At 47.2% G+C, this 922,746-nt stretch carries 711 protein-coding genes, 3 tRNA genes, 6 pseudogenes, 4 riboswitches and 1 other annotated feature (1 of these 725 cut by a window edge); of the genes and pseudogenes, 593 read left to right on the forward strand and 127 right to left on the reverse strand.

Going from position 1 to position 922,746, the window contains the following annotated elements; genetic code table 11:
- Positions 1-83: 83 nt before the first annotated feature.
- The 20 genes from FJQ58_RS22580 to FJQ58_RS32620 all read left to right on the forward strand — a co-directional run bounded on the left by FJQ58_RS22580 (position 84) and on the right by FJQ58_RS32620 (position 26,812).
- The gene (locus tag FJQ58_RS22580) at positions 84-1,073 is read left to right on the forward strand and encodes a peptidoglycan-binding domain-containing protein (RefSeq protein WP_238404279.1); all 990 of its coding nucleotides are present in this window, start codon (positions 84-86) and stop codon (positions 1,071-1,073) included.
- A 318-nt stretch (positions 1,074-1,391) separates the two neighbouring features.
- The gene (locus tag FJQ58_RS22585; RefSeq protein ID WP_139997081.1) at positions 1,392-2,963 is read left to right on the forward strand and encodes a glycoside hydrolase family 43 protein; all 1,572 of its coding nucleotides are present in this window, start codon (positions 1,392-1,394) and stop codon (positions 2,961-2,963) included.
- A gap of 85 nt (positions 2,964-3,048) precedes the next feature.
- Complete coding sequence (locus tag FJQ58_RS22590) at positions 3,049-4,203, forward strand: AGE family epimerase/isomerase (protein WP_139997082.1); 1,155 nt, start codon at positions 3,049-3,051, stop codon at positions 4,201-4,203.
- A 363-nt stretch (positions 4,204-4,566) separates the two neighbouring features.
- On the forward strand, positions 4,567-5,913 hold the full coding sequence (locus FJQ58_RS22595; RefSeq protein ID WP_139997083.1) for an ABC transporter substrate-binding protein: 1,347 nt from the start codon (positions 4,567-4,569) through the stop codon (positions 5,911-5,913).
- Positions 5,914-6,004: 91 nt separating this feature from the next.
- Complete coding sequence (locus FJQ58_RS22600; RefSeq protein ID WP_139997084.1) at positions 6,005-6,898, forward strand: carbohydrate ABC transporter permease; 894 nt, start codon at positions 6,005-6,007, stop codon at positions 6,896-6,898.
- Between the two features lies 1 nt (position 6,899).
- The gene (locus tag FJQ58_RS22605; RefSeq protein ID WP_139997085.1) at positions 6,900-7,730 is read left to right on the forward strand and encodes a carbohydrate ABC transporter permease; all 831 of its coding nucleotides are present in this window, start codon (positions 6,900-6,902) and stop codon (positions 7,728-7,730) included.
- Positions 7,731-7,890: 160 nt separating this feature from the next.
- Entirely contained in the window at positions 7,891-9,672 is a 1,782-nt protein-coding gene (locus FJQ58_RS22610; RefSeq protein WP_139997086.1) for a sensor histidine kinase, read from the forward strand.
- Complete coding sequence (locus FJQ58_RS22615) at positions 9,647-11,239, forward strand: response regulator (protein ID WP_139997087.1); 1,593 nt, start codon at positions 9,647-9,649, stop codon at positions 11,237-11,239. The genes FJQ58_RS22610 and FJQ58_RS22615 overlap by 26 nt, the downstream gene beginning before the upstream one ends.
- A gap of 187 nt (positions 11,240-11,426) precedes the next feature.
- Positions 11,427-13,601: a hypothetical protein gene (locus tag FJQ58_RS22620; protein WP_139997088.1), complete on the forward strand. Its 2,175-nt coding sequence runs from the start codon at positions 11,427-11,429 to the stop codon at positions 13,599-13,601.
- Positions 13,602-13,713: 112 nt separating this feature from the next.
- Entirely contained in the window at positions 13,714-15,012 is a 1,299-nt protein-coding gene (locus FJQ58_RS22625; RefSeq protein ID WP_139997089.1) for an ABC transporter substrate-binding protein, read from the forward strand.
- Between the two features lie 54 nt (positions 15,013-15,066).
- Positions 15,067-15,936, forward strand: coding sequence for a carbohydrate ABC transporter permease (locus FJQ58_RS22630; protein ID WP_139997090.1), 870 nt, complete (start codon positions 15,067-15,069; stop codon positions 15,934-15,936).
- The gene (locus tag FJQ58_RS22635; protein WP_139997091.1) at positions 15,933-16,736 is read left to right on the forward strand and encodes a carbohydrate ABC transporter permease; all 804 of its coding nucleotides are present in this window, start codon (positions 15,933-15,935) and stop codon (positions 16,734-16,736) included. The genes FJQ58_RS22630 and FJQ58_RS22635 overlap by 4 nt, the downstream gene beginning before the upstream one ends.
- Before the next feature lie 35 nt (positions 16,737-16,771).
- Complete coding sequence (locus tag FJQ58_RS22640) at positions 16,772-18,358, forward strand: response regulator (RefSeq protein WP_139997092.1); 1,587 nt, start codon at positions 16,772-16,774, stop codon at positions 18,356-18,358.
- Positions 18,358-20,064: a sensor histidine kinase gene (locus FJQ58_RS22645; protein ID WP_139997093.1), complete on the forward strand. Its 1,707-nt coding sequence runs from the start codon at positions 18,358-18,360 to the stop codon at positions 20,062-20,064. The genes FJQ58_RS22640 and FJQ58_RS22645 overlap by 1 nt, the downstream gene beginning before the upstream one ends.
- Before the next feature lie 96 nt (positions 20,065-20,160).
- Positions 20,161-21,315, forward strand: coding sequence for a GntR family transcriptional regulator (locus tag FJQ58_RS22650; RefSeq protein WP_139997094.1), 1,155 nt, complete (start codon positions 20,161-20,163; stop codon positions 21,313-21,315).
- 232 nt (positions 21,316-21,547) lie between these two features.
- Positions 21,548-22,855, forward strand: coding sequence for an ABC transporter substrate-binding protein (locus FJQ58_RS22655; protein ID WP_139999979.1), 1,308 nt, complete (start codon positions 21,548-21,550; stop codon positions 22,853-22,855).
- A gap of 69 nt (positions 22,856-22,924) precedes the next feature.
- Complete coding sequence (locus FJQ58_RS22660) at positions 22,925-23,812, forward strand: carbohydrate ABC transporter permease (protein WP_139997095.1); 888 nt, start codon at positions 22,925-22,927, stop codon at positions 23,810-23,812.
- A gap of 14 nt (positions 23,813-23,826) precedes the next feature.
- Positions 23,827-24,714, forward strand: coding sequence for a carbohydrate ABC transporter permease (locus tag FJQ58_RS22665; RefSeq protein ID WP_139997096.1), 888 nt, complete (start codon positions 23,827-23,829; stop codon positions 24,712-24,714).
- Between the two features lie 29 nt (positions 24,715-24,743).
- Positions 24,744-25,790, forward strand: a complete 1,047-nt coding sequence (locus FJQ58_RS32615) for a glycoside hydrolase family 76 protein (RefSeq protein WP_202915315.1) — start codon at positions 24,744-24,746, stop codon at positions 25,788-25,790.
- Positions 25,787-26,812 carry a glycoside hydrolase family 76 protein gene (locus FJQ58_RS32620; protein WP_202915316.1) on the forward strand — a complete coding sequence of 342 codons (1,026 nt, stop codon included), beginning with the start codon at positions 25,787-25,789 and terminating at the stop codon, positions 26,810-26,812. The genes FJQ58_RS32615 and FJQ58_RS32620 overlap by 4 nt, the downstream gene beginning before the upstream one ends.
- A gap of 518 nt (positions 26,813-27,330) precedes the next feature.
- On the opposite strand, the gene FJQ58_RS22675 is transcribed toward FJQ58_RS32620, so the two are convergent.
- Positions 27,331-27,696: a winged helix-turn-helix transcriptional regulator gene (locus FJQ58_RS22675; RefSeq protein WP_139997097.1), complete on the reverse strand. Its 366-nt coding sequence runs from the start codon at positions 27,694-27,696 to the stop codon at positions 27,331-27,333.
- A 128-nt stretch (positions 27,697-27,824) separates the two neighbouring features.
- Here FJQ58_RS22675 and FJQ58_RS22680 point away from each other — a divergent pair, with 128 nt between their 5' ends.
- From FJQ58_RS22680 to FJQ58_RS22690, 3 genes are all read left to right on the forward strand, one after another.
- On the forward strand, positions 27,825-28,883 hold the full coding sequence (locus FJQ58_RS22680; protein ID WP_139997098.1) for an LLM class flavin-dependent oxidoreductase: 1,059 nt from the start codon (positions 27,825-27,827) through the stop codon (positions 28,881-28,883).
- Positions 28,884-28,896: 13 nt separating this feature from the next.
- On the forward strand, positions 28,897-29,463 hold the full coding sequence (locus FJQ58_RS22685; protein WP_139997099.1) for an NADPH-dependent FMN reductase: 567 nt from the start codon (positions 28,897-28,899) through the stop codon (positions 29,461-29,463).
- 195 nt (positions 29,464-29,658) lie between these two features.
- On the forward strand, positions 29,659-31,284 hold the full coding sequence (locus FJQ58_RS22690) for an S-layer homology domain-containing protein (RefSeq protein ID WP_162341695.1): 1,626 nt from the start codon (positions 29,659-29,661) through the stop codon (positions 31,282-31,284).
- 423 nt (positions 31,285-31,707) lie between these two features.
- On the opposite strand, the gene FJQ58_RS22695 is transcribed toward FJQ58_RS22690, so the two are convergent.
- On the reverse strand, positions 31,708-32,538 hold the full coding sequence (locus tag FJQ58_RS22695) for an AraC family transcriptional regulator (RefSeq protein ID WP_139997101.1): 831 nt from the start codon (positions 32,536-32,538) through the stop codon (positions 31,708-31,710).
- Between the two features lie 98 nt (positions 32,539-32,636).
- Here FJQ58_RS22695 and FJQ58_RS22700 point away from each other — a divergent pair, with 98 nt between their 5' ends.
- Positions 32,637-34,943, forward strand: a complete 2,307-nt coding sequence (locus FJQ58_RS22700; protein WP_139997102.1) for a glycoside hydrolase family 95 protein — start codon at positions 32,637-32,639, stop codon at positions 34,941-34,943.
- A 98-nt stretch (positions 34,944-35,041) separates the two neighbouring features.
- On the opposite strand, the gene FJQ58_RS22705 is transcribed toward FJQ58_RS22700, so the two are convergent.
- Complete coding sequence (locus FJQ58_RS22705) at positions 35,042-35,656, reverse strand: class I SAM-dependent methyltransferase (RefSeq protein ID WP_139997103.1); 615 nt, start codon at positions 35,654-35,656, stop codon at positions 35,042-35,044.
- A 172-nt stretch (positions 35,657-35,828) separates the two neighbouring features.
- Between FJQ58_RS22705 and FJQ58_RS32415 the strand changes: the two genes are divergently transcribed.
- The 5 genes from FJQ58_RS32415 to FJQ58_RS22725 all read left to right on the forward strand — a co-directional run bounded on the left by FJQ58_RS32415 (position 35,829) and on the right by FJQ58_RS22725 (position 41,104).
- Positions 35,829-35,966: a hypothetical protein gene (locus tag FJQ58_RS32415; RefSeq protein ID WP_162341697.1), complete on the forward strand. Its 138-nt coding sequence runs from the start codon at positions 35,829-35,831 to the stop codon at positions 35,964-35,966.
- Between the two features lie 78 nt (positions 35,967-36,044).
- Entirely contained in the window at positions 36,045-36,518 is a 474-nt protein-coding gene (locus tag FJQ58_RS22710; RefSeq protein WP_139997104.1) for a DinB family protein, read from the forward strand.
- A 108-nt stretch (positions 36,519-36,626) separates the two neighbouring features.
- Positions 36,627-37,907: a DUF445 domain-containing protein gene (locus FJQ58_RS22715; RefSeq protein WP_139997105.1), complete on the forward strand. Its 1,281-nt coding sequence runs from the start codon at positions 36,627-36,629 to the stop codon at positions 37,905-37,907.
- Positions 37,908-39,242: a DUF445 domain-containing protein gene (locus tag FJQ58_RS22720; RefSeq protein WP_139997106.1), complete on the forward strand. Its 1,335-nt coding sequence runs from the start codon at positions 37,908-37,910 to the stop codon at positions 39,240-39,242.
- A gap of 230 nt (positions 39,243-39,472) precedes the next feature.
- Positions 39,473-41,104 carry a response regulator gene (locus FJQ58_RS22725; protein ID WP_139997107.1) on the forward strand — a complete coding sequence of 544 codons (1,632 nt, stop codon included), beginning with the start codon at positions 39,473-39,475 and terminating at the stop codon, positions 41,102-41,104.
- A 137-nt stretch (positions 41,105-41,241) separates the two neighbouring features.
- On the opposite strand, the gene FJQ58_RS22730 is transcribed toward FJQ58_RS22725, so the two are convergent.
- A complete protein-coding gene (locus tag FJQ58_RS22730) occupies positions 41,242-43,968 on the reverse strand; it encodes an alpha-mannosidase (RefSeq protein WP_139997108.1) in 2,727 nt (908 codons plus the stop codon).
- Positions 43,969-44,224: 256 nt separating this feature from the next.
- Between FJQ58_RS22730 and FJQ58_RS22735 the strand changes: the two genes are divergently transcribed.
- The 20 genes from FJQ58_RS22735 (at position 44,225) to FJQ58_RS22830 (ending at position 68,804) form a co-directional block, all read left to right on the forward strand.
- On the forward strand, positions 44,225-46,030 hold the full coding sequence (locus FJQ58_RS22735) for a sensor histidine kinase (RefSeq protein WP_139997109.1): 1,806 nt from the start codon (positions 44,225-44,227) through the stop codon (positions 46,028-46,030).
- A gap of 27 nt (positions 46,031-46,057) precedes the next feature.
- Positions 46,058-47,404: an ABC transporter substrate-binding protein gene (locus FJQ58_RS22740; protein WP_139997110.1), complete on the forward strand. Its 1,347-nt coding sequence runs from the start codon at positions 46,058-46,060 to the stop codon at positions 47,402-47,404.
- Positions 47,405-47,564: 160 nt separating this feature from the next.
- A complete protein-coding gene (locus FJQ58_RS22745; protein WP_139997111.1) occupies positions 47,565-48,491 on the forward strand; it encodes an ABC transporter permease in 927 nt (308 codons plus the stop codon).
- A gap of 35 nt (positions 48,492-48,526) precedes the next feature.
- On the forward strand, positions 48,527-49,411 hold the full coding sequence (locus FJQ58_RS22750) for a carbohydrate ABC transporter permease (RefSeq protein WP_139997112.1): 885 nt from the start codon (positions 48,527-48,529) through the stop codon (positions 49,409-49,411).
- 56 nt (positions 49,412-49,467) lie between these two features.
- Positions 49,468-51,018, forward strand: coding sequence for an extracellular solute-binding protein (locus FJQ58_RS22755; RefSeq protein ID WP_139997113.1), 1,551 nt, complete (start codon positions 49,468-49,470; stop codon positions 51,016-51,018).
- A 370-nt stretch (positions 51,019-51,388) separates the two neighbouring features.
- On the forward strand, positions 51,389-53,542 hold the full coding sequence (locus FJQ58_RS22760; RefSeq protein ID WP_139997114.1) for a carbohydrate-binding protein: 2,154 nt from the start codon (positions 51,389-51,391) through the stop codon (positions 53,540-53,542).
- A gap of 91 nt (positions 53,543-53,633) precedes the next feature.
- Complete coding sequence (locus FJQ58_RS22765; protein ID WP_139997115.1) at positions 53,634-54,299, forward strand: HAD family hydrolase; 666 nt, start codon at positions 53,634-53,636, stop codon at positions 54,297-54,299.
- A 1,392-nt stretch (positions 54,300-55,691) separates the two neighbouring features.
- Entirely contained in the window at positions 55,692-57,047 is a 1,356-nt protein-coding gene (locus FJQ58_RS22770) for an AMP-binding protein (protein WP_162341699.1), read from the forward strand.
- On the forward strand, positions 57,047-57,316 hold the full coding sequence (locus tag FJQ58_RS22775) for a phosphopantetheine-binding protein (RefSeq protein ID WP_162341701.1): 270 nt from the start codon (positions 57,047-57,049) through the stop codon (positions 57,314-57,316). Before FJQ58_RS22770 ends, FJQ58_RS22775 begins: the two co-directional genes overlap by 1 nt.
- A complete protein-coding gene (locus FJQ58_RS22780; protein WP_139997118.1) occupies positions 57,313-58,371 on the forward strand; it encodes a Gfo/Idh/MocA family protein in 1,059 nt (352 codons plus the stop codon). The genes FJQ58_RS22775 and FJQ58_RS22780 overlap by 4 nt, the downstream gene beginning before the upstream one ends.
- 13 nt (positions 58,372-58,384) lie before the next feature.
- Positions 58,385-59,512, forward strand: coding sequence for a DegT/DnrJ/EryC1/StrS family aminotransferase (locus FJQ58_RS22785; protein ID WP_139997119.1), 1,128 nt, complete (start codon positions 58,385-58,387; stop codon positions 59,510-59,512).
- Between the two features lie 57 nt (positions 59,513-59,569).
- Positions 59,570-59,854 carry an acyl carrier protein gene (locus FJQ58_RS22790; protein WP_238404420.1) on the forward strand — a complete coding sequence of 95 codons (285 nt, stop codon included), beginning with the start codon at positions 59,570-59,572 and terminating at the stop codon, positions 59,852-59,854.
- A complete protein-coding gene (locus FJQ58_RS22795) occupies positions 59,824-60,810 on the forward strand; it encodes a DUF6005 family protein (protein WP_139997121.1) in 987 nt (328 codons plus the stop codon). Before FJQ58_RS22790 ends, FJQ58_RS22795 begins: the two co-directional genes overlap by 31 nt.
- Complete coding sequence (locus FJQ58_RS22800) at positions 60,794-62,164, forward strand: glycosyltransferase family 4 protein (protein ID WP_139997122.1); 1,371 nt, start codon at positions 60,794-60,796, stop codon at positions 62,162-62,164. The genes FJQ58_RS22795 and FJQ58_RS22800 overlap by 17 nt, the downstream gene beginning before the upstream one ends.
- Complete coding sequence (locus tag FJQ58_RS22805) at positions 62,151-63,968, forward strand: ABC transporter ATP-binding protein (RefSeq protein WP_162341703.1); 1,818 nt, start codon at positions 62,151-62,153, stop codon at positions 63,966-63,968. The genes FJQ58_RS22800 and FJQ58_RS22805 overlap by 14 nt, the downstream gene beginning before the upstream one ends.
- Complete coding sequence (locus FJQ58_RS22810) at positions 63,965-65,572, forward strand: class I adenylate-forming enzyme family protein (protein ID WP_139997124.1); 1,608 nt, start codon at positions 63,965-63,967, stop codon at positions 65,570-65,572. Before FJQ58_RS22805 ends, FJQ58_RS22810 begins: the two co-directional genes overlap by 4 nt.
- Positions 65,526-65,789, forward strand: coding sequence for an acyl carrier protein (locus FJQ58_RS22815; protein WP_139997125.1), 264 nt, complete (start codon positions 65,526-65,528; stop codon positions 65,787-65,789). The genes FJQ58_RS22810 and FJQ58_RS22815 overlap by 47 nt, the downstream gene beginning before the upstream one ends.
- 173 nt (positions 65,790-65,962) lie before the next feature.
- Positions 65,963-66,925 carry a phenylacetate--CoA ligase family protein gene (locus tag FJQ58_RS22820; RefSeq protein ID WP_162341705.1) on the forward strand — a complete coding sequence of 321 codons (963 nt, stop codon included), beginning with the start codon at positions 65,963-65,965 and terminating at the stop codon, positions 66,923-66,925.
- Positions 66,926-66,972: 47 nt separating this feature from the next.
- Positions 66,973-67,923, forward strand: a complete 951-nt coding sequence (locus FJQ58_RS22825; protein WP_139997127.1) for a hypothetical protein — start codon at positions 66,973-66,975, stop codon at positions 67,921-67,923.
- A complete protein-coding gene (locus FJQ58_RS22830; protein WP_274382349.1) occupies positions 67,923-68,804 on the forward strand; it encodes a sugar phosphate isomerase/epimerase family protein in 882 nt (293 codons plus the stop codon). The genes FJQ58_RS22825 and FJQ58_RS22830 overlap by 1 nt, the downstream gene beginning before the upstream one ends.
- An 18-nt stretch (positions 68,805-68,822) precedes the next feature.
- Here the strand turns inward: FJQ58_RS22830 and FJQ58_RS22835 are convergent, their stop codons facing one another.
- Positions 68,823-69,674, reverse strand: a complete 852-nt coding sequence (locus FJQ58_RS22835) for a helix-turn-helix transcriptional regulator (protein ID WP_139997129.1) — start codon at positions 69,672-69,674, stop codon at positions 68,823-68,825.
- Between the two features lie 118 nt (positions 69,675-69,792).
- Here FJQ58_RS22835 and FJQ58_RS22840 point away from each other — a divergent pair, with 118 nt between their 5' ends.
- From FJQ58_RS22840 to FJQ58_RS22895, 12 genes are all read left to right on the forward strand, one after another.
- Positions 69,793-70,065: an acyl carrier protein gene (locus FJQ58_RS22840; RefSeq protein WP_139997130.1), complete on the forward strand. Its 273-nt coding sequence runs from the start codon at positions 69,793-69,795 to the stop codon at positions 70,063-70,065.
- Positions 70,066-70,110: 45 nt separating this feature from the next.
- Positions 70,111-71,241, forward strand: a complete 1,131-nt coding sequence (locus FJQ58_RS22845) for a hypothetical protein (protein WP_139997131.1) — start codon at positions 70,111-70,113, stop codon at positions 71,239-71,241.
- Positions 71,156-72,322: a class-II aminoacyl-tRNA synthetase family protein gene (locus tag FJQ58_RS22850; protein WP_139997132.1), complete on the forward strand. Its 1,167-nt coding sequence runs from the start codon at positions 71,156-71,158 to the stop codon at positions 72,320-72,322. The genes FJQ58_RS22845 and FJQ58_RS22850 overlap by 86 nt, the downstream gene beginning before the upstream one ends.
- Positions 72,323-73,075: 753 nt before the next feature.
- Positions 73,076-74,185: a GntR family transcriptional regulator gene (locus FJQ58_RS22855; RefSeq protein ID WP_139997133.1), complete on the forward strand. Its 1,110-nt coding sequence runs from the start codon at positions 73,076-73,078 to the stop codon at positions 74,183-74,185.
- 293 nt (positions 74,186-74,478) lie between these two features.
- Entirely contained in the window at positions 74,479-75,807 is a 1,329-nt protein-coding gene (locus FJQ58_RS22860; RefSeq protein WP_139997134.1) for an ABC transporter substrate-binding protein, read from the forward strand.
- A gap of 69 nt (positions 75,808-75,876) precedes the next feature.
- Positions 75,877-76,761, forward strand: a complete 885-nt coding sequence (locus FJQ58_RS22865) for a carbohydrate ABC transporter permease (protein ID WP_139997135.1) — start codon at positions 75,877-75,879, stop codon at positions 76,759-76,761.
- A 5-nt stretch (positions 76,762-76,766) separates the two neighbouring features.
- Positions 76,767-77,591 carry a carbohydrate ABC transporter permease gene (locus FJQ58_RS22870; RefSeq protein WP_139997136.1) on the forward strand — a complete coding sequence of 275 codons (825 nt, stop codon included), beginning with the start codon at positions 76,767-76,769 and terminating at the stop codon, positions 77,589-77,591.
- A gap of 32 nt (positions 77,592-77,623) precedes the next feature.
- On the forward strand, positions 77,624-80,653 hold the full coding sequence (locus FJQ58_RS22875; RefSeq protein ID WP_238404280.1) for an alpha-mannosidase: 3,030 nt from the start codon (positions 77,624-77,626) through the stop codon (positions 80,651-80,653).
- A 154-nt stretch (positions 80,654-80,807) separates the two neighbouring features.
- Entirely contained in the window at positions 80,808-83,552 is a 2,745-nt protein-coding gene (locus tag FJQ58_RS22880) for a discoidin domain-containing protein (RefSeq protein ID WP_139997138.1), read from the forward strand.
- Positions 83,553-83,671: 119 nt separating this feature from the next.
- Entirely contained in the window at positions 83,672-85,006 is a 1,335-nt protein-coding gene (locus FJQ58_RS22885; RefSeq protein ID WP_139997139.1) for a spore germination protein, read from the forward strand.
- Complete coding sequence (locus FJQ58_RS22890; protein ID WP_139997140.1) at positions 84,999-86,078, forward strand: GerAB/ArcD/ProY family transporter; 1,080 nt, start codon at positions 84,999-85,001, stop codon at positions 86,076-86,078. Before FJQ58_RS22885 ends, FJQ58_RS22890 begins: the two co-directional genes overlap by 8 nt.
- Complete coding sequence (locus tag FJQ58_RS22895) at positions 86,065-87,123, forward strand: Ger(x)C family spore germination protein (protein ID WP_139997141.1); 1,059 nt, start codon at positions 86,065-86,067, stop codon at positions 87,121-87,123. The genes FJQ58_RS22890 and FJQ58_RS22895 overlap by 14 nt, the downstream gene beginning before the upstream one ends.
- Positions 87,124-87,176: 53 nt before the next feature.
- Here FJQ58_RS22895 and FJQ58_RS22900 read toward each other — a convergent pair whose 3' ends face one another.
- Complete coding sequence (locus FJQ58_RS22900; RefSeq protein WP_139997142.1) at positions 87,177-87,653, reverse strand: GyrI-like domain-containing protein; 477 nt, start codon at positions 87,651-87,653, stop codon at positions 87,177-87,179.
- A 249-nt stretch (positions 87,654-87,902) separates the two neighbouring features.
- Between FJQ58_RS22900 and FJQ58_RS22905 the strand changes: the two genes are divergently transcribed.
- The 27 genes from FJQ58_RS22905 (at position 87,903) to FJQ58_RS23035 (ending at position 131,671) form a co-directional block, all read left to right on the forward strand.
- Positions 87,903-89,126, forward strand: coding sequence for an enolase C-terminal domain-like protein (locus FJQ58_RS22905; protein ID WP_139997143.1), 1,224 nt, complete (start codon positions 87,903-87,905; stop codon positions 89,124-89,126).
- 26 nt (positions 89,127-89,152) lie between these two features.
- On the forward strand, positions 89,153-90,004 hold the full coding sequence (locus FJQ58_RS22910; protein WP_139997144.1) for an NAD-dependent epimerase/dehydratase family protein: 852 nt from the start codon (positions 89,153-89,155) through the stop codon (positions 90,002-90,004).
- 745 nt (positions 90,005-90,749) lie between these two features.
- Positions 90,750-91,886: an ABC transporter ATP-binding protein gene (locus FJQ58_RS22915; protein WP_139997145.1), complete on the forward strand. Its 1,137-nt coding sequence runs from the start codon at positions 90,750-90,752 to the stop codon at positions 91,884-91,886.
- Positions 91,883-94,831 (forward strand): extracellular solute-binding protein, encoded by a 2,949-nt coding sequence (locus FJQ58_RS22920; RefSeq protein WP_139997146.1) that lies wholly within the window; start codon positions 91,883-91,885, stop codon positions 94,829-94,831. Before FJQ58_RS22915 ends, FJQ58_RS22920 begins: the two co-directional genes overlap by 4 nt.
- Complete coding sequence (locus tag FJQ58_RS22925) at positions 94,828-95,799, forward strand: carbohydrate ABC transporter permease (protein ID WP_238404281.1); 972 nt, start codon at positions 94,828-94,830, stop codon at positions 95,797-95,799. Before FJQ58_RS22920 ends, FJQ58_RS22925 begins: the two co-directional genes overlap by 4 nt.
- Before the next feature lie 4 nt (positions 95,800-95,803).
- On the forward strand, positions 95,804-96,661 hold the full coding sequence (locus tag FJQ58_RS22930) for a carbohydrate ABC transporter permease (RefSeq protein WP_139997147.1): 858 nt from the start codon (positions 95,804-95,806) through the stop codon (positions 96,659-96,661).
- Positions 96,662-96,688: 27 nt separating this feature from the next.
- On the forward strand, positions 96,689-98,704 hold the full coding sequence (locus FJQ58_RS22935) for a YIP1 family protein (RefSeq protein WP_139997148.1): 2,016 nt from the start codon (positions 96,689-96,691) through the stop codon (positions 98,702-98,704).
- Complete coding sequence (locus tag FJQ58_RS22940; protein WP_139997149.1) at positions 98,697-100,925, forward strand: DUF5696 domain-containing protein; 2,229 nt, start codon at positions 98,697-98,699, stop codon at positions 100,923-100,925. The genes FJQ58_RS22935 and FJQ58_RS22940 overlap by 8 nt, the downstream gene beginning before the upstream one ends.
- A complete protein-coding gene (locus FJQ58_RS22945; RefSeq protein WP_139997150.1) occupies positions 100,925-101,815 on the forward strand; it encodes a carbohydrate ABC transporter permease in 891 nt (296 codons plus the stop codon). The genes FJQ58_RS22940 and FJQ58_RS22945 overlap by 1 nt, the downstream gene beginning before the upstream one ends.
- Complete coding sequence (locus tag FJQ58_RS22950; protein ID WP_162341707.1) at positions 101,815-102,798, forward strand: carbohydrate ABC transporter permease; 984 nt, start codon at positions 101,815-101,817, stop codon at positions 102,796-102,798. The genes FJQ58_RS22945 and FJQ58_RS22950 overlap by 1 nt, the downstream gene beginning before the upstream one ends.
- Positions 102,799-103,156: 358 nt before the next feature.
- On the forward strand, positions 103,157-104,521 hold the full coding sequence (locus tag FJQ58_RS22955; RefSeq protein WP_162341709.1) for an ABC transporter substrate-binding protein: 1,365 nt from the start codon (positions 103,157-103,159) through the stop codon (positions 104,519-104,521).
- 639 nt (positions 104,522-105,160) lie between these two features.
- Positions 105,161-107,143, forward strand: coding sequence for a methyl-accepting chemotaxis protein (locus tag FJQ58_RS22960; protein WP_162341711.1), 1,983 nt, complete (start codon positions 105,161-105,163; stop codon positions 107,141-107,143).
- 212 nt (positions 107,144-107,355) lie between these two features.
- Positions 107,356-107,558, forward strand: a riboswitch (cobalamin riboswitch).
- Positions 107,559-107,730: 172 nt separating this feature from the next.
- Positions 107,731-113,427 carry a DUF4430 domain-containing protein gene (locus tag FJQ58_RS22965; protein ID WP_162341713.1) on the forward strand — a complete coding sequence of 1,899 codons (5,697 nt, stop codon included), beginning with the start codon at positions 107,731-107,733 and terminating at the stop codon, positions 113,425-113,427.
- A gap of 217 nt (positions 113,428-113,644) precedes the next feature.
- Positions 113,645-115,786: a right-handed parallel beta-helix repeat-containing protein gene (locus FJQ58_RS22970; RefSeq protein WP_139997155.1), complete on the forward strand. Its 2,142-nt coding sequence runs from the start codon at positions 113,645-113,647 to the stop codon at positions 115,784-115,786.
- A 259-nt stretch (positions 115,787-116,045) separates the two neighbouring features.
- Positions 116,046-120,626 (forward strand): rhamnogalacturonan lyase family protein, encoded by a 4,581-nt coding sequence (locus FJQ58_RS22975; RefSeq protein WP_139997156.1) that lies wholly within the window; start codon positions 116,046-116,048, stop codon positions 120,624-120,626.
- A gap of 180 nt (positions 120,627-120,806) precedes the next feature.
- On the forward strand, positions 120,807-121,379 hold the full coding sequence (locus tag FJQ58_RS22980) for a YdcF family protein (RefSeq protein WP_139997157.1): 573 nt from the start codon (positions 120,807-120,809) through the stop codon (positions 121,377-121,379).
- 143 nt (positions 121,380-121,522) lie between these two features.
- Complete coding sequence (locus FJQ58_RS22985; protein WP_139997158.1) at positions 121,523-122,203, forward strand: DUF4183 domain-containing protein; 681 nt, start codon at positions 121,523-121,525, stop codon at positions 122,201-122,203.
- Between the two features lie 199 nt (positions 122,204-122,402).
- Positions 122,403-123,332: an alpha/beta hydrolase gene (locus tag FJQ58_RS22990; RefSeq protein WP_139997159.1), complete on the forward strand. Its 930-nt coding sequence runs from the start codon at positions 122,403-122,405 to the stop codon at positions 123,330-123,332.
- Between the two features lie 85 nt (positions 123,333-123,417).
- The gene (locus FJQ58_RS22995; RefSeq protein ID WP_139997160.1) at positions 123,418-123,702 is read left to right on the forward strand and encodes a DUF4183 domain-containing protein; all 285 of its coding nucleotides are present in this window, start codon (positions 123,418-123,420) and stop codon (positions 123,700-123,702) included.
- A 193-nt stretch (positions 123,703-123,895) separates the two neighbouring features.
- Positions 123,896-125,686 carry a glycerophosphodiester phosphodiesterase gene (locus tag FJQ58_RS23000; protein ID WP_139997161.1) on the forward strand — a complete coding sequence of 597 codons (1,791 nt, stop codon included), beginning with the start codon at positions 123,896-123,898 and terminating at the stop codon, positions 125,684-125,686.
- A 25-nt stretch (positions 125,687-125,711) separates the two neighbouring features.
- A complete protein-coding gene (locus FJQ58_RS23005; protein ID WP_162341715.1) occupies positions 125,712-126,440 on the forward strand; it encodes a hypothetical protein in 729 nt (242 codons plus the stop codon).
- A gap of 30 nt (positions 126,441-126,470) precedes the next feature.
- A complete protein-coding gene (locus tag FJQ58_RS23010) occupies positions 126,471-127,259 on the forward strand; it encodes an SGNH/GDSL hydrolase family protein (protein ID WP_139997163.1) in 789 nt (262 codons plus the stop codon).
- The gene (locus FJQ58_RS23015; RefSeq protein ID WP_139997164.1) at positions 127,256-128,167 is read left to right on the forward strand and encodes an ABC transporter ATP-binding protein; all 912 of its coding nucleotides are present in this window, start codon (positions 127,256-127,258) and stop codon (positions 128,165-128,167) included. Before FJQ58_RS23010 ends, FJQ58_RS23015 begins: the two co-directional genes overlap by 4 nt.
- Positions 128,160-129,131 carry an ABC transporter permease gene (locus FJQ58_RS23020; RefSeq protein ID WP_139997165.1) on the forward strand — a complete coding sequence of 324 codons (972 nt, stop codon included), beginning with the start codon at positions 128,160-128,162 and terminating at the stop codon, positions 129,129-129,131. The genes FJQ58_RS23015 and FJQ58_RS23020 overlap by 8 nt, the downstream gene beginning before the upstream one ends.
- Positions 129,132-129,208: 77 nt before the next feature.
- Positions 129,209-129,556 carry a hypothetical protein gene (locus FJQ58_RS23025; protein ID WP_420799859.1) on the forward strand — a complete coding sequence of 116 codons (348 nt, stop codon included), beginning with the start codon at positions 129,209-129,211 and terminating at the stop codon, positions 129,554-129,556.
- A 197-nt stretch (positions 129,557-129,753) separates the two neighbouring features.
- On the forward strand, positions 129,754-130,245 hold the full coding sequence (locus FJQ58_RS23030) for a PH domain-containing protein (protein ID WP_139997167.1): 492 nt from the start codon (positions 129,754-129,756) through the stop codon (positions 130,243-130,245).
- Positions 130,229-131,671: a PH domain-containing protein gene (locus FJQ58_RS23035; RefSeq protein ID WP_139997168.1), complete on the forward strand. Its 1,443-nt coding sequence runs from the start codon at positions 130,229-130,231 to the stop codon at positions 131,669-131,671. The genes FJQ58_RS23030 and FJQ58_RS23035 overlap by 17 nt, the downstream gene beginning before the upstream one ends.
- 117 nt (positions 131,672-131,788) lie before the next feature.
- On the opposite strand, the gene FJQ58_RS23040 is transcribed toward FJQ58_RS23035, so the two are convergent.
- A complete protein-coding gene (locus FJQ58_RS23040; protein WP_139997169.1) occupies positions 131,789-133,768 on the reverse strand; it encodes an AraC family transcriptional regulator in 1,980 nt (659 codons plus the stop codon).
- 313 nt (positions 133,769-134,081) lie between these two features.
- On the opposite strand from FJQ58_RS23040, the gene sigK (FJQ58_RS23045) reads away from it, so the two are divergent.
- From sigK (FJQ58_RS23045) to FJQ58_RS33250, 14 genes and pseudogenes are all read left to right on the forward strand, one after another.
- Positions 134,082-134,783 (forward strand): RNA polymerase sporulation sigma factor SigK, encoded by a 702-nt coding sequence (gene sigK / locus FJQ58_RS23045; RefSeq protein ID WP_139997170.1) that lies wholly within the window; start codon positions 134,082-134,084, stop codon positions 134,781-134,783.
- Between the two features lie 253 nt (positions 134,784-135,036).
- Positions 135,037-135,210 (forward strand): hypothetical protein, encoded by a 174-nt coding sequence (locus FJQ58_RS32420; RefSeq protein ID WP_162341717.1) that lies wholly within the window; start codon positions 135,037-135,039, stop codon positions 135,208-135,210.
- A 257-nt stretch (positions 135,211-135,467) separates the two neighbouring features.
- The gene (locus FJQ58_RS23050; RefSeq protein ID WP_139997171.1) at positions 135,468-135,785 is read left to right on the forward strand and encodes a hypothetical protein; all 318 of its coding nucleotides are present in this window, start codon (positions 135,468-135,470) and stop codon (positions 135,783-135,785) included.
- 281 nt (positions 135,786-136,066) lie between these two features.
- Positions 136,067-139,486 (forward strand): DUF4132 domain-containing protein, encoded by a 3,420-nt coding sequence (locus FJQ58_RS23055; RefSeq protein ID WP_139997172.1) that lies wholly within the window; start codon positions 136,067-136,069, stop codon positions 139,484-139,486.
- 496 nt (positions 139,487-139,982) lie between these two features.
- A complete protein-coding gene (locus FJQ58_RS23065; protein ID WP_139997173.1) occupies positions 139,983-140,780 on the forward strand; it encodes an Imm43 family immunity protein in 798 nt (265 codons plus the stop codon).
- 199 nt (positions 140,781-140,979) lie between these two features.
- On the forward strand, positions 140,980-141,489 hold the full coding sequence (sigK, locus tag FJQ58_RS23070; protein ID WP_338016191.1) for an RNA polymerase sporulation sigma factor SigK: 510 nt from the start codon (positions 140,980-140,982) through the stop codon (positions 141,487-141,489).
- A 460-nt stretch (positions 141,490-141,949) separates the two neighbouring features.
- A pseudogene (locus FJQ58_RS23075) lies at positions 141,950-142,177 on the forward strand (RNA polymerase subunit sigma-70); the annotation flags it as partial.
- Between the two features lie 294 nt (positions 142,178-142,471).
- The gene (locus tag FJQ58_RS23080) at positions 142,472-144,340 is read left to right on the forward strand and encodes a non-ribosomal peptide synthetase (protein WP_139997175.1); all 1,869 of its coding nucleotides are present in this window, start codon (positions 142,472-142,474) and stop codon (positions 144,338-144,340) included.
- A gap of 31 nt (positions 144,341-144,371) precedes the next feature.
- The gene (locus tag FJQ58_RS23085; protein WP_139997176.1) at positions 144,372-145,784 is read left to right on the forward strand and encodes a glycosyltransferase; all 1,413 of its coding nucleotides are present in this window, start codon (positions 144,372-144,374) and stop codon (positions 145,782-145,784) included.
- A 184-nt stretch (positions 145,785-145,968) separates the two neighbouring features.
- A complete protein-coding gene (locus tag FJQ58_RS23090) occupies positions 145,969-151,341 on the forward strand; it encodes a non-ribosomal peptide synthetase/MFS transporter (RefSeq protein WP_238404422.1) in 5,373 nt (1,790 codons plus the stop codon).
- Between the two features lie 23 nt (positions 151,342-151,364).
- Positions 151,365-151,571, forward strand: coding sequence for an MbtH family protein (locus FJQ58_RS23095; protein ID WP_139997178.1), 207 nt, complete (start codon positions 151,365-151,367; stop codon positions 151,569-151,571).
- Positions 151,568-152,347: a 4'-phosphopantetheinyl transferase family protein gene (locus FJQ58_RS23100; RefSeq protein WP_139997179.1), complete on the forward strand. Its 780-nt coding sequence runs from the start codon at positions 151,568-151,570 to the stop codon at positions 152,345-152,347. The genes FJQ58_RS23095 and FJQ58_RS23100 overlap by 4 nt, the downstream gene beginning before the upstream one ends.
- A 415-nt stretch (positions 152,348-152,762) precedes the next feature.
- Positions 152,763-153,230, forward strand: a pseudogene (locus tag FJQ58_RS32625) (sigma-70 family RNA polymerase sigma factor); the annotation flags it as partial.
- A gap of 675 nt (positions 153,231-153,905) precedes the next feature.
- A complete protein-coding gene (locus FJQ58_RS33250) occupies positions 153,906-154,028 on the forward strand; it encodes a hypothetical protein (protein WP_274382339.1) in 123 nt (40 codons plus the stop codon).
- Between the two features lie 638 nt (positions 154,029-154,666).
- Here the strand turns inward: FJQ58_RS33250 and FJQ58_RS23115 are convergent.
- Entirely contained in the window at positions 154,667-158,254 is a 3,588-nt protein-coding gene (locus FJQ58_RS23115; protein ID WP_139997180.1) for an S-layer homology domain-containing protein, read from the reverse strand.
- Positions 158,255-158,509: 255 nt separating this feature from the next.
- Positions 158,510-158,707 (reverse strand): VOC family protein, encoded by a 198-nt coding sequence (locus FJQ58_RS23120; RefSeq protein ID WP_139997181.1) that lies wholly within the window; start codon positions 158,705-158,707, stop codon positions 158,510-158,512.
- A 235-nt stretch (positions 158,708-158,942) separates the two neighbouring features.
- Here FJQ58_RS23120 and FJQ58_RS23125 point away from each other — a divergent pair.
- The 21 genes and pseudogenes from FJQ58_RS23125 to FJQ58_RS23225 all read left to right on the forward strand — a co-directional run.
- A pseudogene (locus FJQ58_RS23125) lies at positions 158,943-159,317 on the forward strand (sigma factor-like helix-turn-helix DNA-binding protein); the annotation flags it as partial.
- Between the two features lie 569 nt (positions 159,318-159,886).
- On the forward strand, positions 159,887-160,288 hold the full coding sequence (locus tag FJQ58_RS23130; RefSeq protein ID WP_139997183.1) for a hypothetical protein: 402 nt from the start codon (positions 159,887-159,889) through the stop codon (positions 160,286-160,288).
- 408 nt (positions 160,289-160,696) lie between these two features.
- A complete protein-coding gene (locus FJQ58_RS23135) occupies positions 160,697-161,584 on the forward strand; it encodes a hypothetical protein (RefSeq protein WP_139997184.1) in 888 nt (295 codons plus the stop codon).
- Positions 161,585-161,841: 257 nt separating this feature from the next.
- Positions 161,842-162,405: a sigma-70 family RNA polymerase sigma factor gene (locus tag FJQ58_RS23140; RefSeq protein WP_202915317.1), complete on the forward strand. Its 564-nt coding sequence runs from the start codon at positions 161,842-161,844 to the stop codon at positions 162,403-162,405.
- Positions 162,386-163,078 carry a DUF4367 domain-containing protein gene (locus tag FJQ58_RS23145; RefSeq protein ID WP_139997185.1) on the forward strand — a complete coding sequence of 231 codons (693 nt, stop codon included), beginning with the start codon at positions 162,386-162,388 and terminating at the stop codon, positions 163,076-163,078. Before FJQ58_RS23140 ends, FJQ58_RS23145 begins: the two co-directional genes overlap by 20 nt.
- Before the next feature lie 445 nt (positions 163,079-163,523).
- The gene (locus FJQ58_RS23150; protein WP_139997186.1) at positions 163,524-165,320 is read left to right on the forward strand and encodes a cache domain-containing sensor histidine kinase; all 1,797 of its coding nucleotides are present in this window, start codon (positions 163,524-163,526) and stop codon (positions 165,318-165,320) included.
- Between the two features lie 75 nt (positions 165,321-165,395).
- A complete protein-coding gene (locus tag FJQ58_RS23155; protein ID WP_139997187.1) occupies positions 165,396-167,003 on the forward strand; it encodes a response regulator in 1,608 nt (535 codons plus the stop codon).
- A 202-nt stretch (positions 167,004-167,205) separates the two neighbouring features.
- Positions 167,206-168,573: an ABC transporter substrate-binding protein gene (locus tag FJQ58_RS23160; RefSeq protein WP_139997188.1), complete on the forward strand. Its 1,368-nt coding sequence runs from the start codon at positions 167,206-167,208 to the stop codon at positions 168,571-168,573.
- A 77-nt stretch (positions 168,574-168,650) separates the two neighbouring features.
- Positions 168,651-169,535, forward strand: coding sequence for a carbohydrate ABC transporter permease (locus tag FJQ58_RS23165; RefSeq protein WP_139997189.1), 885 nt, complete (start codon positions 168,651-168,653; stop codon positions 169,533-169,535).
- Positions 169,536-169,626: 91 nt separating this feature from the next.
- Complete coding sequence (locus FJQ58_RS23170; RefSeq protein ID WP_238404282.1) at positions 169,627-170,364, forward strand: carbohydrate ABC transporter permease; 738 nt, start codon at positions 169,627-169,629, stop codon at positions 170,362-170,364.
- A 332-nt stretch (positions 170,365-170,696) separates the two neighbouring features.
- The gene (locus FJQ58_RS33040; RefSeq protein WP_162341721.1) at positions 170,697-175,733 is read left to right on the forward strand and encodes a sugar-binding protein; all 5,037 of its coding nucleotides are present in this window, start codon (positions 170,697-170,699) and stop codon (positions 175,731-175,733) included.
- A gap of 182 nt (positions 175,734-175,915) precedes the next feature.
- Positions 175,916-176,944, forward strand: coding sequence for an S-layer homology domain-containing protein (locus tag FJQ58_RS23180; protein WP_162341723.1), 1,029 nt, complete (start codon positions 175,916-175,918; stop codon positions 176,942-176,944).
- A gap of 636 nt (positions 176,945-177,580) precedes the next feature.
- Positions 177,581-178,618 carry a Cfr family 23S rRNA (adenine(2503)-C(8))-methyltransferase gene (locus FJQ58_RS23185; RefSeq protein WP_139997191.1) on the forward strand — a complete coding sequence of 346 codons (1,038 nt, stop codon included), beginning with the start codon at positions 177,581-177,583 and terminating at the stop codon, positions 178,616-178,618.
- A gap of 162 nt (positions 178,619-178,780) precedes the next feature.
- Positions 178,781-180,259, forward strand: coding sequence for an Lsa family ABC-F type ribosomal protection protein (locus tag FJQ58_RS23190; protein ID WP_139997192.1), 1,479 nt, complete (start codon positions 178,781-178,783; stop codon positions 180,257-180,259).
- 323 nt (positions 180,260-180,582) lie between these two features.
- Positions 180,583-181,506, forward strand: coding sequence for a sulfate adenylyltransferase subunit CysD (gene cysD / locus FJQ58_RS23195; RefSeq protein WP_238404283.1), 924 nt, complete (start codon positions 180,583-180,585; stop codon positions 181,504-181,506).
- A 1-nt stretch (position 181,507) separates the two neighbouring features.
- Entirely contained in the window at positions 181,508-183,157 is a 1,650-nt protein-coding gene (locus FJQ58_RS23200; protein ID WP_139997193.1) for a GTP-binding protein, read from the forward strand.
- Between the two features lie 366 nt (positions 183,158-183,523).
- Positions 183,524-185,263, forward strand: a complete 1,740-nt coding sequence (locus tag FJQ58_RS23205; RefSeq protein WP_139997194.1) for an extracellular solute-binding protein — start codon at positions 183,524-183,526, stop codon at positions 185,261-185,263.
- Positions 185,264-185,364: 101 nt separating this feature from the next.
- Positions 185,365-186,264 (forward strand): ABC transporter permease, encoded by a 900-nt coding sequence (locus tag FJQ58_RS23210; RefSeq protein ID WP_139997195.1) that lies wholly within the window; start codon positions 185,365-185,367, stop codon positions 186,262-186,264.
- A gap of 13 nt (positions 186,265-186,277) precedes the next feature.
- Positions 186,278-187,180 carry a carbohydrate ABC transporter permease gene (locus FJQ58_RS23215; RefSeq protein ID WP_139997196.1) on the forward strand — a complete coding sequence of 301 codons (903 nt, stop codon included), beginning with the start codon at positions 186,278-186,280 and terminating at the stop codon, positions 187,178-187,180.
- Positions 187,181-187,251: 71 nt separating this feature from the next.
- Entirely contained in the window at positions 187,252-189,018 is a 1,767-nt protein-coding gene (locus FJQ58_RS23220; RefSeq protein WP_238404284.1) for a sensor histidine kinase, read from the forward strand.
- On the forward strand, positions 188,990-190,633 hold the full coding sequence (locus FJQ58_RS23225) for a helix-turn-helix domain-containing protein (RefSeq protein ID WP_139997198.1): 1,644 nt from the start codon (positions 188,990-188,992) through the stop codon (positions 190,631-190,633). Before FJQ58_RS23220 ends, FJQ58_RS23225 begins: the two co-directional genes overlap by 29 nt.
- A gap of 934 nt (positions 190,634-191,567) precedes the next feature.
- Here FJQ58_RS23225 and FJQ58_RS23230 read toward each other — a convergent pair.
- Both FJQ58_RS23230 and FJQ58_RS32425 read right to left on the reverse strand, forming a co-directional pair.
- On the reverse strand, positions 191,568-192,620 hold the full coding sequence (locus FJQ58_RS23230) for an S-layer homology domain-containing protein (RefSeq protein WP_139997199.1): 1,053 nt from the start codon (positions 192,618-192,620) through the stop codon (positions 191,568-191,570).
- A 103-nt stretch (positions 192,621-192,723) separates the two neighbouring features.
- A complete protein-coding gene (locus tag FJQ58_RS32425) occupies positions 192,724-194,736 on the reverse strand; it encodes a cohesin domain-containing protein (protein WP_162341725.1) in 2,013 nt (670 codons plus the stop codon).
- 839 nt (positions 194,737-195,575) lie between these two features.
- On the opposite strand from FJQ58_RS32425, the gene FJQ58_RS23240 reads away from it, so the two are divergent.
- The 8 genes from FJQ58_RS23240 (at position 195,576) to FJQ58_RS23275 (ending at position 211,407) form a co-directional block, all read left to right on the forward strand.
- Entirely contained in the window at positions 195,576-196,106 is a 531-nt protein-coding gene (locus tag FJQ58_RS23240) for a GNAT family N-acetyltransferase (RefSeq protein ID WP_139997200.1), read from the forward strand.
- Positions 196,107-196,809: 703 nt separating this feature from the next.
- Positions 196,810-197,448, forward strand: a complete 639-nt coding sequence (locus FJQ58_RS23245) for a glycoside hydrolase family 11 protein (RefSeq protein ID WP_139997201.1) — start codon at positions 196,810-196,812, stop codon at positions 197,446-197,448.
- Positions 197,449-197,643: 195 nt separating this feature from the next.
- Entirely contained in the window at positions 197,644-198,492 is an 849-nt protein-coding gene (locus FJQ58_RS23250; RefSeq protein ID WP_139997202.1) for a formylglycine-generating enzyme family protein, read from the forward strand.
- A 353-nt stretch (positions 198,493-198,845) separates the two neighbouring features.
- A complete protein-coding gene (locus tag FJQ58_RS23255) occupies positions 198,846-199,745 on the forward strand; it encodes an ABC transporter permease (RefSeq protein ID WP_139997203.1) in 900 nt (299 codons plus the stop codon).
- A 12-nt stretch (positions 199,746-199,757) separates the two neighbouring features.
- Complete coding sequence (locus FJQ58_RS23260) at positions 199,758-200,666, forward strand: carbohydrate ABC transporter permease (RefSeq protein ID WP_238404285.1); 909 nt, start codon at positions 199,758-199,760, stop codon at positions 200,664-200,666.
- 91 nt (positions 200,667-200,757) lie between these two features.
- On the forward strand, positions 200,758-202,308 hold the full coding sequence (locus FJQ58_RS23265) for an extracellular solute-binding protein (RefSeq protein WP_238404423.1): 1,551 nt from the start codon (positions 200,758-200,760) through the stop codon (positions 202,306-202,308).
- Positions 202,309-202,437: 129 nt separating this feature from the next.
- The gene (locus FJQ58_RS23270; protein ID WP_139997205.1) at positions 202,438-210,249 is read left to right on the forward strand and encodes an Ig-like domain-containing protein; all 7,812 of its coding nucleotides are present in this window, start codon (positions 202,438-202,440) and stop codon (positions 210,247-210,249) included.
- Positions 210,250-210,354: 105 nt separating this feature from the next.
- Positions 210,355-211,407, forward strand: a complete 1,053-nt coding sequence (locus FJQ58_RS23275) for a zinc-dependent alcohol dehydrogenase (RefSeq protein ID WP_139997206.1) — start codon at positions 210,355-210,357, stop codon at positions 211,405-211,407.
- Positions 211,408-211,472: 65 nt separating this feature from the next.
- Here FJQ58_RS23275 and FJQ58_RS23280 read toward each other — a convergent pair whose 3' ends face one another.
- Both FJQ58_RS23280 and FJQ58_RS23285 read right to left on the reverse strand, forming a co-directional pair.
- Positions 211,473-213,059, reverse strand: a complete 1,587-nt coding sequence (locus FJQ58_RS23280; RefSeq protein WP_139997207.1) for a glycoside hydrolase family 3 protein — start codon at positions 213,057-213,059, stop codon at positions 211,473-211,475.
- Between the two features lie 61 nt (positions 213,060-213,120).
- Positions 213,121-215,493 (reverse strand): helix-turn-helix domain-containing protein, encoded by a 2,373-nt coding sequence (locus FJQ58_RS23285; protein ID WP_139997208.1) that lies wholly within the window; start codon positions 215,491-215,493, stop codon positions 213,121-213,123.
- A 290-nt stretch (positions 215,494-215,783) separates the two neighbouring features.
- Here FJQ58_RS23285 and FJQ58_RS23290 point away from each other — a divergent pair, with 290 nt between their 5' ends.
- The 4 genes from FJQ58_RS23290 to FJQ58_RS23305 all read left to right on the forward strand — a co-directional run bounded on the left by FJQ58_RS23290 (position 215,784) and on the right by FJQ58_RS23305 (position 222,024).
- Entirely contained in the window at positions 215,784-216,881 is a 1,098-nt protein-coding gene (locus FJQ58_RS23290; RefSeq protein WP_139997209.1) for an SGNH/GDSL hydrolase family protein, read from the forward strand.
- 65 nt (positions 216,882-216,946) lie between these two features.
- Positions 216,947-218,389, forward strand: coding sequence for an L-fucose/L-arabinose isomerase family protein (locus tag FJQ58_RS23295; RefSeq protein WP_139997210.1), 1,443 nt, complete (start codon positions 216,947-216,949; stop codon positions 218,387-218,389).
- Positions 218,386-220,866 carry a hypothetical protein gene (locus FJQ58_RS23300; protein ID WP_139997211.1) on the forward strand — a complete coding sequence of 827 codons (2,481 nt, stop codon included), beginning with the start codon at positions 218,386-218,388 and terminating at the stop codon, positions 220,864-220,866. Before FJQ58_RS23295 ends, FJQ58_RS23300 begins: the two co-directional genes overlap by 4 nt.
- A gap of 51 nt (positions 220,867-220,917) precedes the next feature.
- Entirely contained in the window at positions 220,918-222,024 is a 1,107-nt protein-coding gene (locus FJQ58_RS23305; protein ID WP_139997212.1) for an SGNH/GDSL hydrolase family protein, read from the forward strand.
- 78 nt (positions 222,025-222,102) lie between these two features.
- Here FJQ58_RS23305 and FJQ58_RS23310 read toward each other — a convergent pair whose 3' ends face one another.
- Positions 222,103-222,573, reverse strand: coding sequence for a helix-turn-helix transcriptional regulator (locus FJQ58_RS23310; protein WP_139997213.1), 471 nt, complete (start codon positions 222,571-222,573; stop codon positions 222,103-222,105).
- A 186-nt stretch (positions 222,574-222,759) separates the two neighbouring features.
- Here FJQ58_RS23310 and FJQ58_RS23315 point away from each other — a divergent pair, with 186 nt between their 5' ends.
- Entirely contained in the window at positions 222,760-223,500 is a 741-nt protein-coding gene (locus tag FJQ58_RS23315) for an S-layer homology domain-containing protein (RefSeq protein ID WP_139997214.1), read from the forward strand.
- Between the two features lie 413 nt (positions 223,501-223,913).
- Positions 223,914-226,271 carry a hypothetical protein gene (locus FJQ58_RS23320; RefSeq protein WP_238404288.1) on the forward strand — a complete coding sequence of 786 codons (2,358 nt, stop codon included), beginning with the start codon at positions 223,914-223,916 and terminating at the stop codon, positions 226,269-226,271.
- Between the two features lie 118 nt (positions 226,272-226,389).
- Here FJQ58_RS23320 and FJQ58_RS23325 read toward each other — a convergent pair whose 3' ends face one another.
- The gene (locus FJQ58_RS23325; RefSeq protein WP_139997216.1) at positions 226,390-227,280 is read right to left on the reverse strand and encodes an AraC family transcriptional regulator; all 891 of its coding nucleotides are present in this window, start codon (positions 227,278-227,280) and stop codon (positions 226,390-226,392) included.
- Between the two features lie 621 nt (positions 227,281-227,901).
- Between FJQ58_RS23325 and FJQ58_RS23330 the strand changes: the two genes are divergently transcribed.
- The 4 genes from FJQ58_RS23330 (at position 227,902) to FJQ58_RS23345 (ending at position 238,490) form a co-directional block, all read left to right on the forward strand.
- Positions 227,902-229,296, forward strand: a complete 1,395-nt coding sequence (locus tag FJQ58_RS23330) for an ABC transporter substrate-binding protein (protein ID WP_139997217.1) — start codon at positions 227,902-227,904, stop codon at positions 229,294-229,296.
- Positions 229,297-229,368: 72 nt separating this feature from the next.
- Positions 229,369-230,292 carry a carbohydrate ABC transporter permease gene (locus FJQ58_RS23335; protein ID WP_139997218.1) on the forward strand — a complete coding sequence of 308 codons (924 nt, stop codon included), beginning with the start codon at positions 229,369-229,371 and terminating at the stop codon, positions 230,290-230,292.
- Entirely contained in the window at positions 230,289-231,158 is an 870-nt protein-coding gene (locus FJQ58_RS23340; protein ID WP_139997219.1) for a carbohydrate ABC transporter permease, read from the forward strand. Before FJQ58_RS23335 ends, FJQ58_RS23340 begins: the two co-directional genes overlap by 4 nt.
- A gap of 36 nt (positions 231,159-231,194) precedes the next feature.
- Positions 231,195-238,490 (forward strand): DUF5695 domain-containing protein, encoded by a 7,296-nt coding sequence (locus FJQ58_RS23345; protein ID WP_139997220.1) that lies wholly within the window; start codon positions 231,195-231,197, stop codon positions 238,488-238,490.
- 122 nt (positions 238,491-238,612) lie between these two features.
- Here the strand turns inward: FJQ58_RS23345 and FJQ58_RS23350 are convergent, their stop codons facing one another.
- Complete coding sequence (locus FJQ58_RS23350; RefSeq protein ID WP_139997221.1) at positions 238,613-239,458, reverse strand: alpha/beta fold hydrolase; 846 nt, start codon at positions 239,456-239,458, stop codon at positions 238,613-238,615.
- 59 nt (positions 239,459-239,517) lie between these two features.
- Here FJQ58_RS23350 and FJQ58_RS23355 point away from each other — a divergent pair, with 59 nt between their 5' ends.
- The 6 genes from FJQ58_RS23355 (at position 239,518) to FJQ58_RS23380 (ending at position 247,263) form a co-directional block, all read left to right on the forward strand.
- Positions 239,518-240,180, forward strand: a complete 663-nt coding sequence (locus FJQ58_RS23355; protein WP_238404424.1) for a TetR/AcrR family transcriptional regulator — start codon at positions 239,518-239,520, stop codon at positions 240,178-240,180.
- Positions 240,181-240,339: 159 nt separating this feature from the next.
- Positions 240,340-241,098 carry an IclR family transcriptional regulator gene (locus tag FJQ58_RS23360; protein ID WP_139997223.1) on the forward strand — a complete coding sequence of 253 codons (759 nt, stop codon included), beginning with the start codon at positions 240,340-240,342 and terminating at the stop codon, positions 241,096-241,098.
- A 100-nt stretch (positions 241,099-241,198) separates the two neighbouring features.
- Entirely contained in the window at positions 241,199-242,104 is a 906-nt protein-coding gene (locus tag FJQ58_RS23365; protein ID WP_139997224.1) for a fumarylacetoacetate hydrolase family protein, read from the forward strand.
- Positions 242,105-242,116: 12 nt separating this feature from the next.
- Entirely contained in the window at positions 242,117-243,598 is a 1,482-nt protein-coding gene (gene gucD, locus FJQ58_RS23370) for an alpha-ketoglutaric semialdehyde dehydrogenase GucD (protein ID WP_139997225.1), read from the forward strand.
- 19 nt (positions 243,599-243,617) lie between these two features.
- Entirely contained in the window at positions 243,618-245,612 is a 1,995-nt protein-coding gene (locus tag FJQ58_RS23375; RefSeq protein ID WP_139997226.1) for a YjhG/YagF family D-xylonate dehydratase, read from the forward strand.
- A 115-nt stretch (positions 245,613-245,727) separates the two neighbouring features.
- Positions 245,728-247,263, forward strand: a complete 1,536-nt coding sequence (locus tag FJQ58_RS23380) for a glycoside hydrolase family 43 protein (RefSeq protein ID WP_139997227.1) — start codon at positions 245,728-245,730, stop codon at positions 247,261-247,263.
- Between the two features lie 228 nt (positions 247,264-247,491).
- On the opposite strand, the gene FJQ58_RS23385 is transcribed toward FJQ58_RS23380, so the two are convergent.
- The 6 genes from FJQ58_RS23385 to FJQ58_RS23410 all read right to left on the reverse strand — a co-directional run bounded on the left by FJQ58_RS23385 (position 247,492) and on the right by FJQ58_RS23410 (position 256,829).
- Positions 247,492-248,412 (reverse strand): carbohydrate ABC transporter permease, encoded by a 921-nt coding sequence (locus FJQ58_RS23385; RefSeq protein WP_139997228.1) that lies wholly within the window; start codon positions 248,410-248,412, stop codon positions 247,492-247,494.
- A gap of 19 nt (positions 248,413-248,431) precedes the next feature.
- Positions 248,432-249,370 carry an ABC transporter permease gene (locus FJQ58_RS23390; RefSeq protein ID WP_238404425.1) on the reverse strand — a complete coding sequence of 313 codons (939 nt, stop codon included), beginning with the start codon at positions 249,368-249,370 and terminating at the stop codon, positions 248,432-248,434.
- 131 nt (positions 249,371-249,501) lie between these two features.
- Positions 249,502-251,199, reverse strand: a complete 1,698-nt coding sequence (locus FJQ58_RS23395; RefSeq protein WP_139997229.1) for an ABC transporter substrate-binding protein — start codon at positions 251,197-251,199, stop codon at positions 249,502-249,504.
- A 127-nt stretch (positions 251,200-251,326) separates the two neighbouring features.
- Positions 251,327-253,069, reverse strand: a complete 1,743-nt coding sequence (locus FJQ58_RS23400) for a sensor histidine kinase (protein ID WP_139997230.1) — start codon at positions 253,067-253,069, stop codon at positions 251,327-251,329.
- Positions 253,070-253,081: 12 nt separating this feature from the next.
- Complete coding sequence (locus tag FJQ58_RS23405) at positions 253,082-254,647, reverse strand: response regulator transcription factor (RefSeq protein ID WP_139997231.1); 1,566 nt, start codon at positions 254,645-254,647, stop codon at positions 253,082-253,084.
- Positions 254,648-255,122: 475 nt separating this feature from the next.
- Positions 255,123-256,829 (reverse strand): RICIN domain-containing protein, encoded by a 1,707-nt coding sequence (locus FJQ58_RS23410; protein WP_238404289.1) that lies wholly within the window; start codon positions 256,827-256,829, stop codon positions 255,123-255,125.
- 284 nt (positions 256,830-257,113) lie between these two features.
- On the opposite strand from FJQ58_RS23410, the gene FJQ58_RS23415 reads away from it, so the two are divergent.
- The 7 genes from FJQ58_RS23415 (at position 257,114) to FJQ58_RS23445 (ending at position 266,018) form a co-directional block, all read left to right on the forward strand.
- On the forward strand, positions 257,114-257,908 hold the full coding sequence (locus FJQ58_RS23415) for an alpha/beta hydrolase (protein WP_139997232.1): 795 nt from the start codon (positions 257,114-257,116) through the stop codon (positions 257,906-257,908).
- A 393-nt stretch (positions 257,909-258,301) separates the two neighbouring features.
- Positions 258,302-259,210 carry an ABC transporter permease gene (locus tag FJQ58_RS23420; RefSeq protein ID WP_238404291.1) on the forward strand — a complete coding sequence of 303 codons (909 nt, stop codon included), beginning with the start codon at positions 258,302-258,304 and terminating at the stop codon, positions 259,208-259,210.
- 14 nt (positions 259,211-259,224) lie between these two features.
- Positions 259,225-260,139, forward strand: a complete 915-nt coding sequence (locus FJQ58_RS23425) for a carbohydrate ABC transporter permease (protein WP_139997234.1) — start codon at positions 259,225-259,227, stop codon at positions 260,137-260,139.
- 62 nt (positions 260,140-260,201) lie between these two features.
- Positions 260,202-261,800, forward strand: a complete 1,599-nt coding sequence (locus FJQ58_RS23430) for an ABC transporter substrate-binding protein (protein WP_139997235.1) — start codon at positions 260,202-260,204, stop codon at positions 261,798-261,800.
- 80 nt (positions 261,801-261,880) lie between these two features.
- Positions 261,881-263,617, forward strand: coding sequence for a histidine kinase (locus FJQ58_RS23435; RefSeq protein ID WP_139997236.1), 1,737 nt, complete (start codon positions 261,881-261,883; stop codon positions 263,615-263,617).
- A gap of 2 nt (positions 263,618-263,619) precedes the next feature.
- Positions 263,620-265,248, forward strand: coding sequence for a response regulator (locus tag FJQ58_RS23440; protein ID WP_139997237.1), 1,629 nt, complete (start codon positions 263,620-263,622; stop codon positions 265,246-265,248).
- 215 nt (positions 265,249-265,463) lie between these two features.
- Positions 265,464-266,018 (forward strand): helix-turn-helix transcriptional regulator, encoded by a 555-nt coding sequence (locus tag FJQ58_RS23445; RefSeq protein WP_139997238.1) that lies wholly within the window; start codon positions 265,464-265,466, stop codon positions 266,016-266,018.
- Positions 266,019-266,150: 132 nt separating this feature from the next.
- On the opposite strand, the gene FJQ58_RS23450 is transcribed toward FJQ58_RS23445, so the two are convergent.
- The 3 genes from FJQ58_RS23450 to FJQ58_RS23460 are packed head-to-tail and all read right to left on the reverse strand — an operon-like array spanning position 266,151 to position 268,776.
- Positions 266,151-266,945 (reverse strand): ABC transporter permease, encoded by a 795-nt coding sequence (locus FJQ58_RS23450; RefSeq protein ID WP_139997239.1) that lies wholly within the window; start codon positions 266,943-266,945, stop codon positions 266,151-266,153.
- Between the two features lie 18 nt (positions 266,946-266,963).
- Positions 266,964-267,752 (reverse strand): ABC transporter permease, encoded by a 789-nt coding sequence (locus tag FJQ58_RS23455; protein ID WP_139997240.1) that lies wholly within the window; start codon positions 267,750-267,752, stop codon positions 266,964-266,966.
- A 13-nt stretch (positions 267,753-267,765) separates the two neighbouring features.
- Positions 267,766-268,776, reverse strand: a complete 1,011-nt coding sequence (locus FJQ58_RS23460; RefSeq protein ID WP_139997241.1) for an ABC transporter ATP-binding protein — start codon at positions 268,774-268,776, stop codon at positions 267,766-267,768.
- 279 nt (positions 268,777-269,055) lie between these two features.
- Here FJQ58_RS23460 and FJQ58_RS23465 point away from each other — a divergent pair, with 279 nt between their 5' ends.
- From FJQ58_RS23465 to FJQ58_RS23485, 5 genes are all read left to right on the forward strand, one after another.
- Complete coding sequence (locus FJQ58_RS23465; RefSeq protein ID WP_139997242.1) at positions 269,056-270,831, forward strand: ABC transporter ATP-binding protein; 1,776 nt, start codon at positions 269,056-269,058, stop codon at positions 270,829-270,831.
- Positions 270,821-272,638 (forward strand): ABC transporter ATP-binding protein, encoded by a 1,818-nt coding sequence (locus tag FJQ58_RS23470; protein ID WP_139997243.1) that lies wholly within the window; start codon positions 270,821-270,823, stop codon positions 272,636-272,638. Before FJQ58_RS23465 ends, FJQ58_RS23470 begins: the two co-directional genes overlap by 11 nt.
- Positions 272,639-273,009: 371 nt before the next feature.
- Complete coding sequence (locus tag FJQ58_RS23475) at positions 273,010-274,632, forward strand: extracellular solute-binding protein (RefSeq protein WP_140000000.1); 1,623 nt, start codon at positions 273,010-273,012, stop codon at positions 274,630-274,632.
- Between the two features lie 91 nt (positions 274,633-274,723).
- On the forward strand, positions 274,724-276,493 hold the full coding sequence (locus FJQ58_RS23480) for a sensor histidine kinase (protein WP_420799860.1): 1,770 nt from the start codon (positions 274,724-274,726) through the stop codon (positions 276,491-276,493).
- Positions 276,468-278,096 carry a response regulator gene (locus FJQ58_RS23485; protein ID WP_139997244.1) on the forward strand — a complete coding sequence of 543 codons (1,629 nt, stop codon included), beginning with the start codon at positions 276,468-276,470 and terminating at the stop codon, positions 278,094-278,096. The genes FJQ58_RS23480 and FJQ58_RS23485 overlap by 26 nt, the downstream gene beginning before the upstream one ends.
- A gap of 191 nt (positions 278,097-278,287) precedes the next feature.
- On the opposite strand, the gene FJQ58_RS23490 is transcribed toward FJQ58_RS23485, so the two are convergent.
- Positions 278,288-279,430, reverse strand: a complete 1,143-nt coding sequence (locus FJQ58_RS23490) for a family 8 glycosyl hydrolase (RefSeq protein ID WP_139997245.1) — start codon at positions 279,428-279,430, stop codon at positions 278,288-278,290.
- Positions 279,431-279,734: 304 nt separating this feature from the next.
- Here FJQ58_RS23490 and FJQ58_RS23495 point away from each other — a divergent pair, with 304 nt between their 5' ends.
- The 5 genes from FJQ58_RS23495 to FJQ58_RS23515 all read left to right on the forward strand — a co-directional run bounded on the left by FJQ58_RS23495 (position 279,735) and on the right by FJQ58_RS23515 (position 287,608).
- Positions 279,735-281,726 carry a glycoside hydrolase family 43 protein gene (locus FJQ58_RS23495; RefSeq protein WP_238404294.1) on the forward strand — a complete coding sequence of 664 codons (1,992 nt, stop codon included), beginning with the start codon at positions 279,735-279,737 and terminating at the stop codon, positions 281,724-281,726.
- 303 nt (positions 281,727-282,029) lie between these two features.
- Entirely contained in the window at positions 282,030-282,755 is a 726-nt protein-coding gene (locus tag FJQ58_RS23500; protein WP_202915318.1) for an ABC transporter ATP-binding protein, read from the forward strand.
- Positions 282,703-283,788, forward strand: coding sequence for an efflux RND transporter periplasmic adaptor subunit (locus tag FJQ58_RS23505; RefSeq protein ID WP_238404295.1), 1,086 nt, complete (start codon positions 282,703-282,705; stop codon positions 283,786-283,788). Before FJQ58_RS23500 ends, FJQ58_RS23505 begins: the two co-directional genes overlap by 53 nt.
- Positions 283,789-283,843: 55 nt before the next feature.
- Positions 283,844-286,711, forward strand: a complete 2,868-nt coding sequence (locus tag FJQ58_RS23510; protein ID WP_139997247.1) for an ABC transporter permease — start codon at positions 283,844-283,846, stop codon at positions 286,709-286,711.
- Between the two features lie 3 nt (positions 286,712-286,714).
- The gene (locus FJQ58_RS23515; protein WP_139997248.1) at positions 286,715-287,608 is read left to right on the forward strand and encodes an ABC transporter ATP-binding protein; all 894 of its coding nucleotides are present in this window, start codon (positions 286,715-286,717) and stop codon (positions 287,606-287,608) included.
- Between the two features lie 221 nt (positions 287,609-287,829).
- Here the strand turns inward: FJQ58_RS23515 and FJQ58_RS23520 are convergent, their stop codons facing one another.
- Complete coding sequence (locus FJQ58_RS23520) at positions 287,830-288,594, reverse strand: response regulator transcription factor (RefSeq protein WP_139997249.1); 765 nt, start codon at positions 288,592-288,594, stop codon at positions 287,830-287,832.
- A 380-nt stretch (positions 288,595-288,974) separates the two neighbouring features.
- On the opposite strand from FJQ58_RS23520, the gene FJQ58_RS23525 reads away from it, so the two are divergent.
- The 12 genes and pseudogenes from FJQ58_RS23525 to FJQ58_RS23580 all read left to right on the forward strand — a co-directional run.
- Positions 288,975-290,357: an ABC transporter substrate-binding protein gene (locus FJQ58_RS23525; RefSeq protein ID WP_139997250.1), complete on the forward strand. Its 1,383-nt coding sequence runs from the start codon at positions 288,975-288,977 to the stop codon at positions 290,355-290,357.
- 94 nt (positions 290,358-290,451) lie between these two features.
- Positions 290,452-293,346, forward strand: coding sequence for an extracellular solute-binding protein (locus FJQ58_RS23530; protein ID WP_139997251.1), 2,895 nt, complete (start codon positions 290,452-290,454; stop codon positions 293,344-293,346).
- A gap of 20 nt (positions 293,347-293,366) precedes the next feature.
- The gene (locus tag FJQ58_RS23535) at positions 293,367-294,323 is read left to right on the forward strand and encodes a carbohydrate ABC transporter permease (RefSeq protein ID WP_139997252.1); all 957 of its coding nucleotides are present in this window, start codon (positions 293,367-293,369) and stop codon (positions 294,321-294,323) included.
- Positions 294,324-294,337: 14 nt separating this feature from the next.
- Positions 294,338-295,201, forward strand: a complete 864-nt coding sequence (locus FJQ58_RS23540; RefSeq protein ID WP_140000008.1) for a carbohydrate ABC transporter permease — start codon at positions 294,338-294,340, stop codon at positions 295,199-295,201.
- Between the two features lie 16 nt (positions 295,202-295,217).
- Positions 295,218-296,675, forward strand: a complete 1,458-nt coding sequence (locus tag FJQ58_RS23545; RefSeq protein WP_139997253.1) for a hypothetical protein — start codon at positions 295,218-295,220, stop codon at positions 296,673-296,675.
- Complete coding sequence (locus tag FJQ58_RS23550) at positions 296,668-297,294, forward strand: Yip1 family protein (RefSeq protein ID WP_139997254.1); 627 nt, start codon at positions 296,668-296,670, stop codon at positions 297,292-297,294. Before FJQ58_RS23545 ends, FJQ58_RS23550 begins: the two co-directional genes overlap by 8 nt.
- Before the next feature lie 17 nt (positions 297,295-297,311).
- The gene (locus tag FJQ58_RS23555) at positions 297,312-299,864 is read left to right on the forward strand and encodes a DUF5696 domain-containing protein (RefSeq protein ID WP_139997255.1); all 2,553 of its coding nucleotides are present in this window, start codon (positions 297,312-297,314) and stop codon (positions 299,862-299,864) included.
- Positions 299,861-300,769, forward strand: a complete 909-nt coding sequence (locus tag FJQ58_RS23560) for a carbohydrate ABC transporter permease (RefSeq protein ID WP_139997256.1) — start codon at positions 299,861-299,863, stop codon at positions 300,767-300,769. Before FJQ58_RS23555 ends, FJQ58_RS23560 begins: the two co-directional genes overlap by 4 nt.
- A gap of 16 nt (positions 300,770-300,785) precedes the next feature.
- On the forward strand, positions 300,786-301,736 hold the full coding sequence (locus FJQ58_RS23565; protein WP_139997257.1) for a carbohydrate ABC transporter permease: 951 nt from the start codon (positions 300,786-300,788) through the stop codon (positions 301,734-301,736).
- A 141-nt stretch (positions 301,737-301,877) separates the two neighbouring features.
- Positions 301,878-303,167 (forward strand): endo-1,4-beta-xylanase, encoded by a 1,290-nt coding sequence (locus FJQ58_RS23570; protein WP_139997258.1) that lies wholly within the window; start codon positions 301,878-301,880, stop codon positions 303,165-303,167.
- Positions 303,168-303,295: 128 nt separating this feature from the next.
- A complete protein-coding gene (locus FJQ58_RS23575) occupies positions 303,296-304,825 on the forward strand; it encodes a glycoside hydrolase family 43 protein (protein ID WP_139997259.1) in 1,530 nt (509 codons plus the stop codon).
- A 14-nt stretch (positions 304,826-304,839) separates the two neighbouring features.
- A pseudogene (locus FJQ58_RS23580) lies at positions 304,840-305,203 on the forward strand (family 43 glycosylhydrolase); the annotation flags it as partial.
- A 123-nt stretch (positions 305,204-305,326) separates the two neighbouring features.
- Here the strand turns inward: FJQ58_RS23580 and FJQ58_RS23585 are convergent.
- Positions 305,327-306,550, reverse strand: a complete 1,224-nt coding sequence (locus FJQ58_RS23585) for a GDSL-type esterase/lipase family protein (RefSeq protein WP_139997260.1) — start codon at positions 306,548-306,550, stop codon at positions 305,327-305,329.
- 224 nt (positions 306,551-306,774) lie between these two features.
- On the opposite strand from FJQ58_RS23585, the gene FJQ58_RS23590 reads away from it, so the two are divergent.
- The 16 genes from FJQ58_RS23590 (at position 306,775) to FJQ58_RS23665 (ending at position 333,573) form a co-directional block, all read left to right on the forward strand.
- Positions 306,775-307,545, forward strand: coding sequence for a class I SAM-dependent methyltransferase (locus FJQ58_RS23590; RefSeq protein ID WP_139997261.1), 771 nt, complete (start codon positions 306,775-306,777; stop codon positions 307,543-307,545).
- Positions 307,546-307,662: 117 nt separating this feature from the next.
- Entirely contained in the window at positions 307,663-308,916 is a 1,254-nt protein-coding gene (locus FJQ58_RS23595) for an MFS transporter (protein WP_140000009.1), read from the forward strand.
- Between the two features lie 274 nt (positions 308,917-309,190).
- Positions 309,191-309,907 carry an ABC transporter ATP-binding protein gene (locus tag FJQ58_RS23600; RefSeq protein ID WP_139997262.1) on the forward strand — a complete coding sequence of 239 codons (717 nt, stop codon included), beginning with the start codon at positions 309,191-309,193 and terminating at the stop codon, positions 309,905-309,907.
- A complete protein-coding gene (locus FJQ58_RS23605) occupies positions 309,891-311,498 on the forward strand; it encodes a hypothetical protein (protein ID WP_139997263.1) in 1,608 nt (535 codons plus the stop codon). The genes FJQ58_RS23600 and FJQ58_RS23605 overlap by 17 nt, the downstream gene beginning before the upstream one ends.
- Before the next feature lie 308 nt (positions 311,499-311,806).
- Positions 311,807-316,978, forward strand: a complete 5,172-nt coding sequence (locus FJQ58_RS23610) for an S-layer homology domain-containing protein (RefSeq protein WP_238404427.1) — start codon at positions 311,807-311,809, stop codon at positions 316,976-316,978.
- 14 nt (positions 316,979-316,992) lie between these two features.
- Entirely contained in the window at positions 316,993-317,598 is a 606-nt protein-coding gene (locus FJQ58_RS23615) for an SGNH/GDSL hydrolase family protein (RefSeq protein WP_238404297.1), read from the forward strand.
- 135 nt (positions 317,599-317,733) lie between these two features.
- A complete protein-coding gene (locus tag FJQ58_RS23620; RefSeq protein WP_139997265.1) occupies positions 317,734-319,515 on the forward strand; it encodes a sensor histidine kinase in 1,782 nt (593 codons plus the stop codon).
- Between the two features lie 7 nt (positions 319,516-319,522).
- Positions 319,523-321,040: a response regulator transcription factor gene (locus tag FJQ58_RS23625; protein WP_139997266.1), complete on the forward strand. Its 1,518-nt coding sequence runs from the start codon at positions 319,523-319,525 to the stop codon at positions 321,038-321,040.
- Between the two features lie 69 nt (positions 321,041-321,109).
- Positions 321,110-323,251, forward strand: coding sequence for a glycoside hydrolase family 36 protein (locus tag FJQ58_RS23630; RefSeq protein WP_238404298.1), 2,142 nt, complete (start codon positions 321,110-321,112; stop codon positions 323,249-323,251).
- Positions 323,252-323,254: 3 nt separating this feature from the next.
- Entirely contained in the window at positions 323,255-326,044 is a 2,790-nt protein-coding gene (locus tag FJQ58_RS23635) for a 3-keto-alpha-glucoside-1,2-lyase-like domain-containing protein (protein WP_139997267.1), read from the forward strand.
- A 179-nt stretch (positions 326,045-326,223) separates the two neighbouring features.
- Positions 326,224-328,068: a right-handed parallel beta-helix repeat-containing protein gene (locus FJQ58_RS23640; protein ID WP_139997268.1), complete on the forward strand. Its 1,845-nt coding sequence runs from the start codon at positions 326,224-326,226 to the stop codon at positions 328,066-328,068.
- 1 nt (position 328,069) lies between these two features.
- Complete coding sequence (locus tag FJQ58_RS23645) at positions 328,070-329,002, forward strand: ABC transporter permease (RefSeq protein ID WP_139997269.1); 933 nt, start codon at positions 328,070-328,072, stop codon at positions 329,000-329,002.
- 12 nt (positions 329,003-329,014) lie between these two features.
- The gene (locus FJQ58_RS23650) at positions 329,015-329,893 is read left to right on the forward strand and encodes a carbohydrate ABC transporter permease (protein WP_238404299.1); all 879 of its coding nucleotides are present in this window, start codon (positions 329,015-329,017) and stop codon (positions 329,891-329,893) included.
- Positions 329,894-329,947: 54 nt separating this feature from the next.
- A complete protein-coding gene (locus FJQ58_RS23655; protein WP_139997270.1) occupies positions 329,948-331,543 on the forward strand; it encodes an extracellular solute-binding protein in 1,596 nt (531 codons plus the stop codon).
- 119 nt (positions 331,544-331,662) lie between these two features.
- Entirely contained in the window at positions 331,663-332,616 is a 954-nt protein-coding gene (locus FJQ58_RS23660; RefSeq protein ID WP_139997271.1) for a glycoside hydrolase family 43 protein, read from the forward strand.
- Between the two features lie 201 nt (positions 332,617-332,817).
- A complete protein-coding gene (locus tag FJQ58_RS23665) occupies positions 332,818-333,573 on the forward strand; it encodes a DeoR/GlpR family DNA-binding transcription regulator (RefSeq protein ID WP_139997272.1) in 756 nt (251 codons plus the stop codon).
- A gap of 293 nt (positions 333,574-333,866) precedes the next feature.
- Here the strand turns inward: FJQ58_RS23665 and FJQ58_RS23670 are convergent, their stop codons facing one another.
- Positions 333,867-335,354, reverse strand: a complete 1,488-nt coding sequence (locus FJQ58_RS23670; RefSeq protein WP_238404428.1) for an FGGY-family carbohydrate kinase — start codon at positions 335,352-335,354, stop codon at positions 333,867-333,869.
- Between the two features lie 160 nt (positions 335,355-335,514).
- Here FJQ58_RS23670 and FJQ58_RS23675 point away from each other — a divergent pair, with 160 nt between their 5' ends.
- From FJQ58_RS23675 to pdxR (FJQ58_RS23710), 8 genes are all read left to right on the forward strand, one after another.
- Positions 335,515-336,390, forward strand: a complete 876-nt coding sequence (locus FJQ58_RS23675) for a class II fructose-bisphosphate aldolase (RefSeq protein WP_162341735.1) — start codon at positions 335,515-335,517, stop codon at positions 336,388-336,390.
- 24 nt (positions 336,391-336,414) lie between these two features.
- Positions 336,415-337,464, forward strand: a complete 1,050-nt coding sequence (locus FJQ58_RS23680; RefSeq protein WP_139997275.1) for a DUF4432 family protein — start codon at positions 336,415-336,417, stop codon at positions 337,462-337,464.
- Positions 337,465-337,475: 11 nt separating this feature from the next.
- Positions 337,476-338,972: an L-arabinose isomerase gene (gene araA / locus FJQ58_RS23685; protein WP_139997276.1), complete on the forward strand. Its 1,497-nt coding sequence runs from the start codon at positions 337,476-337,478 to the stop codon at positions 338,970-338,972.
- A 222-nt stretch (positions 338,973-339,194) separates the two neighbouring features.
- Entirely contained in the window at positions 339,195-339,869 is a 675-nt protein-coding gene (locus FJQ58_RS23690; protein ID WP_139997277.1) for a response regulator transcription factor, read from the forward strand.
- On the forward strand, positions 339,866-341,233 hold the full coding sequence (locus FJQ58_RS23695) for a sensor histidine kinase (RefSeq protein ID WP_139997278.1): 1,368 nt from the start codon (positions 339,866-339,868) through the stop codon (positions 341,231-341,233). Before FJQ58_RS23690 ends, FJQ58_RS23695 begins: the two co-directional genes overlap by 4 nt.
- Before the next feature lie 178 nt (positions 341,234-341,411).
- Entirely contained in the window at positions 341,412-342,452 is a 1,041-nt protein-coding gene (locus FJQ58_RS23700; RefSeq protein ID WP_420799861.1) for an alpha/beta fold hydrolase, read from the forward strand.
- A 3-nt stretch (positions 342,453-342,455) separates the two neighbouring features.
- The gene (locus FJQ58_RS23705) at positions 342,456-343,079 is read left to right on the forward strand and encodes a hypothetical protein (protein ID WP_139997279.1); all 624 of its coding nucleotides are present in this window, start codon (positions 342,456-342,458) and stop codon (positions 343,077-343,079) included.
- 328 nt (positions 343,080-343,407) lie between these two features.
- Positions 343,408-344,838 (forward strand): MocR-like pyridoxine biosynthesis transcription factor PdxR, encoded by a 1,431-nt coding sequence (pdxR, locus tag FJQ58_RS23710; RefSeq protein ID WP_139997280.1) that lies wholly within the window; start codon positions 343,408-343,410, stop codon positions 344,836-344,838.
- Positions 344,839-344,888: 50 nt separating this feature from the next.
- Here the strand turns inward: pdxR (FJQ58_RS23710) and FJQ58_RS23715 are convergent, their stop codons facing one another.
- Entirely contained in the window at positions 344,889-345,419 is a 531-nt protein-coding gene (locus tag FJQ58_RS23715; RefSeq protein WP_139997281.1) for a pyridoxamine 5'-phosphate oxidase family protein, read from the reverse strand.
- A gap of 692 nt (positions 345,420-346,111) precedes the next feature.
- Here FJQ58_RS23715 and FJQ58_RS23720 point away from each other — a divergent pair.
- Positions 346,112-354,355 carry an immunoglobulin-like domain-containing protein gene (locus FJQ58_RS23720; RefSeq protein ID WP_139997282.1) on the forward strand — a complete coding sequence of 2,748 codons (8,244 nt, stop codon included), beginning with the start codon at positions 346,112-346,114 and terminating at the stop codon, positions 354,353-354,355.
- A gap of 242 nt (positions 354,356-354,597) precedes the next feature.
- Positions 354,598-355,467: a YitT family protein gene (locus tag FJQ58_RS23725; RefSeq protein ID WP_139997283.1), complete on the forward strand. Its 870-nt coding sequence runs from the start codon at positions 354,598-354,600 to the stop codon at positions 355,465-355,467.
- Positions 355,468-355,596: 129 nt separating this feature from the next.
- Here the strand turns inward: FJQ58_RS23725 and FJQ58_RS23730 are convergent, their stop codons facing one another.
- Positions 355,597-357,171 (reverse strand): alpha-L-rhamnosidase-related protein, encoded by a 1,575-nt coding sequence (locus FJQ58_RS23730; RefSeq protein ID WP_238404302.1) that lies wholly within the window; start codon positions 357,169-357,171, stop codon positions 355,597-355,599.
- Positions 357,172-357,389: 218 nt separating this feature from the next.
- On the opposite strand from FJQ58_RS23730, the gene FJQ58_RS23735 reads away from it, so the two are divergent.
- The 5 genes from FJQ58_RS23735 (at position 357,390) to FJQ58_RS23755 (ending at position 364,516) form a co-directional block, all read left to right on the forward strand.
- Positions 357,390-358,349, forward strand: coding sequence for an ABC transporter permease (locus FJQ58_RS23735; RefSeq protein WP_140000021.1), 960 nt, complete (start codon positions 357,390-357,392; stop codon positions 358,347-358,349).
- A gap of 16 nt (positions 358,350-358,365) precedes the next feature.
- Positions 358,366-359,250, forward strand: coding sequence for a carbohydrate ABC transporter permease (locus FJQ58_RS23740; RefSeq protein WP_139997284.1), 885 nt, complete (start codon positions 358,366-358,368; stop codon positions 359,248-359,250).
- A 67-nt stretch (positions 359,251-359,317) separates the two neighbouring features.
- Positions 359,318-360,979 (forward strand): extracellular solute-binding protein, encoded by a 1,662-nt coding sequence (locus tag FJQ58_RS23745; RefSeq protein ID WP_139997285.1) that lies wholly within the window; start codon positions 359,318-359,320, stop codon positions 360,977-360,979.
- A gap of 79 nt (positions 360,980-361,058) precedes the next feature.
- On the forward strand, positions 361,059-362,927 hold the full coding sequence (locus tag FJQ58_RS23750) for a cache domain-containing sensor histidine kinase (RefSeq protein WP_238404304.1): 1,869 nt from the start codon (positions 361,059-361,061) through the stop codon (positions 362,925-362,927).
- A gap of 23 nt (positions 362,928-362,950) precedes the next feature.
- A complete protein-coding gene (locus tag FJQ58_RS23755) occupies positions 362,951-364,516 on the forward strand; it encodes a response regulator (RefSeq protein ID WP_162341737.1) in 1,566 nt (521 codons plus the stop codon).
- 76 nt (positions 364,517-364,592) lie between these two features.
- On the opposite strand, the gene FJQ58_RS23760 is transcribed toward FJQ58_RS23755, so the two are convergent.
- Positions 364,593-369,029 (reverse strand): S-layer homology domain-containing protein, encoded by a 4,437-nt coding sequence (locus FJQ58_RS23760; protein ID WP_139997287.1) that lies wholly within the window; start codon positions 369,027-369,029, stop codon positions 364,593-364,595.
- 342 nt (positions 369,030-369,371) lie between these two features.
- On the opposite strand from FJQ58_RS23760, the gene cyoE reads away from it, so the two are divergent.
- The 19 genes and pseudogenes from cyoE (at position 369,372) to FJQ58_RS23855 (ending at position 393,219) form a co-directional block, all read left to right on the forward strand.
- Entirely contained in the window at positions 369,372-370,292 is a 921-nt protein-coding gene (gene cyoE / locus FJQ58_RS23765; protein WP_139997288.1) for a heme o synthase, read from the forward strand.
- A gap of 298 nt (positions 370,293-370,590) precedes the next feature.
- The gene (locus FJQ58_RS23770; protein ID WP_139997289.1) at positions 370,591-372,060 is read left to right on the forward strand and encodes a sialate O-acetylesterase; all 1,470 of its coding nucleotides are present in this window, start codon (positions 370,591-370,593) and stop codon (positions 372,058-372,060) included.
- 112 nt (positions 372,061-372,172) lie between these two features.
- Positions 372,173-372,895, forward strand: coding sequence for a metallophosphoesterase (locus FJQ58_RS23775; protein WP_139997290.1), 723 nt, complete (start codon positions 372,173-372,175; stop codon positions 372,893-372,895).
- A 147-nt stretch (positions 372,896-373,042) separates the two neighbouring features.
- Complete coding sequence (locus FJQ58_RS23780; RefSeq protein ID WP_139997291.1) at positions 373,043-373,561, forward strand: GNAT family N-acetyltransferase; 519 nt, start codon at positions 373,043-373,045, stop codon at positions 373,559-373,561.
- Between the two features lie 184 nt (positions 373,562-373,745).
- A complete protein-coding gene (locus FJQ58_RS23785) occupies positions 373,746-374,285 on the forward strand; it encodes a DinB family protein (protein ID WP_139997292.1) in 540 nt (179 codons plus the stop codon).
- 82 nt (positions 374,286-374,367) lie between these two features.
- Complete coding sequence (locus tag FJQ58_RS23790) at positions 374,368-374,871, forward strand: DinB family protein (RefSeq protein ID WP_139997293.1); 504 nt, start codon at positions 374,368-374,370, stop codon at positions 374,869-374,871.
- Between the two features lie 292 nt (positions 374,872-375,163).
- Positions 375,164-375,857, forward strand: a pseudogene (locus tag FJQ58_RS23795) (FadR/GntR family transcriptional regulator).
- Positions 375,854-377,062: a CynX/NimT family MFS transporter gene (locus FJQ58_RS23800; RefSeq protein WP_139997294.1), complete on the forward strand. Its 1,209-nt coding sequence runs from the start codon at positions 375,854-375,856 to the stop codon at positions 377,060-377,062. Before FJQ58_RS23795 ends, FJQ58_RS23800 begins: the two are co-directional and overlap by 4 nt.
- A gap of 259 nt (positions 377,063-377,321) precedes the next feature.
- A complete protein-coding gene (locus FJQ58_RS23805) occupies positions 377,322-379,280 on the forward strand; it encodes a glycoside hydrolase family 127 protein (protein WP_139997295.1) in 1,959 nt (652 codons plus the stop codon).
- A 34-nt stretch (positions 379,281-379,314) separates the two neighbouring features.
- Positions 379,315-381,120: a cache domain-containing sensor histidine kinase gene (locus FJQ58_RS23810; protein WP_139997296.1), complete on the forward strand. Its 1,806-nt coding sequence runs from the start codon at positions 379,315-379,317 to the stop codon at positions 381,118-381,120.
- 18 nt (positions 381,121-381,138) lie between these two features.
- Complete coding sequence (locus FJQ58_RS23815; protein ID WP_139997297.1) at positions 381,139-382,713, forward strand: response regulator; 1,575 nt, start codon at positions 381,139-381,141, stop codon at positions 382,711-382,713.
- 147 nt (positions 382,714-382,860) lie between these two features.
- Positions 382,861-384,267 carry an ABC transporter substrate-binding protein gene (locus tag FJQ58_RS23820; RefSeq protein ID WP_238404308.1) on the forward strand — a complete coding sequence of 469 codons (1,407 nt, stop codon included), beginning with the start codon at positions 382,861-382,863 and terminating at the stop codon, positions 384,265-384,267.
- 92 nt (positions 384,268-384,359) lie between these two features.
- Positions 384,360-385,262, forward strand: coding sequence for a carbohydrate ABC transporter permease (locus tag FJQ58_RS23825; RefSeq protein ID WP_139997298.1), 903 nt, complete (start codon positions 384,360-384,362; stop codon positions 385,260-385,262).
- 41 nt (positions 385,263-385,303) lie between these two features.
- Positions 385,304-386,107: a carbohydrate ABC transporter permease gene (locus FJQ58_RS23830; protein WP_238404429.1), complete on the forward strand. Its 804-nt coding sequence runs from the start codon at positions 385,304-385,306 to the stop codon at positions 386,105-386,107.
- 13 nt (positions 386,108-386,120) lie between these two features.
- On the forward strand, positions 386,121-387,191 hold the full coding sequence (locus FJQ58_RS23835; protein ID WP_139997300.1) for a M24 family metallopeptidase: 1,071 nt from the start codon (positions 386,121-386,123) through the stop codon (positions 387,189-387,191).
- Between the two features lie 40 nt (positions 387,192-387,231).
- The gene (locus FJQ58_RS23840) at positions 387,232-388,104 is read left to right on the forward strand and encodes a dihydrodipicolinate synthase family protein (RefSeq protein ID WP_139997301.1); all 873 of its coding nucleotides are present in this window, start codon (positions 387,232-387,234) and stop codon (positions 388,102-388,104) included.
- A gap of 26 nt (positions 388,105-388,130) precedes the next feature.
- Positions 388,131-389,567 (forward strand): aldehyde dehydrogenase family protein, encoded by a 1,437-nt coding sequence (locus FJQ58_RS23845; protein ID WP_139997302.1) that lies wholly within the window; start codon positions 388,131-388,133, stop codon positions 389,565-389,567.
- Positions 389,568-389,591: 24 nt separating this feature from the next.
- Complete coding sequence (rpoN, locus tag FJQ58_RS23850; RefSeq protein ID WP_139997303.1) at positions 389,592-390,908, forward strand: RNA polymerase factor sigma-54; 1,317 nt, start codon at positions 389,592-389,594, stop codon at positions 390,906-390,908.
- A gap of 97 nt (positions 390,909-391,005) precedes the next feature.
- Positions 391,006-393,219 (forward strand): LamG-like jellyroll fold domain-containing protein, encoded by a 2,214-nt coding sequence (locus FJQ58_RS23855; RefSeq protein ID WP_420799862.1) that lies wholly within the window; start codon positions 391,006-391,008, stop codon positions 393,217-393,219.
- A 66-nt stretch (positions 393,220-393,285) separates the two neighbouring features.
- Here FJQ58_RS23855 and FJQ58_RS23860 read toward each other — a convergent pair whose 3' ends face one another.
- Genes FJQ58_RS23860 through FJQ58_RS23870 form a run of 3 tightly spaced genes read right to left on the reverse strand, consistent with a single transcriptional unit; the run spans position 393,286 to position 395,110 of the window.
- Entirely contained in the window at positions 393,286-394,497 is a 1,212-nt protein-coding gene (locus FJQ58_RS23860; RefSeq protein ID WP_139997304.1) for an NAD(P)/FAD-dependent oxidoreductase, read from the reverse strand.
- Positions 394,494-394,847 (reverse strand): (2Fe-2S)-binding protein, encoded by a 354-nt coding sequence (locus FJQ58_RS23865; RefSeq protein WP_238404310.1) that lies wholly within the window; start codon positions 394,845-394,847, stop codon positions 394,494-394,496. Before FJQ58_RS23865 ends, FJQ58_RS23860 begins: the two co-directional genes overlap by 4 nt.
- Positions 394,844-395,110 (reverse strand): (2Fe-2S)-binding protein, encoded by a 267-nt coding sequence (locus tag FJQ58_RS23870; RefSeq protein ID WP_139997306.1) that lies wholly within the window; start codon positions 395,108-395,110, stop codon positions 394,844-394,846. The genes FJQ58_RS23865 and FJQ58_RS23870 overlap by 4 nt, the downstream gene beginning before the upstream one ends.
- 183 nt (positions 395,111-395,293) lie before the next feature.
- Between FJQ58_RS23870 and FJQ58_RS23875 the strand changes: the two genes are divergently transcribed.
- The gene (locus FJQ58_RS23875) at positions 395,294-396,388 is read left to right on the forward strand and encodes a M24 family metallopeptidase (RefSeq protein ID WP_238404431.1); all 1,095 of its coding nucleotides are present in this window, start codon (positions 395,294-395,296) and stop codon (positions 396,386-396,388) included.
- Here the strand turns inward: FJQ58_RS23875 and FJQ58_RS23880 are convergent.
- Entirely contained in the window at positions 396,385-397,395 is a 1,011-nt protein-coding gene (locus FJQ58_RS23880; protein ID WP_139997308.1) for a sigma-54 interaction domain-containing protein, read from the reverse strand. The two genes, FJQ58_RS23875 and FJQ58_RS23880, sit on opposite strands and share 4 nt — an antisense overlap.
- Positions 397,396-397,480: 85 nt before the next feature.
- Between FJQ58_RS23880 and FJQ58_RS23885 the strand changes: the two genes are divergently transcribed.
- From FJQ58_RS23885 to FJQ58_RS23895, 3 genes are read left to right on the forward strand one after another with little or no spacing between them, the layout of a single operon-like run.
- The gene (locus FJQ58_RS23885; RefSeq protein ID WP_139997309.1) at positions 397,481-398,701 is read left to right on the forward strand and encodes an NAD(P)/FAD-dependent oxidoreductase; all 1,221 of its coding nucleotides are present in this window, start codon (positions 397,481-397,483) and stop codon (positions 398,699-398,701) included.
- Positions 398,670-399,689 carry a proline racemase family protein gene (locus tag FJQ58_RS23890; protein ID WP_140000028.1) on the forward strand — a complete coding sequence of 340 codons (1,020 nt, stop codon included), beginning with the start codon at positions 398,670-398,672 and terminating at the stop codon, positions 399,687-399,689. The genes FJQ58_RS23885 and FJQ58_RS23890 overlap by 32 nt, the downstream gene beginning before the upstream one ends.
- Before the next feature lie 17 nt (positions 399,690-399,706).
- The gene (locus tag FJQ58_RS23895) at positions 399,707-400,570 is read left to right on the forward strand and encodes a proline racemase family protein (RefSeq protein WP_139997310.1); all 864 of its coding nucleotides are present in this window, start codon (positions 399,707-399,709) and stop codon (positions 400,568-400,570) included.
- A 4-nt stretch (positions 400,571-400,574) separates the two neighbouring features.
- On the opposite strand, the gene FJQ58_RS23900 is transcribed toward FJQ58_RS23895, so the two are convergent.
- Positions 400,575-401,465, reverse strand: coding sequence for a helix-turn-helix transcriptional regulator (locus FJQ58_RS23900; protein WP_139997311.1), 891 nt, complete (start codon positions 401,463-401,465; stop codon positions 400,575-400,577).
- Positions 401,466-401,697: 232 nt separating this feature from the next.
- Positions 401,698-402,555: a helix-turn-helix transcriptional regulator gene (locus FJQ58_RS23905; RefSeq protein WP_139997312.1), complete on the reverse strand. Its 858-nt coding sequence runs from the start codon at positions 402,553-402,555 to the stop codon at positions 401,698-401,700.
- Between the two features lie 210 nt (positions 402,556-402,765).
- Between FJQ58_RS23905 and FJQ58_RS23910 the strand changes: the two genes are divergently transcribed.
- Both FJQ58_RS23910 and FJQ58_RS23915 read left to right on the forward strand, forming a co-directional pair.
- Positions 402,766-404,787 (forward strand): beta-galactosidase, encoded by a 2,022-nt coding sequence (locus tag FJQ58_RS23910; RefSeq protein ID WP_140000029.1) that lies wholly within the window; start codon positions 402,766-402,768, stop codon positions 404,785-404,787.
- 271 nt (positions 404,788-405,058) lie between these two features.
- Complete coding sequence (locus FJQ58_RS23915; RefSeq protein ID WP_139997313.1) at positions 405,059-405,862, forward strand: acyltransferase domain-containing protein; 804 nt, start codon at positions 405,059-405,061, stop codon at positions 405,860-405,862.
- A gap of 52 nt (positions 405,863-405,914) precedes the next feature.
- Here the strand turns inward: FJQ58_RS23915 and FJQ58_RS23920 are convergent, their stop codons facing one another.
- Positions 405,915-406,754 carry a helix-turn-helix transcriptional regulator gene (locus FJQ58_RS23920; protein WP_139997314.1) on the reverse strand — a complete coding sequence of 280 codons (840 nt, stop codon included), beginning with the start codon at positions 406,752-406,754 and terminating at the stop codon, positions 405,915-405,917.
- 201 nt (positions 406,755-406,955) lie between these two features.
- Between FJQ58_RS23920 and FJQ58_RS23925 the strand changes: the two genes are divergently transcribed.
- Positions 406,956-407,999, forward strand: a complete 1,044-nt coding sequence (locus FJQ58_RS23925) for a glycoside hydrolase family 88/105 protein (protein WP_139997315.1) — start codon at positions 406,956-406,958, stop codon at positions 407,997-407,999.
- 138 nt (positions 408,000-408,137) lie between these two features.
- Here FJQ58_RS23925 and FJQ58_RS23930 read toward each other — a convergent pair whose 3' ends face one another.
- A complete protein-coding gene (locus FJQ58_RS23930; protein ID WP_139997316.1) occupies positions 408,138-409,385 on the reverse strand; it encodes a helix-turn-helix domain-containing protein in 1,248 nt (415 codons plus the stop codon).
- 115 nt (positions 409,386-409,500) lie between these two features.
- Between FJQ58_RS23930 and FJQ58_RS23935 the strand changes: the two genes are divergently transcribed.
- From FJQ58_RS23935 to FJQ58_RS23985, 11 genes are all read left to right on the forward strand, one after another.
- Positions 409,501-410,901, forward strand: a complete 1,401-nt coding sequence (locus FJQ58_RS23935; RefSeq protein ID WP_162341739.1) for an MFS transporter — start codon at positions 409,501-409,503, stop codon at positions 410,899-410,901.
- Positions 410,901-412,949 (forward strand): hypothetical protein, encoded by a 2,049-nt coding sequence (locus FJQ58_RS23940; protein WP_139997318.1) that lies wholly within the window; start codon positions 410,901-410,903, stop codon positions 412,947-412,949. The genes FJQ58_RS23935 and FJQ58_RS23940 overlap by 1 nt, the downstream gene beginning before the upstream one ends.
- A 167-nt stretch (positions 412,950-413,116) precedes the next feature.
- Positions 413,117-414,013: a nicotianamine synthase family protein gene (locus tag FJQ58_RS23945; RefSeq protein WP_162341741.1), complete on the forward strand. Its 897-nt coding sequence runs from the start codon at positions 413,117-413,119 to the stop codon at positions 414,011-414,013.
- Positions 414,014-414,422: 409 nt separating this feature from the next.
- On the forward strand, positions 414,423-415,286 hold the full coding sequence (locus FJQ58_RS23950) for an AraC family transcriptional regulator (RefSeq protein WP_338016162.1): 864 nt from the start codon (positions 414,423-414,425) through the stop codon (positions 415,284-415,286).
- 76 nt (positions 415,287-415,362) lie between these two features.
- Positions 415,363-417,159, forward strand: a complete 1,797-nt coding sequence (locus tag FJQ58_RS23955; RefSeq protein ID WP_139997320.1) for a sensor histidine kinase — start codon at positions 415,363-415,365, stop codon at positions 417,157-417,159.
- Positions 417,160-417,162: 3 nt separating this feature from the next.
- The gene (locus FJQ58_RS23960) at positions 417,163-418,815 is read left to right on the forward strand and encodes a response regulator (RefSeq protein WP_139997321.1); all 1,653 of its coding nucleotides are present in this window, start codon (positions 417,163-417,165) and stop codon (positions 418,813-418,815) included.
- Positions 418,816-418,925: 110 nt separating this feature from the next.
- On the forward strand, positions 418,926-420,494 hold the full coding sequence (locus tag FJQ58_RS23965) for an extracellular solute-binding protein (RefSeq protein ID WP_140000032.1): 1,569 nt from the start codon (positions 418,926-418,928) through the stop codon (positions 420,492-420,494).
- 33 nt (positions 420,495-420,527) lie between these two features.
- Positions 420,528-421,484, forward strand: coding sequence for an ABC transporter permease (locus tag FJQ58_RS23970; protein WP_139997322.1), 957 nt, complete (start codon positions 420,528-420,530; stop codon positions 421,482-421,484).
- 16 nt (positions 421,485-421,500) lie between these two features.
- Positions 421,501-422,397: a carbohydrate ABC transporter permease gene (locus FJQ58_RS23975; protein ID WP_139997323.1), complete on the forward strand. Its 897-nt coding sequence runs from the start codon at positions 421,501-421,503 to the stop codon at positions 422,395-422,397.
- A gap of 37 nt (positions 422,398-422,434) precedes the next feature.
- On the forward strand, positions 422,435-424,456 hold the full coding sequence (locus FJQ58_RS23980) for an alpha-L-arabinofuranosidase C-terminal domain-containing protein (RefSeq protein ID WP_139997324.1): 2,022 nt from the start codon (positions 422,435-422,437) through the stop codon (positions 424,454-424,456).
- A gap of 10 nt (positions 424,457-424,466) precedes the next feature.
- Positions 424,467-426,233: a glycoside hydrolase family 2 protein gene (locus FJQ58_RS23985; protein ID WP_139997325.1), complete on the forward strand. Its 1,767-nt coding sequence runs from the start codon at positions 424,467-424,469 to the stop codon at positions 426,231-426,233.
- Between the two features lie 151 nt (positions 426,234-426,384).
- On the opposite strand, the gene FJQ58_RS23990 is transcribed toward FJQ58_RS23985, so the two are convergent.
- Positions 426,385-427,230, reverse strand: a complete 846-nt coding sequence (locus FJQ58_RS23990) for a helix-turn-helix transcriptional regulator (RefSeq protein ID WP_139997326.1) — start codon at positions 427,228-427,230, stop codon at positions 426,385-426,387.
- 174 nt (positions 427,231-427,404) lie between these two features.
- Positions 427,405-428,940, reverse strand: coding sequence for a sulfatase family protein (locus tag FJQ58_RS23995; RefSeq protein ID WP_139997327.1), 1,536 nt, complete (start codon positions 428,938-428,940; stop codon positions 427,405-427,407).
- A gap of 198 nt (positions 428,941-429,138) precedes the next feature.
- Between FJQ58_RS23995 and FJQ58_RS24000 the strand changes: the two genes are divergently transcribed.
- From FJQ58_RS24000 to FJQ58_RS24010, 3 genes are read left to right on the forward strand one after another with little or no spacing between them, the layout of a single operon-like run.
- A complete protein-coding gene (locus FJQ58_RS24000) occupies positions 429,139-429,759 on the forward strand; it encodes a chromate transporter (RefSeq protein WP_139997328.1) in 621 nt (206 codons plus the stop codon).
- Positions 429,760-429,784: 25 nt separating this feature from the next.
- Positions 429,785-430,315, forward strand: coding sequence for a chromate transporter (locus FJQ58_RS24005; RefSeq protein ID WP_162341743.1), 531 nt, complete (start codon positions 429,785-429,787; stop codon positions 430,313-430,315).
- A gap of 37 nt (positions 430,316-430,352) precedes the next feature.
- Complete coding sequence (locus FJQ58_RS24010; RefSeq protein WP_139997330.1) at positions 430,353-431,327, forward strand: formylglycine-generating enzyme family protein; 975 nt, start codon at positions 430,353-430,355, stop codon at positions 431,325-431,327.
- A gap of 145 nt (positions 431,328-431,472) precedes the next feature.
- On the opposite strand, the gene FJQ58_RS24015 is transcribed toward FJQ58_RS24010, so the two are convergent.
- Positions 431,473-432,909, reverse strand: a complete 1,437-nt coding sequence (locus FJQ58_RS24015; protein WP_140000036.1) for a DHA2 family efflux MFS transporter permease subunit — start codon at positions 432,907-432,909, stop codon at positions 431,473-431,475.
- 281 nt (positions 432,910-433,190) lie between these two features.
- On the opposite strand from FJQ58_RS24015, the gene FJQ58_RS24020 reads away from it, so the two are divergent.
- From FJQ58_RS24020 to FJQ58_RS24035, 4 genes are all read left to right on the forward strand, one after another.
- A complete protein-coding gene (locus tag FJQ58_RS24020) occupies positions 433,191-433,805 on the forward strand; it encodes a TetR/AcrR family transcriptional regulator (RefSeq protein WP_139997331.1) in 615 nt (204 codons plus the stop codon).
- A gap of 12 nt (positions 433,806-433,817) precedes the next feature.
- Positions 433,818-434,624, forward strand: a complete 807-nt coding sequence (locus FJQ58_RS24025; RefSeq protein WP_139997332.1) for an AraC family transcriptional regulator — start codon at positions 433,818-433,820, stop codon at positions 434,622-434,624.
- Positions 434,625-434,702: 78 nt separating this feature from the next.
- Positions 434,703-435,674, forward strand: a complete 972-nt coding sequence (locus FJQ58_RS24030; protein ID WP_139997333.1) for a proline dehydrogenase family protein — start codon at positions 434,703-434,705, stop codon at positions 435,672-435,674.
- Positions 435,675-436,499: 825 nt separating this feature from the next.
- Complete coding sequence (locus tag FJQ58_RS24035) at positions 436,500-437,270, forward strand: SDR family NAD(P)-dependent oxidoreductase (protein ID WP_139997334.1); 771 nt, start codon at positions 436,500-436,502, stop codon at positions 437,268-437,270.
- A 99-nt stretch (positions 437,271-437,369) separates the two neighbouring features.
- Here the strand turns inward: FJQ58_RS24035 and FJQ58_RS24040 are convergent, their stop codons facing one another.
- Both FJQ58_RS24040 and FJQ58_RS24045 read right to left on the reverse strand, forming a co-directional pair.
- Entirely contained in the window at positions 437,370-437,978 is a 609-nt protein-coding gene (locus tag FJQ58_RS24040) for a TetR/AcrR family transcriptional regulator (protein ID WP_139997335.1), read from the reverse strand.
- A gap of 137 nt (positions 437,979-438,115) precedes the next feature.
- Positions 438,116-438,418: a response regulator transcription factor gene (locus FJQ58_RS24045; protein ID WP_139997336.1), complete on the reverse strand. Its 303-nt coding sequence runs from the start codon at positions 438,416-438,418 to the stop codon at positions 438,116-438,118.
- Positions 438,419-438,839: 421 nt separating this feature from the next.
- Between FJQ58_RS24045 and FJQ58_RS24050 the strand changes: the two genes are divergently transcribed.
- From FJQ58_RS24050 to FJQ58_RS24075, 6 genes are all read left to right on the forward strand, one after another.
- The gene (locus FJQ58_RS24050; RefSeq protein ID WP_139997337.1) at positions 438,840-440,012 is read left to right on the forward strand and encodes a sensor histidine kinase; all 1,173 of its coding nucleotides are present in this window, start codon (positions 438,840-438,842) and stop codon (positions 440,010-440,012) included.
- Positions 440,005-440,691 carry a response regulator transcription factor gene (locus FJQ58_RS24055; RefSeq protein WP_162341745.1) on the forward strand — a complete coding sequence of 229 codons (687 nt, stop codon included), beginning with the start codon at positions 440,005-440,007 and terminating at the stop codon, positions 440,689-440,691. Before FJQ58_RS24050 ends, FJQ58_RS24055 begins: the two co-directional genes overlap by 8 nt.
- A 144-nt stretch (positions 440,692-440,835) precedes the next feature.
- Positions 440,836-441,867, forward strand: a complete 1,032-nt coding sequence (locus tag FJQ58_RS24060) for an ATP-binding cassette domain-containing protein (protein ID WP_139997339.1) — start codon at positions 440,836-440,838, stop codon at positions 441,865-441,867.
- Positions 441,864-442,679 carry an ABC transporter permease gene (locus tag FJQ58_RS24065; protein WP_139997340.1) on the forward strand — a complete coding sequence of 272 codons (816 nt, stop codon included), beginning with the start codon at positions 441,864-441,866 and terminating at the stop codon, positions 442,677-442,679. Before FJQ58_RS24060 ends, FJQ58_RS24065 begins: the two co-directional genes overlap by 4 nt.
- A gap of 263 nt (positions 442,680-442,942) precedes the next feature.
- Complete coding sequence (locus FJQ58_RS24070) at positions 442,943-444,730, forward strand: cache domain-containing sensor histidine kinase (protein ID WP_139997341.1); 1,788 nt, start codon at positions 442,943-442,945, stop codon at positions 444,728-444,730.
- A 56-nt stretch (positions 444,731-444,786) separates the two neighbouring features.
- Positions 444,787-446,337: an ABC transporter substrate-binding protein gene (locus FJQ58_RS24075; protein ID WP_238404315.1), complete on the forward strand. Its 1,551-nt coding sequence runs from the start codon at positions 444,787-444,789 to the stop codon at positions 446,335-446,337.
- 290 nt (positions 446,338-446,627) lie between these two features.
- Here the strand turns inward: FJQ58_RS24075 and FJQ58_RS32645 are convergent, their stop codons facing one another.
- Complete coding sequence (locus FJQ58_RS32645; RefSeq protein WP_202915320.1) at positions 446,628-446,897, reverse strand: hypothetical protein; 270 nt, start codon at positions 446,895-446,897, stop codon at positions 446,628-446,630.
- A 146-nt stretch (positions 446,898-447,043) separates the two neighbouring features.
- Between FJQ58_RS32645 and FJQ58_RS24085 the strand changes: the two genes are divergently transcribed.
- From FJQ58_RS24085 to FJQ58_RS24100, 4 genes are all read left to right on the forward strand, one after another.
- The gene (locus FJQ58_RS24085) at positions 447,044-448,012 is read left to right on the forward strand and encodes an ABC transporter permease (RefSeq protein WP_420799863.1); all 969 of its coding nucleotides are present in this window, start codon (positions 447,044-447,046) and stop codon (positions 448,010-448,012) included.
- 33 nt (positions 448,013-448,045) lie between these two features.
- Positions 448,046-448,942, forward strand: a complete 897-nt coding sequence (locus tag FJQ58_RS24090) for a carbohydrate ABC transporter permease (RefSeq protein ID WP_139997342.1) — start codon at positions 448,046-448,048, stop codon at positions 448,940-448,942.
- Positions 448,943-449,009: 67 nt separating this feature from the next.
- Positions 449,010-450,623 (forward strand): DUF3502 domain-containing protein, encoded by a 1,614-nt coding sequence (locus FJQ58_RS24095; protein WP_139997343.1) that lies wholly within the window; start codon positions 449,010-449,012, stop codon positions 450,621-450,623.
- A gap of 187 nt (positions 450,624-450,810) precedes the next feature.
- Complete coding sequence (locus FJQ58_RS24100) at positions 450,811-452,415, forward strand: helix-turn-helix domain-containing protein (RefSeq protein ID WP_139997344.1); 1,605 nt, start codon at positions 450,811-450,813, stop codon at positions 452,413-452,415.
- A gap of 84 nt (positions 452,416-452,499) precedes the next feature.
- Here FJQ58_RS24100 and FJQ58_RS24105 read toward each other — a convergent pair whose 3' ends face one another.
- From FJQ58_RS24105 to FJQ58_RS24120, 4 genes are all read right to left on the reverse strand, one after another.
- Positions 452,500-452,796 carry a putative quinol monooxygenase gene (locus FJQ58_RS24105; RefSeq protein ID WP_139997345.1) on the reverse strand — a complete coding sequence of 99 codons (297 nt, stop codon included), beginning with the start codon at positions 452,794-452,796 and terminating at the stop codon, positions 452,500-452,502.
- A 27-nt stretch (positions 452,797-452,823) separates the two neighbouring features.
- A complete protein-coding gene (locus FJQ58_RS24110; protein WP_139997346.1) occupies positions 452,824-453,462 on the reverse strand; it encodes a nitroreductase family protein in 639 nt (212 codons plus the stop codon).
- Between the two features lie 55 nt (positions 453,463-453,517).
- Positions 453,518-453,937, reverse strand: a complete 420-nt coding sequence (locus tag FJQ58_RS24115; RefSeq protein WP_139997347.1) for a MarR family transcriptional regulator — start codon at positions 453,935-453,937, stop codon at positions 453,518-453,520.
- A gap of 134 nt (positions 453,938-454,071) precedes the next feature.
- A complete protein-coding gene (locus FJQ58_RS24120; RefSeq protein ID WP_139997348.1) occupies positions 454,072-454,902 on the reverse strand; it encodes an AraC family transcriptional regulator in 831 nt (276 codons plus the stop codon).
- A 115-nt stretch (positions 454,903-455,017) separates the two neighbouring features.
- Here FJQ58_RS24120 and FJQ58_RS24125 point away from each other — a divergent pair, with 115 nt between their 5' ends.
- From FJQ58_RS24125 to FJQ58_RS24150, 6 genes are all read left to right on the forward strand, one after another.
- A complete protein-coding gene (locus FJQ58_RS24125; protein WP_139997349.1) occupies positions 455,018-457,270 on the forward strand; it encodes an FAD-dependent oxidoreductase in 2,253 nt (750 codons plus the stop codon).
- Between the two features lie 79 nt (positions 457,271-457,349).
- A complete protein-coding gene (locus tag FJQ58_RS24130; protein WP_139997350.1) occupies positions 457,350-458,891 on the forward strand; it encodes a response regulator transcription factor in 1,542 nt (513 codons plus the stop codon).
- A 33-nt stretch (positions 458,892-458,924) separates the two neighbouring features.
- Complete coding sequence (locus FJQ58_RS24135) at positions 458,925-460,703, forward strand: sensor histidine kinase (protein ID WP_139997351.1); 1,779 nt, start codon at positions 458,925-458,927, stop codon at positions 460,701-460,703.
- A gap of 249 nt (positions 460,704-460,952) precedes the next feature.
- On the forward strand, positions 460,953-461,867 hold the full coding sequence (locus FJQ58_RS24140; RefSeq protein WP_140000039.1) for an ABC transporter permease: 915 nt from the start codon (positions 460,953-460,955) through the stop codon (positions 461,865-461,867).
- A complete protein-coding gene (locus FJQ58_RS24145) occupies positions 461,861-462,721 on the forward strand; it encodes a carbohydrate ABC transporter permease (RefSeq protein WP_139997352.1) in 861 nt (286 codons plus the stop codon). Before FJQ58_RS24140 ends, FJQ58_RS24145 begins: the two co-directional genes overlap by 7 nt.
- 73 nt (positions 462,722-462,794) lie before the next feature.
- Positions 462,795-464,330: an extracellular solute-binding protein gene (locus FJQ58_RS24150; protein ID WP_139997353.1), complete on the forward strand. Its 1,536-nt coding sequence runs from the start codon at positions 462,795-462,797 to the stop codon at positions 464,328-464,330.
- A gap of 80 nt (positions 464,331-464,410) precedes the next feature.
- On the opposite strand, the gene FJQ58_RS24155 is transcribed toward FJQ58_RS24150, so the two are convergent.
- Complete coding sequence (locus FJQ58_RS24155) at positions 464,411-465,217, reverse strand: helix-turn-helix domain-containing protein (RefSeq protein ID WP_139997354.1); 807 nt, start codon at positions 465,215-465,217, stop codon at positions 464,411-464,413.
- A 113-nt stretch (positions 465,218-465,330) separates the two neighbouring features.
- On the opposite strand from FJQ58_RS24155, the gene FJQ58_RS24160 reads away from it, so the two are divergent.
- Both FJQ58_RS24160 and FJQ58_RS24165 read left to right on the forward strand, forming a co-directional pair.
- Entirely contained in the window at positions 465,331-466,140 is an 810-nt protein-coding gene (locus FJQ58_RS24160) for a phytanoyl-CoA dioxygenase family protein (protein WP_139997355.1), read from the forward strand.
- Positions 466,141-466,335: 195 nt separating this feature from the next.
- Complete coding sequence (locus FJQ58_RS24165; protein ID WP_139997356.1) at positions 466,336-467,280, forward strand: D-2-hydroxyacid dehydrogenase; 945 nt, start codon at positions 466,336-466,338, stop codon at positions 467,278-467,280.
- A gap of 128 nt (positions 467,281-467,408) precedes the next feature.
- Here FJQ58_RS24165 and FJQ58_RS24170 read toward each other — a convergent pair whose 3' ends face one another.
- Positions 467,409-467,783 carry a hypothetical protein gene (locus FJQ58_RS24170; protein WP_139997357.1) on the reverse strand — a complete coding sequence of 125 codons (375 nt, stop codon included), beginning with the start codon at positions 467,781-467,783 and terminating at the stop codon, positions 467,409-467,411.
- A 230-nt stretch (positions 467,784-468,013) separates the two neighbouring features.
- Between FJQ58_RS24170 and FJQ58_RS24175 the strand changes: the two genes are divergently transcribed.
- The 7 genes from FJQ58_RS24175 (at position 468,014) to FJQ58_RS24205 (ending at position 478,174) form a co-directional block, all read left to right on the forward strand.
- Positions 468,014-469,618, forward strand: coding sequence for a response regulator transcription factor (locus tag FJQ58_RS24175; protein ID WP_139997358.1), 1,605 nt, complete (start codon positions 468,014-468,016; stop codon positions 469,616-469,618).
- A 19-nt stretch (positions 469,619-469,637) separates the two neighbouring features.
- The gene (locus FJQ58_RS24180) at positions 469,638-471,494 is read left to right on the forward strand and encodes a sensor histidine kinase (protein ID WP_139997359.1); all 1,857 of its coding nucleotides are present in this window, start codon (positions 469,638-469,640) and stop codon (positions 471,492-471,494) included.
- A 23-nt stretch (positions 471,495-471,517) separates the two neighbouring features.
- Positions 471,518-472,903, forward strand: a complete 1,386-nt coding sequence (locus tag FJQ58_RS24185; RefSeq protein WP_238404317.1) for an ABC transporter substrate-binding protein — start codon at positions 471,518-471,520, stop codon at positions 472,901-472,903.
- 275 nt (positions 472,904-473,178) lie between these two features.
- Positions 473,179-474,798, forward strand: coding sequence for an ABC transporter substrate-binding protein (locus FJQ58_RS24190; RefSeq protein ID WP_139997360.1), 1,620 nt, complete (start codon positions 473,179-473,181; stop codon positions 474,796-474,798).
- Positions 474,799-474,880: 82 nt separating this feature from the next.
- Positions 474,881-475,792 carry an ABC transporter permease gene (locus tag FJQ58_RS24195; RefSeq protein ID WP_139997361.1) on the forward strand — a complete coding sequence of 304 codons (912 nt, stop codon included), beginning with the start codon at positions 474,881-474,883 and terminating at the stop codon, positions 475,790-475,792.
- Between the two features lie 82 nt (positions 475,793-475,874).
- On the forward strand, positions 475,875-476,711 hold the full coding sequence (locus FJQ58_RS24200) for a carbohydrate ABC transporter permease (protein ID WP_238404433.1): 837 nt from the start codon (positions 475,875-475,877) through the stop codon (positions 476,709-476,711).
- A 215-nt stretch (positions 476,712-476,926) separates the two neighbouring features.
- Positions 476,927-478,174 carry an MFS transporter gene (locus FJQ58_RS24205; RefSeq protein WP_139997363.1) on the forward strand — a complete coding sequence of 416 codons (1,248 nt, stop codon included), beginning with the start codon at positions 476,927-476,929 and terminating at the stop codon, positions 478,172-478,174.
- Between the two features lie 67 nt (positions 478,175-478,241).
- Here the strand turns inward: FJQ58_RS24205 and FJQ58_RS24210 are convergent, their stop codons facing one another.
- Entirely contained in the window at positions 478,242-479,285 is a 1,044-nt protein-coding gene (locus FJQ58_RS24210; protein ID WP_139997364.1) for an ROK family protein, read from the reverse strand.
- 238 nt (positions 479,286-479,523) lie between these two features.
- On the opposite strand from FJQ58_RS24210, the gene FJQ58_RS24215 reads away from it, so the two are divergent.
- The 25 genes from FJQ58_RS24215 to FJQ58_RS24345 all read left to right on the forward strand — a co-directional run bounded on the left by FJQ58_RS24215 (position 479,524) and on the right by FJQ58_RS24345 (position 509,966).
- On the forward strand, positions 479,524-480,264 hold the full coding sequence (locus tag FJQ58_RS24215; RefSeq protein WP_139997365.1) for an immunity 51 family protein: 741 nt from the start codon (positions 479,524-479,526) through the stop codon (positions 480,262-480,264).
- 126 nt (positions 480,265-480,390) lie between these two features.
- Positions 480,391-481,548 carry a GGDEF domain-containing protein gene (locus FJQ58_RS24220; protein ID WP_139997366.1) on the forward strand — a complete coding sequence of 386 codons (1,158 nt, stop codon included), beginning with the start codon at positions 480,391-480,393 and terminating at the stop codon, positions 481,546-481,548.
- A gap of 221 nt (positions 481,549-481,769) precedes the next feature.
- Positions 481,770-482,774: a LacI family DNA-binding transcriptional regulator gene (locus tag FJQ58_RS24225; protein WP_139997367.1), complete on the forward strand. Its 1,005-nt coding sequence runs from the start codon at positions 481,770-481,772 to the stop codon at positions 482,772-482,774.
- Between the two features lie 1,991 nt (positions 482,775-484,765).
- A complete protein-coding gene (iolD, locus tag FJQ58_RS24240) occupies positions 484,766-486,631 on the forward strand; it encodes a 3D-(3,5/4)-trihydroxycyclohexane-1,2-dione acylhydrolase (decyclizing) (RefSeq protein WP_139997369.1) in 1,866 nt (621 codons plus the stop codon).
- Between the two features lie 22 nt (positions 486,632-486,653).
- Positions 486,654-487,553, forward strand: coding sequence for a myo-inosose-2 dehydratase (gene iolE / locus FJQ58_RS24245; RefSeq protein WP_139997370.1), 900 nt, complete (start codon positions 486,654-486,656; stop codon positions 487,551-487,553).
- Positions 487,554-487,566: 13 nt separating this feature from the next.
- The gene (gene iolC, locus FJQ58_RS24250) at positions 487,567-488,577 is read left to right on the forward strand and encodes a 5-dehydro-2-deoxygluconokinase (protein WP_139997371.1); all 1,011 of its coding nucleotides are present in this window, start codon (positions 487,567-487,569) and stop codon (positions 488,575-488,577) included.
- Positions 488,578-488,597: 20 nt separating this feature from the next.
- Complete coding sequence (locus FJQ58_RS24255) at positions 488,598-490,043, forward strand: CoA-acylating methylmalonate-semialdehyde dehydrogenase (protein ID WP_139997372.1); 1,446 nt, start codon at positions 488,598-488,600, stop codon at positions 490,041-490,043.
- A gap of 11 nt (positions 490,044-490,054) precedes the next feature.
- Positions 490,055-490,915, forward strand: a complete 861-nt coding sequence (gene fba, locus FJQ58_RS24260) for a class II fructose-1,6-bisphosphate aldolase (protein WP_140000041.1) — start codon at positions 490,055-490,057, stop codon at positions 490,913-490,915.
- A 4-nt stretch (positions 490,916-490,919) separates the two neighbouring features.
- Complete coding sequence (iolG, locus tag FJQ58_RS24265; protein ID WP_139997373.1) at positions 490,920-491,975, forward strand: inositol 2-dehydrogenase; 1,056 nt, start codon at positions 490,920-490,922, stop codon at positions 491,973-491,975.
- Complete coding sequence (iolB, locus tag FJQ58_RS24270; RefSeq protein ID WP_139997374.1) at positions 491,968-492,786, forward strand: 5-deoxy-glucuronate isomerase; 819 nt, start codon at positions 491,968-491,970, stop codon at positions 492,784-492,786. The genes iolG and iolB overlap by 8 nt, the downstream gene beginning before the upstream one ends.
- Before the next feature lie 300 nt (positions 492,787-493,086).
- Positions 493,087-493,836: a phytanoyl-CoA dioxygenase family protein gene (locus FJQ58_RS24275; protein ID WP_139997375.1), complete on the forward strand. Its 750-nt coding sequence runs from the start codon at positions 493,087-493,089 to the stop codon at positions 493,834-493,836.
- A 204-nt stretch (positions 493,837-494,040) separates the two neighbouring features.
- Entirely contained in the window at positions 494,041-496,275 is a 2,235-nt protein-coding gene (locus FJQ58_RS24280) for a helix-turn-helix domain-containing protein (RefSeq protein ID WP_162341747.1), read from the forward strand.
- Positions 496,276-496,439: 164 nt separating this feature from the next.
- Entirely contained in the window at positions 496,440-497,402 is a 963-nt protein-coding gene (locus tag FJQ58_RS24285; protein ID WP_140000042.1) for an ABC transporter permease, read from the forward strand.
- A 1-nt stretch (position 497,403) separates the two neighbouring features.
- Complete coding sequence (locus tag FJQ58_RS24290) at positions 497,404-498,303, forward strand: carbohydrate ABC transporter permease (protein WP_139997377.1); 900 nt, start codon at positions 497,404-497,406, stop codon at positions 498,301-498,303.
- A gap of 69 nt (positions 498,304-498,372) precedes the next feature.
- The gene (locus tag FJQ58_RS24295) at positions 498,373-500,034 is read left to right on the forward strand and encodes an ABC transporter substrate-binding protein (RefSeq protein WP_139997378.1); all 1,662 of its coding nucleotides are present in this window, start codon (positions 498,373-498,375) and stop codon (positions 500,032-500,034) included.
- 79 nt (positions 500,035-500,113) lie between these two features.
- Entirely contained in the window at positions 500,114-501,733 is a 1,620-nt protein-coding gene (locus FJQ58_RS24300; RefSeq protein ID WP_139997379.1) for a glycoside hydrolase family 43 protein, read from the forward strand.
- A 6-nt stretch (positions 501,734-501,739) separates the two neighbouring features.
- Positions 501,740-502,516, forward strand: a complete 777-nt coding sequence (locus tag FJQ58_RS24305) for a ThuA domain-containing protein (protein ID WP_139997380.1) — start codon at positions 501,740-501,742, stop codon at positions 502,514-502,516.
- Positions 502,513-503,508 (forward strand): zinc-dependent alcohol dehydrogenase, encoded by a 996-nt coding sequence (locus tag FJQ58_RS24310; RefSeq protein ID WP_139997381.1) that lies wholly within the window; start codon positions 502,513-502,515, stop codon positions 503,506-503,508. Before FJQ58_RS24305 ends, FJQ58_RS24310 begins: the two co-directional genes overlap by 4 nt.
- A gap of 7 nt (positions 503,509-503,515) precedes the next feature.
- Entirely contained in the window at positions 503,516-504,361 is an 846-nt protein-coding gene (locus FJQ58_RS24315) for a sugar phosphate isomerase/epimerase family protein (protein ID WP_139997382.1), read from the forward strand.
- Positions 504,362-504,380: 19 nt separating this feature from the next.
- Positions 504,381-505,217 carry an alpha/beta fold hydrolase gene (locus FJQ58_RS24320; RefSeq protein ID WP_139997383.1) on the forward strand — a complete coding sequence of 279 codons (837 nt, stop codon included), beginning with the start codon at positions 504,381-504,383 and terminating at the stop codon, positions 505,215-505,217.
- Positions 505,207-506,103 carry a sugar phosphate isomerase/epimerase family protein gene (locus tag FJQ58_RS24325; protein WP_139997384.1) on the forward strand — a complete coding sequence of 299 codons (897 nt, stop codon included), beginning with the start codon at positions 505,207-505,209 and terminating at the stop codon, positions 506,101-506,103. The genes FJQ58_RS24320 and FJQ58_RS24325 overlap by 11 nt, the downstream gene beginning before the upstream one ends.
- A 3-nt stretch (positions 506,104-506,106) precedes the next feature.
- Positions 506,107-506,925, forward strand: a complete 819-nt coding sequence (locus FJQ58_RS24330) for a sugar phosphate isomerase/epimerase family protein (RefSeq protein ID WP_139997385.1) — start codon at positions 506,107-506,109, stop codon at positions 506,923-506,925.
- Between the two features lie 72 nt (positions 506,926-506,997).
- Complete coding sequence (locus FJQ58_RS24335) at positions 506,998-508,098, forward strand: Gfo/Idh/MocA family protein (RefSeq protein WP_139997386.1); 1,101 nt, start codon at positions 506,998-507,000, stop codon at positions 508,096-508,098.
- Positions 508,098-508,928 (forward strand): sugar phosphate isomerase/epimerase family protein, encoded by an 831-nt coding sequence (locus FJQ58_RS24340; RefSeq protein WP_139997387.1) that lies wholly within the window; start codon positions 508,098-508,100, stop codon positions 508,926-508,928. The genes FJQ58_RS24335 and FJQ58_RS24340 overlap by 1 nt, the downstream gene beginning before the upstream one ends.
- Before the next feature lie 141 nt (positions 508,929-509,069).
- Positions 509,070-509,966, forward strand: a complete 897-nt coding sequence (locus FJQ58_RS24345; RefSeq protein WP_139997388.1) for a sugar phosphate isomerase/epimerase family protein — start codon at positions 509,070-509,072, stop codon at positions 509,964-509,966.
- A gap of 113 nt (positions 509,967-510,079) precedes the next feature.
- Here FJQ58_RS24345 and FJQ58_RS24350 read toward each other — a convergent pair whose 3' ends face one another.
- From FJQ58_RS24350 to FJQ58_RS24365, 4 genes are all read right to left on the reverse strand, one after another.
- Complete coding sequence (locus FJQ58_RS24350) at positions 510,080-511,333, reverse strand: NAD(P)/FAD-dependent oxidoreductase (RefSeq protein ID WP_202915322.1); 1,254 nt, start codon at positions 511,331-511,333, stop codon at positions 510,080-510,082.
- Positions 511,334-511,345: 12 nt separating this feature from the next.
- A complete protein-coding gene (locus FJQ58_RS24355; RefSeq protein WP_139997389.1) occupies positions 511,346-511,666 on the reverse strand; it encodes a MocE family 2Fe-2S type ferredoxin in 321 nt (106 codons plus the stop codon).
- Positions 511,667-511,682: 16 nt separating this feature from the next.
- Positions 511,683-512,786 carry a fatty acid desaturase family protein gene (locus FJQ58_RS24360; RefSeq protein ID WP_238404320.1) on the reverse strand — a complete coding sequence of 368 codons (1,104 nt, stop codon included), beginning with the start codon at positions 512,784-512,786 and terminating at the stop codon, positions 511,683-511,685.
- A gap of 379 nt (positions 512,787-513,165) precedes the next feature.
- Complete coding sequence (locus FJQ58_RS24365; protein ID WP_139997391.1) at positions 513,166-513,981, reverse strand: AraC family transcriptional regulator; 816 nt, start codon at positions 513,979-513,981, stop codon at positions 513,166-513,168.
- Between the two features lie 135 nt (positions 513,982-514,116).
- Here FJQ58_RS24365 and FJQ58_RS24370 point away from each other — a divergent pair, with 135 nt between their 5' ends.
- On the forward strand, positions 514,117-514,920 hold the full coding sequence (locus FJQ58_RS24370) for a helix-turn-helix domain-containing protein (RefSeq protein WP_139997392.1): 804 nt from the start codon (positions 514,117-514,119) through the stop codon (positions 514,918-514,920).
- Between the two features lie 31 nt (positions 514,921-514,951).
- Here the strand turns inward: FJQ58_RS24370 and FJQ58_RS24375 are convergent, their stop codons facing one another.
- On the reverse strand, positions 514,952-515,836 hold the full coding sequence (locus FJQ58_RS24375; protein WP_139997393.1) for an arylamine N-acetyltransferase family protein: 885 nt from the start codon (positions 515,834-515,836) through the stop codon (positions 514,952-514,954).
- Positions 515,837-516,124: 288 nt separating this feature from the next.
- Between FJQ58_RS24375 and FJQ58_RS24380 the strand changes: the two genes are divergently transcribed.
- From FJQ58_RS24380 to FJQ58_RS24400, 5 genes are all read left to right on the forward strand, one after another.
- Positions 516,125-516,352, forward strand: coding sequence for a spore coat associated protein CotJA (locus FJQ58_RS24380; protein ID WP_139997394.1), 228 nt, complete (start codon positions 516,125-516,127; stop codon positions 516,350-516,352).
- Between the two features lie 2 nt (positions 516,353-516,354).
- Positions 516,355-516,618, forward strand: a complete 264-nt coding sequence (locus FJQ58_RS24385) for a spore coat protein CotJB (protein WP_139997395.1) — start codon at positions 516,355-516,357, stop codon at positions 516,616-516,618.
- A 48-nt stretch (positions 516,619-516,666) separates the two neighbouring features.
- Positions 516,667-517,236, forward strand: coding sequence for a manganese catalase family protein (locus FJQ58_RS24390; protein ID WP_139997396.1), 570 nt, complete (start codon positions 516,667-516,669; stop codon positions 517,234-517,236).
- Positions 517,237-517,890: 654 nt separating this feature from the next.
- Complete coding sequence (locus FJQ58_RS24395; RefSeq protein WP_139997397.1) at positions 517,891-519,084, forward strand: winged helix-turn-helix domain-containing protein; 1,194 nt, start codon at positions 517,891-517,893, stop codon at positions 519,082-519,084.
- Positions 519,085-519,329: 245 nt separating this feature from the next.
- The gene (locus FJQ58_RS24400) at positions 519,330-519,794 is read left to right on the forward strand and encodes a DinB family protein (protein ID WP_139997398.1); all 465 of its coding nucleotides are present in this window, start codon (positions 519,330-519,332) and stop codon (positions 519,792-519,794) included.
- Positions 519,795-520,035: 241 nt separating this feature from the next.
- Here FJQ58_RS24400 and FJQ58_RS24405 read toward each other — a convergent pair whose 3' ends face one another.
- Entirely contained in the window at positions 520,036-521,433 is a 1,398-nt protein-coding gene (locus FJQ58_RS24405; RefSeq protein ID WP_238404321.1) for an MFS transporter, read from the reverse strand.
- Between the two features lie 153 nt (positions 521,434-521,586).
- On the opposite strand from FJQ58_RS24405, the gene FJQ58_RS24410 reads away from it, so the two are divergent.
- From FJQ58_RS24410 to FJQ58_RS24520, 23 genes are all read left to right on the forward strand, one after another.
- The gene (locus tag FJQ58_RS24410; protein ID WP_238404323.1) at positions 521,587-522,255 is read left to right on the forward strand and encodes a TetR/AcrR family transcriptional regulator; all 669 of its coding nucleotides are present in this window, start codon (positions 521,587-521,589) and stop codon (positions 522,253-522,255) included.
- Between the two features lie 412 nt (positions 522,256-522,667).
- Entirely contained in the window at positions 522,668-523,234 is a 567-nt protein-coding gene (locus tag FJQ58_RS24415) for a helix-turn-helix domain-containing protein (RefSeq protein WP_139997399.1), read from the forward strand.
- A gap of 219 nt (positions 523,235-523,453) precedes the next feature.
- Entirely contained in the window at positions 523,454-524,689 is a 1,236-nt protein-coding gene (locus tag FJQ58_RS24420; protein WP_139997400.1) for a CynX/NimT family MFS transporter, read from the forward strand.
- Positions 524,690-526,037: 1,348 nt separating this feature from the next.
- A complete protein-coding gene (locus FJQ58_RS24425; RefSeq protein ID WP_162341749.1) occupies positions 526,038-526,532 on the forward strand; it encodes a VanZ family protein in 495 nt (164 codons plus the stop codon).
- A gap of 49 nt (positions 526,533-526,581) precedes the next feature.
- Positions 526,582-527,289, forward strand: a complete 708-nt coding sequence (locus FJQ58_RS24430; protein WP_139997402.1) for a response regulator transcription factor — start codon at positions 526,582-526,584, stop codon at positions 527,287-527,289.
- The gene (locus tag FJQ58_RS24435) at positions 527,282-528,403 is read left to right on the forward strand and encodes a sensor histidine kinase (protein ID WP_139997403.1); all 1,122 of its coding nucleotides are present in this window, start codon (positions 527,282-527,284) and stop codon (positions 528,401-528,403) included. The genes FJQ58_RS24430 and FJQ58_RS24435 overlap by 8 nt, the downstream gene beginning before the upstream one ends.
- A gap of 78 nt (positions 528,404-528,481) precedes the next feature.
- Positions 528,482-529,384 carry a carbohydrate ABC transporter permease gene (locus FJQ58_RS24440; protein WP_139997404.1) on the forward strand — a complete coding sequence of 301 codons (903 nt, stop codon included), beginning with the start codon at positions 528,482-528,484 and terminating at the stop codon, positions 529,382-529,384.
- Between the two features lie 56 nt (positions 529,385-529,440).
- Positions 529,441-530,271, forward strand: a complete 831-nt coding sequence (locus tag FJQ58_RS24445; RefSeq protein ID WP_140000046.1) for a carbohydrate ABC transporter permease — start codon at positions 529,441-529,443, stop codon at positions 530,269-530,271.
- An 11-nt stretch (positions 530,272-530,282) separates the two neighbouring features.
- The gene (locus FJQ58_RS24450) at positions 530,283-531,449 is read left to right on the forward strand and encodes an efflux RND transporter periplasmic adaptor subunit (protein ID WP_238404325.1); all 1,167 of its coding nucleotides are present in this window, start codon (positions 530,283-530,285) and stop codon (positions 531,447-531,449) included.
- A 25-nt stretch (positions 531,450-531,474) separates the two neighbouring features.
- Positions 531,475-532,794: an ABC transporter substrate-binding protein gene (locus FJQ58_RS24455; RefSeq protein WP_238404327.1), complete on the forward strand. Its 1,320-nt coding sequence runs from the start codon at positions 531,475-531,477 to the stop codon at positions 532,792-532,794.
- Positions 532,795-533,294: 500 nt separating this feature from the next.
- Positions 533,295-534,050, forward strand: a complete 756-nt coding sequence (locus FJQ58_RS24460) for a response regulator transcription factor (protein ID WP_338016163.1) — start codon at positions 533,295-533,297, stop codon at positions 534,048-534,050.
- 71 nt (positions 534,051-534,121) lie between these two features.
- Complete coding sequence (locus tag FJQ58_RS24465) at positions 534,122-535,009, forward strand: HAMP domain-containing protein (RefSeq protein ID WP_162341751.1); 888 nt, start codon at positions 534,122-534,124, stop codon at positions 535,007-535,009.
- A complete protein-coding gene (locus FJQ58_RS24470; RefSeq protein WP_139997407.1) occupies positions 534,985-535,503 on the forward strand; it encodes a sensor histidine kinase in 519 nt (172 codons plus the stop codon). Before FJQ58_RS24465 ends, FJQ58_RS24470 begins: the two co-directional genes overlap by 25 nt.
- A complete protein-coding gene (locus FJQ58_RS24475; RefSeq protein WP_139997408.1) occupies positions 535,500-536,306 on the forward strand; it encodes a hypothetical protein in 807 nt (268 codons plus the stop codon). Before FJQ58_RS24470 ends, FJQ58_RS24475 begins: the two co-directional genes overlap by 4 nt.
- Before the next feature lie 138 nt (positions 536,307-536,444).
- Complete coding sequence (locus tag FJQ58_RS24480) at positions 536,445-537,230, forward strand: hypothetical protein (RefSeq protein ID WP_139997409.1); 786 nt, start codon at positions 536,445-536,447, stop codon at positions 537,228-537,230.
- Between the two features lie 360 nt (positions 537,231-537,590).
- Complete coding sequence (locus tag FJQ58_RS24485; RefSeq protein WP_139997410.1) at positions 537,591-538,019, forward strand: hypothetical protein; 429 nt, start codon at positions 537,591-537,593, stop codon at positions 538,017-538,019.
- Positions 538,020-538,379: 360 nt separating this feature from the next.
- Positions 538,380-540,119: a sensor histidine kinase gene (locus tag FJQ58_RS24490; RefSeq protein WP_139997411.1), complete on the forward strand. Its 1,740-nt coding sequence runs from the start codon at positions 538,380-538,382 to the stop codon at positions 540,117-540,119.
- Entirely contained in the window at positions 540,116-541,471 is a 1,356-nt protein-coding gene (locus FJQ58_RS24495; protein ID WP_139997412.1) for a response regulator transcription factor, read from the forward strand. The genes FJQ58_RS24490 and FJQ58_RS24495 overlap by 4 nt, the downstream gene beginning before the upstream one ends.
- A 201-nt stretch (positions 541,472-541,672) precedes the next feature.
- Entirely contained in the window at positions 541,673-543,361 is a 1,689-nt protein-coding gene (locus tag FJQ58_RS24500) for a type 2 periplasmic-binding domain-containing protein (protein ID WP_139997413.1), read from the forward strand.
- A 65-nt stretch (positions 543,362-543,426) separates the two neighbouring features.
- Entirely contained in the window at positions 543,427-544,317 is an 891-nt protein-coding gene (locus FJQ58_RS24505; protein ID WP_139997414.1) for an ABC transporter permease, read from the forward strand.
- Between the two features lie 18 nt (positions 544,318-544,335).
- Positions 544,336-545,220 carry a carbohydrate ABC transporter permease gene (locus FJQ58_RS24510; protein ID WP_139997415.1) on the forward strand — a complete coding sequence of 295 codons (885 nt, stop codon included), beginning with the start codon at positions 544,336-544,338 and terminating at the stop codon, positions 545,218-545,220.
- Between the two features lie 24 nt (positions 545,221-545,244).
- Positions 545,245-547,686: a glycoside hydrolase family 31 protein gene (locus tag FJQ58_RS24515; protein WP_139997416.1), complete on the forward strand. Its 2,442-nt coding sequence runs from the start codon at positions 545,245-545,247 to the stop codon at positions 547,684-547,686.
- Between the two features lie 34 nt (positions 547,687-547,720).
- On the forward strand, positions 547,721-548,728 hold the full coding sequence (locus FJQ58_RS24520; protein WP_139997417.1) for a LacI family DNA-binding transcriptional regulator: 1,008 nt from the start codon (positions 547,721-547,723) through the stop codon (positions 548,726-548,728).
- Positions 548,729-548,902: 174 nt separating this feature from the next.
- On the opposite strand, the gene FJQ58_RS24525 is transcribed toward FJQ58_RS24520, so the two are convergent.
- Positions 548,903-550,639, reverse strand: coding sequence for a carbohydrate-binding module family 20 domain-containing protein (locus tag FJQ58_RS24525; protein ID WP_139997418.1), 1,737 nt, complete (start codon positions 550,637-550,639; stop codon positions 548,903-548,905).
- A gap of 234 nt (positions 550,640-550,873) precedes the next feature.
- Positions 550,874-551,776, reverse strand: a complete 903-nt coding sequence (locus FJQ58_RS24530; RefSeq protein WP_139997419.1) for a LysR family transcriptional regulator — start codon at positions 551,774-551,776, stop codon at positions 550,874-550,876.
- Positions 551,777-551,982: 206 nt separating this feature from the next.
- Here FJQ58_RS24530 and FJQ58_RS24535 point away from each other — a divergent pair, with 206 nt between their 5' ends.
- From FJQ58_RS24535 to FJQ58_RS24570, 8 genes are all read left to right on the forward strand, one after another.
- On the forward strand, positions 551,983-555,930 hold the full coding sequence (locus FJQ58_RS24535) for an S-layer homology domain-containing protein (protein WP_162341753.1): 3,948 nt from the start codon (positions 551,983-551,985) through the stop codon (positions 555,928-555,930).
- A 572-nt stretch (positions 555,931-556,502) separates the two neighbouring features.
- On the forward strand, positions 556,503-561,668 hold the full coding sequence (locus FJQ58_RS24540; RefSeq protein WP_139997421.1) for an InlB B-repeat-containing protein: 5,166 nt from the start codon (positions 556,503-556,505) through the stop codon (positions 561,666-561,668).
- 150 nt (positions 561,669-561,818) lie between these two features.
- Positions 561,819-562,337: a DedA family protein gene (locus tag FJQ58_RS24545; RefSeq protein ID WP_238404330.1), complete on the forward strand. Its 519-nt coding sequence runs from the start codon at positions 561,819-561,821 to the stop codon at positions 562,335-562,337.
- 57 nt (positions 562,338-562,394) lie between these two features.
- Positions 562,395-562,982: a class I SAM-dependent methyltransferase gene (locus FJQ58_RS24550; RefSeq protein WP_139997423.1), complete on the forward strand. Its 588-nt coding sequence runs from the start codon at positions 562,395-562,397 to the stop codon at positions 562,980-562,982.
- Between the two features lie 2 nt (positions 562,983-562,984).
- A complete protein-coding gene (locus tag FJQ58_RS24555) occupies positions 562,985-563,665 on the forward strand; it encodes a response regulator transcription factor (protein ID WP_139997424.1) in 681 nt (226 codons plus the stop codon).
- The gene (locus tag FJQ58_RS24560) at positions 563,658-564,776 is read left to right on the forward strand and encodes a sensor histidine kinase (protein ID WP_238404332.1); all 1,119 of its coding nucleotides are present in this window, start codon (positions 563,658-563,660) and stop codon (positions 564,774-564,776) included. Before FJQ58_RS24555 ends, FJQ58_RS24560 begins: the two co-directional genes overlap by 8 nt.
- 663 nt (positions 564,777-565,439) lie before the next feature.
- On the forward strand, positions 565,440-566,483 hold the full coding sequence (locus FJQ58_RS24565; RefSeq protein ID WP_139997425.1) for an aminoglycoside phosphotransferase family protein: 1,044 nt from the start codon (positions 565,440-565,442) through the stop codon (positions 566,481-566,483).
- Positions 566,484-566,826: 343 nt separating this feature from the next.
- Positions 566,827-567,297, forward strand: coding sequence for a GNAT family N-acetyltransferase (locus FJQ58_RS24570; protein ID WP_139997426.1), 471 nt, complete (start codon positions 566,827-566,829; stop codon positions 567,295-567,297).
- Positions 567,298-567,319: 22 nt separating this feature from the next.
- Here FJQ58_RS24570 and FJQ58_RS24575 read toward each other — a convergent pair whose 3' ends face one another.
- Positions 567,320-567,808: a YfbM family protein gene (locus tag FJQ58_RS24575; RefSeq protein ID WP_139997427.1), complete on the reverse strand. Its 489-nt coding sequence runs from the start codon at positions 567,806-567,808 to the stop codon at positions 567,320-567,322.
- 534 nt (positions 567,809-568,342) lie between these two features.
- Between FJQ58_RS24575 and FJQ58_RS24580 the strand changes: the two genes are divergently transcribed.
- From FJQ58_RS24580 to FJQ58_RS24650, 15 genes are all read left to right on the forward strand, one after another.
- Complete coding sequence (locus FJQ58_RS24580; RefSeq protein WP_139997428.1) at positions 568,343-569,056, forward strand: TetR/AcrR family transcriptional regulator; 714 nt, start codon at positions 568,343-568,345, stop codon at positions 569,054-569,056.
- A 27-nt stretch (positions 569,057-569,083) separates the two neighbouring features.
- Positions 569,084-569,830 (forward strand): type I methionyl aminopeptidase, encoded by a 747-nt coding sequence (gene map / locus FJQ58_RS24585; protein ID WP_139997429.1) that lies wholly within the window; start codon positions 569,084-569,086, stop codon positions 569,828-569,830.
- A 253-nt stretch (positions 569,831-570,083) separates the two neighbouring features.
- Positions 570,084-570,266 carry an SRPBCC family protein gene (locus FJQ58_RS33045; RefSeq protein ID WP_238404335.1) on the forward strand — a complete coding sequence of 61 codons (183 nt, stop codon included), beginning with the start codon at positions 570,084-570,086 and terminating at the stop codon, positions 570,264-570,266.
- A 543-nt stretch (positions 570,267-570,809) separates the two neighbouring features.
- Positions 570,810-571,451 (forward strand): hypothetical protein, encoded by a 642-nt coding sequence (locus FJQ58_RS24595; RefSeq protein ID WP_139997430.1) that lies wholly within the window; start codon positions 570,810-570,812, stop codon positions 571,449-571,451.
- Between the two features lie 1,041 nt (positions 571,452-572,492).
- Positions 572,493-572,759 carry a hypothetical protein gene (locus FJQ58_RS24600; RefSeq protein ID WP_139997431.1) on the forward strand — a complete coding sequence of 89 codons (267 nt, stop codon included), beginning with the start codon at positions 572,493-572,495 and terminating at the stop codon, positions 572,757-572,759.
- Positions 572,760-572,925: 166 nt separating this feature from the next.
- A complete protein-coding gene (locus tag FJQ58_RS24605; RefSeq protein WP_139997432.1) occupies positions 572,926-573,483 on the forward strand; it encodes a hypothetical protein in 558 nt (185 codons plus the stop codon).
- 32 nt (positions 573,484-573,515) lie between these two features.
- A complete protein-coding gene (locus FJQ58_RS24610) occupies positions 573,516-574,070 on the forward strand; it encodes a hypothetical protein (protein WP_139997433.1) in 555 nt (184 codons plus the stop codon).
- Positions 574,071-574,321: 251 nt separating this feature from the next.
- Positions 574,322-574,675: a VOC family protein gene (locus FJQ58_RS24615; protein ID WP_139997434.1), complete on the forward strand. Its 354-nt coding sequence runs from the start codon at positions 574,322-574,324 to the stop codon at positions 574,673-574,675.
- A 170-nt stretch (positions 574,676-574,845) separates the two neighbouring features.
- Positions 574,846-575,916: an NAD(P)H-dependent flavin oxidoreductase gene (locus FJQ58_RS24620; RefSeq protein WP_139997435.1), complete on the forward strand. Its 1,071-nt coding sequence runs from the start codon at positions 574,846-574,848 to the stop codon at positions 575,914-575,916.
- A gap of 296 nt (positions 575,917-576,212) precedes the next feature.
- Positions 576,213-576,683 (forward strand): MarR family winged helix-turn-helix transcriptional regulator, encoded by a 471-nt coding sequence (locus FJQ58_RS24625; RefSeq protein ID WP_139997436.1) that lies wholly within the window; start codon positions 576,213-576,215, stop codon positions 576,681-576,683.
- A 47-nt stretch (positions 576,684-576,730) separates the two neighbouring features.
- Positions 576,731-577,606, forward strand: a complete 876-nt coding sequence (locus FJQ58_RS24630; protein WP_139997437.1) for a haloalkane dehalogenase — start codon at positions 576,731-576,733, stop codon at positions 577,604-577,606.
- Positions 577,607-577,754: 148 nt separating this feature from the next.
- A complete protein-coding gene (locus FJQ58_RS24635; protein ID WP_139997438.1) occupies positions 577,755-578,144 on the forward strand; it encodes a MerR family transcriptional regulator in 390 nt (129 codons plus the stop codon).
- On the forward strand, positions 578,144-578,905 hold the full coding sequence (locus FJQ58_RS24640) for an SDR family oxidoreductase (RefSeq protein ID WP_140000054.1): 762 nt from the start codon (positions 578,144-578,146) through the stop codon (positions 578,903-578,905). The genes FJQ58_RS24635 and FJQ58_RS24640 overlap by 1 nt, the downstream gene beginning before the upstream one ends.
- A 90-nt stretch (positions 578,906-578,995) precedes the next feature.
- A complete protein-coding gene (locus FJQ58_RS24645) occupies positions 578,996-579,436 on the forward strand; it encodes a cell wall hydrolase (RefSeq protein WP_139997439.1) in 441 nt (146 codons plus the stop codon).
- 257 nt (positions 579,437-579,693) lie between these two features.
- Positions 579,694-584,562, forward strand: a complete 4,869-nt coding sequence (locus FJQ58_RS24650; RefSeq protein WP_139997440.1) for an S-layer homology domain-containing protein — start codon at positions 579,694-579,696, stop codon at positions 584,560-584,562.
- Positions 584,563-584,706: 144 nt separating this feature from the next.
- Here the strand turns inward: FJQ58_RS24650 and FJQ58_RS24655 are convergent, their stop codons facing one another.
- Positions 584,707-586,059, reverse strand: coding sequence for an MATE family efflux transporter (locus FJQ58_RS24655; protein ID WP_139997441.1), 1,353 nt, complete (start codon positions 586,057-586,059; stop codon positions 584,707-584,709).
- A gap of 138 nt (positions 586,060-586,197) precedes the next feature.
- Here FJQ58_RS24655 and FJQ58_RS24660 point away from each other — a divergent pair, with 138 nt between their 5' ends.
- Complete coding sequence (locus tag FJQ58_RS24660; RefSeq protein ID WP_139997442.1) at positions 586,198-586,878, forward strand: TetR/AcrR family transcriptional regulator; 681 nt, start codon at positions 586,198-586,200, stop codon at positions 586,876-586,878.
- Between the two features lie 133 nt (positions 586,879-587,011).
- Complete coding sequence (locus tag FJQ58_RS24665; RefSeq protein WP_139997443.1) at positions 587,012-587,383, forward strand: hypothetical protein; 372 nt, start codon at positions 587,012-587,014, stop codon at positions 587,381-587,383.
- Positions 587,384-587,559: 176 nt separating this feature from the next.
- Here the strand turns inward: FJQ58_RS24665 and FJQ58_RS24670 are convergent, their stop codons facing one another.
- On the reverse strand, positions 587,560-588,552 hold the full coding sequence (locus FJQ58_RS24670) for an SLAC1 anion channel family protein (RefSeq protein WP_139997444.1): 993 nt from the start codon (positions 588,550-588,552) through the stop codon (positions 587,560-587,562).
- Between the two features lie 311 nt (positions 588,553-588,863).
- Here FJQ58_RS24670 and FJQ58_RS24675 point away from each other — a divergent pair, with 311 nt between their 5' ends.
- Both FJQ58_RS24675 and FJQ58_RS24680 read left to right on the forward strand, forming a co-directional pair.
- Positions 588,864-589,316, forward strand: coding sequence for a MarR family winged helix-turn-helix transcriptional regulator (locus FJQ58_RS24675; RefSeq protein WP_139997445.1), 453 nt, complete (start codon positions 588,864-588,866; stop codon positions 589,314-589,316).
- A 52-nt stretch (positions 589,317-589,368) separates the two neighbouring features.
- Positions 589,369-589,788 (forward strand): GNAT family N-acetyltransferase, encoded by a 420-nt coding sequence (locus tag FJQ58_RS24680; protein WP_139997446.1) that lies wholly within the window; start codon positions 589,369-589,371, stop codon positions 589,786-589,788.
- A gap of 1 nt (position 589,789) precedes the next feature.
- Here FJQ58_RS24680 and FJQ58_RS24685 read toward each other — a convergent pair whose 3' ends face one another.
- Positions 589,790-591,145 carry an outer membrane protein assembly factor BamB family protein gene (locus tag FJQ58_RS24685; RefSeq protein ID WP_162341755.1) on the reverse strand — a complete coding sequence of 452 codons (1,356 nt, stop codon included), beginning with the start codon at positions 591,143-591,145 and terminating at the stop codon, positions 589,790-589,792.
- A gap of 362 nt (positions 591,146-591,507) precedes the next feature.
- Here FJQ58_RS24685 and FJQ58_RS24690 point away from each other — a divergent pair, with 362 nt between their 5' ends.
- The 4 genes from FJQ58_RS24690 (at position 591,508) to FJQ58_RS24705 (ending at position 594,442) form a co-directional block, all read left to right on the forward strand.
- Entirely contained in the window at positions 591,508-592,035 is a 528-nt protein-coding gene (locus tag FJQ58_RS24690; protein ID WP_139997448.1) for an RNA polymerase sigma factor, read from the forward strand.
- Positions 592,007-593,047 carry a DUF4179 domain-containing protein gene (locus tag FJQ58_RS24695; protein ID WP_139997449.1) on the forward strand — a complete coding sequence of 347 codons (1,041 nt, stop codon included), beginning with the start codon at positions 592,007-592,009 and terminating at the stop codon, positions 593,045-593,047. The genes FJQ58_RS24690 and FJQ58_RS24695 overlap by 29 nt, the downstream gene beginning before the upstream one ends.
- Positions 593,048-593,414: 367 nt before the next feature.
- A complete protein-coding gene (locus FJQ58_RS24700) occupies positions 593,415-593,879 on the forward strand; it encodes a WapI family immunity protein (protein WP_139997450.1) in 465 nt (154 codons plus the stop codon).
- Between the two features lie 104 nt (positions 593,880-593,983).
- Positions 593,984-594,442, forward strand: coding sequence for a hypothetical protein (locus tag FJQ58_RS24705; protein ID WP_139997451.1), 459 nt, complete (start codon positions 593,984-593,986; stop codon positions 594,440-594,442).
- Positions 594,443-594,727: 285 nt separating this feature from the next.
- Here the strand turns inward: FJQ58_RS24705 and FJQ58_RS24710 are convergent, their stop codons facing one another.
- A complete protein-coding gene (locus FJQ58_RS24710) occupies positions 594,728-595,459 on the reverse strand; it encodes an EcsC family protein (protein WP_139997452.1) in 732 nt (243 codons plus the stop codon).
- A 426-nt stretch (positions 595,460-595,885) separates the two neighbouring features.
- On the opposite strand from FJQ58_RS24710, the gene FJQ58_RS24715 reads away from it, so the two are divergent.
- The 20 genes from FJQ58_RS24715 to FJQ58_RS24810 all read left to right on the forward strand — a co-directional run bounded on the left by FJQ58_RS24715 (position 595,886) and on the right by FJQ58_RS24810 (position 618,931).
- Positions 595,886-596,548, forward strand: a complete 663-nt coding sequence (locus FJQ58_RS24715; RefSeq protein ID WP_139997453.1) for an MBL fold metallo-hydrolase — start codon at positions 595,886-595,888, stop codon at positions 596,546-596,548.
- A 74-nt stretch (positions 596,549-596,622) separates the two neighbouring features.
- A complete protein-coding gene (locus tag FJQ58_RS24720) occupies positions 596,623-597,123 on the forward strand; it encodes a hypothetical protein (protein WP_139997454.1) in 501 nt (166 codons plus the stop codon).
- 212 nt (positions 597,124-597,335) lie between these two features.
- The gene (locus FJQ58_RS24725; RefSeq protein WP_139997455.1) at positions 597,336-598,220 is read left to right on the forward strand and encodes a carbohydrate ABC transporter permease; all 885 of its coding nucleotides are present in this window, start codon (positions 597,336-597,338) and stop codon (positions 598,218-598,220) included.
- A gap of 2 nt (positions 598,221-598,222) precedes the next feature.
- On the forward strand, positions 598,223-599,068 hold the full coding sequence (locus tag FJQ58_RS24730; protein WP_420799864.1) for a carbohydrate ABC transporter permease: 846 nt from the start codon (positions 598,223-598,225) through the stop codon (positions 599,066-599,068).
- 180 nt (positions 599,069-599,248) lie between these two features.
- Positions 599,249-601,012 carry a sensor histidine kinase gene (locus FJQ58_RS24735; RefSeq protein ID WP_162341757.1) on the forward strand — a complete coding sequence of 588 codons (1,764 nt, stop codon included), beginning with the start codon at positions 599,249-599,251 and terminating at the stop codon, positions 601,010-601,012.
- 29 nt (positions 601,013-601,041) lie between these two features.
- A complete protein-coding gene (locus tag FJQ58_RS24740; RefSeq protein ID WP_162341759.1) occupies positions 601,042-602,745 on the forward strand; it encodes a response regulator transcription factor in 1,704 nt (567 codons plus the stop codon).
- 55 nt (positions 602,746-602,800) lie between these two features.
- The gene (locus tag FJQ58_RS24745) at positions 602,801-604,093 is read left to right on the forward strand and encodes an ABC transporter substrate-binding protein (protein WP_139997459.1); all 1,293 of its coding nucleotides are present in this window, start codon (positions 602,801-602,803) and stop codon (positions 604,091-604,093) included.
- A 10-nt stretch (positions 604,094-604,103) separates the two neighbouring features.
- Positions 604,104-605,387 carry a glycoside hydrolase family 125 protein gene (locus FJQ58_RS24750; protein WP_238404435.1) on the forward strand — a complete coding sequence of 428 codons (1,284 nt, stop codon included), beginning with the start codon at positions 604,104-604,106 and terminating at the stop codon, positions 605,385-605,387.
- Between the two features lie 15 nt (positions 605,388-605,402).
- Entirely contained in the window at positions 605,403-607,007 is a 1,605-nt protein-coding gene (locus tag FJQ58_RS24755; protein WP_139997460.1) for an alpha-amylase family protein, read from the forward strand.
- A gap of 33 nt (positions 607,008-607,040) precedes the next feature.
- Entirely contained in the window at positions 607,041-607,895 is an 855-nt protein-coding gene (locus tag FJQ58_RS24760; protein WP_162341761.1) for an AraC family transcriptional regulator, read from the forward strand.
- A 76-nt stretch (positions 607,896-607,971) separates the two neighbouring features.
- The gene (locus FJQ58_RS24765) at positions 607,972-610,161 is read left to right on the forward strand and encodes a glycoside hydrolase family 88/105 protein (protein ID WP_139997462.1); all 2,190 of its coding nucleotides are present in this window, start codon (positions 607,972-607,974) and stop codon (positions 610,159-610,161) included.
- 264 nt (positions 610,162-610,425) lie between these two features.
- Positions 610,426-611,007 (forward strand): TetR/AcrR family transcriptional regulator, encoded by a 582-nt coding sequence (locus FJQ58_RS24770; protein ID WP_139997463.1) that lies wholly within the window; start codon positions 610,426-610,428, stop codon positions 611,005-611,007.
- Between the two features lie 116 nt (positions 611,008-611,123).
- The gene (locus FJQ58_RS24775) at positions 611,124-611,753 is read left to right on the forward strand and encodes a DsbA family oxidoreductase (RefSeq protein WP_139997464.1); all 630 of its coding nucleotides are present in this window, start codon (positions 611,124-611,126) and stop codon (positions 611,751-611,753) included.
- A gap of 126 nt (positions 611,754-611,879) precedes the next feature.
- Complete coding sequence (locus tag FJQ58_RS24780) at positions 611,880-613,001, forward strand: NADH-dependent flavin oxidoreductase (protein ID WP_139997465.1); 1,122 nt, start codon at positions 611,880-611,882, stop codon at positions 612,999-613,001.
- Positions 613,002-613,057: 56 nt separating this feature from the next.
- Entirely contained in the window at positions 613,058-614,548 is a 1,491-nt protein-coding gene (locus FJQ58_RS24785) for a DHA2 family efflux MFS transporter permease subunit (RefSeq protein ID WP_139997466.1), read from the forward strand.
- Between the two features lie 54 nt (positions 614,549-614,602).
- Positions 614,603-615,322 carry a DsbA family oxidoreductase gene (locus FJQ58_RS24790; RefSeq protein ID WP_139997467.1) on the forward strand — a complete coding sequence of 240 codons (720 nt, stop codon included), beginning with the start codon at positions 614,603-614,605 and terminating at the stop codon, positions 615,320-615,322.
- A 211-nt stretch (positions 615,323-615,533) separates the two neighbouring features.
- On the forward strand, positions 615,534-616,109 hold the full coding sequence (locus FJQ58_RS24795) for a LysE family translocator (RefSeq protein WP_139997468.1): 576 nt from the start codon (positions 615,534-615,536) through the stop codon (positions 616,107-616,109).
- Positions 616,110-616,133: 24 nt separating this feature from the next.
- Positions 616,134-616,910 carry an AraC family transcriptional regulator gene (locus FJQ58_RS24800; RefSeq protein ID WP_139997469.1) on the forward strand — a complete coding sequence of 259 codons (777 nt, stop codon included), beginning with the start codon at positions 616,134-616,136 and terminating at the stop codon, positions 616,908-616,910.
- Between the two features lie 172 nt (positions 616,911-617,082).
- Positions 617,083-617,685 carry an RNA polymerase sigma factor gene (locus FJQ58_RS24805; RefSeq protein ID WP_139997470.1) on the forward strand — a complete coding sequence of 201 codons (603 nt, stop codon included), beginning with the start codon at positions 617,083-617,085 and terminating at the stop codon, positions 617,683-617,685.
- On the forward strand, positions 617,612-618,931 hold the full coding sequence (locus FJQ58_RS24810; RefSeq protein WP_139997471.1) for a DUF4179 domain-containing protein: 1,320 nt from the start codon (positions 617,612-617,614) through the stop codon (positions 618,929-618,931). Before FJQ58_RS24805 ends, FJQ58_RS24810 begins: the two co-directional genes overlap by 74 nt.
- Positions 618,932-619,011: 80 nt before the next feature.
- On the opposite strand, the gene FJQ58_RS24815 is transcribed toward FJQ58_RS24810, so the two are convergent.
- Both FJQ58_RS24815 and FJQ58_RS24820 read right to left on the reverse strand, forming a co-directional pair.
- A complete protein-coding gene (locus FJQ58_RS24815; RefSeq protein WP_139997472.1) occupies positions 619,012-619,416 on the reverse strand; it encodes a CBS domain-containing protein in 405 nt (134 codons plus the stop codon).
- 171 nt (positions 619,417-619,587) lie between these two features.
- Complete coding sequence (locus FJQ58_RS24820; RefSeq protein WP_139997473.1) at positions 619,588-620,133, reverse strand: DUF1697 domain-containing protein; 546 nt, start codon at positions 620,131-620,133, stop codon at positions 619,588-619,590.
- A 612-nt stretch (positions 620,134-620,745) separates the two neighbouring features.
- Between FJQ58_RS24820 and FJQ58_RS24825 the strand changes: the two genes are divergently transcribed.
- The 20 genes from FJQ58_RS24825 to FJQ58_RS24920 all read left to right on the forward strand — a co-directional run bounded on the left by FJQ58_RS24825 (position 620,746) and on the right by FJQ58_RS24920 (position 641,583).
- Positions 620,746-621,759: a LacI family DNA-binding transcriptional regulator gene (locus FJQ58_RS24825; RefSeq protein WP_139997474.1), complete on the forward strand. Its 1,014-nt coding sequence runs from the start codon at positions 620,746-620,748 to the stop codon at positions 621,757-621,759.
- A gap of 18 nt (positions 621,760-621,777) precedes the next feature.
- Positions 621,778-622,695 carry a ribokinase gene (gene rbsK, locus FJQ58_RS24830; RefSeq protein WP_139997475.1) on the forward strand — a complete coding sequence of 306 codons (918 nt, stop codon included), beginning with the start codon at positions 621,778-621,780 and terminating at the stop codon, positions 622,693-622,695.
- 150 nt (positions 622,696-622,845) lie between these two features.
- Positions 622,846-624,357 (forward strand): sugar ABC transporter ATP-binding protein, encoded by a 1,512-nt coding sequence (locus FJQ58_RS24835; protein ID WP_139997476.1) that lies wholly within the window; start codon positions 622,846-622,848, stop codon positions 624,355-624,357.
- Complete coding sequence (locus FJQ58_RS24840) at positions 624,354-625,316, forward strand: ABC transporter permease (RefSeq protein WP_139997477.1); 963 nt, start codon at positions 624,354-624,356, stop codon at positions 625,314-625,316. The genes FJQ58_RS24835 and FJQ58_RS24840 overlap by 4 nt, the downstream gene beginning before the upstream one ends.
- Entirely contained in the window at positions 625,313-626,257 is a 945-nt protein-coding gene (locus tag FJQ58_RS24845; protein ID WP_139997478.1) for an ABC transporter permease, read from the forward strand. The genes FJQ58_RS24840 and FJQ58_RS24845 overlap by 4 nt, the downstream gene beginning before the upstream one ends.
- Before the next feature lie 5 nt (positions 626,258-626,262).
- Positions 626,263-627,291, forward strand: coding sequence for an autoinducer 2 ABC transporter substrate-binding protein (locus tag FJQ58_RS24850; protein WP_139997479.1), 1,029 nt, complete (start codon positions 626,263-626,265; stop codon positions 627,289-627,291).
- A gap of 27 nt (positions 627,292-627,318) precedes the next feature.
- Entirely contained in the window at positions 627,319-627,828 is a 510-nt protein-coding gene (locus FJQ58_RS24855) for an ureidoglycolate lyase (RefSeq protein ID WP_139997480.1), read from the forward strand.
- A 39-nt stretch (positions 627,829-627,867) separates the two neighbouring features.
- Complete coding sequence (locus tag FJQ58_RS24860; RefSeq protein WP_139997481.1) at positions 627,868-629,178, forward strand: ArgE/DapE family deacylase; 1,311 nt, start codon at positions 627,868-627,870, stop codon at positions 629,176-629,178.
- A 58-nt stretch (positions 629,179-629,236) separates the two neighbouring features.
- On the forward strand, positions 629,237-629,968 hold the full coding sequence (locus FJQ58_RS24865; protein ID WP_139997482.1) for a glutamine amidotransferase: 732 nt from the start codon (positions 629,237-629,239) through the stop codon (positions 629,966-629,968).
- Between the two features lie 177 nt (positions 629,969-630,145).
- Positions 630,146-631,681, forward strand: coding sequence for a spore germination protein (locus FJQ58_RS24870; RefSeq protein ID WP_139997483.1), 1,536 nt, complete (start codon positions 630,146-630,148; stop codon positions 631,679-631,681).
- Between the two features lie 30 nt (positions 631,682-631,711).
- The gene (locus tag FJQ58_RS24875; RefSeq protein ID WP_139997484.1) at positions 631,712-632,911 is read left to right on the forward strand and encodes a Ger(x)C family spore germination protein; all 1,200 of its coding nucleotides are present in this window, start codon (positions 631,712-631,714) and stop codon (positions 632,909-632,911) included.
- A gap of 36 nt (positions 632,912-632,947) precedes the next feature.
- Positions 632,948-634,048, forward strand: a complete 1,101-nt coding sequence (locus FJQ58_RS24880) for a GerAB/ArcD/ProY family transporter (RefSeq protein ID WP_162341763.1) — start codon at positions 632,948-632,950, stop codon at positions 634,046-634,048.
- Between the two features lie 281 nt (positions 634,049-634,329).
- Positions 634,330-635,874, forward strand: a complete 1,545-nt coding sequence (locus FJQ58_RS24885) for a right-handed parallel beta-helix repeat-containing protein (protein WP_139997486.1) — start codon at positions 634,330-634,332, stop codon at positions 635,872-635,874.
- 113 nt (positions 635,875-635,987) lie between these two features.
- Positions 635,988-636,449, forward strand: a complete 462-nt coding sequence (locus tag FJQ58_RS24890) for a DIP1984 family protein (protein ID WP_139997487.1) — start codon at positions 635,988-635,990, stop codon at positions 636,447-636,449.
- A gap of 296 nt (positions 636,450-636,745) precedes the next feature.
- Positions 636,746-637,315 carry a hypothetical protein gene (locus FJQ58_RS24895; protein ID WP_139997488.1) on the forward strand — a complete coding sequence of 190 codons (570 nt, stop codon included), beginning with the start codon at positions 636,746-636,748 and terminating at the stop codon, positions 637,313-637,315.
- A 32-nt stretch (positions 637,316-637,347) separates the two neighbouring features.
- Positions 637,348-638,616, forward strand: a complete 1,269-nt coding sequence (locus FJQ58_RS24900; RefSeq protein ID WP_139997489.1) for a serine hydrolase domain-containing protein — start codon at positions 637,348-637,350, stop codon at positions 638,614-638,616.
- 114 nt (positions 638,617-638,730) lie between these two features.
- Entirely contained in the window at positions 638,731-639,435 is a 705-nt protein-coding gene (locus FJQ58_RS24905; RefSeq protein WP_139997490.1) for a hypothetical protein, read from the forward strand.
- A gap of 11 nt (positions 639,436-639,446) precedes the next feature.
- Positions 639,447-640,145, forward strand: a complete 699-nt coding sequence (locus tag FJQ58_RS32650; protein ID WP_202915323.1) for a CD3324 family protein — start codon at positions 639,447-639,449, stop codon at positions 640,143-640,145.
- Positions 640,146-640,314: 169 nt separating this feature from the next.
- Positions 640,315-641,091 (forward strand): DUF817 domain-containing protein, encoded by a 777-nt coding sequence (locus tag FJQ58_RS24915; RefSeq protein WP_139997491.1) that lies wholly within the window; start codon positions 640,315-640,317, stop codon positions 641,089-641,091.
- A 69-nt stretch (positions 641,092-641,160) separates the two neighbouring features.
- The gene (locus tag FJQ58_RS24920; RefSeq protein WP_139997492.1) at positions 641,161-641,583 is read left to right on the forward strand and encodes a YhfM domain-containing protein; all 423 of its coding nucleotides are present in this window, start codon (positions 641,161-641,163) and stop codon (positions 641,581-641,583) included.
- A 202-nt stretch (positions 641,584-641,785) separates the two neighbouring features.
- On the opposite strand, the gene FJQ58_RS24930 is transcribed toward FJQ58_RS24920, so the two are convergent.
- A complete protein-coding gene (locus FJQ58_RS24930) occupies positions 641,786-642,592 on the reverse strand; it encodes an AraC family transcriptional regulator (RefSeq protein WP_139997493.1) in 807 nt (268 codons plus the stop codon).
- Between the two features lie 144 nt (positions 642,593-642,736).
- On the opposite strand from FJQ58_RS24930, the gene FJQ58_RS24935 reads away from it, so the two are divergent.
- From FJQ58_RS24935 to FJQ58_RS24945, 3 genes are all read left to right on the forward strand, one after another.
- Positions 642,737-643,666: a glycoside hydrolase family 43 protein gene (locus tag FJQ58_RS24935; RefSeq protein WP_139997494.1), complete on the forward strand. Its 930-nt coding sequence runs from the start codon at positions 642,737-642,739 to the stop codon at positions 643,664-643,666.
- Positions 643,667-643,749: 83 nt separating this feature from the next.
- The gene (locus FJQ58_RS24940) at positions 643,750-646,149 is read left to right on the forward strand and encodes an alpha-L-arabinofuranosidase C-terminal domain-containing protein (protein WP_139997495.1); all 2,400 of its coding nucleotides are present in this window, start codon (positions 643,750-643,752) and stop codon (positions 646,147-646,149) included.
- Positions 646,150-646,285: 136 nt separating this feature from the next.
- Entirely contained in the window at positions 646,286-647,407 is a 1,122-nt protein-coding gene (locus FJQ58_RS24945) for an NAD(P)/FAD-dependent oxidoreductase (RefSeq protein WP_139997496.1), read from the forward strand.
- 9 nt (positions 647,408-647,416) lie between these two features.
- Here FJQ58_RS24945 and FJQ58_RS24950 read toward each other — a convergent pair whose 3' ends face one another.
- Positions 647,417-648,286, reverse strand: coding sequence for a copper amine oxidase N-terminal domain-containing protein (locus FJQ58_RS24950; RefSeq protein WP_139997497.1), 870 nt, complete (start codon positions 648,284-648,286; stop codon positions 647,417-647,419).
- Between the two features lie 170 nt (positions 648,287-648,456).
- Here FJQ58_RS24950 and argC point away from each other — a divergent pair, with 170 nt between their 5' ends.
- The 6 genes from argC to FJQ58_RS24980 all read left to right on the forward strand — a co-directional run bounded on the left by argC (position 648,457) and on the right by FJQ58_RS24980 (position 653,908).
- On the forward strand, positions 648,457-649,428 hold the full coding sequence (gene argC, locus FJQ58_RS24955; RefSeq protein WP_139997498.1) for an N-acetyl-gamma-glutamyl-phosphate reductase: 972 nt from the start codon (positions 648,457-648,459) through the stop codon (positions 649,426-649,428).
- Between the two features lie 168 nt (positions 649,429-649,596).
- Positions 649,597-650,592, forward strand: a complete 996-nt coding sequence (locus FJQ58_RS24960; RefSeq protein WP_202915324.1) for an alpha/beta hydrolase — start codon at positions 649,597-649,599, stop codon at positions 650,590-650,592.
- Between the two features lie 197 nt (positions 650,593-650,789).
- Positions 650,790-651,224, forward strand: a complete 435-nt coding sequence (locus FJQ58_RS24965; protein ID WP_139997499.1) for an SRPBCC family protein — start codon at positions 650,790-650,792, stop codon at positions 651,222-651,224.
- A 208-nt stretch (positions 651,225-651,432) separates the two neighbouring features.
- Positions 651,433-652,038, forward strand: coding sequence for a pentapeptide repeat-containing protein (locus FJQ58_RS24970; RefSeq protein ID WP_139997500.1), 606 nt, complete (start codon positions 651,433-651,435; stop codon positions 652,036-652,038).
- Between the two features lie 161 nt (positions 652,039-652,199).
- On the forward strand, positions 652,200-653,450 hold the full coding sequence (locus FJQ58_RS24975) for a TolB-like translocation protein (RefSeq protein ID WP_139997501.1): 1,251 nt from the start codon (positions 652,200-652,202) through the stop codon (positions 653,448-653,450).
- Between the two features lie 149 nt (positions 653,451-653,599).
- A complete protein-coding gene (locus FJQ58_RS24980) occupies positions 653,600-653,908 on the forward strand; it encodes a hypothetical protein (protein WP_139997502.1) in 309 nt (102 codons plus the stop codon).
- 76 nt (positions 653,909-653,984) lie between these two features.
- On the opposite strand, the gene FJQ58_RS24985 is transcribed toward FJQ58_RS24980, so the two are convergent.
- Entirely contained in the window at positions 653,985-654,935 is a 951-nt protein-coding gene (locus FJQ58_RS24985) for a copper amine oxidase N-terminal domain-containing protein (RefSeq protein WP_139997503.1), read from the reverse strand.
- 375 nt (positions 654,936-655,310) lie between these two features.
- On the opposite strand from FJQ58_RS24985, the gene FJQ58_RS24990 reads away from it, so the two are divergent.
- Both FJQ58_RS24990 and asd read left to right on the forward strand, forming a co-directional pair.
- Positions 655,311-656,513: an MFS transporter gene (locus FJQ58_RS24990; protein ID WP_139997504.1), complete on the forward strand. Its 1,203-nt coding sequence runs from the start codon at positions 655,311-655,313 to the stop codon at positions 656,511-656,513.
- A gap of 176 nt (positions 656,514-656,689) precedes the next feature.
- Positions 656,690-656,952: a binding site (T-box leader), on the forward strand.
- Between the two features lie 141 nt (positions 656,953-657,093).
- A complete protein-coding gene (asd, locus tag FJQ58_RS24995) occupies positions 657,094-658,179 on the forward strand; it encodes an aspartate-semialdehyde dehydrogenase (RefSeq protein ID WP_139997505.1) in 1,086 nt (361 codons plus the stop codon).
- Positions 658,180-658,325: 146 nt separating this feature from the next.
- On the opposite strand, the gene FJQ58_RS25000 is transcribed toward asd, so the two are convergent.
- Positions 658,326-659,216, reverse strand: coding sequence for a class I SAM-dependent methyltransferase (locus FJQ58_RS25000; RefSeq protein WP_139997506.1), 891 nt, complete (start codon positions 659,214-659,216; stop codon positions 658,326-658,328).
- A 181-nt stretch (positions 659,217-659,397) separates the two neighbouring features.
- Positions 659,398-659,507: riboswitch (guanidine-I (ykkC/yxkD leader) on the forward strand.
- Between the two features lie 100 nt (positions 659,508-659,607).
- Here FJQ58_RS25000 and FJQ58_RS25005 point away from each other — a divergent pair.
- The 7 genes from FJQ58_RS25005 (at position 659,608) to FJQ58_RS25035 (ending at position 664,637) form a co-directional block, all read left to right on the forward strand.
- Entirely contained in the window at positions 659,608-659,943 is a 336-nt protein-coding gene (locus FJQ58_RS25005) for a DMT family transporter (RefSeq protein ID WP_139997507.1), read from the forward strand.
- 3 nt (positions 659,944-659,946) lie between these two features.
- Positions 659,947-660,261: a DMT family transporter gene (locus FJQ58_RS25010; RefSeq protein ID WP_139997508.1), complete on the forward strand. Its 315-nt coding sequence runs from the start codon at positions 659,947-659,949 to the stop codon at positions 660,259-660,261.
- Positions 660,262-660,419: 158 nt separating this feature from the next.
- Entirely contained in the window at positions 660,420-661,280 is an 861-nt protein-coding gene (locus FJQ58_RS25015; protein WP_140000061.1) for a P-loop NTPase family protein, read from the forward strand.
- Positions 661,281-661,532: 252 nt separating this feature from the next.
- The gene (locus tag FJQ58_RS25020) at positions 661,533-662,099 is read left to right on the forward strand and encodes a TetR/AcrR family transcriptional regulator (RefSeq protein ID WP_139997509.1); all 567 of its coding nucleotides are present in this window, start codon (positions 661,533-661,535) and stop codon (positions 662,097-662,099) included.
- Positions 662,100-662,163: 64 nt separating this feature from the next.
- Positions 662,164-662,895, forward strand: a complete 732-nt coding sequence (locus FJQ58_RS25025) for an SDR family oxidoreductase (RefSeq protein ID WP_139997510.1) — start codon at positions 662,164-662,166, stop codon at positions 662,893-662,895.
- Positions 662,896-663,714: 819 nt separating this feature from the next.
- Positions 663,715-664,266, forward strand: a complete 552-nt coding sequence (locus FJQ58_RS25030; RefSeq protein WP_140000062.1) for a TetR/AcrR family transcriptional regulator — start codon at positions 663,715-663,717, stop codon at positions 664,264-664,266.
- Positions 664,266-664,637: a DMT family transporter gene (locus tag FJQ58_RS25035; protein ID WP_139997511.1), complete on the forward strand. Its 372-nt coding sequence runs from the start codon at positions 664,266-664,268 to the stop codon at positions 664,635-664,637. Before FJQ58_RS25030 ends, FJQ58_RS25035 begins: the two co-directional genes overlap by 1 nt.
- Positions 664,638-664,796: 159 nt before the next feature.
- Here the strand turns inward: FJQ58_RS25035 and FJQ58_RS25040 are convergent, their stop codons facing one another.
- Positions 664,797-667,826: a family 43 glycosylhydrolase gene (locus FJQ58_RS25040; RefSeq protein ID WP_139997512.1), complete on the reverse strand. Its 3,030-nt coding sequence runs from the start codon at positions 667,824-667,826 to the stop codon at positions 664,797-664,799.
- 295 nt (positions 667,827-668,121) lie between these two features.
- Here FJQ58_RS25040 and FJQ58_RS25045 point away from each other — a divergent pair, with 295 nt between their 5' ends.
- Both FJQ58_RS25045 and FJQ58_RS25050 read left to right on the forward strand, forming a co-directional pair.
- Positions 668,122-668,535: a VOC family protein gene (locus FJQ58_RS25045; protein WP_139997513.1), complete on the forward strand. Its 414-nt coding sequence runs from the start codon at positions 668,122-668,124 to the stop codon at positions 668,533-668,535.
- A 42-nt stretch (positions 668,536-668,577) separates the two neighbouring features.
- Positions 668,578-668,904: a DUF5713 family protein gene (locus FJQ58_RS25050; RefSeq protein ID WP_139997514.1), complete on the forward strand. Its 327-nt coding sequence runs from the start codon at positions 668,578-668,580 to the stop codon at positions 668,902-668,904.
- A 127-nt stretch (positions 668,905-669,031) separates the two neighbouring features.
- Here FJQ58_RS25050 and msrA read toward each other — a convergent pair whose 3' ends face one another.
- Positions 669,032-669,550, reverse strand: a complete 519-nt coding sequence (gene msrA, locus FJQ58_RS25055) for a peptide-methionine (S)-S-oxide reductase MsrA (RefSeq protein WP_338016164.1) — start codon at positions 669,548-669,550, stop codon at positions 669,032-669,034.
- 241 nt (positions 669,551-669,791) lie between these two features.
- Here msrA and FJQ58_RS25060 point away from each other — a divergent pair, with 241 nt between their 5' ends.
- The 4 genes from FJQ58_RS25060 to FJQ58_RS25075 all read left to right on the forward strand — a co-directional run bounded on the left by FJQ58_RS25060 (position 669,792) and on the right by FJQ58_RS25075 (position 673,284).
- Positions 669,792-670,433 (forward strand): spore coat protein, encoded by a 642-nt coding sequence (locus FJQ58_RS25060; protein WP_139997515.1) that lies wholly within the window; start codon positions 669,792-669,794, stop codon positions 670,431-670,433.
- Positions 670,434-670,590: 157 nt separating this feature from the next.
- Positions 670,591-671,319 carry a hypothetical protein gene (locus FJQ58_RS25065; RefSeq protein ID WP_139997516.1) on the forward strand — a complete coding sequence of 243 codons (729 nt, stop codon included), beginning with the start codon at positions 670,591-670,593 and terminating at the stop codon, positions 671,317-671,319.
- Positions 671,320-671,420: 101 nt separating this feature from the next.
- On the forward strand, positions 671,421-672,866 hold the full coding sequence (locus FJQ58_RS25070) for an alpha/beta hydrolase family protein (protein WP_139997517.1): 1,446 nt from the start codon (positions 671,421-671,423) through the stop codon (positions 672,864-672,866).
- Positions 672,867-672,900: 34 nt separating this feature from the next.
- Positions 672,901-673,284 carry a MerR family transcriptional regulator gene (locus tag FJQ58_RS25075; RefSeq protein ID WP_139997518.1) on the forward strand — a complete coding sequence of 128 codons (384 nt, stop codon included), beginning with the start codon at positions 672,901-672,903 and terminating at the stop codon, positions 673,282-673,284.
- A 16-nt stretch (positions 673,285-673,300) separates the two neighbouring features.
- Here the strand turns inward: FJQ58_RS25075 and FJQ58_RS25080 are convergent, their stop codons facing one another.
- Positions 673,301-673,900 (reverse strand): TetR/AcrR family transcriptional regulator, encoded by a 600-nt coding sequence (locus FJQ58_RS25080; protein WP_139997519.1) that lies wholly within the window; start codon positions 673,898-673,900, stop codon positions 673,301-673,303.
- 213 nt (positions 673,901-674,113) lie between these two features.
- On the opposite strand from FJQ58_RS25080, the gene FJQ58_RS25085 reads away from it, so the two are divergent.
- The 4 genes from FJQ58_RS25085 (at position 674,114) to FJQ58_RS25100 (ending at position 677,224) form a co-directional block, all read left to right on the forward strand.
- Positions 674,114-674,872 (forward strand): SDR family oxidoreductase, encoded by a 759-nt coding sequence (locus FJQ58_RS25085; RefSeq protein WP_139997520.1) that lies wholly within the window; start codon positions 674,114-674,116, stop codon positions 674,870-674,872.
- A 118-nt stretch (positions 674,873-674,990) separates the two neighbouring features.
- The gene (locus tag FJQ58_RS25090; protein WP_139997521.1) at positions 674,991-675,398 is read left to right on the forward strand and encodes a hypothetical protein; all 408 of its coding nucleotides are present in this window, start codon (positions 674,991-674,993) and stop codon (positions 675,396-675,398) included.
- Between the two features lie 147 nt (positions 675,399-675,545).
- A complete protein-coding gene (locus FJQ58_RS25095; RefSeq protein WP_139997522.1) occupies positions 675,546-676,112 on the forward strand; it encodes a sigma-70 family RNA polymerase sigma factor in 567 nt (188 codons plus the stop codon).
- Positions 676,109-677,224: a DUF4179 domain-containing protein gene (locus FJQ58_RS25100; RefSeq protein ID WP_139997523.1), complete on the forward strand. Its 1,116-nt coding sequence runs from the start codon at positions 676,109-676,111 to the stop codon at positions 677,222-677,224. The genes FJQ58_RS25095 and FJQ58_RS25100 overlap by 4 nt, the downstream gene beginning before the upstream one ends.
- A 129-nt stretch (positions 677,225-677,353) precedes the next feature.
- Here FJQ58_RS25100 and FJQ58_RS25105 read toward each other — a convergent pair whose 3' ends face one another.
- Positions 677,354-678,421: an LLM class flavin-dependent oxidoreductase gene (locus FJQ58_RS25105; RefSeq protein WP_238404337.1), complete on the reverse strand. Its 1,068-nt coding sequence runs from the start codon at positions 678,419-678,421 to the stop codon at positions 677,354-677,356.
- Positions 678,422-678,631: 210 nt separating this feature from the next.
- Here FJQ58_RS25105 and FJQ58_RS25110 point away from each other — a divergent pair, with 210 nt between their 5' ends.
- The 6 genes from FJQ58_RS25110 (at position 678,632) to FJQ58_RS25135 (ending at position 688,270) form a co-directional block, all read left to right on the forward strand.
- Entirely contained in the window at positions 678,632-679,819 is a 1,188-nt protein-coding gene (locus FJQ58_RS25110; protein WP_139997524.1) for an NAD(P)/FAD-dependent oxidoreductase, read from the forward strand.
- 33 nt (positions 679,820-679,852) lie between these two features.
- On the forward strand, positions 679,853-680,716 hold the full coding sequence (gene sigJ / locus FJQ58_RS25115; protein WP_139997525.1) for an RNA polymerase sigma factor SigJ: 864 nt from the start codon (positions 679,853-679,855) through the stop codon (positions 680,714-680,716).
- Positions 680,717-680,864: 148 nt separating this feature from the next.
- Entirely contained in the window at positions 680,865-681,767 is a 903-nt protein-coding gene (locus FJQ58_RS25120) for a LysR family transcriptional regulator (RefSeq protein WP_139997526.1), read from the forward strand.
- Between the two features lie 108 nt (positions 681,768-681,875).
- Entirely contained in the window at positions 681,876-684,164 is a 2,289-nt protein-coding gene (metE, locus tag FJQ58_RS25125) for a 5-methyltetrahydropteroyltriglutamate--homocysteine S-methyltransferase (protein ID WP_139997527.1), read from the forward strand.
- Between the two features lie 251 nt (positions 684,165-684,415).
- Positions 684,416-687,451 carry a hybrid sensor histidine kinase/response regulator gene (locus tag FJQ58_RS25130; protein WP_238404339.1) on the forward strand — a complete coding sequence of 1,012 codons (3,036 nt, stop codon included), beginning with the start codon at positions 684,416-684,418 and terminating at the stop codon, positions 687,449-687,451.
- 336 nt (positions 687,452-687,787) lie between these two features.
- On the forward strand, positions 687,788-688,270 hold the full coding sequence (locus tag FJQ58_RS25135) for an NUDIX hydrolase (RefSeq protein ID WP_139997529.1): 483 nt from the start codon (positions 687,788-687,790) through the stop codon (positions 688,268-688,270).
- Positions 688,271-688,334: 64 nt separating this feature from the next.
- Here the strand turns inward: FJQ58_RS25135 and FJQ58_RS25140 are convergent, their stop codons facing one another.
- The gene (locus FJQ58_RS25140; RefSeq protein ID WP_139997530.1) at positions 688,335-689,435 is read right to left on the reverse strand and encodes a GIY-YIG nuclease family protein; all 1,101 of its coding nucleotides are present in this window, start codon (positions 689,433-689,435) and stop codon (positions 688,335-688,337) included.
- A 219-nt stretch (positions 689,436-689,654) separates the two neighbouring features.
- Positions 689,655-690,065 (reverse strand): VOC family protein, encoded by a 411-nt coding sequence (locus FJQ58_RS25145; protein WP_139997531.1) that lies wholly within the window; start codon positions 690,063-690,065, stop codon positions 689,655-689,657.
- Positions 690,066-690,223: 158 nt separating this feature from the next.
- On the opposite strand from FJQ58_RS25145, the gene FJQ58_RS25150 reads away from it, so the two are divergent.
- From FJQ58_RS25150 to FJQ58_RS25160, 3 genes are all read left to right on the forward strand, one after another.
- Positions 690,224-690,904 carry a GntR family transcriptional regulator gene (locus FJQ58_RS25150; RefSeq protein ID WP_139997532.1) on the forward strand — a complete coding sequence of 227 codons (681 nt, stop codon included), beginning with the start codon at positions 690,224-690,226 and terminating at the stop codon, positions 690,902-690,904.
- A 5-nt stretch (positions 690,905-690,909) separates the two neighbouring features.
- Positions 690,910-692,601, forward strand: coding sequence for a dihydroxy-acid dehydratase (gene ilvD / locus FJQ58_RS25155; RefSeq protein ID WP_139997533.1), 1,692 nt, complete (start codon positions 690,910-690,912; stop codon positions 692,599-692,601).
- A 236-nt stretch (positions 692,602-692,837) separates the two neighbouring features.
- Positions 692,838-692,996: riboswitch (cyclic di-AMP (ydaO/yuaA leader) on the forward strand.
- A gap of 134 nt (positions 692,997-693,130) precedes the next feature.
- Positions 693,131-694,948, forward strand: a complete 1,818-nt coding sequence (locus FJQ58_RS25160) for an APC family permease (protein ID WP_139997534.1) — start codon at positions 693,131-693,133, stop codon at positions 694,946-694,948.
- A 67-nt stretch (positions 694,949-695,015) separates the two neighbouring features.
- On the opposite strand, the gene FJQ58_RS25165 is transcribed toward FJQ58_RS25160, so the two are convergent.
- A complete protein-coding gene (locus FJQ58_RS25165) occupies positions 695,016-695,474 on the reverse strand; it encodes a MarR family winged helix-turn-helix transcriptional regulator (RefSeq protein WP_139997535.1) in 459 nt (152 codons plus the stop codon).
- Between the two features lie 151 nt (positions 695,475-695,625).
- On the opposite strand from FJQ58_RS25165, the gene FJQ58_RS25170 reads away from it, so the two are divergent.
- The 18 genes from FJQ58_RS25170 (at position 695,626) to FJQ58_RS25255 (ending at position 712,712) form a co-directional block, all read left to right on the forward strand.
- Positions 695,626-696,510, forward strand: coding sequence for an SDR family NAD(P)-dependent oxidoreductase (locus tag FJQ58_RS25170; RefSeq protein ID WP_139997536.1), 885 nt, complete (start codon positions 695,626-695,628; stop codon positions 696,508-696,510).
- A 161-nt stretch (positions 696,511-696,671) separates the two neighbouring features.
- Positions 696,672-697,667: a glycosyltransferase family 4 protein gene (locus tag FJQ58_RS25175; RefSeq protein WP_139997537.1), complete on the forward strand. Its 996-nt coding sequence runs from the start codon at positions 696,672-696,674 to the stop codon at positions 697,665-697,667.
- Between the two features lie 22 nt (positions 697,668-697,689).
- Positions 697,690-698,835 carry a glycosyltransferase family 4 protein gene (locus tag FJQ58_RS25180; protein ID WP_139997538.1) on the forward strand — a complete coding sequence of 382 codons (1,146 nt, stop codon included), beginning with the start codon at positions 697,690-697,692 and terminating at the stop codon, positions 698,833-698,835.
- 6 nt (positions 698,836-698,841) lie between these two features.
- On the forward strand, positions 698,842-700,140 hold the full coding sequence (locus tag FJQ58_RS25185; protein ID WP_139997539.1) for a protoporphyrinogen/coproporphyrinogen oxidase: 1,299 nt from the start codon (positions 698,842-698,844) through the stop codon (positions 700,138-700,140).
- 29 nt (positions 700,141-700,169) lie between these two features.
- Entirely contained in the window at positions 700,170-700,739 is a 570-nt protein-coding gene (locus tag FJQ58_RS25190; protein WP_139997540.1) for a GNAT family N-acetyltransferase, read from the forward strand.
- A 71-nt stretch (positions 700,740-700,810) separates the two neighbouring features.
- Complete coding sequence (locus FJQ58_RS25195) at positions 700,811-701,686, forward strand: DMT family transporter (protein ID WP_139997541.1); 876 nt, start codon at positions 700,811-700,813, stop codon at positions 701,684-701,686.
- A gap of 130 nt (positions 701,687-701,816) precedes the next feature.
- Entirely contained in the window at positions 701,817-702,542 is a 726-nt protein-coding gene (locus FJQ58_RS25200; RefSeq protein WP_139997542.1) for an MORN repeat-containing protein, read from the forward strand.
- Between the two features lie 266 nt (positions 702,543-702,808).
- Entirely contained in the window at positions 702,809-703,363 is a 555-nt protein-coding gene (locus tag FJQ58_RS25205) for a TetR/AcrR family transcriptional regulator (protein ID WP_274382340.1), read from the forward strand.
- 120 nt (positions 703,364-703,483) lie between these two features.
- Entirely contained in the window at positions 703,484-703,900 is a 417-nt protein-coding gene (locus tag FJQ58_RS25210; RefSeq protein ID WP_139997544.1) for a hypothetical protein, read from the forward strand.
- A gap of 56 nt (positions 703,901-703,956) precedes the next feature.
- Entirely contained in the window at positions 703,957-704,574 is a 618-nt protein-coding gene (locus tag FJQ58_RS25215; protein WP_139997545.1) for a cyclase family protein, read from the forward strand.
- Between the two features lie 31 nt (positions 704,575-704,605).
- Positions 704,606-705,295: a metal-dependent hydrolase gene (locus FJQ58_RS25220; RefSeq protein WP_140000068.1), complete on the forward strand. Its 690-nt coding sequence runs from the start codon at positions 704,606-704,608 to the stop codon at positions 705,293-705,295.
- Between the two features lie 133 nt (positions 705,296-705,428).
- On the forward strand, positions 705,429-706,553 hold the full coding sequence (locus FJQ58_RS25225) for a nucleotidyltransferase domain-containing protein (RefSeq protein ID WP_238404341.1): 1,125 nt from the start codon (positions 705,429-705,431) through the stop codon (positions 706,551-706,553).
- 76 nt (positions 706,554-706,629) lie between these two features.
- On the forward strand, positions 706,630-706,977 hold the full coding sequence (locus FJQ58_RS25230; RefSeq protein ID WP_139997546.1) for a hypothetical protein: 348 nt from the start codon (positions 706,630-706,632) through the stop codon (positions 706,975-706,977).
- Entirely contained in the window at positions 706,937-707,710 is a 774-nt protein-coding gene (locus tag FJQ58_RS25235) for a hypothetical protein (RefSeq protein WP_139997547.1), read from the forward strand. Before FJQ58_RS25230 ends, FJQ58_RS25235 begins: the two co-directional genes overlap by 41 nt.
- Positions 707,711-707,787: 77 nt before the next feature.
- Complete coding sequence (locus FJQ58_RS25240; RefSeq protein ID WP_139997548.1) at positions 707,788-709,077, forward strand: amidohydrolase; 1,290 nt, start codon at positions 707,788-707,790, stop codon at positions 709,075-709,077.
- Between the two features lie 134 nt (positions 709,078-709,211).
- Positions 709,212-710,405 carry an MFS transporter gene (locus tag FJQ58_RS25245; RefSeq protein WP_274382341.1) on the forward strand — a complete coding sequence of 398 codons (1,194 nt, stop codon included), beginning with the start codon at positions 709,212-709,214 and terminating at the stop codon, positions 710,403-710,405.
- A gap of 144 nt (positions 710,406-710,549) precedes the next feature.
- Positions 710,550-710,840: a hypothetical protein gene (locus tag FJQ58_RS25250; RefSeq protein ID WP_139997549.1), complete on the forward strand. Its 291-nt coding sequence runs from the start codon at positions 710,550-710,552 to the stop codon at positions 710,838-710,840.
- Between the two features lie 372 nt (positions 710,841-711,212).
- Positions 711,213-712,712 (forward strand): malate:quinone oxidoreductase, encoded by a 1,500-nt coding sequence (locus tag FJQ58_RS25255; RefSeq protein ID WP_139997550.1) that lies wholly within the window; start codon positions 711,213-711,215, stop codon positions 712,710-712,712.
- Positions 712,713-713,320: 608 nt separating this feature from the next.
- Here the strand turns inward: FJQ58_RS25255 and FJQ58_RS25260 are convergent.
- The 8 genes from FJQ58_RS25260 to FJQ58_RS25295 all read right to left on the reverse strand — a co-directional run bounded on the left by FJQ58_RS25260 (position 713,321) and on the right by FJQ58_RS25295 (position 720,161).
- Positions 713,321-713,539, reverse strand: a complete 219-nt coding sequence (locus FJQ58_RS25260) for a hypothetical protein (RefSeq protein WP_139997551.1) — start codon at positions 713,537-713,539, stop codon at positions 713,321-713,323.
- Between the two features lie 53 nt (positions 713,540-713,592).
- Positions 713,593-713,985 carry a RidA family protein gene (locus FJQ58_RS25265; protein WP_139997552.1) on the reverse strand — a complete coding sequence of 131 codons (393 nt, stop codon included), beginning with the start codon at positions 713,983-713,985 and terminating at the stop codon, positions 713,593-713,595.
- A gap of 21 nt (positions 713,986-714,006) precedes the next feature.
- Positions 714,007-715,380 (reverse strand): amidase, encoded by a 1,374-nt coding sequence (locus tag FJQ58_RS25270; protein WP_139997553.1) that lies wholly within the window; start codon positions 715,378-715,380, stop codon positions 714,007-714,009.
- Entirely contained in the window at positions 715,377-715,562 is a 186-nt protein-coding gene (locus tag FJQ58_RS25275; protein WP_139997554.1) for a hypothetical protein, read from the reverse strand. Before FJQ58_RS25275 ends, FJQ58_RS25270 begins: the two co-directional genes overlap by 4 nt.
- Positions 715,563-715,581: 19 nt before the next feature.
- Positions 715,582-716,583, reverse strand: a complete 1,002-nt coding sequence (locus FJQ58_RS25280) for an ABC transporter substrate-binding protein (protein ID WP_139997555.1) — start codon at positions 716,581-716,583, stop codon at positions 715,582-715,584.
- Positions 716,584-716,625: 42 nt separating this feature from the next.
- Positions 716,626-717,507: an ABC transporter permease gene (locus FJQ58_RS25285; RefSeq protein WP_238404342.1), complete on the reverse strand. Its 882-nt coding sequence runs from the start codon at positions 717,505-717,507 to the stop codon at positions 716,626-716,628.
- Positions 717,507-718,319 (reverse strand): ABC transporter ATP-binding protein, encoded by an 813-nt coding sequence (locus tag FJQ58_RS25290; protein WP_139997556.1) that lies wholly within the window; start codon positions 718,317-718,319, stop codon positions 717,507-717,509. Before FJQ58_RS25290 ends, FJQ58_RS25285 begins: the two co-directional genes overlap by 1 nt.
- A 174-nt stretch (positions 718,320-718,493) precedes the next feature.
- Positions 718,494-720,161, reverse strand: coding sequence for a PucR family transcriptional regulator (locus FJQ58_RS25295; RefSeq protein WP_139997557.1), 1,668 nt, complete (start codon positions 720,159-720,161; stop codon positions 718,494-718,496).
- A 359-nt stretch (positions 720,162-720,520) separates the two neighbouring features.
- Between FJQ58_RS25295 and FJQ58_RS25300 the strand changes: the two genes are divergently transcribed.
- The 5 genes from FJQ58_RS25300 (at position 720,521) to FJQ58_RS25320 (ending at position 725,924) form a co-directional block, all read left to right on the forward strand.
- Entirely contained in the window at positions 720,521-721,099 is a 579-nt protein-coding gene (locus FJQ58_RS25300) for an O-methyltransferase (RefSeq protein ID WP_139997558.1), read from the forward strand.
- Between the two features lie 153 nt (positions 721,100-721,252).
- Entirely contained in the window at positions 721,253-723,019 is a 1,767-nt protein-coding gene (locus FJQ58_RS25305; protein ID WP_139997559.1) for an ABC transporter ATP-binding protein, read from the forward strand.
- Complete coding sequence (locus tag FJQ58_RS25310; RefSeq protein ID WP_139997560.1) at positions 723,016-724,755, forward strand: ABC transporter ATP-binding protein; 1,740 nt, start codon at positions 723,016-723,018, stop codon at positions 724,753-724,755. The genes FJQ58_RS25305 and FJQ58_RS25310 overlap by 4 nt, the downstream gene beginning before the upstream one ends.
- Positions 724,756-724,783: 28 nt before the next feature.
- Positions 724,784-725,407 (forward strand): hypothetical protein, encoded by a 624-nt coding sequence (locus FJQ58_RS25315; protein ID WP_139997561.1) that lies wholly within the window; start codon positions 724,784-724,786, stop codon positions 725,405-725,407.
- A gap of 256 nt (positions 725,408-725,663) precedes the next feature.
- Positions 725,664-725,924: a hypothetical protein gene (locus FJQ58_RS25320; protein WP_139997563.1), complete on the forward strand. Its 261-nt coding sequence runs from the start codon at positions 725,664-725,666 to the stop codon at positions 725,922-725,924.
- 189 nt (positions 725,925-726,113) lie between these two features.
- On the opposite strand, the gene FJQ58_RS25325 is transcribed toward FJQ58_RS25320, so the two are convergent.
- Complete coding sequence (locus tag FJQ58_RS25325) at positions 726,114-727,223, reverse strand: AbrB family transcriptional regulator (protein ID WP_139997564.1); 1,110 nt, start codon at positions 727,221-727,223, stop codon at positions 726,114-726,116.
- Between the two features lie 745 nt (positions 727,224-727,968).
- Between FJQ58_RS25325 and FJQ58_RS25330 the strand changes: the two genes are divergently transcribed.
- From FJQ58_RS25330 to FJQ58_RS25355, 6 genes are all read left to right on the forward strand, one after another.
- Positions 727,969-729,747: a sensor histidine kinase gene (locus tag FJQ58_RS25330; protein WP_162341767.1), complete on the forward strand. Its 1,779-nt coding sequence runs from the start codon at positions 727,969-727,971 to the stop codon at positions 729,745-729,747.
- Positions 729,740-730,831, forward strand: a complete 1,092-nt coding sequence (locus tag FJQ58_RS25335; RefSeq protein WP_139997567.1) for a response regulator transcription factor — start codon at positions 729,740-729,742, stop codon at positions 730,829-730,831. The genes FJQ58_RS25330 and FJQ58_RS25335 overlap by 8 nt, the downstream gene beginning before the upstream one ends.
- Before the next feature lie 106 nt (positions 730,832-730,937).
- Positions 730,938-732,209, forward strand: a complete 1,272-nt coding sequence (locus FJQ58_RS25340) for an ABC transporter substrate-binding protein (RefSeq protein WP_139997569.1) — start codon at positions 730,938-730,940, stop codon at positions 732,207-732,209.
- A 31-nt stretch (positions 732,210-732,240) separates the two neighbouring features.
- Entirely contained in the window at positions 732,241-733,128 is an 888-nt protein-coding gene (locus FJQ58_RS25345; protein WP_139997571.1) for a carbohydrate ABC transporter permease, read from the forward strand.
- Positions 733,128-733,982, forward strand: a complete 855-nt coding sequence (locus tag FJQ58_RS25350) for a carbohydrate ABC transporter permease (protein WP_238404343.1) — start codon at positions 733,128-733,130, stop codon at positions 733,980-733,982. Before FJQ58_RS25345 ends, FJQ58_RS25350 begins: the two co-directional genes overlap by 1 nt.
- 26 nt (positions 733,983-734,008) lie before the next feature.
- Positions 734,009-735,625, forward strand: coding sequence for a glycoside hydrolase family 5 protein (locus tag FJQ58_RS25355; RefSeq protein WP_139997573.1), 1,617 nt, complete (start codon positions 734,009-734,011; stop codon positions 735,623-735,625).
- A 90-nt stretch (positions 735,626-735,715) separates the two neighbouring features.
- On the opposite strand, the gene arfA is transcribed toward FJQ58_RS25355, so the two are convergent.
- Positions 735,716-737,224 (reverse strand): arabinosylfuranosidase ArfA, encoded by a 1,509-nt coding sequence (gene arfA / locus FJQ58_RS25360; RefSeq protein ID WP_139997575.1) that lies wholly within the window; start codon positions 737,222-737,224, stop codon positions 735,716-735,718.
- A gap of 161 nt (positions 737,225-737,385) precedes the next feature.
- On the opposite strand from arfA, the gene FJQ58_RS25365 reads away from it, so the two are divergent.
- The 9 genes from FJQ58_RS25365 (at position 737,386) to FJQ58_RS25405 (ending at position 749,756) form a co-directional block, all read left to right on the forward strand.
- Positions 737,386-738,291: an ArsR/SmtB family transcription factor gene (locus tag FJQ58_RS25365; RefSeq protein ID WP_139997576.1), complete on the forward strand. Its 906-nt coding sequence runs from the start codon at positions 737,386-737,388 to the stop codon at positions 738,289-738,291.
- Between the two features lie 53 nt (positions 738,292-738,344).
- Complete coding sequence (locus FJQ58_RS25370) at positions 738,345-739,919, forward strand: response regulator transcription factor (protein WP_338016166.1); 1,575 nt, start codon at positions 738,345-738,347, stop codon at positions 739,917-739,919.
- A gap of 3 nt (positions 739,920-739,922) precedes the next feature.
- Positions 739,923-741,698, forward strand: a complete 1,776-nt coding sequence (locus FJQ58_RS25375) for a sensor histidine kinase (protein ID WP_139997580.1) — start codon at positions 739,923-739,925, stop codon at positions 741,696-741,698.
- Between the two features lie 185 nt (positions 741,699-741,883).
- Positions 741,884-743,179: an ABC transporter substrate-binding protein gene (locus tag FJQ58_RS25380; protein ID WP_139997582.1), complete on the forward strand. Its 1,296-nt coding sequence runs from the start codon at positions 741,884-741,886 to the stop codon at positions 743,177-743,179.
- A gap of 188 nt (positions 743,180-743,367) precedes the next feature.
- Positions 743,368-744,207, forward strand: coding sequence for a carbohydrate ABC transporter permease (locus tag FJQ58_RS25385; RefSeq protein ID WP_140000077.1), 840 nt, complete (start codon positions 743,368-743,370; stop codon positions 744,205-744,207).
- Positions 744,200-745,024 carry a carbohydrate ABC transporter permease gene (locus FJQ58_RS25390; RefSeq protein WP_139997584.1) on the forward strand — a complete coding sequence of 275 codons (825 nt, stop codon included), beginning with the start codon at positions 744,200-744,202 and terminating at the stop codon, positions 745,022-745,024. Before FJQ58_RS25385 ends, FJQ58_RS25390 begins: the two co-directional genes overlap by 8 nt.
- A 77-nt stretch (positions 745,025-745,101) precedes the next feature.
- On the forward strand, positions 745,102-748,134 hold the full coding sequence (gene lacZ, locus FJQ58_RS25395; protein ID WP_139997586.1) for a beta-galactosidase, LacZ type: 3,033 nt from the start codon (positions 745,102-745,104) through the stop codon (positions 748,132-748,134).
- A 691-nt stretch (positions 748,135-748,825) separates the two neighbouring features.
- Positions 748,826-749,134, forward strand: coding sequence for a hypothetical protein (locus FJQ58_RS25400; RefSeq protein ID WP_238404437.1), 309 nt, complete (start codon positions 748,826-748,828; stop codon positions 749,132-749,134).
- A 109-nt stretch (positions 749,135-749,243) separates the two neighbouring features.
- Positions 749,244-749,756 carry a hypothetical protein gene (locus FJQ58_RS25405; RefSeq protein ID WP_139997590.1) on the forward strand — a complete coding sequence of 171 codons (513 nt, stop codon included), beginning with the start codon at positions 749,244-749,246 and terminating at the stop codon, positions 749,754-749,756.
- A gap of 101 nt (positions 749,757-749,857) precedes the next feature.
- Here the strand turns inward: FJQ58_RS25405 and FJQ58_RS32430 are convergent, their stop codons facing one another.
- Both FJQ58_RS32430 and pdxR (FJQ58_RS25410) read right to left on the reverse strand, forming a co-directional pair.
- Entirely contained in the window at positions 749,858-749,995 is a 138-nt protein-coding gene (locus FJQ58_RS32430) for a hypothetical protein (protein ID WP_161601274.1), read from the reverse strand.
- A 28-nt stretch (positions 749,996-750,023) separates the two neighbouring features.
- Positions 750,024-751,454, reverse strand: coding sequence for a MocR-like pyridoxine biosynthesis transcription factor PdxR (gene pdxR / locus FJQ58_RS25410; protein WP_139997592.1), 1,431 nt, complete (start codon positions 751,452-751,454; stop codon positions 750,024-750,026).
- 238 nt (positions 751,455-751,692) lie between these two features.
- Between pdxR (FJQ58_RS25410) and FJQ58_RS25415 the strand changes: the two genes are divergently transcribed.
- Positions 751,693-752,523, forward strand: coding sequence for a uroporphyrinogen-III synthase (locus FJQ58_RS25415; RefSeq protein WP_139997594.1), 831 nt, complete (start codon positions 751,693-751,695; stop codon positions 752,521-752,523).
- Positions 752,524-752,543: 20 nt separating this feature from the next.
- Here the strand turns inward: FJQ58_RS25415 and FJQ58_RS25420 are convergent, their stop codons facing one another.
- Complete coding sequence (locus FJQ58_RS25420; RefSeq protein ID WP_139997596.1) at positions 752,544-752,858, reverse strand: hypothetical protein; 315 nt, start codon at positions 752,856-752,858, stop codon at positions 752,544-752,546.
- Positions 752,859-752,982: 124 nt separating this feature from the next.
- Here FJQ58_RS25420 and FJQ58_RS25425 point away from each other — a divergent pair, with 124 nt between their 5' ends.
- From FJQ58_RS25425 to FJQ58_RS25455, 7 genes are all read left to right on the forward strand, one after another.
- Positions 752,983-753,300 carry a Dabb family protein gene (locus tag FJQ58_RS25425; RefSeq protein WP_139997598.1) on the forward strand — a complete coding sequence of 106 codons (318 nt, stop codon included), beginning with the start codon at positions 752,983-752,985 and terminating at the stop codon, positions 753,298-753,300.
- 106 nt (positions 753,301-753,406) lie between these two features.
- Positions 753,407-753,856: a nickel-responsive transcriptional regulator NikR gene (nikR, locus tag FJQ58_RS25430; protein WP_139997599.1), complete on the forward strand. Its 450-nt coding sequence runs from the start codon at positions 753,407-753,409 to the stop codon at positions 753,854-753,856.
- 424 nt (positions 753,857-754,280) lie between these two features.
- Positions 754,281-755,849, forward strand: a complete 1,569-nt coding sequence (locus tag FJQ58_RS25435) for an ABC transporter substrate-binding protein (RefSeq protein ID WP_238404344.1) — start codon at positions 754,281-754,283, stop codon at positions 755,847-755,849.
- A gap of 21 nt (positions 755,850-755,870) precedes the next feature.
- Complete coding sequence (locus tag FJQ58_RS25440) at positions 755,871-756,866, forward strand: ABC transporter permease (protein WP_139997603.1); 996 nt, start codon at positions 755,871-755,873, stop codon at positions 756,864-756,866.
- Positions 756,863-757,723, forward strand: a complete 861-nt coding sequence (locus FJQ58_RS25445; RefSeq protein WP_139997605.1) for an ABC transporter permease — start codon at positions 756,863-756,865, stop codon at positions 757,721-757,723. Before FJQ58_RS25440 ends, FJQ58_RS25445 begins: the two co-directional genes overlap by 4 nt.
- A gap of 30 nt (positions 757,724-757,753) precedes the next feature.
- Complete coding sequence (locus FJQ58_RS25450; protein WP_139997607.1) at positions 757,754-758,677, forward strand: oligopeptide/dipeptide ABC transporter ATP-binding protein; 924 nt, start codon at positions 757,754-757,756, stop codon at positions 758,675-758,677.
- Positions 758,667-759,263 carry an ABC transporter ATP-binding protein gene (locus tag FJQ58_RS25455; RefSeq protein ID WP_139997609.1) on the forward strand — a complete coding sequence of 199 codons (597 nt, stop codon included), beginning with the start codon at positions 758,667-758,669 and terminating at the stop codon, positions 759,261-759,263. Before FJQ58_RS25450 ends, FJQ58_RS25455 begins: the two co-directional genes overlap by 11 nt.
- A gap of 174 nt (positions 759,264-759,437) precedes the next feature.
- On the opposite strand, the gene FJQ58_RS25460 is transcribed toward FJQ58_RS25455, so the two are convergent.
- Positions 759,438-760,280, reverse strand: a complete 843-nt coding sequence (locus FJQ58_RS25460) for a helix-turn-helix transcriptional regulator (RefSeq protein WP_140000080.1) — start codon at positions 760,278-760,280, stop codon at positions 759,438-759,440.
- 131 nt (positions 760,281-760,411) lie between these two features.
- On the opposite strand from FJQ58_RS25460, the gene fabF reads away from it, so the two are divergent.
- The 14 genes from fabF (at position 760,412) to FJQ58_RS25530 (ending at position 779,138) form a co-directional block, all read left to right on the forward strand.
- A complete protein-coding gene (fabF, locus tag FJQ58_RS25465; protein WP_139997611.1) occupies positions 760,412-761,650 on the forward strand; it encodes a beta-ketoacyl-ACP synthase II in 1,239 nt (412 codons plus the stop codon).
- Positions 761,651-761,750: 100 nt separating this feature from the next.
- Entirely contained in the window at positions 761,751-763,370 is a 1,620-nt protein-coding gene (locus tag FJQ58_RS25470) for a helix-turn-helix domain-containing protein (RefSeq protein WP_139997613.1), read from the forward strand.
- Between the two features lie 244 nt (positions 763,371-763,614).
- Complete coding sequence (locus FJQ58_RS25475) at positions 763,615-764,619, forward strand: FecCD family ABC transporter permease (RefSeq protein WP_139997615.1); 1,005 nt, start codon at positions 763,615-763,617, stop codon at positions 764,617-764,619.
- A gap of 1 nt (position 764,620) precedes the next feature.
- The gene (locus FJQ58_RS25480; RefSeq protein ID WP_139997617.1) at positions 764,621-765,658 is read left to right on the forward strand and encodes a FecCD family ABC transporter permease; all 1,038 of its coding nucleotides are present in this window, start codon (positions 764,621-764,623) and stop codon (positions 765,656-765,658) included.
- Positions 765,659-765,662: 4 nt separating this feature from the next.
- Entirely contained in the window at positions 765,663-766,622 is a 960-nt protein-coding gene (locus tag FJQ58_RS25485) for an ABC transporter substrate-binding protein (protein ID WP_140000082.1), read from the forward strand.
- A 200-nt stretch (positions 766,623-766,822) separates the two neighbouring features.
- The gene (locus tag FJQ58_RS25490) at positions 766,823-767,902 is read left to right on the forward strand and encodes an AI-2E family transporter (RefSeq protein ID WP_139997619.1); all 1,080 of its coding nucleotides are present in this window, start codon (positions 766,823-766,825) and stop codon (positions 767,900-767,902) included.
- A gap of 95 nt (positions 767,903-767,997) precedes the next feature.
- Positions 767,998-768,828 (forward strand): uroporphyrinogen-III synthase, encoded by an 831-nt coding sequence (locus FJQ58_RS25495; RefSeq protein WP_139997621.1) that lies wholly within the window; start codon positions 767,998-768,000, stop codon positions 768,826-768,828.
- Positions 768,829-769,025: 197 nt separating this feature from the next.
- Positions 769,026-770,201, forward strand: coding sequence for an ROK family transcriptional regulator (locus FJQ58_RS25500; RefSeq protein WP_139997623.1), 1,176 nt, complete (start codon positions 769,026-769,028; stop codon positions 770,199-770,201).
- A gap of 59 nt (positions 770,202-770,260) precedes the next feature.
- Positions 770,261-771,454: an MFS transporter gene (locus FJQ58_RS25505; RefSeq protein ID WP_139997625.1), complete on the forward strand. Its 1,194-nt coding sequence runs from the start codon at positions 770,261-770,263 to the stop codon at positions 771,452-771,454.
- A 75-nt stretch (positions 771,455-771,529) separates the two neighbouring features.
- Positions 771,530-773,752: an AraC family transcriptional regulator gene (locus FJQ58_RS25510; protein WP_139997627.1), complete on the forward strand. Its 2,223-nt coding sequence runs from the start codon at positions 771,530-771,532 to the stop codon at positions 773,750-773,752.
- Between the two features lie 279 nt (positions 773,753-774,031).
- Positions 774,032-775,639, forward strand: coding sequence for an extracellular solute-binding protein (locus FJQ58_RS25515; RefSeq protein ID WP_139997629.1), 1,608 nt, complete (start codon positions 774,032-774,034; stop codon positions 775,637-775,639).
- 85 nt (positions 775,640-775,724) lie between these two features.
- Positions 775,725-776,627 carry an ABC transporter permease gene (locus tag FJQ58_RS25520; RefSeq protein WP_139997631.1) on the forward strand — a complete coding sequence of 301 codons (903 nt, stop codon included), beginning with the start codon at positions 775,725-775,727 and terminating at the stop codon, positions 776,625-776,627.
- A gap of 39 nt (positions 776,628-776,666) precedes the next feature.
- Positions 776,667-777,539 carry a carbohydrate ABC transporter permease gene (locus tag FJQ58_RS25525; protein ID WP_139997633.1) on the forward strand — a complete coding sequence of 291 codons (873 nt, stop codon included), beginning with the start codon at positions 776,667-776,669 and terminating at the stop codon, positions 777,537-777,539.
- Positions 777,540-777,563: 24 nt separating this feature from the next.
- Positions 777,564-779,138 carry a tetratricopeptide repeat protein gene (locus FJQ58_RS25530; protein ID WP_139997635.1) on the forward strand — a complete coding sequence of 525 codons (1,575 nt, stop codon included), beginning with the start codon at positions 777,564-777,566 and terminating at the stop codon, positions 779,136-779,138.
- Between the two features lie 155 nt (positions 779,139-779,293).
- Here FJQ58_RS25530 and FJQ58_RS25535 read toward each other — a convergent pair whose 3' ends face one another.
- Positions 779,294-779,977, reverse strand: coding sequence for a GntR family transcriptional regulator (locus FJQ58_RS25535; RefSeq protein WP_139997637.1), 684 nt, complete (start codon positions 779,975-779,977; stop codon positions 779,294-779,296).
- 196 nt (positions 779,978-780,173) lie between these two features.
- Here FJQ58_RS25535 and FJQ58_RS25540 point away from each other — a divergent pair, with 196 nt between their 5' ends.
- Complete coding sequence (locus tag FJQ58_RS25540; protein ID WP_139997639.1) at positions 780,174-781,403, forward strand: MFS transporter; 1,230 nt, start codon at positions 780,174-780,176, stop codon at positions 781,401-781,403.
- Positions 781,404-781,696: 293 nt separating this feature from the next.
- Here FJQ58_RS25540 and FJQ58_RS25545 read toward each other — a convergent pair whose 3' ends face one another.
- A complete protein-coding gene (locus FJQ58_RS25545) occupies positions 781,697-782,578 on the reverse strand; it encodes an AraC family transcriptional regulator (RefSeq protein ID WP_139997641.1) in 882 nt (293 codons plus the stop codon).
- Positions 782,579-782,738: 160 nt separating this feature from the next.
- Here FJQ58_RS25545 and FJQ58_RS25550 point away from each other — a divergent pair, with 160 nt between their 5' ends.
- The 26 genes from FJQ58_RS25550 to FJQ58_RS25675 all read left to right on the forward strand — a co-directional run bounded on the left by FJQ58_RS25550 (position 782,739) and on the right by FJQ58_RS25675 (position 813,669).
- Positions 782,739-783,818, forward strand: coding sequence for a Gfo/Idh/MocA family protein (locus FJQ58_RS25550; RefSeq protein ID WP_139997642.1), 1,080 nt, complete (start codon positions 782,739-782,741; stop codon positions 783,816-783,818).
- A 36-nt stretch (positions 783,819-783,854) separates the two neighbouring features.
- Positions 783,855-784,691 (forward strand): sugar phosphate isomerase/epimerase family protein, encoded by an 837-nt coding sequence (locus FJQ58_RS25555; RefSeq protein ID WP_139997644.1) that lies wholly within the window; start codon positions 783,855-783,857, stop codon positions 784,689-784,691.
- A gap of 369 nt (positions 784,692-785,060) precedes the next feature.
- A complete protein-coding gene (locus FJQ58_RS25560; protein WP_139997646.1) occupies positions 785,061-787,445 on the forward strand; it encodes a glycoside hydrolase family 95 protein in 2,385 nt (794 codons plus the stop codon).
- A gap of 6 nt (positions 787,446-787,451) precedes the next feature.
- Complete coding sequence (locus tag FJQ58_RS25565) at positions 787,452-790,280, forward strand: glycoside hydrolase family 3 C-terminal domain-containing protein (protein ID WP_139997648.1); 2,829 nt, start codon at positions 787,452-787,454, stop codon at positions 790,278-790,280.
- 214 nt (positions 790,281-790,494) lie between these two features.
- Positions 790,495-790,842, forward strand: a complete 348-nt coding sequence (locus FJQ58_RS25570; protein ID WP_202915325.1) for a hypothetical protein — start codon at positions 790,495-790,497, stop codon at positions 790,840-790,842.
- 175 nt (positions 790,843-791,017) lie between these two features.
- On the forward strand, positions 791,018-792,820 hold the full coding sequence (locus FJQ58_RS25575; protein ID WP_139997650.1) for a cache domain-containing sensor histidine kinase: 1,803 nt from the start codon (positions 791,018-791,020) through the stop codon (positions 792,818-792,820).
- Positions 792,813-794,369: a response regulator transcription factor gene (locus tag FJQ58_RS25580; RefSeq protein ID WP_139997652.1), complete on the forward strand. Its 1,557-nt coding sequence runs from the start codon at positions 792,813-792,815 to the stop codon at positions 794,367-794,369. Before FJQ58_RS25575 ends, FJQ58_RS25580 begins: the two co-directional genes overlap by 8 nt.
- A gap of 283 nt (positions 794,370-794,652) precedes the next feature.
- On the forward strand, positions 794,653-795,612 hold the full coding sequence (locus FJQ58_RS25585; protein ID WP_139997654.1) for an ABC transporter permease: 960 nt from the start codon (positions 794,653-794,655) through the stop codon (positions 795,610-795,612).
- 12 nt (positions 795,613-795,624) lie between these two features.
- Entirely contained in the window at positions 795,625-796,518 is an 894-nt protein-coding gene (locus tag FJQ58_RS25590) for a carbohydrate ABC transporter permease (RefSeq protein ID WP_139997656.1), read from the forward strand.
- Positions 796,519-796,589: 71 nt separating this feature from the next.
- Positions 796,590-798,299 carry an ABC transporter substrate-binding protein gene (locus FJQ58_RS25595; protein ID WP_139997658.1) on the forward strand — a complete coding sequence of 570 codons (1,710 nt, stop codon included), beginning with the start codon at positions 796,590-796,592 and terminating at the stop codon, positions 798,297-798,299.
- Positions 798,300-798,390: 91 nt separating this feature from the next.
- Positions 798,391-800,415 (forward strand): beta-galactosidase, encoded by a 2,025-nt coding sequence (locus FJQ58_RS25600; RefSeq protein WP_139997660.1) that lies wholly within the window; start codon positions 798,391-798,393, stop codon positions 800,413-800,415.
- Positions 800,416-800,743: 328 nt separating this feature from the next.
- The gene (spoVAC, locus tag FJQ58_RS25605) at positions 800,744-801,253 is read left to right on the forward strand and encodes a stage V sporulation protein AC (RefSeq protein WP_202915326.1); all 510 of its coding nucleotides are present in this window, start codon (positions 800,744-800,746) and stop codon (positions 801,251-801,253) included.
- A 1-nt stretch (position 801,254) separates the two neighbouring features.
- Positions 801,255-802,268: a stage V sporulation protein AD gene (spoVAD, locus tag FJQ58_RS25610; RefSeq protein WP_139997662.1), complete on the forward strand. Its 1,014-nt coding sequence runs from the start codon at positions 801,255-801,257 to the stop codon at positions 802,266-802,268.
- 6 nt (positions 802,269-802,274) lie between these two features.
- Entirely contained in the window at positions 802,275-802,625 is a 351-nt protein-coding gene (gene spoVAE / locus FJQ58_RS25615; RefSeq protein WP_139997664.1) for a stage V sporulation protein AE, read from the forward strand.
- A gap of 139 nt (positions 802,626-802,764) precedes the next feature.
- Positions 802,765-803,721, forward strand: coding sequence for an AAA family ATPase (locus tag FJQ58_RS25620; protein WP_139997666.1), 957 nt, complete (start codon positions 802,765-802,767; stop codon positions 803,719-803,721).
- A 4-nt stretch (positions 803,722-803,725) separates the two neighbouring features.
- A complete protein-coding gene (locus FJQ58_RS25625) occupies positions 803,726-804,973 on the forward strand; it encodes a DUF58 domain-containing protein (protein ID WP_139997668.1) in 1,248 nt (415 codons plus the stop codon).
- The gene (locus FJQ58_RS25630) at positions 804,970-807,225 is read left to right on the forward strand and encodes a DUF4129 domain-containing transglutaminase family protein (protein ID WP_139997670.1); all 2,256 of its coding nucleotides are present in this window, start codon (positions 804,970-804,972) and stop codon (positions 807,223-807,225) included. The genes FJQ58_RS25625 and FJQ58_RS25630 overlap by 4 nt, the downstream gene beginning before the upstream one ends.
- 198 nt (positions 807,226-807,423) lie before the next feature.
- Entirely contained in the window at positions 807,424-807,948 is a 525-nt protein-coding gene (locus FJQ58_RS25635; protein ID WP_139997672.1) for a YqeG family HAD IIIA-type phosphatase, read from the forward strand.
- The gene (gene yqeH, locus FJQ58_RS25640; RefSeq protein WP_140000088.1) at positions 807,948-809,072 is read left to right on the forward strand and encodes a ribosome biogenesis GTPase YqeH; all 1,125 of its coding nucleotides are present in this window, start codon (positions 807,948-807,950) and stop codon (positions 809,070-809,072) included. The genes FJQ58_RS25635 and yqeH overlap by 1 nt, the downstream gene beginning before the upstream one ends.
- A 29-nt stretch (positions 809,073-809,101) precedes the next feature.
- Positions 809,102-809,971: a shikimate dehydrogenase gene (gene aroE / locus FJQ58_RS25645; RefSeq protein ID WP_238404345.1), complete on the forward strand. Its 870-nt coding sequence runs from the start codon at positions 809,102-809,104 to the stop codon at positions 809,969-809,971.
- Between the two features lie 61 nt (positions 809,972-810,032).
- The gene (gene yhbY, locus FJQ58_RS25650) at positions 810,033-810,335 is read left to right on the forward strand and encodes a ribosome assembly RNA-binding protein YhbY (RefSeq protein WP_139997674.1); all 303 of its coding nucleotides are present in this window, start codon (positions 810,033-810,035) and stop codon (positions 810,333-810,335) included.
- Between the two features lie 116 nt (positions 810,336-810,451).
- Positions 810,452-811,042, forward strand: coding sequence for a nicotinate-nucleotide adenylyltransferase (gene nadD, locus FJQ58_RS25655; protein WP_139997676.1), 591 nt, complete (start codon positions 810,452-810,454; stop codon positions 811,040-811,042).
- Complete coding sequence (gene yqeK / locus FJQ58_RS25660; protein ID WP_139997677.1) at positions 811,032-811,586, forward strand: bis(5'-nucleosyl)-tetraphosphatase (symmetrical) YqeK; 555 nt, start codon at positions 811,032-811,034, stop codon at positions 811,584-811,586. Before nadD ends, yqeK begins: the two co-directional genes overlap by 11 nt.
- Before the next feature lie 21 nt (positions 811,587-811,607).
- Complete coding sequence (rsfS, locus tag FJQ58_RS25665; RefSeq protein ID WP_139997679.1) at positions 811,608-811,955, forward strand: ribosome silencing factor; 348 nt, start codon at positions 811,608-811,610, stop codon at positions 811,953-811,955.
- Positions 811,952-812,902 carry a CvfB family protein gene (locus FJQ58_RS25670; protein ID WP_139997681.1) on the forward strand — a complete coding sequence of 317 codons (951 nt, stop codon included), beginning with the start codon at positions 811,952-811,954 and terminating at the stop codon, positions 812,900-812,902. Before rsfS ends, FJQ58_RS25670 begins: the two co-directional genes overlap by 4 nt.
- Positions 812,899-813,669, forward strand: coding sequence for a class I SAM-dependent DNA methyltransferase (locus tag FJQ58_RS25675; RefSeq protein WP_139997683.1), 771 nt, complete (start codon positions 812,899-812,901; stop codon positions 813,667-813,669). Before FJQ58_RS25670 ends, FJQ58_RS25675 begins: the two co-directional genes overlap by 4 nt.
- Positions 813,670-814,954: 1,285 nt before the next feature.
- On the opposite strand, the gene FJQ58_RS25680 is transcribed toward FJQ58_RS25675, so the two are convergent.
- Entirely contained in the window at positions 814,955-815,176 is a 222-nt protein-coding gene (locus tag FJQ58_RS25680) for a hypothetical protein (protein ID WP_139997685.1), read from the reverse strand.
- A 277-nt stretch (positions 815,177-815,453) separates the two neighbouring features.
- Here FJQ58_RS25680 and nrdI point away from each other — a divergent pair, with 277 nt between their 5' ends.
- Genes nrdI through nrdF form a run of 3 tightly spaced genes read left to right on the forward strand, consistent with a single transcriptional unit; the run spans position 815,454 to position 818,887 of the window.
- Positions 815,454-815,813, forward strand: coding sequence for a class Ib ribonucleoside-diphosphate reductase assembly flavoprotein NrdI (gene nrdI / locus FJQ58_RS25685; protein ID WP_139997687.1), 360 nt, complete (start codon positions 815,454-815,456; stop codon positions 815,811-815,813).
- The gene (gene nrdE / locus FJQ58_RS25690; RefSeq protein WP_139997689.1) at positions 815,800-817,884 is read left to right on the forward strand and encodes a class 1b ribonucleoside-diphosphate reductase subunit alpha; all 2,085 of its coding nucleotides are present in this window, start codon (positions 815,800-815,802) and stop codon (positions 817,882-817,884) included. The genes nrdI and nrdE overlap by 14 nt, the downstream gene beginning before the upstream one ends.
- A gap of 46 nt (positions 817,885-817,930) precedes the next feature.
- Positions 817,931-818,887: a class 1b ribonucleoside-diphosphate reductase subunit beta gene (gene nrdF / locus FJQ58_RS25695; protein ID WP_139997691.1), complete on the forward strand. Its 957-nt coding sequence runs from the start codon at positions 817,931-817,933 to the stop codon at positions 818,885-818,887.
- A gap of 154 nt (positions 818,888-819,041) precedes the next feature.
- Here nrdF and FJQ58_RS32435 read toward each other — a convergent pair whose 3' ends face one another.
- Positions 819,042-819,194, reverse strand: a complete 153-nt coding sequence (locus FJQ58_RS32435; protein WP_162341769.1) for a hypothetical protein — start codon at positions 819,192-819,194, stop codon at positions 819,042-819,044.
- A gap of 135 nt (positions 819,195-819,329) precedes the next feature.
- On the opposite strand from FJQ58_RS32435, the gene FJQ58_RS25700 reads away from it, so the two are divergent.
- The 9 genes from FJQ58_RS25700 to FJQ58_RS25740 all read left to right on the forward strand — a co-directional run bounded on the left by FJQ58_RS25700 (position 819,330) and on the right by FJQ58_RS25740 (position 826,248).
- Positions 819,330-820,307: an ABC transporter ATP-binding protein gene (locus tag FJQ58_RS25700; RefSeq protein ID WP_238404346.1), complete on the forward strand. Its 978-nt coding sequence runs from the start codon at positions 819,330-819,332 to the stop codon at positions 820,305-820,307.
- Positions 820,307-821,110 (forward strand): ABC transporter permease, encoded by an 804-nt coding sequence (locus FJQ58_RS25705; RefSeq protein WP_139997693.1) that lies wholly within the window; start codon positions 820,307-820,309, stop codon positions 821,108-821,110. Before FJQ58_RS25700 ends, FJQ58_RS25705 begins: the two co-directional genes overlap by 1 nt.
- A 5-nt stretch (positions 821,111-821,115) precedes the next feature.
- Entirely contained in the window at positions 821,116-821,898 is a 783-nt protein-coding gene (locus tag FJQ58_RS25710; RefSeq protein ID WP_139997695.1) for an ABC transporter permease, read from the forward strand.
- Positions 821,899-822,001: 103 nt separating this feature from the next.
- A complete protein-coding gene (gene hprK / locus FJQ58_RS25715) occupies positions 822,002-822,907 on the forward strand; it encodes an HPr(Ser) kinase/phosphatase (RefSeq protein WP_139997697.1) in 906 nt (301 codons plus the stop codon).
- A gap of 118 nt (positions 822,908-823,025) precedes the next feature.
- Entirely contained in the window at positions 823,026-823,478 is a 453-nt protein-coding gene (locus FJQ58_RS25720; protein ID WP_139997699.1) for a GyrI-like domain-containing protein, read from the forward strand.
- 220 nt (positions 823,479-823,698) lie between these two features.
- Positions 823,699-824,178 (forward strand): hypothetical protein, encoded by a 480-nt coding sequence (locus FJQ58_RS25725; protein ID WP_139997701.1) that lies wholly within the window; start codon positions 823,699-823,701, stop codon positions 824,176-824,178.
- Positions 824,175-824,966 carry a PhzF family phenazine biosynthesis protein gene (locus FJQ58_RS25730; RefSeq protein ID WP_139997703.1) on the forward strand — a complete coding sequence of 264 codons (792 nt, stop codon included), beginning with the start codon at positions 824,175-824,177 and terminating at the stop codon, positions 824,964-824,966. The genes FJQ58_RS25725 and FJQ58_RS25730 overlap by 4 nt, the downstream gene beginning before the upstream one ends.
- 4 nt (positions 824,967-824,970) lie before the next feature.
- Complete coding sequence (locus FJQ58_RS25735; protein WP_139997705.1) at positions 824,971-825,225, forward strand: DUF2164 domain-containing protein; 255 nt, start codon at positions 824,971-824,973, stop codon at positions 825,223-825,225.
- Positions 825,226-825,444: 219 nt separating this feature from the next.
- The gene (locus tag FJQ58_RS25740; RefSeq protein ID WP_139997707.1) at positions 825,445-826,248 is read left to right on the forward strand and encodes a helix-turn-helix domain-containing protein; all 804 of its coding nucleotides are present in this window, start codon (positions 825,445-825,447) and stop codon (positions 826,246-826,248) included.
- 77 nt (positions 826,249-826,325) lie between these two features.
- On the opposite strand, the gene FJQ58_RS25745 is transcribed toward FJQ58_RS25740, so the two are convergent.
- Positions 826,326-827,498, reverse strand: coding sequence for a GGDEF domain-containing protein (locus FJQ58_RS25745; RefSeq protein ID WP_139997709.1), 1,173 nt, complete (start codon positions 827,496-827,498; stop codon positions 826,326-826,328).
- Between the two features lie 123 nt (positions 827,499-827,621).
- Between FJQ58_RS25745 and FJQ58_RS25750 the strand changes: the two genes are divergently transcribed.
- From FJQ58_RS25750 to FJQ58_RS25760, 3 genes are read left to right on the forward strand one after another with little or no spacing between them, the layout of a single operon-like run.
- Positions 827,622-828,749, forward strand: a complete 1,128-nt coding sequence (locus FJQ58_RS25750; protein WP_139997711.1) for a glycosyltransferase family 4 protein — start codon at positions 827,622-827,624, stop codon at positions 828,747-828,749.
- A 32-nt stretch (positions 828,750-828,781) separates the two neighbouring features.
- The gene (locus FJQ58_RS25755; RefSeq protein WP_139997713.1) at positions 828,782-830,071 is read left to right on the forward strand and encodes a metallophosphoesterase family protein; all 1,290 of its coding nucleotides are present in this window, start codon (positions 828,782-828,784) and stop codon (positions 830,069-830,071) included.
- A gap of 58 nt (positions 830,072-830,129) precedes the next feature.
- On the forward strand, positions 830,130-833,432 hold the full coding sequence (locus FJQ58_RS25760; protein ID WP_162341771.1) for an AAA family ATPase: 3,303 nt from the start codon (positions 830,130-830,132) through the stop codon (positions 833,430-833,432).
- A 25-nt stretch (positions 833,433-833,457) separates the two neighbouring features.
- On the opposite strand, the gene FJQ58_RS25765 is transcribed toward FJQ58_RS25760, so the two are convergent.
- Entirely contained in the window at positions 833,458-834,498 is a 1,041-nt protein-coding gene (locus FJQ58_RS25765) for a YkvI family membrane protein (RefSeq protein WP_139997717.1), read from the reverse strand.
- 118 nt (positions 834,499-834,616) lie between these two features.
- On the opposite strand from FJQ58_RS25765, the gene FJQ58_RS25770 reads away from it, so the two are divergent.
- A complete protein-coding gene (locus FJQ58_RS25770) occupies positions 834,617-835,906 on the forward strand; it encodes an ArsB/NhaD family transporter (protein WP_139997719.1) in 1,290 nt (429 codons plus the stop codon).
- Here the strand turns inward: FJQ58_RS25770 and FJQ58_RS25775 are convergent, their stop codons facing one another.
- Positions 835,907-836,623 (reverse strand): hypothetical protein, encoded by a 717-nt coding sequence (locus FJQ58_RS25775; RefSeq protein ID WP_139997721.1) that lies wholly within the window; start codon positions 836,621-836,623, stop codon positions 835,907-835,909.
- Between the two features lie 269 nt (positions 836,624-836,892).
- Here FJQ58_RS25775 and FJQ58_RS25780 point away from each other — a divergent pair, with 269 nt between their 5' ends.
- From FJQ58_RS25780 to FJQ58_RS25795, 4 genes are all read left to right on the forward strand, one after another.
- The gene (locus FJQ58_RS25780) at positions 836,893-837,462 is read left to right on the forward strand and encodes a xanthine phosphoribosyltransferase (protein ID WP_139997723.1); all 570 of its coding nucleotides are present in this window, start codon (positions 836,893-836,895) and stop codon (positions 837,460-837,462) included.
- An 82-nt stretch (positions 837,463-837,544) separates the two neighbouring features.
- Positions 837,545-837,865 (forward strand): hypothetical protein, encoded by a 321-nt coding sequence (locus tag FJQ58_RS25785; protein WP_139997724.1) that lies wholly within the window; start codon positions 837,545-837,547, stop codon positions 837,863-837,865.
- A gap of 113 nt (positions 837,866-837,978) precedes the next feature.
- Positions 837,979-838,215 (forward strand): hypothetical protein, encoded by a 237-nt coding sequence (locus tag FJQ58_RS25790; protein ID WP_139997726.1) that lies wholly within the window; start codon positions 837,979-837,981, stop codon positions 838,213-838,215.
- Positions 838,216-838,395: 180 nt separating this feature from the next.
- Positions 838,396-838,734, forward strand: coding sequence for a DUF3243 domain-containing protein (locus FJQ58_RS25795; RefSeq protein ID WP_139997728.1), 339 nt, complete (start codon positions 838,396-838,398; stop codon positions 838,732-838,734).
- Between the two features lie 68 nt (positions 838,735-838,802).
- On the opposite strand, the gene FJQ58_RS25800 is transcribed toward FJQ58_RS25795, so the two are convergent.
- The gene (locus FJQ58_RS25800) at positions 838,803-839,300 is read right to left on the reverse strand and encodes a cupin domain-containing protein (RefSeq protein WP_139997730.1); all 498 of its coding nucleotides are present in this window, start codon (positions 839,298-839,300) and stop codon (positions 838,803-838,805) included.
- 257 nt (positions 839,301-839,557) lie between these two features.
- Here FJQ58_RS25800 and FJQ58_RS25805 point away from each other — a divergent pair, with 257 nt between their 5' ends.
- The 3 genes from FJQ58_RS25805 (at position 839,558) to FJQ58_RS25815 (ending at position 842,264) form a co-directional block, all read left to right on the forward strand.
- A complete protein-coding gene (locus FJQ58_RS25805) occupies positions 839,558-840,883 on the forward strand; it encodes a family 43 glycosylhydrolase (RefSeq protein WP_202915327.1) in 1,326 nt (441 codons plus the stop codon).
- A gap of 689 nt (positions 840,884-841,572) precedes the next feature.
- Positions 841,573-841,929: a HesB/IscA family protein gene (locus FJQ58_RS25810; RefSeq protein WP_139997734.1), complete on the forward strand. Its 357-nt coding sequence runs from the start codon at positions 841,573-841,575 to the stop codon at positions 841,927-841,929.
- Positions 841,930-842,018: 89 nt separating this feature from the next.
- Positions 842,019-842,264: an indolepyruvate ferredoxin oxidoreductase subunit alpha gene (locus FJQ58_RS25815; protein WP_139997736.1), complete on the forward strand. Its 246-nt coding sequence runs from the start codon at positions 842,019-842,021 to the stop codon at positions 842,262-842,264.
- A gap of 174 nt (positions 842,265-842,438) precedes the next feature.
- Here FJQ58_RS25815 and FJQ58_RS25820 read toward each other — a convergent pair.
- Positions 842,439-842,522: transfer RNA gene (locus tag FJQ58_RS25820), tRNA-Leu, on the reverse strand.
- Positions 842,523-842,604: 82 nt separating this feature from the next.
- Between FJQ58_RS25820 and FJQ58_RS25825 the strand changes: the two genes are divergently transcribed.
- Positions 842,605-843,207, forward strand: a complete 603-nt coding sequence (locus FJQ58_RS25825; RefSeq protein WP_139997738.1) for a xanthine phosphoribosyltransferase — start codon at positions 842,605-842,607, stop codon at positions 843,205-843,207.
- 84 nt (positions 843,208-843,291) lie between these two features.
- Positions 843,292-843,717, forward strand: coding sequence for an Rrf2 family transcriptional regulator (locus FJQ58_RS25830; RefSeq protein WP_139997740.1), 426 nt, complete (start codon positions 843,292-843,294; stop codon positions 843,715-843,717).
- Between the two features lie 46 nt (positions 843,718-843,763).
- Here FJQ58_RS25830 and FJQ58_RS25835 read toward each other — a convergent pair whose 3' ends face one another.
- The 3 genes from FJQ58_RS25835 to FJQ58_RS25845 all read right to left on the reverse strand — a co-directional run bounded on the left by FJQ58_RS25835 (position 843,764) and on the right by FJQ58_RS25845 (position 847,294).
- On the reverse strand, positions 843,764-844,597 hold the full coding sequence (locus FJQ58_RS25835) for a sugar ABC transporter permease (protein WP_139997742.1): 834 nt from the start codon (positions 844,595-844,597) through the stop codon (positions 843,764-843,766).
- Positions 844,594-845,901, reverse strand: a complete 1,308-nt coding sequence (locus FJQ58_RS25840) for a carbohydrate ABC transporter permease (protein WP_139997744.1) — start codon at positions 845,899-845,901, stop codon at positions 844,594-844,596. Before FJQ58_RS25840 ends, FJQ58_RS25835 begins: the two co-directional genes overlap by 4 nt.
- 100 nt (positions 845,902-846,001) lie before the next feature.
- Complete coding sequence (locus tag FJQ58_RS25845) at positions 846,002-847,294, reverse strand: sugar ABC transporter substrate-binding protein (protein ID WP_139997746.1); 1,293 nt, start codon at positions 847,292-847,294, stop codon at positions 846,002-846,004.
- Positions 847,295-847,721: 427 nt separating this feature from the next.
- Between FJQ58_RS25845 and FJQ58_RS25850 the strand changes: the two genes are divergently transcribed.
- A complete protein-coding gene (locus tag FJQ58_RS25850; RefSeq protein ID WP_238404347.1) occupies positions 847,722-848,636 on the forward strand; it encodes a divergent polysaccharide deacetylase family protein in 915 nt (304 codons plus the stop codon).
- On the opposite strand, the gene FJQ58_RS25855 is transcribed toward FJQ58_RS25850, so the two are convergent.
- On the reverse strand, positions 848,601-849,305 hold the full coding sequence (locus FJQ58_RS25855; RefSeq protein ID WP_139997748.1) for an N-acetylmuramoyl-L-alanine amidase family protein: 705 nt from the start codon (positions 849,303-849,305) through the stop codon (positions 848,601-848,603). The two genes, FJQ58_RS25850 and FJQ58_RS25855, sit on opposite strands and share 36 nt — an antisense overlap.
- A 61-nt stretch (positions 849,306-849,366) precedes the next feature.
- On the opposite strand from FJQ58_RS25855, the gene FJQ58_RS25860 reads away from it, so the two are divergent.
- Positions 849,367-849,633 carry a YqzE family protein gene (locus tag FJQ58_RS25860; RefSeq protein WP_139997750.1) on the forward strand — a complete coding sequence of 89 codons (267 nt, stop codon included), beginning with the start codon at positions 849,367-849,369 and terminating at the stop codon, positions 849,631-849,633.
- On the opposite strand, the gene FJQ58_RS25865 is transcribed toward FJQ58_RS25860, so the two are convergent.
- The 3 genes from FJQ58_RS25865 to FJQ58_RS25875 all read right to left on the reverse strand — a co-directional run bounded on the left by FJQ58_RS25865 (position 849,624) and on the right by FJQ58_RS25875 (position 853,418).
- Positions 849,624-850,514 (reverse strand): hypothetical protein, encoded by an 891-nt coding sequence (locus FJQ58_RS25865; RefSeq protein WP_139997752.1) that lies wholly within the window; start codon positions 850,512-850,514, stop codon positions 849,624-849,626. The two genes, FJQ58_RS25860 and FJQ58_RS25865, sit on opposite strands and share 10 nt — an antisense overlap.
- 124 nt (positions 850,515-850,638) lie before the next feature.
- Positions 850,639-851,598: a YqhG family protein gene (locus FJQ58_RS25870; protein ID WP_139997754.1), complete on the reverse strand. Its 960-nt coding sequence runs from the start codon at positions 851,596-851,598 to the stop codon at positions 850,639-850,641.
- A complete protein-coding gene (locus tag FJQ58_RS25875; protein WP_139997756.1) occupies positions 851,595-853,418 on the reverse strand; it encodes a DEAD/DEAH box helicase in 1,824 nt (607 codons plus the stop codon). The genes FJQ58_RS25870 and FJQ58_RS25875 overlap by 4 nt, the downstream gene beginning before the upstream one ends.
- 277 nt (positions 853,419-853,695) lie before the next feature.
- Between FJQ58_RS25875 and FJQ58_RS25880 the strand changes: the two genes are divergently transcribed.
- Positions 853,696-856,353, forward strand: a complete 2,658-nt coding sequence (locus FJQ58_RS25880) for an adenosylcobalamin-dependent ribonucleoside-diphosphate reductase (RefSeq protein ID WP_139997758.1) — start codon at positions 853,696-853,698, stop codon at positions 856,351-856,353.
- Between the two features lie 1,010 nt (positions 856,354-857,363).
- Here the strand turns inward: FJQ58_RS25880 and FJQ58_RS25885 are convergent.
- On the reverse strand, positions 857,364-857,915 hold the full coding sequence (locus tag FJQ58_RS25885) for a TetR/AcrR family transcriptional regulator (protein ID WP_139997759.1): 552 nt from the start codon (positions 857,913-857,915) through the stop codon (positions 857,364-857,366).
- 205 nt (positions 857,916-858,120) lie between these two features.
- Here FJQ58_RS25885 and FJQ58_RS25890 point away from each other — a divergent pair, with 205 nt between their 5' ends.
- The 3 genes from FJQ58_RS25890 to FJQ58_RS25900 all read left to right on the forward strand — a co-directional run bounded on the left by FJQ58_RS25890 (position 858,121) and on the right by FJQ58_RS25900 (position 861,855).
- Entirely contained in the window at positions 858,121-859,056 is a 936-nt protein-coding gene (locus tag FJQ58_RS25890; RefSeq protein ID WP_139997762.1) for a ketopantoate reductase family protein, read from the forward strand.
- A gap of 535 nt (positions 859,057-859,591) precedes the next feature.
- Entirely contained in the window at positions 859,592-861,301 is a 1,710-nt protein-coding gene (locus FJQ58_RS25895; protein WP_139997764.1) for an alpha/beta hydrolase family protein, read from the forward strand.
- 230 nt (positions 861,302-861,531) lie between these two features.
- Complete coding sequence (locus FJQ58_RS25900; protein ID WP_162341773.1) at positions 861,532-861,855, forward strand: hypothetical protein; 324 nt, start codon at positions 861,532-861,534, stop codon at positions 861,853-861,855.
- Between the two features lie 42 nt (positions 861,856-861,897).
- Here FJQ58_RS25900 and FJQ58_RS25905 read toward each other — a convergent pair whose 3' ends face one another.
- Positions 861,898-862,761: an SDR family oxidoreductase gene (locus tag FJQ58_RS25905; protein ID WP_139997766.1), complete on the reverse strand. Its 864-nt coding sequence runs from the start codon at positions 862,759-862,761 to the stop codon at positions 861,898-861,900.
- A 154-nt stretch (positions 862,762-862,915) separates the two neighbouring features.
- Here FJQ58_RS25905 and FJQ58_RS25910 point away from each other — a divergent pair, with 154 nt between their 5' ends.
- The gene (locus FJQ58_RS25910; protein WP_139997768.1) at positions 862,916-864,226 is read left to right on the forward strand and encodes an amino acid permease; all 1,311 of its coding nucleotides are present in this window, start codon (positions 862,916-862,918) and stop codon (positions 864,224-864,226) included.
- Between the two features lie 11 nt (positions 864,227-864,237).
- On the opposite strand, the gene FJQ58_RS25915 is transcribed toward FJQ58_RS25910, so the two are convergent.
- The 7 genes from FJQ58_RS25915 to FJQ58_RS25945 all read right to left on the reverse strand — a co-directional run bounded on the left by FJQ58_RS25915 (position 864,238) and on the right by FJQ58_RS25945 (position 869,611).
- Complete coding sequence (locus FJQ58_RS25915; protein ID WP_139997770.1) at positions 864,238-865,011, reverse strand: YqcI/YcgG family protein; 774 nt, start codon at positions 865,009-865,011, stop codon at positions 864,238-864,240.
- Positions 865,012-865,086: 75 nt separating this feature from the next.
- Positions 865,087-865,713 carry a LysE family translocator gene (locus FJQ58_RS25920; protein ID WP_139997772.1) on the reverse strand — a complete coding sequence of 209 codons (627 nt, stop codon included), beginning with the start codon at positions 865,711-865,713 and terminating at the stop codon, positions 865,087-865,089.
- A gap of 72 nt (positions 865,714-865,785) precedes the next feature.
- Entirely contained in the window at positions 865,786-866,376 is a 591-nt protein-coding gene (locus FJQ58_RS25925) for a DUF1989 domain-containing protein (protein ID WP_139997774.1), read from the reverse strand.
- Positions 866,377-866,443: 67 nt separating this feature from the next.
- Complete coding sequence (locus FJQ58_RS25930; protein WP_139997777.1) at positions 866,444-867,442, reverse strand: alpha/beta hydrolase; 999 nt, start codon at positions 867,440-867,442, stop codon at positions 866,444-866,446.
- 46 nt (positions 867,443-867,488) lie between these two features.
- Positions 867,489-867,920, reverse strand: coding sequence for an arsenate reductase (thioredoxin) (arsC, locus tag FJQ58_RS25935; protein WP_139997779.1), 432 nt, complete (start codon positions 867,918-867,920; stop codon positions 867,489-867,491).
- Positions 867,921-867,946: 26 nt separating this feature from the next.
- Positions 867,947-869,239: an arsenic transporter gene (locus FJQ58_RS25940; RefSeq protein WP_139997781.1), complete on the reverse strand. Its 1,293-nt coding sequence runs from the start codon at positions 869,237-869,239 to the stop codon at positions 867,947-867,949.
- A 54-nt stretch (positions 869,240-869,293) separates the two neighbouring features.
- Positions 869,294-869,611, reverse strand: a complete 318-nt coding sequence (locus tag FJQ58_RS25945; protein WP_238404349.1) for an ArsR/SmtB family transcription factor — start codon at positions 869,609-869,611, stop codon at positions 869,294-869,296.
- Positions 869,612-869,766: 155 nt separating this feature from the next.
- Here FJQ58_RS25945 and FJQ58_RS25950 point away from each other — a divergent pair, with 155 nt between their 5' ends.
- Both FJQ58_RS25950 and FJQ58_RS25955 read left to right on the forward strand, forming a co-directional pair.
- Positions 869,767-870,213, forward strand: a complete 447-nt coding sequence (locus FJQ58_RS25950; RefSeq protein ID WP_139997783.1) for a MarR family winged helix-turn-helix transcriptional regulator — start codon at positions 869,767-869,769, stop codon at positions 870,211-870,213.
- A 148-nt stretch (positions 870,214-870,361) separates the two neighbouring features.
- On the forward strand, positions 870,362-871,669 hold the full coding sequence (locus FJQ58_RS25955) for an NAD(P)-binding domain-containing protein (protein WP_139997785.1): 1,308 nt from the start codon (positions 870,362-870,364) through the stop codon (positions 871,667-871,669).
- On the opposite strand, the gene FJQ58_RS25960 is transcribed toward FJQ58_RS25955, so the two are convergent.
- Complete coding sequence (locus tag FJQ58_RS25960) at positions 871,631-873,073, reverse strand: stalk domain-containing protein (RefSeq protein ID WP_139997787.1); 1,443 nt, start codon at positions 873,071-873,073, stop codon at positions 871,631-871,633. The genes FJQ58_RS25955 and FJQ58_RS25960 overlap by 39 nt on opposite strands.
- Positions 873,074-873,300: 227 nt before the next feature.
- Here FJQ58_RS25960 and FJQ58_RS25965 point away from each other — a divergent pair, with 227 nt between their 5' ends.
- Positions 873,301-874,752, forward strand: a complete 1,452-nt coding sequence (locus FJQ58_RS25965) for an amidase family protein (RefSeq protein WP_139997789.1) — start codon at positions 873,301-873,303, stop codon at positions 874,750-874,752.
- A gap of 44 nt (positions 874,753-874,796) precedes the next feature.
- On the opposite strand, the gene FJQ58_RS25970 is transcribed toward FJQ58_RS25965, so the two are convergent.
- A complete protein-coding gene (locus FJQ58_RS25970) occupies positions 874,797-875,006 on the reverse strand; it encodes a YrzA family protein (protein WP_139997791.1) in 210 nt (69 codons plus the stop codon).
- A gap of 147 nt (positions 875,007-875,153) precedes the next feature.
- Here FJQ58_RS25970 and FJQ58_RS25975 point away from each other — a divergent pair, with 147 nt between their 5' ends.
- Together FJQ58_RS25975 and FJQ58_RS25980 are read left to right on the forward strand one after the other, a co-directional pair.
- Positions 875,154-876,896, forward strand: coding sequence for a hypothetical protein (locus tag FJQ58_RS25975; RefSeq protein WP_139997793.1), 1,743 nt, complete (start codon positions 875,154-875,156; stop codon positions 876,894-876,896).
- 375 nt (positions 876,897-877,271) lie between these two features.
- On the forward strand, positions 877,272-878,651 hold the full coding sequence (locus FJQ58_RS25980) for a M48 family metallopeptidase (protein WP_139997795.1): 1,380 nt from the start codon (positions 877,272-877,274) through the stop codon (positions 878,649-878,651).
- Between the two features lie 64 nt (positions 878,652-878,715).
- On the opposite strand, the gene FJQ58_RS25985 is transcribed toward FJQ58_RS25980, so the two are convergent.
- Together FJQ58_RS25985 and FJQ58_RS25990 are read right to left on the reverse strand one after the other, a co-directional pair.
- Positions 878,716-878,792 (reverse strand) — tRNA-Pro (locus FJQ58_RS25985).
- 11 nt (positions 878,793-878,803) lie between these two features.
- Positions 878,804-878,879, reverse strand: a tRNA-Thr gene (locus FJQ58_RS25990).
- Between the two features lie 93 nt (positions 878,880-878,972).
- Between FJQ58_RS25990 and FJQ58_RS25995 the strand changes: the two genes are divergently transcribed.
- Positions 878,973-880,094 carry a glycerate kinase gene (locus FJQ58_RS25995; protein ID WP_139997797.1) on the forward strand — a complete coding sequence of 374 codons (1,122 nt, stop codon included), beginning with the start codon at positions 878,973-878,975 and terminating at the stop codon, positions 880,092-880,094.
- A 126-nt stretch (positions 880,095-880,220) separates the two neighbouring features.
- Positions 880,221-880,934 carry an MOSC domain-containing protein gene (locus FJQ58_RS26000; protein ID WP_139997799.1) on the forward strand — a complete coding sequence of 238 codons (714 nt, stop codon included), beginning with the start codon at positions 880,221-880,223 and terminating at the stop codon, positions 880,932-880,934.
- 90 nt (positions 880,935-881,024) lie between these two features.
- Here the strand turns inward: FJQ58_RS26000 and FJQ58_RS26005 are convergent, their stop codons facing one another.
- Positions 881,025-882,344: a hemolysin family protein gene (locus FJQ58_RS26005; protein ID WP_139997801.1), complete on the reverse strand. Its 1,320-nt coding sequence runs from the start codon at positions 882,342-882,344 to the stop codon at positions 881,025-881,027.
- Between the two features lie 254 nt (positions 882,345-882,598).
- On the opposite strand from FJQ58_RS26005, the gene FJQ58_RS26010 reads away from it, so the two are divergent.
- From FJQ58_RS26010 to FJQ58_RS26110, 21 genes and pseudogenes are all read left to right on the forward strand, one after another.
- A complete protein-coding gene (locus FJQ58_RS26010; RefSeq protein WP_139997803.1) occupies positions 882,599-883,369 on the forward strand; it encodes a DUF1836 domain-containing protein in 771 nt (256 codons plus the stop codon).
- Positions 883,370-883,443: 74 nt separating this feature from the next.
- A riboswitch (cyclic di-GMP riboswitch) is annotated at positions 883,444-883,528 on the forward strand.
- A gap of 83 nt (positions 883,529-883,611) precedes the next feature.
- Positions 883,612-885,369 (forward strand): methyl-accepting chemotaxis protein, encoded by a 1,758-nt coding sequence (locus tag FJQ58_RS26015; protein ID WP_139997805.1) that lies wholly within the window; start codon positions 883,612-883,614, stop codon positions 885,367-885,369.
- A 190-nt stretch (positions 885,370-885,559) separates the two neighbouring features.
- A pseudogene (locus tag FJQ58_RS26020) lies at positions 885,560-886,903 on the forward strand (GH1 family beta-glucosidase).
- 257 nt (positions 886,904-887,160) lie between these two features.
- Entirely contained in the window at positions 887,161-888,024 is an 864-nt protein-coding gene (locus tag FJQ58_RS26025) for a prenyltransferase (RefSeq protein ID WP_238404350.1), read from the forward strand.
- A gap of 29 nt (positions 888,025-888,053) precedes the next feature.
- A complete protein-coding gene (locus FJQ58_RS26030; protein WP_139997809.1) occupies positions 888,054-888,782 on the forward strand; it encodes a DUF6081 family protein in 729 nt (242 codons plus the stop codon).
- Between the two features lie 25 nt (positions 888,783-888,807).
- On the forward strand, positions 888,808-890,211 hold the full coding sequence (locus tag FJQ58_RS26035) for a sensor histidine kinase (protein ID WP_139997811.1): 1,404 nt from the start codon (positions 888,808-888,810) through the stop codon (positions 890,209-890,211).
- Positions 890,204-890,902: a response regulator gene (locus tag FJQ58_RS26040; protein WP_139997813.1), complete on the forward strand. Its 699-nt coding sequence runs from the start codon at positions 890,204-890,206 to the stop codon at positions 890,900-890,902. The genes FJQ58_RS26035 and FJQ58_RS26040 overlap by 8 nt, the downstream gene beginning before the upstream one ends.
- Before the next feature lie 84 nt (positions 890,903-890,986).
- On the forward strand, positions 890,987-891,670 hold the full coding sequence (locus FJQ58_RS26045) for a YwaF family protein (protein WP_139997815.1): 684 nt from the start codon (positions 890,987-890,989) through the stop codon (positions 891,668-891,670).
- Between the two features lie 176 nt (positions 891,671-891,846).
- Positions 891,847-892,449: a nitroreductase family protein gene (locus tag FJQ58_RS26050; RefSeq protein ID WP_139997817.1), complete on the forward strand. Its 603-nt coding sequence runs from the start codon at positions 891,847-891,849 to the stop codon at positions 892,447-892,449.
- Positions 892,450-892,738: 289 nt separating this feature from the next.
- A complete protein-coding gene (locus FJQ58_RS26055) occupies positions 892,739-896,920 on the forward strand; it encodes an RCC1 domain-containing protein (RefSeq protein WP_162341775.1) in 4,182 nt (1,393 codons plus the stop codon).
- A gap of 679 nt (positions 896,921-897,599) precedes the next feature.
- Positions 897,600-898,340 (forward strand): HAD family hydrolase, encoded by a 741-nt coding sequence (locus FJQ58_RS26060; RefSeq protein ID WP_162341777.1) that lies wholly within the window; start codon positions 897,600-897,602, stop codon positions 898,338-898,340.
- Positions 898,341-898,421: 81 nt separating this feature from the next.
- The gene (locus tag FJQ58_RS26065; RefSeq protein WP_139997823.1) at positions 898,422-899,096 is read left to right on the forward strand and encodes a lytic transglycosylase domain-containing protein; all 675 of its coding nucleotides are present in this window, start codon (positions 898,422-898,424) and stop codon (positions 899,094-899,096) included.
- A 96-nt stretch (positions 899,097-899,192) separates the two neighbouring features.
- The gene (locus FJQ58_RS26070; RefSeq protein WP_139997826.1) at positions 899,193-900,341 is read left to right on the forward strand and encodes a cysteine desulfurase family protein; all 1,149 of its coding nucleotides are present in this window, start codon (positions 899,193-899,195) and stop codon (positions 900,339-900,341) included.
- A gap of 2 nt (positions 900,342-900,343) precedes the next feature.
- Positions 900,344-901,564, forward strand: coding sequence for a tRNA uracil 4-sulfurtransferase ThiI (gene thiI, locus FJQ58_RS26075; protein WP_139997828.1), 1,221 nt, complete (start codon positions 900,344-900,346; stop codon positions 901,562-901,564).
- Positions 901,565-901,722: 158 nt separating this feature from the next.
- Positions 901,723-903,525 (forward strand): sensor histidine kinase, encoded by a 1,803-nt coding sequence (locus FJQ58_RS26080; protein ID WP_139997830.1) that lies wholly within the window; start codon positions 901,723-901,725, stop codon positions 903,523-903,525.
- Positions 903,518-905,119, forward strand: coding sequence for a response regulator (locus FJQ58_RS26085; protein WP_139997832.1), 1,602 nt, complete (start codon positions 903,518-903,520; stop codon positions 905,117-905,119). Before FJQ58_RS26080 ends, FJQ58_RS26085 begins: the two co-directional genes overlap by 8 nt.
- Positions 905,120-905,182: 63 nt before the next feature.
- On the forward strand, positions 905,183-906,097 hold the full coding sequence (locus FJQ58_RS26090) for a carbohydrate ABC transporter permease (RefSeq protein WP_139997833.1): 915 nt from the start codon (positions 905,183-905,185) through the stop codon (positions 906,095-906,097).
- A gap of 6 nt (positions 906,098-906,103) precedes the next feature.
- Entirely contained in the window at positions 906,104-906,940 is an 837-nt protein-coding gene (locus FJQ58_RS26095) for a carbohydrate ABC transporter permease (protein WP_139997835.1), read from the forward strand.
- Positions 906,941-907,062: 122 nt separating this feature from the next.
- Entirely contained in the window at positions 907,063-908,382 is a 1,320-nt protein-coding gene (locus FJQ58_RS26100) for an ABC transporter substrate-binding protein (RefSeq protein ID WP_139997837.1), read from the forward strand.
- A gap of 237 nt (positions 908,383-908,619) precedes the next feature.
- Complete coding sequence (locus FJQ58_RS26105) at positions 908,620-910,269, forward strand: MGH1-like glycoside hydrolase domain-containing protein (RefSeq protein ID WP_139997839.1); 1,650 nt, start codon at positions 908,620-908,622, stop codon at positions 910,267-910,269.
- Positions 910,270-910,286: 17 nt separating this feature from the next.
- Positions 910,287-911,183: a glycoside hydrolase family 43 protein gene (locus tag FJQ58_RS26110; protein WP_202915365.1), complete on the forward strand. Its 897-nt coding sequence runs from the start codon at positions 910,287-910,289 to the stop codon at positions 911,181-911,183.
- Positions 911,184-911,214: 31 nt separating this feature from the next.
- Here FJQ58_RS26110 and FJQ58_RS26115 read toward each other — a convergent pair whose 3' ends face one another.
- Positions 911,215-911,910, reverse strand: coding sequence for a TerC family protein (locus tag FJQ58_RS26115; RefSeq protein ID WP_139997841.1), 696 nt, complete (start codon positions 911,908-911,910; stop codon positions 911,215-911,217).
- A gap of 241 nt (positions 911,911-912,151) precedes the next feature.
- Here FJQ58_RS26115 and FJQ58_RS26120 point away from each other — a divergent pair, with 241 nt between their 5' ends.
- The 7 genes from FJQ58_RS26120 (at position 912,152) to FJQ58_RS26150 (ending at position 917,499) form a co-directional block, all read left to right on the forward strand.
- Entirely contained in the window at positions 912,152-912,817 is a 666-nt protein-coding gene (locus FJQ58_RS26120; protein ID WP_338016167.1) for a TerC family protein, read from the forward strand.
- Between the two features lie 168 nt (positions 912,818-912,985).
- On the forward strand, positions 912,986-913,468 hold the full coding sequence (locus FJQ58_RS26125; RefSeq protein WP_139997845.1) for a hypothetical protein: 483 nt from the start codon (positions 912,986-912,988) through the stop codon (positions 913,466-913,468).
- A 39-nt stretch (positions 913,469-913,507) separates the two neighbouring features.
- Positions 913,508-915,349 carry a translational GTPase TypA gene (gene typA / locus FJQ58_RS26130; RefSeq protein WP_139997847.1) on the forward strand — a complete coding sequence of 614 codons (1,842 nt, stop codon included), beginning with the start codon at positions 913,508-913,510 and terminating at the stop codon, positions 915,347-915,349.
- 178 nt (positions 915,350-915,527) lie between these two features.
- Positions 915,528-915,839, forward strand: coding sequence for a YlaH-like family protein (locus tag FJQ58_RS26135; protein ID WP_139997849.1), 312 nt, complete (start codon positions 915,528-915,530; stop codon positions 915,837-915,839).
- Positions 915,836-916,108, forward strand: coding sequence for a hypothetical protein (locus tag FJQ58_RS26140; protein ID WP_139997851.1), 273 nt, complete (start codon positions 915,836-915,838; stop codon positions 916,106-916,108). Before FJQ58_RS26135 ends, FJQ58_RS26140 begins: the two co-directional genes overlap by 4 nt.
- Positions 916,109-916,125: 17 nt before the next feature.
- Positions 916,126-917,178 (forward strand): LCP family protein, encoded by a 1,053-nt coding sequence (locus FJQ58_RS26145; RefSeq protein WP_139997853.1) that lies wholly within the window; start codon positions 916,126-916,128, stop codon positions 917,176-917,178.
- Between the two features lie 81 nt (positions 917,179-917,259).
- Positions 917,260-917,499, forward strand: coding sequence for a hypothetical protein (locus FJQ58_RS26150; protein ID WP_139997855.1), 240 nt, complete (start codon positions 917,260-917,262; stop codon positions 917,497-917,499).
- A gap of 39 nt (positions 917,500-917,538) precedes the next feature.
- On the opposite strand, the gene FJQ58_RS26155 is transcribed toward FJQ58_RS26150, so the two are convergent.
- Positions 917,539-918,078, reverse strand: coding sequence for a YhcN/YlaJ family sporulation lipoprotein (locus FJQ58_RS26155; protein WP_139997857.1), 540 nt, complete (start codon positions 918,076-918,078; stop codon positions 917,539-917,541).
- A gap of 118 nt (positions 918,079-918,196) precedes the next feature.
- On the opposite strand from FJQ58_RS26155, the gene FJQ58_RS26160 reads away from it, so the two are divergent.
- Entirely contained in the window at positions 918,197-919,528 is a 1,332-nt protein-coding gene (locus tag FJQ58_RS26160; protein WP_139997859.1) for a PhoH family protein, read from the forward strand.
- A gap of 75 nt (positions 919,529-919,603) precedes the next feature.
- On the opposite strand, the gene FJQ58_RS26165 is transcribed toward FJQ58_RS26160, so the two are convergent.
- On the reverse strand, positions 919,604-921,148 hold the full coding sequence (locus FJQ58_RS26165) for a response regulator (protein ID WP_139997861.1): 1,545 nt from the start codon (positions 921,146-921,148) through the stop codon (positions 919,604-919,606).
- 14 nt (positions 921,149-921,162) lie between these two features.
- Positions 921,163-922,746, reverse strand: partial view of a sensor histidine kinase gene (locus FJQ58_RS26170; protein ID WP_162341779.1) — the 3' portion only. It continues 159 nt past the right edge of the window; the window shows 1,584 of its 1,743 coding nt (coding positions 160-1,743); its start codon lies off the right edge, out of view; it ends in the stop codon at positions 921,163-921,165.

A 922,746-nucleotide genomic window follows, 5' to 3' on the forward strand; every position in this document is an offset into this window, starting at 1 on the left:
TAAAAGTTGGGGATAGTAAAGGGGGAGCTTAAAACCTAAACCAAAAGGATGGTGTATTTTGCATGCAACAGGAGAAAGAAGTTTTGGATCCAAATGGAAAAAGAAGTAAGATAGGAAGACTTGCTGCAAGGTACATAGGCGTAGCGTTACTCGCTATTGCGCTCATGTTCAGCTTGCCTAACACAGGGCATGCGATTGGAAAAAACGCTAAGGGGCCCGATGTTTATGTTATTCAAGGAATGCTGAAATCGTTAGGCAGCTATTCCGGGCCAATTGACGGCTATTACGGTGCATCAACCGTTCGCGGAGTAAAATATTATCAGAAAAAGCATGGTCTGAAAGCAACGGGTGCCGTGGATGCTAAAACGCTACAATCCATTTCATATTCGTATTCTGAGCTGAAGGCATCTGCGAAATCACGCAGTCAAGCCAAAGCGAAGGGCAATGCGAAGGGCTTGGGCAAAGGTGCTGGTAATGGCGCTGGTGGCGGTGCAGGCGGCGGAGCTGGTGGCGGTGCAGGTGGCGGTGCAGGCGGCGGAGCTGGTGGCGGTGCAGGCGGCGGAGCTGGTGGCGGTGCAGGCGGCGGAGCTGGTGGCGGTGCAGGCGGCGGAGCAGGTGGCGGAGCAGGTGGCGGTGCAGGTGGCGGAGCAGGCGGCGGTGCAGGTGGCGGAGCAGGCGGCGGTGCAGGCGGCGGAGCAGGCGGCGGAGCAGGTGGCGGTGCAGGCGGCGGAGCAGGCGGCGGAGCAGGCGGCGGTGCAGGCGGCGGTGCAGGCGGCGCAGGCGAGAACCAAGGCAAAGGCGGAGGCTTTGGCGGTGGTCAAGGCGGAAACCAAAGCAAAGGCGGAGGAATCGGCGGTGGCCAAGGCGGAAACCAAAGCAAAGGCGGAGGAATCGGCGGTGGCCAAGGCGGGAACCAAAGCAAAGGCGGAGGAATTGGCGGAGGCCAAGGCGGCAATGGCAACATTGGCGGCGGACAATCCGGCAATCAGGCTCCAAACGGTGGACCGTCTGGCAATCAAAGCAAAGGCGGAAATTCTTCCGAGAATCAAGCTCCGAACAGCAGCCAGCAATAGGCTTCTTCAAGGATGATAAAACAGCCGATCAGGGTCAAGAGCCTGATCGGCTGTTTTTTTTATTTGTATATAGATACAACGATAATTACTCAAATGAAATGGGAGATGTCAGTTGAACAAAAAATAGTGCCCTACCATAAGCCATTCTCCTTTTCCCATTTTCGACGAAAATGACTAAATAAGTGCACTTCATTCTAAAAAAACCTACATACGCTGTTTTTTTTCGTATGCTACGATAATCCATAGTTGAAGAAATCGCTATATTTCAAATAGGAAAATCTGGCATCCACCAAGACAGAGAAAGGCTGATCTAAGCGTATGATAAACAATCCGATTTTAACGGGCTTTAATCCGGATGCATCATTTCTGAGGGTAGGCGAGGATTATTATATAGCGACCTCCACCTTTGAATGGTTTCCTGGCGTTCAACTTTATCATTCCAAGGATCTGGCGAATTGGGAGTTGATTCCTCATGCGCTTCAACGTACCTCTCAGCTGGATCTCAGAGGGAATCCAAGCTCAGGCGGCATTTGGGCGCCCGCGCTTTCTTACGATAACGGCATTTACTATTTGCTTTATACCGACGTTAAAGCACGCAAAGGCGTTTTCAAAGATTTGCATAATTATCTCGTTACATCGGAGGGCATGAACGGCCCGTGGTCCGAGCCCCTCTATCTGAATGGGAGCGGCTTCGACCCTTATTTGTACCATGACGAGGACGGTACCAAATGGCTTCTCAACATGCAATGGGATTTCAGGGATAACCACAGCAGGTTTGGGGGGATCTTGCTTCAACAATATGATCCCACGGAGCAGCGGCTTATCGGTTCGGTCAAAAAGATTTACGAAGGCACGGACATCGGCGTTACGGAAGGACCACAGCTATTCAAGCGAGGCGGCTATTACTATTTGCTTGTTGCCGAAGGTGGTACGGGCATCAATCATGCAGCTACGTTAGCACGCTCTAGGCATATTGACGGTCCCTACGAAACGGATCCTTCTTATCCGATGATGACGACGCGCGGCGCTCCCGAGTACCCGCTGCAAAATGCAGGGCATGGGATGATCGTTGAAACGCAAAAAGGCGAGTGGTACATGTCCCATATTTGCAGCCGCCCGTTTTCTGGGACGAAGCTGAATCCGCTCGGCCGCGAAACGTCGCTCCAGCGGCTCCGCTGGACAGAGGATGGTTGGCTGCGCCTCAGCCATGAAGGGAGACTGCCGGCTTTGGCTGCTCCTGCTCCGGATCTTGCTCCGCATCCGTATCCGGAACTGCCAGCCAAGGATGATTTTGAAGCTCCAGTGCTCGGTCTGCACTACCAGACGCTTCGCGTTCCTGCGGAAGATACGTGGCTTAGCTTAAGCGAACGTCCCGGCTATTTGCGGCTTCGCGGACGGGAGTCGCTTCATTCTTGGCATCACCAAAGCATGGTGGCACGCCGGCTGCAGCATTTCGACTGCACAGTTGAAACGCGCATGGATTATGAACCGGCGCATTTTATGCAGATGGCAGGCCTTGTCTTCTATTATGATGAGCAGGATTACTTTTATTTGCGAGTGACGCGTGACGGAGACAACGGACGCAAGCTTGGCGTAGTCTCCTCGAACAGCGGCAAATACTGCGAAGACAAAAACAGTGAGCTTTGCGTCAATGACTGGGCTACATTCTATTTGCGGGCCAGGGTTAGCGGACGGTCGCTTCAGTTTTCTGCTTCACCGGATGGCGAAGAGTGGGAGAATGTCGGCAGCGAGCTTGACATGGGTATGCTCTCAGATGAATACGGCGGCAAGCTTGGCTTCACGGGAGCCATGATCGGCTTATGTGCTCAGGACCTCAACGGTTCAAAAAAACATGCGGATTTTGATTATTTCACCTATCAGATTGGATAGTCATTTTAACTTATTTATGTTTACGATTGGTAGCAAACAAGGATACGCAAAGCAAAATAAATGAATAAGAAAGTGGGATCAAACCATGCTGCAGGCAAACGATCAACTCTGGTTAAGCAATGTCATAGATAAAATAACGACGAAGATGGACTGGGTAAGCGAGAAGTCGAGAAATAAAATACCGTATACAACGATTAACGGAGTGCATGACGACCGTAATGTGGATAACCCTTCAAACAATATTACGGATGGCATTAACTGGTGGACGAATGGTTTTTGGGGCGGCATGATGTGGCTGATGCACCATGAAACCGGCAATGAAAAGTATAAGGAGATTGCGAATATTTCAGAGGACATGCTGGATAAATGCTTTGAACAATATGACGGTCTGCACCACGATGTGGGATTTATGTGGCTCCCGACCAGCGTAGCCAATTATAAAGTAACGGGCCACGCGGAATCCAAAAAAAGAGCGATGCACGCTGCCAACCTGCTGGCAGGCCGCTTTAATCTGGCGGGCGGTTTTATCCGCGCGTGGAATGATCTCGGGGAGCAGGATACCCGGGGCTGGGCGATCATCGATTGTATGTTTAATATTCCGCTTCTTTATTGGGCGACAGAGGAGTCGGGGGATCCCCGATTTAAACAAATTGCGATGAAGCATGCGGATACCGCTATGACGGCCTTTGTAAGGCCGGATGGTTCCGTTAACCATATCGTTGAATTCGATCCTTTTATTGGCGGGGTGGTCAAAACGTTTGGCGGTCAAGGCTATGAAGAAGGCTCTTCGTGGACAAGGGGACAAACGTGGGCGTTGTATGGCTTTATGATGAGCTACATTCATACGGGCAAAGAGGAGTACTTAAATACGGCGAAGCGAATTGCCCATTATTTTATAGCTAATATCCCTGAAAGCGGCATTATTCCGATTGATTTTAGACAGCCGAAGGAGCCCGCCTACGAAGATTCGACAGCTGCGGCGATTGCGGCATGCGGATTGATTGAGATCGCCAAGGTGGTAGGCCAGCATGAGAAAGACGTTTATATTCAAGCGGCGTTGAAGCTGTTAAAGACATTGGATGAATCCCGCAGCGACTGGAGCCAACATTCCGACTGCATTTTAATTAACGGTTCGTCAGCGTACCATAATAAGGATCATCATACCGCGATTATTTATGGCGATTATTATTTCATGGAAGCTATTTTCAAGCTTAAAGGCAATGATTTATACCTTTGGTAGGCCATCCAAACAGCGGCAACCCGGAACAAGCGTTATATGTTCCGGGTTGCCGCTGTTTTTAATTAATAGATGACCAGAAATCAAGTTGCAAAAACGGTCATAATCAGCTGCACAGTCATAGGTAAAAGCGGCTGGGGCATCCTATTTTAAAGGGAAAAGATACCGTCAGCCAGACCGAGATCAAGCAAGCGGTTCATCGTTAACTTCTTAAATAAGCCGCATATCCGCCTTAAAAAACTTCATTTCACGTGTCGACTTTTGATGATAATCTTAGAACATGGAACGGGGTTGAACAAGGGTGGTGCGCACATCTTGCAGGTAGCTCCTCTAAAAAACGCAGATACTAAAGGGAGGTCCAAGTAAATGGCTAAAAAACCATTACTGAAATTCGCTTCAATTATTATGGCTTTATCCCTAGTTCTTACGGCATGCGGCGGAAACAACTCTAACAACGGCAATGCGGGAGCAAGCAACAGCCCGGACAACAAGGGTACGGCTACGGATGCCCCGAAGGAAGTCAACTTTACCATTGCTTATGCAACAGGAGATCCGTCAACGAAAAAAGCAATTGAAGCGACGATCGATGCTTTCACTGCAAAAAATCCGAATATCAAAATTACGAATTATAGTGAAACAACATCCGCCGCATACTTAGATTGGCTGAAAACAAAAGACGCTGTCGGCCAATTCCCAGATTTGGTCGAAATGCGCGACACGAAAGTGTTCGCAGACGCCGGCAAAATCGTGGAGCTGCCTGAGGATCTTCGCAGCTTGTTCAAAACATTGCCGGAATATAACGGGAAAATATATAACGCTCCAATATCCGGCGGCACACCTCAAGGGATCATCTACAGCAAGAAAGCGTATGCTGACGCTGGAATTACCGAGTTGCCCAAAACCTATGACGAGTTCCTTGCTATTCAGGAAAAATTGGCTGCTACCGGCATTTCACCGATTGTAGTCGGAGGCAAAGATATTTTCCATATGGGCTTCTGGACCAATTTCTTTATCATGAACGAGGTGTACTCGAAGGATCCGGATTGGAACTCGAAGCGTACAGCGAAAACAGCAAGCTTCACGGATGCAGGCATGGTACAAGCGATAACCGATTACAAAGATTTATTTAGCAAATATGTGGATAAAGGCTGGCTCTCCACGGCAGACAATCAAACGGCTTCCATTCTAGTATCAGGCAAAGCAGCCCAGCTGTTCTCCGGCCCTTGGATGTTCGGTCAAATTGCGGAAGCAGACCCGAACTTTGAATTTGGTTTCTATGCGATACCGAATCGCGAAGGGAAAACGGTTGTTCTAGGCCTTCCAGGCTTGGCAGGATGGTCTTTGTCAGCGGAAGCGGCAAAAGACGCAGACAAAGTAGAAGCGATGAAAGCGTTCATTAAATTCTTCTTTGATCCAGAGCAATATGCTCCATACCTAGCGACTGTTAATGGACTTCCATCCACAGCGATTGAAGTATCCTATGAAACAGGCGAGCAAATGAAAGAGGTGCTCCGCTTGATCAATGACGAGACGGTCATCAAATCGCTCGCTATCAATAACTGGTACGGGGAAAATGCCATTCCGCCGCAATTCCGTAACTGGTTCTATAAGCTTCTTCAAGAGCTGGTTCTGAAAAACGGCGATGTAACGGACTATATGAAGCAGGCAGACACCGAGTATGACAGCAATGTCAAAGCCAATTTGCAGCAATAAGCGGCTTAGGCCGGATGACAATCAAAGAGCGACCTCTGCCAACGCGGAGGTTCTCTTTTTATCAAACCTTAGCAGGAAGTAGGAGAGAGCCATGATTGCCAAGTCAAAGAAAAAGAAATGGACGAATTATGCAATTTGGTTTATATTGCCAGCCTTTATCGTATACACGGCTTTTGTCATCGTCCCTACTCTCAGCAGCGTGTATCTGAGCTTTACGGCTTGGAACGGAGTAAGCGAAAAGATTCCTTATATCGGGCTTGATAATTTTGTTGAAATTTTCAAAAGTCCCCGTGTGCACAATGCTTTAAAAAATACGTTGATTCTAGCGGTTTCATTAGTACTCTTAGAAAATATTGTCGCTTTGGGACTGGCCATATTGGTAGATCAGGTTCGCTGGTTCCGTAATTTGTTCCGCAGCATCTTCTATTTTCCGGTATTAATGTCGGGTATTATTATGGGTTTTATATGGATGATTATTCTGAATTATAACTTTGGCGTTTTGAATCAATTGTTGGAAATGACAGGTCTCGGTTTCCTGAAGACAGACTGGTTAGGCAATCCGGATTATGCGTTAATCTCGATTATTCTATCCACCGTCTGGAAGGCAGCCGGTTACTATATGGTGATTTACCTGGCAGGGCTTCAAGGCATTCCGCAGGAATTAAATGAAGCGGCCAGCATTGACGGTGCCAATCGCCTGCAGCAGTTCCGCCATATTACGTTCCCTTTGCTGGCTGGCGCTACGACCGTTTGCGTCATGTTATCGATGATTGGGTCGCTTAAAGTATTCGACCAAATCGCGGTTATGACAGACGGCGGTCCGGGATTTGCTACAGAAACGTTGACCTATATTATTTACAAGGTCGGCTTTGGCGAATTGAGACAAGGCTTTGGTACGGCGCTTGCTCTTGTTCTGTTCATCCTCACCCTGGTCATCTCCTTGGTTCAAATTAAAGTGCTCCGCAAAAGAGAGGTGCAGATGTAAGATGAAAAAAGAAATCAAGCCGATGGATGTTATTACATTTGTTATTACGCTGCTTATAGCGGTCGTGTTCGCCTTCCCGATTTATTTCAACATCATGTCCGCATTCAAAAGCAATGCAGAAATTATGAAGGATGCGATCTCATTTCCGAAGGAGCTTTATTTAGAGAGCTTTAAATACTTGCTGACGGAAACGAAATATCCCGAAGCGATGCTGAACAGCACCATTCTTACGGTAAGCTCAATCGCTGTGATGGTGCTCGTCATTCCAATGGCCGCTTATGCCATCGAGCGAACAAACTCGAAATGGACAAACGCCGCGTTTACTTATTTTCTCTTTGGCATGATGATTCCGTTTCAGGTTTACATGATTCCATTGTTTAAGCAGCTCAAGCTGATCGGGCTTTTCGGCACGCTTACGGGACCGGTTCTGCTTTATATTTCCGGATCGATCGGATTTGGGGTCTTGCTCTATACAAGCTTTCTGAAAGGGATCCCCCGGGAGATTGAGGAGTCGGCAGAGATCGATGGCTGCTCCAGAACCGGGATCTTCTGGAAAATCGTATTTCCGCTGCTCGGTCCGGTTACCGCGAGCATGGTCGTGCTGCAGGGACTCGGCATTTGGAATGACTTTCTGATGCCCATGATGGTACTGCCAGCAGGCCAAGCCAAAACGATGATCGTAGAGCTGTTCTACTACGTTGGGGAGTTTTCATCACGCTGGGATATGATTTTCGCCGGAACGACGATGTCGTTGATTCCAGTACTGATTGCCTTTCTATCCCTGCAGAAGTATTTCGTCAAAGGCGTTTCGTCTGGCGCGATTAAGGGATAAGACCGTAATGATACTAAACGCAATAACCGATCAGCCGGAAGCTCCTCTTGAGGAATTTCCGGCTGTATCTATTGCGTCTCAATCGTCATGCTTGAGTTGTCTCCGCCTTAGGTTATGATAAGATAAGTAAGGGAAGCGTTTGCTTAGGGGGAGCTTGCAGATGAAAATATGGCGGCTTAGATGGAACAGCGTATTCGTAAAATTTTCGGTAGCCTTTATTTTAGTGGGGCTCATTCCATTATTCGCGCTCAGCTACTTTTCCGTTCAAACCTTTACGGGGCATGTCGAGCGGTATACGAACGATAATTTGCGCCAGATGGTTCTCTACATCAGCTACAATCTGAATTCAGCCTTTAATAATTACAATGAGATTTCGATGCTGATGTACACCGGACGTTATGATGGGATGCAGGACAGCTTCGCAGACAATCAGACCCGCAACGTCAATGAATTGGAGCAAATCAACACCGTACCGATCGATGCTTTTCTTAAAATGATCATGTACAGCGACCGTTATATAGCAAGCGCTTATTTCGTCCGGGCGAAGGACGGCAAACTGTTCTATCAAACGAAAGAAAATAAAGTCATTATTTCCGAGAAGCTGCCCGTAGAGGACTGGATGAGCACGATGAAGGATGCTCCTACGGACTTGATGATTTATCCGACACATGAGGATTTTTATATATTTAATTCGCAGGACAAGGTCATTACGATTGGGCGGAACTTAATTGATACTTCAGGCACGTTGTTAAAGGAGCCCAAAATCGTAGGCACCTTGTTCTTTGATGTGGACGCCAAAGTCGCCGACCAGTTTTTGCGGGAATTGAATTTAGGGGAGCAGGATGAGCTTTACGTGCTTGACGGCAACGAACGAGCCTATTTCAGCAACAAAGAACTAGCCTCTATTCAAACCCCTATCTCTTCCGAAGCAGATAAGGGCAAGCTTATTTTGAGCGAGGATATTCCATTCTTAAAGGGACAACTGCTGGTTAAATTCGAGAACGAAGAAATTTATAAGCAGCTTGGGACGACCAGCACGGCTGTATATATAGCGATCGGCATTTGCTCGCTTGTACTAATCATCATGGGCACCTGGTTTTCAAGAAGGCTTGCGGCGCCGATTCGAGGGCTGATCAAGCAGATGACCAAGGTGGAATCCGGCAATTTGGAAATTCAGATCGAAGTGAAAAGCAATGATGAAATGGGGAGGCTCGCGCATGGCTTCAACCGGATGGTCGATCGGCTGCAGGCATTTATTAATGAGGCCTACGTCGCTGAGATCAAGCAAAAGCAAACCGAGCTTAATGCGCTGAAGAGCCAAATTAGGCCCCATTATTTGTACAATACGCTGGAGGTCATTCGGATGAATGCCGTTCACAGTGACGCGGATGAGGTAGCAGATATGATTCTCTCGTTATCGAATCAGTTGAAGTATGTTATTGATTATGGCGAGGACTGGGTCACGATCCAGCATGAGCTAGATCATCTGAAAGATTATTTCTATATCATTCAGGTGAGGTTTGAGAACCGGTTCGAGCTCCGCTGCGATATTTCTGACCATATCAACAGGGATTGGCCAATCCTAAAGCTTTCCCTGCAGCCGATTGTCGAGAACGCCATTCAACATGGACTTCGCCCAAAAGGTAAAGGCACCGTTCAAATCTCTATCGAGCGTATCGAGGATAAGCTGGCCGTTACGGTCTATGATGACGGGATTGGCATGGACAAGGAAGAGCTTGATCGCTTGAATGCCTTGCTGGAGGATGAGGCGGCTCCTTCCAAAAATGTCGGCATCAAAAACGTTCATGAACGAATCAAGTCGGTTTGCGGGGAAGGCTACGGCATTTCAATCAGCAGCCGTAGGCATGTGGGCACTTCGGTGCTGATGCTATTTCCGGTGAAGGAGGGGGTGCCGTATGATACGGCTCATTCTGGCAGATGATGAACCCATTATTATAAAAGGACTGCGAAAGCTAATCGATTGGGAATCGTTCGGCATGGAAATTGTCGGACAGGCGTATGACGGGAATGAACTGATGGCGCTGATCGAGGAGCGGAGTCCTGACTTAGTCATTAGCGACATTAGCATGCCTCACCGAACGGGAATCGACATCATTAAAGAAATTAAACAACGGGGATTGCCGGTTAACGTTATTTTTATAAGCGCTTATCAGGAGTTTTCTTATGCTAGGGACGCAGTGGCATTCGGGGCTATCGATTATTTAGTGAAGCCTGTCGTCAAGCAGCAGCTGGAGAGTGTGCTGGACAAAGCCATTTCCCTTATTGCCGAGCATAATGAGGAGCAGAAGCGCAAAGGGAAGCTGCAGCTTCTGGAGCGAAAGAGCCGGCATGAGGAGATGCAGGAAGCGCTAATCAGGCTAACGGAAGGGAGCTTGTCTCCGGGGGCAAAATCGTTTCAAGAAACGGAGGCGCAGCTTCTTGGCCCTCTCTATACAGCATTGATCGTGGAGGTTGAGCGGCAGAAGGAAGATTCGGACCGCTGGACGGACAAAGAAAACAAGCTGATCGAGTTTGCCATAGGGAACGTGCTACAGGAAACGATAACGGAAACGGCAATTGGGTATGCGTTCATGAAGGGAACGCAGCATGTGATTATTGCCAGCCACAAGGAGAAGGACGAGACGATTATGCTGGCCGAGGATACGCAAAGCAAAATCGAAACGTTTCTGAAGTTAAAGGTTTCGGTTGCACTGAGCCGGCCGGTAAGTGAGCTGGTGAAGCTTGCAGAAGCTTTTCGCGAGGCGGAGCACGCGATGGAAATGAAATATTTTCTCGGATTAAACCGCGTGTTGCGTTACGTGCCGCCCGTGCAGCCGCATTCCTTCGACAAGGAGCTTTATGATTTGCAGTGGGACGTTATACGCAGGATGACGGGCAAGCCATGGCCGGAGGTAGAAGCCGGACTTGGCATCTGGCTTGCTACGATTAAGAAAGAAACGTACGGCAACCGGCCGCTTGCGGTATCCACCTGCTTCTCATCGGTGTCTTTTATTATCCAAGAGCTCGCCAAATCAGGCGTGCGCCTATCAGAACGTGCCTTGGATAAGGGGGAGCTGCAGCAGCGGTTGGCATCCTTCGAGACCTTCGACCGGATGGGGACGGAAATTACAGGCGTATTCGAGAAAACATACTTGGAAATGGACGGTGACTCCGGCAACAAGGAGAAAATCGTATTGGCTAAAATCAAGCAATTCATTGATGAGCATTATAGCGAGGAAATTACGCTTGAATCGATGGCGAGCATGGCGTTCATGAATCCCTATTACTTCAGCAGCTTCTTTAAGAAGCATACCAAACAAAATTTCAAACAATACGTGACGGAGGTCCGGATGAAGCATGCCACAGATATGCTGAGTCTGACGGACTTGATGGTCTACGAGATTGCAGAGAAGGTGGGCTATAATAATGCCCGCCATTTCAGCGATATGTTCAAAAAGACATACGGCAAGCTGCCTAACGATTATCGGCAGGATAAGAAAAAAATATAGTCAAAATGTTTGTTATTATTATCTTAATTTTCCTATAAGTGCTGTTCCTGAAGGCTATATCCTGGGATCAGTGCTTTTTTTTGTATAAAAATGTATAGAATTTTGTATGAAAAAGGGAAGTTTATTGCATCGACCCCAATGATACACTTCGTTACATTTGAATTATTCTATGAAGTGGGGTGAGTGCATGATTAAAATTTTTTTTCGAGAAGACCAAGGACTTTTCCCACAATTGCAATGGGAAACTGCGGGTGGGCAGCAAGAGATTACCGTTAAACAGCCGATAATGGCTCGTTATTTAGATCAGACGACAGTCTCGATGAACTATCAGCATGTTCGTCAGCTGTCTGCCGAGGAATGGCAGGCTGAAGCTGAATGGACTCACGCAGGCTATGCCTATACGATTAGCGACCGCTGGGCAGCAGAGGCTAACGGGGTTACCCTGCATCGAAGTCTCAAAGCAGTTGAAACAGCGGCAGGAGCCAAGCCAAATGGATTGCAGCTTCAGCTTCGAGCAGGATTGACGGATTCGGGGGAATGGAGATTTTGCGCGCCTGCAACCCACTATTCGGAGCCCGGACCGCTGGCTTCGTTCACCGAGGCCAAATCCTATATGGATGACCGTCTAACGTATCCGGTTATTATAGGCTACCGCCCAGAAAGACTGGAATCTGTATCGTTTGGCCGGGTTAAGCTGCCGGAGGTGACGAATAAGCCGCGGCGGACGGCTGCTAAGGAGAATCGGTATTTGCAGGAAACGGAAGTCGGCTCACTTGGTTATGCGGTGGAAGGAGGAAAGGAGCTGTTTCTGGAAGCTTTCTGGCCCTATCATGAAGGCGACCGCAGCGTAGCGCTAAATGCGAGCCGAACGCCTGTATCCGCGTTTTATCCGCTTGAAGGGGAGTCGCTGGAGATGGAATTGGCTTATGACCTGCGGATAAGCAGTGCGGAAAATTTCGCAGACGCGGTGTATTCCACTTTCAAAACGTATGCCGAGCTGCAACAGACGAAGCCAGCAAGACTTCCCTTTACGCTTGTAAAATCAATGGAGTATCGCAATGTTTCCTTGCGCAACAGCTACCGGGAGCTTTCGAATGGAGTGGCGGGATTCTTTTTCCACTTTGATCCTAGACATGGATACTTATCCGAGCCTTCGGGCTTCGGTACATCGTTTAATAATATTCCTCATGAATCTTACACTCGCATTTTGGAATATGGGTTCACAGGGCGGCAAATCAATACGGCCTATTTGCTTGCCAAATCCGATGGTGGCGAATGGTTGGAGAAAGGAAGAAGGGTTACCCAGTTTTTCGTTGATCGGCTGGCCACCCCCTCGGGGTTCCTCTATTCCTTATTCGATATCGAGAAGGACAAGCCGTTTGCTTCCTTCGGCGAAGCGGGCGCTCCCAAGCTTCATTATATTTCCCATGGCGATATTCCGGGAAACTATTTGCGTACGATGGTTGAGCCAGCGTTCGACCTGCTGTTAAACTATCAGCTTTACTCATCGCAAAATAGCGAACAACCCTCATGGTGGGAAACAACCGAACGTTTTGCACGCTTCCTGCTGGATCATCAGAACGATGATGGCTCGTGGTACCGTGCATACGAACCGGATGCCAAACCGCTTAAAAATGCGGAAGGATTTGGCCATAACGAGTTTTCATCAAAATCGGCGAGCTCGATTCCCATTTTATATCTTATTGCCATGGGAAATGCTTCAGGCGAGCACGGGCGGCCATACCACGATGCCGCAAGAAGAGCAGGAGATTATGTTCTAACGACCTACGTGCCGCAGGATTGTTACTTGGGGGGCACGCTCGACAATCCGAACGTGATTGATAAAGAAGCTGCGCAATATACAATGGCAGCTTTATACGGCTTGTATAAACTGACGGGTGAGAAAAGATATTTGCAAGGCGCGGTCAGAGCAGGTAAAATATTTATCTCTTGGAATTATATTTGGAATGCTCCTCATTTTTCGGGCACAGAGCTTGCTAGAGTCCAATTTCAAACGGTTGGCATGGGCGGCATCAATTCCATATGGGGGGGCGGGGTTGTTGATATCTACTCGCTGTTCCACTTAGAAGAGCTGGACGGCTTAGGAGCAGAGGCAGGAGAACTGTTTTTCCGCTCCATGGCACAATGGATTGCGATTGGTACGCAGCAGCTGCTGTCTCATCCGGGAGACTTAATGGGCTTTACCGACTTAGGCATGCAGCCGGAAGGCTTTGGCATTTGCAACCAAGGCATTGACGAGGGGATGATTGCCAAAGGCGACATTTGGGGGACTTTAGGCTGGATTTATTCTGCTGGAATTTATGGATTAGGCAAATATTTGGACAATCGAAACGAGATCTGATTTGAATAGATTTTCGAACGAGATCAGACAGATTCTTGCATGTTTCCAAATCTAGCAATTTGTTACGCTAAAGAAGATAATGGAAATAGAGAAGAAGGGGAGGGATTTTTGCATGATGAAAAAATGGATAGGTGGAGCAGTGTCGTTATTGCTTTTACTGTGCCTTGTCATTTCAGGCTGTTCCAGCAAGAATAGCGAAGCGGCAGGGGGCGAGGCGGCATCCGATGAGAAACAAGTGGATCTGACGCTGCTCAGCAGCTGGAGCACGGATACGGAGCGCGGTAAAGCGCTGCAAACGGTAGTCGAGAATTTCAACAAGGAAAATGAGAACAAAATTAAAGTTACCGTGGATATTAACCCGGATTGGCCTGCGCTGCAGCAGAAAGTCAAAACGATGATTGCTGCGGGCCAGACGCCAGACATCTTTAACTATAATTTCAACCCTAATGATCTCTCACGCCAAAAGTCAGGCAAATTGCTGAATCTGACGGAGTATATGGATGACGCATGGAAGTCGCGTTTTACGGAGCAGGATTTGCAAGCCATGACTGTGGACGGGGAATTGACATCGATTCCGTTTGAGAAAGCGGGCATTCTGTTTTACTATAACAAGGATTTGTTCGCGAAAGCCGGAATCGAAGCATTCCCGACGACATGGGATGAATTTTTTGATGTTTGCGAGAAGCTGAAGGATGCGGGCATTACGCCAATCTCGCTCATGACTGCCGATGATGCATGGCATGCGACTAATGCATTCACGTACCTAGCAGCAAGCTTGGGAGGGACAAGCGTATTTGACGCTGGCAAGTCTCTCGACACGCCTGAAGTCGTGAAAGCGGCTGAATATATGAAGAAACTCTTTGGATACACGACAGCTGATGCGCTTGGCGGCAACTATTCGGTGAGCAGCAACAACTTCCTTACGGGCAGCACGGCTATGATTATTGATGGCCCATGGCTGATTGGATCTATTAGTGAAGAGCTCTCGCCTTCCATTGCAGTTGCGGCTAGCCCAACGTTTGGCGATGGCAAGGTACAGCCAGGGTTTACCGTGACGGACACGTACACGCCTTGGTCATCGGGCAAGAAGAACTCCAAGGAAAAAGAAGAGGCAGCGGTTGCCTTTCTGAAATACATGACATCGGAAGAAAGCTCCAAAATCTTTACACTGGAAGGCAGCATCCTGCTCTCCACTAAGCTTACTTTAACGGAAGAAGAAACTACGCAGGCGGGACCTATTTTAGGCCAATACATCAAGACAAACAGCGAAGCGCCTGAAAGCATTGTCAACCTTGTCCGCAACCTTAAGCCAGCAGCAGCATCCAAGCTGCCATCGCTTATTGAAGGCATGATGTTTGACCGCTATACGCCAGAACAATTTGTGAAACAGCTGCAAGAGGTTAATCAATAAGCTGATAGAGGGGAGGGAAACCTCTCCTCTGTTTTTGAAAGGGGCATGTGAACGATGACATCTAGGCAAATCTACCTCTATCTGGCTCCGGCCTTGCTGTTTACGGTTGTCTTTTTTATCTTTCCTCTTGCGTATGTATTATTCGTGAGCTTGCAGGAGTGGGATGGACTTAGCGGCATGAATTTTGTCGGCCTTGATAATTTTCGATACCTCTTCGAAGACGCTGCCTTCAAAACAGCAATGGTGAATACGATGTATTGGATTTTGGCGGGAACTTTGCTGCATACTCCGCTAGGCCTGCTGCTTGCACTCCTCTTATTTAGTAAGCCGAAAGGCTGGAAATGGCTGCGGACATTGTTTTTTTTGCCGAATGTCATCTCCACCACAGCGCTTGCCTTTCTATGGTATTTTGTCCTGCATGTCAGTCTGGGATTAGTCAACAACTCGCTCAAGGGTGTCGGCCTGGAAGCTTGGGCACGCCCCTGGCTTAGCGACCCCAGCACTTCAGTCTTCGCAAGCATGATTCCCTTTGTGTTATATATCGGTTTTACTATGGTTATTTTCTTAACGCAGATGTCGACGATTTCACCGGAGCTTTACGAGGCTGCTGAAATCGATGGAGCTACGAGAGCGCAGATGAATTGGCATATCACGGTGCCGCTGGTGAAAAGCGCAATTGGCATCAATATTATTTTCAATACGGCATTTTGCTTGCGGATGTTTGAGTATCCGCTCTTAATGACGGGCGGCGGTCCAGCCGATTCCTCTATGAATATGTCTTTATACATCTATCGTGAGATGATCTCGGCTAATCGCTATGGCATTTCCATGGCTGCCGGCCTAATGACGATTCTGATGGGGACGATTGCGATGGGCATTGTTTTTGGCAGCTTGCGCTTGTCGGAGTGGAGGCGGCCACGGTGAGAGGATTACGCTGGATATTTATTCTGTTGTTTATGATGATTACATTAGTCCCTTTTGTCTGGCTTATTCTGGCATCCTTCAAAACGAATCAGGAATTATTTTCGGCACCGTTTGCATTGCCGGATAAATGGATGATTGAAAATTATAAAACGGTCCTGACGAGCCATCCGATCCCGCGTTATTTTTTGAATTCCATCTTTATTGCAATGATATCGACCTTGATTGGTGTTGTACTAGCCACTTTAGTTTCGTATGCCTTTATGTATTCTTTCAAATTTAAGGCAGGCTGGCTGCTAATCATTACCTTTGGAATATTTATTCCCACCAATGCGTTCATTGTTCCTTATTATTTTATTGTGAACTGGCTGGGATTTTACGATACGCTGCTTGGCGTAGCTCTTGTTTATGCCGGAGTTTCTTTGCCGCTAAGCATATTAATTGTCAAAACCTATATGGACTCTATTCAGAAAGAAATATTGGAAGCTTCTTTTATAGACGGAGCAAGCGTGCATCGCACCTTTATTAGCGTCATTCTGCCAATATCTTATCCGGGAATGACAACAGCAAGCATTTTTCTAATGATTACGGCTTGGAACGAGCTGCTATTTGCATCTCTGCTTACGCAAAGCGAGGGAACGCGTACTCTCCAGGTGGCTATTCGCTTCTTCTTATCGACATTTTCTGCTAATTATCCGGTTGCTTTTGCGGCGATGGTAATTGCAGTCATTCCAACTATTGTCATCTATTCGCTGCTAAGCGAGAAAATAATAGGTGGACTAACGGCAGGTGCCGTGAAATAATCGATTTGGAAGATAGCTTGAGGAGGATTTGCAGCATGAGGGTATTGATAGTCGACGATGAGGTTGTTATCCGAGACGGACTTCGTACATTAATAGACTGGAGTGAAGCTGGTTTTAATGAAGTGCTGGATGCCAGAAATGCATCGGACGCCATTAAAATTATTGAATATAAGAAGCCCGAAGTGGTACTGACGGACATTTTTATGCCAGGCATGTCGGGACTCGATTTTGCCAAAACGATTCGGGATCAATATCCGGACATTCGGTTTGTCATTCTGAGCGGGTATGAGAAATTCGAATATGCGAAGCGAGCGGTAGAAATAGGTGTCGCAAAATATTTGGTTAAGCCTATATTCCCGGAAGAATTAAAGGAAACGATTGAAGAGCTAAGGGATGAAATTCTGCTGGAGCATCAAGCGAAAAATTGGAATGAGATGGCCCAAATCCGCTTGGAGGAATATAAGCCTATTATTGCGGAAAAGTTTTGGAGCGACTTGCTCTCCGGCACATTGTCGTCCACCGGTATGATTGAGGGGCGAGCGGAGACTGCGGATATATCTCTTGCCTATTCTTCGTATACTTGCCTCGCAATCGAGATTTGCAATGTGGAGAGCCTGATGGAAAATGAAGGGGAGCGTGAGCTGTGGCTGAACCGCTTCTCTATTCGTAAGGTTATTGAGGAATTGAATACGGACAGCGTCGTTTATATTTACGATCATTCCGAAGCGGTGTTGCTTTGCGTGATGGCGGGTGCTGCCAGCACGGAAGTTTGGAAGAAAACAGCGGATATGATCAAGCGCACGCTTAAAATCGATATCAATATTGGCGTAGGCAGCTGCTGCCAAGACATTTCCGAGGTTTGGTCTTCTTCGCTGGAAGCTCTTGACAGCGTGAAGTATTTGGCTGTTTTGGAGCAGACAGGCTTTATTCGCTTTGAGGATATACCAGCATGGAAGAAGGATCATGTGGAATATCCTTATGATGAAGAGAAGCAATTGCTTGAAATTTTGCGCTACCGCGACCAAATTAATGAACAGGCAATGGACAATTTCATAGATATGGTCATGCAGCAAAATCCATCGCCGCAAATGCTGCGATTGACTTGCGTGCAGCTGCTTGGAGCGGTCTATCGGCTGGTTGACGAATATGGCATTGATTCGGTTCCGACCTTCAATCAAAGCGTATCTCGCCTAAACGCCCTGTCTTCTTATACGCGGATTCAAAAGGAATTTATCGCGCTGTTTACGGATATTATCGCTTGGAGAAGCACGCATCACGCCAGCTTTGTGAGCCAGTTGGTTGACGGAGCTGTGCAAATTATTACGAACCGCTATCATGATGCGAATCTAAGCGTAGCTTCTATCGCGCAAACGGTTTGCATTTCGCCTAACTATCTATCGCGTATTTTTCATCAACAGATGGGCAAAACCTGCGTAGAGTTCATGACTGAATGCCGTTTGGAAGAAGCGAAGAAGCTTCTTCAGTTAACTAACCATAAGAATTATGAAATTGCAGAGAAGGTTGGTTATGCCAACGCTCATTATTTTAGCTCTATGTTCAAGAAGAATGTCGGCTTGTCCCCGAGCGGATACCGCGAACGCCATCAGGAGACCGAAAGCTGATGCGGACGATCCGCTCGCAGATGATGCTGTTTTTTTCTTTGTTGATTCTCATTCCAATCATCATAAGCTGCACAAACCTGTATTACTCCCTGCAAAGCTATTTGAAGGAAAGTTATATGAGGCAGCAGGATCAATCGATTAACAACTTAGCCTCCGAACTCAACGATTGGCGATTTCAGCTGGAGGAGCTGTCTTTGCTGTTATTTGGCGATAAGCGAATTCAACAATTTCTATCTCATCCGAATACGGAACGCTCGGGAGAGCAGCTTGAGCGGGCGATCGAATTTAGGCAGGCTATGCAGACTTATGGTGGGACGCGAAAGGTTGAATACTCCATTTATATAGCCCGTATGAACGGTACGATTTATGGGGATGGACTCGTTTCAAAAATAGATAACTATATCAATTCCCGAATGGCTGAAGCAGCGAAATACAAAGGAACGGCAGTATGGGAATACGTGGACGAACTGGATACAGTCGTGTTGTACCGGCAAATTAACAATAATGAAGTGGATTTGAAAAATCCGATCGGTTATCTGTTTCTGTTCATTGACACTAGCGATCTGGAAAAAACGATAGCCAGATACAAAGTAGATAATTATCAGCAGTATGCGGTGTACAATAACGATAGAACATTTGAAATTCGAACGGATACGCAAAAGAATCGCATAATGGTTCATGATTGGAAGGACCTAGGCAACGAGCTTCTGCATAAGGCGTTTGAAAACAACGAAGATTACGTCACGTTTGTAGAGCCGCGTTCCGATTGGACAATCGTATCCTGGATATCAAAAAAAGATATTTTGCGGCCTGCACGCGATTTGTTTTTTGGCATTCTATTTATCGCTTTTGTGCTCATTTTGTTTTGCGTGTTTATGGTTCTATTTCTGTCCCATCGCATTACTAAGCCATTACATAAGGTCCAGCAGCAAATGAAGCTGATAGGGGAAGGGATTTTTTTGTTCAAAATGCCAGTGGTTCGAAATGATGAGGTAGGCGAACTCGCGACGGCCATGAATCGAATGTCCGATGAGATTTTAAGTCTTATTCAGAAGAACCGCGAGGAGGAGGCTAAACGCAGACTTCTTCAATTGCAGACGCTGGAATATCAGATTAACCCGCACTTCCTCTACAATACGCTTGATTCCGTTAACATGCTGGCACGCAAGCACAAGGATCCCATTATCGCCGACATCGTCACGTATCTCTCCCGCTTGTTCCGAATTGGCTTGAACCAGGGACGCGAATTAATTACGGTGAAGGAAGAGGTTCGCCATGTCACCTATTATTTGAAAATACAGGAAATCCGATTTGCCGGCCAACTATTCTGGGATGTGGATTTGGATGATCAGCTCGCTGAGGTCAAAATGATTAAATTTATTTTGCAGCCGCTTGTCGAGAATAGTATCAATCATGGAATACGCAGACGCGAGACGCCGGGGCATATACATATCCGTGTATCAAAGAATGAAGAGTGCTTTTTGCTCGAAGTGGAGGATGACGGCATTGGGATGTCTCCCGAGCAGCTGGATCGCATTCAGCAATCGCTTGAGGAGGATAATAGCAACGAGGAGCAGGATCATGGCTTTGGCCTGCGTAATGTTCATCAACGGCTGCAGCTGCATTACGGGCTTCCTTACGGGCTTCAATTCAAAAGCGTAGAAGGAAAAGGAACGACGGTAAGCGTAAAGTTGCCGATAAAATAGGCTTATGCGAAAATCGAATTGCCAAATCCCATAGAATGATATAACATGATATATTAATAGGGATTAATGAAATGGACGCAGAGAAGAGGGCCGCATATGAATGAAACGTCATCCAAACCCATGTATGAGAAAATATTTGAAGCGGTGAAAAATCAGATATTGACAAAGGTTTATGCTGTAGGCGAACGAATCCCTTCAGAGAAGGAATTGGCAGAAGACTATAAAGTCAGCCGAATCACGAGCAAGAAGGCCCTTGAGCTGCTGACGAATGAGCGGTTAATTGTAAGGAAGCCGGGGAGAGGATCTTTTGTAGCTGATCCCGATACCGATTTTGTGACTGTAAATGTGCCTGCTCAAGCTGTGCCGTCGGCGCTTGCTTCCGATATGACAACCATCGGGCTCGTTATTACCGATTTTGGCAACAGCTACGGCACGGGACTGATCTACGGCATGGAGGAGGCATCGAGAGAGCATGATTGCTTTCTCGTATTGCGCCGGTCATTTGGCGTACCGGCGAATGAAGAGCTGTCTATCCAGAAGCTGCTGCATTTAGGTGTGGATGGACTGATTGTTTTCCCGGCACAGGGTGAGTATTTTAATGAGGAAATTTTGAAGCTGGTGATCGGACGTTTTCCGCTTGTATTGATTGACAGGCATTTGAAAGGAGTCTCTGCCGCGTCCATTAGCACGGATAATGCAGCAGCAGCCCGGAAAGCGACTGCGTATTTGTTCGAGCTTGGCCATCGCCACATTTCCTTTCTTTCGCCGCCGCCTACCGATACGACTGCGGTTGAAGATCGAATTGAAGGCTTTATACAGGCGCATGCCGAACATGGCATTGCGGTAGACCGGGAGTTGTGGGTCAATGATCTCCTCTCGACCTTGCCTAATTCATTCAGCGGAAACAAGATCGAGCAGGATATCGAGAAGCTTATGGTTCATCTGCAAAGCCATCCTGAAATAACGGCGATGTTCGCAATTGAATATAACATCGCGCTGCTTGCCAAAGCGGCAGTCGAGCGATTGGGCTTGCGAATTCCCCAGGACATTTCCATTATCTGCTTCGACAGTCCGCCAACCGGCCTTGGCGGTGGATACGCTTTTACGCATATTAGGCAAAATGAAGAGGAGATGGGACGCCTCGCCGTCGGCCATGTCTTAAGCATTATGCAAGGGAAAACAGTGCCCAATAAAATGATGCTTGAAGCGGAACTAATTATCGGCGATTCAACGGACCATGCAAATAAGTGATACCCCTGATTTCGGGGTATTTTTTTTGTAGTTACAGTCACTATATTAGTATATCAGCTTGAAAAATGTCGAAATATAATTATATTGACATAAACACAGCATACTAATATACTAATCTCATGAAAGCGTTTGCTGTTTTCGTTTTGAAGCTGGAAGATGCCCGTTGGTTACTGGAGGGTCACCTCTATAACATAGCCAAGATAAATGATAAAAGGGAGGCACAGCAATGAAAATGAAAAAATGGTTGATGACGTTGACAGCAATGATGCTCGTAACTAGCCTTATCGCCGGGTGCGCTGGCAACAACGCGGGAGAGAAAAATAAGGGGAATTCGATGACGGAAGAAGGCACTTCCAAATCCGGTAAGCCGGTTGAGCTTACTTTTTGGGGAGATTGGGGGGGCGAGGGCCAAGCCCAGTTTGAAACCATGGTGGATGCTTTTAATAAATCGCAAACGAAAATCCGGGTCAAGTATGTATTGCAGCAGGATATGATTACGAAATTTCTAACCGCTGCGACCTCAGGCGGTTCGCCTGACGTACTCTTCTGGGATCGCTGGAGAACTTCGCTGTATGCTCCAAAAAATGTTCTCCATCCGATCGACGAATATATGGAGCGGGACGGCATCATGCGTGATGATTATTACGAGGAATCATTGAAGGAGCTTTCCCTCGGCGACAAGCTCTACGGCCTCCCTTTGACCGTGGATGCAAGAGCGCTTTTCTATAATAAAAAGCTACTTGCCGAAGCGGGCATAGAGCCTCCGAAGACCTGGGATGAGCTTGCGGACGCTGCAGCCAAGCTGACGAAATGGAACGGCAGCAAGCTTGAAGTAGCAGGCTTTTCACTAGGCGACGTTGGATTATTCAACATGTACTTGCAGCAGGCCGGGGGGCAAATGATCACAGAGGACGGTAAAACCAATTTCAACAATGAGCAAGGAAAACAGGTTTTGAACTATTGGGACCGTTTGCTTAACCAGGATAAGGTGTACAAGGTCGGGTTTGAGCAAGGCCTTGGGGAAGGACAGGACGCCTTCGTAACGGGGAAGCTTGCTATGCAGTTTACAGGACCTTGGATGCTCAGCACTTATAAAAAATACGGAAAAGATTTGGAATTCGGAATTGTGCCGCCGCCGGCAGGCCCGAATGGGGACAAAGGAAGCGTCATGGGCGGATTCGGCCTAGTTATACCAGAGGGCGCTAAGCATAAAGAGGAGTCATGGGAGTTTATCAAATGGTGGCTGGCGAATAAAGACAATGCATTGCTGTGGGCGAAAACTAGCTTGAACATTCCGGGCTACAAACCGGCGCTGGAGGACCCTTTCTTCAAGGATGATCCGCTCTGGCAGCCATTTATGGAAACGCTTGATTTTGCCAAGGTACGCCCTAAGCATCCGGGTTACTCTGTTATGGAAGGCGACGCGTTGACGCCAAACCTGCAGTTGTTCCAGCAAAACAAGCAAAGCATTGACGATACGCTGAAGAAAGCCCAGGAGCAGGGCGACAAGCTGCTGAAGGATAACAGCGAAGTGAAATAGATAACCGTAAACGTTTGAAAAAAAGAAAGGGAGCTGACCCTCCCTTTCTCCCATGAAGGGGGAGTTTCTATGGCTTCCGTTAGAAAGCTGGAGCGTCATCAAGCGAGAACCGCGTACTTATTTATTACTCCGACAATGCTGCTCTTTCTCGTATTTACCGTCATTCCGGTCTTTATGGCCCTCTATTTGAGCTTTACCAATTATGATGTGCTGAGCCGCAAGGATTGGGTTGGATTCGATAATTACCGCCGCTTGTTGGACGATAACCTGTTATGGCTGACATTCCGGAACGTATTTCTTTACGCGATTGTGTTTGTTCCCTTTAATATCATCATCTCGCTATCGCTTGGGATGCTGATGAACCGCGCTTGGCGGGGGGTAAAGCTGTTTCGCACCTTGAATTATTTGCCGACATTAACCTCTTCCGTAGCGGCTGCCACCGTATGGATTTGGCTGCTGCATCCGGAGTTTGGGCTTGTAAACGGCCTTCTTTCTTACGTTGGCATCACTGGACCCGCTTGGGTTGCCCAGACGGAGACGGCGATGATCTCGATCATCTTGGTGACGCTTTGGCAGTCCGTCGGCTCCAATATGATTATTTATTTGGCGGGTCTGCAAGGGGTTCCTGAATATTTGTATGAATCGGCGAGGCTTGACGGGGCAACGAAGCTCGATTGCTTTCGGTTTATCACTTGGCCGCAGCTCAGGCCCACGACGTTCCTCGTCAGCACGCTATCCATTATCGGGGCATTGCAGCTGTTTGATCAGGCATTCGTACTGACGCAGGGCGGACCGGCCAATGTGACCAAAACGCCGGTATACCTGATTTACCAGCAGGGCTTCAATCAATTGCAAATGGGCTATGCATCGGCGCAGGCGTTCGTTCTGGCCATCGCGATCCTCATTTTCTCGGTCATTAATATGAGAATGACTAAGGCTGAAGAGTCTGTGATATAGGGGGTAGAAACCAAATGGAAACGCTCGGAAACACCCCTTTGAAGAAGGGAATCAAGAAGACGGTCTATTATGTCGGATGTGCGCTCATTGCCATCGTCATGTTTTTGCCCTTTTACTGGAGCGTATTAACCTCGTTCAAACCAGACGAACAAATTTTTGCGATGCCGATCAAATGGCTGCCCACAGAGCTCACGTTTGAGCATTACAAAAAAGCTTTCACAACGGTGCCGTTCGGCTTGTATTTCTGGAATTCCTTTGTGCTTGCGGCGGCAGGCGTATTGTTCAATCTCTTCTTGGGCTCTCTTGCGGGCTATGCTTTTGCAAAGCTGAAGTTTAAGCTAAGCCAGCCATTGTTCCGCGTTTTGCTTGCAGCCATGATGATTCCGGGTATCGTCACGATGATCCCGAGCGTCTACGTTCTTCAGCATCTTCCGCTCTTTGGTGGAAACGATCTGCTCGGCGATGGCGGACATGGGCTAATGAACTCTTTTTGGGGCATTATTTTGCCCGGGGCCTCTGGAACGTTTGCTGTTTTTTTCATGCGGCAATTTTTCCTGACCCTGCCTACCGACATGCTGGAGATGGCACGTATCGAGGGCTGCGGAGAGTTTAACATTTTTCTGAAAATATATCTTCCGCTAACGAAGCCAGCTCTTGCGACATTGGGCATCTTTACTTTTCAAGCAGGCTGGAACAGCTTTTTGTGGCCGATGATCGTGCTGAACGATCCGGCGAAAGCAACGGTACAAATGGGTTTGCAGGCCTTTTCATACAACTTTCAGACTGATTTTGGCCCGATGATGGCAGGGGCTTTGGTGGCTATATTACCGATTCTCATTTTGTTTTTGCTGCTTCAGCGTTATTTTGTTCAAGGCATTGCTTTCAGTGGAATTAAAGGCTAAACCATATGCAACCTAAGGGGAGAAGGAAGATGAATCAGACGGCAATTGGAGCATGGGAGAAGCGGGCAGACGAGGCCCAGGCCGCGCTCGAACACTATTTTTGGAATGACTCGATCCGGATGTACAATATTGAAACGCCTTGTCCGGATGGCAGCTGCAATACGATTTTTCATTATTGGTGGATGGCGCATGCGGTTGATGTTCTGGTCGATGGATTGCTGCGTTCAGGAGACCCGCGTTATGTTGAAAGGCTTCGAGTCTTCTACGAGGGCATAATGGAGAGAAACGGCGGCGCTTTGCCAAATGAATTGTACGATGACATGGAATGGATGGCGCTTGCTTGGCTGCGTGCTTATGAGGCAACCGGAGACGAGACTTATAAAGAAGCGGTATTGGTATTATGGGAAGATATCCAAACAGGCTGGAATGGGCATATGGGCGGCGGGATTGCTTGGCAAAAAAGCCAGCTTGATTATAAGAATACGCCAGCGAATGCACCTGCTGCCATATTGGCTGCACGTCTATTCCGGGTTTTCAAAGAGCAGAGTTATCTGGATTGGGCTTTGAAAATTTATGAATGGCAAAAGGAGCATCTCGTAGATCCGGCTACCGGCTTTGTCTGGGACGGGCTGAACCGAAACGGCGACGGAGCCATCGATAAGGAGTGGAAGTTCACCTACTGCCAAGGGGTTTATATCGGCGCAGCGGTGGAGCTGTTTCAGGTGAGCGGAAAAACGGTTTATTTGGAGGATGCGGTCCGAACCTTTGACGCAGCTGTCCAGGAGCTTTCCGATTCGGTTACGGGAATGCTTCCGGATGAAGAAACGGGTGACGGCGGGCTATTCAAAGGAATCCTCATTCGTTATGCAGCCGAGCTCGATAAGGCGATTGGCGGAGCAAGCCGCGCTGCGCAGCTGCTTCAGACGAATGCCGAGCAGCTCTGGCTCAAAGGAAAAGCGGAAGACAAAACACTATTCAGTCCGAATTGGGCAGAGAAACCAGCGGGGGTTGTGACGTTGAGCGTGCAGTTGAGCGGAATTATGCTGCTTGAAAAAATGGCGGAGCAAGCCAAATGACAAGGCATACCCGAGTGGATGTTGTACAAGAGGCCTTGCTGCGCAATTATTGGAACGAAAACACCCGAATTATGAACCAATGGTATCCGCGTGAAGCGTGTAACCCAGAGGAAAATTATTATTACTGGTGGCAAGCGCATGTAATTGACGTTTGGGTGGACGCTCTGGAACGAACCGGTGACGGGCGTTACCGTGAGAACTTGAAAGCCATTTATGAAGGAATACGGGAGAGCAACGGAGGAGAGTTTCTTCATCCCTATTACGATGACATGGAATGGCTCGCTTTGGCGCTGCTCAGAGCCTATGATGCGACAGGCGAGGAAATGTATAAAGCCAGTGTCTTGGAGCTATGGGCCGATATCCAGACTGCTTGGAGCGGAGAGCTTGGCGGCGGCATGGGCTGGAACAAGGGCCAACGGGATTATAAGAACACGCCGGCCAATGCGCCGGCTGTCATATTGGCCGCCCGACTGTATCAGCGGTTTGGAATGCCTGCAGACCTGGAATGGGCACTGAAAATCTACAAATGGAACAAGGAAACGCTGGTAGATCCCGAATCCGGCTTCGTATGGGACGGAATCAACAGAATGGGCAATATGCAAATCGACTACGACTGGGCATTCACGTACTGCCAGGGTGTATTTATAGGGGCAGGAATTGAGCTGTATCGGTGTACTCATGAGGCTGTATTTCTTGCGGATGCAAAGCGCACAGCCTTAGCCTGCATGGAACGTTTATGCGATCCGGTGAGCCTGCTTCTGCCTGATGAGGGGATTGACGATACGGGGCTCTTTAAGGGAATCCTCATTCGTTATTTGGTTGAGCTGCTGCGGATAGCCCCTGAGATGACCGAGGTAAAGGCGGTTATTACGGCAAACGTAGCGATACTGCTCGAACAAGGCCTCGATCCCGAGAGCGGCTTATGCGCCCCTTCATGGGATAAGCTTCCGACGTTGCCGGTGCAGCTAAGTGTTCAGCTTAGCGGTTTAATGCTGCTGGAGGCAGCTGAAGCGCTTGCGTGATCAGCGGCTTAATGCGGGCTGGAGGCAGGATAAGCGGCTTAATCTTCGCGGCTGGCAAATTTGAGTTTTTATTAGCAGTCCTGAGATTTTACTAGCCGTCTTGCCATTTGACTAGCGATCCTTGTATTTTACTAGCATTCTTTGGCTTTTTATTGGAAGCACCTTGCTTGCAACGAGTTTAATGATAGTTTCCTTCATAGACAAAGGTACGACCTCCCAAGACTCACCCTATCTGATTTAGCGGTAATTTGTCCTGTTATTTTAATGGATTTCGACGTTTTGGCGTACTTAACAGGAATTTCTCCCTATAATTCAATTAAATAGAGCGAGAATGTAAGCTGAAGGTTGAATTAACGGGAGCAATTCCCGTTATTTGATCAAATCAGCGAATAACGAGCGTTTAACGGTAGAAATTCCTGCTAATCGGTATAATCATCAAGAGGAAATGCTGAAAAGGATAGAACAGCAGCTGGTTTTTTAAGTGGAGCGGCATGGATTGTTCGATTTAAGCATGCTCCTTATTCGTTATTTTGCTTGAACTTTTGACGCTTATGCAAAAGGTGCTTTTCTCCCCATTGATGCATCGTATCTAGTATTGGTTGCAAGCTTGACCCGTATTCAGTGATCGAATATTCAACTCTTGGAGGAACCACAGGGTATACGACGCGTTGTATAATATCCTCTTCTTCCAGCTCTCGAAGCTGGTTAGTCAGCATCTTTTGAGTAATGCCTGGGATCGAACGTTTCAGCTCACTGAACCGTTGGGTCCCATTTTTGATTAAGTATAATAAAATAATGGGCTTCCATTTCCCAACTAAAATGCTTAATGCATCTTCCACACGACAAAGTAATGGCTCTATATCAAGCTTGATTTCCTGCTCCATCGTTATTTCCTCCTTGGTATCCTTTTGCATACTATACCACTTCTAAGTGCATACTTCACTTTATTGCTATCATGGTTGATAATAACCTTATCAGGGAAGCGAATTGATCTGGAGGGTGGTTGATCCATATGGAAAAATATCGAATCGATCTTAGCAAAGGTCTTGAATTTGGACTTTATACCTTAGGCGACCATATCTCAAACCCCAATACGGGGAAACGTATTTCTGCTAAACAACGATTAAATGAAATTATAGAATTAGCTAAGTTAGCCGAGCAAGCTGGCATTGATTTCTTTAGTGTTGGTGAAAGCCATCAAAATTATTTTACTACTCAAGCCCATACTGTCGTATTGTCAGCGATTGCCCAAGCCACTCATAAAATTAAAATCGGAAGTTCATCGACCATTATTAGCACTTCAGATCCTGTACGTGTGTACGAGGATTTCGCGACCATCGATTTGATCTCTGATGGTCGCGCGGAGATTATCGCCGGCCGAGCGTCTCGTGTTGGGCTGTATAAGCTATTAGGTTACAATCTGCGTGATTATGAAGCCTTATTTGAAGAAAAATTTGAATTGCTGCTTAAAATCAATGAAGAAGAAATCGTGAATTGGAGCGGGAATTTCCGTGAACCATTAAATAATGCTGAGATTTTACCGCGACCTAAAAACGGAAAGATTCCCATATGGCGTGCGGTTGGCGGTACGCCTGCAAGTGCGATGAAAGCTGGCTATGCGGCTGTTCCCATGATGTTGGGTGCATTAGGAGGTCCTGTGAGTGTTTTTAAAAATACAATTGACGCGTATAGAGAGGTTGTCAAGAGTAAGGGAATTGACCCTGCTACTCTTCCCGTAGGCACAACGGGATTTTTCTTTGCAGCAGAAACCACTCAAGAAGCATTGAGAGAGATGTATCCTTATATTAATGAAGGAATGAAGCTGACTAACGGTCAAGGATTTCCAAAGCAGGCTTTTGCTCAAGGGGCAGATAAACGCAACGTTATCAATGTCGGCAGCCCTCAGGAAATCATTGAAAAAATATTGTATCAGCATGAGCAATTCGTCCATCAGCGATATCTTGCGCAAATGGATTTCGGCGGTGTTCCATTTGAGAAGCTAGCTAAAAATATTGAGCTGATCGGAACTGAAATTTTACCTGCGATCAAGAAATATACGGCCCATAAATAAGGAGGAAATGATTATGAAAATCGTCGGGATATCTGGCTCCATCGTCGGGTCTAAAACAAGAAGCGTGATGAACTACTTATCCAAGGAAATCGCGGACAAGTATCCAGAAGCGGAATTCATTCTTATTGACTTGGCAGAGTACAATTTACAGTTCAGCGACGGGCGAAATTACCTAGAGTATGAAGGTGATACAGGATATGTGACAAAAACCATTATGGAGGCGGATGCCATTGTCATTGGGACACCTATTTTTCAGGCTTCTATTCCAGCAACGCTAAAAAATATTTTTGATCTGCTGCCCATCAGCGCATTTCGTGACAAAGTGGCAAGTATGCTAGTAACGGCCGGATCATCGAAGCATTTTTTAGTAGCAGAGCAGCAGTTAAAGCCGATTTTGTCTTATATGAAAGCGCAAATGGTTCAAAGCTATGTTTTTATTGAGGAAAAAGATTTTCATCATAAGGAAATTGTGAATGATGATGTTCTTTTCAGAATCGAGCGTCTGGTGGAAGACACCATCTTGCTGACAGCTACTTATACAAAGCTCAGAGAACAAAAAGAGGCACAATATCTTTTTTAAAGCTTACTAACAAGTTCTGTACCTGAATAGAAGTACGGTCTCTCAAGAAATTGGGGAGGCCGTACTTTTTTATGTTCATAAAGGCAATGAACTACCACAAGCTGGGCTTATTGGACTTTTACTGGAAAATAAGATATGATTCTATCGATTCGTCTGATAGTTTACTAGTTTAGGTTCGAAAGGATGAGGGATAACGTGAGATTAAAGGCAAAAACGGCAATGCTTATTGGAATCCTGATGATGTTTGTGATCGGAACGTCTATGCAGGCGTTTGCGTATGACGCACAATTAAAACCCTATCGAGATGTACCCGCGAAGGATTGGGCAGCAGAATCGATTTACCGGTTAGTCGCTTTGGGCGTCGTATCCGGATATGAAGATGGCACTTATCGCCCTAATACAGAGCTTACAAGAGAAGCATTCGTGAAGCTGTTGGTGGAGTCTGTGAAGCCGGTCATCCGTGAAGAGAAGAAGAGCGCACCGGCAGATGTTGCGAAGGAGCGCTGGTCCTATGGCTTCATTAAGCAAGCCTACGATGCCGGATGGCTGGACTTGCTCCTGAAGGATGGCAAGTTTGCTCCTGGCGCAAGCATTAAGCGCGAGGAAGTCGCGGCATTGACAGCTTACGCGCTGCTGCAGGATAAGACAGCGGAGGAGAAGCAGCAGTGGCTGGATGCGGGCTGGCTGGATGCACGCAAGGCGGCAGCCTTTGGCGATACGGATCAAATCGACAAAGCGCTTGCTCCGTATGTGTTGAGGACTTATTCGGATGCCATTATGCAAGGGGACAACAAAGGATTATTCCTACCGAAAAAACCGTTGACGCGCCGCGAAGCTGCGGCCATTGTGGATCGGATGATCGGCTTCCGCAGCAGCGCTCATTCGTTAGAAATTTCAGCCTTTTATGCAGCTGGCGGACCATATAAGAAAAACGGGCGTTTTGCTTCCGCCGATGAGGTGATCTTCGATTGGGCTAAGCTCGATTATCAGGGCGAAGGCAAAGCAGCGGTCGCTTTAGCGCTGCCTAGCGACTGGAAGCAGACGCTTTCCGCCGCAGAGGCTAGCGGATCGACCAAGACGTTAATGATATTTGCGAATACGACGCTTCAGAAGCTGGGGCCGTTTCTGCTGGACGCTGAAGCCCGCCAAGCATTCGCCGACTCGCTTGGCGAAGTGATTGCCGATCCGTCGTACGGCTTCGAACGCGTCGCTATTGATTTTGAAGGGCTTGTGCCTGCAACGTACAAAGAGCCTTTGATAGAGCTGCTTCTTGCTGTGAAAGCTAAGCTGGGCAGCAAGGTGGCAATGACTGTCGCTGTACCGCCTTCCTATTACTACGCTGGTTACGACTACAAGCGGATTGGCGAGCTGGCTGATCGCGTAGTATTGATGGCTTATGAATTTACGCATGAAGAAAGCGGGCTGCCGTCTGCGCCATTGACGCTTGTAGGGGATTCTGTACGCGATGCGCTTGCTTACATTCCAGCCGACAAGCTGCTGCTAGGGTTATCGAAGCAGGCGAACCAATGGACGACGAAAGAAGATGGAACCAAGGAGTTTTTCCGTTCCCCGGCGATTGCCGCGGTTGAAGATAGAATCGATCAACCGGGAACGACTTCGGTAATGTCGCTGCCTTATTTTTTGAATCAAGTGACATTTAAGGATACACGAGGCTCCCATTTGCTCTGGTACGAGAACACGGCTAGCATGCAAGCCAAAATGCGTTTGGCCAAGGAGCTTGGTTTGCGCGGCGTTGCCATCTGGCAGCTGAATCAGTTGACTGATCAGGATTGGTCGATGATTTCATCTTATAATCAGTAAGTTTGTCACAATATGGGGTGAATCGATAGGCAACGGCGATCAGTTCGTGCTTCCGGCACCATTTCTCGGTTTCAATTCGCATTTTTCAGATCAAGGAATAGTTAGCTGGATTTCATCTTGTTAAATTAGCGTTATTTAATAAAAATATGAAATAGATGGAATTATTCCCGGCTAGTTTGCTAAGGTCGAGTAATATAACTCTATAAATCTGGTAAGCCTTATCAAGCGCATTCACTCAACGGCCATTAGAGCGGTTCTATTCGCAAGAAATGATGTTGTGAATATCTCTTCTGACTCGATTTAAAACTATAAGAGCCTCGCAACCGCTGCGAGGCTCTTAGTTTTATACCCGTATATCTTAGTTTCGTCCATCGTCAAGAAATGAGTGCGCTTTTATAATGAAATTGAAGATGGGCGGATGCGCTAACTGGAATAAGCAGCGCGGTATTCGGTAGGGGAAAGACTGGTTTCTTTGCGGAAAAATTTCGTGAAATGATTCGTTTCTTTAAAGCCGGTTTGATCGGCGATCTCCTTGATGCTGAAAGAGGTTGTCGTTAATAGCTGCTTAGCGCGTTCAGTTCGTTTGCGGCTGACATATTTTAGCGGCGGAATACCGAAATGTTTTTTGAAATAGGCGCTAAAATAGTTCGGGTGCAAATGGAGGGCTTCTGCCATTTGCTCGATGCTAATGCTTGTATGGAGTCGGCTGTCCACATACTGCTGGATGACGTTCAAGCGGTTGATTTCCTCAGTACGGTGTTGAAGCACTTGAATAGGCACCGCTTCAAGAAAACGGCTGACGATCTCTAGCAGCGCCGCCTTCTCGCGAAGCCGCGCTACGATGGTATTTTGCTCATGCCAAGCAATCATTTCCCGGAACAAATCAATCAGCCTGTCAGGATCTTCAGCGTCTAGGCACAGAGGAACGCCAATCCACTGGAACAGGTCGAAGGGGCCGGCCATAATGTTGAAGTGGCACCAATATTTTAAATAAGGACGATTGTTTAAAGTAGAGAAGGAAACCCTCGTACGTGCGGGAGCGAGAAATAATTGTCCGGGCTTCGGATAATAATCCTTGTCGCCGATTTGAATCCAGCCTTCCCCTTCACAAATGTAATACAGCTTATTGTATTCGGGAAAGGTATTGCTCTCGCTCCAATCGTGGGAGACTTGCGTTTTATGCGTAATCAGCAGTTGAAGCTGCAGCGATTGCAGCAAATCAGATAATGCGTGTTGTTCGCTTTTTTGAATCACCTGCGGGCACCGCCGTCCAAGTTTTTAGTAGCAATACTACTATGATAATGGATTGACCAAGCAAATAAAAGATCATTCATCGAAAAGGAGATTCGTCTATGAATCCGCAAACGGAAAACCGCTTATGGTACAAGCAGCCTGCACAAGTATGGGAAGAAGCTCTTCCAGTAGGCAACGGCAAGCTCGGAGGCATGGTATTCGGGAATCCTGTGCACGAGAGAATTGCGTTGAACGAGGATAGCGTATGGTACGGCGGTCCGCGTGACCGAAATAATCCGGATGCTTTGCCGCATTTGGACCAAATTCGAAGCCTGCTTAAAGAAGGGCGCTTGCAAGAAGCGCATTCCTTGTCCGCTATGGCCCTCTCGGGCGTTCCGGAAACCCAGCGTCATTATATGCCGCTTGGCGATTTACAGCTTTCTTTCCGTTACAAAGACAATAGTGAAGTGTATTCGTACGCGAGGGAACTGAATTTGAAAAATGGAATCGCGGCAGTGTCCTACAGAAAAGGGAGCACGGTCTATCAACGGGAAACCTTTGCAAGTTTCCCCGATGAGGCGCTTATTACTAGATTCACGGCAGATCGACCGGGAAGCATCAGCTTCACTGCCCGACTGGCACGTGGAGGGAACCGATATTATGATGAGCTGGTCAAAGCGGATGAGAATACGATCGTCATGCGTGGGATGTGCGGAGGGGCAGGCGGCTCTGACTTCCGAACGGCCTTGCGTGCGGTGGCTGACGGAGGAACGGTTACGATTATCGGCGAGCATCTTGTTGTAGAAGGCGCAGACAGCGTAACGCTCTTGCTGACAGCCGCGACGACGTTCCGTCAAGCGGATCCTGAGCTGTATGCCGTGAATAAGGGAGCAAACGCGGCATTAACGGAATACGAAACATTGAGGTCACGCCATATCAAAGATTTTAGCGCGCTTTCGGAGCGGGTGCATTTTCAATTATCATCAGCGGGTTCTAAGGATAACGAATGGCCGACGGATGAACGGCTGAAGCTTGTTCAAGAAGGCAAGGAAGACATTGGTTTGCTGGCATTGTATTATGAGTTTGGCCGATATTTGCTTATTTCGAGCAGTCGGCCGGGGTCGTTGCCAGCTAACCTGCAGGGCATCTGGAATGAGAAGATGCTGCCGCCTTGGGACAGTAAATATACGATTAATATCAATGCGCAAATGAACTACTGGCCAGCAGAATCCGGCAATTTGGCGGAATGCCATGAGCCGTTGTTTGAACTGATTGAGCGCATGCGTGAACCGGGCAGGGTGACGGCCAAGGCGATGTACGATTGCGGAGGATTTGTCGCCCATCACAATACCGATATTTGGGGGGATACAGCGCCGCAGGATATTTATTTGCCGGCCTCCTATTGGACAATGGGCGCTGCTTGGCTTTGCTTGCACCTGTGGGAGCATTACGAGTATGGGCTAGACCATGTATTCCTAGCGCGGATCTATCCGACCCTGAAGGAGTCGGCCCAATTTTTTGTTGATTTCCTCAAGGAAACGGATGAGGGCTATCTGGTAGGCAACCCCTCTGTGTCACCGGAAAATACGTATATTTTGCCAAATGGCGAATCCGGCACGCTCTGTATCGGGGCGTCCATGGACAGCCAAATTTTATATGAATTGTTTACGGCCTGCGCCGAAGCCTCAAAGATTCTGAACATTGATCCTGAAGAACAGCAGCAATGGGAGCGGTTGAGAGCACGGTTGCCAGAGCCTGCCATAGGCAAGCACGGTCAAATTCAAGAGTGGATGGAGGATTACGAGGAGGCAGAGCCTGGGCATCGCCATATCTCCCATCTGTTCGCGCTGCATCCCGGCAAGCGCTTCACGGTAAGAGGAACGCCGGAGTGGGCGGCTGCATCAAGAGTTACGCTTGAGCGCAGGCTCGCGAATGGCGGCGGTCATACGGGCTGGAGCCGAGCTTGGATTATAAACTTCTGGGCAAGGCTAGAGGATGGCGAGAAGGCGTACGAGAATGTGCAAGCGCTGCTTGGCCACTCTACGCTTCCGAATTTATTCGATAACCATCCGCCTTTCCAAATCGACGGGAACTTTGGCGGAGCGGCCGGGATTACGGAAATGCTGCTTCAAAGCCATGCCGGAAGCATTCATATGCTGCCCGCTTTGCCTGCGGCATGGACAGCTGGCGAAATGACAGGTTTGCGAGCAAGAGGCGGCTTTGAGGTGGATATCCGCTGGGCTGCCGGGAAGCTGGCTGAGGCGCGTATTCGTTCGAATGCAGCGAATAAATGCGTCGTACAAGCCGAGGGTTCGTTTGTTGTGACGAATAATGGTGTGGAGATAAAGGATCTGATTCAACAAAATGGGCTTCTTAGCTGGACGGCAATGGCTGGCAGTGAATATGTGATTACCGCAAAATCATAACGGCATTGCTGTCTGAGCGAACAGGGATGCTATCCAGTAAATTGGATAGCATCCCTGTTTTTTTCGAGCTTGTTGCTACAGTAGGAAGCATGCTTCGTTCATAGGTTTTTTTTCAAAATAATAAAGCTAGCGGATGACAGTTCTTTATGTTTTTGCTCAAGAATGCTCAACACCTGGTAATCAGCATAGGCCTCTAGATGCTGCATAATATCCCGATCTTGGATCGTTGGAACGACATTTGGCTCGTTGGCGCCCGTAATTCGTGTGTACAAAATGACGAAGCTCGCTTGGCACGAGAAAATGTCGTCTAATGTTTTGCGGAAATCGTTATTGTCAGTAATATGGTAGAGGACATCCAAACACACGACGAGCTCGCTCGATAAAAAACCATGGTTTACGAAATGTCGAGGATTATAGGGAAGAAAGCTTTTGGTGAGATCTCCGGCAAATCTTTGAGCACAGATGTCGATGGAGGAATTGGCAACGTCCAGGCCTAAGTATTGCCCATATTTCATGAGAGAAATTTGGTTTCCATCACCGCATCCGAATTCAATGACTTTCTGTATGCCATGTTCTTCTATAAAGTCATTTATAATTTCTGCTTTAAAGTCAGCCAGCACACCGTACGAACCGCTGCCTGACGTACCGCCTTGGGCATAATTGTTTTCCCAATAGGACTTATAATCAAATGGATTGTTATTTTTTTCGGTCATTTTGATCGTCCGCCTCCTCTAGAAGCTCATTTTTCTTATCAACCACCAGTATATGCCTATCGGCTACATTCAGAACCAGAAAAATGCAGGAAGGATTATTTCGTACATGTAAAGAAATGGTGTATGAATCAATTGTGTGTAAGGGGGCTAGGAATGAGGCGTAAAAAACCAAATGAACTTCTTTTTTCCATTCAATGAGGTCGTCATTAACTATGACTTTTCCAAGCACTTGAAGGACAGAGAATTAGTCGTTGAAATGGTTGATTCCGGGCAAATCAAACCGAAAATTTTGGGTATCGAGCCACAATAGATAATTGGATACGACCGCCTAAGGAATAGCCTATAACAGTAACTGACTGTCCCCATAAGTAAGTAGGAGGCGAAAAGAATGAACTACGTATTTAATAAAGAATGGTTAATTCTTAAATTTGAAGAAATCCGTAAACGGATTCTTAAAGCCGTTAACCAGTTGAATGAAGTACAGTTGAACTGGAGACCGGATGAAGTGAGCCACAGCATTGCTGTATTGATTTTTCATATAAATGGAAATATTCAAGAAAGAATCATAAAAGGTATTTTGCGGCAGAACTCAGATCATAACCGTGCGGATGAGCTGGTTAGCGCTTTTATTCCGAAGACTTTAATAGAACAAACGGTACAAGACGGATTTCAGTTTGTCATCGATACGATTCGTAGTCTTTCTGATGAGAAGCTTATGCAGACGCAACAGGTGAGAAGCAGGGAGAGAACGAACCTCGATATGCTGCATCAGTGCGCTGCCCATTATTCCGAGCATATGGGACAAATTTTTTATATCGCCAAGCAAATTTTAAAAGAAAACTACAGATCCACCTCGATATAACGAGGAGAAAAGAACGGCTGCGCATCAGAAACAATGCTCCATTGTTTCATACCCTGTAGTTATGGGATAATTACTTAGGTAAAGATCACCAGGAATGGAGCCCTAGCTATGAATAAATTCAGCATTAAGAAAAAGGCGGATCTCGCGCTGCTTTTTTCGGCTATCGGAATACTTGTCGCTTTTCCCTTTCACGATTCGTTTGCAGGAGGACTGCTGTTCTCGTTGTTCAGCGCGGCCACGATTGGCGGTTTGGCCGATTCCTTTGCCGTGAGCGCTTTATTCGGCAATCCTTTGAAGATCAAATGGCCGTTTTGGATGGGGACGAACATCATTTCCCGCAACCGCGAGCGCTTGATCGGCGAGCTAGTGAAGATGGTGCAAAACGAGTTGCTGACCATTCCGAATATTCGGGAGCGGCTTGACGAATACAATATCGCGGACGTTCTCGTCACCTATTTGAAGCAGCATGGCGGCGAAGCGGGGATTAATGATATTTTGCAGCAGGTAGCCGATGATGTCATTACGACGATTGATTTGCAGGAGCTGGCCAAAACCGTACAAACCTTCCTGCTGGAGCATGCCGACTCGATTCCGGTTGCGGATATTGCAGCGGATGTTGGCGATTGGACGATTAAGAATGGCTATGATGACCGAATCATCGAGTTTATTATTCCGGAGCTGATCAAAATCGTAAAGTCGGCTCCCTTTGGCTCTGTGATCAGTCAGATCGTCAACTCCGCCATCAAATCCTACGAAGGAGACCAATTTAGGCGCAAGCTGATTGACGCGACCGCCGGGCTGGAAGCTGCCAATATTAGCGGCAGGCTGCAGGAGTGGCTCGTCTCCTTTTTGGAGAAATTCCATTCCGAAGAGCATCCGCAGCGCCAGCAAATGAAGGCCTATATCATCCAGTTTGTTGCCAGGCTGCGTACGGATGAGCTGCTGCGCTCCAAAATTGAAGCGGGTAAGACCAAGCTTTTGGCTTCCGTGAAAGCGGATATTAAGCTGGATGTGTATATTCAGAAAGGACTCGAATCTTTGCGTCAGGCTGCAGCCGCCAATGCGGAAGGAGAGCTCGCAAGGTATCCATGGATTAAGAAGAAAATAAGCGAAGGCATCCATTATATAGAGGGAAACAGCGAGCTGCTCTCACGCCTAGATCAATACGTGAAGACCACTGTGCTGAAGTGGATGGAGCAGAAGCATTCCTATATTGGCAAAATGGTAAGCGACAAGCTCAGCAGCTTCTCTGAGCAGGAGCTTATCACGCTTGTGAAAGAGAAAGCCGGGCGTGATCTGCAATATATTCGAATTAACGGGATCGGCATCGGCGCGCTTATCGGCGTAGTGCTGCATTTGTTGACCTACTGGATTGGAGGGCAAGCATAAATGGCAATGAGAAAAAAAGCAAACCGCAGCTTGATTTTGTTGGCCGTCTTGTTCGTTATTGCCGCTTGCTGCTTATATGTTTTTCCAGATGAGTGGTGGACGCGCATGCTGCTGTATACGACAGAGGCTGGCCTAGTGGGCGCTTTAGCCGATTTGTTTGCCGTTACCGTCTTGTTCCGGCATCCATTTGGCTGGAAATGGATTCCCCATACCGCGATTATTCCCAAAAACCGCGACAAGCTGATTGAGGGCGTGGCCAATATGGTGGAGCAGCAGCTGTTAAGCAAGGATTTGCTGCAGGAGAAGGTCAAACAAATCTCGCTCGTTGAGATCGCGATTGCCTGGATCGACCGCCGGCCAAGCGGCATGCTTGCCGAGCAGGGCTGGACTCTGGTTTCAGGATTGCTTGCCAAGCTGGACATGAAAGGGCTAGCCGTTGTGCTGGATGATAAAGCACGCCAAAGCCTAGGGAAAATGAACTTATCCCCCTACGCGGGCAAAGGACTGAAGTGGGTGATGGAGCAAGGGAAATTCCAAAGCTGGGTCAGTCAGATCGTCGAGCTTGCGGCTGAGCGGGCATCGGACGAGGATATGAAGATTGTAATTCGCGAGCTGCTTGGCAAGGAAAAGGAAAAGTTTGTTAACCAGGGAAGCATCTTTTCCAAATGGCTCAAAAAAATGGCGGTCGAAATTGCCGAGTCAACCAATGCCCTAAATCTGGACGATGCAACGAATGTGCTGTTTAACGATTTGCAGCTCTTCATTCAAGATTTGCGCAATCCGCAGCACGAGCTTCGCGTTTTGCTTGAACAAATGGTGTACCAGCTGGCCGATAGCTTGCAAAGCCGCGAGGATGTCTCAGCCGCCGTGAATGAGTGGAGGGACGAGGTGATCGATAAGGTTTCTCTCCTGCCTTCCATTGAAGCCTTGCTCGGGAATTTCAGGCAGCTGCTGATTCAGGAGCCAGAACTAACGCTTGCTGTGCCGGATAAGCATTCCGTTCATCAGGCCGATATTAAAGAGCTGATCAATCAATTTATCGCTTCCTACTGGGAGTGGTTTAAGGCGAGTGAGGAGACGAAGGGCTGGCTGGAGCAATACGCCCAGAAGTTCGTTCATAAGATGATCGATACCGAGCATGCCATCATCGGCATTATCGTCCGCAAGACCCTGGACAGCTTTACCGAGCAGAAGCTGGTGCATTTTATCGAAAGCAAAGTAGAGACCGATTTGCAGCGCATTCGTTTGAATGGCGCGTATATCGGAGCCGCGCTAGGCGCAGCCTTCTACCTGCTTCTGTACGGCATCTATGAGCCTTTGCTTAAAATGCTGTAGCCTAAACTAAGTTTCTCTTATTGGTCGCTGCGCGAGTAGAACATTCTTTCAATTTAAGTAGAAGCCTTCATCATTAGCGTAACTAATGATGAAGGTTTTGTTTATTTATAAATAGCCCATAAAGTTTTCATTTACCCCCGTGCAATCCAAAATAGACTCAGGTAGTATGAAGATAAGCAAACGATAAAATCTAGGCATTCTATGATCATGCATGAGGGGAAGATGAGAGGATGCTGCGTGCTCTGATTGTGGACGATGAATTCGAAATCCGTGAAGGTTTGCGTAACCGCTTTCCTTGGGAAAGTTACGGAATTAATGAGGTGCTTGTGGCTGATGATGGGGATACGGCGCTCATGCTGGCGCTAGATATGCGGCCTGATCTGATCGTCACGGATATTAAAATGAACCGGATGTCGGGACTCGAATTTTTGCGTGGTTTAGCGGCTGTGCAGGATTACAAGCCGGAGGCCATCGTTGTCAGCGGTTATGATGATTTTGAACTGGTCAAGCAAGCGATGCAAATTGGTGTGCTGGATTATATATTGAAGCCGATTAACCTGGATGAGCTTGATCAAATTGTCCGTAAGATGACGGATAATATTCACAAGAAGCGAATGGATCAACAGAATGAACAACAGCTGCTCAATCAGGTGAAGTTCGCCATTCCAAAAATGCGAGAGGAACTGCTTCGGGAGATCGTAGAGCAGGAGTACGATCCGTCCCGGATAGCAAGAAGGCGCCATCGCTTGCAGACGCTGGATTTGGAGTGGATGGACTGTCAGCCGATGACGCTGGTTGTCGTGGAAGCCGATGATTTGAAAGCGATCGAGAACAAACATACGAAGGAAAAGGATTTAGTGCTGTTCGGCATTGGCAATGTCGTTAGCCAGACGCTGGAGGAGGAGTATCCGCATCCCTTTGCGCTGTGCATGGATAGCTGCAGCCGCTGGATCGTTATTTTTAGCTGTACCCGGCCGGAGCATGCGGAGTTGAGCCGCAGCATGGCACAGCTGTGCATCCAGCGCATCAATGATTTTGTGAAGGTGAAGGCAAGCGCGGGCATGCGCACGATACCGTGCACCTTCGAGCATCTGCATGAAATGTTCTCGGAAGCTACGACCGTTCTGGAGCAAAAGGCGGTTTATGGCGGCAACCGTTTATTTACGGAGCAAGGGCTATTCTATGAAGGGGACGGGGCGGAGTTGTCGCTTAGCGAGCCCGAGGAGGTGCTGGATCTCGTTAAATATGGAACGGACGAAGAGATTACCGCTGCGATGGACAGGTTTGTGGAAATGGTACAGGGCTGGCGCATGAGCCAGCTGCGGGACATTCAGCAAAAAATATTCGAATGGCTGTTCGAAGTATTTCGAAGGGCCGCGGCTGCGGGCATTCCGAACAAGCACTGGGGCAACAACCCAATTGCGGTATGGGAACAGTTGGAGCAATACGATACGCTGCAATCGCTGCGCGTGCAGACGGAAATATTTCTTCATGCGATCGCTGCCGATTTCCGCAAATTATCTGCATCGCCAAGTCAAATCGTATCGGAAGCTGAGAAAATATTGCATCGTGATTATGCGGAGAGCTTGACGCTTCAGAGTGTAGCGATGGCGGTGCATGTTACGCCCGTATGGCTGAGCAAGCTATTTAAGAAAGAGAAGCGCAAAACCTTTTTGGAATATTTGACGGAAATTCGCATCGAGAAAGCCAAGGAAATGCTAGGGGACATTAAATACAAGGTATATCAGATTTCATTTCAGGTGGGCTACAAGGACCCTGTCCATTTCTCGAAGCTATTTAAGAAGCAAGTAGGCTGCACGCCGAAGGAATACCGCAGGCAAAGAGGCATCGCGGAGGAATAAGAGCTAACAAGGCATAACCGACAAACGAACATCCCTCCGCATAGGAAGAGGCAGTCTCCAAGGTGATTATTGAACCCCCTTTGGCAGCTGCCTCTTTTTCGCTAAATATGGAAAGTGAATTTCAATTGTGGTTCACGTCAGCCAGATAATCCGACGGTTACTATTTTGAAGCCTTCTACCTGCAGCGTATGTTTAATTGGTTCGGAGCCTTCATCCTCCATGATATTGCTTACATATGTTTGGGAGGCGGTGTCTGGGTGAATGGCTAGGCTGGTTCCCGTAGCAGCGAGATTGTACCAGCGGGCCATCCGGTCGCCCCGTTCCTCATTGATCTTTAAGCTGGAGAACGCAAGCTGGTCGCCGCTCCATTTCAGGAATTCCTTTGTAAGAGGAAGCTCGCCATCGTGCAAGCCCGTTCCAACGGCTGTATGCGGAATCGGAAAACGATAGGCTTCACGGTAGGCTTCGAAGCGACCGGCAGCGCCGTCATAAGGAATCAGCATCCATTCGGCCTCGTTGGCGCCGAGGCACTGGGCTTCAGGCGTATGGAACACGCCCCAATCTCCAAGCTCACCGACAGAGCGAAGCAACGTGACGGCAATGGTGTTTCTGCCATCCTGAAGCACCTCATATTCGTTTAATCCTTTGCCTGCGACGGTTAAGCCTCTTTGCCCGTCGTGGAGGTCGATGAAGGACTGCATATGCTGGCAATTGCTCGGATTTTCCCATTCCTTGGTCGGTACATTTTGACGTTCGGCCACTTCAAAGATGGAGTCTGCAAAATGGGAGTCTGCTGCAGTATCCGTTGGCAGCAAGACGCGCACGCGATGATCCTTGGACTGGTTTTCTATGCGGGCATGTACATGAACGCCCTTGCTTTCGCGCTCTAGACTGAGGCGAGTAACGATGACCAAAGGTACAAGCGTGTCGGATCTGCCTGCTTTCCGCTGCCGGAATTCCAGCATCGTCCTAACTTCCTCGGCGAGCAGCTCATCGGCGCTTTCGGGAATCATAAGGCGATGAACGATTTCAATGGCAGCGCGGTATGGTGTATCCTCAATGATGCGAATGTCCGCGCGTGATCCTGAAGTGGTTAATGCGGCGTCCTCGACAGGCTGTTTGAAAATATATTCATTGCCGATATCGCCGACGTTTTCGTAATGTCCGAGATTGGCGAAGAGCTGGGTGCTTCTTTTATCATATAGCGCATAGCTTCCATCCTCGGCCACCGTTAGCTTGAGATATCGGTTTTCTAGCGTATGAGGAGCGGTCAGCAAGGAAGCTGCGCTTGCTGACGGCGCATGCTCTTCCACCTTGCTTGGAATCCATGCGAAGCTGCCATAGCCCATGGCAGGCAGGGCTCCGGTTTCGAAGGTCAACTGAATAACGCGCGCCATGTAAGGCTGACGGAACCTGTCATTAGGGAGCTCATAGCCGAAGCGAACGCCAAGATCTTTGGCGGTGCAGTCAAGCCTCACTCCTTCTGCATTGACCAAATAACCATGCGCATGCGTCCGATCCTGAACCAGTCCGGCGATGGCTACCGGATCTTCGCTTTGATCGAAGAAGCGATGCGACCATTCGACTTCAACGGTAATGACCGAAGAGCCCTCATAGCCGCTCGTATTGAAGACGATGAAGGGAGCAGCCGTCTCGCTAAGGGAAGAGAAGCTGCTGGTATTGACTTTGGCGCTTATGAATTTGGCGCTTTCCGAAGTTAGCGCCTTGCCGACCTCCATGCTCTTGGCAAAGCGTGTTTTCATTTCCTGGTACACCTCGTCGACGCTGCAGCCGCAAATGCTGTCATGAGGGTGATTTTGCATAAGCGTTTTCCAGGCATACTGCATAAGGCCATGCGGGTAAGGCTTGCCCAGTTGATGAGCGAGCGTCGAGATCGGCTCGGCCACCTTCTCCAGCAGCGTTTGGTTCTGCTGGTTCAGCTGCTTGATATAGACGCGGGCAGAAGCGGTATTGACGAGCGAGTACCATCCGTCGGTTTGCTGGCCGCGCAGCTCTCCCTTTGTATGGCTAAGCCTCGAAGACTGCTCTGCCTGCAGGGCGGATACGTAATCATCAAAGTTGGAATGAACGAACTCATAATCGGGATATAGCTCCCGCGCAACGCGAAGCGCTTCGGATAGATTCGTCTGAATGGGCTGGTGATCGCAGCCGTTCATAAGCAGAAGCTGCGAGGTGGAGGCGTATTGTTCTACTCGTGCCAGCCGGTGGTCCCAGTATGCTTTAGCTTTCGCGGGATCAACTGGAATTTCCATCCCGTTGTTGTACCAGTTGGCGAACAGAATGCCGAGAACGCTCGAGCCGTCCGGCGCTTCCCAAATGAGCTCGGAGTAGGGCGATTCCAGGCCGGAGGAATCCTCCACCCGGTTGTTGAATCCGGTTGCCTTCACGCCTCTTCCAAATACGGCGGTATCGATGCCCGCTTGCCTGAGCAGCTGCGCGGCCTGGCCCATATTGCCGAAGGAGTCCGGGAAATAGCCAAGCTTTGAGATGGGCCCGAATTTTTTGGCATCCCGATGCCCGATTTGCAAATTTCGGACATTAGCCTCGCTGCTAGTCAGAAATTCGTCCTGCAAAATATACCAAGGTCCCAAAGAGAGCTTGCCTTCATCGCATAGCTGCTGAATTTGGTCGCGCTTCTCCGGGTAAACCTGCAAATAATCGTCCAAAATAATCGTTTGTCCATCGAGATAAAAGCTGCGGAAATCCGGATCGGCTTCGAACGTAGCAAGCAGCGTGTCCATCGTTTCGATCAGCTTAACATGGTGGGCTTCGTAAGGCATATACCATTCTCTATCCCAATGGGTGTGGGAAATGACATGTACCACCCGTTTCGATGCAGTCATCGTGGTTCCTCTTTTCCTTGATAAGGTTTAGGTATTACGAGACTAGTTTATGGAATCTGCATCCTTCTCGCAATGAGAGAAAGATAAACTTTAAGGGGAATTATTGTCCCATTGCAGCGGAGAAAGCCAAACCCGTAGGAATGCTATAGCTATGACTTGGAAATAGCTATTGCAAGATGGAGGGATACAGCGTTAAAATCGAGGACAAGATTACTTTGCGGAGAGACTGTCCTAGTGGAGGGAAGGTGCATTTACGATGAATAAAGTATCCCTGCGGCTCGCCTCATCCTTCCGCAACCGGATGATTCTCATTTTTTTTATGATTATTATCGTTCCGTTTCTGTTGTTCGCCTATTACGCTCATATCAAATCGATTGAGGGCATTTCGAATACGAATACGAAGATGTCCATGAGCTATCTGCTCCAAGCGAGAAAAAACTTTGAGATTTACTTGAACAAGCTGAATGAATCGGTGAATGAGGTCATCGGAAACAAGAGCCTTCAGGATTTGCTCGCGAAGGAGCCTTTGGACCGGGCAGAAGAGGAAGCGTTTACAGTGAATTTGCTGACGGTGCTTTACCATGCTACGCCGGTTATTGATGCTTTCCGGGTGAAGGTGTATCCCATCAAACCGACGAACTACCCTTCCTATATGAGAACGATTGACGAATCGGTCCGCATTGGTGACCAATATTGGTTTCAGCGCTCCAAATCGACAGTCAGTCCCAATTGGTACCTGACGATGCCGCAGCATGGGAAATACGGGAAGCCGCTGATCTCCTACGTTAAGCGTTTCTCGGGGATTTACGATCAGAAGCTGCGGGGAATTATCGCTACGGATTTGTCGGAGGATTATTTGCGCCGGTATTTCTCGCCGTCCGACCAGCTTAAGGATCAGAAGATGCTGCTGGTAGGCGATAAAGGCATCGTACATTACGATTCGTCTATGAATGAGTGGACGGGCGATCCCTTTCCGTCGGCGTCATTCATCTCCTATATGAAGACCGGCGAGGACGGCGCCAAATCGATTACCGTTAATGGAGAAACCTATTTAGCGACCTACGTGAAGATGGCGGCGTACCCTTGGACCATCGTAAGCCTAACTCCGCTTCACGAGCTGACGGGCACGATCGACGAGATTAACCGGGTAATGTTTATTTTTCTAATTATTTATCTCGTTTGCTCCATCAGCGTGGTGCTGTATATTACCGTTTATTACACGCAGCCGATTGCCCATTTGGTGCGGCTGATGAGAAGATTGGAGGCTGATAATCTGCATTATTTGCTGCCTACGTCCTCGCGCAAGGATGAGGTGGGCTGGCTTTATCGAGGGGTAAGCAGTCTGGTGCAGCGTATTGAAGGGCTGGTGAAGGAGGCCGCGCGCTCGGAACGGAACAAAAAAGCGCTGGAGTTCCAGGTGCTAAGCCATCAGATTAATCCGCATTTTCTGTATAATACGCTAGAATCGATTCGCTGGAAGGCGGAAAACCATGGCCGCAGCGACATCAGCGAGATGGTATCGGCATTAGGGAATTTGCTCAGATTAAGCCTGAATCAAGGCAAGGAAATTACGACGCTGCGCAGGGAAATCGAGCAGGTTAAGGCTTATGTGTCTATTGAGCAGGCAAGAATGGGCCAGGTCGTCCGCATTTTATATTCCTGTGAGGAAGCAGCGCTGGATGCGCCATTTCTGCGACTTCTGCTGCAGCCGCTGGTGGAGAACGCCATTCAGCACAGCGTGCGGGACAATTTTAACAAGGGGAAAATCATGATCACGGCAAGAAAAGAAGAGGATGATCTCGTTATTGAGCTTGTGGATAATGGGAAAGGCATCCCGATTGCGGTTCTGGAGCAGCTGGAAAAGCGGGAAGAGCCGAGCGAGAAGGTTTCCCATGCGCGAAGAGGAGTCGGGCTTCGGAATGTGAATGACCGGCTCAAGCTTTATTTTGGGGAAGCCTATAAGCTCAAGATTGAAACCGGACCAGAAAGCGGCACAAAAATTACGCTGAGACATCCCATCCTGAAGGAAGGGCAGGATCTGGATTCGATTGGCAATGGGTGAAGTTCGAGTATTGAAGGAGGAATTACCTTGATAAACAAACGTACCAATACATTTGTTATAAGTATACTCCTGATGCTGATGCTCGTTCCCACCGCGTGTACGTATCAGGGAATGGGGAAGAAGGAACCGGAGCCCGTTCAGAATGATCCCGCTTTAGGTAAAGCCCCCGTTACCTTAAGGCTGCTGACCTGGGCAGATGTCAGGTATCAAGAGTTGTATGATAAATTCCATGAACGGTATCCTTGGATAACGATTGAACCGATTCTCGTTGAGGGCGGGGATGATGGGATTATGGATAAAATCGTTGCATTGGAGGCTGCCAGAACGCCGGCGGATTTGACGTGGGTCGTTGGAGATTTGCTGCGGTACGAGCAAGCCGGGCTGCTTGAAAATTTGAAGCCCTATATGGATAAGGACAAGTCCTTTCAGGAGAAGGTGCTGCCTGACGGCTTCTTCGATACGATGGCCTTTAATGGCCGCCGGCTGGCCGTCCCGTTCGTTGACGTGCCGATGTGGATTGTCGTGAATAAGGATTTGCTAGCGAAGCATGGCCTGGACATGCCGACGAATAACTGGACGTTCGATGATTTTCGCACGATAGCCAAGCAGGTAACCGATCCTTCAGCAGGCGAGTATGGCCTGACGACTAGCAGCGACTTTATTATGAGATTGCTCCCTATGAAATCCGCCGCAGATGGACACTCGGCTAATCTGGCGTACCTGAACGAGAGACTGACGCAGAGCGTGCTTGCTTCACCCAATGTGATGGAAGATGTGCGCTGGCTGTCGGAATTCGTCTCGAAGGACGGGTCCATGCTGTCTTGGGCCGATTCAGCGAAGCAGGGAGATGTCGTAAAGCAATTCATTAACGGCAAAACCGCCTTCGAGGTCGGCGGAGACTGGCTGTTGCCGAGCCTGCAGAGAGAAGCGAAGTTCGAGTGGGATGTTCTTCCGTTTCCGCGAGGCAAGGCAGGCCAATATTCCTTCCATATCTATGGACCGCTTGCCTTGTTGAGCGGCTCGCAGCATAAGGAAGAGGCTTACAAGTGGATTAGTTTTCAATTTGAAATGGAAGCGCAGAAATGGAAAATTGAGAATGGCGCCAATGCGTCCGTGATTGACCCGGAACTGACAGCCTATATCGATCAAGTGCCGTTATGGCAGGGAAAGAATATAGAGGCCGTCAAAATGACGAAGGACAACGGGCTTGTTTTGCCAGGGGCGACGATACCGGGCTTCTCCGAATACGATTGGATCAACGTCATTAACGACATTGTCTTTCAAGGGGATGACCTGAATCGCATCATTGCGAGTACGGAGGCATGGAACAAAAAAACGCTGGAATTGCGGGAGAAATGGAAGCGCAAGCGATAAACGAAGGAGGCCGTCCGCGCAAGGACGGCTTTTTTTTGCGGAAAAGGATGAATGAAGAGAGGAGGATAAAACAAAACAACAAAGGATAAGAATGGCTCATAGTAAGCCTGTATGGGCTCCATTAGAATAAAAGTATCACATTTGGGAAAGGGAAATCGATATGAAATCTAATGGAGTCATTCGGGAATTACTTAGAAATCGCACCCTGCTGCTTATGTTCCTGCCTGTGGCGACGCTCCTCTTTCTCTTTAATTATTTGCCGCTCGCCGGCCTTGTCATTGCCTTTAAGGATTTTGACTTCGCCAAAGGCATCTTTGGAAGCGATTGGATGGATCCACTGCTGAACAACTTTGACTATTTGTTCTCTTCCTCCACCGCATTCCGGGCCATGAGGAACACGATCCTGCTGAATGCACTGTTTATCACGGTAGGGCTATTGTTTGAAGTAGGTTTTGCCTTGCTGCTCAACGAGATCAGGAACAAATATTTTAAGCGAGTCACGCAGTCGCTGACCTTTCTGCCATTCTTCATCTCCTGGATCGTTGTAGGCGTGTTCGCTTACAATCTCATGAATTTCGAAAGCGGAGCAATCAATCGGGTATTAGAAACGATTGGCATGCAGCCGATCGACTTTTATAGCGAAGCGGGTTTGTGGCCGCTCATTCTCACGATTGCCGTGCGGTGGAAGGTGACGGGATATGGCACGATCATTTATCTGGCTGCCCTGACGTCCATCGATAATTCGTATTATGAGGCAGCATCCATTGACGGGGCCACCCGATGGCAGCAGATCCGCTATATCAGCATTCCGATGCTGCGGCCAACCATTATTATTTTGACCTTGCTTGCTGTCGGACGAATCATGAATGCGGATTTCGGCATGTTTTACGCCATGGTTGGCGATGCCTCTCTCTTGTTCCCAACGACTGACGTTATTGATACCTTCGTTTATCGCAGCTTGCGCAAGTCGGGAGATATCGGCATGGCATCTGCGGCGGGCTTCCTGCAATCGATCATTGCCTTCGTGCTTATTATCGGAAGCAACTATGCAGCTCGCAAAATAGACAAGGACTCCGCGATTTTCTAACTAACGTCATATCACATCAAGGGAGGACCATCCATATGGTAGCCAAAAAGTTTTCAATCTCACAGTTTATTATTATTGTAGCAATCTCCCTGTTCAGCTTGTCCTGCCTGTTCCCGTTTATTATGGTTATATCAGGCTCGCTCAGCACGGAGAAGGACATTATGGATTATGGCTACACGCTTTGGCCAAAGAGCATTACGTTTGATTCCTACCGCATTTTGTTTCTCGGATCCAACCGCATATTTGACGCTTACGGCGTCAGCCTGTTCGTGACGGTGGTCGGTACCGTACTGTCCCTGTTCGTCACGAGCATGGGCGCTTATGTCATGGCGAGGCGATCGTTCAAGTACCGGAACATCTTATCGATCTACGTTATTGTCACGATGCTGTTTAATGGCGGCTTGGTGCCATGGTACATCATTTGCGTTCGTTATTTGGATCTGAAGGATACGCTGTGGGCGCTTATTCTGCCTATGCTTGCGAATGCTTTCAATATGTTTCTCATTCGCAACTTTATGCTCTCCATACCCGAGGATATGAATGAATCGGCCAAAATGGACGGCGCAGGCGATTTCAAAATCTTCTATCGCTTGATTATGCCGCTGTCCTTGCCAGTGCTTGCTACCGTAGGGCTGTTCGTGGCCCTGAGCTACTGGAATGACTGGTTCCTTGGGCTTATGTTCGTCGATAAGCAGGAGCTTCAACCGCTGCAGCTGCTGCTGCGAACGCTGATCTCGAATGTCGAATTTTTGAAGAGTTCCAGCAACGCGTCAGCCATGCAGCGCATCTCGGCGCAAATTCCATCGGAATCGATCAAGATGGCGCTTACCGTTGTAACGATTGGGCCAATTATATTCTTGTATCCGTTCGTTCAGCGGTTTTTCGTAAAAGGATTGATGGTTGGCGCCGTAAAAGGATGACTACCTCGGCTTAAGCCGTGTAGCATATAAATCACATACTAAGGGGAGAGGTTCAGATGCAAAAAAGAAAAGCAAGATTGCCGCTGCTCATTGCCGTCATTATGTTATTCGGCGTTATATTAGCAGCATGCAGCTCGAACAACGGAAAAACGACAAACAATGGTTCTGCCACAAACGCACCTTCCAGTGAAACCGGAGAGAAGCCGGAAGAAGAGGTGACGCTCAAGTTTTATTTTGGTGGAGACAAGAAGGCGGCTACGGACGAGGTATGGTCCAAGGTTAGCGAATATGTCAAAGCGAAGGGCCTAAACGTCAAGTTTGATATTAACTTCATTCCGTTTGGCGATTTTAAAGAAAAGATGCTTGTTATGGCTGCTTCCGGCGATAGCTGGGATATGAACTTCGATGGCGACTGGCTGTCGTACAAGCAGATGGCTGCGAAGGGCTCCTATATGGCGTTAAATGATTTGCTGCCAGAGTTTGCGCCTAATCTTCATAAGAAATATGAAGAGCAAGGCACGCTTGCAGCTGCAACAGTGAATGGCAATATCGTGGGTCTTCCATGGACGATGAAGATGAATGAACGTAAGTTTACCGGCTGGCGCTCTGATTTGGTGGAAAAAGCGGGCCTTGATATTCCTGCTGGCTCGATCAAAACGATTGAGGACGTTGACCGCTTGCTTCGCGAGTTGAAAAAAGCATATCCAAACGAAAGAATTTCCCGGACGCCGCCCGTTTCCCTCATTATGATTCGTGATGAGTGGGTGGATCTGAACTTCCACGGCCTGGGCTTCTATTTGGCTGACGATAAAATTACGGTGCAAGCGGTTGAGCAGCAGCCATTCTACTTGGAAGCTGCCAAGCTGGCAAAGGTTTGGTATGACGACAACCTGATCAACAGAGATGCCATGATTGATAAATCCGATGAAGCGGCAGAATGGAGAAACGGCAAAAAGCTGTTTACGGTTACTTCACATGAATGGGTAAGCGCAAATCCTGGCTTCTCCGATCCTGCTTTCAAAATGGAATCCGCGGAGCTTTATCCGGACAAACGTTTCGTTAACCGTACGGCTCTTGCCAACGTGGTTGCCATCAACCGCAATTCGAAAAACCCGGAACGCGTGCTTCGTTTGCTGGATATGATCGAAACGGACAAAACGCTTTATGACCTTGTCCAATACGGTATCGAAGGCAAAACGTATGTGTTGAACGGCGAAACAGCGGAATATCCGGAAGGCATGGAAACGACGACGAGCAACTACATGGAGTGGGGCGGCCAATGGGCATTCTGGAAACCGCAATTCATGCGTCCGACAATGACTTACGGACCGGATTTCTGGGTAAAAGAAGCCGAATTCGCAAGCAAGCCTAACAACGTCAACTCGCCGATTGATGGTTTGTTTATCGCAGAAGACAATATGAAGAACGAAATCGCGAAACGCGACACGGCGAATGACGAATTGAACCGTCCGATTGAGTTCGGCGTAGTGAAGGATGTTGAGAAGGCTGTGGCTGATTATATCGAGACGCAGAAGAAGAACGGCCTCGATGTCATCATCGCGGAAACGCAAAGACAAATCGATGAATTTTTAGCTACCAAAAAATAAGCATGACTCGAGCGGGAAGCCAACCTGATGGAAAGAAGGAAGGCTTCTCCTTTTAAAACGTAATGTAAGCGAATACATTTCGTTTGGATGGTTATATGGCTAATCGATGGCCTGTTAATCAAAGCAGTCCTACACGAGCGTAAGCGGCAGTGCTCCTGTATCGTATGTACAACCAGCAGCCTTGAAACGCGAGCCTGGTCCTCCGGGACCAGGCTCTTTTTTTGCCCATATGATGAGGAATGGAGGAGGTGGTAGGATCGAGCGAAAAGAGCGGGCAGCAGCTGCGCAGAGGGCTTTGGAGGAGGATGTTACATAAAGAAGCTTTGGCCTGAAGAAGTCTTTCTAACCACTTCATTTGAGGAGGGCATTTATGTTGGCTAATGGAAAAAGACATTTATATCTGATTGTTTTTCTCGCAATCGCATTAATCTCCACACAGCTATCGTTTTATCCATCCAAGGTGTCGGCAGCTACCAATTTAGCATTAAACAAAAGCGTGACAGAGAGCAGCCATACGCAGAACTACGCGGCTTCAAATGCAACAGACGGCAGTACCAGTACCTATTGGGAAGGCGCGGCGGGCAGCTATCCGAACTGGCTCCGAGTCGACCTCGGCAGCAGCCAAACCGTGAATCAGCTTGTGCTGAAGCTTCCGTCTTCATGGGGCGCACGCACGCAGACATTATCCGTGCAAACCAGCAGCGACGATGCAAGCTATAGCACAGTCGCGGCGTCTGCCGCCTATGTTTTCAGCGCCGGCACAAATACGGCAATGATCAATTTTACCAACACGAATGCCCGCTATATTAAAGTAAATATTACAGCGAACACAGGCGCAACAGGCGGACAGATTGCCGAGCTGGAGGTGTATGGCCCGGCGGTCGCTCCGACACCGACACCTTCCGCATCGCCTTTGCCATCCGCGACGGCTGGGCCTGCTTCTTTCTCAGCCTTTGCTCAAACGCCAGCTTCGAGCTATAGCAGTCAATTTGGCATCCAACTGGAGGGGTCAAGCGAGGGCGGTCAAAATGTTGCCTACATCGACAATGGCGATTACATTGCGTTTAACAATGTCGATTTCGGCAGCGGGGCTTCCGCCGTATCGTTCCGGGTCGCCAGCCAAAACAGCGGCGGCAATATCGAAATTAGGCTAGGAAGCGCAACAGGCACGCTAGCTGGTACGTGCGCCGTTACGAGCACAGGCGGCTGGCAGTCATGGACTACCAAAAACTGTACGATCACTCCGGTAAGCGGAGTTCAGCAGCTGTTCCTGAAATTTACGGGAGGCGCGGGAAATTTGTTTAACATAAACTGGTTTAAGTTCTCGCCTGCAACGACGGGCGGAGATGTCGTCGGCAAAATTTTTGCCGGCTACCAAGGCTGGTTTACCGCAGGAGGGGACGGCTCGCCGCTTAACAATTGGACGCATTGGTCGAAGAATAACAACAACCTGACAGCTAATTCCAATGTGAACTTTGAAATGTATCCCGATTTAAGGGAATATACAAAGCTTTATCAAACGAACCTCGGCAATTTAGGAAACGGCCAGCCAGCGAAGCTGTTCTCCTCGTATGACCAGGAAACGGTTAATAAGCATTTTGAATGGATGCAGACCTATAATATCAACGGAGCAGCGCTGCAAAGGTTCGGAGCGGATGCGAACTATGCGCCGAATAACTGGAACCAGAACCGCGACAGCGTAGCTGTCAAAGTAAAGAATGCAGCAGAGTCGTACGGCCGTAAATTTTATGTGATGTACGACATTACGGACCTGAATGCGAGCCAATGGGTCAATGCCGTGAAGACGGACTTCACCAACAATGTAGTCGGAACGATGAATTTGACCTCCTCGTCCGCTTACGCGAAGCAAAATGGCAAGCCTGTCATTTGCATTTGGGGCATTGGTTTCACCGATCGTCCGGGAACGGCAGCCGAATCGGCAGAGCTGATCACTTGGTTTAAAAATCAAGGCTACTACGTCATCGGCGGCGTGCCTACGCACTGGCGCAACGGCAATGAGGATTCCAAGCCTGGCTTCCTTGATGTTTACAAGTCGCTGGATATGCTCTCGCCATGGTTTGTCGGCCGGTTCAGCCAGTTGTCAGGAGCAGACCACTATAAGACGAATCAATGGGAGCCGGACTTTGCTTTCACCCAAGCGAACGGAATCGTGTATCAGCCAGTCATCTGGCCGGGCTTCGCCTGGAAAAACATGAAAAACGGACCGGTCAACGAGATTCCGCGTCTGCATGGCGATTTTATGTGGCGGCAAGCTTATAATCTGAAGAGCATAGGCGTAAATACAGGCTATATTGCGATGTTTGATGAGTACGACGAGGCGACAGCTATTGCCAAAGCAGCAGAGAACAGCTCTATGATTCCAAACAATCAATATTTCCTCACCCTTGATGCCGACGGCGTCGCGGTGTCCTCTGATTTCTATTTGCGGCTGACCGGCGATATTAACCGACTGTTCAACAACGAGATTCCATTGACGGTTAATCACCCGACTAGCCATCAGTAATGCTGGTTTATCAAACAGAAAAAGGCGTTCCCCTAGCGGGATCGCCTTTTTGGCCTATATAATAGAAGTGTGGAGTAGGAGAGGAGAGAGAATGATGAGAGAAATTAAGCATATCATTTTTGATTTTGACGGGACGCTGGCGGACACCTGGCCGGTCATGTTCATGGCTTGCGCCGGCGTATTCGAAAGGCATGATAACCGCAAGATAACGATTGAAGATATTTACAAGGTCGCTGGACCGACAGAGCTCCAAATCATTGAGATGCATCTGAGCAATCGGGATAAAGTGGATGTGGCCGTAAGTGAATTTTTGGCCGATTATGAGCAGCACCATGAGGAGCTTGTCGAAGGCAATGTCGAGATTGCGGAGCTGCTTCAAGATTTACGCCAAGCGGGGCTTGGCATTGCGCTGTTTACAGGGAAATCTCGGCGCACGCTGGATATATCGCTGGCAAAGCTGGGATGGGAAATCACCTTTGACCAGATCGTTACTGGCGATGATGTGGCCAAGCGTAAGCCCTCTGCCGAAGGAATCGAACAGATTTTGAGCGGGCTGGGTTGGTCGCGCGAGCATACAGTATTCGTGGGCGACAGCAACGACGACATGCTCGCCGGACAAGAAGCGGGAATGCGGACCTTTGCGGCGCAGTGGATGTCCATCGTGCAGGACAAGCATTACCGTATCGAGCCGGAGCAGATTTTTGAACGCGTCGATGCGTTTAAAACGTTTGTTTTGGAGCAGGTCGCCGTCCGCTAAGGGTATAAATATTCGGTGAGCCGAATGGCGAGTTTAATTGTAAAGGGCAGTCCATGAGCAGATTAGCTGCTAGCGGACCTGCCTTTTGTTTTGTTTGAGAAGGTCTGAGCTGCTGTATTTATTTGTATGTTTTATCTGCATTTAAACTTTAATCTATATAAGTTGAACTAAAGACTTTCGTGTTGGTCGCTGCATGAGTAGATTTTTTTTTTAGGGCGCGGATGTTACCAGATTCTTTGATTGACTAAGATATGTAAAGGTAAAAATCCGGCTACAAAGGTGAACACTTCGTTTCTCCAAAACGATCTTCTTACTTCGCTTAAACTTCAATTTTTAGATCAACTTATATAGGTAAGCGAGCTTAAGCTACTATCGAAATGAGTTGCATACATCCGTTTGATGGGAGCTGATTTAGAATGGTTATGATTTAAAGGGAATTCCTCCCTCTAAAATAGCTTTCTTCGCTGAGTACATAAAATAAAGGGAATTGCTCCCGATAAATCATCTGATTTACGTCAATTTCGGCTTCATAACTAGAATTAAAGGGAAAAATTCCAACTAAATGTCTCGAAATCCCGAAAACTCTTAAAATAGCGGGAGTAATTCCAACTAAATACTTCGAAGTCCCAGAAATTTTTGAGAGAGCGATTTTTTGTAAATTGAAATTCTATTTATATAACTGGAAATGGTTGAAATCCGATGCGATCAACAACGTGTTTTATCATACTGTTTCAATCTACCTCTACATCTCCAACCCAACCCAACCCAACCCAACCCAACCCAACCCAACCCAACCCAACCCAACCCAACCCAACGCTCAATCACTGGCGTTGCATAAACCATAATGGACATTCTGCCTGATGGTTCTGCCAATCATTAAGCACAATTTAAATCTGATTGAAGATGGTTCGATTACATAGCGGCTTGTCTTGTGAGTGTTCGATTTGAATCATTCGCAGAATGTGCTTCATCTTCTTTTGGTGTGAGCCCACACGCACGATAATGTTTTCAATGACGCTGCTGTCTGCTTCGATTTCAAGAAATTCAACGTTGTCCAAGAAAGCTTTATTCTTCAGATTACTCCGAAAGATGCTGCGATATTGCCTTGGCATCATTAGTTGAAAGGGCACGCTGAATGTGGCGAAGTGAGGACTTGACTTTGGAGAAGCGATTTTTTGTACGAATATGAGTCTAGAATGCGCTGAAATTCAGGCCTGGCAGAGCAAAGCAGCAGTGAGTATCCGGTCGAATAATAGGGAGTTTCGTCGATGGGTGTCGGATGTGTTCTGGGCGCCGCGCCAATCCTGAAAAATGGCGCACATTCTGAAGAATTATATATTGAATAAGAAGGTGGACAACCCTAGAATCGTAAGAAAAAGGAGTTGTTGCGCTATGGACCCCATGCTGAAAGTAGACGGCAATACCTGGAGCAAAGCACAGTTTGAATCGCGGATGCGGATGATTGGAGAACTGGAGCTTTGCCGCTCGCCCGAAGGGCACCGTTACGCGATCCGGCTGCGCGATCCGGTAGACATCTTGGCTGCGGTAATCTATTTTCGCGAGCATCATGCCTCGGCTTTACTGCTGCATGGAGATACGCCGAACGATGAAGCTGCGGTGATGGCGGCGAACGCAGGCTGTCGGGCGTTGCTTCTAGACGCGCCATTGCAAGCGCTTTCTCTACAGTTTCCTGAACATGGGGAAAGGATACCTGTTCAAGGGGGGAGCCGCTCAACGTTCATTAGAACACCGGCAGCTAGTGAGCCGCAATTTGAGCCCTCGCTGCTGCAGTTCAGTTCAGGTACGACAGGCGATCCAAAGCTGATCAGCCGGACTTGGTCCGATATCGCATGGGAGACGGTAAGCTACAATAGCTCGCTTGCCGCTGCGGGCGGGGAACCCCCGCTTGTGCTTGTGCCGGTGTCCCATTCATACGGCCTAATTACTGGCGTGCTGGCCGCTTGGGCGAGAGATGATATCCCACACGTTGTTCACACCCGGAATCCAAAGGCCGCATTGCGACATATCCGTGATAACCCGGACAGCATCGTCTACGCGGTTCCTTTCTTATACGGACTCATGGATTCGCTTAGCAAAGGCGAGGTTCGTTACCGGAAGGCGATCAGCTCTGGCGCTCCGTTGACCGAAAGCATGCTGGAGAAGCTAAGGGCAACGGCGGGCGAGGTATGGCAGCAGTATGGCTGCTCCGAGATCGGCTGCATCTCCCTTAAGGCAGGACCGGAGCGTCCCGACGAGGCGGGGCGGCCGCTGGCTCATCTGCATGTCACGGCGGAGAGCCTACTGGAGGAGCATGGCGAAGGCGCAGTCTCATTCGAAGGTAACGCGAGTGAACTCGTGGCAAGAAACGGCACGCAGGTAGTGAGGACGGGCGATATAGGCGTCGTAACGGCAGGAGGCGAACTTCGGGTGCTGGGCAGGCTGGACGATCTGATCAACGTGTCGGGGCAGAAGGTTATGCCGAGCGAGGTAGAGAGGGCGATTGCCGGAATCGTTGGCGTGAAGGAGGTGGTCGTGTACGGAGCTGCGCACTCCGTGTGGGGAGAAACAGTCAAAGCAATGATCGTGGCCGACGGAAAGATCGGAGCGGAGGCGGTCCGGGCGGAGTGTTCGAAGCTGCTGCCCGGCTACAAGGTGCCGAGCGCCGTGCGGCTCGTGGATGAAATCCCGCGCAAGACGACGGGGAAAATAAGCAGAAGATGGCTTCGTAAATGGGAGGAGGAACAATAATGGAACGGATTCGCATTGTTGACGGGCTGCGCAAGATTATCGCGGAAGAGCTGGATGTCGCGGCGCCCGCTGAGCTAAATGAAATAGATAGGCTGAATGAGGACTTGAATCTGGATTCTATTATGATTTTGCAGCTTGCCGTGTACATCGAAGAGTATTTTGAAGTGGCCTTTCCCGAAGAGGATGTTGATCCAAGCGTGTTTGCGACGGTCGGCAGCTTGACGGATTTTGTTGTCGCCCTACAGATATCGGGAGCCGCTCTCCGATGAAGCAGGTGAATCTGGGGATTGCGGGCTTTGGTCGCATCGTCGAGCTGACCCATCTGCCGCTGCTGAGGAAAATGCCAGAATATCACCTTAGCGGCGTATTCGATCTGACGCCGCAAAGGCGGGAGCTGGCGGAGCGCAGAGGCTTGGCTGCTTGGGAGAAGCTCGACGAGCTTCTGGACGGCGGGGCGGATGCGGTACTGATTGCGACGCCTCCGCGCAGCCACTACGCGATCGCGTCAGAGGTGCTGCGCCGCGGCAAGCATGTGCTTATCGAGAAACCCGTGACCGTCAACGCGGAAGAAGCGATGCTGCTGCGGGAGCTGTCCCATAAGCATGGCGGGATCGTCACGGTGTTTCATAACAAACGTTTCGATCCCGCCATGGCGATCCTGAAGGAGGTGCTTCAGAGTGGCAAGCTCGGCAGGATTCAATTCGTTGAACGACGACATCATCAATTCGGCTCAGGCGCCTCGTTTGGCGTGCAGTCCTTCCGGCCTTCCTGGCGGGAGGAGAGCGCCTATGGCGGAGGGGCGCTGCTGGATTGGGGCGTTCACCTGATCGATCAGCTGCTTCATCTCAAGCTGGGCAGCCGAACAAGCATAACCGCGATGATCCATCGCCTACGCTTCGGAAAGGGAGATGCAGAGGATTGCGTAACGGCCCATATGGAGCTGGATAACGGCATTCTGCTTATGCTGAACATCCACTTCGGCTCCCATGCGGCTGATCCGCAGTGGATCGTTGGAGGGGAGTTCGGAACCCTTCGAATTACAGGGCAGGGCGAAGCTGTCCTGCAACTGGAGAACGGGCCGCCGAACCCGGTTCCCTCCGCGTATTCCGGCAAGAAGAGCTATCGGGGAGATATGGACGCGGTGCGCCATATTTATGGCTCGTTTGCTGCTAAGCTGTCCGGAGAGGGCGAGCTGGCGGTTACGTTGGAGGAGGCCATCGAGGGCATGATCGTCATGGACGAAATAAGAGCTTCTGCTGCACAGGGAGATTCAGGGCATTGCTTGGCTGCCGGAGTTGAGTCCCTGTCGCAGGGAGCAGTCTAACAAGGGGGAAGGCATGGGAATATTGTTTGCGGGACCGCAGTTGGAGTTCGAACAAATTAGAGAAGCGTGGTTTGCGGCAGTGGGACAGTTGGCCGCGAAGGGCGTCTTCGTCGGCGGGCAGCCGGTTACGGAATTCGAAGGGGCATTCGCCCGATATTCCGGAACGGCATACGCGGCTGGCGTCGGCAATGGAACGGATGCGCTGTTCCTGACGCTCAAGGCGCTTGGCATAGGGCCGGGGGATGAGGTAGTCACGGCTGCCAACACGTTCGTCGCGACAGTCGAGGCGATTCATCATACGGGAGCGACGCCGGTGCTTGTGGATTGCGACTTGGGAAGCTATCTCATCGATCCGGAGAGTCTGCTCGAGAAGCTAACCCCGCGCACGAAAGCCGTCATTCCCGTACATTTATACGGCCAGATGGTGGATATGTCGCCATGGATCTCGCTTTTGCGAGAGCGGGGGATCGCTGTCGTGGAGGACAGCGCCCAGGCTGCGGGAGCGAGACTGGGCGGCATGCCTGCCGGCAGCACGGGCGATGCGGGCTGCTTCAGCTTTTATCCGGACAAAAACTTGGGGGCGCTCGGCGACGGAGGAGCGATCGTCACCTCGGATGAGTCGCTGCTGTCGACCGTTCGCAAGCTGCGCAATCACGGCGGCGAGACGCGGTATACGCATGAAATACCGGGCTACAACAGCCGGCTGGATGCTTTGCAGGCGCTTGCGCTGAGCCTAAAGCTAGAACGGCTGGATGAGTGGTCAAAGCATCGAAGGCGGATAGCGGGGCTTTACGAACGCTATTTGGGTGAGCTTGGCGGAATCGTATTGCCTGCGCACCGTGGCGATGACAGCCATGTGTTCCATCTGTACGTGGTGAGATTGCCTGCGGAGGCAAGGGAGAACGCTCGGCGTCATTTGCAGAAGAAAGGCATTTTGACCGCGGTGCAATATCCGCTGCCAGTACACCTTCTGCCGGCGTTCCGCCATCTGGGCTACAAGCCGGGGGACTTTCCAATCGCGGAATTTTGTTCGGAGCGCATTCTGTCCCTGCCCATGCACATCGGCATGAATGAGGAAGCGGTGATTGAGGTGGCGGAAGGGCTAAAAGGGGCACTTGCTTTGCCTGCTTATCGGAGTTAACGGCCCGTTGTCAGGTGAAGGAGGAGCCGAATAGGAGCATAGGGAGTGTGAATAGTGATGGCAGGCATGGAACAGGAAGACGTGCGTGAGAGCATTATGAATGGCCTGAGGGAAGAGATTGCGGAGTTAATCGATGATTCCGTTCTTGCGGGAGGAATCGGTGAGAATGACCAGCTGGAGCAGGCTGGCGTGGATTCATTTGTCATGATTAATCTGATTCTTCGCGTGGAGCAGCGGTTCGGATTAACGCTATCGGGCGGGGAGCTGCGAACCGAGGTCGTCGGGACCTTGGGGGGACTGGCGGACAGCATATGCGCCAAACGAAAGACGGCTACGGCATGAGCGGACCGCCGATTCATTGCTTATTGGATTGTTTGGCGTATCTTGTGCGGAACCGAACGGATATGGACCCGCGGCCCATTTATCTAGGTGTCTGGAATGCTCCGTTTATTGCGGATGAAGACGGGTTCTCTTACTATTCGGAAGAAATCGATCCCGATCTCGACCTGCGGCGCTTCGAGCAGTTGTACGGGCCGTGCCTGACTCGTTGGCTGGAGCCAGAATGGGAGAAGGAACGGCAGATCGCGCAGCTGGAGGAGGAGATGGCGGGAGCGGGCGAAACGGTATCCGTTATTGTGCTCGTTGATCTATATTACATGCCGCATTCTGCGATCTGCTACGGACTGAAGCACATGCCGCATATGCTCATTGTGGAGCTTGGTCGGGACGGCGCTTTGCGGGCGGTAGATCCGTTCTTCGATTGGGAGGGGGAGATTACCCGCTCGGTGCTGTACGAAGCTTTTACCTGCGGGGGACTGAGCTCCGGCATTACGCTTCGCCTCGACAAAGCCTCGGAGCCGGGGCCGATCCTAGCGAGAGAGGCATTCCGTATGCATTTCGACATGGAGACGAGTCCGTTGATCATGGGTGTGGATAACTATTTACGCCACATCGAGAACGGTACCCCCAACTATACGGCGGCGAAGCTGTACGCCAGCATCGGGCAGGTAGGGGTGATTGCAAAGCGCTGGAAGGGACTCGGAGAAGTGGCTCGTTATTTTGCGGACACAGGCGGCGGGGATGGAGCGCCGGTTGTGGAGATGCTGGATCAGCTGCTTGTCAAATGGGAAAATATTGTGCTAGTCATCGTGAGGCTGGGAGTGCTTGGCAACCATGCCAAGCTGACCGACGCGCGGGCGAAGCTCGCCAAGCTGGCTGAGCTGGAACGCGACATTCGTGCTGCATTGTGGAAGCTATTCGAACGATGGGAGGCGGCGGGGCATGAGCGGGTCGGATAAGAAGCTCCGTATCGGTTATTCCGCCGGTTCGGCGAGAATGGTGAACGAGCGGGCAATTGATTCCAACTGGGTTCGCTATATGGGGCAGCATGCCGAGCTGGTGCCGATTCCTCCGCTCGCCTTATACCGCCTCTTCGGAGGCTCGGTTGAACGATTCGTGCGGGAGTGGCCGGAGTCGCTGCAGCGTATGTCGGACGGGCTTTTGGAGCTTTGCAATCACTATGACGTGAAGACCTTGTACCTAAACATTCCCGCGCTTGCCCCTTACCTGTTCATGGGGAGGGCAGCGGGCGGCCTCGATCTCGGATTTTTGTTAATCGCACATTCGGTGGCATCTGAGCATTGGCTGCGGCCATGGCTGGCCATTGCCCCGTTTCTGAGCGAACGGGATGTTCTGCTATGCTCTACGCCGAGCAGCAAAGCTGCTTTGTGCCAAATCTCTCCTCGTTACGAGCTGGCCAAGGTTATACCGCTGGCTATAGAACCAAGGGCCTGGAGTGAGGTAGAGGAGGCACTCGGACGAAGGAACGGGCGAAGGCTGCTGTCCATCGGACGGCTGGAGGACGTAAAAAACATCGAGCTGCTGCTGCGGATGTTCGCGGCCGTGCTGGACGTCTTGCCGGATGCCACTCTGACTGTTGCAGGGGAATACACCGGTAGGGATAGGGCACAAATCGAGGGCTATGAAACGGTCATTACTGAATTGGTTGTGAGCCTTGAATTAGAGCGTCGTGTCAGCTTCGCAAAAGCCGTTGAAGGGGAAGCGAAGGAGTCTTTATTCTCGCAAGCCGATCTGCTCGTCAACGTCTCGACGGATCCCGGGGAGACGTTTGGTTATAACCTGCTGGAAGCGAAAGCGTGGGGAGTGCCCGCCGTGTGCGCGGGCTGGAATGGATTCCGAGACGTGATAACCGACGGGGAGGACGGTTTGCTCGTTCCTTGCGAATGGGATGGGCCTCACCCTGTCGTGGACGAGTGCCAGGCGTCGAAAGCGGTCCTGTCGCTGCTTATGAACGACGGCATGCGAATCCGAATGTCTCGGCAGGCTGCGGCATCGGCAAGAAGGTACGATAACCGGGATATATTCCCGGCAGTCGTGCGGGAAGCCGAGCAGGCCGCGGAAGCTGCAGTCAGCGAACCGGAACCGATAAACGTCGTCACGACGATGGGACAAAGCATGCCGCAGCAGGCGAAACTGTACCGATTGGAGCATTTGCAGCAGCTGCCATTCCATGGGCAGACACTGCTACGAATCGTAACATCTCCGTCGAAAACGCCGTTGTCGGAATGGATGCCGCTCGTCAAACCGATTGCAAGCCATTATGCGGGGAGGACCGCTTATGCAGAGCATTAGATTGTTTATGCGTCTAACGCCTTATGTCCGGATTCGTTGGCCGCTCACGGCGGCCGCATATGCTTGCGCCTTGTTGAGCTTAACCTGTCAACTTGCGCAGCCTTATCTGTTCTTGATGCTGATCGATCGGGTATTGACGGGGGGCGAACGGGAACTGCTCGCTCCGCTGCTGCTCGCTTCGGGGGGACTTGCGATTAGCTCCATGCTGCTTGGGACCGTGCAAGCCGCCATGTTCCGGTACTTGGGCATCCGGCATACGCTGGACCTGCGCGAAGTCATCCTGGCGCATCTACGCCGATTGCCGATGGCTGAGATCGAACGGCATGGCGCGGGCAAATATTCCGCGTTGATGGGCATGGACACCGCGACGATGGGCAATTTTTTGAACCATGTGGTCAAGGAGCTGCTCTCCCAGTGGTACACGCTGCTGTTTGCGCTCGCAGTCATATTCTATCTGGATTGGCAGCTTGCGCTCGCGGCACTCGCGGTTATCCCGATTCTGCTGGCTATTCCCCGGATGTTCCGTTCGCTTATTATGCGCCATACAGGGGCTGTCAGGGCACATAACGAGGAGATCGGCACGTATTTGTACGAAAGCATAGAGGGCTCTCGGGAGATTCGCATTCACGGGCTGGAACGATGGGAGCGGGAACGAAACGAAGCCCGCTACCGCAATCTGGTGGGAGCTAGCGTAAAGGATACGCTTTACCGGGTGCTGTCGGCTCATTCAGGCTCGCTCGCGGTAAGCGGCATCGTCGTATTGGTCTACGGCTTTGGCTCCGGCAGGGTAATGGACGGGACGATGACGATTGGCATGCTCGTCGCTTTGGTTCAATATTTAAACAATGCGCTTGCCCCCGTGCAGGCCATGAACCACTTTGTGGGGGAGCTCCAGGGCGGGGAAGTGGCCATGAAGCGAATCGAGGAATTTCTCTGCTCGCCAGAGGAGCCGATGCCCCGCGAAGGCGCTGCGGAAGAAGTGACGGGACAGCCTTGGCTGCCGACTGTCGAGGCTGAGGGTCTGACGGTTCTAGGCGGAGAACAGACGATATTGGACGGTGTCGACTTCGCTCTGAAGGAGGGGCAAACAGCTGCGTTCGTCGGACGAAGCGGCTCGGGCAAAAGCACATTGTTCCGCGCGATCCTCGGCTTCATGCCGGTAGAGACCGGCGTAATCCGGCTCGGAGGCGTGCCGCATACTGCATGGACAAGGGAATTTCTCAATCGTCGTATCGGAGCGGTGTTCCAAGAGAGCTTTCTGTTCGCGGGCAGCATTCGCGATAATATCGCGATCGGACGGCTGGATGCAACGGATGAGGAGATTTACGAGGCTGCCTGCAAGGCGGACTTAGGGTCCTGGATTGACAGCCAACCTGATGGGCTGGCTACGGCAGTAGGCCATCGAGGCGACGGGTTGTCGGGTGGACAGCGGCAGCGGGTTGCCATTGCCAGAGTATTCCTGCAACGGCCGGAGGTGCTAATCTTGGACGAGCCAACCTCCGCGCTTGATCGAGGGACGGAGGGACAGGTGCTGGAGGCTTTGGCTGAGCTGATGAAAGGGAAAACGACGCTAATCTCCACGCACAAGCTCCAAACCGTGGAAGGAGCGGACATGATCTATGTAATGGAAGCGGGGGAAATGACGGATAAGGGCAGCCATGCCGAGCTGTTAAAGCGCGGAAGCGCGCCTTACCTTGCGATGCTTAGCCGCCAAAGCCGTATCTCGGAATCGGAGGAGCTCGAAGGTGAGGCAGTGCCTTCGGATCTGCCGCTTGAGTTGTCTAAGAGGGAGATGCCGGCATGAGCGCGATACCGATTTCGTTTGCGAAGTGGCTGCTGGATACCGCCAGGCCGGATCGCGGCATGTTCTACGATCTCAATGGTGAACGCTGCTATATCAGCTTCGACGAGCTTTACCGGGAAGCGCTGCTTATGGCGCAGCGCCTTGGTAGCCTGAAGCTTCGTCCGCGGTTTATCGCGCCGATCTGGATGACGTCCTCCCCGGCTTGCTTCCGTGCGATCATGGCTGTTGCGCTGGCGGACGGTATACCGGTCCCGCTGCATGCCGCTTCCTCCATTGCGGAAATACCAGCGATACTGGGCGGGCTGGAGGCCGAGCTTTTCCTCTATAGCCCGTCGCTGCTCTCGGCTTCGCGACTGGCTGAAAGTTGGGAAGCGCTAGCGGGACACGTAGCACTGCTCATGGACGGCGAGACAGCTGAGGTATGTAATACGGAGATGCAAGACCTGGCGAGCGGGCTGCCAGAAAGAACGCGCCGTTATGTACCGCCGCATGATACAGCGTTTATCTTCATGAGCTCCGGCTCCACGGGTACGCCAAAGGGCATTATGCTGAGCCTTCGCAATGTTTGGTCCAACGTTCGATCCATTAGGCAAAGTCTGGAGCTAGGCGGAAGCGACAGTGTGCTCATTACGAAGTCGCCGGGCTATTGCTCGACGGTAACGGGCGAATGGCTGCTCGCGCTGGATGCGGGAATGAATATCGCTCTTGCGCCAGGCTTGACCCACCCGTTGCAGCTTATTTCGGCGATTCGAGAGCATCGGCCTACGTTTCTATGTACCGTGCCGGCTGTCATGCTGCCGCTTGCTAAATCCGTCAAGTGGCAGGCAGGCGATTTTCAAAGCTTGCGGAAGCTGATCGTTGTCGGTGCGGCAATGCCGCCCGATATGCTTCTGCTGATGCAGAGCAGGCTGCCAGCCACGGACATCATGCCATGCTACGGGCTGACAGAGGCATCGCCGCGCGTGACGTATTTGCCTTCGCGCTGGCTTACGGTCAAGCCTGGTTCGGCGGGGAAGGCCGTTCCCGGCGTTGAGCTCGCTATTTACCATAACGGACAGCATTGTCCGCCGGGCGAGACGGGGGAAGTCGTCGTCAGGGGCGATAACGTGATGCTGGGTTACTATAACGACGAGAAACGTACGGCGGAGGCGTTGACGCCGATTGGATTGCGGACGAAGGACGAGGGATGGCTTGATGAGGATGGCTGCCTGTATTTAACCGGCCGATCGGACTATGCGTTCAACGTAGCTGGGCACCTGCTTCATCCGGAAACGCTGGAGAATGTTCTGCTGTCGCATGCCGCTGTGGCCGAGGCTGCGGTGGCGGGCATGAAGGATGCAGCAACGGGAAGCCGACCCGTCGCATTTGTTGTCCTAGAAGAGGGGGGCTCTGCTTATAACGATGCCAAAGCCGTGACAGAGCTGCTCGAGTATTGCCGGGAACGGCTTCCTGCGGCGGGAAGACCCCGGGACATTATGATCGTTCCGGCGCTGCCCCGAACGAAGACGGGCAAGCTGGACCGAAGAGCCATTCAAGCAAAAGTAGAGGAGGGGTACGATGATCACGGAAGAAGAGAGATCTCCGTTGCAATTGACGGTCATTGACATTATGGCGGGGCTGTTGAGACGGCGGCCGGAGGATATTCGGTTGGAGCATTCGCTGCTAAACGATTTGTATTTGGATTCGCTGCATGTGCTGGAGCTGCTTACACTGCTGGAGCAGCGGTTCGGCTTCGAAACCGACGCCGAGGACCTGCAGCCGCATGTGTTCAGCACGGTGGAATCCGTAGTCGCGTTCGTTCGCGAGAAGGCGGCTTCATGACGGGAATTACGATGCCGGAACGACTGGAGCGAGCCGCGGCGACGGCGGCCGAGCAATATCCGTTTTATCGGCCGTTTCAAGGTGCCGGGACATCCTTCCGCGATCTGCCCGTCATGGACAAGGCGACGATCAACGCTAACCGGGAGCTGCTTGAGCTTCCCACCCAGGAATCGTTGATCGTCTCCCATACTTCGGGCAGCACGGGCACGCCGTTCCGTTGCATAAAGACTCGGGAGGAGCAGCGGGCGTTATGGCTCGCTATCCAGCGGAGCCGGCGGAGAGCCGGCGTGCCGACAAACGGCCGCATGCTGCTTCTGGGCAACGCCTTGCTCGCGGACCGCAGGATGGTTACGCTCTACGGCAACCGGATGATGCAGGAAAAACCGCATCTGATTCAGGGGCGCTGCTCCGGCCTATACGAGCTTGCCATGTATGTGGAAAGGAACGGATTGCCAATAGCTGACTCGCTCGTCGCCTTGCAGAACTGGGGTGAATATGCGCAGCCGGGACAACGCAAAGAAATTGAGCGCGTCTTCGGCGTGCCCATGCTGGACTATTACGGCATGGAGGAAATGTGGCTTATCGCCTTCGCGGGCATGGACGGGGTGCTTCGCATCGACGAATCGCTCGTATACGTGGAAGTGCTGGACCCCATCACGCTGCAGCCCGTCCCCGAAGACGAGACGGGGGAGCTGGTGGTGACTTCCTTCGTCATGAATAGCTTGCCCTTCCTGCGCTACAGGACGGGGGACATGGGGAGAATCAGGCGTGACGAAGCCCCCGGTGGGCCGAGCCTTACGCTGATGCCATTCCGGCAATCCTCCATCAAGCTTCCTGGCAGAGAGGTTCAGTCTGCCGTATTGCGTTATCTTGATGGGTTCTACAAGTGGCTGGCAACGGATCTTGGCGTCAGGCAATTCCAGCTCGTTCAGGAGTCGTATTACGAATTCCGCCTCCGTGTCGCCGGTAACCAAAGCAGCGGCGCGGAGCTGGAAGAAGCGGCGGACAAGCTGGCGAATTTGCTGAAAAAGGTGCTTTTGACAGACGAATTGCAGATCGCCGTGGAGCATGTAGAAGAGATTCAGCCCCATCCCGTCAGCGGGAAGTGCCATCCCTTTGTCAGCCATGTGTCTTGATTTGGTAATCTCGTTCAATCTAACTATGGGGGAGGAAGCAGAGGGACATGGTTACAGACGTTTATCGTCACGAAAGCCCGGCTGGGCTAGCCGCGCTGGAATGCACGGCATCATGCATCGTAGCGGCGCTTTCGCTTTCCGGCGAAGATCCACGCTATTTTCTGCTCGGCTACTGGCATATCGGATATTATGACGGCATGCTGATGTCCGTTCGGAACATGAAGTGGATTGATTTGCAGTTCGAATACGGAATCCGCTTCTACCTGACATCGGGGAGCGCCGAGGCGATCAGCTCGCTGCTCGATGAAGGCGGAATGGCAATCGTATTATGCAAAGCCTCCAAGCTGCGTTTTTTCCCGAGGTCCATGCTGGGCTTCGAGTCGGCCGGCTTCTACCATAGCGTTCTGCTCCATAGACGGGTTGGCGGAGAAGGGGAGGGCCGTTATGAGGTCGTGGACCCGGTAGCCGGCTACGCGGGAGAGATGACAGCGACGGAGCTCTTGGTAGCCAGCGTGAGGAGGAATGAGCTGGTGTATTGCAAGCTGGCTTGGGACGCTGCTTACAGACGGCCCTCTCGGGAGGTATCGCTGCGCAAGGAGTCGGCGGCGATTCTAAACGGTTATCGGAGGGAGGCGGGCAGAGCTTTCCAACTCTTCTGCGCCGATGTTACAGCCAGTGCCGATTGGGAAGAAGAACGGCGCAGAACGTGGGCGGAGCAGAACATGATCGCGCTCTCCGCTTTGATCCGGATGCGAGGTCTCGTATGGCAAAGCTATCGGGAGCTTGGATCATATTCGGAATGGGAAGCGGAAGAAGGCGCCCGAAGAGCGGAAGATGTGAAGCGGGGCTGGATGAACGTTAACCTGCTGCTGGCGAAGCTTGGGAAACGCCGGCCGGCCGGGGACCTACGGGAAGGACTGCTGCGCAAGCTGGAAGGAGCCCAGCTTGCAGAGCTGGAGCTTCTCGAATATTTGGCGGCGGGAGGCGGGGCTGAGTGATGAATATTCATTTATGCTCGATTTCGTTCCGGCATGAGCTGGTCTCATTCCCGGAGCTGCTGGACTTCGCGGCACTTAACGGCTTCGCGGGCATCGAGCTATGGGGCGCGCATGCCGCGGCCATGGCCCGCCGCATGCCGATGCAGGCGGCCCGTGCCGTACTCGGCATGCGGCGACGGGGGCTCAAGGTTGCCATGATCAGCGGCTATGTGCCATTGCTTGCCGAGCCGGAGGAGCTTTATGATGCCAGTGCTTGGCGTCAATGGAGAGATTTAATCGCGCTGGCACGAATGTTTGAAAGCGACAAGATCCGGATTTTTGCCGGGAATAAGTCTAGCAGCCAATCAGGGGAAGAGGACTGGCGGCTAGCGGTCGGCAGGCTGCGCGAAATGGCTAAACTGGCATGGAAACACGGCATTCGCACTGTCATCGAGACGCATCCCGGTACACTGGCAGACAATCTGGCGTCTACGCTGCGATTGATTAGGGAGGTTGATCATCCCATGCTGGGCGTGAACCTGGATTTTCTACATCTGTGGGAAGCGGGCGATGACATCGCGAGCGCGTATCAGCGACTGTCGCCTTGGACGATGCACTACCACTGCAAGAACGTACGGAGTCGTCGCGAGCTTGGCGTCTTCTCTCCGGACAACGTGTATGCCCCTGGAGGGGCGCGGGAAGGCATGGTTCCGCTGGCGGAAGGCGCGGTCGACTACGAAGCCATATTTTCGATGCTTCGAGACAAGGAGCCCTTAGCCTCCTTCTCGTTGGAATGGTTCGGAAGCGATCCCTACCGCTATTTGTCCGAAGAGATAGCTTGGATCAAGGCGCAACACGGCAGTCACGCATTCAATCCTGCGCCAAGCCGCTTAGGAGGATAACAGAGAGCACCATTTGGCTCATACATCCATCGTCCTCGTCCGATATCGTCTCCGGTATTCCATGGGCGTCATGCCAAGCCTGTTTTTGATCATGCCGGTGAAATTGCCGGGGTTGCGGATGCCGACGTGCTCGCAGATTTGTTTGACCGGAGTGTCCGTATTTTCCAAGTAATGGAGTGCTTTGCTAACCCGCAGCTCGTTCAGATGCCGGATAGGAGATACGCCGAAAATATGACTAAATTCCTGGCAGAAGTAATTAGGATGATATCCGATCGCGCCGGCGATCTCCTGAAGCGAGAGATCGGGATTGCCCAGATGCTTGCGCATATACCGGACGGCATAGACGATGGGCAGACTGCTTTTTTTGCGCTTATGGGCTTTGGACGGCTGGGCTGGGGACTCTCGCATTTCCTCCGCCTGAGGCAAAGCGGATTGGCTATCCGGCAGAAGAAAGCTCTCCATCAGCAAGGAGAACAGCAGGCTGCTGATATGAACGCGTGCGGCGCTATCCTCCGCAGCCATAGGCAGTTGATAAGCTTGGAGCTGCAATAATAGTTGCTTGCTGAGTGAATTGATGTGACCCTTCAGCGATGGTGGGAAGCTGTCTAATTCAAGCAGAGCAGGGAATTGGAAGCTGGCCGCCTGGAGAGCAGGCGATTCGTCAGAGGTGAGCCTGACGGTCTGCAGAGGCGCAACTAGAAGCGGCTGGCCAGGCGCAAGGATCTGCATGGAATGGCCGACATCGCATGCGAAGCTTTGCTGCGGCGACCACAGCAGTTGAAAACTGGAGCTTGTCCACTCATCCCGGGAGATATTTTGGAAGCGGTCGAAGCTTAGCGGAATCAACCGGGAAATCTGCCATTCTAACATGAATTATCCCCCTTAACCAGCATCATGAGGCCGGCGCTTAGCTGCGGATTCCGGATATAGCTATTATAGCTAAAAAGGGCGAGGCGGAGGAAACAAATAATAGACGGGAGTGTGTCCCATGTCCATTCATGCCGCGAGTAGCGATACGGTTCAATATTTAAAGAAAAAGATAGCGGAAATGACCGATAATCCGCTTCTGGAATTCGATGCGGATATCTATGCCCAGATTCGCGATATGGGCGTGGACTCGCTTCGAATGATTCAGCTGCTTGTCCACATTGAACAGCACTTTGATATCGCATTTGACGATGACGAGCTGATTATCGATTATTTCGCAACCATCGATCAGTTTGCCGCAAGCATTGCCAGAAAGATGGCCTCAGCTGTCTAGGCAAGAGGGGTTCGTTAGGACAATCCACAGAAGGAGGATGACGTCATGACAACGAAACGGCTGCCCATGCACGACCATGATTACAAGACGTATCCCAACATCGCCCATTTATTTTGCATAATTGGCAACCGGGAGGAGACGCTCCCGTGGGTGTACAACAACTTTATTCAACTCGTTTATTTCGGGTCGCTCCGCAAGATCGACTATACCAACAAACAGGACAGCTTCTTCGACCCGCTTTTGTTCGACTGTCCATGGCTGCAATTTCAATTCATGCACCGGGACACCGTAGCTTATAAATGGCAAGGAAGCATTGTCCAATTTGCGATCGAGGCCATCGATATGGGACAGTATGTATACTTTTTGGCCGACCAGTCGCATATTCGGGAATCCGATGCTTACGGCAGGCATGCGCACAATCATGACATGTTCATTTACGGCTACGATAAGGCAGCGGGCACGCTGCACATTGCGGACAATTTGCGAAGAGGGAGATACGTCGAGACGACCTGCTCCTTCGCAGAGATGGAGGCTGCTTACGCGGCAGCCGACCCGGACAGCGATTGGTTTGACCGGCGAGTGATGTCGGTGTCCTTTAAACCAAAAACATATTTTCAGTATGAAAGAAATACGGCCTTCGATTCGTTGTCCGCCGTGGATGCGATGGACCGTTATGTCAGGGGATGGAAGCCGCCCTCTTACCTATGTTTGGAAAATACGTACGGGATCAAGGTGTATGACCGTATTCAGGAATATTTGCAAGGGCTTGAGCAGGGGCGGGACGTGGTAGATATCCGCTTGCTGCATATTTTGTGGGAGCACAAAAAGCTCATGCACAGAAGGCTCCGCTTCATGCTTGAGCACGATTTCCTGCGGGACGCTTCGCTCGAATCGGCCTATGCCGAGGTGGAGAGAGGACATGGGATCGCGGTAGGCCTGCTGCTCAAGTATTCGGTTTGCGGAGACAAGAGGAGCATCGACAAGGTATCCTCCCTATTGTCCGATGGGGCAAGGCTGGAGAAGGAACTGTTGAACAAGGCCATAGCAGGGACGCGTCATCGTCCCATGTATGATAAGGGAGGTGCTTTTAATGGAGAAGATTCGGTTGTCCTGCATGGGCATACTGACCGCAAACCAAGCAGAATCGCTGATGTCCAAACTGGCATACAGCGTTGAGGGCATCCGGAGCTGCGAGTGGAATTCCGAAATGATGGAGGTTGTCATTGAGCCTGTAAGCTTGGAGTCCTGCAAGGAGATTGCAGCGACGGCAGAAGCGATGATCGCCGAGGAACGTGGAATCCGCACGCTTGGAAGCAGGACGATTAAGCAAACTCCCGCCAGATCCGATATGTCGGAAGGGTGCTTCGATGACGGGCGCGAGAAGGCACTGCAGCAAGCTTACGCGACGGACGGAAGCGTCAAGCGGGATTATGCGGTAAAGCTGATCGGGCTGCTCGATCGGTTGTTCGAAGAGATGGCCGTCCATAGGGGGGCGGCACTTCGCCGATACCCCTCCATGATTGGACTCGACACGCTGGAGAAATGTGGGTATATCCGCTCTTTCCCGCAAAATCTGTTCGTGGTTGGCGAGTTCCCCCATCGGTATGACACGCTCAGGCAGGTCAAAACGGCCGCGGACCCTGCATCGCTTGCAAGGCAAAGCCGGCATGCTTTGGCGCCTGCGGTATGCTTTCACTGCTATGCCGAGCTGTCGGGGCAAGTGCTGGACAGGCCTGTGCGGCTTACCGCGATGGGCAATTGCTTCCGTCACGAGGCGGAGTGGAGGGTGGGCAATCACCGGTTAACTGAATTCGGCATGAGGGAAGTCGTATTCATCGGCGACGCGGATTTCGTGGAGGAAGAACGGGGCAGGTGGATGCAGGGAATTTGGTCGTTGTTTATCGAGCTTGGCTTGCACGGAAGCTTGACGACGGCGAATGACCCTTTCTATTTCTCGGAAGACGCACTTAAAATCCAGCATCAGAAGATGGCTTCTATGAAATATGAATTGCTGGTGGAAACGCCGGCCCGCAGCACGTTCTCCATCGCCTCTTTTAACCATATGGGAGACTCGCTTTGCAAGCCGTTCGACGTCAAGGGGCCTACTGGTTTGCCGTGGTCATCGGGCTGCGTCGCTTTTGGCATAGACAGGTGGGCATACGCGCTTCTCGCGGAATACGGTGCATGGGATGAATGGCCGTCGGCCGTCAAGGATAGGCTTCATGGCCGTGCCATGATGCCGGTAGCACAAGGTTGACGGAATCATTTATTTGACAAAAGAAAACATTAAAGCCGATTAGGTAAGTATTCCTAGTCGGCTTTGGCATGTTTGGTGATTCTGCCGAGTAGTATTTTTCCGTCTCTTACTAGAGACGCTCAAGCTCGTTCATGAGTATATCTCGAATTACAATGAAACGAGTTTTAAAATTAGCTGGAAAATGTACCGTTAAAACAGAGGTTTTTAGCGAAAAAGAACCATTAGATGGAATTTGTCCTGTTAATTTGAGTAAATTTAATGCATTTACTGGAATTTTCATAGATTAACAGGAAGAAATCCTGCTAAATGAATTTTTGTTGTTGTACACAGCTAATTAGCAGGATGTTTTCCTTCTAATTTGGTTCGCACCATCACCAAACCCGCCTTCCACACGAATATTCGATCCCTACTTTATAGATGATGTATGATCGCTTGGCATGCAGCATACTCCATCCGATAGGCTATGCAGGAAAAGGAACTCACTTGGCCACAAGGAGTGGCGGATCGGAGGCCGCTGCATGGAGGCCTTGTATTTGATCGTAGATATTTCCAAGCTAACTGTTCTAAGCTATAGGAGTAGGAGCAGATAGGAGGCCGCTATATATAGGCCGTGTATTCGGCGGCAGATAGTTTCATGCTAACTAGCCTTAGCTAGGATACGATTCGCTGAAACACAAATAGCAGCTCTCAATTGACACAGATGATACAAATGGAATATAGTCATGGTATTCATAGCCGCAAGAAAGGAATGCCATGTCAAACTATCCGTATACCCGAATTAAGGAAGACATCAAGCAGCGTGTATTGGAAGGGGAGTGGCTGGCCGAGATGCGCCTGCCCTCCAGCCGCAATTTTGCGCTGGCTTACAATTCCAGCGTAAACACAGTGGAGAAAGCGATTAAGGAGCTGTGCGCGGAAGGGCTGCTTAAGCGGGACAACCGCAGAGGCACCTTTATTGAGAACGGCGTCGTGTCCCCGCTTGGCCAAAGCCGGTCAGGGCTGATTGCCGCATCGGTCATCGGTATTGAGAACCCGCTTTGGGCAACTGCGCTGCGGGGAATTGAGGATGTCATTCATCTGCATGGTTATCATCTCCTCAGCTACAGTGACGACCGCAGCCTGGATAAGCTGGAAGCCTTGGTTAAAGGGGCTGTGGCCAAAGGGGTGGATGGCGTTATCCTAAGCCCAATCATCGATAAGCACCATGAGGAGCGAAACCAGCGGCTTTACCGGCTACTGGCGAGCAGCAACGTGAAGGTTGTGTTCCTTGACCGGCATTTGTACAACAGCGACATTCCCTTTGTCACGAGCGATAACGTAGCGGGAGCCTACAATTTGACGAAAATGCTGATCGAAAAAGGACATCGACGAATTGCATTTATCCGCAACTCCGATCTCAGCACCTTTAACGAGCGGTTGCTCGGCGTTAAGCAAGCGTTCATTGATGCAGGCCTATCTTTTGACTCCGATCTGGATGTGCTGATTCCGACCGAGTTTGAAAACTTCGAAGAGGAGTTTGAAGTATTTGGCGACAAAATTGCGGCAAAGCTCGGCGAGGTGCCCTGCACGGCTATATTTGCCGCGAATGACCAAATTGCCGAAGCGGTAATATCGGCCTTAACGATGCTGGAGCTTCGTTTTCCCGAGGATCTTTCGCTAGTCACTTACGATGCGCTGAACCTGAACCGGAAGCTGAAGCTTAACGTTACGGGCGTAAACCAGCCCTTCTACGATATGGGGAGAACGGCAGCGAACCAGCTGATGAACCTGCTTGAAGGAAAGGAGCATCTATCGGTGCTCGGGCAAATCTGCAAGGCAGAGATCAATCTCGGCAGCTCCATTATGGAAATTAAGCATACCTAACGCATAATAAGACCCTTGTCTTCAATGGCAAGGGTCTTATTTGTTGTATCAACTGTATCATTAATATAATATTTATGATCATAGTATTGACACAGATAGAGATAGGATCTATCATAACGGTATGAAAGTAATACAGTAATTTCAACTCTGTATTATTTAATTTGATACAGATTGTTTCAAAGCTATCTTTAACGAAACATGCAGCATCTAACAAGATTGATTGTAAGCGTTATCGGCCATGCAGAGGGACGAGCGTTGACAATACAAACCAAAGGTCAAGGGGGATTTGACAAATGAACAAACGGTTCGGCAAGCTGGCCATTATTCTTTTAACGGTCATGCTGATTGGGATTGTGAGTACAGGCTGTGGAAGCAATTCGAACGACAAGGGTAACTCCTCTTCTGGGAATGAAAGCGCTGGCAGCAATGCGGGAACGTCTGGAAAAATCGAAAAGCTCATCTACTATGGTTTCTCAGAATGGGTGACGGACCCGAATTTCGCACCTGTGTTCGAAGAGCTGAAGGAAAGATTTGCGAAAGAAAACCCTGGCTTTGAGGTTGAATTCCAAAGCGATCCTTGGGGCACTTGGGAAACGAAATACAAGGTGATGTTCGCAAGCGGCAATGCCCCGGATGTGTTTATTGTAAACAATCCGGATTTCCCTACGTTTGCAAACTCGGGTTACTTGCTTGATCTGGGCGAGAAACTGAGCGAGGACGCGTTCAAGGATTTTTTCCCAGGCATTTTGTCCATGTATACATGGAACGGCAAGCCTATGGCGATGCCTTACACTACGGATGCCAGGATACTCTGGTACAACAAGGAACTGTTTAAGCAAGCGGGCCTTGATCCTATGAAGCCGCCCGCGACATGGTCGGAGCTGAAGGATTACGCTTTGAAGATTGCGGATGCTACCGACGCGGCAGGGTTCGGCATGGATCTGGGGCTGAAGGAGTTCCCGGCGCAAAGCCTATTCACCGCTTCTGGAAGCTCTATCATTCAAGTGGATGACAGCGGCGCTATTACTCCAAATGTAAATACATCAGAATTTAAAGATTATTTGCAATTGTTGAAGGATATGGGACCTGCTTATGAAGCTGACTACGCAACACTCGACCATTTGAAGGTGGCGACGCTGTTTGCCCAGCAGAAGGTAGGCATGGTGCTGGCAGGCACGTGGGTAACGGATCAGAATCCCGATTTGAAAAACGCAGACTTCTACGGCCAAGCATTGGTTCCGAAATACAACGAGGGCGCGGCTGACGGCTCCTTCGGTGGCGGCTTCGGCATTGCGGTGTCCGCGAAGAGCAAGCATCCTGAACAAGCGCTTAAGCTGGCTCAGCTGCTTACCTCGGTTGATTTCAATGCACGTACGATGAGCGATGTCCCAGCCAATAACGCATCGCTTGCCGTATCTAAGTTCGCAACGGATCCCGCTTACAAAATCTTTATGGATCAAATCAAGTTCGCTAGACAATCGCAGCCCAAAACGCTCTTTTACAAAGAGATTGACGCTGCAGTATATGATTCGGTAAACAAGGTTCTGCTGGGCGGCGAAGCTGCCGAAGCCGAAGCAGGCAAGCTTGAAGCGAAAATAAACGAAATTATAGCTCAAAAATAATGGATAGTGTGGGCAGGCGACGCTGCTGCGTCTGCCCGTCTCCCAATCGATGAACCCGGAGGCAACAAGATGATTCGTAAACGTTTTTTCCGAAATTCGGTTCCTTATATGTACCTGCTGCCCTCGGTGGTCATTATCGCAAGCCTGCTGACGTATCCGCTTCTTTACAATCTGTATGTCAGCGTGCACCGCTGGCAGCTGAGCCGGCCCGACAAGCCTTTTATTGGTTTCGATAACTTCACGTCCATTCTGTCGGATGAAGTGTTTCGAAGCGTGCTGTGGACGACGGTCATCTGGACCTTCATTGGCGTGACGCTCCAAATGTTGATTGGCTTACTTGGCGCTTTATATGTAGATGAGAGAAGAAGAAGCAAGGGGGCGCTTCGGTCGCTGCTCCTGCTGCCTTGGGTGCTGCCTGGCGTCGTTACGGCACTTATGTGGAGCTGGATGCTGCAGTCGGACATGGGCATTTTAAACGATCTGCTCAAAACGCTGCACTTGAGTAAAGAGAACATTTCCTGGCTGGGCTCCGACCAAATGGCCCTTGGGACATTAATTTTCGTGAATACGTGGAAGGCTTTCCCATTCTGGTTCCTCATGCTGCTTGCGGGGCTGCAGGACATTCCGAACGATCAGGTGGAGGCGGCAAAGATTGATGGCGCACGCTGGCTTGGCATCGTAAGCTTTATTAAGCTGCCGCATTTAAAGCCGATTATTGGCGCTACCGGCGTCATTACGACGATATGGACGCTCAATTATTTTGATTTGATTTGGGTAACGACCAAAGGCGGACCGATGGATTCGACCTCTACCTTGCCCATTTACACGTATCGCTTAGCGTTTGAATTTTTTGATTTTGGCAAATCGTCGGCCATGGCGCTGGTCAGCTTGGTTATTATCGGCATCGTTTGTTTGCCTTATATGCGATCGATGCTGAAGTCTATTAAGGAGTGACACAATTGAAAGGGATTCGTCTAGGAAGTCATATGCTATTATTTATTGCTATCGCAGCAGTCATCTTGTTTCCCTTGTACTGGCTGCTTGTCACCTCCGTCAAGCCGTCAGCTGAAATCTTTGCCGTACCGCCCACGTTGTTTCCAAACCAAATCAGCTGGGATCATTACCGCAGTGTATTTCGCTATTCTGAAATTCCCGTTTACTTTATGAATTCCGTTCTGATTACGGCGATTACGGTATTCATCGTGCTGGCGGTTGCCAGCCTAGCCGCTTACAGCATGACTCGCTATAAATTCAAAGGAAAGCTTACGTACTTTACTGTCATTTTATTTGCGCAGGTCATGCCGCTCACCACGCTTATCGTCCCTCTTTATATTCTGTGGGGCAAGCTGGAGCTGCTTAATTCCTATACAAGCATTATTTTGACCTACTGTGCCATCCTGCTCCCGATGGCGATTTGGCTGCTGACCGGCTATTTCAAAGGCATTCCAAAGGACATTGACGAAGCGGCGACCATCGATGGCTGCTCTTCATTCGGCATTCTCGTGCGCATGATTTTGCCGTTGGCACAGTCAGGGCTAGTGGCGGTAGGACTTACCGTGTGCATTACAGTGTGGCAGGAAATTATGATCGCGATGACGTTCGTCAGCTCCGATGCCATGAGAACCCTGCCTGCCGGAATCAATACCTTTATTACGAAGTCAGGGATTCAGTGGGGGCCGCTTACCGCCTCAGGCATTGTCACGACCCTGCCGGTGCTTATTATTTTCATCATCTTTCAGAAGGCGCTTGTCAAAGGGTTAACCGCAGGCGCGACCAAAGGCTAGCAATCACCAATTAGAAATGCGAGGAATTCATCATGCAACCGAAAGAATGGCTTTACCATATTGAAAAATGGCTAAAGGAGATGGAGCAATATCTCTACCGACACCTGCAAACCATTTCATTCGAATATATGCCCGTCAATCAATGGCTTTCCTATGAGGAAGCAATAAAAGGGAGTTATGCCCCGATCGCTTCAGGGACGCAGTGGGGGGAGAAGTGGCATTACGGCTGGTTCAAAACGACAGTTGAGCTTCCGGCCGCAGCTGCAGGTGAGCGTGTGGAGCTGCGGCTGGCGCTTGGCAGCGAAAGCACGATATATGTAAACGGCAGGCTGGCTGGCGCGCAGGACCATCAGCATCATACGCTTACGCTGACCAGAGAGGCTGTGATCGGGGATTGCTTTGAGATCGTAGTTGAAGCTTATGCGGGACATGACCGGGAGCTCCCTGTGTACAAAGCAGCAACAATTGAAGCTATACAGCAGGAGCTTTATCAATTTTTCATCGATTTGAAGGTGCTGTTTCAGCTTCGCGGAGCGCTCTCGCCAAACTCGCTTCGAGTGACAGAGATTGATCGAGGCTTGCTGAAGCTGATTTCTAAACTGGATTGGAGCGTAAACGAAGCGGGGCTCACGGCGTTGGCGCTGGAAGGAAGGGAGACCATGAAGCCTTTGCTCGAATGCGTCAACGGGTCGACGGTTCCCAAGCTGTTCATGATGGGACAATCCCATCTAGACATTGCGTGGCTGTGGCCGATCGAGGAAACGAAACGGAAAATTGCGAGAACGCTGTCGAATCAACTGAGTCTGCTGGAGGAATATCCGGAATATCGCTACACGCAAAGCCAGCCTTATTTGTTTCAACTAGCCAAGGATTTGTATCCTGAGTTATATGGGCGAATCAAGCGCTTCGTAGCAGAAGGCCGCATCATCCCCGAGGGGGGCATGTGGGTAGAGCCGGATACGAATATTCCAAGCGGAGAGAGCCTGATTCGGCAGTTTCTGCATGGCAAACGGTTTTTTCGCGAGGAGTTTGGCGTTGACAATGAAATGCTCTGGCTGCCAGACGTGTTTGGGTACTCCGGCAATCTGCCGCAAATTATGCGCAAGTGCGGGATTCAATATTTTGCTTCGGTAAAGATGTTCCAGACCTACGATAATATCAGTGATCCGTTTCCCTTTAATACGTTCACATGGGAGGGCATAGACGGCTCCTCGGTAGCCGTTCACTTAATGGATTATGGCCCTTTTCCTAATCCGGCAGACGTGAATTTTGCCGTCAAGCAGTGGGAGGAGAGAGTGCAGAAGGAAGGCATAGCCACTCGCCTCTCGCAATTCGGCTATGGCGACGGCGGCGGAGGGGCAAACCGTGATGATCTTGAGTTCCTTCGCCGGATGGCCAATCTGGAAGGGGTGCCGCAGACCGAGATCTCCTCGCCGATCGAATTTTTTGAGGATTTGAAGCGCCGCGGCATGCCGGAAGCCCGTTATGTCGGCGAGCTCTACTATCCTGCCCACCGGGGAACGCTTACTTCGCAAGCGAAGATGAAGCGCGGGAACCGCAAGGGAGAGCTGGCGCTAAGGGAAGCCGAGCTCTGGAGTGCTCTTGCCCAATTGCGCGGACGAAGCGCTTATCCGAAGCAAGGGCTGGATGACGCCTGGCGCAAACTGCTGCTGCTGCAATTCCATGATATTTTGCCAGGAAATTCCATTTCAAGGGTACATGAGGAGGCCGAACAGGATTTCGAAGAACTGCTGCTGTCAGCGGATAAGCTGGCGCATGCAGCCGCATCCGCTTTAACGGACGCCTCTCGCCTTGGCCTAACGGTCTTTAATTCGCTGCCATGGGAGCGAACCGTGCTTGTGGAGCTGCCTGAAGGATTCGTTGGAGCGAGAAAACTAGACGGTGAATCGCTTGCTCATCAATTTTATCAGGGCAAAACGGTAGCGAAAATATTGGTTCCCGGATTGAACCATCTCTCTTTGGTGCAGGATCAAACGGAGGCAGTTCCTGGAGAAGGCGTGAAGGCAACCGCTAGCTCACTTGAAAATGAATGGCTACGACTCACATTGAATGAGTTCGGCGAAATAACCAGCCTCTGGGACAAAGAAACGAATGAGGAATGGGCAGACGGGCTGTGCAATGAAATGCTGATGTACCGCGACCAGCCATCCAACTTCGACGCTTGGGAAATAGACCGCAGGTATGCCGAGTCGGCGATTCGCTTGCCAGAGCAGGCAGCCATACGCGTAACGGCCCAAGGACCCTTATTCGCGGAGCTTTACATAGAGCGCGTCATTAACCAATCCGTAGTTAGCCAAAGCGTTCGTCTGGAGGCAGGCAGCAGAAGGGTGGAGTTTCGCACGAGCGTGGACTGGAGAGAAAAGCATAAGCTGCTTAAAGTAGGCTTTGCAGTCAACGTTCATGCGGCTGAATCGCTGAACGAGATTCAGTTCGGCTATGTTAAACGGCCGAACCATTACTCCCGTCCGCATGATGCCGACCGCTACGAGGTTAATCAGCATAAATGGTCCTCATTGGTAGAAGGGGACAGGGTATTCTCTTTGCTTAATGACTGCAAATATGGGTTGAATGTGGCTGGCAAGCACATGAATTTAACGCTGCTTCGTTCGCCAACCTGGCCGGATGAACGCGCGGATGAGGGCAAGCACGAATTTACTTATGCGCTGCACGTATGGAACAAGGGTTTTATAAGCAATCCCGTCATCCGCGAAGCTTATGAATTGAATTGCCCTGTGCTGACGCTTCCCGGCCAAGCGGTGCCTGCGCCTTCGCTGCTCGCGTGCGACCGCGACAATATTATAATCGAATCGGTCAAGTTGGCCGAGGATGGCTCAGGCGATTGGATAGCTAGATTGTATGAAGCCAAAGGCGCGTCCACCCGCTGCTTGATTACGGCAGGCATTCCCATTCGCTCCGCGTGCGAAACGGATATGCTGGAGAAACAAGTTGTCGTCACGCTTGAACTCCGGCAAGCCTCTCAAGGGATTGCCTTGGCCTTCACGCCGTTTGAAGTGAAAACGGTCCGCTTCGGCTCAAAGTAGCCTGAGGAGCATCTCCTTGCGGCATCCGCTCCCAGCTGGGAGCGGACAACTGCTCGGCCATAAGTGCTCGCCCACAGGAAAGGAGGTGAGTAAGCTTTAGTTATTCCAATAATGTAAGCGCTTTATAATCAAAAAGAAGGAGTTGGTCATCATCATGAAGCTTTATCCAAGGAAATCGAAAAAGTGGAGGGTTACGGCATTGCTTGCTTCCGTGCTAAGCGTTTCAACCGTAGGTCTTCCGATTGGGCCAGAGCAAGCGAGCGCAGATAGCCTGACTGCAGCGCACGGGCAGCGAATCGCCGCTGCCTACCAAGGCGTATATACGTCTGCGCCAACCGGCAGCAATTTCTCCCGTACCCCCAATGCCCCGCTGCTGGGCAATGGCGATGTAGGTGTGGCTATGGTTGGCAATATTGACAATATGGTGATGGTGCTTGGCAAAAACGAGTTTTGGTCACTTGCCGAGGGACAAGTTAAAGCGATGGCAAGGCTGTCCGTGGCTGTTCCTTCCATGAACGGTGCTGCTTACCTTGCGGAGCAAAAGCTGGCAAGCGCTCAAGTTAACGGCACTTTTACCCTTGGCAGCAATATTGTGCGAACTGAAAGCTGGATGCAAGCGACAGACACCGTAAACAATCTGCTGCTTAACAAATTCACCTATACCGGCAGCGGCTCCAAAGCTGTGGCGATATCGCTGGCGAAAGGCAATGAGAACAGCTTTGCCAGCTCCACTGGGTCTTCGGGGGATGTGCTTTACCTGGATGTTAGAGGCGATGCGGCAGAAACGATTAGTGGGTACAGCACCCGTAAAGTGAGAATTGCAACTAGAGTGCTTGGGGCAACAGGCACCGTGAGCGGCAATACGCTAAATTTTACGATGACCCCCGGCAATACGTATACGCTGGCGACGAGCATTATGAGCAATGTGGACAGCAGCGCCTATCAAACGGCAGCGATTAACAATGTCGCTACCCAAACACAAGCGGGAATCGACGCGTTAAAGGCAACCCATCAGGAGTGGTGGAACAGCTTCTATGGCAAATCCTTTATTGAGATTCCGAACAAGACGGTGGAAAAATCATTTTATGCCTCGTTGTATTTGATGGGAAGCTCCTCAAGAGCCGGGGAAATGGCGCCTGGCTTATGGGGGAACTGGCTGGCGCGCAATGGGGAATGGAAGGGCGATTATCACCTGAATTACAACTATGAAGCCCCTTTCTACTTTACGCTGCCGACGAATCATATCGAGCTTGCCGAAAATTACGATAAGCCAGTGCTGGACTGGATTCCGAAAGGACAGGCGTTGGCGTCTGCGAACGGCTACAGCGGCGTGTTCTACCCCGTAGGATTAGGACCACTGCCAAACGGTTCAAGCGACGGAAATATCCATGGGCAAAAAACGAATGCAGCGTTCGCGGCAACGAACATGATCATGCGATATTACAATACGTATGATACGGCCTATGCGAGCAAGGTGTATCCTTACCTCAAGGAAGTGGCAGCTTTTTGGCAAAACTATTTGGTATGGGATGGCACGAAGTATAACATCGTGAATGATGCCCAGCATGAAGGGGATCCTTATCCGCAAACAAATGGAATCATGTCGCTCGGCTTGGTCCGTTATTTGCTCCAAGGCAGCATCGATATGAGCCTCATATTAAATCAGGATGCCGGACTGCGGACGACTTGGCAAAATCTATTAAACAATCTAAGCCCGTTCCCTACGTTTACTAGAAACGGCCAGACGGTTTTCCGGTACACAGAGGTGGGGCGGGATTGGAGCGGGGATAACGCCATAGGCATTCAGCATATTTATCCTGCGGGACAAATCGGATTATCGAGTAGCAGCGCGCTTCTTCAAACATCCAGAAACATGGTGGAGCAGCTCGGCAGCTGGAATGACGGAAACGGGACGAATACGTTTTATCCCGCAGCGGCTAGGGTCGGTTACAATCCGTCTACGATTTTGACACGCTTGACTTCATTTATTAATGGCTACAGCTATCCGAATCTGCATATCGCAACAAATGGCGGCGGAATCGAAAATTTCAACACGGTGCCTGCGGCTGTATCGGAGATGCTGCTGCAATCCTTCCAAGGGAAAATTAGACTATTCTCGAACTGGCCGGAAAACACGGACGCTAAATACGGCGACCTGAGAGCGGACGGCGCCTATCTTGTATCCAGCGAGAGAAGGAACAACCAAGTGCAATATGTGCGCATCATTAGCGAGAAAGGCCGCACAGCTGCAATCGTTAATCCATGGCCAGGCCAAACGGTACGTGTCTATAGGAACGGCGCTGACGCAGGTACCATGTCCGGCACTGAACTTACAGTTGCCACATCCGCGAACGAGACCGTTCACATTGCGCCGAACGGGACGGCTCTGAGCACAATTACCGCGATGATGAATCAAGCGCTTAGCGGCGGCGGGCCGATTGCGACAGGAAATTTGGCTCTTAACAAACCAACGGTGTCCAGTGACACCATCGGAGGAGCGGAAACGAAGGAGAAGGCGGTAGATGGCAATGCGGGAACCAAGTGGACCTCGCAGCCGCTTAGCTCATCTCCCGGTGACAAATGGCTCAGCGTCAATTTGGGAAGCCAAGCGTCCATAACCCGTTGGGTCGTTAAGCACGCCGGCTCAGGCGGAGAAGCCGCAGCCTACAACACCAAAAGCTTCAAGCTGCAAAAGAGCAATGATGGCTTGAACTGGACGGATGTTGATACCGTAACAGGCAATACGGCAGCCGTTACCGACCGCATTGTGGCTCCCTTTAGTGCAAGCTATGTCCGGTTGTATATTACGGCACCTGTTCAGGACAATGCGGGCTACTACCAAGTGCCTGGCGACAGGAGCAATGCCCGAATATACGAGTTGGAAATTTATAGTTCCTAGTCTAATCCATCGTTTCAAAGAGGCGTCTTCCATTAGGAGACCCTCTTTTTTTGTATATAAAGCAGCAAGGAGGGGACAATCGTAAGAGGAATATTTTGTTTATAAGGGGCAGCGGGTACATGGAATCTTATATGAAGGAGATTGAAAGAAGGCTGGGCGGGAACGACGATTTTTTCATCCTGCCGGATCATATGGGCGGCATTCCTTACGTTATGATGGGTTTTGTGACCTTGATTGATTTGACGAGGACGAAAATTGCGCTGCGCAAAAATAGGGAGAGCCTGTCGGAGACTATAAGCGATCTTACTGAGCTCATGGCGGTTTTCGGCGACATCAGAGAGTTTGATTTGGAAGAAACGGTAACCATGATTATGGGCGGAAAGCTCATCCTATTGTTTGGGGGACAGCGGCGTTATGTAGTCGTAGACCCCATTCCGATTGAATTGAGCCGAGCGGTGGAATCGCCTACGAACGAGAACGTCCTTCAAGGATCGATGAGCTCGTTCAACGAGGATATTGATACGAATATCGGCATTGTCAGAAAACAAAGCATATCTAAGCATGTGCGTGTAAAAACATTTTTAACAGGCAGTGAGCAGCTTAAAAAAATATCATTGCTCTACGATAATTGCCATGTCGAGCCGGATTTAGTGGACAAAATTATTAAACAAATTGAAAGCAGCAGCGATAACGATATTAATAATTTGCAGAACCTCTCCAAAACTATGGGTTTCTCCTCTTGGTCGATCATACCGAAATTTTATACGACGGAATTGCCGCAAGAGGCGGCGAATGCCTTAAAGAAGGGGAAGGTCATCCTGTTTGTTGACCGCTTGCCATTCGCGCTTATTTTGCCCAATCTGCTATGGGACATGTTCTCGCTTGATAATGATCGTAATTTCCCACTCCCCATCATGTACGCGATCCGAATATTGCGAGTGATCGGCGTACTGACTACACTGCTTGCTCCAGGTCTTTATGTGGCGCTTGTTGCGGTTAATCCCGAGGTGCTGCGAATCGAGCTGGCTCTGACGATTGCCCAAAGCCGCGAGGGCGTGCCTTATCCGGCGATCGTGGAAATTATATTTATGCTGATCATTTTGGAGCTTATTATCGAAGCGAGTACGCGGCTCCCCAAAAGCATCGGTCCAACGATTACGATGGTAGGGGGAATCATCTTGGGTCAAGCCGTCGTAACGGCAAGACTGGTTAGCAATCTGCTCATTATCGTGCTTGCCGCTACGACCATAGCAAATTCAACGGTGGTTGGATTCCAAAATTCGCTTTCGATCCGATTGTTCAAATATTTGCTCGTCATTCTGTGTTCGATTTACGGCGTGCTTGGCCTGCTTGCAGGCTTGGTCATACTCAGCGCCTACCTTGCAAGCATTAATACGTTTGGCATTTCATATTTGAATTTCAATATGAAAAAGGGTGAAACCGAAAATGGATAAAAGCAATCATGTTGTGCTGGTATACTGCCTGACGCAGCTCGGCTTTATGTTTTTCTTTTATCCGGGCAATATCATCTCCAGTGCGACGGAGGGTCACTGGATTCCCATCGTATTCGGCATGCTCGTTAATATACTGGTCGTCTGGGCTTATATGAAGGGGCTAAGCTATTTTCCCAAGCAGGACATCATCAGTATTTATTTGAGCGTGGGCAAGTGGGCAGCTTTTGTTTTTCTATGCCCTCTGGTTATTTTTTTGCTGTTGGTCAATATCATTACGGTGCGGGGATTCTCAGAAGTGATTTCCCTCGTTTTTTTGGAAAATACGCCTGTATGGGCGATCTCGGGCCTATTTATTTCTATATCCACGTATATGGCAATGAACGGTATAGGCGCTATTTTTCGGACGGGTGTGCTGCTCGCTTTCCTGTTTCTGCCGTTGATATTGTTTACCTTCATTATTTCCTTTCAAAATGTGGATTTCCATTATGTATTTCCGATCTTGACCAAAAATTTTTCTTTCCTGTGGAAACCTGGGTATTTACATAGTTTTTCTGCGTTTGCAGGAAGTTTTCTGTTTCTAGGCTTCATCACGCCTTATTTCACCTACAGCCGCTCCAAAATGATGCTGGCGCTTGCGGCACTCGTGCCCTTTTTTATCCTTTCCGTTTACTTGCCAATTCTTACGTTCGGACAGGCTACCGCATCTACTTTCAATTTCCCATTTGTTGTCCTGGTGAGCACGATACATATCAATTGGCTAATGTTTGATCGGGTCACGATGTTTTTACTGCTAAGTCTGATCACCTTCTCCATGTTATTTATTTCATTGCTGCTGTGGGAGGTCAGCCGGATTTTGAAGAGAGCCATGCCAAAAGCCAAGCCTAATTATCTCATGCTCATTGTATCGACACTGATTTTCGCGGCTTGCATGTCGATTTCGAGCTGGGAGGGCGTTCAAATGCTGTTCAATTGGAATATCAGCTTCCGTTTCTTTACGCTGTTTGCTATTCCGTTTTCCATTCTGATTATTGGTCTTCGCTCAGGAAGGAGGCAGAAGGATGAAAGTAGGTAAATCGATGCTTGCCCTAAGCCTTGTGGTTGCGTTATGCGGGTGCTGGGACAATACGGATATTAACCATCGCGTGCTGCCGGTTGTGATGGGCGTGTCGAAAAAGGATAGCGAGTATAAAATCTTTCTTCAAATCCCGGAGCCAATTCAAAATCGTACGTTAATTAAAATCGTTACCGGATCAGGCAGCACGATTAACCATGCAGTCGATAAAATCAGCGCCAATCTGGAGGATCATGTGGATCTGCTTCATGTGAAGCTTATCTTGCTCGATAAAAAATATGCTCAATCGGGGGTAGATGATTCGATTGCGGATTTTATGAGAGGACGGGACGTATCCCCAAAGACGCTTGTATCCATTTGCGATGAGGATATGGAGCAGTTTTTCATAAAAGTAAAGACGAAGATGGAGCCGAAGGGCACGACGTTATATGATTTCTTCGAAAAAAATGCAGGCTGGAACCCACAAATTGCTTTAACGCGGGTGTGGGAGGTCTATCGCAGCATTCACTCCTATACTCGGGATGTCGCCATACCGGTTATTCACTCGGGCACTTCAACCGTTGTACAGCATGAGGGCTCTGGCGTCATCAAAAACGGTAAAATGGTTGCGCAAATCGATTCGGACGAAACCTTGCTGTTTAATGCTTTTAACGGCGAGAGCACGCAGGGGAAAATTGAAGTCATGGATCACGCGAGCGTGCTCATCACAAGCAATTCCATTCGTCACAAAGGCACAATGCTCGATGGAAAGCCTTATTTGAAAAGCAAAATAAAATTAAAGGTCGTCATTCAGGAAACGAAGGGACATCCGACTAGCGATGAAATCAAGAAGGAGATTGAGGTGATGCTGAAAACTCGATTTGACCAAATGTTCGTCAAGCTGCAAGCGAGCGGGGCTGATATATTGGGTACAGGACAATATTTCCGCAATATCATACCGAGGACGCAGCTGAAGGATTGGCGCACGAAATATTATCCGAAGCTCAAGCTCGACTTTCAAGTGCAAGCGACTATCGAGAATACGGGCTTTACGAATTTGCAATAAAGGTTGAACAGGGCTTCGGTCATTTCGTTCAATTTTCTACGGTAAAGGAATGATTATTGGATAGCGATAAATAAATCAATTTCATTTGCAGCATGTTCCGGCTTATATCGTTCATCCCATATTTCAAAATCATAATCCTTTGGCGCATTGCCCGTTTCACTCATCCATTGGCTGTAAAGATAGTTGTAGGAGCTCGCTAGCTCGGATTCCGGCCCCTGATGCGTGTAGGCCGCATATTTATTTTCGGGGACCGTATGGCTGATCATACCGGAAGGAACCGTACCGGGCATATCCGCCTCATAGCCGATTATATTAATAAACTTGTCAACCTGTGGATTAAAATCCGCATTCATCGGATAGATTTGCATTAAAATGACGCGGTCACTTTTTCGGTGTTGAACTTCCTCTTTTCTTTTCATTAATGTACGGTAGCTTTGCTTGCCGACACCAGCTTCAAACTCAGCAATTGTTGCTTCAAGTTTGTATCCCACGAGATGAAACAAAGGCAATGTGATAATGTTGACTTCCATGTGATCTTCTCCCTTTCTTTAATCGTCCCATTCCAAAAATGAAGCACGGGATAGTCTAGCCTTTAGTATAGCAAACTATGAATCCGAAATCATGATAGGCGGCAAGCGATATCGATAGCTTCCAGCGCGAGAATGTGCTAGGAAGCATAAAGAGGCTAATCATAGGATAGAAAAGCCAAGGATGCCTCATATCGAACGCCGCGAGATAGGCTTAAACTATTCGTGACATAACAAAGGGATGGTGAAAGCATGGCGAAAATTACGGGAATCCAGTGTATCCGTACGCGAAAAAACGGAACCTGGACGATTGTGAAGGTACTTACGGATCAAGATGGTCTTTACGGGTTAGGCTCCGCTTCGGATATTTACAACCCGGAGGCTGTTGTACAGGTGATTGAGCAATTGCTGGCACCGCTGCTGATTGGCAAGGATGCTGCGAATATAGAAGACCTTTGGCAAACGATGTATATGAGCGGATACTGGCGAAACGGCGCGATTTTGCATACCGCAATCGGCGGCATTGATATGGCATTATGGGATATTAAGGGCAAGGAAGCCGGTTTGCCTGTGTATCAGCTGCTAGGAGGCGCGAGCCGCGCTGCCGTACCGTGTTACGGACATGCCGGGGGAGCCGATATCGGTGAACTGAAAGAAGATGTGCAGCGGTATATCGAGGAAGGCTATACCGTCATCCGTGTACAAATGGGCGGATATGGCGGCGGCGGATTCATTGATCATAGCAAGGCGAATCTTCCGGTAAACCCCTGGTCTCGGGGTCCGATCTTTGACGAACAAGCGTATTTGAATGCGATTCCGGACATGTTCGAGAAGCTGCGGGTAGCGTTTGGCATGGGAATCCAATTTACGCATGACGTTCATGAGCATCTCTCTCCAATTAATGCGGTACAGCTTGCCAAACGGGTTGAGCCTTACGGTTTGTTTTTTCTGGAGGATGCGCTTGCGCCGGAGCAGATTGGCTGGTATCGGCATTTGCGGCAGCAGAGCGCGACGCCGCAAGCGGTGGGTGAGCTGTTCGTGAATCCGCAGGAATGGACGGAGCTAGTCAAGGAGCGGTTGATCGATTTCATTCGGGTTCGCGTCTCCAAAGCGGGAGGCATAAGCGCCTGCCGCAAAATTGCAGCGCTGTGCGAGGCATTTGGCGTACGTACCGCATGGCAGGAAGGCGGGGAAAACGATCCCGTAAACCAAGCGGCCGCCGTTCATTTGGACATGGCGATTTGGAATTTCGGCATACAGGAAGTGAACCATTTCCGGCCGGAGGAGCTGGATGCTTTTGAAGGGCATATTGTCCGCAAGGGCGGTTATTTGTATCCCTCAACCAAGCCGGGACTCGGCATCGAGCTAGATGAACTCAAAGCGCAGCTGCTAATCGGCGAGAACTGGAATCGTGGTGCTTACCACAATCCCTATCACCTTGACCGGAAAGCAGACGGGACGCTTGTGCGTCCATAAAGAAACAGAAACGGAGGGACAACCCTATGCATACGATTGCAGTAACCGGCGGCAGCGGCAAGCTGGGCACGCAGCTCATCCACACCCTTCAGCAGCAGGGCTATCAGGTGGTGTCGCTGGACAATCAGCGCTCCACGCAGCTTCGCTGCAGGCAAGTGACCGTCGACTTGAATGATTTTGGCCAGGTGGTATCGGCTCTCCACGGCGCGGATGCCATCATTCATTTGGCGGCTATTCCAGCGCCGCTTGTCTATACGTATCCGCAAATATTTACTAATAATACAGCCGCAGGCTATCACATTTTGGAAGCGGCTTCGATCCTTGGCATTCGCAAGGTGGTGATGGGCTCAAGCGAGTCTTCCTATGGCTTTGCTTGGGCACCGACGCCTTTCTCGCCGGATTATTTGCCGCTCGATGAGGATCATCCGCAGCAGCCGCAGGAATGTTACGGCTTATCCAAGGTGGTCAATGAGCTGACAGCTGCCATGTTCGACCGGAGGAACGGCATGCAGGTCATTTCGCTGCGGTTCTCGATGATTACGAAGCCGGAGGATTATAAGCATCTGGCTGTGGGCAGGCCGGAAGCCTTTAAGAACATTTTATGGAGCTATATCGATATCCGCGATGCGGTGAGCGCATGCATTGCTTCGCTGCAGGTCGAGGATCGCGGGGCCATCTGTCTGAATATTACGAGCAGCGACACGTTATGCGATTGGGACACGGAGAAGCTGCTAAGCCATTTTTACCCCGAGGTTGCGGACTTGCGTGCGCCATTGCCGGGACGGACGGCTGTGGTCAGCAACCGGCTAGCGCAGGATGTGCTCGGCTGGATGCCGAAGCATTCTTGGTCGGACCGGGTAGAAGAGACGACTCCTTAAGTTGCTTTCGGCAAGAGTTCATGTCGTATGGAATCGTCAGGCTAATGAGAAAATGATAAGGATTTGGCTGTAATAGCCGCAGCCTATACTATGCTCGTATTTAGCCGAATCGCTCGTGCGAAATTGTAGGGAAATCAACATGAGGTGTCTTGCAGCCCCGGCGGCTGCAGACGCCTTTTTTTGTCAAGGCACATCGTTGAAATGAAAGTTGGACGGTTGACTAATGGGAGGAAGCCGTATAGGCGAAGGAGAGTGTCGATGAAATTATTCGTCAGGGCTTTAGAAATAGATGGAATTTCTCCCGTTAATATAGCGTTACTCACTTGGAAACGGATATAGCAGGAAAATCTCCCGTTAATATAGCCGTTTTGCTTGAATTTGTATTGAATCATAGGAATTAACAGGATAAATTCCTGCTAAATAACAATACAATCGAAAACCATTTAAATTAAAGGGATCAATTCCATCTAAATTAATTGGAGATAAATTTTATAGCATGATGCTGGAAGTGAATGGTGGAGAAACCGCGGAAGAGATAGCAGCTGTCATCCCCTGTCGAAGGAAATCGATAGCCATCCATTTCGTAAGCGCTTTCGGTGCATAGGGGGAGAGTGGATGGTTTTGCGTAGATAGAGGCTAAATATTGACTGCAAAAGAAAATATCGCCTCATATTTGCCGCAGGCCGGATGCGTTAACATTAATGGTAGCAAGAGGAAGAAAATACGTGATGAGAGGTGAACGAGGGTGGGAAGCATTACGTTCAGCCATGTCTACAAGCACTATAAAGGGGAGTCGCGTCCGGCGGTCAACGATTTCCACCTTTCCATTGAGGAGGGCGAATTTCTGGTACTCGTCGGTCCTTCTGGCTGCGGCAAATCCACTACGCTGAGGATGCTGGCCGGCTTGGAGGATATAACCGAAGGGGATTTGTATATTGATGAGAAATTCGTAAATTATGTTTCTCCTAAGGATCGGGATATCGCAATGGTATTTCAAAACTATGCATTGTACCCTAATCTAACTGTTTTTGAAAATATTGCACTGGGTCTAAAGCTTCGCAAGACGGCCAAGCATGACATTGAGCTCAGAGTCAACCGCGTGGCCAAAATACTCGAAATTTCTCATCTTCTTGAACGCAAGCCAAGCCAGCTCTCGGGCGGCCAAAAGCAGCGGGTTGCGCTAGGCAGGGCGATTGCCCGGGAGCCGCAAGTGTTCCTCATGGATGAGCCGTTGTCGAATCTGGATGCCAAGCTGAGAGCACAGACGAGGGCGGAGATCATCAAGCTGCAAAGCGATCTGAAGCGAACGATGGTTTATGTCACCCATGACCAGGTGGAAGCGATGACGATGGGAACCCGGATCGTCGTCATGAAGGATGGCGTCATCCAGCAGGTGGCACCGCCGCGCCAGCTTTATGATGAGCCAGCAAATCTGTTTGTCGCTGGCTTTATCGGGTCGCCACAAATGAATTTCTTGGAAGGCAGCCTGGTCAGGGAAGATGGCCGGTATTATTTTCTCAACAAAAGAATGAAGCTGCTCGTGCCGGAGCGGCATTATGAGCATTTTGCAGTGAAAACCGCATCTCTGCGCAACTGCGTGCTCGGCGTTCGTCCTGAGCATGTATGGCTAAAACGCGAGAATGAAGAAAAGGATGAGCCGGAGGACGGCTTCGTCCGCTGCGTCGTCGAAATGACGGAAGTGACCGGTGCTGACTCTTACGTCTACGTCAAGCTGGGCGAGAAGACAGTTATTGGCAGGACCGAGCCGGAGACGATGTATGAGAAAGAAGAGAAGCTGCTGATCGGCTTCAACATGAACAAGGTGCATTTCTTCGATGAGCAATCCGGCGTATCCTTGGCAGCCGGGGGAGAAGAAGGATGAAGAGGATGAGGATGCTGGGCATCGCGCTTCGTCTCCTGATTGCTGTGGCGCTTGTATTTGGAGGCATCCGGTGGTTGACGGCCAGTGACCCGATTCTGCATGCAACGTCCGTAAGCGCCGAGCAGCTGCTTGCCTTTGAGAGCAAGCCGGATCAGCTTCCCTACGCCAAGCTGATGTATCAATACCCGGAGATCAATGTAGCGAGCAGCGGCGCGAAGACGATCGAGATTAAGCCGACCGAGTACAGCGCGGCCGCGGAGGATGCTATTTTGGCTAGCAGCGAGGAAGGCGAGGCAGCACTGCGCTGGGGAAATGAGCAAGGCTGGGTAGAATGGACGTTTGAAGTGCCGACGGGCGGTTGGTATGAGCTCCATTTTGACTATAAGCCGTTAGAGGGAGGAAATGCTTCCGTTGTTCGCGGCGTGCAAATCGATGGGCGTTATCCGTTCGTCGAATCGGAGCGAATTGAGCTGGAGCGGCTGTGGAAGGATTCGAAGTATCCGTATGACAGCAATGAAATCGGCCAGCAAATCCGGCCAGCCCAGAAGGAGCTTGAAGGCTGGAGCGAGAAAGCCGCAGCGGTATTCTCGGCATCATCAGAGCCTGTGCTTTATCGGTTGGAGGAAGGCCAGCATAAGCTGAGGCTGGTTGGCGTAAGGGAATCAGTCGCCCTGCGCAAAATTGCATTCGTGCCGAAAGCCGAAATTCCAAGCTATGAAAATTACAAGCGCTTACATCCCGCTGTGGAAACACAGCCCGGCTGGTACAGCTTGATTGAAGCGGAGCAGTTCCAGCGCAAATCGAGCTTAGCGATCCAGACTGATTTTTGGTCGGAGCCTTATATTTCTCCGGACCCGAAAGGCCGAATTACTTACAACGTATTAGGCGGACAGCGCTGGAGGCTTCCCGGCGAGTGGGTGGAATGGGAGCTGTCGGTACCAGGGGACGGTTGGTATGAAATAGACTTGAAAACGTTCCAAAACTATCGGAACGGATTCGAGGCGTACCGCACGATCTCCATCGATGGCAAGACGCCTTTCCAAGAGCTGCTGCATTACGGCATACCTACGGAAAAGGAATTCAAAATAGGCGCGCTCGCGAATCAAGAAGGCGAATCCTATCTCTTTTATTTGGAGAAGGGCCCGCATACGCTGCGCATGACCTCGGACTCCTCGCTGGTACAGCCCGTTTATCTAGCATTGAAAGAGGCGCTTGACCAATTGGCGGATTTCGACCGTCATATTAGGCTGCTGACGGGCAATTACAGCAAATCGGGCTTCGATGCGAATACCGATTCGACTCGGACATGGGATATGCGGAAGCTTGAGCCCGACGTTGAGCAGAAGATGGCAGGCTTCATTGCTCATTTAACCGATATTCGCAACTATATTAACGGATTGAACAAAAAGGATTCGGATTTGTCCGAAGCGATCAAGGGCTCGGTTGCTATTTTGGAGAAGATGCTCGAAGACGTGAATGAAATTCCGAACAAAATTAACGATTTCTCAACGATTCAAAACAATATCGGGACTTGGATGGCTACGCTGACGCAGCAGCCTCTGCTGCTGGATTATATCGTGGTCCGTACGCCAGGCACCGAGACGAATTTGAAGACGGCGAGCACGCTGGCAAGAATTCCATATGCGGTCACGGATTTCGGCCGCACCTTCTATATGGACTATGACACGCGCAAGCATAACCGGAAGGAAGCGCTGACGATCTGGGTACAGCGCGGACGGGATTACGTTGAGCTGCTGCGCGAGATGGTCGATCAGGACTTCACGCCGCGAACGGGAATTGAAGTGAATATTAATCTCATGACCAATCCGAATATGCTGATTCTCGGCAACGCCGCTGGCGACGTGCCGGACATCGCGCTCGGAGTTGGAGAATCGACACCGGCGGACTTCGCGATGAGGGATGCTGCAGAGGAATTGTCGGGCTTCCCGGGCTTTGATGACGTATTCGATCGATTTATTCCGGGAGTGAGCCGGTCTCTCAGCTATGACGGCGGCATTTACGGCTTGCCGGAGGTGCAAAACTTTCAGATGCTGTTCTACCGGACGGATATTCTGGAGGGCCTGAACCTGAAAGTGCCGGATACCTGGGATGACATATTCGATATGCTCCCGACGCTTCAAGAGAATGGCATGACTATGAATTATCCGAAGAGCGATTTCTCGACCCTTTTCTTCCAGAACGGAGCAGAAGCTTATTCGCCGGAAGGCTTAAAGGGCACATTGGCGAGCGATGCCGGCCAGCAAGCGTTCAATCGCTGGACCGATCTGTACCGGAAATACAACTTGCCTATCGATATTCCGGCATTTTTCCAGCATTTCCGCGACGGTGACATCCCGATCGGGGTAGCCGATTTCAATACGTATGTGCAGCTGCTCGTAGCTGCGCCGGAAATTACGGGACATTGGAAAATCGCGCCGCTGCCAGGCGTCAAGCAAGCCAGCGGCGAGGTGGAGCGGTGGTCTCCGCAGGGGATATCCGCCGCCATGATCATGAAGAAAAGCGAGCGGAAGGACGACGCTTGGAAATTCCTTGAATGGTGGACCTCGGAAGAGGTGCAATCGCAATATGCGAAGGATATCGAGTCTTTCTACGGGATCGAGTTCAGGTGGAATACCGCCAACGTCGACGCGATGAAAGCACTAACCTGGCCAAGCGATGACCTGAAGGCGCTGCAGGAGCAAGCGCGCTGGGCCAAAAACATGCCTTATGTGCCCGGTTACTATTTCCTTACAAGGGAAATGGAGTTTGCCTGGAACCGAACTGTAATGGAAGGGATGCCGGCACAGGAATCGCTAGAGCAAGCGCAGCTTTCCTTACAGCGCGAGATGAACCGAAGACAACAAAACTTTGGGATTAAGGCGGACGATGATCTGCATATCCCGCAAATATCGAAACCTTATGAATGGGAGGAACCGCAGAGATGAACACGCAGATTTCTCCCAGCGTGGAGAGACCAAAGCCGAAATCGGCCATTCGTTTAAAATGGAACCAATTTTGGCGGGATATACGTCGAGACAGCTTCGTCTACCTGTTTCTCGCGCCGTTTCTCCTTTGCTTCCTTTTGTTTATCGTGATACCGGTCATTATGGCCGCAACGCTAGGTTTTACCTCTTACGACGGCTTTGGCTCATTGCATTTTATCGGCATAAGCAATTACATCAGCTTGTTTACACAGGATATTATCTTCCTGACAAAGGCCATTCCGAATACGTTCTTGTTCGCACTGATTGTAGGTCCCGGCGGCTATATTTTGGCTTTTTTGTTCGCCTGGCTCATTCATCAGCTGCCGATCCGTATCCGCGATTATTACACGCTGGCCTTTTATGCACCATCGATGGCCGGCGGCGTGGCGCTGTCGGTCGTCTGGATCGCAACGTTCAGCGGTGACCGCGTCGGCTATTTCAACAACTTCCTGCTTGGCATGGGCTGGATCGACAGTCCGGTCATTTGGCTGCAGGACCCGAAATACCTGCTCAAAATTATGATTGTCGTATCGCTATGGGTAAGCTTCAGCGTTGGATTTCTGGCGATGCTGGCGGGTCTGCAGACAGTCAACCGCGAGCTTTACGAAGCTGGCCGGATCGATGGCATTTCCAGCCGGCTGCAAGAGGTGTTCTATATTACAATTCCGTCGATGAAGCCGCAAATGCTCTTTAGCGCCGTCATGTCTATCGTTGGGACGCTGAAGGCGGGCGGCATTTCCACCCAATTGACGGGAATGGCGATAACCCCTTCTTACTCGGGGCATTTGATTATCAATCATATCGACGATTACGCTTTTATCCGTTTTGAGCTCGGGTACGCATCCTCGGTCTCGGTGATGCTGCTGATTATCAGCTACTTTGCCATGAGATTCGCTTACCGGCTGTTCGGATCAAAGGAGGAGCTGTAGAACCATGATTCGAAGACTTCGCAGAGTGACGCCGTTTCAAGTCATTCTAGTCACCGTGTTTACTGCGCTCGCAGCGTTTATGTCCCTGCCGATCATTTTTATTTTAAACCATGCGTTCAAGCCGCAGAACGAGCTATTTCTGTTTCCGCCGCGGTTTCTGGTGCAAAATCCGACGCTGCGCAATTTTGAGTCGCTGATCCTGCATGCCTCCAATGCAACGGTGCCGTTCACTCGTTACCTGTTCAACAGCTTGATCGTAGCGGGGCTGACGCTGGGCACGGTCATTATCGTCAGTACGATGGCTGGATATGTGCTTGCGAAATACCAGTTTCATTTTAAACAGCTAATTCTGTCTCTGATCACTTTATCCTTGATGTTTGCGCCGGAAACGGTGGGCATCCCCCGGTATCTAATCATTAGCGGACTTGGGATCAATAACACGTATTTCGGCCATATTCTGCCTGCGCTGGCCTCACCAATCGCCGTATTCATGCTGGTGGGCTTCATTTCGCAAATTCCAGGAGAGCTTCTCGAGGCTGCAAAGATGGATGGAGCAAGCCACTTTGGCATTTTTACGAAAATGGTTCTGCCCCTGTCGGTTCCCGCTATTGCGACGATATCGATCTTTACCTTTCAAGGCGTATGGGGAGACGTCGAGACCTCGACGCTGTTCATGCAAGAGGAAACGATGAGGACACTCGCCTTCTACGTCAACAGCCTGCTAAGCGGGCTGCAAAACAGCGTATCGGGCCAAAACGTAGCCGCAGCCGCCGGTTTGCTTATGTTCTTGCCCAACCTGATCATCTTCCTTCTCTTCCAACGCAGAGTACTAGAGACGATGGTCCATTCGGGAATCAAGTAATTCCAATCAGCAAAGGAAGTCGTAACGATGAAGAAATTTCTTACATTCCTGCTTCTAGCGGCGACCTTCATGCTTGCCGCACCGGAAGCGATTCATGCAGAGCTGCCTTATCGAACGTTTTATTATGACAGCAACCAGGCGACTTGGCTGCGCATTCAGCCGATTTATGCGCCAACGGAAACGAAAGGTACCCGTTTTGTCGAGCCGATTGATCTTCAGGTTGGTACGGATGACAAGGTGTATGTAGCGGATAAAGGGGCGAACAAGGTAATCGTTCTGGACAATGAGGGCGAGCTGCTTCTTACCATTGGCGAAGAGGAAGGTGAGAGTGCGCTGAGTGCGCCCGAGGGCCTATTCGTTACGCCGGAGGGGCTCATCTACGTCGCCGACTCGGGCAATCAGCGAATTGCAGTGTTCGGGTCAGACGGCTCATTTGTCCGGGAATACAAGAAGCCTGCCTCTACTTTTCTTGAGCAGCAGCACTTTGTTCCCGTCAAGCTGGTCGTGGATCGGCGCGGCGTGATGTACATCAGCTTGAATTCATCCTATCAAGGCCTGATCCGCATCAACGAGGATGGAGAATTCATGGGTTATTTCGGCGCCAACAAAGCGCAGCAAACCGTACTGAATTGGCTAAAGAAGCTCATTTTGAACAAGGAGCAGCTGGATAAGGAGCTGCCGAGCCTGCCGCGTCCCATAACGAACGTTTCGATTGATAACGACGGATTCATCTATACGGCAACGGCAGCGGGATTCGGGCAGGGAGCGATTCGTAAGCTGAATGCCGGAGGCGTGGACGCTTTCAAAAACAAAACGATCGTGAACGGCCACGGCATTGTTGATGTCACGAACGATACCAACAGCTTCCTGTACAACGTGGATATGGAATCCGGGCGCGTTAATATTTACGACAAAAACGGAGAAGCGCTGTTCGCTTTCGGTTTAATCGATAACGCTACGCAGCAATACGGCGTACTCGGGTTTCCGACGAGCATTGGCGTAGATTCGAAGTTTGGCGTCTGGATCTCCGACAGCCGCACGGGCACCATCCATAAATTTGAGCGTACGGAGTTCGGAAGCGACGTCATGAATGCTTTAGGCCTTTATATTGATGGCAAATACGAGCAGAGCAAGCCTTACTGGGACCGGGTTTACGCCCGGAATGACATGTATAATGGAACCTTTCAAGGCCTAGGAAAAGTGTATTTGCATGAAAACAATAATGATGACGCACTTTCCTTTCTGAAGACTGCCTTCGATACCAAAAGCTATTCCAAAGCTTTTTGGCAGGTAAGGCTCGACTTCCTGCAGCAGCATTTCTTGTGGATCGCAGCTTCGGTTGTAGCGCTTATTCTCTTGCTCAGCTATGGACCGCGGATAATCAGAAACCAGCTGACGCGCAAACCGCTGCCGGAATCGTGGCAGCGTCCGCTTGGCGATTTGCGGAATGTATGGTTCGTGATGCTGCATCCCTATCAAGGCTTTTACAAGCTAAAGGAAGCTAAAGTCTCGCCATGGATTATTATCCTGATTTTGGTCTCCGCCGTTGCCGTAAAGATTGCAACGATTTATTACACGGGATTTTTGTTCCACCCGGTGGAGCTCTCCCAAATCAATCTGCTAGGCAGCTTAGGCCTGTTCGTAGTTCCATGGATTACTTGGATCATTGCCAATTATCTGGTATGCAGCGTGAAGGATGGAGAAGGGAAATTTAGGGAAGTTATTCAGGGCAGCACGTATGCGCTTGCGCCGTACCTGTTCTTCTCCATTCCGACCTTGATTTTATCCAATCTCGTGACGCTGGATGAGCGGGTGATCGTCGATTCGCTGAATACGGTCATGTTTCTGTGGATGGGTGTCATGCTTATCGTGATGACGCAGGTCATTCATAATTTCGATTTTATGGAAACGCTCAAAAATATCGCGATTACGGTATTTACGATCGGCACGATCTGGCTGTTTGCCTTTCTCGTGTTTGGCCTTTCCTACAATTTGTATGATTTCTTCTATCAGCTTTACAAGGAGGTGACCTTCTATGGTTGAGCTCATCAAGCGCACTTCCCTTCGAGTAAAGCTCGCGGCAATCGCATTTTGCCTATTGTTAATCCTTGGACTGGTCTTCTTCCTGCAAAAGGATGAGCTGTCCCCGGCCAAAGCGCTTGAGCTAACCGGGATTGCCGAGCCGGTCGCCAGTCGGGCGCCTTTATACGAAGGTGAAGCTTGGAGCCCCGCGGCTGGACCGGATGGGTTCGCCGAGGCGGCGTCAAGCGAGGATTTTACGCTGTACGTAGACCCCGCAAGCACGCAGATCGTGTTAGAGGATAAGCGAACAGGGTACAAATGGCGCAGCAATCCAGCGGAGGAGCAGCTGGCTAGCGAGACGGTAAAGGGAGTGCTGCTCGCCAATTTGAAATCCCCGTTTGTCTTGACCTATGTCAGGACGCAGGGCAAGGACCAAACGATTCGCGAGGTCTTGAATGCGGGCGATCCCAAAATCGAAACGTCGATGATTCAAGCGAAAAACGGGCTTCAGGTCTCTTATGCCTTTCCTGAACGGCAGCTTAGCTTCTCGATTCAATACGAGCTAACGCCTAAAGGGCTTAAGGTTCGTATCCCGACGCAAGGGATTAAGGAAGAAGGAGAATATGCCATCTTTACGCTCGATCTGCTGCCTTATTTCGGGGCTGCCACCTCTGCGGAGGACGGCTATATCTTCGTACCGGACGGCCCTGGCGGCTTGATTCGCTTTGACAGCGAGCGGGCTGGCGTCTCGAGAGGCTACATTCATCAGGTGTATGGACTTGAATTGACGAACACAGGCAACTGGAGCCGATCCGGCGAACGGCGCGAAAACATTGCCTACCCTGTGTTCGGCATGAAGCACGGCAGCAACGGGTTTATGGCTGTTCTCACGGAGGGCGGCGGCTCGGCGAATATCGCGGCAATGCCGCCCGGACTGAAGTCGGGACTGTACAATGTGTATACGAATCAGATCTACCGTGAGGAATATTTGTACCGGATGAGCCGGCTGGCGGCACCGCTCAAAGCGGTGCAGAAGCAGCGGCTGGATACGGACCGCGAGGTGGAATACCGTTTTCTGAACGGGGAAGACGCGGGATATGTTGGGATGGCCAAGGCTTACCGTGAATATATGACGGAGACCGGCAAGCTGAAAGAACCGCTGAAGCCGGTAGAGCACACGCCTCTTTATCTGAAGATCATGGGCGGAAATTACACGGAGGCATTTAACAAAATCAAATACATTACCGCAACGACCTTTCCTCAGGCCAAAGAAATCGTTAACGGGCTGGTGGAGCAGGGCGTGCCTAACATCAAAGTCATTTACTATGGCTGGCAAAACCAAGGCGATTATGACCTGTACGACCGCTTCCCGATTGAAGAGTCACTGGGCGGCGAGGAAGCCGCGAAGGACTTCATATCCAGCATGAGCCAGAAGGGCATTGACGTGATGTTCGAGGATGATTTTGTCTGGATCGATTCGGAGAGCTCCGATCTCTCGGGCAAAACCAACGGCATTCGCGGCATTGACGAAACGGTATTCGTGGATGAGGGCTGGTTCATCAGCAAGCCTGCCCGCACCGTTGCAATGGCCTACGAAACCATTCAGAAGCTGAAGGACATCGGAGTATCCGGTCTCCTGTTCAACTGGATCGGCGAAATGGTCTTCCATGACTATGATCCAGACGGCATTGCAACTCGCTCGGATACGATTGCTGTATATGACGGCTTGCTCGCTTATGCGAAGAAGACGCTTGGCTCAAGCGCCGTATACCGCGGCAACGACTATACGGTTGGGCAAGCCGACTTTATTGCAGGCTTACCAGCCGAATCCAGCTACGACTTCATGGTCGATGAGACGGTTCCATTTTATCCGATTGCTCTGCACGGTTATGTGTCTTATGCGTTCGGGGACGGCAATCTCCGCAATGATGTTGAAACCGAGTTTCTGAAAGCGATCGAATATGGAGCGGTTCCTTCCTTCTTCCTGACGCACGAGGATTCGCGCGTGCTCAAGTACACGGGGGCGAATTTCTTATTCAGCAGCCAATATGAGAAGTGGACGGAGCGTATTTTGAAGGAATATAAGGATTTTGATGCTTTGTCTTCCGTGTTCGCACAGGAAATAATCAATCACGAGAAGTTGTCCAAAGATCGGTTCGCCACGGTATACGAGGACGGCACGCGCGTTATCGTCGATTACGGCAGCAAAACATTCGCAGTAGAGAAGGGGGAGGGCGCATAATGCAAGCAAAAGCGAGAGTGCGGGAAGCGCGCCTTTATCTCGGAAAGCGCTACGGAATGGGACTGCTGTTCATGCTACCTTGGATCATCGGATTTGCGATGTTCGTGCTGATTCCGATCAGCTGGTCGCTATTTATGTCCTTTAACAAGGTACAGGTCGCCGTTGGAGGTTTCAAATATGAATGGATCGGCATGCGGAATTACCGTGACGCCTTTCTAAAGGATAATGTTTTTCCGATCGAGCTGATTACGTATATTCAGGAAATGCTGCTGATGGTTCCGATTATCGTCATCTTCGCACTCCTCATTTCCTTAATGCTGAATCAAAAATTTCCTGGCCGATTCATTTACAGGGCGTTGTTCTTCTTGCCTGTCATCTTCGCTACCGGCCAGGTGCTCTCGGAGCTATTCCTGCAAGGGGCGGGAGATATTCCTTTCCTAGAGCAATATAACCTGTTGCCGCTAGTTGAGGAATATGTAGGCAAGCAGTTCGCCGAGACGGTCATGGCTGTCCTTGGCAAAGCGATTCTTATTTTGTGGTATTCGGGCGTGCAGATACTGATCTTTATCGCAGGCTTCCAGACGATCTCCCCGACCATTTACGAAGCGGTACGAATCGACGGCGCTTCCCCTTGGGATAGCTTCTGGAAAATAACCTTGCCGGCTTGCGTGCCGTTCATCAGCTTGAACGTGCTTTACACCATTATCGATCTGTTTACATTTCCGCTCAATCCCGTGCTTAAGCACATTAAGGACAACATGTTCAAGGTGGATACCGGTTACGGTTACGCCAGCGCGCTTGCGTGGATTTATTTTGGCTTAATCTTCGTGCTGATTGCCCTTGTATTATGGCTGTTCAACCGGAGCCTCAGGACAAGGAGGGTACACTGATGATTACTGCAATGAAGACGGAGCTGGCCAAGGCAAAGCGAAGCGTTAGTAACGTGTTATGGAGCCGAAGGTCCCAAAAAGTAAAAGTAATGGTTATGGGACGCAGCCTCTCCGATGGCCTGCTTGCCAAGCTCGTCATTTATCTGCTGCTCTCGATTGTGGCCTATCTTTACCTTCAGCCCATTTTGTATATGGTTAGCACCATGTTCAAGAACATGAGCGATCTGCTTGATCCTACGGTAAAGTGGATTCCGCGCGAGATTACCTGGGAGAACGTGACTAAGGCAATAAAGGGCTTGCAGTATCCGGAAGCGCTGAGGAACACGGCCCTGATCTCGGTTACCTGCTCGCTCGTTCAGGTCATTATTTGCGCAATGACCGGCTATGCGCTGGCCCGGCTGGCGCTGCCGTTCAAGGGGCTGTTTACGGCGCTTATTATTCTGACCTTCCTGATCCCGCCTCAGGTCATCATTATTCCGCTTTACGTTATTTTCAGCAAGCTGGGATTACTGAATTCTATTTTCGTTTTTCTCATTCCCGCCATATTCGGCCAGGGTCTGAAGGGCGCGCTGTTTATTCTTATCTTCAGGCAATTTTTTAAAGCGCAGCCGCCGAGTCTAGAGGAAGCTGCTAAGCTGGACGGGGCTAGTACGGCTAGACTGTTTTTTGGCATCATGCTGCCGCTGGCCCGCTCGGCTTGCCTAGTCGTCTTCCTGTTCTCCTTTATATGGTATTGGAACATGTATTACGAGCCATCGATGTTTCTCACCAAAGGCTTCACGCCGTTGTCCATCCGTCTCGACATGCTGGAGGAGGTACTCAATCCTTCCTTGCTTGGCAACACCCGTACCATCGTTAATCCGATTACCGAAAGCACCAAGATGGCGGCCGCTTTCCTGATCATTCTCCCGCCTATTCTCGTCTTTATGTTCCTGCAGCGCTGGTTCGTCAGCGGAATCGAAAGAACGGGAATTGTGGAGTAGCGCAAATGGATCGAGTTGGGGGAGGTGGGGCTTGGCAAGAGCTCATTCGAGATTGTGAAGGACGCAACAGTGGATGATGAGGGGAAGAGAAGAAAAGAGCTTTATGTACATCACAAAACGAAGCAGATGCTTACGAAGTAAGTTTTGCTCCACAACCTGCTCATAAATATGAGCCTAATGTGCTTCACAAAACGAAGCAGATGCTTACGAAGTGAGTTTTGCTCCACAATCTGCTCATAGAAATGAGCCTTATGTGCTTCACAAAACGAAGCAGATGCTTACGAAGTAAGTTTTGCTCCACAACCTGCTCATAGAAATGAGCCTAATGTGCTTCACAAAACTTTTGGGAGGTCCAATCATGAAAAATAAACGTGGGTTTACTTGGATGTTGTGTCTCGTATTGATGTTTTCTGTAATTCTTTCGGCATGCTCCGGCAACAATGGCGGCAGCAACACTCCGGCTAATACAAACAAAGCAACAGATCCGCCTAAGACAACGGATAATCAGCCGGCTCCTGAAGAGAAGCATGATCCCGTCACGCTGAAGCTGATCTCCTGGTCTGATTCGTATACCGAGCTTTATAAAAAGTTTAATGAAAAGTACCCTTGGATCACGATTGAGCAGATTCCGGTGAACAGCCAGCCGATTATGGAAATTATCGCTTCATTAGAAGCAGCGGGAACGCCTGCCGATTTGACTTGGATCGACAGCGATCTTATTACGTATGATCAAGCGGGCTTGGTGGAGGATCTGACTCCTTACATCGATAAGGACCCTACTTTCCAGGACGTTCAACTGCCTGAAGGCTTCTTCGACACCATGACGTACAAAGACAAAAAGCTAGCCGTACCTTTCGTTGACGTGCCAATGTGGATTCTGGTCAACAAGGATTTGCTTGCGAAGCATGGCGTGGAAATGCCGTCTAACGACTGGACATATGATGATTTCCGCGATGTCGCCAAGAAGATTACAGATCCAGAAGCGGGTGAGTATGGTCTAACGACTCAACCGGAATTCCAAATGCGCGTGCTTAGCACAAAAGCGATTGCTGACGGTCACGCAGCAAACATTCATTATATGAATGAGGATTTGACGCAAAGCTTGCTGAACACTCCTGACGTTATGAATGATGTTAGATGGTTGGCGGATTTTGTTTGGAAAGACGGCTCTATGCAAAGCAATGCGAAAGCCGCTGAGCAAGGTGATGTAACAAGAGAGTTTATTAACGGTAAAACGGGCTTCGCGATCGGCGGAGACTGGGTGCTGCCTGGCCTTAAAAAAGATGCGAAATTCGAATGGGATGTCTTGCCTTTCCCGCGCGGCAAAGTAAGCCAGCCTGGCTACAGCATCTACGGCCCGCTATCCATGTTGAGCGGTTCGAAGCATAAAGAGGAAGCTTTCCTCTGGATCAGCTTCCAGTTCTCGAAGGAAGCGCAAAAATGGAAAATCGATCAAGGCGCGAACGCTTCGGTTATCGATCCTGAATTGACGGCTTATTATGATGAAACGCCAATGTGGGAAGGCAAAAACAAAGAAGCGGTCAAAATCGCCAAGGAAAATGCAAAAATTCAACCGGGCGTGACGATTCCTGCATGGTCGGAATACAACTGGAACAACATTTTGAACGAAATTATTTTCGACGGTGCGGATATCAATAGACTTATTCCGGAAACTGAGAAGTGGAACAAACGGACGCTAGAGGTTCGCGAGTCTTTGAAATAAGGGCTTTCGCTTAAGAAAGGCAAGGCTTGAAACAATTCAAAATACCCTAATCGCAAGTAGCGGTTAGGGTGTTTTTTGTGCTAGAAAGAATGAACTTTAAGATCATAATAAATTCAGTGGCTGATCTGTCTTTTTCAGAGATACCTTTGTATGGAAATGTGAAATAGAAGGAATTTCTCCCGTTAAACGTACGGTATTCTCTAGTTAAATGAAGATAGTGGGAATTCCTCCCGTTAATCCTCCCGTTTCCCATCCCTTTCGTTATATGATCTGGAATTAAAGGGAAAAAATCCTGATAATTCCTCCGAAAATCCGAAATCTATTAGAATAACAGGACTAATTCCAGCTAATTCAAATAAGCGCGAAGTCAATTGCAAGATTGAAAAAGGTCGTTTGTAGGAAAGCCCTGCTCATGGAAGTAGAGGGATTTGGGAGCTTTACAGATATCGTTTGTTATTTTTTAAAATTCGTGTTGTATCGTTAATTTGTTGACTGTATCCATATTTATGTATTTTATATGGCGACAATGGCGCATTATTCCTTTTTTCTAGGGGTTCTTCGTTATTTGTGATTTAAATCACAGAACATTTTAGTTAAAATGGTTTAATCTAGATGAAATTACACTGGGGGATACAACAGATGAAAATGGGACTACGCTCGTTAACGAATAAATTTATGCTGGTCATGGCAGCTGCATTAGTCATAATCGTAAGTGTAATTCTGGTGTATGAGTGGAGAGCAACTCGAATCGCCGTAGAAGCGCAGCTTTTGGAAAAAGGCCGTAATTTGGCTTTGTCCTTGGCACACACGCTTGAATATGTGACGGAGCAGGATTTGAAGACAGGCGTGGTTCTTCAGGATGGAACAAAGTGGGACGGAGAGCAGCTGCGAACCGATCTGTTTAACGATCAGCTGACCGTCAATCCGGAAAGCGAGCAAGCGGCGCAAAAAAGGCTGAAGGATGCTGCGTATGCGGCAAAAGAAGCTGTTTTGTACAATGGAGAAAAGATACCGCTTTCGCAATACGAGCTGAAATATGACAGCGCTTATGACAAGTATACGGATGACCGCTGGCAGGGCATTATGGATAGCTTTTTAAATGAAGAAAATATTATTTACGCGATGGCGGCTGCGTATTCCGACAATCCGAGCTTTGCCGGCTATATCGCTACGCACAATGGGGTATACAGCCCGACGGATGAAGCATCCGCAGATGCTTGGGGAGACGTAGGCTTCCTCAGTCAGAATTTCCGGTCGAACCGGGTATTTAATGATCTTACTGGCTATAACGCGGTAATGAACACGAAAACGGATGATGTGTATTTGCAAAAATATGACCGGCTGATTGACGGGAAAACAGTGGAGACCTGGGATATTTCCTATCCGCTGATGATCGATGGGAAGCACTGGGGCGGTGTGCGCGTGGCTTTGTCCAAAGAAAAAGCGGATGCGCTTATTGCTTCTGAGAGAATGAAGGTGCTGCTCCAATTCGGCGGTCTGATGCTGGTCGTACTGGTTATTCTATTTCTGCTCTCGCAATTTATGGTTGGTCGGAAGCTGCGGACGATCGTGCGGGCTGCCGTCAATTTGAATTCAAGCGAGGCAGATCTTACTTACCGCATACAGAACAAGGGGAATGATGAGATTACGCAGCTAGGCATGGAGATCAATCGCTTTATTGAGCATATGCAGGAATTAATGCGGACGATTCGGAGCAATGCGGCTTCCGTATCTGAGTTTGCAGAGAGATTAAGCGTTGGTTCGCATAAGAGCAGAGAGCTATCCTCGCAGCTGGCTACGACCGTAAATGAGATGGCAACAGGAGCGGAAAATCAAGCGGGCGGAGCCGTAGAGGTCGCTCGTTCGATGGAGGATATGGCGACCAGCGTCGGCCGGATTGCCTACTCCTCCAACGTCATGGCGGAAGCCTCGAGCGACATGCTGGCTGCAGCAGAGCAGGGGCATGAAAAGGCGAACAGTGCCGTAGGACAGATGGAACGGCTGGGAGCAGCAACGGCTTCTATCTCGCGAGTGATCGGACAGCTGAATGAGCGTTCATCCGAGATTCAGGAAATGGCAGGCACGATAGCCTCGATTGCTAACCAAACCAATTTGCTCGCATTAAATGCTGCAATTGAGGCTGCGCATGCAGGTGAATATGGCCGTGGATTTGCGATTGTGTCGGGCGAGGTTAGGAAGCTTGCCGAGCAGGCTTCGGACCATGCCGGTCATATTGCCGAAACGATTAACGAGGTGCTTGCCCTGACGGCTGATGCCGTCGGCGCTGTAAGTACCGGAGAATCGGAGATGGAGCAGGGCATGAGCATCGTTCATGAATTGAAGGATTCATTCGATACGATCTGGAAGGAGTCCCGTCAGGTGGCTTCCCAAATCCAGGACGTGTCTGCCTCGACCGAGGAGATGGCCGCTGGAAGCGAGGAAGTTAGCGCATCTGTCGACACAATGGCCCAGGTAGCCAAGGACACCTCCGTTCACGCCGCCCAATCGGCCGCAGATACAGAGCGCCAGAACCAGCTTGCCGAGGAAACGCTGGCACTTGCTTCTTCGGTCAATGAGCTTTCCGAAGAGCTGAAGCGATCGATTGAGCGGTTTAGGATTTAATAGGTGGGAATAGAATTTAGAGACGTATGGCGAGTGAGAAGCTGCATGTGGTGAAAAAGCCCGTGTGGCTTTTTTCAGTATCTATAGGGTTAAAACATAGATTGTTATTGAATTGTAATATATCTGACTATCCCTTAATGAATTGTTGTGTTTTAGCTAGATTAGTATAGACAAAAGGAAGCAATTGCTTGTATGATCGTTAGTACAAATGAATATTATATAAGAAATTAGGTGCTCTAAACCTTTACTGGGTTCTAGAGCTTAATAGGGAAGCACGGTGCAAATCCGTCACGGTCCCGCCACTGTAAATGATGAGCGATTCGGCAAATAGCCACTGAATGACATAGTCATTTGGGAAGGCGCTGGGAAGCGATGATTCATAAGTCAGGAGACCTGCCAATTTCTTGCGTTTCTAATTCTTCGGGGTGGTGAGAAAGAGAAACAAAAAGCGAAGTGGGTTAAGCGTAATTTTTACGTTTGTTCACTTTTATTGATGTGTTCTGACATCAATGTAAACCTGTTATTTAAGCCGTCCTCCAAGGATGGCTTTTATTTTTTTACGACTAAATCATAGAGGAAAGAGGTTAATGATGAGAACAAAAATGATTTCGAAAAAGTGGTTGGCCTTCGTATTGAGCCTAACTGTATTTCTCTCTGCGGCAAGCTCGGCCTTCCTGCCTTCGGTAAAGGTAGAGGCAGCAGCTGGCAATCCGAATCTTGGTCCATTTACAATTTATGATGCACTGCCTGCTCCGGGGCAGTTCGTAAATGAGACTGGTTTCGGTGGGATAAACAATCTTAATGAAACTTGGGACAATAATAATTTAGGAAATGGTATATCTTTGGGAGGATTTGGCGGTTCAATCGTGTTTAAGACGAATGCTCCTGTCTTAAACAGTGCAGATCATCCATACGGCATTGATTTTACCGTATACGGCAATGCTTTCTCGGGTTTTGAGGAACCTGGCGCAGTTGCCGTCGCTCAGGATGATGGTACCGGGAAACCTGGCAAATGGTATAATATTGCAGGATCAGAGCATTATGAGGATTCCACGATTTGGGATTATCGCGCGACCTATACGAATCCTGATCCGGAATTTGCAAATGCAAACGGAATTAGTGTTCCTTGGGTAGATAATTTTGGAGCTGCTGGTGTGATTAAGGTCAATGCTTACCATAAGCATTCCTATTATCCAATTCCTGCAAATTATCCTTTATCTCAAACACCTTTTGATCATTTGCAGCACTCGTATTCAGGGGTAAAGCTTGCTGCACAAAAAAATGCATTTGGATATACTGATACACATTCGAACGGAAGCGCACCGTATAATCTTGCTGGAAACCCTTATATTGCAACTCCAGCAAAGGGCGATGGCATCGATATAAGCTGGGCGGTTGATGAGAATGGCTTGCCAGTTTCTCTAGACTCTATTGATTTTATAAAAGTAAATACAGCTGTACAGATTGATGGGGGGCCTTTTGGTGAGGTAAGCACGGAGGTAACATCGCTTCAAATTCATGAACCAAATGCTTCAGTAGCTATTACACCGAATTTGAATTCAATCACTTTGACAGGTCTTGAAAATGAATCAGGCTCCAAAAAAGTCACGATTCAAGACAATGTAAACGTATATGATAATATTAAAGTAAATGCGGATACGATCAAGGTAACAGCTAATGGAACAGCAGATCAAGTATTTGTAAATAATAAAAGAGGGACAGTGAACGAGCAGGTTGATAAAGTTTTAACCTTAAGTGAAACTAAACCTCGACTAGTACGCGTAATTGCTCAGCAAGGAGTGAATGAGCCAAGAATCTATTATTTAAGTATTCTTAAAGGCTCAGATAAGCTAGATGCGGATATCGAGCGCACAGCTCAATATGTGTTAAATGGGAATGTTAATTCTGAATGGCAAGCCGTAGGTATCGCACAGGCTGGCAAAAAGGTACCGGAATCTTACTATAATCAACTCATTAATAACTTGAATCAAGCCAGTGGTACGTTTAGCAAGGTAACGGATTATGCCCGTTACAGCATTGCGATATCGGCACTTGGCTATGATGCAAGCAGCTTTGAAGGCTATGATTTTATTAATAAGATCACTAACAATACAAGAATGATTAACCAAGGCGTCAATGGTCCGTTATATAGCCTTATCGCGTTAAACTCGGGCAATTATCAGGTGCCGGAAAACGCAGAATGGACGAAAGAGAAGCTGTTGGAGGAAATTCTTAAGTACCAGGGGTCTGATGGTGGATTTTCATTGGCTTTGAATAGTGCTAGCGATGCGGATATGACAGCAATGACGCTGATCGCTTTAGCTCCTTATACGGATCAATCTGAAATAAAAACAGCAGGGGAGAGAGCAGTAACTTGGCTTTCCACCAATCAAAAGCCTCACGGAGGTTATGGCGGGGAAAGCAGCGAGAGTGTATCTCAGGCCATTATTGGCCTTACATCCAACGGAATCGATCCTACGGGAGCTGCATTTACAAAGGATGGCATCAATCTTATTGATAAGCTGCTAAGCTTTGCGAAGCCTGATGGCGGATTTGCTCATCTTCTTTCAGGTTCAAGCAATGGAATGGCAACAGAACAAGCACTGCAGGCGTTAGAAGCCTATAACCTATTTGCTAATAAAGCAGGTAGATTGTATGAGTTTGCAGGGAAAACGATGCCGGGGGTTGCCTTCCCAACAGCAATAACCATCGATGTTGAAGGTCCACAAGCTTCTATCGCGGTGGGAAATGCTAATGGTACGTCTGCATTAAACGCTTTGGAGAGCTTTGCAACTTCAGAAGGAATTGCGCTGAATGTTGTTAATTCTGCTTACGGTAAGTATGTAAAAGGGATTGCTAATATTGAGGAAGCCACGTACGGAGGATATGACGGCTGGCAATATGCCGTTAAACGTAACGGTGAATGGATTCACCCTGGCGTAGGCATTGCTGATTTTGAGCTTCAATCTGCGGACCATCTGCTCGTATATTATGGAGATTTTAATACACAGCTTATAAACATGGCTGTTGTTACCCCAACTCTCCCAGTAACGGGACAAGACTTTTCTGTTCAGGTAAACAAAGAATCATGGGATTGGAATAATAATAAAACGATTGTAGTCCCGGCTGCAGGAGCTAAGGTTACTTTTGGAAGCAAATCGGCTATTGCAGATTCAAATGGCGTTGCTGTTTTCTATGGCGGACTTGCAACAGCGGGTACGCATAACGGCGTCATTACACAGTATGTGACGGATGGTTCGCCTGTAGTTGTTAGGCAAACTTTACCATTAACGGTTAACCAGGCAGATCCGAATGCCATCGGGGAATTCGTGACGCTTAAGGTCTTAGGCGACGATGTAAAAGGTACTATTTTAAGCTCGAAGACATATAAGCTGCAAGAGAATGATACGGCATACACTATTCTCAAACGTGAATTAGGGGATAAGGTCATTGCCAGCGGCTCGGGAGCTTCAGTTTATGTGTCAGCGATTGATGGACTCGCTGAGTTTGACCGTGGATCTAAAAGTGGTTGGTTAGTAGCGGTGAATGGTATTCTACCAGAGGTTAGCGCTGGAGCGTATACGCTGAAAGCCAATGACGTTGTAACTTGGAGATATACTCTAGACTATGAGCAAGATTACAATCACCCAGCACCGGTAGACAATGGACTGGTAGAGGTTTCAGTAGCAGTAGAGGGACCAGAGGGTGCTGTAACAGAAGGCAGCATAAAAGGTGCGACTGCGCTTGATGCGCTGCAAAGATTAACAACGGAAAAGAATAAACAACTATCCGTTGCCAGTTATTCGTATGGGTTAATGGTGGATACGATTAATCACATTGAATCTGGTAGTTACGGAGGATATGATGGTTGGCAATATGCGATAAAGCGCGATGGAAACTGGATTTATCCATTGGTTGGCATAGCAGAGTATGAGCTTAAAGCTTCGGATCATGTCCTAGTGTTTTATGGCAGTTCTAATACTGCGTTTGTCCACGAAACCGTAGTTACGCCAATTATCCCAACTGTTGGAGTAGAGTTTACGGTTACAGTCACCAAGGAAACTTTCGACTGGAATACAAATCTTGCGGTTGTTGCTCCTGCAGCAGGAGCAAAGGTTGAAATTGGCAACCAAATCGCGATTGCGGATGAGAACGGAATTGCAACTTTTAATTCTGGAATCGAAGCAGAAGGCACGTATACAGGCGTAGTTAGTCAATATCTGACAGAACGCACGCCGGAAGTTGTTCGGCAATCTTTTTCAATTATAGTTCAATCTGTACCTACAACGCCGGAGCCAACGCCGACAACGTCGCCAGAGCCAACGCCGACAACGTCGCCAGAGCCAACGCCGACAACGTCGCCAGAGCCAACGCCGACAACGTCGCCAGAGCCAACGCCGACAACGTCGCCAGAGCCAACGCCGACAACGTCGCCAGAGCCAACGCCGACAACGTCGCCAGAGCCAACGCCGACAACGTCGCCAGAGCCAACGCCGACAACGTCGCCAGAGCCAACGCCGACAACGTCGCCAGAGCCAACGCCGACAACGTCGCCAGAGCCAACGCCGACAACGTCGCCAGAGCCAACGCCGACAACGTCGCCAGAGCCAACGCCGACAACGTCGCCAGAGCCAACGCCGACAACGTCGCCAGAGCCAACGCCGACAACGTCGCCAGAGCCAACGCCGACAACGTCGCCAGAGCCAACGCCGACAACGTCGACAGAGCCAACGCCGACAACGTCGACAGAACCAACGCCGACAACGTCGACAGAACCAACGCCGACAACGACAGAGCCACCAATTACGATAAAGAACGCTACAATCAGCGTTACTGGAGATAGTCAGAAGGGAACCATTCTTCCAGCTAAGTCTGTTCAGCTTCTGGCAGGCGATACGGCTTATGCAGTGCTTAAACGAGAGTTAGGGTCCAAGGTAGTTTCCAGAGGCACGGGAGCTTCGCTGTATGTCGAGGAAATTGATGGCCTAGCGGAATTCGACCGTGGTCCACTAAGCGGTTGGATGTACTCTGTGAATGGCGTTTTCCCTGATATTAGTGCGGGAGAGTATGTGCTTCAACTAAATGATGTTTTGGCTTGGCGCTATACAACTGATTTAGGGAAGGATCTCGGAGCTCCAAATCCAACTGATCCAAGTGGAAATATTGATCCAAGTACTGATTTAGGTACTAATACAAATATTGTGGAAGCCGTTCTTAAGGAACTAAACAAGCTAACCTTACCGGCTAACAATACCAATTCTATTGGTAAAGTCGGCCAAACGACTTTTGTGTTGAATGCTGCAACGCCAATGAGCGCAGCCGAGCTTGCTGAGCTTGTTAAGCTGCTTGGGAAGTCGACTGTTAAGCTCAGTCAAAGCGTAAAACCAGATAGCGTAGCTACGATTCAGGATACTGATGCGAAGGTTAAGCTTATCGTGCCTGCAGGAGCTGTTAAGGAAACAACGGTAATCGAAGTGAATGAGCTTGCGTTGAAACGCATTGGCTTGGTATCTTCCATTTTCGAATTTACCCCTAACGGCACCGTATTCCAAAATCCGGTGTACATTCAGATCAAAGTCCCTGCTGATGCAAAAAATGCATCCAATCTGGCGCTTGTCTGGCTTGATGAGAAGACCGGGCAATGGATTCCAATTCCAGCGGTATTGGATCTGAAAAATGGGACGATTACAGGAAAAACGACTCATTTCACGAAGTATGCAGTGATCGACCGTAGCAAGCTGACCTTTGTGGATAACAGCCTCATTTCATCATGGGCGTACGATGCTGTCTATCGTGTGTTCGATGCAAATATTATGGTAGGAGTGAGCGGCTCCGAGCTTCGTTTTGAACCGAAGAAGCAAATGACGCGTGCTGAATTTGCTACGCTGCTCATTAACTTGCTAGGGGAAACACCTGCTACCGAAGCGAAGGCAGTCTTTAAGGATGTTGCGCCAGGCGCATGGTACTACGGAGCGATTATGCGAGCAAAAGAGCTAAACATTATTCAGGGCATGAGCGCAGATACGTTTAATCCAAATCAAGCGGTAACGAGAGAGCAAATGGCTATTATGATTGCCAAAGCGTTTAAGCTTGAAGGAAATAACGAAGCGCTGCCGTTTACAGATGCAAATAAAATTCAAGAGAGCGCCAAAGCATACGTTAATGCTGTATACACCAGCGGCATTATGCAGGGCTCAGGCGGAAGCTTTGATCCTAAAGCAGCGGTAACAAGAGAAATGGCTGCTGTAGTCGCAGATAAGCTGCAGAAGCTTTCAGTAAAATAAATTCAAAAAAGAACGAGAAGGCCCAGTGCCTCTCGTTCTTTTTTTGCCTTCATACGCAGTCCCACATGCATAGGAGCCAGGAACTATTTTCGTCCGAAAGAACGGTATTTAGCCAAATGTTCTTTATTAAGAATGACATCAATGGTATATTTAACAAGATAACCCATAAAGGCTGGACAAGCTTGGATGGATTTCGGCACAAAATAGGAGGCATAGAGTGAATATTTTAAAGCTGGTGTTGACGATGCTGCTTGGCTTGCAGCTTACGCTGCTGTCCGGGGAGCCTGCGATAGCGAGTGCAGGAGACACAAACGAAGAACCGCAAAAGGAATATGCGATTGAGTTGAGCCGATTCGGCATTTACAAGAATGGCACACATCCGGTGGAGACAACCAAAGGGATTAATAATGCCTTGAAATGGGCAGCCCAAAACGGCATAAAGAAAACGTCGCTGCCATCCGGCACTTACTTGATTGATAAGAATAGCCAAATTAACATGGTCAGCAACATGGTCTTTGAATTGCCGATGGATGCCGTTCTCCAGAAGGAAACCAATGCCAAAGAAAGCTACCATCTGATGTATTTGGGGTATGGGATCCATGATGTGACGCTGAGAGGCGGAACCTACAAGGGCGATAAAGCCACGCATGACTATTCCAAAAAAGAGAATAAGCATAGCTCAGGCACGCATGAAGGCGGTTATGGCATCATCACGCTAGGTGCTACGAACCTAACCATTGATGGCGTTCAAGCTACTAACTTTACAGGTGACGGGCTCATATTGGGCGGGCACGGAACGATGGTCAAGGACTTATACGAGAACCAATTTATTTCCGGGGCAATTGACGATAAAGGGAAAAATGTTTCCAATGCCAAAACGGTTAGAACGAAGGAACCGCTGAACTTTTCGCATGCGATCTTTAAGACGGAGCGCGAGTTTGAGTTCTCGAATGCAATCAAGCTGCCCGGCGTATTCGATATCTTCTTTTATAAGTCGAACGGCACGTTTATAAAGAAGCTGGCAAATGCAAGAGTGAGGGACATCATTCGAATTCCGGAGGGCGCGACGCAGTTCCATCTTGTATTTAATCAAGCGTCGAAGAAGCAGGCTTATATTGAATTTTGGAACCGTAAAGTTACGACCAATGTGCTTGTGCAAAATTCGGAGTTTGCCTACAATCGCAGACAGGGCATCACCGTGGGCGGGGCGGATAATGTGCTCATCACGAATAATAAATTTCATCATATGAAGGGGGCCATGCCTCAGGCCGGCATCGATCTGGAAGGCGGCTTCGGCGAAAATGGCAATCGCAACAGCAATATCACGATCAAGAGCAACCATTTTTACAACAATGCCTCTTATGATGTGATTTTGTATGATGGCAAGGATGCAGTCGTTGAGGATAACCATTTTGCTTCTAAGGGGGCCATTGGCCTGGCGATATCCGAGCCGTTTAAAGGCGCATTGGTCAAAAATAATCATTTTGACGGCTCGCGAATCTTTGCGGCGCATGATGCAACCTTTATCGGAAACCGAATGAATGACTCGTACACGACCTTAGAGGGACCGAATATTAAAATCGAGGACATGACGTTTACGGATTCCACATTTGCCCTCAGCGCCAAAACGGCTTTTGGCATTAGCGCATCCAATATTACGATCAATAACAATAAAAAGAGTGACTCCGGCCTTTCGATTTGGGGCAAGCCGGTTCATTTGAAGGACATTACGATTAACGGTGAAGGTACGCTTCGAGTCGTGACGGGCGGCGCGGCCGAAGGCTCTATTTTTGACCGATTAAAGGTCATCGGCTACAGCACAACGTATGGCGTTACGCTGCCGCCCGGCACTTACAACAACTGCGAGTTCATAGGAGCAACAGGAACCGGGAAATTCGGCTCAATCAGCGTTGCATCGGCGGGAAAATACGTGTTTGACGGCTGTTCCTTTGAATCTCCGGAACCGCTCAGCACGCTGCTGCTCGGCGAGCATCCGAAGCTGGATCTAACGATCAAAAACTCCACCTTCAAGCTGCTTGGCAATACGCAGGCGATTAGCGTGCAAGCAGCCAAAAACCTGCTAGTGGAGAATAATACGATTACCGCAGACAAGCTATCATCCGATAAAACGGAATTGATCCGCATTAACGATAACTGGAAGCGGAATGAAGCGCATGATGTGCTGAAAGCCGTGATTAGAGGCAATACGATTACAACGAATATTGCCGCCATCGGAATCGCTACTTTATATGCGGGTACGGGAGCCCCAGCGTATACGATCGAGAACAATACGCTTTATACAGCAAAGCTGCTGACCAAAAAAAATGATGTGCTCAAAAATAATTCGTTGAAAAGCTAGCCATACTGCCTCAGTCAGCCCTGACCATCGCCGGTCAGGGCTTTTTTTAATGCGTACTCCGCTGCAATGAATGGTGTGCATAGAAAAATGTCTGCTTTTTAACCATTTCAGTCTACTTTTTGAATGGCTTGTTCCGTCTCATTGCCTAATAATTGGAATGGTATCGCTTACAATGCTGGAGAGGAGGCAGCTGATCGTCTATCGGTTTTTTATGGAAAAGTTTGTCTACAATCAGATTTTCCGGGAGGTAAATAACGAAATGCGAAGGTTAGAGAACAGGAAGAAGAAGCCGCTTTTTTCGAAGCTTCTAAGTATTGTACTGGTCATGTCACTTGTTTTGCCGTTGAACCTGCCTGCTGCGCATGCGGCGGACACAGCTCTCGTTTCCGATAATTTTAGCGGTTACCCGGATGGCAAATTTGAAATTGGCGTTGGCAATAGCTGGACGAAGGAAGGGACTGCTCCCACTGTAAGCTTGGCTGAAGATACGGTGACGGGCTCAACATATTTAGCAATGAAACATGACGCGACCGGCTCTTCTTATTTCGGGCAACGGTTCGCCGCGCAAAATGGAGGTTTAATCATTGAGTTCGATGTGAATATGCCTTCGAGCAAGGGCGGTACGTTATGGGTCATGGACGGAAAGATCAATGCGACAAGCTCGGCAGCGTTGCGTTACCAGCTGGATGCAGGCGTGATCAAGCGCCACAATGCGGCGGCGGGCAACCAAATCAATTACGATACGACGCATTGGTACCGTTTTAAAATGGTATTCAATACTCCGCAGCAAAAATACACGACAACGATCACGGATTTGACGACGGATGAAACGGTCGTTTGGCCGGATGCTTTCTATAGCTCGCGCGAGAGAATCAGCAGCTTCGGTTTTTTTGTAAACGCGGGCGGAGGAGCTTTTAATCTAACGAATGTTCGCGTGACATCACTGGATTTGGCCTTAAGCAGCCTAGGCATCCATTCGGGTGGCGCTTCTCTGCCACTAGTCCCTCCATTCAATCCTAAAGTGGACAACTATACGGTGGAAATCCCTTACTCGGTATCGGAGCTGTCGGTTTATTCTGCTGCCAGCAACCCGGACGGCGTAACACTGAAAGTGGGGGATGCGGCGATTACAAGCGGAGATTCCTTGCCAGTAGCCATCATTGGAAACGAAACAAGCATCCGCGTATCGGCGACCTCCAAGGAATATACGGAAATTGCTAAAGCCTATACAGTAAAGGTAAACAGGCTCGCGAAGTCGCCCAACGTGAATTACCTGGCAGCAGAGGGGAGAGACGGAAAGATATTGCTGGGGTGGGAGCAGCCTGCGGACCCCGCCTATCTGGAAACTCGCATTTATTTAAAAAATGATGATTCGCTTGTACTCGTGGATACGGTTCCGAAAGGGAAATATATTTCAACCGTTAGTGGGCTCGTGAATGGTTCCGATTACAGCTTTGTGATCAAAGGAGCTTTCGCATACGAAGGTGAAGAAATATCGGAATCTGAAGGCGTCACGATAAGCGCCTCTCCACTGAAGCTTGCCGCGCGCCAAATGGAAAATCTGGATCGCGGCTTGGTAGCCGTCAAAGAAGCGAATCATGTATACGTGGGCTGGCGCTTGCTCGGTACCGATTCTTCCTCGATTGCATTCAACCTTTACCGTAACGGGGTTAAAGTCAATGCTAGTCCGATTACGGGCAGTACGAACTTTGAGGATGCAGCAGGTACGACAAATTCCACTTATTTTGTCCGGGCTGTTATAGACGGCGTGGAGCAGCGGCAATCGGAAACGGCAACCGTATGGGATATGAATTACTTGAATGTGCCGATCAAGAAGCCGGCAGACGGGATTACGCCAAGCGGCGAAGCTTACAGCTATCGTGCCAATGACGCGACTGTAGCCGATTTGGATGGCGATGGGGAATATGAAATTGTTTTGAAATGGGATCCGACCAACTCGAAGGATAACTCTCAAAGCGGGTATACGGGAAATGTGTATGTCGATGCTTATAAAATGGACGGCACGCAGCTGTGGCGGATCGATTTAGGCAAAAACATCCGCGCAGGTGCTCATTACCTGGACATTATGGTTTATGACCTAGATGGTGACGGCAAAGCGGAGGTCACCTTCCGCACGGCAGATGGCACCATTGATGGCGTAGGCACAGTCATTGGCGATGCCAATGCGGATTACCGTAATGCCAGCGGCTATATTTTGACCGGACCGGAGTTTCACACCGTGTTTGAAGGCGCCACAGGCAAAGCCCTGGCATCGGAGGCGTATGAGCCGGAACGTGGCAATGTTGGCGATTGGGGCGATACGTATGGCAACCGTGTAGACCGCTTTCTAGCTGCTATCGCTTATCTGGATGGCGAAAGGCCAAGCGTCATTATGCAGCGCGGTTATTATACTCGCATGGTATTGGTTGCTTACAACTGGAGAGACGGCAAGCTGACGAAGCTGTGGACATTCGATTCAAAGACCGCGGGCAACGAAAGCTATGCCGGACAAGGCAATCATCAGCTCAGCGTTGCGGATGTCGATGGAGATGGCCGGGATGAGATTATTACCGGCGCGACGGCGATTGATGATAATGGAACGGGACTATGGAACTCGCGGTTAGGCCATGGCGACGCTATGCACTTAGGCAATTTGAATCCTAACCGTTTAGGATTGGAACTCTTTGCTGTTCAAGAGGATACGGGCGTCAAATATTCATCCAACGTAAAGGATGCCCGCACCGGCCGGGTGCTATGGGGCCAGCTGCAGACGGGAATCGATACAGGGAGAGGCTTGTCAGCCGATATTGATCCGCGTTACGAAGGTGCGGAAGCTTGGTCCATCGATGGCGAATGGAACAGTGCAACGGGCAGCTTATTCGCGGCGACGGGTGAGAAAATCTCAAACCGTATCCCTTCCTCGAATTTTGCGATTTGGTGGGACGGGGATCTTAGCCGCGAGCTGCTTGATCATGAATGGCAGGGCGATCCATCCCGAGTAGGCATACCGAAAATCGACAAATGGGACTATGAGAACAATCAATTGGTTCCGTTAGTAAAGTTTGAGGGAACGTACTCCAATAACGATACGAAAGGAAACCCGGTGTTACAGGCGGATATTTTAGGCGACTGGCGTGAAGAGGTTGTTTTGCGCACAGAGGACAGCAGCGCGCTTCGCATCTATGCGACAACAGATGTGACGGAGCACCGCATCCCTACGCTCATGCATGATCCCGTATACCGATTGGGAGTCGCTTGGCAAAATACCGGCTACAATCAACCGCCGCATACGAGCTTCTTCCTAGGTACGGGAATGGAACCGCCTGAGCAGCCGAATATTCGCACCAATACGATTCAAGCCACAGGCTTGAGCCTATCGGCCGCTTCAAGCGAGGTCACAGTGAATCAACAGCTTCAGCTGCTTCCAGTCTTTACACCCGCAGCTACAACGAATCAATCCGTTAGTTGGTCAGTTTATAGTGAAGACGGAACGGCGACAACGTTAGCTAGCGTGAATGAAAATGGGCTGTTAACGGCTAATGCCGTTGGCAAAGTGAAGGTAGTTGCTGGAGCCTTGGATGGTACAGGGGTGAGCGCTACAACGGTGGTTACGATTAACTCTGCCACGACCGGCACACCTGGCGGAACGGGTGGCGCTGGAGTGACGCAGCCAGATAAAGTGGTGAGCAGCGGCAGTGTTACGCTCAGCGTAAATGTCGATGCCAGTGGCAAGGCAACGGCGGCAATCGATGAGGTGGATGTGGTTAAAGCCGTTGACACGGCAGCAGGCTCAAAGCTTGTGCTTGAGGCGAAGCCGAAGGCTGCTGCAACTGCTGTGCAGGTTGTATTGCCAGTACAAGCAATAAAAGCAGCGGTTAGCAAGACGATTGAGCAAGTCGAGATTCGTGTGGGATTGGCAGTCGTTACGCTTGATAAGGAGCTGATTGTATCAAAGCTTGGCGATGCCTCCTCGAAGCTGGAGCTTGTTGTCCGTTTGGTGGATAAAGCTGCATTATCTCCAGGTCAGAGGGACAAAATCGGCACGCATGAGGTTTATGACTTTGCGCTATTGGTAGACGGACAGCCTGTCGGTGACTTTAACGGGGGGTTGAAGGTAGCGCTTGATTATACGCTGGGTGCGGGAGAAAATCCGAATTTGGTTGTCGTTTATTTCCTGGGTGATAGTGACGAGCAGCAAATTTTGAAAAACGGCTCATACCAAGCTTCGACGGGCAAAGCCCTATTTAAACCGGCTCACTTTAGCAAGTACGCGGCCGCCCCGGCAGCTGCGGGCTTTACCGATATTGCACGATTGAGTTGGGCAAAGGATCGAATCGAATCGCTTGCCGCGAGAGGCATTGTAAATGGAGTAGGCAACGATACGTTTAAACCGGACCAGAAGGTGAGCAGAGCAGAGTTTCTAAAAATGCTAATGTTCGCATTTGATCTTGCAGATGAAGCAGCGGGAAGCGGACTAAGCGACGTAAAAGCAGGCAGCTGGTATTATGCTTCTGTTGCTGCAGCTGAAAAGCTTGGCATCGTGCAGGGCAAAGCGGACGGCAGCTTTGGCGTAAATGATCAGATCACGAGACAGGACATGGCCGTCATGGCTTATCGGGTTTCTGAGCTTCTCAAGCTGAAGCCAGGCAGCGGGGCTTCAACTGCCGCGTTTGCGGATCAAGCAGCTATTAGCAGCTATGCTCTTGAGGCCGTAGACGTTATGCAGGCGGCAAGCATCATTGAAGGGATGGGCAGCGGCGTTTTCGATCCGAAGGGCGCAGCAACGAGGGCACAGGCAGCGGTCATCATTCATAAGCTATTAGCTCTCTCTATTCAATAAGAGAAGTTCTAGCACCGTTATGCAATAAACGATAAACAGCCGAGCAGAGCTTCTATGCCTCTTCGGCTGTTTTTCTGTATTTAAAAAATAGGACAAAATCCTCTTTTGCATCATCTATCCATTATTAGTAAAATGAGTATAAAATCATTGGCTTGATAAGGAGAGGAAGCAGGTGAGAGATTGAACCGAGTTTTCATAAAACGATTTTGTATTGTAGTAGCCATTTTTTTCCTCTGGTTTATCATTCACACTGCTTTCGTAAGTATAGATGGATTGAATGATGAATTGAGACCGGTTGACTTAGCAGTAGTATTAGGAAATAAAGTAGAAGTGAATGGACAGCCTTCCGAGCGGTTAAAAGCAAGATTAGATACAGCCTTAGAACTCTATAACGGGGGCTATTTTAATTTTATCGTTGTAAGTGGCGGCATAGGTAAGGAAGGCTTCGATGAGGCAAAGGTTATGACATCTTACTTAATGGATAAGGGGATGCCGGAAGATCAAATTATTGAGGATAACAATGGTTACAACTCCTATATGACCGCCCAAAATACCAGCAAGATTATGGAGGAGCTGCAAGTAGACTCCGTTATGGTGATTACTCAATATTTTCATGTAGCCAGGACAAAATTAGCATTTAGAAAAATGGATATAAAAGAAGTGTACGCAGCTCATGCCAAAATCGTTGAGTTTAGAGATATTTACTCCATCATACGAGAATTTCCAGCCTATTATAAATATCTCCTTAAATAAGGATATTCATAAATGGAGTTCAAGATTCTCAGCCTATTTTTATTTAAAATAGGCTGAAGACTAGTGGTTATGGCTGCTTCGTCCATACCGTCATTAGATCGAATCATATCATACCTTATATCGATTAATGGGGGTGAATTAGGTTGAGCAAAATAGCCGCTACTAATAAGAAGAAAAATGGAAGAACACGACTACTTAGAAAGAATGGGGATATGACTTCCGTGCTCCAAATAAGATACTCCCATTCCCCTGCCAAAAAAGGGTGTATTAAAAAAACATATGGTCTCGGATCATCTAGTAGAAAAAGGCGTAATAAAAAGGTTGTTCGTTTCAATGAGCAACCCAATGATAGGGGCCAACATTCCGTACAGGGCCCATCAGGAGCACAAGGTCCAGAAGGTCCACAAGGACTCCAAGGCGAACGTGGACCTCAAGGGCTTCAAGGAGTTCGGGGACTTCAAGGGATTCAAGGGCTCCAAGGTGAACAAGGACCCCAAGGCGAGCCGGGAACAGTTATTGTTCCTGACATTATGATTTTGCCGACGAATCAACGGTTTTTTTATACTCTCGGCTCGGATGCTCAATCACTCTTGATTATCCCAGCTGCTGAGTTTACAAACGATGAAGGACAATTCATTCCTTCCTTTCCTGAAAATGTTCCGAATAGCTACAACAATGTTTATATCAATGGGTTATTGCAAGAAAGTGGACTATATATGTTAAATGAAAATGCGATCAGCATTCATCTTGGAAGCCAAACGATGTTTGCTGGTACACCCATTATTCTTGAAATGGTTACTTTCGCAGTTCAGATTATTATGTGAACCGTTCATTACCTCTTCAGAATTGCCTTGAACCCTTGTGCAGCAAGGGTTTTTTTCTATACTACGCTGAGACAATTTGTTGACAAGTTGTTCATGAAATGGTGATATCTCTGGGCTATATTTAATAATTGAAGGGAATTCAGAGAGGAGTAATGGGGAACGAGCAGATGATGGAAAGAGTAGGAGGTATAGAAAATCTATGAACGTATCTTTAAATGAAACAAAAGTGGTGCTTGTATTGCTTCTTTTATTAGTAATCATTACAGGATGCACCACAACAAAACCGGTATCTTCAAATGGAGTTGATTCTAATGGTAATCAGCCTCAAAATACGCCACCTGCAACCGAGAGCTTCAATGTAACACCACCTCCCGAAGTGACGGACAAACCATCCAATCCTCCGGCCAAGTATGATCCTGCCTGGCCGGATCGAACGGTGAAGTCGGCTAACGGGCATCTTGTGAATAGCTGCGTGCAGAATGAATTACGTGATAAAGCCACTACATTGACTACCAGTGATGGGGTGTATCTGTCAGCGCTTGTGCTTGGTAGCGGAACGAGAGGCGTTTTGCTTGCACACGAGCAAGGGTATAATATTTGCTCTTTTCTTGACATGGGAACGGAACTGGCGGAAAAAGGGTATCTAGTCGTTATTCCTGAATATCGCAATCACGGTGCCTCGCAGAAAACGAATGAGGATAATGAACCTATAGATCGTGACGCAGATGCAGCTTTAAGCGAACTTAAACGGCTAGGTGCAGAAAAAGTATTTTTGGCGGGAGCATCCTGTGGCGGTACAACGGCAATTATTGCAGGGGATCGCCAAGAGCTGCCTATTGAAGGGCTAATTATTCTTTCTTCTCCTGCACAATGCGGGCCCCATGATGCAATTCCAAGTGTTAAGGAGATTAAATCGCCCTCCCTATTTATTTTTTCACCTGGTGATTACGGAGGCGCGATTGAAAAGCATGTGCGTCAATTATATCAAGCATCTGGAGCAACGGATAAAGAGCTCATTGTGAATGATAGTGGATATCACGGAACGGATATGTACCATAAAGGGGAGCAGGGAGACCTATTAAAATCCCAACTCATTGAGTTTATTGTTCAGGCTTTTGAAAAATCATAGAAAAAGTAGTTGAAAATTTCCACGAATGAGAACTTCCTCTTTTTTAAATCTAGCATAAGCTAGTTGAGAGAGTGAGGTGATAGAAATGGCTATTTCAAAACCCTTTATGGCTGCTAGAAGGTTCAGTGCTACAGCAGGAGACGGGACAGGTGTAGGCGTCGCTTATAATATTCTTGCGACAGCGACTACAAATGACGCTGGTGTTGCTGCAACTGCTTTTCCAACGGAGCCTGCTTATTACAATCTATATATTAATGGATTGATTCAAACAGCAGATACTTCAACCGTAACAACAACTGCAATCACGATCCCAGGCGGCGATGCACTTGATGCCGGAACTCCAATTATTATCGAATTCGTAGTAAACTAATCGGATTGTCAACGTGATGCCGGCCATTCTTTTTATTGAATGGCCGGCATTGTCGTTTAATGAAGTACTTTTGTTGTTTTGGATACCGATTAGACGTAGGGGTGGGGTCATACGTTATAATAGAAAGAGGAGCACCTGTAGATATGGCTTGCTTCGTAATTTCTTCATTACATAAGGAACAGGATGAATGACCATGCTTCAACTATTCGGAAGAAGTATCCGTGACTTTCGCGATACCTATAAGAAACATCTTTTGTTTGAATATTTATTTATGCTGCTCACGAGCTTCGTTATTGTTCCGATTATTTCGTTTATTTTCAACCGAATCCTTAGGGTGGTTGGCTCTGGATCGGTATTGAATGGCGATGTATTCAAAATCGGGCTTAGCTATACCGGAGTAGCGGGCTTGCTTGCCATTTGCCTGGTCGCAATGTTTGTTTTATTTATTGAATTTGGCGTTGTCATTACGATTGCGCAGCAGCATTATTTTGGCAAGGATATTCTGATTGCCGATGCGCTTGTGACGACGCTCCGGCATACGCCGAAGCTGTTCGGTTTTGGTATTATCCAGCTATTGTTCTTCCTGCTGTTTCTGGTGCCGTTTATTGATTCGCCGTTATCAACCTCGTTATATGCTCAGTTTAATGCGCCGATCTTCTTCAATAGCCGAGTACTCAGCTCTTCGTACACGATGCTGGCCTTGTATGCGCTGCTGTTCCTGCTTGGCGTGTATCTGTTCCTGCGCTGGATATTTGTCTTGCATTTCATTATGATCGAGGGCAAATCGATCCGGATGGCGATCCGAAGCAGCCTTGTGCTGACGAAGGGCAAGCGCTTGTCGATTCTAATTCATTTGTTTTTGGTGAACGCAGTCATCTTCTCGCTTGGTTTCATGGTTATTTCCTCGGTTGCGTATTTGCCGTCATGGTTGAATATCAATGTGCTCAAAGCGATTACTGACCATTATTCGTTAACCTTGTCTACGGTGCTAACGTACATGTTCACCTTGATGCTCGTGCCTGTGAACGTTATTTTTCTGACGCGCCAATTTTATCATTACAGACGCCGCAAAGGGGAAAAGCCACAAAATCAATTGCGTATTTATAAGAGTTGGATCTTGGGAGCGATGGAGAGCCGGTTTTACGCTTTTATGGCGCGAAGAACCCGGAAGCGGGTCTTGTACGTATCCATTATTGCGGCATATTTGGCGCTGGCGCTGACGGTCAGCTATGCAGCGAACGATAACCTTGTGTATGCCAAATGGAGCGTTCTGATAGCCGCACACCGCGGCGATACGCAGGACGCGCCGGAAAACTCGATGCGTGCGGTCCGCAGTTCTATGGAGCAAGGAGCGAATGCCGTAGAAATTGATGTCCAGTTGACGAAAGACGGCGTTGTCGTGCTGCATCATGATTATAATTTGAAGCGATTGACCGGTAATGCCAAGCGGGTAAGCGAGTTGAATTATGCCGAGGTTGCAAGGCTTAGCATAGGCAGATACGTGAACGAAGAGGATGAAACGGAACAATTCGACCGCATTCCGATGCTGGCCGAGGTTCTCACAGAAGCTCAGGGAAAGACGAAGCTGATTATTGATCTGAAGCCGTATGGTCCCGGCGAGGACCTGGCCAAAGCGGTTGTGGCGCTTATCGAGCAGTTCGATATGGTCAAGGATTGTTATATTCAGTCGTTTGACCGCGAGACGCTTCAACAAATTAGGCTGCTTAACCCGGATATTCAGATCGGGCAAATTCTTTATTTTGCAGTAGGCGATCTTTCGCTCCTTGATGTTGATTTCTATACGATCGAGCAGGTGATGCTGACGAAGCAGCTGGTTGACCGCGCGCATAAGCTGGGCCGTGAGGTATGGGTGTGGACGGTCAATAGTGACCGTAATTTGAAAGAGGTGCTGAAATTCGAGATCGACGGCATCATTACCGATTACCCTTCACGGGTGCATAACATGGTTGAACTAAATGTGTAGCGGCCAAATGGAAGGGGCAAGCAGCGTGACACAAATTGAAAAATACGAACCCTTTATCCGGTCGCTTCCTTCTGGGCGCTTGTCTAAGGAACAACTTTTTGTAAAGGAGCTGCTTCTTGAAGAGGCTGGAGCGATGTCCATTTATTATGTACCGTATGAATATGTGAATGTGAAGGCGAAACTGATGATTATCGGCATTACGCCGGGTTTTACGCAAATGGAAGTCGCTATTCGGAGCGCACGGGACGATCTGCGGGAGGGCGTGCCAGCGGAGCAGATTGACGAGCGCGCCAAAGCGCTTGCCAGCTTCGCAGGCTCGATGAGAACCCATTTAATCGAAATGCTGAATCAGCTGGAGCTGCCTTTATGGCTTGGGCTTGGCAGCAGCCGGTCGCTATTTGAGGAGCGCCGGGATTTGCTGCACACGACCTCTGCGATTAGGTACCCGGTGTTTATCGATGGCAAAAACTATACCGGCCACAGCCCGCCTATTTTAAAGTCGGAGACATTATACCGCTATGCGGAAAGCATTTTCCTGCCGGAGCTGCTGGCTGTTAAGGATGCGCTGATTATCCCCCTTGGCAAGTCGGTAGCCGAGGTGGTGCAGCTTTTTGCAGACAAAGGTTGGATAGATTCGCAGCGGTGCTTGTTCCAAATGCCTCATCCTTCAGGAGCGAATGGTCACCGGAAAAAGCAATTTGAGCAGCATAAAGCGAACATGAAGCAGCAAATCAGGGATTGGTTCCAGAAGTAACAGCAGCATGAGAGCAGGGAGTGAGATGGGATGCATAGTAAAAAGGTTCGTTGGATTACTGGTTTCGCCGCATTTACCTGCCTTCTATGGGTATTTGGGCTTGGCTGGGCGGTGAAGGATTATTTGATCGGAACGACGAGTACAGCCACGGCACCATCCGTATCGGAGCAGCCTATTGCTGCAGTGGAGCAGGTAAAAATCGTTGCTTTGGGAGATTCCTTAACCAGAGGCACGGGGGATATTGAAGGCAAGGGTTACGTAGGTTATATCGGCGATATGCTAAAGCAAAAAGGAACGGATATTTCCTTAATTAATTTGGGCATTAAAGGGTTAACCTCCCCAGGGCTTGCCGAGCAGATGCAAGAGAAGGAAATAGGACGCCAGATTGGACAAGCCAACGTCATTCTGATGACAATCGGAGGCAATGATCTTTTCCTCGGCGGACAGACCTTGTCGGACGTGTCGGAAGCGAGCATTACCGGGCTTGAGGACGCTTTTCTGATTAACCTCAAAGCCATCATGACGAGCATACGCTCGGTAAATAAAGATGCCACTGTCTACTTGTTAGGCTTGTACAATCCATTTAGCGAGTTTGAGAATGGGGCGCTCTTGTCTGAAGTGGTTAGAGGCTGGAACTATAAAACGGCGGAGCAGCTGGCGGAGGACCCGGGGACGGTGTTCGTGCCGACCTATGATCTCTTCCAGAAAAATGTGAACGACTACTTGTTTACGGACCATTTTCACCCCAATGAAAAAGGATACCAGCTGATGGCGGAGCGGGTAGCGGCGCTTATTACCGGAGTGGGAGGGCAATCATGAGCGACATCACCTTATCGGTTCAAGGGCTCCGCAAGGTCATCGGCAAGCGGACCATTATAAAGGATTTGAGCTTTGAGCTCAAACGCGGCGAGGTATTTGGCTTTCTCGGGCCTAACGGCGCAGGCAAGACGACCACCATTCGGATGCTGGTGGGCTTGATTAAGCCTACATCAGGAACCATTCAAATTTGCGGGCTGGATATAGCGAAAAACTTCACGCGCGCAATGCGGCATTTGGGCTGTATCGTGGAAAATCCGGAGCTTTATCCATTCTTAACCGGCATGGAAAATTTACGCCATTTTGCCGTCATGATCAGCGGCATTACGCAGGCGCGCATAGATGAAGTCGTCCAGCTGGTAGGGATGCAGGAGCGGATGAATGATAAGGTCAGCACGTATTCGCTTGGCATGCGGCAGCGGCTGGGCATTGCACAGGCGCTGCTCGGCAAGCCGGATGTGCTGATCCTGGACGAGCCCACGAATGGACTTGACCCGTCAGGCATTCGGGAGATGCGTGCGTTTATTCGGTTTTTGGCAGAGGAAGAAGGGCTCACTGTGCTCGTATCCAGCCATTTGCTGCATGAGATTCAATTGATGTGCGATCGTGTAGCCATTATTTCGAAGGGTGAAATTATTAGGGTAGACTCGGTGCAGCAGCTGCTGTCGAGCGAAGAGCGGTTGGTATGGCGCTTGCTGCCGCATGAGCTGGGCAGGGCGGTGCTTAGCGAGCAGACGACCGTTCTGGATGAGACCGAGGAAACGGTCACGACAACGTATGCAGAGCTTCTAGTTGGGGAATGGAACCGGAAGCTGGTAGATGCGGGAGTCAGCGTGCTGGAGATGAACCGCAAGCTTCCGGCGCTTGAAGACTTGTTCCTTGAGCTGACAGGAGGTGAATCGATTGGTTAATCTCGTTCAGAATGAAATGACGAAGCTAGTCGGCAAACGCCGTTTTGTCATTATTTCAATCATTATTATTGCTTTGCTCTCGATGTTCTCCTATGCGCAGGTGAAGCAGGCCGAATCCATTAAGGAACGCCTTGGCACTGTCGATTGGCGCACCGAGCTGCAGCAGCAAATCGTCGATATGCAGAATAGACTGAGCAGTGCCGGGCAATGGCGCGAACAAATTCAGATCCAAATCAAGCAATCGCAATATTATTTGGACCATGACGTCAATCCTGCGGAGCCGGGCGCTCCTACCTTTATGAGAGGGTTTGTGCAAAATTCGGCGGAGCTGTTCCTGCCGCTGCTCATTATGATCATCGCGGTGGATCTGGTCTCCTCGGAGCGGAGCATGGGGACGATCAAGCTGCTGCTGACCCGGCCGGTAAGCCGATTCCGAATTTTGCTCAGCAAATATATCGCCTTGATTTTGTCCGTTTCCTTGGTCATTTTCCTATTCGGGATCTTGTCCTATATCATCTCGGTCATTATGTTTGGGAATCAAGGCTGGTCGGCGCCGGTACTGACCGGCTTCTCCACACAAGGGGATACGCTGGACATCTCGGCGGTTCGCCTCGTTTCGCAGTGGCAGTACATTATTCAGCAGTTCGGCCTTGCCTGGTTTATCTCTATCGTGGTCGGAACGCTGTCGTTTATGCTGTCTATTCTGATGCGGAGCAGCGCAGCGGGCATGGGCACCATGCTGGCCTGCTTGATCGCGGGTGCGATCCTTAGCAATATGGTCTCTTCATGGGACTCCGCCAAGTATTTGTTCATGGTCAATCTTGGCCTGATGGACTATGTTAGCGGCTCTGCGCCACCGATCGAAGGCATGACGCTGGGCTTCTCGCTTGCCGTGCTTGCAGCGTGGATGCTAGGTTCCCTCATTGTTTCCTTTACGGTGTTCACCAGAAAGGATGTATATTAGTCTAATCACTAAAGTGGACATGTCCTAAAACCAATCTCCTTCTCATATGTATGTAGTAGAAGAGGAGTGTGATGAGGATGGACAAAACGGTGCGAAGATATTATCAGCAAAAACAAAAGCAAAAAGAAATAGAGCAGGAGCTGTCAGAGCTGCGGAGCGACATTTTGGCTTATCTAGCTGCGCAGGAGGCGAGCGAGCTTGAAATTGGCAGCCACAAGGTAAAGATCGTCCTGCAGGAGCGCAAGGAATATGACGATAACAAGCTGTTCGAGGCGCTGCCTGATCCAGAGCTGTGGCGGCTGCTTTCCAAGCCCGACACCTCTAAAATCGCAAGCCTGGTTAAGCTGAACGTCATCACCGAGGACAGGCTGAAGGATACTTTTGCTACGAAAACCGTGCGGCTGCTTCAAGTAGATAAGAAATAGCGGAACCATTTTCGCTTACAGGCGTAAAGGAAACAAGGTGCTTTTGCCAACGGATGGCGAAGGCAGCTTGTTTTTTTTGAATAAAGGAAGCATTCCTAATTGTATATATTCTCTGCATTTCTCGGAATGAAACTCGCCGCTCTGCCAAAGGACGGCAACAGCCGATTCATCAAAATGTTCACAAGAGGGGGTACGGGATGGAGCAGAAATTACACCCAAACGTGATTAAGTATTGGCAGTTTTATCAAATGCTCTATATGGCCCGGAAAATAGGGATATGCGCGATACCGCTTGTCGTATATCTTATTTGGCTAAAGACATGGGATGTACTGCTATATGGCTCAATTGCTGCCATTGGCTATTATTTTGTCCGCGGCATGCTGTTTATTCTCATCGGCGTCAAGTACAAATATGAGAGGCGAAGCTACCGGTTAACGGAGGACGAGCTCGTCATTAACTGGGGAAATTTTTGGCGGGAGAGCTCCACCGTTATTCCGATCAGCCGGGTGCAATATGTGGATAAGGAGCAGGACCGGATTGGTAAAAGATTGGGCATTTCTGAGCTATGCATAACGACGGCTGGAGATGACAGCATCATTGTGGGTCTGCCTGAAGAGGATGCAGAAAAGCTAAGAAGGCAAATTATTCAGCTAGCGAAACGAGAGGATACGCATGTCTACTATGATTAATCGCCATCATCCGATCACGATTCTGAATCAGATGTACACCAGAATTCGCTATACGATTATTCCGCTGGCTATTTTTGCATATCGGGAGATCAAAGCCGAAAGTGGAGGACAGCCCTATTGGGTTTACTTGCTGGCTGGACTGATTGCAGCACTGTTTTGCGGATGGGCGGTTATCGGGTGGTACAAGAATACCTATCGCATGGATCAGGAAACGCTGCACTTGAAGGATGGCGTGTTAACGGAAGTGCAGAGGACAATCCCTTTGGCCAATATCAATAATGTAACGTTGGAGCAAAATGGACTGCATCGCTTATTGGGCATTGTGAAAATGAAGCTATATACGGCAGACAGCAATGCAAGCGCGGACGCCGAGCTTGTGTTGGTGATGAAGAAGGCGAATGCAATGGCTTCGCGTTTAAACAGAGATAGCCTTGTAAAGAAGCGTACGAATAAACTTAGCCGGAACATATCGTCCATGGAGATCTGGATGTTATCCATTAGCACGAACACCTTTTGGCTCGGGATTCCATTCGTTTCGACGATTATGCAATATGTATGGGCAAAGTTGTATCCTGATTCCAGTGAGCCGCAAGCGGGTTTAATGGATCTGTTCGAGCGAAGCTTATGGAGTGAGCTGAATGATGGCAAATTGCCTTTTGTTCTCTTGTACGTCCTCGGATTTTTGGCTGCAAGCGCCGTTTTGTCTTGGTTAATTTCATTGTTCCTGATGCAAATTCGTTACCATGGCTGGGAAATTTCGCGAGCGGACTCTTTCCTTCATATTCATTATGGCTGGTTTAATAAAAACGCAGCGCATATTAAAGTAGACAAGATTCAAGCCATTCGGGTTAAAAAGCTGATGCTTGGGCGCTTGTTTGGTTATTCATCCGTTTGGCTCGACTGTATCGGCTATGAAAGCGGACAACGGCAGAAAATGCTGCTTCCAGCGATCAAGGACAGTGAATTAACCGAAGCCGTCGCCGAGCTGCTGCCTGAATTCAACCTAACCAGCCCAGAGCAGCCGTTGCGAAAGGGAGCTATGCTTCATGGCATGATTGCACCTGTAATGGTGCTATTTGTTGCAATACTTATGGGAAGTTATTTTTCATTATGGACGCTTGCTGCTATGCCACTCTTCTTGATGATCTACCGCTACCAAAGATATGCACATCTCCATACGAAATGGAGCTTCAAGGGGAATTTATTTATTTTACGGCGCGCTGGGTTTAATGAAACGACGGTTTATCTAAAACGGCAGGCCACGGAGTCCATTCATTTATCCCATACGAGGCTGCAAGGCCGGCTCGGCATCAAAAGGTTGCGGATGGTCATCGATTCCCCTTCCCGCCCGAAGGAATATCGGATTGTCGGTATTTCGCAATCCGATTTCAATGAGATTTTGCGCTGGTACAAGAACGAGAAATGATGCGGTTATTTACAAGGATTTTTGAGACGCGAAAGCTTTTCACTTTTCATTATATAGAGAAACGTAAAAGAGCGAGGATTGCTCCTCGCCTTTCATAACCCTTGAGTCTACGGCATGTTATTTTGTTTTTGTTAAGCTGTCTACGACAAAGGTAAGCTGGGCTTCCAACGATATCGGGTCACTAAACACGAAGCCGCGGCTGTTCTCGCGATAAACATGATTATTCTGGACAGCGGGAAGGTTATCCCAGACATTCCCTTCGAAAACCGGAGCGGCATTCTCATCGCCTGTCCAACCGCTAATAAAGATATAATCTCCTGCGTATTCCGGCAACAGCTCAAGCGAGAGCTTGGCCCAGCCCTGGCCGCTGTCGATCGCTTCCTTCTGAATAATCGGCGGTGCTTTCAGACCGAACTCCCCATAAATGATATCGCCGCCTCTGCCAAAGCTGCCATAGGCATAAAATTCCTTGGCACTTCCCGAATCGAAGATCGAGACGGTGCGATCACCTACCGCTTGCTCCACGATCGGTTTGAATTCGGCGATTTTAGCATCCCACTCTGCAATCCATGCTTTAGCCTGCTCTTCTCTGCCGGTCATCTTGCCAAAATCCATTAATTGCTCCCGTAGAGGTATGCCGTAATCAACAGCGACGGTCGGGGCTATTTTGGACAGCTTCTCGATCGTTTCAGCGTCGTTCCAGACGACAATTAAATCTGGCTGCAGCTCCATTATTTTCTCGTAGGGTACATCGTTTCCGATGTTGGCAACATCGTCCAGCTTTCCTTCTGTATAGCTAGTAAAGGACTCATCACCGGTTCCGACAGGCTTTAGGCCAAGTGCTAGCAGATGCCCAGTGAAGGCTCCAGCCACCATTACGATTCTTTGTGGGTTTTTGGGGATTTGCACGTCGCCGTTTACAGCCGAATAGGTTACCATCTCCGAGCTGCCGGTTGTATTTCCAATGGCTGCGTTGCTGGAATTATTCTCTGCGCCTACGGTTGGGCTTTGCGTAGTGCCAGAGCCAGTCGCACCTTTCGTGTTCGTTGGTCCGGAGCATGCGCTAAGCAATAGGGTTAGGCAAAGCAGCAACGTAATTCCTACAGGCAATTTGCTTCTATACATCAGTAAATCTCCTTTTTCGCTATATTGATAATGATTATCATCTCTGATATCAATATAACGACGAATTCTGCGCGGAACAATAGATGATCCAAGCCTAATAATAGGACGATAAGAGCCTTTCGCTACTTGTACGGACTCATCTTTGAATTGCTTTGGCGTTACTCCGGTATGCTTTTTGAACATTCTGATGAAATAGGATACGTCTGCATAGCCTACGCTAGCTGAGATCTCTTGCAGAGATAAATCGGTTTGTTGCAGCAGCGCTCCTGCTTTGTTCATCCTAATGCGAATTAAGAAGTCGATGATACTTGCACCGGTTTCGCGTCGGAAATGCTTGGACAGATAAGGGACGCTGTAGTGGAAGGTGTGCGCGAGTGTTTCCCGTGTCAGCGGCTCGGCATAGTGCTCCTGCATATATCGAATAAGCTGAGAGGTAAGGTTTGGCCTGACTACGCTGACCTGCTGCTGATCCATTTGTCGAAGCAGCTCATATACAAATTGATAAAATAGGGTTTTGACATGGAGCCGCTCCAAACGTCCCTGTTCAAGCCATTCGCCCAGCATGCGCTCAGCCAGTTCGTAGAGGATGGCAGGGTGGAGCGGAATAAAACCGTACTGGAGGCGGAATGGCATTTGTCGATCCGTATGGCTAAGTGTATGCTGCACGCCAGATAGTGGTAAGGAGGCTTTATAGAAAATCAGGTAATAATGAAAGGATTCATCCGTAAGGATGATGTCAAGGCGGGTACCCTTGCCTCCATGAAGCATATAGAAACGCTTAGCAGCATGCTCATTTCCATCTAAATTCAGGGTTGCACTGCCATGCGTAACGTACAGAAAGGCGCTGGCAGGGAACAGGTAAGGGCGTACATACTCGCCGGCCTGTATGACGATATGCCGTACATCCATGATTTTGAGCGCTGCATCACTCCAGACCAGTATGTGCTCTTGTACATTCACAGTTGCTTTCAATGGAGAGTTGTCTTCCTTCCGTGGGCTGCGAAGCCAGCCTTTGATGTGGTGAGGTAATTATAAACGCTTGCCAAAAAATATGCGACAGTGAACCGTGGGTTAAGTTTATTTTGTCGCTTCGTTTAGAGTATAACAAACCTTAGATTCTGTATCTGATCTCGAAGCGACAAGTAAATAATATAGCTTTCCGCGTACATGCACATCTGGGCATCTACCCACATACATTAAAGAACAGACTTCAATGTTCGCCACAAACGGAGGGCCTACCCAGGCATCCGGGCAGTGGTAATACAACGTGGGGGTGTACGGTTCAATGCCTGGATTGTTCTCAGCGATAGCGCTATTCATTAAACAGCTTACCCTGCTCGTCTCTTATGTCAAAAACAATGCGTTTCCCCAGCCTCTTCAAGAGGAGGAAGAAGCCAAGCATCTGCAGCTCATGGCCGAAGGCAATCAGCGTTCCCGTAACTTGCTCATTGAGCATAATCTCCGCTTAGTCGCTCACATAGTGAAAAAATTCGACAATACCGGTGAGGATCTCGAGGATTTGATCTCGATCGGGACGATTGGATTGATCAAAGCCATTGAGAGCTTCCAGACCGGGAAAGGCACGAAGCTCGCGACGTTCGCGGCTCGCTGTATTGAGAATGAAATACTTATGCACTTAAGGTCGCTTAAGAAAACACGCAAGGACGTTTCTTTGCATGATCCGATCGGCACGGATAAGGAAGGCAACGAGATTACGTTGATCGATATCCTCGGTACGGAGGCCGATGATATTGTAGATAAGGTGCAGTTGAAAATTGAAAAGTCGAAGATATATAAGAATTTGGATATACTTGATGACCGCGAGAAGGAAGTAGTCATCGGGCGCTTCGGGCTGGAGCATGGCGGGGATGAGAGGACGCAGCGGGAGATTGCGAAGGAATTGGGGATTTCGCGGAGCTATGTGTCGCGGATTGAGAAAAGGGCGCTGATGAAGCTTTATCATGAGTTTTATAAGGTGAAGAGATAAGAATGAAAAATGATACAGGGCTGCTCCGTCAGGAGTGGCCTTTTGTTATGAGAACTCTATCTAAATCGAGTTAAAACGTACACCTCAATTTCATTTTTCCAAAGAGTCATACTATAACAGATATACAATTAAGAATAACGGTAGAACCTATAGGCGTGTTACTGTTTGTAATAGTTTCACATATACAAATATAGTATACTATTTCCATAACTATCTAATTGTTTATTACGGTAAAGGATAAGGTGCCATACAAATGCTAGAGCCAATTACACAAGAAGAAACGATAAGCTTTGTCCAGAAATATGAAGAAAAGTATTACGTTCAAGATAAGCCGAAACTAACCGAAAATCATAAAGAACGAATAATTGTCTATTTAGAAAAACAAATATCATTTGACGGTCTAGGAGAAACTTTAGCATTCCTATGATTTAAAGCAGCAGAAGCTCTTTATTGAGAAGGTTTACTTCCATCATAGATCAATACCTCATCAGCCATGGAAGATTATTACGCTGGTTGATCAGAGCCGGAGCATAATCGACAATGTAATCCATAATGCAGTTATGGCGTCTATCTTCTAAAAATTGCCCATGCTGCGTGATCAACTTGTCCTGTTCAATACACAGATTTTGGACGTTACTGATTATATGGGAGATCCCGTACAAGCACTGCTAAGCGTTCAGTTGAGTGGTGGAACAACTATCTGAAATGTGCTGGAATATGAATATGCGCATTTATCTGACCCATCGCGAACCATTGTCGCTGTATGAAGGCGGTTCCTACAAACGGATGTACAAATGGGCAAGAGCTATTAGGGAGACAAGGAGCCGCCTTATTATATTTCCTTCTTTAGATAGGGAGGTCGTGCCAGCCTACGAGAGACGCGCGGCCGAGATGTGGTCTTCGATAGGAGTCTTGGTTGGCGTAATGACACCAGATGAGTTAACGAAATGGCTCAAAGATATCATTTCCCGCAAGTATGGAAAGGGTGGCTACCTCAATTAACCGAGGACGAGATGAGTCGCCTGCACAAAATTAAGCCGCAGTTCTATGAGGCTGAACTAACTATGGAAGCTCTATCATTACTGAGATGATTCAGCAATTGGAATTGAGCAGAATGAACGTACAATTAGATAATGCCGCTGGTACTATGGCTTTCGTACGATTACAATCGTTTATCGATGCTGCTAGAAGTATTCGACAATTAAGCAAGTTGCGTGACTACTACGGATTGGTGTGATGAGCAAGTGGGCAAAAGTATATCGACGTTAAGCGGATTGGAACAGATGTTAATCGACATTGGTTTAGATGTAGAAATTGCTGCGGCTTGTACGCGTTATGTTGAAGAAGGTGGTATCTTTCCAGACCATGCGCCTATTATTCAATTCCCTCGGCAAAGTCGGCCGCAGGCAGTAGGGAAAATATGGTCTCACATCCGTAAGCTCCATCAGAAAGAGAAAGAACCAGATCTTATGGGTAGATTGCTCACGGTGATGCTGCATATTGGTCAGGAATCGTTCCTAGAAGCCAGTTGCGGTTATGTTGACGACGCATTGTGGCGCAGAGGCTGCTTAACACTGATGAGCAGCTATGAAATTCCACTGGCATTGTTATGGCAGTGGTTTCTTGATCACGAAGAATTATCCGGAAGAATGGAAAAACATAGATTTGCGTTCATTACTCATATTGCAGAACGTGAACCTGAACTCATTCATGCACAGTTACAACTCGAAGACAAGTTCAACCAGTTGATGATGACGGCACACTTGATGATCGCAGGGAACGCGGGCCATATTACGTCAATCGAATTCGAAAAAGAATTAATGGTATGGATCGAGAACGAAATGATGACAGACCGCCAAACAATCAAGATTGCTACAGAAGTGATGCAAGCCATTCAAAGCAATGCGTCAGTGGAAGATATTAAACAGTTAGCAAAAAAAGTGGAGTGGGGGTACAGTTATTTCAAAGATTGGCTACAGCAGGCTTTATATATAGCGGAAATAACCCAAGGGACAGTTCCTTTCTCTGAGTCCCTCCTTCGTATCTTTATTCTCCTAGATCCAATAGGTTTCTATTGGCAATATTCATCAGCAGTTAAGTACGACTGGGATAGGAGGATGCTCGAGGTTCCTAATTATTATGCAAAACATGGCGTGCCAAGAGAGTTATATATTAGGCAAATCACAAACAATTATAATAAAGTACAGCTTCGAGCAGAACTTGCTCGTGATCGTGTTGAATACGAACGGGCTATAGTAGCATCTTCCAAGCTAGAAACATTATACTTATGTCTCTTTCTATGGGAAGAAACGGAAGGTTATCCTTATCTGGATGTGGTAGAAGAGAATTTCTTGGATAATATAGAGGGAATTCTCGTTAGTGAGGAAGTACCTGCAGAAGACATGCTAGAGCTTATGGGATTTTTCCATGGTGCGCCAATAACAGAGAAGCTAAAGTCGAAGTGGCTGCAATACAGCGAGAGTAATAAAACATTCCGACCGTTGTTAACGGCAGCGGAACATTTATGGCCGCACTCCATTCTTTATAATCGTATCATTTGTTTTCTAGTTCATACGGATGTAAACACACTCATCTTTTTATGTAGCAGGACGATGAGGAATGGGCTCGATTTTGAGTTGTTCCTTCGAGCATACCAACAAGTTGGCGGTGAGTTGGTAGATTTAATTCCTTTCCTTCTTAAGACTGTTCAAATTGATTTGGTGGATACTGACAGTCATGCCTGGTCACAACAAACGATTCAGTATTTGAATGACAATAGGGGGCAGTTCGCGGAGTATTTCGCATATTATCTCACCACTCGTGAGACTATTCCTGGAGAAAAATGCTTTATCTTATCCGAGCTTATGCAATATGATACAGACCAATTTTCTAGCTTATCGGTACAGTATCTTGTAGACGACAGCAAGCTGGTTCGCGACAAGACGGTGAAGCTGCTCGCATCTAGTTCGCATCTGATTACATCAATTATACCGCTGCTTTTCCATAAGAAGCCAAATATGCGTGAAAGTGTCGTTAGGCTTGTTAGTGGATGGGATGATGATCAATCGATTCGAGCCTTACAGGAGCTGTACGCGCGTGAGAAGAACGCCAAAATCAAAGAGTTACTTTCAAACAAATTGCAAGGTAATTTGGAGTTAACTGCGAGTTCTCACATTGAGCCCGAATTATTATCGTCGCCACTCATTAATCTGATCTGGCTTGAGCCTTCTACACTGCCTACACTTCACAATTATGAGTCAGGGGACGAGAGTGAAGCCCATGTATGCCAAGCTATCATTAGTGCGTATGCCAATCAAGATGAAATCAGCCATAATTGGAAGGCACATGAGTTAGCTTCTCCACTGCGTGTGGATGATTTGGCTGAACTAGCCTACGAAGTTTTGAATCGCTGGCTAAATAAGGGCGCCGAGGCGAATAAAAAGTGGGTTTTAGCCTTCACTGCTGCCTTTGGCGATGAGCGTGTCGTCTCGGTGCTGCAAGAGCGCATTCAAGTATGGCCGCTGGAATCACGCGGAGCAATCGCCTGTGAAGCGGTAAGGGCACTTCTATTATCACCAATGGATTCAGCGCTCGTCTTCATTGATCAAATCTCAAGAAAATTCAAGTTTAAGCAGATTAAGCTGGCAGCAGCCGATGCCTTTACCCAAGCAGCTATCTTACGAGGGATTTCGACAGAAGAACTGGCAGACCTGGTTATACCGACTCTTGGTTTCGATGCACGAGGCTGCCAAACCATACATTATGGATCAAGGCAATTCAGGATTGAACTGCTACTCAGCCATGACTTGCGTATCACAGATAAGAACGGGAAAATATATAAAACCCTCCCTACTCCTAGTGAGTCGGATGATTCAGCGCTTGCTGAGGCTGCATATATGAAGTTCAAGCAGTTAAAAAAACAGCTAAAGACTATTCGCGAGTCGTTTCACATACGGCTGGAGCAGTCGCTTGTGACCAGAAGAAGGTGGTCGTATGCCGATTGGCATAAACTGTTTATCGACAATTCGATTCAGCATGGTTTTGCGGCCGGGCTCGTATGGGGAGTGTACACGGGTAATGAGCTTGCAGCAACGTTCCGTTACATCGAGGACGGTAGTTTTAGCACAATCGATGAGAACGAGATCAAACTTTTGGCAGATGATCTTATAGGACTGGTTCATCCCTTGGAAATTGGGAATGAAGAGAAGCAGCAATGGAAACAGCATATTGAGGATTATGAGGTCAAACAGCCTATCTTGCAATTAAATCGGACTACCTTTACCGCGGGAAGCAGAGACATCGAAGAAACGAATGTGATGGATTATGCAGGCGTAACGATTAATGGATTTTCTTTGCTTGGCGCAATGAACAAATTCGGTTGGTCTAAAGGCTCAGTCGTTGACGGTGGAAGTTACTATGAATACTTCAAGGAATTCGAAATGCAAGGAATCGGAGCTAATTTAACGTTTAGTGGCGTTTCAGTCGGAATGGAGGACGAGACGGTTACGATCTATGAGTTGGAATTCTATCGTTCAGGCACAGTTGCCCGTGGCAGTTACGTTTATAGAGATATCAAGGATGATGATAGAATTCGACCAATAGATATGCCGCGCTATTTGTTCAGCGAGCTCATGTATGAAATCGATTCAGCATTAGTTAAACGGATTGGGAAAGACGAGAACTGGCAGTTGAACCGTGATTAATGGTTTATTACTCAATCAAGTTCTGCCCTTTGCTGCGTGAGTTTTCCGGTTGCTTAATATAAGTATAATAGCCGTTTTTAGAGAAGTTATGAGCCTGGATCATATTCGCAATCCGATACTCGAAGCGGTATTCAAAAATAGACTTGAATATCATTATTTCAGATTTTTTGGGAAGTAGGCCGCTGGACTTTTAAAATCGACTAAATAATGCAGGAATACATATAAATTCAGCTGCCAATGGTGTCTGGCTTCCAGTAAAGAAAAAGTCGAAGATTGGTGCAGTTGATAAGTACTTTATAGTTAATACTGAAACTCGTGTGGATTGGACTGTTGCAGCTCATTAAAACATTCGCCTAAGAATGGGGATTATTTAAAAGATAGGCAAGAGGGATTGACTGATCGAGATGAGATATTACATGAAATAAATGAAGTTAGAAAATTATTGCTAGAAGGAATTATTAATCTTCGAAATCCATGATTATAGGAGAGCGAAAATGTGAAAATATGGATATTATTACCACTGGATAGCAATATGACGTTATTGTCCATAAAAGACAACATAACTACGAATGATTTCAAAGGTATACCTTTTGAGAATTGGAATGAAATTACACTTAAAGCAGGTAAGAAAGGCAAATCACAAGATTATGCCTACTTTGGAGGAGGAGCACCGGTTTTTAATAACCGGAGTCTGACAGCATTAAAGGATATATTGAATGGAAATGTGCAATTATTGGATTTGAGAGTGGAAAAGTATGATATGGAGTTTAAATTTGTTAACGTAACTAACGTAATTGATGCAATTGACTATTCAAAGTCAATTGCCAGACGGTCGCTTTATGGTAAGTTAACATCATTTGAAAAAATAAGCTTTATACCTAAATCAGTAGCAAATCAAAATATCTTTAAAATAGCGGAAAAACCTGTTTCATCAGTTTTTGTATCAGATAAGTTTAAGAATACGGTGGAGTCCGCAAAATTGAAAGGTTTTGACTTTATTGAAGTATGGGATTCTGAACGTACAGATGACATTATACAAGCAGAGTTAGAAAAATATAATCAATTACTAAGTGAAATCGATCGGATGAAAGGTGAAGAATTTGATTGGTCTGCTGCTGTGAAGAAAATAGATGAAAATAAAATAGTCGCAAGCGGTGGTTGGAAAATGCAAAAGGATAACAATGGAAAGCTTCAGATTGCACGGTTAAATTCTGATTGTAAATACAGTTGGATAAATTCTGATATCGCACCTCCAATTCTACTAGGGTTACTGTGGCATGAGACGGATTTTTAAATCCATAACTTGGGTACATAGTAAGAAACCATTACGTTGTCCCATTTTTTTCAGTCGTCATACTGCATACGATTAGAAGCGAGAGAGAAGAACCAAGACAGGACAAGGCTTCTGCAGATTTAATATCCTTAAGGTGGACAGTCTTTCCACTGCTGGGAGCTATGAGTTCAGGTTTGTTTTTACATCAGGTTGTGTACACATTGTCAAAAAATTCGACAATACCAGTGAGGATCTCGAGGATTTGATCTCGATCGGCACGATTGGATTGATCAAAGCGATCGAGATCTTCCAGACTGGAAAAGGTGCTAAGCTCGCGACGTTCGCGGCTCGCTGTATTGAGAACGAAATACTTATGCATCTGCGGTCGCTGAAGAAAACCCGGAAGGACGTTTCTTTGCATGACCCGATCGGCACGGATAAGGAAGGCAACGAGATTACGTTGATCGATATCCTCGGTACAGAGGCTGATGATATCGTAGATAAGGTGCAGCTGAAGATTGAGAAGAGCAAGATTTATAAAAATCTTGATATATTGGATGACCGCGAGAAGGAAGTTGTTATTGGTTGGTTTGGGTTGGAGCATGGCGGAGATGAGCGGACGCAGAGGGAGATTGCGAAGGAATTGGGGATTTCGCGGAGCTATGTGTCGCGGATTGAGAAAAGGGCGCTGATGAAGCTTTATCATGAGTTTTATAAGGCGAAGCGTTAGATAGATTTCGATCTAGACTGTTCTTTTAGAGCAGTCTATTTTTGTGTTTGAATGCTAATGCAGGTTGTGTCATCTTAGGACAAGTTCTGTGATGTAATTCAAATATAAGATTGCTGATCATAAATACTGAATGGCCGGAGGGAAGTTATGAATCGTATATAGGATTTATATTAGAAGAGACCAAACCTCTATGAAGAATTTGCTTGCGCATTTATATCTTCTTGATCACTTAATTGTTAATGATAATAGTGACTTAGATGGTGTGATTGTATTGGAAGCTTATGTCAACCATAACGTAATAAACTATATGTCCGAGACTATTCCTAATTGGGTGAAAGCGATAGAACAGCACTTACAATATGAAATAGATACTATTGAATGAATCAATCGATGTGACATCACAAAGGTTGGTTCATTTTTAATACCATGAATGATGCTTGAAATGACATCGAGTTGTGTACACAATGTCAAAAAATTCGATAACACTGGGGAAGATCTCGAAGACTTGATATCAATCGGCACCATCGGCATGGACAAAGAGGGAGATGAGATCACGTTAATCGACATTCTGGGCACGGAGTCCGACGACGTGGCTGATAAGGTGCAGCTCAAGATTGAGAAGAGCAAGATATATAAGTATTTAGACATATTGGATGATAGGGAGAAGGAAGTTGTTATTGGAAGGTTTGAGTCTTCGGGCGTGATGTGATGGGTCATAATAACCGCATCAACCTTCGGGCACAAGTGACCAAGTCACGATGATGCGCGGTCCTTTCTATTGGTGCTTACAATCTACCGTACAGGAACATATGGGCATCAGTCTGCTTTGCGTCGACTGGCTGAAATCACCGTTTTTGCGTAAATGTCATTTGAGCGACAACATGGTCATTCCAGCATTAGCGCTTCCTATCGCAATCAAGTAGCATGATTTATATACAGATATGGAAAATACTTGATGATAAATAAAAAGAGGAGGGCTTGAATGGAAGCTAAAGGCTTGATTCATGAGTTATTCGAACAGCAAGTCGAACGGACGCCGGACCGTGAAGCCGTTAGATTTCAGGGGGAATCCGTGACCTATGCGGAGCTAAACCGCCGCTCGGACGCGCTGGCTCAGCGGTTGCGGCGCAGCGGCATCGGACCCGACAAGCTCGTTGGGATTGGCATGGAGCGCTCAATCGAAATGGTAGTCGCCTTATATGCCGTATTGAAGGCCGGGGGCGCTTACGTGCCGCTCGACCCGGATTACCCCAAGGACAGGCTCGCTTACATGGTCAAGGACAGCCAGGTGGGGCTCGTGTTGACACAGCGCCAATTTAGCGGTCTTTTCGATGAGCTTGAGGGAGACGTATGGATTGCGGACGAGTTAGACTCGGTGCTGCAGGAAAACGGAAAAGGAAGTGATAACGGGACAGCTCGCACGCGGGACGGCCATTTGGCTTATATGTTTTACACCTCGGGATCGACGGGGCGGCCTAAAGGCGCGATGAATACCCATGCCGCCATCGTCAACCGGCTTCGTTGGCTTCAGAAAACATTCGTAATGGGGGAGAATGACAAGCTTTTGCAAAAATCGCCGTACAGCTTCGATGTATCGGTGTGGGAGTTTTATTGGCCGCATATGTGTGGCGCGTGTCTCGTTATTGCAAAGCCGAAGGGGCATCTGGATAACGCATATTTATGGGAGATAATCAAGAGTGAGCAGATTTCGTTTGTGCAATTTGTTCCTACTATGCTCCAAACGTTCCTGAGCGCGGATCAATGCGAGGATTTGCCGTTCCTCCGCCATGTGTTCCTATGCGGCGAGCCGTTGACCCCTACGCTGAACGAACGGTTCTGTTCTCTGATGTCGGCGCAGCTTCATAATTTGTACGGTCCGACGGAAGCCGCCGTTTTCGTTACCAATTGGACCAGCGACCGTCAGCCGGAACGGACTGTTATACCGATCGGCACAGCCATTGCCGAAAACGCCATGTACGTGCTGAACGACCGCTACGAACATGTCGCCCAGGGAGAAACGGGGGAGCTTTTCATTAGCGGAATTGGACTTGCGCGCGGCTATGCTGGCAGGCCCGATCTAACGGCTGAACGATTTGTTCCCAACCCGTACGGAGGGGAGCCAGGGGCGCGCATGTACCATACCGGGGACCTCGGGCGATGGCTTCAGGACGGCAATCTGGAATGTCTTGGACGTAACGACGACCAAGTTAAAGTGAGGGGCTTTCGCATCGAACTGGGAGAAATCTGCTCAGTGCTGGAGCAGCATGTCGGCGTCCGTCAAGCCGTGGCGGTTGTGCGCGAGGACCAGCCGGGAGACGAGCGCATATGCGCTTATTTTATACCGGATCATGTTTACTCGCCCTCGGTCAGCGAGCTCAGGGGCCATCTGCAGCAGACCCTCCCGGATTATATGATTCCATCGTATTTCGTTGAAATGGAGACGTTTCCCCTGACGCCAAGCGGGAAAACCGACCGGAAGCAATTGCCGAGCCCGACCCTGTCGCGGCTCATGATCGCTCATGCCTTCGTGCCGCCGGAAACGTTCATTCAGAAGGAGCTAGCCGTTATTTGGTCACAATTTTTCAGCTTCGATCAAATCGGAGTAGACGACGATTTTATCGACCTGGGCGGACATTCGCTCGTCGCGACGCAGATCTTGGTACGCTGCGGCGATGTATTCGGTGTTAAGGTGTCACTCAAGGACATGTTGACCCGGGGAACGACGATTCGGGCGCTTGCGTCTATCATTGAAACCGGCTTACTCGAGGATACCGACGATGCCGAACTGAACGCGATGCTGGGCGAGCTGGAGCATTTGTCCGAAAAGGAAATCGAGGAGCTGCTCAAGTGAGGGGCGGCAGAGTGACGGGAGGATAATATTTGTGGCAAATTTTGTTCTGAGCACGCACATGACCAATGGCGACGTATTGCCATTTCTAAGGCTGGCTTCGGCGCTTCGGAGGCGCGGGCACAAGGCGACGCTTGTTACGCATGGAGCGTTCAAGCCGCTCGCTGATAAGGCCGGCATCGCGTTCAGGGGCATCGACGAACCGGAGGAATATACCGAGATCATGAAGGACCTCTACATGATGGAGGACCCTTTGAACAAGCCAGATCTCTACGAAGCGTATCAACGAAAGTATTACTCCATGGAGAAGTTTCGGAAGGAATACGATATGTTGACCGAGCTGTGTCGGGAGGAGCATTCTGTCCTCATCTGCAAAGAAAGGGACGGCTTTGTCGCGATGATCGTATCCGAGATGATGGGGGTGCCTATCGTTACCGGTGTATTGGCTCCAAACTACGTGACGCAGCTCCATATTTGGGAGGAGCTTGGCCTCGACTTCGCCATATCGCTCATCAACAAGTTTCGCTGCGACTTGGGCTTGTCGCCTGTCGCCAACTGGACGTCATGGATGGGGGCCGTTAACAAAAACGTCGGCTTCTGGCACCAAAGCTTCGATGAGGCGGTGGAGGCGCCGACATGGGCGCTGAAGGTGGAAACCGTCGGATTCCCGCTGGCGGACGATACCGAATACGAACCATTGCCCGACGGCTTGCTGTCATTTATTGCGGCAGGCGAGCCCCCGCTGCTCATCACAGGCGGCACCGGCAAAATGATAAAGCCAAACTTTTACCACGCCGCGATCGAAGGCGTCAAAGCTTTCGGAGGGCGAGCGATACTCGTTACTAGGCACGAGGAATTCATTCAGGAAGAGCTTCCGGACCATATCGTCTGGTACAAAATATTGCCGCTGGCGGGCGTTTATCCGCTTGTCGGAGGCGTCATCCACCACGGCGGCATCGGTACGATTACGGGCGCGATGGCTTCGGCCGTTCCTCAGCTCGCGCTGGCGGCCGATACGGATAGGCCGGATAACGGAATGCGGATCAAGCATCTAGGCATCGGCAATTATTTGCCCCCGCTGCAGTGGCAGCCGGAGTTAATCGCAAACGCCATAAAAGGCATGCAATCCCCACTGGTAAAAGAGCGCTGCCGACAGTTGGCGAAGGTGCTGGAGGAGCACGATACGATGGAGGCGGCTTGCGCGGCCATGGAATCCGTTGTCGGGCGACCGGAATTCGCCATTGATTCCGCGGCATTGGAAAAAGACTATGACTCGTCGAGGCTCACCGCGGCATCCCGCGATGATAACGCGGTCGCCAGAAGCCGGGCTAAGGCGGCCGGCGGCCGTGAGATGTCGGCAAGCAAGCGTTCCTTGCTCGCGCAGCTCCTGGCTCAGCGCCAGCTTGGAAAAGCGCCGTTTTCCGCAAAGGGGGCGCTACATGAGTAAAATCATCGAGAGCCTGGAGCAAATGTCGAAGGAACGGCGCATCCTGCTCGCGCTGAAGGCCAAGCAGCAAAAGGCAAAGGCGGAAGCAGATTCGTCGGCCATTCCGAAGCTGCCCCGCGAGCCGGGACCGAACCGATTTCCGTTATCTTTTCCGCAGCACCGGATCATGTTTTTCGAAGAGCTTATGCCTGGCACCGACCGCTACAATTTCGCTAACGGCTATACGTTGATCGGCGAGTTGGACGTCGCGGCCTTGCATATGACCTTGAATGAAATCGTCAAGCGGCACGAAATCATGCGCGCCGTCATCGCCTACGAAAACGACGAATATGTACAGATCATTGCTCCGGAGCTGACGATCGATCTGCCGGTCGTTGTCATGGATGACGAAACCAAGGTTTACGAGCGGATGGAGAAAGAAGCAACGGTGCCGTACGATTTTCTGAACGGGCCGCTCGTCAAGGCTATGCTTTTTCGCATGGGGGCAAGCAAACACGTCCTCGTCTGGATGACGCATCATTTGATATACGACGGCTGGTCGGCGGACGTGTTCGACGAGGAGCTTGCGGCGATCTACCGCGGCATCACGACGGGCGAAACGCCAAATCTTCCGGAGCTGAGCATTCAATATCCGGATTTTGCTGTTTGGCAAAGGGAATGGATGAGGGGAAAGGAGCACGAGAACCAGCTGCGTTATTGGATGGAAAAGCTGACGCCTCCCCCGGCGACCTTGGACTTGCCGACCGACTATCCGCGGCCATCGATCCAGGTGGAGCGAAAAACAGGCTTTTTCAGCCTTCGACTGGCTGCGTCGTTCTCCGAGCGAATCCGGGAAAGGGGCAAAGGGCTCGGATGCACGCCGTTTGTTCTTTTGCTGGCCGTCTATAAGGTGTTGCTTGCAAGCTACAACGGAAAAAACGAAATTGTAGTGGGCACGCCCATGGCCAATCGCGGAAAGAGGGAAATCGAAAAGCTGGCCGGTTTTTTCGCCAATACGCTTGCCCTCCGTTCCTCCGTCGATATGACGGGAACCTTCCGCGACTTCATGCTCTCGGTGCGCGATACGGTTATGGAAGCCAACGACCATCAGGATTTGCCGTTCGACCGTATCGTGGAAGTGATGAATCCGGAGCGAGTCAACGGACATTCCCTGTTTTTCGACACGATGTTTCTATTCGAGCGCCACGGCCAGGCGATGGTGAATTTGCCCGGCCTGGAAATATTGCCGTTTGTGGGGGATCGGACGCGGGGCGGCGTGCTGGATTTGACGATGACGATATTCGAAAATATCCGGTCCGGCATGGAAGTTACGCTGACGTACAGACCCGACTTGTTCCGCGAGTCGACGATCTCTCGAATGGCGGAGCATTACGTGACGATCCTGGAGCGGGTTTTGGAAGACGCCGAGCTGCCGCTATATGCCGCCGCGGCATTGTCCGAGCCGGAAATGGAAAAGGTTCTGACTGAATGGAACGCCTCGCGGTCGCCGGTGTCCGATGCGCTGCCCCATCTCTTGGCGGAGCGCCAGGCGGAGTTGACGCCGGAAGCCGCCGCGGTTTACGGCGAAGGCGGAACGCTGACTTATCGCGAGCTGAATGAACGGGCTAATCGCCTGGCTCATTACCTGAGGGAACGGAAGGTGGGACGCAACGAGACGGTGGGGCTCTTTATGGAGCGCAACGCCGACATCATCGTTGGCATGCTCGGTATTCTAAAGGCGGGAGGCGCCTATGTGCCGCTGGATCCCAAATTGCCGGGCGAACGCTTGCGGCTGATCGCGCGGGAGGCGGAGGTGTCGGTCATTGTGACCGAAGAAGCCATGGCCGCATCCGCTTTTTGGATAGAGGATACGGAAGCCGCGCCTACGGGCTATGGGATTGTGTCGCTTGACGGGGAGCGGGACGCCATTGACCGCGAAGGGAGCCATAATCCGTCAATCATCGCGAGGCCGGACGACTTGATGTATGTGCTGTTCACTTCGGGATCAACGGGCAAGCCCAAAGGGGTGGCGGTAACACATCGCAACTACTCCAATTACCTCGAAGGGATTACGGGAAGGCTTGCTTTGGGGAAAGGCTTGCACTATGCCATCGTTAGCACGCTGGCGGCCGATCTCGGCACGCCGATGATCTGGTGCGCGTTTGCCACGGGAGGCGCTTTGCACGTCATCCCGTACGAGCGGGCTGCCGATCCCGACGCGTTTGCGGCTTATTGCGAAGCGAATCCGATCGACGTCATGAAGATCGTCCCGAGCCATATGGAGGCGCTGCTTGGCGTAGCGGTCCCCGCAGCCGTCGTGCCTCGCGAGGTTTTGATATTGGCGGGCGAAGCCTCGCATTGGGGAACCGTCGCCACGATTCGCCGCCTGCGGCCGGAGTGTCGGATTCAGAATCATTACGGTCCCACGGAAACGACCGTATCCGTTCTGGCTTACGATGTCCCTTATGAGGTGGGCGAGCAGGATCACCATGCGGTGCTTCCGCTGGGACGCCCGATTCCGAACGTGCCGGTATACGTGTTGAATGCTTATCTTCAGCCGGTGCCGCCAGGTGCCATCGGCGAATTGTACATCGGCGGAAGCGCCGTCACGAGGGGGTATTACGGCAGGCCGGACTTGACGGCGGAACGGTTTGTGCCGGACCACCTTACCGGCAGGTCCGGCGCCCTTATGTACCGGACTGGCGATCTTGTCCGCCACTTGCCAAGCGGGATTATCCAATTTATTGGGCGAATGGACCAGCAGGTCAAAATTCGCGGTTACCGGGTGGAGACGGGGGAAATCGAGCAGGCGCTGCTTCAGGCCGAAGGCGTGCGCGACGCCGTGGTGGTTGTGCGCGAGGACGAGCCAGGCGATAAACGGCTGGTTGCCTATTTGGTGCCCGCGCAGCGTTCGGCGGATGACCCCGAGCCAGGGGAAACGACGGGCACGCGGCTTGACGGAAGCATAATACGCAAGCAGCTCAAGAGTATTTTGCCCGAATACATGCTTCCGTCGGCCTTTGTTGAAATGGATCGCTTGCCGTTGAACGGCAACGGAAAGTTGGATCGTGCGCTGTTGCCTGCCCCAAGCGCCGACAACCGCGCAGGAGAAAGCCAATACGCGCCGCCGCAGACGAAGGAAGAGCGGGAAATCGCCGGGGTTTGGCAGGAGGTGCTCGGCTTGGAGGGAATAGGCGTCGATAACGACTTTTTTGATCTGGGCGGCGATTCGTTCAAGGCGATCAAGGTCGTGCGCAAGATGGGCAGCGCGTTCGGGGTCATGGACTTGTTTCAATACTCCACCGTGCGGGAGCTGGCCGAGCATCTGGCGTCCGGAACGAAGCGAGGCGACGACCTGCTCATTGAATTCAAGAAGGCCTCCACCATCGGAGGCAAAACGGTGACGCTGGTTTGCGTGCCGTATGGCGGGGGCAGCGCTATCACCTTTCAACCGCTTGCCAAGGCGCTGCCCGCTAACTTTGCGCTGCATGCGGTAGAACTACCTGGCCATGATTTCAGCCGACCTGAACAGCTCCAGGCGAGTCTGGAGGAGACGGCTTCCCGGATCGCCGAAGAAATCCGCAGCAAGGCGAAGGGAGAAGTGTATCTCTACGGACACTGCCTGGGCGGAGCGATGGTTTTGCGTACCGCGTTTATGCTGCAGGAGAGCGGTTACGATGTGAACGGCGTTTTTATGGCGGGTACTTTTCCCGGAGCTCGTCTACCATTCAAGCTGACGGAATGGTGGCATACTCTGTTCCCTCGCGAGAAGTGGACGTCCGACAAGTTCGCCCGCGACATGCTGCGCGCCTTCGGCGGGTTCGACGACGAAATCTCTACGGCTGAGCAAAAATTCGCGCTTCGCAACATGCGTCACGACGCGCGCGAAGCCGAGGACTATTACACGACACTGTTTGCGCTGCCGGAGAGGCCTAAGCTGAAGGCGCCAGTGTCGTGCATCGTGGGCAGTGCTGACCGGATGACCGAATTTTACGAGGAGCGGTACGAGGAATGGCGGGATTTCAGCCATGATGTGCGTTTGCATGTGGTGGAGCGTGCCGGCCACTACTTCCATAAGCATCAGGCCGATCACGTTGCCAAAATTATGTCGCAACAAATCCGCCGATGGGACGAAGAAAAGGAAGACGCGCCGATTCGGAGAACGGAGCGGCTTACGGACTCCGAGGGGCTGAGTGCCGCGGCCGCACCGGTTAGGGATCAAGCGGCGAAGGACGTGCAGCCAAGCGTCAAATCGTTTCTGCTGGTGACGCTGTGTCTGATCATCGCAACGATCGGCACGTCGCTGACCGGCTTCGCACTGGGGATTTGGGTATACGGTCGGACGGGCTCGATTGCGGATTACGCGACGATATCGCTGTACGCCATCTTGCCGACCTTGCTGCTGCTCCCCATTGCCGGTGCGGTAGTGGACCGTTACGACAGACGGAAGGTTATGCTTGCGGGCCAAATGCTGGCACTTTGTTCCGTTATTTTCATCGCCACGATGATTTATCTGGATGCGCTTTCGTTGTGGGCCATTTACTTGGCGGCGGGTCTGGGGTCTATTGCAAACGCCTTTACGATGCCGGCGTATCAGGCGGCCACTGCGCAGCTTATTCCTAAGAGGTATTTGGGACACGCCAACGGATTGGGACAGCTCGTCATGTCGCTGAACGGGATTATGGCTCCCGCGATGGGCGGAGCTTTGGTGGTTTTGGTCGGCTTGCAGCGCATCGTCTTGATCGATCTTGTGCTGTTGAGCGGATCCATTCTCATTTTGTCCCTGCTCCGTTTCCCGAACCTGATGTTCAAAAAACGGGAGGAGCCGATGATTAAGGAAATCATCGGGGGCTGGAAATACATCGTTAACCGTAAGAGCCTGGTCGCGATGGTTGTTTTTTTCATTGTCGTCAACTTCTTCATGAGCTTGTACAACGTTTTGACCACGCCCTTTCTCATGCAGTTCATGACAGCGGACAAGGTTGGTTTGGTCATCGCCTTTGAAGGAGCGGGACTTCTGATCGGTTCGATTCTGATGACGATTTGGGGCGGATTCGACCGAAGAGCGGACGGCATGGTTGGCTTCGTCATGCTGACGGGACTGTCGATCGCGGTCGTAGGCATCTATCCTTCGCTCGCTACGGCAGCCGTCGGGCTGTTTGGCTTTGGTATGGCGCTTGCGCTCATCAACACGCATTGGTTGGCGCTCATTCAGACAAAGGTCGGACTGGAGCTTCAGGGACGCGTTCTGGCCACGAATCAGGTCATGGCCTTTAGCATGAGACCGCTCAGTTTCCTTTTGGCAGGTCCGCTCGTCGCATCCGTATTCGCGCCTCTTGCGTCGTCGTTGCCAAGGGGCATTTCCGAAGCTGGATTGTTCGGCCCCGCCGGCGGAATGGGCTTGCTGATTACGGGGATAGGACTGATCTTGTTCATTTGGGCCGTAATGGGAATGAGTTATCCCCAGCTTCGCCACATGGAGACGATATTGCCGGATGCCGTGCCTGACGCGTTTATCATCCGGGACAAGGATCAATTGCAGAACCGTGCCGATCGTCAAATGGGCGTCGGAGCGTAAAAATAATGGAGGAGGTTAAGCGTATGGTCGATGGAACAATTGAAATGAAGCAAGAGTCTCATTACAAGGTCGTCGTCAACGAGGAGGAGCAATACGCCCTGTGGCCGCTCGCCATGGCGAACCCGGCTGGTTGGAGCGATGCAGGTAAAACCGGCACGAAGGAAGAGTGCATGACTTACGTCAATGAAGTCTGGAGCGATCTGACGCCGCGCAGCCTTCGGCTGACATGAGAACGACCCCGGCAATCTACGCGGTACGGATGAATCCCCAGAACACGCAGCAGGACTGCGAGCGCATAGCACGCTGGGCTTCGCTCGTGCCGGAGGACAGAGCGCTCCGCGTCTCCCAGTTCCATCATTGGCAGGATCAATGGCGATCGCTTGCCGGCGATATGTTGGTCCGGTATGTGCTGCGCGTTCAATTCGGGCTGGTTGCCGCAAGGCTTCAGTTTGTTAAAAACGCGTATAATAAGCCTTATCTCCGTGGAAACGAGGTGCAATTCAACATATCCCATTCCGGGGCATGGACGGTTGCGGCGTTTCATACGGAGTCCATCGGCATCGATATCGAGGTAATCGGAAAGGCGGATATGGAGCTTGCGCGCGCCATGTTCGCCACCAGCGAATACGAGGCATTGAGCAACCATTCCGCGGAAGGCCGGGACCGGCTGTTTTATCGGATCTGGACAGCCAAAGAAAGCTGTATAAAGGCGGTGGGCAAAGGTTTGTCGATCCCGCTGGACTCGTTCAGCGTAGTGCAGGAGGGAAGCGTCTCCCTTCCTGGCACGGTCGCCGAAGCGGCGGGAGCGGAAAATATGGGCGCGGAAGCCGTGGGGGCCTCAGCCCCTCCGATGCTTCGATCCGCCGTGAAAGGCCAAACGCCGGAGTTATGCGGCTGGCATTTACGACAGTTCGAGCTGGAACCGGACTATATGCTGACGGTGTGTTCCGCTACCGATTGCTGGCCTAGCCGTATATTTGTGGTGAATGCGGACAGATTGCATTAACAATTGACGGTCCAATTTGGCCGCAATGCTGACTATGCTGTATTTGATCTCTTCTGTCGAGCCCGCGACAACAACCTAATGCTCCGCGGATGGCGGGAGGACGGTCGGATACAGCAAGAGGTACAAAATCAGCAGGAGCAGGCGTACGTGGAGAAACGGTGGTGGAGACAACAGATCCTTTACAATTGGCTTTGTAGTGTCTCCTTCGTTTCTCGAGTAGCCTCAATGGTTGAAAATAGTGGTGCCGATGGAGAAATTGTAATGGAAGCTGATTGGAAGCGAATAAAACCATACACTTCTGCATTGCCAGAATGGAGACTAAGTATCGAGCGAACGCTTATAGCGAGAAATAAATAAAGGGAATAAACCGATCCAGCGCTCAGGCTGATATCGGTTTTTTACATGGGCTTGTGTCCATAATGTCAAAAAATTCGACAATACCGAGGAAGATTTAGAGGATCTAATCTCCATCGGCACGATTGGATTAATCAAAGCGATCGAGAGCTTTTAGACCGGGAAAGGCACGAAGCTCGCGACGTTCGCGGCTCGCTGTATTGAGAACGAAATACTTATGCATCTGCGTTCTTTGAAAAAGACGTGCAAGGACGTATCGCTGCACGATCCGATTGGCACGGAGGCTGATGATATCGTGGATAAGGTGCAGCTGAAGATTGAGAAGAGCAAGATTTAAAAAAATCTTGATATATTGGATGACCGTGAGAAGGAAGTTGTCATCGGACGCTTCGGGCTGGAGCATGGCGGGGATGAGCGGACGTAGCGGGAGATTGCGAAGGAGCTGGGGATTTCGCGCAGTTATGTTTCGCGGATTGAGAAGAGGGCGTTGATGAGGCTTTATCATGAGTTTTATAAGGCGAAGCGGTAAGACTGATTTAAGCTCATACAGAACATCCGATTTTATTGATTGTTTGTAATAGGGAAACGAGATCTTATTTCAATAAATGAAACCAAATGGCAGAGATGTCGTTTGGTTTTTTACTGTTTACTTACTCGATACATGTGCAGTGCTGTGTGTCGCTCGAAAGGAAGTAGTAGTTTGGAAACTCATTTACCTGTTTATTTAAGAAAAGTGTATTTAGCATTCGGGTTTCTGTGTTTGTGATGGCCAACCGAGTCGAACGAAAGAAGTGGAGGCTAAGGGGCCCCATCAGTGAGATGATTGTTCAGCGTATGGTTTATCTTATGGTTGGGCTGGTCCACGAAACTGACCAGGCCAATCCGGAGAGAAATGTTACGATTCAGGGAAAAGATATATTCTGGTTGCCGTTGATGTGGTGAAAGCGCGAACACTTTTTATATATGGCGCAATCTATCAATCTAAATTAGAAGTAATACTTGGTAGGCTTTTGACGAAGAAGAGTTAGCTGTCATGGGAGATAGTAGTTGCATCTGGATATTTGGACCAAGGCATCGTTGCATGTGACGACATTTGTAATTAGGGGGTAATGGCGTGAATGTAAAATCCGTGCAGCCGGTCAGTGATTATTTCAAAGCAATGCAGTAATTTAAGGACACTCGCGCTACGAAGGGTCAGTCGCATTTGGCATCTGTTCGAAATATACTCATGCTGGGCAAGAAGCTGCGCACCGATGATATGGACTACTTACAGCGACATGATTACAGTCTTTATGATCAAGTAATGAGCATCTCGATGGAACGCTAAGCGTATGAGGACGCATTGCAACATAGTCGGAGCAAAGCGGATGCAGATTGCCAGACAACTAAAGATGAGTGGTTCCGAGGAGCTGTTGATGCGTTTGAACACGATTAAAGAAGCCCATCGCTAGTTCATACGATCGAGCAAGTATGCCTCACTGAGGTCAGATGGGGCGTAACCGCCAGTATTGTAACGGATGATAAAACAAGCAATAAGAAGCGTGATTAAGCAGCGACCATATAGGAGCGAATCAGGCTTTCGAAGTTGAAGATATATGTTTTATATTGTGAAATGTTAGTGTTTGTAAAGAGCAGGTTGCTAACCTTAATCGACAGGAGGAGTGCGCGAATAAACGTTAGTGGAAGCAGTAACGGTTATTCTGAACAGGCTGACGCCAATGAAAAAGTAAGTTCTAAGGGCACACGAAACGAGCGCAAGCGGCTGTCGAATTCATTCATACGCTACATCAGCTTGTAGTAATCGAATGAGTGATATCAGTTCAGCTTCAGGGTACCCCTCGATGATTTTTCAATTGTTGTGTGTTTAGCAGCATCAGACCGGAGATTTTCTTTTTAAAATAGAAGGAGACCCTTCCGGTTGGATATTGTCCAGCCGGAAGGGCCCGCATTTTTCTGTTTACGCTTTTATTTAGCCAGATATTCCACGAACCTTGTAAAGATAGTAGCTACTTCGGCGCGGGTGCCGGTGGCTTTGGGGTCAAAGTAGTTGTCCGGCTTGCCTAATACAATGCCGATTCCCCGCAGCGCCTGAACGGCCTTCAACGCCCATAAGCTGATCTCACTTTCGTCCGCGAAGGACTTAGACTGGTTTTCAGGAATATCATAGCCCTTGTACTTCATGTAGTTGTACAGTATCATCAGCATCTGCTCGCGCGTCATCGGTGAATTGGGGTCAAACAGGTCTGCGTTTATGCCGTTGACTATGCCACTTTCGGCCGCCCACTCGACTGCCGCCGTGTACCACTGCCCGCCCGTCACGTCGCTAAAGCGGGAACTCGTGTAGCTGGAGCGATTTACGTTCTCAAGATTGGCCAGTACCTGCACAAACATCGCACGCGTCATTGAGGTGCCCGGTGAGAACGTCGTGGACGTCGTGCCGTTGAAAAGACCGTAGGTATAGGCTAAGTTTATGGAGCTGTAGAACCAGTTGTCCATGTTGACATCCCTGAAAGGATTGCCCGACATCACGAGGAAGCCCAGCGGGGTATTGTCATCGAACACAAGCTCCGTACCCTCATGGAGGTTCAACGACATGCTGTTGTCTAAGCCGACACTCGCGCCGCCCGGTCCTACCACAACCGCACCGCCGCTCTGTATCTTCGAGCCGCCGTGGACATCTACCTGGTTGCCGTTCGGCAGGTTCACATGCGCGTCTCCGCCGCCCACTGTGACCGTACCGTCACTCGCTATCGTCGAGCCGCCCGGAATGGTCACTGTGCTGTTGCCGCTGGGTAGTGTCACTTTGGCGCTCTTGTCCGCCGGAATGGTCACCTTACCGTTTGAGTCTATAGTTGTGCCTTCGGGTACCTCAATCTTCGTCCCTCCCTTGGTCGCAATCTCTCCGCCACCGGGCAGGGTGGTGTTGCCATTTTTGTCTGTGACCGCGGGCTTATCCTTCGGTGTGTTCACTGTGTAGGTCGGCTTCGACGATCCAGCGTCTGTCCCGGTGCCCGTATTGCTCGTATTGCCCGTATTGCCGTCAGAAGGATTGGGCACAATGGGAGTCGTCGTTGGCGTCGCCGTCGCACTCATCTCTGCGCTGTCGCCCTTCGCGCTTACCGCGATGACTTTAAAGTTGTAGTCTTGGCCGTTTGTCAGGCCCTTGAAGGTATATTCGGTAGTCGCTGCATCCAGTGTGACCGGCGTCACGTCGCCATACCATACCTTGTAGTCCAATATCGCGCTGCGACCGTCGTCAGGAACGTCAGGAGAAGTCCAACTTAATGTGACCTGTCCATCGCCCGCCGTCGCCCTGAAGTCGCCAGGAGTACCAGGAACGTTCATTTTTCTCTGCACGAACATCCAATCAAAGACGTCTGTGTAATCATTGTCCCAAGCCGACAAGTTAGAGGACTGCGCCGTTGGAGCTATGCTCCAAGTCCCCATAGTTATCTGGTTGTAAAGAACCGCCGCTTCAACTTCGTGTGCTACTTGATCACCCAGGACAGGTGTGTTGGCCTGATTCGGCCTCCAATTCGGCTGATCAAATTGATTGTAGGGCCACGTAAGAGGCTCATTGCTCTCAAAGCGCGACGCCCTCGCGTTGATCATTTTCGGCATATTGGTGTTTATGAAGGTATTGAGGTTAGTCTGGTATCCTCCAACGTTATGTTCATTTATAAACATCCAATAAGCCAGGTCGTTGTGCACGTGGTTGGCGTTCGCGCTCGGTGAGCCGCTTACCGGAGACATAGGTGCGGCGGCCGCGAAGAAGCCGGGATAGGCGTTAACTAAGCTGTTCGTATACTGGCCGCCCCATGAGAAGCCCGCCGCGTAAATACGGTTAGGGTCTACTGCGCCGCTGGCAACCAGGTCGTCTATAACCTTCTTAACATTGGGTGTGGAGGGAGTAGACGTGCCATTATAGGAAATATTCAGTATATGGCTGGCGTATTTGCCGGGATCTTCTTCCATTTTCTTCATCAGAGCGACTGCGCCGTTGGCGGATTTCATAGCCGCTTTTTGGTCTGTCGTAGCGCTTGTACCGCCGCGTCCCATGCCGTGGGTGTAGACATACAGCGGCAATCCTTGCAATACTTCACCGTTGTTATCCTTGTGAAGGTAGAGCGCGCGATTGACCGAATTGCCCGTGGGTGTTGTAAACTTGTCAAGGATCGGATTCACAACTTTTTCCTGTTCAAAAACCACGTAGCTAAGCGGACTCCCTTCTGTCAGTACGATCGCTCCGTTTTGGACGATGCTGTAAACCTGCTTTGTCGAGTTCATGCTGCCATCCAGCGTTATAGTGCCGCCGCCAGCTGAATAAAACTCAGACTCAACTACGATGTAACGGCCGCTTTCCAGTCCGGATTGATAATCCGGTGAATTGCTTACCGTCCCCAGATAGCCGCGCACTTTCGGTTGGTCATTGGCGTATACCCTTGTGATCTTGCGCGTCCCTGCAAAGGTCACCGAGGCGCCGTTCAGGGTCGTGTTCCTGGCCGACACGGTAAACAAGCCCAGATTAAGCTCGGAGCCTACCGCCGCTTTCCCTTCGCCCAAGTCAATGATGACAGCCGTCGTGTATTCGCCGCTGGCGAAGTTGTCATTCCATACGATAAAGGGAAGCAGCTCCGCGGCCGAATCATTTTTGAACGTCACGTGAATGGTATGGTCAGCGTTAACCTTTATAAAGGTATAATTGCCATCGGATAGAGTCGCGGCTTCGCCGTCTACCGTTACGGTATCCACAATTTTGCCATAGTCGGGGGTAACCGTAAATTCTTTGTCTGAGCCGCTAGCTATTCTCAGAACATCGCCTGTTGCGTTCGGCGTTATTCGGCCGCCCGATCCCGCCGTGGCGGTGATTGAGAATCTGGTGTCCACTTCATTGGCTAAAATGAGCTTCAGGCCGTTTGTATATGAATCAGCGCTGCTATAAGCCTTGTCCGGATCTCCGAAACTGGAAACGACTTCATAGCGGTCACCGCCCTTTTCCGTCGAGTTATTAATATAAACATCAAAGGTAAAATCGCCTTCCTTCAAGGTCAAGGTTCTTTTCGGTATTCTCATCTCAACGATATATCCTGTTTCTGTGATCTGAGTCCAAGCAGCTCTGCCCGGAGCGGACTGCCCTGAAAACACGCCCGTCGCACTGACACGCCACTGGTTTGCGCCTCCGGTTCCGGTGCCTACATAAAACTCCAGACTATCGTACTGGTGATCACCGCCGGCTCCCTGATAAAGATTGATGTCCTGCACAACCACGCGGGCATACAGGTAGTCGGAGTCCCAAAGGATCCTAGCTGTGCCAGTGGCATGGGGTTTGGAGTCGCCGGGCACAGTGCTTTTGTTGATGAGATGCTCCATTGTCAGGGCCCACAGTGGATCGTCTGACCCGAGTTCGGGAGTTCCAAAAATGGCGGTTGGCGTTTCATTCGCCACTGCGTTCTCAATGTTGTCAGTGGCGGAGGCAAAGCTGGCAGGTATTAGCGACGTTATAATTACCAAGCAACAGAGGAACGCGAGCATTTTGCTAAATCGTTTTGACATCTAATGATAATCCCCCTTAATTTTCGATCCGATGCGCCTACGGCTTACCCGCATCGTATTCATACCCTTGATACGCAAACGGTTTATGTTTACGCTTTCATTCTAGAGGGAAGCGTCTTTTATCACAATGTGCATGTTTTTACTTCAATTACCTTTTGTTGACTTATTTAAGCAACTCTTACTCCATTCCTCTACTCTCCGATAGCTTTCTTCCAGCGAAATATCCTCCTGACCAAAGTGTGTCATGACAGCGCATTAACGGGCATGCTTGATTACAATTTCATTCCCATCGGGATCAACAATAACCCATTTGCTAATGCCATCATCGATGTCCTCCACTGTACGTGAGACTGTGATACCGGCACCGCGGAGCCATACATACGCTGAATGAGCATCCTCGGCTTCGAATTGCAGACGAACCGTTGCAAGAAGGGTAGCGATAATCAAAACCAAACAAATATATTAATCCCATTTCCCTAGGAGAAGTTGTTAAACTATTTTAACGAATCAGAAAAACGTTCTTCATGCTAAATTTGCGACAAAAAAATTGCTAACGAATCTGCGCAACGCTATTCCCAAACAAAGAATTCAATTATGCTCATTTTCTAGTAAAAAGACGGCTCCTACTAACCTATTCCTATCGCTGGCAGCAATGAGAGCATAGTTAATTAATTACATCGGGTTATTACACATAGTCAAAAAATTCGACAATACCGGTGAGGATCTCGAGGACTTGATCTCGATCGGGACGATTGAATTGATCAAAGCGATCGAGAGCTTCCAGACCGGTAAAGGTACGAAGCTCGCGACGTTCGCGGCTCGCTGTATTGAGAATGAAATACTTATGCATCTGCGGTCGCTGAAGAAAACCCGGAAGGACGTTTCTTTGCATGACCGTGAGAAAGAAGTTGTTATCGAACGCTTCGGGCTGGAGCATGGCGGGGATGAGCGGACGCAGCGGGAAATTGCGAAGGAGCTTGGAATCTCGCGGAGTTATGTTTCGCGGATTGAGAAGAGGGCTTTGATAAAGCTTTATCATGAGTTTTATAAGGCGAAGCGTTGAGACTGGTTTAAGCTCATATAGAGCATCCGATTTTATTAACTGTTTGTAATAGGGAAACCAGATGTTATTTCAATAAATGAAACCAAATGGCAGAGATGTCGTTTGGTTTTTTACAGTTTACATACTCGACACATGTGGAATGCTGTGTGTCGCTCTTAAGGAAGTAGTGTTTTTAACCGCATTTACCTGTATATTGAAGCCCGAGTGTATCTAGCATTCGGGCTTCTGTGTTTGTGGTGGCTAAGGGTCCCCCAACGGTGTGATGATTGTTCTTCATATGTTTATGTAATGGTTGGGCTGGTCCACGAAACGGACCACGTCAATTCGGAGAGAAAGGTTAGGATTCAAGGGATAGGCTATATGCTGGTTGCCGTGGCGTATTGCAAGCGCGAACCTAAAGATTTCTTTACATTTCATATATGACTCAATCTACCATGATAAATTAGAAGTAATATTTATAGGTTTTTGACAAAGAAGAGTTAGCTGTCACGGGAGATAGCAGATGCAAACAGATATTTGGACCAAGGCATCGTTGCATGTGACGACACTTGTAATTAGGAGGTAATGGCGTGAATGTAAAATCTGTGCAGCCGGTCAGTGATTATTTCAAAGCGATGCAGCAATTCAAGGACGCACGCGCGACGAATGGTCAGTCGCATTTGGCATCTATTCGAAATATACTCATGCTGGGCAAGAAGCTGCGCACCGACGAAATGGACTACTTACAGCGATATGATCCCAGTCTATACGATCAAGCAAAGAGCCTCTCGATGGAACGCCAAGCATATGAGGACGCTTTGCAGCATAGTCGTAGCAAAGCAGATGCGAACTATTATAAAACGTTTAAGCTAATGCAGATTGCCGGGCAACTGAAGCAGAGTGGTTCCGAGGAGCTGCTGATGCGTACGAACTCGATTCAGGAAGCCCATCGCGAGTTCATGCGATCGAGCAAATATGCCTCACTGAGGTAAGATGGGGCATAACCGCCAGTATTGGAACGGATGATAAAACAGGCAATTAGAAGCTTGATTTAAGCAGCGACAACACAGGAGGAGTGCGCGAATAACCGTTAGTGGAAGCAGTAACGGTTATTTTGAGCAGGCTGAAGCAAATGAAAAAGTAGGTTCTAAGGGTACACGGTGACAGTACTGCTCAAGTTTACATTGAAGGAGATTCTTGCCGTATGCATGTGCAAGGTCTCCTTATTGTTTTTCTAGTAAAATAGTACTAATTAAGGGGGTAATCTGTTAAAATAACTGGAGAATGTTATAAATAGGATGCGACTGGAATGGGATATGGTTTTTACTGTGATAGCACTAACTTATTGATGAATGAATTACGTGAATTGTCATAGTAATTGGAAATCCAGAGGGGGAAATATGCTTTTCAGAATAGAGGACAGTGAAAATTCTAATGGGCAACATAGGGAATATTCAATCCGAAAAGAAAGACTTCCGCAATTAAAATTAGCTGAACTTGAAGGTTATCTTGCAGAGGAAATCCGTAAGGAAGTCAATAATTCAAAAAACAGAAGTTTGCTAAGTTATTCTAAGTCATTGGGTGTTTGTTTGCTGAAATACAACAAGTATGCAGATAACGAATTACACATTAATAAGTGTGAAGCCTATAATTTTGTGTATTACGACGATGTTAAAGCTAACAAATCTAAGTGTAAGCCTTTCAGTTTATTATGTGGATTGGATGATATAAAAATTAAGCACAAAAAGAGGGAAATTGTGCTTTTGAATTTTAAAATAGATGTTTCTAATAACAATTTACTGGATTCATATCTGAGGAAGAATACAGGAATCGGTCGAAAAAAAATGGCGTCTCCTGAAAAAGATAAAGAAGTATTACTTATGCAATCTCCTGAAGATATGGTTATTTCTACATATTCAGATTCAGTATACCTCTTATATGCACTATATTTAAAATATGGGATGGATGAATCAATACATATAAATATTATTAATATGATTTATAATTTGGAAGACTTTCGGTTTGAATTTTGTGGAGAGAGAGAACGGTATGCTTTACTAGAAATAGTTAATTATCTTTATATAAACGGTATATATGAAAAAGAAATGAGCGATAGGTTACTTCAAGATAGTCAGAGTTCAGAACATATGTCGATGTACTATGACTCTATTCTTCAGTTACATGGAATACAAAATGAAAGTTTTGAGGATTCATACATGTTAGAGGAGTATAATGATAATGTTATATCTGATGGGATATGGCATTTTTATGCGGAAAAACATTTGTAAAAAGAATCGCACGGGTAAACGAGAATAGGCTTTTGATTGTGGATGAAGTAATCTTATGAAGAGATGTAACTTTTAAACCGAAGATGAAGTCGAAAAGCCACATCAACAGGCATACTGTTCATGTGGCTTTTCATCGTATGAATTCATGTGGGCACTTAAGCTCAAATTCATAAAATCTTTAATGGACTGTTAGAACTAAATCTCAGTGCAGCGAAAAATGCGCTCAGGCCGTCTAATAAGGTGGAGGTGATAATTCAGTGAAGCCGGCCGGCTCGAATAACAAGGAAAATTTCTCGAAAGATCCCTCACAAGCTCTAGAGCAGCTGATGGAAAGCTATGGCTCGACGGTCATGCGCACCGCTTATTTTTATACCGGCGATCGGCATCTTGCCGAGGATATCAGTCAAGAGGTATTCCTTCGCGCTTATCGCAACTGGAACTCGTTTCGTGGAGATAGCTCGGTTAAAACTTGGTTGACGACGATCGCCATCAACGTTTGCCGGGACAAGATGGGCGTGCGGATGTTTACGGAACAGCCAACCGATCCCAGCAAGATGGAGCAGGGACGGACATTCAACGTGGAAGAAGAAGCGCTTAAAAGATTGCAGAAAAGCGAGATTTTGCAGCATACGCTGCGTCTGCCTCTGCCGTATCAAGAGGCTTTGTATTTATATTATTATCTGGACTTGGACACACGGGAAATTGCGAAAGCGACGTCGTCGCCCGAGGGTACCGTGAGGAACAGACTGCACCGGGCGCGCGAGGCGTTGGCTCGGGAAATGCGCAAGGAGGAGATTACCGATGACGGACATAGAGCGTAATTTACGACAACATTTACAAAAGGAGTCGGATAATATGTTGTTCTCTAAAATGGAATTGAGCGATAGCGTTAAACAGAAGATCAGGAAACAAGCCGCCGCGGAGCAGAGAAGCCGCCGCCGATTCGTTCTTCCGAAAGCCTGGATTGCAGGAGCGGCAGCGCTGGTCGCGGGAGTCGTCATAGTGACAGGATTGCCAATGCTGCAAGAGCCCGCCGCAGTACCGACGCCAACGGATCATTCGTCGGGAATCGTACTGCCCGGAAACGGAGGAGCCACAGGTTCGGAGTTGTCGCAATTAATTACCACTCCATTTGGAACGGCGGAGGCAGCGAAAACAGCTTTCGGTTCCGGTGTGCTTGTTCCTCAAATCGCCCCGGAAGGCTTCAAGCTGGCTGAGATCGTCGGCGTGGGAATGAAGGACCAACCGCTTAGAGATTTGAACTTCACATACGGCTCGGGTGATAAGACGGTGACGTTCAGCGCGAGCCGCATGCCGGTGGCGTCCCCGACGGACCTGTTCACACAGATCAAAGTGGGCGGAGTGGACGGCTTAATTTTCGAGCAAGCGGAGTTCACGGAGCTGTTCTGGGTGGTTGACGGCATACAGTATGGCGTGTCCGGTCCGATTTCGGGCGATGAGGCCATGAAGGTAGCCGAATCGGTTGAGCCTTGATGAGTTGATGCGTGTATATCGTGAATGAATTGAACGCCCACCTGTAGAGGTGGGTTTTTTCGTCAGTAAAGGATTTATTGGAGGGTATTATCAAGCTTTGGCTCCGTAGACTCCTTCAACCGTTATATAAGTTGGCTATGAACTTGGATATAAGTAAGGACAATGAAAAGGCGGCATTTTCATTGTTCTTTTTGTTTTATTGAGAAAAAATCATTATGCGGGAAGTGAGGGAAGCCGAACTGCACCTTTTAGTCTTGGGATCTCGCCAAGCACAAGCAATACAATTGACACTTATTAAACCTATGCTATCCTTAAAAGTAATCTCCCCACATCAATGTCTTATAGTTTAAGGCGCTCTCTCCACGCACTCAGCTCAACCTTCTTTTTTCATTATTGTTTCCACAATCCTTCTTGTTGAATTGAAAAGAAAGGAAGTAATCGCGTTATGAAGGGGTTCTCGAAGTATATAGGCGGGATTTCCATTAAAAACAAAATATTCATAGCGAATTTATTAATTATTGTCGTATTTATTTCCACTCAATCGTACTTTGCCAACACGATTTCACAGAAAGCCATTATTGAGAAAGAGATCAATAATTCATCGAGGGAGCTTCTGCTCATCAAAAACAACCTTCAAACCTTGATATCTACGATGGAAGATTATTCAAAAATACTGGCTAGCGATTATCGATTGCAGAACGTGCTGTATAACGATTTATTATTAAATAATGAGTTATATGCAAGTAAGCGTGTTGAAGGTTTAAATAATCTTTCGATGAAAAAAACCCTTTCTGAGACGATTAGCAATATTGTAGAGCCTAACACTAAAATCAAAGCGGTAAGCATCCTCACCTCGAATCATCACTGGGTGGACGTCGGGTTTGCCGATAACGTTTATGCGTCGCGCATATTCGGTGACGGTTATGGAGTGGAAGATCGTTTCTATTTACCTACTTGGACAGGCTTGATCAAGTTTGGATTCATGTATGAAGGTGAAGACAACGTATTTGCGGTTTCCAAAACGGTCATTCACAAAGATACCGGCAAAACGATAGGCAGAATTTTTTTGTACGTGAAAGAAACGACGATTGCTTCGATTTACGAGGAAGGGAAAAACAAGGGCGGCGAATTTTATATCGTCGATTCCGCGGGAACGATTATCTCTTCACAAAATAAAGCTTTGCTATACCAAGATTTCAAGGAGGCTGTCTCCATAAGCATTCCTGACAACAGTAAAGACGCAAGCTTTACCCAGAGCAGCGGAAGTCAAGAAATGTTGCTATTCACCCAACGCTTCGAACCGTTGAATTGGACAATTGTAAGCGCTATCCCGATGGATAATCTTTCTTCGGATCGGAAAGAAATCAATCAATTGATTCTCGGGATCGGCGCAGCATGCTTGCTACTCGCATTAATGGTGTCCTTCCTATTGTCCCGGTCAATTACTCGTCCCATCTTCCAGCTTGCCAAGACCATGAGAGAAATCCGGACGGGAAAGATGCAAGTCAGAAGCGCTTACCAATCCAAAGATGAGATCGGATATTTAAGCGAGGGCTTCAATAACTTAATGGATCGCATTGAGGCGCTTATGGCCGAAAACGTCGAGAAACAAAGGACAAAAGCCGAGATTGAATTTAAATTGCTGCAATCGCAAGTGAAGCCTCATTTTTTGTACAATACGGTTGAAACGATTATTTCGCTTATTAAGCTTGGCTTAGGGAAGCAAGCCATACAGGCATCCCAATACATGGCTAATTTCTATAAGATCTCGTTAAGCAATGGTAACGATATCATATCGATAGGCGAAGAGATGCGTTTAACGGAAAGCTATTTGGAAATTCAGCAGCTGCGTTATGTGGAGTATATGGAGTATACGATGGAAATTGAGAATGAAATTATGGCCTATTCGATACCGAAGTTAACATTGCAGCCGATCGTGGAGAATGCTATTTATCACGGTTTGAAGCTCAAAAAGGAAAAAGGAATCATACGCATTACAGGAAGGCGTAGCGGCAACAACGTGGAAATTGAAATTTACGATAACGGCGCTGGTATGCACAAGAATCAAACCACTGCGATAATGACAGGATCCAGCGTTTTTGATGAAGCTGGCGGATTTGGGATTAGAAGCGTTTCCAATCGAATTCGAATGCTGTACGGGGATAGATACGGACTGCAAGTTGAGAGCGAATACGGCGTTTATACGAAAATTATAATTGTACTGCCTCTTCGTCATCATTAGCTCCTGCTCGCATCCATGAGGCTGGCATTTCTATTATCCACAAGTTAAGGATGGAATAGAATAGGAGGAAAGACCATGTACAAAGTTCTTATCGTCGATGATGAATATTACTTCAGGCAAGCCTTGAAGATTTCGCTGCCATGGAGTGAGTTGGGCTTTCAAATCGCGGGGGAAGCAAAAAACGGGGCGGAAGCGTTGGAACTGATGACCGAGGTAGAGCCTGATGTCGTGCTGGTCGATATGAATATGCCAATTATGGATGGATTGGAGTTTATACACAAAGCCAAGGAGCGCGACCGGAGAACAAAATTTCTGGTGTTGTCAGGCCATAGTGAATTCGTATACGCCAGACAGGCCGTGCAATTAGGCGTTTTTAATTACGTGCTGAAACCTATTAACGAAGAAGAGCTCCAAAGCTCCTTACTAGATATAAAGGAACTGATACGAACGGAGCGTCTGGGTAAGCTAGAATTGGACGATTTAAGAAAACAGGCGAGCGAAGGCTTGTCTGTCATGAAGGAGCAAGTGCTGAACGGTTGGCTGCAAGGCAACATTATCTCTAGATCCAGTACCGAACGGGATCGATTAAATGATTTGGGGATAAAGTTGGAAGGGTTGCATTACCTGGCGATCGTCGTCGACCTGGATTCAAGCGATGAGAGGAATCATGAGGAGGGTATGCTAATTCGCAAAGCCAAGGTACAGGAAATCGCTCAAAATGATTTGCAAAGCGCTTTTCAGTGTGTCAGCTGTCATGATTATGATGCTCGTCTGGTTCTGATCATAGGCTCTCCTGACGGTGCCTTCAACAAGCTGGAAACGATTTGCGAACGGATTCGATGGAACGTAGAAAACGATTTAGCCTGTACGGTAACGATCGGCTTAGGGAACGGCTGCGAAACGGTTGAGTCGATTTCGGTTTCATATAAGGAAGCGTTAATCGCCTTGAAGCAACGGTTTGTATGGGGTGGCAACAAGGTGTTCGCACATTCCTTGATTGCGGAAACCGGGATGAAGGTCGGATTGTTCTCGGTGGAAAAAAGAAGCGGCTTGCTGATGTTCATGCGAATCGGGAACATATCCGAGACGGAAGAATGGCTCTCGCGTTTTTTTCATGATACTCGCGTCCAAAAAGCGTCTATGGAAATGCTGCTTCTCGCCGGAATCGAAATTGTATCCACATGCCTGGAGTTTTTGGCCGAAGCGTCGCAAAGCTTTGAAGATGTCTTCCGAAATACGACACAACCCGATATGATCCAACATGTTCAGCGGTTGAAAACCTTCAATGAGTTGGAGGACTGGATACGTGCTTTAATTTTAAAGGCCATGGATCATGTGCATAGTCGCAAAACCAATAGAGCCGTCAAAGTTATCGAGGAGGTCAAATCGTATATTTTGAGGCATTACGGCAACGAAGAACTGCGAATCGAAGATATCGCCAAGAGCGTTCATATGAATTACAATCATCTTTGCTTCGTATTTAAGAAAGAAACGACCCTTACGATCAATGACTACCTGACCGAAATACGGATGATTAAAGCAAAAGAGCTTTTTGATCAGGGAGAGAAGGTTATCCAAAACGTATCGAACCGGGTGGGATATGCGGACGCCAACTATTTCAGCAAATGCTTCAAAAAATATATGGGAATCACGCCTAGCAAATATGTGAATCAAATCCGATAGCCTATACTTCAATGCAGACGTTAGGGGAAAAGTGAAAACTTTGCCTCTAACGTCTATTTTTTTGCCGTTAATTTTACTGCTGGTCCGAGAATAATCTCTGTACTAAATTTGGTAAGATTCGTAAAATTAACTCAAGGTTGATACCGCTTTCAACATCTAAAATCAATCCGATATCCGCTTTGACAAATAGGGGAGGTAAACAATGAAAACGAAGTCAAAGGCAGCAGCTATGTTACTTATGGCAAGTACTTTACTGGTTTCATCAGCATGCAGCAGTGGGAATGAAACCAAGTCCAACGAGCCGTCCGACAATCCGTCGCCCTCGGCAACAAGCAAGGAGGATAACAAGAATACGACGGAGACGGACAGCAAGAAAATCAAGATGAGAGTCATCACGCTTACGACGGATGAGAATCGCAACAACATTATGGAAAAATTCATCAAACCGAATATTGCTTCAGCGCTTCCTAATCTTGAAGTCGAGTTTGAGCCCGGCGGCGGCGGCGAGGATATGGCAAACAAATTGAAGACGTTAAATGCATCAGGGGATATGCCGGACGTATTCTGGAATGATGCGGGCTACTTTACGCCGCTGAAGAGCACAGGCAGCATTCTGGATCTGACACCTTATATTTCCAAAGACGGATTCTTGGACAAATACGCGGTGCCGGATGCGTTAAAGCATGTCGATAACGGGATCTACAGCTTGTCTTCCGGTGCGGACACGTATTTCACCCCTGTCATCTTCTATCATAAAGATATGTTCGAGGAAGCCGGGGTTCAAGTGCCAACCACGTTCGATGAGCTAATTCAAATCTCGAAGACGCTCAAGAGCAAAGGCATGATACCGGCTGTGACTCCCGGCAAGGACGGGTGGGGACCGAAACTCTTTATGCTTCAGCAAATGATTCAAATCGGAGATCCGCAGGCGATGGCAGACCTTGTCAGCAACAAAACGGACTTTAACAATCCATCGGTCAAGGAAGGAGCAGCTCGCATCGAAACGCTAGTTAAAGAAGGCGTGTTCCCAGACGGTATTGCCAATATAGATTATGGTCCGGCCATGGAAATGTTTACGTCTAAAAAAGCGGCTATGTTATGGATGTTTACTTGGGAGCTGCCAAATCTCGCCAAAGACGAAACGGTTGATTTCTTCCCATTTCCAAGTGCCAGCGATAAGTATAGCCCTACAGAAAACGTACAGTTCTGGGGTTCTCCGATTAATGGTTATGCGGTAAACGGCAAAACCAAGAACCCGGAAGAGGCCGTCAAGCTTGCCGAATTTCTAGCCATGGCGGATGCGTTATACTTCGAATCTACCGGTGCTCCTATATCTTTGCAGACAGGTAACCAAGCAATGGATAGGAGCCCGCTTATGCAGAAGTTCGTTGACTGGTACAATCCGATTCCTAATAAAATCGCGTCATTTGCTCTTAATTCGCTAGATGCAAGGACGTCTGCCGAAATATCTACGCAAGGAGCGAATTTATTAACGGGCGAGTACGCAGCTGATGATTTTAATGTGGCGATGAACAAGATCTGGAACGAAAATACGTGGTTTGACAAGTAAAAGATGCAATAACAGCTAAATCCCCTGCGGATTTAATCCAAGGGGGTTTAGACACAACTTAAATGGTGGAGAGAGCGATGAACAAGTACTTTAGTACCAAAGTGTCCATATTTGTGTTTGCTTTCCCAGCATTGCTGCTGTTTACTTTATTTTGCGTATACCCTTTGCTGCCTGAGATTTGGATGAGCTTGCATAAGCATGACGGATTTAAAAACTTGGATTTTGTTGGTTTAAATAATTACAAAGAAGTCATGGCATCGCCATCCTTTTGGACCGCTCATAAGAATACGTATCTCATTGTAGCCATCTCCTTATTGCTGGGGCTGCCCCTATCCATGATGCTTTCGCTTTTTATAGATGCTCAAACACCAAAGTTTCGTCGATTTTTCAAGACGGTGGCGATGTTCCCCGCTATCTTGTCGGTTACGGTTGTTGCCCAGATTTGGCTGGCGTTCTACGAACCAAATTGGGGTTTATTTAACGAGATTCTCCATTCGTTAGGGCTCAGCTCATGGACGCATTCGTGGTTGACAGAAAAGAAAACGGTAATGCCCAGCATCGGAGTGACATTCCTGTGGCAATATATTGGACTGAACGCGTTGCTGTTTTATACAGGAATCAAGACCATACCCAAGAGTTATTATGAAGCGGCATTGATCGACGGAGCTAATTATATTCAAGTTTGCTTACGAATTACGATCCCCTTGCTGCAGAATGTAATCAAATACGTACTTATTCTGTCTACATTAGGCTCTATGGCATTTTATTCGCATGTACGAGTCATGACGGCAGGAGGCCCGGGAGATCTATCCAGGACGGTCATCTACCAGATGTATTATACGGCATTTGATACTTCCGAATTTGGCAAAGGTACTGCGATCGCCGTTATTTTTATTCTGGAATGCCTTTTGATCTCCTTTGTCATTCAAAGGTACGTTGCCAGAGAAAAACTGGAGTTTTAAGCTGGAGGGGAGCTTTCTGAAACTATTAAGTCGAGTGTTTTGGGTAGCCGTGGGATGCACGTTTCTGTTTCCCTTGTACTGGATGGTAACGATGTCGTTAAAGTCCAAAAGCGAAGCTTACGACAATCCTTTTGGGTTACCGACATCCTGGGACTGGCTGAACTTCAGCGAAGCGCTGTCCAAATATCATTTCTATACGTATTTCGAGAACAGCGTGATTTATACCACAGGCACAATCGTTATTACGCTGGCAACGGGCAGCATGCTTGCATATTGCCTCAGTCGCATGCAATGGAAATTCAATTCGGTGATGCTGTTTTATGTATCCATGGGACTAATTGTTCCAATCGAAGTAGTCGTTATTCCTTTATTCCAGCTGGTGAAATGGATGCATATCAAAAATAGTCATTTGGGTCTTATCTTGCCGTATTCCGGCTTCGCCATCGCTTCCTGCGTACTGATGCTGTATGCCTTTCTTCGTTCTTTGCCTAAGGAGCTGGAAGAAGCGGCATGCATAGATGGAGCGAATGTCTATCAAACGTACATTAAAATCATATTTCCAATCGTGATGCCAGCGCTCGTGACGCAATGCGTTCTTATATTCATTCGAATCTGGAACGAATTTCCGCTTGCTTTTATTATTGCTTCCAAGGATCAATTTCGGCCACTTACGGTCGGGTTGCTTGGATTCTTTATCAATGTGGGAGTTACGGATTGGGGGCTCATCGGCGCGAGTATGCTGCTGTCCAGCTTGCCTATGATCATCGTTTATTTAATAGGCAATGAAAAGATCGAAAATGCATTGACTGCAGGCGCTATTCTGAAATGAGGAATGAAAAGTGGGAGAAGGGACGGGCACCTGTAAAGGTGTCTTTTCTTCGTATATTCAGGTTTTCATAGTGCTCTATCTTTCTCTATTGTCCCGAGAATTTTCCTTGCGGCCCAATAATAGTCTCTGGGAATATTCGTACAGACTGGTATTATAAAAGCATTGATTGACAGCGCTTCCATTTTTGGAAATAGAGCTGCTCAGTCAAAGGCAATGTAAAGGCTAGCAGCCAGAATCCTGCACCAAGAACAAAGGACGGTCATGCAGGGGGGATGAAATAAAGTTCGGAATCCGCAAATGATTTTACTCATATCCAAGGAGGTTTTTTGAAAGTGAGAAAAAGAGCATTCATTTGGATGATGACTTTGGCAATGGTAGTTTCCATGCTACCATTTTTAGGGTCGGTAGTCGCAGCTAGCAGTGCGCTAGGTACAACCGCAGCTAGCAGTGCGCCAAGTGCAACGATCTATGTTGCTACAAATGGCAACGATAACACAGGTGACGGATCACAAGAAAAGCCGTACAAAACACTTGCCAAGGCAAAAGCAGTAGTCAGAACTCTGCCTAAGACCGGCGGTGATATCGTCGTTCAAATTGCGGATGGATATTATTCGCTTGATGAAACCCTCGTTTTTAACAAGGATGATTCCGGAAGTGCAAGCAGCACGATTCGCTATGAGGCTGCGCCGGGAGCGAAGCCGGTAATCAGCGCAGGTGAAATGCTGGAAAAAGGCGTATGGACAGAAGCTGTTGGCCTTACCCAGACTGGCGGTTTAACGGCGTATAAAACGACCCTCAAACGGAGCGATAAGTTGCGCGCAATTTATGTAAACGATAAGATTGCCAACATGACGCTGAGCTCGCAAATCGTTTCGGCCAACAGAACCGTCAACGGTACACCTACAGCCAGCTTTACCTCTGCCAATAACCCTTGGGCGTGGCAGAACGGCAGTAACATCCGGGCGGCTATCGTATTTGATGCCAGTGTAGGTCTGACGACGGCAACGAAAAATCCCCAAAACATCGAAGCCGAAAGCATGGGCGGCTCTACCGCCAGATGGTCGAGGCCTTTTGTCACCTTCGCGTCAATCGAACAGGCGCCGGCAGCCAGCAACAAGCCCGGCGGTGTCATGCTTAGGTTTCAAATGCCTTATGGGGCGATTTCGCAGTCTTTGAGTAATAACACGCAATACAATCCAGGTAACAATCAAGTCATCCGCAACGCTTTCGAGTTCTTCAACAAACGCGGAGATTTCTATTTCGACCAGGCGGAAAGCACGCTTTATTACATCCCGCTTGTAGGCGAGGATATCAATACCGCCGACGTGGTCATTCCAAGGCTCGAGAAGGTTCTCGACATAAAAGGGATTCCTGTAGGAGATCGGTTGAAGCCTGTGGAGGGCTCGGATGATGGACGTGTCAAAAACATAACCTTCAATGGGCTGAAGTTTGCCCATACCGACTACAAACTTTTTGAACTGACGGGTACCTATACACTTAGCGACGGATCCGGTCCGGTAACGACCAGTTCCCGCGGCTTCGCGTCCGTTCAGGGTTCTATCGTGAACACCGTTTATTTCCCAAGCAGCATTAACTGGCATGAGACTTTCTACCGAGGGTATGACATACCGCCGGCAGCGGTAATGATCAACGCGGCGAGAAACATTAAAGTGCTTAACGGCGAGATCGGGCTTACCGGATTTAATGGCATCCATGTGGAAAACGATGTCAAGGATATCGAAGTCACAGGCAACTATATCGCAGATACGCTTGCTTCCGGCGTTGTAATCGGACACCCGCATCATATCTATGAAAATGATGAGCCGATTAAGCATGAATCTAGTGTTTCGGTCTCTGGAACGCCAATAAGGAACTGGGCTGGCGTTGATAAGGAGAAATTTAAGACAGGTACGGAAGCCGTGCCGGAAAATATTTATATTACAAATAACTTTTTGTATAGGAACTGCTATGGATTCCCGGGGGCCAACTCTCTAACCTCTTTCTACACTACGAACATGCAGGTCCTGCACAACTACTTTTATGACTCTACTTACGGCGCCATGAGCATCGGCTGGGGCTGGGACGAATATGATGGGTTCGGCTTTACTGCCCAAGGGACCAACAAGACCGGCGGCCCTTACCATGGTACGCATGAAACGAGTCTCGCGAGGTCTCCGGTGCTCTCTACGACCTCTAGAAATAACAAAATAAACTATAACCGGGTAGAGGAAATTTGTACGATAGTTAACGACTCTGGAGCTATTTACTCACTGGGACGGCAGGGCGATCCAGGTAATTTGCCAGGCGGAGGAACATGGGACACCGTCAACGATTTGACCAATAATCCCGTCACCGACAAGAAAAGTAACTGGCATTCTGACAACTGGACGAATTTCACCGAGATGAACTACAACTTTCTTGACCCGAATCCAACGGGCAAACCCACGACCTCCAACAACTGGACGAACGGGTTCCATCCCGACGAAGGCAGCACGTTCATCAAGATGATAGGAAACGTTGTACAGTCAAAGCTCTCCCATGCCGTTGGACAGAGCCGTCTTTATGAGTTTAACAACTGGAAGCGCAAAAGCGATATGATTGCCGTCGAAGGTTACGTGGACGGGAATAACAACCAGAATGGCGGCCCTAGAATTACTTATGACAATTTCAAAAGCGAAGCCCGCATTTGGCCGGTTAAGGGCAACGAAATCGTTTTGAATTCGGGCCTTACCAACGAATACACTCATATGATCCCAAGAAGCCTTATTGCCGATACCGAATTTGAGCTGGCTTCCAACGTCATCGTGGGTGTAGGCGGTGAAAAGGTGAGCCGCAGGGGTTTGCTAAAAGCTGAAGACACGGTTTGGCTTGCGCCAGCGAACACAACGGTTTTTAAAGAAGGCATTACAATGACAAAAGCTGCCGGCAACGCAAAGTCGATCAACACTCCATCTGCCGCAGGACAATACAAACTATATATCGTATACGGAGACGGAAGAAAAACCGCCACTTCCAAGCATACGGCATACGTCGACACGAGTGAGTCGGCAACCAATGTGGAAAATGGGAAAAGCTACGAAGTTTCAGCGGTACGGCCTCTTAAACTGACTTTAAGCGATGAATACACCTTTACGCTGAACGGCAAACCCGTGTCGGATGGGTACGAAATCCGTACTGCAGGAAGCTGGACCTTGGTAGGCAGCACTTCAATGCCTGCAATAACCATTAACTTTACGACTACAGTATCGGTAGCCAATAAGCTGCTCCCGGCTGACGTGTCCGTAGCCCCCGGCGGGACAGTCAGGTTTGCGTACGATTTGGACGACGCGACAAAAAAAATATGGATTTCCTCGTCAAGCGGCGGACATTTTGATGGAGGCGACGATGAAACAGTGGCCTCCGGCGACGTGCTCGGCATGTCCGCGCCTGAGGTACCCGGTCCATACATTATTTATGTATTGGCGGAAGACGGCGAGGTATTAAGTCAGTCGCACGCAAGTGTTGTGGTTAGCGATACGATGCCTGTCGACCCAGCAGTCGACAAAACCCTGTTGACCGCCTTGCTTGAGGCTGCCAACAACAAGGACGTTACGATTTATACAAGCCATTCCTGGAACGTTTTTGCAAGCGCATTAAGTGAAGCCAAAACTGCCGCCTCAAATGGTGAGATCGGGCAGGCAGCAGCGGACCATTCCTATTACGCGCTTCGTAACGCAATCAAAACGCTTCAACTGTTACCAAGCGGAGTGGGGACAGCCGCTTACGGTACGCCTGTTCTTGGCGGCGCCGAGCTCGACCCACGCTGGAATACGACCGTTACGCTGCCGATCCTTAAGCATCTGACTATGGTGAACGGTCCAACGGACGGCTTCGCTAAAGTGCTATGGGACGATACTAATTTGTATGTTCTGGTGCGTGTAAAAGACCCAGTGCTGGACAGCAGCAGCAGCAGCGCGCATGAGAAGGACTCGGTCGAGATCTTTGTGGATGAGACCAACAGTAAACAAACCTCCTACGGCACAGGCATGGGACAATACCGGATCAACTATCTGAATGAGAAAAGCTTTAATCCAGACAGTGTCAGTGCAGGTGTTGAGTCTTTTGCCAAAGTCGTAGATGGCGGTTATTATATTGAAACCAAGATTCCCTTTAAAGCTGCTCTTCCTGCGGTTGATCATGTCATTGGATTTGATTTGCAGATCAATGACGCGAAAGCAGCTGGTGGCCGTCAGGACATTATCATGTGGCACGATGCAACCGGACAGTCTTATGCTAACGGCTCACAATGGGGTGTGGTTACACTGGTGAAGGAGTCTAAACTGGCAGTCTCTGGAGCGGCTGGAGCGACGTCCATCACGACAAAAGACGGCACGCTGCAAATGTTGGCGGGAGTGCCCGTTGTATGGTCGGTGACCGCAGAAGACGGATCGGAGACAAATGCGGCAATCATTAGCGAAACAGGATTGCTGTCAGCCAAAAAGAACGGCGTCGTGAAAGTAACGGCGATAGCCAGCGGGTCCGGTATGAGCGGCAGCGCGCTGATCTCAATCAGCGGTCAAGAAGGCGCGTTGCTAAGCGGTGCGGAGACAGTTGAAGGCGGGAAAAACGTTGATATTGAATTCAGTTTGGAGCATTCTGGAACAGATATCAAAGCGCTAGATATTACGATTGATTATGATGCGGATAAGCTGGAATTTGGATCAATGGAATCGCTCCAGCAAGATTTTAAACTAGTCGGTGAAATGAATACGGATGGCAAGCTTAGAATCATCGCGACTTCTATTGGAAATACGAATATGACAAGCGGACTGATTAAGCTTAAGTTTAAAGCGGTTGCAACGGATCATTCGCAGATCGCCTCCATTCGTGTTACTCAGTTAACGGTTGCTAATAGCGCGGGCCAAGAGACAGATTGGGCTGGTGCAACTCACACAGTCAAAATTAATAAGCTGGATAAGTCGGGCTTGCTGCTTCTCATTGCGGAAGTGCAAGGCGCGCACGATGCAGCCATTGAAGGCGTATATCCTGGCCAGTATCCATCAGGCTCTAAAGCAACTCTGCAGGCAGCAATAGAAAACGCCAAAGTGGTTGCGTCGACTCAGGGAATAAGCCAGGCTGAAATTGAAGAGGCGATCATGAAATTGCACGCGGCTCTGCAAAGCTTTATTGATTCAAGGATTAAAGCAATCGAAGGAGATTACAATAACGACAATAGAGTAAGTGTGGGTGACCTTGCGATTGTGGCTTCGGCTTATGGTAAAAATGATCAAGATTCAAATTGGAATGAGTACAGAAAGTTGGATTTGAATGGTGACGGTCATATTGACATCGTTGATATCTCGATTCTGGCTCGTAAAATTTTGAATTAATTACGTGTAAAAATAAAGAATTGGTGGCCTTAGTTGAAGTAACTCTGAGCCGCCCTTTCTTTATTTTTGGCTTTATATTTGATAAATAGATGTACGGAATGCCAATTACAACATAGCGAGAAGTTATGAATCGCAAATAGTAGCTTGAACAAATCTTAAATCGCGAAAGGATGGGAATTCGCTTGAAATATCGAGTCGGAATGATGCTGCTAGCTGCTTGGCTCGCTCTTTCCTTGCTGCCAGCGTACGTAATGGCCAAGGACGCCACTTTCAACTTGTCAGTCTCCAAACATGTGTCCATTAACGGAAATCAAGTTGTGGTGACGGTGACGGGCTCGGATCTTACTGACGTATATGGCTTCGAAATCAATTTGAAGTACGATAATAACAAACTATTGTACAAAAAAAGCGCAAGCTTGCTGCAAGGGTTCTCCGTTCCGATCTCTCCTGAGGATGGCCTTGTCGTGTTCGCACATACGAAGGTGGGCAAGGTCGACGGCCTATCGGGAAAAGCTGAGCTCGCTGCAATTACGTTTGAAGTAATTGGTAATAATACGTTAAAGTCGACAGTAGAATTAACACGCGTGAAGCTGGTGAAAAGCGATCTTACTGATACTGTGCTCGAGCCAGGAACGAAAGCGAACATCGCAGTGCAAGTAGCGGGAAATTCCGGTACATTCAAGGATATTGCTCGCCACTGGGCCAAAGAAGGGATAGAACGTGCTGTCAACATGGGGTTTGTAAACGGTTACGGTGATGGAACTTTCCGTCCGGATTTGAAGATTACGCGTGCGGAGTTCGTTGTGATGACCGCGAGGGCGTTTGATTTCGAAGCGAAAAGCGGGATGTCGCTAAATTTCAGTGATGTAGATAAAATCCCTGTTTGGGCAAGGCCTTATATCGCGGAAGCGGAGCAAGCGGGCCTTATTAAAGGCTACGCGGACGGTAGCTTCCGACCGAACCAATGGATTAGCAGGTCCGAAATGGCTGTCCTAATCATGAGGCTGTACGACGGCGAGCTGAATCCGAACGCCAAGGTCTCATTTGCCGATAAGCAGCAGATTAAGCCATGGGCGCTGCCGTCCGTCGCGGCCGCCGCTGATTTGGGAATAATTAAAGGCAAAAACGGTAATCGTTTCGCTCCTGCGGATCCTGCTACTCGGGCTGAATCGACGATTATGCTGCTTCGTCTGCTTGATGTAAAAAAGTGATAATGGATATCCAAAAATTATTTGTTCTCGACATTCTTGTTTAGGGAATAAAAAAGCTTCAATGAATAATCGGAGGCGTGTTTTCATAAATGTGCTTCCTTTTTGTTACAATGTTGAAAAGTGAAATATGTTATGCTAGAATTACATTTAATAATCAAGGGGAGATGATGAGGATAATGTAATATTTCTTGCTTTTTTACGAATGATAAAACATAACCATAATTGTTTTATTTTTTGTTAAGTAAGAAATTTACTTATTCTTTTCACTCAAATATCATTATCAATTCCATTAAATGGGTTGGTATCTGTATTCGTTTATTTGAGCTACAAGAAAGGTAACCTTTCTTGTAGCTCTTTTTTTATTACCATAATGTTTTAAATAATGATGTGCTTATGTATCTTAGGAGGTTGAAATTGATGGTTGAGGTTGTAAATGTTCATGTGAGTCGTTCATTATCCGTTGGCACGGTTCACGATCAAACTAAACGGATGCCGGAGCATTATCCATCTATCGATAGATGCACGTAGCTATCCTAGCTGCAAGCTTCGTGGGTTTTAATATGGTTGGTTAGTGTATAGGTTAAGCACCAACAAGGGGTGCTATAGCTGTTTCTCCGGCTCAAGAGGAGAAAACACATGAAGTCAACTTCGAAATACGAAATGATTCAACACCTTTTAGCAGAATGGAAACAACCCGCATATCGGTTCCAACAAATTGCGGATGCGATCTTTAAGCAAAGAATTGGTGAATATGACCGAATGACCATTCTACCCAAGGGGATAAGAAATGAATTAATCAAGAACCTGGGCGAACACGTTTTGAACGTAACCCCTGTCATGCAAAAGGCATCCACACAAGTGAATAAAGTGCTTTTTGAGATTGAAGGCGGTGAGCACATAGAAGCAGTTCAACTAAGCTATAAGCGCGGCTGGAAATCGTACTGCATTTCTAGCCAGTGTGGATGTGGATATGGTTGCAGCTTCTGTGCTACAGGTACAATTGGACTTAAACGTAATCTGACTGCTGATGAAATTACCGATCAGTTGTTATACTTTCATTTAAATGGTGAAGCCTTGGATAGTGTTTCGTTTATGGGCATGGGAGAGGCTTTGGCCAATCCTAATATTTTCGACACGATTATGATTCTAACAGATCCACGAACCTTTGGTTTGGGGCATCGCAGAATTACGGTTTCTACCATCGGAATATTGCCAGGTATCGATCGCCTTGCAAAGGAGTTTCCACAGGTTAATCTAACCTTCTCCCTGCACTCTCCGTTCGACGAACAGCGGAGCGAGCTAATGCCAATTAACAATCGCTTTCCAGTTCATGATGTGTTGAACAAGTTGGATCAGCATATTCGTGATACAGGTAGGAAAGTATATATTGCGTATATTTTACTTCGAGGCGAAAACGATTCAAACGAACATGCGCAAGCCATTGCTGCTTTATTAAAGAACAGAGGTCCTTGGGAACATTTATATCACGTCAATTTGATTCCATACAATTCAACCGATGTGACGCCTGAAAGCTTTCATCAATCTGACAAAGAACGGGTTCAAAAGTTTGTTGCTATCTTGAAGACAGAGGGAATCAAAGTCACTGTACGCACTCAATTCGGTACTGACATTGATGCAGCATGCGGACAGCTATACGGACACAACAAGCTATAGAGGAGGCGGAACATGAGTACAGACACGGTTGTTACACATGATTTACTCCGTATAAGTCGGTTAGTATCCATTGAACTTATACGGAGTAAATAAGAATAAATGGGTATGTACCGACTTTTTATAAAGAAGAAGTAATGTTTTTATAAAAAGGAGGAACCTACCATGTCAATGATTCATGTACAAAACCTGACATTTTCATATCCTAGCAGCTTTGATCATATTTTTAAGGATGTTAATTTTCAAATAGATACGGATTGGAAGCTTGGATTTATTGGCCGTAATGGTCGAGGCAAGACGACTTTTTTCAATCTTTTATTAGGAAAATATGAATACAACGGAAAAATTATTTCTTCAGTAGAATTCAGTTATTTTCCATATCCAGTCTTGGATAAAAGCAGATTCACCTATGAAATATTGGAAGAGATAAGTCCTCAAGCAGAGGATTGGGAGTTTCTTCGAGAAATGTCCTATTTAGATGTCGATGCTGAAGTGATGTACCGACCATTTGCAACATTATCGAATGGGGAACAAACGAAGGTTTTACTGGCTGCACTTTTCTTGAATGAAGGGAAATTTTTATTAATTGATGAGCCAACCAATCACTTAGATATCCATGCGAGAAAGATGGTTTCTAACTATTTAAAAAGGAAAAAAGGCTTCATTTTAATTTCACATGATAGAAATTTTTTGGATGGTTGTGTTGACCATATCTTGTCAATAAACCGAACCAATATAGATGTTCAAAGTGGTAATTATTCTTCTTGGAAGCTGAATTTTGATAGACAGCAAGAGCATGAAGAAAAAACAAATGAGCGTCTACAAAAAGACATTGGAAGGCTGCAACAATCATCAAAGCGTTCCGCCAATTGGTCTAATCAAGTAGAAGCTTCCAAAAATGGTACAACAAATTCTGGTTCTAAATTGGACAAGGGGTATGTAGGACATAAAGCTGCAAAAATGATGAAACGTGCAAAAAACTTGGAATCAAGGCAAAATAAAGCCATAGAAGCAAAGTCAACGCTGCTGAAAAATGTGGAAAAAACGGAGTTATTACAGTTAGAGCCTTTAGAATACAAATCGAAAGAACTCATTCAGTTATCGGACGTGTCTGTTAGGTATGATGGTGAATTAGTTCATACGCCAATAAGTTTTAAAGTTGAAGCAGGAGACCGAGTGGTGCTTGACGGAAAGAATGGCAGCGGGAAAAGCAGTATTTTACAACTGATTCTAGGAAAGCCGCTCCAGCATACAGGTACCTTGAACGTTAGTTCAGGCCTTGTTATTTCTTATGTACAGCAAGATACCTCTCATTTAAAGGGGAAATTATCTGATTTTATTGAAGAAAATCAGATTGATGAACCGATATTTAAGTCCATTCTACGTAAGATGGACTTTGACCGTATCCAGTTTGAAAAAGATATATCCCACTATTCTGGTGGACAAAAGAAAAAACTGCTTATAGCTAAAAGTTTATGTGAAAAAGCTCATTTATATATTTGGGATGAGCCGCTAAATTTTATTGATGTTTATTCACGAATGCAAGTGGAAGAGCTTATTAAAAGCTTTAATCCAACCATGGTATTTGTTGAGCATGACCAGACATTCCAAGAGGAAGTTGCAACGAAAACGGTAGCCTTATAGTTAAACTTGGAGTAATGCATATTATGTTGCTTCATTAATATGAGGCCTAACTTCGTGTTATTTCCTTAAACTTAGCAAGTACTTTGAAAGAACAAGACAGCTGCCGACTTTTAATCGGCAGCTGTCTTTTATTCAACGATTGCTTGCTTGTGGTTTGGACGAAACTTATGAAAATTGGACATTAAAGAGAAGAACTAATGAAAACCAAAGGCTCAGAAAATAAAAGAAAAAACTTAATTCCACTTTGCATTAAAGTGAAAATCTGATAGGATATAAATTATAGTCTATAGATTTAGTAAGGATTAAAGGGAGGCACTTTTTTCATGGACAAATTGATGCTTGATTCCATAGATGAAACGACACATCTAGATCAACTCGAGGCTGAGGCGATTTATATTATTCGGGAAGTAGCGGCGGAAAGCGAAAATCCCGTGATGCTGTACTCGATCGGTAAGGATAGCTCTGTGATGCTGCATTTGGCGTTGAAAGCATTTTATCCGGAAAAGCCGCCGTTTGCTTTCATGCATATTGACACCACGTGGAAGTTCAAAGAGATGATTGAATTCCGCGACCGCAAGGCGAAAGAATTCGGAATTAACATGATTGTTCACTCCAATCAAGAAGGAATTGAGCAAGGAATCAACCCCTTCGATCATGGTTCCGCGTATACGGACATTATGAAAACCCAAGCTCTGAAGCAGGGCCTAGACAAGTACGGATTTACGGCTGCTTTTGGCGGCGGAAGACGTGATGAGGAAAAGTCACGTGCGAAGGAGCGGATTTTCTCATTCCGTAACAAAAATCATGCTTGGGATCCGAAAAATCAGCGGCCGGAAATGTGGAAGCTCTACAACACAAGAATTAATAAGGGCGAAAGCATCCGCGTATTCCCCATTTCCAACTGGACGGAAAAAGATATCTGGCAATACATTCGCAGAGAGAACATTGATATTGTGCCTCTCTATTTTGCGAAAGAAAGACCTGTCGTTAATCGCGATGGACAGATCATCATGGCGGATGATGAGCGGATGAAGCTTGAGCCAGGCGAGAAGATTGAAATGATGAGGATGAGATTTCGCACATTAGGCTGTTATCCGTTGACTGGCGGCGCCGAGTCAAATGCGGACACGCTGGATGCTATTATTGAAGAAACGCTTGGTGCGGTATCATCCGAACGGACAACAAGGGTTATCGACCAAGAAGAAGCGGGCAGCATGGAAAGACGTAAACGGGAGGGCTATTTCTAAGATGAAAAGTCTGCTTAAATTTATTACTTGCGGTAGTGTGGATGACGGAAAATCCACTTTGATTGGACATATGCTTTATGAGGCTAAGCTTTTGTTCGCCGACCAGGAGAGAGCATTGGAGCTCGACAGCAGGCTGGGCAGCCGTGGCGGGAAAATTGACTACTCCTTGCTTCTTGACGGGCTGATAGCCGAACGTGAGCAGGGAATTACGATTGATGTGGCATTTCGGTATTTTACGACGGATCACCGTTCGTTCATTGTAGCGGATACGCCGGGGCACGAAGAATATACACGCAACATGGCCGTAGGCGCATCATTTGCGGATCTTGCCGTTATTCTGGTGGATGCAACCAAAGGGATTATTACTCAAACGAAGCGCCATACCCGGATTTGCGCCCTCATGGGGATTAAGCATCTGGTCTTGGCGGTAAACAAAATGGATTTGGTGGGCTTTGATACAAAGAAATTTGATGAAATCAAAAAAGAATTCTCTCGCCTCACCACAGAATTCCGGTTTGAAAGCATTCAGGTGATCCCTGTTTCTGCAACCGAAGGGGATAACATTACAAAGAAATCGCCTAATACGCCATGGTACGAGGGTCTTGCTTTGCTGCCCTATTTGGAAGGTGTTGATGTTCATTCGAACGATGACGTTAAGCCGTTTATGATGCCCATTCAGCGGGTATGCCGACCGGACCACACATTCCGCGGATTTCAAGGCCAGATTGAAGCCGGCAGTATCGCAGTTGGCGATGAGCTGACAACTCTGCCTAGCCGTGAGAAGGCGAAGGTGAAACGCATCTTTGTCACCGATCAAGATAGGAATTCGGCTCATGCCGGGCAGCCTGTCACAATTCAATTGGATCGGGAAGTCGACGTTTCACGAGGCTGCGTGTTTACGAAGGACAATCAGCTCCAAGAGGCGGACAGCTTTAGCGCCACGATTCTTTGGATGGATGATTCTGTCCTGACGCCGGGAAAAGATGTTCTGGTGAAGGTAGGTACAAAGGTTCTTCCTGGTACGGTCACGAAAATTAATCATAAAATCGATATTAATACAGGAAATACCATTACAGCCGATCATGTGGTTAAGAATGAAGTGGCTAAATGTGAATTTTCATTATCGGATGGTATTGTTTTTGATACGTTTGAAAAAAATAAAAGCATCGGCGGATTTATTCTCATCGATCGTGTAACGAATATGACATCCGCTTGCGGCGTCATTATCGAAGCTCTTCAAAGCACGGACAATGCCGACCGGATCGATATGGAAATTACAAGAGATGTTCGTGCCCAGCAAAAAGGACAGCAGCCATTAACGCTTTGGCTTACTGGTTCAGTTGCGGACAACTCGGCTGTTGCGAAGGAAATCGAAAAACGATTGGTAGCGAGAGGCTATCATACGATGTTAATCGACAACAGCTTAGGCGAATCTGTGCGGCAAATCGCGGGTTATGCCACTTTGCTAAACAATGCGGGACTTATTGCATTGGTACTGCCTGGTACGACGAACGGCAACGACCAAGCCATTGCACAAGAAATCATCGGCCAAGCCTTTTTGCCAATCGATATAGCTGTTAACAGCAAGTCGATCGAAGAAGCGGCCAATGCTGCCGTGAAAATGGTTGTGAAGGCTCTCATTCAAGTTTAGTTATATGTTAAATTCGGTCAGGACATGAAGATAAGCATAGAATGCTTCCTATAAAAGCGTATATAAGAAGGGGCTTTCCAGAAAGTCAGTAAAAGCTGACTGCTGGAAGCCCCTTTTCATATGTAGACTTAAAGTCTTTTTTGCTCAATACAACCTCCATGCTTAATGGTCAGAATCTCGCGTATCGAGATTTGCAGAAGCTAGCCGGAACAATGGTGGAGTAGATAAACCTAATCAGGAAGTAAACAACGGGTAAGCATGTAAAGAGTTGCACATTGTTGCCCAAGTAAAGAGCGAATATACTGAAAAAGTATACAAATAGGGGCTCCTAAATTGATATTGATTACGAAAATCGGAGGTAAGGGTATGAAAGTGCAAAAAAAGCCACGCAACGGAATGAGAGCGCTTACGATTCTCCTAATCACAGCATTCACGATTACGGCTTGCTCGGACGGTAACAGCAAGTCAGGCAACGAAACGAAACCCACAGCTACCAGCAACACTGACAACGGAGGCAATAAGGAAACGGACAAAGGGGTTGTTGACGGCCCGTTCGGAAAGTACGATCCGCCAATCGAAGTATCGTTCGTTAGACATCTGAGCGATGTTGTCGAGAATAACGTGCTCGGTGTATTGAAAGATGAAACGCTAGAGGATAACCGATGGACACGCGTGTATGAAAAAGAGCTTGGTATTAAAATTGTCAACGATTGGGTGGTCAAGGGAGATATTTCGTCGGATCAATATTTGCAAAAAATCAATGTGACTTTGGCGTCGGGAGACCTTCCAGACTTTATTCCGGTAAATGCGACGCAGCTTAAGCAGCTTGCGGATTCCGATCAGATTGAAGACGTGACGAAGCTATTTGAGGATTATGCTTCCCCTGCCCTTAAGGAAGCATTGCTGTCAGAGGGCTCCAGTCCCTTTGATGCGGTAACGCTAAACGGAAAGCTGATGGCGATCCCAATGGTGGAATCCTCCATTGAACGTTCTATGTTCATCTGGATCCGCACAGATTGGATGACGAAGCTCGGCTTGCAGCCTCCGAAAACAATGGCCGACGTGCTTGCAATATCCAAGGCATTCACGGAGCAGGATCCTGACGGCAATGGCAAACCGGATACGTTCGGACTTGGTTTTACTAAGAATCTATGGGGCGGCACGATGGGTCTAGATGGCTTTATGGCCGGCTACAACGCTTTTCCGAACATTTGGGTGGAGGATGCTTCAGGAAGCCTTGTGTTTGGTAGCGTTCAGCCTGAAGTGAAGACGGCGCTTCAAGCACTGCAGACTATGTCTAAAAGCGGTCAAGTGGATCCTGAATTCGGTATTAAGGATGGAGGAAAAGTATCCGAGCTGATTGCCGGAGGCAAGATTGGTATGCAATACGGTGAGCAATGGAATTCTATCTATCCACTCCAATTGAACAAAAACAATGATCCGAATGCACAATGGCAAGCGTTTCCAATTGTTACGGAATCCGGTGACACAGCCAAGATTCCTCTTAAATTCAGCACGGCCCGGTTCTACGCGGTGAAAAAGGGAGTCAAGCATCCAGAAGCTCTCATAAAGCTGTTCAACATGCATTTGGAGAAAATCTGGGGCGAAACAGGCGATTTCGGTTATTATTTCGCACCTCCTGAAGCCGAGAGTGTATGGCAGCTATCACCAGTAACCCCTTATCCACTGAAGAAAAACGTAGAAGCCTTCCGCGCGCTTGATGCGGCTCGCAAGGCAGGCGACATGTCTACGCTAACAGGCGAAGCGAAAACCATTCAGGAGAAAATGGATTCGTATTATTCAGGCTCGACAGAAGGGTTCGCTGTATGGGGCTGGGAGCGTATCTACAGTGAGGAAGGTTCGATGGGCATAACGGACCAATATGATAAAAACAATCAGTTTCTTCATGAAAAATTTGTAGGAGCGCCTACGCCGACGATGGTGGAGCGCAAATCGACGCTTGAGAAGCTACAGAATGAAGTGTTCGTCAAAATTATCCTAGGAGCTCCTATCGAAACCTTTGACAAGTTCGTAGAGGATTGGAAGAAGCTTGGCGGAGATCAAATAACTAAAGAAGTTAATGAATGGTATGCATCTTCGAAATAAAAGACTGGCAAGCCGGTGAAGGAACGGAAAAGAGTAGAGGCAGGAATCTAGCGCACCTCTACTCCTCCTGTTTCATGACCGGATAGGAGGGACAACAACGAATGGGAGCCAAGATCAGGAGAGAGCTGCCGCTGCACTTGATGATCGTGCCGGGGTTAATCTTTATTATTTTATTTTCATATGTACCTATGTCAGGAATCGTGATTGCTTTTCAAAAGTTTATACCCGCCAAGGGCCTGTTTGGTGATCAGCAATGGATCGGGTGGGACAACTTCGCTTATGTCATGCAATTGCCGAGTTTCACGCAAGTGTTGTTGAATACATTGTTAATTTCTAGCTTCAAGCTTATTTTAGGACTGATGGTGCCGATCGTGTTCTCTATTTTGCTTAACGAAGTTAAGAACGCGGCGATGAAACGTACAGTTCAAACGACCATTTATTTGCCTTATTTCCTTTCATGGGTCGTGCTTGGCGGTATTCTGATCGATATCCTCTCGCCGTCAGGCGGTATCGTGAATGAACTGTTAGTATCAATCGGGTTGCCCAAAATCTTTTTTCTTGGGGATAACAATTGGTTTCCAGTGACACTGATCGGATCAGATGTGTGGAAAAATTTCGGGTATGGGACGATTGTGTATTTGGCAGCAATTACAGGCATCGATCCCGGATTGTACGAGGCGGCGACGATCGACGGCGCCAACCGATGGCGTAAAGTTTGGCATATTACGCTACCGGGAATGAGAATGGTTATCGTGTTATTGTCTGTGCTGAGCCTAGGACAGCTATTGAATGCCGGTTTTGATCAAGTGTTTAATCTATATAGCCCCCAGGTATATGAAAGCGGGGATATTCTAGACACCTTTGTCTACCGGATCGGTTTACTTGATGCGCAATATGGCGTGGCAACGGCGGTCGGCTTCTTTAAATCGATTGTTTCGTTGGTTCTGATCTCGGCTTCGTATTTCTTTGCCTATCATTTTGCTAAATATCGGATCTTCTAGGAGGCGAGAAGCCATGGGCCTATCAAATAAAACAAAGACAAATCAAACTAGAAAGCTCCAGTGGTTTCCGATCGTCAATACGATCGTTCTACTGTTTGTAGCGATACTCTGTATATTTCCGCTTATTCATATTATTGCAGTCTCATTTAGTGCCAGCTCTGCTGCGGCAGCCGGGTACGTTAAGCTCTGGCCGGTTGATTTCACGCTGGCTTCCTACGAATACACCGCAAGCCGAGGGGAATTTTGGCAGTCTATGTGGGTTTCCATTAAGCGGCTGGGGATTGGAACGCCGTTAAACTTGTTGCTGACAATTTTGGTTGCTTACCCGCTGTCGAAGGAATCGCATGCTCTTCGATTCCGACTCATCTATGCTTGGGCATTTTTTCTAACAATGCTATTCAACGGTGGATTGATCCCGTGGTACGTTACGCTTAAGGAATACGGGCTGCTCAATTCGATCTGGGCGCTGGTACTGCCAGGAGCTGTGCCGGTATTCAGCATCATTTTGCTACTCAATTTCTTCAGGGAGGTTCCGAAGGAGCTAGAGGAAGCAGCGCTCATTGATGGCGCGGGCCAATGGACGACATTATGGAAAATATACGTTCCCATTTCAAAGCCTGCCCTTGCAACCCTAGCGTTGTTCGCTATGGTAGAGCATTGGAACAGCTGGTTTGATGGGTTGATTCTCATGGGGAATCCTAGCAATTATCCATTGCAAAGTTACATTCAAACGATCGTCATTCAGCAGAATCTGTCCAATGTGTCGAGGGACGAACTTCTGGCCTTAGCCCAAATCTCCGATAGGACGCTGAAGGCCTCACAAATCTTTTTAGGCTCATTGCCAATCATTATGGCGTATCCGTTCTTGCAGAAATATTTCGTAAAGGGCATCGTATTAGGAAGCGTAAAGGGATGAATTGGAAAATAGGTAAAAGACAGGTGTGGAAAGATCGGATATAATGAAAGAAAATGGTGGGGGAGACATTGTTGTTCAAAAGCCATGGTATTTCACTCGGAAATTCGATTTTTCTGCGACTTCTGATTACTTTTATGCTTATTATGCTTCCTCTGTTGTCACTCGGCGTGTATATCTACAACTGGATCGTCCAGACAGCCCGTGAGGATATTTCCAAGACAGCCGTATCGCAAATCGCCTATTATCTCTCAGACATGGAGAAAGAAATCGAGCGGATGAAGCTGCTGCAATACAGCCTTTTGGAAGATGAGGACCTAAATGAATTAGCACTAACCTGGGAAACAATGGATACGATTAGTCGCACGGAGCACATCAATAGTTTATTAAAACGGATTTACACGATTCAGAATAGCAGCATTTACATTCAGGATGTGAGTGTTCATATCGCTCCCATTAGAAAGACGTTATCCGTAGACGGGGTGCATAATTTCGACGAAGAGCGTTTCCTCGGTATTCGCTCCGTTTTCGGGCGCGGTTCACAAATTATTGAGTTTAATGGGAACCTTTTCTTGAGTGCGCTCAAGGTTGGGCGGAGCAAGGAGGCGGAACCGCTTTTTACGGTTGAAATCGCCTTAGACAGCAAGGTACTTCAAGAGGAACTGAATCAGTTTAACTTGTACGCAGACAGTGGAACGATGCTGGTGCATGGAACAAACGGCGTTGTCATCACTAATGGTGTTAACGCTTTCCCTAAGCAAGATATGAAGAGTTTTCTGCTGAAATCGAATGAAGTCATAGACAGGTATACAGATACCGTTGATTTATCGAATATGCGGTATTACTACGTGTACGCAGCTTCTGAGAAGCTAGACTTTTCGCTATATCGATTCATACCGGGAAGGGTATTTCAGGAGCCGCTTGACCGCTTCTATACCTGGGCTTGGTTGTTTCTGACCCTATCGTTAGCCATTATAGCCATCTATGCTTTATCTACCTATAAATTTATTCATAAACCGCTATTGACCTTCGTGAAGAGCTTTCGAAGAATGGAGAATGGGGATCTGGATGTCTATATTAGCCATGCCTCGAAGGATGAGTTCCGTTATTTGTACGGCAGATTCAATCAAATGGTTGCAAACCTTCGTGCCTTGATTGATCAGGTATATAAGCAGAAGATATTGGCCCAGAGGGCAGAGCTTAAGCAACTGCAATCCCAGATCAATCCCCATTTTTTGTATAACAGCTTTTTTATTTTGAACACGCTAGCAAAGACGGGAGATACTGAGCGAATCGAGCAATTTACGACGCTGCTCGGCGAATACTTTCAATTCGTGACGCGTAACGCATCGGACAACGTGCCGCTCAAGCAGGAGATCAAGCATGCGCGCATGTATACCGAGATTCAGGAGCTGCGCTTTTCCAGACGCATCAAGGTAGACTTTCAGCCGCTGCCTGCTGATTGGGACGTTCTGCTCGTTCCGAGGCTGATCGTGCAACCTATTATTGAGAACGCTTTCGAACATAGCCTTGAGAAGAAGGCTCGTGATGGCTTAATCGTAGTTCGCTTTGAGAGTGATGCGGAGGAAGTTCGAATTATTATCGAGGATAACGGAGACCGCCTAACCGCCGAGGACTTGACGAGAATGACAAGGTCGCTCGGCGAGGAGGATGAAGAAGGAGAAATTACTGGCATGGTCAACATCCATCGCCGCATCCAAATGACATTAGGTGGGGGCGGTCTGTCCGTCGCCCGAAGCGGGCTGGGGGGCTTACAGGCAACCCTGAGATTGCGGACGGTGAAAGGAGTGAATGGAGATCAGGCTATTAATCGTAGATGACGAAGAAATCATAACCGACGGACTATACGAGATCCTTAGCAAGCTGCCACTGGACTTGGACTTGTACAAGGCGTACTCTGGCGAAGAAGCGCTGGTTTGGCTGCGGAGAACACGGTTCGACATCGTTCTCTCTGATATTGCCATGCCCGAAATGGACGGTTTAGCCTTAATGGACGTGATTCGTTATAATTGGCCGCATTGCAAGCTTATCTTTCTCACTGGCCATCATGATCTTGAGTCGATGTACCACGCTATACAATGGCCGGGTGTTCGCTATCTGCTCAAGAGCGAAGGGTATAATAAACTAATTGAAGCTGTCGGCCAAGCCGCATCCGAGATCGAAGAAGAACTCAGGACAGCCGACCTTTTACGGCAGTCGAAGGATAGCCAGAATGCTCTGGAGACGCTTGCTACTGGAAATTACATGCGCCATCTTCTGTTTGAGGAAGGTGCCGACGAGACGATGGAGGACAACTTCAGGAGACTAAATATCCGTTTCAACCCCGCTCTTCCCGTTCTGATTTCCCTCGGCAGTTTATCTTTCGCGGAAGAGAAACGTCGCTCTTATGCAGATCGCCAAGAGTCGGCCTTGACGGTCAAGCTTATGGCGGATTCCTATCTGAACGAGAAAACAAGGAGCCTAGGCGTTATCGATCGTTATGGTGATCTCGTCTGGCTTGTCCAGCCAATGCCGTCCCATGAACTCGAGGATGGCGTGTTTGAGAGAACGGTGAAGTTCCTGGAGGGTACGCTAGAATTAATTCAGGACGCATGCCGAGAGTCGCTGTCGATTAAAGTGTCGGTAACGATGGCGACTGAACCTGTGTTATGGCCAGAGCTTCCGGAAGCTTATGACAGGCTGCGTGAACGTCAGCATTTGCGGGCAGGGGATGGAACTCGCATGGTTCAATCCGTACAACTTCATAAAGAAGAATCATCCAGCAGTCTGCGCTGGCGGTTCCCTGGTGAGAAGGTGGAGACGCTGGCTGCGTACTTGGAGGGCGGCAGGCGTACGGAGTTTCTGTGTTTGTTCGATGAGCTCACTATGGATGCTATGGTCGGCAAGGTGCCCTTGGCCTATGCGACGGAGCTGTATTATTCGATTGCACTGGCAATGCTGTCTTACACGAACCGCTGGGGCGATCGGGAGAAGACTCCATCTGGAAACTTGATGCAGTTGGAGGCCCATCCCTCTTGGCACGCGCGTTTCGGCGTCTTGAAGTCGACTGCGGAAGACCTATTCGCTCAACGGTCGAACGGAGAGCACAGCCGTGCAGCGACGGCTATTGATAAGATCTGCGCTTATATCGGAGACAATATTGACGAGGATTTGTCTCTTGTCCGGCTTGCTGACGAAATACATCTCAATCCCTCTTATTTGTCCCGGCTGTTTAAGCAAGAAAGGGGCAGGAAGCTGTCGGAATATATTGAGGATGTCAGGTTCGCGAAGGCTAAAGAGCTGCTAAAGAACACTGATTGCAAAATTTCAGAGATCGGTATAAAAGTGGGATATGAGGCCGCTCATTCGTTCACTCGCGTATTTAGAAAGTGGGCAGGTATGTCGCCTCAGGAGTTCAGGGAACAAGCAGGATTACGAAGACAGGTCTCCAACTAAGTTTTTGAAAGAAAACCGAATATGAAGCTAGTTGTTCGTATGGGCTATTTGCTGTCTCGGCAAATGACGGCGAACTAGATGATGAACGGCGCGGAGCAGTGACTGATGCCTTTGATTGCAGAAATGAAGAAGTATCTCCTTCAGCAGAAAGCGCTTGAAAGCAGCGCCGGAGGACAAAGGAAATTCAGAAACGGTGGCCGTGCAAAGGCCAGCGCAGCGGGCTAGGGTTTGATCGAAGCGGTAAAAGAAAACGGACTGTATCCGTTCCGGCACCTCAAGTATCTATTCGAGCAATTACAGCAGCTCCCGAATTTCCACGCTTCGGGAACGCTGGAGCCGGATTAGCCCTGGTCCTCTTCATTACCAGAAAGTCGCTTGCCTAAATACTTATCCATCCTAAATGGGCTTCCATCTGACTACATTGTGGGGCCTATTTGACGCTCACCAATAAACTAACTATTTATCGATTCCAAGTGAGTTCACGATTTGGTTGTGATTTTATTCTTGGTAAGCGTTAAATACAACCCACCTGTTTATTCTTATTCATTCATGAGAAAATAGAGTCAACCTTATGAACAGGCGGCTGTCTCTTATGATCACGAAAGAATGAAGGCTGCAAGGATGGGAAACGCGTAATGCAAATTACACAAGCATCAGTCTTCGAATGGCTGCTTGGTGCCAAACCCATCACACTAAGAAAGAAACACTTAAATACTGGCTCGTTCGTTACCGTCTGCCTCATCAGCACTCCCAATGTTTCTATCGCCAGCAATAGTTGAAACCTGTCAATTCACAGATATTTTGCGAATAAGGTAGCTCCTACTACACGAGAGAATAGTTCCTTCTATATAGCCTGTCTGTACATAAGAGCGATCCTGATTGGAGTCGATTCTTCGTGTATAGACAGGCTATAGTGCTTTGAGCCGATTGAAGGTCAGCTAATGGTGGATGTTGAAGAAATACGGTCTAATATTCTTAGAATCAAGGTAACGGATTCGGCCCGAGTCGTATAACCACCAGGAGCAAACTTGTTATTGTTTCTTCCCTTAATTATGCCTATGTCCGAGGCTGTTGCAATAGCTGGGTAAGCCCAATCTGGAATTTGGTCTGCATCATCATAGGCGAGCTTAGGACTCGAATCCATCTTGTCTTCGTACCCTAATACGCGCATCAGCATGACGGTGATCTCGGAACGAGTAATCGATCGTGACGGTCTGAACGTCGCGTCTTCGTATCCGTTCACAAATCCGGCAGCTACCGCTTGCGAAACATGGGATTTCGCATACTCGGGAATATGCCCATAGTCCTTAAAAGTTTGTGCCAGGTCTGAATGAGAAGACAGAGCGAGCGCTTTCGAAAGCATCGTAGTGAATTGAGCGCGAGTGACTTCGTTCTGTGGAGCGAATCTGCCATCTGGATATCCGTTGATCCAGCCCATCTCTGTTGCCCTTACAATGTCTTTCTCTGCCCAGTGGCCTTTAATGTCAGAATAGTTAACCAAATTCTTCATAGGAATGTTGATCTTTAACAACAAGCCGGGTTCTGCAGTTGTGCTGCCACCCGTGCTGTCAACCAGTTTGACACGCGCTAATTGAATGGCGGCATCGCTCTGACGCATGGCTTCGAATCGCAACGAAGCGAAGCGCACATGTCCACTCTCTCCCTTGATATGGCCGACCTTTGTGTGCGCGAATGTAATTTTTCCGTTCTCGACGATCGGAGGGACCGTGAAGCCTTCCCAAGTAGTGGATGCTTGACGGAATTTTAAGACCTTCGGATCGTAGGATAGACGTAGCTCGTATCCATAAACGTCCTTCGCGCTATGGCCTTCAATATTGACCACTACTTCATTGCCAATTTTTGAATAAATGATGGAACTGCTTAGTGAATAAGTGGTTTTGTTCTCAGCGTCGGCGTATGTCATGATCGGCAACATTGCAAATAGCAGCAGCGTGGACAGCAACAGCCGAAATATTCGAATCTTCAAACGAATCGTCTCCCTTGTTCATAGAAATCGGAATGAATTGGCGAGGGACAGGTCCAAGGGTATCGACCATATTTGGCGATACCCTTGGGCTGTATAATAACAATTATTTATTCAGGATGAGACGTGCTAGAGCTGAAAGATCCTCAATGTCGATTGTGCTATCATTATTGATGTCGTATTTCTTCACTTGATTCCAATCTGGACTATCTGAGGATTTGCCGTAGGCTTTAGCAACCAGTGCGAGATCACCAACGCTTACTTTGCCGTCACCGTTGTTGTCACCCGGTATTACTGGTTTGCGAATCTCAACCGTATGCGTATCTCCGTCAACTTCGACTTCTACACCTTCGTCGTCGGCAAGCACGAGAAGCGTGACTTCAATATTCGACACTCCGGCTGTTTCCTTGGCTTTGAAGCTTAGCTTAATGAGATCCTTGTTTGGATTATTTGCGCTGTCATTTAAATGAATGCTGAGAATTCGTATAATTCCTTCTTGCTCATCCGTATCCACAATTTTAAAGTTTTCGGAATCCAACGATATGGGCTGTCCGGTAAGCTCTAGCTTATCGGCGTCATATTGGATCGTAACGTCTTGCGCATACACGTTCTTTTTCACGTGTTGCAGACCATAGGTGACATCGAATTGTTGACCTGGTTGCACCAATACTGGGCCTGACAGAGTTGCGGAAGCGGAGACAACTGTCACCTTAGCAGTCGTCTTCTTAACAATACCTTTAATCGTACCCTCTACCTCAAATACTCCTGGCGCGTTAAAAAGCTGCGGGTCAATTGCATCCCAAACAACGGGACGGTCTTCAGTAGTAATTCCTGTAGCGCTGTGATTGACACCTACAGCCAACGTTTCAGGCAGCTCAGGAGCAACTCCAGGTTGTGTAGTAACCTCTACATTCGCTATTTCTCTAATTTTGCTTTGGGAGAATAACCAGTCGATAAGCATGCCGCGCTCTGGATGTACGTATTCGTTATAGACCGGAAGCCATACGGAATGTCCATCGAATCTGTGTCCATTATAAGGAGGATCTAACAATTGGTTAAAAGGAATGATAGTTAACAGGGAGTCGTTCCAATAAGGCGAGTAGGTTTTGTCCGTGTTCACTACAGAGTTGTACAAGAAATCTTCTGCATCGACAAAAGTCCACAACGGCAAATTAGCTACAGCCTTAGCATTTTCCACGGTGTTAGGTCCACCTGCAGGACACAAAGGTGCAGCCGCAGCAGCGAAGTCAGGGAATGTCCGCAGGAAGGTCCATGTGGAGCCTCCGCCCATCGAGAATCCGGTAACATAGACTCGGTTCGGATCAACCTTGCCGGCTTCAATCATTTCATCGATGACAGCTTTCACTTTGTGAATGCTTTGGACAGTTGTTGCATTTCGTGGTGCTAGAACATGAGTAGGATACTTGGCCTGATTCTCAGGGTTGGCCCATATAGTACCGCCGTTACTGAATCGGATAGGCGTATAGATATCATTGCCCTGTCCGCCGCCATGGAAGAATACGACCAACGGCAGCGGCTCTTCAGCATCCTCGTTATAGAAGTAACTGTAATCCAGACCTTCGTGGTTTGCATATTTGTATTTGTCTAGGACAGGGCTGACAGCACCGGTCTGGTTGAATGCGGGTACAATGGAGGAACCGTCTACATATTCAAGTTTGTTTCCGTTATATGTGATCGTATATTTCAGATCGAGGGTGTAGCCTCCATCAATCGTTGTACCGCCGTCGCCCCAACCAACGTCAGCAAAATCAACGATTATATACTGTCCGGTATCGGAAGGAGTACCGGTATCATTTACTTGGCTAGTATAAACATCTGTGACCACGCGTGGGCCGTCATAAACAACATAATCAGCGTTGACCTTTCTAGTAGCTTTCACATGTACTTTAAAGTCTGCTACAGACAATTTGGATTGGCTTACAATGTTGCCTGCGTCAATAATGACAGCATCCGTACGCTCTTCAAAAGCAAAGTTCACATTTTTAAGAATAAACGGTAAAGTGGTATCCGTTGTTGATTCCGAGGCGAAAGCTGAAGGTATGCTGATAACCATTGCTAAGAGAAATACATAAACCGTAATGAATCTTTTCTTAAACATTTTATTGCTCCCTTCAAGACTAATGTTTTAGAAAGCCCCTAATTAATGAAACATATAGTAAGTAATCTCATTCCCCCTTTCTTCTAGTAGTACTTGTGTAAGTTTCAGGAGCACTGTTTGTATACGCTTTCATTATATAAACTACTCAATTGAACGACAATGTGCATCTTTTTACATGCTTACCCGTTGTTTACTAAATTGTGTTTTTTATTTTAAATAATTCCATATAAAGAGATGACATCATGAGCGAACGTTATGCAGTATCACTAGCGTTAATGTTTAGCTAATCGATTATGTTCTTGTTCGCTGTCGATCATGCGATGCTCGACTTGGCTTTTTCTTGAGTTGCCTAATCCACCTATGGCGAAGATTCTACCATTAATGAAATGGACAATCTTAAATATCATGAAATGACGCAGCTACTATTTCAATAGATATCTGATTATGTATATGTAGGTCGCTTCTCGGTAAGTTACCGTAGAGGGATCGCCATTTTTTTATCGTACAAACGCTGTCCTGTAAAAAGCGGTTATAATCTTAATAAAGCAGTGTTATGCATGACGAAGTTGTTACTTTTAGTGTACAGTAGAATGAAGATAAGCGTGGATATCAACAACTGTTTTTAGGTAAGTTGGATGAGGATTTCATTATTATCAATGTCTTATCGATTAGCCTTAAACAATATTACAACCGTGGTTGCCTACTATAGAGGAAGCATTGCATAAGCCGTCCATCTTTTGGTACAGACATGATTCTGCATTTCTTGAGTCTCACGTGCAGCTGAATGATATAAAGCAGGAACTCGAAAATAATTGAACGATCCAGTTGGAGGTAATAGGATGTCAAACTCGGTTGAATTAGTGAAACCATCAGTTGAATACAAGGATGAGTATATGTCGTTTTATAAAGATTGGAAGTCAAGTGAGCAGGATATTACCCCGTGGGTTGTAGAGAAGGATCCTTCTGACTTTAACGCCATGATTGATTTTTTGTACTCCGAAGATACAGAAGAAAAGATAACAAATCTTGGTTTTGTCCCCCATTCTACGTATTGGCTTATAGACAAATATTCAAAGAAAGTCATTGGTGCAGTAAATATTAGACACAAACTCAATGCAAAGCTCCATGATTGTGGTGGACATATTGGTTACGGAATACGCCCATCAGAAAGAAGAAAAGGCTATGCATTTATACTATTAGCATTAACGCTTGAAATAACAAAAAATATGGGTTTAAACAAAGTACTTCTCGTTTGTGATAATGGCAATATTGCGTCAGAAAAAACTATAATAAAAAACGGCGGACAATTTGAATCGGAGTTTATAGAGGAAAGCGGGAACGTTGTAAGACGGTTCTGGATACAGTTATAGCTTTTTTTTGTAAAATATTCATTGATTTCAAATCTATGCATCGTATCATCAACTAAAGAAATTGTAGTGGAATTTCATGAATACTTCAAAAAAATGAAATCTTAGCTGCTCGTTATATTAAGCTACTGAAGGAAGGACATATCATGGGAATCCTTATATTCATAGTAATTATTGCTACTTATATTACATTAATTCAAATCAAATTCCTTCATAAATATAAGAAGCTCATAAATAGAATAACAGCATTTGCATTGAGTTTCTGGTTCGTAATTTTGATTGTACTTGGAATTATTTCAGGAAGAGCTAAATCGAGCTTTTCTGAAATTAGAGAGAACTACCCGATCTATATCATTGTGTTTGTGGTGGCCATAACACTCCAATGGTTGCTTAATCGAAAGAAGCGATAATTGGTATATTCGGCTTAGAGCATAGCAGAAGCATTTTTCATATTTTCACTAAAAATATTAGTTAATATGTGGGGGTAAATCTATAAATTGTTAAGTTGTTTTGTATGCGCTTACATTCTATAATTTAGCTATTCAAGGCCTAAGTGGTCTTGGAATGATACTTGAAAGAAAAATTTTTCGAAGATAGGAGGAACGGATTTTACGTTATGAAACAGGGCAATTTACGTAATAAAAGGTAATATGAAAGTTGCATGTGGGCAAGCAGTGACAACTACAAAAATTTTAGGAGGTAATTTATGTTTAAGTTTAAAAAGAAAGTCGTTACGCTAGTGATTGCAGCCTCAATGGGTCTTTCCAGCTTGTTTGCAGTATCCGCAAGTGCAGCGACAGATTACTGGCAAAATTGGACCGATGGTGGCGGAACAGTAAATGCTACGAATGGATCTGGTGGGAATTACAGTGTTAGCTGGTCAAACACCGGAAATTTTGTTGTGGGTAAAGGCTGGAATACCGGATCGCCAACTAGAACAATTAACTATAATGCCGGCGTCTGGGCGCCGTCTGGCAATGGGTATTTGACTCTTTATGGATGGACAAGAAACTCACTCATAGAATATTACGTTGTTGATAGCTGGGGAACTTACAGACCGACAGGAACATTTAAAGGAACGGTCTCCAGTGATGGAGGAACCTATGATATTTATACGACTCAACGAGTCAACGCGCCTTCCATTGACGGAACAAAAACGTTCACTCAGTTCTGGAGTGTTCGCCAATCTAAGAGAGCGACAGGCAGTAACGTCGCTATTACTTTTAGCAACCACGTAAGTGCATGGCAGAGTAAAGGAATGAACCTGGGGAGCAGTTGGTCCTACCAGGTGTTAGCGACAGAAGGATATCAAAGCAGTGGCAGCTCTAACGTTACAGTGTGGTAACAGGTCATCTGTAAGCAGGGCAACGGATACGCGCCCGATGAATCTAGTGTGTAGAGAAAGTGTTTAACCGTTTGACATTGTTGGGCACATGGAGGACCGTTTCCCGAAAGGTGAACGGTTCTCCATGTTGCTAGAGGCGAATTGTAGTCCATCTTGGTCTATCATTTTTCCTTAAAGTTTAAAGGAGATATCACAATGAGAAAAATCATCGTTTTTTTTATCCTAGCAATCATGGTTGTTGTCAGCGCTTGTTCGGAGGAAAAGGCTGATCAAACGTTGGATCATATGCCTGATAACTTCGTCTTGGTCAAGGGCGGACCGTTTATGAACAAGAAGTCCAACTACTATGAGGAAAAAGTAGCCTTATCGAACTTCTATATTAGCAAATATGAAGTAACTCAAAAAGAGTGGATGGAGATCATGGGGAGTAACCCCTCACAATTTAAAGGCGACGATTTGCCAGTAGAAATGGTGAGTTGGTATGACGTTGTGGAGTATTGTAATCAAAGAAGTATAAAAGAGGGCTTAACACCGTATTACACTATAGACAAGAATAAAAAGGATCCGAAAAATACAAGTGAAAACGATCATTTAAAATGGACGGTAACGATCAATGCAGGAGCTAATGGTTATCGATTGCCGACAGAAGCAGAGTGGCAATATGCAGCAGGTGGCGGTCAGAAGAGCAAGAGTTACATTTACAGCGGAAGCAATCATGCAGATGATGTCGCATGGTATTGGAAAAACGCTGGAGATAAAATGTTATCAGGAGAATGGAACTGGCCTTTGGTAGAAAACAACCATAACCAAACAAAATCTATCGGTGCCAAGAAGCCCAACGAGTTAGGCCTTTACGACATGTCAGGCAATGTAAGGGAATGGTGCTGGAATGGGTATGGAGACTCGGAAAGCAATAGTAACTCTACCCGGGTTGTGAAGGGCGGAGGCTGGTTAGGCGATGTTGGCGTGTTATCTTATCTGAGCAATTTTGAGGCGAATGGTATGGGGCCCGATCAAGGCTTTCGTGTGAGTCGCGACGAATAAAGGATAAACCCCGAAATTAGTTTTGAGTCTACGTTGCTTAACAGAGCAATCTAGATGAAGAATTCCAACGAATAAACTCATAAATGGATTCGAGAATCCATGCATGTCTAAAGAGTTCAGATGACTGCTATGCAGCCATTTGAGCTCTTTTTGTCTTCACTAACTCCAATCAGACCAGCGATTGTGCAATTTTCGAATACAACGGCAGGAATCGCAGCCCATTCCCCCGGCAAGAAAGTCATTTTTCCAAGGTAAAGACAGTTTTCATAATATACATTCAGGACTCGATTATCTACAGTAAGGGTATCGCAAACGCAATCATCACAGTCACTCCAACAAGAAGGGGCAGGTACATGAGAACATTTAAAAAGAATTTCAGTTTAACCTTATTAGCTTTACCAGGTATCGCGCTTTTGTTTATTTTTGACTATGTACCACTTTACGGGTTATTGCTTCCCTTCAAAGATTACAAATATGATCTTGGGATTTGGAATAGCCCGTGGGTAGGCTTTGACAATTTTCAGTTTCTATTTAAGGGCGATGTCATACAACGCGTGCTGAGAAACACACTGCTCTATAACCTGACGTTCATTGCGTTAGGTACGATGATTTCCGTCACATTTGCACTGATGCTTCGGGAGATCAGCAAGCGATTTGTGAAGGTTTACCAAACCGTTTTGTTCATTCCTTATTTTATTTCATGGGTAGTAGCAGGGTTTGCCTTCCGCGCACTCCTCGATATGGAATATGGCGTTCTGAATAAGGGATTGGAGATGTTTGGAATTGGGCCGGTTATGTGGTATAACGAGCCGAAATATTGGCCTTTTATTCTCATCATCGGAGCGGTATGGAAAGGACTTGGGTACGGAGCAGTCATCTATTATGCGGCGCTGATGGGCGTGGACTCGGAGTATTATGAAGCGGCCAGAATAGACGGGGCAGGCAAGCTGCGGCAGGCGATTTCCATCTCGATTCCGATCATTAAACCGATTATTATTATGATGGTTATTTTACAGATTGGTAAAATTTTCTATAGCGATTTTGGATTATTTTATAACGTTACCCTGAATTCGTCTTCTCTGTATTCAACGACGGATGTGATCGACACCTTTGTTTATCGATCTTTAGTCGATATGGGCGATATTGGCATGGCTGGAGCAGCTGGATTCTTCCAATCTACGGTCGGTTTCACCTTGGTCATATTGACAAATTATATCGTGAGAAAAATTAATCGTGAAAATTCATTATTTTAAGGAGAATGTCTCATGATGGCACCTCGGTTATCTAACACCCGCTCACCCTCTAAGCTCAGTACATGGATTATTCATGGTATTTTTATCGTTGTATGTATCGCTTGCTTGTATCCCTTTCTAGTTATTATAGGAACCTCCTTTCAAAATGAAACGGATATCCTCTTGTCAGGGTATTCGATTCTGCCGAAGCAGTTCGATTTGACGGCATATCAAGTTATTCTTCATAATCCTGGTGTCTTGCTCAATGCGTATGTGGTGACGATATTCACAACGCTAGTGGGGACTGTGGCAGGGCTGTGGATTACAACAAGCTTTGCCTTCACCATTTCGAGGAAAGATTATGCCTACCGCAAACAGCTTTCATTTTTTGTGTTCTTTACGATGCTGTTTCAGGGCGGTCTGGTTCCTTCCTATATTTTGATGGTCAGCTGGCTTGATTTGAAAAATAACCTCTTGGCCCTCATTCTCCCTTTCCTTATCACAGGCTGGCATGTGTTGTTAATGAGGGGCTTCTTGCAAACGCTTCCTGATGCTCTATTTGAATCAGCCAAAATAGACGGAGCCACCGAGTTTACCATTTTTACACGCATTGTGCTTCCCCTTAGTAAACCAGCATTGGCGACACTCGGCTTATTCCTGGTTTTGCAGTATTGGAATGACTGGTGGCTGACTCTGTTGTACATTGATCATGAGGATAAGATGAAGCTGCAATATTTACTCATTCGTGTGCTGCGCAACATGGAGTTCTTGAATAGTGCGGAAGCGATACAATACGGTCTGGTTAAGCCAGGACAGCAAGTGCCGAGTTTAAGCGCGCGGATGGCGATGTGTATTCTTGCCGCAGGACCGATGCTGGTCATCTTTCCTTTCTTTCAGCGTTATTTCGTGCAAGGCTTGACGGTCGGATCTGTAAAAGGTTAGTGAAAAAAGGGTTTTCCAGCGCATGGTTCTTCCTCATGTGTCTGTTATATATAAAAAAACATCATATTTTAAGGGAGGCATGTTTGTGAGTATGGGAAATAAAAAAACAAAGAAAATGGTAAGCAGCATGATTATGTTGGGGATGGTTGGTACAGTGGTTCTTAGCGGGTGCAGCTCGGGTAACAATAATGCCCCCAATGCCACGAATGCAGCTACTGCAGAACCGAAGACGACTGAAACCGTCGAGAAAGCGAAAGAGCTAGTCAATGTTAGTTGGTATATGCGGAAACCGATTGATACGATGAAGGATCAGGAAGCGATTGAAGCGGAAGCGAACAAAACGATTAATAAAGCTGTAAACGCAAATTTGAACTTTACCTTTATTGACGCAGCAAGCTGGGAAGACAAAATGAAATTGATGTCTGCCTCCGGTGAAGTATACGATCTTGTATTCACTGCGAACTGGACGAATCCAATTGATTCGAACGTGCAGAAGGGCGCATTCCTGCCTCTGGATGATCTTTTGAAGCAATATGGACAGGATATCCTCGCTAAAGTGGATGAGCGTGCTTGGAAAGCCGTCACGTATAATGGCAAGATTATGGCGGTCCCATCGCAGTCACCTTTTACCACGCCGCAAGGCATTGTATTCAAAAAAGATTTGGTAGAGAAGTACAATGTGGATTATAAGCAAATCAAAAATTTGCAGGATCTTGAGCCATATTTAGAAACGATTAAGAAAAATGAGCCTACGATAACGCCACTGCTTGTGACGAAAACCGTATCTGCAGCTGGTGACTTTATTGCTGACCATACCATTGTAACCAAAGGGATTCGATATGATGAACTAGCAAACAAGCTCGTATTTGAAATTGATATTCCCCAATACGTCAACAATTATCGGACTATGCATGACTATTATCAGAAAGGGTATGTAGCCAAGGATGCCGGAGTTAAAACGGACTTCACGGCTGAAGCTAAGTCTGGGAAATATGCGGTCATGCGTGATTCAGGCGGTTATTCGGAGGATGGTTCGAAATCGACAGCCCTTTTTGGTTTCCCGACGGTGGAGTCGCTTGTCTATTATCCAATCATATCCACAAGTAATATGGTGGGAGCTGCAACGGCCATCAGCAAGACGTCAAAAAATCCAGAAAAAGCAATGGAGCTGCTTAATCTCGTCTGGAAAGATAAAGAGCTGTCCAACACGCTTGCTTTTGGCCTAGAAGGAAAGAACTATACGGTTAAATCTGGTGCCGGCACGGATGATATCTCCATAGATGCGAAGAGCGGAGCCGAACAAACCTGGGCAATTTGGCATAACTGGCTTGGGCCTCTCTGGGATCAGTGGGATTCCAGCTGGAATTCCAAGGCATCTCTTGAGTTAATGCAAAAAAATAATAATGAAGCAAAAACTTCGTCAATCCTCGGGTTTCTGTTCAATGGGGAAGCCGTCAAATCGGAAACGGTTCAAGTAAATGCGGTATATGCGGAAATGCTTCCTATTCTAATCACAGGCTCAATGCCAGATTATGATAAGTTTTTGGGAGAAATGAAGCAACGTTTGAATGAAGCGGGCTTGGAGAAAATTAAAGCCGAAGCTCAGAAGCAGCTCGACGCGTGGAAAGCACAAAACCAGTAATAAAAACTTGGAACCGGGCTACTTGTAACTCGGTTCCAATTTTTATGTATAGCAAGAGAAAGGGGGAATGCTTGGGATTCAGATTTACCGAATGGATGCAAGAAAAATCGAGTAGGAGCGTGATCATTTATGATCAAGAGGAAATGGGCCGTAGGGGAGATCATTTTTGCCTGTATGCTAATGCTTCTGTTTTATGTTGTACAATCGACTATCGCGAAAGCGGAGGATGTCCCCGTACAGAGCGGTTATCTGGTTGACGAGAGTTTTTCTTTTCCCAACAACGAGACGATGGATGTCTTGCCTTCTGGCTGGGATGTCCGCAAAGCGGGGGGGAGTCTGTCCTCTTCGTACCTGAATTGGTTCAAAATGAGTGATACCAATAATACGTTGCCAGTATCTATGCGCAGAGCGTTTATCGAGCAAAATGAAGGCGCTATCACGATGGAATACCGGTTCAAGCTATCTTCGATCATGGATGGCGTCAAATGGCAGCTGAGCAGTAACGATACAGAGGCTGTCAGCATTGTGACGCGTAATGGAGAGCTTAGTCTAGAAACCGCTAACGGAGATATTCAGACTTTGCAAACCTATACTGCAGGTACGGAGTATGGCGTTAAAGTCATTGCCAATATAAATACAAATTCAGCGGATGTGTTTATTAATGGTGTTCAAAAAGCCGCAAATGCAAGCTTCAAGCATGCAGTAACCAGTCTCGATCATGTGATGATCCAAACAGGCGCGTCTTCGAAAGGCGATATGTTCATCGCTCCTATTAAAATCTACAAGGGTTATGCAGTCAATGAGAGGTTCATTTCCCTCATGCCGGGTAACCTGCCTGAAGACTGGCAGACCGTAGCTGCTGGAGGAACGATTGCGGTTGAGGAAATGAAAAGCTCTGTGCGACCCGATGTGTTCAGTCTCAAACTGAACTCAACTGGGGCGACTGGTGAGATGAGCCTTAAGAAAAGCGTGCCGCCTACTTCGGCGAATACGGTTTTTGAATACAAGCTTTTAATTCCGCAAAAGCAAGACGGATATTCGGCAGAGCTTGTAAGCGGCAGCACGACCGTTATGAAGCTAGTAACCGAAAGCGGCAAGCTCTCCTACATTAATGATGTAGGTCAGCCTGTACCCTTTTATGATTATATGGCTAATCTTTGGTATGCAGTGAAGGTGAAGGTGAATTTGGATGATGCTGCAGCTGATATTTACGTAAATGGGAAACTGCAAGCGCAGGGAGTTCCGCTTACAGCCAGTTCGGCAAGCTTGGACGGGATTGTATTTAAGACAGCTGCAGCAGCACAAGGATTGATATGGCTGGATGATATTCTGCTATATGAAGATGTACCGCTTCCAGCGGATTATGTGCCTGCTCCGAACTCTGTGATCTCTACTGATCAGGCTGTTGGCATTCAAGGCTGTCCGATTTGGAGGGAAGGAAATCATCTTGGATGGGATACGATTACGCCTTACCCGGAGCGAGAGCCTTACTTGGGCTATTATGACGAGGGAAATCCAGAGACGGCGGATTGGGAAATTAAATGGATGGTTGAGCACGGCATTGATTACCAAGTCTCTTGCTGGTTTAGACCGACTTTCGGAGATGGCGTACCGATTAAAGAGCCTTATTTGCATAACTCGCTTCATGATGGGTTTTTCAATGCCAAATATAGCAATCAAACGAAGTTCGCCATTATGTGGGAAAACGGTGCATCCAAAGCGAAGGATAGCGAAGACTTCCGTACGAATATCGTGCCATACTGGATCGAATATTATTTCAAGGATCCGCGTTATATGGTGATAGATAATAAACCAGTCTTATCGATCTATAGCCTTAACGCTCTCAAACGGGATTTCGGAGGCAGCACGCAAAGCTTGGAGCTTGTAAAAGCCGAGATGGATTACTTAAGAAACGCTGTTAAAGCGCTAGGGTTCGACGACCTTATACTCTTGATCACCACTTCAGCGTCGGACCCCATATCCTTAAGCGATAGAAAGCAGGCAGGATTCGATGCGGTCTATGCGTATTCCTGGGACAGTATGGGCGGGCATGCAGAGGTGCAGAAATCTTATATGACTGCCCAGCGTGATACAGGCATCATTGATGCGCTCCCGATGATCAGTATGGGAAGAGACGATTTGGCATGGGGAGGCCAAGAAGGTTATTACGCGACGCCTTCGGAGTTCCAAGCTGTTGCACAGTGGGCAAAGGATACGTTACAGCCATCGATGCCAGCAGGTAGCTTAGGCAAGAAAATGGTAATGCTTGATAATTGGAACGAGCTTGGAGAGGGACATTTCATTATGCCTGCAGGTTTAGCAGGCTTTGGTTATCTTGATGCCATCAGGAACGTATTCACAAGCAGTACGGCGCATTCGGATATACAGCCAACGCAGGCTCAGAAGGACAGATTAAACAGCTTGCATCCGCGAGGGAGAGTATTGACATTAAAGACTCCAGCGCCACCAGCTGTTACGGACGAGTACGGGTTATTCTGGGGGTTCGACACGGATGGCGATTCAGAAGGCTGGAGTTTGGAGAAGCAGGTCATCAATGATGAGGTTAGTGAAGGCGCTTTCTCAGGAACAGCGATTGACATTGATCCTGGCATTAGGTCGGTAGACCACTTAAATATTCAGGCCTCTGACCATCCCTATTTGAAAATTAGAATGAAGAGCAATAAAAACTCCTCAGCTCAAGTGTTCTTTATTACCAATGAGGATGATAAATGGGATGAACGCAAATCCGTAAGCTTTTTCGTGGAACAGAACGAAACGGGCTATACCGATTATGTGGTCGATATGTGGAAGAATGCCAAATGGGACGGAGTTATTCGTAAGATCCGTTTTGATCCAATGAAGGTTATTGGAGACTTTAGTATTGATTCTATTGGAATGGTATACTCGCCTGATACAGGTATTCATGTGAAAGTTGACGGTATGAAAGCCCAGTTCTATGAGAAACCGGCTCTGGTTAATCAGACGGTCATGGTTCCAGCAGGGGAAATGCTGAAGCTGATCGGTGCCAGTACGGAATGGGAGCAATCGACACAAACCCTAATTGGCGTGAAAGACGATCACATCTATAGACTTAAGGTTGGTCAACTGACAGCCTATCAAGACAATCAAAGTATCGTAATGGAGCGTGCTCCGGTATTGCAGCCTTCAGGTGAGCTGATGATTCCAGCTGCTTTCTTCAACCAAGCCTTCGGATATATTGTGAATTGGGACTCCGATGCAGAGCTTTTAGATCTGTATACCGCCTCAAAGGTTTGGGAGTTTAACACTCTGGAGGGTTGGACGACTAACAATCAAGTGACGGGAGGCCAGGCAACGAGCGGAATCTATCATGCAACCTCAACGGGCAATGAACCTGAGCTGATCTCGCCAGATAACATTAACTTTCCTGCGTCCATAGTTAAGAGGATTAAAATAAAGCTTAGGAATGGCACAAGCGGCAATGAAGCGAATGTTTATTTCAGGACTTCCGAATCCTCGGAATGGAATCTGCTAAATAAGCTGACGACCTATGTATTGCCTAATGATCCGAGCATCAGGGAGTATGTATGGGACCCGAGTAACCATTCGGCTTGGACCGGAACAATCAAACAAATCAAAGTGGTTCCAACAAATGCAGTAGGAGACTTTGGTATTGATGCCATCACGCTGGACACAGCGGCAAGCGTAGCCGTAAAGGGGAATAACCTGGTTTCGAATCCAAGTATGGAAGCGGATGTTGTTCCAATCGGATGGGAGACGATAAGAGCGCGAAGCACGGAGCAGTATCATAGCGGAGAATACTCTTTACAAGTTACGAAGACAAACCAATACGGAAGCGTTCAGTTTCCAGTGAATGTCGAGAAAGGGAAGGAATATGAGTATTCCGCATGGGTGAGGATGCAAGCTAATCCGAGTCCTGGGAAAATAATTAGGTTGTGTCTTGCCTATAACGTAGATGGCGTGTCAAATCAGCTCTGTCCTTTCTCGAGCCCAGCACTGAGCAGTACGGAATGGAAACAGGTTAGCGGCATCTATACCATCAATGCAACTGGAAACGTCACGAATGTCAGGATGTATCTATTTACAGATGTGCCGGCTGAGAATGATGTGTACTATTTGGATGATGTAGAAGCTAGGCCAGTTACCTATAAAGAAACCCCTGCTTGGCTATATGTGACGGATATGAGCTTGAACAAGAGCTCCGTGTCGATGATGGAAGGTAAAACGGAAACGTTGCATCCTGTCATCCAGCCAGGTGATGCGTTTAACAAAGCGGTAGTCTGGCACTCCGATCATCCGGAAGTGGCTTCTGTAGATGGATATGGAAACGTGCATGGAAGAAGCCTGGGAGTCGCTCAGATTACGGCAATATCTGTTGATAGCGGTAAAACGGCCACCAGCACAGTAACCGTCGTCGAAAGAACAAACGAAACGGTAACGTTAACGGTGAAGCCCGATGGAACAGGTGATTTTCTCTCGCCGAAGCTGGCGAACGAGAGCATTATGGATAGCAGCTCTGAGAAGCAGTATGTAATTTTGATATATCCCGGCGTGTATACCGATAAGAATTGGGTGGTTAAGCCTTATGTGACTCTTCGTGGCACAGATAGGGATCTTGTTTGGCTAAAGGGAGAGAACAGCGCATCGGCTAAAAATAGTGAAATTACGGAAGAATCGACCTTGTGGCTGAAAGGCACAGCCAATCTAGAGAACCTGACGATTACGGCCAAAAACATGAGATATCCGCTTCACAGCGAGGATAGCGGGAAAAATAAAGATGCTGTCCATATTGTACGAAATGTTCATATTGAGCATTATGGAAATCTGGAAGCGGTCGACTACCGGAAGAGCTGGGTGGCTGCGAATCCTGGGGTTACGCCTGAAGCGGATCTTGATCCAGCTCAGGTGTGGGGAGGCATTAGCGGTAACGGATCCCATGCGTGGGGTTATGGTTCAGGAAGCGGTGTATCTGAAACTTTCTATGACAGCACCTTTGTTTCCAAGGCTACAGGCTGGTACGTGCACAATCGGGAGGATTTCACGGAACCACAGATCAATGTCATCAATAACAGCAAAATTGTGTCAACGGTAACGTCAAACCCGATTACGATCCAGTCCTTAGGAAGCGGAACCCAGGATGAAGTTATCTTCAATAACAGTGAATTTGTGGGAACATATATGTTACAGAATGACGCCCCTTGGATTTCACAAAAGCCTGAGAACCAGTATGCCAATCACGCGGACTATAACGTGACTTTCAATAACAGTTCGCCGATCGGTTATGCAGATGGTCACAGAGGAAGAGCACTGGCGCTGTTCAGCAGCTCCACGGGCAGCAGCTCCAATGTTAAGGTTAGCGGGAATGCAGTGGAGGATATTTTGGGCACTTATATCACTCGTGATGGGGGAGGAGGCCTGAAGGGTTACTTATACGGTTATTGGGATATCTCGGGCATTAAAGTAGGCATCAGTTCCAACATCCAAGTGAATAATACGCTTGGAAGAAGGCTCGGGGATCTTACAGTCAATCCCAAAACGTTGCAGGTGCTCTTTGAGAACGGCACGACCAAAACGATCCTGTTTAATGAAAATTATACGGAGAAAACCAATGCATATATCATCGATATCATAAATAGCGCATTGGGCACTTCAGGCTATGCGGCAGAATATAACGTCACTGCGGGCGAGTACTATCCGCAGGTGCCGGATAAACAAATGACGCTGCTGAATCAAACACAAGTTGGCATTCCTAGATTTGCAGCTGTTGCATTTGACGCCGATAATACGACATTGCGATTAATGACACCTGCTGATTCTGCTGAGAGCTTCATAGGCATTACGCTAGAGCCCATTGCACCAGGGCAGTCTGGTAGAGTATTGACGGAAGGAATTATGAGAAAGGACCAGCTCTATGGATTTGCTGGAAGCGTCGGTGTAGGAACTAAAATCTCGATTGGAACCCAGGCTGGCAGCTTGCTTGGGAATGCGAACAAACCTGCGCTATTAACAGGCGTTCTGACGGATTGGGCTTATTTCAAAGGGAATACGAGTTGGATTGAAGTAACTGGGGTTAGCCTGAACAAAACCTCACTAAGCCTCACCTTGGGTCAGTCCGAAGCGCTTGCCGTGACGGTAATGCCGGCGGATGCGAGCAAAGCGGTAACTTGGAGCTCCGATCATCCTAATGTGGCTTCGGTTGATGCGACAGGGACAGTTCGTGCCCACAGTGCCGGTACAGCTACAATTACAGTTACGTCAGCAAAAGGCGGGAAATCAGCATCGGCTGTCGTTACGGTGCTTGCTCCTTTAGTTGGCGACAACTTAATCAACGATTCGAGCATGGAGGGGACATCACCGCTATATTCCGGATGGGAAATTGTAAGAACGCTCAGTTCGCTTGAGGCTCACAGCGGAAGCCAGTCTTTAAAGATTTCCAAGACAAACCCTTTTGGCAGCATCAACTTTCCTGCTAATATTCAGAAAGAAAAGGAGTACTATTATTCGGCATGGGTGAAATTGGCTCCAGAATCCACAGCAGGCGCGGTGCTGCGGATCGGATTGACTTATAGGTTAGATGGTGTAACGAAGCAAAAAATAATTTTTACAACTCAACCATTAAGTTCCTCGTCTTGGACGCGATTAGAAGGCCTTTATACTCTTCAAGAGACAGGTACGGTTACGAATATGGCGATGTACATGTTCACAGATTTACCTTCAGCACTCGATACCTATTATCTGGACGATGTAGAAGTTCGGCCGGTCCTCACGGATACGATGCCTCCACAAACAACAGCGTCGTTATCGCCTGCTGCGCCGGATGGACCTAACGGCTCCTATGTGAACCCGGTCATCGTCACACTGGCAAGCGCGGACAGTTTGTCGGGTGTAGCGAAGACGGAGTACAGTCTAGATAACGGAACAACATGGCAGCTGTACACATCATCCGTTACGTTCGATGAACAAGGTGCTGTTGATTTTATTTATAGATCAACGGATCGATCAGGAAACGTTGAGCCTTCCCAGCAAATTGCTTTTACGCTGGCTACGTCATCCGTGAGCGTTCAGCTTCAAGACAGCAATGGCAGTCCGCTTAGCGGGGGCATCGTGACCTATTATGATGGGGGCTGGAAAAGCTTTGGTGTGACGGGCGCCGATGGCAGAGCAAGTAAGAGACTTCCTGCAAAAAGCTATACGTTTAGTATGAGTTATGAAGGGACTTCTAAGGAGCTAGTTCAACATACAGGAGCTAACCGTACGGTTAGCTTTCAGACGGTCAAAGTTAAGGCACAGCTGAAGGATAGCCAAGGCAATCCGTTGGATAGCGGAAGTGTAAGTTATTATACAGGAAGCTGGCGGGTGATGGGCAGTATCGCTGGCGGTGAAGCCAGCAAGGAGCTGCTGCCTGGTTCCTATACCTTCGGCATGACCTATGAAGGGACGTATAGGGAGAAAGTACAGCATGTAGGCAACGACCCTGAGGTTGCCTTCCAGACGGTCAAAGTTAAGGCACAACTAAAGGATAGCCAAGGCAATCCGATGGACAGCGGAAGCGTGAGTTATTATGCGGGAAGCTGGCGGACAATGGGCCATACAAGTGGCGGCGAAGCTAGCAAAGAGCTGCTGCCGGGTTCCTATACCTTTAGCATGACCTATGAAGGGACGTATAGGGAGAAAGTACAGCATGTAGGCAATGACCCTGAGGTTGCCTTTCAGACGGTCAAGGTCAAGGTACAGCTGAAGGATAGCCAGGGCAATCTATTGGACGGCGGCAGCGCGAGCTACTATGCGGGAAGCTGGCAGACGGTGGGAACTACAGCCGGAGGCGAGATCAGCAAGGAATTATTGCCGGGTACGTATACGTTTGGCATGACCTATGGAGGCATCTATAAAGAAGCCATAGCCGAGATTACAACAAATTCAACAGTCGTATTTGAGATTTAACCTTATTCGGGAGAACAAAACGAAGGTCTGCGGATCTTCGTTTTGTTTACTACCTAAATCCATATCATTGGCTCATTGTTTTTTACTAAAGGGAGGGAAATAGAGATGACGACTATTCATGCCATCGTATTTGAAGATACAAACAAGGTGGGCTTTGGTACATTTACATTACCTGAGATGAATGACAATCAAATGCTTGTAAAGACACACTATACCTTTGTTTCAAGCGGAACGGAAACACGCGTCCTAGGTGGCCATTATGGCGCTTCTGACAAATTCCCATTAATCCCTGGGTATGCGGCTGTCGGTGAGGTAGTCCAGATAGGCGTGAATGTAAAGGGTTATCGTGTTGGCGACTTTTTGAGCTATAATCCGCAGACGGGTCCGAAGGGCATTTATTCGCAATGGGGAGGGCAGGCGAGCATGCATCTGGTTGGAGGGGAGGATAAGCCTGTTCTGTTGCCGAAAGGCGCCGATCCCTTGAATTATGTCGTTAGCCAAGTGGCGGCGATCAGCTTGCGAGGCGTTATGGCAGCGCAGCCACAGCGGGATGAATGTGCGGTGGTCATCGGGCAGGGCGTCATTGGAGCTTTCTCCGCGGGTCTTCTAGCTAGCCAAGGATGCCGGGTTATTGCTGTTGATTTATCGGAATCTAGACTTAACCGTTCCTTGAGTTATGGGGTTCACGCTTGTGTTCAGGCTTCTGACCCAGATGCTTTAGAGCGTATACTTGCCTATTGTGATGGCGGTGCAAACATTGTTATTGAAGCTTCAGGCTCCTCGCAGGGCGTCACGCTTGCTCATAAGCTGATTCGTAAAACGCCAAATGTGTTTCGTGATCCGAAAACGTATTATGTGAACCCGATTTCTGGCATTGTCGGGCATTGGCCGCGCATTGTCTATCAAGGCACGTACATCGAGAAGCTAAGCCTTGATCCAAGGGCTGATTTGAATTCGGAAGGCGTTCTCCTTCTCATGCCTGGAGATCGGGGGAATGAAGATCGGTTGAATGCTGTGGAGGCCATCCGGACTAGAATGATTGATCCTAGGGTTTATATTGATCGTGTTGTCCCTTATACCGAAGCAGCATCAGCGTACGAACAATTGCGGTTACATCCGAATGATGTCTTCTCCGTCGTATTTGATTGGATTTCATAACGATATAAGGAAAGGCCGAGCATTTAACAGATTGATCTGTTAACATGTTCGGCCTTTCCTTTTTATTAATCGTGGGCAACCAGCTCTCTATTCATCGGTATTTTGCCTGTGATCGCCTGCAGCAGGTAGTTGGCGGTACTGTCGATATCTCCATAGGTATTCACGATGGTGTCGATCGAAGCTTCGTATTCCTTATGAACGAAAGAGTGGAAGTGGGAAACAAAAATAATCGGCGTATCAAATTTGGTCCAGCCGCCCATCATGTTTCTTGCTACTTCGTCATGCAGCCGAACGACATTCAGCCCGTAGCTCAGGCGGCTGCCGATGGAGCAAAGGATTACATCGTACGATTTGTCGGCAACGGCCTTAAACAGGGCGTCGGGACCCGGATCGATCCATTGGTCCACCGAATCGGAGTAGCGGCCAATCTCCTGTTTCATCTTTTCAAATAATTCCCCATAACGCTCGTAATTGTTCATAATGACAACATGCAGAACTTTTGTCTCCGATAGAAGAGGATAGGGGATCAAATTTGCACGATCTCTAACGAGCGTAATGCTTTGTTTCATGACGTTTTCTGCCAATGCCGCGTGAGCCGCTTTATCGGGTAACCGCTTTGTGGGGGCAGATGGCATGTCTTGGAAAAGGCTGAATTGCTCCTTGAGCGACACAATTCTGCATGCCCGGTCTCGGAGTGTCTCAAGGGTTAAGCTGCCGCCATGGAATCGATTCTCCATCTCGATATAGAAACGCTCGTCCATTCTGGGAAACAGCAGCATGTCGCAGCCATTGGTAAGTGCCGCCGCACATGCATCATAGTAGTTCATAAAGCCGACAACTCCGCCCATTTCAATCGCGTCCGACACGACTAGCCCCTCGAACCCCAGATCATTTCTAAGCAAATCAATCAGTAGCTTTTTTGATACTGTTGCAGGTGGGTACAGCCCACGATCATCCGGCTCGTCAAAGGCAGGGAACCCAATATGCCCTGGCATGATCGTCATAGCCCCCTGATTGATCAATGTTTGAAAAACGTGTCCTGGCCCGTTTCTCCACGCCTCTACATCCAGTGGAAGGACCGGTGTCGTCAGATGCTGATCCCAGGAAGAATAGCCGTCACCAGGAAAGTGCTTAATCGTAGCCATCATGCCGTGATCCTGCAATCCTGTCATATAAGCCCCGGCTATTTTAATGGCTTGCTCGGGATTCTGCCCTGCGCTTCGTATGCTGACCACCGGACTGTCAGGATCTACAGCGAGGTCAGCCACCGGCGAGAATGTCCAGTTGTAGCCAAGCTCTCCGGCTTCTACCGCAGTACTTGTACCAACCTCATAGGCTAGCTCTGCCGAATTTGTCTGGCTAAGTCCCATCATATAAGGAAACTTTGTCGCGCCTAGTATCATATTGCCGGGACCGCATTCGAGATCGCTAACAATAAAAGGAGGAATGCTGCAAGCGCTTTTAAAACGTTCGATAATGTGCTGCAGTTCTATCCTGTCCATGGGATGAAAGAACATTGCTCCGAACTCTTCCAGTCGCTCCTTGCCAACCATACCATAGGTTGGGCAGCATACTTGGTTCAATAATTGTCGGAATGAAAGGGTTCCAACTAAGCTTTTGGCCGTTTCCGATTGGGTTATTGTGTACTTCATCGACAGGTCTCCTTCGTTTGTTGTAGGCTTTTAGCATTCATAGTCAGATAAACTAGGAATCTCATTCGTTTTTTGGGATTTTCAACTGTTTGACATTGTGTTTTAACGCATATTCTTTAGGCGTTATGCCAAAATGCTTTTTAAATAAGCTAAAGAAATAGGTTTCGTTTAGCACGCCTACTTTCTCTACAATCTCACGTACGCTATTTTCATTTTCAGATAGGTATTCTGCTGCTTTGGCCAGCCTTGTTTCATTTATATAGTCGGCAACGGATACATGCATAGCATCTTTAAAGAGATTCGCTAGACGCCTTTGGGATATTTTCATAATAGAGGCAATGGATGCTAAACAAAGAGACGGATCTTGGAAATGGGTCTCGATATACTCGGCTACCGTTTCTACAACGTAATGATTTACTTTGTTTGTTGTACCCTCTGACTTCGTGAGCAAGGATTCTTTAATCGCACCAAAGATCGTTTCGTGGATACTGTTTAAGGTCTCTTTCTCCATGAGCTGAAGCGAAAAGCTCGACAGGTCAATAAGAAGAGAAGGCGTTGTATCATCAGGGCTGGATTCTAACGTCTTCTTGGTCGTTTCCAAAAGCCGAAAGGTTGAAGCAAGCGCATTATAGTAGTTGAGCTGGCCAATATCGGCGAACAGCCGTCCCATAGCGTCCTCAATGTCATCTAAGCTGCGTTTACGAAGAGCCTCTTGTAAGCGGGTTTCCAGATTTTTGGCATATCCTGTTTTTTGATTATGTTCATTGAGCAGCAAGCTCTCGGTATCCAGAATAGAATGATGGCCATAGATAAAGCGGTATACGGTTTGATCAAGTGCTTTATTATAGAGGTTATGCAACGAGTCAATCGAATTCGATATCGGACTGATTGACGCAGTAAACGTAATTTTATAAAACTGGCAAACAAATTGTTGCGCTTCTTGAATGAATGTTGTTAAGCCGGTTTCAAAGTGCTCATGCCCATGAGGAATGCTAAGGATGAGAACGACGTGATCATCCTTCAAATCAAGGCCTTCATTAATATAGGCCCTTGAAATCCATTCCGAGGTGATGTTAATCATGGCGTATCGAATCGTTTCCTTATCCTTGGAAGAAAAGCTTCGCTGAAAATCTTTATAGTTGTCTATTTTGAGCAGTAAAACCGCATAGGACTGATCTAAGGGCAAGCTTATTTTCATTTCAAGAAAAATGCTTTCCAGCTCGGCGGTATCCATATTTAAATTTTCTGTCAGTATGCGGTTTAACCAATAGTGCTTCATCACATCTCCGTATTGGTAAATCTGTTTGTCATAAAGGTTTAATTTTTCCATGGATTGCTTATAGACATAATCCAAATAGGAGATTTCGTCGCCTTTTCCTCTTTGCTCGAAGGTATGCAGGCGTCCAGAAGAAATGGTTTGCACTAAATTGCCAATAGGGCCATAGATTTTACGTGAAATGCTGACGGAAATGACAATCGCCATCACAAGAAAAATGAGTGTAATAAAGATGATACTTGTCTTAAAGCCTTGAATATATCCATACACTTCCAAGGTTGGTTGAATCTTCAACAACGTCATATTAATGCTATCGAGATAGAGGTAGCTTATTAAATACTGCGTGTCCATGTATTTGCTTTTAAACGAGCTGTCAGCTTCTAAAGATGAAGCATTTTTGGTGTGATTTAAAACCTCGTTCTTCAACCACTTTAATTTATCCGCATTTTCTTGGTTTTCATCCACATCGGTATAGTCACCGTGCTGATCCAGGAGATAGATGTTATTTCCTTGCTGGCGATCAACCCTATTAATTTGCTTAATATTGCCAAGCAGCCATTCGGGTTTGACATTGATAACGACAGCACCGTCCGGCTTTTCGCTGTTCATTGCGGTTTCATACATAAAATAGGAAAGAACACGTTCACTTCGGTTCGTTTCATTTACTACTTTTTGGATATCGCGAAAGATAGGTTTTAATTTCGGCAGCAGTTGATCGGAATTGTATAACGCTAACAATTGTGGATCATTGAAGAAAATGGGAGAGCCTGCATTGTAAAATTGGTCAAGGTTGCGATTATACACACTGATGGAGTGGATGTAGGGATAAGAGGAGGTTAACGAGTTAACGACATTGTTCAGGCGTGTGATGACGTCAACGATATTTTCCTGCTCCGCGTACATGATGGAAGTAATGTCATTATTTATATAGAGGGACTGCGTGAGCCGGCTCATCGTTTCATTCATGATGTTCGTATTGTATTTGACTTGAAGCAGTATTTTTTTACTATTGTCTGATTCCTTCTTGATCATTAAGTTTTGCGCATTTAAATAAATGATGACAGATAGAATGCCAACGATGCAAAGAACGGATGCGCTGATCCACAAGACGATTTTAAAAAGAAAGCTTTTGGATGCGAATAAAGTAGTTAGTTTCATTAATGGTCTTTGCTCCTCCCATGCCTTGTAGAAGTGAGAATAGCTTATCTAAAAGCAAAAGTAAATCTAATTTGCGTATCTCATAGTTACGAACATAAATCGTATAGTTCTCAGACGGAAAATATTTGGATCCCATGAGGACCTGCACGATCGCCTCCCTACATTTATTAGAGGTTTCGACGCAATTTAAAGTATACATTCTAGCAGGTGTTAGTTACTTTTAAACTAACGGTTTGGCTGCTGCCCAGGGGGCTCGCCATACTCGAAATTCACGTGGAGATGAATGCAAAATGGAAACAATACAGTTTCGAGGACGTTTGACTCAAGTTCAAAGCAAGCTGCAAACGGGACAATTAACGTTGGGTTTCATTGGTGGATCTATTACGGAAGATGGCAGCTTAATGCCGAATTGGCCGGAGCCAGTCGCGCGTTGGTTTGTAGAAACGTTTCCTCACGCACGCATCAAAGTGGAGAATGCCGCGATAGGTGCGACAGGCAGCGATTTGGCTGTTTTCCGTGCGGAGCGGGATGTAATCAACCATCAATGTGATCTGATTTTTGTTGAATTTGCCGTCAATGACTACATGACGCCTTCTGAACATCGGATGAGAGCGAGAGAGGGATTAATCCGCAAGCTGCTGGCTGACGGACGAAGCGAGCTCGTATTCGTCTATACCTACTGTCAGAAAATGTACGAGGACATGTCCGAGGGGAAGATTCCCGCCAGTATCGCTGAATTTGAAGAGTTAGCGGAGCATTATGGCATCAGCACGGTATGGGCCGGACTGCATGCCTGGCAGGAAGTGAAGGTGGGCCGTATGACTTGGGATGAGTGGCTGCCAGATGGGCTGCATCCTAAACATCGAGGCAGTCTGAGTTATGGACAGTGCGTCATTGCTTATTTGAAAAAGGAATTGCAAACGGATTTCAATATGGTAAGTGCCAAAATCGCTAAACCGCTCGCAACGCCGCTTAATGTTAATCATTGGGGGCAAGCGGATACGCTCTCATTGGATGAGGTTCAGCTGGAAGGGCCATGGTTGACTAGACGCGCTAGGGCACACCTGCCTTGGGTGGATCACATGCTGTGCACTTCTGCGGTCGGCTCGAAGCTATCCTTCTCGTTTACGGGTAAGGGACTTGCGCTAGCCTTCGATTTTGGCAAAAAGTCAGCGGAATTCATCTATAAGCTGGACGGCGGCCCTGCGATCACTTCTTGTCGCGAACGGCCTAATTGGTGTGCAGACGGAGGCTGGTTCCAAATCTATTGGATCGCGAATGAGCTGGAGGAAGGGCAGCATCATATAGAACTGGAGGTCGTGCACGGCAATAGAGCGGACTGTACAGGCACGAATTTTCATTTGGCATTAATCGGAATAGTGCGATAGGGCTGGTCTCAGAGTCCGCGAAAATAAAATTAGAAGAAAAACAAGATAAGGGAGATGAAGAGGAAATGAGTCGTTTATTCCAAAAAGCAAAAGCGCGTGTGGGCGTAATCACAGTGGGGCACGAGCCGTATTGGGCACAATTTCCGGGATTAAAAGAGGAGCTTGAGGGCTATGGCCGTGAATTTGAGGAAATGCTTCGCGGGCAAGACGTTGAGGTGGTGTCGGGGGGCTTCGTTGATGGCGTAGATAAGTCTTTCGCAGCATCGTCTTATTTGAAGACCCAAGACGTTGATTTCCTATTTTGCTTCTTGAGCACCTATGTGACTTCATCGACAGCGGCTACTCCGATCCTGAATTTGTCTGTTCCAACGGTACTTGTCGCATTGCAGCCAAGAAAGCGTCTGGACTATAGCAATACGACAACTTATATGCAGTTAGTTAACGATAATATTTGTTCCCTTCCTGAAATAGGCGGTGTACTCGTGCGAGCGGGAAAACCTGCGGCGGGAATGATTGTAGGAACGCTCTATGACGATGAACGTGCGATGAAGGAATTAAAAGACTGGTGCCTGGTCGCTAATGCGCGAAGAGCATTCAAACATGCCAAAATCGGCTATATGGGACATACCTACGAGGGTATGTATGATATGAACTCCGATCCGACAGCTTTTACGGCTTCCTTTGGTTCGCATGTGCAAATGCTCGAAATGTGTGATTTGGCCAAGCTCGTCAATGGTGTAACATCCAAGGAAACGGCTGCTAAATTGGACGAAATTAATAGCGTTTTCAAAATATCCGATCCCTTTATCGATCCGGTGACCAGACCGATCAAGCAGGAGGATCTCGATTGGTCAGCCAAAGTCGCAGTTGGGCTTGATAAGCTGATAGCAGAAAATGGGCTAACTGGCCTTGCCTATTATTACCGGGGTCTCGACAATAATGAATATGAACGGATCGGATCCAATATGGTACTCGGTAACTCGTTGTTGACAGGCAAAGGAGTTCCGCTTGCCGGAGAAGCCGATTTGAAGACATGCGCAGCGATGTTGATTATGGACCGTCTGGATGCAGGAGGTTCATTCGCGGAGCTGCATCCTTGTGACTTCGTCGACGATATTGTCCTCGTCGGGCATGATGGGCCTCATAATATTAAGATTAGCGACGGCCAGCCGATCATCCGCGGATTGGATCTGTTTCACGGTAAAAGCGGATCTGGCATCGGCGTTGAGTTCAGCATCAAATCAGGGCCTGTTACGCTGCTCAGCATTTCACAAACGGCTAACGGCAAATACAAAATGATCGCCACGGAAGGCGAATCCATTAAGGGGGAAATCCCGCAGACCGGAAATACCAATACACGCTGTAAGTTTGATTACAGTGTTTCAGAATTCGTGGAAAAATGGTGCTCAGCAGGTCCTACGCATCACTTTGCGCTTGGCGTGGGGCATGTGGGTTCGAAGATCCGTAAGGTTGCCAAGGTGCTGGGCATCGAGGTGGAAATCATATGACAACAATTGTAAAACCAAAGAATGCCTTGCAAAGAGTCACACTGGAAATGAGCCTGAAGCCTTTCAAGAGTATGGCACCAGAGGCCATCGAGTCTGTATGTGCGGAGGCCATCCGCCAGTGGCTTCCACTGATCGGTATGGCGGACAGCTGTTCCATGCTGCTGTGGGTCGCCGATGGAAGCGAGATTTTAGTCTGGGATGGCAATTTGCAGCGTGAGATTGAATGGGCCCGCTATATCGGATACGCCAATGAGCAATTTTTCAGCCACCTTACAGAGGGCACTGATCCGCGAATCGCCCAGCCTTACCTCAGCGAAACAGCAAAAATCACCTACGGCGATTTGCAATTCATCATCGCTTCCTTCAAAAGAATTGCAGCGGAGCGTTATGGCATTCGGATGGAGGTAGGAGCGACTTTTGACGCTGGACCTGAATTTGCCTACTCCGATTTCAAATATAAGCATCACCCGGAAATCAACCTTGCTGAAGTGAACGGGCAATTCATCTCGTTGAAAGCGGATTACACGGTTGTATGCGGTTGGTCAAAGCTGAAAGAAGATCATGTGGATTATGCAGCTTATCCTGGCGGCATTCCCGAAGGTACGCCATTTGGCGAGTTTCTGGGGCGACAGTGTGCAAGTTTTTTGCCGGCATTAGGCTTTGATTATATTTGGTTTTCCAACGGATTTGCGCTTTCGTACTTTCCATGGACATATCTAGGAGCTAATTACGATGGCAAGCAGCTTGGCATGGTTCAATACGAAGAGCTATCGACCAAGACGCTGTCGTTCTGGGAAATATTCAAGCAAGAATGCCCGGATTATCGAACAGAAGTCAGAGGGACCAACTACGGTACAGGCATGGACCTAGCCAAAGACTGTATTCCCTTACTGGATCTGTACGAGAGAAGCTATGTTGAATTCCCGCCGCCAAACTCGCCTTGGGGAGCCCTTAACTATGATTTCGGGTTGGAGCTGACGGGTTATATGTCACGTATAGCCATGCTCCCGAGTCAGACCTACTTATTCCGTTTTTATGCTAATGATCCTTGGTTCTGGCAAAATCCCTGGTGGGATTTGTACGATCGGGAGCCGCATGATATTTATTGCCCGCTCACCGTTGCTCGAGTTAACACGGAGGGGGAGTTAGAGAGCCCAGGAGTCGTACAAATTTTGACCATCGATTCGGAAAAGGGTGAGCTGGATGAAAATATCCCGATGGAGGTTATTCCTCATATTAAGAAGGCCTTCAAAGATGCGCCCGACCAGCCGGGAATCTTAACGTGGTTGTACCCATTTCGAGAGCTGCATGAAGCAATGGCTGAATCAGACGAGCATTCGAGCGACGCTTTCTTCCATGATTGGTTTGTGCGCAATGCCATTAACCAAGGCTTGCCGCTGAATACGGTTGTTAGCACGGATGACTTTTTCGCAATGAATGATGAAGCCATCCATAAGCTTCAAGATACGATTTTATTTACAGCGGCTTTTTGGATCAAAGGGGAGAAAGCGCTGAGAATCATCGATTATGTCCGTAACGGAGGCAAGATCATTTTCTATGGTAGGGTCGAAGATCCGGATTTGCGCAAACTGTTGAATCTTGCGTGCGAGGATGAGCTTGAAGGTGACTTTTCCGTTAACCTTACTTTGCCAAGAGATACGATCAAGAACGGGGAGCACGTAAGCGGAGACGGAAATCATAAATTGTACCATCACTCGCACATTTCAGGCGGTGGGTTAAGCGATGTTGTGGACGACCTGACTGATCGCAATACACTCGTGCATGTAAGCGTGAATCAGTTAGGGGTGGACCGCGTATTTACGCTAACAAGAGCTTTGCCTGAATGGAATGGAGGCCAAGCCGGGTGGGTACGCGGATCGCTGCCTTTCCAGCCTGCAGGCGTAACGCATTTGCCGGTTCGGCAGGAGAAGGAATTTGTGGATTCCTCCTTATATGTGCGCTATCTCCTGCAACCATTTGGTTATTCTTTGTACCAATCAAAGGATGATGCAGCTTCCGAATCGGCATTGCTGTTCATCACAAGGAATGATAACGCCTTTATCCTTACCGGCTGCAAGCAGGATACGTCTGTGGGACTTCAGCTTCAATTCCCTGATGGTGCTCCACTGATCGTCGGACAGACGGCTATGATTGGGGAAGGAACGGCCTCCTATGCACTTGACCGAACGTTTCATGATGAATGCCGCTTGTTTGTTAAGCAAAAGCAAATAACTCGGATAACATGCAGAGAAAATCAGCCTGTTCCAACACCGAAGAAACGCAATCGCACGCTCCGTACGATAAGCATTTACAATCTGATTGAGGCCGACGTGACCATTTATCCACCTCTTGCCGAGCTGCAAGCGGGCAATGTGGAAGTGAAGCTCGGCGAACAAGCTATGGATTTAACCGGTAAGGCAATCGGAAATTGTATACGGCTAACTCAAATTAGCGGAAATATTGATATTTCATGGTAAATCGTCTCGTTGCTACAAAAAATCCGTCATGTGAGAGGCTGGTGAGAATGGATGAATACATCAAGGGAAAATGAGGAAGAGGTACTGGATCAAAATATGAAAATAGCTGTGGATACGAGCAGCGACTGGACATGGCATTCGCCTCTAAGTGAGCCCTTTCGAATAACAGGGCTGCCTTGGCTTGAACAAGATGGGGTATATCGAAGATTGCCACTTAAGCCAAGTCATCCCATTCGCTCAGAGGTAGATCGGCTTGCGAATTATACGACGGGCGTGCAAATTCGTTTCCAGACAGACTCACCGAAGCTTTATGTAAGAGTCGTTTTGGCTGATCGAGCGACCATGTACCAAATGCCTGCCACTGGTCAATGTGGACTTGATTGCTATTTCGGTACAACAGGAAACCAACTTTATGTCAATACCACTCGCTTTGATCAATCGAAAGAGGAATACGAATCCGTTCTCTATGAATCCCTGCCCAGGGAAATGCGGGATATTACACTTAATCTGCCGTTATATCAAGGGGTGAAAGAGGTTTGGATCGGTCTTGATCCTTCTTCATCGGTAGCTGCATTTCCTGGGTTTGCCAGCAGCAAGAAGGTTCTTATTTATGGAACCTCCATCACTCACGGAGCTTGTGCCTCGAGGCCTGGTATGGCTTATTCGAACATACTAAGCCGGAAATTCCCGATTGAAATGGTGAATTTGGGTTTCTCAGGCAATGCGCAGGGGGAGCCGGAGCTTGCCCATTTGATCAGTCAAATCGAAGCGCCTGCTTTGCTTGTTCTGGATTATGAAGCGAATACGCCTAGTACTGAACGACTGAAGGAATCATTGCCTGAATTTATTCGAATTTATCGTTCCAGCCATCCCGAAGTTCCTATTCTCGTCATCACACAGATCCGATTGCCGATGGAAGCTTTTGACGAATCCAAGCTTCGCCTGCGGGAAGAACGCAAACAGCTTCAATTGGCAACCGTTGAACGATTGCGGCAGGAAGGGGATGCTAATCTCCACTTCTTTGACGGTGCAGAGTTGTTAGGCTCCGATTATCAGGAATGCACGACAGATGGCGTTCATCCTTCTGATTTAGGCTATTTCCGTATCGCGGAAACACTTAGCCCGATTATTGCTAAATTGATTTTCGAACAGCGTTAGCTGCGAGCTATGAGCTGAACAGGATACAATCCGGCCAACCTATGGCGGTTTGCATGTAGTAAAGTCCACACCCCTTGATCAGGGATGTGGACTTTTTTGCGGCTGCAATTCTGATCGATATGCAGTTGGGGTAACGCTTACGTGTTTTTCGAACTTGCCGCTAAAATAGGCGGGGTCGTTGTAGCCCACCTTTTTGGAGATCTGAGCGATTTTCAAATCGGTTCGACTCAATAGACGCTTAGCCTCCTCTATGCGAACTTGATGGAGGTACTCATTGAAGTGAGTCCCCTTCTTTCGCCGGAAGAACTGCCCCAAATAGGCATGATTCATATAAAATTTAGCGGCAATATCCTTTAAGGTCATGTTTTCGTGGTAATGGCTGTTTACGTATTGCTCAATCTGATTAATGATTCCGAAATTCCGTTGTACCCGGAGGTTGATTAATATTTTTGACCTTACCTTTGTGGCAAGAAGAGTAATCTGAGCCGATATAAGAAGCGATTTGAATCGATGATCTTTTAGATACGCTTTTTTTTTTGATTTAAACATAAAAGGAGTAAACACCAGCCGATTTCGATCGTCAAAAAAAATATTTTTTCAGTGTGAAAAATAATAGGCTCTTCAATTGTATTACTAATGTAAGGACGGCATCAGGAAACTTTGAGATAGCCTGGTTAATCCGAACAACCAATAAAAGGCGTGAATCTTAACCAATAACTCTATGAGGTGATAGAAATGAAAACAAAATTTAAACTGATTACTCTTTCCGCTGCTACCGCATTATCATTAACTTTTGTCGGCCAAAGTTTCGCAGCTGCTAACCCGTTCTCGGATATAACGAATATCGCGGCAAAGGATAAAATTGTTGCGTTACAAGAACAAGGCTTAGTCCGTGGTATTTCGGACGACTTATTTGCCCCGAATAACACCATCACAGCGGCGCAAGGTGTTCAGCTGATTGTGAATGCTGCGAATCTGAACTTGGATCTAGTCAGATTCCTTGTCGAACCTAAAGCTACGGATTATTTCAAAAACGCTAACAACGATGCTTGGTATGCTAATGCTTTAATTACGGCAAGCGTTAATGGGATCGTACTGCCAGCCGATCTGGATCTTAACCAGAAATGGACACGAGAAGAATTTACTTACCAGCTTATGAGCACGTTTGAGTCACATAGTAATTTGCCAATGATTAAGCTTGTTCCCGTTCAGATTAATGATAGCACGGAACTAACCGTTGATTATGATGGAGCCATTCAGCGTGCACTTGCTTATAACGTAGTGAAATTAGATGAACAAGGGAAATTCCATCCTAAAGCTGAAATCACTCGTGCGGAAGCAGCGGAACAAATCTACAATGTGCTTGAATACATTAAGGCACATCCTGCACCATCGCCACAACCGGATCTGGATTCAGAAACAAACGCAAAAAGATCACCTGGGTCAACAAGCCCGCAAATACCAGGAACGAAATAGGATCTGTACAATCTGTATTCTCTCAAGAATTTAGATAAACTATTTGTTTACTAAATACAAAACAAGAATAGTATGAAATATCATATGTGCGTTAAGAGACCGTATACACTACAAAGCGGTCTCTTTTTGTTGTGTCAATAAGAAAAACGATTAACTTGCGTTTCATTTTTTGACTAAATTTCTTTATTCTTAATAACTCTTGTATTTTAAGGAACCAGAAAAGAAATCTCTTTATTTTACTGAGTTTTTGAATGAAGTGATAAAGTGCTTGAAGGGAGATATGGCACTGTGATAATATGATTTTATTATCTAAACGTTTAAATTATGGTGATAGGAGTGAGAACTTGATACGGCTTCATAATGATACTTTTGAAATAAACCTGTCTCCACACGGCACGGTGGAATCCCTCATATTGACCGATGATCCGGAAAGGATGAACTGGGTCATCGATGCGCAATATGTAAAGGACGCCGGGTACTCGGATGAGGATAAACGGTTTGGACATTGGAGCGCTACAATTGATGATGAACGGATTGAAAGCATTAACTTGCAGCCGCAAATGGAAGTAATGGATGATCAATCAGCTAGTGTTACTTTTTTACACACTAAATTTAATGTTCGATATGAGTATCTGCTTCATTCTAATGGTGAATGGAAGTGGATGATTCATTGTTCAAATCCGACTAATGCCCCTATCGTTGTAAAAGGGTTCCATAGCTGGTTTTCCCTTGCGTATATTATGTTCCGCGATCATGATGTTTTGAGGAATATGCAACATTCTTGCGCGGTGTTCCCTCATGTAGGAGGGGATTTCTCCAAATATGCTGCTATGCGGAGAAGCAATAAGGCTCCTCATCTTGCCATATACAGTACGGGCGAACGAGTCAGTGCGTTTGGTACGTATTGCAGTTATGTCAACCGTTTTTTAGAACAGGTCTCGCCGTCATTGGACGGAATGCTGTACCATCGATTATCGTTTATTGAGGATGGAAGCTCGATGGAGCAGTCTGCAGACAGCGATTGGATTTATGGTGGAGATTACTCGCCAGTTACGCTTGAGCCTGGAGACGAAAGAACATGGTCATTTGTTTTCGCTCCATTTAATCAACAAGAGGATTTTTATAACCAGGCGATCAAGTACGGGCATCCGCATTGGACCTATTCGCCCGTGACGACTACGGAAGGAAAGTTTTTTGCCGAATTGATAGTGCCAGAGAATGATACTTTGCATTCGGTTAAGCTTATAAGCGTAACAGACGAAGGCGGCACGGTTAAGGAAATTGATATCTCAAACGAGTTTAAAATGATTTTCGATGAAAAATCTAAACGTTTACGTGCGGTGCTGCCACTTAAGTCAGCTGGCGAGATTAAAATAGTAGCTAAACTCGTTAGCGGAAAATATGATGTTTTGGTAGGAAATGTCCTTGAACCGATCGATAGGATACTCGAGGAGAGGGCAGCATGGTTATGTAACCATAGTTTTAATACAGCCCAAGAAACCCGGCCCTATGCATGTTTGCCTTTATCGAACCAAGGTGAATCGCTTGGCAAATTATCTTTTATCCTGATGAAAAATCTTCTATCCGCTCCCGTGCCGGAACAAGTCAGAAAAGTTGAAATGGCTGCGTTCCATGATCTAAAACAGCATTGGTTTGAGGATGGAGATTTTACGATCCCAAAACCGCTATATGGTTCTTTTTACCGTATGTATGATTTTGATTATATCGGTCACGTATATTATCTATTGTCACAATTTGATAAATCGCTTTTGTATCATGAAAATCCAGATACCTATTTATGTTGGGCTGCTGAGGTCATGTGTATGCGGCTGGACCCGGATTGTCACCAAAATAAACGCGAAAAAGAGGAAGCACGGCTTGTAGGCGTATTTATTTTATATATTGGTGACTTGTTAGAGAAGTTGAAAAAGAGTAAGTTCATTTATTGGTATGAGAAGCTTGAATTGCTATGGTTAGCATTCGTAAAAGGGCTAAAACAAGGTTCGCAAGGGTACCAAGGAGCCGTGACGGAGCATTTCTATGATAATGCAGGATTTGGGCTTACTTGCGAAGCGTTGTGCCTAGCCAAGTTAACGGATGAAGCGGAACTGTATGCCCCATTAATTATTGCGAATATCGGATTTAGTAACGATTATAGAGCGAACGCTCCGGATCGCTGGTGGGAGGCCTTATCTTTTATGACTCACTCATTATGGGGGGGATTAGTAGCAGGCGCTGCCCGATCGACTTATGAAACCATTGGAGATACGCGATTGCTGGAAGCGGGTTATCGAGCGACGATGGCTGTTTTTAATTGTTACGACTGGAATGTGTATTCGACAACTCGCAAACTAAAGCCAGGGGAAGCAGCTTCTACGTACAGCATTGCAGCGCCTAATTTAAATATGCCTGAAATTTCCAGAAATCGATTTGGGCAATCTATATTTAAGAAATCGAGCGATCCCTTATTCAGCAGCCTGTTTTCTACGATCGAGGGTGATGATTGGGATATGGGCGAAGAACTCGTTGCCTATATGCTTGGTTTTGGTTCGACGACATATCTTTATACGGATGAAGACGGCGGGCTAAGATGCGTAAATGGTTTTATTGAGCCGAGAGAAAAGGGATGGGAGATTACAAGTTATGCTGCTTATCCAACTAAATATGTCATGTTGGAGAAAGGGCTTGCGTTCGTTTCAAATGCAGGAGAAACTGTGAGGAGCGTATTATTTAGGAATGGTGCATTTGAAAGTGCAGAAATGAAAAGATAACCAGAGCTATCTTGGACAAAAAAACGAAAGCCGGCAGCTCTGTGCCGGCTTTCGTTTTTTTTAAATACGATAAAGTATTCTAAGGATGACGACAGCCATTTCACTTCGTTCTATTCAATTAGAAATCCGAAAATCTTTTTTTTCGAAAGTTTGCTGGAGAACTGCCTTGTTTATTGGTAAAAACGGAGGAAAAATAGGCAGGCGTGCTAAATCCTAATTCGTCGGCTATTCGAGCAATCGACCAGTCGGTTTGGAGCAGCAGTTTTTTGGCATGTTCGAACCGATATTGCAGCAAATAATCCATGGGGGTGACTCCATAAACTTTTAACATGCATTTGGCCAAGTAGTTGGGATGATAATTAAATTCGGCCTTAAGCACGGAATTCGTGATTTTTGAGGTATAGTTTTGACGAATGAATAATTCAATTTTTTCAGCGAGATGTATAGCAGTTGAATTTATTGAATTTGTTGAATCGTAGTTTATATTTTGCATGAAGGTCTGGAAGGCCGTTTGTTTCCTCCAATTGCGAAGCGAACGAGGATCCTTATCCAAGGAATAAAATTGGGTAAGGTCATTCATGGATTGGCTCGACAGCTTTAATTTCTTGGGTATAAAAATCGAGTTAACCTCGCAATGGTTGAGGTATGCTTGCTGTTTATGTTTTTCAAATAAAGCAATCTGATTGTCATAGCAATCGCTGATGTTGTTCATTTCATCCCAAGCTCCGAAGGTTTGGAAATGAATCCACGTAATTTCCGTCTCTTCTTCGCAAGGGGCTGTACCGAAATGATGCGCATCGGGCCTTAAAATAATGGCTTCATCTTTGTTAATTACCCACTCATTATCATTTTCTCCGATGAACAATGTACCCCTGGTGACGATAATAATATCGAATACGCTAATGGAATAACGGCTGACATGTCTCTCGCGCGGCAAGAAAGTATGCTTCCCACTGTCGATAAAATAAGGAACAGGTGGAGTTACAAAATGCATGATGATATCAGACATAACGATCCCCTCTACTTTACCCAGGAATAGTGATATTTTCAATTTGGTTATAAATTGATTTCGTTAGCGTGATATTCATGTTTTTACAATGGTGAAATAACATAAGATAGCAAAAAAATTTAAACGTTTCACAGTATTATGTTTTGTGTTGATAAAATTGACCGATCGTTGAGCATATCAAAGACTTTTATATCAAAATAACACATTACTCAAGACTTTTCAAACAGAAAAATAGAGGTTGGAATTTCATAAATAGAGGTTGGAAAAATCGTTTTTCAATGGAAAAGATGGATGATACAATGAAGTAAGCGTTTTCTATTCGCTTGAAGAGAATGCGGTTTATCCTAATATAGGAAATCAATATGGTTAAACGATTAATCAAAAGTCTTGAATGCCTTCAAAGGGAGGTGCTAAATCGAATGTCGGTTATGAAGCCGTTGGTCGCTGGTTGTAATATCAAAAAAACAGGTTGAAATATCTTATTGCGTTTCATGATTGCTTATGGCACAATCTGGTTGTAAATACTGCTAAACGTTTAACTTGCTGCTTGAATACTTTAGCGATCAAGTTGAATGATTAGACATACAAACGAAAGCTAATTTTGAAGGGAGTGCGGGGGCAATGAAAACAGGCAAGAAAATTGGGGTAGGCCTTATCTTAGCTGCATTTGCAATGAGTGCCATCGGATGTTCAAACAACGGAGGCAACACAGCTTCACCGGGAACAGATGCTACGAACACACCGGCGGGTTCCAAGACGGAAAAGGTTAAGATCGTTTACTCGATGTGGGGGAGCGCGGAAGAAGGAAGCACGACGCAGGCGGTGGCGGACAAGTTCAACGCTTCGCAGGACCGAATCGAGGTAGAAGTGCAAGCGATTCCATGGGAGAACTACATGACAAAATTGAATACGCTTGCAACGGCGGGCCAATTGCCGGATACAGGGATGCTGCAGGAAGGCGGCGTCATCCAGTGGTCGGGCGAAGGGATGCTGAATGATGTAAGCGCGATGTATGAGGGAAGCGACAGCAAGCCGCTGGACAGCCTGGCCTACAAACATGAAGGAAATACCGTTGCTTATGCGGCTGCCAATGAAATTCTCCTGCTCTATTACAACAAAGAAATGTTCGATAAAGCGAATGTGCCCTACCCTCCAGCTGCACTGGATCAAGCATGGACTTGGGATGCTTTCGTAGAGACGGCTAAGAAACTAACGCTTGACAAGAACGGCAAGCATTCTGGCGAGGAAGGCTTTGATTCGCAGAGTATCGTTCAGTACGGCACATCCGTCGAGAATCTTTCGTGGCAGCTCGAAACCTGGGCGCTCAGCAACGGCGGGGGCTTCTATTCCGAAGACGGTACGGAGGTTAGAATCGGAGAAGAGGCTAGCGTCGAAGCGATTCAGAAAGTTGCCGATCTGTACTTAAAGGATCATGTCGCCCCATTGTCCGTCGGACAGACCGATGACGGCATCCAGCGCACGATCATTGCCGGGACTGTCGCTATGGCAACGAATGGTCAATGGAACATCGGAACAAGCTTGAATACGGCCAAAGAAGAGGGGCTGAGCTATGGCGTAGCCGTATTGCCTTACATGAAGGATAAGGTCACCCTCAATACAGGCGGCGCCAATGTTGTATTCTCCCAGACCAAACATCCGGAAGAAGCGATGGAATGGCTGAAATGGTACAACTCCGAAGAAAACAACTGGGCGCTGATTTCATCGGGCATTTGGATGCCGACGCTAGACAAGTGGTATAAGGATGAGACGTTTACTCGCAAATGGGTAGAAAATCCTAACTTCCCACCGTATGAGGAATACAAATCGGCAGTAGTCGACTATGCGCAATCCGACGCTGCAAGGCCGGCTGCGTGGTTCTATACGAACTATACAACAGACTTTAACACGTTACTCGGGTCGGTTCTAGGCGATGTCTGGACGGGTAAGACTACCGCGAAGGAAGCAATTACGAAAAATCTCGATGCTTTGAAAGCAGCCCATGCAGGCAGTAAATAATAGATAGAAGGGATGACCGCTAGCGTTGCAACGGTGGCGGTCATCCTTTATTCATAAGGAGTGGGGCAAGATATGGAAACCGTTAATAAACTGCCTAAGCGCCGTTCCCGATTTTATTCAAGCGAGGCGCGCGTTGCTTATATTTGTTTGATCCCAGCTTTTCTAGGTCTAATCTTTCTGACGTATTTACCTCTTCTCGGTGTGCTCGGAATTAGTCTCACGAATTGGACGGGGCTGAAACCCCCGGAGTTCATTGGATTCGAGAATTATATCAAACTATTTACTTCCGATCCTTATATCAAGGACTCTATTATTACGACGATCTATTTTGCAGTATTATCTGTAATCGGAAGCATGATCTATTCCCTTTTTATTGCAATGATGCTGAACCGTAAAATTCCAGCGAGAAGTTTTTTTAGAGCTGTTTTTTATATCCCGTATGTTTTGCCGGCCGTAGCGATCTATGTCGGATGGTCTTGGCTTTACGAGGGCAATTTCGGGTTTTTCAACTATCTTCTCTCCGAGATCGGGTTGAATAAAATTCACTTTATCGCGGATTCCAGCTACGTCGTCCCTTCTCTCTCGTTGATTTCGGTTTGGCTTTCGGGAAATTTGATCGTTATCTTTTTGGCGGGGCTTCAGAATGTTCCGAGTGTATACCATGAAGCTGCCGAAATGGATGGCGCTAACGGCTGGCAACGATTCCGGCATATCACCTTGCCATGTATGACGCCGATTATTTTCTACAACCTGTTGATGAGCTTGATCGCCAACCTTCAGGTCGTGACGCCGGCGCTTGCCTTAACGAATGGCGGTCCAGGAAATTCTACAAGGTTCTTGACTTATCTAATGTATGATCAAGCATTCGTAAATTACAAGATCGGATATGCTTGCGCCACTACCTTGATTATATTTGCTATACTTTCCGTTTTTACAATTATTTTGTTCAAGACGTCCAACCGGTGGATTTACAATGAAGGAGGCGATGACAAATGAGCGAAATAGCATATGGCAGACTAGGGAGCAAGAAACGAAGAACCAGAATGATGAACATCATAACGGTAGTCGCCGTCGTTTTTTTTGCCATTTTAGCAATCTTCCCGATTTGGTGGATTTTCCGCACGTCTCTTATGACGAATGCCGAGATCTACAGATATCCGCCAGCCCTAACTCCGGACAAATGGTTGTTTTCCAATTATGAGAAAACGTTAGAGATCTTCAAATTTTGGAAGTACTTGTGGAACACGATGGTCATTATTGTTCCTTCCTGCTTGGCTGGGACATTCACAGCAACTTTATGTGGATACGCTTTTGCGAGGCTGCGGTTTCGAGGCAAAAACTTGATCTGGGCACTTTGCATCGGTTCCATGCTGCTGCCTGCTATGGTTACGCTTATTCCGCTGTATATCGGCTGGACGCGAGGCCTCGGAGTGAGCGACAGCTATTGGCCGTTAATTCTGCCTTACTTTTGCGGCGGCGGCGCGTTTAATATTTTTTTAATTCGCCAGTTTATTATGTCTATTCCGAGAGAGCTCGATCAAGCTGCAACGATTGACGGTGCCGGATACTTCCGCATCTTGTTCAGTATCATCATGCCAGCGATCCGACCGGCGATGATCGTCGTCGCATTGTTTATTTTCATCGGGCTATGGAATGATTTGCTCCAGCAGATGATTTATATTAATTCAAGCGATAAATATACGATTGCACTGGGACTAACCAACTTTAGAGGCCAACTGAAAAGCGACTGGTCGATGACGATGGCCGCAACATGCTTGTCCTTTGCACCAGGCGTCATTTTCTATCTCATTGGTCAAAGGTATTTTGTAGAGGGCATCACGCTTACCGGATTAAAAAATTAATTCTGCCTTGGATTACTAAGCCATCAGGAGGTTGTTATGAAAACGATTACAAAAAGGCTTATGTCAATGACGATCGCGTTTATGTTGCTATTTCAGATTTTGCAGTTTAATTCAAGCGCGTTAACCAAGCTGGCTGCAGCTGCGGATGGCATTTCCAATGCCAGCCTGTCTGCGAAAATTGGCGATCTGGGACAGATAGAAGAGTTGTTTATCAAAAATAACCCAGTAAATCGAAACGGGGCTCCTATCAATTTTGTTTTGCCTAATAACACGTCTCCGCAGAACAACGTTCAGCATCAATGGATGGGCGAAATGATTTTTTCTTACCGGACCGGCGATAATGAACAATTCCCTGTGAACAGGGATGGCTTCGTAGAGGTAGATACCAACAAAACGCTTGCAGCCGGCGGTTCAACAACCTATTCCAATATTAATCCCACTAACCAATATTTCGAGAGAACGGTATCCACGGAGGGCAAGAAAGTAGAGGTTAACTTTATCGGCCAGGATCTAAACTCCGCAACGAATCGGGCGATGAAGGGTTTTGACGTGAAGTCTGTGTTCGACATGGAGACGAATGACGGCTCCATGCTATGGGAAATAACTTTGAAAAACAAAAGCGGAAAATATATGGAATTCGGCGATATCGGCTTGCCGATGCCTTGGAATACTAAATACCGATCGGTATCGGATACGTATGACAATCGTTTAACGATGCATAACTTTGCCGGGGCAGACAGTGGGTATTCCTATGCTATCAGGACTAGCGGAGAAGGAAATTACATGCTGTTTACCCCGGTGACGGAGAGCGGCGCGCGCATTGAATATGTGGATTACTGGATGCAGGAAGCGGGCGAACTGCGTGCTGGACAGACCTTCACCAACTGGACAGGCGACAGCGGCGGTTGGTTTCCTGGGCTGAACGTGCTCTATATCCACTCCAAGGATATACAGAAAACCGGCCGCGGATATTTTACCGATGCCTCCAGCCTAGTACTCGGTCCGAATGAGGAGAAAACCTATCAGTTTAAATTTTCGGCGATACGCGCAGGCGATAACACGCCGCAGGAGAGTGCCCAAAGTCCTAATAACGCTTCCACTTCCGTGGAAGAGCGCGAGAAAAACCTTCGCTCCATTTTGTACCAATCGGGCATGATTGACGCTGTAGCGGTGCCGGGCTTTCAAACGGCCATTAATATGCCGACGAAGCTGGCTCTGCACTATGATGACAGCAAAATTAAAGTAACGTCGATTGGTATTCAATCCGTTCACGAGAATGATCCTTATGATGAAGCGCATATCCCGAATATCAAGCCTGGCAGTCAGAGAAGCGACATGGTTAATAACTCTCGCACAGGGCGCGGGCTTGCTGGCGGCAACCCGGGCTACACCGAGGCTTATCAATTTTTGGAGACTAAGATTGTCAATGGCGAACAGCACCACATCTATTCACTCCAATTTGATGATCTAGGCAATAACAGCGTCCGTGTGGAGTATGAGCTGAAGGTTGGCGATGAATGGGTCAATAAATTTACGCAATACGAATTCAATGTAATGGCCGAGCTTGACGAAACGATGAGAACCCATACCGAATTTATGGTAGAGAAGACGCAGGACAAGGACCCGCAAAGTCCGACCTACGGCAACTACTTTGACTGGTATCTCAAGGACGGTCTCGACCGAAACATAAGCCATTGGGGCGATGACTGGGGTCATGATAATATCAACTCCATAACGATGAAGAACTATTTGGACCCGAGTCCGGATGAAATTCAATCGATAGAAAATTATCTTATTGATTTTATGTGGGAACGCTTTATGAAGCATACGCAGGACAGCTTTACTGTTGCGAACTGGCTGAGAGATTCTGGTTCGTATACGGATAAAGATAAGCCTTATACACGAGAATTCTCCGAAGTCATGGCAGCTACCGGCTATTTCAACATGTATCGGATCCAAAAGGCATATCCCCATCTGATCGAGTACCGCGAATCGCCGCAGTATTATTTGGAAAAGGCTTATGGCATCTACTACAATCGAATTTCCAGCGGAGCAACTGGATTCTATGGCGAACAGCAGATTCCGGATATGATTGAGGCGTTGAAAGAAGAGGGCATGCAGACGGAGTTTGAAAATCTGAAGAAAAAGTTCGCCTTAGACAAAGGACGGAGCATGACATTAGCAGCTTATCCTTACGGCTCAGAATTTGAATATGACAATACCGGCGAAGAAGGAGCCTATGCAGCAGCCAAGGCGATGCGAACGTACTATCCACAGGACGGACAAGCAGCAGCGGCTAAGAAAAGCATGGAGATGGCGGACTGGAAGACTCGTGCCATGCGCGGGATCCAGCCCACTTGGTATCACTATTCCGTACCGGTATTCCGCGGCGGCGAGGGCTGGTGGAACTTCCAATATACGACGTCTCTGGCGGGATATATTATGGATGACTGGATTCGTTATCAGGATGACGGCAGAACAGCCGCTCAGACCGCTACCGCGCAGCAGCGCAACTATGCGGCCAAGATTTCAAACTTTAACGCCATAAACATGGGGCAGATTTCTGCACAGTCTGTAGGCAGCACCTCTTGGAGATATTCCATGTATAAGGGCGGAACCGGTACCAAAGACGTGTACGATGGCGGTTCCCGCGTAATGAACAATGGTTGGAACGATTTTTCCGGTGAAGCCGACGAGGGCATTTACGGCTCGCTGCTGAGTATTAGTTCGGACATTGTTACCGATCCGGTGTTTGGGCTATTCGGATATGGGGCACTCGTTACTGACAATGGCAGCAGCTACGGAATTACTCCGAAGGACGGTTTCGGCAAGCGAATTAACTTAATCGACGAAAAAATATATATGGTCTCTCAAAATGAAAAAATCGATAGCGCGGAAATTCAAAAAGACGGCAGGCTATTTCAATTGACGCTCTCGAATCTGGATAAAAAAGAGCATGCTTCGAGAATTGCTATTGACGGAGCGGGTTTGGAAAATGGCTATTATGCCATTAAGCTGAATAACGAAGCAGCAGGGCAGTTCTATGTACGAAACAATAAGGGCCTTGCTCGGTTCCAAATGAACAGCGACCCTACAGCGCAGTTGACCATCGAAAAGCTAGACTCGGGCGAGAATGAAGCTCCGCAGGTTACGGCAGAGACAGCAACGCAAAATCCGCAGGCGCTGATTCCATTTATGCTAAACGGTATTGTGAGCGACGATGGCGCACCGGACGGCACGCTGACTTACCAGTGGGAAGTAATCGGCACACCGCAAGGCGGAAAGCTTAGCTTTGCTTATCCGAAGGCAAGCATTACACAGGCTGTCGGTTCAAAAGAAGGCTCTTATACAGTAAGGCTGAGCGCTAATGACGGGCAGCTCATCGGTTCTGATGAACTAACCTTCCAGTTGGCTGCTCCGCCGGAGAAACAGCCTCCGCAAATTAGCGAAGTAACAGCCGTTCAGGACGGAACGAATGAAAGCATTGTGGTCTTATCCGGTACGGCAATTCCGGATCCGATTCACAGCGCGGAATTTGAGCCCGATATGACATACGATTGGGCAGTCAAAGAGAAGCCGAATGGCGCAGGCGAGATTACGATTGTCGCAGGAGATAAAGCAACCGCATATGCGCGTATAAGCAAGGCGGGTACCTATGTATTCACGCTGACTGCTGCCGACGAAGGCAAGACGGCAAGCAAGGATATTACGATTGTAATAGAAGCAGATCCCGAGGATGCTTACCGGGCAATTAATACGGTAACACGCAAGGGAACGGCTCCGTCTCTTCCGCCAATCATGAAGATTTTGTTCGATGACGGGTATAGAGAGAGCGCGATTGTATGGAGCGATATCGATCCAGTCAACTACGAGGCAACTGGCAGCTTCGAAGCAATCGGTAAAGTGGCAGACAGCGATCTAGAGGTTCGCGCCACTGTGTATGTCGTGAGCGTACCGCTTCAAAACGCTGCGCTGACAGCAAAAGCCTCTGCCAGTTTCTCCGGCGGTGATGGGTATCCCGAGGCGATGAATAACGGTGTTGAGCCGAAAAATTCAAGAGATTTCTCGCCCTCTCGCACGGCTCCGAACAGCGCATGGCATAACTGGGGAAGAGAAGGAGATCCGGCATGGGTCACGTATGAATGGCTTCAACCATTCCTGGCTTCATCGATGGATGTATACGTTTTCCAAGACGGTGGCGGAAACTTCCGACCAAAGGATATGCAGCTCAAGCTTCGCGACGAGAATGGGATATGGTATACGCCAAGAGCGATTAACGGACTTGGAAATGAGCTGGACAAGTACAACACAACCACCTTCGAGCCTGCCTATATTACAGGCGTCCGTATAGACATGAGGCCGACTGCAAACGGAAGCGGCATTCTGGAATGGAAGGTAAACGGCTATACGGGAACGGTGGATAAGTCGGAGTTAATTAGCGTTAATAACTATGTTAATGCCTTGAACGCTTCAAACTTTATCGATCAAGGCCTTGCGCCAATCGATGCGGCAAAGGCAAATGCGTCAGCGGTCATTCAAAAAATGGATGCGACAGAAGAGGAAGTTGCCCAGGCGCTCGGTAAGCTGCTGACAGACCTGAAGCTGCTCCGTCCGCGCGATAACAATATGGCGTTTTTGGCTCGCGTATCCGCTAGCTATACCTCTCCTTGGGAGAGCGTAGCAGCTGTCAATGACGGTAGAAAAGCAGAAGCGAACATTCCGCATTGGGGAACTTGGGGGAATGCAGGAGCTGCAGAATGGGTGCAATATGAATGGCCGCAAGGCGTCACAATCAATAGCTCGAACTTGGTGCTATGGTCAGATGCAGGCGGCATACTAGCACCTACAAAGTACGAATATTCCTACATTCCATTAAATAGTACGACAAATGAATGGTTGACGGCGAAAACCATTACCGAAGGTATCACCTTGGTGAATAATACGCCGGTGGGCTCTTCCAATCCGGTTAATTTCGATTCGGGACTGCAAGTGAAAGCGCTGCGAGTTACGATGACAAAGCAATCAGCGGGGAGCGGGGTTGGCGTTGGCTTATGGGAATGGGAAGTGCTTAAGTCGAATGCCATTCAGGAGCAGGAAGCACCGACAACACCGACTGCGGTGTCGCCGACATCTGTCCATAGCAACGACGGCAAGATTATAGGCGTGACATCGGCAATGGAGTACCGGAAGGAAGGAGTGGAAGAGTATACCGCGATTACTGGCGTTGAAATTACAGGCCTGAGCGCCGGCAACTATTTTGTTCGGTATATGAAAACCGCCAACCTCAATGCTAGCCCGGATAAGGAAGTTGTCATTCCGGAAGGGCAGAAGCAGAATCAGCCAGCGCCGGAACCTAGCGAATGGACGATCACAAATGCGAATTCTGATACCCAAACAAACGGGAAGATAGAAGGCGTCCAGGGTACGATGGAATACCGGAAGCTGGGCGATGATAGCTACGTGCCTGTCAATGGCACAAGTATTGAAAATCTGGAGCCTGGCAGCTATCAAATCCGATACGCAGCGACAGATGAATTACATGCAAGCCAGCCGGTAACCGTGGAGATTCATGATGAAGCGAAGGCAGATCGGGATGCGCCTAACGCGGATGAGCTGGTCGTTACAGCGGCTACAACAGCAGGCGGAAACGATGGGAAAATCGAAAACGTAACTGCCGATATGGAATATCGGAAGGCAGATGGCGGCGCATACACGGCCGTTAGCGGAAGCAGCATCGACAACCTTGTAGCAGGCCGTTATGAAATTCGGTATGCGGAGACAGCTACCGACAATCCAAGCCCTGCAATTATCGTAATTGTTCCTGACGGAAGCAAGCAGGGTCAGAATCCGCCATCCGGCACAGTGGTCAAAGGTATCGACGTCAGCGTGAGCGGCGCTAGGGACGGGAAGATCATAGGCGTGGATTCCGCGATGGAATACCAGAAGCAGGGGGCTGATTCTAGCGACTGGACTGCTATTACAGGCATAGAGATGACAGGTCTTGACGCAGGAACCTATTATGTCAGATATAAGGGAACCTCAGCTTACCTTGCAAGTGATGCTCTAACGGTCACTATAAGCACTCCTTACACGCCTTCACCGACGTCAACGCCTACACAGCCTACAATAACTAATAAGGTTGTAGGAGATACGATCAAGGTTGTGACGCCAAAGGTGGATAAAGAGACTGGCCTAGCAAGATCGGAATTCATTAATCAGGAAGACATCCGCAAAGCGTTGGAAAACGCGAAAGCAGACAGCAATGGCGTGCGCACCGTAAGGGTGGAATTACCGAAAGCAGAGGGAGCAAGCGCATATGTCGTCGAGCTTCCCAAAACCGCATTAACTTCGGATAAAGCCGATGTACAGGTAGAGATTGTGACAGAATTTGGAACAATTATTGTGCCTGCAAACGGGTTGAAGCTTGCAGCAACGGATGCGAAGAGCGTAGAGGTGACGATTGGGAATGCTGACAAGTCCCTGTTTGATTCTGAAACGCAAGGAGCCATAGGCAGCAGACCTATCATTAAATGGGGAGTCAGCATCGACGGAGCGGCAGGAGAAGCAAATCGCTTGAAAGCACCGGTAGAAATTAGAATACCCTATACAGCTACTGCTGATGAACTGGATGATTTAGATTACCTTGTTGTTTGGCATATCGATGCAAATGGAAAGCCTGTGCAAATAAGAAATGTTAAATACGATGCTGCAGGGAAAGCCATGGTATTCACAACGAGTGAAGCGGGCCATTATGCAGTTGCCTACAGCAAGAAAAGCTTCGACGACGTCACCAAGAATTTATGGTACACAAAAGCAGTCGAAATGATGGCGTCCAAGCGATTGATTGACGGCACATCGGCTACTAACTTTAGTCCTAGCAACAAAGTGACAAGAGCTGAATATTTGGCGTGGCTGGTAAGAACGATGGAGCTTACAGCGGAATTTGACACGAACTTCAGTGATGTCGAGGAATCGAGCAAGTACTATGACGAGATCGGAATAGCCAAAGCTCTCGGCATATCCGTAGGCTACAAAGGCAAGTTCAATTCCGAAGCCGAATTGACAAGACAGGATATGGCTATGTTGACGATTAGTGCATTGCAAGCAGCAAACAAAACCTTGCTGAACGGTACAATAGAAGAACTCGGCAAGTTTGCGGATGCAAAAGAATTAGCAGCTTATGCAGCAGAGGATGTAGCTGCAATGGTTAAGATGGGCTTCGTTAACGGACGAGGCAATAATGTCCTGAGTCCTAAAGGTTCGACAACCAGAGCAGAGGCTGCACAAATATTATTTAACATTTATTCGCATCAATGGTCATCATCGCAATAAGCGCCTACAATGAAAATGGTACGGAAAAACATGACGTTTTTCCGTACTATTTTTTTATTTACTGCAGCTTTAGAAGCTGTATGAAGTTAGCTCATTACCTACTTTGAATTGGTTTTGCAAGTTTATTTAGGAAATGCTGTGCTTTCAATAAAATGGACTAGTCTATGAGCAAATTCTTCAGGTTGATCCTCTTGTACATAGGTTAGCGCGTTTTCAACGATCACAAATCGTGCATCAGGAAAAATGCCGTACACTCTTCTTCCTAATCCAATCGGAAATAACTTCGTATCATCAGCTCCCCAAATCACTAAGACGGGTTTATTAAAGAAGGAAAGCTTCTCAGCTGCTTGATTGGTGTCATGTATGGACCAGCCCTTTACGACCTTGGTAAAGTCAGCACGGACCCCTTTGTTATGAATGAAATGACGTATATATAATTCATATAGATCTTCCTTTGAAAGAGTATGGGATAATAAGCCTAGCACCATTGACGTTTTTAATAATGGTTTAAATCTAAACAATTGAGCCATTAGAAAGGTGAATCCAGGAATGTTGACACCGGTTTTTAGAAGTGAAAACTGTTTTGGCGGAAACACTTCGAAAGCATCCGTGTTACAAAGGACTAACCTAGATACTTTTTCAGGATATGACACAGTGAACATTTGCGCGTAAGCTCCACCTGTATCATTTCCTACAAGAATAATATCGTTCAGGCCTAACACATCCAAGAATTGATTGATTAAAGCTGCTATGCCTGTCGGTGTTAAATCGCTGAAAGGATTCAGAGGAATGGAATGACCACCTAAAGGTAAATCAGGAACAATGCAACGATAATCTTTAGAAATCGTTTGAACCGCTTTCCTCCAAGTGTTTCCATTACTCAGCGCACCGTGTAAGAACACGATTACCTGACCTGTCCCTTGATCTGTATACCTGATAATACCGGCGTTTACAATGGCTTCTTTCATGTGACGGCCTCCTCTTTTGATTTATCCAATACTCCTATGGAGTTTAACATACTTTGGGTATGTTTAACATACCTGAAGTATGTAAGGAGCGGAGACTGCTTTCTAATTCGAAAATTAAACGATATAATAGAGGGATGAACCTAAAAACACGTAGGCAAGATGATGCCGAACATACAAAAAAAGCTTTGCTTAAACGTGCACAGCACTTATTTGCAGAGGATGGATACGCTAAAACCTCTATTGATGAAATTGTTAGACAAGAACAATTAACGAAAGGAGCACTATATTATCATTTTAAGGATAAAAAAAACCTATTTGAACATGTAGTAGATGGTCTTTTGGAAGAAATGGTAAAACAAGTATCGACTGCTATTGACACTGAAAGTGATCCGTGGGAAAGAACCTTAATAGCCATTGAAACCTATTTAGAAGGTTGCCTTAATCACGATTATCGGCGCATTGTCATTCAGGAAGCGCCTGTTATCCTTGGCTGGACAAAATGGAGAGAAAAAGAAAAACTTAGTGTTCGTGGTTTATCGACTGTGCTCATAAAGGAGCTTATGGAGTCTAAGTATATTAAGGACCAACCGATAGATTTGTTGGCATATATCATTTTTGGAGCAATAACTGAAGCAGCGATCGGCATTGCTCATTCAGATGACCCCCATGCAGCGCGTAAACAAGCAAAGGACATTTTAGAAAAGTTGGTTAAAGCACTCTAGTTTATTCCGGCGAAGATTTCGATTTGAACCGATGGGCAGGAGGTAAGGCAAGTTGAACTTATTAAGGTGATAACGAGCTAGACGAGATACTCGATAGTTTGCTACAATATATAAGAACGATGTTCTATATTATAAAACTAATGAAAGGGGGATATCTTCATGCCGATCATTCAATCACTCGACCGGGCACTTACTATTCTAGATTTGTTTGACGAGCATAATCGAGTGTTGAAAATAACCGAGATTAGTTCCAGGGTCGGCTTGCATAAAAGTACCGTGCACTCCCTGCTAAAGACGCTTCAACTTCATCGCTACATTGAACAGGATGAGAACGGGCTGTACCGGCTTGGCATGCGTCTGCTGGAGAAGGGGCAGCTGCTATTGCAGAGCTTTGACATTCGGGAGATCGCAAGAGGACCGATGGACGCGCTGTCAGGGAAGACGGGACAGACCGTTCATCTTGTCATTCGGGACGGTGCGGAGGGCGTCTACATTGATAAAGTCGAGGGCAGCAAAGCAGCGATCCGATATTCCCGGATTGGCCGGCGTGTACCTCTGCACAGCAGCGCAGTCGGTAAAGTACTAGCAGCTTACATGCCTGAGGCCGAGCTAGAGCGACTGTTGGAGGGGTACGACTATTCCATTCATACGCCTCAGACGATCTCAACCCAGTCAGCTTTTCAAGGAGAGCTGATATCGGTACGGAACGCCGGCGTCGCCTACGACCGGGAAGAGAATGAAGCAGGTGTTCGCTGTGCCGCGGCACCAGTGTACGATCACAACGGCCACATGCTGGCAGCGATTAGCATCTCAACGATGACGTCAACTGTCAGAGATGAGGAATTGGCGGCATTCGTCTTGCTTTTGCAGGAAACGGCAGAACAGATCTCCCGCGGACTCGGCCACCGTCCAAGCTAACGAGACGGTATGTATAAAGATCCTGGCCGGGTCTTCATTTGTCCTAATATGAGAACATAGTTTTATAATATAAAACAACTTAACTGGAGGCCATGCCATTATGCGTATATTTCGATACCTAGAAAACTTGCGTCCCTATTTGGGGGTTATAACCGAAGGCGGAGACACTTACCGGCTAGATGCGCCGGATATCATGTCACTCGTTGCAGATGCCCGCATCTCCGGATTGTCAACCGCTGCTTATGTGGAGCGCATGCTCGGCAGTCTCTCAGCCATCACAGCTCCGGCAGAATCGCTGAATTTGACGACGCCGCTGGACGCACCGGAGGTATGGGCGGCAGGAGTCACCTATCAGCGCAGCCGTGAGGCGCGGAATTACGAGGCGACGGAGGGGCGGCTCGATGCTGACACGTTTTATGACAAGGTGTACGATGCCGAACGGCCGGAGTTGTTCATGAAATCCACAGCGGCCCGTACCGTTGGACCTGGCGAGTCGGTATGCCTGAGGAGCGACTCCACGTGGCAGGTGCCGGAGGCAGAGCTTGGGCTTGTCCTGGACAGTTCCGGTGCAATTATCGGTTATACGGCCGGCAATGACATGAGCTGCCGCGACATCGAGGGCGAAAATCCTCTTTACTTGCCGCAGGCAAAAATTTGGAAGCGTTCTTGCTCGATTGGACCGTTCGTTCGGTTGGCAGAAACGGTTGCTGATCCGTATGCGCTCTCGATTGCTTGCCGCATTTACCGGGACGGAGCGCTAGTTGTGGAAGAAACGGCTCATACGGGGCTATTAAAGCGCAAACTGGAGGATCTTGTCAGCTTCCTGAAACGGGATAACGAGCTGTTCGACGGTACGGTGCTGCTGACAGGAACCTGCCTTGTGCCGCCGAACCAGTTCACGCTGGCCTCTGGCGACCGGATCGAAATTGAAATTCAAGGCATCGGAACACTGGTGAATACAGTCATTTGCGCTGATGAGCTGGACACGGCTCCTATTCATGCATAAGGGGAGAAAATAATGACAAATAGCGAAAACACAACGAATCTGAATGTTCCTGAAATTGATAACTATATTGGAGGCGAATGGAAATCGCCGCTCACGGGAAGGCGCAAGCCGGGCTTTAATCCGGCCCGCAGCAGTGAGACGGTTAGCTTAACGCCCGAATCCGGCTACGAGGATCTAAGCATTGCGGTTGAATCCGCCGAAGCGGCTCGGAAAGCTTGGCAAAAGCTGGCGGGTGCGCAGCGCGGAGCGCTCCTCTTCAAGGCGGCTGATCTGCTGGAGAGCCGTATGAATGAGATCGGCCATGCGATGACCCGAGAGATGGGCAAGACGCTTGGCGAGGCGAAGGGCGAGACGGCTCGTGGCGCGGCTATTTTACGTTATTATGCCGGCGAGGGAATGCGTTCGGTCGGCGACGTGATTCCGGCAACTGATGCGGAAGCGCTGATGTTCACGACCCGTGCGCCGCTTGGCGTCGTCGGTGTCATTTCCCCTTGGAATTTTCCTGTTGCAATTCCTATATGGAAAATGGCTCCTGCACTGGTGTTTGGCAATACCGTCGTCTGGAAGCCGGCGGCTGAAACGGCCCTCACCGCATCACTGGTCATGGATTGCTTCCACGAAGCCGGTTTTCCGGCGGGGGTTGTGAACATGGTCATCGGAGACGGTGCCGTTATTGGACAGGGAATTGCCGAGCATCCGGGCATTCACGGCGTAACCTTTACGGGCTCTGACACAGTCGGCAAGCGTGTCGGCCAGACAGCGCTGGCACGCGGGGCGAAGTACCAGCTGGAGATGGGCGGTAAAAATCCGATCATCATCGCAGCTGATGCCGATCTGGATCTAGCGGTTGATGCTACAATTAGCGGAGGGCTTCGCTCCACCGGCCAGAAGTGTACTGCAACGAGCCGGGTTATCGTCGTCAGTGACGTTTACGAGACGTTTAGGGCGAAATTGCTCGAGAAGGTAACAAAGCTTCAGGTGGGCGACGGCTTGAACCCGGAGACGTGGCTTGGCCCGTGCGCTAGCCGGAAGCAGTATGAAACTGTGCTTGATTACATTCGCAAGGGTAAGGAAGAAGGAGCAGAGCTGCTGTTCGGCGGCGAGCGACTGGACGATCCGGCGTTAGCGGACGGCTATTTCATCACTCCGGCCGTATTCGACAAGGTGACTTCGTCGATGGCCATTGCTCGGGAGGAAATTTTTGGGCCGGTGCTGGCGTTAATTGAGGCACGCGACCTGGATGAGGCAATTGAACTCGCGAACGATACAAAATATGGACTCAGCGCCTCCCTTTATACGAGCAATTTGGGTTATGCATTAAAGTTCATTCAGGAAACAGATGCAGGTCTCGTTCGGGTTAACGCCGAGACTGCTGGCGTGGAGCTGCAGGCACCGTTCGGCGGCATGAAGGGCTCTAGCTCCCACTCTCGCGAGCAGGGGCAGGCGGCCATCGAGTTTTACACATCTGTGAAAACGGTATTTATGAAGCCTTAACCAGAAGGGGACACGCGCGATGGAGGATCTGTTAAAACATGTTATGGGCCCGGACGGCGCGGACTATTTCGAGGTGGCTACACATGCTCCGGGGCCATCCGGCAAGCTCCCGCTAACTCCGGAGCTTTTACTGAACGCGCCTAGTGGCGACCTGTTCGGCTGGAGCCAGAATGTCGGCATGGGATGGCGGACGGATCGCTTGCTGGGCAGGGAGGTTCTCATTATGGGGACGCTTGGCGGCATCCGTAACGAGGACGGGACACCTGCCGCGCTAGGCTACCACACTGGCCACTGGGAAATCGGCCTATTAATGAAGGCGGCGGCGAAAGAAATTACCGAGGCGGGCGGCATACCTTTCGCAGCTCATGTTAGCGATCCGTGCGACGGACGCTCGCAGGGCACATCGGGCATGTTTGATTCTTTGCCTTACCGCAACGATGCGGCAATGGTGATGCGTCGACTGATCCGCTCGCTGCCTACCCGAGCAGCTGTTGTTGGAGTCGCGACCTGCGACAAAGGCTTGCCTGCGATGATGCTGGCGCTTGCCGGAATGAAAGGTTTGCCTGGGGTTATTGTGCCTGGCGGCGTTACACTGCCGCCGACAAATGGCGAGGATGCCGGCAAAATTCAGACGATTGGCGCACGATATGCTAACGGCGAGCTGTCGTTGGAGGAGGCTGCCGATCTCGGTTGCCGAGCTTGCGCGACGCCGGGCGGAGGCTGCCAGTTCCTCGGAACGGCGGGAACGGCGCAGGTCGTAGCGGAGGCACTCGGGCTGACCGTGCCTCATGCCGCGCTGGCTCCCTCGGGTCAGCCGGTCTGGACAGAGATGGCGCGTCAATCCGCGCGTGCGGCTATGGCGCTTGCCAGAAAGGGCCTTACACTGGGTGACCTGCTTACAGACGCGTCTATTCAAAACGCAATGGCGGTTCATGCTGCCTTCGGCGGCTCGACGAACCTGCTGCTGCATATTCCTGCGATTGCTCATGCTGCAGGGCTCAAGGTGCCAAATGCCAGCGACTGGGCGGCAGTTAACCGCAAGGTTCCCCGGCTGGTCAGTGTGCTGCCGAATGGCCCTGTTCCACATCCGACAGTTCGTGTGTTTCTTGCCGGCGGTGTACCGGAGGTTATGCTTCATCTGCGACGGCTCGGCGTGCTCGATGTAAGCGTGCTCACCGCAGCAGGTGTGACATTAAATGAGACGCTGGACTGGTGGGAGACCTCTGAGCGTCGGCAAAGCATGCGAAACTATCTTGCAGAGCAAGAAGGGATCGACCCCGATACGGTTATCTACAGCCCGGAACAGGCGCGGATCGCTGGCTTGGCGCCGACGGTTACGTTCCCGTCTGGAAATATCGCGCCGGAAGGCTCCGTCATAAAGTCAACGGCTATCGATGCGTCGGTTCTTGACGTCGATGGTGTATTCCGGCATGTCGGACGGGTCAAGGTATACACGACCGAGCGCGACGCCATTCGCGCCATTAAGACCGGAGGCATCTCCGCTGGCGACATATTGGCACTGATCGGGCGCGGCCCAACAGGGACCGGGATGGAAGAGACGTACCAGTTGACATCAGCGCTGAAGCATTTGACCTTCGGCAAGCAGGTGTCGCTTCTGACCGACGCCAGGTTCTCTGGCGTGTCGACTGGCGCCTGTATCGGACATATCGGGCCGGAAGCACTTGCAGGCGGTCCCGTTGGGCGCTTGCGTGATGGAGACTGGGTAGATATCCGTATCGACACACGCAAGTTAGAGGGCTCCATCGATATGGTCGGCTGCGGCGAACTGCCGGACACTCCTGAGGCGGGAGCAACGATCCTTTCCTCAAGAACGCCGCATCCCTCGCTTGCGGAAGACCCTGATCTTCCGGATGATACCCGTCTTTGGGCCGCGCTGCAATCAGCGAGCGGCGGAACCTGGAAAGGCTGTGTGTATGATACAGACCGCATTATTCAGACGCTGGAGGCAGGCAAGCGTATGCTTGCTCTGGAAGCTGGCGCTGGAGAAGGCTGATTCATCAGGACTTGACAGAGGTATTGCGTCAAGGGGATAAGGGTTGGGACAAGTAACGTTGATGAATGGGCCTGCTCGCTTGAGCGGGCCCAATTACAGAATAGGGGAGATACAAATGTCAAAGAACCCTATTATTTGGGGGGATTACCCGGATCTCGACGTCATACGGGTTGGCGATACGTACTACATGGTCAGCACTACCATGCATATGATGCCGGGCTGCGTCATCTTGCGCTCGTATGATTTGCTGCATTGGGAAACGGCAACGCATGTATTCGATGTTCTAGAGAATACGCCTGCACAGCGGCTAGAAAACGGACAGCAAATTTATGGCCAAGGGATGTGGGCTGCATCTCTGCGCCATCATAATGGGAAATTTTATGTTGTCTTTGCGGCAAATGATACACGCAAGACTTATTTGTACTCAGCTGAGGAGATCAACGGGCCTTGGACTAAGCAATATATTGAAGGCTTTTATCACGATTGCTCGTTGCTGTTTGACGATGACGGTCGCGTGTATTTAATCTACGGAAATGCAGAGATCATGCTCACGGAACTAAAGGACGATCTTTCCGGTCCCAAGCCTGGCGGTCTAGAACGTGTGATCGTAAGAGATACCCCGCCGTATAATTTGGGTTATGAGGGGGCGCACTTTTACAAGATCAGTGGCAAATATTATGCCTTCTTCATTCACATATCGCCAGCGTACGGCCGTAGAACCCAAGCTTGTTATGTATCGGATTCGCTGGAGGGTGAATTTGTTGGCGGCGAGGTCTTCAATGACGATAGGGGGTACTTCAATTCTGGAGTCGCGCAAGGCGGGATCGTTGATACGCCGGAAGGACAATGGTATGCCCTATTATTTCAAGACCATGGAGCTGTGGGCAGGGTTCCGGTTATCGTTCCATTGGAGTTTGTGGATGGTTTCCCAATTTTTGCGAAGGAGACGCCCAAAACGATTGACATCCCAAGCACAAGACCTGGCTACATGTACAAATCTCTGATTGGAAGTGATGATTTCCGCTATGAGCCGGATTCAAACGGGAAGGTTCAATTGAAAGATTTTTGGCAATGGAATCATATTCCTAATGAAACGCTTTGGTCGGTGACCGAAAAACCAGGAAGCTACCGAGTGCGCTCCGGAACTATAAGTCCTAACCTGACATTTGCGATCAACACGCTCACACAACGCGCAATAGGTCCTGCTTGCGAAGCAGTGGTTACCCTTGATGGAAGCAAGCTGAACAATGGCGATTATGCGGGGTTATGTTTCTTAATCGGCACGTACGCCTACATAGCCATGACCCAAGAAGAGGGGCAATTATATCTGGTACTGATGGCTAGAAAAAGCGAAGATACATCTTTATTCGGAAGCATGGTGGATGACGAGCCTGGGACAGAGTATGCCAGGGTTCCCATCTACGGAACTAAGGTCATGCTTAAAGCGTACGGCAACTTTATGAATAATACGGATACATGCACGTTCAGCTACCGGGAGGGTGAGGAATGGAAGCAGCTCGGTAATCCCCATCAAATGGTATACAAGCTTGATCATTTTATGGGATGCCGGATCGGGCTGTTTTTATTCTCTACAGATAGGTTTGGAGGAATGGCCGAGTTTTCGAAGTTCCAGTATAATGTATTATCGTAATTTGCTTCATAATCAGAAGCCGAATTAAATAACATGATCCTCTTACAGTGAACAGAGTCAATAATATACACCAATGGTAAAAAGGTTGATTTGCAATGATGCCCTTTCAGCTTCCCGGTTGGAAGCGAAAGGGCTAAAAAGGTTACCTTCTTGTTGGTTGAAGCTTTCTTATCCTTATGAATCATTGCAAGGAACCTGCATGTTCCTCTCCACATGATCCTGTTGTCATTAACCTTTCACACCGCCAACGACCATTCCTTTGACAAAATACTTTTGTAGAAACGGATAGACCATAATAATTGGCACACTGGCTACGATCGTCATCGTTGCGCGAACCGATGTTGGCGTAACCGTCGTTACATTTCCCTGCGCATTAGCAAAGGCATCAGCGGCCGAGCCGCCGGAACTTGTCGTAGCGCTTGAAGTGGACAACACCTTCATTAGTTCGTACTGCAAGGTACTTAGGTTAGGCCGTGAAGAGTTGTACAAGAATACGTCAAACCAGGAGTTCCACTGGGAAACCGCTACGAATAGTGACACTGTAGCAAGAGCTGGTATAGTAAGCGGAAGCACAATGCGAGCAAAGGTAATGAAGTCTCCGGCACCATCCATTTTGGCTGACTCCATGATGCCCTCCGGCAAACCTTCAATGAAGGAGCGGATAACAATCATATTGAACACGCCGATAATGCCGGGGATAATGTATACCCAGAAGCTATTCAGCATCCCAAGCTCTTTGTTTAGCAGGTAGGTCGGAATCAAGCCGCCGCTGAAATACATCGTAAAAATAAAGGTCATAGATACAAATTTTTTCAATGCATATTCAGGACGGCTTATGGTATAGGCCAGCATCGCCGTACAAAAGACGGAGATGATCGTCCCGATAATCGTCCGAGCCGCGGAGATAAAGGTCGCATAAAACACATTGGATTCGTTAAACACATATTCAAAGTTTCTCAGCGTCCATTCGCGTGGCCAAATATAAATGCTGCCTCGAATCGAATCATTCGCATCGTTAAACGACAAAGCAAACATGTTCAAGAAGGGATAAAGGGTCAAAATAACCAGAATAATCATAAAAATAATGTTGCATACATCGAATATTTTATCGCCTATTGAAGAATTTCGAGCTGTTTTGGTATGTTCCATAGCCTTTGCCTCCTTTCATTTAGTACAATCTGCTTTCGCCCATTCGTTTGGCGAGGTTGTTGGCTGCGATGAGGAAGATGAAGCTGACGACGGTTTTAAACATACCGGCTGCGGTCGCCAATCCAAAGTTATTCATTTGCATCCCGTATTTCAAGACGAAAATATCCAGATTTTCCGAAAACTCCACATTGATACCGTTGCCAAGCAAGTACTGCGCTTCGAACCCGGACTCCAGAATGTGGCCTAAATTCATAATGAGCAGGATGACAATGACCGGCTTCATGCCCGGCAGCGTAACATGCCACATCCGTTGAAGGCGCGAGGCGCCATCCATTTCAGCCGCTTCATATTGTGTCGGATCAATCGTTGTAATGGCGGCCAAATAAATGATAGTGTTCCAGCCGACATTTTTCCATACTTCCGTTACGCCGAGAATCCCCCAGAAATATTCGCCAACTCCCAACCATAAAATAGGATGATCGATGAGCTGCAATCGGAGCAGCAATACATTGACGATCCCCTCCGGTGCGAGTGCGGTTTGCACGATATTTGCAGCGACTACCCATGAGATAAAATGCGGCAAGTAGCTGATTGTCTGTACCGTTCGCTTAAAGTAAACCTTACGCAATTCATTCAGCAGCAGTGCCAGCACGATGGCCGTTGCAAATCCCAGTACTAGATTAATAGAGCTCATAACGAGCGTATTGCGTAGGACGAGATAAAACTGTTGTTCCTGAAACAATGATTTGAAGTTATCTAAACCGATCCAGGTCTGGTCAAAAAGATCCTTTGCCAATTTGAATTTTTGAAAAGCGATCGTCCATCCCCAGAGCGGAATATATTTAAATAGAATAACCCAGACGAGAAAAGGCAATGACATCAGCATAAGCATTTTCTGTTTGGATAATGTTTTGAATAAGGTTTTCAGGCGCGAATCTTCAGAAGTCGATCCTGCCAGCTGTACTGCATGTTTCTCCACCCGATCCGTCTCCCTTCCGGCAAAAACTGTCTCTCTTGAGCAAGCTTAGAAGGGAAAAGTGAAGCGGCTTCACTTTTCCCGGTTTTTTATGATCATTCAAATGCTGCTGTCTACCAATTTCCTTCGATACGATCCTTTACTTTGGCGGTAACAAATTTTTCAAATCCAGCAGAACCTAGCTTATTAAACTCTGCGATGTATTCATTCCAAATGGACTCAAAGGCGGTTTCAGAAGCGAACACCATTTTTGGATAGTATTTCTGCTGTAGATCGCCTGCTTTCTGATTGAAGATCTGTTCAGGTGATCCTTGTTCTTTCTCGATACTCCATGCAGGGTACCAAGCGCGTTCTACCGGTTCGGAGTAAAAGCCGGAGAAGGTCTTCAGACCGTAGGCTTTAAGCAGGGCTAGATCGCCCTCCGTGTAATTGACCGCCGCTACCTCTGGCTGGCTGGTAGGCACATGAGCATTACCATCCTCGTACACCGAGTTGTTGCCATAACGCGGCCACTCATAATCGAAGTACGCCCAGCCATATGTGCGTCTGAATTCATTGTCGTTGCGGTTGGCTAATTGCTCCTTGCTCATGATGAAACGACCTTCTTCATTAACGGAATAGGTGACATCCTTCTCGCCCCATTGAATGAGCTTCTGGTTTTCTTCGGTCAACATGTTATCCCAATATTTAATGATTCGTTCCGGGTCCTCAGCGCTCACGGTAATTCCTAGCCCGCGGTTGTTGACGAAGGAAGGAGGATCAATATAGGCGTCTGTGATGCTTTCATCAAAGACAATAGGTAGCGCCACATAACGAAGGTCGTCATTGCCCGCCGCTTTCAGATTGTTGGTAGCATCGCCAATCTGCCAAGCATAGTTGACATATCCCAGCACGCGGCCGGACGTTAGTTTAGCCAAGTACTGGTCTTTATTTGCAGTAAAGGTTTCTGGATCAAGCAAGCTTTTCCGGTTCATTGCATTTAATGAGGTAAGCCAGCGCTTCTCATATTCACTAGCCATATAAAGCTTGGCTTCATGAGTCTGCATGTCGACCAGGACGTTGCCGTCGTTCGGATATCCGGCTAGATGCATCGGCTGGTTGGTGATGGTGAAAAACTCGCCTGGAGTGCCTGCGAACGTAAGGAAGCCAATCGTGCCTTTTCCGTCTACAGAAGGGTATTTGGCTTGATACTGCTCGATCAGATCAAAATATTGATCAAGCGTTTTCACTTCGGGATAACCAAATTCTTTCAGTACACGTCGTTGCATCCAAAATGTACTGGACGCGTCCGGCTCCATCAAATAGCCGTTTACGTTGGCTGTGAAAGGAAGAATATAGATGTTGCCGTCCTCATTCGTGATTTTGTCCATATAATCGCCGTACACACGCTTGATGTTAGGACCATACTTCTCAATCAGGTCGTTAAGCGGGATGAACGCGCCTGCGTCGAGAAGCTTAGAAAGCTCGCCTACTGGAGAGATGACATCGGGATAATCGCCGCCGGCGATCATGACACCAGACTTTGTGCTTGCATCTCCTACGACATACTCCATTTTCCAATCGACGCCTGTCTGACCTTGGAGAATTTTGCCGATGGTCGTGTTGCTGGCAATCACATCTTTATTCGTACCGAAGGCGAAGTAATCGTAGGTTACCGGGTCTGTACTTACCTCACCACTTGTTCCTTCTGTTGCTTTGTTTCCGCCTGTTTGCTTGTTTCCTCCTGGATCATTATTTGAGCAGCCAGCAAGGAGGATTGTCATAGCCGTTAGAACAGCTAGGCTAGATTGCAGCCATTTTTTGTTGCGCATTGCCGTATCCCCTTTCTCTATCAAAGTATTGTAAGCACTTTCAGTATAGAAGATCGTGTTTGTGATTGTTATATATCAAACCTTAGATTGGTCTTTGAATAATTAAGTACTTCGTGCTCGGAGGTTATTATTGTTTATCCAGCGGTAGACGCAGCATGATCCGTGATCCTCCCCCTGGACTACTGTCAATCGTGAAGGTGAACGATTCGCCGTAGCATATTTTCAAGCGAGTTATGACATTTTTCATTCCGATGGAATCGCCCATGATCGCTTCCTCATGGAGGTAATGATTAAGCTCGCTGATCTTCTCTTGATCCATGCCCACCCCGTTGTCTGCAATAAGGAAGACAACCTGTCCTAGTTCTTGCGCAATCTGAATCGTAATATAACCGATGCCTGGCACGTTCTCGATGCCATGAATGCTTGCATTTTCTACAAACGGCAAAAAGGTCATCTTCGGAATTTCAATATCCAGCAGGGATTGATCCACTTCGATATGAAACTCCAGTTTCGTGTCGAAACGGTACTTCTGAATTTCTAGAAAGCTTTCCATCAATTCAAGTTCCTCGCGAATCGTAACGAAGCTACGTTTCCAAATAATGGATTTACGGAAAATTTTCGCCATGTTCTGAATCGTCTTGGCCGTTTGTAACTCACCCTTCATCTGACTCCGCATTCGGATCGTCTCCAGCGCATTGAATAAAAAGTGAGGGTTGATCTGACTGTGCAGCGCATGCAGCTGGGCTTGTCTTTGGCTTAGCTCCAGCTCTTTTTTCTGTATTTCAGTTACATACACATCATTGATCAGATTCTCAATCCGCTCGCTCATTCGGTTGAATTCCACTGCAAGCTCGCCGACCTCATCTCGTTCCCGATAATAAGGAATACGTTCGAAATTTTTGCCTTTGACGGACTTCATGTGTTTCAAGATTTTTTGAATGCGTGTATGGATCGAGCGGGAAACAATCACAATCACGATCGTAGGCACAAGGAAGTTAATCCCTGCAAACCAAAGGATAAATTGCCCTGATTGTCTGACATCATACAATATTTTCTCTTCATCCATGACCCCGTAGATTGTCCAGTCTCCCAAATAGCGATTATTGTGATATTGCTTGCTAATGATGATAGCTTTATTCGGTACAGGTATTTCCTTGAGACTTAGTGTTCGTCCTGTTGCGATCAGATCACTGGGTTGACCGCTGGACAGTCGGCCGTAACGGGCCTGAGAAGACGGGTCCAGAAAGTAAAAATCCCCCTTAAAGCTGGATAAATCTAGAATTTGACTAATATAACTCATGTTTAAGTCGATTTTCATTACATGCTCATAGGTCTCGATTCGTTGATCGGATAGCTTTTGAATAACGCTGATACTGTCGGATGTCACGTACAAATAGGGATACGTGTTATTGGAGTTTTTGATTTGGTGATACCAATCGCTGTTCCGCATCTCATCCTCGAGCCTGATAATATGGCTCGAGGCCAGGATCGTCGGATTGTCACTCATAATCACAACGGAGCTGATGGTTTTGTACTCCTTGTCGGCTCGATTAAACAGATTTGAAATGCTATTCAGCGATTCCACATAGTGGTCATGAGAGGCATGGACGGTGTTTAAATGATTGTTGAGCTGCTTGTTAATCGAATACAGATAGGAAGTACCCGCTGCATCTTCAATGACTGCGCCTAATTCGCCTTTCAATTGATTTATCGCTTGTTCCGCATCTGCCGTTTTCTGATTTTTGATGTTAATGGTTGTCACATGATAGAACATTACGTTAGTCAGTACGATCGGTAAGAAAACGCATACAATATAGATGAAAATCAGCTTGTTACGGAGCTTCAAATGATGAAACCGATATTTAAACACGGGGGGACCTCCTTAATTTTTACCGATAATCTTATTGCGATAATCCGTTGGCGTCATGTTTTCCAGCTTTTCAAACTGTGCGGCAAAATAATCGGCATTTTGAAAGCCTACGAGTTCCGCGATTTCGTACATGCGTTTTTTCGTTTGCCGCAGCAGCCGCTTTGCCTCCTCGATGCGAAGCGAGAGCACATACTCATTGAAATAAACGCCGTAATTTTTGCGAAACAGCTGACCGAGGTAGACCGAATTCATATGAAAATCGGAAGCAATCCCCTTTAAATAGATGTTTTCTTTGTAGTGGCTGTCGATATATTTTTTTACTTTTTCAATACTGCCCTCGTTCTTTTCGCCTCGCTTTTTCGCCATGTAGGTAGCCGCTTCTTCTATAAACTGCAAGAAAACATGCCTGATCTGCTGCAAATTGCGGTATTTCAACTGCCAATTAAGCAATTCGTCCAACCATTGCAGCTCTTTTTCGTTTCCTCCCAGTTGTCGGATGATATTGATGATAGCAATCATAATTCGCCTTATCGTATTCGTAACGGCACCTGATGCGAAATGCCGTTCCTGAAAGGCAATGAAAATAGCGTCAATTGCGGATTGGTAACCTTCTTTTTGATTGGCTTCAATCTCATAGATGAGCTTGCTGTGCAGTTGTTCATCCACATCAAAGTAATATAAGGGAAGCTCCTGCAGCTCCGAAGCTATAAAGATGCCGTTAAAGCCGGCAGCAAAACGATAATTCAAGCATTCCTCGGCACTGATTCCGGATTGAGCGATTTGTTTTAAATGGCTTGTTGAATGACCTATAAACAAAGCTATCGTCGTTGCAAGCTCCGTCTCCAGCGTTTCAAGCAGCTTGGTGTAGTTCGTCCGCTCTGCATTGTTTTGCTCGTCCAGCCAAAACTGAGGCACAATAAAGCCATATTGATTGTACGCGCGTACATGAATGAGCAGAGCTTGCCCCTCATGATGGAAATAGTGCTGGAGTGCCGTTTGCAGTGCTGGAAAATAGTCAATTGCCCCTTGAGGTTGCCTATCCTGTATTTCTGCGATGATATACGTGTACGAAGAGCTGAGCGGAAGCTCCAGCGCATGAGCAATCCGCGCCATCACTTGCTCGTCTGGTTCGGTCTGCAGCAAGCTTTCGATGACAGTTTCGATAAGCGGCTTTTCTCTCGTTATGGACAAGAGCTGTTTTTGGTTCAGCGTATTGGCTATTTTTTTTAAGGTGGAAGTAAACTCCTGTTCATCAACCGGCTTCAGGATATAATCCGACACATTGTAACGGAAGGCTTGCTGAGCATAAGAGAAATCGGGATACCCGCTTAAAATAACAAACAGAGGCTGATGCTCGCCTTCTGCTTTCACCCTTTGAATTAGCTCCAGACCGTCCAATACAGGCATGCGTATATCCACAATGACTAAGTCTGGAGTCAGATGGTTGATAAGATCCAATGCTTGTTTCCCGTTTTCCGCTTCGCCGCAGATTTCAAATTGCAGCGTTGACCAATCCATTAGACTTATTAACCCTTTGCGCACAAAAATTTCATCATCTACGATTAGCACTTTATACATGATTATTCCTCCTTTAAGATACGAGCTAATGACAGTGGTTGGTTCGGGAACAAAGCATTCCTTGCTGGCGATTGAAAGTTGAAAGCGCAATTTCCTTATATTTCTTGTATTGCTTAGAGAAGTAGCGAAGCTGCTGAAAGCCGTTAGATATAAGCAAAATGAAGATCAATGGTATTTTATCATATCAATTTCGTGGTAATTGTAAGGAATTATATAATGTAAGAGAATAGAATGCCAAGCGTAAAATTTAAGCAACTGCCAGAAACTCTGTAAATCGAGACGAATGCAGGGAATGTTCGGATTGTTCTAAAGAACGAAAAATTTGGTCTTCGAAGAGGCTTTCAGGATGGAATCGAGGGTCGTACAGGGTATTATTTATCAAAGATTAAAGCTAAAGGAGAAGGTAATGAATAAATGTAAAGAAGGTGCCCAAAAAGCCATTGGCTTTTTGGGCACCTTCTTACATTGCTTGCTTCTAGTTAATCTGTACCAGTTGCCATTGTTGATTGAGATCGCCGCGGTAAACGTTTTGCTGAATATTCGCGCCATCAGCCGTGGAGGAGCCGGTCACCTCTACCGCTTTGTTGCTATTTACATTCAAGATGCTCCAATAACCGTTACTGAGCTTGATCAAGCGGAACTGCTGCGCGGTATTGGAGAGATCCTGCATAAGCTGAATCGCTTCACCGTTGTTTTTTGTTCCGTTACGAACATCCATGACTTTGTTATCGGATGAGCTTACGCTTCGCAACTTATAATAGTTGTTATAGGTGCCTTGATCCGTAACGATCCAGCGCTGAGCTGTCGCATTATTGTCTGCCCGCTGTTGAAGCTGCAGCGAGTTTGTATTCTGGCCGCCTGGAACCTCGAGTATTTTACCCGAAGCACGGTTGACAAGCTTGTAAGTTGCGCCATTCGTGACCCCATTCCAAATCCCATTCCAAGGATTAAATTGCGCACGTTCATAGTACCATTCAAATATAAATCGGGCCATGCCGTCCCGGGCTGTATTGCCATCATACATCAAACCGCCTGTCGGATCTGCGAATGAGCTTCTCGTGCCAGGGTTTAACAAGAATCCATTCATATGGACGGCAATGCTCACATTGCCTGCTGCCGTGAAGATCGCCTTGGTGTTTTTGCCGAAGCCTGCGTTCGAGCCATTAAACAGATCCCAATAGGCAGAGTCTCCAGGCTGGGTCTTGAACCAGGTGGTCTCCGTAATATTAATGGGATAACTATCGGCGCAAGGCTTAATATTGGTGTCCCATTGCTGCTGCAAAGTATTGTAATCATCATAAGCGCCGTAACCGGGGTACCAGTGTACGGAATAACCTACATTGTTCAGTGGATCTGTCAGCGGATAGGCTGCGCATAGCTGATAGTATTGATCCCAACCAAGACCTGATGCCCAGATGACGTTATCCGCGCCTTTGCCGCGAATGGTGGAGATCATGGAGTTTTGGAAATTTTTGAGCGAGTTCCAGTATGCAACGAAATTGGATTGGGAGGGGTGGCCGCCCCAAACCCCGCTGACATCAGATAGTACGGGCTCGTTAATAAGCTCGAACATGACATTGTCTGCACTCTTGATGTCAGGTTGATCAGCAAGGTAACCCCAAATCTGATTAAACTTAGCGAGGTTGGCAGGAGTTGTTGCCTGGTTGTCGCTTAAAGTGAAATCTAGGCCAAGGGTGACATACAGGCCTTTGGTCTTGGCATAGTTGATATAAGGAATGATGACGTTCTGAGTAACGGCCTGCAGGCCGGCAAAATTGTACGTGCCTGCGGCAACGTCACCCATGTCCTCCCGATCAATGAATAGACGCACCTGATTCATATACCATCCATGGCTATTCCCGTATTTGGCCGAGGTGCTCGTAAAGGTATCCGTGATATCCTTCAAATATGCCAAGATTGCCGCATGTCGATTACCGCCATTTTGATTCAGGTAGTAATTGCTGTTCTGGTACGTCCAGTAAGCGCCAGATGGCTGGTGCCACCCGCTTAGCAACACGGGCTGGCCGCTGCTGTTGACCAATTGCTTGCCGTTAACATGGAGTTTGGACATCGGCATGCCTACCCACGCTTCTGCTTTCTTGCCGCTCAGCAGCAATGGCGAAATCACTAGCGCCATAAGCAGGAGAAGCTTCATTGCCAAACTGACTTTCCTTTTCATCATTAATACTCATCTCCTTTTTTGTTTTATATATGTGAATTCATGGTAGTACAAGGGAAGCGGGAAGAGATTGTTGTATGCAAATTAAATTGTATGCGCTTACAAAATTGAGTTTACTATTTGGGAGATACCGACGACAACCTGTCTAATTATGGTTCTGGAGCCCTCCTAACTCTTACTTTACGGAACCGGCGAGTAGTAGAATTTAACAGGTTGTTTGTTCAGGTTGGAAAGTTTATACTCTGTGGCAGTTAAGTCGTTGTAAACAGAAAGGAGAAGGAAATAGAATGAGTCCAACTAACTATAATTGGTTAAGGCACGCTGTTCCGAAGGGGTATGACCAGTATAGGGAAAATATTGCTCGCGGCAAAATGGAGACGGTTGAATATTTCTCAAATGCAGTGGGATGCAAGCGCAAAACGATGATTTACATCCCTCCAGGTTACCCGGATGGTCAAGGGGAATATAACGTTCTATATTTATTGCATGGTATCGGGGGGGACGAGGAGGAATGGTACAAACATGCGAGGCCGCAAGTAATTCTTGATAATTTGTATGCAGACAACAAGCTTGCGCGCATGATCGTGGTCCTGCCTAACGGCCGTGCTATGCAGAATGACCGGGCGGAAGGCGATTTATTTGATGCGGGCAAATTAAAGGCATTCGAGCATTTCGAATCCGATTTAATTCATGATCTCATCCCTTATGTGGAATCGAACTATTCGGTGCTGACTAGGAGAGAGAACCGTGCGCTAGCCGGTTTATCGATGGGAGGAGGGCAATCGCTAAATATCGGATTAGGCAATCTTAATCATTTTGCATGGATTGGCGGTTTTTCCTCTGCGCCAAACACGAAGGAGCCCGAGCTGCTTGTCCCGAATCCGAAAGATGCGTCGGCTAAGCTGAGTTTGCTCTGGTTGTCATGCGGACTTCTGGACAATCTTAAGTATGTCAGCGACCGGACGCATGCCTATTTGGAGATGAACCATGTGCCCCATATTTGGTACGAGGAGAGCGGCGGCCACGATTGGCCGGTTTGGAAAAACGATTTATACCATTTTTCCCAACTCATTTTTAAATAACCTGTCTAGCGATTGATTCCTCAGAGGTAAATGAGTGAGATAAAAACCATGATATCATGGCAATTTGAATTCTTAACAACCGGAGCATCACCTTATCGAGGTGATGCTTTTGTGATGTTTTATTCCCCTTTTGTTCGCGCTCAAAGGGAGGTAGGTCATGTATCGGTTGTCTCCATGGTGAAATCTGTGCTTAGAAGCGTATCTGGAAATTAGGCTAAGAGGTAACTTTCTAATAAATGAGATCACCTGGGATAGAGAATCGCTAATTCCAACTTCATTATAATAAATCTATCCTATTTCAATAGAGTGAGGTTAACTGCTATGTCCATTCCAACATCAGTAAGCGATTCAACTGAGCCAGCACGTTCACAGCGACAGAGGGGCTATGCCCGTTTGCTGCGAAACATTGTGAAATACCGCGTGCTGCTGCTTATGCTGCTGCCAACAAGCATCGTTTTTTTCATTAATTGTTATATCCCCATGTTTGGCGTTTTCATTGCTTTCAAGAATATTAACTACGTCGACGGAATTTTGGGCAGTCCGTGGGCGGGGCTCGACAATTTCCGTTTTCTCTTCGCTACTTCCGATGCGTGGCGAGTAACAATTAATACGGTTGCCTACAATGTTGTCTTTATTGTGACCGGTCTTCTTCTCTCCGTTGCGATTGCCATTGCCGTAAACGAGGTTCGTGCCAAGCTGGCATCGCGACTCTATCAGACGGTGATGATCATGCCGAATTTTTTGTCCATGGTTGTCGTCAGCTATATCGTATACGCCTTTTTACACCCTGAATACGGTTTTCTGGTCAAATACGTGTTGCCGTTGTTCGGACACTCTTCGGTTAATGCTTATATGCACCCGGAGGCTTGGCCTTATATTCTGTGGTTGACGAAAATGTGGCACTCCGTTGGCATTGGCAGCGTCATTTACTTGGCGGCAATAACTGGAATCAGCGAGGAGCTGTACGAAGCAGCGGTCATGGACGGAGCCAGCAAATGGCAGCAGATCATCCGAATTACGATTCCGCTCCTGACTCCCGTGATGGTCATTCTGACGATATTAAATTTGGGGGGCCTATTCCGCTCTGACTTCGGGTTATTTTATCATGTTACGCTCGATTCCGGCGCGCTGCGCTCCACGACGGATGTCATCGATACGTATGTTTATAGAGGCCTGATTCAGCTCAATGACTTGGGAATGGCCTCCGCAGCGAATTTCTACCAATCGGTAGTTGGATTTTTCCTTGTCATCGGAGCAAATAGTCTGGCTCGCAAGCTTAATCGCGACACGGCACTTTTCTAGAATGGAGAATCAATATGAACAAAGCAACGAACGTTAAACCGTATCAGAAGGTATCTAAGCTAGCCGCGATAGTGCTTCATACTATTTTTATCGTTTTCAGTCTCGCTTGCATCTTGCCGATCTTGCTGATCGTCGCCATCTCATTTTCAAATGAAAAGCTCCTTACGCTAAAGGGCTACAAGTTCTGGCCTGACGAAATCGATGGATCTGCATACCACCATCTATTTGCCAATTCGTCGACACTTATGAAAGCCTATGGGGTTAGCTTATTTGTAACCTTTATTGGTACCTTGCTGGCGGTATTGTTAATTGCATTATATGCGTACCCGATCTTTCGCAAGGATTTTCCGTTTAAGAAAATATTTAATATCTATCTTCTGATTACGATGCTGTTCTCTGGAGGGCTTGTCCCTTTCTATCTGTTGTACGTCAACTATCTGGATCTGAAGGACACGTATACCGCGCTTATCCTTCCAGGCCTTTCGAACGCATTTTATATCTTCATTGCCCGTACATTCTTCCAGCAAACCATACCGGAAGAGATGATTGAATCGGGTAAGCTGGACGGAGCCTCGGAGTGGCGAATTTTTTTTCAGCTCGTTCTTCCTATTTCGCTTCCAGTACTGGCAACAATCGGATTGTTTACGACGCTAATGTATTGGAACGATTGGTTCAATTCCTTGTTGTTCATTAATGACAGCGAAAAGTTCTCGTTGCAGTACGTCATGATTCAAATGATTCGCCAAGCGGAGTTTTTCAAAAATCAATTAGCGGGCAGCGGAGTAGCTCTGCTAGTGCAGCAATCAGTACCGACAGAAAGCTTACGGATGGCGATGGTAGTCGTCTCCATTGGTCCCATTCTGTTTGTCTATCCTTTCTTTCAGAAGTACTTTACCAAGGGACTTACCATTGGAGCCATCAAAGGTTAATTCGTCTAGCTCTGGCTTAACGGCCGGTTAGAATATATGAAAATTTATAGGGGGTTAAAGAAATGAAGGTAACGAAAGGTTTGGGCAAAACGCTTGTTGGGCTAACGGCGGCCATGCTTGTCATGTCAGGCTGCAGCACAAATTCAGGATCATCCGGTTCACCTAATGCAGAACCGCTGTCAACAAGCAAGCCATCCGAGGAAATCGGATCAAGCACAAGCAATCCCGATACATCGACCTACCGCAAGCTCAAAGTCTATACGGTAGGCAATTTTCCACAAAACGACTCCAAGGCAGTTGTTGCAGAAATCAATAAATACTTGAAAGAGAAAATTAATGCGGAGATCGACTTCCAAGGACTGCCCTGGTCCTCCTGGTCTGAGAAGATGGCGCTGGCCTATCAGTCCGGAGAGCAAGTAGACTTGACTTTTGCTCCGAACTGGGCAGATTTTTCCAACAATGTAACCAAAGGGGCGTTTCTCCCGCTAGATGATTTGCTAACCGAATACGGGCAAGGAATAATGGAGACTTTAGATCCTCGTTTTCTCGATGGGGGCAGAGTAAATGGGAAAATTTACGCGATCCCAACTAACAAAGAAATCGGCGAGAGCCACACGATTATGTTTCGGAAAGATCTTATTGATAAATACGGATTTGATATCAACTCTATCCAAACACTGGAAGACCTAGAGCCGTGGCTTCAAACCATTAAGGATAAGGAACCCGGCCTTGCACCTATCTGGCTCTCAGGCAGTGGTTCTGATACGCTGAGCTACTTCGACAAAACAAAGCCGAGCATGGAAGAAAACTTCCGTTACGAGCTGGTGGCCGGAGCGCCTGCCGGTATTGTATTGGATACTAAGACAGATAAGATGATCATCAGCACGTTGGAATCCGATGCGACTATTTATAGGTTGAGGCTCTACAGCGAATGGTTCAAAAAGGGATTCATCAATCAGGATGCCGCGACGACCAAAACGAGCGCCGAAGATGCATTTAAGGCCGGCAAAACGTGGATGAAATTCGGTTCCGATAAACCGGATTCTGACAAGGAAGATTCCAGCGCGACGGGTATCGAACTAGTCAAGCTGAAGGGGAATGATCCTGAAATCAGTACAGCAAGCGTCAGCAACTCCATGATGGCAATCGGCCGCACATCTGTCGATCCGGAGCGCACAATGATGCTTCTAAACCTTCTTCATACCGACAAAAATCTGGTCAACCTGATCGATTTCGGTGTGGAAGGACGGCAATATGTCAAGGTAGAGGGCAAGGATAATTTCATTAAGCTGCAAGATGGCGTCTCTACCCGTGCGGATACGGGGTGGGCTCCGGGTATTGAGTGGATGTTTGGGAATCAGACGCTCACTTATTTGTGGGAAGGCGAAAGCCCTGACAAATGGGAGAAGTTCAAAGCCTATAACGAAAAAGCTCATAAAGTAAAATCGTTTGGCTTCAGCTTCAACACGGACGCTGTCAAAACAGAGGTGTCCGTCGTCAGCAATATTATTAAGGAGTATCGTCCGCTGCTTGAAACGGGAAGTTTGGATGCCGACAAGGTACTGGCAGAATACAATGAAAAGCTAAAGGCCAACGGTATTGAGAAGATCCGAACCGAAGCTCAGAAACAGTACGATGAGTGGAAGGCAAATCAACCATAAGCAGGCAGGGGAAGGACCGAATCGGTCTTTCCCCTTTCGTGCCGCATGGGTACTAATAAACTAGGCAAAGGAGAGGAAATGTGAGACTTTCGTTGCAATTTAAAGTAAGCGCTCTCGTCCTGTTATTAGTAGCGCCACTTTTTTTCTTCCTTTATTACACCAATATCTACTCTACAAATATCGTTCGCGAGAAAGTAGCAAAATCCGCGTCGGATACGTTGACCCTTCACTTAGGCGCTCTTGATGAGCTGCTGGAGCAGACCAGTACTTATTTGCTGCGAACGGCAAACGAAAGCATGCTGCTTGAGCTATATTCGGAAAGCGACCCGGAAAGTGTTAACTATTATTTATCGATCAGAAAATTAATGGATCAGTGGTATAGCGACGTTAGCTACTACTCAATTATTCGCAGTGTGTTCGTATATCATCTTAGCCGGGACGAGTTATTTCTAAGCAGTCAGAAGGAGTATTACGAGGAGAAGGAGGCTATTCGCAACGGACTGTCTTCCCGGCTGAAGAAATTCAAGCTTCCGACATCCTTGAAGTGGGAAATCATTAATGTCGGCGGCCAGCCAGTCCTATTTAAGGCATTACCTGATAAAAGCGGAAGGCTGCTGGTCGGCGTGCTGGTTAGCATTGACTCCTTAGCCCAGCCTCTCATCCGTTTGGAGTCAGTAGAGAGCGACGAGAAGATTGGCATTATTTCCAAAGAGGGTCATCTATTGTGGGGGCAATTCTCCAATGAGGATCTTGTCCGCATCCGCAGGCATTTGAACGATCAATCGAATCACACGAGCGCTTCTATTCAACTTAGTGACGGCAGCAGCTATTTGTTCGTAGGCAAACCGTCTCTTTTCTCAGATCTCAATGTGTTCATTTTATTGGACGAAAAATTGCTGCTCGACGAGCTGCCTCTGTTTCAACGAGTAATTAAGGTTATTCCGATAGCTGTTGTCGTCATTCTAGTTATTCTGTTCTTTCTATTAAGCAGGCTAGTATTTAAGCCCATTCAGCAGTTGGCAAGCGGGATGCGTATACTGGGCAAGGGACAATTGGATTTTCGTTTAAAGGAAGAGAAATCTAAGGAGTTTCAACTGATTACACAACAGTTCAATCGAATGGCTGAACAAATCGGGGATTTAAAGATCTACGTATATGAAGAGCAAATGAAAGTGCAGCAAGCCGAGCTTAAGCATCTTCAGGCTCAGATTAATCCTCATTTTTTCATGAATTCCTTAAATATTGTTTTCCATCTAGTAGAGCTTCAGAAGTATTCGTTGATTAAGAAGATGATCAGCCACCTGGTCTCCTATTTCAGGTTCATCATGAGCACCAACGATGCGTGGATTGCGCTTGTCAGTGAATTTAATCATATCCGAAACTACATGGAAATCCAAATGGTTATGTACCCGGGCAAACTTAGTTTTCACGAACGGCTGCCCAAGGAACTTGAGAGCGTCCTAGTGCCGCCATTGCTTGTACAACCATTCGTGGAGAATGCCATTAAGCATGGATTTATTAATAATGCAAAGCATTTTGAAGTCAGCATCACGGTAAGTGAAGAAACTAGTGACGATGGGCATTTATATATGGCTGTTCAAATTTGCGATACCGGACCGGGATTCTCCGAGCAGCAGCTGGTCATGCTTAACCTCGGATTATATGAAAAAGAGCCGACAGACCGTCAATTGGGGATATGGAATGTGCGCAGACGCTTAATTATGTTCTATGATGAACGCGCGAAAATAACCTTCCGCAATGATCCTCGGGGCGGCGGAATGGTGAATATCAAATTGCCTATGCAGAGGAGGCTTTGATCATGGGGATGTACAGAATCTTAATTGTTGATGACCAATACTTTGCCTTACTTGGTTTGCAGCAAGGTGTGAATTGGAGCGTGCTGGGCGTTACGCACATTAGCTTGGCGGAGAACGTGGAACAAGCGTTGAAGGTTCTGAGAAGCACTACTGTCGATTTGCTAATTTGCGATATCGAAATGCCGGGCAGCAGTGGTTTGGACTTGTTGGCCTGGGTGGAGCAGCACTCGCCGGACACTTTCACGATTATGCTTACTTGTCATGCAGACTTTGAGTACGCGCAGCGCGCCATCCATCATGGGGCGTTCCATTATTTGCTGAAGCCCGTCGATTATGAGCAATTGAAAAAAGTGGCGGGTGATGCTCTTGCAGAGGCAGGCAAGCAAAAAGAACAAAAAAAGTTTGAAACTCTGTTGCAGGATTATCGAAGGAAATGGGAGCATCAGCTGCCTATATTGGTGGAACGCTTCTGGCAGGACATGATTAGTCAACGGGCATCACTGCTCCTAGATTCGTTGCAAAGGTCCGCACAAACTTGTGGCTTGTCTATCAAGCCTGGTGATCGATATATTCTGGTTCTCCTTGGACTCGAGCAATGGAAAGATAATCTAAGCGCGCGGGATGAAGCCATTATGGAGTACGCGCTTCGCAATTTAGCCGGGGAACTGCTTCTGCTAGAGCTGGAAGGTGTCGTATTTCAGGATCATACGGGTCTCAATCTAGCGATCATATATGCGAAGAATGAAGAGATTTCGATTAGCGACGTGCTTAATTACAATTGCCGTCAATTTCTGAACGAGTGTGAACGGCTCCTTCATTGCTCCTTATCCATTTATATCAGCCCGACAGTATTATTACCGGAGATCGTTAGCGCCTACAGTTATGTGACGGAGAGAGAGCAGCACAACATAACCCGCTCCCGGCAAGTGTTCATGCCTGTCTCTACTCCTTTTGAAAAAACCATGGATCAATTGCATGCAGCAGCTCCTCTAAGCTTGTTTGCGGAGTGGTCGACGATCATGGAACTTGGCGAGCTAGAGGAGTTGGATCGCCGCGTTAAGCAATGGTTTTGGAATAGTGAAGGAAATACATGGACGAAGGAATCCCATCATCAATTTATCCATGGTATTCTCTTCATTATTCACAGCCTATTGGCCCAAAAGGGTTTGTCGATCCACAAGTCGGCAGAGTTAAAGAGCTTGACAGATAAGGAAAGCTATCCGAAACACTCAGATGCCCTTCAAGATTGGACGCGATGCTGCCTGAGGGCAACCATACGACTTCTCACGGTAAGCAACAAAGTATCTTCTGCTGTGGTTACCAAGATTAGACATTACATTCGTTCACGATTGGATCAGGAGATTACCCGGGAAGATTTGGCTGCCCATGTCTATTTGAACCCGGCGTATTTATCCAGACTGTTCAAGAAGGAGACGGGGTTATCTTTGTCGGATGCCATGATTCAGGAACGGATCCTTGAGGCCAAACGATTGCTGGAAGAAACCGAATATAAGATTACAGACATTGCAGAGCTTGTAGGTTATACCAGCTTAGGAAGTTTTTCGAACTTGTTCAAAAGAGTTGTCAGTGTAACGCCACAGCAATATCGGGCACGGAAAAAACGAGATTAATTGATCACTTTGTGAAAGACCCTAGTATGGCTGTATTTTCTGAAAAATGAAGCGTGATTCTTCACTATACGAAGATTAGTTTTTCGAAGCATAATTGCAATCTGGAGTTGCAAAGGATGCACGGTCTATTCAATTTGCATTTGCTTTAGGTTCTATTTTTAATGTGATACCATTGACGTGTATTTATATATTTTTTAGTTGGAGGTGAAAATCGATTGCTCGATATTGAAAAAATTGGAATGAATATATCGAAACTACGGAGAGGTTTACAGTTGACGCAGGTGGAAATTTCAACATTAGTAGGGGTTAGTCATCAAGCCGTTTCTAAGTGGGAAAACGGGGGATGTTTGCCTGATATTGAAGTCTTATTAAGGCTTGGAAAGATTTTTAATCAATCCGTTGAAGAGCTTCTTCTGAGTGAGGGGGTGACAGATCATGTATTTCCTGGTGGAAAAGTCGAACATCTTTACGAAACTTCGGACCTATCTGGTGTATGGACAAAAGTTTTAGATGAAATTAGAAAAAAGATTTCTCTTTCCAGCTTCAATACATGGTTAAGAAATACGAATGCAGAGTACGTAGATGAAACGTTCTTTATCTATAGCCCGAACAACTTCATGTCAGAATGGCTATACCATCGATATTCCTCGCTCATAATTAAAACGCTTGAGGAAATTACGGGTGAGACGGACTTCAAGCTGGAATTTCGATCTAGGGATACAAACGATAGAGGAAACGGATTTTTCCAAGTGGAACCTCTTAAAACTTAGAAAAGAGGTAGGTTTTAAACTAAGGGGGAATTTTTGTTTAATGAAGCTGTGGCAGTCTTAGACTATATTTTCTAGTCCAAGGCTGCCATAGCATTTTACTCTACGATACGTACGCTTACGAACGGCAAATAGTTATCCGCCCGCTCCCTGATACTTGTTTGCGCCATACATCCAAAAGCGGTAGCCTAGTCCATAAATCAGCGGACCCGCGAGCGGGACCAGCCACTTGGCCCAATGCGGAATTAGCGATGTTTCGTACGACAAAAGAAAGGCTGCAGGATAGAAATTGACAAAAGCGAGTGGAACCCCAACGGTCAAGAGCAGCTGAACCACGGTTCCGAATATGGGAAGAGGATAGGATATGAATTCCTTTAATTGGAAAAACAATGAAAACAAGTATCCTGTCCTCACCCATACGAAGGTGGTCGCGCCAATAGCAGTGAGCAATCCAGCATGAATCATTGCACCGCTGATTAAAGCAAGCAGCAAATAGACATAATCTGTCCATGACCACTGTAAATTTAATTGAGCGATAGCCCAAATTAATACAGTTCCGGAAATACTGATATGGGCGACGTATGCTAGGTTAAAACCGCGACTAATCAGGTATAAGTAGGGGTTGACAGGTTTAATGAGCAGCGTATCGAAGGTGCCTTCCCGAACTTGACCTTCCAGACCCGACATCTGCACGAAAGAAAAGGATGCGCCAAGCGCATATGTAAATAATCCAATGCTATAAAGCAAAGCAATTTCAGGCCAGTTCCAGCCAGCAATCGAGTTGAATTGCTTCATGAACAGCCAGATGACAATATAGTCGCCTGCATAGGAAATGATTTGAGCGAAGGCAGAAAGTACAAAATCAGCTCGGTATTCCATTTTCTCTTTCAATAATAATCGAACCAGCTTACTGAAGAGTAATAAAGTCATAGTACGCCTCCTTTCTTATTAGCCTCCTTGAACGATTAATCGCCGAACGGCTTTGCCCCACAGCCAGTGGGCAACAACAAGCAACAAGATGATCCATATCAAGCCTAACGCGATGGTTCTCCATAATTCTGCCTCGTTCTGATTGCCGAGATAAATCGCCGCAGGTACATAGCCTAGATATTGGAATGGCAACAACTTGGCGACCGCTGCCCAGGAAGGGGAATAGAACCACAAGGGCAGAAACGAACCGCTGAAAATGGTAATTAAGCCGCCGAGCGTCCAACTGAGAGCAAAATGGCTTAAGAACCAGAAGGCAAGAAGAGAAACAAGATAACCAAGTAGAAAAGAAAGAATTAAAGCCATTAGCAGAGCCCCTAGAAAAGCAATGAAATGTATCGTTGAAGCTGGAGGAAGCATTCCGAACAAAATCCATGCAAGAATCAGAGAGGGGATAACTGTGAAAATGAACTGATAAAGCGATTGTCCAAGCCCATCAAAAAGCAGATATAAAGGATAGGAGAGCGGTTTGATTAGCTCTGATGCAATACTGCCGGATTTAAGACTGCCGTCAACCTTACTGCTAACCCGGTTTAGCAAAAGAGCAAAAAGGAGGGTGTTTAGTATACTATATGTAATCATTTGCTCGACTGTCGTACTGGCTGAACCGCCGTTACCGATAACGGCCCTCCAAATCTCGACTTGGATGAGTATTGCAAAATAGTTTCCGAGCAGACGAAGCCATACTTCGGAACGAAATGCTAACTGGTTAACAAAGGCCTTTAACGTAAACATGAAATAGGTCGACATTGTCTGCTCCTTTTCATCCGATTTTGCTAATCGGTTGTTCCTCACTAGCTAGTTGAAGATACAGCTTGCGTATGACGGATTCGATATCCAGACTTTCAATAGAGGCGTCTTCTACAGGGTATTGGGAGGCAATCCGGCTGACGTGTTCAAATACGGTTGATTCACCTCGCGGTACTAAAAAGGTTTTGCGTATTCCCTCGTCCTGAAGCAACGTAATGCCAGGGATATCGAGCAGCCCGGGATCAACTCGGAAATCGATGATAACTTTCCTTTCACTTCCCAGCTTAGCTCGTAAATCTTCTACAGAGCCATCGTAGACTAGGCTTCCTTTGTTAACGACAAGCATACGTGGGCAAATTTCTTCAATATCTTTCATGTCATGGGTAGTTAATACAATAGTAACTTTACGCTCCCGATTTACAGTGCGAAGGAAGCGCCGAATTTGATCCTTGGCCATCACATCTAGACCGATCGTTGGTTCATCGAGAAATAGTATTTTGGGCTCATGAAGCAGCGCCATGGCGATCTCAACTCGCATACGTTGCCCCAAGCTAAGCTGTCTTACAGGCTTCTGCACAAATTCATGAACGGAGAGCAGGCTCATGCAAAGCTCCAGATTTTTACGAAATGCAGAATCCGGTATTTTATAGATGTATTTGTGAAGATCAAAGGAATCTGTGACGGGAAGGTCCCACCATAATTGACTTCGTTGTCCAAAAACGACCCCGATTTGCTGTGCATTCGCTTTTCTTGCTTCATGCGGTACTACGCCGAGTACTTTAATGTCTCCATTCGTTGGGACCAGGATGCCTGTCATCATTTTAATCATTGTAGATTTACCTGCACCATTTGGCCCCAGATAACCAACGGCTTCTCCTTCGTTGATCGTAAATGACATATTGTTAACAGCATCTTCTTCTGTATATTGCCTTGTAAAAAGACTTCTAACGGACCCGATCAGTCCAGGAAATCGTCGGTATTGCCGATACGTCTTAGTGATTCCGTTAACGGCTATTATACTCACATCGTCACCTGCCTTTAGAATTTATCGCTACGTCGATAATTTACAATTTAACCATCTTAAGGGAAATTGGGGGTAAATACAATAGATTGTAAAATAATCTATGATTTGATGGGTAAATGATCAGCTAATTGACAGGTTGTTTCCAATTTCACTATGTAGTAAATTTTGAGTTACTAATTATTGGGGGAAGAAAAGACCTTGGAGAAGATAAATCTTATATTCCAACAAATTAAACTCAATCTAGCCAACAACTTATTTGTGTTCAAATTGGCGTGGAGTATGCATCCACAGAGAGTGGTGGCGGACTTTGCAGTTCAAGCCGTAAGACAGTTTGGTTATGTATTCTTTTCCGTATATTTCATGAAATACATCATTGAATCGATATCAATCGAAAGGGAGTTTCAACAAGTTGTCTATTTCATAATTATGACACTGATGTTGATATTCGTTTTAATTTTACTGGACAATTGGTATGAATACCGCTTCAGACCCTTAAGTGATCTCAAGCTGTATGAGAAGCTGTATCTTATTCTTTTTCGGAAGGCTGCATCCGTAGAATTGAAATGCTTTGAGGATCATGAATTTTATAATAAATATACAAAAGCGATTCAAGAGGCCGACCAAAGAGTCAGCGCTGTTCTTGAAAATCTCTCCAGAGTGATCTTCGTCTCGCTCGCAACGATTAGTATATTTACCGTAATGTACGCCATTGACCCGTGGGTCGTATGGTTTGCTTTATTGCCGATTGTGGGGAACTTTTATTTTGGGAAGAAGCTTAACCGAATTCAGTTCCAGCAAAATAATGAGCGGGTACCCTACCAACGAAAAATGGACTATGTCAACCGGGTCATCTATTTATCCCACTTTGCCAAGGAAATCCGACTGTCCCGCATATTTTCAGTTCTGAGAAACACTTATATAGAAGGCTATGACGGTGCAATTTCGGTCGTTCATAAGTACCGTCTCAAAGCAGGCGTTGTTTCCTTTTTTAAGATATTTACAACCTTCACCCTCATATTTCAAGGGGTTTTGTTGTATGGAGCTTATTTGGCTATTGTCAAACAGTCCATTTCTATTAGTTCCTTTGTTGTTCTGGGAAGCGCAATGGTCGGTGGTGCGTGGTCACTCATCCGTCTGTCTGATAGCTTTGTAGAGATTAATAAAAACGGAATTTACATTGAAAATTTAAAAACCTTTTTAAGCTACGTTTCCGAAATTGAGGAGCATGCAGAACCAGTTAAAGCAATGGTGCCGCCAATAAAGCAATTAACCTTTCGACATGTTCACTTTACTTATGATGGGGAAACGGAGGCCTCTATTCGTAAGATTACGCTGGAAGTGAATAAGAATGAGAAGATAGCTCTAGTTGGCCATAATGGCGCAGGCAAATCAACGTTAATCAAGCTTATGATGCGATTGTACGATCCTACTGAGGGCGAAATATTATGGAATGGTCAAAATATTAAAGAGTTTGATCTCCGGTCATACCGCTCAATGCATGGAACCATATTCCAGGATTTCAAAATTTTTTCGATGACGATTGCAGAGAACGTGCTTATGCGCGATATGGAAACGGAAGCGGACCGCAGGCTAGTCATAGATGCGCTCAAGAAAAGCAGAATTTATGACAAGATAGCCTCGTTGCCCGAAGGAATAGATACGATGCTTACGAAGGAGTTTGATGAACATGGAGTTGTCTTATCCGGCGGCGAGTATCAGAAGATTGCAATAGCGCGCATTTTTGCACAACAGGCTGAAATCCTTGTGCTTGATGAGCCTACGAGCGCGCTGGATCCGATTGCGGAATATGAAATTTTTGAAAGTATGATGGAAGCCTGCAAGGATAAAGCCGTTGTTATTATTTCTCATCGCATGTCATCAGCTATGCTGGCAGATCGTATTTATTTTATGGAGGATGGCGAAATTCGAGAGTTTGGTTCGCACATGGAATTGATGCAACGGAAAGGGAAATATGCGGAGCTATTCTTAAAGCAAGCAGAAAAGTATGTTGATCAAGAAGAGTTGGCAGGAGTGGTGAATCTGCATGAAGCCTAATAAGCATAGCTTTACTCGGGTCCTTAAGAATAATTGGTTTATTATGAAATATGGGCTGCGCTATTCCCGCAACTATATCATTTTTACATGCTTGTATGCATGCTTGCAGGAAATCGAAATTTTTATCGAACATGTCCTTTTGATTAAGTTTGTATTCGACAGCGTTCAATCTGGAACTTCCTTCTCTACCGTTGCCTTCTATATCGGCCTTACGGTTTTGTTTATCGCACTCTGCTTTGTGCTTGACAGCATCTATTATCAGAGCGTGGAACCGAAAGGAAAAGAATTGCTGTATCAAAAGCTGCGGATGGATCTCTACGAAAAAGCGATTAGCACCGATTTGGCCAACTATGATGATCCTGTTTATTATAATGATTATGTGTGGAGCGCCAATGATGCCCATAATCGAATTGATGCTACGATAAACAACATTAGAAAATTGTGCCGATCCGTCACGGTGATTATAACCTCTATAAGCTTTTTCTTGTTCGTTGACAAGCTTGGTTTGCTATTTGTGCTCGCGTCTTTCATTCTAACTCTAATTGTCAGCATGATCACCAATAAAATCAGGTACAAAATGAGAATGGAGCTAAACGAAAAGGATCGTAAACGAATCTATTTGAAACGGTTGTTTTATTTGGCTGATTATGCGAAGGAATTAAGACTTTATTCCATCAAGGAGAAATTTTTTAGAGATTTCAGCCATACGCATAAAGAAATGCACGGAATTATTCAAAAGCGTTCGAAAAAGCAGTTCTGGTTAAATTTCACCTCAGAGTATTTCTTCAACGAGTTGATTTTGAGTGGCATGTACGTGACTTATGTTGTCTTTATGTCGTTAGTGAAAGGAACGCTAAGCTATGGAAGCGCAGTTACATTGTTGAATTCATCCTGGCGTCTAAAAGGCAACATGCAATATATGACGACGCTCATCAGTGAGATGCAAGAGAACAGCTTATATATCGAGAAGTTAAGAAGCTTTCTGGGGCAAAACAACGCTCTGAAGGAAGCGGAAGATCCTCTCCCTGTGCCGGATAAGTTTGCTGGATTAATGATAAGAGAGCTATCGTTCCAATATGGTCATTCCGGGCCGCGAATTTTAAATAACGTCAACTTAAACATCAAGCCTGGAGAAAAAATTGCAATCGTAGGTTACAATGGTGCGGGGAAAACAACCTTAACGAAACTGATCATGCGTCTATATGATGCAAGCTCGGGAGACATTCGCTTAAATGGAATACAAATTGATCAGTTTAAGCTGGATGATTACCGTATGAAGATTAGCTCGGTTTTTCAGGATCACCAGTTGTTCGCTGCTACGCTTTCCCAAAATGTCGTCATGAATCAATATACATCCAGCGATACATCTCTGGTAAGAGAAGCGCTGGAGAAAAGCGGTTTTGGCAACAAGCTGCAGTCCTTCCGATTGGGGACCGATACGTCCGTTACCAAGGAGTTTGATGACGCTGGAATTGAGCTATCTGGCGGAGAGGCACAGAAGGTGGCGATTGCAAGAGTATTCGCGAAGCCGACTCTTCTCATCCTATTAGACGAGCCTTCCAGCGCATTGGATCCTATGAGTGAATACCATTTGAATCAAGTGATGCTGGAGAAGGCAGAAGATCGACCTATCATTTTTATTTCACACCGCTTATCGACGACCAGAATGGCGGATCGTATTCTCATGATGGAAAATGGTCAAATTATTGAGCAAGGCTCACACGAAGAGCTTATGAAAATGGATGGGAAGTACGCTCAAATGTTTAACCTTCAGGCCTCGCGATACCGCGTGGTTGTAGGAGCTTGAACATCATGAAAGCAGAGGTGGCTTGTTTAGTAGAATGAAGAGAAATAACCTGGGACAACTTTATTGAATGTATCGAACTTTAAGTTAGCCAAGCGCTTAAGCTGGGAGAGGAGTAATAGGTTTGCATGAAAACACGCCAGCACTGGCGTGTTTTTGCATGCTATCGGTAATCGCTTTTTGATTTACGACTTCTTATTGTGGAACAAGTAAAGATTAGACAGCATTATAAAAAATAGACCCTTGATTTTTTAGTGATTAATCATGGACAATAATAATCATGCATAATTAACTCGTTATCGAGAAATGGGGTAGTCATCTTGCAGAAGCGAATACGGAACAAGTCTGCGCTCGTGCTCACTGCATTCTTGTTTATGCAGACGCTTATAGCGTGCGAGAATGATACAACGGCAGAGAAGCTGGATACTGGTGGTGCGGAACAATCCCTGTATTCAGATTTAGGCTTGACCAAATATAATCCTCCGATCGAAATTTCGCTCGTACGTGAAATAGACGAAGATTTTAGTGATTTAATTACCCATTTTCCGGGGGAAACACTTGAAAATAATCGATGGACGCAGCTCTATGAGGAGGTGCTTGGTATTCGGGTTAAGTACCAATGGACTGCGAAGAGGGATCTTTATCAGCAAAAACTAGGATCTGCGTTAGCATCGGGCAACATCCCCGATATCGTTAGAGTGGATGCACAGCAGCTGCGGCAATTGGCGAACGAAGATCTCATGCAGGATTTAACCAGTGTGTATGAGCAGTATGCAGCGCCGTTCACCAAGGATGTGCTGAACCAGGAAGGAACAGGGCCGTTTGAAGCGGCAACGATTGACGGGAAGCTGATGGCGATACCGGAAACGTCGGCATCCATTGAAGGTGCCCAATATTTATGGATACGGACCGATTGGCTGGATAGGCTGGGTTTAAAGCCGCCAGAGACGATGAATGAGTTGCTTGCGATTTCGAAAGCGTTTACAGAAAATGATCCTGACGGGAACGGCAAGGACGATACTTACGGGCTGGCGCTAACGCAGTATTTGTGGGACCCCGTTATGGGAGCTTTGAACTTTATGGCTGGATATGGCGCGTACCCAAATATTTGGTTGGAGGATGGGAAGGGCAGGCTCATGAATGGAGCCGTTCAGCCGGAAGTGAAAAAGGCGCTCGCCGTTCTTCAACAGATGTACCTCGATGGGCAAATTGATCCGGAATTTGCGCTGAAGGACGGTCGCAAAGAGAAGGCGATGATTACGGAAGGGAAAATCGGCATCATGTACGGTGAACAATGGGGATCATTTATGGTTCAAGCGAACTACGAGAAAGATGAGGAAGCGGACTGGCAGCCTTTTCCTATTGTGTCGGATAGCGGTCAGAAGCCCAAAGTACCGCTTCGCTTTGCGACTACGCAGTTTCTAGCCGTCAAAAAAGGGGTAGAGCACCCCGAAGCGATCGTGAAAATGATCAATTTGCATCTAGAGAAAAATTGGGGCGTTACAGCGGAATATGAAACTTACTACAGCACTCCGTATCCAGCATGGCAGCTCTCGCCTTTTACTCCCGCGCCATTGCTTAAAAACTACGAGGCTTTTCTGCAGCTGGATGAATTCCGAACTACGGGAGACGAAGCGGTGCTGCATGATGAGGCTAAAGCGATCAAAAAAAATATCGATGCGTATTTGACTAAAAACAACGTAACCGGCTGGGGGTGGGAACGTACTTACGGGCCCAAGGGGGCGTTCTCCATCTTCAGGGATTATGAAAAAAACAATCAGCTGCTCTACGAGAAGTTTGTCGGCGTTCCGACGCAAGCGATTATCGAGAAGCAATCCATATTAGACGATTTGAAGCATAAAACATATATGAACATTATTCTTGGACGGCCTATCGAGGAATTTGACCGTTTCGTTGAAGAATGGCATCGATTAGGCGGATCGCAGATGACGGCAGAGGTAAACGAGTGGTATACGAAGAAGGGTGGTTCATCCTAGATAAGAATGGGGGTCGTACTTGTCGATTCTTATGCTTTTTGGTCCCATGTCTTCTCCATGGATAATGCTGCTTGCGAGGAGTTGTGTAAGATTGCTAAAGATACCCGTCAATTCCATGCGCCATGCCTTGTTTTTAAGGCTTGTCATCATGCATCTTGTCGTTATTTTGCCTATTATCTTACTTGGCGTTTATTTATATAACTGGAGCTACACCAACGCGAGCGAGGACATTTCCAGAAACACCTTGGCACAGCTGTCATCGTATCTTGAGGACATGAACCGCGAGGTGGAATGGCTGGAGGTTCAGCAATTCGATATGCTGCAGGAAGGAGAGCTTACGAAAGTCGCGGTAACGTGGGATATGATGGACAGCGTCGAGAAGAAGGAGAGCATGGATTACTTGGTTCATCGGCTGACCTCCATTAAGAACAGCAGCGCTTTTATGAAGGATATATACGTTCATATTCCCTCTATAGGAAAAACGCTCTCATTTAGTAATGCGGTTCATGATCTTGAACAAGAAAGGTATGAACAAATTCGTGCCGTGTCGGAAAGAAACGGGGCGAAGCGTCTCATCAGGCAGGGCGACTCGCTTCATCTAAGCGCTTCCAAATTCGGAGGAAGGAAGGGGGAAGAACCGCTTTACATCGTGCAGATCGAGCTTGACATGGCGAAGCTGAAGGAATCGTTGAATCAAATGAACGTTTATGCCGAGAGTGGTAGTTTCCTAATCGCCGAAAAGGCGGATTTTGCGCTGCTGGGCAACGAAAAGTCTAGCGATATTTTGGACAAATACTTGCTAACATCGCGTTTTTCTGAAGAACGTTCTCTTTTATTGAAAGTAAATGGACAAACGTATCATGTCGACAAAGCAGATTCACCAGAATTAGGGCTTTCTGTCGTCACGTATTTACCAGAGGAGACGGTCAAGAGGCCGCTTAATAAGTTTAATTATTGGGCTTGGCTGTTCACAGCTACGTCGATTCTTGCGATTGTCGTTTATTCTCTCTCGACATACAGCCTCGTTCATCGGCCATTGCTGCTGCTTGTTCAGAGCTTCCGCAGAATGGAAGGCGGCACGCTAGACATTAAGATTAATCACGAAAAGAAGGATGAATTCGGTTATTTGTATGATCGTTTCAATCACATGCTAAACAAACTGCAAGCGCTGATTGATCAGGACTTTAAGCAAAAGCTGATGATGCAGAAAGCGGAATTGAAGCAGCTGCAGTCCCAAATTAATCCCCATTTTCTGTACAATAGCTTCTTTATCCTTAATTCACTCGCAAAAACGGGCGATACGGACCGTATTGAGCTATTTACGAATATGCTTGGCGAATATTTCAGATTCATTACGCGCAATGGGGAGGATAACGTTTACCTTTCGGAGGAAATCAAGCATGCAAGGATGTATACCGAGATCCAGAAGCTTCGGTTCTCCAGACGCATAAGTGTACAATTCGACGAGCTGCCGAAGGAAATGGAGCGTATACGCGTACCAAGGCTTATCGTTCAGCCGATTATTGAGAACGCCTACGAGCATAGTCTAGAGAATATGACGGAGGATGGATTTCTCCGTATCTTCTTTGCACGGAATGAGCACGAGTCGGTCATTGTCGTCGAGGATAACGGTAATCGGATCGACGATGCTATAATCGACGCTTTAAACGGTCAAATGGAAAATAACGGGGAAGTACTTGAAATGACAGGAATCATCAATATCCACCGTCGTATTATACTGACCTATGGAGAAGGAAGCGGATTGTTTCTGTCCAGAAGTGAGCTAGGTGGTTTGCGGGTCGAAATTCGCATTAATTCAAAGGAGGCGGAGGGGGATGCACCGGCTGCTAATCGTCGATGACGAGGAGATAATAACCGACGGACTTTATGAGGTGTTGAGCAAGCTCATACCGGATCAATTGGACGTTTGCAAGGCGTATTCGGCTAAGGAAGCTCTGGAATGGATGTCACGAACGCGTATCGATATCGTATTGACCGATATTGCTATGCCGGGTAAAAATGGACTGGAATTGTCGGAGGAAATATTGAAGTATTGGCCAAGATGCAAGGTTATTTTTCTTACGGGGCATAGCGAATTTGATTTTGCTTACCGGGCATTTCAAATGCCGGATGTCCGTTACTTGCTGAAGACTGAAGGATATGAGAAAGTGACGGAAGCTGTACAGGCTACCTTGCTCGATATTCAGCGAAGCACGGTTGAGATCATGCTGCTGGAGCAATCGCGTGAGCAGAAGTATGCATACGAGTTCATGGCGCAAGGCGATTATATGAGGCAACTGCTGCAAGAGAGTGATGCACTCTGTTTGGAGCAGAAGGAGGTCATTGCGGAGTTTGGCCATTTGAATATCGGACTGGACCCAACGAAAACCGTCATGCTCGTACTGGCAAGGTTATCCTACCCATCAGGTCTAACGTATACGGAAAGAAGCAAGCTGCTTGCTTCAGCCAGGGCAATCTGGGATTCGTTGTTGAAGGATCATGTGGAGAGCATTGGCATTGTTGATCGGCATGGCGACCTGATGTGGTTTATACAGTCTGGAAGTGATGGCTGCGATAAACCAGCCGTTGACTTTGGTTGTTATATCGAGGGAGTGCTTGAGCTTATTCAAGAAGCCTGTCTTGCCTCTCTCAAGTTGGAAATTACGCTGACAATAAGCGGAGCGAGCTGCGATTGGACGGCCGTTACCCCGCAATATGAAAGACTTCGCCGACTGCAGCAACTGAGAATCGGAACCGGTATTTGCATGATGCTAAGGGATCATGACGAGAATATGGATGGCATTTCGGGCAAAGAAGCATTCGTACCGAGCCGAAAAGCAGAGATTATGGCCGCACATTTGGAGGCTGGACGCTCGGAAGAGTTTTATACCAATTGGGAGCAATTGTCGAGTATGGCGCTGGTTCACAATGTGCAAGCGCAGCGAGCCATTGAAGCTTATTATTCGGTTGCACTAATGCTCTATTCGTGCTTAAACAAGTTGGGGCTGCAAAGCCGTTTGGACGATCACGGAAAGCTGATGCGATTAGATGACCATGCCTCAATGAAGGAGGGGTTCGAGTATTTGAAGCAAACCGCGGAAGCGATATTCCAATACAAGCAGAGCGACGAGCGGGATAGAGCTTCGCAAATCATTGATCGCATTTGCCAGTATGTCGATGATCATCTCAGGGAGGATCTTTCTTTGGTACGGCTTGCGGAAATCCACTACTTCAATCCGTCCTATCTGTCGCGCTTCTTCAAGCAGGAACGGGGAATAAATTTATCTGAATACATCGACACCTGCAGAGCAAGAATAGCGAAAAAACTGCTGCATGACAACGATCTGAAGGTACGAGAGGTTGCTATGTCAGTTGGGTATGAAGCAGCGCATTCGTTCAGGCGTTTCTTCAAGAAAGTGACCGGCATGACGCCCCAAGAGTATCGTGATTCCCTTAACTTATAGGCGGGTGACCATAAATAAGGTAATTGAGGCATGGAATAAGAGGCTGGGCAATGACGCTGTTCGCAAGCGTGAGAATAGTTGAAAAATGAAAAAAGCGGCAATCGTATCCTTATGTTAGCAAAGGAGACGATTGCCGCTTCTTTCATTAAAAGAGAAGTAAAGATCGGTTGTACACGATAAAGAAGTTATATTTAATAAATACGGTAGTTACCGCTTAATGCCAGCAGACTGAAGAAATACAAGCAATTATCATAATAACGCCGATCACCGGTACGCAACGGCGTGTCCCAGAACAAGCGGACAAAATAGTCGTTATTGGGACCGTCTGCTGCGAGAGATGCCATTGCATTTGTGGCAAGAAGGCCGATCGGATGCAGCGCCAGTTCCTCGAAGGGTTCGCCGTCAATCGTATAGCGACGATAGTCGGCAACATCAAGGTTACGGAAGAATGCCTGGATGCGATTACTCTGATTGATTTGCCATGGGTCTTTGCGGAACCATTCGTAGTCAAGTCCAATATTCGCTGCTACGCGGTAAGCGTCACTGAAGAAATGCCTATAGTCGCCGTGCCGCTGGGGTACCGCGGGCGTACCGTCATAGTTCGCGTATTCAGGCGATAGTCCCGTCACGGGGTGGCAGGCGGTATGCAGGTAAGCGCGGCTCGCATCGGCAGCTTCTCTCCAGAACGGCCGGTCCTGTTCATCGGAATAAATAGCGAATAACTCATAGAAGTGCGGGAGATGGTAGGAGGGATCGCTAAAGGGAGCTTCAGGTATGAATTTAATCAGCTTTGTTGCCGGATCCCACATCGGGTCGCCTTCGCCGTTCTCACCCTGATGGATGCATGCGCGCAAAATGATTTTGGCTTGCTCGGAATAATTGAACGGCGCCGCCTCGTCCCCCCAACGATTCGAGGCGAAAATCAAGGCCATGGCGAAAAACTCTTCCCCGTCGGGTGCGGGACCCTGTGAGATGCGAGTGCCGTCCGGTTTGCAATGCCACGCAAAGTAATGCTTGTAGCGGCCTTCTTTATGCTGCATGAACGTCTTCGCATAGTTCCACAGTCTGTCGAATTCATCCTTTTTGTTCATTTGTACTGCCATCATCATGCCGTAAGACATGCCTTCGGAGCGCACGTCTAGATTGCCGGTATCGAGGAGATAGCCTTTGTCATCGCCCAGTGGGTAATAGATTCGAATCTCAGGGTCGCCATAGAACAGCTCGTTCCAAGCCTGCGTCAGCTTGCTTTCAATTTCCAGATGGGAATATCCTAGTTCCTTGAATAAATTCTTGTAGTTGCCTGTATGGAAAGCACCTTGACTTGCGTCTGACACTGTCGTAGCCTCCAGTATACTTTTTCTACTATCATAACATGGTCGATGCCTAAGGAATTAAAGCGTTTACTTTTAAAAATATAGCATTTTCCAATGTTCGAAGGGAGAGCGATGCCTCATATCTAGCGTTACTGCCTGATTTGTTTAATCCTTAACGTTATTTCATCAAGTAGGCGAGCCTAGGGGCTTAAATGCTTATCTCGCTTTGTAAACGTACTCATCTGAATAAAAACTAGAACTTGGCAGGTTGTACCTTATCGGGGTTAACCTTACTATGTTCAATAGTAGGGAAAGAGGTGAAAGCTTGAAAACAAGCAACAAGCGCTATGGACTCATTGCCGCCCTTGCAGTGATCGCCACAGCGATATTCTTTCTCAGCCAATTGCAGGATAATCGGAACGAATCGGAGCAACGGCCGCCTGTGAAGTTGTCCGCTTATCTGAACGAAAAGACGATTGAGTTGAGCAAGAAGAAGAATAGCACCTATGAAGTGGAATTACTTATGGATGATTTTCCGATCGGGACGCAGGTGGCACATATTCGAGCCTTGCTTCACATGCCAGCTGCCTTTGAAGTCGGTTCCATTGTTCTGAATCCCAATAACGTTTCGGCGGCAACCGTTGACTTTCAGCCAGCCGAGGAAGGGCTGGAGCTTTGGATCAGGAATGACAACGGTTCCGAGGTTTTGTTCAAAAACCTTGACGGCAGCAAAAGGCTTGCTACCATTACATTAAAACAAAAACGGGAGTTGATTGTGAAAATGAAAGAAGAATTGAAGGTAAACAGTCTGGAAATATTGGAGCCTAATCAGAATAAAACGAAATATGACGTGAACGGGGCAGCCACGGAGCTTAGCTATGAGCCGCCGGCCAGCGCAGTTGGAAAGCTCCCTCAGAACGGCAATCCAATTTTATCCCATAAATTTGGCGCAGATCCGTATGCTCTCGTATATAATGACCGCGTTTATATTTACAGCACTTACGATGTACTTGAGTATGACACCGCCGGCGAGGTGAAGGACAACTCTTTCGGATCAATCATTCGGCTGTCGATCGTTTCTTCCTCGGATTTAATGAACTGGACGGATCATGGTTTCGTAGTTGCTGCTGGTCCCGAAGGAGCGGCAAAGTGGGCGACACAATCCTGGGCACCGGCAGCGGCGCATAAGGTGTTTGACGGCAAGGATAAGTTCTTCCTTTACTTCGCGAACAACGCAAGCGGCATTGGCGTACTGACGAGCGACAGCCCGACGGGTCCGTGGATCGATCCAATCGGCAAGCCGCTAATTGCGAGATCGGCGCCAGCCGCAGAAGGAGTCACATGGTTGTTCGATCCGGCTGTGCTGGTCGATGACGACGGCAAGGGCTACATTTACTTCGGCGGGGGGATCCCGGAGGGCAAGGAAGCGAGACCGGATACGGCTCGCGTTATGCAGCTAGGAGACGATATGATCAGCGTTGTCGGCGAATCCGCTGTCATTCCGGCACCATTCATGTTTGAGGATGCTGGGATCAACAAAGTAGACGGCACTTATTATTTTACGTATTGCTCCAATTTCTACGACGGCACTCGTCCAGAGGGAAGCCCGCATGCAGGAGAAATCGCCTACATGACAAGCGACCATCCGATGGGACCTTGGACATACCAAACGACTATTCTGAAAAATCCCGGCCATTTCTTCGGCGTGGGCGGCAATAATCACCATGCGATGTTCCAATTCCAGAAGGAATGGTACATTGCGTATCACGCGCAAACATTGTCTAAGGCGATGGGTGTGCCGAAAGGCTACCGATCGACACATTTGAACAAAGTGAGCCTCGTCGCGGACGGATCGATTCAAGAAATCGAAGCTGACTTGAAAGGTGTGCCGCAGCTCGATAAGCTTAATCCGTTCTCGCGAGTGGAAGCAGGTACGTTTGCTTGGAGCGCAGGCATTGATGTGATACCGCATAAGATGGACGAGATCGGAACGACGGTTGAAGAGGTGGCAGTCGGAGCTATTCACAATGGCGATTGGACGGCCGTGTCCAGTGTGGACTTCGGGGCAGGTGCCTCTACGTTCACAGCATTCATAGCGGGCGGAAGCGAAGCCGCCGTTATAGAGCTTCGTTTGGACAGTACGGACGGCACTTTGCTGGGTTCACTTTCTATTCCGGAGGGAGATGGATCGGCAGGCTGGATTGAAGCAAAAACAGCGGTCGAAGGCGCGGAAGGCGTTCACGATCTGTATTTTATGTTTAAAGGCAAGGCTGACACGGAGTTGTTCACATTCCGTGCATGGCAGTTCGCCAAATAGTTGAAAAGTGTATCGTTAATGAAATTCATCTCGCTGTCTTGAAATGAAAAAGACTTACAGCCTCGTTGCTGTGAGTCTTTTTCATTGATATGAAGCTGAGATTTTCATGCCATCAGAGTGGCTGGAACGATGAAATAAGAAGCGTTTGTTATCACTTTTTGGGTTTAATTTATAGTTCTCATCGTTAATTTAAGTTAACAGCTATCATTTATAGGGTAAACGAACAAGAAATGAACAGGTACTTCTAAAGAAATGAAAGCGTTAAAATAAATAGTAATAACGAGGAAATTGAGGAGGTTAGCGATGTTGGCGAAGGTAGAATTGCCGGGAGAAGCGTTTGGCGGGATGATTTTGAAGGCGGTTGGCCTTAAGCGCGTATTCGGTAGAGGCGCTGCCGCCGTCACCGCGTTGTCAGACGTCCATTTGGAGATACCAGCCGGATCTATGGTGGCGCTTAAGGGCAGGTCAGGCTCTGGCAAAACGACTTTGTTGAATATGCTTAGCGCGCTTGACGAGCCGACGGAGGGGCAGGTGTTTTTCCGAGATAAAGAAATTACGCGAATGCCTGGCAAAGAGAGAAGTGCTCTGAGACGCAAAGAAATTGGTCTCGTTTTTCAATCCTTTGGACTTATTCCGCTCATGAATGCTTACGAGAACGTAGAATTTGGCCTGCGCGTTGCGGGTACTTCGTTTAAAGGCAATCGCGAGGCGGCGGAACATGCATTGGAGCAGGTTGGGATGAAGGAAAGAATGAAGCACCGGCCAGCCGAGCTTTCTGGAGGAGAGCAGCAGCGCGTAGCGATTGCAAGAGCAATCGCCCACAAGCCTGTGCTGCTTATCGCGGACGAACCTACGGCAGAGCTTGATAGCCGAATGGGTATTCAAGTGATGCGGGTATTCCGTGAACTTGTTCATCGTTCCGGGATGACGGTTGTTCTGACCACCCATGACCCAGGCATTATGGAGCTTGTTGATCATGTCATTTCATTGGAGGATGGAAGAATTGTATCCCAAACGAATATCGAATAAGGAGAGCGGGCAGCTGCTTTCAGGCTTGCGCCGATTGGTAGTTGCGCTGGCAGCGATGCTGGCATTGTCTGGATGCGGCCTTCTCCCCGCAGAGCAGGCTGCGTTGCAGCCGCCGCTTGTACAGCCAGCACAGGAGCAATTGGATATCGTAGAGGCAAGCCGTGGATCGATTCAGACGTATCTTAAAGGTACGGCCCGTTTTGTTTCCTCAAGTGCGGAGAACCTGTCATTCAAGGAATCGGGAGGCCGGCTCAAAGCAATTAAGGTGAGCCTCGGCCAGGAGGTTAAAGCTGGCGATCTGCTTGTAGAGCAGGAAACGGGCGATCTTGAACTTCAAGTAAGCCTTCAGCGGCTTAGCTTGGAACGAGCGGAGCTGTTGTTCAAGCAAGCGTACCTTGACGAAGCATCCTCCACTGACTTGCGATTGCGCGAAATCGATCTTGAACGCGAGAGAATGTCGCTTCAGTCGATGGAGACGCGACTTGAAAAATCACGTCTATATGCGACCCTATCAGGAACGGTGACATTTGTGGAGACCTTGAATGCAGGGGACTTTGTGAACGCCTATCAGGAGATCGTATCGATCGCAGATACGTCCAGAATTCAGCTTACATATGTAGCTGCGGATAAGAAGGATGTACAGCCAGTTGAAACAGGCATGCCAGTTCATTTGAAATATAAGGGAAAAGCGTACACAGGGAAAGTGCTGCAATCGCCTTCTACTGTGCCGATCGGAACGGATGCTTCCAAAGCAGAGCGCAACGCTGTAACGATCTACATGAGTATGGACAAGGCCCCGGCAGGCATTCAAATCGGCGATAGCGCTGAGTTGACGATTGAGCTTCAGAAGCGCGAGAAGGCTATCATTCTGCCACGCTCGGCCATTCGTTCTTACATGGGCCGCTATTACGTGCAGGTGTCGGAAGGTGAACGGCGTAAGGAGGTCGACATAGAGGTGGGGCTGTTAACGCCGACAGAAGCCGAAATCATTAAGGGACTCGAGGAAGGTCAGAAGGTCATCTTGAATAACTAACTAACAATGAAGGCCGGGTACGGCAATGTATCCGGCGCAAGGATGGGGTGTGCGTATGGCCTTATGGACGATGATCCTTCGAAAGATGGCAAACAACAAGTGGCTGCAGTTGAACCTTTGGATCGGTCTTACCGTGTGCGTGGCTTTGTTTAGCTCCATGCCGCTTTACTCCGAAGCCATCTTGCAGCGGACGCTGCAGAAGGAGCTTCAATCGGTGCAGCTTCAGAAAGGCGTGTACCCGGGATATATTCGCATCGGCACGACAGTATCCTCGTCGTCCGTGGACGAGAAGACGATAGAGGCCATTAAGCGGGCTGACCGATTCGTGCAATCGATACCGGGGAGGGCGGAATTGGAGGCTTTATCCGCTTATCATCAACGTTTCACACAGCGCATGAAGGTATACGGAGCGGATGCTACGGACCAGGAGAAGCAGTCGCAAAAGGCGACGGGCAGCATCAAGTCGCTATCTGGACTTGAGAAGCGCGTTCGCTTGATCGACGGTGTGATGCCCGCCGTACGCACGGATGGTATTTACGAGGCTCTCGTTACGCAGAAGTTCCTCATCGCTACGAAGCGTGATCTTGGAGATGAATTGATTGCGGAAGCGCCGGACAAAAAGAAGTTTCGTGTGATCGCGGTCGGAATCCTGGAGACAGATCCGACTGCCGATCCTTATTTGCCTTACCTTTCTTCACAGGACAGCGATGGCTTTATTATTCCTTTTGATCAATTCGAGAATGATTTTATCCTCGGAGGCAAGACGAAGCTCGCGAGCCTCGATTGGCGCATGGCACTTAATTACGAGCAAATAACGATCGATTCGATTGATGCATTTGTAAAGGCCGATAAGGATATCAGGCGATACTTCCGAGGTCGAATCGGGGTTGACGAGGTCAACATCCCTGCCATATCGACAATAGGTGCCTATCAAGGCAAGCAAGAGAAGCTTGATGTGATGATGCTTTCACTTTACTCACCAGTCATGCTGATGCTCGCCTTCTATCTCTATATGGCCGCCAATCTCATTATTGAACGGCAGAAGACGGAGATTTCCGTTCTGCGCAGCAGAGGGGCAAGTCGCCTGCAAATTATGATGGCCTACACATTCGAGAGCCTGTTTCTTGGTGTTAGCGCACTTGCGGTTGGTCCTTTTCTTGGCATTCTGTTCACGAAAGTATTAGGCGCCTCGAACGGTTTTCTAGAGTTTGTTGATCGTTCAGCATTAGAGGTGAGTCTGACCAGCAGCGCTTACTTGATGTCGGGGGCAGCGGTAGTGGCTGCATTGGTTTTAACTCTCATACCGGCTTTCATGGCGACTAGAGTCAGCATCGTCAGTCATAAGCAACAGAATGCCCGCCATAACAAGATGACGTTCTGGCATAAGACCGGCCTTGACTTTATCCTCGTCGGAGTAGCCATGTATTTGCTCTATAATTTCAACAAACGGCAAGAGGATTTACAACGGTTAGGACTGGACTCGGATGCTTTCCAGCTCGATCCGCTGCTGTTTTTGATGCCTTCGCTATTCGCTCTAGGGGGTGGCTTGCTGCTGCTGCGGATCTATCCGTGGTTCATACGGTTAATCTATTGGATTGGGCGCAGATGGTGGTCGCCAGCGCTGTATAACACGCTAATTCAGATTAGCCGATCATCGGGCCAATATCAGACGATCAAGCTGTTCCTGATTATAACCGTTGCGACAGGACTCTTTAGTGCAAATGCGGCACGAACCATAAACGACAACATGGAGAGCAAGATTGAGTACGCTATTGGAGCTGATATGTCGATCATGACGCGCTGGGAAAGTGATGCACGTCCCTCAACCTATATGTCGTCAGCTTCTCAAGCATTAAGCGAACCGAAACCGCCGAGCTCGGGCCGGGTTAATTACATTGAGCCGCCGTTTCAGGCGTTCGAAGAGCTGGAAGGCATTGAGGCGAGCGCTAAAGTATTTAAGAAAGAGAATGCGCGCTTTGTCACACCTGCCAGTGGTGCAAGCGGTGCAACGACGCTCTTTGGCATTGACACGTTGAATTTTGGTCAGACGACATGGATGAAGGAGGGGCTGCTAGACTATCCCATTAACAGCTACCTGAATCTCCTTGCTCCGAATACGAAGGCAGTTCTAATCTCTCGCTCAATTGCGAAGAAGACAAAAGCAAAGCCAGGCGACACCATCAGCTTGTCCTGGGACGGTCTAGATCAGGCGCAATTCGTCATCTATGGCATTATCGACTATTGGCCAAGCTGGAATCCGCTTCCAACTAATGACATGGATAATGAAAAAGCAGTTCAACCGAACTTGATTGTTGGCCATCTCGGCACGATTCAGAAGCGACTTGCTGTAGAGCCATACGAAGTATGGCTGAAACTGAAGGAAGGCGTTCCAAGCCAATCTGTCTACGACCAGCTGGCGGAGAAGAAGCTGCGAATCATTCAGCTTCAGGACGCAACGCAAGAGCTGATTGAATCAAAAAACGATCCGTTTAGACTTGCAATCAATGGCGTGATGACGCTCGGCTTCGTTATCTCCATGCTCATCAGCTTCTTCGGCTTCCTACTGTTCTGGGTGCTCACGCTCTCAGGCAGAACGCTTCAATATGGCGTGCTTGGAGCAATGGGGATTCGGTTCGGGCAAATTATCGGCATGCTCGTAAGCGAGCAATTGCTGACTTCGGGAGCTGCGGTTGTTCTTGGCGTTTTCATCGGTAATACCATCAGCAAGCTATTCGTACCGCTCTTTGAGATGTCATTCTCAACAAAGGACCAAGTGCCTCCGTTTGAAATGGTGCAGCAGCTTAGCGACTATTTGCAGGTGTACAGCATCGTTGGCATTACACTGACCTTGGGTTTGCTTATTCTCGGCTACCGCTTGTCGAGAATCCGGATTGCACAAGCACTCAAGCTTGGGGAGGAGTAAACGATGATTAGAAGTGAAGGACTCGTCAAAATTTACAAAATGGCGGATCTTGAGGTGTTCGCTCTGCAAGGTCTGGATCTGCTGGTCGAGGCAGGCGAGCTAATGGCGATTATCGGCAATTCAGGCAGCGGAAAGTCGACGCTCCTGAACATGCTTGGGGGGCTTGACAAGCCGTCGGCCGGCAAGCTTTATGTGGACGGCAAAGACCTGCTGAAGTTCGGTGAAAAGGAACTGGTAGCCTATAAGCGCGATACGGTCGGTTTTGTATGGCAGAACAATGCGCGTAATCTCATCCCCTATTTAACAGCGCTGGCTAATGTGGAGCTTCCGATGCTGCTTCGCGGCAAGCGCAGGCGGGCGCGTGCAATGGAGCTGCTGGAGGCAGTGGGGCTTGGCCACCGAATGCAGAACAGGCTGAGCGAGCTGTCTGGCGGCGAGCAGCAACGGGTGGCGATCGCGATCGCGCTTGCTAATGATCCGAAGCTGCTGCTTGCGGACGAGCCGACAGGATCACTCGATACAAGCACATCGAATCAAGTGCTTGATTTGTTCCGAACGCTAAATCGATCGATTGGCATTACGATCGTAATTGTAACGCATGATCCGGAACTCGCACGCAAGGTGGACCGGGTTGTCCAAATTCGGGATGGCAAAACGTCAGCGGAGATGATTCGTAAAGTCTCGTACACGGATGAGCTGGCTATGCTGGATGCGGAAAGCGCCTTGCTGGAGTCGGAGAGCCACACAGAATATGCGGTGCTGGATAAAGCGGGGCGATTACAAATTCCTTCTGGTTTCCTAGACACGGAAGGATTCAAAGAAATCAACAAGGTGCGGGTGGAGATGGAGGATGGCCGCATCGTCCTCTATCCGCGTGAGGACAACACGGAAAGGTAATGAAGGAATGGAAGCTGACCATGTCATCGATCCATTCATCTTGAAGCGAATGACGTGAGGGACAACCTTCCATTGCGAAAAGTAAAAACCTCATTCCCGCTATTAGGCGAGGATGAGGTTTTTTTAAATATATGAGTGTAAAAGTTTGTTAGCGTATAAAGGACGCCGAAGGTGTTCTTTGCTTGAAATATAGGAAAGCTGTCAAGCGATAGTGTAAGCGGTTACGCAATAATGGAAAACATTTTACGATATTCGTTAGCACTTACACCGGTATACAATTTGAACTTTTTATAGAACCAATCCATCTCCGTATATCCGATCTCATTCGCGATTTCGTACACCTTCAGATCCGTATTCTCAAGCAGCAGCTTTGCTTTCTCCATACGCTGTTGCAGCAAATATTCATTGAAGGTCATATTTTCCTGATACTTGAATTTTTGACCTAAATACGAGCAATTGAAATGCAGATTGTTGGAAATTTGCTTCAAGGTAATATTTTGATGGAGCGATTCATCGACATATTCCTTGACGCGCTCAATGATATTCGGCTGAGGCTGAGCCTCGTTTTCCATAGGTGTCCATGATAGCGCTTTATTATTATTATTGATTATGCAATCAAGCTCGCCTTTGACAGTCAGAAGACATGAAGTCAGTTCGACAGAAGTAACGGGGTCCGGCAAATAATCGTTTACTTGGTAATAGAGCGCCTTTCGGGCAAGCTGGAAATCGTTGCTTCCGCCTATTAGAACCAGTGGTACACGGCTCTTTCGGCGAATGTAATCACAAAGAAACAAGGCATCATGGTGAGAGCCGTTCATGCCGACCAGGATGAGCGAAAAATAGTTTCGATCTAGAAATTCAATAGCGTCCGCAGAGCTGTTCGCGTAAGCGTCCAATTCAAATCCGATTCCATTCCACTCGGGCATACGTTGTAGCATCTCTATCGAAGATGTAGAGTCGTAGTCGACAAGCAGCACTTTATACATGATGGTTACCTCCTAATTGCATTTGCTGGATCTTATACGGCTATCGCCGTTCTTGGCTGTAAAAGATAAAGTTTCGATGTGAAATATAAGGAAAGTTAATCAATAGATGATTTACATTCTTATTGTTGTATGTTGGGAGTTCCCTGACAGGAGAACGTCTACGTTTTTATTATGTAAATTGGGGGCGATAGATACAATGTGCTTTTCTTTGCATTGCGATCACATTTTTACTTCTTGAGAAAAAACAGGTTTGCGAAGAAAGTAAATGATTTCCAAACTAGAATGTGAAGGGTAATAGATCTGATATTTAACAGGTTGTTGCTTGCCTTATGAAAGCGCTACACTTTCGGTGTAGTTCAATATGTTAAGGGGGATTCGCAATGAAGATTCGTAAATTAATGGTTTTGTTATGCGCATTCGTTCTCGTTCTTTCTGCATGCAGCAGCGGTTCGGGCAACAGCAAGAACAACGGAACAAACAGCGGCTCTAATAACGGGGCAGGCAATTCAGGGACTGAGACCACCGCTCCGGAAGGCAACGGAGAGGAAGAGTTAAAGGGCTCGCCCGAGTTAGAATTCGACATGGGCGGCAGAACGATTAAAGTCGTTTCTTGGTGGGATATGGCGATTAAGGAAGATAATCCGGACAACATCCAACGCAAGAAAAACCTTGATGAGCTGATGAAGAAGCATAACTTTAAAATGGAATATGTAGCGGTTGACTTTGGTGAATATCAACAAAAAGTAACAGCATCCCTACTAGCGGGAGAGCCGCTTGGCGATATCGTCCGTTTGGGAAGAAACTATACGATTCCAACATTGGTTAAGCAAGATTTGCTGTGGCCGCTCGACGAGTATACGAAAAACACAAAAGTGTTCAATCAGAAGGCTACGAGTGAATTTTTTAATTATGAGGGTAAAGGCTATGCGTTCACAGAAGACAATAACAACCTGATCCAAGGTATTTTCTACAATCGGACGCTCTTGAATCAGCTTGGCATCAAGGCGCTTCAAGATTATGTGAACGAGGACAATTGGAATTGGGATACTTTCGTTCAAGCAGCGAAAGAGGCCAATAAAGATACAAACAACGACGGCAAGCTGGATACATGGGGACTTGCTAATTCTCAAGTTATCGAGCATGCGATGTATTCGAACGGAGCTCATCTGACAAAAGGTAACAAACAAAATCTCGATGACCCCGCTACGCAAGAAGCATTGAACTTCTTATCGAAATTGGCAACGGAGCAAGTTTACAGACCGACGGAGGGCGGAGACTGGACGGAGCCTGGTCAGTTTTTCCGTCAAGGAAATACCCTTATGATTGCGGGCGCCATTTATGATTTGAACGGCTTTAAAACGGATATGCCGGACGCGGATATTGGCTTTGTGCCATTCCCGAAAGGTCCAAGCGAAACGGAATATCATTCCGGTGAAGGTGCTTACCAAGCACTTACGATTCCAAAGGCAGTGGAGAATCCCGAGCAGCTCATTTACATTTGGGAAAAAATCAACGATATCGATTCTGAATACGATTATCCGGGTCAGGCGTCCCTTGAAAGCAGTTTTTCAAACGAGGATGACATTAACAATGCCAAGCAAGTTGGAGCGGGCATGATCGTATTCGACCACGGCACTTACGGCGATGCCTTGAAGTTCTGGGATTTCGTAGGTGAGATCAACAGCGGCGTTTCGGTATCTACCGTTGTCGAGAAGTATAAACCAGTATTCCAAGCGGCGATTGATGCGGTATATGGTTCTTAACATGTTATAACGTGTGAGAGGCAGTCCTCATTTTAGAACTATTCTAATGGGGACTGTTGTTGAATTTAACTTCTTACTGCAGGAGGGAGAAAAGTTGAACTTCAGAAAGAAGAACTACATCGCAATTGTACTCGTTCTTACCGTTCTGGCAACTTCTATATGGGCTTTCTACCCTTCAGACTCGAAGGATAGCAGACGCGTCATGGCTATGGGTGATTTCGACGCCGTTACAGCATCAGCAGGAGAAGACAGCTATGATGCGTATTTGACTACGCATAACAACGCTGGGCGACCAGACGAGGTCATTCGAATAGAGGGCGAGAGCTTCTCGGGAACGACTGGAGAAGGGTTCGACATTGCGAACGATCTGGAAGGATTGAACGGTAAAGCGGTTGTATCAACGGAGAGTGGCTCCATTTCATGGGATGTACTGGTTAAACAAGCGGGACTGTACAACATCAGAATTCATTATTTGCCGATCGAGGGAAAAAGCTCTGCGATCGAAAGGCAGTTTGCCATTAACGGAAAAGTCCCTTTCAAGGGGGCGGATATTTTATTATTCGATCGAATTTGGGGAAATCGACAAGACGAAATTGAGCGTGACGATCGCGGCAATGAAATCAGGCCAAGGCAGGTAGAAAAACAGGCATGGCAAATCGGAATTTTCACGGATCGAAATGGATATTATGATGAGCCTTACTCCTTTTACTTTGAGAGCGGGCAGCAATCGTTTTCCTTGACGGCTTTAAGGGAACCGATGGCGATTGATTATATTGAGTTGTATCAAGAACCAGTCTTGTTTCCATATGAGGATAAGAAAAAAGAGTATGAGGCGGAAGGAATTAAGCCGGTACCGAATCAGTACATTGAAATCCAAGCGGAGGACGCGGTCGCCAAATCATCGCCTACGTTATATCCGCTGGCGGACCGGTCGAGTCCGACGGTCATTCCTTACAATGTATCCAAGCTTCGAATCAATACGATCGGCGGTACGAACTGGAAGCTTCCGGGTCAGTGGATCGAGTGGGAGTTTGAGACTGCCGAAGACGGCTTATACCAGATCGCGCTGAAGCAAAAACAGGATACGCTGCGCGGCATATACGCCACTCGAAGCTTGACGATTGACGGAGAGACTCCTTTCAAGGAAATGAAGCGTTTACGTTTTAATTTCAACATGGATTGGGAAATGAACGTACTGGGTGATGGAGAAGAACCCTATTTGTTCCACTTTTCCAAGGGAAAGCATCGCATTCGAATGGAAGTTTCACTCGGCGAAATCGCCCCGCTCATTCGAACGATTGAATCCAGCGTACTGCAGCTTAATGATATGTATCGCAAAATATTGATGATTACATCCAATAAGCCCGATCCGTTCCGTGATTATCAATTAAGCAAGCGGATACCGGATATGGTTAAGACATTCGAAGAGCAAGCCGTGATCATACAGAACGTAGCCGATTATTTAGAGAAATCGACAGGGGAACGGAGCGACAAAGTAGCTGTTCTCCATACAATGGTTGGTCAATTAAAGGAAATGATTAAAAACCCGGAAACGGTTGGCAATCGCTTAACCGCATTTAAAACGAATGTCGGGGGTTTAGGCACATGGATTCTTACGGTTCGGGAGCAACCGATTAAGCTTGATTATCTCGTTGTGTCCTCGCCGGACAAGAAGCTTCCGAAAGCGGGAGCGACGATCTTACAGAAGATCAAGCATGAGCTGGGTGCATACTTTGCTTCTTACACCGAGGACTATGACAGCATCGGCAATACGAAAAATGAACAGGACCGTAAAATTACGGTGTGGATCACTACGGGCCGGGATCAAGCGCAGGTGCTTAAGAGCTTAATCGACGATTCCTTTACGCCGGAGTCGAATATCGCGATAGATTTAAGGCTTGTACCGGGGAACATTTTGCTTCCGGCGACACTGGCCGACGAGGGGCCTGACGTTGCTATGCAAATTGGCGAGGATGTTCCCGTGAACTACGCGATGAGGGATGCGGCGACAGACCTGACTCAGTTTGCTGATTTCAACGAGGTAGCTTCGCGTTTTCATGACAGCGGACTTACGCCTTACAAGTACGATCAAGGCGTGTATGCACTGCCTGAGCAGCAGTCATTCCCCATGCTGTTTTATCGGAAGGACATTCTTGAGGAGCTAGGACTCGCGCCGCCGAAGACCTGGCAGGATATTTACAACATGATTTCTGTCCTTCAGAAGCACAATATGGAGTTTTGGCTGCCGATCGAGGCTACGAACGCAAGTCTCGTACCGAATGCGACCTTCTCCATGCTGTTATATCAGAATGGCGGCGAATTCTATCGTGATGACGATAAGAAGAGTGCGCTTGATATGGATATTTCCATGGAAATGTTCAAGAAGTGGACGCAATTTTATACAAACTACAAATTCCCGGTCCTGGCAGACTTTCCGAACCGATTCCGTACTGGCGAGATGCCAATCGGAATTGCGGATTATACAACGTATAACATGCTGACGGTGCTCGCGCCTGAGATTAAAGGGTTGTGGGAGTTTACACTCGTACCTGGTACAGAGCAAGATAACGGAACCGTTAATCATGCGGTAGCCAGTCATACGACTGGCGTTATGATGATGGAGAATGCCGATAACAAGGAAGCGTCCTGGGAATTTATGAAATGGTGGACTAGCAAGGACACGCAAATCGCTTACGGCAGAGAAATGGAAGGGTTAATGGGCGAAGCCGCACGTTATCCAACGGCTAACGTAGAGGCACTTGCAGAATTGCCTTGGCCGGTTAAGGATTACAACAATCTGTCCAGCCAGTGGGAGTGGGTTGAAGGCATACCTCAAGTGCCGGGCGGTTATTTCACCGGCCGACATCTCGACAACGCCTTCCGCAGAGTCGTCAACGCAAACGAGAACGCTAGGGAAGCGCTTAACGATTATGTGCTGTACATTAACGATGAAATTGAAATCAAGCGGAAAGAATTTAATTTACCGTAATTGTTTGGGGGTGGAGTTCAATGCAAGCCGAAACAACCAGTCAAGCCGTACCTAATCTTATCCATCCGAAGAAAAAGTCGAAGTTGTCCCATGTATGGACGGAGCTGAAGAAAAATAAGCATTATTATCTTTTGATGAGCCCGTACATGCTTATTTTCTTTACCTTTACGGTCATTCCCGTCGTATTCTCGCTCATACTTAGCTTCTTTTACTTTAACATGCTCGAATTTCCGCGGTTTGTCGGATGGCAGAACTACTCCAGATTATTTCTGAACGACGATATCTTTATGATTGCATTGAAAAACACATTCATCTTCGCAATCATTACCGGTCCGGTCAGCTATATCGCCTGCTTTTTCTTTGCATGGGTCATTAACGAGCTATCGCCCAAAATAAGGGCGGTTATGACTTTAATCTTTTATGCGCCGGCGATTTCCGGCAATGTATTTTTTATTTGGCTGATTGTATTTTCGGGAGACCGTTACGGCTATATGAACGGATTTTTGATTAAATATGGATTTATTTTGGAACCGATCCAATGGCTGACGAATGAAAAATACATTCTGATGATCGTCATGATTGTACAGCTGTGGCTCAGCTTAGGCACTAGTTTCCTTGCCTTTATCGCAGGACTGCAAACGATTGATCGGACGCTGGTAGAAGCGGGAGTCGTAGACGGAATAAAAAACCGCTGGCAGGAATTATGGTTCATCACTCTGCCTTCCATGAGGCCGCAGTTGCTGTTTGGCGCCGTTTTGCAAATTACGGGTTCTCTTGCGGTGGCTGATATTACGATCGCACTCGCAGGTTTCCCGAGCGTTAACTACGCGGCACATACGGTTGTTACCCATTTGATGGACTACGGGACGATTCGTTTCGAAATGGGTTACGCTTCGGCGATTGCGACTGTGCTGTTCGGTATTATGATCGGGACTAACAAATTGACGCAAAAATTGCTCAGAAAGGTAGGTGAGTAACGTTGGTCGTTAAAATGATGACCGCATTTCGGACGACGAAGCGTCTGAACCGTTCGTTTACGGTTAGCTTCATATTGTTCGCGTTTCTCGCCCTGTTCGGAGCGTTTATGGTGCTGCCCCTGATTTATGCAGTGAACAACGCCTTCAAGCCGCTGGACGAATTGTTTATTTTCCCACCGCGCTTTTTCGTGAATAATCCGACATTGGACAACTTTTATGATTTAGTTGCCTTGATGGGCAATTCATGGGTTCCGTTGTCGCGTTACATTGCGAATACATTGCTTATTACGCTCGTCGGAACGGTAGGACATATTTTGCTGGCTTCCGCTGCGGCGTACCCGCTCGCTAAATATCAGTTCCTCGGCTCGAAGACGCTGTTCTCGATCGTTGTTCTTTCGCTGATGTTCTCTGCTCATGTTACAGCGATTCCAAACTATATGGTGATGTCTTGGCTTGGCTGGATCAATACGCATGCGTCTATTATCGTTCCTTCGCTCGCATTTCCATTAGGCTTGTTTCTAATGAAGCAATTCATGGAGCAGCTTCCGACAGCTTTGCTGGAAGCCGCCAAGATTGATGGAGCGAGCGAGTACCGGATCTATTGGAGCATCGTGATGCCGAACGTAAAACCGGCTTGGCTCACGCTTATGATTTTGCAGTTTCCTATGCTTTGGGGAACAGACGGAGGCAGCTTCATCTATAGTGAGAACCTGAAGACGCTGCATTACGCGCTGGGTCAGATTACGCTCGGTGGTATTGCGCGCGCTGGCGTCGGAGCGGCTGTCGCGCTCATCTTGATGGTTGTTCCGATTACGCTCTTCATCATCTCGCAGAGCAGCGTCATCCAGACGATGGCGACTTCCGGGATGAAAGAGTAGAAGGGAGATTTGCACGATGTTGAAGATGAAGACCAGACTAAGAGCTTATCTCCTTGCGGCCATATGCTGCTTAATCGGCATAAGCACAGGAGGATCGCTAGCTTATGCTGCGGGCGGCGACTCTTACAACTATTCCGTCTGGGGAGATACGGTCGTATCTCCTTCCGCATACGAGGCTACGACTCTAATGACCGGCACCTCGCTGGGTATAGGCGCGTTTAAAGATCCAAGCGATCTGCATGTAACGGCGGACAATGAAATTTATATACTCGATTCCGGCAATAATCGGATAGTTGTTCTAGACAACAATTATCGTCAGAAGGCAATGATCAATAGCTTCAATAACGACGGAGCTGCCGATACGTTTCTGAATCCTCAAGGGATCTTTATAACGGAGCAGAAGCATGTGCTGATTGCCGATACGGGAAAGAAGCGAGTCGTTCATCTGGATGAACAAGGCCAGCTGGTGCAAATCGTGGAGAAGCCTGAATCCGATCTGCTGCCGGGCAACTTCGACTTTCAACCGGTGCGGGTCGTCATGGACAAAGCGCAGCGCATCTATGTCATGGCGGTAGGTGTGTTCGACGGGCTGATGGAATTTAGCGCGGAGGGCGCATTCACTTCTTACATCGGTGCGAACCGTGTCTGGGTGGATCCGGTGGAGCTGTTCTGGAAGCGGCTGTCGACGAAGGCGCAGCGCAGCCAAATGGTCATGTTCACGCCAACGGAGTTTACCAATATGGACATTAATGATGAAGGCTTCATTTACGCGACCAGCGGAGATTCGGGTGACACCATCCGCAAGCTGAACGCGCAAGGAAACGATATCTTACGAAGAACCGGTTTATACGATCCGCAGGGTGACATTAACTATATGCGTGATCTTGGTCCCTCCAGGCTTATTGATGTCGATATTACGGACAGTGAAATTTATTCGGTTCTTGACTCGAAGAGAGGCCGGATCTTCACGTATAACGGAGACGGGCAGTTCATGTACGTGTTCGGCGGCATGGGCAATCGGATCGGCGAGTTCAACACGCCTGTTGCCATTGAACGGGTTGGGGACGATTTCCTCGTTCTGGACAAAGCATTTGGTGAATTGACGTTGTTCCAGACGACGGAGTACGGCCGAACGTTGAACGAAGCCGTCAGAAGCTATTACCGAGGCGAGGAAGACAAGGCGCTTCAGCTGTATAAGCAGACGATTAATATGAACACAAATCTGGATTTCGCTTATTCCGGTATCGGCAAGGCGATTCTAAGGCAGGGCGACTATAAGGAAGCGATGCGTTACTTCAAGCAAAGCCTAGATCAACCCAATTATTCCAAGGCGTTTCTCCTTTACCGCAAAGAAGTGTTAAGAGAAAACTTCAGCACCGTGATGACGGTTGTCATCGGAATAGCCGCCGTTACCCTGATTATCAGGACTTATCGGAAGAAGCAGGCTAGAAAGAGGGGCGTTTCGTTTGAATAAAGAGTTCATTAAATTTCCGTTATATGTCATCATGCATCCCTTTAACGGTTATTGGGAGCTGAAATACGAACAGAATAAGAAGCTGAACTTGATCTTGTCGTTTGGGATTCTGCTGATGCTGATCTTGACTAACGTACTTAGCAGTCAGTACAGCGGTTTTTTAGTGAACATCTACAATCCTAAATACATGAACAGCTTAATGGAGATCACTTATGTTCTCGTGCCCGTCTTATTCTGGTGTGTAGCGAACTGGTCGCTTACAACCCTAATGGATGGTGAAGGGAAATTCGTTGATATCTTCACATCCACCTGTTTCGCACTGCTGCCATTGGTGATTATCAACTTCCCATGGATTTGGCTAAGTAATGTCATTTCTATGCAGGAGACCACGTTTTATTATTTCTTCAACAGCTTTGCTGCTCTTTGGTCGCTCTACCTTCTATTTGTTGGAAATATGACCGTTCATCAATTTACGCCAAGCAAGACCATCGTAACGATGATGCTTTCGCTGATTGCCATCGGGTTCATGGCGTTTCTCTGCTTATTGTTTTTTAGTTTGATTCAACAAATTGTTACTTTCATCACGATCTTATATCAAGAAATCACCTTGAGGAATTAGGAAAGGAGGAACGTTAGATGCGTATGGCCAGAAATGCCATCTTGTCCGCGTTTCTCGCAACCGGACTGCTGGTCGCCGGCTGCTCCAGCTCGGGTAACGCAAACCAAGCGGCAGACATGCAGCAGTTAGAGGCGTCATTCGTGCAAGGAAAGGCAATTAACGCTTCGTTTACGGATGCGCGTCTTGCTGATATGAAGGGAATCGCCGAGAATGAGCGGCTCAGGCTGTTCATCAACGAGGAGACGGGCGCCATTGCTGTGCTTAACAAAAGCGGCGGCGAAGTATGGCATAGCAATCCCCTCGAAGCGGAGGCAGATCCTATCGCGACCGGAGTGAACAAGGGTTTGCTGTCCTCGCAAATGAAAATAGATTACTATAACAGCTTTGGACAGGTCAATTCTATCAATACGTTCCTGGACAGTGTTGCGTACAAGCAGGTTAAGTACGAAACAATGGATAGCGGAGTCAAAGTAACCTATAAATTTGGTAAGGCGGAGAGAACCGCCATGGATCTGCCACTCATGTTAAGCGAGGCTCGTTTTGAGGAATTGACGGGCAAGCTTGATAAGGCAGGTCAGCGCGCCTTCCGTATTGGGTATACCAAAAATGAGGATAAGGGGATCTACACACGGAATGATCAAGCGCTGAACGGTCTTCAGCTTGATCGCGTATTCAAAGCATTCGAGGATGCCGGCTATACGCAAGAGGATTTGGAGAAGGATATGGCTGAACTGAACTTCTCGCAGGATTCGCCTGCACCGAGAATTTTCCTCGCTAGCATTGAGTATAAGCTCGAAGCGGAGAGTCTTGTAGTGAAGGTGCCGTCCAAGGAAATTCAGTCTCCTAGCGAGTATCCGGTCAGCAACGTTTCCATGCTGGGCTTCTTTGGTGCAGCGGGGAGCGAGGAGAATGGCTCGATCTTCGTTCCGGACGGCTCCGGCGCGCTCATCTCCTTCAACAATGGCAAGACGAAGTATCCTGCTTACCAGCAGTCGGTATATGGTAATGACCAGGCAATGGAGAGAGTCGAGAACGCGATTAACGAACAAACCGTCAGGCTGCCGGTATTCGGCATGATCAGGGAAGGCAACGCATTCCTTGGCATTATTGAAGAAGGAGCGCCTGTTGCGACGATCAATGCGGATATCAGCGGCAAATTGAACAGCTACAATTATGTTTATCCGACCTTCAATGTTACGAACAAAGGGGAGCTTACGCTTCAAGCGAACGGATCGGAGCGCACGCTGCCGAAGTTCCAAGAGCAGCCGATGAAAAGTGATTTTACAGTGCGTTATGTCTTCCTTACGGGCAAGTCAGCGTCGTATCAAGGCATGGCCGAGTATTATCGTCAATATTTGGAGAGCCAGGGCGGTTTGCCGGTGTCGAAGAAGGGAAGCGCGGATAGTGAGCTTCCGTTCTACGTTCAGGTGGTGGGAAGCATTTCGAAACAGAAGCATTTCGCCGGCATCCCTTACAAGACGCTTGAGCCTCTTACTACGTTCAAGCAGGCGGAGGAAATGATTAGCGAAATGCAGAAGCTCGGCATCGCTAATATTAAGCTTCGATATGCCGGCTGGTTTAACGGCGGATTCGATCATAAAGTACCCGAGGAACTATCGGTAGACAGGTCGATTGGCGGTGCCAAAGGCTTGCGCAGCTTGGCGTTGTTCGCAAAGGAGCAGGGCGTAGACCTCTATCCTGACGTCGCTATTCTGAGCGCGCACACGGATAAGGGCTTCAACGAGAAGGAGGATGCGTCGCGTTCTCTGCGAGGCGTGCCTTCGTCATTTTATCCACTTGACCTTGCTCTAGGGCGACGAGACCGCACGAAGTTTCCATCCTACGTCGTATCGCCAAGACGTGTCGGTACGTATGTGGATGCAATTTTAAAGGACATGGAAGGCTTTAAAACGGACGGGATCTCACTTCGTGATATGGCCGACAAGTTGAATAGCGATTTCCGCAAAAACAAACTAATCGACCGTACAGAGTCGGAGGGTATTTCTACTCAGGCGTTGAACAACATTCGTGAAGCCAATTTAAAAATTTTGGCCGAGGGCGGCAATGCTTACGCACTGCCTTATTTATCAGATATTACGGACGCACCTTTAACGAATAGTCGCTATAAGCTCGAGGACCAAGAGATTCCATTTTTCCAAATGGTGATTCGCGGCAATATCGATTACACGGGTTCTCCCTATAATTTGACTAGCTACACGAATGTAAGACAGTACATTCTGAAATGTCTCGAGTACGGCTCTGGTGTATATTTCGAATGGATCCACGAGCCGAATTATAAGGTTAAGGATACGGAATTCAGCAAGCTATATGCGGTCAATTATGACCAGTGGCTGGAGCAGGCTGCACATATTTATACTGAAGTGAACGGCGTACTGAGTAAAGTTCAGAATGAGCGTATCGTTGCGCACGAGAAGCTAGCCGAAGGTCTGTTCAAAACCGTCTATGCAAACGGGACGTACGTCATCGTTAACTACAATGCGACGAATATAACAGTAAACGGGATGACGATAGAGGCCGAGGGTTATGTGACGGGTGGTGAGCAATCATGAGAACGATAACGAAGCGTGTATTCCGATCAAGAACGTACAACGAGCAGAAGGCGTTGTGGGGCTTTCTTTACGTGCTGCCTTGGCTGCTTGGATTTCTATTTTTCTTTCTTATTCCTTTATTAAGTTCGCTGCAATACAGCTTCAGCTCTATTAAGGCTAATGCGAACGGGATGACAATGAAATACATTGGATTCGCGAACTATGTTGAAGCTCTCACCGTCAATACGAGCTTTAATCGAACGTTGACGGAGTCGGTGGTGAACATGGTCGTAAACGTTCCCCTTATCGTTATTTTTAGCTTGTTTCTGGCTGTGCTGCTGAATCAAAAGTTCGTCGGGAGAGCACTCGCAAGATCGATTTTTTTCCTTCCAGTTATACTGGCTTCCGGCGTCATTGCGACTTTGGAGGCATCAAGCTTAGTGCAAGCCATCAACGAACAAAATGCGAACGGTGGCGTATTTTCGAGCGGGACGTTAGAGCTGGCAAACATTATGGTGAGATCCGGAGTAAATCAAGATATTGTCTTGTACCTGATGGATGCGGTCGAGAGGATTTATCAGATCGTCAGTCAATCCGGCGTGCAAATTCTTATTTTCCTAGCGGGCATTCAGACCATCTCGCCGCAGCTGTATGAGGCTTCCAAAATCGAAGGAGCGACCGGGTATGAGGCATTTTGGAAAATTACGTTTCCGATGGTTAGTCCACTCATACTTGTAAACGTCATTTATACGATTATCGACTCCTTCTCCAGGAACAATATGACGACGCTAATCAAAGAAACCGGATTTACCACCTTTAATTTCGGGCTTAGCTCGGCGATGGCGTGGATCTACTTCCTGGTCATTATGATCATTCTATTAGTTAGTACGTACTTCATATCCAAACGGGTCTTCTACCAGGAATAGAAGGAGAGTGAGAACGTTGATATTGGCCCGATTGTTATCATTGGAGAGCTGGAAGCGAGGACTGTGGACGATCATTCGGCTTGTGCTGATCATCGGATTGTCGTTCGTTATCTTGTACCCCATTATTCAAAAGATTTCGACGGCGATTAAAGACAAGGCGGACCTATATTCGCCAATCGTCGTGTTCATTCCAGAGCACTTTACGCTCGACAATTTCAAGCAAGCGATCTCTATTATGGATTATTGGGAAACGCTATTAAATACGTTTGTGCTATCTAGCATGACGACAATCATGACCGCCGCTTCCTGTGCGTTCGCAGGTTATGCGTTCGCCAGATTAAAGTTCAAAGGAAGTAATTTGCTGTTCGGTGGCGTTATACTAACCATCTTGGTTCCGCCTACGACCATTCTCATTCCGATCTATATGAACTTGAAGGACTTTACGCTTCTAGGTTTGATCCCGTTGTTAACCGGAGGAAAGTCCTTGAATCTGCTGGATTCTTACTGGCCATTCATTCTAACTTCCCTTACAGCGAACTCGCTGAAGGCAGGGCTGTACATCTTTATCTTCCGGCAGTTTTTCCGCGGTATTCCGAAGGAGGTGGAGGAAGCGGCATACATTGATGGGGCGGGCATTGGCTCGACGTTCCTTCGCATCATGCTGCCCAATGCAATTCCGTCCATCGTTACCGTATTGCTCTTCTCCTTTGTGTGGCAGTGGAATGATAGCTTCTTCACGACAACCTATCTGACGTCGAGCAAAGTAATGTCCACGCAGTTGTCATCCCTTCCTTACAACTTGCAAATCTTGCTTGAAGGCGGCGCAACGACCAATAAAGACCCGTTTTTTATGAGCATGGTGCAGGATACCGGTATTTTACTTGCGATCTTGCCGCTCGTTATTCTGTATTTATTTGTTCAAAGGTATTTTGTCGAAAGTATCGAGCGTACCGGAATCGTCGGTTAAGGGAACTTCTGACGCATGTATAGCGCCTTGCGGGGCCAGCCACTTGGCCTGCTGCCCGCAAGGCGCTTATTGCTGCTTAGAGGTTTGGTGTGCAAACAAGCTTACGAATGAAAGTTGAAAGACGAAAGGCGGTCAAACGAAATGAGTCAAAAAAGAAACAAGCTAATATACAGCATAATAGCTGCTGTCACCTTAATCGCAGTTGTTGCTGTACTTATCTTCAATAAGTATCAAGCGGAAACCGCGAATGAAGCGGCGTTGCTTCAGACGGAAGCACCTGTGGGCAACATGAATACCGAAGATACCCAGCCTTTAAGCACTCTCGAAGCGAGTGCGGCTCCGGCTCCAACCTTGAAGCCAACTCCTACGCCAGAACCATCAGTCGAGCAGGATATTCCCTCGCTTGCGGAGACATTCGCTGATTACTTCAAGGTCGGAGCTGCCATTGAGCCGGCCCAGATGGCGGGCCTAAAGGCAGAGATGCTTAAGAAGCACGTGAATTGGCTAGTTGCGGAGAACGTGATGAAGCCCGATGCGATCCAACCTACGGAAGGCAATTTCAATTGGGGGAATACGGATCGAATCGTAGCGTTTGCGAAAGAAAACAACATGGAAGTGCGCTTCCATACCCTGCTTTGGCATAGTCAGGTTGGTGCTTGGTTCTTTAAGGATGCTGAAGGAAAGCCAATGATTGAGGAGATAGACGAGGCTAAGCGCGAAGCGAACAAGAAGCTGCTGCTGCAGCGTGTCGATACGCATGTCCGCACAATTGTCGAACGATACAAGGACGATATTCAATCATGGGACGTCGTCAATGAAGTCATAGAAACAGCCGATCCGGATGGGATGCGGGCTAGCGAATGGTATAAGATAACGGGTACAGACTTTATCGAGACGGCATTCCGAGCGGCACGCGAAGCGGGCGGAGCCGAGGCAAAACTGTACATTAATGATTACGGTACGGACAATCCGGCGAAGCGAGACCGATTGTATGAGCTTGTGAAGGAAATGCTGAACAAAGGCGTGCCGATTGATGGTGTCGGTCATCAGACGCATATTGATCTATTCGGACCGACGGTGAATTCGATTATCGAATCGATGAAGAAGTTCGCTGAGCTAGGTCTGGATAATCTCGTAACAGAGCTGGATATGAGTCTCTACGCATGGAACGATCGCAGCGATGTTGGCAGCGACATCCCGGATGACCTGCTGCAGAAGCAGGCGGATAGATATCGCGAGCTGTTTGAGGCTTTTAGAGACAATAAGGACATTCTTAGCGGCGTTGTATTTTGGGGGATTGCGGACGACCATACGTGGTTGAACAGCTTCCCGGTGACGCGTACCAACGCGCCATTCCTCTTCGACAAGCAGCTTCATGCGAAGCCGGCATTCTGGGCCGTCGTCGATCCATCTGGGCAAGTACGACCATAAACGTATAAAAAAGTACCGCCTATAATTTGCGTGGGAAACCCTATAGATAGACGGGTTGTTGCCCTAACGCATACAGGCTAGACTGGTTGGATGATGGATTAATCCAGACCTAAATAGAGGAGATAGCGATGAACAAAACGACAATAACGAATCCAGTCATCTGGGGGGACGTTCCAGATCCGAGTGTAATTCGTGTAGAATCGACCTTCTATATGATCAGCACAAGCATGCATTCCATGCCGGGCTGCCCGATTATGAAGTCCGAGAATCTGCAGGATTGGGAGCTTGTTAATTACGTATACGAGACGTTTGAGGATAATGACGCGCACAATTTGCTGGATGGTAAAGGCATTTACGGCAAAGGGTCATGGGCTGCCAGCTTACGCTATCGCGACGGCATCTTTTATGTGTGTTTCTCGAGTTTGGATATGAATCAGTTCTATGTATATACGACCGCGGATATCGAGAATGGGAAATGGAAACGTAACGTTATTCAAGGACTTCACCATGATCCGAGCATGCTGTTCGACGACGATGGCCGTGTGTTTGTCTTCCATGGCAATGGCGATATTCGAATTACAGAGCTGTCAGAGAATGCAACTGCTCTAAAGCCTGACGGTATCAATCAGTTGCTGCTCGAGACCGAACGAGAAGGGATTATGCTTCGTGCCGAGGGCTGCCATGCCTACAAAATCAATGGTTATTATTATTTATTTTTCATCGATTGGCCAAATGCAGGCAATAAGCGCCGCAGACAGCTATGCTATCGTTCACGTGATCTGCTTGGTCCATACGAGCGCAAGCTAGTACTCGATGATCAAATGGATTATCGGAACAATGGCATCGCACAAGGTGGCATTTTTGATACGTCAGAAGGGGATTGGTATGCGGTACTGTTCCAGGATCACGGGGCCGTTGGCCGTATTCCATGCGTTCTGCCGGTCATTTGGGATAATGACTGGCCAGTTTTGGGGCAACAAGGCAAAGTGCCGAAGACGTTTGAAGTGAAGCTCCCCAGCTCGGAGTTAAAGCCGCTTGTCATCAGTGATGAGTTCGATTATGGGGAGAACCGCCTAGCGCTTCATTGGCAATGGAATCATAATCCCGACCATAGTAAATGGTCGGTCACGGAGCGACCGGGCTGCTTGCGCCTAACGACGGGACCTACCACGAATAGCGTAGAATTTGCCCGCAATACGTTAACACAACGTACTGTAGGTCCGGCATGTGTCGGTACAACGGTTATGGACATCAAGGCTATGAAACGAGGTGACCGTGCAGGATTGGTCTTGCTGCAATATGCTTTCGGCTCCGTCGGTATTCAGGTCGACGACAATGACAACCGTTACGTTGCCATGTGCGTCAATGGCAGAGTGGACGGCGGTCAAGGGGAAATCACAGTTGAACGCGTAAAATATGAGGGTGACCAAGTCTACTTGCAAATAGAGTGTCAGTTCGATAATGGCGATCGCGAGGATATTGCCTGCTTCCGCTATTCATCGGACGGCGTGAATTGGCATGCAATCGGCGATCCGTTTCGTATGCAATACAGGCTCGAGCATTTTATGGGCTACCGATTCGGGCTGTTCAATTACGCCATGAAGCAAGCTGGCGGTTTCGTTGATTTCGATTACTTCCGCTATGTGAATCTGATTTAATTATTTACGCAACAATAAGGTTCCTCTGGACGGGAACGGGTGGCCAGTATCCGGAAGCACCGCATATTTATCGTTTCGGAAGCTGGTATTACTTGATGATTGCCGAAGGCGGCACCGAATACGGCCATATGGAAACGATCGCTAGATACGAACGTCCGTATGGACCTTTCGTAAGCTGTCCGCACCATCCGATCTTAACCCATCGCAGCCAGTCGAAGACCATTCATGCAATGGGACATGCAACTCGTTCAAACGCCGGATGGGGAATGGTGGGCTGTATTTCTCGGCATCAGGCCGCATGGATATCCGAATAAACACTATCTCGGCAGAGAGACATTTCTTTCTCCCGTCACATGGACGGAAGAGAGGTGGCCGCTTAAATAGAAGCCCTTCGAGCCTACGGTAAAACCGGGCAGAAGGGCTTTTATGAAGTAGGGTTATTATTACTACAGAAGTATAGGAGTAACAAGGTATTCTTAGCGTATAGTTAGTTGAAATTGACTATTGTACATAGCCGAACCCCAATATCGTAAATCGTTTGCTCTCATGTTCTGCAGCCATCCTGATTTCCACTGTATGCGCTCTCGATTGCTGCTCCTGATACAAAATAAGGGCGTGGCAACGTGTCCACTTGACGGTTTGAGACTCCGCTACCTTTACAAGCTTTCCGTCAACCCAAATATCAGCGTTACCGAAATCGTTGCTACCGGAATTTTTGAAAATGAGAATCAGGCTTTTGCAGTGAATCGAAATGGTGAAGCTGTCGCTGCCGGATTCGGATGTATGCATCCAGTTGTTGGGGAATTGGGCTGTGCCATAGGGTTGATCGTCCAGCTCTGCCAGTTGAAGTTCGGTGTCGGACGCGTAGAAGCTACCTTCCGTAATCTTTGCTATACTAGAGCCATTGACCCTATCCAGCAAACGAACGTCGGCGAAATCGTTGCCGAGCACCGGCGGTTTGTTGAGGGCGATATCCTCTTGATTCAGTGCGCATCGATCAGTCTCCTTGAATAGCCAACTGAGGCAGTCGGCCATAACGCGGTGTCCCGCATTGGTTGGATGATAGATATCGCTAAAAAATTGCGACTTGGAAATGACATTGCCTTCATCCTTTGACTTTGAAAATTGGTTAGACACCGCATCCTTTACGCTCACCATGGGAAGTTCATAATGCCAGCCGACGGGAGAAAGTCGATCCTGCAGATTCCAATCGTTTTCGAATACGCTGAACAGCAGTATGACGGCAGGTGCATTGGCGGCATTTAAAATTTTGAGTACAAGACTTTCGTAGCAAATGCCTTTTGTCTCGTCGTCGGCGTCATTGACGGCAAACTCCACGACGACGATGTCAGGCTGAACCGTTCCGTTTCTAAGGACATCCCGCTCATAGCGAATCATGCCCAGTTCAGAAGGCGTGCCTCCTAAGCCAGCTTTAATAAAGTGAATCTGATTTCCTCCGTTTTTACCATACATTTCTTTGAAAGCGGTAAATGTTTGATAGGCGTAACAGGACGTATGGAGCGGTTCTGCTCCGGCTCCATGAGTAATGGAGCCGCCTATGAAAGCAAGCGTAATCTTATCGCCTCTCTTGGCCTTTTCCATGGCGGCTTTCAATCGCTTATTGTTTCCCTTGTCGAGCAGCGATTGGGTGATCATTTGGTGATAAGATTCCGAGTTCATCTCAACGCCTTTCTCGGTAGCGTCTAAGGATAGATCGTCTGTCATCGTTATTCCCCTTTCTTAGGCTCAATTTGTCTATCTTAGTACAAACCGGCCGAACAGCAAACCTGTCAAAGCATAGTTAATGAAAAAATGAAGTACGGGCTTCCGCAATAGAAAAAAATCTTTGTATATAGTCTATAACTATAAATAAAATAGTTTTAATATATTTAACTTATAAATAAAAAAATGCCATACTATCCCTAACACAAATGTTGGGGGATGGAATTATGGGTTCTGAGCAAGTTTGGCAATCCGATCATTATGACAGCAAGCTGGGGTTTGTATCTGAATTTGGCAAGGATGTTGTGCGGCTTCTGAATCCGATTAAGGGTGAACGAATCTTCGACTTGGGCTGTGGAACAGGAGATCTGGCGCACGAAATAAGTCAGGCCGGCGCATATGTGACTGGGATGGATTTATCAGAGCCTATGATTAAGCAGGCGCAGTGCAAATATCCTGAAATTAAATTTCTTGTCGGCAATGGCGAACAATTCACCTTAGATGACAAGTTCGATGCCGTCTTTTCTAACGCAGCTCTGCATTGGATGAAGAGTCCGCAATCGGTACTGGCTGGCGTGTGGAATCATTTAAATCCTGGTGGCAGATTTGTTGCAGAGTTTGGCGGGAAAGGAAATGTGCAGACCATTGTTCAAACTATTGGTGAGGTGCTGCGCGCGGACTATGGTCTGAATGACGCCAAGCTGAATCCATGGTATTTCCCAAGCATTGCTGAGTACAGCACATTGTTGGAGCAGCAAGGTTTCCGCGTCACTTATGCGGCTCATTTCGATCGACCAACGAAGATGGTAGACAATGAACAAGGCTTGCAGCATTGGCTTAAGGCTTTTGCTGACCATTTCTTCACAGCACTCTCCGAAGCCGAGCGGCATGACGCTTGTTCAAGGATAGCAGTGAAAGCCCGAGATGAATTGTTCCATGACGGCTCATGGTATGCGGATTATAAACGGTTAAGAGTAATGGCGATTAAGCCGAAATAGAGCTAGTCTGCCTGTTGCATCCGATTAGAAAATTTATATTTGGTCATTACTTAATATAAGGAATTTAGGTACAATGAAAGAATGCTACAAAAAACAGAGAGGAGCAAGCCGGGCAAAATGACACCAACCGATGAGCGTAACAAAAAGCATTGGAAACGAGATATTATTATCTTTTTGAGTAGTCAGACCCTATCGTTATTCGGTTCCTCACTCGTTCAATATGCGATTATGTGGTACATTACGCTGACTACCAAATCGGGCATGATGATGACATTATTTATTGTCTGCGGGTTTATTCCAACCTTTCTACTATCACCATTTGCAGGCGTGTGGGCAGACCGCTTTAATCGGAAGCATCTCATATGGATAGCCGATGCTATGATTGCCATGGTCACGCTGCTGCTCGCAATCACTTTTTTGCTGGGCTATGACGAAATTTGGTTGTTGTTTGTCATCGCTGCTGTTCGCGCGCTTGGAGCGGGCATTCAGACGCCAGCAGTTGGAGCAATCATACCGCAAATCGTCCCAGAGGATAAGCTGACGAGGGTAAATGGAATAAACGGTAGCCTGCAAGCGCTCATGATGTTTGTTGCACCGATTGTAAGTGCGACGTTACTTACCATGGCAACCATTGAAGTCATTTTCTTTATTGACGTTGTTACAGCGGCGATAGCTATCTTTACACTATTAACCTTTCTGAAGATTCCCTTGCATAAAAAGGCGTCGGATACACAAACAACGAGCTATTTGGATGATTTTAAACAGGGCTTAAGCTACATTAAAAATCACAGCTTTCTCAAAACCTTCTTTATTTTTTTCGCTTTCTTCTTTGTATTGATGGCTCCAGCTGCATTTCTAACACCTTTGCAGGTGACACGAAGCTTTGGAGAAGATTATTGGCGATTGACCGCTATTGAAATTGCTTTCTCCATCGGGATGATGGCTGGCGGAGCCATTATTGCCTCATGGGGCGGCTTCCGTAACAAAGTACATACGATGACCATTGCTAACCTGATTATGGGCGTTTGTACCATCATTCTAGGGATTGCCCCTCTATTTTGGATTTACTTAGCGGCGATGGCTGTATTCGGCGTGGCTGTGCCCGTCTTTAATACACCAACGACTGTCTTGCTGCAAGAGAAGGTGGACCCCGATTACATGGGTCGTATATTCGGAGTCTTCGGTATGATATCGACTTCGATGATGCCAATCGGGATGCTGATATTCGGTCCGCTTTCGGATGTGGTTGAGATTGAAGGACTACTGATCGGGACAGGCTTGCTTATGGTCATCCTCTCATTTGTTTTCATTCGTAACAAACGTTTGGTTGAAGCCGGAATGCCGGTAACAAAAGATGCCTCACAAAATTAGTTTGCTGACAAAATAGGTGGCAGTAGAGCGGGATTTATCATGACAGCGCGAATGTGGCGGATTCGGCGTCTCTAATTGAAAATATAGTAAAGGGTAAAGGGCGACAGGCTATGATCCTGTTTGCCCTTTTTTTGTGCGTCTAGTCTGGTGCTGCTAGGAGACGCCAGAAAAATGTAATGGATCAGCCCATTGCTTATTCAGTACATGAGACTTTTCATTTCCAATTTCGTATACATAGGATATTGCATTTATGAAATGAACGGAGGAACAGCCATTGCGTTTAATTCTAGACCATATTAAGAAGCAGTTTGAGGATAAACAGGTGCTTCAAGGAGCGGGATTTACCTTTGAGAAAGGGAAGATATACGGACTGCTAGGGCGTAACGGGGCGGGAAAGACGACACTGTTCGACTGCTTGAGCGGAGAGAAGAACATGGATGGCGGACAGGTGCTGCTGGAGGAGAATGGACGCACACGTAAAATAAGTGAGCAGGATGTTGGATATGTGTATTCACTTCCGATTCTACCCGAATTTCTGACGGGTTTTGAGTTTGTGAAGTTTTTCATGGATATTAATCGGAATAAGCTCCAGATGGAAAAGTCGATTGACGAGTATTTTGACATGATGAGCATGACGGCGGAGGATCGCCACAAGTTGATTAAAGGCTATTCACATGGGATGAAGAATAAGCTGCAGATGCTGCTATTTCTCATTACGAAGCCTCCGGTCATCCTGCTCGATGAGCCGCTTACCTCCTTTGATGTCATTGTTGCACTGGAGATGAAGAACATGCTCAAAGAGATGAAGAGCGATCATATTCTCATATTCTCCACACATATTTTGCAATTAGCGTCTGATTTATGTGATGAACTAGTCGTATTGAACAAAGGCAAGCTGTCCTCCGTACCGTCAGAGCTGTTGCAAAGCGCGGAATTTGAGCAATCCGTCATTAACCTGCTGAAGGATGAGTCGCATGCTGAGAACACTTAGTACACTGCTGGCTATCCGTACCTCTATCACAGCCAATCTGCTCATCTATTACATTCAGAAGCTGCCTTTCATCGGAAAGCTAGTCAAGAACAGCCTTTATGCTAATTTGGATCTTAAAAAAGGCGTTGCTATTATTGCACTGCTGCTGACCCAGCTATGGGGATTTTTTCTGCGATTTGTTTACGTCGGATTACTTATTTTTATTCCCGTAATGGGCTTAGGAGAGGAGATGACACAGCAGTTTCGGCTATCGCAGTTTATACATATTTTCATCATCATCAGCTTTATTGTAGCAGCCGTCAGCAGTGCGTCTGTACTTGAACCGAAGCGGGAGAAATACTTAGCTGTCAAAATGATGAGGTTGTCTCCTAGAAGATATATGCAGGTATCGCTCGTTTACCGGTATGTGACTTTTTTTGTCTATTTGGTACCTGCCATGCTTGTGTTTGGTACTCTTCTCGGAGCCTCTGTTTTAGAAGCGCTTCTCTTCACGTTATTGCTTACGCTATGGCGGATTGCGGCAGAGTACGCACATCTTATGCTTTTTGAGAAAACAGGCATGGTGCTTATTAAACAAACTGCTTTTGTATGGTGCGTTATCCTCATAGGATATGCTGCTGCGTATTTGCCGCTCCTGCTTGGCAAGGCTCTATTAACGGAAGCGCTTCTTATGAGTTTGCCAGTCTGCATTGTAATCATAGCGGGAGGCTTATTCGCAGTCATTCAACTGGCCCGTTATCCCAAATATATGGAAGCTGTCGATGCGGCCAGTAAGCGGGATGATCCTCTGCTGAATTTAGGCCGAATGATGACAGATGCACAGAAGAAGAGCGTAAAGTCGAAGGATAGTGATGACGACTTAACCCTAAGCCAGAAGCATAAGGTTGATGGAAAAGAAGGACATGCCTATCTGAACGAGATATTCTTTCTCAGACATAGAAGCCTGGTAAATGGTCCTATGAATAAACGGTTAATGATCATTGGTGCTGCCTTAGCAGCCGGTGTTATCCTTATGCTTCTATTCCAAGGGCAGCTATTTGGGATGCAATGGAGCTTGGGATTGCTCTTCCCCTTCCTGCCGTTAATGATGTATTTCATGTCGACAGGCGAGAATCTTTGCAAAGCGATGTTCTACAATTGCGATCTTAGTCTGATGAGGTATAGCTTCTATCGCAGCGCAGCCTATCAGCACTTTCTCATTCGACTTGGGCGAATGCTTAGCTTGAATCTGCGGATTGCTGCTGCTTTTGGAGTGTCATTGTCAGCTGTCACAGCTGCTGCCGGAGGAGAGTGGCTGAATAGAGAGCTGCTTTTATTTTGGGTCTGTGTGATGGCGATGGCTATCTTTTATACCGTGCATCATTTGTTTATGTACTATATTCTTCAACCGTATTCGACGGAGCTTAATATGAAAAATCCGCTTTATTTTGTGCTAAGTATGGCTGTGTCGTCTATGAGTGGAGTTAGTATTGTGCTGAGGCCACAAGCTGATTCATTCACGGCAATTACGGTTGTCGCAGCTCTAGCCTATGTAGTCGTTGCTCTTATTCTAGTGAAGAAGTACGGGCCGAGAACGTTCCGGGTGAAATAACGGTTAGGATGAACATTCACGAATGATTCATAGCTTGTCGTACTGCGGACGGATTGGCTACTCACATGCTGATACAAATGAACCAAACGTTGTGACATCACAATGGATGGTTCATTTTTATTGCCAATCTTTATTCGCGATTCCATACGGGCTGTGCTTGATTAGTTTTTTTAAATGTTGAGGCTAAAATACCACCAAAACACATAGCAGTTTCAAAGATAAGCACATGTTAATGGAGCTGGACGGAATGATAGGATAATGATGTTACGAGGGGGATTCAATCACAGGGGGTTATGAATTTGAGGAAAATGATCTGGAAACGAGTTTTCTTAGTTGTGATGGTAGCGATGCTGTTGACGATGGGCTGGCCTTCGGGAACGAATATTTCGTATGCTCAAGCAGATGAAAGCACGATTTTTTTTGATAATTTTGAAGATGAAGAAGCTGCGGCCTGGACTCCTGAGAGCGGCTCCTGGGCTACCGTTAATCGTACGGGAGTAACTCTATTCACTGATGAATTCGAGAATGAAGGCGCCAAAGGGTGGACACCTAATGGTGGCGAGTGGTCTAGCGAACAAGGCGACTCTTCTAACGTCTATCAACAGAGTTCCAGCAACGGGGGAGCAGAGCTAATTGCAGGGAGCAATGCTTGGACAGATTACTCCTTTGAAGCGGATGTGAAGCTGATCAGCGGGGCTGGAGCGATGCTGGAGTTTCGGCATCAGGATAACCAGAATTTTTATTATTTGTATATGAGTGAATCGTACATCAGGTTAATGAAACAAAACGGCAGCGCTCAGGATTGGTTACAGGCCTACGATGGTCCTTCTCTTAATGTCTCGAAATTCGTGCATCTGCAAATCGATGTGATAGGGAACCAAATCCGTGTGTATAAAGACGGTGATTTGGTTATCGAGACTGCGGATGAGAACAGTTATATTCCATCGGGGAAGGTAGCGCTTGCCACATGGGCCTCTACGGCGCAATTCGATCATGTTGCCGTGACAGATCTGTCTGCTAATCGAGTTTATTCGCAAACGGAGAGCAGCGGCGGTATTTCTCATGCAGGCCATAGCGCTTGGGCTAATTATTCCGTACAAGCCCAAGTGATGCCGACAGCCATAAGCGAGGATGGAACGGTTGGCTTAAGCCTGAGATATCAGGATAGCCTGAACAGATATGATTTGCAGTATACCGAAGCTGGGAAAATTCAGATTGTCAAAGTATTGGACGGAGTTTTGACAACGCTTACAGAAACGGTGTTCAGTATGGAAGAGGGTAAGGCCTACACATTTAAAGGTGTAGCAGGAGGGAAAACCATCGACTTTTATATTAACGGCGATAAACTGTTGTCCACGGAAGACACCTCTATTGCAGCCGGAAAGATTGCGTTGAAGATGTCGAGGGCAACGGCGGACTTTGATCATGTCGAGGTTCAGAAGATAGTGGCGCCTAATCATTCGGAGGGTCACACCGCTTATTATGTTAGTTCCAGCACTGGCGATGATGCGAACGATGGCTTAAGCGCTGAACGCGCATGGAAAACGCTTAATAAAATCAATATTTCGGCTTTTAGCGCAGGGGATTCCATTCTCTTAAAATCCGGCGACGCATGGAATGAACCGCTGGTTCTGAGCGGCTCCGGCTCGAAGGAGCATCCGATTACGGTTTCTTCATACGGCTCAGGCGCTAAGCCTGTCATCTCGTGGAATGCTCCATACGGCGGAAGTGTGGTTACTGGACATAATTTAAGCCACTGGACGATTAAGGGATTGGCCGTTAATATCCTAACCTCCTCAACGTTATCGTGGAGCAATATTACTGCAGGAATTAACGTTATTTATGATCATGCCCAGCAGTACGAAAATCTTCGAATTGAAGAGAATACCGTATACAGCGCTAATTACAACAGTAATAGCAATGGCATTATGATTACGGCATTGATTCCGGGATCCGACATCAAAGAGGTTGTAACGGATGTTTCGATCATCAACAATGAGGTCTATCATGTGGGTTGGTATGGAATAACCACAGCCGGATGGGATACCGCGAAAAACGAGGATTTGCGGTCCCAGATGCTGTTTGGAAACTTTAACATCCGCGGGAATTACGTCCATCATACGGCCAGCCAAGGAATTGTCCTGCAAAATGCCCATCATTCCGTTATCGAAAGAAATGTTGTTCATGACGGAGGGCTCGGCGTGGACACTTGGGGACCAGGCGGCTTGTGGATCATCGCCTCCCGAGATTCGGTCATTAAATTCAACGAGGTTTATAACATGAAGGACGCCGGATCGGGTTATGACGGATCAGGGGTTAACGTGGATTGGTACTGTGACAATATTACCGTTCAGTATAATTACGCGCACGATAACAAAGGTAACGGCATAACGACAATGAGTAACTACGGAACAAAAATATGGAATAACAAAGTCAGAGGCAATCAAGGGCAGCAGTCGAACGGAAAGGGTCAAATCGCGCTCGGGAATTTCACGGGCAGACCCGATCTCTCATCGGGCGAGCATGATCTGGATGTCGCCAATAATATGATTATTGTAGATATAGAGAACACAGCGGGGGTCAACAGCGCTTCTAATCCCCATGGAACGTGGACGGGAAATAAGATTTATGATAATCACATTGCGGTTGCCAGAGGAATAACGAACTTTACTATTTTCGATATTGCAACAAACACGAACTTTGATGTTATTGATCATAATAATGTTGCTAACGAAGCGCTAGCCTTCAGCTCGATTTATCATGGAACAATCTATACAAGTCTTGGATCATGGCAACAGGGTACAGGGTTTGACGGCAATACAAGAGTGCTGCCGCTTGATGAATCGATTCCTTCGACGGTAAATCAAGTTACCGCGACGCTTAACGATTATCCTGAGCTATCCTGGGCAGAGGGAGAAGATCAAGGGAACGGGATCCTGCACTATAACATCTATCGAAGCGAAGACGCGGCGTTTTCGCCGGCTTATTCCAATATGGTGGGAGAATCCGCTACGGCAAATTTTATTGACAGGGAAGAAGCACAGCCAAACACGACGTATTATTACAAGGTAGAAGCGGAGGATCGGAGCGGAAATGTAGGGGCTGCTTCTGAGGCTGTCCATCTAACTACCGGACCGACCGTCCCGGAAACCGAGCAACCGAAAATGGTTGATTTCGCAACCTTTCGCGATGGTCACCAATTAAATGTGGCTGATTTACAGACCATGCCTTATATCGCGGGAATACAACCCATTCAAAAAGTTGAGCTGTACGTGGATGATAAATTAATACAGGAAATGACGGCATCGCCATATGCCTATACCGTAAAGGGCTTAAGCAACGGAGAGCATTCTCTGCAATACAAGGTTTACGATACGACGGGAACTGTCACCGAGTCGAGAAGGATTAAAGTAAACAAACAAGTAAGTGCCTTGCGCAGCTTATTCACGCCATCGAGCCCGACGATTGACGGCTCCATTCAAGAATGGGGTTCTCCTGAGTTTGTCATGAATCAGAGAGACCAGGTGAGGAATATTGAAAGCACCTTCACTGATCAATGGTCTCTGCAAAGGTTAAATGCTTTAGGCCATACCAGGTGGGATGAAGACAATTTGTATATCGCAATCAAGGTTACGGAAGACGTACACCGTTTGCCGATCTTGAATGCGGCCGATTTGTGGAAAGGCTCCAGCATTCAAATCGCTATCGATCCCGAAAGAGGATCGGTTCCGGGAAGCAAGGGATATTCAGAATTCGCCTTCGGATTAACCGATGACGGCCAGGCTGTCGGGTATCGTTACAATGCCATTGCCGGCAAAACAACAGGTGAGTTTACAGCAGGGCAGATGGCGATTTCCAGAGACGAGGCAACGAAGTCTACGAGTTACGAACTGAGTATTCCTTGGGGCGAAATCCTCCCGGGAGGAGTTTCAGTTAACGACGGCTCCGCCTTGGGAATCTCTGTACTTGCCAATTATAGCGACGGAAGCTTCGTCAACTCGGGCAATGGAGATGCCAGAAACGGATGGATTGAATACAACAGCGGCATCGGAGCGGGAAAAGCCCCGATTCAATATGGGTATTTGATTCTTGGCAAACAGAGATTTATTGCTCCAACGATTAGTGCGATAGCCGGAAACGGAGAGGCGCAATTGAGTTGGAGCGCGATATCCGGAGCGACAGGCTATTACATTAAATACGGGACAGCCAGCGGAGTGTATTCGAGCAAGATTGATGCGGGAAGCGCGACCCATTATACGGTATCGGGGCTTACCAAGGGAACGACCTATTACTTTATTGCGGAAGCCTATGACGCATATGGCGAAAGCGGTCATTCCAACGAAGCAGCGATCACCGCATTGGGCGAGAAAGCGGATGGAGAAGGCAATGGAAGTTCTGGAGGCCAAGTCGGCATCGTCCGCTCCAAGGTAGAGATTAAGGACGGGGCGGCTCAAGTGAAGCTAGAGGAAGGCCAATCGAGAGCTGTCGTCCTCTTATCGGGAGTTGGGAATTATCCGCTTCAAGTGTACCGTGGTAAAGTGTCGATGACCATAAGCCAAGAGAAGCTGGATAGTCTCAGAGAATATTCAGGCATTGACGCGGGTTCTTATATTGAAATAACCATCAGCCCTACCAATGATGCGGCTATCGTAAACGCACCGCTCAGCGGCAGCAAAGCAATGATGAAAATCGCAGGTGAAGCTTATGTTTTCGATGTCAAACTTAAGTCCTCCGATCATCGCGAAATTGCAACCGGCATAGTCTCAGGCGGCATGACGCTATCTCTGCCTTACGATCCTAATCAAGTCGATCAGGAGCTTCTCGGTATTTACGATTACGATAAGGCGAAGCTGCAATGGAGATATGTCGGCGGCGAAATCGATGAGGCGATGAATCAAGTTAAGGTGACGCTGCAGCATTCTGGCGTGTATTCGGTTATGGAATACAACAAAGCTTTCAGCGACGTGAAAGAAGGTCACTGGGCGAAGCGGGTGCTTCAAATATTAGCAGCAAAGCATATGGTCAATGGTGTGGATGAATCGCGATTTAACCCTGAAGGAACAACGACCAGAGCAGAATTCGTAACCTTACTTGCTAATGCTTTAAACCTGGAGACGGGCATTACAAAGCAACCGTTCGACGACGTCAAAGCGGATGCATGGTATGCGGATAGCATAGCCGCAGCCATTCAAGCCGGAATCGTTACAGGGGTAAGCGCAGATCAGTTTGCCCCAGACCAATTCATCAGCCGTGCGGAAATGGTTGTGATGATCGTACGTTCGGCCGGCATTCAACCGAAGCCAGAGGCGACAGTCGGCTACGTAGATGCGCATGATATTCCGAGATGGGCTCTACCCTACATTGACGCTGCCGAAGAAGCGAACTTGGTTCGTGGAAGAGGAAGCAACCTGTTTGCGCCTCAGAGCAAGGCGACGCGGGCGGAGGCGGCCCAACTCGTATACAATCTACTGATTAAATAAAGGGGAGATGGCAGATGTTGCTGCAAGAAGGACAGAAAATGATTTTTATTGGCGACAGCATTACGGATTGCGGCAGAAAGGATGATCCTGAACATATTGGAGGCGGATATGTACGCATCGTTCGGGATTACTTATCAATCGTACGTCCGGAAATCACTTTGCAGGTAGTGAACCAAGGGATAAGCGGCGAGACGATATTGGATCTAAAGGCACGGTGGAAGGAAGACGTCATCGAGATAAAGCCCGACTGGCTGACCATATCAATTGGCATAAATGATGAATGGAAAAACGTCAGCTGCGATGATTTTAGGGATACCTACCGGGAATTATTGAATGAAACGAAAAGCAAGACGGGGTCCTCCTTGATCGTAATGGAAACGACAATCCTATCCGAAGATTCGAACGATGGGAAAAATGAGCGCCTTCTTCCCTATAATCAAATCATAAGAGAGGTCGCTGCGGAATTCGAAGCCATTCTCGTGCCTCAGTATCAGTCTTTTACGGCATACTTAAGGGAGCAACGCGGGAAAACGCTAACCGTGGATCAAGTTCACATGAATTCGACAGGGAATTTATTCATGGCGGTTAACTGGTTGAAGGCATGCGGGTTCACATGCTGAAAACGCATAAAAGCACATCTGGATTCACCTTAAAACACATAGACAAAAAGATGGCATTGTGACAATATAGAGTCGTTAGCGCTTGTCCGAACAGCTGGGAAATTGTTGTTACCATCATAGGTCTCGGAGGATCTCATGCTAAAAGAACTGGTATCCTATACTAGAAAGTATAGATTAAGATTTCGCATGATCCTCACGAATATTTGCATTGCCGTTTTGCCCATTCTCCTTCTAGGGACAGTGGGCTATTTTTCTTATATTAATATTCTCAAAAAGAACGCGCTCGATAATATTAATATTTTCGTGACACAAACGAACAATCGTTTCGACGAATATTTTTACCGAATGGACCAGCTCTCAAAGTCGATTTTCTTTAACAAGAACGTTCAGGCCATTATGCTCGAAAATAAGTCCTGGCAGGAATCCGATATATTGTTAAGAAATTTAAACTCGTACTTGTCACTTGAACCTGCCCTGAACGCTATCGGCATGATTAGTTTGAAAGACTTCCGCTTAGTATCCACCGGAGAACTGCTTATGCAACCGATGGTGGCTTATTTGGAGGAGATGCAAAATACGAATAGGCTAAGCAATAAGCTGCAGATCTCGCCTCCATTCTTAAAAGACCAAGGCATACTGGCTTTCAGAAAGGTGAAATCCGTTCTTCCATACCAATATCTGCAGGAAATTTACATAGGCGTTTTGTTATTGGATACGGAATGGATACAGCAAATATTACGCTCAGCGGATTTGGCGGATAAAGCAGAGCTTTATATTATGAACGAGAACGGCGATCTCATTGGCTCTTCGACTCATAATCCCGATTTTGAACAACATTATGCCCAGGCTAAAATGAATGTGGATTACCAAGTTGTCGATTTTCAAATGAACGGAATCAATTATTTGTACCAATCCCTCCCGATCGAAAGCTTGGGCTGGAAGTTCGTGGCATTAATTAATGAAGATAAGCTGGTGGGAAAAGCATCGATCATTCAGTATATCGTGATTTCGGCTATAGCGATCATGGTCTTAATCGTCATCTGGGCAGCGGCTTCTTTTAATATTCGCTTGACCCATCCCATCACTAAGATGGCGGATATTTTCGATAGCGCAGCGAGCGGAGATTTGGATGCCCGGTTGAGATTCGGCTATAAGAATGAAATTACGATCATACAGGACCACTATAACAATATGATGAATGAAATTAAGAAGCTTACGGATAATCTGCTGCAATCCCAGCAGCAGCTGTATGAAACGGAAATGGAGAAACGAATGTTTCAATTGAATGGTCTCCAGAGCCAGATTAATTCTCATTTTCTGTATAACGTTCTTCACTCTATTAGAGGCATGGCCTTGTCCAACGCACGGAGGGAGGTAGCCGTCGCTATTGACAATCTCGTCTCTTATTTCCGCTATATTACGCGTACGGATGAATTTGTTCTTCTGCACAAAGAGCTTGAGCATCTGGAGCGCTACATTGATATTCAAAAAATAAGATTTGGGGAGCGGCTGCAGTTTAAAGTAATCATGGATCAGGGTCTCGGAGCCCGTTCGATCGTGAAGCTCATTCTCCAGCCGCTTGTTGAGAACGCTTTATTTCATGGTCTCGAAGGAAAGACAGGGCGATGGATCATTCATATCCATGCGACTGTGGATGAGGAGAATCACTTGCTGATCAAGGTGATGGATAACGGAATCGGCATGAGCGAGGAACGCTTGATGCGCATGCAGCAGGATTTTGACAATAGGAATAAGAGCTCAGCCGAAACCGCAGGACTGGGTCAAGGAATCGGGCTTGTCAATATTCATAAAAGAATTCAAATCTATTACGGGAAGCCCTATGGTCTATCCATCAAGAGCTGGAGAGATAGGGGAACGGTTGTGACGGTTAGCGTTCCACTTAAAGCGAAAGGGTGAGTAAACTTTGCATAAGCTGATCCTCGTGGATGACGAGCCGTGGATATTGAAGGATATGGAACAAATTGTGGATTGGGAAACGCTCGGCTTCCAAATTGTAGCGAAAGTAAATGACGTACAAATGGCTGAAAGCCTGTTGAAGCGCAAATCGATTGATGTCGTGATCAGTGATATTCGCATGCCTGGGAAAAGCGGCTTGGATTTATTGTCTTTCGTAAACCGTGTGTCTCCCCATACGCTAGTGGTGTTCATGAGCGCATACAGTGAATTTAGCTACGCAAAAAAAGCGCTGGAGCTAGGCTGCTTTGCCTATCTGCTCAAACCGGTCAACGAGCAAGAATTGCGGGATACGTTATCGAATTGCAGCAAGCGGTTAGCTGAACGTGATCGGGACAAACGCGCATTGCAAACTTACCACAATTCCATGCTGTTTCTGGAAATGATCGAGAAGGGGTTAACCGTACAGCAAGTGGCTCAGTTAAAAGGTTTGAATGTTGAAATGGGCAGCGATGCGGGATATGCCTTTGCCATCGTGAAAAGCAAAACAGCCATATCGGAGCAAGAATTGCTGAATTCGGATCGATTGCTGCATGAACATGGCGTTACTTTTTTTCGTGCCATGGCAAGTCCGCTCAAATGGACGTATTTATTAAGCCATTCCGAATTGGATACGACTACGCTTAAGGCTTTATATAAACGCGTACTAACCATGGCAGCAGAGCTTCAATGGGATGTAGGAGTAAGCCTCTCGAACGACTTCGACAGTCAAATCGCGAAATACTACAACCAAGCAAATATGATGGCTGACACCTCGACCTTAAACCGCAGGATAGGCGTTTACCGCTATAGGCCGAGAGTAAACGCGGCATTGCCGTCTATCATGGAGCGGATAGGCAAAGCAACAAAGCTTGAGCATCTGGAAGCGGCGTTATTTGATGTGCATAAAGGAATGGCCAAAGATCGCATTCATTTAAATGGGCTTGTTGAAATTTATAATTTCTTTGTTGTGGTAATCAAGAACTTCTCCTTGTCGACACACTCTTTCGCCGAGGACTCTATTACCGTCCAGGATCTGGTCCTACACTATGGTAATCCCCATGATTTGCTTATACAGATGAGAATGTTCATTGACGAGCATAAGAAGAAGCCGTCGGAGTTAACGACCTTTCCCATTGTTGACGAGATCATCAAGGATATTGAACGGCGGTATGCGCACAAAATTTCTCTCAAAGAATTTGCCCAGCAGTACTTTATTAGCCCAAATTATCTGAGTCATCTCTTCAAACAGGAGAAGGGGCAAAGCTTTATCCATTTCCTCATTCAGAAAAGGCTGGATGCAGCTGTTGAGCTATTGAAAGAGGACATATCTCTATATGATGTCGGAAAACTAGTCGGCTATGAGGATTATGCCCATTTCAGCAAGCTATTCAAGAAACATCTGGGTCAGTCGCCGCTAGAGTACAAACAGCGCTTCGATCATAAAAACAACGTACACAAGAAACCACAACCCAATCTCTTTGATTAACACATAGAAATGCCATCGAGCCCGTGTCACAATGAGAACCATCAATCAAGAATAGAGGGTGAATGAAAAGTGACAAGGGCCTATGGTGTCGAGAAGGATACGACGGAAGTGCTGAGTTGGATTAGCTTATGCGAAAATGGGATTTATTTGGAGATTCAGATTGCCGAAGACGGAGATGTCCGTCTGGTTCATTTATCTCCTTTCCCAGCGAATGAAGAGGTACGAGGAACCGAGGAGGAACGGGGAACGCGCCGAATCGTCGAACTGCAAGTGACAGGCGAGGATCGGAACGATCATCATGCCTCCAAATATACGGGCACCATGCCGGGAGGGAGATTGAAGTACGATAGCCACAGAGATTTCTATAACGAAAGCGGAAGAAAACTCGAAGTGGTTATGGAAGACAGGGGAATGCGTGTAACGGTACACTATCAATTTTACAACGATATCCCTGTCATCCGAGCTTGGACGGAGGTCGTCAATCAGAGTGTGAATCCCATTCCAATGGAATACGTTTCTTCGTTTACAGTTACGGGGATCGCGGGCGGAGGCAGCGGAACATGGGAAGCCAAAAGCCGTCTTCATATTGCACATAATGCATGGCACGGAGAGCTGCAGTGGAGAAGTTACAGGCTACCCGAGCTAGGTTTAACGAAAGTAAATGACTTTTCGATCAAAAGACTTTCATACAGCAATTCGGGAACCTGGTCTTCCGCCGATCTTCATCCAATGGGTGGATATGAAAATAGGGAGACGGGAATGGCCCTGTGTTGGCAAATCGAGCATAACGGTTCTTGGCATTGGGAGATGAGCGATAAGGCGAATGGTCAGCTCTATTTGCAATTAAGCGGCCCTACGGAGAACGAAAGCCATTGGTGGAAAAACGTCGCGCCAGGCGAAGCCTTTATCTCCGTTCCTGCAGCGATTGCGATTGTCAATGGAGGGTTCGAACAGGGAATCGTGGAATTGACGCGTTATCGGCGAGAAATCCGTCGTTGGAACGAGGACAATGAAGGGCTTCCGGTTGTTTTCAACGATTACATGAATTGTTTATTCGCTGATCCAACGACCGAGAAGATTTTACCCTTAGTCGATGCGGCTGCTTTGGCGGGTTGCGAATATTATTGCATCGATGCTGGCTGGTATGCGGATGGCGAATGGTGGAGCAATGTAGGGCTTTGGCAACCGTCACCAAGACGTTTTCCAGGCGGATTGCAGGAGGTGCTTGACTATATCCGGGCGAAAGGCTTAATCCCGGGACTTTGGCTGGAACTTGAAGTTATGGGCATTCATTGCCCCTTGGCGCAGCAAGTGCCGGATGAATGGTTTTTCATGCGACATGGCAAGCGGGTAATGGATCACGGCAGGTATCAATTGGATTATCGACATCCCGAGGTCATTCAATATGCAGATGAAGTGATTGACCGTCTAGTGACGGAGTACAAGGTCGGTTATATCAAAATGGACTATAACATTAATGCGGGGATCGGTACAGAGGTTAACGCCGATAGCTTCGGCGATGGCTTGCTTCAGCATAACCGTGCCTACCTGCGCTGGCTTGATAGCGTATTTGCCCGTTATCCGGATTTGGTCATCGAGAATTGCGGGAGCGGCGGTTTGCGTATGGATTATGCTTTGCTCGCCAGGCACAGCGTGCAGTCGATTAGCGATCAAACGGATTACCGCAAATTTGCGGCGATATCAGCTGCTGCTCCTACGGCGCTTACTCCAGAGCAATCCGCTGCTTGGTCATATCCGCTGAAGGACGGAGACCGGGAAGAGGTCATCTTTAACATGGTGAACGGCATGTTAATGCGAATTCATCAGAGCGGGCACTTGTCGGAAATTGCAACGGATCGTTTTGAATTGATTCGTGAAGGGATTGCTTATTACAAGAGTATCCGGGCTTCCATTCCGAAGGCTCTTCCTTTTTGGCCGATTGGCTTGCCTAAGCATGGCGATCATTGGCTTAGCCTTGGACTTAGATGCGGTGAGAAGGCTTATGTGGCGGTATGGAGAATGGAAGGCGGAGCGAGTGAAGCGAGATTTCCGATTCCGGGTTGTGACGGCAAGAAAGTAACGGTTCGCTGTGGGTTTCCCCAAAATGAGAGCGTTAGTTGCAGCTGGAATCAGCTTGAAAATGCGTTAGTTGTTACACTTCCATCGGAATTTACGGCTCGCCTGTTTGAACTGCACATTGAGGAGGAGTAGCCAATGGCCAAAAAGTGTGTCTTTGTTGCATGGATATTCGTTATAGCTATGATTGTCTTCGTTTATAATGACAGGGCTTACGCAGCGGGTACGACCTATTATGTAAGCAGTTCAACGGGCAATGATTATAATAACGGGACGAGCGCAGGCACTCCTTGGCAAACTTTGGCTAAAATTTCTAACGTTACGTTTAATCCTGGCGATAAACTATTATTGAAATCAGGCGATACTTGGAACGAGAGCGTTTCCTTGAACGGTTCGGGAACGGCTCTGCTTCCGATCCAAATGACCGCCTATGGCAGCGGGAGCAAACCCATCATTCGATCTTCGGCCCCGGCTGTGGTGAGCCTAACGAATGTGAGCGGATGGACCATATCGGGATTGGATATCGAGTGTACCACGACGAATGCGCTAACTAGCCCAACTATAACGAACAGAGCGATCGTCATTACTTATAATGCGGAAGGGACCTGGTCCAATATCACAATAGAGGGGAACCGGGTTCGTGGTTCTGGAATCAACAGCAATTCGGAGGGCATTCTGATTACGGCGGTTTATCCGACAAACAAACATAGCGAAGTCGCACGAAATATCGTTATTAGCCATAATGAAATCTATATGCTCGGTTGGAGAGCGATCGGAGTTGCCGGTTGGGATAGCACGTTATCGGACAATCTTAAAAGCTCCGCGTTATTTCGTAATGTTAAGGTTCACAGCAACGTGGCATACCAGCTTGGAAACCAAGGGATCGTCATCGGGAATTCCAATCATAGCACGATAAAATGGAACCTCGTACATGATGCCGGACAATATGCCGGAACAGGGGTCACCTGGGGACCGGGCGGAATTTGGCCAGTCGCAAGCTCCTACGTAGATGTCATGTTTAACGAGGTCTACAATATGTCCGACAGCAACACGGGGCATGATGCTTCCGGATTAAACATTGATTGGTCTAATGAATATGTCAGCGTTCAATATAATTACGTTCATGCTAATAAAGGCAACGGCGTGACGACGATGGCGAACATTAATTCGAGAATCACTGACAATAAAGTGAAGGGCAACCGCGGAGAAACCTCGATCGGAACGGGCCAAATCGCATTAAGCGATTTTACGGCGGATACGGGCAGATATTCCGGCTTAAAAAATCTCGTTGTCGCCAATAATTTAATCGTAGTGGATCAAGCGAATACGAGTGCGTTAAGCAGCAAAGATGTGTCACCCGGGGACGCTTGGTCGGGAGATTCGTTCCAGAATAATCGGATCGTTATGGCGAACGGAATTTCGGGAACTTCAGCTTATAAAATCGGGTTAAGCGCACCGCTTGATCTTGTCAATGACAATCGATTCTATCAGGCAAGCGGAACAGCATTTCAAGCTGAAAGGTTTGGGGTCAGCTACAGCACCATAGCGGCATGGAGAAGCGCCTCCGGATTCGATTTAGGCAGCACCATCTCCGCATTGGATACTGTGGCGCCAGGCAATCCGGCCGGGGGATCAGCAGCTTGGAATAGCGGAAGCTTAGGCATATTGTTATCTTGGACGGCAGCTTCTGATACAGGTTCAGGAGTTAATCACTTCAATATTTACCGCTCAACGACTCCAAGCTTTACGCCTGCCTACAGCAATATGGTTGGAGAATCAACGACCGCAAGCTTTACCGACCGGCAAGAGCTTCAAAGCGGTACAACTTATTATTATTTGATTGAAGCCGAAGACAACAATGGAAATGTTAGCTCAGGCAAAACGTCGGCAGGCGCGACCAGCGGAACCATTCCGGCATCCACAAGAAAGTATGAAGCGGTTAAGGAAGTCGGGGCGATCTCACAGGGGCCGGTTTGGTACTATCACAAATGGAATGGCACGACGTATGCGCCATTGGCAAATTACTACGCGCCATGGAGAATGTGGCGGGACGGGGCGACTTTCTTAAGCGTAGGGGAAAATCTGCAATCGCCAGATGGCAGCGATTCGGTAAGAACATGGTTAGCGCCAGAGGACGGCGAAATTACGCTCTCGTCAAACGAAGCCATTCACCTGTTGAACACGGGGGCGGGAGCAGATGGCGTAAACGTTAAAATTTTGAAAAACAACGCGCAAATTTGGCCGGCGAGCGGCTGGCAGCAGGTCATCTACGGAACGGCAGTATCTGCCCCCATAATAACGCTTGATGTGATTAAGGGTGATGCGATACGTTTTGTTGCGAATCAGAATACGAACAATTTGTACGATACGGTTTATTGGAATCCTATCGTAAGCTATAGTTCCATTTACTTATTATCCGAAAATTTCGAGAGCTCCGCAGGAAGATGGACCGTGCAATCGGGCAGCTGGTCGGTCGTGACGGATAGCGGCAGTAAGAAATACAAGCAGACGGACTATTCAGGGAGCCTTGCAACGGCAGGGATCGACTCGTGGAGCAACTATACGTTAGCTAGCGATATTCTATTAAGCAATGCCGCGGGAAGTGGCGGTTTCGCGAATCTGGTATTTCGTCTAACGGATGCAAATCATAAATATTTTGTTTATATCAGCAATATGCATGGGATTGCGATCAAGAAAACGATAGCGGGAACCCAGACGGTGCTCGCGTCGAAAGCCTATACGATTAATGTCGGGACGGCTTATCGCGTATCAGTTGAAGCTGTCGGCAATCGAATAGACATGTATGTGGACGGCGTTCTGCAATTAAGCACAACAGATCCTGCTTTTACGTTCAGCAAGGGGAAGGTGGGGTTAGAAACGTATAATGCGACTGTGCTATACGATAACGTGATACTTATGGAGCAATAGGGATGCAGGACGCCTCGATCACCGATCGGGGCATTTTTTTGTATAAGCGTTCTTATAACATCGTAACAAACTACAACCAATGTTCAATACTCAGCACATATGAAGGGAAAGCCGTCTATGGCACAATCAATATAGCAAGAGAGTTATAACAGGCGTAGATAGAGAGAGGAGGCAGGTGAGTGGAGCGAGTAAAGAATGACGATACAGCCGTGAGCATGCCTGAAATCTCAATCCGTGCTCCGGAATGGAGTGGATATACGAGAGTTAGCGTCGCTGATTTCGGCGCTAGATCCGAGGAAGGGTATTGTAACGGAAACGCCTTTCAGAATGCCATTGATTATTGCAAACGGGAACGATCGTCCGAGCTTGTCGTTCCTTTGGGAATATATCGATTTTATAATGGCAACCATCCCGTATTTGAAGGGATGCACGATTTTCAGTTCGATGGCGGGGGCTCTGAATTCATCTTTTCTACGGTGGAAGCCTTTGTTACTATAACCAATTGCGTTCGGATCCAATTCAAAAATTTCACTGTCGATTGGGACTGGGAAAACGGGCAATTGGCAAGCATCGGACAAGTGCGGGAAGTGGCCGCAAACCGTACGTATTTCGATCTCCATTTTCCAGAGTATGCGCAAGCGCCGGACGATCTGAACATACGGACCTTAAACGCGATGAATCCGCTGACCTTATCAGCAGGTTGCGAGTTAGGTCGGGAATTCCATGAAAACCATTTCCGGAACATAAGTCGCCAGGATCTTAATACGTTCCGAATCGCATTATCCAATCCCGAGGATTTTCGCTTTCTGACTCCAGGGCAAGCTTACATCGTTCGTCATTACGTTTATGATGCGAACGCTTTCGAACTTAAAAGCAATCAGCATTTGCAAATCGAGCATGTAACGATCTATTCCGCGCCAGGGCATGCTTTCGTGGCGTCAGGGGATCAACGGCATTGGGCGCTGCGGCATTGCAGAATTGTAAAACGGCCAGGCACGACGCGTTGTATTTCCGTCACGGCAGATGGCTGCCATATTAGTAATTCTCTAGGTTACTTTAGGATTGAGAACTGCGATTTCAGCTACAACGGCGATGATTGCCTGAACATTCACGATAATTCAGTCCAGGGTTTCAAGCGAATCGACGATCGGACCGTAAGCCTAAATCGTGTGCTAGCATGGCGTAATCCCTTTGCGATAGGGGACGATATCGAGTTCCGCAACGAAGATTTGTCTCCTTCCCGGATCATGAAGCGTATTGCTGGCGTGGAGTGGAATAAAGAGCATAACACCTGCACGCTTGCCTTTGAACAACCGATCCCTGCGGAGGTTTCGGAAAGCGCAATCCTTTTTAACCGGAGATACGATTCCGGCAATTATATCGTTCGCCATAATTTCTTCCACCATAACCGCGCAAGAGGGATATTGCTGCATTCCGGCAATGGCTTGGTGGAGAATAACCATTTCTTCATGAATCAAGGGCCAGCGATCCAGATCGAGTGCGGTTCCGAGTCTCGCTGGTCGGAAGGATTTGGAGTAAGCAATCTGCGTATCCGCAATAATCTCATTGACAGCTGCGATGTGAATCACTGGAACATGGCCGTTATTTATATGGGGGTATATCTTGCCAGCGGGAGAACGCAATATCCGATCTTTGACCGGGTGTGGATCGAGAATAATACCATTATCAATTGCCCGCAGCAAGCGGTTTATGCTTCATCCTGCAGCAGGGTATATATCCGCCATAATGCCATTTTGAATTCGAATGCGGGGAGGCTCAAAGCGGCTGCCGATGGAGACGAGAATGGCGTGCTCCACCCTGAATATTATCAGGGAAGTTTAATGGCAAGCCATTGTAACAAGGTTTGGATCGAGAACAATAGAAGATTGTGCACGGTTGCTACAACAGAGGATCGTATTTATATTGATGATGCAACTAGCACGAATGTGAATGTGCTTCATAACATCGGATTCCATCAAGACGACAGCCGGTTCAGGCTGCAGAAGAAAACGGGTGAGCGATAATATGGCGACAATTGGGGCAAGTGCCGGAACGGGTAAGGATGTGCGCAGAAGAATAGTCAAATATAAAATGCTGTATCTCATGCTGCTGCCCGCCGTTGCGTTTTTAATTATATTTAGTTACATCCCCATGTACGGTGCATCGATCGCATTTAAAGAATTTTGGATTACGAAAGGCATTTTAGGCAGTCCATGGGTAGGGTTCAAGCACTTCGAACAAATCTTCGCGACCGATAAGTTTTGGCAGGTTTTTACCAACACGATTGAAATCAATATCATGCGACTCGTATTTGGATTTCCTGCTCCGATTATTCTGGCTATTCTTTTGAACGAAGTCAGGCACAGGATCTTCAAACGGTCGATTCAAACGATTATTTATTTGCCCCACTTCATCTCGTGGGTAACGATCTCGGGCATCTTGTTCGCGCTGCTGTCGAACGAGGGCCTGGTCAATAGCATTGTTGTTCTGTTTGGCGGAGATCCGGTTAATTTCTTGACAAGCAACAGCATGTTTCGGCCGCTATTGGTCATTTCTGGCACTTGGAAGGAAGTCGGATGGGGAACGATTATTTTCCTGGCGGCATTGTCCGGTGTCAATCCGGATTTGTACGAGGCATCCGTGATCGATGGCGCCAACCGCTGGAAGCAGATTGTTCACATTACGCTGCCAAGCTTGCTGCCGATCATATCCATTTTGTTAATATTAAATTTTGGCAGCATGATGAGCGGTGGTTTTGACCAAGTGTTTAATATGTACAACCCCATGGTATATGAAAGCGGCGATGTTATCGATACCTACGTTTACCGGATCGGGCTGACGCAAGGGCAGTATAGCATGGCAACCGCAATCGGGTTATTCCTAAACGTTATCAATTTTGTACTTCTTATCGCTGTAAACAGCGCGGCTAAAAAAATGAACGGACATGGCATTTACTGAGGTGATTGAATAATGGTGCGATCTACGAGCGTTTCTGGCAAAATATTTGATATACTTAACATCGGTTTCTTAGTTTTCATGGCTTGCATTATGCTTTACCCGTTCTGGCATGTGCTTGTGGGATCCGTACTGCCGTATGAGGAAGCCGTGAAGACGAGCTTTAATATCCTTCCGCGAAGCATTTCCTTTGAAGCTTATGAATACGTTTTCTCGAAAAATACGATTCTGATGTCGGTTGTAGTTTCCGTATTCGTTACGGTGATTGGTACGCTATACCAGCTACTGATTACGTCGATTGCGGCATATCCGTTGACGAAACAAGATCTTCCGGGCAGAACGGCTATCTTTCTCTTTATTATATTCACGATGTTTTTTGGCGGGGGGCTCATTCCTTACTACTTGCTAATCAAGAGTCTTGGGATGGTAAATAGTTTGGCCGTTATGATCATTCCGGCAGCTTTAAGCACGTATAACTTGATCGTGCTCAAAACATTTTTTCAAAATATCCCCATTGATCTGGAGGAATCGGCAAAGATCGACGGGGCTGGTTATATCAGAGTGTTCTTCCAGATCATCATCCCCTTATCGTTCCCGGCGCTCGCAACAATCGCATTATTTATCGCCGTGGGCCAATGGAACAATTGGTATGTTCCGATGCTGTTTCTTAACGACAAGGAACTATGGCCATTAGCGATGGTGTTAAGGGACGTACTGATTAATAACAATATGGAATTGACCCGCAGCGGCAGCTTCGTAAGCAAAGATTTTATGCTGGGGGACACCATTAAGAATGCGATTGTGATGGTTTCCGTTATTCCTATCATCATTGTTTATCCTTTCATTCAGAAGCACTTTGTGAAAGGGGTGATGATTGGATCAATCAAGAGTTGACAGTCAGATCACTAGCATACATTCATTTTTCATTAAAGGGGAGCAGTGAACAACATGTTGATTGGAAAGAAAAGCCTCATTTTATGTCTTGCAATGGTGTTGTTATTCGTTGGGGTGATTGCAGGATGCGGAAATAATAATGATAAAAGCGAAGCGGGTGAGTCTGCGCCTACTGGAAGCCCTGGTTCTGAACCAGTCGTTGAAAATGCAAAGCCTGTTGAATTATCCGTATTTAGTTGGATGTTTGAAGGGGCTGACGCACAGGATTCCCAAATCTATAAGCATTTGCAGGAAAAGCTCAACATTCGCTTGAAGCTGATTACGGCTTCATGGAATGACTGGGAAGAGAAACTGAACGTGATGATTGCTTCCGGAGAGATGCCCGATGTATTTGTCTCCTATGGCATTGACCGACCGGTTCAATACCGTCAGTGGATTAAAGAGGGCATGCTCCTGCCGCTTTCGGATTACTCTGAGCAGTATCCGAATATGAAAGCGTCGCTAGCGAACTTTGAGCATTTAGCTAAAACGACCGACAACAAGCATTATGCGCTTCCTATATTCAATGAATCCGGCAGCGGCAAGATGGCGGTCAGCGGACACAATATTCTAATTCGCAAGGATTGGCTGGATAAGCTAAATCTGGAAATGCCAAAGACGATCGATGAGTTCTATGCGGTAGCCAAGGCATTGACCGAGGGTGACCCAGACGGCAATAACAAGAAGGATACGTACGGTTATTCCTCCAGTGCCGGAGGGATTTGGTGGCAATATCCGCTGTTCAACGCTTTCGACACGAGCACCGATAGGTGGGAGAAGAAAGATGGGCAATGGGCGCCGGAGGCCATTTCCGATGAAACGAGAGACGGGCTTGTTTTTCTAAACCAGCTTTACAATGAAAAAATTCTTGATCCTGAGTTTATGTTGAATACGGACGACCAGAAAATCGAGAAATTTATTACGGGCAAAGTCGGCATTATGATTCATAACGCAAACGCGACCTTCTATAATGATTTTTATGATAAGTTCAAGCAGGCATATCCCGATGCCGATCCGAAGTCGATTTTCACATGGGTAGGCACCTTAGAAGGGAAAACAGGCGCTCAGCGAATGGATGGCTTCAATAACTTCTGGGCAGAAACGTCGGTTAATGCCAATATTTCGGACGAGAAAAAGAAAAAATCATTGGAACTGCTGGACTACCTGCTCTCAAGTGAAGGGCAGCAGCTGATGATGAACGGCATTGAAGGGGTCCACTACAGCAAAGACGGAGATAAAATCACCCCCCTCATGACGGATGAAGAAAAGGGCAAAGACAAAGCCTTTTCATTAAAAGCATTGGTTTCATGGAATTCAGACTTCCTCGCCGACAGTACGCCTAATAAAGAAGACATTGTCGCAATGGCAAAATCGACAGGAGACTTCGCCGTTCCGAATCCGTTAGCCTACTTAAACATCAGTCCAGAGGAACTCGATCCGAGTATTCCAAGCCAGCTGAATGATTTGGTAAATGAAAAATTCGTAAAAATAATTGTGGAATCCAAGGACGTTTCTGCGGATTTCGCTTCCTTCAAGGAAGAGTGGTTGTCTAAAGGCGGTACGAAAGTGATTGAAGCAACGAATAAGCAAGCGCAAGCGGAAGGTCGCTAAATCCGCGAGAAAGCACATTTAGGGTAGGAAGAGACCTTGCTGGAGCCAAGATTATCAGCAAGGTCTCTTTAATCGGGCGTAGGTTGCCTATTTCAGAGCGAAGAATTGAGGTGGTTGCAATGACAAAGTATGAGGACTTTCAGCCAGGCGAATTGTGGTTGGATACGAAAGGAAAACCTATTCAGGCGCATGGCGGCAGCATATTATTCGATAACGGGATGTATTACTGGTATGGAGAAAATAAAGACGGCCCAAACAGGATAAGCCAGATTGGTATTCAGCGCGTGGACGTCATTGGCATATCCTGCTACTCTTCCAGCGATTTATATAACTGGACATTCGAAGGCATTGTGTTGCCTGCGGTTTCCGATGATCCGAATCACGACCTTCATCCGTCCAAAGTAGCAGAGCGGCCAAAGGTACTGAGGAACGATCGGACTGGCAAATATATTATGTGGCTTCATATGGATAGCGAGGACTATACGCTGGCCAAAACCGGTGTGGCCATAAGCGACCATCCGGCAGGACCGTTTGCCTATGCGGGAAGCAAACGTCCGAACGACGTGGATAGCCGCGATATGACAGTATTTAAAGACGACGATGGAACGGCGTATTTACTTCATTCGTCTGACTGGAATAAAACTCTGGTCATATCGAGGTTAACGGATGATTATACCGATTTGAATGGCGAGTTTACGAAAGTGTTCATCGATCAGTCTCGGGAAGCTCCGGCGGTGTTTAAACATGCGGGGAGATATTACTTGCTTTCCTCGGGTTGTACGGGGTGGTATCCCAATGCGACTCTCGTTGCGGAGTCGAATCGGATGATGGGGCGGTGGGAGCTCAAAGATAATCCGTTAAGCGGGCTGCATGCTCGGAAATCGTTTTATGCGCAGAGCACATATGTTTTTCCTGTCCAAGGCTTAGAGAACAGCTTTATCTTTATGGCTGACCGATGGCTGCCGGAGGAGCTTGCGAATTCTAGATACGTTTGGCTTCCTATCACTTTTACGGACGATGGGATAGAAATCAAGTGGGCGGATCGCTGGGATTTAAATACGTTTCGAAAATGAATATATAACACAAGGCCGTTCCTCATTAAGAGGAGCGGCCTTGTGTCATTGGGCTGAATTAAAAAGGGATTATTTTCGACATGTTTGACTTTTGTTTGTTTTTTGTTTGATTAAAGCTTGAAACGAAAGGAGTATTGTCATTATAATGATAATAATAACTAAGCACTGTTCTGGATATCGTGCAGGAACTGGAGGCCGACTATGTCGACCGGATTAAATGATCGCCAAAAACAGATTATTAATTTATTGCGTAAAGACGGAGAAGTGAAGATTGCTGAATTAAAGGATTTTTTCTCTGTTACGGATATGACGTTAAGAAGAGATCTAGAGAAACTCGAACAAACCGGCTTATTGAAGCGCACTTACGGTGGAGCCATATTGTCCTCCAAGGAAGTTGCTCTTCCTGAACGTTCGATTGTGAATATGGACGAAAAAGAACAGATCGGGCAAGCAGCTGCCCGGCTAATTGCACCGGGAGAATCCGTATTTATTGACAGCGGCTCAACCACACTGCAAATCATACGTTATCTTCCCGTTCAGGCCCCCATTACTGTGGTTACCAATGCTATTCATGTGGCAGCTGAACTCGCTGAAAAGAATATTTCAACCGTAGTCATTGGAGGTGTATTGGTTAATACGACAAACGCTATGGCAGGTACAGCAGCGATTGAAGCAATCTCCAAGCTGGCTTTCGATAAAGTATTCCTAGGTACGACAGGCTTGAGTCTTCTGCATGGGTTTAGTAATTCGAATATGCTTGAGGCCGAAATCAAACGGATATCCATTCTGAGGGCAAAAGAATCGTATATCGTTATGGATCATACCAAATTTGGTCAGAGCGCATTGTTTTCCTATTCAGCCCTGGAGGACATTACTGCCATTATTACGGATCAGAAACCAGATGAGAAGTGGGAGAACGCGTTAGAAGGCGCGGAAACCAGAGTGATTATTCCATGACATGGATGAACCGGACTGAAATAAGCTGGTGCTTGTAGATAATCCTCGTCAGCTTGTTTTTATATTTATCATGCTCAAGCTGACCGATCTTCTATGGTTGCTCGATCAAATACCGCGTACATCCCCAACCTCTTCGACTCCGCAAGCATGATCCATTATTTTTCCTACGCCCTTCCCACTAAACCATAAGAAAGTGCCCCCTATCCTTCATCGAATTTAGCCGCTATTGCTTTCGATAAAGGATGAGGGGGCTTTGTATGATGCAGCTTTATAGATCTGATGTAAATTTTCAATCAATATATGGAAGCAATAGCGCTGGAGAGTGCCTTGTACTTCTCATAGCGTTCCGCATAGAGGGATTGATTTGGTTGATTCGGATAAAACATACGTACGGGCTTGACTAGGACATGGACGGCTTCTTCATAAGAGCGGTACACGCCGGACGCGCAGCCCGCTAAAATAATGTTGCCTAATGTTCCAGCTTCGCCAACGTCTAATTTTTCGATAGGGCAATTCATAATATCAGCTTTGATCTGAAGCCATAGATCAGATTTGGCACCGCCACCGACCGCCCGCAGGGAACGTATCGGTATACCTGCTTCTTCGAGGCACTCTAGGTTGTAGCGCATCTCATAAGTCACTCCTTCCATAAGCGCGCGATACAGATGGGTGGAATCGGTATCAAACGTGAGGCCATGGATCGTTCCTTTTGCTTCGGGATTCATATAAGGCGTACCAGAACCTGCAAAATGCGGAATAACGAGTAAATCGGAAGGCTCGGACGCAGCGCTTGAACTCAAGTAATCATATACGGAAATGCCTAATTTGCGAGCTTCAGCTTCAGCGGTTTGTCCAAACTTATCTCGATACCAGCGAAGGAGCGACCCGCCCGTGAAGTTAAACGCATACGTCAAGTAAAGCCCTTCGATAACGTGAGGAGCACAATTGAATTGATGCTCCAGCATCTTTGGCCCTAAGATCGGGGAGCGATAAGCAGGTGTAATGCATTCGACTGTTCCGATGCCGTCCACGGCTTGGTTGTCTGAGAGTATGCCTGCTCCGAGAGCGGCACAAGCCTGATCATGACCGCCAGCAATGACGAGCGTAGTGGACTGAATGCCAAGAGCTTGCCAAATGTCGCGGCGTACTTCGCCAATCGGTTGTCCGGATGGAATGAGATCTGGAAACTTCTCCATCTCAATCTCCGCAGCTTCGAACATAATGGAATCCCAGGCTTTACTTGAGATATTCAAGGCCATGGTGCGAGAAGCAAGGGTGTAATCGGTTACACAAATCCCCGTTAGCACAAATGCAATGTAATCTCCGAACATCATAAACTTCCATACCCGATCATAAAGCTCCGGTTGGTTTTGCTTGATCCACATGACTTTAGGCAGGGAAAACATAGGGTGTAACGGCACTCCGGTAATTTCCATCGTCCGTTTCTTGCCTATTCTCTGCTCTAAGATCACGGCTTGTTCCAAGCCTCGTGGATCCATATACAAGATGGCATTGCCTAGCACATTGCCTTCTTGGTCTACCGGAACGACGCTCTCGCCCAGAGAGGAAATGCTGAGCGCACGAACGTTGACGCCTGGTACCGCCAATATAACGTCAGCGATCACTCGTCTTACCGATTCCCAAACGCGTTGCGGATTCAATTCAAAAGCTCCTAGCTTCGGTTGTTCCAGCGGATACTCCATATAAGCTGATGAGAGAAGCGATCCTCCTTCATCAAAGAGTGAAGCTTTGCATCCTGTTGTTCCAACATCGAGTCCCATTAATGACAACGTTGATCCCTCCAATTTCGAGTATATGTTCATTATAAACAATTTTATCTGTTTTGTAATTAAAATGTTGATTTTATTTTCGTTTAAAACTATAATTATGTTCATACCGAACATTATTATGTGAGATGTGTGAATGGAAAGGGGAATCCATATGACTAGAGTTGCAATGAAAGAAATGCTGCAAGATGCCTCGCGAAGAGGGTATGCCGTACCTTGTTTTAACGCTATCAACCTAGATATGATCCGCGGAATTATACAAGCGGCCGAAGAAGAGCAATCGCCTGTCATCCTGTGCCATGCGGAGATTCACTTTAAGTATACGCCATTAGAGATAATTGCTCCCATTATGGTAGAAGCGATGGAGCGGGCTACAGTACCTGTCAGCATTCTCTTGGATCATGGGAAAAGTTTCTCAGCTGTCACGAAAGCCATGCACCTCGGCTTCAACGCTATCATGTTCGATGGTTCCGAATATGAGTATGAGGAGAATGTCCTTCGAACATCGGAGGTGGTTAAAATGGCCAAAACGCTCGGCGTTTCCGTTGAAGGCGAACTGGGATACGTTACGCGTCCCAAGAGCGGAGGAGCAGAAGGGGAGGATGATGACTCTATCATCGATGACACCTCCCTTTATACGGATCCGAAGCAAGCGCGAGAGTTTGTCGAGCGCACAGGCATCGACGCGCTTGCTGCCGCCTTCGGTACGGTACATGGCGTATATCTGAAGAAGCCTAAGCTTGATTTGAGCCGCTTGGAGCAAATTCGCAATTCTGCGGGAGTTCCGGTCGTCATGCATGGAGGATCTGGGCTTTCCGTTGAAGATTTTAATAACACGATTGAGAAAGGCGTCGCCAAGATCAATTACTACACAGGGATGGCGCTCAAAGTGATGGATCAAGCGAAGACTAGGCTCGTTCGGGAAGAAGAAAGCACATTCTACCATGAATTTATGATGGATGCCATTCAGGATTTCAAGGAAGATGCCAGTCAAATCATGCGCACGTTCCGCAGCAATCATAAAGCGTAATGATAGGAAAGGAGCAAGAAGAAGGTGAGGCTGTATGGAAAAGAGTGGACTCGTCGGGAGCTGGAGGCAAGAGTAGGGCGAATCGAACAAATCGGCGGCATTGAGCGATTCATAAGAAACGAGGGGCCTGAAGCTGGGTTAAATACAATTCGGATCCGAACCGGTTCTGGTTTATCCTACTATGTGACGCCAGACAAGGGAATGGATATCTCGCTTGCAGAGATGCATGGCGTTCCGGTCAGCTGGTCAGCTGGTAATGGTGAGCCTCATCCAGCCTATTACGATCAACGCGAGGCCGAATGGCTAAGAAGTGCATCCGGAGGTTTGCTGATGACCTGCGGACTGTCGCAGGTAGGGGCGCCGGGTAAAGATAGCGCAGGGGCATACGGCCTGCATGGGCGCATTCACCATACGCCGGGCCGCCAGATTTCCAGCTGGGCGGAATGGGAGGGCGATGAGTATGTAATGAAGCTCCGCGGTGTTATGGAGGAGACCTCCATTTTCGGAGAGCGTATACGCCTGACCAGAATGATTATGAGTCGTATGGGAGACAACCGGATTACCATTCAGGATACCATTGAGAATGCAGGATTCCTTCCGGTGCCCCATATGATGCTCTATCATTTTAACTTTGGATTTCCGCTTATGGCTGAAGACACGACGGTTACCCTACCTGAGGGAAATAGCTTTCCACGGGATCAAGACATGGATATAAGCAGAATGGGGGATTGGCAAGCGCCCGACCCCCAGCACAAGGAGCAAGTCTATTACCATGAGCCGAAGAAGGGAAGCGAGCTTATCCGTGCGCGTATTCACAGTCCTTCTTTCCCCGTGAACCATGAATGTACCTCTTCCAAGGGGCTCATAGTTGAACTGGAATGGGACGCGGCGGTGCTTCCCAAGCTGGTGCAATGGCGCATGCCGGGTGCGGGTGAGCATGTACTTGGGCTTGAGCCCTCCAATTGCTGGACGAAGGGCAGGTCCGCAGAACAAGAAAGCGGCTCGCTTCGAATAGTACAGCCTGGAGAATTTATTCAATATCGGCTTGATTTAAAATTTATAAATCATTTATAGGAGGAATTTACATGCTGCAGGCAAAGCCTTACGTATTCTGGTTCATAACGGGAAGTCAGGGACTATACGGTGATGACGTTCTATTAAAAGTAGAAGAAAATTCAAAGGTGATGGTCGACGCTCTAGACAAAGACCCTGTTATCCCGTATTCGATTCAATTCAAGACGGTTGTCACTACCCCCGAAGCTATACGACGAGTGTGCTTGGAGGCCAATTCAGACGAGAGCTGTGCAGGAATCGTGACATGGATGCATACGTTCTCGCCAGCGAAGATGTGGATCTCGGGGCTAACGCAATTACGCAAGCCGCTGCTTCACCTCCATACGCAATTTAATGTCGATATTCCTTGGGACAGCATCGACATGGACTTCATGAACCTTAATCAAGCCGCACATGGCGATCGCGAATTCGGATTTATAGGTGCACGGCTCGGCATTGCCCGCAAAATCATCGCAGGACATTGGCAAGAGGTGAAGGTACGTGAAAGAATTAGCTCTTGGATGAGAACATCAGCTGCGTATACGGAGAGCCAGACAATGAAGATCGCACGGTTCGGAGATAACATGCGTTATGTTGCTGTAACTGAAGGGGATAAGGTCGAAGGGCAAATTCGGTTCGGGTGGTCCGTTAACGGTTATCCTGCTGGCGATTTGGCCGAACGTGTGAACGATGTGTCGAATGCTCAAGTGAAGGAATTAATGGCGGAGTACCAGGAGCTGTATGACTTTACGGAAGGCGGGCGACTCGAAGGTTCGGTGCGGGAGGCCATTGGGGAGCAGGCCCGGATTGAGATTGGTTTGAAAGCCTTTCTACAAGAAGGCGGCTACAGTGCGTTTGTTACAAGCTTTCAGGATTTGCACGGGTTGAAGCAGTTGCCTGGACTGGCCGCTCAACGCCTAATGGCTGCGGGATACGGTTTCGGCGGGGAAGGTGACTGGAAGACAGCTGCATTAGTCCGGATGATGAAGATTATGGCCGAGAACAAAGGCACTTCATTTATGGAGGATTACACCTACCATATGCAAGCAGGTAATCAAATGGTGCTCGGAGCCCATATGCTGGAGATTTGTCCAACACTCGCAGCAAATAAGCCGAAAATTGAAGTCCATCCCTTGTTCGTTGGCGGTAAGGGGGATCCGGCTCGGCTCATTTTTAACGGGGCTAGCGGTAAAGGAATTAATGCAACAGTCGTCGATCTGGGGGACCGCTTCCGCTTGATCGTTAATGAAGTGACCGCAGTTGAGAATGAAAAGGAAATGCCGAACTTGCCGGTAGCAAGTATCATGTGGAAGCCCGAACCTTCTCTCACGGACGCAGCTGAAGCATGGATTCTCGCCGGTGGTGCCCATCATTTCGGATTCTCCTTCCATGTAAGCAGCGAACAAATGAAGGATTGGGCTCGAATGGCAGGTGTTGAATGCATTACCATTAATTCCTCTACCACCATGGCTTCACTTGAGAATGAGATACGCTGGAATGATTTATATTACCGGTTAAACCATAAATAAAAAACCTCTTAGGACGAGAATTAAAAACGTAGATTAGGCCATTGCATTTCAAGCCTAATGTATGTTTCTCGTCCTTTTTGCTTGGGTAGGTTATGAATTTGAAGCTGAAACGTGAAAGTAGGTTTCTGGCAATCGGGTACCATTTCTTGCTGACCCGCGTAAACTTGCTTATACTAAAGGGTACACTGGATTATGGGATACCGAACAGAAAAGAGGGAATGAATGCCTACGATATTGGTTGCTGATGACGATGAAAACATTCGCGAACTCGTCTGTTTGTTTTTGAAAAACGATGGCTTTGAAACGGTTGAGGCGGTTGATGGCAAGCAAGCGCTGGCTGTCTATGCAGCAAAGCCTGTTGATCTTGTCGTATTGGATATTATGATGCCGATCATGGATGGTTGGACGTTGTGCAAGGAGCTCAGACGCGCCAACCCGGATCTTCCGCTGCTTATGCTGACGGCTAGAGGCGAGACTTGGGAGAAAGTAAAGGGCTTCGAGCTTGGAACAGACGACTATTTAACTAAACCATTTGATCCATTGGAGCTGACCGCCCGTATCAGGGCATTGCTGAAACGATATCGGATTGGTACAACGCAAACCATTCAGTTCGGCAACATCGTGCTGGATCGGCAAACCTATAAGGTAATGGTTGGGAAGGAATCGCTCACATTACCGCTCAAGGAATTTGAATTATTGTATAAGCTCGCCGGGACACCGGGACAGGTCTATACGCGTGAGCAACTGATCGATCAAATTTGGGGGATCGATTATGCCGGAGATGATCGAACGATAGATGTACATATTAAGCGCCTGCGCGAACGGTTCGCAAGTACATCCGATTTTCGTATTGAGACGGTACGGGGGCTTGGGTACAGGCTTGAGGCACACGAATGATCAAATCCTTATATATACGTGTCATAGTTACTTTTCTAACCGCAGTCTTAGCGGGGATCATCATTGCTTTTACGATTACTTTTTTGATTTATCAAGAAAGGCTGAACGAAAATTTACAAACAACCTTGCTTCATTATGGCCAGGATATCGCTCGAATTTACGAGACGGTATCGTTACAAGAAGCTGATTTAATCGTAAGCGGCATGAATCAGGTCAACTCCTACAACATTCGAATCTATGATGAAACGGGACAGATCCAATATTTCGGAGCGCTTCAAGGGCAAAAGCCTACTATCCTGTCAATGGCCGATGTGAAAAAAGTAATGGCTGGCGAAGTTATTCAAGTCGATCCAAGCATTACTTCCCAAAGTCTCTTAGGTTTGCCGATGAAAACGGAATCGGGAACGAAAGCATTGTTTATTGAGTCGCTTACTTCCCCGAAAACAAACTTTACAATCAAATGGCTACATACCTTTTTTATATATTTTCTCTCGATTGGGAGCTTATTGATTTTGGTTGCTTCCCTATTTCTGGTAAGACCAATCAAAAAACTGACAGAAGCAACTAGGCGAATAGCTAGTGGAGACTTTAACATCAAGCTGAATATTAAGCAAACAGGCGAACTGGGCACGCTGGCTCAAAGCTTCGAGCAAATGATGGTTGATCTTCGGCAGCTTGAACAGATGCGCAGAGATTTTGTATCCAATGTGTCCCATGAGGTTCAGTCGCCGCTGACTTCAATATCAGGATATGCTATGGCTCTCAAGCAAGTAAACATTCCGGATAAAGAGCGTAGCCGTTATCTGGATATTATCATTTCCGAAGCTACGCGAATGTCTAAAATGAGCGATAGCTTGCTAAAGCTAAGCCTGCTTGAGTCACAATCGCAGCAAATGCAGCTGACGTCATTCAGGCTAGATGAACAGATAAGACGAGTCATCGTCGCTATTCAGCCGCAATGGTCCGCTCGCAATATCCAGTTTGAACTCAATCTGAAGGCAGCAATGCTCATTGGGGATTATGATCAGCTTAATCAGGTTTGGACGAACATACTCGGCAACAGCATTAAATTTTCCGAGGATGGCGGCAGGATTTCGGTAAGCATGAAGCAAGATATCAAATACTTAACCGTTCGAATAACCGACTCCGGCATCGGCATTTCCTTAGAGGACCAGAAGCATATCTTCGAGCGTTTTTTTAAGGCGGATCGCTCCCATAGCCGTAAATATGACGGCAGCGGCATGGGACTTGCCATTGTTAAACAAATCGTATCGCTTCATCAAGGCGATATCCGTGTGGAAAGTGAACCGGGCATGGGGACGACCTTCATCGTTACCTTGCCTACTACAATGGCTACCGATTAAATCCCCTTTTTTCATACTGCGGTTTCATTTGCAAGCTTCCTTGCAGGTGATGCTGCAGTATTTTTTTTGCCTGTTCATATTCCGTTCATACTGACGTTTTAAAGAGTACATATTCGTCAATTATGATTTCTTTAAAGGCTTATAGCCAATAAATAGGTAATGTTAGGAGTAGATGTGAATGAAACGAAGTGAGGCAATAAAACGGAAGAAGGATTTGACTGCAGATAGGAAACCAGCTTCTATGATGAAAAAAATTGTTATTATTTTAATGAAAGCAGTAGCGGTATTAGCTATATTGGCCGCCGTATTTTTAGCTATAGTATTCATCGTTGATAAGGTCGCTACCAAATCGGAGCAGGCAAAAATACAATCCTATGGTCAGTTTGTGCTTGTTGACGGGAAAAGGATGAATGCCGTAATTCAAGGAACAGGGGAAGAAACCATCGTGCTCTTGCCTGGCTTCGGAACGGCGGCACCAGGACTTGATTTCAAGCCGCTCGTTGAAGAGTTATCGCCATACTACAAAGTAGTCGTGATAGAGCCTTTCGGTTATGGATTAAGCGATCAAACCAAAAAGGAACGTACTACTGAAAATATTGTAAGTGAAATTCATCAAGCGCTGCAAAGCCTGCAAATTGACCGCTATATCCTAATGGGTCACTCCATTTCAGGCATTTACGGGTTAGATTATGTAAACAAATATGAAAACGAAGTGACTGCATTTGTAGGGCTCGATAGCAGTGTACCTACACTAAGCGAACAGAAGGTTGATTCTTCGACTTTAGGAGCTTTAAGCCTACTCAAAAAAATAGGCTTCACTAGAATGTATGTGAAATTGGGTGAAGACCCGTATAGCGCACTACCCTATGATGCTGAAACAAAAGAACAAATGAGAATGCTTGGCCTTAAAAACATGCTTAACCCAAACCAGCTAAATGAAATTGAAATGATGCCTACTAACTTTAAAGCAGCTGAAAGCTTAACATTCCCTAAAAATCTTCCCGTTGTTTTCTTTATTCAAGCGAATCATCCCGTAGCAGACAGATGGCTACCGGAGCATGAAGCGCAAATAAAAGATTCTGTATATGGTAAAATGATAACATTTGAAGCCAATCATTATTTGTATCGTACAGAAGCAAAAGAAATCGCAGAAAACTTCCGGGTGTTTATGGAAGAAATTAATGAAGAAGCTGTTGCAATAACTGATGAAGGAGAATAAGGGATGACGATCATAGACAAATTAGCAACTTCGCTCAATCGCAAAGACGAAGCCCCTAATCAGGATCTGGCGAAATCGATTGCCGAACAAAATGACAAAGGAGCCGTGAAAGAACTTGTAGATCATTTGAGTAACAAAGACAAGAACATTCAAAGCGATTGCATTAAGGTTCTGTATGAAATTGGAGACCTTAAGCCGGCTTTACTAGTTGAATACAGCAAAGAGTTCGTAACGCTGCTTGATCATGGGAACAATCGCCTTGTTTGGGGGGCTATGACAGCACTTGATGCGATCACACTTGAGAATCCGATAATCATTTATTCAGCACTTGAAAAAATTGTTGAAGCTAGCAACAAAGGCTCGGTTATCGCTAAAGATCACGGAGTAAATATGCTGATTAAACTCTGTTCTGTCAAAGAATATGCGGCTCATGCATTTACATTACTCATCGAGCAGCTTAAGAGCTGTCCGACAAATCAACTTCCAATGTATGCAGAGAATGCAATATCCGTCATTAACGATACAAACAAAGAACTTTTTCTAAATACGCTCTCCTCACGGCTCGACGATATTGAGAAGGACACCAAACGAAAACGAGTGGAGAAACTGATTAAGAAATTAAGTTGAGTTTATCATTTAGATTCACCAAGAAATTAGCCTTGCTCGTACTAGCTATTGATTCTATCGCGGAAATTGCGAACAAGCTTAACGTCACTTAAGCCGCAGTCAAGAAGCATCTCGGCAGAATCTATAAGAAAGCCGGCGTTGCGAGGAAAACGCAATTGCTGAAGAAGCTGATGGAACTCTAGTTCTATCAGCTTCTTACGTTGTTGCTTGGGCGACGAGCACCATGATAGTATTTTGATTAATGGAAGGTTATTAAATAGTTAAAAGAAACAATTTAAGCAGTCCATATATTAATCCTAATAATTGAATTCAACTAGAGGTGAAATGGATGCTGCAAATTAACCGTGATGACAAACGCCCAATATGGCAACAACTGCTTGACCAAGCTATTCATAATATTACAACCGGCAAATGGTCACCAGGCGAATTGCTGCTTCCTACTCGTGAACTTGCACGATTAGTTGGTGTCTCCCGTTCAACGATACAAATTGTTTATGAGGAATTATTCAGTCGTGGCTACACAGTTACTTCTAGGCGCGGGGGAACAAGGGTAAGTGACTGGACCAGCAAAATAAGTTTTACAAAGGATGCCATGCCTCAAGGGCCGATTACCCCCGAGTTGCCATCGTTAAACGACGCAGTCAGCCAATTGCAGAGCTGGTTTAGAGGAAAAGAATATAAAAATGTTGAGATCGATTTCAGTCCGCACGAGCCTTATTTGGATCAGCATTTTCAAAAAAACTGGAGACATTCATTTTTGCAAGCCTCCAAAGAAACGGACCTAGACAGTTGGGCCTACGGCAACGCGTATGGCTTCACCCCGCTGCGTGAACAGATTAGGCGTTATCTGTCACTCGAGCGAGGCGTCCACGTGCAAATTGACCAAATCATTTTAACTTCTGGTGCACAACATAGTCTTGATTTGATTGCTCAAGCACTATTAAACGAAGGCGAAACGGTTTCAGTGGAAGATCCCGGCTTCCCAGCCGCTTGGATGGCTATGAAATATCGGCGGATGAACGTTGTTCCTGTCCCTATAGACGAATACGGAATACAGGTAGACCACATTCATCCACAATCAAAACTCGTCTATGTTACGCCTTCACATCAGTGTGCAGTGGGGGTGATCATGTCTGAACCCCGCAGGCAGCAATTGCTGCACATGGCCGCCGAACATCAATTTTGGATAATTGAAGATGATTACGATAGCGAGTTTCGATATCGTGGCGACCCGTTACCCACGTTGTTCAGCCAGCAATCCCAGAACACATTGTATATGATGAGTTTTTCGAAGATGGTTGCTCCTGGTATTCGAATATCTGCAATTATTGGACCCCAAAAAGCTATTGGCCAGCTTGCTCAAGTTCATGAGCTAACCTATCGTCACCTTCCGATTATGGAGCAATTGACGCTGGCACACTTTATTGAGCATGGATATTTCATGCGCCATATGAGAAGAGTCAGAAACATATATCGGCGCAGACATGAAGCCATGACGAAAGCTATCATGTCGACTAGCTTAGGAGAACGTTTCAAGCTAAGCGGCGTAGAAACGGGATTGCATATGCTTCTTGAAGCTGAAGAATCGTTTGACGAAGAAGCTTTTATGAACCGCGCGCTGGAAAATGGAATCCGTGTGTATCCGCTTAGCAATTATTGTTTGAATAGTAAGCGAAAAGGGTGGGTATTAGGCTTTGCTAAAGTAGATGAGTCAGCGATAGAAGTAGGTATTTTCCGTCTTGCGAAGATGCTTCTATAATTCGAGAAGCTCCTTCACTCTTGTTTCACGTCTACTTTCTGCTAGCGAATTTATTTCGAATGCTTGTACATTTTTTCTTCCTCAATCGGATTTTCTTTCGCCGTTATATGATGGGGCTCAATTCGGTACACTTGAACAGAAGTATTGTAAACAGCAGACCTGTATTTGTCTACATGTTGTTTGGACAATGGGCGGTTATAATAACCTGGCACATATTTTTGGAGCATTTCCTGCAGCATGTATGTGGCTTCGTCTAGATCAACGATGAGCTCGGCCTTGCCAAAAATCATAACACTCATATAAGCAGTATCCGTTTTTGCCGGAACGGGATCGGTAATGGTTCCATATTCTTCACAAACCGTAAAACAGACCTCTGGATTCGCACTTATGATCTGATTACGTCTCCCACCTGCGGCTCCATGAAAGTAAAGCTTCTCATTTGCCCAGACAAAATTGAACGGAACAACATATGGCAACTGGCCATCAACCATACCAAGATGGCCAATTCGCGCTTTACCCAGGAAAGCTTCAATTTTGTTTCTATCCAACACTTCTCTACTCTTATATCGAACCATATTCATTCTCGACCACTCCTATACTATTGAATTGACGCAAGTATACCAATCATTGGATTGAATTAGTACGTCCATAAATGGGTAGTTCGAGCAGTCCATAATTCCGATTCTAGTTAATTCTAATCAGCCTCATGACTATAAATGAGGCACGACTCCAACCAAGTGCATGAATGGACTGAGGTTCATGAGACAGCGCTCTGTTTTCATTAAATTAATATTGCCCCCGTAAAGGATAAGACTGCCTCATTGGAACTTTATTGCAACACTCGTATGATAAGATAAGTCCCCAATATACAGATTGTGTTCCGGGAAATGATTACAGGGTTATAAGAAGCAGTGAGATTACGTTATTTGCACGTACGCTTATCGCTCTTGGAATCCTATTATTTTTTTGAACTTGTGAAAACGCTAACATGGAGTCGGTTGTAGACGGGTGCGCTTTTACAAGATTGATCATATGGCATAGTAGAGGTGATGCGGCGACGGGCATAGAAGCGGGAATGTGTGGTCAGGCCACACAGGAGTGTCTCAGATCAAGATGAAAGCAGCATAGCTGCGGGCAATTCAGAATTACTTTGTTTTGTGCACTACATAAAATCATAGAAAGTTTTGAATTTGCTATTGAAGCGATGAAGGGTTTAAAGATTTAGGGGAGATCTTCAAAACCTGAAAATATGATGTATGGAGGAAATTTGAGAATGATAAAAAGACGGTTATTAGCATTTTTACTTGTGACGTCAATGCTATTTACTTTGGCTTCTCCGCTTATGACAGTCAGCGCGGCATGGGGAGATGCCGTATCTCTTCTGACCGTAAATGCAGGTACGGATGGTAATACGGCGACAAACGCCGATGCGCCGGACGGGCAGAAAGCGTGGAGTTTAAACACCGGAACCTCTAAGGGCGGTGGCCCATGGGATAACCTCTTCACGCCGAGCGTGGCGCCTCTCAAAGATGTATCCGCTTATAAAGACGGCTACTTCGCTTTCGAGATGTATATTCCAAATGCGAGCTTTAAAAATATGCAAGGCAATAACTGGCTCGTCATCGTAAGCGACAGCAATCCCGCTGCGGATAAGTTTAACGCAGATTCACGCCTTCAACTTGATGTAAGCGGGGTCACAAATGGAGCGGTGGGGACATGGGCAACGGTCTATACGAAATTATCGACGTCAAGCGCCGTAGCCGGGAATTTCAATGACGCCTGGCTAGACCAAGTAACCAGACTGGCCATGCATTTGCAATGGGATACTAATGTTCCTAGCACTGACGTTTTCATAAAAAACCCTCGTTTCCAAAAAAGTGCGTTAGGCGTTCCAGTTTCACCGTCAGCGGTTCCCGCACTTGACGTAGCTGCAAAAACAGTAACTGCGAACGCTCCGGCTAGCGGGCAAGCTGTGGAATTCGCAATAAGCGAAGATGGGAACGCTCCTGCAGCCGGCTGGGTGGATGGAAGTAAAAACGGTAATGTTTATACTTATCAATTTGCCACATTGCCTTCCGCACAGACTTACTATGTATTCGCGCGCTCGAAAGCAGACAGCAGTTATAGCTTCATCGGCGCATCTTCAAGAATTACAGTAACGTCTATTGATGAACAAACATTGGTAAATGAGGCGGCGGCGTCTCTGACATGGGATTCGATTAAAGGCAGCAATACTTCGAATACCGATGTGAAATCACAACTTAATCTTCCTACGGCAATAGGCACAACTAACGTAGCCTGGTCTTCGGACAATGCGGCAATTAGCAATACTGGAGGCGTAAATCGTTTATTAAATAGAGAAGTAGACAAAACCGTCGTACTCACGGCGACAATAACCAAGGGCAATGCAAGTGCTACGCAAACGTTTACCGTGACGGTGAAAGCCGTACCGGCGGAGGTCAACGCCCGGGCTGCGACGTATTTTCCTAATATAGAAGAAGGGACGAATAACGCTATTGCCCCAGACGGAAATAACGCGGTTAAGCTGGGAGCCGGAAAAATAGGCGCCGGCGTTGAACGGCTGTGGGATGCCCGTTTTATTAATAGCAGCGGCAATCAGGATTTATCAGCTTACGCCAATCAATATTTTGTTTTTGATATGTATGTTACGCATTCTGACCTTTTAAAGCTCAGTGGAAATAACTGGATCGCTATGGCAAGTGGCGGTAACAATCTTGACACCAATTCGCGTCTTAACCTTAATGTTAACGAAATCAAAAATGGAAAGGTTAATGAATGGATTACGGTTTATGCGCAATTATCAGCAGCCAATTCACCGAATGGTTTCAATCCCGTTCACTTGGATACGGTACAAGCGGGGAGATTGCAAATGCAATGGTCTTCCGTGCCGCAAGGCGACATCTATATCAAGAACCCGCGTTTTCAGAATAACGTGGATTCGCCGAAACCCATTCCCACGGCTGTTGAGACAACGGGCAACGTTACGTTATCCTCAGCAGCGCCTGCGAACGGCCAGGCTGTGCAGTTCGCGATCAACACTACCGGTGACGCTCCGGCAGCCGGCGATTGGACGACGGGTACTCTTAATGCAGGCACGTATTCTTCGGCATTTGCAAAACCAACAGGCAGCACCTATTATACATTCGCTCGTACAGCTCAAAATACGCAATATCCTTTTGCAGGAACGCATACAAGAGTTAAAGTGGTGCATCTTGATGACAATCAAGCCGTATCGGACGCAGCAAATAAGCTGACATGGGATACAATCAGGAATTCGAATGCTATTCAATCCGAAGTAAGAACAGGGTTGACACTTCATGCAACCGGTGCGAACGATACGGCTATTGCATGGACTGCTGAACCGGCAGGTATCATTGATCCCGCAACGGGCAGCGTAACTCGCGACCCTGACGTAGGAAAAGCCGTAACCCTTACAGCAACAATCACCAAAGGGAATGCGGCACCTGCTCGTGTGAATTTTAATCTGACAGTAGCCAGTACGAGCAACGAGCTTGCTGAAGTGTTCATTGACTTCAATGATCCTGAATCATTTGATGCCGTTGATGCCATTGGAAGCGGTCTCGGGGACGGTGGAGATCCGGCTGGACCGTTTCAAGGACTTCAAGGCAACGGCATTGGCATCAGCCTTATCGGAGATGGCGGTACCGCAGTGGATGTAGTCACTCAAAGCGGAGTAGACGCTGTGAAGGTTGGCAACTTTATGTACGTCATTGTAGACGACCTTAAACTTAAGCAAGCAAACAAGGCCGAATTAGCGGTCACATACTGGAGACCGAGCGCAACGGGCGGTATTCCGTTACAGTATAACACCATATATCCCGGCAGTTTCTCTGGATTTGAAGCGTATAGATCAGCAAGCCTTCCGGCGACAGGAAGCGGGAACGCTTGGGTGACTTCAAAGGTTGTGCTTAACGGAGCTAATTTTGCGATAGGAGCACAAAATCAGGGAGCACATTTCCGTATCGGTGCAGCCGGAGCAATCATACAGAGCATACGGATAACCGAAATTCCTCCAACGGATGAAGAAGCGGTCAAACTTGTTTCGGACGCGTTGACTTGGGATGCTGTCAAGGGCACGAATACCAGACAGGATCTGGTTGAAACCAATTTGACTCTTGCTAAGGCGGGATCGGCGAATACGAACATTGTGTGGACATCTACCCATAACACGGTCATAAACAGCAACACTGGCGCAGTAGATCGCCAAGGAGTGAATACAGCCGTAACCCTCACGGCGACAGTAAGCAAAGGAACGGCAACACCGGTGGTTAAAACATTTAATATTGTCGTTCGCGGCACAGGTACCGGAACGGACGAGGATGCGGTAAACAATATGCTAAATAAACTGACTTGGAATTTAATCAAAGGCGTGAATGCTTCTGAGGCTAACGTCACGACGAACTTAGTTCTTCCGTCCATGGGTGAGAATATGACGGATATTACATGGACGACATCCGCGGCCAATCTTATAACTGCTGCAGGCGCGATTCCGACAAACCGACCGGACGGCGGCGGTGAGGTAACGCTCACGGCGACGGTAAAAAGAGGCCCGGTAGCCGCTCCTGTAACCATGACTAAAGCATTTGTGCTCACGGTTCCGGATCGATATGATTATGCAAAACATATGAGAACGGCAATTGTTCAGGCTCACGATGCAAAAGATTGGGCGATATCGGACTTTAACGTACTCGCTTTCGGTGCGAAATCAGCAGAGATGGCAGAAGCGGAAGGCTTAGTTAATTTCGATAACAGAGAGGCTTTCCAAGCGGCGATTGATGCGGCTTATAATGACGGCGGCGGCGTAGTCTATGTCCCAGCGGGAACCTTTGCGTTCTACACGGAAACTACCGGCACAATAAGCGTGCAAAGCACGACAGGCAGTACAAACTACGAATATAAACAGGTTTTAAATTTGCGGGCAGGCGTACAGCTCCGCGGCGAATGGGATAACCCGGATGCAGACGGTTACGACGGTAAAATCGACGGAACCATTCTAGCAGTCTATGCCGGACATAATTCCGCCAATTATGACACGTATGTTGACTCTGACGAGAGAGAAAATCAGACAGGCGGCAAAAAAGTAGCTAACGTATCAGATCGATTCATAGACATGGAACAAGGCACAGGCGTAACGAACCTTTCAGTCTGGTATCCAAATCAAGATATTCATGCTACAACCACGGTTGAAAAGAGGAACGCAGATGGCCAGAAGACAGGGGAATTTGAGGATATCAAAGGAATTCCATATCCATGGACGTTCTATCAGAGAACCGGAAACAGCGTTACGCTGGATAACGTTACTCTTGTAAACGCTTGGGGTGGATTCATCTCCCTGCCAAGTGAAATGCATTACGTTGTGAACAGCAATATGACGGCTCTCTACAAGGGCATCGTGGTTCACACGTGTACAGACATCGGACGTATTGAGAACGTGGACATGAACCCGAAATACTGGGCGAATTCAGGACTTGAAGGCGCACCGTCTCTTACGGACGCGAGAGCATACACAAGAGCGAACGCTACCGGATTCATGATGCACCGATCAGACTGGGAATATGTCTCGGGATTGAATATTTCTGGGTATAAGACGGGAATGTGGATCGGAAGAGAACCTGGCGGCGATGAAGCTCCGAACGCGCAGTTCTACGGATTGAAAATCGAAGACAGTCAAACGGGTATATATATTGACAACGTTAACGGTTTCGGTCTGCTGCTCTCGAACTCGGAATTCGGAGGCGACACGGCAGTATACTTCAACGAACGTTTCGACACTTCTGTTCAATTCAATGGAGTTGCATTCAAAGGTCCAATCGTAAGCAACGCCAGAGGCGGAGTGATATCCTTTGAGGATAGTACTTTCGACGAATATGACGATTATGCGCTGAACTTTCTGGGCCGAGGCAACGCATTAGTCAGTCAGAGCAACTTCAAACAAGCAGACAAACATGCACATTTGGGAACAAACTTCGGTACATTCAAATCGGTGAATTCCGGTTATAACCTTAACATCGAGAGCACTAACCTTGCCGCTCACATCGATAACCTTGAACTTGATGTTAAGGCTGACGGCACTAACACCGTGGTACAAATCGTGAATGATGTTGATTATCTATTTGAACCTATTCCGAAAGATGTAAAAACAGATATTAATGTACACCCGAGACCAACATCAAGCGCAGTGCTTAGACTTGACTTCCCGCGCTCGTTAACAGGCAACGCACCAACCGTGGATATTTCTGCAAAGTTGCAGGATGCTCTCAACTATATTAAAGCTAATCACGGCGGCGGCACGATCTATTTACCGGGTGGAAGATATAGGCTGAATAGTCCTGTCATCGTTCCGGAGGGTGTCGAACTTAGAGGAACATGGGACGTACAGCATCATACTCAAGGTGGCGGCACGGCGATCTTTACAGCGTACACCGGCGGGGCTGAGGGAGAAAACGGAAATTCCCTCATACAGCTTAAGGCAAACGCAGGCCTCAGAGGACTTAATATTACGCAATCGAATATAACCAGCGTCAACCTCGACAATCCCAACCAAACGCTAAAAGCTCCGTTTTTAGTGCAGGGACAAGGCGCAGGCGTATATGCAATCAACTTAACGATCCCGATAGGGGATAAAGGCATAGACTTGGCTTCCTATAAAACCGATGGCCACTATGTCGACTATTTAGGCGGCACGCTCCTCAGAGCAGGCATCTGGGTCGGAGGAGGCGCGGAAGGCGGATTTATTAGAAATATGCAATTCAATCCGCATTACGCTTTGAGGCTTCCAGGAGGCCAAGGATATTCGGCACCTACCGGCGATTTGTACGGATTCGTACAAAGGTACATGAGTGCGCTCAAATTCGCGGATGTGGAAGACCAGACGATTTTCAACAATTTCGTTTTCGGCTCGGTATACGGCATTCACTTCCTGAAAAGAGACTTGGGGAACGGCGAATTCGCATACCCGGGAAAAATGACGATGATTGGCCACGGTTCGGACGGAACCACGTATGCTCTTTATGTGGAAGACGCGGACGAACATACCAAAATCATTGCAATCAACTCGGAATTGGTGAATACGAACATCACGACGGAGCCAAACAGGGCGTATGTCAGAATGGGCGATGCAGCGAATACCGCAAAAATCGACCAAGACGCAGAACTTGTTCTGTACAACAGCGCATTCTGGGGAAGCCCGACCGTAGCAGGTGCGATCGTAAATAATGGTATCGTTCGTTTACAGCAAGCCAACTTCACTCAGCTGCCCGGCAACAATCCGGGAATAGATGTCCAAGGCGGTAAGGCGCATGTATACACTTCCTATTTCCAGCCGTCCAAGAATGGCCAGAATAATAACGTATATGCCATGCTGCGCGAGGGCGGCACATCGGTAGAACTTAGCAACAATTATTACGCATCCGGGTTGAGAAACAGTACCCCACCAGGCAATCCGTACGGCATTTACGGCTCGGATTTATTGGCGGAACCGTTTGTATTTAACCTAACCAAAAACGGAGATAAACAACAATTCACCGTTAAGTATAATGTTGGAGGAAGAGCCTCTGCACCCGGAACATTAACGATTGTTTCTCCGGCTGCCTATGCTAAAGATCTCACTCCCATTTCATTTGACGCGCTTGAGGCAGGCGAATCCGTAACCGTAGATTTACCGTATTATGCTGCAGGTCTGATCACATTCAAGCTTCAACTCGAAGACGGAAAAGCATACACTTATACGGCAAAATTTGACGCAGCTTACGCTGAAAAGGTAAGTTCTGCAGGCGCAGAAAATCCGGCAAAGAGTGCCGCAACTCCGGCATTTGTCATGGACACAAAAGATTATGTCACTTCGGGAACGTGGGATGGTCCTCAAGACCTTAGCGTTGGATCACATTTCGCGTGGGACGACGGCAATTTATACGCGTACATTGTCGTTACAGACGACGTACACTTCAATAGCCAGGCCGGAGGAAATATATGGAGAGAGGATAATTTGCAGTTAGGCATTGATATGCGCAATCCTGCAACCGACAGTGTCACGCGGAATGAATTAGGATTTGCGCTCACCAACGACAAGGAAGTTATCAAATGGGCTTGGACTCGTCCTACAGGCGCCAATGCACCAACTGCTCCGACATCGGATATAGAGGCAAAGATTACGAGAGATGAAGATACGAAAACGACGATTTACGATTTAAAGATTCCGTTTAATACCGTTCATAATAATCCTGCATCGGTGCTCACGAACGGAAGAATCGGAATATCAATCATGCTCAACGAATCTGACAGCTCGCGTGAATCAGACAGCACCAGATCCACGTTTGAAGTTGAAAGCGGACAATTGAAAAATTCAAATTCATTTACAGACGTTTATCTGTTAGGCGCAGGCAAATACAATGAAATGATTGAAGCATCGGCAAGGGCTGCCGTTTCAAAGGCACTCGCGTCTGGTTCGGCTGCCGATATCGCTATGGCTCGCAATTTTGTTACCATTATGGCAGACGGCGAGGTTAAGACGGATCTTCTTAACCAAATCAAACCTATTGTTCAGGATAGCGAAATCAGCCCAGCTGCTGCTGAATTCGATTTGAACCCTAGCAAGCAGCAAGCAGTTGCAATAAAGCTGGAGCTTAAAGGAAATACGCTGACAGCCATTAAGAACGGCAGTGTGCTGCTGCAGGCGGGAACCGATTATGTTGTAAATAGCGATCAGATCTCGATTACGACGGCTTACTTGGCGAAATTGCCAAAAGGGACTGTGCAGCTAACATTTGAGTTTAGCGCAGGCCAGCCGCAGGTGCTGACGATTACAGTAGTTGATACGACGCCTGACAACAACGGCGGTAACAACGGCGGTAATAATGGAGGCAACAACGGAGGCAACACTGGAGGCAACAACGGCGGTAACAACGGAGGCAACACTGGCGGAAATGAAGAGAACCCGATTGTACTGAAGGATATTGCCGGGCACTGGGCAGAAGCTGCGATTCGTAAAGCAGTAACCAAAGGCTTTGTGGTTGGCTATAAGGATCAAACCTTCAAGCCAAATGCGGCAGTAACACGTGCGGAGTTTGCAGTGATGTTATCCCGCGCATTGCCTGTACAAGGCGATGGAGAGCAGCATGCTTTTAAAGATGAAACTAACATTGCTCCATGGGCAAAAGAAGCGCTTGAGCAGGCAGTATCAGCGGGAATTTTAAGCGGCTATGCGGATGGGACGCTGCGTCCGAATAGCGGTTTGACGCGCGCCGAGCTTGCGGTTATGATTGCTCGTGCTTTGAAGCTGGAAGACCAAAAGGACAAAGCGGCGAACTTTACTGACCATGCAAAACTGCCAGAGTGGGCCACGGGCGCAATTGGCGCAGTAGCTGCAAAAGGGATTATGCAAGGCAAGGAAGGCGGCAAGTTTGACTTCAATGCAGTGGCTACCAGAGCGGAAGTCATAACAATTCTGCTCCGTATTTTGGAGCTGGATGAGAAATAAGAAGACCGTCCAGCAGGATTGTAGCTAGCGGGTCGTAGAGCTTTAATCAGTGAGGATGTCAGCGGCGATTAGCCAAGGCTGGCATCCTTTTTATTTGCCTTTGTACGTTCAGGCATTGAAGCGCTGCTGTTTATTGGAAAGTATTAATTGACTTTAGTCGAATAGATATTTAAAATTTTTAATGTGAAAAATATTTACATGTCGTGAAGTTTAAGAAACGAAACTGGGAAATGAGGATTAAAATGAAGAAAGAGAATAAACAGACTGTAGTATGGGGCGCGGTGCTGCGAGGACTCATTGTTATCATCGGCGCTTTTATTACGGCCTACGGCTTGGAAGCTGTATTAATTCCGAACAATGTATCCGACGGCGGCGTGACGGGCCTCAGCATCGTAGGGTCGAAGCTGTTCGGGTTGCCTTTGGGACTTCTCATTGCGATTCTGAATATTCCGTTCGTCTATTTAGGGTATAAGCAGATCGGAAAAAGCTTCGCGATCTATTCCGTGATCGGCATTGCTTCACTGGCCGTGGGTACCGTCGTCATGCACCATATTACTCCGATCGTAGAAGGAGATACGCTCCTCGTTACCGTTGTCGGAGGCATCATTATCGGTTTGGGAATGGGTCTTGCTCTAAGGAACGGGGGCGCGCTGGATGGCATTGATATGTTGGCGGTATTGCTTTCCCGGAAGCTTCCTTTCGGCACAAGCGATCTGATCTTATTCCTAAATGTATTTGTATTTATTGTCGTCTCGACCGTATTTGGCTTGCAGGGCGCGATATTATCGGGTATTGCTTATTTTATAGCTTCCAAGGTGATACATATCGTCGAGGAAGGCTTGAGCGGAGCTAAAACGTTCAAAATCATTACCAAACATCCGGAAATGATGATTGAAACCATTCGCGATCGCTTGGGTCGCGGCGCTACGTACAGTGTGGTGCAAGGCGGATATTCGAATGAGCATTTCAAAGAAATTACTTGCGTCATTAACCGATTGGAAGAGCGGAAAATGAAAGAAATTATTCGTGAAATTGACGAAAATGCTTTCATTATGGTGTATGAGGTTGCAGAAGTAAAGGGAGGAAGCTTTAAGAAGAAAGACATTCACTAAACGATTTCAATGTTTCATTTCGGACATGCCCTAAGTGAAATAGACGAAACACCACGCCAATCGTTGGCGTGGTGTTTCGTGTTTCAGGGGCTCGTCAGGGGACTTACCTCGGAAGGATATCATTATCTTCTACAAGTGATACTTGCGGATCAAATAAGTAGGCGTACAACTCCAGGCGTGGCAATAACTATTGATGATAGGATTGCCGTAAGGAGAAAAGGATTTATCATTGGGATTGTACAGTTCCCAGAACGTATCGGCCCCGTCCTTAATCATTTCACCCCAATAAGCTTTCATTTGCGTAACAGCGACGGTAGTTTCACCAACAAGAATAAGAGCTTCAACGAGATGATGGTACAGGTAAGGAGTCGTTACTCTGACAGCGGGGTTCATTTCCAATAAACGGTTAAGAAGCTCTTTATTTTTTTGCGGCTCCCATACTTCGGCGAGTACCATCCAAATTTGGCTTGCCCATGAGACTTGAAGGTCCACGCCGCTTACGAAGAAGCCGGCATCCTGATCCCATAGATGTTTTTTGGCCGAATTTATAGTGAGGCTAAGCTGCTGCTCTAACATATCGAGGGCATTACTGCTCATAATTTCGGCTATTTTTATGGCTCTTCTAAGAGCGTAAATTAGCACGCCCTGCGTTGGCGCCTGCTTGTTCAGCTCCTGATTCCAATCGATAAAGGAATACCAGGAATTTGCATCGCGAATGAGATGGTTCTCATCCAAATGAGCTAAGGCAATCTCGATCTGCCTAAGAGCTAATGGCCATAGCTCTGTCAACGTTTGCAGGTCCTGTGTGGCTGCATAATAGTCATATAAGGTAGTGACAAAGAAAATGGAATAGTCAAGAAGATACGTATCATCGGCGATCAGATCAGCAAATGTGAATACATTGGCTGTAATCTGCCCTTTATCATTAGGGACGGCGGCAAACAAATACAGGTTGCGTTTGACTAAATCGTAATTTTTGAAGGTTTCATAGTTAGCCAAAGCTTGGAGGCGAAGATCACCTAGCCATAGGCGGCGGTCACGCTTAGGACCATCCTCGAACACGAGCTGCATGCAGTCCTGCAATGTTTTGATGCTAACCTCATCAATTTTCTTGATGAGCTCGTCGGGGTGCTCCAATGGCGTGACCTTGCTGATATCCGCGGAAGTGACGGTACGGCATGCGATCTTGTCGAAGGAGACACGATATTTCTGGGAAGCAGCGAGCACTTCGAACTTCACATAACGGAAACTGTAACGTCGAGGCAGGGATAAAACTCCTGGCAGTATATCGATGTGGAACACTTCTTCTTGGAGCCAGGAGCTGCTGATCCAGCCTTCATAGGAGCTGAAGGGCTCCGCCATCTCTATCGGCATTTCGCCGAAGGTGATTTTAAGATGAAGCGGCGCATCCGGCGGGCTGCCCACTGGACTGATGTGGATGTGGTCCAAATATCCGACAAGATGAGTTCCAAAATCCAGAATGAATTGATCGCCTTTGCCAAAGCTTTTATCGCTCAGTCCTTCGGCGGGCTCCAAGACGTCCGCTCTCCATTCATGTACGACAGAAGCATCAGATATAACATCTATAAGATGGACAGGATATACCTCCGTACTGATTAGCTCCGGCTTTAACTGCTCCGCTTTTGCAATAAAATCTTCGTTTCTAATAATGGTATGATCCTTAATCACTTGAATGTTCGACACGTAGGTTTCCCCTCTCAGAAAATGATCTCGCTATAACCAGCATGTAGGTGTGGTATTTCTGTTTTCATGTTAGCACCAGGCCTATCTGAAAAGAAAGCGTATCTAAAATTCTGCAACTATAGCTGCAATTTAGCGCCTTATGTCTTTGGTTTTGATGAAATACAATAGGGACATTCAGTTAACCCGTTTGGAGGAATAACACAATGAAGGCGCAGCACATGAATTCAAATACAAGTATTCCGGTACCAAGCTCTTTCCCTAAAAAGAGAAGAAGTAAATTCCTGAAAAAGCTTGTGAACCAGCGTTACTTGCAAGCGATGGCGTTACTTGGCGTAGCTTGGATGGTCATATTCAACTATATTCCTATTTATGGAATTATTATTGCTTTTAAAGAGTTCAATATTGTAAAGCCGATCTCGGAGGCACCCTGGGTCGGTATGGAGCACTTCAAAGCCTTTATGGAAGATGACAATTTAAAATATGTGATCAAGAACACATTGGGCATGAGTTTCCTCAAACTTGCCATTGGCTTTCCGCTTCCCATACTGTTCGCCTTATTTTTAAATGAAATTCGATCCATACGCTTCAAGCGATCCATTCAAACGATTTCATATTTACCTCACTTTTTGTCATGGGTCATCTTAGGCGGCATCATGACGACTTGGCTAGCCGACGTGGGAATTATCAACGATGTGCTCATGTGGCTTCATCTCATAAAGGAGCCTATCGTCTTTTTGGCCGAGCCTACATACTTTTGGGGTCTTGCCATCCTCTCGGATATTTGGAAGGAGCTGGGGTGGTCGGCAATTATCTATTTGGCAGCTATTGCTGGGATTTCACCCGAACTGTATGAAGCGGCAACGATAGACGGAGCCGGAAGATTTCAAAAAATGTTTTATCTTACGCTGCCATCCATTAAAGGAACCATATCCATTCTGTTCATTTTGGCAGTCAGTGGAGTCCTGAACTCGAACTTTGACCAAATCATGGTACTTAAAAATCAGCTTAACGAATCTGCCAGCAATGTAATCGATGTGTATGTGTACCAAGTTGGCCTCCAACAGGCACGTTATTCTTATTCGACAGCTGTTGGCCTGATCAAATCCATTATTGCATTGATTTTGCTATTGACAGCAAATTTTGTATCCAAACGCTTGAACAATACATCTTTATTCTAGAGCAGGAGAGTGCGGTATGTTTTCATTAAAACGAAAAACCTATGGTGAACGTCTATTCGATTATATCAATATCTTGCTAATGCTCTTTGTTTGTTTTGCGACTCTTTATCCGATCTGGTATGTATTGGTCAATTCCTTGAATGAGGGGACCGATGCGATGCGAGGGGGGATATACTGGTGGCCAAGAATATTTAGCTTCGGCAATTATCAAGCGGTATTCGATAACTCGGGTATTATGACGGCCATGGGAGTCACGGTAGCCAAGACACTGCTCGGTACGATTACGCATGTATTATTTACCGCTATGGTTGCCTATGCTTTGTCCCAAAAAGACTTAATTGGCGGTCGAGTTTATCTGTTAATCGGCACGATGACCTTGTTTTTCAGCGGTGGGCTGATTCCTTCTTTTCTCTTGATCCGGGACTTGGGCCTATTCGACAGCTTTTGGGTTTATATTATCCCAGCGATGTTTAGTTTCTTTAACTTGATCATATTCATGACTTTTTTTCGGGAAATCCCTGATGCTCTGGAAGAGGCGGCTAAGATTGATGGAGCCAATGATTTTGTCATTTTCATAAGAGTCGTGCTTCCGGTATCGATGCCGGTGCTCGCTACCATTGCGTTGTTCCAAGGCGTGTTTCAGTGGAATGATTACTTCGCTGGTATGATTTTTATTAACAACCCTGATTTGCAACCTATTCAAACGTACCTATATCGCATCATTGCGCAATCCAGCTCCAATCAAATGGCAGCCGATGCAGGCATCGTGAACAAGACAGTCACGTCTCAATCTATAAAATTAGCGACGATGGTAATTACCACAATGCCAATCGTAGCAGCATATCCGTTTCTGCAAAAATACTTTGTACAAGGCATGATGATTGGTTCGGTAAAAGGATAACGGTTACATTTCTTGTTTAACGACAAGATGGTAATATATAAATTACGAATGATAAGGGGATTGAAAGATGAGAAAAGTTCAAAAGTACTTATTCGTCGCATTTACTTTGCTGCTATGTTTCAGTATCGTTGCTTGTTCATCCAACAACAAGAACAACAGTAACAGCAACGATGCAGTCAATGGAAATGTGGATGCTTCAAAGGCAGACCCGAATGTGCCCGGTTGGAAAGGGAACACCGAACCAATTAAGTTTGACTGGTACATTAATTTCTCATGGTTTGGGGCTAAATGGGGCGAAGACCTGACAAGCCAATATATTACGAAGAAAACGGGAGTAAGCGTTAATTTCATCGTACCCCCGGGCAATGAAAACGAAAAGTTGAATACGATGATTGCCTCGGGTGATCTGCCTGACTTCATTACGATTGACGTGTCCAACGATGCAGTCAAGAAAATGATTGAAGGAGAGTTGGTGCTGCCGCTTAACCAGTTGGCTGACCAATATGATCCGTACTTCTACAACGTAGCCGATCCAGCCAAGATGGCATGGCTGAAGCATGACGACGGAAATTTATACGGCTATCCCAATGCGTCTTCTTCTTCCGAGGACTTCAAGAAATATGGTCAAAACTTCACTTCTGCCCAAACCTTCCTTGTCAAAAAAGACATGTATGAAGCAATCGGCAGCCCTGACATGAGAACGCCGGAAGGCTTCCTGAACGCGCTGAAAGCAGCAAAGGAGAAGTTTCCCGAGGTAAACGGACAGCCGCTTATTCCACTGGGACTCCAAGAGTTTACTGATATCGGAAACAATGCATTGGGTGATCATCTCATGAACTTCTTGGCGCTGCCAAGAGAGAAAGACGGTAAAGTGTATGACCGTACGAGTGACCCTGATTACGTAACATGGCTCAAAACTTTCCGGAAAGCAAACGAATTGGGCCTTTTGTCCAAAGATATTTATATTGATAAACGCCCTCAAATGGAAGAGAAAATTGCGCAAGGACGCTATTTCGCGATGCTTTATCAACGGACGGATATGTCAGCGCAAAATGCAACATTGTACCAGCAAGACCCGAATAGTGTATATATCGCGGTAGACGGGCCGGCAAACCTTAATTTGGATCAGCCTACGCTCTCCGGCCCGGGGATTGGCGGCTGGACGCTAACGATGATCTCTAAAAAGGTAAAAGACAAGGAAAGAGCGATGCAATTCTTGTCTTACTTGATCAGCGAAGAAGGGCAAAAGGATGCTTCTTTAGGAGAAAAAGGGGTAACCTATGATTCCATTGACGGTAAAGACCAATTGAAGCCTGAAGTTGTAGAGCTAATGAATAAAGATGGTGCTGCTTCTGGGAAAAAATATGGAGTCAGCTATCAATATTGGATGCTGATGGATACGAATATGAGAATGCAATGGGATCCGATGGCTGTAGAGCCGGGTAAACAGGTGGAGGATTGGACGAAAGGGAAAACGGTAAGCTTCAGCCTCTATGACGGTATTAATCCGACAGGCACCTCCGAAGAAGGAATCATTGCAAATAAGGTTAACCAAGCGTGGGGCAAGGCTCTTCCCAAGCTGATGTTTGCAAAAACGGACGTTGAATTCGATAAAATCTTTGCTGAGTACATCGATTTCCGGAAGGCTGCGGGATATGATAAAGTAGAAGCTTATCAAAATGCCCAAATGGAAAAAAACAAAGAAAAAATGAAAGAATTGAATCAATAAGTGTGATCAGGGAGTGCCGGAAACCGAAAGGTTTCCGGCTGCTTCATGTTATGATAACGGCTCGGCGGACGGAAGGTGAATGAGAACCATGTGGCGGTTTTTTACCCTATTCGATAGGCTAAAACATGCATTTGATAGCCTATCCATTCAAATGAAGCTGATTGGAGCATATATCCTTATTATCCTTGTTCCAGTCATTATTCTCTCCAATTATTTATTTAACGAATTTTATGAAAATACGATAAAAGATATCATAAAAGAAAACCAATTTGTGATGGAAAGCGAAAAACAGGAGATTTTGAACAAGATGGATATCATGGAAAGAACAGCTCAGCTAACGATATCCGATGACAAATTACTCGAATACGCAAGTACGCAAAGAGAGCTGCCTTCCCCTGAATTAATGGAGTTCGAATCAACTTCTTATTCTTATCTTCAACGAGTGTTGTTCAATAACCCAGACATTGCTAATATCCATTTTTTTGTGAGAAATCAATTCCTCAATGAAATATGGCCTGTGATTTATAAAGAGGCGCGGGTAACGGAAAGATCTTGGTACAAAGCTGCGTTAGAGGAACAGGAAGATGTGACATGGAAAATATTGGTCGATGAAAAAGATGTGTTGGATCGCAGTCCTGTGGAAAGCAAACAGTCAAACTCCTATTTCTCTTTTATTAGGAAAATCAATTATCCTTCAAACCGCTATTTGGGGATTGTAAAAGTAGATATGAAAATCGAGGATTTTTTCAATAGAGCATATACTAATGTGCCTGACCGGCCATCCTGGTTTTTTATTTTGGACAAGCAAGACCGCCTATACACCAACATGACGACTGCAATATCCGAATTTGAGCAAAGCAATAGGATCGCAAAGGTTAGAACGCAACAAAAAGAAGGAGTCTCTTCCTTTCTATCCTCAGATGATGAATCGGATTCATTATATGTAATCGGGCATATCGACAAACTGAATGTTGATATTGTTAATGTCATTTCCTTGCAAGCGACCTATTCGAAGATTGATCATACGAGAAATACGGTCATCCTGGTTGTCGTTGTTCTGCTTATTCTTCTGGCGATTACCACGTTCTTTATGCAGTCAATGGTTTTGAAGAAGCTTCATATTTTGCGCGACTCCATGAAAAAGGTGCGAAAAGGCGACTTCAATGTAGACATCCAGGTCAAAGGCGGGGATGAAGTCGGTGAATTGGCCCATCATTTCAGACAAATGCTGAAGAAGATCAACGAGCTGATTGTGGAGGCAGTCGACCGGGGTGCTGCTACAAAAGAAGCGGAGCTACAGTCGTTACGCAACCAAATTGATGCCCATTTCTTGTATAACACGCTGGAGAATTTGAAGATGCTCGCGGAGATCGAGAGTCAATATCGGATATCCGACGCCTTAACCTCGCTTGGAAGTATTATGCGCTACAACTTGAAATGGACGCATGACCGAGTTCAAATGCGGCATGAAATTAAACATATTGAGCATTATATCTCCATCATGAATATCCGTTACGACGGAAAACTGCAGCTTGAGATGGAAATACCGGATACGTATATGGATCATGAATTGTTGAAAATGTCGCTGCAGCCCATCGTCGAGAATGCGTTAAAGCACGGCATATATTTGGAACTTATGAAAAAAGGCATGCTCATCATACACATTCGTGCATTCGTTCTCGAAGAATCGTTTTATGTGGAAGTATCCGACAACGGGATCGGGATATCGGAGGATAAACTCCGTAAGCTTCATGAAAGACTGGTCACAGATGATGTGAAATTTACCGCGCAGATCCGAGAGGATAAGGCGATGGAACAGGTAAGCAGCGGCATTGGGCTTCGAAATGTACATCAACGGATTCAAATGTATTACGGTTATGAAAATGGATTGCGTATCGTGAGCGAACAGGGGAGATACACCAAAGTGATCATCAAGATGCCCTTATGATGAATAAAGGAGAGAACGGTTTCATGAGAAAACTGCTTATCGTTGATGATGAAAAGAACATTCGAGTTGGTTTAAAAGCCATGATTGAACGAGAGTATAAAGACAGTTACGAGATTTTATTGGCAACTGATGGCTTTGAAGCGCTTCAAATGGTGCAAACGATGGAGATTGATATTATGCTAACCGATATCAGCATGCCGGAGATGGATGGGATTCAGTTAATTAAGCTGCTCGAGGAATGTCCAAAGAAACCTATTATCGTCATTGTTAGCGGTTATGACGATTTTTCATATGCAAAGGCAGCTATTCATTATGATGTGAAGGAATATTTATTGAAGCCTGTGTTACGGGAAGAGCTTAGCGATACGATTGAACGAATAGAAGAAGAACTGCAGCGCAGGGAAGAAGTATCTGTAGCGTTAACTTCTTCGACGCAGCAATTGGAAGAATACAAGGAAAGCCAGCTGTTTTATTTTTGCACGAACCCTTTATTGGAATCGGAGGAAATAAGGGGAAAACTGTATCCTCTTGGCCTTGATTGGCTTGACTCCGGCTTCCGGATCATCATTATCAAATATGCGGGAGATTTGCAGGCCCTCGGGACCAATGTATTCAAAGCGCAAGTGGAGGGGTTATTGGAGAAAGCAAAGCCTTCACTGGGATTTCAAATGGCCCGTTTTTTCGATCGCAGCGGCCGTGCGGTCGTCCTCACAGAAGGCGAACTATTATTTAAGCGCCTGACGGATAGGTTAGCATTATCTGAATTCAATTATGTTCTTGCTGTGAGCGGCTTCCATTTAAGCATAGAAAGCCTTCATCCTGCCTATGAGGAAGCAACTCACGCTATGAAATATACATTCCTTCGATCAACCCCAGGAATGGAGCTGTTTGAAGATATTAAGGAAAGAAACTGCGATTTTGACGTTCCGGTCAGCAAGATAAAAATCATCGCGAATATGCTTGGCGCAGGCCGAGAGAAAGAACTTATAAAGCTGCTGCATGAAGTATTGGATCTCAATGAAATTGTTAGCTTTGATATCCATTATCTCGAAGAGATTAGCAAAAATCTCAATGAATTTGTATTTGATTATGTCTTTCATCTTTACGGCAAAGAATCTGTTGATATTTTAAAACGTTATAAAGCGGTAGGGAATTTATATAATTTTGCCTATTTTCAAGATTACTATCGTGAAGTGGAAGGCCTTCTCATGTTGGTCAATGAGTATATCAAAACACTCAAATCGGCAAAAATTGATAATAAGGAAATAAAAGAAGCACTGCAATATATTCATGAAAATTATAACAAAAATATTAGTATGACGATCATATCGAACATGGTTTCTTTTAATTACTATTATTTTAGTCAAGCCTTTCGGGAGTATACGGGAGAAAACTTCGTAAATTACATTAAAAAATATCGGATTGGTAAAGCAAAGCAACTGCTGGAAACAACCAATGATAAAATTTATGAAATCGCTGCAAATGTTGGCTTCGAAAATACTAAAAATTTCAATCGGGTGTTTAAGGACATCGAAGGGATTAGTCCTATGGAATACCGAAACCAGAAGAGAATATTAATGGGTAATTAGGTTGAAGGCATGAATGCAAGGTGATATTTTTAAAAAAAGATCCAATGCCTCTAAATGCATTGGATCTTTTTGTATCTTAAATCAATTTTGAACTTTGAAGAAAACGTTCGATAAGGACTGCCGTCTCGGCACGCGTAAGTATGCCTTTCGGGGCGAGAAGAGTAGGAGTTCTTCCTGAAATAATGCCAGACTCCAAACCGTCAGCAATGCTGCTTATTGCCCAAGCAGAAATCTCATGCTGATCGGCAAACGGCTGAATCGTCTCATGGGAAGTGCCAGTCGAAGCTTCGGATTTCAGCCCTGTTAAGGTCATTGCCTTCCGAATCATCAGCATCGCTTGTTCACGAGTCATTTGGTCATCCGGTCGGAAGGAGCCGTCAGTAAACCCGTTAATCAAGTTATACTCGTAAGCCGTTTGAACGGCGCTGCTGTACCAATCGGATACTTCCACATCCGTAAAGGTGGTTTCTTTGCTTGATTGCTTCATGCCCAGTGCTCGTACCATCAACGCTACAAACTCCGCGCGTGTGATGGTATGATTCGGGTTATACCTGTTGCCGCCTTCTCCATTGATAATCATTCGGGCACCCATATTGTTTACGGATTCTTTTGCCCAGTGATTCTCCATATCAACAAATTCTATAGGCTTTGAAACTAAAGCGTAGGTACTGTTAGATAAGCTATTCAGAACAGCGACGAGCTTTCCGTTCATAGAGGCGATCTTAGTCGGGATATGACGAACCGATCCGTTCATTTCCACAACGACCCCTGTTGAAATTTGGCTTGGATCGATCCCTTCTGGAATGTTGAAAGATCGTTCCACAAACCGGCTATACGTTGTAATTTCCTCTTTATGCTCTCCGTACGTAGCGAACACATGGAAATCGAGTGGAGGAGCAAGCAGTTTAAATGAACCGTCTTTTGCTGCTTGTTCAACAACATGAATCATGTCCGTTGAAGGAACCGCGATCTCTAGCCTAATTTTAATATCCTGTAGTAATGCATGTCTGCTGAATCGGGCTAGAACATCGTCAATTCGGATATGCTTTGCTGGCAGGGTTAATGCAGCAAGCGGGGTTCTAATTTCTAAAATGGCCTGCTTTTCTTCCATTAGTTTAAGCAATATTGCACTTAGTTGACCCGCAATGACAACACTGTCAATTACAACCGGTATAGAGACGAGAAGGCCTTCTTCTCCGGCCTTAAGTTTTTCTGAAAGAACTGCTTCGTTTAAAACGATCGTAGTTATTTGTTTTCCGTTGATAGTTTCAGTCGTCGCCTTTCCAGCGTTAATCGATTTTCCATTGACCAGGATGGTTGCATCATCTATTTGAGCATTTGCGTTAGTTGGCGGTGAAAGCACTTCGGGTGTTATTCCGCTAACGACCAAATCAAGAATCGTTTCACTTGCACCAGACATATAGCCGGCCGAAAGAGCAATGCCATTTTCTTTAGTTCCATTTTCATAATGAAAGAGTTGAGCTGCTTGCTTCTTTGCTGTGTCATTCAGAGAAATGGTAATCGTATCGGTTGCAACATTCAGGTGTTTAACCTTGGAGGAGTCAAGAACAAGAATGCTATCCGTTCCTTTAATGGCAATTTTGCTCCAATTCAGCTCCGTTGAATCGTAATTTCTGCCAGAAAACTTCAATGCTCCGGCTTCACCATCATAAGAAGCGTGATAGGTGACGGGCATACGTTCCACGTAGTAAAGCTTATAGCCGGATTTTTGTGCTTCTCCTTTCTTCACGCCTTCGCCTAACCCGTTAATGATATGATTTGTCCCCCCGTTGGCTCCCAAAGAAACGATAGCTGCATGTTTTACTGTTGAACCATCGGGTACCTCGATCGCATTTTCCACTTCAACCCATTCCGGGTTCTTGACGAACACATCATAAACGCCTAGCGCTACCGCATAATGAGATTTGACATGGTCAGAGACCTTATAGGATGCAAAGCCTTTAACTGTGCCGTCCTGGCTCATATAATCAGCTTGAGATGGCGGGTCATATGGAATTTCGCTCTGATAAAAATAGGTTTTTCCATTCTCGCCGTTCCATAGAGTCTGGTATTCCTGAAAATGTTCTACAAACAGCCCGTAGATCGTCACGTCGTCCCCGTTCACGATGACGCCATTTTTAGCAACGTTTTTTGTCCACCCCGTGCTGTTTGAATTCATTCCATGATCGGCACGCCACAGCCAGAAGTGGTCGCCGATTACATCACTGCTGTTAATTTCAACGGAAACCTCCGCTTTGCCGTCAACGGCTCCTCCAATGCGAGTAAATACATCCGCCAAAAGCGTCGGATTTGCGCTATGGTCTGCTGATGCATCTTCCGGTCCGACTTGAAGCAAATGCTCGGAACCGGCTTCACCTGCATCGATTAATATGCCTGCCAGCGTAACGCCATCTACATCGGCAATCTGGATGGCGTCGTTTCCGCTTGTCGGGACGATTGTCGCCATTCCTATTCCTAAAACAACCGTATTCGCTTTGTTTACTTGAAGCGGTTTATCGATCTTGTATATTCCTGGCGTTAGAAGCAGATGTTTGCCTTGAGATAGCGCTGCGTTAATCGTATCTGCCGTATCCACGTCTGCTCTTAATACATAGAAATCATCGATGGATATCGATGTACCAACGCCAGGATTGCCTTCCGACCAAGACACGCCAGTTGAATTTTTTCGGATGCCTGGAACGAACACTTCATACTCGCCGTTATTGCTGTTCATATAGAGAAACGGCTTTTCTCTAACGACCGGCGTTTGATTTTCAACGGTATAGGAGGCATAAGAAGTCGTATGCCAGTCGGTTGATTCGGTTGGAGCGTTTTCCACGCCTACAAAGAGCATATTCCAAACCCCTCCGAACCAGCTCTCGGTCATCGTATTATTCCGAAGGAAATATTGTTGCTGGGAAAAAGAACCCGTCTGGCCCGTAATAAAGCTGTCTGCCAAGAATCCGCCGCTAGCATACTTTTGGTTATCGTCAAATTGCAATTTCCCATTTACATAAAGCCTTCTAGCGGGTGCTGCCTGTGATGCCGCCCACATCACTTCGTTGGCAGGGTTCCCCGCGTTAATCCCGATGTTCTCGACGGAGCGCCAAAAATTCGTCAATGAGTTATATTCCGAAGCAGCTACTTGAATCTTCGGAACAATGGTTTCAAGAGGGGTAGCGCCCAGACCATAAACAGACGTATAATAGCCGACATCGATGGGATCAATATTATAGTTCCCCGGTTTAAATAAGTAAGCGTACCGATCAGTGTTAAATTCAGCCAAAGCCATCGGTTTCATTTTGGCAGCCGTTTCGGCTGTCATGCGATTAATCATTGCCTGATCGTCTGTCTGGCTATAGATGGTCATCGTATCGCCAAAAAGCTTCCCTTCCAACGAGACATCCTCGGAAAAATCCGATCTATCGCCATTCTCTTTGACAAAACGAACCTTGTAATAGTAACGGTATTTTTCCCCGGCAACGGGATCGTTAAACGATGGGGTTTCTGAATTCCCAATTAACGTATAGTGGCTATATTTTCCTGTCGCCCGATAGATTTCATAGCCGGAGGCGCTATCCACTGCTGACCATGAAAGCGAAATGATATCATCGGCTTCGTTAATGATCAGATCGGCAACGGCCAGTTTGGTTTTCATCGACAGTACGTCACTAAACTCGGATTCGCCTATTGAGTTGACTGCTTTGATTTTGTAGTAATACGTTACGTCTTGCATTAATTCATGATCTGTAAATTGGGTGGCCCCCGTAGTCGAGCCTATTTTCAAATATTCTCCGTCTTCTACGTCAGAACGGTAGATATCAAAATGGGTGTAATTGTTGTTTTGAGCCGACCATTGGAACGAGAGGGAGTGTTCTTGACTATCCACCGTCTTCAAATCAATAGGTACATGGGGCACGATATTTAAATTCTCCTTATACAAATGTATTTCCGATACGGACCATGGTGTTGCGCCGGGCTCTTGATCAGCCCCGTTCGTCAAGGCTTGAAGCCATATGCTGCGCGCGGTGATAGATTCTTCTAGTTCAATCGTAATCGTATCCCCTGATAGGCTATAGTCTGTATACTCACCAATCGTACGTTTAGACTGAGGAACATCAGGAGGCGAAGACAAAGCCGTAGTGGAATATTCCAACCTGAAGCGATAAGGCATTTCTCCGTTAGCAGTTGATTTTAGTTGTATTTTCTTGAAGGTTTCCTCCTGATCCAAACCAATCATGATTAAATCTCCATGCGTGTAGACTTGTCCTGTCGCAAGTGGGGAGTTGTGACCCTCAGCTTGAAGGTTCCCATTGACCAGTTTTTTAGCCATATTTTCGTTCCAATCAAAATACCAGCTGCCCCAGACGAAATCGCCGTAGTAGACATCGCCCGAAACCGTGCTAATTTCTGCGTATTCTGTCGATGCGGATACCGTTGTTAGCTGACCGATGCTTGTCAGCAGCGAGAAACACAGGCAGATCGCCAACGTTAATGCCAACTTCTTTTTCAAAAAAATTCCCCCTTCACAATCGTTGTATAAAGTTTGTCTTACTCATCAGCTACGGGAACCCCGTGAGTATGTGTAGCCAACATTATTGTATCCGCTTTCAAATCGCTAATATAGGTACTATATTTAAGGTATAGTGTTGTTATTTAAGATGTAGCGGAGAGTTTTCCATCAAACAGCATTTATGAGAGGCTAGCAAGAAGTGATCTGGACTCGCAACTGGATTATTCACGAAAGCGACATAGATTTTTGACAAAATGATGAGGGTTTGCTGAGGAACGGCATATAAATGCTGCTATATGGTAACCTATAGAAGTGAAATTACGGAGAGGAAGTGCCACCGTCATGCAAAACTATAGCAATACGATTAGTATCGAACGAATTCCCACCTCGGTCACGAAGGTACTTTTCGAAACGATAAAGATTGGTATTATTAAGTCGAATCTCATCGCGATGATCGCAGGGTTTAGCATGGCGATGTTCGTTCATGGCATATCTTTCTTCGATAAGATCGGCAATATTGTGTTGGCTTTGATTGGATCTGCCATGGTAATCGGTGCAGCCGGCATCTTCAATAATTTATACGATCGCGATATCGACAGCAAGATGGACCGGACAAAAAATAGGCCGACGGTATCCGGAATCGTTGATCTCAGGAGCGGGCTATTCATGGGGATCTGGATCGCGTTTGGCGGACTTTTCGCTTTGTTTATTGCTTCTCCGCTTTCTGCTCTCTTTGGATTTTTAGGGCTTTTCCTTTATGTCGTGCCTTATACGATGTGGACGAAACGTAAAACCATATATAATACGGAGGTAGGAAGCTTATCAGGTGCAATGCCCCCGCTGATCGGTTGGGCTGCAATCTCCCCTGACGTTTTGCATTCAGGCGCCATTGCATTGTTCCTGTTAATGGTCATTTGGCAGATGCCGCATTTTTACGCGATAGCCATTCGCCGTATGGAGGAATATCGGGCGGCTAACATCCCGATGCTGCCGGTCGTTAAGGGAATTCGGAGAACGTACCTGCAGATGAACGTGTATCTGGTTGCCTTGTTCTTGTGCAGCTTCTTGTTCTGGTCTTTTAATCCGTATATCGCCGTGGCGAATGCTCTATTGAGCTTGGGATGGTTAATCTTGAGCATTAACGGATATCGTCGGAAACAAGAAGGCAAATGGGCTCGATCGATGTTCATCTTCTCATTGAACCATATTACGGTTCTGCTGTTGATGATTGTCGCTTACTCCATAGGTGCCCCATTGTTATAATGGCAGTGACTTGACGAATGACAATAAAGATCCAAAGCCACAAAGTGGATACGATCCCCTTCAAGCCAGTACTCAAAAATCTTCATGCGTTTATGGAGGTTCGAGTGACGCTTTGAGGGGATTTTTTGTTAGCGGCTAAAAAGGTGCCAATAAACAGTAGCTATTCCATAGAAAAAACAACCAGTCTAGTCTACAATTGTTATATTGTGAAATGATTACTGCTCAGCTGCTTTTATGGGAAGCTGAGCTAAAATGAAAGCGCTATCGGTTAAATTAGAGTAGGGGAGAGTGTTAGGTCATGAGCAAGCCGCTTCGGCTGGATCCACTTTTTAATGATCATATGGTTATTCAACGGGATAAAAGTTTTTTAGTCTGGGGAACCGGGACAGATGGAGATCAAGTAACCGTGACTTGTCGCGGTGTAAGCGGATGTGCAGAGGTGCGTGAAGGCCAATGGAGTGTAACTTTTCCAGCTATGGGAGTTGGAGAAGCGTGTGAGTTGGTCGTGGATACGGCTGGAAGCACGATTACGCTGGTGGATGTTGTTTTTGGAGACGTTTGGCTGGCAGGCGGACAATCCAATATGGAGTGGCCTTTGAAAAGTAGCGATCAAGCTGAACAGGCGATAGCTGCTGCGAATATGCCTTTATTGCGTTATTATGAGGTGCCCAAGCTAGCTTATGAGCAAGAAGGCGTTCATCTGCCAAGCCTATGGAAAACATGTACGCCAGAAACGGCAGGGGACATTTCTGCGGTCGCCTATTATTATGCGAGAGGGCTGATCGATTCAGAGCAAGTGCCCATCGGGATTATCGGCTGCAATTGGGGCGGAACCTCCGCTTCTTGCTGGGTGTCGGAAGAAGTATTAGAAGCAGATGAGGAGCTTTCCATCTATACCAAGGAATTTGCTCAGGAAATGCAAGGCTTTGATTGGCAGCAATTTGAGCAAGCAACTAGAAAATATAATGAGGATGTCGACCAATATAATCGCAAAACCAAAGAAGGATATAAAGGGGATGAACTTGGGGCTTATCCATGGCCGCCGCCATACAGTCCGCACAGCTTTATGCGTCCTTGTGGTTTATATGAAACGATGCTGTGCAAAGTCTTTGGTTATGCGATCAAAGGCGTGATTTATTATCAGGGCGAAAGTGATGTCAATCGTTCGGAAATGTACAGTCACTTGCTAGAGGTTCTTATCCTAGAGTGGCGCAGACAATGGAAGGATCCAGAGCTTCCGTTTTTATTTGTGCAACTTCCGATTTTCGACAATAATAATCCCTTTGGGGAAGAGTGGCCTCTGCTCAGAGAGGCACAGCAGCTAACGGCCGATCGTGTTCCGTTCACGGCAATGGCTGTATTATTGGATTGCGGGGAGCCGGAAGACATTCATCCCGTGGACAAGAAGCCGGTCGGCGAGCGTTTAGCTTTGCTCGCCTTAGATAAAGTATACGGCAGAGCGGTTAAGAGCTCCGGACCTGTTTATCGTGAGATTACCATTGAGGATGGCCATGCTGTGGTGCATTTTGATCATGCAGAAACAGGGCTAATGATTCGCGAAGGGAATCGATTAGCTGGTTTTGAGGTAGCTGCTGAGGAAGGAAAGTTCCTGCCAGCAGAGGCTGAAATTCATGGGAGTACAGTAAGGGTCCAATGCGATCAAGTTGGCCTGCCGCGGTTCGTACGATATGGGTGGGCAAATGTCACCAACGCAAACCTGATGGGTGCGGAGGGTCTGCCGGCTGCTCCGTTTCGGACATTAAGATAACTTAAGCGAATGAATTGACTTTCAACGTATGATGGTACTAGCATGGTATCATAAAGCTCAGTGTCAATTGAGGGGGAAGTGGTTGAGCTGATCGGGAGGTCAATGGATTAGGATGAGAAGAACCATTGTTATATCAGATATTCATGGGTATTATGAGACGTTTAAGGCATTACTCCATCTGGTTCAGTATAACGCTATCCATGATCGGCTTGTTTTGCTGGGTGACTATGTAGATGGCGGGCCATCGTCTCTAAAAGTGGTGCAGCATATAAGAGCATTGGCTAAACTAAGCGGGGTAAAGGCAATTGGCGGCAACCATGACGATATGTTTTTAAATTGGCTGGATGATCGGGATTATATCTTTTCTCCATACTCAACCGCACGGAATGGAGGGAGGCAAACGATTCGTTCATTCTGTCCTTGGTATGAAGAGGAGTCTGATGATGAGAGGGCACGAATTTTTATAAAGCAGAAATATGCGCAAGAAGTTCATTTCCTTCGAAATTTAAAGTATTTCATAGAGGATGATCATCATATCTATGTGCATGCTGGCATCGATCCTAAATTATCGCATTGGAGCCACACGTCTACCAAGGATTTTCGCTGGATTAGGGGTGAATTTCATGCCCATGACGGGATATTGCCAATCTTTAAAAAGATTGTATTTGGACATGAAGTAACGGCTAAGCTGCATCATTCGAAAGAATTTCATCCTTGGTTCGGGAAACAATTGATCGGCATAGATGGCGGCATCAAATTCGGATATCAGTTAAATGCTTTAATCATTAGTGATGATTTGAAATATACTTATGCCAGTATGGAGAGCAAGGATTAAGTGTTGGATTGAAGGATATCGATTAGCAAAGGCAACCGATCAGACTGATCCGTTGCCTTTTGCTTTGCGCATAGGGAGTAAGTCTTGTGCTGAAATTTATGATATTCTATCAGAAGCAGGAATGAGAAAGAAAGGTGTTTACAAGTTATGAAGATGAGATTTCCACAGATAAATACAACGGAAGAAATGGCTGAGGTTGCTCAATTAGCGGCAGAAATATGGCGCGAATACTATGTATCGATTATTACCATTGAACAGATTGAATATATGATTGGCAAATTCCAATCGGTTTCAGCGATAGCGGATCAAATCCATCATCAAGGTTACGAATATTACTTTATCCATAATAATGAATCTGTGGTTGGGTATTTGTCGGTAAAACAAGAAGAGAATAAGCTATTTCTGAGCAAGTTTTATATAAGCAAGGAGCACCGAGGACAAGGTTATGCGAGCCAAGCGTCGGCATTCCTTGAGCAGCTGTGCAAAGACCGGAATTTAAGTCATATTTGGTTGACGGTCAATCGTTATAACACATCTACGATTAAGGTGTATGAGAAAAAAGGTTTCCAGACCGTAAGAGAACAAATGGCGGATATCGGGAATGGATTCGTTATGGATGATTTTATTATGGAAAAAGAAATTCTGGTTTCAGAAATAAATCTATAATTTCAATTTAAAAATAGCGGCGGCCTAGGACTATTGTTTACGTTCCTGGCAGCCGCTTTTTTTATTGTGGGGGCCGTACTTCTGTGGTAAAGTGGCTTGCGCTTTTAACCCTGACACACAGTTGTCAGGGTAGCCATTGTATGATGGATACATAAGTAGACCTTAGAACCCGGAGGTAATTGAAATGACAAATCATTGTTCGAGGCTTTATGACTACCATGTATGGGCAAATAAAATAATTTTTAATCGACTGAAGGAACTTCCGCCACACCTATACAATCAAGAAATTCAAAGCGTGTTTTCTTCGGTGTCTAAGGTCATGGCACATATATACAAGGTGGATTGCGGTTGGCTGGACATCCTAATGGGCAAAAGCATGAAGGAAGCGATGGAAGCATCTTTTCAAATCGAGGCGGATGCAGAATCTAGAAGCCTTGAGGAATTGGAAGCAATGTATGACGAATTATCCGCGAGATTCAAAGCATGCATAAATGAGCATCCTGATCTTGAGAAAGAGGTTATTTTGGATAATCCTTATGCTGGCATTTTGAACACCAGATATTCAGAATTTATTATTCAAGTTGTGAATCATGGCACGTACCACAGAGGAAATCTGTCTGCTATGCTTCGTCAACTAGGCCACTCCTCTGTCATGACAGAGTATGGGCTTTTTATGTACCATGATGAATCAAGGCTTAGAATGTCAGCTGTTTCTGCCTATTAGGACAAATATAGCTTGCTGGCAAATCGTCAAATCAAATCATGATATAATGGATTTATTCCATTACAAAAGGGAGATGTTGGATATGTTTAGACAAATCGCGGATTTTGTAACAGCTTTGCAGAATGAGTCAGCAGCAACGCTGCGGACACTGGAGATGCTTACGGATGAGTCCCTTGGACAACAGATAACGAGCGACCACCGAACGCTGGGGCGCCTTGCTTGGCATCTTGTACAGACGCTGCACGAGATGCCAACCCGGACTGGCTTGTCTTTTGAAGGGCCAGGCGAAGATTCGTCGGTTCCAGCTTCGGCAGCGGATATCGCAGAGGCTTATAAGCGGACTTCGCAAGCACTTCTTAATGCTGTACAGTCCAGCTGGAAGGATGAGAATTTGCTCGACATGAGCGAAATGTACGGTGATCAATGGCCGAACGGCGTGACGCTGGATGCCCTCATCAAGCATGAAATACATCATCGCGGTCAAATGACGGTTCTGATGCGACAGGCCGGCCTTCGTGTGCCAGATATTTATGGCCCGACCATAGAGCAGTGGGCGGAGTTCGGCGCACCGGCTCCCGTAATATAGAATAAGCGTAAATCCCGCTTTGGCCGATGGGCTGAAGCGGGATTTTGAGCATTATTGAGCATTCGAAGTTTTTTCTCGCTGAATCTTGTTTAGCCCGATGTCGATGGGATTTTCTACACCTCTTTTTGCTAATCTGCCTATTTTCTTCATCCATTTATTCAAGGGCCTATTTTGGTTAGTTGTTCTTTGTGTGGTTTTCCGGCAAAGAGTTGTCTCCAGGATATATGTATTCTAAAATACCAATTAACCAAACATCCTATGTTTGATAAATAGATGAAATCAGGTCTGAGGCATGCTGCAGAAAACAAATCGGCTGACGCTGGTCGAGCAAGTCGCATTGCAAATGGAAAGACAGATCGAATCCGGCAAGTGGGCTGTCGGGATGCGTGGTACCAGCTAAGCCGGAGTTGATGGTCGAGCTGAATGTTAGCCGCAATACATTGAGGGAAGCCATTCGGGCGTTGATCCATGCGGGACTCTTGAAGACGAAGCAGGGGGACGGACCGTATGTCTGCTCTTCGAGTGCGCTGGGAGCGGTACTGCAAAAACGCATCATGCGCTCCGATACGCTGCAGACGTTGGAAGTCCGGCATGCGCTCGAACGCGAGGGAGCACATCTAGCCGCACAGCGCAGAACGGACGACGAGGCACGCGAGCTTCTTCTCCGGCTGGAACGCTGGGAGGGGGCGGTAGCTCGAGGTGACATGGACGGCGTGGTTACGGAGGATATCCTTCTTCACCAAGGCATCATCGCAGCGTCACATAATGAAATCTTGATCGAGTTATACAACCATATTGCGGACGCGTCACAAGATTCGATTACAAGTGTGACTCGTTATGAAACCGACGCGGACTTCTTGGAGTTGCACCGACAACTGGTCGAAGCGATTGTCGATCAAGACGCCGATCGCGCTGTGGCAACGGTTCACCGTTATATTGCGAAATCGAAAGCCGTTCTTGAGGTAAGTGGAGGCGAGCAGGCATGATCGTACCAAGCGATACGAAAGCAACGATCGCGAAGAAGTCGTTGTCGTTGGGGTGGCCGATCATTCTCGGCATCGTCCTGATCGCGCTGACCATGCGGTCGCCTCTAACGTCGGTAGGCCCATTGGTCGGCTCGATTCGCGAATCCCTCGGACTGTCTAATGCTGCGGCAGGTCTGCTCACTACGCTGCCGTTGCTTGCTTTCGCGCTGCTCTCACCGTTCGCACCGATTTTGGCACGACGCTTCGGGGTGGAGCGCACCTTGCTTTATGCGTTGGTTTTACTCGTGGCAGGTATCGGGATCCGTTCGTTGACGGCAACCGCTTCCTTATTTGCAGGCACAGCTTTGATTGGACTGGCGATAGCGTTGTGCAACGTGCTCCTTCCAAGTCTCGTCAAACGGAATTTTGCTCATCAAGTCGGCCTCATGACCGGCGTGTATTCCGTGTCGATGAACTTATGCGGAGCGATCGCATCCGGTGTCAGTATTCCGGTCGCCCGCGACCTCGGTTTCGGCTGGAACGGCGCGCTTGGCATCTGGGGCATACTCGTGCTGTTGGCCGCGCTATTCTGGTTGCCTCAAGCTCGGGCGAGCCGGACGTCAGCCGGGGCAGTGGCGAGCGGTGCCGCGAAGCGCCGAAGTCTGTGGCGTTCGCCACTGGCATGTATGGTTACGATTTTTATGGGGATGCAGTCTCTCTTGTTCTATGTGTTGATCGCTTGGCTGCCTGAAATCATGATAAGCCGGGGCTTGAATGAAGACAGCGGAGGTTGGATACTGTCGCTGTTTCAGATTGCTGCTCTGCCTGTAGCGTTCATTGTGCCGATTGTGGCGGGACGCATGAAGAACCAACGTTTGTTGGTCATCATCATGACGGTTTTGTTGTTTGTTTCATTGGGAGGTCTTTATTTCGGAGGAAATGCGTTCATTTCATTGTGTATTGTTTTGCTCGGAATAGGAGGGGGATGTGCGTTCAGCTTGGCCATGATCTTTTTAAGCTTGCGAACGAAAGATGCCTTTGATTCCGCTTCTCTGTCCGGCATGTCGCAATCGGTTGGCTATTTGCTGGCGGCAACCGGACCGATCTTATTCGGTTTGTTTCATGACCTCACAGTAAGCTGGAACCCACCGCTGTTGCTGCTGCTTGTTGTTAGCGCTCTGATGCTTCTGTCCGGCGGGGGCGCCTCGAGAAATCGCACGGTATAAGGCATAAGAATGCAATTCGTTCTAATCCAAAATGAATGGCCACGTTTTTATAGCGTGGCTGTTTTTTTATTTTCGAATAGTTAAATACAGGCCGTACTTTTCTTGAAATAATCGGGAGTTGGTGAAGACTGATATTGGCTTAAATTTGCAAAAGTCGGTTTTATCTACCAATTGTATTGTTTTGACGGACTGACATCGTCTTCTCTGCATGTTAATTTGAATGAGTCAGGCAAAGCATGAACGGCGGAGGGATGAAACAATGAGAAAGATGAATCCGGTAGCAGTCTCAAATGCGTTCATTGAAGATCAGTTTTGGAGCCCTAGACAGGAGCTTGTGAAGGATATTGTCGTGCCTTATCAATGGGAAGCGCTTAATGATCTGATTGAAGGTGCGGAGAAGAGCGGTACGATCGCAAACTTTCGTGCAGCTGCGGAGGGCAAAATCGGCGGGCATCATGGCTTCGTGTTCCAGGATAGCGATTTGGCCAAATGGCTGGAGACAGTTGGCTTCGTGCTGCAGCAGAACCGGGACGAGGAATTGGAGAAGCTGGCCAACGCAGCCATCGAGCTGATTGGCAGTGCGCAAATGGAAAACGGTTACATCGGCACGTATTACCAGCTTCAGAAACCCGGTGAGCAATGGGAGAACGTAAGGGACGACCATGAAATGTACAATGCTGGCCATTTCATAGAAGCCGCGGTCGCTTATTATGAAGCGACAGGAAACAGAAAAATACTTGATATTATGTGCAAATTCGGCGATCACATCGTCGAGACGTTTGGGGCTCGCGATGGGCAACTCCCGGGTTACTGCGGTCATCCGGAAATTGAGCTTGCGCTTGTCAAACTTTATAAGTTGACTGGCAATAAGTCATATCTGGCAACGTCCCGTTTTTTTGTGGAGGAACGGGGACGGGATCCGAAATATTTCGATATTGAGCTGGAGAAACGGCTGGCTGACGGCCGGAAGGAGCGCGTTGACCGGCGGCCAATGGACTATTTCCAATCGCATGCGCCGATCCGTGAACAGCGGACGGCGGACGGACACGCCGTGCGCGCCGTGTATTTGTTCGCTGGTGCAACGGACATCGCAGACGAGTACGGCGATGAATCGCTATTGGCTGCGATCAAGTCCCTGTGGGATAACGTCGTGCAGCGAAGAATGTATGTTACGGGAGGCATTGGCTCTTCCGATTATTACGAAGCATTCTCCTTTGACTATGATTTGCCGAGCGATCGCGCTTATGCCGAAACCTGCGCAGCGATCGGTTTTCTGAACTGGGGGCAGCGCCTGCTCCAGATTGAGGGGGATTCGCGCTACGCCGACGTAATCGAGCGAATCCTTTACAATGGTCTGCTTAGCGGCATTTCGCTGGACGGAAGAAGCTATTTTTACGTTAATCCACTTGAGGTTTGGCCCGTCGTCAGTGGTCGAAGGGATGATATTCCGAGCGCGAGAACGCGTAGGCAGCCTTGGTTCGGCTGCGCGTGCTGCCCGCCGAATATCGCGCGATTCATTGCTTCCTTGAGCAGTTACATTTACTCCGTGAACGAGGATGAGCTGTATGTGCATCAGTATATTGGCAGCCGCACGGAGCAGACATTTAAAGGCAGCAAGATCACCGTTCGCCAACAGACGGAGTATCCTTGGACGGGGAACGTCGTGCTTGAGACATCCGGCGGTTCGGCAGACTTCACGCTTGCGCTTCGGCTTCCCTCATGGTCAAAACGCACGGTCATTCGGTTGAACGGTGTTGAAATCGAAACTTCTGGAATTACCGAGAAGGGATACGTCAAAATCCATCGAGTATGGAACGAAGGCGACGTCGTTGAGCTGGAGCTGGACATGAGCGTCGCTTTGGTACGGGCGCATCCCGAGCTTCGGGAAGCAAGCGGCAAAACGGCCGTCCAACGTGGCCCTGTTCTCTACTGCTTGGAGGAGGCGGATAACGGCGCTAACCTTCGAGATGTACAGCTGTCCTCGGACGCGGCATTTGAAGGGGCGTTCGTACCGGATCTGCTGGAAGGTGTTTATGTTATTGAGTCGAAGGATGCCTGGAGAACAGCATATGACGAGGTGTCCAATGATTTGTACACGACGAAACGTTATGCCAAGCAGCAAGCGAAAGTCATTTTTGTGCCTTATTATGCGTGGGCCAACCGCGAGGATGGAGAAATGCTGGTTTGGATACGAGAACGAGAGCACGGATACGAATAAATAGCCTTCAACCTGAAAGGAAGGCGGACGTTGGATGAAAATATGGCGGGGGAACGTTTGGAAAATCCGTACGATACGGGGCAAATTTCTAATGCTTACCTTACTGCTTACGGTCGTGCCGATGTTCGTCCTTACTTTTACTTTCCACCGCATTGCTGTACATTCCCTTGTCGGTAAAGCGGAGGAGCGTGCCACGCAATCGAGGCAAATGAGCGAAAGCTTCTTGAACCGCACCATTGCCGATCTTCACGATTTGACTAACGCCATTTTAGGCAACCCCGAAGTACAAGCGATTTTGCAACTGCGCCCGAAGGACGATTACGACTATCTTCGCAACGTGGATCGGGTGAATAAAATTATTCGAGCACAAACGCAGACGAAATCCTACATTATTTCCACACTTATATACGCCCCCGGAGGTGGCGAGCATCAGTCGTTCTATCAAGGCAACGATTCGATCCGCTTCGGGGGTCTCCCTACTGAACTAGAAGCCCTCATTTACTATGATCGGCTGCGAAGCGACAATCGCGTCATGTGGCATGACGGTTCCCCCTTTCAAGGCATAGGAGAAGATGCAACTGACAAAGAGCATTTATATGTCGGCAAGCTGCTGCGGCAGACGGATGGAAATTACGAAGACCTTGGATTTCTAATGCTGGAAATCGAGAAGGTGCATTTTTTTAGCGGCATATCTGTCCTGAATCCGAATGAGAAGGAGCAGTTCTGGATCGTGGACGGCCGAGGAAACCCGGTATATCAAATGCCGGAAGGCGCGAGGGCGGATGATCGCGCCCTGCGTGAAGTGGCGGAACGCGCTAAAGCTTCTCCGACCAAGGATAAAGGCTGGACAAGCTGGAACGGCAAACGAACGATGGTCTCCTACGCTCCGCTCGCGGCGAATCAATGGACACTGCTGCATTTGGTGGATGCGGATGAGTTATTTAAGGATGCCAATCAGATCGGCCGATGGACGATGGAAATCTTTCTTGTGGTGTTCGTGATCGGCTGGATCGTCAGTTATCGGGTGAGCGATACGATCAGGCGACCGCTTCGCCGTCTGCGCCGCTTGATGGGAACGACGACGGGAAAGGCTCCCGTTCTCCCTTCCTTCGACCCGCTGGATGAAGTGGGGCAAATCGGGGACCGGTTCGAGCGAATGATGCAGGAAAATGAGGAGCTGCACGACAAGGTTTACGAGGCGCTGCTGTCACGGAAGGAAGCGGAGTTTCGGGCTCTGCAGGCGCAGATCAATCCCCATTTTCTCTATAATACGTTGGAATCGCTTAACGGGCTGGCGCTAACGAACGGACAGAACGAGATGTCAGAGGTCATTGGAGCGCTCGGCAAATTTTTCAGAATTGCGCTAAGCCAGGGCAGCGAGGAAATTCGTGTCGCCAATGAGGCGGAGCATGCCGGCGCTTACGTGCGCGTCCAGCAATTTCGCTTCAAGGACAGGTTGGAATGGATTTCGGAGATCGACGAGGATATTGTTCACTGCCGCGTGCCAAAGCTCATTTTCCAGCCAATCGTAGAGAATGCAATCTATCATGGTGCAAAGCGGAGGAAGGACGTCGTCTATTTAATGCTGACGGGCGTTCGGGAGGAACGGCGACTGCGTTTCTCGATCAGTGACGATGGGAACGGCATCTCAGGGCAAAGGCTTGAGGAGATTCGCGGCACGCTGGCCGGACAGCAGGAGAATGTCGGCGCGATCGGATTCGGTCTAAGAAATGTACATGAACGGCTTCAACATTATGGGTCTGAATACGGGGTTCAAATCGATAGCGAGCTCGGAAAATATACGACGGTTACTTTGTTCGTTCCAATTCGTGAGGAGTAGTCCTAGAAGGGGGATACGATGCGTAGATTGCTGATCGTTGATGACGAACACCACATTCGCGAAGGCTTGAAGCATTTGATTGCGCAGATGGAGCTTCCCGTTCAGGTGGCGGGAGCTGCCGAAGACGGGGAAACGGCGATTCGCCTATACGAGGAGCTTAAACCGGACATTGTCCTGCTTGATATCAACCTGCCTGACTTCAGCGGTCTGGAAGTGGCGCGCCGAATCCGGGCAATAGATGATGAGACGCAGCTGCTGTTTCTGACAGGCTATAATTCGATGGCGTTCATTCGAGAGGCGATTACGCTCGAAACCGTCGATTATATGCTGAAGCCGATTACGAAGGAAGAGCTTGCGTCCGGCCTGCTTCGTGCGGAGGAGCGCCTGTCGAGGCGCGGACGTTTCGACGAAAGCGGCGATATCAGGCGGAGCCGGGAGCGCTGCCGCATGCAGGAATATGCGCTGTTGGATTTGCTGCTGCAGCGGCGGTCGTGGGGGGACGCCATCGAGGCGCTCCGCGCCGCCCATGCACCGCTTGCGGAAGCGAAGCCGCCTTTCACGGTGCTGTGCTGCGAGATGGATGTCATACCGCCACGGCTGTCCACGACCGAGGATCGCCAGCTTTACGGCGTTGCGTTTGCCAATCTTTCAGTGGAAGCGGCGCAGCATAGTGCTGCAGCATACGGGGCAGCCACCTCACCTGATCGGATGCTCATCGTACTTTCTGCCGCCGGCAAGGAGAGGGTAACCGAGGCGGCCAAAAGCGTTCGGTCCGCCGTCCAATCGTATATGGACGTGTCGATTACGATTGGCGCGAGCCGGCTGGTACAGGAACTGAAATTACTGCCGGAGGCCTACAGGGAAGCTGTTCATGCTGCCGAGCACAAGGGCTGGGTGGGAGATGGGCAGATCATTCCTTATGAAAGCGTGCAAATCGCGGCATTGAACAATCGTACCCTGCTCGAAAAGGAACTAATTCTGCTGTCCGAGATTCGTGCGGGAAACGATGGCGCTGTTGCAGCCATCCTGCCGGAATGGACGGCGCAGTTCGCCGGCCTGCCTTCGCGTCAAGTGAAGCTTATGGCGACGCAGCTCGTGCTGTATGTCATGCGCGTCGTTCAGGATTTTCCGCTGCCCGACCGGTCCGGGCGCTTCTGCCGCGATCCGCTTCTCGAAATGTCACGGATGACAAGCGGAAGCGAGATTGTGGCCTTCATCTCCGATTACTTCGAGAAGGTCGGGCAATGGATTCGTGAATCGCGGGAGTTTGCCGTTCCGAAAATGTTCGAGGACGCGCGTCATTGGATCCGCGAGCATTTGCATAAGGATGCTAGCCTGAACGGTCTCGCGGACTATTTGCACTTAAGCCCGAAGTACGTCAGCTCGCGCTTCAAACAGGTGACCGGCGAGTGCTTCGCCGACTTCCTGTCCCGCGTCCGTTTCGAGAGAGCAAGGGAGCTGCTGCTCGATCCGGGGCAGAAGGTGTCGGCGATTGCGGAGGCGGTCGGCTATACCGATACCAATTATTTCAGTATTGCTTTCAAGAAGAATATGGGCCTTACGCCTTCGGAATTTCGCAAACGGTATCTCTGATCAACAGAGATATCGATTTTGTTTGTATGGGCCCGAAACAATCAAACCAAAACAAAGAGGACATGGAGCAACCTTATATAGGCAGCCGCCGAAAAGCCGGATAATAGATTCGTAAGATATATTTCCATATGGAGAGGGGATCCCTACATGATGGTAATAAGCAGACGAAAGTGGTGTTTCCTATTGTTGGCAGTCCTGCTTGCTGCCCTTGCAGCTTGCAGCTCGAACGGCGGCAATAACGAGGCAACGTCGTCCCCAAGCGGTTCGCAGGAGCCGGCGGAAACGAGCGAAGCGCCAAAGGAAACGGTCAAGCTGAAGTTCATGTACTGGGGCAGCACGGACGAGAAGAAAGCGATGGAGCAGATGATCAAATCGTTTAATGAATCCCATCCGCACATCCAGGTGACGGGCGAGCATGTTCCGGGTGATTACAACACGAAGATGAACACGTTAATGGCGGCCAACGAGCTGCCGGACGTCGCATACTTGGGAGATGGCTTGACGAACAAATGGGGAAGCGAAGGCAAGCTGCTTGATTTCAGCCAATATTACGACAGTTACCCTGAGCTACAGAATAAGCTGAAAGCCTCTTATTTATTTACGGAGCCAGGAAAAGCGGTTGCCAACTTTACCGCGCTCGAAATCATGGTGCTCTACTACAACAAAGACATTTTCTCGGAAGCAGGCGTCCCTCTCCCGCCTTCCGATCCAGCGAAAGCCTTGACTTGGGATGAGTTTGTCTCCGTCGCGAAGAAACTGACGAAGGACAACAAAGGACGGAATGCGGAAGATCCCGACTTCGATGAGAAGAACATTGACACCTACGGCTTCTCGTTCGGCACTGACCGCGGTACGTACGGTCCGCTGCTCGAGAGTAATGGTGCGGGCATTTTGGACGAATCGGGCAAAAGCTATGCGCTTAATGAGCCGGAATCCGTAGAAGTGTTCCAAAAGCTGCAGGATTTAATTTACGTTCATCACGTCTCCCCAAATCTTATTCAGCAGCAAAACATGCCGGATAACCATGTTCGTCTTCAAACGCGAAAAGTCGCGATGGTGCTCGACGGTACGTGGGCTCTGCTCGACTTGACGAACAACAAGAAATTGAATTATGGCATTGGCGTATTGCCGAAGCTAAAGGAGCCGAAGACGGTCATTCTGGCCGGTACGACGGTCGTCTTCAATTCGACGAAGCATCCTGCCGAAGCGCTGGAGTTTTATTTGTACCATAACAATCCGGATCAGGTCGATCTGTACCGAACGGGCCTTTGGATGCCGACGGAGGAGAAATATTATACAGAGGAAGCAGCCATTAAGCAGTGGACCGACAATCCGGCGCATCCACCGGAATTTTTACAGGCAGGCATTGAATATACGAAAGGCTATGCGGTTAAGTCCCCATCGACGGCGATCAAAAATTGGCCGGAAATCAACAGTAAGCTTACGCCAGGACTCGATCTGATCTGGACGAACAAGAAGACGGCTCAACAAGCGCTCGACGAGCTGAAGCCGCAGATTGAGCCCCTCATTCAAGGGGAATATCCGAACGAATAATCGGCATTCATTCAGACGCTGGGTGGAGGGTGCGGCTGCGACCGCCGCCTCTCCGCCCCTGATTGCCCCGAAGTCGAAAGGAGGGAGCGACTATGAGAAGCAATAAATCTGGATTGCTCAAGATGGAACGCCGCTGGGGCATACTGCTCGCGCTTCCGGTCACGCTCGGATTGATGCTCTTCGCCATCGGACCAATCATTGCTTCCTTTGCCTTTAGCTTGACCGATTGGCAAATCGGCGGTCAATCCTCATTTGTTGGCTTGAACAACTACGAAACGATATTAACGAAGGATCCGGTATTTACGAAGTCGCTGTTCGTCACGATTTATTATGTGCTCGCCACGGTTCCGGTGGCTATTATCGCGGCATTCGGGCTGGCGATGCTCCTTAATCGCAAGGTAAAAGGGTTATCTATTTTTCGCACAATCTTTTTCTTGCCGTCCATCGTCCCCCGAATTGCCAGCACGATGCTTTGGCTTTGGCTGTTCAACCCCGATTTCGGCTTGCTCAACTCGATGCTTGAATATGTGGGTTTGCCTGGCAGCCAGTGGATTTATGCTGAGGAAACAGCGATTCCATCGATAGCGCTCATGAGCGTGTGGGGAGTCGGCAATTATATGATTATTTTTTTGGCCGGGCTGCAATCGGTTCCCTCGCATCTGTACGAGGCAGTCGAAGTGGACGGGGGAGGCGCTTGGCGTAAATTTTACCATGTCACTTTGCCCTCGATGACGCCGACGATTTTCTTCAACATGGTCATGATGCAGATTGGGGCTTTCCAAAGCTTTGACAGTGTGTACGTCATGACGCAGGGCGGACCTAATAATGCCACCTTGCTTTATGTTGTTTATTTGTACCGTGTTGCCTTCACGGAAACGAAAATCGGATATGCGTCAGCCTTGTCTTGGATTTTGTTCATCATTATCGTCGTCCTGACGCTCATCACGTTCAGGACTTCGCGCAAATGGGTGTATTACGAAGGGGGAGGAAAGTAGTGAGCAGGACGAATCCCCGTTTTACCACTTATATTACGCTTATGTTGCTTAGTTTTCTGATGATTTTGCCTCTCATATGGCTGGTCAGAAGCTCCTTGATGGATAATGCGCAAATTTTCATTTTCCCGCCGGAGTGGGTTCCGAGTCCATTTCGTTGGAGCAATTATCCGGAGGCGCTCACGGCCGTTCCGTTCAGCCGCTTCTTCCTGAACACGATGACGCTAGAATTGTTAACGGTCAGCGGCGTTCTCGTAACGACGATCATCTCCGCTTATACGTTCGCAAGGCTGAGATGGCCGGGACGAAATATCGTGTTCGGCGTGCTGATGGCAACCGGCATGCTGCCCGGGGCAGCAACGCTGATCCCGATGTTCGTGCTATGGCGGGAAGTGGGAGCGCTGGATTCGTTCGTTCCGCTCGCACTTCCCTCCTGGTTCGGTGCAGGCGTCTATACCGGGCAAGGGGTATTCGCGATTTTTTTGATGCGCCAATTTTACTTATCGATTCCTCGAGAGCTTGACGAGGCGGCTTACATGGACGGGGCAGGTCCTTTAACCGTGTTATGGCGGGTCATCCTTCCGCTCTCGAAGCCCGCTTTGCTCGTCATTACCGTCTTTTCGTTCAATGACGTGTGGAATCAATTTCTGGAGCCTACGTTGTATCTCAGCTCGGAGTCCAATTTTACGATGGCGCTTGGCCTGGCATCCTTCAAAGGCCTTTACAATGCGCAGTGGGGGTATCTGATGGCCGCATCCGCTACAATGGTCGCTCCGATTATATTGCTTTTCTTCCTTGCGCAGCGCTACTTTATCGAAGGAATTACGCTTACGGGAATTAAAGGCTAAGGGAGGATATCGGATGATGAATGCAAGGCTCTCACGGCTGCGGTCGGTGCTGAAAGAGAGGCGGCTCGAAGCACTTCTTATAACACATGGTCCGAATCGTCAATACATTACTGGTTTTACCGGTACTTCCGGATATGCGGTCGTAACTGGCGAGCACGCTCTTTTGCTAACGGATTTTCGCTACCTATCGCAAGCCGCGGAGCAGTCGGCATCCTTCAAAGTGGAACGGCATGGGGATCAGCCTTTCACGTCGATCGCGGAGCATGTCCGCAAGCTAGGCGTTCGAGAGCTAGCCGTCGAGGCAAATCGGTTGAGCCTGGCGCAGGCAGGGTTGCTGAAAGAGAACTTAACCGGCATGGTATGCGTGCCGACCGAAGAGATTGTGGAGAAGCTTCGCAATGTTAAGGACGAAACCGAAATCATGTCGCTACGGGAAGCGGCCCGTATTGCGGATGAGGCATTTTTTCAAATCGTGCCGCTCATCCGTCCCGGCACGACCGAGAGAAGAATTGCGGCGGAGTTGGAATACCGTATCCGGCTGCTCGGCGCGGAATGCGGATGGCCGGGATTCATCGTCGCCTCGGGGCATCGGTCGGCGCTGCCGCACGGCGTGGCGAGCGGGAAGGAAATCGGGCATGACGAATTCGTGACGCTCGATTTCGGTGCAATCGTGAACGGCTACATGTCGGATGTGACGAGAACGGTATTCGTGGGCAAGCCGGACGCGGGGCAACGCGAAATATATGAAGCGGTGCTTGCCGCGAACGAAGAGGCGATTCGAGGCTTGCGTCCCGGCATGGACGGCAAGCAGGGAGATGCGCTCGGTCGAGATGTCATTGCGGCGCGGGGCTACGGCCAATATTTCGGACATGGCCTCGGTCATGGCATCGGGTTGGAAATTCACGAGCAGCTTCGCCTATCGCGGCAAAGCGATTCCGTTTTAGAGCCGGGCAACGTGCTGACCGTTGAGCCGGGCATATACATTCCGAATATGCAGGGCGTTCGCATTGAGGACGACGTGCTCGTAACTCCCCATGGTGTGGAAGTGCTAACAACAAGCCCCAAAGCGCTGATCGCGCTCTAAATTGAACGGCTCGCGCCGTCATATTGAGGAGGAAGCTAATATGAAGTTATTTTCTGGCGTTTATGTCGCAATCGTTACCCCTTTTGATGAGAAGCTGAATGTGGACGTTTTACGTCTTGGCGAGCACGTGGACTGGTTGATCCGTGAAGGCGTAGACGGCATCGTTCCGACCGGCTCGGTCGGGGAGTATGCCACTTTGTCGGCGGAAGAGCGAAGGACGGTAGTCGAGACCGCAATTGCTGCGGCGGCAGGGCGGGTGCCTGTCATCGTCGGAACGGCCGCTGCCTCTACGGGAATGGCCGTCCAATGGGCGGAGCATGCCAAGCAAGCCGGTGCAGCGGGCATTATGGCGCTGCCGCCGATTAGCTACCGCCCGTCCGAAGCGGAAGTGGTCCATCACTACGAATCGCTATCTAAGGTAGGGCTGCCAATTGTCGTTTACAATAACCCGCATGATTATCCGACAGACATGAAACCCGCTTTTCTGCAAAAGTTGTCCACCATCGAGAACGTTGTTGCCGTTAAGGAATTCTCGGGCGATATCCGAAGGGTGCATGATATTCAGAGATTGACCGATCTGCAAATCATGATCGGCGTGGATGATTTGGCTATGGAGGGCGGATTGTTCGGCGTAGCGGGCTGGATCGCCGGTCTTACGAATGTATTGCCGTCAGAGAGCGTCCGTATGTTCAAGCTTGCTCAGCAGGGTCGGTTGGAAGAGGCGATAGCGATTTATCGCAGACTGCTCCCATTATTCCATTGGGATGCAAACCCGCGGCTCGTGCAGGCGATCAAATACAGCATGGAATTGGCCGGCCGGCCGATGGGCTTGACTCGTCCGCCACGGCTGCCGCTAACGGAGGCGGAACAAAACGACATTAGGGAGGCGTATGCGTACGCGACGAGCAAATAAGCGAAATTCAGAAGGGAGGAAGCGGCATGGAATCAAGGAACTGGATCGGCGGTGAGTGGAGCAAGCCGAAAGCGGGCACGCTCGAAATCCGCAATCCTTCCGATTTAGCAGAAACGGTGGGGTACGTTCACTTATCGGGCAAGGAGGATTTGTTGGCGGCGGTCGCTGCGGCGAGGAGCGCGCAGCCGAAGTGGGCGGCGATGACGGGAGCTGCAAGAGGGGAATGCCTTTATCGTATGGCTGGTTTGCTTGAGTCTCAAGGAGCGGAGCTTGCGAATCTAGCCAGCGGCGAAATGGGCAAGCCGATTGCCGAGATGCGCGGGGAGGTGGCGCGAGGTGTCCAATTGCTTCGCTATTACGCAGCGGAGGGCGTCCGCGCGAACGGCCAGATGATCCCATCTGCGTTCGTGAACGTGAAGCAATATGCGGTTCGCGTCCCGCTCGGAGTGGCTGCAGTCATAACGCCTTGGAACTTCCCGGTAGCCATTCCGATTTGGAAGATCGCACCCGCATTAATATGCGGCAATACGGTCGTGTGGAAGCCCGCAGAGAATGGCTGTCTCACCGCGGTTAAATTAGCAGAAATATTTGCGGAAGCCAGCTTGCCTGCGGGTGCCCTTAACTTAATTATTGGCAAAGGAAGTGTCGTTGGAGAGGCGCTGCTGGAGGAAGCGAAGATTGACGCGATTAGCTTTACCGGTTCCTCGGCAACGGGCTTGCGGGTTGCCGCGGCCAGCGCTGCGCGGAATTTGAAATATCAGACGGAGATGGGCGGCAAGAATGCCGCTGTCGTCCTGCGCGACGCCGATCTTGATGCGGCCGTTGCAGCCGTTGTTAGCGGCGCCTTTCGTTCGGCTGGCCAGAAATGCACGGCGACGAGCCGGGTAATCGTTGAACGGGCCGTTTACGATGAGTTTGCGTCCAAATCCGCCGAGGCGATCGTCAAGCTGCGCATAGCGAATGCGAAATGCGAAGGAGCGTATCTCGGACCGGTCGCCTCGTTGGAGCAATTCAAGACGGTGAACCAGTACATGGAGACCGCGCTTGCGGAGGCTCGGACCGTTGCTGTCGGCTCTAAGGCTGACGGAGAGTCCGAAGGTTATTATATCTCCCCGATGCTTGTGGAGGGAGTAGGGGCCGATCATCGTCTCGTTCAAGAGGAAGTGTTCGGACCCTTGGCCGTGATGCTCCCCGCCGATGACCTTGACGAAGCGATCGGACTTGTCAATCGGACGGTCTTCGGTCTTAGCGCCTCGGTATTTACAAGAGACCTGAACAACGCGTTCCGGTTTCTGGACGAAGCGGAAGCGGGCATGGTGCGCGTGAATCAGGAGACGGGAGGCGTCGAATATCAGGCGCCTTTCGGCGGGATGAAAGATTCCAGTTCCCATAGCAGAGAGCAAGGCCAATCCGCTCTCGACTTCTATACCCATCTGAGAACATGCGCGATTCAATACCGTTAGCGCGTGATGAATGGAGCGTGAGTAATGATAATGTCGAGCTCGACGATGAATTTGCACTTGTTGCCGCAGCTGCGCTGCGCGCTTGCGCCAGAGCTGCGGCAATCGCTCATGCTGCTGCAGATGACGACAGCTGACCTACTCTCTTATTTGCGGGAGATTGAACAGGACAATCCGTTGGTTCAGCTCGAGGAGGCTGATTGGTTTTCATATGGAAGCAAGCACTTAGGCGGTGTCCGCAATCGGATGGGTGGTACCGATTCGGTGGTATTCCCCGGGAAGAGCGAAACGCTGGAACAAGCGCTGCTTGCCCAGATCAGACTTGCCGACGCCCCGAGATTGGCGAAGCGGGCTGCCGCTTTTTTGGCAGGCAATTTGGATGAATCCGGCTATTTGGCCATCGGGCTCGAAGAGGCAGCGAATTATACGGGGCTTGCGATAGGTGTCGTAGAAGCGGGACTTGGGCTTCTTCATACGCTGGAGCCTGCAGGCGTCGGAGCCGCATCGCTGATGGAATGCTTGCTGCTGCAGGTGTCCCGTGACAGCTGCGCGCCTTGTTCTGTTAGGGAGCTTATTCAGCGGCATCTCGGCGATGTGGCCAAGGGGCGCTTAAAGGTCATTGGCAAATCGCTCGGATTAGGGAGGGAGGAAACCGCGCTTGCCGTTAAGTATTTGCGGGGGCTCCATCCCCGTCCAGGTCTGTTCTACGGCGGTTCGGCCATTTCGTACACGATCGCGGAGATCAAGCTGCGAAGAGTCGAAGGCGGCACCGGGTTCGCGGTTCGCGAAACGGCTCCGTTCCGCGTGCGCTTTCATGCATCTGCGCTTGATGGGGAAGCGGGCTCTCGGGAATGGCGCGAATGGATCGCGGTTAAGAGAAAAGAAGCCGCCGGATTGGACGGGATGCTGGGTTTCCGGAAGAGCGCATTAACTGCAGTGACCACCGCTATCGCTGGGCAGCAGCAGCGTTTTCTGGAAGAAGGAGAGGGAGCGATACGGCCTCTTAAGCTGGAGCAAATCGCCAGCGAAACGGGGTTCCATGTCTCGACCGTAAGCCGGGCCGTACGGGGAAAGTATGTAGACACTCCGTTCGGCGTGCTTCCGATGAACAGGTTTTTCTCCACTGGATTGGATTGTAACAGCGGAGAAGCGTTATCCGCCCGTGCGGTGAAGCACCGCATCCGTGGGCTAATCTCCAGCGAGAACAAGGAGCGCCCGCTCACGGATGCGCATCTTACCGCATTGCTTCGCGAGGAAGGAGTGACCATCACCAGACGCACTGTTGCGAAATATCGGGAAGAGGAACGTATTCTGCCGTCGACTTTCCGAGCTATAACGCTGTGAGCAGACCCAACTTATGAAGGGGGAGATGCCCATGTAATAGCAGGAAAGTAGTGGGAGGAATGCTTCGAATTTAATAATGGAAGAGGAGGCTCAAGGAATGGAACAACGTGCAAAACAAAGCGACCGGAGCTTTACGTTCACCGCAGTTGTGTCTGCCCTATTGGTCGGCGCGCTTCTTGTTATGATGCTCTTCGCGGGTCCGCCGAGGCCCGTTCATGCCGCTGCGAACTACGCCGAGGTTGTCGATATTTTTGGCCGGACCGTGAATGATAACGGCATTGAGCTTGTAGACTGGCAGGGCTACCTGGCCAATCCGTACATCAAGCTGACAGTTAAGCCGCCGACGAGCGCGGTGTTTCCTGTTACGATCAATTTGACGACCCAAGGCACCTCGCGCCTGATGATGAACAGGCCGAGTACCATGTCAGCGACAGGCGCAGCCAAAACGTTGACGTTCGCTAATGCCGCGGCAACTCAGGATTTCAACTTGGCTATCCACCCTGACCGTGTCGGCGGAAACGGAGAGATCGAGAATTATACGCTGACTTTGCAGGTGGTTCAAGGAAACAATGCGACCAGCACTCAATCTGTGGCTATTCGGGTACTCGATCAGGATGACAATGCCGAACCGACGATGCCGCTCAAATTCGATTACCGCTTCGATACGATCACGAACATCTTCGGCGATGCCGGCGTGAAAGCAGCTACGGAGCAGGCAATCAAGGACTGGTTCTATTTCTTCGACGAAGCTCCTTATGATACAGTAGCTTCCGGCGCTGAGCAGATGTGGCTTCCTGGAGACAATTGGCAAAACTCCATTTCGGTCACGAACAATGCCGCGTATAACGGGATGTGGATTTTCCTGCGCGGAATCAACGATCCGTACTCGACCGGATTTCCAGCGATTAATGGCAATTATCACAAGCGAGCAGGCGTTCAAGTACCGGGACCCATTCCGCGTTCACTTGCAACGATATTGGATTTCTATACTGGGTTTACGCCCTTTACCTCGCTGAACGATGAAGATTATTATTTGACGCAGATGCCTGGAGCTTCTTGCACCTCCAACTGCCAGACCGATTTGCTCGGCTTGATTGCTCATGAATTCGGGCATGCAGTAGCCTTCCATAGCGACTGGCCGGGGATGGCAGCGTATGTCGCAAGCGGCGGAGCCAACGATCCCGAAGTTATCGCATATCAAGGCAACGCGGTGCCGCTCGATACCAGCTACCACATTCCGGAAGCCAATTCTCAGAATTGGGATCGGCTGAGCGGGCAAAGCGGTGGGCGCAGCCATATGTTCCACCCGAAGAGATGGATGATGACGAAGTTATCCTTGCTGATCGCAGAAAACGCGGGTTGGAAGCTGAAGAAAAGCCTGACTCCCTTCCTTGCGCCATCTATCGTTACGACATCGTTGCCAGGGGGCACGAAGGGCGCGGCTTATTCGCAGAAGCTCGCAGCGAAAGGCGGCGTGCCGTTCTACGATTGGAATGTAACAAGCGGATCGCTTCCGCCTGGGCTAACCTTGGATCGCTTCAAGGGAACAGTTAGCGGAACAATTTCAAGCAGTGCACCGCAGAACAGCTATACGTTCACGGTGCAATTACGGGACTACGACGAGCTTAGCGTATCGGTCACGAAGACGTTTACAATCAGCTTGAATGGTACCCAGCCGCCGACTGACCTTGTTGCGCAATACCCATTCAATGAAACGAGCGGCACAACAGCGGCCGATGCTTCCGGCAATGGCTTGCACGCGACACTAAGCGGCGGCGTAACATGGGCCGCTGGCCATGCGGCCAATGCCGCTCTCTTTAATGGAACGACTGGATACGGCAGCTTGCCTAGCGGAATCGTCAGTGGACTGAACGATTTTACGATTGCGACTTGGGTCAAAGTGGACAATACATCGAACTGGACTCGAATATTCGATTTCGGGACCGGATCTACGTCGAATATGTTTCTGACGCCGCGACCGGGCGGAGCGGGACTGCGATTCGCCATTACGACGAGCGGCAGCGCCGGGGAGCAAAGATTATCAACGACTGCGGCGTTTCCGACCGGGGTATGGAAGCATGTTGCGATAACGTTGAACGGGACGACGGGAACGATGTACGTGGACGGTGTGTCCGTAGCGACGAATACGGCTATGACGCTCAAGCCTTCGAGTCTCGGCAATACGACGCAAAACTATTTAGGACGCTCGCAATATGCCGGTGACGCTTACCTGAATGGCGGAATTGACGATTTCCGCATCTACAACCGGTCTCTGAGCGGATCGGAAATTACAGCCCTTTTCAATAGCTGACCATTGTGTTGACAAAAAGCCGCCTTTTGGGTTGAAAAACCTAGAGGCGGCTTATTTGCATGAACGCTATACGGTTTCAGTTTGATACAATTTCGCACGGCTGCGAGCGATGTCGGGATGAAATTGAATAAGTGCCTCTTGTCTTATCCGCTTGACTTGCTTCATGGCATCTTTGATTTCGGCCTCATCGGGAGCATTTTCGGCTGCGGCGCTGAACGCAATCGATAAGCCGGCTACCCTTCCTTGCGCAATGGCGACTTTGGCGCTCTCTACACCTGTGATGTTGCCTGCGACGTACAGGCCAGGAACCGGCGTTTGCATGTTCTCGCCATGCACCGGAACATGCCCGCCTAGCTCCGGCACGTAGCGGAAAGGGCAGCCGGCGACGGCAGCCAGCTCCGCAAGCGGGTATAACCCGCCAGCGATGCAGACGAAGTCGGCTTCCATGAAGCGCTCGCTGCCGGCGATCGGTTCTCCGCGCGGTGTCACGTCGGCCACGAGCACGCCCTCTACGGCATCCCGTCCGACAATCTCGATCGCGCAGCGGCGAAGCTGAAGCGGCACGCCCATCATTCTTATTCCTTGCTTCGGATATAGGTTCAACGCAATATTGCGCGTCATGCTGCTCTGTAGAAGCTTCGCGCCGTATTTGAGCATCGCGTTGGGCGCTAAATCCGCGAATCGCACAAGCGATTCAAGCACGGCTTCAGGGTCGGAGGACGAGCCGCTTAGCGCATTTCCCGGTGGGAGAACGATCGCAGCTAAGTCGATGCCAGCCAAGCGCAGCTCAGACACGATGGCCATGGCGAGCACATTCATGCCGATGACGACGCCACGCTTGCCAACGCGGACGCGCTGCACATTCGTCATCACCTGCGCAGCTCCTATCGACATGACGCCGGGAAGCGTCCATCCCGGCAGTGGGTTTGCCGATTCGGCGGCGCCGGTAGCAAGCAGGACATAGGGAGAACGATAACGGCCCTGGTTGGTCCATAACGTCCAACCGTTATCGCGCGTCCTCTCTAAACCGGTCACGGAAACGCCTGTTTCTATAACGGCTCCTGCTTCCTGGGCACCAAGCACGAGCAGCTGGGCCTCCCTGATGCCGTTCCACCAGGCACCTCCCGGCTCCTGATGCAGCTGGCCGAGCAGACGTCCGCCCGGTTTCATGAATTCGTCTAACAGCAGTACCTTTAATCCGGCTTGTGCGGCAGAGCAAGCGGCCGCTAGGCCAGCTGGTCCCGCACCGACGACAATAAGGTCGCAGTTGGTGTTCATAGGGAGAGACTCCTATCTGATTTTGTTGCCTGTCGAAACGGCGTTGGAAGGACGGTTCCGGAACGGATATCCATGCCTGCCTTCACCGGAGTCAAGCAGGCCCGAATGCCGGATTTTGCGCCAATCGTCACCCGGCATTCCATGCAATGCCCAATGTTGCAGTAAATGCCTCTTGGCGACCCGTGCTCCTCATGCAGCCTCAGCGTCCGTATGCCGCTAGCAAGCAGCGCGGCGGCAATACTCTCGCCTTCGCGCGCCGTATAATGACTCCCGTCAAAGGAAAAGGAGACGGTCGCAGCGGGCGGCAGAGGGCCGAGAACGGGATGATGTTCGATTCTGCCGTAGCTCAAGACGAATGCCCCCATTCGGCGAAAGACATCGGACGCACCGGCGGCTGGACCTTCAGCGGGAACTCAGAGGCAGATTCACCCTCTGGCGGGGCAGTCAACCGATCCAGCAGCGGCCGGCATGTACGGCCGCCGCATATTCCCATGCCGGCACGCGTCCGCAGTTTGGTTTCGCGCGCTGAGCAGCCTTGTTTGCTGATGGTCTCGCGAATTTGCTCCAACGTGACCTCCTCGCATCTGCAAACGATAATCGATGCTTCTTTCATGTATACGGCCTCCTTATTATTCGGACTGGATACTTTACCAAGATGCAAAATTCATGCCATCCAATGATGCTCTAAGAAAAATTTGGTGAATGTAGATGGTGTGGCATCGATTTTGCAGCAGCTAGTAAGGAGAAGGGATGTTGCTGTCCCAATCCGTTCAATAAGGTGGGATTCCGTTTGAGGATGCTGTACAGAAACAGAAGGAGCATGCTGCAGGAAAAGCTGGAGAAGAGGGCTGTCGGGACGGCGCTTGTGCTTTCGCCGGCATCGATCGCGTATTTGACTGGATTCCGATCGGATCCGATGGAACGATTTATGGCGCTATGGATAAAGGCGGATGGTACGACGATATTGTATGTCCCCGAATTGGATGAAGCGAAGGCATCTACAGTGCAAGGGATTGACAGGCTGGTGCCCATTCCGGACGGCAAGCCGGCGACCGAAGCGTTATGGGAAACTTGCGGAGGAGAGCCGAAGCGGTGCGGAATCGAAAAAGAAACGCTGACGTTGAAAACGGCTGAGCAGTTGGCGGAGCTATGGCCCGGTACGGAATTCGTCGATATAGGCGCGGACATTGGGCAGATGCGCGGCCGCAAGACGCGGGCTGAGGCGGACTTTGTTAAAGCGGCGGCCGGCTATGCGGATGCCGCCCTCGAAGGGGCATTAGGTTTCTTTCGCAGAGGCATGAAGGAAAGGGAGCTTGCGGAGGAAATCGATAGGCAGATTGTGCTGGCGGGAGGAGCTGGCCCCGCATTCAAGACGACCGTGCTCGGCGGCGAACGTTCTGCGCTGCCCCATGGGGATACCGGAGATTACGCGATCGTCGAGGGGGATATTTTGCTCATTGATATGGGGGTGGTTCATGAAGGTTATTTATCGGACATGACCCGGACATTCCTTGTCGGTCAAGGGACAGCTGAGCAAGAGCGGATGTACGAAACGGTCTTCGAGGCCAATCGGAGGGCGATTGACGCGCTGCAGACTGGAGTGACGCTAGCATCGGTCGACGAAGCGGCAAGATCATGGATTCGAAGCTGTGGCTACGGAGAAAGGTTTCCTCATCGCGTCGGCCACGGCCTGGGCACGGAAATCCATGAGCCACCTTCCGTACATGGCTGGAACGAACAATTGGTTGTCACGGGAATGCTGCTGACGATTGAGCCGGGCATTTACATCCCCGGCTTCGGCGGGATTCGAATCGAAGATGATTTATATGTGAACGAGGAAGGCTTGGTAGAGCAGTTAACCGGTTTTTCGAAACAATTAAGGCGTCTTTAGTTTGGGGAATCGTTGCCGAACAGCGTGCCGATGCGTTTATAGAGCGTCATCCGCGAAATGCCGAGAAGCTGGGCGGCCGCTTGCTTATTGCCGCTTGTTTCCTTAAGCGCAGACTCGATAAAACGCCGTTCGTAATTCGCAAGCCAATCGGATAAAACGCCTTGCCTCGGCAACGAGGGACTTTGTTCAGCCTGCTGATTGGAGAGAGGCGACCCCTGTGCGGCGCTGCGAAGCACAGCGGGAGGGAGATGCTCGGCCATCGGCGATTCGCTTGCAGACAACACGCATAGGCGCTCGATTGCATTGCGGAGCTCACGTATGTTGCCTGGCCATGGATGCTGAGCAAGCAGAGCATGCAGTCCGCTGTCTAATGGTTTTGCGCAGCCGAACCGGCTCGCAAACGCCTCGGCAAGGAGAGGGATATCCTCAGAACGGCGCCGCAGGGGCGGGATGTCCAGCTCAAGAACGCTTAACCGGTAATATAGATCTTCCCTAAACTTTCCTTGCTCCACAAGCAGAGCCAGATTACGATTTGTTGCGGCGATGAAGCGGCAGTCCGAGTGGAGAGTACGCGTACCTCCGACCGGATAATATTCGCGGTCCTCGAGAATGCGCAGCAGCTTCGTTTGCAACTCGGGAGGCAGCTCTCCGATTTCGTCCAGAAACAGTGTGCCGCTTCGAGCGAGCTCGATCTTGCCAGGTTTGCCCCGCGGATCTGCTCCGGAGAACGCGCCTTTCTCGTAGCCGAAAAGCTCGCTTTCGGCAAGGCTGGCCATCAAGGCGCCGCAATTGACGGCAACGAATGGAGAACCAGCCGTTTCGCGAAGCGCATGAATTCCTCTTGCGAACAATTCTTTGCCGACTCCGCTCTCGCCCGTTAGCGTTACGGTGGCGGTAGTATGCGTGAGCTTGCGGGCCAATGCGATAACGGAGAGCAATGCTGGGCTTTCTCCGATCAGATCATGGAATGGATCGGACGGATGATATGCGGAAGCTGTTGGCTGCAACGAGAGGTCCCTCCCTTGAAAAGTGTATCTTAATTATTACACTGTCAATAGAAAGTGTAAATATATGTATCGGAAGGTGAAGCTCATGACCATGAAGCGGCATGCGGACGTGCTTGTCTTAGGAGGAGGTATTATTGGGGCCTCCGTGTCTTATTTTGCAGCTAAGGCAGGGTTGTCCGTCGCCTTGCTTGAACGCGGCGAGATTGCGCAAGGGACGTCGTCGCGGTGCGACGGGAATATTCTCGTCATAGACAAAGAGCCTGGATTCGATAGCCTAATGTCGATCGAAAGCCAGCGCATCGTTGCGGAGCTGACCCGGGAACTGGAGCAGCCGTTCGAATATCGGGCTCCCGGAAGCGTGTTCGTATGCGAGACGGAAGCGGAACTGGAAGCGGCGCGAAGTTGGGTAGCTCGGCAAGCAGAGCTGGGTCTGCCGTTTCGGATGCTCGACCGGTATGAGATACGCCAGGAGTCTCGTTATTTCGCAGACGATCTGCCCGGCGGCCTGGAATGCGGTTCCGACTCGACGGTGAATCCTTATTTGCTGACTTATGCGCTTGCCGATGGCGCGAGGCGACTCGGGACGGAAATAAGCTTGGGCACGACGGTGCAAAACATAGCCAAACTGAGTGGGAACGGTTATGTCGTCGAAACGGATCAAGGCACTTGGGTCGCGGGAAAGGTTGTCAACGCTGCGGGCTGCTGGGCGCCGATGATCGGAGGGATGCTCGGCCTAGACGTTCCGATTATTCCGCGTAAGGGCCATCTCATGGTTGCTTCAAGGCAGCAGCCGGTCGGCAGGCGAAAGGTGATGGAGTTCGGCTATTTGATGTCCAAATTCGGAGGCTCCCGTCAAGTTGATCGCTTGACCGAACAATATGGAGTGGCGCTCGTCTTTGAACCGACCGAAAGCCAAAACTTTCTAATCGGCTCCAGCCGGGAATTCGCCCGTTTCGATACGGATGTACGGCCAGACGTAATCGCCTGCATGGCCAGACGGCTGCTCCGTTTTTATCCCGCGCTGTCCGATTTTCAAATCATACGCACCTATACCGGCTTGCGTCCTTGGACGCCCGATCATTTGCCGATCGTATCCGAGGTCGAAGATATGCCTGGTTTCTATATAGCGGCTGGACATGAAGGGGACGGCATTAGCCTTGCTGCCGTAACCGGCAAGCTGATGGGGGAATTGCTTACGGATGCCAAGGCGACATGCATCCCTACAGAACCTTTGAGCTTCGGTCGATTCAATAAAAGAGAAGGGAATGGCGGCCATGAACGCGACGCGCGTGTATCGCACCATTGATACCCATACGGGAGGCAATCCGACCCGAACCATTATTAGCGGAATGCCAAAGCTTGAAGGGACGACGATGGCGGAAAAGATGCTCGATATGAAACGAAATCATGACAGCATTCGGCGGCTGCTGATGAACGAGCCCCGCGGGCATGAGGTGATGTCGGGCGCATGCCTGGTGCCGCCCTGCCATGAGGAAGCGGACGTGGGCGTCATATATATTGAAACGGGCGGCTACTTGCCGATGTGCGGGCACGATACGATCGGTTTTTGTACCGCATTGGTCGAATGCGGACTTGTACCGGTAGAGGAGCCAATAACAGTGATTAAGTTGGATACGCCAGCGGGACTCGTTCGTGCGGAGGTGACAGTTAAGGATGGAACCGCTCTTCAGGTAGCGTTCCGGAATATTCCGGCATTCCTGCATAGCGTGAGCCGCGTGAATGTTCAAGGGCTCGGAGACGTAGCCTGCGAGATTGCTTATGGCGGAAATTTCTTCGCAATAATAGACGCTCGCAGATGCGGACTGCAGCTTGAGCCCTCGAACGCGGCGGCTATCGTTAGGCAAGCGGTTCAGATTCGACAAGCGATCAATAAGTGCTTGGTCGTCGAGCATCCGGAATCCCCGTTTATACGAGGGGTGACGCATATCGAGTTCTACGGCGATGCCCGCGATCCAGAGGCGGATTTACGCAATGCGGTCGTCGTGCCCCCAGGAGGCATCGACCGTTCGCCTTGCGGTACGGGCACATCGGCTAAGCTGGCAGCGCTGTTCGCGCAGGGCAAGATCGGTCTTGGCGAGACGTTCGTGTACGAAAGCATCGTCGGCTCGCTGTTCAGAGGCAGGGTGGTGGAGCAGACGATGATCGCCATGCACCCGGCGGTGGTTACGGAAATTGCCGGAACTGCGCGGATGATGGGCATGCATACTTTTTATTCCAATCCGGAAGACCCGTTGAACGAAGGTTATTTGTTCGTACCTCCAAACGATCATTGAAAGGAGAATTTGCACTTATGAAATTCCGTAGAATGGCGAAATCGCTGGATATTCATGTCGCTGGCTGGCCGCTTCGTGTTCTGTTCGATACTCTAGAGCACCGCGAGAAAGAGATGCTGTCGGAAAAAGCTTTGCGGTTATGGCACGGGGACCAGTCGCCGCTGCGCTGGCTGCAGCATGAGCCGAGAGGGCATGCTGCCATGCGAATCGGTGTGGTGACGTCATCGCGAGAAGGGGATTACGGCTTGATGATATTTGACTCGGCAGGTCCATGCCCGGCGGATGGAATGGATGCGCTAGCTGCTGCAGCGGCTTTGACGGAAACCGGATTGCTGGCAAATGCCGACGAAATCGTGTTTGAGACGGAGAGCGGATCGATTGCGGTCGGCTTAGCGGATGAGGAAAAAAGGCGGTCTGCGGTTTGCCGTCTGGCGTTGTCCGAGCTCGCTTCATACACGATTGTTCGCGCTACTGATGCCGGTATATCGCTTCAAGCACACAATGCATATGTGATTGAAGGATATATAGGAAGCTGCGAAGCAGAAGGCAGATCATTGGTGCTGGAAGAGGAGCGGAACGGCAACGAATGGGTGGTCGCGGCTATCGGCCGCGATGGTTGTTTGCTGCGCGCTCCGGACACGGTTACAGTAGGAGTGATGCTTGCTAATGTGTTTAGGGAGGAGGGGAATCTACATGTTCCCCATCGCTTCTTCGGACTTGCAGGCGGGTTAGTAGAATGCACGGTCTTATCCGCGGAGGATCTTGTGGAAGGGAATGAAGAAATCGTCTGGGCTTTGACCGCCTGCGCTAGATTGGTCGCGTCTTGCGAATTCGTCCTTGATCCGCAGGATGCGATAGGCGAAGGGTTTCTGTTGAGATGACCGTTCATTCGACGTTCATATGCTTCAGGTAGTAAGCATTGCGATAGCCCGTTGGCGTAAGATGCTCATGCTTGCGAAATAAGCGAATAAAATATTTTTCGTCCGGAATGCCGACGTCGTGCGCGATCTGCTTTACTGTTCGTTTGGTTCCCATCAACAGCGACTTCGCCTTGTACATTTTTTGCGCCAAAATATACTCGTGCAGGTTTCTGCCCAAAAAGCGCTTGAACAGCCTAGACAGATAATCCCGGTTGTATCCGTATTTGTCGGCGATAATGGAAGCCGTAAGCGGCTCCGCCGTATGGATGCGAATCCATTCTACGATTTCCGCGACTAGCGGATCAGGCGGTATGGGGGAACCGGCGGCGTGGCCCGAATCCGCCTGCTCGGCTAGCTCCAAAAACAACGAAGTCATTCGGTAGTGCAGAGCGGAGTAGTGGATGAGTTTGGAATTGGCCAGATGCTGGAGCTGGTGGAACAGGATATCAATTTTGTCGGAATGGCCGCAGCGGAAGAATAGCGGCAAATAGGCGTATTCGCTTTTGGCCGCCTGCTGTTCTTCGGCTTCCCGCTGGCTTCTATCCTCCAGCCACTCGTCCTCTCCGCAAATTCGCGCGTTCCCGGGACATCGGAAATGGACCCAGTAAAACGTAAGCTCTCCTTCGCTCGGCTGGTAGCCAAAATGTGTTTCGCCCGGCAGCAGAAGCAGTACGTTTCCCGGTCCGACATCAAAACGCTCGTTCTGCTGTTGAATATACTGCGTTCCCTTGACACCGACAATGATTTCGAAGCTGTCGATCACGCGGCGGGAATGCGTCCAAGAGCGAAGCGAATGCAAATGTCCGGCTGAAATAAACTGTAACGGCTGGCGAATATCCGTTCTCAGAAACCGCAAGTAGGATCACTCCTTCCGGATGGTTGGAAGCTGTTACGATCAAGGATGCTTGTCATATACTTATTCGACAGTGATTACTTGAAATTCCTTCCAAGTAGAAGGCTTTGCCTTACTCCTTTATTTCGCTCACGCCAGATTCTGTTTATGAATAGCATGAAATAACGGTTCGTAACCATTTGATCATGAAAGAAGCGAATGCCTTAGGCATTAGCTTCTTTTTTTTTGCAGCTTCTTACGATTCGTCGCCAATCCTATGGATGCTTCGGAATTGCAGGGGGGTCATTTTCTCAAGCTGACGGAAGCATGAACTGAAGTAGCTGGATTGAGAAAAGCCTGTTTCCAGCGCGATTTGCTTTATGGACAGCTCGGTAGAGGCAAGCAGGCGTTTGGCTTGGATAAGGCGAGATTCCAGTAAAAAATCCGAAAAGGATTTTCCGATCGTCTGGCCGAATTTGCGGCTAAAATAATGGGTACTATAACCAGCGAGAGCTGCTGCTTTTTCGATAGAGAATGACTCTTGGCTATGGGTTCGTACGTAATTGGCGACAGCTCTGATTTTGTTGGAAGCATGATTAATGGGAACATTAAGCCGATCAGAGGTAGTCTGCAGTCTTGCTAAAAGTTCGTACAAGGCAGAAGCTACGGCGTATTCATCATCGATCTGATAGGTTCTGCCCAGTGACAGCAATTTTTGAATTAAACTCTCGATGGGAGATAAGTTAGATAAGGCAAACAACCAAGGCTCATCAAGGCCTCTGCCATCTAAAAGCTCCTCTAGCCGCTCGCCATAAAAATGAACCCACCGGATGCTCCAGGGTTCATTTGCATCGGAGAAATACCGTTGTCTCATGCCAGGGCCGTATAAAAAACCTTGACCTTTCAATACTTCATACCGTTTGCCTTCAGTAAGAAGATACCCTTTTCCATCCAACACAATATGTAAATTATAATTGCGGTGCAGATTAAATTCTTTGGTTTGGAATTCACGATTGACAATATGATCGGGATAGCCGCTTATCCCGCCGATGTAATCCGGAAAGCACACATGTCTTGTGAATAATGGCGTTGGCAGAAAGATATGCTCATTCATAGTTGGCTCCTTAAAACGCAATATATTAAACGTTATTTGTATTAACACTATCATTTAGATGATTTCAAACATATGAATGACAATATTTTAATATAGGTCGCATGTTTTTGTCATTTATATGTATAGGCTCTTCCTTTAAAATAAAGGTTACACGTTCCTTTAATTATTGTCATGTAGAACATAAAAATAGGCCATGAGGAGAGATGGATGATGCAACAATTATACTATGGTGTGGCTTACTACGACGAATATATGCCGTATGAGCGGCTTGAGGAAGACATTCGAATGATGAAGGCTGCCGGCATTAATCTCGTCCGTATTGCGGAATCCACCTGGAGTACCCATGAACCGCAAAATGGCGTCTTCGACTTTACCAGTGTTGACCGTGTGCTTGATGCTATGCATAAAGCGGATATTCACGTTATCGTCGGAACGCCGACCTACGCCGTGCCGACATGGATGGTTAAAGAGCATCCAGAGGTGCTCGCCGAGACACCGAACGGGCCGGGGCGATATGGGGCGAGACAGATTATGGATATCATTAATCCGTCTTACCTTTTCTATGCGGAGAGGATCATTCGCAAGTTGATTAGCCGAGTATGCAGCCATCCTGCTGTTATTGGTTTTCAAGTGGATAACGAAACTAAACATTATGAGACGAGCGGCCCTAATGTACAGCTTCGGTTCATTAAATATATGAAAGATAAATTCGGTACGCTAGAGCGGCTCAATCAGGAATTCGGACTCGATTACTGGAGTAACCGAATAAATAGTTGGGAGGATTTCCCTTCCATGGTTGGCACCATTAATGGCAGTCTTGGCGCAGAGTTTTCCCGATTCCAGCGTCAGCTAGTTACCGAGTTTCTAGCTTGGCAAGTTGCCATTGTCAATGAGTATAAGCGCCCTAATCAGTTTGTAACTCATAACTTCGATTTTGATTGGCGGGGCCATTCGTTTGGTGTTCAGAAGGATGTCGATCACTTTGAAGCAGCAAAGGCACTTGATATTGCGGGAGTCGATATTTACCATCCTTCGCAAGATGAGCTGACAGGCAAGGAAATTTCATTTGGTGGAGATTCTACGCGTTCTCTAAAAGGGGAAAACTACTTCGTGCTTGAGACGCAAGCGCAGGCTTTTCCGAATTGGACGCCTTACCCTGGCCAGCTTCGGCTTCAGGCCTTTAGCCATCTGGCTTCAGGAGCGAATATGGTTGAATACTGGCACTGGCACTCGATTCATAATTCCATTGAAACGTATTGGAAGGGCTTGCTCAGCCATGATATGGGGACGAATCCCACTTATGAAGAAGCGGTAACGATTGGACGAGATTTTAAGCGGTTATCTGCTAATCTTATTAACTTAAAAAAGGAAAACAAAGCTGCGATGCTTGTCAGCAATGAGGCATTAACCGCAATGGAATGGTTTAAGCTGCCGGGGGGCGAAGTCCGTTATAATGATATTGTTCGAGTACTCTATGATCAGTTATATGAGATGAACATTGGTTGTGACCTGCTGAATCCAAGCGCTGTTGAGCGGTTTGGGAATTATGACCTGATCGTTGTACCGGCACTTTATGCGGCTTCGGACGAGCTTCTTGAGAAGCTGAATCAATACGTGGAAAATGGCGGCCATGTCGTTTATACGTTCAAGAGCGGGTTCGCTAATGAACAGCTTAAGGTCCGTACGGGTATGCAGCCAGCCATAATAGACAAGGCATGTGGCATCCAGTATAGCCAATTTGTACAACCGAATAAGGTTTCGCTGAAGGAAAATCCTTTTGGCGTTACAGAGGAGTCTAACCGCGTTGATGTCTGGATGGAGCTTCTTACGCCAACAACGGCGGAAGTGCTGGCCTGGTATGAACATCCTCACTGGGGGACTTATGCAGCCATTACAGAAAACCAATACGGTCGTGGTACGGCTACTTATATCGGCTACATGCCAAGTCCGGAGGTTGCAGGGAAAGTATTGGAGAGAGCCTGCAACGCAGCAGGCCTGACTGGTCCAGACCAAGAGCTTTGTTTTCCGTTGATCGTCAAGAGCGGAGTTAATGAGGCAGGAAGGACCATTCGTTATTACTTTAACTATTCGAGTCGTCCAACGTCTTTCTCATACCCCCATGGCAATGGGATTGAGCTTTTGTCTGAGAGAAACATCATCGCTGGCGAGCAAATTGAGCTGGAAAGCTGGGGTTTCGTTATTGTTGAGGAGAGCGTTTCAACGTTAAAATAAGCAGTAGGCAGACGCTGAGTATGAATTGCAATAAAGCAACAAGCCGTATGAAAGAGGTCAGTTACACGCTGCGTGTATCTGGCCTTTTTAAGTGTGATCAGGATGAAAAATATTTCAAGTTTTATGCTGCGAAACACTTAAAAAACCTTGCAGAAATTGGGCAGGTTATTGTATCCTACCATGGTCGCTATAATACATGATGACGTAGGTTGAATATGACTAAGCATAGCGTGGCAATTGCTGTACGTTAAAGAAATGGGGCGTGTTTCTATTGAATATTAAACGGTTTTGCGAAGGCATTATGCTTGAACCTGCTGCTGCGCAGCAATTGTATGCGTACCGTATGGAAGAAGAAACGTATGAAGCCTATAAACAACATTTTTATGCGGACTACGGATCCTTCTTTGAAAGCGTGAAGCAAACGACGAGCTATCGAAAATTGCTGCTCTATTTATTTGTCAGGTTTGGGGTAGATGCCTATGAGGAATACCAAATACGCGGGATCAGCGATGAAATCTACTTTGATACCTTCTCGGACATCCACATTTGGTGTAAGGTCTGCAGGCATGATTTTGGCGAATACGGAATTGAAGAATATAACTGGCTGCAGGAGCATGTTCAGCTTCGCTTGTTCCGACTCGGAAGGCTGCAATTCCAGCCCATTGCCTTTGACCGTGACTTAGTCGTAAACGGCCGAAAAATAGCTAAAAACCAAATCGTGTTTAATATACATATCCCATCTGGAGAACCGCTAACGACCCAAGGCGTGGAGAAGTCGTTTGAGCTAGCGAGAGCTTTTTTTAGAGGGATATCTCCGGTGTATATTTGTCATTCATGGCTGCTTTACCCAAAGCTGGGTGAGGTTTTGAGCGCTGGTTCGAATATTTTGCAATTTCAAAAATACTTCCATATTTATGAAATAGACATTGAATCAAGGGAAGCCGAGCAAAGAATTTTCAATAAGGTAAATGATAATCCATCCGAATATGAGGAGCAGACAAGATTGCAGCGCAGCGCTAAAGCTTATCTGGAAGCGGGCCATCGACTCGGAAGCGGGTATGGTATCGTGCTGTAATGGCAAAATTCGACTTTCTTTCGTCCGCCTCGGATATTTGGTTCGAGTAGAGTTATGATATCGTCCCCGTGCCGTACAGCTTTCTGTACGTTTCTGGCGTCATGCCTTCCTTCCGGCGGAATGTGGCTACGAAATGGCTAGCATCGCGGAAACCGACTGCTTCGCCAATTCGGCGTACCGTCCAATCTGGCCGAGAAGGAAGCCATTCCTTCGCTTTTCGAATCCTCAGTTGAATCAAGTAAGCATAGGCCGTCTGGCCAAACAGCTCCCGAAACTTCTCGTTCAACTGCCTCTCGCCGATATCAACCAAGGAGGCCATCTCGGTAAGTCCGATTCCGGGATCTGCGAATGCAGCTTCAAGCCAGTCTAGCAAAATTTGAATGCGCTCCAGCCGTTTCGATATGGATGGCCGGTTGTCCGTCCGCGCATCCGTTCGCAGCAGCGTGAGAAATTGGTACAAATCCGATGAAAATTGCCATCCCGACGGATCGCCTCCAGATTCGGCGAGTGCCAGTATGTCTGCTAATTTTTTCGATATTCGCTCATGGCCGGCTTCCCATTGGAAGCGTTCTGCGGCGTTCCAACCAAAGGACTGGACGAGGCTCGCTGCCAAGCTCCCGTGAAACGTAATAAACCCCGTATGCCAAGAGCCATTTTTTGCTTCGTAACGATGTGGCGTTCCTGTGGCTAGCAGTACCCCTGTGCATTTAGTCATCTTCCAGGTGTGGCCGTTAACGGATAGCTCTCCTTCGCCTGCAATTGTCTGGAGCCAATGGAAATAGGGGTAGCCCTTCGGTCGATCCATCATCTCTTGCTCGGGACTCACTCCGATCGATTCGAGCTGCAGCGGCAGCAATTCGGCTGGCGAAGCGGGCACGATACGTTTTTTCATCATAAACCTCCATATTCTTATATGTGATTTCTGTATTTTTATATGGGACCGCGTAAAATTAAGCATTACAATGAAGATGTATATTGCTTTTTTATCATATAAATCAATGAGCGGCAAGATGATTCGTACGTGGAGATCGAATGGTTAGCAGGACGGCTGCTTCTTTCAAGGTTGTGAATTTGAAAAGTGGGGATGATCAAAATGAAAATTAGCGCAAACGAAAACGATTTGAAACAAATCGTCGGGCGAGTGGCGGAGTATACGTTCGGCATGGATCTTACTTGGGATTGGCCGGGCGGAGTTGCCTACTATGGCGTGAGCCGGGCTTACGAAGTGACGGGGGAGCAAGCCTATCTGGATCGAATGATCGCTTGGGTGGACGAATATATCGAGGCGGGACTTCCGGTTTGGACGGTCAATACCTGCGCGATGGGTCATATGCTGCTTACCTTGTACGAGCAGACGAAGGACGAGCGGTATGCGGAGCTTATTTTCAGCAAGATTGATTACCTAGAGAACAAAGCACTGCGCTTCGGGGACCGGGTGCTTCAGCATACCGTGTCAGCCAAAAACGATTTTCCGGAACAATGCTGGGCGGATACGTTGTTTATGGCGGCGTATTTTATGCTGCGCACGGGCATTATGTTTGACAAAAAACATCTCGTAGAAGATGCTTTGCATCAATTTTTTTGGCATATCAATTACTTGCAGGACGAGAACGACGGGCTATGGTATCACGGCTACAATCATATCAAGAAGGATCACATGTCCGGTATGTATTGGGCAAGAGCTAATGCGTGGGCGGCCTATACGATGTCCAGAGCGGCTCGAATTCTTCCCGAAGCCTATTTGTATCCTCCGATGATGCACATATGGAGTTCATTGCGCGATCAGTTGGGTGCGATCAAAAAGCTGCAGAAGGAAGATGGTCTATGGGGAACCGTCCTTGACTATCCGGAAGCCTACGGCGAAGTATCCGCTACGGCAGGCATTGCGGCGGCTATGGTCACGCAAGGAAATCCTCTGCATGGGAAGTATGTGCAAAAGGCGCTTGGAGGCGTGCTCGAAAATATCGCAGACAACGGCCGCGTAAGGAACGTATCCGGAGGCACCGCCGTCATGAATGACATCGCCGGCTACCTCGGCATTGACCGGAAATGGGCTCAAGGCTGGGGGCAGGGGCTTGGGCTTGCGTTTCTGGCCTCGGTGATCGATGAAATTAAACAAAAGCCGGCTGAGGCTTGAAAATAGGATTGTTTATGTGGCCGAAGGGAAGAAGCAAACTATACCTGAATCGATAGACGAAGCCAGCCCTGCGCGCTATGCAGGGCTGGCTGCCGTTTAAAAATGACCCGAGCTTTGTAGCTTAAAGTGCCGTCTTCCTCACCTGTTCAATTTCTGGCGGTTACGATACTGCTTCGGTGTCATTCCCGCATGTTTCTTGAAAGCTTTGACAAAATGTGCTTGATCGTAGAAGGTAAGCCGCTCGCCGATTCTCGATATCATGTCATTGGAATGGTCAAGCAATCTCTTGGCCTCCTCGATTCGTTCTCGCTGGACGTAGCTCATCAGAGTTAGACCGGTTTCCTTCTTGAACAATTGGGACAAATAATGAGGATTAAGTCCAGCTACTTCAGCTAATAGTTCTAAGGTTATTTCCTCGAAAAGATGAAGGTAGATATACTCCTTGCTTTTCTGCACCGGTTTAGAATGGTTATTGTTTCGGCATTGGTTGACCCGTTCGGCAAAATCCGCAATCGCAGTGAAAACGGCCGATTCTATCGCGCCTAATTCATTTAATTCCTCGATATGTTGAACATGCAGGTCGCTCAGCGTCATGGCGAGCTCTTGATACACCCCGCCTTCGATTGCTACATGGCTGCTTAAGGCAATTCCGCTAATTGCAAGATTTTTGACGCTGCGAATATGACTGCGTTTCGACTGAACCCCGACGGGGGTATTCCCGCTGGCGACTTTCGCCAATTGTTTCATTAACTCGTTTTTGTCCCCGCGCCTAATAAGGTCCAGCATTTGATTCACCCCAACGATTCCATCATGAAAAATAGAATACTCCCGCCGATCGGCCAGCTCCAGCTCATTCTTCTGTTGTCGATGGGCTAGCCCGAATTGCATAGTTGATTGGAGTACGTCTGTAATGTCGAGCGCTTCTTGATTCAGGGTCCAATTGGCTAAAACACAAACATGCAGGAAACGAAAACGATCGACAAACGGAAGGCTTTCGATATATTCCGCCCATTTAGGCCGATCCTGAACCGGGACTCCATGCTCGATAAACCAATCGCGGTTCAATTCATTGGAATTCCGTCTGGTGGCCGGGCCGATGACGATGACAGCCAAACATTGGCCATTGCGCTTCACAGGCACTACGGCAAACTGCTCCAAATCATTGATTTCGTAAATAATCGGACGGTTAAGTTTCGTACCCTTCGCGGCGGCAGAACGGATGAGATCAGTCGAATCCGTAAACGTAGGATGAGTGGCCGTATCGACGCTCCAGAAGTATTCCTGATGATTGTCGATATTCCACTTGCAGAAAACGGGCATTTGCAAGCTTTCATGAACGCATTTGCACATATAGTCCAGTTGGGTTAAATCTCCTGCATAATCCATTCAAATATCCTCTTTTCGTACAATTAATATACGTAACATACCATACTTGGCGATTAGTATGTGCCATAATTCAAATGTAAATGCTTACATCTGTACATCTTGGAGGGGGAGTTTTATGGCATCTGCAGAGGGAATTGGACAAGAGGTTAACGATGAAGGCGAGCGGCCGAGGCTTAAATTAGGCGAAAAGCTTGGGCTAGTTATCGGCAATGCGCCGAATACGTTTCATTACCAAATCATTCAAATGTATTTATTGTTTTTCTACACCGATTTTATGAAAATCAGCCCGGCTTTTATTGCGGCTTTGTTCCTCTTCACTCGAATCGTGGATGCATTGTTAGTTCCGTTTTTTGGTGCAATGCTGGATAAGGTTAGCACGCCATGGGGGAAATATACGCCTTGGTTTCTCATTCTGGGCGTTCCTTTCGCCATCTCGGGATGGTTAACCTTCACGGTTCCCGACTTAAGCGAATCCGGGAAGATGGTTTATGCCGTCGTGACCTACGTGATCTATAGTCTGTTCTCTTCCGTCATCACGATTCCGAGCCAAGCCGTGATTCCGGCCGTAACGAAGAGAATTGAGGAGCGAATCACAATCGCTCAGCTTGGTTTCCTGTTTATTCTCTTCGGGGCTCTAATTGTACAAGTTGGCACAGTGCCTTTGTACAAGGCATTGGGCGGTGGAGATGATGGCAAAGGCTTCTCCCTCCTAATGGCATCGGCGGCGGTCATAACGATCGCGATATCCGCCTATCAATCGGTACGAGTGAAGGAACGTTATATCGTAGCCGCCAAAAAAGACAAGAAGTCGCCTTCGTACAAACAAATGTTAGCGGCTACTTTCTCTAACAAATACGCCATTATTTTATATGTTTATTTGTTCTCAAATGCGATATCGTCGGGCATTCGTTCGGGGGTCCAGATCCATTTTTACAAATACTTCTTTAACAATGAAGGCCTAATGGCGATTATTGGCATCGTTATCTTAATACCTACACTGGTTGGTGTAGCCTTCAGCCAAAGGGTGATCCGGCGTTTTGGGCTTAGAAATACGGTGCTCTCAGGCGTAATCGTTAACCTGATTACATGCCCGCTCTTTCTGTTTATGCCGCCTAATACTACTGGCATTTTGATGCTTATTGCGGTATCCGTGATTACCGGCTTAATTGGCGGGTTCGCAAGTCCGGCTCAGGGAGCGATGATGCCCGCTGCAATTGATTATACCGAATGGAAGAGCGGGTTGAACTTGAACGGTTTCATGAGCTCGTTCAACGGCTTTATTCAAACCTTTGCAACGGCGTTATCCGGAGCAATTGCCGCAGGAGCGCTGACAATAATCGGCTATATTCCGGGCGTGGAACAAAGTGAGGGAACGTTGTTCGGTCTTAAAGTATTGGTCGGGGTTCTCCCTGCCGTGTTTGGCGTATTCGCCATCTGTATGATTTGGTTTGATCTAACGGAAGAGAAGCAGTCCCATATTTCAAAAGAACTTGCGGAAAGAAGGAGAAATGCCTAATGTCGACTCACGAGACTAATCAAGAAAACAACATTAATCCGTTATATGATGGTCAACAGGATCCCCAATTCCAAAACCCTTATGTGGATATTGACGAATGGAGATCGGAGCCCGTGCATCATCGTTACATTCATGGAGGATTCATTGGCACCGAAACGCGGTTTTCGTTTTATTTTCCGCTTGAAGTGAACTATAAGGGACGTTTCTTTCAGCCGGTTTACCCTGTACAAGGGAGCGAGAACGCGGCCCAGTTCCAGACTGAAGGCATCGATAACAAAATCGGCTTTGCTATAACTACCGGTTCTTATCTAGTAGAAACCAATATGGGCGGCGCATCCCCCGACGTTACGCTCGTCTATCGGTCAAGCGCTGCGGTGGCAAAATATTCTCGTGAGAAAGCGGCAGAGCTATTTGGGCCCCATCGTCCCTATGGTTACATTTACGGCGGGAGCGGCGGCGGATTTAAAACGATCAGCTTCTTGGAAAATACGACGGGCATCTGGGACGGCGCCGTGCCTTTCGTCATTGGAACGCCGATGGCAATTCCCAACGTGTTTACGGCTCGTGTCCATGCCATGAGAATGCTCAAAGATAAATTTCCAGGCGTGATTGACGCGCTTGAGCCTGGAGGCAGCGGGGATATGTATGCCGGGTTGAACGACGAAGAACGACAAGCCCTTGAAGAAGTAACCCGTATGGGTTTTCCGCCCAAGGCATGGTTTGCTTACCAAGAGATAGGCGATGGCGCCCTTACCGTTTTGACGCCTGCGGTAATGAATATGGATGCCAGCTATTTTGAAGATTTTTGGACCATACCCGGATATCTTGGAGCCGATTCCGAGAGCGTGGCATCGAAGGCCCGTCTTCAATTTAAAACGATCATTACGGAAGTCGTGCGGCCGCGCAAACAAGGGAATTCGGATTCCTCGTCAGCGAACAATATGGGAGTTGACGAGGCTTGGAAAATGCTGACGGAAGCGAAAGACAACATTCCTTATTTAAAAGTCGAGAGTGTGCCAGAAGAGGGAGCTTATCTGGATGGCGCCTTCATCCGAGTAGTTAGCGGGGAGGCTGCTGGTCTGAAAATCCCACTCGGACGGATCGATGCAAACGTGGTCACGATCGGGTCGGCTTTCGGTTTTTTCGCGTCGGTTCAAAGCCTGGAAATCTTGAAAGCAGGCGATGAGATCGTGATTGACAACTCGGATTACCTCGCCATTCAAACCTATCACCGGCATCAGGTTCCGACCAGCGATTATGCCGTATGGGATCAATTCCGGGATGAGCATGGTGAGCCGTTGTATCCTCAGCGTCCATTCTTGGTTGGCCCGGCCGTTGCTTTCGGAGGCGCAGGCTCCGTTCAAAGCGGGCGGTTCCAAGGGAAGATGATCGTCGTGCAGACGCTAATGGACGAAAGTGCATTCCCTTGGCAAGCCGACTGGTATCGGAGCAAAGTAAAAGAACAGCTAGGCGAGAACTTGGATGATAGCTTCAGACTCTGGTATGTGGATCACGCTTTGCACGCCGATACAAGCTCGAATGGCGCGCTCGACCAGCTTCATATTGTTACGTATGTACCTGCGCTGCATCAGGCGCTTCTGGATCTGAGCGATTGGGTGGAGAGAGGCATCGCGCCTCCAGCCAGCACTAGCTATGAAGTTATAGAAGGGCAGGTTATTGTTCCGTCCGGCGCGGCAGACCGAAAAGGAATTCAACCCGTCATCGCTCTCACAGCTAATGGCAGTGTGCGCGCAGAAGCTTCCGTGGGAGAAGAAGTTCATTTCAAAGGCATGATTGAAGTTCCGCCTAATACGGGAGGAATTGCGGCTGCAGAATGGGATTTTGAAGGGAAGGCTGATTTTCCGGTAAAAGCAGCGATTCGCCATTTAAATGAACAGGGATCGCAAGCCGTAGTTGAGGAGAAGCACGTTTTCTCCAAGCCGGGTACGTATTTTGTCGTATTACGGGCAGCGTCAAATAGGAGCAAAAGCAGCGGCGTCTATACGCAAGTGCCAAACCTATGCCGCGTACGGGTCGTCGTGAAGTAGATGAGCTAAATGCAAAGCATAGACCGTTTCGTGTGGGCACGTCCTGCATGAACGGTCTTTTTTGCTTCACGCCTATCGAACAGCAGTAGGGCACTCGTCTACATCATTGACCGTACGAATATATTGGAAGAGAGGGCTGGATGCAGATTGAGGGAGGAATAGTGCAAATGGAGAGATTTTCTACTGCTGCAAATATACATACTGGTAGCATGGCAAGCACGCAAAAGGTGGATGGCTTTATCGATTTTATCCGTGAAGTAAATGAACTTCTACAAAAAGAAGAGGATTTATCGCCTGCTAATCAACAGGTGACAACCATGATTGCGCGCCTTTCCCAGCAATTGCGTGCCTATTATACTCCTGAGGAAATCAAGGCCGTTCTTAGGCATGAATACATGGTTACGAACCAGCTAATGTTGCAGGATAAGCTGTCACAAGCCGAATTTCAAGTAGAGCTGGCGGATTCCCAGCTGATTTGCGGGGCGGAGGATTTCATTCTGGATATCGTTGCGCGGCTGCCTTACTGGAATATATATATGGCCTTGGTTAGCGAAGAGCTGTCCACGCTGCGTCAGATGAACCGGCAAGCTGGCCAGATGGAGAAGTTACCAATCGTATTTATTGGCAGCGGGCCGATGCCGCTCAGTCCGATTATTTTACATCTATTTGGTGAAGTTGAGGTTATTTGCCTTGAGATTGACCCAGCGGCTTATGAGGCGTCCTGCTCCTTCCTCGAAAAAGTAGGCTTAAAGTCAAAGGTGAGGGTTATTCTAGTGAACGGAGCATCGTTTGATTATAGCTCTTATAGCCAGATCTTTGTGGCTAGTCTCGTGAGGAATAAACGAGCAGTGCTTGAGCAAATTAGTCGTACATCCGTAGACCCTCTAGTGGCTGTTCGCACAGCAGAGGGGATGAGGCAGATCATGTATGAAGCGATTGATGAATTACAGTTGAATAAGCAGGGTTGGCGGATTTTAGGACGGACATCGCCTGATGGCAATCTGGTTATCAATTCGACGTTATTTCTGAATCGCCTTAGCGGTTCTGCCATATCGGGATCATAAAGGCAATGCTTTTGCTGAATGATTGATAAAGAGCCTCTTCCTAGGAAGAGGCTCTTTGAGGTGGACGGATATCCTGAAGAAGCGAAACTCTTTGGAAATTGTTTCTAACTGAGATGCGGAGTAGATTATCTAATCGTAGGTTTAGTGAAAATATCAGCGTTGGATCGTGAGGGAAAATGCAAACGGTACGGCAAGTATTTTATCGGTGCGTTCCCGAGGAGAAAAATGAAGTTCGCTAAGCGGGTAAGTATAAAAATATTAAAGATAGCAAAATGTTAGGTGTACTAGACAAAATAAATTCATTCCGATTATTATAATCCTTATATATTGAAGTTCTATTAAAAAGGTTTATTTATAAATTGTTGTCATTATGTTGGAAATAGTGATGGATACAATAGGGAAGGGAGCGATGGCTGCGATGCAGGAATACGATTATGAGTTTGCTGATTTCATTTACTATACGCCGGGGGATCTGGATAAGGAAGGTCGGATATGGCCAGTTAGGGCCGGCCGCTGTTTGGCCAAGCCCAACTACAAAGTGGGACCGAAGAGAATCGAGTGTTACAGTCTTCATTTTGTGCTGGAGGGAAAGGTTCGTTTGCAGTACGAAGGCATGGAGGTGTTACTGCAGAAGGACGATGTGTTTTGTTTATTTCCAGGCCGAAAATATGCATATTCTATACTCCCCTCCGACAGCCCGCTGCAAATGAGCTGGTTGGCGGTGGACGGCGATCGGGCAATACCGCTGCTAGAGCTTGCGGGATTAACACGTGAAAATCCGTTTTGCAGAAAGGCGCTCACCTCTCGCGTTAAGGCTTCAGCAGAGCGAGTTATCCATGCGCTGGCAAATGTTCAGCGCTGGAGCCCGGCAACCGCACTGGAGTTGCAAAGTTTGATTTGCGCCTTGTTCGCGGGGTTGATTCCAAAGACGGCACCTGCTCAAGCAGCTGAGTTTGCCGGATGGATTTATGAAGCTATGAAATACATGGAATTGCATGCCTCAGAGGGAATAACGGTTCAGCAGGTAGCAGATTTCGCAGGCGTACACCGTTCCTACTTTACCCAAGTGTTTACAAGCCAAGCAGGCATGCCGCCAATGAAGTACTTGCAGCAGATCCGCATGGACAAGGCAAAGAAGCTGCTTATGGATACGAACGCGTCAGTTACGGAGATCGCATTGTCTCTAGGTTATCCCAACCTGTACTCGTTCACTAGAGCGTTTAAGATATATTTTAAAGAATCCCCCGTAACCTTAAGGAAGACGAGCGACTAGCCTGGAGCGGGCACGCAATATTTGAAAACGATTTCATTGTTGTATATCTTGCGTTTCACAAAGGAGATTTCTAGGCATGAAGCTGTCCACCCTTCGACGATGGATTTCGCCCCGTTTAAGCATCCAGGGAAAGATTTTCATTGCATTCAGTTTAGTTGCGCTGCTTTCCATTTTCTCCATTTCGGGCATTGTCTATTTGAACATGCGCGAGACGATAAAGGATAACGCGGTCACTTCGGTATCGGATAGCATTCGCCAAGCGGACGAATCTCTTAATATTATGTTGGAGGAGATCGATCGGCTAAATACTGTGGTAGTGACCAACAAAAACACAGTCATTGATACGCTGCTTAGCACCTCTGAGGAGATTAGCTATGAATGGTTTCTAGAGCAGAAGCGAATTGATGAATTTCTATCGGTGCTAATCGATTATAAGCCCTATATTTCTAGAATTGCTGTCGTCGGGTTGAACGGAAAGGTTTTTTTCTCCGGCAGTCCTTGGCTGGACCGGACAATTCTTCAGTCATCCACGATGGATTATTTGTTGGGGAATGGATCGAGGCATGCCTACTTGAAGCAGACAGGCGTGTCGGGTGCTATTACTGTAGGCAGAGAAATTCGTTATAACCGCGAGACGATCGGCGTTGTCATGGTGGATCTGAACTATGATTTTATCAAGAAAACGTATGGAGTAAAGCCGACCGCCGACAGCATGCTGTATGTACTTGATAAGGAGGATGGCTTCGTCTATCAGACCGAATCGGCCCCGTCATTCGCGCCTTCTATTGAGAAGATTGTTAGTATCAGGCAGGAATTCAGGGGACCAGACGATGCGGCAGAGATGGTCATAGCGGGAAGAACCTATACCGTGGTTAGACGTGTATCCGACTATACGGGCTGGACAACGCTGGCGCTTATCCCGATGGACTCGCTGCTTAGCGAATCTGTGAATCTCCGCAAGCTGATGGCAGAAGTATCATTGGTTGTTTTGGTCGTCGCGTTAGTTTGCTCACTGCAGGTATCCTCACGGATCACCATAAATATCCGCCGCTTGAAATCCATGATGATGCGGGTGAAGGATGGTAATCTAACGTTTCCCATGAAGGAAATTAAAACAAAAGACGAGGTAGGTCAGCTGTATCACGTTTTTGTCGGCATGGTGGAGGAGCTGCAGCGGTTGCTGGAAGGGATTCGAATCAGCGAGAAGGAGAAGCGTGAGGCGGAATTGACGGCACTTCAAGCGCAAATCCGACCGCATTTTCTATACAACTCACTAAATACGATTAAATATTTGGCTAAGCTGAACGGGGTTCCCAATATCGAGGAGGTATCCGGATCGTTAATCGAGCTGATGCGCGGGGTTCTAGGCAACTCCAACGAATATCTTACGGTTCGTGAGGAATTGGACTATGTAAGAAGCTATATCTCCATCGTGAAATATAAGTACATGCAGCCGATCCCGGTGTATGAGGAGATTGAAGATGAAGCCCTGCTGGAATGCCAGGTTCCCAAGCTTATGCTTCAGCCAATCGTAGAGAACGCGGTCATTCATGGGATCGGCTCGCTCGAGGAGGGGGGAGCGGTCATTATCCGCATTTGGGAAGAGAATCACGATCTGAAGATCGAAGTGACGGACAATGGGAAAGGCATGACTCCGGAACAGATGGAATTGCTGCTCGGAGAGAATGGCAATGGGGAGGCACCTTCGCGCTTTAGCGGCATGGGGGTTCGCAATGTACATGAACGAATCGTACGCATGAATGGTGAACCTTACGGCGTAACCCTTTATAGCGAGCTGGGACTTTATACGAAGGTTGTTATTACGATTCCTGTTATTAGCCATAGGGGAAAATCCAAACAAGAGGTGATCTAAGTTATGTTTCAAGTGATGCTGGTTGACGACGAGGCGCTGGTTCGCAACAACTTATGGACGCTAGTGGATTTCCGAAAGCATGGCTTCGAAATTTGCGGCGAGGCACATAACGGAGTGATGGCTTTGGCAATGATTGAACAGTCGCCACCGGATATCGCCATTATTGACGTAGATATGCCCGAGATGAACGGCGTGGAGCTTAACCGTATGATCAAAGAACGGTTTCCCACGATTAAGACGATCATGTTAAGCAGCTTCGATGATTACGATTATGTGCGGGATTGCTTGAAGAACGGCTCCGTCGATTATTTGCTGAAGCACCGGTTGGACGGCGCAACGCTTATTGCAATGTTGAACAAAGCCGTTCTGGAGCTGCGGCAGGAGGATCGGATGTTAAAGGAGCGCAACGACCAGAAGGAAATGGCGGAATGGATGAATCCCGTGCTAATTCGTAATTATATTGCCGATCTGGTAAGGGGAAAGCCGCAGGCCCCTCAGCATTTCGAAGCCTTCGTACGGAAGAATGGTTTATACCCCCAGACGGTGAGCTACGCTGCCGCTTCCCTTCAGATTGTTTCTTTCCTGCTGCTGACGCAAGCCAGCAGCGACGTACAGACGAATAGGCTCGTTCAGCAGGCTGTGGAGATTATGCAGCAGAGTCTGGGCGATATTCAAGAACGCACGGCCGCGTACCTTGAGAACGGGCGTCTGGTCGTCGTCTTTTCATTCAAGGAGCGAAGCGAGCTTGCTGCTTCTAGTGAGGCTGAACGTTTGATGAGCAAGCTTCGCCATGCGTTGGAGCTATTCCTGAATTTAAAATGCGAGTACGCCGTTGGGCATTTATGCAGCAGCTTGTCCCATCTTGGGGCGAGCTACGCTTCAGCTGAGCGATCGCTTGACTCTTCTCCCGCTGCAGAACCGGCAAATCATGCCATGGCAGGGGGAAGCGGCATAAACGGCCAGCGCGTCTCGTTAACCATCGAGGAGCAGAAACAGCTGCTCCTTACGATAGAAACGCTGGATAAAGACGGCATGCAGCGATTGATTTTATCCGTATTCAACTCCATTAAGGGGCAGCCTGTCCACTCCCATTCAGTACAGATGATCATTGGCGAGCTGCTGCATATCGCGGATAAAGTGTTGAAGAAATGGCTGCCCCAGCTCGACGCTGCGCTGGACAGGCTTCCACCGCGGAGTGAGCTAGGCAGGCTTGGAAGCGTCGGAGAGATGGAACGTTGGCTGCAAGCTTTCTATGCCAACCTATTGAGCCTGCTCAAGGAGAAACATGCAGTGGGACCGTATTCGCGGCATGTATCCCAAGCGATCGGATTTATATTGGAAAGGTATGCTGTCTGCGTCACGCTTGAGCTGGCAGCAGGCGCCATTGGGCTGAATCCATCGTACTTAAGCAGATTATTCAAAGAAGAGACGAAGTCGACATTCTCGGAATATTTGAATCGGGTCCGAATCGATGCGGCGTGCAACCTGCTTGAGAGCGGTCAATACTCAATCAAGCAAATCAGCAGCCAAACGGGCTTTTCTTCCTACAATTATTTTTTCAGAGTGTTCAAGGAAATAACCGGCGTGACGCCTCAGGTTTATTTGAATAACTTGGGATCGGGAAAGTTAAGAAAAGTCGTAAAATATGTGGAGTAAATAGTCATATTATTATAACTTCGCAGAAAAACTGGTGAATTATAATGAGTGAACACCGGCGGTAAACGTTTACAAAATACGGTGAATAGAACATTGGGGGTCATAGATTGATGCATAGGCACTGGGGAAGAAACGCGTTAACTACGGTGATCGTTTCCGGTCTGATTCTAGCTGGCTGCAGCAACGATGGAGGCTCGGAGACAAAGGCTTCGCCCATATCTGAAAGCGCTATTAAAGCGGAAGGATTCCCAATCGTAGACGAACCAATCCAGCTCAAGATGTTCACGCGCATCGCACCTGTTAACGGCCCGTTCAAGGACATGCCGGTATTTCAGGATTATGAGAAATTAACGAATATCCAAGTTGAATTTACCGAAGCCCCTACGGATGGTTTTGCGGAGAAAAAAAATCTGCTGTTTGCGTCCAATGAGCTTCCCGACGCTTTGTACCGGTCGGGCCTAACGCCGCTCGAAACGATTCGATATGGTTCGGGCGGCCAACTGATCCCGCTCGAGGGCTTAATCGAGCAATACGCTCCCAATTTGAAAGGCTTGATGGAGCAATATCCGGAAATCCGCTCCGCCATTACGACCCCGGAAGGGCATATTTACGCGATACCCGGTATCGTAACGCTGGGCTCGGCACGCACGGACAAGAGATGGATCAACAAAGCTTGGTTAGAGAAGCTGAACCTTGAAGAGCCAAAGACGACGGATGAGCTTTATCAAGTGCTGCTTGCCTTCCGCGATGGGGACCCAAACGGCAACGGAAAGCACGATGAAGTTCCGATGACTGCGCGTTTAGGGATGCCTATCGTACAAATGATGACCGGATCGTTTGGTCTGGATCTGCAATTGGGCTATAACATTAACATCGAGGACGATAAAGTGCATATCTGGAGCGGCGACGAGCGGTACAAAGAACTTCTGATGTACTTAAACAAGCTGTATAAGGAGAAGCTTCTGGATCAAGAGATATTCTCGCATACCGAAGCCCAATTTCTGGCAAAGCAGGGCACGGGCAATACGGGCATGTTCTTCGACCAAACGAACAACAACTTCATGCCGATCGCTGATCAATATATTGGCACGGCGCCGCCAGTTGGCCCGCATGGTGACCAGATGCAAAGTCCGGCCTCACCGGTTCCGCGGGATTACGGCGCCTTCGCAATCACGTCCGTGAACAAAAATCCGGAAGCGACGATGCGCTGGGTCGACTTTTTCTACAGCGACGAAGGCTCCACCCTGCTGCGCTTTGGAAGAGAGGGCGAGCATTATGAGCTGAAGGACGGCATGCCGTATTACAAAGATGATTTTCTGGCCGTAACCGGCGCACAGGGGAAAATGACACCATATGCAGGCGGCGGAGCGCCTCACTTGATCAGTGACAAAGTAGCTTCTTTCATCAATCCGCCGCAAGTTCAAGAGGCATACGCGAAGCTGGAGCCATACATGCCGAAGATCCGTTATGCTGCTCCGATGTTCGATGAAGAGACCGCTCAGAAGGTTAACATCTTACGCAACGACATAGACAAATATATTGATGAGCAGAGCACGAAGTTTATCGTTGGCGCGCTCAGCTTCGATAAGTGGGACACATTCCAGGATACTTTGAAAAAAATGAAGCTCGATGAGCTGGAGCGGATTTATCAAGAAGCATACGACAAAATGGAGAAATAATACCGATTCAACATCGATAAGGAGTGAATGCTCATGAAGAGCGCGCAAGAAGGTGCAGCCGCTCTGTACCATAGCCAGCCAAAGGGCAGATCAAGCCTGCTGAGGAATATAGCAAAGAGTTATGATCTATACCTCATGCTGCTGCTGCCGATTGCTTGGTATTTGATCTTTCACTACGGTCCGCTGTACGGATTGCAAATCGCATTCAAAAATTTCAATCCGGCAAAGGGGATTCTCGGTAGCCCTTGGGAAGGGTTCGGTCATTTCGAAAGGTTTTTCGACTCGTATTACTTCTGGAGGCTGCTATGGAACACCGTGTCCATCAACTTGTTCTCGCTAATCATCGCATTTCCGATTCCCATTATGCTGGCGCTTCTGGTCAATGAAATTCGGAGCAAATCCTTCAGCAAGTGGCTGCAAAACATTACGTATATTCCCCATTTCATTTCGGTTGTCGTGATCGTAGGTATATTAAATGTATTTCTCTCACCGAATGGGCCGATTAATATGCTGATTGAGGCTTTCGGCGGCACATCGATCCGCTTTCTAGAGACAGCGGGCTGGTTCAAAACGATCTTCATCAGCTCGAATATTTGGCAGAACATGGGCTGGCAATCGATTATCTACATTGCGGCGCTAAGCGGGGTGAATCCGCAGCTATACGAAGCGGCCAAGATGGATGGGGCGTCGAGGCTCAGGCGCATATGGCATGTATCGCTGCCGGGCATAGCATCGGTCGTCGTGATCCTGCTCATTCTGGATGTTGGCCATTTCATGAACGTCGGTTTTGAGAAAATTTTGCTCATGCAAAATAACTTGAATCTGGAATCAAGCGACGTGATCTCTACGTTTGTCTATACGACAGGCATATTAAAGGGAGAATACAGCTACACCGCTGCTATTGGATTATTCAATTCGGTCATCAACCTCATCTTGCTGCTAATGGTGAATCGGTTTGCGCGCAAGACGTCGGAAACGAGCTTATGGTAATGGAGGGAACACAGGCATGTCGAAGCAGATGGCCATAAAGAAAACGTCGGATGAACGGATATTTGATGCTGTTGTGTACGCGATTGCTGCTGTTATTATCATCATTGTGCTGTACCCGCTGCTCTTTATCGTCAGCGCTTCCTTTAGCGATCCGGCCAAAGTGCTGAACGGCGAAGTGTGGCTGCTGCCGAAGGGCGTGTCATTGGACGCGTACACCAACATTTTGCATAACGATAAAATCTGGGTAGGATACCGTAACACCATCATATATACCGTTGTCGGTACGGTTATCAACATCATCATGACGATTCTTGCGGCTTATCCATTGTCTCGCCCAGATCTTCCTGGACGCGGCGCCATTATGGTGTTAATTACGCTTACTATGTTTTTAAGCGGAGGGTTGATCCCTACCTATTTGCTGGTGAAAGAATTGGGAATGGTCAACACCATGTGGGCGCTGATCGTTCCAGGAGCGATTGCCACTTACAATTTGATCGTTATGAGGACGTATTTTCAGTCCAGTATCCCATGGGAGCTGCAGGAGGCTGCCCATATGGACGGCTGCTCCAACTGGAGACTGCTATTCAGCATTATTTTGCCATTATCCAAACCGATATTGGCTGTCATGCTTCTCTTTTATGCGGTAGGTCATTGGAATTCGTTCTTCCCTGCGCTGATCTATATCCGTGACGAAGCGCTGCACCCTCTCCAGCTTGTGCTGCGCGAAATTCTCATGATCAGCCAATCAGCAGCCATCGAGGGTGGCAGCGTCGGGCTGGAAGATCAAATTTTGCTATCGGAGAGCATTAAGTTCGCGGTCATTATCGTCTCGACTTTGCCGGTATTGATTATGTATCCATTCGTGCAGCGGCATTTCGTCAAGGGCGTTATGATCGGATCGATTAAAGGTTAGCGCAGCTACCCTATGACAAATCAGTTGGAGGCTCATTTTGAAAACTAACGCAAAGATTACGATTGATTGCAGCCATGCAAGTCAGCATACGGTTAACCCTTACTTGTTCGGACATTTCGTTGAAGATATTCGGGATCATATGGAAGCGATGCTCGCGTACCCGCTTAAGGATATGGATTTTGAAAGCAAGGCTGGATCGAAGAAGGAAATTTCCGGAAGCTGGTACGCCTATACGAACGGGCGGAACACGAAGTATGCGCTGGAGGCGCCTGCACCGAAGCATTCGGGCCGCACCCAACGTATCCTTCTTCGCAGTGATGATGAGGCCTTTGCGGGAGTTGCACAAAAAATAGCGCTTAAGGGACCAACGGATTTTGTGGTCAAGCTTGTCGCTCGTTCCTCCATCGAGTTAAAGTTTATCATTGTCGAAGCGGTGGATCGCCGCACGGAAGAGCTCCTTGGACAAGTCCGGATCGAGCTCGAAAGTCACAACTGGCGTGAGCATAAGGCGATGCTGTCGATTTCCCGAGCATGCGCTGACGCTGAGCTTCGCGCATACATTCCAGCCGATCACCCAAGGTGGGCCGATCATGTGTCAACAGGCATGCTTTGGATCGACCATTTGTCTATATTGCCGGTGGATTCCATCGCCAGGGTGAAACGTGAAGTTATCGATATGACACGGGAACTGAATGCGGGGATGATGAGGCTCGCCGGTAACTACATCAGCGCCTACCATTGGGAGCATGGTATAGGCCCTGTTCTTGAGCGACCCGTCATGTACAACGAAGCGTGGGGAGGCTGGACCAGCAAATATTTTGGAACGGATGAATTTATTCGGTTTTGCCGGGAGCTACAGGTGGAGCCGCTCATCTGTGTAAACGACGGATCAGGGACACCCGAGGAGGCTGCTCAGTGGATTGAATATTGCAACGGCAGCGTCGATACGCCGATGGGGGCGAAACGTGCAGCGAATGGGAATCCTGAGCCGTACAATGTCCGCTATTGGGAGATTGGCAACGAGGTATGGGGCCAGTGGCAGGTGGGTACTTGCCCCGCGGATCAATTCGCTAAGCGCACGGTTTCATTTGCCCAAGCGATGAAGGCGGCTGATCCCTCAATTCTTCTTCTGGCCTGCGGCCACTTCGAGCAGGAATGGAACAAGACTGTCCTCGACTTGGCTGGCGAGCATTTCGATTATCTTACGTTGCACTTTTATCATGGCTACGGGCCCTTCGGCATGGACCGGAATACGCCTGCGGAGGATCGCTATAAAGCGATTGCTGCATTTCCGGAGTTTACCCGTCACTACATTACAAAAACAACAGAGCAAATTCTTGCGAATGCGAAGCACAGCCATGTGAAGCTGGCGATTACCGAATACAACACGATGTATTATCCAAACACGATTCGCAAAGGCCTGCCGAACGAGCATACTTTAGGCGCGGCCGTAGCCAATGCTGCTAACCTGAATGAAATGATACGCTGCAGCGATATGGTTCATATCGGCAGCTTCTCTGATCTTGTGAACGGCTGGCTCGGCGGCTGCATTCGCGTTGGCGATTATTATGCCGATCAATATTGCGGCAAGGAGCCCGGCTGGAGCGGCTTGCCCCTAACCATATACGGCACGCCAACTTATGAAGTGCTGAAGCTTTACGCGAATCGAGATGTACGGCATCTGGTTCCCGCCACGGCAGCGTGCGGAAGCTTTGCAGTTCCTTCACTTAAGGAGACCCCTTTATCCCTGGACGCGCTGCCTGATCTTGATATTGTCGCAGGCACGAACAGCGATCACACCTCCGTCACTGCATTTATCGTGAATCGCAGCTTGCACGAGGTGAAAGCGACGCTTGACCTTCAACACTTCGAGGCTGCGGAAGAAACGGTTTTATATGAAATTACGGGAGATACCTACGACGATATCAATTCTGTGTTTGAGCCAGAACGGATCATTGGCAAGAAAAAAGTCGTCCCTGCCGAACAATGGCAGCGAGGCTACCCACTGCGCCCAACATCCGTTTATGTACTGGAAATGTTGGCAAAGCATCAGACATAGGAGGCACAGCATGACAACTAAGGCATATAGCAAGGACTATCCCAGACCGCAATTTGTACGCGACCATTGGTTATGCTTAAACGGCGAATGGAGCTTTCGATTCGATGACCGCGGCTTAGGGGAGAAAGAGAAGTGGCACAAGGAATTCGAAGAAACCCACAAAATAAACGTGCCCTTTACGTATGAAACCAAAGCGAGCGGAATCGGAGTCGAACAATTCCATCCGCAAGTATGGTACAGCAAAGCTGTTCATATTTCGAAGGAGGCTGAAGGCAAACGGGTCATCCTGCATTTTCAAGCGGTGGATTATGAAGCTAAAGTGTGGGTAAACGGAACGTTAGCCGGCCAGCATCAGGGAGGCTATGCGGCTTTCTCGTTTGATATTACCCCGTACCTCGCATTCGGAGCAGAAAATCAAGTGACAGTAAAGGTTGTAGATAGCAATAGCTGCTATCAGCCCCGAGGCAAGCAGCGTTGGATCGAAGACAATTTCGAATGCTTCTATGTCCAGACCACCGGGATTTGGCAGACGGTCTGGATGGAATATGTGGAGGAACAGCGGCTTGACGCCGTTAAGATCACGCCTGATTTCGACCGTTCCAGCGTCCGGTTTGATTACGAGGTACAAGGGGTGGAGGAAGGTACTGCAGGAGACCTACGGCTGGAGGCTATCGTTACGTTCAAAGGCAAACCTGTAAAGAAGGTTAGTCTAGCCATTGATCGCCCGTGCCTGAGCGTTGAGGTTGATCTGCTGCATGAGGCGAACGGGCCGTGGAAAAAAAGCTTCTGGTCGCCGCAGCATCCAAACCTATACGACGTGGAATTTGTGCTGTATGCGAAGGATCAGGTCGTGGATAGAGTGTTCTCCTATTTCGGCATGCGGAAGATTTCCATTAAGAATGGAGAGGTGCTGCTGAATAATGTGCCGATCTATCAGCGATTGATTCTGGATCAGGGGTATTGGGCCGACAGCCATCTGACTCCACCAAGCGAGGAAGCTTTAATTGAAGATATCGATTATATTTTAGCGATGGGTTACAACGGTGTGCGCAAGCATATGAAGATCGAAGATGCTCGCTTTCTCTATTGGTGCGACGTGAAAGGGCTGCTTGTGTGGTCGGAGATGGCGGCAACCTTCGAGTATCATGACCGTGCAGTTGAGGCATTCACGAAGGAATGGCTAGAGATAGTCAGGCAGCAATATAATCATCCAAGTATAATTACTTGGGTACCGTTTAACGAATCGTGGGGCGTTCCGTCTATTTTGCGCGATAAGCGGCAGCAGAAGTTTACGGAGGGCATCTATCATCTGACGAAAGCCATTGATCCTTACCGTCCGGTCATAACGAACGATGGCTGGGAACATACGGTGTCTGACATTATAACGCTGCATGATTACGTCGCATCGGGCGATGACTTTCTAAAGCGTTATGCCGATAAGGAAGCGATTTTGAACAATGAAAAGACTTGCAATCAGTGGAAATATGCATTTGCCGAAGGGTATAAATACCGAGGTCAGCCAATCATCATCAGCGAATTTGGAGGCATCGCGTTTAAGTCGGACAAAGGCTGGGGTTATGGCGACCAAGTAGCTTCGGAAGAGGATTTCATTAAGCGATTCAAAGGCATTGTCCAAGCGATCAAGGATGTTGGGTATATTAGCGGTTACTGCTATACGCAGCTTACGGATGTCCAGCAGGAAATCAATGGGCTTCTGACTGAGGACCGCAAGCCGAAAATTCCTTTGGCTACCATTAAATCAATAAATTTAGCCTGATTGGAAAGATTGATCGAAGTCAAGATTATATCGCGCTTCCTTTGCTATAGAGACCGATGAATACTTGCACCAGTTAATCCACTCGCCGAGAAACCCAAGTCTACTTGAAGACAGCGGGTTTCTCTTTTTTTGTAAGCTATACGCAAGGACCTTATGATTTTCGGTAAAAGCTTGGCGACTGCCCGTGGTAGCTTTTAAAGGCATGGGTAAAGGAGTATACGTCTGAATACCCGAGAGACAGGGCAATATGCGAAATCGGCAGAGCCGTTGTCAGCACGATTTGCATAGCGTCTGCCATAATTAGATTCGTTAGGTAACGATGTGGCCGAATACCGGTCTTCTGCTGAAAGACATTTGAAAAATGCGAGCGGTGAATCCCGACATGATCGGCCATATCTGCCACGCTTATACCGTCTTTATAATATAAATGAATGTAGTCGATGCTTGTAGCGACCCAATCATCGGTAGGTGAGGACGCTTTTATCGGTTTAGCCAATTGAATGATCTGATTGAGTATCGAGTAAAATTTTTGCGTCAATGAGAAGTCATCCTGTTTCACGAGCTGCTTCCATTCGGTTGCAAATTGGAAAAAGGATTGCTCAAGCTCTTGGTTGAAAAAATTTTTGATATAGGGATGTTTGAGCGTAAGCCCAAGGCGGCGGGTGACGAGCGGCATTTGTTTACCTTCAGCAGCAACCCAAAACATTTTTAGCGCAGGTTCGGCATGAGGCGTAATGTAATATTCATGAATGCTATGAGGGAATAAGACGAACAGGTCGCCTCGCGTAAGCATAATTTCTTCCTGATTCATGCGCAGTGTAACCTGGCCTGCAAGAACAAAATGCAAGCTATGATAGGCAATAAATCGCGGCCCGATATGGTAATTTGGTTTTGCCTCGTTATAGCCGATACGGATAGGTATCACTCCGTTATGCTTTTCTAATGCATTGGGAGTATGAAACAAATGTTCCGCATATTCATGGGTGAACTCTATCATTCAGACGACCTCTTCCGAAGTTAAAGTTGATGAAAGTTACTATCATTTTAACATCGTCAGCCAGGAGTGAATAGTAAATCGTTAGATGAGAAAAAGGCCTCAAGCCTTCCAATCGGCGCCACGAGCTAAAGGGTACCGGTTTGGTTACTGACTTGAGGCACTGCTTAGAATAGGTTAAGCGTGACAAATTCGGGGCATGGGCATCGATTCTTTACCGAGTTCAGCCCAGGCATATTTTAGCAGAAGCTCTGCTTTTAGACTGGCATAATCAGGGTTATCCCACAAGTTATGAAGCTCGCTTTGGTCCTCTTGCAGGTCGAAAATTTCACCGTACGTCTGGTTATAATAAATCGTAATTTTATATCGTTTATCTACGTACGTTTTCTGATGGATGGTGGTCGCCTCATGCCGGAATTCACAAATCGCATGGTCTCTTGCCTGCTCAGACCTGCCGAGCCATACGTCCTTCTGGTCTACTCCTGTCATGGCGTGAGGAATAGGCAGATTTGAGAACGACAGGAAGGTAGGGGCTAGATCGACTAGGGATTGAAATGACGAAGAGGTCTTGCCAGCCGCAACGTGTCCCGGGTACCTCACGATGAAAGGCAGCTTTATCAAATCCTCATAGTGGAAGCCGCCCTTAGCCTGCAAGCCGTGCTGTCCAAAGAAATGGCCATGATCGGTTGTAAAGACGACTAGCGTATTCTCAGCTAAACCGAGCTGGTCTAATTGATCAAGGATCGTTCCAATATATTTATCCATCATGCTGACCATGCCATAATATACAGCAACCAGCTTTTTCCTGTCCGTTTCCGTCAGCCTGAATTTGCTGCCATACTCATAGTAATGATGGGAGCGGTAACCGTGAATGTCGAAGCCGCTCTCCCGCAAGAACGAGAAGTCTGGCGACTCTTCCTGAGTCATTCGGAAATGCGGCGGATTATGATCGTGTTCGCCCGGAACCACGGAAGGGATGCTTAGCTGGTCAGGGTCATACATCTTGTCCCATGGCTCAGGAACCAGGTATTCAGGGTGAGGGTCAAAAAAGCTGGACCACATAAAAAAGCTGTCGTCCTTCTGTTTATATTGTTCCAATAACAGATTCGTTCGTTCGGCGATCCAGGTGTTGTAGTGGTATTTCTCAGGAATTGGCCATTTGTAAGTTTGGTTAGGATCCATAGTGCCTGTTGGAGGCAAGAAATAATCTCGCCAATTGGTGCACCCTTTATCCTCCAGCCATGCTGCATAGTGCTGCCCGACATGCGCTTCATTGGTATGGTTTCTTGCAAGCTCAACATGAGAGAAGCCGTAAAAAGAATCATGGTGGGTTCTCCAGTAATCCAAATCCTGAAGCAAGGGATACGATTCGAGCGATGGATATTGTTCTGTTGAGCGCAGGGGCTGAAAATGTGCTTTGCCAACCAAAGCGGTTTGGTATCCGGCTTGCTGGAAGTCCTCTCCAATGGTATGCCGGTCCTCGAGCAGCTTTGTTCCTAGCGTCCAGGCGCCGTGCTGGCTGGGATACATGCCGGTAATTATAGATGCGCGGCTCGGTGTACAAGTAGGATTAGGGCAATAAGCGCGGCTGAACGTTGTGCCTTCGCGAACCAGTCGGTCCAGATTTGGAGTGTGAATTTCATGATTAAATGCGCCGATCGTATTCCAATGCTGCTGGTCGCTCGTAATGAGTAGAATATTTGGCTTTTTCATAGAAACAGCTCCTTTCTGCTTCCCATTATAGACAATAAGAATAGGAAGAAGGATGCCACAATGTGTTATCCGTATTTGTTAATTTGTAAGATAGGATGAAATAAATGTTTTTATCAAAATGGCGTTAAGGTGTACTATTAATGGGTGAATTCTGCTTGCTGCGACTGGAAGACAATTAGAGGAAGGTAGTGTTACAAAGTGAATCGTTCTCCATCGAGTTCTCCTCGATTAATTGCTTTATTCTGGAGCTTTCTGAAACTTGCGCCTATTTCATTTGGAGGTGGATACGCCACGTTTCCTGCGCTTGAACGGGAGATTGTTGCGAGCAGGAAATGGATGAACGAAGAGGAGTTGCAAGAAACACTTTCTCTTGCTGCTGCAGCTCCTGGAGGAGTAGCCGTTAATGCCTCATTCTTGATCGGATACCGACTTGGCGGGTTGAAGGGCGCGGCCGCATCCGCATCCGGTGCGATTATACCGACCTGTCTTGTCGTCATCGTACTCTTTCTGCTCTATCACAGGTTTAGTGACAGCCTGAAGGTGAAGGGGGCATTAAGAGGCATTGGCTGGGGAATTGTTGCTATGATCCTTTTTACCGTATTTAGGCTGGGGAAGGCATCCATTCGTGATACCCTTACGTTAGCCATTGCAATGATAAGCCTTATCCTTCTATTTTTGGAGGTACATCCAATTTGGCTTATCACGGGAGGAGCTGCTGTAAGCGTCCTTGCAACACTTGGTGGGGTTAAACGTGCAAAAAGCTTGCAGGCAGGGCAATCCAAGGCGGATGTCGACAATTCTTATATGTATTTCATTTAGGCAATTTCATCTGGGAGGGAAATTCATGGCAGGGTTATTTTGGTTTTTTCTGCAAATGGGCTTCGTTTCGTTTGGCGGGGGATACGCGTTGATCCCATTAATTGAGCGGGAGACGGAACGCCAAGCCTGGATGAGTAATGACATGCTCGTAGACGTGATCGCTGTGGCTGGGATGTCTCCGGGTCCCATTGCCGTTAATTTGGGCATGCTGGTTGGATATCAAACCTACGGGGTGATTGGTGCCATGATTAGTGTGCTGGGCTTACTGCTGCCCTCCATGGTAATGATTGCCGGATTGATTTACTTTATCACCAGGGATCATAAAAACTACTTGAAGCGCTGCATGTATGGCATACAGCCTGTTGTAGCAGCCCTTATCCTTTTTGCTGCTTACCAGCTCTGTGCGGCCCATTTATCCGCCAGCATGCCTATTAAAGAAGTACTGCCGGCCATTCTGATTGTAGCGGTATGCTTCTATATGCTATTTCGTTTACGGTTACATCCGTTTGCAATCCTCTTATTCTCAGGGATTTGTGGAGCGGCATTTTATGCTTAATCGGAAAATCGGACTTGAACGGGAGAGGGGGAGAAGAATGAAACCAATCAAAACCTGCTGTACGGCTGGCAGAGAACAAGTAGAAACTGGAACTATTCAACGATTAGCCGGATTCCCGGCTCAGACGTTACGAACTAAAGCGCGGGGAGCTAGCGAACTGGTCCGGATCGATGGTGGAACTTTTCGAATGGGGACGAGTTCACCGAACGGTTTCGCGGCGGACGGGGAAGGGCCGGACCGCGACGTGCATGTGGATTCCTTCCTCATCTCGCCGTATGCGGTAACGAACAGTGAATTTGGCTCCTTTGTTAAGGAGACAGGGTATGTGACAGAAGCCGAACGGTTCGGTTGGTCCTTTGTCTTCCATTTGCTGGCCTCCGATTATACGCGAGAGCGGGTTAGGCAGGTCCCGCAGCAAGCGCCATGGTGGCTTGCTGTGGACGGGGCCCATTGGGCAAGGCCGGAAGGACCGGATTCAACCGTTGATGAACGGCATGACCATCCTGTTGTTCATATCACTTGGCATGATGCGATGGCATACTGCGCTTGGGCGGGGACACGATTACCGACAGAGGCCGAATGGGAATATGCCGCGAGAGGCGGCCTCGCAGAGAGGACCTATCCTTGGGGGGATTTGCTGAAACCGGAAGGCAAGCATAGGTGCAACATCTGGCAAGGGAAGTTCCCGGTGAAGAACAATGCAAGCGACGGTTATGTAGGCACGGCTCCGGTTCATGCCTATGAGCCTAATGGATACGGATTGTTTAACGTATCGGGAAACGTATGGGAATGGTGCGCAGACTGGTTCAGTCCCGATTACCATCAGCTGACGTCCACGGAAAATCCTTGCTTCACGGAGAGGTCCGACGTTCGAGCTATGCGTGGCGGCTCCTATCTCTGTCACCGTTCGTATTGCAACCGTTACCGCGTTGCAGCCAGAAGCGGCAACACGCCAGACAGTTCTACCGGAAATTGCGGTTTCCGCGTGGCGGCAGACGTTTTGGACGGATAACATGGCAAATGATATGGAAATCACGAGGCAGGATCCTAAGCGGGCGATATTCCAAAAAAGACTACTCTCCTTAGGAATAAAGGCGAGTAGTCTTTTTTTTGTTAAAGGCTTAGACAAGGTTGGAAATAATGGCGATGCGTCGTCGTCAAGCTTCTTTGACCACGGTTAATTTCACACTGGCTTTGCTTTCTTCTACAGAAGGCTGATCCGCACGTTTGATGAAGAAGGAAAGCAGCATCCCGATGACACCAATTCCTACAATAACGAGATAGGCATCGTTAATACCGTGAATGGAAGCGGCAGTTACCATTTGAGCTTGTGTGGTTCCTTCAGCCCCGCCTGACGTCATCAAATCTTTCATATGAGTTGTCGTACGGCTCGTCATAATAGTGACGAGCAGCGAGGTGCCTACAGCCCCTGCAACTTGCTTGATGGTATTGGAGATAGCTGTGCCATGCGCGTTAAGTCTAGCCGGCAGCTGATTCAAACCAGCTGTAGTGATTGGCATGAGGAGCATGGCCATACCGAAGCGACGGCCTGTAGACATGAGAACCAGGTAGGCATAGCTGGTTGTGTCTGTTAAGTTAATAAAGCCTAAAGTCGTGATGATCGTAATTGCCATACCAATGACGGACAGCCATTTGGCTCCGAACTTATCGAACAGCTTTCCTGTGATTGGCATCATAATCCCCATAAGCAATGAGCCTGGGAACATCAATAATCCGGATTCCAGCGCGGTAAAGCCGCGGGCGTTTTGCAAATAGAGCGGAAGCAGCATCATATCCGCGTACATGACCATGGTCACTGCGATATTAATGACAGTGGTAAGAGAGAACATGCTGTATTTGAAAGCACGGAGATCCAGAAGTGGACTATCCAATTTCAGCTGCCTCCAAGTAAATAGAACAAGCGAAAGGATACCCACAGATATAAACGTAATAACCTCAGCGCTTGACCAGCCTAAGCTGCCTGCTCGGCTAAAGCCGTACATCACGGCTCCGAATCCGACAGTGGAGAGGATAACGCTCAAAATATCAATTTTCGCATGAATTCTCTCCGACACATTCCTTAGATAAATAAACCCGCAAATGATTACAATAACGACTAACGGAATCATGCCGTAAAACATCGTTTCCCATTTGTAATTCTCCAGTATATAACCGGCAAGCGTTGGTCCTATGGCTGGGGCGAATATAATTGCGAACCCAACCATGCCCATCGCGGCTCCCCGCTTATTGGGAGGAAAGAGCGTTAATATAACGGTCATAAGCAGTGGCATAATGATGCCGGCGCCGGCTGCCTGAATCAAACGACCGGTTAACAAGACAGGAAAGCTTGACGCGAGCGCGGATACAATCGTACCTGCCAAGAAAATAAACATGGACGTTTGAAATAGCTCACGCGTGGTAAATCGCTGCATCAAATAGGCTGTTATTGGAATCAAGACACCATTTACCAACATATAACCTGTGGTCAACCACTGAGCCGTTGCAGCCGAAATGTTAAAATCGACCATTAATTCCGGTGTAGCAACGCTCATGACGGTTTGATTCAGCGTCGCAAGAAAGGCACCCAAGATCATAATGAACAAGATCGGTCCCTTTTTTATCGAACTGCTGTTTTCTGCTAAACTTTTACTCACCCTACTCCATCCTTTCAATTCTTCTCTGTGTACTTAATTTACACTGTGTTATATAATGAACAATGTATAAATTAGATTATAGGCAGAATTGATCGGTTTACAAGCGACATTATTTGCGAATAGTGTAAAGTACTTTACAACTAAAGTATTATTGTTGTTTAACTTGAAGATGTTCTACGATATTGTAAAAAGTGTAGTCTGGAGTTTGAAAGGAGACGGATATGGAGAATGGAACGACTCGAACAGATCCACGGATCGTGCGTACGCGACAATTGCTTAGAGACGCTTTTATTGAACTGCTGCAGGAAATCGATATCGAGAAAATTTCGGTAAATCGCCTGGCAGAACGGGCGACCATCAACCGTGTTACTTTTTATCTGCATTATCGGGATATTCCGGATATGCTGGAGAAGATGGCAGATGATATGATTGAGGACATTCAGCAGGTGTTGGACAACACCCCGCGTCATCTGAATCCGGATTCGAAAGAAGAAGAAGCATGGCCGATGCTCGTGAATTTGCTTGAGCATCTTTCCAAGCATGCGAAGTTTTACAAAGTTATCCTCGCGACGCATCGAACGACGATCTTTTCTGACCGGCTGTTAAAGCTGCTTACGGGACTTGTTACCGAACGAATAGAAAGAAGAGATATCGAATTACACCGTTCAACTTTAAATATTCAGAAGGACATTGCCATTTGGTATGGTTCTTCGGCATTGATCGGTACGATCATTGCATGGCTTCGCAATGATATGCCCTATACGCCGCTATTTCTCGCCAAACAATTTGTATTGCTTCGGTCAACATCAGCCAAAACGATAAATCTCAATAAGTAGGAGGGCTTTAGCATGCAGGCAGTGGCCTTTCACCGCGATCATAGATTGCCTTTCTTGGAAGCCAAGCAATGCAAAAGAAGTGATCTTGCTTATCATAAGCATTTTCACGCGGAATATTCGATTGGATTGATTGATAAAGGCGCAACGGATGCTTGGTGCGATGGAAAGCTGCTTCAGGTGGAAGAGGGCAAACTGATCAGTTTTCCACCCTCCATGCTGCATGCTTGTCAGCCTCAAGACGATACGTCCTGGGAATATAAGATGCTGTATATTAAGCCTGAATGGTTTCAAGACCTTAAGCGGCGAGAGATCGACCAGCTGTATATCCCATATTTATTGGAAGAGGGTAAAAATAAAATATGCCGTTTGCAATTCAACCGTACGATGGGGGCGATTGCCAGTAAAGGCACGCCGCTTGAGATTGAAACGGCTTTAATCGATCTAGTACTAACCCTTGTTAGCCAGAATAGCTCCGATCTTGAGCATGAAGCTTCAAGTCAGCAGGATCAGAAGTATGTCAAAGGCATCAAAGAATATTTGCATGAGCATTTTGCCGAGCAAGTTACGTTAGAGAGTTTGGAGCTCGAAACAGGCATCAGCAGGTTTCATCTCGTTAGGCTATTTAAGAAACGGAACCATCTTCCTCCACATGCTTATCAAGTTCTGCTAAGAATCAATCATGCTAAGACAGAACTGGCGAAGCACAGACCCATTGCCGATATTGCGGCAGAGGCAGGCTTTTATGACCAAAGCCACTTTGCGAAGGCCTTCTTTAAAATAGTCGGGACGACCCCGCAAAAATATGCGTTATCGATTTGAAATTGAGCAATATTTTACAATACCGATTCCTCTCCTCCTTGTAAACTAGGCTTACTTGAAAGAAGGAGAGATTAAGTTATGCATCTGGAATCTGATTTGGAAACACAATTTACTGCTGCACTTAAATCCATCGCTCGCCGTAACGATTTGAAGTCCTATGTGGAGAACACACCGCAGCTAAAGGGGATGCTTCAGCTAGCGGCAGCGCGGTATGTGGCAGGTGAAGTGCGCCAGGATGGACTTGAAGCAGCACGGAAGCTTGCTGCTAAAGGTTACGCGACATCCCTTGAGTATATTGGGGAAAATACAACCGATGGATCTGAATGTGAGGCTGCAGCTGAGGAACTGCTCGGTTTGATCCAGGAAGTTGGCCAGAACGGGGCGACGGGACGAGTATCCTTCGATTTGTCGCATATCGGACTTCTGCTGGATACCGAGCTTGCTTACTCCCATCTAATGAAGCTTGCTGAGCAAGCACAGAAGGTTGATGTTGAGCTATTCATTAGTATGGAAGAGTCCGCCAAGACGGAGCGCATACTCTCTGCCTACAAACGAGCGGCTTCCGTCTATTCGAATATAGGCATCACCTTACAAGCACAGCTAAAAAGAACACCGGAGGATTTGGCTGCGCTACATGGCACGCCGAGTCGAATCCGTTTGGTTAAAGGGGCTTATCAGGAACTCGATGACTGTATGATACCTCGTTCTGCCGAGCTGAATCGCCGATATGTACAGCTTGTTGAAAGCACCATTCATCAAGGGCACCGCGTTTCGATCGCCACTCACGATGAGTTTATTCTAGATGAGCTTCTTGATCAGAAAGGGTTGTTGAACTCAGTAGCGGAATTCGAAATGCTGTACGGCATTCGCCCGGACCTTAGCAGCAGGCTGAAGGCGGCCGGGTATCCGGTACGAATTTATCTGACCTATGGGCATGAATGGTATTTATATTTATGTCATCGCATTGCGGAGTACCCTCCAAATCTGTTGCAAGCGGTAATCGACATTGTGAGTGATGTGGGAGTAGAGTCTGTTCAAGCTTATATTTGATTTTCTGCTATATAGTACGAACGTGAATTATTGCCGACCTGCTAAAACCTTAGCTAAAAACCTCTCTCGATTGGAATTAGCGGGAATTTGTCCCGTTATTTTAATGGATTTCGAGATTTCAGGGTAATTAGTGGGAATTTCTCCCGTTAATTCTAGCGTTTATGGAGAAAATAACGTCAATCGGGTGAATAAACAGGAGAAATTCCCTTTATTTCACTTGAAAAGCAAATAACGAGAGTTAAATGGGAGAAATTCCAGCTATTCAAGCTGAAGAGGAGTGAAGATTAAGCGAAGCGAGAAGATCGTTTTGGAGACGCGGAGTGTTCGACTTGCAGCCGAATTCGTACCTTTACATACCTAAGTCATTCTAAGAATCTGCTATAACCGCAACCCTAAAGAATGATTTACTCACGCAGCGGCCCAAAACGTGGAATTTCAGTTTCACATCTATAATTCATCCATTCGATAATCTCCATCCTCTAAAATGGATGATAGCAATCGAGTTTGCGATCAACTTCAGCTTGTTATATAGAGAGGTCATTTGTTTAACTGTGCCCAAAACAACAAGTACACCTTGATATGTTCATTATGACGCTTTGGAAATAGGTTAACATACGAAGCATCCTCTTTTTGTTGCTTAACGTACAAAAGCGCTTTCATTTGCTGATTGAGAATGTTTTTGGTGTTGCTCTATACTATAGAGGCATAAACGGACCGGCTTGTCACAGGTGGTTGATGGTAGACGAACCGATAACCGATTACGGCTAATCTATATGGATTAATGAGCGCATAAACAGATATCGTCAATCAGAAAGGATGAATGAAATGGGTAGATTGTCAGGTAAAGTGGCTATTATTACAGGGGCAGCTAGCGGTATGGGACTTGCTGGAGCGCAGTTATTTGCCAAAGAAGGTGCAAAGGTCGTTGCAACGGATGTTGTGAAAGAAGCGCTGCAAGAGCGGGTGAATGCCATTGTTGCTGATGGAGGAGACGCGATAGCTTTGAAGCTCGACGTATCCAGCCCCGAATCGTGGACAGCGGTGATAGAAGCAACGATTGCGAAATACGGGAAAATCGATATTCTCATCAATAATGCAGGGATTCACATTGCCAAAGGCGTGCTGGAAGCCGAGCTAGCGGATTGGGAAAAGGTCATGTCGATTAACAGCACGGGCGTATGGCTGGGCATGAAGTCCGTTATTCCCTATATGCAGCAAAATGGTCAGGGCTCGATTGTGAATACTTCATCTATAGCAGCAATCATCGGCGGTATCGCAGATGCTCAGGGCGCCGCTTATAGCGCATCCAAAGGATCTGTCCGTTCGCTTACTAAACATACGGCGCAGTGGTTCGCCAAAGACAACATTCGCGTCAACTCGGTCCATCCGGGTGCGGTGTTCACGGGAATGGTAGAGAAAGCGGGAATCAAATCCCAGGTTGAAATGGGCGAGCATTACAAGAATTTGGCTCCTCTTCCTCCTCACGCCGGCGAATCGATCGATATTGCGTATGCATACTTGTTCCTAGCTTCGGATGAATCCAAGTTTATCACAGGCATCGAGCTGCCTGTTGACGGCGGCTGGATCAGCAACTAAATAACCTAATCCCATGAGAAAGGGTCTGGCGCATGCCAGGCTCTTTCTTCTTGTGCGTTTGCAGGAGAAGTCTGATTTAAGATGGATGTTGTTTGGGGGTTATCCTGAGTTTAGATTTGAATGATACATTTCATTGGAGCGGTTCATGCGCGTTAGTTCGAGCAATTGCTCCGCCATATAAGTAGAGCTATATTTAAATTTGCCCTGCACCCATTCTGTAATCAGACCGAGAACCGCATTAGCCTGGTAGCAGGCAAGCAGTTCCTTGTCGATCATGGGATTAGGAGAGGTGTTTGTTACATCGTCCAAATACAAGCTTTTCAGTGTTTGATATACCGTATTTCGGAAATCCTGTAGTATATTCGTGCTTACTAATAAGGTATAGACGGTGGCGTAAGCATGTACATGGTCAAAAATTTTGATGGCAGACGCGCTCAGGCTCTGGATATCGAAATCCTGATGCTGCAGATAAGGATACCGGTAGGCTTGAATCAGATCCGTTAATACGTCAGCTAATAGATCCTCAAGCAGTTCTTCCTTGTAAGTATAGTGTTTATAAAAGGTACCGCGATTCAAATCAGCTGATTTCACGATATCCGTGATCGAAATATCAGAAAATGGTTTGCGCGGCATCCACTCGAGCAAAGCCTGCTTTAGGGCTGTTCTCGATTTATAGACTCTGCGATCGACAGAGAGTGATTTTAGCATGGATATCCTCCTTTATTTTTGAAGTAGGATGAAGGTGCAGAGGAGACATAAAGAAATCATCAGCAACTCTGTCCTTATTATACTACGTGAAGAATAGGGAGGATACCACGCTAAGGGTGGGTGATCGAAAAGGTAAGCTATCGGGATGATTTTTCGTGTGAGGAAAGTACATGATAAAGCAGCAGGGAAAACAATTTCCGCATCGACCGAATGCCAATTTTGTTCATGATATTGGCCAGATGGTTTTTGACCGTTTTTTCACTGATCACACATTTCTCGGAAATTTCCCGATTAGACAAGCCATGTACAACAGATAGGATGAGAATTTCAGTCTCGCGCTGCGTAAGGCGATAAAGGGTGGAAAATCCTTGCAGGGCAGGGTCCAATCTTGGAATTAGAAAATCATGCAATGCTTCAGTGTCTATGCCCTTATGATTCATGAATTGCCTACTATGGGATGTTTTTTTGTCTTCATATGAGAGCTTCACCTACTCATGCTTACTATCAAGGAGTAATCGAATGGAGAAAAATATACTTGAAATTAAGAGGAAACAGCCTAATACGTTCCATAAGATCAATAACATTTTTACAAGTCTCCCTTGAAGTTTTATTTCATCTGCAGAAATTAATTCTTTTGATACCTAAGACACAAGGGGTGGTTTGATTAGGGTGGTTCGAAATACTTAGATTATCCGATATTCTTTATTATAAATAACGAAAATGGCTTATTCTAGATGAAGAAGCGCACTTGAAATCAGGCTCTTTCGTCATTTTTCGACTTTTTAGCCTTGTTCGTATGACTAAAGTCATGTTTATGGTAAAATACGGTGTAAATCTATCATTCCGTGCGAGGGCATAACTATGGATGTACAATTAAATAATAAAATGACTCATCTCTTATATGTTATTGTCATCGGTGCGACGGTCTGCCTAATGTTCCATGCAGCTAAGCTATCAGCGTGGCTTGTCTTGTTGTTATTCGGATATGTATCAGTTGTCTTCATTCGGGATTACATCATGAAGGTCAATCTGGAGGGAATGGCCGGGCTCCTTTTTTTATCTTTTCAATTAGCATTGGCGACTGTCCTATCGATCGGATCAGAAAGCTTTTTTGCCCAAATCTACATTTTGGTGCTTGTTGGAGAATTTAGTTTTCATCGCAGCAGAATCCATTCGATTATCTTTACGATGATGAGCTATATTAGTTGTGTACTGGGCCTTTATATTTATCGTCAGTTCCCGCCCTTTAATGAGATCGTTTATATTTTGCCTCGGATCATCGAGTACTTTGCCATTTTTGGGGTAAGCCAACTCGCGAAAATTGCTTTTCAGCAAAAAAATCAGTTAGCTAGAGACAATGAGCAGTTGCGAATCGCCTCCATCGCGTTAGAAAAGAAAACACAATTACAAGAACGGACTAGAATCTCCCGAGAAATTCATGATTCGGTTGGCCATACGCTAACCTCAGCATTAACCGGCCTGCAAACAGCGGCGCATGCCATCGAGAAAAATCATTATTCCATTGCGAAAGAGATGATCGAACGAACGAAAGAATATATTATGAGCGGATTGGACGATGTTCGAAGCTCGGTGCATTTATTGCATGAAAATAGTTTGGATGAGCCGTTTATCCCCGAGCTTATCAAGTTGATCAACGATACTATGAAGCAGACAAGAGTGGAAATCGCTTGCGAAATAGACCCCAATTTGCCTGATCTGCTGCCCATGATCGAGTTGACGATTTACCGGGCTTTACAAGAGGGACTGACTAATGGCATACGTCACGGCTCCAGCACCTATTTTCACTTTCTGTTGACTTATCGAGAGGAGTGCATCAGATTTAGTTTATCCAATAATGGCAAACCTCCAGCTGCATTTGTTCCGGGATTTGGTTTGAAGGCTATGAGTGAACGAGTAAAGGAAATTGGCGGAGAGTTAGCGATTTTGAACAAGGGCTCTTCCGAAGGTGTAACGCTGGACATTAGCATACCTTTTCAGCTGGAAAAGACAGAACGGAGTGAGCAAATTGTCTAAAAGAACCATTTTAATTGCCGATGATCAGCCTTTGATTCGAGACGGTTTGGCCGCCATTTTGAATATGGAGGACGAATATACGGTCGTGGCTACCACGGGAGACGGATTGGCAACGATTGCGCAAGTGCGATTGCACCAGCCAGAGCTTGTTTTGATGGACATCCATATGCCGAAGCTTGATGGCTTGGAAGCAACCAAACGCATCAAATCGGAATTTCCGGATATCAAAGTGCTGATTCTGACAACCTTCGAGGATGAAGAGTACATATGGGATGCGATCCGTCACGGAGCTAGCGGTTTTTTGGTCAAGGGGGTAGAGACGAAGACACTTTTCTCCACGGTTCAGGACTGTTTAGAGGGGAGAATTAATTATCCCAATCGCATTCAGTCCCGTCTTGTTCAAGCTCTTCATTCCTCAGAGCAGTATGAACAACGATCATCCCACGTAACATTCGAACAAGGCTCGGAGCAACGGACGGACGACAAGCTGGATAGCTTGTCCATACAGGAACGAAACATTGTTAGCAAACTGAAACAAGGAAAGTCTAATCAAGCGATCGCCTCTGAATTGTTCTTAACGACCGGTACCGTAAAAAATTATTTAAGCACGATTTACAAAAAATTGAACGTTTCTAGCAGAACCGAAGCTATCGCATATCTTCATGATGCTATTCCCTAATCCTTTCAATGAATCATGGACAGGTGACAAGCCTATCCTTTTATTGTAAAGGATTTTTTTTGCGCGATTTCGCCGCCCTCGTTTATATTCCGTTTAAAAACGCGAGTTAGGATGACTACATCATCTGATAATGGAGGAATTGCAATGGATCTGGTTTACAAGAAGAGAAAAGAGCCGAACAATGGCGATTTGGCAGTTGAAGCGAGCGGGCTCGTCAAAACGTTCGGTCATTTTAAAGCGGTAGACGGTGTGGATTTGAACGTGCGGGCCGGTACGATTTACGGGGTGCTTGGACCAAATGGAGCGGGCAAGACTACAACGATCAGAATGCTGGCGACCTTACTGCGAGCGGATGCAGGCTCAGCACGGATTTTTGGGCATGATGTGGTGAAGGAGTCGCAAATCGTACGTCAATTAATTGGAGTAACTGGACAGTATGCCTCGGTAGACGAATCGCTTAGCGCTACAGAAAATCTGATTATTTTCTCAAGACTGCTGGGACTGGGACGTGCAGAAGCTCGGCGAAAGGCTGGAGAGCTGCTTGAGGAATTCGGTTTGACGGAGGCAGCGAAGCGGCCGCTCAAAAACTTCTCCGGCGGCATGCGCCGCAGGCTGGATCTGGCGGCGAGCCTGATTGCGCAGCCACCGCTGCTTTTCCTGGATGAACCGACAACGGGGCTGGACCCGCGAACGCGTGCACAAATGTGGGATACGATTCGCCGGCTTGTAAAAACGGGATCGACCGTGCTGCTAACGACGCAGTACCTCGAAGAAGCAGATCAATTGGCAGACCGGATCGCAGTCATCGATCATGGACGGGTCGTGGCTGAAGGCACGCTGGATGAGCTGAAAGCTTCTGTGGGCACCTCTTCGTTGCAATTAAAAGTGACCCGTGAAGAGGATTTCGTTATCGCCCGTAGGACGGTGGAGCAGGTGCTTGGCATTCAGTTAATGGTGTCGCATGATGCAGGGAAGATAACTGCGCCGCTTGTCAATGTCGACCGGGTCACGGATGTGCTTAACGCACTTCGCGAAGCGGGGGTCCACTTAGCCGAGATGAGTGTGCAGAAGCCGACTCTTGATGAGGTGTTTCTTACGATTACAGGCCATGGCGTTACGGAAGATTCGGCAGTGGCTTCCACTGAAACGAAGAAAGCGGAGGTGGCAGGAGTATGAGCACAACTTCAATGAAATCAGGCGCCGCTCGCGAGCTGAAAAACCATACGAGCTTGGGTCAGACGATACGGAATTCACTAACTATGGCCTATCGAGGTTTACTGAAAATACGCCGGACGCCGGAGCAGCTATTTGACGTCACGCTTCAGCCGATTATTTTCACATTGATGTTTACGTACATCTTCGGCGGAGCGATCTCCGGCGATGTGGCTAGTTATTTGCCCGTTATTATTCCGGGGATCCTCGTGCAGACGGTCATTACCACTTCGATTGTCACTGGGGTACAGCTGCGTGAAGATATGGATAAAGGCGTATTTGACCGCTTCAAGTCACTGCCTATCGCGCGTATTGCTCCGCTCGCGGGAGCTTTGCTTGCCGATACCGTTCGGTATACGATAGCGACGGCTCTGACATTTACGATGGGTTATATCATGGGTTACCGGCCCGAGGGCGGCCTGGAGCATGTCGCTCTTGCAGGCATCTTAGTCATTGTATGCGCTTGGGCGATTAGTTGGATCTTTGCTTTCTTTGGTGTAATTGCACGCACGGCTTCAAGCGTTCAGGGCATATCGATGCTCGTGCTTTTCCCGCTAACATTTCTCTCCAACGCGTTCGTGCCAGTGGACACGATGCCTAAATGGCTGCAATGGTTTGTTGACATTAATCCCGTCTCGCATCTTGTAACGGCGGTTCGCGATCTTGCTAACGCAGGTACAGTAGGGTGGGATCTTGGCATCTCGCTGATCGGTGCGGCGGTCATTGTGGCGATCTTTGCACCCATCACGGTACGCGCTTATATGCGCCGGACGTAGCATTGCTATTAACAGACGAACGTTTATATTCAGAAAAAAAGCTGATCTACGGAGTGAAATCCGGAGATCAGCTTTTTTGAATGGGGAGGAAACAGGCTTCAGTGGCTTTGGATTTAGTGGATAGATTGGTGATACCAGTGATCATTTTTTAATGATATACTTCCTATTGAAAACCGGCTTGTGAAAAGTAGAATCATATGGCTTTAAACATGAAGGCGCTCCCATGGAGCAAATGAAAATATCGGCATTCGGGGGATGGTAGCATGAGGCGAAATAAAAATTGGTTTTCAGATTTAAGTATTCGTTATAAGCTGTTTGCCTCGTATGTGCTTGTCATCATGATTCCATTTATGCTTCTTCTCATTATCCATATTAACTTAACCCAGCGCGAGAACAAAGAAACCGCGGTATATGCCTCACATAAGATGCTTGACGAGTCGAAATCCTATTTGGAGTACAAGGCACAGGCAATAACGGAAGTGCTTAATTTTATTGGGTTCAATTCGCTAGTACAAGTGGGAGTTACAGCCGATTCTTTGCAATACGAGGATGTTAACCTCTGGCATCAAGATGCGCTCCAATTGTCGCGTCTAATAAACCAATTCCGTTATAACGATGATATCGATACCATTCAAATTTATATGAGGCAGGGTCTTGCGGGAGCGACCGAGAGTTCCGAGTTTTTGGATATTAGTAAGGTGGAGTTTATGACGTGGTTTCAGGATTTCTCCGCCTCGAAATCGGTTTTTGCATGGCTTCCTTCAACGTTATTGGACGAGGAAGCGGACCCAAGTGAGCTGACGGTTCTGCGCAAAGTGCCGAATGCCCACAACATTCAACAGTTTGACGGCATCGTGAGGGCACGTGTGAAACCGAGTGCCATGCAATCCGTGTTGGATCATGCCATTTTGTTTCCCCATGCAGCTTCACTCTTGTTCAATGATCGAGGGGATGATCTAAGCCAATCCGAGCAGTTTCCCTATGAGGCTGATTTGGTGAAAGATCTGCGTGATTTGTTTTTTCAAACGGATCATGGAGACAACTATTTCGAAGACAACTATCGGATGGATGGGAAACGATATCTATTGGGCATAATGGCCATTCCGAATACCGATATGAAATTAGCGCTAATTGTTCCACACTCAGATATATCGCTTTCCAGCACGAAAGCTCGCAATCGGATTGTCACAATCTTTCTGTTAGTTGTGCCCTTCATGCTTCCATTGTCATTTTTTGTAGCGGCAACGGCAACGAAGCGAATTCGGCGTCTGATCGTTCATGTCCGTAAAGTGAAGCATGGTCAATTCCAAATTGCACTACTTCCCGCGAGTGAAGATGAGATAGGCGAGTTAACGCATAACTTCAATGTAATGGTACAAAATATTTCGGGCTTAATGGATGAAACGTACACGTTAGGCCGAGAAGTGAAAAATAAGGAGCTGTTGGCGCTGCAGGCCCAGATTAACCCTCACTTCTTGTATAATACGCTTGAACTTATTAATGTTATGGCAATCGAGTCAGGGTCCAAAGATATAAAGCAGGTGGTAGATGAATTGGCCATATTTTATAAGCTAAGTCTATCTAACGGCAAAGAATTTGTGACGCTTGAGAGTGAACTGCAGCATATCGAAGCTTATGTTCGGATACAAAATATGAGATTCGGAAATCCCATTCGATTGGAGCTCGAAGTTTCGCGGGAGCTGTTCTTGTGTGAGCTTCCAAAAATTCTTTTGCAGCCTCTCGTGGAAAATGCGATTTTGCACGGAATTTTGGAGAAGGAAAACGAAGAGGGCACGATACGAGTATCCGCATGGACGGAGAAAGGCGATGTTATCCTTGAAGTGATGGATGATGGCGTCGGTATGGATGAAGGAAAACAGAGTGCTATATTAACAGGACAAAACGTAAGCACTAAAGGCGGGGGTTATGGAGTGCGAAATATCAATGAACGTTTGCAGCTGTCATATGGACCCTTGTACGGTTTGAAATATGAGAGCACACTCGGCCAAGGCACAAAGGTGCTTCTGCGAGTCCCACTAAGGAAAATATAGCACTATTCGGATGAGGTAAAGGTGAACAAAGGCAGAAGGAATAAGGAGGAATTGCGTTGGCTTTCGTAAAAAGAAGCATGTTTTTTTTGAGCATGCTTGCGCTCATCTTGACAGCATGTTCCAATCATAATCCTCAGTCGGACTTCAAAGCGGGCACCCAGAAATACGCAACAGAAGTGAAAATTACAGGATATTTAATCGGTGAAGCTCCGAAAGGTATGCCCAGTGTGCTGCGAGCGCTTAATCATAAGCTGAAACAGGACATCAATGCGACTATCGAGTTGAATTATATCGGATGGGGAGACCTCGCGACGAAATATCCTTTTGTGCTGTCTTCTGGAAAAGAGATCGATTTTATTTTCGCGGCAGATTGGGCTTATTATATTTCGGAAGCAGCGAAAGGGGCTTTCCTGCCGCTCGATCCGGATTTGCTTAGAAAGCATATGCCTATGCATATGGAGAATATGCCGCAAGAAGCTTTACAGGCAGCTTACGTGAATGGCGTACCTTATATGATTCCAACCTCCACGCCTGACAGGAAAGTCAGTATGGCTCTTTTCCGTAAAGATGTCATGGAACAGGCGGGTATGACCGAGATTACGAAGTTTTCTGAAATCGAGCCTTATTTGTCAGCGGCAAAAAAGATGAGTCCGGACATGATCCCCCTTCATTTGGATTCACAATTCGAACTGCCTTTTCCGTATTTGTATCTAATGTCTGAGAAACTAGCCATGAGAGGAGCCCCTATTGACTCTGGAGATCCTATGTCACAAGGAATAACAGCAGACAATGAGGACCCCGCTGGTAAAATAATCAGTATGATAGATGAACCTGTTCTCAGCATTCAGAAGTTTGCGGCTAGGATAATGAAAGACTGGTACGATAAAGGTTATGTTAATCGCAATCCATTCTCGAACAAAGTGCGCTCCAAAGATATTTTCTGTGAGGGGCTGACAGGTGTTGCATTTGGTAATTCTAATGATATGGTTTCCGTGTTTGATGCTTGTGAGCGGAGGGGGATCGATGTCTATCCATTTCCGTTATTGTTTCCATCTGGTAAGGTTACACAGACAAGCTGGCTGAACAACGGTGTTGCGATTGCTGCTAATTCTAAAAATCCGGAGCGTACAATGGAAGCTCTTGATTTAATAATGGAAGATCCCGATTATGTGAATCTGGCTTACTATGGCATGGAAGGAACACACTATAAATTGACAGCTGAAGGAGCAATTGCGCATCTTGAATCATCGCTGTCTGGTGAAAACAGCTACCCTGTGGATGCTTCCGGCTTTTGGTTCGTAAATAAAGATCGTTTAAAGCCGATGTCGACGTGGACAGATTCTTACATCAAGCTTCAAGAGCAGATTAATGATTATTTAGAGCCAACCACCTATTTAGGCTTCTCGTTTAATCCGAGGGAGGTGAAAGCAGAAGTTGCTGCGATAAAGGCGGCTTCGACTCTTTATGCTCAGCCTATCTACATTGGTGCAGTGGATGATATAGACGCCTCATTCGAATTGTTAAAGGGCAAGTTGCAAGCTGCGGGTATTGATAAAGTAAAGCGGGAGGTTGAGAAGCAAGCGGCGGAATTTCTGGCGAGCCAATAAGCATATCTATTCTCATCCATTGAAGCCTGCCTGGCGTATTTCGTCAGAGCAGGCTTCTTTTTTTGAAAATATAGGAAGCATACCACTTCGCTATCCCTTCTCTACATTTCTCGGAATGTACCGCGCTGGCCCGCTAATCTACGGCGATAGTCGTTTCACCTTGGTTATGACTAATTTTTAATTAGCGTCCAATCATCCACTTTCACCCAATTATTCGCATTCGCAACCGAGTAAACCCCTATTTGGGCCGAACCGTTCGTTATCAAGATATTGGAGATCGTTGTCTGCGTCTAACTGCCGCTCCCTATGCTCCATGTTCCCGCTGCAGCATCCAAATTAAATTGACTTACTGATCCATTGGTAGCCCCATTAATTACATTTCCCTCGAAGGTCCAATTAACTAAATCTGTCGAGGAATAGCAGGTAACCGAATTAATGCTTGTGTCGCTGTTTTTGGAGGCTGGATTATTATAGTAGGTTACAGCGCCGTTATATTTAACCCCATACCAGTAATACGTATTTCCTACCTTTTGTATGAAGATCCGGTAACCGGTTTTCATTTGCAACATCCTCTCAAATTGGGATCGTGGTGTTTCTAAAGTTTTCAAAGATTATCATAACTTTTGATCGTATCGAGAGATTCTTGAATTTATTAGGATAGAGAGGTAGACATCAGCAGAATGAAACGAAACGGAAGGTGATGAAGTTGAACACGAACGTCCAAAAGGGAGATTTGACGAAGCCTCTTCAAAAGAAAAAAACGTGGGGCCTTATCAAAGATTTAAGCACCAACAGGGTGCTGTATCTCATGTTTGCGCCAATAGCGATCTATTTTATTGTTTTTTCCTATATCCCGATGACGGGGATCGTCATGGCATTTCAGTCTTATACCGTCAAAGGTGGACTATTCTCAAGTCCTTGGGTAGGACTCGATAACTTCCAATATTTCTTTAACTCAGGGAAGGCTTGGATCGTTACACGAAATACGATCGTTTATAACATCATTTTTCTTGGCTGCTACACGCTTTTCTCGATTGCAGCGGCGGTGTTTATCTCTGAGATTCAGAAGAAGTGGTACAAAAAATTATCTCAGACCTTAATGTTTTTGCCTTATTTTATTTCATGGGTAACCGTATCGGCATTTGTATACAATTTCTTGAATTATGAATATGGCATTGTAAATAAAATTTTAGAGCATTTCCACATGGAAGCGCTAGATATCTATTCGAACTCAGGCTATTGGTATGTGATACTTCCGTTCATGTACGTATGGAAGTGGGTAGGCTACGGCAGCGTACTCTACTTGGCGGCAATCGTAGGCATCGATCAGGAAATCTATGAGGCTGCTACCATCGACGGCGCTACCCGATTCCAGAAGATTACCCGAATCACGCTTCCGCTGCTTAAGCCTACTATGGTCATTTTGCTTCTGCTTGGCTTGGGACGGATTATGCGAGGAGAATTTGATATGTTCTATCAATTGATCGGCAACAACGGTCTTCTTATGGATGCTACGGATATCATTGATACACTCGCTTTCCGATCGTTGATGGGGACGGCAGACTTTGGGATGGCTTCTTCTGTAGGCTTATACCAATCGGTACTTACGTTAATTATTATTTTGACAGCGAATTGGCTCGTCCGCAAATATGACAGAGATCAGGCATTGTTTTAAACGTTCAATTCTAATGACAAGAAGGTGATGGTTATGAGCAGTCTTAGTGTCAAAAGTAAAAAAGATTCTTCTCCGGTGTACACGACTATTGCGTATGCCGTGGTTACGATTATTGCACTCGTATGTGTACTTCCCTTTATCGTATTGCTTGCCGGTGCCTTTTCGTCAGAAAGCTCGGTTTTAAAGGATGGTTATTGGTTTTGGCCGCGGGAGTTTTCGCTTGAAGCGTTCCAATTTATCTTTCGTTTCCCTGAGGATGTCCTGTCCGCCTATAAAGTTTCCATTCTCATCACGATAATTGGAACGGTCGTATCTCTGTTTATCTCAACGATGGCTGCCTACGTGCTCTGCAGGAAGGAGCTCAGATATCGGAATGCACTGTCATTTTTTCTGTTCTTCACAACGTTGTTTAGCGGAGGCTTAGCCCCTTACTACATCTGGCTAAGCCGGTATTTACATTTATCGAACACGTATTATGTGCTTATTCTAGGACCGATGTTCAATGTCATGTACATCTTGATTTTACGCAGTTTCATCAAAGGTTCTGTCCCAGAGCCGTTGATTGAATCCGGGAAAATAGATGGGGCCGGAGATTTGCGCATATTCCTTCAGCTTGTTATCCCTTTGTCTAAGCCAGCACTCGCTTCCATTGGTGTTTTCACAGCTCTGGCTTATTGGAATGACTGGTGGACAGCGATGATGTTCACAAGCAAGGACCAGCTGATTCCGCTGCAATATCTTCTCTATAAGATGCTCTCAGCCATTAATTTATCTGCTGCGATGTCTGAACATGTGTCCAGTGTCAGCACTCCGAAAGAGACATTTAAGCTGGCAATGACCGTCATTGCTACGGGGCCGATCGTAATGGTTTTCCCTTTCGTACAACGGTATTTCGTTAGCGGAATCACGATTGGTGCAGTCAAAGGTTGATATAGGTTCCGAGTCAAACGGAATGTATATAAATAAAGCTTGAACAAAATAAGGGGAGGTTTTTTAGATGAAAGCATTCAGAAAAAGCAGTCTTTCTGTTTTAGTTCTTGTGGTGATGTTCGTACTTGTACTTGCTGCCTGCAGCGGGAATAATGCCAAAGACACCTCAAGTAATACGCCAGCCAGCACTAATGGATCGACGGAGCCCGCATTAACCGATGAAGGCAAACCGGATAACTCCAAAGAAGTGAAGATCGTTGGTTATGTGCTCGGTGAAGCTCCGAAAGGCATGCCGGATGTGTTAGCCGCTTTGAATGAAAAGCTTAAAAAAGATATTAATGCTACGGTTGAGCTGAATTACATCGGCTGGGGAGATGTAGGCTCCAAATATCCGCTTGTGCTTGCTTCCGGACAAGACGTTGACTTCGTATTCGCGGCAGACTGGAATTTTTACGTATCGGAGGCTAACAAAGGCTCATTCCTGCCTCTGGAAGAGAATATGCTGAAGTCATTTATGCCTAAATATTACGCTAAGCAAGATCCGGCTGCCTATAAAGCTGCTGAAGTCAACGGAAAGCAATACATGATTCCGACAACAACTCCTGACCGCAAAGTAGGTGTGGTCGTCCTTCGCCAAGATATTCTAGATCAAGTTGGATTAACGAATCCTACCAAAATGTCAGAATTAGAGCCCTATTTTGCAGCCATCAAAAAAGACTACCCAGATATGACACCGCTTAACTTGGATTCACAATATGATCTGCCAGCACCATTTGGCGCATTGGTTCAAGAGAAATTTGCCTATCCAGGTGCACCGCATGATTCTGGAGATCCATCAGGCGTAGGTGTCTATACGGATCAGGAAGATGCAAGCGGCAAAATCCTCAGTATTACGGATGAACCGATCCAAGGCTCATTCAAATATGCAGCTGAAACGATGAAAAAATGGTATGACGCAGGTTATGTGAACAAGAACCCATATTCCAACAAAATCCGCTCCAAAGACAATTTCTGTGAAGGAAAGTCAGGCGTAGCTTTCGCCAACTCCATTGATGTCCAATCGATGCTTGCAAGCTGCCAAGACAAAGGAATCGAGACATACATTATGCCAGTACTTTCACCATCAGGCCATGCACCTTCAAACAGCTGGTTGAACAACGGAGTAGCCATTGCCGCTAATTCGAAAAACCCGGATCGTGCATTGCAAGCGCTTGACCTTATAATGCAGGATGAATCTTATGTTTACTTGATGTACTACGGGATTGAAGGGAAAAACTATGCGATTACGGCTGACGACAAATTGACGCTTCCAGAGGGCGTTACGTCGGAGAATAATAGTTACCCAGCAGATGCTGCTGGTTTCTGGTTCGTAGATAAAGACTTGTTCAAACCGAATGCCGATTGGACGGACGCCTATGTGGAGCTGAACAAACAAATCAAAGATTATCTTCTTCCCGCCACCTATCTCGGCTTTACGTTCAACTCGGAAAGTGTTAAATCCGAAATCGCAAATTTGAAAAACGTATCCTCCCAGTATTTCCTTCCGATAGCAATCGGAGCGGTTAAGGATGTTAACCAGTCATTTGATACGCTGGTATCCAAGATGAATGCAGCTGGTATCGATAAGGTGAAAAATGAAGTAGAAACACAAGCAGCAGCATTTTTGGCTAACAAAGGTTAGTATAGTAGACAAACAGCCGTTCCCTTCTCAAGGGCGCGGCTTTTTATCTAAATGCAGTCTAGGCATTTAAATGGATGAGGTCAGAGTTGTAAGCGGAGAAGATACCTCGACAGATGCGCAATTCATCGGTAATAATGAAAGAAAATGCCAGACGGTTGGAAGTCTTACAGCAAGGGGGTCGCAGCAAATGAAATTATTGATCGTGGATGACGAGGAAAGAACGAGAGAGATGTTGAAAAAATATATTCCTTGGGAAGAGTTAGGCATCCATCAGGTGTTCACTGCCCGTAATGGCTTAATGGCTTTGGACACGGCAAGAGAAGTGCGGCCGGATATTGTGCTATGTGATGTTCGGATGCCCAAGATGAACGGCATTGAGTTTGCCCAGCAATATCAAGCCATTGATCCGACTTCGATTTTCATATTTTTGAGTGGATTTTCGGATAAGGAATATTTGAAAGCGGCTATTCATTTGAAAGCCTTGAATTATATCGAGAAACCGGTCAATTTGGATGAAGTTAAATCTGTGATTTTAACGGCTATTCAATTAAAATGCGAAGAACGCAAGAAAAAATCCGAGGATGAGCAATTGAAGGCAGGATTTGATCATGGCTTGCCTTTCTTAAGGCAAGAGATGGTGCGCAAGCTTATTGCTGTCCCCACATCTGTACACGTTCGACCTGCTTTGCAAAGCACAGAAACGTTTTTATTGCCTTCGCAAGGCCCGTATACCGTGCTTTCCGCCTTATTGTATTGGAGTCCCGCCTATCTTCCTGAAGATCCGGCTCTAGTGCAGGAACAGTTGTTATTTACGTTGAATACGGTGCCGCAATTACGTGGATACCGCGCGTTGTTCGGCTTTGATTCCAATCATTTTTTAATAATTATAATGTCAGGGGCGTACCGGAGTTCGTTTCGTGACAATCGAGAGATTATTGATTCACTTTATGCAGAGTTGAAAGCGATTGCTGGGCATAACATCGAAGTAAGGCTCGGCATTGGAGAGGTTGTACATGAGCTGGATGATATTCCGATTTCTTATCAATCCGCTCGCAAAGCCGGTTTTATGCAATTTTACGTCGAGGGTTTAAAACCTATATTTTCCAATGATGTGAACGCGGTTCATACCCCGTTTGAAACCAATTGGGAAGATGTACGCATCACGAGAGATGAGCTTCGAAAAGGCAATCTGGATGCGGTCAAACAATCCCTTGATAAATTAACGGAACGCGCGAGAGAGCATGTGGACATTGATATCGTACGTGTCAAGGATACGTACTTCCAGTTTCTACTTGCTATTTTGGAAGTTGCTGTACAACAAGGTTTGAAAGAGCTGACACACGATACGGAAAGGCGATATATTTGGAAAGAGATCGACAGAATTTCGAATTTGGAAAATCTGAGAAGATATCTGCTATCTTTTTTGCAGCTCTTCTATGAGATAAAATCCGGCCATACGGAGCAAGGCTTGAGCAAAATGAGGGAAATTATTCGTTATATTCATTCCCATTTTCATGAGAATGGTTTTAACATTCAACAAATTGCAGATCATGTTAATCTCAGTGAAACCTATTTATGCTCCTATTTCAAGAAGCAGCGTGGCGAGACGATTAAAGAATTCATTACTCAAACAAGAGTGGAGAAAGCGAAGCAGCTGCTTTTGGATCGAGAGGTTAAACTATACGAGGTGGCAGTTCGACTAGGTTTTACGGATGCAAATTATTTTTCGACCTTTTTTAAACGGTATACGGGAGTCTCTCCCTCGGAATATCGTGAAAGAACGCAGAGCTAATGAAGCTCTCCATAATTGACCGATGCGTAGGTTGGTGGAAGAGGTTAGGGGCAAAGCTGCCCCACTCTATCCAGTACTTGCATGTTAACGATTGATCTGTTCCCCATTGAACACTTGGAGATCCATTGGCGCAGCTAGGTAAGCGTGCGCTTTCTGGACGAAGGCAGTGAAGTGTGCGCTGGTATTATGAGCGGTGGTTGCCTCCACGTCTTTCCACAATTCGACCATCGTATAGCGATGGTCCTTCTCCGTATCTTTCAGGAGAGCATAGCTAATATTTCCTTCTTCGGCACGCGAAGCCGGAATGAGCAGATTAACAGCCTCCAGAAAAGCATGCTCTTGCTCAGGTTTTACTGCGAGTCCTGCATGAATAATAATCATGGCTATTCACCGTCCTTATTCGTTTAATTATTTCCAAGTGGTAACGGTCTCGACAGGCAAGCGGTAGGAGGGATGCCCTTCATTCACTTGCTTGCCAATGGAGATCAGCATGACGGGCACGTAACGCTCTTTGTCTAGGCCAAAGGCTTCGGCGATTTGAGCTTTCTCAAAGCCTCCGATTGGATTCGTATCGTAGCCATGGGCACGAGCGACAAGCATCAGCTGCATGGAGACAAGTCCTGCGTCGATAAGGATGACATCGCGCAAATCCGCTTTCGAAATATTTTGATAGTAAGGGGTGAAAGCCTTGAATTGCATATCCTTTACTTCTTGAGGCATATAGCCGAGCTCTACCGATTTGCCGAAAATCTCTTCCGCGTATTGAAAGTTATCCATATCGCCAAACACGGCAATTACAGCTGCTGAAGTGCTTACTTGATTCTGATTGAACCTGGCAAGCGGGGCAAGCGCAGCTTTGCCTTCCTCACTTTCAATCACAACGAAGCGCCAAGGCTGCATGTTAACGGAAGAAGGGGCAGCGGTGGCCTCTGCCAAAATTTCAGTTAATTCCTCGCGGCTGATTTTGACGCTGGAATCATAATATTTAACGGAACGACGCCCAAATACAATTTCATTAAAATCGTTTGTTTTCTGATATTTACTCATGATGTAGAAATACTCCTTTTTGTATTATGCTAAAAGACAGCTGATTTTAGCAGAATTAGATATTATTTTGCATGCGGCTAAGCAGTTCATCAAGCAGATGAAGTTCTTCTTCAGTGAAATCCTTCATCATTTTGTTGACGAAATTAGCTTTCTCCACTTTATAACCGATAATTCTTTCCCGACCCTCCGGGGTAAGGCGAACGAAGGTGATCCGGTTGTCATCCGGGTTTTTGCGCCTGGATACCATGCCGTCCGCTTCGAGCTGTTTGAGGTGGCGCGTAATGGCGGCACTGTCAATATTAATGAGCTTTTGCAAGGTGGTTTGGTTGATTTCATCCGCCTCATAAAGCTCGCACAAGAGCTCAAAACGTGATGAACTGATCCCCGTACAACGTTCAAATTTAGGGCTGACCTTATTGTTAAGCCCTTGGAGCAAATAAAGAATCCGCTCTTGCTTCGATTTAAAACGTGTGATGAGCAGTTCCTCCCTTCCTTAACCGTTGACCCGTCAATGATTGATGTCTCAAACAATATAACATTTCTTTTTTAGATTTTCAAGTGCACAAAAAAAACGTTATTTTTTTTGTAATCCGAAATGTGTCTTATTCGTTAGACGCGGTTCGTTTTTCGAAAGGCGGATGGACTGGTTTGTAATGCTTTGGTGAATACCCGGCTTAAATAAAATCCGTTGCTGTAGCCGCAGGCAACCGCGATTTTCTCAAGGGGCAAGTCGGTATCCATTAGCAGCTCTTTGACTTTCTCAAGGCGAAGCTGGGCTAAGTAGTGCGAAGGATTCATGCCTTCGCTCTTGCTGAATCTACGGCTTAGCTGCACGGAGCTGATTCCAAGCTCGGCGGCAAGCTCGAGCATGCTTAGTTCTCCAAAGCCGTTCTGCTCAATGAACAGCTTGGCTTGTTCAATTAGCGGGTCTATGGGCGGGACCGCTTTATCGGAGGTGGGAGCTTCAGACGACTGGCAGTAGCGCCAAATATCGCTTAACGCATGGTTTTGCCAGTGGCGCTTCAGATTAATTTCCTTTTCAGGATGCTCCTTTAAGAACCTTAGATTATCGGCAAGCCGCTCCCTTTGGCTAATAGTTAGCTTATAGGAGGATGCAGCCAGGCGAAGCCGAACCGATTCCTCCTCCTCCGTTTGTTTTCCTTGCTCATCCGAGACCGAACGGAAAGAAAATCCAATGAAATGAAACGAAAGCGTGTGCATGACGCTGCGGTGGAAGCTGAGCTCCGGCGGACATACAATTACGTCGCCCATATTCGCTGTTCCTTCAGCTTCCCCAATCCGATAGGAGAAGCTGCCGCCCTCCACAGCAAAGAGCACCCAATGCTCATAAATATCTACGTTGAATTGAAACTTTGTTTTGTGGTCCCAATAGATATGGTGCGATAGCAGGGGGATTAGACCGCTGCTTGAAAGGTTCATTTGCCTCAGCCTCCTGAGTGAAATAAAGTATATGCTCTTATGATAGCGCAGTGCATGTTAAATAACGACCCCCTCGTATAAGATGAAGATAAAATCATGCTTGGAGGCGATCGTTATGAAGCTTGAACTCGTGAAATCCGATATAACCGTCATTGGCGGGGGCTTGGCCGGCGTATGTGCGGCCGTTGCTGCTGCGCGTCTGGGACAGACCGTATCACTCATCAACAACAGAGGCGTTCTTGGGGGCAACTCCAGCAGTGAGGTTCGGGTATGGGTATGCGGCGCGACGGCGCATGGCACGCAGCGGTATGCACGGGAAACCGGCATTATGGGTGAAATGTTCGTCGAGAACCAGTACCGAAATCCAGATGGTAACCCCTATTTATGGGATCTTGTCGTACTCGAAACCGTTCGCGCGGAGAAAAATATCCAATTGTTTCTCAACACAGATGTGCATGAAGTGGAAGCCAGCGGACAGGAGGATGATCGAGTCATTCATTCGGTAACGGGATGGATGATGGGCTCGGAGCGAAAGATTCGTTTTGAAAGCGATATGTTTATCGATTGTACCGGGGATGGACTCGTAGGTTTTCTTGCCGGCGCAAAATACCGGATTGGCCGAGAAGCTAGGGATGAGTACAACGAGGAATGGGCCCCGGAGATTGCGGATGACATTACGCTAGGGAGCACGCTTCTATTCTATACGAAGGAATCCGACCGCCCAGTGAAATACATTCCTCCAAGCTTTGCGAAGGACATCACGAAAACGACGATTCCCATGAAGCGGGTGATCCGCAGCGGCGACTCGGGCTGCCATTATTGGTGGATTGAATGGGGCGGCGAAACCGATACGGTTCATAACAATGAATCTATACGCGATGAGCTCTGGTCGGTCATTTATGGCATTTGGGATTATATCAAAAATTCGGGTAGCTTTGAGGCAGACAACATGACGCTGGAATGGGTAGGCTCGCTTCCTGGCAAGCGGGAATACCGCCGTTTTCAGGGGGATTACATGCTAAATCAAAACGATATTATCGCACAGGAGCCCTTTGGCGACCGGATTGCCTTCGGAGGCTGGTCCATCGATCTTCATCCGCCGCAAGGCATGTATTCGACCGAGAGCGGATCGAAGCATTTGTATCCGGACGGCATCTACCATATCCCTTTCCGCAGCCTTTATTCGAGCAATGTAAGCAATCTGATGTTCGCGGGCCGTGACATTAGCGCAACCCACGTTGCCTTTGGCACAACAAGGGTTATGGCAACTTGTGCCGTTATGGGAGAAGCAGCCGGCAGCGGCGCCGCTTTGGCGCTGCAGAAAGGAGTCTCGCCGCGGTTACTGCACCGGGATTACATGAAAGATTTGCAGCAGCTTATGCTGCGCCAAGATGCATCGATTATCGGAATCGCAGGTGATGACCCGCGGGACCTTGCAAAAACAGCCGAAATCACGGCATCCAGTACGCTGAATGCGATTGCCGTTGCAAGCCCGTCCGATAGCCATTCGCTCCATAAGGATGTAGGCGTTTTATTTCCCGTTAATCCCTCTCTGGAAACGGTAGATCTGCTGCTGGATGCTGAACAGGACACGCTGCTTGAGGTGGAGCTGTGGCATACGGGCAAAGGAGAAAATTATGTGCCTAAGCAGCAGGTAGCCGTTGCTTCTGCGACTGTAGCCAAAGGCAGCCGGCAGTGGGTGAAGCTTGGACTGCCCTGGCAGCCGGATGAACCTTGCAACGCTTTTGTCATTATAAAGGCTAATGAAGCGATAAGGCTCCACACGACGGATAGGCCGCTGACTGGCGTATTGTGCTTTGAGAAGGGGCCAAAGCCGGTCGTATCCTCACTGTTGGAAGATCAACAGCCCGATCAGCCGGTCGTACAATGGAGCATGCGCGCTTGGAACCGTCAGCTGGCATGCATGCAAATTACGCCAGCCACAGAGGCATACTCACCGATACAAGTGATTGATGGTTATGTTCGTCCCTATGCGGGGCCGCATCTTTGGGTGTCCGAGGAAATGAGCAAGGGCAATCCGGAATGGATCCAGCTAGCATGGGAGGAAGAGCAAAAAATAGCAGAAATTCATCTCACCTTTAACGATGATGTTAACGAGGATTTAATCAACCTGCACCATCATCGTACAGTTTTCGAAACGATTCCAGAGCTGGTGCGCACCTACCGTATAGAGGCGCTCATTGGGGAGGAGTGGATCGTTGTAGCGGAGCAGAGCGATAACTACAAGCGCAAAAGGGTTCATAAGCTTAAGGAAGAAATGGTATCCAAACAAATTAGAGTTTGGATCGAAGGTACAAACGGCGGCTTGCGTGCGGAGGTTGCCGAAATCCGAGTTTATGCACTATAATTAGCTAAACATAATGATAACGCTTTCAAATTATTCCGATTTGCAGTGAGGAATCAGGGATTTGAAAGGAGAGAAGCTTATGGCCATGAAGCCGCTTCGCGTATTGATCGTTGATGATGAGATCCCTCTGAGACAGGAACTGCGGATATTCCCGTGGGAGAATTGTGATGCCGTATTAGCTGGCGAAGCTAGCAATGGAGCGGAAGCTTTGCAGCTATGCGAAGCTTGTGCGCCCGATGTTGTTATCACGGATATTACCATGCCGGTTATGGACGGAATTACGCTCATTCGGGAATTAAGAAAACGATACCCAAAGGTTCAAATGATATTGCTCACCTGTCACAGCGATTTTCATTATGTGCAAGAAGCTCTTCGGCTTGGAGCGCTCGAATACATTCTGAAGGTATCGATGGAAGAGGATGAGCTAAAGCAAGCGCTCGACAAAGTAAGAGCTGCGATGATGAAGGAGAGGATTGCCCAGGAAAGTGAAAAAAGGGAGCAAAGAATGCTGCAAGCGGCATTATTCGGCAAACTGCTTCATGGGCAAACGGTAGAGAGCTCCGATTGGCATCCGATGGGGCTGGACGGGGAAAAATCGGCTCTATTGGTTCGTTTGATGATAAACATTTCCCATTCCGCCTACCTCTCCGTCAAGCAGCCTATCCAGCAGCTGCTTGCCGAAATGGAAAGAAACGATCCTAGTTGGCTGACTTGGCTGACGTTGCGGGAAAAAGAGTATTTTATTCTGATCGACGCGGGGCAGCCATCCGAGTTAGTCTTGCAATCGCTTGGGATAGCCGTGCAAGCGATGAATGATTTGATTTTCCGGGATTGCCCGCTGATGGATCAGCACTCTGCCGTTCATGCCATAGTGAGCCATCCTTTTAAGACCAAGGAGGAGCTTGCGAGTTCGCTTGCGCATTCGACGGAATGGAAAGACGCTCTATTTTATGATTATGCCATGGAAAGCCAAGTGTTCATCGATCATCCGCTGCTCTTAACGGACATGACTGATAAGAAGGCCAAGGAAATGAACGAGCTGCTTAGAAAAGCGAGCTGGTCCACATCGGCGTTAAGAGAGTGTTTGCACGGCGAGTTTATCCAATGGTGCTCGATACACCGCATCAAGCCTGAACAGCTAAAAGAGAGGATGCTCAATTGGCAGGTGGACTGGCTGAAAGTACAGGAAGGCGAAGAGCTTGACGGCTCCGGCATCGCACAATTAATGGAGGCGCAAACGCTGTCTCAGTTGGTCGCCTGCGTCATCCGTGCGATCAACGCTGTCGAGCAGGGACGAACGCGCTCGCGCGTAGAGATCCGCTCTGCTGTGCAATGGATCAAGGACCATATGCAAGAGCAGATTTCGCTGCCCCATATTGCCGACCAGGTCGGTCTTAGCCCGCATTATGTCAGCAAATTGTTCAGGGAAGAGACGGGGAGTACGGTCAATCAATATATTACGCGGCTGCGAATGGAGAAAGCGGTGGAGCTGCTGAAGCATACGAATAAGAAAGTGTATGAGATAGCGGAGGAGGTCGGCATCCCGAGCTATCGCTATTTTACCGTTACGTTTCGGAATTGGACCGGGGTATCGCCGACGGATTATAAAAGGCATAGTTAAGGGCTAGAGACCGGGCGCGGGGGAATGGGAAATATGACGAAGCTGTTTCATTGGTATGCCAGCCTTGGTCTTGCCACCAAGCAGTTCATCTATTTATTTATCGTGACGCTCCTGCTGTTTCTTGGGCTCGCTTGGCGCAATCTTCATGAGGCGGAGAGCTTGCTGCAGAATCAGTTGACCCGCGATGCGGAGCTGCTTGTAAGCCGGACGAATCAATATATTGATGCGAGCTTGGATAATGTAGAAAATATGCTGCTGCTGCTCTCGACCCGCGCGGACTTGCTAGAGAAGGGAAACGAGGAGGAAGCGATCGATACGCTGCGCAAATTTGCCGATTATAACAATTCGATCGCAAAAACCCTGTACATGATTCGCGCCGACGGCAGCGTGTATTCAAGCTCCCAGGTGTATTTTGAAATCATCGGAAATCCCCGTCTGCAGGAGCTCTATGCGCTTGCGCTGCAAAATTATGGGTCCATTAATGTCAGCGAGCCTTATTATTCGCCAATGTCCGGGCATACGCTTGCCTATGTCTTGCCGATTACGGGAGCAAACAAACAGGTGCTTGGCGTTATGGTCGTCGAGTTGAATCTGGATTTGCTCACGGAGCGGATCGCTCCGATGATCTATCAATCCTATGTTCTGTTTACGAAGGACGGAAACGTCATTAATCGTCTGGATTCCCGCGATAAGCTGCTTCCCTTCGAGCAGGCATCCTTTCCCCCGCAGCTTCAGGACGGCTTCCGAAAGCAGCTCGTCACGTTGAAAATCGGAGTGAATCGCATAGAAGGCCATTCCCTAAACCCGCTGGTGGCGGTAAAATCGGCGAAAAATCGTTTGGGCTGGTCTCTCGCGGCCTTTATTGAAGAAGATTATTTCTATCAGGACTTGCAGAAGCTGAATAACAACTACAGGACAGCGAGCATTGTATGGATTATCGTGCTGCTGCTCAGCGCGTACCTGCTCAGCCGCTCCTTCACGCATCCGATTCGCAGGTTTGTTGAGAAAATGGATCGACTTAACGATCTCCAGGTTGTGGCAAAGCTGCCGGTCACGCGGCGGGATGAGATCGGCCGGCTGACGCAAAGCTACAATGCGATGCTAGAGCGGATTCAAAGCCTGCTGCAAAAGACGAAATCGGCGGAGGAGCAGAAAAAGGAATACGAGCTAAAGATGCTGCGAAGCCAAATCGCGCCGCATTTTCTGTATAACACGCTTGCTTGCATCAGCAGTCTGGCGAAGCAGCAGCGGATTGACGAGGTGCGCGATACCATACGGTCTCTAGTGAAGCTGCTCAGCTTCAGCTTTGACAAGCAGTCGGAGTACGTCTCTTTAGACGAAGAATTGGAAGGGCTGCGCATGTATATGCACATTCAACAGGTGCGTTATGGCGAGCAGTATCGTTATGCGCTGGAGATCGATCCGTCGGTGATGCATTACCGGATTCTTAAGCTTACTCTGCAGCCGCTCGTAGAAAATGCCCTGTTTCATGGCATAACGCCCAATCACGGCGGCCTCATTACGATTAAAGCAGGCGTCGAGAAGAGCATGCTGCGGCTGTATGTCCGCGATGACGGGATAGGAATCCCCAGGGAACAAAGAGGCAAGCTGCTGCAGGATCACCCCGGGCAGGATCGCTCGGCGTACCGTTTCACAGGCATTGGCCTGCGCAATGTACATGAACGGATACGAATTCATCATGGTGAGCCTTACGGCTTGCGAATTGGAAGCGCAATGGGCAGAGGAACCGTTATTCGAGTGGATATGCCTTTACTTACCGAAAGCGATGAACGTTTGGGCATTTGGAGCTAAGCTTATAGTAAACATGAAGAGGCTGTCCTGCGGGACAGCCTCTTCGCGTATGCGAATGGAAACGAAGGTAGGGGGAAATGCCTGATTAAGTTCCTCCAATATCTGTACATTATTTACGTTTTTGTGTATATCGGCACTTCATCCCAGTGATTATACTTATCTTATTGGAAGCGCATTCAAATAAGGAGGGATACGATGGAAGCCGATCACAGCCTTACGCCCCCCCCTCGGATAGGACCTACTCCGAAGATGAAACTGCAGACGATGCTTAGAGCGATCTGGAGCTTCCGGGCCTTTTACATCATGCTCTTGCCTGGTGTAATCTATTTCATTATCTTTCGGTATTTTCCGATGTATGGGGTCATCATCGCGTTTAAAAACTTTGCAATTCTAGAGGGCATTACTGGAAGCTCGTGGGTTAATCCATGGTATAAGCACTTTCAGGATTTCTATCAATCGCCCTATTTTGGCCAGCTGCTGTCGAATACGTTATTAATCAGCGTATACAAGCTGGTCTGGGGTACGCTGCCTCCGATTCTGCTGGCGCTGCTGCTGAATGAATGCCGTGTACGGTGGTTGAAGTCAATCGTGCAGACGCTCACGTATATGCCGCATTTTTTATCCTGGGTCATTATTTTCGGCATTCTACTGACGTTATTCTCACAAAACGGAGGATTGATTAATCGCTGGATCGTAGAAGCGGGGGGAACCTCCATACCCTTCCTCACTTCGACCGATTATTTCCGAAGCATTCTCGTCGGCTCGGAGGTTTGGCAAAATCTCGGCTGGGGAGCCATCATCTACTTGGCCGCAATGGCAGGCATTGATCCTACTCTTTATGAAGCGGCAAAAGTGGACGGAGCCAGTCGGCTGCGCATGATATGGCATATTACGCTGCCGGGGATCCGAAGCATTATTATTTTGCTGTTCATTCTCAAGCTCGGCCATTTGCTGGATGCCGGCTTTGATCAGATTTACATTTTGTACAACATACAGGTGTATCCCGTTGCCGATATTCTAGACACCTGGGTGTATCGCACGGGGCTGCAGCAATTGAATTTCAGTTTGGCGTCGGCTGTCGGATTATTCAAGTCCATCATTGGGCTCATCCTTGTATTAGGTGCTAACCGTATGGCGAAGAAGTGGGGTGAAGGGATATGGTAAAAAGCCTCGATGATAAAATTTTTAATTCTGTCGTGTATGTTATTCTGGGATTATGCGGCCTGGCTGCCATATTGCCAATCTTGTACGTGGTAGCCGTGTCGATTACCCCTTTCGGTGAAGTGCTGCGCAATGGAGGATTTATTCTGTTCCCAAGAGAAATCACCTTTACAGCCTACCGAACGCTGCTGACGGAGTCGAATATTCCGAAAGCGTTCCAAATTACGGTTCTTATCACGGTGATTGGTACGGCCGTGAATCTCATATTGACAGCCCTGATGGCGTATCCGCTTAGCCGTAAAAACCTGCCTGCTAGAAACTTTTTTCTCATGATGATCGTGTTCACTCTGCTATTCAGCGGAGGAATCATTCCGACCTATCTGGTTGTTAAATCCCTGGGGCTGCTCGACTCGATTTGGGCTATGATTTTGCCTAACGCGGTATGGAGCTTTAATGTGCTCATTATGAAGAGCTTTTTTGAAGGGCTGCCGGAGGAGCTGTTCGAATCCGCTAGGATGGATGGCGCCAAGGAATTTCGAATACTGCTTCAAATCGTAACGCCGCTCTCGGTTCCAGTTTTGCTAACGGTTGGTTTGTTTTATTTGGTCGGGCACTGGAACGAATTTTTTCAGGCGATTTTTTATGTGACCGACCGCACGCTGTATCCGCTTCAGGTTGTCGTCAGGGAAATCCTGATGCAAAGCCAGCAGCCGCTTGAAAATGCCGAGAACATGATGCCGACCCAGACCATGCAGATGGCATCCGTGATGATTGCCAGTTTGCCGGTTATCGTCATCTATCCGTTTCTTCAGAAGCATTTCACGAAAGGCATGCTGCTCGGATCGATTAAAGGTTGACCAAGGCTGCATAGATTACTGGCCAGCTATGCGGACTTGTACCATAGCAAGAGTGATGAAAGGGGATAAGAAGATGAGAAAAATAATATCTTTATTGCTAACCGTTTCTATGCTTGGAGCGCTGCTTACCGCTTGTTCGGGAGGAGATGGCAATAAGAACGTGGGCGGTGACCCGAGCAATACGGCCAAGCCTAACACAGAAACAGCGCAGCCGAGCAGCAAGCCGGTGAAGATCGAAATTATTGAAACGGGAAACAACCTGCCTTCCCCGGATAAGGATGTCATTAAGCAGGAGCTCGACAAAGCACTGAACATTGACCTTAACCTAACGGTGTATCCGTCGGCTGACGATTACAGCAATCAATTGAGTGTCCGAATGGCCTCGGGAAATTTTCCGGATCTGTTCATGGTCGACCGCCAGCAGCTGATAGAGTTTTCCAAACAGGGGCTGCTCCTCGATTTAACGCCATACATGGATAAGCTGGACCAAACGGTAGCTTTCATTGGCGAAGACAGCGTCAAGAAGGGGATGGTTGACGGAAAGGTATACGCGATTTCCAAATCACCGCAAATCCCTTACAACACCTATTGGATTCGCAAGGACTGGCTGGAGAAATTGCAGCTTCAAGTACCTAAGACCGTGGAAGAATTATCAACGGTGGCAGAAGCCTTTACGAAGAACGATCCGGACGGGAACGGCAAGCCGGATACCATCGGTTTGACCGGCGGCAAGATTGGGGCATTCTCGCCTGTATTCGGCGCATTTGGCGTCGGCATGCCCGGAAACTTTTATGAGAAGGATGGGGCAGTCATCAACGGTCTGTATGACCCGGCGATGAAGGAGGCACTGGAATTTATCAAAAATATGATCGCTACAGGATCTGTTGACCCCGAGTTGCTGGCCAATAGCGGACTTCAGCATCAAGAAAAGGCGATTAAAGGGCAGGCAGGCATCGTTTATCTTGATTGGCCCAATATGACCAAAGAACAGTTCGTGGAGCAAATTAAAACGGTTAATCCCAATGCGGAATGGCTGCAGATGACTGCGCCGTCAGGCAAAGGGGGTCAGTACGACGGATCATGGGATATTGGCGCGGCGCCAGGCCGCTTCGCCATTCCGAAGGCACTGGAGAAAGATCCGGAGAAGCTGCAGCGAGTATTCGATTTGCTGAATTACATTTCCAATCCGGATGGCGGCTCGCTGTTGGTTCAATTCGGGGTCCAGGATACGCACTTCACGCTTGATAACGGCAAACCGAAGATGACAGACAAAGCAGGCGATGTCGGTTATTCCTGGCTGTACCAATTCACCGGCAGACCTGAAATGGAGTATTTGCAAGCCAAATTCTCCGCTCAGTCAGAAGCGATTGCCTTTGCGAGCGAACAGCCGCGTATCGAGATACTGAACGGATTCATTGATAATCCTCAGGGCTTTAATCCAGCTGATGCGGACCGTTATATAGAGGAAGAGCTTGCGAAATTTATTTATAATAAACGCCCGTTAAGCCAATATGACGACTTTATTAAGACGCTGGAGACATCTATGAACTATAAGACGTTTATGGATAGCGCGGTAGAGCAGCTTAAGGCATTGGGTTACGGCAGTTAATTGCAGTTAAATATATGAGGATACTGACAAGCCGACCGCTAATTTGATGGTCGGCTTGTTTGATTTTAGGCAGCAAACCATTACACGCGATACGTTTTTCTATAGGCGGAGGGGTTGATGCCGAACATTTTTTTGAAGCTTTTGCTCAAATGATGCTCATCCGTAAAGCCGCAGTGCTCGGCGATTTGGCTAAGGGTTAGCGAGGAATGGACCAGCAGCTGCTTAACTTTGTCCATTCGGAGGGTAGCGGCGTAGGTGCTTGGCGCCATGCGGAACTCTTGCTTGAAAAGCCTGGTGAGTTGAACCTGGCTTAAACCTAGCTCAGCTGCGATGGTTTTTAGGGATAACCCGAATTCCGCCTGCTGCTGAAGCCTATGCACGGCTTGCTGAAGCAGAGGGTCCTCACTGAACAGTGGAGTAGTCTGCTGGCCCGATAGTTCAATTTGCAGGAGGTAAAGCAAATCTTTCAGGAGATGTTTTTTGTACTCGCGGCCAAGGGCCGGATTCAAGTAACGGGCTTCGCGCAATTGAGAGAGGATGGAATGAAACCTCCTGTTGTTCATCAATCGAAGTTTCCTGGTCGGAGGGAAATCAGCTGCGTGCGATGAAGTGAAGCTTGTATCAGAATCGGATAGCCATTGGAATCCCAGAAGATGAAAGGATAAAAGGCTTGTTTTCCGATAAAAAGTCAGATCAGGCGGACACAGCACCATATCGTCTTTAACCGCCCGCCCGCTTTGGCCGCCCATCCTGTAGTCAAAGCTGCCATCTTCAACAATAAACAAGGCCCAGTGGTCATAAGTGTCATGTGTCTTCTGGAAATGCAAGGCATCCTTCACATAAACATGGTAATGCAGATCGGGCTCGCAGAATCGGGTCAGCTCCATAAAAGTCAGCTCCATCAGTGAAATTATATACAAGTAATTTAAGTTTTTCTTACATTATAACATGTTTGAACGTTAGATATAATTAAATTAAATACAAGAAGGAGGTATGATGCATGAAGACAACCGACCTAAATATTCCGGAATTGATGAAGCAATTTAATGAGGAAGGGTATTTGCTGCTACCGGGCGTTTTATCGCAAGAAAAGGTGGACCGGCTGAATGCCGCCATCGATGAAGTCATTGCGAGCGAGCCTGAAACGCTTGCCCACAATATCTATAACAGCGTTGAGCGTCATCCTGAAATCGCTTCACTCATCGATCAGCCGGAGATTTTGCCGCTTATCGTTAATTTGCTGGGACATAACATCCAACTGCATATCTCGCACTTGACGATTAGGAAGCCGAATCCTAGCGAGGCGCAGACGGCTTCGCACAGCTTTATCGATTGGCATCAAGATGGACCGCATCCGCAGTTTCCCGTTATTGCTGGCCTGACGGCAACCTATTACATTAAAACCTGCTATATTCTAAGCGACATGTCGGAACCGGATCGAGGCAATACGAAGGTGATACCGGGCAGCCATAAACGGCCTTACAATCCTAACAATAAAGATGTACGGCAGCAAGTGAACGGTGAAGTGCAGGTTTGCGGGAAACCGGGGGACGTATTCCTATTTGCGCAAAATCTATGGCATGCCGGTTCTCCGAATCGGTCCGAATTTACAAGACGGCAGCTGTTTCTGGGCTACAGCCCGATTTGGATGCGTCCAATCGATTACCACACAGCATCGGCGAGCCTCTTGAAGGATGCTGATCCGATCCGTCGTCAATTGCTAGGGCAAATCAGCGATAATCATTTTAAGTATTATGTTCCAGAGGATTCGATGGTACCTCTTAAATCGCTGCGAATTACCGAAGCTTAAGCAGGCAATGTAGCCCTTTATTTTACGCGATATCGTTGTCTAATCATTGTGCGAGAAACGGTTACCCTCCTCTAGCTGAGGACGGCGTAGCCGTTTCTTCGTATGCCATTTGAAAAATTTCATGTAAAATAAGTTTAAACATAGGTAAAGCAGAATTACTATATTTCGATTGAAGATGCAGAAGGAGGGATTGTTTTGCCAAAGGAACATCCAACGATATTGGTCTACTATAATGAACCTGAGAAATACGCCGAGCTGCTGAGGGAGCATGGCTATTCAACGATAAGAGTGGCTCGGACACCAGAGGAAGCAGCGGTGCAGCTAGCGGGAGCAGAAGTTATTTTATGCTGGAATTTTCCTGAGACTTTGTTGTTCACGCCGGAGGCTTCATCGGTAAAATGGATTCAATCGATCGGTGCGGGCGTTGATCATTTGGTAACCAAAATTCCGGAGCACATCACGGTAACCCGAATTGTCGATCAATTCGGCGCCATGATGGCTGAATATAGTTTGGGCTATATGTTGTTTCATAATAAAGGGATGGCCCGGCTGCTTGCGTCTCAGCATAATCGCAAATGGGAACCATTCCGTGCGGATACTTTGGAAGGTAAGGTGCTCGGCATAGCCGGCCTTGGCTCGATTGGTTCGGAAATTGCGGAAAGGGCTCTAGCGTTCAATATGGTCGTGCACGGACTTAGCCGAGGAGCCGATAAAGCGGGTCGGGTTGATGTTCATTTTCTGGCTTCGGAATGGAAGGCCTTTGTGAAGGAGTTGGATTATCTGGTGCTCACGCTGCCGTTAACCGCAGATACTCATCATACCATTGACCGCGAGCTATTAATGGAGATGAAACCGGAGGCTTGTCTCATTAACATCGGCCGGGGAGGGCTGATTGTTGAAGAGGAGCTGGTTGAAACGCTTCAAGTTAGACCAAGCTTCACAGCAGTACTCGATGTATTTGAAAAGGAGCCTCTTGCCGAAGACAGTCCGCTCTGGACACTTCCGAATGTCATCATCACACCTCATGTGTCGGGCCAAAGCAGGTTTGCGGAGGTAGGAAGGTACTTTGTAGAGAACCTTGCATTATATGCCGAAGGGGCTGCCTTGAAAGGGACGGTAAATCAAAGTAGAGGCTATTAACTGGGCAATCGCGCTGCTTGCGACCTATTTCAGGGAAGCCGTACGAATATTCTTCTATTGAAACAGAAGCTTCTTACAAGTTCTATGAACTCATAAGAAGCTTCTACTGTTTCTAGCAGGCCTAAAGATTACCGATGTGAGGACGGTTTACGCTTTGCTGTACTGCGCTTTGCAGCGGATGCCGCTGTACGTGCCGTTTTCCTTATTTTTTTGTGTCTTGGTTTCGTTTTTTTGACAGGCACGCTGCTTACGAACGCTTTGGGACCGAGGAAAGAACTGACCATGCTGAACGCCGGCCGCATTTGCTGGAAAAATCCAAAAACCTTTTGTACTTTACCCATCATGGACATGATGCCGTCGAATCCGCCAAGCCGCGTAACCATTGATTCTTGTCTGTTCGAAACGGGTTCGACCATGGTCTCTTCGGTACTCGCCTCCTCCACAGCCATCTCGCTTTCAGCTGGAAGAATGGCATCGGTGCGGGCCTTTATCCGTTTTTTCACTCCGAATCACCTCCTATACGCTATGATAAATACCGGAAGTATTCTCTATGAACATTTGCGACGCTGTATCTCTATAAGATATTCCGAGCCGCATCTATCGGTATAGTTAATCATCCAAAAAGATTCTCCTTATCCAACTATTTTCTCCCGCAGCTTCATTCCAAATCTCATAGTCAAACGCTACAATAAAATAGATGGTTGTAACGTACTACAGCTAAGGGGATGATCGTATGCTTGCCTTGAAAATGGAAATTTTGGTCGTTGACGATGAACCCAAGCAGCGGCGCGGCTTGGCGGCGATGGTTCGCTCGCTGCGCCCGGATTATAAAGTGCATGAAGCGAAAAATGGGAAGGAAGCGCTGGAGCTTGCCCAGAACCGCAGGCTGGATATCGTATTTACGGATATTCAGATGCCGCTGGTCAATGGAATAGAATTTTTGAGAGCCCTCAACGATAAGGGAACGCCAATTCCGAAGGTTGTTTTTGTAAGCGTATTCCATGAGTTCGAATATGCGCAGCAGGCGCTTCGTTTGGGGGCAAGGGACTACCTAGTTAAGCCTGTCATTTCAGAAAATCTGGAACCGATTCTATCGGATATGGAGAAACAGTTCAAACGCGAGAGCAGTCTTCAATCGGAGAAAAAGAGCTTGGACGAGCAGCTCGCCCATACAAAACCGGTATATATGGACCTTCTGCTGTACAAATGGATGACACAGGACTTGCAGCCTGCGGAGTGGAGCGACGTAAGACGCCATTTCCCCTTGAATGGACATGGAACCGTGCTCATCCTTCAATCAAATTCAAGCGGCCAGACGGAAGAAGAGCTGGAATGGAAGAGTATGCTGAAGCGGGCGATTACTCAGACGAATACGAAGTGCGCGGAGCTTATTGTCGCTGCTCCCGAGCATGAGAAGGAGCTTCTTTACGTCATTGCATTTTGGAGTCCTAACCGCTCGGGTACTGAATGCCTGGACGTGCTGCGCAAGACGCTGACCCAGCTAGGAAATGTTTATAGCCGTTCCATTAGCGTAGCAGTAGGGAAGGAGTCGGCGTCTATTGAAACCGATATACGGCTATGCTGCGAGAGCGCCAAAACAGCGCTGCAATACCTTTACTATTTTCCGGAAGGGACATGGTTAAACACGCATGAACTGCAAAGCTTGCTAAAAAATGAGACAAGCTTGCTGCTTGCGACGAAAGATGCCGACATTCTAGAGAAAGCCGTATCCGAGAATCAGCTGGAACTTGCCATTTCTACACTTACTTCCCTATTGCATAAAATGGCAGCTGCCTATCCGACTCCCTTCCGGTTGAAGTGCAATGTGACGCAGCTGCTTTTAACTTGCATGAAACGGATCGAGCTGGTGATGGATGAAGAAGGCTACCGGCAGCTCGGCAGCCGGATCGATCAAGAGCTGTATGCTACAGACACTTTCCAGAAAACGCTGGATACCGCAGCTTTGCTGCTTGCCGATATGATTAAGCAAATGAAAAATGACAAGTCCTCACGAAGCGAAATGATTATGCAAAAGTGCAGGGAGTTCGTTGAAAACCATCTGCATGAGGATCTGGGACTGGAAATGGTGGCGCAGCGTTTTTTCTATAACCCTTCTTATTTCAGCATTTTGTTTAAAAATAACTTTGGGCTTTCCTTTACCGATTTTCTCGTGAAAACACGAATGCAGAAGGCACGCAGCCTATTGCTGCAATCGGAGCAGAAGGTCGTTGATATCGCAAGGCAGGTCGGTTACAAAGACATTAAATATTTTAACAAGGTTTTCAAAAAAATGTTTTTGTACTCGCCCGAAGAATTCCGAAGAATGTTCTCATCCTGATTAAAACGAGGCTAAAGCGATGCGCATCCTAAGAAAAATGGCGGGTATGGCTGCCAACGCAAAATTTCGTATCAAGCTGTTAGTTTCCTATTTTTTGCTGGTCAGCTTTATTATTTTGGCGCTTGGTTTTGCTTATTACCAGATCAGTGCCCGTAATATGCTGGCTAATGTGAAGGAAAGCTTGGGCAATGTTGTCATTAATAACAATCAACTGCTAGATGAGAAGCTGCAGTACATCCGCGACAAAAGCGAAATGCTTCCGATCGACAATGAATTGTATCAGGTCATTACCGAAGCGGACGAGGCAGATAATGAGTCCTTGTTGAAGGCAGACCGGCGCATTACGCAAATCTTGTTCAAATATTTTGGCGGAGACACGGATATTTATGCGTCATTCATATTGACGCCTCCCTATAATTTCGGCAATACAGCGAGAATGTTCGTGATGCCCGAGGCTTTTTTTGCGTCCGCTTTATATAGGAAGGCTGTAGCAGGCAAAGGGGATCTGGTATGGGTACCGACCTATCGATTTGCTGAAACGCTGGGTGAGAAAGAAATGTCAGGGCTGGACTTTGAGTTCAGCAAGCTGGTATCGGCAGTCAAACAGCTCAATCTTACCTTTATCGATGAGAAGGGCATCTTTCATGCACTGCCCCAAACGATGCAAAAGCCTGTACTCATGATCAATTTGACGCCTGATTACGTGGGGAAATTATTCGCGGATTATGCGCGGCAAAGCGAATTCCGCCATTTATCGTACGGCATTTTGGATGAAGGAGGGGCGGTCATCATTGGCTCCGATCCAGGCCGCGAAGCAAGCGAGGAGCCGCCATCCTGGCTGGGCGAAGCAAAGGCGATGAAATACGGCAGCATTCAGAGAACCATTGACGGAGCAAAGATGGTGGTCAGCTTTAGCCGGATGGAAAGCACGGGATGGATTTCCTATATTAAAATTCCTGTGAAAGATGCGCTGCAGGATTTAAATGCGCTGCGCAGATATTCCACCTTTTTCTTTATCCTCATGCTGGTTGTCTCTATTCTTCTTGCCTATGGAATGTCGGTATTTATTACAAAGCCGATCAGCCGAATGAAGAAAGCGATGAAGCTAATGGAGCGCGGCAACTTTCATATTCATATCTCCGAGCAGGGGCGGGACGAGTTTGGCCACTTGATCCGGACGTTCAACCATATGAATGACCGCATTCAGACGCTGATTGAAGAAAACTACGCTTCGCGCTTAAGGGAAAAGGATGCGGAGCTGATGGCGCTTAATCTCCAGCTTAACCCTCATTTTCTCTATAATACGCTTACGACGCTTTATTGGATTGCGATAGAGAATAATCAGAAGGAGATGAGCCTGATTATTCACCATTTAGCGGATATGCTGCAGACCTCGACGCGGAACAAGAAGGAGACATGGCCGCTGCGGACGGATTTGGACTGGTTGAATAAGTACATTTATATTATGTCCAGCCGATTCGAGGAGCTGTTCCGCGTTGAAATGGATGTTGAGGAGGGGCTAATGGATAGGGAAGTGCCTAAGCTGTTCTTGCAGCCGTTTGTTGAAAATGCGATTATTCACGGGTTTGCCGAGAAGGAGCAGGGCGGAATAATCGAGATCAAAGGCTGGTCTGAGGGCGAAATGGTCTTCTTCACCGTTGCGGATAACGGCAGAGGGATCGAGAAAGAGCAGATCGATCAACTACGGTCGGGCAAGATAGGCTCGACCGGCATGCCGAATGTAGAGAAACGGATCAAGCTGCTGTATGGCAGCCAATATGGGCTGGCTGTCCATTCCAATGAAGGCAGCGGGACGACCCTTGTTATTCGAATGGGGAGGTTTCCCGGCAAGCAGGACAAAACGGAGGTTCAATGATCAAGGAAAGGAGGGAGCGAAGTGTGAAGAAAAATAGGAACGCAGTATTGGTCATGCTGTGGCTAGTCTTGCTGCTGATGATTGCGGGTTGCCGCGAGCCTGACCTCGCATCGCCTAACACCGCAGTGAATCAGGAACCCGAGTCTCGCGGTAAGGAGAAAGTGGTCTTGACCTACGCATCCTGGGGTTCTCCCAATGAGAGGCAGGCCAAGGAGCGCATGATTAAAGCTTTTATGGAGAAATACCCTTGGATTACGATACGGTATATGTATGAGCCGGGCGACTATACGACCAAGCTTACGACCATGTATGCAAGCAACAAAGCGCCAGATGTATTCATACTCTACAAGCATACTGCGCTGCAATGGGCCGAGCAAGGCAAGCTTTATAATTTGCAAAGCTTTCTGGCCTCCGATGCGGAAATTAATGAAAGCTCCCTCATTTCGAATTCAATCATGTACTGGGATCAGAATAAAGTAGCGGGAGTCAAGGTCGCCGAGGAATCGTTTGCGCTTTATTATAATGCTGATCTGTTTCGGGAAGCAGGCGTAGAGCTTCCTCCGTCCAAAGCGGCAGACGCTTGGACTTGGGAGCAATTTGTGCTGACGGCAAAAAAGCTGACGATCGACCGCAATGGCCATAATGCGCTTCATCCGGAGTTCGATGCCAGTCATATTACGCAATTTGGCGTACGCTTCAATACATGGATGTGGCATTTAATGGTGCCATCCAATAATACAAGCATTATCTCTCCGGATGGAAGCCGGATGAATTTGGACGATCCGGCTGTTATTGATGCCGTTCAAAGACTGGCTGACTTGATTTATGTTCATCATGTCGCACCATCGCCGGTGCAGGAGAAAAATCTTCCTCAGCCCGCCTTGGCTATGCAAAGCAGAAAGGTGGCCATGAACCTCGATGGGCAATGGGTCCAGCTTGATCTTGGCGCAGCGGGCGTTAACTATGGCGTGGGTGTCCTCCCGAAGCTGAAGACGAGTAAGACGATTCAGTTCGGCGAACCTTTGGTTATGTCATCCACAACGAAACATCCGAATGAAGCGTGGCTCTTTTATAAGTGGCAGCTGGATGCTCAGAATTCTCTCGATTTACATGCCAGCGGGCTGTGGATGCCGATCTTGAATGATTATTATTCGAAACCTGACCTTATCGCGCAGTGGGCAGAGGTAAAGCCGGGCCATCCTGACGGCTATAGCGATGCGGTGATGAGGCAGACGATTGAGAATGGCGTTAATTCATATGATTATTATCTCAAAAACAATGAAAATATTTCGGCGATTTTGCATCCCGTGCTTGATCAGGTTTGGCTGGGCAAGACCAGTGTCAAGGAAGCCTTTGAAAGCGTCTCGGCTAAGATCGATGCCACATTTCAAGGAACGTATCCGCAATAACCAACGCAGTGGGCCTACGGCATAGCCGAGGCCTTTTTTTTTTGGTTTGGCTGGGTTCACCCAGCTTGGTATGCGCCTATTCGGGTACCTAATGATTATCACCGAAATCCAATGATTTTCCGTATTGTCCGTGATGTAAACGCTTGCTAACATAAAGGCTGTCAAGAGCTGCAGCGAAAGACAAGCTAGCCTGATCCGGTACAGGGGGGCAGCGATCGAATGAGGTCACACTTATTTGTAAGCGATATCAGAATAGAAAAGGGAGGCGCTTTACCATGAAAAAAACGTTGAGCCTTGTTCTGACAGCATGTTTGTTAACGTTATTGCTTGCAGCCTGCAGCAATAACGGCGGTAATCAGGAACCGCAGAAGACAGGAGAAGATAAAGAAAATCCCGGCGGCGCGAAGGTAAAGCTAACCGCGATTATAACAAAGCACCCGTTGACGAAGCCGCTAGCAGAGATGGAATGGCTTCAAAAGGCAGAGGAAGCTGCAGGCGTGGACATTGAATGGCAAGAAATTACGGCGGACTGGGAGCAGAAGAAAGGGACCATGCTGGCGAGCGGCGATACGGCAGATTTATTCGTAGGGCCGAACGTCATTACGGATGCCGATTTTGCCCAATTTCAAGGCCTCTTCCAGGATTTGACCGAGCTGCTGCCGGAAGCGCCGAATGTGCAGAAGATGTTCGATGAAAAACCGGAAACGAAAATCATTGCGACGCAGCCGGACGGCAAAATATACGGCTTGCCCAAATACCAGCGGTTTTGGCCAGCGTCCGCTTCAAGGCAATATATTAACCAAACCTGGCTTGATCAGCTTGGCCTGAGCATGCCAACCAACTGGGATGAGCTCTACGATGTGTTGGTCGCCTTCAAAGAAAAGGATGCGAATGGCAACGGCGATCCGAATGATGAAATTCCGATGGATTGGCCAGGCGGAATCGGCGGCTTCTTCAACCCCGCAGTGCTGCTCGGCGGCCTTGGCATCACCTTATCGGACGGTAGCGGACAAGGTTACTTCGTGGAAGACGGCAAAGTGAAAAACTTCCTAACCGATGAACGCTATAAGAAAATGGTTGTTTTCCTTAACAAGCTTTACAAAGCCGGACTGATTAACCCGGAAGTATTCACCCATGATTATACGAAGTTCCAATCGGTTGCTCGCGGCGAGGGAGACCTAGCGAAGGTCGGCTTTACGTGGGGATGGGTAGCCTCGGACCGTTTCGGTGAGCAGCTAGCGCCGCAATATACGTCCATGTCCCCTCTCAAAGAATCAGCTGGTTATTCCGGCAAAATCTCCTGGAGCTACGACTTTGCTACGTTGAATTATGGGGTTAACCAGATCGTCATGTCAGCCAAAACGAAAAACAAGGAAGCGGCGATGCGCTTTATTAATGAACTTTATAAGCAGGAAGTAAGCATGCAGGTGCTCTTCGGCTCTCTTGGGACGAATATCAAGGATAACGGCGATGGCAGCTATGCCGTTCTACCGCCTGCGGATGAGAAGATGGACCCCGGCACCTGGAAGTGGACATCCACTTGGGCAGATAACGGGCCGATGTACCTGCCAGATGCGCTTGATTTGACGCTGGGCAAGGATATGCAGGAGGTGCTTGTGCAATCAGAGCCGCTTAGCGACGCCTTAGCGGTCGATACAGCATCGGATGTTTTCCCGGCCATGTTCATTAAGTACACAACAGCCGACAACAACACGATGAGCCTGAACAATACGAATGTGATGAATCTCGCTAACACGAATTTTGCCAAATGGGTAACCAAAGGCGCAGTAGAGGCCCAGTGGGATGAATATGTGAAGCAAAGCAAAAAAGCCGGCCTGGATCAAAATATCGAAATCATGCAGAAATATTACGATGACTATATGAGCAAAAAATAACTAGAAGCAAGGCAAGAAGCTATGCCGCTCTAATGCAGGGCATAGCTTCTTTTGTTCAAAGAAACGAAGGGGGAAACAGCTTATGGGCTCTCGTTCTATCTTCAGCACCTTCAAACGGGATTATCAGCTATGGATTATGGTCTTTCCGGCGATCGCCGTCATTCTTATTTTTAATTATATTCCGATGTACGGCATTCAATTGGCATTTCGGGACTTTGATTTCAGCAAAGGGCTTACCGGCGGCGAATGGCGAGGCCTCTTTTATTTCAAGCAGTTTTGGGAGAGCTTCCTGTTTACCGATTTGATGAGGAATACGTTTATGATCAGCTTCACCTCGATTATTATCGGTTTTCCTGCACCGATCCTGTTGGCGCTGGTGCTTAATCAGATTCGCAGAAAAAAAATGAAGCAGCTGATGCAGACGACGGTTTATTTGCCTCACTTTATTTCGATTATTGTACTGGTGGGTATGATGAATGTCCTGCTGTCGCCGGAAACAGGCATTGTCGGATATTTCATGAAGTCCGTCGGTTTTGGAGATATCAATTTACTGGCGTCGACCTCAACCTTTATTCCGGTCAATATCATTTCGGAGATTTGGCAGCATTGCGGCTGGAACAGCATTATTTATTTGGCGGCGCTGTCGACCGTCGATCCGCAGCTATATGATTCGGCCAAAATGGACGGGGCAAGCCGGTGGCAAACGATACGCTATATCGATTTTCCGGCACTCATTCCAACGATCGTTATTTTGTTTATTTTAAGCATGGGCAACATTCTCAGCACGGGCTTCGAGAAAATTTTTCTCATGCAAAATTCATTGAATCTGCCTGTATCCGAGGTAATCGCCACCTATGTGTACAAGATCGGTATCGTATCCAACCAATTCAGCTATGCTTCAGCCATCGGCCTATTCAACACGCTTATTAATTTTATTTTCTTATTTGCCATGAATGCCATTTCCAAAAAAGCTTCCAACACGAGTTTATTCTAACGGGCTGCCTAAGGGAGGACTGCTTGTGATCCGCGAACGTTTAAATGGTAGTGAAATTTTGTTTAGGGTTGTTTTGTCTGTCATGTGCGTCCTCATTTTTTTGTCTATTATTTATCCGCTTTATTTTATCGTGATTGCTTCCATAAGCGATTCCACCCTTGTATCCACCGGGAAAGTACTGTTTATGCCCAAAAACATCAGTTTTTTTGGCTATAATCAAATTTTTCAAGATGGCCGCATTTGGAATGGCTATCGCAATACTGTCTTTTATACGCTCGCGGGAACTTTTGTGAATCTATTAATTACTCTGCCCGCTGCTTATGTGCTGTCCAGGCGCGAATTCCGTGCCAGACGGCTGATCATGATTGTTTTTGTCATTACGATGTTCTTTAACGGCGGCTTGATTCCGACTTATTTGCTAATGAAAGACCTTCATTTGACCAATACGATGTGGATGTTTATTTTACCGTTTTGCGTAAACGTATTTTATCTCATTATTGCGCGAACCTTTTTTGAATCGTCCTTGCCCTCGGAGCTGTATGAAGCGGCCGCGATCGACGGCTGCTCGCATTTCGGATTTTTTGTCCGCATTGCGCTACCGTTATCCAAAGCGCTGATCTCCGTCATCGGATTATATTATTTAGTTGGCCATTGGAATGATTTTTTCACGGGGCTGATCTATATTCGCGACAATAAGCTGCAGCCGCTGCAAATCGTCCTCAGAGATATTTTATTATCGAACCAGGTCTTTCAAAATGGGGCAGGCACGGGCGGTGCAGCCGGAGGGTATGCGCAAAAATACGCGGATCAGATCAAATACGGCGTCATTATCGTATCTACGCTGCCGATTCTAGTCATCTATCCGTTCCTGCAGAAATATTTTGAGAAAGGGGTATTAATCGGTTCGGTAAAGGGTTGAGTGATCCTGAAAAATACAGGCGATCGGAGCAGGAGGTTTATAAGACATAGGTCTTATAAGCCTTTTTTTTGTTGCGATTCAAACACGGAGGGGTTAGGAAAAAAATCCGTTGTATTTCGCTTTGGCCTATGGTAAAGTCGGAAAGAAATTTAACATCTTTAATAAGTGACATCCCATTATTCCGTAATGAGCGATGACTGAAGGGATTTCTCACCATGAACAATGATTTAAAAGCGAAGCCGAAAATCAGCAAGGCCTATGCGATGCAGCTGGCGACCATCTTCCTCGGGTTTATCATTTTCGGCATTTCAGAGAACATTAAAGGCCCGGCGATTCCGCGAATTCAATTCGATTTTCATTTGGATGAGATGCAGCTTGGCACGCTATTGTCGCTCAATGCGCTTGGTTACTTAATCGCCTGCTCCTTTACGGCTGTGCTTACGCATAAGCTTGGCATTAAAGCGGTAAGTCTGATGGCATTCGGCTTGATGCTGATCTCAGGCATCCTCATATTTTTCTCTCATAGCTATCCTGTGTTTTCCTCTTCCTATTTCTTAATGTATATCGGCAATGGAATGCTGGAAATCGGTTTGGCTATTCTCGGTGCGCGAATTTTCGTAAAAAATACAGGTACGATGATGAACTTATCGCATTTTTTCTACGGACTAAGCTCTACGGTCGCGCCAATGATTGCATCGGGCTTGATGAGCGTAAGCTTGTTTGGCCATATGCTGGATTGGCGAGGGATGTATCTCGTTATGCTCTCCTTGTCTATCCTGCCCATGATTCCAGCTTTTTTGAGCCGGTTTCCGGGCGATGACCTGGCCATGGAGGACCGGATTCCGCTCAAAAGCCTGGTACGTGATCCCGCTTTGTGGCTGCTGGTGCTGATCCTTTCATTCGGGGTAGTTTCCGAGCTGGCTGTCGGCGGATGGCTGGTCAATTTTTTGGAGAAAGCCTATAAGTGGGATAGCGTTTCCGCGTCCGGCATGCTGTCCATTTTCTTTCTGTGCTTCTCGGCAGCGAGGCTGCTGCTCGGACCCGTAACGGATAAAATCGGCTTTAACCTCTCGCTTATTATTTTTGCGGCGGTGTCTGCTGTCTGTACCTTCATTGCCATACTTGGCGGAGAATCGGCAGCTTTCTTATTTGCAGCAGCAGGTATCGGGATTGCGCCTATTTATCCGACGGTTATGGCGTTTATCGCGAAGAGATATCCACGAGGAAGCGACACGGCGATTACGTTTACCGTTACGCTGATGGGGATTGGCAGCGTCATTGGCAATTATTTGATCGGGGCGATTATGAAAGTAGTCCGTAATAGCTACGGAGCGGATACGGAGCTGGGATTGCTGCGCGGATTGCAGGCGGGTTATGGCTTTATTGGGCTGTGCGCTTTGATATGCGCGATATCGGGCTGCTTCCTTTACCGTTACCTGAAGGCGCGCAATGAGCTGATCTAGGAAACGGAAGAAGAGCCATCAATCTAAGGATACGAATGATGGCTCTTCTTGCGCGCAAGGATAGAAATTATTGCGGATTCATCAGTTGTTGGAGCGCAAGCTGCTGGAGCCCATGAAGGTAGTCAAGCTCAAAATCGCTGATGACAAGCTGCGGAATATGAGCTTCCGGAACATAGCTGGCGCAGCATTGTTTTATGAGGAGAAGCTCGTCGGGCTCGACATCCCCGCTGCAAAAGATGACGGCATGCGGATTGATAATCGCAACGAACGCGGCAACCAAGCGGCTCATAGCGTCAATGATGGCGGGAGGTTGCCCGTTCTCTGGGCCTGCTGCCTCGAACTTTGCAGCATGGCGGCTGCGCTGGACAGCCTCCAAAAAGTTGTATTGGTCATATTGAGGCACAAAGCTGACCTCTCCCGAGAAAAAGGTGCTTCCCCGCAAAATATCCCCGTTTAGAAATATGCCGGCACCGGGACCGTTTTTCCCTAAATAGACATAAGCAATAGTCTCGTGTAAGGCTCTCCCACTCCGGCTATGATAGCCGAGTACGGCAGCATTCATATCATTTTCGGCTTCCAGGACAATGGAAAAGCGCTTCTCATACAGAGATTTTAAATCCAATTGCGCGAACTTATCATACGAAGGGATGAAAAAAATGCTCCCGTTCCTTACCGAGCCGGGAACGCCAATGGCGACCGCATGAATGCCCGGCTTACTCGCCATGACTGCTTGCAGCTGCAGTGTGAGCGCTTCAGGGCCTTCCTCTAGCACGCTAGGTTGCTTGAATCGCTCGATCGTTTCGCCGACGTAATTGATGACCGAATAGACGCTTTCCTCATTTTCCAAATAAAGTGCCAGCCCTAGCCGAAACTCCTTATGTAGTGCGTATCTTGCTGGGCGCCGGCCTCCGCTGGATTGATCGATGCCTGTCAGGATGACCTCGCCGCTTTGCTCCATTTGCTCTATGGCTTTGCTGACGGTTGGGAAGCTGATCTCCGTCTGCTGGCTAATTTCCACCTTTGTTGCATCCCCAAGCTCAAGCAGCGTATGCCGAATTTGGCCATGAATGGCTTGATTCATTTTTTTGGGCGCTATAAATGGTTCTCTCATTTGGTTCACCCCAGGTCATGTTTGCATACGGATTGCCGTCCGCATAGGCGGGTTATCGATTTATCGCCATCATATATCATTTAGGTATGCCGAGCAACCTTGGGCCGCCCGCTGCCAAAGGGTTGAATTGGTTCTATAGGCGGTTTATTTTCGTTACCGTTGTGTTTATATTAATTAGGTAGCATATTCCATTTCATAGGCGCAAGGCGACCTAACTAACTGAAAAGAGGTTGTATATTTGAATCCAGACCTGTTAAAGCAGCTTAATCTATGGCATCAGAAAGACCAGTATAACCGGATTATAGCAACAATCGAGGAAATACCTGCGGCGGAACGCGACTATGAGCTTGTTTGCCAGCTGGGCAGAGCATTAAATAACGAGGACCGGTATGAGGAAGCCATTGCTGCTTTTCGGTCGGTCGAGGAGCAGGGTGCCACGGACTCGCTTTGGTATTACAGGCTGGGTTATGCTTATTATTATAGCAAAAAATATAAGGATGCGGTCGCTGTCCTTGAGCAAGCGTTAAAGCTGCAGCCGGGGGATTCAGATTGCCAAAGGCTGCTGAACTGGAGCAGTAGTAAGCTGAAGGAATCGGATCAAATAGAAAATTTGGCAGACCAGACAACTGCTGTACGGGCCGATGACGACGAGTTGGCTCCCTTTACACTGGTATCGCATGACAACGGCAGCGTTTCGCTCATTTTGTCAGTGGGTGGCTACAAAAACGATATTTTCGAAGCAAGGGCTGAGGAAGGCTTTGAAGGAAACGGATATGATTGGGCTTCGCTGGCTGCTGTTTTTCTAGAAGAAAAAATGCCGGAGCTCGCAGCGACCATTCATTTTGACCCGGAGGCGGGTATGTTCGCTGCCTACACCAGCGATAAGGAAGCGATGGCAAACTTTGCGAAAGGATTTAAACAGGCCTGCGAAAATAATGCGCTCATCCATGATTTGTTTTCGAGAGCAGAGCTGGATTGATTAAGCGCGACATGCTGTGCAATATTACCAACTGAAATATGAACAAAAAGAAAATGAAAAATGATACCACATCTAGTATAATTAATATCATTAGTCATTTCATATAAGTTGGTGCTGAGCTTGCTAATGTCGCTTGATATGAATACGGTATTTATTTTAATCGTGCTCGGTCATTTGTTTTCGGTCGTATTGATAAGCGCTTATTGGCGTACGCATACTAAGGATCGGACATTGAATATTTTTCTGCTGGCGAAAGTGCTGCAAGGCATGGCATGGCTGTTTATTATTATGCGCAGCGGAGTGCCGGACGTAATCACGGTGACGATTGCGAACTCTCTCCTTTTTGCCGGTTTTTCTCTCGAAGCGGTTTCTTTGCTCAAGCTTCAGCAGGTTTTTCAGAGATCAACTAAAATCGTCTATATTGTGCTGACCGCTGTCATCGCCATTAGCTTTCATTTGGTTGTCATCATCCACAACGTAGAAAATGTTAGAGTCGCCGTTGCTTCATTGGGAACGGCCAGCCTGATGGTATGGCCCGCTTACAAACTGCTTCGGTTCAGGCAAAGTTCGTTAATGATGAAAATTATCGGATTATTGTACGCTACGGCCATCCTTAGCCTGATTGGCAGAGCTTGCATTGCTTTGAATTTTCAAGAGACTATCGGTTTGTATAAACCCGGCATTTATCAAAATCTAGCTTTTTTATCTTTATTTCTTATTATGTTTATTGGCAATACAGGTTTTGTATTGCTGCTGAAAGAGAAAGTTGATCACGAATTGCTGCGTCTTGCCCATTACGATGACCTGACCGGCATTTTGAATCGGCGCACCTTTGTTATGCATGCGAACCAATCTATTACGCAGCATGCCAAAACAAAGGACCCCCTTACGTTGGTGTTATTCGATATCGATCATTTTAAGCAAATAAACGATACGCATGGCCATCATGCGGGGGACCGCGCCCTTCAGCAGCTTACGGAGCAAATTCGTCTCCAGTTGCGAGGGGCCGATTCCTTCGGTCGGTATGGGGGAGATGAATTCGCAATCTTACTGCCCGGCACGGATGAAGCGGAATCTGACAGATTGGTGGAACGTTTTAGAAATGCGATTGCGCAAACGAGCATTCCTGAGATTCCAGGGAAGTTATCTATCAGCCTTGGAGTCGTTACGTTGGTCCCGGATCGCGAGACCAGCCTTGAATCGTTATACAAGCTATGCGATCGGGCATTATATGACGCGAAGGAGAAAGGGCGCGACGGAGCGGTTCGCACTTGCGTGGCGTAGGCTGAGCATGAGAGCGTACTGACTATGCCTTTTTCAATTAGGTTCCTGGCTATCCAATAGCGAGGAGCTTTTTTTATTTTAGCCGCTGCGCTCGAATGGATGAAGCTGAGTGTTTGCAAGTGGGTTCAACCGTTTTGCTACTTTGGGAGGCAGCTTGCCAAAATGGCATTCGGTCTTCATAATGAGGGAAAACCTATACGATGGCTAAATGAGGAATATTAATGAAAATTACAATATACGATGTAGCCCGAGAGGCTGGAGTGTCCATAGCTGCTGTATCCCAGGTCATTAACGGCAAAGGGAAAATTAGCGAGCAGCGCAGGCATGAAATTTTTCAGGTAATGGAGCGCTTGAATTACCAGCCAAGCGTCATCGCCTCCGCACTTACCGGCAAGAAGACATTTACGATTGGGTTGCTTGTCCCGGACATCTCCAACCCGTTCTTTGCGGAAATCGCACGCGCGGTAGAGGATCAAAGCCATCATCTCGGCTACAGCCTCTTTATATGCAGCACAGACAATAAGAAGGAACGCGCGGAGAGATACCTGTCGCTGATGCAGCAGAAACGCGTGGACGGCATGATTATCGGAACCGGAATCGCTAACAAAAGCACACTAGCCAGTTTAGTTAAAAGCAAGGTTCCTGTGGTTGTAATTGCCCGTGAGGCGAAGCTGGCCGCCAAAACAGTCATCATTGACGATTTTTGCGGCGGAGGGATGGCGGCGAGCCATTTGCTTGAGCAAAACCATGTCCGTGTTGGCGTATTGGCAGAAAATGAAGAGGTCAGCAGCAGCAGGGAACGGATCAGAGGGTTCCTGTCCATTTGGGAGCAAGCTGGGCTGCAGGTGGAGCCGGGCTTGATCCGCGCCTGTGGCGATGAACTGGTTCGCGATGGGAAGACGCAAGCGGGCGAGTTGCTTCGCTCGCCGAATCCGCCTACGGCATTGTTTTGCTGCAACGACCTGCTCGCAATCGGAGCGCTGCAGGCCGCGAAGGAGCTGGGCGTCCGGGTGCCGGAGCAGGTATCCATTATCGGCTTCGACAATACCATTCTTGCAGAGGTAACGGATCCTCCGCTTACAACCGTTGCGCAGCCAACGAAGGAAATGGGCCAGCTGGCCGTAGATTCGCTGGTTGCGATGCTGGAGGATGGCGATCGGGATGATAAGCGGATCGTGCTTCAGCCAGAGCTTGTCGTAAGGCAGTCGACTGCAATGAGACAGTAGAGTAGGCGTGCCTCGGGGACAGCGGTATGGAAGGGCGGGCGTTGGGGAGGTTTTTCTCGTCACCCCCTTGAGCAATACGTCCCTTGAAAAAGGGCTTATCGAGTAGGGGCTAACCTTTGCTATTGAAAATAACTTCGTTTAACGGTAATTTATTCCGTTAATTTCAACGATTTTCTTCCGTCTCGGCTGATATGGTCGAATTAGAGGGAGGATTTCCTGTTATTTGCTTAAAAGAAAAGAAAACGCTTCAATTAGCGGTAATTTATCCCGTTAAACGGGATTTCATTGGAGAGTAATAGGAATTAACGGGAATTTGTCCCGTAAATTTCAACGATTCTCTGCTTTCTCGGTTGATGTGGTCGAATTAGAGGGAGGATTTCCTGTTAATTGCTTAAAAGAGCAGAAAACGCTTCAATTAGCGGTAATTTATCCCGTTAAACGGGATTTCATTGGAGAGTAATAGGAATTAACGGGAATTCGTCCCGTTAATTTCAACGATTCTCTTCTTTCTCGGCTGATGTGGTCGAATTAGAGGGAGAATTTCCTGTTAATTGCTTAAAAGAGCGGAAAACCCTTTATTTAGCAGGAGAAATTCCTGATAAATCAAATAGAGAGAAGTCACCAATAGTGTGGCTTTTTTCTTGTTTTATTATTAGTCAAAAGCTGTTATTCCATATTGCTATTAGGTTTCAATCGGGTGCAATGATTTCTGTTAGTGGACTATTTCGCTATACGTTCATGTACAGGAGTTGGCTTACGATGAATGCTCCTCTTTAAAACACTTTTTGATTATTGCATAAAAACTGACTATTTGCTCCACCTGCGTAGTATGGATCAACAAATTGAATTCCGTCATCTTCCCAAAACAAACTTCGTTCATGTCAAATGTGCTTGGCAGATCATATTTCAAAGTTTTATTACCGCCGCATGGGCATGCAAATTCCCACGAACCCACGAACCCACGAACCCACGAACCCACGAACCCACGAACCCACGAACCCACGAACCCACGAACCCACGAACCCACGAACCCACGAACCCACGAACCCACGAACCCACGAACCCACGAACCCACGAACCCACGAACCCACGAACCCACGAACCCACGAACCCACGAACCCACGAACCCACGAACCCACGAACCCACGAACCCACGAACCCACGAACCCACGAACCCACGAACCCACGAACCCACGAACCCACGAACCCACGAACCCACGAACCCACGAACCCACGAACCCACGAACCCACGAACCCACGAACCCACGAACCCACGAACCCACGAACCCACGAACCCACGAACCCACGAACCCACGAACCCACGAACCCACGAACCCACGAACCCACGAACCCACGAACCCACGAACCCACGAACCCACGAACCCACGAACCCACGAACCCACGAACCCACGAACCCACGAACCCACGAACCCACGAACCCACGAACCCACGAACCCACGAACCCACGAACCCACGAACCCACGAACCCACGAACCCACGAACCCACGAACCCACGAACCCACGAACCCACGAACCCACGAACCCACGAACCCACGAACCCACGAACCCACGAACCCACGAACCCACGAACCCACGAACCCACGAACCCACGAACCCACGAACCCACGAACCCACGAACCCACGAACCCACGAACCCACCACTCCACCACCAACAAACATTCACTTCCTATGGTTACAACAAACCGTTTCTGAAATAAACGATTGGGACATATACATATACATATGCCTATACAGTACTTAGATTGATTGTTAGATATCAGTACTTCAAAAGATCGTTATAGGATTACGATATTTCAATACGCCGGGGAATGGACAGCAACTTTTAGGGCAAGACGTGAGGAGGATCATGTTTGCAGCGTTTAAAAAAATAAAAAGATTGCCGGAGCTGAACTTTTGGTGTATATTAAGGTCAATTAAGCGCTTTACCTTGTTAAGTTAAGCGCTATACCGATTTGTGGAGGGAGCATCATATGAACAAGATACGGTTAACGATGGCACAGGCATTGCTGCGTTTTCTTGATAATCAATATGTATCGGTTGATGGCAAGGAAACCAAATTCGTGCAGGGCATCATGGGCATTTTCGGGCATGGCAACGTTACGGGGCTGGGTGAAGCGATTGAGAGAAGCCCAGGAGAGCTGACCTTTATTCAAGGCAAGAACGAGCAGGGGATGGTCCATGCTGCAACCGCTTACGCCAAGCAGAGGAACCGTCTTCAAATTTATGCTTGCACATCCTCCATTGGACCTGGCGCTTTAAATATGGTAACGGCTGCAGCAACGGCTACAGTCAACCGAATTCCGGTCCTGCTGCTGCCTGGCGATAATTTTGCATCAAGGCAGCCTGACCCTGTTCTTCAACAGCTTGAGGTTGTATCTGATTATACGGTTTCTGCCGTTGATGCTTTTAAGCCCGTGAGCAAGTTCTGGGATCGTATCGTACGTCCGGAGCAGCTCATGCAAGCTGCTTCGCAAGCGATGCGCGTGCTGACGGATCCAGCAGAAACAGGAGCAGTTACGCTGGCTTTGCCACAGGATGTACAGGCAGAAGCTTACGATTACCCGGCGGCATTTTTTGAGAAAAAAGTACATTTCATCGATCGCCGTTTGCCTACGCCGGAATCACTGCAGCGTGCAGTGGATTTGATCGCGAAGAAGCGCAAACCGCTTATTATTGCAGGCGGAGGCGTGCTTTACTCCAGTGCATCGAAGGAGCTGGCAGAGTTCGCAGAAGCATTCGGAATTCCGGTAGCGGAGACGCAGGCAGGAAAAAGCTCGCTGCCTTGGAATCATCCGCTTAATGTCGGCGCGGTTGGCGTGACAGGAACGCTTGCCGCGAATCGGTTGGCTGCCGAGGCCGATCTCATTATTGGAATAGGCACGCGTTATTCTGATTTTACTACCTCTTCTAAATCTGCATTCCGCAGCGAAGACGTGCAATTCGTGAACCTGAACGTAAGCAGCTTCGATTCATTCAAGCTTGATGGCGTTGCCGTTACTTGCGATGCCCAAGCCGGCTTGCAAGGACTGCGTTACGCGCTTGCTGAATTGAGCTATCACTCCGGTTATGGCGACAATGAAGTCGCGGAGCTTAAGCAGCAATGGGATGCAGAGGTTGACCGGCTTTACGCCGCAGAGCATGAGGATGGGCTGGCGCAGACAAGAGCGCTTGGCGTCATCAACGAAACCCTCGGCGATTCGGATATTATTGTCTGTGCCGCAGGCAGTCTGCCAGGCGATTTGCACCGGGTGTGGCGCTCGGTTGAGCCGAAAACGTACCATATGGAATACGGCTTCTCATGTATGGGTTATGAGGTTAGCGGTGCGTTTGGCGCTGCACTTGCTGAGCCCGATAAGGATGTATATGCGATTCTCGGCGATGGCAGTTATCTGATGCTGCATTCGGAGCTTGTGACGAGCATTCAAGAAGGCCGCAAATTCACGGTGCTTCTGCTTGATAATCACGGTTATCAGTGTATTCACAATTTGCAAAGGGGCCATGGCAGCGACGGCTTCGGCAATGAATTCCGTTTCCGTACAGAAAAAACTGGCGGATTGAAAGGCCAGTATATGCCGATTGATTTCTCGGCGCATGCGCGCAGCATGGGCGCTGCAACCTTTAAAGCGACAACGGCGGAAGAGCTAAGAGAGGCATTGCTGCTTGCCAAGGACGAGAAGGGCACGACGCTCATCGAGATTCCGGTCGTTCCAGGCACGAATACCTCTGGTTATGAATCCTGGTGGAACGTCGGTGTTCCCGAGGTTTCCGTAAGCGATAAGGTTGCCCGGGCACATAAGGAAATGAAACAAAATATTGATGCAGTCAAACTTATCTAATCGAGTAGAGGAGAAATTACCGATGAGCCAATTCCCTTTCAAGCTCGGCATACACCCGATTAATTGGGTCGGTGAAGATGTGAAGGAGCACGGAGAAGACACAACCTTCGAGCAAATCGTAGATGATATTCAAGCGCTTGGCTTGACAGGAACGGAAATGGGAAGGAAATACCCAGCAAATCCGGCAGTACTGAAAGAAGAGCTCGCAAAGCGCGGCATCAGCCTCTCTTCCCAGTGGAAAACCGTCTTGTTCTCGGACCCGGCTTACAAGGAATCCGAGCTTGCCGATTACCGTGAGCATGCCAAGTTCTTGCAAAGCATGGGCAGCAAGGTGATTAGCACCTGTGAAGGCGGGGGCTCGCTGCATTTCGATGCGCGGCGCACGCCGAATGAGACGGAAGTGCTGCGTCTGGACGAAGCGGGCTGGAGAAGCCTCGCCGACGGGTTAAATGCGGCTGGTGCCATCGCCCAGGAATACGGCCTCAAGCTGACGTACCACCATCATGGAGGCACCGTCATCGAAAGCCCAGAAGAGATCGACCGGCTTATGGAGCTGACTGATCCATCGCTAGTCTATCTGCTGTTTGATACCGGCCATGCCTATTATGGCGGCGCTGATCCACTTGAGGTACTCCGCAAGCATTACGACCGTATTGCCTATGTCCATTTGAAGGACATTCGGCCGGAGGTGCTGGATCGCTCGCGCGCAGAGCAAGCTGACTTTGTCACTTGTATCCGCAACGGAGTATTTACAGTTCCTGGTGACGGCTGTATCGATTTTGAACCGATAATCAAGGAATTAGTTACCCGCGGCTACGATGGCTGGGCGATGCTTGAAGGCGAACAGGACCCTGCCGCGCATCCCGCTTACGAATACGCGAAGCAATCATTGCTTTATTTGAATTCCCTGAAGACAACGTAAAGGAGGATGCAGCATGCAGCAAGTGACTTTTCCAAGCGGCAAACCGCTTGATTTTGTAGCTATCGGGCGCCTATGCATCGACTTGAATGCAAACGAGATTAACCGTCCAATGGAAGAAACGATGACGTTTACGAAGTACGTCGGAGGCTCGCCGGCGAACATTGCGATTGGCATGTCCCGTCTCGGGCAGAAAACGGCTTTTATCGGGAAAATCGCCAATGACCAGATGGGCCGTTTTATCTCTACTTATTTGCAGAGAGAAGGCATCGATACGTCGAGCGTATCCGTAGACGACACTGGAGCCGTAACCGGCCTTGCTTTTACCGAAATTAAGAGCCCGTCCGAATGCAGCATTCTCATGTACCGCGACAACGTGGCTGATTTGCTGCTGAAGCCCGAAGAGGTAAGCGAGGAAATAATCGCACAAGCGAAAATGCTGCTCATCTCCGGTACGGCTTTGGCGCAAAGCCCTTCGAGAGAGGCTGTTTTCCAAGCACTTGAATACGCGAAGAAGCATGGCGCAGTGATTGCATTTGATCTTGATTACCGGCCATATACGTGGAAATCGGCGGAGGAAACGGCCGTGTATTACAACTTGGCTGCCGAGAAATGCGATATTCTGATCGGAACGCGTGAAGAATTCGACCAAATGGAAATGTTCGAGAACAATCCTACGCACGATGACCGCGTGACTGCGACCAAGTGGTTCAGCTATTCAGCTAAGATTGCGATCATCAAGCACGGCAAGGAAGGCTCGATTGCTTATACGAAGGATGGCTCGGAGCATCGTGCCAAGAGCTACCCCGCCAAGGTCATCAAAACCTTTGGTGCCGGCGATTCTTACGCGGCCGGTTTTCTGTACGGCGTCATGCAGGGCTGGACACTAGAGAAAAGTATGGAATACGGCAGCGCGGCGGCATGTATCGTCATCTCAAGCCATAGCTGCTCGGACGCTATGCCAACTACGGAACAAGTAAACGATTATATAAAGCGCTGCGAACGCGGTGAAATTACTGCTTCATAAGCCGAGAGGAGAGCGACAAAATGGTAAACACATTAAAAAATTATATCGGCGGAGAATGGGTGGAGGCTTCGACGACAGAGGTAGAGGCAGTCGTCAATCCGGCGACGGAAGAGACGCTTGCGAACGTACCTTTATCAACGAAAGAGGATGTCGACAAAGCGGTCCTTGCAGCCAAACAAGCCTTCCAAAGCTGGAGCAAAACACCGGTACCGAAACGTGCGCGCGTATTGTTCAAATATCAGCAGCTGCTTGTTGACCACTGGGAAGAGCTTGCGCAGCTAATTACGAAAGAGAACGGAAAAAGCTACAGCGAAGCTTACGGCGAGGTGCTTCGCGGCATCGAGTGCGTAGAGTTTGCGGCAGGAGCGCCAAACCTGATGATGGGCAAGCAATTGCCGGACATCGCTTCCAACATCGAATCAGGCATGTACCGCTATCCGATTGGCGTCATCGGCGGCATTACGCCATTCAACTTCCCGATGATGGTGCCTTGCTGGATGTTCCCGCTAGCTATCGCTTGCGGCAATACCTTTGTATTGAAACCATCGGAGCGTACGCCGCTACTCGCTCAGCGCTTGGCAGAGCTGTTTGCCGAAGCTGGTTTGCCTGCCGGCGTGCTTAACGTCGTACACGGAGCACGCGATGTTGTAAACGGAATTTTGGAGCATAAAGATATCGCTGGGGTATCCTTCGTCGGCTCGCAGCCGGTTGCCGAGTATGTATACAAAACAGGTACGGCAAACGGCAAGCGCGTGCAAGCGCTGGCTGGCGCAAAAAATCATTCTATCGTGCTTCCGGATGCGGATCTAGACCTTACCGTGAAAGAAATCGTTAATGCTGCTTTCGGCTCGGCCGGCGAGCGCTGCATGGCTTGCGCGGTTGTGGTAGCGGTTGGCGAAGTTGGCGATACGCTCGTAAGCAAGCTAACGGACGCTGCTAACAAAATCACCATCGGCAACGGCATGGAGGAGAATGTATTCCTTGGACCGGTCATTCGCGGCGGGGCTAAAGAAAGAACGCTCCATTATATCGAAACAGGCGAGAACGAAGGCGCCTTACTTGTTCGCGACGGACGCAAGGACGCAGCAACTGACGGAGAAGGTTACTTTGTTGGACCAACGATTTTCGATAACGTAGAAAGCGGCATGAAAATTTGGCAAGATGAGATTTTTGCACCAGTACTTGCGATTGTACGCGTTGCAACGCTGGAGGATGCCATTGCCCTTGCGAACAAATCCGACTTCGCTAACGGTGCTTGCCTATTCACGTCGAACGGCAGCAGCGTTCGCCAATTCCGCGAGACAATCGACGCAGGCATGCTTGGCATTAACCTAGGCGTACCGGCGCCAATGGCATTCTTCCCGTTCTCGGGGTGGAAAAAATCGTTCTACGGCGATCTTCATGCCAACGGAACCGATGGCGTAGAGTTTTATACTCGCAAGAAAATGGTGACGGCTCGGTGGTAACCCTTGTATCGATGAAGGAAATGCTGCTGCGGGGAGCCGAAGAAGGTTATGCCGTCGGCCAGTTCAACCTGAACAACCTGGAGTTTACGCAAGCGATTTTGCAAGCGGCAGAGGAGGAGCAGGCGCCGGTTATTCTCGGCGTCAGCGAAGCCTACATCCCGTATATGGGCGGGCTTGAATTCATTACGGGCATGGTGAAATCGTTGGTTCAGCATTACGGCATTACCGTACCGGTCGCGCTCCATCTGGATCACGGCTCTACGTATGACGTGTGCATTCGCGCGCTGCGTGCCGGATTTACCTCCGTCATGATCGATGCCTCCCACCACTCGCTGGAGGAGAACATCGATATTACGGGCAGAGTCACGGACGCTGCGCATGTGCTTGGCGCAAGCGTGGAAGCAGAGCTTGGCCGTATTGTTGGCCGTGAGGATGACCTTGTCGTTGACGACGCGGAGGGCATGTATGCCGTTCCGGAGGAATGCCTCCGCCTTGTCCGCGAGACGGGCATTGACTGCCTGGCTCCTGCGCTTGGCTCGGTTCACGGGCCTTATCGCGGCCAGCCGAAGCTTGGTTATGCAAGAATGGGCGAGATCCGGCAACTGACCGGACTCCCGCTTGTTCTGCATGGCGGGAGCGGATTGCCGGATGATGAGATTCGGCAGGCGATCAAGCTTGGCACTGCAAAAATAAATGTAAATACGGATAATCAAGCCGCTTTCACGCAGGCGATCCGGGGCTTCCTTGCGGAGCATCCGGACGCTTATGATCCGCGCAACTATTTAATTCCGGCGCGGCAGGCGATTCAGGAATCCGTGAAAGCGAAAATCCGGTTGTTCGGCAGTTCAGGCAAAGCGAAGCGGGAGGTATAAGGATATGACAAAAAAAATTACGATTGGCATTATCGGAGCGGGGCGCATTGGCAAAATTCACGCCGACAATCTGCTTCGTCTGCCTCAAGTACAAATTACAGCGGTGAGCGATCTGTTTGCAGGTCCTGAGCTTAGCGCATGGGCCGCTGAACGCGGCATTTCGAAGGTGACGAAGGACAGCTCTGAAATTATAAATGATCCAGCCATTGACGCGATCTTCATCTGCTCTTCGACCGATACGCATGTTCCGTTGATTAAACAGGCAGCGCAGGCGGGCAAGCATGTATTCTGCGAGAAGCCGCTTAGCATGGACATTAAGCGGACCGAGGAAGCCGTAGCGGCTGCGGAAGCAGCTGGCATCAAGCTGCAAATCGGCTTTAACCGCCGTTTTGACCATAACTTCAAGCGTGTACGCGAGCATGTGCTGATCGGTTCAGTAGGCACGCCGCATATCGTGAAAATTACTTCACGCGATCCGAATCCTCCGCATGAAGAGTACATTAAAGTTTCCGGCGGCATCTTTATGGATATGATGATCCATGATTTCGACATGGCACGTTTCCTGACTGGCAGCGAAGTGACAGAGGTTTACGCGCAGGGCGGCGTTCTGATCGATCCGGTCTTCGGTAAATATGGCGACGTGGATACAGCCATCGTCACCCTTCGTTTTGCCAACGGTGCGCTTGGCGTCATTGACAACAGCCGCCAGGCGGCTTACGGTTACGACCAGCGCGTTGAAGTTTTTGGCTCCAAAGGCAGCGTTGCAGTCAGCAATGATCACCCGAACACGGCAGAGGTAAGCTCGGCTGAAGGCGTGACGCGTGACAAACCGCTGCATTTCTTCTTGGAGCGCTACAACGAGGCTTATATCGATGAAACTAGACAATTCGTAGATTGTCTCAGCAACGGACAGCCTCTTCCGGTCACTGGCGAGGATGGCGTGAAGGCAGAAACGATCGCGTTGGCCGCCAAGCTTTCCTATCAGCTCGGGCGCCCCGTTCAAATAAGCGAAGCAGTTCAGTTGAAGCAAGAAGCAGAAGGGGCGGGTAGCCATGTCTAAGCTAATCGTCAAGCCAACAACCCCGAACGAAGAAGGCATTGTGCTAGCGGTATCGCCCGAATCAGCCGGCTGGGAATATGTCGGGTTCGAGGTAGCGAAGCTGGAAGCTGGACAAACGTTGAAGCGCAGTACCGATGGCCTTGAATATTGTCTCGTTCTGCTTTCCGGCCTTGCTGATGTGTCGACACAGGAGGAGAGCTGGACAAGTGTGGGCGAGCGGATGAGCGTGTTCGAGAAGAAGCCGCCTTACGCTATCTACGTTCCGAATGCTGATCACTTCGAGGTTACGGCGACAACAGCTTTAGAGCTTGCTATTTGCAGCGCACCAGGCAAAGGGAATTTCAAAGCCCGGCTTATCGCGCCTTCGGCTGCTGCTTCAGAGCTGCGTGGATATGGCAATCTGGAGCGTCAAATTTACAATATACTGCCTGAAAGCGAGCCGGCGGACAGCCTGCTTGTCGTTGAAGTGATTACGCCGGAGGGCCACTGGTCCAGTTATCCGCCGCATAAGCACGATCAGGACAATATGCCTCAGGAGTCGCTGCTAGAAGAAACGTACTATTACAAAATCCAGCCGGAGCAAGGCTTCGCCGTTCAACGAATCTATACGGACAGCCGTTCTCTCGATGAGACGCTGATCGTAAAGAATGGCGAAACGGTGCTTGTGCCGGAAGGCTACCATCCGGTAGCAGCGCCTCCGGGCTACGAGGTTTATTACTTAAACGTCATGGCAGGACCGACGCGGGCTTGGAAATTCGTGAATGACGAGGTACATGCATGGATTATGACGAAGCCGAGCGACCGGGTCTAATGCCCGTGCAGCTGTTATTGCCGATAGGCAATCGGCCATAAAGTACTGTCATACAGTCATAACGTTAACTAGGGAAAGGCGGAGAGCGGGCAAACGCTCCCGCCTTTTATTGAAATATAAGCTCTTTACAAGTTTGTTAGCTTATAAAGAGGATATCTCGTATCATGTCCAGTATCAATTACAGATACATTTTCGTTAATCAGGTCCATTGCCGCGCGTCACCCGCGATAGTAAGATACAGGTATAGCTGAACGGGGGCCAGCGATAACAATCACTGATCATGGAGAGGGGATCTGTACGATGCTAGCAAAAAAATCCGAACGATTAAAGCCGCTTACGGACGCTCAGCTTGAGCAGTATAAGCGGGATGGATTTATTATTATCAAACAAGGGTGCAGCTCCGATTTAATTGATGCTTTTAACAGACACATCTTTGAGATTCGTTCAGCACCGCTAAGCGAGATGCCCGAATGGGCACGCACCTCGGAGAAGGCTCGTTTTTCGACAAGATTGTTCAATCCGCACCAGCATGACAGCTTTTCTAGGCAAATGATGAAGCTTCCAATTGTACGAGGCACATTAGCCCAGCTGATGGAGCGGGAAGCGGTGTGCGTGCAAAGCATGTTTTTCTATAAGGAACCCGGCTCACATGGCCAGGCTGCACATCAGGATTATTATTATATTAAAAATGATCCGATGACAATGGTGGCTGCTTGGATTGCAACGGAAGACAAGGTGGATGAGCAAAACGGCTGTTTATGGGTCATTCCGGGCACGCATAAGCTTGGGCTGCTACCGCATGGCAAGGTTAAAAATCTCGAGGAGCATGAAGAGTGGACGGATGAGACCGAGGGCGTGGATTTGACGCAGCAAATTCCGGTCATTATGGAGAAAGGCGATATTTTATTTTTCCATGAGCTGCTCATTCATTCCTCCAACCGCAACCGAAGCACAGATCGCTGGCGCCGCTCTTACGTATGCCATTATATCCGTGAGGATTCGGCCGTTACGCTTCGTGAAGATTTGCGCGAGAAATATTCGTTGGTTTAAACAGCGCAAGGCCCCGGTTAGCTCAGTTTAGAACGCAGGAAAAAGCGGCAAGCTTCAGGCTATTGCAAGATGGCCCAAGCGAGGTCGCAATTTCCATTGTCATCCACCGCTCTAAATTGTTAGAATAGGAACACGAAACTCGTCGATTTCCGTAAGCGCTTACAGATATATGGAGCAGCATCTTGTGAAATGGGGATGAAAATAATGAGCAAAACGTGGTACTACCGCCTGCTCTTCTCTTATATGCCAGTATTTTTCCTAATGATTTCCTTTTTATTTTTTATCTTTTTTCAAATGCTGACGGAGCGCGCCCAGCAGGATACCGCCCATATTTACGCCAGCGTGAACAATCAAATCGTCCAGAGCGTAGAACAGCCGCTGCAGTCGATTGACCATATGATGGTAACCATTCAGACGCGGAACAGCAATTCCTCCGAATTCAATATGCTCGATTATTTTGACCAGGAGGGGCCGCCGTCCGTTTTTTTTACGTTTCAGATGACCAAGGAATTCAATAATATGAGACAGCTTTACCAAAGCATTCATTCGATTTACTTAGTTCGGGAGCGGGACGGCTATGTACTGAGCTCAAACACGGTTTCGCCAATGGAGCAGTTCTCAGATCGGGCGTTCGTCGAAGAACTGCAGCAGGATAACTACTCGTACCACTGGACGAATGAACGAAGGTTTAAGGAGTTTCAAGCCTCGCGAGAGGAGCCGGTTGTATCGCTTGCGCGCAAATATTTGACAAGCCGCGGCGAGAGCGGCTTGATGATCATCAATGTCAGGACTAGTTCGCTTGAAGGGCTGGTCTCGCAAAAAATGGATCAAACGACCAGCTACGTTACGATAACCGGCAAGGATCATGAGCCGATCTTCGCTACGGAAAAAGGGGAGGCAGCGAGCCGAAGGGCGATTTCTACCGTCGTGTCCGATTACACGGGCTGGACTTACGAGAGCGGATTGGAGAAAGGCAGCGGCTTTACGATCCTGCAAACCTTCTCGAATGTATGGATCATGCTGGCCGTAATCGTTGCGATATTGGGGCTGCTCTCGATTGTTTATATGACGCATAGAAATTATCGGCCGCTGCGCGCGCTGATTTCCAAGCTGGATAAAATCTCGCAAGCATCGGGTGAGCAAAGCGAGGCAGAACGAAATGAGTTTCATTATATCGAATCGACGGTAGACTCGCTTGTCCAGCGCTTTAATTTGTTCAAATCCCAATCCGACCTGAATAGCGGCTATCGCAAAAAATCAATTTTCCTCGAGGTGATGAGCGGCTCAAGATCGCTTGCCGCTGCGGAATGGGATACGGAGATGGAGCGGCACGGCTTTGCAGGCAGCTTCAGCAAGGCAGTTGTTATCGTCATTTCTGTCGATAAATATTCCGATGTCCTATCACGCTACAGGGAGCAGGATATGATCTTGTTTCGGTTCATCATCCAAAATATGTATATGGAGCTGGTTCAGAAATACAGCTTGTCGAGCTGGAGCGAATGGATGAACGATAAGGAAATGTGCGGCTTCGTCTATGTGCAGGAGGAGCATGCGGAGCTGTTAATGGACAACCTCCTTAAGCTGTCCGAGAGCGCGCATCAATGGATCAGGTCCAATCTGCCTTTTACGGTCACGATAGGCATCGGGCAAATGACGGATTCCGTGGCGCAGCTCAAGACCTCTTACAAAAAAGCGATGGAGGCCGTCAATTTCAGGCTGGTATTTGGCAATAATCGGACGATTGGCTACTGGGAGACCGAAACGGGAGCAACCTTCGAGCTGTACAACCAGCTGGAGCAGATTCGCAGCCTAATTTACGCATTCCGACTAATGGAGCCGGAATGGCGCCTTAAGTACGGTTCGCTGTTCGAGCAGTTCAGGCAAAATAAGCTCAAGCGCGAGGATATGGTTAATTTGCTCAATTATTTTGTTTTTTATTTATTTGAGCATGTGCAGGGCACCATTCTTAACGATGAGATGATCGACACGAACAAAGCGATCATGAAAGACGTGATCGATCAATTCGAGACGCTGGAGGATGTGCAGGAAGAAATTCTGGGCGTAATGGAGAAGCTGGAATATGCCCTTGAGCAAAAAACGGGCAAAGGCGGCGTCGCCGAAATTGCCGTTAAGATGAAGCAGTACATCGACGAGAATGTTTCCAATCCGGATTTATCGCTTATCCATCTCAGCCAGCAATTCGATATTCCTTCGAAAAATGTAAGCTCGTTATTTAAAGAACAATTCGATATCAAATTTATCGATTTTCTGATTCACCGAAGAGTAGAGCTCGCGAAGCAGCTGCTGCAAGAGAAGGATTTGAGCGTTCAGGAAATTGGGCGAGCTGTCGGGTATTTGAATCCGGTATCCTTCAACCGCGTATTTAAGCGTGTCGTTGGCATGCCTCCCGGCGATTACCGCAAGGAAAAGCTCGGTTAATCAAGGAAAAAGGTTAATCCAGCAGTCGGATCGCGCCGTAATGGCGCGGTCCGATTTTTGTATACCGCCGGATTCTTGTCAATTGCCTGGTGATTCGGTTGTGGGGTATAGTTGCCCCAACAAAACAATCCATAGTCACAAGGAGGCGTTGCAAGGTGTCCAACATGACCCCTATATCTGCCGCAGCCGGCATGCCGGCAGAGCCGCTTCGGCGAACGGTCCGAAGCGAGATAGCCAGAAAGATGCGCCGTCATTGGCAGCTGTATCTGCTGATTCTGCTGCCGCTGCTCTATTTCATTTTATTTAAATATGTTCCGATCCTAGGCGTGCAAATCGCATTCAAGGATTTGAGCGCGAAGGCGGGCATCTGGGGCAGCCCTTGGGTGGGGTTCAAGCATTTTGAAGCTTTTTTCAACCACCCTAATTTTTGGCTCCTCATTAAGAACACCCTGTTTCTAAGCTTGTATACGCTTGCAGTCGGGTTTCCCGCTCCAATTATACTCGCACTCATGATTAACGAGCTAAGGAACGGCATGTTCAAACGAACCGTCCAAATGGTTACCTATGCGCCATACTTCATTTCTACCGTTGTCATGGTATCGATGATCCTGCTATTTCTGGCGCCGCGAATTGGCGTGATCGACCATATTCGGACTGCGCTTGGGTTTGATTCCGTTAATTTTATCGGCGAGCCCTCCATGTTCAAAACGATCTTCGTATTATCGGATGTATGGCAATACATGGGGTACAGCGCCATCATTTATATCGCCGCCCTGGCTGGCGTCAATCCGCAGCTGTATGAGGCATCCAAGCTTGACGGCGCGAGCCGGCTGCAGAAAATCATCCATATCGACCTGCCAAGCATTATGCCTATTATGGTGCTGCTGCTGGTGCTGAATATGGGGCAGCTGCTCAATATCGGCTTTGAGAAGGTGTATCTGCTGCAAAATCCGCTGAACACCAGCGCCTCGGAAATCATTTCTACCTATGTCTATAAGGTTGGTCTGGTGCAAGCGAATTACAGCTTCTCCGCCGCCGTCGGTTTGTTTAATTCGTTGATTAACTTGCTATTAATACTGCTTGCCAACTTCGGGGCAAGACGCGCTACAGGATCGGGGTTGTTCTAACATGGCAAAATCGAATGCGATTAAGGAGCCGTTGTCGGACAAGGTATTGCTCACCTTCATTTACATCGTGCTGATAATCATATTGGCGGCGGTGCTTTATCCGCTAATCTACATCGTGAGCTCTTCCTTGAGCTCGCCGCAGGCGGTTGTATCCGGACGAGTATGGCTGTTCCCGGTCGAGCTCTCGCTGAAAGGCTATACGGCTGTTCTTAGCAATCCGCGGATTTGGTCAGGCTATTCCAACTCCATCTTCTATATGTGTGTTGGCACGTTGATAAGTGTCTTCCTTACTTTTGCGTTAGCTTATCCGCTATCGAAGAAAACCTTCTATGGGCGATCGACGATTATGTATCTGATTATCGTAACCATGATTTTTAGCGGCGGCTTGATTCCTTATTATTTGACGGTAAAAAGCCTTGGGATGATCGATACGCGCTGGGCGCTGCTGCTGCCTCAGGCCATAGCGGTTTGGCAGGTCTTCATTGCCAAAACCTTCTTTCAAGAGTCGATCCCGGATGAATTGAACGAAGCGGCTGAAATGGATGGCTGCAGCGATCTTCGGTTCCTTTGGTCGATAGTTCTGCCGCTTTCGAAACCGGTCGTAGCCGTATTGGCGCTTATGTATGCGGTTACCGCATGGAATGCGTACTTCGATGCGCTAATTTTTCTGAAAAACGTCAATCTCTATCCGCTTCAACTCATTTTGCGAGAGATTTTGATTCAGAATTCCGTCGACAATTCGATGATGGTAGACGTACGAACAATGGAAGCCAGACAAGGAATGAAGGATTTGCTGAAGTTTTCGCTCATCGTCGTTTCGAGTTTGCCTGTCCTCATCATATATCCATTTGTTCAGAAGCATTTTGTAAAGGGGGTCATGATCGGTTCACTGAAAGGTTAATCTAAACAGATCATTGGTGGAGAGTAGCAATAGGGCATTATCCATAACGAATCTGAAGGGGTGTCTGACATGAAAAAATCTTGGAAAATGGTAGCTGGCATCGTGCTTGCCGCAACGCTGCTTGTGAGCGCTTGCTCGAATAACAATAATTCTGCAGGTTCAAGTACGGACGGGGCCGTTAACGGCGGAGAATCGCAAACGCCGGTCAAGCTCTCTGCATTCATTAATCAATCGCCTAACCTTGCTAGCCTAGACAATCCGTTCACGAAGCTGGTTGAAGAGAAAACGAACGTCAAATTGTCGTTCACGGTCGGCCCTCCGAACGATAATAACGACAAGCGCAACGTGCTTATGGCAAGCGGCGACTACCCGGAAATTTTTCTAAGCGGCAACTTTACGCCTGCGGAGCAAATGAAGTTCGGCAAGCAGGGCGTATTCCTGCCGCTCAACGATCTTATTGAGCAATACGCGCCGAATATTAAAAAAATCTTCGAAGAGCGTCCGGATTTGAAAACCGCGATTACTTCCTCTGACGGCAATATTTACGGCATGCCTCAGGTAAATGAGTGCTATCACTGCTGGTATGCGCAGAAGCTGTGGATCAACCAAAAGTGGCTCGACAAGCTAGGCTTGGATATGCCGACAACGACGGAGGAATATGCCGAAGTGCTGCGCGCATTCAAAACGAAGGATCCGAACGGCAATGGCATTGCGGATGAAGTGCCGCTAAGCGGCGCATTGTACACTTGGCACGGTGACATTACAGGATTCCTGATGAATCCGTTCATTTACAACAACGGGGATGGTCAATCCTTCTCCTATATCCGAGTGAAGGACGGGCAAGTGCAGCTTTCGGCTAATCAGCCGGAATGGAAGGATGGGCTAGCCTATCTGGCTTCGCTTTACAAAGAGGGCTTGATCGATCCGCAGGCATTTACGCAAAATCAAGAGGGCTTGCAGCAGCTTGGCAACAATGTAGGCGAAACGATACTCGGCTCCTTTGCGATTGGCCACGTACAGATGGCAGTAGCCGCAACCGATGAGCGCAATCAGGATTATGTAGCCGTTCCGCCGCTTAAAGGCCCGAATGGCGTTCAATTATCCGGCTATTACAAATCGGTCGGCAACCAAGGCCGTTTTGTCATCACAGACAAAGCCAGTGAAGAACAGCAAATCGCAGCGATTAAGATGCTGGACTATCTGTGGACAGAAGAAGGAACAAGAGGACAGGTATTCTCGGTGGAAGGGCATTCCTGGAGCAAGGCAAGCGCCGATCAGCTTAACGTGAACGGCAAGCCAGCCAGCTACCAAGTGGACCCGTCCTACCGCAGCGAAACCATCCATACGGATGGCTGGGACCAAGCGGGTCCGGACTTCCGTCCGCGGGACCGCTTCGAATCGGAAGCCGTATCCCAAGACATGCTGTCGCCGGAAGGCTACGAGCTGCGCTTGGTCACGGAGACGAATAAGTATGAAGGGTTCGAGCCGAAAGAGGATGAAATGTTCCCGACGGATATTTTCATCAGCGCGGAGGATGGGGAGAAAGCCGCCCAATACAAAGCGACAGTGGAGGATTACGTTCGTTCGAACATGCTGCAATTCATTACGGGGCATAAAGATATCCAGAAGGATTGGGACAGCTATGTGCAAGGCTTCGGCGGCTTGAAGTTGAGCGATTACTTGAAAATTTTGCAAAGCGCATACGATGCGAACCTGAACAAAATGAAATAAGATCCTATTGATGGCGTAAACGGCAGCCTGCGGCGCAAGCGCTGCAGGCTGCTCATTTTAGAACGAAGGAAGTGAGACGATGAAGCAGCAGCTCCCGTACATTCAAAATCCTATTTTGCGCGGCTTTAATCCGGATCCGTCGATCGTAAGGGTCGGCAACGACTTCTACGTGGCGACTTCTACCTTTCAATGGTTTCCAGGCGTGCAAATTCATCATTCCCGCGACTTGATTCATTGGCAGCTGCTCACGCGTCCGCTGGATCGATTAAGCCAGCTCAATATGCTGGGCAACCCGGATTCCGGGGGCGTATGGGCTCCTTGCCTGACTTACGACAATCATTTGTTTTATCTGGTCTACACCGATGTAAAAAGCCATGCAGGCGCTTACAAGGATACGCACAACTATGTCGTTACCGCTCCCGACATTAAGGGTCCATGGTCGGATCCGGTTTATTTGAACAGCAGCGGATTTGATCCGTCGCTATTTCATGACGAAGACGGAAAGAAATGGCTCGTGAACATGCAATGGGATTACCGGAAAGACCGTGACCCGTTTAATGGCATCTATTTGCAGGAATATTCCGAGGAGGAGCAGCGACTGGTCGGGCCATCCTATTTGATTTATCAAGGGTCCGAGCTAGGGCTGACGGAAGGTCCTCATTTATATAAGAAGGATGGCTATTACTATCTGATGGTTGCCGAGGGCGGCACCAGCTACGAGCATGCAGTTACGTTAGCTCGGTCCAAGGCGCTTACCGGACCCTATGAAACGGATCCTTCGGGAGCAATGCTCTCCGCACGCCATAATCCGGAAGCCATGCTGCAGAAGGCCGGGCATGCCAGCTTGGTGCACACGCAGAGCGACGAGTGGTATATCGTTCATCTTTGCGGACGTCCGCTTGCGACAGAAGACAGGCGCTGCAATCTGGGCAGGGAAACGGCCATTCAGCGCTGCGAATGGTCGGACGAAGGCTGGCTCAGGCTCGCGGGAGGCGGAAATACCCCGCTTAATGAGATTCAGGCACCTGCGCTTCCTTGGCATCCCTTCCCTGCACCATCTCCTACGGATCATTTCGAAGGGGGAACGCTTGACATTCAGTGGCAGTCACTGCGCCAGCCGATGACGGAGCAGTGGCTGACGTTGACGGAGCGGCCGGGATATTTGCGCTTGAGAGGCATGGAATCTCCCAATTCGCGCTTTAGGCACAGCTTGATCGGCCGCCGCCAGCAAGCGTTCCGCTGCGAGGCGGAGACCGCTCTCGAGTTCGAGCCCGGCACCTATCAGCAGATGGCAGGCTTAACCTATTATTATAACTCTCAAAACTATTATTACCTTCGATTGGGTTATGACGAGAAGGCGGGCACGAACCTTGCGATTCTTGCCAATGATCATGGCGTTTATCACGAGCATACTGGGGAGCCAGTCCCGGTCCCTTCGGGCGCACGCGTTTATTTGCGGCTTGTCATTCAGGATCGTTGGCTGCAATTTTATTATTCCTTGAACGGCAGCGAATGGTTTGCGATAGGTCCCGAGCTTGACGCTAGTAAAATATCGGATGAGTATGCGACTCATTTAGTAGATGGCTATTTTACGGATTGGGGCTTTACAGGCGCCTTTATCGGCTTATGCGCGCATGATTTATCGGGCGGGCGCAGGGCCGCCGATTTTGATTATTTCCGCTATGAAGAGAAGGAGTGAAGCAAGATGGCATTATCCAATGATTCATTAATAGGAAAGCATCTCGTATTCGTCTGCGGCGAGGATGAATATGAATCGGAGAAAACGATGCCGATTCTAGCAAAGGAAGCATCGAGGAAACATGGAGCTAAAGTAACGGTGCTTACCGCTGGCCCAGATCCTGCGAATCCGACAAGCATTGCAGGGCTTGAAGCGCTCGAAACGGCGGATTTGGCCGTGTTTTACATTCGCTTCCGCCAGCTGCCGGAGGAGCAGTTCCGCTATATTCGGGAGTATCTGGATACAGGCAAGCCGGTGATTGGCTTGCGGACGAGTACGCATGCCTTTCAGTATCCGGAAGGACATCCGTTACAAGAATGGAATGACGGCTTTGGCATAGATGTGCTGGGCGCCCCGTGGATTCGCCATTTCGGCCATTCCTCAACGACTAGCGTTTCCGTGGCTTGGGCCGCGGGAGAGCATCCGATTCTGAGAGGCATTCCTACTCATTTCGAATGCCGATCCTGGCTCTATCAGGTGCTACCGTATCCGCTAGAAGGAACGATTCCGCTGCTGAACGGGGCGACGATTAATCCCGAGGATAATGGATGGTCCTATACGAGCGACACCCCTCGCGTGCATCCGGTAGCTTGGACCCGGACACACGGGGGCGGTGGACGGGTGTTCACGACGACGATGGGACATCCCGAGGATTTTGAACTGGAAGCGTTCAGGCGATTGCTGCTTAACGGCATGCATTGGGCAGTCGGAGCAGAGCATTTAATAGAAGGAGGATCGAAATGATGAAACTAGCAGCGATTACAGGCGAGAAGAAAGCAGAGCTGATCGAGCGGGATCGGCCCGCATTGCAGGAGGGGTGGGCGCTCGTTAAGGTCCATGCCGCACCGATGTGCGCGGAGTATAAAAGCTTCGTCCATGGCGACCATTCGGATTGCTTGGGCCATGAGGCGGCAGGCGAAGTCGTTGAGGTAGCGCCGGGCAGCAAGGTGAAGGTTGGCGACCGAGTAGTGGTCATGCCCCAGTATCCATGCGGAGAGTGCGATCTGTGTATCGCAGGCGACTTCATCTATTGCGAGCACAACCAGAATCATTATGAGCCTACGATGACGCAATATTTGTCGAAGCCTTCTTGGCTGCTTGCTCCGATTCCGGATGGCGTCTCCTATGAGAAAGCTTCGTTAGCCTGCTGCGGCCTTGGGCCGTCGCATGGGGCCTTCTCTACGATGGGAGTGAATGCTTTCTCAACGGTATTGATTACAGGACTTGGTCCAGTCGGTCTTGGCGCGATCGTCAATGCGAGGTTTCGCGGTGCAACCGTTATAGCAGTAGAAATGAACCCTTACCGCGTGGAGCTGGCGAAGCGGATGGGCGTCCAGCATATCATCGATCCGCGGGACCCGGAGGCCGTCAGCCAGATTAAAGCGTTGACCGGCGGAAAAGGGCCGGATTTCGGGCTTGATTGCTCAGGTGTGGTAGCTGCACACCGCCTTCAGATTGACGCGGTCAAGCGCAAAGGCAAGATCGCTTTCGTTGGGGAATGCTTCTCTGAGACACCGATCAAGGTGAGCGACGATCTGCTGCGCAAAGGCATTCACCTGATCGGCTCTTGGCACTACAACTTAAATGAATTTCCGCATTTGATGAAGGTGATTGAGCAATCTCCGCTTGCCGAGCTGCTCATTACGCATACCTTTCCGATGAGCCGAATCCAGGAAGCGTTCGAAGTGTCCGCTTCACAGCAAAGCGGCAAAATCATATTGAAACCATGGGAGTGATCCGGTCATGAAGGTTGGCATGAATCTGTTGTTGTGGACGGATAAGCCAGATCCCATCAAGCATCTGCATTTGCTGCAGGACATTAAGAAATGGGGCTTTGACGGCGTTGAGCTGGCCGTCGATAACATGGACGCTGCGGATGCGAAGGCATTTGGCCTGATTTTGAAGGAGCTGGGGCTTGGAAGCACGGGCATTGCAGCACTTGACGCAGCTGTGGCAGATCCCGCAAGTAGCGACGAGGCGTTAAGAGGACATGCGCTTGAGATTCTGAAGCAAGCAATAAAGAATACACAAATGATTGGCGCTGAGGTGTTGTGCGGCCCCTTGTTTCAAGGGCTTGGGCGCTTCAGCGGGCAAGGCCCGCAGCCCGAGGAATGGGGCTATGCGGTGGAAACGCTGCGCGCCGCGGGCGAGTATGCCGCGGAGCTCGGCATCAAGCTTGCGCTTGAGCCCATCAACCGATTCGAAATGTACCTTGCCAATACGCTGGAGGATGGCGCCCGGTTCGTGGAAGCGGTTGGGCTCTCGAACGTAGGACTGCTCGCCGATACCCATCATGGCAATATCGAAGAGCTGAATGTTCCCGAGGCGTGGCGGAAAGCGGCAAAGCATATTGTTCATGTTCACATCTCGGAGAATAACCGCGGGGTTCCGGGCAGCGGCCATGCGGTGCCTAAGGAAATATTCGACGTGCTGCATGGCATTGGCTATGACGGCTGGTTAACGATTGAAGCTTTCGGCCAACAGGTTCCAGGCCTTATCTCACGGCTGCATCTGTGGCGCGATTACGCTGAGCATCCCGACGATGCGGCACGTCTAGGCGTTCAATATATTAGAAGCCATTTGGCTTAACGAGAGGAGAAATTCACCCATGCCTTTGATTCAGACCAATGGAATTGAGCTGTTTTATGCGGAGCGGGGAGAAGGAGAACCGCTTGTGCTGCTAATGGGGCTAGGAGCCGACGGCAGCCTATGGGAGGAACATGTGCGCGCCTATGAACGGCATTTCCGCTGCATTCTAGTCGATAACCGCGGCGCGGGCGGCTCCTCCCAGCCCATTGGGCCCTATACGACAAAAATAATGGCAGCCGATACGCTCGGCCTGCTTGATGCGCTCGGAATCGAGCGTGCCCATTTCTCCGGCATCTCTATGGGAAGCGCGATTGCCCAGGAAGCGGCATTATCGGCTCCTGACCGAGTGATCAGCCTAACGCTGAATTGCTCCTGGTCGATGTGCGATGCGTATACGAAACGCGTTTTCGAAACGCTCGGCAATGCCTATTCGCTTATGGAGGCGGACGATTTCCAGAAACTGCTGCAGCTTATCATTTATACGCCAGCCTACCATGAGCAGCATTTGTCGGTGCTGGAAACCGCGCAGCAGGCAGCGCTCGCCCATCCCACGCCGATGACGATTCATGCATTCCTGTCACAGTGCGAGGCGTGCATTTCCCATCATACGACGGGAAGGCTCGGAGCGATTACAGCGCCGACGCTCATTACGGTGGGAGATAAGGATATCTTCACGCCGCTGCCTTTGTCGCTAGCTATCGCGGAGGAAATTACGCACGCCGAGAAGCACGTCTTTGTAGGCAGCGGCCACACGCATCACTGGGACCGGCTTGAGGAGTTCAACCGAGTTACGCTCGACTTTATGCTGCGCCACAGGGAAGCCATCCAAGCGAGGAGAGAAGAAGATGAAGCCTAAAATTTCAATCGGATCATGGGCGTTTGCATTCGGTCCTTTTGCAGAAGACCCATGGTCATTTACGCGAATTTTGCAGTATGCCGAGCAGTCCGGTTATGACGGGGTAGAAATGAACGGCTTTGCTCCCCACCCGACACCGGATCTTTATCCAACGGCTGCCAGCCGTCAAGCACTGCTGGAGGAAATCCGGTCTTACGGGCTTGGCATTTCCGGTTATGCGCCGGACTTTACATCAGCGCCGCCGGACCGAAGCGAACCAGCGGTTTATTTGAAACTGATGGAAGGCTATATCGATTTCTGTACTGACCTCGGCATCGATACGATTCGAGTGGATACGGTCAGCCCTCCAGAACAATTGCCAGAGGATGCGTACGAGGACCGTTTTAAAACGCTGGCTTTGACGTGGCGAGCTTCCGCGGAAATGGCTGCGACCAAGAACATGCGCATCGTTTGGGAGTTTGAACCGGGCTTCTGGCTGAATAAGCCTTCTGAAGTGAAGCGGCTCGTGGAAGCGGTCAACCATCCTGCCTTTCTAGTGCTGTTCGATACGAGCCACGCCTATATGAGCGGGGTTGTTGGCGCACGCCAAACGGGCGAGAAGGAGCTGTTATCCGGCGGGATAGTGGAATATGCGAGGCTGTTGGAAGGCCATATCGGACATTTCCATCTGATTGATTCGGATGGGACGCTGCATGATGAAGAAACCAGCACGCATGCTGCTTTTGGAGCGGGAGAAATTGACTTCCAAGCTCTACTGAAGGAGCTAAAGCCGGTGGTGTCAGGCATGGAATGGTGGTGCGTCGATTTCTGCTTCAACGCAGAGGTGGAAGAGTGGGGCCGCCAGGCGGTTCCATTTATACGCAAGGCCATGAAGGAGGCGGAATAAGGCATGGCAATCTCCATTGGTTTCCAAACCTATACGTGGCAAATGTCTTATGAGAAATATGGCGACCAATTGGATCATATTCTCGCGGCGGTAAAGGAAGCGGGCGGTACCGGAATCGAACCGGAGGTGTGCATGCTGGGGCGTTATACGGATGCCCCGGTCGCCTTGCGGGAAGCGCTGGATGGCCAAGGACTTCGCCTTGGCGCGCTTTGCCTTGCTTTGGCGTGGCAGCATCAAGAAGAGACAGCAGAGGAGCGGGCGGAAGCGGATCGCGTGATCGCATATTTGAAGCATTTTCCGAATACGGTACTGACCTTGGTACAGCTTCCGGGCAAGGATCGCAGCGATCTCGTGCGCCGGCAGGCGAATGCGCTGGCTAACATTAATGCGGTTGCGCGCCGCGCTTCAGAACAAGGGATTGCTTGCGCTTATCACCCCAATTCGCCGAGCGGCTCGCTCTTTCGCTTGGAGGAAGATTATAAGGTGCTGCTGAATGGCTTGGATTCGCGGTATTGCGGCTATGTGCCGGATACTGGGCATATTGCCAAAGGCGGCATGGACGTCGAGGCGATCTTCCGGACGTACCGGACGATGATTACGCATGTTCATTTTAAGGATATGAGAGTGTCTGACAGCTCGTGGACGGCACTTGGCCAAGGCTCCATTGACCATGTAGGCATCATGCGGTATCTGAACGAAACCGGTTATGGCGGTTGGGTGATGGTGGAGGAGGAATCCAAGGGCGCCGAAGCGGACCCGGATGGAGTCACCTTGCAAAACGGGATATATATTCGCGAGGTGCTCGAACCATTAGGGAAATAGCCGTTTCGCAGTGCAATTGCTGGGCAAACGACCGTTTTTTTTATCAATCGAACAATTAAAGGAGTGCGAATCATGAAACAGCGTATTTATCTCGTTGGCGCAGGAGCCATTGCCGGCTACCACGTGGAGGCCATTGCCAGACTAACGGAATCTGGGCTTGAGCAGCCTACCGTATTCGTAACCGACGTCAATCTGAGCGCGTTGGCAGCGTTTGTGGAGAGGTATCCTTGGGTGATCCCAGCCGAGCAGCTGACTTCGATGCTGGAAGAGCCCGCAGGGGAAAATGATATTGTGATCGTTGCGACGCCCCCGCTTACGCATGCTGACATCACCTGCCGCGCCTTGCGATCCGGACGGCATGTCTTATGCGAGAAACCTCTTGCCATGAACAGGGAAGAGGCGGAACTTATGCTCCGAACAGCCACGGAGACGGGAAAAATGCTGGGCTGCTGCAGCTCGAGGTTCGCAGGCCTGCAAATAACAGATGAAGTCAAGGCTAAGCTTGGCAAGGGTGAGCTTGGCAAGCTGTATCAGGTGCAGTGGATACAGAGGAGGAAAAGATCGCGTACAGGAATCGAGTACCAGCCGACAAGCCGCTGGTTCTTAAACCGTGCGGTAAGCGGCGGGGGGACTTTGATGGACTGGGGGCCGTATGACATGGCGGGCATGACGGAAGTTCTCCAGCCCGTAAAGGTGGAGGTGCTTCATGCCTGGATGTCGAACCCGGTGACGGGACATCCCCTTGAGGCTGAAATCACGAGCGACGTGGAGCAGCATGTCGGCGCACTGTTGAATTTCCATTTGGCCGATGGCAGCGCGGTTCCGGTTCATTACGAGCGGGCGGCATGCTGCCACGGCGAGGAACGTAGCCTAACCGAAGTCGAAGGAACGGCGGGAGCCCTGCAATGGGATTGGCTCTGCCTGGACGGAAGCGGCGAGCTGGCCGAGTATTATGATGAGGCTGGCGAACCCGCAGAAGGCCGCAGCAGCATTACGAATGCCCCGCTTGGGATGATGGATAAGCCCATCGTTTATTTCTTGCAAGCGGTAGCTGGACAGGCAACGCACGCGATCGTAAACGAGCAGGCTGTATTCAATTTCAGCATTCTGGCTGCTATCTACGAGAGCATTCAGACCGGGGAGAAGCGAGTCGTTACGAAGGAGGGGGCCTAATGAAAAACGTCTATGCCATGGATACTTTTTTCTATAACAGCTTAGGCCATTATCCGTTTGCAGTGCGCTGCGAAATGCTCTCGGAGCTCGGTTATGATGCAGCCTATTTGACCCTTTGGGATGAGCAGGCATGGAAGGATCTGGCGTTGCTTCCGGGCGTGAAGGACACCTACGGGCTAGAGGTTGCGGCTGTATATGCCGTCCTTGACGTTACTTTGCCGAAGGAGCATCCGGACGCGGCTAGAATCGTTGCCATGCTGGAGCAATTGGAGGGCTGCAGCCGGGTGGAGCTTGCGTTAACGATGGGTGACAATCAATACGCACCGTCGGACTCGGCAGGGGACGCTTTGGCACTGGAATGGCTGTCGTATTTGCTTCTTATTGCGGAGCGAAGGAGCATAAAAATCTCGCTCTACCATCATGTCTTCTTCTGGTTGGAGCGCTGGGAGGATGCGCATCGGCTCATCAACCAGCTTCGCCATTCTTTGCTGGGCATAACCTTTAGCTCTTTCCATTGGTATGCGATCGATGGAGCGAGGCTGGATGAAGCGCTGTCCGCTTGTGTCCCTTATCTACATGCGGTCAATGTTTGCGGAAGCCGAAAGCTGCCTCCCGGCGGCTTGCCGGCCTCTATTGAAAGCATTGACCAAGGCGAGCTAGATGTGTTCAGCTTTATGGCTGCGCTGAAGAAGCATGGTTATGACGGATGCATTGGCTTCCAAGGTTACGGAATGGGCGGAGATCCCTTTCATCATTTAGAGAAGAACATTCAGGCACTCAGCAAGATTGAGCAGCGCCTCGTGAAGCATCCGAGCTGGTCGTTGCTATAAGCAGGCTATTATAAGCTTTTATATGTTTTAGCGAATAAAGAGTCTTATATTTCTACGAGAAACGGATTCGCTTTTCTTAATAAAGGAAGCCGAAGCCGTTTCTTCTTGTTTTTTGTATGGATAAGAAAAGAGGGTATGAGAATGAATATAAGAAACGCGGTTAATGATGGTACTTTTGCCGCACCTAGGCTGGAGCTGCAGCAATCCTGGTGGGCTATGGGGCAGCTTGGAGAGCATGGCAAGGAATGGACGATGGAGCAGAAATTCGAAAAAATCGCAGAAGCGGGCTATGCGGCGATTAGCGCCGCCGTGCCGCCGCCGGAAGAAAGGCAGGAGTGGCATCGCCTGCTGGATCGTTATAAGCTTGGGTTTAACGCTATTGCTTTCCCGTCGAGGGTGGAAGATATCGTACGGAGCATGGAGGAAGCGAGCCAATTTGGTTCTGTGCAATATATGAATTTGCAGGTCATGGACGGATTCGTCATTGATCAGCAGGCGACCGAGCTGCTGTCCGGTTTGCTGTCGAGAGCGAAGGAGGCTGGCATGCCGACCTTTATTGAGACGCACCGCGGGACTCTCACGCAGGACCTTATCCGAACGGCTGCCTATGTTCGCGAGCTCCCGGAGCTTCGCTTGATGATTGATTTGTCCCATTACGTCGTAGCGGGTGAGCTGAACGGCTCGCTTGCGCGCGCGGAGGAATATTTTGCTGTGCTGCTGGAGCGCACCGCGGGCATTCATGCCCGCGTATCGAACGGCGAGCAAGTCCAAATTGATGTCGGGCCCGAAGGCGATCATCCGATGCTGCCGCATTTTGAACGCTGGTGGCGCACAGGAATGAGAAGCTGGCTTCGGCAAGCACAGCCTGGCGACGTATTGCCCTTTGTAACAGAGCTAGGTCCTCCAGGCTATTATGCGATTACCCAAAGGTCAGCTGAGGGGAACGAAATGGAAATTTCGGATCGCTGGCAGCAGGCGTTATTGTTCAAGCGATTGGCTGAGGCGCAGTGGCAGCAGGCGCTTAGCGAGGAGGAATAAAGCGAGGGTAACAGCAGACACACAAAAGGCTGAACAGACATGGCTTCTCTGTTCAGCCTTTTGCATAGGTGGATATATGTTAGAAGTAACGGCAAACGGTGAGCCCGTCCGATTTAGGACCGAAGCAGCGCTTTTAATTTAAGCTCCGGTTGTGTTAGGACTTCCGCGTCGAGAACCGCCTGAGAGGCAATAATCATTTCGGCTAGCCGTATATCCTTGGCTATGCCGGGACCGCCGATGCCGCTAGCTGCCGCGAGTCTATTCTCAGCCGTTAAATGGAAGTACAGGTCGCCTTTGTCGCCGAGGCTGCGATGAACGGTCGTTGTGCCGGCATCGGGCAAGCCAGCGACTTGCAGAGTCAGGTCGTATTGGTCTGACCAGAACCAAGGGACTGCCGCATAAGCAGCCGCAGCACCAAGCATGCTTCCTGCGGCATGCGTGCCTTGGTCCTGGGCGTTGCGCCAAGCCTCTAGGCGAATTCGCCTGCCGCCATAAAGCGGATGAGGGAAGGAGCAGCAATCGCCGGCTGCAAAAATATCCGGATCGCTCGTTGCCAACCTCTCATCAACGAGAATGCCGTTCTCGACGGCTAGTCCGCTCTCGGAAGCTAGGGCTGTTTCGGGAATGGCTCCTATCCCTGCCACGATCGTATCGCACGCTAATGAATCGCCGTTACCGAAGCGGATGAGGTACTCTTCCCTGCTGCTCGACATTCCGGCAATCGCGCTGCCAAGCTTGAACTGTACGCCAGCCGATTGATGGCGAGCAGCGACAATGCCAGCAATTGCTTCGGGAACGCCTCTCATCAGAATGCGCGGACCTGCTTCGATAACGGTAACTGCACAGCCGCGTGCTCTTGCACTGGCTGCCACTTCAAGGCCGATAAAGCCCCCGCCAATGACGGCTATTCTTTTTCCAGGCTGCAAATGTTCGCGAAGTGAGACGGCATCGCCATAGGTACGAAGATAAAACACGCCAGTCCATGCTAGCGGGCTGTCGGACCCGGGCTGGGGGCTAGCAAGCTTTCTGGGCTGAGCGCCGGTTGCGAGCAGAAGGCGCTCATAAGTAAGGCTGCTGCCATCGTTTAACGTAATCCTATGGTTCCTCGTATCGATGGCAACGGCTTTGCATGCTTTCCGCAGCTCGATGCGCTGTTCTGCCGCGTGCTCTGCAAGGAGGATTGAGGCAGGAGAAGGTTGATCTTCCTCCTGCAGCATTTGCTTGGATAAGGGGGGGCGCTCGTAGGGCGCATGCGCTTCTTCGCCGATAAGCGTAATCCTGCCCGCCCAGCCCAAGCTGCGGAGCTCAGCGGCGGCGCGTGCGCCCGTTTCGCCGGCTCCAATGATGATCATGCCGTGGTCTGACAAATCGACGCCTCCTTAATTGATTCGGATCCAGATATGACCGGATTCCTGTTTGAGCGGATAGGTTTTGAGCGCTTGGCAGACGGGAGCACGCTTGGCTTCACCTGTCGTGTAATCGAACCGTCCGTTATGCTTCGGGCATTCAATATAATTGCCCATAACGAGGCCGTCCGCCAAATGGAATTTCTCATGCGTGCAGTAGCCGTCCGTGGCAAAATATTCATTTTTCGCGGAACGGTAAATCGCAAAGGTCCGATCTTCATAGTCGAATCGGATGACATCCTCTTCCTCAATATCTTCTTCTTCACAGGCGGCAATCCAGCCTTCGTATGCCATACGGGCACCTCTTTTCTTAGGATGGTTTGTATTCGATACCGCTTCCGTTTTCATTGCTTGGGCCATAGGCGTAAGGGCGGGCCGTCGCTGGAAGCGTTCTTAAAATGGTATAGGAAGGGTCTTTACGCTGCCGATTGAGTGCCGAGAATACCTCTTTAAGCGCCGCTCCAAGGCTCGGCGATGGCTTGGGACAATCATGCTTCATTTCCTCATGCAGCTTAGGCAGGGCATGATACGGGACCATCGGGAACATGTGGTGTTCGATATGGTAATTCATGTTCCAATACAAGAAACGAAGAACCGGATTCATATAGGTGGTACGAGTATTGAGGCGATGGTCCAGCACATCCTCGTAGAGCCCGAGATGCTGGGACAGGCCGGTCATGAGCACAAGGAAGCTTCCGAAGAAGGAAGGCAGGACAATAAACATCGCTGGAAGAATGCTGCCTTTATAGATACACGCTGTAATGACAAGGAGAAAAATCAGCATGTATACTCGGGATTCCATACAGGTTTTGCGTATTTCCGAGGAAGGAATATATTCCTTCTCCTCAGCGTCGAGCTTGCCAAAGCAATGCAGGAGCATTCGTTTTAAATCCTTCGGCCCGCCATACAGCTTGAAAAATTCCATTACGATGACATACCAGACCGGCGGGCGCGGGGCAACGATTTCCGGATCCCTGCCTACGATAATCGTGTCGGTATGGTGCCTGGAATGGCTCCATCTCCAAGGCGTAGCCGGCCTCAAAATCATAAACGAAGCAATTTGGTAGACGGCTTCGTTCATCCAGGACGTTTTGAATGCGGTGCCATGTCCGCATTCATGCCAGCGCGAATCGGCGGGTGAAGCGTAAAGCACCCCATATAGAGCAAATGCCGGGAGGGCCCACCAGGTTCCCCAAGAGAAGTAAGCCAAAAAGCCGGCAGCGGCAAGCGCAGCGAACCAAATAATCGTATCCCGGATGGCGGGGCCATCCTTGCGCTTCATCAGCTCCTTCAGCTTGGAGCGGGGGATGGGGGTGAGGTACCATTCTGCTGCGACCAGCCCCTTTTGCTGTGCCAATTCGCTCTCGGGCCCGGTCAAGCTATAGTCCCGTTTATGTCTTGTTGTGGTCGGCAAGAGCTCTTCCTCCTTCATTAGATGTTTATATGGATCGTACACAATCCGGAAGAGCTAAACAATGCGTGCAATTGATGTTTTTTTATCTGTAATTGATATTATAAAGAAATATAGAATATAGGTATTTTTAGGGTGAAATAAATTGTAGGAAAGCAGGCTCTCCTGTATATGGGGGATGGTTAAGCGGTTAACTTTATCGTTTTCTCACGATTTGGATAATTAAAAGAGAAATAGCTATCAAAGATCAGTGAAAAAGGAAGGGGAGATGTGGGGTGTAAAATCATCTGAATGTGTCTATTGGTGGCGTCAAAAAATAGCATGGTCAGCATGTAAAAACAGCAGCCCAGGAATGGCGTATTCCCAAGGGCTGCTGCTTGCTTTATGATTTTCGCATGCCGCTCCAAGATAAGCGTCTAATTTCCGATGCGGTTCTTCCGGTTATTTGCTTGATCATTCTGGCAAAATGATGCGAGGTTTTAAAGCCGCAACGGTGGGCGATCTCTGTGACGTTTAGGCCTGTGCTGGTTAACAGCTCGACCGCCCGATCAATGCGATAGCTCCATAAATAAGCAATTGGCGTCGTTTGCTCATACTGTTTAAACAGCCTGACCAGATGCTCAGGAGATAAGCCGACGCGGGCCGCTAGCTCAGCTAGCGTCAATTCGTCCATGTAATGCTCATAGATTTGGGATAATACCTGATAAATGGCCGGATGCTTCTCTTTCTCAAGCAGCGCTCTTCTGGATTCCGTAGGATAAAGATATAACGCGGCTAATCCAAGGCTAATCATAGCGGGATCGTCTACTGAAGCGTAGCGCTGCATGTTCAGCATCAGATCGAGCAGCCGGTTCATTTCTTCCGTAAGCGGCAGGTATTCTGGAAGTTGGCCAAGGAGCTGGGTTGCCTCTTCGGGTAGCTTGTTAATATGTACGGCAATCCAGCGATGCCAAGTCTCCTCGGATCTGGAGAACGTAAAGTTTTCTTCGCAGCCGGGTTTGAGCAGCACAACATGGCCCGGGCCGATGCTGACCATTCTCCCGTTAATTTCAACGTTCATCTCTCCAGTGTAGAGCATAACTAGCTGAACATCCTGCTGAATGCGAGGGCCGAGTCGACCTCCTGGCGGATACACGATTGAGCCGGCGGTAGCATGGCCAATGTCCTGAATAGAGAGGTTGAGCGGTAGGCTGGACATCGTATTCACCTCAAGGAATCATAATAAGGAACTAGCCGCATTATATCAATGATAGGCACAAAATCGCAACATAAAGCCATTGCCACCGCAGGAGCTGCGCAGTATGCTGGTGTAAAAGGCAAAGGAGCCGCATCTATGACTGATTACGATAGCTTTCAAAATTATACTTCACCGACATATGGGACGATCTTTGCCGGACATTTTAATGAATCGGACCGATATATGACTACTCGTCCTGCGGGAATGACGGATTGGCTCCTTGCCTATACGCTAGAGGGCAACGGCTACTTTCGAACTCCGGCGGGAGAAGAGAGCTGCTCCGCAGGTGATCTTGTGCTGCTGCGCAGCGGCGTGCCTCACCAATACGGGACAGTAGCAGGCAGCCACTGGAATTTCATCTGGGCACATTTTCCGGGCATGATTGAAACTAATTATTTGCCTGAACAAGAGCTTATTATTCAGAGTGTCGGTAAAGCCCAAATGCAGAAGCGGGTTTATCAGGCGCTAAAAAATATTATCCAAGATTCGCGGGAACAGCGGTCCTTCTGGCTGCCGATATGCGAGAATGAAATTCGCGGCATCTTATTGCTAATGGCAGAGCGGGGCAGGCGCAAAGGCGATCCACGAGTAGAGGAAACCTTGCATTATTTGTCCAAGCATATGAGAGAAACCATTCGAATTGAGGACATTGCCGAATCCGTCGGGTTATCGAGTTCCAGATTGTCGCATTTATTCAAGGAAGAAACGGGCTCGACGATTGTGGAGACGGTCAATGCGATGCGAATCCGGCAGGCTGCCTTGCACATTCGGAACTTTGGCCGGACAGCCTCCGAATCCGCCTATGACGTCGGGTTTCACAACTATAACCATTTTGCCGCGTTATTCCGGCAGCAGATGGGCATGAGCCCTAGGGAATACGCCAAGCTTCCGATTAGCTAAATAGCAGGGGGTGCCCAACCGAAGGATGAGCTTAAGCGTTACTAACCGCGCCGGCTGTAGATCTCTTCCAATCCTCATGCGCAGCCTGTACACGCGACCAAAGCTCATCTTTCTCCGCGCTGCTGTAGTTCAGCAATTTCTCTCCAAAATGATCAGCCAGCGCTTCTAGCCACAAGGATTTTGTATGGAGCTCCGTCTTGTGAACGCCGTTCTGATCATATTTCTTCAACACACAGCCACGAATCTCTGCGCCTTCAGCGGCGCTTCTATTCCGAATCAGAAACAGATCAAACCAAGGGGACTCGGGTGCCCGGCTATAAAAGTCGTGCTTCGGCTTGAATTCCTCCAAATCCGCTACAGCCTTGGGATCAAAATCCACTCCCGTGAAGGAAGCCTTCGGATCATGCTCCAGCCGCCAACCCCCTTCGGCAATGCCGGAAGCCGTTACTTTGTAAACGAACGGGGCTTGCGTGTACTCGCCATATTGAAGCGGGAGCGGTTCAAACGGCATATCTCCGAGACCGGCATCGATAATCCAGGTTTCTTCCTCCAGTTGTTCATTAAGCAGTCTGACGGTAAGCCCGAGATGGAACGAGTTAATGCGCGGCTCTGCTCCCAATGGCTGGACCCCGGCGCGATGCAGCGAAACTTTATATCCGAGTGATCGGAGAAGTATGCTAAACGCTCCGTTAAGGTGGAAACAGTAACCGCTTCGGCCGCCCAGAACAAGCGCGATGGATTGACTATAGTCAATGGATGCCGGTTTGCGGGCAAAGATGTCAATCGTTTGCCACGAGAGTGTTTGAATGTGGGCCTTATGAAGCTCGAATAAATAAGCCTTCGATGGAGCTTTGATTTCGGCGATTCCGATTCTAACGAGATAAGCTTTGATTTCATCCTTGGACATGATGTACATAACGAGCACCTCTTTTTATAAAGATATGAATGTATAAGTATGTTAGGTTATATAGGGTTTATATTTCACCGTTAAAGCTACTTTAGCGTCTTAAAGGACGCCGAAGGCGTTTTTGCTTGTCAAAAATGAATTGGGTTTCTTGTTATCATCGTATAGGAGATGAGCGCGGGCCACAATGAATAAAAGTGTCATCTGTACCGATACAGATATACTTTACCTCATTTTAATGCATGCTAGCCAAGTCTAGAGGCATATACATCCTTGAAGAACGTTATGAGGGGAGACCGCATGGAAAATAATCAGATTCGCTATTATAAGCCTTTTGTTGGCCCATTTGATCCCTGTCCGCCTATCCGCCTGAAGAGCTTCAGCACCCCGCCGCAATTATTTATCCCCTTTCAGCCTCCGAATCTGCCGCAGTTCTCGCCCATTGAAGCGCTTAAGTACGGAACGCTCTGGCCTTCGTTATTTAGTCCTTATGATTCGAAAAATACGAGACAGGAAGCGGGTGATTAACGATGTCCGCTGTGTTAAACGAGGACTATTACAAGCTGCTTCATGAGCTTCAGGCGATTGATTTTGTTCTGGTTGAATTAAATTTATATTTGGATACCCACCCGAATGACACCAATGCCATACAGCAATATAATCATTGCGCGGAGATCAGGCACCAGATTGCTTACCAATATGAGACAAAATATGGCCCTTTGAAGCATTTTGGCCAAAGCCTGTCGGGTGTACCGTGGTCTTGGAATGAGTCGCCTTGGCCTTGGCAGGTATGATGACGGAGCTGGCTCTGGCTGCTGAATACGGTGGAGGAGGTGTCGTGCATGTGGGTGTATGAGAAAAAGCTGCAATATCCCGTACGCGTCAGCAAATGCGATCCTTTAATGGCAAAATTCCTTATGGAGCAGTATGGCGGCGCCGACGGCGAGCTTGCTGCGGCGCTTCGCTATTTAAACCAGCGCTATACGATTCCAGATAAAGTTATTGGACTACTTACGGATATCGGAACAGAGGAATTTGCTCACCTAGAGATGATCGCCACCATGATCTACAAGCTGACAAAGGATGCAACACCTGAGCAATTAAAAAAAGCCGGGCTTGGCGCACATTACGTCGCCCACGACAGCGCTTTGTTCTATGAGAACGCAGGCGGCGTTCCGTGGACGGCTGCGTATATTCAAGCCAAAGGCGATCCGATTGCGGATCTGTATGAGGATATTGCAGCGGAGGAGAAAGCTCGCGCTACATATCAGTGGTTGATTGACCTGACAGACGATGTGGATTTGCAGGACAGCTTGAAGTTCCTGCGGGAGCGCGAGATCGTGCATTCGCTGCGGTTTCGGGAAGCGGTGGAAATCCTTAAGGAAAAACGGGATGAGAAGATCTTTTATTAGAGGGAACCTCTCTGCAGGGTGCTGCGGGGAGGTTTTTTTGTTTATTCATGTTATTAAGCTCCCTCGGTACAATACATTTTTCTCACGAATGCTCGCTTAGTCGCATGATTTCTCCGATAGATAAATCGTTATTCGGAAAGAAGAGAAATGAAAAGTATTTTTAACTTCCGGGGAACACCTAGATCGTGCATCTATATACCTCGCTAACCTGTTTGGTGGTATTCTCAAGGTTAGCGGAAATAGAGTAGCATTTTTTAATTAAGAACAAATGTTCTCGTTTTTCTTTTCTTTTGAGCAAATATTTTGTATGATAAAAGAGTAGTGAATGATAGAGGAAATCACCGCGGCCAAATGATGCTGCTATTACGTCAAGCAGGCTTATCAGTAACGCCTATGATGGATCCAACAAAATAAATGCAATAACGAAAAGATGTCTTCCTTGGTAGTGACTCCTTAAAGTTAGAGTTTTTATTATACGGCTGATTGGTTGGCTTGAGTTCGATATTGCATGGGACTCAAGCCAGCCAATAAAAAGTACAAGAAACATCCTCAGCAAGTACGTGAAATAAATTTTCCTCCACGCCTTCTTTTTTTTCCTCCAGCCTCCCACTGTAATATAATAAAAAACTAAACTAGAGGTAGGTGAGAACAAACATGATTCAATTAACAAACCGCCAGGCACGGCAATTTCTGTTGTTGAAGCATGGGCTTTTGGGCAAATATAAATTTAGCGGGAAGCAGGGCGTATTGGATTTTGCTCGGCAGGTCAACTGTATTCAATACGACCCCATCGATGTTTGCGGAAAAAACGCCGAATTGGTGCTACAGTCGCGAATTAAGGGGTTTACCAAGGGAATGCTCGCCGAGTTGCTTTATGAAGATAGAAGTCTTGTCGATTATCCCGACAAGAACCTGGCCATTATCCCTGTCGAGGATTGGCCGTATTTTGAGCGATACAGGCAAGCCGCAAGGCAACATGCCGAACGCTATCCCGAAATGGAAGCGTTGACAGCGCAAGTACGGGCTCATATCCAAAATCACGGTGCGCTAAGTTCGAATGATTTAAAATTGGATGGAGATTTCTCTTGGCAATCGGTCATCCATTGGAGCGGTGGAAACAATTCATCTCGATCGGTGCTGGAACAGATGTATTCGACGGGTGAGTTGATTATCCATCATAAAAAAGGAACGCGTAAATATTACGATATCGCCAAGAATTACATACAGCCAAATCTACTGAATGCATCAGAGCCGTTGGAGGATGAGCTTGAGCATCATAAGTGGCGGGTACTTCGTCGAATTAGCTCTGTTGGTCTCTTATGGAATCGTGCGTCAGATGCATGGCTGAACATATGGGGGTTGAAAGCAGCACAGCGTAACGAAGTTTTCCGCCAGCTATTAAACGAAGCTTGCATTGTTGCTGTTGCCGTGGAACAGATGAAGGATATGCTGTACTGCCTCGCGGAGGATTTACCGCTTATTGAAGCCGTTCTGCAAAATCAGGAGCCGAAATTGCGTTGCGAGCTTATTGCCCCGCTAGATAATTTCATATGGGACAGAAAACTTATCAACGAATTGTTTGACTTCGATTACACCTGGGAGATTTACACTCCTGCAATCAAACGAAAATTCGGCTATTATGTACTGCCTCTATTATATGGAGAGAGCTTCATTGGGCGAGCCGAGATCATTGCGGAGCGAAAAACTGGAACTCTCGTTGTTAAAAACATCTGGTACGAGAACGGTGTGAAGCAAACAACACAATTGCGAACAGCCTTGAACAGTTGTTTCCAAAAGTTTGCGTTATTCAACGGGTGTGAGACGATTTCGGCAGATTCTATGAACTGATATTTCTTGTAATTGTATAGAGATAATAAAGTTGTTTAATTCGTTGCCGAATCTTCAACTTTTGCCCCTTAACCTGATCGGCTGCCTCGTTATGCTAACTGGCACTAGAGCGTGGCGGAATGTTGTTTGAATGAAGTGTGCTTTATCGTAGAAACGGGCGGTTATCCTCCACGGTAGGATATGTTAAATATGGTCATGATTATGCAGTGTAGCAACCATAATATTTTCAAAGGGGAGAATGAGGTATGGTTAATTATCTTTTTAAACAATTACGATTTGTTCGAGGTAATACAATAAAACTGGTTGACGGGATTAGCGAGGAAGAGACACGCACTGTACCAAGAGGTTTTAACAACAATATTCTGTGGAATCTGGGGCACATTCTTCTTGTTCATGAGAAGTTTTCTTTTGCGTTAACGAATGAAAAGATGGATTTGCCTAAGCATATTGCAGAATTGTTTGCTCCTGGGACTAAGCCGGAAAGCTGGGGAACGCAAGTCCCTAGCTTGGATGAAATTGCTGTTTTACTATCTAAGCAAATCGATCGGATTAAGCAAATCTTGGAGCACAGGCTAGAAGACAATCTAGAGAAGCCATTTGTTACTTCGGCTGGTCTTGAACTATTGACCGTTAAGGAGTGTCTTAGTTTTTGTTTGTATCATGAAGGCATGCATTTTGCAACGATTAAAGCCATTAAACAGCAAATGTAGAATCATGAGACTCCGATCAATATAATAAGTTTCGCCAGAGCACGTCAAAATCGCTCAACCATGGAACAAAGGACATTCAACTAACGGAGAACGATAGTTCAAGCTCAATAAGGTTTGAAATAAGAGTTAGTCCCTCTGTAACTTTCCACTTGAAAGAATAGAAAGAGGACGATTTTCCGTTCAAGTAACGAATGGAAAATCGTCTTATTTGCAATACTTTATATGAAGCAGCTTTCAGGGCTTATTCTTTAACTGCGCTGCGTTTTGGGTGAAACCAGAATAGCACGACTACCAGGGAAGCTGCGATAAATATTGCTGAACCCATTAGGGCTGCAGAAGTAGCGTGAGCAAATTGCTGCTTTAAAGGTAATGCTGCTGATCTGTTAGCTGCTTCAAAGACAGTAATAAGAACTGCTATACCCAACGAACTTCCTGTTTGATGGGCAACGTTGATAAGACCAGAAGCTGCGCCTGAATCACGTGAATCTACGCTAGATAGTCCAATCGTTGTAAATGGAAGAAAAACCATTCCAGAGCCGATACCCATGACCATCAACGGCAGAAATATTTGTGGGAAAAAATGTGTATCTATTGATAACTGGCTTAGCCAGCTAGTACCCATTACCGCAATTATTAGACCGACGACCAGCACCCTTATATTTCCAACCCGCGATATTAGCCATGGCATAAGATACATCATCCCAAATTGAACAGCTGTGAAAGGCAGAAATGCCAGCCCGGATTCAAAGGAAGTGAAACCAAGCACGTTCTGCAAAAATTGCGGTATAAAGAAAAATACAGAAAAATTGCCGCATACAAGCAAGAATCTCCCGAGGTAGGCACCCGACCGTTGGCGGCTAGCAAACAGACGCAACGGTGTAATCGGTTGTTTCGCGCGAGCCTCGATAAACACGAATGCCACTAACAATACAACTCCAATGATAAGTGAAAGTATGGTCTCCATTTTTGCCCATCCATTAGCTGCTGCCTGAACAAAACCATATACCAGTGCGGTTATTCCAAATACGGAAGTCAATGCTCCCATTAAATCAAAATGCCCTGTATTTTTCTCCGTTTCCGGCAAAAAACGTGGAACCATGAAGAGTAGAGCAATTCCAATAGGGACGTTAAGAAACATTCCTACCCGCCACGAAACTAGATCGGTTAGAATTCCGCCAAGAATGAGGCCGATACTGCCGCCTGCTCCTGCTACAGCACTGTATAACGCGATTGCTTTGGTGCGTTCTTTCGGTTCCACAAAGGTCACCGACAATAATGCGAGTGTGGAGGGGGTCGCAATCGCTGCAGCAAGGCCTTGCCATGCACGGGCAATGAACAAAAATTCAGCTGATTGTGCTATACCAACCAATATAGAGGCCAATGTAAACAAAGCAATCCCAATGCTAAACATTCTCCTTCGTCCCCAAATATCCCCCGCCCGTGCACCAAGCAGCATGAGTCCGCCAAAAGCTAGTATATAGGCATTTTGCACCCAGCTTAAATGGGCTGTAGTCAGATTAAGGGTGCGGCCAATCTCAGGCAAAGCCGTTACCATGATGGAAGCGTCGAGTACAACCATAAGCTGGCATGCAATGATAATGGTTAATATGATTTGTTTAGACTTACTGATAATAATCATCCTTTCCATTGAGGTTCAAGTTGTTGATAAGGATCATAGCATACATATTATTTAGAGTATACACTTTTTATCTATTTTGTCTATTTTGTTTTTGTTGTCTTTTTGTTGTAAAATTACGTATAATGAGTAAAAGCGTTTGCAGGAGGTTATCCAATGAATATGATCCTTGAGAGCCAGCAGGATAAAGCAAGACATAAATTGCTTAAAAAAATAATTTCATCTGTCATGAAGGATGGTTTCCAGCATTTGCGCATGGATGACATTGCCAAGAACATGGTCGTAAGCAGAGCTACCATGTACAAGTACTTTTCTTCAAAAGAAGAGGTGATTGAAGGTGTTGTACGCATTATTATAGATTATTTGGAAAAGATGGAAGGTCAGACGAAGGAAGACGACGAAAAAGTGTTCGGAATCTGGTTTCAGAAATTATTTGAACAGTCAGTTAATCTTGTTGGCAAAATTACAGATGTTTTTCTTAAGGATCTTCAAGCGGTTTACCCCGATTTATACGATAATCTGAAAAGCACTTTGAATAAACGTGAAAAAATGACCTTAGAATTTTACCAAGACGGAAAAGAAAAAGGCATTTTTAATATGATAAATGAAAAATTTATTTTGCTTCAGGACGATATACTGCTCAGAGAAATTATTGATATAAAGTATTTGCTTTATAATCAGATGTCCATTGAACAAGTTCTCTATGACTACTATCAGTTTAAAAAAATTCAGTTATTCAAAGCGGAAAAGCTGTCCATCGTTGACGATTCAAATATTAATCCGGTCATAGAACATCTTGTTGAGAAATTTAACCGTACGCTGTAATCCAAACAATATATGGTAGAATATGAGAATGTCTTTGCTGGGAATACATCTTTTCAGATCGGGGAGGACCTACTGATACTGCTTCCGAATTGCGAGAGTGGATAAAACTTACAAAGAAATTCAAGAATATTAATCACTTTCAAGAGGTTTGCGAAAATTGTGAGCATAAACAAGGGTAATTGTACCCTTGAAGGCGGAAAAAAAACGGGATGAGAAGATTTTTTATTAGGGGAACCTCTCAGCAGGATGCTGCTGTTTTTTTGTATGCCTACTCATGTTATTAAGCTATCGGCAGAATAGTCACCTAGACTTAAGAATTTAGCATAGGAGTGTAGTCCACCTAATTGTATGGAAAAGAGTCTAGATAAACAGTATACTAGCAATAATTGTTTTTTGTTGAGGTGAATATCAAATGAATGAAATCGATGAATCAAAACAGCTTGTTTTACAAATCGGCGGAGCCTTGAAAAAGTACAGAAAAGAAAAAAACATGAGCTTAGACGAATTAGCGGAATTAACGGGTGTAAGCAAACTTACTCTGGGGAATATCGAACGTGGTGATACAAATCCAACTTTGGCGATTATATGGAAAATTTCAAAAGGCATGTCTTTACCGCTATTGGCTTTGTTGAAATCAGAAGACCCTGTTAGTTTGTATCGGGCAGGCGAAGGACTGCGGTTTTCTAACGATCAAAAAAATTGGATTATTGAACCAGTCTTTAAAAACACAAGCAACGATATTGAAATGTGTCGGGCTTACTTACAGCCGAATAGCTCTTATCACCCTGAAGGTCATCATGCGGATACAACTGAAATTGCGACAGTCATGACTGGTTCCATTGAAATTCAAGTCAATGGAGAGGTTTACACATTGAATCAATATGATACGATCAGTTTTCGTGCTGATTGTCCTCACTCTTATACCAATCACACGAATAGCGAAACAGTGCTCCATATATCCTTAAAGTATGGTTTCTGAAAATAGGAAATTTAACTCAATTCATACAACTCCGAATTCCATGACGGGAATTAAGAGTTGTATTTTTGTTTTCAATCGATTTAAAGTATATTATACAATACTAATTGTAAATAATAATATACTATAATATACTTTTGTTATTCGCGCGAATGTTGTTTTATAGTTTTCAATCAGTAGGAAACAAATTAGACGTATAAATGCAGGAAGGTGAAATGAAGAATGTCGAACAAACAAATTAAAAAAGCCGTACCATCTTCTATAGGACTGATCATTCTCGGCATAATTGTTATTGCAGCTAATTTACGTGCTCCCTTAACCTCAGTCGGTCCTTTAGTGAGTTTCATAAGGGATAACGTTCGTATTTCAAATACATTAGCCGGCCTGATAACAACGCTACCTTTGCTTGCCTTTGCTTTATTATCGCCACTAGTGCCCAAATTAGGACGAAGGTATGGTGTTGAACGAATCATTTTGATTGCCCTAATCTTTCTGACTGTTGGCATTGTAATACGTTCTTTATCTGGCACAGCTAATCTGTATATTGGGACAGCAATTCTTGGATTCGCAATTGCCATATGTAATGTATTATTGCCAAGTTTAATCAAAAGGGATTTCCCAAATAAAATTGGGTCCATGACAGGGATTTACTCCATTTCAATGAGTTTATTTGGAGCAATCGCATCGGGAATCAGTGTACCGCTAGCCGTGAACGCAGGTCTAAAATGGCAGGGAGCATTGGGTATATGGGGGATTCTAAGCTTTGTATCGATTCTCTGTTGGCTACCCCAATTAAGAAATCAAACGAAGCAAACAACCACGATCAGTCAACAGATAGCCAGCAACGAAGTGAATGTTTGGCAATCCCCTCTTGCCTGGCAAGTAACCTTGTTTATGGGTATACAGTCCATGATTTTCTATGTGTTGATCGCATGGTTGCCTGAAATTTTAAAGCAGCAAGGAATTGACTCCAACCAATCAGGATGGTACCTCTCGATCATGCAGCTAGCTCTGCTTCCATTTACTTTTATTGTGCCTGTTATTGCTGGACGCATGTCTAGCCAACGTTTGTTAGTGGTCATCATAACCATTTTACTTTTGACGGGTACGCTCGGACTTCTATATGGAAGCTCCAATATAATTCTGTTATGGATCATAATACTCGGAATTGGTGGAGGCTGTGCCTTTAGCTTGTCTATGATGTTTTTCGGTTTACGTACTGAAAATGCGCATCAAGCAGCGGAACTGTCTGGCATGGCGCAATCGATCGGATATCTTCTTGCCGCAATTGGTCCTATCCTTATAGGATTTCTGCATGATTTGACAAATAGTTGGAATCTACCACTTTTCATTCTGCTTGGCGCTTCGGTCTTGCTCTTTATAGTCGGTATAGGCGCAGGAAGAAATCGTTCTATAGGTAGCCGAAATAGTTACGAACGGCTGCAGAAAAGAAGATGAGTAGGTTTGACTATTAGAGTGTCCAATGGAATTGGTGGACCTTACATTTTCTGTTCGATCTTAGAATTTCACCAGAAGATCAATCGTAAGCCGGATAGAATGGGGCGAGAGCCGTCTAAATGGGCATCCGGTGAGCATACAGGAACAGAAGGGGCGAGTTTTCGCTCCTTTTTTATTGATCTGCTGCACGCTGCTCCACGCACCTCCGCAGGCTTTCACTCCCATGTCTCGGCGGGACTATGCCCTTTTTGTTTAATGCAAACCGGTACTGCGTGCAATCTTGAAATCCTGCGAATAAGCCAATTTTTGTGCGGAGCGTGAAGCGATTAAGCACCTGTTTCATAGGCATAGCTCGATTCGGTTCGTAAGCTTTACCGCTGAGAGCTATGGAAACCAGAATGCGAGCCATCTTGCCGCAAAGCTTCATCACTGAGCGCATTGGCTTCATGCCTTTCGTCTTTACATTCACTTCGTGCTGTCGTTTAAACGTTTCATCGTTCATACACAATGTCGACTCAACGGTGGATCTGGTTCTTGACGCTGACGAGACGATGGACGATGGTCTCTCGATTTGGTTTGAGCTTTAAAATTCAAGATAGAGCGACCTCCTTAAGGTGGCTAAAGGGCTATGACCCGTAACTAACCCATCGTGCCGGAGTCGCTCGTTCTAATGCAAAGCGCATAATTAACGCTCTACAGGAATCCTGACGGGCAGGATAACGTAACCTTTTGTCGCAAACAGCGTCTAAATTATTACATATCGATGATTTAAAACCGAGGTGAGCTAATAATAGAATGAAAAAAAGAATTTTGCTTTTTATTGGTATTATGGCGTTCGTCGCAATTATCGGCGTTATTACATTGCATAATTTTGCTAAAAACCTAGGCGAAAGTTACAATCAAATAGGTTAATGGGAAACGAGGGCTCGCGTTGAATAAAACCAACGCGAGCCTTTTATTACGTAAGAGATGAATAGAAGAATACTCTGCTTATAAAGGAAGCCATATCCACATTATGTTGTTGATAAGCAAGAATGACGGTATCAGTGATATGGATAGCGAAATGGCGATGTACGAAATTTACTGTTCATTTAAGAAAAATTTTAGGTTTGACCTCATTTCATTTTTAATAATATTCTTTATTCTTTTAGCATAGTCGTTTTTGCAGGCGCTTGGCGGATACGAGATTTCAGTAATAATCAGGATAGTGTAAATATTACAAATCACAATGTAACAGGAAAAGAAGGGGGAAGGGCAAATAATTGCGAAAATGGGCACGCTGAAAGCAACTGGGATAAATAAGATGACAAGGGTCTATATAAACAACATGAAACAAAGAAGGAGTAGTATGCTGAGCGCACTAATCCTCCGAGCTCTGCTTGTCATTTATATATTTATGCTGATCAAAATTATCTTATTGAAGTTTCACTCCTTGGATCTTGGTTTTCTTTGGGGCCGCCTGCTTGCCGGACTGCAGCAGTCCAGCTTGCTTTCGCAGAGGCTGGATACAGGCAATTTGGTTCCATTTCGGGAAATTTCCAGATCGCTTCATTCGTTAGGCTACAACGATTTTGTAAATCTACTTGGCAATGTGACGATCTTTATGCCGCTCGGCATTTTGTTGGGAATAATGTTCAATGATAAGAGGAATTCCTGGATGAGAATTTTAATCGGTTCATCCTTTCTAAGCCTGGGCTTGGAGACGGCCCAGCTCCTGTTTATGATTGGCCAATTCGACGTCGATGACATATTGCTTAATTCCTTGGGAGGACTTTTAGGCTTCTTGATATACCGATCAGCCATCATCACCTTCCGCCGTTTATTAAATGAAAAGAAAATTTGAAATCGCAAGCCAGACTCGGTAATGCTAGTTCTAAAAAGGAGCGAATACTATGAAATCAATCAATATTTTAATTGCGGATGACGAGGCGGAAATCGCTGATCTGGTCGAGCTGCATCTGGTCAAAGAGGGTTACCGTTGCCTGAAAGCGGCTGAAGGACAAGAGGCCCTAAACGTAATCAGGACGCAGTCCGTGGATTTGGCTATATTGGATATCATGATGCCCAAAATCGACGGGTACGAGTTGACTCGGCTCATTCGCGAGCAGTATCACCTGCCTATTATTTTTCTAAGCGCCAAGGCGACAGACCTGGATAAGATCACCGGTCTGGTTCGCGGTGCTGATGATTATATAACCAAACCGTTTAATCCTATGGAGCTGGTAGCACGAGTGAACGCCCAACTGAGGCGCTTTATTCAACTTAACCCGTCAATGGCCGCTCCAGCCAATACGTCTGTTCTGGAGGTCGGAGGACTCGTAATCTATCCCGAGCAGCGAACGGTGTTCTTTTACGGCAACCCGGTAGAGCTTACTCTTAAAGAGTTCGATATATTGGTGCTGCTCTCTAGCCATCCAAAGAAGGTATTCAGCTCGGAGCATATTTTTCAACAAGTGTGGGGCGAGGCCTATTATGAAGGCGGAGGAAATACCGTGATGGTGCATATTCGAACGTTACGTAAGAAGCTAGGGGATGACCAGAATAAGAACAACAAGCTAATCAAGACTGTCTGGGGAGTAGGTTATACGTTCAATGGCTAAACCCAATTTTCGAAGCTTCCGATTCCAAATGATTCGCTTGTTCGGGCTCAGCATGCTGCTCTCCGCCGCTACTACCTTTCTGATTTATTTGGGTCTGCAGCAGTATTACTTTACGCTGCTGCGCGATAATCCAATGTTTCAAGTTCGCGAATTCATGCGAGATATTGGCGATATTAACGCGTTCCTGATCCTTTTTTTTCCCATTTCGTTTTTTTACTTCTATTTGTTAACCAGGCGTTATGTTGCTTATTTCCGAGAGATCTCTCGGGGGATACACCATTTGGCCGGAGGAAATTTCTCTTATCGGGTCCATATCCCGTCCAATGATGAAATCGGGGATATTGCTAGGGACACCAACTCGGCTAGCGAAAAGCTGAAGCAAGCGGTGGAACGGGGCGATTTTGCCGAGAACAGCAAGGAAAAGCTTGTACTTAACCTTGCCCATGATTTGAGGACCCCGCTGACTTCTGTCATCGGGTATTTGGATTTTATTCTTCAAGGCAAAGATTTGACGGCTGATCAAATGAAGCATTACACGACGATTGCCTTCACGAAATCGAAGCGGCTCGAAAAGCTGATCGATGAGCTGTTCGAAATTACGCGGATGAATTACGGCAAGCTGAATATCTTCCAGACGCCGCTTGATCTGGGCGAGCTGCTGACTCAATTAAGTGAAGAGTTGTATCCGTTATTCGAAAAAAACGGGCTGACCGCTCGCCTTGCCATCGATCATCATTTAATTGTTTCTGGTGAAGGTGATCTGCTCGCACGCGTATTCGAGAATCTGTTGTCTAATGCCATTCGTTACGGCAAAGACGGAGAATATATAGATATTCACGGCAGACAGGAGGGGGGAGAAGTCGTCATTACAGTCACCAATTACGGCGGCAGCTTCATCCCGCCAGACGAGTCGCCTCATGTGTTTGACATGTTCTTTACTGGGGATCTTGCGCGAACCCAGCAGGAAGGGAGCACAGGACTGGGCTTGTTTATCGCCAAGAACATTGTAGAACAGCACGAAGGTGCCATATCAGTGCAAAGCGATCTCATTCGTACCGAATTCGAGGTGCGCTTGCCTTACTTGGCATCATCCAAAGAGACAACCGCGTTTTAGGAAAAGTTAAGATTTATCCCACTTCTTACTTTAACATTCAGGCCTATGCTTAGAGAATCAACGGCAGGAGGACTGAAGATGAAGAAGTGGTTTTTTTTGTGTGCTCCGCGGGGCTGGGCTCGGTGGCTGCGCAGGGACACGGCAGTGGCGTGGATGTTTCTGGCGCCGAGTGTAGTTGGCTTTGCCGTGTTTTATCTGATTCCATTTGCTATGGGGGTGATGTATTCGTTCATGAGCAGCTCGTCAGGGGGAAGAATTGCGGACCTTTCGAATTACCGGGAGCTGCTTTCCAGCTATTCCTTCCGAAAGGCGGCGTATAACACCTTTTATTTTAGCGTAGTGAGCGTTCCGCTTATGCTGGCATTGTCCCTCGGGCTGGCGTTATTGCTGAATCGGCAAATTTACTTCAGAAAATGGTTGCGAACCTCTTATGTATTGCCGCTTGTTGTTCCGGTTGCCTCTGTTATCATCATCTGGCAAATGATCTTTGACTGGAACGGGGCATTGAACTACGTGTTTAGTTGGTTCGGCATCGATCGACTGGATTGGATGAAGACGAATGCAGCCCGGAATGTGGTCATAGCGGTATATCTATGGAAAAATGTCGGGTACAATGTCATCTTGTTCCTGGCGGGTCTTCAGCAAATTCCGAAGGATTATTATGAAACAGCCCAACTTGAGGGGGCCGGTCGCTTACGCCAGTTTTTTGGAATTACGCTGGTCTATCTGACTACAACAACGTTTTTCGTGGTCATTATGTCGATCATAAATTCTTTCAAAGTATTTCGGGAGACCTATTTGCTGGCTGGTGATTACCCACACGATAGCATCTACATGCTGCAGCATTACATGAACAACATGTTCGTGTCATTGGACATTCAGAAGCTTACGGCGGCAGCTGTCTTGATGGTCTGTGGCATACTGACGGTCGTCCTCGGGATGTTCGGGCTGGAGCGTCGATATCGCCAGTTTATGGAATAGGGGGAAGACTTTTGAGACTTATTACCACCATACATAAAGTTCTATTAACGGCGTTAATGGGGTTAATTGGAGTTCTGCTGCTGTTCCCAATCGTCATTACCTTCACCAATTCGCTGATGACCGAACAGGAACTAAATATCAACTATGGGGAGATTGGGAAGCTAACGGCCGCAACGTCAACGGATGCCGATACATTTGTCAATTTAAAATGGTTGCCGGATCAAGTAAGCCTGAGTCAATACGGTGAGCTGCTGGTGCATTCTCCTAACTATTTGCTTCTATTTTGGAACTCAGTCGGTTATGTCGTGCCTATTATTATTGGACAGATGGTTGTCGCGGCGCTGGCAGCCTATGCGTTTGCGAAGCTGAATTTCTTCAGCCGCGATTCCTTGTTTCTCCTGTATCTGCTGACGATGCTAATGCCTTTTCAGGTTACGCTGGTTCCGAACTATATCATGGCGGATAAGCTAGGTTTGCTAAACAGCTCTGGAGCTGTTATTCTTCCGGGTGTCTTTGCTGCGTTTGGTGTATTTATGCTGCGCCAGTTCATGCTGCATATTCCGTATGCCTATATTGAGGCTGCCAAAATAGACGGGGCAAGCCATTTTAAGATATTTCTAACGGTTATCCTTCCGATGGTCAAGCCTGGGCTTGCCGCACTGGTGATTTTGTTATTTGTTGATTATTGGAACATGGTCGAGCAGCCGTTAATTTTTATAAACGATCCGTTCAAGCTGCCTTTATCGGTATTTCTGTCTAGATTAAGCGGAGAATGGGGGACGATTTTTGCAGCTTCCATGCTATATATGTCTCCGATGGTGCTGTTGTTCCTGTACGCAGAGACGTTTTTCATTGAAGGTGTTCAATTGTCTGGTATCAAGGGGTAGAGGAGAAGGCAATGGCTATGGAGCTATCGAAGGACCAGGTTGATCTTAAGCGAAAAAAATGGATTTCCATTATGCTGCTGCTGTTTTTCGGATTGTTGCTGTTTTTCACGCTATTCAGCAATACGTTACAGTCGGTTACTTTGCCTAAGGTAAGGACCGAGGAGGCGATGAGCGGAGGAATTGATTATAAGCTGGAAGCCAGCGGCATATTGCGACCTGTTAAACAGGAGGAACTGCCAAATCCCGCCGATTGGAAAGTTAGACAAGTTCTTGTGAAGAAAGGGGAGGCGGTTAAGAAAGGCAATATTCTCGTTCGATATGACAGCACTTCCGCGGAAAGGGATCTGGAAGATGAGATTGCGCAGCTGCAGAAGCTGACCATCGAACAGGAAGGAGTGCAAGACCAATTCAAATTGTCGATAGTCGAAGGGGATGAGTCCACTACAGTGAAAGTTAGACGCCAACTGAAATTGCTCAATATCGATATAGCGGTGCAACAGCGGAAAATCAACGGGCTTCGGGAACAGTTGACACGGCAGAGAAATCTGGTCGCCCCTTTTGACGGGCTTGTAATGGAATTGAACGCAGTAGAAGGACTTGCTTCCAACGGAAAGCCGGATATCGTGATCTCGAATCGCAATTTAGGATTTTGGCTGGAAATCCTTGCAGACAAAGAGCTTGTCGATAGCTTCGGTCTTGTACTCAAGGAGCCTATCCATCTAAAAACCATAACGGAGGGGGAACAGCCTGCTCGCTCACTGGAGGGCACAATCGATGATATCGCCGATGCGGAGTCACGTATCACAGACTTGCCAGAAAGTAGAGGCGGAGCGACGGCAACGATTCGGCAGAAGCAGTTGCGTATCCATGTGGAAGATGCCACCCTGAAAGGGGGGGAGCAGGTTTCAGTCAAGTTGGAGCGGACTTCGTCAAAAAAGGGGTGGCTGATTCCGAACGAGGCGGTTCATCGTGAAGGTGAGATGCGGTTTATATTCAAGGTGGAGCTGCAGCCGGGGGCTTTGGGCAATGTGTTTTTGGCCCGCAAGATCCCAATTGAGGTAAGAGAGTCGTCAGAATGGATGACGATGATTCCGGTAGACCGGCTGTATGAAGGGGATTTGATTATTATGGAAAGCAGCGAACCACTGCAGGACGGAAATCGGATTCGTCTACAATAAAAACAAAGATGAGAGGTAGGAAGCTATGAATAAAAAGATAGGTAAAACCATAATTTGGGCAATTATGATATCAGTGGTTATGACTGCTTGCAGTACTGGAGGAGGCGGGGGCGAGAGGGCAGTAACGGAAGATGGAAAAAACGTCCTTAGACTGTCCATTATGCAGTCCACGCCTTTCTATGAAGCGTTGGAGAAAAAATTCGAGGCTAGATATACGGATATCGATCTGCAGATTCAGGCCTATAAGCAGGCTGGGGAAGAGGTGAAATTCGGGGATTTTGAGGAGTACCGGAAATCAATGAATACGGCTTTATTATCCGGAAAAGGGTCGGATATTATTGAATTGACAGACGATTTGCCCGCAGACGAGTATGTCGAGAAGGGATTTCTTCTGAATATGGAAGATTTAATGAAGCAAGACCAAACTTTGATGCAAGACAATATATACATGAATGTATTGAAGGCCATCCAGCCAAAGGGCGGAACGTATGCGATTCCCTCCGGATATTACCTTAGAGCGTTCATTGGGGATGGCGAATTGTTGAAGAAAGCCGATATCAATGAGCAGACATGGACCTGGCAGGATTTAACGGGCATTGTGAAGCAACTGACGCAGGGAAAGGGCGGTTTGTATGCAATGGCTGATTATACGCCGGATATGCTAACTCAGGAAATGACAATAGACAGTTACAGTCAATATGTGGATAAAGAGGGTAAAAAAGCAAAGTTTGATACCCCAAAATTTGTGGCATTATTGAAACAAGTGAAGAACATGTTTGATGAAGGGGTGATGACCGCAGAGCCCGCAGAGCGTGACAAGCAATTGTTCTATTCTGCTGTATTGCGTGAGCCGGCCGACGTAATTAATGTAACGCATAGTGTGTTTGATCATCCTCTGCTGCTTCAAAAACCTCACAGCGCAGAGCAGTCCGGCAGTATGCGAATCATCCCGTCCTATAAATTTGCGATTCAGGCGAAAACGCTACTGCAGCAGGAGGCATGGAAGCTTCTCAGTTTCATCTTGTCTGAAGAGGGACAATCGATACCGGATCGCGAAGGATTTTCGCTGCTTAAATCGGTGAATGAACAGAAGCTAGACGAGATCAAACAACAAATCCAGGCGGGTACATACCAACTGCTTGACGGTAAGTCTGTCCAAGTGGAGGATGAGGAGTTTACTCGGTTTACGCAGCTATTGGATAGGGTGGACCATTACTCCATTATCGACGGACAAGTGATAGCTATCGTTGGGGGGGAGGCCCTTGCTTACTTTAGCGGTCAGAAGTCCGCGGAGGAAGCCGCCGGGCTAATCCAAAACCGGACCACGCTCTTTTTGAACGAGTAAAGAATATATTATAGCAATGGTTTAGAGGACAGTTGGCGGTACATTCGTAATTTCTGTATGCGTTTATATGCTTATCTTGATGCAACCCAAAACAAACATTGATTTCAATAAGTTTTCGAGTTTATGCAGAAGCGAATAGCCCACAAAGTGCCGACATTATTCAAAGTGCGATAAGCTCAATTTAACAATCAGCGACTGTTTAGGACTATGTTTTTTGTCCTGGGGAGTCGCTGTTTCAAATTCTAGGTTCTCATAAATTATTTTCTGGTGAAATCTGCAGGAAACCGAAGGTACAATTGTCGCAATTTCGAGTTCAAGTTTCCTACATCTTTTGAGACTGGATATATTATGCCTTATTAGACGCTCTAGACTCATCTAGTGGATTTAGTTAGTAAGTCTTTCCGATTGCTATGATGCAAATATGATGCAATTTTAAAGTATAATTATTAATGATGCAGACAAGAAAATAGATGTAAATTCAAGGTTCGTTATGATTATGAATGAAAAATATAAACCCAACAAAGTTGAAGTTTTTAGAAAGGAAGACATTCCAACAACCTGTAAAAGAGGGACGTTTGGAATATGGTGAAATTCGAATGATTACTATACTTATTGTTGAAGATGAAAAAAACATATCCGAATTAATTAAAATAAATCTTATTGAATCCGGATACAATTGTATTTGTGCCTCAGATGGAGGACAGGCTGCAGAACTGATTGAGCAAAACAGCTACGACTTGATTTTACTTGATATTATGCTGCCTATAATCAACGGATATGAGCTTCTTGAATATATCAAACCACGGGATATTCCCGTTATTTTTATTACAGCGAAAGCGGGCCTGGAGGAGAGGGTGAAAGGACTTAAACTAGGGGCAGATGACTATTTGGTTAAACCCTTTGAAATCATAGAACTGCTTGCCCGTGTGGAGAGTGTTTTACGTCGTAATAAAAAAAGTAATCGTTATTTGGAGATTGCTGATATATCTATCGATACCTTTTCGCGTATTATTACAAAGGGAGAGGACATGATTACTCTGACATTAAAAGAGTATGAGTTGTTATTACTCTTTGTGCGAAGTAAAAACATCGCACTTTTCCGAGAACAAATCTATGAGAAAATATGGGGCGATGATTATATGGGAGACAGCAGAACCGTTGACTTGCACGTTCAGAGGATGCGAAAAAAGATGGGCTGGGAAGATAAAATAATTGCAGTCTACAAAATTGGCTACCGATTAGTGGTGGATCAATGAAGCTCTTTTGGAAGTTTTTTTTCAGCACAAGCATTATTACATTGTTTATGTTTAGCTTAGGTAGTTCAATCATGATAAATACTATCTTTCAATCTGCTTTAAAGCATGAAGTAGGTTATTCTTTCAAAGAAAATGATATTCTGAGGGCATCTTTGGACAAAGAACTTTCGAAAACATACCAAGGTGCCGGCGCATTTTATAGTGATGAAGTTGCTTTGAAGCTAGAGGAGAGCCAGCAGCAAGATGCCTTGATAAAAAGCACGTTAGAGAAAATTACCGTGATTACTTCCAACGGGACCGTCCCGTTCCGGATCAGCTATAGTAATTATCAAACCCTTCATACAACTGGAGCTCCAGTATTTGATAATGAATTAATAAAAAAGCTGGATAGTAACACCCAAGGTTATGAAGTGCTGCCGTTAGGCGATGATCAATATTTCATCAGGGTTGCCTGTACTATTGTGTCTGGCGGAGAGACTTTTTATTTGGAAACCTATAGGGATATAACCTCTTTATTTAAAAGCAGGGAAAATCAATATCAAGTTTTTTTCGGCTTGATTATGGGTATGATTGGCTTGAGCTTTATTCTAGTATCGTTTGTTGCCTACTGGCTGACGAAACCTATCAAGAATCTTGCCAAAGCAACCAAGAGCATTGCTGAAGGGGATTTCATACTTCCTTCTTTCCGAAACAGTAATGATGAAATTGGTATGCTTGCCAAGGCTTTCACCCAAATGTCCAAGAGCTTGAAGCATATGGTTACGGAGTTGGAGGGTACTGCACAGCGCCAAGAAAATTTTATTGCAAGCTTTGCACACGAGTTAAAGACGCCTATGACTTCTATCATTGGTTACGCAGATATGCTTCGTTCGAGAAAAGTTGAGCAAGAGCAAATGATCTGTACGCCAATCATATTTTTCAAGAAGGAAGACGAGTGGAAGCCCTCTCCTTTAAATTAATGGATTTGATTGTACTAAAAAAACAACAGTTCAAAATGAAAATAGTTCCCGCATCTCACTTATTTGAATCCGTCAAAACTGTGATTTCACCTATTCTTAGGCGTGAAGGAATAGAATTGATAATGGAGGCGGATGAGTCGGATTTGTTAATAGAGACCGATTTAATGATCACTGTTTGCCTCAATCTTCTAGATAATGCGAGAAAATCCATAGAGAGCAAGGGTTATATTCGTTTTATGGGCGAAATAGAAAAAGAAAGATATAAAATAACGATTGCGGACAATGGGAAGGGGATGGAGCCGGAAGAGTTATCCAGAATCACAGAAGCATTTTATATGACGGACCAATCGCGCTCAAGAGCAAAGGGCGGTGTTGGGCTCGGACTAACGATATGTTCACAAATTATAGAAATTCACCATGCCGAAATGGATTTTGAAAGCGTTCCTGGTCATGGAACTTCCGTAAATATCGTTCTTAAAGGAGGGGGCGAATGAAAACATTTAAAAGCAAGACTATATTCCTTTTACTGATTTTATTAATGGCATTTTCTGCACTATTTCCGTTACTGCTTTCCAAGGCCAATGATCAACGGGTGTTGGGGCAAATGCATATACACAAAGTTGAATTACTAGAAAACAACCATCCCACTCCATATAGTATGATAGACAAAATGCGCCTTCTCTATGATAAACATGTTAAGTCTAAAGACATTGTTGTTGTTCAGAACGCACATTTATCAGAAGTTGACTTGAAAAATCTCAATGGACAATGCTTGGCAGAAATACAGAAACTGAGTGAAAAAAAGCTGCTTCCTGATTTGGAAGACGATTTTACAAGTAATGGATGTGAGGGGTCTTCGTTTACCCTCTTCGATACGACGAGGCCTGATTTGGTCGTTAATTTATATGCAATCATAATGTATGATGACCAGTACCGAATCTCTTTTACGATGGACGCGGATACTAATAAAATATATGAGTTGAATATGAAATCGGCAGTCAAGCCTCTAATCATAGATATCGACAATTCATATTTATATTGGAAAAATTATATAGGGCTTTCCCTAGAGCAATCAAATGATTTACTTTCCGTTGAGCGATCAGATGAAGTTGGAGAAGTATCCGAAGGCAGTGATACGTTTGGAATATCAGGTAAGGATTATCTCGTCGATGACAGAACATTTGAAATGGGGCCGGTTGTCGTACATGATTATACCGATGGCAACAAAATGGTTTCTTATAAATTTTTCCTTGCAAATGACAAAAAAGAATTTACCATCTCCTTGTCTTTTCAATAAAACGAAAAAATGATGCTAAAATGATGGAATTATGATGAGTCTTGGATGCATTCACTTGGTAATCTAATCGTACAGAACGGCCGTATCTGTAGCTGAAATATTATGTATCTAATTAAATCGCTTAAAGGAGATTATTGAATGAAAAGAGTATTGATTGCATCCACAATTATAGGTTCACTATTGATTACTTCAGCTGCAGCATTTGCATCGACAACAGATTTGAGAATGACCGCTGTAACTGGAGAATCTCAGCCTGCAAAAAAAGGTACTGAAGCAATCCAGCCTGCAAATCAAAACAGACAAAATGGTATTGAATATACCAAAGAGATTTCATACCTCGACGATGGCAGCGTGGGTGCTGTTGTAGAAACGTGGGTAGATCCTGTAACTCATGATAAAAGGATAGACATGTTGGCCAAAGAAAAGGATGGAACAATCCATCCAATAAGCCAGTATTTAAAAGACAACGGAACTAAATGGGTAGAGGTTTCAAGAAATAAAAGCGGAAAGGCTGTAAGCGGAAAATACATCAAACTAACAGAAGAAGAAACAATGAGTGCAGACACATGGAAATCCTTTGCTGAAAGAAAAGCCGAGTTTGCCAAAACAGGCTGGAAAAATGAAGGCCTTCTAGAATCTCAAGATGGGAAGCAGCTAGTTAAGCTCTCTGGTGAGGATATGTTGGAAGACGATAGACAGCCGGAAGGAAGTAAAGTCGTCATACACCAATATGTACAGATCGAAAAAGATCTAGGACTGCCAGTAAAATTGGAGGCTTACACTGAATTCGAAGGAATCAGAGAAAAACGTTATTCAATTACTTATGAGAATAAATATGTTGATGATAAAAATTTGTTTGATACAACAGGGATTCCTATGAAGGAGCATAAAAAATTACAGTGGATTCATGGAGTTGAATATTAATTGATCTTACCGTTTCAACGGCATAAGGATATTAATGCTCTAATTGACGTGAAGTAGAAAAAGCTCTAGGCCGCAAGCTGACGCCGGTATTGTACCGGTTTCAGCTTGTTTGGTGTTCGATCTCAATAAACTTCTTATCGTACCACGATTGGAGACTCTCCAAGATGCTTTATACCTTAAGAGTCAATCGATTACTTTGATCAAATTTGTTATATTTGCTTAATCATGTTATAAGCGAATTGGCAGGATAGTTCAAAAATGTGCACTTCTTCCCTGTCATATGCCTCGTCCGACATTTGTTTTTGATCATATTCTGATGTGTAGGAAATGAATTGAAATATAGGGAGGAGTGTAACGTAAATGGCTGTTCATGCTAAAAAAAGATGCCGGAAATCGAGGCGGCATCACGTGGTTCGGGGTTGTACGCCCCCTTCGAGCCGTCTCACTCTAACGATTCGACAAATTCAAGAGCAGATTCTATCTCTAACACAATCCCAGCTTCAATTCCAAGCTCAAATACAATCACAATTGCAAGCACAGTCCCAAGCTCAGCTCCAATTCCAATTGCAAGTGCAAGAGCAACTTCAGCAACAGGCGCAATCCCAGCTGCAGGCCCAGCAACAATTTGAAGCCCAAACCCAAGCTCAAGCTCAATTTGCTATCCAAGCCCAACACCAGTGGAATTTACAAACGCAAGCCGCAATTCAGAGCCAAAACGAAAAGATCATTCTGAACGTTGGCAGTATGCCGCCACCACCTCCGCCTTGGGGGGAAGAAGTTCCGACGTAACAGCATCAGCAATAAACCCGAGAGTTGCGGCACTTGGGTTTATTGCTGACATCAATCGTAATTCAGCTAACGAGTGAGCGGGACAAGTTCTTTAATAAGCAGATAACATGGCTAAAACCATTAACGGTCACGAAGTAACGGTATGCAGCCGTCCAAGGTTATCGATTTGCGAGTGCACACCCTTTAGCCATCTCTGATACATAGAAATTACTGGCTGTTTGAGAATACTCTCTTCAATCATTATTTTAACGAACTGCCACAATAATTCTATTACCGTAAGGTAATTGGGGTTATTGTTTTTTTATTATAAAATCTGTACAATTCATGATAATATTTCAAGAGATTTTCTGGGGGGACTTCATGAAGCTTAACTTCGTATTAGAACGCTATAGACAACTTACTTTTAAAAATAGAATTATCACGATATTCACGCTCATTATTCTAGTTCCGTTTATTTGTCTAGGACTCGCATCACTATTTACGATTAACTCCATCCTTGTTAATAAGGTTGAAGGTTCTATCCAGAGCAACTTAAGGCAAGACGTATTAACGATGGAGAACACGTTAAATAACTTAAACCATGTTTTGCAACAAATTACATTTGGAGTCGGAACAAACAAATTACTTGAGCAGCTGCAGAATACAACAGAGCCGTTTGAGCGTATAAGGCTTCGGAATGAGGTGAAGAGCGAGTTGAATGTGATCACCTTTTCAAACCCCAATATAGGTTTAACGATGTATTACTTCAAGAATACGAATGAGTATGATTTTGAAAATTTCCCAGTCAGAGATCCTTTTAAACCGGAACAGCTGCCAGTTATGGCGGTATATCCTGAGATTACTTATTTCGGTCCGCACAAGAGCAATAATCGATCGATTAATCAGTTAGTCTTTAGTACAATGCGAAAAGTAAATTGGCTGGATCAAGATGTTTATTTGTACATAGAGACAGGGTTTAATGCCACTGCCAAATTATTTGATTCCGATAATCCGTACAATCAGTCACGACGGCTGCTTATCCTTGATAACGAAGGGAAAATTACATTTAGCCAAGACCCAGAGCAATTCCCACTAAACAGTAATTTTCCGACGGGGAATTCAGAAATCGTATCAGGCTCATACGGACAATATATTTGGCATAAGGAAACGAGCAATCAAGGCTGGAGCATTGTATCCATATTGCCAAAAGAGGTGTTGAACCAGGAAAAAAACCAATGGTATCTTCAAATAACCGTTTATTTCTTAATATTTGAGCTTGCGGCAGTCATTCTCGCTTTATTGTTGTCAAGAATGGTATACAAGCCGCTGGAGAAATTCAATATGGAAATTAAAACACTAGTGCAGTCCAACTCCAAGGAGAATACGGACTTAACCAATATCCCTGAATTCGATTTTTTGCTGTTTAAAATTAGAGCCATGAGAAAAAAGATTTGGGAGCTATACGAAGAAATTGAACAGAAAGAGAAGCGTAGAGCGAACTTAGAGGTTGAAAAGCTATTGTATCAGATTAATCCACATTTTCTAATGAATACGCTGGACACGGTTCACTGGCTTGCGATGATCAATGGTCAGAAGGAGATTGACAAGTTGGTGCTTTCTTTAAACAAGCTCCTGCAATATAATCTAGGCAAGTCAGGCGAGGCCACTACGATTGGCGGGGAAATCGATGCGCTAAAAGAATATTTGCAGCTTCAAAAAATCAGATACGATTTTCAATTCGATGTGGACATTGATGTCGATGACGATGCGATGATGTTGTCGATTCCAAGGTTTATTTTACAGCCTTTAGTTGAGAATGCGCTTTACCATGGAGTAAGTGATGATGGATATATTCATGTGGATATTCGCTTAAATGATGAGCTTGAAATTACGATAGAAGATAACGGAGCTGGGATGCTGCCTGAAAAAATCGATCAATTACTAAATGATGATTCTATGGACAGCCAAAAAGTAGGGATGGGAATCGGAATGAAATATGTCAAACGTATACTGGAAGCAAATTATGGAGAGCAAGCAACGTTTCATATTAAGAGCGTGGTTGGAAAAGGGACCGTTGTTTCTATGAGCTTGCCTGTGCTAAGAGGTGAACAGCATTTATGATAAAGGTATTGATTGTAGATGATGAGAAAATCGTTCGTAAGGGATTAGTGAGCTTTATGCCCTGGCAGGAGTTTGGAATGGAAGTGGTAGGGGAGGCCAATAATGGGGAGAACGCCCTGCAGTTCTTGGAGACGAACAAGGTAGATTTATTGCTTACAGATCTGTCCATGCCAGTGATGTCTGGCATTGAATTGATGAAGGAAGTAAGAAGAATTCATCCGAATATCCAAATTGTTGTACTGACCCTACATCAAGACTTCGAATATGTGCAGGAGGCACTTCGGCTTGGAGCAATTGATTATATCGCTAAGACACAACTAGAAAAGGAACAATTCCAAGATGTATTGGGTAGAATTTCATCATTATTTGATTCGAAAAAATCCTCAGGATACAACAGTCAACGGGACGAAATGGACCAAATTGATGAATTGTACGTGATCTATACCTTGAATCAACAAAGCGACGACTCGGCAATGGGTATCACATTGCCCAAAGGCGCTATAGATTTGGATGTTGGAGTATGGGGAATGACGTATTTGCCACCTGAATCCTTTTCTTCGAGTTCTGATTACGCCATAATTTGCTTTCGTCATTTGAAGGAGCTGGATCGGAAATCAATTGTACAACTTACCCGGGTTTATCGAAGGAACGAATTTTTTTATGATTACCATCCCGGACATTCTATTCCGTTCATTCAAAGTCGCTTACTGATTACATTAGGGGAGAATGGCGGTTACGACTTAAATAAGCTGAAGCAGAAATGGCTTTCATCAGAGTGGATCTACGAGGAGCAAGCTTTTGAGGCTATGCTACAGGAACTAAAAGCGATTAAGCTTCCGCCAATTAGATTAACTAGACTATTCTTTTCCTTGTCGGATGAGTGGAACAGATTGTATGAGCAAATATTGCTTGATCCCATTGTTATGGATGATTCATTCGCCTATTTCATTCAATTTGAAGGCTGGTTACGGAACGTAAGGGAAACCATCCACCAAGCTAATAGTAAGCCCCAATACTCGAAGGAAATTCAGAATAGCATTGCTAAGGCGACTAATATGGCTCAGTTAATGATGAATCAATCTCTATCGTCAGGAGAAATGGCACAGATCGTCAATATGAGCAGCAGCTATTTCAGCCAATGCTTCAAACAAATCGTAGGTAAAACCTATACGGATTATTTGAGGGATATTCGTCTGGAAAGAGCCAAGCATTATTTGATAAACACGACTAAAACCATACAGTGGATTGCCGAACAAGTAGGCTATAATGATGAAAAGTATTTTAGCCGCTTATTTAGGGAGCATATAGGCATTCTTCCAAGTGACTATAGACAGACTAACAAACAGATATGACAGGTTCTATTTGTAATTTGTTGCAGGCTAGGTAGAAATTCGTCCGAAAACAAGGTAGACAGTTTTCGGGCGTCTTTTTTATTCTCATCGTATATTCGACCTATTCCCCTTGTATCCTCTAACACGCACCACACTTGCGAGGTATTATAATCAAGTTGTAGCAAAGAACATTCATTTAAATATGCAGTAGGGGGAAAGAAAATGAAAAAGAATTTCAAAACCTTGGCGGTCGGGCTGGTTGTTGCGCTAAGTTTGAGCGCATGTGCTAATAACACGCCAAGCGATAACCCAAGCAGCAATTTAGGAAGCAATTCAGGAAGCAACTTAGCGACAGACGTGGCAGTAAATCCATTTGAGAAATTTCCAGAGCCGATTGAAGTAGCGATAGGCAGAGGTATTGATCCCACGTACAAGTACGAAGGTGAGGATACAGCAGAGAATAACCTGTATACGCGTTGGCTGAAGGATTCTTATAACATTGTGATTAAGCACGAGTGGGAAGCATCAGTTGCCGATTATGGCCAGAAGGTAAGCTTAGCCATTGGTAGCAATGATTTGCCTGATGCTATGCTAGTTAACGAAACGCAGCTAAGACAAATGGTTAAAGCCGACCAGTTGGCGGATTTGACGGAAGTATACAATAAGTTTGGCACAGATCGACTGAAGCAAATCTATGAATCTAATCCAGGATTGCTTGAAGGGGTTACCTTTGACGGCAAATTGTATGCGCTGCCTGAAACAACATTGCCTTCAGCACCATTGACGTGGATTCGTAAGGATTGGCTTGATAAGTTAGGCCTGGAAGCTCCAAAGACTTTAGAGGATCTTGAGAAAATCGCAAAGGCGTTTATCGATAACAAGATGGGTGGAGACAAAACGTTAGGAATTGTCGGTACCCAGCAAGGCGGTTCACTTTATTCCACATTCCTTACTTCAGGCGATCATTTCATGAACTTCTCGCCGGTGTTCTTCTCCAATAATGCTTATCCTGGCATCTGGGTAAAAGACAAGGATGGTAATGCAGTGTATGGTTCCACTACTGCTGAGACTAGAGAATCTTTGACCAAGCTGCGGGATTGGTATGCGAGCGGCATTTTGGATAAAGAGATTGGTTTGAGAAAGAGTACGCAAGAGGTCATAACTAGCGGTCAAGCAGGCATTTTCTTCGGTCCATGGTGGACACCGTACAACCTCACGGATTCAATCAAAAACGATCCAAATGCTAACTGGAGACCTTATATTGCTCCGGTGGATGATGCAGGCAAATTTAACTCTAACCAAGCGACAGGAAGCTCGTACATCGTTGTGAAGAAAAACTATAAGCATCCAGAAGCAGTCATTAAAATGATCAATATCCATGTTTCGGAGAAAGAAGAGAGCTATAAAACAGCAGTAGGCAAAGAATTGACTTCTCAGGAAATTCCTTTATTCCTGATCATGGGTCTTGGCGATCAATTGGAATACGCCGTGAAATCCACGCAAAAGGTTCTTACTGGCGAAATGAAATTGGAAGATGTGGACAAACTCAATTATGGGTTTGCTTACGAGCTTGCTTCCCATGTTAAGAATGTGAAAACGGAGCCGTTTGACAACTATGATATTCAATATTGGGATCAACAAAAAGATCCAGACTTCTTCACTCATCTTTACTCGCATTTGAATGGCGGTTCAACATTTGTCGATGCCGATATTAATTATGTGAAGAGCCTTGCAACAGCACAGACCAAAACCATGCAAACCAAATGGACCAACTTAAAGAAAATCGAAGATGAAACCTTCTTGAAAATCATTATGGGCAGTGCCCCGATTGAAGAGTTTGATGCTTTCGTTGAAAAGTGGAACGAACAGGGCGGAGACCAAATCACTAAAGAAGTGAATGAGTTGAAATAAAGTAGAATGATCAAGGCGGGTGGATCGTTCACCCGCCTTGATTATCCTTTTAAGGAGATAGAGATATGCTTAACCGAGGTATTTATAAACATTACTATTTGATGCTCCTGCCCGGATTGCTGTGGCTAGCCTTTTTTAATTTACTTCCCATGTACGGTGTGTTGATGGCGTTCAAGGATTTCAATCCAGGCTTAGGCATATTGAAGTCAGAATGGATTGGCTTGGAAAATTTTAAGTATATGTTCGAACTAGATGATAGTAAACAAGTATTCCAAAATACAATATTCATTGCGTTGTTAAAAATGATTGGCAACTTGATCTTTCCTCTACTATTCGCGCTCATGTTAAATGAAGTGAAAAACAGGCTGTTTACCAGATCTGTTCAAACCATCGTGTATTTGCCGCATTTTTTATCCTGGGTTATCGTGGCAGGAATCATGCTGGATATCCTATCTTACTCAGGACCGATTAACCAGATTCTTTCTTTATTTGGCGTAGAGCCGACCCTGTTTTTTGCTAATGCTCCTATTTTTCCTTGGATTGTTGTTTTTAGCGATGTCTGGAAGGAATTTGGTTTCGCAGCTATTATTTATTTTGCAGCATTAACATCCATTAACCCTGAAATGTACGAAGCAGCAGCCATAGACGGAGCTTCCCAGTTTAAAAGGTTGACGAGTATTACCCTCCCTAGTATATTGCCGGTTGCGGTTTTGCTTGGCACATTAAGCTTAGGAAATATTCTGAATGCTGGGTTCGATCAAATATTCAATCTTTATAATCCATCGGTATATTCAACAGGCGATATCATCGATACCTGGGTATATAGAGCCGGCTTGCTTGATATGCAATATGGTCTCGCGACTGCTGTTGGTCTCCTTAAATCAGTTGTCGGGCTCGTACTCATTTCAGTATCCTATGGGCTTGCTTATCGGTTTGCAAATTACAGAATTTTTTAACAGAAAGATGTGATGATCATGGTAGAAGAACGTTCGGTTCTATCCAGGCTATTCAATGGTTTCAATATATTCTTGCTCGTTATAATCACGCTGCTTTGTATACTGCCTGTTTGGTATACACTTGTTATTTCGTTGAGCGACAGAGGAGCTGTAGCTGCCGGTGAAGTTTTTATTTGGCCGCAAGGCTTTACTTTAGGATCTTACGAAACCATCATTGATGATGGCCAGTTTTTTAAATCGTTTTTCATATCCGTGCAGCGTGTCGTATATAGTGCCATTATTACTTTTTTCATCGTGCTATTGATGGCCTATCCGCTGTCCAAAACATCAAAAGAGTTCAAACCGAGAAATATCATCATGTGGCTTCTCATTTTTTGTATGCTGTTCGGAGGCGGATTGGTCCCATGGTATATGACCATGAAATCTCTTGGTTTAATTAATACGATCTGGGGACTCGTGCTTGGAGGCGGGCTGCCTGTTTTTAATGTCATATTGGTGATGAATTTCTTTAGAAACTTGCCGAAGGAAATGGAAGAATCCGCTTTGATTGATGGCGCAGGACCATGGCGAATCCTGTTTGGTATCTTTTTGCCGCTATCTACGCCAGTATTGGCAACTATTTTAGTATTTACAATCGTAGGGCATTGGAATGAGTTTTTTCAAGCACTTGTGCTCATGACTAAAAATGAAAATTACCCTTTGCAATCTTATATACGCCAAGTCACTCTTGTCATTGACCCGTCCAAAGTGGACGCAGAATCGGCAAAGCGACTGACAAGCTTATCAAATCAAACGTTAAATGCCGCTAAAATATTCATTTCTATGCTCCCACTGTTAATTATCTATCCATTTTTCCAAAAATATTTTGTAAAAGGAATAACGCTTGGTTCTGTTAAGGGTTGAATTTAATCGATTGGAGAAGAAATGATGCAAACTAGCGAAACGATACATCCAGACAAGAGCGATATAAATACAATTATAGAGAGTAATTGGAGAATGGGTTCTATTCAATCGGTTCATTGTGAGAAGCAGGGGGTTTACTTATTCCGGAGTGAAAATGCTACGTTATTACTGCAACCGGTCAATGACTATGTTGTTCGCGTAAAGCTGCTGATAGACCATGTATTTGATTTGGGTACGACTATTGCTGTACAAGAGGATGCTTTTACTCCTGTTGAAGCTCAACTGGAAGAAACTCCATTGGAGTATAAGCTTATACTGCCCGCTATAACCGTTGTCTTAGGCAAGTCGGATGCACGTATGGATTTCTATAACGCTGATGGCCATTTGATCTCGAGAGAAGAAGAATTATCGAGAACGGGTCGTGGCGTGTTTAGTTGCACAAAACAAATGGAGCCTGATTCGCATATCTATGGTCTAGGGGAGAAAACGAGCTTTTTGGATAAAAAAGGTGAGAAATATGACATGTGGAACTCCGATGTCTACGATCCCCATGTGCCCGAAATTGAATGTTTATATGTATCCATTCCGTTCTTAATTCATTTTCGCTACGATAAGCCTGCTTACGGTATTTTTCTAGACAATCCGGGCCGTTCATCGTTCGATATGCGCTCTAGTGAAAAATCGTACAAGTTCCAGGTACACGCTGGGACGATTGATTATTATTTTGTGTACGGTCCAGAGCTTAAGGATGTTGTGAAAAGATATAGCGATTTGACGGGCAGGATGGATATCCCGCCTGCATGGGCAATCGGCTATCATCAATCCCGTTACAGCTATATGGATCAACAAGAAGTCATGACGCTGGCTAGAAACTTCCAAGATAAAAATATTCCTTGCGATGTCATTTATTTAGATATTCATTACATGGATGAATACCGTGTGTTTACATTTGATCCAGTGCGTTTCCCAAATCCTCGCAAGATGATAAATGAACTGAAGGAAATGGGAATTAAAATTGTTCCCATTGTTGATCCTGGTGTGAAGAAGGACCCCGAATATTTACCTTATCAAGAAGGTATCAAAAACGATTATTTCTGCAAAAAACTTGAAGGTGATTTATTCATCGGAAATGTTTGGCCAGGAGCGAGCGCATTTCCTGATTTCACCGAACAAGAAGTACGTTCATGGTGGGGTGAACAACATCGTTACTATACTGAAATGGGAATTCACGGAGTCTGGAATGACATGAATGAACCCGCAGTTTTTAACGCTACAAAAACAATGGATCTTGATGTTGTACATCGCAATGACGGTAATCCGAAAACGCATCGTGAGGTTCATAATCTATATGGAATGCTTATGTCTATGGCAACGCAGCAAGGATTGAAGGAACAGCTTAACGGAGAGCGGCCATTTGTGCTGACTCGTGCAGGCTATGCCGGCATACAAAAGTATGCAGCCACTTGGACTGGCGATAATCGCAGCTTCTGGGAACATCTTGCAATGGCTATTCCGATGGTGCTAAATCTTGGTCTATCCGGTCAGCCTTTTTCAGGCCCTGACATCGGTGGTTTTGCCCACAATTCATCTCCGGAGCTGTTGGCACGTTGGACACAAGCAGGGGTATTCTTCCCTTACTGCCGAAATCATAGTGTTCTTGAATCTGTCCGTCAAGAACCTTGGGTATTTGGGTCGCAAATTGAAGAAATATGCCGTAAATACATTCGCTTGCGTTATCAACTCATGCCTTATTTGTATACACAGTTTTATGAGGCGCATAAAACAGGACTACCCATTATGCGTCCATTAATAATGGAATATCCTAATGACCGTTCTGTGTATAATTTATGTGATCAGTTTATGGTGGGCAACAGCTTGCTTGTAGCGCCGGTGCTTCGTCCAAGTACAGAATATCGTTCGGTTTATTTGCCGGAGGGAGACTGGATTGATTATTGGAGCGGAGAACGCTTTACTGGGGGACGCCATATTTTGGCGCATGCTCCACTTGATGTGTTACCGCTTTATATTAAGGCAGGAACAATTCTTCCCGAGCTCACTGATCATAACTGGAAGCCAGTAATGAATGAACTGTCAAATATAACGCTAAATATTTTTTCTGGCGTAGTAGGAAGCGAATCATATGGTCAGTGGTACGAAGATGATGCTAGGACTTATGCCTATGAGAAAGGTGCCTATAACCTATTAGAGTTTACTGCGGAATTTAATCAAGATTCGATAACGTTAAAGCTCGCTTATCTATCAAAAGGATTGCCAAATGAGCGTAATTGGCTTGATTTAAATGTGAAGTTGTTGAATTTTGTTCCAAAAAGCATAGGAATCATCACATCTAACGGAAAAATCAGTCTTGGGGATTTTGGCGGTACTTGGTCATACGATACAGAGATTCAGGAGATTAAGCTGCAAGTGGCAAATCATTTTATGGATATGGAGTTAGTTATAGAATGATGATAAATTCCTATTGCATCTTAAGGAGCCTGAAATGGCAGTTACAATCAAATCTATTGCAGAACTCGCTGGTACTTCAATAGCAACCGTGTCGAGAGTCATGTCCAATGATTCAAGAATAAGCGAGAAAACTCGTTCAAAGGTATTGAAGATTATAGATCAACAGGGATATCTTCCAAATTTATTTGCAAGAGGGTTATCATCAAAGATTAGTTATAACATTGGTGTCCTGCTTCCTAATCCAGCTAAAAATTTGCACTCCAATTCTATGAAAGCTTTACGGGGAATCGTATCGCAAGCACAGCACGTTGGATATAATGTACTGCTCATTACAGGAAATAGCGAGCAAGATGCTTTACAAGCAATAGAATCTCGATACAAAGGAAGAAGCATGGATGGCCTTATCCTTCTTTATTCTATGGATAGAGATCATGTTATATCTTTTTTAAATTTGAATGGAATTCCCTATGTTCTCATGGGCAGAAATATGGAGCACGCAGATAGCTATACCGTCGATTATGATCAGTTTCAAGCCGGATGGGATGCTGCACATTTCCTAGTTCATCAAAACCACCGGAATATTACTATTCTTCAGAGACCTGTTCATGACGAAATACAGTTAGATCGAATGAGAGGATACCAATTGGCTTTACGGAATTTGTGTATAGAATTGAATCCAAACTCGTGCATGGTTGTCGAAACGGATGAGGAAGATATTATGGTGTGGACGTTGATGAATACGCCTGAAAGACCTACTGCAATCCTTGTTCCCGATGATGTCACAGCATTGAAAGTGATTAGTGCTTTGGCAAAATTAGAGTTGAAGGTGCCTGAAGATGTTAGCATTGTTAGTTTTAGCGAGGATAATAGGGGAGAATTAGCATCTCCATCGTTGACAACTGTTACTATGGATTCTTTTCATCATGGTAACGAAGCTGCTTCATTGCTATTTCAATTGCTGAAGGGGACAAAGATCGACTCGAAACGCAAAATTTTACCACATGGAATGACGGTTAGAGAATCAACAAGGAAAATAGATTAACTATTCATTAGGGTCAATAAAACCTTCCCGAAGATTTTGGGAAGGTTTTTCGGTTCATTACCAAATGGCCGCATTAAGCTATAAAAAAGCTATTGCATACGTTTGAGGATTTAATCTCAAAAGTACACAATAGCTATTTATGAAATCGTTATACGCGCAATCTCAGAAGAGCTTCTAATTTCTAAAATCAAACGAGACTTGATTATTGCTTGCGCTGACTGTATATGTGCGATTAGCCCCCGACTCCCAAACGACATTGTTGGCAGCATCCCTTTTTATTGCTTTATACTCAAACGTTGTGCCGACTGGCAAGTTGACGGTGAAACCCCAATGCGGATAACTGGCCGTGTTGCCTGGACCAAACGCTTGACTAACATTCCAGTTGCCTAGTCCGGGGATATTGCCGATCAAGTATACATTCTGCCCCATGACCGTTGTAGCATTTCTCACGGTAAACGCTACATTAACGGATTGCGTCGAAGTCGAGTCGTTATTAAGCACTGCCACCGTGCCACCGGTGATATTTCCGGTAATTCTGCCATTGGCTACCGTAAATGTACCGCCGCCTGTTGCTTTATTCGTATAGACACCGTTAGCTAGATTCGTTGGCTGATTAATTGCCGCATTGCCGCCCAAATTAACAATGACCATTCCTTTATTGCCACGTTCAATCAGCATAATCTCATTGCCTTGATACCGTAAATACTCACCTTGACCTGCCATCGCATTGTGGAATTTGTTAACAGCCACTACATCTGGATCTTTCCACAAATTATTGCCCGCTGTTCCTAAAGTCGTAGCAAATTTGCCGGTACCTGCCGGACGATTAAAAAACAACGGAACCGTTTGGGCTCTTGCCGCAATAATAGCCCAACCCATTTTAATTTGCCACTCGTTCATATTCGTTGATTCATCTCCAAGGTTCGCATACGTATCATGCGATTCCACCCAAGTCACTAGCTTGGAAGGTGCGACGTTGGCCGCATTATAATTATAGGCTAGATTTACATTTTTGGCGTTATTAAAACCGACGGCGTGGCGCACGCTTTCACCGTAATTAGAAGCCGTTACATTCATATAATTGGCATATTGCGCAAATGCATCCGCACCTCCTTGCAGCACTTCACCATATATATACTGGTTGGAATTATTGCTCAATGAGCCTAACACGCGTGTCCAGAAATTTGAAGCTCCATATGGATCGGTCGGCAGCTCAATGTGTTTGGCAGCATCAAATCGGAATCCATCTGCGCCAAGTGAAATCGCATCGTTCAAAAATGCGATAATTTTATCTTGCAGTTCTTGATTGCTCGTGTTCAAATCCGGCAAGCCAATACCAAGCTGGGTAACTTGCCTACGATCATTCCAGTTGGTAATTCCGCTTAGTTCATGCCAAAAAGATGGATTGTTGCGAATGGAAGGATCAACGTTGTATGCCGGTACGTATTGCACCGACGAATCTATACCCGCGTTGCCTGTATGATTGGCAACAACATCGACGATTATGTTGATGCCATAATTCTCTGCTTCTGCACATAATTGTCTAAACTGCTCTCTTGTTCCCAACTGTGCGTTGCCAATATTGAAATTTATTGGTTGATACAACATCCACCAGATGCTTCCAGTCATCGTGTTTTCTTTATTTCCCTGAATCGGAGAGGTTTGAATTGTTTTAAAGCCCGCTGCAGCAATTTCTGGCAAGCGGCTCCGAATGGTATTAAACGACCAGTTCCACGCATGCAGAATTACGCCATCTTTTGTTGCGGATGGTAAGCCGTTATCCGCTGCTTCTGCCACTTGCCAACTTAGAAAATTGGAATTGTTTGCGCTTTCAAAACTAACTGCGAACGGTTGCGTTAATAACACGAAAAACAGAATAACACTTAAAATCCTCTTTGCTGTTTTGTTCATTTTCAACTCTCCTTCTTTCGTTTAGATTGGGTTAACGATGAATAATTGTGTCTACGGCCAATGACTACATAAATATACCACTGCTAAAATGATTTCAAGTTAGAGAACGTTTGTGAGTGTAGACGATTTTTATACACAAAAAAAAATCGTTCCGAAAATTATCTATCTTCTTTTCATCCGAATACCTAACTCAATCCATGCTCATACCTGTTCTTAAGCGGTTTATTCGTGAAATCAACCAATGGAAGGACTACCTTTGGTTTGAGGTGGAAGATTTGACTTGCTTTGAAACTGTGTAAACCAATTGCTAGCAAAATCTAAAAATAACTGTTTGTCTGGTGAAAGGGGCAATGTTTTTTTCCAAGCAAGTACTAAATGGCGTTTTGGATGTGTAGTGAACGGAATTAAATGAACATGCCTAGTTACATTTAACATCCAGGAGATATAGGGAACAAGAGAGAGTCCCATATTTGCTTCTACCATGGAACGGAGGGAGGATACCGCATTTGCTTCAAAAATAATAGTAGGATGAAACCCATGTTCTTCACAGATATGTTCTGTGAATATGCGAAGCTGGTTTCCTGTATCATAGGAAATGAATTTTTCGTTGTGAAGATCAGCAAGGTCAATTTCTTTCTTTTGTGCCCATTTACTGTTGTGTGGAGCTGCAAGCACGATCTCATCTTCCATTAATATGCGGTAGTTGTAGATGGTCTCATCAATGGGAAGCTGAAAAAAGGTGAAATCACCTTCATGACAGATAACCGATTCTCCTTGATAATATACAATTTTACTGTTCGAATAGGCCCTTTCAAATGCAGAAACTAGATCCATTATAAAATGAATCCCACTTTGAATATAAATGCCAATAGTCTTTAATTCCGAGTATTTCAATTCATCAACAGCATCATCGATATTGGTTAGAGCAATATCAACCTTTGTTAAGAACAATTTCCCGTTTTCATTTAAAAATATTTTCTTTCCATTTCGGTTAAATAAATCGCAACCTAGCTCTTTTTCTAGTTTACGTATGGTCGTACTTACTGCAGACTGGGGAATCATATAATGTTCAGCGGTTTTTGTGAAATTCTCCAGTTGCGCAGCTGTTCGAAAGTAGCGAAGTTGTAATAATTCCATAAGAAATATGCCCCCTTATATATCTTTAAATATATATGAATATATATAATTTGATTATTCTCAGCAACCATTTTTTTGAAATATAATCATTCTATGCACTATTTTAGTGAAAAAATAAAAAGTTCGGGTGCCGTTTTGTACCTTGAGCGAATGGAAAAGGAATGAATATCATGATGAAGAAAAGATTTATCCGGGAAATGATTGCTATGGTTTTGATTGTAGTACTTCTTGGTATGAGTTTCTTGGAAGCGGTTGCAGCGGAAGCGATAAATGAAACGGTAATAATGGATGCAATTCCGAATGCCGTAGATTCTCAGGACGATACCGTAAAAGTTTTAATGGTGGGAAACAGTTTGACTAGGTATAACAGTGTGGCAGACAAATTAGAACTGCTGTTTAAGTATGCAGGAAAACAAGCAATTGTAGATACACAGACTCAGATGGGCGCGTCGTTAATCGATCAGGCAGAAATACTAGCGACCAGTACACGGGAGGCTATCGTGTACGGTGATTACGATTATATAGTGCTTCAGGAAAAGTCATCCGGATTCACTGAGCCTTTATTAAGACAGGGAGTAGATGCGATTGATCCATGGATTCAGGAGGCAGAATCACATCCACAGCTTGTTTTGTATATGCCTTGGGCCAATGAAGACGTGTTTAAAACAATGCAAACCACTTTTACAAATGCATACGTTGCGGTTGCAAAAGACTATGGTGCATTATTGGCACCTAGCGGGGAGGCCTATTACGACCTGTATTTTAACGAAGGCAAAGACTGGTATCGGAATGGCGATAATGTTCATGGCAATGATCTTGCTTCCTTGATATCAGCAAGTACACTTTATTACGCAATATCCGGACAAGAACAACCCGTTCTCCAGATTAGAGAAGAAGATCAGTCCACGGTGAAGGCACTGGTGGAAAGTTCTGACTATAGAAATTATCCAGTTAATTATGATCGTGATTTAGTGAATTTAATAGAACGAAAGGCATATGCGTTTACAAATACTTATCGTAATCTGTATAATGTGCCGGATTTATCAGGACGTGGCATTGATGCAACAGTTAATCTTGCAAAACAAAAACAGGGTAGTGCATCCTCCAATGCAAGAGGAGCTACTCGTGGAATTGGGGCACGCAATGTAGCCAATCTTACTGACGGAAGTTATTCTTCTTTCATAACATTACATGAAGAAGATACGGACCCATGGTTTGCTGTGGACTTGGGTGTACAGACAGCCTTCAATCAACTTAATCTTTATTGGGGGGCCACTGGTGAGTATGCAGATTCTTACAGAGCAAAGTTTACAATTGAAGGTACGAATGATCCTAGCGCCGGATATAAGGTGATTGCGTCAGGACAAAGTACAAGCACTGCTAATCAGGAGATTCGATTTTCCAGTGTTGAATATCAATATGTTCGTGTTCATGTAGCAGAAAAAAGTGGAGCCTATGCTAGTTTGTATGAAATGGAGATTTATCATTTGCCCGGTCAAGGTGGCAACGACGACCCCGCTGCCGATTTCGAAGTAAGTGTTGGCGATTATTTACAGGTTCAGGTTGGCGACGGCCTTACGAACATGAGTCTGTATGAACAGGGCATGTATGAAGCAGCGGTAGCATTTCCCCAGGGGGTAAAAGATTATAAGATTCTAAGCAATGGCGAATCTATCTATAAAGGAGCAATAACAGAAAGTAAGGTTGCTCAGAATATTATTATCCGTTTATTTGCAACAGATGACAAAGTGGTGACAGGACAGGATGTGCATAAGGATGTGAACGGTAATCCGGTACAGGACATCAAGAAAGTGGCGAACTGGACGGGTAATTTCTTTAATCGAACCGGTATAGAAGAATTTAAAGCGTTTGGCGGTTGGGATCAAGCCAGTCCGTTATCTACTCTTCCTTATCTTGGTGGTGGAATTTTCGCAAGAGAATTAACCTATACTGTACCAAAATTATCTGTGTCGTATGATTACAAGATTAATTTTGACCGTACATGGAATAATGGCGAGATTCCTTCTGCTAATCGGAAAGTTGTTTTTCCGGCATCAGAAAAGGAAACGGATACGTTTGTTTTATGGGTGAATTCGGTAAGAGGAGATATATTCGACTCCCTCACGGATGGAAGCACCACATTTAAGATTAAAGGTAATGATGAATATAGGAATACAATCGGTATCGCTAAAGTTGAGTTATCTTTAAGCAAAGAAGGAAACGAGACATTATATCGGATGGTACAAACGGGGAAAGATGCTTATATGGCTACAGCATTTATAGAACCGGGTACTTACACATGGGCTGATAAGATCGATAATAAGGACGGTACATTAAGTGGCGACTTTACAGTGGATAAGAACACGGCGGTGACATTTTACTATCGTGTAAATAAAGCTAACTATGTCCTGCTCAATACTGTGAATAATGCCGATGGGTTCTATGAGGCAACTATAGATGATCCGGACATTGCGAGCGTAGAAGCGGCGGCGGCAGCCCTCGAAGTGGGTTACGCTGCAGGCAACAATGCAGATAATGTCACACAAAACGTAACATTGCCAACAAAAGGATTAGGAGATGTCACCGTTACATGGTCAAGTGACAGCCCTGAAGTCATTCGCACAAATGGCGCTGTTGTTCGTCCATTAGCAGGTGCGGCAGACGCGACGGTTACCTTGATTGCAACATTAACGAAAGGTAAAGTGACGGATACGAAAATCTTTACGGTAATCGTTAGGTCGATGAAAATCGAGGTTATACCTGTTGAAACGATTCATGTTAGCGGAAATGATACCATTACAACAAAAGGCGGTACACTTCAATTAACAGCAGAGGTACTGCCGGCAGATGCAACGAACAAAACAATCATCTGGTCTGCCCGGAATGGAACAGGAAGCGCAACGATCGATGAGTCGGGTCTGTTAACTGCGGTAAGCGATGGTACCGTAACGGTGACAGCGACGGCAGCAGATGGTTCGGGAATCGTGGGAACGAAGTCGATTGCGATTAGCGGCCAGACAACAAGCAATCCAGAGCCAACGAATCCGCCTAGCCATCCAGGACCATCGACATCAGCGCCAACAGGCGTCATTAAGGATGGAGACAAAGCGATTGTGGAGTTTGGCAGCGGCATCACATCGAAGTCCATTCCCATGCAGGATATCGGCGGACTATCCCTGCAGGTGAAAGCCATGAATGCGGTTCTAACGATTCAAGCGGATGCGTTGAAGCAATGGCTGACTGCGGCGGGGAATCCATCCGGGGCAAGTATTGAAGTAACCGTTGTGCCAGTGACTGCTGGTGATCTTGCGAATGCTCCAGCCCAAGGCGGTCAAGCGCGTATAGAAGTTGCTAGCGTAATCTACGACATCACGGTTAAGCTGAAGCACAACAACCAAGTCACTGACATCAGCAATGTAGATGACGGAGTTGAGATATCTTTGCCTTATAACAAGGGTGCTGATGAAGACCTACTGGGCATTTATTATTTCAATGAAGTAAGCAAAGAATGGGAATACGTAGGGGGCAGCGTAGATGCAGCCAAGAATACCGTGACGGTTGCGCCTCAGCATCTGAGCAAATATGCGGTGCTGGAATACTCGAAGTCATTCACGGATGTTCCTTCGAACCACTGGGTTGCTCGGACGCTGGAGGTGTTGGCAGCGAAGCATATTATTAACGGCACAAGCGATACACTCTTCACACCAAATGGACATACAACTCGCGCTGAATTCGCATCCTTGCTGGTGCGAGCTTTAGGCTTGACGACTTCTGCAAGCTCAGTTCCGTTCGACGATGTTCAAGCAAGTCAATGGTATGCAAAGGAAGTTGCCATTGCTTATGAAGCGGGGCTTGTCTTGGGAGTATCGGATAACAAATTCGATCCAAACGCGAGAATCACCCGTGAACAAATGGCGGTACTGCTCGTTCGCGCTTATGAGTACAAGAACCATGCAATTGCAGCGACTGGTCACGAAACAGCCGGTTTCGAGGATGGCTCAAGCATCTCTTCATGGGCAGTAGGAGGAGTGAATAAAGCCATGGCCGCAGGACTTCTGCAAGGCAAAGGAAACGGAATCTTCGATTCTGCGTCCGACGCCAATCGCGCCGAAACCGCGCAAGCTATCATGAACTTGATTAAGAAGCGGGAGTAGAACGGGGATTAAGAGCCTATCAATCCGCTAGTGCGGGTTGAGGGGCTCTTTTTTTGTAAAGATGCAGGTGTGAAACAACAAAGTGAGTCCACATGTATTCAAATACAACGGGACTTTTGGAATTTAGGTGGATCTATATTTGCGTTCAATCGAAGAACGAATAAACCGCTTAAGAACAGGTATGAGTACGGGTTGAGTTAGATAATCGGCTAAAAAGAAGATAGATAATTTTCGGAACGAATTATTTTTTTGCATAATAATCGTCTACACTCGCAATCGATCTCTATCTTGAAATCATTTAAGCAGTGCTATATTTAAGGAGGAACTATATTCACCTAGGGTTGTATGTAAGAGTCGGTGAAGAATGGGGAGAATCAAGATGCTGTACAAGTAATCGAATATCCCTCTTTGAATACGGTTACATGGGGTTATTTTATACGAAGGCGGTGATGTGCATAGCACAGTATTTAAATAAATGTCTAAATTTATCGTGAAATCGAGTTCTGTGAAACTACCTTTTTACAAATCGTTTTATCATTATCATTTTATCAATAAGGGGATTGAACATTTCTATGAAGCAAACAAAACAACTGAACCGAAAACGTTTCCTTAGCCTGCTTCTCACTCTGGTGCTGCTAGCATCGGTATTTGCCATGCCGACAGCCCAGGCCCAATCTTTCACGGCAGCCGCTTCCCCAACTAGCAGTCCTGTCCCGGATCGCATACGTGATGGGGTTATACTGCACGCCTTTGACTGGAATTTAAGTGTCATAGAGAAAAACCTACAGGCTATCGCTGACGCCGGGTACACGGCGATCCAGACTTCGCCTATCATGGGCAGCGCGTCTGGGAGCAACTGGTATTTTGCCTATCAGCCCAGCAACATGCTCGCTGGCGGCAAAGGCAACAGATACGGTGACAGGGACGCGTTTGTCAGCCTGACTACCGCCGCTAATGCACTTGGCATCAAGGTCATCGTCGACGTAGTGCCTAACCACATGGGCAGCACCGGCAACTCAGATGCCCCGTGGAATGACAACACCTATTTCCACAATGTGAGCGGCAGCGTAGGTTATAATGACCGTTTTCTTCTAACCCAGCCGAACATGATCAGCGGGCTGAGGGATCTGAACACGCACTCCAAGTTTGTTCAAGATTCCTACATTGCTTACTTGAAGGACATGATCGACGCTGGCGCGAGCGGCTTCCGCTATGACGCCATCAAGCACATCGAGCTTGACGACGACGTGCCTTCCCCGGCGAGTATTGCCGCAGGCTACCCTGAAGGGGAGTTCAAAAGCGATTATGTGAAAAATGTGACTGGCGCCGCGAAAGCCTACTTTGAGGAGAAGGGCAAAGAGAACTTCCAGTACGGCGAGGTGCTGCAAGGGGGAGACCCTAAGAACGACAGGATGAAAGGTTATGCCAAGTATATCGACATGACTGCTTCCAAGTACGGGCATGATGTGCGTGGCGTCCTTGAGGTAGGGGACATCGGTCGTCTCGACAAATGGGCGGATTACGCGGCCGAAGGCCTGACGGCCGACCAACTGGTACCCTGGGTGGAATCCCACGACACCTACAACAACGAAGGAGAGTCTCTGAGCTTCAGCCCGAAGCAGATCAGACAGGGCTGGGCCATGATTGCCGCTCGCAAGGACGTTTCCCCCCTCTTCTTTGCCCGTAATGTCAACGCCGACGGGAGCCAGAGAACCAGCGTACTGACAGCAGACAACGTAGACAATAACCGGCCGCAGTGGAGCCATCCCGAAGTGGTGGCTGTCAATAAGTTCCACAACGCTATGGCGGGAAGGGACGAGAATCTGGTAAGCCTCGGTAACAATGCCGTCCTGATCGAGCGCGGTACAATCGCGGAAGGCGGCGGCGCGGTGCTGGTCAACACTAGTACAATGGCTCGTGTTCTGGGCAGTGTACCGGTTAATTTCTTGAAGGATGGCTACTATGTGAACGCACTGGATTCATCCAACGTCTTTACAGTAGCTAGCGGCAGGATCAGTGGAACCATCCCTGGCAACCCTGCAAAAGCCAACAACACTGATACTGGCAGCAACGCTGGACTTGTGGTTCTTATGAAGAAAGAGGACGCATCCTCCTCCGTTCTGGCCGCGTTGCCGAGCGATGACGATGTGCTCGCCGGCAACAGCTTTACCGGCAATCAGCTCAAGCTTAGGATGTCAGCTGTCAATGTGACGAGTGCCAGCTACGCTATTAATAACGGCGATGCTGTGAGCTTTGCTCATAATGACATCATCACTGTGAAAGGCAACTACAACGAGCCGATTACCGTTACGTTGGTGGGCCGGGCAGTCGAAGGGAATTGGATCACCAAAGCGTTTACCTACACAAGAGTCGAACCTGTAGGAGCGGTCACTCCCCCGGTCGCAGAGCCAACACATGTCAATGTATATTTGTCGATCAATCGTAATGCGAACTTCCAAGCCTGGGGTACCCACACCTTCGGAATTAGGACCTACACGTACAACCCTGAGTTGTTCGGCGGATGGCCTGGCGGTACGATGACGAGATTGAAATACAATGGTGTCGACACGCATTGGTACAAGATTAGTATGCCTCGCGCAGCCGTAGGCGGAATTATATTTAATACCCAAAACAACTCGGGCGCTGGACAACAAACCGGTCAACCCGCGATTACCGCTTCAATGCTGAATAATGAGCAATTATATTTCTATGGTACTGGAGCTTCAGGCTATGCTATTAACACTGGCGCCAACTGGGACACGGCCTTTGCCACAGGCAACAATATCGGATTCGCAGGCAGCAGCGTATTCCCTCCGGGGCGTAATGGCGTGATTTTCAACACGTCGGGCGGCAGCTCGGTCGTCAATCAGTATGTTCGTGAAGGGGAAAAAGCGACTCGGCCGACAACCGACCCGACTCGCAGCGGTTATCTTTTCGATGGAAAATGGTATACCGATTCGGCTTTCACGCAGGAGTATAGTTTCAACACTCCTGTGGTCAACACTCTTGGCGACGGTCATATTTACGCAATGACTCTCTACGCCGGATGGATCCAGCTGGAAGCCGACAAATTCCTGGTCCAGTTCAACTCTCAGGGCGGCAGTTCGGTCATGTCCATCCCTAACGTGGCTGTAGGCAGCAAAATCACTGCGCCACAACAGCCGATCAGGAACGGTTATGCTTTCGCGGGATGGTACAAGGATTCGGCCTACACTGATGCGTGGAGCTTTGGCTCTGATACTGTGACGGCGGCAACAACGCTCTTCGCCAAATGGGAGGCTGTATCTTACACGATCACCTATAAGGACGGTAGCGAATCAGCCGTTATGCCGGGCAGCGAACAGGTCACCTATAGCTTTGAAACGCCTACGTTTAACCTGGCCGAGCCGAGCTCCAAGGAGGGGTATAGCTTTAACGGCTGGTATACCAACTCGGAATTCCTGCCGAGCTCTAAGCGTATCAACGTTGCAGTCAACTCTGTCGGCAATTTGACTTTGTACGCCCGCTTTACGGCGAATGCCTACAGTATTATACTGGATCCTCAAAGTGGGTCAGGCGGTACGGAAAGTATTTCGGTCAACTATGGCGGCAAACTGCCGCTAGGAATTACTAGTCCTGAAAAGGAAGGATATTCTTTCCAAGGCTTCTACGCAAACACTGGCGGAAAGGGCCAACAGTATTACAACGGTAGCGGCGTCAGAGTATTTGAGGGCAACTGGTCGACAGTGTCCGTCAGCAACTTCTACGCTCATTGGATTCTCAAGGATAATCCGGACATTGCCGCTGTAGCGGCGGCAGCAGCAGCCCTCGAAGTGGGTTACGCTACGGGCAATAATGCAGCTAATGTCACACAAAACGTGACGCTGCCAACAACAGGATTAGATGATGTCACCGTTTCATGGACAATTGACAATCCTGGGATCATTCGTACAAATGGCGAAGTTATTCGTCCATTAGCAGGTGAGGCTGACGCCATTGTTACCTTGACTGCAACATTAATCAAGGGTGAAATAACGGATACGAAAATCTTTACAGTAATCGTCAAATCGATGGAAATCGAGGCTATACCGGTTGAAACAATCCATGTTAGCGGTAATGATGAGATCACAACAAAAGGCGGTACACTTCAACTAACAGCAGAGGTGCTGCCGGCAGATGCAACGAACAAAACAATTATCTGGTCTGTCCGGAATGGAACAGGAAGCGCAGCGATCAATGAGTCGGGTCTGTTAACTGCGGTAAGCGACGGCACCGTAATGGTGACGGCGACGGCAGCTGATGGTTCGGAAATCGTGGGAACGAAGGAGATTGCGATTAGCGGCCAGACGCAGACCAACCCGGATAAACCAATTGAAAGTATCACAATTAGCGGTAATGATGAGATCACAACAAAAGGCGGAACACTTCAATTAACAGCAGAGGTGCTGCCGGCAGATGCAACGAACAAAACGATCATCTGGTCTGCCCGGAATGGAACAGGAAGCGCAACGATCGATGAGTCGGGTCTGTTAACTGCGGTAAGCGACGGCACCGTAACGGTGGCGGCGACGGCAGCAGATGGTTCGGGGATCGTGGGAACGAAGTCGATTGCGATTAGCGGCCAGACAACAAGCAATCCAGAGCCAACGAATCCGCCTAGCCATCCAGGACCATCGACACCAGCGCCAACAGGCGTCATTAAGGATGGAGACAAAGCAATTGTGGAGTTTGGCAGCGGCATCACATCAAAGTCCATTCCCATGCAGGATATCGGCGGACTATCCCTGCAGGTGAAAGCCATGAATGCGGTTCTAACGATTCAAGCGGATGCGTTGAAGCAATGGCTGACTGCGGCGGGGAATCCATCCGGGGCAAGTATTGAAGTAACCGTTGTGCCAGTGGCTGCTAGTGATCTTGCGAATGCTCCAGCCCAAGGCGGTCAAGCGCGTATAGAAGTTGCTAGCGTAATCTACGACATCACGGTTAAGCTGAAGCACAACAACCAAGTCACCGACATCAGCAATGTAGATGGCGGAGTTGAACTATCCTTGCCTTATAACAATGGTGCTGATGAAGACCTACTGGGCATTTATTATTTCAATGAAGTAAACAAAGAGTGGGAATACGTAGGGGGCAGCGTAAATGCAGCCAAGAATACCGTGACGGTTGCGCTTCAGCATCTGAGCAAATATGCGGTGCTGGAATACTCGAAGTCATTCACGGATGTTCCTTCGAACCACTGGGTTGCTCGGACGCTGGAGGTGTTGGCAGCGAAGCATATTATTAACGGAACAAGCGATACACTCTTCACACCAAATGGACATACAACTCGCGCTGAATTCACATCCTTGCTGGTGCGAGCTTTAGGCTTGACGAATGCTGCAAGCTCAGTTCCGTTCGACGATGTTCAAGCGAGTCAATGGTATGCGAAGGAAGTTGCCATTGCTTATGAAGCGGGGCTTGTCTTGGGAGTATCGGATAACAAATTCGATCCAAACGCGAAAATCACCCGTGAACAAATGGCGGTACTGCTCGTTCGCGCTTATGAGTACAAGAACCATGCAATTGCAGCGACTGGTCAAGAAACAGCCGGTTTCAAGGATGGCTCAAGCATCTCTTCATGGGCAGTAGATGGAGTGAATAAAGCCATGGCCGCAGGACTTCTGCAAGGCAAAGGAAACGGAATCTTCGATTCTGCAATCGACGCCAATCGCGCCGAAACTGCGCAAGCCATCTTGAACTTGTTCAATAAGCTATAAGCTGGAATAGGATTGGAAAATTAAAAAGCTAAAGCATCAAAAGCACTTTCTAATCAGGCTACTTGCCTGATTAGAAGTGCTTTTTTTCATTTATGGCTACCTTTCTTCAGAAATTCTTTAGAAAAATCCTCATTAGGAGCTTAGATTTAATTGGTATTCTTCATCTATGATTTCGAGATGAGGAGGGTCACCATGATTAGTGAGACTATTATGCAATTAATTGATCAATATGGATATTTTATGTTTTTCGTTGCCCTTTCCCTAGGCCCTTTCGGTATTCCTGTGCCAAACGAAATAACGATACTAACTGGCGCGTTTTTGAGCAGCAGGGGTACTTTAGATCCTTGGATTACTTATTCAGTTATCTTATCGGGACTGCTGATCGCGATAACCGTATCTTATTTTCTAGGAAAAATCTTTGGAAATCATTTCAATGAAAAATTATGCAGAAATCGTCACTTTCAAAAGGCTCAAACCATCTTAAAGCGGCACGGGAACTGGGCAATGGTGCTTGGATTTTTTTTGCCTATAGTCAGGTACATCATGCCTATGCTTGTGGGTCTTGGAAATGTGAAGTTTAAAACGTTTGCTCTCATATCCTATTCCAGCGCTTTAATGTGGACTGCGACTTTTTTTGTTATCGGAATTTTTACCGAGAAAATCTTCTGAATGATCGTTCGTGAATGAAATCATTCGAATTATGCAAATTAAAATGAGGTGTAATCAGTGAGTAAACATCATTATATACAGTTTCTGCAAAGTTTTATTCAACAGCCCAAACAGGTAGGCAGCATAGTTCCGAGTTCGCGGTTTTTGGCAGGCAAAATGGTGAATGCTATTTCATGGGACAAAGTACGTACTGTGGCGGAGCTTGGCTCGGGTACAGGAGCCATCACATGTGCAATCGCGAAACACTCTCCAAAAAACACCAAAGTTTTCTTGTTTGAAATGGATGAAACGATGAGGCGGAATTTGGAAAAAAACTATCCTCACTTCAACTGCCATTCTAACGCCTGTCAATTAGTCGAAATTATACATCGTGAGGGCATAAGACAATTAGATTGTATTATTAGCGGTTTGCCTTTTTTTAATTTTAAACAAGACATTAGAGAAACATTGCTTGACCAAGTTTATCAAGCATTAAAACCCGGAGGGCTGTTCGTTGCCTTTCAATATTCCCTTCAGATGAAAAAAAGCTTATCCGAAAAGTTCGTTGTAGAGAGCATTGGACTTGTCCCCTTCAATGTTCCGCCAGCTTTCGTATATACTTGTCGTAAAGTGCTCAAAGATAACCTTAAAACAGGGAGTGATTAGAAATGAATACAGTCCTTGTTGTAGACGATGATTCAGAGATTCGAGATATTTTGCATGTATATCTTCGCAATGAAGGGTATTTGGTATGTGAAGCGGCAAATGGCTTAGAAGCGCTGCAGGCAATTCAAACAAACTCAGTCCAATTGGTCATATTGGATGTTATGATGCCGAAATTAGATGGTATTCACGCTTGTCTTAAAATAAGGGAGTTCTCAGACGTTCCGATCATTATGCTTTCGGCTAAACAGGAGGACATGGACAAGATTACTGGCCTTATGATAGGTGCAGACGATTATATGATTAAGCCTTTTAATCCCATGGAATTACTCGCAAGAGTCAAGGCTCAATTACGGAGAAGTTTGATGATAAGTAAACAAGATATCCAAACGGTTATCCATATCAAAGACCTCATGATCGACAAAGGCAAACATTCCGTAAAGTTGAGGGGAAACGATATCTCGCTAACTCCAATTGAGTTTGACATTTTAGCATTGTTGGCAAGTCACCTTGGGCAAGTATTTAGCTCGGAAAAAATTTATGAAAGCGTATGGAAAGAACCTTATGGTTATTCAGATAATACAGTAATGGTACATATCCGTAATTTAAGAGAGAAGATAGAGGAAGTTCCAAGAGCGCCTCAATATATTAAAACCGTATGGGGAGTTGGTTATAAAATTGATTAAATGGGTTAATAAAAGAACAAGTAAAATTCAGATTAATATCATTATGAATTCTGTATTTAGTTTCTTTATTGCCATTATCCTCTCACAGGGAGCTCAATATAGTGTTTACCTTATTAATCGGGATTGGAGTAATATGATGGGACATCTAACGATTCCGATATTTACAGGTTTCTTTGTTTTAACCTTTTTTGTTTTGACACAACGGATAGTCGCTGACCTAATTACATTGGAGCGAGGGCTTCAAATTATTGCTACAGGAGATTTAGATTACCGGGTTTCACTTCATCGAAAAGATGAACTCGGCAGGGTTGCGTTGAACATCAATTTGATGGCAGAGCGTCTGCAGCAACAGATGAATAAGGAACGGGAAGCAGAAAAATCCAAAATGGAATGGATCACGGGTATATCACATGACTTGCGAACGCCTCTTACCAGTATCATTGGTTATATTGAGCTTTTACGAAATAATTTATTTCAATCAAAAGATGAATATAAGCGATTTCTTCAAAACACATATAATAAAGCGGTCCACTTAAAGAGCATGCTGGATGATTTGTTTGAGTACACCAGGCTTTCTTCAAATGAAACTAGCTTAGAGCTTAAACATGTGGATGTAAATAAGCTTCTTGAGCAATTGCTTTTTGAATTTGAGCCGATTGCACATGAAAACACAATAAGTATTGTGAAAAAAATTGAGAGTTCCCCTCTATTCACATTTGTGGACAGTGAAAAAATCGCCAGAGCCATTGATAATTTGCTTATGAATGCCCTTAAATACTCATCCAAGCCAGGAACCGTTAGCATTAACCTAAACTCGAACGAATCAAACATTATGATTACGATCGAAAATAAAGGCAAACCACTCACACTGGAACAAGAAATGAAGTTGTTTGACCGTTTTTATAAAGTGGACCATGCTCGGAGTACAGAAGGCATTCAGACTGGGGCAGGATTAGGACTTTCTATAGCTAGAAACATCATTGAGTTACATGGAGGTTCTTTAAAGCTCCATCATCATGATGGGAATTTTGAATTTTGCTTGACGCTACCATTGATATTAGAGAGCAAACCACTTGCCAGTAAGAATATGCTCTGGAAAACACCTTTATAAAAATATGGTAATTCAAAGAGCGCTGATCTGGCTTTTTTGGCCTATGTACTTTTGCAGATAGCAGATTGCGTCCGGGAACGCCGACAATTGCTAAGATGGGAAATGGTCATTATTATGGAGGAAGTGAAGTCGTACCTACTTTCAATATTAGGGGGATGTATCGAGTGTCTGCTGTTGTTCTTAGCTAGTTAATTGCATTAGGTTTATTTCATTTAAATTGCAGAAATCCACTTACTTAGGTGGTTTATTTCTTCATGAAATAAATGAGATAACCCAGCATTAGTTAAGAACATGGGACATCGACTACTTTTAGTTGACTGCGGAACCTTACTCTCATGCACGGTTTTTTTACATTATTCCTTAATTGTCAAAACTCATTTGTTTTGACATTCGATTGATTCGGAATATTATGTTATCCGCTAGTCATTTCCTTACGAGGGCAGAAGGTGAACGATATGTTCATTTTCTGCCCTTTTTTAATTTGTAAACTTAGGGGGAAGTGAGTGATTAGTTTGAAATCGTATTCGACAAAGTTGACGAAAACGTAAAACAGCAAGTGGGAGCAAGGGTTGTCGAGCAGCTTCTATTTGAGTGTTATGTACGGCTCGGCAAGCTTTAGTGTTTCAATGGGTAAATAATAAATAGAATGGTAGGTAAATTAAATTGGAACATAATATGATCATAATTGCTCAAGGTTTAGCCGAAGTACTTCAACGCGGAAAGGTACGTCATTTAGAGAAAGGCTATATGACAGATGCTGAACGTGGGTGGTCCGGTGCGGAAGTACGTCGTTTAGAGGTTACTTACGAAAATGGACAAAAGGAGAGCATGATATTTAAAGAAGCTGCTCTAAAAGAACGAATGGCGATGAAAACGTTAACTGATCAAGGCCATCGCAACACGCCCGCCGCTTTTTCACTGGACATTGTAACAGACGAGCCTAGATGGATGGCGATAGAAGATTTGGGAAGTGTTAAGTCTCCTCCGCCTGGCGTAGATTGGTCGCCAAGGGTTGTGGAAGCATTAGCCAGAATCCATACACGTAATATGCAAAGAGGCCAGGATATGCTGTGGCTTCCCCATGCCGACGCTCAGTATTGGGAGAAATATTTGATTACGCTAGTGTCCGTGGACCATTTTGAAACGCTTATGGACCAAAATCCCGAATTTTGCAGGGAATTTGGTGCGTATCTGCCGTCACTGCGTGACAAATCCAGCGCATTTGCACGTGATATGGCGGCTTTGTACGTTGAGAAAGAAAGTCTGACTCTCACGCATGGAGATTTGCAGTCCGTAGATGGTTCCCATATACATTATTATAATGGAAAACCTTATTTTATTGATTTCGGGTGGTGCTATTATGCGCCTTTTTATATTGACCTGGCCAGTTATTTTAACCTTGAGGAGGCCAAGCTTTATTACAACGAATTAATTGCTAACGGCGTATCACTTCGCTATGACGATTTTTATGAAAGAATAAGGGCATCATTTCGTTATAGTGGGTTGATATACTTGTGTCCCAGTATTAGGCAGTGGTCTCTCGGGCCTACTGAACTAACGGGTAAACGATTGCTACAGATGTTGAAAATTGTACTTACAGGTGAATTCCCTGAGCGTAGAATTGATTACTCTAGCGAGCTTTTTTCCAAACTGCTCAAGGAACATAAGAACGGTACACTTCATAAGCTCAACGGGAATATCTTTTGAACCGAAACGCAGAGATTCTGAAGCTTTTCCGGCAGGGGATGAATGTGGATCAACTTGCGAGTGCCTACTGCCTATCCCTTGACAGTACTAAGAAAATTGTTTATAGAGCAAAAGCATAACAAAGGGCTCGCGTTGGATAAACCAACGCGAGCTTTTTGTTAGGTAAGAAATGAATAGAAGAATACTCTGCCTTTAAAGGAAGCCATATCCGCTTTATACTGTTGCTAGGCAAGAATGATGGTATCAGTGATAGGGATGATTGAAAAAAAACGAAACCGGAGGGGTTGCAAAATGGATCTTATTAATCATGAAGTGAAAAAGTTAAATGTGACCGTTCGACTATGTGGTGTGGGAACACAAGATCAATCGTTATGGGGTGTTTGAGAATGATGATACCCGCACCTTAGTCGAACAGAATCGTGTATTCGATATTTGGTGGGAACATCCGAACGTGCTATTCCCGTATCTTATCACAGTGGACGATATACCTGCGGGTCTTGCTTTTGTGGCAATTGCACCGTTCACACCCTGTCCTCATGATATCAATTATTTCATGAATGAGTTCTTCCTATTACGGAATTATCGAGGAAAGGGCATTGGAGACGAAGCGGTGCGTCAGATGATCAAAAAGATGCGAGGGAAATGGGAAGTGCAAACCAATCCCACCGGTCGAAACGAACGTGCACAACGTTTCTGGCGTAGGACACTTAACACATGTACTAACCGAAAATACTCCGAAGAGCTTGGTCATCATCCTGTAGTTGGTGAACAGCTAGTCTTTCGCTTCAGCACGAGTTCTGATCAAGGTGAATAAATTAGAGAGACTATGATTGGAATCAGAAAATATAGAAGATGAGACCTTTGCCCTTGGCTACAGTTTGGCCGTAGAAACGCCGGATTTCAATGAAATTCTGAAGCATGTAGGCAAAGAGCTCGTCCTCATCCCTGTCTGAAACAGTGTCTGGATCAAGAGGATACACCTCGTCCTTGACCATGGCCGGGAAATTATACCGCAAGCGGAGCTGCTCTTCATCCAGTTCAGATATAGCCTGAAGAGCTTCTGCAACTTGCTCTGCGCGTAAGGAAAACGCTCCAAATGAGCCGAAATCGATGCCCTTGTCTGACGTTAGCGGAACAACATAGCCAAGAGGGGGCTCTCCATCGGAAATATCTCCACAAAGCAAGTAGTGAATCGCTTCCCAGGATCTATCAATATCCAGTCCGGGATAATCGTCTATTTTCAAACTCTTCAACGCTAGGTCGCCTGCTGCGATTTGCTGCACCAGGTTGTCATCCATAGCAAAGTAATATCCACGCATTCCCATGTTGCCATCCTTCTTTCCACTTTTAGTAGTCACTATACTGCCCTATCAAAATGTTACATTTGGTAATTATGTATTTCAAGGAACATTATACCTATGTTGCCATCAGGACTTTTTTCATTGATTGTAAATGTATAGATCAAATGAGACATATCATTCTATTTGTCGAAGGCAAAGCGAATGCAAGAAGTAATAGCAACATGTGAATGTCAGATCGAGTGACTGGCCGGAGCCACAGCCAAGGACCTGACGCAGTTGTTTTGATCGGTTGAGAGAGACGAGAAAACCCCAGAGCATCGATTACAAGATAGATATAAAAATCAGTCGTGTTATTCACGGCTGATTTTGCTGTTTATCAGTACGTTTCATCAGAACGATATGATAAGCTGTGTCGTTGAAAAAAATTCAATGGGGGGAACTTGATTCCATTGAAGAATTGCTGACGACATTAAATATATTCAAACTCTTGTTTTTTGCAAGCGAGTGTTTTATATTGACATAACAGTAGGTCAAAAATAAAAGAGGTGGACAGACAAGATGACTCCACGCACGAAGGAACAAAACGAAGAGATCCGGCTGCGACGTCTGGCGCAAATCCGAACAGTCGCTGCCGATGTATTTTTGAATAAAGGGCCTTTGCTTGAAATCCGCGATGTGGCCGCGCAGGCAGGACTCGGATATGGCACGGTATACCATTATTACAGCAATAAGGGCGATTTGCTTCACGATCTATTATGGGACGCTTTAGTACGGGCCGGTGGGTGGCTGGAGTCCCCGCGCGCTTTGAGCTTGGAGGCGGCGGTGGCAGGTGAGAATAACGGCTTGGTTGTTGCAGCGAATTCAGGGAACTTGGCTGCCGCAGATTCCCGACAGGGCAGTCGTGATGCAACTGCTGCCGCAGAGCTAAGTCCCATCGCTGTTGCCTTCGTCCGACTGCTGCAGCTATGGGCGGAAGACCCTGCTTTGTTTCTGCTGTGTAAGCAAGCTGGTGATGGCTTTGCTTCTCTGCCTGAAGCGCGGTCAAATCCGCTCACGGCGGCCTATCGCAGGGAGGTGCTCGCGCCACTTGTCGCGCTGCTGGAATCCGGGCGTAAGGCGGACGAATCTGCCGTTTCTGGCGGAAACGCGGCGGAGCCGCTACAGCACGCAGAAATGCTGCTGGCAGCCTTGGTTGGCTGCGCTTCGATTTCACTGCGCCGCGGTAGGTTGCACGAGGAGGCAAGGGATATCGTCCGGTTTTTAAAATTATAGAATGGATAAGGAGCGAATATATAAAAGATGATTATCATAAAATCACCTAGGGAAATCGAAGAGATGAAGCCAGCGGGCCAAATCGTTGCGGACTGCTACCGCGAGGTAACCAAACTGATCGAGCCTGGCATCACTACTCAGGAAATCAATGATTTTGTTGCGAGACACATCACCAAGCTGGGCGGTAAGCAGTTTACGAAAGGGTACAACGGTTTTCCCGCTGAAACCTGCACTTCAGTCAACGACGTTGTGGCCCATGGCATTCCTTCTAACCAGGCGCTTATGGACGGCGATTTGCTGAAGCTTGACATTGTCGTGGAGTACGGCGGATGGTTTGGCGATTCGTGCTACTGCTATGCGGTGGGAAATATCCGGCCGGAGGCTCAAAAATTAATGAAGGTGGCAAAGGAATGCTTAGATCTGGGAATCTCCCGGGCTCTTCCCGGGGGTAGACTCGGCGACATAACGTCGGCAATTCAACAGCATGCGGAAGCGAACGGTTTTTCGGTCGTACGTGATCTGCTGGCGCATGGGATCGGGCGGAGCCTTCATGAAGAGCCGAGCTACGAGCATATCGGTGTAGCCGGCAAAGGCATTCGGTTAAAGGAAGGCATGGTGTTTACGATTGAACCGATGATTAACGAAGGTACGTTCCGTATCACGATCGATGACGATGAGTGGACGGCAAGAACAGCCGACGGCAAGTTGTCGGCGCAATTTGAGCATACGATTGCAATTACTTCGGAAGGACCGCTGATATTAACTGCCCAGTAAAAATATCGGCGAAGGGGCGGGGATGTTCACATTTGTCATCTGTATGGAAACTGGCCCCTATGTCACACATTTCAATAGCCTATTAGAAGGAGCAACTGCCACGGTAGTTGCTTTTTATTGTTTATTAAGCTAATGGCAAACTCGAGCTTAACATTCACGAAGACGGAGCTTCTGGGAAGAGTAGCGCTTAACCATATTGTTCCATCAGATATGCTAGAATAGACGTAACTTTATAAAGTGGAGAATTGAGGTCATGTCGAACGTATCGAACGAGAAAAGAATTGCTTCTGCTTCGAGAGTCAGCAAGTCATCGTCACAAACTATTTTTAAGGCATTCGTGGACCCGGACGCTTTGGTTTCGTGGCTTCCACCGAAGGATATGAATGGTCATATCTCCGAATTCGACGTTCGGGACGGTGGGGCTTATCAAATATGATTATAAAGTAGACCCTAGCAGCCATTTCCGCTGACAGCACGGTTACTATTGTTTTCGAGAACGTCCCTGAAGGAATACGGAAGGAAGATCACGATATTGGGTTGAGGTCTTCCCTAGAGAATCTCGCCGTCTATATAGAAGGACAGACAAATATAATGAACGTCTAATAAGAATCATTAGTAAAATCGGTATGTAAGGAAGGAGAAAACATGGAGATATCTAATGAGATATTAAATTCATTTTTTATCAGTGATTTATCGGGGAATATTCTTTTTTATCCTTTTTTGAATCCGTTAATTATTGATTTTTTTCCATTAATTTCCCCCTGTAGAATATGCAGAAGCCAAATTGGTTTGTGATTGTATTGCATGGCAAGGAAGTAAAGCCTCTGTGAAAGAGCTGCTTCCAAGCGATGATCTACATTTTCCTTTCCAAGGATATAGAAGCGACTTTGCAGTAGAAGATGATTTAGTATCTGGCAGGATAACTTAACGTTATTTATACGAATTGTGGTAGAATGTCTTTGCGTTGGAGGCGATGATATTGAAAATTTATCAAACGATATCATATTCGGTCATAATGTTGTTTTCATATCTAATTTTATTGGGGGGTTGCAGCAATGAACCTAAACTTGAAGAGAAGATAGCTTATATTTCAAAAGTGAAAAATCCCCAGGACTCAAAGACATTCAATGATTTACATTTCGGAATTTTAAATGATTTCAATATAAAATTAACGGAAGCTGATAAGAGTTGGGTAACTCTATGGGTAGAAGGTTATATAAATGGAGAAAAGACTATCCCTTTCCGATTAAAACAATTTACTTATGGTGAACATCGCACCAATAAAGTTGCAGAAGGTCCATTGGGGTTTGGCATTATTAATTCTCAATTAGAAGATGATACTTCGTTATTTTGGTATTCTTACGAGATGTCTGAACCGCCTCAAATAATAGAAAATATCCTAAATTCAGAAGGCGTAGGTAAAACAACTCGATATTTTGCAATCGGTGACGATGAAGTAGGTTTAGCATCAGGTGAAACGAAAGTACTTGGAGTTTATCGACAGTTGGTAAATCCGTACAAAGTGTACGATTACCAAGATATAAATCAAATAGGACAAATGATAAATGAGGATAAAACTGTCTTATTATTACTTAAGATTTCAGTAGAGAAAAAGGACTAAATCCTTATCTATTCTAACGGGTACGACCTTGAAGATACACTCGTTCTTCAGGAGTTCGCTGAAGTGTAAACAGTATTCCTTAAGTTCCTAACGGGCAGTATCTTTCCTATATTTATTAAATTTAAAAAAGTTTTGCAAAGTAGCTTTTCTGAGGTGATACAAAACAATGAGCTTAAACCATTATGAGGAAAAACAAAAGAGGATAATCTTCTCTTTATAGCTTCCTTAAAGAGCGATTTTGATACTAATAAAACTGGATGGGAAAAACCGGAAGAAATCCTTTTTAAAGGGGATGAAGGCGTGGCTTGAGGACACAGGGATTAGTCATGAGCCAGATTGGAGCACTTTCGCAATTACTCTCTCTGCCGAAAGATCCTGGGAGTGACGATTATACATTAATTCCAATTATAAACCTATGGAAAACTATAGTTAAACAAACAAGGAACAGTTTGTTGTAGCTGATTTTCGTAATTTGAAAGAAGACGTTAAAGGAGAGTTTTCAATTGTAAGGTCAGCTGACAATGCTATTCCCCATCTACTTACCGATGAGGATCTAGCAGCGGCTTGCCTTAATATGCATGCAAAGCTATCTGAAGGCGGTTTACTGTTAATTACTATTAGGGATAATGACCATCACGTAACGCTTAAAGGAGCATGTGACCAAGTCATGCGTGTTCAATGATGGCAAATGAGTCGTTTTTTAAATGTGGCATTGGTCGAATGATGACAGAACCTACATTGTAAATCATTTCATCTTGAATGAATGTGAGGGGAAATGGAATACAAGCGTTCAACGAACAACTTTCAGAGCTTTGCTCAGAGACGAATTCAGTCAGATATTAAGCGCGACCGGCTTTGACAATATTAAATGGCATATGCCAGCAGAGTCTGGATATTATCAACTAATTGTTACTTCCAAAAAAGGGAAGTTGAAGATTGTTCAGTGAACGTGCACGATAGAGAAGGAGTTGCCTCTCGGCAACTTGTAGATTTGTTACTTGTAAAGTTCGATAAGTCAATGAGCATGAAGGACTGATAAGTATGAACGATAATATTCAAATACTATACCTCAAACACTTTTTTGCGACGTACGCAAAACAAGTTACACTTTATGAAATTTACGATCATATGTCTTATCAAGATAAGACAAAGTTAAAAATAGAAATTCAATCAGTGATAAATAAGCTTGATAATAATCATTGGGAAGTTTCTCATGGTTTAAAATACATTCATAATTATTTTGGTAAGAAAGAAGCCAATAAATTAATCGAACAGATATTTGTTAGACTGACAGGCGTAGGAATATAAATTAGCTTGAGCTAACGAGGAATAGATAGTTCTGCAAGAGTAGGTTGCTGCGGTAACTGCTCTTGTTCTCATTCAGCTTATAGGCAGCATTGTTCAATCACATCGACAATACTTTAAATATGGAGAATAGCAATATTCTTGAACATGAATCAAGATGGGTGAGAAAATGAAAATAATAAAAGTAGTGGTACCTATTATTATGCTTGGAGCTTGTGTTTCAATAATAACTTTAGGATTATATAAGTTCTATAGTTATAAGCCTGTTAATGAAAATGAATTGGTTGCCATCTTAGGGACTTATAAGAGTAGTAGCTACCAATTCGCAAGTAAAAGTACATATGAACTTAATCTCAAATTAAAGGAATATAATACAACGTTTAATATATGGTCAGTTTCTTTAAGGGCAATAAATAAAGAGGTTTTCAACGAACTGACCTATGGTGAGAAGATCAATATACAGATACTTGCCTCGGATTTAAAATATCTCAATCATTCTAGTAAACAAATTGCAGTTTACGGAGTTGCTTCAAATGAAAATACATATTTGAAATTAAAGGATGTAAATGACCAAGAAAAGAAAAATGCTCAATTGGGCATTATTATGGCGATTATTTTTACTGTTATATTGATATTTCTGATCATCTTTATCTGTTTGATGCTTAAAAGGCTTAAGAGAATAGAATCAGATAAAACTGTCCTTACGTACAGACATACGCAAAGTTAATGATTCAATATGGATTGGAGGGGATTTCGGTAGTGGATAACATAATGAATTTAGAACTCAACAAACAATTTGCACGGAAGATAGGGATCATGATTGAATCAGGACTTATTTGGCATAAACACTATTTCTTATTTTGTGATGAGCTGATTGAAAAGTTAGATAAACCACCTTACTGGATTATTGAACTTGCAATAGCTAAGTATATTGGTGATGCAATAGAAGTAGTAAATACGTATGCTTTTTCTGAGCCATTCGAAAATTTCTCCAATTCTTTATGTGATTTATATATAGGCTGTTTGTATATAAGGTATGAAAGAAGGCAGCTTTCTTGGGCATCTTTTCTAACCAAATCTGATGACTTTGCAGATGGTTCAGGATATTTTGCTTTAAAAAAAGACGCTGATTACTTTTATTCTATGTTAAATGATTATGAGGATAATGAATATTCAATCGATTTGGAAAATAAACAAGCAGAGAGGGTTAAACAAGAGTTTCAGAATGAAATAAGTGAGGTGCGAAATATGTATATCCCATTTATTGGATATTTTCGTGAATTTGTATCCACACAAAGTAACAAACAGAAATGAGCTTGTTAACGGACTAACTAGCTGCCGACGAAGTTCTTTAGGCGTGTGAGCGCACGAGCGTTTGTGAGAAATACCATTTCTGGGATGGAGGTTCTCGACTATCGTTAAGCATTTTTTCTGGTGAATCAACAAATAGTGAGCCTTCTTGTGAATCGATTATAGCTCTGCGTTAACTGGGAACGATTATTGAATAAAATTCATGCTTAGGCAACTGCTACGATTGCCTGCTGCTTATGACTGGGAGGTTCGAAATGAAGGTCAAACGAATCGTCGCTAATATATATACGAAGGATCTCGACGCTGCTAAATGCTTCTACCAAGATGTGCTCGGCCTAGATGTAATGATGGATCATGGGTGGATTAAAACTTATGGTTTAAACGAGGAAATGAGCATTCAAATTAGTTTTGCCTCACAAGGTGGCTCAGATGCGCCTACACCTGATCTATCGATTGAAGTCGATGATGTCGATGCTGCATTTGAAGGCATGAAGAAAGCTGGGTTTCTGATAGAATATGGGCCTGTTAATGAGCCTTGGGGCGTCCGAAGATTCTATGTCCGCGACCCGTTCGGTAAGCTTATCAACATTCTTGCTCATGAATATTGATAAACTAACATTACGATGCTCTAGACAATGGTTAGTAAGGATTTATAAATTAACTATTGCTCAACTTTAATAAGAAAAGAGAACACTCGAGCCAATTCGTGGTATAGAATTTAATTATCAGTGACAGAGGAGTGCACGATTAAACAAGCCAATATAGGAGGTGTTCAAACGTGTTTGAGACGGTAATAACACGCAAACTCAACATAAAATATCCGATCTTTCAAGCGCCGATGGCAGGTGGGCCATCGACACCTGCCTTAGTAGCAGCAGTGTCAAATGCAGGCGGGCTGGGTAACCTAGGAGCCGGTTATTTAACTCCTGAACAAATCCGAATCGCGATCAAACAAACGAGAGAATTGACCGACCAGCCTTTCGGAGTTAATTTGTTTGTCTTTAACCAGCCAGAAGAATCAGAAGAAACAAATGAGGCCATGTCAAAACACCTCAATTTCTACCGAAATGAGCTTGGCATTCCGCAAAATCCATCGCTTCAAAAGCTTTCAGAATCGTTTGACGAGCAGGTACATGTCGTACTGGAAGAGCGTGTCCCTGTTTTTAGTTTCACGTTTGGCATACCTTCACAGGATAGGATTCAATCCATGAAGCAACGCGGAACGTTTGTAATAGGAACGGCCACAACCGTTGATGAAGCTATCCGATTGGAAGCATCCGGCGTAGAGGCCATTGTGGCTCAGGGCAGTGAAGCAGGCGGACACAGAGGGACATTCCTGAAGGATGCATCAAATTCTCTCATAGGATTGATGGCTCTTGTTCCCCAGATGGCCGATCATGTTTCGATTCCAGTGATTGCATCAGGGGGGATTATGGATGGACGGGGGCTTGTAGCCAGCCTCGCATTAGGAGCAGCAGCCGTGCAAATGGGCACAGCCTTCTTGGCTAGTACGGAAAGCGGCGCACACCCAGCATACAAACAAAAAATTCTTTCAGCAAACGAAGACACCACTGAAATTACATCTGTCTATTCGGGCAAAGCAGCACGAGGCATTCAGACACAATTTATGCGCGACATGTGTTTGTACGTTGGGGAAATTCCCTCATACCCTATTCAGCACATCATGACCCGGGATATTAGACAGGCTTCAGCAAAGGCGAATAACCCCGAGTTTATGTCACTTTGGGCAGGGCAGGGATTGAGGATGGCCGAAGAGCAATCTGCCGCTACCATTATCAAACAAACCATCGAGCAAGCAGATGCATTGGTCAAAAATAGGTTTAATTAAACTTTTATAAATTACATTTATATCTATTTCAATGAAAGTAAACCTCCCTGCAGCGAAGCATCGCTGCAGGGAGGTTTTTTGCTGTGCCTGCTTATGTTGTTGAAGTCACGAGAAGGGAGATGAATGGTATGATGTTCGAATGCGTTCGGTGGATATGATTTGGATTGGCATGCACCGTTCGATAGCCTGTTTTTTTGGCGATATGGACAATTTTTACAAAATAATAGTTGCAATAACAACCTATTCGGTGTATCTTGAAATTAGTTGCAATAACATTCTATTTAAGGTGGGATTAGATGAGCGAGCATTGGAGGCAGAATGACAAAGGCGCAGAGGAATCGCATGGTCAATACGTCTCCGCCATATACCGTCACATGCAAGTGTTGATCTCAGCTGAGCTGGCACCATATCGAATTGGAAGCGGACAGTATATTTTTCTAATGGCGATTGCCTTTCAGCAACCAATTACACAGAAGGAGCTAAGCGAGAAGCTCCTCATTGACAAAACGACTGCCGCCAAAGCCATTACCAAGCTGGAAGCAGAAGGTTATGTCCGTAGGGAAACCGATCCGACCGACAACCGCTATCATTTGCTCTATTTAACGGATTCTGGGCGTGAGGTTGCTCCTAAGGTACAGGAAGCGCTGGCCCGCGTCAAAAACAAAACGAAGAAAGGCATGACTGATGAAGAGTACGACTTGTTCGTCCGTTTGCTGAAAATCGTGCTTCGTAACCTGACCAAGCACGAGGAGACGCAAGAGGAGTAGAAATGGCAGACAGACTCGTCAACTAAAATTGAAAGGTGAGATGAAAGATGATTAATGAGGCATTCACCTATGAGAAGAAGCGCAATCAAGTATTTGGGCTAGAGATGGCCTATGTAGAGGAAGGAAGCGGTGACCCGATTGTCTTTCTGCACGGCAACCCAACATCCTCCTATCTTTGGCGCAACATTATTCCTTATGCCCAGAAGTTTGGCCGCTGCATCGCGCCTGATCTCATTGGAATGGGTGATTCCGCAAAGCTTCCAGTCAGCGGGCCTCAAGCGTACACCTTTGCCGAGCATAGCCGCTATCTTGACGAACTGCTCGATCAGCTTGGCGTTAGTGAGCGCGTCACTTTCGTCCTGCACGACTGGGGAGCGGCACTCGGTTTCGATTGGAGCAGGCGCCATCCCGACGCGGTCAAAGGTATTGTTTACACGGAAGCGATTATCAAAACGAGCAGCTGGAGCGAGATTTCAGAGCAAGGGCGAAAGATCTTTCAGGCTTTGCAATCTCCAGAAGGAGAACGAATGGTACTGGAGCAAAACTCCTTCCTTAATGTCAATCTTCCCATAAATATTATACGTGAGTTGACGGAGGAAGAGGTTGCGCAGTATCACCGACCCTTTATTGAGCCAGGCGAGGGGCGCCGTCCAATGTTATCCTGGGCACGACAGCTTCCATTCGACAGCAATTCAGAGGTGACTGACATTATCCATGCGTATGGAAATTGGTTAGCGCAAAGTTTTATTCCAAAGCTATTCATCCTTGCAGAGCATGGAAGAACTCCACAATCCCACATCGATTTCTGCCGAACATGGCCATTGCAGACCGAAGTTACGGTGCCTGGCTACCATTATCCCCAAGAAGACGCACCCGATCAAGTTGGCGAAGCACTCGCCTTATGGCTGAAAAATTTGAATTAACCGTATGTTTAACGGATTTATAGGCTGGACAAACGATGCCTCTCTAAGCTATCGCTTCAGAAAAAGATGCCAAAGGGTTGACTTAAACCATGGTTTAACACGTATGCTATACCTGTCGACAGACAAAACAGCATGCGGAGGCCTTCAGATGAAGCATTATTCCATAAGCGAAGCTTCGGCTAAGCTAACTATTCCGGAGTCCACGATTCGATATTATGAGAAAAAGGGACTGCTGCCGCTAATCGAGCGCGACGAGGCCGGGAGGCGGTTATTTTCAGATGATCAAATCATGTTCCTTCAGATTATCATTTATTTAAAAAACACGAACATGCCCATAAGCCGGATTAAGCAATATGTGGACTGGGTCGTCGAAGGAGACGGCACTATCGATCTCCGACTGGATTTGTTCATAAAGCACAAGCAGACCGTACTGGATGACATGGCGTTGATGACGGAAGCCTTGAAGGCAATGGATAAGAAAATTGAACGTTATACGAATCGGATTCAGTCTAGTAAACAGGGGAAAGAGGAGAAATGATGAAACTTTCGGGAAATACGATCCTGATTACGGGCGGGAGCACGGGTATTGGATTGGCCTTTGCGGAGCGCTTCATCCAAGCCGGAAATACGGTCATTATTTGCGGGCGACGCGAAAGTGCGCTTCAAACGGCGAAGGAAAAGTTCCCTAGCCTTATCACTCGCGTAAGCGATTTGAATCAGGAAAGCGAACGCATCGCTTTGTTCGATTGGGTAACCGCTGACTTTCCGGAAGTCAACGTCCTGGTTAATAATGCGGGCACTCAGCAACGATTCAACGTGCTAACGGCGGAGGTAAGGAATGATTGGAATTATTACCATAATGAAATCGCGACCAACCTGGATGCGCCAATCCATCTTTCCATGCTGTTTGCTTCCTTTTTTGCTGGCCAGAAAGAAGCAGCTATTCTTAACGTGACATCAGGACTGGCGTTCACTCCATTCGCGATCGCTCCTATCTATTCGGCAACCAAAGCGGCGCTTCATTCCTTCTCGATGAGTTTAAGACACCAGTTGTCGGACACTTCGGTAGAGGTCATTGAAGTGGCTCCTCCGGCCGTCAATACGGATTTAGGTGGATCGGGGCTTCATGTTCACGGAGAACCGCTGAATGCATTCGTCGTCGGGATTTTCGAAGGACTAGCAGCAGGCAAACCGGAGATTGGATATGGCACGTCCGAGCAGCGCCTGCGCATGTCCCGAGATGAAATTGACTTGTACACAGCAAACATGTATCAAGCCACAAGAAACTTCATTGAATAACCGCAGAAATTCGAAGCTGCTGGCACGCCAGAGTAACACATCCGCTTCACCTACAATATGATGAGTCTAGAAATCTAAAGAGGTGAGCCAATGGCAGTCGTAAAAGCCAGGAAACAGGATATTGATATGTTGGCAAGGTTGCTTCGAGCTGAAGCGGAGACCGAAGGCGAAATGGGCATGCTCCTTGTTGGAAATGTGGGCATTAACCGAATAAGAGGGAATTGCTCTGATTTTAAAGATATCCGGACCATTCCCCAAATGATCAACCAAGAGCATGCGTTCGAAGCGTTGCAGCATAGTTTGTACTATCAAAACGCAAGAGAGAGAGAACGCCGCCTGGCGCAACGGGCTGTGAATGGGGAGCGGAATTGGCCAGCCAAATTCTCCCTATGGTATTTCCGTCCAGGTTCGTTCGATAATCCTGGACCATGTCCGCCAACTTGGTATGATCAGCCGTTCGCGGGACGATGGAAAAAGCACTGTTTTTATGAACCGACCGGGCAAGAATGTGAAAATATCTATAATACGTAACGGAGATCGCTAGTTCAATACAAACAGATTAAAACCTCTCATTAGAAGAAAGCCTAGATTTATTAGGTCTAATGGGTGGTTTTTTTGTATTTAAAAATGTTAGTTCATTTTGCAATTTTTCCAAACCTTCTCCAGTATGCTCGAAACGGAAGAACCTCTCTTGTTTAGAATTTGTACAGAATGAAATGGTATAATTGGAAATCTGCGAATTATTATATATTTTTACTTATTGTTGACTACAACCAGGAGGAGAAATTATGCGCGTAGAACATTCACACAATGAATCATTTTTTAAAAAGTTTTTATTGGTTATTATTTCATTTATTTTAGTGCTAACAGCTGCACCGATTACGCCCGTGCTGGCGGATTCCGAGCCGGGTTCCGAGCCGGATTCGTTGCCAATCTATGTGGGCTGGCAAACATTTGCACACACCGGTCCTACTGCCGTTGTGTCTAATGATATGTCCAGAGTACTGAACTTTCCGGTTATCCCGGGCAAGAATAACGCTGCCACAACAGCGGGCGGGCGATTGCGAGTTGTGCCGGTAACGAACGGTTCGAGCGGCATCGTCGTTCGAACAAATAAGATTAAGCTTGACGGCGGATTTAGTACTTATTTTGTCATGCATTTGAATGGAAGCACCTCAATGAATGATACTGGCTTCCCTGGACCTGCTGATGGATTAACCTTTATCATTCAGGATAACCCTACTCCTGTTTTAGGCGGGGTAGGCGAAGGAGTAGGCTATGCCGGTATTCCAAATTCCGTAGGTGTAGAGTTCGATACGTGGACCAACGTCGGACCTCATCTAGGGATTCAGTACAACGACCCTAATCCACCTTATCGTCTCTCAAATCGCTATCATCCGGTAACTAATCCAAACGGCCCTACTGCCGATCATGTGGCTATTGTCATGAATGGCAATAATAATCACCCACAGGGCAGTGGTGACGTTATTGATAATTTGCAAGGCGCTAATTTCCGGTTATATGATTATGCGGCACGCAATGATTACGTTCATGTTTGGGTTGATTATAACGAAAATGGAACACTTACCACAACCTATGGTCTAAGTGATAATCGAGCCAATGCGAATAACAGATCGATATCCCGTAATGTCGGCATGTCCCTTATGAACAAAGAGGTCTATGTAGGCTTTGGAGCGAGTACAGGTGGGGCCAACTCCCATCATGATATTCTGGCATGGTATTTCAAAAACTCCTACGTTGAGGGCGGACTAAAACCCGACGGAAATTATAAACAAGGACCAAGTGCAGTCACAATCAATAAAGTATTCTCTACGGATATTCGAGATCTGACGGGGATTGATATCAAGGTCAACGGAATTAGCAAAAGTGATAACTTGCCTAATGAAAAGGTTAATCTCTATGTTAATAACCAATTAATTGATGGAGAATACAGCACAAATAGTGAAGGCGTACTTGTATATACCTTCAATGAATCAAGTCATTTGCAAGCCGGCAACAACACCATTACGGTAGTTACCCGCAACGGAGGTACTTCCGCACAGACTACGGCGGTTAAGACCGCGACGCCTGTGGCAGGCAATATTGAATTAGCGTATACGACTAAAGGCATTGTGACGATTGATGGCGTTCCGAATGGAGTTGCCGTAACCCTATACGACGACAATCATGAAGTCATTGCAACTTCGCCAGTGGCAACGAACGGAAAGGTTCGTTTCAATTTGACAGACGCCAGTAAGGATATTCTAGCTGACGCTAGCCAAATTAATATTTCATATGTTAAGAATGGTGAAGTAGCCAGCAACTTAACGGCAGTAACTCCAATTGTGCGGAGTAGTGCACCAGAAGAAGTGAACATTGTCACGAATGTACCCAAAAACACAGTAACCGTTAAAGACGTCCCACCGGGCTCTACTGTAAAAGTATACGGCGACGATGACGAGCTCATCGGTACGGCAACTAACAACGGCGATGAAGAAACAGACGTTGTAGTCACTATTGAATCGCCAACCGAGCTTCAAGAAGGTGACAGCATTGAAGTGACGATTACTGAAGAAGACGGCAAGACGGAAAGCGAACGGGTAACAAGCATAGCGAAGCTGGAAAGCGACCCGCTGAATGAGGAAGATATTAAAACAAACGCAACGGACCATACAGTAACGATTAAAGACGTGCCTCCAGGGGCAACCATTAACCTGTATAACCAGAATGGCGATGTTATTGGAACGGCTACTAACACTGGATCGAATGCGGATATCGTCATTGAAATTAAAGCACCGCATACGCTTGAAACAGGCGAAATCATTAAAGCTACCATTACCGAGACAGGGAAACTGGAAAGTACTCCAGTACCTAGTGAAGCAAAGCAAGGCAGCGTACTTGACGCAAATCACGTGAAGACAAACGCAACAAACCAGACCGTAACCGTCAAAGATGTACCGCCAGGTGCAACCATTAACGTATATGACAAAAATGGCGATGTTATCGGTACGGCTACTAATACAGGCTCCACGAATACAGCCGTTGTAGTTACAATTGAAGCTACTCCAGCACTTGTTGAAGGCGATATTGTAGAAGTAACGGTCACAGAAAATGGTCATTTAGAAAGTAAACCGGTGGTGAGCGAAGCGAAAACAGAAAGCTCGCAGCTTGAGAACGACAATGTGAAAACAAACGCAACAAACAATACCGTAACGGTCAAGGACGTGCCTCCAGGGGCAACCATCAACGTATATGACAAGAACGGCGAGGTTATTGGTACAGTCACAAACACAGGTCCTTCCATTACAACCGTTATAGTTAACATTGAAGCTCCTCATATACTTAATGAGGGAGATTTGGTTAAGGTTGGAGTGACGGAAACTGGGAAGCTGGAAAGCCCTCCGATTTCAAGCCAAGCAAAATCGGAAAGCGATTCACTAGACAATTCAACAGTTAAACCTAGTGTAACAACAGGCAGTGTCAAGGTAGTAGAGGTGCCAGCAGGCGCTACGATTATCGTATACGACGAGAATGGTACAGAGCTGAAAAGAGCAGCAAATACCGGAGCAGAGACAGGCACCGTTGTCATCGAAGGACTTGACCTTGAACCGGGAACTAAAATTCAAGTGACAATAACCGAAGAAGGCCGATATGAAAGCAAGCCTTTGCCTGTAACTGTCGAATTCACGACAGATGAAGCCATTGATGATGCGCTTCGGGCCTTGCAAATCGGTTACCAAGCAAACGATACATGGGAGAGCGTTACACTTCCTGTACTCATTGTAACAACAGGGGCCAATGAAACGACCGTCGAGTGGGCTTCCAGCAAGCCGAATGCGATTGAAATTTCATTGCCGGAAAATGGAACGGTTAAGACACTTGTTCATCGTCATGCAAAGGATGAAAGTGTTATACTCACCGCTTCTGTTTCTAAAAACGGCGTAACGAAAACCCGCACATTCCTGTTAATTGTCAAAGCTGAGAACATAACTAAGACTACAATCGAGAATTATCGACAAGTCCCTGTTGTTGGCGGCTCAGATGACGAGGTGAGTGAGCCGGTTGGCATTAATCGTGTTATGTTATCAAACGGAGTGAAAATTGACAAAGCCATTTTCGATCCGGCAGCAGCAGCAAGGTTTGTTAATGATTCTAGAACTAAAAACGGTGTTTCAACCGTATATGTTGATGAGGTTTCGGGAGATGAACCCGGTGAAATTGCTGTCGAGATTCCTGGACAATCGGTAAGACTATTAAACAACAACCAAAATATGCTGGATATACGCACAGAATATGCAACATTATCCATTCCAGCAGATGCGCTTAACCAGATGGCAGACCGGTATCTTGACTTGTTTTTCCGCTTAATTCCTGTCAAAGATGCTGGTCATCAAACGGAGTTAAATACCAGCATTTTGAATGAAACAGTTGTCAGAACGGCGGCTGGAGGCCGAAATGTTGAAGTAATCGGTTCCTCGTTGGAAATTGAAACAAACTATCGCGATTACACAACCACACTGTTCTTACCTTTTGCAAAGAACGGAATTACAGTGCCTGCAAGCAACGTGGACAGCTTCCTGAATTCACTTCGGGTGTTTGTAGAGCATAGCGATGGAGAAAAGGTTGTAATGAACCCAACCGTTGTATTTAACGGTGTCACTCCAATTGGGCTAGAAATTAAAATTGATAAGTTTAGTGTTTTCTCAGTCATTCAGTTGAAAGACTTTCCGTCTAGCGGAGTGGTGGTTACGCCAGTCAAGCCTGTGACAGAACAAGTGAAAAAGACAACGATTGATCCAAAAGCGGGAACTCTTCTCCTTGATCTAGTTGATAGCAGCAGTAAAGTGGACAAGTCAGGCTTTACAGTGAAAATTGGCGGGAAGGCAGCGGAGATACAAGAGGTTAAAATTGACGGGAATCAAGTTACAATTCAACTGAAGAATCCGATCCCAGTTGGTTATCAAGCAGCTGTATCTTATACGCCTGGCAGCGGTTGGACAGGCACACTGCAGCCATTCACCGACCTAATCATTGCAAATCCTGGCCATCATATTGCTTATATTAAAGGATTCCCTGATGGCACATTCCGCCCGAATAATACCATTACGCGAGCAGAAATGTCGGCTATCCTAGCCCGCAACAAAAACCTATCTAATGTGTATGAATACCAGAAGCTGTACCCGGATGTTGCGAAAGGCTACTGGGCCGCAGCTAACATTGAGCAGCTGCAAGATATTGGATTAATGATCGGTGATAAGCAGGGTAACTTCCGGCCAAACGACCGCATTACGAGAGCAGAAATGGCAATGATTGCGGCCAAATGGTTAAATGCTGATCTTGACGCACCATTCACAAATACATTTGCAGACGTATCCGATCAGCATTGGGCTGCATCCGCCGTTGCGGCCGTAAATAAAGCCGGGGTTATGATCGGTTTTGAAGACGGCTCGTTCGGTCTAAAGGAATATGTAACGCGTGCTCAAGCTGTTACGATTATGAACCGTTTACTAGGAAGAGGCCCGCTTACAGGCGTGCCAACACCGACATGGCCGGATGCGACTTCTGCTCACTGGGCATTTGAGCATATTGAAGAAGCTTCGCAGGATCACTACTATACGTATCTTCCGGATGGAAAAGAGCTCTTATTCAAGCAATAGCACCCAAGCTGGTGCAACTGAAGTAGTCACACATGATCAAAAGCCAAGAAAAATGCCAGGTACCTACTGCCATTTTTCTTGGCTTCTTTTTTTACTATATATACGATATGCACCTATCCTGCCTTCTAGCGCATGATAGGTTCCCTAGTGCACTAAACTGTCCAAATCCGGCTGCAATTTGTTTCGCAGAACATACAACATGGTAGATCCAACAAGAAATGCGACGGCATCAGCGATAACGAGCGACCAGACTACCCCCTGGAAGCCATTCATTCGATTCGCGATATATAACACAGGAATCAGAGTGATTCCTTGAATAACTGACATAATAAACGCAGCGGTTCCTTGTGCGGTTGCTTGGAAAATCCCTGTAAACAACGAGGTCATTCCAGTAATGAACAAAGATAAGAACGTCACATGTAGAATATAACTGCCCATTTCAATTAATTGCGGATCATTCGTAAATAAACCGATTAAGTGGTCGGAAATCAGATAAACGATAATGCCGAACACAACGGCTAAAGCCAAAACCACTTTGATCGTGAAGGATATAGTCTGCTTCATTCGTAATTTATTTGCTGTAAAGGAGAAGGCAATCATCGGCACGACTCCCTCGCATAAGCCCATCAGAATGCACTCAGGAAATTGCAACAAACGTGACGAGATTCCGAACCCCGCTATGGCCTGCTCTCCATATTCGACAAGAAAATGGTTAAAGATAAGCGACATGGCACCCATGAAGATACTCATCACAAAGACGGGAACTCCAATTTTGAAAACATTGCTCAGAATTTCCTTGGTAGCCTTGAACCATTTGATTGAGATCGTTAATAATTGGCTCTTATATTGAATATGAAAGGCGTAGTATATGCTAGCAACCAAATTAGAAATGACCGTAGCAGACGCAACGCCGATTACGTCCCAATGGAAAACGAAGATCACTAACGCATCTAGAATAATATTTACAGCAACACTGAGAATCATACCGATCATCGACGTGTTTGCTGCACCTTCCGAGCGCACGATATTTTCCAGTGTAAAGAATAATACGACGATTGGCGAGCCAATAACCATAATCGTGACATAGTCCTTAGTAAATCCGAAGGAGTCCGGCGTTGCCCCCAGGCCTTGAACGATTGGGCCGATCAACGGGAGACTTACGCCCATCACGATAAGACCGATAGCTAAACTGCTGTAAAAGGCGAATGAAGATACATGCTTTACATCATCATATTTTTTCTCACCCAGCAAGCGGGAGATGAATGCGCCGCTGCCGATGCCAATTAAATTGCCTAATGCCATAATGGCCGCGAATAACGGCAAGGTGAGTGCGAGTGCGGTTAACATGGCGGTATTGTGGAGCGTGCCAAGGAAATAAGCATTCAAGATGGAGTATATGACGCTCATTGACATGCCTAGCATCATTGGTACAGCAAAGTGAGTAACGGCTTTTGGGACCGATGCTTTTTCAAAGAAATGGAGGTTTTCTGCATCCATGCGGATCACTACTTTCTCAATTGTTTTTGAACTTCAATCTAACGGTGTTAGTTTGTATCTTACAGTGTTAGATGATATCATGAACCTATAAACCTGTAAAGGATAATCTTACACTGTTAGATAAAAGGGCGGATACCGATGAAAAAAAAGCAGCCTCAGATTTCGGAGGATAAGATTTTGGAAACCTCGTGGGAGCTTCTAGGAGAGGAAGGCATCGAGAAATTCAGCATGAGACGATTGGCCGACCGGCTGGGAATTCAGGCTCCTTCTCTATACTGGTATTTCAAGAGCAAGCAAAATCTCTACCAGCGTCTCGCGAACCAAGTATCAAAAATTATTTTGGAAGAGTTTTACTCTGAGGGGGATTGGAAGGAGCAACTGGAGGAGTTTGCGGTAACGGTACGGAATGTGCTCAGCCGATATCCCTGCTCCACTCAACTCATGATGCTGACGCTGCCTCTCGAACCGGACTTGATCCGGTTTACCAACCGAATGCTGCTTTGCATGGAAGCGACACCGCTTGAGCAGGAGCAGAAATTACAAGCGGTTCTTACGCTGGTGAACTATGTCTTTTACTTCGTTTTGGACAAATATCACCATCAGCGCATTTTCTCTGCTATGCTGAAGGAACAAGGAGCGCTTCGGGACGGGGACATGATCGGACTTTTGGACTCCATGAGCGAGACGGATGCGGGACTGTTCCGAGGGATGTACAAAAACGGACTGTTTAATCTAATTGGGACCGATGGAGCGTTTGAGTTCGGCTTGAAACTGATATTGCAGGGAATTGAGCAGGAGATAAAGAAACAAATTAAATAGTAACCTCATTTTGTATATAAAATACTGCTATCAGCAGGATTTAGCAATTTGCCAAGGAATAGTTGCTTTCCTTAGACTGCGATATTTGTAAGCGTGGGGCGAAAGTGCTTTAGTCTTTTAGGGGGTGTGTTTTATGAATAAAGATTTAAAATCCGACTTCATTGCTATTATTTTAGTCGTGTTGATTATTGGCGGCATCACCTTTAAAACCTATCTGCCTGACGCATTCGCTAGGAAGCCCGCTCTAACATTATCGCTTGAAGACGCAGGCAAGCGGTTAGAACGAATTATTACGTATAACGGATCGTACATTACTCGCTTGGACAGCCATGCTCTTGAACCAGACGTTTATGAAGCATTAGCCCATACGGTAAATGATTATGGGGCTTCAAATGATATTTTATTTGTAGCCGAACTAGTAGAAAAATATAATGAAGGTGGGAGCGTTGAGTATTTACGTGATGCGTTAGAGATAGTAAACGATATAAGAGAGCGAAATTTATAAATAAGCCGCTAAATTACGCAGTTTTGTATGATTACGATACAAAAAATAGGTCATGAAATTTTGCTTAATCTCAAATAAAATCTTTGTATGAAGCCTCTCGGCAGAATGCTGCAGGGAGGCTTCTTTCGTTTATACGCCTAATGATAAGGAAAAACATCTGAAAAATTATTCTGTTTTTATGAACCCGAACCACTAAGCAAACTCCCTTTAAACAATATGTGGATGGTTCGAATCAAGAGAACGGTTAAAACGATGCTTACAAAAGCTAGAATTATCGCTGCAATGATGATTAACAGCCAAGAATGCACAAATATAGCGTATTTTAAAGCGGCATTGCTGAGTGCAGCCATTGGAAAGCCTACAGCCCACCAAGAGGCGCTAAACCGAATTGATTTTTTGAAAATTTTGAAGAACAAGATGATGAACAAAAATAGTCCAAAGTAAAACAAGATGGAGGCGAACGAATCGATTCGCTGCTCGAAATTCGTATAGCCCAGAAAACCGACCTCAAACGGTGCAATCATGATCATTATGGATGGCGTTAATCCTGCAGGCAGTGGTGCCTGATGAATCAATCTAGACAAAATTAAAGTAAGGAAAATTAAAGCAATAATTCCTCCTATCGCGAGGGACAACAGATTTATTTCATGAACCCAAGGGAATGGAATCGTTCCGCTGGTAACAGCAATATTAAGGGTACCAACCACTGGAATGAGCAACGCCGGAAGCACGTTATGTGGATCGAGGCTTCCGTTCAACAAACGAGTTACGATGACCAAACTAAGCACTAAAGTGAGCACAGTTCCGAGGACCCAAATCAACTGGCCTGATTTCGGACTATAGGGAGCTATAATGGAGGATAGCAGCAAAATGGAAATCGTAATCGTGCCAAAAAAGTTACCTATAACCGGATGCGCAAATTCATCTTTTACTACTTGTGGATACAGAACCCATTTTGAAAGATAGCCTAAGCTTAAGGAAAAAAATACCAGAACGGCAACGATTCCAATGATATCGGCAATGGCGTGGGAAGTGCCAAATAAATTGCTTGCTTGTCTCCAAGCCAATGACAGACCTGAAATCCCCATAACTGACGCAAAGAGACTAACGGGAAGAAAGCGAACAGAACCGATGCTTTTTTGTTTTTGTACGGCAGACATGGTGTGCATGGATAATCACTGCTTTCTACTTTCGGATGCCTCATTATATGAAATCCTGAATTATAGATCAATATTCTCATTTCTATGAGGATGATAGATGAAACCTATAGTTTTGCGATAAGAAGCAAGCGAGATCACTCGTTATCACCCGAAAATAATGAAGGCAAGCTGCCTCTTCTGAAAAATAAAATATTTTGTTTCAACTTTTTGTATTTATTTTTTTTGTGAATATCGTCATAATGGATTCAATATTAATGACAAGCATACATACACTTATTATTGTTGTAAATGCAACGAAAAGCTGATGGGTAGGTGATTGAATGAAGGAAATACTCCGTGAGGTTGGAATGATCGCGAGGGCATTGGATTCCATTAGTAACATAGAGTTTAAGGAAATCGATCTTACAAAAGGACAGTATTTATATCTCGTTCGTATATACGAAAATCCGGGAATTATACAAGAAAAAGTAGCTGAGATGATAAAGGTTGACCGAACAACAGCATCACGTGCGATTCAAAAGCTTGAAATCCAAGGCTTTATTGAAAAGAGAGACGATGAAACGAACAAAAAAATTAAAAGGCTTTTTACAACTGAAAATGGCAAACAAGCGTACTCTTTTCTGAAGAGAGAAGGGGAGCACACAGACTCAATTGCTTTAGCGGGATTTTCTGAAAAAGATACAGAGAAATTATTTCACCTTCTGCAAAGGGTTAGAAAAAATATTGAGGTTGAGTGGGATTTCGTAAAGAAGGGAAATAAAAGACAGTATTGAATATGGAAAAAGCTTTATATTATGTAGCCAAAATAAAAGCGAGAGTGAAAATATGAATATAAGAGCAGCAAATCAATCAGACTATCCTGAATTAAGAATGGTCTATCTAGAATCTCGACGTAAAAGTTTTCATTGGGCAGTTGCAGAAGAAATGGCTTTAGAAGATTTTAATAAACATACGGTAGAAGAATATATCATTTTAGCAGAGAAAGATAATCACATCCTTGGATTTGCATCATTGTACTTGCCAGATGATTTTATACATCATCTATTTGTTCATCCAGACTTCTTAGGCAAGGATGTTGGTGGTCAATTGGTTAACGCCTCCATAGAAAAAATGAATAAACCAATCAGATTGAAATGTATATCCAAAAATCAAAAAGCAATGAAATTTTATGAATATAATGGTTGGAAGAAAGTTGTTGAAGAAGGTGCTCCACAAGAAAGATACTGGGTTATGGTATATGAATAAATTATTTTAAAGAAGAAGGTAATTTGACTCCAATTAATTTGCCGGGCGTCTGTATGATGAGGTATCCATCTTCTTTATGTAGATGATCATATTGACGCGCGCCTGTTTTTACTCGGAAGAGCGGTTTGCCTGAATCAAAATCGATCGCGTGCAGGATGCCATCGGTTTGTGCAAGATAGACACCTTTCCCATAGACCACCGTCTTAGCTGACGGGTTATCCCCAGTCCAGTTCATCTGTTGTCCGTTTACCGTTTTTATACTGAATAGCATCCCATTCTGCCAATTACCGAATAATATCCGACCGCGGTGAACTTTCTGAAGAGGGTATGAATTAAGATCATAGGTAGGCTCACTATAGGTCTGTAGAGGTTTGCCTTCCGGTTTATAATTTTTAAAATCATACCTTGCTATACTGCCATTCTGATGGATATAAAAATCATTTCCATCCAAGTAGAATGGTATATGAGTTCTATATTCATCTCTCGAACCTGCAATGACATCCCAGTTGTAAACACGACTGCCTTTTAGTTCGCCTGTTTTCACGTTAATGACGGAAATTGTAATGCTGCGCTCGGTATCATTAACCTCCTCTGATTGATTATTTTCTTTAACGAAGTACGCCAGCCCAGCTTCGATCTTGATCGGGAAGTCATGGTTAATCATTCCCCACAGCTTTTTTCCCGTTTTCTTGTCGATGGCATTCAGTTGCTGAGTGGTATTTGTTTCTTCATTTATGGAGATAGTTTGAAATAGAACGTCTCCTGCATCCATGATTCCTAAGCTGGTGTAATACGTTGCCTGGGGAGCGGTGTTCATCCATAGCTGCTTTCCGGTCTTCACATCGATTGCGATGGTATAATTATTTATCAGGGCATACAACGTTTCTCCGAAAACTTTGATATAATTCAGATTTTCAATCCTGATGCTTGACTGCCAAAGCTTTTTTTCGTTTGAAGCAGAAAGGGCATAGAGGCTCCCGTCACTTAAAGTCCCATAAACATTCCCTTCCTGATAGATAAACATAGGATATACATCATCTTTAAATGTCCAAATCGTTTTTCCTGTGTGAGCGTTCAGGGCGATCAATTTCTTATCTCTTAACGTGAAAATCTTACCCTCGCCCGTCATTGTAGAGTTAGCAGTAAGATAATATTTATCCCAATTATCAACTGTGTCGGACCAAGTTGGCTGGACAAATGGTGTCTGAATTCCTGGGTTCCCTATACCGAAAGATATAACCGGTTTCTCGGCATACACCTGACTAATTCCAATCTGATCGACAGTTTGTCCGATTTGAATGGAAATGAGCAAGGCAGAAGCTAAAAGTATTGTTCGAAGCATTAATTTTCTTTGCATGGATGAACCTCCTCTATTTTCCATATATTCACTTTACCTCATTATAAACGTAATCCCTCAGAAAATGTTGCCTCAATTGAAACTTGAAACCTAGCATAGGATTTAATCGTTTATGGAGATAAGAAATAAATTGATCATAGGCCATCACATAGAAGTACATGGAGAACAAGTACACAATCATGTAAAGTATTATTTACAAGCAAAATTAAAAGAGTAGTTCTCTAACCCTCCGAGCAATCGGAGGTTCTTTGCTTAATGGTGTGGCATGGTCGTAGATTGCCTTTATTTCAATAAATATAAAAATTTCATTTGTATAAGATATTTTCAAAATTTCGTTCGTGTTATATGTAGGAGGTGAATACATGGACAATCATGATTTAACGCGCACGGATAGTAAGTTTGCAGAAGTTTACGAGCGGAATATGGATATGGTTTACAGATTGTGTTTCGTCCTTTTGAAAAATACGGCTGATGCCGATGATGCAGTTCAATCGGTATTTTTGAAGCTATTCAAGCACAACAAAACTTTTTATGAACGTGAGCATGAAAAAGCATGGCTTATTGTGACGACCAAAAACACGTGTAAAGACGTATTAAAAAGCTGGTGGAGATCGCGCCGGGTTGATATAGACGCCTTGCCGGAAAAAACATACTGGGATCACGATGAGCAGCAGAGAGATATCCTGGAGAAATTGCTTAGGCTTCCCGAAAAATATAGAACGGTTTTATACCTTTATTATGTTGAGGATTATTCTGTAAAAGAAATAGCAAAACTATTGGATCGAAAAGAGAGCACATTGCAAACACAATTATCAAAAGGACGTTCACGCCTGAAGATTGAATTGGGAGGGAAATATAGGGATGGAAAACCGATTCAAGGAAGCATTTGAAACCATCAAACCAAATCAGGAACATAAGGACAAATTATGGCATGATTTGAAGTTAAAGATTGAATCCGAAACAATAGAGAAAAGAAGACCGTTGACCTGGAGGAATGTAAAATCTGCGATGCTGGCAGCAGCGGTCATGATCTGTTTGTTGACGACAACTGCTTTTGCAGCCAGCTATATGGGGCTGGATTTGAAGTTTTTGAACTTTCTAAACCCAGCGGATAGCGAGCAAAAACTCTATTTGGAAAACGGCGCTCATGCGGTGAACAAGCAAGCGGCAAACGAGAATGGAACCCTTGAAGTCAAACAAATTATCGGTGATAGTCATTTGATTTATATCTTAATGGATTTCACCGCACCGGAAGGTATCGTTCTGGATGCAAAACGCTATCGTTTTGAGTCATACTTAAGTTTTGATAAACGTAGTTCATATAGCGGTTCCATCGGTTTTGACTTATTGGACGACGACAATCCAATTGATAATAAAATTAGTCTAATGATGAGCTATCTTACGTCGACTAAAGACATCGCAGGAAGTCCTGTTACATTGCTGGTTAGTAATTTAGAGGCGGCAGATTTTTATCCCGATGTATATAAAAAAATTAATTCTGGCTCATGGAAAATGAATTTCAATTTGGATTATAAGGATATTTCAACCACGTATCCGATAAATCAGGGTATAGAATTGTATAACTACGAAGGATCATTATCATCCATCTCCATCTCGCCGATTTCCGTAACCATAAAAATAGAAAGTCCGTATACCAAAGAAATTTCTGAGGCGGCAAACCTCTCCTCGCGAGAAATAGGATTAAATGAGTATGAGGACAGTTATCCGATCACCATTCATTATAAAGATGGAACTTCGGAAACAACGGCTGTGTTTAAGGGGATGACCTCAGGAGATCTAATCACTAACACGATAACGATCGTAAAACCATTTACCCCCATTATCAATGATAAAGAAATAAAATCGGTTGAGTTCTTTGGTACGATTTTTCCCATGAATTAAAATGATCTTGATATGAAGACTTTAACCCTTTGCTATTAGGTTAACGGGGGGAAAGTATGTTGAAACATGGGAGAGCTTGCTACGGTAGCTGCTCCCGTTTTATTTATTAAGCCAATCGGGATGCATTACAAATAATGATTCCTGTTTAGTGCAGCCAATGGTAATATTTATTTAATATTTAGTGTGGGAGTTTGGAGAATAGGATGATTAATTGAGCTAACAAATACATAGAAAATGGAGGGGGAAATGAGTTTATTAGCCATGCTGAAACAATATCGCTTAAAAGCTAACGGGGCGTTTTCTTAGATAAAATTATGAAATTAATATGGAGCAGTAGTTACATCTACTACGAAAAGAGTTGATTTATGTGAAAGGCTTCGTTATTCGAGGAAAACTTGGGTGTTATTTACAAATTACTTTAGATGAATTATTTGGTTTTCCGAAAACGACAAGCCATTTTGGTGGTTACGATGTTAAAGGAACCGTAGAGATAAAAAGTGGAAGCTATTTTGTAATGGGAGAATTATGGTTTTCAACTGGAGAAATTTACTTGTTCTATAATCAACTAGTCCAGTGTTACAAGGATTTAGAAGGAGTAGCCAAATTTTGTTCTTCAGAAACTAATCTTGAATTTGAGATTAAATTCAGAAATCGAGGGCAGGTTTTCATACAGGGTGCTTACAAGGAATTTGAAAGTCTGGATAATGAGCTTAAGTTTGAAATTGAAAGTAATCAAAGCTTTTATTTAGAGACGCTTGAAGGATTGCGAGAGATCGTAAATCTTTATGGTGACCTAAAAGGTGTGAATGATAGTAATTCATCATTTGGTTGAAGAGCAGCCTAACACATATGTTAATGTTTAACCGAGGCATAACGGGGTGAAATCATCGAATTAATAAAAGAAATAAAAGGAATTGAAGAAAGGCAGTGGATTAGATGGGGACCGATATTCATGTATATATCGAGCAGAGAATAAATAAAGATCAGACTGAATGGATTAGTGTAGATGAATGGCTATATACCCCTTACTTAGGGGGAGTAGGCGTTCAAAAACATTTATGGGAAGATAGAAATTATCTATTATTTGCGATACTAGCAGATGTGAGAAATAGATATAATATCCATCCCATATCGTTACCAAAGGGACTTCCTGACAATGCAAGCCCAGAAGTGAAAAATCAAAGCGACATAGAAAACGAGGACGCACATACAAGAAGTTGGTTAACTCTAAAAGAACTCCTCGAATATGATTGGATGCAAAAAATGGAGGATGACAATAACGAAATGTTTTCTCTTGAAGCGCTGGTTATCCCATTTGTTAATGAATTTATCCCGCGTTTAAGTGAAATAGGCGAGCCTGAGAATGTCCGGATGGTCTTTTGGTTTGATAATTGAGGGTGTTTGTGAATATTCGCCTTCTGCTAATGCAGTATCCAAGGAAGCTAATGCTTGCGCTACTCCATGGGGCCATCATAATGCTCCAGCAGCCACTGAACCGCTTCATAGCCTAAAAGTCCACTTACACCTCTAACCAAAACCGTTTCTTTTGTTGTACTCATGATTTATTCCTCCTGAAAAAAAATTACAACCACTACCGCTTTCAACAATAACAAAACGCTACTGGCAACGGCTTGTCAGTAGCGTTTTAAGTCTTTTACCCAAAGTCTCCGTGCTCCTTAATTAACCATTGTTCAATCTTCGCAACCGATAAGCGTTCATTGCCGATTCGCGAAGCTCCTCGAGAATGGTGTAATTTGCCCAAGCGCCTGCCACTGCCCCAATCCCCGGTACCATCTGCAGCATTTTCCGAAAGTCGATTGCATCCCTGTATTCCTTCTGGAACGTCTCCCAGTCCATGCTCTTGGAATACTCGGTATTCGAAGCCCACTGCTCCTTCTCCGTATCCCACTGCTTAATGACGTTCAACAGTGCGGCACGCTGCTTTGGTCCAGAGAACGCCATTTGAAACACCTTAAGGATGAAAACACGCTCGGAAAAATGCTTCGTGTCGAAGCCGTAGACATGAGCCAGTTCGAATAAAAATTTCATCTTGATCGCGATGAGCGCAGGGAAGTCCACGATATTAAGCACGATGCCTCCCGCTCCAGTCCCTGCGCCTTCGGCGGTTGCGATTTTTTGGTATAAGGAAAACAACCGTTTGGCTTCTTGATCGGCGATTTCTAGTGAAAGGGTTTGTTGTACCGGTCTCTTAGGCGTATATTCTGATCCGAACAGCGCTGTAAGCACAATTGACTTTATGGTGGTCGTAATGACGTCGTGCATCTTGGGCGGAATTAAGTCGTTAATTCGCTTACCTATCGACTTTGATGTTCTCTCCAACCATCCGGGTGGCTTAAAAAAACTATGCTCCCAATCGACGATTTCATCGTACACTTTCTGTTCGTAATTCATTGCCAATCGCTCCTCCAAAAGGTTTGGCTATATTGTACCGGAGAACTTAGCGATTTAGAACGGACTGCAGCAGGTGGCGGAACAAGACCAAAGTCGTGGACGCTTCAAAATTCTAACCTGTGAAGGGAATGCTTAATTTTAAGCGTTGCGTATCTTTTGTTAGCTATGAATCGTTTTCTATATGTTTGAGAGGGGAATTTGATCGACAGCTTAGGTTCCATGAGGCATTGGCGATGGAGTTAACGAATACGAACAGCGGGATGTATTATTTTTCTACGACGAATGTATTTGATGGGAATTTCTCAAAACCGCATATGGAAACGGACTTGTCTATTTCTAATTCGGATTAATGAAGAAATTATTTCTTATCTATTGGATACATAAGAAGAACGCAAGTATGATTTTACGATAGGGAGGTTTGAATTTATGGAAATAGCTAAGGGAGTAGCGATGCTTCAACTGGATTTTCATGGGAATAGGATTCACCCAACGCTTTTGTGGGATGATGAAACGGCCGTATTAATTGACACAGGATTTCCAGGGCAAATGGAAGATTTGCGTGTCGCCATACAACAAGCTGGAGTGTCGATCAACAAACTACATGCCGTGATTTTGACGCATCAGGATATGGATCATATCGGGTGCCTTCCGGAAATCTTGAAGTTGCCCAGCCAACGCGTTAACGTATATGCTCACGAACTGGATAAGCCTTATATTCAAGGGGAGATGCCGCTCATAAAAGACGCTCACATGGAGAATCCACCGAAGGGTAAGGTAGATGAAACTTTGATCGACGGGCAGGTGCTTCCGGTTTGCGGCGGGATTCGCGTCATTCACACTCCTGGGCATACTCTCGGACACATCAGCCTTTATTTAGAGCGAAGCAAGATTCTCATTGCCGGGGATTCGATGTACAGTGTAGATGGGAAGTTGGGTGGCGTTCATGCTCCAACCACAATAGATATGCAAGCGGCACGCCAATCTCTGAAAAAATTCACAGCTCTTGAACTTGCAGCGGTTGTCTGTTACCACGGAGGATTAAGCAGTATAAATATAAATGAGCAGATACAAGCACTTGCTAAGCTTTGATACCATTAACCAGTCGCAACTTTCCTACAAGCAATGCCGTCTTATTATTATCTGTTAAATAAAGGAATGATATCATGCTTAAAGTGACCGCGGCTTCCATCCTATTGGCAAGCTTCATCCTCCTGTCTGCATGCGCAGCAGAGGGGAGTACACGAGTAAATGAAACTACTATTGGCGTAAACACATCTGAGCAGGAGGATATCTCACAGTTTGAATCGGGCATGTTCATCGATTTGAAAGCTTACGAAGATCAGTTGGCTGACAGGCAGATGCCAGTGCTTACTGCACTTAAAAATAATCTCGTAGCATTGGTTGAGCATAGCCATAACAATTATAAAGCCGGCTTTGTGACTGAAAATCTGGCCGAAGCTATGAAGTATTATTACGGAGAGCAATTCCATTATCGGTTTACAGAAATTGAAAGCATAATTCCGAATCCGAAAAACGACCATTTGCATATTACTGTGCTCGGACAACGTTTAGATACGACTGCCCAGACGATAGAAGATGTTAAAATGATGTACGCTATTGGACAAAACGATCAGGGAGATTGGGTTATTTATACGATCGATTGATTGTGAGACTTTGTCATCATCGTACAACGGACGGACCGACCGCACAATGCCCCCTAAGCAGATCCCCATGGAATTAACTGTTCACTCCGCTTTTTTAATTCATCCAAAATTGAAAGAAATCGCACGTCTCTCTCATTTCAACGATGTTGGCCAACCTCTATAATGGCAATAACCGAGGTTGGTCAGACAAAACGTGAGAAAGAGGTGCAGCCATGAAGTCTTATGCGAATATAACGGGATATTTATTTATATCCCCGTTTTTGTTCGGCTTTTTTTTGTTAACGCTATATCCGGCACTGCAATCATTGTATTTTTCGTTTACCGATTATTCGCTACTGGAGGCAGGGAGCTGGGTAGGGACAGACAATTACACGAGAATGTTTACGGCCGATCCCAATTTTGCAAAATCGCTGGGGATTACGTTCACGTATGTCATTTTCGCCGTTCCCCTCAAGCTGCTGTTTGCTTTGCTCGTAGCAATCGTACTCAATAAGCAGATCAAAGGGATGTCTTTCTACCGCACCATCATGTATTTGCCTTCCCTTATCGGAGGAAGCATCGCAGTTGCCGTGTTATGGAAAAATATATTTGGAGCAGAAGGCTTCATCAGCAAGCTGCTTGCCTTGATTGGCATTGAAAATATGAGTCTGGTGACGAATCCGGATACCGCGCTTAGCACGCTCGTTCTGCTACAGGCATGGCAGTTCGGTTCGGCAATGATTATTTTTCTGGCAGGATTGAAACAAATACCAAAGGAATTATATGAAGCATCCGCCGTGGACGGGGCAAGCAAGGTTAGACAGTTTTTCAGTGTGACGCTTACGATGCTCTCGCCGGTCATTTTGTTTAATCTGATTCTTGGACTCATTGGCTCGTTCCAAATGTTTACGCAGGCTTTTATTATTACAAAAGGCGGCCCGTTAAAATCGACGTATATGTACGCGCTCTATTTATACGAGAAGGCATTTGGCGCTTTCCAAATGGGCTACGCTTCTGCCCTTGCCTGGGTTCTTCTGCTTATCATCGCAGCGGCTACCGCGCTTAACTTTGCCATTTCGAAGTATTGGGTCTTCTATGAGAGCGAAGGGGGCAAATGAACATGTCGAGCTTGAAGCGGATGAAAAATCGGAATCTCCCAACGCATATTATTCTAATCCTTGTTTGCGTGGTTATGATTTATCCTATCGTATGGTGGCTGGGCGCCTCGCTGAAAACCAATGCGGAAATGAGCCTGCCGGGTATCTTCCCGAACGATCCGCAGTGGAGCAATTATGTGAAGGGCTGGACGGCAATTCCGGATTATTCGTTTACCCGTTTCTTTACGAACACCTTTATTATTGAGCTGTTCAGCGTGGCGGGCTCCGTTGCTTCTGCGAGCTTGGTCGCCTTTGGCTTCGCCAGAATATCGTTTAAGTACAGCAAGCTTTGGTTTGCCCTACTGATGCTGACGATGATGATCCCTTCGCAGGTGATTGTGATTCCGCAGTATGTGATGTTTTTTAATTTGGATTGGATCAATACGTATTTGCCGATTATTGTGCCCCATTTCTTCGGGGGAGGCGGCTTCTTCGTCTTCTTGCTCGTCCAATTCATTCGCAGCATTCCGCGGGAGCTTGATGAATCGGCCAAAATCGACGGCTGTACGACGTTCGGCATTTATTACCGGATCATCATGCCGCTGGTTAAGCCGGCGCTTGTCACCGTAGCCATTTATTCCTTTCTATGGACATGGGACGATTTTTTCCAACAGCTGCTGTATATCAACAGTGTGGAGAAATTCACGGTAGGACTGGCCCTCCGTTTATTTATGGATTCGCAGTCGACGGTGGAATGGGGACAAATGCTGTCCATGTCGCTGCTCTCCATCATTCCTTCGGTTATTGTGTTCTTTTTGGCACAGAAGCAATTTATTGAAGGCATTGCCACGACTGGGCTAAAGGGGTAATACTATATAGATTCGATTTAAAAGTGCAATGGACAGAGAGTCGCTTTTTTCCGTATGCTCGATGATGTATTAACGTCAGGAGGCTACGGACCAGAAAAAGCGATTTCTTTTGTCCATTTTGTCATCTTGTTAAAGCTATGCTTATGGCCGGTTGGGCCGGCGCGGGAGGTCATTTTTTTTATGTTACGAAATCCATTCAAAACGTACCGCATGAGCAGCTTGTATATGCTTACGTTCGGCAGCTTTTTGGTTCTGTTTCTTATTCTGCTTATGGGCGTAAGCTACCAAGTTACCACTGCTTATATGTCCAAGCAGGTATCCGTCTATCAGCAGGAGCTGCTGGACGAGGTTGGCAAGCGGATCGATGCGAAGATGACATCCGTGGAGCAGGTGGCATTGTCGATTACCAGAAATGAAGCGCTACTAAGTTATTTGAAAAACAAGCAAGCCGATATGTACAGTCGCAAATTGGCGCAGCAAGAGTTAGGGTATTATTTGTCCAATATTGTGTACAGCTGGAATGATGTGCTTAGCTCCGTCCATGTATATATGCACGATCCGCTGCCATCAGTCGGATTGCCGGCCGCCTTCGAGGAGATGGGCGATTTGCCGCAGGAGCCGTGGTATGCGCTCGTCAATCAAAGCGATTATGCATGGATCGGTGAACGGGAGGTTGCGGCTTCGGATCAGAATAAGCAAGTGATCAGCTTTGCGCAAAAGATTTATTCCGACACCAATCAGTTTATCGGCGTGTTAGTCCTTGGCGTGAAGCCGCAGGCGGTGGTGGATTCGCTGCTTAATGAAAGCAACCAGAGCCGCGGCATCAAGCGCGTGCTGATGGGCAACGGCCAGCAGATGATTACGAATGCAGGCTTCATGGAGGAAGACAGGTCATGGCTGCAGGACATGCTCCAGGCTTACTATACGAAACCGAGTGATTTAAACGGGAGGAAGGTTGAACGGGGCGAACGTTATTTTGTCACCGAGTCGGGGGATCGAAATGCCCAGTGGCAGGTCATTCAATTCACGCCGATGAAGGGGATTTCCGAAGATAGCTCCAGAATCGCTTTGATGCTGGGAGCGATTGGTGTTGCAGCTATCCTAATCGCCTATGGCTTCACATTTCTCTTTTCCCGGCAGTTTATGAAGCCGATTATGACATTGAAACAGGGAATGGACCGTTTTTCGGTCGATCGCCTGAAATCAGAAATGCCGCGCGATTACACGAATGAGTTCGGCATCTTGTTCCGCGGCTATGATGCTTTAACCGAACGGGTGACCGAGCTGTATGCTCATCAGGAGCTGCAATTTATCAAGCAGAAGGAATTGGACGTCAAAGCGCTTCAAGCGATGATTAATCCTCATTTCTTGTACAATACGCTGGATCAAATCAATTGGATGGCCATAGAGGCGAATCAGCCGAAAATCAGCGAAGTCTTGGAGCTGGTGGGCAAAATGTTCCGAATCGGCTTGTCGAACGGCGATACGATCGTAACGGTAAGGGAGGAGCTTGCTTACATAGGAAGCTACCTGCAGATTCAGCAAATTCGGATGGAGCCCTTCAAGCTCGATGTGGCTATCGAGGTGCCTCCAGAGCTCGAATCCTATGCCATGCCTAAGGTGCTGCTTCAGCCGATCGTCGAAAATGCAGTCATGCACGGTTTTCACGGACGCGAAAGCGGAGCTGTGCATATTCGGGTAGTCGAGCATAAAGAAGGAATCGCGTTTGTTGTTCAAGATAATGGAAACGGATTTCAGCCTAAGCAAGACCATTGGCCGCAGCATCAGAAGACGATCGGCGGTTACGGTATCCGGAACGTAGAGGAACGCATTGAGGCATTGTTTGGGGTCCCCTATGGCATTCAAGTGGCAAGCGAGCCTGGGGAAGGCGCGGCAGTTACGGTCCTCATTCCCAAGCGGGATCGAACCAGCTACTATCGTTAATTCTTTTAATCGTCCTAGGAGGAATGAGCATGTGGAGAGCAGTTATTATTGAAGATGAGCAAAAGATCATCCAGATTATGCGCGGAATCGCAATTTGGGAGGAGCTTGGCATAGAGGTGGTCGGCGACGCGCAAAACGGCGAAGCCGGCTTGGCGCTCATTTTGGCGGAGCAACCGGATATCGTGATTACGGATATTTACATGCCGGTTATGAATGGGCTAGCCATGATCGAACAGCTTCGCGAGCAGCAATTCGCAGGAAAAATCATTGTGCTGTCAGGTTATTCAGATTTTGAATATGCCAGACAGGCGCTTCGTCTCCAGGTGGATGATTATTTGAATAAGCCGATCTCGTTAACGACGATGAAGGAGGTATTGTCCAAATCGATCGCAGACCTGGAGATGCTCATGAATGAACAGCAGCAGAACGAGAAATTAAAGGAAAAGCTGACGGTTTATGAGCCCTATGTCCAAAGAAAGTGGATGAATTATGTTGTGACAGGCAGCCGCGATGCCGATTTTGGCGGTATTGAAGAGATGAATCGAAAGTTTAGCGCTTGGCCGCACAAGGGGCATCTTGTCCTTGTTTTTGAGATGGTAAGGACGGAGCGAATAAGCAAGCTCTCGATCGTTGACCATAATTTATTTTATTTTGCGCTGAGCAATATTATTGAGGAGCTCGCTGCCGAGAGCTGGCCGGAATCGGAACTTGTCGAGCTGTACAGCCATCATTGCGCGCTGCTGCTGCATGCAAACGGCGATATTGCCGGGGAAATAGCGGAATCCAAGGCTGTTAACCTTGCCGAGCGTATCGCTCATGCCGTCTATTCTTTCTTGAAAATCGAAATCATCGTGGGCATTGGCGGCGTCAAGCAAGAATGGCGTGAGATCGCTACCTCTACGGAGGAAGCCTTTAACGCGATTTATTTCAAAAACCGTCGCTTAAGCACGGAACATAAGGTGTATATGCTCCCGGAGTCGTTTGCCAAGGAGGAATACCAGCCTTACCAGCAGCTCAAGCAAGGCATCTATCCGTTCAAAATGTATCAGGAGCTGTCGGAGGCAGTCTCGCATGCTCAAATTGAACAAGCGATTGCCATCATTCAGCGATTCATCATTCAGCAGGACGGCATGAACAACATACCGACTGCTTATTTTCGCCACTTTTGTACCGAGCTGTGGGGGATTATCGCACATGCTTTATCGCAGGCAGGCATCGCCCAAGAGCAGCTTCAAACCAACGATGAGGCTTATGCGGCGATCGAATCGATGAACACGGTCAAAGAAATGGAGCTATGGCTGATCGGCCAGCTGCAGCAGATCGGGACGCAATTTCATGCCAATACGAATGTAAAGCATCTACAAGCTGTCGAATTTATCATCAAATACGTGCATGAGAACTATGAAAAAGAGCTGACGTTAACGGATATCGCGAACGAGATCGGCATGTCGCGCAGCTATTTGAGCCATATTTTCAAAAAAACGACCGACGACACGTTCAATACTTATTTAACCAAGGTACGGATGGAAAAGGCGAAGGCGCTCATTGTAGAAGGCAAGCTTCTAATCTATGAGGTAGCGGACCGAGTGGGATACAAGAACGTCCCTTATTTCAGCACTTTATTTAAAAAACATACGGGAATGAACCCGACGCAGCTGTTTGAAACGTATAATTCCGCATTTTCGTCAAATAGTGAAAATAATCGGACATCCCCCTCGTATCCAGCCCAATAGCGCTATGTTACCATTCGATTGTATCCATTCAAACATCTAAGGAGGGGCTTAAAAGATGAAAACGAAAAGATGGCTGACGGTCGTATTGGCAGCGGCTTTGGCGGTTTCGCTGGCGGCTTGCGGCGGGAAAAATGAGAATGCCGCCGGGGAAGCCACAGGAGCAGGAGAAAATCAGGATATCAAATTAAGAGTCATGTGGTGGGGTTCGCAAACTCGTCACGACGCAACGCTCAAAGCAATCAAGCTGTACGAGGAGCAGAACCCGAACGTGAAGATTGTATCGGAATATTCGGGCTGGGACGGCTATTGGGACAAGCTTGCAACGCTGTCTGCCGCTCGGAATATGCCAGATATCTTCCAAATGGACGCCTCTTATCTAGGCGATTATGCTACACGCAGCCAGCTGCTGGATTGGAGCGGCGCAGATTTGTCCAAGCTCGATGCCAAGTTGCTTGAAACAGGAGCGATAGAAGGCAAGCAGGTGGCGCTTCCGGCAGGAAGAAACAGTTATGGCCTTGTATATAACAAAGCACTCTTCGCGCAATATGGGATTGAGGAGCCGAAGGAAGGCTGGAGCTGGGATGATTTCTTTGCGATGGCCCGTGACGCGCGCTCGAAATTGCCGGACGGCGTCTATCTCTCAAGGGACTTCTCCGCAGGTGAGCTTGAATACCGAGCTTATCAGCATGCCCAAGGCAAAGGCCCTTTCTATGTCGACAACAAATTGAATATGGATAAGGACACCTGGATGGAATGGTCCGGCATTTGGAGCGAGAGCCGCAAAAACAAGCTCGTTGCACCGGCTGAGCAAACCATTTCAGACGTGGAGCTAGACACGCAGTTTGATTCTCTTGTGAAAGGCTCGGTGCTCATGAAAGGAACCCATTCCTCGCAGATTGCTGCCTATGACAGCCTATTGCCAGGCAAGCTTGGCGTGACGGCTTTCCCTTCTGGCAAGGAAGCAGGTGGCTGGCTTAAGCCAACCTTTTACTGGTCGATCAGCGCGGGTACGAAGCAGGCCGAAGAATCCAAGAAGTTTGTCCTGTGGCTGCTCAACGATCCGGAAGCCGGGAAAATTTTGAAGACGGAGCGGGGTACTCCGGTATCCGATGAAGTCATGGCTGCCATTGAGCCGGATCTGACTGATGCGGATAAGCTTGGCCAGCAGATGCTAGAGAAAATCGCGAAGAACGCTCAGCCGTTTACGGCGCAGCCGCCGGGCTATAATGATTTTGGGCGGGACATGAACAATACGATTCAAAGCGTGATATTTAACAAAATGACGCCAGAGAAGGCATTTGAAACGATACAGAAGCTCGCTGCCGATACGGAGGCCAGCTTGAAATAGAGAGGAGTTTATTGAATTGAAGCTACCGCAATCGGTACACAGCTGGCTAACCGAGGCTGAAGAAAAGCTGGGGCATCGCCCCAAGCTTCTAGCCATGTTTAAGCAATGCTATCCGAACACGCTCAGCACGACGACCAAGCTGCTTGACGATGGCACAACCTTTGTTATTACAGGCGACATACCGGCGATGTGGCTCAGAGACTCCAGCGCGCAGGTTAAGCATTACCTAAGCCTATCGAAGGAAGACGCTGAGCTTCAGCGTATTATCGAAGGGCTGATTGCACGGCAAATGCAAAGCATCCTCATGGACCCTTATGCGAATGCTTTCAATGACAAGGATGGCAGGACGCAGGGGCATAAGGACAAGACCGAGCTTAGCCCGTGGGTTTGGGAGCGCAAATATGAGCTGGATTCCCTATGTTATCCGATTGAGCTCAGTTATTTGTATTGGAAAGCGACTGGCAGCACGAAGGCGTTCGATTATAGTTTTGAAGCGGCTGTGCGTGCCATTCTCCGGTTAATGCGAACCGAGCAGCGGCATGGCGAAGCGTCCAGTTACCGTTTTGAGCGAGTGGATGGTCCGAAGACGGATACGCTAGTGAATAACGGGCTTGGAACGCCGGTCAATTATACAGGGATGACCTGGAGCGGTTTCCGCCCAAGCGATGACGCTTGCACGTTCGGCTATTTGATTCCGGCGAATATGTTTGCCGTCGTTGTGCTAGGGTATGTGAAGGAAATCGCTGATGAGGTGTTTGGCGATGCTGATCTGGCGAGAATGGCCGAGGATTTGAGAGGGGAAATTGATCATGGCATTCAGACGTACGGGATCGTTGAACATCCGGTGTATGGGAAGATGTATGCGTATGAGACGGACGGATTTGGAAATCACAACCTGATGGACGATGCGAATGTTCCTAGCCTATTATCGATTCCTTATTTGGGCTATGCAGCCAAGGATGATCCGATTTATCTGAATACGCGCAAATTTGTCTTGAGTAAGGATAATCCTTATTACTATAACGGCACGTATGCAGCGGGCATCGGCAGTCCGCATACGCCTCCCAATTATGTATGGCCAATCAGCTTGACCATGCAGGCACTGACGAGCACGAATGATGCAGAAGTGGAATTATTGGTGGAGATGCTGCTTTCCACGGATGCGGGGACAGGCTTTATGCACGAAGGGGTTGACGTGAATGACCCTGAGCAATTTACGCGACCGTGGTTTGCATGGGCAAACAGCTTGTTTGGAGATTTAATTAGCCGACTGCTGCGCGATGGCAAGCTCTAAAGAAGGAGATCTGACATGAAATTTACGATTTTCGACCAGCCTGCAGCCGTGTTTATGGAAACCGAAAGCTGGGAGAGGCTGGAGCGGTCCAGTCTAAATGAATGGAGCGGCAGATCGGCTGTCATCTATGCGCAGCCGGACGACACTCACCCGGAATTGAAACTGTCGCTTGAAGCGAGCGATGAAGCAGTCAAGACGGTTCGCATTCGCTGGAATAGTCCAATTCAGACGCCGGTTACGCTGCTAAACGACCACTGGGAACGGGGCTACGGTGACCTAGGTTGGATAGGGCTTCAGCCGGAGCGGGTGCTTCCTTGGTATGTCCTTATGAAAGATGGATCAGCTACGAATGGCTTTGGTGTCAAGACCGGACCGGGCGCAATGTGTTATTGGCAGGTGGATTCGAGCGGCGTAACGCTGACTCTTGATGTGAGCTGCGGGAATCTTGGCGTTCAATTAGGTGCGCGCCGGCTCGAGATGGCTGTCCTGACAGAGCGAAGGGGAACGGATACGGAGTCGCCGTTTGAAGCTGCGCAGCAGTTTTGCCAGCAATTATGTGAGCGGCCGTTAATGCCCAAGTTTCCTGTATATGGCGGCAACAATTGGTATTATGCTTATGGCAAAAGCACCGCTGCACGCATTTTGGAGGACTCGCGATTTATTTCGATGCTTGCGGGAGAACAAACGAATCGTCCCTTTATGGTCATTGATGATTGCTGGCAGCAAGGTGCTGGCGTTACGGGGAACGGCGGACCATGGATTGGCAACCGCGATTTTCCGGATATGGCCGGGTTGGCCGCTCAAATGAAGCAAGAGGGAGTTAGGCCCGGCATATGGCTTCGGCCGCTACTGACGCATGAGAATGTGCCGGAGCATTGGATTCGCTATACGAAGGAAGGGCATTTCCTCGATCCGAGCGTGCCTGAGGTGCTGGACTACGTAGCTGAGTTTATCGGCCGGATGAATGAATGGGGCTATGAGCTGATTAAGCATGACTTTACGACGTACGACCTCTTTGGCGGGTGGGGCATGGACATGAAAAGCCGCATAAATAAGCTTCCATACACCTTCGCTGATCGTACAAGAACAAGTGCGGAAATTATTGCGGCTTTGTATGGAACTATAGCGGCTGCATCGAAGGACAGCTTAATTATAGGCTGCAATACGATCGGCCATTTGGCGGCAGGGAAGTTTGAAATCCAGAGAACCGGCGATGATACGAGTGGCCGTTCATGGGAGCGTACAAGAAGAATGGGCATCAACACGCTTGCTTTCCGGATGCCGCAGCATGGCGCCTTCTTCAGCCACGACGCCGATTGTGTGGGCATTACGCCGTACATGCCTTGGGAGCTGAATAAGCAGTGGCTGGATTTGCTGGCCAAGAGCGGAACGCCGTTGTTCGTTTCGGCGGACCCTAACGATTTGAACGCCGAGCAAGTCGCTGCGCTTAAAGCTGCATTTGCAGCAGCGGCTTTGCCCCAGAAAGTGGCGGAGCCCCTGGATTGGATGTTCAACCACTGTCCAGCAAGATGGAGGACAGCAGATGGCGACGAAACCTATGAGTGGACCGGCGGAGATCGTCTCCCGTTGTCAGATGAAGAAAATCATTGGTGGGTTTAGTTTAAAATTGCTTGAAGTAAAAGGGGGATGGGGATGGATGTAAGCAACCGGCAGGATCTGATCGATTGGCAATACCGGAAATCGGCTCCGGATGCGGACGATGCCTCCCATTCCCACAGCAATTGCGAGCTCTTTTATTTCCATAGCGGCAAGTCAGACTATTGGGTAGGCAACCATCGATATGAGCTGCAGCCCGGAGATCTGTTGATGATGCAAGGCATGACTTTGCATCGGCCGGATAGGAGCGCGCTTGCTCCTTATGTCCGGACGGTGCTTCATTTCGAACCCCGGATCATTCAATCGATGGTGGAAGGGCAAGCGGAAGAAGTGCCTTGGCCCGAGGTGCTCCGGCCTTTCTATGAGCTTCAGCATTGCCGGGTGCGGCTGAATCGAGTGCAGCGCTCCGAGACTGAGCGAATGTTAGCTGCCATGCAGAGGCATGGTGCGCGTGGCGATTTTGTCGGCCGCAGCCGGTTTCAGCTGGGCATGATGGACCTGCTGTACTGGGTTTATGATCTGTGCAGTCCATTCATCGTATCAGAGAAACAATGCTCTGAGCCGGAGCGTCATGTGCAGAGCGTCATCTCTTATATTGAAAGGTTTTATATGGAGGAGATCTCGCTGGATTTGCTGCAGGACAAGCTGCATTTAAATAAGTTTTATATGAGCAAGCTGTTTAAGGAACAGACGGGCATTACCATTATGAAGTATTTGTATAACCGCCGCGTGAATCAAGCGAAGGTGCTTTTTCTGGAGCAAAGGCAAATATCCGTAACGGAGACCTGCTACAGCGTAGGCTTCAAGCATGCCTCGCATTTCACGAAGGTATTCAAGCAGGTGTCAGGCATGACGCCGGAGCATTATAGGAAGCATTCGCATGGACGCTGATCATGAGGCGGGGCGCAGGCGTTCCACCCTTGCGGGGAGGGAACGCTTTTTTCTTACTTAGCAGGAGAGGAAGTATATGATGACAATACTGCGGAGGCATGACAGCAGATTTGAAAAAACAGGAGCGAATATTGAGCCGGCGCTGCTGGCACTCTCTAATCGTTACGTTGCGGAGCATCCGGCAGAGCCTTACGTTTACCGTGCTTTTAATCGTGAGGGCATTCAGCGTGCGGAAGATTTTCGATACCGCTTCAACCTGGATGAACGTTTCCCTAATGCGCGGACAGGACAGCATAGTTATGCATGGGGGAAAGTATGGAGTGACGCTGCAGATATGGAGCTGAATTGGTCCGTAACTGCATTTTGCCCGATGGAGATTTTCGTAAATGGCATTAGCGTCTTTCGATCGTTGCCGCATGAAGAGAATGAGAGGCTAACAAAGGGATGCCGTGCCGTGCTCGGCCATGGCTGGAATGATGTAGTCCTGAAATTCACTAAAACCCTCGCAGGGTTTGGCGGTGCATTCGGTACGTCCAATACGAAATGGGTCATTTACCATTCGGTTATTTCCTCGAATGAGCGGGACGGGCAGGAAGGCTGGCTGTACAGCGAGCCGCTTCAGCAGCCATTGCCTATGGATCAACTGCCAAGAGCTGGCCAATCCGAGAGGGGAGACAAGCTGAAATGGCACCCTAAGCTGGAGTGGCAGGCAGCGGAGCTGTCTGCATCGCCGATGACGCGCTTGTTCGGTGCTGCAGCCGCGCGGACGGGCTTCGCATGGACGCGGTTTCATCATCCGATCATTGCTGGCAGCTGCCGAATTAAGGGATTAACCGCTAGCGGCGTAACTATATTTATCGATGGGCAGAAGGTTTACCATTCGGATCAGCCGGGCGAGTTTGATGTGCCTGTTGCATTGACTTTTGGCGAGCATAACCTCATCCTCAAGCAAAAGGCGATGAGTGAATGGGGAGTAGAGGCAGCAGTTTGGATCGATGATCGAATCTTGCCTTTATCAAGCCCCCTTGCGGTTAATGGTGGCTTTGGCAACTGGCTGTATTTAGGTCCGTTCGATGAAATCCATGTTCCTAAGATTGACCAGCTGACTGAGCTTTATCTTCCTTACGAAGACGGTGTACTGGGAACCTATTGGAGAATGGACGCACCTGGCACATGGGTTCGGCCTTATATGGAAGCACCGTTATTCGGCAAATGGAACTATCCACTAGGCGTTACGCTGTATGGTCTGCTGGAAGCAGGAAGAACGCTTGGACGCGATGACCTTGTTCAGTATGTGAACGCACATGTGGGTCAGAGTACATCCTGGTACACGTATATGAAATGGGACCAACAGCAGTATGGTTCTCCAGGCATATTACACCCTATAGCTCATATCGACAGCCTTGACGATTGTGGTTCCTTTGGCTCCGTGATGCTGGAGGCTTTCAAGGGGAATATCCAATTGCCTGGCGCAGAGCCGTTTGCTCATGAAATCGGACACTATATGGCGCATGTACAAGAGAGGCTGCATGACGGAGCCTTCTACCGCGAGCATCCTCATGGCGCCCATACGATATGGGCAGATGATTTGTATATGGCGGTGCCTTTCCTTTGCCGATATTATCAGTTAACGGGGGAGGAGTCTTATATCAGCGATGCGGCTAATCAATTTCTCTTGTACAAAAAATATTTGTTTATGCCCAAGACCGGTTTAATGTCCCATGTTTATGATTTTAAGCAGAATATGGCGACCGAAGTGCCTTGGGGACGCGGAAACGGCTGGGTGCTATTTTCCCTGTCGGAGCTGTTGACTGTTCTGCCCGCCGAACACCCGAAACGGGGAGAGCTTCTCGGCATGTTTCAAACATTAAGCGCCAGCTACCTTGCCTATCAGAGTGAGGAAGGGCTATGGCGCCAGGTTATGGATGATACGGATGCCTATTTGGAAACATCCTGTACGGCTATGTTTATCTATGCTTATGCCAGAGGCGTGCGCAGCGGCTGGCTTACAGAGGAGTCAATCTACACGGAAAGCGCGTACCTCGCGTGGGAAGGCCTAACACGGCACAGTATCGATGCAAAAGGAAACTTACACGGCGTCTGCCGAGGCTCGGGTTATTCCTTCTCCAGCTATTATTATATGTACGACCTGCATACGCAGCTTAACGATACGCACGGCATTGGCATTGTATTGTTAGCTGGGGTAGAAATGCTTCGACTGCAGGCATGGCTGCAAGAAAAAGAAAATCAGCTGATGAAAATTTGATTTAACTAAATTAGCAGTTATAAGCGATCGGTAAGCTGAATGGAGAATGTCAGATGGTCATTGACTAGCATGGCATTCTCCCTTTTTTAAGGATGCCGTAAGATTAACTTTTAACAGGAAGGGCATAATTATGATTTCACCAATGACGCTGCTCTATGTAAAAAGGACAAACCAATATTTAATTATGGACTTGTCGGTCCTTAATGGTGTATAGTATCTCCCAAGGACTTATATCTTAAATTTATGCGAAAGAGGTGATACTATTTGGCTAGACCACGCGTCTTTGATGAATCTTTGGTATTGAATCAAGCGATGAACGTTTTTTGGATTCATGGCTATGAAGCGACTTCGCTCAAAATGCTTCTTGAAGCAACGGGCCTTAGCAAAAGCAGCTTTTATGATTCTTTTGGCAGCAAACATGAGCTTTTTCTGCAAACCTTCAGGCTGTACCATAAGAACCGCATGGATATTTTAAATAAATACCTCTCCAGTGTTGAAAATCAATATCAAGGCATCGCAGATTTTTTTAACTCGAATGTGGACCGAGCTGCTGACAAAGTCGCCTTATCCGGCTGTTTGAGCGTCAACGAAGCCATCGAGCTAGCTCCGCATGACGAGAAATTTCGCGAGCTCGTGGAAGAAGATTTTCAAACGGTAGAGGATGCTTTTTTTGAAGCGATTAGGAAAGGAAAGCAACAAGGTTCCATCACTTCAAAGGATGATGAACGCGTGTTGGCACGTTTTTTGGTAGTGAGCTTGCACGGTTTACATGTGATGGCCAAAGCAGAAAGCAATCAACAGCGTATTATTGACGCGATTTCTATTGTCTTAAAAGCGCTTCTGTAAGTTGGTTTAATTATAAAGAGATAGGCAACCATATTTTTTTGATAGTTTCGGACCTTTTGGTCCAAATCCTAATGATACTGGGTTTGGAAAAATAACGCTATATCGGAGGGTAAACGATGAAAGTTGAAGTGTGGTCTGATATCGCATGCCCGTTTTGTTATATTGGCAAACGTAATTTAGAAGGAGCATTGGAACAATTCGCTCACCGTGATGCTATCGAAGTTGTATATCGCAGCTTTGAGCTCTATCCTGATGCGCCGCTTGAGATCGATCAAAGCTTCGTAAATGAAGCCTTGGAGAAGCAAGGCATGACGACCGAGCAACTGCAAGCGAAAAAACGCAAAATGACAGAGCTTGGCCGTACGGTAGGCATTGATTATCAATGGGAACAGCAGGTTCAAACGAATATGTTTGATGCGCACCGGCTGACACACTTTGCCGCTCAATTTGGAAAACAAGTGGAAATGACCGAGCGCTTGTTCAAAGGGTATTTTTCCGAAGGCAAACATCTTGGCAATCACGAGATGCTGGCCGGCATGGCGGATGACATCGGATTGGACCGCTCTGCAGCACTTGCTGCGATGAAGAGCAAGGAATTTGTATCAGAGGTGCGAGAGGACGAACAGATGGCTGGGCAGATGGGCGTACGCGGTGTGCCATTTTTCGTGATTGACCGTAAATACGCGATCTCGGGCGCCCAACCGGTCGAAGTATTCCTTCAAACCTTGGAGAAAGCTTACCGCTAAGCTTCTAATCTTCTGGAGCCGTTTGTTTCTGGTATGGACATAAAATTTTTTTGACAATTAAGGACCGATAGGTCCGTAATTGGTGAACAGATATAAAATAACATTTATGAAAAGAGGCCAATCCAAATGAAACAACAATATCAACCAATCTTCCAATCCTTTGTGCTGCCATCTGGCGTCGAGCTTAAAAACAGGGTGCTTATGGCCCCAATGACGAATTCCTCCTCAAATGAAAAGGGGGAGGTAACACCAGAGGAGCTGGCTTATTACCGGGCGCGGTCAGGCGGCGTTGGAGCCGTGATTACGGCATGCGCTAACGTATTGCCAGGAGGGCAAGTGTTCAAAACGGCAATTGGAGCAGATCAGGATACCCAAATTCCGGGCTTGAAAAAATTAGCGGAAACCATCAAAGTAGATGGCGCGAAAGCTATTTTACAGCTATTTCATGCAGGAAGAATTGGGGATCCTGAACATTCGGAGGATGGAGAGCTCTTGAGCGCCAGTGCAGTTGCTGCCGAACGGGATGGAGCTGCCATTCCTAGAGAAATGACGGAGACTGAAATTCAGCGTATGATCGAAGCTTTCGGAGAGGCAACGCGAAGGGCGATTGAGGCAGGATTTGATGGCATAGAGATCCATGGCGCGAACGGTTATCTTGTACAACAGTTCCTTTCCCCGCATTCCAATCGAAGAACGGATCAATGGGGAGGCACGCCTGAGAAAAGAATGGCATTCCCGCTTGCGGTAATCAACAGCGTGAAAAAAGCGATTGCCGCTTACGCCAAAACCCCCTTCGTGATCGGTTACCGATTCTCGCCAGAAGAAAAAGAAGAGACGGGGTACGACGTAGCGTATATGCTTCAATTCGTTGACGTACTTGCTGAACAGAACCTGGATTACCTTCATGTCTCCCTTAGGGAATTTTGGCAAGGCTCCTTTAGAGAAGAACAAGATACGGAGCCTACAATTGCGCTAGTTCAAAATCTTGTAGGATCACGCGTTCCGGTCATGGGGGTTGGCGGTCTTTCTTCCCCTCAAGAGGTTGTCGCTGCTCTGGATACCGGTGTTCCATTACTCTCCCTAGGCCATGCGTTAGTTATGGAGCCGCAATGGGTCGAGAAGGTTGCGAATGGCGAAGAAGCGGAGATTAGAACAACACTGCCTAGAGCAGACCAACGTGAGTTGGCCATTCCTGATCGATTTATGAAGGATTTAGGAAAGTTTCCGGGCTGGTTCCCAATCGTTTAAATCTTCGAAGAAAGCATTATACAAAATAAGCTTATCATTAGAATGGAGGGAAAGAGATGACTGATAAATCAATACCCGCAGCAGCGGAAGCGCCATTTTCCATACGCACAATTCTCGGACCCCTAGTTGCCATTATTATTGGAATATTCATGGTTATTTTAGATGGTACGGCCATTAACGTTGCCCTGCCCAAGCTTCAGGAAGAATTTGAGCTATTGAATTTGTCCTTGGTGCAATGGACAGTGATTGGCTATGCGCTTGCACAGGCCGCCGTAATTCCTCTGGCTGGCTGGTTATCGGATCGATTCGGAGCCAAGAAAGTATTCTTGATCTCCGTAGCGCTATTTACAATCGGTTCATTGCTTTGCGCTTTAGCCATTAACGTAGAAACACTGATTGCTTTCCGAATTGTTCAAGGGTTAGGCGGAGGCGTAGTCGTTCCTATTGCAATGGCGTTCATCTATCGTTTATCCCCGCCTGGCAAAGTGGGAACCGTTATGGGGATGCTGGGCATTCCCATCTTGCTTGGACCTGCACTTGGTCCTGTAGTAGCAGGCTGGTTAGTGGAGTATCATAGTTGGCAGTGGATTTTTCTTATTAATTTGCCAATCGGCGTATTGGCTATTTGGATCGGAATCCGAAAGCTTCCTAACATTGAACGCCAAGCGGTTGCTTCGTTGGATTTGCTTGGGATGATCCTTGGGCCGATCGCATTTGCCGCGCTTGTTTTTGGGGTTTCGCACGGAGGAATCGATCCCATCTCAGGCCAATCTACGTGGACGGATCCAGAAGCGCTCATTGGGATGGGCGTAGGCATTGCAGCCTTGATTTTATTCGTATTGGTAGAGTTAAGACACAAAAGCCCGCTGTTAGAGCTGCGAATTTTCCGTTCCAGCAATTTTACGATCGGAATTATCCTGCAATGGATTGCCCAAATTGCGATGTTTGGCACCATGTTCCTTGTTCCGTTGTTTCTGCAGCAGGCGCATGGGTACAGTCCTCTAGAGACGGGATTGATTATGCTTCCACAAGCGCTGACCTCCGCTTTATTTTTGCCCATTGGAGGGAAATTATTTGACCGATTCGGGGTGCGGCCGCTTGTCATCGCCGGAATGGCATTGACGAGCGTAGCTACCTTGCTGCTGTCCAATATTTCCGGTGACTCGGGAGTTGGGGCGGTCATCCTGCCGCTTGCCTTGCTAGGAGCAGGCATGGGATTGTTCCTGCTGCCGTTGAATAATCACCTTATACAAGCTGCACCGCAAAACTTGGTGGGACGCGTAACCTCGCTTACAAATGCTGCGCAGCAGGTGATGATGTCATTTGCCATCGCTATTCTGATGACCATTTCCACGACGAAGATGCTGAATCTGATGATTACGGATGGCAAGCAGAAGCCAGACGTGGATCTCTATGCATCGTCATTTGGCTATACGTTCTTAATTGTGCTTGGCATTGCAATCGTGGGAGGCCTGCTTGGTTTATTTCTGAAGAAACCCGCGAAAGTGGAAGGCGCTGAAGAAGTTCAAATGATGATTGGCCATTAAATGTAGATAGCAAGAAAAGGCGGCCTGATTATACAAATACCGGAGGTGCAGGTCATGAAAGTGGAGATTTGGTCGGATTATGCTTGTCCGTTTTGCTATATAGGAAAAAGCAAGTTTGAGCTCGCTTTAGAGCGTTTTGCCCATAAAGAAAAAATTGAGACGGTATTTCACAGCTTCGAGCTTGATCCCAGAGCAGATCCTCATTCGGGAAAAAGCACATACCGCATGCTGGCAGACCGCTATGGGATGAGTATGGAGAAGGCGAAGCAGGCAACCCTTAGTGTCACGGAGCAAGCTGCCGCCGCTGGTTTAGCGTTCCATTTTGACAAGACGGTACCAACCAACACATTCGATGCGCACCGGGTCGTGCATTTGGCTGCGAAACAAGGCAAAGACAAGCAGATGGCCGAACGGTTGTTCAAGGCTTATTTCACAGATGGCGAGAACATTGGCGACCGTGATCACTTGTCTTCTCTAGCTGCCGAAGTTGGGCTTGATGCGGCAAAGGTAGTAGAAATGCTGGAATCCTCCACATTCAAAGAGTCGGTTCGAGAAGAAGAGCAGAGGGGAAGCGCACTGGGCATTCAAGGGGTTCCTTTCTATTTAATCAACGGCAAGTATGCCGTTTCCGGCGCACAATCGCCAGAGGTATTTCTCGAAATGCTGACCAAGGCTTGGGATGATAAGCATCCAGCCATCATCCAAGTGAATGACGAAGATGCGGATGCCATATGCAGAGATGGATCTTGCACGCTAGACGTCCCAAAATCCTAATCGATAGGAAGGACTTTGATTCCTCGTTTCAACCTACACCACAGAAGCCCCGATCTCCTGAGATCGGGGCTTCTGTGTGCGAATTAAAGGAAGGCATGATGTTTTTGCCACATAGAACCATAGCGTAATCCTCACAATTTCTGCAATAATGTACTATAGACATTTCATAATAAGATGTAGGCTGTGAGAAGAGCTTGAAAGGAGTTTTCTCATGGATGTTACATCTTTTTTGATTTATTGCACGATAGCTACATTTACGCCCGGGCCTACCAATATCGTCATTTTATCCACGGTGCATCATGCAGGTGCCAAGAAGGCAATGAACTATACGTTTGGAGCAACCATTGGTTTTGCCTTATTGCTTGTTATTTCAGCATTGTTAAATACGATCCTCATGGCGATTCTGCCGAAAATAATTTTAGTGATGCAGATGATTGGAAGCGGCTATATGCTTTACCTTGCTTACCAAATTTATAAACGGGATGCATCCAAGACAGCTTTAAACCAAACGGCGACCTTTCTATCAGGCTTTCTTATGCAGTTTTTAAATCCAAAGGTCGTGTTGTTTACGTTGACTGTCATTCCAGCCTTTATCATGCCCAGCCATGACTCAAATACGGGGATTGCTTTGGGGATTATATCCATCACGCTAATAGGTTTTTTGGCGTTTATGACATGGGTTCTTTTTGGGGCGGTCTTCAAAGCCTTTATACACAAATACAATAAGACCTTTAATCGATTGATGGCGTTATCTCTCGCTTACGCTGCAATCGTGATTTGGATGTAGAAAAGCGATGAAGAGGTGGATGGAATGAACAAATTTATTTATCGAAAATCGGCTGGAATTACGGCGCTGTCGGCAAGCATGACTGATTTTTCATATAAAAAGCACGCCCACCAGGAGTATGCCATGGGAGTAACATTACGGGGGATACAAGAGTATCATTTGGATGGCAGTTTACAGCTATCCTATGAGAATGGCGTGATGCTGTTTAATCCCGAGCAGGCCCATGACGGAATGGCACATGATCAGACAGGCTTGGATTATGTCATGATTTATATAGAGCCGCAATTGCTGTTGGAGGTTATGGAGAAAAAGGATATCGTACGTTTTCCAAAGCCTATTGTGTATGACGATCGACTTAGACAAGGGATAGTTCGCCTCTCCCATGCCATATTAAGCGGACAAGACGAGGCCTTGTGCAGTGAATGGTTTGTATCGCTTGCAGATCGCCTTGTCCAAACGGAGCTTTCCTCTGATAATAAGACGGATAATGCTCTGTTAAACAAAGCAAAGGATAGGATTCATGCGAATTTGGAACAGGTACTGAAACTTGACGAGATTTGCAACGAGCTTCATTTGTCCAAGTTTAAGTTTATTCGATTCTTCAAGGCACATACCGGAATTTCGCCTTATCAATATTTTCTAAACTGCAAAATCGAACGCGCAAAGCAGCTAATCGAAAAAAATAAAGATATTTATGCTGCAGTCGCTGCATGTGGTTTTGTTGATTTAACTCATTTAAATAAACATTTTAAAAGCGTTTATGGGACAACAGCGTTTGAGTATATGCTACATATGCATTGAGGAGCAAATAGAAAAAAGCGCAAAAAATCGGATACAGCATGATTGATTTTATCTCCCTCCGCAATCTCCTAGGGACAGAGAAACTTCCCTGTGGCTTGGTTGTGGAGATTTTTTTTCGCAAAATGAACTTTAAAAGCCTCTGCAAGCTCTTATCTATGAAAGGGATGAGAACATGAATATAAGCCGTCTTGTCAAACAAGCCCAAAAAGGCAACAAGGAAGCTTTATTACAACTAATTCTAGCCGATCAGGACGCTTATTATCGCCTCGCTTACCGTTATATGAGAAATGAGCATGACGCGATGGATGCGATGGAAGATATGATTGTTACGCTTTATGAGAAGCTGGATCAATTGCAAAAGGCAGAAGCCTTCTACAGCTGGAGCAAAACGATTCTTGTCAACCGCTGCAAAACATTGCTTCGCAAGCAGGAACGATTTCTTCCGTTGGGAGACGAGGAGGAGCCGTCGCTTGCTGCCATAACTGACGATAATCCTTATCGCCATATGGAGTCTGAGATGGACATGGAGGTGCTGCTCTCGCATCTGAATGAACGGCAGCGGGAAGCGATTGAGCTTCGTTATCTGCATGATCTGCCGTACCAGTCGATCGCGGACATGACCGGAGCGCCGGTTGGCACAATCAAATCAAGAATTTCGCAAGGCATTCAAAAATTGAAAACGATGATCGGAGGTGATCGTTATGACAACGATCGAGCAGAAATTACTGGAGCACAAACAGAACTTAACTATCGTCCAGGCACCAGCAGAACTTGAGGGCCGGCTGCGAAAGGCGCTGGGACATGTCGGAGCCCAAAAAAGAAACGGAAACCGAGCGAAAATATGGACAGCTTCAGCTGCCGCTGCTCTTCTTCTGGTCGTTGGAACTTATCAATACCCTGCTTTTGCGTATTACGGAGGAAAGCTGTTCAATAAAATCGAGCTAAGCTCTCTGAGCTTCTCCGAAGTCGCGGAGAATGGCTACGGACAAACCGTCAACAAAAGCGAGACGCTAGATGATGGCACTGTCATTACGATTAACGGGGTTATCGCAGACGATAACGCTTTGCTCATGTACTATAGCATTGATCGACAGTCAGGCTCCGTATTTGCGGACAATGGATCGCTTCGCTACGGCGTCGGTCAAATGAAAGGGTTTTTGACGGATTCAGACCCGAGAGAGGGAAGCGGCAATCATAACGATGACGAGACGCGGTTCGAGGGCGTATATAAATTTGAGACGGTCAGCCCATTCTCGCGAACCCTAACGGTTACGTTCAGCGAGTGGTTAGCAAGCGGAGAAAAGGCATCCTATCCGATCTCCTTCAAATACGAAGCCAATAAAGCGATGAAAAGCATACTGAAAGAAGACATTTCAAAATCCGTTTCAGTCGATGAGGGAAAAGTCTACTATGACTCAATTACGGCTTCGCCAACCTCTACCATCGTGAAGGGGCATTTTGAAATGGATGATCAGGGATATCCGAGATTTCCAGGCAGCACAAAGCTATATGTGAATGGATCAGAAGTGAAATCATGGGGAATGCAGTCGGATCGTTCGGCGCATAAAGGCATGCTGGGCTTCGAGCTTGAATTTGATGTGCTTCCGACAGACGGGGTGAAAACCATTGAGCTCGTACTCGAAAATTTCACAGGATACCAGAAAATAGAAGAACCTATTTCCCTTGCTTCACCATCGGACTTATCTTTTAAGATTGGAGATGAGAAGCTATGGATTCGCAGCGTAACAAAAACCGAAACAGGGTATGATATCGTTATCGCGAGAAAACAATTTACAATCTTGGACACAGAACATTTATCCGTTCAAGCAGGTGAGCGTGTCGTTCCCGTAGCATCGATTTCCCCATCGCGTCCATGGGATTTGAAAAACGGCAATATCATGTGGGAGCAAACGTATTCGTTTAACGCCGTCGAGGAGCCCGAGAGCCTATTGGCGGAAGGATTTCGCTATATTAAAACCTACGACAAGACGATAACTATCCCAGTAGCGGTAAAAAAATAGAATCATCTGTTTGTAAATAACAAGACTAAGGCTGCCATTGAAAGGCAGCCTTAGTCATTCTCGAAATGAAGCATTGCCAGCTAATCCGCAATATTCCGGGTATAGTATTCAATAATGTCTTTGCGGCGAATAATGCCAAGGAAGACACGGTCCGCATCTACGACTGGAACGAAGTTCTGGTCAGCCGCCAGCGCCAGCATATCATCCAAATCGGCGTTAATCTCGACGCATTCGACCTTCATCCGTTTTTTGATGGAGATCACTGGAATTTCGTGCATGTTATCAAAGCTTAGGCCTGGTGTTGACTTTAGCTTCCATAACAAATCTCCTTCGGATAACGTTCCAAAATATAAACCGTTGTCGTCCAAGATCGGAATGGCGGTATAGTGGCTTGCCTCCAATTTATCCATGACTTCTTTCATATGAGAAGATGTCGTGAGGTAAGAGACCTCATTCTTGGGATATAGAAATGATTTGATATCCATTGAATCACGCTCCTTTGGTATATTAAAGCATATTTCGGCGCGTGGCGCATGTGGAAGTGACTGGCATGAAGCTTTACAATATCGATATAATGCTGTAAGGCTCGATACCCTAACCATCATATAAACCATTAAGGGTGAATTGAAGCGATAATTTGTAGCAAACGTAGGGAATTACTGCTCGACTGCTTTCATCAGCTCGTATATTTTGCGCGCCGTATTGACGTTCCGAACCGTTACACGTTGATAGAGCTTAGTGCCAATAATTTTGCTCATGCCGCTTTTTCCTGCATGCTCTTTGTCAAATGACCAAAGGATAGCGCCGTTGACGTAAATCACGCGATCAATATCGGGTTTGATGATCAGTTTCTCAATTACAGACTCCTCATTAACATCATCCCATAAATAAAGCACGTCGCTTTTCATGCTTGGATCATTTATCCAGTGAGCGGGAAGGGCATCCATGATCGTCTGAACGGCATCTAACGAACGAATCATTACTTTAATGGGTAAGCCAAAGTCACGGAGAATGGCCTCTTCAAGCAATTCGGAGAGCTGCTCTGTTGATCTGGTATCATCCGTAAAAATTATGTTTCCCGTATTGATGTAGGTTATGACCTGATTCAAACCAGCTTTTTCAAAAGTAACTTTGAGCTGTTTCATGTCTATTTTATTGTTGCCGCCAACGTTAATTCCTCTCAATAATGCAACATAAACCATCGTCATTCCTCCAGCTATAAAATGAAATTCTCTTCTGCTTTTTTCATTCATTCTTGTTTATTCAATGATACTAAAGACGTTAGGTACTTTCTAGTCTAATTACAATCCTGATTTCAATGGCATGATTGCTTTACACACCAGTAATGGTTTGGAAAAGGGAGGGATTGCGGAAACGTTTTCGCAACTATTCTCGCATAAAGGATGCTTATTCGAAGCAGTATGTTGTCTGTGGTTTTTTTAAAAAAGAGAGATAAGGATCAGGGATAAGGGTGATTATGTGAGGAAACCTACAAAAACAGAGGATTAAATCACAATATTTTTAGTTTTATGTTAGTTATAGTTACGTTGTTTCACGGATAATTATTCGGATTCAATATGTAATCGCTTTAAAATAACGCGACCGTGTCATGTTTTAAAAATGGAAACGCTTTATTTATTATTTTTTTAAAAATAACTATTGAAATCTGATTCCGCTTGTACTAATATGAAGTTAGAAATTGCGTAAACGGTTTAGCAACTCAATCTAAAGGTTAAGCGGATATCGTTTATGATGAAATGATTAAAGATGAGAAAACGTTATGACAAAGAATACTTAAAGGATTGGAGGTAGCTATGACAGGCAAGGAAATCACAATAAAAGACGTAGCCAAGCACGCAAACGTATCTGTAGCTACGGTATCCCGAGTGATGAACGGGCGGGACCGTGTAAGTGATGCGACGCGAAAGAAAATATTAAAGATCATCGAAGAGCTAAACTTCGTGCCCAATACTATGGCCGCATCTATGGTTAACAAAAAGACCAATATGCTTTCCGTCGTTGTGCCGGAGATTCAGAATCCTTTTTACACCGCTGTTATTGGAGGCATGGTAGAGGTAGCCAAAAATGCAGGCTTCTTCACGCTTGTCGTCTCTACAAATGAGGATGAGGCAGAAGAGGCAGAGTTTTTTGAAAGCTTTCTCGGAAAAAACGTAGATGGCATTATTTTGATCGGCACGCACAAGGATGCAGAATTTTATCGCAATATCCGTAAACCAACCATTATGGTGGATCGCTATATTAATGATTGCGGGCATGATGGCGTCTTGATCGATAATTTTCGCGGGGCTTACGAGGCGACCAAACATTTTGTGGAATATGGGCATGAACGAATTGCCATTATAGATGGAGCGCATCATTTTAATGACGGCAAGGATCGTTATTGGGGCTATCATCAGGCCATGCATGAAAGTGGGCTGATCCCTGATCCTAAGCTTCATAAGCAGGGGAGCTGGCTGGAGGAGGACGGCTATCGGTTTACGGTGGAGCTTATGCAATCCGAACAGCCGCCTACCGCCATTTTTGCAGCCAACAATGTTATCTGTACTGGGGCAATAAAAGCGTTTCGGGATTTGAATCTCCGCATCGGAGAGGATATTTCATTGATCGGTTTCGATGAAAATGAGCTTGCTCAGTTTGTACAGCCTAGAGTTACGGTTGTTGGCAGACCAACAAGAGAAATGGGAATCCAAGCGGCTGAAATGCTCATCCAAAAGATCAAGGAAGCGCCGAAAGAGCAGACGAAGCTGAAAAAAATGATATTAGATGTTGAATTGATGAAATTCGGCTCGGTAAAGAAGCTGAACTAATCATACGGGAGGACAGCTATGGCGAATATATTGGTCGTCGGCAGCATGAATATGGATATTGTCACGAAGGTCGAGCGTCATCCTTTTCCTGGAGAAACTATTCAAGGCAATGCAACTACCTTTTACATTGGGGGCAAGGGTGCAAATCAGGCGGTTGCCGCCTCACGCTCCGGGGCATTCGTAACGATGGCCGGAGCGCTAGGTACAGATTCCTTCGGAATGGATATAAGCAAGCGTTTGGCGGAAGCCCAAATTGAGCTTGGTTGTGTGGTGAGGAAACCGGTGATGACAGGCATTGCATTGATCACGATTGATCAAGCAGGCGAGAATAACATCATTTTATCTGCTGGCGCTAATGAGGCTTATGGCGAAGCAGATGTGGATAAACTAGAGCTATTGGAATACGATATCATTTTATTGCAAAATGAAATATCTAGTGCTGCGATTACAAGAGTGCTGGACCGAGCAGCCGAGGCTAACATTCCAGTATTCATGAACCCGGCACCGATTGCCGGCTTTGACGCCGATCAGCTAAGGAAGGTGAGCTTCTTGATTCTAAATGAGCTGGAAGCGGAAGAACTGAGCGGTATCCGGATCCAGGACATCAACGGGGCACGACAAGCGGCGAAACAAATGCTTGAAGAAGGCATTCCTCATCTTATTATTACGCTCGGCAGCAAGGGTTCGCTCTATATGGACCAAGCTGGCATGCATGTTGAAATGCCCGCCTTCACGGTAGCTGTCGTGGATACAACAGCAGCAGGCGATACGTTCATCGGAGCTTTCGCTGCAAAATATGCAGAGGGAGTAGAGATCAAGGAAAGCCTGCATTATGCGACAGCAGCTTCGGCACTTGCCGTATCAGCGGCCGGTGCACAAAGCTCGATTCCGACTGAAGAACAGGTAAGCGCATTTCTGGCAAGTGTAAAATTTTAGTCCGATAAGGCTCTTATTTCGTATCATATACGGGGTTTCTTTCTTTGAAAGGAATCCCTATAGCTCAAGACTTTGATTCATTAACGCTGAGTCTTATTAAAGTTGTCTAAAAAGGGCTGTAGCAAGTCAAGATGAAGAGGAGGTCCAAAGATGAGGCATCCGGTTTTGACAATGGAAGGAATCAGCAAGGAGTTTCCAGGAGTAAAAGCACTGTCCGATGTCAACTTTGAACTGTATCCAGGTGAGGTTCATGCACTCATGGGGGAGAACGGAGCGGGGAAATCTACGCTAATGAAGGTTTTATCTGGCGTCTATTCAGCGACCCAGGGAAAGATCAAGCTGAAGGGCAAGGAAGTGACCTTCGGCAACCCACTAGATGCCCAGCGGCAAGGAGTATCGATTATCCATCAGGAATTCAACTTATTCTCTAATTTATCTGCTGCGGAAAATATATTTATCGATCGGCCTGAGATGACAAGCAGGTTTGGACGAATACAGTGGTCAAAAATGTTTGACGAGGCGCAGCGTCTGGTTGATTCCATTGGAGGCGGCGAAATCGATGTCCGCAAGGAGGTTCGCCATCTTGGGGTTCATAGCCAGCAAGTTATCGAGATTGCCAAAGCGCTCTCCTTTCAAGCCGATGTATTGATTATGGATGAGCCATCGGCCGCTTTGCCAGAAAACGAAGTGAAGAAAATGTTTGAGGTCGTCAACCGCTTGCGGGCACAAGGCGTAGCCATCGTGTATGTATCCCATCGCATGAAGGAAATTTTCGAGATTGCGGATAAGGTGACGGTCCTGCGGGATGGCACCAAGATCGATACCCGAAGCATCGATGAGGTAACCGAGCAGAGCCTCATTCAAATGATGGTTGGCAAAGAGGTTAACCAGCTGTATCCGGTACGCAAGCAAGAGCATGGGGAAAAGGTTGTGCTGCAGGTGAATCAACTGTCGCTTGATTCCACTCACCGTATCTCCTTCGAACTGCGAAGGGGAGAAATTCTAGGCTTGTTCGGTGTTCCGGGCTCCGGCTCGCATACCATTGCAGAGCGCCTATTCGGATTGAAGCGGGGAACGGGTGAAATTATTATCAACGGCACCTCAGTTAGAATCAATAGTCCTAACGAAGCCAAAGCCAAACGGATAGCTTACGTCCCGCCAGATCGTCATCGACAGGGCATTATTAAACCGATGTCGATTCGGCAAAATTTGTCGCTCCCCATACTTCCCGAGCTTTCCAAGGGTATCGTAATGGATCGTGCCCGGATCGAGCAAATGAGCGGCGAGTATATGGAGAAGCTTCGGATTAAAGCGCCTAGCGATCAGCAGAGCGTAGACTTTCTGAGCGGGGGCAATCAGCAGAAGGTTGTCATCGGCAAATGGCTTGCAGCCAAACCGGAAATTCTAATCCTGGAAGAGCCGACGCGAGGCGTTGATGTCGGGGCGAAGGCAGAGATTTACAACATTATTCATCAACTCGCGGAGGAAGGGCTGAGCATCTTGCTGATTTCTTCCGAAATGCCGGAGGTCATTGGACTGAGTGACCGCATCTTGGTGCTATACAAGGGTGAGGTCGTGCATGAATTCGCACATGGCGAGGCTGATCAGGAGCAATTGCTGCAGCGAGCTTCACATCCACGCCTAGAAGGAGGCACTGTATGAAACGCCTATTGAATGTGCATGAAGCGCCTATCATTGTATTTACGATTCTTGTCATTGTGTTGTTTTCGATTATTTCGCCCGATTTTTTTCAATTTGATAATATTCGGCTGATTCTCGACCAGAATATCTCCATGTTTATTGTAGCGATTGGAATGACCATGGTTATCCTTTTGGGAGGGATGGATTTATCGGTTGGCTCTGTTCTGGCAGTAACAGCAACCTCTGTCGGGCTGTTTCTCAGCCATGGCATCCATCCGTGGATTGCAGCTTTCATGGGAATCGTTATAGGGGTTCTGTGCGGGATGGTCAATGGTTATTTTATAGCGGTGAGGAAGATTCCGGACATTATTGTTACGTTAGCCACCATGTATATTTTCAGAGGTATTGCGGTTGGCATTAGCGGAGGAACCTGGATGACCAACTTTCCGGATGGGTTTCGCTACTTCGGACAAGGTACGCTGCTTGGCCTATCCTTTCCTTTGTTAACAGCCATTCTTCTTATTGGTATCTTCATCTACTTGCTTAAATTCACTCGGATGGGCAGACGAATCTACGCGATTGGAGGGAATGGCTCCGCAGCCAAGCTTGCGGGTATTAGCGTGGCGAAATCCAAGTTTATGGTGTACGTACTAACAGGCTTGCTAGTTGGGGTGGCCTCGGTCATTTTTGCCTCCAAGGTAGGCAGCGTGCAAGCCTCAACAGCGGGAAACAGTTTATCATTTGAAGTGATGGCAGCGGTTCTGATCGGCGGCGGAAGCATATTTGGCGGTATCGGTACCGTAGCGGGAACGATGCTGGGCGTACTCTTTATGGGCATTATTAAAAACGGACTGATTATCTCTAAGGTGTCTCCGTTCTGGGTAGATGCTACGACCGGTTTTCTGATTATTCTGGCAATTGTTATTAATACGCTGCAGCGCATCCGTCAAAACAAAGGCAAAGAGGGTGATTTGGTATGAGTGCATGGACAAGCCAGTTCTCGCTCAAGTCAAATAAACTAGTGGTTCAGTTGGTTTTGCTGATCTTTATTCTCGTTCTGTTCAGCATCTTGTCTCCCTACTTTCTGTCCGTCACGAACTTCATGAACGTGTTGAACCAGATGGTCGAGGTGGGCCTGATCGCGATCCCTATGACGATGATTATTATATCCGGCGCCATGGATCTCTCGGTCGGCTCGATTCTAGCATTTTCCGCCGTATGCATGGGCGTTGCATTCGAGCGTGGCATTAATATTTGGGTCAGCATGGGGATTGGCTTGCTGGCAGGAGTATTATGCGGAGCAGTTAACGGCTATTTAATTGCGAGGCACCGGATGCAGGCGATCGTCGTCACCATCGGGATGCTGGTCATGCTTCGAGGTCTCGTTTACGTCATTAATGAAGGCAGGCCGATCAGCGGCTTCCCGGATTCCTTTTACTTTTTGGGTCAGCAGTATATCGGAGGAGTACCGTTTAACGCAATATTCCTTGTGGTGATGTTCCTGATAGCCAGCTTTGTCATGAAGAAAACAAGATTCAGCACCTATGTGTATGGGATTGGGAATAATGAAGAAGTCGTCCACTATTCCGGCATTTCAGTGGTACGCATCAGATTCATTCTCTTTATGCTTAGCGGTTTATTTTCGGCTTTGGCGGGTGTATTCCTGATGTCTCGTCTAGCAAGTGCAGAGGCGACTTCGGGTACCAATATAGAGCTAGATGTTATCACAGCTACTTTGATAGGAGGCACGCATATTTTTGGGGGAAGGGGGAGTCTTGCAGGGACCTTTGTTGGGCTGCTGATCATTGTGTTTTTGCGAAATGGCTTGAATTTGCTCGGCGTTTCAGTGCTTTACCAAGCGGTTATCCTAGGTGCGCTGCTTCTGCTTGCTGTAGGAAACAAAAAATTCAATGGAGTGTGAAACCTATGAAAAAACTAGCTTTGGCGTTACTAACGGGTGTATTGGCTTTGAATTTGGCGGCTTGCGGAAATACGAGTAGTAATGCCGGTGGCGATAACAATGGCGGATCTTCCTCATCGGGCAAAAGAACGTACTTTATGAATCCAAAGTCGATCGGTCCAGCCTACTGGGCAGCAGCAGAGAAGGGAGCCAAAAAAGCTGAGAAGGATTTGAACGTAAGTGTGCTGTTCAACGCTCCGACTGAAGCGGATTCTGCCAAGCAAATTAATATGATTCAAGATATGCTGACACGCAAGGTGAGCGGAATCGGCGTATCGCCTAACGATGCGAAAGCCGTAGGGCCAGTATTCAAGAAGGCGGCCAGTCAAGATGTCAAAATTGTTACGTGGGACAGCGATGCTCCAGAGACCGACCGTCAATATTATGTAGCGCCTGGAACAGATCAAGAGGTTGGAGAACTGCTTGCCAAAACGATTGGCGAAGAGATTGGCGGTAAAGGGCAGGTAGCGTTCATGGTAGCCGGACTGGGCTCCCAAAACCAGATTGCCAAATCCGATGCGGCAAAAGCTTATTTTGCGGCTAACTATCCCGAGGTGGAGGTCGTTACGACCGTTGCTAGCGACGATGATCAACAGAAGGCGTATGCCAATGCGCAAAACCTGATCAAAACATACCCCGATTTGAAAGGGATTATCGGATTTGCAGGCGGTGAACCGCCGGCAGCTGCAGAGGTTGTAGAACAAGCCGTGAAGGCAGGTACTTTAGAGAAAAACCAGATTGCCATAACAGGTATTGCCGTACCAAGTGTAGTGAAAAATTACATCAAAAATGGCACCATCAAAACAGATATTATTTGGGATCCAGGCAAGCTTGCCTATGTTACAGTTTATCTTTTGGATCAATTGGCGCAGGGCAAAGAGATTACGGATGGCATGGAAATTCCGTCGGTAGGCACGATCAAGGTTGATGGGCAAAATGTATTTATCGGAACGCTGGAAGTCACCAATGAAAATGTAGACAGCTTTGATTTCTAATTATCCCCTTTCTAGGAGGCAGTTTAAATGGAACATAAGGTGCTTATCGAAGATTTGACGGAGAAGGCCTTTGCGCCCTATGGCAAAGTGATTGATTTGCCGGCGAGTGAGCCTTCCAAAGCCGGAGACGGATGGGATTGTTGGAGCTATATTGAAATGTTGGATGTTACAGAGCCTATCGGTTTCGGACTCGTGGTCACCAAGCGGCGTGAATTCGTCGTAACGGCAATGGAGAGGCATGTTAGTCGGGAAGAATTGCTGCTTACCTTTGACCGTGAGATTGTACAGCCCGTAGCAAAATGTATCGACATTGAAGATCCGGAGGAGCATCCTGATTCCTCTACCGTCAAGTGTTTCAGAATTAAGCCTGGACAAGCCATCGTAATCAACCGGGGGGTCTGGCATAGTCCAGCCTACCCGGCTTCCGAAGATGCCAGGTATCTGTTTGGGATCGAGAAGAAGAAGGATAAGTTTGGGGATGAAATGATTAATCCGTGGGTTAATTTTGCCGGCGGACGTACCGTTCGATTCGAATAAGAGAGCAGGCATAACTACTGCGAAGAAGGAGCATCAGCTATGAACCAAGAACAGCAAGTGATGAAGTGGATCGAAAGCCATCAAGATGAAATCATTCAATTTTTACAGCAGCTCATTCAAATTCCAAGCGTTAACCCTTGGTTCTTCGATGAACCAGCCCCCTCCAAAGAAAAAGAGCTGCAAGAGTTTCTTGCCGGTAAGCTGGCGGGCCTAGGCGCCGATATCGAGATGTGGGAGCCGGTTGCCGATGAATTGAAGCAATACGAAGGCATGGCGGGTTATTATCCGGGGAGAGATTTCTCAGGCCGGCCCAATCTGGCAGCAACGTTCGGCCAAGGAACGGCTGGCAAGTCCCTGCTTTTGTTCGGTCATATTGATGTCGTAATGGCAGGCACAAAATGGACGGTCGATCCGTTCGAAGGCAAGATTATCGATGGGAAAATGTATGGCCGAGGCACTGTCGATATGAAAGGCGGCGTCGCGGCGATGATTATGGCTGTCGAGGCGATTCTGCGCAGCGGCTTTAAATTGAAAGGGCCCGTCGTTGTAGGAACCGTGGTCGATGAGGAAGCCGGAGGCATGGGCGCGCTTGATTTCATTCACCATGGCTACCGGGCGGATGCGTGTATACTGACAGAGCCAACCTCGCTAACTATCGCCCCGCTGTGCAGAGGTATTTTATGGGGGAAAATTAGGATCCAAGGCCGCAGTGGTCATATTGAAATGCCGCAAGCGGATTATCAGGATGGCGGAGCGGTAGATGCGATTAAAAAAGCGAGATATATTTTGGAGCATTTGGACCGCTTAAATGAAGAATGGGCAGAAAGCAAGACGCATCCTTATTTGTCTATTCCTTGCCAGGTGCATGTAGCGCAATTAAACGCCGGGGAGTATCCAACCTCCTTCGCGAATGAAGCGGAAATCGTATTTAATGCCCAGTACTTGCCGTCCGAACGCGATGAGAAGCTGGTAGGCGGCAATGTGAAGAAGGAATTGACCGACTTTCTAAGGAAGGTGGCCGAATCCGATCCGTGGCTAAGCGAGCATATGCCGGAAATCGTATGGATGGTGGATGCAGACTGTGCAGAGACCGATGTCTCCCATCCATTCGTTCAGACTTGTGTACAATCTCTGAAGGCGATTGGAGAAGAGGGGAAAATTGAAGGTCTCGGCTTCCATACCGATATGGGCTGGCCGGTGAACGTAGGCATTCCGACCGTCAACTTTGGTCCGGGCGACCCTAGCCTCGCCCATCACAGCGATGAGTTTACGCCGGTAGATGAAGTGATTCAGGCGGTCAAGATGATTGCCAAAACGATTGTTGATTGGTGTGAAATTGAAGAAGCCTAAGGCTGGACAAAATGGTCGAAACGACCTTGCGATATAAATATACGGAGGTGCTTAATCAATGAAGATCTTATTTATTGGAGAATCCTGGATCGTGCATATGATTCATACGAAAGGTTATGACAGCTTTACCTCAACTAAATATGAGGAGGGAGCGACGTATTTGTTGTCCTGTTTGCGTGAGCAGGGCATCGATGTCACCTACATGCCAGCGCATGAGGTGCAGGTACGCTTTCCGCAATCATTGGAAGAGCTCAAAGCCTATGATGCGATCGTGCTTAGCGATGTAGGCGCGAATACGTTCCTGCTGCAAAACCCTACCTTTTATCAGATGCAAATTATTCCAAATGCTCTTGAGCTAATGAAGCAATATGTTGCTGAAGGCGGCGGTTTACTAATGGTTGGCGGCTACCTGACCTTCATGGGTATTGAAGGAAAAGCGAATTATAAAAATACGGTTTTGGCAGAAGTTCTGCCGGTTGTCATGACGGATCATGATGATCGCGTTGAAATGCCAAGCGGCTTCTCGCCAGCTGTCTCGAAGTCCCATCCACTAGTAGATGATTTAGGAGAATGGCCAAGGCTTCTGGGCTATAATAAGCTCTCAGCCAAGTCGGATGCAGAGGAACTGCTAAGCCATGGTGGCGATGCCATTCTGACCGTGGGAACCTATGGCAAAGGAAAGACGGCGGCTTTTGCAAGTGATTGCTCTCCGCACTGGGGTTCGCTGGAATTTATGAATTGGGAGCATTATTCGGCGTTTTGGTCTAATCTCATGAAATATTTAAAATAAACGAAGCAATCCTTTATCCGAATGAGTATAACGATAGCGCCTGCTGGCTCCAAGCCAGCAGGCGTTATTTTTATAGCTGCAAGCTGCTGCCTTTATTTTCTAATAAGCGCATAGGGCAAAAACGATTGGAGCATATTAATTTAAACTACAGTTAACCAAATAAAGGAATGAATCCGAATGGTACAAAGGGGACAACTAGAACATCATTTCGATTATATTCTAAGTGGAAATGCGACCGAGGATTTAATGAATTTCAAAACTATTTTCAATCATTGCATCGATATCAAATATCGCGAATTTTATATTAATGACGTAAAAAAGGGCTCGTTAATTTTTTTGAACGGAATGGTCAACACCAAAACCATCGATTTAGATATCATGAAACAGTTAATGGATTGCGAAGAAAATCTATTTAAGGAACCCGAACTTCTGGCAGAAGATATCAAAAATATTGTTCATAATAAATTGATATATTCTTCGCAAATGTGCTGGGTGGAGCTGTTTCAAGAAATTGTAGAGCATATTTTATCGGGGAACGTTGCATTGCTGTTAGATGGGCTGAAAGAAGTCTTGGTTATTAGCGCTAAAGACTGGGACAAAAGAGCGATCGATGAGCCGGCAACGGAAGCCGTTATTCGCGGACCAAGAGAAGGCTTCCAAGAAACGCTCAGTACGAATATTAGTTTAATTCGCCGAAGGTTAAAAACTTCGCTACTTAAGATGGAAGAGATGAAAGTAGGCAAGCTATCCAACACCGAAATTGTGATTACATACTTAGAAGGAATTGTTAATGAAAATTTAATTTTAGAGGTGAAGAACCGACTAGAACGAATTGAAATCGATGCCGTTTTGGAAAGTGGTTATATTGAAGAATTAATCGAAGACCATTCCTTTTCGCTTTTCCCGCAAGTGTTAATTACTGAGAGACCTGATCGCGTGGTTGGTAATTTATTAGAAGGCAAGGTCGGAATCATTATAGACAACACCCCGTTCGTCATCATTGTGCCGGGCACCTTTTTTCAACTGCTGCAATCCCCGGAAGATTATTACCAAAGGTATTTTGTTGCATCTTCCATTCGGTTTTTACGTTTGCTTTCAGTCGTTCTATCTTTGCTTCTTCCATCGCTCTATATTGCTTTAACTACGTATCATCAGGAAATGATACCGACAATGCTGTTAATTAGTATAGCCGCTGCCCGAGAAACGGTTCCGTTCCCCGCATTTGTTGAAGCTTTTGTTATGGAAGTCGCTTTTGAAAGCCTAAGAGAAGCAGGGGTGCGTCTTCCGCGTCCCGTTGGACAGGCTGTGAGTATAGTTGGGGGACTCGTGATTGGACAGGCGGCTGTTGAAGCGGGCATTGTCTCCTCTCCCCTTGTTATCGTCGTCTCTATGACGGGGATTGCGTCATTTATTTTTCCAAGTTTCCAGCTAGGGCTTGCTTTCCGTTTTCTTCGTTTTCCGATGATGATCGCAGCGGCAACATTCGGACTTTACGGCATATTAATGATGGTTTTGCTGTTATTAATGCATATGCTCAGCATACGCTCTTTCGGTGTGCCTTATTTGACGCCGCTGGCTCCTTTGCGGATTAGCGGCCTTAAGGATGTACTCGTTCGTGTAAGCTGGCTTAAACAGTCATCCAATAAAAGCGAGAAGAACAAACAACAAATGGGCAAGCCTTTCATCCGCCATCGTCAGGGGAAATATAAATAAGATTGTTTGCATCTGAAAAGGAAGGTCTTGATGAGAAAACAAGTTATTTTGTTGTTTACTGTCATAGCAATGTTTGGTATGACTGGCTGCTGGAGCCGAGTGGAATTAAATGATGTGGCCATCGTCACTGCAACAGCTTTAGATTTGGCAGACCGTAATAAAATCCAAGTGAGTATACAAGTTCTGCGGATTAATATGAATAACGCTTCAGGCGGCAATGCAACTGTATTGTTTTCTGAAGAGGGAGAGTCTATCCTGGATGCTTATCGTATCATTCAGAAAAAAATACCGCGTCATCTTAACTTCGCACATAATCGTGTGATCATAGTCGGTGATAAATTAGCACGTTCGGGAATGTCTGATGTTATTGAATTTTTTTCGAGATACAGGGATGCTCGTGGCAATAGTTATTTGCTGGCAACCAAAGGCAAGGCAGCTGACTTATTGAAGATCGGACCAAGCTTCGAGAAATTTACGGCAGAAGAAATCAGGGAAGAGCAAAAGGCTAAGGTCATTGATAACGTAAGTCTGCGAGAATTCGCTTATCGATTACTTGAAGGAGGCATAGAACCGATAGCATCACAGATTCAAAGCGTGCCTTCAAGCGACAAAGCGCTTACTTCATCAAATAATGATAAAAAAAAACAGAATAACGAGTGGTCACTTGCCCTTGTCGGAGTAGGTGTCTTTCGTAAAGATCACTTAATTGGATGGATGAACGCAGAAGAAGCCGAATGCTTATTGTGGTTTAGAAATAAGGTAAAGGGTTCCGTTATAACGACGATGCTCACGGGGGATAAGCGAGAGTCGGGCAAATTAAGTGTTCAAATCATGAAATCTAAAACGACAATCAAACCTAAATTACAGGAAGAGAAAGTAAGTTTTGATGTGAGAGTAGAAATGATCGGCGACTTATATGAAAATACGACCAAACTGAGTACAAACAGCCTTAAAAACTTGGAGACCATTCAACTTGCTGTGGAAGCGGAAATTCAAAGCAGAATTAAGTCCACAGTGAAAAAACTACAATTAAAATATAAATCAGACATCGTTGGGTTTGGACGTATGCTTCATCGGGAACACAAAAAAGAATGGAACGAGAGATTTGAAAAACGATGGGAACAAGAATTCCCTCATGTCAAAGTAAACGTTACAGCACATTTTAAAATTATTGGAACAGGGCGCATTAACGATTCTTTAACCTGGGAAGAAAGAGATTTTAAAAAATAAGCAGTCTAAACTAGCATGAAGAATAGGATTAGGAATATGGAGATCATTTCTCGTCACCAACTGCTAACAATATCAATCATTTACCAAATCGGTACCACCATCATATTCGGTTTCGCAGCAGGTGCAGGCAGAGACTCTTGGCTTGCTGTTTTGATATCCACTTTTTTTGGTACCGTTTTGGTATGGATGTATACAAGAATAACGCATTTAAATCCAGGTTTAACCTTCATTGAGTGTTATCCGGCACAATTTGGGAAAGTGATCGGTACTCCAATTGCATGGCTTCATCCTCTTTTATTTTTGTATATCGCAGGGCGAATCGTAGCTGATATTAAAAGCCTGGTTCCAACGACTATTTTACCGGGCACTCCTCCGTGGGTCATTCTTCTATTCTTTATGGTCGTGATTTCCTATGGGCTTTTTTTAGGCATTGAGGTGATGGGGAAGCTTGCTGAAATCATTTTACCGATTATTTTATTGATCTTCTTAATAGAAGTCATTTTGATTATTAGTTCAGGAGTAGTCCATCTTGAAAACTTAACGCCTATACTGGATAAAGGGTGGGGGCGCATTTGGTCTGTCGTTTGGCCGCTAGGTATCATACAATCCTTTGGCGAGTCACTTGCATTGGCTCTCGTCTGGACTTTAATGAATGAGCGGGCGCGAGTAGGGAGAACGATGATCCTCTCCTCACTGTTCGCTGGTCTGTTCATAGCCTTTACCGATGCAATGGCTGTTGTTGTTTTCGGAGAAGAAATATTTAAACGTGCCACATACCCGTTGTATGCATTGGTACAAGCAATATCCGTAAGTGATTTTATCGCACAGCTTGACGCAACAGGCGTTATTTATTTTTGTTTTATGGCTTTCTTGAAAACTTATATTTATCTGTTTGCAACGATTCGTAGTATTCAAAAACTGACCTACGCACGAAGAAGCCGCGTTTTCATTTTTCCAGTCGTCAGTATTGCTTTCGTGTTGGGCATGACGATGGCACCTAATGTGGTTGAACATATTGCCGTTGTTCAGAAAGTGATTCCGTATGATCCCCTCTATTTATCGCTTATGATGGTATTTCCATTTTTGTTGTTTTGCGTCTCATGGATTCGCCAAAAAAATAAAACACAGCAGAATTAATGTAAATCGAGATTGGAGGGTTTATCATGGGTGATTACATATTGCCCTGGCAATCCAGTGTGATGTTAAAACATCCATGGGTGCTATCAGCATTTTTTTTGATTATCGCGATCCTTTTATCGTTCCTTACATGGTTTAGGAGAACGCGCCATGAACAAGAGGAAGATTCAAGCGGGAATCAAGACAGAAACATGGAATGAAATCATATGGTTGATAAGATCTGTGACCGAATGGGTGTAGTATAATGAAAGGAAACAGTTAAGAAAGGCAGATTAATCAACATGCCATCCATGAGTAAACTATTCATTATAGGTCTAACGGTTGCAGCTGTGTTTATTTTGATAGGGCAATGGCGTACCCCTTCCACTTCAGACGTCAACTCTATCTACTATGTAGACTCTAGTGGTAATGACGAAAACGCGGGCACCAAAAAATATCCTTGGAAAACTCTACAGCATGCAGCAGACGCCGCAAAACCGGGCAGTACGGTGTATGTGCGAGGAGGCGTCTACAAGCAGAAGCTCAAGATTACTCGATCTGGCTCTGCCGGTGGTCGTTCAATCACCTTCGCAAGCTTTCCGGGAGAAACGGCAATCATAGATGGAAGGGGGCTTTCTGTCTCAGAGCAGCAAGGTCTTATTGAGATTGAATCTGCCAGCTATATTACGATTCAAGGGTTTGAAATCCGTAATTTTATAGCAACGCAACATGAACAATTGCCTATTGGCATTTATGTTCACGGCTCAGGCGGCTATATTAAGTTACTGAATAACAAAGTGCATGATATTCAAAATACGGCTGAACCGATCGGCAGCGAATTACGTGGACGAGACGCCCACGGTATCGCTGTTTATGGTTCGGATGCGCCAGCCTCCCTGCGCCATATAACGATAGATGGCAATGAGCTTTACAACCTAGTGCTTGGTTCAAGTGAGTCGCTTGTAATAAATGGAAATGTGGATACTTTTTCCGTGACAAACAATCTCATTCATGATGCTGACAATATTGGTATCGATCTCATTGGTTTCGAAGGCGTTTCGCCGCATCGGACCTACGATCAAGTGAGAAACGGATTAGTCAGCGGAAATCGTGTGTATAACATCACTTCCAACTTTAACCCTTCTTACGGTAAGTCACTTCCAAACCATAGCAATGCTGCTGGCGGCATTTATATTGATGGAGGCAGAGACAGCGTTATTGAGCGTAATTATAGTTACAACAATGATATTGGCATTGAAATTGCGAGCGAGCATGCAGGGAAGGCGACAAGGGATATTACCGTCCGAAGTAACATCGTCTACAGCAATCGGTATACGGGAATCGCAATGGGCGGCTACGATAGCGAGCGAGGCGCAACGGTAAATTGCAAGATCATTAACAATACGTTGTATCAAAATAACACGCTGAGTGACGGTAGCGGTCAAATTTTGCTACAGTACGATACCAAAAATAATATCATCGCAAATAATATCATATTTGCAGATTCATCGAATGTTTTTATCTATAACGAACAGAAGAAAAATTCGGGAAATAAGATAGACTATAATCTCTATTACGCTCCCGCAGGCGCAGCGAAAGCAAGATGGGTTTGGAAGAATAAGGAGTATGTAGGATTCGCCGCGTACCAGGCCAGCACGGGGAATGATAGCCACTCTATCTTTGCCGATCCCCGATTTGTGGATCAAGCCGTCAATGACTTTCATCTTAAAGCTGCATCTCCAGCAATCGATGCGGGTAGTCCATACCCCTGGATCATCAAATCCTTGGACATTGACGGTCAAGCAAGACTACAGGGCGAATCAATAAACATAGGGGCGGTTGAGTAATTTATTGCTCGCTCTAGCTTTTTAAGCCAGCCTTAAAAAGCAATTGGAAAATAAATGATAAATTGGTATATTAGAATTACTGTGTTGATGTGAACATAACGGAGGGATTAACTATGAGACTAGCGGAAGCGCTTGTCATGCGAGCGGACTGCCAACGGAAGGTGGCTCAGATTAAGCAGCGCCTTGGCAGAGTTATAAAGGTTCAAGAAGGAGAGAAGCCTTCGGAATCGCCAACCGAGCTATTGGATGAATTGAAGCGGACGCTCGATGATTTGGCCGTCTGGGTGAAGAAGATTAATAAGACAAACGCTTTAAGTGCGTTTGATGATAGCATAAGCTTGGCAGAAGCGCTGTCGGAACGTGACCGTATCATGCAGCATCGGAATATTTTGAATGAGATGCTTAGTGAAGCTTCCATTAGGCAGGAACGATACAGTCGGCAAGAAGTGAAATTTTACACCACCATTGAGATCCCTGTTCTTCAGAAAGAGGTTGACGAGCTGTCAAGGAAATACCGTGAGCTCGACTTTAAGATTCAGGAGAAAAATTGGAGCACGGTTTTGCTGGAAAGTTAAACAAGTCGGTAACCCAAATCATATAAGCGAGCACAACCCCCCAACGGGTAGTTGGACCTTGATGTAAATGCCGGGCCATATTTACAAAACATAACGAATTAGCCCAATAATGTAACAAGAGTGCGCTTTAGCATGTAACAAGGCTGTATGTTGTTTAATGTAACTACCGCGTGCTGGTGTATGGTTTAGGTGAGGGTGGGTTCGGGGACTTGTTCAAATCTTTTGCGGAGACAGTTAGCTTGTTGCTAACCTGTCTCTTTTTTATATAATGCCTATTGGAAGTGGTGATCTGGATCATGGGGATGGATTTCGTTTGTTACATAGGACATCAGTTGAGCAAAAATGATCTAATCCAGATGTCTGAGCAGTTAAATAAAGGTAGCTTTAAGTACATATCAGCCTTCATAGAAGATCTGTTAAAGTATAACCCTGATGATGTAAATCAGAAGTGGGAAGCGAACACGGAGGTTCTAGGAGATGAACTATGCCTTTACGGACCTTGCTGCCTCAAATTTACCTTCTCTGAACAGGTATGCAAGATCGATCATTTTACTCGGTGGCTTACTTTTATATTAAACGATTCAGAAACTGATTTTAGAGGTCATTTGAGAAATGTAGCGTATGAGTTAACTCGATATTTCCATTCGACTTTTGCTATCTATGTTCCTGATAGTGGAGTGAAGGAATCAGCTATTATGGATTTTTTCTGGGATGATGAAAATAAAAGCATTGATTATATGAAGGAATGGCTGCTAACAAATTGCGGTGAACCCAAACGCGAAATTGAAGATATTTTTCAAGATGGAGGTGATTATTGGGAATCGGATGGATATTTCATTGATTACTTTAAAGATTATACCGAATAGAGTGATACAGATGGGAAAGGAGATGAGACCAATTGCAAGCCATACGATCGAAGCTAGATCAATATCTGAATAAATATCTGGAATTGTGGGACTTTTACGGAGTTATTCAAGTTACCCAAAAAAGCGAAGTGCTCTTTGAAAAAGCGTACGGTTATGCAAGTATCGAATTTGGGCTCGAAAATGATATGAATTCATGCTTCTCCATCGCATCCATGTCCAAACAGTTTACTGCGTTTGCAATTATGCTCCTATATGAACAGAAATTACTGGATATCGATCAATCTGCACAATTATATCTTCCTGCAAATATGAAGATTGACGAATCGATCACGGTCCATCATTTATTATCGCACACTTCAGGGTTATATAATTTTTATCAGTTCGAGGATGATTTTTTTGCTGGATACAACAGAATGGAATATTCACGAAATGAATTTTTTCAGCGGTACATAAACAAAAAGCCGACAAAGCCGGCTGGCGTCACCTATGACTATAACAACTCAAACTATAATTTGCTTGCTTGGATCATTGAACAGGTCTCAGAAGAAAAATATGCAACTTTCATACGAAACCATATATTTTTGCCCTTAGCTATGATGAATAGTGAAGTGGACGACAGCTGTAAAATTATTAATAACAAATCAAGCAATTATGTGAAAGATTATGATTCCAACATCAAAAGTCCCTATTATAATGAGAAATTCAGCATTGGCGCAGGCGCGATTATCTCAAACTGCGATGATTTGTACAAATGGTATCGCTGTTTGCGGGATCGGAACATCCTGTCGCCAAAAACGTACGCTAGGTTTTTCAAAGAGAATAAAAACAACTACTGCTATGGACTGGAGCATTACCATACTTACGGGACAGATAGCTATTCTCATGGAGGAGACCACCTTGGGGTGAGCACGTATATGCAGCATTATTACGATGAAGACATTTGTATCATTATTCTCTCTAATAATGAAGCAGTCAATCAGTATAGGGTTGGCAAAGCGATTTCAGATATTTTACATCAATTTGATATAGAGGCTCCGACTAAACATGAGGAGTTTCCAATCAGCGAAAACAAGCTTAAAGAATATTGTGGAACTTACTTGAAAGATAAAATAGAAGTTGAATTTAGTAAGGGTAAGTTATATTTTACGAGATTCGCTGGCAATCTTCATATTGAGATTTATCCGGTGGGCGAAGGGCGGTTCGTTCGTAGATTTTTTGACCAGATCCATCCGTACACGATAGCAAAGAATGAAAATGGTGAGATGACGTTTTTGGGGCATACAAAGCATAGCGGTGTGTAAAGTTGATTTAAGATATTCATTGCCTATAACCTCTACATTTCAAGTGATATGCTTTATTTATCAGATGCGCAGCTGATGTCACGATGACTTGAAAATGGAAAAGGAGATAAAAAGATGAACAAGGACCATATCATTAAATCGTTGCTTTCGGAGAAGGTACGGATGACTCCGAATGGATTTGTTGCAGATCAATTGAGCCCAGCACAGTTTGAAGATGTTCATGAGTTATTTTTTGACCATCTATTAGAAATTAGCTCGTCAGATATTGCGGGAGTAGAGGGATATGGTGAATTCGATGAGAATTGTAAAACGGAATATGAAAGCTGCAGAGAGTATCTGATCGGTACCTTTGCAGAAGATAAAGAAGGCTATTGGTATAATTGGAAAGAGCTATTCGAAACGACGGTTCTCAAGCGCGATTTTTTTGAAAAATATTTCAAGGAAATGGAAGACAGAATTCGTTATTGTGAAGGGCAACGTTTTTTGGTTTACAATAATACGTTTTTTGTCAATATGATTACAGACGGAACGAGCAACGTTGGCTTCCCTGATTGGAGCAGATCCGGCATAGGCGACTTTCTGTTGGATTTTGCCATTATGGACTTAAATAAGCCTTACTTAAACGTACCGGAATTGTTGGTGGAGTATTGCAAGAAAAGGGATATCATCATTCCGGATTTTAAAGAAAGGTACTTATGTATGGCTTATTATAAAGGGATTGATACACTGCGCTGGCATGCGTCAATTGACGATACGGAATCTTGCTTGTCTATCATGAAATCAATCGGTGAACTGAAAGATCGACTATATGCGATATAGATGGTGATGGTATGAAATATGAAAATGCCAGCGATGTGTTGCCCGAGGAACTGTTGAAGCAAATTCAGAAATACGCCGCAGGAAAACTTCTTTATATTCCTTCCGGTGATGAAAAAAAGGCATGGGGAGAAACCACCGGTTACCGGAATCAATTGCAGAGGCGAAACGTAATGATTCGCAATATGTACAATCACGGGAGGACGGTTTCGGAGCTTGCGGATGAATACTTCTTATCCCTTGATTCCATTAAGAAAATCATCTATTCAAGGAAAAATGAAAAGCATTTAACGTATGCTCCGGTATTAGCATCCGCTGTACAATATGCCAATGCCGGAATGTTCGAGGAATGGATTCAATGCTATCTGCTGCTTACCCGAAAGGCATCTCCTATTCTAGATGAGTTCATGAAGGAAGATCATTTATATTTTGGCATCGTAAAGTTCCCATTGCGTCTTATTCAGTGTAAGGGTATCGATAGTGGAGCCAACCATTTAGTTGAAGCTGATGAACCAATATCCGCGCTCCCGCCGCTACTCATTCAATATGAAGAAGGCAAATTTGATTGTATCGTACAAAACGAGCTATTGGCCAAGTTAAAACAACGAAAAGTAAACGCGTATCCAACCATCATTGTTTTGAAAGGCAATGCCGATTACAAAAGATTTATGAAATATTATGGCACTGTTTTATTTTTTGTCGATAAAGTTTGATTTTTAGCAACGATCATTCAGACTAATCAAAACATGAAAATCAAGAAAAGCTAATTTCTCTTTTTCCACAGACATTCCGCCGTTATGATGAGTAAAAGATATTCAATGGATTGAATGTATTTGAAAAGTCGAATCGGAAAATTAAAGGAATTGTGGGAGACAAATATCAATGAAATCTATAACACAGCTACTGCATTTTGGTTATCATCAGGCAATGAGCTGCATCTTTCCTGTAGCTATCTTTGGAACTTTAGCTCTCTCTAGCCAAATTGAAATACCTTTCATTCCTCGTTACGATGCCATTCTAATTATCTTGCTTGGAGTACAATACCTCATGTACAAGAGCGGTTTAGAAACAAGGGATGAGATTAAAGTCATCTGTATCTTTCATCTTATTGGTTTGGTGCTGGAAATTTATAAGGTAGGGATGGAATCTTGGTCATATCCTGAGCTCGGGTATTCGAAAGTGCTGGGTGTCCCGCTTTATAGTGGATTTATGTATGCAAGCGTAGCAAGCTTTATGTGTCAAGTGTGGCGGAGACTACGGATGGATATAACCGGCTGGCCTGGACTTATTCCATCGTCGCTGTTAGGTGGAGCCATCTATTTGAATTTTTTCACGCATCATTATATTCCCGATTATCGCTGGTGGCTGACGGCGCTTGTATTTATTGTCTTTTGGAAAACAAAGATCATCTATAGGGTAAGGATGATCACTTATCGAATGCCCTTAACGCTAGCTTTTATCATTGTTGGTTTCTTCATCTGGTTAGCGGAGAATATAGCAACTTTCTTTGATGCTTGGAAATACCCTGACCAGCACCAGACCTGGCATTTGGTTGGTTTTAGTAAGATCAGCTCTTGGTTCCTGCTGGTCATCATCAGCGTCATCATCGTTGCTCAGCTGAAACATGTGAAAGCTGGCCGAGTAACGAATGATACTTAAGTAGGGGATATTTGATTAGAGAAACCTTTTTATACCATTTACGTCTAGGAGGTAGAGGCTTTGTAGGAGGTGGTTATTGTAAAAAAATATTTACTTGTCTTCGTTTCGGCATCTCTTTTATTATTTATTCTTGGATGTAATGAGAAGAGCCAGGATGCTAGTCTAACCAACAACGAGGTTCTAATTGATCTAGTTTGTATAGCACATACGGGCACTAATGAATGCTCAGATCGGAAATTTAGTGATCTCGAATCATTTGAATTATTTAAAACGGCAGCAGATCGTGCAGTGAAAATGCAGGGTATTCTTAATTATGCAGCAGAATATACGTTGAGCATTACATTTCAGAATCAAATAACAAAAAAATATCATCTTTCTTTAGGTACGGATAGAGAGATGAAGGGGTTATTGGTGGATCTTGCAAATACCCATGAGGGCTATGAAATTCCTATAACAGAAGCCAACAAATTAAGGGATTTGATGAAAGGTTAAAATCCAAGAAGCAAGACGGGCTGCTCGCGAGGGCAGTCTTTTTTTTGCGTTCCCACATGGAGGGCCAATTCAGGTGACGGTGTAACCAGGATAAAAATCTAGCCGTTTCAGCTTCAATTCCGATGATTATTATGTACCCGTTCGCACAGAAGTTTTTTGTCAAAGGCGTTCTTGTAAGGTCGGTCAAAGGCTAGCTTATCCGTTAAGATAGGAGTTGCGTTTCGGGTAATCGATATTTACGTCGATATTCGGTAGGCGTCAAGTGCACGCTCTTTTTAAATTGTCTCATAAAGTGAACCTCGTTATCGTATCCGCAGAGCTCAGCGATCGTTTTAATATCATGCGTGGAATTTTCTAATTGATGCAGCGCGAATTCGAGTCGATTATGAATGACGTCATTAATGACGGATACGCCAAATATCTCTTTATACAGCTGTTGAAAATGCGATCGGCTCATATTCATGCTTGCCGCAAGCTCATCGATTGAATATGAAGTTGAAGGTGTATTATAGATCACATTGCGAAGATTAATAAATTGATCATAGTGCTTGCTGATATGATGATTGTTGTCGATGCGGCTGTGCATTTCGCTTAATTTCATAAACAGACATCGTATGGTAGCATCCATAATCTCGCGCATGTAAGGGCCGTTATGGACATGTTCGCTTTGCAGCTCGCTTACTTTTCTGGAAATATAAAAGGGATCATAAGCTGTCATAACCGTATTGAGCGGCAGTTGGAGCTGCTGGCAAAGCTCTTCAATTTCGTCGGAATCGAAGTGGAACCAATCATGAACCATCGGTTCCTCGACAGCCTCATAGTATTGTTTGCTGCCTTTGCCAAACAGGATGTAGCTATTTTGCTCTGTGATCTTTAATTTTCCTTGTGATTCAATTTCCATTTTACTGCGGAAAAGTAGAAATAAATAGTCTCCTGAGCCTTCTGGGCGGTCGACGATAAATCCTTCTTTATGTGTGACATTATAGCCACATCTCTTGATTTGAATCAATGTAATCCCTCCAATAACATTTGGACAATAAATCAGTTAATACCTATCATATATCATTTACGATTGCACAATAAAGTTGGAAAATAAGGTAGTGTACTAATCTTATTATGGATAATATTTCAGCTATAAGGATGAGTGAAATCAATGGCAGCAAATTCGGAACAGTATGCGGGTTATTTGTTCGCTTATTTTAAGGGCGAGCGATATGAGGACGGGGAACAAGTATATTTTGCGCTTAGTGAAGGCAATAACGCATTGGCTTGGAGAGAATTGAACGGTGGAAGACCCGTTCTTGTTTCTACGATGGGAGAGAAGGGGGTTCGCGACCCCTATATCGTAAGATCCCCACTTGGCAATTCGTTTTATTTGGTGGCGACCGATCTGCGGATACACGGCAATGGCGATTGGAAACGAGCAGTTACGGCGGGGAGCCGTTCGATAATGATTTGGAACTCATCGGATCTTGTTAAATGGTCACAGCAGTCGATGGTAGAGTTAGCGCCGGAGGGGGCAGGCTGCACATGGGCACCGGAAGTATTCCGTGATAGCGGCTCAGACGTATACAATGTCTTTTGGGCTTCCATGCTGGACAACGACCATTCGCGCGGTGAAACGGAAGGTTATCATCGAATGTTGTACGCCACAACGAAAGATTTCGTTTCGTTCAGCAAACCGCAAATCTATATGGATTATGGGTATTCTGTCATTGATACAACCATGATAGAAGCTAGGGGCAAGGTATATCGGATTACCAAAGGACGCAACATCATACAGGAATCAGGCAGTTCTTTCCATGATCTAAGCTATAAGCTTATCAATGGAAACGTTGAGCAGCCGTTTTTAAAACAAGGCGAAGGGCCGATAATTTTCAAATCAAACACAGAAGACAAGTGGTACGCATTTGTTGACGAATACGTGGATCGTGGCTATGTTCCACTTGAAACAACGGATTTGAGTTCTGGTAATTGGGCCTTGCCCGAGCACTACTCTTTGCCTGCTTCGCCGCGCCATGGTTCGGTGCTTCCTGTTACCCAGCTTGAATATGATAGATTGCTAGAACAATATGGAGGATAAGCTCATGGACAAGCAGTTGCAATAGCTGACCTTACTCGGTGAATGGGCTGACTTTTTCTAATTCAAGATGGAGGAGATGTCAAATGAGTAAGAATCAAGGAAAGCTAACGATCCACACAAAGCAACGAGGTGCCGAACTTAGCGATTTATTCGGCATTTTCTTCGAGGACTTGAACCATGCGGCCGATGGTGGACTCTATGCAGAGCTAATCCGCAATCGTTCGTTCGAGTTTGATCCGATCGATCATCCTGATTTTCATTCGCTGACTGCTTGGGAGAAAGTCGAGAGAGGCGGCGGACTGGCCGAGCTCTGGATTGAAGACTCGTATCCAATGAATGAACGCAATAGACATTATGCTGTTATCGCTATTAATAAGCCGGGTGATGGAGTCGGAATTGCGAATGTGGGCTTCAATTCGGGAATCCCTGTTCGGACAGGGGAAGAATATCTATTCTCCTTCTACGCGAGACGCGATGAGAGCTTCAATGAACCGATCCGTATTACGATTGAAAGCAATGAAGGTATTATCCATGGAGATGCGACAGTTGTGATAGACTCGTCCGAATGGAGAAGATACGAGGCTGCAATTACTGTTAATGAAACGAATTACAGCAGCAGGCTAACGATTACGACAGTCGGATCAGGAAAGCTGTATGTGGACATGGTCTCGTTGTTCCCCAAGAAAACGTACCTAGGGCGTATGAACGGACTGCGAGAAGATATTGCATCTTTACTTGCCGAGCTGAAGCCCAAGTTTATGCGTTTCCCCGGTGGTTGCCTGGTACATGACGGCTCCCTGAACCCGGATGACCGCAATTCAATGTACCGTTGGAAAAACACGATCGGTCCCATTGAGCAGCGGCCTTCAAGAAGGAACAATTGGCGATATAATCAGACCCTTGGTTTAGGCTATTATGAATACTTCCTGTTCTGCGCGGATATTGGCGCAAAGCCGATTCCTATCCTGCCAGGCGGGTATGATCCGCATCATAAACGAATCGTTCCAATTGACGAGCTAGGCCCTTGGATTGACGATGCGCTTGATCTGATTGAATTCGCGAATGGTGATCCCTCGACGGAATGGGGAGCTATCCGTGCAGAGCTTGGTCACTCAGAACCGTTTGGGCTCGAATATATCGGCATTGGCAACGAGGAGGTCGGTGAACCGTTCTTTGAGCGGTACAGCTATTTCCATCAAGCGATTAAAACCAAGTATCCGGCTATGAAAATTATTAATTCCAGCGGCCCGTTTGCTGCCGGGGGCGAATATGAGAGAGGCTGGCAGTCAGCGCGGGAGAACGGATCAGATCTAGTGGATGAGCATTACTATCAATCACCGGAATGGTTTTTGGCTAACTTCGATCGTTATGACGGGTTCAAGGCAGATGAACCAAAGGTGTTTTTGGGAGAATACGCTTCATGGGGCAACACCTATTATAATGCGATCACTGAAGCGGCCTATATGATCGGATTGGAGCGTAACGCCCATTCGGTTGGGTTGGCATGCTATGCACCTATGCTCTGTAACGTCGACTATGTGAACTGGAAGCCCGATCTTATTTGGTTCAACAACCATGAGGTATTCGGTACGCCGAACTACTACGTGCAGAAGCTGTTTATGCATCATCAAGGAGATCGACTGCTTCATATCGAAGCGAGTGGCTTCTCGCAGCCTAAAGTTGGCGAGGCGAAGTCAATCAATGGCGCAATCGAGCTGACCGCAAACGCCAGCAGCGTTAACTTCTCGGACGTGCGTATCGTGAACAACGATACAAGCGAAGAAAGGTTATTCACAGGTTGGACAGCCGAGCTATCGGACACCGAGGAATCTCGTCTTGAAGGAAAGACGAAACGAGCTGTTCGTCTTGGCGATACGGATTGGTCTAATTATACGCTATACATGACGGCTAGAAGAATTGACGGTTCAAAAGGGTTCGTCGTGTACTTTGGCCAATCTGACGAACGAAACCAATTGTTCTGGGAAATCGGCGGCTGGCAAAATCAAGATTCCATGATTAGCTCCCGCGTGGACAATCGCAATTCTTGCTTAACGCAAAGCTTGTTCGCCGTCGAAACTAACGTCAAGTATGAGCTTGCTCTAGAAGTATCGGGAAGACGGATTCGAGCCTACATTAACGGAGAGCTCATTCATGATACGGTGGATAAGCTGCCTATTATCCAGCCGCTCTACAGCTCCTCTAGTGCAGATGATGCTACAGGCGACACGATCATCAAGGTTGTTAATGTACAGGACGCTGCCGTATCAGCGGACGTTGCTTTGGAGGATTTGCCAAAGGCAAACGAGCATTTCGTCGAAATCTATGAGCTATCAGGTTATTTGCTTGAGGATGAGAATAGCTTTGAGCAGCCTCAGAAGATTATGCCGGTTCAACGCGGCTTTTCGTTCGAAGGCAACAGCTTTTCTCATGAGTTTCCCGCACATTCCGTTACCGTATTTAGAATCAAAACGTCAGCCGAATAAGCTGGCGTTTTTTTTACATATGTAACAAATGGAAAGCAATTGGAAGGAAACATGTATGTGAGTTCAACAGCTTTTTCTATTTCATAAAGATGTCGGTATAATAGGAAGAACGATTACATAAAGGAGTGGAATTCATATGAAGGTCATTGTCATTGGAGCGGGCATTGCTGGAGCATCAACCGCTTACCAATTGGCTAAGCAGGGAGCGGATGTTCTCATCATCGATCGGAAAGATGAAGGACAGGCAACGGATGCCGCTGCCGGCATTATTTGCCCCTGGTTGTCACAGCGGCGTAATAAGGCTTGGTATCGCCTTGCGAAAGCCGGAGCGTCTTATTATCCGATGCTGATTGAAGAGCTTGAAAGAGAAGGGGAGACCGAAACCGGCTATGCCAAGGTTGGGGCCCTTAATATACATATAGATCCAGAGAAAATCAGCAAAATGGAAGAGCGAGCATACAAGCGTATAGAAGACGCGACAGATATCGGAGAGATTACTCGGCTTGATTCACAAAGCACTCGCGAGCTCTTCCCGCTGCTCGCTGAAGGATATACATCCCTTCATATTAGCGGTGCCGCGCGTGTTGATGGCCGGGCGCTGCGTGATGCTTTGCTTCGATCTGCCCAAAGAAACGGGGCGGAGCTTATATACGGAAATGCGGAGCTGGAATTTCAATTCAAACGTGTAACGGGTGTGAAGGTTGGGGCAGATCACTACTCGGCTCAACTCGTGATCGTTTGCGCTGGAGCTTGGGCAGGAGAATTGCTGCAACCATTGGGCATTGATTTTAAAGTCAGTTATCAGAAAGCGCAAATCATGCACTTGCAGGTGCATGATACCAATCAAAATACGGATAAATGGCCGGTCATTATGCCGCCTTCCGATCAATATTTGCTCGCCTTTAAACAGCACAAAATCGTGATAGGGGCAACTCATGAAAATCATGTGCAGGACTATGATACTAGGATTACCCCCGGCGGAATGCATGAAATTTTAAGCAAATGTCTAGCTATCGCCCCTGATCTGGCAGATAGTACTTTTCAGGAAGTAAGGGTGGGCTTTCGCCCATTTACAGCTGATTTTCTTCCGGTTATAGGCGCCATTCCAGATTGGGAAGGGCTTCTTGCAGTAAACGGTCTCGGCGCCTCCGGATTGACGATGGGCCCTTATATCGGAGTCCAGTTAGCTAAGTTAGCGTTGGGAATGGACTTGGACATTGATCTAACCGATTATGACATTCGTAAAGCTATGGGCTGAGCTGTTGGTTTATACACTATTCTGCAGGTAACGAAATTCAAATTCATCGGGTTTCCAACCTGGAACAGGCGGTCTTCTTAATTGTGGGAAACTTACGCTATCAACTTTCCAGACTCCAGCGGTATAAACAAGATTAGCTATCCGATCGCTGACGTAATAAGTTGCACCGGACAAGTCAACTCCTTGAGTAATGGTTTCTAATAATCTTGCTGATGTACTATTTTTGTAATATATAGTTGATACATAATCATAACCATGCTCAGGATTGCCAAGTTGAAGATTGGATTCTATGCCATTTTCAATGAGATTATCAATAAAGCGATTGGTAAAGTAAGACTTGAAATGAAGTCGAATATCTTTTATGGCAGACATATCGCTTGCTTCATTTAATTTATTGGATAATAGTTTTAGACGGGCATCCGATATTTTCTGTGATGCTGGAAGCTGAACGCCTCCCATGTTCACGGCAATACGATTTTCTTCCAAGATAATCGTGGCTTGTTGAATCTGCTGATTCCATTCAACTTCGGCTCCGAGTGTTTGGCTGACAAATCGCAACGGAACATAGGTGATGCTGTTGATTAACTCGACTGGTACATCCAGTTCAATCTCGGTATGGTCGACAATCACCTTTTTGGAATCGAGGGTAAGCCGGATATTGGTATCGCCTTGCTTTATTTCAATTGTTTTTAGCTGTGGGTTCCACTCCACGATAGCACCCATATTTTGAGATACGGCTCGTAAAGGGATCAACATTCGGTTGTTCTTCAATTGCCCGTTTTCAATAATCGTGGGGTTATAGGCGAAGCCTACGGTTGGTAAGGCGGGAAAGGCTAAAATCGTGAAAGCTAGCATCGTTAAAGTCAGTTTTTTAATCATGTTAACCTCCTTCTAATACAACCATAGACGCAATTCCCGTGGAAAGGTTACGAAATAATTCCATTTATTTACTTGGACGAATCCGAGCATGTATTCTATTTTTGGAACATGAATTGTATAAAAATACTTTTATGTGTATAATTATTCATTATATATAAAGGGGATAGCCCATGAAAGTATTTGTAGATGGCCAGTACGGCACGACAGGACTCAAAATACATAAAAGACTTTCCAAGCGGAACGATGTTGAGCTTCTATCGATTTCGGCGGAGGATAAAAAAGATCCCGAGATGAGAATAAAGGTATTGAATGAAGCAGATATTGTATTTATGTGTCTGCCGGACCAAGCTGCTCGAGAAGCCGTGACTCTCATTAAAAATCCCAATACCCTTGTGATTGATAGCAGTACGGCTTTTCGTACCCATGATGAGTGGACCTATGGCTTGCCGGAATTATCTGTTACACAAAGAGTAAAGATCTCCAGCGCTGCTCGCGTGTCGGTGCCTGGTTGTCATGCTACAGCATTTATACTTGCAATTAATCCACTTGTCCAGATGGGGCTCCTTCCGCCTGGTTATCCGGTTAGTTGTCAATCATTAACGGGTTATAGTGGCGGGGGCAAAGCATTAATTGAACAACATGAGGCAGGTCGTTATAGTGATGTAAATGACAGCTTAAAGCACCCTCAGCACTATAGCTTAAGCCTCGAGCATAAGCATTTGCCTGAAATGAAGAAATTCACAGCTCTTGCGTTTCATCCTGTATTCCTTCCGACAGTTTGCAATTATTATAATGGTATGGTGATGACGATTCCTTTGGTTACTCGTCTGCTTACTAATCAACCTAGTCTTCAGGAAATTCATGCTGCTCTCACAGATTACTATCAAGGAGAAACGTTCGTAAAAGTTTTCCCGCTTGATGATACGAAAGGAATTTCTCCATATGCTCTTGATCCGACATTGTGCAACGGAACGAATTGCTCTGAAATTTTTGTCCTAGGAAACGATGATCAAGTACTTATCGCATGCAGACTAGACAATCTTGGGAAAGGCTCTTCGGGAGCAGCGATACAATGTATGAATATCATGTTGGGTCTTGACGAGGGATTAGGGCTTATCGAGGGAAGCGCAAATAAAGTATAAGTAAGAATAGCGAACAGAAGCGATGTAGATGGTTGCCGATGACGCATAGCATTTTTATGCTCGTTCATACTCCGTTCATATTGTCGTCATGGAGAGTACATTTTCGTCGTGTAAGCTTTCCTTAGCGGTCGTTAAGACAGCACAATATAGAGATGATGACAGGAGAAGATGCGAGTGGGAATACGAGCAGCAAAGAAAACAGAGTCTGATACAGGAACAGGTAGGATGAAAAAAATTTTTAAGATGATACTAAAAATATTAGCCGTATTCGTTATCCTCATTGTGGTTTTTGTTGCTATTGTTTTTATTGTTAATAAGATCAGCACGAAATCGGAGCAAGGGAAAATACAAACCTATGGTCAATTAGTACCTGTAGATGGGAAAAATATGAATGTTCTGATTCAGGGACAAGGCGAAGAAACAATTGTACTACTTCCAGGATATGGAACAGCAACGCCAGCGCTTGATTTTAAGCCGCTAATTGAAGAGCTGGCACCATTTTACAAAGTCGTCGTGGTTGAGCCATTTGGATACGGTTTAAGTGATGGAACGAAAAAAGAACGTACCACTGAAAATATCGTGAGTGAAATCCATGAAGCTCTGCAGGGGCTTAATATCGATCGTTATATTCTCATGGGTCACTCCATTGCCGGCATTTATGGAATAGAATATATCAATAAATATCCAAATGAAGTAAGCGCGTTTGCAGGGATTGATAGCAGTGTTCCAACGCAAGGCGGTATGGATGCTGAGCTTCCAACGGGAAGCTTAAAGCTGCTCAAACAATCAGGCTTCGGCAGATTGATGCTGAAATTCGGTACTGACCCGTATGAAGAACTGCCGTTTGATGACGAAACGAAACAACAAATGAGAATGTTTACTCTTAAAAACATGTATGAGTCTACCACATTAAATGAAATGGAACATATTTCAACTAATTTTAAAGCAGCTCGCGGCTTAACCTTCCCACCAAATCTACCGCTTATTTTCTTTATCCAAGCGAATAACACAGGCGTTGAAGGATGGATCCCGCTGCACGAAGAGCAAATCAAAGATTCTGTTCATGGCAAGGTGTTGACCTTTGATGGTGACCATTATTTACACCACACCAAATCGAAAGAAATCGCTGAAAACTTTAGGACGTTTATGGAAGAAGTAAAATAAGAGAACAAGAAAACCGTCCTTAGGGCGGTTTTTTTGTGTATTCTCAGCTATTTTCCTTTCGAAACCGATTCCATATCTTTCTAATCGAAGAGTTTATGATATTAAGTTATGAATTTATGTACTTCAGACATATCGACTGCTGGTGAATGATCATGATATGATTTGAGCAGACTATCATCATATTAGGAGGTTTTGCAATGGGACAAGATAATACAATAACAATAATAATTGAAACGGTTGTTCATGCCCCTGTTGAAAGCGTGTGGGAATATTGGACGGAACCGAAGCATATTACAAAATGGAGTTATGCCTCTGATGAATGGCACGCGCCATCCGCTGAGAATGATCTGAGGGCTGGCGGTACATTCGTCACGAGAATGGAAGCTAAAGATGGCAGCTTTGGATTTGATTTCGGCGGTGTTTACGATGAGGTTAACCTTAACGAGAGTATTATCTACACGATTGGCGACGGTAGAAAAGTGAAGATTGATTTTAAACCCCAAGACAATAACACGCATATCATCGAATACTTCGAAGCAGAAGAAACCAACGAACTCGAGATGCAAAAAGCCGGATGGCAAGCGATTTTGGATAATTTCAAAAAATATGCAGAAGCAGCTAACGAAGAATAAAATTTCTTCGCAGCCTTAGAAGCGCATGCCGACATTGGCATGCGCTTCTTCAATGTATGGCGAAATGCTGGAAATAAGAGTTCCTGTACGCTATGTTTGATAAAAAGATATTAAAAAATAAATATCTTGACTTTTTGGTTTCTTTAGACAGGGTATTGACTTCCTTGTGCTATAGTATTAAAAGTTAACCATTCATAGGAGGCAGCTCATGTTTCAATATAGCAATCAAAAATATACAGGAGTTAACTTTGGCACTCAAGATTTAAGATATGGCGAGTTAATTAGTTGTACCTTCCATCGTTGCTCGTTTTCTAACGGATCTCTGGAGGAAATTACGTCAAGCAATTGTCGTTTTGTGGAGTGTGATTTTCGCGGGGCATCGTTAAATGGTTCCATCCATAAAGAATCAGCGTTTGAGAATTGCAGTTTTAACGGAGCTAGCCTCTTTGTTGCCAAATTTGAACAATGCAAAATGACCGGATCGGATTTTTCTGGCTCCAATATGGACGGAATTACGATTATTCAAGGGGATTGGTCCTACACCAATTTGAGGCATGCTAGGTTAGTTAGGCAGGATTTACGTGCCGTTAAGTTTTTTGAAGCTGACTTGTCCGGGGCGAATTTAGAAAAAGCCGATTTGAGAAATGCTGATCTGACAATGGCGTTACTGGCAAAAGCGAAGCTGCAGGGAACGGATACGCGAGGTGCGAAAATGGACGGTGTGGATTTTAAAACATTCCCCGTTACCGGGATGAGAATGGATAGAGAGCAAACGGTCTTATTCTCGCTTTCTCACGGAGCAAAGGTAGATTAAGATTGTTGAACTTATATATTATTAAAATAATGGCCCATAAGAACGGTTGCTTTACGAGTGAAGCAACCGTTCTTATGGGTCTTTTATGAGGCTGAAACTAAATCCAAGCATGATTCGTCTAAATATTGGGATAAAGTGAAAGGTTTGGGGGAGGCGAGAGGTTGAAGAAAAGTGTTCTTGTTATGATGGTTATAACCATCGCACTAACAGGATGTACAGCTACAGAACTTGAATCAGAACAACGTACCGTCAATACCAAAAATGAGGTATCTAATCTTGAAGAAGATCTTAACACCACAGGAACCAAAGAAATTCTGACCGATCTTCAGTACCATAAAGAGAACTGGACGGAACTGGGTGATGAGTGGGTGGAAGAAGCTCAGATGTTTAGAACATTAAAGAGGATTAGTTCTAGAGAACAGGATAGGAAAGAGGAATTTGCAACATCGGTTAGAACGGGACATGGAGATATTGTGTTTAATCTGCAGAAGGTACAGTACAAAGACAAAACAATCGTGATTCCTCAAAATTTCGATGATTTCCCTTTGGAATTTGCATTTATACGGGAGGGGGAGAAGCTGCTCGTAGCTGCGGAGAATGGACTTTGGATAGTGGATAGTTCAAACAGCCAGCCTCAAAAAATATCTTCAAGCCTCTATAATGGTAAAACGTATGAAGACTTCGCTCAAGAGTCAATTGACTTACATGGGAAAAACTACGTAAGCTGGAACAGTGGCATCCTACCAAGTCCGGATAGCACAAGGCTGGTTTACAACTCTAATAAACATGACATGGAATCAGGCGGATCTGCTCTATTTATGTTTGACCTCGCTACAGGTGACGAGGCTATGGTTGCAGATACGGTTGATGTTAATTATCTCATCAATGGATGGTTGAATTCGGAAAGCGTAATCTGTACAAAATATAAAGATACGATCCTCTCTAAAGTTTTAGTTAACCTCGATGGTGAGGAGATTGATCTTAATCTCCCAGAAGAATCTGTCATTTATTCTGTGCAGGATGGACGGATAGCTTATATCACGCATCGGAGTAATAGCGGTGATGAATTTCATGTTGCAAGAGTGGATGAAACGGGTACGCTTCAAGCGATCACATCAACACGAATTGAAGGAAAAGCAAGAATGCGTGCCGGCATTGAAGGTTTCAGCCCGGATCATTCCTACGCAGCCTTCCTATATGTTCCGGACGAGTCACCAGAGAAGAGGTATATTAAAGTGGTGAATCTGAACAAAGGCACCATAGTGGACATAAACTCGTTGCCTGACGATATTAATCCTACAGCGAACATTATAGAATTTTCTTGGATCAACGAAAACACGTTGTTTATCGAAGTTCAAGAGAAGGTTTCCGGAGTCAAAAAGAAGTCCGATTGGACCTATTCCTTGCAATGAGCGAATAAATGGCAGACTAATTTTTTTATTTTAAAAGAATTGATTTGTTGTAGGGTTAAGTTAAAATAAGAGACATGCATTCCTAAGGATGAAATACGATTATACAAACAGAGATCGTGCATATTGAATAGAATATTGGAGGTATTACTTTGAGTCAACGCTATCGTATTACAAGAGCATTTCAGGAAAATGAAAAATTGCCGCAAACCATCTCATTGGAAGAGTGCAAAATGTATTTTGCATCCAAGCCTGATTTTTCCTATACATCCGTATTTACGGTGACAGGGGCTACTACGATGTCCATCGAGGGAGATTTCTTCATGTGGAGCTTTGGCGACAAGCAGATCCCATTCAGGCTTTATCAAGGCGATCTATATGTATCTGGCACTAATGAAGCCGTAATTCCCATGATGAATGAAGTTGCCAATGAATTAGAGGCGGATGTGCTGGAAGGATAATATTTTTAATTAAAACGTGAAGCCCACTCCTTTTTACTAGGATATGGGCTTTTTTGCAGTTGTTAAACTGGTTTAGTTAGGAATTAAACGGTTCAATCAAGGGCACTTCAATTTGAAACGCCTCTTCGACGACAGCAACAGGCACAAGAATTTGTCCTTGATCGCCAGAGAATGAGGGAAGTGGGTTTGGAATAGGGGATCCATTAATAAGAACCTCTTCGCCCCAATGGTTGAACTGCAGCACGTTGTCTCCCTTGGTAAACACGACCTGTGAGCTCGATTCATCCCACAAAACATTAGCTCCAATCAAAGCAGCAAGCTCCCTAGCCGGAAAGCGGCTTTCATTGTAAGCCTTAAGGTCTGCTACGGTATGGATATCCTTCAATTTTGCGCCTGGAATGCGGTATTCAATCCGGTAGGACTCATCTTCTGGATGCAAAAGGAATAATAGGGTGCCAAATACGGGCTGCTTCTGATTTTTTAAAGCCTTTATTATTTGCAGCATATACTCAGAATCATTTGGCTCTAGTCCGCGGTTAAGCTGAAAGGTTGCATCGAAGGTTAGATTTGCCTCGGTGTATGCTGGAACGTTCCCTTCGCTCACTTGGTCAACCGGTCTGCTTGTCGTGCAGCAGGTAAAATCTAAATAAAGGACATTCTTGAAGTCGCTTTCCATGGACATGAAGCGCTGGTCCATGTCTTCTTTTGCCTGATGAAGCCATAATGTGTTCGTATAGTCATCGAGAAAGCCAAAGGAGCTTTCCTTGTGCGGATATACATTAAATTCAAGGTTGCTTGTGCCTTGAGGGTATACCCGTGCACTGAGGGGTTCAATATTATCCCACAAATAGGATACCCGTTTGATCGTCATAGGTTCGTTATAGGTTTGTTCTAAATAGTGTTTCACTTTGTATGTAAAAACGGCTTTTTTAAATATCCCCAAATGGAATTCTGACACGCCTGCAACAAGCAGCACAAGAAAAATGCCGATCGCTCCGACTACAAATTTCCCTTTATACTTTCTCATAATAAGCTGAAAAACTCCTCACTATTAGTAATGTGCAGTTATATGGTAGGCTGCTCTTGTTTTTGCTATCCACATGATTCCTTATCTGAATTGATGGGGATGTCGATGCTATACATTATACTAGAATTGGTCGTGAAAATGGAAATAAGGTGGGAAATATAGCTGGAAGGGTTTGAGCTCGATGGTTAAGAGGATGCTGCTTGAATGTTTTTTTCTTGACAAGAGCGAATAATGAGACTATAAGTTAAATATACTTATTAATCTTCTTTAATAAGTATGATCTTTTGTGGCGGTAATGAAAAAATGGAAATAGCAACGAATCTTCAATCTGCTGCGAGTCGGGGTTGAGTACGTTGCCCGTAAAGGAGTTTATTTATGGCAACATGGTTTCTACTCATTATTTATCTTGCTTTTATTAGCTTGGGGATTCCTGATTCATTGCTTGGGGCGGCATGGCCGGTGATGCATCCTGAAATTGGAGCTTCATTCGAATCGGCAGGCTTGTTAGCGATGATTGTATCAGCAGGCACGATCGTATCCAGTTTGTTTAGCGGCAGCGTTATCGAGAAATATGGAACGGGCAAGGTTACTTTGTTCAGTTGTATCTTGACCGCAGGGGCATTGTTAGGCTTCTCCTTTTCGCCTTCCCTGCTATGGCTTATGCTGCTGGCTATTCCTCTTGGCCTTGGCGGGGGGGCTGTTGATGCTGGGCTCAATAACTATGTAGCTACTCATTATAAAGCCCATCATATGAGCTGGTTGCATTGCTTCTGGGGTGTAGGCGCCACCATGGGTCCTATGATTATGTCATATTTCATTGCGAATCATAACTCTTGGAGACAAGGCTATTTTCAAGTTGCGATGATCCAGTTCAGTCTCGTGATCCTATTGCTCGTGACGCTTCCCTTATGGAAGCGGGTGGCATCCTTAAATCAGTCAAAGGTCTCTGAAGCACAATCGGAATCAAGCCTTATGGACATACCACAATCCAAAGCGAGCTGGAAAGCAACCCCTCTTCATATTCGAGGCGTTAAGCCTACGCTTGTTGCATTTTTATTTTATTGCGGCGTTGAAGCAACGGTTGGATTATGGGGAGCCAGTTATCTCGTAGGCTCTAAAAATGTTTCTGCGGAGACGGCAGCCAGTTGGATATCTTTGTATTATGGCGGAATAACCGTCGGTAGGCTAATCACCGGATTTATAACGCTGAAATTAAACAATCGTGTCTTGATTCTCCTAGGCCAACTCACCGCGCTGGCGGGCGGGCTTACTTTATTGCTCCCGCTGCCTGATGTTTTTACGCTCATTGGTTTTATACTGATTGGCCTTGGGCTCGCGCCGATTTACCCTGGTTTGCTTCACGAAACACCCGAGAGGTTCGGCAAAGAAAACTCAGCAAAATTGATGGGCTATCAAATGGCGGTTGCTTACACGGGCACTACGTTATTGCCGCCTCTGTTTGGCCTCATTGCTTCATATTCAAGCATCTCTCTGTTCCCGGCAGCCGCACTCCTTTTTATCCTGTTCATGCTGTTCAGCTCGGAGAAAGTAAACCGAACGTTGAAACAAAAAGCATGAAAATATGGTTAGTTATACGGTGGATTACAGAAGCTTAGAGAAGCAAGGAATCGTAAGATCTATTGTTTTGTTGCGTAAATTTGGCTGGACAGGGAATCATTAATTGTGAAAAGAAATCTAATTTTTAAAATTCATGTTTACCGATGAAGCGTTTTTTGATAATATAATCGTAATATTAAAATGCGATGAAGAGATGAGTAAATAAATGAATTCTTTCACAGAGAGCTCCGTCAGCTGAAAAGGAGTAAGAGTTCCTTATTGAAAAAAGGCTCAGAGCAGCACATCGGAACCGTAAGTAAGGGGGATGGTGTGTCAGGAGCTCCTGTTACAGAGCTAAAGTATAAGCTTTCATGGCTAAAGCCGTACTTGAAGAGGCTAATATGGAGACATATTAGTAAACCTAGGGTGGTACCACGAGTATAATAATCTCGTCCCTAAGACTGATTACAGTCTTAGGGACGGGATTTTTTTGATTTTACCAAGGAAATAGAGATCATGTGTAACAAAAAGTACACCTCTTAATAGTGTGTGAATAACGATGTAAGAAAGTTCAAATCAAGCTGAAGGGAATGGATTGGGTATGACAGAGAAATTAAAAGTTGGAATTGTTGGAGGAACAGGCATGGTCGGCCAGCGGTTTGTGCAGTTGCTGGATCAGCATCCATGGTTTGAGGTAACGGCTATTGCGGCGAGTGCGAGTTCAGCTGGCAAGACATATGAAGAATCAGTCCAAGGCAGATGGAAGCTGGCTAGCCCTATGCCTGAAGAAGTGAAAAATATTGTCGTTCAGGATGCTTCGAAGGTGGAGGAATTTGCCGCTCAAGTCGATTTTATTTTTTGTGCCGTAGATATGAAGAAAAATGAGATTCAAGCTTTGGAAGAGGCGTATGCGAAGACAGGCACGCCTGTCGTTTCCAATAATTCGGCTCACCGCTGGACACCAGATGTTCCTATGGTCATTCCGGAAATTAATCCGGGTCATCTTGATGTGATCACAGCTCAAAGAAAACGCCTTGGGACCTCTACGGGTTTCATCGCAGTCAAACCTAACTGTTCCATTCAGAGCTACGTACCGGCGCTTCACGCATTGCTAGACTACAAGCCTACGCAAGTGGTGGCATCGACGTATCAAGCCATTTCGGGAGCAGGCAAAAACTTTACCGATTGGCCTGAAATGTTAGATAATGTTATTCCTTATATTGGCGGCGAGGAAGAAAAAAGCGAGCAGGAGCCGCTGCGTATTTGGGGCAGCATTCAAAATAATGAAATTATTAAAGCAAATGCTCCGTTAATTACAACGCAGTGTATTCGCGTGCCTGTTTTGGATGGGCATTTGGCTACCGTCTTTGTATCGTTCGAGAAAAAACCTTCAAAGGAAGAAATTCTCGCACGCTGGCTGCAATTCAAAGGCCGGCCGCAGGAGCTTGGCTTGCCAAGCGCACCGAAGCAGTTTATTACTTATTTTGAAGAAGAGAATAGACCGCAGACGAGGCTAGATCGTGACATCGAGCGTGGTATGGGCGTTTCGGCAGGACGGTTGAGAGAAGACACTCTCTACGATTATAAATTTGTTGGATTATCGCATAACACTTTGCGCGGAGCTGCGGGCGGTGCCGTTCTGATCGCCGAATTGCTTAAAGCGGAAGGATATATTCAGGCAAAATAGAGGCATGCTTTCCAAATGATTACCTAGATAACGCAATAAAAAAAGTCCCGATCATTTTATGATTGGGACTTTTTATGTGCTAAAGGCTATGCGTTGGAATGATATAAGGAATTAACCTGTGTCTCTGACTTGAAAAAACAATAAACTCAGACCTCTCTCGTATACATGCTTTGTTCCTGCGTATGGATTAAAACTTTGCCAAAACGTCCCCCTTGATGGATGACGACCTTATCGGCGGGGTAAGTTTTCTCCAAATAGTCAGAAACAATGATCCGAGTTTTCTCATTCACAGGCACATTATGAATTTTCAGCCACACGATGACCTCCTCAAGAGCGGCTTCTCTGGAGAGCTCTGTCGTTTTCATTTCCCGGGATATAATGGATTCAAAGCTATAGCCTTTGAGGTACAATAAATGAAGCAAGTATGCCATTTCTAACTGCTCTGATTTGAAGGCTTGATCGGTGACCAATGGCCAAACTTCATTCACAAGACTATGCTCTCTGGAGCCGGTAGGCTGACTGATATAGCAGTATTGCCTTGAGCAGCTTAATACCCGTTCCACGCTCTCCCAATCGGAAATAACCGGACACATGGAGACAAACACTAAATCAAAGGCATTTTCCCATCCTTTTGCTTGAATATCAATATCTTCGAAGGGCTCCTGTATAATTTCAACCTGTCCGATGGGGAGTTCCGCAATATTATCCTTTAGTATATCAGCCAGAGGCACACAAGGCTCAACGGAGGTAACGGTTGCCCCTTTCTCTGCAAAAGGCACGGAAAAGCCGCCAGAGGCTGCTCCAATGTCCAAAATGGCCGCATCTTTGAATGTTACACCTTGTCCTTCGATCCAATTCATGATCCGTTTCGTTCGCTTTTTTCCTTCCTCATTGAATACCTGTTCGTTAAAAGAGCTGGCTTTATCGTCAAAGGCATGGGTCCCGTCAATTCCGGCACGTTTCATCTTGTTCACCGATGTATGGGGATCATTCTTCCAAGCATTTTCCCATTGAGCTTCAATAAAAAAATCATTCATCCTGGTTCCTCTTTTCCATACATAAGTAGTGTGAAAATGCGATGTTTTTCAATAAAGTATATCATAGATTAATTATATCTATAAATCAATAAGCAATGTTGAAATTTTTGATCAAAACCAGAAAGCCTTCGTTTTTCCTTGACAGTGTCATTTAAGTGTGTATAATTGGGGGCAACCGAATAAAAAAGTTTTCTAGGGTTCCGCAACTCGGCTTTAAATGCTGTTGGACTGGTCCGAGAGAAAACTCACATCCCTTAGGATGTGCCACGGAGGGATAAAAGCCTGGGAGATAAACTGCAACATTGCAGTTTGTTTCTTGGGCTTTTTTGCGTTCTGTAAATATTTGGTTTCTTTTTAAGTCATTATAACTAAAAGAAGGAGAGTGGCAGGTATGAATAAAACTTGGGTATCCGTTTTGATTGCGGCTTTTTTTGAAGTAGGTTGGGTGGTTGGCTTGAAATATGCCATGGGTTTTCTGGAATGGGGGGCAACAATCATCGCTATCATCGTAAGTTTCACTTTAATGATTTCAGCTGCGCGGTCGCTGCCTGTAGGAACCGTTTACGCTGTATTTGTTGGTCTTGGAACGGCAGGGACGGTGTTAGCGGAAATTATATGGTTTGATGCAGAGGTTCAATTTGGAAAAATGATTCTGATTGGATTGCTGCTGCTGGGTGTCATTGGCTTGAAATTGCTTAGTAAAGATAAGCAGAAAGAGGGGGTATAAACGATGAATTGGACATTTTTAGTTTTGGCAGGCGTATTTGAAATGGTGGGCGTTCTTATGATTAATAAATGGCATAAAGATCGCAGCTGGCGCGCTATGCTCCTGCTGATTGCAGGCTTCGGGCTGAGCTTTTTGTTCTTGTCACTGGCCATGAGAACTTTAGCCATGGGTACCGCTTACGCGGTCTGGACTGGAATTGGAGCATCAGGCGGCGCGGTGCTGGGGATGATATTTTACAACGAACCACGGAATGGATTAAGAATTTTGTTTATAGCGATGGTGCTTGGATCTGCTGTTGGCTTAAAGTTGGTGAGTTAATGGTCAGCATTTTATAGATTTTAACTTGTTATGGTCTATAAAGCTGGTTAGCTGTGATTTATATAATTGCCTAAAACTTTCCAAATATAGTATGATTGTTGGATACATTCAATTTAATATAGATACAGGCAAGCGGGGGGAAAGGAGTGACTTTTATGATGAGTTCGAAATTAGTGTTAGTAGAAGGACTGCCCGGTTTCGGGAAAACGACAACGGCTAGGCTTGTTCATGACATTCTTACGGAAATGAATATTAAGTCTCAGCTGTTTTTAGAGGGGGATTTGGAGCATCCTGCTGATTATGATGGGGTTGCTTATTTTAATGAATATGAACTCAATGCATTGTTGGTTGCCCATGAAAAGTTTAAAGATGTACTGAGCCATCTCATCATAAAACAAGGCGATCATTATTTCTTAGAATATCGAAAAATAAAAAGTGAATATGGCTCAAGTTTTCCGGATGATTTGCTGCAAGACGTTGTCAAATATGATATATACGAATTATCACTAGATCAAAACAGGAAATTGATAACCGATAAATGGAAAACGTTCGCCGAAAATGTTTCGACTAACTCAGATACCTTTATTTTTGATTGCTGTTTTATACAAAATCCCGTAACTATGGGCATGATTAAACATGATGCAAAGAAAGATGATATTGTTAGCTACGTTAAAGAATTGGCAAACATCGTGGAGCCATTGAATCCTTTATTAATTTACGTGGAACAGAGCGATCTTAATCACTCCTTTAAAAAAGCAGTTAAGGAAAGGCCTAAAGAATGGTCTGAGGGTTTTATAGAATATTATACAAATCAGGGGTATGGGGAAAATCATAGTTATCAAGGATTAGAGGGAACTCTGGAGGTTCTTAAAGCGAGACAGGAGCTGGAAAGGGAAATCGTTGATGTCGTAAAGATAAACAAAGTGAAAGTGGATAATTCTTGTTATCAGCTAAACGAATATAAAGTAGTATTAGCGGGCATTTTATCTAAATATTTTAAAGCAAAAGACGAACTCTAAGCTTTTTCTAGAGCGAATAAGATTAAACCCGATCACTTAAGGTCGGGTTTTTCAGTTTGCTGGTAAAGCTAACTTTCTTTACAAGCCTGTTGATTAACCACTAAATGGTAGCCAAAGAGTAGTCAACTAAGTAAAATGTTTGTACCCTAGAAACCAATTGTCCAAAGAAAATAAAGTGTTGAATGACTTGACTAGGATAGAGGAATATTTTATAATTGGTCGACCAACCAACAATGCTAGAAGGGAGGAAATATGATTACAGAGCCGCTAAATAACCGGGATCTCATTATCGCCAAGACGCATGATCTGTTGATTGAGTGTGGTATTAAAAATACTTCAATAAAACGGGTTGCACAATCTGCTGGTATCGCACCAGGCTTGATTCATTATTATTTCAAAAGCAAAGAAGAGCTTATTTTGGCAGTGCTGGAGGAAGCTAAGGGCCAATGCCTTCAGGACTGGGATGAAATTCTCCAGCAAGCGAAGGACAACCGGCAAATCGAACACGTTTTAAAGTTGTGTAAGGAACGGTTATTTGCGGATTTAGAGGTATACCGGCTACGGTTCGAACTTTATTCCAACGGTCTAAATAATTCGAATCTCAAGTCGCATGTGAATGAACTATTACAGGAAGAACAACGGAAAATCGCTGAGCTCTCCACTCATCTTATCAGAAAAGAAGGCGTTAATCACGAAGCTATCGCAGCTACTTTGACCGCCGCGTTCGATGGGCTGGCTCTGCGCAAACTGACTGACGAGAGCTTCGATTTGGATGAGGCGTATGAAACATTAAGTGAAATGTATCTTTCGTTCACTTAATGCTTCATTTTTAATTATTATTGGTTGGTCGACCAACCTAAAAAACGCTATGGAGGAATAATAAATGGATACACTACATGAAAAAAAAGTCGTGATTATTGGAGGTAGTTCTGGTATTGGATTGGCAACTGCCGGTCACTTACTTGAAGCAGGGGCTAGGGTTGTTATTGCTGGACGATCTCAGACAAAGCTAGACCTTGCGCGAGAACGCTTCGCTCATTATGGTGAGAATGTAGAGGATTATGTTCTGGATATGATGGATGAACTGCAGGTGAAACAATTTTTCAAACAGCGGATCAAGCAGTTCGATCATCTCGTGATTAGCGCTTCAGAAACTTCCTTGGTCGATTTTAAAGAGTCCGAGATGCAAACCGTGAAGGAATTATTCGCCAGCAAATTTTTCGGTCCCTACCAGTTGGTTAAACATGCAGCGCCTTGGCTATCGAACGAAGGCTCGGTTACGCTGTTTTCGGGAGCGGCAGCATTCAAGCCGGCCAAAGAAACGGTGGTTCTCGGCTCAGTGAATGCGGCGGTTACCTTTTTTGGTCAAGCTCTGGCACTCGAGCTCTCTCCTATTCGGGTCAACGTGGTTTCTCCAGGCATTATCGATACACCAGCTCACAGCAGTATGGACGTTACTACCCGCAATCATTTTTTCCAACATGTGGCATCTAGTCTTCCTATAAATCGGATCGGGACCGCTGAGGATGTCGCTGAAAGTGTTCTTTATCTCATTCGAAACGGATTTAGCACGGGCAGCGTTTTGCATGTGGATGGAGGGCAATCCATTGTGTAATTAAGGATAAAAGAGAATAGCAAAGTAATCGACTTTGAACTGATCGAGGAGGCAACGAATCCGGCGATTGGACACTGCAAGAGATATTCTGCATGCCCGACAAAATTCATGGTCATCCCGATTACGTGACGGGAAGGAAGCTATTCATACATCCGCAGCGCCCGTATAAAGAAAGGGCCGCCCTTCAAAGGATGGCCCTAAATATGCCGCTCCTGCCAATGCGGTGAAGCGCATCATAGGTAACGGAAAAGTTAATTAACTAACAGGAACCGTTAGTTAATTAAAGTAGCGCCAGTCTCGGACTTTATTTTTTGTCCTTGGCTGTCGCTTTTTCATTTTCTAGGCTCAGTCTAAAACTTATGTTAGGGAGTCTGACGGAATGACAATTCGAATAGGCACGTGGAATCGAGTCATGCGTTTGGATCGTTATAAAAAAGAGGGACAATCCTTCTCCACCTCGTGACAATGTTCATATTGAAACACTACGAGCCTTGCGACGTCAAGTTTTCGATGATTCTTCTGTAATCCGGGATATCACCTGTCAACTTGGCACATCTCAGTGTCGTTCTGATTTACGTCATCGTGTGGTCATTTTTTGTGATTTGGAGGGTACAGAAATTCGGATCGCTACAGATTTAATAGGAATAACGGCGGAACAAGTCGCCCAGATTTACAAAGCTCGTTGGCAAATAGAGGTTTTCTTTACTTTGTTCTTAATCTAACAAGCAACAGAGCTCATTGCGAAAGTTTATTTAGCTGCCGATCTATTTGCTTGAAATAAAACCGTCCAGACGGTACAATAATATTGAGGTGACAAAAATGAATTCAAGTAAAAAGGAAATCAAAAGAGAGTTGATTCTTAAAACGGTTTCGCAGATTGTACACGAGGAAGGTGTGGAGAAATTAACGTTGGAGGCTGTTGCCAAAAGAGCGGGGATCAGTAAGGGAGGTTTGCTTTATCATTTTCCCAATAAGGAGACATTAATTCTAGGCATGATTGAGCAGTTATCCAATAACTTCGTGGAAGAATTTAACCAAAAAGCGAATGCTGATCATCATTCCAGAGGAAAGTGGACGCGCTCCTATATGGAGACATCCCTATTCGGCGACAGGGAAGAAAACGATCTGTACACAGCTCTTTCGGCAGCTCATTTCACTAATCCTCAAATGCTGCAACGTCTGCGGGACGAGTATTTTGAAATCCAGGATAAAATTGAAAATGATGAATTAGACCCGGTTCGCTCTACGATTGTCCGTTTAGCTATAGATGGTTTATGGTTTGCAGAAATGTTCGGGCTGGCTCCTCCTAAGGCAGAGCTCAGACAACGGATTATTGAACAATTGAAAGCAAGTATCAAGGAGGATGAATAATGGCGTATTTATTCCTAGCCATCTCTATTATTGGAGAGCTAATTGGAACTTCTATGCTTAAGGCTTCGGAAGGTTTCACTAAATTGTATCCTAGCTTATTAACGATTGTAGCGTTTACTGTATCATTCTTTTTTATCTCACTAACGCTCAAAACTCTTCCTTTAAACATGACTTATGCGATCTGGTCAGGGGTAGGAGCTGTGGCCACGGCGGTTATTTCGGTATTGATCTGGAAAGAAAAAATAAATACGGGAAGCATGGTAGGCATTGGATTAATCGTAATTGGAGTTGTGGTTTTGAACTTATTTGGTGCAGGGCACAGCGAGGCAAAGGGCGCGACAGAAATGACAAGTACAGTTGTAGAAAAATGAACATGGGATGTTTTAAAAAGCCCTTCAACAGTAATAACTTACTTAATCAGAACCTTGACCGAAAATATTACAATCGGGAATAAGAATACAGGCTGCAGATAAGTCTGCAGCCTGTTTTGGTAACAATCATTGAAGGAGTATGAACCAATCCCTACTTCATTAGATTATCGATTTTGCAATATAGGCGAGATCGGCAATATCAATGATGCCATCATGGTTGATATCCGCTTTTTGAACAGAAATCCAATCTGGGCTTGCTTGGGATTTACCATAGCTGGCGGCTACAATAGCCAGATCGCCAATGGTCAATTTTCCATCCGTGTTCATATCACCCGTCAGGACTGGCTTGACTGATTGCTTAAACGACTGCAGCGCAAGATTTAAAGCGCTTGCTGCTTGATCGATAGCCGTTTGCGTTTCGGCGTTTTCGGATACTGCTCTAGCCGTATCGATCGCTGTTTGCAATGCAGCCTTGGAACCGGCCGGGTATTGTCCTGGCGCATTGCCTTCAATAGCAGCGTTGACCGCGGCCTGCGACTGAGCAATTAACGTAAGCAAAGCTTCTTTATTCAGGTCTTTCGCGCCAGTAATTTGAACGTTATAGGTTACAGGAGCAAGAGAGGTTTCTATGCCCGCAGAGTTGGCCAATTGAGCCTGAGAAAGAGTAAGGCTGGCTTTAGCTGTCTCTTTGAGAGCTTTCCAGCTTAATTGCACGAAGTCGCCATCAGCGTTGACCGCATGTTCTGCGCCTTGGCTTGCCACTAGGATTCTCACTTGGCCAGGGATATCCTTCTTGAAGTCAATGACCATAAGACCATCCTTTAGCGGCTCTGCTGAAATAAATTCAAGCTGGTTAGGATCATAGTTGAATGTCAGATCCTGGGCGAAAATCGCATCGTCCGCCTTAGTTGAAACTTGGGATAAGCCAAAGTTTACCGCGAAGCTGCTGCCTAATGGGATCTGAGAAACGCCGGTAAGAGTGCCCTTTAAGTCTGTAGAAGGAACGGAATTGGGAACATCGGCCTTATACATAGTTACGTAATCCACATTCACATTCCCGATACTGCCATTATCAATCCGATAGCTGATTACGTTTGGACCTGCTTTTAAGGTTAGGCGCTCAGAAGCAGTAAACCATTCTTCCCAACTAATTGCCGTTTTATCTGGAGCAGCTGTTTTGACATGTACTCCATTTACGTACACATTGATTTGAGCTCTTGCGGGCAATTGGGAAGTAGGGTTATTCGTTGACTCGCCATTTACTTGTACGCCATAGGCATATCTTAACCCTACGATATAATCGCCATTTTCTTGCGCGTTTACCACAAAGCTGGCTTCAGCGCCGGACTCCTTTGGCAAATGAATATAACCGGTTCCTTGATAATTGGCATGGCTATTGTCTTGGGTGATATTTCCAAACAGTAAAGCATCTTCCGCTTGATACATATCTCCCAGACCCAAATCACCGGAAGGCAAGTTTTGCCACTCATAAGGGGAGACAGGCTTTCCGAAATTAGGAGTTCCATCAGCATTCCAACTGATTTTTTGGATATTTACCTGACGCCACCAGTTACGTCCGGTATCTTTATACACCCGTGAATGATAAATCATCCAATCTTCTTTGCCGTCTGCCGACTTTACAAAACCAGCTCGTGCTGGACCGGATACATCGCCGGTAGCGACAAATACATCATTGGTGCGAGTCCAGGAGTTAGGGTTCAAGAAATCCCCATCTGTATTGGTGAAATAAGATAAACGATAACTATTGGATGCATAGTCGCCTTCGGACATGGTAATAAAAACTTTTCCGTCTTTTTGCAAGACACGGGGACCTTCTCCGCCGCCACCTGGCAGGAAGGAGCGGTCTGCCGTAATCGTATAAGGGTTATCCATTGGTGCGATGGCCGGGCCGATCGGTTCACCGGCGCCTAGCGTGCCCCATACCGCATAGAGCTGTCCCTTGTAATCGAATACCGTAAAGTCGTTTGCTTGCTTAATGACTCCATTTTCGCCGGCATAAAGAGCGCCTTTATCCACATACGCCCCTTGGGGATCATCCGTTACGGATTCCAGGACGGTGGCCATATGCTGGTAGCCATATTCTTTTAAGTCAGCGCAGTAATAGATGTACCATTTACCCTCCAAGAAGAAGATTTCGGGAGCGAAAATACGAGTTTGCGTACCTTTTGAATCGAATACCATCACCTTTTCGCCTTGATCGATCAAGGTACGGGATTTGGATACGTAAACCTTATTGTTGGAGTCGAGGTTGCTAGAAGACACAAAGTAATAAAATCCATCTTTGTAAGTGACAAAGGGGTCCTGGCCTTGATATAGAGGGTTGTTGAACTTCTCAGCGATGGAGGAACTCATGACGCCCAGTTCGAGCATAAAGTCGGAACGAGATGTGGAAGCGGTTTCAATTCCCTTTATTAATAATGCAACCTTATCGAGATCACTAATTTCTTGATTATCAATGGTGCCAAGCAATTCTACTGCAGCTGCTTTAGCCGCATGCAACCGATTTGTAGCAGTTTCTGATACTTTATTTGCAAAGTTTTCCGTCAAAAAATCCATTTTTTGAATTTCAGACGTCAAATCGCTCTTTTTCGTTGTAATGGTGCGGTCAGGTGGTAAGTAAAGAGCGGATTCCGGAACAATTTCTCTTTTTTGGCTTGCGCTTTCCCATTCCATTCGTAGCCAAGCGCCGCCCCAGCCTTGTAAATACTCAACTTTGATATCATAATGTTTACCTGCTTCCAAAGTCACAGGTGTGCTCACTTGCGGGAGTTCCCATTTTTGCTGCCAAAAATCGATAATCAGCTCTCCGTTAATCCATAATCTAAACCCGTCATCGCCTACCATGTGAAAGGTGTAAGCTTCGGTATATTGCGGAACGATGGTGCCTGTGAACCGTGCAGTATGATAATCCGGCGTTCCCGACAGCTGATTAAAAATACTGGCAAAGGAGTCGCCGTTTAAGTTTCCAACGGCTCTTTCGCCGCGGAAATCATCGAAATTAAATATGGTAATATCTTCTCTGTTATTAGGATTTTTTTCACATCTAAAAAACTCACCCATTAATCCGTGACCGTCCATTGTTGAATCTGCAGCGTGCACAGTGAGAGGAAGCACAATTGTACCTGCAAAGAAGAGGATTGCCATCACAATTCCGATTATTCTTTTCACCCTATCCCTCCTAATTTCTCAATCATTCCAATTTAGTTCAGGCTGTCCGTACGCATTCCTATACTCCTATTGCTTATATCATTTCCTCCTTTTTTTCTCCATCCTTGTGTTTCAAACTTAACATATTCCTTTGATTATTGATTTCTAATATCCGGCATTTTTTTACACTATTCTGTCCTTTTTCTTCGATAGAACTTAATTCCTTATTGAGGCAGGAATGTCTAGGCAGCGAATGGAATTTGTATCAGAAGTAAATAGCTATAAGACTAAGGTTTGTTTATAGGGAGGAATAACTATGGCGGGACAAGTTTGGATCAACCTACCAGTCAAGGATCTCAATAAATCTAAATCGTTTTTCACGGAAATTGGATTTTCTTTAAATGAAGGGTTTGGAAATGCTGATGATCAAGCTAGTCTAGTTATCGGAGACAAGAATGTAATTTTGATGCTTTTCCCTGAGTCTACATTTCAAAAGTTTACAGGCAATAACATTTCGGATACCACAAAAGGCACCGAAGTATTGTTTTCGATTGGCGCAGAGAGTAAGGAAGAAGTGGATGAAATGGTTTCAAAAGCAGTAAAGGCTGGCGGAACGATCTATGGACAGCCCCATGACCAGGGGTGGATGTATGGTGCAGGTTTTGTGGATTTGGATGGTCACCGTTGGAATCTGCTATATATGGACATGAGCCAGTTTCCTGTTAAGTAGATAATTAGGAGAACAGAAAGACTACAATAGAGGAGAGATTTTATGAAAAAATTGCCTGCGGATTTTGTTTATTTGGAGGATATGTACAAGGACAGCTATTATCCCACATTTCTGGTGGACAAGGTGAAGAAGAGCATGGAAGAGGTTGTATTGTTTTTGGAAAGCGGTACATACTCGATTGCTGAGATCCAAGCAAAGCTGGATGAGATGACGATAGCTATCAATGACCTGCAGGAGGAATTTGATGAAAATGGAAGTGACTTGGAAACGGTGGCAAGAGAGGCAATCGGAATGACGGTTGAAGCATTGCTAACGTTTTTTGAAGTAGACATCGATGTCGAAACGGCAATACAAGAGCGAGACTGGTAACCTTTTGAAAAGACTTGAAATGGTTTGAGCAGCATAACCAAAGAGAGCGGGAATCAGGACAGTTGCCTGGCTTCCCACTCTCAATAGAATTAGAAATCCTCGCTCTTCCCCTATGAGGGGCTTCGACTTACTTCCAATACTTCTCTATAATAGCGTCACGGCCGGAATAGACCCTTGATTCCTTATAAAACTTCGGATTTTTACGGTGATAGTTTTGGTGATATTCTTCAGCCGGATAAAAAACAGTCGCTTCCTCAATAGCTGTCGCAATCGGCTTGTCAAAGCGTCCGCTCTTTGCTAGCTCTTCTTTGGATTTTTGGGCAAGCTCGCGCTGTTCTTCATTGTGGTAAAGAATAGCGGCTCGGTATTGGCTTTTACGGTCGTTCCCTTGTCCAGTGGCATCCGTTGGGTCGATCTGCGGCCAATAAAGCTCCAATAGTTTCTCATATGGGAAAATGTCCGGATCGAAGGTAATTTGTACAACCTCCAAATGCCCCGTTTCTCCGGTTAATACTTGCTCATACGTAGGGTTCTCCAGCGTTCCGCCCATATAGCCGGACAGAATGCCGTGAATGCCGGGCTGTTCTTCAAACGGACTTACCATGCACCAGAAGCAGCCTCCGGCAAACGTTGCTTTTTGTATCATATGTTTTCCCCATTTCTTTAGCTAAAGCAGTTTTTTACAAGCGCTAATGTTCTAATAGTTTACGGTATGCAAACTATTTAAGTCTAATTATATCTATTTATATTCGATTCGTACATTCATTTGATAAAGATAAGCAGCCGATTTTATCATATTGAGATTGAAGCCTGCCTGGTTGCATAATTCCGTTCGTAACCCATCATACTTAAAGAGGCTATCACAATCAAAAGGACAAAGGGGATTAATGATGAACCAGCAAAATCAGTTCAATGGCAGGATGACCAACACTCCACAAATGAATCATGGGGGCCACGAGTTTTTTGATGTGCATGAAGTATTGTCATGTTCGATTAACCTGCTGGATCAATTCATGATTTTTAGGCCGTATGTGCGGGATAATGAGTTATTGGATATTTTGGATCGACAATACAACTTCGCTCTCATGCAATACAACTTGACCGTAGAATGCTTTGCCACAGGGCAAAAACCAAGCCAGGAAACCGCAACGTATATGATACGGGATATGATTCAGCCGATCTATCATTTACAGCCATCCGAACCGAAAAGGCCAAATCAATCCTTAGCGGAAGTGAAGGATGCCGGGATTAGCGCCTACATGCTTGGACTTGTGAAAGGGCACGCTTCATTGTTAACGATGAGTGCCGTGGAAGTAACCAATCCCATTGTGCGCCGGGTGCTTGCTTCGCAGGTGCAACATTTTGTTGAGATGGCTTATGAAATTTTTATGTACCAAAACAAAAAAGCTTATTACCAAGTGCCACAGCTGGCGTATCAGGATATGCAAATCATGCTGAATGCCTATGCCCAGCCCATGGGGACGCCACAAATGCCGCCTAACAATGGAATGGCATATGGCTCTCATTAAAGTCCAAACAGCGGAAGAAGCGCGTTCCCATCAGAAATCATCAAAGGCTGCCATTTGGCAGCCTTTTTATTTGCGTAATGAAGCGAAAAGTAACGTAGCAGGCTTTATTTTGATTTATACTATAGAAATCTTATGGTTTATAAGGAGCGCGGGAGCGATGAGGGTTGTTACCTATGAGCTGGTGCCATGGGCAACAGGCCTGACATCAGCTGGCTTGAACAATATTGCCAGTCATAAATTATTGATCAACGGTATTTGTATATCGGCGAACTTTCCACAAAAATTAGAGCCTAATCCACTTTTGCAAATCGACATTTGCAGCGAATGTTTTGAGCCTGGCTGCACGGCGAGCGGGTATGTTCAGGTGTTTGAGCAGGATAGCTACGTGATTTGGAAGGAGCCTTACGATAAGGAAAAGGCCAATGAAGTGGAATCGGCTACCGGCATACGCGCAGGAACAATCTATTGGGATTCGAATCAGTATGCCAATTTCACAGTTGAGTTTGGGTTAACGGATTCAGGCAAGCGAACGCGGCTGCCAATCGAGCAAGCGATTGATTTATGGAGAATACAAGGGGCTAAAACCCTTATTGGTCACATGCCTTCCCATTTTATCAGCATTGAGCGTCTGGAGGAGAATATAGTTGGTTTTTATTCCGTAAATCTCACGGCTAAGGAGTCAGAGCGTTTATATTTGGAAGGAAAAAAGAAATTGTTCTCCTCAGACCCGTCAACATTAACGATCGCTGAACTTACAGAAAGGGCCGTTAAAATTACAGCTATGCTGGACGTTAATCCGTATAGAGAATGGGATTGTATCTACTTAGAAAACGAGAAAATATGGTATCCGATTGGTGGAAACTTAGCCTTTTGTCTGGAAGAATAAAATAAAAGCTTGACCTTGAAGTATACTTCAACCTTTATGCTTATCTAAATTCAACAATGGTTCCTCGTTGTAGGACCAGAGATAAGCGGAGGTCATGCATAATGAGAGCATTAGAGGTTATGGTAATTGTAGTTATTTTAGCGGCTGCAGCAGGAGTTGTTTTTGCCAAAAGAGATCGGCGGCTGGATGCCATGCTGCTGTCCGGCATCGTCATTGTAGGCTTGCTGCATGGGGTGATTGATCATTTGCGAATACAAATGGTTCCTGCTTATGCAGTGGCCGTGATCCTTTTGGTTGTCTTGCTGCGCAGGCTATTTATGCCTTACAAGCATATTTCAAGTTCATGGTTCAAAAAAGGTTTGCTGTCCATAATCATTTTGGGGGTGAGTGGTTTGTCCGTTTATTCCAGCCTGCTTCTTCCTGTATTTACTATGCCTGAGCCAACAGGAAACTACGCCATCGGCACCATTTCCCGGCATCTTACGGATGAAGCCCGTGCAGAAACGAAAAGCGCGGATCCTGATGCCAAACGGGAGCTTTTGATAAATGTATGGTATCCCGTTGATCAAAGCGTGGCCGAAGGAAAACCGAAGGAGCATTATCCATCTGAGGTTGGCGAAGCCATTAGTCTGGTATTTGGCATACCGAAGCAGTTATTTAGCCATGTCACCAAAATATCGACGCATGTGGTAGAAGGTGCAGTCCTCTCTGGCAAAGAGCCTAGCTATCCCATCGTCTTTTTCTCTCCAGGCATACGTTCTACCCGCTTTCAAAGCATGACGGCAATCGAGGAGCTTGTCAGCCACGGCTACATTGTCGTTGGCATGGACCATCCTTATACCTCAGCTAAAGTGACATTCGAGGACGGCCGATCTATTTTATATCAAGCCGATCCCGATTTTCCAACTTCGTCCGGGCTGTACAATTATAATGTGGAGGGAGTAGGCATTCGTGTAGCTGATGCCCGTTTTGTCCTTGATACGATTACAGAATGGAATACCAAGGACCCTAATGGCTTGTTTGAAGGCAAACTGGATTTGGAGCGTGTCGGGATTTTCGGGCACTCTTATGGCGGTGCAACAACGGCGGAAGCCCTTGCGCAGGATAAACGCTTCAAGGCAGGCGTAAGCTTGGAAGGCGGATTCTGGGGCGAGGTTGCCCATACGGGCTTGCAGCAGCCGTTCCTGTATATGTTGACAGGCGGCACAGCCAAGAGCTTGGACCCGGCAAACACAAATAAGGATAAAGTGTTTTTTGATGAATTTGAGACGGATCTTGATTCGGTGATGACCAAAAGCACAAATGATACGTATTATTTGATCGTGGATCACTTTATCCATCAGAGCTTTACGGAAATTGCGCTGCTGGCTCCTTCCTTGTTTGCGAAGGAAGTTGATCCGGTTCATAATATAGACATTACACGATCTTATGTCACGGCGTTCTTTGATCAATATTTGAAAGGTGAGCATCAGGTGCTCCTGGATGGACCGTCTGCTAAATATCCGGAGGTTGCCTTTGACGGCAAGTATACCAAAAAGAGCTCATGATCAGAGTGATGCTTGAGAGAGGCAGGCGATTGGCGTGGAAGGCATGACTCGAGGCGAGCTCGCTAAGCGTACCGGCTTAACTGCGGCAACGATTCGTTATTATGAGGATAGCGGCATCCTGCCTGTTCCGAGCCGGATAGCCAATGGATACCGTATGTATTCGGAAGATTATCTCGTGAAAATCAAGTTCATTAAGGATACCAAATCGTTAGGCTATTCACTAAAGGAAATTCAAGAAGTGCTGCATATGCTTAAGCAGGAGATGGATGCGGAGACCTTAAAGGCGTTGGTGCGCAATAAAATCGTAGAAATTGATGAGAAAATAAAATCGCTGCAGGACATACAAGCGATGCTTGGTGGTTTATTGCAAACACCGCAGGACGAAATTCTCAATTACATGCATTCCTTCCGTGACTAGCATGACTAAAGCACCCCTAGGGGTGCTTTTTGATCGTTTTGGCAGACGTTGGACGCCATTGGAGCATCTTCACAAGCTGCTCCTGCATATAGGAGGGAGAATAAACAAATCCGTTCTCGATCCAATAGAATACGAGTCCAAGCAAAGCGCTCATGGAGTAGATCGTCATAAGCTCTTGATTAATATCGCTAACTGTATGTTCTAACTCTTCCGTCACTATATTTTTTAGTGCTTCGAACATTTTATCCCGGACGAGGGAGAGGACATCGCTTTTTAATAGGATTGTATAAATCGATGCATGCTCATAAATATGGTCAAAGAGCATAATGGAGGCTGCAGGAAGCTCGTTTATTCGAATAACGTCTGTTTTTTCATAAGGTGCTCGGAAAGAGCGAAGCAAATCTTCAATTAATTCAGACATGATCTCATCGAGCAATGCTTCCTTGCTCTCATAATGAGTATAGAAGGTTCCTCGGTTATAATTCGCCAGCTCTACAATTTCAGTAATCGAAATGGTTGCGAATCTTTTTTGTGACATCAGCTGCATGAAAGCATGCTTTAATGCCTCTTTGCTGCGAATAATTCGTCGGTCGATTTTTTTGTGCGATACAGTCATTCGGCTTCATTCCTTTTTTTTATTCAACAGAAAGTGAAGATATGTTCGTTAGAGTACAAAGCGAAGCTTTTTACTGATTGTAATCTATTTTCACTCTCATTATACTCGAAAGTAACAGTTGTTCTCTATTGAACAGTTGTACAAAAAAGTGAACTTATTGAATATCCCTAAACGCTTGATGAGATACTATCCTAAACAATGGAGGAATTAAACATGAGACTCTCTGGTAAAGTTGCTGTAATTACAGGTGCGGCATCCGGTATGGGAAAAGCGATTGCAGAACTATTTGCATCGGAAGGCGCTAAAGTAGTAGTCTCCGATCTGCGCTTGGAAACCGCACAAACGGTTGTAGCACATATCGAGTCATTGGGTGGAACGGCAATTGCCGTTGCTGCTAACGTTGCCAAAGAAGAGGATGTTCAACAATTAATCGATACGACAGTAGACACCTTTGGTACTTTGGATATTCTTATTAATAATGCAGGCATTATGGATAATTTCGTACCCGCGGGTGACCTTACGGACGAGTTGTGGGAGCGTGTCTTTGCGATTAATACAACAGGGCCTATGCGTACGATTCGTAAAGCGCTCCCTATTTTCACGGAGAAGAAAAGCGGCGTTATCGTCAACATTGCTTCGGCAGGCGGGTTATATGGCTCTAGAGCAGGCGCAGCTTACACGGCCGCGAAACATGCGGTTGTCGGGCTGACCAAAAATGTGGGCTTCCAGTATGCCAAAGTAGGCATCCGCTGTAATGCGATTGCGCCAGGTGGCGTAAGCACGAATATTAGTACAACGATCAAAGAGCCGAATCCATTTGGAATGGAGAGGGCAATGGTTGGCATGGGCATCAATCCCCGTACAGGAGAGCCGGAAGAAATCGCTAAGGTTGCGTTGTTCTTGGCTTCGGATGATGCAAGCTTTGTAAACGGTACGGTTGTAACAGCTGATGCAGGCTGGACAGCCTACTAAAGTTCAGGACAATCGAAAAAGCTGGTCAGACTAAAACTCTGACTGGCTTTTTTTGCTGCAAGGATGGACTCCCATGTTTTCCTATAATGGGTTATTATGAAAGGGGGGGGGACGAGTCATGAAAAAGGATGAAGTGGTGGGCGTTTGGTCTGCTGATGCCTTATATATGCCTGGGCCAAGTGACGAGATCATCTATTTTATGGAGTCTGGGGACGGTTGGGTTGAATATTTAAATTGGTCGCTATGTTCAATTGAAACGTTCAAATGGTGGCGAAGCGCAGATGGAAAACTACATATTCAAAGCAATATGCTGTTCGAAGATCATAAAACTTCGACGGAAATAGATGAATTGCATGCTAATTTAGATATTTGTATTCAACAAGGGATGACTAAGACAAATCAGCCAATTACGATTTTAAGCGCTCTGAACGCTGACTTATTTGGCAATGATAAATACGGACTGCTCAGCAGCACCATTGAAAGTGATTATTTTAGTAAACGATTGAGTCTATTGAGAGATGAGTAGAGGAATATTACTAACCCCAATTTAGAAAGTCGATCTCCTTCTGGTGAAGGGGTCGGCTTTTTTTTATGGAACAGGTGAGAGAAAATTATTTTAACTTCGTTGTATAGGATGTAAAAGCTTTTACAAAAAAATAAGGAGCTTTAAGACATGAAGTCAAATGACGCCAATTACATTCAGCGGCTGCAGCGAAAAAAAGAGGACGCTCTGGAATATATCGTTGATCAGTATTTGCCATTAATGAAAGGAATCACGTTTAAGGTGCTCTCTCCACTCGGTAACGATGGAATCATCGAAGAATGCATCAATGATATCTTTTTGTCGATTTGGGAGCATGCGCATAAGTTCGCAGGTGATTCGACTGATTTTAGAAAATGGATCTGTGCGATTGCCAAGTTTAGAGCGGTTGATTATTACCGTAAACATAATAAGTTAACTAATCTCCTCTCGCAGGAGCAGGAGATCGGTACGGGAGAATCAGCGGAAGATGAGCTCATCAGAATGGAAGACCGATCGGAGCTTATCAAGCTAATCCATTTGTTGGAGCCTGTGGACCGGGATATTTTTATAATGAAGTTTTTTCTCGGATTCAAAACGGGAGACATTGCTGCCAAGCTGGGGCTCACCAAGGCTTCCATTGATAACCGGATCTATAGAGGCAAGAAGAAGCTGAATGACAAAGCGACAAATCTTAATTTTGGAGGCAGCATGCTATGAAGGACATTTACGAATTATTAAATGATTTGGATATCGATGAGCATGAAGCTGTGGAGATGGAAGTCGACGAGCTGGAGAAAGCGAAGGTGAAACGGGCATTGAAGGAATCCATTATTCAGAAACGGAAAAGGAGAAGCTGGAGAAAGCCGGTGGCTGCGGCTGTTATGGTTGTTGGATTATCCGCGGCAACACTCGGGTTAACGTTTCCGGCTTACGCAGTTAGCTTGCCTGTTATCGGAAACATTTTCAAATTTTTAGATGTGGGCAAAGTCGGCGTTTATGATCATTATCAGGAATATTCCACAGAAATGAACTTGACGGCAGAAAGCAATGGCATTAAAGTCATCATCAATAATGCGATCTTTGACGGAGAAACGGTAGCCATAACCTATTCCCTCGAGACCAATCAGGATTTAGGCGAAAGCCCATATTTGCGAGGGCTATTGGATATGAAAGGCTCGATAGGCGGGGCGGGCGGCTCCAAAATTACAAAGGTAGATTCAAACCGATATGTTGGATTAATTACAGAAACAGGCTTCTTTAAAAATGAAAAACCGGACACTGTCAAAATGAACTGGCAGATCGAGGGCATGGTTGTCCAGGAAAACCAGAAAGAAATTAAAGGCAAGTGGAGCTTCGTATTTGCACTGGAGGCGACGGAGGCGGATACCAGAGTTGTAGGTCAAAGCTCGGAGCTTGATGGCGTGACAGTTCAAATTGGGGAACTGTCAGTGACGCCAATGTCCTTCATCGTGCATTATGACCAACTCGTTTCAGAGGAAATTCGAAACAAATGGCATGGGGTAGATGTGGACATTGAAGTAAAAGACGACTTAGGTAATCTATATTCTGGGAAAGGGAATGGAGGCACAGGGGACAACAAAGGCTACCATACAAGCTGGAGCAAGACATTTGAAAGACTAGATCCTAACGCAGCGAAGCTCATCCTAACGCCGCACATCAGGTTATATGAATATACTTCCGAAAATTTCGGTTCCGCAGAAGAGACCAAGGACGGGCCTAAATCCGCTGCGATACTAGAAAAATCTGGAAAGGGGCAGGAACAGTTTACGATGGAGGACATGGTCATCGATTTAGGTAACCTTAAATAAACGGCAAACTCCCGAGTTGCAAAAATAAAGAAGTGTCCCAGCGCTAACGGCCTCGGACACTTCTTTGTTGTGTAGTACATGGTGCAAAGCAAGCGCTATAGCTTGCTTCGCATAGTTGTAAGGATTCGATTATGCTTCGCTTTTGGCAAGCTCTTTGCGTACGATTGGCGCCACTTTAGTGCCAAGCAGCTCAATGGCGTGCAGAACCTCGCGGTGGGGCATCGTGCCAACATTAACATGCAGGAAGAAACGGGTAACGCCAAGGTTTTTGCGCAGCAAAATGATTTTCTCAGCCACATATTCAGGGTCGCCGACATAAAGGGCGCCACGAAGACTGCGCGCAGCATCGAAAGCCGCACGGTCGTAATTTTGCCTCCAACCGCGCTCGCGGCCGATGACATTCATTTGGGCGGCTGTTGGCGCGAAGAACATATCGGCTGCTTGTTCCGTCGTGTCGCCTACGAAGCCGTGGGAATGTGTGGCTATTTGCAGCTTGCTCGGATCGTGCCCGGCCCGTGCGGCAGCTTCCTTATAGAGAGAGACTAAAGGCGCAAAGCTTTCCGGCATGCCGCCGATGATTGCGAAGGCAATGGGCAGGCCCAGCGTACCGGCTCTTACGGCCGATTCCGCGTTTCCGCCGCTTGCAATCCAGACTGGCAGCGGGCTTTGGACCGAACGTGGATAGACAGCCAGATTATCGATGGCAGGGCGATGCCCTCCGCGCCAGCTGACTTTCTCCGAAGATCTAATTTTAAGCAGCAGCTCAAGCTTCTCTTCGAACAGTTCCTCGTAATCGTCAAGACTGTATCCGAACAGCGGGAAGGATTCGATAAACGAACCGCGGCCCGCCATGATTTCAGCCCGTCCGTTCGAGATGCCATCTAAGGTTGAGAAGGCTTGATAGACGCGTACCGGATCATCGGAGGAAAGCACGGTAACCGCGCTCGTTAGCCGTATCCGTTTGGTCATGGCAGCCGCGGCAGCCAGCACGACGGCAGGAGCCGTACCTGCATAATCCGCCCGGTGATGCTCTCCGATTCCGTAAACGTCCAGGCCGACCTGATCGGCGAGCACGATTTCTTCAACTGCATGGCGCAGACGCTCTGCATGGCTCATGATGACCCCAGTCACCGGGTCAGGTGTCGTTTCCAAAAACGTACTTATTCCTATTTCCATTCCAGCAGCCAAATCGGCCATATATAACTCCCCTTTCAATAGTTTTAGTTTACTAAATTATTTATGGTTTCTCAACTAAAGTAAGCATTTTGTTATGTACTTTCTCATGAAAGTTGAGTCGATTCAAGTACCGTTAGTTATCCTTTTAAAAAAACACGTCATATTTGCTTCTCATTTGTCACAAAACGAGCTGCTATTTCGTTCTATTGCCAAACAGAAGGAGTGATGATGATGAAGACGTTGACATGTGTGGTTATTGGCGGGGGATACGCAGGAATACACTCGGTGAAAGAAATTCAAAAAATGGGGAAGAACAGTGGGAACGCTCCCCGGCTTCGTCTTATTTTGATCGATAAAAACAGCTATCATACCCGAAAAGTGCTGCTCTTTAAACCAGCTGTTGCAAACGAGGACATTACGATTCCGTTCAGCAGCATGTTTCCGGGTGGGGTGGAGTTCGTTCAAGCAAACGTAACTGGAATCGATACGCAATCCCAAAGGCTGGTCTATCAGAAAACTAAGGATGATAAGGAGCAGACGCTCAAATATGATCTTCTTGTGCTCGGGATCGGCAGTGTGGTGAGGCAGCCTGAGGCTAATCAAGGCGGCATAGCGCTTACCGGGGTAGCTGAAGCCAATGACATTAAAGCCGCATGGCGTTCGAACTTACAGATGGCTGTTCGGGAGCGCAATCCAAAAGAGAAGCAGCGATTAATGAGCATTGCCGTGGCGGGAGCGGGCATAAGCGGCATTGAAACCGCAGCTGAGCTGGCTCATCACGTCCGGGAAGATGCGAGGCAGCTTGGTCTTGATCCCAAAGAGGTTGCGATTCGTTTATTTAACGCAGGAGAGCGATTATTCTCGGATGGTCCTGCCAAAGTAGGCGTGAAGCTGGAAGCTGCGCTTCATTCCTATGGCATTACGGTCGTACATGGAAGCAAAGTAGTGCAGGAGAACAAAGGGAAGCTGACTCTGTCGAGTGGCGAGGTTGAACCCATTGGACTATGCATTTGGACGCTGGGCCTGCTGCCGAATCCAATGCTGAGGACGGTTGGCGTACCGGTGACGGCGGATGGTTACGTGGTGGTGGATGAAAGCTACCGCGTGAAAGGCGCGAAGGGGGTCTACAGCATTGGCGATTGTGCCCAAATTCAAGATGCAGCCAGCGGGCGGTTGGACGGGAAAACCTGTAAGGAAGCGACAGCGCAAGCAGCTCGTCTGGCCAAGGTTATCGCTGCTGATTTAGCCGGTCGTCCTGCGCCCGTTCATAAAAGTTTTATGGATTTTTACTGCTTCGGTCTCGGGCCGGATAGAGGCATGGCTTGGACGCGCCAATGGGGCATCGATATGGTTTTCACAGGCAAGCTGGGCTGGAAAATGAGAAAGTACTCATGGGATATGGCTAGTCTGCTAAAATAGGGAACAAAGGAATACAAGATGGGAAGTGAGACGATGCAGAAGCTGTATGAGCAGTATAGAGGATTATTGTTTACGCTTGCCTATCAGTTGACGGGCTCGGCCGCCGATGCGGAGGATATGGTGCAGGACGTATTTGTGAAAGCCTATGAGGTTCCGCTAGAGCGAATGGCAGAGCCTAAAGCGTATTTGTGCAAAATGATAACGAACCGCTGCCGTGATTTGCAACGATCCGCTCGCAGAAGGCGTGAGCATTACTTCGGGGAATGGCTGCCTGAGCCTATTTTAACATCAGATGACGAAACGTATGAAGCGGTTGCGCGGGGCGAGCTGCTGTCGTATGCCATGCTTGTCTTGCTGGAGAGGCTGTCTCCCTCGGAGAGGGCGGTATTCGTGCTTAGGGAAGCGCTCGGCTTTGATTATGCCGCGATTGCAGAGCAGGTGGACAAAACGGAAGCCAATTGCCGTAAGATCTACAGCCGTGCACAAGGTAAAATGGGTGTTTCTGCAGAAACGCCCGGTTTCACGGAAACGGCGAGCGAGCCATGGATTCGCGCCTTTCTGACTGCACTGGAGCAAGGCAACTTAGAGGCAGTCGTCACCATGCTTGCTAAGGATGCCGTGTTAATCTCGGACGGTGGGGGCAAAGCTTTGTCTGCCGTTCATCCTATCCAATCCCGAGAGCATGTTATCCGTTTCCTGCTTGGCATTATTCAAAAAGGCGCCAACGAGGAGGGCGGCTTCGAATTTGAGCTGACGGAAATGAATGGCCAGCCAGGGCTAATTGTAAGGACACGCAACAGAATCGAGACGGCAGCGCTGCTGCATATGGAGAATAATGAAATTCGCAGCCTGTACTTAATTAGAAACCCGGATAAGCTGCAGCGTTTAGAAAGGTGAAAATTGAGCGATTGGATCAGATAAACTATAATAGAGAGAACGATTAGTTTAGCCAATTTGAGCTGATATAAATGGCCCGTTCGTCTGCCGACCGATTAGGAAAGAGGTTGAGCGGAAGCGGGTCTTTACGATAAAGGAGAGCATTTCATTGACGCTGCAGCAATTAAAATACATTATTGAGGTCGCGAATCGGGGTTCGATCAACGAAGCGGCCAAGCGTTTGTTTATTTCCCAGCCCAGCCTGTCGAATGCGATAAGGGAGCTGGAAGAAGAGATGCAGCTTGCGATCTTCGATCGGTCGAATAAAGGAATCTCGCTCTCGAAGGAGGGAGTCGAGTTTCTTAGCTATGCCCGGCAAGTGGTGGAGCAGGCGGAGCTGCTGGAGAGCCGCTACCTGAACGCGAAGCCTTCCCCGCAGCATTTTTCCGTATCAACCCAGCATTATGCTTTTGCGGTCAATGCGTTTGTAAGCCTGATACAGGAATACGGCCATGAGGAATACGAGCTCGCCTTGCGCGAGACGAAAACCTATGAAATTATAGAGGATGTCAAAAATCTGCGCAGCGAGATTGGCATTCTATATCTGAATGAGTTCAACGGCAAAGTCATTAATAAGCTGCTCAAAACGGCCAATTTGCAGTTTAACAGTTTGTTTATGGCTAAACCGCATATTTTCATCAGCATCAAAAATCCGCTCGCCAAGCAGTCAATCGTTACGATCGACCAGCTGCAAAACTACCCTTATTTGTCTTTTGACCAAGGAGAATATAATTCGTTTCATTTTTCCGAAGAAATTTTAAGCACAATGTCTCATAAGAAAAGCATCCGTGTGAACGATCGTGCTACTTTATTTAACTTACTAATCGGCTTAAATGGCTACACCATTTCGACGGGCGTGCTTAGCAAAGACCTCAATGGCAACGAAATTATCCCTGTACCGCTGGATTGCGAGGAAACGATCAATGTCGGCTGGATTTCACATAAAAACGCGTCGCTCTCGAAGCTAGGATCAGCCTATGTCGAAGCGCTAATAGAAGCAACCTCGCCTTAATTTATTGGTATAGCCAAAAGCTATAACTAGCTATAGTTTATTACAGTTACACTATATCTGTAAAACCATGGTATCTTTCTTGTAACAAGTTGTAGAGGAGCTTACAAGATGACAAAAAGCAGTGTTTTGGGATACCCGCGTATTGGTGCAGATAGAGAATGGAAAAAAGCGCTTGAAGCGTTCTGGTCAGGCAAGCTGGAAGAATCGGATTTTGAGAAGCAGCTGCAGGAAATTCGTCTGAACCACTTGCGCAAGCAGCAAGAAAAAGGAATCGATCTGATTGCCGTAAATGATTTCAGCTATTATGATCAAGTTCTTGATACGGCTACCATGTTCGGCATCGTTCCAAAACGCTTCGCTTATGACGGCGGCGCAGTGCCGTTGTCCCTCTATTACGGCATTGCCCGTGGAACAAAGGAAGCGACTGCAAGCGAAATGACGAAATGGTTCAACACGAACTATCACTATATCGTACCTGAGCTCGATGGCGCAGCTCCTGTACTTACGGAAAATAAACCGCTGCTTGCTTACCGCGAAGCGAAGGAAAAGCTCGGAATTGAAGGCAAGCCCGTTCTCATTGGGCCGCTTACTTTCCTTAAGCTTTCCAAAGGATACAGCAAATCAGAGACGGATGCTTGGATCGCTAAGCTCATTCCGCTTTATGTGCAAGTGCTGCAAGAGCTTGCGGCAGAAGGCGTGGCGTGGGTGCAAATCGATGAGCCGGTTCTGGTGACTAAGCTTGATACGGAAGATTTAGCGCGTTTGAAAACGATCTACGAGGCATTCGCGGCAGCTGTACCGACACTTCATATTTTGCTGCAAACGTATTTTGAATCGGTTGAATATTACAAGGAAGTCGTTGCTCTTCCGGTTAAAGCTATCGGCCTTGATTTCGTGCATGGCTTCACAGGCAACATCGCTTCGATTAAAGAACACGGCTTCCCGGCAGATAAGGTTCTGGGCGCAGGGGTTATTGATGGCCGCGGCATTTGGAAAGCTTCGCTTCGCGATAAGCTGGCATTGCTCGAGGAGCTGTCTGGACTAGTAACGGATGATCAGCTAATCGTACAATCATCATGCAGCTTGCTTCATGTTCCGGTAACAGTGAAAAGCGAGAAGAAGCTGACAGCTGAGCTGCAAAATGCGCTTGCATTCGCTGATGAGAAGCTGGATGAGTTGGTTTTGCTTGCTAAAGCACTCACGCAAGGCGGCGCTTCGATAACAGCGGAGCTTGAGCAATGCGACCGCGAACTTGAGGGTCTTAAGCAATCGGGCGAGCGCAATCGCAATGATATTCAACAAGCCGTTGCTGCGATTAGCACGAAGCAGCCGGAACGCAGCTTGCCTTTCGCTGAGCGTCATACAGCTCAACAAAACAAATGGCAATTGCCGTTATTCCCTACAACAACGATCGGCAGCTTCCCGCAATCGGCAGAAGTGCGCAAGGCTCGCCAGCAATGGCGCAAAGCGGAATGGAGCAACGAGCAGTACGCTGATTTCATTCGCGAGCAAATCGATATTTGGATTAAGCTGCAAGAGGAAATTGGCATCGATGTGTTGGTGCACGGCGAGTTCGAACGTACAGACATGGTTGAATTTTTCGGTGAGAAGCTTGCTGGTTTTGCATTCACGCAGTATGGCTGGGTGCAATCGTATGGCTCGCGCTGCGTGAAGCCGCCAATCATCTATGGCGATGTTGCCTTCGAAGAAGCAATGACGGTCGAGGAAACGCGGTATGCGCAATCGAAAACGGATCGTCCAGTGAAAGGGATGCTGACTGGACCGATTACGATTATGAACTGGTCATTCGTTCGTGATGACATCTCCCGTGAACAAATTGCTTACCAGCTGGCTTATGCCCTTAGACAGGAAGTAGAAGCGCTTGAGCAAGCAGGCATTGGCATGATTCAAGTCGACGAGCCGGCGGTTCGCGAAGGCCTTCCGTTGAAAGAAGCGGATCAAGCCGAATATCTGGCATGGGCAGTCAAAGCTTTCCGTATGACAACTTGCACAGTTGCGGATACAACACAAATTCACACGCATATGTGTTATTGCGAGTTCCATGACATGATTGACTCCATTGAAGCGATGGATGCCGATGTTATCTCCATTGAGACCTCGCGCAGCCATGGTGAGCTCATCCACAGCTTTGAGGAGAACACGTACAAGCTGGGCATTGGCCTTGGCGTGTATGATATTCATAGCCCGCGTGTTCCACGCGTGGAAGAAATGACGAGCATGATCGAGCGTGCCTTGCGCGTTCTTGATCCGAAGCTTTTCTGGATCAACCCGGACTGCGGATTGAAGACGCGCGGCTATGACGAAACGGTGGAGTCACTCCGCAACATGGTCTTAGCAACGGAAATCGCGCGCTCCAAGCACGCATCCCTAGCATAGCTTTACCTTGCAGCCATGGCTAATGCCCGTGCTGTTATAATAGGAGCCTCCTACCGTAGAAACTACTTTTACGGTAAGGAAGGCTCTTTTGCTATGGCTAGATCAGTATGGTTTCGCATTAAAAAAAGGAAAAACGAGAATAATGTCGAATTTTACGCATTATGATGCAAAAACGAACCTATTCCTTGTGGAAACTTGTCACTATTATTTTAATATTCCTCTCCGTTCTCCTTGGGCTGCGCTGGTTTTGGATGAGTTTGCAGGAAACTCCCGAGCATGCTTTGGCAGAACAGGGCGTACTGGATATGCGCGGCTGGGATTTTGAACATTCACGCTCCATTCAGTTGAACGGCGAGTGGGAGTTTTATCCGGAGGCCTTTATTGAACACGAACATACGCAGCAGGATCGGAATGATCCGCACACGTATATCCAGGTTCCAGGCGACTGGAGCGGCGCATTTTCGAATCCATCCGACAGCTCCTATGGCTTCGGGACCTATCGGCTCCGGATTCTGATAGATCCTTCCCCCGAGTATCCATACGCCTTTTGGGTCAAACGGATCGAAGCTTCTTCTCAGCTTGAAATTAATGGTCAGAAGGTTCCCGCATTCGGAAAATTATCGGAGACTGCAGCAGGAAGCGAGTCCAAAGTAATGACCTATACGGAATCCTATAAAGCGGGGGCCGCTGTCACCGAAATCGAGCTGCTAGTGCGGGCAGCTAACTTTGAGAACCCGTATAATGGCGGTATGATTCGATCGATCCGATTCGGATCACAAGCAGTTATCGATAATGAGCGGATGTATTCCATTGGATTCCAAATGGTAACCTTTATTATTTTATTGCTGCATAGCTTGTATGCCATTATCTTGTTTCTTTTTAATCCAAAGCAAAAAGCGTTCCTCATCTTTTTCTTACTGCTAGTGATGGCTGGAATCACGATTGTGTCTGATCATGACAAGCTTCTGTTGATTTGGTTGCCTGTCTCCTATGCATGGGGCCTCAAAATCAGGCTGCTGTCCTATATGTTTCTATCTTTTTTTATACTGGCGCTAGCCAGAAACTTTTCCGAAGATAAATCGGGCACACGAATATTTAGAATCTATGCAGCGCTTCTGGCAGCGTATTCGTTCTGGTTGCTGGGCGCTCCAACGTCAGCGATTTATTGGACATACAAGCACTATTTGTTTTTATCCTTTTACGCGCTGCCTTTGGTCTGGTTTATGTATGTCATTGGCAAAATGATTGTAAGAAATCATCGCGATGCCGTTTTCTTGCTGCTTGCCGCAACGAGCATCTTATCCAGCGTCATATGGGGAGTTTTTACGGCTCGCAACATCATTGATAACATTTATTATCCGATCGATATCATTGCGGCAATGGTCGGTTTTTCTACGTATTGGTTCAAACGGTATTTCCGAAATTCCGATGAAAATATAAAGCTTAACGAGCAATTGAAGAAATCGGACAAAATGAAGGACCAGTTCCTTGCGAACACCTCCCACGAGCTCCGAACGCCGCTGCATGGCATTTTGAGTATTGCGCAGACCATCTTGGCAAACGAGCAGTCAGCCATTCAGGGGAAAAGCTACAAAGATATGGAGCTGCTTGTGACGATTAGCCGGCGGATGTCGTATATGCTGGATGATTTGCTTGATGTGGTAAGGCTGCAGGATAAGCGAACTTTGCTGCGGCAAGAGTCGCTCTCGATTCCATCTATCGTTCCAGCGGTCATGGATATGCTCGCCTATATGACCGAAGGCAAGCCCATACAGCTGCAGATGCAGATCGCGCAATCAACGCCGCCTGTGTGGGCAGATGAGAAAAGATTAGTGCAGATTTTATTTAATTTGCTCCATAATGCGCTTAAGTACACGGATGAAGGTTTTGTGAGGGTTACAGCGGAAACGGGAAAAGATAAGCTCATCATTCGTGTTTCTGATTCGGGAGCCGGCATGGATAAGGAAACGCAGGAACGGGTGTTTTTGCCGTATGAGCAAGGTCTCTATGGGATTAGCGACGGAGGGGGAATTGGCCTCGGGTTAAGCATCTGTAAGCAGCTAGTTGAGTTGCATGGAGGAGAATTGTTCGTTCAATCGGAGCTGGGCAAAGGTTCAAGCTTCAGCTTCGCGCTGCCACTCGCCGATTCTCCAACGCTTTCAGCCGAGCGCCTTGACGTGGAACGCCCAAGCCCAATTGTAGTTGAGCCGTCAACTGTACGTCTCGCCCAATCCAATGGAACGGGTTATTTATCCACACTTGAAGCTGCAGCATCGTCGGCTATGGGCAACACGATAAAGATACTTGCTGTAGATGATGATCCGATTAACTTGAAAGTGCTGGATAGTATTTTAACTGCTGATCAGTATAGCATCCGCACGGTCATGTCCGCTCATGAAGCACTGGATTGGCTTTTACGGGAGCAATGGGATTTGATGATTGTTGACGTAATGATGCCGCATATGTCGGGCTACGAGCTGACAAGAAAAGTAAGAGAGCAGTTTTCGATCTCGGAGCTTCCGGTGCTATTGCTAACGGCTCGCAGCCAGCCCGCGGATATCTATGCCGGCTTCCAGGCAGGAGCCAATGATTACGTGACAAAGCCCGTGGACACATTGGAGCTTAAATACCGCGTTTGGTCATTAACTGCATTGAAACAATCTGTAGATGAGCGACTGCGTATGGAGGCGGCTTATCTTCAGGCGCAAATTCATCCTCATTTCCTATTCAACACGCTTAACTCGATTATGGCGCTGAGCGACCTGGATACGGAGAAGATGCGTAGGCTCGGCGAGGCATTTACCTCTTATTTGAGAATAAGCTTTGATTTTCTAAATTCCGGTGAGCTCGTATCACTCACGCATGAGCTGGAGCTTGTTCAAGCTTACTTATATATTGAGAAAGAGCGCTTTGAAGAGCGCTTAACGATTTTATGGGAGATAGATACGGATCTTGATCTACAGCTGCCGCCGCTTACGATTCAACCGTTAGTTGAAAATGCAGTGAAGCATGGCCTGTTCAGCCAAGCCAAAGGAGTTACTATTCATATCCGTATCCTGCGCCAGGAAAGGGCAACTCTTTTTGAAATCAAAGATGATGGGAACGGAATGGAGCAGGAGGTCGTTCGGCAATTGCTGGATGCCCCTGTGAAAGGAAAACGTGGAATTGGACTCTCCAATACGAATCGACGCCTCATTCAAACGTATGGAAATGGCTTGACGATCCACAGCAGTCCCGGGCAAGGTACGACGGTATCCTATGTCATTCCGAACCGAGACTTGTCATAAAGGATAGATGGAGCCACCCTGCAAACGGGTGGTTTTTTTATCGTTGATCATACTCCCGTTTTCAAACTAATCTATCACAGCGGCTTCAATTGGGCAGCATATGGCTGCTGGGTTTTGGAGATATAGATCTAATTTTTAAATCTAATCCGGCGAAAATACCTAAAATGGATGAAATAGGTCTAAAAAATAGATCTAATCTAGCCGAGTGGCTGCAGTGACGAACACGAAAAACTTTAATTCAACTTATATAGAAACCATTTTCCAATTATTTACGTTTAGGATAGAAGAGCTTATAAATTTCTTTCATTTTCTTAATTCAGATAGGAGGCCGTGAACATGGCAATGCCAACCCATATTGTAGCTGCAGGCGGAATTGTGGAGGATGGACATGGAAATATACTGCTAGTAAAGACCGAGCATGATGGATGGGTATTTCCCGGTGGGCAGGTTGAAGCGGGTGAGGATTTAATGGAGGCCTTGGTCAGGGAGGTTCAAGAGGAAAGCGGGATAGAAGTCGTTGTCTCCTTATTGATTGGCGTATATTCCAATACGGGAGTATACAAATGGCATGATGGCGTAACGGATGTTCCTACAAAGGTGATGCTGGATTTTATATGTCAGCCCATAGGAGGAAGCCTGGCCATATCGGAAGAGACCTCGGAGGTCCGCTGGGTCGATAGGGACGAGGTGCTTGAGTTCATTACATCGGAAGCCATTAGAAACCGCTACGGCGCTTATTTGGATTTTACAGGGAGTGTCCATTACAGGGCCTATGTAACGAAACCCTCATTTGAAATTAGTGTTCAGAGGACGATATAGAATAGGGATTAGATGTGCAATAAAAGCTATGCTGGGAAAAAAATTCTCTAAAATAAGCCATTCATTAGGCCTTTTTTAGCAGCGGCTCCAGCTTCATCCGCTCCATCCGATAATCATAGTTGTTTTTGCAAAGCTTCAGCAATTCATATTTCAGCCCTCGTTTGGGCTGCGTTATGATAAGCTGTTTTTTGCCTCTGCGGTTTAAGGTGGAGCGGACTTTGTTAAGGTCGGCTATTTCGTTGACGATGATTTCATTAGGCTTCTCTCCGGCATAACGCTGCATAAGAAATCGGTCGCAGGAAGCAGTGTCTGCCGTCCCCTCCAGCGCAAGCAATTGAAAGTCGCGCAGCATGCCCTCCTGCACTTTGGCAAGCATGACATGGGTCTCCCCGAAATACAACACATCTTGATCAATGACGGCCTCTCTATCTACGATTTGCTTGTCCGCCGTACGCTCAAGAACCCGAATATTGAACAGCAGATGCTGGGCTTTCTCGAACTCCATTTTCTCCGCGTAAAGCTCCATCTGTGCATACAGCCTTTCAATCAGCCCTTGTCCGCCGTTTTCGAGCAATTTCGCAGCTTGGCGCGTATTCTCTAGATACTCCTGCTCTGAAATTTTCCCTTCGCATACGCCGCTGCATTTGCCGATATGATACTGCAGGCAAACCTGCTTGGGCAAGGTTTTGCAGGTGCGGAGGCTGTAATGCTCCGTTACGAAGGAGAGCAGCGCATCCCGGAAAGCCGCGCTTTTGAACGGACCAAGCCTCTGCATCGTTTCAGGCAAACGAATCTGTTTCTTCTGTCGACGATCCCGATAGTAGACATCGAGGCGTGGGAGGCGGTCACTGGTAAGCTGCAAGTACGCATAACCGCTGTTGTCCCTTTTTAACGCCCGGTTAAACGGAGGTTTATGGATTTTGATAAGATTATTTTCAAGCATTAGGCTCTCAGCTTCATTATTGACAAGGACGATTTCAATGGAGGCGATCTCGCTCACGAGCTGTCTCAATCTTTTGTTTGCCTGGTTTTTATTGAAATAGGAGCGAAGGCGGCTGCGCAAGCTTTTGGACTTGCCAACGTAGAGAATGCGTCCTCCTGAGTCTTTCATAAGGTAGCAGCCGGGACTTTCGGGATAATCCGCAGCAATGAATAAGAATGACATCTCACATCTTCCTCCTAGTCCTAAAGTTTTGAGCAAACAAGAAAATATCTATCGTCTTTATTCGACAAGGGAGCAGAGCATCCCTTGCGGCTTTTATAATCAAAGTTGTCATTTTTGTGGAGAATCGGGCGAGGTTTAAATGCATACAAAAGAGGCCAGACCACAGAAGTGGACGACCTCTTTCTCGACAAGCAATAACGCTAGTAGGGCACTTGGCAATTATACAGGATTGCCATTAGCTGCAGTCGTAATCATCCAAAGGATACCAAATTTGTCTTCCACAATGCCAAACAATGAGCCCCAAAAAGCAGGTGCTAACGGTTGGCTTATTTTACCGCCTTGAGAGAGATTGTCGAAGGCTTTGTGAGCCTCTTCTTCTCTTTCGAACTCCAGGTTTAGATGAATGTTATTTCCCCGAACCACAGGAGCGAACACGGAATCGGACATTAAGAAGGTGACCCCACCTGCAATAAAGCTTAAGTGAAGAACCTTGTCCTTAAGCTCTTCTGAACCATCGGGAAGCTGTCCGTGCGTCATGATGGAGAGGATTTCACCGCCCAGTGCCTGCGTATAAAATTCTGCTTGTGTCCGTGCGTCCTCCGATGTGATATACGTAAAGTGTTTTGCCATTTTACAGCATCCTCTCATTTAGAAGTGGGAAAAGCTAGTTCCATACTAGCACATTTCTTCAGGAAACGTTTCTTCCCGATTGCGCTGTTCGTCCGCAGGAAAAAAACATTGATATATGTATATATATGCGATATATTTCTTACCAAAGGAGGTTTCGCATGCCCATACCAAGTCATTACTCCACTCCTGTAAAAATAACAGCCAAGGAACGAGCTTATTCACAGATTCAAAGATGGATCATTGACGGAACGCTTCAGCAGGGCGAGAAGCTTGGGGACGCCGAGCTTGCGGAAGCGCTAGGCGTCAGCCGAACGCCGGTCAGGGAAGCACTTCAATTGCTAGAGGTCCAAGGGTTAGTCGAGGTGCATCCTGGGAATTATACAAAGGTAATGAGCATGGAAAAATCCGACATATTGAAAATGTATCCTACGCTAGCGGCATTGCACGCGTTGGCCGCTGAGACGGCTGCGACGGTTGTGCTTGCAGAACAGCTCGAAGAGCTGCAAGCGATAAATACGCAGTTTGCAGAGGCCATTGCATGCGGACAACCCTATCAGGCGATGGAGCTGGATGAGCAATTCCATAACGGCATCATTGAAATATCAGAAAATCATTACGTTTCGACCTTCAGCTCATCCCTGCACATTCACATTCGAAGGTTCAAATATTTATTTCTGAAGCAGCCCGTTCATGCAACGCTTTCATCGGTTCAAGAACATACGGCAATCATCGAGGCGATGAGGCAAGGAGACAAACAGGGAGCTGCAGCCATGATGAAGCAAAATTTGCTGCGGCCGATGAACGAGCTATATGGATTAATAACACAAAATGAGGAGTGATTCTAATGACGACGAAGAAGGATTTACGCATACGCAGCAAGGTGATCAGCGAAGGGGTAAATCGCGTGCCGAACCGGGCGATGCTCAGAGCGGTAGGGTTTCAGGATGAGGATTTCAAGAAGCCAATGATCGGAGTAGCCAGCACGTGGAGCGAGGTTACGCCCTGTAATGTACATATTGACAAGCTAGCGCTTCAGGCTAAGGATGGGGTACGGGCAAACGGCGGCGCTCCCTTGATCTTTAATACGATCACGGTATCAGACGGCATATCCATGGGACATGAAGGAATGCTTTATTCTTTGCCAAGCAGGGAAATCATCGCCGATTCCATTGAAATTGTCGTAAACGCGGAGCGCTTTGACGGCTTGGTGGCCATCGGCGGCTGCGATAAGAACACACCTGCCTGTATGATGGCGATCGGCAGAATGAATCTGCCTGCGGTTTATGTGTATGGCGGAACGATACAGCCAGGCAAGCATGATGGTAAAGATGTCGATATCGTAACGGCATTCGAAGCGGTAGGTAAATATCAGGAAGGTAAAATGTCCGCCGAAGAGCTTCACGAGATTGAGTGCAGCGTCTGTCCTGGAGCGGGAGCATGCGGCGGGATGTATACGGCCAATACGATGGCTTCTGCCGTTGAGGCGCTAGGCATGAGCTTGCCGGGCTCTTCTTCGACGCCGGCCATTTCGTCTTACAAAGCAGTGGAGTGCGCAGAAGCCGGGAAAACGGTAATCCAGCTGCTTGAGAACGATATACGGCCGCGCGATATTATGACAAAGAGAGCGTTTGAGAACGCGATTACGCTGGTGATGGCGCTGGGTGGCTCAACGAATGCCCTGCTTCATCTGATGGCGATGGCACACTCGGTTGAGGTGGATTTGACCCTGGACGATTTTGAACGCATTCGCTTGAACGTTCCCCATCTTGCCGATTTGAAACCGAGCGGCCAATATGTCATGCAAGATTTAAATGACAATGGCGGCGTACCGGGCGTGATGAAGCTGCTGCTCGAAAAAGGTCTTCTGCACGGCGATTGCCTGACGGTTACAGGGAAAACACTGGCTGAGAATTTGCAAGAAGCCCAGCCGTTGACGGAAAATCAACAAGTCATACGTCCCTTCGAGCAGCCGCTAAAGCCTACAGGGCCATTGGTGGTACTAAGAGGAAATCTCGCGCCCGATGGCGCAGTCGCTAAAATGTCAGGCCTCAAGAAGCTAACCTTTACCGGACCTGCCCGCGTCTATAATGGGGAAGAAGAAGCAACGACCGCAATCATGAATGATGAGATTGTCAAAGGGGATGTGCTGGTTATCCGGTATGCGGGACCCAAAGGCGGTCCAGGCATGCCTGAAATGCTTTCCGTTACAGCCATGATCGTTGGGAAAGGATTAGGCGGGGAGGTCGCTCTGCTGACGGATGGCCGTTTCTCAGGCGGTTCCCACGGCTTTGTGGTCGGGCATGTATCACCGGAAGCGCAGGTAGGAGGACCGATTGCGTTTTTACAGGAAGGCGACTTGATTACAATCGATAGTGAAACGCAGGAAATTCATTTTGCCGTAACGCCTGAGGAGCTTCAAGCGAGAAGAGCTGCGTGGGTGAAGCCGGCTCCAAAGTTTAAGTCCGGTGTACTTGCGAAATACGCGAAGCTCGTCTCTTCGGCTTCCAAAGGAGCCGTTACGGACTTGGATATCTAAAACGTAAAAATAATTAATGCGAAGCAGATCCACGTGCTGCTTCGCTTTTTTGCGTAGAACGAAGCTAGAACGAGTATCAGAGGGTTACGGAAAGATTGAGGACAATGTAAGCGTTTAATTGAAACAGCGCGATATTAATTCAATCCGAAATGAGCCTTTCTGTTTCTTTACTTCCCTTATTGGAAGGAGTATGATTCAGAACGTAATCCATCAAGATTTGTTTTTTTATTCGTTTTCAACCTTCATCGCTGAATTCTGAAGAAGAAACGGGGAAACCATAGGGATAGATTTAACGGTCATATCCCAGGGGTGAATCGCCTGGCAATTGCCAGGGGTAGGGCGACTTTTGCGCCCGAATCCGTCAGCTAACCTCGTAAGCGTCCAAAAGAGGAACTTATCGCGTGAATACCAGCCTTTTTTTGGTAAAGCCGTGGGAGAGTCCTTACTTTCCTGCGGCTTTTTTTGTGCATTTCTTTAATAAATGCTTTGCAATTCATTTATCTTATAAGCAAACAAAGGGGAAGTAGTCATGGTCAGCAGATTTAAACGGTTTATTATCGGACGCCCTATGAAAAGCACGGAAATTGAAGGAGAGAAGCTGTCCAAACTTAAAGCGCTGGCGGTGCTATCCTCCGATGCCTTATCCTCTGTCGCCTATGGTACGGAGCAAATATTAATTGTGCTGATGGTCGCCGGGTTTACTGCTGTCTGGTACTCCATACCTATCTCATTAGCTGTCCTTGGCCTGCTTCTCATTCTTATTCTGTCCTATCGCCAGACGATTTTTTCCTATCCAACCGGCGGCGGTGCCTATATCGTTGCCAAAGATAATTTGGGAATATCAACGGGCCTTCTAGCCGGAGGCTCTTTGCTAGTGGATTATATTTTGACGGTGGCCGTAAGTACATCCGCAGGTACGGATGCGATCACGTCAGCCTTTCCGTCCCTGCATGATCAGCGCGTTTTGATCTCGATCGTTATGATATTCGTGCTTACCATTATTAATTTGCGGGGCATCACCGAATCGGCTTCTGTGCTGGCGATGCCTGTTTATCTGTTTGTTATCGCTATATTTATTCTAATTATTTCAGGTGTGATTAAATATTTTTCAGGTGGCATTCATGCCGCGGCTCCCGAGATGGGCGCAGCGGTTTCCAATATTAGCTTGTTCCTGCTGCTGAAGGCGTTCAGCTCAGGCTGCTCCGCGCTTACGGGCGTCGAAGCGATGTCCAATGCGATTCCGAATTTTAAGCAGCCGGCAGAGCGCAACGCGGCAACTACGCTTATCATGATGGGAACGATTCTTGGCGCCATGTTTATCGGCATCAGCTTGCTTGCTTATTGGTATGGTATTATCCCAAGCGAGAAGGAAACGGTTGTGTCGCAGATCGCCAATGCCACTTTTGGCAGAGGAACCGTTTATTATATCATTCAGGGCGTGACCGCCTTGATCTTGTTTCTCGCGGCGAATACTGCCTATGCCGCATTTCCGCTACTGGCCTATATGTTAGCCAAAGACAAGTATATGCCGAATATGTTCATGGCAAGGGGAGACCGGCTGGGCTTCTCCAACGGGATTATTATTTTAGGGGTATTGTCGGCCCTGCTTGTCATCGCCTTTCACGGTAATACAGAAAATTTAATCCCATTGTACGCGGTAGGTGTTTTCATTCCGTTCACCCTATCTCAGCTTGGAATGATGCTGCGCTGGCTGAAGCTAAAGCCGAAGGGCTGGGGAATGCGCTTCACGATCAATACAATCGGCATGCTAACGACGTTAGCGATTACCCTCATCTTTATTTTTACGAAGTTTAGCCATGTGTGGGTCGTATTTATTTTCTTGCCGGCTGTTATTTTTCTGTTTTATGGCATCCACCGCCATTACCGGAATATGGCCGATGAGCTTCGGATTAATATGGCGAGCGATAAGCCTGCGATAAAGGGAAGTACGATCGTCGTTCCTGTAGCCGGGATTACGAGAGTCGTTAATCATTCCTTAGGGTATGCGAAATCGTTGACGGATAATGTCGTTGCCGTATATGTGGGCTTTGATGACGAGGATATCGAGAAGATGGAGAGAAAATGGGCTGAATGGAATCCAGGCGTCCGGCTTATCGTTCTAAGGTCTAGCTATCGGAGCATTATCAGGCCCCTTATGAGGTTTATCGATACGATTGAGTGGAAAACCGCTGAAACGGATCACATTACGATCCTTATCCCGCAGTTTATTACGAAGCACTGGTGGCATTACTTCTTGCATAACCAAACAAGCTTAATGCTACGGGCTTATTTGTTTAACCAGAAAGATGTTGTTATTGCCACTGTGCCTTACCATCTTCAGAAATAACAGACAAATACAACGACAAATAGAGGATGCCCGGAGAGCCATTTATGGCCTGGGCATCCTCTTTGGGTTAAAGGTCTACCCCATTGAAATCCTTAAGCAAATCGATAAATTTCTCAAGCTGCTCATCATTCCAACGCGAAATTCGCTCGTAATAGGCAAATTCCTTCTCTTTAAGCGCATCAATCGTTTGTTGTTTCCCCTTATCCGTGAGAGATAAGCAAATTCCTCGGCGGTCTTCGGGGGAAGATTCTCTTATTACATAGCCCATAAGCTCAAGCTGTTTGACAAGACGGCTAACGGAGCTGCGATCCATTGCTGTTGCATCTGCCAATTTGGCGGCGCTTGTCGGGCCGTAAGCGTACAGCCAACGGACGATATGGAAAGCGGCAGGCTGCAGGGTAGGATCGAAAATAGCCGCTGTTTTGACATTTAGCGCATGCGAAGAGCTAATTAACGCATTGATTTGTTCGCCGAGCTTCAGCTCTAACTGCGTTCTTGGTGTTTGCTTGAGCTGGTTATCGTTCATTAGGTTTCACCTATCCTCCAAGTATAAAGAGCACAAAGCTCGTAAAGTGATTGACATATATCAACTAAATCAATATAGTTGACATATATCAATAATAAACCAGCTTCGATGGATAGTCAAAACCTAGAACGGATCGCAAAGGAGAATAACGATGAAAACAAAACCGATTGTTGTCATCACCGGCGCAACAAGTGGACTTGGCCAGCTCGTTGCCATTGAGATGGCCAAGCGTGATGCTCAACTTGTCCTTACGGCGAGGAGCAGAGAACGTGCTAAGGCGACTGAAAAAATAATTAAAGAGAACATGCCAACCGCCGAAGTGGATTTTTATTTTGGGGATCTTTCCATCATGAAGGACGTGAGTCGATTAGGCCAGGAGATTTCTGCTGCATACCCTAAAATAGACGTACTTGTGAATAATGCAGGACTGCATGCGTTTGAACAGCGAGTAACTTCAGAGGGCTTTGCGGAGATGGTAGCTGTGAATTATTTAGCCCCGTGGCTATTCACGCATACATTGCGCCCGTCCTTACGAAATGCGGAGAAAGCCCGAGTTGTAAATGTAGCTTCGGAAGCCTCGCGCAATCATGGGACATTAAAGCTTCCAGAGGACCTAACCGACACCGCGAGGTTTACTTCTCGAGGCTCCTCTGCGATTTATGGAAAAACCAAGCTGCTTAATATCATGTACACAGCAGAACTGGCCCGCCAATGGAAAGGAACAGGAATTAGCGTAAATGCGCTGAATCCCGGGTTTAATGTGACGGGGCTTGGACGAGAGCTATGGTTTGCTTCCATGCTTGAGCGTGTATTGAACTTATTGCATCTGGGCGATCCGCGCAAAGGAGCGGATATCATTACTCGGTTAATCGTCGATGAGAAGTACGAGAAGGTAACAGGAGGTTACTTTAATGTAGGAACCGGAAATCCAATTACACCTATTGAGCCTGCAGGAGACCCCTCGTTACAAAAGAAGCTATGGACGGATACCAAAGCGCTGCTGCATCAAAAAGGCCTGCTTGACACCATATCCTAAAAAACGATGAATTTTGGTGGTAATCGGCAGTTTTTGTCGCTGGAAGCATGGGACATAAGATAGGCTGGCTATCCAGGGAATGATTATGATATTCTTTATAAAGAACTAATATTCTTTATAAAGAATGGTGGTCATGTGTGATTATTGGAGAATATGCAGGGATGAAACTAACGGTTTTTTTACTTGCAGCCATTATCATCGTGCTGGTAACCCCTCTTGCTATCATGTTGGCGAATCAATTCGGAATTGTGGACCATCCGGATCAAGCGCTTAAGACGCATCGTCAGCCAACGCCCTATTTGGGCGGAGCGGCTGTTGTCATGACGCTTTACCTGACACTCAGTCTCATTATTCTCTTCTATAAACTGACAATAAATGCTGAGCAAACGGGTATGCTCCTAGGTTTGTTCGTTATTTTCTCCATCGGTTTGTTTGATGATTTTCATGCGGTAAAGCCACTGATGAAACTCAGCTTTCAAGGCTTGGCCACAGCGATTGTGATGCTTTATGGATTAGGGCTTCAACTCACGGACCATCCTGTATTGAACATCATGATCATGCTAATCTGGGTTATTGGCATTACCAATGCCCTTAACTTAGTGGATATCATGGATGGTTTAGCCTCTGGAATTGGCGGTATCGCAGCCTTTTTTCTGGCGGTGCTCTTGTTCTTGGAGGGGCAAATTGTTTTTGGTGCTGCGATGCTAGCGTTAGCGGGTGCTTGTTTAGGATTTCTTGCGTTCAACTTCCATCCTGCAAAAATATTTCTTGGCGATGCAGGCAGCCTGGCCATAGGATTCATGCTCGCATGCGCCGCCGTTAAATGGATCGAGATCAGGGAAGAAAATCATCTGCTTGTGCCTGTCCTCTTACTTGCAATTCCGATATTTGAAACCGTGTATATTTCGATTTTGAGATTAAAGGCCGGAAAATCCCCGCTGCAGGGAAGCGATGACCATTTTGCCAAACGCATGGTGAAAGCAGGTTTTACGGTCAAGCAAACCGTTATGTACTCGTATGGTTTCGGAATAATTTTGTGCTTAGTCGCTTTTTGGTTATCGATGAACAGCCAACATGGCGTATATATTGTGCCGTGTGCGGTCGCAGCTTTTTCGTTGATTGGATTCTCTTTGAGCAAAGTGGATATTTATTCCTAACTTGATTAGGAGGGAGACCGTAATGGCAAAGATTATGATCGTTGTTCCGTACGCCAAATATTATAAAAACTTCAGTTGGGATTTGATTCGGTCGTTAGCGCTCGAGGGACATGAAGTCATTGCCGCAGCACCTACTAATCCCTATAAGGACGAGCTCCTGTCGATTGGGGTTGCTTTTGAAGCCATTCCAATAAAAAATACAGGCTTAAATCCGTTTTATGACCTGTTCAGTATTTATAAGATGATCAAGGTTTTTAAAAAGCATCAGCCGGACCTATTTTGCTTATACTCCATTAAGCCAATTTTGTATGGTTCTATCGCTGCGGCTTTCACGAAGTCTAGAAATGTACTTTTAATGGTAACGGGACTTGGTTATACCTTCAGTTCGGGTGCACAGAAGCGTTCGATTTTATTTCGTGTTGTGAAGAAATTATACACCTTCGCCGTAGACCATTGTAAACAGGTGTTGTTTGAGAATCCAGATGATTTGCGGCTTTTTCAACAGCAACGTATTTTAAAGCACAACAGAGCTCTGGTGGTGAACGGCGCAGGCGTCAATATTGACCAGTTTAGAATGAGTATACGTCCGGTTCAGCCTTTCGTTTTTTTGGTTGTGGCGAGAGTGATTAGCGATAAAGGGATCGAAGAATATGTTGAAGCCGCACGCCAGCTTAGAGTGAAATACCCTTATGTGGTTTTCCAACTGCTCGGGCCTTTGGATAAGAATCCGACAGCAATACCCGCCTCCAGGCTGAAAGCTTGGGTAAAAGAGGGGGTCCTTCAATATTTGGGGGAGACGGAGGACGTGCGGCCATTTTTAAAAAGAGCCTCGGTGTTTGTGCTGCCTTCTTACCGGGAAGGGACTCCGAAATCCGCTTTGGAAGCGATGGCGATGGGTTTGCCGATCATAACGGCTAATTCCCCGGGCTGCAGGGAAACGGTAATCGAGGCACATAATGGTTTTCTGGTTCCAGTAAGAAATGCATCGGCTTTAGCAGCGGCTATGGAGAAATGTATTGTGGAGCCCAGAATCATTCCGCGAATGGGCCTCAAGAGTCGTGAGCTTGCTGTGAAGAAGTATGACGTACGCATCGTGAATGCCTCGATTAAAACGGCGATGGGACTAGCTTCCAAGCCGATAGCCAAAAACGAAAAAGTGACGGGGTGATGGTACATGGCCTTAGCCGTCATCGGAGCAGGCGTGACCGGATTATCGTTTGCGAGCGCATATGGCAATGTCCCTGTATTTGAAGCGAATGGGTCGTTAGGCGGAAAAGCCCTATCGTACAAAGTAGATACAGAGGTGGGAACCTTTGGCTTTGATGTTGGCGGCCATTGGTTTCATCACCAGTCGGCCCCGGGAGCGCTTAAGCTGCTGGACGGCCTCCCGTTAAATTCGCATCGCAGGTACGCCTTTGTTTATTTGGAGGGGCGATTGTACGATTATCCGATTCAGCAGAGCTATAAACAAAATCCGAGCAGCAGCTTTGTCGGCAGGGTAGACGAAGAATTGCGCGAGATCGGAGGCAAGGAGCTGCAATACAGCAATTATGCTGAAATGCTGATTAACTCCTATGGACCTGCGTTATACGATGCTTTCTTTCGGGACTATAACAGAAAAATGTTCGGCAAAGAAGAGCTGGCAAGCATTGCTGCAGGAAAATATGAAACGGTGCGTAATGTCCGGCTAACCGGCAATACGGACGGTTATAACCCTGCCTTTCTCTACCCGAAAGGAGATATAGGAGCCCAAGCGATTCCGCTGCATTTGTCTAAGCGTGTAAACGTGAGCTTTGATACAGGCGTGCATGCGATTAGTCTAAGCCGTAAGACAATGCAGCTAAAACAGAAAAACCACGCATGGGAGACGATCGTTTCCACGATTCCGCTGCCATTGCTGATTCGGTTAATATCGGATGTTGAACCTGAATATCTCCGTTTAGCGGAGCAATTGACAGCCAGCAAAGGATTCATTGTGAATATGGGCATCAAGAAAAAGCCATTTCATGAGCATAAAAGCTGGGTATATTTCCCCGAGCTGAGATATCATTTTTACAGGCTGGGCTTTTATAGCAATATCGAGCCTTTGCTGGCGCCTAAGGGCTACAGTTCTATTTATGTGGAATGCTCTCCGCTGCATTTTAATACGAAGAGCGAGGCGCAGCTGTTGCTGCCCAAAATCATACAAGAGCTGACGGAGATTGGTATAATAGATGAAGCGGACGATATTGTCGCTTTACGAACGTTTTACTTGGAACAAAATTATTGCATGCCGGATCAGAAGATCACCTCGGTTCTTCATCGTTATTTGGAGAGCAACGGGATATACAGCATTGGGCGCTATGGAAGCTGGCATTGGTCCAGCCAGCATGAGGATATGCAGCAGGCTGTCCAACTGGCTGAATATCTCCAGAGCAGAAATGCAGACCAAGCTTTTCGTACAGAAAGCTCTTCATTCGTTCCTATGAAGTAACAGACAACCAGAGAGGGGAGTTTTATCGCATGAAGGGTGAGACCATTTATTTAAAATTATTGGAGGTCGAGGATGCGGACAAGCTCCTTGCGCTCAGACAGCAGAATCGGCATTTTTTGCAGCCCTTTGAGCCGCTGCGGCAAGAGAGCTACTTTACGGTTGAGGAACAGGCTCGCATGATTGCGAGCGGCCGATTGGCGGCTCAAAATGATCAGGCCTATGCCTTTGGCGTATTTACAGTAGCTACGGATGTATTGATTGGCCGAATTGAGCTTTCGGGCGTAGCGCGCGGTCCTTTTCAAAATGCCTTTCTCGGTTATTTCCTGGACCAAGCTTGCAATGGGCGAGGGATGATGACGGAGGCTGTGTCCTTATGTTTAGCTTATGCCTTTGAGCAGTTGGGCCTTCATCGCATACAAGCAGCTGTTATGCCAAGAAATTTGCCTTCTATCCGGGTATTGGAGAAGGCGGGCTTCAGGCAGGAGGGGCTGGCCAGACATTATTTGCACATTAACGGTTTGTGGGAGGACCATGCTTTGTTTGCCATGACAGTAGAGGACCGCCAGGGCATGACAAAGTCAAAGATCGCCATTGATTAAGGAATAGATGGAGCGTAAGATAGGTTCTTGAGCCATTCATTCAGTCAGACGAAATCAAGGGGACTATCATCATGCAAAAGCTATCCAAAAATCATACCGCGCTGCTTATTTTATTTTTGGTCATCGTATGGGGCGTCAATTGGCCGCTTTCCAAATTCGCGTTATCCTATATGCCGCCGGTGCTTTTCTCGGGAACGAGAACATTGCTGGGCGGCATTCTGCTGCTAATCATTGCAATCCCTCGTTATGACCGCTTGTTTTTCAGGAAAACATGGTTTATTTATGTCATTTCAGCTTTATTCAATGTTATTTTATATTATGGCCTGCAAACGGTGGGTCTGGCCTATTTGCCAGCCGGCTTATTTTCGGCCATCGTATTTCTCCAGCCTGTGCTGGTCGGGATCTTCTCCTGGCTGTGGCTGGGAGAGTCTATGAACCTCTTGAAAGTTTCGGGACTGGTTCTCGGCTTTACGGGAGTAGGCATCATCTGCAGCGGAGCTGGCGGATTATCAGGTCATATATCGGTTGCAGGCATTTTGCTTGCGCTTGGCTCGTCGCTCAGTTGGGCATTAGGAACGATATACGTAAAGAAAAAGGGGCCAAGCGTCGATCCGATCTGGCTGGTTGCACTGCAGTTGCTTATCGGCGGCTTGTTCATGACGATAATGGGTTCCGGTACAGAAAGCTGGGCTGACGTGACATGGGCGCCGGTGTTTCTGCTTACGCTCACGTTTATTTCCGTGTTTGTTATCGCCATTGGCTGGCTGGTGTTCTATAAGCTAATGGATTCCGGCGAGGCGAGCAAGGTTGCCTCCTATACGTTTCTTATTCCGCTCGTCGCCATTTTGACCGGAACCTTGTTTTTTAACGAGCCCTTTACTTTATCGCTGCTGGCGGGTCTGGTGTGTATCTTATTCAGCATTTATTTCGTTAATCGAAAGGCGTAATAAGCAAGGAATACTTCTTCATGATGGAGAGAATTTATTTGTGGGTTGTCCCTGTTTCGGAATCGCATATCGTGTTTATTATCCTAATAGAATGAACATAAACAAAAACAGAATGGGGAAGTGATGGGTCATGAAAAAGACAGTATATTTGGTACTCAGCATGGCATTGGCATTTGTATTGACGGCTGGCGCTTGGGGAGCGCCCTCAGCGGAGGCGGCAGCAAAGAAAGAATACCTGCAGGTTGCCAAAAATGTTATTTACTACGGGGAATTAAAAAATGGACAGCCGCATGGAAAAGGAACAATGACTTGGTTTTCAACGAAATCGTATGCAGGCGATTGGGTGAACGGCAAACGTTCCGGAGTCGGCAAATATGTGAACAAATATACAAGTGACGGCAAAGAAATGCTGGTTACATATGATGGCGAGTGGAAAAATGATTTGAAATCGGGTAACGGGGCGTTGACGACGAAGATAACCGGCTTTGACAATACGGTCGAATACCATAAAATTCAGTCGGGTACCTTCGCAAACGATAGCTTCGTCTTCGGCTTCTCGGTTGCTCATTCCGATGGCGTGCAGCCTTATAGCTTTAATTACAAGGATGCCAAAATGAATTTGCAAATTTTCGGTACGAACGTAAACATGAAGCAAGCATGGAAAAACGGAGAATTCCATACGATTCAATATTCAAAAGGTAAAGTGATCAAGCATTATTCGATCGATTTTAACGAAAACCCATCATTAGTGAAACAAAACAAAGCGACGCTGCAGTATTTGAAAGGGATTCAATCCGAAATTAATACTCATTTGGATAAATTAGAGCGCTTGGCTGCGCGTGTTCCTTTGAAATAAGGGGAAAACGGAAATTATCAGTATAGGATGTTAGTTCAAAACGATAAGCCTCGGATTTTCGATGGCTTGTCGTTTTTTTCTGTGGAGAAGACCGCCTGCCAGGGTGGGATTCAAGTGATTTTCGCCCAAAAACGCTGACTCACTTGCAGGGAAATTAGACGTATGCTAGTATTGTTATCACTCGATAACAATCTTACTTACAAGGAGGCGGGAGGAGCAGATGGTTTTGCTGTTCCTAACCAATGAGCCAACACTCAGACACTAGGATGCTAATCCTTCAAGCCGCGCGCGCTCTATTTATGGAGCTAGGATATGATGCCGTCTCTACGAGGCAAATTGCTAAGAAAGTTGGCTTGAGCCAGCCTGCAATTTACCGTCACTTTGTGGATAAAGAGGATCTCTATCTGGCGGTTTTGCTTGATGAGCTGAATTCCATACATAAAGGATTGATCCTATCCATTTCTCGTGTAGATACCGTACGCGAGAAGCTGATTGAAATTGCGATTTATATGCTGCATATTAAGACCGATACGAATATTATGTTGTATGACATGGCCCATAATATAGACAAAGATGCCCAATTGATTCTCAAAGAGCAGTTTCTATCCCACATGATTGCGCCGATTGCCGATGTGCTGCAAGAAGCTCAACAGTCACAAATGCTTCGAAGCCTAGCAGCTGGCGGACAGGATTTGACTATAGCTGCCTATCTGTTCCTAGGCATGCTCAGAACGAATGGCACGGCAAAGAACGCGCATATGATCCATCAGCATGCGGAGTTAATCGTTAGCATATTTATGGATGGTTTATTAAAAAGATAGCTTACAGAAGCTGTATTCTGCTGCAAGCAGGCAGAGCAACTTCTTATACAATGATGTTATCAACTGATAACATCATCACTTGGTTTTAAATTCATCATTACGGATTTAGGATGTGGATATGTGTTAACGGGATGTATGTCTACTTTTAAATACTCACCCTACCAGATTCAGCTTCCATTGCCCATACCGCGCATATTGACCTTTTGTGTCGTGAATGAAGGTCAGGTGGCTGTCTGTAACGATAAAACCATCTGTGTGATGACTCCAGAGGGATTATTGGAAGCAGAGCTGCTTGATGCCCACACCATCGCGGGAATCCTTCCGGCAGGGGCAGAATTATGGATTAGTATGGAGGGAAAAGCGCCTGTTAAAGTATTGGATCAAACCTTTGCGTACACGAAGGATGATAGTCAAAATGATTTTGTCCTTTGCGGCACGCATGAAGGTTTATTCTCAGTAGCCTACGGAACTTCTATTCAGGAAGCCAAAAATCGACTATTGTTTGGACTATTGCATGTTCGTGAAGAATTGATGTAGGGATGATTTTCGAAAGAGAGGACGGTATGCTATAGTTTTTGTAGGAGGTGACAAGCATGGTAATCGACCTTACGCATATCATTCAACAAGGTCAGCCGGTGTACCCCGGAGATGCAGAGACGACGTTGGAGCATACCAAGCAAATGGGCAAGGATGGGTACAATAACCATCACCTTTCGATTAATATGCATGCAGGTACGCATATTGATGGCCCTATGCATTTGTTGGACATCCAGAAGCATATCCATGAATTTCCGGTGGACAGATTTGTTGGAGATGCCGTCTTGCTTAATGTTTACGGCGAGAAATCAGTCGACTATAAGGAAGAATATGAGCAGCTCCTAAAGGCAGGAGATATCGTCGTTGTGTATACAGGTCATAGCGAACGTTATGGCCAGCCGGATTATTTTACGGAGCATCCGATTTTAACAGAGGCCTTTGCAGAGCTGCTCGTTAGGAAGCATGTGAAAATGATTGGGCTGGATACGCCATCTCCTGATCGGGACCCTTATGCGGTACATAAGATCTTTTTCGAAAATAACATCCTCATCATTGAAAATTTAACGAACCTCGGTCAACTGGTCAATAGGGGCGCATTTGAAATTATCGCGCTTCCGCTTGCCATTCATGCGGACTCTTCGATCGCGCGCGTCATTGCACGGCTGAAGCCGTAGCAAAATAGAAGGTAGGAGGCAAACTCATATGGTGGAAATCATTTATCATGGCCATTCCAGTATTCAAATTGTTGCAGGGGATAAATCGTTGGTGATCGATCCCTTCCTAAGAGGCAATGAGTTGGCGGTGACGAAGCCGGAAGATATCAAGACGGATGTGATTTTGTTAACGCATGCCCATGCGGATCATATTATGGATGCTGACCTGATCGCCAAAATAAATGATGCCCCTGTCGTTGCGAACCCAGAGTTGGCCGCTTATATGTCCTGGAAAGGTGTCAAAACCAAGGGCATGAACATTGGCGGTACGATCGACCTGGGCTTTGCTCAGGCAAAAATGATCCAAGCGTTCCATTCCTCTGGCATTGTCATTGAAGAGGAACAGCGCATTTTGTATGGCGGCATGCCGGCAGGCTACATTATGAAGATCAACGGGATGAACATTCTTCATGCGGGAGATACCGCTTTATTCAGCGATATGAAAATGATCGGAGAACGCCACGCGATTGATGTCGCTTTTATTCCGATCGGCGATCATTATACGATGGGAATGGAGGACGCACTGCAGGCCGCTGAATGGTACAAGGCTAAAGTCGTGGTTCCCGTTCATTATAATACCTTTCCCGTCATACGGCAGGAGGCGGAAAGCTTCGTTGAAAGGCTGCAGGCGAACGGCCAGCAAGGGCTTGTCCTGAAGCCAGGCGAGAAAATGTCAGTGTAGCAGCATTGCCAAAAGCGGGTTCTTTTTCGGAAGAGCCTGTTTTTTTGTGCCCATTTTGATAATTGGAAAGGAATTCCCAATAGGAATGCCGAATGTAAAGAGTTTGAACTTATCTTAATGAGGTGAAGTTAGCGTGGAAAATATATTTGATGTAGCACATACGCTCGTGGAGCATATTCGGAACCATTGCCCGGAAGACATTGCCGTCATTGCCTATTACGGCTCTTATGCTGACGGTACGGCAACGAAACGGTCAGATCTTGATTTTTTCTTTATTCCAGCTACGACTGTTGGATACCAAGCAAGCCTTCAATTTGTCTTAGATGGCATCAGCTTTGATTTTTGGCCGATTAGCTGGGAGCGGGCGGAGCGGATGGCTTCCTTTGAAGAGCCCAAAACCACGATAATCGCGAATAGCAAGCTGCTATATGTTCGTTCTGACGAGGACCAGGCTCGCTTCATGGCGCTTCGCGAGAAAACCAGATTAGCATCCCAGCAAGGCATGAAGCTGATGGACAAAGCAGAAGCAGAGGTTCGCGATGCGTTTGTTCATTTGCATAAAATGAACCAATGGCAGGATTCCACTCCTATTGGCGTTTGCCGAATGGAAGCTTACGAGGTGCTGACGAAGCTGCTCCAAAGCCTTGCTCTGTTGAATCGCACTTATTTGACGAAGGGCTGGGGGAAAAATCAAGAACAAATCATGCAGCTGGCTCTTAAGCCAACGCAATTAGAGCCGTTAATGAAGCAAATCATGACAGCGGCTTCGCCAATCGAGTTGAGAGCCGCATGCGGTCAGCTGGCACAGGAAATCGTTGCTTTGTTATCTGATCAGAAAGCAGCCTACCGGCAGCCAGCGTCATATGCCGAGAGAGTGCCCGGCTTTTATGAAGAAATTAAAGGCGTACTGGATAAAGTTTTGACCGCATGTGAGAAGCGCGACTACGACCTCGCTTTTTTTGCGGCTGCAGGCGCGCAGGTAGAAATTGCTCATGCATTGTATTTTGGAGAACATGGCTTCTGGCCAGGTTTAAGCGAAGATCTTCATATGATTTATAACAAGCTTGGTCTCCCGGATCTGGTCGCTCTTCTTGATCCTGGTAATTACATGCCGCTATATGAAGCGGTGGAGCGGTTGAATGAGTTGTTGGTCAGCCATTTAAAAGCCAATGGTGTCGTTATCAACCAATTTGACGGAATTGTGCAGCTGAAGCAATTTTTGCAGCATAAAGCCGGCTTAAGTGATGTCCAATGTTGAGAAATGCCGAAAGGGTTTCACAATCTGAATAGGGCTCCCTACATGCAAAAAAATTAGAATAACGAGGTTAATCATCATGCATCCAAAGATAGAGCCATACATCGAATGGGCAATATTTAAATTTGGTTTAGAGCACTATACATTAGAAAGGCATGATCTTTATCGCAGCATAAACCAGTTTAATGAAACGGTTTACAGCTTAAGCATGGAATGGTTCCCCGTTCATCACACGCAGCAGGCACAAGACGATCCAGACTATAATCCGATAGGAACAGCAGTCATTGATTTGGATATCGGACGTTCTGTGGCAAATAGCATAGTATTTGTTGGTGGAAAGTCTTATGCGAGCCAAAGTACGTTCTCTTCTATGGAAGATAACGTCTGTGGACGAAGTGGTTGCAGAGCGCTATTCTCTTTCACTTGATAGGGTGGAGCCGCTGCTCGACGAGCAATTACAGCTCATGGAGGCACCTATTCATGAACAAGGTAACTTGATTTCCCTCTATGGCATAGAGGAGATTTTTGTAACGAATGACGGATTGTCAACGATTCCTTTCGAAGTTAATCCCAAATGGGGGGATTCTGTCGTTTTGGATCAAGTGCTGGAATGGGAAACACCAATCAAAGACTCGTTTACGCGAAAGAAAATGAGGTGGCAGGAGGAGCTGACTTTTGAACAGGCTAGCTCGGGTGAAGTACATCCGGATGCGCAGCCGATAACCGAGCTTGATCAGGTTAAATGCAGGAAGGCGATCCTTCAATTTCTGCGTCAGGTTTATGGCGGCGAGTCCGGAAAGTGGCTGCTTCAAAAGCTGTACCGTGAAAAAGGGATGATTCATGCGACGCTAAAGGCGGAGAATCAGGATTTAAAGGTTTTTCAAAGGAAGCTCTTGATTATGATGGATCGTGAACGGCATCAAGTTTTGAACTATTTGGACAATGAATCGTTACTAGATACGTTGGATGAATTTCAGGCATCTGAAACAATCACGCTGAACAAAGCTGAGGCTCTAGTCCGGTTGAAAGAGCGAATTTATCTAACGCCCTATTATGTTTATCATGTTGAACTGCAAAAATACATATTGTGTGGAAAGTTAGATTGCGATGAAGCCGTTCATGCGTCTAGCGGCAAGATCATGGCTTTGCGTGATTTGTAGAAAAATATACAGGATTGACCTTTCCGCTGCGTCATCGTTTACCCTTCTATTATCAACCATAATAGGAGGTTTTTTTATTGAAAACGTTAATTAAAGATGTAATGATCCTTACCATGAGTGGTGACCAAGGCCCTGTGAATGGAGATGTTTTAATCGAGGGGGATACCATTGCAAAGCTTGAATCGTCCATCCCGGATGAGGCGGATTTGGTGATTGAAGGGCGGGGAATGCTCGCCATGCCTGGGCTAATCAATGCCCATCAGCATACGCCGATGAGTTTGTTGAAAGGCTTTTCGGATGATCTGAAGCTGATGGACTGGCTGGAGCAAAAGATGCTTCCTGCAGAAGCGAACATGACCCCTGAGGATATTTACTGGGGGGCGAAGCTCTCGATGGCAGAAATGATCAAATCGGGGACAACGGCATTTGCCGACATGTATATTCATATGGATGAAATTGCATCGGCGGTGATGGAGGCGGGGATGCGCGCATCCTTGTCCAGAGGCATGGTATTTCTAGAGGATGACGGAGGCAGGCGGCTGACAGAAGCTCTTGATCTAGTACAACGATGGAACGGGAAAGCGGATGGCAGAATTTCCACGATGCTTGGGCCGCACTCTCCCTATACATGCCCGCCGGAATCTTTGAAGCGAATTGCGGAACTAGCGGAAGAGTTGAAGGTGCCCATTCACATCCACTTGGCGGAGACGGTTGAAGAAGTAATTAAAATTCGGGATAAATACAACATGTCCCCCACCGAATATTTAGATCAAGTCGGCCTCTTCGAGAAGTGCCATGTTCTATTGGCCCATGGCGTACATGTTACTCGCAAGGATATCGGTAGGCTAAAAGGGATGCGCGGCGGCATTTCCCATAATCCCGTAAGCAATTTGAAGTTGGGCTGCGGGATCGCTCCCATCTCTGAGCTAATCAATCAGGGAATAACCGTAGGCCTTGGAACGGATGGGGCGGGAAGCGCGACGACCATCGATATGTTTGAAGAGATCAAAGCTGCGGCGTGGCTGCAAAAGCTAGACTACGGCGATCCAGCCAAGCTGCCGGCAAGGCAGGTTCTGCGCATGGCTACAAGCGAAAGCGCAAAGCTGTTGAACATAGATCACCAGGTGGGAACAATTGAAATAGGGAAGAAAGCGGATATGATTTTGATCGACTTGAAAAAAGCCCATTTGCAGCCCGTGCATGAAATCGAGTCACTGCTTGCTTATAGCGTGAATGGGGCTGATGTGGACACCACGATTGTAAACGGTAAAATTCTTATGCAAAATCGTGTCTTGCTGACAATAGACGAAGAAGAGCTTTTCGAACAAGTAACCGCTCGCGCGAAGCGGATTGTTAAGGGAATTTAATTCATTCCGCTCGATTTGGCATGACGGATTAACCTCACTGTAAATAAGTTGGCAGTTGTCAGGCACAACAAGCAAGTATACAATGTGTAAGGGCTAAAGAGCCCAATTGTTATCGCTAGGGGAGTGCAACAGGTTTGTCATCTAATGTTTTCGCTTCAGATTCGCTTTCTTTTCGCTATCGTTTAATTACATTGTTATTCGTCGTCGTCGTTGCGGGCATGAGTCAAGGACTGCTGCTTCCGCTGCTGTCGATCATGCTTGAGGAGTCAGGCATTTCACCGGATATGAACGGGATTAACTCCGCGGCAATGTATATCGGGATTTTCTGTACGATGTTTTTTGTAGAAAGACCTGTGATGCGCTATGGCTACAAAAAGGTCATTCTTGTCGGTATCGCCCTAGTTACCGTGGCCAGTATTCTTTTTCCATTTACTCATTCTTTGGCTGTTTGGTTTATTTTGCGGCTGGTTGTTGGCGTAGGCGACAGTTCTCTTCATTATGCTACCCAGCTATGGATTGTTAGCTCAAGTCCTTCGGATCGACGGGGCAGATATATTTCTTTGTACGGGATGGCCTATGGACTGGGCTTTAGCATAGGGCCGCTTGGCATTAACTTGCTGCCATATGGCAGATCCGTTCCATTTCTCGTTTCTTGCTTGTTTTTCTGCATGGTGCTGCTGCTTGTTTTGAGAATGAGAAATGAGATGCCGGAGAGGGCAGAGAAGAACGCTGCGTCTGGCAATCGTTTCGCGAGAACCTACCGGATCGCTTGGTTCGTGCTCATTCCAGGCTTCCTGTACGGACTAATGGAAGCCTCAATGAACAGCAATTTTCCGTTATACGGACTCCGAATGGAGCTTAGCCAGCATTGGATTTCATTATTGCTGCTTGCCTTAGGCATAGGAAGCTTGATTCTGCAGCTTCCGCTCGGCATATGGAGTGACCGAATTGGCCGCAAGCCGGTGCTTGTAACCTGTGGCATTATCGGCTCTCTTGCTTTCCTCGGGATACCTGCCGCTGGAGACAAGGTTGCGCTGTTATTTGTGTTATTCGTTATTGCTGGAGGAGCAGTTGGTTCGTTTTATTCGCTCGGGCTTGCTTATGCAGCCGATATTTTGCCGCGGGCCATTTTGCCTGCTGCTAATGTGATCGCGTCCATTCATTTCAGCATCGGAAGCATTATGGGGCCGACACTCGGAGGATACGGGATTCGCTATTATTCGGTTTATAGTATTTTTTTATTTTTGGGCGCAGCCTTTCTCGCGTTTGCCCTTCTTGGCTTTGCTTTTCGTCCAAAAGGGCAAGCGAACCCATCTTCTATGGCTTAACAAATATCGGTACACGGCAAGTCTCTCGTCCTTCCTTCCGCATAAACACGGGAGGCGAACGCCTTGCGGGTCAAAAGTACAGGTCGTATGGCTTCCTGGTGAATACAATAAGGTGTATTCCAAAATAGGAAGGAGATAATTATTGTGAACCGAAATAATTATTACAACATGGGTAATGTAGGCGGCGTGAATGAGTCTGAATTCTGTCCGGATTGTCCTACTCAAACGATCTATGATCCTCCAATTACGCAATACGAGAACTACTTCCATCCGCAGCTTGTCAATGTTGTTCAAAATATTGAAACGGTAAAGCAGCATCATTGCTGTCCGGTCTATCAGCACCATTACACGCATACGGAGAAAAATGTTATGGTTTCGAATGTGAAACGCGGCAAACATACGAGATCCTCTGCCAAAAAACGTTCGAAAAAATAATTCCTATCTTTTAAAAATGACCCGTAAGAACGGACACTTCTTTCATGTAGCCGCCATCTTACGGGTCTTATGTTCGTATTTGCTAGGAAAATTAAAACCATTATTTTTACAAGCCGTGATGTTAGAGCCTCCGTTTTTTTGTATTTCTAAGGCATTGTGGACGGACTTCCCACTTTTTATTAGCTTTTAAATAGCTTATAATTATCAGAGAATTGTAGATATTTCAATCTATAAATAATTGTATTACACTATGATAGGGTTATAATTAAATCAGAAAAGGTTTGTGACTAGGTCGCGTCTTGGGCTGGTGTGACGCCTAAGCTGGAGCGCCTACATATTTTCTGCAAATTTTAGGATATAAGGATGGTAATAATGAGCAACGGAGAAACTAAAACAGACGTCATCTTAATCGGTGCCGGCATCATGAGCGCGACTTTAGGGACATTGCTGAAAGAATTAGTGCCGGAATGGAATATCAAAGTGTTTGAAAAGCTCGAAAATGCTGGAGAGGAAAGTTCTAACGAATGGAATAATGCAGGAACAGGGCATGCGGCACTGTGCGAGCTAAACTACACGGTCGAAAAACCAGACGGATCTATAGATATTAGCAAAGCTATCCAAATTAATGAACAGTTTCAGCTTTCCATGCAATTTTGGTCTTATCTTGTAAACAAGAAGCTCATTCGTCATCCGCAGGACTTTATCATGCCATTGCCTCATATGAGTATGGTGCAGGGGGAACAAAATGTAGCTTTCTTAAAGAAACGTTTTGACGCATTGTCCAATAACCCTTTGTTTCAAGGGATGGAATTTTCTGATGACCCTCAAAAACTGATGGAATGGATTCCGCTTATTTTACAAGGCCGTCCATCGAATGATGCTATTGCGGCAACCAAAATTGACACGGGAACGGACGTCAATTTTGGTGCTTTAACGCGCATTTTATTTGATCACTTAAAGAGTAAAAACGTGGATATCAAATACAAGCATAGTGTTAACAGCATTAAACGCAGCAGCGACGGCTCTTGGGAAATGAAAGTACGCAACGACAGTGGAAACGTCGAGCGCCACAATGCAAAATTCGTCTTTATCGGATGCGGAGGAGGAAGTCTGCACTTATTGCAAAAATCCGGCATTCCTGAAGGTAAACATATTGGAGGATTTCCGGTAAGCGGGATCTTTATGGTGTGCAATAATCCGGATGTTGTAGCGCAGCATCATGCAAAAGTATACGGCAAAGCAAAGGTTGGAGCTCCTCCAATGTCTGTTCCGCATCTGGATACAAGATTTATCGAAAATAAAAAATCATTGCTGTTTGGACCGTTTGCCGGCTTCTCGCCTAAGTTTTTGAAGACGGGTTCAATGTTTGACTTGGTGACTTCCGTAAAGCCGGATAACCTTGTCACGATGTTGGCCGCAGGTGCCAAAAACATGTCATTAACGAAATACCTGATCGAGCAAGTCATGTTATCCAAAGAAAAGCGTATGGAAGAGCTGCGTGAATTTATCCCGAACGCCAAAAGCGAGGATTGGAGTTTGGTCGTGGCTGGCCAGCGTGTGCAAGTGATCAAGGATACTGAAGCTGGCGGCAAAGGTACGCTTCAATTTGGTACCGAGGTGATCAGTGCTGCTGATGGCTCGATTGCAGCGTTGCTAGGTGCATCCCCAGGAGCGTCTACGGCAGTGCACGTTATGCTGGAGGTCATTAAGAAATGCTTCCCGCAGCATGTGAAAGAGTGGGAACCGAAAATTAAAGAGATGATTTCTTCCTATGGCGTGTCATTAATGAATAATCCAGAGCTTCTGCAAGAAATTCAAACTTCAACGGCTGAAACGCTTGGCCTTAGCGAAAAAGAGCTGGCTTATAATTAATTTTTCGATGCAGAGATTTAGCAATATTAACTTATAGAATCTTTGATCTATTTATAGATTGAAGGTTCTTTTTTTAAAAAATGATTCATTAGTATATTTTCCAGTATATGCTTGATTGCGATTGTGGCATTTGCGATATGCCATGCATCAGTATTCCATCCGGGTTTTGTGAAGTCCTTTTTTTGCACGGCCTTTATGTCTATAGGGACAGAATAATGGTGCATAGTAAAAACAGCTGCACCGAAGGACTTCAATTCCCGTCCACGGTTGCAGCTGTTTTTTTTGAGTCAATTATGCACTTTATAGAATGAGCTTGTAAAAATAACTATAGCTTCTTGAACTGAAGGTTGATTTAGTGGGATTATCTCCCTCTAATTTAAGGGGTTTTGAGTTTTTGGGGCATGTAGTAGGAATTTGTCCCTTTAATTCTTGATGATATCCCGTAAATGAGGTGAAATGGTTGAATTAACGTGAGGAAATCCCATTAATTCACCTCCCTAGTGGATAACGCTTATTTAGAAGGAGTAATTCCTGTTAAATGACAACCAAGCTATATTCGCCACAAAAAAAATGAAAGCAACTCATTTCGTTATCATCTTACATTTAAACTAGTTGTACCTGTTTTCGCTGGATGACTCATTTTTGGTCTTATCTTTGTTCTTCTCGTCTTGCACTTGGATATTTAAATCCTCTACAGGTATGGCATCAACGGTTTGCTGGCTTTTGAATTTGTCGAACAAGCTTTCCTTTTCCGTTGGATACTGCTCGGGATGGTCCCGCTTACCCTTCTTCAAGTCTCCGTTTTCGTTTTTTTCGAATTCGTTCATGCTTGCCCGCCTCGTTTCCGCTTTTCCGTATCCTTACCCGTTCGCCAAGAGGGTTAAACATCTTCCCCGCGTTTGGATGGCGAATAAGCCATAACTTCCATCTCAATGAGGTAAGGACCGAGCCCGCTGAATACGGTGATGCGCGCGGGGGAAGGAGCGGAAATTAAGTCCGCATACACTTCATTATAGGCAGCTTGATCCTCGATCTGGCTGAGATGTGTCGTCACCTTCACGATGTGATCCAGTGATAAGCCTGCTTCTTGTAAAATAAACTCGATATTGCGTATACATTGTGCGGTTTGTTCGCGAATGTCACCTACAGGTTCTAGTGTTTCTGCATTTACGCCGACTTGCCCAGCCACATAAACAAAGTCGCCTGCCCGAACCGCGTGGGAGAAGGGGAGCGGGAATTTTGGAGCCTGCGGAGATGTAATAATCGTAGTCATAGCGAATACCTGCTTCCAGATTTATTTTGTTCCATAAAATGCTGCGGTCATCCGGTGCCAATTCGTCGCTTGCTGGAACCGGTGTCCGATCGCAAGCAATTTGTCTTCACCAAGCAAAGGGCCGGCTAACTGCATTCCAATGGGCAATTGGCTTGAAGGCTCCAAGCCCATGGGTACCGTCATTGCCGGCAAGCCGGCATTCGTAAATGGACCGTTAAACATGGGGCTTCCGGTTTTGTAACCAGCCAAAGCGAGGGTCGGTGTGGAAGGTGTCAGAATGGCATCCACCTCATAAAATAAGCGCATCATATCATTTCGAAATACGGTACGTACGCGCTGCGCTCTTAAATAATCAACGGCGCTAAGCTCATACCCCAGCTCTAGCTGTTCCCGCATGGAAGGACCATATTTATCGGCATGCGTCTCGTATTTATCCATATGGTAAGCGGCTCCTTCGGCCCGCATGGTCATGCGGTGGGCAGCTATCGCTTCATCCATGCAGTCTGGCAGCTTGATCTTTTTGAACTGCACTCCCAATTGAGTCAACACTTGAATAGCGGCGTTCAGTGCCTCGGTAATCGCAGGGTCCTCGGCTACAAAGAAACTATCGGGCAAGCCGAGGACCATGCCTCTAATATCGGTGTCCAGCGCTTGAGTGAAGAAGGGGGCAGCACCGGGAAGCGTAGAAGGGTCCCGCGAATCATGCCCGGCAAGCGCCTCCAGCGTAATGGCGGTATCTTCAACGGTTCGGGTGAAGGTGCCGATATGATCAAGCGACCAGCTGGCGTAGAACACACCGAACCGGCTGATCCGACCGAAGGTGGGCTTCATGCAGGTCAGTCCGTTATAGGCTGCCGGCCGGATGAGGGAGCCAAAGGTTTGCGTGCCAAGCGTAAAGGAGGCCATACCTGCGGCAACAGCAGCGGCCGACCCGGAGCTGGAGCCGCCAGGAGTATGGGAGAGGTTCCAGGGATTGCGTGTCGGCGGTTCGCCGCCCTGATAGGCATATTCGGTTGTGGTTGTTTTGCCAAGCAGTATGGCTCCAGCTGAGTCCAGCCGTTCAATGACAGCGGCATTAGTCGCCGGAACATATTCAGGATCTACGCTAGAACCCGCAGCCGTCCGCACCCCTTCGGTACATATGATGTCTTTGGCTCCGTATGGGATGCCATGGAGCGGTCCGTTGTAATGCCCGTTCATAATCTGCTTCTCAGCAGCCAAGGCTGCCTTCCTCGCAGCATCGGCCGTAACGGCTGCCCAAGCTTGTATATGGTTGTTTTTCGATTCGATGCGCTCAATATAGGCTTCGGTAAGCTCTGTCGGCGACAAGCGTTTGCTTCGGATAAGCGCTCCGGCCTCAGCCAAAGTCAGTTCATACAGTTGGGTAGATATCATCTGGCAAGCACTCCTCTGGCGGCGGATATTGGCATGATGTCATTGGAGAGTCGGAAGGAACGGAGAAGAAGGCGCTCTTGTTCGAAGCTTTGCCTTTCCTCGCTCGTCACATATCCGTCTTTATATTTGTTTTTCTCCTGTGCGATAAACGCAAGGTATTCATCTTGTTGTTCGGCTTCCATAGCAGGCGACTCCTTTCGATTAAGGCATGAAGCTTGTATCGACCATATCCTCGTATTTCACATCAACCTTCAAATTGCCGATAAACTTTTGCATATCGATAGCCGCTTGGAACGCTGATGGCGTGAGTGTGCCGTCCTGCGGATAAACCTTGCTGTCAATCATTCGCTGTACCGCATTTTCAACAATCGCGCTGTCGAGGTTTGGGAACTCCTTTTTGGCAACAGCCTTCGTTCCCTCTGCGTCGGAGTGAATATAATCAAGCGCAAGTTCAATGGCGTTGACCATCCGCCGGACCAGATCCGGATTTTCTTTGATGACTTTAGAGGACGTATTCAAGGTGGCAAACGCGAAGTCCGGGTAATCTTTCGTAAAGTCATATACGATTTCAAGCCCCTGCAGCAAACCTTGATCGAGCTGCGGCTCGTAGACAACGGCGATATCCGCTTTGCCTGCCAACAATGTGCCTAGCTCAGAGCCGTTTTGAACTTCGACGATGGTGACATCCTTCTCCAAGCTAATGTTATGATCGGCGAACAGCTTGCGAAGCAGGCTGTTGGAGCTCGTCGGTGCAATGCCGGTGACAATCGTTTTTCCTTTGAAGTCCTCTGCCGTTTCAATCGATGTGCCTGTGTTGGCGACAGCCCATACCGGGGCGCTGCCGGATAGGATGCTTAAGGATCGCGCATCGCCGCCCTTTGCCTTAGCGAAAGCGACATGCTCAGGCCCATGGAAGGAAAATGTGGATTCCCCTGAAATAACGGAAGCAAGAGCAGTCGGTCCGCTTCCAGCTGCCGTAATCGACGAGAGCTCAATCTGGTTTTGCTCAAGGAAGCCTTTTTCTTTGGCTACGTATAACGGGAGGTATAGCAAGTTGTGATAAACCTCTGAAACCATGATGACGTCTTTTTTGGTATCGCTTGCTGTTTCAGCATCTGGGGTTGCCTGTTCTGTACCACATGCGCTTAGGAATAAGGTGCTAATCAATAAAAGTACCAGTAGTTTTGCCGCTGTTTTTTTCATTGTTGTAATCTCCTTTATGATTCAATTCGCTGGTTCGACGCATTAGACCCCGGCAGATTTATTCGAAGCCTGCGTACTATCGTTCCACGGCAATAGTTTTTTCTCGATAATGCTGACACAGGTATAGAGACAGGTCGCTACGAGCATCAAGGTAAATACCCCAACCCATACCGCAGGCAAATTAAACAGGTTGCCTTCCACGAAGATCATATGGCCAAGTCCCTTGTTTGACGAAATGAATTCGCCACCAACCACCGAGACAAGGGCAAGACCGATGTTAATGCGGAATGCGGAGATGATCCATGGAAGCGACGAGGGAACAATGATTTTTGTGAAGATTTGTCCCCGGTTTGCGCCAAAGGATTTCATCAAATGAATCTGCGATTGATCGATTTGATGTGTCGCCTGATAGGCGGACAATAGAGCCACGATAAAGGTAGCGACAGAAGCAAGCGCGATTTTGGAGAAAATGCCTGAGCCGAACCAAATAATGATCATTGGCGCAAGCGCGATTTTCGGTACGCCGTTCAGGGCGACGACAAAGGGATCAATTATTCGCGACAATTTGCTGGAGAACCAAAGCAGAAGTCCGACAAGGGAGCCGAGCAGGCTGCCTGCTACAAAGCCAATAACGGTGGCATTTACTGTTGCAAACGCATCACTGACAAGCTGGCCGGATTGCAGCATGGAGAAGGCTGTCTGGACAATGGCGGAAGGGGAGCCGAGCAGAAAAGCATTAACTAGCTCCATGCGTACGGCCGTTTCCCAGACTGCGATAATAACGGCTATGATGATGAAGCGCCAGGCCATGGCGGAAGCCCATTGCCTCATAGCCGCTGCTTGTTGCGGCTTTAGCCACCGTTTCTGACTTGCGGAAACCGTTTTTGATTCTTGCAGCTTCATGCCTTGCGATGCGTTTTCCATTAGCTTGACCTCCCCATTTGAATATCAAGCTCCGACCAGATCGTTTCGAAAAACTGCTTGAATCGGGCATCGGTTCTTGCTTTCATCGCTGAGCCATGCTCCGCGGCAAGCCCAACCTGATAAGTCTTCTTCACATAGGTGGGGCGCTTGCTCATGACGAAGACGCGGTCGGAGACGGAGATGGCTTCTTCAATATCATGCGTGATCAGCACGCCGGTTTTTCCTTCGTTTTTTAGGATGGAGAGGATCTCGTCCTCCAACACAAGCCGGGTTTGGTAATCAAGGGCTGAGAACGGCTCGTCGAGCAAGATAATATCAGGCTGAGTAACCAACGTTCGGATGAGTGCCACCCTTTGCCGCATGCCTCCGGACAGCGTAGAGGGGTAGGCCTTGGCGAAAGAGTCGAGACCGTAGCGTTCTAAATAGGTCATTGCCAGATCGCGCCGCTCATTTCGCGGCAATCCTTTTACTTCAAGGCCAATCGTGACGTTATCCAGAATCGTACGCCATGGCAACAGCAGATCACGCTGCATCATATAACCGACATGGCCAGTCTTGCGGCCGATCTCGTCGCCTCCTACCAGAACTTTGCCAGTGGTGGGCTCCAGCAAGCCAGCGACAATGTTGAAAATCGTGCTTTTACCACAGCCGCTGGGACCAACGATGCTAACGAATTCCTTTTGCGGAATATCCATCGTAATGCCGGCTAATACATGAATTTCATCACCCTCTGCGTTCATAAAGGATTTGGTGATGTCCTGTACTTGAATGGCAGGCTTTTCAATTGTAACGGGATAGGCTGCGCTGCTCATATGTTCCAACTCCCTTCTTCCATACAATCTTTATGTCAGAATTCCTAACATGTTCTCTATGTGTCTATCATAATGATTTCAAGAGCGTCTGTCATTGGTCGAAAAAGCTATAAACGAAATGTTAATTTAGCCGTTTTGACTAAAAACGAGTGCTTTCAAAAAATGATGCTTTCCTTACTTGTGCAAGGGAAGTGTTTTCAGCATTGGCTCTATGGCGAAGGCCATCCGAAATCGAAGGCTCTCTAAGGGGTCTTTTAGGCTGCGGCCGGTGAGCTTCTCGCATTTTTCCAGCCGATAAATGACGGTGTTGCGGTGTACGAACAGCGCTTTGGCGGTATCGATAATTTGGCAATGGTGATCATAAAAGGCCCTCAGCGTGCGCAAAAGCTCGTTCTGGTCATTCTCTTCTTTATTGAAAAGGGCTTTGAACACTTCTTCATAAAATAACCTTAGCTCCTCTTGGGGAAGCATCCGCAGCAGCCGACTGACATCCATCGTTTGGTACGATTGCACAAAGCGCTGCTTTTTTAATTGATAGCCCGCTTGCAGTGCTTTTTGCGCTTCTTTATAGGACATGCCAATATCGAGTACGTTGGTGAACGGATTGCCGATACCGAAGGAGAAGCTGATCTGATCGCTTTCGTACATGCGTTCCGCCGCTCGTTCCAGCTGCTTAACAAAAAGTGCTTCATTCCAGCCAATTAAAGGCTGCTTTATCAGCACGCCAAAACCTTCATTTTTGGTAAACATGACAAAAGTGACATCCAGCCCCCAAAATTCGGCCTTTAAGATTTCATACATGGCATCGCGATCGGCGCTCAGTCTCTCTTCCATAACGGTTTCAAACATCCGTTGACCCTCAGAGGCAGGCGGATCGGTCCTTGCTACAATCAGCAAGGAGGCAGCTTCCGCTTGCAAGCCATATTTGCTGCCACGGTGCAGCGCTTCTTGTTCCGTAGCGATATAACCTTCAATTAAGTCGGAGAAAAACTCGTTTTTGTAACGTCTGGAGCGTTCTTTGACAGCCTGCTTCTTCGTCATTTCAAGGCCTATGACATGCGCAGCTTGCTCTAAAGCGAGCGAGGACAAGCTGGATGGCGGGTAGGCGGGAATGAAGGCAAGCAAGCAGCCATCTTGCCGATACGTCTGAATAGGGAAAAGTTCAACATGGCGATATGGGGTGATTAGGGTAGTGGGCAAACAAAGGGACATCGAGGAGAGCGGGCCCGAAAGTTCAGCTAGCGCTTTGGAGGCTATTCCGGGCAACTGCTCCATAGGGACACTGTCAAAATGATGGGAAGAGGCCGCTACCTGATGCTTTCTATTGAACAGAAGAACAGGCGCAGCAAGAAGGTCGGCAAGCTTATCTACGATTCGCTCAAGCCCGTTTCCTTGCATTATCATATCGGAGAAATGCTTGTGGATGGTTAAAGCATAATGAAGCTCATGCGTTTTATTTTCAAGAATAAGACTGATGGATTGCTGGAAAAGCTCGCCCAGCGTAGTTTCGATCATAGATAGCTCGATAATGGGAAAACGCAGGCGATCCGCTTCCTCGAGAACCTCTGGAGGGATGCTCATAGCAAAACGTTTGGTTTTGATCGCGAGACCGGCGCAGCCTTTGCTATGCATGCCGATAATGAAATCCGCCAGGTTCTCCTGACGGTCTTTCAAAATATAACCGTTCGTTAATAAAAGGTCCCCTTCCTTAAGAAAGGTGACAATATCAGGCGCGTCCATAATATTAATAGAAGACACGTCACGAGTATGGAGGCCATCGCGGCCGGCAATGACTTCTGCATGCAAGAAAATGGAGGAGGCAAGCAAATCATTTAGAAGCATGGGTACCAGCACCTTTCTTTTTCAATATATAAGCCTGTTTAAGTCAGTTAAATTAACATAATTCTTATATTTCACTGTAAATTGAGCGTTAATGCTCAAGGTAGAAAGTAAACACTTACGTTTATGTCAGTAAAATTAACATGAAAAAGAAAAGATGTAAAGGATCTATTGTACGAAATGGCTAAAATGGGGGAGTGTTTTTAAACCTTTTGTATAGATGACTCTTCAATTCATAAACACGATTGATCTACATATCTTTTGTTTGATGCAAATAGTAATCTCCTATTTTGTATGAATGTGGTAATATATAAACCATATCATTTTAAGCTAATATCTTTTAGAAAAGGCGGTATTAAATCATGTTATGGACTCAAAACATAAAGAAACCGATGAAAGCGGAAGCCATTGCTGCGGATGCTGAAGCGGCTGGCTTTAAGATGTCCTGCGATCTAGAGACGGGTAGTTTATTAAGAACTTTAGCAGGATCATGTGAGCGTGGGAGATTACTGGAACTAGGGACCGGTGCGGGGTTATCAACGAGTTGGATTTTGGACGGCATGGACGCCGCATCCTCGTTATTGACGGTGGAGCTTGATGAATCGCTGCATAATATTGCTAGAACGCATCTAGGCAGCGATTCAAGAGTGCAGTTTTTCACTATGGATGGGACCGTATTTATAAAAGAATTTAAAGGCCATACATTTGATTTTATTTTTGCAGATACTTGGCCAGGAAAATACAATATGCTCGACGAGACATTAGCATTGCTCAGCCCAGGAGGATTGTATATTATTGATGATTTAATCCCGGTATCTACCTGGTCGGAGGGGCATGCTGGCAAAGTGGAGCATCTGATTCAATACTTGGATAGCAGGGAAGATCTTATCCTCACTAAGATCAATTGGTCTACAGGATTAATCATTGCTGCGAAGAAGTGACCGGGATATAGCTATCCAATTCATTTTTTTTGGTTATTTTAAGATCATTGATAGCGTATTTTCTATATCTAAAAGGTGTGGTTCGAACGCTTTCTTGAATGATCGTATGTAGCTTCACTCAGAGCAAATGACAAGATTGGGGAATGGATTTTCGTGGAATTATTAAAGGAATTAAATAAGACAAGCAGGATATTGCTCCGTTTACTAAGGATATCTAGTCCCTATTCGGGCTGGATGATTCTGCTGCTCGTGATATCGATCGCTGCCTCACTGATTGAGGTTGGGTATATGGAATCAATTCGAAGAATAGTTAAGGGAGCAACAGAAGCAAACGCTGGAACGGTGTACAACGGTGCTATTCTTGGACTAGCAATGATTGTTTTACGATTTGTGGGTGACGCCTGGTCATCCCATATGACTGTTACTTTAAACAATCGCTCAGTTACCCATCTTCAAACACAGTTGTTATCGAAGCTCGCAAGTTCATCTTATCAGGAGACCGGGGCTTATCACTCGGGTGATTTAGCAAACCGCGTTTGGGATTCAGCGAGAGACGCACAGCTCGGCCTGAATGAGAAGATGATTTCGCTGCTTCGAAACGGCATTCAATTAGTGATCGCTTTTATTTATTTCAGTTGGGTAAACATAACACTTTCCTTAGGGTTAATTGGTTATACGCTGTTGTTCATATTCTTAGCTGTTCCGATTAGCCGATGGCTGCACAAGAGCTATGATATACGGAATGCTCTAACAGCGGAGAGAGATTCACTTTTAACGGAAGTTATCCATGCTCCTGAAGAAATACGGACCTACGCTTTGGGTTCGCATATGCGCCGACAATTTCAAAAGAAATGGAACATGGTCGTAAAGCAAGCGATGAAAGTTTCTCTATTAGAGCGAATTGTAGATGCGACAGGCAGACTTTCGACGTTCGGCGGAATGTTGTTTATCTTGATTGTCGGTGGGCTTCAAATCTATAAAGGGCAGCTGGATATTGCAGGATTAGCAGCATTTCTTGTGGCAAGTGGCCAGTTGACGCGTCCGCTGGAATCCATTGCCGGCTTATGGGCAGGACTGATGGAGGCAGTTTCACAAGCTAACCGGGCATTCGATGTTATGGATATGCCTAACGAACATCACAATAAGCCAGCGGCTGATTTGGCATTTGCACCCGAGAAGGGAGTTGTCCTTCAGCATCTCTCATTCTCGTATGCGAAAGGTAAGGAGCATGTGTTGGCGGATATATCATTTCATGCATGCAGTTCTCATATTACTGTGATTGCCGGTCCTAGCGGCTCCGGCAAAACGACATTGCTGCATCTCTTATCAGGCCTCTATGTGCCAACAATGGGCAGCATATATTATGAGGGTCTTCACCATGATAATCTTTCTCTTCAAAAACTTCGTCCCAGAATGGGGATTGTGCCTCAGGAGCCCTTTGTATTCGAAGGAACGTTTCGCGAGAATATTAAGCTTGGCAGCGAAGAACAGTCCGATGACAATATGATTATAGCTGCCAAAATGGCATTCATTCATGAGCGAATTATGCTCCATCCTTCGGGCTACGACACTATGATTGGCAGCCAGGGGGTTCAGTTATCTGGAGGAGAAAAGCAGCGGCTTACTCTTGCGAGAGCATTATTTAAAAAACCTTCGATTCTGTTATTGGACGAACCAACCTCTTCGCAAGATAATCTCACTGACGAAAACATGAATCTAGCACTGAGGGATGCGGCAAAGCATAGGACGGTAATTGTTGTTACGCATAGACTGGCCTCCATGAGACGGGCTGATCAGGTCGTATTTCTAAATAACGGCAGGATGATAGCTGCGGGTACCCATGATGAGCTGGTTGCTAAGAGCAGCGAATATGCAGATTTCATTCATCAACAAGAGATAACAGAGGAGGGTCGGGTATGAAAAATCCGAAGACTGCAAGCGTGTGGCTGCACTGGTCAATCATCTTGCGATTCCTTAGACCCTATTGGATTATTGGTAGTTTGATCGCTGTCCTTCTGCTTGGTGATGCTGTATTTGATATGAGTGTGGCTTTTACTCAGGGTTTCTTTATTGATGCTCTGCAAGAAAATGGACGCGCGGAAATCATGCGACTTTCATTTATGATATTGAGCGCTCTACTGGGTTTTATTTTGCTGCTTGCCGTTCATCGTTACCTTTTGGTGTGGTTGAATTATGCCGTGCACAAGGATATGTCACTGCATGTATTCGATGCAGTCAACCGGCTGCCCTTTTTATTTTTCCAAAAGCAATTACCGGGCGATATTTTGCTAAGAGTGAAGGAAGACACCAAGCATGGTACGGATCTGATCGAAGCAGCCGTAGAATTCATCACGGTTCTGATTATCATCGGATTGTCATTCGGGTATTTGATGAAGGTGGATAGACTGCTCGCTGTCTTTGCAATTGTTAGTATTTTTCTTATTTTCTTTTCCAGTCGTTTTTTTGACAAGCGCCTCCAATCGGAAGCTGCGAGCGTTGAAACAGAGGAAGCCGAAGCACAAAACAAAATTTTGGAATACATGAATGGCATTGCGGTGATTAAACATGAGGATGCCAGTCAGTGGCTGATAAGCCGATTTGCAAGGCATCAAACGGTCTTGCATCGTTACCGCTCTAAACTGGCCATGACAGAAACGATGGCGGATGGCACGGCAATGGCTGTTTTTAGTACGACTCAGCTCATTGCCCTTGCACTCATTGGGCTCTCCGCAGCAAGAGATACGCTCTCGCCAGGCATGATTGTCGCCTGCGGCTTGCTGTTTGAGCTGATCGTTTGGCCTGTTTTGGGCTTATCCCGTCAATGGAGCAAAATGTATAAAGCGGTTGGTGCGTTTCAACGCATTTATGATTGGATGGAGAAAGAGCCGAGTCTTGAAGCTAATAAGAATAAGCTGGAATCATCATGGACGGAACCGCTCGAGCTGAAGCTTACAGACGTTTCCTTTTGGCCCCATACCGCAGAGAGACCTGTAGTGGAGGGAATTACAATGGAGGTTAGGGCTGGTGAAATTGTTGCTGTCGTCGGTCCGAGCGGAGCTGGAAAGTCTACGTTATGCAAACTGATGGCGGGGTTGTATGAGCCAACTTCTGGTCTAGTTCTCTTGCCAAACGGATCAGCTTCAGAACAGTTAATGAAAGAGAATGAAGATGTAACCTATGTTTCGCAATCGCCAGCATTTTTCTCCGGCAGTATTAGAGACAATATGGTGTTAAATAAAATGGGAATTTCGGATCTTGCGCTTATAGCTGCAGCCGAATCTGCTGCACTTCAGTCCGTTATTGAGCAATTTGACGATAAATATGAGGCGCAGTTAGAGGAGAAAGGTTTGAATCTGTCGGGTGGTCAACGGCAGCGGCTATCTATGTCGCGTGTTTTTCTACGTCAATCGGGTCTTTATATTTTTGATGAACCTACTTCAGCATTAGATGTACAAACCGAGCAAAAAGTCATGCAAAGTTTATTTTCCTTCTTAGATGGAAAGACGGCTATCATGGTTACCCATAAAATGGAGTTAGCCAGACTAGCTAACCGTATTGTTGTGATGGAAAGTGGAAGGATCGTTGAAGAGGGAACCCATGATGAACTCATGCAGCGAAGAAATTTGTATTTTAAGTTATGTACTTCAGGAATGTAACACTAAGTTGCCTTAAGGAGATGAAGAATTGAAAATTTTGCAAACGGTTTGTTCAGTTCTTATTTTATTGGTAATTGTATCGGGATGCTCTGCTGCAAGCTCGGAAGAGCGCGGAGTCTTGTCCATTAAATCCTTTGAGTTGTTTGAGGGGGGTGACAAGCGGTATCAACCCTTTCTAGGATCGATGTCGGGAGCGGTTAAGCTTAGTTATAAAGGGACGAAATCAAACGTTCGGGTAAGTATGGAGGTATGGGAAAACGGAGCGTTAAAAGAGCCAGCTCAATCTTCATTAAGCTCCGCTATTCAACAATCCCAAAACGGGGATAGGGTTATGGATGGTGAATTAGTCGTTTCAGTCAAACAACAGGCGGATGAGACTACCTCTAAACAGACCAAATACAATGTAACCGTTGCTTTAAATGATCAAGGCGGAACAACAAGCTCGGAATATGAGGTTGCGGCTGACTTCGCTGGTAATGCGAGCATGCCAATCGTGCTCGGCAAAGATGAACTAACCATCGATGAAACAGAAGAGGTTGCAGTATGGGGGATGCAAGCATCTGAGAATGGTATGCAAACCGTAAGCTTAACTCAGGAAATGCTTAAACAGGTGAAATGGGCTGTCATTTTTAAAATATCGCTATCGGACTAAAATGGGAGGCATATTAATGAGAATAGTAACCGTCTACGATGAGCTGAGAGTGAAAAGAACAGCGGGGTAATTGTCAATATGCTGGAAGTTGTCCTTTAACTCTACTTTGGTCCCTCTGACCGGGGTGATTTGTATAAAATAATCGACATGAATGGTGATGAAAAAAATTTTATTCGACTACGTGCTTCGACAGAGTTTTAGTTGTCAACGAGCTATACTTAACAGGTACTATTTCATTGACAGCGGAGGGTTGCTCATGATTAATTCAAATCTGAAAAAAAGAATCGTATGGTTCGTTAACAGCGAAATCGAGCGCGTGCTAATGAATCTGAAGACCGGGGCTGTTAACAAAGAAAATGCCCTTGGAAGCTTTAACACCCTATATCAGATCGCCTCGTCGACGAGAGATACTGACGCGATGGTTTATTTATGCGAAATCATCGAGAAAATCAGATCTTCCAATCATCGGTCGGGACTATTTCATTTTACAGAAATGCGTAAGGAATCCTATTATTAATCAATTGTTCGTTTCAACGTTGATTTCAAAGAAAAGAGACCGGAATGGGTCTTTTTTTTGTGTCCATCGGTAGGGAAGATGAGGCTAATTGAAAAGCTTAACCGAGGCTTGATATCAAACAATGAGCCCTCTGGCAAATGGAGGATAACCACGAGGTTATCAACTCCATAGCTGAGGGCTCTTTGCGTGTTATCCACGGCCACGTGTTCGCTCCATGAAGCGAAAAAGCATCTTAAGAAGCGGAGGGATCAAGAGGAGGATAAATAGGATGCGAAACAGCTGATAGCTGGTCACGATACTGATATCGCCGTTTACTTCGTGCGCGATGATGCCCATTTGGTCCATCCCGCCAGGCGCCAGGCTGAGCAATGACGTTGCTGGCGAGTCGCCGTGCAGCTTGCGGAGCAGAATGCTAAGGCCAAAGGAGCCGGAAATGAGGCTTAATCCGCTAATCATAGCTACGAAAAACATTTTAAATTTATTTTTTAACGATTCAGGCTTCAGCAGCAAGCCAACGTAACTGCCGATCATGAGCTGAGAGGCATTAATCCAAGAGACAGGCAGCTCGGGTGCAGACACGCCTGAAAGATGCAATAGGGCAGTTACAAGGAGAGGAGCGAGCAAGTAAGGGGTAGGCAATTTGATGCGCTCACTTATAACTGCGCAAACCGTGCATAGGACGGCGAAGACAAGAAGAATTGGAAATAAGGGCTCGCCGTGCGTTAACGCAGGCGCTGCAACATTACCGGGAAGAACGGAATGTGCTTCGCCAATGCCGAATAATGGGCTGAATATCAGGATTGGAATACAGATGACAATCATCATTAATCGGGAAATCTGAAGAAAGGTTACAATCGTTAAATCGATGCCTTTCGTTTCCTCTGCTAATGAAATGATTTGCGACAGCCCGCCTGGAATGCTTCCGGTTAGTACGGTTGCATAAGGAATACCGGTGGCCTTGGCTATCAAATAAGCAATGATTGCGCAAAACAGCAACAATAACAAAGTCATGAGGATCATGGTTGGGAGCTGGCGTTTAATCTGAACCAAAGTCGATAGCGTAAAGGATAACCCAAACGTATAGCCGACGATGATCATGCCTGTATTTCGAATATAGCCGGGCCATAGCGGCTTAACGGATTGAAATAATTTTGACCCGATAAAAACAAAAATCATCGAACCGAGCATCCAAGGGATAGGCAAATGAAGAACGTTGAACACGATTCCGCCGATGACTGCAAGTAAAAACGTAATAAGGAATCTGATTGCAGCATGTTCTGCTAATGCTTGTTTATTCATGGGTGTCCTTCTTTATGTTCTGTCTTATGTAGAGATTGGCGGGCCGCCAAATCATTGCGGACAAGTCCATTGTCTATCAAGCTGTGTTTAATTTCAAGTATGGTCATCCTAAAGGCAGGGGGATAGCCGCTCTCTGAATAGAAAAGATTTCATTTCAGAAATAAAGAAAGAGAGCACCGGGGTTTCAGCGCTCTCTTTTGCAGCCATATGCTATTTACTTCATTTCTTTTTCGCTTTGGAAATTTTGGAGATATGAGATTTGCCGCTTTTGTGGTGTCTACGGGAACGATTTGAACGATTCGAACGGTTTGAGCGGTGCTCATGTTCAGAAGCATTTTCATTATGATAGCAATATTGATAGAAATGTTTTTCAACTGGCACGCAGTGATGGCGAGTTACAACGTTTACTTGATGAACAACCTCTACGATTTGTGGATGGAAAACATCATTAATTACCGTGACTGGCGGATCGTATACTCGGACTGTCGGACAAAATGGTCTGCAAGACAATATTGTCAGCTCCTTTCCCTAGTAGTCTTCTATACAATATGAAACTCCCTTATAATATGCTTGTGCTAGAGCCTTGCGAGACAAATGATGAGAGGGTCCAACTAGGCAAATAGGAGTAGAATGCTAGGTATCAATATTGTGCAATACTAATAGCTAATTCAATCCAATGATTCGTTTTATTGTTTTGGTACACTGGGAGCAGATTAAGATGCGCATGATAGAGAGGATGAGGGAAATGAAACGCACAAGCATCCGATATAGGCTCATGCTGCTTATGATTTGTCTGACTACGCTGCCTGTTCTGACAGTCACCTGGATTGCGACTAACAATACTCGCAATTCGGTGGAGAAAGAAATTATTGACGCTAATCGTTCTCGGATGATGTGGGCAGATCAATATTTGGATGAGTTGATTCGGCAAATTGACGTTTTGTTTTATTCGCTTCAAGTGAATGAATCCTTGATTGAGGGTTTAAACACAGTGGATGCGCAGAACGGAGGCGGACAATTTCGAACGCAAAAATATATACAGGAAACCTTAACAAAGGCCTTTTATGCAAACTCCAAAAAAATAGATGAGCTGGCACTCTACACTCACCAGAGCCACAAGGTTTATTCCGTTAATTATGCGAGCAGCGGACTTATTTATTCGCTAGATATCCAGAAAGGGAATTGGAACCGGCTGCTGCAAGCGCCGATCAACCTTTATTTCAAACAGTCCGGTACCGGGATCTATGCGTTTCACAGCATGAACCAATTTGCAGATCAGCATTTGCTGGGCGGACTTTCCATTCGTATCAATAAGGATGTGTGGAAAGAAGTGAGCACGATTTTGAAATCGGAGGATGACAGCTCAGTATTCCTGATCAACGATGAAGGGGAGCTGCTTTCGGGCTCCACGATGGAACAGAGCTTGTCGCCACTTAACGACATTTTGAGCTATGGTCCTTTATTGAATAAAGAATTGGAGATCAAGAAAACGGATAGCTATTTTATTTTCAGCAAACGTGTTGATGATGGGGAGCTTACGCTCATTAAAGCGCTGCCGATTACGACGATTACCGAGAGCGCTAACAATACGGTAAGAGCGGGTATTATTACGGGCCTCCTCTTTGCGCTTGCATCGATTATCCTTTCGATTATGGTATCGCTGCGAATTACGAGACCGATTGTCTCGTTAGCAAGGACGATGCGGCTGACGCCGATCCAGCAGTTTGAGCTAACCTCAGTCCAGAGCCAGGATGAGATTGGGCTGCTGGAGAGAGGTTACAATTCCATGATGCAGCGGATGAAGGAGCTCGTCGAGAACGAATACCAGAAAGAGATCGAGGTGAAGAACGCGCAGCTGATGGCTCTACAGGCCCAAATTAATCCTCATTTTTTGAATAATACGCTGAATCTGATCGGGGGCATGGCACTTGTCAAAGGAGCTCCTGAAATTTATAAAATAACGCAAGGGATTGGCGATCTGCTACGATACTCGATAAGCTCCGGCCATGATGCAGCTACGCTGGAAGATGAGCTGAAGCATATTCGTAATTATTTATTCATTCAAGAACAACGTTTTATCGGTCGCTGCACGGTTACCATCGAGTATGACGGCTCAGGACGCGGTGTCCATTTGCCTAGGTTTACGCTGCAGCCGATTGTCGAAAATGCCTTCGAGCACGGACTGCAGCCGAAGGAAGGAAGCTGGGAAATTAAGATCCGGGTGAAGACAATTATGAATCATTTGGCTGTCTTTATTTTGGACAACGGGGCAGGGATGGATAAGGAGCGCCTCGGCATGCTGCGTGCGGGGTTGAAAGAAGGCGGCGTTCTTAAATTTGACCGTTTAGCAGGGGATATGGAGAAGCCGCAAAAGCGCAAAGGAATCGGTTTGCAAAACGTCAGTTCAAGGCTGAAGCTGCATTTTGGCGAGAGTGCTTCGCTACGGATATTCAGCAGGCCTGGACAAGGGACTTTGCTTGCACTTAAGCTGCCTATGCCAAGGAGGGGAGAACAGCATGAATAAAGTATTGATTATCGATGATGAGCCTTGGGCTAGAGAAGTGATTAAAGCGTTAGGGGAATGGGAGCGCCTGCAGCTTGCCATCGCAGGGGAGGCAGAGGATGGCAAGTCCGGGCTGCGTTTGATTCGCGAGCTTTCTCCCGAAATTATTATTACGGATATGCGCATGCCAGGCGTGGATGGGGTGGAACTGCTGCAACAAATCAATGACCAGTTCCCGTTACTGAAAATCATTGTGATGAGCGGGTATGACGATTTCATCTATCTTAAGCAGGCGATACGATCTAGGGCTGTGGAGTATTTGCTGAAGCCGGTAGATCCTTCGGAGCTAAACAGTGCTTTGCAAAAATGTGTCGAGGAGCTGGGAGCGGAGAACAAACCGGCAGTCATGGTGCCGCCGCCTTTGCTCCAGTTCTCAAGCGTTCCTGAGACCGATCGTTACTCAGCGCTTAAGCAGCGTGCGCTTGCCGGATTATTTGAGCTGAGCAAACCAGCGATGCTGCAGGCATTGGGCAAAATAGAGCGTTTATTAACTGATGCGCATCCCGATGGGTTTAGCGGGGAGCAACAGGAGCGGTTGATCGCTGATTTCGATTCTTTACTTGAACAATTTCTAATTCAATACGAATCCGATAACCTGTCGCTAACTACCCGGCTTAAGCTAAGCGCCTCTTACGCAGGTATAGAGGAAACCGTAAGAACTATAGGCACACTCTTCTGCGAAGCAATAGATAAAATCGAAGCGATCCAGAAAACGAAAGGAAGCCTTGTTATTGCCGAGGTAAAAAGCTATTTGGATAGCCATTTTTTGGATCCCATCGCACTTGAGAGCGTTGCCCTGCAATTTTATGTGAGCAAGGAGCATTTGAGCCGCACGTTCAAAGCGGCAGTCGGAGAGAATCTGACGGAATATATTATCCGAAAGCGCATGGAGAAGGCTGGAGAATTGCTGCGCCAGCCCCATATATCGATCAAAGAAGTCGCACAGTTGACCGGATACCCGGAACTACCGTATTTCCACCGTGTATTCAAGAAGCATTTTGGCGTGACGCCAGGCGAAGTGAGGAGAGCTGGCCAACAGGAATAAAGCGCTATCAATATTGTGCAATAAAAGCCGCTAATCGGTTGTAATGCTTCCTGAATCCCGCCTGACTATACTGAAGAGGCAACCAAACAAACAAGGGGGACTCAACATGAAGAAAACGCTTTATCTTGGTTTGGCTAGTGTGCTGCTGGTCACGTCGCTTGCTGCTTGCGGCTCGAATGATGAAGGGAACAAATCGAGCGGTTCGAACGTACAGAAGGTGGAACTAAAGGTTCAAATCGGTTCGCCAAGATTCAAGGACCAATTCGAGAAATACTTCGAGCAGTTTAAGGCGAAGGAGCTCGCTGAGAAAAATATCGAAGTCACCATTGATTTGGAAATGCCGAATCCTGATCAGGCTAAGCAGGTGCTGCAAGCAAGGCTGGCATCGAACGATGCGCCTGACATCTTTGACGTTCATGCGAATGACTTGAGCACGTATGACAAAGCCGGGTATTTGGAGGACCTTACGGGCCAGCCGGCAACGGAAACTTTGTACGAAACGGTAAAAAATACGGTGATGAACGAGGGACGCATCATAGCGCTGCCGCTGGAGAGCTTGTCATGGGGGTATTTGTACAACAAGAAGATGTTCAACGAGCTTGGCCTGACACCGCCGCAAACGCTTGATGAAATGAAAGCGGTTGTGGAGAAGCTGAAGCAGGCGGATAAGAAGCCGTTTCTGCTGGCTTTCCAGGAATCATGGGTTCCGCAACTGATGACAGCCTTATCATTAGGCGGGATCGTGTCATCCGAGCATCAGGACTGGATTGAAAAAATGAACAAAGGCGAGGCTTCCTACGCCGATGTGTCAGACATTTTTAATATCATCGACCTCATTATGGAAAATGGCACCGCAAAACCGTTCGAGGTTGGGAACGAAGCGGGTTCTACTGACTTTGCGAATGGCAAGGCGGCCATGTGGGTGCAAGGGCCTTGGAATGCGGAGACGATTCTAAAGGTTAACCCTGAGATGGAATTTGGGGTTGCTCCGCTGCCTGTCAGCAATAACGCAGCGGGCACGATGATCAATTTGTCGACATCCACTACGCTGGCCGTGTCCAAAACTAGCAAAAACAAAGAAGTCGCGTTGGATTTGCTCAACTACTTCTATGACGAGAAGGATTCCTCCACGTTGTTTCAGGAATTGAAATTCAATCCGGTTTCCAGCGTACATCAGTACGAGGTATTCCCATGGGTCAATGAAGCCTCGGAATATGTGGCACAAGGCAAGGCTTATCAAGATTTAAAGCTGCCTAATGGCGTAACTGACGAGCAGGCGAAGCTGCTTCAAAGCTATTTTGCCAAAGAAGTGACGAAGGACCAGTTTATCAGCAGCATGGATAAGGCATGGGCTACAGCGGTTCAAAGCACGAAATAACGAGGCCAATGACTGATTAGGAGTGACGAAGATGAGCGTACTGAGAAAAAACAAGCAAACAGTCATCCTTCTAGCCTTCGTACTGCCGGCCTTATTATTTTATGCTGTGTTTACCATCGCCCCTGCGTTTGGGGGCGTTTGGTACAGCTTAACGAATTGGAACGGTTTGAATCCCACCTACGATATGGTGGGATTCGCCAATTATACCGAAGCGCTGACGAATGACCCTTATTTTATTAAGTCGGTTTGGTTTACTTTTAAATATGTACTATATATGGTTGTGCTGCAAAACGTAATTGCCTTGCTGCTTGCGGTATTCGTAGAATCACGGAGAAAGAGCAAGGTGCTGTTCCGTACGATTTTCTTTATGCCCAATATGCTCAGCTTAATTATTGGCGGCTTTATGTGGATGTTTATCTTTACGAAGGTTCTGCCTATTATTGCTGAGAAAACGGGGCTGCTTATCCTGGATCAATCTTGGATCGGCGATCCGGCCTTCTCCTTTTATTCGATTGTTATTCTTTCTCTATGGGGCGGGGTCGGCTACCAAATGGTCATTTATATCGCTGCCCTGCAAGGAGTTCCAGCTTCGTTGCGGGAAGCGGCTGCAATTGACGGCGCTAGCAGCCTGCAAACCTTTCGCTACGTTACGCTTCCTATGATCTATCCCGCAGTGACAATCGGCATCTTCTTGACGCTGAGCTCCTCCTTCAAAGTGTTTGATGCCGTATATTCCTTGACAGGCGGAGGGCCCGGCAGATCAACGCAGGTCATTGCCCTGAACATCGTAGAGGAAGCGTTTAAATTTAATCAAAGATATGGCTATGCAAGCGCGAAAGCGATCATCTTGTTTGTCATTGTGTTGATTTTGACCGTGATACAGCTTTGGATTATGAAAAGAAGAGAGGTGGAGGCATAATGGCTAAGCCTAAATCGATGCTAACAGCGACGGGAAACAAAGCCGGTCATGCCTTTATCCTGATTTTCTTGCTCGTTGCAGCGGTCATCACGTTGTTTCCTATTTACATGGCCGTTCTCAATTCACTGAAGTCAGATGGAGAAATGCTGAATCAGGTCCTTTCCTTCCCTACGTCCATAACTTTCGGAAATTATGCGGACGCTTATCGTAAAATCGACTTTTTAAGAAGCTTTTGGAACACGATTATCGTTACGCTGATCGGCGTAACTGGCATCATCTTGTTTGCATCAATGGCGGGTTACAAAATGTCGAGAACGCCAGGAAGGCTCAGCCGTTTTTTGTTTTCCTTGTTCGTGCTCTCTTCATTAATACCCTTTCATTCTATTTTGATTACGCTTGTCAAAATCGCCAAAGAGCTAAAGGTGCAGGGCACCACTTACGGGTTGGGCTTTATTTATATCGGATTAGGGGTCGCGCTTGCAATTTTCTTATATCATGGGTTCGTCAAATCGATACCGCGGGATTTGGACGAAGCGGCCGTCATGGACGGCTGCGGGGAATTTCGGTTGTATGCGGCGATTATTTTACCTTTGCTTATGCCCATAACGGCGACGGTTGCAATTTTGAACGCGCTTTGGATGTGGAACGACTTTCTGCTGCCGCTTCTAATGCTGACCAAATCACAGCATTATACGCTGTTGATTTCCACAAATATGCTGTTTGGCGAGTACAATAATGATTGGTCAGCAATCTTATCTTCTTTGGTGCTAACGATGCTGCCAATCTTGCTCGTATACTTGCTGCTGCAAAAATATATTTTAAGCGGAATTGCGGAAGGCGCGATTAAAGGCTAATAGAGAAAGGGTGGCTAGGGACGGACATGGACAAAAATCAAGAGGTAACTGGATTTCTAAAAGCAGCGGGCAAAAAAGTAGTCAATGGCGACGGGAAAGAAATTTTGCTGCGAGGTGTCGGCTTTGGAAGCTGGCTGCTGCCCGAGGGCTATATGTGGCGATTTCCTGATGAAGGGGACCGCCCGAGGCGAATCGAGCGAATGATTAGCGAATTAATCGGCGAGACGAAAGCTGATGAATTCTGGGAGCTTTATTATGACCGTTATACGGCGGAAGCGGACATTGAGCGAATTGCGGCCGAAGGTTTTAATTCGGTGCGCGTGCCGATTAACGCCAGATTTCTAATCGAGGACGGCGTTGTTTTGCGAATCAAAGAAAACCGCTTGGCGCTAATTGACCGTGTCATTGACTGGTGCCGGACTCATTCTCTTTATGTCATCTTGGATTTGCACGGAGCACCTGGGGGGCAGACGGGGACAAATATTGACGATTCCGCGAATGATCTGCCGGAGCTGTTTCTAAACGAACAAAATAAGCAGCTGACGGTTGATTTATGGAGAGCGCTTGCCGAGCGTTACAAAGACGAATGGATTGTTGCGGGTTACGATCTGCTGAATGAACCGCTTCCCAACTGGTTCGCGCAGTATAACGGGCAAATTATGCCGCTGTACAAGGACATCATCTCGGCCATTCGGGAAGTGGACCCGCGGCATATGATTATCTTGGAAGGCGCGCATTGGGCGACGGATTGGTCTATCTTCGACGAACGGCTCGATGACAACCTCATGCTGCAGTTTCATAAGTATTGGAACAATCCGGATACGGAGAGCATCCAGCCGTTTTTGGACAAGCGCGAGGAGCTGGACTTTCCGATCTTTATGGGCGAAGGCGGGGAAAACAACTGCGATTGGTTTACAGGTGCTTTCCGCTTGTATGAGGATCACGATATTTCATGGAATTTCTGGACGTGGAAGAAGCTGGACTGTACGAACTCCCCATGCTCGGTTAATATGCCAGAGAACTGGCAGCAGCTTATTGACTTTATGCAGGGCGGGGCGAAGCCAAGCGCAGAAGCGGCAGAACGCATTTTATGGACCTATCTGGATCACATACGAATCGAGAACTGTACCTATCGTCCGGAGGTTGTCCATGCGTTGTTCCGCAGGGCGACAGTGACAGTGCCGGCTATTTTTTACGGTTATAAAGGAGAAGGAATCAGCTACGGTATTAGCGGTCGTGCGGCCGGAAATATTGGTTTTCGCAGCGGTGACGGGGTGGATATTCGCTTTGTGGACAGTATGAGAGAAACGCCGAACTTTCAGCATATGAAGGGAGAGGAGTGGCAAACGGATGAGCGTCTGTATGTTCAGCTCGCTCCCACTGATTGGGTTGCTTACGAATTTACGGTAGATAAAGCACCGTTAGCCATTGAGCTTGAGCTGCTCGTTCGAGGACGGGAAGGCGCAAGGGTGATGGCTTCGCTAAATGATACCTTTATTGGAGCCCGGCAGTTGGAGAGCGACCAGTGGCAGAGCGTGCGCATTCAGAGCCAAATGCAGGCGGCTGGCCTGCAAAAGCTTATTCTCCGGGCGGAGGAGCAGCCCGTAGCGATTCAGTGGATTCGAATGGCCGCTCTATCTTAGTTATGCAAGGCGTATGAAAAAAAACCGCAGGAGCATGTGCTCCTGCGGTTTTTGCTAACTTCGATAAGCTTCCGCTTGAAATCGGTTTAACTATTTTTTGATTTGCAGCCGGATGACGTTCCAAGAAGCCTTGCCTAGCACGGCTTTCACGGATCCGTTATCGGCTTGCGCATTGCCACGATTATGAGGCGTAACCTCATTCGGATTTGATTTTGTGTTCACGGCTTTCAGATCCGCATGTTCCAACACCAGATGCTCGATGATGCTAACCTCGCCAAAGCTGCGAACGTCAACGTCAAGGTCCAGGCCTTCCGTTAAATGGCGGTTGACCGCAAAGACGGTAATTTCGCCTTGCTCCTCATTAAACACGCTGATTGCTTCGAGGTAAGGGACATCCGTGAAGTCCTTCGAGTCGTATTTCGGCGAAGAGGTAATCGGGTGAAGCACAGTTCCTCTGCCATAAATGGAAGCATGCATATAGGGATAATAAGTCGTCTGCAGCCAAAGAGGGCCGCCGTTTTCAGTCATAATCGGTGCAATAACGTTAATTAACTGCGCAATACAAGCCATTTTTACACGGTCGGCATGCTTGAGCAGGGTAATGATGAAGCAGCCTACCGCCAGGGCATCCTCTAGGGTATACACATCCTCGAATTCAGGCGGAGCGATCTGCCAGCGTTCGTCCGCACGGCTGCTGCCGATAGAGTTCCAGACGTTCCACTCATCAAGCGAGAGCATAAGCTTTTTCTTGCTCCGTTTCTTTGCCTTCACATAATCGCAAATCGCGGTTACGCTGTAAATGAACTGATCCATGTCTAACGATTTGGCAAGGAAGTTGGATGAATCCTGCTCATTGTTATTGTAATAGGTATGCAGGGAGAGGAAATCCACTTGCTCGTACGTGAGGTCGAGCACGGTTGCTTCCCAGTCCGCAAAGGTACTCATGCCGCTGGAGGAGCTGCCGCAAGCAACAAGCTCAATCGTTGGATCGACCCAGCGCATAGCCTTGGCCGTCTCATTAGCTAGGCGACCGTATTCTACGGCTGTTTTTGCCCCGATTTGCCATGGGCCATCCATCTCATTGCCTAAACACCAGGTTTTGAATTTATGCGGATCTTTATAGCCATGCGAGATCCGGAGATCGCTGTAATAAGAGCCGGATGGATGGTTGCAATATTCAACGAGGTTTCTGGCGGCATCGACCCCGCGTGTACCGAGATTGACAGCCATCATGACCTCTGAGCCAACGAGCTTTGCCCAATCCGCAAATTCATTGGTGCCCATTTCATTGGTTTCCGTCGTCCACCAAGCAAGGTCAAGCAGCCGTCTCCGTTCTGCCTTCGGGCCAACGCCATCTTCCCAGTTGTAGCCGGATACGAAGTTTCCTCCCGGGTAGCGTATAATAGGAACCTGCAAGGAACGAATGGCTTCAAGCGCATCGCGGCGAAAGCCGTTCTCATCAGCTGTCTTGTGGCCTGGCTCATAAATGCCTCCGTAAACAGCACGGCCAAGATGCTCGATGAACGAGCCGTAGAGCCGAGGATCAACTTCGGACACCGTAAAGTTCTTATCGATAAGCATGGTTGATTTCATAGACATAACAAACAATCCTCCTGTGATTGAATTAATGAAATTATTAATTCTTATGTTGTTGATTTCTAATATCATATTTATCATAATATATAAATACAAGCAATACGCAGCGAATGAATTGAGATAGGATTAGCTAAATTGCTAATTCTAAGAATGGGAGACTAACGATGTATTTAACGACCGATGCGCAGTCGCTTCGTGTGTATGAAGCATTAGCCAGTGAAGTGCGCTTGCAAATTATCGATTTATTATATACAAAAGAGATGCATATTAAAGAACTGGCCGCTACGCTGTATTTAAGCAGTGCAATCGTGAGCACCCATGTCAACAAGCTTCAAAAGGCAGGGCTAGTTGGTTATCGCATGAAAAGAGTAAACGGCGGTACCTATAAATACTGCTCGCTTTCTACGGAATACCTGCAAATTCGTTTATCGCAAGCGAAGCCTCAAACTAGAAAATTTACCGAAGTATCCATTCCGGTCGGTCACTACACCGATTTTGAGGCTGCGCCAACCTGTGGCATAGCGACTAAAGACAAAATGATTGGACAGTATGATAACCCGACTTACTTTTTAGATCCGGAGCGTGTTCAGGCAGGCATTCTTTGGTTTGCAAGAGGCTTTGTTGAATATAAGATACCCAATTACCTTTTCAAGGACCAAGTGGTGAGCGAAATTGAAATTTCGCTGGAGATTGGCTCTGAGGCTCCTCACATCAATGAGAACTGGCCCTCAGATATTGAGTTTACGATCAATGACAAATCCATGGGCATATGGACAAGCCCTGGCGATTTCGGCAGTTTTAGAGGCAGGCTCTCGCCGGAGTGGTGGCACTCGGATGTCAATCAATACGGGTTAATGAAGGTTTTGCGCATCAACGAGAGCGGCAGCTTCGTCGACGGACAGCAAATTTCGGAGCTGACTATAGAGGATGTATCATCGGATCGTTCGCAGTGGACGTTCCGCATTAGCGCCGAGGATGTATCGCGCGGACGCGGGGGGCTGACGCTGTACGGCAAAGGCTTCGGCAATTATGATCAGGATATTGTTATCCGCAGCTATTATAAGGAATGATTTGCTGCTACACTTACAAGCAAACGGATATTGAATGTGGGGGCTGGGAAACGTTGATTTCTTGTCGCGTACTTATCGTAGATGATGAACTATTAGTGAGGCAGGGGATCAAGCACCTGCTCAATTGGGAACATGAAGGTTTTCAAATCGTAGGTGAGGCTTCCAATGGCAAGGAAGCGCTGGAGCTGATCGATCGCCTCGCGCCGCATATTGTCATTACGGACATCGTGATGCCCGTGATGGGCGGCGAGGAGCTGACTCGCGTGATTAAGGCGAGATTCCCGGAAATTGAGGTTATTATATTAAGCAGCTTCGGTGAATTTGATTATGTGAGATCCACGTTTCAAAGCGGCGTTGCCGATTATATCTTGAAACCTAAGCTGGAAGCTTTCCAACTGCTGGATATCGTAAAACGAACCGCACGCAAAATTCCTTCCTTAAAGCTTGTACAGACGGAGGAGGAAAGCGGCATGTCTGTGAAAGTTGTGCTGGACAAGCTTATTTCAGGCTATGAGGCGGACACGAACAGCTCCGTCATTGAAGAAGCTTTTCCGCATGCGGCATTTCGGCTGCTAGGGGTTGATTTGAAGCAGCTGCAAGGCAAGGGCAGGGAGATACAGGAAGCTGCCTATTGGCATGACAAAATGGCAGTCGAGCTCGCTTCGGAATTGCCGAGTGCAGTCTCTTATCATCTGCCCACCGAAGCAAGCATGGCAGTGATGCTCGTTAATTTGGAAAACCGTGACCAGCATATTCTGAAAGGCATCGCGCGCAAGCTTGCGGCAGGCACAGGAGAACAGCTGCCAGAGCTTGCTTGGATGCTTGGCGAGCCGTTCTCCGAGCTGAGTCAGCTCGGGACGTTCTATAAAGAAGGCTTTCTTAAGCTCAATGCCTATCGTTTCTTCCTCCCGCAATCTCAGCATTTCATCCTTCAAAGCGAGCTGCCGCCGATTGGGGAGGAATCGGTTCAGTTCAATATGAACGATTTCACGGAACGGATGAACCGAAGACAGTACGAAGAAGCATTTAGCGAGCTGCTTGCTGATGTGCAGGCCAAGGCTTCTCGTTATTCTACTGATGTATTTGAATTCAAGTCTTTTTTAGGCAATGTTATTTTTAACATTACGATATTGCTCGGCCGCCAGGACTCCGATGTGAAGCATTTGGAAGAAGCTAAATATGCCTATTTCAAATCCATTGGAGAAACGACGCATGCCAGCGAAGCAATCAAGCTGCTGCAAAGCTTTATAGCGAAAGCCGATGAGGTTATTCAGAAAAGGGGAACGGCGGGCAGCAATGCGAATATGACGCAGCTGCTGCATTTTATACGCGAGCATTATGCCGAGCCGCTCAGCTTGACGGAATTGGCCAAACATTTTCATTTTAACCCCTCCTACTTGTCGAGTTATTTCACTTCGCATAATAAAGAAGGGTTTAGCGAATATTTGAACAGAATTAGGGTTGAGAAGGCGGCGGACCTCTTGCGGCATGATCCCGCATCCATTTCGGAAATTAGCGGAATGGTTGGATATTCGGACCATAGTTATTTCACTAAAGTATTTAAGAAGCTGACGGGCCTATCGCCAAGTCATTATCGAAAACAATACATGGGCAAGAAGAGGGATTAGCAGATGAGAGCTTTTTTGGACAAATTTAAATTCCACGGCTTGTTTATCAAAATGTTTATGGTTACGTTCATTAGCATTATATCGGTGTCGCTCCTGACCTCCATCTTTATGATTCAAATGTCCGAGCGGCTGTTCATGAATACCTTCAGCATTACAAATTCCAAAATTATTAACCAGATTCAGGCCAATTTCGAATCGTTTAATTATTCGGTTGTAACCGCTTCGAACAATGTGATGCAAAATGGAGCCATCAAAGGCTTTCTGACGAAGCCGGAAATGGACACGGTCTCTTCGTTGGCAAGTTACTATCAGGCTAGCCAACAGATGGAGCGGATTCAATCGAATGTTGCCGCTTATCCGGTTACGATGACCATCTCGGGCGTGAATAAAAAATTTCACTCCACAGACAGCTACTATTGGCCAAGCTCGCTCGAAAAGCTGAGAAATAGCATTTTGACCGTCAACACCCTTATCCAGCCCAAGAAGCTGATTTACCAATTGGATACTGAAAATATCCCCGGTTCATCTCATGATGATCCGGTTATTGTTGCGTCCAGAGCTTTAATGGAGAGAACGAGCGGCAATCAATATGGCGTGCTATACTTTGCGATCAAAGAAAGCGACTTTAAAGGATTTTATTCCAGTTTTACAAGCAAGGGCAACGATGTTGTCATTTTGGACAGCAAAGGCGTTGTCGTCTCCAGCAACCGCCACGATTTAATCGGGCAAGAGGAACAGGAACTGCTGAGCTACGCCAAGGAGATCGAAGAGCAAAAGCTAAACTTCAAAGACGTGAATGTTCTGGGAAGCAGCAGTCTTGTATTATCCGAATATTTGCCGGTATATGACTTTTATCTCGTTAATCTGATCAACAAGCAGGAAGTGCTTAAAGGCATCGTGGATTTTAAAATGATTGCTTTGATCAGCATTGCGATTGTTTTTGTGGCTCTTATCATTGTTTTTCTTATTTCCAGAAGGTTGACGAAATCATTAACGATGCTCGCTAGGCAAATGTCGGGCATTACGACAAATCATTTTGATAATTATATCGAGGTTTCCGGGAGCTATGAGATTAAGGAGCTTGGCCGGGCTTACAACTATATGCTTGATGAGCTGAACGATTACATCAAGAAGCTGATTCAGACGCAGAAGGATCAGCGCAATGCAGAGCTATCCGCTTTGCAGATGCAAATCAATCCCCATTTTCTATACAATACGCTTGCTTCCATCAAAATTTTGGTTCAACAGGGCAACAAGGAGAAGGCTGCCGCTACAATTAACTCCTTGATTTCTCTGCTGCAAAATACGGTCAGCAATATTAGCGAGACCATCAGCGTGGCGCAAGAGCTCGTTAATTTAAAAAACTATGTATTCATTAACCATGTGCGTTATGGCGAGCAGATCGTCGTCAATTATTTTGTCGCGGACGACTGTTACGGCTATCATATTCCGAAGCTGATTATCCAGCCATTTATCGAAAATGCGTTTTTTCACGCGTTCCAAGAGCGCAATGATGGGCATATTTACGTGCTTATTTCGCGGGAAGAACAGGCTCTCGTTTGCGAGGTGGTGGACAATGGGGTGGGCATGGAAGGTTATGACCATGAAAATCCGGCCCATAGCTCCATTAGCACCAGTCATTTTTTCTCTGGAATTGGCATTCGTAATGTGCATGATCGGATCGCTCTGCTGTACGGAGAAGAATTTGGCGTCTCAATCGTTAGCGATATAGGTCAAGGTACCAGGGTGAAGATTAGGCTTCCCCTCCATAAGACCTAAAAAAAGTACCAATTCACAAATTAATTTCTAATTACATAATAACCTCTGGAAAGGTAACAATAGAATGACAAATCCACACAAATATATTGCTAACGAGTCATTTTAACGAATTGCTATAATGAATATCGTTAGCCGGCAAACGCTTTCAGAATTAGCTTACAGTTATCAAAAAGGGGTTGAATATTGTGAAGAAATTACTAGCTGTCGCGCTCGCAAGCTTTGTGCTTCTTACGGCATGTTCGAGCAAAGAAAACAATGCACCAAATAACGGTGAAGCACCTGCTGCAGGCACGAAAGAAATTACAGTATGGGCTTGGGACAAAGCATTTAACATTGGTGCCATGGAACGTGCAAGCGAAGCCTATAAAGCAAAAAATGCTGATCTTAAAGTCAACATCGTGGAGAACGCACAGGCTGATATTATTCAAAAATTGAACGCAGGCCTGAATGCTGGTACAACAAAAAGCTTGCCAACAATCGTATTGATTGAAGATTACCGTGCGCAAAGCTTCCTGCAAGCTTACCCGGATGCATTTTTTGCTTTAAATGATTTCATTACGCCTAGCGACTTTGCCGATTACAAGATCGGGCCTACAAGCTTTGACGGCAAACAATACGGCGTACCTTTCGATTCCGGTGTTGCTGGTCTTTATGTAAGAAGCGACTATTTGGAAGAAGCGGGTTTTAAAGTTGACGACCTGCAGGATATCGACTGGAAGAAGCTTATCGAGATCGGTAAAGAAGTGAAAGCCAAAACAGGCAAATCGCTTCTAACCCAAGACCCTAACGATCTAGGTCTTATCCGGATGATGATTCAATCCGCAGGCTCATGGTACTTGAAAGAAGACGGCACAACGCCAAATCTTGCAGGTAACGCAGCTCTGAAGGAAGCATTTGAAACATACAAAGAGCTAATGAATGCTGATATCGTGAAAGTAACTTCGGATTGGAGCCAATTCGTAGGCGCATTTAACAGCGGCGAAGTAGCATCCGTTCCAACAGGCAACTGGATCACAGCCTCGGTAAAAGCGGAAGCATCACAATCCGGCAAATGGGCGGTTGTTCCTTTCCCTAAACTTGGCGGCAACCCTAACTCCGTTCATGCTTCTAACTTGGGCGGCAGCTCATGGTATGTTATGAACGTCGATGGCAAAGAAGCAGCGGCAGAGTTCTTGAAAGCAACTTTTGGTTCAGACGTTGATCTTTACCAAAAGCTTGTGACGGAAATCGGCGCGATTGGCACACTGAAAGCGGCAGCAGCTGGCGACGCTTATAAGCAAGCGGATGAGTTCTTCGGCGGCCAAAACGTGATTCAGGACTTTGCAAAATGGACAGAGCAAATTCCAAGCGTTAACTACGGCATGCATACGTATGCGATTGAAGATATTTTAGTCGTTGAAATGCAAAATTACATGGGCGGCAAAGACATCGACAAGGTGCTAAGCGACGCTCAATCACAAGCAGAAACACAAGTAAAATAAATTAGACCATACGGCAATTAAATAAAACCTGGGGCTTCTCCCTCTCCTGAACCCAAGCCTTTGTTGGACGGGGGCGGGGGCTGGAGGAGTCTGCGAGGTTTTATTTCCGTAAAGAAAGGGGTTAGGCTAACGTGAAAGCAGCGAGGCCTGGCGTGAATATTCGCAGAAGGGCTAACATTACCGGATGGATGTTCGTCATATTGGCAGTCGTATTGATTGCGGCGTTCTATTTTTATCCGATGATCCAAGCGCTCTTGCTATCGTTCAAATCCGGCAAAGGCATGAATTTATCGTATGTCGGCATTGACAACTACGTTCGTTTGTTTAGCGATAAGACGTTTCTAACTGCAGTTAAAAATACGTTCATTTACTTAATTATCCAAGTACCGGTTATGATTGTTTTGGCTATGTTTATCTCTGTATTGCTTAATGACAGCAAATTGAAATTCAAAGGGTTTTTCCGTACGGCAATCTTCCTGCCGGCTGTTACCTCGCTTGTAGCGTATTCAGTTATTTTCAAATACCTGTTTGCTACCGAAGGTCTGGTTAACAAAATGCTAACCAATCTTCATCTGATCGGCACACCGATTCAGTGGATTACAGATCCGTTTTGGGCAAAGGTGACGGTTATCATTGCAATCACATGGCGCTGGACAGGCTATAACATGATCTTCTACTTGTCTGCGCTTCAAAATATTGATCACTCGATCTACGAAGCCGCGAAAATTGATGGCGCCTCGTCCACGAGACAATTTTTTGGCATTACCGTACCGCTACTCAAACCAATCATTTTGTTTACTTCCATAACCTCTACGATTGGTACCTTGCAGTTGTTCGACGAAGTCGTCAATATCACTAAGGGTGGACCGGGTAATGCATCGATGTCCATTTCTCAATATATTTACAACCTTTCGTTCAAATATTCAGCGGATTTCGGCTATGCAGCAACCGTTTCTTATTCCATCGTGATTATGATCATCATATTGGCATTTATTCAGTTCAAAGCGGCAGGTGATAAAAATGGATAAACTAAAACGGGTGTTCGTTTATATATTCCTAACCGTCGCTGCGTTCATATCCATCTTTCCATTTCTCTGGATGATAATCAGCGCAACCAATAAATCGGCTGACGTAACCAAAGGAAGGCTGCTGCCAGGCAGTCAGCTACTGGAAAATCTAAATAATTTGTTCAGCACGGTGGACATCGTCCCGGCCTTGCTGAACTCGGCTAAAATTTCAGTCACCACTACGATCCTTGCAATGGTTATTGCTTCGCTTGCTGGTTATGGCTTTGAAATTTACCGAAGCAAAGCAAAGGATGTCGTATTTACTATTTTGCTTCTGTCCATGATGATCCCGTTCGCGGCAATCATGGTGCCGTTGTACCAAATGTTTGCAGGCATTTCGCAAGCCATCCCTTTTATCGGGCTGGATACACTTTCGGGTGTCGTGCTGCCGACGTTTACGACCGCGTTTCTTATTTTCTTCTTCCGTCAAAATACGAAGATGTTTCCTCGTGAGCTGCTGGAAGCGGGGCGTATCGACGGTTTGAATGAGATAAGCCTGTTTTTCCGGATTTTCATGCCTACGATGAAGACCACTTATGCCGCAGCCGGCATCATTACCTTTATGTCGAGCTGGAATAACTATTTGTGGCCGCTTATCGTGCTGCAATCTCCGGAGAAAAGAACGATCCCGATGCTCATATCCAATTTGGGGTCGAGCTACACGCCAGATTATGGTATCATCATGACAGCGATCGTCATTTCGACAATCCCAACTGCACTTGTCTTTTTCCTAATGCAGAAACATTTTGTAGCGGGCATGACAGGTTCAGTCAAATAAGCACGGAAAAGAGTCAGGTGGCTGTGCACATGTAGCGCAGCCGCCTGACTTTTAAATAACTTTAAGGGGAAAATGCAATGAATGAAATGAAGCCTACAATAAGCTGGCTTACCGATGTAAGCGTATTTGCCGTGAACCGGCTACCGGCACACTCTGATCACCGCTATTACGAAACGATCGATGAAGCTGTGGCAGAAGCGCCAATGTCGCTGCGCCATTCACTGAACGGCAACTGGAAATTCAACTATTCCGTTAAACCGGCAGACCGTCCACAGCACTTTTACGAGCTGGAGCATCCGGTTGATGGCTGGAATAACATTGAAGTACCCGGTCATATTCAACTACAGGGCTTTGGCAAGCCTCAATACGTAAACACCATGTATCCATGGGACGGCCATAATGATATTCGTCCGCCAGCCATTCCGGAGGATCATAATCCAGTTGGAAGCTACGTGAAGTATTTTCAAGCGCCTGCGCAAATGCAGGGCAAGCCGGTCTATATCTCTTTCCAAGGCGTAGAATCTGCCTTTTATTTATGGTTAAACGGAACATTCGTTGGTTATAGCGAAGACAGCTTTACGCCTTCTGAATTTGACCTTACCCCTTATATGGTAGAAGGGGAAAATAAGCTTGCAGTTGAAGTCTATCAACGGAGCACGGGCAGCTGGCTGGAGGATCAGGATTTTTGGCGTTTTTCAGGAATCTTCCGCGATGTTTACTTATATACGGTTCCTAGCAGCCATGTGCGGGACCTGTTTGTACATGCTGAGCTGGACACCTCTTATACGAAAGGGACGATCGGCGTAGATTTAAAGCTCGCAGGAGCTAAGCCTTCGAGCATTAAGCTGGAGCTGAAGGACGCTGCTGGCTTAACGGTCGCTGAGACTGCCATGCAGCCAGATGGCGGGGAACAGTTTTCTTTATCCGTAGATGCAGGGACTGTCACGCCGTGGAGTGCCGAGAAGCCTTACCTGTATATGCTTTATGTTACGCTTTATGATCAAGTGGGCCATGTGGTCGAAGCGGTCCCTCAAAGAGTAGGATTCCGGACATTCGAAATGATCGATAAAGTTATGCATATCAATGGCAAGCGCATTGTGTTCAAAGGCGTGAACCGCCATGAATTCAACAGCCGCAGAGGTCGGTCGATTACGAAGGAAGATATGCTGTGGGATATCCGCACAATCAAACGCAACAATTTGAATGCGGTAAGAACCTCTCACTACCCGAACCAATCGCTGTGGTACGAGCTATGCGATATTTACGGTGTCTATGTCATTGACGAGATGAATCTTGAAACCCATGGCTCATGGCAGAAGATGGGCGCGGTTGAGCCATCTTGGAATATCCCTGAAAACAAGCCGGAATGGCAGCCGATCGTCATGGATCGCGCGATTTCGATGGTGGAACGGGACAAAAACCATCCGTCCATTCTAATCTGGTCTGTCGGCAATGAAGCCTATGCGGGTGAGGTTCTTCTTAATGTATCGAATTATTTCCGGGAGACAGATCCGAGCAGACTTGTCCATTACGAGGGCGTATTCCATAACCGGACCTATGACGCGACGAGTGATATGGAGAGCCGCATGTATGCAAAGCCGGCCGATATTGAGCAATATTTGAATGAGGACCCGCAAAAGCCTTATATCAGCTGCGAGTATATGCATGCGATGGGTAATTCCGTTGGAGGCATGCACAAATATACGGAGCTGGAACAGAAATACGCGATGTACCAAGGCGGCTTCATTTGGGATTATATCGATCAGGTCATCGTCAAGAAAGACCGTTACGGCAAAGAGTTTTTGGCGTATGGCGGCGATTTCGACGACAGAGCGACCGATTACAATTTCTGTACGAACGGAATTGTTTATGCAGACCGCAAGGAATCTCCGAAAATGCAGGAGGTTAAATTCCTCTACCAGAACATTAAGCTGATTCCTGATCGTACCGGCGTAAAAGTGATTAACGAGAACTTGTTCTCAGGTACAGATGCTTATGATTTGGTCGTTAAGCTTCATCATGAAGGACGCGAGATATTTAAAAAATCGCTAAAGGCTGATGTAGCTGCACTATCCGAAGCTTACGTTCCGTTTGAGCTTCCGGCTGCTTTGGAGTCTGGCGAGTATTCGCTGCATGTGTCTTTGAACCTGAACGAAGCTGCCTTGTGGGCTGATGCCGGCCATGAGATTTCATTCGGCCAGCATGTATTCCTAGTGGAGGAAAGTCGTGCTGCTGCTCAGCCTGCGGGCGCGGTAAGAGTAGTGGAGGGTGACGTCAATATCGGCGTACACGGCCGCGATTTCAGCATTATGTTCTCGAAGCAGGCAGGAACGCTGACATCTGTAAATTACTCCGGACGCGAAATGATTGCGATTCCGCCGGCTCCGCTGTTCTGGCGGGCAACGACAGACAATGATAAAGGTTTCGCTCTCGGCTTTGATTCAGGTGCTTGGTTTGCAGCAAGCTTGACGCGCAAATGTGTTTCCGTTGAGTTAACCAAACAGGAAGGAAGCGCAACAGTTACGTTTAATTATAACCTGAGCATTAGCGCGGAGGTTGTCGTTACGGCTGCTTATACCGTATTTGCAGATGGCAGCTTAAATGTGAAAGTGCGCTACGAGGGGGCAGAAGGCCTTCCGAAGCTTCCGATTTTTGCGTTATCGTTCAAGGTGCCAGCGGATTATCACCACTTGGATTGGTACGCAATGGGACCAAGCGAGAACTATATCGACCGTGCGTTTGGGGCGCGACTTGGCGAATTCCAAAATGATGCAGCCGATAACGTCTCGGGCTATGTCGTTCCGCAGGAGTCCGGTAACCGTACCGGCGTCCGCCGCGTGAGCATTAGCAACGATTATGCGCAGGGCATTCGGATCACGGCTCCTGCCACGCAGCCAGTCGAATGCAATATTTCTCCTTACACGGCATTTGAGCTGGAAAGCGCAAATCACCATTATGAGCTGCCGAACGTGCATTATACCGTTGTAACGGTAGCGGGCAGACAAATGGGCGTCGGCGGCGACGACAGCTGGGGCGCACCAGTCCACGGCGAGTATCTTATTCCTGCCAATCAAACGCTAGCGTTTGAGTTCAATATTGCTCGCTTGTAAGCGAGCGCGAGTGCAGGAACGGAACATATAGTCAGGGCTGTCATAGGAACTGCAGCAAGAACAAGCAGAATGAGCAAGCGCAAGATTGACCGCTTTCCTGCAGATTTAGGAAAAACAGTAGAAGAGCAGTAGCGGCATCTGTTGAATAAGCAACAGAAGATTATTCAATAAGTAGCAGGAACAGCAACAAACGAAAGAAGCAGAGGTCAGCCTCTGCTTCTTTTTTTGTTGCATTTTCATATAAAAGCTAGAGCTGGCGTTTAAAAACGACCATGTCTTTTGCTTGGGGCAGGTTAGACAGACCCACTATCTGAACTTAGCTAAGCTGCTCATTCAATGCACCGACTGATGACTGCTGCCACCGTTGCTGGAGTAACTTTAATCCTTCCGTTCAATTAGCGGGAATTTCTCCTTCTAAATAAGCCTTTGTCGATCCTTTTTATGAATTAGCAGGAATTTTTCCATATAAATCCAGCCTTTTGAGGCAATAGCAGAATTAGAGGAGGAATTAACGTGAGAAATTCCCTCTAATTTACACAAGTGCTTCGGAGGGTTTAATTTAACGGGACAAAATCCCGTTATTTCCTAGATTTCATTTTCTAATCATCTGACAAGTTATCTCTTGCAACCAGCTGTGATGTATAATCATATTTCTACGAATTATGGTAAAACAGGCGGTGATAAAGTGACAATGAATAAAAAAAGATCAAAGAAAATCACAGTGGGAGAGGAAAGATACGCCTACGTAATTTCCCCAGCTACAAAGGGCCAATTAGCGCTTACCGTAGAGCATGAAGAGGTTAAGGGGCAAAAAATTAGAGTGTACCTAAAATCAGAAATCAATGAGTTTTGGGTAGAGTTCCCTTATGTAGAAGATTTAAATTTGAAGCTTCTTAAGCCATCAGAAATATCGTTGATCATTGAGGATGCTTTGTCTCGGGGCTGGACACCAAAAAGTAAAGGGCCTATGATAACCTATAACTTAGATGAAAATTCATAGTATGAACTCATTCTATATCTCAGGTTTACTCTTTTTCGCAACAAAATATTTGAAATGCTCGTTCTAAAAAAGGAATAATGCGACCGTTAAAAGAGGGTGGAGAAGTCCAATGAAAGATTTAATAACTGAAAATAATGGCTTATACTCTTTGCCGCTACATAAACAGGCCAAGCTAAAATGGTCATTTCATCTCTTATATGGATTTTTGGTAACCATGTTGCTAGGTTTCATTCTGATTCTGAATGATGACAGTGTAAAACTCAGTCTAAAACTTTTTTTTTACGTGTTTATGATCCTTATCCTATACTCTTGGCTTGCATTAGCTTTCTTTAATAAACCGTACCTCATTATTAATGATGAATACTTGGAATACAAGTGGCTATTCGGTCGCAAACGTATTGATTTGGATACCATTAATCAGATCGAGTTCTATTCGGAAAATGGCGTTACTAAGTTGGGAATTGGAGCTATAGAGCACGGGAAGCGGTCTTTTTTTGAAGCTACAGATCGAATGCTGGGAAGGTATTACTCGGTAAGCATCGTTGTTTCCACCTTCTCCAATATTGATTTTGATAAATTACGGTTAACTTTAATTGCGAAGGTAAATCAAAGAAATCAATGAGGACAAACTTAAACGGGAGAAAGCAGTATAGCATGCTAGTAGGAAAGCTAAGCAGTAGACAGGGTTGGGTAACTAACGGGCCTGCTGCTTAGCTATTCAGCTTAGGATTGAGTATCATTCAACTGCTTCAAATATTGATCCTGAATATGCTCATCGTCTCTAATAATGCCTGCGCCAGCCATCATAATGTAGATGATACCGCCAAAGAACAACGCGCTTAAGATAATAATATAAGTCATCGTATTAGCCTCCTTCCCCTAAAAAAACTCAAAGCTGCTTCAATGCTTCTGAAAAAGCCAGGATACCCGGGCGAATCTCATCTAACTGCGGCTTTGCATAGCTAAGTCGAACATGCCCGGACTCTGAACCGTAGACGCTGCCGGGCACGAATGCTACGCCTCGTTTCATCGCTTCCTCCAGCAGCTTGCCATCCTCGATGCGTTGATTAATTTTGCACCATAGATTCAAGCCGCCGAGCGGAGGGGTGAAGATGACTTTGTCCTGAAGCACTTCCTGCAAGCTTTGGACCATCATTTGCTGCTTCTGAAACAAGGAGTGACGCAATTGTGCAAGATGCGGCTCGAATTGTTCAGAAGTCAGCAGCCGTTCCGCTACCCATTGAGACATAATGCTTAAGCCAAAATCCATTTGCTGCCGGGCATCGGTTAGCCGCTCGATCACGGATTGCGGGGCGACCATCCAGCCAATCCGCAGGCCGGAGGCGGCTATTTTGGACAACGACCCGATATAGAGCACGATTCCGTCCGTATCCATTGCTTTCAGAGGGAGTGGAACGTTTCCGTCAAAAGCAGTAAGGCTGAAGGGATCATCCTCTACAATGGGCACGCGCAGCTCGGCGGCAATGCTCAGCAGTTGTTTTCTTTTGGCTACGCTCAGCGTGGTTCCGGTTGGATTCTGATAGTTAGGATTCAGGAACACCATGCGTATACGGTGTTTTCGGTATAAATCCGTAATATCATCGGGATCAATGCCATCCTCGTGAACAGGAAGGCGGTAAATCCGCAATCCGGCAGATTGGAACATGGGCAAGGAATAGCTGTAAGAGGGATCTTCAATAGCAACGGCATCGCCAGGAGAGAGCAGGCATTGCGTAATCAGATATAAGGACTGCTGTGAACCGGAGGTAATCAGCATTGCTGATTCCGTGGTTTGTATATCGTTATGTTGCTTTAGCATATGAACGAGCGATTTTCTTAATGGTTCGTAGCCCTGAGGGTCATCATAGCCCAAATGCTCTTGAAAGGGCTGCTCACGTAAAATGCTGCTTACCGTCTCGTTGGGAAATAAATCGGACGACAGCTCTCCGCTTGCCATGTTAATGACCGTAGGGCTATTTAGCGTAACTTCCCGAATGCGCCTCATGAGCGGAAGATTCGGCAAGAATGTACCGCCTTCTGTATATTGGCGCCAGTTAGGCGTGTGGGTTGGCGAAATCCCCCATTTGGTTAAGCTAACGCGCGTACCGCTGCCAACGATGCTCTCCACGAGTCCCGAGGCGCGCAGTTCCTCGTAGGCTTGGATGATGGTGCTCCGATTGACGCCAAGCTGCTCTGCCATTTTGCGCTCGGAGGGAAGTGAGCTTCCCGGGGGCAGCTCGGCATAGGAAATCGCACGCTCAATATGATCGACAATTTGCTGGTATAGGGGAGTTTGAGCTGAACGATCTGGTTTCCACATAACCTACCGACACCCTCTGCGAATGATGATTTCTGTGTTTGATTTCTTTATTAACCGTAACGGATATTGTATAAGATGTACAGATCCAATTGGAAGTATGATTCCCCCTCCAATTTTGGAGGAGACTCGGATTTTACTGCGAATGGATGGTTGAAAGCTAGCGGGATTGGAGGGTCACAAACGGCAACCGGGCAACTATCATTAATCCATTATCATTAATGGATGGAGAGCACATTATATGAGGAAATCAGCCTTAAGCGGAAAAAGGATCGTTATCGCCGGTTCACAAAAAACACAAGAAATGAGCATGATCATTGAGAAACAAGGAGGGCTGCCGCGAGTGCGATCTTTGCAGGGCTTAACGGTTTTTAATGAAAATTTCATAGCGGAGCCTTTACGGAAATTGGCTGCTGAAGGCGCGGATTGGGTTATTATGACCACGGGATTAGGAGCTGAGCGAATGGTTCAATCGTCAGAGGCGCTAGGATTTCGGGAAGCGCTACTGGCGTCGTTGTCACAAGCGCAAATAGCAACAAGAGGTTATAAAACAACGGCTTTCCTCAAGAAGTATGGACTTCAAGCAGCGGTAAATGATGAAGATGGAACAGTGGAAAGTCTTATGAAAAATTTAGGCACGATAGACTTTCGGGGTGCACGGGTGTGGGTTCAACTGCATGGGGAGGAAGCGCCCGAACTGGAGCGGTTTTTGCAGGACAAAGGAGCTTTGTGCGTGCATACGGTTCTTCCTTATCGCCATACGCCGCCTGAGTGGAGTACGCTGGAGCTGCTGCTCTCTGAGCTTGAGTACGGGGTTGTCGACGCCGTATGTTTTACGACAGCTGTGCAAGTGCGTTATTTGTTCAGCTATGCGTTAGAACAGGGGCGGCTGGAGCAATTAGTTGATGCGTTTGAAAGAAAAGTATTTGCTGTGGCCGTCGGCAAGGTGACTGCTTCGGCATTGAAGGAGTTCGGCGTACAACGGATTATCGTGCCGGAAAAAGAACGGATGGGCGCGATGGTCATCGAATTATTGCATTTTTATGAGAGTTTGGGATTGAAAGGATCATGATCGTAAATGGGGCGGTGAGGCTAATCGTATTTCTCATCATCAACTCGAATAATGTTGTCCATGATAAGTTCAGCCTCCGTCTCAAAATTAAGATGAAGCGGTGCGGGAAGCTTATCCAAAATGGAAAGAATCGGCGGCAGCGCGAGAAACTGTTCAATGGTCTGAGGAAATGGTTTTAGCTCCGCAGTGGCCCACTCTCGAACCGTATCAATAAAGCTATAAAAAGAAGCTTCGAATTGATCGGCAGAGCCCTCCGCTTCATCCATGTCCGCGACGGTCATCGCTCTCCAATTTTTTAATACGGTTCCTAGAGCTTGCTCTACTTGGATGTTCATGGTTGCTTGTCTCCTTGCGATCGAAGTTTCACTACAATTGCAGTCATTATAACACGAGGATCATTGTCCATGATATGATAGGGAGAAATGACGCTTGAACAGAATGAGAGGAGATTGGACTATAATGGTAGAGCATTTGGTATCATTTAAGTTTAAAGAGGCGCTGACCGCAAGCAAGGAAAAAGAGCTGCTAGATGCATTGTATGGGCTTCCATCCGAGATTTCGGGCATTGTAGAGCTGACGGCTGGCCGTAATGAAACGACGGAAACTGAGAATATCCAAGGGTATACCTTAGGTTTGCGAGTGACTTTCACTGATCAGCAAGCGTTGCTGGCTTATGGCCCGCATCCGGCTCACCAGCGTTTTGTGAGCATGCTGGATGGTCTTATCGAAAATGTCATTGTCATCGATTACCCCATTTCCGAGAAACGATCGTCTTAGGTGAGCGTTAGTGTTGAGTTCATTTGCTGATATCTGAGCGCGTGCATTTCTGCGTGGCTTTTTAAGAAACAATAAGATAAAAAAAAGATATAGGCAGGGTGAGCTTATGGCTGAAAAAGATGAGCTGGTACGGTTCGGGGTATCATTCCCGGCACCGTTAATCGATCAGTTCGACCGCTATATTGACGAGCAAGGTTATACGAATCGCTCGGAGGCGATTCGTGACTTGGCCCGCAGAGCCTTGCTGGAACCTGCTCGGATGAATGGACAAGAGTATGTAGCGGGCACGATTGTCCTCGTGTATGATCATCATGTAAGCGATCTTCCGATCGTTCTCATGGAGGTTCAGCACCGTTTTCATCATGATATTATTTCGAACATGCATGTCCATTTGAATCACGACCAATGTCTGGAAGTAATCGTGGTTAGGGGAGAACTGTCCCGTCTTCGCTCCCTACATCAGCAGATCCAGACGCAGAAAGGGGTCATTTACGCTGAGCTTTCCGTCACCTATGCAGACAAACATGATCCTGCTAAAGAGCACAAGCATACCTAATGCTTAATTGATTTTTTTCATTAATGTTGGTGTTCACTACGATGGTTTGAGTTTCTGTAAGCACGTATGTGTTCTTACAGCCCTTATTCAAGAGCAGGTTAGTGTCTGTAAGCGCAAATACGTTCTAACCGCGTCGAATCGAACTAGCGCCTGCGTTGAGAGGAGGCTGTAAGCACGCCATTGTATTTACGTTCGCTTAAACTCATACATAGCTACCAACATCCCTAACAAGAGACTTTCCGCTTGATTGCTTTCGATCATGTGAGATAGTCTCTTTTTAATTGTATTTTATTAGATTTTCTAGTGGAAATATGATGCTATTCTTCTTGAATCGTGTTACAATATCCCATATTCGTGTTACTTAACTTAACATATTGATGGGGTGGGCTATTTGATAGGGCTTTTAAGAAGTATAACGTGCGCATTGGTCATATTGCTCTTCGTATCCGGATGCAGTACTGCAAAGCCAAAATCCGAACCGTCAAGTCATTCGGCAAAATCGGATGAGCTTGTGGTGGCGATAGGCGCGGAGCCCGACACCGGCTTCGATCCAATTAAAGGCTGGGGCCGCTATGGTTCACCATTGTTTCAGAGCACATTGCTTAAACGCGATGATGATTTGAAGATTGTGAACGATCTGGCGACGGGCTACGAAATAAGCGAAGATGGAAAAACGTGGACGGTTGCGCTTCGTAACGATGTTACGTTCTCCGATGGTAAGCCGCTCACGGCGGAGGATGTCAAATTTACTTTCGATACGGCTGCGGCAAGTGGGGCAGCTATCGATCTTACGAACTTAGCGAGCGTAGAAGCGGCAGATAACGAAGTGGTCTTTCAGCTCAACAAACCGCAATCCACTTTCGTTTATTATCTTATTACCACGGGAATTGTGCCTAAGCACGCGTACAGCAGCGGCTATTCCGAGCATCCCATAGGATCAGGTCCTTATCAATTTGTGCAATGGGACCGGGGTCAGCAGCTTATCGTAGAATCGAATGAAAACTACTATGGCAAAAAGCCCTACTTTCATAAGCTCACGTTCTTATTTTTGAATGAGGACGCCGCTTTTGCAGCTGCAAAAGCAGGCAGCGTCGATGTTGCTTATATTCCGTCTGCCTTCAGTAACCAAAGCGTGACTGGCATGGGTCTTGAGGCGGTAAAGAGCGTCGATAACCGAGGAATTGCTTTTCCTTATGTCAAAGCGGGTGGCAAGACCGAAGAAGGTTACCCCATCGGCAACGACGTAACCGCAGATGTGGCCATCCGGAAGGCGATTAATACGGTGATCAATCGCCAGCAACTGGTGGATGGTATTTTAGAGGGGCATGGCTCGCCGGCTTATACAGCGAACGATGGACTCCCGTGGTGGAACGAAGAGACGGTCATTCCAGATCATGACGCTGGGGCTGCGGCAAAAATATTGGAAGCTGGCGGCTGGTCGGATAGCGATAAGGACGGCATCGTGGAAAAAGAAGGTTTAAAAGCGGAATTTACGCTGATTTATCCTTCCGGAGACGTGACGCGCCAATCACTGGCACTGGCTGCTGCAGATATGGTACAAGCCATCGGCATTCATATCCAAGTGGAAGGCAAGAGCTGGGACGAAATTGAAAAGCTGATGCATGCCAATGCGATCCTATTAGGGTGGGGCAGCCATGATCCGCTTGAAATGTTCAATCTTTACAGCAGTGCCTTCGGCGGCGTTGATTATTATAATACTGGATTTTACAGCAATCCGACTGTGGATAAGCTGTTCAAGCAGGCGCTGGAGGCTCGCACAGAGGAAGAATCCCTCTCTTATTGGAAGAAAGCGCAATGGGACGGGCAGACAGGGCTCAGTGTGAAAGGGGATGCCCCATGGGCATGGCTTGTCAATATTGACCATCTTTACTTGGTCAAGGATGGGCTCAGCATTGGCAAGCAGCGCATTCAACCGCATGGCCACGGATGGCCGGTAACGGACAACATTGAGAGCTGGAATTGGAAAGAGTAACGGGTAGGAAGAGGTTTTCGTATGATCAATGGCATCATGGTATTTGCGGGAAAAAAGCTCATTCGCTTAGCTGCGCTGCTGGCTTCGGTCAGCATCATTACATTCGCGCTCGTAGCAATGTCGCCGATTGACCCCGTACAATCTTATATCGGTGCGGATGTGATGCGTGTCGGTGCGGAACAGCGGCAGGAAATTGCGGCCTATTGGGGGCTTGACCGCCCGTTTCCGGAGCGTTTTATAAAATGGACATCAGCTTTGCTTCAAGGGGATATGGGGACGTCTATGATTTACCGTGAGCCCGTTACCCATGTCATTGCTGAACGGTTTATGCATTCCGCGTTGCTCATGGCTTTCGCTTGGCTGCTCTCTGGCGTCATTGGTTTTATCGCGGGAGTGGCGGCAGCTATGCGGAAAGACTCATGGTTGGACCGACTAATCAAGAGTTACTGCTACACGCTTGCTTCTACGCCTTCATTTTGGATTGGATTGCTGCTTATGATGATTTTTGCAGTGTGGCTCGGCTGGCTTCCGGTGGGGATGGGCGTTCCGGCTGGCGTACTTGCTGAGAATGTAACATGGGCTGACCGGCTCCGCCATATGGTCATGCCCGTTCTAACGCTTAGCGTCGTTGGCATTGCGCCTATCGCGCTGCATACCCGCCAGAAGCTTATCGATGTGATGGATAGCGATTTTATTTTGTTCGCTAAGGCAAGAGGAGAACGAGGTTTAGGTTTGCTTCTAAGGCATGGCCTGCGAAATATAGCTTTGCCTGCGATTACGCTTCAATTCGCTTCCTTCGGTGAGCTGTTTGGCGGGGCAGTGCTCGCCGAGCAGGTATTCTCGTATCCTGGCCTTGGGCAAGCGACTGTAGAAGCGGGGCTTCGAGGCGATGTGCCGCTGCTAATGGGGCTTGTTTTATGCAGTACTCTGTTTGTCTTTACAGGAAATGCGCTGGCTGATTACTTTTACCGCATGGTAGATCCTAGGCTGCGGTACCGGAAGGAGGAGAGGGCATGAGCCAGCTTGCTGCCGTTCATCAAAGGAAGACCAGAAACGGATGGAATGTAAGGAAACGGGCTTATTTCTCGGCAGCAGGAGCGGCTTTGCTCCTTGCTGCCATTGGGATTGGAAGCTGGCTGCTTGGTTCAGCAGGGCTCTCTGTTCAGCTTGACAACAGGAACCTGCCACCTACGCTTGCTCACTTGTTCGGTACCGATTGGCTCGGGCGGGATATGCTCTCGCGCACAGTGAAGGGCCTTGCTTTGAGCATCCAAGTTGGCATGCTCGGTGCAGCATGCAGTGTTATTATTGCAGCGGTTATGGGGCTCATGGCTGCTACGCTTGGGAAGACGGCTGACCGTATCATCACTTGGCTGATCGATGTTTTTCTCAGCGTCCCGCATCTCGTTATGCTGATTCTGATTGCCTTTGTATGCGGAGGAGGCTTGAAAGGGGTGGCTATTGGCATTATGCTGACGCATTGGCCGAGCTTGGCTAGGCTTATCCGTGCCGAGGCCCTTCAGCTCATGTCGGCGGAATACGTGCTTGTATCGAGGAAGCTCGGCAAGTCCAGCTATTGGGTGGCTACCCGCCATCTTGCACCTCATTTGCTTCCTCAACTGTTGGTTGGTTTTTTGCTGCTCTTTCCGCATGCGGTATTGCATGAGGCGGCGGTCACCTTTCTTGGTCTTGGCATGTCGCCCCATCAGCCGGCGATCGGCATCATCCTCTCGGAATCAATGCGGTATTTATCGACGGGCATGTGGTGGCTTGCTGTCTTTCCGGGACTCGGTTTGCTGGCAACCGTTCGGGCCTTCGACAAGCTTGGCCATTATTTGCGGCAGTTAGTGGATCCGCGCAACGCACATTTATAAGCAATGATAGCATGGGAAGGAGGGGGAGCTATGCCTCTTCTCGAGGTGAATAAATTATCGATTTCCTTCGTTCAGTACGTGAAAGGCAGCGTGCAGCAAAGGATTACGGTTGTTGATGAGCTGGACTTTGCCATTAACGAAGGCGAGATTGTAGCGGTTGTCGGAGCGAGCGGCTCTGGAAAAAGCTTGCTCGCGCATGCCATTATGGGCATCTTGCCCAAAAATGTGGAGACAACCGGGAGTATCTTGTATGGAGGAGAACTGCTGGATGAGAAGCTGCTCCGGCGGCACCGTGGCCGGGAAATCGCGCTTGTGCCTCAATCGATTAGCTTTTTGGACCCGTTAATGCGCGTAGGCAAGCAGCTGCATACTAGAGCGGATGGGGAAGTCCAGGATAAGGAGCGCGATAGCTTGTTTGAGCGCTTTCAGTTAGGCAAGCATGTAGCTCGGCTGTTTCCCTTCCAGCTCTCTGGCGGGATGGCGCGCAAGGTTCTTGTGTCGACCGCAGCTCTAGGAAGAACAAGGCTCATTATTGCGGACGAGCCCACACCCGGCATGCATCCCGATGATGTAGCCGAGGCATTAGGACGCTTCAAGCAGCTGGCGGAAGGCGGCTGCGCCGTGTTGTTCATCACGCATGATATTGAGGCTGCCCTGCGGATTGCGGATAAAGTAGCGGTGTTTTATGCGGGAGAGGCTATTGAGCTAGCAGCAGCAGATGATTTCAAGGGGCAAGGCGAGCGGCTTCGGCATCCCTACACCAAGGCGCTATGGCGTGCGCTGCCGCAAAATGGCTTTGAGCCGATTACAGGCACGCAGCCGGCAAGAAGCTCGGATGTGCAAGGCTGCCTCTTCGCTGCCCGCTGCAGCTCCTACGCGGAGGATTGCAAAACTAAACGGCCGGAATCGCGAGAGGTTCGCGGGGGAATGGTGAGGTGCTTGCATGCCACTTGAAGGAAGCCAGCTCGGCTGGCGATATGCGGATGGACCCTGGCTGTTTAATGATTTCTCGATAGCGCTAAATCCCGGAGAAGTCGTCGGGCTAGTTGGTCCTAGCGGAAGCGGCAAAACATCGCTCGGCCGCTTGCTTTCGGGTTACATGAAGCCAATCACGGGTAAGGTTATTTTAAGCGGCGATGAGCTGCATAAGGGCAGCTGTCATCCTGTACAAATGATCTTTCAGCATCCTGAGCGGGCGGTTAATCCGAGGTGGCGCTTATCCAAGACGGTAACAGAAGGCTGGTCGCCTGACGAAGCGCTTCTTGAAGCGCTTGGCATACAGAAGCATTGGCTGCAGAGGTATCCGAATGAACTATCGGGCGGCGAGCTGCAGCGCTGCTGCATCGCGAGGGCGCTCGGACCAGAGACGAAATTTTTGATCGCAGACGAAATGACAACGATGCTGGATGCGATTACTCAAGCACAAATTTGGCATACGATGCTAGATATCGTTCATACGCGGCAAATTGGTCTGCTCGTCATTAGCCATGATCATGCGCTGGTGAACAAAATTTGCGGTCGAACCGTGAATTTTGCTTAAGCAAATGTAATTGTCAGTATAGCTTACTAATGTTCATCAAGCTCGATGAACAACCCGGTGGCGGCAGCTACCGGGCTTTCTCTTTATTCCTCTTTCCAAGGCTTCGCAAGAGCATGAAAAGCCAACATCTTCGCTATGCATGCCATCCATCCCATGTTATCCATCCGCATCCTGTTAATCCTGCCGCTCCAGCAGTCGGCCCAGCTTTAGCTCGGTCGAAGACTCAGGAGCGGGCGTATACACGCTGCACCTCAGATCCGTATTTCCTTGAACCTGGAAGGAGGTCAGATGAAACAGCATTTTCCCAACCTTGGCATGCCGAAATTCGAGCAAAACATCGGGAGCCGAACTCACCTGGCTTTGTTCCCATAGGTATTGAAACTCCGGATGGTTCCCTTTCATTTCCTCAACGAATCGCTCGTACCACTCATCCTGTACATATTGGCCGTAATAAGCGCGAAAGATAGCGAGATACCCGCCTACAAAATGCTCCCAATTCCCTGCGAGCCTGCGGAACTCCTTGCGCGTAAATAACAGCCGAATCATATTCCGCTGTTCGGCGGGTATTTGCTCAAAGTCCATGAATACATGCGCGGCCGCTTGGTTCCAGCCGACGATCTGGCACCGGCGATCCGATATGATCGTCGGGCAAAAACGAAGCTCCTGCAAGATTCGGTTCAAGGATGGCGTGATTTCAGAATGTTTCTCGTCCGTAGGCGCTGCGCTGGGGCCGGAACCTAGCGCGAGCGCATATAAGTATTTTCGTTCATCGTCATTGAGCTGCAGCGCCGTTGCCACGCAATCGAGCACGGAACCGGATACCTTAATATCCCGGCCTTGCTCCAGCCACGTATACCAGGTAGGGCTAACGCCTGCTAACTGAGCGACTTCTTCTCTTCTGAGGCCCGGCGTTCGCCGCCGGCTGCCAGCCGGAAATCCCGCAGCTTCCGGCATAATTTTGGCGCGTTTCGATTTTAAGAAGGAGGATAAGGCCTGCAGCCTTGTTTCTTGATTGATCATAGCAACCATCCTTAGGCAATCCATAGTTAGAGTAGTAGTGATTATACTATAATAATCTACAACTTGTAATAGGATAACCGATATGACAAACTACAATCAATCAAAGTATTCATGAAGGAGGATTCAGGATGGAACGAGTAGTAATTACAGGGATGGGCGTCGTGTCGCCTTTGGGAAATAGCGTGGAGCGTTTTTGGGACAATTTGGTTCATGGTGCATCCGGAATCTCGCAAATCGATTCTTTCGATACCAGCCGACATAAAACAAAGATTGCAGGTCTCGTAAAGGAATTTGATGCAGAAGCTTTGTTCGGAAGGAAAGAAGCGCGCCGGATGGACCGTTTCACTCAGTTTGCACTGGCAGCAGCGGAGCAAGCGCTAAATGACGCAAGTCTTTCCATCGAAGAAACAGATCGTGAGCGGGTTGGCGTCTATGTAGGCTCTGGCATTGGCGGCATTCAAACGCTGCTCAGCCAAGCTGAGGTGCTGCATGAGCGGGGTCCGGATCGCGTAAGTCCAACGCTAGTGCCGATGATGATTGCGAATATGGCAGCAGCCATGATCAGTATCCGCTACGGAACGCAGGGACCATCGCTTGCGCCGGTTACGGCATGCTCGATTGGGAATACGGCGATCGGCGAAGCGTGGCGGCTTCTGCGATCCGGCAGCGCGGATGTGGTAATCGCGGGCGGGACGGAAGCGGCGATCACCGACATCTCCGTGGCGAGTTTCGGCAATGCTACCTCGGTCTCGACTAGAAATGATGAGCCAGCCAAAGCAAGCCGCCCTTTCGATGCGGCTCGGGACGGATTTGTGATGGCCGAAGGCGCAGGCATTCTTATTTTGGAGACTCTCTCTCATGCGCTTGCCCGCGGGGCTCGTATTCATGCCGAGGTTATTGGCTATGGCGCAAGCTCGGATGCTTACCATATGGTCGCAACGCATCCGGAAGGAATAGGAGCTTATCAGGCAATGAAGCATGCTTTGCGAGAAGCTAACCTGCAGCCTGGTCAGATTGATGTAATTAGCGCTCACGCCACCAGCACGGAAATCGGAGACCGCTCAGAAACGGCAGCCATCAAAAAGCTGTTCGGCGAGCAGGCTTACCGCATTCCGGTTACAGCGAATAAGTCGATGACCGGCCACATGCTGGGTGCAGCCGGGGGAGTGGAGGCGATCGCATTGGTGAAGAGCTTGCAGGAGGGGATCATTCCTCCGACAATCAACCAGGAAGAGAAAGACGATTATTGTGACCTGGATTACGTTCCGAACGCTGCACGCGAGGCGGCCCTGGAAATTGGAATGTCCAATTCGTTTGGGTTCGGCGGACATAATGCTGTTATTATTTTGCAAAAATATAACGCTTAAAAAGATTGAAATCACAGCTGATTTTCATTACAATTGATAATGATTTTCATCGCTTGCTGTCGAGAATAGCAAGAAGGAAGCTGGGAGGAGCGCGGCTGGAATGAGCACGCTTGATCATCATCAATGGTTGCAAGACGTTATATTGGATATTGAGCATGCAGAAAAAAGTATAGCAACGCCTGGCTGGGCTGACGGAAAAATGCCGTTGGCCCGGCATTTTATCATTTATATGGTTAAAGGGGAAGGTACGCTTAGGATTAACGGTCAGGAAACGATCCTGCGGCGGGACTCTATTTATGCGCTTGCTTTAGGTTCGTTCATACAGCTAGAGTTTGAGGCTGCTACTGCCCCTGAACTGTACTGGATTGCCTTCGATGGGTATCGCTTAAAGGAGCAGTCCGATGCGGGAAGGGCCTACAGCCGTGAGCTCCATTTCCCGCTGGTAGGGAAGCTTAGCGTAAACGGCAGTTTGTTTAAACGATATTTTTATATGTTGATCTCGGAACAAACACAAGGAAAAGGCCGGAGCCGCCTGCTTGGCCAGCACTATTTGTATGATTTGCTTGAAGGCCTGCTGCGCCAGGCTGAACCGGCAGATCCGGATGAAGCGGAGGATCGGCTCAGGCTTACACTTGATTATATGCAAAACCATTACCAAGAAGAAATTCGGGTGAACAAGCTTGCCGAACTGGCCCAGCTTCATCCGTCCTATTACTCGCAGGTGTTTAAGCGCTCCATGGACAAAACCCCCGTATCGTATCTCACCCATTTGAGGATGAATAAAGCTAAGGAACTGCTGCTGATGACGGATAAACCCGTTAGCGATATTGCGGCAGACGTGGGCTATGACGATGAATTTTATTTCAGCCGCCGCTTTAAGGAAACGAGCGGTTATTCGCCTTCGATTTTTACGAAAAAGCAGGATTTAAACCTAATTTCGCTATCATCGCCTTATACCGACCATTTGTTTACGCTCGGGCTGCGGCCTTGCGCCGCACAGATGCACCGCTTTTTGCCGTTGGTTACGAAGGAGCTGACGCTGCCTAAGCATGCAACCGACCCCTGGGAGGTTAGTCGGCAAGCGCTTAGTGATATGAAACCGGATTTAATCGTATGCAAGGATAATGTATTGGCAAAGGCCAAAGCACATATTAATGATATCGCCCCAATTATTCCGATTCCTTGGGCAAGCAAGGATGTTTATGAGCATATGCTGGATATCGCCGAATTGGTGGATAGAAAGCTGGAGGCGAGGAACTGGATGGACAACCATGAACGCCAATCAGAACGTCTGCGCAAAAAGCTTCGGAAGGCGATTGGAGAATCCACGGTTGCGATATGCGTAGCAAGAAAAAATGACCTCCGGATGTATGGAACCCGCAATATCGGCCATGTTTTTTATCGCTCGCTGCAGCTGCAGCTTCCTGAGAAAATGGTGGCTGCACAGGCTGCTCACCCCATCGGAACGGGTTTTAATTGGCTGTCGATTCAGCCCGATGAGATGAAAGACTATGAGGCCGATTATGTATTCCTCGTATGTGAGACAGAAGCGGACCGTGAGCGCGTGAATCGCTATATAGAAACCAATCCCTATTGGATGGGACATCCGGCTGTTCGAAGCAAGCGGGTATTTTATTTGGAGTGGGAGAAGTGGATCGTGTATGCGCCGTACGGAATTGACCGACAATTAGAAGAGATCGAGCTGCTGCTGTTCAGGTAGCAGCCCAGAGCATTGCCTATCTTGAAATATAGGAAAGGATATGAGTTTGCTCATCCTTCCTTTATATTGCTCGGAATGAAACGCGGCGCACCGCCAAGGAGGGCGACAGCCGTATCACCTTTAAATAATCCATGAAAGAATCTTGATTTATGTCATGTACGGGAGCTGAGGGTAAGCTATAATGAACTAATGATAATGATTATCAATATTATTGGATGAAGGAGGCTTATGAGATCACAAGCTTATGAGCGGGCATATAACTTGGAAAACAGGCTTATGGTTTGCAGCGGCAATAGCAGCGCTGTTGATGTCTATATTTTTGGCGATATCCTACGGAGCGAAGGATCTTAGCTTCGCAATGGTATGGTCATCGGTCTTTCATTATGATCCCGAGCTGACAGCCCATCAAATCATGCATGAATACAGGCTGCCGCGCGTGCTGGGAGCTGTCGTCACGGGTATGGCCTTTGCCACGGCAGGAGCGCTTATGCAGGGAGTGACGCGCAATCCGATGGCGGATACCGGCATTTTGGGGGTAAATGCCGGAGCAGCCTTTGTTGTTGCCCTGTGCTTTGCCTTCTGGCCGGGCCTTTCTTATTCCCAGCTCATTCTGATGTCATTCCTGGGAGCGGCGCTCAGCACGCTGTTTATCGTATTGTTAGGCTCTGCAACGCAGGGCGGCCTTCATTCTTTGAGACTTACGGTCGCTGGCGCTGTCGTCGCGGCAATTCTTCACTCCTTCAGCAGCGGCATCGCGATTTATTATGATTTGAGCCAGGATCTTGCATTCTGGTATGCGGGCGGAGTTGCAGGCGTGAAGTGGGAGCATTTGAAACTGCTTGCCCCAATCGTGTTCATCGTTATCGCTTGGGCTTCGACGATGGGCCGATCGATCACTTTCCTGTCGCTCGGCGACGAGTCGGCAGCAAGCCTTGGCATACATACGGGGAAAATCAAGGTGCTTGGCATGACGGCTGCGGTTGTGCTTGCAGGAGCATCCGTTTCGGTTGCGGGGTCGATCGGATTTGTCGGTTTGGTTGTTCCGCATATTGCTCGGCGGCTGATCGGCGTTGATTATCGCAAAATCATTCCGTTCTCTGCCCTGCTTGGAGCCATTTTGCTCGTATGGGCGGATTTCGCTTCACGCATGGTCAACCCCCCAAGAGAGTTCGCTATCGGAGCTATGGTTGCTTTGGTAGGCGTGCCGTTCTTTCTTTATTTAGCCCGTAAAGAAAGGAGGGAGCTGTAGGATGGCGAGCCTGGAGCAGAAAAGGACAACGAGAGCGATTCTTGTCGGCATTATTTTAATAACGGTTGCGGCTGCTGTTATCGTAGTTAGCTTAAATACCGGAACGATACGGCTGTCACCGTCATCCATATGGCGTACGCTGCTCGGAGGCGGATCTTTCGATGAACAGCTGATCCTGTTTGAGTACCGCATGCCGCGGATAATCATTACCCTTCTGGCGGGGATTGGACTGGGCATTTCTGGTGCGGTACTGCAAGGCGTTTCCCGCAATTCGCTTGCTGATCCCGGCATTCTTGGCATCCATGCTGGCGCGGCCCTTGGATTGATCATGTTTGTATCTTTCTTTCGTAATATGGAAGGGCCGACGGCGTTGTTGATCCCAATGTTCACCTTCGCGGGTGGAGCGGTCATTTCTATCCTTATTTTCATGTTGGCCTATGACCGCTTCAAAGGCATGATTCCGATCCGTTTGATATTGGTCGGCATCGCGGTCGAGGCTGGCGTAAGTGCGCTCACGCTGTTCCTTTCCCTTCGTCTGGATGAGGATACCTATTCCTTTGCCGCCCGCTGGCTAGCGGGAAGCGTATGGGGCAGGGAGTGGGTGAACGTGTGGGCGCTGCTGCCTTGGATTGTACTGCTGGTTCCGATCGTTTATCTGAGGTCCCGGTCGCTCGATTTATTCGCACTCGGTGACGAGACCGCCGCAGGGGTAGGCAGCCACGTGACGCGAAACCGCGTCATTATGCTAGCCTTGGCAGTGGCCTTATCCTGCGCAAGCGTGTCCATGGCCGGCGGCATTGGCTTTATCGGTCTTATTGCGCCGCACATTGCCAGGCGGCTTGCAGGACCGCAGCATCGCCATTTTCTGCCGATAGCCGCTCTTATCGGCCTTGTTATTTTGGTAACGGCGGATACGGTCGGTCGTTCCATCTTCCAGCCTAACGCGATACCGGCAGGCGTCGTAGTTGCGGCGATAGGCGGTCCATATTTCTTATATTTGCTATTAAGCACAAAACCTAACTCACGGAGGAATTCTTAACATGATGAAACGAATGCTTACCACGCTTGTCACACTTATGATTGTAGGGGCGCTGGCTGCTTGCGGACAGTCTACTACTCCAAATGGGGCTTCATCCAGTACGAACACACCAACAAATGCGGCTTCCGAAGCTCCGGAATCGTCATCGGATGTGATAACGCATGATGCGAATGCGAAGATTGCCTCCATGTCGATCCACATTACCAATAACCTGCTTGCGCTTGGGATTAAGCCTGCAGGTTCGGTCGTTGGCGGAGATGTGAAGGACTTCTTGCCGCATGTCGCTGATCAGCTGGAGGGAGTATCCAAGCTCGGTGTCGTAACCGACCCGGACATGGAATCCGTTCTCGCGCTTAAACCGGATGTCATTTATATCGATGAGGTGTATACGGGGGATGATCTGGCGAAGTTTGAGAAAATTGCCCCTACCATTAGCATCGATATGGATAATGGGACATGGCGCGACCATTTGAATCGAATTGCGCAGCATGTAGGCAAAGAAAAGGAGGCCGAAGCCTTCATTAAAGACTACGAGGAGAAAGCCGAGCGTGTCAAAGGGCTAATAAGCGCAGAACTAGGGCAAGACGCGAAGGTCATGGCTATCCGCATGACAGCGAAAGAGCTTCGGGTCATGGGCATGAAGCGGCCGGTAGGACCCATTATGTTTGAAGACTTGGCATTAAATCCGGCTGTCGGCGTAGAGAAAATTACCGATGAGCCTTATGCGGTTATTTCTCAAGAGGTATTGCCTGATTTCGATGCAGATGCGATATTCGTCATTATTAGCAAAGGCAACGAAGCCAAGGCTAATTTCGATGAGCTGGAAAAAAACCTCGTATGGAAAAACTTGAAAGCCGTAAAGAACAAGCACGTATATGTGCTCGATGGACAAAAATGGCTCGATTATTCTTCTATCGGACACAGCATGGCACTGGATGACGCTGAGCAGCTGTTCACGAAATAGAGCGCAAGAATAAAAAAGGAAAGACTGAAGCGGGGGCGGAACAGCTCTCTTGCTTCGGTTTTTTTTGTATTGGTAGATTCACCTGATGAGACAGCGGGTATAAGGTACATAACCGATTTGAGGGGGATGACCGACTGCTGCAGCTTCAGGGCTGTGCAGCTTGGCTAAATATTCATCTAAAAAGAGAAGAAGGTGATCGCATGGCCAAGCATAATCGTTTTATCCGATGGTGCATTTCGATTATTTTGGTGCTTGTCATTATTTATTTGGGCTCGCGGGTTAATTTTATTTTTAAGCCGATTTTATCGTTATTCAGCATGATTATTGTTCCGCTGATGCTCTCGGGGTTCTTTTATTATCTTTTGCGTCCGCTCGTGAACGTCATGGAGCGCCGCAAGGTGAACCGTACGTTGTCCATTTTGCTTATTTATTTGGTGTTTGCCCTTATCATGGTCGGTTTCTGCCTTTGGGTATGGCCGTCTTTGCGGACGCAATTAATCAATTTAGTCGAGAACGCCCCCACGCTATTCACCGCGCTCAGCAAGCAGGTGGAAGAGCTAGAGCATAACGGCTTTCTATCGTCCTTCTTGCCGCAGGATTCCAATCCGCTTTCCAAGCTGACGGAGTATTTAAATAAAGGCTTTACCGTACTGACCGAATATTTGTCGGGACTGTTCGTCTTTTTCTCCAATTTTGCCATCGTGTTGATTACGTTTCCGATTTTGCTGTTTTATATGTTGAAGGAGGGCGGGAAGTTTGGTGAGCAGGTCGTCAGCTTCATCCCGAAGCGCTTCCGAGTCGATGCTAATGCGGTACTGGATGATATTGACCATATGCTCAGCAGCTTCATCGTCGGACGGGTCATTGTTAATGTCGCACTCGGCGTATTGATGTACGTAGGGTTTCTTTTCATTGATTTGCCCTATGCGCTTTTGTTGACGGTTGTAGCAATCATATTAAATTTTATTCCGTTTATCGGATCGTTTTTATCCTCCGTACCCATTGTTATTATTGGTTTTATTGAATCACCGTCTACCGCGATTTGGTCCGTAGTGATCATTACGATCGCACAGCAAATACAGGATAATTTGATCGCGCCTTATGTTTTTGGGAAACAGCTCGATATTCATCCCCTGACGACCATTATTCTGGTACTCGTTGGCGGAGATATTGCAGGCATACTGGGCATACTGCTCATTATTCCGATTTATATGATATTAAAAATCGTATATCGCCGCGTATACGAGCTGTTTTTCAAGCAGCAATGGGAAAATGCCTGACACTAAGCTTCCATTTGGGATGCGGAATCCGGCAGCTTTTGGTATAATGACGTCGACTTAGACAAATATACCGAAAGTACGGTGGCTAGAAGACTATGGGGATAAATGCTTTGGAAAATAAACGGATTGTTATCGCCGGTTCTCGCAAAACGGACGAGATGTGCCTAATTGTGGAAAAGCAGGGCGGGACGCCGATCGTTCGTTCACTTCAAGGTTTAACGATGTTTGATGAGGACTTGCTCGCCGAGCCGCTTCGCGGTTTTGCAGAGCAGGGCGCGGATTGGGTCATCTTGACGACCGGCATGGGATCGGACAGTCTCGTTGCTGCGGCCGATAAGCTAGGCATCGGAGAAGCCGTTCGTATGCGGTTGGCGGAAGCCAAAATCGCAACGAGAGGATACAAAACCTCCGCCTTTCTAAAGCGGAACGGCTTCAAAGCAGTTGTCAGCGATGATGATGGCACTATGCAGGGATTGATTGAAAACTTGAATGCCTTTGATTTTAGCGGCCAGCGCGTTTGGATTCAGCTGCACGGTGAGCCGGCGCCGGAGCTGGTAAACTTCTTGAGAGCAAAGGGGGCTTCACATGTCGAAGCCATTCTGCCATACCGGCATGTGCCGCCAGAATCGGATACGGTAGAACAGCTGCTTGTGGAGCTTGGCGAAGGTGAAGTGGATGCGGTTTGTTTTACAACAGCCGTGCAAGTGCATTATTTGTTTCGATTTGCCAAGGAGACGCAGCGCGAAGAGCTGCTTCATCAAGCTTTTGGAGGTTCGGTTCTCGCAGCCGCAGTCGGCAAAGTGACGGCAGAAGCGCTGCGGCAATACGGTGTCGAACAAATGGTTGTGCCGGAATTGGAGAGAATGGGCGCTCTGATTATCGAGATCGGCCGTTACTACGAGCAAACTAGTCAACAGCAAGCCTAGGCTATTCAATTGAACCATTAAATTTGAAGCAGTCGTTAGCATGTAAAAGCAATATTGGAGACCCTTCTATGCGAATAGGAGGGTCTTTTGTTGTGGCCTCATATTTGCAATTGACGAGAATTATCGGGGTTCATTATAATGGTTTATATAATTAGTTAAACTAACTTACTAATTAGAGAGAGAGGTAACGCTTGTTCATGCAAAAAGGAGATTCTAACTATATTCGCGGCTTGAACGATCAATTAATATTGGACATCATCTTCAAGCAAGGCAGAATTTCGCGTGCGGAAGTAAGCCGATTGGCAGAACTAAGCAAGCCAACCGTTTCCTCATCCGTTCAGAGGCTGATCGACAAAGGTTTGGTGCGCGAGGTGGGCAGAGGGGAAAATGCGCAAGGAAGAAAAGCAACACTGTTGGAATTTAACTACTCCGCCTATTATGTTTGCGGAATCGATGTTGGAGCCAAGAAGGCACGGATCGCCTTGTCGCGGCCGGATAGCTCCCTGCTTGATTACGAAGAGCTGGAAACGGAAGGGGCTGAGCCGCATATTTTTATGCCCAAGCTGCAAGAGGTCATCAATAGGCTAATCGGCAGACAGGGCACGCAATGGGGGATGGTTCCCTACATAGCCGTTGCAATGCCGTCCGTTGTCGTTCCGGAGACAGGGCAGGCTTCGCTCATGCTTAACGAGCTGAAAAAATATGAACATAGCTTTACACGGGAATCCCTAGAGAAGCTGTTTGCCACGCGGGTGCTTGTTGAGAATGACGTGAATTTAGCGACGATGGCAGAGCAAAGCAGCGGGACAGCCAAGGAGACTCCACTATTCGTATATTTATCCGTTGGTGCGGGTGTCGGTGCCGGTCTAGTTGTGGAAGGTCAGCTCGTAAGGGGGCTTGGAGGAGCTGCCGGAGAAATCGGTCATATGCGGCTTGGCCGAGAGGGGAGAGTAGAGGAATTGCTTTCCTCAGGGGGCCTGCAGCGAATCGCGCACAACTGTCTGGAAGATAGCAGCCAACCATCTTTGCTTCGGGAATACTTGGAGATAACGCCTGCTGTTCTATTTGAAGCGGCACGTATGGGGGATGAACTGGCCATTTCGATTACAGAAGAGTACGGTGAGCTGCTAGCGGCTGTTATTCATAATGTAAGCGTGATGATAGCTCCTGAGCTCATTGTGCTCGGCGGTGAGATTGGAAGCTATGCGGACGTATTATTACCGGTAGTAGCTAAGCATACAGATCTCCGCTTTCCCATTCGGCCACTGCTAACGGGTTCCATTTTGGGTGAGACAGCAGTTGTCCTCGGAGCTGTAAATCTGGCTGCCCGCCATGCTTATGAACAAATTAGAAACGAACTTGTAAATCTTTAACCAATAGAGAAAGCGCGACGGGGGTCAAAGCCATTACTCAGCAAAGGAAGATTAACTTCATGGAAAAGGCAACGGCAATGGATTCGTCAGCGATAACAGGAGAGGCGAGAGCTGTATTGTACAAGCTCCGCATATTGTATTTATTTACGGGATTGGCTGGAGGCATGTTTAATCCCTATTTGACAACACTATTTGTACATCAAGGGATGTCTTCGGGAAGCGTTGGAATTATGATGGCGGTAGGTACGCTGTTGTCTATCTTGGTACAGCCATTGTGGGGACTCATGGTGGACCGCTTTCGCCAGACGAAGCTGGTGCTGGTGCTCAGTATAGCTGTTCCGTCCATCTTAGCCTATTTCTACAGTGTCAAACTATTTGCGATCATGGTGCTTGTCTACACGATTTCGATTATTTTTCAAGTGACACAAAGCCCGATCGCCGATTCCTACGCGGTCTCGGCCGCAGGCCATGCCCGTACCTCGTATGGGACGATTCGCAGCTTGGGCAGCTTAGGAACAGCGCTTGGCGGATATGCGGGCGGACTTTATTTATCTCATTTTGCGATTACACAGCTATGGATGCCTTTTTTCCTATTTAGTGCGGCAGGGGCAATGACGGTATTGTCCTTATCCAACCAGAGCGATTCGTATAAATCGGCAGTTTCGCTAAGTGAAGGCTTTAAAAAACTGCTAAGCAACCGTGATTTTGTTATTTTCCTTGTGGCTTGTTTTTTTGTTAACCAGACCCTGACTGCTTATAACTCATTTTTCGTTCTGTCCTTTCAGGAAGCGGGAGGAAGCTATTCTTTAGTCGGCGTCGCACTGCTGCTGGCGTCCATGACGAACGTCCCGTCTATGCTGCTTGCGGCCAAGGTCGTGGGCAAAATCGGGCGCGAGAAAACATTAGTGCTGGCAGCTTTCGCCTATGCGCTGCGCTGGGCAATTCAATGGCTGTACCCGATTCCTTCGGTCATGATCGGAATACAGGCGCTTCACGGCTTATCCTTTGGTTTATTTTATGTGGCCGCTGTGGAGTATGTCGCTGTCGCCTCGGGCAAGCAGATGCAGGCAACGGGCCAAAGCCTTTTCAATATGGTATTTGTAGGCTTGGGCGGCATCGTCGGAAATCTGCTTAATGGTTACCTCTATCACGCAGGAGGACCAGAAATGATGTATATGGCATGCACAGTTAGTGCGTTAATTGGTGTTGCCATGCTATATTGGGTGAACAAGAGAACAGCTTTATCCGCCTAGTCGCTTCCTTTAACAGAGCAAGGACATGCGCGGCGGCGATACTCAGCATCCGAGAAACGACAGGCGGGGGATAAGATGAGAAGAAATTGGTCCAGCAGAATGATGTTTTCTTATTTCCCCATATTTTTATTAACGGTTTCCATTTTGATATTTTTATCATTTCTAATCGTTGGCGAGCTATCGCGCAGCGAAACGAATAAGGCAAACGAAATTTCGACTGGGTATATTGTGGATACGATCCAGCGCTCATTAGGCGAGATAGAGCTGTCTATGCTTCAGGAAATGGAGACTAATCCTGTTTATAATGATTTTTTGGGCAGTTTTAAGCAGGAGGAGGACAGTACCCGCATCTATGACACAGTCAGGCAAATGAACGGCATGCTTTACCGCAATCAGCTAATCGAATCGATATATTTATATCGCACCTCGGACCAATCGGTGTTGACTTTGAATGGGCTGAAGACGCTTGATGCCTTTGCTGACCGAAAATTTTTGGAGCAAGCGCTGTTTGACAAAAAGTCTTCGAGCTGGAGTGCACCGCGTGACTATCCACAAAAAATAACCGACCGTACTAGCAAGGTCATTAGCCTTTACAAGCAGCTTCCGATTCCTTTTGGCGCTGAAGGCATGGTCGTCATCAATATTAATATGTACGGCATTGAGCGAATGATTGACGATATGACGAATAGCCAGATCTCCTTTATGCGCATTATAAATGATAAGGGAGAGCTCTTATATGCAGCTCATGGCGAAGCGGAATCGAAGGGCGAGGTGCTCACGAGCATACGCTCGGAAAATACCGGCTGGACATTTCAAAGCGGAATTCGCGCTGGACAACTATTCGCCTGGGTATCTGTTGTATCCTACATATGGATCGCCATTGGCGTTTTGACCGTTATTTTGGGTATGGTCTATATTTTTTATATTACTCGCAAAAACTATCGGCCGATTCAAGTCATGATGAATCGGATTCAAGCGCTGCAGCTTCAGGGAGGCCAGCTGTCAGAGAACAGCGAGCTAGTCGTTATTGATCATGCCCTTGAGAGTTTAATTGAGCAAACGATGCATTACGAGCAGCGGCATCATGAAAATTTGCTCGTGCACCGACGCCAGCTCTTTCTGGATATTATAGAAGGGGAGCGGATAGAAGCGGTTGCCGAGAGGCTCCGCCAATTCCAACCTTTGCCTATGGAACCAGGCAGGCTCGTCTTTATCGCAGTCGAAATAAACCAATATGGCGAGTTCCGCAAAAATTACGCGGCAAACGATCAAAATATGCTGAAATTCACCCTCATGAATTTGTTTCAGGAATTTATGGAGGAAGAGCAGATGTATGGATGGTCGGAGTGGATTAGCGGCAGTCGCATGGGCGTGTTAATCGGCTGGGAACAAACCTCCGCAGTAGGCAAAGAAACACTCAAGACATTAGTGGATAATGGATTAAGATGGGTTAGCGATAATTTAGGACTTTCTTTGGCCATTGGTGTTGGAACGATTGTCGACAGTTGGGAACAAGTGCCGGCTTCCTGCCATGCTGCGGATTCCGCTCTTCAACATAAGCTGTCTTTGGGACAGGATATGGTAGTGATGAGCGAGGAGCTGCCTGACAAATCAACTCTTCAATCGTATAAGTATTTGCAAACGTTTAGTGAGATCGTAAGAGACTTTCGAATTGCGGACGAGGGCTGGCGTGCTAAGCTGGACGTGTTGTTTGAAACGTTTCGCAAAGATTCGATTAAGGATGAGCAGATTCGGATGCTGCTTCATGCACTTATGCAGATGCTGGATCGAGAAATTGGCGATATGTCGGACCGTTTGCGCAAAACCTTTGACGCCTCAAGCCTTCGGGTTTTTTATGCAGAATTAGAAGAGGCATCGACACTGAAGCAAGTGCAGCTCGTCTTGTTGCATTGGCTAACGGAGCTGTATCGTATCTATGTATCCGTCAATGAGACCAAAAGCTACAAAGCCATGATCAGTGAAATGAAAGTGTATATTGAAGAGAACTTTGTGAATCCGGATTTGTCTCTTAAGCATTTGAGTGACCGGTTTCAAATCTCCGGCAAGTATGCCAGCTATCTGTTCAAGGAAGAATTCGACATGAAGTTTGTTGATTTCCTCATGCAGCTCAGAATGCAAAGGGCAGAATATTTGCTTGCTGGCACGAGTGAGAACATTCAAGAAATCGCATTAAAAGTTGGATATGCCAACTCGATCACTTTCGGCAGAGTTTTTAAAAGAATCGTAGGCGTTACGCCTGGTGATTACCGCAAGCTCAAGATGAAGCCTGAGCAGTAACAGGAAGACCCATCATAAACGCTCGTTATCTTACTGCTTCTGGTAAGGTAAAGGGCGTTTTTTCCATGCAAAACAAGTGTGAAAATCGTTTGCTTATACGAAAAAGGTTTGTTATGTCATGTAAATTAACGTTAAAATGCAGGGTTTATCGTGCGAAACTAGTTTATTGTCGTATTTTTAAATTTCATGTAATAATAAGTGACATCAAGGCGCTGCCGATTAGAGAGAGGCGCTGACGATAAAAAATACGCACATAGAGAAGGGTTTGGGTGAAGGGTAATGGAGAGAAACCGCTTTGCAAAAATGGCACGTCTAGGAGTTGCAGTTACATTAATCTCTACTGTATTCGTAACGGCATGTTCTTCCAACAATGCTTCACCAAATGCAGAAGGCGGGACCGCATCGACTAAGCCTTCTTCCTTAAAAGTAGAGCTGTTCGATCGCGGCAACACGCCAGCAGGCTATACCATTACTAACAGTTACTTAACTAACCTCGTGAAAGAGAGATTTGGCAAGCCAAACAATATTGATGTTCAATTTGTCCCTGTTCCTCGTTCGGAAGAGATTCAGAAGCTTAACGTATTAATGGCAAGTGGGACGGAAGTGCCGGATATTGTCTTCACTTATGATTCAGGCACCTTTAATCGTTACGCTGAGCAAGGCGGGCTGACGGATCTGACTGAACTCATGGATGAATACGGGCCAAATCTCAAAAAGTTTCTCGGAGAAGATACGCTGGCATATGGAAGTTATAACGGAGAGCAATTCGCTGTGCCGGGCAGACGTTTGGTATTAGGCAAATATGCTTCTTATGTTCGTCAAGACTGGCTTGATAAGCTAGGCTTGCCAGCTCCGCAAAACACCGAGCAGCTTTATGAGACGCTAAAGGCATTTAAAGAAAAGGACCCTGGCAGCACAGGAGGAAAGGTCATTCCTTTTGGCATGACGATTGCTTCCGCTCAATACGAATCGCTTTTGTGGTCGTTTATTGAGCCTATGACCGAGGAACAACGCTATACGCTAACTCAGCAGCTCGGATCAAATGATTTTCCAACGCTGCTGCCAGGGTTTAAGAATGCACTGCAATATATGAATAAATTGTACAACGAAGGTTTGATCAGCAAGGACTTTGGCTTGGACAAGGACAAGAAGCAGCTTTGGGAAGATGTTCAGAGCGGCCGTGTCGGCTTCTACAGTGAAGACGCGGGTGAATTATACTTTACGCAAAACAATACGTATAAAAACCTGCAAACGAATGTAGCTGGCGCAGTCATGACTCCGCTAGACGCATTTGCGAACTCAGAAGGCAAGTTTGCCAAGCCAACCTATGCGCCTAACGGATTGTATGTCATGATTCCAAAATCCAGCAAGCATGCGGTTGAAGCGATTAAATACTTGGACTGGATGGCATCTGGAACGAACTTATTCGATATTCAATTCGGAATTGAAGGCGAAAACTTCACGCTTGTGGACGGCGTTCCAATCGTTAAGCCGGATGCGGCTCAGGAAGCTAGCGATAAAATCTATAACTTTGGTGACTTTGCCGTCATCGTTAACGGTAAATTTGCTGGGGATGACAAGAAAAACACGGATGCATACATCGCACAAACGCCTGCCGAATACCAAGCGGACATGCGCAAATCAGTCGAAATTTCGAATACGGATCCCATTACTCCGGTTCGTTTTGACCATCCCATTGCTGCTGAAGCAAAGTACGGCAACGGTTTGGCTGATAAATTCCAAGAATTTATCGTGAAGGCAACGATGGTGAAAACGGAGCAATTCGAATCAACGTATGCGGCAATGATGAAAGATTACATGGCAAGCGGCGGTCAAGCGATATTGGATGAGCGTACGGCTGCATACAAAGAAATGGGCTCGAAATAATTACACGCGCCAGGTACGAGGTGGAAGGAATGAGCCGATCATTCCTTCTGGCCACGTGTTTCAGTATAAAGGAGGACTAGTGGCCATGAGAATGAACATGTACTTACGAAGAAACTGGCATCTGTATATTTTGCTTGTATTGCCCCTAGCTTATTTTTTCCTGTTCAAATACGGCCCGATGTATGGGGTTCAAATCGCGTTTAAGGATTTTAATTTCTTCCAAGGCATTTCCGGCAGTAAATGGATCGGGATCGATGCGTTTAAGGAAGTTTTTCAGAATCAGGACTTTTTCGATGCGCTGCGCAACACTGTTTTATTGAATTTTCTCGATCTGCTCGTCTCCTTTCCCGCTCCGCTCATCCTAGCCATTATGATTTATGAGCTTAAGACGTCGTGGTTTAAGAAGATGGCGCAAACGGTATTATATATTCCCCACTTTATTTCTTGGGTCATAATCGGTGGGATCGTATTGCAGGTGTTCGGAACACAATCTGGTTTTATCAACAATGTGCTGTCGGGTCTTGGGATCGGTGAAATTCCGTTTCTGACCGACAAAAAGTATTGGCTTATTACGTATTTGACGGTTGGCGTGTGGCAAAGCGCAGGCTGGGGAACGATCTTGTATCTTGCCGCGCTGACGGGCATTAATAAGGAGTTGTTTGAAGCTGCAGAAGTGGATGGCGCCAACCGATTTAAGCGAATCTTGCATATCTCCTTGCCTGGCCTCAAGACAACGATCGCTACGCTGCTTATTATCAATCTCGGCAACATGATTTCAATCGGCTTTGATCGGCCGTTTATTATCGGTAACGTTGCTGTACGTGACTACTCGGATGTGCTGAGTACATTCGTCTACCGAATAGGGATGGAATCCGGTCAGATTACGTTAGCTACGGCGGTTGGGCTATTTCAAGCGCTTGTCGGACTCGTATTTCTGCTTGGCGCCAATTATGCTTCGAAGAAGCTGGCAGACGAGAGCATTTTATAATTTAGATTCCAGAAGATGAAGAAATGGGGGACAACTACGATGAGCGAACGTGCATCCAACCGAGTGATTGATACAGCTAACGTTATTTTGGTTATCATGACCATGCTGCTTTGCCTGGCGCCCTTTATTCATATCATTGCGATTTCATTAAGTGCCAACCGTCCCATTATGTCGGGCGAGGTTTCTTTTTACCCCATCGAACTAACCTTTGAGGCTTACAGTAAAGTGTTCTCCGATATGTCGATGATTCGATCACTGGGCTTTACGGTATTGTTGACCGTGTTGACGACCGTGTTATCGATGGTGATGACCATTGCGGTTGCTTACCCACTCTCTAAGAAAGAGCTTAAAGGACGCAAAATATTTATGCTCATCATCGTAATTACGATGTTTTTCACTGGCGGCATGATACCGGAGTATATTTTAATCCGTGATTTTCATCTATTGGACAAAATGTGGGCGCTTGTTCTGCCAGGCTTGATCAGTCCGTTCTATATGATTATTCTGATCTCCTTCTTCAATAACATTCCGAAGAGCCTCGAGGAAGCAGCGGACATTGACGGAAGCAGTCATATTGGTACTTTGTTCCGCATTATCCTTCCATTATCGCTGCCGGTTATGGCAACGCTGAGCTTGTTTTATGCGGTTGGCCGTTGGAATGGCTTCCAGGATGCGTTAATGTATATTACAAACCCTGAGCTTTATCCGCTGCAGCTGAAGCTGTACCAAATGATTCAGCAAAATCAGGTGCATGATCTGATGCAAATGGAAGGGATGACGGCTGCAACAGTATTGCCGGAGAGCCTTAAGGCGGCCAGCGTCGTATTCTCAACCCTGCCGATCCTTATCGTGTATCCTTGGCTGCAGCGTTATTTTATCAGCGGAGTAATGGTAGGCGCAGTTAAAGGCTAGAACACGGAGAGGGGAATTAGCTTTATGTATCATAGCATACGAGATCGGATGGCGGAGGAGCAGCGCTATTTGGTTAATCATGCCATGGAATATATGGATCAGCTGTTCGACGAGGAGGAGGGCATGCTCCGGGATGCCGAGCAGCTTGACCGGCATAACACACGCGGTAGCGGCCATTATGCAGTGGGACTGCTGCTGCGTAACGAGCCGGGTGACTGGGAGAGGGCGGCTGTTGTATTAAACAAGGTGATAGATATGCAGCTAAATGATGCAGACGAAATTTATTTCGGCACATTTCGGGCATCTCCTCAGGCATCCCCGCCTCCAAAGGGAAAGGTGCCATGGCAAACGCTTGGCGCTGGCAGCGCGTATAGATATGGAGAAGATGTGCTTCCTCCTGTATGGAGGAGCTACGATCCGAATTGGCGCGAATTTGTAGCCTGTACGTTTGCGGTTATTTTAGAAAACTTTGAATCGGTGCTGCCAGCCGGGCTTGTCGCTCGCATGGATAATTCCATGGTTATGGCGGTTACTGGCTCCATTGATCGCCGGTTAACGGAAGCGGTACCGATGAATTCGAATATTGAGCTTATGCATATTTTCATCGCCCATTATTTTGGTCAACGCTTTGAAAACAAGGATTGGCTTGAGCATGCCAAGCAAGAGAGCTACAAGTTTCATGCCGCATTTATGGAGTTTGGCTCGCTTGCGGAGTTTAACACGACAACCTATTATGGCGTCGACATTACAGTGCTTGGCCTTTGGCGCTGCTATGCAAAATCTGATGAGTTGAAGCGAATTGGCCACGATGTGGAGAAAGGGCTGTGGGAGAGCATCGCTTTATTTTATAACCCCGCATTGCAAAACTTGAGCGGCCCGTTTGCGCGTGCCTATGAAATGGAGATGCTGGCACATAGCTCGATGGGGGTATTTCTATATCTTTTACACGGGAAAGGGTTTGAACATCTCGCAGCTATTAACTGTGAATCTGAGCATGACCCGATCATTGCGCTTGTAGGCATCGATATACCGGAATATGTGAAGCCATCACTTACTGTTCCCCAAGGGGAGAGGCTGGCTGTGCAGAAGTTCCGTGAGCTATGCGAGCGGGACTTACCTGGAGAAAACTCTAATCTGTGCACAGCCAAGGCGTGGATCGATAAGGATGTTATGCTAGGCGGGATGTCCGGCAGTAAAAATACGAATGGGCAAATGCATCCGGCAACCATTCATTGGATTACGCAGGAAGGTGAAAAGTATTATTTGCGGCTGCTTAGGCGTGAAGTGGGCGGGCATTGGAATACACATGCGCGAGGCATTATTTTTGAAGTCGATGTGAAACGGAAGCAACTTTCGGTTGAGGTTTATTTGGATACGGCAGCTCCTGTTGAGATCTATTTTGAGATTAGTGGAGGGCCCCTGGAGGCACAGCTGCTGACACAGGAGCTTTGGTCATTGCCAGGTCTTTCTTTGGCTGTAGATAGCCAAGCGCCGCTTGCTTCCATTCATTCGAACGAAGAGCTGGTGGAGGTGATTTATACTTATCAGCCTGGGGAGACACCTAACCGAATGAGCTTTATGCTAACAATGATAGACTAATCAGGTATACTCGTTAGTACCAAAGGTTAGTGCTTCTGATATAGCTGAGGTAAGTGCGAAAATAAAAAAGTGATTGAACTGCAATGGATGCAGCTCAATCACTTTTTTTATAGGATAAGATTTTATAGGTTTCTCGCGAAGCCTTGTTATTTGTTTTACCGAACTACCGTAGCTTGGAGCATCGTATCCAAATGCTCAAGCGGCCTGATAAGGTTATGCTTCATCAGACGGGCAGCTTCTTCCGGGTTTCGAGCCTCCAAGGCGTCGATAATAGCCTCATGGTCCATAGCAGCCAATTGCGACTCCCAATTCGGGCGTTTGAAAAAAATATATTTGTACCGCCTGATATGCATTTGAAGAGAAGAGCAGAAGGAGAGGATATGCTGGTTGTTTGCAATATGCAAGATCGCTTCATGAAAGCTCTCGTCAAACTCCATGGCTTCATATAACTCGCCTCGGTTTACGCAATCGGCAAAGCTTGCATTAATTCCTCTTAGCAGCTCTACGTCTTCGGGCTGAATATGAACGACAGCAAGCTCTGCCGCCAATGCCTGCAGAGCGGTAAGCGGTGCGTACAGCTTGACGATATCCTCCTTCTCGAGCGGAGAGACCCTTGTCTCCTTCCCGGGAAAAGTCTGAATAAGTCCTTGCACTTCTAATAGCTGGAACGCTTCTCTTATCGGAGTCCGGCTTACGCCGAGTGCTTCTGCAAGCTCTACGTCATTTAGCTTTTCGCCGGGCTGAAGCGTGCCGTCAATGATCCATTTTTGCAGCTGGCTCAAGGTACGCTCTTTGGCGGACATTCTGACCGGGGTCGAGTAATTGGTTGGAATAGGCAATTTGCGCCCTCCTTTATTTATGATTCTGGATGGATGTGAGAAAGAGAAATACCATATATAATATATCGCAGGATAGGGAGTCGAAGCAAATGATATCGTTATGTCCAAAAAGATATATTGCTTTTATATGGTAGGCGGAATATAATATGCAATATATCGCATATCATACTACCACTTAAAGTAAGGAGAAATTAGTATGTCCAGCAATCAAGCCTCAGTTGCCGCATCCGCAACCGCAGTAAAAACGTTATTTCCATTATTATTTGCCATTAGCTTCGTTCATTTGATTAATGATACGATTCAATCGGTCGTACCCGCTCTATTTCCGATTTTAAAAGATTCCTTATCGCTCACCTTTGCGCAAATCGGCCTAATATCCTTAATGATCAATTTAACCGCAGCGCTGCTGCAGCCGATCATCGGAATTTTCTCCGATTCGCATCCGAAGCCGATGATGCTACCCATAGGCATGCTCTTCACGATGGCTGGGGTCGCTGCGCTTTCGTATGCTACCCATTTTTGGATGGTGATGGCCGCGGTGATGTGCATCGGCATTGGTTCTGCCGTGTTCCATCCGGTTTCTGCCCGCGTAGCTTACTTGGCTGCAGGGGAGAGGAAGGGAACGGGACAATCGATTTTCCAATTCGGCGGCAATATCGGACAGTCTCTTGCGCCGATCATGACAGCGGTGCTATTCGTGCATACCGGTCAACGAGGGGTCATTTGGTTTGTTCTATTCGTAACGATTGGCGTCGTCATTCAATATAATGTTGCCAAATGGTATGGAAACCAGCTTGCGCTGGTGCCAGCCTCCAATGCCAAGAAGGTAGCAAAGCCCGTATCGAAGCTGAATGTAACGAAAGGCAAGGTTATATTTGCGATCACGATTCTGATGCTGCTTGTTTTTTCCAAAAACGTCTATATCGCTGCAATTAGCAGCTACTATTCCTTTTATGCCATCGAACATTTTGGTCTTACGGTAAGTCAGGCGCAAATGGTGCTGTTTGTTTTTCTAGGGGCCAATGTAATCGGTCTTCTTTTAGGCGGGATATTGGCGGATAAATTCAGCCGCCGCAGCTTGATTTGGTTTTCGATTTTGGGAACAGCTCCGTTTGCTCTGCTGCTTCCTTATGCCAATTTAACATTTTCGATTATTTTAATCTTCTTTGCCGGATTAATATTGGCATCGGCTTTCTCTGTTATATTGGTATATGCCAATGAGCTTCTGCCAGGAAGAGTGGGACTCGTATCAGGGGTGTTCTTTGGAGTGGCTTTCGGGCTGGCAGGCATTGGCTCCGCCATACTCGGCAATCTCGCGGATTCTATGGGGATTGAATTTGTTATAAGATGCACCTCTTATTTGCCTTTGCTTGGGATGCTGACGATCTTGCTTCCATCGGACCGGAAAGAAAGAATTTCTCAATAGGACAATTTGCGCGATCTCTCCATGCACATACAATGATGGTGTATAGCCTACTTGGTGCTGGAGGGGGAGTTGTGCATGAGTAAGCGGAGTTTAATGATTTTATCATTGGTCATCTACGCTTTGCTAGCCATCTTATTCCTAGTATTGACCTTATGTAAAATATAAGATTGGATAAGTTGTCCAATCTTAACCGGACACTTCCCTTTCATTATGAAGGGTAACATAATAAAACAAGGGCTGCCCAACGAGTAGAATTTTCTACTGTGGGCAGCCCTTGCTTATTGAGGGGATGGCTAATCTCTATGCGTATTCTGATTCAACTTCATTTTACGGTAAGCCTTGGGCACGATTCCTTTCGTTTCACGGAAAATGCGCGAAAAGGTTTTGTAAGAGCCGTAGCCAACTTCCAAAGCAATTTCAGCGACATTCATATCTGTCGATACAAGCAAGCTGCACGCATGGCGCAGCCGCAAATCATGCAGGAAGTGAACGAAGGTTTGTCCGGTCGTTTGCTTAATGACTTCGCTGATGCGGGAGACGCTTAGCGAGAAGCGGCTTGCAAGATCAGACAGGGCGAGCTCGTCCTGATAATGGCGGTGTATGTAATGGATGATCGGCCATACCGAGGCATTTGATTTGGATGTCTGCTTCGCGGTTTCAGTAGGTATCGCACCCTTTCGGCGATAGCGGTCAAAGCAGGCCAATATTTCCTTCAGCCTTACCTGAAGCATCGTTCGCCTCCAAGGCTCATGCCCCGTATATTCTTGATACATATCTTCGATTAAAAGCTTCATTTTTTCATTTTCACTATCGCTTAGCTGAACGAAGGGCGGCAGGGCATTCTGTTCGATTAAGTCCATTAAGCCGTCTTCTTGCCCAGGCTCCATTAACAAATCCATACTGAACATACAATTATAAAGGACCAGCGTGCTGCCTGGCTCCGTAAATAGTTCATGAACCTGATAGGGCAAAACAAAGGTGAAAGTTCCGGGCAGCATCTGGTGCCTGGCGTCATTAATGGATTCGGAGCCTCTTCCGTCTACCACATAGGAAAACTCCAGAAAATCATGCCGATGCGGCCGGAAGCCGTGATATAGCCGGTTTAAGCTGATATGAAGAGGCGAAGAAGTATTCATATTTGGGTACGTTTTCAAATAATCGGGTATGTAGGTCATGAAATAATGGATTCCTCCGAAAAACTGAGACTTTTACCGAAAAACAAGCACGATTTCCCGTCCCGTTTATTCTAACATAAATAACGTGATCAGGCGCTAATGAAAGCGGATGCTTGACGGTCGGATTTAACGATAGAAATACATTATGGGAGGCTTACTCATGGCGAATGACAATAAAATTAGAATAGGCATTATCGGAGCAGGAAACATCGGTAATGTGCATGCGAATGAATTTACGAAGCTGGGCGATGAATGCCAAGTAACGGCGATTACCGATTTGGTTATTTCACGGGCAGAGGAGAAGGCGAAGCAATATGGGATCGAGCATGTCATTGCATCAAATGAAGAGCTGATCGCGCGGCCCGATATAGATGCTGTTATCATTGGAGTGCCGAACCAGTTCCATGCGCCGCTTGCGATTCAAGCGCTTGCTGCGGGCAAGCATGTGCTCCTGGAGAAGCCAATGGGCATTAACAGCGATGCGGCACGCCAAATTTTGAAAGCAAGCAAGGCTTCCGACCGTGTCGTGATGGTTGCCCATCAGATGCGCTGGGAATCCGTTGCGATGCAAATCAAAGAGCAGATTGATCGCGGCGAGCTCGGCAACATTTATACGGCTAAAGCCGGCTGGTTCCGCCGGAAAGGGATTCCGGGCTGGGGCACCTGGTTTACCCAGACGGAGCAATCCGGCGGCGGGCCGCTTATCGATATTGGTGTTCATATGCTTGATCTTGCGTTATATTTGATGGGCAACCCTAAACCGGTGTCTGTATATGGAGCCACCTATGCGGAGTTTGGGCCAAAGCGCAAAGGAATTGGCACATGGGGAACGCCTGATTGGAACGGGACTTATGACGTAGAGGATTTGGCAACCGCTTTGATCAAGATGGAGGATGGAAGCACGCTTTCTCTGGAAGTAAGCTGGGCCGTCCATATGGATACGGATAACTCGGAATTCATCCACTTGATGGGCTCGGAAGGCGGCGCTAGCTTCCGTGGAGCGAAAGGCAAGCTGCTAACGGAAAAGTTCGACCGTCCGATTGAAACCGAATTGCATAAGGCCCAAAATGAAGAGGGAGAACGGGCGCGATTAAGCCGCCATTTCCTGAGTTGTATTCGGGAAGGCAAACAGCCGATTACTTCAGCGCTTACCGGCTTTACGAATAATCTTGTTCTTGATGCGATTTATGAATCCTCGCGTACAGGCAGCGAAGTGAAGCTGGATTGGAATTTGGATTAAATCAAATAAGAGGTAGAAGAAGGAGGCATCATTCATATGCTAAGAGGATTAACGGGTGCTGGACTGGGCCGTATTGAGAGCGATGAGAAACTGATTGAGCTGGCTGGAGCACATGGATTTCAGGCTGTAGATATTGATGCGGAATCATTGATTGCCCGTCATGGCATTGAGAAAGCGCGCGATCTGCTCGCAAGCAGCGGCGTAGTGATCGGTTCCATTGGTTTGCCTGTCGAATGGAGAACCACAGAAGAGGCTTTTCTTGAAGGCTTGCAGAAGTTGGCCTCTTCCGCAGCGGCCGCAGCGGCGCTTGGCTGTACAAGCTGCTGTACGTATATTCTGCCATCCACGGATTTGAAAGCAGCCCGCTTTATGGCGCTCGCTACCCGCAGACTGCGTACTTGCGCGCAAATTCTTGGTGCTTACGGTATTCGTTTGGGGCTTGAATTCGTAGGTCCTCACCACTTGCGTACACGCTGGGCTAATCCATTTATTTGGACGCTTGAGGAGACGCTGGAGTGGATCGATGCTATTGGCGAGAGCAACGTGGGCTTGCTGTTTGATGCATACCACTGGTATACAAACGAATTGTCGGTTGCTGATATCGATGCGCTTCGTGCGGATCAAATCGTGCATGTGCATATTAACGATGCTCCGGACGTACCGGTTGGAGAAGCGCTGGATAATGGCCGGATCTACCCGGGCGAGGGCGTTATTGATCTTGTAGGCTTCTTGCAGGCACTTCATCGCATTGGCTACAAAGGCGCGGTATCCCAGGAAATTTTGACCGCTGAAGCGCCAACGCAATCGCCAGAGGAGCTCATCGTGCGCACCAAGGCAGGCTTCGATAAAGTATTTGGCGCCGCTGGCCTGTAAGTAAACCGTCACAGCTGGTTTTGGAACATCGTCTCTTTATAAAAATGGTCTCGCATGAAATTCATATGCGGGGCCATTTTTTATGGGATGAATTAGCTGTAATTGGGACTCGTTGTCTTATCACCTAGCTCCAGAATTAAGCTTTTTAAGCTTAAGCAAAGCGAAGGGCGATCGTTATTGCTTGTAATTCTATCATATAATCGTCCCCCTTGAAAAATATGGTAACTTCCTCCATACTACGAGCAAGCCCTAATTTTGATATGAATTTAGATGAAATTCGATGGGTACTGTGCAGGAAGGCTATTCCGTTATGATGGATAATAACCGTTTTTTTGCTTCGAAAATGATGCGAACATAGGAGATTAATAGATGACCAATAGAAAAGAGCAAAATCACTCACTGAACCTTTGGTATAAACAGCCAGCTTTCAGGTGGGAAGAAGCGCTGCCGATCGGAAATGGGCGGCTAGGCGGCATGGTATTTGGCGGCGTGGCTAAGGAACGGATTCAATTAAATGAAGATACGCTTTGGTCAGGCTTTCCGCGGGATACGAATAATTACGAGGCTTTGCGCTATTTGAAGCGAGCCCGCGAGCTCATCGCAGAGAAACGATATGTCGAAGCAGAGCAGCTCATCGAGTCGAAAATGCTAGGGAAAAATACCGAATCGTATCAGCCGATGGGCGATTGGTATGTGGAGCAGCATTTTGCACAAGGCAGCGCCGAGCTGAGCCATTATAATCGAACACTGGATATTGATGCGGGGATCGCCACCACCCGTTGGCAAATTGGACAAGCGGATTATTGCCGCGAAACTTTTGTAAGCGCAACCGATCAAGTGCTTTGCACCCGATATGAAGCGCATGGAGACGGACTTTTGGAATTGACGTCCTATCTGGAGTCATCTGTACATTATGAGGTAGCTGCCGAGGGCGGCGATGCGATTGTGCTGTATGGCCAGTGCCCAAGCCACGTCGCTGACAATTATTTAGGCGATCATCCAAAAGCGGTGCAATACGAGGCTGGCCGAGGCATCACCTTTCAAACCAAGTTGACTGTAACGGCTGAAGGAGGAACGGTGTCTGTCGATGGGGACAATCAAATAAAGGTAGTCGGGGCAAGCAGCGTTACTTTTCTGCTGAGTGCAGCTACAAGCTTTGAGCGCTATAACCTGCAGCCAGCCGCAAGCAAAGCCGAGCTAAGCAAGCAAAATGATACGATACTGGCGGCAGCTTCAGCGCATAGCTATGAGATGCTGCGGGCACGTCATGTACAGGATCACCGCCAACTGTTCCAGCGGGTGCAGATAGATTTGGGACAGACGCCGAATTCCCTTCTGCCTACCGACGAGCGGCTCGAAGCCTACAAACGAGGCGAACAGGACCCTCAGCTGGAAGCTCTTTATTTTCAATACGGCAGGTACTTGCTCATGGCAAGCTCACGGCCCGGAACACAGCCGGCAAACCTGCAAGGCATCTGGAATGACCGGGTGCAGCCGCCTTGGAATAGCGATTATACGACGAATATCAATACGCAAATGAATTATTGGCCTGCCGAGCTTGGCAATTTGAGCGAGTGCCACGAGCCCTTATTTCAAATGATTGAGGAGCTTAGCGAGTCAGGCGCGAGGACGGCAGCTATCCATTACAATAGCGCGGGATGGGTGACGCACCATAATGTTGACCTGTGGCGCACATCCACGCCAACGGCTGGACATCCAAGCTGGGCGTTCTGGCCGCTGGGCGGCGTATGGCTGACACAGCATTTGTGGGAGCATTATTTGTACAACCCCGATGAGAGCTTTTTGCGTGAAAGAGCTTATCCGCTTATGAAGGGCGCTGCGTTGTTTTGTCTGGATTGGCTTCAGGAAAATGGCGAAGGCCAGCTGATGACATCGCCATCCACCTCGCCGGAAAATAAATTTCTGACCGCCGATGGGGAGGCAAGCAGCGTGGCAGAATCGTCCGCCATGGACATTACCTTGATTCGCGAGCTGTTTGAGCATTGCATCCTAGCTGCTTCCTTTCTGCAAACGGATGAGGCATTCGCAGAGCAAGTTAATGCTGCCTTGCAAAAGCTTTCGCCGCTGCACATCTCGCCCGATGGTTTATTGCAGGAGTGGCATGATCATTTCGAGGAGCATGAGCCGGGCCATCGCCATGTTTCCCATCTATACGGGTTGTATCCAGGAACCACAATTAACGAGACGGCTTCGCCTGAGCTCGTGGAAGCGGGAAGGCTGACGTTAGAGAGCAGGATCAAGAGCGGCGGGGGGCATACGGGCTGGAGCTGCGCTTGGCTGATCAATTTATACGCGCGTTTGAAGGACGCGGAAGCTTCTTACCGTTTCATTCATACGCTGCTTGCGAGGTCTACGCATCCTAACCTATTTGATGACCATCCTCCGTTTCAAATTGACGGAAACTTTGGAGGAGCTGCGGGCATAGCTGAGCTGCTGCTTCAAAGTCATCTGGGCGGCATTGAGCTCCTGCCCGCGCTTCCGCTTGCTTGGCCAACTGGCTATGTTAAGGGGATCAAAGCACGAGGCGGCTTTATCGTCGAGCTGCAATGGCAGGACAGCAAAATTACGGAAGGCCGTATTTATTCTACCCACGGCTCAACCTGTAAGCTGATTGCCAAGGAGACGTTGTTGGTATACTCGGCAGATGGCACGCTGATTGACGGAGCGCGGCCGTTTGCGACGAAAAAAAATGAATGGTATACGATTAAATCTGCAACGAATAAAGGAGAGTAAACATCCATGACGACGAATACACGTTATCCTTTTGAAAATATAGAGCTTCCTCTGGAAGAGCGGGTGACCGATTTGGTCTCCCGCTTCACGCTCGAGGAGAAAATTGAATCGATGGTCCAGTACCAGCCTGAGATTGAGCGTTTAGGCGTAAAGCCATACAAGCATGGAACGGAGGCTGCCCATGGAATGGCTTGGCTGGGAGAGGCCACGACATTCCCGCAGCCGATTGGCCTAGGCTGTACATGGAATCCTGTTCTTCTCAAGGAAGTGGGCAGCGTCATTGGCGACGAGGCACGTGTTTATTTTCAACGTAATCCGGCTATTAACGGCTTGACCCTCTGGGCGCCAACCGTAGATATGGAGCGCGATCCCCGCTGGGGACGTACGGAGGAGGCATACGGCGAGGATCCGAAGCTGACAGGGGAGCTGACGGCTTCGCTCGTGCAGGGCATTCAGGGCGATCATCCGCTTTATTTCAAAGCGGTAGCGACCTTGAAGCATTTTATCGGCAACAATAATGAGATAAATCGCGGAAGCTGTTCCGCGAGCATCGACCCGCGCAATATGAAGGAATATTACCAAGCTGCATTTAAGCCAGCCTTCGTCAAGGGCGGCGCTCAATCGATGATGACTTCATATAATTCCGTCAACGGAACGCCTACTATTTTGCATGAAGACGTGAATAAAGTGGTAAAAGAGGAGTGGGGCATGAATGGCTTCGTCGTCAGCGACGCGGGCGACCTGCTTGGTATCGTAAATGACCATAAGTATTATGACAACTATAAGGATGCCGTGGCACATTCGATTAAGGCTGGCATTGACAGCATCACCGATGACAAGGAGAAATCTTGTGCAGCGATCCGCGAAGCGCTGGAGGAAGGCCTGCTGACCGAGCAGGATCTGGATAAAGCGCTGGTCAATACGTTCCGCGTCCGCTTCCGCTTAGGTGAATTTGATCCCGCTGACCACAACCCATTCGCGAACATGCCGGAAGCTAAGCTATGCGCACCTGAGCATGGGGAGCTATCGCTGCAAGCTGCGCGGGAGTCGATCGTCTTGCTGAAAAATGAAAATAACGCTCTGCCGCTGGACAAGGAGAAGCTCAGCAGCGTAGCTGTCATTGGTCCGCTTGCAGATGTCGTGTACCGGGACTGGTATTCGGGTTCGCTGCCTTATAAAGTGACGCCGCTTGAAGGGATCGTAAGCAAGCTTGCCGGCAAACAAGTGTCATATAGCAGCGGCAATGACCAAATTCGGTTGAAATCAGCTGCCAACGGCAAGGCGCTGCATGCTGCGGGGCAAGATGAGAATCGGCTTCAAGCAGCTGATTCCGCGGACGCTGGTGAAACGTTTGAGGTTACGGATTGGGGCTGGGGCAGCTATACGCTGGAGAGCAAGACGAACGGCAAGCTGCTTACTAGCGCCGACGACGTGAATATCGCAGCTGCCGCAAATGAAGCATTTGGCTGGTATGTCAAGGAAGTATTCAAGCTGGATGAACAGTCAAACGGTCAGTTTGCGATCCGTACGTGGAACGGCAAGCTGGTATCGGCGCCCAATGGCGGGGCTGATCCGCTGCAAGTCACAGATGCCGTAGAAGTTGGTGCAAATGAGCGGTTTACGAAGGATAGGGTGACGAATGGCATCGAGGAAGCGGTGGCCGCAGCCAAGGCGGCAGAAACGGCTATCGTCTTTGTCGGCAACAATCCGCTGATCAACGGCAAAGAAGAAATCGATCGCCCGGGCCTTGATCTAGCTGCATCGCAAAACGAGCTGATTCGCGCGGTATTCGAGGCCAATCCGAATACTATCGTTGTCGTCATCGGCAGCTACCCGTTCACGTTAAATGCCGTGAATGCACAAATACCAGCCATCGTGTATTTGTCCCACGCAGGGCAGGAGCTCGGCAATGCGATTGCCGATGTGCTGTTTGGCGATTACTCGCCTGCGGGACGCCTCAATATGACGTGGTACCAATCCGAGGAGCAGTTAACGGATTTGATGGACTATGATATTTTGAAGGGCAAACGAACGTATTTGTATTTTGACGGGGAGCCTTTGTATCCATTCGGTTATGGTCTGAGCTATGGCTCATTCCGCTACAGCCCGCTTGAAATTACGAATCATGCGACTAGCCTGGAGGGGCATGTGAATGTTCAGCTACAGGTAACGAATGTATCTGAGAGGATAGCCGATGAAGTCGTGCAACTGTACGTGCGCGTGAAAGGCTCGAGAGTCGAGCGGCCGCTTAAGAAGCTGGTTGGCTTTGCGCGGATTACGCTGCAGGCGGGAGAAACGAAGGATGTGCAGCTGCTTGTACCAGCGGAGGAGCTGGCTATTTGGGACGTTACGCGCGGCCGCTTCTGCTTGGAGACGGCTCAGTATACATTTGAGGCAGGCGGTTCCTCGGCAGATGTGAAATCTTCGTCCACGATTACGATTACGGGGGAAAAGATTCCAAAGCGCAACCTCTCGCTGCCAACCCGTGCAGAAAATTACGATGATTACGCGCAGGTTTATTTGGACGAGAGCAAAGAGGGCGGAACGGCAGTCCGTCTCTCGCATTCCGAAGGCTGGATCAAATTTGCTGACATCGATTGGACGCATGGCTCGGCAAGCTTCGAAGCGCGCGTGAGCGGGGGAGTAGCCGGCGGCGAGCTGTCCATTCTGATTGGCAGCCCGCATGGTGCTGTTATCGGGTCATGTTCAGTGCCTGCAAGCGGTGACCAGGAATGGCAAAGCATACGGATTGATCTTCCTGGCATGCAACCGGAAGGCGACCTTCTTATCTGTCTTAACGGAAGCGTCAAACTGAGCTTTTTCAGTATTCAATAATGTTTTTTGAGACGAACAAACGATGACCAGAGCTGTCTTCAAGGCTGCATTTGCGGCTGAGGAGGCGGCTTTTTCTTTTTTTTATGGCTATAAAGTGAGGGAGATGGAGCAGCATATGTTTAGCTTTCGCATCCCGGTTGAGGTTGCATTTTCACGGTCACCGCTTTATTCTTTAGATTGACTATTAACATGAACAGAGGAGTTTGCCACGCGAATGAACGTTATGAAGATCGATTTGTACACCGACTGGCTGGACACGGTAAAGGAAATTTTTCGCGGCTCTGGTTATCCATTGCCTGAGGAGATGGATGATAGGGACGTTGCCATGTCTTATTTTTTGCAAACGGCACAATCTGAGGCGGACGCCGCGCTTCAGCTTGAAGCTAACCAGGAGCGGCTTGCGACGGTTCAGAAGCTCATCGGAGATCATTTTGAAACGGTTATATTACCGGATATCCGCAGCAGAACGGCCTATACGGGTGATCACTTTGTTTTTAAATGGGTATATAACCAAGGGGAGCATGTTGTAGAGCAGCATTCCATGTACCGCATCCCGCTCTAGCTTGAGCAGGATGCTGGTTAGGTACTAGAAAGCCGGGCCCAATGTCTAATTTCTACATGATAAAATAATGAATATACGAGGTATGAATGTGCGCATACCGGCTTTATAATATAGGATGCTTCAAATCGTAGCGCGAAAAAGTAAACGCTTTCCTGAGTGGGAGGGAGCTGCCTATATGGTGAGACGCATTAGAGCGCTTATGCAAGGAATTAACAATATTCGTATCAAAAAAAAGCTAATTCTCTCGTTTATTCTGGTCGTGTTTGTACCTGTGCTGATCGTTGGCATTTTTTTGACGGTTGCTTTTCGCCAAAATGTGCTTGATCAAGCGACGCAGCAAATTACAAACAATGTGGAGCGAATCAAGAAGCAGACACTGGATATCATCCGGATGCCGATCGAGATATCGGACAAGCTGCTCGTGGACAGCCGGTTAACGAATATCGTCAACACCCAATATAATTCTACCTTCGAGGTGGTCAAGGCTTTTTGGGAGTTTAACGATTTCCGCGATTATATTAAGCTTTACAGCGAAGTATACAACATCCGGTTTTATACAACGAATATGACGATACTGGACAATTGGGAGTTTCTTAAGGTCACTCCTGCCATTGAAGCGGAGCAGTGGTATAAGGATGCAATGAAGCAGGATGGGATACATTGGAGCTATATCTCAGACGAGACCAAAGGCAATCGCAACTACTTAAGCCTGGTCCGTAAAATCACTTTTCCTACTTATCGTACGAGCGGAATTCTGGTTATTGGTCTTAACCCCGTCGAGCTAAATAATATGGTTAGCCAAGAGCCGTTCGATACAATGATCATTGATGAAAGCGGATATATCATCGCAGCGAAAAACCCGAATTGGGTAAGCAAAAATATTTCGGAGCTCGACTTTGCCAGCAAGCTTACGAATAAAACGGAAGGCACTTATGAGTTTAAATTCGAGGACAAGCCTTCAAAAATCGTCGTGGAGGATCTTCATCCGGATTCCAGCCGCAACGGCCTTAAGATCGTGTCGGTATTTTCGATCGATAGCATTGTAAGCGGAGCCAACCGGATTAGTCTGCTGGGCTTTGGCATTATCATGCTGAGCCTAGTGATCGCTTTTGTGTTGATTTATATCTTTTCCGTTATTTTAGCTAAACGGATGCTGCTTCTGAACAAGGATTTGAACAAGGTTGCGATGGGGGATCTGAACGTTATTTCTCATGTGACTGGCAATGATGAAATCGGGATTCTTTCCAAGCAGTTTAACAACATGGTCGTAAGCATCCGCGGTCTGATGGACGAGGTATCGGAATCGCACAAGGAGCAGGCACTGCTTCAGCTCAGGCAAAAAGAGATTAAGCTGAAGATGATGGCAAGCCAGATCAATCCTCATTTTCTCTTTAATGCGCTTGAGTCGATTCGAATGAAGGCTCATATCAAAGGGGAAACCGAAATTTCCTCGATCGTCCGAATGCTTGGGAAAATGATTCGCCGAAATCTCGAAGTAGGTTCGCGTATGGTTGCATTAAAGGACGAGCTAGAAATGGTACGCTGCTATTTGGAAATTCAAAAATTCAGATACGGAAATGAGCGTTTAACCTTTTCGCTTGAAATTGATGAAGCGGGACAGAACATAGAGATTCCTCCGCTTATCATTCAGCCCTTAATTGAGAACGCTGTCGTTCATGGGCTGGAAAATGTAGCGGAAGGCGGCCTAGTTCGCTTAAAGACGCAAATTATAGGTCATATGCTCCGAGTAGAGGTTGCAGATAACGGGGTAGGCATTCATGAGGATAAAATGAAACAGATAAACGAAGCTCTTCATGATATGGAGGAAGAGGGAGAATACCGTATCGGACTGCGCAATGTGCATCAGCGGATCGTGATGATTTACGGAGAGGGCTGCGGCTTGCAAATTACGAGCGAGCCCGATACGGGAACACGTATTGTTTTTGAAATACCGACAGGGGGTCATCCATTTGCATAAAGTATTAATTGTCGACGATGAACCAATGATTCGGGAAGGGCTGCAAACCCTTGTCGATTGGCAAAAACACGGTTTTAACGTGGTGGGAGTCGCTTCGAATGGCCGCGAGGCGGTTGAAAAACATGCCTTGCTCCTGCCTGATTTGATATTAATCGATATTCGGATGCCCGGTATGGATGGTCTCCAAGCGATTGAAGAAATCAGAAAAACGGACGAAGTGTGCCATTTTCTTATTTTGAGCGGTTATGCGGAATTTAATTATGCGAAGCAGGCGATTGCGCATCAGGTGGATGGGTATATCTTAAAGCCGATCGATGAGGACGAGCTCGAGACCTATGTCGAGCGTATTAGCTCGCAGTTGAAGCAAAGATCCGAGCAGATGCTTAGTACGGAACAGACGTCTCAGCTTTTGCGCGAGGAGATGCTCCAGCAGCTTGCGACCGGAAAGAAGCTCACTGAGACATTCGGCACGAATGAGCAGGGGACACTGCTCGGCTCGCCAGCAAAGTATTATCAGCTTCTTCTGATCGAGCTGTACAGCAAGGAGCATTCCCTTACGATGAATGCGACCCTTAAGAAGAAGCTCGGCGAGATTATTGAGCAGAAGCAGCTGGGCTGGGTGTTTTCGGCTGAGCCTTACGTCGGTGTGCTGCTGAAGGATTATTTGCTGCAAAATGGTTCCCGCGAGCAAATGAGGCAGTGGATCGAGGACTGCTGTGGGACGCGGGTTAGATTTGCCGGGGCTGCAAGCGAGCCAGTGCGCGAGCTGCTGGAGCTGCAGCAATGGGCGCCAACCGTACGCGGCATGCTGAAGCAAAGGTTTATGCTGCAAGGCCAGCAAATTCATCTGGCTTCCTTGGCTGCCGGCAGCATACAGGAAGGTCCGGCGAAGCATGAGGAGCTGACCATCGACGCTCTTGCCCAGAAGCTCTATTATATGCTCGATATCGGGAGCAAGGACGGGGTGGACAAAGCTTTGCAAGAAGCGTCAGCCCACATTTGTGCGGTCGATACTTCCGAGCAATTCGTCAAATCAAGCTGGGCTCAGCTGCTTTCCATTGTATTGAACAAAGCAGCGATATCAAGCCAGCAGGTATCCGTGCAGGAGGACCTATCGATCATTACCGCGCTCTACCTTGCGCATCACTACGATGAAATGATGGTCCAGCTACAGAAGCGGCTGCAGGATTTGACCGAAAAGCTAGGGAAGTCGGACAGCCTATCGGTGATGAAGCAGATGACCGATTTCATCGAAAGGCACTACAGCGAAAATATTAAGCTGGAAACGCTCGCGGATTTGTTTAATTATAATAGCGGTTATTTGGGTAAAATGTTCAAAAACTATACCGGCGAGCATTTTAACACTTACTTAGATCAGGTTCGTATTCAGCATGCAATTGAGCTGCTTCAAGAAGGGCTTAAAGTGCATCAGGTATCGGAACGCGTCGGCTATGCGAATGTGGACTACTTCCACAGTAAATTCAAAAAATACAAAGGGGTTTCTCCTTCGTCCTTTAAAGGTAGCGCGGGTAAATCAGTTTCGGACTGATGATAGGCAATATCCTGCTGCAGCAGTTTCGTTACGCCTGAATCAATTGGCTGGCTAAGCCAATTCCGATGCAGGCGTTATTTTTCATTCCATAGTAACCAGTGGTTATGAAAGCGTTTGAAAGTGCGTATTTTGATATGATTTTAGGTCTAATTTATCGGGTGCAAGGGAAGTACGCCTATCGTATATGATTAGTACAGATAAGAGAGGGTAAGCTACACAAACAAAGAGACGCTTACGAAAGATGTTTTTGCCCGGAGCAAAAACAATAGGAGGAGCAGCGATGAAACCGCTAACAGAAGATGCCCAAGTCGTTGGGTCAACAAACAAGAAGAACCGCTTTTGGTTCAGAGCTTTCCAGCAACGCTATTTGTACATGATGTCATTGCCGTTTGTTATCTGGATTTTCATATTCAGCTATGTGCCAGTGTGGGGGTGGTTGACCGCCTTTCAAAACTACAAACCGAAAAACGGAATATTCGATCAAAAATGGGTGGGCTTAGACAATTTCATTGAGCTGTTCCAGGACGAGAGATTTTATATTGTCCTGAGAAATACATTGGCCATGAGTACGATGGGCTTAATTGTGAGTTTTACCATTCCTGTTATATTCGCACTATTATTAAATGAGATGAGAGGACAGTTCTTCAAACGTTCCGTCCAAACGATTTCTTACCTGCCTCACTTCGTTTCCTGGGTTGTTGTTGCCGGGCTCGTAACCAAGATGCTATCTACCGATGGCGGCGCTGTCAATCAATTGCTTATGTATTTGAACATCATTGACACTCCGATCCAATTCATGGCTAAGGGCGAATGGTTCTGGGGCATCGTTACTTTATCTGACCTGTGGAAGGAAATGGGCTGGAACTCGATTATTTTCCTGGCAGCCATGTCCGGCATTGATCCCGAGCTTTACGAGGCTTCAACGGTTGACGGTGCAGGACGCTTCCGCAAAATGTGGCATATTACGCTGCCAGGCATTCGGACAACCTTTATGGTGCTTTTCATCCTTTCGATCGGACATTTGGTCAGCATTGGTTTCGAGAAGCAATTCCTGCTAGGCAATCCTCTCGTGTCTGATTACTCAGAGGTTCTCGATTTATATGCGCTCAAGTACGGCATTCAGTTGAGTCGATATTCGTATGGTACGGCAATCGGCATATTCAACTCCGTCGTCAGCATTCTGCTCGTGTTTATCGCGAACGGCATATACAAACGAGTCACCAAAGAATCAATCATATAGGAGGAACCGCATATGCAAGGAACGATGAAAAGAAGTACGGGCGATAAAATATTCGATACCTTCATTTACATTTTCATGGCTATTGTTGCTATAGTGACGTTATATCCTTTCCTCAACGTACTAGCGATTTCATTCAATGATTCGGTAGATACCGTAAGGGGCGGATTAACCATATACCCTCGTGAATTTACTCTCAAAAACTATGAGACGATATTCGGTTTCGACGGGTTGCTAGTTGGCTTTAAAAACTCGGTACTGCGTACCGTCATCGGTACGGCAGTCGGCGTATTATCCGCCTCGATGATGGCTTACACGCTTAGCCGTCCGGATTTCCAGTCAAGAAGATGGATGTCAGTCGGATTCGCCCTTACGATGTACTTCACGGGCGGACTCATTCCAGGCTTCCTTCTTATGAAAAATCTTGGATTGATGGGCACGTTCTCAGTGTACATTATCCCTGCGCTTCTCAGTGTCTGGAACGTGTTCGTTGTCCGTTCTTATATTGACGGACTTCCTTACGCCCTGCAGGAATCAGCCAAAATCGACGGTGCGAACGACTGGACGATTTTCTGGAAGGTCATTCTCCCGCTTTGCCAGCCGGTTCTTGCAACCATAGCATTGTTTATTGCAGTCAGCCATTGGAACGCCTGGTTTGACACGTATCTGTTTAATAATCGGAATCCTGAGAATACGACGCTTCAGTACGAGCTTATGAAGGTGCTGCAGTCCACGCAATCAGGCAATAACTATCGCGATCCGAATGCGCAGCAAGCGATTGCTTCCGTTTCGCCGGAATCGATTAAGATGGCGATTACGATTGTGGTTACCATCCCGATTCTTATGGTGTATCCGTTCCTTCAAAAGTATTTCGTGAAGGGCATGACGCTGGGAGCAGTAAAAAGTTAATTTTGGTAATAGCAGGTTTCCTGTTATATACATGTCCATCAGCAACAGAAAAATAGGGAGGCTTTACAGCAATGAAAAGAAAGATGCAAATGACATTAAGCTTGATGTTGGCACTTGTATTCGTATTCGTCACCGCATGCGGCAACTCGAATAATGAAGGCAGCACGAACAAGGGAACAACTAATGGAGCAACCAATTCTGCCAACGAAGGCGCAGCTATTGACCCGATTACGATCCGAGTAGCATCGGGCGATGTTAACGCCAACTGGGATGACATGCAATCCGATGTCGGTAAATTTATTCAAGAAAAAACGGGTATAACGATGAAACAGGAATTTCCTGTAGGCGGTACCGATGAAGAAATGTTCGCACTTATGGTGGCAAGCGATGAATATCCAGACCTTGTTATGCCAAAAGGCAGCGCAGGCAAATTGGTGGATGCAGGCGCGCTCGTTGACCTTCGTCCCTTGATCGAAGAGTATGGTCCTAATATCAAAAAAGTATACGGCGAATATTTCAACCGTCTTCGCTGGAGTGAAGATGACGATGCGATTTACACGCTTCCGTCCGGTGGCGTAGGCCAAATCTATTTCGAATCAGGCGGCGGCTTTCAATTGCAGCACCAAGTGCTTGAAGCAGCGGGTTACCCGGAAATCAAAACCGTTCAAGATTACGAAGCAGCAATCAAAGCATACATTGAGAAAAACCCGAAAACGCCAGACGGCCAACCAACCATCGGCATGTCGCTTAACGGCGGCGAGTGGCAGATTCTGATTTCCGTAACGAACCCTGCTTTCTATGCTACAGGCGCTCCGGATGACGGTGAATTCTACGTAAACCAAGATACGCATGAAGCAATCATGCACTACCAGCGCCCAGAGGAAAGAGAATATTTCCGTTGGCTGAACCATATGAACGATATCGGCTTGCTTGACAAAGAAAGCTTCGTTCAAAAATATGACCAATACAAAGCAAAAGTTGCTTCCGGCCGCGTTCTTGGTCTAATCGACCAAAACTGGGATTACGGCGATGCGGAAAATGCTCTGAAAGCAGCAGGTAATTTCAAAGCGACTTACGCTCGTTTCCCTGTAACGCTGAATGACACGTTCCAAGATCACTCCTTCCAAGGCACGGGTTACATTGCGGGCTACGGGCTTGGAATTACGAAGGATGCCAAAGACCCTGTTCGTTTGATTAAATTCCTTGACTACCTCGCTTCCGATGAAGGCCAAGTGCTTGTTAACTGGGGTATCGAAGGCAAACATTACAACGTAGAAGGCGGCAAACGTGTCATTCCTGCGGATGTTCAAGCTCAAAAGTCGAACGACCAAAACACATTCAAGAAAACAACGGGCATTGGCAACTACTTGCTATCGGCTCGATACGGCGATGGCGTATTGGATCCATCCGGAAACTACTATACAACAACGTTCCCAGAGCAAATCCAAACTGCGTATTCCGAAGAAGACAAAAAGACGCTTGCCAAATACAACGCAACAACGTACAAAGATTTGTGGCCTGCGGATGACGCATTCCCAGAACGCAAATACGGCGCAGCGTGGACACTTCCATTTGAAACCGGCTCCCAAGCCAACGTTATTTTCCAGAAAACGCAAGATATTATGAAAAAACGCGTTCCGGAGGCGATTCTTGCTAAACCGGCTGACTTTGACAAAGTATACGATGCATTCCTTAAGGATTTAGAGGATGCAGGCGTTGCGAAGCTGAACGCAGAATTTACAAAAATGGTACAGGACCGCGTAGCGCTTTGGTCCAAATAAGTTTAAAATAAGCAAAGAAGAAGAGGGCTCATTGCATGGGCTCTCTTCCCTTGTTGTTATTTCTCAAAATTGAAGGGAGATAGGTGTTATTATGATACATAACAAGCTTCCAAAAATATGGTACGGCGGCGATTATAATCCTGAACAATGGGATGACGAGACGATGACGGAGGATCTTCGCATGTTCAAGCTAGCGGATATTGACGTCGCTACGGTGAACGTATTCTCATGGGCTCGTATTCAGCCGAGCGAAGAGCATTATGATTTCGAAGAGTTGGACAAAATTATAGATCGTCTGCATGGGGACCATATCTCGGTCTGCTTAGCCACGAGTACCGGTGCTCATCCCGCATGGATGGCGAAAAGATATCCGGACGTGACCCGTGTAGATTACGAAGGGCGCAAGCGGAAGTTTGGCGGACGCCACAATTCTTGTCCAAGCAGTCCGGCATACCGTAAATATTCGAAGCTGATCGCAGGTAAACTGGCGGAGCGCTATAAGGATCATCCCGCGCTTGTCGCATGGCATATTTCCAACGAATATGGCGGGTATTGCTACTGTGATAACTGTTCCGATGCATTCCAAGCATGGCTGCAAAAGCGGTACGGCACTATTGAGAAGCTGAACAAAGCTTGGTATACAAGCTTCTGGGGACATACGTTCTACGATTGGGATGAAATCGTACCACCAAATGCTCTCAGCGAGGAGTGGGGCGGCAACCGGACGAATTTCCAGAGCATTTCACTCGATTATCGCAGATTCCAATCGGATGCTTTGCTGGAATGTTATTTGATTGAATACGATGAGGTCCGCAAGCATTCTCCAAATATTCAAATTACGACCAACCTGATGGGGACGTACCCTGAGCTTGATTATTTCAAATGGGCAAAGCATATGGACGTCATTTCGTGGGACAACTATCCTTCCATTGACACGCCTGTAAGCTACACGGCTATGACCCATGCATTAATGCGCGGATTGAAGAGCGGCCAGCCTTTCATGCTGATGGAGCAAACGCCAAGCCAGCAAAACTGGCAGGCATACAACGCTCTCAAGCGTCCGGGCGTCATGCGGCTATGGAGCTATCAGGCCGTTGCGCATGGTGCAGACACCGTAATGTTCTTCCAGCTTCGCCGCTCAATTGGCGCTTGCGAGAAGTACCATGGCGCTGTCATTGAGCATGTTGGCCACGAGCATACCCGTGTATTCCGTGAATGCGCGGAGCTTGGGCATGAGCTTACTGCACTTTCGGATAAACTGCTTGATTCGCGGATCGATTCGAAAGCGGCTATCGTATTTGATTGGGAAAATCGCTGGGCAGTTGAGCTTTCAAGCGGGCCAAGCGTCGCATTAAAATATGTAGATGAAGTGCATAAGTATTATGATGCCCTGTTTGAGCTGAATATCCAGACGGATATGATCAGTGTTGAAGAGCAGTTGGACCAGTATGATCTGGTTATTGCTCCCGTGATGTACATGATCAAGCCGGGCTTTGCGGAGAAAATCGAAGCTTTTGTCGCTCGCGGCGGCACGTTCATTACGACCTTCTTCAGCGGTATCGTGAATGAGAATGATTTGGTCACAACGGGCGGTTACCCAGGCAAGCTTCGCAAGGTACTCGGCATTTGGGCGGAGGAAATTGATTCGCTGCTGCCTGGACAACAGAACCAGATGGTCATGAAAAAGGTAGATGGAGCACTCAGCGGCACGTATACCTGCAGTCTTCTGTGCGATTTGATTCACACGGAAGGTGCCGAAGTAATCGCCGAGTATGGCTCTGACTTCTATAAAGGCATGCCTGCTGCAACGGTTAACAAATTCGGCGAGGGTGAAGCGTGGTATATCGCTACCAGTCCGGACCAGCATTTCTTGCAAGCTTTGCTTGCTAATATATGTAAAGATAAAGGAATTAAACCTCTGCTTGCCGCTCCTTCCGGTGTAGAAGTGACCCGCAGAAGCAAAGACGGCAAATCGTATACATTTATTTTGAATCACAATGCGGAAGCTGCCGAGGTGCAGCTTGGCGCCCGGCCTCGCCCGGATCTCCTGTCGGGTGAGCCGGTAAGCGGATTGTACAGTCTGGCGGCCAAAGGCGTTATGATAATCGAGGAATAGTGTTTATTCAGCTCAATCGACTTGGACCAGCTTCCTTCCTGGGTGTTTGGCATATGCTGTAGTTATAAGCCCGGTATGAGGGGAGCACCGCACTTATGTCGACGAAGCGGCAGCGTCACCGCTTGAGCCTTCTTGTGCTCATATTGTATGTCCTGCTTGTACTTTTATTGTTTGCTTTGCTTTTTTGAGAAAAGGATTGTTCCTGACTAGCAACTTAGTCCGGGGACAATCCTTTTTTTGCTGGAATATTGCTTCCTTCTATTACAAATAATGAACGTGAAGAAAGAAAAACGGCAACGTTCTTTCGCTATCGCACAACTGAAGAACCATGCCGGAAAAGGAGGATGCAGCATTGGCCACAAAAAGCAAAAGTAATTATAAAAAAATGGCGATGTCGCCAAAGGAATACCAATCCTTCGCTAAATCGATGGAACCACCCCGGTCCATTCTTGGGAATTGCTTAAAAGCGTTTGTCTTCGGCGGAGCCTTATGCGTGCTTGGACAAGCTATCCAAGAGCTTTACGTCCATGGAATGGGCATGACGGAGGAGGCAGCCAGCAATCCAACCGTAGCGACATTGATCCTGATGTCGGTCATCGTGACGAGCCTTGGCGTTTACGACAAAATCGCGCAATGGGCAGGCGCGGGATCTGCTGTACCCGTGACGGGTTTTGCCAACTCCATGTGCTCGGCGGCTTTGGAGCATCGAAGCGAAGGGCTCGTGCTTGGCGTCGGTGCGAATATGTTCAAGCTGGCAGGCTCCGTTATCGTATTTGGTACAGTAGCCGCTTTTTTCGTCGGTATCGCCCATCTTATTCTCGGTACTGGGGGTCAGTAATATGCTGCGCGGAAAACAAACGTGGTGGTTTGAGAAACGCCCAGTCATTATAGGGGAGGCGACTGTTGTCGGTCCTGATGAAGGAGAAGGTCCGCTTGCCGCAGATTTCGATCTGGTCCACCCGGAGCTTGATATGCAACAAAAAAGCTGGGAAAAGGCGGAGCGGCTGCTGCTGGAGCAAGCTTCAGAATTTGCTATTCAAAATGCAGGCATTGAACGCGACCAGCTCCAATTTTATATTGGCGGAGATTTATTGAACCAGATTATTAGCAATAGCTTCGCTGCACGATCGCTAGGCGTCCCTTATATCGGTGTGTTTGGCGCTTGTTCCACATCAATGGAGACGCTGGCACTTGCGTCCATGCTTGTGAATTCCGGATCGGCAAGCCATGTATTGGCAGGTACCTGCAGTCACAACTGCACCGTAGAGAAACAGTTCCGTTATCCGACCGAATATGGCTCGCAGAAGCCGCCAACGGCTCAGTTTACAGTTACAGGTGCGGGCGCGGCAGTTGTAGCTGCATCGGGCGATGGGCCTGTTGTCGAGTGCGCGACGATTGGCAAGGTTATTGATTTAGGCATTACCGATCCTTTTAATATGGGAGCTGCCATGGCTCCGGCGGCAGTCGATACGATTCAGGCACATTTTAATGATACCGGACGCAAGCCAAGCGACTACGATCTAATCGTTACCGGAGATTTGGCTGGCGTGGGCCATCCGATTGCCAAGGAGCTGCTGCTGCAAAACGGCGTTCCCATGGATGAGACGGTTTTTGGAGATTGCGGATTAATGGTTTATGACGTGCAGAAACAAAAGGTACAGGCTGGGGGCAGCGGCTGCGGCTGCTCAGCGGTAGTTACTTACGGTCATTTGCTGAAGCGAATCAAGAATGGTGAATTGAAAAAAATTCTCGTTGTTGCTACAGGTGCTTTGCTTTCTCCGCTTTCTTTCCAGCAAGGGGAGAGTATTCCGTGCATTGCGCATGCGGTAGCCATTAGTGCAGGGGAGGGGTAAGCGGTTATGATCTTTTTATGGGCTTTTTTGATAGGCGGGGGCATTTGCGTCCTTGGGCAGATCATGTTCGATGTATTTAAGCTAACGCCTGCTCACACCATGTCAACCTTGGTCGTTATTGGCGCCATCGTCGATGGGGTAGGATTATATGAACCTTTGGTGAAATTCGCGGGAGCGGGGGCGACGGTCCCAATCACCAGCTTTGGCAACGCGCTCGTTCATGGGGCGTTGACGGAGCTGCATGATCAAGGCTGGATTGGCGTTATATCCGGCATATTCAAAGTAACAAGCGCAGGTATTTCGTCTGCCATTATTTTCTCTTTTCTGGCAGCTCTTGTCGTTAGGCCCAAAGGATAATAGATAAAGGCACAAGCTGGAGGATCCTGTGGGATCTTCCAATTTTTTTTGTAGCGAAAAAATTTGTATACCCGAATGGATGTACTGTAAAATAGTAGTATTGAACATGAACTAAGGCATTATTTCGGGAGGTAATGAAATGGATATTCGTCCTGCAGACATGCAATTATGCGCTACTATTCTACGAAACTTAGAAACTTGTATCCTTGGCAAACAGGAAGAAATCCAAAGATTATTGATCGCTGTAATCGCAGGCGGTCACGTCTTGCTTGAAGATGTGCCTGGCACAGGCAAGACACAACTTGTGAAAGCTTTGGCTAAATCTATCGGCGGCCAATTTCGCCGCATTCAATGTAATCCTGACTTGCTTCCTACCGATATTACTGGTGTTTCCATTTATCATCCCAAGCAGGAGACCTTTTTATTTCGGCCAGGCCCGGTTATGGCCAACATTCTGTTAGCAGATGAAATTAACCGTGCGACCACGAAGACGCAATCCGCTCTTCTAGAGGCGATGGAGGAAGGCCATGTGACGGTTGATGGAGATACGTATGAGCTTCCTCGCCCGTTCGTTTTGCTAGCCACGCAAAATCCAATAGAGTTTGAAGGTACCTACACACTGCCGGAAGCGCAGCTTGACCGATTCATGATGAAGCTGTCGCTTGGCTATCCTAGTGAATCCGACGAACACCGCATGGTATTATCTAATGAAGGAATACATCCATCGGATCGGATCGAACCGATGATTAATATTTCGGATATGCTTCATATCCAGGATCAAGTGCTAAAGGTTCACATTGACGAGGCTGTGGGAAAATATCTGGTCGGTTTGATCAGAGGAACGCGTGAGCATGCCAATGTAATGCTTGGGGCAAGCCCTCGCGCTGCTCTCGCGCTTGCTAGAGCAGCGAAAGCGAGCGCCTATATCCAGCAGCGCCAGTTCGTAACGCCAGATGACGTGAAGGAGCTCGCTCCGTTTGTGCTAGCTCACCGCCTGCTTCTTCGGACGGAAGCCAGAATGAACGGCCTCAAAGCGGAGGATATCATCGCGCAGGTGATTCAATCCACGAAAGTGCCGGTTCGGCTAGAGCGCTAAGCGGATGGCAGCGACTAAATCCAAGAGGCTGCGCTGGCAGCTTGTCGCAGTGATCTATACGACCAGTCTTTTTTATTTTTTATTTCAAGGCGGAAAAACCGCAATTATGCTATTTATGATCCTGAATCTATTACTTGTATATTTAGTGCTAGGCAGATGGAGCGGGATAGGCAAAGTGTCCGGAAGCCGCAGCTATGCGATGCCGGGCGCTGCTTCACATGAGCACTCTCTATCAGCCGGAAGCGCGCTTGAAGTGAATTTGCAAGTCAAGATACCAGGCTATTATCCGCTTCCTTATGTGATTATCAGAGACCAATTGCAGCGACATAATGGCCAGAAGCTGGCTTTCGAGACCTCCTTCGTACCGAATTGGAAGCGCAGCGGCCAAGTTAGCTATCAGACGCCGCCGCTCCAGCGGGGCGAATACCGTTTTACGCATACGGAGTGTTTGTCTTATGACGTATTTGGATTGTTTGAGCATGCCGGTCAATTTGGAACGGAAACCGTGTTTAGCGTGCTGCCTCAAACGGTACCGCTTAGGCAGTGGAGCGGCGTTCAGAGGGGCATTAGGGGTCCCTATTCCCATGCGATCGCTTCCCGATCGGCGAAGGAGACAACCCAAATCAACGGTGTCAGGGAATATTTGTATGGTGATCGTTTATCACGCGTTCACTGGAATGCCACGGCGAAGACGGGGGAATGGAAGTCGAAGGCTTTCGAACGCGAATCCTTGCCACGTACGGTTGTGATTTTAGACCGCAATCCAAGAGGCTATCAGAACGAGCTTGCTACACGCTTTGAGCTGGCAGTATCTACGGCTGCTTCGCTACTAGAAAACGGATTGAAAGGCGATACAGCCATGGGCTTGCTCTCCATAGGGGAAACGGTGACGATGGTTGCTCCGAAGGCGGGAATAGAGCAGCGAAACGTCATGCTGAAGCATTTGACCTTCGTTGATGCAGACGCGTCGCATCCATTATATGCGTCATTGCAGCGTGCGGATTCCTTGCTTGAGCCAGGAAGCTTTGCCGTAGTCGTAACGCCTGATACCGGCACAGATGTCATACGAAGCATGGAATGGCTGTCGCGCAAGGGAATTACCCCTTGCTTGTTGCATATTTCATCGGCCGTTGATTTGCTTAGCCATAATACGTCCTGGAAACAAGTGATGAGAGAGCGCGGATGGCCTGTTTTTGAAATTCGCCAGTTGCAGGAGCTTCCATCGGTGCTTGAAGGGAGCGGGATTGCATGAAGCAGGCGTTGAACGCTTTGTTCGTCTATTTGACAGCGAATTGGTATGAGAAGCTACGGTTTTTATTTGCTGCTATTATTTTATCCAATACGATTATTATATTTGAAGATTACTGGTGGGAAGAGACGATAGCGATCGGTCATTACACGCTGTATGCAGCGGCTGCGATTGAGCTGCTTCTGCCGCAGAAGAGTCGTTTTCTAAAGTTTTTTCTCAAAATTGCAGCTGCGATTTGGATTACGACTAGGCTTGTGGAGATGAACTGGATCATTGCGACTCCTGAACGCTGGCAAGAGTGGATCTGGTGGCTGCAAGCCCACATGATGCAGTTAAACCCTTTTATTTGGATAAGTATTGCGCTGCTGTTGCTTCATAATTTGTTCGGCTTATGGACGACAACACGGATTCGAATGTTCGGGCTGGTGGGCGCAAGCCTACTGATTTTAACGATAGCGGACTCATTTACGCCGATATGGTTATGGGATGAAGTCGCTATGGTCGTGTTTATCGGCTTGCTTTGGCTCGTTGTTAGTCATTTATCAAGGCTGCAGCGCGAACACCCAAGAAGCTGGAAAGAGCTTATCGAATATCCGCTTCAATTAATAGTGCCAATTGCGCTTGTCCTATCGGTGTTGATGATTGTCGGTCTGAATATGCCTTCACTTTCTCCGATTCTACAGGACCCCTATACGATTTGGAGAGAATCAAAGGGCGAAACCGTCAAAGTATTTCTTGGGGATAAAGGGACGGATGTTCAATCGCCAAGCAGTTCCGGCAATGCAAGCTCCGGCTATAGCCGGAACGATGAGAAGCTCGGCGGTGGCTTTCAATTTGACTATTCACCTATGATGACGGTATCGACTTCGCACCGCAGCTACTGGCGCGGCGAATCGAAGGCCGAATATACAGGGGACGGCTGGATCGAAGGGAAGGCTGAGCAGGCTGTCGAAGCCGTTACCCGTATCTCAAAGGAAACTGTGCTGCCATCATTGGATAAGCCTCCGGCTGCGGGAACGACAGAAATTAGCCAAATCGTAACGATGATCCGCAAGGATGTTTACCCGATTCTGTTCGCGGCTGCGCCAGTCACCAAGCTTAACTGGATCGACGATGAAGATGCTGTACTGCCTACAGGATTAGTATGGGAGCCAAGCTCAGGAGAGCTGCGGCTGCTGAACTGGTCGATGAAAAACCGTAAATATCCACAAACGTATTCGGTAACCTCCTCCGTTCCTGTTCTGGATGAAGTAAAGCTCAGAGAATCCAAGGCAGGCTGGTCTGACCAGGCGGAAGCGGCACGCAATAAATACTATTTGCAATTGCCCGATTCATTGCCTGACCGAGTGAAACAGCTGGCCAAGCAGGTAACTGCGGATGCAACCAACGATTATGATCGGGCAAAGTTGCTGGAAACGTATTTGAGGCTTACTTATAATTACAATAACATGCCTGATGAAACCAGGCTGACAGGTACAACAACTGATTTTGTCGATAAATTTTTATTTGAGCTAAAAGAGGGCTATTGCGATTATTTCTCGACATCGATGGCTGTCATGGCCCGGAGCTTGGGCCTGCCTACAAGATGGGTAAAGGGTTTTGCGCCCGGCGTGCTGCCGGCCAGCGATTTTGGGCCTCCAGGTGAATTTATGGATCCTAGTATCAATCCTAACGGATCAGGCACTTATACGGTACGGAATTCGGATGCTCATTCCTGGGTGGAAATTTATTTTGAAGGATTTGGCTGGATTCCGTTTGAAGCAACGTCTGGGTTTTCGTTTCCCTATACGATAGCAGAGGAAGAAGTAGCGCCGCTGCCGGAAATCGATGAAAGCGAAAGCGATCCGGCAACCGTCGAAACGGCGGAAAGTTCCTCCAGTTCGAAGCTATGGACATGGCTTTCCATTTCGCTGCTCGTAGCAGCTGCGGCTGTATGGGCGTTCATTAGCCGAGATAAGCTGGTATTCACTTGGCGTAAGCTGCGTCATGGCTCGTACACGGCAAATGACCGGATCGTGCTTGAAACGAACAAGCTGCTGCGTGTTTGTAAGAAGCGCGGGATGGAGCGTCAGGAGCATGAGACATTGCGAGAAGCGGTGCTTCGCTGGTCGCAGAGCCAGAAAAGGCTGCGTGATGATTTTCGAGCGGTGCTGGATGGCTTTGAGCAAGCGAAATACAGTCCGGCTATGGCAACCGCCGAGGATGCGGATCGTTTTGTAGTCAGAGTGAAATCGTTAATGGATCAATTAAGGTAACTGGCTGTAAAGCCGGGCTGCTTTTCCGAGTTGACTTATTATCATGGGACGATTTAGGCTCAGCGCAAGCTTGGCTCCTTAATTTCAGTACAAATACCGCCCGCCAAAGAAATTGGCGGCGGTATTTTTTTGCAACAAATTTGGTTTCTATGGTATAGTTTCGTAAGATAGCAAGCAGAAAGCAGAGGGATATCCATTATGTTTGAACGGCTGTTGCCGCATATGCGCGTCAATACAGTGTATGAAATTAACTTAGATGAGCTGCATGCAAGAGGCGTACGCGGCATCATTACGGATTTGGATAATACGCTCGTCGGTGCTAAGGAGGCGTTAGCTACGCCTGAGCTGGTGCAGTGGCTGGATTATGTGCGCTCACGGGGCTTTCAGGTTGTTATCGTTTCTAATAATAATGAAACACGAGTAAGCAAATTTTCCGCACCGCTGAATATTCCTTATATTCATGCTGCGCGCAAGCCGGCGGCTAAATCGTTCCGTAAAGCGCTTGGCGTACTTGGACTGGCTGCAGAGCAGTCGGTCGTCATTGGCGATCAAATGTTGACCGATGTGCTGGGCGGGAATCGAATGGGACTGTACACGATTCTTGTTACACCGATCTCGCCAGCTGACGAAGGGATCATGACAAGGGTCAACCGCCGAATTGAACGGTTTGCTTTGGTGCGTTTAAGAAAAAAAGGGTTATGGTATGAGGGGGAAACAAAGTGATGGAACAACAGCTTAGTCAGGCAACACGTTCGTGTGCGGGCTGCGGCGTGGCATTGCAGACGAAAAGTCCTGAGCTGCCAGGTTATTTGCCGGAAGGCGCAATGGAACGGGATCCGGTTATTTGCCAGAGATGCTTCCGTATTCGCAACTATAATGAAGCTTCATCTGTTGCCGTAGACCAGGATGATTTCTTGAAGCTGCTCGGCAGCATTGGCAATACGGATAGCTTGGTTGTCCATATCGTCGATTTGTATGATTTTGAAGGAAGCTTGATTTCTGGACTTCAACGCTTCGTGGGCAACAATCCCGTGCTGCTCGTAGTCAACAAAATTGATTTGCTGCCGAAAGCGATGAATGTCAACCGGCTTCGTAACTGGGTGCAGCAGCAGGCAAAGGCAGAAGGACTGCGCACAGTAGATGTCGTATTATGCAGCGCTAAGCGGAATATGGGCTTTGAGCGTGTAATCGAGGCTTTGGAGCATTACCGCAAAGACCGTGACGTTTATGTGGTAGGCGCAACCAATGTTGGAAAGTCTACGTTGATTAACCGACTAATTCGCGATTACAGCGATATGGAACGAGAGCTTACGACCTCCCGATATCCGGGAACGACGCTTGATGCCGTTCATATCCCGCTTGAGGATGGCAAGGCCATTATTGATACGCCAGGCATTGTGTATTCTACGCGTATGACTGAGGTGGTTCCGCGCAGCTTCTTGGGCTCTCTATTGCCGGACAAGCCAATCAAGCCGCTGGTATATCAATTGAACTCTGGCCAGACTTTGTTTATTGGCAGCCTTGTCCGCTTCGATTTTGTGGAAGGCGACCGCCAGTCCTTTACGTTCTATGTATCAAATGCATTGAATATGCATCGTACGAAGCTGGAGCGGGCTGACGAGCTTTATGCCGATCACCGCGGCCAATTGCTTGGCGGTCCATCGCTCGAGGAGCTGGAGACCATTCCGGCATGGACGAGGCATTCGCTTCGCGTAAAGCGTGGACTTAACAAAGACGTATTCATATCGGGCCTTGGCTGGATTCAAGTGAATGGAACTGGCGGAGCCGTCATTGATATTTACGCGCCTAAAGGCGTTAAAGTTATGCTTCGCGACTCCATGATTTAAACCGATAGCGCTTGGAAGGGGAATCCGCTGTGACAATTGCGGGAGCAGGAAACCGGATCGACAGCAATACGATTTTGTTCGGTGTGATCGGGGATCCGATCCGCCATTCGAAATCACCAATCATGATGAACCGTGCCTTTCGGGAAACGGGCATTAACGGCGTTTACACGGCTTATCATATTACAAGCGAACGTATACAGGATTTTGCTGCTGGCGTTCGGGCGATGGGTATTCGCGGCATTAATGTTACGATCCCGCATAAGCTGGACATTATGTCCGTACTCGATGAGATTGACTCGGGAGCACAGGCGATTGGAGCGGTCAATACGATCGTGAACGAGGATGGAAGGCTTATCGGGTATAATACCGATGGGATCGGTTATGTGCGTTCCTTGAAGGAAGAGGCGGAAAGCGAGCTTGCGGGCAAACGAATCGTTGTCATTGGTGCTGGCGGCGCAGCTAGAGGCATTGTCTATGCCCTTGCAAGCGAGAAGCCCGCCCATATTGCCATAGCCAATCGATCTGTAGATCGGGCGAAGGCGATTGCCGAATCGTTTCAAGATAAAGCGGATATTGAAGCCGTTTCTAACGAACAACTACAGGCCGCTTGCTTGCATGCGGATATTGTTATCAATACGACATCGGTGGGGATGTTTCCCCATGTAGACGAGACGCCTATTGACGCGAATTGGTTAAAACCTGGCGCGGTAGCGAGCGATCTCATTTATAACCCGCTGAAAACAAAGTTTTTGCAGCAGGCTGAGCAGCGCGGCTGCCGGATTCATGGCGGACTGGGCATGTTTATCAATCAAGGGGCGTATGCCTTTGAATATTGGACGGGCCAGCCTGCTCCAGTTGCAGCGATGCGGGAGACTGTTCTCGCTGCATTGCAAAATTAATTGCATTTTATTGTTGCAAACGGACTAACGAATTATTGAGATGAAAGAAGGAACACCTATCATGCTTACAGGAAAACAAAAACGTTATTTAAGATCACTCGCTCATCATTTGACTCCAATCTTCCAGGTGGGCAAGGGCGGGACGAATGATCATCTGGTTCGCCATATTGAGGAAGCAATCGAGTCTCGCGAGCTGATTAAAGTTTCCGTGCTTAACAACTGCCTTGATGATCCTCGGGAAATTGGTGCTGAGGTTGCAGCAGCAGCTGGAGCAGAGCTTGTTCAAGTCATTGGCAAAACGATCGTTTTGTACAAGGAATCCAAGGACAACAAACAAATCGAGCTCCCTAGGGCAGCCCGTTAATCGTTTTATTTCATAAATATTTGAGCAAGCATCCTTCATCCTGCATGTAGAGCAAACGATTGGCTTGCAGTTGATGATGAACCCAGCATGGCTTTAGGTAGAGAGGGGTTCTGCAAGTGAGTAAGATTGGTATTATGGGCGGAACCTTTGACCCCATCCATATCGGCCATTTGATAGCGGCAGAAGCGGCCCGTGAGCAGTGCGGTCTCGATGAGGTATGGTTCATTCCGTCTTATGGTCCACCGCTTAAACCGAATGAACCTGGAGTGAGTGGACAGCACCGCTATGAAATGGTTTGCAGCGCGATTGAAAGCAACGCGGCTTTTCGCGCGTTAGATCTTGAGCTTCAGCGCGGAGGGGTAAGCTACTCTTACGATACGGTGATGGAACTCCGGAAACGTTATCCGGAGCATGCTTTTTCCTATATTATCGGCTCGGATCGGATCAATGATTTGCCGCAATGGTACAAAATTGAGCTTCTCGCTGATCTTGTTACCTTTATCGGCTTGTCGCGTCCGGAAACTCCCATTCACTTAGATGCTCTTCCTGTCTACTTACAGGAGAAGATCAAGCTTATTCATATGCCGGCTATCGAAATCTCTTCAACTGTCATTAGAAGCAGAGCGAGTTTTGGGCAATCCGTTCAATATTTGGTGCCGGACTCGGTAAACAGCTATTTGAGGAGGCACAGGTTATATGAATCGTGAGGAAATGATCGCTAAGGTAAAGGCAGAAATGCCGGAGCGGAGATGGCTCCATACGCAAGGCGTGATGGAGACTGCCGTGATTTTGGCTAATCGATACGGCGAGGATCCCGTTCGAGCCGAGCTTGCAGCCATTTTGCATGATGTTGCCAAGTATTGGCCTACGGAGAAAATGGCTCAGATCATTCGTGAGCGAGCCTTGCCGCCAGAGCTGCTGCTCTATGATAAAGAGCTCTGGCATGCTCCTGTTGGAGCTTGGGTGGCTGAGCATGAATATGGGGTGTCGGATCAGGAAGTGCTGGATGCGATCCGGTATCATACCTCAGGGCGCAGAGGCATGAGCAAGCTGGAGAAAATCGTATGCTTGGCTGACTATATGGAGCCAGGCAGAGATTTTCCCGGGGTTTCGCTCATCCGCGAGCTGAGTGAGCAGGATTTGAACCAAGCGCTGGTTGCTGGCTTCAATTCAACGATTTCCTTCTTATTAGAAAAGAAAAAACGGATTTTTCCGTTGACGGTAGAGGCACGAAACGGTTTATTAGAATAATGACTAATAGGAGGCTGAGCAATGGCAGTGCATTCGGATGAATTGTTACAATTAACGGTCGCGGCAGCAGAAGACAAAAAAGCGGTGAACGTTGTTGCTTTAAATTTGAAAGAGATATCCTTGGTAGCGGACTATTTCGTGATTTGCAGCGGTAACTCGGATACTCAGGTGCAAGCAATCGCGACCGAAATCCGCAAGCAAGCAGATAAAAGCGGTACGCGGGTTCGCGGAATCGAAGGCATGGACTCGGCAAGATGGGTCCTTATCGATTTAGGCGATGTTATCGTTCACGTGTTCCACCGCGAAGAACGCGAATATTACAATATTGAGCGTCTCTGGTCAGATGCGAAGGTTGTGGAGTTCGCATGACTTTTGAAGCCGGCACGACTCAAATTCTAAGGGTGGCACGAGAAGTGTCGCCCTATGGATATTTCTTGACGGATGACGAGTCGGATGTCCTTATGCATTATACCGAGCTCGTCGGCTCCAAGCCTAAAATCGGCGATCAAGTGGAGGCCTTTATCTTTTATGATTCAGAGGACCGTTTGGCCGCTACGATGAAGAAGCCGCTGCTGCAGCTTGGTGAGCTGGCGCGTCTGAAGGTTGCGGACGTACACCCGAGGCTGGGCTGTTTTCTGGAGATGGGTCTAGGCAGGCAGCTATTGCTTCCGCTTTCCGAGCTGCCAGAGAGCATTGAGTATAGACCGCTTCCAGGCGATGAAGTGTTTGTTGTGATGAAGCATGACAAAATCGGAAGATTGGTCGCCAAGATCGCATTTGAAGAAGAACTCTCGGAGCTCGTATTCGCTGCTCCTGAGAGCTGGAACAACCAATGGGTCGAAGGCTGGGTGACAAAGACGCTTCAGCTCGGTTCGTTTGTGATGATTGATGGCGGCGTCGTGGGTTTTGGCGTTTATGGACTAATTCCTAGCGCTGAGCGCATTCGGCCGCTTCGTTTGGGTGAGCGCGTTAGTGCGCGCGTCACCTTTATTCGGGAAGACGGCAGAGCCAATCTCTCGATGGCGCAGCGGAAGGAAGTGGGACGCATCGAAGATGCGGACCGTATCCTTGCATTTATCAAAGAACGCCCAGGTGGCGGAATGCCTTATTCCGATCAGACGGACGCGGATATTATCAAGCAAAAATTCGGAATTAGCAAAGGTGCTTTCAAGCGTGCCTTGGGTAAGCTGATGAGAGAGAGGTTGGTTACCCAGAAGGGCAGCTGGACGTATTTGGCCGTTGAGCCTGCGGCCGAGCAGTCGGTAGACCCTTCGGCTGCAGCTGTTTCTGATGCTGAAGGAGCGGATGGACAATGACCCGTTCCTATGGACAGTTCGCAACTGTCTATGACCGGCTTATGGAGGATATGCCCTATGCAGATTGGCTGGGGTTTGCAAGAGCCGGCTGGTCGCATTATGGCGGCATGCCTTCGACGGTTGTCGATCTGGGGTGCGGTACGGGGAGTTTATCTATCCCGCTTGCCCGCTCGGGTTGCCACGTCTACGGCATCGATCTTTCCTCAGACATGCTGACTGTTGCCAGAAGCAAATGGGACGAGCTGCCTCAGCAGCTTGCTAGACCTCGTTCGGGTTCGATTCGATGGCTTCAGCAAGACATGCGCGAATGGGAGTTACAAGAGCCCGTAGATGCGGTTATTTCGTTTTGCGATTGCTTAAACTACCTCACGGAGGAGTCGGATATTGAAGCCGCCTTCCGAGCCACTTATGCGGGTCTGCGGACGGGGGGAACCTTTCTGTTCGATATGCATCCCCCAAGCCAACTGATTCGTTACGCTGAGGAACAGCCGTTTACTCTTGATGAACGTGATGTCGCTTATATATGGACATGCGATTTTGAGGAAGAGCGCTGCGAGATTGAGCATCATCTTACTATTTTCTCCCGCGAGGAGGATTCTAGGTTTTACCGGTTTGAGGAATCCCATGTCCAGCGCGCTTACGATCCAGATTGGATTGAAGCAGCTTTGCGCCGTGCAGGCTTCCAGACCGTTGACCGCTATGCGGATTTCGAATTCGCGCCTGCGGATCATGAATCAGAGCGCCTTTTCTTCGCAGCCGTTAAATAAGCTACTGCGCTCGCTGCGCTAGCCATCCAAAGAGAGTCCTAAGAGGTCTGCTCAGACCCCTCAGGACTCTCTTTGCTGTCTGCCTTCCAGTCCGGCAGAATAAGCAGCATTCAGCCTCTAGAGAGTTTAGATGCGATAGCTAGAAAAAGAGCAGAAGTAGAAGCGGAAGTAGAACCGGAAGTGGAACCGGAAGTGGAAGAACTAGCAGAAATAGACGCTCAAGGACTGGCGATAAGCACGTATGTGTTCTTATAACAACAGATGTTGAGGCTTGAGGCTTGTTAGAACCTATGTGTTCTTACAACACACCAGTTGTTGGGGTTTGAGGTCTGTAAGCGCATATAGGTGCTTACAAGCGTAATTTGTCGAGTGCGGATGCCGAAACGTTGGCGATAAGCACGTATAGGTTCTTACAACACACCAGATGTTGGGTTTTGAGGTCTGTAAGCGCATATAGGTGCTTACAGACGGAATTTGTCGAGTGCAGATGCCGAAACGTTGGCGATAAGCACGTATAGGTTCTTACAACACACCAGCTGTTGGGGTTTGAGGTCTGTAAGCGCATATAGGTGCTTACAAGCGGAATTTGTTGAGTGCGGATGCCGAAACGTTGGCGATAAGCACGTATAGGTTCTTACAACACATCAGCTGTTGAGGTTTGAGTTCTGTAAGCGCATATAGGTTCTTACAACACAACCAGCTGTTGGGGTTGAGGTCTATAGGCGCATATACGTGCTTACAAGCGGAATTTGTCGAGTGCGGATGCCGAAACGTTGGCGATAAGCACGTATGTGTTCTTATAACACACCAGATGTTGAGGTTTGAGGTCTGTAGGCGCATGTAGGTGCTTACAGACGGAATTTGTCGAGTGCGGATGTCGAAACGTTGGCGATAAGCACGTATGTGTTCTTATAACACATCAGCTATTGGGGTATCAGGCCTGTAAGAACCTATGTGTTCTTATAACTCACCAGCTGTTGTAGTAGGTGGTTTGGGTGCACATAAGTTTGCAATTAGTCAGGAAAAGAATAGCTAGTAGAATGATATGAAGCGATAACGATGCAAGCGGGAGTATTACTTGGAGTGAATTGATGGTTGCTTGGTTGCATGTCTCGTAGATGTAACCTTCTATCTGGAATCAACATATAGTGTTATATAGAAGAATGGTTGGAATACAAGTCTGATTGCATTATTTTATCAGGGATGCCTTGTTGAACGACAACTGTTATCAAAAAATACAATCAGACTATTGCATATGTCTAGATATTGTGTCTCAAGAATCCAGTTACTCGCGTAGCGCATCCTTAAGTCGGCTGTTCATGCCTGCTGCTGCAGATGCTTTTCGAACGGAATCGAGCTTCATTTTTTTGATTAATTGGGTCGTTTCTTCCTGCTCTTTTTCTAGATTTTCGATGTAATCCAGCAGCTCTGGCGCCGTATATCCGGCATCCTTGAACAGTTTATCGATCGTTTCCCGTATTTGTTCTGCAGTTGTTTTTTGGTTCATCCTGGCCTCCAAAATAGCAATAAAATGTCACTATCCCATCATATCCGCATCTGGTAAAATAGTCGAGTGCGCCAAAAAAATAGATTAATATTTTCTCCATAATTTTCATTGACTACTCCTATATATTGATGTAGAATCAAAAACATCAACTACATATTGATGTTGATAGGTGCCTTCAATGATAAACGTTAAGTTATCATGAACAAGCGCAACTGACGGAATTGCTAGTCAGAAGCGCTTTTTAATTGCTTAAAATCAGTAAGGGAGCGAACGTGCTATGCTAGTTGTCTATGATTCCAAAACAGGTAATGTCAAGCGTTTCATCAAAAAATTGAACATGCGGGCAGTGCCTATTGATGAGAAGGATGAAGTGGACGAGCCGTTCGTGCTGGTTACGTACACAACAGGGTTCGGCCAGGTACCGGAGAAAGTGACGTCGTTTCTTGCGAGCCACTCCGACCTGCTCCGCGGCGTTTCTGCCAGCGGCAACCGAAACTGGGGAAGCGGGTTCGCCAAAAGCGCGGACACGATTTCACAAATGTACGATGTTCCCGTTATTTTAAAGTTTGAGCTGTCCGGTACCAATCAAGATACGCAACATTTTGTCGAAAGGGTGCGAACCATTGAAACATATTGAACTGAACAACGAATTGATGCAGCGCGGTGCTGACGGATTTTACCAGCTGGATAAAGATAAAGAGGCAGTAGCTGCATTCATGGAAGAAGTAGACGAGAAAAGCGTAAAGTTCGACTCCCTCAAGCATAAGCTAGAATACCTCATCGAAAACGACTACTACGATAATGTATACGACAAGTATACATACGATCAGGTGGAAGCAGTGTTCACCCTGACCGCGAATAGCGGCTTCGAATTCCAATCCTACATGGCAGCATCGAAGTTCTATAAGGACTACGCGATGAAAACCAACAACAAATCACAATATCTTGAGCAATACTCCGATCGGGTAGCGATTGTTGCCTTACATTTGGGCGAAGGCGACGCAGCCAGAGCACTCCGCATCGCTGAAGCGATGATCGATCAACGTTTGCAGCCTGCAACACCAACCTTCTTGAACGCCGGCAAGAGCCGTCGCGGTGAGATGGTTTCTTGTTTCCTATTGGAGATGGACGATTCCCTTAACTCGATCAACTACGTGCTAGGCACATGTATGCAGCTCTCGAAAATCGGCGGCGGCGTTGCGGTCAACCTTTCGAAGCTTCGTGGACGCGGTGAGCCGATTAAAGGCGTAGAAGGCGCTGCAAAAGGTATCATGCCGGTACTGAAGCTAATGGAGGATGCTTTCTCCTATGCAGACCAAATGGGTCAACGCAAAGGCTCAGGAGCAGGCTACTACAACATTTTCGGCTGGGATATTATCGAGTTTTTGGATTGCAAAAAAATTAACGCAGACGAGAAGGCACGGATTAAAACGTTGTCGATCGGTCTGATCATTCCGAATAAATTTTATGAGCTTGCTGCTCAAAACAAACCGTTATTTGTGTTTGGCCCGCATTCCGTTCAGAAAGCATACGGTAAACATCTAGATGACATGGATATGGATGAAATGTACGAGGAATTGCTTGCTAACGAGCTTGTAACGAAGAAAAAAGTAATGAATGCACGCGACATGTTGACAAAAATCGCCTCGATTCAGCTAGAATCCGGCTACCCATATATTATGAACAAATCGAATGCGAACAGCGTTCACGCACTGAAGGATATCGGTTCGATCAAAATGTCCAATCTGTGTACGGAAATCTTCCAACTGCAAGAGACTTCCGAAATTAAGGATTATGGCTTTGAAGATGTCATTCAACGCGATATTAGCTGCAACCTTGCGTCCCTTAACATCGTGAACGTTATGGAGCACAAAAAAGTAAAAGAATCCGTTCATGTTGGCATCGAAGCCTTGACGACGGTCAGCGACTTGTCTAATATCGACAATGCGCCTGGCGTTCGCAAAGCAAATGAAGAGCTGCATTCTGTCGGTCTTGGCGCAATGAACCTGAATGGTTACTTGGCCAAAAACAAAATCGCTTACGAAAGCGAAGAAGCGAAGGATTTTGCTGGCGTATTCTTTATGATGATGAACTACTATTCCCTTGAGCAAAGCATGGAAATCGCCAAAGAACGCGGCATTACATTCAAAGATTTCGAGCGCTCCGAGTATGCCAAAGGAACGTATTTCACTCGCTATGAAGAGACGGATTACCGTCCGAAAACCGACCGCGTTAAGGAATTGTTCGAAGGGATGGAAATTCCTTCGCCCGAAGACTGGTCTGCGCTTAAAGCCAAAGTGCAAGAGCACGGCCTGTACCATGCCTACCGTCTTGCGATTGCACCGACACAAAGCATTTCGTATATCCAAAATGCGACTTCAAGCGTGATGCCGATTGTAGAGCATATTGAAACGCGTACGTATGCGAACTCAACAACGTATTACCCAATGCCGTATTTGGCTCAAGAGAATTACTTCTACTACAAATCGGCTTACAATATCGATCAATTCAAGCTTATTGATCTCATTGCAGAAATTGGCCAGCACGTAGATCAAGGCATCTCGTCCGTATTGCACGTAAATAGTAACGTAACGACCCGAGAGTTGGCACGTTTCTATGTTTACGCTGCACAAAAAGGGCTCAAATCGCTTTATTACACAAGAACGAAGCGGCTTTCCGTTGAGGAATGCACGAGCTGCGCCGTTTAAGTTTTAATTTAATAGACGCTTACGTAGCAAAGAAGGAGCTCACCAAATGAAAGCAGTGAACTGGAACCGCCCGGATGACGATTTCACCCTAACATTCTGGCAGCAAAATGTAATGCAATTTTGGACGGATGAAGAAATTCCGTTATCGGATGATAAGATGGATTGGATGGAAATGACGGACGCTGAGCGCACGCTTTACAAAAACGTGCTCGGCGGACTGACTTTGCTCGATACGATTCAAGGCGGCATCGGCATGCCGAAAATTTTGGAGCATGTGGATGGCTTGCAGCGCAAAGCGGTACTGTCGTTTATGTCCATGATGGAGCAAATTCATGCTAAATCGTACAGCAGCATCTTCACAACACTTGCATCTGGCGAGGAAATTGATGAGATTTTCCAATGGGTCGAGCAAAATGAACAGCTGCAAAAGAAAGCGACGTTGATCTCTTCCTGGTACTCGAACATTACGGGCCCGAAAGAGCTTTATAAAGCGATGGCAGCATCCGTATTCTTGGAGAGTTACCTGTTCTATAGCGGCTTCTTCTACCCTCTTTATCTGGCTGGCCAAGGTAAAATGACGAGCAGCGGCGAAATTATCGATTTGATCCTTCGTGACGAGAGCATCCATGGCCTATACGTCGGCGTTCTTGCCCAAGAGCTGTTCCAAACGTTCAGCCCTGAAGATCAGGCTCAACTGCAAATCGAGCTTTATGCTTTGCTTAACGAGCTTTATGAGAATGAAGTGATCTACACCGAGCATCTGTATGCACCACTGGGCCTTGCGGAGGAAGTGAACGTTTATGTCCGCTACAATGCGAACAAAGCGCTGATGAACCTTGGCATGGAGCCGCATTTCCCTGAAGAGCCGGTTAACCCGATCGTGTTCAACGGAATTAGCACCCATACGAAGCAGCATGACTTTTTCTCGAAAAAAGGAAACGGTTATGTGCGTACGATTCACGTAGAGCCACTGAATGACGATGATTTTGTTTTTAACTTTTAATCCAATCACATAGCTATAAACAAGAAAATCGCTCTTTATTTTGCCCCGTCGGCAAAATAAGAGCGATTTTCTTGTCTGTCTCACGCCAAGGGGATAGAATCCCGCACAGCGGTTGGGAAGCTGATTTTTCAAGTTATTTAGGGAGGTGGTTTCATTATTGTTCGGATTGCTCGTTTTTCTGCTTGGGAGCTTCAACGGCTGATTGTTCGTCCTTGACATATTCGTCCTGATCGCTGCCCCAAACAAAGTCGTAGTTTGTCATGTCCGGTTGGTAGCCGTTTTTTGCTTTCTCATTTTTCTTTTCCATATCCATCACTCCTTTTTTGGTTAGTATGCGTACTCGAAGTGGAATTTAAGCTTTGTTTAGGAGAATAAAAGATTGACACGTTTATACAGGAGATGTTAATATCTTCCTCTCAAATCTTGCGCGGAGGTAAAAGCAGTGATAAAAGTTCAAGGCTTAAGCAAAGCCTATCAAGTAGCCAAGCGTTCATCCGGGGTAAAGCAAGCGATGAAAGCGTTATTCAAAAGAGAGTATAAGATTGTGGAAGCGCTTAACGATATTTCCTTCACCATCGAGCCAGGGGAGATCGTCGGGTATATTGGACCGAATGGGGCAGGGAAGTCAACCACGATTAAAGTAATGAGCGGCATTCTCGTGCCCGATCATGGCACTTGCACCGTTATGGGTTATACGCCGTGGAAGGATCGGGTGAATTACGTTAAGCATATCGGCGTGGTATTCGGACAGCGCTCGCAGCTATGGTGGGACGTGCCTGTGATGGATTCCTTTGATTTGCTTCGGGATATTTACAAGGTGCCGGAGGATGAATACAGAAGCACATTAGCGCTGCTGACGGAAACGCTGGAGCTCGAGGAAATCCTCCAGATGCCCGTCAGACAGCTCAGCTTGGGACAGCGGATGCGCTGCGAGATTGCTGCATCGCTTCTGCACAGCCCAAGCGTCCTTTTCTTGGACGAGCCGACGATTGGCCTTGATGCCGTGTCTAAAATAGCAGTGCGGCGCTTTATCCGCAGAATTAACGAGGAGAAGGGCGTTACGATTATTTTGACCACGCATGACATGAATGACATTGAGGCGCTAGCTAATCGCATCATTCTTATTGGAAAAGGAAAGCTGTTGTATGACGGGAGCCTGAGCGCGATTCGCAACCGGTTTGGGACGGGAAAAACGATTACTGTCGTCTATAGTCACCACAACGAGCGGCTTCAGGTGGAGGGGGCAATTGTTGAATCATGGTCGCCAGAACGAGCCGTGCTAAGCGTAGATACTTCGCAGGTCGTCATCAGTGAAGTGCTGATCCGGCTCTCTGAGCAGGTGGAGCTGCTGGATGTAACGATTGATACGCTTCCGATTGAGGATATGATCGTCCAACTTTACAAGGAGCATCAAATATAATGAAGGCATATGTATCGGTGTTCAGGCTGCGTTTGACCAATGGCATGCAATACCGCACCGCTGCGCTTGCGGGTGTGGCTACGCAATTTTTCTGGGGCTTCATTATTATTATGGTTTTTGAAGCGTTCTACAGCGGAGCGGCAACCGAGCTGCCGATCTCGCTGAAGCAGCTTATTACTTACGTGTGGCTGCAGCAAGCCTTTCTTGCTTTTGTGATGCTGTGGTTTCGGGATAACGAGCTGTTTCAGCTCATTACGACCGGCAACATCGCCTACGAGCTTTGCAGGCCAAGCGGCATATATGGCTTATGGTTCGCCAAGCTGCTTGCACAGCGCTTGGCGAGCGCGCTGCTGAGATGCTTTCCGATTTTGCTCGTCGCTCTTTTCCTGCCTGAGCCTTACCGGATGCCGCTTCCGATAGATCCCGCTGCTTTCCTATTATTTCTGTTCGCCTTACTATTCGGATTGCTGATGATCGTCTCGCTCTCCATGCTGATGTACATTTCTGTGTTCGTTACGCTGTCGCCAGCGGGTTCGCTGCTTATGTTTGGCGTCATCGGTGAATTTCTCGCGGGCATGGTCATTCCCGTACCGCTGATGCCCGAATGGCTGCAGCGCATTGTTTATGTGCTTCCCTTCCGCTGGACAGCGGATTTTCCTTTCCGTGTTTATTCCGGCCATATTACGAAGGAAGAGGCGCTTATCGGAATCGGCATACAGCTAGTCTGGCTGCTTGTACTGGTCGCTGTGGGGAAAATGGCAATGGCGAAGGCGCTACGTAATGTCGTTGTAAATGGAGGGTAAAACAAATGAGATTGTATGGAAAATATATCGCCATGTTATTTAAATCGCAAATGCAATATCGCGCTTCCTTCTGGCTGCTCACGCTCGGCCAGTTTCTTGTGCCGTTCTCTGTTTTCGCCGGCTTGTATTTTTTGTTTGAACGGTTTGGACAAATCAGGGGGTGGGAATTTCAGGAGGTCGCGTTATGCTTCTCCATCATCCATATGTCATATGCGTTAAGCGAATGTTTTGCCCGGGGCTTTGATTCGTTCTCTGCTTTGGTGGGTAATGGGGATTTTGACCGCGTATTGGTCCGCCCGCGCAGCACGGTGCTTCAGGTGCTCGGTTCCAAGTTCGAGTTTACCCGTGTAGGAAAGCTGGCGCAAAGCTTAATTGTGCTTGGTTGGGCAATAAGCCAATTGGTCATGGATTGGTCGGTGTTAAAGGTGCTTGTTCTTTTGTTTATGATCGCAAGCGGCGTTTGTATATTCACCGGCATTTTCATTCTCGCTGCAACGATGTGCTTTTGGACTGTGCAGGGCCTAGAGATCGCTAACATCTTTACGGACGGTGGCCGGGAGATGGCCCAGTATCCGCTTAATATCTATCAAAAATGGGTGGTTCGGTTCTTTACGTTTATTATCCCGTTTGGCTGCGTGAACTATTTGCCTCTGCTGTACCTGCTCGGCAAATCAACGGGAAATGATCTGCCTTACATGCTGGCACCGCTGGCGGGCATTGCCTTTCTAGTGCCGTGCTTATTGATGTGGAACCACGGTGTTCGGCATTATCGCTCAACAGGCTCGTAGTTGATGACGATTTGGTTACAGCCGCGAGGTAGGGCAAAACGATGTGGTATACTGATGGTTAAACAAAAAGGGAAGTTGGAGAAACCGCTAAGGGGGAAATGCATTGAAATCAATAGCGATACGCGAGCTTGCAGAGCGATTTTCATTGGAGGTACTGGCGGGAGCAGAACAGCTTGATCGGCAAATAGTGAAAGCCAGGGCTTACCGCCCGGGGCTGGAGTTTGTTGGTTACTTTGATTATTTTCCGCAGGAGCATGTACAAATTTTAGGCAAAAAAGAAATTACGTATTTGCACTCCTTGAGCGAGGAAGAGCGGAACCATCATATCGGCAATATCGTCAAATATCATCCGCCGTGCTTTGTCGTGACTTCCGGTCAAGAAGGTTTGAAGTACTTAACGAAATATTGCGATCAAGAGGGCATTCCCTTGCTCCGCACAAAGGTGCCGACCGCTCAATTTCTAGGGATGCTTGATTCGTATCTCCTCAAGACGCTTGCTCCCGAAATTTCGATTCACGGCATATGCCTGAACGTATCGGGAATTGGCATTTTGCTGCGGGGTAAATCAGGAATCGGTAAAAGCGAGACGGCCCATACGCTGATCAGGCGCGGGTCGAGGCTTGTTGCGGATGACATCGTCGTATTGAAGAAGCTGAGCTCGCAAACGCTGCTCGGAAGCCACAACGGAAAGACCAAAGAATTTCTGGCCCTTCGCAGCATCGGTCTGATCAATGTAGTCAGGCTGTATGGCAGGCAGGCGTTTCAGGACGAGACACGCATCGTGCTCGATATTGAACTTACGAAATGGCGCGACAACGAGCTGAACAATGATTTGGAGCTGGAGCCTAAGTTTACGGAATATATGGGCGTTCAAATTCCTCATATTGAAATTCAGCTGCAGCCGGGAAGAGATGTTGCAGGCTTAATCGAAGCTGCAGCGAATAACTGGTATTTGAAGCAGCAAGGCTACAGCGCCGTTGAAGAATTTATGAAGCGGCTGGAATTTTAACAAGCAACATGTTTAAAGCGTAAACGACTATCCATTTGCTAGCAAAACATGATACACTATGGGCAGAGAAAGCTCATCCTAGCGCACAAGTCCTGACAGATTCGAAGGAGGAAATCGCGTGGAAAACTGCTCAATCGTAACAAAGCCTGCGCTCCATTTGGCAGGAATCAGTTATTGTGGTCCCTATTCATCCTTTCCGGATGAGGCGATTAGACTGCAAACCGAGTTTTTGACACGCAAGCATGAACTAAACGATGCAGTCAAATCTACGGTGCTGTACAGCCCGTATTTTGGTAATGAAGCATTCGCCACCTACTGGGCCTGTTATGAGGTTCAGCATTTGGAAGAGGTTCCGGCGGGCATGGTCCAGTTCACGATTCCTGAGCATCGTTACGCCATGGTTGCTTGCTCTAACAAACGAATCGGTGAAGGATACGAGCAGCTTCACGCATGGATTAACGAGATGCGGCTAGAGAAGCAGGAAAACGCCGTGTCGCTGGAGCTGTTTTATATTGACGAGCATCATTTGGAGGAAGAGCCGGTAGAACTGCTGATTCCACTCAAAGGATAATGTATAGATCGTGTAGTGTTTGCGCGCATTGGAACGGGGCATGGCAGAGCTGCCAAACGCTTCGGTTCTTTTGCGAAGGCAGGCACTTTTTTATTTCAAAATATAAGAATTTATAAGTTTGTTAGCTTATAAAGGGTTTATATTTCACCGTCAAAGCTACTTTAGCGTCTAAAGGACGCCGAAGGCGTTTTTGCTTGTAGGTACGAGAAGGGGTAGCAAGATGGAGCGTGGGCGCGGGCCTGGAGTGTTAACGAATAGGCGATTCATACTGCTGTTCGTGTACGGGGGGATTTCTGGATTAGTGAGCGGGATTGGACTCGGTTTATTGATGAAGCTGCTCGAAAAAATGACGGGAACACTCGTATACACGCTGCTGCTAAACGTTGATTTTGTTCTCTGGCTGCCGAATCCGATGTCTCAGCTTGCCGAATTTGCGCTGCATTTGTCCGTGGCTATGCCTGTGGGCATTCTTTTTCTGGGCTTATTGCGCTTCTGGCACTCACCGTTAGCACTCGGCTTAGGGGTTGGGACGGCAATGGCATGCTGTACATGGATTCCGCTGACCCAGCTATCGAGCAGGACTCCGGATACATGGGATGCCGAAGCTTTAGTATGGTGGATAACCGGCCATCTTGTTTACGGAATGATATTGGCTTGTTTTGGTACGATATGGTTGAAGAGAGGATGGATTATACGATGAGTTTTCCTTTATATATTGCAGATGCTTTCACCGGTGAACGTTTTAAAGGGAATCCGGCAGCGGTATGCTTCTTGGAAGAGCCACAGCCAGAGAGCTGGATGCAGAAGGTAGCGGCGGAAATGAATTTGTCGGAGACAGCCTTTGTGATTCCGGGTAAGGAGGGCTTGGGCTTGCGCTGGTTCACGCCAGTCGGCGAGGTGGATTTATGCGGGCATGCTACGCTTGCGACTGCTCATATCCTGTGGGAATCCGGCAGATTGCCTCATACCGAAGAGGCCCGCTTCCATACGAGAAGCGGACTACTCACTGCAAAGCTAAACGGAGATTGGATCGAGATGAATTTTCCTGCCGAGCCGCCCGAAGGAGCTATTGCGCCTGAGGAGCTTGTTCAGGGGCTCGGGCTTATACCTAGATATGTCGGACGGAACCGAATGGATTTTTTTGTAGAAGTGGACAGCGAGGAAACGCTGCGCACACTGCGTCCAGACTTTGCGCTGCTGGCTAAAGTCGAAGCTCGCGGCGTCATCGTTACAAGCCGCAGTACCGGGTCACCTTATGACTTTGTTTCTCGTGCGTTTTATCCTGGTACAGGCATAGACGAGGATCCCGTAACCGGCTCCGCCCATTGCGCGCTTGCCCCGTATTGGGCGAAACGACTGCGGAAACAAGAATTAACGGGTTATCAAGCATCAAAGCGCGGCGGAGTCGTCAAAGTGAAGCCGGAGAGTGACCGCGTCTATTTATACGGACAAGCAGTAACGGTATTGAAGGGACAATTGGAGGCATGAGACCATGTTAATAATGAAATTGCCAAAGGAACAGAAGGAGCAATTAACCGAGAAGATAAAGTATTTTTTCGAGGCGGAACGCTCAGAGACGATCGGATCGATTGCTGCGGAGCAGCTGCTGGATTTTGTATTGCAGGAAATTGGCCCGCACGTATATAATCATGCCCTTAACGATGCCCGTAAAACAGTGCTTGAGCGCATGCAGACGCTTGAGGACGAGCTCTATGCACTAGAGAAGCCTATTGTAACCAAACGATAGCTCAAGCTGCTCTATAGTTTTATGTTATATTGGTGGAGAAATATGAAGCTTATCAAATCGAAAACACGGCAGCAGAGAAATGCTAAAGCTGCCGTGTTTTTTCTTTTTTTTTACAGAAAACTTGTTCCCTAATCTTGTTTTATATGCTATTATGAATACGAACATAAGTTCTCATTATGTGTTGTGACGCTTGAATTCCGGCGGGAGGAAGAATCCGTAATGTCAACGAATCGTTATTCAGAAATTGATGAGGTAATTGCCTATATTCATGAAAATATTTATGAACCGATGCCCCTATCGAGGCTAGCGGGTTACGCAGGCTATAGCAATTTTCATTTTACAAGAATTTTTAAAGAAAAGACCGGGCTCTCGCCGCTATATTACGCTTCCTCGCACCGACTGCAGAAGGCCAAGGATTTGCTGCTGCAAACCCAACTAAGCATCCGTGATATCGCACTTGAAATTGGACAGCAGAGTCTTGGAACTTTCACCTCCAGGTTCACGGAACGGGTGGGGGTAACACCGTCCGAATTTCGCAACTCGGCGCAGCAGGCCGACGTTCAATTGCGCTCCTTGCAGGAGCTTAAGCACTGGAGCACATTGACTCTTCCCTCAGAACAGCCGGATACGGTACAAGGGACTATCCATGCGGAGGTTCCGTTTGAAGGCGTCATATTGATCGGATTATTTGCCAGGCCAATCCCGGAAGGGCTGCCCTTATACGGCACGCTTGTGTCTTCACTGGGCCATTTCAGCCTGACAGGGGTCAAGCCTGGGACGTATTATTTATTGGCGACTTCGGTCGCGTGGGGAACTGCAGCGAAAGATTTTCTATTGCCTCACAAAACGCTGCGTACACGTTCCAAAGAGCCTGTCATCGTTACGCCTTATTATGGTGCTTCTCACCAGCAGGTGATGCTTTATGCCCCAAGACCGGATGACCCCCCCATATTAATATCTCTTCCTCTATTAATGAATAATTTCATGAAGAGGGTAGCGAATGCTGGAAGCAATCAAGCTTAAGCTATCAACCTGCATCTACAAATAATCCCCTGTCGATCCAGACGGAATTCCGGAAGAACAGGGGATATAACAGGCTTTTATGCTTTTGATTTTTTGTAAGCAGCGGGCATTTTAAACGGGCTTACTTTATTTTTTCCCGTTGTTTTCGAAACGTACATCGCTTCATCCGATTGCTTGATCATTTCTTGCACATCCTTGCTCTCCTTGGTGGTGCTAAAGCCTACGCTGACAGTAACCATCGTCTCCTGCTCCACTCTGCGCCGGATCGATTCGGCAACGATTTCCGGTTTAACTTGCTCTGTGCTGATGCAGCTGAGCAGCTCCTCGCCGCCATAGCGCCCTGCCGAGCCAATGCCGCTCGATTCCTCTTTCATAATTTCGGCTACCTGTTTCAATACGCCATCGGCTTTATGATGTCCATGGGTATCGTTTAATTTCTTGAAATTATCGATATCACAGAAAATAATTGCGATGGACTTGCTCGATTGCAGAAGCTGCTGGGCTTTGGAATAGAAGTGACGGCGATTATATAGGCCAGTCAGGCCATCGACAATGGAGGACTGATAGGTTTGCATAAGCCGGTCAATAACCCATTCGAACAGTAGGATAAACAGTAAGGAGTAATACACGATTGGCAGCAGTTGACTAACGATAACGAGCCAAGAGAGCGAGTCGTGAAATACATAAGCATTGGCAAGCCTTGCAACCTCGCTTGCAAAGAAAACGATTAAGCTGGCATAATATTTGGAGCTCATATGCGCGCTTCTGGTGTCGAGCATAATCATAAAAATAACGATAAGTCCATAAAAATCCAGCGCCGGGAAGGTGAACGCTTGCGAGCCGACTACCGTCTCGGTCGTAAAAGGCGTAAAGGCAAATTGTATGCCTGCAATGACGATTGCCAACATACTCATAATGATAAAGGGTATGACTTTCAACTGCGCGGAACGATGAGTATATAATTTCATGAAAACAAAGTTTATAATAATAAAAGAGATAATTTGCAAAACGGTAAACGCTAAATAAAGCCATGGGGAGAAAGCATGCCCCGGATAAGCGAGCACAACGAGCAGGCATTGCTTAACAACAATGAGCGGTATGGCTGTAATAAGCAAGCGGTAAATCCGTTTGTTTCGGTAACTGGCATAAAGCTTAACCGACATAAGGAGCATTAGGATAAGGATTACGATCACTGCAGATGAAGAAAGCAGCTGACCGGTAGGGCCTGAGAGCCATTGTGTCATGGACATAAGTTAACCACCGTCGTATAGTATTATGTTTGCTAACTTTACAGAAACATACGTTCTACTATATCATGTTTTACGACGAACGAAAAGTTGATTTAGATGTTTTACGTTGAAAGGATGGGACACATGAATATTTTACAAGCCTTGTTTTTTCCGCCGGAGCAGCCGGGGGGAGTTTCTTCCATGATCCCGTACATTCAAGATAGATTTATAAAGCTGGGCTGGCAAATGGAATTATTCTCGCTGCCTAAGCGGGTTAGAAGCAAAGGACAAGAGGAGGTCGTGTTCGAGACCTTTGACCATACCGCCTACAAAGGCAATGCAATGGTAGATAAATATATACAAACCTATAAGGATTACGTATGGTGGACCAAGATGCGGATTCAAAAGCCATACGATATCATCCATGCCCATCATCCGATTGCGGCACTCGTCATGAAGCAGCTTTTTCCGGAAACGCCTCTCGCTGTAACTATCCACTCCAGTTATGAGCGAGAGCTCATCTTGAATGGCAAAATAGCAGAGGGCGGCCAAGAGCATCAATTTTTGATGAGCATTTATGGCGAGCTTGAAGCGAAGGCGGACCATCTGCTGACCGTTTCGGAATCATTCCGCTCCTATATTGCACCGTACATTAAGCATCCCGAAAGCATCAAGGTCATTCCAAACGGCTTTGATGAAAAAAGATTCAAGCCGATTGCCCATGAGAATGAAGTCACACAGCTGATCACGGTATGCCGCTTGGTTCCGGCTAAGGGTCTTGATGTGCTGCTGCACGCATGCGCGGAGCTTAAGAAAAAAGGCCATCCGTTCGTTCTTCATATTATCGGCGATGGGCCGATCCGCGAGGAGCTGGAGGCTTTGGCGGTGGAGCTTGATCTTTATGACGATATTATTTTTTACGGATATATGCTGCATCCAGAGGAATTTATGCCGTTTTTTGATGTATTCGTGCTCCCGTCGCGAGCAGAAGCATTTGGCTCGGTGTTTGCGGAGGCTGCATTATGCTGGCTTGCTTTAGTCGGTACGAATGTAGGCGGCATTGCCGAACAAATTGATGATGGCGTAAACGGGCTGCTAGTGCCGCCAGAGAATCCGTCAGCGCTTGCCAACGCGCTTGAGAAGCTCGTTACCGATCCGACCTATCGGTATAATCTGGCAAGATCAGGCTGGGACAAAGCGAAAAAGGTATATTCTCTACAACGCGTAATCGCGCAATTAAAAAAGGTTTACCTCAGCATGAAGCCGGAGTAACGGCAGATCTTTAGGGAATAGGCGGTTATTACATGACGGTTTCTTTTCGGTTCATTCATGCGGCAGACCTGCATCTGGATAGCCCCTTCCGCGGGCTGGCGAAGGCACCGGAGCAGGTGCGGGCGGCGTTAAGCGATTCGACCTTTGCAGCGCTGCGGCAATTGACGCAGGCAGCGATTCATGAGCAGGTGGATTTTATCGTGATTGCGGGTGATCTGTTTGACGAAGCAGACCGTTCCTTGCGTGCACAGCTTATGCTCGCAAGAGAATGGGAGAAGCTTCATGAGCATGGCATTGCCGTATATGTCATACACGGAAACCATGATCCTCTCAGCGGCAAGCGGGCAGCTCTGCAGCTGCCGCCTAACGTGCATGTGTTTGGAGCAGATCAGATGGAATATCGGCCGGCTTATCGCAAGAGCGGTGAGCTGGCTGCTTTTGTTTACGGCAGATCGTACGGCACGCGCATCATGACGGAAAATATAGCGGCTGCCTATCGCATCGAGCCGGAAGCGCCTTTCCATATCGCGCTGCTTCATGGCAATGTCGATGGAGACGCTTCCCATGATCCTTATGCCCCTTGTTCGCTTAGCGAGTTGACAGGGAGCAACGGATTTGATTATTGGGCGCTTGGCCATATTCACCATCGAAGGGTGCTTCATGAATATCCTCATGTGGTTTATGCAGGCAATGCGCAAGGCCGAAATCCTCGGGAAACAGGAGCTAAGGGCTGTTATCTGGTTGAGGTGTCGGCTGCAAAAGCGGTGGAAATGACTTTTTTGCCGCTAGACGTGGTCCGCTGGCTTGAAATTAGTCATTCGATTGCGGAGGCAAGCTCGGAGCAAGAGCTTTTGCAGCAGCTAGAGTCGTTAATGGATGTGCATCTGCTGGAATCAGCCGGGCGCTCGATCATGCTGCGCGTAAATCTGGTTGGCCGCGGACGGCTGCATCAGAAATTGTCGGAGCCGCTTATAGTGCGGACGCTGCTGGAGCAGCTGCAAGAAAGGCAGTCTTTTGCCGTAGGCGAGCCATGGCTTCATCTATATCGTATGGAAGCTGCTACAGGCGCTGAGCTGGATTGGGAACAGCTGGAGGAGGAGGACAGCTTTGCAGGAGAGCTTTATCGCTTAAGTGCATTATTGGAAGCGGACCAAACGTTATGGCATGAGTTTGCTAAGGATGCCGTAAGCGGCATGGCTGGTCATGCGAAGCTGGGCCGCTTGCTGCATGACAAATGGGACGAGCTTCCGGAGCGCTGGCTGGAACAGGCGAGAGAGCTGACGCTTGGAGCTATTTATGGCGGCAATGAAAGAGATGGATAATGGCAGAGTCTGCGGCTGCGGGCGGCAGTTGCAGACCCTTTAGGAGATGAAGAATAGCGTGAAGCTTATAAAGGCTGAAATTAACGGATATGGACAGCTGAATGCGCGGCAGATTCCTCTGAATGCGCCTGTCGTTATCGTATATGGACCTAACGAAGCAGGCAAGAGCACGATGTTTGGCTTTATACGCAGCATGCTGTTCGGGTTCGCGAGGCGAGGGCTGCCACTCGAGCGGCAGGAGCCGGTGAACGGCGGCAAGCATGGGGGGCGGTTGTTTTTTAGCCTTGCGGAGAATGAGTTGTTCGTACTGGAACGCTATGCCTCCGATCATGCCGGCAAGCCTAAGCTGCGCGGTTTGGGGGGAGAGCTTGGCACCCAAGAGGGCCAATCGGACCAAGCATCACAAGAGACAAATAGCGAAGCAGAAGCGCGATATGCAGATGGGACATTGCTCTTGCAAACGGATTGGGAGCGTCAATTCCTGGGCGGCGTTACCGAAAGGCTTTACCGCCAACTGTTTGCAATTACGCTTTCTGAGCTGCAAGAGGTTGGAGCGCTGTCGGGCGATGAGCTAGGCCGGTACTTGTACCAAGCCGGCTGGGATAGCGGAAAAACGATCGCTGCAGCTGAAAAGCGCCTTCTTCAGGAGATGGAGTCGCTCTATAAGCCTCGCGGTTCGCTGCAAACGATGAACCAACAGCTCAAATCGTTAGAGCAGCTTGAAGCAACGCTCCGTAAGCGCGAAGATTCGATTGGGGTCTTCAATGAGCTGACAGCCCAGACGACGAAGCTTGAGGCTTCGATTGCTCGTATGGAATCGGAGCTTCCAGAGAAAGCGGCTCGACATCGTTTAATGAGTAAAGCCTGCTCAGCTAGGCCCCTATGGCTGAGGAAGCAAAAGCTGTTTGTGGAGCGGGAGTCCGTCGCTTATGCAGGGAAAATCTCTGAGGCGGCTGAGAGAAGCTGGACAGAGCTGCTTAGGCAGCGAGCGGAGCGGCGCGAGGAATGGGAGAAGCATAGGCAAAAAGGGATGCTGATCGAGCTCCAGCTTGAGACGATCAGCTACGACGAAGAGCTGATCCGGCTGGGAACAGAAACGGAGGCTTTGCTGCAAGCCTCGGACAGCATGCGCAAGCTTGCTCAGGACCGCGCCGAGCTTGCGTCTGAGCTGCGGGAGCACGATGAAATGATCGCGCGGTTAGTGAGCAGCATAGCGCCGGAGTGGACAGAGCGGCAGCTGCGGGAGCTGCAAGTGACCGTGGCGGACCGCGATTTGGTTCGGAACGAGCGGCAGCAGGCGCTGGAGCTATTGCGGTCGGAGGAGCGGATCGCGGCTGAACTGGAGACGCTGAGTCAGCAGGAGCTGGAGGCGTCGCTAGCTTTGGAGGAGGCGAGGTCAGCCGCCGAACGCGAGCAGGCTCGCCGCGGGAGGAGCGGCGGTGAGGGTTTTGAGGTGCTTCCGGGCACGCGGGAAGCGCTGAAGGGGGCGTGGAACGCCCTGGATCTTGCGCTCCGCGAGTGGGAGCTCGAGCGGGTGCGCGCAGCCGGCAGCGATGGCGAGGCGGCTGAAACCAGGCAGCCAGCGGGCGGTAGCGGAGCCGGCATGCTGTGGGTCGCTGCCGCTGGAGCCGGGGGAGCGGCGCTGGCGCTGGCAGTCGGGGCTGGCGAGATCAGCCTCGCTGTTCTTGTGCTTGCCGGAGCAGCCATCTTGCTTGCGGCGGCTGCCATGGTACGCAGCCGCAGCGGAGCTGCACCCGGCAGGGAACGCTCGGGGCAGCAGCTCGGCAGAGGACAAGGACGCGGAAGCCGCAGCACAGCTGCAAGCGCAGGCAGTTCGAACGCTGCAACACTGGAATCGCGCGAAGACCGCGTCATGAAAGCGCTGGAGGTAGTGGTACGGGAGCCGCGAGAAGCGGCTGCCGCACTGCTCGCAGCGAAACATCATCGCTCGCCCGAGCATTTGCTCGCGGCTGAGCAGGCGCGCGTACAGCTGCGCGCCGCAGTTGAAGCCACGCTCGAGGCGCTGCTAGCTAGCGAGCGCCTCATCGACCATTGCAGCGAGCTCGCCCAGCGCCTCGACCGGCTGCGCGCACACGCTGCAGGCCGCCGCGAGGCTGCCGCCGCAGCTGCACAGACCAGACAAGCAGCCGCCCGGCAATGGGCCGGCTGGCTGGCAGCCCGCTCGCTTCCAGCGGATATGTCCCCGACCGCCGTTCTCGAAGCGTTCGAGCTAGCCGAGCAAGCTTTGCAGCGGCTGCAGCAATATGACCGGCTGTCGGCGAAGCACGCCGCCGCAGGCAGTACGCTTGCCGCGTTCGCCAAGCAAGCGGCCGAGCTGTGCGGGCATTTCGAAGAAGCCGCCGCCGAGTTCGCTGCGGACCCCGCGCTTGCTTTGCGGCTGCTGCATGCCGAGATTCGCCGCCATGCCGCTGCCAAACAGGACGCGCTCGGCATCATCGCGCGCCGCGAAGAGCTGAATATGGCGAAGCATGCTGCCGATCTCCGTCTGCAGGAGCTGGCTGCGGAGATTGCTGCGCAGCTTGCTGCCGCTGGTCTGGCGGGCGAAGCAGAATATGCGCTGGCGCTAGAGCATCGCCGTACCCTTCAGTTCATTCATTTAGAGCTCTCGAAGGCTGAGCTGGAGATTGCTGCCGGACTTTCCGAAGAGAGACTAAGGGAATTGGAGCTGTTGTTCGAAGGCTATGATGAAGAGCAATTGCAAGCCATGCAGTCATCTTCTTTGACAGAGCTTGAGGAGCTGGAGAGGGAGAAACGGGAAGCGTTAGAGAAGATGGGACGGCTTCGGCAATCCATGGAGCATTTGCTGCAGGAAGAAGAGCAGCAGCGACTGCTTGCCGAGAAAGAAATGACTCTGGCTCAATTGGAGTCATCGGCAGAGCGCTACGCGGTTCTCTCCGTCAGTGCGGCACTGATTAGCCGAACGAAACGAATTTATGAAGAAGAGCGGCAGCCCGTTGTGCTTCGCAACGCCTCGCGGTTTATCGAGAAGCTGACGGAAGGAAAATACATACGTGTATTGACGGTACCGGGAGAATCGGGAATAAAGCTGGAAACGGCGGATAGGCGGTTAATTGACAGCGAGGTTCTGAGCAGGGGAACAGCGGAGCAGGTCTATTTGGCCATGCGCTTCGCGCTGGCAGAGGAAGCTTCGCAAGGAGCCAAGCTTCCCCTCATGCTGGATGATGTGTTTGTTAACTTTGACAAAGACCGCCTGCATGCCGTGGCCAAGCTTCTGGAAGAGCTGTCTTGCGAACGTCAGATAATCGTTATGACCTGCCATGAGCATGTCCGGGATGCCTTGCAGCGCCATTGTGCGGAAGCCGCGCTTGTGCAATTGTGATGATGGCAATAGCAGAAGCCTAAAGCTAGTTGGACGCTACCCGCTTGCGTATGATCAAGATGAGCCAGCCGAAGCTGATCAATCCGAAAATCGGATAAAGCGTAGATAACAGCATGCCGAAGCCGATTTGGCTGGCGACATAACAAATGGCAAGAATGAGCAGTACAATTAAGCTGCGCGCCCATTTCAGCCGCTCGTGCAGTTGAAGAGTGAGCCCGTAAATATCAGCAATAAGCGTCGTGAAAATTTCTGCGAAAATAATAAAAATATAAATGAACTGTACGCTAGGTCCAAGCTGGCGGGCGATGCCGCCCATCGGAATGGCAAACTGCTGGATGCCGGGCATATGCACGGAAAGGGCGACATGTCCCGCCAGCAGCATAAAGCCGATGCCGATGCCGCCGACCCAGGAGCCGGCAATGATGACTTTGCGGTCATTAATTTCTGCGCCTAACGGGACAAGCACGGCCTGTGACATGGACAGGTTGAAGGCGGTGTAAAGGAACGGCGAAGCCCATGCCGCCCATATCGAGTGGTCACTGGATAAGGTCAGAAACTTGTCAGCGCCGGGCGTTCTAAAGGTGTCGATCACGATAAGCACCGTAAACAAGAGCATGATAGGGACAACAATAGCGTTTACCGTTAGGATGGCATTCATCCCTTTACGCAGCAAGAAATAACAGGCCGCTATCGTAATAAGCAGTCCGGATTGATAGGAAATGTTCCAATGCTCATAAAAGATCGTGCCCGCGCCTGCGAGCATTACAGCCGTTACGCCGAGCAAAACGACCAGCATAAAGTGGCTGATGAGCCTTCCATAGGTGTCTCCGAATAAGGCTTTATTCAGATCCTCATAGGATTTTGCCTTGATTTCGCTTGCAATGAGCATCATTTTTGTTCCCAACCAGATAAACAACACGGTAGAGAGTGCAATGGTAATGGTTCCCCAATAGCCAAACCGGGTAAAGAATTGTAAGATTTCCTGACCGGTGGCAAAACCAGCCCCTACGATAGTGCCCATGTAGGTTGAAGCGATTTGCAGCACCCTTCCGATACGTTTCCACATTGTCTACCGTCCTCCGTTCGATGACCCTCTATAATTAGAAGGTATGTCCTATCGGGGACAGGCATGACTTTTTTCAAAATTTTATCAGTCATCGAAGTCAGCTGAAGGAGCTCTCTACATGTCCATGCTTTTGACCATAGCTGTATTTATAGCAGCATTAGCCATCATCTTGATTAAACCAAAAGGAGTAAATGAGGCTTTTGTCGCATTGGCCGGAGCGGGCTTGTTATTCGCGGCACAGCTTCTGAAGCCCGAGGATGCGGCGTATATTTGGGGTTTTGTGTGGAATGCCACATTTTCGTTAATTGGCATTATGATTTTTACCGCTTTGCTCGATTATAACGGCTTCTTTCGCTGGGCTGCGCTGCATATCGTTCACCGCTTCCACAACCGACAACTGGTTTTGTTTATCGGGTTATCGCTTTTGGCTGCTTTGATTACGGTGTTTTTCAATAACGATGGAACCATTCTAATTATGGTCCCGATCGTACTTGAAATCACGGCCTTGCTTAAGCTCTCCAGAAGCGGAAGGCTCATATTCCTATTGGGAATAGGCTTCATGGCAGATACGGCTAGCGCGCCTTTAATGATGAGCAATTTGACCAATATTTTAACGGCTGATTTTTTCGATCTTTCTTTTGGGCAATATGCTTCCCGTATGGTCTGGCCTGGGTTAATCGGAATCGCAGCTACCATTGCTGTCACTGTGGCTTACTTTGGGCGTTCCATCTTAAGCGAGAGGAGAAGGGCGCTCGCTCCGCATATGTTCCCTAAGCCAGCATCTGCAATCCAAAATCGGCATTTATTTTATTTGTCCTGGCTAAACATTGTATTGATGATGATCGGATATTTGGGCTCGGAGAGATTGGGAATTCCGGTAGCTGCCGTCGCGCTTGGCTGCGCGATGCTGCAATGGGGGGCTTCGGCTGCAGTGGGAAAGGCGCCAATTAAAGAAACAATTGCACGGGCACCTTGGCTAATCATTGTATTTGCGTTATCGATGAACCTGATTGTTTACAGCTTGCATATTCATGGCGCAACGGCATGGCTGCCCGAAATACTAGGCCCGATAGCCGGCACCAACGAATTAATGGGAATCTTCGGATCAGGGATACTGTTTGCCTTGCTTGCAGCTGCAATTAATAACCTGCCTGCCGTGCTCATCTCATCACTGGCAATCGTACAGGTAAATGGCCCGGATTATTTGCCGTTTGCAAGCTTGCTTGGTACTTCAATCGGAGCGAAGCTCACGCCGATCGGCTCTCTTGCCACTTTGCTATGGATTCAGCTTGTTCGGCAAGGAGGCGTCTCAATTGGCTGGCGTGAATATACAAAATATGGATTGCTTCTTACTTTTCCAATATTGCTGCTTGCGCTTCTTGCCTTATGGCTGCTGGATTGGTCCTAATCAGGAATTTACAGCAAGCAGCTTTATGGATACGATTTGATTATGTACGGGGTCCAAGTCGAGCTTTAGCAGTGCTTTTTTGGCTTCATAGGTTAACAGATAGGTGGTTTGCTTGTTTGGCTTGCCCAGTAGCTTTAACGCATTTTCCTGGCTATCGCCGATATGTAATCCGCTTAATCCGGTCGAGATGAGCTTCCCGTAAACTTCCACGAATTGAACTTTTTTCCCTGGATTGATGCCTACGGCAAAGCCGTCATATTCAAGGACATTGATCGTTTCTGTTTCTTCGTCAAGCTTATAGGTGTCTTGGGGCTTGCCGTAAAGCTTGGTCACGGATGATTCGTTATCGCCAATGGCTATGCCGTGAAGCAAAGGGGCATTGGCAGACCAAGCAGCATCCTGACTTTCGGTCTTAACGGTAGCTTTGGTATCTTCTTTCTTCCGAACGGTCGACGTTTCGGCATTCGTGTCACTCGTCGTATCTGCATGGTTGAGATTAGGCTCTTCTATAGGAAGCCCATTTTCTTCTTGTTCTGAATATGTCTTCTGAGGGCTATCGGGTTCTTTGATTTTCTCGTTTTGGACAGGCTGCGTACTGCCTGTGTACGTAGCTGGCGGAGTCGAGACTGCGCTTTGGCAGCCGGCTAGGAGGACGACAAGCGCAGATGCTGCTGCAAGCCTGGCTGCTTTATGGGCATCTTTTCTGGTAGGGATCATGCACTTCACTCCTTTCTGTATAAAAGATTAATCGGATATATATTGGAATATGATGAATGTTAGATATGGTAGCTGTTTTGCTTATGAAGCTATACATAATTAGACGTATCGGGGTGGAAAAAGTTGCTCCTTTTTTCCGTAGATTTGAAATTATTCCTTAGAAATACTCCCTTTTTGTTTAGTTTTTGGTTGAAGCTTCAGAGAGGGTTGCACATTTCGCCTGACCTATGGTACGTTAACGAAAAGGATTTTGGTGGAGGTAATGAAAGATGGATAGCTTAAAACAACGTATTTTAGCAGAATCATCCGTATTGTCGAGTAATGTGCTGCGGATGGATGCTTTGATCAACCACCAGGTCGACCCTGCACTCACAATGGAGATGGGACAAGAATTCGCAAGACGCTTCGCAGAGGAGCATATTACGAAGGTGATTACTGTCGAATCCTCCGGTATCCCTGCGGCTTACGCAACGGCGTATACGCTTGGTGTTCCGCTTGTATTTGCACGTCGCAAAAAAACGTTGATCGCCGATCCTGACGCTTATGTGGAGAGAGTGCCTTCCTTCACCAAAGGGATGGTTACTGACATTATGGTGTCAAAGCAGTTTCTAACCGCGGAAGATCGGGTACTCTTTATTGATGACATTATCGCCAACGGCGATGCCGCACGCGGACTGATCAAAATTATTCAACGCTCCGGAGCTACGCTAATAGGTCTAGGCGTCGTTGTCGAGAAGTCGTTTCAAGCCGGCGGAAGAACATTGCGTGAACAGGGTATCCGGGTGGAGCCGCTCGTTCGGATTTCATCGCTTGATAACGGTGAAATTAAGTTTGAGTAGAATGTTCCAGTACAATTGCTCTTTTCGCATCCGGCATTATCGCTTATAATGATACAGAAGTGATCGAGGGGAGGCACAAATTATGGGGGAAATGTCTGCAGAGTTTATGTATGCGAAGCTTACTGACGCGAAAGTCCACTTTGAGCGTGCACTAGATTGTAAACATACGGAATTTGATGATTTGTATCCTTATATGATTGAGCATCCGCAGTTTTTCTGGTACAAGCGCTATGTCGCGTGGTCGGAGCTGCTAACTATTGTGAAGCTGTGTGACGAGTTGTCCATTGAATGGAAAGAACAATTCACGGACCGTCAGAGCGAATATATCGGCAAGCGCGTGATGTCATCTCGCGTTCTGGATGAGTGGTACGAAACGAATGATGCGAAAGAGCATGCGGGTTAATTGAGCGAGCAGGTAGTCTCAATGGAGCGTCATTAATTATGATAGTTGGAAGAACCTCAATGCGTTGCGAGAGCAGGCATTGGGGTTTTTACATAACCACAGGAGGAATGGAATTGATTAGCGAAGAGCAGTTGGACAAGTTCCGCGTTAGCGGCGAGACCATTCGTGTGGTGAGGGACGGGATGGAAGTCAATGATGTCCATGGCATCGTCGTTGCTTGGGATGAAAGCTCCGTCGTCATCCGCCGTCCGAATCGTAGAGTTGTAAAATTAAGCAGAGTTTATAGTTATGCTCCTGTATCCGAGGAAAGAGTAAACCCTCTGGAGGATACAGAATCCAATCATTCCTAATTTCAAAGCCGCCTTCACTTATTAGTGAACGGTGGCTTTTTTTGATCAGACGTAAACCATAGTGAGGCGTGGTGTGTCATTCGGGGGAATGACGCATAGCATTCCTAGCCCTTTGTTTATTTAAGCGGAGGAAAGGGTATAAGTATATCAAGTAAAGCATTTATTGAAGGAGGAATGAGCATGTCAGAAGTCAATCATGTAGTGGACAAAGACGGTGAGCTGAAGCTCGGGAAAATCGATCAAGCACTCGATAAAATGGATGAGGGAAAAAAAGACGAGATTTTGCAAAACTTCCAGCAATTCAAAGGTTACCTTGCCAGGCGAATCGAGCTGGCTGAAAATATCGGTTTAAATGAGGAACAGCTTGCGCTTATCGCCCAGAAGGTTGCAGGTTATCTTGCGGAAAACGAAGAGCCTCGCAATAGCGAAGAAAAGCTGCTGCAGGAGCTTTGGAAGGTAGGGAACGAACAGGAGCAGCATAAGCTGTCACATCTGCTTGTAAAGCTAGCTCAGGCTTAATGGAATAAATGCAGGTAGAAGAACCCTTGGCTTCCTTCGTGGAAATCAAGGGTTCTTTTGCTTCCAGATTATTTCCACAAGTTGAGCAGTGGCCCGTCAAAGCCATACACCGGATCGGTATCGGGAATCGGAACTTGGCGGATTTCCTCTAATGCCAGCGGTCGCTCTCCTTCCTTGCCGCGCCTAAGGTTATAATCCATGCCATCGGGATACGCGCCAACGATCTGGAAGTCCGGACTGGCGCTAAGCCGCTTATGTCCCGTACCGGCAGGAAGCAAAATAATATCTCCGGCATGGAGCTTGATCGCTTTACCCTGCTCGCCGCCAGCTTGAATGGTGGCGGATCCGCTTTTGACGCCAAGCACCTCATGGGAATTGCTATGATAGTGATGGAAATCGTACACACCGTTGGTCCAGCTGTTTCTCCAATTATGGGAGTTAAACAAAGCTTCGATTTGGCTAGGCTTGTCTTTAGCGGCACCTAGATAGAGGAGTAACGGTAGATGGGGATTATTCGGAATGATTCCGTCATCGTCAAATCTAAAGGTCATGACAGTTGAATCCATAACAACAGCACCTCTCATAAGTTTTAATATAGTTTAACTCATCAAGACCCTAATTCCACTACGGAATTGGGGTCTTTTTTTCGTAAATGCAGCTGATTGCCGGTTCAAAGGACTTGAAAATGCGATTGAGTTTTTGAAACGCCTAGAATATTTAAAATCGTCTCATGGTGAACGATTGGTTAGTCGGGTTATGCTGATGAGAGCTATTCCGTTGTTTTTTGTTTAACCATGAAATTTATGAATGCAGGAGGATTATGATGATGAGAAATGAAAGCATACCGGCAAGCCTTGCGAAGGCAACCTCAAGGAATCCTTTGATTACAACGATATTTACCGCTGATCCGTCTGCCCATGTATGGGAGGATGGAAAGGTTTATATTTATGCGTCGCACGATATGGACCCTGCCAGGGGCTGTGACTTGATGGACAGATATCATGTGTTCTCCTCGGAGGATATGGTCAATTGGGTCGATGAGGGGGAGATCCTGCGTTCGGAGGATGTGGCGTGGGGCAGGCCGGAGGGTGGTTTTATGTGGGCGCCTGATTGCGCTTATAAGAATGGAGTCTATTATTTCTATTATCCGCATCCGAGCGGATCGAATTGGAACGATACCTGGAAAATTGGCGTGGCGACCAGCGAGAAACCAGCTAGCGGCTTTACTGATCAAGGTTATATACCGGGGCTTGGCGGATTTGCCCTCATTGATCCTTGCGTGTTCGTGGATGAGGATGATCGTGCCTATATGTACTATGGGGGCGGCAGCAGATGCGAGGGCGGCGAGCTGAATGAGGATATGGTCTCGATTAACGGAGAAATGCGGGAAATGCTTGGTCTTGAAGACTTTCACGAAGCGGCATGGGTATTTAAGAGGGAAGGATTGTACTATCTGACGTATGCGGATAATTTGGAAGGGAATAACCGGATGAGATACGCTACGAGCGAGCATCCGCTTGGCCCTTGGACATACCGCGGTATTTTTCTGGAGCCGACCGGCTGTTCAACCACTCATGGTTCTGTGGCTCAGTTTAAGGGGCAATGGTATCTGTTCTATCATAACCAGGACATTTCCGGCGAGGGCAATTTAAGAAGCATTTGTATCGATTATTTGTATTTCAATGAGGATGGATCGATTCGCACGGTCGTTCAGACCAAGGAAGGCGTTCATCCTGTCGGAGCGGCACCTACGTCTGAACCGTATTCACAAAGCTATCCGGCTGCTGTTACCAGCGTGGGCGGTGGGGCGACATTGGAGACGAATGTGCAAGGAACGCAAGTCGTAGCAGGTTTACATGCCGAAGGCTCCTACTGCGAGTTTCAAGGGGTTGACGGCGGCCAAGGAGGCCGAGCTGCCGTTCATATTCGCTATGCTACAGAAGAGCGGCTGGCTAAGCTGAATTTGAAGGTGAATGGTGAGGACCATTCCTTCATTAATGCATTATTTACGGGCAGTGAGCAGGACAATATTGGAAATGCCAGTATAACCGTTGTGCTAAAACCCGGGGAGGACAATTGTATTCGTTTTACAGGCGGTCATGGCGAATTGAGTGTGGAGAGTATAACGGTCATTCCGTTTGCTGATTAACTTCGATAAAGAATTCAAATAGCCCTTCAACGAACTTGGTTGAGGGGTTGTTTGATATTTAATTGCAAAATAGAGATTTGCAAAAAGGAAGGATAGCCCTTTTGAATATGAAAAAGCATAGGCAAAGAACAGGAAGGGAAGTCATGTTATAACCTTCGGTGTTCGATAAAATAGTTGCCTATTAAAGAAGCTGACATCGATATGTTAATGGAGCCGGATTATTGCCGATCATTTATAACGAAGCTTAAACAGATATGTAAATAAGTCGCCACTTTGGTGGTTTTTTTTGTTGAGAGCGGAACCCTCCTTGAACATCAATAAAATCCATCCCTACACGATCTACTTTGTAAATAAAAATGTTGACAAAGTAAGGCGTAAACGGTACCTTATACTTTATAAAGTATTATGTTTACTAAGTGTTCGGATACGGTGTATACATAAATCCTTGAAGCCTATCTTTTACGAATTGGCATGCCGGCTGTTATAGCAATACAAGGGCTAATCTTCGCTAACTTCATCTGGTGAATGGGCTGAAATTAAAGCTGCCAAGAGATATACCGCAGCTGCAAGGGCATTGTTGATGGAGGGTGGCAATTCGCCTTATAACCTTCCCGGTAAACTGATCTATGAACGGGCGCGAGCCATTCAAGCTTCGCTTTCTAGCAATTTTAAGTTGAGGAGTGACTTTGATGATAGAAATCAGTAAGAAGGCCAAATCAGTGATCCATCAAATGATCGTGGAAAAAGAAAGTGCTGATCTGTTTCTCCGAGTAGGAGTTGAAGACGGAGGTTGCAGCGGATTATCTTATACGATTAAAATGGACGATTTATTGACGGAGGAAGACGAAATATTGCCGACGGAATTCTTCAACATCGTATGGGATAAACGGACCTTTGATTTTTTGAACGGTGTCAAAATCGACTACCAAAACCAAGGCATGACTGGCGGGTTTACAATCGATAACCCTAATGCGAAAGCCACCTGCGGTTGCGGTGCCAGCTTCAGAACGGCGACTTATCAAGGAAGCCGTAAAAAGTGTGACTGAAATAAGTGAATTGGATCGAAGTAGCCAGGGGGCATCAAGCTGCAATCCAATAACAGCACTGACAGTTAGGAATAGGGGAGGGAAACAGAATGGCATTTGTCATAGCGGATGCTTGCATCCATGAAAAAGCAGCCGATTGTGCAGACGTTTGTCCCGTCGATTGTATTGTGGAGGGTGACGATCAGTACTTTATAAATCCTGATTTATGCATTGACTGTGGAGCTTGCGAGGCGGCGTGTCCGGTTGCAGCGATTTACTACGAAGAAGATTTGCCCGAGCAACAAATGAAATATAGGGATAAGGCATTTGAATTTTTTAAAAAGCAATCATTTTAACAGTGTATCTATTACAAAAAGGTCGAGGCATCACGCCCCGACCTTTTCTATTATAGAAGAGTTATGATTGGCAAACACAATAAAAAAAAACACCCATCCAACTGTTAGTTAAAAACAGATAGATAATGTGCTATACTTTAATGACGAATTATTTGATTTTCACTAAGAAAAGGATGCGGTCGAGAGGACTCGAACCTCCACGGCTGTTACACCACTAGAACCTGAATCTAGCGCGTCTGCCAATTCCGCCACGACCGCATATCTTGTTTCAACAGAAATTATCATATCATGAATATAGTGGGATAGTCAACAGTATTTTTAAAAAATGGAGGGAACTGCTGTGAAGCAATTGGAGCAAAAGATTTTGGACGAGGGAATTGTCCTTGGAGAGAACGTATTGAAGGTGGATTCCTTCCTTAACCACCAGGTGGATCCGCAGCTGATGCACAGCATTGGCCAGACCTTTGCTAAGTTATTTGAGGCGGAAGGCATCACGAAGGTGCTTACACTGGAATCCTCAGGCATCGCGCCAGCTGTGATGGCCGCGCTCCTGCTGCAAGTGCCGTTGATCTTTGCGCGCAAGCGCAAATCGTTGACGTTGAAGGATGATCTTTATACGGAGAAGATCTATTCGTTCACGAAGCAAGAGGAGAGCGAGGTTACTGTGTCGCGTAAATTTCTGAATGCGGAGGATCGCGTGCTTATTATTGATGACTTTCTTGCTAACGGAGACGCCGCGCTTGGCTTGGCATGCATAGCGGAACAAGCAGGAGCAGTGGTTGCAGGCATTGGCATTGTGATCGAGAAGGCCTTCCAACCGGGACGAGACGTGCTGATCCAGCAAGGCTACCGCGTACATTCGCTGGCGAGAGTGGCTTCGCTTTCAGGCGGCAAAGTTGCATTTGTAGCGGAACCTGTGGCTCAAGCATCTTCAAACGATTGACAATTGCAGCGGCATGTAACTATAATGCTTACATGATAGGTTGAACGGCAGATTGAAATAAATAACAGACAGGAGGTGATTACGTTGACTAGCAACCGTTTTGCGGTAGCGGTTCATATTTTGACGTTATTAGAGACGAATAAGGCAACGCGCTTAACATCGGATTGGATCGCTGGCAGCGTAAATACGAATCCTGTTGTCATACGAAGAATCATGGGCTTGTTAAATAAGGCTGGACTTGTTTCGACAAGTGCAGGTGTTGCAGGGGCTACCCTGACAAGGCCGGCGAGCGAGATTACGCTGTACGATATTTACAGCGCCGTCCATAACCATGGGCAGGACGAGTTATTTGCTATCCATGAGAAACCAAACCCAGCGTGCAGTGTTGGGCGGCACATCCAATCCTCGCTTGAAACGGCTTTTAGCGAAGCCCAGAAGGCGATGGAGGATAAGCTTGCGGATATTACGCTTGAGCATATCTCGCAGGATGTCGTCAGCAAATTGAACTAAAATAGCTGTAAGCGAAGAGAGGCCTGCGAAGGCCTCTTTTTTGTTGTTATCCTTTGGTTGCTCCGGCAGTCAGACCTTCGATCAAAAAACGCTGCAGGAACAGAAACAGCAAGGTTACTGGAATGGCGACAAGCACGGCGCCTGAGGCAAACAGAGTAAATTCGGTAGAGTTGCGCTGACTGACCATTTTGTACAGACCAACCGCGAGGGTTCGCTGTTCTTCGGTGCGCAGAATCAAATCCGCAAAAATAAAGTCGACGAAAGCCCCGTTGAAAATCATTAGGCTGGCATAGGTTAGCATAGGTTTCGACAGCGGGATAATAATGCTGAAAAATACCTTTAAATGGCTGGCGCCATCGATCCGCGCGGCATCCTCCAAGCTCTTCGGAATCGTATCGAAGAAGCCTTTGGCGACAAAAACATTTGTAATGATAGCCCCGGTGCTGTACACAAGAATGAGCGCCCAATGGGAATTTAGCAAGCTCATTGCATTAAGCAGGACGAAGATAGCGATCATTGCCATGAAGCCAGGGAACATTTGCAATACGAGAAACAGCTTGAGCGTGGTCTTGCGTCCGACAAAGCGGAACCTCGAAATCGCATACGATGCGAACAGGAGGAGGAAGGTTCCGATTAAGGTAGAGAAAAAAGCGACTTTGAGCGTGTTTAGAAACCATACCGGATACATGGTTTTCTCGAATAAGTCGATATAATGCTGAAACGTAAACTCGCGCGGGATAAAGGTGTCGCTGTATAGGCTGTTCCCAGTTTTCAGTGATGACAAGATAATCCATAAAGCAGGGAATACGCTGATGACGGTGAGGACGCTTAGAATAAAATAGCTTGTACGCAGCTTCCATTTAGCCGATGAACTTCTCACTGGATCATGTCCTCCTCTTTATAGGATCGCGTTCGCGTATAGCTCCAGATTGAGAAGGTCGCGACGATCATGAAGATGAATATGCCAATGACAGATGCGAAGCTGAACTGCGATTGATTGAGTGCGAGCTTATACAGCCATGTCACCAGCAAGTCCGTATGGCCTGCGAATTGGTAATGGATATTAACCGGCTCGCCATTAGTCAGCAAATAGATCACGTTGAAATTGTTAATGTTGCCTGCGAATTGCATGATGAGAAGCGGCGCGGTAGAGAACAATACCATGGGCAGCGTAATGTATCGGAATTTATGGATAGCGCCCGCACCATCAGCATCGGCAGCTTCATACAAGTCGCGCGGAATGGTGGTCAATACGCCAAAGGCCAGTATCATGGTAATGGGAATGCCCATCCACATGTTGACAAGGATGACGGTGACTTTAGCCCAGAAGGGATCGGTCAGCCAAGGCAAACCTTTGAGGCCGAAAAAGTTCAAATAGCTGTTGATGGGACCAAACTGATTGTTGAACATATTGCGCATGACCAGCAGGGAAACCATGTTTGGTATGGCAAAAGGGATAATTAATACGGTACGCCAAAATTTCTTGAAGCGGATCGCAGGCTGATGAATAAGGATTGCGACCAGAACACCGCCGATATAAGTCGTTACTGTCGCTAAAACAGCCCAAATGATTGTCCACTGCAGCACGCCGCCGAAGGTTTTGCTCCAGACCTTCATGTTGATCATTTTGGAGAAGTTGTCAAAGGCTACCCAGTCTACCAGATTGGCGGGCGGCAAGATGGGATCAGCGTAATTGGTGAATGCAATCAGGATCGAGAACAATAAAGGCAATACGCTCAAAAAAGCGATCGCAATAAATGGGGGCAAAAGGACAAGATAGGCAAAATGCTTCTGTTCCAGCATGACTAGCGATTGCTTGAACGTGTGAGGGCGTTTGCCCTCGGCTCTTGCGGCGCCTACGAGATAGGCATCACGGATATTGAGGGCGTAATACAGTGCCATTAAAAGCGCAGCAAGCAAAGCAACCAAGCCTTTAATCATCATAAAAATCGAATGGTCGCCTTCGACCATCTTGGTCAATTTGCCCACTTTTACAAAACCGCTTGGCGTTTCGCCTAGCGTAATCAAGCCCCAAATATAATCATAGAGCTCAAATACGAAAAAATAGATGCCGAGCAGGCCTGCTGCCAAAAACAGCAAGCCCTTCAGCCATTGCCGGTTGTACAATTGCCCAAGTCCCATCAATAGGGTGGACAGTGCTGCCGCTTTGCCTTTGCTGCTCATGAGGCTAAACCTCTCCTCTTCAAAAAGTAAGGACTTCACCCTAGTCCCTTGATGGGAGGGTGAAGCCAAGTGATATGCGCTGCTGCTCTTTGTTTAGCAGTTATTTCGCTTTGAGGCCGTCTTCAATCGTTTTGACCATAGTATCGAGTGTAGATTTGATATCGAGGCTTGGATCATCCCAAAGAGCAACGAAGGTTGCTTTCAAAGCTTCCCATACAAGGTCAACGCCTGGCACAGATGACATAGGTACGGAATGGCTAAACTGCTGGAAGAAGCCGCTTGTAATTGGATCGTCTTTGATAAGTGGATCTTCCCCTGCTTCTTTATTAGTTGGAATGGCTCCGGTCAATTCATAATTGAGCAATTGGTTTTCCTTGCTGCCGGCGAAGCTGGCAAACAGCCTTGCCGCTACGGGATAAGCGGTATAAGAGTTGACATAATAGGATTTTACGCCTGAGAAGGATACGGAATCATTGCCGTTCGGAAACTTAGGAAGCGGCGCTACACCGAAATTTACGCTGTTCTTAAATGCGGCGACCGACCATGGTCCGTCAATGTTAAGGGCAAGCTTGCCTTCTTTGAAGAGCTGTGTCTTGACATCGTAAGTGATGTCGCCAGCATTCATTGGAACAATTTTTTTGAGCGTCCGCAGATACTCGAATCCTTTGACTACATCTCCTTTGTTCAGCCCAATGTCAGCGGCATTCGTATTATTGTCGCCGAACATATATCCGCCATAGCTGCCAATGAAAGGGTATGTGTAGTAGCCGACGAACTCCCACATGATGGCGTATTTATTTTTAGCGGGGTCATTATACGTATTGGCGAAGGCGACGATCTCCTCCCAAGTCTTGGGCGCTTCTGGTAGAAGATCCTTGTTATAGAACATGGCATAGGTTTCTACCGATTTGGGATAGCCGTACAGAACGTTGTCGAAGGAGGAGGCGACGACCGCCGTTTCCAGATTTGCCGATTTGGTTTCCTCTTCGAAAACATCGTTTGGCAGAAGCAAGCCTGCTTTTACGGCTAATCCGATTTGGTCATGGGGAAGCGTCAGTACGTCTGCGGCTGTCTTGGAAGGGCCATCCGTCGATAATCGGCTGCCTTGGTCACCTCCTGCAACGACTTCTACAGTTACGGGAACGCCATATTTTTCTTCAAATGCTTTGCCGACCTTCTGCATATAGTCTTGCTGTTCCGGCGCTTCCCAAATGACCAGCTTTGCCCCGGCTTCCGGTTTCAGCTCTTCATCATTTCCTTCAGTTACCGGCTCTGGAGTAGGCGATTTTCCGTTATTTTCGTTTGTTTTCGGTTCAGAAGCATTACACGCGGCAAGCGCCAGAACGAGCAAGGAACAAATAAGTACGGAAATCCATTTTTTGCTTTTTACCATTGGTGCACCCCTTTTAAATTTTTTTGTTGTTAAACGAGTTTTAATGATGATGTAAACCTAGCGGTAAAAAGGTGCACCTCCCATGGCGATTGGACAACAAAAAAAGGCACAACCTCGGCTACACATCATGTGCTCGAGGTTGTACCTGTACAGGTAACATCGCCTTTATATTGTGGTTTGAATTCCACTCGTGTTGTATGACACGCCCTCATTATATAATGTCTTTAAAGCGCTTGCAAATGCCGTTTTTGCTCAAAATCATCCTGTTATTTAACTCAATCGCTCGTTCTCTTCGATTATCATGGATAAAGATGTATAATTCTCTGATTTTGTAAGATTAACGCAATTCTAAATGTTAACGGATGCTTTCGTATATTTTCCAGCTACTTCACAAACAATGATAGTAAAAGGCAAGGGGTGTGCAGCAATGAACAGACAGAAGAATGATATGCGAAACATGAAAAAGGAGAAAGTTGCTGGAATAGCGAGGCCGCGATTAAGAACGGTGCTCGCAGCTGGAATAAGCCTTTGCGCGGTTTTCACAGTTGGAAGCTCGTCTGACAGGGTTCAAGCGTTAGCGGGACCATCAATTACGGATATGAAAGCTCACGCTTGGAGCGAAACGGTAAAGGATACCCGTACGATCTCTATCGTCATCGATGATTTTGGGAATGGGATGAACGGAACGGCTGAAATGCTGAAGCTTCCGGTCAAAATCACGGCAGCAATTATGCCCTTTATGCCAACGACGAAGCAGGATGCAGAGGAAGCCTACCGTTTAGGCCATGACGTTATCGTCCATATGCCGATGGAACCGAACAAAGGCTTAAAAAAATGGCTGGGGCCGGGAGCGTTAACGACGGATTTGAGCGATGCGGAAGTGAAGAAGCGGGTAGAGGATGCAATCCGTGATGTTCCGCATGCGATTGGCATGAATAATCATATGGGCTCGAAAGTAACGGCCGATGAGAGAATGATGCGAATCGTGCTTGGCGTATGCAAGGAGCATGGTTTATTTTTTCTGGATAGCCGGACGACGTACAAAACCGTGGTGCCTAAGGTTGCAGCGGAGTTAGGCGTCCCACTTGTTTCTAACGACGTATTTTTAGATGATGTGTATACGGTTGAGCATATTAGCAAGCAGATTGGTGTGCTGCGCAAGCACTTGGAAACACATACAAGCTGCATCACGATCGGACATGTCGGCCCAGCTGGCTTAAAGACAGCAGCTGTACTGAAGCAGTCCATACCCGGGATGCAGCAAAACGTGCAATTCGTAAAACTGACGTCGCTTATTGAAGGCGATTTAATGAACGATCCACTTGTATTGCCAAATTCCTGATGCAATAGCGTTTGCGACTTCCTCCTGGCGCTTGGGGTCGGTCAGCATCGCGCGGTCGCTGCTGCTGCTAATAAAGCCCATTTCTACAATGACGGCAGGCTGCTGTACTCTCCGAAGCAAATAAAACGTCTTTCCTTCCCTTGGAAGGAAGTCGGTTTTTTGCTGTCGGTTCAATGAATCCTGAATGCATAAGGCGAGCAAATTGCTCTCTCCATTGCTCTGATGCAGTACAAGCGGGCCTCTTTGCGACGGCTTCTTGGACCAATTGACATGGAGACTAACGAGCAGATCGCTTTCGATTTCTTCCGTAAGCTGCTGGCGCTGAGATAAATCCTTCCGATGCCTTGACCTTGTAATGTGCCAGCGGTTGTCTTCGCTTAGCGCGTAATCTCCCGTGCGATTAAGGACAGCAGGGATATTTTGACTGCGCAAAATCGTATAAAGCTTTCGAGCGATAGCCAGGTTAATGTCTTTTTCAAGGATGTCTGCAGAGGAAGCACCTCCATCAATCCCGCCATGCCCAACGTCAATAATGACTGTGGTAGAAGGCAGCGCCCAGTCCTGCTCCATGCCTACAGGCAGCAGCGGCCACGCTGCCGATGCACCGGACGTGCTGCAAACGGCCGCAAAGCAACAGATAAATAAGGATAATGCTGTTTTACGAAGCATATTGATCGTTCCTCCAGCTCACTTTGTCTTAAGGTTATCGTGGCTTTTTGAAGGAAAACTCATGCATGTTTACATTCGAATATTGCTGGGCAACCTGATAACATCAACTAAAGGGCGGGAGGAGCGAATCCAAGTGGCAAAGGGCGAGGAATACGTAAAGTATATGACGGAGCAATTTGTGGCTTATATCGAGACGCCAAGAGAAGAGCGGAAGCAAACGAGAACGTCAGCCAAAGCTCGAAGAGAGCCTTGGCTGACGCGTTGGTTCGGATGGGGACCTGTCAGCATTATGCTGTGGTGGAGAGGCAGAGCCGAGCGTCATAGGTAGAAGCTGCCGAGCTCTAGCAGCAGCAGAATCGGGATGAAGCGCCGCTCATCGCTATTCTCGGTTTCGAGTCCAACGTAAATATGGCCGCTGTCCCATTTGTTATATCCAACCACTGACCACACATAAAGCATCTGGCCTTCGAACAGCTCAGCGGTATAGCGGAGCTGTTCTTTGTTGTTTAGTTGGGCAAAGAGAGAAGAATATGATTTTGAGCTAACGGAAAGCGGCTGGCTGGTAAGCCAAGGCATTTTATCGAATGTGTTGAATGAGGGCAGGGCGACATGCTTCAAAAGAGCGGCATTGCCTGTAATTTGCAAACGTTCAGTTGAAGGAAGCTTCGTTTCGGAAGCTTTAAGCCAGTCTTTTGGCTGAGCGGGAAGGGCCTCACCGCTTGCTGCGTCTGCAAAGTCCGAGCTGCTGCCGGAAGTTACCTTCCACGCAGCGAGCAGGGGATGCACATACAAAGCTTCAACGCTGTCTGCGGGCTTCAATAACTCAAGCTGCTTGATGGAGCGCGAAATGGTGCGCCCGTCAAATAGCGGCTGGCTGCCGACCCCATATTCGCCAAGTTGATAGCCGCCTGCTTCCACGGCATGGATAATCAGATAGCCGACGGTCTGGGTGTTATGCTTCACCAATACCAGCCAGCTGTGCGTTCCGGGACCAATCGGTGAAATATCGAGTGTGGAGGACTTCCATTTGGCGAAAGAGGACTGGACGGCTAGCTCGTCCACCCAGCGCTTGGCTTGCTGCTGCAGCGGCTCATAAGCTGCAGTGGATTGCTGGGCAGCTGCAGCAGGCTGCTGTTGCAAGCCCCCAGCATATAACACAACAGCGGTTAATACGCAGGCTGCTGTAAACTTAATGAATGTTTTTGGCATGATTCATCACCTCTTAGCTATTGTAACGGACAGGCTTGAAGAAGGCTGTTACAACGTGTCACGTGAAGGCGGCCTTGTGACCGCCTTTTTTTGGCGTATTGCTGCAGATAAGGTCTAATCGCTGTCAATCGATGCCCTCAAGGTGGAAAATGCCGCAATTAATGGCGGACGCCGTCACACGCGGCTCATATTGCCAGCGAATTTCGGATTGCCGCTGCGCGAATTGCTCCTCGACCGCCGGCCTGTTTTCTTCCAGCGCGTTTTTGACCAGCGGCTCGTAATATCCCCTAATGCGCTCGAGTTCTTCTTCCAGCCTTGCGGAAGCACCTTCTGCCCAGCTGTAGTCATAGCTTTTAAGCTTGCGCTCCAAGGTTTGCTCGACAATATTTAACGCCTTGTTGAAGGAAATGCCGTTTTTCGTAATGTGAATATTGGCAGGCAGCCTTGGCGTTAGCTTATGGGTAATCAACCGATCATAGAAATGTTCAACGCATAGGCCGGTTGCTAGGGAAATGCCATAGCAATGAATTTCCTCCCGCTTGCGGTCGCTGGCGAATTCCACCCGCATATTGACACCAAGCCAAGCCGTGTAGGGCGTGGAGGCAAATGGGTTCGCACTGCGGCGCTCCGGCTCTTGGAACAAATGAACGAAGCTGCCTTTGGCTTTCGCTGCCTCAAACAGCTGCTCAAGCTTGCGAGCGCCGAAGAACAGATCCTCGCGCGGGACGCGAATGGGCGCAGCCAGACTGCCGTGAACGAAGCCAAGCGACCGCCCAAGCGCAGCGTTAGCTGCAGCATCCTGCGCATTAACGGCTTCCTCCGCTTGAGCGTTAGCTGCTTCGGTTTTTTTGAGCTCTTCGGCTGCGTCATATTTATGTTTATCCGTAACGAATAGGAAGGTCATCGTCTCCGGATCGGCGCCGACCCGGTCCACGAAGCTCCAATAATAGGGGCGGTTCGTTAGCTCACGGTCGGCATGGGGAGAGAGTTTCACAGTGAAGTGAGTAGGCGACTTTTCCAAAATCGAGCATTCGGTAGCTTCTAAATAACGGTTGACGAATTTGTGCACCTGTTTCTCGTTCAAGGCTGCACCTCCACGGTTTGTCCAAGTGAATCCAGATTGATCAGCAAATCAGGACTTGAAGCGACTTTGGCGTCGCCAGTCATTACCTCTTCGCGAATACGGCTGAGAGAGGAGCCTAAATGGTTGATTTTTTGCTTCAAATCCGAATCATTGCCAGCTTCAAGCATCATTTTGGCTAGGCGCTGCTCAATGGAACCATCGCCCTTCTCAAAACGCTCCAAGATATGGTCAAGCTCACCGATAACCAGCTCGAACAGATTGATTTTCTCATGCAATAAATTGACGATGTGCTCTTCGATGGTTCCGATCGTGCACAAATTGTAGATTTTTACGTCTTCCTTCTGACCAAGGCGGTGCACTCGACCGATCCGCTGCTCCACCCGCATCGGATTCCATGGCAGATCGAAATTAATCATGTGGTGGCAAAATTGCAGGTTAATGCCCTCGCCGCCAGCTTCCGTGGCAATCAGAATTTGCGCGCGTCCGCGGAATAGATCCATCATCCAATCCTTTTTGCCTCGGTTCATCCCGCCTCGATACGGTACGGCGATCATATTTTGTGCCCGGAAAAATTGCAGCAAATATTCCTGAGTGGCTCGGTACTCGGTGAAAATAATGACCTTGTCATTCATTTCTTTGACGAGCTCCATCGCTTTTTCCGCTTTGGTATTCGCTTTAATGTGCTTGATTTTCTCGACCAGCTCCCAGATTTTCGGGCGCATGGGCGAGTCTTCTGACGTTTTTTTGAACAAATTAACGAGAGTCAGGAATACAGCATCCCGGCTGCTGCACACCTCGCGCTGAAGCGTGACGAGGGAGAGCATGCTGGAGAGATCGCCTCCGCTTTCTTCATAACGCTCCTTGACGAATTCGGTAACCGCATCGTACAGCGCCTTCTCATCTTCGGAGAGCGTAAGCGGAATGTTTTTGACAAAACGTTTCGTGAAATGGATGCCGCCGTCACCGCGCCGATTGCGAATCATGACGCCGGACAGCGCTTCCTGAAGCTGGTCTTCGTTCTTCGGAAGCCGCTTGTCGACGACAAAATTGGCCGCGAAATCGCTTTGGCCGCCAAGCTGGCCGGGCTTTAGCAGCGTGATCAGGTTGAACAGCTCATCCATGTCGTTTTGGATCGGCGTCGCGGTCAGCAGCAGGCAATATTTTTTGCGCAAAATATTAGCGAATTGATAGTTGGATGTTTTCTTGTTTTTCAGCTTATGCGCTTCATCGATAATGATTAGATCGTAATCGGTCCCGAGCACCAGCTCGCGATGCGGCTCGCGCTTGGCAGTATCGATCGAGGCGACGACTACGTCATAGCCCCAGGTATGCGCCTTCTTCTGAGCCACCGCGGAAATGCCGAACTTTTGGTTAAGCTCCCGCACCCACTGAAGCACGAGGGAAGCAGGCACGAGAATAAGAATCCGTTTGGCTAGCCCCCGCACCATATACTCTTTGAGCACAAGCCCGGCTTCTATCGTCTTGCCTAATCCGACCTCGTCAGCAAGAATGGCTCTGCCTCCCATTTCATGCACGACCTTGCGCGCTGTGCTGATCTGATGCTCCATCGGCTCGAAGGAGGGAAGCGAGCGAAGGCAAAGCAACTCGTCGAAGCTTTCAATCCGTTTGGCTTGTTCTGCTTCCATGGCTAGCTGATATAGCGTCCAATCATCCCACGGTCCGCCCTTCGTCAAGCGGTTTTGCAGCTCATCAAACCATGAACGGTCACACTGTAGGTCAACTAGCGGATGCAGCTTGCGCGTCGCGATAGCTGTGCCGGCTTCGGCTGAAGCAGCCTGCGGCGTTGTAGGGATTGTCATTGCGTGCAGCTCCTTCCACAGTAAAAGGGATAAGTTGTAATCAGTATTGCCTTTTCATCCAATATTAATAAGAAGCGGATTAAAAAAGAGGTAGGACAAGCAAATGCGAGAGCGTGGTCATGTAAGCGGCACTGCTTGCGTTATTTGGGTTTAAACGAGCATGGAAATCAATATGTAGTATAGTATAATGATTAAATAACACAATATATTGTGCTTGTTGCATATCATAACGTACATATGCCGATAGCGCGGAACGATGACGAAAGAGGTGGCTGGGATGGAGAAGACTGGCGGGAAACGTCTTGAGGGCTTAAGCGAAAAAATATTTTTGGACCGGTACGCGTGGAAAAATGCAGATACGAGCCAGACGGCAATCGGAGATATTGTGCTCGTTCTAACGAAGGATGATCCCAAGTTTCCTGTAAAAGAAGTAGGGGAAGTTATTGCCCGCCAAGGCAGCAATGTGACGGTAAGATTAGGCAGCGGAGAACAGGTCGAGTCCAGCGTGGAGAAGCTGACGCTGACGATTGAGAAAACGCCAGAGGAAATGTGGGATCGTCTGGCCGAAGCGATGGCATCGGTGGAGCAAGGGACCAATAAACAGCAGGAATGGCAGGAGAAATTCAGATATATCCTAGACGATTGGAAACTCGTGCCTGGCGGCAGGATTGCAGCAGGTGCGGGCGCTAGCGAAGAGCTGACGCTATTTAATTGTTACGTTATTCCTTCTCCCAAGGATAGCCGGGGCGGGATTATGACGACACTCACGGAGATGACCGAGATTATGGCGCGCGGCGGCGGGGTCGGGATGAATTTGTCATCGCTGCGCCCCCGAAGGGCCATTGTCGCTGGCGTTAACGGATCATCTAGCGGTTCGGTATCTTGGGGCGGACTGTTCAGCTATACAACAGGGTTAATCGAGCAAGGAGGCAGCCGAAGAGGCGCTTTGATGCTGATGCTCAACGACTGGCATCCCGACGTGCTTGAATTCATTACCGTGAAGCAGACGATGGGCCAGGTAACGAATGCGAATTTGTCCGTTTGCGTGAGCAACGCGTTCATGAAGGCCGTGAAGGAAGATTTAGATTGGGAGCTGGTATTTCCGGATACGAAGGAAGAGGGCTACGACGAGCTGTGGACGGGCGATCTGGACGAATGGAAACGGCTGGGCAAAAGAGTCATTGCGTACAAAACCGTTCGCGCCCGCGAGATTTGGCAAGCGATTATCGAATCGGCTTGGAAATCGGCTGAGCCTGGCGTCGTCTTTATGGAATATTATAACCAAATGTCGAACAGCTGGTATTTTAATCCGATTATAAGCACGAATCCTTGCGGAGAGCAGGGCTTGCCTGGCTGGGGCGTGTGCAATCTGTCCGCCATTAATCTGTCCAAATTTTATGACGAGGAGAAGCACGATGTTGCTTGGGAGGAGTTAGCCAAGGTTACACGCTGGTCAGTGAGGTTCCTAGATAACGTGATCGACAAAACGCCCTATCATTTTGAAGAGAACGAACGGAACCAGAAGCTGGAGCGTCGAATCGGGCTCGGGACGATGGGGCTTGCGGAATTGATGATTAAACTGGAGGTTCGATACGGCAGCCCGGAGTCGCTTGAATTTCTAGATAAGCTATATGGCTTTATGGCACACGAATCCTATTTAGCCTCTACCGAAATCGCTGCGGAGAAGGGGTCTTTTCAAGCTTTTGATGCAGACAAATTCATTCAAAGCGGATTTATGAAGCATATGATTGCGGAGTTCCCTGACATTGGAGAAGCCGTGGCGGAGCGGGGCATGCGCAATGTGACCGTCATCACGCAGGCTCCTACAGGAAGCACTGGAACGATGGTCGGAACCTCAACGGGAATCGAGCCTTATTTTGCTTTCGAATATTATCGCCAAAGCCGGCTTGGTTACGATAAACAAGATGTGCCAATCGCAGCGGAATGGAAAGAAGAGCATCCCGGGCAGGAGCTGCCCGATTATTTTGTTACTTCTATGAGCTTGTCAGCCGAGGATCATATCCGCGTGCAGGCAGCCATTCAGCGCTGGGTTGACAGCTCCATATCCAAAACGGCGAATTGCCCGGCAGACTTCACCGTTGAAGAAACAGGCCGACTGTATGAGCTGGCGTTCGAGCTTGGCTGCAAAGGGGTAACGATTTACCGTGACGGCAGCCGCGACGTACAGGTTCTCTCTACGTCAAAGTCAGAGCAGGCAGAAAAGGCTGACAATGCAGAGAAAACAGTGAAAACGGAGGAACAGATAGAGGAGAAAGCAGGCTCGGAGACCGCTCCTCCGGCGGACGGTAAGGGTTATTTTGAAGCAGACTTGGTGGAAGCCATCGTACCGGGCGCACTCCCGCAAACGGAGCAGGTGATGGACAAACAATATAAACGCAGGCCTCAGGTGCTGCGCGGCGCGACTTATAAAGTAAACACGCCTTTCGGCATGGCCTATATTACCATTAACGATCTGAACGGCACGCCAGGCGAAATCTTTTTGAATGTGGGCAAGGCAGGCTCGGACGTATTTGCCATGGCTGAAGCGCTTGGCCGCGTTTGTTCGTTGTTTTTGCGTTATGGCGATCATGGAAGCAAGGTCAGCTTGCTGATCAAGCATCTGAAAGGGATTGGCGGGACGGGCGCAATCGGCTTTGGCGTAAACCGGGTTGAATCGATTGCCGATGCGGTTGCCAAATCGTTAGAGATGCACTTGGCAAGCGCAGAGGAAACAGCAGTGGCAGACGAAGCACATGTGTCGTTGGCTCAGCCTGAGCCTGTCCCAGTTAAAGAGGCTCCTACCGCAGCTAATCAGCATGTTCATGAGGTGCTTACGGGCTCCCGCGATCTATGTCCGTCCTGCGGCTCGGCTGCCTTGATCAATATTGAAGGCTGCAAGCAGTGCAGCAATTGCGGGTATAGCAAGTGTAATTAGAAAAAAGAAGTCGACAATTTTCACTTGTCGGCTTCTTTCTGTTGGTAACAGGAGTTAGTTACATTTCCCTATCTAAAAGAATAAAAGCATAGTGAATGAATTTGAAAAATCAATCACTTTAACTGGATAACTTGAACTAAAGAAATGCAGTTTAAGCGAAGCGAGAAGATTGTTCTGAAGAAACGCAGTGAACGCTTTTGTAGCCGGATTCTTACCTTTACAGGTCTTGGTCAATCAAAGACCAAAACAAGAAACGTTAGTTCAATTTATATAGATAAGAATGAGGGTACAGGGCTGTTTCCTGGTTTGTTAACCTCATTTATTTGAGCTTTACCTTGTCTGTGTTTACGAATTCGAAGCAGCTGTGTTAGCTGGAATTTCTCCTGTTAAATTGCTGGATTTTAACCGTTTTGAACGTTTAACAGGAATTTCTCCTTCTAATTTCAGTAAATAAAAAGAAAATGATGGAAAACAGCTATTTTAACGGGAAGATTTCCATCTAAATTGCTCATCCAATCATTAACGCTATTTTAGCGGGAGAAATTCCATCTATTTCATAAAAATCTCATAAGGAAGAAAAGGATTTTTCGGATTGAAATTTTATTGTCTATAGAAAATGTAATGGAGGGAGTTTAAAGGAATTATTGAATATTTGCAACTCCGTGCAAGCAGCTGAGTCTAATAATATAAACATATTTGGATAGATCGACAGCATGCATTTCAACAGCTTTAGCTCAGCAAATCGATGTCACATAGCAAAAAAGAGTGCTATTCACTTTTGAAACAGCCATTTTTGAAAAATAACTAAATAAAAGGTAACTTGTCTCTTGATTATGTATCTAACCGTTTCCTACTTTTTCTTTCGAAAGAGGATAGGCTTCTGAATAAACGAAAGAAAAGCAGAGAAGAGAACCTCGCGGTTCTCTTCTCTGCTTTTCTTTGTCATTGTCTGCCTATGCCCTGAGTGCATGCGTCGCTCCATGCTGCTAATTTTTAATTTCATGCGAGAGCTAAGGAGCTATTTGATTGCGCTCAAGAAGCGACCATAACTCTTCAACCATCTCATTAGCTGAATAGGGCATCGAACGGGAAATCCACCATTCCACTACGCCAACCGCAGCAGAAGCTAGGAACTGCACTAAAATTTCCTTGTTTTTATGCTTATTAATGTCATTCATGTCTATTTGTTCACTGATACTTTGAAACATCATCTCCGTCATGCGGCTCCGGAAAGCAGATATGCTTTTATTCGTCATCAGAGTGGTATAAAAGAAGGCATGCTGTTCTATATATTCGAATGTGCGAAGCATCGATGCTTTAGGCGGGAGCGCGGATTTTTCATCGCTAGGCATACATAATTTATATAATTCGCCCAAATGAGTTTCTACACATTGATCCAGCAGATCAAATTTGTCTACATAATGCAAATAAACGGTACCTCTGTTTAAATTGGCCCGATGAGCAATCTCGTTAATGGTTACTTGCTCAAAATTTTTCTCTGCCATCAATTCGATAAATGCTTTCATAATGGCATCCCGCGTCTTGAGTATTCGTCTGTCCAATGGTTCCTCCTTTTACGCGGTTATTAACAGTCGCGCTGCATGTGTTGATTTATCAACATTTTGGGCTGTTTTAGCGATTGAAGCGTCATATCGTCGCTGGTAAGATTATTATATTGAACAAATGTTTATAAATCAACGAATGTTAATAGGCAAGGTGTATTGTTGTTCATATCATATGAAACATAGATAAAGCGAGGGATGTCAGTTGAGAATACTCGTATTCGGCGCAGGTGTTTTAGGCAGTTACCTTGCACATGCGTTAGTGCGCGGCGGAAATGACGTAACCATACTTGCCAGAGGTACCAGAGCTGAAGAATTACAAAGAGACGGACTTGTTATTCGTCATTACTTTCAAAGGAAAACGACCATTGATAAAGTGAAAGTGACGGATACCCTTCCATCCGATGACATTTATGATCTCATATTTGTCGTGATGAAATTTAACGATTTTCCATCCGTTCTGCCTATATTGGCAGAGAATCAAAGTCGCAATATCGTTCTGGTAGGCAATAATGCTGAGGCAGGAGTCATGCAAACTTTCTTGCAAGAAATCAGCGCAGCAGAAAAAAAGATCGTATTCGGTTTTCAGCTCAGCGGAGGTCGAAGAGAGAAGGGACGTATTCTCTGCATACGTGGTGGCGGGCAAATGGTACTCGGCGGTTTAGATGGCTCTGTGCCATTTAGAGCAATCCTTGAGAAGGCTTTTGAAAAGGCCAACTATAAATTAAGTTTTCATAACGATATGGATACATGGCTAAAAAGTCACATCGTTCCGATCTTGGCGTTGAACTCCGCTGTCTATTTCAAGAATGGCAGGATGAAGGAGATCGCGAAAGATAAAAAGCTGATCAAACAAATGATTGCTGCCATGGATGAGGGATTTAAAGTATTGGAATCGCTAGGCTATACAGTCACACCAGCCAATCAAGCGACCGTTATTCGTAAATACAAACGCTTGGTTTACCTATTTCTAATCATTTATCATCGGTTGCCCATTGCACAAAAAATAGATGGGTCATTTGAAGAGATCGCAGCACTGCATAAAAAGTTTAAGGAGTGGAGGCAAACAACTCCTATTTCGGTACCTAGATGGGATGAAATGGAAGAACAGTTCATCTCCAAGTTTAATGGGAGAAGTTAGTTTGATTAGTCTTGTTAAGCCACAGTGAACAAAAAAACTCGAAAAAGACTAAGCTTTCTTTTTGCGAAAGAGGCGCTTAGTCTTTCTTTTATCTCGCATAATACGCCAATCTAAGGCTGGATCATTAGTCCTGCGGCCGATATTTTTTCCATTTGCGGATTTTCGCCCGGAACGTTTTGAAGGGGCTGCGGAATTAGCTCTACCGCAATGTCATTGAATTCACTATACAAAAGTAAATAACCACTATGGATAGCTTCTATTAATTCAGCTTTGGATTGATAGTCGTAATTGCTTATTTCTAGCACACTCCTCGTTCTTTTTAACTGGTTTATCATGTATAGAGTAAAAAATGTGAAACTTTGTAAACTGGAATGACGTATAGTAGATTGATGTTCTGCCCTAGAGGGGCGAAATTACTTCGAGTGTTTCGAAAAATTTTAACTGAACTGAACTGAACTGAACTGAACGAATGCGGACTCTCAACCGTCTAAGGGTACATAGCAATTATTTTCTTAACTAAAGGAGTGTTTATGGAATGAAACCAACTTCTAACCGCAGTAAGAAAAATATAATCGCCGCTTCACTCGTACTTGCCATGACAATGCCTGCAGCTGCGCAAGCAAGCGCTAATGTCGCATTACAAGCTAATGAATTAGCGCAACAAACGGATACTTCCGCGCAGGTTGCAAACGGGCAATTGATCCCAGTCAGAATCGTGGCTGAAACGTTGGGCGCAGAGCTGAAATGGAACGCGACAAATAAGGCGGTTACAATTACGAAAGGAACTAGCCAGATTGTGCTGACCATAGGGAAATCCGTTGCGATCGTAGACGGGAAACAGGTGCAATCCGGACAAGTACTCCTTGATAAAAATGGAAATATGCTTGCTCAGCTTAGGTTTATAAATGAAGCGCTTGGAAGCAACGTCACGTGGAATGCCGACCAACAATCGGTCATATTTGGTGAAAATGATTATGCGGGGCGGGCAAGCTCCTTTGTGTATCAGCTCTTCAACAACCAGCATGCCAAGCTCGCGACAACGCTGAATGAGCAATTGAAGAAATCACTGCCCGCTCAGGCATTGAACGCTATTTCACAGCAGTATCCGCTTGTCTATGGAGCTCCTACCAAGCAGCTTTCGACTGCAATCGAGAACAATGACGTGCACACGAACGTTGTTATGGTTTACGAAACCGACAAAACGCCTCTTGCCATAACCGTCAGATTTGATAAAGCGGGCCTTATTGATGATTTGTATTTTGAACTGGCCGCTCCTGCAGGGCAATATGCTAAGCCGGCCTATGATAAAAGCAATTACGCGGAGGAAGAGGTTGTCGTAGGCGAAGGAGAGTTTGCTCTTCCAGGAACACTGACGGTACCTGCCGGTGAAGGTCCGTTCCCAGTTGTCATACTCGTTCAAGGCTCTGGCCCTCATGATCGCGATTCTACGATCGGCGGCACTAAAGTTTTCAAGGATATCGCTGCCGGCTTGGCTGCCCAAAATATTGCCGTATTGCGCTATGAGAAAATTTCCAGAGAGCATACCTTTAAGCTTTCAAGCCAGCCCACCTTTTCCGTCAAAAATGAATCGGCAGATGACGCTTTAAGAGCGGTTGCCTTATTGAAAAAGACCGACAAAATCGATTCGTCACGAATCTTTGTAGCCGGACATAGCCAAGGCGGCTATGTGATGCCAATGATTATCGACAACGATCGTAACAATGATATAGCTGGAGCTATATTGCTCTCAGCGCCCAGCGAGAATATCACGACCGTACTGGTCGAGCAGCAAAATGAAGGACTGGACCGGATGAAAAAATTGGGTCTCCCCGCCGAAATGATCGCTAGCCAAGAACAAGCGGCAGAGGCGTGGACGAGTATCGTTGAAATGATTCATAATCCGGACTATTCAGCAGAGAAGCCGCCAGCGAATTTCCCTGTTCCGCCTGCCTATTGGTGGTACGAGCAGCGGGATTACGAGCCGGCAGCAGCAGCACAAAAGCAGACTAAGCCTCTCTTGATCTTGCAAGGCGAGAACGACTGGCAAGTATCTATGAAGCAGCTTGAGGGCTGGAAAAAAGCTTTGCAAGCCAAGCCTGAGGTGAAGTTTGTATCTTACCCGAACGTAAACCACTTGCTCACGGAATATGAAGGCTTGTCCATCGGGATAGAATACAATACGGCTGCTCATGTGTCAGCTTCAATTATTAACGATATGGCGACATGGGTGAACAGCAAGAAATAAGCTTGAAATGACGGAAGGGATGCTAAGCGCATAACCCTTCCGTTTTTTGTTTTGCCATCTTGCCGTCTGCAGATCGAGCTATTTTCGAAGTGGAGTTGCCTCAAAAGCTAGAAGCAAAGTCTATTATTCTATAAAACCCTCATCTGTCTATTACGAAAGCTAGAGTTAGTTCATATGTTGTAAGTATCTTCTAAGAGGAGGAATTGCGCATATGGCAAAAGAAAAGAAAAATGCAAAAAACAGCTCTGCTGGTAACCGTACAGGAGGAAACCGCACAGGCGGCAATCGTACAGGAGGAAACCGCACAGGCGGCAACCGTACAGGAGGAAACCGCACAGGCGGCAACCGTACAGGAGGAAACCGCACAGGCGGCAACCGTACAGGAGGAAACCGCACGGGCGGCAACCGTACAGGAGGAAACCGCACGGGCGGCAACCGTACAGGAGGAAACCGTACTGGAGGTAACCGCACAGGCGGCAACCGTTCAGGTGGCCCTATGCCACGCGCTGCCGAGGAAGGTACAACCGAATAATGCAGTGAGCAACCTGCGGTGAGTGAGCAGCTTATTTCTCTTCTGAGAAATAAGCTGCTTTTTCCTATTCTTGCTCTGTTCTCTTGCGCGTCAGCTTAGCTAAGTCATCCCACTGGTCTTCCGTGATTTCTGATAAGCCGTTGAACTGCCCGGCACCTTGGAGCCATTCTCCTCCATCAATGGTTACCACTTCACCATTCATGTAGGCGGCATAGTCGGAGACCAGGAAAGCAGCGAGATTGGCCAGCTCTTCTTTGTCACCCACCCGTTTTAGCGGTACGCGGCCCAGCAGCTTTTGTTCCAGCTCCGGCGTAGGAGACAGCCGTGACCATGCTCCCTCAGTAGGAAAAGGTCCTGGAGCTATCGCGACCTGCCGAATGCCATAGGGGGCCCACTCTACGGCGAGGGATCTTGTTAATGCGAGTACGCCAGCTTTGGCTGCTGCGGAAGGAACGACATATCCTGATCCGGTTGAAGCGTAAGTTGTAACGATATTCAGCATCGTACCGGCTCTTCGTTGTTCAATCCAGCGTTTGCCGACCTCAAGGGTTGTATAAAACGTCCCATGCAGCACGATATTTAAGATTGTATCTACGGCTCGGGTCGATAAGCGATGGGTCGGACTTATGAAATTGCCGGCAGCATTATTCACAAGGACATCGATATGGCCATAATGCTTTTCAACCGCATCGATCAGGTCGAACACTTGGCCAGGCTCCCGGACATCACAGCTTTTATAATAAACGTCGTTTGCTTCTATGCTCATCTCTTTTGCTGCCCTTTCGAGAACACGCTCGTTTCGGCTGGCAATGGCGACATTAGCCCCTACAGCTAAAAACTTCTCAGCCATCGCACGGCCTAGCCCTGTCGCCCCGCCCGTAATCAGGATGACCTTACCCTTCAACAGTTCAGCAGAAAATGGTCCCATTTTGCCAGCCTCCCCTTAAGCTTGAGCAATCGTTTGATTCATCATATCGATATCCATCCCAAAGTATGTGCGAAAGGGAAGGAGCCGTACCGCAAATATGAGAATAAAAACCAGTCTGCTTAGGAACAGTAAACGTGATAGGGAGGCGAGTGGAATGGGAACAAAAGAGGACAAGCTGTCTTGGTGGCAGTTTTCTTTATTTGGCGTAGGCTGTACGATTGGTACGGGTTTTTTTCTGGGCTCAAGCATCGCGATCAAGAAAAGCGGAGGGTTGGTGCTCATTATTTTTTTGCTGGCGGCACTGGCTACTCTATTTGTCTATGAGGCACTAGCTCAAATGACAGCCAAACATCCAGAGAAAGGCTCCTTCCGAACGTATGCCAAAGAAGCCTTTGGCAGATGGGCGGGCTTTAGCATGGGCTGGGTCTATTGGTCCTCAGAGATGCTTATTTTGGGCAGCTCACTAACCGCAATCGGTTTATTTTCGCAATATTGGTTCCCTGGCGTTCCGCTGTGGATTTTCGCTGCCGGTTACTCGGTGCTCGCTTTGCTAGTTGTGATTTTAGGGTCAAGCGGAATCAATAAGGCGGAGAATCTATTTGCGGTCGTGAAAATAGCAGCCATTGTGATGTTTATAGTGGTTGCAGGGTTTGCCCTTATTAAAGGCTCAGGATCGGCGCAATCCGTTACGGAGAGCGTCTCGGAATGGGGAGGCGCGGGCTGGATGGGGGCTTGGCGCGGATTGCTGTATGCCTTTTATGCCTTTAGCGGCATTGAAGTGATGGGGTTTATGGCGATGAACCTTAGCAAACCGAAGGAAGCGCCAAAAGCAGGGAGAGTCATGCTCATTGTGGTGACGCTATTATACATGCTTTCCATTGGATTAGCGCTTCTGTTCATTACAAAGGATCATTTGACGCTGGACAAAAGTCCGCTCATCCTTCCTTTGTCCAGCCTAGGTTTGCCTATTCTCGTACATATTTTAAACGGCGTGCTGATCGTTGCAGGCTTCTCGATTTTAGTTGCCTCGCTTTACGGGGTTTCAACGATGCTCTCTGCTTTGTCCGATGATGGGGATGCGCCTGCATGGCTGGCCAAGAAGAAAGGAAAACGCCAGCTTCCACTCTATGCGCTTGCTGTCAATACGGCAGGGCTGTGCATTTCCATAGTATTGGCTTTAGTCATGCCCAAGAGCATCTTCGAGCATATTACGACGGCGGGCGGGCTGGTACTTCTGTATACGTGGCTCTTTGTTCTAATTACTTACCTTAAGCTGCTGAAGCCGAAAATTGGCGGTCAGATTAAATCTTGGGTCGCTATGGTGCTGATTGCCGCGGCAGTTTCGGGTATTCTTGCCGAAAAATCAGGTCGAGCCGGCTTTTGGACGAGCTTGCTGATTGTGGTTATCGTCCTTCTGATTACTTGGATGATGAATCGCAAATGGGCGCAGAAGGGAACGACGTAATTGCTTATCCTTTATTTGTGAAACTTGATTCCCAAGCTCTTGAACTTGTTCTTCATATAAGTAAACGGGCATTTGGAGGGCACGCTCTCGTCATCCCGCAAGAAGTACTGCTTCCACTCATGATTGTCTTCTTGCCCATACCATTTGAGCGAAGGGTGGGCGGGAATGCCGTCATATTCAACCAGCTTTTTCCGGATCAGTTTCTTCATATTGCGTCCAAACGGAGTGGAGTCATTAATCTCTTCAAACACGAAGCGGGGCTGGAACGCAATGAGAAAATGAGGCGACATCCGGCTTTTCCGTGCTTCATGGGATGGCGTGCTGCAAAAGGCGAAATAGGGCTGGCCATCATAACAAAATTCCCAGGAATGGTGGGAAGGGTCCGTAGAGATAGCTTCCGGCCAAGGCGTCTCGTCCTTTGCGCTTACCCGGCTGAGCACTGACCAGAACAGCTGCTCATAATCATCGACGCGAAAGTCGTTCAACATCTCTTCAGGCGTTTTGAAGAAAATAACGAGCGAAGCGTATTTTCCGGTGTCACGGGCACATCCGCCATATTCCTTAAGCAGCTGCGAAACCTCTGAAATGGCTTGCTCATCTCTCGGGTCGTTGGCAAAGCCAAAGCGCAAATTATTGGTCAAAAAGCCATGTCGGCCGGGGATGCAAGGATATTTGTTGTCGGCGTCTGCAATCATGCTGCCGAATTGACGAAAGGCATCCTGCTGCCAATCCGGTAAATCGTTGAGATGCTCATCAAGCCAGACTTTACTAGTGAGTTCAGCCATAAAACAAAAAAACCTCCTTCAGAAAGTACGACGAGGCATACTATGCGAAGGAGGGGCTATAGGTGAATGTCCAGCTTAATGGGTAAGCTGCAAGAACGCTTGATAACCAAAGTATAGGCCAAAGACAATCAACGATATGCCAGCCAGTACCGAAATGACTTGCAAGGTGGTTTGATTGCCGAACTTGTGGAAGGTGCTCGCAAGCGTAGCCATCACCACATCCCAGAGCAGGATGCCGGCGAAGATCCCGAAGCTGTGCCACAGCACTTGTGCAAAGCCATGCTGCTGCACGCTTTCTGCAAGGATAGAGCCGTAAATGCCTAGCCAAAACAAAATGTTTAATGGGTTGGTAAGCGCCATGAGAAAGCCGGAGCGGAAGGAGCTCGATTTTGTAGCGGTTTCGATTCCGCGAGTAGCTACTGCTTTTTTCATGTTTTTTAAGGTTTCGATTCCCGTATACAGCAGCACGAAGCTGCCGAACAGCCACAAAAATGTTTTCATAAACGGCGTATCCAAAAAATGGGCTAGTCCAAAATAAATAAGGAGCATGTACAACAAATCCGCGCACATTGCTCCAAATCCGACCAGCCAAGCGTGGGTAAAGCCAAAACGTGCTCCCTTATCCAGCTGAGCAGCGTTAATCGGACCGATCGGCGCTGACAGCGACAGACCAAGAAACATATAAGCAAAAAAAGCATTCATTCACATCGCTCCTTGAATAGAAATGGACTTGTACAAGTCATTATATTCAAGGAGTTCTGGAGCTAGAAGAATTTAGATAATCTCAGCTTCAATGTCTGTGCATTTGTAGCCGTTGCATTCGCTCTCCTCGCAGGGACACGCAGAAATAGCGATAATCAAATCCATTTCAGCACGAAGCTCAATATAATCGCCAGGCTTCGAGAGAGGCCTTTCCACGCTAATTTCTCCCGATGCTTGAATGACAGTATTCATGAATAGATTAAAGGGATAGTGCTGATCAGGTACGGGGATATGGAAAGGCTTTAAGGCTTCATTGATATTTTGGTAGCAGCTTGCATGATTTTTTTTGTTGTATAATACGTCATACATTTCGGGACGACAAGCGGAATTAATGAAATCATGCCGACCAACCGTATCACGGATAATCGTCAACATGGGTCTGTACTTGTTGGAATACAGCACATCATTCGGTTGAATATTCATTGTATGCAGAGCATCCATTGTGACGCCGGGGTCCAGACGTTCAGTAATATCGCCTGCTTGATAGGCAACAAAATCAGCTACTTGTTCGCCTTCCACATCCGTAACTCGGACAATTTCTCCTTGCTTTAGCCGAAAGCCAACACCCTGCGTGGCTGGAATTAGCCATTTTTGCTTTAGCATTTACGTTGTGCCCTCCTGTTGATGAGTGTGACTTCCCTTCTAACAGTATGGCTCTGAATGGAATGGGCTATCCGGCTGCATATCGCCCAAGAAAGTCGATGATTTTCTTCTCATAGGCTGCTTTGTCGATCAAATAGGCCATCCCATGCCCGGCGCCTTCAACAATGAGCATTTCCTTGTCCGAACGGCAAGCTTCGTAAAGTCTCCATACCATTTCCGTTGGCACGAATAGATCATCTGAGCCGTGAATAAACAGCATGGGCAGTTTGTTTTTCTCGAGCTGCTTCAGGGCCGAGGCTTCATTAAAATGATAGCCTGCTTTCAGTTTGGTCAGTAAGCTGGTCGCAGGCAGGATTGGAAATGCGGGCAGCTTGTACATCCTCTTTAATTGATAGAGGAGCTGGTCATGAACGGAGGTGTAGCCGCAGTCTTCAACGATGGCTTTTACTTGCCTCGGCAGTTGTTCTCCGCTAATCATCATGACCGTAGCGCCGCCCATTGAAATGCCGTGCAATACAATTTGTGCGGAGTCGCCTACCACCTTGATCACTTGACCAATCCATTGCAGGTAATCCTTCCGGTCAGGCCAGCCGAAGCCAATGTAATCGCCTTCGCTGCTGCCGTGGCCGCGGTCGTCAGGCATCAGCACGTTATAGCCCAGTCGCTCATGATAAAATTTAGCAAAACTGCCCATATCCTTGCCTTTGGATGTATAACCGTGAGCCAGAATGACGGTTTTATTCGTTGATGACTTGGCTGGAAGGAAATAACTCACAAGAGCAAGCCCATCGTCAGAGGTTAAAGTCCAAGTATCATAGCTTTGGTCTTCTATCCATTCCACGCCAACGGCTTCCACAGGCGTTGGCTGAGCAACTTCCGTGAGTGTAGCCGCCGCTTGTTCATTTGCTTTTTTATTGTCGCTAATTTGAACCAAATCATCGTTATTGCTCAAAAACTCCTTGTTATTTCGCTTAACTGCAAGGTTGTAGAAATAATAGCTTGCAGCAACTAAAGCTCCGAGCAACAGAATGATCAAGCTTCCTACCACGAGCAGTGCTATTTTCATCACAGAAAACTCCTCTAAATTTCTTGGTTATCAATTAAACGTTTATTTAAAAATAGCAGTGTTGTGCGTTCACAAAAGCTTCGACACGTGCTTTAATGGCATCCCGAACGCTTCGGAACTGGGCCATAATTTCCTCTTCTGTACCCGCTGCTTTGGCGGGATCATCAAAGCCCCAATGCCATTTCACCACATTCGGATTAGATATGACAGGGCAGTGCTCATCGGCATGGCCGCAAAGGGTAATGACATAGGTGGCACGATTCAGTAGGTCTGAATCAATTACGTTAGATTCATTTTCGCTAATATCAACGCCAGCTTCTCTCATGACTTGAACTGCTCTTGGATTCAGGCCGTGCGCTTCGAGCCCGGCGCTTTTTACTTCGAATTGTTCACTGCCCAAGGCGCTTAGAAATCCATCCGCCATTTGACTACGGCAAGAGTTACCCGTACACAAAAAATATACCAGCTTTTTTTCCATTTTGCATGGCTCCTTTAACATTCTTTTCAGTGGATGATGCTAAGCCATAAGTAAAGGCCAATTAAGGTAATAAACAAAACGGGAAGGGTGAGAACGATGCCAAGCTTAAAGTAATAGCCCCATGTGATTTTCACGCCTTTTTGAGCTAAGACATGCAGCCAAAGCAGCGTCGCGAGTGATCCAATGGGCGTCATTTTCGGACCCAAATCAGAACCTATGACATTCGCATAAATCAGGGCCTCACGCATCGCTCCATCCGTATTCGTTCCCTGAATTGCCAAAGCATCAATCATGACTGTAGGCATGTTGTTCATAAGGGAAGAGAGGATGGCGGCGATAAATCCCGTACCTAGCGTTGCTATGAATAAGCCTTGATCGGCGGTCCATTGAAAGACTTTGCCTAACTCATCGGTGAGCCCGACATTTCGCAGTCCATATACGACAACGTACATGCCGATGGAAAATACGACAACCGACCACGGTGCGCCTTTGATAACTGCGGCAGTAGGAATGGCTGTGCTCTTGCGTGCCGCGAGAATAAAGACTATTGCGGCTACGCCAGCAACAATAGAGACAGGAATCTGAACAAATTCGCTCGCTAGATAGGCTAATAATAATACTGCTAGTACGATCCAGGATAGCTTAAACATTCGCATATCTTTGATTACAGCACGGGGCTCTTTAAGCTGATTCAGATCATAATGCTTAGGAATTTGTTTTCCAAAAACCAAAAAGAGGACAATCAAGCTTGCTCCTATAGCAAAGAAATTCGGGATCATCATCCGACTGGCGTACTCAGCAAATCCAATACCGAAGAAGTCAGAGGAAACTATGTTGACGAGGTTGCTGACGATAAGCGGCAAGGAGGCCGTGTCCGAAATAAAACCGCTTGCCATAATGAATGGCAGAATCATACGATCATCGAACTTTAATGCCCTGACCATGGCAAGAACAATAGGCGTGAGAATAAGCGCAGCCCCATCATTGGCAAAAAAAGCTGCTACAGCAGCGCCGAGCAATACAACCAACGCGAACATCAGATATCCGTTGCCCTTTGCAAAACGTGCCATATGGAGTGCTGACCATTCAAAGAAGCCAATCTCATCCAAAATGAGCGAGATGAGGATGACGGCGACAAAAGCTAAGGTCGCATTCCAGACTATACCAGTGACGTCCCGCACATCATGAAAATCAACGACGCCAAAGATCAGAGCGAGCATAGCGCCGCCAGCTGCCGAATAACCAATATTCAGTCCTTTTGGCTGCCATATGACGAATAATAAAGTGAGAATAAAAATAAGGGATGCGACAACTAACATAGTTCCTCCTTTATATCATTGTTTATCAGTTGATCTGAAAAATAAGCTTGTCCATTAATTACAGCAGTCAGGATTTAGCTTCTCTAACTCTTCTTTCATGGAAGGAAGCAGGTCCAAAATGGCTTGGAGATAAGCCTTATTCTCCAGGTTTAATGAATAATAAACCCATTGTGCACGTCTTGTTTCATTGACCAAGCCGCCTGCTTTTAACTTTTTTAAATGCTGGCTTACGTTAGGCTGTGTCGTTTCAAGCACCGTTACAATATCACATACGCACAATTCCTTTTCTTTTAGCATTGCGAGTATGGTTAGGCGGGTTTTATCCGACAAGAGCTTCATCGTATCGGCTAAAGTATCCATCGGTTGTTTCATGTCATCACTCCTTCCCTGTTTATTATACTCATCTTTTAATATAAGTAAATGATTATATAAGTAATCGTTTATATAAGATGCGAAAATAAAAAATGTTAGGATTAACTTGTAATGTGCAAGTAATTGTGTTAAAACATAGCTAGGAGGTGTGAGCTTTGGAAGAACCGCGAGAGCTGCTGCAAACCTTAGCCAGGCAGTTTGGTTTGTTAAACAAGACCTGCTGTCAAATTAGTGGTGTAGATATATCCCTTATTCACAGTCATATCCTATACGAAATTGGGAGGCAGGATACTCCATCCATGCAAAAGATTGCAGAGAGGCTTGGCATAGATATCACGACCTTTAGCCGACAAATTCAATCCTTAATCAAGAATAAGCTAGTAAAGAAGACTGCTTCTCCTGAGGATCGTAGAGTATACCTGCTATCACTGACGACAGAGGGCAAGTTCGTAGCCGCTTCAATAGATAAAATAATGGATGATTACTTAGATGATGTTTTTTCATTCATGAATGATTTTGAGAAAGAAACGGTTATGCGGTCGCTTCAGCTGCTAAACATGAGCATGCAAAAATCAAAAATGTGCTGTACGCCTATGGGGTAACAAGATTACTCCATGTTTTTTGGGTAAATACTTGTAAAATGCAAGTATTAATTGTGAAAAAAGAGACATGAATATTATTTGCTATAAGGTACCTAGCTTAATTCCTGAATGAATAAATAGAATTGGTTGAAACGAGGAGGAGTATGAGATGAAACAGCAATTACCTGTAGCCATTATTGGGGGAGGCCCCGTGGGGCTTGCTGCTGCAGCACAATTAACAAAACGACAGATGCCATTTGTATTGTTTGAGCAGGGAACGTCGATAGGGGCATCTGTTCTTGAATGGGGCCACATCCAGATGTTCTCGCCATGGGAGTTCAATATCGATTCAGCAGCACGGGAACTTCTAACGCAATCGGGTTGGATGGCTCCTCCTAGCGAGGAGTTACCAACGGGCAAACAATTATTCGACGACTATTTGCTTCCGCTTTCAGAGCTTCTTTCATTCAAGCCCTTCATAAAAACGGAGGCGAGAGTAATCGCCATTCATCGTAAGGGTTTGGATAAAATGAAAACAGCTGGCAGAGAGGAAATGCCGTTTGAGGTAGTCTACGAAAGCAAACATAGCATCAATCGTTTGGATGCTTCCGCTGTTATTGATGCTACAGGCACCTGGAAGACACCAAACCCGATTGGGGCTAGCGGTAATCACGCGGCTCGTGAGATCGAATGTAGCTCACGCATTCATTATGGCATACCTGCATTGAATGGATCTCATGCAGAGCGTTATTTAGGGAAATCTGTGGCTGTCGTTGGGAGCGGGCATTCGGCTATCCATGCAGTGCTGTTGCTAAATGGGCTGAGGAGCCAAGATCCCAATACAACCATCCACTGGGTGTTGCGAAAATCAACCGTAGCTGACGTCTTTGGAGGCGGTGAGCTTGATGGGCTGCCTGCACGCGGAGAGCTTGGATTACGGGCTGCTGCACTTGTGCGTGAAGGTGCAGTCAATATTCATACGCCATTTCTCATCCATTCTATAGAACAAGATGGTGAGAAGCTAAATCTCATTGGGGAAGGGTCAGCCATAAACGCTGTGAATGAGATCATTGCGGCAACGGGAGCTAGGCCGGATTTTTCATTCCTCCGGGAGCTGCGTTATGAAGCTGACTCCGCCATTGAATGTGTACCAAGACTGGCGGAGCTTATTGATCCAAACCTTCATAGCTGCGGTACGGTTCAGCCTCATGGTGAGGCAGAGCTTAGACAGAGAGAGCATAATTTTTATGTTGTAGGCGGAAAGAGCTATGGACGCGCACCTACGTTTCTCCTTGCGACCGGTTACGAACAAGTCAGAAGCGTCGTAGCTGCTTTAGCAGGGGATTGGGACTCGGCTCGTGAAATAAAGCTGAATTTACCTGAAACTGGCGTTTGCAGTATTTCACGGCCAAAGTCAGCATTAAACGTTACGCAATCATCATGCTGTGGTACTGTTAATCAGAATCGTATCGTTTGAAGCATTCCATTTGACGCTGGCGCCCAGTGCTTCTGTAATGAAGCGGAGCGGAACGATTGTCTTAGCCTGATTATATCGGGGTGCTTCCGATACTTGTTTTGCCTTTCCGTTTATGGTGGTTTGCGTTTTATTTATTTCAAGCGTTATGCTCGTTTTGCCCTTGCTAATCGAAATTTTGCCGGCATCGTAATTGACTTTGGCACCCATCGACTGAAATACGTCGCGGAGTGGAACAAAGGTCGTTCCGTTTATAATGACAGGGTCAGCGCTTAGCTTCACGAAGTTATCATTGAGCATAATTGAGAAGCTTTTGACCACGGCAGCAGGCATGATTTCACTTACTGTTTTTGGCGGGGCAGAGCCTTGGCTGATAGACCAGTATTTTCCTGTGCCCCAGGACCACACCGTCCCTTTTCTATCCAAGGCCAGACCGCTATTTGGTGCTCTTGCTTCGATGGCGACAATTTGACTGAGGCTCTTAAGCTGATGAAGTGAGCCATTTTCTTCATTGTTCCAAACGGTTCCATTTTGTTGTAGAGCTAAGTTGTAATTGGAATTGTATGGGGCAGCCGAAATGGCTTTGAACCCGTTCATTGGCTTGGCAGATGAGGGCTCGTAATAACCGACGGACCCGTCTTTACGAAGCAGAAAAACATTTCCCATATCGTCATTGTACATTTCCGATACCGAGCTAATATTTTTTGTAGCCCAAGGCAGCGTGTCCTCGCCCATTCTGCCATTATTCCAATAGCCCCAGCGGTTGACACTGCCGTCTGCCCTGACGATCGACAAGTTGTTTGGCGATGCTGCGATGGCAGTAATGTCGGAACGTTTAATTAAGCCAGGCGAATAAGCATTCGCTTCATCGGTATTTTCATCATAAGTACGGCAATAGCTTTCGTTGAAGGTAAAATCGGATCTTGTCATGGCGGAGAGGCAGACATTTCCCCATATCCAAGCCGAGCCCTCCTTGGTGAGCGCAACGTGAAATGAATCACCGCTTGCGATAGCCACAATATCTTTCAGTCCCTTCACTTGTGCGGGCTCTCGGGATACATTGGTTTTCAGCTTGTCAATCATGCCGTTGCCAAGCTGCCCCCATTCATTGGTTCCCCAGGTCCAGACGGTACCGTCTGCTTTCAAAGCAATATTGCCCACCTCTGCAGCGATGGCACCCGGAATTTTCGGCCCACGTTGTGCCTGGTCGTTGCCTTTCCAAGTCCAGATGGTTCCGTCCTTCTCTAGCGCCAGATGCGATTCAAGCATGGAATCGATATCGATAATTCCCGTCAGGGCTATGCCCCTGAGGGTAACATCCTGCTTTGCGAACACCGTATTCGTCTGCAAAGTGCATACCGCCAGCAGAAGCAGCGTCAGTCCCGTCCATTTCTTAAGTGGTCTCATCCAGTGGACTCCTTCATATGCAATTTAAACTATAAACAGTTAGACGCAGCAGGGAGCCAAAAAGTTATTTAGGTCATTAAAAATAATTAGCGAAAGCTGCTGGGATTCGATGGAAGCGGATGAGCTGCAGATAATCTAATCACGATGAAAATCTGCTTTCTGTAAAAAAATAGTATATACTAGCGATATCAAGCATTTATTCGGATGATATAAGGAGTTAATGAGGCATGGATATCGTTGAAGCAACTATTTCATCCGTTCAAGAAGCGATGGAGGCTGGCGAGTTAACGTCACGAGCGCTGGTACTCATGTATTTCGAACGCATTGCCGCACATGACAAAGACGGTCTAACGATTAATTCGGTTCTCGAGCTCAATCCCGATGCGTTATTTATCGCTACGGCGTTAGATAACGAAAGGTTGGCTCAAGGGCCACGAGGCCCGCTTCACGGTATTCCTATTTTGCTGAAGGATAACATCAATACTGGTGATCTCATGCACACGAGTGCGGGGTCGTTGGCGCTTGCCCATTCCTATGCGGGTGAGGACGCTTTTATTGTAAAAAAACTTAGGGAAGCGGGAGCTGTCATTTTAGGCAAGGTAAATATGACGGAATTCGCCAACTTTATGACGGACGGCATGCCTTCAGGCTATAGCTCGCGCGGTGGTCAAGTACTGAATCCCTACAATATATCAGCGCCGACAGGGGGTTCGAGCGCAGGGTCGGGAGTGGCGGTAGCCTGCAACTTTTGCATGGCTTCCATCGGTACCGAAACCTCCGGTTCAATATTGAATCCCGGTAACCTGAGTTCTACTGTCGGTATTAAACCAACGGTCGGGCTTGTGAGCCGCAGCGGCATATTGCCGCTGTCGAACAGTCAGGATACGGCGGGGCCGATGGCAAGAACGGTAACGGATGCCGTGCATGTGTTGAATGCCATCGTTGCCCAAGATGCAGACGATGCATCCATGGGTGCAGGAAAGTGGCGCAAGCAAAGCGATTACAGCCTGTTCCTTGATCCAAAAGGACTGGAGGGCGCACGTATTGGCATTCCCAGAGATTATTTTTTCGAGGAATTGACGGACGAGCAGCTTGTGATCTTCAATGATGCGGTGGAGTTGATGAGGCAGCATGGCGCTACGATTGTAGACCCGGCTGATATCAGGACCGCACGGCAAATCGTCTATTCCTCCGTCGTGCTGAATGAATTTAAGTCGGCGATCAATGCCTATTTGTCGAAGCTGCCTCCAGGCTTCAAAATTCGCACGCTAAAGGATATTATCGCTTTTAATAACGAGCATCCGGTAGAGGCGCTGAAGTACGGACAATCTACGCTGCTGCTTGTTGAAACCACAACCTCAAGCACGCAGACAGAGCTGCCTTATTTGCGGGACCGATTGGCCGATTTGCGATTATGCAAGGAGGAAGGGATAGATGCCACAATGAAGGAGCACGGCCTTGACGCGCTGCTGTTTCCGGCTGATTTTGGGGCAAGAATTACTTCCCGCGCAGGTTATCCATCGATCGTTGTTCCGGCAGGATATACGGGAAAAGGTGTGCCGTTCGGCGTTACTTTTGCAGCGCGGGCGTTTGAGGAGCCTATGCTGATTAAGCTGGCATTCGCTTATGAACAGCTCAGCAAGGTACGAAAGGCTCCTTCCTTAAAAAGCTTTATTTAACATCGACAAAACCCCACATTCTTCAAAGGAATGTGGGGTTTTGTTTATTTCTTCGCTTTAAAGTGGACAACCGCGCTATAGAGCATTTTCTCGATTTTGGGATTGAATACGGCATGATGGCTCACATGGAAAACTTCAAGGAGAAGACCTTTGTTGTTCTCGATTTGTTGATCGATCTTACGCTCAAGCGTCTTCAAGTCATAAGCTTCAAAAAATTCGATTTTGTTCTCAATTAAATCCAGTCGGAAATCCATATGAATAGCTCCTAATCCAAAATGATTATTTGGTTCTATTATACAGTCGTCTTCTTTATTCACAAAGCTCATTTTAAATTTAAGGTATACAGCAGCAAGGCGGAATTATATAATTTAGTAAAATTATGGAATGAAAAGAGGCAGACGATGGAACAACAACCAGACATTTTACAAAAAAAAGAAGTAGGAGCAAGCAGCGCACAAGCAAGCATCCCGCAGCGGATATGGAAGTATAAGCTTCATTATTTGATTGTCATACCGGCACTATTGCTGCTGCTTCTTTTTAAATGGATCCCATTCTTGAACGGCGTTTTCCTCTCTTTTGTCGATTATCAAGTGTTTAAGGGGATCTGGGAGAGCGAGTGGGTAGCTTTAAATAACTTCACGCATTTGTTTGACGATCCCGTATTTCGTGAAGTGTTTAAGAACACCATAGTCATAAAAGGCTTGTATATCCTGATGAGCGGCGTGATCACCTTCTTGCTCGCGCTCGCACTAAGCAGTATACGTTCCAAGCTGCTGAGAGGATTCTTCTCGTCCTTATTTCTTGTTCCATTCTTTATTCCTTCCGTTGTGTTTGCCAGTATATTCATTTACGCACTCTCGCCAAGCACGTCTCCTTTTTTCTCAACAGGCTCGTTGATTTTGGTGGATGCGGGTTGGTTTCAGCCTGTGCTGGTCTGCATTGAAGTACTGAAAACATGCGGAATTCCAATCGTAATCGCGGTTGCAGCTATTGCAGCGAAGCATGCTATGGTAAGCGGTCATGGCAGCGGCGGGATCTCTTTCAAGCAGAGTTATTCGCAAATGAATGTCATACCTGCGGCAAGGGCGACAGCAGCCTTTATGGTGCTTCAGTTATCGACTTTGCTGACTACGGATTTTGAACTGCTGAATAGCTTGCTGAACCCGTTGGTATACGAGACAGGGGCTACGTTAGACCATTATAGCTATCAGGCCGGATTTTTAATGATGGAGGTAAGTAAATCTGCTGCTATAAGCATGGTTCAATATGGCATCCAGCTGCTCTTTACCATACTTGCTTATATCATCGTCAGAGGTTACTTCTTCAAAGATTTATTTCATAGCTATACCAGTGCTTCAGCTATCCAGTCAAACAGCAATGCTAAGAGCGCGATCGGCATTGCAACGGCTAGTCTGTATGCTGTAGTCGTCATTTTATTGCTTTTTATGTTATTTATTTTTCCGTTTACAGGATCATCGAATACGGACGTGACTAACAACCAGGTAGGGCAGCTGTTTACGTTTTCGAATACTTTCTATCATGTATTTGTTGATCTGTTTGCTGTATTTATATTTATGCTTATTACCGTTACGCTGGCTTACCCTCTAACGGTCAGAAGGCTGCCAGGCAGAAGAGCATATAAGCTGTTGCTGCTGCTTTCCTTCACGATGAGCGGCGGGCAAATCAGTGAATACATGTTTGCCCGAAATTTAGAAATGGTAAATACCATTTTCCCTCAGCTGTTTTTTGGTTTATTTAATCTAGCAGTCGTATTCGTACTCAAGAGTATATTTAATGCCAAGCATGCCGATTTAAAAATGCAGGCGGAAGCAGCGGGAAGGGGAGAGCTGCATACGTTCTTCACGCTTTTTATCCCGAAAATATGGAAGCCTTTGCTTGCCCTTGGGGCATTGCACTTTGTCATGCTGTGGAATGCCTATTATCCATCGCTGATTTATATGGCCAATCCGGAAAACCAATCCCCCATGCTCCAATTTATGCTGTTAACGAACACAGGGGAGTGGGACGCCAAGCAAATTCTCCGCCTTGGCGCATGGCTGAGCTTGCCTTCGGTTCTTTTATTTCTACTGTTTCGGAGATGGTTGACCTCCGAGGTGCTGATCGGCTCGATCAGAAAGCTGTAATTTTATATTTGTTATAAATGTTACTAATTTGTTAACGGAATTTATGGGCATCAAGCCATCCGTTCTTGTAAAATAGAGATAGAAGATAAAGGGGGTATATACAGATGGGAGTTCCTGTAGGCGTTTGGATTTTTTCGGGTATAATCGTTGTACTGCTCACTTGGCTTACGCTATGGATTACTAAGAAAGCTTATTCCAAAAAATGGGATGAATCGGATCATTAATTTGCGTAGAGTCCATAAATGATGAATAAATTAGAAATAAGACGCTTTGGCCATTAGCTAAAGCGTCTTATTTGTTCGTACAGAATGGTATATAATATGGTTGGGAAATCATGTATAATGTGGATACCAATTTTGAAGGAGCTGCCGGTTATTGAATAGCTATGAATTGAATTATAGGCTTGTACATAAGAAAGAGGAGCAATATTATACGCTGGCACTCGTGTTTAGCATTTTGGTTTACCTTGGCGCGTTGATCTCAGTTGTGTTTATTTTCGTGGTTTTAGCGCTTATTCTTCTGCCGTTGTTCGCCCAAGGCATCATGCTCGCCCATATTCGTACGAATGGCGTTAGGATTACATCCCGGCAATTCCCTGAAATATTCGAAATCGTCCAAGAGCAATGCGGCAAGATGGGTTTTGAAGCGATTCCAGACGTTTTTGTTATGGAGTCAAGCGGCGTGTTAAATGCGTTTGCCTCGCGGTTTTTTAGAAAAAACATGGTTGTGCTGTATTCCGATCTCTTTGAATTGATTCAGAAGGAGGGAGAGAAGGAACTAGCCTTCGTAATCGCGCATGAGCTTGCTCATCTGAAACGGAAGCATTTGTCCAAGCAGCTGTTCATTCTCCCCGCCATGTGGCTGCCGTTTCTCGGTGAAGCCTATTCACGCGCATGCGAATATACTTGTGACCGGATGGCTGTTTATTATACGAATAACGTGGAAGCGGCCATGAATGGGTTGACGATCTTAGCCATTGGGAAAACACTTTACCGTCGTGTGGACCGGGAAGAATATTTGCTGCAAAGCAGCAATGAGAGAGGGCTATTTGTATGGCTATCCGAGAAGCTGTCCACGCACCCTACGCTTCCCAAGCGCATTTATGCGATTCAGCAGTTTGCGGGGTTACCTTCAAGTATCGTATTTAAACCGCAAAGGATCGGTTTGATTCTTACACTGGCCTCCGCTGTGTTCATCGTTGGAGCGTTGTCCTTCGGCTTCTTGGTGTCCAAATCGGTCTCCACTTGGGTGACCACATTGGAAGAAAGAGGTTCGGCCGAAGAACTGCTGGCCGCGGCTTCCGCTTCAGATGCAAGCGAGGTTCAAGCGCTGTTAGATTCTGGCGCAGATCCGAATGCGGCCGATGAGGAAGGATGGACTTCCTTAATGTGGGCGGCACAATTCAACGAAACGGAAATAGGCTCGGCTTTGCTGGATGCGGGAGCAAATCCTGACCTGGTAGAGTTTAGCTATGAAGAAACGGCTCTCACAATCGCATTGTATAATTTCAGCTTTGAAATGGTCACGCTGCTTCTGGAGGAAGGGGCAAATCCGGATCTGGAGGATAGTACGGGCTGGACGCCGCTGATGACGGCAGCAACCAATGGAGATATGGAGGCGGCAATATTATTGTTGAAAGCCGGGGCTAATCCAGCGAAAACAGATCATAACGGGTATACAGCGGGTGATTATGCGAGTGATAACGGTTTTGACGATCTGGCGCTGCTGCTGCAAAAAACAGGCGAAGACGTGTAAAAAAAGAAGCTTGAGCAATCAAGCTTCTTTCATTTATATAGTATGCTTTAAATGTTGTGAACGATGGTCGGGACGACACGATTTGAACATGCGACCCCCTGGTCCCAAACCAGGTGCTCTACCAAGCTGAGCTACGTCCCGCTAAAAAAGAGTGGTGCCGTCGAGAGGACTTGAACCCCCAACCTACTGATTACAAGTCAGTTGCTCTACCAGTTGAGCTACAACGGCACGTGTATTTCGTTAAGCACAAGATGTATTATTGCATAGAACCTATTTCAATTGCAAGTGTTTTTTTTATTTTTTTTGGGAAGGTGGATGAGGATGAAAATCGTGCTGGCGCCAGACTCTTTCAAAGGCTCAGGAAGCGCTTATCAGATCGCAAAAGCAATGGAAATGGGGATTCGGAAAGTGAAGCCAGACGCCGAAATTATTCAGCTTCCAATGGCGGATGGGGGCGAGGGGACGATGGAGATCCTAGTGCATGCAACGGTTGGCCATTTTGTAGCACTGGCTGTGCATGATCCTCTAGGCCGAAGGATAGAAGCAAAATATGGCGTGCTGGGTGACGGCTTGACTGCCGTCATCGAGCTGGCGGAGGCTTCGGGTTTGCCATTGCTGGGTCCGCATGAAAGGAAACCGATGCATACCTCGACCTACGGTACAGGTGAAATGATTAACCATGCGCTTCAGGCAGGTTACCGCCAGTTTATCGTGTGTCTGGGCGGCAGTGCCACAAACGACGGAGGGGCTGGTATGCTTCAGGCACTCGGTCTGAAGCTGCTGGACGAAAGAGGGGCGGAGCTTTCTCCAGGGGGGATGCATTTGACGAATCTGCGTTCAATCGATGATTCGAATTTTAATGCTAATATCCGTGCTAGCCAATTCATCATCGCAGGAGATGTCCGTAACCCTCTGTGCGGGGATCAAGGAGCTTCCTTTGTATTCGCCCCGCAAAAAGGGGCCAGTGCGGAGGAGGTTCATTTATTGGACCAAGCGCTATTGCGATACGCGGATGTGATCCGCGAGCATACCGGGCTGGATGTAGCGAGTCAGCCCGGTAGCGGTGCTGCTGGTGGAACGGGTTCTGCTTTGCTGGCATTTTTCGGTGCCGATATGCAAGCGGGCGCCCGCCTTGTGATGGACAAGATTCATTTCGATGAGCAAATTCAAGATGCAGATTGGATCATTACAGGCGAAGGAAGACTGGATGGTCAGACTGGTGGAGGCAAAGTTATAGAAGCCGTGTGCCGATCAGCTGCCCTGCATCACATTCCGGTCATTGCCGTTTGCGGGTCCGTCGAGGCCAATCAGGAAGTGGCAGCAAGACTTGGGCTGCGCGCCGCCTTTTCACTCGTGCCGGGACCCTGCACCGTCCAGGAAGCCATAGGACATACGGAAGAGTGGCTGCAAGACCGAATGGCACATATTTTTAGTCTTCTATAGACAGTTACTGCGGCAACACATCATTGATGTTAGAGTGCGGGGCACTGTTCATTTGGATGAATACACTTTTAATGACAAATGGCCTATAATCGAATGATTACCCTAACATCGGAGGATTAGTTAATCGTGACTAGAGCAGTTGGAGAAATTAGCGAGATTCGCCGTTATCCTGTGAAGTCATTTGCTGGAGAACGACTTGACACATGCATGATTGACAGCTACGGCATTTATGGAGACCGTTTTTGCGCTTTTTATGATGAGAGGAAAGAGGGATGGGACAGCTTCTTTACAGCGAGAAAAAACGCTAGCATGCTATCCTATCAAGCCAGGTTGATCGGTGAAACGGTAATGGTTAAAGGGCCGGATGGCAGAAGCTTTGGTTGGAATGAAGAGCTTCTAAGTGAAATTCAACCCTTATCCAGACAGAAGCTGTCGATGAAGAGCTACTCTGCTCCAAACCCAGAAAATCCCGAGCTAAAGTCCGTCGATCTTGGCAGCATTTTAATCATTACAGACACATCGTTACGCAAACTAGAAGATCTATGGGGCAAGGCTTTGGATCACCGTCGTTTCCGTGCGAATTTTCTTATCACATTAAGCGATAGCTCGTTTGATGAGGGGGAATGGATGGGCAAACAATTAGAAGTGGGTGATGCAGCTCTGCAAGTGGACCAATACTGTGAGCGCTGCTCCATGATTACGCTTGATCCAGATTCGCTTGAACGGGATGCCTCTCTCTTGAAGCGGGTCAATGAGGAGCTGAATTTGAAATTCGGCGTGTATGCTTCCGTCAAGCAGACGGGGAATGTACGAATTGGGGATAAAGTATACATAAAGTAATTAGCGGTAAAGCCTTATGATTTCGGATATGAAAGAAGCAGCCCTGCGACATGCAGCGGCTGCTTCTCTTGGTTATGCATAAGTTAGCTGTTAAGCGGTTTCGCCTTCGACAGCCTCTTCATTTTGCTGAATGAGCATTTCGACTTTGCGAATCCGGTTTTTGCTTGTTTCTCGAATGATGAATTTATAATTTTCGTAAAAGTGCTCTTTGCCAGGCTTAGGATCCGATACTTGGCTGTATAACCAACCGCCAACGGTATCTACGTCTTCTTCTTCAAAATTCATGCCAGTCAAATCGCTAAGCTCGCTAAGCGATACTTTACCGTCGAGCAGGTAGCAATGCTCATCCAACTGTTCGATTTCCTTGCGCTCATCGGCATCGAATTCATCCCGAATTTCACCCACGATTTCCTCCAAAATGTCCTCAATCGTAATCAGGCCGGAAGTTCCGCCGTATTCGTCCACCAATATAGCGATATGAACACGTTCCTGCTGCATCCGTTTTAGAAGCATTTTAACTGGAGTAACCTCGGATACGCTTAATACAGGATGAACAAGCTTTTTGAAATCCAAATCACGGTCAGACTCATATTCGAGGAACAGCTGCTTCGTATTAATCATCCCGACGATGTTATCCTTGCTCTCAAGCGCAACAGGGAAACGGGTATATTGTTCTTTACGGATAATTTCCATGTTTTCCGCAAGTGACTTATTCGTGTACAAGCAGATCATGTCGGTGCGAGGCACCATGATTTCTTTGGCCAGCAGTTCGTCAAAGGCAAAGATGCGGCTGACATAACCGTATTCTGTATTATTAATCTTTCCACTCTGGTAGCTCTCGTTAAGAATAATTTGGATCTCTTCTTCCGAATGCGCTTCTTCATGCTCCGTAGCGGGCTTTAGACCGAACAGGCGGACCAAGGCATTGGCCGAGCCGTTGAGCAACCAAATGAAAGGATATAAGATCTTGTGGAATAAAATAATTGGTTTTGCTGTTAGAAAGCTAATGAACTCGGCTTTTTGGATCGCCCATGTTTTTGGTGCGAGCTCGCCGACTACAACGTGCAGGAACGTTACCGAAATAAATGCAATTAAAAAGGATAGAATATGACTGATGTCATCATTTAAAGCAAAGCGTTCAAACAAGGGTAAAAGCATTTTTTCAACTGTTGGTTCTCCCAGCCAGCCAAGCCCTAGTGCTGTGATGGTAATACCTAATTGGCAGGCTGACAAGTAGGCATCCAGATTACTCGTAACCTTTTGAACGGCAAGCGCGTTCTTCCGGCCCTCAAGCACTAACTGATCGATCCGACTGGAGCGAAGTCTGATGATGGCGAACTCCGTTGCGACGAAAAAAGCAGTTAATAAAATAAGAAGAGCAATCATGAATAAATTGAATCCTATACCCATTTTCGATTCTCACTACCCTTTTATATTTATATTTTTTTATTCTTATGATCTACTATAACGAATCATTACAGGTTATGACAAACGCCAAATGCAACGGTAACAGCCTTTTACGCGCAATTAGAGGGTTTTTTGGAGATGGAAAAGCTCATTCTCATTGATTTTCGAGCCTTTACAAGCGTCAATCTCCGGCATATGATGAGTTCATATGAACTTGTAACTTAGTAAGTATGACGAAAGCGCAAGGAGGAAGGGATATGGAGTCCTTTACGCTTACTCGAAAAGAGATGGCTTGCTTGCTGCTTGCCTTGGACGGAAAGCATAGCCATAAGCCGTTACAGGTGCTGCAGGCCGCATGGACAAAAACGCATCAGAATGATTTGGAAAAGGGATCGGGCTTGCCCGCTTTTTTATCTACGCTGCTGCCACCGATCATTGAGAAGCTGATCAAAGGCAATGAGCTCAAAGGCTTCTCGCTTCATGAGATTGCCGCGCTCGGCCAGCTAATTGAATATTCGAATCTGTCGATTACCTCCATGCAAAACTGGGTAAAGCGCGATTTTAAACCTTATTTTGATTGTCCTAAGGCTGGCAAGAAATATTCGCTGAATCAAGCCGCCTTATTGTTTATTATTGATGATTTAAAGTCAAATCTTGATTTTGAATCCATTCGCAAGCTTTTTGAAATTGTATTCAAGAAACCGGCGGATGAAACCGACGATTTAATTGGTCCTATAGAATTATATGCATCCTACACGAGTATGTTTGAGGAGCTTGATGCAAATAATGACCAGCTTCTTGATATATCGGGCCATTTAAAGGAAAATCCCCATCAGGATTTGTTGACGGAGCATGTCATCCGCTCATCTGCCAATCAATTTGCAAGCCGATTGCCCAATTTATCGGAAAAGCAGTGGGAAGCGGCACGCAATATTTTATTAGTCGGGGTCATTTCGATCCAAACGTCCTACTTTCATTCCTTGGCAAGGCGCTACTGTAATGCGACTTTATTTCTAGGGTCGGAATAAAATAGTGCTTTAGGGATGTACAGAAACACTTAAATAACCTATACTGGTTTATGTTGTAAATACAATCATAGACAAACTGAAAAAGGCAAACTAGTCGAAAGACCAGGACGCAAAGTTATGGGCCTAAGGTGATCACACTACGGCGGCCAGACCGCCGGAAGGATATAAAGCTTTTCTTAGCTATCCGCCTCCTGTGGCTGGATAGCTTTTTTTTTTCAGGAAACAGAGGAGAGAGAGAAAACATGTTTTTGAAGGTATGGATGGAGAGAGCTGGAAAACAGACAAAGAGATGGAGCACCAAAAAAATTACGACCAGGCTAATCATTATTTCTGCAATCATTACTCTTTTTAATCTAGGTTCCGGTGTTTTCATCTATGTACAAAATCTATCGGTAGCTCATTCCATCAAGAAATCAGAAGTGTTGACGCATGTGGAACGCAGCTATCAAGGCATCTCCAACAAACTTCTGAAGACGATGCTGCTTATGGTGGATGCCATTGAGAATGGGAAGAGCGATGCATCAAGCATAATGAAAGAATTGGAGAACTTGCCAAAAGACATTGACGCGCTTGAGAAGCAGCTGGTCGAAATGGACAAGATCTATCCGCCATCAGTGAAGGACGGTCCTGTATATGCAAACCAGATCGGCGTCATCCGACTTGCTCTCGAAAATCTTAGCCAAACGAATACAGATATTACTGGCTTAACGGCAGAAGAGAAATCGATGCGCGTAAGCAATCTCATTGGCGTGTATACAATCGTGCTTAGTTATTCCAATGATACCATGCATGAGCGGTTGGCAAACGATGCTGAGGCTACGAGCAAAGACTTGAATGCCAACGTATCAAGTGCAAATGTGATTGTGCTAATCAACGTCATTTTGCTAGCTATTTTACCTGCGCTTATGATCTTTGGCGTTACGCAATCGATTAAGACTGGCCTTAGAGGCATTACGAGAAGAATTAGCGCGTATGGAAAAAAAGATTTTACCGCCCAAGAGAAGCTCGTCCGCTCTGATGAATTCGGAGATATTGATAAAGCCCTGGCCGATATGGGCGACAGTTTGCGGGATACCATTAAGGCTACGCTCACAGTGAGTGAATCGGTCCTTGACGTCTCGCGCAATATGGATACGATGATCGGAAGCAACCGTAAAGCCTCCGAAGACGTGAAGGGGCAGGTTGACCTTGGCAGGGAAGTGCTGCTCTCACAGTATGATGATGCCTCATCGATCTCGGCGGTCACGGAGGAAATCTCAGCTAGCTCACAGCAAATCGCAGCGTCGAGCGAGTATATCAACAATGACATGCAGCAAATGAAGCAATCCTCCCAAAGCGGATCGCACCAGATGGCTGGTGTCGTTTCGATGGTCAATGAAACCGTTGAGCAATTCGCGAAGCTCACGGAAGCATTTGAAACGATGAATGACCGCTACAACAATGTATCTAAGTTTTTGAACGGCATTCAGGACTTAAACACGCAGACGAACCTACTGTCTCTTAATGCTTCGATCGAGTCCGCAAGAGCAGGTGAGCATGGCCGTGGTTTTGCCGTAGTTGCGGATGAAATACGGAAGCTATCTAGTCAGACGGACACGATCTCCAAACAAATTACGAAGGAACTGACGCTGATCCAGCATGATGTAGCTGCAAGCAGCCGCACGATCAGCAGCTTTGCCAACGTGATCACTACGACGCGCCAAGCATCCGAAACGGCGAGTGACACCTTCCAGACTCTCGAGTCGCAAAGCAGCGTGCTTTCGGATCAAATGAATGAAATATCGACGGCAATCAGTGAGATCACTTCGGGGATGACACATATCGTTTCTGCGGTCGACAAGCTGCTAACCACGTCTTCTGACGTGAATGGCAAAATGGAACATATGAGCGAGCTCTCCGTAAAACAAAATGAAATTTCGGATGATTTGCGCACACTCGCCGAGAAGCTAACACACTCCTCGAAGGATTTGAAGGAGAAAGCATCGGTCTTCAAATTGTAAGCTTCAAGATCATCGAGTTGGGTCCAACCGTTCAGCAATGCGCTGAACGGTTTTCTTTTTGCCCAATTGTTCCTACTTGCAAGCAATGGTTGCCATGGAAAAGTCATACTACCGTTAAAATAGTCACGCGATTAGCAGTTGTTTATTGGTTGTCCTTATATAATAAAGAGAAAAATGGAGGTAGCGGAGAATGACAACTGTAATATTTCCGGATGGCTTTAAATGGGGAACGGCTACGGCAGCCTATCAAATCGAAGGCGCACATGATGAAGAGGGACGGATGCCAAGCATCTGGGATACGTTTGCTAAAACAACAGGCCATGTATTGAACGGCGACACGGGGGATGTGGCCTGTGACAGTTATCACCGCATAGATGAAGATATCCGGCTGCTGAAAGAGCTGGGCGTCAATGTATATCGCTTCTCTATCGCATGGCCTCGCATTGTTCCGAATGGGAGAGGGGAAGTGAATCCGCAAGGCCTTGCTTATTACGAAGAGCTGATCGATAAGCTGAATGCGAACGGCATCTAACCGTTCGTGACTCTTTACCACTGGGATTTGCCGCAGTCCCTTCAGGATGAGGGCGGTTGGGAAAACCGGTCGACGATTGATGCCTTCGTTGCGTATTCCGAGGCCGTCTTCCATAAATTTAACGGAAAGGTTAAGAAATGGATAACGCTTAATGAGCCATGGTGCATTTCCATATTGTCCAATTATATTGGCGCACACGCACCAGGCAAGCAGGACTTGCAAGCTGCACTGGATGTAGCCCATCACATTTTGGTCGCTCATGGAAAAACCGTTCAACGTTTCCGCGATCTGGGCATCGAAGGCGAAATCGGCTATGCTCCGAATACGGAGTGGAGAACGCCGTACAGCACCTCTGCCGTGGATATCAAGGCTACCGAGCTGCGCAATGGATCGTTTAACGAGTGGTTCCTCTCGCCTGTACTAAAGGGGGAGTACCCCGAGCTCCTTACTGCCTGGTATGAAAACAAGGGCTATAAGGTCAAAGTCGAGCCGGGAGATATGGCTATCATATCGCAGCCCATCGATTTTCTTGGCATTAATTATTATACGGGCAGCTTGATCCGTTACGCCGAAGGCAATGATATTTACAATAGCGAAGAAATTAGCTCTAGCTTTGCCAAAACCGATTTTGACTGGAACATCTATGCCGATGGGTTCTATCATGTGCTTGCCTGGATTACGGAAACCTATGGCCGAATTCCGATTTACATCACGGAGAATGGGGCTTGCTACGAGGCAGAACCACAGGATGGGAAAGTCAATGATGATGCAAGAATCCAATTTTTGAGAGATCACATTATGGCTTTGCACCGCGCCATGGAGTCCGGTGTCCCTGTGAAAGGTTATATGGTGTGGTCGCTGATGGACAATTTTGAATGGGCGTATGGTTACACTAAGCCTTTTGGACTTGTTCACGTTAACTTCCAGACGCTGGAGAGAACGCCTAAGGAAAGCTATTATTGGTACCGGAAGCTAGCTTCGGGCAACCAGCTGGACGTTTAACAGCAAATACGAATGGAGAAGAAAAGCAGGCATTTATCCAGACAACTGGATGAATGCCTGCTCTTTGTGCTTGAATAAAGGATACATCTGTCAAATGTCGAATGTAGTGGCTAAAGGGAGCAGAGTAGACTTTTGGCGATTGGTTGACGCCAGACGAACGAAAGTGGTTCAATTGAACTAACGATAACAGAGAGGACTGTGACAGGGAGATGTTTAAGCAATTTTTGAAAGCATCCAGGATTAGAGTCCTTCCAGTCATGCTTATACCCGTAGCGCTTGGCGCTCTTGGGGCATTTGTCTGGAACGGCTTATTTGATCCTTTTTTATTTTTGGTAACGATAATTGGGGCGGGCGCTGCCCATTTGTTCTCCAACATGATCAATGATTTATGGGATTATTACAACGGCACTGATTCTGCTGCCCAAAATACGGAAGGGGCAATAGCGACCAATTCGGGATACCTAACGAAAGGGACCTGGAGCATTCGTACCTTTGCAGCCGTGACTTGGGGGCTTTTTGCCCTTGCAGCGGTTTGTGGCCTAATTCTTAGCTTTTTTAGCGGCTGGCCGGTGCTTGTGTTTGGAGTTGCAGGAGCGCTGATCGCTTATTTCTATGTTGCTCCGCCCGTTCAATTCGGATATAAAGGGAAAGGCTATAGCGAAGTGGCCATATTATTATCTTTTGGCGTGCTGCCGGTCATGGGAGCTTATTTTGTTCAAACCTCGTTCCTCGACTATCGTGCCTTGCTGCTTTCGCTTCCGATCGGGTTGTTGACGACGCTAATTTTGTTCAATCATCACTTTTTGCATTGGCAGGCCGATAGGCAGGCGGGAAAACGGACATTAGTGGTGGTATGGGGCGAGAGAAGAGCGTTGTTGTTTTCCAGAGTGCTGCTTGCGCTTGCTTATTTTTCGCTTGTCGTTAGCGTAATTGCCGACGCCTTGCCGATTTATGCTCTGCTTGCTTTGCCCACGGCTATTCCGCTTTATCTGGTTTATGGAAGATTATCGACGCATAATGCTTCCACTGCCTATGTTCCGCTCATGGGGGCATCGCTGCAAGCAACAATTCGCTGCGGAGGCATTATGATTATTTGTTTAATTGTTCAAGGACTGGTTTAAACCATACCAAGAAGAAAGAGGTTATCAGAATGGACAAGCAATGGGTTTTAGGTGATTTCCATACCATCCTAAACGAAGGGGAAGTTTGGAAGATCGGAGGCTTTCCGCTGCAGGACGGTTCCTTCTGGCAGTATCGTGAACCGAATGCAGTCGTTATTGTTCGCAATGGCATCTTATATGTCAGGGCGCCGCTAAGCCGCTCGAATGACCACATTCAAATTCTCGACAATGCCAAACATATGTATTATTCCGCAGAACCAGTGAAGGTGCCGGAAACAGGGGAAATCAGCTTCGAGCTTCAAATACGCGCGCGGACGCAAAATACGGCGGAAGACGATTTATATGACGGATTCGTCTCGTTGAATTTGCTTGATTTTACAACAGGCGGAGCGCTTGATTTTTTTGCAGGCAATGATAAATATGCGAGTGTTTATGCGGTCTTGCCGTTCCCTGGGGTCCAGGTGCCTGAGACAGACAAAACTCGTTATTTTTGCGTGTTCAAAGAAGATACGGATTTTGAAGCGAGAGCATTTAACACGTACAAAATTACCTACAACCGTTCGGAGGATGAGGTTGTATTTTTGCTCAATGGCCGCGAGGTTCGCAGAGAGAAGAATGTGCCGGTGAAATTCAACCAGTTCACGGTAGCGCTAGGGGTTATGACAGAGAAGGATTTAACGCCCGAGGGCAGCGTATCGGTGCATGGACAGACCGTTATAGCGGAATGGTCCCCGATTACGATTCAAATAAAAGAGTGAGCGATGGCAAAAAAGGAGCTGCGCGATGTTATTTGTTCTAATTGCACTGTGGGCTATTGCAGCCATCATATGGCTCTCTGACCGGCAGGCATCCGTTAATCATTGGCTTGGCGCGGTAGCATTTAGCGGTGGAGCAGGGGCATTGGCAGCCGTGCTGGATTTACAGTGGCTGCCGGCCGCAGCGGAAGCGGGAATGAATCAGGTAGCGCAGCAGCTCCTGTACCGTTTGCAAGCGGTCGCTTCACTCGTTTCCTACTATGGCTTGCCGTATTCGTTCCTGTTGTTTGCCATCGTGTATCGTCCTGTGCGATTATCCAAACGTCTGCTGCAGATGATGCCGCTTTTGTTGCTAGTTCCTATTCTATTGTGTATCGTGTTTACTCCCTTCTATACGGTGGTATACCCGATTTCGTTTAAAATCGTCATTTGGTGGGCGGTCCCCTACATTTTAATCGGGGCAGTCCAGATCTTGCTGAAGCGCCAGCTGCACGCCTCTTTTTCACGGTCCCATTGGATCATTTGTTCCGTAGTGCTGCCGCCGGTGATGTTCTGCATGGTTATGAATTATGTATTTCCTAGCTTTGGGATGCTGAGAATGTGGGTGTACAATACTTGGGTTGTCGGTCTTGGCGTAACCGTCTTTATTGTGGCACTGTTTACATACGGGTTCATGGGCGTGCGGGTAAATATTGATAGGCGCCGCTTTGATTCGACGCTTCGGGCGGTTACCTCAGGGACGGCTATCTTGAATCACGCGATCAAAAACGATGCAGGTAAAATGCGTTTATTCTCGGAAAAAATGAAAGCGTACGCGATCGAAACCAATCAGCAGGAGCTGCTGGAGGACGTTGAGACGGTGCTGAACGCTTCGCGTCATATGCAGGAAATGCTTCAGCGGGTGCATCGGAGAACCGAGGATTTAATGCTTCAATTGGAAACGACTGATCTTGCGGTTCTGATCGAGCAAACGATGAAAGGCTATGAGCCGATACTCGGTAATGTTAAGCTGCACACTGCGCTCACGAAGGGCTGGCATTGCCGAATTGATCCCGCGCAGGTAAGCGAGGCGCTTGGCAATATCGTTGCGAATGCCGTAGAAGCGATGAAGGGCAGCGGTGAGCTGTTTATTCAGCTGAATGAGACCAAGAGAGAGCTGATTATTGAGGTGAAAGACACAGGGCCAGGGATGATCAAGAGCGAATTAGTCAAAGTGCTTGAGCCTTTTTATACGACCAAAAACGGTAGTGATACCAATTTTGGCCTCGGCCTGCCTTATGCTTACCATGTCATGCGCAAGCACAAAGGCATGCTCGACATGCGCAGCAAGCCTGGCGTAGGCACTTCTATCTATTTAACGTTTCCGAAACGAAGCGTTCAAGCGGCATTAGCAGAAGGGAATACAAGCGAGAGGGGAGAAGAAGTTGGGTGATGTTCGGGTATGGATCATAGAAGATGACCGTGATTGGCTGCGAGGCCTGGTAGCTTACTTAAACAAGGAGCCAGATTTGCAAGTAGTATGGACGGCAAGCGAAGCCGAGGTTGTCAGACAGGCACTGAGAGACGGCAAGCAGCTCGATCAACCGGCTGACGTTATATTGATGGATATTATGCTTGATGGACGGCCAGAGGGCATTCTCCTTGCTGAGGAGACGGCTGCAGCAACAGGGGCGCGCGTGATCATGCTGACCTCCATGGAGGAGAAGGAGCTTATTTTCCGTTCCTTTCAGGCGGGCGCGATCGATTATCAGATCAAGTCAGATTTTGAGAGATTGCCTGATGCGGTCAGATCCGCATTCCGCAGCCAGTCGCCGATCAACGCGGCTGTTGCGGAGCGCATGCGGGAGGAGTTCCGAAGGCTAAAGCAGCTCGAACGCGAGTTCGAGGTAAAAAAGGTAGGCGATCTGATTACGCCATCCGAGCTGCAGCTGCTGGATTTAATCGACCAAGGCTACACGCAGCCGCAAATTGCGGATAAATTGGTCGTATCGATCCGTACGGTAAAAAACCATGTCAATCATGTGCTGAAAAAGCTGAATCTCAGCGGTTCACGTGAAGCGGCAACCAAAGTGAAAGAAATGGGCTTGTTTCATAAGAAAAATGACGAGGATAGTACCAAATAAGTTTGGTACTATTTTTTTTTATGTTTTTTTTACCAAAATAGAGTAAAGAATACATTCGCCTGCATTGGAAAAGGAGGAAAATAAATGGCATTTGAAATGTTCTCCACCGCGCATATTGCCGGACTGATTGTTTTTGTGCTGGTCATGGCAGCCTTAATCCTTTTTCGGGTTCGGCTCAGAGAGCCTGCGCTAAATCGTCTTGTTCGAATGACGTTGGCTATTGTGCTGCTTGGCTGCGAGCTCTCCTTGCAGGCATCTTACTTTATGGAGCACAGCTGGTGGAGCGGTTCGCTCCCGTTTCAGCTTTGCAGCTTAATGGTTTTGATGAGTGCAATAGTTATGATTGCGAATCACAAAGGATGGTATGATGTTATTTTTTTTCTTGGAAGCATGGGAGCCTTGCAAGCGCTGCTAACGCCAAATTTGGATGAGTCGTTTCCTCATTTTCGCTATTTTGAATTTTTTATCGCCCACATCGGAATTGTTGCTGCTGCCGTATTTATTTTAGCTGTAGAACGGTACCGGCCTTCTTTCCGCTCCGTGCTGCTTGCGATGGTTTGGCTGCATGTACTGGCGATACCTGCAGCCATAACCAATATCGTCACAGGTACGACAAACTTTATGTTTTTGGCGCGCAAGCCTGGAACGGCTTCGCTGCTGGATTTGCTTGCGCCGTGGCCTTGGTATTTACTGCAGCTTGAGATTGTTGCTTTTGGGATCTTCCTGTTGTTGTACGGAGCAGTGAGGCTATTTCCTAAGAGTGATTAGGCAAAAGGGACATAATTGCAGTTATATGGGGGATAATGAAAGTGATCCGCTTGACAAGCATTTTAGAATATTATAAAGTAACTTACGTAAAGTAATTAAGTTTTCCGGAATATGGCATAGGGAATCACGATCAGCCAACTCCCCCAACTTTAAACCAATGAGAGGCAGGAGAAACAATGACATCAGAAGCATTTTTCGACGCAGTGAAATCCAGACGTTCCATTTACGCGATAAGCAAGGAGGCTGTTATCTCCGACGAAAAAATCGTAGCAATCGTGCAAGACGCGGTTAAACATACGCCATCATCCTTTAACTCGCAAAGCGCACGGGTAGTTGTGCTGCTTGGAGATAACCATGATAAATTTTGGGATATCACAACCAATACGCTCCGCGCCATCGTAGCGGCAGATCAATTTGAGCCTACTGCGCAAAAAATGAACTCATTTAAAAGCGGCTACGGCACGGTATTGTTTTTCGAGGATAAGAAGGTCATTGACGGCTTGATGGAAAATTTCGCTGCCTACGCACAAAACTTCCCGATCTGGTCGCAGCAATCTTCCGGCATGCACCAATTCGTTGTATGGACTGCGCTTGAAAAAGAAGGCTTCGGCGCATCGCTTCAGCATTACAACCCGCTGGTTGACGAGGAAGTGCGCTCGACTTGGTCCTTGCCTGATTCTTGGCAGTTGATTGCACAAATGCCATTCGGCAAACCGACAGCAGCTCCAGGCGAGAAGACGTTCCAGCCGATCGACGAGCGCGTGAAAGTATTTAAATAAGCATCGTATGACGGAAAAAAAAGGCCGTGCCCGGCAATGGGACACGGCCTTTTTTGGCGAAGCGAGAAGAATAAAGCCGTGAACTTAAATGATTTGCTAGCTGCGAAAGTTGAGTTAAAAAGAATACCCAATAAAAATACGGTAGAGTCTGAGTAATCGGCTCTACCGTATTTTTTTATATCCAATTCTTTCATTAGTCTTTCAGAGCGCTGTGTTACAGTGGAAAAAAGGAAAATGTCCGATTATGGTGAATTTCCTCGATTTTTCATACGAAGGGGAGACGTATACATTGTTATCATTACATTCTCGCAAAGCTGTTCACCTTTTATTGGCTTTTGTACTGCTGCTTAGCTTAATGGTTCCCTACGGACCGCATATCGCTTATGCATCGCAGGTGGGAACTCGAAGTGTGGAGGGCATACAAGTTGCCGCTGGAGCCAACCATTCCCTCCTTCTAAAATCGAATGGCACCGTAGTGGGCTGGGGTCTTAATTCTGCAGGTCAAGTGACTATTCCGAACGGTTTGTCTGGTGTCATTTCGATTGCAGCCGGAAGCGAGCATTCGCTTGCTCTGAAATCGGATGGCACCGTAGTTGCATGGGGGAGTAACACTGGCGGCGCCTCGACAATACCAGATGATTTGGCAAATGGTGGAGTAATCGCAATTGCAGCGGGTGGAAACAGCTCACTGGCGCTAAAGTCAGATGGTGCTGTCGTTGCATGGGGGGGGAATGACGCTGGTCAGGCGACTGTTCCAGCTGAGGCACTGACAGGTGTCATTGCAATTGCTGCTGGCAGAGGGTTCTCAGTCGCGTTAAAATCCAATGGAACTGTTGTCGCGTGGGGAGGCAGTTCATACATGCAAGCCCCTCATGGATTAAATAGTGTGGTTTCCATTGCTGCCGGCGTTTATCATATCCTTGCTCTGAAATCGGATGGAACGGTTGAGTCATGGGGAAGCACCAACGTCAATGGTCAATCAACAATACCAGCCGAACTTATAGGCGGTGGCGTGCTGTCCATTGCAGCAGGGGGGAGTAACTCATTTGCGCTGAAGACAGATGGGACTGTCGTCGCATGGGGGAACCCTGGTAACGGCCAGACCAACGTGCCTGCAGGACTGAGTAATGTGGTTTCAACCGCAGTAGGCTGGAACCATACGCTCGCCTTGAAAACAGACGGTACTGTTGTTGCTTGGGGGGCCAACAATTATAATCAAACGACAATACCGACGAGTGCTGCATTGCCTATCAAAGGGAGCCGTATTGCGGGGGGCGGATTGCACTCGCTCGCATTGAAATCGGATGGCACTGTTATGGCATGGGGAAGTAACATTTTGGGCCAGACAACCATTCCTGGGGGACTTACTGACGTGGTGTCGATTGCCGCTGGGTTTTACCATTCACTTGCACTGAAATCGGATGGAACCGTCATCGTTTGGGGACAAAACCTTGAAGGTCAAAGCTCTGTACCGGTTGGGCTTACTAGCGTGGTGTCCATTGCTGGGGGATATTATCATTCTCTTGCGCTGAAATCGGATGGAACCGTTGTAGCATGGGGAAATAACGGTTCTGCTCAGGCTTCTGTCCCTGTTGGTCTAAACAGCGTGGTGTCGATTGCCGCTGGGGATTACCATTCACTTGCACTAAAATCGGATGGTACCGTTGTGGCGTGGGGAAGCAATATTCAGGGTCAAAGTTCCGTACCGGTTGGGCTTACTGACGTGGTGTCCATTGCTGCGGGAGAATATCATTCTCTCGTGCTGAAATCAGATGGCACCGTTGTGGGATGGGGAAGAAACGTTAATGGTGAGACTTCCATACCTGCTGGACTAAGCGGTGTAGTATCAATAGCTGCAGGAGCTAATCATTCACTTGCGATAAAATCAGACGGTACTGTCGTGGCATGGGGATCGAACGCTTATGGTAAAACCACCGTCCCTAATGGACTAAGTGGAGTTGTCTCAATCGCTGCGGAGCTAACACATTCACTTGCACTGAAATCAGACGGTACGGTCGTCGGGTGGGGAGGAGGAAGTGGTGGTCCAGAGATCGTGCCGGGTGATGCCAATTTAAGCGGCTTAGCTTTGCAAGAAGGTGACTTCTCAGAGCCCTTCCAAGCCTCCGACACCTCGTACACGTATTACTATGATGGACAATCACTGTCCAGCGTAGATGTAACACCAACGCTTGCAGACTTATCTGGAGCGGCTCTGTATGTGAATAATGAGCTGCTGGCCAGCAGCAGCTCAAAAACCATTAACATAGCGGGAGCAACCACGAATACCGTAATTCCTGTTCGCGTCGAGCCCTATCTTAAGGCTAGTCAAACCTACACCATTACGCTGGAAATTGATTCAACGTCCCCGGAAGTAGTGTTTGGCACGAATGGACAAGCAACAGCGGCGAAAATAGCGTCAAGCAAGGTATCGCTTCATGATACACAAAGCGGCGTCGATGCTGATTCCTTGGCATATGCATGGAGCCAAAGCACAACGGTTCCATCCGGTGGATGGATCCCTTTTGATAACGAGGATACAATAAGACAGACAAGCGGCAACGGCAACTGGTACTTGCATATTCGAGCAATAGACAACGTAGGCAATGCTGTTGCTGCGGTTTCAAGTGCTTTTGTACTTGATAACACTGCACCGACAGCAACCATATCCAGCTCGGCAGGGAGTGTGGTAAATGCCTCATTTCCGGTAACGATAGCCTTTAATGAGATTGTTAATGGTTTTACCGTCGATGATCTTGAGGTCACGAATGGGACAGCATCCGATTTGATTGCTGTAAACGCATCTACCTACAGAGCGACAATTACTCCGACGACAAGCGGTCAGAATGTAACGGTATCCGTTGAAGCAGGAGCTGCAACGGATATGGCAGGCAATGAGAGTGCAGCATCCAATACATTGAGCTTGATGTACAATACAACGATGCTAACTGTTACATTTGGAAATTTTGCACATCATGAGCAATTCGTTATACCTCCTGCTAGTGTTTCCGTTACGGTTAGCGAGTCCGTCTACTGGGTTGCAGGAGGAGCGGAGCTCACTTCTGTCAATGCACGGGGTCTTCTCAGCATAACGAAGGACGGCCATACGTTCTCCGACTACACGCAAGTCTATGACGAGTCTTCATTCACATTTACGTTGACGTTTAACGGTACGCTAGGTAATGGCGAATACGAAGTTCATGTTTCCGGGGACGAGGTAGCTAATCAGTATGGCACAATGCTAGATGAAGCGAAGGCTGCCTTTATCGTAGCTACTCCTATAGTTATCGGTATTGCAGCGAGCCCAACCCGCTTGCCGAGTACCGGAGGCGATATAACGGCTACTGTAACTGGGTTCAATCTGACGGGACAGACATTACAGGTATATGTGAATGGAGTTGAAGCTGCAATTGCAGCGGTTAGCAGCAGCACAAGTGCAACAGCCATCATTACTCTTCCGAACAACGGAACCCAGTCTGCTAAAAACTATAGCCTAACGGTTTACCTTAATGGTGTGGAGGTTGTTGATCAAGCTTCTACGATTACAGTGGTTGCAGCGGCAGCCCCGCCAACACCGACACCAACACCAACATCATCAATACCACCAACAGTATCGCTGTCGAGCAATGCAAACCTAGCTAATTTGAACATCTATACATTGATCAAAGAATTAGAGCTATTGCCCGCATTTACACCTGAGAAAACGGAGTATACCGTACAGACAGAGGCAGAGCAGATTGAACTGAAATTATCGCCTTTTCATTCTAAAGCCGTCGTTAAGCTGTTAGGGGAACGCATAAGCGAGACCAAGACTCTTCCTTTGGCAATGGGAACTAACGTATTCACAATAACAGTTCAGGCAGAGGATGGAACCGTCAAGACGTATAAGCTCACGGTTAATCGCATGGCTGATGATGTGAGCACAGCGTCTTGTACCTTCACGGATACTACGAATCACTGGGCAAAAGCTACGATTTGCGAAGCGGTAGGGTTTGGAATCGTAAAGGGAATAAATTCCCTTACTTTTGTGCCGAATGGCTACGTGACAAGGACGGAGTTTGCGGTTATGCTGCTTCGGACTCTTCAGATTCCAATAAGTAACGAAACTATTGCTATGCCATTCAGCGACAAGGACAGCATTCCATCGTGGGCACAGCGGGAAATTCAGACAGCAGTAGCGAAGGGAATTATCGAGGGGTATTCGGATGGAACCTTACAGCCGCAGAAAACGGTCAATCGAGCAGAGATGGCTGCTATGGTGTCCAGAGCAATGAAATGGGAGGCCGAGCATGCGAAAAGCACTTCTTTTGCCGATGATGCCACCATCCCAGCTTGGGCCCGAGATTATGTTGCAAATGCTTTTGAAAACGGCCTTATAAAAGGACGGGAAAATAATTATTTCGCTCCGAAAGGTTTGACCACTAGAGCTGAGGCGGCGGTCGTTCTATTGCGGCTTTGGAATGTTCTTAATTAATTGAATAGGTACAGGAATGAGCAGGTGCCCAGCACCTGCTCATTTTTATTTGATTTAAGGCAGGTTAGAGATAAAAATATACTTGCCTAGTGAAAGTCGAATAAGCTAACAAGGCCTATAGTATAAGTTGCACCTGCGAAAGTTGAGTAATTGAAAAATAATTGCTTATGCGAATTTACGCGTGTTCCGATCGGTTGCGTGATCTGCAATCATTATTTGCAATAGATGGAATTTGTCCCTCTATATTTAGATTATTTTCTATTTTAAGGAGTTTAGATGGAGTTTCACCCTCTAATTCCAGAGCTATTGCCGAAAATGACGTAAAACAGTCGTATTAACGGGAGAGATTCCCTCTATTTCGCTTGCTAAACGAATAATGCTTTTTTAGTGGGAGAAATTCCTGCTAAATCACTACGATTCTATAGTTCTCCTCCATAAAACGGAGGAAAGCACTCATTTCGTTAACCTCTTAGGTTCATTTTATATCGTTTAAGCTGTACAATATTTCTTAATCATGTTTATCAATAATTTGCACATCATCAAGTCTAAAAAATGATGAAAATGCAGTACGAGCTGTGTAACAGGTATTTGTGATAGTTAGTCCATAGGAAACTTATCGTCAAAGATGCAAGAATGTCTATTTCCATTGTCATAACAAAGCCGGGAGAAGGTGATATCGGTGATCAAAGCCGTTTATTTTGATTTGGATGATACGCTGTACGACCAATTGATGCCTTTTCAGCTGGCATTAGAGGCGAGTGGCCTAACGAAGCTGGCTAGAGGCGGATTAACAGCAGAGGCAATATTTAAGCGCATAAGACTGCATAGCGATCGGTTATGGAGCATTCATGCGGAAGGAAAGCTATCGCTTGCTGAGCTTCGAATTCGTCGCACGACGGAGGCGTTTGCCGAGATTGGAATTGAGATCACGGACGAGGCTGCCGATGCTCTGCAGCGGAATTATGAGCTGGAGCAGTCTCGGTTGTTGCTGCGAGATGGCGTATTGACGCTTTTCGGGCAATTAAAGGCAAAGGGCATAAAGCTTGGTTTGATTACGAACGGACCGGTGCAGCATCAGCTGAATAAAGTAACGGCACTAGGCTTGCTGGAGGTTATCGACAAAAGCGAGGTGCATATCTCTGACGGAATGGGCATTGCCAAGCCAGACCCGGAGGTGTTTCGGCATGTTCAGCGATTATCCGGCTATTTGCCAGAAGAGCTTGTTTATGTGGGTGACGCTTGGCATAACGATATTGCGCCGTCAAGCAGCGCAGGCTGGACGCCTGTATGGTTGAACGCAAGAATGCAAGAGCCCTCAGGAGAGCGGATTTCGGTTGACTATTTGACATGCCAATCCATATCCGAGGTTTATGCAAAGCTTATCCTTCATGAACAATCGAAAACTGGCTGTTTGCTATAAAAACATGTACAATAATAACCGATATAGTAATTATCGCATTTATTATGATCTGTTTATGAATGAACATGCCAGGAGGAAACCATGAGTATAGACCCGCGAATTATAAAAACCTTGCTTCAGCTACAGCTTACGCCAAGTCTGGATATGCAAGGCACGTCGAACCCGCTGCAAGCTGCAGCAGGCGATGGCTCTCCTTCTTTATTTGATACTCTGTTGTCACAATATATGTCTGACAGCGCTTCTGATCAAGCTTCATCGCTTCCGGTTATGCCAGCCGATGCGCTTGCCCAGCTATCTGCGCTTAATCTTCCGGCTAGCTTCACTTCTAGCAGCGAATCGTCAGCTACAAGAACGCCAAGCGAGTACGATGCAATCATTCAGCAAGCCTCCAGCAAATACGGCGTGGATGCAAGCTTGATTCAAGCGGTTATCAAGACGGAATCCGGCTTTCGTCCCGATGCGGAGTCAGGTTCCGGGGCCAAAGGCTTGATGCAGCTTATGGACGGCACGGCGAGAGGGCTTGGGGTAACCGATTCCTTTGATCCCGTTCAAAATATTAATGGCGGGACGAAATATTTGTCGCTGCTGCTGAATAAATACAACGGCAACGAGCAAGTGGCTCTGGCAGCCTACAACGCCGGTCCCGGACGAGTGGACCGGGCAGGCATCCGAACGAACGAGCAGCTAATCGAGAAGCTTGAAGCGCTGCCTGAAGAGACACAGCGTTATGTTGCCAAGGTGCTGCAGGCAAAGTAAGCCAGAAGCAGCCATAAGATCACGATGAGCTCTCAGCCTTTATAGGCGGAAGCCATTGCTGATCTTTTTCTTTTTTGGAAAAGGAGCTATGTTATTATGTTATATTTTGATCATTCTGCCTCTACACCGCCTTATAATGAAGTTGTACAAACGATGATGGAGGTCATGAAATCGCAGTATGCGAATCCGTCTTCCCTTCACCGGTTTGGGATGGAGTCCGATAAGCTGATTGAACGTTCACGCGCCTTGCTCGCCGATCGCATGCAGACGAACAAAGGCAGCTGGGTATTCACCTCCGGCGGGACTGAGTCCAACAATATCGCCATCAAGGGTGTGGCGCGGCAATATGCAAGTCGAGGCAAGCATTTGATTACGTCTCAAATCGAACACGCCTCCGTTTACGAAGCTTTTGCCCAGCTGGAAACGGAAGGGTACCGCGTAACCTATTTGCCTGTAAGCAAAACCGGGCATATTGACGTGGAGCAGCTGGAATCGGCTATTACGGATGAAACGATACTGGTAAGCATTATGCATGTTAACAATGAAATTGGGACCGTTCAGCCCATTGAAGCTATCGGACGAATGCTCAAACGACATCCGAAGATTAGGTTCCATGTGGATGCCGTACAAAGCTTGGGCAAGCTGCCTATTGCCATTGAGGAATGGGGAATTGACTTGCTGACCGGTTCCGCTCACAAGCTGCGGGGGCCTAAGGGTGTTGGTTATTTGTATGTTCGGGAAGGGCTAACACTGTACCCGCTCGTGTCAGGAGGCTCGCATGAGGGCGGCCTGCGCGCGGGCACGCCAAACGTTCCGGGCATTGTGGCCTCCGCTAAGGCGCTGCGGATGTCGCTGGACAAGCGGGAGCAATGGTTGATAAAAATGCAGCAGCTACGAAATCAGCTTCTGGCGATCCTTGGCGAAATCAAGGAGCTGAAGCTGAACGGGGCGGAGCCTCTAGCCCCGCATATCGTTCATTTCTCCTATCCGGGTATGAAGCCAGAGGTCGTTATTCACATGCTTGAGCAGCATGGTATAATGGCATCAACGAAATCGGCTTGCTCCTCGAAGGACGATAAGCCAAGCCGCGTGCTGCTAGCTATTGGCGCCAGCCATGAGCAGGCGTCAGGCGGCATTCGCATCAGCTTCGGGGATGAACATGAGGAACGGGATATTACTGCACTTGGCGCAGCTCTGCACAAAATCGTTGCGCAGTTAAAGCCGCTTGAGAGGAGATTGACTTAATTTTGCTTTATGATCAGGTAGTGCTCCGGTACGGAGATTTAATGGTAAAGGGAAGAAACCGCAATAGATTCGAGAAACGCATGCTAGATCAAGTGAAGCAGGCATTGCTTGCTTATGAGAATATTACGTTTTTTAAGTCTTTTGGACGTTTGTATGTCAAGCTTAACGGCCATCCGCATGAGCCGATCGTGGATCGGTTGAAGGATTTATTCGGTATCGTGTCGCTTAGTCCGGTCATTAGCACGGAACCGGATCTCGAGAAAATTCGAGAGGTTGCACTTGCGCTTATGCAATCCGTGCCAGTGAAGCCGGCTACGTTTAAAGTCAGCGCCAAACGAGCATGGAAGCCATTTCCTCATACTTCACAGGAAATGAATCATTTGGTCGGCGGCCATGTGCTGCGTGCGATTGAGGATCTCAAAGTGAATGTCAATCACCCCGATGTGGAATTGCGGGTAGATATCCAAGAGGAAGCGACTTATGTCTTCTATGAAGTGATTCCGGGCGCAGGCGGATTTCCGTTCGCGTCTAACGGCAAAGCTATGCTGCTGCTATCCGGTGGCATTGATAGCCCTGTGGCAGGATGGCTTGCGCTGCGCAAAGGGCTTGAAATCGAAGCGGTACACTTTCACAGCTATCCCTTCACTAGCGAGCAAGCCAAGGATAAGGTCATTGAGCTTGCGAAGCGGCTGTCTTATTTTAGCGGAGAGCCGATCAAGCTCCATTTGGTGCCTTTCACGGAAATACAAACCACATTGGTGCAGGCCAAAAGCGATAATCTCATCATTACGCTAATGAGGCGGGCGATGATGCGGATCACGGAGCAGCTTGCAGAGCGTAACAAAGCGTTTGGCATCGTAACTGGCGAGAGCCTCGGCCAAGTAGCAAGCCAGACGCTGCCTAGCATGAATGTCATCGGGCGCTCTGCGCAGCTTCCACAGCTGAAGCCGCTGATCATGATGGACAAGCATGAAATTATCCGCTTGGCCGAGCGGATCGGTACGTTTGAAACCTCGATCTTGCCTTATGAGGATTGCTGTACGCTATTTTTGCCTAAATCGCCTAGCACCAACCCAAATCTTCGCATCGTGGAAAAGATTGAATCCTTGATTCCGAATTATACGGAGCTGCTGGCTGCAGCAGTCGAAGGGACGGAGGAGCTTCTGCTTACCCCGGTAGTTCAAACGACGGTTCATACGGCAGGCGAGGATAGCTGGTTTTAAAATGATTGTTACGATGCGGACAGTATCCTAAGGGCGAGGCCTAAAGGAGCTGTCCCTTTTTTATTCCCTTAACTAGCGCTTTACCGTTAGAAAACCCGTTGCAGGCAGATGAATGATGGCTATAATGGGATAAAGAAGCTGGCGAGGAGGGACAGGTTATCTTTTATTCGTTAAAAAGCCGTTTGATTGCGATTTTTTTTCTGCTATTCGTACTCTCCTTTGTCACGATGGCGATTCTATTATTCAACCAGTCCCGCTCGATCATAAGGTCCTACATCGAATCATCGGCGCTGGAGAAAATGGATGAATACGGCTCTTATATCGACATGGTACAGACGCAAATTTATGATTTGGCTTCTATTGTGTTTAATAGCGATATTACAAAAAATTGGAACGCCGTGGCATCGGATGCGGAAGCCTCGGGAGGGGAGAAAAACCTTACCCATTACCGGATGAGCCAATTTTTGATGCAAACGACAAACAGCTACTCCAGTGTATCAAGCGTCACCGTGTACAGTCAGGAAGGCATGTGGGTAAGCAGTGGGAATTTAGTGGTCTCCGATCCGGCATTTTTGGAGGAAAAGTGGTACCTTGATTTCAAGAACAAGGACCAATACTGGGTCCCTGCCCATACCGATACAGCGGAGCTGCGCAATAAGAACAAACATCCGGTGATCAGCATGATTATGCCGATTGGCTCGTTCGAGCCCTCGTTAACGAGAAGCCTGATGAAGATTAATGTAAGCGCAGACTATTTCCTCGAGCCGCTGGCTCGCATTCACTTGGGAGAGAGCGGGACGATCTACTTGTTAGATCAGCTTGGCGAGCCGATGCTGTCCCAAAGCGAATATAACACCCACCGGGACATGGCGCGTCAGGTGGAAGATATTCGCAGCAGCCCGAGGCGGCAGGGCGTCGTTTATTCGACGAACGAGCGAGGGGACAAAGACATTTTAGTCTACAAGAAGCTGGCCCAAACCAATTGGATGCTCGTTGGCTTCGTATCAGAGAAGGATTTGTATTCTCAGCTCTTCCGTCTAAGAAGTACTATTTTCATCGTGGCGGGAATCATGCTGCTGCTGTCTTTAATTCTGGCAACTTGGCTCTCTCACGGCATTACGAAGCCGCTTACACGGCTCGTGCTAGCCATGCGCCATGTCCAGCGAGGCGATTTTAATCTTGCCGAGAGCCGTTTGGCGCCGGAGCAAAAGGTGCGCAATGAGGTCGGCTTTGCGACGGAAACATTCCGCAACATGGTTACTCGGCTCCGGTATCATATCAAGACGGAATTCGAGCTTAAGCTGCTTCGGCAGCAGGCGGAATACAAAGCTCTACTTATGCAAATCAATCCGCATTTCCTGTTTAATACGCTGGAGCTGATGAGCAGCCTAGCCATCCAGAAACGGACGGACGACACGGTCGAGGTCATTGAGTCGCTTGGGAAAATGATGCGTTTTTCGCTGAAAATGAGCGACGATCTCATTAGGCTGGAAGAGGAGCTTCTGTATGTGCGTTACTATATGTCGATATTGCAAATCCGCTTTGGCGATCGGCTGGATTTAACGCTTGAGGAAGCAGGAGAGCTTGGCAGGCTAACCACGGTTAAATTTATATTCCAGCCGCTAATTGAAAACGCGGTTAAATACAGCTTTCTACATCAAACGAACGCCAAAATTCGGATACGAATCAGGCATTCTAACGGGCACGTCCATCTTAGCGTCACCGATAACGGACCCGGCATGACAACCGAGCAGCAGAGGCAACTGCTGGAGCGCTCCGAATCTGTTCAGCTAGAGCAGCTTCTAAGCAGCAGAGACAGCCAGATTGGCCTAAGCAACGTCCTTGCCCGCTGCCGTCTCTATTATGAATCGTTATTCGAAGCTCGAATTGTTTCTACTCTTGGCGAAGGCACAACCATTGAGCTTATACTACCCGCACAGGAGGAACACCAGCATGTATAAAGTAATGATTGTGGATGACGAGCCTGAGATACGCCAAGGGCTGAAGCTAAAGGTGGATTGGGAGAGTATCGGGCTTCTCATAGCCGGTGAGGCTTCCAATGGTTTGGAGGCGCTGGAGAGGCTCTCGGCAGAGCCCATCGATATCGTCATTACGGACATGAATATGCCGGTAATGGACGGGATGTCGTTTCTGGATGCCTGTCATGAGCAGTATCCAGAACTGAGGCTTATCGTAATTACAGGGTATGAAGATTTTCATTATGCTAAGGCAGCCATCCGGAATCAGGCCCGTGATTATTTATTAAAACCCGTGGCGAGGAAGGAACTGACTGATACGCTGGTCAATGTGAAGAACGAGCTGGATAAAGAGCGTGAAAGTCAGGACCAGGCAGCACTCACGCAGTGGAGGCTCTCGCAATATTACTTGGAAATGAAGGAGCATTTTATCGTTCACCTCGTAAAGGAGGAAATTGATCGGGAAAGCGTCATCCAGGATCGATCTCGATTGTTCGAGCTGCAGGACTGGGAAAATCGCGACGTACGGTTTATCGCAGCAGGACTGCTGGAGCGAGCGGTATCCAATGCCCCAATAGAGCGTACGCCGGATAAGTTCAGACTGCCCTTTGACATCATTTCAAGGGAATGCGCGGCGAATTACCAAGGCAGGGTCGAAGTATTTCGTGACGTCAGCTATCCCGGATTAATGCATTTTGTTTTGTTTGCCGAGGAAGCATTGGAGCTGGAGTTCTCGGAAACCCTTCGCGAGAGCGTGTATATTTATATGGATTTTGAACTGAAAATAGGAAAAGGACAACCCGTGAGCGGCTTTAAGCAATGGAAGGAGGGCTATATTTCCTCCTTGCTGGCTTGGTATTTGCCGGCGGGCAGCACGGAGGGGACCGCTAAAGCAGCTGAAGGGCAAGCTGCGCTTCCCGAGCATACGATGAAAGTAATCGAGCGTTATTTAATTCGGGGCGAGCTGGATGCTTTCAATGGAGCCATTCGTCAGGAGCTGCAGCAAACGGCTAGTTCTCAGCTTCGTTTCGTGAAGGTGATTTTCCAGTTGTACTTGATGCTGGAGAACCTTGCTCAGGAATCGCGCATTGGCATGGAGAGCGCAGAGCAGCTTTGGCTGAGACCGGAGATGACGCTGAGCCTGGATTCGGTTGAGAAGGCCGAGCAGTTTCTAATGCGGATTGCCAGCAAGATCGAACATAAGCGGCAAAGCGATTCCGAGGAAACGGATCCTTCCTTGATTTTGGCCGCCAAGCATTTTATTGATGAGAACTATATGTATGACCTGAACCTGACGATGATTGCGGAGAAATTTAATTATAATGCCACTTACTTCTCCGAGATGTTCAAAGCTAAGATAGGCAAAACCTTTATTCACTATTTGAACGAGGTGCGGATGGGCGAGGCTGTGCGGATGCTAACGACGACAACGCTTAATTTGTGGGACATTGCAGAGCTTACCGGCTTCTCGAACGCAAGCTACTTCAGCTCCAAGTTCAAGCGGATGTATGGGGTAACGCCATCTGAATACAGGCAGCAGGCATCTGAAAAAATTGATAGCGAACACCCGAAGAAATAGCATTCAACCGAGAGTACCCCTCCTTTATGATGGAATTACATCATTAAGAGAGGGGTATTCGCGATGAGGAAAAGCCGCAAGCCGCTAGCCAATCAGCACAATTTGACGGCGTATACTTTTTTGCTTCCTTGGCTGATCGGGTTTTTCTGCCTGACGCTGGGACCGATGCTTGGTTCGCTCTATTTGTCGCTCACCAAGTATAACTTGCTGACACCGCCGCAATGGATTGGCTTTGCCAACTACATTGAAATTTTCAAAGAAGACGATACCTTCTCGAATTCGCTCTGGCTAACCATCAAATACGTGTTCATTTCCGTGCCGCTGCGCCTTGCTTTCGCGCTGATGGTCGCTATGGTGCTGAACAAAGGAATTCGGGCGCTGGGCATTTATCGAACGATCTATTACATTCCGTCCCTGCTTGGCGGCAGCGTCGCTATCGCGATAGTATGGCGCCAAATCTTCGATGGGAGCGGGCTAGTTAATCAATTCTTGGGTTGGTTCGGCATTCAAGGGCCCTCTTGGATCTCCCATCCGAGCTACATCGTATATACGATTATTTCGTTGTCCATATGGCAGTTCGGATCCGCGATGGTCATTTTTCTGGCGGGCTTAAAGCAAGTGCCCGCAGACTTATACGAAGCAGCGCAAGTGGATGGCGCGAATAAAGTACGCCAATTTTTCAAGATTACATTGCCTATGCTGTCACCGGTTATTTTCTTCAATCTTGTCATGAGCATTATCAATTCATTTCAAGCCTTCACGCCCGCATTCGTCATCGGCGACGGACGGGGCGGACCGCTCGACGCGACGATGTTCTATACCCTTTACCTGTATATGAAAGGTTTCTCTTTCTTCGACATGGGTTATGCCTCGGCGCTTGCCTGGATTATGCTGCTGATTATTGGAGCCTTTACGGCCATTATTTTCGTTACCTCGAAATATTGGGTGTTTTACGGCGACAGCAAGGAAGGGAGGTAGGACAGCATGGAAGTCAAAAAAATCAACGGATTGACGAAACATACGCTTATCATCATTTTTGGCGTCGCCATGCTCTATCCGGTGCTCTGGCTTATTAGCAGCTCATTTAAGCCGAATGAACTAATATTTACGGAACCGGGTTTGTGGCCAAGCACCTTCACACTGGACAATTACGTGAATGGATGGCGCGGCTTTCAAGGCGTGGCTTTCAGCAAGTTTTTTGCCAACTCTTGGCTGATCTCGATCCTTAGCGTGCTTGGCAACGTCATCACTTGTTCCTTCGCCGCGTATGCTTTTGCACGGTTGAACTTCAAGTTTCAGAAGATTTGGTTCTCCTTGATGCTCGTGACCATCATGCTGCCTTATCATGTTACGCTAGTGCCGCAATACGTCATCTTTAATGAGCTGCACTGGATCAATACGTATTTTCCGCTCGTGCTGCCGAAATGGCTTGCTCATGATTCCTTCTTTATACTGATGATGGTGCAATTTATTCGCGGCATCCCAAGAGAGCTGGATGAGAGCGCTACGATCGACGGCTGCAATCAACGGCAAATTTATTTCCGGATTATTATGCCGCTGCTCGTTCCTGCCTTGATATCCGCCGCAATTTTTACGTTTATCTGGTCATGGGATGACTTCTTTAGCCAAATGATCTACTTGAGCGATATCAAGCTGTTTACGGTCCAGCTAGGCATTCGATCCTTATTCGATCCTACAGGGCAATCGGATTGGGGCGCGCTTCTTGCGATGTCGGCTTTGTCGCTCGTTCCGATTACGCTCATCTTCCTGATCTTCCAACGGTATTTTCTGGATGGCATCGCAACGACCGGCCTGAAATAATCAGACTGCCAGCCGAAAAAATTGATATCCAATACCCGAAGGAATGAAATTCCGAATGATAGGAAATAAGGGTAGCATCAGAAGGGAAAGGGAACTTAAATCAAATCTAGGGGGAAATCAAGATGAGACAACGATTGTTTATTTTGATGCTGGCGATGTTGATGGTCCTTACTGCGGCATGTTCAAGCGGAACAAGCAGCAACGGGGCAAAAAATGAGAATGGCGCTGGCGGAAACGAAGCAAGCCAAGTGGAGCTGCGCATCATGTGGTGGGGAGACCAAAAAAGGGCGGATATCACTAACGAAGCGCTCAACATTTTCCAAGAAAAAAATCCAGGAATCAAGGTAGTCGGAGAATTTGCTCCTTCGACCGGTTACTTTGACAAACTGAATACACAGCTCGCATCGGGCACAGCGCCTGACGTCTTTTTCCTAGGCGGCAATGTGGTAGATTACGCGAATAAAGAAGTGCTGCTTGATCTTTCTCCTTATGTGGACAAAGAGCTTAACCTGAGCGATATGGATCAATCGATGATTCAATATGGCACCATTGGCGGCAAGCTGCTTCATATCTCTGCCGGAGCGAACGCCCGCGGCGTTGTCGTGAACAAGACGATGTTCGAGAAAGCTGGCATTCCGGTGCCAACGGACGGATGGAGCTGGGAAGATTTTGCACGCATCAGCAAGGAAATTTCCGATAAGCTGGGAAGCGGCATATACGGCACTTATAACATGTCCATTGATGGCATGGATATCGGCCTGAAGCAGCAAGGCAAGCAGTTGTACGATATGGATAAGGGAACGCTTGGATTCGAAGAGGCAGACGCGCTTAAATGGTTCCAATTTTGGGATACTGCAGCCAAATCCGGCGGTGTGGTGCCTTCCGAGCTGCAGGTGTCCAACCCTCCAGGCGATACGAGCAAATCATTGGTGGTTACCGGAAAAGTAGCCATGAGCCTGATTCCGTCCAATCAATTGGCAGCTACCCAAGGATTGACGCAGGATGAGCTGATTATGGTTCAGGTTCCTCGCGGAGAGAAGGGTACGGGAGTGGTATTCGAATCGAGCCAAGGCTTGTCAGGCTATGCGAAAACCAAACATCCGAAAGAAGTGGCGACGCTGTTAAGCTTCTTTATTAATGATCCCGATGTAGCCAAAATATTGGGCAACGACCGCGGGGTTCCCGTAACATCGGCCAACCGTACGCTTCTTGAGAGCAATGCGAATGACGTCGAGAAGATCGTATACGACTATACCAGCCGCGTATCCGAAGCAACGAAGACGGAACCGTTCGCGGTGAGCTACAACCCTCCAGGGTTCTCCGAATATTCGAAGCTTGCTGAAACGACGATGTATGAGGTAGGTTTTGGGCGCAAAACGGTTGAGCAAGCAGTAAGTGATTTCTATAACGGTACGGTGAAAATATTTAAGAACAATCAATAGTCCTCAAAGGACATGGTGTGAATGGGATAATGAACAGGCTGCCTCGCGGCAGTCTGTTTCATTTCAAGATACAGGAAATGAGATTACGCTTGACTTATAGGAAAGTATATGAGTTTACTCATACTTTCTCTATACGTCTACGCGAAACGTGAGCATAGCCGCCAGAGGATGGCTTCAGCCGTTTCCGCTTGAGCGCAAGCCTTGTTTGCGAAAATAAAATGAAGTGAGGGGATTATGATGAGTGAATCCTTGCTAAGGCAGCTTCGGGAGATAGATATAGATGAGAAAGTCGGATCGCTTAAGAAGCCTTCTGATCAGAATAGCTTGAAGGAATGGAAACGCTCCGGCATTCGTTTTACGACTCGCTCCGGCAAGCTGGAGCAAGTCTATTACCAAGCAGTGAGAACTCTCCTTGATTGTATCGTTCCGACGGGTGGAGCAGCGCCGATCTTGCATGAAGGCGGGATATATCTTGGCTGCTGGTTGGAGAGCACGGGAACGATCAATGCGGAGCTGCTGTCCCGGTTTATGCCGTCCGTATCAGAAGCCACGTATCAATCGTTTGCAGTGCACCAGAGGGAGGATGGCATGCTGCCCTACAAAGTGACGGAGCATGGCCCAGCCTATCGGCAAATCCAGTTGGTGACGCCGCTTGCGCGCAGCGTTTGGAATCACTATAAGCTAAATGCGGCTGGAAGGCCATTTCTTCAAACGATGTACGATGCGATGGTCCGCTACGACGAGTGGCTTGTTCAATACCGAAATACGCGGGGTACGGGATGCGTCGAGGCTTTCAGCACGTTCGATACAGGACATGATCTCTCCCCTCGTTTTTGGCATGTGCCGGATACGCCGCATCGCAGCGATGCCACGCAGTTTAATCCCGATTCGCCGATTTTGCCCTTTCTTGCGCCGGATTTGACTGCGAACGTGTACTGCCAGCGTCTTTATTTGGCCCGCATCGCGGAGGAGCTGGGGTTGCCGGGCGAGCAGTGGCAGACGAAAGCCGAAGAGAGCTTGGCGAGCTTATACCGTTATTGCTTTGACGAAGAGGATCATTTCTTCTATGACCGCGACCGAAATGATGAGCTCGTTCGCGTGCAGTCGGACGTGCTGCTGCGCGTGATGGCTTGCGAGGTCGGAGACCGGGCCTTCTTCGATACGATGCTGAAACGTTATTTGTTGAATACACGGAAGTTTTTTGCGAAATATCCATTTACGTCCATGTCAATGGACGATCCGAGGTTTGATCCCTTCTCAACCTACAATAGCTGGGGCGGGGCGTCGAACTTCCTAAGCCTGATTCGCGCGCCGCATGCATTCGAGCACCATGGCCGCCACGTTGAACTGACATGGGTGCTTTATCCTATCCTTGCTTCATTTGCGAAGGCGACCCGATTTGCTCAGGCAGTTAGCCCATGGACGGGAGATGAGGGCTTCACGGAAGCTTACTCTCCGTCAATCCTCTGCTTGCTTGATTATGTAGAGCGTTTATGCGGCATATTGCCTACACCGGACGGGTTGCTGTGGTTTACAGGGCTTGTCCCCTACGATGTGGACCATGGGGAGGAAATAACAGGGGAGACCGGCTATAGCCGGATGATTGACGGCGTAACTTATGAGCTGCTAAACCTGCAGGAGGAGTCCTTGCTATACCGGGATGGAGAAAGCTATATGCGCTTCCCTAGCGGAGTGCGCGCGGTTACAGATCGGTATGGACAATTAAAAAGCCTGATCGGCATGAGTGTCCGCGAGGTGCGAGGAACTTTATTTTATGAGGATGGGGAATACCCTTTTCACCTAAAAGGAAATCAAGTGCTGGCATTTGAGGACGGCAGGTTGATCGAAAAATTAACCATCGGAGTCGTAAACCCAACATACAAGTAGCAGAAGGAGCGCTGATGATGCTGAAAAGCGGGGATTTACAAATTAGAGATCCGTTTGTACTGCCTATCATCGATCAACAAAAATATTATTTATACGGCAGTACAGACAAAAATATTTGGGGGAAAGGTACCGGATTCGACGCCTATTGGAGCTATGATCTGGCGTCATGGGAAGGGCCGTTTCCTGTCTTTCGGCCCAGTTCCGATTTTTTTGCGGATACGAATTTTTGGGCTCCAGAGGTGTATGAATATCATGGCCGTTTCTATATGTTTGCCACCTTCCGCAGACGGGATAACGGCTTGCTTGGAACGGCTGTGCTGGCATCGGATGATTTGCTGGGGCCGTTTGCGCCGCATAGCGACGGGCCGGTTACGCCTGAAAAGTGGAGCTCCCTGGACGGAAGCTTGTTTGTAGATGAAGAGAAGCAGCCTTGGATGGTGTTTTGCCATGAGTGGCAGCAGACGGGGGACGGGGAAGTTTGTGCCGTGAAGCTAAGCGATGACCTCGCACGCGCGGTGTCGGAGCCGGTCATCCTATTTCATGCCTCGGAAGCGCCTTGGACAACCCCTTATGTTTCGCCGAGATACCCGGATCAGGCTAATTATGTAACCGATGGCCCGTATTTGTTTCATTCGTCATCTGGCAGCCTGTATATGCTTTGGGCCAGCTTTATCAATAACACCTACGCGCTTGGCATAGCACAGTCTGCTACTGGGCTCGTAACGGGTCCTTGGACACACGCGGATGAGGCGCTCTACCAGAATGACGGAGGGCATGGCATGGTCTTCCGCTCGTTCGACGGAAGGCTTCTGCTCACGATTCATACGCCAAACCGCACGCCTGATGAGCGGCCCGTCTTTGTGGAGCTGATCGAGGAGAATGGCCGGTTTAAAATAGGAGATCTTCTTGAATAGCGGCATTGTGATAAGAAAAAAGCAGCGATCCCTAGTGGGATTCGCTGCTTTTTTGCGGTTTATCCTTTTGCCTCCGATTGTTGGTTAGCCAGCCAGCAGCGATCGTGAGAAGGATGACGGCAATGACAAACAACCAGTAAATCCATGGATTCTCAAAAAAAGCTTGGAATGATTTTTCGTGAGTAATCATTTTGGCAGCGGTATACGCCAGTACAGCAGAACCGACATATACGATCCATTCATAACGGTTAATCAGCTTAATGAAGAGGGTGCTTCCCCATACGACAACCGGAACGCTAATGATTAGGCCCAGAACAACAAGCAGTGTATCGCCATGTGCCGCTCCTGCGACCGCAATGACATTATCGATGCCCATCGCCGCGTCTGCAATAATGATCGTGCGGATCGACTGCCAGAGCGTATTGCCTGATTTGATGCCGTCATGCGCATCCTCCTGCACAAGCAGCTTGTAGGCAATCCAGACGAGAAGAAGGCCTCCCACAAGGTTTAGCCACGGCACATTCAGCAATTGAACGACAAGAAGGGTTGCGATGACCCGGATGCCTACAGCTCCCGCTGTACCCCAAATGACGGCCTTCTTTTGCTGTTCTTTGGGCAAGTTCCGAGCCGCGAGTCCGATGACAATGGCGTTATCTCCGGCCAAAATCAGGTCAATAAAAATAATGGTAAGCAGGGCGGAAAAAAATTCGACCGAGAAAAGTTCCATAATCGGTGGCCATCCTTTCTTAAAAACATAAGAATGGATAAGTTTTTCAACTTATGCGGGATTCTTATATCTCACCGCGCAACGCGCCTTTACCTATAGGGAGCATGGATTGACGTTAACGCTTGATACTAGCTTATTTATGAAGCTCAAAAACAATGCGAAGAGCACGGGGGTTGCACTCATTTTTTTTTAGGACATAATCCCCCGAGCTTGTACATACAGCTGTTAAGAGGAGGGATGGATGTTGGACAGCGTAATCCTGTTTGTCGAGATCGTATTAATTAATGTGCTGCTGAGCGGCGATAATGCAATCGTCATCGCTATGGCCAGTGGCCAGCTTCCGCCTGAGCAGCGCAAACGCGCCGTTTGGTGGGGAGCGCTGGCAGCCGTTCTGCTTAGGTGCTTGTTGACGCTGGTAGCGATTAGGCTGCTAGACGTGCCTTTCCTGCAGGCAATCGGCGCCTTGCTGCTGTTTTATATAGCGGTGAAGCTGCTTGCCGATTCAGGCGGGCAGCAGGAAACGCATAAGATCAAAAAAGCTGCAACGATCGGGCAGGCGATTTGGACAATCGTGGTAGCCGATTTCGTCATGAGCCTTGACAATGTACTCGCTATTGCAGCCGTTGCCGATGGAGATCCCGTGCTTATTTTGCTAGGGATCGCACTAAGCATACCTATGATTATATGGGGAAGCCAAATGCTGGGAACGCTGCTGCAAAAATTCCCAGCACTTTCCTATATAGGTGCTGCATTGCTCGCTTACGCTGCTGGCGAGATGCTGATGCATGATCCCGGAATGAATAATTTGCTATTCCATGGCTCCAAAACGCTCGCGGAAGCGATTCCATTGCTTTGCGTTCCACTGGTCATCATTTTGGCCATTGCCAAAAAAAAGCCCGTTTTATAAGGCTTTCGCCTCGTTCCGTTCATGCAAAATAAGCATGAACGGTTTTTTTTTGTTCAGAACCGCGCAACGTACTGGTATTTTTGCCTCAGTTCCTTTAAACTAATATAGATAAAAACTGTCGTCTTTCGTCATCATATGCGATTGGCGTTGTAAGGAGCGGAAGCGCGTATGCCTAATAACAAATATTCCGCTGGAATTATTTTGCTGTTAGCCGGGCTCGTTATTTTGTTGGGCAAGTTAGGTGTATTCGGCTTTTTGGGCTCGATTTTCTGGCCGCTGCTGGTGCTCATCCCGGGAATTCTGCTGCATGTTCTTTATTTTGGCAGATTGGTTCCTGCGGTCGTGCTTGTACCAGGCGGAATGCTCGTCGTATATGCTGTACTGTTTATTGTCTGCAACCTTTTTGGATGGGATAAGTTGAAATATTTGTGGCCGCTGTTTATTTTCGGTGTGGCAGCAGGCCTCTACGAATATTATTTGTTCGGTTCATCCAGACCGCGTGTAGTACTCACGGCATCGATGGCGTTAGCTGCCGCATCGGCTGTGTTTTTTGTTCTTGTTCTTTTGTGGAGCTGGGGAATTTATGCGATTGCTGCAGCATTGATTGCAGCGGGTGTATGGTTAATGCTAAGCAAACGCAGACGTTGGTAAAAGATTTAAATAAAAAACAATTGGAGTGGATTACAAGTTATGCAAGCAAGAGAGAACTTACGGAATATCGCCATTATTGCCCACGTTGACCATGGTAAAACAACATTGGTGGACAAACTGCTTCAACAATCGGGAACATTCAGAGACCATGAAGCCGTTCAAGAGCGCGCGATGGACTCCAACGATCTTGAGCGTGAACGCGGGATCACGATTTTGGCTAAGAACACAGCAATTAACTACAAAGATTATTTGATCAACATCGTGGATACGCCAGGACATGCTGACTTCGGCGGCGAGGTTGAGCGTATTATGAAAATGGTTGACGGCGTGCTATTGGTTGTTGATGCATTTGAGGGCTGTATGCCGCAAACGAAATTCGTATTGCGCAAAGCGCTTGAATCGAACCAAACCCCAATCGTTGTCGTTAACAAAATTGACCGTCCAAACGCTAGGCCGCAAGAGGTTGTTGACGAGGTTCTTGACTTGTTCATCGAGCTGGGCGCAAATGACGAGCAGCTTGAATTCCCGGTAGTTTATGCTTCTGCCCTTATGGGTACTTCAAGCATGGACCCTGAGAAGCAAGACGAGAACATGGAAGCTCTTTACGAGACAATCGTTAGCAATATCCCATCGCCTACGGAAGACACTACGCTCCCGTTGCAATTCCTCGTTACGCTGCTTGATTATAATGAATATCTTGGCCGTATTGCCGTTGGCCGCGTTAACCGCGGTATCATCAAGCAAGGCCAAACTGTTGCTGTTATGACTCGCGAAGGCGGCACGAAGCAAGCTCGCATCGAGAAGCTGTTCGGCTTCGTAGGTTTGAAGCGCGTGGAGATCGAAGAAGCGGGCGCCGGTGACATCATCGCGATTGCAGGTATTCGCGAGATCAATATCGGCGAGACGATTGCTGATCCACAGAAGCCTGAAGCTTTGCCGGTTCTGAAGATCGACGAGCCTACTCTTCAAATGACATTCCTCGTTAACAACAGTCCGTTTGCTGGCCGTGAAGGCAAATGGGTAACGTCACGCAAGCTTCGCGAGCGTCTGTACAAAGAGCTTGAGACAGATGTCGCGCTTCGCGTTGAAGAAACCGACAGCCCGGATGCTTTTATCGTTTCCGGACGCGGTGAGCTTCACCTCGGTATCCTTATCGAGAATATGCGCCGTGAAGGCTTCGAGCTTCAAGTATCCAAGCCGGAGGTTATCATTAAAGAGATCAACGGTTCGAAGAAAGAGCCTTACGAGCGTCTTCTAATCGATACTCCTGAAGAGAGTATGGGCGCCGTTATGGAGAGCCTTGGAACTCGCAAAGCCGAAATGCTGAACATGATCAACCACGGCAACGGCCAAGTTCGTCTGGAGTTCAAAATCCCAGCGCGCGGCTTGATCGGCTACCGTACACAATTCCTAACGCTTACACGCGGTTACGGCATTATGAACAACGCATTCGACAGCTATGGTCCTCTTGCAGGCGCTGGCGTTGGCGGACGTCACCAAGGCGTGCTGGTAGCTAGTGAGAACGGCACATCGACATTCTACGGCATGATGGGCGTAGAGGATCGCGGTATTCAGTTCCTGGAGCCAGGTACAGAAATTTACGAAGGCATGATCGTTGGCGAGCATACGCGCGAAAACGACATCATCGTTAATATCTGTAAAGTGAAACAGCTGAACAACATTCGTTCTGCTGGTAAAGACGATACCGTTACGCTGAAAAGCCCTCGCCTATTCTCGCTTGAGCAAGCGCTTGAGTACCTGAATGATGATGAGTACTGCGAAATTACACCAAAATCAATTCGTTTGCGCAAAAAGATTTTGAACAAAAGCGAACGTGAGCGTGCTGACAAAAACCGCAAAAACGCTCAAGCCAGCGTCTAAGATTGCATCCTTCAACGAACGTAAGGCTTTGCGCGAGCAAGGCCTTACGTTTTCTTTAAAATATAAGTGGGATTATAAGTTGCTTAACTTATAATCCCACTTATATTTCATAATGAATTCGCATCCGTGCAACTAATATGCGGCTACAGCCGTTTAATTTAAGAAGGAGGTAAGGTGCATGCAGGCGTGGCTAAGCGACCATAAGCTCGTTTCTTACTTAATCATTCTGGGCTTTACGATATACATATTCAATAAAGTGTTTCGTGCTCAGCAGAAGCTGCCGTTATTCAAGGAAATACTCGTTTACGCGTTGATCGCATTCGGTTCTTTCGTGCTTATGATCTTGCAAGTAGACAAGCTGCCGATTATTCAATGTATGGGCGTTGCTGTTCTGATGATGCTCATGCTTCGGGGGCGTCAGCTCTATGACAAGTGGAAGGGCATCAGAGAAGCCAAGGATCCGCAGCAGAATGCTGGATCAGGCAAATGAGATTCGAGGATGCTTTGTTTAACTGGCTGCAAATAAAGGTGGTATCCAATGCTCGTCTAGATGATCAGGCGGCTCAGGAGACGCTCTCTTTTTTTGAGCAAATTTTGTCAGAGGATCATGGCCTCTCCGACTATTCCATCATCAGGACCGACGATACGATGATCCATGTCAAGTATACGAAGGAAGGCCGCTCTAAGCTGCAGTTATATCCGCGCGAGCTTGGCGAGCAGCTGCTGACGGACATCGAATCCAATCCAAAATACAATTGAACTTGAAGGTGGCCCATATGAGTAAAGGATCAACAGAATTACCATCAAGAGCGGCCGCCCGTCAGCCGGCAAAGAAAACTAAGAAACAGAAGCCTAAGAAAAAACGTTCCGTTCTGAAAATGTTTTTTGTCGTGCTATTTGCCATTCTGCTTATTATTGCGGCGGGCTTAGCATATTTGGTGTTTAAGGCTGATAAAGCGGTTGACCAAATATCTGTGCCAGGCGAGACGGAAGTCGTTGTGCCCCCGGAAGAATCTGTGAAGAAAAAAGCGGTTGGCATGCTGCTCATGGGCATCGATTCCCGCTCCCATGGCGGTGGCTTGAATACGGATGTCATGATGGTAGCCGTATTTAATCCAAACAGCAAATCAGCGACGATCGTAACGATTCCCCGCGATTCCAACATTGACATCGATGGCTATCGTGCACGGAAAGCAAATGCCTTCTATGCGGACTTCTACATGAATGCATTAAATACGAAAAAAATGAAAAAAGAAGCAGCTTACGCAGATGCGAAGCAAGAAGTGCGAACTGTTATGAGCAAGCTGTTTGATATTGATCTCAAATATACCGCCGTCATTAACTTCCAAGGCTTTGCCGATGTCGTGGATGCACTGGGCGGGGTGGAGGTCGATGTCGATATGCGCATGAAGTACAAGGATTCGGCGGATGGCACAAATATTGATTTGCAACCTGGCTTTCAACGCTTGAGTGGGGAGAAGGCGCTTGATTTTGTCCGTTACCGCAAATCGAATAACGGCAAAAACATGTCCAGCGACTTTGACCGCAACAAAAGGCAAAGCCAAGTGATCGGAGCGCTAACGGACAAAATGAAGTCTTTGGACGGCATTACGAAATTAGGTTCTGTAATCGAGGCGGTTGGGAATAACCTAACAATGGATATGCCTTCCAATGAAATTAAAAACATGATGTCTACCTACCTCGGCATCAGCCGTGAGGACGTTACGTTCATTCCGCTCGAGGGAACTTGGAAAAGTCCTTATGTTTATTTGAGCGAGCAGAATCTGAACGAAGCTCGGGCTGCCCTTCAGGCAAAAATGGCTGAATAGCCGTAGACTGCCGATAAGGATTTGGATATAATAAGCTTACAGAGGCCGTTTCTGATATTTGTACAGAAGGAGGTCATGCGAATGACCCAAGCCGTATTCGCAAAGTCCAAGCAACCGATCGAAGATCTGCCTGTGCAAACTTCCGTTCTACTGTACGAGATGAATAGGGTATCTGAACAACTATCCTCTGGCGTGCCAAGTCACGTGGATGTTGCAAACGGCGTATGCTTGTCCTCTGTCTATGAGATTGACCAAACGAATAAGAACCTTGCTGCGGACAACTTGGATGTACAGGTTTATGCTGCCATGAAGAAAGCCTAGTGAATAGCTCACTAGGCTTTTTGTGTCTTCGGGGAGCCTTTACAATTTCTTATTCATTTTTGGAGCTTCTTGTTTCTCCGGCTCTTGCGGCAAGACGTCTCGCGGCATCTGTGGAATGATTCTTCCGATGATATCAGCCATTTCTTCAGCGAAACCGGCAATCGGCCTGCCGCGTCTGATATCGGCTCCAATTTCATTGATACGCTCGGATAGATCGAGATCCGCGGTGACAAGAGCATCTACGCCGTAAGGGTCCTTGCGGAAGGCTTCAGCCACGGAATATTTAATGGTTCCGACTCTGGAGCGTTCCATCTTGGCATCTACATCGATGCCAACAATCGCAGTATTTCCGAACACGACACAATGCGCGTTCGTGACGCCGTCAATTCCTTTGGCCAACTGCTCCAGATGTGCCGCAACCTGCTTCGAATCTTTGATCTCTTTTTTCCTCGGTTCGGTCTGCTGAGTCCGCACACGGCCATTATTTTGAGGAGAGGGTGATGTCTCATTACGTGCGACGCTGCTGCAGCCTGTCGCTACAATCGCGATAATGATCATAGAAATTAGCCATTTGAACATGTTTGCCACCTCTTTTTTTACGTTGAAAATCATATAGTAACTTGTCGCCATAGTTTACCCGCAGCTGCGCTTTGCTATGTATGGCCTCTAATGAATATCCAACGCCGGGAGGGTTCTCATGAAAAAAATATTCGTGCTCGATACAAATGTGCTGCTTCATGATCCGCAAGCGATTTTCGCTTTCGATGATAATGAGGTCATAATTCCCGCGGTCGTGTTGGAGGAAATTGATTCTAAGAAGAGGTTGGCCGATGAATTAGGACGCAATGCACGCTCGATTTCGCGTCTGCTTGATAAAATGAGAGAGAAAGGCCATTTGCATGAAGGAATTGAGCTTCCAAGCGGCGGCGTGCTCAAGGTAGAATTGAACCACCGAAGCTTCATGCGCGTACAAGAAATGTTTGGTGAGATGTCCAACGACAATCGGATTTTGGCGGTAGCGCTGAATTACCACATCGAACAGGAGAATGAGCCAGAGAAACAAAGCATTGTCTTAGTCAGCAAAGATGTGCTTGTCCGTATTAAAGCGGATGTGCTCGGCCTGCAGGCACAGGACTATTTATCGGACCGCGTGGTGGTATCCTCCGAATTTTATACCGGATATATGACGCTTTACGTTCATCCGGCAGTGATCGATGAATTTTACACGTACCGTTTTCTTACGGTGAATAATATGCATTTGAGCATTCGTTTGAATCCGAATGAATTTGTCATTTTGCGTGATGAGATGGGAACCTCCAAATCCGCGCTTCTGAAAGTAAGCCAGGACGGAGCAAGACTGGAGCCGCTATATTTAAGCAATGATCCGGTGTGGGGCATTACCGCTCGGAATGCGCAGCAGCGCATGGCGTTGGAGCTGCTCCTGAATGACGATATCCCGCTCGTTACGCTATCCGGTAAGGCGGGGACCGGCAAGACGCTCCTCGCGCTTGCAGCAGGCCTCCTGAAGACGGAGGATGAGCATAAGTATAAGAAGCTGCTCATCGCAAGGCCTGTTGTGCCAATGGGTAAGGATATCGGGTATTTGCCAGGCGAGAAGGAAGAGAAGCTGCGTCCTTGGATGCAGCCGATTTATGATAATCTCGAATATTTATTCGATACGAAGAAATCGGGCGATATTGATAAAATATTAATGGGGATGGGCAGCATTCAAGTCGAAGCGCTCACTTATATTCGCGGCCGCTCTATTCCGGGGCAGTTCATCATCATCGATGAAGCGCAGAATTTAACGAAGCATGAAGTGAAAACAATCGTTTCCAGGGTCGGTGAGGGCAGCAAGATTGTACTCATGGGGGATCCGGAACAAATTGACCATCCGTACCTCGATTCCATCAGCAATGGCTTGACTCATATTGTAGAACGCTTCAAGAACGAAGGAACCAGCGGTCATATGACGCTCGAGAAGGGTGAGCGCTCTAAGCTGGCTCAACTTGCTGCAGATCTGCTATAGCCTATAATAAGAACCTTGATGGCCAGCTAGTTGGCCTATCAAGGTTCTTATCTTTTGTCATCCGTTTCCCAAGTATCAGTTAGAGATGTTTTTGTATTCTTTAGGCGTGGTTCCAACGACTGTTTTAAAGACGCGGCTGAAATAATGATGGTCCTGATAGCCTACGATTTCCGCAATATCTTTCAGCAGCATGGAGGGGTAGTTAAGCATGAGTGATTTTGCTTTCTCCACGCGCAGCGCAGTAATATACTCGACGAACGATTTGCCGCTATTATTACGGAATAAGTTACATAAATAGGAGCTGGAAATATGAAATCGTTTCATTAAATCACCTAATGTGAGCGCTTCCTTCAGATGAGAGGAGATGTAACTTTCAATCTGTTGGAAGAGCAGGGCGCCTGAATCGGATTCCTGAACCTGAGGCTGGAACACGTGAATGATTAAATCCCAGAAGGAATCGGCCGTTTCCGAGAACGAAGAGGAGACAAAACATATTTCCTCTATTCGGATTTCCAAGGTTTTACTTGTTACAATGTCGATTGGAGGCAATTGCTGTTCCAATAATCGAACGATGCCCTTTACGTTTTTTTCCAAATACAAGAGGGGGGTATGCTTGTTGCCCCAGTTTCGAAAGAGATGATAAATGAGCCTTTTAATTTGGTTCCAGTCGCTTTTATTCAGATAGAGGGAGAGCTGCTCGACTTCGTCGGCTTTTAATAGAAAATCATTATGAACAGGCTCTGGGAAGTCAGCTAAGGATATGAGCTTCGGTTCGCCAATGACCAAGTTCTTGTATAGCGTATCCATCAGTTTTTGCTGAACGATAGGGATATCTGCCAAATGACTCAAGTTATCACTGTAAGCAATGGACGGACTAAGGCCTTTGGTCATAAAATGATGCTGTGAAAACTGAAGGAGCTTGTGCAGCTTTAAATCTGAATCTGTATGAAAACCAATCAGGATCGCAAGCTCCCGCCTACTCTTTGTCCGCAAAACCCAAAGCTCTTCCTGTTCCTCAAGGCAGCTTTTGGCTTTGCTATAGTAGTTTTTTTCTGCGCTTAAAGACTGGGGAAGCAGCAAATCATTATCGATTGAGAAGTCATGATCCGGAATGATCAGCAACCCATAATTGGTGTACGGAAATAATCGCTCTTGAATAAGCTCAGGCAAAGAGGGGTTTCGCTTCGATTCAAGAATCAATTGTAAAATTTCTTTACTCCGAGAATAGGTTTTGTTCGCGAGTCTTTCTTGAATCCGTAAAAGAACGCTTTTTACGGCATCGGCTTCGATAGGTTTTAACAAATATTCTTCTACGTTAGCTCGTAACGCATCTCTGGCATAATCAAAGGTGGAGAAGCCGCTAATAATGATGACTGCGGTGCTAGGCCAACGCTGCTGAACTTTATGAGCCAATTCGATGCCGTCCATCGCTGACATCTTAATATCCGTAATAATGACATCGGGAATTAAGAAAGGGATTTGATCAAGGGCCATCTGGCCGCTATAACATTCCGCGATAATTTCAAACGAATAGTTCCCTTCTTCGGAGGCTATCCGAATAATCAGTTCTTTTAACTGCTCCAGAAAAACGGGTTCGTCATCGACAAGCATAATCTTCATTATGTGTATGCCTCCTAGAGAAATTTAATATTGCTGGACATCGTGATGTAAGCTCCCCTATTCACATTGTTGCCGACCGTATAATGAAGCTGGTTTTTCAAGATCAACTGCATCCTCGCCAGGGTACTGCATAATCCCATCCCTCCGAATCCCAATCGATCACCTTGCGCGATGGTGTCGAGTTGTTGTAAATAGGATTCTACCTTATCGCGTATCGTTGGCAATACGGTCTCTGAAAATCCAATGCCGTCATCCTGCACGGTCAACTCCCACCGATCTCCAACAATCTTACCGGAAATACGGATATTTAGGGGATGGGCGTCTCTAAAGCCATGTTGAAGGCTGTTTTCCACTAATGGCTGAAGGGTTAGCTTAGGTACGATCAAATCATTCATTTGTTGATCCAAATCAAAGCTGTACTCCAAGCGGTATAAATAACGAGATTTCATGAGCTCTAGATATTTCCTCGTGAGCTCTATTTCTTGTTTTAAGGAAGTGACAGGTGAACTGGTAGCAGAGGAATATCTTAAGAAATCCGCTAGATTAGAAGTGATTTTATTGATCTTTTCTGTATCCCCTTTATCGGACAAGGCTTGGATTACTCCTAGCATATTAAATAAAAAGTGGGGATTGATCTGTGATTGCAGCGTATCGAAATGGGATTGCAACTGCAGGGTGCGAAATTGAATAATTTGCTGTAATGAGTGTTGCAGCCGATCATTCATAATTCGGAAGGCCCGGTTAATCTGATCAACCTCGTTCATTTTATATTTATTTTCAATGCCGAGGGGTTTATCTACCAAGTCGATCCGATCTATGCTGCTTTTAAGCTTAATTAAGGGATTGATCAAAATTTTGGCTAAAAAAGATAAGAAGAATACCGAAAATATAAGAAACACCGCAAGAGATGCGATAAAGATGTTTCGAAGTAATCGAATAGGGGCGAGCACCAGGTCCTTAGTGACGGTTAGCTCGGCAACGATATATTTCTTGCTGGTAGTTTTCGTAAAGGTATAGAAGTCTCTGTTATTACTGGCTATTTTTAGTTCTTCGTTTGCCTTCATGGTGTAAAAAGCATTGCCTTTGTCGTCTAATAATCGGAGTTGGCTTCCTTCCCGATTGAGTGAATCAACGGATGCCAGGATATCGGCGGCTTTGATCTGTACTTCAATATATCCCGATTGCTGGTCGTTAGGGTCGATGGCACGGATGAAGGAAAAAACGGAAGGCTGCTGTTCATTCGTCCATTCGTCATGAGTAGAATATCGATAAAACGTATTGCCGCGAAGTGGAGCGATTAAGGAAATCCAAGTTTGTGACGCTTCCGATTCATAGATATTATTAACGATGGGCTTGCTTGAGAAGAGAAGACCGCTATTAGCATAGAGAGTAATGCGATAGAGATCTTGATAAATGGAACTGTTAATTTGGATGAATTTATCAAGGGATTGCGTTGCTTTTAGTCTTTCGATTGAATCGGCAGAAGTATTGAGAACATTAAGATAATGAATCATCGTATTGCCGGCAGCATCATAATTCAGATAGAGCTGCGTGCTGATATTATCAAACTCGTTCTGATAGGCATTTAATTGATCGGA

Origin of the sequence: Paenibacillus paridis, assembly GCF_006345825.1 — a bacterium.
Lineage (GTDB): Bacteria > Bacillota > Bacilli > Paenibacillales > Paenibacillaceae > Pristimantibacillus > Pristimantibacillus paridis.

Coding starts and splice junctions, on each gene's coding strand:
- FJQ58_RS22585 (WP_139997081.1), top strand. CDS start 1,392: ATGATAAACAATCCGATTTTAACGGGCTTTAATCCGGATGCATCATTT.
- FJQ58_RS22590 (WP_139997082.1), top strand. CDS start 3,049: ATGCTGCAGGCAAACGATCAACTCTGGTTAAGCAATGTCATAGATAAA.
- FJQ58_RS22595 (WP_139997083.1), top strand. CDS start 4,567: ATGGCTAAAAAACCATTACTGAAATTCGCTTCAATTATTATGGCTTTA.
- FJQ58_RS22600 (WP_139997084.1), top strand. CDS start 6,005: ATGATTGCCAAGTCAAAGAAAAAGAAATGGACGAATTATGCAATTTGG.
- FJQ58_RS22605 (WP_139997085.1), top strand. CDS start 6,900: ATGAAAAAAGAAATCAAGCCGATGGATGTTATTACATTTGTTATTACG.
- FJQ58_RS22610 (WP_139997086.1), top strand. CDS start 7,891: ATGAAAATATGGCGGCTTAGATGGAACAGCGTATTCGTAAAATTTTCG.
- FJQ58_RS22615 (WP_139997087.1), top strand. CDS start 9,647: ATGATACGGCTCATTCTGGCAGATGATGAACCCATTATTATAAAAGGA.
- FJQ58_RS22620 (WP_139997088.1), top strand. CDS start 11,427: ATGATTAAAATTTTTTTTCGAGAAGACCAAGGACTTTTCCCACAATTG.
- FJQ58_RS22625 (WP_139997089.1), top strand. CDS start 13,714: ATGATGAAAAAATGGATAGGTGGAGCAGTGTCGTTATTGCTTTTACTG.
- FJQ58_RS22630 (WP_139997090.1), top strand. CDS start 15,067: ATGACATCTAGGCAAATCTACCTCTATCTGGCTCCGGCCTTGCTGTTT.
- FJQ58_RS22640 (WP_139997092.1), top strand. CDS start 16,772: ATGAGGGTATTGATAGTCGACGATGAGGTTGTTATCCGAGACGGACTT.
- FJQ58_RS22645 (WP_139997093.1), top strand. CDS start 18,358: ATGCGGACGATCCGCTCGCAGATGATGCTGTTTTTTTCTTTGTTGATT.
- FJQ58_RS22650 (WP_139997094.1), top strand. CDS start 20,161: ATGAATGAAACGTCATCCAAACCCATGTATGAGAAAATATTTGAAGCG.
- FJQ58_RS22655 (WP_139999979.1), top strand. CDS start 21,548: ATGAAAAAATGGTTGATGACGTTGACAGCAATGATGCTCGTAACTAGC.
- FJQ58_RS22660 (WP_139997095.1), top strand. CDS start 22,925: ATGGCTTCCGTTAGAAAGCTGGAGCGTCATCAAGCGAGAACCGCGTAC.
- FJQ58_RS22665 (WP_139997096.1), top strand. CDS start 23,827: ATGGAAACGCTCGGAAACACCCCTTTGAAGAAGGGAATCAAGAAGACG.
- FJQ58_RS32615 (WP_202915315.1), top strand. CDS start 24,744: ATGAATCAGACGGCAATTGGAGCATGGGAGAAGCGGGCAGACGAGGCC.
- FJQ58_RS32620 (WP_202915316.1), top strand. CDS start 25,787: ATGACAAGGCATACCCGAGTGGATGTTGTACAAGAGGCCTTGCTGCGC.
- FJQ58_RS22675 (WP_139997097.1), bottom strand. CDS start 27,696: ATGGAGCAGGAAATCAAGCTTGATATAGAGCCATTACTTTGTCGTGTG.
- FJQ58_RS22680 (WP_139997098.1), top strand. CDS start 27,825: ATGGAAAAATATCGAATCGATCTTAGCAAAGGTCTTGAATTTGGACTT.
- FJQ58_RS22685 (WP_139997099.1), top strand. CDS start 28,897: ATGAAAATCGTCGGGATATCTGGCTCCATCGTCGGGTCTAAAACAAGA.
- FJQ58_RS22700 (WP_139997102.1), top strand. CDS start 32,637: ATGAATCCGCAAACGGAAAACCGCTTATGGTACAAGCAGCCTGCACAA.
- FJQ58_RS22705 (WP_139997103.1), bottom strand. CDS start 35,656: ATGACCGAAAAAAATAACAATCCATTTGATTATAAGTCCTATTGGGAA.
- FJQ58_RS32415 (WP_162341697.1), top strand. CDS start 35,829: ATGAACTTCTTTTTTCCATTCAATGAGGTCGTCATTAACTATGACTTT.
- FJQ58_RS22710 (WP_139997104.1), top strand. CDS start 36,045: ATGAACTACGTATTTAATAAAGAATGGTTAATTCTTAAATTTGAAGAA.
- FJQ58_RS22715 (WP_139997105.1), top strand. CDS start 36,627: ATGAATAAATTCAGCATTAAGAAAAAGGCGGATCTCGCGCTGCTTTTT.
- FJQ58_RS22720 (WP_139997106.1), top strand. CDS start 37,908: ATGGCAATGAGAAAAAAAGCAAACCGCAGCTTGATTTTGTTGGCCGTC.
- FJQ58_RS22725 (WP_139997107.1), top strand. CDS start 39,473: ATGCTGCGTGCTCTGATTGTGGACGATGAATTCGAAATCCGTGAAGGT.
- FJQ58_RS22730 (WP_139997108.1), bottom strand. CDS start 43,968: ATGACTGCATCGAAACGGGTGGTACATGTCATTTCCCACACCCATTGG.
- FJQ58_RS22735 (WP_139997109.1), top strand. CDS start 44,225: ATGAATAAAGTATCCCTGCGGCTCGCCTCATCCTTCCGCAACCGGATG.
- FJQ58_RS22745 (WP_139997111.1), top strand. CDS start 47,565: ATGAAATCTAATGGAGTCATTCGGGAATTACTTAGAAATCGCACCCTG.
- FJQ58_RS22750 (WP_139997112.1), top strand. CDS start 48,527: ATGGTAGCCAAAAAGTTTTCAATCTCACAGTTTATTATTATTGTAGCA.
- FJQ58_RS22755 (WP_139997113.1), top strand. CDS start 49,468: ATGCAAAAAAGAAAAGCAAGATTGCCGCTGCTCATTGCCGTCATTATG.
- FJQ58_RS22760 (WP_139997114.1), top strand. CDS start 51,389: ATGTTGGCTAATGGAAAAAGACATTTATATCTGATTGTTTTTCTCGCA.
- FJQ58_RS22765 (WP_139997115.1), top strand. CDS start 53,634: ATGATGAGAGAAATTAAGCATATCATTTTTGATTTTGACGGGACGCTG.
- FJQ58_RS22770 (WP_162341699.1), top strand. CDS start 55,692: ATGGACCCCATGCTGAAAGTAGACGGCAATACCTGGAGCAAAGCACAG.
- FJQ58_RS22775 (WP_162341701.1), top strand. CDS start 57,047: ATGGAACGGATTCGCATTGTTGACGGGCTGCGCAAGATTATCGCGGAA.
- FJQ58_RS22780 (WP_139997118.1), top strand. CDS start 57,313: ATGAAGCAGGTGAATCTGGGGATTGCGGGCTTTGGTCGCATCGTCGAG.
- FJQ58_RS22785 (WP_139997119.1), top strand. CDS start 58,385: ATGGGAATATTGTTTGCGGGACCGCAGTTGGAGTTCGAACAAATTAGA.
- FJQ58_RS22790 (WP_238404420.1), top strand. CDS start 59,570: ATGGCAGGCATGGAACAGGAAGACGTGCGTGAGAGCATTATGAATGGC.
- FJQ58_RS22795 (WP_139997121.1), top strand. CDS start 59,824: ATGCGCCAAACGAAAGACGGCTACGGCATGAGCGGACCGCCGATTCAT.
- FJQ58_RS22800 (WP_139997122.1), top strand. CDS start 60,794: ATGAGCGGGTCGGATAAGAAGCTCCGTATCGGTTATTCCGCCGGTTCG.
- FJQ58_RS22805 (WP_162341703.1), top strand. CDS start 62,151: ATGCAGAGCATTAGATTGTTTATGCGTCTAACGCCTTATGTCCGGATT.
- FJQ58_RS22810 (WP_139997124.1), top strand. CDS start 63,965: ATGAGCGCGATACCGATTTCGTTTGCGAAGTGGCTGCTGGATACCGCC.
- FJQ58_RS22815 (WP_139997125.1), top strand. CDS start 65,526: ATGATCACGGAAGAAGAGAGATCTCCGTTGCAATTGACGGTCATTGAC.
- FJQ58_RS22825 (WP_139997127.1), top strand. CDS start 66,973: ATGGTTACAGACGTTTATCGTCACGAAAGCCCGGCTGGGCTAGCCGCG.
- FJQ58_RS22830 (WP_274382349.1), top strand. CDS start 67,923: ATGAATATTCATTTATGCTCGATTTCGTTCCGGCATGAGCTGGTCTCA.
- FJQ58_RS22835 (WP_139997129.1), bottom strand. CDS start 69,674: ATGTTAGAATGGCAGATTTCCCGGTTGATTCCGCTAAGCTTCGACCGC.
- FJQ58_RS22840 (WP_139997130.1), top strand. CDS start 69,793: ATGTCCATTCATGCCGCGAGTAGCGATACGGTTCAATATTTAAAGAAA.
- FJQ58_RS22845 (WP_139997131.1), top strand. CDS start 70,111: ATGACAACGAAACGGCTGCCCATGCACGACCATGATTACAAGACGTAT.
- FJQ58_RS22850 (WP_139997132.1), top strand. CDS start 71,156: ATGGAGAAGATTCGGTTGTCCTGCATGGGCATACTGACCGCAAACCAA.
- FJQ58_RS22855 (WP_139997133.1), top strand. CDS start 73,076: ATGTCAAACTATCCGTATACCCGAATTAAGGAAGACATCAAGCAGCGT.
- FJQ58_RS22860 (WP_139997134.1), top strand. CDS start 74,479: ATGAACAAACGGTTCGGCAAGCTGGCCATTATTCTTTTAACGGTCATG.
- FJQ58_RS22865 (WP_139997135.1), top strand. CDS start 75,877: ATGATTCGTAAACGTTTTTTCCGAAATTCGGTTCCTTATATGTACCTG.
- FJQ58_RS22875 (WP_238404280.1), top strand. CDS start 77,624: ATGCAACCGAAAGAATGGCTTTACCATATTGAAAAATGGCTAAAGGAG.
- FJQ58_RS22880 (WP_139997138.1), top strand. CDS start 80,808: ATGAAGCTTTATCCAAGGAAATCGAAAAAGTGGAGGGTTACGGCATTG.
- FJQ58_RS22885 (WP_139997139.1), top strand. CDS start 83,672: ATGGAATCTTATATGAAGGAGATTGAAAGAAGGCTGGGCGGGAACGAC.
- FJQ58_RS22890 (WP_139997140.1), top strand. CDS start 84,999: ATGGATAAAAGCAATCATGTTGTGCTGGTATACTGCCTGACGCAGCTC.
- FJQ58_RS22895 (WP_139997141.1), top strand. CDS start 86,065: ATGAAAGTAGGTAAATCGATGCTTGCCCTAAGCCTTGTGGTTGCGTTA.
- FJQ58_RS22900 (WP_139997142.1), bottom strand. CDS start 87,653: ATGGAAGTCAACATTATCACATTGCCTTTGTTTCATCTCGTGGGATAC.
- FJQ58_RS22905 (WP_139997143.1), top strand. CDS start 87,903: ATGGCGAAAATTACGGGAATCCAGTGTATCCGTACGCGAAAAAACGGA.
- FJQ58_RS22910 (WP_139997144.1), top strand. CDS start 89,153: ATGCATACGATTGCAGTAACCGGCGGCAGCGGCAAGCTGGGCACGCAG.
- FJQ58_RS22920 (WP_139997146.1), top strand. CDS start 91,883: ATGAAGAGGATGAGGATGCTGGGCATCGCGCTTCGTCTCCTGATTGCT.
- FJQ58_RS22925 (WP_238404281.1), top strand. CDS start 94,828: ATGAACACGCAGATTTCTCCCAGCGTGGAGAGACCAAAGCCGAAATCG.
- FJQ58_RS22930 (WP_139997147.1), top strand. CDS start 95,804: ATGATTCGAAGACTTCGCAGAGTGACGCCGTTTCAAGTCATTCTAGTC.
- FJQ58_RS22935 (WP_139997148.1), top strand. CDS start 96,689: ATGAAGAAATTTCTTACATTCCTGCTTCTAGCGGCGACCTTCATGCTT.
- FJQ58_RS22940 (WP_139997149.1), top strand. CDS start 98,697: ATGGTTGAGCTCATCAAGCGCACTTCCCTTCGAGTAAAGCTCGCGGCA.
- FJQ58_RS22945 (WP_139997150.1), top strand. CDS start 100,925: ATGCAAGCAAAAGCGAGAGTGCGGGAAGCGCGCCTTTATCTCGGAAAG.
- FJQ58_RS22950 (WP_162341707.1), top strand. CDS start 101,815: ATGATTACTGCAATGAAGACGGAGCTGGCCAAGGCAAAGCGAAGCGTT.
- FJQ58_RS22955 (WP_162341709.1), top strand. CDS start 103,157: ATGAAAAATAAACGTGGGTTTACTTGGATGTTGTGTCTCGTATTGATG.
- FJQ58_RS22960 (WP_162341711.1), top strand. CDS start 105,161: ATGAAAATGGGACTACGCTCGTTAACGAATAAATTTATGCTGGTCATG.
- FJQ58_RS22965 (WP_162341713.1), top strand. CDS start 107,731: ATGATGAGAACAAAAATGATTTCGAAAAAGTGGTTGGCCTTCGTATTG.
- FJQ58_RS22975 (WP_139997156.1), top strand. CDS start 116,046: ATGCGAAGGTTAGAGAACAGGAAGAAGAAGCCGCTTTTTTCGAAGCTT.
- FJQ58_RS22990 (WP_139997159.1), top strand. CDS start 122,403: ATGAACGTATCTTTAAATGAAACAAAAGTGGTGCTTGTATTGCTTCTT.
- FJQ58_RS22995 (WP_139997160.1), top strand. CDS start 123,418: ATGGCTATTTCAAAACCCTTTATGGCTGCTAGAAGGTTCAGTGCTACA.
- FJQ58_RS23000 (WP_139997161.1), top strand. CDS start 123,896: ATGCTTCAACTATTCGGAAGAAGTATCCGTGACTTTCGCGATACCTAT.
- FJQ58_RS23010 (WP_139997163.1), top strand. CDS start 126,471: ATGCATAGTAAAAAGGTTCGTTGGATTACTGGTTTCGCCGCATTTACC.
- FJQ58_RS23015 (WP_139997164.1), top strand. CDS start 127,256: ATGAGCGACATCACCTTATCGGTTCAAGGGCTCCGCAAGGTCATCGGC.
- FJQ58_RS23025 (WP_420799859.1), top strand. CDS start 129,209: ATGGACAAAACGGTGCGAAGATATTATCAGCAAAAACAAAAGCAAAAA.
- FJQ58_RS23030 (WP_139997167.1), top strand. CDS start 129,754: ATGGAGCAGAAATTACACCCAAACGTGATTAAGTATTGGCAGTTTTAT.
- FJQ58_RS23035 (WP_139997168.1), top strand. CDS start 130,229: ATGTCTACTATGATTAATCGCCATCATCCGATCACGATTCTGAATCAG.
- sigK (WP_139997170.1), top strand. CDS start 134,082: ATGCCTGGATTGTTCTCAGCGATAGCGCTATTCATTAAACAGCTTACC.
- FJQ58_RS32420 (WP_162341717.1), top strand. CDS start 135,037: ATGCTAGAGCCAATTACACAAGAAGAAACGATAAGCTTTGTCCAGAAA.
- FJQ58_RS23055 (WP_139997172.1), top strand. CDS start 136,067: ATGTTAATCGACATTGGTTTAGATGTAGAAATTGCTGCGGCTTGTACG.
- FJQ58_RS23080 (WP_139997175.1), top strand. CDS start 142,472: ATGGAAGCTAAAGGCTTGATTCATGAGTTATTCGAACAGCAAGTCGAA.
- FJQ58_RS23090 (WP_238404422.1), top strand. CDS start 145,969: ATGCCTGGCACCGACCGCTACAATTTCGCTAACGGCTATACGTTGATC.
- FJQ58_RS23095 (WP_139997178.1), top strand. CDS start 151,365: ATGGTCGATGGAACAATTGAAATGAAGCAAGAGTCTCATTACAAGGTC.
- FJQ58_RS23100 (WP_139997179.1), top strand. CDS start 151,568: ATGAGAACGACCCCGGCAATCTACGCGGTACGGATGAATCCCCAGAAC.
- FJQ58_RS23115 (WP_139997180.1), bottom strand. CDS start 158,254: ATGTCAAAACGATTTAGCAAAATGCTCGCGTTCCTCTGTTGCTTGGTA.
- FJQ58_RS23135 (WP_139997184.1), top strand. CDS start 160,697: ATGCTTTTCAGAATAGAGGACAGTGAAAATTCTAATGGGCAACATAGG.
- FJQ58_RS23145 (WP_139997185.1), top strand. CDS start 162,386: ATGACGGACATAGAGCGTAATTTACGACAACATTTACAAAAGGAGTCG.
- FJQ58_RS23150 (WP_139997186.1), top strand. CDS start 163,524: ATGAAGGGGTTCTCGAAGTATATAGGCGGGATTTCCATTAAAAACAAA.
- FJQ58_RS23155 (WP_139997187.1), top strand. CDS start 165,396: ATGTACAAAGTTCTTATCGTCGATGATGAATATTACTTCAGGCAAGCC.
- FJQ58_RS23160 (WP_139997188.1), top strand. CDS start 167,206: ATGAAAACGAAGTCAAAGGCAGCAGCTATGTTACTTATGGCAAGTACT.
- FJQ58_RS23165 (WP_139997189.1), top strand. CDS start 168,651: ATGAACAAGTACTTTAGTACCAAAGTGTCCATATTTGTGTTTGCTTTC.
- FJQ58_RS23170 (WP_238404282.1), top strand. CDS start 169,627: ATGTCGTTAAAGTCCAAAAGCGAAGCTTACGACAATCCTTTTGGGTTA.
- FJQ58_RS23185 (WP_139997191.1), top strand. CDS start 177,581: ATGAAGTCAACTTCGAAATACGAAATGATTCAACACCTTTTAGCAGAA.
- FJQ58_RS23190 (WP_139997192.1), top strand. CDS start 178,781: ATGTCAATGATTCATGTACAAAACCTGACATTTTCATATCCTAGCAGC.
- cysD (WP_238404283.1), top strand. CDS start 180,583: ATGGACAAATTGATGCTTGATTCCATAGATGAAACGACACATCTAGAT.
- FJQ58_RS23200 (WP_139997193.1), top strand. CDS start 181,508: ATGAAAAGTCTGCTTAAATTTATTACTTGCGGTAGTGTGGATGACGGA.
- FJQ58_RS23205 (WP_139997194.1), top strand. CDS start 183,524: ATGAAAGTGCAAAAAAAGCCACGCAACGGAATGAGAGCGCTTACGATT.
- FJQ58_RS23210 (WP_139997195.1), top strand. CDS start 185,365: ATGGGAGCCAAGATCAGGAGAGAGCTGCCGCTGCACTTGATGATCGTG.
- FJQ58_RS23215 (WP_139997196.1), top strand. CDS start 186,278: ATGGGCCTATCAAATAAAACAAAGACAAATCAAACTAGAAAGCTCCAG.
- FJQ58_RS23225 (WP_139997198.1), top strand. CDS start 188,990: ATGGAGATCAGGCTATTAATCGTAGATGACGAAGAAATCATAACCGAC.
- FJQ58_RS32425 (WP_162341725.1), bottom strand. CDS start 194,736: ATGTTTAAGAAAAGATTCATTACGGTTTATGTATTTCTCTTAGCAATG.
- FJQ58_RS23240 (WP_139997200.1), top strand. CDS start 195,576: ATGTCAAACTCGGTTGAATTAGTGAAACCATCAGTTGAATACAAGGAT.
- FJQ58_RS23245 (WP_139997201.1), top strand. CDS start 196,810: ATGTTTAAGTTTAAAAAGAAAGTCGTTACGCTAGTGATTGCAGCCTCA.
- FJQ58_RS23250 (WP_139997202.1), top strand. CDS start 197,644: ATGAGAAAAATCATCGTTTTTTTTATCCTAGCAATCATGGTTGTTGTC.
- FJQ58_RS23255 (WP_139997203.1), top strand. CDS start 198,846: ATGAGAACATTTAAAAAGAATTTCAGTTTAACCTTATTAGCTTTACCA.
- FJQ58_RS23260 (WP_238404285.1), top strand. CDS start 199,758: ATGATGGCACCTCGGTTATCTAACACCCGCTCACCCTCTAAGCTCAGT.
- FJQ58_RS23265 (WP_238404423.1), top strand. CDS start 200,758: ATGGGAAATAAAAAAACAAAGAAAATGGTAAGCAGCATGATTATGTTG.
- FJQ58_RS23270 (WP_139997205.1), top strand. CDS start 202,438: ATGATCAAGAGGAAATGGGCCGTAGGGGAGATCATTTTTGCCTGTATG.
- FJQ58_RS23275 (WP_139997206.1), top strand. CDS start 210,355: ATGACGACTATTCATGCCATCGTATTTGAAGATACAAACAAGGTGGGC.
- FJQ58_RS23280 (WP_139997207.1), bottom strand. CDS start 213,059: ATGAAGTACACAATAACCCAATCGGAAACGGCCAAAAGCTTAGTTGGA.
- FJQ58_RS23285 (WP_139997208.1), bottom strand. CDS start 215,493: ATGAAACTAACTACTTTATTCGCATCCAAAAGCTTTCTTTTTAAAATC.
- FJQ58_RS23290 (WP_139997209.1), top strand. CDS start 215,784: ATGGAAACAATACAGTTTCGAGGACGTTTGACTCAAGTTCAAAGCAAG.
- FJQ58_RS23295 (WP_139997210.1), top strand. CDS start 216,947: ATGAGTCGTTTATTCCAAAAAGCAAAAGCGCGTGTGGGCGTAATCACA.
- FJQ58_RS23300 (WP_139997211.1), top strand. CDS start 218,386: ATGACAACAATTGTAAAACCAAAGAATGCCTTGCAAAGAGTCACACTG.
- FJQ58_RS23305 (WP_139997212.1), top strand. CDS start 220,918: ATGAATACATCAAGGGAAAATGAGGAAGAGGTACTGGATCAAAATATG.
- FJQ58_RS23310 (WP_139997213.1), bottom strand. CDS start 222,573: ATGTTTAAATCAAAAAAAAAAGCGTATCTAAAAGATCATCGATTCAAA.
- FJQ58_RS23315 (WP_139997214.1), top strand. CDS start 222,760: ATGAAAACAAAATTTAAACTGATTACTCTTTCCGCTGCTACCGCATTA.
- FJQ58_RS23325 (WP_139997216.1), bottom strand. CDS start 227,280: ATGTCTGATATCATCATGCATTTTGTAACTCCACCTGTTCCTTATTTT.
- FJQ58_RS23330 (WP_139997217.1), top strand. CDS start 227,902: ATGAAAACAGGCAAGAAAATTGGGGTAGGCCTTATCTTAGCTGCATTT.
- FJQ58_RS23335 (WP_139997218.1), top strand. CDS start 229,369: ATGGAAACCGTTAATAAACTGCCTAAGCGCCGTTCCCGATTTTATTCA.
- FJQ58_RS23340 (WP_139997219.1), top strand. CDS start 230,289: ATGAGCGAAATAGCATATGGCAGACTAGGGAGCAAGAAACGAAGAACC.
- FJQ58_RS23345 (WP_139997220.1), top strand. CDS start 231,195: ATGAAAACGATTACAAAAAGGCTTATGTCAATGACGATCGCGTTTATG.
- FJQ58_RS23350 (WP_139997221.1), bottom strand. CDS start 239,458: ATGAAAGAAGCCATTGTAAACGCCGGTATTATCAGGTATACAGATCAA.
- FJQ58_RS23355 (WP_238404424.1), top strand. CDS start 239,518: ATGTTTAACATACCTGAAGTATGTAAGGAGCGGAGACTGCTTTCTAAT.
- FJQ58_RS23360 (WP_139997223.1), top strand. CDS start 240,340: ATGCCGATCATTCAATCACTCGACCGGGCACTTACTATTCTAGATTTG.
- FJQ58_RS23365 (WP_139997224.1), top strand. CDS start 241,199: ATGCGTATATTTCGATACCTAGAAAACTTGCGTCCCTATTTGGGGGTT.
- gucD (WP_139997225.1), top strand. CDS start 242,117: ATGACAAATAGCGAAAACACAACGAATCTGAATGTTCCTGAAATTGAT.
- FJQ58_RS23375 (WP_139997226.1), top strand. CDS start 243,618: ATGGAGGATCTGTTAAAACATGTTATGGGCCCGGACGGCGCGGACTAT.
- FJQ58_RS23380 (WP_139997227.1), top strand. CDS start 245,728: ATGTCAAAGAACCCTATTATTTGGGGGGATTACCCGGATCTCGACGTC.
- FJQ58_RS23385 (WP_139997228.1), bottom strand. CDS start 248,412: ATGGAACATACCAAAACAGCTCGAAATTCTTCAATAGGCGATAAAATA.
- FJQ58_RS23395 (WP_139997229.1), bottom strand. CDS start 251,199: ATGCGCAACAAAAAATGGCTGCAATCTAGCCTAGCTGTTCTAACGGCT.
- FJQ58_RS23405 (WP_139997231.1), bottom strand. CDS start 254,647: ATGTATAAAGTGCTAATCGTAGATGATGAAATTTTTGTGCGCAAAGGG.
- FJQ58_RS23410 (WP_238404289.1), bottom strand. CDS start 256,829: ATGATGAAAAGGAAAGTCAGTTTGGCAATGAAGCTTCTCCTGCTTATG.
- FJQ58_RS23415 (WP_139997232.1), top strand. CDS start 257,114: ATGAGTCCAACTAACTATAATTGGTTAAGGCACGCTGTTCCGAAGGGG.
- FJQ58_RS23425 (WP_139997234.1), top strand. CDS start 259,225: ATGAACAAAGCAACGAACGTTAAACCGTATCAGAAGGTATCTAAGCTA.
- FJQ58_RS23430 (WP_139997235.1), top strand. CDS start 260,202: ATGAAGGTAACGAAAGGTTTGGGCAAAACGCTTGTTGGGCTAACGGCG.
- FJQ58_RS23440 (WP_139997237.1), top strand. CDS start 263,620: ATGGGGATGTACAGAATCTTAATTGTTGATGACCAATACTTTGCCTTA.
- FJQ58_RS23450 (WP_139997239.1), bottom strand. CDS start 266,945: ATGACTTTATTACTCTTCAGTAAGCTGGTTCGATTATTATTGAAAGAG.
- FJQ58_RS23455 (WP_139997240.1), bottom strand. CDS start 267,752: ATGTCGACCTATTTCATGTTTACGTTAAAGGCCTTTGTTAACCAGTTA.
- FJQ58_RS23465 (WP_139997242.1), top strand. CDS start 269,056: ATGCATCCACAGAGAGTGGTGGCGGACTTTGCAGTTCAAGCCGTAAGA.
- FJQ58_RS23470 (WP_139997243.1), top strand. CDS start 270,821: ATGAAGCCTAATAAGCATAGCTTTACTCGGGTCCTTAAGAATAATTGG.
- FJQ58_RS23475 (WP_140000000.1), top strand. CDS start 273,010: ATGCAGACGCTTATAGCGTGCGAGAATGATACAACGGCAGAGAAGCTG.
- FJQ58_RS23485 (WP_139997244.1), top strand. CDS start 276,468: ATGCACCGGCTGCTAATCGTCGATGACGAGGAGATAATAACCGACGGA.
- FJQ58_RS23500 (WP_202915318.1), top strand. CDS start 282,030: ATGTTGGCGAAGGTAGAATTGCCGGGAGAAGCGTTTGGCGGGATGATT.
- FJQ58_RS23505 (WP_238404295.1), top strand. CDS start 282,703: ATGTCATTTCATTGGAGGATGGAAGAATTGTATCCCAAACGAATATCG.
- FJQ58_RS23510 (WP_139997247.1), top strand. CDS start 283,844: ATGGCCTTATGGACGATGATCCTTCGAAAGATGGCAAACAACAAGTGG.
- FJQ58_RS23515 (WP_139997248.1), top strand. CDS start 286,715: ATGATTAGAAGTGAAGGACTCGTCAAAATTTACAAAATGGCGGATCTT.
- FJQ58_RS23520 (WP_139997249.1), bottom strand. CDS start 288,594: ATGTATAAAGTGCTGCTTGTCGACTACGACTCTACATCTTCGATAGAG.
- FJQ58_RS23525 (WP_139997250.1), top strand. CDS start 288,975: ATGAAGATTCGTAAATTAATGGTTTTGTTATGCGCATTCGTTCTCGTT.
- FJQ58_RS23535 (WP_139997252.1), top strand. CDS start 293,367: ATGCAAGCCGAAACAACCAGTCAAGCCGTACCTAATCTTATCCATCCG.
- FJQ58_RS23540 (WP_140000008.1), top strand. CDS start 294,338: ATGATGACCGCATTTCGGACGACGAAGCGTCTGAACCGTTCGTTTACG.
- FJQ58_RS23545 (WP_139997253.1), top strand. CDS start 295,218: ATGTTGAAGATGAAGACCAGACTAAGAGCTTATCTCCTTGCGGCCATA.
- FJQ58_RS23555 (WP_139997255.1), top strand. CDS start 297,312: ATGCGTATGGCCAGAAATGCCATCTTGTCCGCGTTTCTCGCAACCGGA.
- FJQ58_RS23560 (WP_139997256.1), top strand. CDS start 299,861: ATGAGAACGATAACGAAGCGTGTATTCCGATCAAGAACGTACAACGAG.
- FJQ58_RS23570 (WP_139997258.1), top strand. CDS start 301,878: ATGAGTCAAAAAAGAAACAAGCTAATATACAGCATAATAGCTGCTGTC.
- FJQ58_RS23575 (WP_139997259.1), top strand. CDS start 303,296: ATGAACAAAACGACAATAACGAATCCAGTCATCTGGGGGGACGTTCCA.
- FJQ58_RS23585 (WP_139997260.1), bottom strand. CDS start 306,550: ATGACAGACGATCTATCCTTAGACGCTACCGAGAAAGGCGTTGAGATG.
- FJQ58_RS23590 (WP_139997261.1), top strand. CDS start 306,775: ATGGGTTCTGAGCAAGTTTGGCAATCCGATCATTATGACAGCAAGCTG.
- FJQ58_RS23595 (WP_140000009.1), top strand. CDS start 307,663: ATGACACCAACCGATGAGCGTAACAAAAAGCATTGGAAACGAGATATT.
- FJQ58_RS23605 (WP_139997263.1), top strand. CDS start 309,891: ATGCTGAGAACACTTAGTACACTGCTGGCTATCCGTACCTCTATCACA.
- FJQ58_RS23610 (WP_238404427.1), top strand. CDS start 311,807: ATGATCTGGAAACGAGTTTTCTTAGTTGTGATGGTAGCGATGCTGTTG.
- FJQ58_RS23615 (WP_238404297.1), top strand. CDS start 316,993: ATGTTGCTGCAAGAAGGACAGAAAATGATTTTTATTGGCGACAGCATT.
- FJQ58_RS23620 (WP_139997265.1), top strand. CDS start 317,734: ATGCTAAAAGAACTGGTATCCTATACTAGAAAGTATAGATTAAGATTT.
- FJQ58_RS23635 (WP_139997267.1), top strand. CDS start 323,255: ATGGCCAAAAAGTGTGTCTTTGTTGCATGGATATTCGTTATAGCTATG.
- FJQ58_RS23645 (WP_139997269.1), top strand. CDS start 328,070: ATGGCGACAATTGGGGCAAGTGCCGGAACGGGTAAGGATGTGCGCAGA.
- FJQ58_RS23650 (WP_238404299.1), top strand. CDS start 329,015: ATGGTGCGATCTACGAGCGTTTCTGGCAAAATATTTGATATACTTAAC.
- FJQ58_RS23655 (WP_139997270.1), top strand. CDS start 329,948: ATGTTGATTGGAAAGAAAAGCCTCATTTTATGTCTTGCAATGGTGTTG.
- FJQ58_RS23660 (WP_139997271.1), top strand. CDS start 331,663: ATGACAAAGTATGAGGACTTTCAGCCAGGCGAATTGTGGTTGGATACG.
- FJQ58_RS23665 (WP_139997272.1), top strand. CDS start 332,818: ATGTCGACCGGATTAAATGATCGCCAAAAACAGATTATTAATTTATTG.
- FJQ58_RS23670 (WP_238404428.1), bottom strand. CDS start 335,354: ATGGGACTCGATGTTGGAACAACAGGATGCAAAGCTTCACTCTTTGAT.
- FJQ58_RS23675 (WP_162341735.1), top strand. CDS start 335,515: ATGACTAGAGTTGCAATGAAAGAAATGCTGCAAGATGCCTCGCGAAGA.
- araA (WP_139997276.1), top strand. CDS start 337,476: ATGCTGCAGGCAAAGCCTTACGTATTCTGGTTCATAACGGGAAGTCAG.
- FJQ58_RS23690 (WP_139997277.1), top strand. CDS start 339,195: ATGCCTACGATATTGGTTGCTGATGACGATGAAAACATTCGCGAACTC.
- FJQ58_RS23695 (WP_139997278.1), top strand. CDS start 339,866: ATGATCAAATCCTTATATATACGTGTCATAGTTACTTTTCTAACCGCA.
- FJQ58_RS23700 (WP_420799861.1), top strand. CDS start 341,412: ATGAAACGAAGTGAGGCAATAAAACGGAAGAAGGATTTGACTGCAGAT.
- FJQ58_RS23705 (WP_139997279.1), top strand. CDS start 342,456: ATGACGATCATAGACAAATTAGCAACTTCGCTCAATCGCAAAGACGAA.
- pdxR (WP_139997280.1), top strand. CDS start 343,408: ATGCTGCAAATTAACCGTGATGACAAACGCCCAATATGGCAACAACTG.
- FJQ58_RS23715 (WP_139997281.1), bottom strand. CDS start 345,419: ATGAATATGGTTCGATATAAGAGTAGAGAAGTGTTGGATAGAAACAAA.
- FJQ58_RS23720 (WP_139997282.1), top strand. CDS start 346,112: ATGATAAAAAGACGGTTATTAGCATTTTTACTTGTGACGTCAATGCTA.
- FJQ58_RS23725 (WP_139997283.1), top strand. CDS start 354,598: ATGAAGAAAGAGAATAAACAGACTGTAGTATGGGGCGCGGTGCTGCGA.
- FJQ58_RS23735 (WP_140000021.1), top strand. CDS start 357,390: ATGAATTCAAATACAAGTATTCCGGTACCAAGCTCTTTCCCTAAAAAG.
- FJQ58_RS23740 (WP_139997284.1), top strand. CDS start 358,366: ATGTTTTCATTAAAACGAAAAACCTATGGTGAACGTCTATTCGATTAT.
- FJQ58_RS23745 (WP_139997285.1), top strand. CDS start 359,318: ATGAGAAAAGTTCAAAAGTACTTATTCGTCGCATTTACTTTGCTGCTA.
- FJQ58_RS23750 (WP_238404304.1), top strand. CDS start 361,059: ATGAGAACCATGTGGCGGTTTTTTACCCTATTCGATAGGCTAAAACAT.
- FJQ58_RS23755 (WP_162341737.1), top strand. CDS start 362,951: ATGAGAAAACTGCTTATCGTTGATGATGAAAAGAACATTCGAGTTGGT.
- cyoE (WP_139997288.1), top strand. CDS start 369,372: ATGCAAAACTATAGCAATACGATTAGTATCGAACGAATTCCCACCTCG.
- FJQ58_RS23770 (WP_139997289.1), top strand. CDS start 370,591: ATGAGCAAGCCGCTTCGGCTGGATCCACTTTTTAATGATCATATGGTT.
- FJQ58_RS23775 (WP_139997290.1), top strand. CDS start 372,173: ATGAGAAGAACCATTGTTATATCAGATATTCATGGGTATTATGAGACG.
- FJQ58_RS23780 (WP_139997291.1), top strand. CDS start 373,043: ATGAAGATGAGATTTCCACAGATAAATACAACGGAAGAAATGGCTGAG.
- FJQ58_RS23785 (WP_139997292.1), top strand. CDS start 373,746: ATGACAAATCATTGTTCGAGGCTTTATGACTACCATGTATGGGCAAAT.
- FJQ58_RS23790 (WP_139997293.1), top strand. CDS start 374,368: ATGTTTAGACAAATCGCGGATTTTGTAACAGCTTTGCAGAATGAGTCA.
- FJQ58_RS23800 (WP_139997294.1), top strand. CDS start 375,854: ATGATCGTACCAAGCGATACGAAAGCAACGATCGCGAAGAAGTCGTTG.
- FJQ58_RS23805 (WP_139997295.1), top strand. CDS start 377,322: ATGAGAAAGATGAATCCGGTAGCAGTCTCAAATGCGTTCATTGAAGAT.
- FJQ58_RS23810 (WP_139997296.1), top strand. CDS start 379,315: ATGAAAATATGGCGGGGGAACGTTTGGAAAATCCGTACGATACGGGGC.
- FJQ58_RS23815 (WP_139997297.1), top strand. CDS start 381,139: ATGCGTAGATTGCTGATCGTTGATGACGAACACCACATTCGCGAAGGC.
- FJQ58_RS23820 (WP_238404308.1), top strand. CDS start 382,861: ATGATGGTAATAAGCAGACGAAAGTGGTGTTTCCTATTGTTGGCAGTC.
- FJQ58_RS23825 (WP_139997298.1), top strand. CDS start 384,360: ATGAGAAGCAATAAATCTGGATTGCTCAAGATGGAACGCCGCTGGGGC.
- FJQ58_RS23830 (WP_238404429.1), top strand. CDS start 385,304: ATGTTGCTTAGTTTTCTGATGATTTTGCCTCTCATATGGCTGGTCAGA.
- FJQ58_RS23835 (WP_139997300.1), top strand. CDS start 386,121: ATGATGAATGCAAGGCTCTCACGGCTGCGGTCGGTGCTGAAAGAGAGG.
- FJQ58_RS23840 (WP_139997301.1), top strand. CDS start 387,232: ATGAAGTTATTTTCTGGCGTTTATGTCGCAATCGTTACCCCTTTTGAT.
- FJQ58_RS23845 (WP_139997302.1), top strand. CDS start 388,131: ATGGAATCAAGGAACTGGATCGGCGGTGAGTGGAGCAAGCCGAAAGCG.
- rpoN (WP_139997303.1), top strand. CDS start 389,592: ATGATAATGTCGAGCTCGACGATGAATTTGCACTTGTTGCCGCAGCTG.
- FJQ58_RS23855 (WP_420799862.1), top strand. CDS start 391,006: ATGGAACAACGTGCAAAACAAAGCGACCGGAGCTTTACGTTCACCGCA.
- FJQ58_RS23860 (WP_139997304.1), bottom strand. CDS start 394,497: ATGAACACCAACTGCGACCTTATTGTCGTCGGTGCGGGACCAGCTGGC.
- FJQ58_RS23870 (WP_139997306.1), bottom strand. CDS start 395,110: ATGAAAGAAGCATCGATTATCGTTTGCAGATGCGAGGAGGTCACGTTG.
- FJQ58_RS23875 (WP_238404431.1), top strand. CDS start 395,294: ATGCTGTACAGAAACAGAAGGAGCATGCTGCAGGAAAAGCTGGAGAAG.
- FJQ58_RS23885 (WP_139997309.1), top strand. CDS start 397,481: ATGACCATGAAGCGGCATGCGGACGTGCTTGTCTTAGGAGGAGGTATT.
- FJQ58_RS23890 (WP_140000028.1), top strand. CDS start 398,670: ATGAACGCGACGCGCGTGTATCGCACCATTGATACCCATACGGGAGGC.
- FJQ58_RS23895 (WP_139997310.1), top strand. CDS start 399,707: ATGAAATTCCGTAGAATGGCGAAATCGCTGGATATTCATGTCGCTGGC.
- FJQ58_RS23905 (WP_139997312.1), bottom strand. CDS start 402,555: ATGAATGAGCATATCTTTCTGCCAACGCCATTATTCACAAGACATGTG.
- FJQ58_RS23910 (WP_140000029.1), top strand. CDS start 402,766: ATGCAACAATTATACTATGGTGTGGCTTACTACGACGAATATATGCCG.
- FJQ58_RS23920 (WP_139997314.1), bottom strand. CDS start 406,754: ATGAAAAAACGTATCGTGCCCGCTTCGCCAGCCGAATTGCTGCCGCTG.
- FJQ58_RS23925 (WP_139997315.1), top strand. CDS start 406,956: ATGAAAATTAGCGCAAACGAAAACGATTTGAAACAAATCGTCGGGCGA.
- FJQ58_RS23930 (WP_139997316.1), bottom strand. CDS start 409,385: ATGGATTATGCAGGAGATTTAACCCAACTGGACTATATGTGCAAATGC.
- FJQ58_RS23935 (WP_162341739.1), top strand. CDS start 409,501: ATGGCATCTGCAGAGGGAATTGGACAAGAGGTTAACGATGAAGGCGAG.
- FJQ58_RS23940 (WP_139997318.1), top strand. CDS start 410,901: ATGTCGACTCACGAGACTAATCAAGAAAACAACATTAATCCGTTATAT.
- FJQ58_RS23945 (WP_162341741.1), top strand. CDS start 413,117: ATGGAGAGATTTTCTACTGCTGCAAATATACATACTGGTAGCATGGCA.
- FJQ58_RS23950 (WP_338016162.1), top strand. CDS start 414,423: ATGGCTGCGATGCAGGAATACGATTATGAGTTTGCTGATTTCATTTAC.
- FJQ58_RS23955 (WP_139997320.1), top strand. CDS start 415,363: ATGAAGCTGTCCACCCTTCGACGATGGATTTCGCCCCGTTTAAGCATC.
- FJQ58_RS23960 (WP_139997321.1), top strand. CDS start 417,163: ATGTTTCAAGTGATGCTGGTTGACGACGAGGCGCTGGTTCGCAACAAC.
- FJQ58_RS23965 (WP_140000032.1), top strand. CDS start 418,926: ATGCATAGGCACTGGGGAAGAAACGCGTTAACTACGGTGATCGTTTCC.
- FJQ58_RS23970 (WP_139997322.1), top strand. CDS start 420,528: ATGAAGAGCGCGCAAGAAGGTGCAGCCGCTCTGTACCATAGCCAGCCA.
- FJQ58_RS23975 (WP_139997323.1), top strand. CDS start 421,501: ATGTCGAAGCAGATGGCCATAAAGAAAACGTCGGATGAACGGATATTT.
- FJQ58_RS23985 (WP_139997325.1), top strand. CDS start 424,467: ATGACAACTAAGGCATATAGCAAGGACTATCCCAGACCGCAATTTGTA.
- FJQ58_RS23990 (WP_139997326.1), bottom strand. CDS start 427,230: ATGATAGAGTTCACCCATGAATATGCGGAACATTTGTTTCATACTCCC.
- FJQ58_RS23995 (WP_139997327.1), bottom strand. CDS start 428,940: ATGAAAAAGCCAAATATTCTACTCATTACGAGCGACCAGCAGCATTGG.
- FJQ58_RS24005 (WP_162341743.1), top strand. CDS start 429,785: ATGGCAGGGTTATTTTGGTTTTTTCTGCAAATGGGCTTCGTTTCGTTT.
- FJQ58_RS24010 (WP_139997330.1), top strand. CDS start 430,353: ATGAAACCAATCAAAACCTGCTGTACGGCTGGCAGAGAACAAGTAGAA.
- FJQ58_RS24015 (WP_140000036.1), bottom strand. CDS start 432,909: ATGATCTTGGGTGCCTTTCTTGCGACGCTGAATCAAACCGTCATGAGC.
- FJQ58_RS24020 (WP_139997331.1), top strand. CDS start 433,191: ATGGAGAATGGAACGACTCGAACAGATCCACGGATCGTGCGTACGCGA.
- FJQ58_RS24025 (WP_139997332.1), top strand. CDS start 433,818: ATGCAGGCAGTGGCCTTTCACCGCGATCATAGATTGCCTTTCTTGGAA.
- FJQ58_RS24030 (WP_139997333.1), top strand. CDS start 434,703: ATGCATCTGGAATCTGATTTGGAAACACAATTTACTGCTGCACTTAAA.
- FJQ58_RS24035 (WP_139997334.1), top strand. CDS start 436,500: ATGGGTAGATTGTCAGGTAAAGTGGCTATTATTACAGGGGCAGCTAGC.
- FJQ58_RS24040 (WP_139997335.1), bottom strand. CDS start 437,978: ATGCTAAAATCACTCTCTGTCGATCGCAGAGTCTATAAATCGAGAACA.
- FJQ58_RS24045 (WP_139997336.1), bottom strand. CDS start 438,418: ATGAATCATAAGGGCATAGACACTGAAGCATTGCATGATTTTCTAATT.
- FJQ58_RS24050 (WP_139997337.1), top strand. CDS start 438,840: ATGGATGTACAATTAAATAATAAAATGACTCATCTCTTATATGTTATT.
- FJQ58_RS24060 (WP_139997339.1), top strand. CDS start 440,836: ATGGATCTGGTTTACAAGAAGAGAAAAGAGCCGAACAATGGCGATTTG.
- FJQ58_RS24065 (WP_139997340.1), top strand. CDS start 441,864: ATGAGCACAACTTCAATGAAATCAGGCGCCGCTCGCGAGCTGAAAAAC.
- FJQ58_RS24070 (WP_139997341.1), top strand. CDS start 442,943: ATGAGGCGAAATAAAAATTGGTTTTCAGATTTAAGTATTCGTTATAAG.
- FJQ58_RS32645 (WP_202915320.1), bottom strand. CDS start 446,897: ATGAAAACCGGTTACCGGATCTTCATACAAAAGGTAGGAAATACGTAT.
- FJQ58_RS24090 (WP_139997342.1), top strand. CDS start 448,046: ATGAGCAGTCTTAGTGTCAAAAGTAAAAAAGATTCTTCTCCGGTGTAC.
- FJQ58_RS24095 (WP_139997343.1), top strand. CDS start 449,010: ATGAAAGCATTCAGAAAAAGCAGTCTTTCTGTTTTAGTTCTTGTGGTG.
- FJQ58_RS24100 (WP_139997344.1), top strand. CDS start 450,811: ATGAAATTATTGATCGTGGATGACGAGGAAAGAACGAGAGAGATGTTG.
- FJQ58_RS24105 (WP_139997345.1), bottom strand. CDS start 452,796: ATGATTATTATTCATGCAGGACTCGCAGTAAAACCTGAGCAAGAGCAT.
- FJQ58_RS24110 (WP_139997346.1), bottom strand. CDS start 453,462: ATGAGTAAATATCAGAAAACAAACGATTTTAATGAAATTGTATTTGGG.
- FJQ58_RS24120 (WP_139997348.1), bottom strand. CDS start 454,902: ATGAACCTTTCAAGCAGCGGTCTAATCCCCCTGCTATCGCACCATATC.
- FJQ58_RS24125 (WP_139997349.1), top strand. CDS start 455,018: ATGAAGCTTGAACTCGTGAAATCCGATATAACCGTCATTGGCGGGGGC.
- FJQ58_RS24130 (WP_139997350.1), top strand. CDS start 457,350: ATGGCCATGAAGCCGCTTCGCGTATTGATCGTTGATGATGAGATCCCT.
- FJQ58_RS24135 (WP_139997351.1), top strand. CDS start 458,925: ATGACGAAGCTGTTTCATTGGTATGCCAGCCTTGGTCTTGCCACCAAG.
- FJQ58_RS24140 (WP_140000039.1), top strand. CDS start 460,953: ATGAAACTGCAGACGATGCTTAGAGCGATCTGGAGCTTCCGGGCCTTT.
- FJQ58_RS24145 (WP_139997352.1), top strand. CDS start 461,861: ATGGTAAAAAGCCTCGATGATAAAATTTTTAATTCTGTCGTGTATGTT.
- FJQ58_RS24150 (WP_139997353.1), top strand. CDS start 462,795: ATGAGAAAAATAATATCTTTATTGCTAACCGTTTCTATGCTTGGAGCG.
- FJQ58_RS24155 (WP_139997354.1), bottom strand. CDS start 465,217: ATGGAGCTGACCCGATTCTGCGAGCCCGATCTGCATTACCATGTTTAT.
- FJQ58_RS24160 (WP_139997355.1), top strand. CDS start 465,331: ATGAAGACAACCGACCTAAATATTCCGGAATTGATGAAGCAATTTAAT.
- FJQ58_RS24175 (WP_139997358.1), top strand. CDS start 468,014: ATGCTTGCCTTGAAAATGGAAATTTTGGTCGTTGACGATGAACCCAAG.
- FJQ58_RS24180 (WP_139997359.1), top strand. CDS start 469,638: ATGCGCATCCTAAGAAAAATGGCGGGTATGGCTGCCAACGCAAAATTT.
- FJQ58_RS24190 (WP_139997360.1), top strand. CDS start 473,179: ATGAAAAAAACGTTGAGCCTTGTTCTGACAGCATGTTTGTTAACGTTA.
- FJQ58_RS24195 (WP_139997361.1), top strand. CDS start 474,881: ATGGGCTCTCGTTCTATCTTCAGCACCTTCAAACGGGATTATCAGCTA.
- FJQ58_RS24200 (WP_238404433.1), top strand. CDS start 475,875: ATGTGCGTCCTCATTTTTTTGTCTATTATTTATCCGCTTTATTTTATC.
- FJQ58_RS24205 (WP_139997363.1), top strand. CDS start 476,927: ATGAACAATGATTTAAAAGCGAAGCCGAAAATCAGCAAGGCCTATGCG.
- FJQ58_RS24210 (WP_139997364.1), bottom strand. CDS start 479,285: ATGAGAGAACCATTTATAGCGCCCAAAAAAATGAATCAAGCCATTCAT.
- FJQ58_RS24220 (WP_139997366.1), top strand. CDS start 480,391: ATGTCGCTTGATATGAATACGGTATTTATTTTAATCGTGCTCGGTCAT.
- FJQ58_RS24225 (WP_139997367.1), top strand. CDS start 481,770: ATGAAAATTACAATATACGATGTAGCCCGAGAGGCTGGAGTGTCCATA.
- iolD (WP_139997369.1), top strand. CDS start 484,766: ATGAACAAGATACGGTTAACGATGGCACAGGCATTGCTGCGTTTTCTT.
- iolE (WP_139997370.1), top strand. CDS start 486,654: ATGAGCCAATTCCCTTTCAAGCTCGGCATACACCCGATTAATTGGGTC.
- iolC (WP_139997371.1), top strand. CDS start 487,567: ATGCAGCAAGTGACTTTTCCAAGCGGCAAACCGCTTGATTTTGTAGCT.
- FJQ58_RS24255 (WP_139997372.1), top strand. CDS start 488,598: ATGGTAAACACATTAAAAAATTATATCGGCGGAGAATGGGTGGAGGCT.
- fba (WP_140000041.1), top strand. CDS start 490,055: ATGAAGGAAATGCTGCTGCGGGGAGCCGAAGAAGGTTATGCCGTCGGC.
- iolG (WP_139997373.1), top strand. CDS start 490,920: ATGACAAAAAAAATTACGATTGGCATTATCGGAGCGGGGCGCATTGGC.
- iolB (WP_139997374.1), top strand. CDS start 491,968: ATGTCTAAGCTAATCGTCAAGCCAACAACCCCGAACGAAGAAGGCATT.
- FJQ58_RS24275 (WP_139997375.1), top strand. CDS start 493,087: ATGCTAGCAAAAAAATCCGAACGATTAAAGCCGCTTACGGACGCTCAG.
- FJQ58_RS24280 (WP_162341747.1), top strand. CDS start 494,041: ATGAGCAAAACGTGGTACTACCGCCTGCTCTTCTCTTATATGCCAGTA.
- FJQ58_RS24285 (WP_140000042.1), top strand. CDS start 496,440: ATGACCCCTATATCTGCCGCAGCCGGCATGCCGGCAGAGCCGCTTCGG.
- FJQ58_RS24290 (WP_139997377.1), top strand. CDS start 497,404: ATGGCAAAATCGAATGCGATTAAGGAGCCGTTGTCGGACAAGGTATTG.
- FJQ58_RS24295 (WP_139997378.1), top strand. CDS start 498,373: ATGAAAAAATCTTGGAAAATGGTAGCTGGCATCGTGCTTGCCGCAACG.
- FJQ58_RS24300 (WP_139997379.1), top strand. CDS start 500,114: ATGAAGCAGCAGCTCCCGTACATTCAAAATCCTATTTTGCGCGGCTTT.
- FJQ58_RS24305 (WP_139997380.1), top strand. CDS start 501,740: ATGGCATTATCCAATGATTCATTAATAGGAAAGCATCTCGTATTCGTC.
- FJQ58_RS24310 (WP_139997381.1), top strand. CDS start 502,513: ATGATGAAACTAGCAGCGATTACAGGCGAGAAGAAAGCAGAGCTGATC.
- FJQ58_RS24315 (WP_139997382.1), top strand. CDS start 503,516: ATGAAGGTTGGCATGAATCTGTTGTTGTGGACGGATAAGCCAGATCCC.
- FJQ58_RS24320 (WP_139997383.1), top strand. CDS start 504,381: ATGCCTTTGATTCAGACCAATGGAATTGAGCTGTTTTATGCGGAGCGG.
- FJQ58_RS24325 (WP_139997384.1), top strand. CDS start 505,207: ATGAAGCCTAAAATTTCAATCGGATCATGGGCGTTTGCATTCGGTCCT.
- FJQ58_RS24330 (WP_139997385.1), top strand. CDS start 506,107: ATGGCAATCTCCATTGGTTTCCAAACCTATACGTGGCAAATGTCTTAT.
- FJQ58_RS24335 (WP_139997386.1), top strand. CDS start 506,998: ATGAAACAGCGTATTTATCTCGTTGGCGCAGGAGCCATTGCCGGCTAC.
- FJQ58_RS24340 (WP_139997387.1), top strand. CDS start 508,098: ATGAAAAACGTCTATGCCATGGATACTTTTTTCTATAACAGCTTAGGC.
- FJQ58_RS24345 (WP_139997388.1), top strand. CDS start 509,070: ATGAATATAAGAAACGCGGTTAATGATGGTACTTTTGCCGCACCTAGG.
- FJQ58_RS24355 (WP_139997389.1), bottom strand. CDS start 511,666: ATGGCATACGAAGGCTGGATTGCCGCCTGTGAAGAAGAAGATATTGAG.
- FJQ58_RS24365 (WP_139997391.1), bottom strand. CDS start 513,981: ATGTCCAGCCTACCGCTCAACCTCTCTATTCAGGACATTGGCCATGCT.
- FJQ58_RS24370 (WP_139997392.1), top strand. CDS start 514,117: ATGACTGATTACGATAGCTTTCAAAATTATACTTCACCGACATATGGG.
- FJQ58_RS24375 (WP_139997393.1), bottom strand. CDS start 515,836: ATGTACATCATGTCCAAGGATGAAATCAAAGCTTATCTCGTTAGAATC.
- FJQ58_RS24380 (WP_139997394.1), top strand. CDS start 516,125: ATGGAAAATAATCAGATTCGCTATTATAAGCCTTTTGTTGGCCCATTT.
- FJQ58_RS24385 (WP_139997395.1), top strand. CDS start 516,355: ATGTCCGCTGTGTTAAACGAGGACTATTACAAGCTGCTTCATGAGCTT.
- FJQ58_RS24390 (WP_139997396.1), top strand. CDS start 516,667: ATGTGGGTGTATGAGAAAAAGCTGCAATATCCCGTACGCGTCAGCAAA.
- FJQ58_RS24395 (WP_139997397.1), top strand. CDS start 517,891: ATGATTCAATTAACAAACCGCCAGGCACGGCAATTTCTGTTGTTGAAG.
- FJQ58_RS24400 (WP_139997398.1), top strand. CDS start 519,330: ATGGTTAATTATCTTTTTAAACAATTACGATTTGTTCGAGGTAATACA.
- FJQ58_RS24405 (WP_238404321.1), bottom strand. CDS start 521,433: ATGATTATTATCAGTAAGTCTAAACAAATCATATTAACCATTATCATT.
- FJQ58_RS24410 (WP_238404323.1), top strand. CDS start 521,587: ATGAATATGATCCTTGAGAGCCAGCAGGATAAAGCAAGACATAAATTG.
- FJQ58_RS24415 (WP_139997399.1), top strand. CDS start 522,668: ATGAATGAAATCGATGAATCAAAACAGCTTGTTTTACAAATCGGCGGA.
- FJQ58_RS24420 (WP_139997400.1), top strand. CDS start 523,454: ATGTCGAACAAACAAATTAAAAAAGCCGTACCATCTTCTATAGGACTG.
- FJQ58_RS24425 (WP_162341749.1), top strand. CDS start 526,038: ATGCTGAGCGCACTAATCCTCCGAGCTCTGCTTGTCATTTATATATTT.
- FJQ58_RS24430 (WP_139997402.1), top strand. CDS start 526,582: ATGAAATCAATCAATATTTTAATTGCGGATGACGAGGCGGAAATCGCT.
- FJQ58_RS24435 (WP_139997403.1), top strand. CDS start 527,282: ATGGCTAAACCCAATTTTCGAAGCTTCCGATTCCAAATGATTCGCTTG.
- FJQ58_RS24440 (WP_139997404.1), top strand. CDS start 528,482: ATGAAGAAGTGGTTTTTTTTGTGTGCTCCGCGGGGCTGGGCTCGGTGG.
- FJQ58_RS24445 (WP_140000046.1), top strand. CDS start 529,441: ATGGGGTTAATTGGAGTTCTGCTGCTGTTCCCAATCGTCATTACCTTC.
- FJQ58_RS24450 (WP_238404325.1), top strand. CDS start 530,283: ATGGCTATGGAGCTATCGAAGGACCAGGTTGATCTTAAGCGAAAAAAA.
- FJQ58_RS24455 (WP_238404327.1), top strand. CDS start 531,475: ATGAATAAAAAGATAGGTAAAACCATAATTTGGGCAATTATGATATCA.
- FJQ58_RS24460 (WP_338016163.1), top strand. CDS start 533,295: ATGAAAAATATAAACCCAACAAAGTTGAAGTTTTTAGAAAGGAAGACA.
- FJQ58_RS24465 (WP_162341751.1), top strand. CDS start 534,122: ATGATAAATACTATCTTTCAATCTGCTTTAAAGCATGAAGTAGGTTAT.
- FJQ58_RS24475 (WP_139997408.1), top strand. CDS start 535,500: ATGAAAACATTTAAAAGCAAGACTATATTCCTTTTACTGATTTTATTA.
- FJQ58_RS24480 (WP_139997409.1), top strand. CDS start 536,445: ATGAAAAGAGTATTGATTGCATCCACAATTATAGGTTCACTATTGATT.
- FJQ58_RS24485 (WP_139997410.1), top strand. CDS start 537,591: ATGGCTGTTCATGCTAAAAAAAGATGCCGGAAATCGAGGCGGCATCAC.
- FJQ58_RS24490 (WP_139997411.1), top strand. CDS start 538,380: ATGAAGCTTAACTTCGTATTAGAACGCTATAGACAACTTACTTTTAAA.
- FJQ58_RS24495 (WP_139997412.1), top strand. CDS start 540,116: ATGATAAAGGTATTGATTGTAGATGATGAGAAAATCGTTCGTAAGGGA.
- FJQ58_RS24500 (WP_139997413.1), top strand. CDS start 541,673: ATGAAAAAGAATTTCAAAACCTTGGCGGTCGGGCTGGTTGTTGCGCTA.
- FJQ58_RS24505 (WP_139997414.1), top strand. CDS start 543,427: ATGCTTAACCGAGGTATTTATAAACATTACTATTTGATGCTCCTGCCC.
- FJQ58_RS24510 (WP_139997415.1), top strand. CDS start 544,336: ATGGTAGAAGAACGTTCGGTTCTATCCAGGCTATTCAATGGTTTCAAT.
- FJQ58_RS24515 (WP_139997416.1), top strand. CDS start 545,245: ATGCAAACTAGCGAAACGATACATCCAGACAAGAGCGATATAAATACA.
- FJQ58_RS24520 (WP_139997417.1), top strand. CDS start 547,721: ATGGCAGTTACAATCAAATCTATTGCAGAACTCGCTGGTACTTCAATA.
- FJQ58_RS24525 (WP_139997418.1), bottom strand. CDS start 550,639: ATGAACAAAACAGCAAAGAGGATTTTAAGTGTTATTCTGTTTTTCGTG.
- FJQ58_RS24530 (WP_139997419.1), bottom strand. CDS start 551,776: ATGGAATTATTACAACTTCGCTACTTTCGAACAGCTGCGCAACTGGAG.
- FJQ58_RS24535 (WP_162341753.1), top strand. CDS start 551,983: ATGGTTTTGATTGTAGTACTTCTTGGTATGAGTTTCTTGGAAGCGGTT.
- FJQ58_RS24540 (WP_139997421.1), top strand. CDS start 556,503: ATGAAGCAAACAAAACAACTGAACCGAAAACGTTTCCTTAGCCTGCTT.
- FJQ58_RS24555 (WP_139997424.1), top strand. CDS start 562,985: ATGAATACAGTCCTTGTTGTAGACGATGATTCAGAGATTCGAGATATT.
- FJQ58_RS24575 (WP_139997427.1), bottom strand. CDS start 567,808: ATGGGAATGCGTGGATATTACTTTGCTATGGATGACAACCTGGTGCAG.
- FJQ58_RS24580 (WP_139997428.1), top strand. CDS start 568,343: ATGACTCCACGCACGAAGGAACAAAACGAAGAGATCCGGCTGCGACGT.
- map (WP_139997429.1), top strand. CDS start 569,084: ATGATTATCATAAAATCACCTAGGGAAATCGAAGAGATGAAGCCAGCG.
- FJQ58_RS33045 (WP_238404335.1), top strand. CDS start 570,084: ATGTCGAACGTATCGAACGAGAAAAGAATTGCTTCTGCTTCGAGAGTC.
- FJQ58_RS24600 (WP_139997431.1), top strand. CDS start 572,493: ATGAACGATAATATTCAAATACTATACCTCAAACACTTTTTTGCGACG.
- FJQ58_RS24605 (WP_139997432.1), top strand. CDS start 572,926: ATGAAAATAATAAAAGTAGTGGTACCTATTATTATGCTTGGAGCTTGT.
- FJQ58_RS24615 (WP_139997434.1), top strand. CDS start 574,322: ATGAAGGTCAAACGAATCGTCGCTAATATATATACGAAGGATCTCGAC.
- FJQ58_RS24625 (WP_139997436.1), top strand. CDS start 576,213: ATGAGCGAGCATTGGAGGCAGAATGACAAAGGCGCAGAGGAATCGCAT.
- FJQ58_RS24630 (WP_139997437.1), top strand. CDS start 576,731: ATGATTAATGAGGCATTCACCTATGAGAAGAAGCGCAATCAAGTATTT.
- FJQ58_RS24635 (WP_139997438.1), top strand. CDS start 577,755: ATGAAGCATTATTCCATAAGCGAAGCTTCGGCTAAGCTAACTATTCCG.
- FJQ58_RS24640 (WP_140000054.1), top strand. CDS start 578,144: ATGAAACTTTCGGGAAATACGATCCTGATTACGGGCGGGAGCACGGGT.
- FJQ58_RS24645 (WP_139997439.1), top strand. CDS start 578,996: ATGGCAGTCGTAAAAGCCAGGAAACAGGATATTGATATGTTGGCAAGG.
- FJQ58_RS24650 (WP_139997440.1), top strand. CDS start 579,694: ATGCGCGTAGAACATTCACACAATGAATCATTTTTTAAAAAGTTTTTA.
- FJQ58_RS24655 (WP_139997441.1), bottom strand. CDS start 586,059: ATGGATGCAGAAAACCTCCATTTCTTTGAAAAAGCATCGGTCCCAAAA.
- FJQ58_RS24660 (WP_139997442.1), top strand. CDS start 586,198: ATGAAAAAAAAGCAGCCTCAGATTTCGGAGGATAAGATTTTGGAAACC.
- FJQ58_RS24665 (WP_139997443.1), top strand. CDS start 587,012: ATGAATAAAGATTTAAAATCCGACTTCATTGCTATTATTTTAGTCGTG.
- FJQ58_RS24670 (WP_139997444.1), bottom strand. CDS start 588,552: ATGCACACCATGTCTGCCGTACAAAAACAAAAAAGCATCGGTTCTGTT.
- FJQ58_RS24675 (WP_139997445.1), top strand. CDS start 588,864: ATGAAGGAAATACTCCGTGAGGTTGGAATGATCGCGAGGGCATTGGAT.
- FJQ58_RS24680 (WP_139997446.1), top strand. CDS start 589,369: ATGAATATAAGAGCAGCAAATCAATCAGACTATCCTGAATTAAGAATG.
- FJQ58_RS24685 (WP_162341755.1), bottom strand. CDS start 591,145: ATGCAAAGAAAATTAATGCTTCGAACAATACTTTTAGCTTCTGCCTTG.
- FJQ58_RS24690 (WP_139997448.1), top strand. CDS start 591,508: ATGGACAATCATGATTTAACGCGCACGGATAGTAAGTTTGCAGAAGTT.
- FJQ58_RS24695 (WP_139997449.1), top strand. CDS start 592,007: ATGGAAAACCGATTCAAGGAAGCATTTGAAACCATCAAACCAAATCAG.
- FJQ58_RS24705 (WP_139997451.1), top strand. CDS start 593,984: ATGGGGACCGATATTCATGTATATATCGAGCAGAGAATAAATAAAGAT.
- FJQ58_RS24710 (WP_139997452.1), bottom strand. CDS start 595,459: ATGAATTACGAACAGAAAGTGTACGATGAAATCGTCGATTGGGAGCAT.
- FJQ58_RS24715 (WP_139997453.1), top strand. CDS start 595,886: ATGGAAATAGCTAAGGGAGTAGCGATGCTTCAACTGGATTTTCATGGG.
- FJQ58_RS24720 (WP_139997454.1), top strand. CDS start 596,623: ATGCTTAAAGTGACCGCGGCTTCCATCCTATTGGCAAGCTTCATCCTC.
- FJQ58_RS24725 (WP_139997455.1), top strand. CDS start 597,336: ATGAAGTCTTATGCGAATATAACGGGATATTTATTTATATCCCCGTTT.
- FJQ58_RS24730 (WP_420799864.1), top strand. CDS start 598,223: ATGTCGAGCTTGAAGCGGATGAAAAATCGGAATCTCCCAACGCATATT.
- FJQ58_RS24735 (WP_162341757.1), top strand. CDS start 599,249: ATGTTACGAAATCCATTCAAAACGTACCGCATGAGCAGCTTGTATATG.
- FJQ58_RS24740 (WP_162341759.1), top strand. CDS start 601,042: ATGTGGAGAGCAGTTATTATTGAAGATGAGCAAAAGATCATCCAGATT.
- FJQ58_RS24745 (WP_139997459.1), top strand. CDS start 602,801: ATGAAAACGAAAAGATGGCTGACGGTCGTATTGGCAGCGGCTTTGGCG.
- FJQ58_RS24755 (WP_139997460.1), top strand. CDS start 605,403: ATGAAATTTACGATTTTCGACCAGCCTGCAGCCGTGTTTATGGAAACC.
- FJQ58_RS24760 (WP_162341761.1), top strand. CDS start 607,041: ATGGATGTAAGCAACCGGCAGGATCTGATCGATTGGCAATACCGGAAA.
- FJQ58_RS24765 (WP_139997462.1), top strand. CDS start 607,972: ATGATGACAATACTGCGGAGGCATGACAGCAGATTTGAAAAAACAGGA.
- FJQ58_RS24775 (WP_139997464.1), top strand. CDS start 611,124: ATGAAAGTTGAAGTGTGGTCTGATATCGCATGCCCGTTTTGTTATATT.
- FJQ58_RS24780 (WP_139997465.1), top strand. CDS start 611,880: ATGAAACAACAATATCAACCAATCTTCCAATCCTTTGTGCTGCCATCT.
- FJQ58_RS24785 (WP_139997466.1), top strand. CDS start 613,058: ATGACTGATAAATCAATACCCGCAGCAGCGGAAGCGCCATTTTCCATA.
- FJQ58_RS24790 (WP_139997467.1), top strand. CDS start 614,603: ATGAAAGTGGAGATTTGGTCGGATTATGCTTGTCCGTTTTGCTATATA.
- FJQ58_RS24795 (WP_139997468.1), top strand. CDS start 615,534: ATGGATGTTACATCTTTTTTGATTTATTGCACGATAGCTACATTTACG.
- FJQ58_RS24800 (WP_139997469.1), top strand. CDS start 616,134: ATGAACAAATTTATTTATCGAAAATCGGCTGGAATTACGGCGCTGTCG.
- FJQ58_RS24805 (WP_139997470.1), top strand. CDS start 617,083: ATGAATATAAGCCGTCTTGTCAAACAAGCCCAAAAAGGCAACAAGGAA.
- FJQ58_RS24810 (WP_139997471.1), top strand. CDS start 617,612: ATGACAACGATCGAGCAGAAATTACTGGAGCACAAACAGAACTTAACT.
- FJQ58_RS24815 (WP_139997472.1), bottom strand. CDS start 619,416: ATGGATATCAAATCATTTCTATATCCCAAGAATGAGGTCTCTTACCTC.
- FJQ58_RS24820 (WP_139997473.1), bottom strand. CDS start 620,133: ATGGTTTATGTTGCATTATTGAGAGGAATTAACGTTGGCGGCAACAAT.
- FJQ58_RS24825 (WP_139997474.1), top strand. CDS start 620,746: ATGACAGGCAAGGAAATCACAATAAAAGACGTAGCCAAGCACGCAAAC.
- rbsK (WP_139997475.1), top strand. CDS start 621,778: ATGGCGAATATATTGGTCGTCGGCAGCATGAATATGGATATTGTCACG.
- FJQ58_RS24835 (WP_139997476.1), top strand. CDS start 622,846: ATGAGGCATCCGGTTTTGACAATGGAAGGAATCAGCAAGGAGTTTCCA.
- FJQ58_RS24840 (WP_139997477.1), top strand. CDS start 624,354: ATGAAACGCCTATTGAATGTGCATGAAGCGCCTATCATTGTATTTACG.
- FJQ58_RS24845 (WP_139997478.1), top strand. CDS start 625,313: ATGAGTGCATGGACAAGCCAGTTCTCGCTCAAGTCAAATAAACTAGTG.
- FJQ58_RS24850 (WP_139997479.1), top strand. CDS start 626,263: ATGAAAAAACTAGCTTTGGCGTTACTAACGGGTGTATTGGCTTTGAAT.
- FJQ58_RS24855 (WP_139997480.1), top strand. CDS start 627,319: ATGGAACATAAGGTGCTTATCGAAGATTTGACGGAGAAGGCCTTTGCG.
- FJQ58_RS24860 (WP_139997481.1), top strand. CDS start 627,868: ATGAACCAAGAACAGCAAGTGATGAAGTGGATCGAAAGCCATCAAGAT.
- FJQ58_RS24865 (WP_139997482.1), top strand. CDS start 629,237: ATGAAGATCTTATTTATTGGAGAATCCTGGATCGTGCATATGATTCAT.
- FJQ58_RS24870 (WP_139997483.1), top strand. CDS start 630,146: ATGGTACAAAGGGGACAACTAGAACATCATTTCGATTATATTCTAAGT.
- FJQ58_RS24875 (WP_139997484.1), top strand. CDS start 631,712: ATGAGAAAACAAGTTATTTTGTTGTTTACTGTCATAGCAATGTTTGGT.
- FJQ58_RS24880 (WP_162341763.1), top strand. CDS start 632,948: ATGGAGATCATTTCTCGTCACCAACTGCTAACAATATCAATCATTTAC.
- FJQ58_RS24885 (WP_139997486.1), top strand. CDS start 634,330: ATGCCATCCATGAGTAAACTATTCATTATAGGTCTAACGGTTGCAGCT.
- FJQ58_RS24890 (WP_139997487.1), top strand. CDS start 635,988: ATGAGACTAGCGGAAGCGCTTGTCATGCGAGCGGACTGCCAACGGAAG.
- FJQ58_RS24895 (WP_139997488.1), top strand. CDS start 636,746: ATGGGGATGGATTTCGTTTGTTACATAGGACATCAGTTGAGCAAAAAT.
- FJQ58_RS24905 (WP_139997490.1), top strand. CDS start 638,731: ATGAACAAGGACCATATCATTAAATCGTTGCTTTCGGAGAAGGTACGG.
- FJQ58_RS32650 (WP_202915323.1), top strand. CDS start 639,447: ATGAAATATGAAAATGCCAGCGATGTGTTGCCCGAGGAACTGTTGAAG.
- FJQ58_RS24915 (WP_139997491.1), top strand. CDS start 640,315: ATGAAATCTATAACACAGCTACTGCATTTTGGTTATCATCAGGCAATG.
- FJQ58_RS24935 (WP_139997494.1), top strand. CDS start 642,737: ATGGCAGCAAATTCGGAACAGTATGCGGGTTATTTGTTCGCTTATTTT.
- FJQ58_RS24940 (WP_139997495.1), top strand. CDS start 643,750: ATGAGTAAGAATCAAGGAAAGCTAACGATCCACACAAAGCAACGAGGT.
- FJQ58_RS24945 (WP_139997496.1), top strand. CDS start 646,286: ATGAAGGTCATTGTCATTGGAGCGGGCATTGCTGGAGCATCAACCGCT.
- FJQ58_RS24950 (WP_139997497.1), bottom strand. CDS start 648,286: ATGATTAAAAAACTGACTTTAACGATGCTAGCTTTCACGATTTTAGCC.
- argC (WP_139997498.1), top strand. CDS start 648,457: ATGAAAGTATTTGTAGATGGCCAGTACGGCACGACAGGACTCAAAATA.
- FJQ58_RS24960 (WP_202915324.1), top strand. CDS start 649,597: ATGCGAGTGGGAATACGAGCAGCAAAGAAAACAGAGTCTGATACAGGA.
- FJQ58_RS24965 (WP_139997499.1), top strand. CDS start 650,790: ATGGGACAAGATAATACAATAACAATAATAATTGAAACGGTTGTTCAT.
- FJQ58_RS24970 (WP_139997500.1), top strand. CDS start 651,433: ATGTTTCAATATAGCAATCAAAAATATACAGGAGTTAACTTTGGCACT.
- FJQ58_RS24985 (WP_139997503.1), bottom strand. CDS start 654,935: ATGAGAAAGTATAAAGGGAAATTTGTAGTCGGAGCGATCGGCATTTTT.
- FJQ58_RS24990 (WP_139997504.1), top strand. CDS start 655,311: ATGGCAACATGGTTTCTACTCATTATTTATCTTGCTTTTATTAGCTTG.
- asd (WP_139997505.1), top strand. CDS start 657,094: ATGACAGAGAAATTAAAAGTTGGAATTGTTGGAGGAACAGGCATGGTC.
- FJQ58_RS25000 (WP_139997506.1), bottom strand. CDS start 659,216: ATGAATGATTTTTTTATTGAAGCTCAATGGGAAAATGCTTGGAAGAAT.
- FJQ58_RS25005 (WP_139997507.1), top strand. CDS start 659,608: ATGAATAAAACTTGGGTATCCGTTTTGATTGCGGCTTTTTTTGAAGTA.
- FJQ58_RS25010 (WP_139997508.1), top strand. CDS start 659,947: ATGAATTGGACATTTTTAGTTTTGGCAGGCGTATTTGAAATGGTGGGC.
- FJQ58_RS25015 (WP_140000061.1), top strand. CDS start 660,420: ATGAGTTCGAAATTAGTGTTAGTAGAAGGACTGCCCGGTTTCGGGAAA.
- FJQ58_RS25020 (WP_139997509.1), top strand. CDS start 661,533: ATGATTACAGAGCCGCTAAATAACCGGGATCTCATTATCGCCAAGACG.
- FJQ58_RS25025 (WP_139997510.1), top strand. CDS start 662,164: ATGGATACACTACATGAAAAAAAAGTCGTGATTATTGGAGGTAGTTCT.
- FJQ58_RS25030 (WP_140000062.1), top strand. CDS start 663,715: ATGAATTCAAGTAAAAAGGAAATCAAAAGAGAGTTGATTCTTAAAACG.
- FJQ58_RS25035 (WP_139997511.1), top strand. CDS start 664,266: ATGGCGTATTTATTCCTAGCCATCTCTATTATTGGAGAGCTAATTGGA.
- FJQ58_RS25045 (WP_139997513.1), top strand. CDS start 668,122: ATGGCGGGACAAGTTTGGATCAACCTACCAGTCAAGGATCTCAATAAA.
- FJQ58_RS25050 (WP_139997514.1), top strand. CDS start 668,578: ATGAAAAAATTGCCTGCGGATTTTGTTTATTTGGAGGATATGTACAAG.
- msrA (WP_338016164.1), bottom strand. CDS start 669,550: ATGATACAAAAAGCAACGTTTGCCGGAGGCTGCTTCTGGTGCATGGTA.
- FJQ58_RS25060 (WP_139997515.1), top strand. CDS start 669,792: ATGATGAACCAGCAAAATCAGTTCAATGGCAGGATGACCAACACTCCA.
- FJQ58_RS25065 (WP_139997516.1), top strand. CDS start 670,591: ATGAGGGTTGTTACCTATGAGCTGGTGCCATGGGCAACAGGCCTGACA.
- FJQ58_RS25070 (WP_139997517.1), top strand. CDS start 671,421: ATGAGAGCATTAGAGGTTATGGTAATTGTAGTTATTTTAGCGGCTGCA.
- FJQ58_RS25080 (WP_139997519.1), bottom strand. CDS start 673,900: ATGACTGTATCGCACAAAAAAATCGACCGACGAATTATTCGCAGCAAA.
- FJQ58_RS25085 (WP_139997520.1), top strand. CDS start 674,114: ATGAGACTCTCTGGTAAAGTTGCTGTAATTACAGGTGCGGCATCCGGT.
- FJQ58_RS25090 (WP_139997521.1), top strand. CDS start 674,991: ATGAAAAAGGATGAAGTGGTGGGCGTTTGGTCTGCTGATGCCTTATAT.
- FJQ58_RS25095 (WP_139997522.1), top strand. CDS start 675,546: ATGAAGTCAAATGACGCCAATTACATTCAGCGGCTGCAGCGAAAAAAA.
- FJQ58_RS25100 (WP_139997523.1), top strand. CDS start 676,109: ATGAAGGACATTTACGAATTATTAAATGATTTGGATATCGATGAGCAT.
- FJQ58_RS25105 (WP_238404337.1), bottom strand. CDS start 678,421: ATGGCCGATTTGGCTGCTGGAATGGAAATAGGAATAAGTACGTTTTTG.
- FJQ58_RS25110 (WP_139997524.1), top strand. CDS start 678,632: ATGAAGACGTTGACATGTGTGGTTATTGGCGGGGGATACGCAGGAATA.
- sigJ (WP_139997525.1), top strand. CDS start 679,853: ATGCAGAAGCTGTATGAGCAGTATAGAGGATTATTGTTTACGCTTGCC.
- metE (WP_139997527.1), top strand. CDS start 681,876: ATGACAAAAAGCAGTGTTTTGGGATACCCGCGTATTGGTGCAGATAGA.
- FJQ58_RS25130 (WP_238404339.1), top strand. CDS start 684,416: ATGAGTTTGCAGGAAACTCCCGAGCATGCTTTGGCAGAACAGGGCGTA.
- FJQ58_RS25135 (WP_139997529.1), top strand. CDS start 687,788: ATGGCAATGCCAACCCATATTGTAGCTGCAGGCGGAATTGTGGAGGAT.
- FJQ58_RS25140 (WP_139997530.1), bottom strand. CDS start 689,435: ATGTCATTCTTATTCATTGCTGCGGATTATCCCGAAAGTCCCGGCTGC.
- FJQ58_RS25145 (WP_139997531.1), bottom strand. CDS start 690,065: ATGGCAAAACACTTTACGTATATCACATCGGAGGACGCACGGACACAA.
- FJQ58_RS25150 (WP_139997532.1), top strand. CDS start 690,224: ATGCCCATACCAAGTCATTACTCCACTCCTGTAAAAATAACAGCCAAG.
- ilvD (WP_139997533.1), top strand. CDS start 690,910: ATGACGACGAAGAAGGATTTACGCATACGCAGCAAGGTGATCAGCGAA.
- FJQ58_RS25160 (WP_139997534.1), top strand. CDS start 693,131: ATGGTCAGCAGATTTAAACGGTTTATTATCGGACGCCCTATGAAAAGC.
- FJQ58_RS25165 (WP_139997535.1), bottom strand. CDS start 695,474: ATGAACGATAACCAGCTCAAGCAAACACCAAGAACGCAGTTAGAGCTG.
- FJQ58_RS25170 (WP_139997536.1), top strand. CDS start 695,626: ATGAAAACAAAACCGATTGTTGTCATCACCGGCGCAACAAGTGGACTT.
- FJQ58_RS25175 (WP_139997537.1), top strand. CDS start 696,672: ATGAAACTAACGGTTTTTTTACTTGCAGCCATTATCATCGTGCTGGTA.
- FJQ58_RS25180 (WP_139997538.1), top strand. CDS start 697,690: ATGGCAAAGATTATGATCGTTGTTCCGTACGCCAAATATTATAAAAAC.
- FJQ58_RS25185 (WP_139997539.1), top strand. CDS start 698,842: ATGGCCTTAGCCGTCATCGGAGCAGGCGTGACCGGATTATCGTTTGCG.
- FJQ58_RS25190 (WP_139997540.1), top strand. CDS start 700,170: ATGAAGGGTGAGACCATTTATTTAAAATTATTGGAGGTCGAGGATGCG.
- FJQ58_RS25195 (WP_139997541.1), top strand. CDS start 700,811: ATGCAAAAGCTATCCAAAAATCATACCGCGCTGCTTATTTTATTTTTG.
- FJQ58_RS25200 (WP_139997542.1), top strand. CDS start 701,817: ATGAAAAAGACAGTATATTTGGTACTCAGCATGGCATTGGCATTTGTA.
- FJQ58_RS25205 (WP_274382340.1), top strand. CDS start 702,809: ATGCTAATCCTTCAAGCCGCGCGCGCTCTATTTATGGAGCTAGGATAT.
- FJQ58_RS25215 (WP_139997545.1), top strand. CDS start 703,957: ATGGTAATCGACCTTACGCATATCATTCAACAAGGTCAGCCGGTGTAC.
- FJQ58_RS25230 (WP_139997546.1), top strand. CDS start 706,630: ATGCATCCAAAGATAGAGCCATACATCGAATGGGCAATATTTAAATTT.
- FJQ58_RS25255 (WP_139997550.1), top strand. CDS start 711,213: ATGAGCAACGGAGAAACTAAAACAGACGTCATCTTAATCGGTGCCGGC.
- FJQ58_RS25260 (WP_139997551.1), bottom strand. CDS start 713,539: ATGAACGAATTCGAAAAAAACGAAAACGGAGACTTGAAGAAGGGTAAG.
- FJQ58_RS25265 (WP_139997552.1), bottom strand. CDS start 713,985: ATGACTACGATTATTACATCTCCGCAGGCTCCAAAATTCCCGCTCCCC.
- FJQ58_RS25270 (WP_139997553.1), bottom strand. CDS start 715,380: ATGATATCTACCCAACTGTATGAACTGACTTTGGCTGAGGCCGGAGCG.
- FJQ58_RS25275 (WP_139997554.1), bottom strand. CDS start 715,562: ATGGAAGCCGAACAACAAGATGAATACCTTGCGTTTATCGCACAGGAG.
- FJQ58_RS25280 (WP_139997555.1), bottom strand. CDS start 716,583: ATGAAAAAAACAGCGGCAAAACTACTGGTACTTTTATTGATTAGCACC.
- FJQ58_RS25285 (WP_238404342.1), bottom strand. CDS start 717,507: ATGGAAAACGCATCGCAAGGCATGAAGCTGCAAGAATCAAAAACGGTT.
- FJQ58_RS25290 (WP_139997556.1), bottom strand. CDS start 718,319: ATGAGCAGCGCAGCCTATCCCGTTACAATTGAAAAGCCTGCCATTCAA.
- FJQ58_RS25295 (WP_139997557.1), bottom strand. CDS start 720,161: ATGCTTCTAAATGATTTGCTTGCCTCCTCCATTTTCTTGCATGCAGAA.
- FJQ58_RS25300 (WP_139997558.1), top strand. CDS start 720,521: ATGTTATGGACTCAAAACATAAAGAAACCGATGAAAGCGGAAGCCATT.
- FJQ58_RS25310 (WP_139997560.1), top strand. CDS start 723,016: ATGAAAAATCCGAAGACTGCAAGCGTGTGGCTGCACTGGTCAATCATC.
- FJQ58_RS25320 (WP_139997563.1), top strand. CDS start 725,664: ATGATTAATTCAAATCTGAAAAAAAGAATCGTATGGTTCGTTAACAGC.
- FJQ58_RS25325 (WP_139997564.1), bottom strand. CDS start 727,223: ATGAATAAACAAGCATTAGCAGAACATGCTGCAATCAGATTCCTTATT.
- FJQ58_RS25330 (WP_162341767.1), top strand. CDS start 727,969: ATGAAACGCACAAGCATCCGATATAGGCTCATGCTGCTTATGATTTGT.
- FJQ58_RS25335 (WP_139997567.1), top strand. CDS start 729,740: ATGAATAAAGTATTGATTATCGATGATGAGCCTTGGGCTAGAGAAGTG.
- FJQ58_RS25340 (WP_139997569.1), top strand. CDS start 730,938: ATGAAGAAAACGCTTTATCTTGGTTTGGCTAGTGTGCTGCTGGTCACG.
- FJQ58_RS25345 (WP_139997571.1), top strand. CDS start 732,241: ATGAGCGTACTGAGAAAAAACAAGCAAACAGTCATCCTTCTAGCCTTC.
- FJQ58_RS25350 (WP_238404343.1), top strand. CDS start 733,128: ATGGCTAAGCCTAAATCGATGCTAACAGCGACGGGAAACAAAGCCGGT.
- FJQ58_RS25355 (WP_139997573.1), top strand. CDS start 734,009: ATGGACAAAAATCAAGAGGTAACTGGATTTCTAAAAGCAGCGGGCAAA.
- arfA (WP_139997575.1), bottom strand. CDS start 737,224: ATGTCTATGAAATCAACCATGCTTATCGATAAGAACTTTACGGTGTCC.
- FJQ58_RS25365 (WP_139997576.1), top strand. CDS start 737,386: ATGTATTTAACGACCGATGCGCAGTCGCTTCGTGTGTATGAAGCATTA.
- FJQ58_RS25375 (WP_139997580.1), top strand. CDS start 739,923: ATGAGAGCTTTTTTGGACAAATTTAAATTCCACGGCTTGTTTATCAAA.
- FJQ58_RS25385 (WP_140000077.1), top strand. CDS start 743,368: ATGTTCGTCATATTGGCAGTCGTATTGATTGCGGCGTTCTATTTTTAT.
- FJQ58_RS25390 (WP_139997584.1), top strand. CDS start 744,200: ATGGATAAACTAAAACGGGTGTTCGTTTATATATTCCTAACCGTCGCT.
- lacZ (WP_139997586.1), top strand. CDS start 745,102: ATGAATGAAATGAAGCCTACAATAAGCTGGCTTACCGATGTAAGCGTA.
- FJQ58_RS25400 (WP_238404437.1), top strand. CDS start 748,826: ATGAATAAAAAAAGATCAAAGAAAATCACAGTGGGAGAGGAAAGATAC.
- FJQ58_RS25405 (WP_139997590.1), top strand. CDS start 749,244: ATGAAAGATTTAATAACTGAAAATAATGGCTTATACTCTTTGCCGCTA.
- FJQ58_RS32430 (WP_161601274.1), bottom strand. CDS start 749,995: ATGACTTATATTATTATCTTAAGCGCGTTGTTCTTTGGCGGTATCATC.
- pdxR (WP_139997592.1), bottom strand. CDS start 751,454: ATGTGGAAACCAGATCGTTCAGCTCAAACTCCCCTATACCAGCAAATT.
- FJQ58_RS25415 (WP_139997594.1), top strand. CDS start 751,693: ATGAGGAAATCAGCCTTAAGCGGAAAAAGGATCGTTATCGCCGGTTCA.
- FJQ58_RS25420 (WP_139997596.1), bottom strand. CDS start 752,858: ATGAACATCCAAGTAGAGCAAGCTCTAGGAACCGTATTAAAAAATTGG.
- FJQ58_RS25425 (WP_139997598.1), top strand. CDS start 752,983: ATGGTAGAGCATTTGGTATCATTTAAGTTTAAAGAGGCGCTGACCGCA.
- nikR (WP_139997599.1), top strand. CDS start 753,407: ATGGCTGAAAAAGATGAGCTGGTACGGTTCGGGGTATCATTCCCGGCA.
- FJQ58_RS25440 (WP_139997603.1), top strand. CDS start 755,871: ATGATCAATGGCATCATGGTATTTGCGGGAAAAAAGCTCATTCGCTTA.
- FJQ58_RS25445 (WP_139997605.1), top strand. CDS start 756,863: ATGAGCCAGCTTGCTGCCGTTCATCAAAGGAAGACCAGAAACGGATGG.
- FJQ58_RS25450 (WP_139997607.1), top strand. CDS start 757,754: ATGCCTCTTCTCGAGGTGAATAAATTATCGATTTCCTTCGTTCAGTAC.
- FJQ58_RS25455 (WP_139997609.1), top strand. CDS start 758,667: ATGCCACTTGAAGGAAGCCAGCTCGGCTGGCGATATGCGGATGGACCC.
- fabF (WP_139997611.1), top strand. CDS start 760,412: ATGGAACGAGTAGTAATTACAGGGATGGGCGTCGTGTCGCCTTTGGGA.
- FJQ58_RS25470 (WP_139997613.1), top strand. CDS start 761,751: ATGAGCACGCTTGATCATCATCAATGGTTGCAAGACGTTATATTGGAT.
- FJQ58_RS25475 (WP_139997615.1), top strand. CDS start 763,615: ATGAGCGGGCATATAACTTGGAAAACAGGCTTATGGTTTGCAGCGGCA.
- FJQ58_RS25480 (WP_139997617.1), top strand. CDS start 764,621: ATGGCGAGCCTGGAGCAGAAAAGGACAACGAGAGCGATTCTTGTCGGC.
- FJQ58_RS25485 (WP_140000082.1), top strand. CDS start 765,663: ATGAAACGAATGCTTACCACGCTTGTCACACTTATGATTGTAGGGGCG.
- FJQ58_RS25490 (WP_139997619.1), top strand. CDS start 766,823: ATGGCCAAGCATAATCGTTTTATCCGATGGTGCATTTCGATTATTTTG.
- FJQ58_RS25495 (WP_139997621.1), top strand. CDS start 767,998: ATGGGGATAAATGCTTTGGAAAATAAACGGATTGTTATCGCCGGTTCT.
- FJQ58_RS25500 (WP_139997623.1), top strand. CDS start 769,026: ATGCAAAAAGGAGATTCTAACTATATTCGCGGCTTGAACGATCAATTA.
- FJQ58_RS25505 (WP_139997625.1), top strand. CDS start 770,261: ATGGAAAAGGCAACGGCAATGGATTCGTCAGCGATAACAGGAGAGGCG.
- FJQ58_RS25510 (WP_139997627.1), top strand. CDS start 771,530: ATGAGAAGAAATTGGTCCAGCAGAATGATGTTTTCTTATTTCCCCATA.
- FJQ58_RS25515 (WP_139997629.1), top strand. CDS start 774,032: ATGGAGAGAAACCGCTTTGCAAAAATGGCACGTCTAGGAGTTGCAGTT.
- FJQ58_RS25520 (WP_139997631.1), top strand. CDS start 775,725: ATGAGAATGAACATGTACTTACGAAGAAACTGGCATCTGTATATTTTG.
- FJQ58_RS25525 (WP_139997633.1), top strand. CDS start 776,667: ATGAGCGAACGTGCATCCAACCGAGTGATTGATACAGCTAACGTTATT.
- FJQ58_RS25530 (WP_139997635.1), top strand. CDS start 777,564: ATGTATCATAGCATACGAGATCGGATGGCGGAGGAGCAGCGCTATTTG.
- FJQ58_RS25540 (WP_139997639.1), top strand. CDS start 780,174: ATGTCCAGCAATCAAGCCTCAGTTGCCGCATCCGCAACCGCAGTAAAA.
- FJQ58_RS25545 (WP_139997641.1), bottom strand. CDS start 782,578: ATGACCTACATACCCGATTATTTGAAAACGTACCCAAATATGAATACT.
- FJQ58_RS25550 (WP_139997642.1), top strand. CDS start 782,739: ATGGCGAATGACAATAAAATTAGAATAGGCATTATCGGAGCAGGAAAC.
- FJQ58_RS25555 (WP_139997644.1), top strand. CDS start 783,855: ATGCTAAGAGGATTAACGGGTGCTGGACTGGGCCGTATTGAGAGCGAT.
- FJQ58_RS25560 (WP_139997646.1), top strand. CDS start 785,061: ATGACCAATAGAAAAGAGCAAAATCACTCACTGAACCTTTGGTATAAA.
- FJQ58_RS25565 (WP_139997648.1), top strand. CDS start 787,452: ATGACGACGAATACACGTTATCCTTTTGAAAATATAGAGCTTCCTCTG.
- FJQ58_RS25570 (WP_202915325.1), top strand. CDS start 790,495: ATGAACGTTATGAAGATCGATTTGTACACCGACTGGCTGGACACGGTA.
- FJQ58_RS25575 (WP_139997650.1), top strand. CDS start 791,018: ATGGTGAGACGCATTAGAGCGCTTATGCAAGGAATTAACAATATTCGT.
- FJQ58_RS25585 (WP_139997654.1), top strand. CDS start 794,653: ATGAAACCGCTAACAGAAGATGCCCAAGTCGTTGGGTCAACAAACAAG.
- FJQ58_RS25590 (WP_139997656.1), top strand. CDS start 795,625: ATGCAAGGAACGATGAAAAGAAGTACGGGCGATAAAATATTCGATACC.
- FJQ58_RS25595 (WP_139997658.1), top strand. CDS start 796,590: ATGAAAAGAAAGATGCAAATGACATTAAGCTTGATGTTGGCACTTGTA.
- FJQ58_RS25600 (WP_139997660.1), top strand. CDS start 798,391: ATGATACATAACAAGCTTCCAAAAATATGGTACGGCGGCGATTATAAT.
- spoVAC (WP_202915326.1), top strand. CDS start 800,744: ATGCCGGAAAAGGAGGATGCAGCATTGGCCACAAAAAGCAAAAGTAAT.
- spoVAD (WP_139997662.1), top strand. CDS start 801,255: ATGCTGCGCGGAAAACAAACGTGGTGGTTTGAGAAACGCCCAGTCATT.
- spoVAE (WP_139997664.1), top strand. CDS start 802,275: ATGATCTTTTTATGGGCTTTTTTGATAGGCGGGGGCATTTGCGTCCTT.
- FJQ58_RS25620 (WP_139997666.1), top strand. CDS start 802,765: ATGGATATTCGTCCTGCAGACATGCAATTATGCGCTACTATTCTACGA.
- FJQ58_RS25625 (WP_139997668.1), top strand. CDS start 803,726: ATGGCAGCGACTAAATCCAAGAGGCTGCGCTGGCAGCTTGTCGCAGTG.
- FJQ58_RS25630 (WP_139997670.1), top strand. CDS start 804,970: ATGAAGCAGGCGTTGAACGCTTTGTTCGTCTATTTGACAGCGAATTGG.
- FJQ58_RS25635 (WP_139997672.1), top strand. CDS start 807,424: ATGTTTGAACGGCTGTTGCCGCATATGCGCGTCAATACAGTGTATGAA.
- yqeH (WP_140000088.1), top strand. CDS start 807,948: ATGGAACAACAGCTTAGTCAGGCAACACGTTCGTGTGCGGGCTGCGGC.
- yhbY (WP_139997674.1), top strand. CDS start 810,033: ATGCTTACAGGAAAACAAAAACGTTATTTAAGATCACTCGCTCATCAT.
- yqeK (WP_139997677.1), top strand. CDS start 811,032: ATGAATCGTGAGGAAATGATCGCTAAGGTAAAGGCAGAAATGCCGGAG.
- rsfS (WP_139997679.1), top strand. CDS start 811,608: ATGGCAGTGCATTCGGATGAATTGTTACAATTAACGGTCGCGGCAGCA.
- FJQ58_RS25670 (WP_139997681.1), top strand. CDS start 811,952: ATGACTTTTGAAGCCGGCACGACTCAAATTCTAAGGGTGGCACGAGAA.
- FJQ58_RS25675 (WP_139997683.1), top strand. CDS start 812,899: ATGACCCGTTCCTATGGACAGTTCGCAACTGTCTATGACCGGCTTATG.
- FJQ58_RS25680 (WP_139997685.1), bottom strand. CDS start 815,176: ATGAACCAAAAAACAACTGCAGAACAAATACGGGAAACGATCGATAAA.
- nrdI (WP_139997687.1), top strand. CDS start 815,454: ATGCTAGTTGTCTATGATTCCAAAACAGGTAATGTCAAGCGTTTCATC.
- nrdF (WP_139997691.1), top strand. CDS start 817,931: ATGAAAGCAGTGAACTGGAACCGCCCGGATGACGATTTCACCCTAACA.
- FJQ58_RS32435 (WP_162341769.1), bottom strand. CDS start 819,194: ATGGAAAAGAAAAATGAGAAAGCAAAAAACGGCTACCAACCGGACATG.
- FJQ58_RS25705 (WP_139997693.1), top strand. CDS start 820,307: ATGAAGGCATATGTATCGGTGTTCAGGCTGCGTTTGACCAATGGCATG.
- FJQ58_RS25710 (WP_139997695.1), top strand. CDS start 821,116: ATGAGATTGTATGGAAAATATATCGCCATGTTATTTAAATCGCAAATG.
- FJQ58_RS25725 (WP_139997701.1), top strand. CDS start 823,699: ATGGAGCGTGGGCGCGGGCCTGGAGTGTTAACGAATAGGCGATTCATA.
- FJQ58_RS25730 (WP_139997703.1), top strand. CDS start 824,175: ATGAGTTTTCCTTTATATATTGCAGATGCTTTCACCGGTGAACGTTTT.
- FJQ58_RS25735 (WP_139997705.1), top strand. CDS start 824,971: ATGTTAATAATGAAATTGCCAAAGGAACAGAAGGAGCAATTAACCGAG.
- FJQ58_RS25740 (WP_139997707.1), top strand. CDS start 825,445: ATGTCAACGAATCGTTATTCAGAAATTGATGAGGTAATTGCCTATATT.
- FJQ58_RS25745 (WP_139997709.1), bottom strand. CDS start 827,498: ATGTCCATGACACAATGGCTCTCAGGCCCTACCGGTCAGCTGCTTTCT.
- FJQ58_RS25750 (WP_139997711.1), top strand. CDS start 827,622: ATGAATATTTTACAAGCCTTGTTTTTTCCGCCGGAGCAGCCGGGGGGA.
- FJQ58_RS25755 (WP_139997713.1), top strand. CDS start 828,782: ATGACGGTTTCTTTTCGGTTCATTCATGCGGCAGACCTGCATCTGGAT.
- FJQ58_RS25765 (WP_139997717.1), bottom strand. CDS start 834,498: ATGTGGAAACGTATCGGAAGGGTGCTGCAAATCGCTTCAACCTACATG.
- FJQ58_RS25770 (WP_139997719.1), top strand. CDS start 834,617: ATGTCCATGCTTTTGACCATAGCTGTATTTATAGCAGCATTAGCCATC.
- FJQ58_RS25775 (WP_139997721.1), bottom strand. CDS start 836,623: ATGATCCCTACCAGAAAAGATGCCCATAAAGCAGCCAGGCTTGCAGCA.
- FJQ58_RS25780 (WP_139997723.1), top strand. CDS start 836,893: ATGGATAGCTTAAAACAACGTATTTTAGCAGAATCATCCGTATTGTCG.
- FJQ58_RS25785 (WP_139997724.1), top strand. CDS start 837,545: ATGGGGGAAATGTCTGCAGAGTTTATGTATGCGAAGCTTACTGACGCG.
- FJQ58_RS25795 (WP_139997728.1), top strand. CDS start 838,396: ATGTCAGAAGTCAATCATGTAGTGGACAAAGACGGTGAGCTGAAGCTC.
- FJQ58_RS25800 (WP_139997730.1), bottom strand. CDS start 839,300: ATGGATTCAACTGTCATGACCTTTAGATTTGACGATGACGGAATCATT.
- FJQ58_RS25805 (WP_202915327.1), top strand. CDS start 839,558: ATGATGAGAAATGAAAGCATACCGGCAAGCCTTGCGAAGGCAACCTCA.
- FJQ58_RS25810 (WP_139997734.1), top strand. CDS start 841,573: ATGATAGAAATCAGTAAGAAGGCCAAATCAGTGATCCATCAAATGATC.
- FJQ58_RS25815 (WP_139997736.1), top strand. CDS start 842,019: ATGGCATTTGTCATAGCGGATGCTTGCATCCATGAAAAAGCAGCCGAT.
- FJQ58_RS25840 (WP_139997744.1), bottom strand. CDS start 845,901: ATGAGCAGCAAAGGCAAAGCGGCAGCACTGTCCACCCTATTGATGGGA.
- FJQ58_RS25845 (WP_139997746.1), bottom strand. CDS start 847,294: ATGGTAAAAAGCAAAAAATGGATTTCCGTACTTATTTGTTCCTTGCTC.
- FJQ58_RS25850 (WP_238404347.1), top strand. CDS start 847,722: ATGAACAGACAGAAGAATGATATGCGAAACATGAAAAAGGAGAAAGTT.
- FJQ58_RS25855 (WP_139997748.1), bottom strand. CDS start 849,305: ATGCTTCGTAAAACAGCATTATCCTTATTTATCTGTTGCTTTGCGGCC.
- FJQ58_RS25860 (WP_139997750.1), top strand. CDS start 849,367: ATGCATGTTTACATTCGAATATTGCTGGGCAACCTGATAACATCAACT.
- FJQ58_RS25865 (WP_139997752.1), bottom strand. CDS start 850,514: ATGCCAAAAACATTCATTAAGTTTACAGCAGCCTGCGTATTAACCGCT.
- FJQ58_RS25875 (WP_139997756.1), bottom strand. CDS start 853,418: ATGACAATCCCTACAACGCCGCAGGCTGCTTCAGCCGAAGCCGGCACA.
- FJQ58_RS25880 (WP_139997758.1), top strand. CDS start 853,696: ATGGAGAAGACTGGCGGGAAACGTCTTGAGGGCTTAAGCGAAAAAATA.
- FJQ58_RS25895 (WP_139997764.1), top strand. CDS start 859,592: ATGAAACCAACTTCTAACCGCAGTAAGAAAAATATAATCGCCGCTTCA.
- FJQ58_RS25900 (WP_162341773.1), top strand. CDS start 861,532: ATGCAAAAAACAGCTCTGCTGGTAACCGTACAGGAGGAAACCGCACAG.
- FJQ58_RS25905 (WP_139997766.1), bottom strand. CDS start 862,761: ATGGGACCATTTTCTGCTGAACTGTTGAAGGGTAAGGTCATCCTGATT.
- FJQ58_RS25910 (WP_139997768.1), top strand. CDS start 862,916: ATGGGAACAAAAGAGGACAAGCTGTCTTGGTGGCAGTTTTCTTTATTT.
- FJQ58_RS25915 (WP_139997770.1), bottom strand. CDS start 865,011: ATGGCTGAACTCACTAGTAAAGTCTGGCTTGATGAGCATCTCAACGAT.
- FJQ58_RS25920 (WP_139997772.1), bottom strand. CDS start 865,713: ATGAATGCTTTTTTTGCTTATATGTTTCTTGGTCTGTCGCTGTCAGCG.
- FJQ58_RS25925 (WP_139997774.1), bottom strand. CDS start 866,376: ATGCTAAAGCAAAAATGGCTAATTCCAGCCACGCAGGGTGTTGGCTTT.
- FJQ58_RS25930 (WP_139997777.1), bottom strand. CDS start 867,442: ATGAAAATAGCACTGCTCGTGGTAGGAAGCTTGATCATTCTGTTGCTC.
- arsC (WP_139997779.1), bottom strand. CDS start 867,920: ATGGAAAAAAAGCTGGTATATTTTTTGTGTACGGGTAACTCTTGCCGT.
- FJQ58_RS25940 (WP_139997781.1), bottom strand. CDS start 869,239: ATGTTAGTTGTCGCATCCCTTATTTTTATTCTCACTTTATTATTCGTC.
- FJQ58_RS25945 (WP_238404349.1), bottom strand. CDS start 869,611: ATGAAACAACCGATGGATACTTTAGCCGATACGATGAAGCTCTTGTCG.
- FJQ58_RS25955 (WP_139997785.1), top strand. CDS start 870,362: ATGAAACAGCAATTACCTGTAGCCATTATTGGGGGAGGCCCCGTGGGG.
- FJQ58_RS25960 (WP_139997787.1), bottom strand. CDS start 873,073: ATGAGACCACTTAAGAAATGGACGGGACTGACGCTGCTTCTGCTGGCG.
- FJQ58_RS25965 (WP_139997789.1), top strand. CDS start 873,301: ATGGATATCGTTGAAGCAACTATTTCATCCGTTCAAGAAGCGATGGAG.
- FJQ58_RS25970 (WP_139997791.1), bottom strand. CDS start 875,006: ATGGATTTCCGACTGGATTTAATTGAGAACAAAATCGAATTTTTTGAA.
- FJQ58_RS25975 (WP_139997793.1), top strand. CDS start 875,154: ATGGAACAACAACCAGACATTTTACAAAAAAAAGAAGTAGGAGCAAGC.
- FJQ58_RS25995 (WP_139997797.1), top strand. CDS start 878,973: ATGAAAATCGTGCTGGCGCCAGACTCTTTCAAAGGCTCAGGAAGCGCT.
- FJQ58_RS26005 (WP_139997801.1), bottom strand. CDS start 882,344: ATGGGTATAGGATTCAATTTATTCATGATTGCTCTTCTTATTTTATTA.
- FJQ58_RS26010 (WP_139997803.1), top strand. CDS start 882,599: ATGGAGTCCTTTACGCTTACTCGAAAAGAGATGGCTTGCTTGCTGCTT.
- FJQ58_RS26015 (WP_139997805.1), top strand. CDS start 883,612: ATGTTTTTGAAGGTATGGATGGAGAGAGCTGGAAAACAGACAAAGAGA.
- FJQ58_RS26025 (WP_238404350.1), top strand. CDS start 887,161: ATGCTTATACCCGTAGCGCTTGGCGCTCTTGGGGCATTTGTCTGGAAC.
- FJQ58_RS26030 (WP_139997809.1), top strand. CDS start 888,054: ATGGACAAGCAATGGGTTTTAGGTGATTTCCATACCATCCTAAACGAA.
- FJQ58_RS26035 (WP_139997811.1), top strand. CDS start 888,808: ATGTTATTTGTTCTAATTGCACTGTGGGCTATTGCAGCCATCATATGG.
- FJQ58_RS26045 (WP_139997815.1), top strand. CDS start 890,987: ATGGCATTTGAAATGTTCTCCACCGCGCATATTGCCGGACTGATTGTT.
- FJQ58_RS26050 (WP_139997817.1), top strand. CDS start 891,847: ATGACATCAGAAGCATTTTTCGACGCAGTGAAATCCAGACGTTCCATT.
- FJQ58_RS26065 (WP_139997823.1), top strand. CDS start 898,422: ATGAGTATAGACCCGCGAATTATAAAAACCTTGCTTCAGCTACAGCTT.
- FJQ58_RS26070 (WP_139997826.1), top strand. CDS start 899,193: ATGTTATATTTTGATCATTCTGCCTCTACACCGCCTTATAATGAAGTT.
- FJQ58_RS26085 (WP_139997832.1), top strand. CDS start 903,518: ATGTATAAAGTAATGATTGTGGATGACGAGCCTGAGATACGCCAAGGG.
- FJQ58_RS26090 (WP_139997833.1), top strand. CDS start 905,183: ATGAGGAAAAGCCGCAAGCCGCTAGCCAATCAGCACAATTTGACGGCG.
- FJQ58_RS26095 (WP_139997835.1), top strand. CDS start 906,104: ATGGAAGTCAAAAAAATCAACGGATTGACGAAACATACGCTTATCATC.
- FJQ58_RS26100 (WP_139997837.1), top strand. CDS start 907,063: ATGAGACAACGATTGTTTATTTTGATGCTGGCGATGTTGATGGTCCTT.
- FJQ58_RS26105 (WP_139997839.1), top strand. CDS start 908,620: ATGAGTGAATCCTTGCTAAGGCAGCTTCGGGAGATAGATATAGATGAG.
- FJQ58_RS26110 (WP_202915365.1), top strand. CDS start 910,287: ATGCTGAAAAGCGGGGATTTACAAATTAGAGATCCGTTTGTACTGCCT.
- FJQ58_RS26115 (WP_139997841.1), bottom strand. CDS start 911,910: ATGGAACTTTTCTCGGTCGAATTTTTTTCCGCCCTGCTTACCATTATT.
- FJQ58_RS26120 (WP_338016167.1), top strand. CDS start 912,152: ATGTTGGACAGCGTAATCCTGTTTGTCGAGATCGTATTAATTAATGTG.
- FJQ58_RS26125 (WP_139997845.1), top strand. CDS start 912,986: ATGCCTAATAACAAATATTCCGCTGGAATTATTTTGCTGTTAGCCGGG.
- typA (WP_139997847.1), top strand. CDS start 913,508: ATGCAAGCAAGAGAGAACTTACGGAATATCGCCATTATTGCCCACGTT.
- FJQ58_RS26135 (WP_139997849.1), top strand. CDS start 915,528: ATGCAGGCGTGGCTAAGCGACCATAAGCTCGTTTCTTACTTAATCATT.
- FJQ58_RS26140 (WP_139997851.1), top strand. CDS start 915,836: ATGAGATTCGAGGATGCTTTGTTTAACTGGCTGCAAATAAAGGTGGTA.
- FJQ58_RS26145 (WP_139997853.1), top strand. CDS start 916,126: ATGAGTAAAGGATCAACAGAATTACCATCAAGAGCGGCCGCCCGTCAG.
- FJQ58_RS26150 (WP_139997855.1), top strand. CDS start 917,260: ATGACCCAAGCCGTATTCGCAAAGTCCAAGCAACCGATCGAAGATCTG.
- FJQ58_RS26155 (WP_139997857.1), bottom strand. CDS start 918,078: ATGTTCAAATGGCTAATTTCTATGATCATTATCGCGATTGTAGCGACA.
- FJQ58_RS26160 (WP_139997859.1), top strand. CDS start 918,197: ATGAAAAAAATATTCGTGCTCGATACAAATGTGCTGCTTCATGATCCG.
- FJQ58_RS26165 (WP_139997861.1), bottom strand. CDS start 921,148: ATGAAGATTATGCTTGTCGATGACGAACCCGTTTTTCTGGAGCAGTTA.